Below are 894,431 nucleotides of genomic sequence, written 5' to 3' on the forward strand. Positions count from 1 at the left end.
CTCTGATTCCCGGCTGTTCCCGCGAGGTTCTAGCTGGATTCCTAGCCATGACCACATTCGCGTTCACCAAATCAAAAATCCTCAGCGCCGGTCCCGGCGAGCACACGGACTCCGAGCGGTCCTACCTTCGCCTGTATGTCACCGACAAGGGCAAGCGCACCCTCGGCGTTTACAAATGGAGCCCCGAGCTTCAACGGCCCGTCCGCATTTCGCTGGGCGAGTACATGGGGGAAGAGGCGTCAGTACTCCGGGACCGAGCGCTTGAGGTCTTTCGGGCTCACGAAGTGAAGGCCAAATGCCGCAAGGCAGGCTTACCGGACCCGGAGAAACCGCTCATCCTGCGCGAGTACCTGACGGCGTACACGACTGCGCTCAAAGCCGATCCGACGACTGGGGACCCCCGGTGGGCCGAAAAGATTTTCAATCGCTTCTACAAAGACTGGCTGGACAAGCCCTTGGCGTCCATCACACAGGCCATGCTAGACGACCGCCATTCGCGAGCAGTTGTCGCGAACGGGCCTTCGGCGGCTGGCAGGGCAGCGAAAGCTTTTAAGGCTGTTTTTTCCTATGCGCGGAAGAAGCGCGGCTATCAGGGCCGGGACATTACCCTCGGCCTCAAGATTCAGGAGTCCCCGCAGCGCACCCGAATACTGGACAGCGACGAACGCGCACGCGTCATTGCCGCCCTTGACGACCCTACCCTCCTTCCCTACGTGAAGCCATTCATCCGGCTGCTCATGCTGACCGGAGTCCGCTGGGGCAACCTCGCGTCAGCCCGCTGGGAAGACATGGACCTCGACACAGGCGAGTGGCTCATTCCCTGGCAGAAGAGCAAAAACCGGGAAGAAATCCGCGTGCGCTTGCGGCCCGATGCCGTCCAGGTGCTCAAGGACTGGGCTGCGTACCAAGAACTGGACGGTACTGCCGGGGAATGGGTCTTCCCCTCCCCCAAAAACTCCAGCAGCGGTCATATCGAGGAGCCTTCATTCGCATGGAACCGCGTGCAGGAACTTGCCGGACTGAAGAAGCACGCAACCCTGCACGATCTACGGCGCACGTTCGGCTCCACGCTGCTACAGGCGGACGTGCCAATGGCTGTAGTGCGGGATGCGCTCGGGCATAAGTCCATCGCCGTCACAGAGAAGCACTACGCGTTCTTGAACAAAAGAGCCATCGACTCGCACATCGACCGAGTGACGTTGTGAACGCGCTATCCTCGCTTCGGAGGACACAAAATGAAACACTTTTCGATCGCCTGCGTTATGGCGTTGGCTGGGGCGGCGGCGCATGGGTTTGAATATGAACTCGTCTTCGATCAATCGTGCAGCTACAAAACGGAATCGCGTAGCTTCCCTTGCGAGAAGACAGACCACCCCCTCACGGTGGTCACCAAACAACGCGGCAAGTGGTTTGGTCGGAATCCAGGCAGCAATCAGCGGATTGAACTTGGGCTAGTACGCGAAGACCAATACAGCGTCATTCTTCAAAATCCCGTGTACTTCAGCGGGGTCAGCCTACTTCATCTGATGAAGAAAACCGGACGCTTTTATTGGACCGAAACGGCCTACTCCGATGTGCTCGAAGCGGATGATGCAACGGTTAGAGTCGGACGGTTCAAGCTCCATACAAAGTGAGGGCCCATGGAGAGCCGAATCCCGCTACCTACCGACAATATCTACAAGTTCTACGCTTTGTTCGGACTTCTTGTATTCATCTTCTCGATAGGCGGCGTAATTGCAGTCCAGAGAAGCACCAACGACTTCATGTACAAGTCGCTCATCGATCTAGAGGCGGTCAAGTCGGTTGAGAAACCCACGGCAGCTGACACTATCAAGAAGCAATTGCTTGAGCGGCTGATTGACGTAGCCAAGAGTGACAAGGACTACTTCAACAATTCGCTTTCCGCGCTTGCCGCCGTGGGATTCTTTCTCATGGGGTTTGGATTCTTCAAATGGCATCGCGAGATACAACCGCTGCAAGACGAAATGCTCAACCTGCAGGTTGCGAAGCTGCGCAGCGAAGTGCAAGCTATTTCCCCGCCGCACTCACCCGCTCCGCCGCCAGCAAATCCGCCCTAATACGCGCAGGTCTGATCTCCCCCCGCAGGTACTTGACCTTGACCTGAAGCGCCACGTCCGGGTCGAGCCCCACGTACAAAAGATGGTGGATGAACGTGGGGCTCACGACATAGGCAAGGTCGTCGTCGGCAAGCCCTTGCGCCACGATGGCGAGCATCAGTTCTTGGCATGCCTCGATGGGCGTGTACGGCAGGCCGGGGCGCAGCGGCGGGAGGTCTGGACCGACCGGCCCCTTGTGTAAGGTCGCCTTCGGTAGATCGAGCCCCGTAAACGCGCCGACCGGGCCGGACGGTACCCGAGTACCCTCCCCGCCCGCCGTCGCTGCCAGCGCCGATCTGCCAGCTTGCACGGGGCATTGATCGGGGGGCTCTACGGGCGAAACTTCCGGACTACCCTCCGAAAGCGCCTCTACATTTGTGCAGAACGGCGTTGAATCCACCATTCGCTCCTTAGTGCTTGGTGGCTCCAGCGCTCTCTTCACGAATCCGCTGCGCCTCCGCAACGATGGCGAGGCACACCTGGTCCTGGTCGATGCCCGCCGCCGACGCAGGGTGGATCGTGACCAGATCGCCGATGTCGATGCCGACCGAGAGCATGTATTCCAGCATTTGAAGCAGCGCCCACGTGACGGCTGTGTCTAACCGCCCGAACCGCCCTCGCATGCTGGCGACCATCTGATTGCCTTGTGCGTCCACGGACCGCACGCTCATCGAGTACGCGTCGGGGCCAACCTCCGGATGATCGAACAGATGGCCGATGTAGACGTGGTCCTCGATGGCGAAGGTGCCGAGATACGCGACGTGCCGGGAAGGATTAGAAGCCACGGGGTTCCTTGTCTCGTTGAGCGAGGCGCGCGACCAACTCTGCGGCGATAGCGGAGGTGTCCGATTTGTCCGCCGAAGCCAACGTGGCGGAGGGGGTGCCGGTTTGCCCCATGATGGTGACGGGAGGGTTGGGACGAACGGTCGAACGCCGTGCCTCTATGAGGCGGCTGGCTTCGTCGGCCATCCACCGTTCGCGTTGCCGCAACTGCTCGGGGGTCAACTTGTAGTGCGGTTGTCCTGAGAACGGTATCGCGCTTGGGTTCACGAAGCTCATTGCGCCTCCTGAGTCGAGGGGTTCTGGGTCGCCATGGCTCGGGCCACCTGGGGCACCAGTTCCTTCAACCGGTCGCCCACGGCGGGAATTTGAGCCGCGAGTTGTTCGAGCGCCGTCCGTTGGCCGGCTGGCGGCAGCGACGCGATATGGCTGATGACTCTGTCTGGCACGACACCCCGAAGCCCATTCACCAAGAACGACATGCCGGGGCCCGAGTAGAGCGCCGCAGCGAGCGTTGCTCCCGCAGCAGGCCCACCCAGAGATACCCCTCCCGCCGCAGCCGCGCCCAGCAAGGCTCGACCTGCCGTGCCGCTGTCGGGCACAGTATTCGGCAGCACGCTCTGACCGGCACGATTGAGAGCGCCGGGCGTTTGGTTGTATTGGCTGCTGGCCCGGTTGAGCTGACGGGGCGTGAACTGGCCGGTGGCGCTCTTGTCAGCCGCGCTGACGACAGGCAGCAGGTTGCGATAAGCGCTGCGGGCCGCGCCGAGCACCTTGATCGCCTCCGGCGTCACGCCCTCAACCGTGTCCCGCAACGACGCTTGAAGCTGGTACAGAGCCTCGCCCAACGAATGGTCGGCGGGGTTCATCGAGGCGCTGTTCTTTCTTGCGAGAAAGCCAATCTCGGAATCGATGCCCTTCGCCACGTCACCGCTGATCGGGCCGCCGCGCTGCGCCGCTTCGCTGATCGCAGGCATGATCTTCTGGGCCGCGTATTTCATGATCGCGCCCTTCTGCTCGTCCGTGATGAGCGGGATTTTGTCGATGGACACGAGGGCACTCGACAGCGCCGTTTTCACCTTATTCGGCTGAATGAAGGTCTGCGGGAGCACGCGGTCATATGCATCCGAAACGACCCTGCTCGCCTGCTCGACCGCCTCCGCGCCGGAACCCTTGACGGTGACGCCGAGCGGCTTGAGCGCGGCATTGATTTCTGCGTTGCCGTATTCGCTGATGGAGCGGCCACGGGCGTACTTGATGACGCTGCCCACGAGTGGGATCGACGTGGCGCTGTCCTCTATGCCGCGAACGGCGCTGCCGATGGGACCATCCCCGAACAATTGCCCCGGTGTCGGCCGCACGCCAGCGTCAATAAGCGCTTGGGCCTCTTTGGAAACGAACGGCCGAGCCAAGCCCCCGAGCGTGCGCGTGAGCACCCTGCCGCCAGCCGCCCCGGCCCCGCCTGCGAGCGCCGCAGTGCCGCGTTCGTCGGGTTCAGCAGTTCCAGCGGCATAGCCTGCGTTTGCAAGGATGTCGGCGGTCGCCGGAGCCATGCGGCCGAGTGTTTTAGCGAGTACCTTGCCGCCGAGCGAGGTTGCGCGTCCAATCGGAACAGCGGTGGCGGCGACTTCGCCCGTGATTTCCCCCACCTTCCCCGCAGCGCCCAAGGCCTCTTTGTTGGCTTCGTAGGTGGCGAGGTCCGCCCTGCGCGCCCTGCCGTTGTCACCGGTCTGGCTGAAGGTCATCGCATCAATGGGCGATCCGGGCGGGAAAATCTTGTCCCGCAGCCGCGCCGCCGAGCCGCCAACGCCGGTCATGAACCGCTCGGTGGCTGACATCCCCTCGGCTGGATTGGATGCGGACTCCTTCGGCGGGAACTGCTTGCGAAGCACCGCTGTGATCGCGTCGTCATCCATGTCATCCGGGAACGAGCCGGTAGACCCGTCCGGGAGCGCGATGAGCTTCGCCATGGCTTACTCCAGCCGACCAGTTGCGGGGTTGTAGACCCGAATCTTGGGGGCGGGCGCGGACTGCTGATCGGTAGCGGCCTTGACTGCATCGCGGATCGATGGCCCGGCAGGCGGCTGCGCGGGTGCTGGGCCGTTCGCGGCGCGACTCATGATCCGACGCACCTGCTTGAGCGCAGCAAGGCGCGTCTCGGTTGGCAACTCCTTGTTCGCGAGTTCGCCACCCTGCTTCTTGAGAAACGCCAAGTCCGCGTCCGACACCTGACCGGCCATGCGGGGAATGTTCGCCACGATCCCGTTCGCCACGGTTTCCAGAGCGGCGGCGGCTTTCGCGCCTTCCGTCGAAATGCCTGCAGCACCGGCGATAGCATCGCGGAGCGAACCGACCTTGGAACCCGTGGCTGTCTTCAGCAGCGTTTCGGCCTCGTTCAGGTCTTCGAGCGCCTTGGCCGCGTTGCTCTTGTTCTCTCCCTGCTTCGTGCGGTCCGCCGTGAGCGATGCCGTCTCTCGACCGATGGCGCCAAGGGGACTCACTTCCCCCGTGAGCTTATTGACCCGATACGCGCTGCCTTGTGCGTCTTGAACGATCTGGTAATTGCTGGCCTTGTCGCTGCTCCCGCCGCTATTGGCCCGCACAGCCGCGGCAAGCGTGCGCCGAAGGTCGTTGGAGTCGCCTGCGAGGTCACGCCGCAACTGCTCGTTGGCAGCGTCATGCTCGCGCTTGTATTCCAGGTCTTCCTGCTGCCTACGCCGAGCCTCCGCAATGGTTTCGGCACGGGCCTCCTTGCGATCGGTGCGGACCGCGACCCGCTCCGGTTCGTTGACAAGCTGATCCTTGGCGTAGTCCATCATGAGGGACCGCAGCGCGGGAATTTGAGCGCCCTGTTGGGCCCAGGCGAGCTTGGTCGGTTGCGGGGCATCGTCCGAAGGTTTCGACGCCATGTGCCGGTTGACAGCCTGCATCTCATACTTGTCATACCCGGTCTGGTCGGCGTCCAAGCCCTTCTTCTCCAACGCTTGCGTGAGTTGCTCGACCAGTGGGGTCAGCATCTGCGCTTTGGATGGGGCCACGTAGTAGCCCGAGACCATTTGCCCCTGCGGTGCGGCTTTCTCCCGGGCGGCCTTGATCCGCTCCTTGAGGTCGGCTTCGCGGTCACGCAGGCGATGCTGCTGCAGGATGAGTGAGGCATTGCCAAAGCTGGCGGGCAGTTGGTCAACGTCGCCGTAGTAGTCCATTGAAGACATGGTGTGCTCCTGTTACTCGTTGCCCTGCGTACCCACGACATTCACCGCCGCCTCGATGTGATCGCGCAACGTCTCCGGGGGCAGCGGGCGATCCGCGTCCGTACCCATTCGTTGCTGGAGCGCATCGGTCAATTGCTCGTCCTCCAGCCGCTGGTTGGCCTCACGGAGATAGGCCATCACCTCAGGATTGGCGGCGCGGTCGGGGCGGTGCGTATCCCGGGGAGCGAACGGCATCGCGAGACCAGCGGCCCACGCCGGGTTCGCCTTGTGGTCTTCATCGGTCATCGATGAGTTGTTGATCGCGTCAGGCCGAGCACGCTCCCCGTTCTCGGCGCGGCGGAACTGTTGAAAGTCCCGAACGAAATGTTTGTATGCCTCGGGGTTCGATTTACGCAGCAATTTGAGGTGCGTGAGGATGCCGGGCCGCGATAGCACCGCCATCTCATCGTCGGCCAGATAGTTCGGGTGGATGTTTGGAGGCATTTCAACTCCTGTGGGTTGCGGGTTTCCACGGCTGCGGACCCGTGTGAGAAATGGATGCACCGGGCGAATACATCGGGGTGCGTTGCTCTTGCTTGCGGAACCGCGACTCAGCGGCACGAGCCGCGTCAGCGACTCCGAAATACTCGGCCAGCAGCGGGGGCAAGCCGATCAAGCCGGACTCGGGGCTGTCCTTCACGTACGGGCGCAATTCCTCGTCGGGGGTGAGAGGCACATGCTCTGGGTGATTCGGCGAGAACACCGGCATAGGCGTCGGCGTGCGCTGGGGGCTCTTCGGCAAAGCGACTTGAGAGAGCGCGGCTTCAACCGTGGTGAAGGCGGCGTTCAGGGACGCGTCGGGCTTCAGCCGAGGGAAGTGGGCTTTGCGCAGATGGGGATAGAGCCGATCCATAGCCGCTGGATCGGCGGCGAACGCTTCAAGCAACTCACGCTCGGCTTCAACGGCGTGGCGCTCATAAATTTGCAGCGATTGATGCAATCCATCTTCCCTAGCGAGCCGCTCCCTGCCACCATCTGGGTACGTCCCGTTACTTGCAGAATCAACGGCTGACAAAGAATTCCGATTCATTTCGCAATTGCCTGAGAATATTTAATTCTCGCCGAATTACGAAAATCGGTAAATTAAAATCGATAATTGAGGGAATTAGGTTTTACCCCTAATTGGTGAAAATGGTTTACAACCTTTATTCAAAAAGAAAACGGCAGCTCGAAAAAGAAACTTCCGATATATTTACCTACGATAATTTTCCTAGCGCGTTTCGAGTACAAGTCATATATTTATGGAATTACGGCTTCGGAGACTCTCACTTCCCCGAGATTTACGAATGCTACAATATAATTGTAAAAATACTTCGCGAGGAATCCGGAAAATTTGCTTTGATCGACTTGGGGTACAACGGAAAAACCTCGTCCGAAGAATTGCAAGGATATTTACTCAGCAGCATTGGTCCCAGCCAAATTCTAGATGCAATTGAGCTCTCATTCAGGGTAATGAATGAGATTGCCCGCAAGAAGTATTACGCTCGCCGTCCAAATGCAAGCGCATTTGTTGATAAGGCCATCAACGATCTCAACACAAGATTTCGCGAGCACAGCATCGGATACCAATTCTCAAACAATGAAATAATAAGAATTGACTCCGAATTAATTCATGCCGAAGTTGTTAAACCGACGTTAAAGTTACTGAGCCAACCTCACTTTAAAGGTGCCCAGGAAGAGTATTTAAAGGCGCACGAACATTACCGGCATGGAAACTCCAAGGAGGCTCTTAACGAATGCTTAAAAGCCTTCGAAAGCGCGATGATGAGTATCTGCAAAAAGCGCGGCTGGGCCTATGAGCCGAAGGACAATGCCAAGACGTTGATCGGAATCTGCTTCGCCAATCATCTGATACCCAGCTTCTGGGAATCTGAGATGACAGGGTTGCGAGCACTGCTGGAAGGCGGGGTTCCCACGGGCAGGAATAAGCTGGCGGGCCACGGGCAAGGAGCGGAGCCGGTAAGCGTGCCACCGCATATCGTGAGCTATATCATGCACATGACTGCTGCGAATTTAAAATTCCTCGCAGAAGCAGATGCTGCGCTAGGATAAGATGCAAACCAGCGATTGGATTTCTTTAGGTGCACTCGCAGTTTCCCTGGCGAGTGCGGGGTTCACCGCCTTCTATGCGCGCGCACAGCACCAACTCAACAAGATTCAGTTGGCCGAGAAACAGGCTGCGATGGAGGACGCAAAGAAGGCAAAGCTCACGGCTCTGCTTCACGGCAATCGCATCATTTCCTTTAGACTGGAAATTATTAACTCGGGACAGAGCGCCGCACGCAATGTTCAACTTATTCTTGAACAAGGTCTTGTTCCTACGTCGCCTCTAGGTGACGTTTTTCCTCTCACGCGACTACTGCCTGGAGGGCGGGTCTTTATAGACCTGAACGAACCAGAAAAGTGGGATGGCCATACTTGCGAATTGATGTGGGAGGACAGCGCTGGGAGTCACGTCCAACCGACCCCAATCAATCGCATCAAGATGCGATGATGCAACGTCGATAGCTGCATGCACTTCCAATGGCAGCTTGCGGACGCCTCACGTTGATGTGTGCACCGAACACTGTGTACTCGACCGAGGGGCTCAACACAGTACAGCCACCCACCCGGCCCCGCCGCTTCATGGGTATGGCTGTGAAGGCTTGGTCAGCCCACCCCCATGGCGAGCCTGCCGCGTGTCGCGCATGGTCGTGCTGGGTCATGGATCAGAGGCAGCAGAGCTCAACCTTCAGGTGCGCCTAACCACCCTGTCGCAGAAGGCCCCGGCGCACACGCTCTTCCCCTTCGGAACGCCGTCATCATTGCACCGCAATGACTTAGCTCTGCGTGGCTATTCGGTGGACTAGACCCGAGTCGCTCGACGCGAAAATCGGGCCGTAGGCGCGCTATCGCCCGGACCGATACCCGAGTACCTATTCGCCGGGAAAGCCGCTTCTGCCAGCCTCTGGCAAGGCCGGATCGTCATGAGCGGTTTCGACGCTCGGGGCGGTTTTAGGGGTCGCGTCGGTCACGGCCGCTAAGCCCGTCTCGATGAGCTTCACGGCATCTGCGCCGAGCCGGTACGCGTGACGCTGGGCAGTGATCCATGGCATTTCATCGAGTCGGATATTGACCGTTGGTGACGCTGTCTCAGGCACCACTGCCTTGGCCAGAATCTTGTCGAGCAACTCAGGATTGCGCTTGAGATAGGCCGCACCGCCCAGCTCGATATACGCCTGCCGCGCGTCATTGCGCAACAGATCGCGCAGCGCGAGCGGAGGCGCATCAGCGTCGATGGGTGCGGCAGGCGCGACAGCGACTTCCATGGTCCGAGGGCCGCCGATCTGCTCCCGAGTACAGAGGCCGGCTTCATAGTCGCTCACGAGCCAAGTGGTGGGGTCCAGGGGGTCCATCATCTTCATCCTTGATTTATTTGGGATTTAGGGGATTTCTAGGGGGGTTTAGGTAGGTTCTAGGGGGGTTCTAGGTAGGTATCGCTAGAGGGCGTAGGGGGGTTAGGTAGGATTTCTCAGGGGTCTGAACTCGGGACGGTACGTCCCGGAGAAGCGGCCCTAACCCCCCTAACTCCCCTATCTCCCCTAGACCTCTCGGAACCCTTACGGAATAAGGCTTAGGCGCTATATTTTTTATAGCCCTTACTCCCCTAAACCCCCCTAAGCTATGCGGTCGCATCAGTACTTCTCCCCAACGAGCTTGCGAAGCGCATCGATCTGCTCGAATGGATTGCCAGCAATCGCCCGCTCACGCAGTTCATACAGTTCCTCAGTGCGCTGCCTCCCATCCGGCTGCTTTGCGTTGAGCTTGCGGGTTCCGAACGCTGCGCGCATCCGCTGTCCGACCGACTTGAGCCCAACGGGGCTCGTGGGGTTCACGCCCCTGTAGAGCTTCAGCACATCCGTTGCCGAAAGGTGTGTGATGCCCTTGATCATTTCTTCGGGCAGATCACAGGCGGCCAGCGTCACTTCGACGTTGCGACGCAGCGAGGTCACGAAGCCGTCAATGTCCCGGGTCGAGTCGCCGATCAGCGCATCCGTAAGCCACCGGGTCGACATCGCATCCGCCGAAGCATCGAACCGGCTCAAATCTCGCGCACGCAACGCGGTGATGAGATCGCGCGGGCCAGTGGTGAACAGCCATGACCAACGTTCATTCCACCACGCTATGTCCTTCTTGCCCCAGGGCGCCAGGTCGGGATCGTGCTTCGCCATCTTCGGGTCAAGCCGCACGACAAACGAGCGTCGGCGCATCCCGTCATCGAACGTCCACGGCGGCGCGTGGTTCGCGAGCGCGACGGTCAGGCAGTTTCGATCCACGGTGCGGATATCGACGCCTTTCATCTCCAGCTGCCGCGTGCTGCTGTTTGGGTCCGCATCCTCCTTCAGCAGGCTGACCGCGCGCGACTGCTGCTGCTTGTCCATGCTGCTCGGCACTTCCTCGATCAGCGCAACGCGCGCGAGCTTCATGTGCGAGTTGAAGCCGTTGCTGTACTGCTCGATAGTGAGACTCACCGCGTGGACGCCGAGAAGACCACGGAAAGCATGCGCGATGAAGTTCTTCCCCACGCCGCCATCGCCGTACAGGTAGGCGGTCACGGCAAGAGCGCGTTCCGGGTGCTGTACCACGCTCGCCATGAGGTCAAGGAAGTAGTTGCCCTCCTTTTCGCCCATCGCCTCGCGCACCATGTCGAAGAAGTAGCGCTGCGCGCGCTCTGTACCGGCCTCGATGTCGGCATTGGCGGTCCAAGGCTCGGCGTCAAATCCGCGCCACAGATTGAAGTTGTAGCGCTGCTCGCCCGCGCTCGCAACCGGCACAAGGGCAGGCAAACCTGGCTTAAAACTGAGGCCGTGGGCTTGATTGCGATCTGGGCTGGTGAACCACGAGTCGAACGCCCTGACGGTGTCCCACCGGGCCGGCGTGCGCTTCGTCATCGGCACCAGCTCCTTATAGGTGACGTTGGCGTAGGCGTCGGCCATCGTTTGCTTGCTCATGAGACTGCCGTCGAACAAATCAACCGCGCGGCCCAGCGTCTGGATCCAGTAGTGCTTCCGATTCATCTCGGCAAGCACCATCTCGCGTCCCGGAAGCAGCGTCGCAGGCACGCGCTCCGCGATCATCTTCTTGACTGCGGCGGGACCGAACTCCTTGTTTGCGAGCATGTCGTCCACGCCCCAGTCGCCGCCTCCAGGCGCCTCAGGCATTTCGGCGAAAAAGATTGCATCGCGGGCCACGATACCCTCGCCTTCATCGCCCACGAGCCGAGACGCGAGCATCGTTTTAGCGCGCCTCACGTTCTCCCGGCTCTTGGCGTTGCGGGTGTTGTAGCTGTCGGTCAGGATCGTCACGGTGAACTTTCGATCCGCCCAAAGCGGTAGGCAAAAGCCGGCCGCCATTTCCCCTGCCGTTCCATCTCCGACGCACCAGCCGAACACGCCGTTCATGGCGACCGCCAGATAGCCAAGCTTGTTGATCGCAAAAGCCTTAATCCATGACTCGCAAACGATCACGTTGCTGCCGGTAGGCTGCTCATTCCAAGGCTTCCCGTTCGCGGTCGGCATGAACACGATGTCCTGCGGGTGCCGCTCGCGCGAAGGACTGGGGCGACTGCGCGTGTACTCCTTCGTTCCTGGCAGCTTCGTGAAAAAGATCGCATGCCCGTACGCGGGATTGATCGTGCCATCGGCGCGCCAGCCGGAAAGCCAAATCGCACTTTCAGCTAGTCGATGCTTGTTGCGGTCATCCAGGCCGAGCCGATCACACGCATCTTTGACTTCGATGAACTCGACGCCGTTCGGCTCCCAATCCATAGGCATGACCCCGCGCTCAAGCAGGTAATCCACCGCCGGCTTGAACTCCTGAGACGCCAAGGCAATCATGTCCTCAGACTCTTTGTCGAGAGCCGGACGAAACAGCGCGCTCACGGTGCACCTCCATTCCGGCCCACACGCTGCCCCGGCGCGCGGCGCACTGGCAGCTTCTTCGGCTGGTATCCGGGCCCGTAGGTCAGCATGCCCAGCCCGGGGGTGGCGTCTCGATCCGCCGCAGGCGGTTTGGCCAGAGCGCGCTTGAGGATCGGCTCAGTCATGTCAGCCTCCTGCGCTGCTTGGCCTTGATCTCGTTCAACAGCGCAACGGCTCGTCGGCGTACTTCGGCCCGAGGCATGATGGCGTCGGGGTAAGTCTCTGCCGCCCGCCGCGCCGCCGCCTCTTTCACCAGCCGCTGTACGCGCATCCGCATGCGGTGCTGAGTGAGCGTCTTGATCGACCCATCGGGCGCAACTAGGCTCCACCGATGGGTTGCAATATGGAACCGCACTTCGCCGAGGCTTCGCAGGATTTGATCGTTCATGATCGGCTCCTGCTTACAGAAGGCCCACGCGCCGATTTGTCTCTTCTTGCTCTTTGCGCAGGGCCTCATCACGAGCCGCGAATTCGTCCTGCATCTTCTTCAGGGCAGCGTCGGCCTCCTGCTGCTGTTTATGTCTCTTTTGACCTTCTTCCAGCTTCTGCAGGACGCGCTGCTCCTGCTCAAGCTTCCTGGCTGCGGCTCGAAGGGGAGCGGCATCACGCCATTCTTGAAGACGCTTAAGCCAGTCGTTCGCCTCGGACTCGTTGTAAAGGTGCGCTCCACCGATTCGATATGACGGCTCGATCCTGGGCGCATCGACTTGGCTCAAAATCACTCGCAAATGGCCGGCGGTGGTTCCTACGCGCGCGGCTAAATGGGCGAAGGTGACGAAGCCGGGCAAGGGCGAGTCAGGGTCAGTCTTCGTGCATGCAGGCACTTCGCTGAGATCGGGCAATTGCGATGCATTGGTCATTTAAAAATCTCCATGCGGCAGCCCAACCGGATAGGTTGAAGCTGCGAAATGTTGAGGGGGAGCCCGGTGGCCGCCACAGGCGCGGTCCGGGACGAAGGCTGTTAATCCGCGAGGACTAATACCTTTAGATCGTAGAGATCGAACGGGCCGAACGCGAGCGAAATACTCGGGTGCCGCCGTCTTTCTTTAGCTGGCCGCCCGACCTACGCGGGACGAATACAGGCTAGAACTTCTTCCAGCTTGTAAACGACTCTTCTACCAATCTTGTAGCGAGGCGGCGCCCAACTCGCGCCGCGACTGTGCGAGTTGTAGAGGGTCTTGGGTGCAATGTTGAGCAGGCTCGCTGCCGTCTTAGTCGGGATGTATTTTTGAGTAGGGAGCGACACGATTTGGGGTTTTTTGAGGCCCGCCATCGACCACAGCGACGTAGATGAGTCGCATACATCCCGAGATTTGAGGATGACCTTCGGGGAACCAATCAAGTCCAGCGCGCTTACGGCTATGGCATCCGATGAGCTGCTGGCAGGGCGAATATAGCCGTGAGAAAAGGAGGCAATCAAGGGCCTTAAAGTCGCCAGCGCCGGCATACGTAACAAAATGCTGAGTGGGTCCCGGCAAGTTACACCGTATTCACACCTAATTGCGTCTGTGAATGGCTTCCCCACAGCGGGTTGCCAACATCAGAATAGGTTGTTCCGATCAACTTTCTGAAGGAACAGACATGAGCAGCTTCAACCTGACCATCGGCCTCAACGAGCCCACGCGGCTGGCAAATGTGGAGGCCACCAAGTACACCGCAGCCCCTCGGACGAATCAATTTGAGGCCGAAGTGAACGGCATGCCGCGCGAAGCATGGACGACCTCGGGCCGTGGTAATTACTACGTGTATTTCATGAACGGGGCTGATCTGTACTACGTGAAGCTGGGCGGCGAGGGAGAACTGCTGGCGGCACGTCAGAAGCTGGTCGTCACGACCGACGAGTGGGAAGAGTCGCAACCCAAGAATGTCATTCGTGCGGCCAACAAAGCCCGTAGAGTCAAAAAGACCCGCGTGGCGACGGCCTAGTACGATTCCTAGCTGCGCAACCAATCCGACACCTGTTTTCCCTCGTAATGATCGCCCTCTACGGAATTCCGAATTGCGACACCGTCAAGCGCGCCCGCGCCTGGCTCGACGACCACGGCGTCGCCTACACCTTCCATGATTTCAAGAAACAGGGCGTGCCCGAGGCCGAGCTCGACCAGTGGCTCAGGAAGCCCGGCTGGGAGGCACTGGTGAACCGCCGCGGCACCACCTGGCGCCAGCTCGACGAAGCCACCCGCAACGCGGTGGTCGACGCCGCTTCGGCGCGGGCCGTGCTGCTGGCCAACCCCAGCCTGATCAAGCGGCCGGTGGTCAACTGGGGGCCGAAAACCGGCGTTACGGCAGGGTTCGATGCCGAAACCTGGGCCACCGTGAACGCCGTGTAAACGCCGGAACCCCGCCTCGCCGGCCGGCCTCCAACCCCGATCTGCAGGAGAGCACACCATGAACAAGCACGTTTTTCGCACCCTCGCGGGTCTTTCCGTGGCCGGCCTGCTGGCAACGGGCGCCGGTGTCGCGCAGGCCCAGCAGGTGGTCCAGGCCCGGGTGATTTCCGCGACCCCGGTCCGCGAAACGACCGGCAGCGACGTCAGCTACAACGTCACCTACGAATACAACGGCCGCCAGTACACCACCCGCACCAACAGCCGGCCGGGCGCGACCATCCCGGTCGAGGTCAGCGCCTATGGCGTGACGACCTCGCCGGTCGCGCCGCAGCCGCAGTTGCAGCCCTACCCGGTCGAGGCCTACAACGGCGGCCAGCAGCAGTACCAGCAGCAGCCGCAATACGCGCAACCAGGCGGCTCGGCCTGGGACAACGTCGTGCCCGAACCTGGCGTGGTGGTCTCCAATGCACCGGCGCCGGTCTATGTACAGCCGGCCCCGGTCTACGCGCCGCCGGTCTACGTGCAGCCTGCCTACACCTATCCCTATGCCTATCCCTACGCATACCCGCCGGTCGGCATTTCGCTGAATCTCGGCTACTCGCGGGGCTGGGGCGGCTATCGCGGATACGGCTACCGCCACTGGCGCTGAGCCGCCCGCAGCGGTACGGCCGGCCGGCCGTGCCGGCCAAGCCCTAAAATCGAGGACTTTTCCAACCCCCAAGGGGTGCGCCGCCGTGGTGGCGCGTCCTCGACCAGCCGACCGCGCATGCGCCGGCGCCCTCCAATGACGACGACTACCGACACTCTCAACAGCGCCGCAGTGGCGACCAAGGCCAATGTGTATTTCGACGGCAAGTGCGTGAGCCACAGCCTCACGCTGGCCGACGGGACCAGGAAATCGGTCGGCGTGATCCTTCCATCCACCCTGACCTTCAACACCGGCGCGCCCGAGATCATGGAAGGCACCGCCGGCAGCTGCGAATACCAGTTGGCGGGAACCACCGAATGGATCGCCTCGGGCGCCGGACAGAAGTTCAGCGTGCCGGGCAATTCGAGCTTCCAGATCCGGGTCACTGGCGAGCCCTACAGCTACATCTGCCATTTTGGATAAACCCCCAGGCTTCGCGCACTTCGTGTCGCTTCGCCAACCCCCTTGCAGGGGGCGATACCAGTGGCCCGGCAAAGCCGGTTCCACGGTATCCCCGGCACAGAGCGCGCCACCGACGCCATGAGTCATTGAACAGCGCCACCACAAACGGAACACCCACATGTCGACCATTCTCCAAAACGTTCCCGCCGGCCAGAAGGTCGGCATTGCCTTTTCGGGCGGCCTGGACACCAGCGCGGCACTGCACTGGATGAAGCTGAAGGGCGCGATCCCCTACGCCTACACCGCCAACCTCGGCCAGCCCGACGAGCCCGACTACGACGAGATCCCGCGCAAGGCGATGCTCTATGGCGCCGAGAACGCGCGCCTGATCGACTGCCGCGCGCAACTCGCCAACGAAGGCATCGCCGCGCTGCAGGCCGGTGCCTTCCACGTCACCACCGCCGGCGTCACCTACTTCAACACCACGCCGCTCGGCCGCGCAGTGACCGGCACCATGCTGGTGTCGGCCATGAAGGAAGACGACGTCCACATCTGGGGCGACGGCAGCACCTACAAGGGCAACGACATCGAGCGCTTCTACCGCTACGGCCTGCTCACCAACCCGAACCTCAAGATCTACAAGCCCTGGCTCGACCAGCTGTTCATCGACGAGCTCGGCGGCCGGGCCGAGATGTCGGCCTTCATGACGAAGGCCGGCTTCGGCTACAAGATGTCGGCCGAGAAGGCCTACAGCACCGACTCCAACATGCTCGGCGCCACGCACGAGGCCAAGGACCTGGAGAACCTCGACAGCGGCATCCAGATCGTGCAGCCGATCATGGGCGTGGCGTTCTGGAAGGACGAAGTCGAGGTCAAGCGCGAAACCGTCAGCGTGCGCTTCGAGGAAGGCCGCCCGGTCGCCCTCAACGGCGTCGAGCACGCGAACCTCGTCGAGCTGATCCTGGAAGCCAACCGCATCGGCGGCCGCCACGGCCTGGGCATGAGCGACCAGATCGAGAACCGCATCATCGAAGCCAAGAGCCGCGGCATCTACGAGGCGCCCGGCCTCGCGCTGCTGTTCATCGCCTACGAGCGCCTGGTCACCGGCATCCACAACGAAGACACGATCGAGCAGTACCGCGACCACGGCCGCAAGCTCGGCCGCCTGCTCTACCAGGGCCGCTGGTTCGACCCGCAGGCCATCATGCTGCGCGAGACCGCACAGCGCTGGGTGGCGCGCGCCATCACCGGCGAAGTGACGATCGAGCTGCGCCGCGGCAACGACTACTCGATTCTCAACACCGTCTCGTCCAACCTCACCTACAAGCCCGAGCGCCTGAGCATGGAAAAGGTCGAGGGCGCGTTCACGCCGCTGGACCGCATCGGCCAGCTCACGATGCGCAATCTCGACATCGTCGACACGCGCGAGAAGCTGGCCATCTACACCCGTACCGGGCTGCTGTCGCCGGGCCAGGGCACCGCCGTGCCGCGGCTCTCGAACGACGACGAGACCAAGTAAGCCAACGCGCTTCTTTCTCTTCCAATGCAAACGGGCCCTCGCGGGCCCGTTTGCATTGGTGCGCTGGAGTGCGCGCCCGCCGGTCAATCGCCGCCGCCGCCTCCGCAGCCGCCGCCACAACCGCCGCCGTCGCCGCCGGACGAATCCCCTCCCCCACCGCCATCGCCGCTGCCGCTGCTCGATTCGCTGCCGCCGAAGCCGCCGGCATCGCCCGAACTGCCGCCATCCGACGACGACTCGCCGAAGCTGCTGCCGCAGTGGGCGTCGGAGCCGGCATGCCGATCGACAGCCTTGCAGTCGGGCACGTAGTCGAAGCCGCCCGGAATGCCGAACTTCACGTCGAGCGCAAACAAGAGCGGCAGGCGCGCCGGCGTGCGCGGATCGATGCTTTCCTCCTTGCAGGCCCAATACCAGCTGCGGCGCAGGCCATCGTTGCGCTTCGGGTCCTTGCCCAGCACCTCGGCCGGGCTGTGGTGCAGCATGCCGCCGAAGGCCGCCTTGCACCAGTTCTGATAGCCCTGCGTGTGCAGGATGAACTCGTGCCAGGCCGTATCGACCACCTTGGACGGCATGGCCACGAACTTGCGGCCGCTGCGCAGATGCGCCATGAAGAACTGGCGCAGCCCGCGCAGCACGAGTTCGGCGTCGCGCTGGCTGAGCCCGGGGTGGGCCGCGCGCAGCTTGCCGGCCAGGAAGGGCGGCATGCGGGCCTCGCGGATGAACTGGCGGCGCAGGCTGGTTTCCATGAAACCGAGCGCGGCTGCCAGCGCCCAGGCGGCCAGGATCAACGGCACCAGCGCCAGCCGGCCGTGGCGCAAGGCGAAGAACACCGAAACGAAGGCTCCCGCCACCACGGCCCGGCGGGTCCAGATCAAAGCGGCAATGCGCCGCCGGTAGTTCAGGTGCAGGAAGTCGAGGTCCATCAGACGACCACCGGCTCCGGCTCCAGCCGGATGCCGAAGCGCTCGTACACGCTGGTCTGGATGGCCTTGGCCAGGGTCATGACCTCGCCGCCCGTGACCGGGTTCTCGAGGCCGCCGCGGTTCACCAGCACCAGCGCCTGCTTCTCGTAGACGCCGGCATTGCCGACCGACTTGCCCTTCCAGCCGCAGGCGTCGATGAGCCAGCCGGCCGCGAGCTTGATGCTGCCGTCGTCCATCGGGTAGTGCACGATCTTGGGGTCGCGCGCGATGATGTCGGCGCACTGCTCGGGCGTGACCGTGGGGTTCTTGAAGAAGCTGCCGGCATTGCCGAGCACGCGCCAGTCGGGCAGCTTGGCGCGGCGGATGGCGCAGACCCAGTCGAACACGTCAGTGGCGCTGGGCGTGAAGTTGCCGGTTTCGGCCATCTTGCGCTCAAGGTCGAGGTAGCCCACCACGGCTTTCCAGGGCTTGGGCAGGCGAAAGCGCACGCGGGTGATGAGCGCCCGGCCCGACAGGCCGAAGTCGTTGGGGCCGCTGCGCACGTGCTTGAACACCGAGTCGCGGTAGCCGAAGGCACACTGGGCGGCATCGAGCGTGAAACTGCGCCCGGTGTCCAGGTCGATCGCATCGAGCGAATCGAAGCGGTCCTGCAGTTCGACGCCGTAGGCGCCGATGTTCTGCACCGGCGCGCCGCCCACCGTGCCTGGAATGAGCGCCAGGTTCTCGAGCCCCGGATAGCCATGCTCGAGCATCCATTGCACCGCGTCGTGCCAGATTTCGCCCGCGCCGGCCTCCACGATCCAGGCGCGCGGGGACTCTTCGACCAGCCGCAGCCCCTTGATCTCGACCTTCAGCACCAGCGGCTTGACGTCGCCGGTGAGCACGATGTTGCTGCCGCCGCCCAGCACGAAGCGGGGCGCGTCGCGCCAGCGGGGGTCGGCCCGCAGCTCGGCCACGTCCGCCTCGCTGGCGATGCGCGCCAGGTTCTGCGCGCGCGCGACGATGCCGAAGCTGTTGTACGGCTGCAGCGGGACGTTGTTCTCCACGATCATGGGAGAATTGTCGCATCCAGCACCCGTGAATTCAGGAGAGCCCATGCCGTCGTTCGATACCGTCTGCGAACCGAATCTGCCCGAAGTGAAGAATGCGGTCGAAAACGCCGCCAAGGAAATCGCAACGCGCTTCGATTTCAAGGGCACGGCCGCCGCCGTCGAGCTCAAGGACAAGGAAATCACCATGATCGGCGACGCCGAGTTCCAGCTCGTGCAGGTCGAGGACATCCTGCGCGCCAAGCTCACCAAGCGCAGCGTCGACGTGCGCTTCCTCGACAAGGGCGACGTGCAGAAGATCGGCGGCGACAAGGTGAAGCAGGTCATCAAGGTCAAGAGCGGCATCGAGTCCGAGCAGGCCAAGAAGATCACCCGCATCATCAAGGACAGCAAGCTCAAGGTGCAGGCCGCGATCCAGGGCGACGCGGTGCGCATCACCGGCGCCAAGCGCGACGACCTGCAGGCTGCCATGGCACTTATCAAGAAGGACGTGCCCGACATGCCGCTGTCTTTCAACAACTTCCGCGACTGAGCCGCGGATGAAAGCCCTCGTCGTCGCAGCGCAGCTCCTGGCTGCCGGGGCGCATGCGGCCGGCTCCGTGATGCTGACCGGCACCATCGGCAGCCGCGCAATCCTGATCGTGAACGGCGCACCGCCCAAGACGGTGGCGGTCGGGGAGACCTTCCAGGGCGTGAAGCTGGTGTCGCTGCAGGCCGAGCAGGCGGTGGTCGAGCTCGAGGGCAAGCGCGTCAACCTGCGCATGGACACGCCGGTCAGCATCGGCGGCGGGGGCGGTTCGGGCGGCGGGGGCAGCCGCATCGTGCTGCCGGCCGACAGCCGCGGCCACTTCATGACGCAGGGCGCCATCAACGGCCGCCCCGTCACCTTCATGCTCGACACGGGTGCCACGTCGATCGCCCTGTCGGCCGACGACGCCCAGCGCATCGGCCTGGACTACAGCAAGGGGCAGCGCATCCAGATCAGCACCGCCAACGGCGTGTCCACCGGCTACAGGCTGCGGCTGCAATCGGTGCGCGTGGGCGACGTCGAGGTGTACGACATCGACGCCATCGTCTCGCCGCAGCCCATGCCCTTCGTGCTGCTGGGCAACAGCTTCATCAACCGCTTCTCGATGCGCCGCGACGCGGACCAGATGGTCCTAGAGAAGCGCTATTGACCGTCCGCGTCAGGCCTGGGCGGCCGTGACGACGATCTCGATCTTGTAGGCCGCATTGGCCATCTTGGCCTGCACCGTTGCACGCGGCGGGGTGTTGCCGGCGGGAATCCACGCGTCCCACACCTCGTTCATGGCCGTGATGTCGCTGATGTCGGCCAGGAAGATCTGCGTCATGAGGATGCGCGACTTGTCGCTGCCGGCCTCGGCCAGCAGGCGGTCGACCATCGCCAGCACCTGGGAGGTCTGGCCGCGGATGTCCTGCGTGGTGTCGTCGGGCACCTGGCCCGCGAGGTAGATGGTGCCGTTGTGCACGGCCGTCTCGGACAGGCGAGGGCCGACGTGGAAGCGGGTGATGGATGCCATGGTGTTTTCAAGCCTTTTTCTTCGAGCCGAGCTTCGACTCCGTGCCGGCCGCGAGCCGGCGGATGTTTTCGCGGTGCCGCCAGAACAGCAGCAGACTCATGATGATGACCGCAATCAGCACCGTGCGGTCGAGCGGCCACGCAATGTTTCCGCCCAGCAGGTAATACGCCGGCGCAAAGAAGGCCGCCACCAGCGACGACAGCGACGAATAGCGGAAGAACACCGCAATGATCAGCCAGGTGGCACCGGTGGCCAGCCCCAGCCAGGGCGCGATGCCCACCAGCACGCCGGCCGCCGTGGCCACGCCCTTGCCGCCCTGGAAGCCGAAGAACACCGGGTACAGGTGGCCCAGGAAGGCCGCCAGGCCCGCCAGCGCGGCCACGCCCTCGCCCAGCCCCCACTGCGCGCCGAAATGGCGGATCAGGAACACCGGCAGCCAGCCCTTGACCGCATCGAGCAGCAGCGTGGCCAGCGCCGCGCCCTTGTTGCCCGAGCGCAGCACATTGGTGGCGCCCGGGTTCTTGCTGCCGTAGCTGCGCGGATCGGCCATGCCGAGCGCCCTGCTCACGATGACCGCAAAGGACAGCGAGCCGATCAGGTACGAGGCCACGATGGCGATGAGGGACGGCAGGTGAAAGCTCAAGGCGGCGCTCCGCGGGGGAATGGTTGTTCTTGTTCAGCGGCGCCGGCCCGTGCCGGGCTGCGCCGCGCCGGCTATTCTGCCAGCGCGCACTGCACCGGCGTGGCGCCCAGCAAGGCGATGCACACCTGCGGGTCGATGCCCACCAGGTAGCCGCGCCGCCCGCCGTTGATCGCGATCCTCGGCAGTTCGAGGATGGTCGACTCGATGTAGACCGGCATCCGGCGCCGCGTGCCGAAGGGCGAGGTGCCGCCCACCATGTAGCCGCTGTGGCGCTGCGCGACCTCGGGCTTGCAGGGCTCGACCGACTTGGCGCCGATCTGCCGCGCGAGGTTCTTGGTCGACACCGTGCGGTTGCCGTGCATCAGCACGATCAGCGGTTTGGCGTCCTGGTCCTGCATCACGAGCGTCTTCACCACCGTGAAGGGATCGAAGCCCAGCACGGCAGCGCTGTGCTGCGCGCCGCCGTGCTCCAGGTACTCGTACGGATGCTCGGTGAAGGCGACCTTGTTCGCGCGCAGCAGCTGCGTCGCGGGGGTTTCGCTCACGTGAACTGCGCTCTTCTTTGCCATCTCACGCGTCCCGGAAACAGCCGACCCGGCGATCTCTCCCTCCCCTTCGCGGGATGCCGTGGAACCGGCTCTGCCGGGCCACTGGCGTCGCCCCCGGCGAGGGGGTGGGCGAAGCGACACGAAGTGCGCAAAGCCTGGGGGAGAGCCAATCCATCACGCCGCCGGGTCCCGGATCTCCCACCGGATCCTGTCGATCTCGGCCAGCACCTCGGGCGAGAGCGTGGTGCCGTAGGCATCGATGTCTTCGTCGAGCTGCGCCAGCGTCGTCACGCCGATGATGGTGCTCGCCACCTGCCACTTGGTGTAGCAGAACCCCAGCGCAAGCTGCACCGGCGTGAGGCCGTTGTCGCGCGCGAGCTGGTTGTACAGGCGCGCGGCCTTCAGCGCATCGGGGCGGCCCCAGCGCAGCTTGCGCACCGACTCGTAGCGCGTGATGCGCGCATCCTGGGGCGCATCGGGCCCGGTGATGCCGCTCTTGTCGTACTTGCCGGTGAGCAGGCCGTAGGCCAGCGGCGAATACGCCAGCAGCGACACGCCCAGCCGGTGCATCGTCTCGTCCAGCCCGTTCTCGACGCCGCGGCTCGCCAGGTTGTAGACGTTCTGCACCGTGGCCACGCGCGGCAGCCCGTGCTGCTCGGCCAGCCGCACGAACTCGTGCACGCCGTAGGGCGTCTCGTTCGACAGGCCGATTGCGCGCACCTTGCCGGCCTTCACCAGCCCGCCGAGGGCTTCGAGCTGTTCGCGGATCGGCGTCTGCGAGACCTCCTTGGCCGGGTCGTAGTAGATGTTGCCGAAGGCCGGCACGTGGCGCTCGGGCCAGTGGATCTGGTACAGGTCGATGACGTCGGTCTTCAGCCGCTTCAGGCTCGCGTTGCACGAGGCCACGATGTCGGCCGCCGTCATGCCCACGCCTTCGCGCACCCATGGCGTGTTGCGCAGCGGGCCGGCCACCTTGGTGGCGAGCGTGATCTTCTGCCGCGCACCGGGGTTGGCCGCGAACCAGTTGCCGATGATGGTTTCGGTGACGCTGTAGGTTTCCTGGCGCGTGGGCACCGAGTACATCTCGGCCGTGTCGATGAAATCGACGCCGCGCTCGAGCGAGCGGCTCAGGATGGCGTGGGACGTGGGCTCGTCCACCTGCTCGCCGAAGGTCATGGTGCCCAGGCAGATCGGGGTGACGTGCAGGTCGCTCTGGCCGAGTTGGATTTTTTTCATGCGCGGGATGCTACCGCCCTCCTCCCCGATGCGCTGGCCGCGGGCCTAAAACCCGAGCGGGCGCTGTCCTGTGCCGGACTGCGCCCCATCGCCGGGCTCCTTATCATCGGCGCCCATGTACCAAGCCCTCCGTCCCTCGCGCAGCGAATTCGTGCCCGTGCGCAACCTCCGCTATCACGTGCGCCTCTGGGGCGAGCCCTCGGCCGCACGGCCGCCGCTGGTGCTGCTGCACGGCTGGATGGACGTGGCGGCCTCCTGGCAGTTCGTGGTCGATGCGCTGGCCGAGGAGCGCTGCATCATCGCGCCCGACTGGCGCGGCTTCGGCCTCACCGACGGCGGCGGCGTCGACAACTACTGGCTGCCCGACTACCTTGCCGATCTCGAATGGCTGCTCGACCACTACGCGGGCGAAGGCGACGCGGCGCGGCCGGTCGACCTGGTCGGCCACAGCATGGGCGGCAATGTCGCCATGCACTACGCGGGCGCCCGGCCCGGGCGCATCCGGCGCCTCGTCAACCTCGAAGGCTTCGGCATGCCGGCGCGCAAGCCCGAGGAAGCGCCCGCGCGCTACGGCCAGTGGATCGACGAGCTCAAGCGCCTGCACCGCGGCGAGATGGCGCTGGCGGGCTACTCGGCGGTGGACGGCGTGGCGCGGCGGCTCATGAAGACCAACCCGCGCCTCACGCCCGACAAGGCCGGCTGGCTCGCGAGCCATTGGTCCGCGCTCCAGGTACAGGCCGACGGCAGCGAGCGCTGGCAGATCCTCGGCGACGCCGCGCACAAGATCATCAATGCCAACATCTTCAGGGTCGACGAAACGCTGGCGCTCTATGCGCGGATCTCGGCCCCCACGCTGATGGTCGAGGCTGCCGACGACAGCCTGCAGGGCTGGTGGAAGAACCGCTACACGCTCGAAGAATTCCACGAGCGGCTGAAGTCCGTGCCTTCGGTGCGCATCGAGCAGGTGGCCGAGGCGGGCCACATGCTGCACCACGACCAGCCGCAGCGCGTGGCCGGATTGATCGAGCAGTTCCTGGCCGGCTGAGCCGGCCGGCGCGTCAGGCCGCGGCGCGCCGCAGCGCCGCGCGCGCCAGCAGCCGTGTGGAGTCGAGCGTGGGCAGCGGCGAATTCACGTCGTTCATGATGAGTGGAATCTCGGTGCAGCCGAGCACCACGGCATCGCAGCCGTCTTCGTCCTTCATGCGCTGGATCACGCGCCGGAACGCGAGGACCGCGTCGGGCGTGAAGACGCCGCGGACCAGTTCGTCCATGATGATGCGGTTGATTTCCTCGCGCTCCAGGGCCGTGGGCCGGACGTACGCGAGCCCCCTGGCCGAGAGCTTTTCGGGATAGACCTCGCTGTCCACCAGCCAGCGCGTGCCGGTGATGGCGAGGCGCTGGAAACCGCGCTGCACCGCTTCGTCGGCCACGCACTCGGCAATGTGCAGCCAGGGCAGCGGCGAACGCGCCTCGATGAAGGGCAGCGCCTGGTGAATGGTGTTGTCAGGGCAGACCAGGAAGTCGGCGCCGATCTTGGCGAGCTTGCTCGCCGAGGCAAGCATCACCTCGCCCACGCCACGCCAGTCGCCGCGGTAGATGTGCGCCATGTAGTCGGAAAGCGAGGGCGTGTGCATGGCCACTTCGGGATGCGCATGCGGGCCGAGCAGCTCGGCCCCCTCCACGCAGATGGTCTGGTAGCAGAGCGCCGCGCCTTCGGCGGAACACCCGACGATTCCGATGTGCTGGGTCATCCGCACATGCTACAGGCGGTGGCGCCGGGACCGCAACGCGCATGAGGTCCGCCGCACGCTGGCCTGCTACTTGCAATGAAGCGGATATGCCAGATGCAAAGGGCACAACGATGAAGCACCCTTGGCCCCATGCGGGTTCACCGGTGAACGAGCGCTTCAAACATAAGTTCGCAAACATTGCTTCGGCCGCCATGCAGTGGTCGATGCTGGTGCAGGAGGTGCGGTCTTGAGCAAGGGAGTTTTTCGCATGCCCCGAGTCGTACGCGCACACACGCCGCTGGGCGAAGACCAGCTCATGTTCCGTTCGATGCACGGAACCGAGGGACTGTCGCAGCTGTTCGAGTTCGAGGTCGAACTGCTGAGCCCCAGCATGTCGATCGACATGAAGGCGGTGCTGGGCAAGCCGCTCGCCCTCGAGATACAGACCGCGGGTGCGCCACGCTTCCTGAATGGCCAGATCGTCCGCTTCACGATGATCGGCAAGGAAGGCGGTGCCTCGCGCTACGTGGTCTACCGCGCCACGGTGCGGCCATGGCTCTGGTATCTCACGCGCACCAGCGACTGCAAGATATTCCAGAACAAGTCGGTGGTCGACATCCTCGAAGAGGTGTTTGCGGACTACGGCTTTGCGTTCGAGAAGAAGCTCAGCGCCAGCTACAGGCAGTGGGAGTACTGCGTTCAATACCAGGAAACCGACTTCGCCTTCGTGAGCCGCCTCATGGAGCACGAAGGCATCTACTACTACTTCACGCACGACAAGGACCAGCACACGCTGGTGCTGGCCGACGACATCGGCGCCCACGAAACCCTGCCCGGCTATGCCAAGATCAGCTATCTGGCCGCCGACCGCGGCGCCGACCCGTGGCAGGAAGTGATCGACCAGTGGCAGGTCACCGAAGAGATCCGCCCCGGCACCTACGTGGTGGACGACTTCGATTTCAAGAAGCCCCGCGCCGAGCTGATGAACATGCGCAGCCAGCCGCGCGGCAACGATCACGGCCAGTACGAGATGTACGAATGGCTCGGCGGCTTCAGCGAGGCGGAACAGGGCGAGCACTATTCGCGCATCCGCCTGGAGGAAGCGCAGGCGCAGGCCGAGCGCGACATCGGCCATACCAACGTGCGCGGCATGGCGCCCGGCTACCGCTTCACGATGCAGAACTGCCCGCGGCAGGAAGACAACCGCGAATACCTCGTGGTGTCGGTCTCATATGCGCTGCGCGAAGGCGGCTACGCCAGCGGCAGCGCCGAAGGCCACTACAGCTTCGACTTTGCCGTGCAGCCCGCCGCCTGCGTCTTCCGCGCGCCGCGCGTCACACCGCTGCCGCGCACCAACGGACCGCAGACGGCCACGGTGGTCGGCAAGGCGGGCCAGGAATTCTGGGTCGACCGGTACGGCCGCGTGAAGGTGCAGTTCCGCTGGGACCGCTACGGCAAGAGCGACGAGAACAGCTCCTGCTGGGTGCGCGTCTCCAGCGCATGGGCCGGCTCCAACTACGGCGCCGTCAACCATCCGCGCAAGGGACAGGAGGTGGTGGTCGACTTCATCGGCGGCCACCCCGACCGCCCGATCATCATCGGCCGCGTCTACAACGCCGACCAGATGCCCCCGCTCGAACTGCCGGCGCAGGTGACGGTGAGCGGCTTCGTGAGCCGCAGCCAGGACGGCTCGCCGGCCAACGCGAACGAATTCATCCTGGACGACGCGCCGGGCTGCGAGCTGGTGCGCATCCATGCCGAGAAAGACTTCGAGATCGACGTCGAAAACGACCTCAGGATCCACGTCGAGAACGACGAGACAGAAACCGTCGACGGCCACCGCAACACCCACATCCTGAAGACCGACACGCTCACCGTCGACCAGACCCGCGATACCCTTGTCAAACAGAAGGACACCGCCGAATACCGCAACGGCTCCAAGCTCACCGTCTCGGGCGCGCTCACCGAGCACTTCTTCGACAACCGGATCGAGACCACCACCAAGCTCGGCTCGAAGGAGACGGTGCTCAGCGGCCTGTCGGAGGTCACGGTCAACGGCGGCCTGCGCCACGAGACCTTCGACAAGGGATTGCTGGTCGACGTGAAGCTCGGCATGGACGAGGAGATCCACACCGGCAACTCCATACTGAAGACGCTCGACGGCAACCGGCAGGAAACCTACCAGACCGGTTGGCAGCGAACCATCGTGAGCGGCGGCGGCAAGGACAACATCAAGGATGGCCTCGAGGAAACCATCGAGACAGGCGACCACAACTCGACCGTCTCGGCCGGCGACTACCACGGCAAGGCCCAGAAGGTGACCATCGAGGCCACGGCGGGCGACGTCGAGATCAAGGCCAGTGGCGACTTCACTTTCGAGGGCAATCACGTCAAGCGCGTGAACCGCGTGCTTCTGTGGGACTGGTCGCCAACCGCGGTGACGGCCACCGGCCTGTCGAGCGCGACCTACGGCGTGAACAACAGCAACGCCGGCTTCACGTTCACGACCAACATCAAGAAGATGGATGCCACCGCGCAGATCATGAACATGTACGCGCACCAGGCCAACTTCGGCGCGGTGAGCTTCTCGAACGTGGTGGCCTCGGAGCATACCGGCGGCTTCTGGGGGGCGCTCAAGGGCTTCGTGCTCTTCGGCTGAACGCCCTGGCCCGATGCCGGATGTCTCCTTCTCGATCTGGTGGGTGCTGGCACCGATCCTTGCGTGGCTGGGGTTCACTCTTTGCGTCACGCTCGTGCGCGAACACCGCAAGCACGCCGAGAGACTGTCGCGCACGCAGAGCGCCCTCGGCATCCTCTCGCGCGGCACGCCTGCCATGGCACAGGTGATCGCCCTTTCCGACACCGGCCAGCGCCGCTCGGGCGAAGGCACGACCTGGGCGATCGCGAAGCTGCGCCTTCGCGTACAGGTTGCCGAGACCGGCGAGATCTTCGAGGTAGACCAGACCACCGCCATTCCCCTCGCCGAACTGCCCGGCCACGCGGCCGGCCAGACCATCGCGGTGCGCTTCGATCCCGCGAGCCGCGAGGTCGCCGTCGAGCGCAGCGGTACGTCGGCAGCCCACTACGGCGCCGACAGCTCCCGGCTTCGTGCACCTTCGGAGGTTTCCGGCCGATGAAAACCGTCAAGCCGCTGCGCCTGGGCATCCTCACCCGGCCGTACCGCTGGCAGGGCGTCGACCAGCTCGGCGTGGCCGTCACGGCACTCGTCAGCCTCGAGGCGGAACCGAAGCTCATGGCTGACCAGGAGCTGTGGCAGACCGTCGGCGAAGAGATAGGCGGCCTGGGCGTGTTCGACGCGGGCGTGCCCAAGTGCATGCCGGAGGTGCTCGCGAGCGGCCATGGCTACACCCACCACCAACAAGACAAGACCGTCTGCGCCGTGCGCCTGCGCGTCGCCGATCTCGAGAAGTGCCTGCACGTGTCGGGCGACCGCTACTGGCTCGACGGCCGCCTGACCGCACCCCAGCCCTTCGAGGCCATGCCGCTGGACTGGGCGCACGCCTATGGCGGACCGGGCGTGCCGGAGAACCCGGCGGGGATCGGGGCGTTCGACGAGCTGATCAACGGCATCCACACGCGCCGCGCACCCAACGTGGAAGCCGTCCATGCCCGCGTACGGTCGCGCAGGCAGGCGGTGCCGCCCGCGAGCTTCGGCGCCGTGCCCATCGACAGCCCGCAACGCATGGCCCAGATGGGCAGCAAGTTCGGACGGCACTGGCTGGAGCACCACTTCCCCGGTTTCGCGCAAGACATGGACTGGCGCTTCTTCAACGCCGCACCCGAAGACCAGCGCTGGCCCGCGCGGCAGGAGCTCCCGCCCGGTGCGTTCTACGAAATTCTCAACATGCACCCGCAGAAGCCGGTGCTGAGCGGCCACCTGCCCGACTGGCGCGCGCGCTGCTTCGCGAGCTTCGACAAGGAAGGCCGCGGCCTGCACGAGATCAGCCTGCGCCTGACCACAGCCTGGTTCTTTCCGCACCGCGAGCGCGTGGCGCTGATCTGGCACGGCGTGCTGCCGGTGCGCGAGGACGATGCGGCAGACGTGCGGCACATCATGCCGGCACTCGAGCTGCCACAGGAGCCGCGTGAGCTCGCACACTACCAATCCGTGCTGCTGCAGCGCCTGGACACCGCGCGCGGAGGCCTGCTCGCCTTTCGCGACAGCGACCTTGCACCCAAGGCGGTCCTCGGGCGCTGGGGCATCCTCGACACACCCGACCCGATGGCGCGACCACTGCTGCGCAACCTGCGTGCCGGCCAGCAGCGCGACCACGAAAGCCGCCGCGCCGAACTCATCGCGCTGGGCGTCGATCCCGACAAGTACCTGCCGGCGCCCCAGCCCCCCGCCCCGCCGCTGGAATTCGACGACGTGCCCGAATACTTCGAGCGCATGCAAGGGGAAATGATGGAAGCCCGAAAAAACCTGCAAGCCCAGGGCGAACAGATGCGCCGCAGGCAGGAGGAAGAGATCGACCCCGCGCTGCTGCAGAAAAGCCGAGAGCAGCCGCAGCGCTTCGATCCCGACGCGCTGATCCGGCAGCTCGAACAGCTTGCCGCCACGCCACCCGCCGGGAATCACGCAAGCCCCGCGCCCGCGTCCGTCTCTCTCGGCACCAGGGACCGGATGACCGCGCAGATCAGGCTGGGCTACCTTCACGGCGCCCATCTGTCCGACGCCGCACCGCCCATGCCCTCGTTCCGAGCCGCGAAGATCCGGCGGCGGCTGGCCGAGGCCGCGCCCGGCGCGCGCAATTTCTCGGGCATGCGGCTCGTTGGGGCCGATCTCTCGGGCATGGACCTGCGCGGGGCCGACTTCTCCGGCGCCGCCCTCGAAGACGCCAACCTCGACAACGCGCAACTGTCGGACGCCAACTTCAACGGCGCGGTGCTGGCACGGGCCCGGCTCTCGCGCACGTCGCTGGCCAGTGCAACCTTCCGCAACGCCAACCTTGGCGCAGCGCACTGCGAATTCGCCGATTTCTCCGGCGCCGACCTGAGCGGCGCCAACTGCGAGAAGACGCGCTTCACGTCCTGCAACATGGCCAACACCGCGCTCGACCAGACGCGCTTCACCGAGAGCGAGATGAGCCATTGCGACTTTCGCGGCTCCGACTGGCATCAGGTCTTCCTGACCAAGCTGCGCATGAACGGCATGGCTTTCGACGGCGCCTCTTTCCAGCAGGTGGTATGGCTCGAGTGCACGCTGGAGGATGTGCGCTTCGTCAACGCGTCCCTGGTGCGCTGCAGCTTCGTCACGAGCGACTGCAGCCGGTCGGTCGATTTCTCCGACGCCCGGCTCGATGCCTGCAGCTTCGCGCACGGCAGCACGCTGGCCGGCGCGGTATTGCGCCGCGCCGCACTCAAGCAATGCGGCCTGCGAACAACGCCGCTGCCACAGGCAGACCTGCGCGAAGCGCGTCTGGACAACTGCGATTTTTCGGAATGCGCGCTGCAGAGCGCCAACCTCGAGCGGCTCGTCGCGGGCGAAAGCCTCTTCGTGCGCGCCGACCTCACCGGCGCCACCTTGCGCAGCGCCAACCTCATCGACGCCAACTTCTCGAAGGCCGTCTTCACGCAGGCCGACCTGAGCGGCGCCAACCTGTTTCGCGCCGACGTGTCGCAAAGCCTGATCGACGGCACCACCCATCTGCTCGGCGCCTACACACGGCACGCCAAGACCTGGCCCGCGCGACGCGCCGCAGCGCCCGAATGACCCGCGATGAACTGGTCGACAGGATCCGCCACGGCACCCAGGTTGGCAACGCCGATTGCAGGGGGTGGGACTTGAGCGGCCTCGACCTCTCCGGCGCGATGATGGACGACGTCGATTTCAGCGGCGCGAACTTCGCCCGGACCAATCTTGAAGGCAGTTCGCTGTCGCACTGCAAGCTCTCGGGGTGCGACTTCTCCTTCGCTAGACTGAACGAGGCGCAGTTCTTTCGCAGCCGCATGGAGACAGCGCGGTTCGATGCCGCCACGCTGGAGGGAGCCTCCTTCGTCGAGTGCCATGCGGCCCAGGCGAGCTTCGCGCAGGCCACGCTCGATCTCACCAAGTTCTTTCGCTGCGAGCTGACGGAAAGCCGCCTGCAGCCGCGGCAGTTCGAGCGGGCGAGCTTCATGGAATCGCAACTCGACAGGGCCGATTTCACCGGCGCGGCGCTGGGCTATGTGACGTTCTACCGCCTCGACCTGAAGACGGCGATCTTCCAAGGTGCATCCGGCATCAACGCGATGTTCCTGGAATGCGACCTGAGCGGCCAGCGCTTCGCGGGCCTCTCGCTGCGCATGTGCCAGTTCACGGACAGCCGCCTGGACGACGCCGACTTCAGCGGCGCCACGATCACGCAAGGCAACTTCAAGGGCACCACGCTGAAACGCGCGAACTTCTCGAAGGTGGATGCATGCCAGACGCTGTTCCCGGAAGCCGACCTGAGCGATGCGAACTGCAGCGGCGGGCGCTTCGACCAGTCGATCTGGGTCGAGGCCCTGCTGGAACGCGCCGACTTCTCGCAAGCCCGCATGCCGCTCGGCGTGTTTCACCGCGCGCGCTGTGCCGGCGCGAACTTCCGCCACGCCGACATGCAGGACGCCGATCTTTCCTATGCCGACCTGACCGGTGCCGACCTGGGTGGTGCGCACTTCCTGCGCACGCGCTTGCACCGCGCCCAGCAGCAGGGCGCCCGCTTTTCCAGCCGCGACGGGATCATCGACAACGAGCCCGAACTCTTCAAGGCACAGGCCTGGTCCGATTCGCACTGAGCCCCGCACCCGGCCACCCGCTTTCCAGACGCCCCCAGCAAATCAAGAAAAGGAATCCACCATGAATGTCATTCCACTGCGCCCCGCCCTTGCGGCAGCCGTCGCGCCGGTTCATTTCGTGGGCCGGCTGGCGGCCGCACTGCCCGATGCGCACTTCGATGTCGAAGACGAGAACGGCGCGACCTGGCGCTGCCGCCGGGCCGCCAGTTGCCTGCTGCGGCCCGAGGTGGGCGACACCGTGCTGCTGTCCGGACCGGATGGAGCCCGGGTGTACCTGATCGCCGTGCTCGAGCAGGCCGATGGCGCGGTCAGCCGCGTCGAAACATCAGGCGCCCTCTCGATCGAGAGCCCTGGCGATGTACGGCTGCGCAGCGGCGGCGAGCTCCAGATGCACGCCGCGCAATGGAAGCTCCAGGCCGGCAGCGGACAGTGCCGCGTCGACGACCTGCACTTCACCGGCCAGGCCCTCGACGCCACGGTGGGCCGGCTGCGGCTGGTCGGGCGCGTCTTCGAATCGGTGAGCGATCGCCTCGTTCAGATGGCGCGCAACGCGCTGCGCGTGGTGGACGAGACCGAGCAGGTCCGTGTGGGCCATCTCGACTGCGAAGCCAGCGGCACGGCGCGCCTGCATGCCCGGCACACGGTCGTCACGGCCAGCGAGCTCGTGAAGGTCGACGCCGCGCAAATCCACATGGGCTGACCCGGCCCGCAACAAAAGGAGCACCGCGATGTTTGCCAACTGCCAGCTGATGGGAATGGACCTCGCCTTCCCTGACGTCTGCAAGACCCCGCCTGCCGCGATGGCGCCCATTCCCTACCCCAACATGGCGTTCGGCCCCACGGCCGTGCCCAACGCGTGGAACATCCTCTTCATGTGCATGCCCGCGCACAACATGGCGACCACCACGCCGATCACGCTGGGCGATACCACCGGCGCCGGGGGCGGCATCGTCTCGCAGACCTTCATGAGCCAGTCGCGGCATGTGACGGGCGCGTTCACCGTGCTCATCAAGGGGACGCCCGCCACGCGCATGACCAGCCTGAGCACGCAGAACCGCAGCAACATGGTGGGCATGCGGCTCGTGCCCAGCCAGTGCAAGGTGATGATCCTCTCGCCCTGAGCGCGCGCGCCGAGCTCAAGGGGAGTTACTGCAGGAAGCTGGGCTTGGCATAGCCCTGGAACTTGCTGTCGACCACGGCCTTGAATTCCTTCGAGCGGTAGGCCTCGGCGATGTCCCTGGCCCAGGGCGCGTTCTTGTCCGCGCTCTTCACGGCCACCACGTTCAGGTAGTAGTCGGGCGTCTTCTCGAGCACCACGGCTTCATTGAGCTTCAGGCCCGACGAGATCGCGAAGTTGCCGTTGACGATGGCGTATTCGGTATCGCCCAGCGAGCGCGGCAGCTGCGCGGCCTCGAGCGGAATGAACTTGAGCTTCTTCGGGTTCTCGGCCACGTCCTTCTCGGACGCGCGCAGCGGATCGACGCCGGGCTTGATGGTGATGAGCTTGTTCTGCTCCAGCAGCACCAATGCGCGGGCCAGGTTGCTCGGGTCGTTGGGCAGCGTGAAGCGGTCGCCCTCCTTCACCTCGGCCAGCGTCTTGCGCTTGGTGGAGTACACGCCCAGCGGCGCGATCGGGCCCTGCACCAGTTCGGCAAGGTCGAGCTTCTGGTCGGCCGAGAACTTCTTCAAATAGACCTGGTGCTGGAAGAAGTTGGCATCGAGCGAACCCTGCGCGAGCGCGAGGTTGGGCTGCACGTAGTCGTTGAACTCGACCAGCTTCACCTTGTAGCCCTTCTTTTCGAGGATGGGCACGATGCCGGCCTTGAGCTGGTCGATGTTGGAGCCGGCGGTGCCGCCGATCACGAGGTTCTTCTTGGCTTCCTGGGCCTGCGCCAGCGAAAGGCCGCCGAACGACAGGGCAACCAGGGACAGGGCAAGGACGGAGCGGCGCAGCAGAGCGGTTTTCATGAAATCAAAAAAGAGAAGGAACGAGAGAAAAAAGATTCAACGCTTGTCCAGCCTGCGCGCCGTGGTGTTGCCCACGAACTGCAGGATCTGCACCAGCACCACGAGCAGCGCCACGGTGAGCACCATCACGTCGGTCTGGAAGCGGTAGTAGCCATAGCGGATCGCCAGGTCGCCGATGCCGCCGCCGCCCACCACGCCGGCAATCGCCGAGTAGGAGAGAAAGCTCACCGCCAGCACCGTGAGCGCGAGCACCAGGCCCGAGCGCGCCTCCACCACCAGCACGCGCCAGACGATCTGCAGCTCCGAGGCGCCCATGGCATGCGCCGCCTCGATCACGCCGCGCGGCACTTCGCGCAGGCACTGGTCGACCAGCCGCGCGAAGTACGGAATGGCCGCGAACGACAGCGGCACCGCGGCCGCCAGCGGCCCGATGGACGTGCCCGCGATCACCCGCGTGAACGGCACCAGCGCCACCAGCAGGATGATGAAGGGAAACGAGCGCACGGTGTTCACGATCCAGTTGAGCACCAGGAACGCCGGCTTGTTCTCGAGCGACTGGCCCGGCCCCAGCAGGAACAGCAGGATGCCCAGCGGCCCGCCGATGAGCACCGCGGCCGAGAGGCCGATGGCCAGCATCAGGAAGGTCTGGCCCGTGGCGGTCCACAGCTCGGGGAGGATGGGCGCGATGTTCTCAAACATAGGCCACCTCCTGCGGGCTGCGCTGCAGCGACGGCGGGTGAGGCTCGATGGGTTCGCGCGCCTCGCGTTCGCGGCGGCGCACCAGCGCGTCGATCTCGCGGCCCAGCGCCGTCTTGCGCTCTTCGCTCGGCGCATCGACCACCGCGAACTGCTCCACCAGCCGTCCCTTCTCCAGGATGGCCACATTGCGGCACAGCACCTCGACCACCGAGAGTTCGTGCGTGACGATCACGATGGTCACACCGATCTTCTGGTTGATGTCGCGCAGCGTCTCGAGCAGCGCGCGCGTAGTTTCGGTGTCCAGCGCCGAGGTAGGCTCATCGCACAGCAGCACCTGCGGCCGCGGCGCCAGCGCACGCGCAATGGCCACGCGCTGCTTTTGCCCGCCCGAGAGCTGCGCCGGGTAGGTGTCGATCTTCTCGGCCAGGCCCACCAGGGCCAGGCATTCGCGGACCCGCGCATCGATCTCGGCCCTGGAATGGCGGCCATGGATCTTCAGCGGGAAGGCCACGTTGTCGAACACCGTGGCGTTCTGCAGCAGGTTGAACTGCTGGAAGATCATGCCGATGTTCTGGCGCGTGTCGCGCAGCTCGCGGCGCGAGAGCGTCGTGAGGTCGCGCCCGCCCACGAAGACCCGGCCCGCATCGGGCCGCTCCAGCAGGTTGATGAGGCGCAGCAAGGTCGACTTGCCCGCGCCGCTCTTGCCGATCAGGCCGAACACGTCGCCGGGGTGGATGTCGAGCGAGAGCGACTGCACGGCGTCGAACACCTCGCCGCTGGGCAGTGCGAAGGACTTCTGCACGGATTGAAGACGGATCACGGGCTGCGCGTTGCCGCGGCCCGCATCGGAAGAAAGGTTGCTCATGAAAAAGGCAGCGGCGGGCGCGGAGCCGGCCACAAAGGTTCGCGAAAAGGGGCCGAGTATGAAAACAAAGGCGCCAAAAGGGAACGAACAAATCGGCTCATGCATATGCATGAAAACGCATAAGACGCCCGAATTGCCCGACGCAGACGCCATATCGATATGTCCATTGGTTCGTTCCCAAATGCGCCGGGCAATGCCACATTCGCGCCCTCCTTTTTTGATTTCGCGCAACAACATGCACACCACTTTCCGCCGCCGCACCCTCGCCCTTGCCACGCTGGCCGCCGCCCTTCTTGCCGGCAACGCCGCGCTTGCGCAAGACAAGAACACCGTCAAGGTCGGCGTTTCCGTCGGCAGCGCCGAGCAGGTCTTCGAAGTGGTGAAGAAGGTCGCCGCCAAGGACGGCCTGAACATCCAGGTCGTGGTGTTCAACGACTACCAGCTGCCCAACGCGGCCCTGGCCTCGGGCGACCTCGATGCCAATGCCTTCCAGCACCAGCCCTTCCTGGACAACCAGAACAAGGCACGCGGCTTCGACATCGTGCCCGTGGGCCTCACCATTACCGCGCCGCTGGGCTTCTACTCGCGCAAGATCAAGACGATCGACCAGTTGCCCGAGGGCGCCTCGGTCGGCATCCAGAACGACCCGTCGAACGGCAACCGCGCCCTGCTGCTGTTGCAGTCGGCCGGCCTCATCACGCTGAAACCCGAGGCGGTGAAGAACAACACGGCCACGCCGCTGGACGTGGTTTCGAACCCCAAGAAGCTCAAGCTGGTGCCGCTCGATGCCGCCCAGCTGCCGCGCTCGCTCGACGACCTGGCGATTGCCGCCATCAACAACGACTACGCCGAGAAGGCGGGCCTGTCGCTCAACAAGGATGCGGTCATCAAGGAATCGGCCAGGAGCCCGTACGCCAACCTGATTGCCGTGCGCCGCGCGGACAAGGACAAGCCCTGGGCCAGGCGGCTGGTGGCGGCCTACCAGTCGCCGGAGGTGAAGAGCTTCATCGAGACGCAGTTCAAGGGCTCGCTGGTCCCGGCGTTCTGACTTTCTTTTTCTTCTCCCTCCCCTCCCGGGGGAGGGTTGGGGTGGGAGCAAGCGGCACTCGCAATGGGCGCCCTGCCCGCCCCCATCCCAGCCTTCCCCCAAAGAGGGAAGGAGCAATACAGCGCCGTTCCTGGGTGGGTTATCGGTCCATGAGAAAATGCCCGGTTTCCCCCGAACACAGTCAGGACACCCCATGGACGCAGAACAAATCAACCAGATCGGCGCAACGCTTGCAGACCTGAGCGCCCGGACTGCGGATTTACGGAGGTATCTTTGACTACGATGCCAAAGCTGAACGACTGAGGACAGTCAACGCATCGCTCGAAGATCCCAACGTCTGGAACGACCCCAAGAAGGCCCAGGAACTGGGCCGCGAGAAGAAGTCGCTCGACGACGTGGTCGTCACGCTCGACCGCCTCACCAGCGGCCTGTCGGACAACACCGAGCTCTACGAGATGTCGAAGGAAGACGGCGACCTGGACGGCTTGCAGTCCATTGCCGATGACGCCGCCGCGCTCGAAGCCGACATCAAGCAGCTCGAATTCCGCCGGATGTTCAACAACCCGGCCGACCCGCTCAACGCCTTCGTCGACATCCAGGCCGGCGCCGGCGGCACCGAGGCCTGCGACTGGGCCAGCATGCTGCTGCGCCAGTACCTGAAGTACGCCGAGCGCAAGGGCTTCAAGACGCAGATCGAGGACGAAACCCCGGGCGACACCGCCGGCATCAAGGGCGCGACCATCAAGGTCGAGGGCGATTACGCCTTCGGCCTCTTGCGCACCGAGACCGGCGTGCACCGCCTGGTGCGCAAGTCGCCGTTCGACTCCTCGGGCGGGCGCCACACCAGCTTTGCCAGCATCTTCGTGTACCCGGAAATCGACGACTCCATCGAGATCGAGATCAACCCGGCCGACGTTCGCACCGACACCTTCCGCGCCAGCGGCGCGGGCGGCCAGCACATCAACAAGACCGACTCGGCCGTGCGCCTCACGCACATCCCCACCGGCATCGTGGTGCAGTGCCAGGACGGCCGCAGCCAGCACAGCAACCGCGACGTGGCGTGGAAGCGCCTGCGCTCGCGCCTGTACGACCACGAGATGCGCAAACGCCAGGAAGAGCAGCAAAAGCTCGAGGACAGCAAGACCGACGTGGGCTGGGGCCACCAGATCCGCAGCTACGTGCTGGACAACAGCCGCATCAAGGACCTGCGCACCAACGTCGAAGTCTCGGCCACGCAGAAGGTGCTCGACGGCGACCTCGACGTGTTCATCGAAGCCTCCCTCAAGCAAGGCGTGTAACCGATGAGCCTGACGCACGGGAAGGTCGAAGCCCTGATCTTCGACATGGACGGCACCATGATCGACTCCATGCCCTGGCATGCGCGCTCGTGGGTGGAGTTTGTCGAACGCCACGGCCTGAAGCTCGACGTGACCGACATTCTTGCGCGCACCACGGGCCGCACCGGCGCCGAGTGCATGCGCGAGCTGTTCGAGCGCGAGCTGGCCGACGACGAGTGCCAGGCACTGGTGCACGAGAAGGAAGAGATCTACCGCGCCCTCTTCCACGACAACTTCACCGAGGTGGCCGGCTTCACGGCCTTTGCCAGGGCCGCCGTCGCACGCGGCCTGAAGGTGGCGGTGGGCACGGCCGGCGACCGGCACAACATCGAGTTTGCGATGTCGCGCCTGAAGATGGACCCGCTGCCGCTGGCCATCGTCGGCGGCGACGAAGGCTTTGCCGGCAAGCCCACGCCCGAGATCTTTCTGGAAGCCGCGCGCCGCATCGGCGTGGCGCCCGAGCGCTGCATCGTCTTTGAAGACGCCCCCTTCGGCATCGAGGCCGCGCGCCGCGGCGGCATGCGTGCCGTGGCCGTGTGCAGCACCCATACCGCCGCCGAGCTTGCCGGCCCCCATGTGATTGCCGCCGTTCGCGACTACGACGAACTCGCCCATTCGAATTTTCTGGAGACACTCGATGCTGCTGCAGCGTGACGCCCAAGGGCAACCGATTGCCATTCGCCGCGAAGACTATGCCGCCCCGGCATTCTGGATCGACACCGTCGACCTCACCTTCGACCTCGACCCCGCCAAGACCCGCGTGCTCAACCGCATGCAACTGCGCCGCAACCCCGACGCGCCGGCCCAACCCCTGCGCCTGGACGGCGACGAGCTGAACCTGGCGCGCGTGCTGGTCAACGGCCAGGGCGCATCGTTCCGCATGGAAGGCGACCAGCTCGTGCTGGACGGCCTGCCGTCCGCCGAAGAAGGGACCTTCGAGCTCGAGATCTTCACCACCTGCTGCCCCATCAAGAACACCAAGCTGATGGGCCTGTTCGTGAGCGAAGACACCTTCTTCACGCAGTGCGAGGCCGAGGGCTTCCGCCGCATCACCTACTTTCTCGACCGTCCGGACGTGATGGCGATGTACACCGTGACGCTGCGCGCCGCCAAGGCCGCCTACCCGGTGCTGCTGTCGAACGGCAACCTCGTCGAGCAGGGCGAGCTGCCCGAAGGCCGCCACTTCGCCAAGTGGGTCGACCCCTTCAGGAAGCCCTGCTACCTGTTCGCGCTGGTGGCCGGCAAGCTGGTGGCGCGCGAGCAGCGCATCACCGCGCGCAACGGCAAGGAACACCTGCTGCAGGTGTACGTGCGCGCCGGCGACCTCGACAAGACCGAGCATGCGATGAACTCGCTGGTCAACTCCGTGCTGTGGGACGAAGCCCGCTTCGGCCTGCCGCTGGACCTGGACCGCTTCATGATCGTCGCCACCAGCGACTTCAACATGGGCGCCATGGAGAACAAGGGCCTGAACATCTTCAACACGAAGTACGTTCTGGCCAACCAGGCCACCGCCACCGACGCCGACTACAGCAACATCGAAAGCGTGGTCGGCCACGAGTACTTCCACAACTGGAGCGGCGACCGCGTCACCTGCCGCGACTGGTTCCAGCTGTCGCTGAAGGAAGGCCTCACCGTCTTCCGCGACCAGGAGTTCAGCCAGGACCTGTGCGCCGACGCGTCGGCCCGCGCCGTCAAGCGCATCGAGGACGTGCGCGTGCTGCGCACCGCCCAGTTCCCCGAAGACGCCGGCCCCATGGCCCACCCGGTGCGGCCCGACAGCTACATCGAGATCAGCAACTTCTACACCGTCACCATCTACGAAAAGGGTGCCGAGGTGGTGCGCATGATGCAGACGCTGGTCGGCCGCAAGGGCTTCGAGCGCGGCATCACGCTCTACTTCGAACGCCACGACGGCCAGGCCGTGACCTGCGACGACTTCGCGCAGGCCATTGCCGACGCCAACCCCGATTCCGAACTCGCCCGCCTGCTGCCCCAGTTCAAGCGCTGGTACAGCCAGGCCGGCACGCCGCGCCTGGCCGCCCACGGCGTGTACGACGCGCAGAACCGCAGCTACACCCTGAGCATCGTCCAAAGCTGCCCGCCCACGCCGGGCCAGGCGACCAAGGAACCCTTCGTCATTCCGGTGAACATCGGCCTGCTCGATGCGAGCGGGCGCGAACTGCCGCTGCAGCTCCAGGGCGAAAACGAAGTCACGCGCGGCACCCGCACGCTGGTGCTCTCGCGCGCCGGCGAGCAGATCACCTTCGTCGGCCTCGACGCCGAGCCAGTGCCTTCCATCCTGCGCGGCTTCAGCGCACCGGTGATCCTGGACTTCGAATACACCGACGCCCAGCTGCTCACCCTGCTGGCCAACGACCCCGATCCGTTCAACCGCTGGGAAGCCGGCCAGCGCCTGGGCCTGCGCGCCGCGCTGCAGGGCATTGCAGCGCTGGCGACCGACACCACCCCGGTGCTGAACGACGCCTACATCGACGCCATGCGCAGCGTGCTGCGCAACCCGCAACTCGACGCCGCCTTCAAGGAACTGGTGCTCACGCTGCCTTCGGAAACCTACATTTCCGAGCAGCTCGACGTGGTCGATCCGCAGCGCGTGCACCTGGTGCGCGAAGCCATGCGCGCCCAGCTGGCCACCGCCCTCTTCGAAGACTGGCAGCAGGCCTACGAAGAAAACCACGACACCGGCGCCTACACGCCCGACCCGACCTCGTCGGGCCGCCGCGCGCTGGCCGGCATGGCGCTCAACTTCCTGTGCTTGGCGGCGCGCTCCTCGGGCGACACCGTGTGGCCCGGCAAGACGCTGCAGCGCTTCAAGGATGCCGGCAACATGACCGACCGCTTCAACGCGCTCAATGCGCTGGTGTCGTCGGGCCACACCCTGGCCGCGCAGGCGCTGGCGCGCTTCCATGCCATCTTCAAGGACGAGGCGCTGGTCATCGACAAGTGGTTCTCGCTGCAGGCCGGCGCGCCCGACCGCGGCGGCGACGTCCTGCCGCTGGTCAGGCAGCTGATGAAGCACCCCGACTTCTCCATCAAGAACCCCAACCGCGCCCGCAGCGTGATCTTCAGCTATTGCAGCGCCAACCCCGGCGCGTTCCACCGCCCCGACGCGGCCGGCTACGTGTACTGGAGCGAGCGCGTCATCGAGCTGGACGCCATCAACCCCCAGGTGGCCGCCCGCCTCGCCCGCGCGCTCGACCGCTGGAGCAAGCTGGCCGAACCCTACCGCAGCGCCGCGCGCGAAGCGATTGCCCGCGTGGCGGCCAAGCCCGACCTGAGCAAGGACACCCACGAAGTGGTGACCCGCGCCCTGGCCGGGAATTAAGCTCACCCCCAGGCTTCGCGCACTTCGTGTCGCTTCGCCCACCCCCTCGCCGGGGGCAACACCAGCGGCCCGGCAAAGCCGGTTCCGCGGTGTTTCGCGAACAGACCCCCACATTGCATAGGACATATCCCATGGCACAACAGAAGATTTCCCTCACCCGCTACCTCGTCGAAAAGCAGCGCGCCGACGGCCTCATTCCCGGCCAGCTGCGCCTCTTGCTCGAAGTGGTCGCCCGCGCCTGCAAGAGCATCAGCCAGGCCGTCAACAAGGGCGCGCTGGGCGGCGTGCTAGGCACTGCCGAGAGCGAGAACGTGCAGGGCGAGATCCAGAAGAAGCTGGACATCATCGCCAACGAAGTGCTGATCGAGGCCAACGAATGGGGCGGCCACCTCGCGGCCATGGCCAGCGAGGAAATGGACAGCATCTACGTGGTGCCCAACCGCTACCCGCAGGGCGAATATTTGCTGATGTTCGACCCGCTCGACGGCAGCAGCAACATCGACGTGAACGTCAGCATCGGCACCATCTTCAGCGTGCTGAAGAAGCCCGACGACACCCCCGGCGTGCAGGAAGCCGACTTTCTGCAGCCCGGCACCCAGCAGGTGGCGGCCGGCTACTGCATCTACGGCCCGCAGACCACCCTGGTGCTCACCGTGGGCAACGGCGTGGCCATGTTCACGCTCGACCGCGAGCAAGGCAGCTTCGTGCTCACGCAGGAGGACATCCAGATTCCGGCCGACACCAAGGAATTTGCGATCAACATGAGCAACATGCGCCACTGGGACGAGCCCATGAAGCGCTACATCGACGAATGCCTGGCCGGCAAGGAAGGCCCGCGCGGCAAGGACTTCAACATGCGCTGGATTGCCAGCATGGTGGCCGACGTGCACCGCATCCTGATGCGCGGCGGCGTGTTCATGTACCCGTGGGACAAGCGCGAGCCCGAAAAGGCCGGCAAGCTGCGCCTGATGTACGAGGCCAACCCGATGAGCTGGCTGGTCGAGCAGGCCGGCGGCGCGGCCACCAACGGCAAGCAGCGCATCCTCGACCTGAAGCCCACCAAATTGCACGAGCGCGTGAGCGTGATGTTGGGTTCGCGTAACGAAGTCGAGCGTTTGACCAAGTACCACGCCGAAAAGGCCTGACGGTGTTGCTATAATCCGAGGCTTCGCCGGTGTAGCTCAGTCGGTAGAGCAGCTCATTCGTAATGAGAAGGTCGGGTGTTCGATTCATCTCTCCGGCACCAATTAAAAGCCCCGTTGCTATCAAGCCGATAGCAACGGGGCTTTTTCGTTTGCGTTGTTTTCGGGCACTAGGGGAAATATCTCGACTGGGGAAACCCGAGCCTCTTTGAGCTCACCCACGTGTTAGGTGGCTAACCATCAAACGTCGTGACTCGCGAACTGGCTGCGGACTCGGGCTGAAGATCTCAGCGCAAGCATCTAAAAAAAGCCCGCGGTGGTTCACGCTCTCCGACGGCACGGCAGCGCAGCTGGTCGAAACGTGTTGCCGACTTGACGTGTGCGGACAGCCTCCAATGAGTTGCTTGCAGCAAACTGCTCGAACCGCCTAACCCTCCGGAGCCCGCATGGCCCCCTCCTCCTCCGCGCCCCATCCCCACTACGACCGCCTGATCGCCGCAGCCCGCGCCCTCCCACCGCTCCGCGTCGCGGTCGTCCACCCGGCCAGCGCCGTGTCGCTCGAAGCCGCTTTGGCTTCAGCCGCACTCGGCCTCATCGCCCCAACGCTCATCGGCCCCCGCGCAAAGATCGAAGCTGCAGCACGCGAGGCCAACGCAGACCTCTCGGCCATCCCCATCGTCGACGCCCCTCACAGCCACGCCGCAGCCGATGCCGCCGTCGCCATGGCCTTGCGCGGCGAAGTCGATGCGTTGATGAAGGGCAGCCTGCACACCGACGAGCTGATGGCCGCGGTGGTGCGGCGCGAAGGCGGGCTGCGCACGTCGCGCCGCATCAGTCACTGCTTCGTGATGGACATTCCGGGCCACGCGCAGCCGCTGATCATTTCGGACGCCGCGATCAACATCGCGCCCACGCTCGAAGAGAAGGTCGACATCGTGCAGAACGCGATCGACCTGGCGCATGCGCTGCAGATGCCGGCGGTGCGGGTGGCGATTCTCTCGGCCACGGAAACGGTCAACCCCAAGGTGCCTTCCACGCTGGACGCCGCCGCGCTGTGCAAGATGGCCGACCGCGGCCAGATCACGGGCGCGCAGCTCGACGGGCCGCTGGCCATGGACAACGCCATCGACGCCGAGGCGGCGCGCATCAAGGGCATCGCCTCGCCGGTGGCAGGCCGCGCCAACGTGCTGATCGTGCCCAGCCTGGACGCGGGGAACATGCTGGCGAAGAGCCTCAGCTTCCTGGGCGGAGCCTATGCGGCGAGCATCGTGCTGGGCACCAAGGTGCCGGTGATCCTGACGAGCCGGGCCGACTCGGAGCCGGCCCGCCTGGCCTCGTGCGCGGTGGCGTCCATGCTGGCCAAGGCGGGGCGCGAACGGCTCATCAAGGCGGTGGGCAGAGAAAGGCCACGCCTTGTTGCCATTAAAACAATCCAACTACACCTTGTATGCCAAGGCAGCGCTGATTCGCCATAGGTAGTTCTCCGGCGCCGAAGAACGCCGCGCACACGCGCCAAGCGGCCGCGGAAAGCGCATCATCGCGATGCACGAACCCGTGGTTCAGACTGTGTGCGAGGCAGCATGACAAGGTTCAAGAAGGTCTTGTGGATCGGTGGCGGATTCGCCGTGCTGGGTGCGCTTGCCGCCTACGCGGTGGTCGACGAGCTGAAGACTTCCCGATGGCAATCGGCCTTCTGGCGCGACTTTGCCGGCGGTGCCGGCTTCAGCGTCGGCGCCGGTGCCAGCGATGCCATTCGCTTCCCCCACACGGGGCCCTACGACGAGCGGCTGGGCTACCACGATCTTCCCGACTTCATCCAGCGCCTGGAGCCCCACGGCTACGCCATCACCCGCCAGGCCCGCCTGTCGCCGCGGATGATCGAACTGCAGGAGCGCGGGCTGTTCATGCCCTACCGCGAGAAGAACCAGGCCGGCCTGACCGTGCGCGACTGCCGCAATGCGGCGCTGCTGCACACGCGCGTGCCCCAGCGTGCATACGAGCGCTTCGAGGACGTGCCACCACTGCTGGTGAGCGCCCTGCTGTTCGTCGAAGACCGCCACCTGCTGGACGCGGAGCCGGCGCAGCGCAACCCCGCGCTCGATCCGGAGCGCTTTGCCAAGGCCGCGGTCGAGCAGGGGCTGCGGGTGTTCAACCCGGGGGGGACGGCGACGGGCGGCAGCACGCTGGCCACCCAGATCGAAAAGTACCGCCATTCGCCGCAGGGCCGCACCGCGTCGGTGCGCGAAAAGCTGCGCCAGATGATGTCCGCCTCCGTGCGCGCCTACCAGGACGGCGAGGACACGCTGGCGCGGCGCCGCCAGATCGTCGTCGACTATCTCGACACCGTGCCCCTGGCCGCGCGCCCGGGCATGGGCGAGGTGCACGGCCTGGGCGATGGCCTGTGGGCCTGGTACGGGCGCGACTTCCGCGAGGTCAACCGCCTGCTCGCCGACAACGCGGAAGGGGCGGCGGCGCCCACGCCCGAGGCGCTGCGGCGCCAGGCCGAGGCCTTCAAGCAGGCGCTGTCGCTGATGATCGCGCAGCGCCGCCCGTCGCAGCACCTGCTCGGCGACGGCGCGGGCCTGGCCCGGCTGACCGACAGCTACCTGCGGCTGATGGCCGAGGCGGGCCTGATCGCGCCCTCGCTGCGCGATGCGGCACTGCCGCTGCCGCTGCACCTGCGGCCCGAACTGCCGGCCGCGCCGCGGACCGACTTCGTCCAGCGCAAGGCCACCATCGCGCTGCGCACCCACATCTCCACGCTGCTCGACGTGCCGCGCGCCTATGACCTGGAGCGGCTCGACCTCGAAGCTGAAACCAGCCTGGACGGCGAAGCGCAGGCGCTCGCGGCGCAGGTGCTGGCCGGCCTGCGCACCCCCGCTGCAGCCAAGGCCGCAGGCCTGTTCGGGCCCCATCTGCTCGACCCGGGTGCGGACCCGGCTCCGCTGATCTACAGCTTCACGCTGTTCGAGCGCGGCGCGCAGGCCAACCTGCTGCGCGTGCAGGCCGACAACATCAACCAGCCCTTCGACGTGAACCAGGGCGCGCGGCTGGACCTGGGCTCGACCGCCAAGCTGCGCACGCTGGTGAGCTACCTGGAGCTCGTGGCCGAGCTGCACGCCCGCTGGGCCGGGCTGGGCCCCGCCCAGCTGGCGGCGCTGCCGAACAACCCGCGCGACCCGCTGGGCGCGTGGGCGCGGCAGTACCTGCTGCGCGCCAAGGACCGCCGCCTCACGCCGATGCTCGAGGCGGCCATGGAGCGCAAGTATTCGGCGAACCCGGGCGAATCGTTCTTCACGGGCGGCGGCCTGCACCAGTTCGAAAACTTCGAGCGCTCACGCAACAGCGAATCGATGACGGTGCGCGAAGGCTTCAAGCATTCGGTCAACCTGGTCTTCATCCGCCTGATGCGCGACGTGGTGCGCCACCGCATGTTCGGCGGCACGTCGGACGCCGAGCGCCTGCTGAATGACCCGGCCGACCCGGGCCGGCGCGAGATGCTCGCGCGCTTTGCCGACCGCGAGGGCTCGGCCTTCCTGATCCGCTTCTATCGCAAGTACCAGCACCAGTCGGCCGCGGGCGCCGAAGCGCTGCTGATGCGCAGCCTGAAGCCATCGGCGCCGCGGCTGGCGAGCGCGCTGTTCACGATCGAGCCCGAGGCCAGCGACGCACGGCTCGACGAGCTGCTCGCCCAGCGGCTGGGCAAGGGCGCCGGCTCGCCGCGCGCACTGCGGGCGCTGCGCACCACCTATGCCGGCCTGTCGCTCGGCGATCGCGGCTATGTCGCGCGGGTGCATCCGCTGGAGCTCTGGCTGGTGGGGTTCCTGCGGCGCCACCCTGGCGCAACCCTGGCCGAGGTGCTGGAGGCGAGCGCGAACGAACGCCAGGAGGTCTACGCCTGGCTTTTCAAGACGCGCCACAAGAGCGCGCAGGACAAGCGCCTGCGCGAGCTGGTCGAGCTCGATGCCTTCGCGCAGATTCACCGCTCGTGGCAGCGCCTGGGCTATCCGTTCGAATCGCTCACGCCCTCCTATGCGAGCGCGATCGGCGCCTCGGGCGACCGGCCGGCCGCGCTGGCGGAACTGATGGGCATCATCGCCAACGACGGCGTGCGGCGGCCGGTGCAACGGGTCGGCGCGCTGCACTTCGCGCGCGACACGCCCTACGAGACGCGGCTCGAACCGCGCGACGCCGGCGCCGAACAGGTGCTGCCCCCCGAGGTGGCCGCCACGGTGCGCCGCGCACTGGTCCAGGTGGTGCAGGACGGCACGGCGCGGCGCCTGAAGGATGCGCTCGTGGACGCGAACGGCCGCGTGATCGAGATCGGCGGCAAGACCGGCACCGGCGACCATCGCTACGGGCACAACGGCCGCGGCGGACGGGCGGGCGCCGAGCGCAAGATCAGCCGCTCGGCCACCTTCGTGTTCACGATCGGCGACCGCTACTTCGGCACCATCATGGTCTATGCGAACGAACCGTACGCCGCGCGTTATCGGTTCACGAGCGCGCTGCCGACGCAGCTGCTGAAGTCGCTGGGGCCGCAGCTGCTGCCTGTACTGGAGCGCAGCGGGTGCGGGGGGGATTGAAAGGCATCACGCGCCGTAGATTGCCAGCATGACGACGAAGGTCGCCCACATCGCGACCCATCCCAAGAGGAGCATCCCCACGCGCATATCTCATGCGTAGACACCCGCCCGCGGCCTGACTACGATCCCTCGCCATGAACATCGAGAGACTCAAGGGCAAGCTCGCGTTCCTGCGCGAAGCGGAAAAACTCAAGGACGTGCTGCGCAGCGGCCACACCTCCTCCGGCCGCGCGGAGAGCACGGCCGAGCACAGCTGGCGGCTGTGCCTGATGGCGATGGCGTTCGAGGAAGAGCTGGCCGGGCTCGACCTGTCGAAGGTGCTCAAGCTGTGCGTGGTGCACGACCTGGGCGAGGCCATTCATGGCGACATTCCGGCGGTGAGCCAGCATGTGCATCCGGACAAGAGCGAGCGCGAACGCAACGACCTGCTCACACTCATGGCGCCGCTCGACGACAAGCTGCGCACCGAACTGCTGTCGCTCTGGGACGAGTACGAAAACGCTACCTCCCCCGAGGCGAAAGCCGTGAAGGCACTCGACAAGCTCGAGACGATCCTGCAGCACAACCAGGGCGCGAACCCCGCGGACTTCGACTACGCCTTCAATCTCGGCTACGGCAGGAAGCACACGGACACCACGCCGCTGTTCAGCGCGTTGCGCAAACTGGTCGACGACGACACGCGGCGCAGGATGGCCTGAGCACCCCGCAGGTATAAAAAAAACCGATGCCTGCAACAAGTTATCGATGGCTAAGCTGAGGAATCGACGCCTCGAAAAAAAGCGCAAGGGCCACTGCCCGCGCGACGAGGTCCCTTCATCGATCGATCCCCAGTTGCCACACGATGACATCCCTCCTTCCCGATGAACGGCAGGCCGATGACTTGCCTGACGACGCCAACAGCCCTCTTCTCCCTGCACCCGCCGGCCAGTTGACGCGCCGCGCCTTCCTTGCGGAAAGCGGAACGACCGGCATCGCCGGGATCCTGGCGTCCGCGCCCATGGCCGCGTCGGTGGCATCGGCTGCGCAGGCGAATGCCGACGCAGCGCCACCCTCTTCTTCCATGGCCCTTGCCCTGCGCGTCAACGGCAAGCCGCATGCGCAGCAGGTCGATCCGCGCACGACGCTGCTCGACCTGCTGCGCGAGCAGATGGCGCTGCCGGGTACGAAGAAAGGCTGCGACCACGGCCAATGCGGCGCGTGCACGGTGCTCGCCAATGGCCGCCGCATCAACTCGTGCCTGGCACTCGCGCTCTCGCACGACGGGGCGGAGATCACCACCATCGAAGGCCTGGCGCGCGGCAGCGAGCTGCATCCGATGCAGGCGGCCTTCATCAAGCACGACGGGTTCCAGTGCGGCTATTGCACCTCGGGGCAGATCTGCTCGGCCGTGGGCATGCTGCGCGAGGCCGAGCAAGGCGCGCCGAGCCATGTCACGGCCGATGTGCGGCGCACGGGGCCGATGGCGCCGCTGAGCGACGCCGAGATCCGCGAGCGCATGTCGGGCAACATCTGCCGCTGCGGCGCCTACCCCGGCATCGTGGCCGCGGTGCGCGAAGTGAGCCTGGCGATGCCGCGCGCGGCCAGCAGCCGAAGGAGCCGCGCATGAAGCCCTTCGCATTCACCCGCGCCACCGACGCGGACACGGCCGTTCAAGCAGCCACGCAGCCGGGGGCAAGATTCCTGGCCGGCGGCACCAACATCGTCGACCTGATGAAGGAAGGCGTGGAAGCGCCCGACCGGCTGGTGGACATCAACCGCCTGCCGCTGGCGGCCATCGAGGCGCAGCCCGGGGGCGGCCTTCGGCTGGGCGCGCTGGCGCGCAACAGCGACACGGCCAACCACCCCGTGCTGCGCACGCGCTACCCACTGGTGGCGCAGGCCATTCTTGCAGGCGCCTCGGGCCAGTTGCGCAACGCCGCCACCAACGGCGGCAACTTGCGCCAGCGCACGCGCTGCCCCTACTTCTACGACGTGACCCAGCCTTGCAACAAGCGCGCGCCGGGCACGGGCTGCAGCGCGCTGCAGGGCTTCAACCGCAACCACGCGGTGCTGGGCACCAGCGCGAAGTGCATCGCGAGCTACCCGGGCGACATGGCGCAGGCGCTGCACGCGCTCGATGCTGTGGTGCAGCTGCAGGGGCCCTCAGGCCGCAGGACGATTCCGATCGCGCAGTTCCACCGCCTGCCGGGCGAGACGCCCGAGCTCGATGCCAACCTGGCGCCGGGCGAACTGATCACCGCCATCGACCTGCCGGCCGAGAGCGCCCGCTTCGCGCAGCGCTCGCACTACCTGAAGGTGCGCGACCGTGCCAGCTATGCCTTTGCGCTGGTGTCGGTGGCGGCCGCACTCGACATGGAGGGCAGCCGCATCCGGCAGGCGCGCATCTGCCTGGGCGGCGTGGCCCACATGCCCTGGCGCGCGCGCGAGGCCGAGGCGCTGCTGCAGGGCGCCGAGCCCGGCCTGCCGCTGTTCCGACAGGCGGCGGATGCTGCGCTGGCGGGCGCCACGGGCTTCGAGCACAACCGCTTCAAGATCGAACTGGCCAAACGGAGCATCGTGCGCGCGCTGGAAACCACGACGAGGAGCACGGCATGAACAGGCAAGCTCTTCCCCTCATCGGCCAGCCGGTCGACCGCGTGGACGGCCGCCTCAAGGTGACCGGCCAGGCGCGCTATGCAGCCGAGTTTTGCTACCCGGGGCTGGTGTACGGCGTGTCGCTGGGCAGCACCGTGGCGGCCGGGCGCGTGCGCGACATCGACACCGCGGCGGCGGAGCAATCGCCCGGCGTGCTGCTGGTGCTCACGCACAAGAACGTGCCCAAAATGCCACCGCCCGCGCCCGAGACGCCGCAGAACCGCTTCACGCGCGCCACGCCACTGCTGCAGGACACGGCCATTCACCACCACGGCCAGCTCATCGGCTTCGTGGTGGCCGAGACGCTGGAGCAGGCGCGCCATGCGGCCACGCTGGTGAAGGTGAGCTACGACGCGGCAAAGCCGCGCATCGGCTTCGATGCCAACGTCAAGGATGCCTATGCGCCGGCCGCCATCAACGCCGGCTACAAGACCGACACGCGGCGCGGCGACCTCGACCAGGGCCTGCGCGCCGCGGCGGGCACGGTCGACGCGGTCTACAACACGCCCATCGAGCACCACCACCCGATGGAGATGCACGCCACGGTGGCCGCATGGGAGGGCGACAACAGGGTCACGGTGCACCACTCGCTGCAGATGGTGAGCGATGCCGCGCCCGCCATTGCCGCCACCTTCGGCATTCCGCGCGAGAACGTGCGCGTGGTGTGCCCGTTCGTGGGCGGTGGCTTCGGCAGCAAGATCCTCACGCGCGACAACGCAATGCTGGCGGTGCTGGCCGCGCGCCTCGTGAAGCGTCCGGTCAAGCATGTGCTCACGCGGCAGCAGATGTTCATGGTGGTCGGACTGCGCCAGCACAACCGCCAGCACATGCGGCTGGGTGCCGATGCCAGCGGCCGGCTCACGGGGCTGGGCCACGACACCGTCACCCACACCTCGGTGCACGAGGAGTTCGTCGAGCAGACCGGCGTCATCTCGCGGATGATGTACGAGGTGCCCAACTCGCAGGTCACCCACCGCGCCTTTCGCCTCAACGTGCAGACGCCGAAGTGGACCCGCGCACCGGGCGAGGCGCCCGGCAGCTTTGCGCTCGAATCGGCGATGGACGAGCTGGCCGAGCAATTGAAGATCGACCCGGTGGAACTGCGCGTGAGGAACGACGCCAGGACCGACCTGGACACGGGCAAGCCCTTCGGCAGCCGCTCGCTCATCGAATGCATGCGCATCGGCGCCGAGAAATTCGGCTGGAGCAACCGCAGCGCAATGCCGCGCAGCCGCAGGCAGGGCCACTGGCTGGTGGGCTACGGCATGAGCGCGGCATCGCGCGGCGCACCGCATCGCGGCGCCTCGGCCAACCTGCTGCTCACGCGCAGCGGCCGCGACGTGCGCGCGGTGGTGGAGATGTGCGCGACCGATCTCGGCACCGGCAGCTACACCATCATTGCGCAGACCGCTGCCGAAACGCTGGGCCTGCCGCTCGACAAGGTGCAGGTGCGGCTCGGCGATTCGGCCCTGCCGCCCACGCCCGGCTCGGGCGGCTCCTGGGGCGCCAACACCTTCTGCACCGCGGCGCTCGCGGTCTGCGAAGCGGCCAAGCAGCAGCTGCGCGAGAAGGTGAGCCTGCGCTTCGTGCGCGAACCCAGCGTGGCGGAGCTGCTGCAGGCGGCCCAGCTGAACGAATGGCGCGCCAGCAACACGGCCACGCCGGGCGCGGACATCGCCGCCTGGTCGCACTACGCCTTCGGTGCCAACTTTGCCGAAGTGTGGGTCGACGAAGACCTGGGGCTGGTGCGCGTGCCGCGCTACCTGGCGGTGATTGCGGCCGGGCGCATCCTCAACCCCAAGACCGCGGCATCGCAGATCGTCGGCGGCATCGTCTGGGGCATCGGCAACGCGCTGATGGAAGAGTCGGTGCTCGACGAGCGCAGCGGCCACTTCGTCACGCGCACGCTGGCCGACTACCACGTGCCCGTGAACGCGGACATCGGCGACGTGCAGGTGCTCTTCGCGCCCGAAACCGACACCCGGGTCAACCGCATGGGCGTGAAGGGCGTGGGCGAGATCGGCATCACCAGCGTGGCCGCCGCCGTTGCCAACGCGGTCTACAACGCCACCGGGCGCCGCGTGCGCGACCTGCCCATCACGCCCGACAAATTACTGATGCCGGTCCAGGCATGACGAAATAGCCAGGAAGAAGCAAACTCGGAGCCCCTGCAAAGAAGAAAAGGGGCTCCCGATGCACATCCGCGAACTCGCCACCGGCCTGCAGTTTCCCGAAGGGCCGGTTGCCATGGACGACGGCTCCGTGCTGCTGGTCGAAATTGCGCGCGGCACGCTCACGCGCGTGCGGCACGACGGGCTGGTGCAGGTGGTGGCCGACCTGGGCGGCGGGCCGAACGGCGCGGCCATGGGGCCGGACGGCGCGGTGTACGTCTGCAACAACGGCGGCTTTCGCTGGCACACCGAGGCCGACGGCTGCCACCGCCCGGTGGGCCAGGCCGACGATTATTCGGGCGGACGCATCGAGCGCGTGAACCTGGCCACGGGCCGGGCGGAACGGCTCTACGACAAGGCCGACGGCGGCGCGCTCTGCGGGCCGAACGACATCGTGTTCGACGCGCAGGGCGGCTTCTACTTCACCGACCTGGGCAAGACGCGCGAACGCGACATGGACCGCGGCGGCCTGTTCTACGGCCACAGCGACGGCAGCGGCGCGCATGCGATCGCGCGGCCGGTGATGACGCCCAACGGCATCGCGCTGTCGCCCGACGGCCGCACGCTCTACTACGCCGAAACCGAAGGCGCGCGGCTCTGGGCCTTCGACATCACGGCGCCGGGGCGCGTGCGCAAGGACGGCTGGCCTTCGCCGCACGGCGGGCGCATGCTGTGCGCATCGCCGGGCGGGCACTACCAGCGCTTCGACTCGATGGCAACCGATGCGCTGGGCAACCTGTGCGTGGCCACGCTGCTGCATGGCGGCATCACCATCGTCGCGCCCGACGGCAGCAGCTGCGAGCACATGCCGCTGCCCGACCGCTACACCACCAACATCTGCTTTGGCGGACGCGACCTGCGCACGGCCTACGTCACGCTGTCGGGCAGCGGGCGGCTGATTGCCATCGACGACTGGCCGACGCCGGGGCTGAAGCTGAACTTCCAGGTCTGAACGAAGCCCTTGGTCCGGTCCTCAGGACACCACCTGGTAGTACAGGTTCTGCGGGTGCTTCGCCTGCGCGAAGAAGAACCAGCGCTCCGCCAGCAGGCCGGGCGCCTGCACCAGCACCGCCAGCGGCCACGGCCACGCGGCCCCGCTGGCAACGCCCCACAGCAGCAACAGCGAAGGCAGCACGAAGGCCAGCAGCAGGAAGCCGAGCTTCATGTTCTTGAGCGCGGCCAGCGTGGCGCCATGAAAGAACTCGCGTGTGTTGAACGAGCCGGCCGACATGCCCATCGACTTTTGCGTGAGCTTCTCGGCGCGGATGCCGGTGGCCGATTGCAGCGTCGACTTGTGGCGGATCGCCGCGTTGCGCTTGAGCGCCCCACCGCGCGCGGCCCATGCAGCGAGCGTGGCGGCGAGTGCCCAGGGTCCGAACAACTGCACGAAGCGCGACTCGCCCGCCAATGCGGCCAGCGCACAGGCCAGCACCAGCCCCGACGACAGGCCGATGAGCGTGAAGTTGACGACGGTGAGCGGATGCGCCCATTCCTCGATGAAGCGCAGGCAGGCGTAGATCATGGCGGTGCAGTACCAGAGCGCGGCCGCGCCACACAGCACCAGCACCGGCAGCAGCCACGACCATGGCGCGCCGGCGCCGAAGCGCAGCGACAGCCACCACAGCGCCACCAGCGCGATGAAGGCCGGCAGCACGATGACTTCGCGCGACATCCACGAGGTGCGCCACATCAGCACCGCGCGCCATGCGCGGCTCTTGCGGCCCAGGTGCATGAACGAGGCCGCGAGGCCGGCCGCGAGCAGCACTTCGGCCACGCCCAGCGCCAGCGCGAGAAAGCCGGGCGCGGGCGCGAAGCCCAGCAGCACCGCGAGCGCGAGCGCGACGACCAGGCCCTGCGCGGCGCCGGCCAGCGTGGTGAAGAAAAGAATGGAGAACGCGGGATGCATCGGGCTACTCCTGCCCTGCGGTCTGCTGCGTCACGTGGCGCGGCAGGTACTGGTTGGCCGGGCTGGTCTCCCACTCGGGCATCAGCTGGTAGCCGCCGCGTTCGCGGATGGCCTTCGACACTTCGGAGTCCGGATCCTTCACGTCGCCGAACAGGCGCGCGCCGGTGGGGCAGGCCTTCACGCAGGCGGGCTTGCGGTCTTCCTTGGGCAGGTGCTCGTCGTAGATGCGGTCGACGCACAGCGTGCACTTGGTCATGACCTGGCGCTCCTCGTCGAGCTCGCGCGCGCCGTAGGGGCAGGCCCATGCGCAGTACTTGCAGCCGATGCACTTGTCGTAGTCGACCAGCACGATGCCGTCTTCCTTGCGCTTGTAGCTGGCCCCCGTGGGGCACACGGGCACGCAGGGCGGGTCTTCGCAGTGCAGGCAGCTCTTGGGGAAGTGGACCGTCTGCGTGGCCGGGAAGGTGCCGGCCTCGTAGGTCTGCACGCGGTTGAAGAAGGTGCCGGTGGGATTGGCGCCGTAGGGCTGCGCGTCCGCCAGCGGGCCGGCGCTGCCGGAGGTGTTCCACTGCTTGCACGAAGTGACGCAGGCATGGCAGCCGACGCAGACGTTGAGGTCGATGACGAGGGCGAGTTGTTTGGCGAGGGTTTCGCCCGGTTCGGCGCGTACGCTGGCATTTCTCCCTCCCCTTCCGGGGGAGGGCTGGGGTGGGGGCGCGGCGGCTTTCATTGAAGCATGGCGATCGGTTCCAGCGCCGCTGCCCCCACCCCTGCCCTCCCCCGGAAGGGGAGGGAGTAGATCCGGGGACATCAAATCCTTGAGCCACTGCATCATTTCTTCCCCCTCCCCGCAAAGTACGTCAACACGCTCGCCGCCTTCCCCAGCACTCCCGGCGCACTCGGCATGCTCGCCATCTGCGGAAAGCTTTCTTCCGGCTCGCCCGGTTCCGCGGGCCGTATGCGCACGCGCACGTCGTACCAGCCCGCCTGGCCCGTGACCGGATCCGAGTTGCTGATGCGGCCGCTCGCGGTGCCCGCGCAGGGCAGCTCCTCGCTGATCAGGTGGTTGAGCAAAAAGCCCTTGCGCGCCTCGTCCGCACCGGGTGCCAGTTGCCAGGCGCCATCGGCCTTGCCGATCGCGTTCCAGGTCCACACCGTGCCGGGCTCCACCGCCTCGCTGTAGCGCAGCATGCAGCGTACCTGGCCCCACTGGCTCTCGACCCAGCACCAGCCACCGTCGGCAATGCCCGCGGCCTGCGCGGTGAGCGGGTTCACGTGCAGGTAGTTGTGGCTGTGGATCTGCCTGAGCCACGCGTTCTGCGAATCCCACGAGTGGTACATCGCCATCGGCCGCTGGGTGATGGCGTTGAGCGGGTAGGTGTCCAAATCGGTCGAGGCCTCCTCGAGCGGCGGGTACCAGAAAGGCAGCGGATCGAAATACGTGTCGATGCGTTCGCGCAGCGCATCGGGCGGCTGCCGGCCCGCGCTCTTGCCCTGCGCGGCCAGGCGGAAGCTCTGCAGCGTGTCGGAGTACAGCGCCAGCTGCACCGGGTCGTTGCGCTGGCGCCAGCCCTTGTCCTTTGCGAAGTCGAGGTACTCGCGGTTCCAGTTGCGCATGTAGTGCATGGTCTCGGGCATGTGGTACTGGAACACGCAGTTGTTCTGCGCATAGGCCTCCCACTGCTTGGGGTTGGGCTCGCCGCGCAGGTGCTCGGTGCCGTCCTTGCCGCGCCAGCCCATCAGAAAGCCGATGCCCGGCTGCGGCTGGAAGTTGACGACAAAGTCCGGATAACCCGTGAACTTGCGGCCGCCCTCGGGCGTGGTGAAGGCCGGAAACTTCAGGCGCGAGGCCAGCTCGATCAGCACTTCCTGGAAAGGCTTGCACTGGCCGGTCGGCGGCACCACCGGAATGCGCACCGAATCGACCGGCCCGTCGAACTCCGAGATCGGCCGGTCGAGCATGCTCATCACGTCGTGCCGCTCGAGGTACGTGGTGTCGGGCAGCACCAGGTCGGCAAAGGCCACGGTCTCGCTCTGGAAGGCGTCGCACACCACCAGGAAGGGAATCATGTGCTCGCCCTTCTCGTCCTTGCGGTTGAGCATCTCGCGCACGGCCATGGTGTTCATGCTGGAGTTCCAGGCCATGTTGGCCATGAAGATCAGCAGCGTGTCGATGCGGTAGGGGTCGCCCTTGACCGCATTGGTGATCACGTTGTGCATGAGCCCATGGGCCGACAGCGGATGCTCCCACGAGAACGCATGGTCGATGCGGATCGGCGAGCCGTCGGGGTTGATGGCCAGCTCTTCCGGGTTGGCCGGAAAGCCCAGCGGCGCGGCATTGAGCGGCGTGTTGGGCTGGATCATGCCGGGGTCGTTGAAGGCGCGGTAGTTGGGCACGATGTGGCGCGGGTACGGCGCCTTGTGGCGGAAGCCGCCGGGCGCGTCGATGGTGCCGAGCACGCTCATCAGCACCGCCAGCGCGCGCACCGTCTGGAAGCCGTTCGAATGCGCCGCGAGCCCGCGCATGGCGTGGAAGGCCACGGGCCGCGCCTGTGTGGTCGCACGCTTCTTGCCCCAGGCATCGGTCCATGCAATGGGCAGTTCGAAGGCTTGCCTGAGCGCGGTCTCGCCCATCTCGCGCGCGAGCTTGCGGATGCGCTGCGCATCGATGCCGGTGATGGCCTCGGCCCACTCGGGCGTGCAGCTGGCCACGCGATCGCGCAGCAGCTGGAACGAGGGTGCGACGCGCGTGCCGTCGGCCAGCGTGTAGTGACCCTCGAGTGCCGGGTCGCAGCCGTCGGCAATGCCTTCGGGGTAGGCGTTCTTCACGCTGCCTTCGCTCAAGTCCCACACCAGCTTGTTGTGCGGATGGCGGCCGTCGCCGGGCGGCCCGCGCGCGGGGTCCGGGTCGAACGCGAACAGGCCCTGGCGCTCGCAGTCGTCCAGCACCACGAGCTGCGGCGCATTGGTGAAGCGCTTGAGAAAGGCGTGGTCGATCAGGTCGCTCGCGATCAGCTCGTGCAGCAGCGCCATGAACAAGGCGCCGTCGGTGCCGGGCTTGATCGGAATCCATTCGTCGGCAATGGCCGAGTAGCCCGTGCGCACCGGGTTGATCGAAATGAAGCGGCCGCCCGCGCGCTTGAACTTGCTGATGGCAATCTTCATCGGGTTGCTGTGATGGTCCTCGGCCGTGCCGATCATCACGAACAGCCTGGCGCGGTCGAGGTCGGGCCCGCCGAATTCCCAGAAACTGCCGCCGACGGTGTAGATCATTCCCGCGGCCATGTTGACCGAGCAGAAGCCGCCGTGCGCCGCATAGTTGGGCGTGCCGAACTGGCGCGCGAACAGGCCCGTGAGCGCCTGCATCTGGTCGCGGCCTGTGAAGAGCGCGAACTTCTTCGGGTCGGTCGCACGGATCTTGCCGAGCCGCTCGGTGAGCATGTCGAAGGCGCGCTCCCAGCTGATGGGCTCGAACTCCCCGGCCCCGCGCTCGCTGCCGGCCTTGCGCAGCAGCGGCTGCGTCAGGCGCGCGGGCGACACCTGCTTCATGATGCCCGACGAGCCCTTGGCGCAGATCACGCCCTGGTTCAGCGGATGCGCGGGATTGCCGTCGATGTAGCGCACCTCCGGGCCATGCTCGCCATCGCGCAGGTGCACGCGGATGCCGCAGCGGCAGGCGCACATGTAGCAGGTGGTGGTCTTGACCTGGGTGTGGGCCGTGGGCGTGGGGGCGTCGAGCGGATCGTGGACGGGCTCTCGGGACAGGAAGCTGAACACTGGCGGTCCTTCTTTTTTTGCGGGGCTGCGCCGATGTTAGAGAGCCTCGATCAAACGAAAAAGCGGAGAATATCGCTCACGATGACCGGAAAAACAGATCAGCAGCACACCGCCCAGCGGCTTCGCCTCAACCTGCGCCAGCTCGAGGTGTTCGTGGCCACGGCCCGGGGCGGCAGCACGCGCGCCGCGGCCGACCGCGTCGCGCGCTCGCAGTCGGCCGCGAGCAGCGCACTGGCCGACCTGGAGTCTTCCGTCGGCGCCCTGCTGTTCGACCGGCTCGGCCGCCGCCTGGTGCTCAACGAGAACGGCCGCGCGCTGCTGCCCAGGGCCCAGGCCCTGCTCGACCAGGCCGGCGAAGTGGAGGCGCTGTTCAGCGGCGAGCATGCGGCGCCGCTGCGCGTGGCAGCCAGCTTCACCATCGGCGAATACCTGCTGCCCGAGCGCGTATCGCAATGGACGGCGCTGCATCCGCAGAGCCAGGTGCACCTGCACATCGCCAACACGCGCGACGTGATCGAGGCGGTGGCGGGGTTCGATGTCGACGTCGGCTTCATCGAGGGGCCGCAGACCCACCCCGACCTCGTGGTGCGCGCATGGCGCGAGGACGAGCTGGTGATCGTGGCCGCGCCGGGGCATCCGCTCGCCAGGCGCATCGCCACGCACCACCAGCTCTCGCAGGCCACCTGGGTGCTGCGCGAGCACGGCTCGGGCACGCGCCAGGTCACCGATGCGTGGCTGATCCAGAATCTGGAACAGGTGCGCGTGGGCTTCGAGCTCGGCAGCACCGAGGCCATCAAGCGCGTGGTGGCCTCGGGCACCGGGCTGGCCTGCCTCTCGCGCTACACGGTGGCGCAGGCGCTGGAAGACGGCCACCTGATCGAGCTGCGCACGCGGCTGCCGGCGGGCATGCGGCGGCTGGCCACGGTGATGCATCGCGACAAGCTGCTCGGCCGCGCCACCGCCGATTTCCTGCGGCACTGCGGGGCGACGGTGCCGCGCATGCCGGCCGCGCGCTAGGCTGCGCAGCGCCGCTCAGGCCGGCCGCGACAGCAGGTGCACGTACTCGTACTGCGCCGTGTTGATGGTCGAGACGCGGTACTCCACCGGCTTGTCGCCGAAGCTGAGCGCGGTGCGCCGCACCTCCATCACCGGCGCGCCCGGCGCCACGCCAAGGATGCGCACCACGCTGCGGTCGGCCGCGATCGCGCGTGCACGCTCGCGCGCCAGCGTCACCGTGATGCCGAACTCGGTCTGGTAGAGGTGGTAGATGGTGCTCGGCCGTTCGCGAAAGCGCTTCTCGGTCAGGCCCTTGAACAGCAGCGCCGGCAGCGTGAGCCGGTCGTGGATCACCGCCCGGCCCTGCAGCAGCAGCCGGTTGTCGATCTGGATGGCGGGCTCGCCGGTTCGCAGGCCCAGCGCCTGCGCGGGCTCCTCGTCCATGCGCACGCGCTCGAAGGCGACGAACTCCACCTGCGGCGCCTGCCGGAGACCGTCGCTGCGCTCCACATGGAAGAACTGGAACATGAAGCGGTCGTCGTTGTGCACTGCAACGAAGGTGCCGCGCCCCTGCCGCCGCACGAGGATGTGCTCGGCCACCAGGTCGTCGGTGGCGTGGCGCAGCGTGCCGATCGACACGCCGAGCGCCGCCGCCAGCTCGCTCTCGCTCGGCAGCACGCTGCCGGCCGCGCAGCGTCCCGATTCGATGGCGCGCAGCAGCGAGCGCTTGACGAGCCGGTAGAGCGGCGCGCCCGCGGACTCGGCGGAAATCGGTTCGAACGCGGAGATGTCTGTCGAGCGGGGCATGGCGCATTGTGGCGGCCGGATCGCGATTCATCCAAGTCATCCATATGACCTGTTTGACACGCGGAGACGCGCACTCGGACACTGGCCCGGCTGCAAATTCTCAGCGAGTCACAACAGGAGACAACGATGATTCATTTCGTTCTGCATGACGCGAAGGACACGGTCGCGGTCGTGGTGGTGGAAGGCGTCAAGGCCGGCATGTCGCTCAGCGGCTGGATCATGGACGAGGACCGCATGACCAGCGTCGATGCGCGCCAGGACATCCCGATTGGCCACAAGGTCGCCCTCAAGGACATGGCGCCCGGCGACACGGTGTGGAAGTACGGCATCGACATGGGCAAGGTGGTGGCGCCGATCAAGGCCGGCGAGCACGCGCACGTCCAGAACATCAAGACCAAGCGCTGGTAGGCCCCTGCCCCGCTTCGCCAATTCCACATCACCACGAACCCGAAAGCACAGCATGTCCATCATTTCCAAAGACACCACCTTCCTCGGCTACCGCCGCGAAAACGGCCGCGTCGGCGTGCGCAACCACGTCATCATCCTGCCGCTGGACGATCTCTCCAACGCGGCCGCCGAGGCGGTGGCCCACAACATCAAGGGTGCGCTCGCCATTCCGCATCCCTACGGCCGCCTGCAGTTCGGCGCCGACCTGGAGCTGCACTTCCGCACGCTGATCGGCGCGGGCTGCAACCCGAATGTGGCGGCGGTCGTCGTCATCGGCATCGAGGACAGCTGGACGCAGAAGGTGGTCGACGGCATCGCCGCCACGGGCAAGCCGGTGGCCGGCTTCGGCATCGAGGGCCATGGCGACCACGACACCATCCTGCGCGCGAGCAAGGTGGCGCGCGAGTTCGTGCAGGCCGCGAGCGAGAAGCAGCGCGAGCCCTGCGGCATCCACGAACTCTGGGTCTCGACCAAGTGCGGCGAGAGCGACACCACCTCGGGCTGCGGCTCCAATCCCACCGTGGGCAACGCCTTCGACAAGCTCTACGAGACCGGCAACACGCTGGTGTTCGGCGAGACCTCCGAGATCACCGGCGGCGAGCGCATCGTGGCCGAGCGCTGCCGCACGCCCGACGTGAAGGAGCGCTTCATGTTCATGTTCAACCGCTACCAGGACATGATCAACCGCCACAAGACCAGCGACCTGTCGGACTCGCAGCCCACCAAGGGCAACATCGCGGGCGGCCTGACGACCATCGAGGAAAAAGCGCTCGGCAACATCCAGAAGATCGGCAAGAAGTGCATGGTGGACGGCGTGCTCGACAAGGCCGAGATGCCCACCGGCCCGGGCCTGTGGTTCATGGACTCGTCCAGCGCGGCGGCCGAGATGGTGACGCTGTGCGCCGCCTCGGGCTACGCGGTGCACTTCTTCCCCACGGGCCAGGGCAACGTGATCGGCAACCCGATCCTGCCGGTCATCAAGATCTGCGCCAATCCGCGCACCGTGCGGCTCATGAGCGAACACGTCGACGTCGACACCTCGGGCCTGCTGCAACGCGAGATGACGCTCGACCAGGCCGGCGACCAGCTGCTCGAATGCATGCTACGCACCGCCAACGGCCGGCTCACCGCGGCCGAAGCGCTGGGCCACCGCGAGTTCGTGCTGACGCGGCTGTACGAGTCGGCCTGACGGCGCCCGCGCAACGGAAAGCATCATGAAGCGAATAGTGATTGCGGAGTTCATGGACGCCGCCGCGGTTGCGCAACTGCGCGAGCGGCACGACGTGCTCCACGACGTCGCCCTGGTGGACGACGGCGCCCGGCTCTACCAGGAAGCGAAGTGGGCCCATGCGCTCATCGTGCGCAACCGCACGCAGGTGCGCGGCGAGCTGCTGGATGCGCTCACGCAGTGCACGGTGGTGGGCCGCCTGGGCGTGGGCCTCGACAACATCGACGTGGCGGGCTGCGAAGCACGCGGCATCCGGGTGATTCCGGCCACGGGTGCCAATGCACTGAGCGTGGCCGAGTACGTGATCGCGAGCGCGATGATGCTGCTGCGCGGCGCCTACGGCTCCACCGCCGCGGTGGCCGCGGGGCGCTGGCCGCGCAACGCGCTGTCGAACGGGCGCGAGCTGGCGGGCAAGACGCTCGGGCTGGTCGGCTTCGGCGCCATCGGGCAGCTGACGGCGCGGCTCGCGCGGGCGCTGGGCATGCGCACGGTGGCCTTCGACGCCATGATGGACGGCAGCCACCCGGCCTTCGCCGCAACGGGCACGCAGCCGCTGGGCCTCGACGCGCTGGTGGCGCAGGCCGACGTGGTGAGCCTGCACCTGCCGCTGGTGGACGGCACGCGCAACCTGTTCCACGCGGCGCGCATCGCGGCCATGAAGGGCGGCGCGGTGCTGGTCAACACCTCGCGCGGCGGCATCGTCGACGAAGCCGCCGTGGCGCTTGCGCTGCGCGAAGGCCGGCTCGGCGGCGCGGCGCTCGATGTGTTCGAGGCCGAACCGCTGGCGGCCAGCCCGCATTTCGTGGACTGCCCCAATCTGCTGCTGACACCGCACATCGCAGGCGTGACGGCCGAGTCGAACGAGCGCGTGAGCAGCCTGATTGCGCAGAAGGTGCTGGAGGCGCTGGAACCATGACGATGCTGAGTCTTCAGCAGGCGCGCGACGCCGTGGCCGCGGCACTGCGCGCGGCCGGCGCGAACGATGCGACGGCGGCGGCCGCCGCGCGTGCGCTGGTGCTGGCCGAGGCGCAAGGCATGGGCTCGCACGGGCTCTCCCGCGTGGCCCAGTACGCCACGCACCTGCGCAACGGCCGGGTGAATGGCAGCGCGGTGCCGGCGCTGCGCCGCCAGAAAGGCGCGGCGGCGCTGATCGATGCGCACGAGGGCCTGGCCTTCGCGGCCTGCGAGATGGCCGTTGCCGAGGCCATCGGCCGCGCGCGCGACTTCGGCATTGCGATTGCGGGCGTCACGGGCAGCCACCACTGCGGCGTGGTGGTCGACCATTTGCGGCCGGTGGCGGAGGCCGGCATGGTCGGGCTCGGCTTTGCCAACTCGCCGGCCGCGATGCCGGCGGCCGGCGGGCGCCATCCCATCTTCGGGACCAATCCGGTGGCGGCGATCTTTCCGCGCCGCGGTGCGCTCCCCCTCGCCATCGACCTGAGCCTGTCGGAAGCGGCGCGCGGCAAGGTCATGGTGGCCGCGAAGCAGGGCAAGGCCATACCGGCCGGCTGGGCCGTCGACCGCAACGGCCTGCCGACCACCGACGCGCAGGCGGCGCTCGAAGGCTCGATGCTGCCCATCGGTGCGGCCACCAGCCCCAAGGGCGCGATGCTGGCACTGGTGGTCGAGCTGCTCGTCACTGCGCTGATCGGTGCGCAGTTCGGCTTCGAGGCCTCGAGCTTCTTCGAGGATGCCGGCAACCGGCCGCGCATCGGCCAGGCCTTCATCGTCATCGACCCCGGCGCGCTCGCGGGCTCTGCGAGCTACCTCGACCGCGTCGAGGTGCTGGTGGCCGAGATGCTGCGCGACGACGGCGTGCGCCTGCCCGGCGCGCGGCGCGAGGAACTGCGGCTGCGCGCCGAGGCAGGGGGCATCGAGGTGCCCGAGGTGCTGCTCGCGCAGTGGCGAAGCTAGGCGCCACTACCCCACACAACAACAGGAGACAACACGATGAAACGACGCGAATGGATGCAGGGGACCGCCGCCCTGGCGGCGACGGGATCGCTGGGCTCGCTGATACCGGTGCTGGCCCGGGCGCAAGGCGGCGACTACCCCCGGCCGGACGCCACGCTGCGCTACGTGGTGCCCTTTCCCCCGGGCGGCCTGACGGACGTGATGGCGCGGCAGATCGGCCAGCAATTGGGCGAGCGCTGGAAGGTCAACGTGCTGGTGGACAACCGGCCCGGCGGCAACGGGCAGATCGGCGCCGACCTCGTGGCCAAGGCGCCGCCCGACGGCAACACGCTGCTCGCGGTCACGCTCACGCATGCGGCCAACGTGACGCTGTTCCCGAAGTCGCCGTTCAGCTTCCAGAAGGACCTGCGGCCGGTGGCGCTGCTGGCCGGCAGCCCGATGCTGGTCGTGGTGCCCGTGGCCAGCCCCATCCAGGACCTGAAGGGCCTGGCCGCGGCGGCGAAGGAGCGCAAGCTCAACGCCGGCTCCAGCGGCAACGGCACGCCGCCCCACCTGACGCTCGCGCTCTTCAACGACCTCAACAAGTCGAGCATCCAGCACGTGCCCTACAAGGGCGGTGCGCCCTGCATCACCGATCTCATCGGCAGCCAGCTCGACGTGGTGTTCTCGAACCTCCCGGAGTCGATCGCGCACGTGAAGGGCGGCAAGCTGCGCGCGCTCGCCATCGCGAGCAAGGCCCGCTATCCGCTGCTGCCCGAGGTGCCGACCACCGCCGAAGCCGGCATGCCCGCGCTGCAGGTGGAGAACTGGACCGGCATGATGGTGCCGGCCGGCATGCCCGATGCCGCGGTGCAGAAGCTGGGCGCGGAGGTGGTGAAGATCCTCGCGCAGCCCGGCCTCGACGAGCGCATGCGCCAGCAGGGCTTCGTGATCGATGCGCGCGGGCCGGACCGCTTCGCGCCGTTCCTGGCCGACGAGATCGCGCGCTGGGCGCACGTCATCAAGGCCGCGTCTATCCAGCCTGGCTGAGCAGCCGCGCCGTGTGGCGCGCGATCACGGCCTCTTCGTCGGTGCGCAGCACCCAGGCGCTCACGGGGCTTTCAGGCGTCGTGAGCCGTGCATGGCCCGCGCGGTTGGCCGCTGCGTCGACACGCAGGCCGAGCCAGCCGCATTCCTCGAGGATGCGCTCGCGCAGCGCGGCGGCGTTCTCGCCGATACCGCCGGTGAACACGATGGCGTCCACGCCGCGCAGCGCCGCGGCCAGGCTGCCCATGTGCTGCACCACCTGCTCGGTGAAATGCGCGATGGCTTCGGCCGCGGCGGGCGCGGCCGAAGCCTCCAGCTCGCGCATGTCGCTGGAAATTCCCGACAGCCCGAGCAGGCCCGACTCGCGGAACAGCAGCTTCTCGACACCGTCCACCGACATGCCCTGCGAGCGCATCAAATACAGCACCACGGCCGCATCGAGGTGCCCGCAGCGCGTGCCCATGGTGAGGCCGTCGAGCGGCGAGAAGCTCATCGTCGTTGCCACCGACCGCCCCTCGGCCATGGCGCACATCGACGCGCCATTGCCCAGGTGCGCGACGATCACGCGCTGGCGTGCGAGCTGCGGCGCCAGCTGCGCGAACTGCGTCACGATCGACTCGTAGGACAGGCCGTGGAAGCCGTAGCGCCGCACGCCCGCGTCGTGCAGCGCGCGCGGCAGCGCGAAACGGCGGTTCACATCGGGCTGGGTCGCATGGAAGGCGGTGTCGAAGCACGCCACCTGTGGCACGCCATCGAAAGCCTTCATGGCGGCGCGCACGCCCGCGAGGTTGTGCGGCTGGTGCAGCGGCGCGAGCGGCTCGAGCGCGGCCAGCTCGGCAAGCACCGCATCGTCGATGCGCACCGGCTCTATGAAGTTGGCGCCGCCATGCACGATGCGATGGCCGACCGCTGCGATGCGGCCGCCCTCGCCCTGCTGCGCATGCCATGCGAGCAGCGCGGCCAAGGCGCCCTGGTGCGAGCGGCTGCCGCCTTCCAGCGCCGCATCGTGCAGCGTGCGGCCCTCCGCATCGCGCACCCGCAGCCGCGCCTTCAGCCCCGCGCCCAGGCCGTCGGCCTGGCCCGACCAGCGCGCGGCGGGCAGCGCACCGCCCTCGCCGGGCGCATCGAACAGCGCGACCTTGATCGACGACGACCCGGCATTCAGCGTGAACAGCGATTCGCTCAAACGTAGTCCTTGTACTTGTCGAGGAAGCGCACCGGCTTGGACAGCGCATCGCGGCGGAACGGATCGCCGAGCTCGCGGGTGCACATGATCTCGATCACGCAGGTCTTGCCCTGGTTCATCTGCATGTCGATGGCCTTCTTGAGGGCCGGGCCCACGTCTTCGAGCCTGTCGACCACAATGCCCTCGGCGCCCATGGCCTTGGCGATGCCCGCGAAGCTCTCGCTCTCGAGCTCGCCCGCGACGAAGCGGCGGTTGTAGAAGTCGACCTGGTTCTTCTTCTCGGCGCCCCACTGGCGGTTGTGGAAGACCACGGCCGTCACCGGAATGTCGTGCCGCACGGCAGTCATGATCTCGACCATGCTCATGCCCCAGGCGCCGTCGCCGGCATAGGCTACCGCCGGGCGGTCGGGCGCCGCGCACTTGGCGCCGATCATGGTCGGCAGCGAGTAGCCGCAGTTGCCGAAGCTCATCGGCGCGAAGAAGCTCCTCGGCTCCTCGAAGCGCAGGTAGCTGTTGGCAATGGCGTTGATGTTGCCGATGTCGGTGGAAACCATCACGCGCGGCGGCATGGCCTTCTCGAGCTCGCGCAGCACCTGGCGCGGGTGCAGGTAAGTGCCGCCGGTGGGCGTCTTCTCGCCCTTGGCTTCCTCGATGGCGTCGAGGCTGAACTGGTCGCGCTCGTGGGTCCACTCGTCGAGCTCTTTTTCCCACGCGGCCTTCTCGGCCTGGATCTTGTCGGCGCGCTGGGCCTTGGTAGCGTCGCAGGCGAGCGTCTTGCCCTGCAGGCGCCTGAGCAGTTCCTTGGCCGTGGCCTTGGCGTCGCCGTGGATGCCGACGGTGATCTTCTTCACGAGGCCCAGGTTGGTGTGGTCGGCCTCCACCTGGATGATCTTCGCGTCCTTCGGCCAGTAGTCCATGCCGTGCTGCGGCAAGGTGCCGAAGGGCCCCATGCGCGAGCCGAGCGCAAGCACCACGTCGGCCTGCGCGATCAGCTTCATTGCGGCCTTGGACCCCTGGTAGCCGAGCGGGCCGGCCCACAGCGGATGGCTCGCGGGGAACGAGTCGTTGCGCAGATAGCCGTTGGCCACGGGTGCGCCCAGGCGCTCGGCCAGCGCCTTGCACTCCTCGACCGCATCGCCCATCACCACGCCGCCGCCCGAAAGGATCACCGGGAACTTCGCCGAGGCCAGCAGCTCGACGGCCGCGTTCAGGCTCATCTCGCCGCCCGCGCCGCGCTCCACGCGCATGGGCTTCGGGATCTCGGTGGTGATCTCGCCATAGAAATAGTCGCGCGGAATGTTGAGCTGCGTCGGGCCCATCTCGGAGATGGCGCGGTCGAAGCAGCGCGCCGTGTACTCGGCCATGCGCTTGGGGTTGTTCACGTGGCCCTGGTACTTGGTGAACTCCTGGAACATCGGCAGCTGGTTGGCTTCCTGGAAGCCGCCCAGGCCCATGCCCATGGTGCCGGTCTCGGGCGTGATCATCACCACCGGGCTGTGCGCCCAGTAGGCGGCCGCGATGGCCGTCACGCAGTTGCTGATGCCGGGGCCGTTCTGGCCGATCACCACGCCGTGGCGGCCCGACACGCGCGCATAGCCGTCGGCCATGTGGGCGCCGCCCTGCTCGTGCACCACCGGGACCAGGCGGATGCCGGCGGGCGCGAAGATGTCCATCGCGTCCATGAAGGCCGAGCCCATGATGCCGAAGATGTCGGTCACGCCGTTGGCGACCATGGTCTCGACGAAGGCCTCGGAGGGCGTCATCTTCTGCACGCCGGCGACGGCTTCGCGGGTGGGTGCGGCGGGTTGCTTCTGGCTCATGGAAGGCGTCTCCTGAAGGGGATGGGGCGGTCTGCGGGTTTCAAAAGCCGGAACGGGTTGTTCCGAATTTCTTTCCGGCGGAATATAGGTCGGCAAGGCCTTGGCGTCAAACAATTTACAAAAATCGGTACGCCTTGTCTTGTTTTTTGTAAAAAGACTATGATCCGCCCCATGAAGATCGTCAAAGGGCTTGTGCCCGAAATCCCTGAGCCGGCGCCGGGCGACACGCCCACCATGCGCCTGTTCGGGCTGCTCGAAGTCATGGCCGCCAAGGACCAGCGCTACTCGCTGCAGGGCCTGGTGGAAGAGACCGGCATGCCCAAGCCCACCCTGCACCGCATGCTCCAGCAGCTCGAAGGCGCGGGCCTGCTGCAGCGCGAGGGCGACGGCCGCCACTACGGCATCGGCACGCGGCTGCGGCGGCTGGCCGAGAACCTGCTGCTCAACGACAGCCTCCACGGTGCGCGCCATACGGTGCTGCGTCAACTGGTGGAGGAAATCGGCGAGAGCTGCAACCTCACCGCGCTCTCGGGCAGCGAGGTGGTGTACCTCGACCGCGTGGAAACCGCCGCGCCGCTGCGCTTCTACCTGCACTCGGGCTCGCGCGTGCCGGTGCACTGCTCGGCCAGCGGCAAGATCTTTCTCGCGCAGATGAGCGCGGCGCAGCGCCGCCGCCTGCTCTCCAACGCGCCGCTGGAGCCCTACACGCCCCGCACGCTGACCGACCCCGACGCGCTCGAAAAGGAAGTGCAGCGCGTGCGCAAGGACGGCTTTGCCATCGACAACGAGGAGTTCCTGCCCGGCCTGCTGTGCATTGCCGCGCTGGTGCCTTCGGGCGACGACGGCCCCTCGAACCTGTGCATCGCGGTGCAGGCGCCGGTCATGCGGCTCGATGCCGCGAAGGCCAAGACGCTGCTGCCCGCGCTGCAGCGCGCCGCCCAGGCGCTGAGCCGCATCGATGCCGACGCGGGCACCACCAGCCGCGCGCAGGCCTGACCACTCCATTTCCTTCGAAAGCCCACCGTGACCGACATCGCAGACCTTCGGCCCGACCGCATGCTGAGCGTGCGCGAGGTGTTCGGCATCGACACCGAGCTGCAGGTGCCCGCCTTCAGCGAGCGCGACGACCACGTGCCCGAGGTGGATGCGGTCTACCGCTTCAACCCCGACGTGACGCTCGCCATCCTCGCGGGCTTCATGCGCGACCGGCGCGTGATGGTGCAGGGGCTGCACGGCACCGGCAAGTCGAGCCACATCGAGCAGGTGGCGGCGCGGCTGAACTGGCCCTGCGTGCGCCTGAACCTCGACGGCCACATCAGCCGGCTCGACCTTGTCGGCAAGGACGCGGTGGTGCTGCGCGAAGGAAAACAGGTCACCGAGTTCCAGGAAGGCATCGTGCCGTGGTCGCTGCAGCGGCCGGTGGCGCTGGTGTTCGACGAGTACGACGCGGGCCGGCCCGACGTGATGTTCGTCATCCAGCGCATCCTGGAGCGGGACGGCAAGTTCACCCTGATGGACCAGAACAAGGTGCTGCGCCCGCACCCCTTCTTCCGGCTGTTCGCCACCGCCAACACGGTGGGCCTGGGCAACCTCAACGGCCTGTACCACGGCGCGCAGCGGCTCAACCATGCGCAGATCGACCGCTGGAACATCGTGGCCTCGCTCAACTACCTGCCGGCCGATGAAGAGATCGCGATCGTGCAGGCGCGCGTGCCGTCGCTGGCGGGCGATGCGGGCCGCACGCTGGTCGCATCGATGGTGGCCGTGGCCGATCTCACGCGCAAGGGCTTCGCGGCCGGCGACCTCTCGACGCTGATGTCGCCGCGCACCGTGATCACCTGGGCCGAGAACGTCGAGATCTTCAGGGACCCGGCGCTCGCGTTCCGCCTGTCCTTCGTCAACAAATGCGACGACGCCGAGCGGCCGCTCGTGGCCGAATATTTTCAGCGCTGCTTCGACCAGGAGCTGGAGGAGTCGCACCAGCTGTCGCCGGGACCGCGCGAATGACCGAGGCACCTGCCCCCGCTACCGCATCGGCCAGTGCCATGCAGCGCCGCGTGCGGCAGGAGGAGCAGGTCGCCGAACTCTGCGCGGGCGTGGTGCGCGCCTTCAGCGGCGAGCGCGAGCTGCACTTTCGCGGACGGCGACTGCATCGCGGCCGCGTGGCGCTGCCGTGGTTCGCGCCGCACCTGCATCCCTCGCCCGAGACCGACGACCTCGCCTCCTTCCGCGGCGTGGCCGACGGATTGGCGCTGCGGCTCACGCTGTCCGATGCCGCGCTGCACGAAAGCCTGCGGCCCGAAGAACCGGTCGAGCGCATGCTGTTCGAGATGCTCGAGCAGTTCCGCGCCGAAGCGCTCGTACCCGAGGTCATGGCGGGCATGCGGCGCAACCTGCGGCATCGCCATGAACAGTGGTCGCTGGCCTTCCACCATTCGGGGCTGACCGACACCGCGCGCGGCCTGCTGCTCTATGCCGTGGCGCAGATCTGCCGCGCCCGCGTGAGCGGCCAGCAGGTGGTGGAAGAAACCGAGGACATGCTCGAAGCCACGCGCTTCGCGCTCGCGCCGCTGATCGGCCACCAGCTGGCAGGTTTGCGCCGCGACCGTGCCGACCAGGCTGCCTATGCCGTGCACGCACTCGCCATCGCGCGCACCGTCGCCGCGATGCTGCACGAGGCCGGCGAGGACAGCAGCGACGCGCGCGGCCCGCATGTGGACGACAAGCGCAGCGTGTTCATGCTCGTCGCCGACATGGACCGCGAGATCATCGAGCGCTTCACCACCGCCGAATCGGGCCGCAGCGCCGTGCTCGACGACGCGGGCGGCGCCTACCGCGTCTTCACCGCCGCCTACGACCGCGAGCACGACGCCGCCGCGCTGGCGCGCAAGGAAGTGCTCGCCGGCCACCGCGAAAAGCTCGACCGCCGCATCGCCGCGCAGGGCGTGAACATCGCCCGCCTTGCGCGCGAGCTGCGTGCCCTGCTGTCCGACCCGACACGCGACGGCTGGGACGGCGGCCAGGAGGAAGGCCTGGTCGACGGCCGCCGGCTCGCGCAGCTGGTGGCCTCGCCCACCGAGCACCGCCTGTTCCGCACCGAGCGCATGGAGCCGGTCGCCGACTGCATCGTGACCTTCCTGATCGACTGCTCGGGTTCGATGAAGGAGCATGCCGAATCGGTCGCGATGATGGCCGACGTGTTCGCGCGCGCGCTCGAGCAGGCCGGCGCGGCCAGCGAGGTGCTGGGCTTCACCACCGGCGCCTGGAACGGCGGCCGTGCGCAGCGCGAGTGGGTGCGCGCCGGCAGGCCGCCTCACCCCGGCCGCCTCAACGAGCGCTGCCACATCGTCTTCAAGGCCGCCGCCACGCCCTGGCGCCGCGCGCGCCCCGCGATGGCCGCACTGCTGAAGGCCGACTTATTCCGCGAAGGCATCGACGGCGAGGCGGTCGACTGGGGCTGCGCGCGCCTGCGCCAGCGACCCGAGGCGCGCAAGCTGCTGCTGGTGATTTCCGACGGCTCGCCGATGGACAGCGCGACGCACCTGGCCAACGACGCGCACTACCTCGACCACCACCTGCGCGACGTGGTGGCGCGGCAGGAACAGCGCGGCGATATCGAGATCGCGGGCATCGGTGTCGGGCTGGACCTGAGCCCGTACTACAGCCGCAGCCATGTGCTCGACCTTGCGACGTCTACCGGCAACACGATCTTCCGCGAAGTGACCGGTCTCATGGCGGGGCGGTATCGGCGCTGAAGCCTGCCTGGGGCGCTGCTGTTCAGGGCGCGCTCCCGCCGACGGGGTACACGGCGAAGCGAATGTCCCCCGCCCTTCGGGCTCCTCCTTGATTTCGCTGCGCAAGGCACCCCATCGGCGTGATCGTTGTTCGGAGCGGTCGTTGATCAGCGGTACACGAGCAGCGTGCCCTGTGCACAGGGCATCGGGTGCTCCCCGCAGCGAAATCAAGGAGGAGGCCGCTGGCCGGGGGACATTCGCGGAGGGGAGTACCCGGTGGCCTGTGCACGCGCCCTGAAAGAAGCAAAACCTGAAACGTTTAGAACTACATCCAAGTCCCCGATTGACAAAGCGGACGATCAGTTCAAACATTGCGTCTCATATCCAGGAACAACGTTCCAATATTTGGAACATCCGGAGCCCCATGGATTCCACCCTCGCCAAAGGCCTTGCCGCCATCGAATGGATGACGCGGCAACAGCGCGACTGCCGCGTCACCGACCTGGCCCAGGCCTTCGGCATGGCGCGCAGCAATGCGCACCGCACGCTGCAGACCCTGGTCGATTGCGGCTGGGCCGTGCAGGACCCGGGCACCAGCGCCTACCGCCCGAGCCTGCGCCTGTTCGAACTGGGCGCGCTGGTGTCCGAGGCCACCGACATGGGTTCGCTGCTGCGGCCGCACCTCGCCGCGCTGGCGCAGCAGACCGGCGAGACCATCCACCTTGCAGTGCTCGACGGCGCCGAGATCGTCTACCTCGACAAGTTCGACAGCCCCCTGCCCGTGGCCGCCTACTCGCGCATCGGCGGCCGGGCGGCGGCGTATTGCGTGGCCTCGGGCAAGGCCCTGCTCGCCGCGGCCGCGCCGGACCTTTCCGCGCTGCACGAGCGCCTCGGCACGCTCGCGGCGCACACGAAGCACAGCATCACCAGCTTCGATGCCCTTCTCTCGGAACTCGAACGCACGCGCGTTCGCGGCTATGCGGAAAACCGCGAGGAATGGCGCCTGGGCGTCTGCGGTCTCGGCGTGCCGGTGTTCAACGCGCGCGGCGAGGCGGTCGCGGCCGTCGGCATGAGCGTGCCCTCGATCCGCTTCGCGCGGACGCAGGCGCGCGGACTGGCCGACCGCCTCATGGCCTGCGCGCGCGACGCGAGCGTCACGCTCGGCTACCGGGCAAGCCCGGTGCCGGCCTCGGCGCCGCTGCCGGCATCCACCACAAGGAGAAGGAGACTCGAATGAAGCTGTTGTTCCCCGCCCCCTGGCTGCGCGCCGCGCTGCTGGCGGCCGCCACGCTGGCTGTGCCTTTTGCCGCGCAGGCGCAAAACGGCACCGACTATCCGAACAAGCCGATCCGGCTCGTCGTGCCCTACCCGCCCGGCGGCGGCACCGACGTGATCGCGCGCATCGTGCAGGAGCGCTTCTCGTCGCTGCTCGGCCAGCAGGTGCTGATCGACAACCGCGGCGGCGCGGCCGGCTCCATCGGCACCGAGATCGTGGCCAAGGCCGCGCCCGACGGCTACACGGTGCTGTTCACGCTGTCTTCGCACACCATCAACCCGGCGATCTACACCAAGCTCTCCTTCGACACCGCGAAAGACTTCGCGCCCGTGGGCCTGGTCGCCTCGCTGCCGCAGATCCTGGTGGCCAACACGCAGTTCGCACCCAATACCGTGGCCGAACTGGTGGCGCTCGCCAAGGCCAAGCCGGGATCGCTGTCCTTCGCCTCGGTGGGCAACGGCTCGCCCGGACACCTGGCGGGCGAGCTGCTGAAGCTGCGCACCGGCACCCAGATGACGCACATCCCCTACCGCGGCGGCGGCCCGGCCGTGACCGACGTGATGGGCGGGCAGGTGCCGCTGCTGTGGGTGTCGATTCCCGCGGCCGCGCAGTTCGTGAAGGCCGGCAAGCTCAAGGCGCTGGCGGTGTCGACCACCAGGCGCAGCGCGGCCTTTCCCGACGTGCCCACGATGCAGGAAGCGGGCATTGCCGATTTCGACGTCGATTCCTGGTACGCGGTGTTCGTGCCTGCGAAGACGCCGCAGCCCACCATCGACAGGCTCAACCGCGTCATCAACACGGTGGTCAAGGAACCGGAGATCCGCGACAAGCTGCTGGCGCAAGGCAGCGAAGGCGTCGGCGGCACGCCGGAGCAATTGGGCAAGGTGGTGGCGACGGAGCTCGTGCGCTGGCAGAAGCTCGCCAAGGAAGCCAGCATCAAGGTGGATTGACCCGCAACAGGCAGACCCATGGAAAACTCATCCGCACCCTCTTCCCCCATCGCCGAGCTCGTGGCGCGCGCCCGCGCTGCGCAACGCATCTACGAAACCTGGTCGCAAGAACAGGTCGACACCGCGGTGGTGGCCGCGGGCTGGGCCATCATCGAGCCCGCGCGCAACCGCGAGCTGGCCGAGCTGGCCGTGGCCGATACCGGCGTGGGCAACGTCGAGGACAAGGTGCGCAAGAACCACCGCAAGACCTTCGGCCTGCTGCGCGACCTGCGCGGCGCGCGCTCGGTGGGCGTGATCTCCGAAGATCCGGCGCGCGGCATCGTCGAGATCGCGCGGCCCGTGGGCGTGGTGTGCGCGGTCACGCCGTCCACCAACCCCGGCGCCACGCCGGCCAACAAGATCATCAATGCGCTCAAGGGGCGCAACGCGGTCATCGTGGCGCCATCGCCCAAGGGCTGGTCGACCGCGGCGCGGCTGATCGAGTTCATCCATGCGCAGTTCGACCGCATCGGCGCGCCGCGCGACCTGGTGCAGCTGCTGCCTTCGCCGGTCAACAAGCAGTCGACCGCCGAGCTGATGCGCCTGTGCGACCTGGTGGTGGCCACCGGCTCGCAGGCCAACGTGCGTGCGGCCTACGCCAGCGGCACGCCGGCCTTCGGCGTGGGCGCGGGCAACGTGGCGGGCATCGTCGACGAAACGGCCGACGTGAACGCGGCAGCCGATCGCATCCTGCTTTCCAAGACCTTCGACAACGCGACCAGCTGCTCATCGGAGAACAGCCTGGTGATCGTGGACGCGGTGCGCGCGCAGATGCTCTCGGCGCTGAAGGACCGCGGCGCGTTCATGCTCGCGGCCGCGCAGAAGGCCACGCTGCAGTCGCTGATGTGGCCCGAAGGCAAGCTCTCCGCCGCCGTCATCGGCCAGTCCGCGCGCGTGATCGCCGAGCGCGCGGCCGCCCTCGACGGCGCCAACCGCGAAGGCTGGCTGGCCATTGCGGCACGCGATCCGCGCATCCTCATGGTGGCCGAGGACGGCGTGGGCCACGCGCATCCGTTCTCGGGCGAGAAGCTGAGCCCGGTGCTGGCGATCTATTCGGCGCGCGATTTCGATGAAGCCGCCGCCACGGTCGAGCGCATCTACGCCTACGAGGGCGCGGGCCATTCGGTCGGCCTGCACAGCACGGTGCCCGAACGCGCGTTGACGCTGGGCCTCACGCTGCCGGTGTCGCGCGTGATCGTCGACCAGGCGCACTGCATCGCCACCGGCGGCAGCTTCGACAACGGCCTGCCGTTCTCGCTTTCGATGGGCTGCGGCACCTGGGGCAGGAACAACTTCTCGGACAACATGAATTACCGGCACTACCTGAACATCACGCGCGTTTCGCGGCCGATTCCGGAGCGGGTGCCCAGCGAGGACGAGATCTTCGGCGCGTTCTTCGCCGAATACGGTGCGGCATGAGCCGCTGGGCCGCTCCCAAGGCGAATACCGCAGTGCGTAGCACGGAGGTTGCCTTATGACCGTGACAGCCTCCACCGTTCATGAGCTGATCGAGCTGCAGGCGGCGGCACAGCCGCAGGCGGCGTACGCGCTGTCCACCGAAAGCGGGCACGGCATCGGTTTCGGCGAACTCGCGCGCGGCTGCCGCACGGTGGCGGCGGTGCTGCGCGCGCAAGGCGCGCGGCCGGGCGACACGGTGTCGGTCGTCATGCCCAATGGGCTGCAGACGCTGCGCGTGCTGCTCGGCGCGATGCACGGCGGCCTGTGCGTGAATCCGGTCAACCTGTTGTCGCAGCCCGAGCAGATGCGCTACGTGCTCGCGCATTCGGATTGCCGCGTGGCGTGCGTGGCGCCCGAGTGGGAAGAACGGGTGCGCGCGATGATGGTGGACGTCGGCCGGCCGGTGGACCTGCTGGTGGTCGATCCCGACGCGCACGTGCTGCCGGGCGAATCCGATGCGAGCGGCGTGGACGGCGCGTTCCCGGCACCGCCCGCGCCCGATGACGTGGCCCTGCTGATGTACACCTCCGGCACCACCGGCATGCCCAAGGGCGTGATGCTCACGCAAGCCAACCTCGCGGCCAACGCGCATGCGATCAGCGCCGAGCACGCGCTGCAGCCCGCCGACCGGGTGCTGGCCGTGTTGCCGCTCTATCACATCAACGCCTTCTGCGTGACCATGCTCGCGCCACTCGCCCACGGCGGCAGCCTGGCGATGCCGCCACGGTTCTCGGCCGGCCGCTTCTGGCAGCAGGCATCGGGCATGCGATGCAGTTGGATCAACGTGGTGCCCACCATGATCTCGTACCTGCTCGAAGGCGAAGAGCCGCCGCGCGCGCAGACGGCTTCCATCCGCTTCTGCCGCTCGGCATCGGCCGCGCTGCCGCCGGAGCACCACCGCGCCTTCGAACAGAAGTTCGGCATCGGCATCATCGAGACCATGGGGCTCACCGAAACGGCAGCGCCCGCTTTTTCCAACCCGCTCGACCCCGCGCTGCGCAAACTGGGCTCGGTGGGCCGCGCCTCGGGCTGCGAGGCGCGCGTCATCGATGCCGCGCTGGCCGAGGTGCCCGACGGCAGCACCGGCGAGCTGGCCATCCGCGGCCCCAACGTGATGCGCGGCTACTACAAGAACGACGAAGCCACGCGCGCGAGTTTCACGCCCGACGGATGGCTGCGCACCGGCGACCTCGGCCACCGCGATGCCGATGGCTTCTTCTTCGTGACCGGCCGCATCAAGGAGCTGATCATCAAGGGCGGCGAGAACATCGCGCCGCGCGAGATCGACGAGGCGCTGCTGCGGCACCCCGCGGTGCTCGAGGCCGCGGCGGTGGGCGTGCCCGACCGCCACTACGGCCAGGAGATCGGCGTGTGCATCGTGCTGCGCGACGGCTGCGCCTGCACCGAAGACGAGCTGCGCGCCTTCTGCGCCGAGGTGCTCGGCCGCTACAAGGCGCCGGGCCACTACCGCTTCGTGGCGGACCTGCCGCGCGGGCCTTCCGGAAAGGTGCAGCGCCTGAAGCTGCTGCCGCTGTTCGAAGCATGAGCCGCCGCCCGGCCGTTCCGAAGACGGCTCGCGCCGCAGCGCGCAGCGCGGAGGTCATTCGGTGACGCCGGCGGAACTGCTGGTGCCGCCGCTGGCGCCGGCGCTGCTCGCCTACAGCCTGTGCGTGGTGTTCGCGGCCGGTGTGGTGCGCGGCTTCGCGGGCTTCGGCTTCTCGGCTGTCACCGTGGCGGGGCTCTCGCTGGTGGTGTCGCCCGCGCTCGTGGTGCCGGCCATCTTCATGCTCGAGATCCTTGCAAGCCTGAGCCAGCTGCGCGGCATCGCGCGCGACGTCGACCTGCCCTGGCTGGGCTGGCTGATGCTGGGCAACCTGCTGTTCATTCCGCTCGGCGTCGCGTTGCTGGCCTGGCTGCCCGAAACGCCGCTGCGCCTGCTGATCGGCGCGCTACTGATGGCCGCCGCGCTGCTGCTGCGTGCCGGCACGCGGGCCACGCTCGTGCCCACGCGCGCGGTGCGCTTCGCGGCCGGGCTGGTCTCGGGCTTCATCAACGGCGTGGCGGCCATCGGCGGCATTGCCATTGCGGTGCTGCTGAGCACCACCGCCATGGCGCCGGCCGCCCTGCGCGCGACCATGATTGCGCTGCTGCTCTTCAGCGACGTGGTGTCGCTCGCCAGCGCCGCGCTCATGCCCACGGCCGCGCATGCCTCGGGCCACCTGCTCGGGGCCGGCACGCTGAAGTGGGCGCTGTGGCTCGCGCCCGCGATGCTGGCCGGCATCTGGTGGGGCCAGCGCTCGTTCAAGGGCGTGTCGCCCGCGCAGTTCCGCCGGCATGTGCTGAACCTGCTGGTGGCACTGGCGGCGGTGAGCGTGGCGCGCTCGGTGGTCTCGCTGGCAATGGCCTGACCGGCAAGGGCGCCCCGCCCTGGCTATGCTGCGCGCGACATGCCCACTTCTTCTTCGCGGGCAGCCGTGGCCGCTGCTGCTGCAGTGGCGCTGACGCGTAGCGCTGGCGGCCAACGGCCCGGGCTCAGAGCAGCGCGCCCATGCGCTGCGCGGCGGCCTTCAGCGCATCGATGCGCTTCACCGCCTCTTCCATCGACATGCGCGCCGTCGGCGCATGCACCGCGAGCGCCGCGCGCACCTGCCCGGCCGCGTCGCGCACCGGCACCGCCACGGCCACCAGCCCCGCGATGAATTCCTCGCAGTCGCGCGAATAGCCGCGCTTCGCGATCGCATCGCACTCGGCGCGCAGCGCATCGGCCTTGACGAGCGTGTTGGCCGTCATGCGCGCGAGCGGCAGCCGGTCGATGAGCGCATCGCGCTCCTTCTTCGGCATCTGCGCCAGGAACAGCTTGCCGCTCGCGGTGCAGTGCAGCGGCACGTGCGAGCCCACGTCGAGCGTGAGCCGCAGCGGCCACTGCGCCTCCACGCGGTCGAGGTACAGCACCTGGGCGCCGTCGAGCGTGGTGAGGTTGCAGGTCTCGCCGACCTGCCGCACGAGTTCGGACAGCACCTCGTGCCGCAGGCCGCGCACCGTGCCGTGGTTCAGGGTGTCGAAGGCCAGCTTGCGCAGCGCAGGGCCGACGCTGAACGAACGCTCGTCCACGTCGCGCGCCAGGAAGCCGGTGGCCAGCAGCTGGGTGCAGATGCGGTGCGCCGTGCCCTTGGGCAGCCCCAGCTGCGCGGCCAGGTCGGCGAGCGTGAGGGGGCGGCCTTCGCTGGCCAACAGGGCCAGCAGGCGCAGGCTGCGCTCGGCCGACGAGCCGGAGGCGGACTCCTCCGCGGCGGGCACGGAAAGCGAGGGCGAAGACACGGCGGCTGCGGGGCGCGCGGGACGTGGCATGCGGGTAAACCTTAAAAATGGAACATTGCGTTCCGAAAATCAATGACCTAGGATGCAAGCAAGCGAAGCGATTGTTCCACTCCCCGGGTGCCCTGCATGCGTGATGAAGAGTTCGACTACATCGTCGTCGGCGCCGGTTCGGCCGGCTGCGTGCTGGCCGGCCGGCTGAGCGAAGACCCGGCCACGCGCGTGCTGCTGCTCGAGGCGGGCCCGGTGGACAGGTCGCTCTGGATCCACCTGCCCATCGGCTACGGCAAGACGATGTGGAGCCCCACCTACAACTGGCGCTTCGAGACCGACCCCGACCCGAACATGAACGGCCGGCGCATCTACTGGCCCCGGGGCAAGACGCTGGGCGGCTCGAGCTCGATCAACGGGCTGATCTACATCCGCGGCCAGCGCGAGGACTACGACCACTGGGCCGCGCTCGGCAATGCGGGCTGGGGCTACGACGACGTGCTGCCCTACTTCATCCGCTCCGAAGGCAACCAGCGCGGCGCGAACGCCTTCCATGGCGGCGACGGGCCGCTGAAGGTGTCGGACATCGCGGCGAAGCACGAACTCATCGAGGCCTTCATCGGCGGCGCGCAGCAGATCGGCGTGCCGCGCACCGACGACTTCAACGGCGCCGCGCAGGAAGGCGCGGGCTACTATCAGCTCACCACGCACAAGGGTTGGCGCTGCAGCACGGCCAAGGCCTACCTGGTGCCGGCGCGCCACCGGCCCAACCTGCGCATCGAGACGGACGCGCTGGCCAGTCGGCTGGTGTTCGACGGCCGGCGCGCCGTGGGCGTGAGCTACCGCCAGGGCGGCGAGATGAAGACCGCGCGCTGCCGCGCCGAGGTGCTGCTTTCGGCCGGCTCGATCCAGTCGCCGCAGCTGCTGCAGCTCTCGGGCATCGGCCCGCGCGCGCTGCTCGAACGCATGGGCATCCCGGCGGTTCACGAACTGCCCGGCGTGGGCGAGAACCTGCAGGACCACCTGCAGATCCGGCTCGGCTACGAGTGCAGCAAGCCCATCACCACCAACGACCAGCTCAACTCCTGGTTCGGCCAGGCGAGCATGGGCCTGGAATGGCTGATGCGCCGCACCGGCCCGCTCGCGGTGGGCATCAACCAGGGCGGCTGCTTCATGCGCGCGCTGAAGGACGACAGCGGCCGGCCGGTGGCCGCCACGCCCGACATCCAGTTCCACGTGGCCACGCTCTCGGCCGACATGGCGGGCGGCAAGGTGCATCCGTATTCGGGCTTCACGATGTCGGTGTGCCAGCTGCGGCCCGAGTCGCGCGGACATGTGCGCATCCGTTCGCTCGACGCGGCCGAGCCGCCCGAGATGCAGCCCAACTACCTGGCCACCGAGCTCGACCGCGCCACCACCGTGGCCGGCGTGAAGGCGGCGCGCGCCATTGCAGAGGCGCCCGCGATGCGGCCCTATGTGAAGCGCGAGGTCAAGCCCGGCCCCGAGGCCGCGAGCGACGCCGACCTGCTGGAGTTCTGCCGCAACAACGGCGCCACCATCTTCCACCCCACGGGCACCTGCCGCATGGGCAGGGACCCGCTCGCGGTGGTCGATGCGCGCCTGCGCGTGCATGGGGTGGCCGGGCTGCGCGTGATCGACTGCTCGGCCATGCCCACGCTGGTGTCGGGCAACACCAACGCACCGGCCGTGATGATGGCCGAGAAGGCCGTCGACATGATCAGGGAGGACGTGAGGGCGGCAGCCGCCGCGACAACCACATCGGAGACTACGACATGAGCAGCACAAGCGACGAGAAAGCGATTCGCAGGGTGGTGGCTTCGGCCCTGGTGGGCGCCACCATCGAGTGGTACGACTTCTTCCTGTACGGCGTGGTGGCCGGCATCGTGTTCAACAAGCTCTACTTCCCGGGCAGCGACCCGGTGGTGTCGACCTTGCTGGCCTACACCACCTTCGCGGTGGGCTTTGTCACGCGGCCGCTGGGCGGCGTGATCTTCGGCCACTTCGGCGACAAGATCGGCCGCAAGAGCATGCTCATCATCACGCTGATGATCATGGGCGTGGCCACCTTCCTGATCGGCCTGGTGCCCACCTATGCGCAGATCGGCATCGCGGCGCCCTTGCTGCTGCTTCTGCTTCGCGTGGCGCAGGGCATTGGCCTGGGTGGCGAATGGGGCGGCGCGGTGCTGATGGCCTACGAATACGCGCCCAAGGGCAAGCGCGGCTTCTATGCATCGCTGCCGCAGATCGGGCTGGCCATCGGCCTGTGCATGGCCTCGGGCGTGGTGGCGCTCCTGTCGTGGCTGCTGACCGACGAGCAGTTTCTCTCCTGGGGCTGGCGCATCGCGTTCCTGATTTCCGGCGTGATGGTGGGCGTGGGCATGTACATCCGGCTCCACGTGCAGGAAACGCCGGAGTTCGCGGCCGTGAAGGCGCGCAACGCCGAGCTGCGCATTCCGTTCATGGACATGCTGCGGCGCTACCCCGGCAACGTGCTCAAGGGCATGGGCGCGCGCTACATCGACGGGGTGTTCTTCAACATCTTCGGCGTGTTCTCCATCAACTACCTGACCGGTACCCTCAAGATCAGCCGCACCGATGCGCTGCTGGGCGTGATGGCTGCCGCCGTGGTGATGATCTTCTTCATTCCCTTCTTCGGCCGCCTGTCCGACCGGATGGGGCGCGGCAAGGTCTACATGTGGGGTTCGCTGGTCACGGCGGTGTCGGCGTTCCCGGGCTTCTGGCTCATGACGCACAGCGGCGGCAGCGTGCTGCTGGTGTGGCTCGCGATCATCATCCCGTTCGGCATCCTGTATGCCTCGGTGTACGGGCCGGAGGCGGCGCTGTTCTGCGACCTGTTCGACGCCAAGGTGCGCTACACCGGTATTTCCTTCGTCTACCAGTTCTCGGGCATCTTTGCCTCGGGCATCACGCCGATCATCGCGACCGCGCTGCTCAAGTCGGGCGGCGGCCAGCCGTGGCAGATCTGCATGTATGTGCTGTTCGCGGGCGTGGTGTCCGCCGCGTGCGCATGGATGATCGGGCGGTCCGCGTCGCCGGCCGATGCACCGGTGGCGGTGGCCTCGCGCTGAGCTTGTCTTGATCCTCAGGAGCTTCTGCCCATGGCGAGCGCGCGCACCACGGCCGCGGTGCGCGTCTCGACGCCCAGCTTCACGTAGACATGCTCCAGGTGCTTGTGGACGGTGCGCGGGCTGATCTCCAGCAGGGCGGCGATCTCGGCGTCGGTCTTGCCGCGCGAGAGCCAGTGCATGACATCGCCCTCGCGGGGCGTGAGGCCGGCCAGCGGCGGCTCGGGCAGCGGCGGCACGGCGCCGCAGGCCAGCCGGTACAGGAAGGCCACCGCCACCGCATGCTCCAGCCCCATGCGCCGGTAGTAGTCGGCCTGCAGCGCGGCGCGGCGGAGCTCGCGCCGGCCCGGCGCTTTCGTTGCGATGCGGCGGGTTGCGCGCAGGCCATGGCTGCCGGCGCCGTGGTACCGCATGGGCGAACGCCCGGACTCCAGTTGCTCCAGCAGGCGAAGCGCGCCTGCACGGTCGCTGTGTGTCAGATACGCCATGGCATGCCCCTTTCACGGTGCATACGCATTGCTGCGTATGGCGCCCGCACGCATCGAGACGCAGGATGCTTGCAGGCCCTTGGCCGCGACCCAGTATAGGCACGCAAGGGCGCGCAGATCGCCTGCCGGCGAAGGGGATACACATGGCCATCGATGAAACACCGCCTGACGCGTCCAGGGGTAGCCTCGAGCCAGCCCCCTTCCACCGGCCCGGTCTTCGAAACACGTCCGCGAGGACATTCCAGGAGCCACCATGTCACGCCAATACATCGACTGCCGCGAGTTTCCAAGCACGATGAACTGCAGTGTCGCGCTCTCTGCCGACACCGAGGGCGAGCTGCTCGAAGCCGCCGTCCAGCATGCCGTGGCCGTCCACGGCCATACCGACACGCCGGAGTTTCGCAAGCAACTGGCGGGCATGTTCAAGACCGGCACGCCGCCGCTGGAAGCTCCGGCCGCGCAGAAGGTGCCTGCCTGACGCCCCTGCGGGGTCTCGGCCGCCGTTTCGGCACGGCGATGAATACCTTCGGGTGCTTTCGATGAGCACCCGTCGATGAAGTCCGGGCCACCCGGTCGAGCGTTGCGCTGCCCGCCAAGCGCGCTTTCCGAAGTCGCGCTATGGTTCGCTGCCACCCACGGCGAACCAGAAGAAAGGCGGGGCCCATGATCGATCTCAACATCAACGGCCAGTCCGTTGCCCTCGACGCGCCGGAAGACATGCCCCTGCTCTGGGCATTGCGCGACATCGTCGGCCTCACCGGCACCAAGTTCGGTTGCGGCATTGCGCAGTGCGGCGCCTGCACCGTGCACCTCGACGGCCAGCCCGTGCGTTCATGCGTGCTGCCGGTCGGCTCGATCGGCAAGAAGGCCGTCACCACCATCGAAGCCGTCTCGCAGACCCCTGCGGGCAAGAGCATCCAGAAGGCCTGGCTCGACGTCGATGTCGTGCAATGCGGCTACTGCCAATCGGGACAGATCATGTCGGCGGCCGCGCTGATCCAGCGCACGCCCCACCCGAGCGACGCCGACATCGACCTGGCCATGGCGGGCAACGTCTGCCGGTGCTGTACCTACTCGCGGATCCGCGCGGCCATCAAGCAGGCCGCCACCGGCAAGGCCGAGGTGCTGCAGTCGGTGGTCGCGATGCCGGCAAGGAGCGCATCGTGAAGCCCGCCGCAGGCATCAGCCGGCGCAGCGCCCTGCAGGCCGGTGGCCTGGCGCTGGCCTTCACCTGGGTCGGCGGCAGCAAGGCCTTCGCGGCGATCAGCCCCCGGCAGCAAGCTGCCGATGCGGCCGCCGCGCTCGCGGACGGCAACCCCGCGTTCGCGCCGAATGCCTTCATCCGCATCGATGCCGACGGCGCCGTGCGCCTCGTGATGCCGATGGCCGAGATGGGCCAGGCGATCTACACCGGCTCGGCAATGCTGCTGGCCGAGGAACTCGGCGTCGAGCTCGACCAGGTGCGCGTGGAGCATTCGCCGCCGAACGAGGCGCTCTACGGCATGCCGCTGCTCGGCGGCCAGATCACCGGCGGCTCGACCAGCACGCGCGGCACCTACGGCGTGCTGCGCGAGGCGGGCGCCGTGGCGCGCACGCTGCTGGTGAGCGCCGCTGCGGAGCAGTGGAAGGTCGACCCTGCGAGCTGCACGGTCGCGCGCGGCGTGGTGAGCCATGCGGCATCCAACCGGCAGCTCGGCTTCGGCGCGCTGGCCGGCGCCGCCGCCAAATTGCCGATGCCGGCGAAGGTGACGCTGAAGGAGCCGAAGGATTTCAAGCTGATCGGCCAGCCGCTGCGGCGGGTCGATTCGGCCGGCAAGGTCGACGGCACGACACAGTTCGGCATCGACGTGCGCCTGCCGGGCATGAAGGTGGCGACGGTCAGGGCCTGCCCCACGCTCGGAGGCGTGCTGGCCTCGGTGGACGACAAGGCAGCGCGGGCGATTCCCGGCGTGATCGACGTGCTGCGCATCAAGGACGCGGTGGCCGTGGTGGGCGAGCATTTCTGGGCCGCGAAGCGCGGCCTCGATGCATTGAATATCCAGTGGACGCCGGGCCAGAACGCCGCACTCACCACGCAGCAGCTGCGCGCGGCGCTGGCCAACGCGCTGGCGAAGGACAAGGCGATCGTCGGCAAGGAAACCGGCAAGCGGCCCGAGGGCACGCTGGTGCAAGCCACCTACGACCTGCCGATGCTGGCCCACGCGACGATGGAGCCGCTCAACACCACGGTGCACGTGCGGCCCGACCAGTGCGAGATCTGGGTCGGCACGCAAGTGCCGACGCGCTGCGTGAGCGCCGCGGCCAAGATCGCCGGCATTGCCGAAGACAAGGTCGTGCTGCACAACCAGTACCTGGGCGGCGGCTTCGGCCGCCGGCTCGAGACCGATTCGGTCGAGCAGGCCGTGGCCTTCGCGAAACAGGTGCCCTACCCCCTCAAGGTGGTGTGGACGCGCGAGGAAGACATCCGCCACGACATCGTGCGCCCGATGTACCACGACGACATCTCGGCCGTGGTCGACGGCGACGGCCGGATCCTCTGGTTCGGCGACCGCATCGCGGGCGGCACGGTGCTGGGCCGCTGGGCCCCCGCCTTCATGGGCAAGGACGGCATGGACAGCGATTTGATCGAATGCGTCGCCGAACCCTGCTACGACCTGCCGAACCTCAAGGTCGAGTGGGTGCGGCACGACATGCCGACAGGCCTGAACGTCGGCTGGTGGCGCGGCGTGGGTCCGACGCACAACCTCTTCGTGATGGAGAGCTTCATCGACGAGCTGGCGCAACGCGCGAAGAAGGACCCCGTGGCCTACCGGCGCGCCATGCTGAAGAAGAACCCGCGCACGCTCGCGGTGCTCGACCTGGCGGCCAGCAAGATCGGCTGGGGCCAAGGCACGCTGGCGGCGCGCGTCGGGCGCGGCGTGGCCGTGGGCGATGCCTTCGGCAGCCGCGTGTGCGCGATTGTCGAGGCCGAGGTCACGCCGCAGGGCGAGGTTCGCATGCGGCGTGCGGTGGTCGCGGTCGATTGCGGTATTGCAGTGAATGCGGGTTCCATCGAGGCGCAGATCCAGGGCGGGCTGCTGTTCGGGCTGAGCGCGGCGCTCTTCAGCGAGATCACGCTGCGCGAGGGGGCCATCGAGCAGAGCAACTTCCACGACTACCGGATGCTGCGCATCAACGAAGCGCCGCCGGTCGAGGTCCACACCGTCAAGAGCGGCGAAGCGCCCGGCGGGATCGGCGAAGTCGGCACCGCCATCGCCGCGCCGGCGCTGGCCAACGCGATCTTCGCGGCGACGGGCGTGCGACTGCGCGCGCTGCCGGTGAACCGCGCACTGCTGGCGCAGGACAAGGAGGCGCTGAAGAAGAAAATTGCCGGTGCCAAGCCCGCCGGGCCCGGCGCAAGGAGCGCAGCATGAAGCGGCTACTCAACGTGCTGGTGGCGGTGTTCGTCGTGGGCGTGGCGCTGTATTTCTTCCTGAACCGCACCGACAAGTCCGAAGGCGAAGCGCCGGTGCTGGCCGGTGCGCCCGGCAATGCGGCGCTGCTCGTGCGCGGCGAATACCTCACCAAGGCGGCCGACTGCGTCGCGTGCCACACGGTGCCCGGCAAGGGACAGCCCTTCGCCGGCGGCCTGCCCTTCGTGCTGCCTTTCGGCACGATCTACTCGTCGAACATCACCGCGGACCCCGAAACGGGCATCGGCAAATGGAGCGACGACGACTTCGTGCGCGTGCTGCACGACGGCGTGCGCGCGGACGGAAAGCGCCTGTACCCGGCGTTCCCGTACACCTCGTACACCGCGCTGAGCCGCAATGACGTGCTCGCGATCAAGGCCTACCTGTTCAGCCTGCCCAAGGTGAGCCAGCCGAACCGGGAGGCCGACCTGGGCTTCCCGTTCAACCAGCGCTGGGCGATGGGCTTCTGGAACGCGGCCTTCTTCAAGAGCAGCCGCTTCGAGGCCGATGCGTCGAAGCCGCCCGCGTGGAACCAGGGCAAGTACCTCGCCACGGCGCTCGGCCACTGCGCGGAATGCCATACGCCGCGCAACTTCGCCTTCGCGATGGATGCGGGCAACAACCTTGCGGGCGAATCGATCCAGGGCTGGCGCGCCTACAACATCACCTCGGATGCGAAGCACGGCATCGGCGCCTGGAGCGATGCCGAGATTGCCTCGTACCTGACGACCGGCCACGCGGAGGGCCGCGGCTCGGCCTCGGGGCCGATGGGCGAGGCGGTGGAGCACAGCCTGCAGTACCTGAAGCCGGAAGACGCCTCGGCGCTCGTGAGCTATCTGCGCACGGTGCCCGCGAAGGCCGGAAAGAATCCGATCGAAGTCGATGCGAAGGCGCCGTGGGCCGTGGCCGCGAGCGCGGCAGCACCCGCCGCCAACACGGCCGAAGGCCACGAGCAGGGGCTCAGGCTCTTCGCGGCGGCGTGCGCGAGCTGCCACCAGTGGAACGGACAAGGCCAGCAGAGCGCCAACGCGTCGCTGCTGGGGGCGCGCGGCGTGAACGACCCGGACGGCTCCAACGTCACGCAGATGATCCTGCAGGGCGTGAAGATGCGCGTGCGCGGCGACGAGGTCTACATGCCGGCGTTCGGCAAGGCCTACACGGACACCGAGGTCGCGGCGCTCGCCAACTACGTCATTGCGCAGTTCGGGAACAAGCAGGGCACGGTGACCCCGGAGTTCGTGGCGAAACAGCGCGCACGCTGAAGAGGCGAAACGGGGGGATGCCCCTACGGCCTGCGGCCCCTCCCCCGATGCTGGAACAATGCGTCCACCATGGACGGCCTCGATCTCATCAAAACATTCCGTGAAGTCGCGTTCCGGCGCAGCTTCTCCCGCGCGGCGATTTCGCTGGGCATGTCGAAAGCCACAGTCAGCCGTTACGTGGCGGAGCTCGAAACCCGCAGCGGCGTGCGCCTGCTGAACCGCTCCACGCGTTCGCTGAGCCTGACGGATGCCGGGCAGGTGCTGCTCGACCGCAGCACCGAGCTGGTGGCCATGGCCGAGAACACGCTGAACGACCTGCAGGCCCATGGCTCGCACCCGCAGGGGCGGCTGCGCATGAGCGCACCGCACGGGCTGATCTGCGGCTGGCTCTCGGACGTGATCGCCGATTTCATCAAGCGCTACCCGGACGTGTACGTGAGCCTGGTGTTCACCAACGACGACCTCGACCTGATCGAGGAAGGCATCGACATCCACCTGACCGGCGGGCGCATCGACGACATGAATCTGATCGTGCGCCGGCTGGTGCAGTTCGACATGGTGGTCTGCGCCACGCCGGCCTACTGGGCCCAGCGCGGCATGCCGCAGACGCCCGAGGAGCTGGGCCGGCACGATGTGCTGAGCTACTCGGCGAAGCCGACCACCCACCTGCCCTTCGAGACCGACGGCAAGCCGTACGACGTGCCCGTGCACAGCCGCATGGAAGCCAACGACGCCGTGGCCCTGATCGAGCTGGCGCTGCGCGGCGTGGGCGTGGCCTACGTGCCCGAGCCGCTGGCGCAGTCGCACCTGGAGCGCGGCGCGCTGGTGCCGGTGCTGCGCGAGCACATGCCGCGCGAACACTGGCTGTACGCGGCATATTCGCAGCGCCGCCACAACAGCGCCGCAATGCGCGCGATGCTGGACTTCCTGGAGCAGTCGATGGGCGCCGCGGGCGAGCTGCCCGTCATGCCGGCGATGCCGCCGCTGCCGCGCGTGGTGCCGCCTACATTCGCCCTTTCCAGGGAACAAGACGCCGCTCGAGCCACCGCATCAGCAGGTCGAACAGATAGGCCACCACCCCGATGACGATGATGCCCATGATGACGATGTCGGTGCGCAGGAAGTTCGACGCGTTCAGCACCATCTGGCCCAGGCCCATGTTGGCCGCCACCATCTCGGCCGCCACCAGCGTGGTCCAGCCGAAGCCGATGGCGATGCGCATGCCCACCAGAATGTCGGGCAGGGCCGAGGGCAATATGACGTGCCGGATCACCTGCATATAGCTCGCGCCCATCGAATACGCGGCATTGATCTGCTCCTGCGACGCGCTGCGCATGCCCGAGCGCGCGGCCAGCGCCAGCGGCGCGAAGCAGCTCAGGAAGATCAGCAGCACCTTCGGCAGCTCGTCGATGCCGAACCAGATGATGATCAGCGGCAGGTAGGCCAGCGGCGGCAGCGGCCGGTAGAACTCCAGCGGCGGATCGAAGATGCCGCGCCAGAAGCGGCTCATGCCCATCGCAATGCCCACCGGAATGGCCGTGATGCAGGCCAGCAGGAAGGCCGAGAAGACCCGGAACATGCTCGCGAGGAAGTGCTGCCACAGCGGCTTGTCGTTGGCCTGGCCCGTGAGGTATTCGTAGAACTGCTGGAACACCGCCTGCGGCGTCGGCAGGAACAGCGGCTTGACCCAGCCCATGTTGGTCACGAGGAACCACAGCGCGACCAGCGCCACCACCGTGACCACGCTGATGGTCAGGCTCGAGCCCTCGCCCGGCACCTTGAAGGCGCTGGTCTTGAGCTTGGCGCCGGCCGCCACCGGCGGCGGCGCGGCGGGCTTGGAAGGAGGTGTCATGGCGACAGGCGTTGCAATGGTGGCCTCAGGCATGGGCAGCCTCGCGATGATGGATGATCGAAAGAACCTCTTCGCGCATGCGGATGAATTCCGGTTCCGACTTCACCTTGCGCGAATCGCCATGCGACAGGAACTGGCGCGAGAACGGAACCTCGTCGTACACGTGCGAAATGCGCCCCGGGCTCGGGCTCATCACGATCAGCCGCGTGGCCAGGAACAGCGCCTCCTCGACCGAGTGGGTGATGAAGAACACCATCTTGTTCGACTTGGACCAGGCCTTGAGCAGGATCTCCTGCACCTGTTCGCGCGTGAATGCGTCGAGCGCGCCCATGGGCTCGTCCATGAGCAGCACGGCCGGGTCGCTGGCCAGCGCGCGTGCAATGCCCACGCGCTGCTGCATGCCGCCCGAGAGTTCGTACACCGCACGGTCCGCGTACTGCTGCAGGCCGACGAGCCCCAGCTTCTCTTCCGCGATGCGGTCGCGCTCGGCCTTGCCTGTGCCGGCCAGGCGCAAACCCAGCGCCACGTTGTCGCGCACGTTGAGCCAGGGCATCAGCGCATGCTTCTGGAACACCACGCCGCGATCGGCGCCGGGGCCGATCACGGGCTTGCCGTCGAGCAGGATGTCGCCGGTGGAAGGCGGCAGGAAGCCGGCAATGCTGTTGAGCAGCGTGGTCTTGCCGCAGCCCGAGGCGCCGAGCGCCACCACGAAGTCGCCGTCGCGCATCGTGAGGTTGACCGGCGCCAGCGCCTGCAGCGTGCCGCCCTTGACGGCGTAGTTGACCGTGAGGTCGCGGATGTCGAGCGTGGGCATGCGGCTTACTTCCCCATGGCTTTCTCGACGTAGGCCGTGGTCACGAAGGCGCTGTAGTCGGGCTTGACCTCCTGCACCCGGCCCTGCTCCTTCAGGAACGCCGCCGTGCCCGCCATCGCCTTGGCCGCGCCGCCGCCCAGCCAGGTGGGCGAGACCTGCTCGGCCATGGTCGGGAAGGTGTAGAGCGCCATTGCGGCCGACACGTCCTTCGGATCGGCCTTGGTCCACTTGGCCATGGCCTTGGTCTGCGGCGAATCGGGCGTCCAGCTCTTGCCGGTGGCCTTGTATTCCTCGTTCGCGCGGTTGAGCGCCTTCACGAAGGCGATCATGAACGGTTCGTTGGCCGCGGCCCACTTGGCATTGACCACGATGCCCTCGAACGTGGGCGCGCCGCGCTTGCCGATGCTGCCCGAGGTGGCGATGGTCTTGCCCGTGCCCTTGATCCTGGAAAGCACCGGGTCCCAGATGAAGGTGGCGTCGATGTCGCCGCGCTCCCAGGCCGCCGCGATCTCGGGCGGGCGCATGTTCATCACGTTGACGCTCTTGGGGTCGACGCCGTCCATCTTCATGCCGGCCATGAGCTGGTAGTGCGCAGTCGAGACGAAGGGCGTGGCCACCTTCTTCCCGGCGAGGTCCTTCATGCTGTTGATGCCCGACGCGTTGCGCGCAACCAGTGCCTCGGCGTTGGCGATGTCGGCCGAGATCCAGAACAGCTTGATGTCCTGCCCCTGGCTGGCCGCGGCTGTGAGCGGGCTGGACCCGGTTTCGCCCATCTGCACGTCGCCCGACGCCATGGCCCGGATCACGTCGCCGCCGCCGGAGAACATGCGCCAGTTGATCTTGTAGCCCGTGGCTTTTTCGACCTCGCCGGATTCCATGACGAGGCGCAGGGGGACCAGCATGTCCTGGTGGGCGAAGGTGAGCTCCTTGGCTTGCTGTGCGAGCGCGGCGCCGCTGCTCATCATCAGCATCGCGGCGGCTGCGAGCGCTGCGCGTTTCAGGGAAAGACGTCGGGGCATGGTCATCTGTTTTCTCCTGGTGGTGAGTCTGGGCGGACTTTGCACCTGTTGGGTCTTTGCAGAAAGTACCAGCGCTGTGGGGGGTATGGAGCCAGCTTGTCGGTGAATACCCTTGTTCTGGTGCGAGTGCACGGGGGCGGTGCGTTTTTTGGGGGCGGGGGCCGGGTCTCGCCCCGGCGGGCGAGCTACTTTCTTTTGCTTCGCCAAAAGAAAGTAGCCAAAGAAAAGGCGACCCTACTGTCTGCGTCCCTCCGCTTCGCTACGGGCAACCTGCGGTGCTCGATTCCGGTGGGGGTCCGCAGAACTCGCTTCGCTCAAACAGCTGCGGCCCTGATCCCGCCTCCATCTGCGCTCCTCGGCGCATACAGAAGGGGTGGGAGCGGGTGGCCTTCGCTTCGCTCGGCCCCAATACCAACAGCCCAACTCAATACCAACAGCCCAACCACCGCAGGCGCTGCGCGCCTGCGGTGGCTTGGCGGCCGAGCGAAGCAAAGGCCCGTTCGGTTTGCCCTCCCCTCTGGCTGCGCCGAGGAGCGCAGGGTTTCGCGGATCAGGGCTCGCAGCTGTTTGAGCGAAGCGAGTTCTGCGAGACCCCGCGAAACCCGAGCACCGCAGGTTGCCCCGTAGCGCAGCGCAGGGGTCGCAGACAGTGGGGTCGCCTTTTCTTTGCTTACTTTCTTTTGGCGAAGCAAAAGAAAGTGAGTCGCCCGCCGGGGCGAGACCCGGCCCCGGAACACAAAAAAACTCAATGCGCCCTCACCTCCCCCCGAGCCAACGCCAACTCCCCAACAGCCATCCCCAAAGCCTGAATTCCCAAAGGAATCTGCGAAGCCGCAATCGACGACAACCTCAGCCGAAAGAACGGACACGGATAAGGCGGTTTCGCAAAGAACACATCCCCCGCTTCGATCAGCACCCCATGGCTGCGCGCCATCAGCGACAGCTCGCCCGCGTCGACCCACGCCGGCGCCCGCACCCAGATCGACGCCCCGCCCTGCGGCAGCGTGAACTCGAACTCGGGAAGATGCTCGCGCAGCGCCTGGGCCGCCAGCGCCAGCCGCTCCTGCATCGCATGGTTCACGCGCCGCGCATGCGACTCGTGGTGCCCGAGCGAAAGGAACAGCGCATAGGCATGCTGCAGGAAGGCGCTCGGATGCCGGACCATCGCATGCCGTATGCCGCGCAGCTCCCTGATCAGCGCGCGCGGCGCCACGATGAAGCCCAGCCGCAGCGCGGGCGACAGGCTCTTCGAGACCGAGCCCACGTAGATCACGCGCCCGGTCTTGTCCAGGCTCTTGAGCGCCGGCATCGGCGTGCCTTCGTACAGGTTCTCGGCCTCGTAGTCGTCCTCGATGATCACGAAGTCCTGCAGCTCGGCCTTGCGCAGCAGCCACTGCCTGCGCTCCAGGCTCAGCGTGGCGGTGGTCGGGCTCTGGTGCGAAGGGGTCACGAAGAGGTAGTCGGCCGCGGGCAGCGCATCGACCACCAGGCCCTCCTCGTCCACGGCCACCTCGACCCACTTGGGGTTGCGCATCGAGAAGCTGTTGCGCGCATGCGGATGGCCGGGCTCTTCCAGGCCGACGCGGGTGCGCTCGTCGAACAGCGCATCGGCCAGCAGGTAGTAGGCATGCTGCGCGCCGAGCGTCACCAGGATCTCTTCCTTCAGCGCGAACACGCCGCGCTTGGGCAGCAAGCGGGTGCGGATCTGCTCGATCAGGTCGGGCACGTCGTCGGTCTCGAAGTCGGGTGTCCAGTGCGGCAGCTGCGAGCGCGCCAGGCTGCGCGCGCAGCACTCGCGAAAATCCTCGGTCGGAAAAAGCTGCGGGTCGTAGTTGCCGTAGACAAACGGGAACGGATAGTCGCGCCAGCGGTCGGGCTTCGCAAGCGTGGGCTTGCCCTCCAGTGAACGCAGCACGCGCCCCGACCAGTCGGGCGGCTGGCTGGCCTGGCCGCTGCGGCCCACCAGCGGCTCGGCAAGCGCAGCCGACAGTGGCCGCGCGTTGCGCGCCACGAACACGCCGCTGCGCGGGCGCGCCTCCAGAAAGCCCTCGTCGATCAATTGCAGATAAGCCGAAGTCACCGTGTTGCGGCTCAGCCCCAGCAGCGCCGCAAGCTCGCGCGACGAGGGCATCGAGGCGCCGGCGCTCAGGTGGTCTTCGAGGATGGCCTGCACCACGGCGGCGCGCAGGCGGGCCTGCAGCGGCAGGGCGGGCTGGTCGGGCAGCGCGAAGAGCTGCGCCCATTGAGTGGCTCTGGGGTTGGCCATGGTGCGCCGCAGTTTAGGGCAAGCACGGCGTTCTGGCTCGGTCGAATTCCCGCATCTGGCCCTATCGCGCGGACGGCCGGCTGCCTACGCTTGCGGCATTCAATCCCGGAGCTCCGCGTGACCGCACAGCCTTCTTCCTCTTCTTCTTCCGTCACCACCGACACCCTGGCCGCGTTCAGCGATGCATGGAACCGCCACGACATCGACGCGCTGATGGGCTTCATGACCGAGGACTGCATCTTCCAGACCGCCGCCGGCCCCGACGCCTGCGGCACCCGCCACGTGGGCACCGAGGCGGTGCGCAAGGCGTTCGCGGCGGCATGGCAGGCCGTGCCCGATGCGCAGTGGATCAATGGCCGGCATTTCGTGCATGGCGATTTCGGCACCTCGCAGTGGACCTTCACCGGCACCGCGGCCGACGGCAGCCGCATCGAGACCGACGGCATCGACGTCTTCACCTTCAGGGGCGGAAAGATCCACCTGAAGAACGTGTTCCGCAAGGCCCGCCCCAACCTGCCGGCGGCCCGCTAGGCCCGCCGTTCCGGGAGCCCCGCATCATGACCCTGTCCGGCACCGCTTCTTTCTCCGCCTCGCAACCGCAGCAGCAGCCCGCGAGCCGTCCCTATGACCCGCGCTACGACCCGCTGGTCGCGCCTGATCCCGGCGCCGGCCGCGCCTACGCGCCCACCTGGTGGGTGGCCAGCGCCGGCACGCCGCCCGAGGACGACGGCCCGCTGCTGCGCGACGTCGATGTCGACGTGGCCATCATCGGCTCGGGCGCCACCGGCATGTCGACCGCGCTCTACCTGGCGCAGGAGCACGGCATCCAGGCCACGGTGCTCGAGGCCAACCAGGCGTCGTGGGGCTGCTCCAGCCGCAGCGGCGGCCAGGGGCAGAACGCCAGCGGCCGGCTCAAGCGCTCGCAGTGGATCCAGCGCTGGGGCCTCGACACCGCCAGGCGGCTCGACGCCGAGATCCGCGGCGGCTTCGAGAACTTCAGGCAGCTCACCACCCAGATCGACTGCGACGCCTTCGACGGCGGCCATCTCTATCTTGCGCACCGCCCCGAAAAGCTCGCGGTGCTCGACGCCGAGGCGCGCGTGATGCGCGAACAGTTCGGCTACGCCACCCGCATGCTGACGGCCGAGGAAGTGCGGCGCGACTACTGCGACGAACGCGAGGCGGCCGGCGCCATGTTCGAGCCCGAAGGCGTGGGTATCCATCCGTTGAAGTTCACCTTCGGCCTGATGCGCCGGGCCCGTGCGCTGGGCGTGAAGGTGCACACCTCGAGCCCCGTGCAGGGCTGGCAGACCATCGACGGCGTGCACCACCTTCAGACGCCCGGCGGCGTGGTGCGCGCGCGCCGCGTGGCCGTGTGCACCGGCGGCTACACCGGGCAGGCGCTGAGCCCGCTGCTGAAGAACCGCATCATGCCGATCCTCTCCAACTCGGTGGTCACGCGCCCGCTCACCGAGGCCGAGCTGCAGGCCACCAACTTCAGGTCGCTGACCTTCCTGACCGACACGCGCACGCTGCGCTTCTACTACCGGCTGCTCAAGGGCAACCGGCTGCAGATCGGCAGCCGCAGCTCGGTGAGCGGCGCCGACGCCGAGCACCCGGTGCACCTGAAGCTGCTCACCGATGCCATCGCGCGCAAGTTCCCGCCGCTCGCGGGCATCCGCATCGACTACTCGTGGTGGGGCTGGGTCGACATGAGCCACGACATGATGCCGCGCATCACGCAGCCCGAGGCGGACAGGAAGATCTGGTATGCCGTGGGCTATGGCGGCAACGGCGTGTCCTTCTCGACCTGGGCCGGCAAGCGGCTGGCCGAGCGCGTGGCCGGCAAGGACATGGGCAAGGAGGTGTTCGAGCTTCCCATCTACAAGTCTGCGCTGCCCTTTCCCAATGTGCTGGGACTGGTGGAATCGCCCGCCTTCGCGCCGTTCCGCCGCATCGGCCAGCGCATGCTCTACAAGTGGTATTGGCTGCGCGACGAGAAGTAGCCGCGCGTGCGGTGCGCATTCACCGAAGTGGCGCATCGCTCCGCCGCACAACGGGGCAAACCCGTGGCTTCTGGCCCTGCAGGTCGCGCACGGCTGGCTCTTCGCGTGCACGGGGCAAGCGCCTATCTTCGAGCGCAAGGCCCACGGGCCGAATCCGTCCGCCTGACTTGTGTCGAACTTCCAGAGGTCCCGCCATGCCCCTTCTCCGCCTTGCGCGCCGCGCCACCCTGCTCTGGGCCGCGCTGATGACCGCGAGCAGCCTGCTGCCGCTGCCCGCCTCCGCCGCCGAGGAGCAGCCCAGGCGCGGCGGCACGCTGGTCATCGGCAGCACGCAGACGCCACGGCACCTGAACGGCGCGGTGCAGTCGGGCATTGCCACCGCGCTGCCGTCGACGCAGATCTTCGCGAGCCCGCTGCGCTTCGACGACAAGTGGAACCCGCAGCCCTACCTGGCCGAGTCGTGGAAGCTGGCCGACGACGGCAAGTCGCTCACGCTCAAGCTGCGCAAGGACGCGGTGTTCCATGACGGCAAGCCGGTCACTTCGGCCGACGTGGCCTTCTCGATCATGGCCATCAAGGCCAACCATCCGTTCACCACCATGCTCGGCCCGGTCGAGAAGGTGGAGACACCCGATCCGTACACCGCCGTCATCCGCATGAGCGTGCCGCACCCGGCCATCGTGCTCGCGATGTCGCCCGCGCTGTGCCCCATTCTTCCCAAGCACATCTACGGCGACGGCCAGGAGCTGAAGAGCCATCCGCGCAACACCACCGACGTGGTCGGCTCGGGCCCGTTCCGCGTGACCGAGTTCAAGCCCGCGCAGCGCATCGTGCTCGAACGCTTCGACAAGTTCTTCCTTGCGGGCAAGCCCTATCTCGACAAGGTGATCGTCAACGTCACGCCCGACATGGCCAGCCTGGTGCTCGGGCTGGAGCGCGGCGACATCCAGATGCTGCCCTTCGCCACGCTGCCCACGGACCTGAAGCGCTTCGCCAACGACCCCAAGGTGTCGCTCACGCCCAAGGGCTACGACGGCATCGGCGCGCTCAACTGGCTGGCCTTCAATACGGCGAAGAAGCCGCTCTCCGACGTGCAGGTGCGCAAGGCCATCGCCACCGCCATCGACAAGAACTTCATCGCCAAGGCGCTGATGGGCGGCTTTGCCACGGTGTCCGACGGTCCGCTGGTGGCGAGCAGCCCCTTCGCGGTGCCCGACCTGGTGCGCTATCCGCTCGACCTGAAGAAGGCCGCCGAGATGCTCGATGCCGCGGGCTACAAGGCCAGCGCCAACGGCGAACGCTTCAAGCTCACCATCGACTACCTGCCGGGTGCCGACGACCAGCAGAAGAACGTGGCCGAATACATCCGCGGCCAGCTCAAGAAGGTGGGCATCGCGGTGGAGGTGCGCGCCTCGGCCGACTTCCCGGCCTGGGCCAAGCGGCTGGCCTCCCACGACTTCGACCTGTCGATGGACCTGGTGTTCAACTGGGGCGACCCGATCATCGGCGTGCATCGCACCTACCTGTCGACCAACATCAAGCCCATCGTCTGGACCAACACCCAGTCGTATGCCAACCCGAAGGTCGACGAGCTGCTCAACACCGCGGGCGGGCTGATCGACCCGACGCAGCGCAAGGCCTACTACGCCACCTTCCAGAAGATCGTGACCGACGAGCTGCCGATCGAGTTCATCAACCAGGTGCCCTACCACACCATCGCGAGCAAGAAGGTGGGCAACGTGCCCGCCACCATCTGGGGGCCGCTGTCGCCGCTGGACGAGGTCTACCTCAAGTAAGGCGGCACGACATGGGCACATTGCGCTATGCCGCCTCGCGACTGCTCCAGGCCCTGGGCCTGGTGCTTGCGGTGGTGGTGCTCAACTTCGTGCTGGTGCACGCGGCGCCGGGCGATCCGGTGGAAACCATTGCCGGCGCCAGCGGCGGCATGTCGCCCGAGCTGATGGCGCAGCTGCGTGCGCAGTACGGGCTCGACCGCTCGCTGCCGGTGCAGCTGGGCGTGTACCTGGGCAAGGTGGTGCAGGGAGACCTGGGCTATTCGTACTTCTTCAACCTGCCGGTCACAAGCATGATCGCCGAGCGCGTGCCGGCCACGCTGCTGCTGGTGCTCAGTTCGGTGCTGCTGGCCTTCTTCGCCGGCACCGCGCTGGGCGTGCTGTCGTCGCGCAAGCCCAATGGCTGGCTCTCGCAGTTCATCACGGTGCTGTCGCTGGTGGGCTTCGCGGCGCCGGTGTTCTGGCTCGGCATCATGCTGGTGATCCTGCTGGCCTCGGTGTTCCCCATTCTTCCGGTGGCGGGCATGCGCTCCATCGACTCGGCCGGCGGCGGGCTCAAGGACGTGCTCGACGTGGCACACCACCTGGTGCTGCCCACGCTCACGCTGAGCCTGGTGTACCTCGCGCAATACAGCCGGCTCGCGCGCTCCTCGATGCTCGACGTGCTGGGCTCCGACTTCATCCGCACCGCACGCGCCAAGGGCCTGGCCGACCGCGTCGTGCTCTACAAGCACGCGCTGCGCAATGCGCTGCTGCCGGTGGTCACGGTGCTGGGCCTGCAGTTCGGCAACGTGCTGGCCGGCGCGATCCTGGTGGAGACGGTGTTCAACTGGCCGGGCCTCGGCCGGCTGGCCTTCGAGTCGGTGCTGCGGCGCGACTACCCGACCATCCTCGGCGTGCTGCTCTTCTCTTCCATCGTGGTGGTGGTGATGAACCAGCTCACCGACCTGTGCTATCGCTTCATCGATCCGCGGATCAAGGCCTCATGAACAAGCTTGCAACGATGCCCTCCGTTTCCGCCGCACCTGATGCGCCCGCGAAGCCGGCCCTGCGCGTCGAGCACCCCGGCATGGAGGCGATGCGCATGTTCCTGCGCAATCCCGCGGCCATTGCGGGCATGGCGATGCTGCTCGCGATGCTGGCGGTGGCCATCGCCGGACCCTGGCTCCATCCGGCCGACCCCTTCGAGATCAGGGCCGCGCCGCTCACTCCGCCTTTCAGCGAGGAAGCCTGGCTCGGCACCGACTACCTCGGCCGCGACGTGCTCACGACATTGATCTATGGCGGGCGCGCCACGCTGCTGGTGGGCGCGGTGGCCGCGCTGCTGTCGGTGCTTATCGGCATCACGCTGGGCGCCTTCGCGGGCTACTACGGCGGCAAGGTCGATGCGGCGCTGATGAAGGTGACCGAGTTCTTCCAGGTGCTGCCCGCGCTGCTGTTCGCGATGGTGGTGGTCACGCTGTTCTCGCCCACGCTGGTGACGGTCACGCTGGCCATCGGCATCGTGAGCTGGACCGGCACCGCGCGGCTCACGCGCGCCGAGTTCATGAAGTACCGCGGCCTGGAATTCGTGCGCGCCGAGCGCGCCATCGGCGCGCGCGACGCCCGCATCATCTGGAAGGTGATCCTTCCCAACGCGCTGCCGCCGCTGGTGGTGTCGGCCACGCTGGCCATCGGCGCGGCGGTCTTGTTCGAAGCCGGGCTGTCGTTCCTCGGCCTGGGCGATCCCAACCAGATGAGCTGGGGGCTGATGATCGGCTCGAGCCGGCAGTACGTGCTGTCGTGCTGGTGGGCGGTGGCCTTTCCGGGGGCGGCCATCTTCATCACCGTGCTGGCCGTGAGCCTGATCGGCGACGGGCTCAACGACGCCCTCAACCCGAAGCTGAGGGAACGCTGATGGCAAGCGACGACGCACTGCTGCGGGTGCACGACCTGCACGTCGAGTTCAAGACCCGCCGCGGCCAGGCGCTGGTGCTCAACGGCGTCGACTTCGAGATCCGCAGCGGCGAGACGCTGTGCGTGGTCGGCGAATCGGGCTGTGGCAAGAGCATGACGGCGCTCGCGCTGCTGCGGCTCGTTCCCTCGCCGCCGGGCCGCATCAGCGGCGGGCGCGTGATGTTCCAGGGCGAAGACCTGGTGCAGGCCACCGATGCCCGCATGCGCGAGGTGCGCGGCAACCGCATCTCGATGATCTTCCAGGAGCCGATGACCTCGCTGAATCCGGTGTTCACCGTGGGCGACCAGATCGGCGAATCGCTGCGGCTGCATGCGGGCATGAATGCCCAGGCGGCCCGCGAGCGCGCCATCGAGATGCTGCGGCAGGTGGGCATTCCCGCGCCCGGGCGGCGCGTCGACGAGTACCCGCACCAGCTCTCGGGCGGCATGCGCCAGCGCGTGATGATCGCCATGGCGCTGGCCTGCCGGCCCGACATCCTGATTGCCGACGAGCCCACCACCGCGCTCGACGTGACGGTGCAGGCCCAGATCTTCGACCTGCTGCGCGAGCTGCAGCGCGAGAAGGGTACGGCCATCATGCTCATCACGCACGACATGGGCGCGGTCGCCGAGATGGCCAACCGCGTGATGGTGATGTATGCGGGCCGCGTGATCGAACAGGGCAGCACCGAACAGGTGCTTTCGCAGCCGGGCCATCCCTACACGCGCGGCCTGATCGATTGCCTGCCCGAACTCGGCAGCAGCGCGGCCTTCGGCGACGGCGCGCGGCCGGAACTCGCCGAGATCGCGGGCGTGGTGCCGTCGATCTGGGAGCTGGGCCGGGGCTGCGCATTCCGCGAGCGCTGCCCGCATGCGATGGCGCGCTGCGCCGCAGAGGTGCCGCCGATGTTCGCACTCGAAGGCCCCGCAGGAGGCGCGGGCACGCCGCACGGCGCCGCCTGCTGGCTGCATGCCGAGGCGCCGCAGGCGCGCATGAAGGAGGCCGCATGACATTCATCGGCAAGGCCGACACGCTGCTCTCGGTCGACGAACTCAAGGTGCACTTCGCGCGCGGCAAGGCAGGCTGGGGCAAGCCCGCGGAAGTGGTGAAGGCGGTGGACGGTGTCTCGTTCGAGATCCGGCGGGGCACCACGCTGGCGGTGGTGGGCGAATCGGGCTCGGGCAAGACCACGACCGCGCTCGCGGTGATGCGGCTCTCGCCCGTCACCTCGGGCCGCATGCGGCTGGGCGACACCGACCTGGGCGCGCTGCAGGGCGAGGCGCTGCGCCGGGCGCGCACGCGCATGCAGATCATCTTCCAGGACCCGTTCTCCTCGCTGAATCCGCGCGAGCGCGCCGGTGCCACGGTGCGCGCGCCCCTCGAGCTGATGCAGGTGGGCACGCCCGAAGAGCGCACGCGCCGCGTGGCCGAACTCTTCGAGGCCGTGGGCCTGCGGCCCGAGCAGCAGCACCTGTTCCCGCACCAGTTCTCGGGCGGGCAGCGCCAGCGCATCAACATTGCGCGCGCGCTGGCCACCAACCCCGAGCTGGTGGTGTGCGACGAGCCGGTGTCGGCGCTGGACATCGCGATCCGCGCGCAGATACTGAACCTGCTGGTGCGGCTGCAGCGCGAACTGGGGCTGACCTACCTCTTCATCTCGCACGACATGGCGGTGGTGGAGCACATCTGCGACGACATCGCCGTGATGTACCTCGGCCAGATCGTGGAGCGCGCGCCACGGCGCAGCTTCTTCGCGCGGCCGCTGCACCCCTACAGCGTGGCGCTGATGTCGGCCGTGCCGACCGTGGGCGGCGGGCGCCGCCGCGCCGCCAGCCGCATCAAGCTCTCGGGCGATCCGCCGAGTCCGATCAATCCGCCGCCCGGCTGCCGCTTTGCCGGGCGCTGTCCCGTGGCCGAGCCAGCCTGCGCGGCCGAGTTGCCGCCGCTGCGCGAAGTGGCGCCCGACCATTGGGTACGCTGCAGGCGAGTCGATATCGTCGACGGCACGGCCCTTCCTCCTCTTTCGATGCCTGAACTGCCATGAGCACCCCCATCACCACCGTCTACCCCGCGCGCAGGATCATCACCATGAACCCGATGCAGCCGCATGCCACGCACGTGGCGGTGCGCAGCGGCCGCGTGCTGGCCGTGGGCACCCTCGCGGACATGCAGGCCTGGGGCGCCTTCACGCTCGACGAGCGCTTTGCCGCCAAGGTGCTGATGCCGGGCCTGGTCGAGGGCCACTGCCACCTCAAGGAAGGCAGCATGTGGGACTGGACGTACCTCGGCTGGTTCGACCGGCGCGACCCCCAGGGCAAGGTATGGAGCGGCCTGCGCTCGATGGACGAGGTGGTGGCGCGCCTTCGCGAAGTGGCCGCGCAGATGGCGGCCGACGGCATTCCCGACACCGAGCCGCTGATCGCCTGGGGCTTCGACCCCATCTACTTCGGCGGCGAGCGCATGACGGTGGCGCACGTCGACCGCGCCAGCGCCACGCGGCCGGTCGTCATCGGCCACGCCAACGGCCACCTGATGAACGTCAACAGCGCCATGCTGCGCATCGCCGGCATCACGCGCGACAACGAGGTCGAGGGCGTGGTCAAGTTCGCGTCCGGCGAGATGGCGGGCGAGCCCACCGGCGAGCTGCAGGAGCCGGCCGCGATGTTCCTGGTGCTGCGCAGGATCGGCAATGCCGGCCTGCTCGCGCCGATGACCGAGGCCGGCGTGCGCTCCTTCGCGCGCCTGGCCTGCATGCAGGGCGTGACGACCGCGACCGACCTCGTCAACAAGCTCAGCGACGAAGACTGCGGCGTGCTCGAGAACGCGACGCGCGACGAGGGCTTCGGCGTGCGCATCCTGCCGGCGTTCCAGGCCTTCCACGGCACGCACGGCGCGGCCCAGGGCGCCGAACATGTCAGGGCGCTGGTGCCGCGCAGCACCGACCGGCTGCGCTACGGCCTCGTGAAGATGATGCTCGATGGTTCGATCCAGGGCTTCTCGGCGCGGCTGCGCTGGCCGGGGCATTTCAACGGCGCGCCCAACGGCATCTGGGTGACGGCGCCCGCGCAGTACGAGGCCGACTTCGAGACCTACCATCGCGCAGGGCTCACCATCCACACGCACACCAACGGCGACGAGGCCAGCGAGGTGGCCATCGACGCCATCGAGCGCGTGCTCGCGCGCGCGCCGCGCCCCGACCATCGCCACACGCTGCAGCACGGGCAGATGATCGACGCGCCGCTGTTCCGGCGCATGGCCTCGCTCGGCCTCAGTGCGAACCTGTTCGCCAACCACCTCTGGTACTGGGGCGACCAGCACTACGAAATGACCATGGGCCCCGACCGTGCGAACCGGCTCGACGCCTGCGGCAGCGCGCTGGCAGCCGGTGTGCCGCTGGCCATCCATTCCGATGCGCCGGTCACGCCGCTCGGGCCGCTGTTCACCGCGTGGTGCGCCGTGAACCGCATCACGCCCAAGGGCCGGCTGCTCGGCGAATCGGAGCGCATCTCGGTGCCGCAGGCGCTGCATGCGATCACGCTCGGCGCGGCCTGGACGCTGAAGCTCGACGGCGAGATCGGCAGCATCGAATGCGGCAAGCGCGCCGACTTCTGCGTGCTGGAAGACGATCCGCTCGAGATGGACCCGATGGCGCTGAAGGATGCGCGCGTGTGGGGCACGGTACTGTCGGGCCGCGTGTTCGAAGCACAAAGAAATTGAGCATCGCGTGACGCAAGGGAACAGGCGCTTGCCGCTCACCGTCATCGGCGGCTTCCTGGGCGCGGGCAAGACCACGCTGCTCAACCGCTGGCTGCGCGAGGCGCAGGGCCTGCGCATCGCGGCGCTGGTGAACGACTTCGGCGCGCTCAACATCGATGCCGAGCTGGTCGCCGCCACCCACGGCGAAACGCTGGCGCTGACCAACGGCTGCGTGTGCTGCCAGATCGGCGACGACCTGGGTCGCGCGCTGGTGCAGGTCATCGAGTCGGCCACGCCCTTCGATGCGGTGGTGATCGAGGCCAGCGGCGTTTCCGATCCATGGCGCATTGCGCAGATCGGCATGGCCGCGCCCGAGCTGAGCCTGGAGGGCGTGATCGTGCTGGTCGATGCGACCGCGGTGGCGCAGCAATCGCGCGACGTGCTGCTGGCGGACACGCTGGCGCGGCAGTTGAAGTCCGCCGATCTCGTGGTGCTCAACAAGGCCGATCTCGCGGACGCGGACGCGCTCGCGCAGGCGAACGCCTGGGCCGAGGCCACCGCGCCCGGCACGCCGCGCATCGAAGCCACCCAGTCCGCGGTGCCGCTCGCGCTGCTGTCCGGCCTGGCGCTGCCGGCCGTGGGTCGCGGGCCCTGCGCGGGCGAATGCGAACACGAGCACGACCACGGCCACCACCACGCCCCCGACCATGGCGCGATGTTCCAGACCTGGAGCGCGCAGCCCGCGGCCGCCATCCCTGCCGAGCTGCTGCGCGCATGGCTGCGCGACGTGCCGCTGGGCGTGCTGCGGCTCAAGGGCCTGCTGCGCACCGGCCAGGGCGCGTGCGGCGACGAATGGTCCGAGGTCCAGTTCGCCGGCCGCCATGGCTCGCTGCGCAAGGCCAGCCCGCCGCGGGACGCGCGCGCCGGCGTGGTCGCCATCGGCCTGCGGCACCGATTGCCCACGCAGGCACTGGAGCATTTCTTCGCGCGTTGACCCGGGCCGTGTTGCAATCGCATGTTTTCAACGTGCAGGCCACCGACGCATGACGACCGCTTCCCTCCTGATCCGCCCTCCGACACCCGACGACTACGCCGCATGGAAGCCGCTGTGGGACGGCTACAACGCCTTCTACCAGCGCGAGGGCCCCACGGCCCTGCCCGAGGAGATCACGCGCGTCACCTGGCAGCGCTTCTTCGACGCCTACGAGCCGGTGCACGCGCTGGTGGCCGAACGCGACGGCCGGCTGGTGGGCCTCACTCACTATCTCTTTCACCGCAGCACCACGCGCATCGAGCCGAACTGCTACCTGCAGGACCTGTTCACGCTGCCGTCGGAGCGCGGCCGGGGCGTGGGGCGGCAGTTGATCGAAGGCGTGTATGCGCACGTGAAGCGCGTGGGTGCGCACCGCGTCTACTGGCAGACGCAGGTGACCAACCTTGCCGGACGCGCGCTCTACGACAAGGTCGCCACGCACGACGGGTTCATCGTGTACGGCACCTTCGTCTGAACCTCGCCTGAGGAATCTCAGTACTTGATGGTCACACCGGCCTTCACGCCGTTGTTGCTCTTGCCATCCGTCAGCACGCCGCCCGTGAGCGACACATTGCCGCCCGTGCTCGCGCCCAGCGAGTAGGTGGGCCGCGGCGTGGAGGTGTCGGTGCCGATGTAGCTGCCGCTGCCGTCGGGCCGCTGCACGCCGACGGTCGCGCCCTTGGTGTAGGCCGAGGTTTCAGTGGAATTGACGTTGGGCGCCACGTAGATGGTGCCCTTGTCGTCGCTGTCCAGGGGCACTTTCACCGGCTCCGCCATCGCGGCGGTGGCGGCTGCGCAGCACGCGGCCGCACTTACCCACGCAAAGATCGAATTGCTCATGCCCTCGATCCTCGCGGCTGGGCCGCGCCTTTCCTGTAGGACAAGAGGCAGCCCGGCCGGCAGGCGCTTTGTCATGGCTGCGGCGCGCACGGGCGGGACGCTTGTCTCCCCGCAGAAGGGACGCACCGCTCATGTGCGCAGGCGCCGCAATTCCTACAGTGATTTCACGGGAAAACGCCTGGGTCCGCCATGGACAGCAGACGTCGCCAGTTGGCAGATCACTTAGGGAAACAAGCCGTGAAAAAGGTAAATCCATGAACAAGACCTTCCGAACCCTCTGGAATCCGGCGCTCCGCGCATGGGTGGCCGCGCCAGAAATCGCACGCGGCCATGTGCGCACGACCGGCCTGCATGCCGTTGCCATGGCGGTGCTGTGCCTGAGTGCCGGCTCGACCCTGGCCGGGGGCGGCGCGGGCGGCCAGCCCGTGGACAGCACGCTGCATGCGGGTACCGGCGGCAGCAACGGCAGCGGCGGCGCGGGCGGATTCAACGACAGCTCCGTGAACGCGCACGGCGGGGACGGCGGGTCGTCGACCGATGCCGCGGTCACGGCGGGGTCCGCCGCCGACGTCGGAAGTTTCGGCGGCGCCACCGCGGGCGCGGGCGGTGCGGCGGGCAGCTCCAGCACCATCGTCTCCCCCGGCGTGCTGCAGGGGGCCGATGGCGGCGCGGGCGAATCGCAGACCGGCGATTTCAGCAACGGCAATGGATACGGGGGCGGCGGCGGCGGCGGATACCACGGCTTTTTGATGGGCTCCACCACCATCGCGTCCTGGGGCAGCTACACCGGTGGCAGCGGAGGCGCGGGCGGCAACGGCTATTGGGCCGCCGGCGGCGGCGGCGCCGGCGGCTATGGATCCACGCTGATCGGCCTGGTCAACAACTACGATGCGGCCGGCACTTCCACCGGCGGCGCCGGCGGCAAGGGCGGCGACGCCTATTCGCAGGGCGGCGGCGGCGGCAGTGGCGGCGGCGGATTCTTCATCAGCGCCGCAACGCCGGGGCTCGGCTTCGGCAACAGCGGCACGCTCGCAGGCGGTGCCGGCGGCGCGGGCGGGTCCGAACTGCTGCCGGCCCGAAGCAATGCCGCGGGCGGCGGCGGCGGCGCGGGCGGCGCCGGTGCCACGCTGGCCGGCAGCACCCTCGCCGTGACCAACGCCGGCCAGATCACCGGCGGCGCCGGGGGCGCTGGCGGCGCGGGTGGTGGCGGCCTGGGCGGCACCGGTGCGCCCGGCAGCGGCGGCGACGGCGGCGTGGGCCTTCTCTCCATAGGCAGCGGCGCGGCGATTGCCAACAGCGGCACCATCGCCGGTGGCGCGGGCGGCACCGGCGGGGCCAACAGCAACGGCGGCGCAAGCGGCGCGCACGGCACCGGCGGCGCCGGCATCGCGGGCGCCAACCTGAACATCAGCAACAGCGGCACCATTTCTGGCGGGCTCGGCGGCGACGGCGCCACGCGCGCACCGGCCGTGGCATTCACCGGCGGCAGCAACAGCCTGACCGTAAACACGGGCTCATCGATGCTGGGCGCCATTGCCATCGGAAGCGGTGCCAGCGCCAGCGTGATCGCCGGAGCCGACGGCCTGAGCCTGGACAACGCACTGCTGCTGGGAGGCACGGGCACCATCGACACCAACGGCCACGGCATGGGCTGGTCGGGCCCGATCTCGGGCGCCGGCGACCTGGTGAAGGTCGGCGCGGGCACGCTCACCCTGAGCGGCGCCAACACGAACACCGGCGCCACCAACGTCGCGGCCGGCACCTTGCGCGCCGGCGCGGCCGGCACCTTCGGCAGCGCGAGCGCCTTCACGGTCAACGCGGGCGCCACGCTCGACCTGGCGGGCCACAGCCAGACCATCGCATCGATGGCCAACAGCGGCATCGTCTCGCTGTTAAGCGGCACGCCCGGCGCCACGCTCACCGTACAGGGCCCCTGGGTAGGCAACGACGGCACGCTGCGCCTGGGCACCGCGCTGGGCACCAGCGCCAGTCTGAGCGACCGGCTGATCCTCAGCGGCTGCACCGCGATTGCCAGCGGCACCACCAACATCCAGATCACCAACCTGGGCGGCCTGGGCGCACTGACCAGCGGCAACGGCATCGAGGTGGTGACCGCGATGAACGGCGCCACCACCACGGCGCAGACCACCCGCGACGCCTTCCGCCTGGCGGGCGGCCACGTCGACGCCGGCGCCTACGAGTACCGGCTGCACGCCGCCGACGCCAGCGGCGCCGGCGAGAACTGGTACCTGCGCTCCGGCGTCATCGTCGCGCCGCCGCCGCCTCCTCCTCCTCCGCCACCCCCACCGCCACCTGCGCCGCCTGCACCACCTGCGCCGCCTGCACCGCCTGCACCGCCTGCGCCACCTGCGCCACCTGCGCCACCTGCACCGCCTGCGCCTGCACCTGCACCTGCACCTGCACCGGACGATGGCGGCCCCCCGCGAAGCAGCGATGGCGGCTCCCCGCCTGCGGGCGTGACGGTGCCCACCTACCGTGCCGAAGTCCCGCTGTACGCGGCGCTGCCCGGGCAGTTCCGCCAGTCCAACCTGGCGATGGTGGGCAACCTCCACCAGCGCGTGGGCGACGACGGCGCGGCCGGCCTCGCCACGGCCACGCCCGAGCAGGGCTACCGCCAGGGCTGGGCCCGCATCATCAGCATGGACCGCACCATCGCCCAGGCCGGCACCGTGAGCCCCACCAGCAAGGGGCGCCTCACGGGCTTCCAGGCCGGCAACGACCTGTGGGCCGATCCCCACTGGCGCGTCGGCATCTATGTCGGCCAGCTCGAGGGCGACATGCGCGTGACCGGCTTTGCCCGCGGCGTGCAGGGCTATGGGGTCGGCTCCAGCGACCTGCGCAGCCAGTACCTGGGCGCCTACGCCACCTGGAAGAACGACAGCGGCCTGTACGTGGACGGCGTGCTGCAGGCAGGGCGCCACCGCTACACAGCGGCCACGACGCTGGGTTCGGCCGGCTCGGGCAAGGGCCACAGCCTGCTGGCTTCCGTCGAGGTGGGCCAGGGATTCCACATCTCGCCGGAGTGGATCGTCGAGCCGCAGCTGCAGCTGGTGCATCAGCGCGTGAGCCTGGACGACGCCGGCATCATCGGCGCCGTGGTGCAGCAGCACAGCCACAGCGGCTGGCTGGTGCGCGCCGGCGTGCGGGTCAAGGGCGAGATGACCACCAGCGCCGGCCCGCTGCAGCCCTATGCGCGGCTGAACCTCTACCGCAGCAGCAGCGGCACGGACGTCACGCGCTTCATCGGCCCCGCGGCCTATACCGACATTGCCACGCGCACCGGCGGCACCAGCACCGAACTGGCGGCCGGTGCCACGCTGCAGCTCACACAAAGCATGAGCCTGTATGGCGAGGTCGGCAAGTTCTGGGCCTCGGGCAGCGGCGCGCGCGTGAAGAGCGGCCTGAACGGCAGCGTGGGCCTGAAGATCCGCTGGTGAGTGCGGGGCGCCCGGCGGGCGCCTTCGCCGCTACTTTTTCTGCACGGCCACGGCGGCCGGCGCGTCGGGCATGGCCAGCGGATTGCGCCCCGGCCCCTCGACGCGCGTCAGCGTGTTGCGGTCGGTGTGATGGAAGGGCTCGGCCCGGCCCTGGATCTGCATCACCGTGTCCTGGTCGTAGGACCAGGTGCCGTCGGCGTTGATGGTCACCGTGATGTTCCACGCCAGCGTGGTGAACGCGTGCTCGATGAAGGGGTTCGACACGATGCCGTTCACCAGGCTGCCGCGCTCGGCGCTCAGCGTGAAGCGCGTGTCGTCCGCCTTGGCATGGCCGCTGGCCATGGCCACCTGACCGCGCGGAATGGCCAGCGTGTGCAGCACCGTGCCGGTGGCCGGCTCCCAGAGCCAGTAGCCCACCTGGTCGTGGTACATCTTGGTCAGGCCGGGCTTGTGGATGTAGGTGTGGTAGCGCAGGCCGTACAGCAGCTGGGGGCCGTTGGTCTGCGGATCGATCGGCTGCAGCTCGTAGCGCTCGACGTAGACCTGCGTCTTGGGGCCTTCGCGCTTGGGCTTGACGTCCACGCCGCGGCTGCCCTCCCAGATGCCCGCCATGGCGCGCAGCGGCCCGAGATTGGCGAGCGTGTCAGGATCGGCGTTGGGCTCGGTGTAGATGTCTTCGGTGGGGTTCATGGTGTGTGGACTTCTGATTTCTGATGAAGTGAACGGGCTCTAGCCGTTCGTCGACGCCGACTTGTCGGCCGTGGCCAGCACCCGGTCGATGCGGCGCCCCTCGAGCGCGGCAATCTCGAAATGCCAGCCCGCGCAGTCGATGACTTCGCCGGTCTTGGGCAGGTGGCCCGAGACTGCCATCAGCAGGCCGGCCACGGTGTTGTAGCGCCCGCGCTCCTCCTCCGGCAGCTCGCGGATGCCGAGCCGTGCGCGCAGCTCCGACACCGGCATCAGCCCGTCGAGCTCCCACACGCCGTCGGGCCGTTCGCGCGCCCAGGCATCGGTCAAGGTGCCCGGCTGCAGTTCGCCGGTGATGGCTTCGAGCATGTCGCGCGGTGTCATGAGGCCCTGCACCACGCCGTATTCGTCGACCACGAACACCAGCCGGCCGCCGCGTTCGCGGAACTGTTCGAGCAGCTCCATGCCGGTGAGCGTCTCGGGCACGAACACGGCTGGCGCGGCCTCCTGGCCGAGCACGCCGTCATGGCCGGTGCCGAGCCGCAGCAGGTGCGCCACGCTGATCACGCCGACCACGTCGTCGAGCGAATTGCGGCACACCGGATACCAGGAATGCACCAGGTTGAGCGCGCCCGCGTCGGCCACCTTCTGCAACGCCTCGGCCACGGTGTCGGAGGCGTCGAGCCATTCGATGTCGGCCCGCGGGATCATCAGCGACGACAGCCGGCGGTCGTCCAGGTGGAACACGTTGCGCACCATCTGGTGCTCGTGCTGCTCGATCACGCCGGCGTCCACGCCCTCTTCCAGGCTGGCCGAGATTTCTTCCTCGGTCATGGAGCGCGCGGCATTGGCGTCGATGCGCAGCAGCTTCAGCACGGCGGCGGTAGCGCTCGCGAGCAGCCACACGAACGGCTTGGCGCCCTTGGCCAGCCCGCGCATCGGGCGCGACACCCAGCGCGCCACGGGCTCCGGGTAGAGCTGGCCGATGCGCTTGGGCACCAGCTCGCCGAAGATGATGGTGAAGAAGGTGATGCAGGTCACCACCACCGCGGTGGACACCACGCTGGCGGTGCCGCGGCCCATGCCCAGGCTCTCCATCCAGACCGAGAGCGGCTCCGCAAAGGCGGCCTCGCCCACGATACCGCTGAGCATGCCGATCGAGGTGATGCCGATCTGAACGGTCGACAGGAAGTGGGTCGGCTCCTCCATCAGCCGGAGCGCGGCCTCCGCGCCGGCATCGCCCGTTTCGGCCAGTGCTGCCAGGCGCGCACGCCGGCTGGTTGAAAGGGCCATTTCGGACATCGCAAACAACGCATTCAGCGTGGTCAGCAAGGCCAGCAGGAGAACATCCATGAACGGGGGGTGAAAATGAGGACATGGCACTTTACTTGATCGGAGATATCCAGGGCTGCGACGCCGCCCTTCAGAAACTGCTCGACAAGATCGGTTTTTCACCCAGCCGCGACACCCTCGTGCTGCTGGGCGACCTGGTCAACAGGGGCCCCGACTCGGCCGCCGTGCTGCGGCGCGTGCAGGGCTACGGCGCCTCGGCGCTGAGCCTGCTCGGCAACCACGACCTGCACCTGCTGGGCGTGGCGCACGGCGCGCGCAAGTCCAGCCGCAAGGACACGCTGGCCGGCCTGCTCGAAGCGCCCGACAGCGAAGCCATGCTCGAATGGGTGCGCCAGCAGCACATGGCGCTGCACATGCAGATCGATGGCGGCGACCTGCTCATGGTGCATGCCGGCGTGCTGCCGCAGTGGACGGTCGGCGACACGCTCGCGCTGGCGGCGGAGGTCGAATCGGTGCTGCGCGGCCCGGCGCTGGGCGAATTTTTGCTCGGCATGTACGGCAACGAGCCGGCGCAGTGGAGCGACACGCTCACCGGCGGCACGAGGCTGCGCGCCATCGTGAACGCGCTCACGCGGCTGCGCTTCTGCACCGCCGAGGGCGTGATGGAGTTCGAGAGCAAGGACGGCATGCTGCCCGGCCCCGAGGGCTTCATGCCCTGGTTCGACGTGCCCGGCCGCAAGACCGCCAATGCCACCATCGCCTTCGGCCACTGGTCCACGCTGGGCTGGCTCTCGCGGCCCGACCTGCTCTCCACCGACACCGGCTGCGTCTGGGGCGGCTGCCTCAGCGCGGTGCGCATTGGCGCGACGCTCGATGAACGCGAGCTGATCCAGGTCAAGTGCGAGCAGGCGCAAAAGCCCGGGCAGCCGGCCTGACTGGCCTCAGGCGCGCGGCAGCCGGAAGCGGTCGAGCGCCATGCGCTGCCGGCCCTCGGCATCGAAGTTCTCGGGGGCAAGCCAGCGCTCGAAGGCCGTGCGCAGCATCGGCCATTCGGCATCGGTGATCGAGAACCATGCGGTGTCGCGGCTGCGGCCCTTGTAGACGATCGCCTGCCGGAAGACGCCTTCGAACTGGAACCCCAGGCGCGCGGCCGCGCGCTTCGAAGGCTCGTTGAAGTTGTCGCACTTCCATTCGTAGCGCCGATAGCCGAGTTCGTCGAAGGCCAGCTTCATCAGCAGGTACTGCGCTTCGGTCGACATCGGCGTCTGCTTCAGCAGCGGAGAAAAAGTGACGCTGCCGACCTCGATCGCGCCGTGGACCGGGTCGATGCGCATCAGTGCGAGCGTGCCGATGGCCCGGCCGCTGCGCCGGTCGATCACCGCGAAGTGCATCGGATCGACGCTCTGTGCGGCGCGTTCGATGTGGGCCCGGGTGCTCGCCGGATCGATGGGCCGCTCGACGAACAGGTAGGTCCAGTCGCGGCCGTCGGGCGCCTGCGCGTAGGCCGCGTGGAGGTCGTCGGCGTGCCTGGCGGCGTCGAGCGGTTCGAGCACGCAGCACCGGCCTGCGATGGGGCGGCGCGGCGGCAGGGAGCGCGGCGTCCATCCGGGCACCAGGGGACCGATGGGTTGGCCGTATTCGTTGTGGCGAGCTGACATGGGAGGCTTTCGGAAGCAATGAGGCGGCAGTGCCGGGGAACGATAAAGTACGCCCTGCGTGGCTCCACCGGAAGCACCACGCTCGTTCAATTTCATGGTGCCACGTTTTCGCTCATGAGCAACCCGCCCCATCTTGCCGCCGCGGCACTGTTCGAATCCCCTCTGGCCAAGGAGCGCGAGGCCGGCCCGATGCAGCGCCAGCTGCACGAGCGCCTGAAGCGCGCCATTCTCGGCGGCGGCCTGGCGCCGGGCAGCCGGCTGCCCGGTTCGCGCGCGCTGGCCGAGGCACTCTCGATCTCCCGCAACACCGTCACTGCGGCCTACGAGCACCTGGCGGCCGAAGGCTATGTTCAGCCCGATCGAAAGGGCACGCGCGTGACCGAGCTGGCCCCGCCAGCAAAGTCCCTGCGCCCCGCCAGATCCGGTGCCGCACCGGCCGCGGCGCAGCGGCTCGTCCGCATCCAGCCCGGCACGCCCCGCGCCGAGATGGACGCGGCCTTGAGGCCCGGCATGCCCGCGCTCTCGCACTTTCCGGCGGCCGCATGGCGGCGCGCGATCGACCGCGCGATCCGCAATGCCAGCCCCGCCACGCTCGGCTATGGCGATCCGCTGGGCGAACCACCGCTGCGCGCGGCCATCACGCGGCACCTGGCCATTGCGCGCGGCGTGCGCTGCAAGCCGCACCAGGTCGTGATGGCCGAGGGCGCGCAGGAAGCCATCGCGCTGTGCGTGCGGCTGCTGTCGAACCCCGGCGATACCGGGTGGGTCGAAGACCCGGGCTACCGCGGCGCAAAGGCGGCCATGCACGCCGGCGACATGCGCATCGTGCCGATGCGCGTCGACGCCGAAGGCCTGTGCGCGAGCGAGCGCGAGTGGCAGAAGCACCCGCCCCGGCTGGTCTACACCACGCCTTCGCACCAGTACCCGGCCGGTGCGGTGCTGAGCATCGCGCGCCGCCTGGCGCTGATCGCGCAGGCGCGCCGGCATGACGCGTGGATCATCGAGGACGACTACGACAGCGAGTTCCGCCACGCCGGCGAACCCATCGGCGCGATGCAGGGGCTGGTGGACGACGCGCCGGTGCTCTACGTGGGCACCTTCAGCAAGACGATGTTTCCGTCGCTGCGGCTGGGCTTCGTGGTGCTGCCCGCGCCGCTCATGGCCGCGGTGCAGAAACCGCTCGAGGAAATGCTGCGCGGCGGGCACCGCCACGCGCAGCTCGCGATGGCCGACTTCATCGAGAGCGGCCAGTTCAGCCGGCACCTGGGCCGCATGCGGCGCCTCTATCGCGACCGGCAACAGGCGCTGCGGGCGGCGCTCGACAGGCATTTCAAGGTGCCGCACGAGATCGACGGCGGCCATTGCGGGCTGCACCTCACGGTGCGGCTGCCGCCGCGCTTCGACGACCGCCGCATCGCGGCCGATGCGCTGCGCTACCGGCTCGCGCCCGCCGCGCTGTCGGGCTTTGCGATCCGGCCGCGGCCTTCGGACAACGGGCTGGTGCTGGGCTATGGCAACACTTCAGCGGAACTTTTCGAGCCGCTGGTCAAGCGGCTGTCGCAACTGGCGCGTGCAGTGGAGCGCGGCTAGGAGTTCTTTCGTTTAAATAAAAAGTGCGGCCGAAATCCATTGACTACATACGTCGTATGAGTGCAATTGCTGCGCAATTCAAATCGCTGGTGCAACTGCAACAAAATCCCCAAAAAGCGAAAGAAGACTCGCGCCTTGCCACGCATTGAAATCGCATAATTGCGGTCGCTTGAAACGTCTTGTCGCAGCGCACGACGACACATCGAGAGCGGCCATTTCGCTCTCTTAAGCAAAAAGTAATCAACAAAAAGTCTGCAGGGAGTCCGCGTGAAAAACGCCATTGCGACATCGTCCGTCGCGTCCCCGGCGATCTTGTCGATCCCGTGGAGATGCAATCCGTGAGCCGCCGCGTCACCCTCCAGACACCGCTGGGCGAAGCACTGCAATTCCACCGCCTGGCGGGGCGCGAGGCGCTCAGCCAGCTGTACGCCTTCGACCTCGAACTGCTCGGGCGCCACAACGCGATCGACGCGAAGGCCCTGCTGGGCCAGCCCGCCACCGTGGTGATGGAAACCGAGAGCGGCGGCGTGCGCCACCTGGGCGGCCTCGTCACCCGCTTCGGCCTTGCGCGACAGGACGACCGCCAGGCCTTCTACGGCATGCGCCTGCGACCGTGGCTGTGGCTGGCCACGCGCCGCAGCGACTTCCGCATCTTCCAGGACCAGACCGTGCCCGAGATCGTTGCGGCCGTGCTCGGACGCTACGGCCACCCGCTCGAGCAGAAGCTCCACCGCAGCTACCGCGCCTGGACCTACTGCGTGCAGTACCACGAGGACGATTTTTCCTTCGTGTCCCGCCTCTGCGAACACGAAGGCATCTACTACTGGTTCCGCCACGAGGCCGGGCAGCAGGTGCTGGTCTTCGCCGACGACATCGCGGGTTCGCACGCCCCCTTGCCCGGCGGCGAGGCCGTGCGCTACCACCCGCACGAGAAGGCCGGCATGACCGGCGGGCTGGAGGCCAGTGAGCGCATCACCGAATGGACGTCCTCGGACGAAGTGCGCCCCGGCCACTACTACACCGACGACCACGACTTCGAGAAGCCCCGGGCCGACCTCACGAGCCTGCGGCAGATGCCGCCCGGGCACGACCACGACGATTTCGAGCGCTACGAATGGCCCGGCGGTTTCACCCAGCACGAGGACGGCGAGGCCTATGCGCGCATCCGCACCGAAGAGCAGCTGAGCGAACGCAGCCGGGCCAGCGGCCGTTCCAACCGGCGCGACCTGGCCCCGGGCCACCTCTTCAGGCTCACGCACCACCCGCGCGAGGACCAGAACCGCCAGCACCTGCTGCTGGCCGTGGACTACGAGCTGCAGGAGAACCTGCAGGCCAGCGAAGGCGCCGCCCCTTCCGAGGGCTCGGTGCAGCGCTTTGCCTTCGAGGCCCAGCCCACGAGCTATGCCTGGCGGCCGCGGCGCACCACGCCCAAGCCGCGCACCCGCGGCCCGCAGACGGCGATGGTGGTCGGCCCGGCGGGCGAGGAGATCTGGACCGACCGCTACGGCCGCATCAAGGTGCAGTTCCACTGGGATCGGCTCGGCCAGCGCGACGAGCATTCGAGCTGCTGGGTGCGCGTGTCCACATCCTGGGCCGGCGCCACCTTCGGCGCGGCCGCGCTGCCGCGCATCGGGCAGGAGGTGATCGTCGATTTCCTGAGCGGCGACCCCGACCACCCGATCGTCACCGGCCGGGTGCACAACGCCGACCAGATGCCGGCCTGGCAGCTGCCCCAGCAAAAGCAGCTCACGGGCATCCGAAGCCGCGAGCTGGGCGGCGGGCGCAGCAACCACCTCGCCCTCGATGATTCCAGCGGCAAGGTGCAGGCCCAGCTCAAGAGCGACCACCAGAGCTCCAGCCTGAGCCTGGGGCACATCGGCCGCCTCGACGACGTCACGGGCCGCAAGGACGACCGCGGCCAAGGGGCCGAGCTGCGCACCGACGGCCATGGCGCCCTGCGGGCCGGCCAGGGCCTGCTGCTGAGCACCGAGGCGCGGCCCAACGCCCAGGGCCACATCACCGACATGGCCGAGACCACCGCCCGGCTCACGCAGGGGCGCGACCTGCACGAGAGCCTGGGCCAGGCCGCGCAGCAGGCCCGGGCGCACGAGGCCGGCGACCAGGACGAGGTGGCCAAGGCACTCAAGGCACAGAACGACGCCATCGCGGGCAGCGGCGGCGACAAGGCGCACGGCCTCTTCCCCGAGTTCCAGGAGCCGCACCTGACCTTGGCCAGCCCCGCGGGCATCCAGACGACGACGCAGGGCTCGACCCACCTCGTGAGCGGCGAGCACACGGCCCTCACCAGCGGCGCGCACACCAGCATTGCCGCCGGCAACAGCTTCCTGGTGAGCGCCAAGGAGGCGGTGCGCCTGTCCGCCGCCAAGACCGGCATCCGCGTGACCGCGGCGAAGGCCGACATCGACATCACGGCCATGAAGGCCAGCATCCATGCGCTGGCCAAGCTCAACATCAAGCTGGAGGCCAACCGCATCACGATCACGGCCCGGGACGAGGTGCTGATCAACGGCGGCTCCAGCTACACCCGGTGGAATGCGGATGGCATCGAGAGCGGCACCAATGGGCAGTGGCGTGCGCATGCGGGCAGCCACAACCTCGCGGGGCCGGCCAGCCTGCCGGTCAAGCCGCACAGCGAATCGGAGTGCAAGCTCAGGGAAGGCGGCGCGTCCGACGAGGGCGCGGGCTCGTTGGCACGCTGACCCGATGGCATCCCCCGACACCTCCCCGGCGGACCCGCGCTGCGCCGCACTGGTTCGACACCTGAGAGCGGCATTCAACCCGGCGGCTCACTTGCTCGCCGCCGCCGGCGGACGCCCTCTGCGCGCCTATCTGTTGCTCGAACACTGGCAAGCCAATGCATTGACGGCCGCCATCGAGGACCGCTACCCCGCCATGGCTGAAGAGCGCGTGGCCGTGCCCGATCGCCACTTCGAGCACCGCGAGGACGACGCGCCTTGCCTCGTGCCGCTGCTGCAGGGCTGGGCCGCCCCGTCCACCGACCCGGCGGTCGTGCGCCTGATCGCCGAAGACCTCCCCGCATGGCTGACGCAAGCCTGGCTGCACGCAGAACAACGCCAGAGGCGACAACCCCTGTGCGGCGTACTCTTCAGCGAATCCAATGCCGTGGCCATTGCCAGCCACCTGGCGGACCTGGGCGATCAGCTGTCGCCTGCGGATGGCAGCGCGCGCCTCTTCCGCTATCAGGACCCTCGCGTGATGCAGCGCGCATGGCCCGGGCTGTCCGACGCACAGCGCCAACAGTGGCTCGGCCCCGTGCGCCGCTGGTGGACGCTGGAGCAGCCATGGCGGCCATGGTCCCTGGCCGACCTGGTGCAGCAGGACGTCATCGCGACCTCCCGCGAACCCGAATGGTTCCAGGCCTTCGTCAGACCCGACGACGCCGAAGCGCTGCCGTCATCCGCAGTCGGACGCCTAGGCTTCGACCTGGTGCAATGGCACGCAGCGCATTCCGCGCCGGCAGGCCACCGCGCCTGGGCACGCCTTGCCGGCAACGACGTGCCCGTCGACCGGCAACCGGACGGCGCCGCAATGAGCCGCATGCTGGCGCTGGGCCAGAAGCTCGGCTTGAACGACGACAACCTGGAGGACTTCGTGGAGGTCAGCTGGCGGGCACACCTGCCCCAGGACGCGAACCGCGAGGTCTGGTGGCAGTCGGCAAGCGAGGCCGACCTGCTCGCGCAGATTCTGGATGCGCTGCGCCGGCAGCCGGACGCCCGTTTCGGCACCCTGTACGCCGAAGCCCTGGCTGCGCGACACGCAAGATAGGAAAGAAGAGAAACCCGATGCCCTGCGCCACACCCTGCAAGAACTGCGACCGTAAAGGCCTGCCCATTCTGTTTGTCCGCTATGCAGCGGCCTACAGCGCGCAGGCCAAGGGCATGGAGGCCCTCAAGCCGCTGCAACCCAAGGGCCAGCTGCAGGCCACCCCTGGCGACATCGCCATGCAAACGGCGCTGTACAACGTGCGCATGCTGCGCGCGGGCTATCTCTACCTGCGCATCGAGCGCAAAGGCGTCAGCCCCGAGTGGCAGGGCTACATCGTGCATCCGCATGGCTACCTGGGCGAATTCCCGGTGGCGCTGCCGCAGGCGGCAGCCTCTCATCCGGCCTGCGAGATGGAGTTCCGCGGCGCCAACAGCTCCATGGTGTGGGTGGGCGACGCAAAGAACGTCACCAAGCTCGACTACATGTTCCACCCCGACCCGATCGACTACGAGCACTTGAAGAAAGAGATCGAGCCGAACCTGGGCAAATACATGCAAGGCTTCGACGTTGCAGGATGGGCGGGCGGGAGCACGAGCCAGAAGGACACGCTGCAGCCTGGACAGTTGAATGGGCAGGTGGTGGAGTTCAGCGCATCGAGCAGCGAGGCGGTCCGCGATGCGTGCGAGCCCCTCATGTATGGCTTGATGGGCAGCAATGCGCAGGAGCGGGGTTGGGGAGACTATGAGGAACAGGTGGAAGTCCGGACGCCGGCGGTTACAGCCATGGGTGACTTCACCGGGACCGAGGACGTGTCCTACGACACCCGCAAACGCACCGGTCCAACTTACGACAAAGCCCATGGCAAGCGGCTGAGGAAGATGGTCGAGTTTCTGCAGACCCACAAGGGAGCGGTCGTGGCCTGCAGCGATGCCATTGGTATTTGCCAGGAGTTGGGACAATTGCAATCCGAGGTGCAGGTCACCTATACCCATTGGCAAGTGCACCAAGCGAAAGGGTTCGCTACGGACGTCACAAACGAATGGGTGCTCCAAACGGCGATCGGTGCGCAAAGCCTGCGCGACCTGATCAAGAAGGGGGCCGCGATATCCGTGAACAGGGGCTACGAAGAATCCAAGATGTTTTACGCCCCATTGCCGCACGATCCACGCGAACGCGCGGCGGCACTTGCTACGCGCAACGAAAACCGGGAGTACAACAGAAAAAGAGCACTGGATGAATCCATCAAGGAAATCGACGAGAAGTTCACGGAGCTCTTCGATGCCGCCACAGCCAAGACCTTCCTGGAGCACACCCACAAGCCCGCGTACGACCGCCTTTCCGCCTTGCGCGACAGACTCGGACTTGATCAAGGCAACTGGCTCGCCGGCGCGGAAACCAGGAAGGCAATGGACCGCTACAGCAGCAAGGACAACAAGATCGACAAGCCGGGCGGTGGTGCCAGTTTGAGCCTGCAGCTTGCCCAATGCATGGGCAACCTGGAGAGCCACGCCTGGGGACGAACATGGCTTCAAAAGATCGCTCTCTGGGACGATCACGCACTGTCCCGCATGCTGTCTTTCAACAGCAGCACGCTCAAGGCCACCTACAAGGAAATCGATGGTGCACCGAAGCCTCTGCCGGCGCCGGATCCCGAAACCGCGCTCGCCGACGGGCTGGCCAATACTCTCAAGCTCGTCGCAGGCCGTTTGGCGCTGGGAGACAAGGCACTGGGTTTCATCGAGCAAGCGAACCAACCCGACGCACCGGCCTTGCTGCGAAAATCGGCTTGGGTCGGTCATGTGTTCTCCCTGCTGAGCGCGCGAGCGATGACCGGCATCAACGACCTGCCCGCCTCGGCCATCGGCGCCCGGCTGACACAGCATTTGGCACTTGCCGGCATGAGCACCATGGGCAGCACCGTGCAAGATGAAGTCGCACAGCTCAGGAGCGACGTCGCCGACAACGCCAAGCGTATCGAGCTGCGCGCCAGAAAGCTGCAGGGTCTCGCCGCACCAACCACCCGTGCAGGCAAAGCAGAGGCGCTGCGGCGCGCTCGCAAAGCTGCACCCGGCACGCGCGCTGCCATGCTGGGTGGACTGTTCGATGTGGCGAGCGCCATCATCAAGGGCAATCAGTTCGGCACCAAGTTGGACGCGCGCAGCGGCGCCGACCTGATGGGACAGACCCTTCAAGGCATCGGCAGCCTGTACGACTGGCGAGCCAAGGCCTATGACGACACGATCTACAAGGGAGTGAAGAGTGCGGACATCTACAAGTACAAGGCCCTACAGCAAGGGCTGGACTCGATCAACGCCGCGCATCTGAGGAGCCTGCGACTGACGGCTTTCAAGTTTCTGGGGCCGGCAGCGGCGGTGTCGGCGGTGCTGGATGCTATGGATGCGTGGAAATCGAGAGAGCGGGGCAACAATGCTTTGTATGCGGCCCAAGTTGCAAGTGCCGCCGGAACAGTGTTCACCATTCTCGGCACCGGCGCTGCAGTCCTCGGCGTCAGCAGCGCAGCCTGGGCCGCTGCCGCCGTTGTATTGGGCCTAGTTGGTGCCGTCCTGGTCATCGGCGCAACCATCGCGATCTTGCTTCTAAGCGAAGACAAATGGATCACTTGGTTGCGCGACATTCCTTTAAGCGTGAATCGCAAAGGCCAGAAACCAATTCATCACGACCTGCAAGAGACGCTGCAGGAACTGAGTAACGTGCAGGCCGAACTGCACCCTACTTGAGAACCCTTCATGTTCGTTCGAGAAAACAGCTACTGGCTGGCCAGGCGCCGCTCCCCCGAAAAAGGCCGCGCCCACATCAACCTGCAAGGGCAAAAACACTGGCCGACCCAGCGCTCCGGTGCGCGCGGTGTCGAGATGCCAGGTCGGGCTGCCTACGCCCAGAACGATGCGTACCTGGAACTGTGCAACCCGGGTTGGGATTTGCAGTGGCGTGCCGGAATGGGGAATCTCTATGTCCTCCTGCCGGCTCTCGTGCTGATATGGATGTGGTATGGATTGGCCATTCACCCATTGCTGTTCAATCAGATCATCTTCTTCTTCGTGAGAAGCGATCGTGTTTCGTCAACGGATCTGTGGCTCGGCTGGCTCCTGCTATTTCCCCTCGCATCGGCCAGCGCCTTCATGATCTTCGCGTGGTTCCATTACATGGGCATGCGCACCTGCTTCTTCACCCATGCCCGGGGACGCATCCGCTTCAACCGGCTCACCCGCAAGGTGTATGTGCTGCGGCCTGCCTACTGCGGCGGCAACGTGGTGCTGGACTGGGAGCGCCTGGTGGCATTGCTCGAATCCGAAGGGGCCAGCGCAGGCGCCAAGCAGACCATCAAGGCGCTGGCGCTTTACCACCCGCCGTTCAATCCGACCGATCCGAGCGCTGAGGGCGAAGACTGCATCTTCGTCGGACCGGGGCTGTCGGGTCCGCAAGAGGCAGCGTCCCTGTGGGAGTACATCCGCCAATACATGGAGGCCGGCCCCACGGTCGATCACGTGCCTGCCGATGCTTCCTCTACCTACAAAGGCATCGCCCGCTACCTGCATCCGGACTACACCACCTATTGCAGCAAGCCGAGCCGGCGCCAGTACCAACTGGAGCAGAAACCGGGCTTCATGGAAACAAGCTTCCACATGATGAGCCAAGTGACTTGCTCATGGCCTACGTTCCCGAAGGAATGGCAAAGCGATTCAGGCATGGGCGAACCGGAAGACAAGCCGGTACAGGCAGGCGCTGTGATGACGGCACTTGTCTACCGGGCACAAGGCAAGCTGAGCAAGGCCGACGAAATCGAGTTCCTGCAGCACTGGGGAACGGCCGAGGCGCTGCAAGAAGCGATGTCGCGCAAGGCGTGAAGCGACCGCGCAAGCACCGCGCGCCGGACGTATCTGTGCGAATGCCAAACGCGGCCCTGCGCTTCTTGCTCAGCCCGCCACGCCAAACCCCGTGTCGAATGTGCTCTTCACATCGAGCGGCTGCTTGATGAGCCCCACCTGGCGGTAGAAATCCGCCGTGCCTTGCTGGTCGGCAATGACCTGCGCATCGATGGGCACCCACTTCTGCTGGCGGCGCTCGAACTGCAGCTTGGCCGCCTCGGGCGGAATGCCGATGATGCGGGCCAGCGCGGCCGAATAGGCATCGACGTTGCGGTACGACCAGAGCTGGGCCTTCACCACGCGCTGCAGAAAGTCCTGCAGCACCGGCCGCTTGGCGGCAATGGCTGCATCGGTGGCCGCGAGGTAGCTGAGCCCCGGCAGCAGCCCGCGCCCGCTCACGAGCACGCGCGCATGGCGGCTGACCTCGGCCAGCGCGGTGTAGGGCTCCCAGGTGGCCCAGGCGTCGACCGAGCCCTGCGTGAGCGCGAGCTTGGCGTCGGCCGGCGCGAGGAAGCGGATGTTGACGTCCTCGGGCTTCAGGCCGGCCGCAGTGATGGCCTTGAGCGTGACGTAGTGGCCGATGGAGCCGCGGTTGGTCGCGATGCTCCTGCCCCTGAGATCGGCGGCGGTCTTGAGCGGCGAATCGGGCCGCACCAGCACTGCCGTGCCGTACGAATCCGAACGGTTCGCGCCGATGGCCTTGACGCGCGTGCCGGCCGCAAGCGCAAAGATGAGCGGCGCATCGCCGATGGGACCGGAATCGACCGCCGCGGCATTCAGCGCCTCGGCCAGCGGCGCAGCCGCGGGGAACTCGGACCACTGGATGTCGTAGCCCAGGCCTTCGAGTCCACCTGCCGCTTCGAGCAGCGCGCGCAGCCCGCCCTTCTGGTCGCCGGCCTTGAGAAGGGGGCGGCCCTGTGCGCGGGCCTGCAATGAGAAGGCGGGCAAGGCCACGGCGGCGGTGAGGCCGCGTGCAAGGAACTGCCGGCGTGATCGGTCGAGATGTGGGTTCATGGGTTCTCCGTGTTCAGTCGAGACAAGAAAAAAGTCAGTGGATGAAGCCGCCCTTGACGAAGCGCACCGGCTGCGCGTCCATGCGGGCAATCAGCGCGCCCAGGCCGTCGGCAGGCAGTGCAGCAGCGCCCTGCTCCACCGCGTCGGGCGCACGCTCGCTGCGGCACAGCAGGTCGTCGTCCGACCAGCCCGCCTTGCCGGGCGCACCACGTGCGCGCAGCCAGCCGTCGCGATCGGCAATGAGCTGGGTGCCGGCCAGTTGCTCGGTGCCGGCGATGAGCGCCAGCGCCTCCCATCCGGCGGCGGAGTCGGCCACGCAATCGGCAGCCGTTGCAACCGCGCTCGCAGGCGGCCGCAGCAGCACGGTCACGAGGCGCGGGTCTTCGGCCGGCACCGCGCCGCCCGCCACGATGCGCACGCGCTGCCCGCGCCAGCTCGCGAGCAGCCGTGGCGGCTGTGAACCGCAGCGCACCGCCATGTCGGGCAGGCCGATGGGTTGCGGCCAGCTGCCAAGCGCACGCAGGCTCTGGCCCGCGCCCTGCGCCTTCATGTAGTCGACCAGCGCCCAGGCGTCGGCCTCACCGAGCTTTCCGGCGAAGCCGGGCATCGTGGGTTGGCCGCCCTGCTGCGCATCGCGCGTGCCGTGGAGGATGCGCCAGAGCAGGTCGCCATCGGCGCGCCGCCACAGCAACGGACCGCTGAGGTCCGGCGGCCACACCGCCAGCGAGGCTGCGAGCGGGCCTTCGCCCTTGCCGTCCGCACCGTGGCAGGCCACGCAGTTCTGTTGGTAGATCACACGGCCCCGGGCGATGGATTCGGCCGTGAAGCCGGTCGGCGATGCCTGAAAGCTGGTGGGCGTTGCAGGCACCAGCACGACGCGCGACTCGGGCCAGGGCGCTGCGATCAGCAGCATCGGCACCAGCGCGAGAAAGTAGAAGCGCAGGCGCGGCCAGAGCAGCGCGAGCAGCAAAGCGAGCACCGCCACTGCGACGAACACCAGCGTCCACGCCAAGCTGCGCGCCTGTCCCAGGTCGATCAGCAGGTTCTCGCCCGACAGCCGCCGCGCCCACGGCCACGCCGGCTGGCCGTGCACATGCTGCGCGAGCCCGAGTGCATCGAGCACGCGCAGCAGCTGCAGCTGGGCGCCTTGCAGCAGGCCGATCAGCAGGTTGAGCCAATCGGCCTCGGGCGTGCTGTTCATCTCACCAGGTGGCGTCGAGCCCCAGGTGCCGCAACGCCTCGTGCCGCAGTTCGGCGAGCCTCGCATGGCCGCGGTGCCGCGGATACGGCAGGTCGACCACGATCTCCGCCGCAATGCGCGCCGGCCGGTCGCTGAGCACGATCACGCGGTTGGCGAGGAACAGCGCCTCCTCCACGTCGTGCGTCACCAGCAGCGCCGAGAAGCCCGCGCGCTGCCACAGGTTGACCAGCTCGCTCTGCATCGCGATGCGCGTGAGCGAGTCGAGCTTGCCGAGCGGCTCGTCGAGCACCAGCAGCTGTGGATCGTTGACCAGCGCACGCGCCAGCGCCACGCGCTGCGCCATGCCGCCCGAGAGCTGGTGCGGAAAGGCCTTGGCAAAGTCGGCGAGGCCGACAAGCTTCAGCGCCTCGTCGACGCGGCCGCGCTGCGCCTTGAGCACGCCGCGCGCCTGCAGGCCCAGCGCCACGTTGTCCCACACGCTGCGCCAGGGGTAGAGCGTCGGGTCCTGGAACACGACGATGCGCGAGGGGTCGGGCCGCGTGATGGGCGCATCGTCCTGCGTGATGCGGCCGGCCGTGGCAGGCTCGAGCCCCGCCACCAGGCGCAGCAGCGTCGACTTGCCGCAGCCGCTCGGCCCCAGCAGCGCGACGAACTCGCCGGGCTTCACCGTGAGGTCGATGTCGTCGAGCACCTGCAGCGGCCCCGCAGGCACATCGAACCAATGGCTCACGCCGCGGATGTCGATGTGCGCGCCGGCCTGGCGCACGTTTGCATCGGCAATGGCTACCATTTCACGGTCCCCTTCTGCCACGACAGCACGCGGTCGCGCACCTTGAAGAGCAGCGTGATCAGGCCCGAGCACAGCACGGCCATCACGATCAGCGCGGCGTACATGTTCGAGTACGAGGCCCAGCCCTGCGCCCACGAAAGATAGAAGCCCAGCCCGGCCTTCACACCCATCATCTCGGCCGTGACGAGCACCGAGAACGCCGCGCCCAGCCCCATGAAAAGGCCCACGAACACTTGCGGCAAGGCAGCCGGAATCGCCACGCGCAGCACCAGGAAGCGCTCGCTCGCGCCCATGGTGCGCGCCACGTCGTAGTAGTTGCGGTTGACCGAAGCGACACCCGACCAGGTGAGCACCGCCACAGGAAAGCCCGTGGCGAGCGCGATCAGGAACACCGCGGCCGCATAGCTCGACGGAAAGAAGAAGAACGCCAGCGGCAGCAGCGCCGAAGCCGGCACCGGCCCCACGAAGCGCAGCACCGGATGCACCCAGTAGCCCGCGATGCGCGACCAGCCGATGGTCACGCCCGTGAGAAAGCCCGCGAGCGCGCCCAGCACGAAGCCGTGGGCCAGCAGCCGGGTCGAGTGCAGCAGGCTTTCTCCGAGGCGGCGCCAGTCGTCGATGTAGGTCTCGACCAGGCTTTGCGGCGGCGCGAAGAACGGCGTGGGGAGCAGCGCGAGCTTGGCGGTCGCGATCTCCCAGATGGCGAACAGCACGGGCAGCGCGACCAGCCATGGGCCCGCGGGCCGCAGCGTGCGCGCAACGCGGCCGGCGCGCGGCCCAAGCGATGCAACGGCCAGCAGCAATGCGCCCACCGCAATGGCGGCGATGCCGAACTCGTCGGTGTAGGCCCAGTCGCTGAAGCCGACGGGCTTGTTCGGCCAGCAGAGCGTGAGCAGGCCCAGGGCGAACCATGCCGCAGCGGCGGCGAAGCCGATGCCCCATGCGGGCGCAGCTGCTTGAATGCGGGTCGATGTCGAAGCAGGAGCCGGCGCGCGTTCGGGCGCCGCGGCTCCCACCCTCGCCCTCCCCCGGAAGGGGAGTGAATCGAAGCCCAATGCGGGGTCTGGGGTGCTCATGCGAGTGGATCGAAAGAGACGTGTTCGGCAAAGCGCACCGGATCGGTGGTCTTCTTGAGCACGCCGACACCGCGGAAATCGCGCGCGTAGAACTCCACCTCGTCGCGCAGGTTCTTGCCGAGCGGATGGTGGCTGTGCGTGAGCGTGCCGAGCAGCGCACGCAGGTCTTCCACCGGCACCTTGGGCGAATACTTCGCAAACAGCTTCGCCGATTCGTTCGGGTTCTCGGCCACGTAGTCGGAGGCTTGCGCGATGGCGCGCACGAGGGCCGCGACGGTCGGCTTGTCCTTGCGCACCAGTTCGCCGCGCGCGCCGACGATGCAGCAGACCTTGTCCTTGTATTCGCCCGAGAGGTTGCTCGCAATCTCCACGAAGGCGCCCTTGTTGCGCTTCTCGATCAGGTAGACGTTGGGGTCGCCATCGGCAATGGCGTGGATCTCGCCCTTCTGCACCGCGATGTCGAGCAGGTCGGCCGGGTACTGGCGCCAGGTCACGTCCTTGTCGGCGTCGATGCCGTTCTTCGCGAGCAGGATCGAGAAGAAGTTCTTGCCCGGGCTCGCGATGTCCGACACGCCGATGATCTTGCCCTTGAGGCTCGCAAGGCTGGTCGCGCCCGCGTTCTTCGCACCCACCAGCCGCACGCAGCCGCCGTGCGAGCTGCCGACGATCTTCACGTCGAAGCCCGACTCCAGCGGCTTGAGCCAGCGGTGGATCATGCCCACCGCCGCATCGGCCTTGGCCGTGGCCAGCGACTCCAGCAGCTGGTCGGTGGAGCCGGTGTAGTTGATCAGGTCCACCTGCAGGCCATTGCGCTCGAAGTAGCCGCGCTCCTGTGCAACGACGACGGGCGAGAGGCAGAACGCGGCGGCGTTCCATGCAAAAGTGAGCTTGCGTGCCTGCTGCGAGAAGGCCTGCGAGGCGATCAGGCCGCCCGAGGCGACCACGGCAGCGGCGCCGCCTGCGCGCAGGACACCCCGGCGCGATATAGGGCGTGAAAGAGATGCGGTCATCGGGAACTCCAGTAGTTTTTCTTCAGAGCAGCAGATCGGGCTCCGCTTCGACCAGGCCTTCGTAGAGGCTGTCGAAGGAATGGATGGCCCCCTCCGGCCCTCCGATCTGGCTGTGCGTGTGGCGCGCGGTTTCCTCGTCGATGGGCTGCGGCTTGCCGGCGGCCTCGGCAAGGAGTTGCGTGTGGCAGGCGTTGTCGAGCGCGATGTACCACCAGGCGGCGGCCTCGACCGTGGGGCCCGCGGTCAGGATGCCGTGGTTCTTGAGGATCGCGCCTTTCTTGTCGCCCAGCGCCCGCGCGATGCGCTCGCCCTCGCTGGTGTCGACCACCATGCCGGTGAAGTCGTCGAACAGTGCCACGTCGCCGTGGAACACGCAGCTGTCCTGCGTGATCGTGTCGAGCTTGCGGCCGAGCGTCGACCAGGCCTTGCCGTAGGTCGAATGCGTATGCGCGGCGGCAACGATCTTCGGGTTGTGCTCGTGGATCGCGGCATGGATCGCGAAGGCGGCCTTGTTGAGCGGCCGGTCGCCGATCACCGTCTCGCCCTTCGCATTGACCAGCAGCAGGTCGGAGACCTTGATGCGCGAGAAGTGGACGCCCAGCGGATTGACCCAGAAGTGATCGCCGAGCTCCGGGTCGCGCGCAGTGATGTGGCCGGCCAAGCCTTGGGCGAAACCGAAGCGCGCGAACAGGCGGAATGCACCTGCGAGACGCTCCTGCCGGTGGCGGCGCTCGGCCTGCACGCTGGTGCGCGGCGGGATCGGGTCGAACCAGTATTTCTGCTGCGGGTGAGGGTTGAGCTTGAGCGGCTGGGCCGCGTGGCGGTCGATGGAAAGAACGACATTCATCGGAGATCTCTTGGGGTATTGGGTGTTGCTCCTTCCCCTTCCGGGGGAAGGCTGGGATGGGGGCACGACGGCTTCCAATGCAGTGGCAGTGGTCGAGGCCGCGAGCCCCCACCCCTGCCCTCCCCCGAAAGGGGAGGGAGAAAGTCAGGTCACGCCGCTTTGCGAGCCAAAGCCGCGCGCTGCGCCACCAGCTCGCGCGTGCGCGGAATCAGCTCGCGGCCGTAGTCGATCGCGTCTTCCAGCGGATCGAAGCCGCGGATCAGGAAGGTGGTCACGCCCAGGTCGTAGTAGTCGAGCAGCGCATCGGCCACCTGCTCGGGCGTGCCGACCAGCGCCGTGCTGTTGGAGCGGCCGCCGATCTCCTGCGCCACCGCCGTCCACAGGCGCTTGTCGAGCCGCGTGCCCTTCTCCGCCGCGGCGAGCAGGCGCTTCGCGCCTTCGCTTTGCTGCGGTCCGCCGCGGTTGTAGCCCTGCACCACGCGCAGGCGCTTCGTCTCAGCCAAGATGTTCTCGGCGCGCGCCCACGCGGCCTCTTCGGTCTGCGCGAGGATCGGGCGGAACGAGACCGAGAAGCGCACGCTGCGCCCATGCTTGGCGGCCTCGGCACGCACGCGCGTCGTGAGTTCGCGCGCCTGGTCGAGCGACTCGCCCCACAGCGCATACACGTCGGCGTACTTGCCGGCCACCGGAATCGCCGCCTCCGAAGCACCGCCAAAATACACCGGCACATGCGGCCTGCCATTGCGCGTCTGCACCGGCTTCACTTCGGAGAAGGCGTTCTGGAAGCGGTAGTGCGCGCCTTCGTGGTCGAAGGGCTTGTCGGCGGTCCACACCTTGTGCAGCACGTCGAGGTATTCGTCGGTGCGTGCATAGCGCTGGTCGTGGCCGAGCCAGTCGCCGTCGCGGCGCTGTTCCTCGTCGGAGCCGCCCGAGATGTAGTGCACCGCGAGCCGGCCGCCGCTGAACTGGTCGAGCGAAGCGAACTGCCGCGCCGCCAGCGTGGGTGCGACGAAGCCCGGGCGGTGCGCAAGCATGAAGTGGATTCGCTCGGTGACCGAGGCGGCGTAGGCCACGGTGAGCGTGGCATCGGGGCCGGTCGAATGGTGCGGCACCAGCACGCGGTCGAAGCCGGCGTTCTCGTGCGCCTGGGCGAAGGCGCGCACGTAGTCGCGGTCGATGGCCGGGCCCTTGGCGGCGTGGATCTCCGAGACCTTCTGGCCCTGGATCATGCCGATGAATTCAACGTCGTTCTGGCTCATGGTGTCCTCGTGTTTTCAGAATGGATGCGTGGTGGGTCAAGCGGCAGGCGGGCGCAGCACGCTCTCGAAGCTGCGGTCCCACAGGGGCGTCACGTCGGCCGGGCCGTCGAGCACGCCGATCTTCAGGAAGGTGTCGGCCACCTGCTGGTGGCTGCGCACCACGGCGTCGGTGACGGGGCCGAGGCTGTAGTCGTCGCTGCGGCCGTTGAAGAGTTCGACCAGGTCGCCGACCGGCACGCGCGTCTCGGCCGATTGCGCACGCGCATAGGCCAGGAAGTTGCCGTTGATCCATGCGAAGGCGCGCTGCAGGCGCTGCAACAGGTCGCTCAATGCCGCGCGGCGCAGTTCGTCGTCGAGCGCACGCGGGTTGGCGTAGATCGGAAAATTGCCCGACAGGTAGCCCACGCCGGTCTTGATGGTGCGCGCGCCGTACTGGATGCGCGCGATCTGGCCGTTGTAGCCGTAGATGGCCCAGGCATCGAGATCGCCGCGCGCGAAGGCCGAGAGGCCGTCCGAAGGCGTGAGACTCACGGCCTGGATGTCGCTGAACGACAGGCCCGCCTCGGCCAGCTGCCGGGCCAGGTAATAGTGCGAGGTGGTGGCGCGCACATAGCCCACGCGCTTGCCCTTGAAGTCGGCAATGCGGCGGATCGGCGAATCCTTGCGTGCCAGCGTGGCCTGGTTGTTGAGGTCCTCATGCGTCACGGCCACCAGCTTCACACTGGATTTCTGCCGCGCCGCGAACACCGGTGGAATTTCGCTGCCCGAGCCCAGGTCGAGCGCATCGCCGTTGATGGCCTCGATGTGCAGCACGCCGTTGTTGAGCTCGCGCCAGTCGATCCTGTAGGGCGTGTTGGCCTGGCCGGAAGCCTGCAGCAGCGGCCGCCAGAGGCCCTTGTAGGTGCCGACGCGCAAGGTCACGCCGGAAAGGTCGCGCGCCGGTGCCGCAGCCCGCGCCGCGCCCAGGGCACTCCAGCCTGCGGCGGCCTGCAGCAGGCGGCGCCTGTCGATCGGGAAGTCAGATGTCATGCACCGGACCGTACCGAGGCAGCCGGAAAAAGCGAACGCAGAAAAACGAGTTTGCATATGCGGGATGCGTCGTTTCCGGTGTGGCGCGGTCCCGGTACTGTGCGCAGCCATGAGTGCACTCCCCTTGCGCCGCCCGCCGGCCACGAATGAAGACCCCGCGCCTGCCACCGTCGATGCCGCATTGCTCGCGCATCTGTCGGCGCAGTTCACCGCCACCGCGGCCGACCACGACCGCAGCGGCGCCTTTCCGCATCCGAACTTCGCGGCCTTGCAGTCGCATGGGCTCATCGGCCTGGTGGCGCCCGCGGCGCACGGCGGCGGCGGCGCCACGCTGGCCACGGCACGCCGCGTGATTGCGGCCGTGGCGCGCGGCGAGCCGGCGACCGCGCTGATCCTCACGATGACCTACCTGCAGCACCATGCACTCGCGCGCAGCGACAGCCGCTGGCCGCCGCACCTGCGCGAACGGGTGCTGCGCAGTGCGGTGGAACGCGGCGCGCTCATCAATGCGCTGCGCGTGGAGCCCGCGCTCGGCTCGCCCGCGCGCGGCGGGCTGCCCGCAACCGTCGCGCGCCGCGAACGCAGCGGCTGGAGGATCGACGGCCACAAGCTCTACACGACGGGCATCGAAGGCCTCTCCTGGCTCGCCGTGTGGGCCCGCACCGACGAAGCCGCGCCGCGCACCGGCGTGTTCCTGGTGCCGCGCGATGCGCCCGGCGTGCGCGTGATCGCGAGCTGGGACCATCTGGGCCTGCGCGCTTCGGGCAGCCACGAAGTGGTGTTCGAGAACGTGGCCATCGAGCTCGACCATGCGGTCGACCTGCGTGCACCGGCCGACTGGGCGCCCGACGCCGGCAGCCAGACCGACATCGATGCCCACGCCGCGCAGCAGGCCTGGATGACGGTGCTGCTCGGCAGCCTCTACGACGCCGTGGCGCAGGCTGCGCGTGGCTGGCTGGTGGACTTCCTGAACCGTCGTTCCCCCGGCAGCCTGGGCGCGCCGCTCGCGAGCCTTGCGCGCGTGCAGGAGCATGCGGGAGAAATCGAGGCGCTGCTTCGTACCAACCGCGTGCTGCTCGACGAGGCCGCGCATGCCGTGGACGAAGGCCGTGCACCGCCGGCCACCGACAGCGGCCTGCTCAAGTACACCGTGACGGGCAATGCGATCCGCGCGGTCGAACTCGCGCTGCAGCTCAGCGGCAACCACGGCCTCGCGCGGCAGAACCCGCTCGAGCGGCACTACCGCGACGTGCTGTGCAGCCGCATCCACACGCCGCAGAACGACGCGATCCTGGTCGTGGCGGGCAGGCGTGCGCTGCTGTCCGAGGGAGCTGCCGCATGACCAATCTGCCGTTCTCCAAGGCCTCGCGCCGCCGCTGGCTCAAGCAGGGCGCGGCCCTCTCGCTTGCCGCGGCCGGACCGCTGCGCGCATGGGCGCAACCGCAAACCACGCTGGTGCTCGGCGACCAGGCCGGCGGCCTGCGCGCTCTGTTCGAGGCCTCGAAGGCGCTCGAGGATGCGCCCTTTGCGTACCGCTGGGCCAACTTCCAGGGCGCGGCGCCACTGTTCGAGGCGCAACGCAGCGCGGCCGTCGACACCGCCGTGGCCGGCGACCTGCCGGTGCTTGCCGCGGCGGTCGGCCGGACGCCGCTGAAGATCGTCGCCACGCGCGTTGGCAAGGCCGATGCCCTGGGCATCGTGGTGCAGCCCGATTCGCCGTTGCGCAAGGTGGCCGATCTGCGCGGCAAGACCGTGATCGTGTCGTCCGCGCGCGGCAGCATCTCGCAATACCAGCTCTACGGCGCGCTCGAGGAAGCCGGTGTGCGGCGCGACGAGGTCACGGTGAAGTTCGTGCTGCCGACCGATGCGGCCGCGGCCTTCGCCTCGAAGCAGATCGATGCCTGGGCCGTCTTCGATCCCTACTACACGATCGCGCTGCAGCAGGGCGGGCGCATCCTGCGCGACGGACACGGCATCAACACGGCGCTGGGCTTCATCACCGCGAGCGAGCCGTCGCTGGCCGATCCCGCCAAGCGCGCCGCCATCGTGCAGTTTCTCGACCGGCTGGCGCGCGCAGGCGAATGGGCGCTGGCCAACCCCGAGGCCTATGCGCAGGCCTACAGCCAGCTCACGCGCCTGCCGATCGAATCGGCGCGCATCATCACGGCGCGCGCCTCGGTCACGGGCCGGCCTGTGACCGAGGCCGACATCGCCGCACTGCAGACGGTGGCCGACCGCTCGGCGCGCGACGGCATCCTGCCGCTGCGGGTGGACGTGCGCGCCATCACCGATGCGCAGCTGTGGAAGCGCCCCGCATGAGCGGCACCTCGGCCATCGCGCCGCTGCGCGAATTCGTCACCGCGTTCGGCCGCCTGCTCGACAGCGGCCCCGAGGAGCCGCGCATTCTTTCCGAAGGCGGCGCCCTGCTTCGAACGCTGGTGGCGCAGGACGACTGGCTGCCCGACGCCTTCGCCCAGCCCGCCCCGTCGCGCTACCAGCAGTTCCTGCTGCATGCCGACAGCACCGAGCGCTTCTCGGTTGTGAGTTTTGTCTGGGGACCGGGCCAGGCCACGCCGGTGCACGACCACACCGTATGGGGTCTGATCGGCATGCTGCGCGGCGCCGAATACAGCCAGGGCTATGCCGTCGGCAGCGACGGCCGGGCACGGCCGCAAGGCGAAGCGGTGCGGCTGGGCGCCGGCGACGTGGAGGCCGTGTCGCCCGCCATCGGCGACCTGCATCGCGTGCACAACGCGCATGCAGGCCGCGTATCGATCAGCATCCACGTGTACGGCGCCAACATCGGCGCCGTGCGGCGGCATACTTACCCGGCCGACGGCGGGCGCAAGCCATTCGTCTCGGGCTACTCCAACACGCTGCTGCCCAACCTGTGGGACCGCTCAGCCGAACTCAGATCGACCACGACATCCGCATGACGACCATTGCCTTCCCCCTGCTGCCCTTCGCCGCCGTGCGCGCACGCCTGCTCGCACGCGAGGAAACCGCGCTGCTCGACGTGCGCGAGGAAGGCCCCTTCGCGCAGGAGCATCCGCTGTGGGCCGCCAACCTGCCACTCTCGCGCATCGAGATCGAGGCCTGGCGGCGCATTCCGCGGCGGGACACCTTCATCGTGCTGTACGGCGCGCATGGCGGCATCGACCTGGCGCCGCTCGCCGCGCGCACGCTGGCCTCGCTGGGCTACACGAACCTGCACCTGCTCGAAGGCGGCCTCGAGGGCTGGCGCGCGGCCGGCGGCGAGCTGTTCCGCGACGTGAACGTGCCGAGCAAGTCCTTCGGCGAACTGGTCGAACACGAGCGGCACACGCCCTCGCTCTCCGCGCCCGAGGTGAAGGCGCTGGTCGACGGCAAGGCCGACGTGGTGGTGCTCGACGCGCGCCGCTTCGACGAATACCAGACCATGAGCATTCCCTCGGCCACCAGCGTGCCCGGGGCCGAACTGGTGCTGCGCGTGCGCGAGCTCGCACCCGATCCGTCGACCCAGGTGATCGTCAATTGCGCGGGCCGCACCCGCAGCATCATCGGCACGCAGTCGCTGGTGAATGCGGGCATTCCGAACCCGGTGGCGGCACTGCGCAACGGCACCATCGGCTGGAAGCTCGCAGGACAGGTGCTGGACCATGGAGCGCAACGCAAGGCGCCGGCCGAGATCTCCGATGCGCACCGCGCGCAGGCCCAGGCCGATGCGCGGCGCGTGGCCGACAGGGCCGGCGTGCGCCGCATCGCGCTCGATGCGCTGCATGCGCTGGAAGCCCCGGGGCGCACCGTGTACCGCTTCGACGTGCGTACGCCCGAGGAATACGAGGCCGGCCACCTGTCCGGCTTTGCGAGCGCGCCCGGCGGGCAGCTGGTGCAGGAAACCGATCACCAGGTGCCGGTGCGCGGCGCGCGCATCGTGCTGGCCGACGACGATGGCGTGCGGGCCTCGATGAGCGCATCCTGGCTCGCGCAGATGGGATGGGAGGCCTACGTGCTCGACACGGTGCCTGCCGCTTCGGCCTTCGCCGAGACGGCCGCGCCGTCGCCCGCCTTTCCGCCCGCCGCGGCCATCGTGGGAGAGATCTCGCCAAGCGAGCTGGCGGCCCTGCTGAAGCAGCAGAGCGGCACGGCGGTGATCGACGTGACCACCAGCGCCAACTATGTGAAGCGCCACATCCCCGGCGCCTGGTATGCGATCCGCGCGCAGCTCGCGGGTGCGATCGATGCGGCCATTCCTGCATCGCAACGCTATGTGCTGACCTGCGGCAGCAGCCTGCTCGCACGCTACGCCGCGGCCGACCTGCGCCTGCTGCTCGATGCGCGCGGCCAGCGCGACGTCGAAGTGCTGGTGCTGGCCGGTGGCAACGCGGCATGGTTTGCGGCAGGCCTCGAAGCCGAATCGGGCGAGACGCGGCTCGGGACGCCGCGCACCGACCGCTACCGCCGGCCCTATGAAGGCACGGATGCGCCGGCGGAGGCCATGCAGGCCTACCTGGACTGGGAATACGGCCTTGTGGCGCAGCTGGCGCGCGACGGAACGCACCATTTCCACGTGATCTGAGGCGCGGCGCGCCGCCCCGGCTTGCAACCGGCCGGTCACATTATTTCGCGAGGGTAAAGCAGGTCATCCGCCGGTGGCGCGGGGCGTTTTCTGGGAATAACGATCAACTCGTCCCAGGAGCATCGCCATGAGACTGCCTGTTCTCGCCCTTTCGGCCGCCGCGCTGGCGGCCATCCTGACCGGCTGCGTGGTCGCGCCGGCGCAACCTGTTTACACAGCGCCACCCGGCGTCGCCTACGTGGCCCCGACCTATGTGTCGCCGGGCGTGGGTTTCGTCTGGAACTACCACCCGCGCTACGGGTATGGCTGGTACCACCCCCGCTACGGCTGGCACCGCGGATGGAGGTAGCCCAGCGGGGGGAATCAGCTGGTTTCGGCGCTCTTGAAGAGGGCCGCGACCTTGCGCTTGGTCTTGATGTTGCTCGAGATGCCGCGTGAAGGCGCCGCCTTGGCGGCGGCTTCCCAGGCCGGCGTGGCGTCGGCCTGGCCTGGCTCGTAGGGCTTGTCGAAGAACGGATCGCGCGGCGCGGAGGGTGCGCGGTGCGGACGTCCGCCGCCGCGGCGGACTTCGGCCTCGCGGCGCTCGCGTGGCTGGTCGAGCACGTCGCGCGCATCGCCGGCTTCGCCTTCTTCGCGCCAGTGGCGGCGTCCGTCGTTGATGCGGCCGCGCGGACGGTCTTCCTCGAATTCGACGGGTTCGAGCTCGATCTTCTTCTTGATCAGCTTCTCGATGTCGGCCACCAGGCGCGCGTCGTTGCCACCGCTCGCAAAGCTCACGGCCAGGCCCGAGGCGCCGGCGCGGCCGGTGCGGCCGATGCGGTGCACGTAGTCTTCGGCATTGAACGGAATGTCGAAGTTGAAGACCGCGGGCACGTCCTTGATGTCGAGGCCGCGGGCCGCGACGTCGGTGCACACCAGCAGGTCGACCTCACCGGCCTTGAACGAGGCGAGCGCCTTCAGCCGCTCGTCCTGGCTCTTGTCGCCGTGCAGCGCGGTGGTGCGAAGGCCGTCGCGCTCGAGCGAACGCGCCAGGCGTGCGCAGCCGAGCTTGCTGTTGACGAACACGAAAGCCTGCGTGATGCCGCGCTGCTTCACGATCTGCTTGAGCGCGCGGCGCTTGTCGTCGTCAATCACGCTGTAGAAATGCTGCTCGACCGTGGAGGCCGTTTCGTTCGGCCGCGCCACCTCGATGGTGACGGGGTTCTGCAGGTAGCTGTTTGCAAGCCGCTTGATCTCGGGCGAGAAGGTGGCCGAGAACAGGAGCGTGGTGCGCTGCTTGGGCAGGTAGCTCAGGATGCGCTGCAGGTCGGGCAGGAAGCCGATGTCGAGCATGCGGTCGGCCTCGTCGAGCACCACGTACTCGACCTGGTTCAGCACGGCGTTCTTGGCCTCGATGTGATCGAGCAGCCGGCCCGGCGTGGCCACCAGCACTTCAACGCCCTTCTTGAGCTCGAGCGTCTGAGGCTTCATGTCGATGCCGCCGAACACCACCGTGCTGCGCAGGTTGGTGTACTTGGCATACAGCTTGACCTGCTGGGCCACCTGGTCGGCCAGTTCGCGCGTGGGCAGCAGCACCAGCGCACGCACCGGATGCCGCGCGGGCGAGGTGGAGGCGTTCTCGTGCTTGAGCATGCGCTGCAGCAGCGGCAGCGAGAACGCCGCGGTCTTGCCGGTGCCGGTCTGCGCGGCTCCCATCACGTCCTGCCCCGAAAGCACGACCGGAATGGCCTGCTCCTGGATGGGAGTCATGGTCTCGTAGCCCATTTCGGCTACGGCGCGCGCCAGCGGTTCCGCCAGCGATAGATTGGAGAAGGAGCTTGTCATTAAGCCTTCTATTGTCGCACTGCCGCAAAAAATGGCAGTGACAGCGGCGCGACAAACTCCGCGCCGGCCGCATTGCTACTTATTTTGTAGCAACTTGCCTAATATCCACGCGCCTTTGAAGACCTAGAGGCTCAAAGATTGCGTGCATTGAAGGTGTCGCAGGACTTGACGTCGCCGCTTTGGTAGCCCGCGCCGAACCAGCGCTGGCGCTGCGCGCTCGATCCGTGGGTGAAGCTGTCGGGCACCACCGCGCGGCCCGCGGAACGCTGCAGCGCGTCGTCGCCGATCTTCTGCGCGGCATTCATCGCGGCCTCGATGTCGCCCGGGTCGAGCCACTTCTTCGACTCCTGCGAATGGTGCGCCCAGATGCCGGCGAAGCAGTCGGCCTGCAGTTCGACGCGAACGCTCAGGGCGTTGTTCTGCGACTGGCTCAGCCGCCCGCGCATGCCGTCGACCTTGGCGGTCACGCCGAGCTCGTCCTGCACGTGGTGGCCGACCTCGTGCGCGATGACGTAGGCCTGCGCGAATTCGCCGGGCGCGCCGAGCTGGTTCTTGAGCGTGTCGTAGAAGCCGAGGTCGATGTAGACCTTCTTGTCGCCGGGGCAGTAGAACGGCCCCATGGCCGCCTGGCCGGTGCCGCATGCCGTGGGCGTGGCGCCGCGGAACAGCACGAGCCGCGGCGGCTGGTAGCTGCCGCCGTTCTGCCGGAAGATGTCCGTCCAGACCACCTCGGTGTTGCGCAGCACGGTCGAGACGAAGGCCGCCTCGCGGTCATTCGAAGGCGGCTTGGGCGCGGGGCCTTGATGCTGCTGCTGCACCTGGACCTGCTCGCCACCGCCGCCGCTCAGCAGGCTGAGCACGGTCAGCGGATTGATGCCGAAGATCCAGCCCGCGATCAGCGCGACGGCAATGGTGCCGATGCCGATGCTGCGCCCGCCGATGAAGCCGCCGCCACCGCCGCCGCCGTCTTCACCGCGGCGGTCCTCGACGTTCTCGGATTGTTCATTGCCTTCCCATCTCATCGCAGTCTCCTTGCCGGCCTTGCAGGGTTTTGCCGGATCGCCTCTGGATGGTACTTGGCCCGGCCGCCGGCTGCGTAACCGGCGGTCAGAATGCGCGGATCAGGTCTTGGGCAGCGTGACGCCGCGCTGTCCCTGGTACTTGCCGCCGCGGTCCTTGTAGCTGGTTTCGCAGACTTCGTCGCTCTCGAAGAACAGCACCTGCGCGCAGCCCTCGCCCGCATAGATCTTGGCGGGCAGCGGCGTGGTGTTGCTGAATTCGAGCGTCACGTAGCCCTCCCATTCGGGCTCGAAGGGCGTCACGTTGACGATGATGCCGCAGCGCGCATAGGTGCTCTTGCCCAGGCAGATGGTGAGCACGTTGCGCGGAATGCGGAAGTACTCGACCGTGCGCGCCAGCGCGAAGCTGTTGGGCGGAATGATGCAGTAGTCGCCGTGCATGTCGACGAAGCTCTTCTCGTCGAAGTTCTTCGGGTCGACCACGGTGCTGTGGATGTTGGTGAAAACCTTGAATTCAGGCGCGCACCGGATGTCGTAGCCGTAGCTCGAGGTGCCATAGCTGATGATCTTGTGGCCGGCGGCCTCGCGCACCTGTCCGGGCTCGAAGGGCTCGATCATGCCGTTCTGCTCGGCCATGCGCCGGATCCATTTGTCGCTCTTGATGCTCATATGCGGTCGCTGATGCTGCTGCGGGGAGGAATGGCGCGAATTGTGGCATGCGCCATGCCCCGGCCCTGCGGCGAGCTTGCGGCTATCCCGCCTGCGAGATCACCGTGCGCTCCACCAGACGGTCGTCGCCCAGCACGATCATCGCGAACAGCAGCTCCTCGAGGCTGTTCGCGCGCGCGGCCTTGCGCGCCAGCAGGGGCGTGGCCTGCGGGTTGAGCACCAGGAAGTCGGCCTCGCAGCCGGGCTGCAGGTTGCCGACCACGCCACCCAGCCCCAGCGCGCGCGCCGCGCCGCCGGTGTGGCGCCACCAGAGCTCGGAAGGTGCGATGCTCAGGCCGGCCTTGGTCTGCCCTTCGCGGCCCACGTAATAGGCCGCCATCATCGTGTGGAAGGGGCTGAAGCTGGTGCCGCCGCCCACGTCGCTGGCCAGGCCGTAGGGGTAGCCCACGCGGTCGGCCGCGCCGAAGTCGAAGAAGCCGCTGCCCAGGAACAGGTTGCTGGTCGGGCTCACGGCCGCGGCCGTCTTCGTGTCGCGCAGCAGCGCGCGGTCGGTGTCGTCCAGGTAGATGCAGTGCGCATACACGGCGCGCTCGCGCATCAGCCCGAAGCCGGCGTACACGTCGAGGTAGGAGCGCGCCTCGGGATAAAGCTCGCGCACCCACGCCACCTCGTCGCGGTTCTCGGCCACGTGCGACTGGATCCAGGTGCCGGGGTACTTTGCGGCCAGCTCGCCCGCGCCGCGCATCTGGGCGTCGGTGCTCGCGGGCGCGAAGCGCGGGGTGATGGCGTAGCCCAGGCGGCCGGTGTCGTGCCACTTGCGGATCAGCGCCTCGGAATCGACGAGGCTCTGCTCGGTTTCATCGCGCACGCCGTCGGGCGAATGCCGGTCCTGCAGCACCTTGCCGCTGATCATGCGCAAGCCGCGGCGCTGGGCGCCCTCGAAGAAGGCATCGACCGAGGCCACGTGCGAAGTCGCGAAGGCCAGCGCGGTGGTGACGCCGTTGCGCAGCAGCTCGCCGAAGAACACGTCGGCCACTTCGTTCGAATGCGTCGGGTCGGCAAACCTCGCTTCCGCCGGGAAGGTGTAGTTCTCGAGCCAGGGCAGGAGCCCCGGCGAGGGCGAGCCGATGATGTCGGTCTGCGGAAAGTGGATGTGCATGTCCACGAAGCCCGGCGCGAGGATGCGGCCTGGCAGATGGCTCAGCTCGGCATCGGGGTGGCGCGGCGACACGGCGGCATGGCTGCCGGCGTCGAGCACGCGCTGGCGGCCGGCGCTGTCGGGCGCGACGACCAGCAGGCCGTCTTCATCGAAAACGGGCCGTCCGGCGTCGTCGAATCGCAGGAGGGAGGCGCGGTAGGCTTTTTTCATCGTGACTTCCGAGGGTAATCCAGCGCCGCGGCGCCGCAATTTCCATGTGCGTATGAATGCTATATGGCAAAGCCACTCGGCAAACGCCGGCCGGTTAGCGCCCCACACGCCCCTGCACGCCCTCGACCAGCCAGTTCATCTTGAGGATCTGCTCGTCGTTCAGCTGCACACCCTTGGCGATGGCGATGCGGCCCTCGTTGTCGCGCACATCGGCCACCACCGCGCGGAACGGCTGCAGCCTGCCTTCCGCGATGTCCTTCTGCCGCGCCAAAACTTCCTGCTGCACGGCCTTGGGCACCTTGCTGCCGAAGTCGCCGACGCGGATCATTCCCTCCTTCACGCCGCCCCACACGTTGCCGCTTTTCCAGCTGCCGTCGAGCACGGCACGGGCGCGCTCGGTGTAGTAGCCGCCCCACTGGTGCGTGACGGCGACGATCTGCGCGTCGGGCGCGATCCTGCGCATGTCGGAGTGGTAGGCCACGGCCATCTTGCCGCGTTCCTGCGCCGCGGCCATGACGGCCGTGGAGCCGGTGTGGAAGGCGATGACGTCGGCGTTCTGGTTGAACAGCGCCATGGCCGCGTCGCGCTCCTTCGGCGGATCGAACCACTCGTTGAGCCACACCACGGCCACCTTGGCATCCGGGTTCACCGAGCGCATGCCGAGCGTGAAAGCGTTGATGCCCTGCAGCACCTCGGGAATCGGAAAGCCCGCCACATAGCCCGCAACGTTCGTCTTCGTCATGCGGCCGGCCGCGATGCCCGCGAGATAGCGGCCTTCGTAGTAGCGCGCATTGGCGGTGGCGACGTTGGGCGCGGCCTTGTAGCCGGTGATCGATTCGAACTTCACGTCGGGGAAATCGCGCGCCACCTTGAGCGTGGGCTCCATGTAGCCGAAGCTGGGCGTGAAGATCAGCCGGTGCCCCTGCTGTGCGAGGTCGCGGATCACGCGCTCGGCGTCGGCGCCCTCTGGCACGTTCTCGACGAAGGTGGTCCTGACCTTGCCGCCAAGTGCGGCCTCGACGGCCTTGCGGCCCTCTTCATGCTGGCGCACCCAGCCGGCATCGGTGACCGGCGTGACGTAGACGAAGCCGATCTTCAGCGGCTCTTTCGGAGCCTGCGGTTGCGACAGGGCGGGAGACAGAAAACAGGCGGCTGCCCACGCCAGAACGGCGCGGCCCGCGAGGTTTTTGTACATGGTGTTCCTCTACATGGCCCCGGAAAAGCAAAAACCCGCAGCCGGCCGGGACGCCCGGCTGCGGGGTGCGGATTTTAGTCGGCGGTTTTCAGGCCGACCGGCCCGCGCCGGCTACTCGCTGACGACCGCGCTGCGGTAGGCCGCATCGGCCTTGATCTCGGCTTCGGAGAACGGTACCTTGAGCCACTGCCCCGCGCTGTAGGCGCGCGTGTAGTCGGCGCTGTGGGCCGAGGCCGGGTCGTCCGACAGCGAGAACGTGAGGAAGGTATGCGCCTCCACGCCGCCCTCGGGGAAGCGCACGATCTGCATGTAGCTGTTGCCGTTGGGGTTGCCGTCCATCGTGTAGCCGCCCTTGTCGAGGCGGTTCTCCGAGCAGGCGATGGTGAAGTAGCCCGGCCCGCCGCAGCCGCCGTACAGCGGGATCTTCTGGCCGCCGCGCGTGGCGAACAGGTAGTCGCCGCGCTTCGCATCGAGCGCAAAGCCGCTGGCTTCCACGCGCGCGATGGCCGCGCCGAAAGCCTGCTGCAGCGCGGCTTGCGCACCGGGCTTCAGGTCGCGCGGCGTGTGGATCGGGTCGCTCGCGCTGAAGGGCACGCTGTAGAGCGTGGCCGCGGACTGCAACGATGCGCGGTTCCAGAACTCGTCCCAGATGTGCGCGCCGCGCGCCCCGCTCGTGCCGGTGTTGTCCCAGGCCTGGAGTGCCGCGCAGGCCGGACCGGTGTCCACGTCGCGTCCGATGGCTGCGCCGCCCTGCGGATCGGCCGCGACGTTGATCGTCGGCGTCGCGCACACCATGGCCAGCGCCTGGTCCTTGAACAGCTCGGCCGTCAGCACGCGGCTGTCGAGCACCATCCGCTTGACGGTGTCGGCCGTGGCCCCCTTGGCGCCGTACGCATCGGCGCCGTCGATGCGCCCCTGTGCCAGCAGGTTGCCCAGGCGTGTGCGGAAGGTGACCGGTTCGGTTCCCGCAGGCCCCATGATGGCCGGGTAGCCGGTCATCGGTGCCTTGGGGTTCGCGAGCCAGTAGCTGTCGTTCATGTTGGCCACGTAGTCGTCGCGCATCAGGCTGGGCATGCGGGCCGGGCCGATCGCGCCCCGCTGCGCGGAATCGGCATCGGTCTGCCAGTCGCATTCGCTCTTCGAGCCATCGAAGACCGGCACGCGCGGCAGCGAGGCGCCGATCGCCGCGCCCAGCGGCGTCGTGCAACTCGCCACCTGGGTGGGCGACACATTGGGGATCGCGCCGATGTCGGCATACCAGGCCTTGGGCGCGCCGCGGCCCACGGCCACGGTGTTGACCCACGGAATGGCCGACTCCTCGCGCTGGATCGCGATGAACTCGTCGAGCGACTTCGCCTGGTTCCAGCGCAGCCAGTTCCGGAAGGTGCGGTAGTTCTCGCCGTTGATGTCGCGGATCGCGAAGGCCGTGGTCTGGCTCCAGGCCAGCGCGGCGTTCAGCGGCGCCAGGTTGACCATCGGCCCGTACTCCGACTTGTAGAGCGTGCGCGTCACCGGCGCCACGCTGCCGTCGGCCTGCTTCACCTTGACCGTGATCTCCAGCGCCTGCATCTTCACGGCGCTGCCATCGCGCATGTAGCGGGTCGGGTCGCCCGCCGCGAGCTTGAGTTCGAAGAAGCCGAAGCGGCGCGCGGTCGACACCGTGTGGCTCCACGCGATGTTGTCGTTGAAGCCGATCAGGATCACCGGAATGCCCAGGAACGAGGTGCCGCTGATGTTGAGCTGGCCCGGGATCGTGAGCTGCGCCTGGTAGAAGCGGTCGGGCCCGCGCCAGTACCAGTGCGGGTTGCCGAAGAGCAGCGGGCTTGCGTCGCCGGTGGCCGCGGTGCCGAAGCCGATCATGTTGCTGCCGACGCCTTCGTGCCCGCCCACCTGCAGCCCGGGCATGCGCATGCCTGCTCTCGCGAGCTGCAGCGCGCTCTTGTCGAGCCTGCCGCGCGCGGCGGTCTTGGTGGACGCCGCCGGTGCCGGAGCGATCGCGTTGGCGATGTTCGGCAGGAAGTTGCTGTAGCCGCCTGCGAGATTGGCCGCGTACATGCGGCGGTAGATGTCTTCGGCCGTGACGGGCTTCACCCAGGGCTCGTTGCGGCAGGCCTCGTGCGCCGCGCCGCCGGCCTTCAGCTCGCGCACATAGCGGTTGTAGCCCGCGGCGAAGCCCTCGACCAGCTGCTTCAGGTTGTCGGGCTGTGCGGCAATCATCTTCTCGAGCACGTCGGCCGAGATCACGTGCCGGTGGAAGAAGTCGGAGTCGATGTTCTTCGGCCGGCCGATGGTGCTGCCGGCCACGAGCTGGGCCTCTCCGCCGAGGTACTGCGAACGCTCGCCGCGGTAGGTGAGGAACGAGTCGGCCATGGTGCAGAGGTTGTCCTCGGCCTGCGCGTAGCCATAGCCGTAGCCCGCGCCGGACCAGGTGTCGGCCTTGATGTGCGGCACGCCCATGGCGGTGCGGCGGATCTCGGCCTTGTAGGTGCTGTCGGCCGGCGGGTTGCCGGGCGGATTGCCGGTGACGGGCGGGAACGAGAACCCGTTGCCGCCTCCTCCGCCACCGCAGGCGGTGAGCGCGGCTGCCGTGGCCAACGCGAGCAGGAACGGCGGCATGGCGCCGCGCGAAGATGTCTGTCTCATGGATGTCTCCGGTTGATGCTCTCTTGATGGAGCAACCTGGAGCCTACGCATGGAGACAGGCGGCGGCTTGAACGCAGCCGCTGTCGTGCGGGCGGTTCAGTGGACGGTCGCGTGGCCCCACGCATGCGACGCCTGCGCGTCCGCCGTCACATGCACCCGGCTCGCGAGAAACGACGGCGGCAGCCCGAAGTAGCGCTGGAAGGTGCGGCTCATGTGCGCCGCATCGGTGAAGCCGCTGACCAGCGCCACATCCGTGAGCGGCCGGTGGCCGGTGAACTGCTGCACCGTGCGCCGCACCTTGGTCCACAACGCATAGCGCTTGACGGACACGCCCACCTGCTCGGCGAAGAGATGCGTCAGCCGGTCGGGCGAGAGGCAGGCCACGGCCGAGAGTTTCTTCAGCGGGATCTGGCCCGCGTGTTCGCGGATGGCCTGCAGCACGCGCTCGATGCGCCGGTCGATCGGCGGCACGAGCTCGGGGCATCCGGTGATTGCCTCGACCATCTTCGCGCTGAGCGACTGCAGGCTGGCGTCGCCGAGCAGCCCGCGCTGCGCCGGGTCGAAGTCGTCGCGCAGCTTGCCGAAGCGGCGCGCATCGATCGGCTCGATGCCGTGGCCGCCCATGCAGCGCGCGAGCATGCGGTAGGCGCTCGATGCCGGATCGAGGTTGAGCGACAGCAGCCCGCAGCCATCGACATCGAGCCGGCGCGACACATGCGGGGCCACCAGCGCGGCGGTGCAATGCACGCGCGTGCCATCGACCGCCTCGAGCATGAACGGATGGCCGCTGACCGACGCCAGCAGCGTCGCCGACGAGCGCGCCGTGAGCCCCGACTGGATCGCCGGCGTGATGTAGAGAAACCTGTCGTCCCAGAGATGCAGGAAGTTTTGCTGCGTGGTCATGCCGTGTCTCGTTTTTTTGTCTTGTCTCCGGCGACGGATTCTCATGCATCGGCACGGCGCAAGGGCTACGGGATTGTGCCCGGTGCGGTTCAGTGAAGCTGCGCGGGCTCCGCCTGCACATGCTCGCGCACCGCCTCCAGCAGCAGCGTGGCAAGGCGGGTCACCGGCGCCTCGGCCGCGGGCTGCGCGCGATAGAGCATGAGCGACATCTGCGGCAGCGCCGGCAGGCCGATGACCGTGCGCTCGATGGCACGCACATGCGCAGGCAGGCCGAAGGGCGTGCGCACCGACAGGCCCAGGCCGGCCGAGGTGGCGGCCCACAGCGCGGCCAGGCTGGCGCTGGTGAACGCATGGCGCCACGGCGTGCCGGCGCGGTCGAGCGCGGCAACGACGATCTCGCGCAGCGGGCATGGCGCATCGAGCAGCACCAGCGGCAGCGGCTCCCGGCTCTTGCGCACGCCCGGGCGGCGTTCGCGCTCCTTCCACCAGGCCGCGTCGAGCGCATCGGGCGCCCTGGGGCCGATCCATTGCAGGGGCAGCCGCGCCACGCGCTCGCCATGCGGCGTCATCTGCTCGCCGGTGTCCCACACCAGGGCCAGGTCGAGCTGCCGCAGCTCGAGCCGTTCGCGCAGTTCCGCGCTGCGCGCCACGCAGGCCTCGATGCGCACCTTGGGATGCGCGCGCGCAAAGCGGCCGAGCACCGCGGGCAGCAGCGTTTCGCCGAAGTCTTCCTGCAGGCCGAGCCGCACCCAGCCCTGCAGGTCCGCACCGCGCATGGCGGCGCCGGCTTCCGCGTTGAGTTCGAGCATGCGGTGGGCGTAGGCCAGCAGCGTTTCGCCCGCGTCGGTGAGCTCCAGCCCGCGGCCGGCCTTGCGGAACAGCGCGGTGCCGGCCTGCGCCTCGAGCTTCTTCAATTGCGCGCTCACGGCCGATGTGGAGCGGCCCAGCCTGTCGGCGGCGCGCGCATAGCTGCCAAGCGCGATGCCGGTGGAAAAACTGCGCAGCACGTCGAGATCGAACATCACCTGGGACATGGATTCACCCTTCGTTGATCGTCCTGATTTTTGGGACGATTCACTCATTATTTTCTGATTTTCAAAAGCTTTGCAACGGCGGACACTGCGCCGCAACATGATCCATTCGACCTCCTCCCTTTCGTATTCGCCGCACCACCGCTGGAAGGTGCTGGCCGCGGGCGTGGCCGCCAACGTGGCGTTCTCCGTGGCCATCAACGGCATCCCGATGACGGCTGTGCTGATGCGCACCGGCTACCAGCTCGACAACGCCGCGCTCGGCCTCGTGCTTGGCCTCATGGGCCTGGGCATCGCCATGAGCGAGCTGCCGTGGGGCCTGCTGACCGACCGCTGGGGCGACCGGCCGGTGCTGCTCATGGGCCTGGGCAGCATGGCCGTCGCGCTCGTGGCGATGGCGCTGTGGGCCGTGCCTGGCGCCGCACGCATTCCGGGCATGGGTTGGCTCGGCGGCGGACTGCTGCTGGTCGGCCTGCTGGGAGGCAGCGTCAACGGCGCGAGTGGCCGCGCGCTGATGACATGGTTCGACGCCGGAGAGCGCGGGCTCGCCATGAGCATCCGCCAGACCGCGGTGCCGCTGGGTGGCGGCATCGGCGCGTTGGTGCTGCCATTCGTGACGCTGCATTTCGGCTTTGCCGCGCTGTACGGCCTGCTCGCGCTGCTGTGCGCGCTGGGCGCGGCCGCATGCTGGGCCTGGGTGCACGAGCCGCCGGTGGCCCGGCGCGCCAGCACCGCGGAAATGCCCTCGGTGCCCGGAGCCAGCGGCCCGCTGCACGACGCCCGCGTGTGGCGCATTGCGGCCGGCATCGGCCTTCTGTGCGCGCCGCAGTTCGCGGTGCTGTCCTTCGGCACGGTGTTCCTGCACGATTTCGGCCATGCGGGCCTCGCGGCGATCACGGCCACGATGGTCTTCGTGCAGGTCGGCGCGATGGTGATGCGCGTATGGAGCGGCCGCTGGACCGACCGCCGCCGCAACCGTCCCGCCTACCTGCGCGCCTGCAGCGCCCTCAGCGTGCTGCTGTTCGCGGGGCTCGCGGCGCTGGTGCTGGCGGCGGGCACCCATGGGGCCGATTCGGTAGCGCTGCGCATGGCACTGGTGGCGCTGCTGGCGGCCAGCGGCGTCTGCGTGTCGGCATGGCACGGCGTGGCCTATACGGAACTGGCCACGCTGGCCGGTGCGGCCCGCGCGGGCACCGCCCTTGGCATGGCGAACACCAGCGTGTTCCTGGTGTGCTTCCTCACGCCCTTCTCGATCCCGCACCTGCTGGCGCTGCAGGGCTGGCCGCTGGTGTGGCTCGTGGCCAGCGCCTGCGCGCTGGTGGCGATGCCGCTGCTGGTGCCGCGGCCCGCCGCGGCCGATCAGAAGGCCGCGAAGACGGCGTTGAGCCGGTCCACGTAGGCGCGCTTGGCGGCCGCGTCGATGAAGCTGCCTTCGAAGCTGTTGGCCGCGAGCTGCCAGGCCTGCTGCACGCCGAGCCCGGTGGCCGCGAAGGTCTGCGTGAAGTTCTGGTTCATGTAGCCGCCGAAGTAGGCCGGGTCGTCCGAATTGACGGTGGCGACCAGCCCCGCGTCGAGCAGCGCGCCGAGGTTGTGCTGCGCCAGGTCGGGGAACACGCAGAGCTTGAGGTTCGACAGCGGGCACACGGTGAGGGGGATGCGGTCCTGCGCGAGCCGCTTCATCAGCGCCGGGTCCTTGGCGCTTTGCACGCCATGATCGACGCGCTCGACCTTCAGCACGTCGAGCGCGCTCCACACATAGGCCGGCGGGCCCTCCTCGCCCGCATGCGCGACGAGGCGGAAGCCCAGCTCGCGGCAGCGCGCGAACACGCGGGCGAACTTCTCGGGCGGATGGCCGACCTCGCTCGAATCGAGCCCCACGCCAATGAACTTGTCGCGGTACGGCAGCGCCTGCTCCAGCGTCTCGAAGGCTTCTTCCTCGCTCAGGTGGCGCAGGAAGCACAGGATGAGCGCCGCGCTCACGCCGAGCTTCGCCTCTGCATCCGTGCACGCGCGGTGCAGGCCGTTGACGACCGTCTCCATCGGCACGCCGCGCGCGGTGTGCGTCTGCGGGTCGAAGAACATCTCGGTGCGCACCACGTTGTCGGCCTCGGCGCGCTCCAGGTAGGCCCAGGCCATGTCGTAGAAGTCCTGCTCCTTCAGCAGCACGCTGGCGCCGGCGTAGTAGATGTCGAGAAAGCTCTGCAGGTTGGTGAAGGCATAGGCGCGGCGCAGCTCTTCGACGCTCGCGTACGGTATGGCCACGCCGTTGCGCTGCGCGAGCGCGAAGATCAGCTCGGGTTCGAGCGAGCCCTCGATATGCATGTGCAGCTCGGCCTTGGGCATGGCGCGCAGCAGCTCGGGCAGGCGCTCGGCGGCGATCTTGCCGAAGCTCTGGTCGAAGACGGGGCGGTAGTCGGTCATGGTGGGAAAATCGGCGTTGTGATTCCGCACAGCATAAGCGCAGCCGCCCCGCGGGAGATGCGCCAGAACGTATAGGGCCCATGCTTCTCATTTCAAAACGGCCATCAAGCAACGGGCGGAAACTTCCATTGCTCGCGCTGCTGGCTTCGTTGTCGATTTCCGCTCCGGCATTCGCCGCCACTGTCGACGGCGCACAGGCACTGGCCCGTGAACACGGCTGCCTCGCCTGCCACGGCATGCTCCGAAAGCAGGTCGGACCCGGCTTCGCGCAGATCGCCGAGCGCTACCGCAGCGACGCGGCGGCGCCCTCCCGGCTGGCCGGCAAGATCCGAGGCGGCAGCGTGGGCACCTGGGGGCGCGTCATCATGCCGCGCCAGCCGCAGCTGAGCGATGAAGAGGCGAAGGCCCTGGCCGGATGGGTTCTTTCGCAGCCGCCGCCATGAAGCGCGGCCGCGGTCTGATAGATCAGTCGTTGAAGGCCCGCAACATCGCCTTGCGCAGCCATGTCTCCGCCGCGTCCTTGTCGGTCACGGCGCGCCAGGCCAGCTTGATCTGGTAGCTAGGACTCTCGAACGGCAGCGCCTCGCAGCGAAGCCCGCCCTGCGCCGACAGTGCCTGCGCCACATGCTCCGGCACCGTGGCCAGCAGTTCGGTGCCCGCGAGCACGGCAGGCAGGCTGCCGAACTGCGGCACCGAGAAGGCCACCTCGCGCTGCCGGCCAAGGCTGTTCAATGTTTCATCGACGGTGCCGCACAGGTCGCCCGCGTAGGTCACGAGCACATGCCGCCGCCGGCAATAGTCGTCGAGCGTCAGTCTTGCGGCTGCGGTGTCGGCACGCAGCAGCGCAAAGCGCGCCGTGCGGACCTTGCGTATCTTGGCGCCCGCCGGCAGGTCCTTCAGGAAGCTCATGACCGCGCTGACCCTCCCCTCGTCGAGATGGCGCGCGGCGTTGCGGTAGCAGACCGTCAGGGTCACGAGCCTGGCCCGGGGTGCTTCCACGCTGAGCGCGCGAAGCAGCCGCGGCAGCATCGCGATCTGCAGGTCGTCGGTCAGCCCGATGCGAAACACCGGCGCGGCGCGCGCGGGCTCGAAGTCCGCCTGCGCGCGGAACGTGGCCTCGATCTGGTCGAGCGCCGGACCCAGTCCCTGCATCAGCGCCAGCGCCCGTTCGGTCGGCTCCATCACCCGCCCCTGGCGCACCAGCAGCGGATCGCCCGTGAGCTCGCGCAGCCGCGCCAGCGCGTGGCTCACGGCCGGCTGTCCCAGGTGCAGCCGCTGCGCAGCCCGGCTGACGTGACGCTCGCGCATGAGGGCCGCCAGCACGGTGAGCAGGTTGAGGTCAATCCGGCTGAGTTCGATCGGTTTCATCCAGGCGCCTTGAAGTCATCGATTCCATGCATAGTGAATATCGTATGAATCGATTTCCTTGATGGCCCTGCGGCTTCTAGATTGATGCCTTCGGCCGCTTCATTCCGGGGCCGCCGGCTTTTCCAAGGAGATTTTCGTATGGGCAGGATGGTTCGCTTTCACCGGTTCGGCGGCGCCGATGTCCTGAAGGTCGAGCAGGTCGCGACGCCGGAGCCTGGCGCCGGCGAAGTGCGCATCGCGGTGCAGGCGATCGGCCTGAACCGGGCCGACGCACTGTGGCGCCAGAACCTGTACATCGAGGACCCGGTCCTGCCGGCCGGCCTGGGCAACGAGGCCGCCGGGCTCATCGAAGCGGTAGGCGCGGGCGTCGAGGGCCTGAACATCGGCGACCGCGTCGCGCTGTTGCCCGGAGCCAACCAGGGCCTGTATCCCACCTATGGCGAGCGCATTCTTTTTCCCGCCTCGCATGTGGTGCGCCACCCCGGCAAGCTCTCGGCCGAGCAGGCCGCCGGTGCCTACATGGCCTACCTGACGGGCTACTTCCCGATGTTCGAGATGGCCCGCCTGCAGCGCGGCCAGACGGTGCTGGTGACGGGTGCGTGATCCAGCACGGGCATTGCGGCGCTGCAGATGGCGCGCGCGGCAGGCCTCCCCGCCATCGCCACGACGCGCACGGCAGCCAAGCGCCAGGCATTGCTGGATGCGGGCGCAGCCCATGTGGTGGTGACGCAGGACGAAGACGTGGTGGAGCGCGTGCTGGCGCTGACCGGCGGCCGCGGCGCCGACCTGGTGTACGACGGCGTGGGTGGTCCGCAGCTCGAGCGGCTCGGCAATGCCGTCGCACAGCGCGGCTGGTACGTGCTGTACGGGCTCTCCGGCGGCGCGGAGTTCAGCTACCCCGTGCTCGCGCAGTTCCGCAAGAGCTGGCGCTTCCACGTCTACACGGTGCTGGAATTCACCGGCTCGGCCACCATGGGCTTGCCGCGCGACGAAGCTGCGCTGGGCCGCGCGCTGGCCTTCGTCAATGAGGGCCTGGCCAGCGGCGCCCTGCAGATGCGCATCGACCGCCGCTTTGCGCTCGACGAGGTGGTGCAGGCCCACCACTACCTCGAGCGCGCCGGACACATCGGCAAGGTCGTGCTCACGGTCTGATCGACCGGGCCGCAGCGCAACGCATCACCAGGCCGCCTCGCTGCCCTCCAGCGCGCGCCGGGCCAGCAAAAAGGCCGCGGCATTCCAGCTCTGGCCCGCCATGCCCATCGGCGCCAGCGTGCGGCCATGGAACCACTCGGTGAAGCGCCAGCCGCCGAGCTGGTTCACATGCGCAAGGCGCGCGAGCTCGGGCCAGGCCATGTCGTGCAGTCCGAGGCGGGCCAGCGCCATCACCCAGAAGCCGCCCACGAAGGGCCAGATGCCGCCGTTGTGGTACTGGTGCACCACGTTCTGCTGGTGGCGCGCCATGTATGGCCGCCACAGCGCATGCTCGCGCGTCAGCGGATGCAGCACCACGCGCACCGGGTACGGCTCGCAGGCGCGCGCCGCGGCAATGGTGCGGACGATGCGGTTCGCCATCTCCGAATCGGCCAGCCCGCCCTGGATGGCCAGCACGTTGCCGAACACGTCGCCCTCGTCGCCGACGAAGGACAGGTTGACGAAGCTCAGGTACAGGCCCGGATCGGCTCGCCCGCGGCGCGCATAGTGCCGCAGCAGCCGGGCGCGGTGGTATTCGGGCAGGTCCTGCTGGAATGGATTGAACAGGTGGTTGAAATGGTGCTGCGTCGCCTCCGCATCGTCGAGCGCGAAGCGGCGCTTCACCTCGTACCAGAGCGCGTTGGTGTAGAGCACATAGCCCGAGCGCGGCATGATGTCGGCCCAGTCGCTGGCCTCGTTCTGCTGCAGCAGCCGGAAGTGCTGGTGCTCCTGCGCCAGCAGCCAGCCGATCGCGCGCGCCACTGCGCCGCTCCAGTGCGAGGCGCCGACCTGGCCATGGCGGCGCACGTGGTCCACCGCGATCAGCCACCACAGCGTGGCGTCGATGCAGCCCAGGTACCAGAAGTCGGCATCCTGGCCGTCGGGGTCGACGTACTTGGGAATCTGTCCGTTGGCCGCCTGCTGCGCGGCCAGCGCGTCGAGGCTGGCGACGGCGCCCTGCTCCAGCGCGGGCACGCCGCTGCCGCACATGGCCATCACGCAGATGGCCGCGTCGCGCCCGAAGATGCGCGTGTAGCGCCGCGCAACGGCCGCCTCGGTGCGGCTGGCGGCCAGGATGCCGTGCGGCGTGAGGTTGCGTTCGAGCAGTTGCAGCGAAGCGCGGGAGCAGTCGTCGATCAGTGCGAGGGAAGAAGGGTCAGGTGTCGTCATGGGTTCGATAGGCTTGCGGCGTGAGGCCGTGCTGCCGCGCGAAGGCGCGCTGCAGTGCGTCCACCGAGCGGAAGCCGCTGCGGCTCGCGATGCGGTCCTGTGGCCACCGCGTCTGGCGCAGCAGCTGCGCGGCCGCGGCCACGCGGACCTGTTCGACAAAGCGCGCCGGTGTACAGCCGGTCTCGGCCGCGAAGGCGCGCGCGAAGTTTCTCGGGCTCATCTGCACGCGCCCGGCCAGGGCCTCGACGGACAGGTCGTCCTGCGGATGCGTGCCGATCCACGCCACCAGTTCGCGCAGCCGGTGGCTGGCCGAGGCCTGCGCCTGGAGCGCCTGCGTCAGCTGCGGCTGCGCCCCGCCACGCAGCATCGGCAGCGCCAGCGTGCGGGCGATCTCCATCGACACCGCATGGCCTAGGTCGTCCTCGACCAGCGCAAGCGCAAGCTCGATGCCGGTGGTGACGCCGGCCGAGGTCCACACCGGCCCGTCGTGCACGTAGATGCGCTCGCGCTGCACCCGCACCTGCGGCCGCAGCGCCTGCAGCTGGTCGCAGACGCGCCAGTGCGTGGTGGCCTCGCGGCCGTCCAGCAGGCCGGCCGCGGCCAGCGCGAAGGCGCCGCTGCACACGCTCGCCATGCGGCGCGTGCGCGGCGCCACCTGCCGGAGCCAGGCGCCGATGTGCTGCTCGAGGATGGCCGCGCGCACGGCCGGCTCGTCGCCGCCCGCCACGATCAGCGTGTCGATCGACGCCGGCAGCTGCTGCAGGCTGCAGGTGCCCGAAAAGCTCAGGCCGCCGTTCGTCGCCACGGTGCCGCCGGCCGGCGATGCGATGTGCAGGCGGTAGCGGCCGGGGTGCATCTGCTCGGCCTTGCTGAACACGCTGGCAGGACCGGCGACGTCGATCACCTCGACGCCGTCGAACACCACCAGCACCACGTCGCTGGCAGAAACCGCGGTTACTTCGTCCTTGCGGGTCAGGGTGGGCATTCGTAGTCTCGGGGCATCGTCATCAAGTCGACAGGGGAACGGCCATGTGGAGATCGATAGCAGCGCTGATCGGTGCAAGTATTGCAGCCTTTGCGCTGGCAGCCTGCACGGGAGGGGCGCCGCCGCTGCCGCCCGCGCAGGCCGATGCGGCGCGCAGCGAGCGCGAGAAGCAGGCTTTTGTCGAGGCCCTGAAGCCGCATCGCGCCGGCCGGCCCGTGGTGGCCGTGCTTGCGCTGAACGAGGGCACCGAGATGACGGACCTGCTGCTGCCGCATGCGGTGCTCCAGCGTGCCGATGTGGCCGAGGTGCGGATCGTGGCGCCGCACGCGGGGCGCGTGAGCCTGTATCCCGCACTCGAGGTCGATGGCGCGCAGGACTTCGCCGCATTCGAGCGGCTTCATCCTTCGGGCGCCGACTACGTGATCGTGCCGGCGATGATCGCCGACGACAACCCCCAGGTGGCGGCATGGCTCAAGCAGCAGGCGGCACGCGGTGCGCGTGTGATCGGTGTCTGCTCGGGTGCACGCGTGGTCGGCCGCGCCGGCCTGCTCGACGGCCGCCGCTTCGCGGGCCACTGGTACGACCGCGGCACGCTGCTCGCGCGCCACGCCGGCGCCAGCTATGTGCCGCACCAGCGCTACGTGGTGGACCGCGGCGTCGCCACCACCACGGGCATCACCGCCTCGGTGCCGGCGATGCTGGCGCTGGTGGAGGCGGTCGGCGGGCAGGAGAAGGCCAGGTCCCTTGCAACGGAACTCGGCGTGGCCTCGTGGACGCCGGCGCACGACAGTTCGCCGTTCTACCTGGACACCGGCCGCAGGGTGGATTTCCTGCTCAACAAGGCCGCGTTGTGGCGCGCCGAGCGCTGGCGCGTGGACGTGCAGGACGGCGCCGACGACGTCGCCCTTGCGCTGGCGGTCGATGCGTGGACGCGCACCGGGCACATCGGCGTCGATGCGGCTTCGGCCTCGGGCCCGGTCCGGCTGCGCAGCGGGCTGGTGCTGTTGGCACAGCCGCCTCGCGAAGGGACGGGCCGCCTGCCCCTCGCCTCGTCGCTGAAGCCGTTGCCGCAGCTGGACCGCGCGCTGTGCGAGATCGGCCAACGCTATGGCGCGGCACGGCGTGACTGGGTCATGCAGGAGATGGAGTACCCCGGGCCGATCGCTGCCTGCGCAGGCTGAGCGGCCGGCCGCATGAAGGGGTCGGACTCAATCGACCCGGATGTTGCGCGCCTTCACCAGCGCACCCACGCGCCCCATCTCGTTCTGCACGAATTTCGCGAAAGCCTCCGGCGTGCTGCCGGCGGGCTCCAGGCCGAGCTGCAGCAGCTTCTGCTTGACCTGGGGTTCGTTGACCGCCGCCTGCACCGCTTTGCCGAGCCGCTGCACGATGTCGGGCGGCGTGCCCTTGGGAAGAAACACGCCGTTCCACTCGACCACGTTGTAGCCCGCCAGGCCCGACTCGGCGAGCGTCGGCGTGTCGGGCAGGCCGGGCACGCGCCTGGCGGAACTCACGGCCAGCGCGCGCAGCTTGCCCGACTGCACGTAGCCGAGCGTCGACGCCACGTTGCCGAAGTAGGCCGAGACCTGCTCGCCCATCACGTCGGTCAGCGCCGGTGCGCCGCCCTTGTAGGGCACGTGCATCAGGCTGACCTTGGCCTGCTCGTTCAGCGCCTCGCCGGCCAGGTGCGAGCCGGTGCCGCCGCCCGCCGAGGCAAAGCTCAGCTTGCCGGGGTTCTTGCGCGCGAAGTCCAGGAACTGCGCCACCGTGCTGTATGGCGCGGTGGCGGGCACGACCAGGATCTGCGGCGCGGTGGCCACCAGCGACACCGGAATGAAGTCTTTCCCCGCATCGAAAGGCAGCTTGCGCAGCGACGGGTTCACCGAGAACGCCGAGGCGTCGTAGAGCACGGTGTAGCCGTCGGCGGACGCCTTGGCCACGTTGTCCTCGCCGATCACGCCGCCCGCGCCCGGCCGGTTGTCGATGACGATCTGCTGGCCGAGCGCGATGCTCATCTGCTGCGCGACGACGCGCGCGGTGTTGTCGGCGCCGCCGCCCGCGGCATACGGCACCACCATGCGGATGGGCTTCTCGGGCCATGCGGCCCAGCCCAGCAGCGGCACGCAGGCGGCCAGCGCGGCGATCGATTTCAGGATGCGTTTCTTCGTCATTCGGTGGTCTCGGTCTTTGTCGTTTCAGGAAAAGTCATAAAGCAGCGCGGGGTTGTCGACGAGCACGCGGCGGCGCCGGGCCTCGTCGGGAACCCATTGGCCCAGCAGGTCGAACAGAAGCGCGTCGTCGGGCTTGGCGGCCGCGGGCTCGGTCGGGTGCGGCCAGTCGCTGCCCCACACCACGCGCTCCGGGGCCTGCCGGACCCAGGCCTGCGCGATGGCTGTCGTGTCGGCATAGCCGCCTGCGGCGCCCGCCTTCGAGTCGAGGTAGGCGCCCGAGAGCTTGATCCAGGTGCGGCCGCCGTCGCGCAGCCGGCTGACGATGCCGAAGGCGGGATGCGCCTTCGCATCGGGCAATGGCAGCCGTGCGAGGTGGTCGAACACAATCATGCAGGGCAGCCGTGCCAGCAGGGCTGCATGTTCGGCAATCTGGTCCGCATTCCAGTGCAGCTGCACATGCCAGCCCAGCGCATGCACGCGCTGCGCGAGCGGCTCGACCATTTCGAAGCCGGTCGCCGCGTTGGCGGCCGTATAGAGCGTGAAGCGGATGCCGCGAATGCCGCCCGCATGCAGGCGCTCGAGCTCGGCATCGCTCACGTCGGGCCGGACCACGGCCACGCCTCGGGTATGCGCCGCGCCGAGCGTGCGAATGGCATCGAGCGTCACGCTGTTGTCGGTGCCGTGCACGCGCGGCTGCACGACGACCGTGCGCCGCGTGCCGATGCGTTGCTGCACCACGCGGTAGTCGGCGGCCGTGGCCTGGTCGACCATGGCATCGGGCGATCCGTGGAGCGCGAAGCGGCGGTCGTAGACATGCATGTGCGCATCGCACGCGCCCTCCGGTGCAGTGCTGGCGGGCTTGCGGCTGCCGCTGCTGTGGGGATATTCGGCCTGCATGCGCGGTGCTCAGCCGGCCGCGTCGGCAGCCTTCTGCGCCGCCAGCACCGCCCCCGTGTGCTGCCCCAGCGTGGGCGCCGCAAAGGGCTCGGGCCCGGGCGTGCGGCCGAACTGCACCGGCCGCGTGAAGCCGCGGTAGGTGCCGAGCGTGGGATGCGAGAAGGTCGCCACCATGTCTTCGGCCAGCACCTGCTCGTTGTCGAACATGTCCTCGACCGTGCGGGCTGCGGCGCAGGGCACTTCCTCGCCGAACAGTTCTTCCCATTCGAGCGCGCTGTGCGCGGCCAGCGCCTCGCGCAGCCGCGGCACGATCTCGGCGAAATGCTGCGCGCGCTTGCGCACCGAGTCGTAGCGCTCGTCGGCCGCGAGTTCGGGCAGGCCCACCTTGTCGCACAGCGCGCGCCAGAAATGCGGCGTGTTGGCCGAGATGTAGAGGTGGCCCTCGCGCGTCGGATGGATGCCGGTGATGCCGCCCGAGCGCATGTCGCGCCCCACGTCCTTGGGTTCGCCCTCGGCCCACACCATGCGCGCCGACTGCATCGTGAGCGCGGAGCGCAGCAGCGACACGCCGACGAACTGGCCCTCGCCGCTCTTCTCGCGCTCGTACAGCGCCGAGGCCACGCCGGCGGCCACCAGCGCGGCCGCGTAGTAGTCGACCACCGAGCCATAGATGATCTCGGGCGGCTCGCCGCGCTTGCCCTGCAGCGCGCACATGCCGGTCATGGTCTGCAGCACCTGGTCGTAGCCCGCCTTCTCGCGCAGCGGCCCGGTCTCGCCATAGCCCGTGAGGCTGCAATAGATCAGGCGCGGATTGACGGCCTTCAGCTGCTCGTAGGCAATGCCCAGCCGCGGCGGCACGCTGGGCCGGAAGTTGTGCACCAGCACGTCGGCCGTGCGCACCAGCGCCATCAGCGCGGCAAGGTCGTCGGCCTTCTTCAGGTCGAGCACCACGCCGAGCTTGCTGCGGTTCACGCCGATGAAGGCGCGGCTCTCGGCTTCGAGCGTCGACGGGTACTTGCGCAGGTTGTCGCCTGTGGGCGGCTCGATCTTGATGACTTCGGCGCCCTGGTCCGCCAGCAGCGAGCAGCCGTACGGACCCGCGATGTAGGCACTGAGGTCGAGCACGCGCAGGCCGCTGAGCGGGCCGGCGGGGCCGCTGCGTGCCGGCAGGCGTGCGTCGTCTTGGGGGGCGTCGAAGCTCATGGATCGGTTCTTTCTTCCTCAGTCGGCGGTGATGTTCTGCTGCTTGGCCAATTTCTTCCAGCGCTCGACGTCCTCGGCGATGACGGCGCCGAACTGCTTGGGCGTGAGCGGCGTGGCGATGGCGCCTTCGCGCAGGAAGTTGGCCGCGATCTCCGGCTTGGCCAGGATGTTGTTGACGGCGGTGTTGAGCCTGGCGACCACGTCGGGTGGCGTGCCGGCCGGTGCCAGCAGGCCCCACCACAGTTCGAACTCGTAGCCCGGCACGGCGGTGGACATCGGAATGAGCTCGGGCGCGATCGGGCTCGGCTTCAGGCTCGTGATGCCCACGGCGCGCAGCTTGCCCGCGCGCACCATCGGCAGCAGCGAGGGGCCGCTGGAGATCAGCAGCTGCGTCTGGTTGCCGACCAGGTCGGTGACCGCCGGGCCCATGCCCTTGTACGGGATGTGCGTGATCTGCATGTCGCCGACCTTGGCCTTGAGCAGCTCGGTGCCGAACTGGTTGACGCTGCCCGAGCCCGACGACGCATAGTTGTACTGCCCCGGCCTGGCCTTGATGGCGGCGATCAGCTCGGTGGGCGTCTTCGCGGGAAACTCGTTGTTCACCGCGACGATGAAGGGGCCCTTGGCGAACATGGCCACCGGTGCCAGCCCGTTGATCGGATCGAACGGCAGCTTCGACTGCACGGCCGCATTGGTCGTCATGCTGGAGGACACGGCCACCAGCGTGTAGCCGTCGGGCGCGGCCTTGGCGACCTGGCCGGTGCCGGTGTTGCCGCTCGCGCCGGGCCGGTTGTCGATGATCACCGGCTGCTTGAGCTCGTCGCCCAGTTCCTTGGCCACCTGGCGCGCGAAGGTGTCGTTCGAGCCGCCCGCCGGATAGGGCACCACGATGGTGACGGGCTTGCTCGGGTAGGCCGCGGTCTGCGCGAACGCGCCGCCGCTCAACAGCAAGCCGCCGGCGAAGGCGGCCATGGCGAGCGCGCGCAGGCGAAGGGGCGAGTGGATGTGCATCTGTCTTGTCTCCTGGTTTTATTGAAAGCGAAAGGCTCAGCCCGGCAGCAGGCCGAGGCTGCGCGCGCTCGCGACGATGGCGCGCGCGCGGATCACGAAGGGAATGTCGATCATCTTTCCGTCCACCACATAGGCGCCCGTGCCGCTGTCGTCGGCCGCGCGGGCGGCCTCGACCACCTTGCATGCGTGCGCGATTTCCTCGTCGGTGGGACGGAACACCTCGTTGGCGATGGCGATCTGGCTCGGGTGGATGCAGGTCTTTCCGAGGAAGCCGAGGTTGCGCGCCAGCATCGCCTCGGCACGGAATCCGTCGGCGTCGCGGATGTCCGCGAACGCGCCGTCGTAGGCATAGACGCCCGCCTCGCCCGCGGCGATGCGCATCGCGAACATCGCCTGCTGGATCGCGGCCGGCTCGCGCCGTGCAATGCCCAGCGGCTCGAACAGGTCGCCCAGGCCCAGCTGCAGGCCCGCCACGCGCGGATGCGCGAGCGCAAGCTGCGCCGCGGTGCGCAAGGCCGCGGGCGCCTCGATGTTCAGCAGCAGGCCGATGAGCGCGGCCACGCCGTTGGCGCGCTCGGCGCGTTCGATCGCCTCGACCGCGCTGCGCACATGGGCCGGGCTTTCGGGCTTCGGGATGTTGATCAGGTGCACGCCGGGCCGTGCCACGGCCGCAACGTCCTCCGCGAAATGCGGCGTGTCCATCGCGTTGACGCGAACGATCACGGTCTTGCCCGATGCGGCCGTGCCGCCGTCCTGCAGCAGCTGCCGCACGGCGTCGCGCGCCTCGCCCTTGCGCGGCTCGGCGACCGCGTCTTCCAGGTCGAAACAGACGCTGTCGGCCGCGCTGCCCAGCGCCTTGGCGAACAGCTCGGGGCGCGTGCCGGGAACGAAGAGTTTGCTTCTCATGCGCCGCAGTGTGTGCGGTTCACGAGATCGGAAAAACACACGCTCCCTATGATCAGATGATAGAAAATCTATCTTTCATGGAAACAGCCTATCTGCAAAGCTTTCTTCTGGTGGTGGAATCGGGCTCCATGTCGGAGGCCGCGCGCCGCCTCGACCTGACGCCCGCGGCCGTGGCGCAGCAGATCCGCACGCTGGAACGCGAACTGGGCGCCCCGCTGCTGGCGCGCGCCGGCCGCACGGTGCAGCCCACCGAGGCCGGGCACCAGCTGGTGCAGCGGGCCCGCAACCTGCTGCGCGAGGTGAACGACATCAAGGCGCTGCTCGGCAGCGACGCGGCTGGCGGCGAGCTGCTGGTCGGCACCATCAACACGGCCATCCACAGCCTGCTGCCGGACATCCTCGCGCGCTTCGTGAAGACGCATCCCGGCGTCAAGGTGTTCCTGCAGTCGGGCACCACGGCCACGCTCTACAAGGCGGTGCAGCAGGGCGAGCTCGACGCGGCCGTGTGCCTCTACCCGCCCTATGTGCTTGCCAAGACCTTCGACTGGTCGCTGCTGCGCGAGGAGCCGCTGGTGCTGCTGGCGCCGAGCCGCCTCGCGCGGCGCGATCCGCACGAGCTGCTGCGGACCTCGCCGCTCATCCGCTACGACCGCAACCTGGGCGGCGGCAAGCAGGCCGACCGCTACCTGCGCGCCGCGGGCATCGTGCCGCAGGAGCGCTTCGAACTCAGCTCGCTGCTGGCCATTGCCATGATGGTCGACCGCGGCCTGGGCGTCTCGCTGGTGCCCGACATCGCCTCGCCGCTGCTTGACGGCCAGCGCGTCGCGAAGATCGCGCTGCCGCTGCCTTCGCAGCCGCGGCGCTTCGGCGTCCTGTGGCAGCGCGCATCGCCGCGCCTGCGGTTGATCCAGGGCTTTGTCGACAGCGCGCGGATGGTGACCGAAGGGAAGCCGCGCGGCACGACCCACAAATGAAAAGGGCCGCCCGCAGGCGACCCTTTCATGGAAAGCGCTGCGCGCTTTACTTCTTGTCCCCGCCCGGCACCTTGCCTTCGACGCCCTTGACGTAGAAGTTCACGCCCGAGAGGAACTTGTCGTCGGCCACGGCATCCTTGGCAACCACTTCCTTGCCGTCCTGGCCCAGGATCGGGCCCTTCCAGATCACGAAGCTGCCGTCCTTCAGGCCCTTCTTCACTTCCTCGACCTTGGCCTTGGTTTCGGCCGGCACGTCCTCGGCGATCGAGACGATGTCGATGGCGCCTTCCTTCACGCCCCACCAGCTCTGGCCCGTGGCCCACTTGCCGTCGAGCGCGTCCTGCGTGGCCTTGATGTAGTACGGCGCCCAGTTGATGGTGGCCGAGGCCAGGTGGGCCTTGGGGCCGTAGGCGGTCATGTCCGAATCCCAGCCGAAGGCGCGCTTGCCCTTTTCCTGCGCGGTCTTGAGCACGGCCGGCGAGTCGGTGTTCTGGAACAGCACGTCGGCGCCGCCGTTGATGAGGGCGGTGGCGGCTTCGGTTTCCTTGGGCGGGCTGAACCATTCGTTCACCCACACCACCTTGGTGGTGATCTTCGGGTTGACCGACTGCGCGCCCAGCGTGAAGCTGTTGATGTTGCGCAGCACCTCGGGAATCGGCACCGAGCCGACCACGCCGAGCGTGTTGCTCTTGGTCATGGCACCGGCAATGACGCCGGCCATGTAGGCGCCTTCATAGGTGCGGCTGTCGTAGGTGCGCATGTTCTCGGCGGTCTTGTAGCCGGTGGCATGCTCGAACTTCACGTCCTTGCTGTCGGTGGCCACCTTGAGCATCGGCTCCATGTAGCCGAAGGTGGTGCCGAAGATCAGCTTGTTGCCCTGCCCGACCATGTCGCGGAACACGCGCTCGGCGTCAGCGCCCTCGGGCACGCTCTCGACGAAGGTGGTCTTGATCTTGTCGCCGAATTCCTTCTCGAGCGCCTTGCGGCCGTTGTCGTGCGCGAAGGTCCAGCCGCCGTCGCCCACCGGGCCGATGTATGCGAATGCGATGTTGAGCGGCGCCGCCGGTGCCGGTGCGGCGGCAGCGGGTGCCGGCGCCGGTGCGGGGGCCGCAGCCGGTGCAGCCGCTTCTTCTTTCTTGCCGCAGCCGATCAGGGCCGCCGAAGCGACCGCCGTGAGGGCGGCCAGCTTGAGCAGGGAGCGCTTGTTCAGATCATTCATTGTCGGAAATCCTCAAAAAGGACAGGTTGGCGGAAATCGAGAAGCGAGATTATGAGCCGGGGTAGAACGGTTTTCCGATGGAAGCCGGCATGTTGATGCGGATGAAGGCCGGGTTGCGCGAGATCAGCGCCAGCACCACGATGGGCGCGATGTACTGCAGCATGCTGAGGAACTGCGGCGGCACGTCGACGCCGCTGCTCTGCAGGTGGAAACCCAGCATCGAGACGCCGCCGAACAGGTAGGCGCCCAGCAGCACGCGCATCGGCCGCCAGGTGGCAAAGGTGGTGAGCGCCAGCGCGATCCAGCCGCGGCCCGCGACCATGCCTTCGACCCACAGCGGCGTATAGACGGTCGACAGGTACGCTCCCGCCAGCCCGCACAGCGCGCCGCCCGCGATCACCGCCATGAAGCGGATGCGCCGCACCGGATAGCCCAGCGCATGCGCCGACTCGGGCGACTCGCCGACCGAGCGCAGCACCAGCCCGGCGCGGGTGCGGTAGAGAAACCAGATCAGGCCGAAGGTCAGCACCACGGCGAAGTACACCATGGGGTGGTGGCGGAACAGCGCGGGTCCGACGAGCGGAATGTCGCCAAGCACCGGCACCGCGTACGACACGCTCTCGGGCAGCTTGGCCTGCACGAAGTTGATGCCCACGAACGCGGAGAAGCCGACGCCGAACAGGCTGAGCGCGAGCCCCGTGGCGTACTGGTTGGTGTTGAGCCAGATCACCAGCACGCCGAAGAAGGCCGCAAGCAGTGCGCCGGCCGCCATGCCGGCCAGGAAGCCGAGCCAGGGGTTGTGCGTGATGACGACCGTCGCAAAGCCGGCGATGGCGGCGCAGAGCATCATGCCCTCGGCACCCAGGTTGACGATGCCGGCCTTTTCGTTGATGAGGAGGCCCAATGCCGCAATCGCGAGCACGGTGCCGGCGCTCAGGGTGGAGCCCAGCAGGAGTGCGTAGCTGTCCATTTTTCAGTTGCTCCGGCGCGGGTTGCTGTTGTTCGAGCGGATGCGTTCTTGGCGCTCTTGTCCAGGGCGCGTGCACAGGCCACCGGGTACTCCCCTCCGCGAATGTCCCCCGCCTTCGGCTCCTCCTTTATTTCGCTGCGGGGAGCACCCGATGCCCTGTGCACGATGGGCGCAGCGCTTGTGCTGGCCGATCAACGACCGCTCCGACCAACGATCACGTCGATGGGGTGCCTTGCGCAGCGAAATCAAGGAGGAGGCCGAAGGCCGGGGGACATTCGCGGAGCAAGGCACCCCGTCGGCGGGAGCGCGCCCCGAACAAGCACGCACAACGCGTTGAAGCAAGAAGCAGGCGTTCATCCTAGAGCGCTCCTTCGGTCGAATGGGCAGCCGGCGCCGTCAACGGCGTGCTGGCTTGCAGCGAACTCGTCGTCATGCTGGAGGCCACCGCCTTCGCAGCCGCCTTGCGGCGGATGCGATAGGCAATGAGCGTGTCGCAGGCCAGCAGCGTGAAGAGCAGCAAACCCTGGAACACGCCCGTCAGCGACTTGGGCAGGCCGAGACGCGACTGCGCCAGCTCGCCGCCGATGTAGAACATGCTCATGAGGATGGCCGAGAACACCATGCCCACCGGATGCAGACGGCCGACGAAGGCCACGATGATGGCCGCGAAGCCATAGCCCGCCGGCACGTAGGGCGTGAGCTGGCCGAGCGGGCCCGCCACCTCGAGCGCGCCCGCCAGGCCCGCCGCGCCGCCCGAGGTCAGCAGCGCGATCCAGATTGCGCGCCGTGCCGAGAAGCCTGCATAGCGCGCGGCCGCCGGCGCGAGCCCGCCGACCTGCTGAGCGAAACCGGCCCGCGTGCGGAACAGGAACACCCAGAGCGCGCCCACGCCCAGCAGCGCGATGATCAGTCCGATGCTCACGCGCGAACCCTTGAAGAGCCGCGGGATCTGCGTCACGGCCTCGAAGGTCTTCGATTGCGGAAAATTGTAGCCCTGCGGATCCTTCCAGGGACCGAACACCATGTAGCCGAGCAGCAGCGTCGCCACGTACACCAGCATCAGGCTCACGAGGATTTCGTTGGCGTTGAACCGGTCGCGCAGGAAGGCCACGATGCCGGCCCACAGCATGCCGCCGACCGTGCCCGCAACGAGGATGGCCACCACGATCCACGAGCCCGTGGTCTTGTCGGCCATCAGCGCGACGCCGCCCGCGGCAATGGCGCCGAACACGAACTGTCCCTCGGCGCCAATGTTCCAGACGTTGGAGCGGAAGCACACCGCCAACCCGAGCGCGATGATGAGCAGCGGCGTGGCCTTGATGGTGAGCTCGCCGATCGCGTAGCCGCTCTTGATCGGTTCGTAGAAGAACACCAGCAGGCCCTTGACCGGGTCCTTGCCGAGCGCGGCGAACAGCGCCACGCCGATCAGCACGGTGATCAGCAGCGCCAGGATCGGCGAGGCAAAGGTCCAGAAGCGCGACAGCTCCGGGCGGGGTTCGAGCTTAAGCATGGGTCGCCTCCTTGTTGTTGTTCTTCTTCTCCCAAAGGCCGCTCATCCATTCGCCGATCTGCGGCAGCGTGGCGGCCGCGCGGTCGATCGAGGGCGAGAGCCGGCCCTTGGCAATCACGTGCAGGCGGTCACTGATGTCGAACAGTTCGTCGAGCTCCTCGCTGACCACCAGCACCGCGCAGCCGGCATCGCGCAGCGCGAGGATCTCGCCACGGATGAGCGCGGCCGCGCCCACGTCCACGCCCCAGGTCGGCTGCGACACGATGAAGAGCTTGGGGTTGGCGTCGATCTCGCGGCCGACGATGTACTTCTGCAGGTTGCCGCCCGAGAGCGAGCGCGCCGCAGCATTCGGGCCGCCGGCCTTGACGTTGAAGCGCTCGATGATGGCCCGGGCATGCCTTTCGAGCGCCCCGGTGCGGATCCAGCCGCCCCGGCCCACCGCATTGCCGCGCGTGAGCAGCAGGTTGTGCGCAAGTCCGAGCGTGGGCACCGCACCGCGGCCCAGCCGCTCCTCGGGCACGAAGTGCAGGCCCATGGCGCGCCGCGCGCGCGGCCGCAGCCGGCCGGCCGGCTTGCCGAACACCTGAACCATGGCGGGCTCGGCACGCACGTCTTCGCCCGACAGCGTGTAGAGCAGTTCCTTCTGCCCGTTGCCGGACACGCCCGCAATGCCGACCACCTCGCCGGCGCGCACCTCGAACGAGATGCCGTCGAGATCGACGCCGAACTGGTCCTCGCGCGCCAGCGCGAGCCCGTTCACGCGCAGCGCCACCGCGCCGGCATGCACCGGCCGGTGCTTGAGCGGCGGCGGTTCGGCGCCGATCATCAGCCGCGAGAGCGACTCGTTGCTCTCGTTCTGCGGATTGCACACGCCCGTGACCTTGCCGCCGCGCAGCACCGTGCAGGCCGTGCACAGCTCGCGGATCTCGTGCAGCTTGTGGCTGATGTAGAGGATGCTGCAACCTTCCGACGCCAGCTTGTTGAGCACACCGAAGAGCTTGATGACCGCCTGCGGCGTGAGCACCGAGGTCGGCTCGTCGAGGATCAGCAGCTTGGGGTTGGTGAGCAGCGCGCGGATGATTTCCACACGCTGCATCTCGCCCACCGACAGCGTGTGCACCGGCCGCGAGGGATCGATGTCCAGGCCGTATTCGCTGGCCTTGGCCGTGATGCTGCGCGCCACCTCCGCCAGCTGCAGCGACTTGTCCAGGCCCAGCCACACGTTCTCGGCCACGGTGAGCGTGTCGAACAGGCTGAAGTGCTGGAACACCATGCTGATGCCCAGCGCCCTCGCCTGCTGCGGGTTGCGCAGGGTGACGGGCTGGCCGTCGAAGGTGACCGTGCCTTCGTCGGGCTTGACCGAGCCGTAGATGATCTTCATCAGCGTCGATTTGCCGGCGCCGTTCTCGCCAAGCACGGCATGGATCTCGCCGGGTGCCACGGCCAGCGAGATGTCGCTGTTCGCCACCACCGCGGGGTAGCGCTTGGTGATGTTCGCGAGCTGGAGTCTGGGGGTTGTCATGCCGGGTTTCGTGGGTTTGTCTCGTTCAACAGCAACAAGCGGGGGCAGCTATGAGTTTAATAGCGTCCCCCGTCCATCGGCGCCCGACGGCGCTCCCCCTCAGTGTCCGCCGATGTAGGCGAACTTGAACAGGAAAATCGCCGCGATCACCCAGACCATCGCATGCACTTCCCGTGCCCGGCCGGTGCAGAGCTTGAGCACCGCGTAGGTGATGAAGCCGAAGGCCAGGCCATTGGCGATCGAGTAGGTGAAGGGCATGGCCAGCGCGGTCACCGCCGCGGGGATCACCTCGGTCGTATCCTCCCAGTCGAGTTCGACCAGGTCTCGCAGCATCAGGCAGCCCACGAAGAGCAGCGCCGGCGCGGTGGCATAGGCCGGCACCGAGCCCGCGAGCGGCGAGATCATCAGGCAGGCCAGGAACAGCCCCGCCACCACCACGGCCGTGAGGCCGGTGCGCCCGCCGGCCTGCACGCCGGCCGCGCTTTCCACGTACGCCGTGGTGCTCGAGGTGCCGAGCAGCGAGCCCGCGAAGATCGCGCCGCTGTCGGCCAGCAGGGCCTTGTTCATGCGCTCCATCTTGCCGGGCACCAGCAGGCCCGCGCGCTTGGCCACGCCCATCAGCGTGCCGGTGGCGTCGAACATCTCGACCAGGAAGAACACCAGCACCACGTTCAGGATGCCGCCCTTGAGCGCGCCCAGGATGTCGAGCTGCATGAAGGTGGGCGCGATCGAGGGCGGCGCATCGAACACGCCATGGAACTTGTTGCCGCCGAAGAAGAACGACAGCACCGTCACCAGCATGATGCCGATCAGGATGGCGCCGCGCACCTTGAGACGGTCGAGCGTCACGATCACCAGGAAGCCCAGCGTCGCCAGCACCACCGGCGCCGAATGCAGGTCGCCCAGCGTGACGAAGGTGGCCGGCGAGGCCGCGACCACACCCGCGCTCTTCAGCGCGATGAGCGCCAGGAACATGCCGATGCCCACGGTGATCGCCGTTCGCAGCGACTGCGGTATGCCGGCGATGAACAGCTCCCGCAGCCCCGTGACCGTGACGATCAGGAACAGCGTGCCCGAGATGAACACCGCGCCCAGCGCCACCTGCCACGTGTAGCCCATGCCCAGCACCACCACGTAGGCGAAGTAGGCGTTCAGCCCCATGCCCGGCGCCATCGCGATCGGGTAGTTGGCATACAGGCCCATGATCAGCGTGCCCAGTGCCGCGATCAGGCAGGTGGCCACGAAGACCGCGCCCTTGGGCATGCCCGCGTCACCGAGGATCGCCGGGTTCACGAAGATGATGTAGGCCATCGTCAGGAAGGTGGTGAGCCCTGCGATGACCTCGGTGCGCACGGTGGTGTTGTGCTCGGTCAGCTTGAACATGCGTTCAAGCCAGTTCGCGCCCTGCGGCGCGCGGCGCGCGGCTGTCCCCGAGGCGTGGGGATCGGTGACCTTGGGCACCTCTTCAAACCTGTTCATGTCGCTTGTCTCCAGCTGTTGTATGTGGCGGTTCGTTCAAACATGCCTCGGCCGCGACGCCGGCGCGGCCGAAGGATTCGTCAAGGCGGGTCGGGGGCCTCGGCCGCAACGGCCCGCGAGGCCGGCGTGGTGAAGGCGGGCCGCAGCGAGGCCGCCACGTCCTTGATGCATTCGCGCAGCCAGCGCGCGGAACTCGACGAATGGGTGCGCTCGTGCCAGAGCTGGTAGTACATGAGGCGCGGCAGCGCCACCGGGCATTCGAGGATCTTCACCGGCAGGCGCGTGGCGAAGCGCTCGCAGTACTGGCGCCCGGTGGTGAGCACCAGCAGGCTCGAGGCGACCATGTCCGGGATCAGGCTGAAGTGCGCGCAGCGCGCCGTGATGTTGCGCTGCCGGCCCAGCTCGTCGAGCATCTGGTCGATGATGCCGCGCCCGCCCGGGTGCATGGGCGTGGGCGCGATGTGCTCGGCCGCGAGCCAGGTCTCCAGGTCCCAGCCGCGGCGCACCGCCGGGTGGTCCTGGTTGACCAGCGACACCACCTCGTCGCCGAAGAGCCGCGCCATGTGCAGGTCTTCCGGGGGCTTCTGCCAGTTGCCGATCACCAGGTCGACCTGCCCGAGCGCCAGATGGCCGTGATAGTCCGAGTCGGGCGTGAGCGCATGGATCTCGATCTGGCACAGCGGCGCCTCGCGCTTCACGTGCGCCACCAGCATCGGCAGGAACAGCGGGTCCATGTAGTCGCTCGCGGCGATGCGGAAGGTGGTGGCCGCCGACTGCGGCTCGAAGCCGCGCGCATCGGAGAACAGCATCTCGGCCGCGCGCAGGATGCTCGCGGCCGGCTCGATCATCCGCAGCCCCGCATCGGTCGGCACCATGCCCGAGCCCGAGCGCACCAGCAGCGGATCGCCCGAGAGTTCGCGCAGGCGCTTCAGCGCGGCCGAGACGGCCGGCTGGTACATGCCCAGGCGGATGGCGGCGCGCGAGACGCTGCGGTCGGTCAGCACGGTGTGAAGCACCCTGATGAGATGAAGGTCGATCTTGTCGAACAGCGCTTGATCACGCATGGCTTCCCCCCCCGGCACAGCCGGTTCCGCGGTGTTTCGCGAAGAGGACAAGGGCGTGGGGCATTGGGAGGACTTTGGACATGCGCCAAAGTCTACGAGTGGCTAGGCGGACTGGACGGCGGTGATGGCGCGAAGGATCGATTCGCTCGTGGCCGGCGCCTTCAGCGGTGGATCGACCCGGTGGCCGCCGGCCGCCGACACGGCGTCGCGGATCGCGAAGAACACCGAGAACGGCAGCAGCAGCGGCGGCTCGCCCACGGCCTTGCTGCGGTGGATCGAGTCCTCGAAGTTCTGGCCTTCGAACAGGCGCACGTTGAAGACGGGCGGGCAGTCGTTGGCCGTGGGAATCTTGTAGGTGCTCGGCGCGTGCGTGGTGAGCTTGCCGCTTTGCGGATGCCACACCAGCTCCTCGGTCGTGAGCCAGCCCATGCCCTGGATGAAGGCGCCTTCGACCTGGCCGATGTCCACGGCCGGGTTCAGCGACTTGCCGGCGTCGTGCAGGATGTCGGCGCGCAGGAGCTTCCATTCGCCGGTGAGCGTGTCAACGATCACCTCGCTCACCGCCGCACCGTAGGCGTAGTAGTAGAAGGGGCGGCCCTGCATCCTGTCCTTGTCCCAGCTGAGGCCCGGCGTGGCATAGAAGCCGTCGGACCAGAGCTGCTTGCGGTCGAGGTAGGCCTCGCCCACCACGGTGCTGAAGGCCAGCGAGCGGCCGTTGACCTCGACCTTGTCATTGGCGAAGCGCACCTCGCTCGCCTTGCCGCCGTGGCGCTCGGCCGCACTCTCGGCCAGGCGCTCGCGGATCTGGCGTGCGGCATCCTGCGCGGCCTTGCCGTTGAGGTCGGCGCCGGTCGATGCGGCGGTGGCCGAGGTGTTGGCCACCTTGGTGGTGTCGGTCGCGGTGACGCGCACGCGCTCGAAGCTCACGCCCAGCTCGTGAGCCACCACCTGCGCCACCTTGGTGTTGAGGCCCTGCCCCATCTCGGTTCCGCCGTGGTTCACCAGGATCGAGCCGTCGGTGTACACATGCACCAGCGCGCCGGCCTGGTTGAAATGCTTGACGTTGAACGAGATGCCGAACTTGAGCGGCGCGAGCGCCAGGCCGCGCTTGAGCACCACGCTCTTCCGGTTGAAGGCCGCGATCTCTTCGCGCCGCGCACGGTAGCCGCTGCTGGCTTCGAGGTCGGCCACCAGTTCGTGGACGATGTTGTCGGTCACGGTCTGGCGGTACGGCGTGACGTTGTTCTGGTCCTTGCCGTAGAAGTTGACGCGTCGCACGTCGAGCGGATCGCGGCCCAGCGCGCGCGCCACCGAGTCCATGATGTTCTCGACGGCAATGGCGCCCTGCGGCCCGCCGAAGCCGCGGAAGGCGGTGTTGCTCTGCGTGTTGGTCTTGCCGGAGAAGCCGTGCATGGCCACGTTGGGCAGCCAGTAGGCGTTGTCGAAGTGGCAGAGCGCGCGGGTCATGACGGGGCCCGAGAGGTCGGCCGAATGGCCGGCGCGCGAGACCATGGTGATCTCCGCGCCGAGGATGCGGCCCTCGCCGTCGTAGCCCACTTCATACTCGTACCAGAAGCAGTGGCGGCGGCCGGTGACCATGAAGTCGTCGTCGCGGTCGAGCCGGAGCTTGACCGGGCGCTGCAGCTGCCGTGCCGCGATGGCCGCCACGCAGGCGAACAGCGCCGATTGCGATTCCTTGCCGCCGAAGCCGCCGCCCATGCGTCGGCATTCCACGTGCACTTCGTTCGACTGCAAATGCAGCGCATGCGCCACCAGGTGCTGCATCTCGCTCGGATGCTGCGTCGAGCAGTGGATGTGCAGCGCGCCGCCTTCCTTCGGAATGGCGTAGCTGATCTGGCCTTCGAGGTAGAACTGCTCCTGCCCGCCCACGTCGAGCGTGGACTTGTGGCGGTGCGGCGCCTGCGCGATGGCGGCGCGCACGGCCGCCTCGTCGCCTTCGTTGGCGCTGCCGCCGCTGCGCACGATGTGCATCGGCGGCACCACGTACTGGCCGCGCGCATGCGCCTCCTGCGGCGTGAGCACGGGCGGCTGCGCCTCGATTGTCATCGCATCCTTGGCCTTGGAAGCGGCGCGGCGCGCGGCCTCGCGCGTCTCGGCGATCACCGCGAACACGGGCTGGCCGAGATAGCGGATCTGGCCGCCCTCGCTCACGGGCAGGAGGATCGGATCGTCGTGCACGATCGAGCCGCAGTCGTTGGTGCCCGGAATGTCGTCGGCCGTGAGCACCGCGACCACGCCGGGCATCGCACGGATGGCGTCGAGCGACAGCGCCGTGACGCGGCCGTTGGCGGCCGGCGACAAGCCCAGCGCGCAGTGCAGCGTGCCGGTGATCTCGGGAATGTCGTCGATGTAGGTCGCCTCGCCGGCCACGTGCAGGTGCGCCGACTCGTGCGGCCGGCTGATGCCGACACGCGCGCCAAGATCATGCGCGATCGCTTCGGCCACGGGGTCGATGCGCGCGGCGGTGTTCTTCAGGTAGTCGGCAAAGGCCTCGGCGGGCTGCAGCAGGCGGGCGTCGATGGGTTTGTTCATGGTCAGGCTCCTTCGGCCGCGGCTTTGACCGTGGCATGAGGCATCACGCTCCACACGCTGGTTTCTTCGAGGGACAGCGGGTCTTCGGCCCGGGTTTCGAGCCAGAGGCGCTGGATCAGGTTCTGCGCCACCTGCAGCCGGTAGTCGGCCGAGGCGCGCATGTCCGACAGCGGCTTGAAGTCCTGCGCCAGCGCGAGCTTTGCGGCGGCGACGCTGGCCTGCGTCCACGGCTTGCCGACGAGCGCGGCCTCGGCGTTCGCGGCGCGCTTGACGATGGCGGCCATGCCGCCGAAGGCCAGGCGCACGGCCTTCACGGTGTCGCTACCCTGCTCCAGCTCGATCGCGAAGCCTGCGCACAGGGCCGAGATGTCGCAGTCGAAGCGCTTGCTGATCTTGTAGGCGCGCACCTGGCGGCGCATGGCCGCGAGCGGAACCGCCAGCCCCTGCACGAACTCGCCGGGCTGCAGCTGGTTCTTCATGTAGTCGATGTAGAAATCGGGCAGCGGCATGCGGCGCAGCACGTCGCCGCGGCGCAGCTCGATCTCGGCATCGAGCGACATCAGCACCGGCGGCGAATCGCCGATGGGCGAGCCGTTGGCCACGTTGCCGCCCATGGTGCCGGCATGGCGGATCGGCGGCGAGGCAAAGCGCAGCCACACGTCCGCGAGGCTCGGCACGCGCTGCACCAGGGCTTCGAAGGCGGCTTCGAGCGAGGCGCCGGCGCCGATGTAGAGCTCGTCGGCACGGGTCTCGATGGTCTTCATCTCGGCCACGTCGCCCACGTAGATGATGTCGCCGAGATCGCGGAACTGCTTGTTGACCCAGAGGCCGACGTCGGTCGAGCCGGCCAGCAGCTGGGCACGCGGCTTCTGCTCGCGCAATGCGGCGAGCTGGGCGATGGTCTTGGGGGCGTGGAAGTGGTCGACGCGGGCGCCGAGCGGCGCCGCGTAGTCCAGGCCGTCGTTCTGCAAGGCGGTGAGCGCCGCCACCACGGGCTTCGTGTCGAGCCGCACGGCCGGCAGGTCGAACATGCGCTGCCCCGCATCGAGGATCGGCCGGTAGCCGGTGCAGCGGCACAGGTTGCCCGACAGTTCGTCGGCCAGCTGCTGGCGCGTGGGCTGCGTGCCCTCGGCCTGGTGGTGCTCGTAGGCGGACCACAGCGACATCACGAAGCCGGGCGTGCAGAAGCCGCACTGCGAGCCATGGCAGTCGACCATCGCCTGCTGCACGGGGTGCAGCGTGTGGACGGCGTGCTTCTTGTCCTGCGGTTGGGCGGCCGCGCACTGCGCCTTCAGGTCTTCGACCGTGAACAGCGCCTTGCCGTGCAGCGTCGGCAGGAACTGGATGCAGGCGTTGACCGTCTGCAGTTGCAGCCCGCCGACCGTGCCCGGCGCGTTGGCGTCGCTGGCCAGTTCGCCGATCACCACGGTGCAGGCGCCGCAGTCGCCTTCGTTGCAGCCTTCCTTGGTGCCCGTGCAATGTGCGTCCTCGCGCAGCCAGTCGAGCACCGAGCGGGTCGGATGGACGCCACTGACGTCGACGATCCTGCCGCGGTGGAAGAAGCGGACGGGTTGCGTGCTGTTGTTGTTGCTGCTGCTCTCTGTGCTCATGCTCTTTGGCCTCGTGGGCGGCCCGGTTTTCCCGGCCAAGCCTGGACGTTAGCCGCTTGTGCCCCCGCCCACATACCGCAGGAGCCATATTGCGTATGTGGACGCGGGTATGCGGCCTAGGGGGAAACCCTGGAGAGCGAGAGCAATTCCCGGGCCATGGGCGGGGCCGCGCGTGCGACTCGCGTCAGCGCACCAAGTCCCACCCCATCATCAGGGCGGCGAACCCCATCAGCGCCGTGCCGCCCCAGCCGAGCCATCGCGTGCGGCGCCCCGAGGTGAACACGCCCATCACCTTCTCGCGCGTCACCAGGACCATCATCGCGGCCATGATCGGCACCGCGACAACCCCGTTGATCACGGCACTCCAGTAGAGCGCCTTCATCGGGTCGATCGGCGTGAAGTCGAGCGCCGTTCCCACCAGCGTGGCCACGGCGATGATGCCGTAGAACTCCTTGGCCTCGCGCCAGTGCCGCTCCAGCCCTTCTTCCCAGCCGAAGGCCTCCGCCACCGCATAGGCGGCCGACGAGGCCAGCACCGGCACCGCCAGCAAACCGGTCGCGATGATGCCGCCCGCGAAGAGCCAGAACGCGAAATCGCCCGCCAGCGGCCGCAGCGCCTCGGCCGCCTGCGCCGCCGAAGATACGTCGTGCACCCCCGCCGCGAACAGCACCGCCGCCCCCACCACCATCACGAAGAACGCGATCAGGTTCGAGAAGGTCATGCCCAGCCAAGTGTCGAGCCGCACGCGCCGCAGGTCGCGCCACACCTCCTGGTCGGTGCCGCGCCGCCCGCCCTTGAGCCGGAGTTCCTCGACTTCCTGCGAGGCCTGCCAGAAGAACAGGTACGGCGAGATGGTGGTGCCCAGCAGCGCCACGATCATCATCCAGTAGCTGCCGCTCCACTGCAGCCGGGGCACGACGAGGTCGTGCAGCACACGGCCCCATTCCACCTGCACAGCGAACACCGCCGCCACGTAGGCAAACAGCGTGAGCGTCAGCCACTTGAGGATGTGGGCCAGCTTGCGGTACGGCACGAACACCTGCAGCAGCACCGTGACCACGCCGAAGATCAGCGAAAGAAAATGCGCCCCGCCGCCCACCACCAGCTGCAGCGCCTCGCCCATGGCCGCGATGTCGGCCGCGATGTTGATGGTGTTGGCCACCACCAGCAGCGCCACCAGCACGAACAGAAAGCCCCGCGGCATGTGCTCGCGCAGGTTGGCCGCCACACCTTTGCCCGTGACCCGGCCGATGCGCGCCGACACCAGCTGGATCGCCACCATGAACGGCAGCGACAGGAACACCGTCCAGAGCAGGCCGGTGCCGAACTGGGCGCCCGCTTGGGTGTAGGTGGCAATGCCGGAGGGGTCGTCGTCGGCCGCACCGGTGACGACGCCAGGCCCAACGTGGCGCAGGAACGACGGAATACGTTTCTTCATGTGTGCCTCGATGGTGGCATGCCGAGCCTGACTGCCAGATGATCTTTCGCAGTCGCCCGCTAAAAAAACGCGCCGCTCCTGCGTCTTTCCTTCTTCCCTTATCCGGCCCGCTCGGAAAACAGCGCCGTGATCACCTGGCGCAGCCAGCGGTTCGCCGGATCGGCCTCGAAGCGCCTGCTCCAGTGCAGCGACACCGTGAAGTCGCGCAGCGGGAACGGCGGCTCGACGATGGCGTAGCCGCCCTCCTCGGCAAAGCCGCGCGCGATGTTGCGCGGCATCACCACCGCCAGGTCGGTGGCGCGCACGATGGCCGGCAGCACCATGAAGTGCTCGGTCGTCAGGCGCAGCCGGTCTTCGAGGTTCAGCAGCTGCAGGATGCGCAGCGTCTCGGCGTGCGTGCGCACTGCCACGTAGTCGAGCTCCTGCAGGGCCTCAAGCAGCGCCTGCCCGCTGCGGCGCCGCTTCACGAAGGGATGGCCCTTTCGCAGCAGCACGATGTAGCGGTCTTTCAGGAGCTGGGCGCGCTGCGTGTCCTTCACCTTGGGCAAAAAGCCGAAGGCGAAGTCGACCCGGCCGCTGTCGAGCGCCGTGGCAATGTCCCCGGTGGCCAGCGGCATGGTCTCGACGCGCACGCCCGGTGACAGCTCGCGCAGCCGCACCATCAGCGCCGGCAGGAAACGCCCCTCGCCGATGTCGCTCATGTGGATGCGAAACAGCTTGCGCGAGGCGGCCGGGTCGAAGCGCTCGGGCTCGGCCAACGCCTGCTGCAGCATGGCCAGCGCCGCCTGCACCGGCACCGCCAGCCGCTCCGCCCGCGGCGTCGGCGCCACGCCGCCGGGGGTGCGCGTGAAGAGCGCATCGCCCAGCAGCAGGCGCAGCCGCGTGAGGCCATGGCTGGCCGCCGGCTGCGTCAGGCCCAGGGCCTCGGCGGCACGGCTCACGCTGCGGGCGCGGAAGACCGCATCGAAGAGCCGCAGCAGGTTGAGGTCGAGCTTTTCGATATGCATGGCGTTCATGTTGGATAGCTGGCTTATTTTATTGATGTATGGCGGCGCGCCGACCACACTGCGAGACCCCCAGAAAAAAAGAGACACGATGGAAGTTTCATTCAGCAAGGAAGTGGAGACGCTGCGCCTCGGCGCAGGCGACACCTTCCACGGCGAGGGCATCCTCGCGATCACCAAGGGCCTGCTGCAGTCGGGCGTGGCCTACGTAGGCGGCTACCAGGGCGCACCGGTGTCGCACCTGCTCGACGTGATGGTGCAGGGCAAGGCCTACATGGACGAGCTCGGCGTGCACGTGGAAGCCTGCTCCAACGAAGCCTCGGCCGCGGCCATGCTCGGCGCCTCCATCCACTACCCGCTGCGCGGCGCGGTCACCTGGAAGTCGATAGTCGGCACCAACGTGGCGGCCGATGCGCTCTCCAACCTGTCGTCGCCCGGCGTGACCGGCGGCGTGCTGGTGGTGGTGGGCGAGGACTACGGCGAAGGCGCCAGCGTGATCCAGGAGCGCACGCATGCCTATGCGCTCAAGTCGAGCATGTGCCTGCTCGATCCGCGGCCCGACCTCGGCGTGATGGTGCGCATGGTGGAAGAAGGCTTCCGCCTGTCCGAGACCTCGAACATGCCCTGCCTGATGGAGCTGCGCATCCGCACCTGCCACGTGCGCGGCAGCTTCGAGTGCAAGGACAACATCGCGCCCGCGGTGTCGACCCGCGCGCTGATGAGCGAGCCCGCGGGCTTCGACTACATGCGGCTCGCGCATCCGCCGGTCACCTTCCGCCATGAAAAGCTCAAGGGCGACGAGCGCATTCCGGCCGCACGGCGCTACATCGTCGAACATGCGCTCAACGAGCTGATTCCGGGCCGCGCCCATGCCGACCTCGGCATCGTGGTGCAGGGCGGGCTCTACAACGCGCTGATCCGCAGCCTGCAGCAGCAGGGGCTGGCCGACGCCTTCGGCGAGACCGACATCCCGATCCTGGTGCTCAACGTGACCTACCCGCTGGTGCCCGAGCAGGTGGCCGACTTCTGCGTGGGCAAGCGCGCGGTGCTGGTGGTGGAGGAAGGCCAGCCCGAATACATCGAGCAGGACATCGCCACCCTGCTGCGCCGGCGCGACATCCAGACGCCGCTGCACGGCAAGGACATGCTGCCCGCAGCGGGCGAATACGGCGTCGAGGTGCTTGCTGGCGGCCTCGGCGCGTTCGCCGCGAAATACATCGAGGCCAGCGAGGCTTCATCTTCCGCGCAGGCCTGGCTGGCCGGCAACCGCGCGCGCCGCGAGGCCGTGGCGCGCCAGCTCGAGACGCTGCTGCCCAACCGGCCGCCGAGCTTCTGCATCGGCTGCCCCGAGCGCCCCGTGTTCTCGGCGCTCAAGCTCGCGCAGCAGGAGACGGGGCCGGTGCACATCGCGGCCGACATCGGCTGCCATGCCTTCGGCACCTTCGAGCCCTTCTCGATGGGGCATTCGATCCTGGGCTACGGCATGAGCCTGGCGAGCCGCGCGGGCGTGGCGCCGATGATGAACCGCCGCACCTTGTCGATCATGGGCGACGGCGGCTTCTGGCACAACGGCCTGCTCACGGGCGTGCAGAGCGCGCTGTTCAACGGCGACGACGCGGTGCTGCTGATCTTCAAGAACGGCTACACCTCGGCCACCGGCACGCAGGACATCATCTCCACGCCCGACGACGAGATGAAGGAGCGCGCCGTCGACAAGCAGCAGAGCCTGGTCGACAAGAACCAGACCATCGAGGCCACGCTCAAGGGCCTGGGCGTGCAGTGGATGCGCACCGTCACCACCTACGACGTGGAGCGCATGCGCAAGACGCTGACCGAGGCGCTCACCAGCGACTTCAACGGCCTCAAGGTGGTGATTGCCGAGGGCGAATGCCAGCTCGAGCGCCAGCGCCGCATCAAGCCCTGGATTGCCGGCCTGCTTCAGCGCGGCGAGCGCGTGGTGCGCGTGAAGTACGGCGTCGACGAGGACGTGTGCAACGGCGACCACGCCTGTATCCGCCTGTCGGGCTGCCCCACGCTCACGCTCAGGGACAACCCCGATCCGCTCAAGGTCGACCCCGTGGCCACCGTGATCGACGGCTGCGTGGGCTGCGGCCTGTGCGGCGAGAACGCGCATGCGGCCACGCTGTGCCCGAGCTTCTACCGCGCCGAGGTGGTGCAGAACCCGAAGTGGCATGAACGCCTGCTGCACGCGCTGCGCGGCGCCATGGTGCGCGTGCTGCAACCCGCATGAGAGACGACATGGAACAGAACCGCCCCATCACCCTGCTCGTCTGCGCCCTCGGCGGCGAAGGCGGCGGCGTGCTCACCGAATGGCTGGTCGACATCGCCCGCCATGCCGGCTATGCCGCGCAGAGCACTTCGATTCCCGGCGTGGCGCAGCGCACCGGCGCCACCACCTACTACATCGAGGTGTTCCCGGTGCCGATCGCGCAACTCGGCGGCCAGCGCCCGGTGTTCAGCCTGAGCCCGGTGCCGGGCGCGCTCGACGCCATCGTGTCGTCGGAGCTGCTCGAGACCGCGCGCCAGATCGGCAACGGCATGAGCGCGCCGCTGCGCACGCTGGTCATCAGTTCGTCGGCGCGCATCTTCACCACCGCCGAGCGCATGCAGCCTGGCGACGGGCGCGCCGATGCGCAGCGACTGCTCGACGTGGTGAAAGCCTTCAGCCGCGAACACCATGTGTTCGACATGAATGCCGTGGCGCGCGAGACCGGTACGGTGGTCAGCGCGGTGATGCTCGGCGCCATCGCTGGCAGCGGCCTGTTCCCGTTCCCGCGCGAGGCCTTCGAGCATGTGGTGCGCGGCGGCGATGCCCGCGCGCCCGAGAAGCTCGGCAGGATGGCTGCAGCCAGCCTGCGCGGCTTCGCAGCGGGCTTCGAGGCCGTGGGCACGCCGCGCGCGCAGGCCGCCTTCGTGAGCAGCGTGCTGGCCGCCGACACGCGCGACGCGCCGCCACCGCCGCGCGCATTGCCGGACGAACTCGCGCGGCGCTTTCCGCCCGCCGTGCACGACATGCTTGCGCTCGGCCATGCGCGCGTGCTCGACTACCAGGACGCTGCCTACGCCGCGCTCTATGCCGAGCGGCTGGGCCGGCTGCTCGATGCCGAGCGCGCCGCCGACCCGGCCGGCGCACAGGGCTTTGCCATCACCCGCGCAGCCGCGCGCTGGCTCGCGCTGTGGATGGCCTTCGACGACATCGTGCGCGTGGCCGCGCTCAAGGGCCGCGCCAGCCGCGCACAGCGCGTGCGGCAGGAGGTGCGCGCGGCCGACGAAGACATCGTGAAGGTCTACGACCACTTCAAGCCCGGCGCGGCCGAGTTCGCCGCGCTGCTGCCGCCGGGCCTGGCGCGCCGCGTCACCGCATGGGACCGCGGCCGGCAGGCACGCGGCCTCGCGCCCTGGGCGCTGCCGTTGAAGGTGGGCAGCCACTCGGTGCTCGGCATGGCCTCCCTGCGCCTCTTGTCTTCGCTGAAGTGGCTGCGCCGCCGCGGCCATCGCTTTGCCGAGGAACAGGCGCTGATCGAGCGCTGGCTCGCGGCGGTGGAGGCCGGCACGCGCGAGGCCTGGGTGCTGGGCCATGAGCTGGCGCTGTGCGGACGGCTCATCAAGGGCTACGGCAGCACCAACGAGCGCGGCAAGGAAAACCTGCTGCACGTGATCGGCGAACTCGCAGGCCGCGCAACGCTCGCCGCGCCGGCACGCGCCGAGGCGATTGCCGCAGCGCGCGAAGCAGCCCTGGCCGACGAGGGCGGCACGGCGCTCGACGCCGCGCTGGTGCGCCACGGTGCCGCACCGCGGCCGGTGCAGGCGCAGCCTATCCGCTGGATGAGGCGGCCGCCGTCCACCGCCGGCCGACCCTGATTCCACAACAAACAACCCAGGAGACACCACCCATGCCCCACCACGCCCTTCCCTGGCGGCGACGCCTGCTGTTCACCGCCGCCTGCGCGCTGCTGGCCTGTGCGCAGGCACCGGCGCATGCCGACACCTGGCCCGCCAAGCCGATCAAGGTGGTCGTCAACTTTCCGCCCGGCGGCGCCGCCGACCAGATCGCGCGCGCGGTCTCGCAGCCGCTGCAGGAGGCGCTCAAGCAGCCGGTGGTGATCGAGAACCGCGCGGGCGCCAACGGCAACGTCGGCGGCGAAGCGGTGGCGCGCGCACCGGCCGACGGCTACACGCTGCTCATGAGTTCGGGCGGCATGGTGTCGGTGAACCCGCATCTGTATTCGCGCATGAGCTTCGATCCCGCGAAGGACCTGGTGCCGGTGGCGGCGGCCGCGCGCGTGCTGGTGTTCCTGGTAACCAGGCCCGCGCTGCCGCCCACCAACATCCGGGAGTTCATCGCGTACCTCAAGGCCAACCCGGGCAAGCTGTCGTACGGCTCGCCGGGCAACGGCAGCTCACCGCACCTGGCGGGCGAGATGTTCAAGAGCCAGGCCGGCGTCTTCGCGCTGCACGTGCCCTACCGCGGCGCGGCGCCCGCGCTGCAGGACCTGCTGGCGGGCCAGATCGACTATGCGTTCGACCCGGGCATCGGCCTGCAGCAGGTGCGCGCGGGCAAGCTCCGGCTGCTGGCGGTGGGCAGCCCGCACCGCTCGCCGCAGTTCCCCGACGTGCCCACGCTCGACGAGGCCGGACTGCGCGGCTTCGACGCCGACACCGTGTTCGGCTTCTATGCGCCCGCAGGCACGCCGCCGGAGGTGGTGGCACAACTCAACGCGCAGATCAACCGCGCGCTCGTACTGCCGGCCGTGAAGGAACGCATCGCCTCGCTTGGCGGCGAAGCATTGCCGGGCTCGCCGGCCGATTTCCAGCGGCGCGCGGCGGCCGATTCGCAGCGCTTCGGCGCGCTGATCCGCGACCGCAAGATCGTCGCGGATTGAGCGCGCGCATCGCCCCCCGTGGCCGCCGACGGCGAGAATGAACCGATGAGCAGCAACAGCAAAGAGATCACCTACACCGCACGCGTCGAGTTCGGCGACTGCGACCCGGCCGGCATCGTCTGGTTCCCCAACTTCTTCCGCTGGATCGATGCGGCCTCGCGCCACTTCTTCGCCGAATGCGGCGTGCCGCGCTGGGAAGAAACGGCGCAGACACTGGGCGTGATCGGCACGCCGCTGGTCGACACGCACACGCGCTTCGTCAAGGCCGCGAGCTACGGCGACACGCTGCAGATCGCGGTGCGCATCACCGAATGGCGCGACAAGAGCTTCGTGCAGACCTACCGCGTGCTGCGCGGCGACGAACTGATCCTCGAATGCGAGGAGGTGCGCATCTTCGCGGCGAAGCGCGAAGGCGGCGGCATCCGCGCGGTGCCCATTCCACCCGCGATCCGCGCGCTCTGCGACGAGGCCGCATCTTAGAATGGCCCGATGAACTGGCGCACTCTTCTTCCATTCGCTCTGCTCGCCACCGGCTGCTCGACGCTCCCCAACGAAGTGGTGCCCGTGCGCGAAGGCGTGCTGCGCGCTCCCACGTACACGCAGGCGGCCGACCATTGCAGCGCCAAGGGCCAGGCGCCGCGCTGGCTCGGCAAGGCGCCAGCGGAGGCCGGCGTGCTGTTCCAGTGCTACTGAGCCTGGCCGCCGCGCGGCAACGACCTGCCCGCGCCACAGGACATCGCCAAAAAGGTTGACGCTCTTTGTGATGCGGTGCAACAATCCCGCATCTTTACTTCGGAGCCCCGTGCGTGGACAGTGCCAGTTGGATCAGTGACAAGACGCGTGCCTCGGCAGGCGTGACACATCCGGCCCTCTAGCGCAGGCTCTTTTGCGCTGCGGCCGCCGTGCACGCAGCCTGACCCGTTCGCCATTCCAGGCCAGCGGTTCTCCCTTCCGAATCCCGCCGTTCTTCGTCACTGACTTTTTCAGTCAGCTTGCGTGTGTCCGTGCACGAGGCTCCTTCATGCGAAGGAGCCTTGCCATGCGTCAATTCCAGTCTCGTCAGCAGCACCTGCAGCAGCAACACCAGCCGGTGCAGGAATCCGCTCGCGCGTCTGCGCATGCGCCGACGCGTGCGGTCACGGCGCAGGACATCGACAACGAAATGCTGGACCGCGCCGCCGCGCTCTGGACCACGCGGCGCATCCGCAGCTTCTTCCTGCTGCTCGAGCGGCCGCCGCGCGCCGGCCAGCGCTGACGCGCCGCACCGCCCCCACCGCCGGACACGCAAGAAACAAGGAGGCCTGATGGATCCCGCTTCTCGTTGGCGCCCCTGTGCGCCACCCCTCGCCCGCCCGATCGACCACACCGAAATGCAGCGCGCCGCGCCGCCAGGGGATTCCCACGCCTGATTGACGCGGGAGGTTCTTCCCTTCGCGGCCGGCGCCGTGAAGGAATACAAAATGAAGAACGTCCTGAAGTCCCTTTTCGAGAGCTTCCTGCGCAGCCGCCGCATGCTGCACCACTTCGAGCGCTGGCAGACGCTGCTGGGCTCGAAGCCCGCAGGCACGGCTTCGGCGGCCATGCCGCCCGACATCGCCAGGGCACTGTCCGCCGCATCGCGTGCCGATGCCGGCGCCATGCTGGCCAGCCTGCACAGCTCGCCGCAAGGCCTGGCCGAAGACGAGGCGCAGGCGCTGCGCAAGCAGTTCGGCGGCAACGAGGTGCGCCACGAGCAGCCGCTGCCGTGGTGGACGCACCTGTGGCAGTGCTACCGCAATCCGTTCAACCTGCTGCTGACGGTGCTGGCTCTGGTCTCCTACGTGACCGAGGACATGAAGGCCGCGCTCGTGATCGGCAGCATGGTGGTGCTGTCGACGGTGCTGCGCTTCGTGCAGGAATCGCGCTCTGGCAAGGCTGCGGAGCGGCTCAAGGCGATGGTGAGCAACACCGCCACCGTGCTGCGGCCCGCGCCCGCCGAAGGCGCCGGCGCCCCGCATGCGGAGGCGGTGCGCGCCGAGGTGCCGATGCGCGAACTGGTGCCGGGCGACGTGATCGCGCTCTCGGCCGGCGACATGATCCCGGCCGACTGCCGGCTGCTCGCCGCCAAGGACCTGTTCATCAGCCAGTCCGCGCTGACCGGCGAAGCGATGCCCGTGGAGAAATTCAGCGCCGACCGCAGCAGCGATGAAGCCGGCGTGCTCGAGCGCGACAACCTGCTCTTCATGGGCACCAGCGTGGTCAGCGGCAGCGCCACCGCGCTCATCGTGCACACCGGCAGCCGCACCTTCTTCGGCGCACTGGCGCAGCGCGTGACCGCCGTCGACCAGGGCACCAGCGCGTTCCAGGCCGGCATCAACCGCGTGAGCTGGGTGCTGATCCGCTTCATGCTGGTGATGGCGCCGCTGGTGCTGGTGATCAATGGCGTGGCCAAGGGCGACTGGTGGGAGGCGGCGCTGTTCGCGCTGTCGATCGCGGTCGGCCTCACGCCCGAGATGCTGCCGATGATCGTGACCGCCACGCTGGCCAAGGGCGCGGTCGTGATGTCGCGGCAGAAGGTGATCGTGAAGCGGCTGGAAGCCATCCACAACTTCGGCGCCATGGACGTGCTGTGCACCGACAAGACCGGCACGCTGACGCAGGACCGCATCGTGCTGGAGCGCCACACCAACGCCTGGGGCGAAGCCTCGGACCACGTGCTGCAGATGGCCTACCTGAACAGCTTCCACCAGACGGGCCTGAAGAACCTGCTCGACAAGGCCGTGCTGAGCCACGCCGAGATGCAGCTGGAAACGCGTCTGCAGACGGCCTGGCGCAAGATCGACGAGGTGCCCTTCGACTTCGCGCGCCGCCGCATGTCGGTGGTGGTGGAGAACGGCGGCAGCGAGCACCTGCTGATCTGCAAGGGCGCGCTGGAAGAGATTCTCTCGGCCTGCGCCTCGGTCGAGCGCGGCGACGAGGTGCTGCCGCTCGATGCTGATGTTCTCGCGCGCATCCACGGCATCGCGTCGGAGCTCAACACCCAGGGCCTGCGCGTGGTGGCCGTGGCCAGCCGCGTGCTGGCCGCGGGGGCGCAACGGCCGGTCCAGGTCGCCTACGGCGTGGCCGACGAAACGGCGCTCACGCTGCTGGGCTACGTCGCGTTTCTCGATCCGCCGAAGGAATCGACCGCGCCCGCGCTGCGCGCGCTGGCCGCGCACGGCGTGGCGGTAAAGGTGCTGACGGGCGACAACGAGCTGGTCGCGCGCAAGGTCTGCGTCGACGTCGGCATCGAGGCCGGCCGCGTGGTGCTGGGGCGCGAGATCGAGGCGCTGGACGACGCCGGCCTGCGCGCGCTGGCCGAGCAGCACCAGGTGTTCGCCAAGCTCACGCCTGCGCACAAGGAACGCATCGTGCGTGCGCTGCATGCGAACGGGCATGTGGTGGGCTTCATGGGCGACGGCATCAACGACGCGCCCGCGCTGCGTGCGGCCGACATCGGCATCTCGGTGAACGGCGCAGTGGACGTGGCCAAGGAGTCGGCGGACATCATCCTGCTCGAGAAGAGCCTCATGGTGCTGGAGCAGGGCGTGGTGGAAGGCCGCCGCACCTTTGCCAACATGCTGAAGTACATCAAGCTGACCGCGAGCTCGAATTTCGGCAACGTGTTCTCGGTGCTGGTGGCCAGCGCGTTCCTGCCCTTCCTGCCGATGCTGCCGCTGCATCTGCTGGTGCAGAACCTGCTGTACGACGTGTCGCAGATCGTGATTCCGTTCGACAACGTCGACGCCGAATTCCTGCAAAAGCCGCAGCGCTGGAACCCGGCCGACCTGGGCCGCTTCATGCTGTTCTTCGGGCCGCTGAGCTCGGTGTTCGACATCCTGACCTACGCGGTGATGTGGTTCGCGTTCTCGGCCAACACGGTGGCGCACCAGGCGCTGTTCCAGTCGGGCTGGTTCGTCGAGGGCCTGCTGTCGCAGACGCTGGTCGTGCACCTGATCCGCACCCGCAAGATCCCGTTCCTGCAAAGCCGCGCGGCCTGGCCGCTGCTGGCAATGGGCGCAGCGATTGCCGCGGCGGGCATCTGGCTGCCGATGGGGCGGCTCGCGCACTACTTCAGGCTGCAGGCGCTTCCGCTGGCCTACTTTCCGTGGCTGACCGCGATGCTGGCGGGGTATGCGACGCTCACGCAGGCGGTCAAGGGGTGGTATGCGCGACGGTTTGGGTGGCAGTGATGTTCTGTTTTGGGCGCTTTTATTCAGGGCGCTTCATTCGGGGCGCGTGCACAGGCCACCGGGTACTCCCCTCCGCGAATGTCCCCCGGGGCTGCGCCCCTCCTCCTTTATTTCGCTGCGGGGAGCACCCGATGTCCTGTGCACGAGGGCACGCTGCTGGTGTATCGCTGATCAACGACCGCTGCGCATAACGCTCCCGTCGATGGGGTGCCTTGCGCAGCGAAATTAAGGAGGAGGCCGAAGGCCGGGGGACATTCGCGGAGCAAGGTACCCCGTCGGCGGGAGCGCGCCCTGAAATAAAGCATAAAAAAAACGGCACCGCCGCAAAGCGATGCCGTTTTTTACAAGAACCGAAGCGGACCGAACGGCCGTTCAGACGCTCATGATCGAAACAGCCTTGGTGTTCAGGTAGGCCTCGAGCGCCTCCGGGCCGCCTTCCGAGCCGTAGCCCGAATCCTTCACGCCGCCGAACGGCATCTCGGGCGAGGGCGCGGCGGGCTGGTTGATCCACAGCATGCCGAGTTCGAGCTTCTGGCTCAGCAGGTGCGCGTTCTTGATCGACTTGGTGAAGGCATAGCCGGCCAGGCCGAATGGCAGGCGGTTGGCTTCGGCGATGGCTTCCTCGAGCGTGTCGAAGCCGCGGATCGCCGCGATGGGGCCGAAGGGCTCGTTGTTGAACACGTCGGCGTCGAGCGGCACGTCGGTCAGCACGGTGGGTGCGAAGAAGTTGCCGGTGTCGCCGACACGCTCGCCGCCGGCTGCCACGGTGGCGCCCTTCTTGCGCGCATCTTCCAGCACGTGGGCCATGGCCGTGAGGCGGCGCGCGTTGGCGAGCGGGCCGAGGGTCGTGCCCTCGGCCAGGCCGTCGCCGAGCTTCAGGCCTTCGGTGTACTTGACCAGCGTGCGGGCGAATTCCTCGCGCAGGCTGTTGTGCACCAGGAAGCGGGTCGGCGAGATGCAGACCTGGCCCGCATTGCGGAACTTGGCAGCACCTGCGGCCTTCACCGCCAGCGCCACGTCGGCGTCCTCGGCCACGATGACCGGTGCGTGGCCGCCCAGCTCCATGGTGACGCGCTTCATGTGCGAGCCGGCCAGTGCGGCCAGCTGCTTGCCGACCGGGGTGGAGCCTGTGAAGGTGACCTTGCGGATGATCGGATGCGAGATCAGGTAGTTCGAGATTTCAGCCGGGTTGCCGAACACCAGGCCCACGGTGCCGGGCGGAATGCCGGCATCGACGAAAGCCTGCAGCAGCGCGGCGGGCGAAGCCGGGGTTTCTTCGGGCGCCTTGACCAGGAACGAGCAGCCGGTGGCCAGCGCGGCGCCGAGCTTGCGCACGATCTGGTTGATGGGGAAGTTCCAGGGCGTGAACGCGGCGACCGGGCCCAGCGGCTCCTTGATCACCAGCTGCTGCGCATTCAGGTTGCGCGAAGGCACGATGCGGCCGTAGACGCGGCGGCCTTCGTCGGCGAACCATTCGATGATGTCGGCGGCGGCCAGCGTCTCGCCCTTGGCCTCGGCCAGCGGCTTGCCCTGCTCCTGCGTCAGCAGCTTGGCGATCTCGGGGGCGCGCTCGCGGATCAGGCCGGCCGCGCGGCGCATGACGGCGGCGCGCTCGTTGGCGGGCGTGTTGCGCCAGGTTTCGAAGCCGCGCTGGGCGGCGGCCAGGGCGCGGTCGAGGTCGGTGATGCTGGCATGCGCCACCTTGCCGATGGCCTTGCCGGTGGCCGGGTTCACGACGTCCAGCGTCTTGCCGCCGGTGGCGTCGACCCATTCGTTGTCGATCAGCAGGCGGGTGTCGGTGTAGGTGGCGGTCATGGCGAACTTTTCCTTCGAGGACTGGATGATGAAAAGGGGAAATCTGGGTGCGCGGCGCGGCACCCGGAAGGTGCGCTTGCGACAGCGGCGGCAAATTGCCGCCGGGTGCATAGATTAACCCGAGTTCGCGAAGCCCGCCGGAGCCGGGAAACCGGCCCCTTTGGCCGTTACAGCCGCTACAGGATCAGCAGCGCGCGAAAGTCGTTCACGTTGGTGTTCGTGGGGCCGGTCACGAACAGGTCGCCGATGGCGTCGAAGTAGCCGTAGGCGTCATTGCGGTCCAGGTGGTCCGACAGCTTCTTTCCGGCGGCCGTGGCGCGCGCCAGCGTGTCGGGCGTGACGAAGGCGCCGGCGTTGTCTTCCACGCCGTCGATGCCGTCGGTGTCCGCGGCCAGCGCCCAGACCTGCGGCTGGCCCATCAGCGCGCAGGCCAGGCCCATGCACAGTTCGCCGGCGCGCCCGCCGCGGCCCTTGGCCTGGCCGGGCTGGCGCGGGCGGATCGTGACGGTGGTCTCGCCGCCCGAGAGAATGACGCAGGGCCGTGCGAACGGCTGGCCGCGGTGCGCCACGGCGCGCGCCAGCGCGGCATGCACCTTGCCGACCTCGCGCGATTCGCCTTCGATCTCGTCGCTGAGGATGTGGGCCTCGATGCCGGCCTCGCGTGCTGCCTTGGCGGCCGCTTCGAGCGACTGCTGCGGCGTGGCGATCAGGTGGACTTCATGGCCTTTGAAGACCGCGTCCTCCGGCTTTGGCGTTTCGAGTTCGCCACTCTCGAGCCGCGCGCGCACCGGCGCCGGCAGCTCGATGCCGTAGCGGTCGAGGATGGCGAGCGCGTCGGCGCAGGTGGTGGCGTCGGGCACCGTGGGGCCGCTCGCGATGACGGCCGGGTCGTCGCCCGGCACGTCGCTGATGGTGAGCGTCACCACGCGCGCCGGCGCACAGGCCGCGGCCAGACGGCCGCCCTTGATGCGCGACAGGTGCTTGCGCACGCAGTTCATCTCGCCGATGCCGGCGCCGCTGTCCAGCAGCTGCTTGTTGATACGCTGCTTGTCGGCCAGCGTCAGGCCTTCGGCCGGCAGCACCAGCAGCGAGGACCCGCCGCCGGAGATCAGGCACAGCACGAGGTCGTCGGCCGTGAGACCCTGCGTGAGCGCGAGGATGCGCTCGGCGGCCTGCTGGCCGGCCGCGTCGGGCACCGGATGCGCGGCTTCGACGAGCTCGATGCGCTGCGGCACGCCCTCGGGGCGCGGCGGGATGTGGTCGTAGCGCGTGACGACGAGGCCCGAGAGCGGCGCGTCGGCCGGCCACAGGGCTTCGAGCGCCTGCACCATCGAGCCGCCGGCCTTGCCGGCGCCCAGCACCAGCGTGCGGCCCTTGGGCGGCCTGGGCAGATGGGCGCCCAATGTGGACAGCGGCAGCGCGCGGTCCACCGCCACGCGGTAGAGATGTTCGAGGAAGGCGCGCGGGGCCTCGCGCGGATCGGGGGTGGGCAGTGAGGACGGGTTCGATGCGGTCATGGCTTGCTTTGTCTCCAACCGGCAATTGTGCGGGGAACGGCGCCCCCCGCTCCTGACTCCGGTCTAGTTCGTTTTCGCGCCGGCCTGGAACCAGCGGCCGACCAGCGCGCGTTCTTCGTCGGTGATGCCGGTCGCGTTGTTCATCGGCATGATCTTCGTCACCACCACCTGCTGGTAGATGGCCTGCGCATGTGCTGCCACCTGCTCGGGCGAATCGACGCGCACGTTCTTCATCTGCACGGCCTCGCCGTGGCACATGAAGCAGCGCTGCTCGAGCACCTTCTGCACGTCCTTGAACGCCACGGCGGGCGCCGCTGCCGAGGCGACGGGCGCGGCCGCCGGCTCGGGCTTCATCCAGACGATGGTGAGCCCCAGCACCACGATGCCGATCAGCGCATAGGGCAGCGGATTGCCCGCGTTGCCAAGCTTGAAGCGGTGCCGCACCACGAAGAACTGCCGGATCGCCGCGCCGCCCAGCATGATCAGCAGCAGCACGATCCAGTTGTACTTGTGGGTGTAGGTGAAGCTGTAGTGGTTGCTGAGCATCGCGAACAGCACCGGCAGCGTGAAGTACGTGTTGTGCACGCTGCGCTGCTTGCCGCGCTGCCCGTGCACCGGATCGACCGGCCGGCCTTCACGCAGGGCCTGCACGTTCTTGCGCTGGCCCGGAATGATCCAGAAGAACACGTTGCCGCTCATCGTGGTGGCCATCATCGCGCCCACCAGCAGGAAGGCCGCGCGGCCCGCGAACCACTGGCAGGCCAGCCAGGTCGCGAACACGATGAAGAGCGCGATCAGCACGCCGACGATGGTGTCGCCGTTCTTGCGGCGGCCGAAGATCTGGCAGATGCCGTCGTAGACCATCCAGAACACGACGAAGAAGGCCAGCGCCACGCCGATGGCGGCGCCGGGCTGCCAGTCCATCTTCGACTTGTCGATCAGGTAGGTGCTCGCGTTCCACAGGTACGACATGGTGAAGAGCGCAAAGCCCGTGAGCCAGGTGCTGTAGCTCTCCCAGTACGACCAGTGCAGGTGGTCCGGCAGCCTCTTGGGCGCCAGCGCGTACTTCTGCATGTTGTAGAAGCCGCCGCCGTGCACGGCCCACTGCTCCCCGCCCACGCCCTTGTCGAGCGACTCGGCGTCCTGCGGCTTCTCGAGGCTGTTGTCCAGCATCACGAAGTAGAAGGAAGCGCCGATCCAGGCGATGGCGGTGATGACGTGGACCCAGCGCAGCAGCAGGTTGGCCCAGTCGAGGTAATAGCTTTCCATGTGGTGCTCTCTCTCAACCCCTTCGGCGCGTGGGAACGCCGCGAAGGGGTTTCTTCAGCCTGCTCACCACTGCGGGCGCTGTAAGCAGAGAAAGTGCCGCGAACGCAGGCTCCATGAAAAAATGGGCCTCGCTCCGCTGCGGCTTGTTGTGGACCGAAAGTGTATACAGTTTTGGCAAGTGACGGGATGCTTTTTTGATGGCGTCGCCGCCGGGAAAACCCTGTTCAGCCCAGCGATTGCAACAACTGTGCCGCCACCGCCACCGCGATCACCTCGGGCTCCTTGCCCGTGATGCCGGGCACGCCGATCGGGCAGGTGATGCGGGCCAGCTCGTCGGGCGTGAAGCCCCGCGCCTCGAGCCGGTGGCTGAAGGTGGCCCACTTGGTCTTGCTGCCGATCAGGCCGATGTAGGGCAGGTCGCCGTGCGCGCGCAGGCGCTTCAGGCAGGCGATGACGATGTCCAGGTCTTCGGCGTGGCTGAAGCTCATGATCAGCACGCGGCTGCCCGGCGCGAGCCCGGCCACGGCGTCCTGCACGGGCTCCGAATGCTCGGTCTCGATCTGCGCCGGCAGCGCCTCGGGAAACACGCCGTCGCGGCTGTCGATCCAGCGCACCGAAAACGGCAGCCCCGCCAGCAGCCGCGCGAGCGCCGCGCCCACGTGGCCGCCGCCGAACAGCGCCACGGGCTGGAGCTGCGCGACCAGCTCACGCTGCAAGGCCGGCGCATCGGCGGCCGTGATGCGGCGGTACGAGAGAAACACCACGCCGCCGCAGCACTGGCCCAGGCTCGGGCCGAGCGGATAGCGTTCGACGCCGTCGATGGCGCGCCGCCCGGCGAGCAGTTCGCGCGCTTCCTGCGTGGCCTGGAACTCGAGCTGGCCGCCGCCGATGGTGCCCGTGAGCCCTTCGGCCCACACCGCCATCCAGGTGCCCGCCTCGCGCGGCGCCGAGCCCTGCGTGGATTCGACGCGCACCAGCACCGCGTCTTCGCGGGCCAGGCGTGCCATCAGCTGATCGACCAGGCCGTTCATTCTCGATACCTTCGGTTGCGGGGGTGCGGGTGACTCACGGTATAAACCAGACGATGAACCGTCAGCTTACGCCGCGCCGTCTCGCCCTCCTGGCCTCTTCCCTTTGTGCCCTCTGGATCGCCGGATGCGGCACCACCGGTTCGGTGCCCGGCCAGCTCAGCAGCGCCACGGCCGACCGCGGCGCCAGCGGCCCCGCGCCGCGCGCGTCCAACGCGGCTACCGCGCGCGACTACCGGCGCGATGCCGCGCGCCATATCTACGAGATCAACCGCTCGCGCATCTATGGCGGCCAGCTGCCGCCGCTGCTCTATGCCGTGGGCACGCTGCAGGTGAATCTCGATGCCGGCGGCCGCGTGGTGTCGATGCACTGGATGCGCGCGCCCAAGCATGCGCCCGAGGTCGTCGCCGAGATCGAACGCATGGTGCTGAAGGCCGCGCCCTTCCCCGCCGCCACCCGTCTCGGGCCGGTCACCTGGACCGACACCTGGCTCTGGGACAAGAGCGGGCGCTTCCAGCTCGATACGCTGACGGAAGGTCAGCAGCAGGGGGACTGAGCGCGAGCCGAGTCCCCGGTTTGGCTCCCTCCCCTTCCGGGGGAGGGTTGGGGTGGGGGCACGCGGCGCATCCATCGGGCACGGGGGCAGCCCCCATCCCGGCCTTCCCCCGGAAGGGGAAGGAGCAATACCTCCCCCTTTGACTCCGTGGACGATCACGACCCGCGGTAGGTCGAGTAGCTCCACGGGCTCACCAGCAGCGGCACGTGGTAGTGCTGGTCGGTGTGCGCCACGCCGAAGTCCAGCGACACCTTGTTCAGGAAGTTGGGCTCGGGCAGCTTCACGCCGCGCGCCTTGAAGTAGCCCGCCACGTCGAACACCAGCCGGTAGGTGCCGGCCTTGAGCGAGTGGCTGTCGTAGAGCGGCGCGTCGCTGCGGCCGTCCGAATTCAGCGTGAAGCGCTTCACCAGCGTGGCGTCGTCGCCCTGGGTGGTGTACAGCGCCACCTCCATGCCGGCCGCGGGGCCGCCGTGCATCGTGTCCAGTACGTGAGTGCTCAAGCCCATGGGGTGCTCCTTCGAAGGTCGAATCAGGTGCGGGAAATTCCGGTGGACAAAAGTGTATACAGTTACCGGCTTTGGGTCTATCATGAAAAACATGGAGTCCTCCACCACCCGTTCGATCGTCGACGCGCTCACCAAGGCGATCGTCGAGCACCGGCTGCAGCCCGGCACCAAGCTGGCCGAGCAGAAGCTGGCCGACCACTTCGGCGTGTCGCGCACGCTGGTGCGCCAGGCGCTGTTCCAGCTGTCGCAGAACAAGCTCATCCGCCTGGAGCCCGCACGCGGCGCCTTCGTGGCGGCCCCGGCGGTCGACGAGGCCAGGCAGGTGTTCGCGGTGCGCCGCATGCTCGAGGCCGAAATGACGCGCGAGTTCGTTCGCACCGTCACGCCGGCCAAGATCAAGGCGCTCAAGGAGCACGTGGCGCTGGAGAAGTCCGCCGTGTCGGGCGAGGACATCTCGGGCCGCACCGAGCTGCTCGGCGACTTCCACGTGCGCATGGCCGAGCTCATGGGCAACCAGGTGCTGGCGCAGATCCTCGGCGAGCTGATCTCGCGCTGCGCCCTCATCACGCTCATGTACCAGAGCACCAGCGCGGCCGAGCACTCCAACGACGAGCACGCCGACATCGTGAAGGCGCTGGCCGCGCGCGACGAAGAGCGCGCCGTGCGCCTCATGACCGAACACCTGGAGCACGTCGAGGCCAACCTGACCTTCGACCGCAAGGTGCCGACCAACGACATCTCGCTTGCACTGTCCTGAACATTCCATGACCGTCTACGACACCACCCTGCCCTACCCGCGCGACCTCGTCGGCTACGGCCGCAACCCACCCCATGCCCAGTGGCCTGGCGGCGCGCGCATCGCGGTGCAGTTCGTCCTCAACTACGAAGAGGGCGGCGAAAACGCCACGCTGCACGGCGACGCGGGCTCCGAGCAGTTCCTTTCGGAGATGTTCAATCCGGCGAGCTTCCCGGACCGCCACATCAGCATGGAAGGCATCTACGAATACGGCTCGCGCGCGGGCGTCTGGCGCATCCTGCGCGAGTTCGAGAAGCGCGGCCTGCCGCTCACCGTGTTCGGCGTGGGCATGGCGCTCGAGCGCTACCCCGAGCTGGCCGCGGCCTTCAAGGAACTCGGCCACGAGATCGCCTGCCACGGCTGGCGCTGGATCCACTACCAGAACCTCGACGAGGCCACCGAGCGCGAGCACATGCGCCTGGGCATGGAAGCCATCGAGAAGCTCACGGGCGAGCGCGCCCTGGGCTGGTACACCGGCCGCGACAGCCCGCGCACGCGCCGCCTCGTGGCCGACTACGGCGGCTTCGAATACGACAGCGACTACTACGGCGATGACCTGCCCTTCTGGATGAAGGTGCAGAAGACCGACGGCACCGTGGTACCGCAGCTCATCGTGCCCTACACGCTCGACTGCAACGACATGCGCTTTGCGCTGCCGCAGGGCTACTCGCACGCCGACCCGTTCTTCCAGTACATGAAGGACAGCTTCGACGCGCTCTATGCCGAAGGCGACCCGCAAGGCGACAACAGCCCCAAGATGATGAGCATCGGCATGCACTGCCGCCTGCTCGGGCGGCCCGGCCGCATCACCGCGCTGCAGCGCTTTCTCGATCACATCGGCCAGCACGAGGGCGTGTGGGTCTGCCGGCGCGTGGACATCGCGCGCCACTGGAAGCAGGCGCATCCCTTCGAAGCGGCCGCCACAGGAGACCCGTCATGAGCCTGACCCTCGACCAACTGAACGCCGCAACGCCGGGCGATGCCCTGGCGATGCTCGACGGCACCTACGAACATTCGCCGTGGATCGCCGAGCGCGCGCTCGCAGCGCGCCCGTTCCGCTCGCTCGCGCAGCTGAAGCATGCGCTCGTGCAGGCGGTGGCCGCGGCCTCGGCCGACGAAAAGCTGGGACTGATCCGCGCCCACCCCGAACTCGCGGGCAAGGCCATGGTCAGCAAGACGCTCACGGCCGAATCGACCCATGAGCAGGGCAAGGCCGGCCTGACCGACTGCACGCCCGAAGAGTTCGCGAAGATCCAGCAGCTCAATGCCGACTACAACGCGAAGTTCGGCTTTCCGTTCATCCTGGCGGTGCGCGGGCCGCGCGGCACGGGGCTTTCGAAGCGCGAGATCATCGACACCTTCGAGCGCCGGCTGCACCATCACCCGGACTTCGAGCTTGGCGAGGCGCTGCGCAACATCCACCGCATCGCCGAGATCCGGCTCGACGACAAGTTCGGCGCCGATGTCTCGCTCGGCAACGACGTGTGGGACTGGCACGAAGCGCTCTCGGCGCACACCGACCCGGGCTATGCCGAGAAGGGCCAGCTCACCGTCACCTACCTGACCGATGCGCACCGCGCCTGCGCCGCGCAAATTTCAAACCTGATGCGCGATTGCGGCTTCGACTCGGTGCACATCGATGCGGTCGGCAATGTGGTCGGGCGCTACGAAGGCGCGACGCCCGGTGCCAAGGCGCTGCTCACCGGCTCGCACTACGACACCGTGCGCAACGGCGGCAAATACGACGGCCGCCTGGGCATCTTCGTGGCCGTAGCCTGCGTGCGCGAGCTCAAGCGCCAGGGCCGGCGCCTGCCGTTCGCATTCGAGGTGGTGGGCTTTGCCGAGGAAGAAGGCCAGCGCTACAAGGCCACCTTCCTGGGATCGGGCGCGCTCATCGGCCACTTCGATCCGCGCTGGCTCGACCAGAAGGATGCCGACGGCATCACCATGCGCGAGGCCATGCGGCACGCGGGCCTGAAGGAAGAAGAAATTCCGAAGATCCAGCGCGACCCGGCGCGCTACCTCGGCTTCGTCGAGGTGCACATCGAACAGGGTCCGGTGCTCACCGAGCTCGACGTTCCCCTGGGCATCGTCACCTCCATCAACGGCGGCGTGCGCTACGTGGGCGAGATGATCGGCATGGCCAGCCATGCCGGCACCACGCCGATGGGCCGGCGCCGCGATGCAGCCGCTGCGGTGGCCGAGCTGATCCTTTTCGCCGAGCAGCGTGCGGCGAAGGACGGCGACTCCGTCGCCACCGTGGGCATGCTCGAAGTGCCGAGCGGCTCGATCAACGTGGTGCCCGGACGCTGCAAGTTCAGCCTGGACATCCGCGCACCCAACGATCCGCAGCGCGACGCCGTGGTGCGCGACGTGCTGGCCGCGCTGCAGGAGATTGCCGATCGCCGCGGCGTGCGCTTCGTCATCGAGGAGGCCATGCGCGCAGCCGCCGCACCCAGCGCCCCCGAATGGCAGCAGCGCTGGGAAAAGGCGGTCGAATCGCTCGGCGTGCCGCTCTTTCGCATGCCCAGCGGCGCCGGCCACGACGCCATGAAGCTGCACGAGGTGATGCCGCAGGCCATGCTCTTCGTGCGCGGCATCAACTCGGGCATCAGCCACAACCCGCTCGAATCGAGCACCAACGACGACATCCAGCTCGCGGTGCAGGCTTTCCAGCACCTGCTGGACAACCTCGCCGCCGAACAAGCCCACTGAAAAGAAAACCATGACCGACTACGCCAAGCTCGACGCCTGGATCGACGCCCACTTCGACGAGGAAGTGCAGTTCCTGCAGCAACTGGTGCAGGTGCCCACCGACACGCCGCCCGGCAACAATGCGCCGCATGCCGAGCGCACGGCCGAGCTGCTGAAGGACTTCGGCCTGGAGGCAGAGAAGCACGCCGTGCCTGCGCAGGAAGTGAAGGACTACGGCCTCGAGTCGATCACCAACCTGATCGTGCGCCGCAAGTACGGCAAGGACGGCGACGGTGGCCGCACCGTGGCCCTGAACGCCCACGGCGACGTGGTGCCCCCGGGCGAAGGCTGGACGCACGACCCCTACGGCGGCGAGATTGCCGACGGCAGCCTCTACGGCCGCGCGGCCGCCGTGAGCAAGAGCGACTTCGCGAGCTTCACCTTCGCGCTGCGCGCGCTCGAGGCCGTGGCCAGGCCCGCCAGGGGCAGCGTCGAACTGCACTTCACCTACGACGAGGAATTCGGCGGCATCCTCGGCCCGGGCTGGCTGCTCAAGCAGGGCCTGACCAAGCCCGACCTGATGATCGCGGCCGGCTTCAGCTACGAAGTGGTCACCGCCCACAACGGCTGCCTGCAGATGGAAGTGACGGTGCACGGCAAGATGGCCCACGCCGCCATCCCCACCACCGGCGTCGATGCGCTGCAGGGCGCGGTGAAGATCCTCAATGCGCTCTACGCGCAGAACACGCTCTACCAGCAGGTGACGTCGAAGGTCGAGGGCATCACGCACCCCTACCTCAACGTCGGCCGCATCGAAGGCGGCACCAACACCAACGTGGTGCCCGGCAAGGTGGTGTTCAAGCTCGACCGCCGAATGATCCCCGAAGAGAACCCGGCCGAGGTCGAAGCCACCATCCGCCAGGTGATCGCCGGTGCGGCCGCGGAAAGCACCGGCATCACGGTCGAGATCAAACGCCTGCTGCTGGCCAATTCGATGAAACCGCTGGCCGGCAACAAGCCGCTGGTCGATGCGATCCAGAAGCACGGCCAGCAAGTCTTCGGCGAGCCGATCAAGGCCATGGGCACGCCGCTGTACACCGACGTACGTCTCTATGGCGAAGCCGGCATTCCGGGCGTGATCTACGGCGCCGGCCCGCGCACCGTGCTCGAGTCGCACGCCAAGCGCAGCGACGAGCGCGTGGTGCTCGAGGACCTGCGCCGCGCCACCAAGGTGATTGCGCGCACGCTGAGCGACCTGCTGGCCTGATCGAACGCAGCGCCCGCGTTGCGGGCGTCCGACGCCGCGCATCAGTCGGCGCCTACAAGCGCCTTCGCGCCCCGGCGTGCAGCATGGGTTGCATGATCGAACGCAGTTCCACGCCCACCCTCACGGCCGATGCCCATGCGGTCGCGCATCGCTTCGTCGAAGTCGAGGGGATGCAGATCTTCTACCGCGAAGCCGGCCCGCGCGATGCGCCGGTGCTGCTGCTGCCGCACGGCTATCCATGCTCGTCGTTCCAGTACCGCCGGCTCATGCCCGCGCTGGCGGACCGGTGGCGCCTGGTGGCGCCGGACTACCCGGGCTTCGGCCTCAGCGACACGCCGCCCGCCGAGGCCTTCGGCTTCGACTTCGATGCCTATGCGGGCTTTCTGGAGGCCTTCTGCCGCAAGCTGGGCCTCGATCGCTACGCGCTCTACCTGCACGACTACGGTTCGCAGATCGGCCTGCGCCTGGCCATCCGGCATCCGGAGCGCGTGGCCGCTGTGATCATCCAGAACGGCGACATCTACGAAGACACGCTCGGACCCAAGTACAAGGCCATCCAGGCCTTCTGGCGCGACCCGTCCGCAAAGAACCGCGCGGTGCTCGAAGAAGCAGTGAGCGAAGAGGGCTTCCGCGCCGAGTTCGTCGGCGAGGTTTCCGAAGCCCAGGCCGCGCAGATTCCACTCGACCTGTGGAGGCTCCATTGGCCGCTGATGAACACGCCGCAGCGCCGGGAGCTCGCACGCCTGCTGATGGAAGGCCTGAAGGAAAACCTCGAATGGTTTCCGCGCTACCAGGCCTGGCTGCGCGAACACCAGCCGCCCGCGCTCATCGTCTGGGGGCCGAACGACGGCTACATGCCCGAGGCCTCCGCGCGCGCCTACCTGCGCGACCTTCCGAAGGCCGAGCTGGTGCTGACCGACGGCGGCCACTGGCTGCTGGAGACGCATCTCGCGCAGGTGGTGCCTGTCATCCGGCGCTTCCTGTCCGCGGTCCATTCGCGCTGAGCGCGATCTCCCGCGTCACGCGCAGGAACTTCTCCATGTCGGCCGCCGAATGGCAGTGCAGCGGCGAAACCCGCACGGTGCCTTCGAGGCCGAAGGAATCGAGCATGCGCTTCGAATAGATGCTGCTCGCCACGCGCTCGTAGACCGTCACGCCGCGCTTGCCGTACTCGACCACCGCCTGCGTGCAGTCGAGGTGCTCGAAGCCGATGCCGATGATCAGGTCGCGCTTCGTCAGGTCCGGATGGTCGAGGAAGACCTTCACGCCCTCGATGCTGCGCAGGCCGGCGGCGCCGCCGCTTCCGTCCAGCAGCGCCGACAGCAAGGCCCGCTCGTGCAGCTCGATGTGCGCAATGCCCGCTTCGAACAAGGCCCGGCGCTCGGTGGCATCGGAGAAATGGCCGCCGAGCCAGCACACGTAGTCCACGATCTCGGTGAGCACGGCAAACTGCCAGGGCGCGGAGCTGCCCAGGTCCCAGAAGTCGGGCTTCTTGCCCGCCAGCTTGTGGTGCGGCAGCCGCGCCGCGCGGTCCGACACCCACGACAGGCCCGAGCCCCGGCAGCCGAAGAACTTGTAGGGCGCCATGTTGATGCCGTCCACCGGCGTCTTCTGCAGGTCGATCAGGCCGTGCGGCGCATGCTGCACGGCGTCCACCACGATGTAGAGATCGGGCTTGATCTCGCGCGCGCGCCGCACGATCTGTTCCAGGTCGAGCTTGGCGCCGGAGATGTTCGAGGCATGGATCACGTTGAGCAGGCAGGTGTTCTCGTCCACCAGCCGCACGATCTCGTCGGCATCGACGCCGCCGGTCTCGCGGTTGCTTTTCGCCACCCGCAGTTCGCGGCCGGCCTTCTGGGCATAGAGGCTCATCGCATCGAACGACGAGGGATGCTCGAGCACGGTGGTGACCATGTTGGTGCCCGGCACGTTCTCGGCCACTGCGCGCACCATGTCGAACATCGCGCCCGATGCCGTCAGCGACGCATAGACGCTGCCGCCCCGTGCATTGAGGATGGTGCGCACGTCGTCGGTGCCCCTGGCCTGGATCTGCTGCAGCTCGACGGCGGTGGCGTGGATGCGCTCGGCGTTGTCGGGAATGGCATCGACCTGCGCGAAGCGCTCGGCCGCGGCCTTGAGCCGGAACGAGCCGCCTGCGTTGTCGAAATAGAGGCGCTCGCGCCCGTGGTGGTCGTGGTCGACGTTGAGAAAGCGCTGCTTCACTTCGCGCATCAGCGCATCGGAAAACGCCAGGCCATTGGCGTGCTGCGTGTTTGCCGGCATCTCTTCAAACGCCCTTGTTGTTCGGGTTCCTGTAGGCCTCGCGCACCGCGTCGGACATCGGGAAGTTGAGGTTCACGTTGCGCGGCGGAATGGGTGACATGAACCACTTCGCATAAAGCTTGTCGATGGCGCCGGACTTCATCATCTCGGTCACCGTCTGGTCGACGATCGCCTTGAACTCGGGGTCGTCCTTGCGCATCATGATGCCGTAGGGTTCCTGGCGCAGCACGTCCTTCAGCAGCTTGTAGTCGGAGGCGTTGGGCTGGTTGGCGATGAGGCCGGCCAGCTGCACGTCGTCCAGCACGTAGGCCGCGGCACGGTCGCTCGCGAGCAGCAGGAAGGCATCGGCCGTGTCCTTGCCCGCGATCTCCTGCACCTCGATGTTCTCGGTCTTTCGGAAGCCGCGCAGCAGCTGCATCGAGGTGCTGCCGGCCACCGTGGCCACGGTCTTGCCCTGCAGGTCGGCGATCGAGTTGATGCCCGAATTCTTCTTCACCGCGGCCGTGATGTTGGTGACGAAATGGCTCGGCGCGAAGTCGACCTGCTGCTGGCGCTGCACGGTGTTGGTGGTGGTCGCGCAGTCGAGGTCGACCGTACCGTTCTGCACCAGCGGAATGCGGTTGGTCGAGTTGAGCAGCGTGTAGCGCACCTCGATCTTCTGCAGGCCGAGCCTGGCCTTGATGGCGTCCACCACCTTCAGGCAGATCTCGTTGGTGAAGCCGATGGGCGCACTTTCGGCGCCGGTCTTGTAGGAGAACGGAATCTGCGTGTCGCGGCTGCCGATCTGCACCGTGCCCGTTTCCTTGATCTTGCGCAGCGTGGGGCTCTCCTGTGCGGCCGCGGCGCCGCAGAGCAGCGCAATGCTGGCGCCGAATGCGAGGGACAGTTTGAAGTTCATGGGATGTTCCTTTGAAGATGAGGCAGGAAGTACACGGGACAACACGGGCGCATCTTCGGCGTGGCTTCAAATTTCCAAAAGCGATTTTTTGTGATTGAATAAGATGAATAAAAGTATTCAATCCAAGGGCCTGCATCATGATGACCTTCAAGCAGCTCGAGGCCCTGTACTGGATCGCCAAGCTGGGCGGCTTTGCGCAGGCGGCCAACCAGCTCCATACCTCGCAGTCGGCCGTGTCCAAGCGGGTGCACGAACTCGAGCTGCTGTTCGACACCGAGCTGTTCGACCGCAGCCAGCGCACCGCGCGGCTCACCGAAAAGGGCGAGGAGATGTTCGTGCTCGCCTCCCGGCTGCTCGAGCAGCGCGACGCCGCGGTCGAGCAGTTCAGCAAGCCCGGCGTGGTGGAGCGGCGGCTGCGCATCGGCGTCACCGAGCTCACGGCGATGACATGGCTGCCTCGGCTGGTGGGCCTGATCCAGCAGCACTACCCGAAGGTCATCCTCGAGCCCGACGTGGACGACAGCCTGCAATTGCGCGACAAGCTGCTGGCCGACGAGCTCGACCTGGTGATCGTGCCCGACACCTTCGCCGATTCGCGCATGCAGAGCAAGGCCATCGGCGAAGTGAAGAGCGCCTGGATGTGCAAGCCCGGCGTAGTGCGTGCCACCGGCGCCGTGCGGCTGCACGAACTCGCGCGCCACCGCATGCTGGTGCAAGGCAGCAATTCGGGCACCGGGCGCGCCTACGACGCCTGGATGAAGGACCAGGGCGTGCAGCCCGCCGACACCATCGTGGTGAGCAACCTCGTGGCGCTGACCGGGCTCACGGTGTCGGGCCTGGGCGTGAGCTACCTTCCACGCCAGTGCCTGGACCCGCTCGTCTCGGCCGGCATGCTTGCGGTGATCGACGTGGCGCCCGCCCTGCCGGTGGTGCGCTACGTGGCCATGCACAAGGGCGAGCACCGCAGCGCGCTGACCTCCTCCATCGTGATGCTGGCGCAGGAATGCTGCGATTTCACGCGCATGTTCCAGGCGCAGGCCGACGAAGAGCCTGCAAAATGAGCGGCATGAAACCCCGCAAGCAGACCTCGTCCACGCCCCACATCCGCGTCGGCCCCAGCGGCGTGCACGGGCTCGGCGCCTTCGCGACACGCGACCTGCCCGCCCAGGCCTTCCTCGGCCTCTACGAAGGCCGGCGCTACACCCAGCAGGAGATCGCCGCCAGGACGTGGAACGACCAGCTCACCTACCTGTTCACGCTCTCCAACCAGGAAACGATCGATGGCGCCAAGGGCGGCAACGGCACGCGCCACCTGAACCACGCCTGCGACCCCAACTGCGAAGCGGTCGAGGAGTACGACGACGCGGGTGAACTGATGCTCAAGTTCCAGACCCTCGTGGCGGTGGACGCGGGCGACGAGTTGTTCATCGACTATTCCCTGACCGCGGACGATGGATCGACCGCCGAGAAATACCCCTGCCATTGCGGCTCGCCGAACTGCCGGGGGACGATGCTGGCTCCGGTGGACGCGGATTGACCACCCGCCGAAAAAGCACCTGCTAGAGCATGTCGCTGGCAGAGATCGAGGGCGTCTGGGCGATGCGCTCCGAGATCACGCGACAGGACTCCAACAAGGGCGCGACATAGCTCTGCAGCGGATCTTCCTTCTGGCGAAACACTAGCGTGCTGACACTGATCGCCGCCACCGGCGCACCGCCCGCGCCGCGGATGACGGCCCCGAAGCAGTAGATGCCGGGTTCGTTTTCCTCGTTGTCCACCGCCCAGCCACGCTCGCGGGCCTCGCGGATCAGCGCGTGCAACTGCGCCGGGTCGACCGGCGTGTTGGCGGTATAGCGCGGCATCGGCAAGTCCTTGAGCAGCTTCTTGACCGCGCTGTCATCGAGTGCTGCCAGGTAGGCCTTGCCGACGGCCGTCGAGTGCAGGGACACGCTGGTGCCGATGCGCGAGGCCATGCGCACCGCACTCGGGCTCTCGAGCTTCTCGATGTAGACCATGCTCGTGCCGTTGGGCACGGCCAGGTGCACCGTCTCGCCGGTGATGTCGCGCAGGCGCTTGAGTTCGTCCACCGCCGCCAGGCGCAGCTCGGAGCGGCCCCAGCTGCGACTCGCCAGCTGGATCAGGCGCGGTCCCAGAGCGAAGGTGGCGCCGAGCGCCTGCTCCACCAGCAGGCGCTCGGCCACCAGGGCGGCGACGATCCGATGCACTGTCGGCCGCGGAAAGCCGGTCGCGCGCATCAGGGCCGCAATGTTCATCGGCTCTTGCGCATCCGCCACGAGTTGCAGCACCTGCATGAACTTGGAGAACGCAGCCGTGCCCGCCACTTGCGGCTTGACGGGCGCCGGCGCGGCGCGGGAACTGGACGATGCGGGCATCAAACGACGATCGGAAGGAGGGACGGCTCGGGTGGAGGCCTTCGATTATCCCCACGAACTCCGTCATGCAACTTCCTTCAGCCAGGTCGTGTCGGCGAGGCGCTCTCAGCTCACCATATAGCCACCGTCGACCGGCAGGATCACCCCGGTCATGAAGGCCGCGGCCGGCGTGCACAGGAACATCGCAGCGCGCGCCACATCGTCCGGCGTGCCCCAGCGGCCCATGGGCGTGCGCGCCAGGATGGGACCGGCGCGCGCCGGGTCGTCCTGCAGCGCCTGCGTCAGCGGCGTCGCGATCCAGCCCGGTGCCACCGCGTTGACGCGGATGCCATCGGCCGCATAGGCGATCGCCAGCGACTTGGTGAGCTGCGCCACGCCACCCTTGCTGGCCGCATAGCCGGGCACCAGGCCGCCACCGAAGAAGCTCAGCATCGAGGCCGTGTTGACGATGCAGCCACCGCCGACCTTGAGCCGCTCGCGCGTCGCGCTGCACACCCGCATGGTGCCGGTGAGGTTCACCGCGAGCACCTTCTCGAAAACTTCGAGGTCATGCTCGGCACCGCGCTGGATGATGCCGGCGCAGTTGAAGACGATGTCGAGCCGGTCGATGCCTGCCAGCGCAGCGTCGAGGCTTTGCGCCGAGGTCACGTCGGCCTCCTTCACCTCGACGGTGGCGTCCAGCGTGCCGTCGCCCTTGCCCAGCCCGATGGCGGTGACCCGGGCACCCAGCGCGGCCAGATGGTTGGCGATGACGGCGCCGATGCCCTGGGTCGCACCGCTGACCAGCGCGCGCCTGCCGTTGAAAAGTCCTGCTTGATAGGTCATGGCGCCGGCACTCTCAGTTCTTGATATCCAGCTTGCCCATCAGCGCCTTGAAGTAGGCGTTGTCCTTGGCCATGTTGGCCTTGAAGGCCACGTCATCGGCATACGAGAAGCCCAGGTTCTGCTTGTCCAGCACCTCGCGGAAGGCCGGCTCGCCGGCGGCCTTCTGGCTCAGGTTCTTCAGGTAGGCCACGACTTCCGGCGGCGTGTTCTTCGGCGCCGCAATGCCCCGCCAGGTACCGATGACCAGATCGATGCCGCGCTCCTTCAGGGTCGGCACCTTGTCGAAGCCCTTGACGCGCTGCTCGGCCATCACCGCCAGCGTCTTGAGCTTGCCGGCCTGCACGTACGTCGTGACCTCGGCGGGGCTCACTGCGACGGCGTCGATGTGGCCACCCAGCAGCGCCAGCACAGCCGGGCCGGCGCCCTGGAACGGCGTGTGGTTGAACTTGGCGCCGGTCTTGTCTTCCAGCGCGGCGGCCGCGAGATGCCAGATGGAGCCGTTGCCGGCATTGCCCATGCTCAGCTTGCCGCTGTCCTTCCTGGCCGCGGCAAGAAATTCCTCGATGGTGTTCCACGGGGCATCCGCGCGCACGGTGATGGCGGACTGGTCGGCGTTCAGGCGGGCGATGGGCGTCAGGTCCTCATAGGTGAACTTCGCGAGGCCCATGTGCGGCAGCGTGGTGAGTTCCACCGTGACGACCGCCAGGCGATAGCCGTCGGGCTTGGCGTTGACCACGTCCTGCCAGCCGATCGCGCCGCTGGCGCCCGGCTTGTTGACGATGATCATGCTCTGCGGCATGTGCTTGCGGGTGGCATCGGCAAAGGCACGTGCCAGGGCATCGGTGCCCCCACCCGGCTGGAAGGGCACCACCAACTCGATGGGCTTGCTCGGAAAGCCGGCCGGCTGTGCCGACGCGGTGCCGGCAGCCAGCACGGCCGCGGCGGGAAGCATGCCGAGCACCGCCAGGCGGCGCAGGCGTTGGGCGAAGCGAATCATGGACAAAGTCTCCGTGGTTGTAAAAGGAAAGAAGGGAATCCGTCGGCGCTCGGTCAGTACGTGGCCCGTCCTCCGGACAGGTCGAACACGGCGCCGGTGTTGAAGCTGCAGGACCCCGAGCAAAGCCAGGCCACCATCTCGGCCACTTCGCTGCTTTCGCCCAGCCGCTGCATGGGGCTCTTGTCGATCATGGCCTGCACATGGGCGGGCGCCATCTGCTCCAGGATGGGCGTGCGCACGGCCGCCGGCGCAATCGCATTCACCAGGATGCCCGTGCCCGCCAGTTCCTTGCCGAGCGACTTGGTCAATGCGAGCACGCCCGCCTTGGCCGAGCTGTAGGCGGAGGCGTTGGGCGTGCCTTCCTTGCCGGCCAGCGAGGCGATGTTGACGATGCGCCCCGCCCCGGCCCGGCGCAGATGGGGCACCAGCGCGCGGCAGGCGTGAAACGTGCCGACCAGGTTGACATCGACGATGCGGCGCCACATCTTCGGGTCGTACTCGGCCAACGGCACGGTCGGGCCGGCAAAGCCCGCGCTGTTCACGACGAAATCGATGCGGCCGAAACGGGCCGCGGTTTCGCGGGCCGCGCCCTCGACGCTGGCCAGGTCGCTCACGTCGACGCGCCAGGCGTCGTCGTCGCTTGCACCAGGCTCGGCCAGGTCCCACACGGCGACATGCGCTCCGCTTTCTCGAAGGCGTTGGACCACTTCCGCGCCGATACCGCTGGCGCCGCCGGTCACGACACCGAACCGGCCCGCGAAGTCGTAGCGGGCCATTGCAAGGCGCCCGCCGGTCATCGAATGAACTGCTTGGCGTAGTCCGCGCCCAGACCGACGGACTCGAAGTGCTTGCGGCACATGTCGATCTTGGTGAACACATCCTCGTAGCCCATGCCCTTGCCCCAGGGATCGGTGTAGTACATGACCCCGTTGACCTGGAAGTACGTGATCATTTCCTCGACGTCTTCGGGAACGTAGAGCGTGTGCGTTTCGCCCGGCGGCTCGAAGACGTAGCTGCCTTCGGTGGCTTCCCAGTCATGCTCGAGGTAGCGCCAACGGCCCTTCAGCACGAAGCCATGCACCGCCTGCGGATGGCGATGGCGGCTCAGCACGCCCGACTTGCGCACGCGCAGCAGATTCATCCAGTAGCCCTGGCTCGCATTCAGGCACAGCGGGCGGAACCAAACGTTCTCGGCCTGTGGCACCCACAGGCGCTCGTCCGTCGGGATGGCGTGAGGAACCACGATCTCGGGCAGTGCATCCGGCGGGTTCGGGTATTGATAAGGGGTCTTCGGGTTCGCGTCGGAATCATCGAGAGGCATATGCGTTGTCCATATTGTGGATATATGTCCATATTATAGATTTCACTGTTTGAAGGTCCCTCAGGGAATCTACGGATATATGATCCGCCGGATGGACTTGATTGCACACTGTTTTTGTATACAAATAACGCACCCGATAGCCGGTGCGGAAATTTGCGCTGGAACGGTCCCTCCATCCACCCATTCGCACGAGGAAAGACCATGAGCACAGTCGTCAGCCAGGCCCCCGCGGGGGCAAGCGAAGCCGGCCATGCGCCGCATGCCGAATCCAATGCGCTGATCAAGCCCGGCTACCACCCGCGGCTGACCAACGAAGACCTGGCCCCGCTGCGCAAGCAGACCTGGGGCCAATACAACATCTTTGCGTTCTGGATGTCCGACGTGCACAGCGTGGGCGGCTACATCACGGCCGGCAGCCTGTTCGCGCTGGGCCTGTCGAGCTGGCAGGTGCTGGTGTCGCTGCTGGTGGGTATCGTCATCGTGCAGTTCTTCTGCAACCTGGTGGCCAAGCCGAGCCAGGTGACGGGCGTGCCCTACCCGGTGGTGTGCCGCGCGCCCTTCGGCGTGCTGGGCGCCAACATCCCGGCCATCATCCGCGGGCTGATCGCGGTGGCCTGGTACGGCGTGCAGACCTACCTGGCCTCGGCCGCCTTCATGGTGCTGGCGCTGCACATGTTCCCGAACCTCGCGCCGTATGCCGACGTGGCCCAGCACGGCTTCGTGGGCCTGTCGACGCTGGGCTGGGTGGCGTTCATGATCATGTGGGTGCTGCAGGCCTTCGTGTTCTGGCACGGCATGGAAGCGATCCGCAAGTTCATCGACTGGGCCGGACCGGCCGTGTACGTGGTGATGGCCGTGCTCTGCGGCTGGCTGGTGTGGAAGGCCGGCTGGAGCAACATCGACCTGAACCTGGGCGGGATCAAGTTCCAGGGCTGGGACGCGCTGCCCGTGATGCTCTCGGCCATTGCACTGGTGGTGAGCTACTTCAGCGGCCCGATGCTCAACTTCGGCGACTTCTCGCGCTACGGCAAGAGCTTCGACGCGGTGAAGAAGGGCAACTTCTGGGGCCTGCCGGTCAACTTCGTGTTCTTCTCGCTGCTCACGGTGATCACCACCGCCGCCACGCTGCCGGTGTTCGGCGAGCTGATCACCGATCCGGTGCACACCGTGGGCAAGATCGACAGCACCACCGCCGTGGTGCTGGGCGCGCTGACCTTCATGATCGCCACCATCGGCATCAACATCGTCGCCAACTTCGTCTCGCCGGCCTTCGACTTCTCGAACGTGGCGCCGCAGCACATCAGCTGGCGCACGGGCGGCATGATCGCAGCGGTGGGATCGGTGTTCCTCACGCCGTGGAACCTCTACAACAGCCCCGAGGTCATCCACTACACGCTGGACGTGCTGGGCTCGTTCATCGGCCCGCTGTTCGGCATCCTGATTGCCGACTACTACATCGTGCGCAAGCAGCAGATCGACGTGGACGCGCTCTACACCATGAGCCCCAAGGGCGAATACTGGTACAGCGGCGGCTACAACCCGAAGGCGATCCAGGCGCTGATCCCCTCCGCGCTGGTGCCGATCCTTTGCGTGATGGTGCCGGCGCTGCGCGGTGGCGCGAACTATGCATGGTTCATCGGCATGGCACTGGGCTTCGTCATCTATGCCCTGCTGAACCGCAACAACAAGACTTGAAACACTGAAAGAGAAAGAAAGGGCCGCGCCGTGCGCATCAAGATCATCAATCCCAACACCACCTGGAGCATGACCGAGAAGATCGGCGCCTGCGCCCGCGCGGTGGCGAGCGCCGGCACGGAGATCGTCGCGGTCAGCCCGGCCATGGGGCCGGTCTCCATCGAGAGCCACTACGACGAGGCGCTGGCCGTGCCCGGCCTGCTGCAGGAAATTGCGGCCGGCGAGCGCGAGGGCATCGACGGCTACGTGATCGCCTGCTTCGGCGATCCGGGCCTGAAGGCCGCGCGCGAGCTGGCGCGCGGCCCGGTGGTGGGCATTGCCGAGGCGGCGATGCACCTGGCCAGCATGGTGGGCAGCCGCTTCAGCGTAGTGACCACGCTGGGCCGCACGATGGGCCAGGCCTGGCACCTGGCCGAGATCTACGGCATGGAGCGCTTCTGCGCCAAGGTGCGCGCCTGCGAACTGCCGGTGCTCGAACTCGAGGAGCCCGGCTCCAACGCGCGCGAACGCATCGTCGACGAATGCCGGCGCGCGCTCGAGGAAGACGGCTCCGACTGCATCGTGCTGGGCTGCGCCGGCATGACCGACCTGTGCGAGCACATCGGCGGCCTGCTCGGCGTGCCGGTGATCGACGGTGTGGCCGCGGCCACCAGGCTCGTCGAGTCGCTGGTGGCGTTGAAGCTTTCGACCAGCAAGCGAGGCGAGCTGGCCCATCCGCTGCCCAAGGCCATGAAGGGCGCGCTCGAGGGCTTCACGCTGCGCGGCTGACGGTGCCCGGCGCGAGCGCGGCGGCCACCCGCTGAGCCACAATCTGCGCATGCCCCGCGCCAGCACCAAATCCACCGCACCCCCTGCCACCGCCGCTGCGGCCGAGAACGCAGCGCCCGCCAACGACAAGGCCAGTTCCATCGAAAGCATCGCGCAGGACATCGCTACCGCGATCGTCGAGAAGCGCCTGCCGCCCGGCACCTGGCTGCGCGAGGAGGCGCTGGGCCGCGTCTATTCGGTGAGCCGCACCAAGATTCGCGCGGCCTTGCTGATGCTCTCGAAGGACAAGCTCATCGAGATGATTCCCGACAAGGGCGCTTTCGTGTGCCAGCCCACGGTGCAGGAGGCGCGCGAGGTGTTCGCGGTGCGCCGCATCCTCGAAAGCGAAGTGGTGCGCCTGTTCATTGCCAATGCGCGGCCGCGCGACTACCAGGTGCTGGAGCAGCACATCCGCTTCGAGCGCACCGCGCTGCGCCAGACCACCACCACGGGCACCGTGCGGGAAAAGGTGCTGGGCGATTTCCACGTGGCGCTGGCCGAGGCCACGGGCAACAAGACGCTGGCCGAGCTGGTGCGTGAGCTGGTGGCGCGCAGCTCGCTGATTGCCATGCTCTACCACTCGTCGAACGACCCGCATTGCTCGTCGGACGAGCACTCCGATTTCCTGCGCATCTGCCGCAAGGGCGACACGGAAGGCGCGGTGGCCTGCATGATCGACCACCTGGAGCGCATCGAGGCCAGCCTGGAGCTCGGCACCGAGAAGCCCGACCGCCAGCTCGACCTGGTGAAGGCCCTGCTGGCCTGAAAAGGGCTTCCCGAGCCCCTGTTCCAGCTCAGCGCCTGGTTTTCGCAGCGCGCTTCTTCGGCTCGCGCGCAGCGGGGCCATCCGATGCGACGGCAACCGCTTCCAGGCCTTGCGCACCTGCAATCAGCCCGCGCAGGAAAACCATGATCAGGCGTCCCGAGGGATCGGGGCGCGTGCTCATCCGCTGCAATGCCAGCCCGTGCGACAGGGCCATGAAGGCTGCGGCCAATTCGTCCGGTGCGGCAGGAGGCGTGCGCCCGAGCTTGTCGAACAACTGACCGATCACGCCGCCGATTTCGGATCGGTGCCTGTCCCACACCTTCTGGTACTCCTGCGCGAAGCTTCGACTGCGGTTGGCATGCAGCTGAAGCTCGATGGAAAGCATGCACCAGTCGGCATCGCGATTGAGCGTGGAAGCCCAGGCTTCCAGCTCGGCAAGCATCTGCTCGGGCTCTTGCCGCTCGTCGCCCATGACCTTGAAAAGCTGCAACGCTTCGGCTTCCATGTGCCGCCGCAGCAACTCCAGCAGGACGTCCTCCTTGCTCGAAAAGTTCGAATAGAAGGCGCCTTGGGAGTAGCCCGCCTTGTCCGCGATGTCGCGGATCGACGCGCCCCCATAACCGTTCGACACAAACAGGTGCTGCGCGGTCTCGATCAAGCGCTCGCGCGTCTGCGCCCGGCTTTCCTCGCGGGTCAGGCGCGTTTTTGCTGTCGTCGGGGTCATGGTCGAAAAGATATCACATGAACTTTGAATAGCGCCTGCCTTCCAGGTCACAGTCCGGAATCTCACATTCGAATATCACTTGATATTTGAAAACGGCGAAGGTACATTCAAAACTCATTTGATTTTTGAAGTTCGATTGATATGGAAAATCCAAAGCCCCTGAGGACCGCGTTCGTCACTGGCGCGACCGGCCTTCTCGGCAACAACCTCGTGCGCGAGCTGGTCGCGCGCGGCGTCTTCGTCAAAGCCCTTGTTCGCTCGAAGGCCAAAGGCCAGCAGCAGTTTGCGGGGGTGAAAGGCGTCGAGCTGGTGCTGGGCGACATGGCCGACGTGCCCGCGTTCTCCAGTGCGCTGCAAGCGTGCGACGTGGTGTTCCACACCGCCGCGTTCTTCCGGGACAACTTCAAGGGCGGCAGCCACTGGGAAGAGCTCAAGCGCATCAATGTGGACGGCACCCGGCAGCTCATCGAGCAGGCCTACGGTGCCGGCATCCGGCGCTTCGTCCAGACCTCGTCCATCGCGGTGCTGAACGGCGAGCCGGGCGTGCCCATGGACGAGACCTGCCTGCGCGAGCTGGCGGATGCCACAGACGACTACTACCGCAGCAAGATCATGGCCGACCAGGTCGTGCGGGCCTTTCTGGGCACGCACCCGGACATGCATGCGAGTTTTGTCCTGCCCGGATGGATGTGGGGACCGGCCGACATCGGTCCCACCTCGTCAGGACAGTTCGTCAACGATGTGGTGCTCGGCAAACTGCCCGGGCTGGTGCCCGGCAGCTTTTCCGTTGTCGATGCCCGCGATGTGGCAAAGGCGCAGATCTCGGCCGCGGAAAACGGCCAGCGCGGCGAGCGCTATCTGGCAGCCGGGCGCCACATGACGATGCAGGAACTGGTGCCCCTGGTGGGAAAGATCGCGGGCATCCGCACGCCGACACGCCACCTGCCCTTTCCGCTCCTGTACCTGCTGGCGGCGGTGCAGGAACTCTATGCGCGGGCCACCGGAAAGCCCATCTTGCTCAGCCTGGCCACCGTGCGGCTGATGCGCAAGGAGGCAGGGCGCAGCCATTTCAACCACACCAAGAGCGAGCAGAAGCTTCACCTGAAGTTTCGCCCGATCGAGCAAACCGTGGCCGACACGCTCGCCTGGTATCGCGGCAATGGCTGGCTGCCTGGTGTGCCGACCCGAACCGAATCCTGAACAAGGGGAAAAACCGTGACGAACAGATTGATCCTGAAACTCTCGACAGCCTTCGCAGCTTTTCTTTGCATCGCAGCAGCGCCGCAAGCATCCGCGGCCCGGAGTCTCCCGGCCGCCAAGGCCGCGGACAGCATGGCCGAGTTCTGCAGCAAGGGGCAGGCGGAGTATCCGCAGGGCATCGCCCGCATGCACCCCTCGTTCAAATTCAACATCTGTTGGTGGCTCGAGGATGCCGGCATCGATGCAAGCACCTTCGACGACATCGCCGCAGCGCTGCCGGAACACGGCGGGCCATCGCAGGCGATCTGGCAGGCGACCTTCAGCCAGCCCGCCCAACTGCACCTGGAACGAGCCCGCGCATCCGAAGCGCGAGGAAACAATGCTGCCGCATCGGTCGAATACAGGAAGGCCGCTTTCTACCTGCGGATGAACCGGCTTCCCAAGCGTGTTCCCACCGCCGATCTGCAGGCGACCGAACGAGCCCATGCGCTCCTGGGAAAGCCGCTCCAACGCATCGCATTCAAGACCGGCGCGAAAGAATTCACCGGCTACTTCCGGGCGCCGCCTGCACGAACAGGCCGCAACGAGAAGCTGCCGGTACTGGTGATTCTCGGCGGCCTCGACAACCTGAAGACCGAGATGATCCGGCACAGTGATTACTTCATGGGTCGTGGCTTCGCAACCATCATTGTGGAAAACCCGGACACCGGAGAGAACCAGCTCGGGTTCCGGCCGGAGTCCCATGTGATGTTCGACGCCGTGGCGGACTACATCAAGACCCGCAGCGACCTGGACGCCAGCCGGGTGGCCTTGTACGGCTGGAGCATGGGCGGCTATCTGGGAACGCTTGGCGGGCTGAGCAACGACTTCTACAAGGCCGTGGTCAATGTGGGCGGCCCCAGCGATGCGAGCTTTGGACAAGCGCATTGCAAGGTGGCGCCTGCCTGGATCGTCGCGCCCTACACCGTGTTTGCGAACATGAATCCGCAGACCACACCGCGTGAAGCGATGTGCGAATACTACGAAGCATTCCAGCTCTCGCGCCAGTTGAAGATGCCGACCGCGGTGCAGCTGCGCAAACCCATTCTCATGGTGAACGGCGCGCACGAGGATCTCGTCTCCAGAGATGAGCCCGCCGCTCTGGCAGCGCTCGGCTTCAACGTGACGCAACTGGTGTTCGGGGATGACGGCCACACGGCGGAATCGAACATGAGTGAGCACTTCGAGTTCACGGCGAACTGGCTCATTCGGCGACTGAAGATCGAGATGGGAGACTGATTCGGGTTTACCTGAATCCGGATTGCCGCATAAATTGTATACAGTTTCGCGTACACAACTGGTGTGCGCGACGGCTCTGCGACGCGCATCACTGCTCGTTCCCCTCGCCGCGCCAGGAGACAACGATGACGGCAGATTCCCTTTCCAGCAATGTCCATCCCGTGGACCAGCGCCTGCCTTCGGGCAAGCTCGCGGCCCTCGGCCTGCAGCACGTGCTCGTGATGTACGCGGGGGCCGTCGCGGTGCCGCTGATCGTGGGCCGTGCGCTCAAGCTCTCGCCCGACGAGGTTGCGCTGCTGATCTCGGCCGACCTGTTCTGCTGCGGCATTGCCACGCTGATCCAGGCGCTCGGCGCCACGCAGTGGTTCGGCATCAGGCTGCCGGTGATGATGGGCGTGACCTTCGCATCGGTCGCGCCCATGGTGGCCATTGCCAATGCCAACCCGGGGCAGAACGGCGCGCAGCTGCTGTTCGGCGCCATCATCGGCGCGGGCGTGGTGTCGATCATCATCGCGCCGCTGGTGAGCCGCATGCTGCGCTTCTTTCCGCCGGTGGTCACGGGCACCATCATCGCGGTCATCGGCATCAGCCTGATGCGCGTGGGCATCAACTGGATTTTCGGTAACCCGGTGGGGCCGACGGCGCCCGCGCTGGTCGACCCGGTGTATGCGAAGTGGCTCGCGGAAGTGACCTCGCCGGGCAGCTCGATTCCCGCGGTGCCCAAGGGCTTCGCGATCATGCCCACGGTGCCCAACCCCAAGTACGCGGACCTCTCTGGCTTCGGCGTGGCGGCGCTGGTGCTGGTGTCGATCCTGCTGATCGTCAAGTACGCCAAGGGCTTCATCGCCAACATCTCGGTGCTGCTGGGCATCGTGATCGGCGCGGTGGTGGCCTCCATCACCGGGCTCATGACCTACGAGAAGGTGGGCAAGGCCGCCTGGGTCGACATCGTGCTGCCCTTCCACTTCGGCATGCCGCAGTTCGACCCGGTCCTGATCCTCACGATGACGCTGATCATGATCGTGGTGATGATCGAGTCGACCGGCATGTTCCTCGCGCTCGGCGAAATGACCGACCGCAAGATCACGCAGAAGGACCTGGCCAAGGGCCTGCGCACCGACGGCCTCGGCACGCTGATCGGCGGCATCTTCAACACCTTTCCGTACACCAGCTTCTCGCAGAACGTGGGCCTGGTGGCGGTCACGGGCATCAAGAGCCGCTACGTCTGCGTGGCCGGCGGCGTGATCCTGATCGTGCTGGGCCTGCTGCCCAAGATGGCGGCGTTGATCGAATCGCTGCCCACCGTGGTGCTGGGCGGCGCGGGGCTGGTGATGTTCGGCATGGTGGCAGCCACGGGCATCCGCATTCTCTCGGGCGTGGACTTCAAGACCAACCGCCACAACGCGATGATCGTGGCGGTGTCGATCGGCATCGGCATGATTCCGCTCATTGCACCCAACTTCAAGCAGTGGATGCCGCATGCGATCCACTCGCTGATCGAGTCGGGCATCCTGCTGGCGTCGATCAGCGCGGTGCTGCTGAACCTGTTCCTCAATGGCGCGAAGCACGACGAAGAGGCCGTGATCGCCGCGGCCAAGCAGGCCGAAGCCCACTAGAGACTGTCAGATCATCGCCAGCGGCGCCTTGCGGCGCGGCGGCGGATAGAGGCGCTCCAGTTCGGCGAGGGTGGCCGCATCGAGCTTCAGGTCGGCAGCGGCGAGGTTCTGCTGAAGGTGCGCGCTGCGCACCGCCTTCGGAATCGCGGCGACACCGGGCCGCGCGAGCACCGCGGCCAGCGCAAGCTGCGCGGCGCTCATGCCGAGCCGCCTGGCCAGCTCCTGCAGCGCCTCGTCCGAAGCCAGCGCGCCCTGGTCGATCGGGCTGTAGGCCATCAGCGGCATGCCGTGTTCGCGCAGCCAGGGCAGCAGGCTGAACTCGGGGCCGCGCTCGGCCAGCGACAGGTACACCTGGTTGGCCGCGCAGCCGGGGCCTGAATCGGCGAGCGATGCGAGCTCCTGCATGTCGTCGGTGTCGAAGTTGCTCACGCCCCAGCGCGCGATGCGCCCCTTGGCCACCAGTGCCTGCAGCGCATCGACCGTTTCGCGCAGCGGATGGCTGCCGCGCCAATGCAAGAGGTACAGGTCGATCCTGTCGAGGCCGAGCCGCTTCAGGCTGCGCTCGCAGGCCTCGGGCGTGCCGCGGCGGCTCGCGTTGTGCGGGTAGACCTTGCTGACGATGAAGAGCTCCTCGCGCCGCACGTCGCCCGCGCGCAGGGCCTCTGCAATGGCTTGGCCGAGCACGGTTTCGGCGCCGCCCTCGCCGTACATCTCGGCGGTGTCGATCAGCCGGTAGCCCATGGCGATGGCTTCGCGCACGGCGGCCACTTCGGCGGCATGCCGGCCCGCAATCTCGCCCATGCGCCAGGTGCCGAGGCCGAGCACCGGCATCTCGCCGCCGGTGGGGAGTGAAAGGGTTCGCATGAGGGCGATGGTACGGCGGCCCTGCCGGCCGATCCGGGGATCAAGGCAAAATCCCGGTCGCCGCTCCGGTCGGCCCCCGCCTCCCATGCCGCCCCTGTCTCCCCTTCCGCCCGAAACGCCCACGGCCCGCTCCCGCCCCGGCCGCTGGCGCACGCTGCTCGCCTGGGCGGCCGCCGTGGCCGTGGCGCTGCTGCTGATCGGCGCGGCAGGCCAGTGGGCCGCGGCCCGCGAGGCCAGCTTCCAGGCGGACTCGATCCGCCGCGCGATGGAAGTCCACGTGCTGGGCCTGCGCGATGCCGCCGGCAAGTACGGCTACCTGCCGCGCACCGCGGGCATGCACCCCGACGTCTTCGACGTGCTGGCCCATCCGCGCGACCCGGCGGCGCAGCAGCGCGCCAACCGCTACATCGAGGAAGTGAACCGCCACGCGGGCTCGGACGCGCTCTACCTGATCGACCTGCAGGGCCTCACGCTGGCGGCGAGCAACTGGGCCACGCCGCAGAGCTTCGTCGGAGAGTCCTATGCCAACCGGCCCTACTTCATCGACGCGCGCGCGGGCCGCAGCGGCCTCTTCTACGGCGTGGGCCAGACCACTGGCGAGCCCGGGCTCTTCATGTCGGCACCGGTGCGCTCCGAGGCCGGCGCCGTGCTGGGCGTGCTGACGGTCAAGATCAGCCTGCGCCAGCTCCAAGAGGCCTGGACCTTCGCGCGCGAACCGATCCTGCTGGCCGATGCGCGCGGCATCGTGTTCCTGAGCTCGGTGCCGGCGTGGATGTACCAGGCCAGGCGGCCCCTCGCCGCCGCCGACCTGGAGGGCATGAAGCGCGACCAGCAGTACGGCGCCCGCACCGGCTTCTTGCCGCTGCCATGGACGGTGGAGCGCGAGGAAGGACACCCGGGCTACCTCGTGCGCACCGAGATCGGCGGCAAGGCGCGCCGCTTCCTCGCACTCGACGAGCCGCTGGCCGACCTCGGCTGGACCTTGACCGTGATGGCCGACCACGCCGAGGTCACCCGCGCGCGCGAACGCGCCTGGATGCTCGGCCTGCTGTGCGCGGGCGTGCTGCTGCTGGGCGGGCTGTACTGGCAGCTGCGCGAGCGCCGCTTCGCCGAGCAGCGCGATGCGCGGCGCGACCTGGAGCGGCGGGTGCGCGAGCGCACGCACGCGCTGGACGAGGCCCACGCCTTCCGCAAGGCGATGGAAGATTCGCTGCTGGTGGGCATGCGCGCACGCGACCTCGAGGGACGCATCATCTACGTCAACCCCGCCTTCTGCGAGATGACCGGCTACGGCGCCGACGAACTGCTCGGCCGGCTGCCGCCCTACCCCTATTGGCATCCCGACGACGTGGCGCAGCACTGGCTGCACTACCAGGCCATGATGAGCGGGCAGCCCGCGCGCTCGGGCTTCGAATCGCGCCTGCGGCACCGCGACGGGCATGAGGTGATCACCATGGTCTACACCGCGCCGCTCATCGATGCCGACGGCCGCCACAGCGGCTGGATGAGCTCGGTGGTCGACATCACGGAGCAGAAGCGCGCCGAACTGCGACAGCGCCAGAACGACGAGCAGCTGCAGCATGCGCAGCGCCTCGCCAGCCTGGGCGAGATGGCCTCCACGCTGGCCCACGAGCTGAACCAGCCGCTGATGGCGCTGAGCAATTTCGCGAGCGCCGCCAAGGCCTTCGCGGAACAGGGCAACCAGGCGCTGCTGGCCAGCAGCCTCGACGAAACCATGGCGCAGGCCCGGCGCAGCGCCGAGATCGTGCGGCGCATCCGCGGCTTCGTGCGCCAGCGCACCATCGGCACCGAGGATTGCGCGGTGGCGTCGCTGGTCAGCAACGCGCTGGCGCTGCTGCAGGGCGAGATGCGGATGCGCCAGGCGCGCGCCGAGGTGCGCCTGCGGGCGGACCTGCCCGAGGTGCGCGGCGACCGCGTGCTGCTGGAGCAGGTGCTGCTGAACCTGCTGTCCAACAGCCTGCACGCCATGCAGGCCGCGCCGCCGGAGCAGCGGCTGGTGGAAATCGACGCCGAGGTGAGCGAAGGCCGCATGCACATCCACGTGGCCGACCGCGGAGCGGGCATCGACGCAGCGCTCGCCGAACAGGTGTTCGCGCCCTTCTTCACCACCAAGGCCGGCGGGCTGGGGCTTGGGCTGAACATCTGCCGCACCATCGTCGAAGCCCACCGCGGCCGGCTGTCCTTTGCCAACCGGGCCGGCGGTGGCACCGTTTTCACCCTCGAACTGGAAATCTCGGCGCCATGACCGCCCTTGCCAACCACCTGTGCATCGTCGACGACGACGAGGCCGTGCGCCGCTCGCTGGGCCTTTTGCTGCTGTCGCGCGGCCATGCGGTGCAGGCCTTTGCCTCGGGCGAGGCCTTCCTGGCCGGCGCCGACCTGCAGCGCCCGGGCTGCGTCGTGCTGGACCTGCGCATGGAGGGGATGAGCGGACTGCAGGTGTTCGATGCGCTGCGTGCGCAGGACAGCCCGCTGGTCGTGATCTTCCTGTCCGGCCACGGCGACATTCCGATGGCCGTGGAGGCGGTACAGAACGGCGCCTTCGGCTGGCTCGAGAAACCCTGCAGCGACGAGCGCCTGCTCGACAGCATCGCCAAGGCCCTGCAGAAGGCCGAAGAGATCGCCGTGCGCCGGCAGGCCCGCCAGGCCGCCGAGGCCCTGTGGTCCAAGCTCACGCCGCGCGAGATGCAGGTGGCCCGGCTGGTCGCCCAGGGCCTGGCCAACAAGCGCATTGCGCAGGAGCTCGCGCCGCTGGAGCAGCGCACGGTGGAAACGCACCGCGCCCATGTGTTCGCCAAGCTCGGCCTGTCGAACAGCCACGAACTCGACCGCTTCCTGCGCGAACACAGTTTGTAGCGCTTTCTAGGTATTTACCCTTGCGTACACGTACGTAGCGGCGCGGCGGGCGCCTACGGACGACAGCGCCGCCGCGGCGGCACAGACTCGCTGGCACGGCTTTCCGCGGCTCCGCGGGGCGCCCCAGCCAGAGACAAGGACCCCCGAATGACCGCCATTGCCAGCGCCACCGCCGGTGCCTCCAGCCCGGACGCGACCAGCGCCAACGTTCCCAACACCACGCACTACACCTTCGAGGAAAAGCGCAAGCGCATCTTCGCCATCTTTGCCGCCTCGTCCGGCAACCTGGTGGAGTGGTTCGACTTCTACGTCTACGCCTTCTGCGCGATCTACTTCGCGCCCTCGTTCTTTCCCAAGTCGGACCCCACGGTCCAGCTGCTGAACACAGCGGGCGTGTTCGCCGCCGGCTTCCTGATGCGCCCGATCGGCGGCTGGCTGTTCGGCCGGCTGGCCGACCGCAAGGGCCGCAAGACCTCGATGGTGACCTCGGTCGTCATGATGTGCGTGGGCTCGCTGGTCATCGCCTGCCTGCCCACCTATGCGCAGATCGGTGCCTGGGCGCCCGCGCTGCTGCTGGCCGCGCGGCTGCTGCAGGGCCTGTCGGTCGGCGGCGAGTACGGCACCACCGCCACCTACATGAGCGAAGTGGCTATGCGCGGCCAGCGCGGCTTCTTCTCGTCGTTCCAGTACGTCACGCTCATCGGCGGCCAATTGCTGGCCGTGGTCGTCGTGGTGGTGCTGCAGCAGCTGCTCGACGAGGCCGAGCTCAAGGCCTGGGGCTGGCGCATTCCCTTCGTGCTCGGCGCCGTGGCGGCCATCGTGGCGCTGATGCTGCGCCGCACGCTGACCGAGACCGCCAGCACCCAGACCCGCGCCGCCAAGGGCGCCGGCAGCATCGCCGAGCTGTTCAAACACCACAAGCGCGCCTTCTTCGTGGTGCTGGGCTACACGGCCGGCGGCTCGCTGATCTTCTACACCTTCACCACCTACATGCAGAAGTACCTGGTGAACTCGGCCGGCATGTCGATCAAGACCGCCAGCAACGTGATGACCGCCTGCCTGTTCATCTACATGTGCATGCAGCCGCTGTTCGGCGCGCTGTCGGACCGCATCGGCCGCCGCAGCAACATGCTGCTGTTCGGCGCGCTGGGCGCACTGATGACGGTGCCCGTGTTGAGCAACCTGCAGAGCGTGGGCAGCCCGCTGATGGCCGGCGTGCTGATCACGCTGGCGCTGGCGGTGGTGAGCTTCTACACCTCGATCAGCGGCATCGTGAAGGCCGAGATGTTCCCGCCCGAGGTGCGCGCGCTGGGCGTGGGCCTGTCGTATGCCGTGGGCAATGCCATCTTCGGCGGCAGCGCCGAGTACGTGGCGCTGGGCCTGAAGTCGATTGGCCACGAGTCGTACTTCTACTGGTACGTGACCGCGATGATGGGCGTGGCCTTCATGGTGAGCCTGCTGCTGCCGCGGCAAGCGACGTACCTGCACAACGACAAGTAGCACAGCGCGGTCGCCCATGACCGCGGGATCCGCACAGACGTACTCCCGGATCCGCCGAGCCACCCGCAAGCATGAGGGCAAGCCATGTCGAGACGGACGGTCCACAGCGCAACCATCACCTTGAAACTGCCCTTCGACATGGGCACCAGCGCGCGGGTCGCGGCACTGCGCGCCGCGGGCATCCCGGTCGACGCGGAAGGCAACGCACGGCAAGGCTTTCTCTTCGTGCGGCTCGTCGACGGACCCATAAGCCAGACTCACATCTTCCGATGGTTCGCCGGCGACGAAGTGGGACACGACCCGCGCGACGCCGGCACCGCCCCGCGCCGCCGCGAACGCAAGGCCGCGCCTCCAGGCCCCACACTCGATCTTTGGCTCACCCGCTTCCCGCCGGACGCCGCGCACCCGCACGGTCCCGCATTGCAGTGCGAGCCGGACGGAGCCTGATGCCCGCGCTGGCCGGGGCAAGTCCGGCCCACGGCGGTGAACCCCGCCAGGCAGGAGGCCCGAGGAAGCCCAGGCTCAGAAAAGGATCACCCACTCGCCGCGCAGGTACCGGTACTGGTAGCTGGGCCCCGAGAAGGTGGTGCTGCGGCTGTAGCCGGCGCCGAAGCGAAAGACCTGCGATCCCCTGACGGGGCTTTGCAGGTTCACATCCAGCAGTCGCGTCGGCTGCCGGAACTCGTGGTTGATCGTCTCGGTGCCGAGCCCGGCCGTGACCGCGAGGGTCCAGCCCGCAAAACGCTGCCGCCAGCCGACCGCCAGCATCGCCTCGCTGTAGTTCTTCGGATTGAAATAGGCCCTGTCCACGTCCTCGTGGCTGCTGCGGTAGGTTCGATAGCGCGCCTGCAGCGTCAGCCCCAGGTCGAGCGACGGCTGGTAGATCAGCCGCAGGCGGCCGTGGTCGCGCCGGTTGCCGTCGGAAAAATACTGCTGCGCCGCCAGCCCGACCAGGGTCACGTGGCTTCCAAGCCCCTGGTCCACGGCCACCCCGACAAACGAAAAATCGATGCCGCGGTCCAGCGACTTCGGGGTCTCCACCCAGTCGCGCGTCACGAGGAACTCCACCGCCGTGCTCTTGGTGGGCGACAGGCGATAGCTGCCGTCGAGCGTGAGCAAGGTGTGCCCGCCCTGCTCGAACGCGCCGACCTCGATCGCGCCTCCGTCGGTGGTCTTCGTTTCGACCGAGCGGGCCAGGAACGAGATCTTCTTGCCGGCCCTTTGCCAGTGGTCCTGCTTGTACTGGTAGTCGCCGAGCCGGAACCCGAGGTAGCGGTCGGCATTCTCAAAGGCGGGAAAGAATTCCACCGACACCCGGCGCGACTGGAAATTGTCGCTGTCGCTGGTGAGGAAGAATTCCGGGCCAAAGGCCATGCCGGCCGGTTTTTCGTTTGCTTTTTTTTCTTCCTCCGCCCTGCAGGGAGCGATCAGCACCAGGCAACCCAGCGAAGCTGCGGCAAGATACCTCGGCAGCCCCGTCATTTGGTTCCCCAGGCCTTGGGCTTCCTGAACAGTTCGTCGAGGTAGCCGAGCACGCTGGCGGGCTGCAGGATCAGGCTGTACAGCAGCACGTAGACAAAGAAGCCCTGGACGTTCTTTCGCACCACCAGGCCGGTCTTCCGGAACATCCGGCGCTCGATCCGGAACATGAGCAGGCTCAATGCGAACGTGGCCGGTATCAATGCAAGGGTCATGATTCCCACGATCCAGTAGTGGCCGAAGAACGCGAGAATGATTCCGGGGATGAAGCCGATGGTGCATGCCAGGTCCAGCCACGGAAACAGCAGGTTCCAATAAATGAAGAAGGTCGACAACCGCGGCTTGACCAGGATCCCCGGGTGCTTGATGAAGGCTTCCGCCATGCCGCGCGCCCATCGCTGGCGCTGCTTGACCAGTTGCTTGACGGTGGTGGGCACATTGGTGAACAGGCACGCGTCCTCGCAGTGGCCCACCCGGTAGCCGGCCTTGAGCAGGGCCCAGGTGAGCACGATGTCCTCGCCCACGCATTCGGGCCATCCGCCAACCTCGATCAGCGCGGCCCGGTCGTAGATGGAAAACGCACCCTGGGCCACCAGGGTGCCCTGGAACAGCGATTGCACGCGCTTGATGGCCGCAATGCCATGGAAGTAATCCCATTCCTGGCAGCGGGTGATCCAGTTCAGCCGCGAGTTGCGGACCAGGATTTTTCCCGCCACGGCCCGGGTATGGGGCGGGTCGGCGCGATAGCGCTCGACGATGCTGGCCAGCGCGCCGCGGTAAAGGAAGGAGTCCGCATCCACGGTGATGACCAGGTCGTGCGCCACCTCCTTGAACCCGATGTTCAGCGCGCGCGCCTTGCCGCCATTTTTTTCCAGGTCCAGGAAGGTCAGCCACGGGTAGCGCTCCCGGGCGCGCTGAACCACAAGAGACGTGCCATCCGCGGACCCGTCGTTGATCACGATCACCTGCAGCTCGCCCGGGTAATTCTGCCGATCGATGCTGACCAGCGTCTCCTCGATGGACGCCTCCTCGTTGTAGGCGGCAATCAGGATGGAGATCGGGGGATAGACGGCCAACGCGGGATGCGCCGGCCTCTTGTCCAGCAGCAGGCTGATGGCCAGGAATGCATTCATGAAGCCCGGAACGACGGCAATGCCATACACCAGGAAAATGGCCAGGGCCATTCCCACCCGATTCGTCAGATCGGCCAGCCAGGGGCCCGCGGCCCATATCGAGAACCACATCCAGGCGCTGGCGCCAATCAACGCAATAACAAACTTGCCGGACACCGGCAGGTAAATCATTGGCTGCAGCGCCTTCTGGCCTTCTTCGTTCATGTCGCTCTCGAGTGTTCCCGCCAATGTAACTCCCGACAAATAGTGTGAACAGTCTGGTTACATTCTTGGGGACTGTTAACAACACTTGGAAGGCGCTCCGCGCTGCCCTCTCCCCCGTGGAGCCCGGGAATACCCTCTGGCTGTCTCGAAGTCTTCTTGCCTACATTGCTTGTATGCAAGAGAAGCGATCCTTGCATGCAAACATCGCCAAGACATCCAAGGAGACTTCCATGCCTCGCTTCGCCAAATCGCTCTTCGGCCAGGTCGTCATCGCCCTGGTGCTCGGCGTGCTCGCCGGCCTCTTCATGCCGGAGTTCGCCGTCAAGCTCAAGCCGCTCGGCGACGGCTTCATCAAGCTGATCAAGATGATCATCCCGGTGCTGGTGTTCTGCGTGGTGGTGCACGGCATCGCGGGCGCCGGCGACCTGAAGCGCGTGGGCCGGGTCGGCGTGAAGGCGCTGATCTACTTCGAGGTGCTCACCACCGTCGCGCTGGCCATGGGCCTGGTGCTGGCCTTCGTGTTCCAGCCCGGCGTGGGCATGAACGTGGATCCGGGCAAGCTCGACGCCACGGCCATGAGCGCCTACGCCTCGAATGCCGACAAGCTCACGAGCGGCGGCACGGTCGAGTTCCTGATGAAGCTGATCCCCACCACGGTGGTCAACGCCTTTGCCACCGGCGACGTGCTGCAGGTGCTGCTGTTCGCGGTGCTGTTCGGCTGCGCGCTGTCGCTGCTGGGCGAGCGCGGCAAGCCGGTGGCCACGGTGGTGGACGCGCTTTCGCTGGTGCTGTTCAAGATCATGGGCATCCTCATCAAGCTGGCGCCGCTCGGCGTGCTGGGCGCCATCGCCTTCACGGTGGGCAAGTACGGCATCGGCTCGCTCAAGCAGCTGGGCATGCTGGTCGCCCTGTTCTACGGCGCGGTGCTGGTCTTCGTGTTCGTGGTGCTCGGGCTGGTCATGCGCATGTCGGGCTTCAGCCTGTGGAAGCTGCTGCGCTACCTGCGCGAGGAGCTCGCCATCGTGTTTGCCACCACCTCGTCGGACAGCGTGCTGCCGCAGATCATGGCCAAGCTGCGCCGCATGGGCATCCGCGACTCGACGGTGGGCCTGGTGATTCCCACGGGCTATTCGTTCAACCTGGACGCCTTCTCGATCTACATCACGCTCGCGGCGGTGTTCATCGCTCAGGCCACCAACACGCCGATCTCGATGGCGGACCTGCTGACCATCCTTGCGATCGCGCTGGTCACTTCCAAGGGCGCGCACGGCGTGCCGGGCTCGGCGATCGTGGTGCTGGCCGCCACGCTGCACGCGATTCCCGCCATTCCGGCCATCGGCCTGGTGCTGGTGCTCTCGGTCGACTGGTTCATGGGCATTGCGCGCGCGCTGGGCAACCTGATCGGCAACTGCGTGGCCACGGTGGCCATCGCGGCCTGGGAAGGCGACATCGACCGCGAGCGCGCCCATGCGGTGCTCGACGGCTCCTACTCTCCCGACGACGAGCCGCTGGCCGAGCCCGACGTGCCTGCAGTCCCCGTGGGCGCGGGCGCCGCCAGCCGCTGAAAACGACCGATGGCCGCCGACGTCAACCCAACCTCCATCGCCGAGCGCGTGGTCGAGGCCATCCTGGCGCAAAAGCTCGCGCCGGGCGAGCGGCTCGGCGAGCAGGCGCTGGCCGAAAATTTCGCGGTGAGCCGAACCATGGTGCGCGAGGCGCTCATGCAGCTGCAGGCGCGCGGCTTCGTCGAGGTGCAGTCGCGCCGCGGCTGGTACGTGGTGGAGCCCTCCGCCGAGGAAGCGCGCGACGCCTTTTCGGCGCGGCGCATCGTCGAGGCGGGCATCCTGGCCGAAAGCGAAGGCCGGCCGCTGCAGAAGGCCATCCGCAAGCTGCGCGACCACATCGCCGACGAGCAGCGCGCCATCGAGGGCGCCGACGCGGCCACGCGCGCCTTTCTGCTGGCCGATTTCCACGTCTGCCTGGCCGAGCAGATGGGCCACCAATTGCTGGTCGACGTGCTGCGCGACCTCACGGCCCGCACCACGCTGGCCGCCACGCTCTACCAGTCGAGGCACGAGGCCGGGCAGTCCTGCGCGGAGCACGGCGCCATCGTGGCCGCGCTGGAGGCCGGCGACACGGCCAAGGCGCGCCAGCTGATGATCGAGCACATCGGCAACGTGGAGCGCTCGCTCGAGGTCGAAACCTCGGCCGGGCCCGACGCGCCCGCCCGGCTGCGCGCCACGCTGGCGCCGGTGGCGCTGCCGCGCGCCAGGCGCTGAGCGCCGGCGCCCCGGGGCGCTTCCGCACGAAGGGGTGCCCACCGACACGGCGGTGCATTCAGGCTCGGCTACAGTCCGAATCACCTATGAATTCACCCCAACTCCAGCGCGGCGTGTTCCTCGCCCTGCTCGCCGCCGTCACGGTCGCCTTCCTCTGGGTGCTGATGCCGTTCTTCGGCGCGGTGCTGTGGGGCGTGTCCCTGGCCATCCTGTTCACGCCGCTCTACAAGCGGCTGCTGAAGAAAATGCCGGGCTGGCACAACGCCGCGGCGCTCTCGACGCTGGCCATCTGCCTCTTCATCGTGATTCTTCCGCTGGCCATGGTCGGGGTGTCGCTGGTGCAGGAAATCGTGCAGGTCACGCAGAGCATCCGTTCGGGGCAGATCAATTTCGCGGCCTACTTCCAGCAGATCCTCAACGCCGTGCCGCAATGGCTGCTGAACCTGTTCGACCGCTTCAACCTCGGCGACATGGAGGCCTGGCAGGCCCGCATCTCCGCGGGCGCGGCACAGGGCAGCCAGCTCATCGCCGGCCAGGCGCTGACCATCGGCCAGAACACCTTCGACTTCGTCATCAGCTTCTTCGTGATGCTGTACCTGCTCTATTTCCTGGTGCGCGACGGCGCGGCGCTTTCCAAATCGATGCGCGAGGCCGTGCCGCTTGCCAGGCCGCACACGCACTATCTGCTCAACAAGTTCACCACCGTGATCCGCGCCACCGTCAAGGGCAACGTGGCCGTGGCGATTGCGCAGGGCGCGATCGGCGGGCTGGCCTTCTGGCTGCTGGGCGTGCAGGGCGCGCTGCTGTGGGCCGTGCTGATGGCTTTTCTCTCGCTGCTGCCCGCGGTGGGCGCGGCGCTCATCTGGGGGCCGGTGGCCATCTATTTCCTTGCCACCGGCCATTTCTGGCAGGGCGGCATCCTGATCTTCGTGGGCGTGTTCGTGATCGGGCTGGTCGACAACATCCTGCGCCCCGTGCTGGTGGGCAAGGACACGCAGATGCCCGACTACATCGTGCTGATGTCGACCATCGGCGGCATGGCGATCTTCGGCATCAACGGCTTCGTGATCGGTCCGGTGATCGCGGCGCTGTTCATGGCGGCGTGGAGCCTGTTCGCGGAGTCGGGCCAGCTGGAGACCAGCCCCGGCGAGGACAAGAAGGGCCACTGAAGCCCGGCGGGCTCGCGGCCGCGGGCCCGCGAGGCCGCGGAAGCAGGCGCGCCCTGCGCCGGCCGGGCGCATTTCGCGCGGACGTTGGCGCGCTTCGTCGCATGGCGCTGGGCGGCGCGCGGCGCTTGAGGGATCGTCGGGGCCTCCAACTTCCGACGAGGCTCTCCATGAACTTTCCTTTGCCCCGAGCGGGCCTGTGCGCCCTGTGCAGCGTCGCGCTGCTCTCCCCGCTGGCCGCGCTCGCGGCCGACCTGAGCGTGACCGTGGCCGACGGCCCGGCTACCGGCGCCACGCTGTACGTCGCGCTGTACAACGACGCTGCGAGCTATGCCGACAGCAAGGCCGTGGCCTCGCAGACCGCGCCGATGCAAGGCGGCAAGGCCCGGCTCGTGTTCGCGGGACTGGCGCCGGGGCGGTATGCGCTGCGCGCCTTTGCCGACGAGAACGGCAACGGCAGGCTCGACGCCAACCTCTTGGGCATGCCGACCGAGCGCTATGGCTTCTCGAACGACGCGAAGGGCAACCGCGCCGCGCCGGCCTTCGAAGCCGCGGCGATCAGCGTGGATGCCGACCTGCAGACCGTCATTCACCTGCGCTGAGGAGCAAGACGCCATGGAACGACGCAAACTCCTGCGCCTGCTGGCCTCGGCCGGCGCCCTGCCCCTGTTGGCACCGCTGGCCCGCGCCGCCGGCACTGCCGACGACTGGCAAGCCCGGTTCGAAGCCGCCGGTGCGCCCTGGAAGACCGGCTTCGCCACGCCCCCGGACGACCTGCCGCTGACCCGCGCCATGGTGCGCGGGCGCTTTCCCGATGCCGTGGCCGGCACGCTGTTTCGCATCGGCCCGGCCGGCCACGACCTGGGCGGCGAGCGCTACCACCACTGGTTCGACGGCGACGGCATGGTGCACCGCTTCGTGATCGACGGGACCGACGTGCGGCACCAGGGCCGCTATGTCGCCACGCCCAAGCGCGTGGCCGAGGTGCGGGCCGGCCGCCGCCTGTTCGAGGCCTTCGGCACCATGCCGCCGGGCGTCGAGCCGCCGACCTCGGCCGACAGCATCAACGTCGCCAACACCAGCGTGCTGCCGATGCAGGGCGAGGTGCTGGCGCTGTGGGAAGGCGGCTCGGCCACGCGCGTCGACGCGCGCACGCTCGACACGCTGGGCGTGAAGACCTGGCGGTCCGACCTCGCGGGCATGCCGTTCTCGGCCCATCCCAAGGTCGATCCGGACGGTACGGTGTGGAACTTTGGCGTGAGCTCCGGCCAGGGCCTGCTGGCGCTGTACGAGATTGCGCCCGAAGGCGCGCTGCGGCGCGCAGCCGTGGTGCCGGTGGCCGACATGCCGATGGTCCATGACTTCGCAGTGACCGGGCGGCACCTGGTGTTCCTGATGCCGCCGCTGGTCTACGACGGCAAGCGCAAGGAGGCGGGTGCGAGCTTTCTCGACGCCCATGTCTGGCGGCCCGAACTCGGCATGCGCGCCCTGGTGGTCGACAAGCAGGACTGGGAGCGGCGCCAGCTGCTCACGCTGCCGGCCGGCTTCCTGTTCCACGTCGGCAATGCATGGGAGGAAGACACGCCGCGCGGCACCCTCGTCCACATCGACTACGTGCGTTCGGACAACGCCGATTCGGTGTTCACGACCAACCGCGAAGTGATGCGCGCGCGCCGCGTGAAGAGCACCGACCCGCGCCTGACCGTCGCCACGCTGAACCTCGGCACCGGGAAGGCCACGCAGCAGGCGCTGGCGCAGGAAGCCGAGTTTCCGCGCATCGACCCGCGGCGCGTCGGCCTGCGCCACCGCCATGTGGTTCATGCCACGCAGACGCGCCCCGACGTGCCGGGCTTCGGCGCGATTGCGCGCACCGATGTCGAAAGCGGCCGCAGCCAGCGCTTCAGCTACGGCGCCCAGGCCATGGTGGAAGAGCATGTCTTCGTGCCGGACGGTACCAAGCCGGGCTGGGTGCTGGGCACGGTGCTCGATTTCGGCCGGCAGAAGACCGTGCTGTCGTGCTTCGCGGCCGACCACCTGGCGGCGGGACCGGTGGCACAAGCCACCCTGCCCTACGCCCTGCCGCTGGGCCTGCACGGCGCCTTCGTGCCGGCCTGAAGCAGGCGTGAGCGCGCTCAGCCGCCCCACCAGCCTTCGGCAAAGCGCCCCTGCAGGAAGGCCACGAAGCCCGACACCTTGCCCGGCACCAGCTTGGGCGAGGGGAAGACGGCGTGGATCTCCTGCTCGGGCAGCTTATGGTCGCCGAGCACTTCGAGCACCTTGCCCGAGGCCAGCGATTCGCTCGCCACGTAGCGCGGCATGAGCGCAATGCCCAGTCCGTCGCGCGCCGCGGCCAGCACCGCGGAAAGGTTGTTGGAGCGAAAGCGCCCCGAGACCGGCACCGTCACCGGATCGCCCTTGGGCGTGTGCATGCGCCAGAACTCGTCGCCCACCACGCTGCTGTAGATGAGCGCCACGTGCGCGCTCAGGTCCTGCGCACGCCGGGGCGTGCCGTGCTTCTTCAGGTAGCCCGGCGCCGCGACCATGGCCCAGGGGTTGGTACCGAGGTAGCGCGCGCCCAGCGAGGAATCGGCCAGCTTGCCCATGCGGATGGCCACGTCGATGCCCTGCGCGATCAGGTCGACGTAGCGGTCCTCGAAGCTCAGGTCGAGCTGCACCTGCGGGTGCCGGCGCATGTATTCGAGCGCCAGCGGCACCACCACGCGGCGGCCGAAGGCCACCGAGGTGCCGATGCGCAGCAGCCCCTGCGCCTGGTTCTGGCGCAGCTGCACGATGCTCTCGGCCTCCTCGGCCTCGCGCACGATGTTCTTGCACTTCTCGTAGTAGAGCGCGCCCGGCTCCGTGAGGCTCACGCCGCGCGTGTTGCGGTTGAGCAGCCGCACCTTCAGCCGCGCCTCGGTGGCCGCGACCTGCTTGGTCACGGTGGGCTGCGTGGTGTGGAACTCGAGCGCCGCCTTCGAGAAGCTGCCGGTCTCGACCACGCGCACGAACATCTCCATTGCCAACAATCTGTCCATGGCCGGCATCGTAATCACTTATTCCAGCTTGGAATAGGTTTTATGGTCCGCAGCCGTCTTCTTCGAATGGTCTCCCCTTCCTACAGTGGACCTCACTCAAGGAGACAGTCCCATGGCAAAAATGAAAGCGGTCCAGGCCGCCGTGCTGGTGATGGAAAAAGAAGGCGTGACGCAGGCCTTCGGCGTGCCCGGCGCGGCCATCAATCCGATGTATTCCGCGCTGCGCCAGCGCGGCACCATCTCGCACATCCTCGCGCGCCACGTCGAGGGCGCCTCGCACATGGCCGAGGGCTACACCCGTGCCGTGGCCGGCAACATCGGCGTGTGCATCGGCACCTCGGGGCCCGCGGGCACCGACATGATCACGGGCCTCTATTCGGCCTGGGCCGATTCGATCCCGATCCTCTGCATCACCGGCCAGGCGCCGCGCGCACGGCTCTACAAGGAAGACTTCCAGGCGGTCGACATCGAGTCGATCTCCAAGCCGGTCACCAAATGGTCGGTCACGGTGCGCGAGCCCGGCCAGGTGCCGCAGGTGTTCCAGCAGGCCTTCCACCTGATGCGCTCGGGCCGCCCGGGCCCGGTGCTGGTCGACCTGCCTTTCGACGTGCAGATGGCCGAGATCGAATTCGACATCGACGCCTACCAGCCGCTCACTCCCTACAAGCCCGCCGCCACGCGGGCCCAGATCGAGAAGGCCATCGGCATGCTCCAGGCCGCCGAGCGCCCGCTGATCGTGGCCGGCGGCGGCGTCATCAATGCCGATGCGGCCGACCTGCTCGTGCGCTTTGCCGAGGCCACCGGCGTGCCGGTGATCCCCACGCTGATGGGCTGGGGCGCGATTCCCGACGACCATCCGCTGATGGCCGGCATGTGCGGCCTGCAGACCAGCCACCGCTACGGCAACGCGACGATGCTCGCGAGCGACTTCGTGCTGGGCATCGGCAACCGCTGGGCCAACCGCCACACGGGCTCGGTCGAGGTCTACACCAAGGGCCGCAAATTCGTGCACGTGGACATCGAGCCCACGCAGATCGGCCGCGTGTTCACGCCCGATTTCGGCATCGTGTCGGACGCCAAGGCCGCGCTGGAACAGTTCGTGGCCGTGGCCGAGGAAATGAAGGCCGCCGGCAAGCTGCGCGACCGCCGCGCGTGGGCCAAATCGTGCATCGAGCGCAAGAAGACCATGCTGCGCAAGACCAACTTCGACGATGTGCCGATGAAGCCGCAGCGCGTGTACCAGTGCATGAACAACAACTTCAGCAACGACACCTGCTACGTGAGCACCATCGGCCTCTCGCAGATCGCCGCCGCGCAGTTTTTGCACGTGTACAACCCGCGCCACTGGATCAACTGCGGCCAGGCCGGTCCGCTGGGCTGGACCATTCCGGCCGCGCTGGGCGTGCGCGCTGCGGACCCGGCGCGCAAGATCGTTGCGCTCTCGGGCGACTACGACTTCCAGTTCATGATCGAGGAGCTCGCGGTGGGTGCGCAGTTCAAGCTGCCGTACATCCACATCGTGGTCAACAACTCGTACCTCGGCCTGATCCGCCAGGCGCAGCGCGGCTTCGAGATGGACTACTGCGTGCAGCTCGCGTTCGACAACATCAACGCGGGGCCCGACGCGGGCATCGAGAGCAGCTACGGCGTGGACCACCTGAAAGTGGTCGAGGGCCTGGGCTGCAAGGCGATCCGCGTGAACAAGCAGGAAGAGATCGCACCGGCCATCCAGCGCGCCGAAGCGCTGATGGCCGAGTTCAGCGTGCCGGTCGTGATCGAGGTGATGCTGGAGCGCGTGACCAACATCGCGATGGGCACCGAGATCGACAACATCACCGAGTTCGAGCCGCTGGCCGAGCACCCGGCCGATGCACCCACGGCCGTCGCGGCCGAGATGCTGGACTGAGCAAGGAGAAGCACACATGCCCAAGTTCGCAGCCAACCTCACGATGCTCTTCACCGAGCTGCCGTTCATGCAGCGCTTCGAGGCCGCCGCCAAGGCCGGCTTCGAGGCGGTGGAATACCTGTTCCCCTACCCCTTCGAAAAGAAGGAGCTCGCGGCCGCGCTGCGCGCCAACGGCTTGCAGCAGGTGCTGCACAACCTGCCGGCCGGCGACTGGGACAAGGGCGAGCGCGGCATCGCCTGCCATCCGGATCGCACCGGCGAGTTCCGCGAAGGCATCGCCATGGCCATCGACTACGCCACGGCGCTCGGCTGCCCGCAGCTCAACTGCCTGGTCGGCAAGCTGCCGGCGGGCGTGGGCACCGAGGCCGCGCACAAGACGGTGGTCGAGAACCTGCGCCTTGCCGCCGGCGAGCTCGAGGCAGCCGGCCTGCGCCTGCTGATCGAGCCGATCAACACCTTCGACATCCCGGGCTTCTTCCTGACGCGCACCGACCAGGCCCTGGCGCTGATCGACGAGGTCGGTTCTTCCAACCTGCGGGTGCAGTACGACATCTACCACGCGCAGCGCATGGAAGGCGAACTGGGCAACACGCTCGCGAAGCACCTCGCGCGCATCGGCCACATCCAGCTGGCCGACAACCCCGGGCGCGGCGAACCGGGCACGGGCGAGATCAACTACCCGTGGCTCTTCAGGCACATCGATGCGATCGGCTACGACGGCTGGATCGGCTGCGAATACAAGCCGCGCACCGACACCGTGAACGGCCTCGGCTGGCGCAAAGCGCTCACGCAATAAAAGACAACTTCAAACCGGAAACAGAGACATGTCGCAATCGCAAAAAATCGGATTCATCGGCCTCGGCATCATGGGCGCGCCCATGGCGGGGCACCTGCTCGACGCCGGGCACCAGCTCTTCGTGAACACCCAGGGCAACACGCCCGAGCCCTTCATCTCGAAGGCCACCATCTGCGCCTCGGCGGCCGAGGTGGCGCGCCAGGCCGACGTGATCTTCATCATGGTGCCCGACACGCCCGACGTGGAGAAGGTGCTGTTCGGCGAGCCCGGCACGCAGGGCGTGGCCGAAGGGCTGAAGGATTCGCGCGGCAAGATCGTGGTGGACTGCAGCTCCATCGATCCGATAGCCACCAAGGGCTTCGCCAAGCGCATCATCGCGCTCGGCTGCGGCTACATCGACGCGCCGGTCTCGGGCGGCGAAGTGGGCGCCAAGGCCGCGAGCCTCACCATCATGTGCGGCGGCGACGAAAGCACCTTCGGCCAGGTGCGGCCGCTGCTCGAGAAGATGGGCAAGAACGTCACGCTGGTGGGCAACGTGGGCGACGGCCAGGTCTGCAAGGTGGCCAACCAGATCATCGTGGCGCTCAACATCGCGGCCGTGGGCGAGGCGCTGCTGTTCGCGTCCAAGGCCGGTGCCGATCCGGCCAAGGTGCGCCAGGCGCTGATGGGCGGCTTCGCGAGCTCGCGCATCCTCGAGGTGCATGGCGAACGCATGATCAAGCGCACCTTCGCGCCGGGCTTCCGCATCTCGCTGCACCAGAAGGACCTGAACCTCGCGCTGCAGAGCGCGCGTTCGCTGGGCATGGCGCTGCCGCAGACCGCGGGCGCGGCGCAGCTCATGAATGCCTGCGCCGCACTGGGCCATGGCCAGCAGGACCACTCGGCGCTGGTGCGCGCGCTCGAGGCGCTCGCGCAGCACACGGTCGCCCCTGACTGAAGCTCAGCTCTTTGCAGCCGCCTCGAGCGATTCCTTGAGGTTGCGCCGCCGCCATGCCCAGGTCTTCACGGCCTGCGGCAGGATCCCCAGGCAGGACGCGTAGTACGTCACCTTGAAGCCCCAGAAGCGCGGGCCGATGGGCGTGTTGCGGAACAGGTCGCCCGCCAATATGGACAGCAGCGCCTCCTGCATGCGCCAGATGTTGCGCGGCGCCATGAAGAGCCTGCGGATCGCGGGCGAGGTGATGCGGTAGATGAACCACGAGAACATCTTCGGCCCGTGCTTCATGATCTTCTCGTAGTGGCGGAAAGCCTTCTCGGCCTCCTTCATCTCGCCTCTGAGCCAGTGGTCGGCCGCGGTGGCGGCCTCGAATCCGCTGTTCATCGCCAGGTACACGCCCGACGAGAACATGGGATCGACGAAGGCATAGGCGTCGCCCACCATCATGAAGCGGTCGCCGCGGCAGAACCTGGAGTCGTAGGCGTAGTTGCCAGTGGAGGTGGCGCCCTCCATCAGCGTGGCGTTCGCAAGGCGCGCGGCCAGCTTGGGCGCGAGCGCAATGGTTTCCATCAGAAACTCTTCGAGCGAGCCCTTGCGGCGCTTGAAGTAGGCGGGCGAAGCCACGGCGCCCACGCTCACGGTGCCGTCCTTCAGCGGGATGTACCAGAACCAGCCATGGTCGAACCAGAAGAGCGAGATGTTGCCTTCGTAGCGGCCCGGCCGGCGCTGTGCATTCTCGAAGTGGCCGAACAGGGCCGCGCTCGCGTGCTTGCGGTTGCGCTGCTTGGCGTCGAACTGGTTCGACAGCAGCGTGTCGCGGCCGCTCGCATCGATCACGAAGCGCGGCCGCCAGCTGGTTTCGGTGCCGTCCTCGGCCTTGATCTTCACCAGCACGCGGTTGTCGGGCGTGCCCTTGCCGGCGTCCATGTCCACGCCTATGACGCGCTGGCCCTCGAAGGTGCGCGCGCCGCGCTTGCCGGCGTGGCGGAACAACAGTTCGTCGAATTCGGAGCGGCGCACGTGCACGGCATAGGGAAAGCTCTTGTCCATCGCCTGGCCGAAGTCGAAGTGGCTCGAATGGTCGTGCCATGGCGAGACGAACTCGGCGCCATGCTTCCTGAGGCCGATGGCCTCGACCTCGGTGCGCACGCCCAGGCGGTCGAACAGCGGCATGTTCATCGGCAGCAGCGACTCGCCGATGTGAAAGCGCGGATGGTGCGCCTTCTCGAACAGCACCACGTCGTGGCCCTTGTCCGCCAGCAGCGCGGCCACGGTGGAGCCCGCCGGGCCCCCGCCGATGACCACGACGTCGGGCTCTGTACTCGTGAAAGGTCCGGGCGTCATGCGCTCCCCTCCTGGGTCGTTCTTCGTTGTTGACGATGGCCGGCCGCAAGGCCGATGCATGCTGTGTCCGCCAAGCGTTAAAGCTTGGTAACAGCCGGGAGTTTAGCGAGTCGGCAGGCCGGGAATCCGCGCCCTTTGCACCAAAACCCGTGCCTGCCCGGAGAAGAAGCGGCGGCTTTTTGCGGTAGCCTCATTGCCCGTCAGAAACAAGGAGACTTTTCATGGCTGCTAACCTGTCACCCGCCGAAGAAGCACTTCGCGAAGCAGCGCGCGAATACCACCGCTCGCCCGTCAAGGGCAAGATTTCCATCAGCCCGACCAAGCCGCTCCTGAACCAGCGCGACCTGTCGCTGGCCTATTCGCCCGGCGTGGCCTACCCCTGCCTCGACATCGCGGCCGATCCGTCGATGGCGGCCGAGTTCACCGCGCGCGGCAACCTGGTGGGCGTGGTCACCAACGGCACCGCCGTGCTGGGCCTGGGCAACATCGGTCCGCTGGCCGCCAAGCCCGTGATGGAGGGCAAGGGCTGCCTGTTCAAGAAGTTTGCCGGCATCGACGTGTTCGACATCGAACTGGCCGAGAACGACCCCGACAAGCTGGTCGAGATCATCGCGGCGCTCGAGCCCACGCTGGGCGGCATCAACCTCGAGGACATCAAGGCGCCCGAGTGCTTCTACATCGAGCAGAAGCTGCGCGAGCGCATGAACATCCCGGTGTTCCACGACGACCAGCACGGCACGGCCATCATCTCGGCCGCGGCGCTCATCAACGGCCTCGAACTGGTCGGCAAGAAGATCGAGGAGGTCAAGATCGCCGTCTCCGGCGCTGGCGCGGCCGCCATTGCCTGCCTCGACGTGATGGTGGGCCTGGGCGCCAAGCCCGCCAACATCCATGCCTGCGACTCCAAGGGCCTGATCTACATGGGCCGCGCGGGCGGCTTCGACGACTCCAAGGCGCGCTACGCCCAGAAAGACACCGGCGCCCGCACCCTGGCCGACGTGGTGAAGGACGCCGATGTGTTCCTGGGCTGTTCGGCGCCCGGCGTGATGAGCGCCGAGATGGTGAAAACCATGGCCGGCCAGCCCATCATCCTGGCGCTGGCCAACCCCGAGCCCGAGATCCGCCCCGAACTCGCCAAGGCGGTGCGTCCCGACTGCATCATCGCCACCGGCCGCTCGGACTACCCGAACCAGGTCAACAACGTGCTGTGCTTCCCGTACATCTTCCGCGGCGCGCTCGACTGCGGCGCCAGCAAGATCACGGAAGAAATGAAGCTGGCCTGCGTGCGCGAGATCGCCGAGCTCACCAAGGCCGACATCAGCGAGGAAGTGGCCACCGCCTATGCCGGGCAGGAACTGTCCTTCGGGCCCGACTACATCATTCCCAAGCCCTTCGACTCGCGGCTCATCCTGCGCATTGCGCCGGCCGTGGCCAAGGCCGCGGCCGCCTCCGGCGTGGCCGCGCGCCCGATCGAGGACATGGATGCCTACCGCCAGCACCTTACGCGCTTCGTCTACCAAACCAGCATGTTCATGCGGCCGGTATTCAGCGCCGCCAAGATCGCGGCCGCCAAGCGCGTGGCCTATGCCGAGGGCGAGGACGAGCGCGTGCTGCGCGCCGCGCAGTGGGCCATCGACGAAGGCCTGGCCCAGCCCATCCTGGTGGGGCGCCCGGCCGTGATCGAGGCGCGCATCCAGAAGGCCGGCCTGCACATCCGCGCGGGCACCGACTTCGAGATCGTCAACCCCGAGGACGATCCGCGCTTTCGCACCTACTGGGAGACTTTCCACAAGGTCATGGGCCGCCGCGGCGTCACGCCCGAGGCCGCCAAGACCATGGTGCGCCGCTCCAACACCACCATCGCCGCGCTGATGATGCACCTGGGCGACGCCGACGCGATGATCTGCGGCCTAGTCGGGCGCTTCGACGTGCACCTGGAGCACATCCGCAACCTGATCGGCCTGAAGCGCGGCGCGCCGGGCTTCGCCACGCTCAACGCGCTCACGCTCGAGAAGCGCACGGTGTTCATCACCGACACCAACGTGAACGAGGACCCGAGCGCCGAGATGCTGGCCAGCATCGCCATGATGGCGGCCGAGGAAATCCGCCGCTTCGGCCTGCCGCCGAAGGTGGCCTTTCTCTCGCACTCGAACTACGGCACCTCGAGCCGCGGCTCGGCGCGCAAGATGCGGCTCGCGCGCGACCTGTTCGCGCAGATGGCGCCCGACATCGAGTGCGACGGCGAGATGCACGGCGACGCGGCGCTGTCGGAAGAAGTGCGCCGCACCGCGCTGCCCGAAAGCACGCTCACGGGCGAGGCCAACCTGCTGGTGTGCCCCAACCTCGACTCGGCCCACATCCTCTACAACGTGCTGAAGATGACGGGCGCCAACGGCATCACGGTCGGCCCGATCCTGCTCGGGGCCGCAGGCTCGGCGCACGTGCTCACGCCGTCGTCGACCGTGCGGCGCGTGGTCAACATGACGGCGCTCGCGGTGGCGAACGCGACGACCGCGCTCAAGTAGGCCACCCCCTCTCCCGTTGAAGCCGACGCCCCGCTGCAGCGCGCAGCGGGGCGTTTTTCATTGCGGCCCCGGCCGGTGCACGCACCGTTTTCGCCCGCTCATCATTTTTTTGGCTGGCATGCAATCTGCTAATACCCTGATCGGATATTTTAAATATCTTATTAATATATTTAAAGAAACCACGGTCCCCGTCCTTCGTCAACCTTCCCTTCCTCTCTTCTCACATGGCAGAACACGCCCTGGAACGCGGGAGCTTCTCCCGCCGGGTGCTCGATGCGTCCGACTTCGTGCTGCGCTGCGAGCGCCACCTGCTCTCGGCTCTGATGGGCCTGCTCATCGCGCTGGTGCTGCTGAACGTGGCCACGCGCTACGCCGGCGTGCCGATCTACTGGGTCGACGAAGCCTCGGTGTACTGCGTGGTGTGGCTCACCTTCATCGGCGCCTCGGCGATGACGCGGCTGCGGCTGGACTTTGCGGTGACGCTGCTCACCGACAAGCTCGGCGAGAAGGCCGTGCGCATCGCCAAGGCCACCGCCTCCGGCGGCGTGCTGCTGCTGGGCTTCGCGCTGCTGGCGATGTGCTGGCTCTACATGGATCCGCTGGGCATCGCGCGCTACGGTTTCGATGCCAAGGAGTACGCGGCCGAGTCCTTCAACTTTCTCTACACCGAGCGCACGCAGACGCTGAACTGGCCGACCTGGGCCATCCAGCTGATCCTGCCGGTGTTCTCGCTCACGCTCAGCCTGCATGCGCTGTCCAACCTCATCGAGGACCTCGGCCTGCAGCCCAGGCGCACGCACACCGAGTTCCACGTGACCAACGCTGACGCGGTGAACTGACATGCTGACCTCCCTCTTCTTCCTGGTGATCATGCTGGTCGGCGTGCCGATCGGCGCCTGCCTGTGCCTGGCGGGCATCGTCTACATCCTCAATTCCGGCGACACGGTGCTGTTCCAGTCGTTCCCGGTGCAGATGTTCGGCGGCGTCGACAGCTACAGCCTCATTGCGATTCCGCTGTTCATCCTGATCGGCGAGATCATGAACGGCGGCGGCATCACGAAGCGGCTGGTCGACCTCGCGCTGGCCTTCATCGGCTCGGTGAAGGGCGGGCTCGCCTACGTGAACATCCTGGCCAACATGCTGGTGTCGTCGATCATCGGCTCGGCCACCGCGCAGGTGGCCATCATGAGCCAGATCATGGTGCCCGAGATGGAGAAGCAGGGCTACGACAAGACCTTCGCGGCCGGCATCACGGTGTATGGCGGCATGCTGGGGCCGATCATTCCGCCCTCGGTGATGTTCGTGGTGTACAGCGTGCTCGCGCAGGTGGCGGTGGGCGACATGCTCATTGCCGGCATCATCCCCGGCGTGATCCTCACGGTGCTGTTCTTCATCGTGATCGCGTGCATGGGCTTCTTCTACAACTACCCGCGCACCGAGAAGCGCACCCTCCGGCAGCGCCTGCACACGATGCTCACGGCCTGCCCGACGCTGCTGATCCCGATCGTGATCGTCGGCTCCATTCTGGGCGGCTTCGCCAACCCGACCGAGGCGGCCGCTGTGGGCGCGGTGGCCGCGGTGCTGGTGGGCCGCTACGTCACGAAGGAATTCCGCTTCGCGATGATTCCGCAGATCCTGCTGAAGTCGGCGATCTATTCGGCGGTGGTGCTGTTCCTGGTGGCCGCGGCGGCCGTGTTCTCGTGGCTGCTGATCTACGGCAAGGTGCCGCAGGCCACGGCCGCATGGATCCAGACCGTGGCCAGGGACCCGATCGCGTTCCTGCTGCTCGTGAACCTGATCCTGCTGGTGATCGGCACCGTGATCGACGGCATTCCGGGGCTGATCATGACGGTGCCCATCCTCCTGCCCATCGCCACCGAGATCTACGGCATCGACCCGCGCCACTTCGGCGTGGTGGTGGTGATCAACCTCGTGCTCGGGCTGATGACGCCGCCCGTGGGCCTGAGCTTCTTCGTGGCCTCCGCCGTGACCGGCGCCAAGCCCGGAAAGATGTTCATCGTCACCCTGCCCTTCTTCCTGATCTGCTGCGCCGCGCTGGTGCTGCTGTCGCTGTTCCCGAGCCTGTCGCTCGCGCTCATCAAGTAAGCGCCGTCGCCCTCCCTTTCCCTTCTCAACCGGAGCCTCGCATGTCCCTCTCTCGCCGCAAATTCGTCGTCCAGGCCGCAGCCGGTACCGCTGCCGCGTCGTCCGCTCTCTTTTGCACCGTGTCGCGCGCGGCGGCCGCCAAGGAATTCCGCCTCGGCCTCATCACGCCGGCCGGCCACTCGTGGAATCGCGCCGCGGTGGGCTTTGGCGAAGCGCTCAAGAAGGCGACCGACGGCCGCCTGAGCGCCACGGTGTTCCATTCGGGCCAGCTGGGCAACGAGTCGGCGATGATGCAGCAGCTGCAGTCCGGCGCGCTGGACATGGGCTGGATCCAGGCCGCCGAACTCGGCTCGCGCGTGTCCAGCGTGGCGGCCATCAACGCGCCCTACCTCGTGCGCTCGACCACCAACGTGGCCTCGCTGGTGCGCACCCCCGCCGCGCTGAAGCTGCTCGACGTGCTGCCGCGCGAGACCGGCACCATCGGCCTGGGCTGGGGCATCACCGGCATGCGCGTGGTGTTCGCGACCAAGCCCATCGCCACGCCCACCGACCTCAAGGGCATGAAGCTGCGCATCAACCCGACGCCCGTATACCGCGACTTCTACCAGCTGCTGGGCGCCGCGCCCACGCCCATTCCGACGCCGGCCGTTTTCGACGCCATGTCGAACGGCCAGGTCGACGGGCTCGAAGCGGACATCGAGTTCTCGTGGAACCAGCGCTTCGACCGCGTCGCAAAAACAATGCTGCCGATGAATGCGCTCTTCATGCCCTTCGCGCCGCTGGTGTCGGGCCGCATCTGGAAAACGCTCGACGGCAAGGACAAGGCGCTCATCACCGACCTCGTCAAGCAGTCGCTCGATGCGCAGATCAAGGACATCGTGACCACCGAGCTCGGCCTGATCGACAAGTTCAAGGCCAGCGGCATCACGATCAAGAGCGATGCCGGCTACAACCCCGCGCCGGTCATCGCGGAGTTCGACAAGATCTGGCTGCCCAAGGCGCCGCAGATCGCGGAGCTGCGCAAGATCGGCGCGACGCTCTGAACCAGGCCGGTGCGCCGCCGCCCCATCGCGCACCACAACAGTTCCACGGAAAGGTTCGCACCAATCGCGTGCGGGCACCGTTTTTGCTTGAATGCAGAAGCATTCACCTCCAACGGATCCTGCATGAACAAGCGCCAACTGCTCCAGTCCTTCCTCGCCGCCTCGGCCCTGAGCTTCGGCCTCACCCCGGCCTTTGCCCAAGCCCCGACGCCGATCAAGTTCCAGCTCGACTGGCGCTTCGAAGGACCGGCCGCGCTGTTCCTGCATCCCGCCGCCAAGGGCTACTTCAAGGCCGCGGGCCTCGACGTGAGCATCGACGCGGGCAACGGCTCGGGCGGCACGGTCACGCGCGTGGCCTCGGGCGCCTACGACATGGGCTTTGCCGACCTGGCCGCGCTGATGGAATTCCACGCCAACAACCCCGACAGCCCGAACAAGCCGGTCGCGGTGATGATGGTCTACAACAACACGCCGGCCTCGGTCATGGCGCTCAAGAAGAGCGGCATCGCCAAGCCGGGCGACCTGGCCGGCAAGAAGCTCGGCGCGCCGGTGTTCGACGCGGGCCGCCGCGCGTTCCCGATCTTTGCCAAGGCCAACAACATCGGCGCGGTCAACTGGACCGCCATGGACCCGACGCTGCGCGAAACCATGCTGATGCGCGGCGACATCGACGCCATCACCGGCTTCACCTTCACCTCGCTGCTGAACCTGGAGGCGCGTGGCGCCAAGGCCGCCGACATCGTCGTGCTGCCCTACCCCGACTACGGCGTGAAGCTCTACGGCAACGTGATCATCGCCTCGCCCAAGCTCATCAAGGAGAACCCGGAAGCGGTGAAGAAATTCCTCTCGGCCTTTGCCAAGGGCGCGAAGGAAGTCATCGCCAATCCTGCCGTGGCCATCGAATCGGTCAAGGCGCGCGACGGCATCATCGACAGCAAGCTCGAGACCCGCCGCCTTCAGCTGGCCATCGACACCGTGATCAACAGCGCCGACGCGCGCAGCGAAGGCTTCGGCACGGTGAACGCCGGCCGCATGTCGCTGATGGCCTCGCAGGTGTCGGACGCGTTCAACACCAAGACCCGCGTGAGCCCCGACGCCGTGTGGACCGCCGCGCTGCTGCCGCCCGCGGCCGAACTCAACGGCGTCCTGCGCAAGTGATGCAGGCGGACGCATCGGGCGCGGCCGCTGCTCCCTTCGTCGACTTCCAGGACGTCTGGCTCGCCTACAACGAGGAGCTGCTGCGCGCCAACCACTTCGCGGTCGAGGCCATCGACCTGAAGGTCAAGCGCGGCGAATTCATCGCCATCGTCGGCCCCTCGGGCTGCGGCAAGTCGACCTTCATGAAGCTCACCACGGGCCTGAAGATGCCGTCGATGGGCAAGATCCGCATCGACGGCCAACCCGTGACCGGGCCGCTCAAGATCTCGGGCATGGCGTTCCAGGCGCCTTCGCTGCTGCCGTGGCGCACCACGGTCGACAACGTGCTGCTGCCGCTCGAGATCGTCGAGCCTTATCGCTCGAGCTTCAAGGCCAAACGCAAGGAATACGTCGAGCGGGCGCGCAAGCTGCTGCAGAAGGTCGGCCTTGCGGGCTATGAAGACAAGTTTCCATGGCAGCTCTCGGGCGGCATGCAGCAGCGCGCGAGCATCTGCCGCGCGCTCATCCACGAGCCCAAGATGCTGCTGCTCGACGAGCCCTTCGGCGCGCTCGATGCCTTCACGCGCGAGGAGCTCTGGTGCATCCTGCGCGACCTCTGGACCGAGCAGCAGTTCAACGTCATCCTGGTGACGCACGACCTGCGCGAATCGGTATTCCTGGCCGACACGGTGTACGTGATGAGCAAGAGCCCGGGCCGCTTCGTGGTCAAGCGCGAGATCGAGCTGCCGCGCCCGCGCGAGCTGGAGCTCACCTACACCAAGGAGTTCACCGACATCGTGCTGGAGCTGCGCGGCCACATCGGCGCCATCCGCAACACGGGCATCAGCGCGGCGCAGACGGCCGCCGCGGTGTCCCACTGAAGGCGCGCCATGAAGAACACCAAGCAAATCGAACGCTGGTCGCCCTGGCTGCTGCTGATTGCGGTGATCCTGCTGTGGCAGGTGATCTGCGCGGGCTTCGGCGTGTCGGACTTCATCTTTCCGAGCCCGCTGCGCATCTGGAACCAGTTCTGGGAGTTCAAGGAAATCATCGCGGGCCATGCGTGGCGCACCTTCTGGGTCACGATGGCGGGCTTCGGCCTGGCCATTGTGGTGGGCGTGCTGCTGGGCTTCGTGATCGGCAGTTCGCGCATCGCGTATGCGGCGATCTATCCGCTCATGACGGCGTTCAACGCGCTGCCCAAGGCGGCCTTCGTGCCGATCCTGGTGGTGTGGTTCGGCATCGGCGTGGGACCGGCGATCCTCACGGCCTTTCTGATCAGCTTCTTCCCGATCATGGTCAACATCGCGACCGGCCTGGCCACGCTGGAGCCCGAGCTCGAAGACGTGCTGCGCGTGCTCGGCGCCAAGCGCTGGGACGTGCTCATGAAGATCGGCCTGCCGCGCTCCATGCCCTACTTCTTCGGCTCGCTCAAGGTGGCGATCACGCTGGCCTTCGTCGGCACCACGGTGAGCGAGATGACCGCCGCCAACGAAGGCATCGGCTACCTGCTCATTTCAGCCGGCTCGGCCATGCAGATGGGCCTGGCCTTCGCGGGGCTGATGGTGGTGGGCGCGATGGCCATGCTGATGTACGAGCTCTTCAGCGTGATCGAGAAGCACACCACGGGCTGGGCGCACCGCGGCTCCCAGAACCAGTGATTCGCGCATGATCCACGGATGACCCACGAACAGATCATCCGCGCGCTTCGCCGCGCCAACGAGGTCGCCCGCCGCGCCATGGCGATGGGCCGCCATCCCTTCGGCGCGGTGCTCGTGGCGCCCGACGGCGAGACGATCCTGGCCGAGCAGGGCAACATCGACACGGTGAACCACGCCGAAGCCACGCTGGCGCGCCATGCGGCGCAGAACTGGCCGGCGGAGTACCTGTGGCAATGCACGCTGGTCACGACCTTCGAGCCCTGCGCGATGTGCGCGGGCACCAGCTACTGGGCGCACATCGGCCGCATCGTCTACGGCGCGGAAGAATCGGCCCTGCTCGCACTCACGGGCGACCACCCCGAGAACCCCACGCTGAGCCTGCCCTGCCGCGAAGTGTTCGCGCGCGGGCAGAAGAAGATCGAGGTGATCGGGCCGGTCGCCGAGGTGGCGGAAGAAATGATCGCCACGCACCGCGGCTTCTGGGAAGCGCGCGGGCATTGAAGCCGAGTCCGCCCGCAATGATCAGGGACGGTAGACGGCGGGATGCGACGCATCATGGTCGATCCCATAGAGACTCGTGCTCGCCTGTCCGTGAAGCAGCACCGGACGAACCCTTCGCCCCTGCAACAGCGTGCGCAGCGCATCGGCCATCGACTCGCCGCAAAGCCAGAACGCATCGTGGACCAGGCTGGCGCCGAACCACCGTCCCTTGCCGTCGATCAAGAGCAAGCTGTAGCCTTGGCCGACCTCCGCCACCGTGACGAGGTGCTCGCCGACGGTCGCTTCGTAGAGTTCGTGGCCCGAGTCTTCGAAGGGCTGCGACATGAAGTCGATGTCGGACGTTGGGCATTCCTCGCCTGCGCCCGGATTGAAAACCTTCAGACCCAGAAAGCTGGCCAGGATGCCTGCCGCAGGATGCCCTGCGGGAACGCCCTCGGGGACCGGCACCACCCTGCCGGGATACCAGCCAGCAGCAAGGAAGAAGGCTTGGAGGTCGGCTGGAACTTCGGGCATGGGGAGCAAGCAGATGGCCCTCGTGTATTGCGCGTAGCCAAAAAAAGCTCCGCGGCGCTAGGCCAGCAACAGCGTGGCCTCGTCGCGCCAGTAGGCCACGGCGGCCAGCCAGCCCTCCCACACGCAGCCGTTGCAGCCGCGCCCGCAGCAGGTGGTGGGCTCGGGCGGCGGCACGCGCAAGGCGAGCCGCTGCGCAGCGGCTTCCAACTGAACGGCCGCAATCAGCGCCTGTGCGCTGGCAAGGTCGACTGGAACGGGCAGGTCTTTGTCTGCAAACGACATGGGCTGGCAGCGGCGCCAAGGCGCCGCGCGGCATCGGGCTTGCGCCTTACCAGAAGATCCAGAGCGCGAGGCCGCCGAAGATCGACCATTTCACGAGGTAGTACACCCGCTTGTCCCAGGCCTTGAGGCGCTTGCCGATCACGCGGATCTGGTAGATGTACTTGAACGCACGGTTGATGCCGCCAGTCTTGTCGCCGGCATCATTGGGCGAGGCGGCGGCGGCCAGCAGGTTCTTCGCGAACCAGCGGTTCACGGCGCTGGCCCAGCGGTACTTCAGCGGGCGCTCGATGTCGCAGAACAGGATCACGCGGTCCTTGTCCGTCGTGTTCTCGGCGTAGTGGATGTAGGTTTCGTCGAACACCACGGCCTCGCCGTCGCGCCAGTGGTAGCGCTGGCCGTCCACGTCGATGTAGCAGCCCTCCACGCCCGGCGTCCACAGGCCCAGGTGGTAGCGCAGCGAACCGGCGAAGGGGTCGCGGTGGCGCACCAGGCGGCTGCCCGGTGGCAGCTCGGCGAACATGGCCGCCTTGATGGTGCCGATGCCCTTGAGCAGTTCGGTGGTGCGCGGGCACAGGATGGCGGCCGAGGGATGCGCCTCGTCATACCACTTCAGGTAGAAGCGCTTCCAGCCGCTTTTGAAGAAGGAGTTGAAGCCCACGTCGTTGAACTGGCTCGAGGCCTTGATGCTGCCGCCGTTGCGCATGGCGAGCGCCTCTTCGCGGATGACCTGCCAGTTCTCCTCGAGCACGCGCATTTCGGGAAACTGCGCGGGCGACAGGTACGGCGTGCTCGGCACCTTCGAGAAGATGTACATGAAGGCGTTCAGCGGCGCGAGGAAGGTCGAGTGGTCGGACAGCTGCCTGAAGAAGCGGTGCCGGACCTGGCCGCGGAAGTGAACGTAGAGCGCGCTGAGCGCGAAGATGGCGAGAATGACCCACTTCATTGGTGAAAGTGTCCTGTAGACGGCGCGGGGGTAGCCGGGTAGTGTAAATCGTTGCCCCAAACCTGGGCTGACCACGCCCTTTGCCCCCGTCCGGGACATGCCGGCCCCGCAGGCCGCGCCCTGCGCGGGTGGGCGCCGTCTCAGGCCCAGCCGGTCTCGATCTCGGTCTTCACCTCGGTCATGAGCCGGTGCACCGGGCACTTGCCGGCCACGCGCAGCAGCTCGTCGCGCTGCGCCTCGGTCAGCTCGCCGGTCACGCGCAGGCTCGACTTCAGCCGGTAGACGCCCTTGCGCTCCTCGCTGTCGTCGCGGTCGACGATCACCTCGATGTCTTCCACCGCCATGCCCTTGCGGCGCGCGTAGATCAGCACGGTGAGCGCCTTGCAGGCGGCCAGCGACGCGTCGTACAGGTCGTGCGGCTCCGGCCCCGCATCGCTGCCGCCGCCGGCCGGCGAGGCATCGATGGGAATCTCGTGGTTGCGGATCTTGAGAATGTGGCGCGTGCCCGTGATGCCGTCGCGCCGGACCGAGATGCTCATGCCGATGTCCTTGTGGGGTGTGGATGCCGGGCGCGATGTTAGCCCGCCACCCGCTTCAGCGGTCGACCGCGAGCATCAGCGTTTCCTTGATCTCCTCCATCACCACGTAGCTGTGCGATTCCGCCGCCACGGGCAGCTTCTTGAGGATGTCGCCCAGGAGGTGCCGGTACTCGCTCATGCCGCTCAGGCGTGCCTTCACAAGGTAGTCGAAGCTGCCCGAGACCAGATGGCACTCGAGCACCTCGGGCATGTGCAGCAGTTCCTTGCGCACCTTGTCGAACACCTCGCCCGACTTGGCCGAGAGCTTGATCTCCACGAACACCAGCAGCGTCTTGCCCAGCGCCTCGGGCGACACATGCGCGTGGTAGCCGCTGATGACGCCCTCGCGCTCCATGCGCTTCACGCGCTCCGCGCAGGGCGATGCCGACAGGCCGATGCGCTCGGCCAGTTCGGTCATGGAGATGCGGCCCTGGCGCTGCAGCAGGTCGAGGATCTTGCGGTCGATGCGGTCGAGTTCGGGCATTTCACTCCGGGGCTGGCAATTGGCTTGCTATCTGCAGTGAATTTCACTGTCAATCGTCAAAAAACAATGAAATCCACTGCATTGTGCACTTTAGATTCCACTCATCCACCTTCATTCGCGTAAATACCCATGAAAGTCATCGTTCTCGGCGGCGGCGTGATCGGCACCACCACGGCCTACTACCTCGCGCGCTCCGGCGCCGACGTGACGCTGCTCGACCGGCAGACCGGCCCTGCCGAGGAAACCAGCTTCGGCAACGCCGGGCAGGTGTCGCCGGGCTACTCGACGCCATGGGCGGCGCCCGGCATTCCGCTGAAGGCCATCAAGTGGATGTTCCAGAAGCACGCGCCGCTGTCGATCCGCCCCGACGGCACGCTGTTCCAGCTGCGCTGGATGGCCGCCATGCTGCGCAACTGCTCGCCCGAACGCTACGCGGTCAACAAGGAACGCATGATGCGCGTGGCCGAATACAGCCGCGGCTGCCTGCAGCAGCTGCGCGCCGAAACCGGCCTGCGGTACGAGCACCGCACCGGCGGCACACTGCAGCTGTTCCGCACCCAGGCGCAGCTCGACGCGGTGCAGCGCGACATCGCGGTGCTCGAGGAATGCGGCGTGCCCTACGAGCTGCTCGACCGCGATGCGCTCGCGCGCGTCGAACCCGCGCTCGCCGGCGCGCGCGACCGGCTCGCGGGCGGCCTGCGCCTGCCGAACGACGAGACCGGCGACTGCCATTTGTTCACCCGCGGCCTGGCTGACATCGCCCGCGGCCTGGGCGTGGATTTCCGCTTCGGCCAGTCGGTCGAAGGCCTCGAGATGGCGGGCGACCGCATCACGGGCGTTCGAACCAGTGCCGGCAAGATCCTCACGGCCGACCGCTACGTGATGGCCTTCGGCAGCTACTCGCGCGCCGCCATCGCATCGCTGGGGCTGGACATTCCGGTCTACCCCGTCAAGGGCTACTCGCTCACCGTGCCGCTGGTCGACGAATCGCTGGCACCGCAATCGACCGTGCTCGACGAAACCTACAAGGTGGCCGTCACGCGCTTCGACAACCGCATCCGCGTGGGCGGCATGGCCGAGCTCGGCGGCTTCGACCTGCGGCTGAACCCGCACCGCCGCGCCACGCTCGAGAAAGTGGTGAGCGACCTGTTCCCGGGCGGCGACCTGCCGCGCGCCACCTTCTGGACCGGCCTGCGCCCGATGACGCCGGACAGCACGCCCATCGTCGGCGCCACGCGCTATGCGAACCTGTTCCTCAACACCGGCCACGGCACGCTCGGCTGGACCATGGCCTGCGGCTCGGGCAAGCTCATCTCCGACCTCGTGACCGGACAGCGACCGGAGATCCGCACCGATGGCCTGGCGATGGACCGCTACGCGTCCGGCTCATCGCACGCGGCGCACCCGAACCCGGCCACGGCTCACGCCTGAGGCAGCGGCCGCTCAGGCAGCCTTCGCGATCGGAATCGTTTCGCTGGCCATGCCGCGGTAGACCTCGGCCTCGCCGTGCTTCGCCAGCAGCTGCATCAGGTGCTTGCGGATCAGCATGCCGGGCCGGTCCGACTCCATCGAATACTCCACGCCGCGCCGGCGCGTGTCGACCAAGGCATCGGGGTCGGTCGATTCGAGGATGTCCTTGTCCTCGCGCGTGACCGCCTCGTCGAAGTCGATCAGCATCTGTGCGGTGCAGTCGGCCTCGGTGTCGTTGCGGAACAGCCATTGGCACAGTTGCATGCGCCCGTCGTCGATGGGCGTGAAGCAGTTGATGATGATGTGTCGCACGCCGCTCGGGTATTCGATGTCGAGCCGGCGCGAGAACGGCAGGAAGTAGGCGTTGCGCATGTGGCGCGTGGTGATCGGCTCGGTCACGCCGCTGATGGCGTGGAACTTCACCGGGTTGGCCGCCTCGATCACCGTCTCGGCATAGAAGCCTGAATCGTTCTCGACCAGTTCGTACTTGCTCGGCTTCGGGCTCGCGGCCACGCCGAAGGTGGCGCGGTGCACGAAGCTGAAATGCGAGTTGTCGAACGAATTCTCGAGCGCGCGCATCGGGCTGGTCTGCCACTCTTCGTAGAACTGGAAGATGGTGCGGTAGCCCGGGTCGCCGAACTCCGGGATGGCGGGAATGTCGGCGATGGGCTCTTCCAGCGCCACCCATGCGTAGCCGTAGCGCGCGGTGCAGCGGTAGGCGGTGGTGCGGTACTCCGGCGAGATCTTGCGGTCGGCCTCGTACTGCGGAATGCGGATCACCTGGCCGCTGCGGTCGTAGGTCCAGCCGTGATAGCCGCACTGGATCGCGCCCTGCCCGCAGGCCTGGCCTTCGCCATCGACGCACCAGCCTTTCGACAGCTTCGCGGTGCGGTGGCAGCAGCGGTCGCGCAATGCGGCAGGCTGGCCGCCGGCATCGAGGAAGAGAACGATGTCTTCGCCCAGCAGTCTGAAGGGCCTCGGGCCGCTGGCCAGCTCGGTGAGCGGCATGACGGCATGCCAGAACTTGCGGAAGACGGGTTGTCGGGTGACGAGCATGCGTGGACTCCTTCTGTTGTTGCGCGTGGGTACGAACGAACCTGAAAGAGCAATTTCCTGCCGCGAGGGCTGAACGCTTCTACTCTGCGCCACCTGCCATGCAAATTGCGCGCCTGCATTGTGGCGCAGGTCGGCCGCGCCTCCAAGCACGCGGCCCGCCCTGGCATGGCTCGTGCATCGGCTCCCGCAAGAGTAGAAGCGTTCAGCAGCGCACGCACCACCGTTGTGCGCCCGCCCGGAAATTGCTCTTGAAGTGCCTTCCGCCGTGTGCGGAGGGATTCAAGACCCGAGGATTCCGAGGCCCCACATGCAACGTCGATTCTTTCTTGCGGCCAGTGCCGCCACCCTTGCCGCTCCCGCCGTCTTCGCCCAGGGCGGCGGCAAGCCGACCCCGCTCAAGTTCACGCTCGACTTCCGCATCAACGGCCAGACCGCGCCCTTCTTCCTGGCGCACAGCAAGGGCTACTACAGGGACGAAGGCCTCGACGTGAGCATCGACACCGGCGCCGGTTCGGTCGCTTCCATCACGCGCATCGCGAGCGGCGTCTACCAGATGGGCCTGGGCGACATCAGCTCGCTGGTCGAGTTCAATGCGCAGAACCCCGGCACGCCGATGGTGCAGGCCGTGTACCAGTACTACAACCGCGCGCCCTTCGTGATCATCGGCCGCAAGGACCGCGGCGTCACGGCCGAGTTCAAGAGCCTCGCGGGCAAGAAGGTGGCGGCCGCGGCCGTCGAATCGACCCGCCGCGCGTGGCCGATGGTGGCGCGCAAGCAGGGCATGCGCAGCGACGCCTTCCAGTGGCAGACCACCGACTTCAGCGCGCGCGACAACGTGATGGTGCGCGGCGACGTCGACGCCGCCACCTACTTTCATGATTCCGCCATTTCGCTCTTCGCGCGCATGAAGCAGGAAGAACTGTCGGTGCTCAAATATGCGGACGCGGGCGTCAACCTGTATGGCAACGCCATTCTCGCGAGCAGCAACATGATCGCGCAGAACCCCAGGGTGGTTGCGGCCTTCCTGCGCGCCACCAACCGCGCCATCGTCGAGACCTTTGCCAACCCCGCGCCCGGCATCGCGGCCATGCGCCAGCGCGAACCCATCCTGGACGAAAGGATGGAGCTTGAACGCTGGAGTGTCACGGCGCAATATGTGGGTGCCGCGGATACGCGCAGCCATGGCCTGGGCGACATCAGGAAGCTCACGCTCGAGCAGCAGGTCGACGAGGTCGCCGACGTATTCGGCCTCAAGGTCAAGCCCTCGTCCGACGCCATCTTCAACACCTCGATGCTGCCATCGCGCAGCGAACGCATGATTTCCACCAAGGCATGAACTCCAGCAACATCAACCTCCATTCAACCCTCCCCGAAGAAGCCACGCTCGACGAACGCGACGGACGCTACCTGCGCAAGGCCATCGTCTGGTCGCATGCGGCGCGCCGCCGCGGCAACCGGCCCTTCGGCTCGGTCATCGTCTCGGCCGCCGGCGAAGTGCTCGCCGAAGCCGGCAACAGCAACACCGAGACCGGCGACTGCACCGCGCATGCGGAAGTGAACGCGCTGCGCGCACTCGCGGGGCGCGGCCTCACGCGCGAAGAGCTCGCCGGCGCCACCATCTACGCGTCGGGCGAGCCCTGCGTGATGTGCGCGGGCGCCATCTTCTGGTCGAACATCGGCCGCGTGGTGTTCGGCATCGACGCCGAGCGGCTGCGCGTGTTCCGCGGCGAACGGCAGGACCAGCGTGATGCGGAGCTGTCGTGCCGCGACGTGTTCCGCGCCTCGCCGCATCCGATCGAATGCATCGGACCCGCGCTGCTCGACGAGGCCAGTGCTGCACACGACGGCGCCTGGGCCAGCTAGCCGCTCGGGGCGGGGCGAATAGACTCGTTGGATGTCCTGGCACGCCCATCTTCATCTCGACTACCGACAGGAAGCCGCCCGCAGCGTCGCGCGCTTTCGCCATGACGGGCCGCTGCGCATCCTGCAGAGCCTCTATCCCGAGGGCGATGCGATCTGCCACAACGTGCTGGTGCATCCGCCGGGCGGACTGGTGGGCGGCGACACGCTGGACATCGACATCGAGGCAGCCGGCGCAAGCCATGGGCTCATCACCACGCCCGGCGCCTCGCGCTTCTACCGCTCCGAAGGCGAACTCGCGCTGCAGCGCACGCGCATCCGGCTTGCCAAGGGCGCGCGGCTCGAGTGGCTGCCGCTGGAGGCCATCTGCTACAGCGGCTGCCGCGCAGAGAACCGGCTCACCATCGAGGCCGAGCCCGGCGCCGAGATGATCGGCTGGGACGTGACGGCCCTCGGCTTGCCGCATGCCAATCAGCCATTCGAACGCGGCACCTACCTGCAGCACATCGAAGTGCCCGGCGTCTGGCTGGAGCGCGGGCGCATCGACGCGGCGGACCAGCGGCTGCTGCAGAGCCCGCTGGGCTTCGGCGGGCATCGCTGCATCGCGTCGCTGTTCTTCGTGTCGGGCTCGCCGGCCGCGCGGGCGCGGCGCGAGGCGCTGCTTGCGCTCGCACGCACCGCCATCGATGCGCACGGGCTGCAGCAGAGCGCCGGCGCAACCAGCCCGCATGCGGAGATCGTCGTGCTGCGCGTACTGGCGCCCGTGGTGGAGCCCGCGATGCAGCTGCTGCGGCAGGTGTGGCAGGCATGGCGCGCGGAGCTGTGGCAGTTGCCGGCGAGCTCGCCGCGCATCTGGGCGACCTAGCGTTTCAGGCCGGCATGTCGGTGCGCGGCAGCCGCAGGTGCTTCTTCAAGGTTTCGAACACCTGCCGCGTGACCGGGTTCACCACGTGGCTGCGCACGTACAGGTAGTAGGCGAGGTCGGGCAGGCGCGGCATGCCGTCGCCGGCGCCCAGCACGCGCAGGCCGGCGTCGAGCTGCTCCACGCCGCGCGCCGTCACGCCGAGGCCGGCGCGCAGTGCGGCCTTGATGCCGATCAGGCTCGACGAGGTGTAGCGCGGCGTCCAGGCCACGCCCGCGGCATCGAGCGCCTCGTGGCCGATGCGGCGAAAGATGCTCGGGCCGTCGGCCATGATCAGCGGCACCGGCTTGGACGGGTCGTGCACGTAGCTCGCGGCGCACAGCCACACGGTGGGCGAGTTGCGCAGCACCACGCCCTCGAACTGCGATTGCGCATCGGCGCGGTTGGAGATGATCATGTCGACCTCGCCGCTCTTGAGCGAAGTCATGAGGTAGGGGCTGCGGCCGATGTGGATGTCCAGCTGCAGCAGCGGCGAGGTGCGCGCCACCTCGGTGAGCAGCAGCGGCAGCATGGTCTCGGCCACGTCGTGCGGCGCGCCGATGCGCAGGTTGCCTTCGAGCTCGCCCTGCCGCAGGCTGCGCAGTGCCTCGTCGTTGAGCGCGAGCAGGTGGTGCGCATAGCTCAGGAGCCGCTCGCCATGCTCGGTGAGTCGCTTCTGCCGGCCCTGCTTGGCGAACAGCGCGTGGCCCGCCTGCTCTTCGAGCCGCTGCATCTGCTGCGTGACGGCCGACTGCGTGCGACCCAGGTGCACGGCCGCCGCGGCAAAGCTGTGGTGGCTGACGACAGCCGCGAAGGAGCGCAGCAGTTCGAGATCGAGCGTGGACATACATTAATTTTATTGATGTATTTCTTGCGCGAGATGGATTGTCGTGTCACGCCCCGGTCACTACAGTGAATGCAACCACGACAAGCATCCCCACTGGAGAATCTGCATGAGCACCCTGTCCGACCAACGCCGCGAGGCGGTTGCCGCGTCCATCGCCCGGATGAAGAAAGCCATTGGCGGCGCTGAACCAACCCGAGAAAAGCTCGATGCGGTGCTCGAAGCGCTGCAAGGGCTGGCCGCGCGCACCGACTACTGGGGCGCCGCCGACTTTCCGGCGCCGGAGGCCGGCGAGCACCAGGCCCGCTACCTGATAGCCGAAGACCCGGACCAGAGCTACGCGCTCTACCTCAACGTGATGCGGCCGGGCAAGAAGATCGTGCCGCACAACCACACCACCTGGGCCTGCATTGCCGCGGTGGAAGGCACCGAGCACAACCGCGTGTACGAGCGGCGCGACGACGGCTCGGTGCCGGGCGTCGGCAAGCTCGAGGAAACCGCGCTGGTCGTGGTCGCGCCCGGCCAGGGCATTGCGCTGATGCCCGAGGACATCCACTCGGTCGAGATCCAGGGCGACCAGGTCATCCGGCACCTGCACATGTACGGCCGGGCGCTCGAGACGCTGAACCAGCGCACCGCGTACGACCTGGCGGCCGGCACGTACCAGACGATGGGCATCGGCGTGCAGACGCGCCGCTAGGCTCCTCTTTCAACCTCGTCTTCGTTCATGCGGACCGTGCGGCGCGCGGCCCCGCAGGACCGCGTTCGTTCCAACGGCTTGCTTCCCATGACCTCCTTCATCGATCCGAAGACCCTCAAATCCTGGCTGCACGACGGCGGCGAGATCGCGCTGCTCGACGTGCGCGAGCACGGCCAGTACGGCGAGGCGCACCTGTTCTACGGCATCCCGCTGCCCTTCAGCCGGCTCGAACTCGATGCGCCGCACCTCGTGCCGCGCCGCAGCGTGCGGGTGGTGGCATACGACGGCGGCGAAGGCGACGTGGCCGAACGCGCCGCCCGGCGGCTTGCCGTGCTGGGCTACACCGGCGTGCACGTTCTGCAGGGCGGCACCCGCGCCTGGAAGGCCGCGGGCCATGCGCTCTTCGCGGGCGTCAACCTGCCTTCGAAGACCTTCGGCGAGCTGGCCGAAGAGGCCTACCACACGCCCCGCGTGAGCGCCGACCAGCTGGCCGAGATGCTCGCGCGCAAGGAGAAGGTGGTGGTGCTCGACGGCCGGCCGGTGAGCGAGTTCCACAAGATGAACATCCCCACGGCCACCTGCTGCCCCAACGGCGAGCTCGCCTACCGCGTGCGCCGGCTGGTGCCCGACACCACCACGCCCATCGTCGTCAATTGCGCGGGCCGCACGCGCAGCATCATCGGCGCGCAGACGCTCATCAACCTGGGCCTGCCCAACCCCGTCTACGCGCTGGAGAACGGCACGCAGGGCTGGTACCTGAACGACCACGCGCTGGAGCACGGCAGCACGCGGCGCTATGCGGACGACAGCGGAAACACCGACCTGCGGCCGGCCGCCAAGGCGCTGGCCGAGCGCTTCGGTGTGCCCACGGTCACGGCGCAGACCGTGCAGCAGTGGGCCGGCGACGGCAGCCGCAGCCTGTTTCTCTGCGACGTGCGCACGCCCGAGGAATTCGCGGCCGGCACGCTGCCCGGTGCGCAGCACACGCCGGGCGGGCAGCTGATGCAGGCCGGCGACCAGTACTTCGGCGTGCGCGGCGCGCGGCTCGTGCTGTTCGACAACGACGGCGTGCGCGCACCCACCGTGGCGCACTGGCTGCGGCAGATGGGCCACGAGGCGAGCGTGCTCGAAGGCGGACTTGCGAGCGGGCTGTCGCTGGCGCCCGCCGCCGTGACGCCCGCGCCCGCGCTGGCGACGATCGACGCGCAGGCGCTGGCCGCCCGCCTTGCGCAAGGCAACGTGGCGCTGGTCGACCTGCGCCCGAGCATGCAGTTCCGCGCCGGTCACATTCCGCAGGCGCGCTGGTCGATACGCCCGCGCCTGGCCAACGACCTGAAGTCCGAAACGCGCCAGCTCGTGCTGGTGGCCGACGACGCTGCGCTCGCCGCCTGGGCCGCGGCGTCCGAACTGGCCGGCCGCTCGCCAGCCCCGTTGCTGCTCGAAGGCGGCATGGCCGCATGGCGCGCCGCGGGCCTGCCGGTGGAAGCCACGCCCACCCTGCCCGCCGACGCGGACTGCATCGACTACCTGTTCTTCGTGCACGACCGCCACGACGGCAACAAGGAAGCGGCGCGCCGCTACCTGGCGTGGGAGACCGGCCTGGTCGCGCAGCTCGACGCGCAGGAGCGCTCGGCCTTCAGGCTGCCGGCCGCTTCCGCCGCGCGGCACGTCTAGCTCCCCCGGTTTCGCCTTCTCCGTTCGTCGTTGTCAGTTCCTATTCCAGGAGTCCCGTCATGTCGTCTGTCCTTCGCATTCCGAGTCTTGCCCGTCTTTCGGTCGCTGCCGCATGGCTCGCGGCCATGGCCCTGCAGCCTGCCGCGGCCCAGCCGCTGCCCGCGCGCAACGGCTTTCCGTCGCAGCCCGTGAAGTTCGTCTCGCCCTTTCCTCCGGGCGGCGGCAACGACGCCACGGCCCGGCTGGTGACCACGCGGCTGCCGGAAATCATGGGCCAGGCCGCAGTGGTGGACAACCGCGGCGGCGCAGGCGGCAACATCGGCGCCAAGTCGGTGGCCGAGGCCAAGCCCGACGGCTACACCGTGCTGACCTCCCAGGTGTCGATCATGGCGGTGAACCCATCGCTCTACTCGGCGCCGGGCTTCGACCCGATCAAGAACTTCGTGCCGATCACGCAGATCAACGCGGCGCCGCTCGCGCTGGTGGTGGAGGCCCATTCGCCCTACAAGACCTTCGCCGACCTGGCCGCGCGCGCCAAGGCCAGCCCCGGCAAGGTGACCTATGCCACGCCGGGCAACGGCACGCTCTCGCACCTGGTCGGCGTGGTGCTGCAGAAGGACAGCGGCGTGGACATGACGCACGTGCCCTACAAGGGCGCCGGCCCCGCGCTCACCGACCTGCTCGGCGGGCAGGTCGACGTGCTCGTGACCTCGACCTCCTCGGTCGCGGGCATGGTGCAGAACGGCAAGCTGCGCGTGCTGGCCGTTACCAGCCCGCGCCGCATCGGCGTGTTCGCCAAGGTGCCCACTCTCGAGGAACTGGGCTATGCCAATGCCCGCTTCGAGGACTGGTACGGCTTCTTCGCGCCAGCCGGCACGCCGCCCGAGCGCGTGGCCTACCTGAACGAAGCCATCGTGCGCACGCTGCGCCTGCCCGAAGTGACCAAGCTCGTGAACGACGGCGGCAGCGAGGTGGTCGCCAACACGCCCGAAGCCTTCGCCGCGCAGCTGCGGCAGGACATCGACCGCTGGTCGCGCATCGTCAAGCTGTCGGGCGCAAAGGCGGATTGACGCACCATAGAGGCCCGTGCCCGCTGGAACACACCATGTCCGATTCGCCCAAAGACACCGCAGGCCAGTCCCTCGACACCCGGCTCGCCCACGCCGGCAAGGCTCCGGCCTACTTCGGCGGCTCGCCGGTCAACACACCGCTGGTGCGCGCGAGCACCGTGCTGTTCGACAGCGTGGCCGCGATGCGCGAGACGCGCGCGCGCCGCGGCGAAGAGCGCGCCTTCAGCTACGGCGCGCGCGGCACGCCCACCACCTTCGCGCTCGAAGATGCGGTGAGCGAGCTCGAAGGCGCCCACCGCACGCGCCTCTTTCCCACCGGCCTTGCCGCCATCGGCATGGTGCTGCTGTCGTATCTGAAGCCCGGCGACCACGTGCTGATGTCGGACAGCGTGTACGAGCCGGCGCGCAAGCTCGTGCATTCCTTCCTCGATCCCTACGGCATCCGCTGCAGCTTCTTTGCCGCGGACGGCCGCGGCATCGAGGAACTGTTCGAGCCGAACACGAAGCTCGTGTATGCCGAATGCCCCGGTTCGCTGGTCTACGAGATGTGCGACCTGCCGAAGCTGGCCGAACTGGCGCATGCGCGCGGCGCGCTGGTTGCCGCGGACAACACCTGGGGCTCGGGCGTTCAATACCGGCCGCTCGCACTGGGCGCCGACATCTCGCTGATGGCCGCCACCAAGTACCTCTCGGGCCACTCCGACGTGATGATGGGCACCGTCGCCACCACGCGCGAAGCCTGGCAGCCGCTCAACGAGCGCTGCGACGCCTTCGGCATGACGGTGAGTCCCGACGATGCCTGGCTGGTGCTGCGTGGCATGCGCACGCTGTCCGCGCGGCTGCAGATGCACGAGCGGCATGCGATGGAGGTGGCGCACTGGCTGCAGGCGCGGCCCGAGGTGGCGGCCGTGTTCTGCCCCGCGCTGCCGCAGCATCCGGGCCACGTGCTCTGGCAGCGCGACTGCCGCGGCACCAACGGGCTCGTCTCGTTCGAGCTGCAGCCGGGCATCGGCAACGCCGCGGTCGAGCGCTTCGTCGATGCGCTGTCGCTGTTCGGCCGGGGCTCGTCCTGGGGCGGCTATGAAAGCCTGGTGGCCTGGGCCGACATGCGCGCGGCCCGCAGCGTGACCGACTGGAGCGCGCGCGGCGCGGTCATCCGGCTGCACGTGGGGCTCGAGGCGCCTTCGGACCTGCTGCGCGATCTCGAAGGCGGCTTCGCGGTCCTGGGTGCCGGCTGAAGGCAGCTGCGCTGCGGCTCAGGCCGCGACCGGCTCGGGAAGAATGGCCGTCAGCGCGAAGTCGACCAGATGGAGCCAGGTCGCTTCGAGCCCCATGATGCTGTGGTGGTCGGAGCCGGGCACGGTCTGCACGCTGATGGGCGTGGGCCAGGCGGCGATGAGCTTCTGCGAGCGCTCGGGCAGCACCACGTCGTCGCGCTCGGCCAGCAGCACCTGGGTCTTCGCGGCCACTTCCTTGCAGTGCGTGAGCGAGTCGAAGCGGTGGCGCAGCAGGAGTGCCAGCGGAACCAGCGGAAAGCGCCTCTTGGCCACTTCGAGCATCGAGTCGTAGGGCGTGACCAGCTGCAGGCTCGAGAAGTCCTGCTGCGCCACCAGCTGGATGGCCACGCCCGTGCCGAGGCTGCGGCCGACCACGTGCAGGCGCGCCTGCGGAAAGGCCTTGCGCAGGTGGTTCGCAAACTGGATCGCATCGGCCACGGAGGCGATCTCCGAGGGATGCCCTTCGGAGTCGGCCACGCCGCGGTAGTTGACGGCCGCAAATCCGAAGCCCTCCGGCAGCCAGTGCAGCGCCTGCGCGGTGGCGCGAACGTCCTCGCCCCGGCCGGCAAAATAGATGAACAGGTCCTGCAGCGCGTCTTCGCCCTGCGGGTGATAGACATAGCCGCGCACCATGCCGCCCGGCACGGTGTGGGAGTAGGTGGAGAAATCGTCGGACAGGTGGACGACCGGCAGTTTCCGGACGTTGAAGAGGATGTGCCCCTGCCGCGCGGCCAGCAGGGTCCAGTACGCCGCAATGCCGCCAATGGCGGCGGCCGAGGCCGAGAGCGCGATGCGAAAGGCTTTGGAAGATGACAAGGTGTGCTCCCGCCTACTTCCTGCAGTCGCCGCCGACGGACACCGTGCCGTCCTTGCACTCCGTCAGTATCTCTTCGCCGGCCGGGCCCGCGCCCGGGCGCGCCGGGGCCGCGCCTGCTGCGGGTGCGCCTTCGCGCTGGTAGACGATCTTCTTGCTGCCGAGATCGCAGCTGCCCACCACCTGTCCGGCCGCTTCTGCATTGGCATCGACGGTGACGACGGTAAAGCGCGTCACGCCGGCCGCGGCAATCTTCGCTTCGATCTGGGTGCGCAGGGCTTCGCAGTTTTCGGCGCCGTGGGCGGCGCCCGCGAGGGCAAGCGCCATGGGAATCAACCAGGGTTTCATGATGAATCGGCCTCGCAGCGGAGGGTATGGCAAACGAAGAGTCTAGCCCTTCATTTTCCAGCGACGCATCCTCGCGCACCATGCGGTAACCAGGCGTCACCGCCCGCACAGCGCATTCGCAGGCTCAGCCGCAGGCGTTCCTGCCGGCCGGGGATTGGCGCAGCCTGTTGAGGAACGCGAGCTGGACCCTGGCCGTCTCACTGCCCTGCGAGGCGGCGCGCAGCATCCACTCGCGGGCCTCGCAGCGGTCGGCCCTGATGGCAGGGCCGTACAGTGTCGACCCCGCCAGCAGCACCATGCCCAGCATCTCCTGCGCCTCGGCGTGGTCCTCGGCCGCCGCTTGCCGAAGCTGTTCGAGCATCGAGCGGTAGTCGCGTGCCGCCTGCGCTTCCAGTGCCAGCTGGAAGCGCTGCTCGGCATGCAGCACGACGCCCGCATCGGGCGGCTGCGCCGCGGAAAGCGCCGCTGCGAGGCACAGGGCGCCCGACAGCCCGATGCGCCAGCGCAGCGACCAGCTTGCGATTTGATTCGATTCGGATGCCATCGGCGTTCTCCACCATTCAGTTGCGTGGAGGCCATCGTGGCAGCAGGCGCTTGCAAAAAGAAACTGGATTTCGCGCAGCCAGGCTCAGCCGGGGCCTGAGCCCTTGCGAGTCATCCTCTTCAGAACTTCGCGGTCAGCGCCACCTGCAGCTCACGTCCCGGCCCCGGCATGATCAGGTTGTCGACGCTGCCGTGCGCGGACACGTAGTATTTCCGGCCCGTGATGTTCTTCAGGTTGACCGAGAGCTCGTAGCGCTCGGTCCTGTAGCTCGCGGCCAGGTCGGCCGTGACGTACGAAGGCAGCGTCACCAGGTTGCTGAGCGAGGCATAGCGCGCGGCCACGTAGTTCACGCCGCCGCCCGCGCTCAGGCCATGGCCCAGGTCCTTCATGAGCCACACGAAGGCCGAGTGCCGCGGCGTGAGCGGCGCCACCTTGCCCTGCACCGGCATCGCGGCGCCGACGGGCAGCTGCAGCGAACTCACGGTGGCCAGCGACTTGACCATGCGGCCGTCCAGGTAGGCGTAGCCCGCGCTGACGTCCCAGCGCCCCGGCAGCTTGCCGGCCAGCGCCAGCTCCATGCCGTTGGTGCGCTGCGTGCCCACGTTGATCTGCCGTGCCGGATTGGACGGATCGGTGTTCTTGATGCCCGAGCGCTCCAGGTTGAAGACCGCGGCCGTGAAGTTGAGCGCGCCGTCCAGGAAGTCGAGCTTGGCGCCGATCTCCTTGTTGACGGTGATCTCGGGATCGTTGGCCGCGTTGTTGGCCGACAGCGCGAAGGTCTCGGCCGAAGGCTGGAACGAGCGGCTGTACGAGACGTAGTAGGACTGCGAGTCGCTCGGCTGCCAGACCAGGCCCGCGCGCGGGCTGAACTTGCGGTCGGTGCGCGAGAAGGGGGCCAGCGTGCGCTCGAAGGAAGTCTCCTGGCGGAAGTCGTCGTAGCGTCCGCCGACGAGCGCCTTCCACTGCGGCGCCAGCGTGATCTGGTCCTGCGCATAGAGCGCAGCCGTCTTGAAGGCGGTGTTGCTCGGAATCGCGCTGCTGGCCAGGTAGCTGGCGAGCGGAATGGGCGGCGGCGCGGAGACCGGGTTCAGGATGCTCACGCGCTCGAAGCCGGTGGCCGAGGACACCGTGTACGCGCGCTTGTCCTGCTTGCCCAGCTCGGCGCCGATCAGCCATTCCTGCTTGAAGCCGCCGAGCTCGTTGCGCCATGTCAGGTCGGTCTGGTTGAACCAGCCGCTCTCGTCGCGGTCGACGAAGCCGCGGGTGCGGCCCACGGTCATGCGCACCGGGTCGGTGGTGCCGCTGGGCAGGGTGTTGAAGCGGTCGAGCTTGTAGCTGTAGTAGCGCGTGGTGTTGCGCAGGCTCAGCGTGTCGCTGAAGCGGTGGTTGAGCGTGGCGGTGAAAGACTGCACGCGCGTGGTGGTGGTGTCGTCGCGCTTCGCGAAGGCCGAGCCGTAGTAGGTGCCGATCGGCACGTTCACCGGGCGGCCGTTGAGCGCCGGAATGCCGAAGTCGGTCAGCCGCTGGTCGTAGGCATTGGTGTACTGCAGCAGCAGGTCGGTCTGCGGGCTGAATTTCATAGCCAGCGAGGGCGCGATGCTGTAGCGGTCGATGAACTGCTGGTCGCGATAGCTGCCCGACTTTTCGCGCGCCACGTTGAGGCGGAAGGCCATGTTCTCGCCGATGGGGCGGTTGAGGTCGGCCGTGAGCCGCTTGAAGTCGTGGGTGCCCAGGCCCAGCGACACTTCGCCGAAGGGACGTTCGAAGATCGGCTTCTTCGTCACGCGGTTGATCAGCCCGCCCGACGAGCCGCGGCCGTACAGCACGGCGGCCGGGCCCTTGAGCACCTCGATGCGCTCCGTGTCCGACAGGTCGCGGAAGTAGAGCGCGTCGTCGCGCACACCGTCCACGAACCAGTCGGCGATGGCGGTGAACCCGCGGATGACCACCTGGTCGCGCTGGCCGTCGCCGGCGTTGAAGGAAACGCCGGGCGCATTGCGCAGCGCGTCCTGCATGGAGGTTGCGCCTTGGTCGCGCAGCAGTTGCGCGGGCAGCACGTTGACCGCCTGGGGAATGTCGCGCAGCGGCGCGCTGCCCTTGGTGGCCGTGCTGCCGACCGAGGGGGCATAACCGGGCTCCTGCTCGGAGGTGACGGTGATCTCCTTGAGCGTGGCCTCGGAGGTCTGGGCCTGGGCGGCGCAATGCAGTGCGGCGAGCGTGGCAAGAAAGAGCGGCGTGCGGCGCAGACGAAGACGCACGGCATGCGGGCGAACGGACATGGAGAAATTCCCTCAGGGCGATTTTTTCGAAATCGCGAAGCGCCATGCAGCCGCTCCATCGATCGGATGGAGAAACCGCATGCGCCCTGCCTGGAGAAATCTGGGTTGGGTGCCTTTGCCGGCCCGCCCCGGCACATGGCCGAGGCGTCTCGCAGCAAAAGAGTCGCTTCGCGCGACCGACGGGGATTCTAAATGCCGCCGCCGCCCTTCAGCAGCAGCGCCCCTTGCCCCCGCCGTAGCGCGCCTCGAGCCGCTCGCGGAAGAAGGCCTCGTAGCTCATCGGCGGCTGCTCGGGGTGCGTGGCCGCCATGTGGGTCAGGTAGGCGTCGTAGTCGGGCAGCCCGACCATGAGCCGCAACGACTGCTTGAGCGAACGGGCGAAGTAGCGCCCTGCTTCCGGCAATGCGAGACCCATGGTGTCGCTCAGCGTGCCGCCGACGTGGCGAGCGGCTCGAACGGCGTCTCCTGCGCGGTCGGGCGGTGGGCTGCGCGCGCCGCGAGGCAGGCCTTCACGCTGTACACCAGCACGCTCAGCACCACGAACATGAAGAGCGCGCAGAGTGCGGCGTCGAGCCGGTCGTTGAAGATGATGCGCGACATGGCTTCGGGCGTCTTGGCCGGCGCCACCAGCACGCCGTTGGCGAGCCCGTCGACGTACCTGGCCGCGTGCGAGAGGAAGCCGATCTTCGGATCGGGCGAGAAGATCTTCTGCCAGCCGGCCGTGAGCGTGCAGGCCAGCAGCCATGCGGCCGGCGCAATCGCCACCCAGGCATAGCGCTCGCGCTTCATGCGGAACAGCACCACCACGCCCAGCAGCAGCGCCACCGCGGCCAGCATCTGGTTGGAGATGCCAAAGAGCGGCCACAGCGTGTTGATGCCGCCGAGCGGATCGACCACGCCCTGGTAGAGGAAGTAGCCCCAGGCCGCCACGCACAGCGCCGTGGCAAACAGGTTGGCCGGCAGCGAATCGGTGCGCTTGAGCGCGGGCACGAAGCTGCCCAGCAGGTCCTGCAGCATGAAGCGGCCGGCGCGGGTGCCGGCGTCCACGGCCGTGAGGATGAAGAGCGCCTCGAACAGGATCGCGAAGTGGTACCAGAAGGCCATCATGGCCTGCCCGCCGATCACCTGGTGGAGGATGTGGGCCATGCCCACGGCGAGCGTCGGCGCACCGCCTGCGCGGCCGAGGATGGTGCTTTCGCCCACGTCCTTCGCGGTTTGCATCAGCATCTCGGGCGTGACCACGAAGCCCCAGCTCGAGATGGTCTGCGCCGCCTGCTGGGCGGTGCTGCCCACCAGCGCGGCCGGGCTGTTCATTGCAAAGTAGATGCCGGGCTCGATGCACGAGGCGGCCACCAGCGCCATCACCGCCACGAAGGATTCGGCCAGCATGCCGCCATAGCCGATGAAGCGCGCATGGCGCTCGTTGTCGAGCATCTTGGGCGTGGTGCCTGACGAGATCAGCGCATGGAAGCCCGACACCGCACCGCAGGCGATGGTGATGAACAGGAACGGGAACATGCTGCCCGACCACACCGGCCCGTTGCCGTTCGCGAACTGCGTGAGCGCAGGCATCTGCAGCGTGGGCATGACGAACACGATGCCCAGCGCCAGCGCGATGATGGTGCCGATCTTCAGGAAGGTCGACAGGTAGTCGCGCGGCGCCAGCAGCAGCCATACCGGCAGGCTGGCGGCGATGAAGCCGTAGCCCACCAGCATCCAGGTGAGCGCCTTGCCGTCGAAGGTGAAGAGCGGCGCCCATGCGGGGTCCTGGCTCACGGCCTGGCCGCCGAAGATGGCGAGCATCAGCAGCACGAAGCCGATCAGCGAGACCTCGCCGATACGCCCCGGCCGGATGAAGCGCAGGTACACGCCCATGAAGAGCGCCACCGGAATGGTCGCCGCCACCGTGAAGGTGCCCCACGGCGATTCGGCCAGCGCCTTCACCACGATCAGCGCCAGCACCGCGAGGATGATGATCATGATCATGAAGGTGCCGAACAGCGCGATCATGCCGGGCACCGTGCCCATCTCCTGCTTGACGAGGTCGCCGAGCGAGCGGCCGTCGCGCCGCGTGGAGATGAAGAGAATGATGAAGTCCTGCACCGCGCCCGCGAACACCACGCCCGCCAGCACCCACAGCAGCCCGGGCAGGTAGCCCATCTGCGCGGCGAGCACCGGGCCCACCAGCGGACCGGCGCCCGCAATGGCCGCGAAGTGGTGGCCGAACAGCACGTTCTTGTCGGTCGGCACGTAGTCGAGGCCGTCGTTGTGGCGGTGCGCCGGCGTCTTGCGGTTGCCGTCCAGCCCCAGCACCTTCTCGGCGATGAACAGGCTGTAGTAGCGGTAGGCGATCAGGTAGGTGCAGACCGCGGCGGTCACCACCCACAGGGCGTTGACGCTTTCACCGCGCGTGAGGGCCACGGTGCCCAGCGCGAATGCGCCGGCCACGGCCACGACGAGCCACACCAGATGGCGGCGGATGCTGTGCATGGGAATGTCTCCTGGGAATGAACCCGGGAGTTTTGCCGCAGGCGCGCGCGGGCGCATCCGTCGGACCGCGCGGCCCGCGTGCGTGGCTTTGCGTAATGGAAAACCCTCAGCGCCGGTTGACGCTGCGGCCCTATCGCACGGTCGACATCACCGTCGCGCGGCAGCGGGGCTGGTCGCGCGGCGCCAGCAGGTTGCAGTTGTCCAGCGCGCGCTGCTGCATGTCGCTGAGCCGGGGCTGCTCGCCGGGCGGCGGGCCGTCCCACTGGCGGTAGACCGGCGGCGGCGGCTGTTCGGCCCAGCGCTCGCGGCGTTCGTATTCGCGCCGCTGCTCGCGTTCGTAGGCGCGCTGCTCGCGGCGCTCATAGCGCTCCTCGCGGTCGCGCTGGATGCGCCACATGCAGGTGTTGAAGTCGACGCCGGAGCGGCCGCTGGCGCAATAGCGGCGGTCGTTCTCGTACGAATCGGGATCGCGCTGCGCAAGGGCCGGGAGCGTGGTGGCAAGGCCCAGAATGGCCAGGACGATGAGTTTTTTCATGGGGACCTCTCCGAGGTTCGGTGACACCGGCACAGCATGCCACACCGATCAGGCCGCCCCAAGGCAGGCATCCCTGTAGGCCCATGGCTCCGCTGATCCGTTGAGTTGGATTGAGTGGCGCTTTTCAAGCGCTAGAGCCGTCGCGCCTGCATCGGCTGGCGCGACCAGTAGATGCCGTCCAGCCGGTCGAGCCGCACCTCGCCGCCGGTCGAGGGCGCATGCACGAACTGCCCGGCCCCCACGTAGATGCCCGCGTGCGAAGGCGTGGCGGCGCCGAAGAGCACCAGGTCGCCCGAGCGCAGTTCGGACGTGGGCACGGGACGGCCGAAGCCGGCCATGCGCGCCACGGTGCGCGGCGTGGCCTGGCCCGCGCTGCTTCTGTACACGTAGCCGATGAGGCCGCTGCAATCGAAGCCGCCCTCCGGCGTGTTGCCGCCATAGCGGTACGGCGTGCCGACCAGGCCCAGCGCATGGATCGCGACGTTGCTCGACTGCTCGGCCGTCAGCACGGGAGGTCCGTAGGCGGCCGCGGACTCTGGCACCCGCGGGCCTGCGCAGCCCAGCACCAGCAGGCAGGCGCCGATCGGAAGCAGCCGAAGAAGCAGAAGCGGCATGCGGGGGCGCGGCGTGGGGGCGGATGCATCGGACATGCGGCTCCTTCAGGACTTGGCTGTCTTCTTCGCAGGCTTCGTCTTGCCGGCACCGTTGAGCGCGACCGCCTGCTGCACGAGCGCCTTGAAAGCGGCCGCGTCGACTTGCTCGCCTTCGAAGATGTCGATCGCACGGCGCATGTTGCCGTCCAGGCTCGAATTGAAAAGGCCGGCCGGGTCAGGCAGCGACGCGCCCTTGGCGAAGGTGAGCTTCACCTTGTCCTTGTAGGACTCGCCCGTGCAGATGATGCCGCCGTGCGACCACACCGGCGTGCCCATCCACTTCCACTCCTCGACGACCTCCGGGTCTGCCTGCTGGATGAGCTTGCGCATGCGGCCCAGCGTTTCGCCGCGCCAGCCGCCGAGCTCGGCGATTCTTTTCGAGATGAGCGCCGATGCCGGCTGGTCCGGGCTACTCGCGTCCGACTTTTTCATGTCTGAAGGTGCTTCATTTGCAATGACCGTGGAGGATAGCCATGCATCGAATCAATGCAAAGCGCAGAGGGCCGGCACCGGCCATCGTATGGCACGATCGCCGCATGCCCGAGCCCTCCCGCCGCATACCGTACCGCACCTGGCCAGGCGCGCTTGCGGTGCTGCTTGCCATTGCCGCCTACGTAGGCGGCCTGAGCTTCTGGGACCGCCGCACGCCCGGCAGCCGGCCGCTGCCCACGGGGGAAACGGTGGCCGTCGGCCATGCCAGGTTCGTTCCCGCCAGCGGATGGGAAATGGACGTGTCGCGCTCCAGGGCCGGCCAGTCGCTGATGCTGTTCAAGGGCGGCCACAAGTTCCTGGTGACCACGCGTGCGTGGGCCGGCGGACCCGACGGACCGCTGATGCGGCAGCAAAGGCTCATGGAGCGCGGCCAGCGCCTGAACATCGATGGCGACGTGTCCGACTTCGTCACCTCGTGGGGCCTGCAGGGCAAGACCTTTGCCTACTACGGATCGAAGCTGGCTGGCCGCTTCTGGCAGGTGGTCGACCTCCGGCGCCAGTCGCTCGTGCAGATCGATTGCTACGGCGCCAGCGAGGGCCTGAACGAGGCAATGGCCGAGGCCCGCAGCATGCTGGAATCCATGGACCTGGAGGCACCGCAGTGAGCCCGCCCGCCTTCGAAGGCCAGCAGGACCGCGGCGAATGGCCGATCGGCACCGATTCGTTCTTCCAGCCGCAGCGCGCGGCCTTCTGGCTGCTGGCGGCGCTGATCGTCAATGGCCTGTTCTACACCGTCAACATGTTCTCGATGGGTTTCCGTGTCGTCCCCGTCACGGCCCTGCTGGGCATCCTGGTGTGGGGCATCTACACGCTGCTTTTTCTCCTGGTCTTTCGCACGCTCGACCTGCTCGAGCAGCATCCGCCGGAAGCTTTCGTGCTGGCCTTTGCGTGGGGCGGGCTCGGCGCCGTCTACTTTGCCGCGCCGGCGAACATCGCCATCCAGAGCCTGTGCGCCAAGCTGGTGTCGCCGGATTTCGCGGCGCTCTGGGGGGCGGCCGTCGCGGGCCCGATCACCGAGGAGTTCCTGAAGATCGCCGGCGTCATCCTGCTGGTGCTGGTGGCGCGCAACCAGTTCCAGACCTACCTGTCGGTGCTGATCGTCGGCGCCATGGCAGGCCTGGGTTTCCAGGTGGTCGAGAACCTCAGCTACACCGTCAACGCCTCGATGCACTTTCCGCTCGAGAACCAGGTGTCCCCGGTACTCATCAACCTGCTGACGCGCGGGCTGCTGAGCGGGCTGTGGAGCCACGCGGCCTACACGACCATCGCGTCCTTCGGCGTCGCCTGGTTCCTGCTGCATCCGGAGCGCTCGATGGCCGCGAGGATCGCCTGCGCCGTGCTGTGCTTTGCGCTCGCGTGGGCGATGCATTTCATCTGGAACTCGCCGTGGCTCGAAGACCTTTTCGACGGCGGCTACGGCGACATGGCCGTGCTGCTCGCCGTCAAGGGCATTCCCGCGCTGGTTGCGGCGGGGCTCTTCTGGCGCGTTGCCGCGCGCGAGAACGGCGCCTACCTGCATGCGCTGGCCGCCTACTTCGTGCCGGAGCGCGAGCTGATCCGCGACGACGAATGGATCCGCCTGGGCGCACCCCTGCAGCGCTACCGGATCCGCAGGCAGATGGGCTGGACCTTCGGCCTGCGGGCCAGGCGGCTGAAGACGCAGCTGCAGCGCGAGCAGCTGCGCCTGATCCGCAAGGCCATGACCTATGGACGCGGTGCGCAGACGCTGCGGCATGAAGTGGCGATCCGGCGCGTGCGCGCCGAACTCGATCCGCTCATCGCCGCGCAGCCCTGAGGATCGGGACCATGGCCCTGGATCCTCCGGAGCGTCCGGCAGAGCCCGCGCCTTCGCGCCGCAGGCGCGGACTGCTTGTCACGGCCGCGGCGTGCGCCGTGCTGGCCGTGGGCGCATGGGCCGTCGCAACCGGCATCGTCGAGATTCCCGAGCGCTTCAATCCGTGGGCGCCGCTCGACGTGGCGGCGCCGCCCAACTGGCTGACCGGCTTCAAGCTCGAGCGGGCCCGCCGCGAGCCCGCGCGCTGCCTTGCGGCGCTGGCGCAGACCGGCATGCAGTACGACCTGCTGCCCGACCGCGTCACCGGCCCCGGCTGCGGCTTCAAGAACGCCGTGAGGCTGCGCTCCGCCGGCGTGCGCCTGGGCACGGCGCCTTCGCTGAGCTGCCCGATGGCGCTGTCCTTCTTCATGTGGGAGCACCACGCGCTGCAGCCGGCCGCCAGGCAGCGCTTCGGCCAGCCGGTGGCGGCCATCGAGCACCTTGGCAGCTATGCCTGCCGCAACGTGAACCGCGGCGAAGGCGCCGTGCCCGGTGCTTCGCGCAGCCGGCACGCCACGGCCGATGCGCTGGATGTGGCGGGCCTGACGCTGGCCGACGGCCGCCGCATCACGGTGCTGCAAGCCTGGCCCCGCAGCAGCGCCGCGAGTACGGACGATCCGGCGGCGCTGCTGCTGCGCGATGCGCACCGCGGCGCCTGCCGTTTCTTCAACGGGGTGCTGGGCCCCGACTACAACGCCGCGCACAGCGACCACTTCCATCTGGAGACCGGCGGGTACGACATGTGCCGCTAGCTGGCACACCAGGGAGGTGGCGCCAATGCGCCAGCATCTTGAAGCGTGGGCACTACGCAGTGGTTTTGCTCTTCTTGCGTGCGACCCACGCTGCGAGACCTGCACTGACGATGGTCCAGGCCCCAATTCCAACGGCCATCGCGTTCTCGGGCTTCATCGGTAATTGAATCGGAACGATGCCAAAGACAATGCTGGCGGCTGCAATGGCAGCCAGCATTCCAAGCGCCCGACGTGGACTCGCCGCGGCGACGCCGCCGACCCAACCACCCAACACGGCAGAGGCCGCACCGCCCATGAGGACATACACGCGCAGCATTCGAGCGGCTTCATCCTCGCCGTGACGCCCAATCCCCGTACCTGGAAACGCGAGTGAAAAGAGGATTGGCAGGCCCAGAAACAAGGCGACGCCGAGCAAAGCCCCGCACAGAGTGAAGATCGGACGCTTCATCAGCTGATCGGCCAGAAGACCACGCGACGCGACGCGTGCAGATCAGAGTAGAGGTATCCGTTGCTGCTCCACGGTGATCGAAAGGTATCAATGCCGAGGGAGAAGCGAAGGAACGTCGTCCACGACGGCGTCAGTCGATTCCGATCCCACAGGTCGATGTGATCTCCAGTGGGAAACTTTGCCTCAGCGGTACGCAACCAGTAGTCCTCGAAATATATGATGCCTGTGCGACCGGAAAGACTCTTGTCGAAGCTTTTTCCCTGGTGTGTTTCGGCATCTGGACAGCCAGCGAATGGGCGACGCATCAGCCAGTTGGCCAATTCGGTCGCGCGGAGCACCATTCCGTTTCCGGAAGGGCCAAATTCGCAACGTGGGCCGGGAAATGTCTTGAAACTGACACCCGACTTTTCCAACGCAATGCCGACCCGTATCGCGCATTGGTCGTCATACGCCTTCTTTCCCGTGCGAGGGTTCACGCAAGGGTCATCACTCGGGTAGTTTTTCCATATCGCCGCGAACGATATCGGCTTTGCCATTTCTGGGAGCGGCATCTTTTTTCCTTCCTGTGCTTATCTAGCCCGGTGCAGCGAACTGACTATCGACTACCGCGAGTCCGCTGCATCTTATCGGCTCAAGCTTATGCCGCCAGCCACCAAAAAGGCTACGTCCAAACAGGCTCTTTCCTCTGACCGTGAACTATTGCCGCGTTCTGCAGGCAAGCACGATGCTGGAACTCCTCGGCCGTCGGATCAAAGGGTGAGAACCTTGGAGCTACACGGCTTGTGCCTCGCTCGAAAAGAGCTAGGCGGCTGCAGGGTCTTCCCCCAGAATGCCGCCGGCGCTGCCGTCTGCACCCCGCAAACCGCGCACCCCAAGGACCGCCCATGAGCTGCTCGATCCGCCGTTTCCTCGCCACAACCGCCGCGGCCGTCGGCCTGGCAACCGCGTTGGCGTCCTGCGGTGGCGGCGGGGGTGGAGGTGGCGGAGGGATCGGCGTTCCATTGACGTCCGCGCCGCCCACCACCACGGCGCAGTTGCCGGAACGCGAGGCGCTCATTGCCCGTGCGCGGGCCCTCGAACTCAACACGCCCTACGTGCCGCCGCCCGGCAACGTGCTGGAGCACCACACCTCCGGCTATGCCAAGACGATGTGCTCCGCCGTGTTCATCACCGGCATCGACCCCGAGGTCGCCGCCGAAAGCCTGGGCTATTTCGTGGGGCCGTACGAGCAGCGCAAGAACGTCGGCAAGCCCGTGGTCGACCGCGTGAAGAAAGAGGTTCGCATCTCGATTCCCAACGGCCCGACGCTGGTGGCGCGCCACTTCGGTTCGCAGGGCTGCGTCACGCTGCCGGCCGGCCGGGACGACGTTCTCTTCACGCCCGTCGAAGTCAGGAGCGCGCTGCCCGATCCCGCGACCCAGCCATGGCCGATGGGCGACGTGCTGCCGGGCGACCCGCCGCCGGCCGAAGTCGACACGGCCAAGGTGAACCAGGCCGTCGATGCCGCGTTCGGCGTGCCGGAGGCCTACACATCGGCCTTCGTGGTCACGCACAAGGGCCGCATCGTCGCCGAGCGCTACATGAACGGCATCGGGCCGGCCACGCCGCTCGAATCGTGGTCGATGGGCAAGAGCGTCGTGGCGACGATGATGGGAGTGCTCATCAAGCAGGGCGTGTACAAGCTCGACCAGCCGGCGCCCATTCCCGAATGGCAAGGCGCCGGCGATGCGCGCCAGCAGATCAAGATCTCCGACATCCTGCAGATGTCGAGCGGCCTGCGCATCAAGGCGCCGGACGATCCGGACTTCGACCCCAACGGCACCTACCCCGATCACGTCTACTACTACACGGGCCGCATCAACGCCTTCAACTACGCCGCCACCCGGCCGCAGCAATGGCCGCCCGGCGCCGTGGGCCGCTACCGCAACACCGATCCCGTGCTGGCCAACTACCTGGTCCGCCTCGCGGTGGAAAAGCGCGGCGAGGAATATCTTTCGTTTCCGCAGCGCGCGCTCTTCGACAAGATCGGCATCCGCTCGATGGTGATCGAGACCGACCCCTACGGCAACTTTCTCACGCAGGGCTACGACTTCATGTCGGCACGCGACTGGGCGCGCCTCGGCAATCTCTATCTGCAGGACGGCGTGTGGAACGGCGAGCGCATTCTTCCCGAGGGCTTCGTCAACTTCGTGAGCAGCGTGGCACCCGCCTGGGCCGCGGACAAGCGCCCGATCTACGGCGGCTTCTTCTGGATCAACGGAATGAACTCGCTGGCGGTGCCGGCGTCGGCCTACTACATGCTCGGCGCCGGCGGCCAGTTCGTGCTGGTGATTCCATCGCACGATCTCGTCGTGGTGCGGATCGGGCATTCGAAGGGAGAGCGCTTCGCGGGCTCGACGCTGAACAAGGCGCTGGCACTGCTGACCACCGCGGTGCCCCGCGTGCGCTGAGCCTAGAAGCCGAAGACCAGCAGCAGGTTGTTCGCGGGCATCGCATGCCGCTCGCGCAGCGCAAGCCCTTGGCGGTTCGCCTCGGCCACCACCTGCTCCAGGCGCCGTATGCCCCATTCGGGATTGCGCGCGCGCAGGTCTTCGTCGAACGCCAGGTTGCTCGGCGCCGGTGTGCCTTCCTCTTCGAAGTAGGGGCCGTAGGTGATCAGCAATCCATCGGCAAGCAGATGCCGCGCAGCGCCTTGCATCAACGCGGCGCACGCGGCCCAGGGCGCGATGTGCAGCATGTTGGCGCAATAGATCGCATCGAACTTTTCTTCTTCTCCTCGAGCAAACGCGGCGCCTTTCGACGGCCATCGAGGCGCCATCACGTCGAGCAGCAGCGGCGCACGGAGATTGGGCAGCGCGGCCTGCGCGACGCGGCTTGCGAGCGCAGGGAGCATGCGCGCGTCTGCGTCGGTGGGCTGCCAGGTCCACCCGGGCATTGCGGCGGCGAACCAGGCGGCGTGCTGGCCGGTGCCGGATGCGATCTCGAGCGCGCTGCCGTGCTCGCCGAGGATGCCGGTCAGCACCTCGAGGATGGGCTGCTTGTTGCGGTCGGCGGCGGGGCTGTGGGGAAGGTCGGGCATGCGAATCGGGCCTGGACAGGTGTGGTTGATCGGGACAGGAATTTTGGCAAGGCAGCGCAACTCAGCCCTGCCCGAACTCCCGCGCATGCTCCACCGCATACTTGATGAGTTCGGCCTGCCCCTCGATGCCGAGCCGCCTTTTGATGCTCTGCCGGTGCGCCTCGACCGTGCGAACGCTCAGGCCGAGGTCGCGCGCGATCTGCTTGCTCGATTCGCCGCGGCCCAGCGCAGTGAGGATCTCGCCCTCGCGCGGCGTGAGCAGCGGCCTGGGCGCCTGGTTGCGAAACAGCTTCTTCGACACGGCCGGACTCAGGAAGGTGCCCCCGGCCGACACCGCCTCGATGGCGGCGACGATCTCGGCCGCGGGCGCGTCCTTCAGCACATAGCCGCGCGCGCCTACCTGCAGGGCCTTCTGCACATACTCGGGGTTGTCGTACATGCTGAGCATCACCACGTGCGGCGCGGGCTGATGGCGCTGCAGCACCAGCGCGGCCAGGTCGATGCCGTTCATGTCCTTCATGCCCACATCCATCAGCAGCAGGTCGGGCTGGAGCGTTTCGATGAGCGCCAGCGCCTCGGCCGCGCTGCCGGCCTCGCCGACGATCTCCAGGCCGGCCACGGCGCCGAGCCGCGCGCGCAGGCCGTCGCGCACCAGCGGATGGTCGTCGACCAGGAAAAGGCGGACCGGGGCGGCGTCGTTCTTCATGCCGGTTCAGGCCTCGCGCTGCGCGCCGGCACTTCGGCCACGATGGTGGTTCCGCCTTCGCCCGACTGCACGTCCAGGCGCCCGCCGATCGACTCCATGCGCTCGCGCATGTTGCGCAGGCCGATGCCGCGCCGCGCATCGAGCTGCATCGCCTCCACGTCGAAGCCGGTGCCGTCGTCGCCGATCGCAAGCCGCACGCCGTCCTCGTCGGAAAAGCCCAGCGCAATGTGCACGCGGTGCGCCTGGGCATGCTTGCGCACATTGGTGAGCGCCTCCTGCGTGACGCGAAAGAGCGCGGTCTTGGCTTCCTGCGAGAGCTCGAAGGCCTCGCCCTCGATCATGATCGACGCATCGATCGCGCCGTCTTCGGCGAATTCGTCGCCCAGGCGCTCGAGCGCGGCCGGCAGGCCGAGCGTGTCGAGCAGGGCCGGCCGCAGGCGGTGCGAGATGCGGCGCACCTCGATCAGCGAATCGTTGAGCCTTTGCAGCGCCTTGCTCAGTGCGGGCGGCGCGGGCTGGCGCTCGCGGTCGAGCGCGTCCACCGCGGATTCGATCAGCAGCTTGGCCGACACCAGCGTCTGGCTGGTGCCGTCGTGCAGCTCGCGCGCGAGGTGGCCGCGCTCTTCTTCCTGCGACTGCACCACGCGCCGCGCCAGCAGCCGCATCTTGGCCTCGGCCGTGCGGTGCTCGCTGAGATTGAGCAACAGCCCGGTGGCGCTCACCACGCCCAGGCACAGCGCCGCGATGCCGGCAATCCAGAGCAGCGTGGTGGTGACGTTGGCGCTCATCTGGCGGTCGAGCGCCTGCATGGTGGCCTCGATGTCGTCCAGGTACAGGCCGGTGCCGACCATCCAGTTCCAGCGCGGCAGCGCCGTCACGTAGCCGAGCTTGGGCGCCATCTGCTCGCTGGAGGGTTTGCGCCATTCGTATTCGACATAGCCGCCGCCCGCACGCGCGCCCGCGATCAGGTCCTGGATGGTGAAGCGCCCGCGGGAGTCGCGCATGTCCCAGAGGTTCTGGCCCACCAGATCGGGCTGGCGCGAATGCATGAGCGAGCGGCCCTGCATGTCGTAGACGAAGAAGTAGCCGTCGTCGCCGTAGTCGAGCGCGGCCAGGCGGCGCAGGGCCTCGCTGCGGGTTTCCTCGTCGTCCTGGCCCGCGTCGTACAGCGGCCGCACGGTGCTCACGGCAAGGTCGACGTAGCTGCGCAGTTCGCTGCGCCGCTGGGCCATGTAGCTTTTCTCGATCAGCGCGCGCTCGCGCTGCGCCAGGTCATGCTCCTGGTGGCGCACCGCCAGGGCCACCAGCACCAGTGCAACCAGCAGCGGTGCAACGGCCAGTGCGACGATCTTGGTGCGGAGGTTCATCGGGAGGCAAGACTACCACCGGGCGGGGCCGCGAACCTTAAGATCGCAAGGGCACGGGGGACGCAACACACGGGAGCAGATCGCATGCACAACCGCTGGGTGGCCGTGCTGGCCTTTCTTGCCTTGGCCGGCACCGGCACCACCATTGCCGGCGCACCGTTCACGGCGGTGTTCGGCGGAACGGGCCGCGCATGTTCGGGCGGGCTGTACGTTCGAACGCAAACCATCGAATGGAATTCGAGCTTCAGCATCTGCAAGCCCAGGCGCTACCGCGTGCTGGAGAAAGACCTTGCCGCGGACCATGGACGCATCGTCTTTCGCCTCTCGGCGCGCAGCCGGCAGTGCCGCTACGAGGTGATCGAGGCGGAGCAGATCAGCACCTACGGCTGGAGCGTGCAGGGCTACCCGTCGCTCGAGGCCTACCGGAAGCGCGCCCTGCCCGGCTGGCACCATTCGCCCCGCGATGACCGAATGGTCCTGTCCTGCCCGATGGTCCGGCTGGACTGAGCCCCCCGTTTCCTGGTCGTCGCTGAAGGCCTCAGTGCAGGCTCGTCGGCCGGCCCGAGGCCACCCAGGCATCGAGCCCGCCCGTCAGCGGCAGCGCGCGCCGCGCACCGCGCGCCAGCAGCACGCGTGCGGCCAGGGCGGCCGACACCTCATTGGGGCAGTTGCAGTAGAGGACCACGTCGCGCCCGCCGACCAGCGGCAGTTCCGGATGCCGCTGCTGCAGCGCCTTGAGCGTGTATGGCAGCGCCCCGGGAATGCGGCGCGGATCGACCTGCACGCCGGCCTCACCGCGCACGTCGATCACCAGCGGCGGCGCCTCGCTGGCCAGCAGCTCGTGCAGTTCGTCCACGCTGATGCGCGGCATGCCGGTGAGCCGCATGAACGCCCGCCGGCGCCAGTAGCGCACCGCCAGCATCACGGCCAGCACCACCACCAGCGCCAGGGTGGCGATGCCGCCGGCCTGGGCCAGCATGGCGAGCACTTCCTGGATCTGGTCGCGAAAAACCCAGCCCAGCCCGAGGAAGACGCCGGTCCAGACCAGCGCGGCGCCGATGTCAAAGCCGATGAAGCGCCACACCGACATACCCAGCGCACCGGCCATCGGCGGCGCCACCACCGACACGCCCGGCACGAACTTGGCGGCCACCAGCGAGAGGCCGCCCCACCGGCCGATCAGCGATTCGCCGCGCCGCACGCATGAATCGGGCGACAGCGAGATGCGGCACAGCAGCCGCATGAAGCGGTAGCCGAAGCGGCGCCCGGCATAGAACCAGGCGCCGTCGCCCAGCACATTGGCCAGCACCGCGGCCAGCACCACGCCAGCCACCGAGACATTGCCGGCCGCCAGCAGCGCACCCGACACCACCAGCACCGCGGCCGCGGGCACCGGCAAGCCGAGGCGCGCGGCAAAGCTCGCCGCGAAGACGATCGCGATCGCGTTCTGCACCAGCAGCGACATCAGCTGTGCCATGGCGGCAGCGCGAGTTGGGGGGGGGTCACTCCTTGGCTGCCTACCTGGGCGCGTCGCCCTTGCGGTATTCGGCCGTGAGCTCGTCGAGCTTCTGCTTCAGCGCCGGGTCCAGCTTGTAGTCGGCCGCGGCCAGCGTGGCGTCTAGCTGCTCGGGGCGGCTGGCGCCGAGCAGCGGCGCGGTGATGAGCGGATTGGCCATGACCCAGGCCACCGCCAGCGTGGCCAGCGGCACGCCGGCTTCGTCGGCGAGCTTGTGCAGCTGCGTCACGGTGTTGAAGCTGCGCTCGTTCCAGTAGCGGTCCTGGTACATGCCGCCGGCGGTGCCGAGCGTGAAACGGGTGTTCTGCTCGGGCGCGGCACCGGGCTTGTACTTGCCGGTGAGCAGGCCGCCGGCCAGCGGGTTGTAGGGAATCACGCCCAGGCCCTCTTCGCCCGCGAGCGGCAGCAGCTCGCGTTCGATCTCGCGGAACAGCAGGCTGTAGCGCGGCTGCACCGACACATAGCGCGTGAGCTTTTGCAGCTCGGCCTTGCCGAGCGCGCGGGCCAGCCGGTAGGCCAGGAAGTTGGACACGCCGATGTAGCGCGCGCGGCCTGACTTGACGATGACGTCGAGCGCCTCCAGGCTCTCTTCGAGCGGCGTCTCGCGGTCGTCGCTGTGCAGCTGGTACAGGTCGACATGGTCGGTCTGCAGCCGCTTGAGCGAGGCATCGATGGCGTCGAGCAGGTGCTTGCGCGAGGCACCCTGGTCCCAGCTGTTGGGGCCGACCTTGCCGACCGCCTTGGTGGCCACCACGAAGCGCCGGCGGCCCGCGGGGCCCTGCTTCTGCAGCCAGCGGCCGATGATCTCCTCGGTGCGGCCCGTGGTTTCGACGGTACCGCCGAGCGGGTACACGTCGGCGGTATCGAGAAAGTTGATGCCGCCCTCGGCGGCCTTGTCGAGAATCTGGTGCGACACGGCCTCGTCGGTCTGCAGGCCGAAGGTCATGGTGCCGAGCGCAAGGCGCGAGACGGTGAGGCCGGTGCGGCCGAGTCGGGTGGTCGGAATGCTCATGAGGGTGTCGCTCCAGGCGATTGAAGGGCGACGGCCATCATAGTCACGGCAGCGCAAGGCTGCAGCGCTCAGGTGCTTTCGAGATGCACGCCGGGCGCGCCGCGCTCCACCGCGAAGCGCGCCATCGGCGCGACCGCGGCGTCTGCGGCCTTTTCGTCGTCCACGGCGCGGAACTCGACCGTGCAGCCGCGCGCGTCGAGCTCCATCTGCGCGTAGCCGCGCTTGTCGCCCCGGCCGTAGCGCAGGTGGTCGTTCTTGGCGAGCATGTGGGCCACGTTGGCGGCGCTGGGCCCTTCGGATGTGATGGCGCCGCCGACGAATTCGGTGGCCACCGCCGGGCCCTGCGGCTCGCGGCGCAGGTCGGCGGCCCAGAAGGCATGCACGTCGCCGCTGATGACCAGCGCATCGCCGCCGCGCGCCTTGTTCGCGGCCAGGCCGTCGAGCAGGCGTGCACGCGACGCGGCATAGCCGTCCCAGCCGTCCATCCAGTAGCCGTGCTCGGGGCCGCGCTTGCGGTCGGCCTCGGCCAGCAGCGTGGGCTGCGCGATCACGGTCCAGCGGGCGGGCGGCGCGGCGAGCTCGTTCGCGAGCCAGGCCTCCTGCCTCGCGCCGAGGAAGCTGCGCTCCGGCGCCAGCCGGTCGGCGCAGTCGGCCAGCGGCGAGGCGCTGCGGCCCGCGAGGCAGGCGTGGTGCGAACGGTACTGCCGCCCGTCGAGCAGGAACACGTCGAGCATGCGGCCGAAGCGATGGCGGCCGTAGATGGTGGCCGCGGCGCCGGCCGGCCGCATGCTGGCGGGCACGGGCATGTGCTCGTACCACGCCTGGTAGGCCGCGGCGCGGATCGCAAGGAACTGCGCGGGATCGATGCTGCGCGGCGAGACGTCGTCGGTGTAGTCGTTCGCCACCTCGTGATCGTCCCAGGTCACGAGCCAGGGAAACGCGGCGTGCGCGGCCTGCAGGTGCGGGTCGCTCTTGTAGAGCGCATAGCGGTCGCGGAACTCGCCGAGCTGCGTGGGAATGCCGCCCTGGTGGTGGCGCACGTGGCGCGAGCCCCAGGAGCTTTCGTAGATATAGTCGCCCAGGTGCACGACGAAGTCGAAAGGCTGCATGGCCATGTCGCGGTAGGCCGCGTAGTAGCCCTGCTCGTACTGCTGGCATGACGCGAAGGCGAAGCGCAGCGGCTGCGGCGCGGCATCGGCCTCGGCCGGCGCGGTGCGGGTGCGGCCGGCGGGGCTTCGCGCGCCAAGGGCCGTGAAGCGATACCAGTAAGGGCGGCCGGGCGCGAGGCCCTGCACTTCGACGTGCACCGAATGCGCGAGCGCCGCAGTGGCCGTCGCCCTGCCCCTTGCGGCGAGGCGCGAGAAGCCCTCGTCGTGTGCCACTTCCCACTGCACGTCGACCGGGGCCTCGCCCATGCCGCCGCCCAGCAGCGGATCGGGCGCGAGCCGGGTCCATAGCACCATGCCATCGGGCCTGGGGCTGCCGGATGCCACGCCCAGCGTGAACGGAAACTCGCGCGAGGCCTGCTGCGCATTCAGACAGAGGAAAGGCTGGCCGAGCGAGGCGGCGGCCACTCCGCCGAGCAGCAGGCGGCGGCGCGAGACCCTCATGTTCTTGCGCGCGCGGCCAGCGCCAGGTCGGGTCGGTCGGTGGTGATCTGGCGCAGGGGCATGGTGAGCCATTGTGCAATTTCATCGGGCTCGTTGACGACCCAGGCACCCAGCCGCTCGCTGCCAAGCGCGGCCAGGCACTGCGGCCAGGTGGCAGCCAGCAGCTTCTTCTCGACCGCGACGATGCAGCCCGGCAGCGCCGCGTAGCGCGCCAGCGCCCGCGTGATGCCGCCCAGCATCTCGGCCGAACGATGGTCGAGCGAGGCCAGCACGCGCCCGCGCGGCCAGTGGGCGAGCACCTGCGCCAGCACCTCGGGCACGAAGCAGGTCAGGATGCTGCGTTCGGCCACGCCCGCATCGTGCAGCGCCTGCACGGTGCGCGCGATGGCGCCGGGCGGCAGCTCGCCGGCAGCGTCGGTCTTGATCTCGACGTGCAGTTCCATGCGGGTGGGCGCGAAGAGCTTGAGCACTTCGGCCAGCGAGGGCACGCATTCGCCGGCTTCGCCGCCTCGCTGTTCCCCCGGCGCGCCCTGTCCCTTGCGCAGGCGCGTCGCCAGCACCCGGGCGGCGTCGTGGCCGCGCACCGCGCCCGTGCCCTCGGTGGTGCGGTCGAGCAGCGGATCGTGAATGACCACGGCCTGGCCGTCGCGCGTTTCCTGCACGTCGAACTCGACCGCATCCGCACCCAGTGCAATGAGGCGGCGAAAACCGCTCATGCTGTTCTCGGGCCAGAGGTTCCGCGCGCCGCGGTGTCCCACGATGATCATGGCTGCAATATCCTTTGCTTATTTGCTGCTGTCCACCAGCCCCTTGACGAACGAGCGCTGCAGCGCCACCACCACGACGATGGGCGGCAGCATCGTGAGGAGCGCGGCGCTCATGGCCACGTTCCAGGCCGGCTGCGAATCGGCGCGCGGAATCAGGTGCTTGAGGCCGATCACCGCGGTGGCCATGTCCTTGTCGGTGGTGAAGAGCAGCGGCCAGAGATACTGGTTCCAGCCGTACAGAAAAAGAATGATCGCCAACGCCGCAATGTTGGAGCGCGACAGCGGCAGCAGGATGGTCCAGAAGAAGTGCATCGGCGAGGCGCCGTCGATCCGCGCCGCCTCGCACAGCTCGTCGGGCACCGTGAGAAAGAACTGGCGGAACAGGAAGGTGGCCGAGGCCGAGGCGATCAGCGGCAGGATCAGGCCCGGGTAGGTGTCCACCATGTTCCACTGCAGCTGGATATCGATGGTGTGGCCCGTGACGGCGTTCCATGCCGACGAAAGGTGCAGCGCCTCCACCACCCACTGCAGCGGCAGCGCCGCGTTCGCCACCGATTCGTAGGTGGGCGAAATGCGCACTTCGATCGGCAGCATCAGCGACACGAAGATGAGCCAGAACGCCGTCATGCGAAAACGGAAGCGGAAGTATGTGATGGCAAAGGCCGACAGCAGCGACACCGCGATCTTGCCCACGGTGATGCCCGCCGCCACGACGAACGAATTGAAGAACAGCCGGCCGAAGTTGGCCTGCGTCCACGCGGTGCGCAGGTTCTGCACGAACTGGTCGCCGGGCAGCCACGGCAGCGGCACCTGCTGCACCTCGGCAATGGTGAGCGAGCCTGCGACGAAGGCCAGGTAGAGCGGCACGCAGACAAAGGCCACGCCCACCAGAAGAATGGCGTGGCAGATGCCGTCGAGAACGGGGGCGCGTTCAACCATGCGATGGATCCTCGGGCCGGTGCGTCATACGTCGTAGCTCACGCGCCGCTCCACGTAGCGGAACTGCAGCAAGGTCATCAGCAGCGCGAAGACCATCAGGATGACCGACTGCGCCGCCGACGAGCCGAGGTCGAGGTTGATGAAGCCGTCGACGTACACCTTGAACACCAGCACGTTGGTCGCGCCCGCCGGCCCGCCCTGCGTGACCGCATCGACGATGGCAAAGATCTCGAAGAAGCCGTAGACGAAGTTCATCACGGCCAGGAAGAACATCGTGGGCATGAGCAGCGGCAGCCCGATGGTGAAGAAGCGCCGAAGCGGCCCGGCGCCGTCGACCGCCGCCGCCTCCAGCAGCGAGGAAGGCACCGCCAGCAGGCCGGCCAGCAGAAAGATGTAGTCGTAGCACACATGCTTCCACGAGGCGGCCAGGATGACCAGGATCATCGCGTCCGAGCCCACGCGGTTCGGATCCCAGGCCAGGCCGATCGCATGCAGCAGCTGCGCGAGCGGACCCACCGCGGGGTTGAAGAGAAAGGCCCAGAGAATGCCCGCGATGACCGGCGCAATGGCATAGGGCAGCAGGATGATCGCCTTGTAGATGCCGCGGCCGCGGATCACCCGGTCGCTCGCGAAGGCCAGCACCAGTGCCACCGCGAGGGTCAGCAGGTTCTGCAGGATGGTGAACACCACCGTGACCCGGCCCGACTCGTGGTAGGTGTCGCTTTGCAGCAGCTGCGCAAAGTTGTCGAAGCCGACGAAATGCACCGTGTTGCCGAACGGATCGGACAGGAAGAAGGCCTGCCCGAGCGCGCGGAACGACGGAATGAAAAAGAAGAACAGCAGGATCGCGAGCTGCGGCAACAGCAGCAGCACGGGCAGGCGCACGTCCTTGAAGTGCGCGCGCTTCAGGCCCGCTTCGATCATTGCCGCCATGGATATCGTCCGCTCAGTAGCGGCCCTTGTTGAGCTTCTCGTACTGCCGCAGGATCTCGTTGCCGCGCTTGACGGCATCGTCCATGGCCGCCTGCGGCGTTTTCTTGCCGGCCACCACGTTCTGGAACTCGTCGCGCTGCGCCATCATGGTCTGCGTGAAGTTGCCGAAGTGAAAGCCGGTGGAGTTGGCCGTGGGCGTGCCGCGCGTGAGCTGCAGGATCGCGATCTCGCGCGTCGGGTGCTCCTTGTAGTAGCCCTGCGACCTGGCCAGTTCGTAGGCCTTGTTGGTCAGCGGCACGTAGCCCGTGGCCTTGACCCACCAGAACTGCGTCTCGGGCTTGGCAATGTAGGCGAGGAAGGCCGCCACGGCCTCGTACTCGGCCGGCTTCTGGCCCTTCATGACCCACAGCGAGGCGCCGCCGATGGTGCTGTTCTTCGGCTGCTTGCCCTCTTCCCACGGCAGGTAGGTGGCGCTCCAGTCGATCTTGGATTCGCGCTCGATGCCGCTGTGCGCGGCGGTCGAGGCAAAGTAGGTGGAACACTTGCCCGAGGTGAAGAGCTGCTCGGGGCTCAGGCCCTGGCCGGCGATCTGCATCACGTCGTCGTCGATCCATTTCTTGATGCGCGCGACCTGCGAGACGACCGAGGTCTTGTTGTAGACGAACTCGGTGTCCAGCCCCTGGTAGCCGTTGGCCTTGGTGGCGTAGGGCAGGTCGTTGATGGCGCTGTAGTTCTCGAGCAGGCTCCAGTGGTAGTCGCCTGCGAGCACCGAGCCGCAGGCCGAGATGCCCTTCTGCTTGATGGCATAGAGCTGCTTCTCCAGCTCCTGCCAGGTCTCGGCCGGCTTGGCGAAACCGGCCTTCTCGAAGTGCGCCTTGTTGTACCAGAGGATGGGCGAGGACGAATTGAAGGGCATCGTCATCAGCTTGCCCTTGTAGCTGTAGAAGCCGGCCACCGGCTTCACGAAATCGGCCCAGTCGATCTTGTAGCCGCGCTGGTCGAGCAGGTCCTGCACCGGCATCGTGGCGTCCGACAGCAGCATGGTCATGAAGCCGCGCTCGTAGATCTGCACGAGCGCCGGTGCGCGCTTGGCGCGGTAGGCGGCGATGGTGCCGTTGATGACCTCGTCGTAGTTGCCCTTGTAGACGGCGGTGACCGCGTACTTGTTCTGCGAGCCGTTGAAGTTCTTCACCAGCTCTTCGACCCGCTCGCCGAGCGCCCCGCCCATGGCATGCCACCACTGAACCTGCACCGGCTGCGCGGCGGCCGGCATGGCGCCGGCCAGCCAGAGCGTGGAGGAAAGGGCCAGCATGGCCAGCGTGCTGCGTCGTTGGATCTTCATCGCGTTCTCCTGTAGGGTGTGTGTCGATGTCGCTATCTGCTTTGCGCTCATGCGGCCCAGAAGCCGCCGGGAGCGAACTGCTCGGCGATCGCGCGGTCGAGCCAGCCCAGGTCGTCGAGCAGGTCGAGCAGCGTGTAGCGGCGCCGGATGAGGCGTGCGCGGCGGTGGTCGGCGGCAAACCTGGCGGCGCCGATGCCGAGCTCGCGGAAATGGCTCGCGCCGCCGACGGTGGCCAGGCGCTGCTGCATGTCGCGCGCACCGATCAGCTGGCGCTTCAGCTGCGCGCGCAGCGCGGGCCAGGCGCACACCAGCTGTTCGAGGCGTGCGCGGCGGCTGCCGGACGCGGCCTTCGCATCCATTTCGCCGCGTGCGGCGGCCCTGAATTCCTCGTTGCCGAAGGCGGCCTCGATCTCGCGCGACAGCGCGGCCTCGTCCCGGCCGTCGCGCGCCTGCGATGCGGCGGCCGCAATGGCGGCCTCGGGCTGCGCAAGGAGCCATTCGTACATCGCCAGCATGGCCACGCACCCGACGCCCACGCAGGCGCCATGCGCCGCGGGCTCGCCATCGACCTGCAGGTTCTCCATTTCCCACAGGTGCGAGAACTGGTGGTCGCTGCCGCTCGCCGGACGCGAGTTGCCATGGGCCTGCATGGCAAAGCCGCTGACCAGCAGGCCGGCCAGCAAGCCGGCCAGCGCCTGCGGTTCATGCACGGCCAGGCGCTGCGGCGCGCCGAGCCAATCGCCGAGATGGTCCTGCACCAGGGCATAGGGACGCGGGTTGATGGGCTCCACGCCGAGCGCGTCGGCCAGCAGCCAGTCGGCGCCGGCCACCGCCTTGCCGGCCAGGTCGCCGTAGCCCCAGGCCGTCATGCGCGGCGGCGCGGCGCGCAGCACGTCGAGGTCGGCCAGCACCGCCACGGGCGGCGGGCATGCGAGCGTGCGCTTGAAGCCGTCTTCGCCGAGCAGCGCGGCGCCCGAGGCCGCGTAGCCATCCATGGAGGCGGCGGTTGCAAGGCACGCGTAGGGTTTGCCGGCGAGCGAGGCCGCATGCTTGACCAGGTCGCTGACCACGCCCGAGCCCACCGCGAGAGGCGTGGCCGCCTGCGTGGAAAGCTGCTGCGCGATGGCCGCCGAGCGCTGCACGCGCGGCTTCAGGCGAGGCTTCGCAGGAAAGACCAGCGGCGCCGCGCAGGGCACGCCCTGCGATTCGAGCAGGGCCTGCGCCGAAGCGCCCACCACATCCCAGGTGTTCTCGTCGGCCACCAGCATCCAGCGCCGGCCCGGCGCGCAGCGCTGCAGCACCCCGGGCAGCAAGCGCACTGCGGCGTGCTCGATGACGACTTCTTTGGTGACCGCCGCATCGCGCAGCGCGGCCTTCAGCGGGGATGACGAGTCGCTCATGTCTCCTGCAATCTGGACGCCGTTTTCCGGTCGATGAACAAGTGTATAGTTTGAAAGACATTTGTTTCAACCACGTGACTACCCGTAGTCCGGCGCGCTCGTGCCACCATCGCGGCCGCAGAATCAACGACGACAACCACGGAGAATTCGGATGGCTGAGGAAGATCAGGTGGCGGTGCGCGTGGCCTGGCTCTACTACATGGAAGGCCTGACGCAGGACGGCATCGCCACGAAGCTCGGCCTGACGCGGCTGCGCGTGAACCGCCTGCTGGGCGAGGCGCGCGAGAGCGGGCTGGTCAGCATCAAGATCAACTCGCGCCACGAGAGCTGCCTGCGGCTGGAAGAAGAACTGCGCAGCGTCTGCGGCCTGCGCGAGGCAACGATCATCCCGACGCCCGAGAGCCCCGAGCTCATCCCCGTGCTGCTGGGACGCACGGCCGGCGAATATCTATCGAAGCACATCGAGACGAACCGCGTGCGCGGCGTGGGCGTGGGCTGGGGCGCCACCTTGCGCGAGGCCATCCGCCACGTCGCATCCGGCCAATGGCCCGAGGTGCACGTCAACTCGATGATGGGCGGCCTGACGCGCGGCCTGGAGATCAACACCTTCGAAACGGCCAGCGCACTGGCCGCCCGGCTGGGCGCGCAATGCAGCTACCTGGCCGCGCCCCTGTACGCAGGCAGCGCCAAGTCGCGCGACACCATCGTTTCGCAGGATGTCTTCAAGGAAGCGTTCGGCCAGATCGCGGCCAACGACGTCGCGCTGCTGAGCGTGGGCGACCTGAGCACGCGCTCGCTGCTGGTGCGCTACGGCCTGCCAAAGGACGTGCCGGTGGCCGAGCTGCGGCAGGCCAAGGCGGTGGGCGACATCATCGGGCAGTTCCTCGACCGCCACGGCAAGCCGGTGAAGCATGCGCTGAACCTGCGCGTGGTGGCGCCTTCGCTCGAGGAGCTGGCGCGCATTCCGACGGTGATCGTTGCTTCGGGCGGCGAGAACAAGGCACCGATCATTGCCGCGGTGCTGCAGGCCAGGCTGCTGTCGGTGCTGATCTGCGACGAGCAGACGGCGCGCACGGCGCTGAAGCTCTACCAGGCGCTGGCCGCGCAGGCCTGAAGAAGAAGAAGGACCGGCTAGCCGGCGGAGCCCTCGCAGGCCACCTCGTCGTTCGGCCGCGCGTGGGCTCTTTCGCTCGCCCGTGCGCTCATCAGCGCCCAGGCGAACACCCCCATCCCCGCGAGCGCGAGCAGCGCACCGACCCACCCCGTCGAGGTCCAGCCCAGCCCGGCCGCAATGGCCGCGCCGCCGAGCCAGGCGCCCAGCGCATTGGCCATGTTGAAGGCCGAGTGGTTGAGCGCGGCGGCGAGCGTCTGCGCGTCGCCGGCCACGTCCATCAGGCGGATCTGCAGCGCGGGGCCGATGGCCACGGTGGTGCCGATGAGAAACACGTTGATGGCCGCGGTGACCACGTGGTGCGCCGCGAACGAGAACATCGCGAGCACCAGCGCCGCATAGACGAGCAGGCCGCCGATGGTGCGCATCAGCGACTTGTCCGCCAGGCGCGAGCCGACGAGGTTGCCGGTGACCATGCCCAACCCGAACAGCGCGAGCACGAAAGGCACGCCGCCCAGCGGCAGGCCGGCCACTTCGATGAGCGTGGGCTTGATGTAGCTGAACACCGAGAACATGCCGCCGAAGCCGATGGCGCCGATGCCGAGCGTGAACCACACCTGCTTGCGCCTGAGCGCGCCGAGCTCGCGCCAGGGGCTGGCACCCGCGGGCGGCGCCAGGTCGGGGATGTCGCGGCGCAGCAGCGCCACCGCCGCCAGCGCGATGAGGCCGACGAACACGAAGGCCGCGCGCCAGCCGAACAGCTGGCCGAGCCAGGCCGCGATCGGCACGCCCACCAGCGTGGCGCCGGTGAGCCCCAGCATCACGAGGCCCACGGCGCGTGCGCGGCGCCCGGGCGGTGCGAGCGTGGCGGCCACCAGTGCGGCCACGCCGAAGTAGGTGCCGTGCGGCAGCCCGGTCGCAAAGCGCAGCAGGTTGAGCGACATGTAGCCCGGCGCCATCGCGCTCGCGAAATTGCCGGCGGCGAACACGGCCATGAGCGCGATCAGCAGCGCGCGGCGGCGCCAGCCGGCCGCGAGCACCGCGAGCACCGGCGCACCGATGACGACGCCGAGCGCATAGGCGCTGATGACGTGGCCGGCCTGGGGGATGCTGACGTCGATGTCCTTCGCCACTTCGGGCAAGAGGCCCATGATCACGAACTCGCCGGTGCCGATGGCGAAGCCGCCGACGCCGAGCGCGAGCACGGCGCGCAGGAAATTCACGGGCCGTGCGGAGGGGGAAACAACGGAAATGTCGGTGTCCGCGCTGTCCAGCGCGGGTGGGGAGGCGTTCAAGGCCAGGCTCCTGGGAGGTGCCCGGCGGCAGCGGGCAGAGGCCTGATTTTAGGGTAAACCCTGAATTTCTGCCGATACGGATTTGCCGCAGGCCCGGTACTGCAGGGCCTCAGATGGCCACGAGCTGGCGCACGCCCTGCGCTTCCATGTCCTTGCCGAGGCCGCGCGCGATGACCTCCCCGCGCTCCATCACGAGGTAGTCGTCGGCCAGTTCCTGCGCGAAGTCGTAGTACTGCTCGCACAGCACGATGGCCATGTCGCCGCGGTCGGCCAGCATGCGGATGACGCGGCCGATGTCCTTGATGATGCTGGGCTGGATGCCTTCGGTGGGCTCGTCGAGGATCAGCAGCTTGGGCTTGGGCGCCAGCGCGCGCGCAATGGCAAGCTGTTGCTGTTGCCCGCCGGAAAGGTCGCCGCCTCTTCGGTTGATCATCTGCTTGAGCACGGGGAACAGGTCGAACAGTTCCGACGGGATGGGCGTGCTGCCGCTCTTGTAGGCCAGGCCCATGCGCAGGTTTTCTTCGACCGTGAGCCTGGCGAAGATTTCGCGGCCCTGCGGGACGAAGCCGATGCCGGCCCTTGCCCTTTCATAAGGGGTGGCTTTGTGGATCGGCTTGCCTTCGAGCTCGATGCTGCCGCTCTTGATGGGGACCAGGCCCATCAGCGACTTGAGCAGTGTGGTCTTGCCTACGCCGTTGCGGCCCAGCAATACCGTGACCTTGCCTAGCGTGGCCTCGAAGCTCACGTCTCTGAGGATATGGGAGCCGCCGTAGTACTGGTGGATGTTCTTGACTGTCAGCATTTTGTGGGCGCCTTCCTTTGTCCTTGTTGGAGGCGCCCGGCACGCGGCACGGTGCGGGCGGCCCCACTGTGCCGGCCCTTCGGGCTCCCCTGCGGTGCTCGCGTTTCGCGGGGTCTCGCAGAACTCGCTTCGCTCAAACAGCTGCGAGCCCTGATCCGCGAAACACTGCGCTCCTCGGCGGCACAGAGGGGCCGCCCGCACCGCGCCGCATGCCGGGCGCTGGCTGTGACGTTGATGCCGTCGGTCCTGGCCACGGCAATGGCCTCAACGCCCAAGATAAACCTCGATCACGCGCTCATCGGCCTGCACTTCGTCCAGCGTGCCCTGCGCCAGCACGGAGCCGTCGCACAGCACGGTGACGATCTCGGAAATGGTGCGGATGAAGCTCATGTCGTGCTCCACCACCATCAGCGAGTGCTTGCCCTTGAGCGTGAGAAACAGCTCGGCGGTGCGCGCCGTTTCCTCGTCGGTCATGCCGGCCACGGGCTCGTCGAGCAGCAGCAGCTTCGGGTCCTGCATCAGCAGCATGCCGATCTCCAGCCACTGCTTCTGGCCATGGCTCAGGTTGCCGGCCAGGCGCGACACGCTGTCGGCCAGGTGGATGGTCTGCAGCACTTCGGCCAGCCGGTCGCTCTGCGCCGAGTCGAGCCTGAACAGCATCGAGGCGCGCACACCCTTGTTGGTCTTGAGCGCGAGCTCGAGGTTCTCGAACACCGTGAGATGCTCGAACACCGTCGGCTTCTGGAACTTGCGCCCGATGCCCAGCTGGGCGATGTCGGCCTCGCGATGGCGCAGCAGGTCGATGGTGCTGCCGAAGAACACCGTGCCCTCGTCGGGCCGCGTCTTGCCGGTGATGATGTCCATCATCGTCGTCTTGCCTGCGCCGTTCGGGCCGATGATGCAGCGCAGCTCGCCCGGCGCAATGTCGAGCGACAGCTTGTTGATGGCCTTGAAGCCGTCGAAGCTCACGCTCACGTCCTCGAGGTAGAGGATGCGGCCGTGCGTCACGTCCACTTCACCCGGCGTTGCAATGCGGCCGAAGTCCGCGGAACGCCCGCCGGATTCGGTGCTGCCGCCCGCGTAGTGCACGCCCTTGGCGCGGGCGGCGCGCTCGGCGCCGGCTTCCATCAGGTCGGGCGTCATTCAGAAACCTCCGCGCTTCGCGCTGCGGTATTCATGCGCGCGCTCCCTTCACTTCGGCCACCAGCGGCGCGTGCAGCGCCTCCGGCTCCACGCCTTGGGCGGCGGCCATGGCGCGCTGCGCCTCTTCGCGGCCGGCGCTCACGCCGGCCGGCACCTTCTCCCTCGACAGCCACTTGCGCACCAGGCCCACGATGCCGTTCGGCAGGAACAGCGTGACAGCAATGAACAACGCGCCCAGGAAGTACAGCCAGTACTCGGGGTAGGCCACCGTGAGCCAGCTCTTCGCGCCGTTGACGATGAAGGCGCCGATGATCGGCCCGATCAGCGTGGCGCGTCCGCCCACCGCGGCCCAGATCGCAATCTCGATGGAGTTGGCCGCGCTCATCTCGCCGGGGTTGATGATGCCGACCTGCGGCACGTACAGCGCACCGGCCACGCCGCACATCACGGCCGAGATCACCCAGATCGTGAGCTTGTAGGGCAGCGGGTTGTAGCCCGAGAACATCACGCGCGTCTCGGCGTCTCGGATGGCCTGCAGCACGCGGCCGAACTTGCTGGCGATGAGCCACTTCGCGAACAGGAAGAAGCCCAGCAGCGTGAGGCCGGTGAGCGCGAAGAGCGTCATGCGCATTTCCTGCGTGGCGATCGGAATGCCCAGGATGCGCTTGAAGTCGGTGAAGCCGTTGTTGCCGCCGAAGCCGGTCTCGTTGCGGAAGAACAGCAGCATGGCTGCGAAGGTCATGGCCTGCGTGATGATCGAGAAGTACACGCCCTTGATGCGCGAGCGGAAGGCGAAGAAGCCGAACACGAAGGCGATCAGGCCCGGCACCGCGACGATCAGCACCAGCGTGGCGATGAAGCTGTCGCTGAAGGTCCAGTGCCAGGGCAGCGTCTTCCAGTCGAGGAACACCATGAAGTCCGGCAGGTCGCTCTTGTAGTTGCCGTCGCGGCCGATCTGGCGCATGAGGTACATGCCCATCATGTAGCCGCCAAGCGCGAAGAACAGGCCGTGGCCCAGCGAGAGGATGCCGGTGTAGCCCCAGATCAGGTCCATGGCCAGCGCGCAGATCGCATAGCACATGATCTTGCCGACCAGCGCCACCGCGTAGTCGCTCATGTGCAGCGGGCTGCCGGCGGGCACCCACATGTTGAGCACCGGCGCCACGGCGCAGACCACGATCAGCGCGACGAAGAAGGCCGTCCAGCCCTTGCCGCTCAGCAGCGGCCCTTTGGTTGGAAGTACGACCTTGCTCATGCCTCAGCGCTCCGGCCTTTCATTGCGAAGATGCCCTGGGGCCGCTTCTGGATGAAGATGATGATGAAGACAAGCACCGCGATCTTCGCGAGCACCGCGCCCGCCCAGCCTTCGATGAACTTGTTGAGAATGCCCAGTCCCATGGCCGCATACACCGTGCCCGCGAGCTGGCCCACGCCGCCCATCACGACCACCATGAAGCTGTCGACGATGTAGCTCTGGCCGAGGTCCGGGCCGACGTTGCCGATCTGGCTCAGCGCGCAGCCCGCGAGGCCCGCAATACCGGAGCCGAGCGCGAAGGCGTAGGTGTCGATGCGCGCGGTGTTCACGCCCATGCAGGAGGCGATCGGCCGGTTCTGCGTGACGCCGCGCACGAACAAGCCCAGGCGCGTGCGGCCGATCAGCCAGCCCATCGCAAGCAGCACCAGCACGGCAAAGACGATGATGCAGATGCGGTTCCACGGCAGCGTCACGTTGCTCAGCATGGTGAAGCCGCCGCTCATCCAGCCGGGGTTCTCGACGCCGACGTTCTGCGCGCCGAACAGCGAACGCACGAGCTGCTGCAGCATCAGGCTGATGCCCCAGGTGGCCAGCAGCGTCTCCAGCGGCCGGCCGTAAAGGAAGCGGATCACGCCGCGTTCGAGCACCGCGCCCACCAGCGCCGAACTCAGGAAGGCCACCGGAATGGCCGCCACCAGGTACCAGCCGAAGGCCGCCTCGGGCATATAGCGCTGGAAGATGCCCTGCATCACGTAGGTGGCGTAGGCGCCGATCATCATCAGCTCGCCGTGCGCCATGTTGATGACGCCCATCAGCCCGTAGGTGATGGCCAGGCCCAGCGCGGCCAGCAGCAGCACCGATCCCAGGCTGATGCCGCTGAACACCGCGTTGATGCGGTCGCCCCACACCAGCGCGCCATCGATGCTGGCAATGGAGGCGACGATGGCGGCCTTGACGTCGGCCTCGGTCTCGTCGGCCAGGCGCTGGTTGAGCAGGAGCTTGGTGTCGGGGCTCGTGTTGGCGCCGAGTTCCCTGGCTGCGGCAAGGCGCCGGGCCTTGTCGGCGCTGGTGAGCATGCTGGCGGCGCGCACCAGCTGCAGCTGCGCCTTGATGCCGGGATTGGTCTCGGCGGCCAGCGCCTTCTCGACCATCGGAATGCGCGATTCGTCGGGCTCCTTGAAGAGCGCCTGCGCGGCTTCGGCGCGCACCGCGTCGTCCTTGCTCGTGAGCTTGAGCGCGGCCTGCGCGGCATCGAGCGCGCCGCGCATGAGGTTGTTGTTGACCACGTCCTCGGCCGTATCGGGCACCTGCAGCTCGGCGCCGGTCACAGGGTCGTAGCCCTTGTCGTCCTTCATCACGAAGACCTTGTCTTCGGTGTACTTGACCGCGTCCTCGGACATGGCCTGGATGAAGGCGGCGGTCTTGTCGTCGGCCGTGAGCACCGCCTGGTTGAGCGCGGTGATGCGCGCTTCGGATTCGCCCGAGGCGATGGCGCGGGCTTCGTCGGCGGTCAGCGCGTGGACGGCCGATGCCATGAGCAGCATGGCGGCGAGTGCGCAGTGAAGGGATCGTCGAAGCATCATGAAACCGGAAGTTGAATTGGCTCCCTCCCCTTCCGGGGGAGGGTCGGGGTGGGGGCACGCGGCGCTTGTCCAGGCACAGTGCCCGTGGCGACCGCCGTCAGCCCCCACCCCTGCCCTCCCCCGAAAGGGGAGGGAGAAACACGCTTACAGCGACTTGCCAGCCGGCTGATCCGGCTTCTTGTCGTTGCCTTCGATGTACGGGCTCCACGGCTTGGCCTTGACCGGGCCCGGCGTCTTCCACACCACGCTGAACTGGCCGTCGGCCTTGATCTCGCCGATGAACACGCTCTTGTGCAGGTGATGGTTCTTCTCGTCCATCTTCGAGACGATGCCCGAGGGGGCCGTGAAGGTCTGGCCGGCCATGGCGGCGATCACCTTGTCGGTGTCGGTCGACTTGGCCTTCTCGACCGCCTGCTTCCACATGTGGATGCCGATCCAGGTGGCTTCCATCGGGTCGTTGGTGAGCGGCTTGTCCTTGTGGCCGGCGATGTTCTTGGCCTTGGCGTACTCGCTCCACTGCTTGATGAACGCCGTGTTGGTCGGGTTCTTGATCGACATGAAGTAGTTCCACGCGGCCAGGTGGCCCACCAGCGGCTTGGTGTCGACACCGCGCAGTTCTTCCTCGCCGACCGAGAAGGCGACCACCGGCACGTCCTTGGCCTTGAGGCCGGCGTTGCCGAGTTCCTTGTAGAAGGGCACGTTCGAGTCGCCGTTGATGGTCGAGACCACCGCCGTCTTGCCGCCCGAGGAGAACTTCTTGATGTCCGCCACGATGGTCTGGTAGTCGCTGTGGCCGAAGGGCGTGTACTTCTCGTCGATGTCGGTGTCCTTCACGCCCTTGCTCTTCAGGTAGGCGCGCAGGATCTTGTTGGTGGTGCGGGGGTAGACGTAGTCGGTGCCCAGCAGCACCCAGCGCTTGGCACCGCCGCCTTCCTTGCTCATCAGGTAGTCGACCGCCGGAATGGCCTGCTGGTTGGGCGCGGCGCCGGTGTAGAACACGTTCTTCGAGAGCTCTTCGCCTTCGTACTGCACGGGGTAGAACAGGAGGCCGTTCATTTCCTCGACCACCGGCAGCACCGACTTGCGCGACACCGAGGTCCAGCAGCCGAAGATCACCGAAACCTTGTCCTGGCCCAGCAGCTGCTTGGTCTTTTCAGCGAACAGCGGCCAGTTGGAAGCCGGGTCGACCACCACGGGCTCGAGCTGCTTGCCCAGCACGCCGCCCTTCTTGTTGATGTCGTCGATGGCCATCAGGACCGTGTCTTTCAACACGGTTTCCGAGATGGCCATCGTGCCCGACAGCGAGTGCAGCACGCCGACCTTGATGGTGTCGGCGGCAAAGGCCGGCGCAGCGGAAATGCTGGCCAGGGCGACGGCGGCGGTGAGCGCCTTGAGTGTGAAACGACGTTGCATGTGGACTCCTGCTCCGGGGTGGTTGAAACCTGGTCGCCGGTACGGGCCGGACGATGGAGAGGAGTCTGCGGATTCGCCCGCCCGCGAGAAATACGCCGGGTGGCGTACACGGAGGTACTCAAGGCGGCAATGGTGGCCGCCGCACTTTCACGCCTTCGGCTGCGGCCGGCTGCCCCGCCGCTGCAGCAGCGCCACCAGCAGGGCCGACGCCATCAGGTACACCAGCGCCACACCGAACGCGCTCGCAAAGCCCGCAGCATCCGGCGCACCGCCCAGCCGCCCGTAGAACAGGATGCCGATCAGCGCCACGCCCAGCGCATTGCTCGCCTGCTGCACCATCGACAGCACGCCCGACGCCACGCCGGCATGCTGCGGCGGCAGGCCGGCCAGCACGGTGGACACCAGTGGCGCCATCACCATGCCGAGCCCTGCGCCCTGCACCAGCAGCAGCGGCACCATCCATGCGACCACGTGCGCGTGTCCGGCCCACCCCGCCACATTGACGAACTGCAATGCATGGCCCACAGCCAGCACCAAAGCGCCGAGCGCGATCGGCGGCTGGCTGCCGAAGCGGCGTGCCAGGCGCGCGCCGGCCATCGAGGTTGCAAAGAAGCCGACCGCCAGCGACGTGAAGACGAGGCCCGAACTCAGCGGGTCGAGCGCCAGGCCTTGCTGCAGGTACAGCGCCAGCACGAAATAGAGCGAGGCATTGCCGACATAGAAGGCCAGCGTGGTGAAAAGGCCCATGACGAAGCGCCGGTTCGCCAGCAGCACGGGCGCCACCAGTGGCGCACCGCCGTTCGCGGCCAGCCGACGCTGCTGGAAAGCGAACGCAGCGAGCAGGGGCAGCGAGGCGGCCAGGCACAGCCAGCTCCACAGCGGCCAGCCCTGCTCGCGGCCTTCGACCAGCGGCAGCACCACGGCCACGGAGCCGGCCGCCACCAGCAGCATGCCGGCCAGGTCGAGCCGGCTGTTGCCGCCGTTGGCAAGCGGCGGAATGACGCGCGGTGCGAGCACCAGCGCCAGCAGGCCGATCGGAACGTTGATGAGGAAGCAGCTGCGCCAGCCGAGCCCGCCCGGATCGGCATGGATCAGCAACCCGCCCACCAGCTGCCCGAGCGTAGCCCCGAGGCCCAGCGTGAGCCCGTAGGCCGCAAAGGCGCGCGCGCGGCTTTCACCGGTGTAGGCCAGGCCGATCATCGCCAGCACCTGCGGCTGCAGCAGTGCACCGGCCAGGCCCTGCAGCACGCGGGCCGCCACCAGCAGCTCGGCGTTGGGCGCGAGGCCGCAGGCGGCCGACGCCAGCGTGAACAGCAGCAGGCCCAGCATGAACATGCGGCGCCGGCCGAACAGGTCGCCGAGCCGCCCGCCGGTGATCAGGCCCGCGGCCGTGGCCAGGCCGTAGCCGGCCACCACCATCTGCAGGGTGCCCGCGGAGGCGCGAAGCTCGCGCTGCATCGAAGGCAGTGCCACGTTGACGATGAAGAAGTCGAGCACCACCAGGAAGGTGCCGCTGAGCATGACCCAGAGGCCGAGGGTGCCGGCGCCGCGGCTTGCGGCGGAGGAAAACGATGCTGCCGGGGCAGCGATGTTGGATGACTGCGACATGATGGGTTCGAGTGTTGGGATGGAGCGGCGCCGCGGCAATGACCTCGGAGGTCATCGCCGGGCTTCAGGCCGCGGGCGTCGGCAGGATGAACTGGTAGTCCGCGGCGATGCGGCCGTCCTCGGCGAGCAGGAGAAACTCCAGGCCGAGCGCGGCAATGGGCCCGCCGGCGGCCGGAACCATGTGCCAATGGAACATCACCGCGCCATGCAGGAACTGCGCATCGCCCGCGGCCACGAAGCGGAAGCCGCCATCGCGCACGTTTTTTTCGTGCGAGCCGGTGACGCGCTGCTCCAGTGCCTCGTAGCCCTTCACCTGCAGCGTGCGCACGAAGTGTTCGCCTTCGGGCACCCACAGCCGGGCGATGGCGGCGCGGCGCGCTGCGGCATCGGTTTCGTTCCAGGCCGCGACGTAGCGATCGGCGAGTTCGGCAAAAGAGATGTCGGTGGTCATGATCGGAATCCTTGCTGGCTTGGCGAAGTGGAAGAGCGAGGCTGCAGTTTCCAGCCCCAGGAGTGGACAGTGAATGCCTGCGAAGCCGATAATCTTGTCCATTCGTCCACCGCCACAGGAGCTCCGTTGGATCCGCTCGATGACGTGTTCGCCGCCATGCGCGTACGCAGCGCGCTCTATGCGCGGCTCGAGGCGCGCGCGCCCTGGGGCGTGAGCCTGGCCGGCGGAGAGAGCGCCCGCTTCGGCCTGGTGGTGCGCGGAAGCTGCCTGCTCGAAGTGCCGGGCGTGGCGCAGCCCGTGGCCCTGGCCGCAGGCGACTGCTATGTGCTCGCGCACGGCACGCCCTATGTGCTGCGCGACCATCCGGACACGCCCACGGTCAGCTGCGCCTCGGTGGTGCGCGACCGCATCGGCGGCGTGGTCGATCTGGGCGGCACCGGCACCGCCGCATCGGTGATCTGCGGCTGGTTCCATTTCGACCAGCGTGCGGCCCGGCCGCTGCTCGATCTGCTGCCCGTGCTGCTGCACGTCAAGATGGAGCAGGCGCGCGCCATCGCGCTGCAAGGCACCCTGCAGCTGCTTGCGATGGAAACGGGCGAGCCGGGCCTGGGCTCGGGCCTGCTCGTGAGCCGGCTGGCCGACATCGTGTTCGTGCAGGCGGTGCGCGCGCACGCCGCGGCGCAAGGTCAGGCGCAGACGGGCTGGCTCGGCGCACTGGCCGACGCGCGCATCGGCCCTGCGCTGCGCGCCATGCACAAGGACATGGCGCGCGACTGGACGGTGGAGACGCTGGCCTCGGCGGCCAGCCTGTCGCGCTCGGCATTTGCGCAGCGCTTTCGCGAGAAGGTCGGCCAGGCACCGCTCGAATACCTGACGCACTGGCGCATGTTCAAGGCCGGCAACATGCTCGGCCAGGGCCATGCGGCCGTCGGCGCGATCGCGGGCGCGGTGGGCTATGAATCAGAAGCCGCGTTCAGCAAGGCCTTCAAGCGCCGGATGGGCATGGCCCCCGGCGCATGGCGTGCGGCGGCGCGCGAGGGCGTTGCCGCCTAGGCGCTCGCTGCAAGGCTCGCTGCCTTGATCTTGGCCGCGAGCTTGAACTGCGACGCCGCAAAGGCCCACACCATGCGCGTGGCATCGGGCCCGCCCGGGTCGCTGAAAAGCGTCGCGGCGGCGCCGCCGCTCCATGCATGCCCGAGTCCCGCGATCTCGCACAGCACGACCAGCGTGCGGCCCTTGCGCCGAAACTCGGTCACCCGCATGGCATGCCGCTTGCCGCGCTGCAGCGTGCGCGTCAGCCCCGGCTTGGCGCCCATGGCCGTGGCCCACACGGCCGCGCTGTTGACGGCATTGCTCGGCGCCACCACGGCATCGGCGTCGCCATGGATCACCAGCATCGGCGGCAGGGTCGCGAACACGGCGGCCGCGCCCATGGCCTTGCCGACCGCGGTGGTCGGCATCGGCGGCGTGTGCTGCCCGCGCATTGCGCCCAGGGCCGTGGCCGAGGATTTCGCCGCGCCCGGCGCCACGCCCGAATGCATGGCCACGGCGCGAAAGCGCTGCGGATAGCGCGTGGCAAGCAGCGCCGCCATGCTGGCCCCCGCCGACAGGCCGGCCAGCGCAATGCGCTCGCGGTCCACCGGATAGAGCATGCAGGCCTGGTCGATGGCCGCCATCAAGGTGGCGGCTTCGGCGTCGGCCTTGCCCGAACGCCGCTCGTACCAGTTCCAGCAGCCTTGGGGATGGGCCAGCCTGTCCTGCTCCAGGTAGAGCACCAGGAATCGCTGGCGCACCGCGAGCGCGTTCATGCGCGTGCTGGCCGCGAAGTCGCGCCCGGTCTGGCCGCAGCCGTGCAGCATGACCATGAGCGGCAGCTTCTCGCCGGGCTGCAGCTTCAGGTCGGCCGGACGGAACAGGTGGTAGCCGCGCGCACCGCCGGGGCCCAGTGCCATGCCGCCGAGCCAGTCGCCCTTGCCCGGCGGCGGCTTCAGGCGCTTGGCCGCTGCGCGCTGCACCTGGCCCGCCACGCGCTTGCTGTTGCCGAGCGTGATCTTCGTGAGTGCCTTCAGGTTGCGCTCATAGGCGCGGGCGAACAGGGAAGCGGTGGAACGACGGGCCATGGGCGCAGTGTGAGGGCAAAGCGCAGGCCGTCCAAACAGGCGGCCCTAGTAGATCTCCGGCACGATCATGCTGGCCGGCACCGGCTGGCGCAAGTAGTCCGCATGGCGCTCGCGCGCGGGCAGTTCCACCGGCGGATGCGGCACCTCCTGGTAGGGCAGCTGGCCCAGCAGGTGGCTGATGCAGTTCAGCCGCGCCTTCTTCTTGTCGACCGCCTGCACCACCCACCACGGCGCTTCCGCAATGTGGGTGCGCTCCAGCATGATCTCCTTCGCCTTGGTGTATTCCTCCCAGCGGCGGCGGCTCTCGAGGTCCATGGGGCTCAGCTTCCATTGCTTGAGCGGGTCGTGGATGCGGCCCAGGAAGCGCATGTGCTGCTCGTCGTCGGTGATGGAGAACCAGTACTTGATGAGCTTGATGCCCGAGCGCACCAGCATCTTCTCGAACTCCGGCACGGTGCGGAAGAACTCCTCGTATTCGTCGTCTGAGCAAAAGCCCATCACGCGCTCCACTCCGGCGCGGTTGTACCAGCTGCGGTCGAACAGCACCATCTCGCCGGCCGCCGGCAGGTGCGCGGCGTAGCGCTGGAAATACCACTGCGTGCGTTCGCGGTCGTTGGGCGCCGGCAGCGCGGCCACGCGGGCCACGCGCGGATTCAGGCGCTGCGTGATGCGCTTGATGACACCGCCCTTGCCCGCCGCGTCGCGGCCTTCGAAAAGAATGACCACCTTCTGCTTGCTGTGCTGCACCCAGTCCTGCAGCTTCACGAGCTCGCCCTGCAGCCGGAACAGTTCCTTGAAGTAGGCCTGGCGCGCGGCCTTGTCGCCCATGCGCGCGGCGGGGTCGAGGCCGTCGATGTTGCGGTCCTCGATCTCCAGTTCGAGCTCCTCGTCGTAGCTGTCGATCAAGTCGCGGGCGATGCGTTGCATCAGGTCTTCGTGGTCTGGAAGTGCGCTCGTCAGCATCATGGGAAAAAGGGCGGTGTGGAGTGGAACGGGGCATGCTGCCCGCCGCATATGACCATTGCGTGACGCTCCGCGGGCCACCGACACGAAGTTGTCACATGCGGCGGACACCATCCGGGGCACGCCCTCCGTCTTTCCTGACTCAACGCACCTTGCCGGCACTCCATGACCTGGCCGCCAATTCATATGGCGGCGACGAAGCCGGACTGATCTGCGGCTATCTCTTCGACGCCATGGCGCCGGAGCCCGTGCGGGCGATCGGCTCGGTGCAGGCTGCGGCATGGCTCGGTGAGCAGGGCAGCAACGGAATCGCGAGCAATGCCTACGCGTGGTTGCACTTCAACCTGAGCCACGCGCAGGCCGAGCGCTGGCTCGTGCGGCACGCGAAGCTCTCCGACACCTTCTACGAAACGCTGCACGAGGGCCTGCCCTCCACGCGCATCGAGCGCGCCGACGATTCGCTGATCGCGGTCATCAACGACGTGCACTTCGAGTTCAGCTTCGAGCCCTCGGACATCTCCACGCTCTGGATCAGCGTGGGGCCGCGCCTGGTGGTCACGGCGCGCACCAAGCCGCTGCGCTCGGTCGACGCGCTGCGCACGGCGGTCAAGGCCGGCGACGCGCCGCGCTCGAGCACCGAACTGCTCGAGCACCTGCTGCGCGCGCAGGCCGACGTGCTGGTGAAGATCGTGCGCGGCGTCACGTCGCGCATCGACCGCATCGAGGACGAGCTGCTGGCCGGCCGGCTCGACCACAAGCGCGCGCGGCTCGGCGTGCTGCGCCGGCTGCTGGTACGGCTGCAGCGCCTGCTGGCGCCCGAACCCGCCGCGCTCTTCCGCCTGCTGCAGGGGCCGCCGGCCTGGATGTCGGAGCCCGACGCGCAGGAGCTGCGCGGCTCGACGGAGGAGTTCTCGGTGGTGCTGCGCGACATGCAGGCGCTGCAGGAGCGCATCAAGCTGCTGCAGGAAGAAATAGCTGCCAACGTCAACGAGGACAACAACCGCAGCCTGTTCGTGCTGACGGTGGTGACCGTGCTCGCGCTGCCGATCAACATCCTGGCGGGCCTGTTCGGCATGAACGTGGGTGGCATTCCGCTGGCCGAGCACAGGCACGGGTTCTGGATCGTGGTGGCGATCGTCGCGAGCTTCACCGCGGTGGCCGCCTGGGCGGCTTTTCGCAAGAAGCGCTGAGCCGCGTCGTCCGCCGCAGTAATGCTATTTATTTAATAGCAACCACAATAGCATCCATGCGCCCGCATCGATGTTCCAGACCCAATAGAATGCCAATGTGTCCTCCATTCTCAATGCCGATCTGCACTGCCATTCCGTGGTTTCCGACGGCACCTTGACGCCCGAAGAACTGGCCGCGCGCGCCGCCGCCAACGGGGTCGAGCTCTGGGCGCTCACCGACCACGACGAGGTCGGCGGCCAGCACCGCGCGGCCGCCGCGGCACGCGCCCACGGCATCCGCTATCTCACCGGCACCGAGATCTCGGTGACCTTCGCCAACGAGACCGTGCACATCGTCGGCCTGGGCTTCGACCCCGACGACGCCGCGATGACGCAGGGCCTCTACGACACGCGCGGCGGCCGCGGCAAGCGCGCGCAGGAAATGTCCGAGGGGCTGGCCAAGGTCGGCATCCACGGCGCCTACGACGGCGCGCTCAGGTTCGTCGGCAATCCCGAGCTGATCTCGCGCACCCACTTCGCACGCTTCCTGGTCGAGCAGGGCCACTGCCGCGACACGCCCGAGGTGTTCCGCAAGTACCTGACCGAAGGCAAGCCCGGCTATGTGCCGCACCGATGGGCTTCGCTCAAGGATGCGGTGCACTGGATCACGGCCGCCAAGGGCATGGCCGTCATCGCGCATCCGGGACGCTACAAGTTCACCGCGAACGAGGAATACGCGCTGTTCCTCGAGTTCAAGGCGCACGGCGGGCAGGCGATCGAAGTCGTCACCGGCAGCCACACGACAGCCGAATACGTCGAGTACGCCGACAAGGCGCTCGAGTTCGATTTCGCCGCCTCGCGCGGCAGCGATTTCCACAGCCCCGACGAAAGCCATTGCGATCTCGGCAAGCTGCCACCGTTGCCCGGTGCGCTCACGCCGGTGTGGGAACTGCTCAGCCACCGCATCCAGCAGTGAGCGAGAGCCCCGGGTCCGGCAGCGGCAGCGCGGCAACGGCGGCACTGGCGAACGCCCGCGCCGCGGCGCGGCAGACGCGCGATCTCGAATCGGAGCGCATCCTCGCGGGCATCGGCATGGTGCTGGTGGCGGTGGCCTGCTTTGCCACGCTCGATACCGCCACCAAGACCTCCACCGCCGCCGTGCCCATTCTGATGGGCGTGTGGTTCCGCTATGCCTTCCAGGCCGTGGCCACCACCGCGGTGCTGCTGCCGCGGCACGGCACGGCCCTGCTGCGCACGCAGCACCCGCGCTACCAGTTGCTGCGCGGCGCGCTGCTGCTGGTGTCGAGCACGCTGGCCTTCCTGAGCCTGCGCTACATGCCGCTGGCCGAGTTCACCTCCATCGTGCTCATCGCCCCGCTCGTCATCACCCTGCTTGCGGCCACCACGCTCAAGGAGCAGGTCTCCGCGCTGCGCTGGGTGCTGGTGGCCGGCGGCTTCGCCGGCACGCTGGTCATCCTGCGCCCGGGCGGCGATGCATTCAGCTGGGCCGTGCTGCTGCCGATCGGGCTGGTGCTGACCAACGCATGGTTCCAGGTGCTCACGAGCAAGCTGGCGCAGACCGAGAATCCGCTCACGATGCATTTCTATACCGGCTGGGTGGGCGCGCTGATCGCCTCGCTGGCGCTGCCCTTCGTATGGACGGCCCTGCCCTCGTGGCACTGGTGGGCGCTGCTGTGCCTCATGGGGTTCATGGGCACGGTGGGACACTTCATCCTCATCCTGGCCTACCAGCGCGCACCCGCATCCACGCTTACGCCGTATCTCTATGCGCAGATCGCCTTTGCGATGCTCGGCGGCTGGCTGGTCTTTTCCCACGTGCCCGACCGCTTCTCGCTCATCGGCATGGCCATGATCGCGGTCTGCGGCGCGGCCGGCGCCTGGCTCACGGTGCGCGAGCGCCGCGTGCCGATCGAGCCGGCCGAATCCTGATCAGGAGTCTTTTTCATGGCCCAGTATTTCGAAGTCCACCCCGAGAACCCGCAGCAGCGGCTGCTCAAGCAGGCCGCCGCGCTTTTGCAGCGCGGAGAGATCGTGGCCGTGCCTACCGATTCGAGCTACGCGCTGGCCTGCCACCTCGACGACAAGGATGCGGTCGACCAGCTGCGCCGCATCCGCCAGGTCGACGAGAAGCACCATCTCACGCTCATCTGCCGCGACCTGAGCGAGCTGGCCAACTACGCGCGCGTCGACAACAAGCAGTACCGGCTGCTGAAGGCCGCCACGCCCGGGCCCTACACCTTCCTGCTCGAAGCCACCAAGGAGGTGCCGCGGCGCGTGAGCCATCCGCAGCGCAAGACCATCGGCCTGCGCGTGCCCGACCACAAGGTGCTGCTCGAATTGCTGATGCTGCACGGCGCGCCGCTGCTGGCCACGACCCTGATCGCGCCCGGCGAGACCGAGGCGCTGAACGACGCGCAGACCATCCGCGAGCGTTTCGAAAAGCAGATCGGCGCCGTCATCGACGCCGGCGCCTGCCCCTCGCAACCGACCACCGTGGTGGACCTCACGCCCATGGGCTCGGGCGACGATCCGGTGGTGGTGCGGCAGGGCCGCGGCGCGCTGGCGGTGCTTGGCCTCTGACAAGCGGCACCGCAGCCTTCACTCCGTCTGACACAATCGCGCAGTGGATATTTCCAACCTGATACAGACCGTACTTATTTACGCTTTGCCCGTGGTCTTCGCGATCACGGTGCACGAGGCGGCGCATGGCTATGTGGCGCGCCATTTCGGCGACAACACCGCCGAGGCGATGGGCCGCGTCACGCTCAACCCGATCAAGCACATCGATCCCATCGGGACCATCCTGATGCCGCTGATGCTGTACTTCGCAACCTCCGGGGCCTTCCTGTTCGGCTATGCCAAGCCGGTGCCGGTGAACTTCGGGCGGCTGCGCCATCCGAAGCGCGACATGATCTGGGTGGCTCTGGCAGGGCCTGCGTCCAATTTCGTGCAAGCCATCATCTGGGCGCTGGTGCTCGTGGCACTCGTTGCGGCCGGCATCGATGAAACCTTTTTCATCAAGATGGCGCAGGGCGGCGTGCTGGTCAACCTGGTGATGTGGGCCTTCAATCTCTTTCCGCTGCCTCCGCTCGACGGCGGCCGCGTTCTTGCAGGCCTGCTGCCCAACGGGCCGGCGCAGAATTTCCTGGCGCGCATCGAGCCCTTCGGTTTCTTCATCGTGATGGGCCTGGTGCTCGCGGGCATCGTCAGCACCTTCTGGCTGCGTCCGCTGATGGACGTCGGCTACGCGGCCATCAACCTGCTCATCTCACCGCTCACGGCTTTGCTGCGTTAAGTTCCTCCTCCCATGGCTACGTCTCCTTCCGCTCCCCTGCGCGTGCTGACCGGCATCACGCCGTCGGGCACGCCGCACCTCGGCAACTACGTCGGCTCGATCCGCCATTCGGTGCGCCAGAGCGTCGCGCCGGGCGTCGAGAGCTTCTTCTTCCTGGCCGACTACCACGCGCTCATCAAGGTGCAGGAGCCGGCGCTGATCCAGCGCTCCACGCTCGAGATCGCCGCGAGCTGGCTGGCCTGCGGGCTCGACCCGGAACGCGTCACCTTCTACCGCCAGTCGGACATCGTCGAGATTCCCGAGCTGACCTGGTTCCTCACCTGCGTGACCGGCAAGGGCGTGCTCAACCGCGCCCATGCCTACAAGGCGCAGCTCGACAAGAACATCGCCAAGGGCGAAGACCCCGACGCCGACGTCACGGCCGGCCTCTTCATGTACCCGGTGCTGATGGGCGCCGACATCCTGATGTTCAACGCCCACAAGGTGCCCGTGGGGCGCGACCAGGTGCAGCACATCGAAATGGCGCGCGACATGGCGCAGCGCTTCAACCACCAGTACGGCGAGCACTTCACGCTGCCCGAAGCCGAGATCGACGATGCCGTGGCCACCCTGCCCGGCCTCGACGGCCGCAAGATGAGCAAGAGCTACGGCAACACCATTGCGATGTTCGCACCGCGCGCGCAGCTGCAAAAGCAGATCGCCAGCATCGTGACCGACTCGCGCGCGCCCGGCGAACCCAAGGACACCGAAGGTTCGGCGCTGTTCCAGATCTACCAGGCCTTTGCCAGCGCCGAAGAAACCGAGGCGCTGCGCAAGGCGTACGCCGACGGCATCGGCTGGGGCGATGCCAAGCAGATGCTGTTCGAGCGCATCGACCTCGAAGTGGCGCCGCTGCGCGAACGCTACGAAGCGCTGATGAACGACCCGGCGGAGATCGAGCGGATCTTGCTCATCGGCGCCGAAAAGGCCCGCAAGCTCTCGCGCCCTTTCATGGCCGAGCTGCGCCACGCGGTGGGGCTGCGCAACCTTGCGGCAGGCCGCGACAAGGGCGGTGCACGCAAGGCGGCCAAGGTCGCCAGGCCGAGTTTCAAGCAGTACCGCGAGCGCGACGGCCTGTTCTATTTCAAGCTGCTCGACGCCCACGGCGCCACCCTGCTGCAGAGCCGCGGATTCGCCTCGCCGCAGGAAGCCGGCCGCGCCATCGCCGCCCTGCAGCAGCAGCGCGGCGCGGCACTGGCCGCGCTCACCGAGCAGCTCGAGCCGGCCGGCCCGGAAGAATTGCGCGCCGCGAACGAGGCGCTGGAAGCACTGGCGGAGACAACAACCTCTACCAACGGAAGTTGATCCGACGATATCCATCGGCCACCCGCCGAGGATTGACGAGAGTTAAGACCGTGCGATCACTAAGGAAGAAAACATGAGCATTTATGTCATCGACGACCACCCCCTGATGCGCGACGCGATCGTGATGGTGCTGCGGCGTCTGCGGCCCGCCGAAAACATCGTCGAGCTCGAGCGCCTCGACAAGCTCGCGAGTGCGGTCCAGCAGCGCGGCGAGCCCACGCTTTTCTGCCTTGACCTGAAGCTGCCCGACACCAATGGCGTCTCGGGCGTGGTCGCTGTCAAGCAGGTCTATCCCAACGTGCCGATCGCCGTCTATTCGGCGGCACCGGCCGGAGACATGGAAGACGCCTGCATCGAAGCCGGTGCCGACACGTACATCGAGAAGTCGGCCAGCTCGGCCGAACTGGCCGCCGCACTGCGCGGCCTGCTGATGGCGGGCTCGGAAGAGGCGGACGAGCCGGCGCTGGCCAGCAACAGCAAGCTGTCGAAGCGCCAGACGCAGCTGATCGCGATGCTCGACAAGGGCATGAGCAACCGCGACATCGCCACCGACCTCGAGATCAGCGAGCACACCGTGAAGGTGCACCTGTGGCGCCTGTTCCGCCGCCTGGGCGTGAAGAGCCGCACGCAGGCGCTGCACTACGCGCGGACCAATGGGCTGCTTTCCGGAAACTGAGCTCGCCCCCAGGCTTCGCGCACTTCGTGTCGCTTCTCCCTCCCCCTACCGGGGGCAACACCAGTGGCCCGGCCAAGCCGGTTCCACGGTGTTTCTGGAAGGGGCATGCGCGGGTTGTTGGCTGCTGAAAACCGCGCTCTGGCGCGGTTTTTTGTTGCTTGGGCGGCCTTGCCCTAGCCGCCGGAGGCGCTGACGCGGGCTTGGGCCACGGCTTCGTCGGCGTCGTGCAGGGCGACGCGGAACACGCTGCCGCTGCCCAGGCGGGAGCGCACGCTGACGGGGTGGCCCAGCACGTGCGAGAGCCGGGCGACGATGGCCAGGCCCAGGCCGAAGCCGTCGGAGGTGCCGGCATGGTCGGCCACCTTGTAGAACTCCAGGAACACGTCGCGCAGGTGCTCGGGCGCAATGCCGATACCGGTGTCCCACACCTCCACACGCAGGCCGTCGCGCGATTGCCGCGAGGCCAGCAGCACGCCGCCGTCGGTGGTGTACTTGATCGCGTTGGCCAGCAGGTTGCCGAGCATGCGGCGCACCCGGATCGGGTCGGTCAGGAAGCTGCCCTCGGTCACGTGCACGCGGAAATCGAGCCCCCGGCTCTCGGCCACCGGGCGGTATTGCAGTTCGAGGTCGTGCAGCAGCTCGGCCACGTCCACGCGCTCGATGTGCAGCCGCACCTGGCCCGAATCGATGCGCGCCAGGTCGAACATCGAATCGAACAGCGCATTCACGGCGTGCGTGGCACGAACGATCTTGGGCGCGAGTTCCAGCACCAGTTCGGGTTCGTTGCGCAGCCAGTCGGCATAGAGAGACAACGCCAGCACCGGCTGGCGCATGTCGTGCGCGGCGCTCGCGAGAAAGCGGTTCTTCATGGCCACGGCCGCCACCGCGGCCTGCCGCTGCTGCGTGAGCGACTTGATCAGGATGTGGTTGTGGAACAGCAGCTCCAGGCTGTTGCGCGCCGTCTCGTGAATGTGGCGCCCGGCACGCAGCAGCAAGAACCAGTGCAGGATCGGCAGGATCGGCATCAGGAAGCCGTACTGGAAATGCGGCTCCACGAGGTTGATGCTCACGAGCCGGATCAGAACCGCCCCCAGCATCGTGGTGAACAGCGTGTTGACGTAGCGCTTGAGCAGCGGCGGATGCAGCGCCAGCCCGTTGAGCGGAAAGGTGCCGACGCCGGCCACGATGAGCCAGCTCATGAACTGGTTGACCTGCGGCGTGCGCTCGAAGAACAGCAGGATCGACAGGCCCCAGACGACCGCGCTGGTGCTCCAGATGAAGCCATAGCGTTCGGTGAACTGCTGCTGCGCCGCCGCGCTCCTGCCGGCGTAGCGCACGGCATAGACCCTGGCGCCCCAGGCACGGCAGGCCGTGGCAATGAGGCCCGCGGCGAGCCAGGTCAGCAGTTCCCACCGCGGCACATAGCTCCAGTTCAGGCCGACCATCGCCGGCATGAGTGCCGCCGAGACAATGTACGACCCGCGCGCGGAGCGCATGAGGCTGCGGATCAGCTCGCCGCGCACCCAGGATTCAGCTTCGTCGGCCGAAGCCGGGACCGGTGTCACGCTCGCGATCGACGGATTGGCCATGTGGCGCGGAGCCTCTTGTTCATTCGACTACAAGGAAAAATCCCGGCATGCGGGAGCCTGGGGTGGTGGCGATCTTAACGGGCCGATACAGCTGCTTCGAAGCTTGACTGGGCGCCATGCGCAACGGCCGCGAAAAACGCGAAAGCCATGCGAACGAAAGGCTCCGGTTTCTCGCCAGCGCGGATGACCGGGCCGTGGAACGGGCAAAAAAATAGCCCCTTTGCGGGGCCATTCTTGGAGGAGAGGGAGGGATTCGAACCCTCGGTACTATCGCTAGTACGCCTGATTTCGAGTCAGGTACATTCGACCACTCTGCCACCTCTCCGGTGCTGTCGAGCCTGCGATTATAGCAGACCTAAACCGGGTTTTTGAAGCCCGCCCGTTCAGCCGCGCAACAGTTCCAGTCCGCCGAGATAAGGCCGCAGCGCCGCGGGCACGTTGATCGAGCCGTCCTCGTTCTGGTGGTTTTCCAGCACCGCGACCAATGTGCGGCCCACCGCCAGGCCCGAGCCGTTGAGCGTGTGGACGAGTTCGTTCTTGCCCTGCGCGTTCTTGAAACGGGCCTGCAGGCGGCGCGCCTGGAAGGCTTCGCAGTTGGAGACCGAGCTGATCTCGCGGTAGGTGTTCTGCGCGGGCAGCCACACCTCCAGATCGTAGGTCTTGGTGGCGCCAAAGCCCATGTCGCCGGTGCACAGCAGCACCACCCGGTACGGCAGTTCCAGCGCCTGCAGCACGGCCTCGGCGTGGCCGGTCATCTGTTCGAGCGCGTCGTAGCTCTTTTCAGGATGCACGATCTGCACCATCTCGACCTTGTCGAACTGGTGCTGGCGGATCATGCCGCGCGTGTCGCGCCCGGCGCTGCCGGCTTCGGAGCGGAAGCACGGCGTGTGGGCCGTGAGCTTGATCGGCAATTGCGCCTCGGCCACCACCTCGTCGCGCACGAAGTTGGTGAGCGGCACTTCGCTGGTGGGGATGAGGTAGAGCGCCGAATGGTCGGGCGCGGGCTCGCCCTCCTGGCCGCCCTTCTTGGCGGCGAACAGGTCGCCTTCGAACTTGGGCAGCTGGCCGGTGCCGCTGAGCGTGGCCGCGTTGACGATGTAGGGCACGTAGCACTCGGCATAGCCGTGCTTCTCTGTCTGGATGTCGAGCATGAACTGCGCGAGCGCGCGGTGCAGCCGGGCGATCGGCCCCTTCATGACGGTGAAGCGCGAGCCCGCGAGCTTGGCGCCCATCTCGAAGTCGAGCCCCAGCGGCGCGCCCAGGTCGACGTGGTCCCTGGCGGCAAAGGGCAGCGGCGTGGCGCCCGCCCCGGCGCCGCCCTGCGGGCTCCAGCGGCGCATCTCGACATTGCCGGTCTCGTCTTCGCCGACCGGCACGCTGGCGTGCGGCAGGTTGGGCACGGCCAGCAGCAGCGCCTGCAGTTCGGGCTGGATCTCCTCGAGGCGCTTGGACTGCGACTCCTGCTCGGCCTTGAGCGCATTGACTTCGGCCATCAGCGCATCGACCGATTCGCCCTTGGCCTTGAGCGGGCCGATCTGCTTGTTCAGCGTGTTGCGCCGGGCCTGGATTTCCTCGGTGCGGGTTTGCAGCGTCTTGCGCTCGGCCTCGAGCGCGGTGAACGCCGACACGTCGAGGTAGGGCTGGTTCTTCTTGCGTTTTTCGAGGCCGGCCACAGCGGAGGCCAGGTCTTTGCGGAGCAGAGTGATGTCAAGCATGGGGGGATTTTAGGTGGGCGTAGCATCGCCCTCCCGCAACTTCAACCGAAGGGAATGAGCGATGCAAGCCTATCTGACATTCAACGGCAACGCGGCCGAGGCGCTGGCCTTCTATGCCAAGGCGCTGGGCGGCAAGGTTGTCTTCAGCATGAGCTTTGGCGAAAGCCCGATGGGGGCCGAAACGCCGGCCGCCTACAAGGACAAGATCATGCACGCCACGCTGGAAGCCCGCGGCCACCAGCTGATGGCTTCCGACATGCCGCCCGGCATGCCCTTCGAGGGGCACAAGGGCTTTTCGCTATCGGTTCAGGGCAACAGCGTGGACGAGGGAAAGAAGCTCTTCGACGCACTGGCCGAAGGCGGCGAGGTCACGATGCCGTTCGGCCCGCAGTTCTGGGCCGCGGGCTTCGGCATGCTGAAGGACAAGTTCGGCGTGCCGTGGATGGTCAATTGCGAGAAATGAATAGAGCCCCTCGGCTTTTCACTTCGCTGCGCTGCGTGTAATTCGCCACCCCGCGAGGGGGAGGCGCGGCTCGCCTTGGGGCGGCCCGGCGGCGGCCGCCCCGCCCTCAGGCCACGGTGGCCGGATCGACGTTCGCGCCGCAGACGATCAGGCAGACCTTCTCGCCTTCGCGCGGCACATAGGCGCCGGTCTGCAGCGCCGCCAGCGGCAGCGCGGCGGCCGGCTCGACGGCGAGCTTCATTTCCTTCCACAGCCACTGCTGCGCGGCGCGGATGGATTCGTCGGACAGCAGCAGCGCGTCCTGCACGTATTGCCGGGTGATGTCCCAGGAAATGGCGCCGATGCGGCGCGCGCCGAGCGAATCGGCGGCAATGCCGCCCACCTCGACATCGACCGGCTCGCCGGCCTGGCGGGCGCGGTACAGCGTGGGCGCCTTTTCGGGCTCGAGCGCCACCACGCGGGCGCGCTTTTCGAACCAGCCGGCCAGGCCGCCGATGAGGCCGCCGCCGCCCACGCTCACGAGCACGGAATCGGGCAGGCCGCCCTGCGCCTCGATCTCCTGGCCGAGGGTGCCCGCGCCGGCCACGACTTCGGGCTGGTCGTAGGCGTGCGTGAGCAAGGCGCCGGATTCCTTCTGGCGCGCGAGGCAGGCTGCCAGCGCGTCGGGATAGAGCTCGCCGACCACGACCACCTCGGCGCCGAGCGCCCTCAGGCGGGCGCGCTTGGCTTCGGGCGAGACGCCGGGCAGGAACACCTGGCAGCGCACGCCCAGCGCCTTGGCCGCCGCCGCAGTGGCAATGCCCGCGTTGCCGCCCGAGGCCACGATCACGCCGCTTTCGGGAATGTCGTTGGCCAGCAGGCGGTTCATCATGCCGCGGGCCTTGAAGCTGCCGCTCACCTGCATGTGCTCGAGCTTGAGCCACACCTCCACGCCCGGCACCGCCAGGCCGAAGGCCGCGGACGGCAGCTTCCAGAGCGGGGTCTGGCGCAGGAAGCCGCCGGCGCGTTCGCGCAGCCTGCGGGAGGCGCTCTCCGTTTCAGAGCGCCAGTGGGTGTTTTCGTTGTTCAAGAGATGTGTCCAGGAGGGGGAATGTCGTCGAGCTTGAGGCCCTTGGGGAGCGGAAACTTGATGGTTTCCTCGATGCCGTCCATCTTGCGGACCGACACCGCGCCGAGCGCCCTCACGCGCTCGATCACCTCACGCACCAGCACTTCGGGGGCGGAGGCGCCGGCCGTGAGGCCGACCCGGCCCTTGCCCTCGAACCACTCGGGCTTGAGTTCGTCGGCCGAATCGACCATGTAGCTTTCGGTGCCCAGGCGCTGTGCCAGTTCGCGCAGCCGGTTGCTGTTGGAGCTGGTGGGGCTGCCGACCACGATCACCAGGTCGACCTGCGGGCTCAGGATCTTGACCGCGTCCTGGCGGTTCTGCGTGGCATAGCAGATGTCCTGCTGCTTGGGCTCGCGCACCTTCGGAAAGCGGGTGCGCACCGCCGCCGCGATCTCGGCCGCGTCGTCCACGCTGAGCGTGGTCTGCGTGACCACGGCGAGCTTCTCGGTCTGCGCGGGCGCCACCTTCGCCACGTCTTCCACGTCTTCCACCAGGTGGATGCCGCTCGCGAGCTGGCCCATGGTGCCTTCGACCTCGGGGTGCCCCTTGTGGCCGATCATGATGAACTCGTAGCCCTCCTTGGCGAGCTTGGCGACCTCGACGTGCACCTTGGTCACCAGCGGGCAGGTGGCGTCGAAGACGTCGAAGCCGCGGTCGCGCGCCTCCTGCTGCACCGCCTTGCTCACGCCGTGCGCGCTGAACACCAGCGTGGCGCCGGGCGGCACGTCGGCCAGGTCCTCGATGAAGATCGCGCCCTTGGCCTTGAGCTCGTTCACCACGTAGGTGTTGTGCACGATCTCGTGGCGCACGTAGATCGGTGCGCCGAACTTGGCAAGGGCGCGCTCGACGATCTCGATCGCGCGGTCCACGCCGGCGCAGAAGCCGCGCGGCTCGGCAAGGATGACTTCCTCGATGTTCGTGTTCATGCCAGGTATCCTGCGCTTGCCGCCGGACCGCTCATAGAACGCCGATCAGCCGGACCTCGAAGGTCACGGGCTGTCCGGCCAGCGGATGGTTGAAGTCGAAGCGCACCGCGGTCTCGTTCGATTCGACCACCGCGCCCGCGTAGCTGCCCGCGCCGTCGGGCGTGGGGAACTGCACCACGTCGCCGACCGCGTATTGCTCGTCGGGATCGCCCATCTGCGCGAGCAGCTTGCGGGCCACCCATTGCTGCATCTCGGGATTGCGCTCGCCGAAGGCCTCTCCGGCGGGCAGCTCGAAGGTGGCGTGTGTGCCCTCTTCCAGGCCCATGAGCCGCTGCTCCATGGCGGGCGAGAGCTCGCCGGTACCCAGCGACAGGGTCGCGGGCTTGTCGGCGAAAGTGTTGATGATGTCGCCCGCCGGACCGGCCAGCCGGTAATGCAGGGTCAGGAACGAGCCGGAAGTCACAACGTGGGACATGGGTGCAGCGGAGGTAGGCAAAGACAAGGTGGGTGTCCCGATAAACTGGACTGCATTTTAAGGAGCCGGGGCTTCCGCCCGCTCTTTCAAGGTTTCACCCAGGTTTTCGATGGCATTCAAGGATCTCCCCGCCCACGCCCGCCCGCGCGAAAAGCTCATCGCGCGGGGCGCCGCCGCGCTGGCCGACGCCGAGCTGCTGGCGCTGCTGCTGCGCACCGGCGTGGCGGGAAAGAACGTGCTCCAGCTCGCGCAGGAGCTGCTCGACCACTTCGGCGGCCTTTCGGGCCTGCTGCAGACCGGCGCCGAGGACCTGAAGGTGATCAAGGGCATGGGCGGCGACGCCAAGCGCGCCGAGCTCATCGCGGTGCTCGAACTGGCGCGCCGCGCCATGGCCGAGCGCCTGAAGGAGCGCACGGTGTTCGACTCGCCCGGCACGGTCAAGCAGTACCTGCAGCTGCACATCGGATCGCGACCCTACGAGGTGTTCGCAGTGCTGTTCCTCGATGCGCAGCACCGGCTGATCGTGCTCGAGGAGCTGTTCCGCGGAACGCTCACCCAGACCAGCGTCTACCCGCGCGAAGTGGTCACGCGTGCGCTGCACCACCAGGCCGCGGCCGTGGTGCTGTCGCACAACCATCCGAGCGGCAGCATCGAGCCCTCGCGCGCCGACGAGTCGCTCACCCAGACGCTCAGGGCCGCGCTCTCGCTGATCGACGTGCGCGTGCTCGACCATGTGATCGTCAGCGCCGGCCAGAGCTATTCGATGGCCGAGAAAGGGCTGCTCTGATGGCCTCCCGCACGCCGCCCATCAAGAACCTGGCCGACCTGAAAAAGGTGCAGCGTACGCTGGCCGAGACCCGCGAGCGTGAAGCGGCGGCCGCAGCCGCCAAGGCCGCGGCCGAGCGCAAGCGCGCCGCCGAAAAGGACCTGTTCGCGCGCGCCATCGGTGCGACCGAGCCGCTGCGCCGCAAGGCCGTGGTGCCGCTTGCGCCCGAGCCGCCGGCGCCCATTCCGGTGCAGCACCAGCTCGACGAGCAGCGCGTATTGCGCGAGTCGCTTTCCGACGAGTTCGACGTGACGACCCTGCTCGACGTCGACGACGCCATGAGCTTTCGCCGCCCCGGCATCGGCACCGATGTGACGGCGCGTCTGCGCAAGGGCGATTGGAGCATCCAGGCGCAGGTCGACCTGCACGGCCTGCGCAGCGACGAGGCGCGCGAGGCACTCGGCGGCTTCATCCGCAACGCCTACAAGCAGGGGCTGCGCTGCGTGCGCGTGGTGCACGGCAAGGGCCTGGGCTCGCCCGGCAAGCAGCCCGTGCTCAAGACCAAGACGCAGCGCTGGCTGATCCAGAAGAACGAGGTGATCGCCTTCGTGCAAGCCAAGCCGGCCGAAGGCGGGGCCGGCGCGCTGGTGGTTCTGCTGGCACCCGCGCGGCGCTGACGCTTTCTGCCTTGCTCCTTCCCCTCCCGGGGGAAGGCTGGGATGGGGGCTCGCGGCCTTTGCACGGGCCGCGCCTCATCCATCGCCGTCGTGCCCCCACCCCTACCCTCCCCCAGCGGGGGAGGGAGCAGGAAACGCAGCCGGCTTACGCCAAGTGATTCTTCAGCGGAACCGAGGCATCCGCCACCGCCGCCGCATCGGGGCTGCGCCCCGCTTCGAGCAGCTTGCGGCTCATCATGTGATCGACCGGCGCGTTGACCGATTCGACGCACGCCAGCTGCCCGTCGACATAGTGGAACAGCGAGAACGCATCGGGCTTGGGGCCGGCGCGGCGCACGCTGGCGAGGCCCGGCGTGCCCTCGGCCGGCATCAGGCCGACCATCTGCAGGCGCATGCTGCCCTGGTCGGACCAGAACCACGGCACCGCGTCGTGCGGGCGCGGCGCGCCGGTCAGCGTGGCCACGGCCGTGCGCGCCTGGTCGTTCGCGTTCTGCACCGATTCGAGCCGCAGCGCGCGGCCCGCGCGGCGATCGGGAAAGCGCGTGCAGTCGCCCACGGCAAGCACGTCGGCCGCGCTGGTCTGCATGTGGCCATCGACCACGATGCCGTCGGCGCATTCGATGCCCGAGGCCTGCGCCAGCGCCGTTTCCGGCACCGCGCCGATGCCCAGCAGCAGCAGGTCCACCGGCTGCTTCACGCCGTTGACCTGGAGCGACAGCAGCCGCTCGCCCTCGACCTCGAAGGCACCGGTGCGCGCGCCGAGCACGATCTCGATGCCCGCCGCGCGATGCGTGGCGAGCACGTGCGCCGACAGCTCGGGAGACACGGCGCGGCCCAGCAGCCGCGGAGCGCTTTCGAGCACCTGCACACTCTTGCCGAGCGCCTTGGCCGTGGCCGCCACCTCGAGCCCGATGAAGCCGCCGCCCAGCACCGTGACCTGCTGCGCAGCGGCCAGCCGCGAACGCAGGCGATGCGCTTCATCGGCGGCGCGCAGGCTCGCGACGTTCTCGAGCCCCGGCTTCAGGTCGGGCATCTGGCGCGCGCGCGTGCCGGTGGCCAGCACCAGCCGTTCCCACGGCAGGACCGCGCCCGAACGCAGTGTGACGGTGTGCGCCTCGCGGTCGATGGCCACGGCCGCATCGCCCAGGTGCAGCGTGATGCCCGCTTCGCGGTACCAGTCGGCGGCCTTGTGCGGCTGCGTGGTTTCCTCGGCGCTTTTGAGAAAGGCCTTGGACAGCGGCGGCCGGTGGTACGGCTCGCAGGCCTCCTCGCAGACCAGGTGCACGCGTGCGCCCTGCCCGGCTTCGGCCAGGCCCGCGCAAAGCTGGGCCGCGGCGTGGCCGCCGCCGATGATGACGATGGGATTCATTGAAAAGAGTCGCTTTCGGAATCGTTGTTTGTTCTATGGCTCGCCACGGTTTCGCATCCAGTCCGCGGTCTGGAAGAAGGAATCGCGCAGCCGCGCACGCAACCCCTCGGGCACGCCGGTCTCGCCCATGGCCTGGTCCATGCAGGCCAGCCACTGGTCGCGCTCCTTGATGCCGATGCTGTGGCCGCCGATGCTTTGCGGCAGATGCCGTGCGCGCAGCATCGGATGGCCGAAGCGGTCGGTGTAGTGCTGCGGTCCGCCGAGCCAGCCGCACAGGAACCAGAACAGGCGCTGGCGCGCGTTGTCGAGGCTGGTGCCGTGCACCGCGCGCAGCTGCGCATAGGCCGGTTCGAGTTCCATCAGGTCGTAGAAGCGATCGACCAGCGCCTGCACCCTGGGTTCGCCGCCGATCCATTCGAAGGGAGTGTCGAAGGGAGGCTTTTCGTGAATCTGCATGGCGGGAGTATCCCTCTGTGCGCCTGTCAGGCCTGCACGAGGTTCGGAATTCCCACGTCGGGGTTCACGTCGGCCTCGTAGTCCACGCCTTCGATGCCGAAGCCGAAAAGGCGCAGGAACTCCGCCTTGTAGCCGGCGAGATCGGTGAGCTCGTGGACGTTCTCGCTCGTGACCTGGGGCCAGAGCGCCATCACGCGCGCCTGCACTTGCGGGGCCAGTTCCTTGTAGTCCGCGCGCAGCCGGCCCTCCCCGTCGAGGTGCGGTGCGCTGCCGTAGAGGCTGTCGGCAAAAAGCCCGTGGACCTGTTCGATGCAGCCCTCGTGCGTGCCCTCGGCCTTCATGACCTTGAACAGCAGCGACAGGTACAGCGGCATCACCGGAATCGCCGAGCTCGCCTGCGTGACGACCGCCTTCAGCACCGAGACACGCGCATCGCCGCCCTTGGCGGCCAGCCCGGCGCGGATGCCGAGCACCTTCTGGTCGAGGTCCTTCTTGGCGGCGCCGATGGAGCCGTTCCAGTAGATGTCGTGCGTGATCCGCTCGCCCAGGTAGGTGAAGGCCGTGGTCTTCGCGCCATCGGCCAGCACGCCGGCGGACTGCAGTGCGTCGATCCACATCTGCCAGTCCTCGCCGCCCATCACGGCCACGGTGTCGTCGATCTCCTGCTGCGTGGCGGGCTCGAGTACCGTGTCCTTGACGGCTTCGTTGTCGGTGTCGAGGCCGCGCAGGCTCACGGCCTTGCCAATGGGCTTGAGCGTCGAATTGAAGACCTCGCCGGTCTTCGGATGCGTGCGCCGCGGCGCGGCCAGGCTGTAGACGACGAGGTCGACCTGGCCCAGGTCTTCGCGGATCGCATCGATGGCCTTCTGCTTCACGTCGTCCGAGAAGCCGTCGCCGTTGATGCTCCTGGCGTAGAGGCCCTCTTGCGCGGCTGCGCGGTGGAAGGCGGCCGAGTTGTACCAGCCGGGCGAGCCGGGCTTGCTCTCGCTGCCGGGCCGCTCGAAGAAGACGCCGAGCGTGCCGGCGCCGCAGCCGAAGGCCGCCGTGATGCGCGCGGCCAGGCCGTAGCCGGTCGATGCGCCGATGACCAGCACCCGCTTCGGCCCGCCCGCGATCCTTCCCTTGGCCTCGACGTAGCCGATCTGCTGCCTGACGTTGGCCTCGCAGCCCGCAGGATGGGTCGTGACGCAGATGAAGCCACGCACGCGCGGTTTGATGATCATGAAAAGCTCGCTGAAGATGGGTGCCGCGGGGGGCCGGGGGGGGGGGGCAGGATTTCGCGCCGCGAATTTAACCCAGGCCGTGCCAGGGCCGATCGTGCAAGGCCATATGCATATGTCGATTGAGAATTTAATAATCGCGGGTTTTGTTGATAGGGTCCAGCCTTTCGTCTTTTCATCCGGAGTGAGAACAACCATGCGCCACACCCTGCTTGCCGCGGCCCTCGCCGCCTCCACCCTGCTGACGGGCATCGCTGCCCATGCGGACCAGCTCGCAGACATCAAGAAGAAGGGCGAACTCGTGGTCGGCGTGCTCGGCACCGACGAGCCCGCGACCTTCATCGATCCGAAGACGCGGCAGATCGTCGGCTACGAAGTCGACCTGGTGAACGCCATCGCCAAGAAGATCGGCGTGAAGCCGGTGCTCAAGCAGATTGCCGTGGCCGCGCGCATTCCCGAGCTGCAGCAGGGCCACGTCGACCTGGTGGCGGCCGGCCTCACGCACAACAAGGAGCGCGAGGCGCAGATCGACTTCTCGCTGACCACCTTCGTCACCGGCCAGAAGGCCATCGTGAAGAAGGACAGCGGCATCACCGAGGTGCCGCAGCTTGCCGGCAAGAAGGTGCTGACCATCCGCGGCGGCACGCAGGAGCCCAACATCCGCAAGGCCGTGCCCACCGCCGAGGTCGTGACCTTCGACACCAGCCAGCAGGCCTTCCAGGCGCTGCAGCAGGGCAAGGGCGTGGGCTACGTGGACGACGAGGCCGCGCTGCTGCGCAGCTACGCCAAGCTCGGTCCGCAGAAGGCCCAATACGTGGTGCTCAAGCAGAACCTGAGCACCGAGGCGCTGGCCATCGGCATCAAGAAGGGCGAGAGCGCACTCAAGGCCGTGGTGGACGAGACGCTGCGCGAACTCGAGAAGTCGGGCGAAGCGCAGAAGATCTTCATCAAGTGGTACGGGCCGAGCACCGCCTCGGGCTTCCAGACGCGCGACTTCAAGCTCGACTCCGACAAGATCGACTGATTGCGTGTTTCTCCTTCCCCCGCTGGGGGAAGGCCGGGATGGGGGCTGACAGCCTTTGCACAAGCTGCGGCGTATCGATCGCCGCCGTGCCCCCACCCCAACCCTCCCCCGGAAGGGGAGGGAGCGAATCCTCGTCGCGGCGGTGATACTGTCGCCCCCCATGCCCCTGTTCGACTACTCGCTGCTCCTGACCGGCAAGTACCACGACATGCTGGTCGCGGGCTTGTGGCTGTCGCTGCAGCTGCTCGCGGCCTCGCTCGTGCTCGCGCTGCCGATCGCGCTGGTGGTGGCGCTCTTGCGCCTTTCGCCGCTCGCGCCGCTGCGCTGGCTGGGCTTTGCATACGTGGAGACCATCCGCAACATCCCGCTGCTCGCGCACATGCTCTTCTGGTACTTCGGCGCGCCCGAGTTGCTGCCCGAGGGCATCAAGCAGTGGCTCTATGCGGGACACATCGAGGCCTACAGCGCCATCATCGCGCTGTCGCTCTACACGGCCGCCTTCATGGCCGAGGACATCCGCAGCGGCATCCGCGCGATACCCGCGGTGCAGTTCGAGGCGGGACGCGCGCTGGGCTTCGGCTTCCTGGGCACCATGCGCCGCGTGGTGCTGCCACAGGCGCTGCGCGTGACGGTGCCGCCGCTGATCTCGCAGACGCTGAGCCTCTGGAAGAACACCTCGATTGCCACCGTGATCGGCGTGGCCGAGCTGATGTACCAGGCCGGGCAGGTCGAGAGCGCGACCTTCCGCAGCTTCGAGTCGTTCGCGTTCGCGAGCGCGGCGTACCTGACGGTGTCGCTGGCCATCACCGGCCTGGCGACCTGGTACCACCACCGCTTCCCGGTGCGGACCATCTGAAGGCGGCGCGCTGATGCTCGAAATCATCCACGACTACTGGGTCTACTTCCTCATCGGCCAGTACCCGAACGGCCCGCTCGGCGGCCTGGTGCTCACGCTGCTGCTGGCCTCGTGCGGGCTGGTGCTCGCGCTGCCATTGGGCATCGTGCTCGGCCTGGCACGCGTGAGCCCGTGGCGCTGGCTGCGCTGGCCGGTGACCGGCTTCGTCTTCGTGGTGCGCGGCCTCCCCTTGCTGATGGTGATCTTCTGGGCCTACTTCTTCCTGCCGAGCGTCACGGGCGTGAAGACCGACCAGTTCACCACCATGCTGATCGCGCTCGTGGTGTTCGATGCGGCCTACCTGGCCGAGATCGTGCGCGCCGGCATCCAGGGCCTGCCGCGCGGCCAGATGGAGACCGCCCGTGCGCTGGGCCTGGACTACGGCCGCGCGATGCGCCTGGTGGTGCTGCCGCAGGCTTTGCGCAGCATGCTGCCTTCGCTGGTGAACCAGTTCGTCTCGACCATCAAGGAGACCTCGCTGGGCTACATCATCGGGCTGGCCGAGGTCTCGTTCATCGCCACGCAGATCAACACGCAGGTGTTCACCAAGCCCGCGCAGATCTACCTGATCCTGGGCCTGACCTATTTCATCCTGTGCTTCGGCCTCTCGCGCTTCGCCTACTGGCTCGAAGGCCGGCTCGCGCGGCGCGGCATGGCCACCGCCAGCTCCGTCTCGGCTCCCAAGGTATCCGCATGATCGAACTGCAAGACGTCAACAAGTGGTACGGCAGCTACCACGCCCTGGTCGACATCGACGAGACCATCCGCAAGGGCGAAGTGGTCGTGGTGTGCGGGCCTTCGGGCTCGGGCAAGTCGACGCTGATTCGCACCTTCAACCGGCTGGAGCCGATCCAGTCGGGCCGCATCCTCATCGAAGGCAAGGACATCCATGCGCCGGGCACCGACGTGAATGCCTTCCGCTCGCGCATCGGTTTCGTGTTCCAGCAGTTCAACCTGTTTCCGCATCTCACGGTGCTGCAGAACTGCACGATGGCGCCGATGCAGCTGCGCGGACTGTCGCGCAAGGAGGCCGACGAGCGCGCCATGGCGCTGCTGCAGCGGGTGGGCCTGGCCAGCAAGGCGAGCGCATGGCCGAGCGAACTCTCGGGCGGCCAGCAGCAGCGCGTGGCGATCGCGCGCGCCCTGGCCATGCAGCCGCCGCTGATGCTGTTCGACGAACCCACCAGCGCGCTCGACCCCGAGATGGTGGGCGAGGTGCTGCTCGTGATGCGCGACCTCACGCGCGACGGCATGACCATGGTCTGCGTGACGCACGAGATGGGCTTTGCGCGCGAGGTGGCCGACCGCGTGCTCTTCATGGACGAGGGCAAGGTGCTCGAACGCGCGACGCCCGACGACTTCTTCAACCGGCCGCAGCACCCGCGCGCGCAGCAGTTTCTTTCGGACATCCGCTCGCCCTTCGCGCGCGGCGCATGAGATGCTTTCCACGCCCATGACCGACACACAGACGCTTCCCTGATCGACGTCGCCCCGCTCGTGGCCGGCGCTGCTGGCCGCGAAAGCGTGGCCGCGCAGATCGGCGCCGCCTGCCGCGCGCATGGCTTCTTCTATGCCACGGGCCACGGTGTCGATGCGGCGCTGGTGCGGCGGCTCGAAGAGCTGAGCCGCCGCTTCTTCGCGCTGCCCGAAGAAACCAAGATGCAGTGGCGCATGGCCCTGGGCGGGCGCGCATGGCGCGGCTACTTCCCGCTCGGCGGCGAGCTGACCTCGGGCCGGCCTGACTGGAAGGAAGGCCTCTACCTCGGCACCGAGCTGCCCGATTCGCATCCGCTGGTACAGGCGAAGACACCGGTGCACGGGCCCAACCTGTTCCCCGACGTGCCGGGTTTGCGCGAAACCATCCTCGCCTACATGGCGGCCGTCGCGCAACTGGGCCACCGGCTGATGGAGGGCATCGCGCTGAGCCTGGGCCTGCCGGCGGCGTACTTCGCAGAGCGCTACACGGCCGACCCGCTGATCCTGTTCCGCCTCTTCAACTACCCTTCGCAGCCCGTGCCCGAGGGCCTCGACGTGCAGTGGGGCGTGGGCGAGCACACCGACTACGGCCTGCTCACGATCCTGCACCAGGACGACGTGGGTGGCCTCGCCGTGCACACGCCCGGCGGCTGGATCGATGCGCCGCCGATTCCGGGCTCCTTCGTCTGCAACATCGGCGACATGCTCGACCGCATGACCGGCGGGCTCTACAGGTCGACGCCGCACCGCGTGAAGCGCAACACCTCGGGCCGCGACCGGCTCTCGTTTCCGCTGTTCTTCGATCCGAACTTCGAGGCGCGCGTGCAGCGCATCGAAGGCCTTGCAGGTGCCGAGGCGCGCGACGACAGCGCCGAGCGCTGGGACCGCGCCAACGTGCACGCCTTCAACGGCCGCTATGGCGACTACCTGCTCGCCAAGGTGTCGAAGGTGTTTCCACAGCTGCGCGACGAGGTGCTCTGACCCCGGCTACGCGAGCTTCTCCAGAGGCATGGGAAACCAGCGCGGCACGTGTGCGATGGCCTCGTGCAGCGAGTCGAGCACATGGAATGCCCGCTCGACGATCGCAGCGGGCGGGTGCTTGAGGTCCGGCACGATCACGACGCGAAGGCCCGCCGCCAGCGCGGCCTTGGCACCGTTCTCGCTGTCCTCGAAGGCCACGCAGTGCGCCGGGTCCACGCCCAGGCGCTCGGCCGCGAGCAGGTAGAGCGCCGGGTCGGGCTTGGCGCGCGCCACCTCGTCGCCGCCCGCGAAGGCCTCGAAGTGATGGAGCACGTCGAGGCTGCCGAGGCAGGCCGCGATCTGGCCGCGCGCGGACGACGAGGCGACCGCGCAGCGTGTGCCGCGTCCGCGCAAGGCAGCGAGCAACTCGGCCGCGCCGGGCTTGATGGGAAAGAGCGGCCGGGCGTCGCCCTCGGCGCGCTGCAGCTGCAGCGCGGCGGTCACTTGCGTCGCCGCATGCTGGTAGGCGGCCGCGCCGCCGAGCAGCGCCGCGAGGATCTGCTTCGACTCGGCCATGGCCAGCCCCACGCATTGCAGGTACTGGGCGTGCGAAAGCTCGATGTCGAGCGTGCGGGCCGCTTCGATCCAGGCGGCCATGATGGGCCGTTCCGAATCGATGAGCAGCCCGTCCATGTCGAAAATGGCGGCGGTGAACATGGAGTGATCCTAAGCCCGCGCGGCGGAAAGCAAAAAAAGGGCCGGCGGCCCCTTTCTGTAGAAAACGGCCGCGATCCGCCGCTCAGTCGCGCACCAGCGCCCTATTGAGCCCGAGCGCCGCCAGCGTGCCGACGGCACCGGACAGCAGATAGACGCTCACGTAGGCCAGCCCGAAATTCGCCGACAGCCCCAGCGCCACCAGCGGCGCGAAGGCGGCGCCGATGAGCCAGGCCAGGTCGGCCGTGAGCGCGGCGCCGGTGTAGCGGTACTTGGGCTCGAAGTTCGAGGTCACGGCGCCGGCCGCCTGGCCGTACGACAGGCCCAGCAGCACGAAGCCCAGCAGGATGAAGATGTCCTGCCCGAGGCGGCCGCCGTCGAGCAGCGTGGGCGCAAAGCCGCTGAACACCGCGATCATCGCGGCCAGCCCGCCCAGCGTGAAACGCCGTCCCACGCGGTCGGCGACCAGGCCCGAGGCCACGATGCCGCCGGCGCAGAACACCGCGCCGACCATCTGCACCACCAGGAACTCGGTGATCGACTGGTCGGAGTACAGCGTGATCCACGACAGCGGGAACACGGTGATCAGGTGGAACAGCGCGTAGCTGGCCAGCGCCGCGAACGCGCCGATCAGCAGGTTGGCGCCCTGCGAGCGGGTCAGCTCGACCACGCTGGTGGGCTGCAGTTCGCGCTCTTCGAGCAGGCGGGAATACTCTTCGGTGGCCACCAGCCGCAGGCGCGCGAACAGCGCCACCACGTTGATCGCGAAGGCCACGTAGAAGGTGTAGCGCCAGCCCCAGTCGAGGAAGTCCTTGAGCGGCAGGTTGGCGTAGAGGTAGGCGAACAGCGCGCTCGCCACGAAAAAGCCGAGCGGCGCGCCCAGCTGGCCCAGCATGGCGTACCAGCCGCGGCGGTTCTCCGGCGCATTGAGCGCCAGCAGCGAGGGCAGGCCGTCCCACGAGCCGCCGAGCGCAAGGCCCTGGGCGAAGCGGAACACCGACAGCAGCACGATCGACGTGAACCCGAGGCTCGCATAGCCCGGCAGGAAGGCGATGCCCGCGGTGGAGGTGCCCAGCACGAACAGCGCGATGGTCAGCTTGGCTTCCCGCCCGAAGCGCCGCTGGATGGCCATCGAAATGACGGTTCCGAACGGCCGCGCAAGGAATGCGAAGGAAAAAACCACGAAGGCGTAGAGGGTTCCCTCGAGGCGCGCCTCGAACGGGAAGAACACCGCCGGGAACACCAGCACCGAGGCAATGCCGTAGACGAAGAAGTCGAAATATTCCGACGCCCGGCCGATGATCACGCCCACGGCGATCTCGCCGGGTGCGATGTGGGAATGTTCGTCGCCCTGCCGGGCGTCGTTTCCGGACGTGTTCGGCACAGGCTGTGCGCCTTGCGGACTGATGCTGGACGTCGTCGTCATTGCGTTTTTTAATTCGGGTGTCACCGGCAGTGACCAAGGTAGACCATTGAACAGGGTCCAAGCGTCTCACCGAATGAGGATTCCCGCCATAGGACAAAACGTCCAATAGGCGGCGAAGGCCTTTGGTCGTAGATTGTGGAGTCTTTGCGCAGCCCACGCACTTCTTTCTTTCGGCATGCCCACCCTCAAATCTCTTCGCCGATGGCCCCTGTTGCTTCCGCTTGCCTTGCTGGCAGGCTGCAACACGGTGCTCATGAACCCTTCCGGCGACATCGCCAACCAGCAGGGACGCCTGATCGTCGTCTCCACCGTGCTGATGCTGATCATCATCATTCCGGTGATCGCGCTGACCCTCTTCTTTGCCTGGCGCTATCGCCAGTCGAACAAGGAGGCCGACTACAGCCCCGACTGGGACCACTCCACCCAGCTCGAGCTCGCGATCTGGGCCGCGCCGCTGCTGATCATCATCGCGCTGGGTGCCATCACCTGGATCAGCACCCACACGCTCGACCCGTACCGGCCGCTCAGCCGGCTCGACGCCGAGCGCCCGGTTCCCGCCGAGGCCAAGCCGCTGGTGGTCGAAGTGGTGGCGCTCGACTGGAAATGGCTCTTCATCTACCCCGAGCAGGGCTTTGCCACGGTGAATGAAATGGCCGCGCCGGTCGACCGGCCGATCACCTTCAAGATCACCGCCTCCTCGGTGATGAACTCCTTCTTCATTCCCGCGCTGGCCGGCCAGATCTATGCCATGCCGGGCATGGAGACCAAGCTGCATGCGGTCATCAACAAGCCCGGCGAGTTCGAGGGCTTCTCGGCCAACTACAGCGGCGCGGGCTTCTCGGGCATGCGCTTCAAGTTCCACGGCCTGAGCAACACCGACTTCGACCAGTGGGTGCAGAAGGTCAAGGCCGGCAAGGACGGCGAACTCACGCGCGAGCAGTACAAGAAGCTCGAAGCGCCGAGCGAGCGCGAGCCGGTGCGGCACTACGCCGCGGTGGCGCCCGACCTGTACGACGCCATCCTCAACCTCTGCGTCGACCGCAACAAGATGTGCATGAAGGAAATGATGGCCATCGATGCGGACGGCGGGCTGGGCAAGCCCGGCGCGTTCAACATTGCCACCAAGAAGGCCTGGCAGGCTGACACCCTCACCAATTCGCCCACGCGCAAGTACGTCACGGCGATGTGCACCACCGAAGAATGACGATGTTCGAGAACCTTGACCTGACGAAGCTCATCTTCGGCCGCCTCACCTGGGAGGCGATTCCCTTCCACGAGCCGATCCTGCTCGCCACCTTCATCGCGGTCGCCCTCGGCGGCCTCGCACTGCTGGGCGCCATCACCTACTACAAGGTCTGGGGCGTGCTGTGGCGCGACTGGATCACCAGCATCGACCACAAGAAGATCGGCATCATGTACATCATCCTCGGCCTGGTGATGCTGCTGCGCGGCTTCTCCGACGCCATCATGATGCGGGCCCAGCAGGCCATCGCCTTCGGCGACAACGCCGGCTTCCTGCCGCCGCACCACTACGACCAGATCTTCACCGCCCACGGCGTGATCATGATCTTCTTCGTGGCGATGCCGCTGGTCACGGGCCTCATGAACTTCGTGGTGCCGCTGCAGATCGGCGCACGCGACGTGGCCTTCCCGTTCCTGAACAACTTCAGCTTCTGGATGACCACCTTCGGCGCCGGCCTCGTGATGGCGTCGCTGTTCGTCGGCGAATTCGCCAAGACCGGCTGGCTCGCCTACCCGCCGCTGTCGAGCATTCTCTTCAGCCCCGACGTGGGGGTGGACTACTACATCTGGTCGTTGCAGATCGCGGGGGTCGGCACCCTGCTGTCCGGCGTCAACCTGCTGGCCACCATCGTGAAGATGCGCGCGCCCGGCATGACGATGATGAAGATGCCCGTCTTCACCTGGACGGCTCTCTGCACCAACGTGCTGATCGTGGCCGCCTTCCCGGTGCTCACGGCCGTGCTCGCGCTGCTGTCGCTCGACCGCTACGTCGGCACCAACTTCTTCACGAACGACCTCGGCGGCAACGCCATGATGTACGTGAACCTGATCTGGATCTGGGGCCACCCCGAGGTGTACATCCTGATCCTGCCGGCCTTCGGCATCTTCTCGGAAGTGGTCTCCACCTTCAGCGGCAAGCGCCTGTTCGGCTACGCCTCGATGGTCTACGCCACGGTGGTGATCACGATCCTGTCGTACCTCGTGTGGCTGCACCACTTCTTCACCATGGGCTCGGGCGCCAGCGTGAACTCGTTCTTCGGCATCACGACGATGATCATCTCGATCCCGACGGGCGCAAAGATCTTCAACTGGCTCTTCACCATGTACCGCGGCCGCATCCGCTTCGAGCTGCCCATGATGTGGACCATCGGCTTCATGATCACCTTCGTGATCGGCGGCATGACGGGCGTGCTGCTCGCGGTGCCCCCGGCCGACTTCGTGCTGCACAACAGCCTGTTCCTGATCGCCCACTTCCACAATGTGATCATCGGCGGCGTGCTGTTCGGCATGCTGGCGGGCATCACCTACTGGTTCCCGAAGGCCTTCGGCTACAAGCTCGATCCGTTCTGGGGCAAGTGCTCGTTCTGGTTCTGGATCGTGGGCTTCTGGTTCGCGTTCATGCCGCTGTATGTGCTGGGCCTGATGGGCGTCACGCGCCGCATGAGCCACTTCCAGGACATGTCGCTGCAGATCTGGTTCCAGGTGGCGGCCTTCGGCGCAGTGCTGATCGCGCTGGGCATCGCCTCGTTCCTGATCCAGCTGGTGGTGAGCTACATCCGCCGCGATTCGCTGCGCGACACCACGGGCGACCCGTGGAACGGCCGCACGCTCGAATGGTCGACCTCGTCGCCCCCGCCGGCCTACAACTTCGCGTTCACGCCGCGCATCCACGACAACGACGCCTGGACCGACATGAAGCGCCGCGGCTACACCCGCCCGGTCGACGGCTTCACGCCCATCCACATGCCCAAGAACACGGCCGCCGGCTTCATCATCGCGGCCCTGGCCGGAACCTGCGGCTTCGCGTTGATCTGGCAGATGTGGCTGGTGGCGGGCGTGGCTTTCTTCGCCATGCTGGCGGCCGTGATCATCCACACCTTCAACTACAAGCGCGACTACCACATCCCCGCGGAAGAGGTCGTTCGCACCGAGGACGAACGCACCCGCCTCCTGGCAGCAGCCCATGTCTGATACCACCGCCCTCCACTCCCCCGCGGCCGGCCACGCCCACAGCGACGCCACGGGCAAGCCGCCCGTGTTCGAGCTGTTCCACGTCGGCAACGACCACCATCCGGAAAACGGCACGCTGCTCGGCTTCTGGCTCTACCTGATGAGCGACTGCCTCGTCTTCGCCTGCCTGTTCGCGGTGTATGGCGTGCTGGGCCGAAGCTACGCGGCCGGCCCTTCGGGCGCCGACCTGTTCGACCTGCCGCTGGTGGCGGTCAACACCTCGCTGCTGCTGCTGTCGTCCATCACCTATGGCTTCGCCGTGCTCGAAATGCAGAGAAAGCGCATGGGCGGCACGCTGGCCTGGCTGGCCATCACGGGCCTGCTGGGCGCGGGCTTCATCGGCCTGGAGCTCTACGAATTCGCGCACCTGATCCACGAAGGCGCGGGCCCGCAGCGCAGCGCCTTCCTGTCGTCGTTCTTCGCGCTGGTGGGCACCCACGGGCTGCACGTGACCTTCGGCATCGTCTGGCTCATCGTGCTGATGATCCAGCTGCCCAAGCATGGCTTCAGCGCCGCGAATCGCCGCCGCCTGATGTGCCTGTCGATGTTCTGGCACTTCCTGGACGTGGTGTGGATCGGCGTCTTCACCTTTGTTTATCTGATGGGATCGATGGCATGAGCACCGCCCACACCGAAACCGTAGCGCACGGCCATGGCGCACACGATGCGCACGACGACCATCACGACGACGGCCCCGTCAGCCACAGCACCTTCAAGGGCTACATGACCGGCTTCGTGCTGGCCGTGATCCTGACCGCGATTCCGTTCTGGCTCGTCATGGGCAACGTGCTCGGCAAGCCGAGCACCACCTCGCTCGTGATCCTGGGCTTTGCCGCGGTGCAGATCGTGGTCCACATGATCTACTTCCTGCACATGGACGCCAAGTCCGAGAGCGGCTGGAACATGCTGGCGCTGATCTTCACGATCGTGCTCGTCGTCATCACGCTGGCCGGATCGCTCTGGGTCATGTACCACATGAACGCCAACATGATGCCGATGTCGGTGCACGACATGAAGAACATGCCTTGACGCCCCCGCCGCCAGAGCCCAGCACCCACGACGCCACACCCGCCGGCCGCCCGCGCGGCGCGGCGGCCCGGGTGGCACTGGCGGTCTGCGCGGCCCTGGCCTTTGCGGGCTTCTTCGCGCTCGGCACCTGGCAGGTCGAGCGCAGGGCCTGGAAGCTCGATCTCATTGCCCGCGTCGAGCAGCGCGTGCATGCCCCGGCCTCCGAAGCGCCCGGACGCGAGCGCTGGCCGCAGGTCAACGCGGCCGACGACGAATACCGCCGCGTGCGCATCGCCGGCCGCTTCCTCCACGGCAAGGAAACCCTGGTGCAGGCCAGCACCCGGCTCGGCGCCGGCTTCTGGGTGCTGACGCCGCTGCAGGCCGCCGACGGCAGCATCTTGCTGGTCAACCGCGGCTTCGTGCCGCCCGAGGCGCGCGAGCGCACCGCCCGCGCGGCCAACGAACCCCAGGGCGAAACCACCGTGACCGGCCTCCTGCGCATCAGCGAGCCCAAAGGCGGCTTCCTGCGCAGGAACGAGCCGGCCGCCGATCGCTGGTTCTCGCGCGACGTGCAGGCCATTGCCGCGGCACGCGGCCTCCACGACGCGGCACCGTACTTCGTCGATGCCGAGGCCGCGCCCTCCCCGCCCGGCGCGCCCCCCGCCTGGCCCGCCGCGGGCCTCACGGTCATCGCCTTTCCGAACAGCCACCTCGTCTACGCGATCACCTGGTACGGCCTTGCGCTGATGGTCCTGGGCGCAGCCTGGTTCGGCTGGCGCGAGGGGCGCAGGCGCGCTGGCAGGACCGGCGGCGGCACAGGCGAAAATACGGCCCATGTCGACGCCACCGCCCGCCCCGATGCCCGCCGCGACTGAAGCCGTCGCAGTCGCGGGGGAACTGCATCCGCCGCGCGCGGGCGTGGCAAGCCTGGACAACGCCACCGGCCACAAGAACATGCAGCAGCTGATCGAGCTGCGGTGGTTCGCGGTGGTGGGGCAGGTCGCCACCATCCTGGTCGTGCACTACGGCTTCGGCATCCGGCTGCCGCTGGAGCACATGCTGCAGGTGCTGACCTGCCTCGCACTCTTCAACGGCGTGAGCCTGCTGCGCTCGCGCAGCCCGCGCCGCGTGACCAACGGCGAGCTCTTCCTCGCGCTGCTGGTCGACGTGGCCACGCTCACCGCACAGCTCTACCTGAGCGGCGGCGCCACCAACCCCTTCGTCTTCCTGTACCTGCTGCAGGTCATCCTGGGGGCGGTGCTTCTGAAGGCCTGGTCGACCTGGACCATCGTGGTCGTCACCTGCCTCTGCTTTGCGGGGCTGGCGCTGTTCTCGCGCCCGCTCGCGCTGCCGCTGGACCACGACCGCGGGCTCTGGAGTCCCTACGTGCAGGGCATGCTGGTCTGCTTTGCGCTCAACGCGGCGCTGCTGGTGGTGTTCATCACGCGCATCAGCCGCAACCTGCGTGCACGCGACGCGCGGCTGGCCGACCTGCGCCAGCGCGCATCGGAAGAGGAGCACATCGTGCGCATGGGCCTGCTGGCCTCGGGCGCCGCGCACGAACTGGGCACGCCGCTTGCCACGCTGGCCGTGATCCTGGGCGACTGGCGCCGACTGCCGCATTTCAGTTCCGATCCCGAACTGCTGACCGAGGTGGCCGAGATGGAACTGCAGATCCAGCGCTGCAAGAGCATCGTGAGCGGCATCCTGCTGTCGGCCGGCGAGGCGCGCGGCGAATCGTCGGAAGAAACCACCGTCCGCACCTTTCTTGACGAACTGGTCGAGGAATGGCGCAGCACGCGTCCGGTCGAGGAATTCGACTACGAGAACCGCTTTGGCCAGGACCTGCCCATGGTCTCCGACTCGGCGCTCAAGCAGATGATCTGCAACGTGCTCGACAATGCGCTGGAAGCCTCGCCGCACTGGCTGCGCTTCGAGGTGGCGCACGACGCCGACGCGCTGACCCTCACGGTCACCGATGCCGGCCCGGGCTTCCTGCCGGCCATCCTGAAGGAGTTCGGCAAACCCTACCAGTCGAGCAAGGGCCGCCCGGGCGGCGGGCTCGGGCTGTTCCTGGTGGTGAACGTGGCGCGCACCCTGGGCGGCCGCGTCGCGGTGCACAACCGGCCCGAGGGCGGCGCCATCGTGGTCATCACGCTGCCGCTTGCGGCGGTCGTGCTCGAAGAGGAAGACGAGGAAGAAGAGACCCAGGCCATCGGCGCCGCCGACACCATCATCGATCGAAACGCAAGGCCATGACGGAAACCACCGAAGCCGAACGCCAGCTGCTGATCGTCGAGGACGACGCGGCCTTCGCGCGCACGCTCGGCAAGTCGTTCGAGCGCCGCGGCTATGCGGTCGCGCACGCCACCAATGCCGAGGAGGTCGAGGCGCTGCTGCAGGCCCGTTCGCCCGGCTATGCGGTGGTCGACCTGAAGCTCAACGGCGAGGCCTCGGGCCTGGCCTGCGTGCAGATGCTGCACCGGCACAACCCGAAGATGCTGATCGTAGTGCTCACGGGCTTTGCCAGCATTGCCACGGCCGTCGAGGCCATCAAGCTCGGCGCCTGCCACTACCTGGCCAAGCCGTCGAACACCGACGACATCGAGGCCGCCTTCGGCCGCGCCACCGGCACCACGGAGGTGGAGCTGACCAACCGCCCGACCTCGATCAAGACGCTCGAATGGGAGCGCATCCACGAGACGCTGGCCGAGACCGGCTTCAACATTTCCGAAACCGCGCGGCGGCTCGGCATGCACCGGCGCACGCTGGCGCGCAAGCTGGGCAAGCAGCAGGTGAAATAGCATGACTTCCAGAAAACCGATGTCTGCGGTCCGCGCCCAGACCGCGCTCGAAGAGATCTTCAATGCATTGAGCCACGGCCTTGGCCTGCTGCTGGCCATTGCCTCGCTGCCGATCCTGGTCTACAGCGCTGCCCAGAAGGGCCAGGCCGCGAGCGTGGTCGGCGCCTCGCTCTTTGCCGGCACGGCGATCGTGCTGTATTTGATCTCCACGCTGTACCACGCACTGCCGATGGGCCGGGCCAAGGCCTGGTTCAACCGGCTCGACCACGCGGCCATCTATCTGTTCATCGCGGGCAGCTACATGCCGTTTCTCTTCGGCGTGCTGCGCGGGCCCTGGGGCTGGATGCTGTTCGGCTGCATCTGCGCCGCGGCGGCGCTCGGCGTGGGCGCCAAGCTGTTCAACCGGCTGCAGCATCCGCTGTGGTCGACCGGGCTCTACGTGGCGATGGGCTGGATGGCGCTGATGGCGGCGGTGCCGCTGTACGAGCGCATGTCGCCGGCGGGCCTGGGATGGCTCGTGGCCGGCGGGCTGTTCTACACCGCGGGTGCGGTGGTCTTCCTGTTCGACAACAAGGTGCGCTTTGCCCATTCGGTGTGGCACCTGTTCGTGCTGGCGGGCAGCACCTGCCACTTCTTTGCGGTGCTCTGGCATTCGCACGGTTGATCTTGTTGGGGTGAGCTGAACGACGCTCTTGTTCCTGGCGCTGTTGTTCAGGGCGCGTGCACAGGCCACCGGGGACTCCCCTCCGCGAATGTCCCCCGGCCTGCGGCCTCCTCCTTGATTTCGCTGCGGGGAGCACCCGATGCCCTGTGCACGATGGGCGCGGCTGTGGTGCTGGCCGATCAACCACCGCTCTGAATAACGATCACGTCGATGGGGTGCCTTGCGCAGCGAAATCAAGGGGGAGGCCGAAGGCCGGGGGACATTCGCTTCGCCGCGTACCCCGTCGGCGGGAGTGCGCCCTGAACAATGCCCCCAAGCGACCAGACAGATCGCCGGACAACCGCTCAGTAATGCGGCGGCAGCTCGTCGCGCAAGTTGCGCGCCGCCCCGTCCTGCCCCGCATTCTGGCTCTGCTGCTTGAGCTGCGCGACCTGCAGGATCAGGCTGTCGATCTGCTGCTGTTGGCGGTAGATCGTCATGTTGAGCTGCTCCAAGAGGTCTTCGGCATAGCTCGACTTGATCTCGAGTTCGGTCAGGCGCTCTGCGAGTTCGTTCGGTGGATAGTCCATGCCGCTATTGGACAGGAAGATCCACCGTTTTTTTGTGACGCCGCGCTCCGCGCCTGACCCCGCCGTTCAACAGGCCGAGGACTCCAAAGCCACCGCCCCAGCCCCGGCGTGCGTCTCGCCCCGCAGGAACGCGAACACCACCATCGCCGTCAGCACCGTGACACCGGCCAGCACGCACAGCAGCGTGCCGAAGGCCGCGCCGTAGGCCTGCAACAGCGCCGCGCGGTCCACGCCCGGCAACAGCGCGAGGGCCTGCGACCAGTCGCCCGTCGTCATCCGCTGTGCCGCCTGCGATGTCGCGGCGGGATGCGCCGGCAGGCGGCCGAGCTGCCATGCGACCAGTGCCGTGAGCCCGGCGCCCACCAGCGCGAGTGCAATCCCCTCGCCCGCCACCCGCACGGTGTTGAAGATGCCCGACGCCATGCCCGCGCGCTCGCGCGGCACCACGCTCACCGCGAGCCCGTCCATCAGGCCCCAGGGCAATCCGATGCCCGCGCCGATCAGCAGCAGCGGCCACACGATGACGTGCAGCGGCGTGCCCGGCGCGCAGCGGCTGAGCCAGAACAGCCCCGCCGCGCACACCAGCAGGCCCACGGCCGAGATCGCGCCCGCCGGGAACCGGTGCGCGAGCGAGGCCGCGAGCGTCGGCACCACGAGGATCGGCCCCGAGAGCGCGAACATGAAGCTGCCCGCCTCGAGCGCGCTGCGCCCCTCCAGCCCGATGAAGCGGATCGGCAGCAGCACCAGCAGCACCACGAAGCCATAGGCCGGCGCTGCGGCCAGCAACTGCACGCCCACGAAGCGCGGAAAGCGCAACAGCGACAGGTCGAGCATCGGATGCGCCACGCGCCGCTCGATGGCAATGAAGGCCGCCCCCATCAGCATGGCGCCCGCCAGCGCGGCGATCACCCACGGGCTGCCCCAGCCGCTGTCGGGCGCCTGCAGCACGCCGAGCGTCAGCAGGCTCAGCGCGCCGGTGAACGTGACCGTGCCCGCCACGTCCAGCCCCATCGCATCCGGATTGCGCGACTCGCGCATGCCCGGCGCCGCGATGCCCAGCGCGATGAGGCTGATCGCGCCGGGGCTCAGCATCACCGAGCGCCAGCCGAAGGATTCGGCGAGCCAGCCCGAGAGGATGGCGCCACACGACAGCCCCACGCCGAACGACGTGCCGATCAGGCTGAACGCCCGCGTGCGCGCCGCGCCGTCGAACACCTGCGCCAGTGCCGCCGTGCCGGCCGCGAAGGCCGCGGCCGACCCCAGCCCCTGCAGCCCGCGTGCGAGATCGAAGACAGCGATGCGCGGCGCGAGCGTCAGCAGCGAACTGCTGAGCGCAACCACCGCCAGCCCCAGCAGAAAGACCCGCTTGCGCCCATAGGTGTCGGCCAGCGCGCCCGCCGCCATCAGCGTGGCGCCGAAGCTCAGCATGAAGGCGTTGGTCACCCAGTTGAGCTGCACCGGGCTGCCGCCCAGCGCATCGCGGATCGCGGGCAGCACCACCGCCGGGCCGGTGAAGCTCAGCGGCATGCCCAGCGCCGCGAGGCAGACGGCGGCCAGCAGCCAGTTCTTGTGGGAAGACGAAGACATCGAAGGCTTTCACTCAAAAGGAGAACGAAGGCACAGAAGATAGAAAGGAATCAATGGAATGAGAATGGCGCCTTCGATCCTCACACTCCCAACCCAGGGTTGCCAATCCATGGACAGTTTCAGCGGACTCGAATCCTTCGTGCGGGCAGCCGACCTGCTGAGCTTTGCCAAGGCCGGCCGGCTGCTGGGCATCTCGGCCTCGGCCGTGGGCAAGAACGTTGCACGGCTCGAACAGCAGCTGGGCCTGCGGCTTTTCAACCGCACCACGCGGCATGTGCGGCTGACCGAGGAAGGCGCGATGTTCCACGAGCGCTGCCGCCGCATCCTCGACGAGCTCGACGATGCGCGCGCGATGATGCAGGACGCCGCGGCGGCCCCGCGCGGCCGCCTGCGCGTGAGCCTGCCGACCATCGGTTACCGCTTCCTGCTGCCGGTGCTGCCGGCCTTCAAGGCGCGCTATCCCGAGATCGAACTCGACCTCGACTTCAACGACCGGCTGGTCGACGTGATCGCCGAAGGTGTGGACGTGGCGATCCGCAGCGGCGAGCTGGGCGATTCGCAACTCGTGGCGCGCCGGCTCGGTCCGTTCTGCTTCGTGCTCGTCGCATCTCCGGACTACCTTGCGCGCCACGGTGTGCCGCAGGTGCCGGCCGACCTCGCGCAGCACAGCTGCCTGCGCTACAAGTTCGTGACCGGCGGCAAGATCGAGGACTGGGACCTGCCGGGCCTGCCCGCGCAGCTGCCGCCCGGGCTGCTCTGCAACAACATGGAGGCCATGCTCGGCGCGGCGGTGGCCGGCCTCGGCGTGGCCTACATGCCCGACTTTCTCGCGCGCGATTCGCTCTGCCGCGGCGAACTGCAGCGCGTGCTCGAAACGCACCTGGTGCGCCAGGGGCAGTTCTCGGCGCTGTGGCCATCGAGCCGGCAGCTGTCGCCGAAGGTGCGGGCCTTCGTGGACTTCGCGAGCGAGCACATGTTCAGGGAAGACTTGCCACCGGTTCGCTGACCTCGCGCGATCGCACCTCGACACGCGCAGTGCTCTCCTTTGGCTGCGGCTTCGCGGCCTCGCCCCCCATCCGGCTCAGCGCGAGCGCGGCCTGCAGCGGGTAAAGCGTGCGCGCGTCGCCCTCGGCCTTGTTGCTCACGGTGGTGCCGGCGGCTTCGCTCGTGCTGGCCGTGCGCACCGCGTCGGGCCGGTGCACGGGCACCATGAAGGGCGAGTGCGTGGTGTAGATGATCTGGTTGGCGAAGTCCTGCTCGAAGTGCGCGAGCAGGTCGGCCTGCGAGAGCGCATGCAGGTGCAGGCCGGGCTCGTCCAGCAGCAGCATGGCATCGCCGGCACCCTTCGTATCCGCGAAGAAGGTGACGTAGAACGAGAAGAACCACTGGAAGCCCCGGCTGCGCTCGTCGAGGTTCACTTCCACGTCGTAGGCGCGGCTCGGGTCGGACACCAGCGTGTCCATGTACGGTCCGTCGAGGTTGAAGCGCACCTTGAGCTCGCGGTCCTTCCAGAGCCGGCGGATCTCGGCGGTGACGACGGAGCCGGCGCGGTTGGCGAGCTGGTTGCGCGTGGCCTGGTCGTTCTTCTCCAGCAGCTCCTGCAGCTGCTGCGGATCGAGCCCCGCGGCCTTGCAGAGCTTCTCGAAGCTGCGCTGCGCGGGCGCGGCCTGCCCCCAGCCCTTGCGTGCGAGGTGCTCGGCAATGTTCTGCCGGCCGGGCAGCGCCGGGTACTCGTCCACGTAGATGAACCGGGGCAGCTTGTCGAGCACCCACTGCTTCGCCTTCGCGAGCGCCGGCGTGTCGTTGGCGATGGCGCGGGCCATCTCCTCGAGCTCGGCCAGCATCTGCTCCTGCTTGTCGCTGAGTTCGGCGCCTGCGGCAGCCAGTGCCTTGCGCAGCGACTGCAGTGCCGCCACCGCACCTGCAGACCACCGGATGTAGTCGGGGCTCAGGATCATCGCGGCGTCGAAGGCGTCGGCCGCCTGCTCCAGCATCGCGCGCACCTCCTCGGCGAGCTTCTCGGCCGCGGCCTTCACCGCGGGCACGATCTTGCGCACCTTGCCCTTGATGTCGGACACGTCGAGCGAGAGGTCGCCGAGTCCTTCGAGGCCGCTCCAGCGCGCCGTGCCGTAGCCCCGGCCCGCGGTGACGTGGCGCACGTTGGCCGCGCGCGGAAGCATCTGCGCCAGTTCGGCCCGCTCGCTGTCTTCGAGGGCCCAGCGCGTCGCGACGACCGGCGTGTCGCCCTGGCATTCCTCCAGGCGGCGATGCCGCGGAAAGTCCTTGATCGGACTGAGTTCGGCCACGCCCTCGGCCGGGTTCAGGCTGTGCAGCGCGCGCAGCAGGTTCGACTTGCCGCTGTCGTTTCGGCCGAGGATCGCCGTGATCTGCGAAGTGTCGATGGAGCCGCTGTCGTTGATCGAGCGAAAGTTGGTGATCTGGAATGACGCCAAGCGCATGGAAGGGGGTTCTCTTCGTATGATGAATGCAGGGCCGGGGAATGTATTGCATTCCCCGGCCCTGCCCGCCCCTCGCGGAAAGAAAAATCTATTCCGCCGCGCGCCGCAGCGTGTCGACCACCGGCCTGCGCAGCACATCGCGCAGGCCCCACCAGCCCGCCGCCAGCGCCAGCACCGCGCCCGCGAGCGCACCGGCGATCGGCACGATGGGCGACGCCGTCCAGGTGAAGTCGAACACATAGCGCGCCAGGCCCCAGCCGATGGCCGAGGCCACGATGCTCGCGAGGAAGCCCGCCAACAGGCCCACGCCCGCCAGCTCGGCGCGCTGCACCTGGCGCAGCAGGCTGGCCCGCGCGCCCACCGCGCGCATCACGGCGAACTCGCGCGCGCGCTCCTCGCGCGTGGCCGTGACCGCGGCGAACAGCACCACCAGCCCCGCCGCGAGCGTGAAGCCGAACAGGAACTCGACCGCGCGGATCACCTGGTCGAGCACGCGCTGCACCTGGTTGATGGTGGCGCTCATGTCGACGTTGGTCACGTTGGGGTAGCTGCGCACCAGCGCGTTGTCGAAGCCGCGGGTCTCGGGCGCGCGGAAGGCGCCCATGTAGGTCACCGGCACGTCGGGCAGCGCGGCCACGGTGTACATCACGAAGAAGTTCGCATGCATCGAGCCCCAGTCGACCTTGCGCAGCGAGGTGATGCGCGCATCGTTCTGCATGCCGCCGATGTCGAAGCGCAGCACGTCGCCGAGCTTGAGGCCGAGCGTCTCGGCCAGGCCTTCCTCGACGCTCACTTCGCCGGGCGCATCGGGCTTCCATGCGCCGGCCACGATGCTGTTGTGCGGCGGCGCCTCCACGCTGTTGCTGAGGTTGAACTCGCGGTCGACCAGGCGCTTGGCGCGGTCTTCCAGGTAGTCGTCGGGCGACACCGGCTTGTCGTTGACGGCCACCAGGCGGCCGCGGATCATCGGATACCAGTCGAACTTCTTCACGCCGGCATCGCGCAGCGACTTCTGGAACGCCGTGCTCTGGTCGGGCATGACGTTGATCACGAAGCGGTTCGGCGCATCGGGCGGCGTGGCCTTGCGCCAGCTCGCGACCAGGTCGGTGCGCAGCAGCACCAGCAGCACCAGCGCGAGCAGGCCCACGGCCAGCGCGCTGACCTGGACCACCGCGTAGGCCGGCCGCGCGGATATCTGGCGCGTGGCCAGCACCAGCCAGCGCGGCGCGGTGGTCTCATTGACGCTGCGGCGCAGCACCTTCACCGCGAGCCAGCTCAGCAGTGCGAACACGGCCACCGCGCCCGCGAAGCCGCCGACGGCGATCAGGCCCAGCTTCAGGTCGCTGCTGGCCGCGATCAGCAGGGCCGCAAAGCCGGCCACGCCAATGCCCAGCACCGCGAGCGACGCGGGCTTGAGCCCGCCGACGTCGCGCCGGATCACGCGCAGCGGCGGCACCCTGGCCAGCTGCAGCACCGGCGGCAGGCCAAAGGCGAACAGCAGCGTGAGCCCCATGCCCAGGCCGAAGGCCACGGGCCACAAGGTGGCCGCGGGCAGCGCCGCTTCCACCAGCCCCGCGAGCAGCACCACGAACACGTAGTGCACGCCAAAGCCGATCGCCACGCCGAGGCTGCTGGCCACGATGCCGACGACGGCAAACTCGAACGAATAGGCCAGCGCGATGGTGCGCTGGCTCTGGCCGAGCACGCGCAGCATGGCGCAGTCGTCCAGGTGGCTGGCCGCGAAGCCGCGCGCGGCCAGCGCCACCGCCACGGCCGACAGCAGCGCCGCGAGCAGCGCGACCAGGCTCAGGAATTTCTCGGCGCGGTCCAGCGTCTGGCGCATCTCGGGGCGGCCGCCTTCGAAGGAGTCGAGCCGCACGCCGCGCAGCTCGCCCTTCTTGATGGTGGCCTCGGCCCAGTCGGAAAAGCGCTTGACGGCCGCGTTCTCGCCGGCCACGGCATAGCGGTAGCCGACACGGCTCGCGGGCTGCACGAGGCCGGTGCGCGGCACGTCGGCCTGGTTGATCATCACGCGCGGAGAGAAACTCATGAACCCCGCTCCCCGATCCGGCTCCAGGGTAATCACGCGGCCGATGCGTAAACTACTGTCGCCAAGAAGAAGCACGTCCCCCACCTTGAGCGCGAGCGAATCGAGCAGCGAGGCATCGACCCAGACCTCGCCCGCCGGTGGAATGTCGCGCGTGATGCTGCCGGGCGCATCGGGGGCGCTTGCGGTCTGCAGGTTGCCGCGCAGCGGATAGCCCGCGGTCACGGCCTTCAGGGCCACCAGCTTGCTCGCACCGCCCTGGGCGTCGTCGGCTCGCGCCATGGTCGGGAAGCCGTAGGTGCCGGAGCCCTCGAGCCCGAATGCGCGGGCCTGCGCGATGAAGGTCGCAGGCGTGGGGTTGTCGCTCACGACCACCGCGTCGCCGCCGAGCAGCTGCCGCGCATCGCGCTGCAGGCCCCCCTTCAGCCGGTCGGCAAAGAAGCCGACCGCCGTGAGCGCGGCCACGGCCAGCACGACGGCAACGATCAAGAGGCGCAGTTCGCCGGCGCGCAGGTCGCGCCACAAGGTGCGCCAGCCAAGGCGGAAGGAGGCATTCATGGGCGAGACGATAGCCGACGTGCGTGCGGCCGGGGCCTTTCAGGGGCTTACCGCGAGTAGGGTGAAGGCCTTAGGCCGGACTGCGGCGCGCGAGTTCCGGCTGCAGCACCAGCCGGTCGACGCCCGCGTAGCAGACGAAGTGCCGGTTGGTCGCGCGGCCGATGGCGCACAGGCCCACGCGCGTCGCCACCTCATGGCCCATCTGCGTGATGCCGCTGCGCGAGACCACGATGGGCACGCCCATCTGCGCCGACTTGATCACCATCTCGCTCGTGAGCCGGCCGGTGGTGTAGAAGACGCGGTCGCCGGCCAGCGCGCCCGGCGGCTGCATGGCGCACCAGCCCGCGATGGTGTCGATGGCGTTGTGGCGGCCCACGTCTTCCACGAAGCAGTGCATCGTGGCCTCGGTGCCGCCGGGCTCGAGCGTGAACAGCGCGCAGCCGTGCACCGACCCGGCCGACTTGTAGGTGCTCTCCTGGAGCCGGATCGCATTGACCAGCGCATAGAGCTGTGCCTGCGTCATGCGCGTGGGCGGCAGCTGGAGCTTGTCGATGTCGGCCATCAGGTCGCCGAACACGCTGCCCTGGCCGCAGCCGGTGGTCACCACCTTCTTGGCGGTGCGCTCCTCGATGCGGTCGATGCCCGCGTGCGTCCTGACGGCGGCGGCGCCGACCTCCCAGTCGACCGTGACCGACTCGACGTCACTGGCCGCTTCGATCAGGCGCTGGTTCAGCAGATAGCCCAGCACCAGCAGTTCGGGCTGGGCACCGAGCGTCATCAGCGTGACGAGTTCGCGCCGGTCCACGTACACCGTGAGGTCGCGCTCGGCGGGAATGGAGACGGTGCCGCGCGCGCCATGCTCGTCGACGACCTCGACCTCGCGCGTCAGCGCGGCGCGGGCCTGGGTGAGACGCGGGAGCGGCAACGGCAGCGACGTCGTCACTGCGCCTTCGGCGTGGGATTGGTGGTGGCGGCAGGCTGCACGGTGCTGGGCGGCGATGCAGCCGTGGTGGCCGGCGAATGCGCGCCCGAAGCCTCGATGGGCTTGGCTTCCGCCGGCGGCGTGAAGGCGAAGGGGCCGGGGTCGGCGCAGGGCGGCGTGGCAGGCGCCGCGGGCACCGGCTTGCCGGCCGCGGCGGCGCTGGCGCGGTACTTGGCCGCGACGCGGTCCTGCGCCTGGCAGAGCTTGAAGGCATCGACCTTGCCGCTCCAGGCGGTCTTGGCCGCGGCTTCGGCGGCCTTGGCCTTGGCTTCGGGGGTGGCGGGCGGCGGCGGCAGCTTGGCCCATGCAACGGGCGCGGCCAGCGCGAGCACCAGCAGCGATGCGCAAGAGAGATTCAACGGCAGCTTCATGAGGGTGTTCCTTCGGCGGGTCTCACGGGCCGCGCGGCCGGTGCCGTGGCCGAGCCGGCCGGCGGCGTGCGCTGCGCCGGGATCTTGCCCGCGGCGATGTCGTCGTACCAGAGTTCGTGGTGTTCCCTGGCCCAGGTCTCGTCGACATAGCCGGTGCGCATGGCCTTGTAGGCGCCTGTCATGCCGAGCGTGCCGATGTAGATGTGGCCCATGATCATCGCGATCATCAACAGGGTTGCGATGCCGTGGACCATGTGCGCCACCTGCATCTCGCCGCGCGTGTAGACGAAGCCCGGCAGCAACTTGTCCAGGAAAAGCCCCGAGCCGATGACGAAGAGGCCGAGGAACAGCACGCCGCCCCAGAAGACCAGCTTCTCGCCCGCGTTGAAGCGGTGCGACGGCACTTCCTTGCCGCCGAACAGGCCGCCGAAGCGCGCGAGCCATTGGAGGTCGCTGGCACGCGGCAGGTTGTCGCGGATGAAGGTGAAGACCATGAACACCGTCGTCACCACGAACAGCGGCCCGACGAAGTTATGGACGTTCTTGAGCGCGTAGGCAATCCAGCCGAAGAGCGTGGCCCCCATCCACGGCATCAGGAAGAACTTGCCGAAGGCCATCACGATGCCGGAGAGCGCGAGCGTGACGAACGCGATGGCGTTCGACCAGTGCGTGGCGCGTTCGAACGGGGTGAAGCGCTCGATCTTGCGGCCGGTCTCCTGGCCGTGCAGTCGAATGGGGCCGCGCGTGAAATAGAAGATGGCCAGTGCCAGCAGCACGACGAACAGCAGCGCCGCACCGTAGGGAATGATCCAGTCGTTGCGCACCTGGCGCCAGGCTTCGCCGGCATTGGTGAGGCGCGAACCCGGGTACTGCACGAAAGGCTGGATCAGGTTGCCGGCCTCGGGCGCCTGGCTTTTCGGCAGGCTGCTGTAGCCGGTCACGCCCTGCCCCACCTGGCGCCACATCGGCGCGTTGTTGCCGGGCTGCACCTTCATGCGCTCGCCATTGGTCTGGTTCGCGTAGTTGGGGTCGGCGCTGGCTTCGGGCTTGACCTCGAAGATGTTCTGGCCGCGGATGCCGCCCGCGGCGGGTTCCGGCGCGGCGGCGGCGGCAGGTGCCGCGGGTGCGGACGTCGTTCCAGGGGCGGCCGGCGGCTGCGCCTGCGCGAAGGCCGTACCCAGCGCGGCAAGAAGAACGAGAGCGGTCAGCGCTTGCTTCATGGGCTCTCCGTTCAGTTCTCTTTGTTGTATTCGTTCTGCCCGTTCTGCGCGCGGGTCTTGAGCTGCTGCTGCCAGGCGGTCTTGTCGCCGACCTTCCAGCCGGGTGCGGTGAACACCGTGCCGACGTTCTCCTGGGTACCCGTGCCGCTCCAGGGCACGGCGTCGTGCTTGACGCCCTGTGCGTTGGTCTGCGGCTTCTCGCCGCAGGCCGCGAGGCAGCTTGCGGCCAGCGCAGCGCCCGCGAAGACGAGGCCCGGCCGCCTCATTTGCGCACTCCGCCGGCCGGCGGGGTACCGGCCTGCTGCGAGCCGTAGGCGGTGCCCCAGCCCCAGACTTCGGCGCCCTTGCCGCGCTGGACCACGCGGGTGCGGAAGATGTCGGCCACCACGTCGCCATCGCCGGCCAGAAGCGCCTTGGTCGAGCACATCTCGGCGCAGGCCGGAAGCTTGCCTTCGGCGAGCCGGTTGCGGCCGTACTTCTCGAACTCGGCTTCGGAGCCGTTGGCCTCGGGGCCGCCGGCGCAGAAGGTGCACTTGTCCATCTTGCCGCGCACGCCGAAGGTGCCTTGCGACGGGAACTGCGGCGCGCCGAACGGGCAGGCGTACGAACAGTAGCCGCAGCCGATGCACACGTCCTTGTCGTGCAGCACCACGCCTTCTTCGGTGCGGTAGAAGCACTGCACCGGACACACGGCCATGCAGGGCGCGTCGGAGCAGTGCATGCAGGCCACCGAGATCGACTTCTCGCCCGGCACCCCGTCGTTGAGCGTGACCACGCGGCGGCGGTTCACGCCCCAGGGCACCTCGTTCTCGTTCTTGCAGGCCGTGACGCAGCCGTTGCACTCGATGCAACGCTCGGCGTCACAGACAAATTTCATTCGTGCCATTGCTTTACCTTATGCCTTTTCCACGTTGCAGACCGTGGTCTTGGTTTCCTGCATCATGGTCACACTGTCGTAACCGTAGGTCGTGCCGGTATTGATGGCCTCGCCGCGCACCACGGGGGCGGCACCTGCGGGGTAGTAGCCGAGCATGTCGGCGCCCTGCCAATGGCCCGAGAAGTGGAACGGCATGAAGACCGTGTCGGGCCCCACGCGCTCGGTCACCAGGGCCTGCACGTTGAGCTTGGCGCCGGTGGGCGTGTGCACCCAGGCGCGCTCGCCGTTGCGGATGCCCTTCTCGGCCGCGACCTTGGGATTGATCTCGATGAACATCTCCTGCTGCAGCTCGGCGAGCCAGGGGTTCGAGCGGGTTTCCTCGCCGCCGCCCTCGTATTCGACGAGGCGGCCCGAGGTCATCACGTACGGGAACTTCTCGGCCACCTTGTCGGCGATGTTCTTCTGCTGCACGCTCTTGTAGAGCGTGGGCAGGCGCCAGAAGGCCATCTTGTCGTCGTGCGTCGGGTACTTGGCCATCAGGTCGGGCCGGTTGCCGTAGAGCGGCTCGCGGTGTTGCGGAATCGCGTCGGGAAAGTTCCAGACCAGCGCGCGCGCCTTCGCATTGCCGAAGGGATGGCAGCCGTGGTTCTTCATGAACACGCGGATCATGCCGCCCGAGCTGTCGGTCTTCCAGTTCTTGCCTTCGGCCTTCGGCTTCTCGGCCTCGGTGAGCTCGTCCCACCAGCCCAGCTTCTTGAGCAGCACGTGGTCGAGTTCGGGGTAGCCGGTGGTGATGTCGGCGCCCAGCGAGTGCGAGCCGTCCTCGGCCAGCAGGTTCTTGCCGTCGCGCTCCACGCCGAAGTTCGCGCGGAAATTGCCGCCGCCTTCCATCACGTGCTTGGAGGTGTCGTAGAGGTTGGGCGAGCCCGGGTGCTTGAGCTCGGGCGTGCCGTAGCAGGGCCACGGCAGGCCGAAGTAGTCGCCCGTGAGGTCGTAGCCGTTGACCTTGTCCTTCACGCCGGCCTTCACCTTGAGCGTGCGCACGTCGAAGGCGCCCATGTTGCGCATGTGGGCCTGCAGCCGCTCCGGGCTCTGGCCGGTGTAGCCCACGGCCCAGCAGGTCTTGTTGATCTCGCGCAGGATGTCGTCGGGCACGGGCTCGTCCATGCCCTTGACCTTCTGCATCTTGAAGTTCTTGCTCAGTTCCTTGCCGAAGCCCAGGCGGTCGGCGAACTGCTGCATGATCATGTGGTCGCTGCGGCTTTCCCACAGCGGCTCGATCACCTTCTCGCGCCACTGGATCGAACGGTTCGATGCGGTGACCGAGCCGCTGGTCTCGAACTGCGTGCATGCGGGCAGCAGGTAGACGGCGCGGTTCTTGTTGAGGTCGTCGGGGTTGCCGGGCATCGCCGCCATGGCCGCGGTGGCCGAGGGATAGGGGTCGACCACCACCAGCAGGTCGAGCTTGTCCATGGCGCGCTTCATCTCGAGGCCGCGCGTCTGCGAGTTGGGCGCATGGCCCCAATAGAACACGCCGCGCAGGTTCGAGTCCTGGTCGATCAGCTCGTTCTTCTCGAGCACGCCGTCGATCCAGCGCGACACGGTGATGCCGGGCTTCGTCATCATCGCGGGCGATGCGAAGCGGCCCTTGATCCATTCGTAGTCGACGCCCCAGGTGGCGGCGAAGTGCTTCCAGGAGCCTTCGACGATGCCGTAGTAGCCGGGCAGCGAATCGGGGTTCGGGCCCACGTCGGTGGCGCCCTGTACGTTGTCGTGGCCGCGGAAGATATTGGTGCCGCCGCCCGACTTGCCCACGTTGCCGAGCGCAAGCTGCAGGATGCACGAGGCCCGCACGATCGCGTTGCCGATGGTGTGCTGCGTCTGGCCCATGCACCACACGACGGTGCCGGGACGGTTCTCGTTGAGCCAGGTCGCCACCTTGAGCACCTGGGCCTCCTTCACGCCGCAGGCCTCCTCGACCTTGTCGGGGGTCCACTTGGCCAGCACTTCCTCGCGCACCTTGTCCATGCCGAAGACGCGGTCGTTGATGTACTGCTTGTCTTCCCAGCCGTTCTTGAAGATGTGGTGCAGGATGCCGAACAGGAAGGCGATGTCGGAGCCCGAGCGGATGCGCACGTACTCGTCGGCCTTGGCCGCGGTGCGCGTGAAGCGCGGATCGACCACGATCATCTTGCAGCCATGCTCCTTGGCATGGAGCATGTGCAGCATGCTGACCGGATGCGCCTCGGCGGCGTTGGAGCCGATGTACATCGCCACCTTGGCGCCGCGCATGTCGTTGTACGAATTGGTCATGGCGCCGTAGCCCCATGTGTTCGCGACGCCCGCGACCGTGGTCGAGTGGCAGATGCGCGCCTGGTGGTCGCAGTTGTTGCTGCCCCAGAAGCTCACGAACTTGCGCAGCAGATAGGACTGCTCGTTGCTGTGCTTGGACGAACCGATCCAATAGACCGAATCGGGCCCGCTGGCCTGGCGCAGTTCCTTCAGCTTGGCGGTGATCTCGTCGAGCGCGGTGTCCCAGCTGATGCGTTCGTACTTGCCGTTGACCAGCTTCATCGGATAGCGCAGCCGGTATTCGCCGTGGCCGTGCTCGCGCAGTGCGGCGCCCTTGGCGCAATGCGCACCAAGGTTGATCGGCGAATCGAACACCGGCTCCTGGCGCACCCAGACGCCGTTCTCGACCACCGCATCGGAGGCGCAGCCGACCGAACAATGGGAGCACACGGTGCGCTTGATCTCGACCTTGCCGGCGCCGACCGCGGCGGGCCGCGCATCGCCGGCCGCCTCGGCCTTGCGCATCAGCGTGAGCTGGCCCGCGGCCAGGCCCACGCCCACGCCAAGCCCGGAGCGCCGCAGGAACGCGCGCCGGTCCATGGTGGGCAGCGCGCCGGAAAGGCCGCGCCGCAGGCTGTGGATGAACGGGGAGGACGACTCGCGCTCCCCTTGCCGCGAGACACCGTTCGCGGGGGCTGTTTTCTTGGTCAGCAACATCTTGGATCTTCCGCTTCAGGCCGAAGCGGTCTTGTAATAGCGCTTGACGTGTTCGCTCAGCGAATAGCCGCCGCCTTTTTCAGGCACGGGCTTCGCCGCGGGCGCAGCGGCTTCGACCGCCGCCGCGGGGGTGTCGGCCATCTTCGGAAGCACCGAAACCGCGGCAACCGCGGCACCGGCGCCGGCGGCACCTAGAAAGAAACCTCGACGCGAGGCCGGCTGGGTGCCGGCCGCTTGGCTGTCCTGCATGTGATCTCCAGGAGTGGCTGGGGGACAAACCAGATATGAACCGATTTGCATACATCTGGATACTAGTCGAGACCCTTATTCCCGACCATCAAGCTCTTCCTTTGAACGATCAACCGAGCATGTCGAAGCCTTGGACTTCGACCTCGGCGAAGGCCCGGGTGAAGCCGGCCAGCGACGCATAGAAATGCGCCTTCGGATGTTGGGCCACCGCATCGCACAGCGTCGGCAGCCACGACTGCAGGTGGGTGGCAAAAAAAGCCTGCTGCTGCGCGAGGTTGGCCACCGCCGCGTCGTCGCCGGCAATAAGGTAGCGCATCACCTCGAACAGGCAGGCAACATGGTCTTCGCTTTCGGACACGGCCTCGCCGCGCGCGAGCCCGAGCCGTGCCAGGTCGGTGCGAAGCTGCGCCAGCGGCTTGTCGTTGAGAAAGCCGCTCAGGTAGTGCGAGCCGAACAGGTAGATCTCGGGCTTGCCCATGCCGCCGAAGAGCGCGTCGTACTCGGCATGCACCGCGGCCGCGTCGGTGCCGCGCGCCGCGCCGACCAGCTGCCGCCAGGGCTCCTCGAGGAAGGCGCCGGCCGCGGGCGCCTCGGTGGGCGCCACGCCGAAGGCGCCGAGCAGCTCGGCGTCGGGCGCCGCATACCAGAGGCGCGCGAGCAGGCCGTAGACCTCGGCCCGCGCGATCTCCTCGTCGAGCGCCGAGGTCATGGGAGGAAATTCGCTCATAGCTGCGTGATCTTCATTTCGTTTTGCGCGCTGTACAGGTCGATCACCCGGCAGTCGCTGCACATCTTGAGCCGCTCGAGCGCCTCGCCCTGGAACATGGCGTGGCCCGCGAGCCTGCCGAGCATCGCCTCGATGGCCTTCTGCGTGCCGAAGGGCTTGCCGCAGCGGATGCAGGCCCAGGGCTTGGCCTCGTTGAGCACCACGGGCTGCTTGCGCTCAGGGGCGGCGAGCAGGCGCGGCACGAGCGCAATCGCGTTCTCGGGGCAGGTGGTTGCGCACAGCCCGCACTGCACGCAGTTCTTCTCGATGAAGCGCAGCTGCGGCGCATTCTGGTTGTCCTGCAGCGCGCTCGCGGGGCAGGCGCTCACGCAGGCCAGGCACAGCGTGCAGCTGTCCCTGTTGACCGTGACCGCGCCAAAGGGGGAGCCGGCGGGCAGTGCGATTTCAAGCGCTGCGGCGGCATCGGCAGGCGGCGCCGACAACGCGGGCGCCTGTGCCATCAGGTGGTCGAGCGTCATCTCGAGCGTGCCGCGCTTCTCGGCGCCCACGGCAAAGCGCGCGGCAGCGGCGGGCACGCGCTGGCGCGTGGCGCGCAGGCCGGCCAGGGCCGCATCGAGCGCAGCCGGCGTGCCGGCCTCGACCAGGTGGAAGTGGGTGCCGGAGTAGCCCAGGCCCGTCAGCAGCGCCTGCGCGACGGCCATCTGCTTCTTCAGCGCTTCGAGGTATTGCGGCGCCTCCTCGCCGATGGCGAGCACCGCCACCTGCGAGGCGCCGAAGGCGATGGCGCTGAGCCACAGGTCGATGCCGGTGCTCGCAACATGCATGAGCGCCACCGGCAGCACGTGCGCGGGCACGCCGGCGAGACCGTCCCGCTTGCCGCGCCCCAGCTGGGCCGCGCGGCCGAGCTGTTCGATGAGCGCCTGCCCGCCCTCTTCGCTGTGCAGCAGCACCGTGGCGTCGCGGCCGCCGGCCCCTAGATAGGTGGCGAGCAGCGTGCGCAGCTTGCGGCCCTGGTCGGGCGTGCGCGGGTAGGTGTAGCCCAGCGCACCGGTCGGGCACACGGTAGTGCAGGCGCCGCAGCCCACGCAGAGCTGCGGATTGACGACGATGCGCTGGCGCTCCTTGTCGCTCGAGATGGCATGCGCCGAGCAGACCTCGACGCAGGCGTTGCAGCCCACCACTTCGTTGCGGCTGTGGGCGCAGAGCTTCTGCTTGTAGTCGAAGAATTTCGGCTTCTCGAATTCACCCACCAGCTCGCGCAGGCGCAGCACGGTCGACAGACCTTCGGCATGCGCCAGCCCGCCGGCCAGGTGGAAATAGCCCTGCGGCGGCGCATGCCAGTCGATCAGCGCGCGCGCGCCCAGGTCGAGCACCAGGTCGAACTCGGCATCGAGCGCCTCGGACGCGCGGCCGAAGTGGATGGCGCCGGCCACGCTGCAGGCTTTTTCGCAATCGCGGTGGGAGGTGCACTTCGCCATGTCGATCTGGTAGTCGAGCCCGATCGCCTGCTCGGGGCAGGCGCTCAGGCACGCATTGCAGCGCGTGCACAGGTCGAGGTCGATGGGGTTGTCGCGCGTCCAGCGCAGCGAAAAGGCGCCGAGCCAGCCCGTGAGCGATGCGATGCGCCCCGCCATCACGGGCCAGCGGCGTTCCTGCGCGCCGCCGGCGGCGCCGGGGCCGGTGGAGAAGATGGAGACCTGCAGCGAATCGGCCACCAGCGCGGCGGCCTTCTCGGCCGCATCGAGCGCGCCGACGATCAGGAGCCGGCCCCGGCTCGCGTAGCTCACGGTCGCAACCGGATCGGGCTCGGGCAGGTGGGCCACGGCCAGCAGCGCGGCGATCTTGGGGCTCGCGCTCTTGGCGTCGCGGCTCCAGCCGCCGGTTTCGCGGATGTTCACGAAGCGGATCGGCGAGGTTGCGCCCTCGGTCTGTTCGGCCAGCTCGGTGAACAGCCGGCGCTCCTGCGTGCAGGCCACCACCACGTCGTCGCCCGAGCGGATGGCGCGCTGGAAAGCCGGCGCCTCGCGGCGGCACAGCGTGGAATGAAGGGGCAGCGGCTCAGCCAGCGCCGCGCCGAGCGTCTTCGGCTCGAGCGGCATCGTCTGGTTGCAGTCGCAGATCAGCGTTGTGGTCATCGGTCTTCTGGCTTGCGGGCTGCGCATCTGCAACCTGCTGGCTGGGGAGGAATTCCTCCGGAGGCTGGGACTGTGCCACGTCCGGCGGTGCGGCGCCTTGCGGGGTTTCCGCGGGGACAGCGGGTTCCTGCTGTTGCGCCTCGGCCTCTTCCTCGTGCTCGAACAGCCTGAGGAACTTGGCGCTGGCCATCTGGCGCAGCACGCTGTCGGGAATCGGCGTCGATTGGGAATAGTCGTCCACGTAGGTGTCCATGCCGTCCATCACGTTGAACTGCGGATCGGCAAAGAGCTTTCTGAAAGCCGTGTTTTTCACCTCGGGCGCGACGTTCCTGGCCACGAAGGGCCGGAAGTCGGACTCGGGCGTGAGCGCTTGCGCTTCGGCGAGCGTGGGCGGGGGTATTTCCGCTTGCCCTTCGGCGGGAAGGCCGGCCGCGGGGCTCGCAGCTGCGGTCACAGGCGTTGGGGTTTCGACGCGCGCACCGGCCGCCTCTTCCACCTCTTGCACGGCGGGAGGAGGCGAGAGCTCTTCGCGCGCTTCCTTCTTGCGGCGCGACCAGCGGTCGAAGAAATTCTCAGACATCGCCCGCTCCGCGCCCGCGCTTCTTCTCGGTCGACACGCTGGCCGCGTTGCCGAAGCGGTCGACCAGCGGACGGAAGCTCTCGGGACGCTTGCGGCGCTTGGGCTCGATCACGTAATGCGCCTGCACGAAGCCGCGCATCCACTCGATCACCTCCTCGGGCGCGGGCACCTGCTCCACCGTTTCCTGCGCGTCGAGCCAGCGGCCGGCCTCGTTGTAGCTGAGGCTCACCACCACCGGCCGCGCGATCGGCTCGTCGGCCACCGTGGGCTCTTCCTCCATGCGCCACAGCACGAACCAGCAGGGCGCGGGCGTGGTGGCGTTCAGGTGGTAGCCCTCCACGTCGTCGCGGAATAGCTCGGTCTTGAAGCCGGGGTGCAGCCAGCGCTGCGCGCTCTCGTTCGCCTCGAGCAGGCGCGGCTCGGTGCCGAAGCCGGGCTGGTCGGGGCCGACGCTTTCGAGAATCCAGCGCCAGGACTGCCAGCGGCTCTCGACGCGCTCGCGGCGCATCACGACGGCAACATCGATGGAAGGATTCATGCGGCGATCGTAGCGCCGCCGCATGCCGCTTTCAGCTTGAGGGGCATCCGGCATCCTGCAGCAGCAGGCCGCGCAGCTTTCGATGCAGCGGCGAAGCCTCGGCGGCCGGCACGCCGCCCGCCTCGCGCAACGCGAAATCGCGGCTCTGCGCGTTGTGCAGGTCGATCTCGCGCACCACCTGGCCGTCGCTGTAGACGAAGGCCACGTCGGCCAGCGCCAGCACGTCCTCGATGTCGTGCGTGATCATCAGCACGGGAATCCCCCATTGACGGCTGACTTGCGCGAGTTCGCGGCGCAGTTCGCTGCGCAGCATGGGGTTGAGCGCGGCAAAGGGCTCGTCGAGCAGCAGCACCTGCGGCTGGCAGGCCAGCGCGCGGGCCAGCGCCACGCGCTGCTGCTGGCCGCCCGAGAGCTTCTGCGGCCGGCTGTCGGCAAGCGCCGCCAGGCCAAAGCCTTCGAGCAATGCCTGCACCCGCTCGGCCTCGCGCGGCGGCAGCCTGCGCCGGTGCCAGGCGGTCAGGCCGAACGCCACGTTCTCGCGCACCGACAGGTGCGGGAACAGCGCGTAGTTCTGGAACAGATAGCCGATGCGCCGCGCCGGCGCGGGCACGTCGATGCCGCGGGCGGAGTCGTAGAGCGTGCGGCCGTCGAGCCGCACATGGCCCGCCGACGGATGCAGCAGCCCCGCGATGGCCTGCAGCGTGAGCGTCTTGCCCGCGCCCGAGGGGCCGTAGAGCGCGGCAAAAGGCACGTCGGTCGCAAAGCGCGCCGCCAGGTCGAAGCGGCGGGTGCCGTCGGTGACCGTGAGCTTCAGGTCGACGTCGATCATGGCTTGCCGAAGCCGTAGCGCGCCAGGACTTCACGCGCGGCGTCGCTGGAAAGAAAGGCCACGAAATCCGCGGCCAGCGTTTTCTGCCGGCTTTCGGCGACCACCGCGACCGGGTAGGTCACCGGCGAGGAACCCGTGGGCGCAAAGGCGACCCTGACCTTCTCGCTCATCACGGCCGCATCGGTGCGGTAGACGAAACCGGCCTCGACCTCGCCGCGGGCCACGTAGTCGAGCACCTGGCGCACGCTGTCGGCCTGCACGAACTTCGGTTCGAGCACGCTCCAGAGTCCCGCCCCTTCCAGCACCTGCCGCGTGTAGCGGCCGACCGGCACGGTGGCTGTCTTGCCGACGGCAATCCTCCGGACGCCCGCGCCGGAAAGGTCCTGCAGCGACTTGACGCCGGCCGCGCCCTTGGCCGGCTCGATCAGCACCAGGGCGTTGCTCGCGAAGTTGCGGCGCGTGGCCGCATCGATGAGCTTCTGTTCGACGGCGCGGCCCATGGTCTCCTGGTCCGCGCTCGCGAACACGTCGACCGGGGCACCCTGCCCGATCTGCTGCAGCAGCACGCCCGAGGCCGCGAAATTGAAGCGCACCGTGGCGCCCGGCTTCGTGGCCTCGAATTTCGGTCCCAGTTCCTTGAACGCGTCCGTCAGGCTGGCAGCCGCGGACACGGTGATCTGCTGGGCCGCCGCGCCCAGCGGCAACACCATGGCCAGCACAAGAGGCAGAAGAAGAAGACGCAACGCACGCATGGACGGGTTTCCTGGTTTTCCTGGTTGGGGGGTGGATCGCTCAGCGCAGCGAGAAGAAGCGGTTCGACAGCACCAGCACGGTGACCGACAGCAGCGAGGTCACCACCACCAGCAGCAGCGCCAGGTCGTCATGGCCGGCCTGCACGGCGTCGTAGATGGCCATCGACAGGGTCTGGGTCTGCTGCGGAATGGAGCCCGCCACCATCAGCGAGGCGCCGAATTCGCCCATGGCGCGCGCGAACGCGAGCAGGGTGCCGGCCAGGATGCCGGGCCAGGCCAGCGGCAGCGTCACGCGCAGAAAAACCGAGAGCGGCGACTGGCGCAGCGTGCTGGCGGCGGCTTCGAGCGAGCGGTCCACGCCCGCGAAAGCGGCGCTCGCCGACTTCAGCACCAGCGGCAGCGCCACCACGGCCGACGCCACCACGGCGCCATGCCAGCTGAAGATGATGCTGTAGTCGAAATGCTCGCGCAGCCAGCTGCCGAGCGGGCTGTGGCGCCCCGCCGCCACCAGGATGGCATAGCCGATGACCGTGGGCGGCAGCACCAGCGGCAGCATGAACACCGCCTCGAGCACCATGCGGCCCGGGAACCGCTGGCGCGCGAACACCCAGCCCAGCGCCACGCCGGCAATGAGCGCCAGCAGGGTCGCGACCGCGGCCACCTTGAGCGACAGCACCAGCGGGAACCAGTCGGCCGAGGCGATGAGGGAGTTCGTCGTATTCATGAAGATACAACGCAATTGTTGCACGAACGGACTTTCCCCCATGCAGGGGCGTCCGTGGCAGGTGCAGGAGGATGGCGCCGATATCCCTTCGGATACAGCGCGTGGGACAGTTCAGGGTGCCAGCAGGCGCGTCAGCGCGCGCACGTCCGCCGCCGTGGCCAGGCGCGCGGCGTTCTCGATGGCGCGGTAGTGCTTGACGATTTCCTCGCCCACCGGGGTGAGCGCCGTGCCGCCGCCGCGCGAGCCGCCGGCCGCGGTGTTCACGGCCGGGGAGCTCAGGGCGTTGTTCATTTCATCGATCAGCATCCAGGCACGCCGGTACGACATGCCCAGCTGGCGCGCTGCGGCAGAGATCGAGCCGGTTTCCGCCACCGCCTCCAGCACGGCGACCTTGCCGGGGCCGAAGGCGATGCTGTCGTCCCTGTAGATGCGCAGGCGGAACTGGACTCTGGTTTTCATGCCGGTGGTGATGCGAAGGAACGGTGCGGGAGGAGCTTGGCGCCAAGGTTAAACCATGGCCCCGCCGTCCTCGCCGCCCCGCCCTCAGTCCACCGCCGCGAGCACGCCGGAGCCGGTGCCGTAGCCGGCCGCCGCCATCGGCTGGCCGCCGCGCGCAATGCGCACCGCGCAGTACTTGAACTCCGGGATCTTGCCCATGGGATCGAGCGCGGCATTGGTCATCAGGTTGGCCGCCGCCTCGTAGTAGGCGAAGGGAACGAACACCGCGCCGCTGGGCGTGCCGTCGTCGCGCCGCACGTGGATGGCAACCTCGCCGCGGCGCGACTGCACGGTGATCACGTCGCCGGCCTCGAGCCCGAGCTTCAGCAGGTCGGCCTGGTTCATCGAGGCGGTGGCCATGGGCTCCAGCGCATCGAGCACGGAGGCGCGCCGCGTCATGCTGCCGGTGTGCCAATGCTCGAGCTGGCGGCCGGTGATGAGCACGAAGGGGTACTCGGCATCGGGCCGCTCGTCGGCCGGAATGATGTCGGCGGGCACCAGCTTCACGCGGCCGTCGGCCGTGGGGAAGTCGTCGATGAACACCGTGGGCTGGCCCGGGTCGTCCTCGCTCAGGCAGGGGTAGGTCACGCTCGAATCGCGCTGCAGCCGCTCCCAGCTGATGCCGCTGATGACCGCATGCATGGCCTGGCGCATTTCCTCGTAGACCGCGGCCACGCCCGACTCCTCGCCCTCGTAGTTCCACGCGAGGCCCATGCCCCTGGCGATCTGCTGGATGATCCAGAGATCGGGCCGCGCGTCTCCCGGCGGGTTGAGCGCGCGCTTGCCCAGCTGCACCATGCGGTCGGTGTTGCTGACCGTGCCGGTCTTCTCGGGCCAGGCGCTCGCGGGCAGCACCACGTCGGCGAGCCAGGCGGTCTCGGTCATGAAGATGTCCTGCACCACCAGGTGCTCCAGGCTCGCGAGCGCATGGCGCGCATGGTTCAGGTCGGGGTCGCTCATGGCCGGGTTCTCGCCCATGATGTACATGCCGCGCACCTTGTGCGGATCGCTGTCGGGCGCGAGCGCCTTGTGCATGATCTCGACCACGGTGTAGCCCGGCGTCGCGTCGAGCGGCGTGCCCCAGAAGTCCTCGAACCATGCATGCACCGCCGGGTTGTCGACGCGCTGGTAGTTGGGGAACATCATCGGGATCAGGCCCGCGTCGCTCGCGCCCTGCACGTTGTTCTGGCCGCGCAGCGGATGCAGGCCCGAGCCTGGCTTGCCGATCTGGCCGGTGACGGTGGCCAGCGCGATGAGGCAGCGCGCGTTGTCGGTGCCGTGCACGTGCTGGCTCACGCCCATGCCCCAGAGGATCATCGAGCCCTTGGCAGTGGCAAAAGCCCGCGCCACCTCGCGCAGTGTTTCGGCCGGCACGCCGCAGATGGGTGCCATCGCCTCGGGGCTGTAGCCCTTCACGTTCTCGCGCAGCGCCTCGTAGTTGCTGGCGCGCGTGCGCACGAACTCCTGGTCGACCAGGCCCTCGTCGATCACGGCATGGATCAGCGCATTGAGCATGGCCACGTCGGTGTCGGCCTTGAACTGCAGCGTGCGCCAGGCATGGCGGCTGATGTCGGTGCGGCGCGGGTCGGCCAGCACGATCTTCGCGCCGCGCTGGGCGGCGTTCTTCATCCAGGTGGCGGCCACCGGGTGGTTGGCCGTGGGGTTGGAGCCGATGACGAAGATCAGCCCCGCATGCTCCACGTCGTTGACCTGGTTGCTCACCGCGCCCGAGCCCACGCCCTCGAGCAGCGCGGCCACGCTGGAGGCGTGGCACAGCCGTGTGCAGTGGTCGATGTTGTTGCTGCCGAAGCCCGTGCGCACGAGCTTCTGGAACAGGTAGGCCTCTTCGTTGCTGCCCTTGGCCGAGCCGAAGCCCGCGAGCGACTTGGGCCCGTAGCTGTCGCGCAGGCCCGAGAGCTTGCCGGTGGTGAGCGCGAGCGCCTCTTCCCAGCTGGCTTCGCGGAAATATTCGCTCCAGTCGCCTGGCCGCGGCGCGTCGCCGAAATCCTTGGGCATGCCGGCCTTGCGGATCAACGGCTTGGTCAGGCGCTGCGGATGGTGCGCGTAGTCGAAGCCGAAGCGGCCCTTCACGCACAGGCGGTTGTGGTTGGCCGGGCCGTCGCGGCCGTCGACGCTGACGATCTTCTCGTCCTTCACGTTGTAGGTCACGAGGCAGCCCACGCCGCAGAACGGGCACACCGAATCGACCTTGCGGTCGACCTCTTGCGGGCCGATGTGGCTCTTGGGCATCAGCGCGCCGGTCGGGCAGGCCTGCACGCATTCGCCGCAGGCGACGCAGGTGCTGTCGCCCATCGGGTCGTCCAGGTCGAACACGATCTTGCTGTCGCCGCCGCGCAGCGCATAGCCGATGACGTCGTTGACCTGCTCCTCGCGGCAGGCGCGCACGCAGCGGTTGCACTGGATGCAGGCGTCGAGGTTGACGGCCATCGCGGGATGCGAGATGTCGGCCTTGGGCTGCTCGCGGCGCAGCGCCTTGAGTTCGGGCCGCACCGCGATGTCGAGCTTCTTGGCCCAGGCGCTGAGCTCTCCGTGCTGCTGGGTGGCGTCGTCGCCGATCCACTTGTAGCCCTGGTCGGGCATGTCGGACAGCAGCATCTCGACCACCATCTTCTGGCTCTTGAGCGCGCGTTCGCTGGTGGCCTTCACTTCCATGCCGGCCGTCACGTTGCGACAGCAGCTCGGTGCGAGCGTGCGCTCGCCCTTCACCTCGACCACGCAGGCGCGGCAGTTGCCGTCGGCGCGGTAGCCGTCCTTGAAGCACAGGTGGGGAATCTCGACGCCATGGCGCTCGGCCGCCTTGTAGATGGTTTCGCCGTCGAAGGCCTGGATGGCTTGGCCGTCGAGGGTGAATTCGATGGTTTGCGGCATCAGCTCCGCGAGCTTGGACGGGGCGTTCATGCCACCTCCTCCGGAAAATATTGCTGGATGCAGCGGATCGGATTGGGCGCCGCCTGGCCGAGCCCGCAGATGGAGGCGTCGCCCATGACCTGCGCCAGGTCTTCGAGCGTGGCGTTGTCCCATACGGGCGCATGCATCAGCGCCGCGGCCTTGGCGGTGCCGACGCGGCAGGGCGTGCACTGGCCGCAGCTCTCGTGCTCGAAGAAGCGCATCACGTTGAGCGCGGCGTCGCGGGCGCGGTCGTGCTGGCTCAGCACCATCACGGCCGCCGAGCCGATGAAGCAGCCGTAGGGCTGCAGCGTGTCGAAGTCGAGCGGAATGTCGTTCATGCGCGCCGGCAGGATGCCTCCCGATGCACCGCCCGGCAGGTAGGCGTACAGCGCGTGGCCGTCGAGCATGCCGCCGCAGTATTCGTCGATGAGCTCCTGCACCGTGATACCCGCGGGTGCGAGCTTGACGCCCGGGTGCTTGACGCGGCCGCTCACGCTGAAGCTGCGCAGGCCCTTGCGGCCGTGGCGGCCGAAGCCGCTGAACCAGGCCGCTCCTTTCTCGACGATGTCGCGCACCCAGTAGAGGGTTTCGAAGTTGTGCTCCAGCGTCGGGCGGCCGAACAGGCCCACCTGCGCGATGTAGGGCGGGCGCATGCGCGGTTCGCCGCGCTTGCCCTCGATGCTTTCGATCATGGCCGACTCTTCGCCGCAGATGTAGGCGCCCGCGCCGCGCCGCAGCTCGATGCGCGGCAGCGCACAGGGCGGATCGGCCTGCAGCCGCGCCAGCTCGGTTTCGAGCAGCGCGCGGCAGTCGTGGTATTCGTCGCGCAGGTAGATGTAGCACTGCTCGATGCCGACGATCTGCGCCGCCACCAGCAGGCCTTCGAGGAAGCGGTGCGGATCGCGTTCGAGATACGTGCGGTCCTTGAAGGTGCCGGGCTCGCCTTCGTCGATGTTCACCGCCATGAGCCGGGGCGCCGGCTGGTCGCGCACGATGCGCCACTTGCGCCCGGCCGGAAAGCCCGCGCCGCCCAGGCCGCGCAGGCCCGAGTCTTCCATGGTCTTGATGATGGCTTCGGCGTCTTCCTCGCCGTTGACGAGCGCGGATGCGAGCGCGTAGCCGCCGTGCGCGCGGTAGGTGGCGTAGTCGGTGAAGGCCGGCATGCGTTCGATGGCGCCGGGCAGCGGCGAGATGCTTTTTTCGGCGAACGCGGCCGCGTCGAAATACGCGACCGTGGCTTCGTCGGGGTCGGACTTCAGCGCCTGCAGCACCTTGGCCGTGGTCGCAAGCGGCACGGCCTGCCGGTCGACGGCCACTGCGGGCGCCTGCTCGCAGCGGCCGATGCAGGGCGCCGCAATCACGCGCACGTCGCCGCCCTCGACGCCGAGCAGTTCGGGCAGCCGCGCCAGCAGGTCCTTCGCACCGGCCAGCTCGCAGGCCAGGCCGTCGCACACGCGGACCGTGAGGCCCGGTGCCGCCTCGTCGCCGCGCACCACTTCGAAGTGGTGGTAGAAGGTCGCGACCTCGTAGACTTCGGCCATGGGAATGTTCATTTCCCGCGCCAGCGCCACCAGGTGGCGGTCGTGCAGGCAGCGGAAGGCGTCGTTGAGCTTGTGCAGGTGCTCGATGAGCAGGTCGCGCCGGTGGCCCTCGGCCGGAGGCGCGCCGATCAGCGTGCGCACTTCGAGCAGTGCCGCTTCCTCGGGCTGGCGGCCCTTGAGCTTGCTCTTGCGGCGGATGCGCTCGCGCATCTCGTCGGCGGTGGCGAGCGGCACGATGGTGTGCGTGCTGGCCGCTGCCTTTGTTGTTGTCTCGCGGGTCGTGGCTGGGTGGTTGTTCACTGCCTGGGCCTTTTTTCGATGTCTCGGAAATGCCCCAACAATGCTTGAGGCTGACCGAGTGTGTGGGGCGGCCCTGGGCGCGTCAAATTCGATCGGCACATCGATCGATTCAATAACTAAATGGCCGTCCGGGGCGGCCGCCGCACCGAGGCTATTCGCCGAGGGCGCCGCTGTGCAGCCGCACCTGCTCGCGCCATGCCGGCGTCTGCAGGAACACCAGGGCGGCATCGAGCGCGCGCGAGGGGCGCACGCCGGTCTGGGTCATGAAGCCCAGCGGGGTCTTGACCTCGGGGGCGACCAGCGGCAAGGCCTCCAGCTCGCGGTAGCTGCGCACGGCCGCCACCATCGACCCCGGCAGCACGCTGCTCACGGTGCCCGCGAGCACGGCCAATGCAAGGGTAAGTACCGAGTTGGTCTCGATGGCCGGCTCCAGCGCAATGCCGGCGTCGCGCAGCGCCTGGTCGATGATGGAACGGTTGTGCATGTCAGGCGTGAGCAGGCACAGCGGCCGCTGGCCGGCCTCGGCCCATGACATCGGCTGGCCGATGCGCAGCCGGTCGGCCGAGGGCCTGGCCGCGCGCCGCAGCAGGAAGTAGTGCTCCACGCTCTGCGGCCAGGCCGTGAGCTTGATGCCCGGCAAATGCATGCGCTCGGTATAGCCCAGCGCGAGGTCGACCGAGAGGCTTTCGAGCCCCGTTTCCAGGTCTTGCGAGCTCATCGACAGCACCGCCGGCACGATGCCCGGGTGCAGCTCGTGCAACATCGCGGCAAAGCGCGACAGCATCGGAATGGCGGTGGGCACCGCCGCCATGCGCAGCCGCCCGCGCGGATGGCCCTCTTCGCTGCGCAGCTCCTGCTGCAGCACCTCGTTGTCGCGCAGCATGCGCTGGGCCGTGGCCAGCACCCGCTCGCCTTCGTGCGTGAGCCCCACGTAGACGCGCGCACGCTTGACGATGACCACGCCGAACTCGCTTTCGAGCGAGCGCAGCGCGTTCGACAGCGCCGGCTGCGTGATGTGGCAGGCCTGCGCCGCGCGTCCGAAATGCTTGTGCTCGCTGAGCGCAACCAGATAGCGCATCGACGCGAGAAGATTCACGGGCGCGCTGCCGATCAGGTGTTCTTGCTGATGGAGATGGTCGGGAACTTCGCCGAGAAGTCCTTGGCCTTCTCGGCAATACCCACCGCCACCTGCCGTGCGACGGCCTTGTAGATGCCGGCCACTTCGCCGTCGGGGTCGGCCACCACGGTCGGCTTGCCGCTGTCGGCCTGCAGGCGGATGTTGATGTCCAGCGGCAACGCACCCAGGTATTCCATCTGGTACTGCTCGGCCATCTTCTTGCCACCCTCGGAGCCGAAGATGTGCTCGACGTGGCCGCAGTTGGAGCAGATGTGCACCGCCATGTTTTCCACGATGCCCAGGATCGGCACGCCGACCTTCTCGAACATCTTGATGCCCTTCTTGGCATCGAGCAGTGCGATGTCCTGCGGCGTGGTGACGATCACGGCGCCGGTCATCGGCACGCGCTGCGAAAGGGTCAGCTGGATGTCGCCGGTGCCGGGCGGCATGTCGACGATCAGGTAGTCGAGGTCTTTCCAGTTGGTCTGGCGCAGCAGCTGCTCCAGCGCCTGGGTGGCCATGGGGCCGCGCCAGATCATGGCCTCGTCCTGGTCGACCAGGAAGCCGATCGACATGACCTGCACGCCGTGGTTCTCGAGCGGCTCCATGGTCTTGCCGTCCTCGCTCTCGGGCCGGCCCTCGATGCCCAGCATCATCGGCTGGCTCGGGCCGTAGATGTCGGCGTCCAGCAGCCCGACGGCCGCGCCTTCGGCGGCCAGCGCCAGCGCCAGGTTGGCCGCCGTGGTGCTCTTGCCCACGCCGCCCTTGCCGGACGCCACCGCGATGATGTTCTTCACGTTGGGCATCAGCTGCACGCCGCGCTGCACCGCATGGCTGATGACCTTGGTCGTGATGTTGACCGAGACGTTGCTCACGCCCGGCACCGCCTTTGCGGCCGCCACCAGTGCCTTGCGCATGGCCGCGTGCTGGCTCTTGGCCGGGTAGCCGAGCTCGAGGTCGAACGACACGTCGCCCTCCGATATCTGCAGGTTCTTGAGCGACCGGGTCGCCACGAAATTCTTGCCGGTGTTGGGGTCTGCGACGGCCTTGAGCGCGTCCATGAGCCCCTCTGGGGTGAGTGCCATTGATCTAACTCCTGAATGGCGGGTAGTCTAGTGGGTCTCATGGCTCGCCCCCGGGTGCGCATGCATCGCCTTTCCCCCACCGGGGACAACAACACCAATCCAATGCCAGAGACACCCCCCGCCACCGGTCTCCTGCTCACCGGCGGCGGCGCCCGGGCCGCCTACCAGGTCGGCGTGCTCGAGGCCATTGCCGGGATCCGGCGCGCGGCGGGCCTGGCCGGCCGGCGCAATCCCTTCGACGTGATCACGGGCACCTCGGCCGGCGCGATCAATGCGGCCGCGCTGGCCTGCGGCGCCGACGACTTCGAAGGGGCCGTCGAGCGCATCGCGCAGGTCTGGCGCGACTTCCACGCCGGGCAGGTCTACCGCGCCGACTCGCTCTCGGTGCTCGGCAGCGGCACGCGCTGGCGCATGCTGCTCGGGTTCGGGCGCTTTGCCGCCAACTGGATGCGCATCAAGCCGCGCTCGCTGCTGGACAACGCGCCGCTGGCCGAGCTGCTGGCCCGCATGGTGCCGCTCGAGCGCCTGCCGCAGCTCATGCGGCAGGGCCACCTGCAGGCGCTGGCCGTGACCGCATCGAGCTACAGCTCGGGCGAGCATGTCACCTTCTTCGAAGCCGCGGTGCCGATGGAGCCCTGGGTGCGCTCGCAGCGGCTGTCGGTGCGCGACCGCATCAGCCACGCGCACCTGCTGGCCTCGTCGGCCATTCCCTTCGTGTTTCCAGCCACCGCGCTGCCGATGCAGGGGCATACCGAATATTTCGGCGACGGCTCGATGCGCCAGTCGGCCCCCATCGCGGCGGCCATCCACCTCGGCGCCAAGCGCATCCTGGTGATCGGTGCGGGCCGCATGCACGAGCCGCGCGACGCCGACGCGCCCAACACCTACAGCGGCTATCCCACCATGGCGCAGATCGCGGGCCACGCGCTGTCGAGCATCTTTCTCGACGCGCTGGCGGTGGACATCGAGCGGCTGCGGCGCATCAACCACACGCTCGGCCTGATTCCCGAGGAAGCGCGCGCATCGAGCACGCTGCGCCCGCTCGACCTGCTGGTGATCGCGCCATCGGAACGCCTGGACGTGATCGCGGCGCGCCATGTCGATGCGCTGCCCGGCGCGGTGCGCCATCTGCTGGGCGGCTCCAGGGTTGCGGCCGATGTGAAGGGCGGCGCGCTCGCGAGCTACCTGCTGTTCGAGGCGGGCTACACGCGCGAACTGATGGCGCTCGGGCGGGCCGACGCGATGCGCCAGCAGGGCGAGGTGCTGCGCTTCTTCGGGTGGGATGCGGCGGCCTGAAGCCGATCAGCGATCGCCGCCGCGGTCTGCGGACAGCCCCGCGAGCAGCAGATCCAGGCTCGCCTGGAACTCGCCGTCCGCCGTGCTGCCTGCGGCCGCATTGGCAATGTCGATCAGGTGCGCAAAGCGATCGGGCGGCAAGGCCCGGAACCGCGCGATGGTGAGTTCCGCCGACTCCGTGGCCTGCTGCGCCAGCAGACCGGCGAGCTCCGATTGAGCAAGCCCCGTGATCAGCCCGGACACGGCGCGGAAGGCCACGAGCAGGGCCTGTCCCGAGCGCCCGCTGCGGGCCAGCGCGCGCAGCAGGGCTTCGGTTACCTCGAACACGGCCGGCGAGCGGCTGCGGCGCGTGAGGATCAACGGGATGGCATGCGGATGCGCCCGTACCGCCTGCCACAACCCCGTGGCAATGGCCCGGACTTCGTCCTGCCATTGCGCATGGCCGGCAAGCGGCCAGCGCGCTTCGCCGATCACCGCCTCCACCACCAGCAGATCGATGTCCTCGCGCTGCGAGACATAGTTGTAGAGCGTCATGGCACCGGTGCCGAGCTCGCCGGCCAGTGCGCGCATGGAAAGGCCCGCCAGCCCTTCCCTGTCGACCAGCTCCAACGCCGCGGCCTGGAGTTGCGAATGCGTGAATTTGGCGGGTCGTCCCATGGAAGCGGATGTTGACGCAGTTTCGAAGGTGCGAGTATAGTTAATTACGTACATCGTACGTTAAAGGAATGGATTGCATGAAACTCGCACCTGGGAACACGGCTCCCGCCATTGCCGCAAGCACCATCCACGGCAAGCCCGTCCAGGTTCCGGACCCGCAGCCGCGCTACGTGCACCTTCAGTTCCGGCGCTTCGCGGGCTGCCCCGTGTGCAATTTCCACCTGCTCACCATGGGCAGGCGCCAGCCGGAAATTGCCGCGGCGGGCATTCGCCAGGTGGTCTTCTTTCATTCGTCGCGCGAGGAAATGCTCAAGTACCAGGCGCAGCTGCCCTTCGATTGCGTCGCCGACGCAGGCAAGAAGCACTTCAAGGCGTTCGGGGTCGAGACCTCCTTGCGGGCGCTCTTGCATCCCCGCGTCTTCTGGAGCGGGTTGCGGTGGATCCTGGCTGCCAGGCGCTTCTACACCAGGGCCGAGAACGGCGTCCTGGGACTGCCGGCGGACTTTCTCGTCGATGCGCACGGGCGCATCGCGGCCTGCAAGTATGGCGTGCATGCCGACGACCACTGGGAGGTGGACGAATTGCTGCAGTTGGCCCGCAAGGCGCAGCCTGCGCAGGCGAATCCGGGCGACGCGCCGGTCGTGCCGGCCTGACCGGGCGAGTTCAGCCGTTCAGCCGTTCAGCGCCCGCCAGATCGCCTCTTCCACCGGGCAGCGCACGGGCGACTCGAGACTGAAGGGCTCTGCGGGCAGCAGCGGCGGCTGCGCCATGAAGCGCGGATGCCTGCCGCGGTGCGGTTGCGCCGAATGCACGAGGAACGGGTGGCACAGGTACACGGTGCCCGCCGCGCCCGTCGCCAGCACCTCGGGCCACCCGGCGGATTCGGCAAAGCCATTGCGCGCCAGTTCCCCCAGCGACAAGCCTTCCTCGCCCGCCGGCGCCAGCATGCGGGCGATGTCGGCATGCGAGCCGGCGCGGATGCGCGTGGGTGCATCGTCCTCGCCCACATCCGAGAAAAGAAAGAGCATCAGCAAGGCACGCCCCTTCGAGCGGATGTTCGCCCGCCACGTCATGAAGTCGGGGTTCTCCAGCCCGAAGCTCGCGTCGATGTGCCAGCCGGCGTCGCCCGGATCCCCGGCCGAGGGTAAGCGCACGGGGAAAGTGCCCATGCTGCGGCACGGCTGCCACCGCCCCGGTCCGACGAGCAGGTCGAAGGCGCTGTGCAGGAGCGGCGTGTTCGCAGCCTGGACGAAGGGCTGCTGCGCGTACATGCCGAGCCGGACGACGGGCCTGATCCATGTCGACGGATCGTCCGGATCGCATCCGGTGTCGCGCCAAAGGATTGCACGGGCCTCGGCCGCGAGTTCGCGCGCAAAGGCGTTGTCGATGCGCAGGAAGCCGTCGCGGATGAAGGCCTGCGCGCGCGCATCGTTCACCGAAAGATCCGAATGCTCAGTCATGGGCGGCTAGTTGAGTCCGAAGAGCACGAAGATGCCCGCGACGAACCAGTTCGCCTTCGCCGCGCGGATCGCGCTCTCCTTCGAGATCGGCACCAGCTTCGCGCGCTTCCAGGCCCGCAGGTTGCAGGCAACGGCAAGCACCAACCCGCTGAAGAAAAGCAAAAAGGAATGCAGGCCGAGCGCTCCGATCAGCGACACCACGACGATCATCACGCCCGCCGCCCAGATGCCGCTCGAAGTGCTTGCCCGCACATGGCTGAGACCGCCGCAGGCTTCGCAGGTGGCAGGGGCGCCGCGGCTGGACCAGCGCTTGGCCATGCCGCCGACGCCAGGCTTGCGGCAGCTCGGACAGGTGTACTTCATGAAAAGTAGATCGCCATCTACCCGCTAACCCGCGTCGGAAATCCCGAGCTCCGAGCACACCCGCCCCACCAGCGCCTTAAGCGATGCGAGCTCGGCCTCGAGCCGCGCCACGTTGGCCTTGAGCGCGGCCACCTCGCCGAGCGATGCATCGTGCGATGCATGCGCCCCCTCGGCCGATGCGCCGCCCGGCCCCGCAAGCTCTTCCGCCGGCGCACCGCTCAAGAGATGCGCCCAGCGGCTCTCGCGCGCACCCGGCAAGCGCGCGAGCTTGACCACCAACGCGCCGGCCGGACGCTCGGCGAGCTCGTCGAGAAAACCCTCGACCGACGAGATGTCGGCGAAGTTGTGCATGCGGTCGCAGGCAATGCGCAGCTCGCCCGCCGTTTGCGGCCCGCGCAGCATCAGCACGGTGAGCAGGATCACCGACTGCGACGGAATGCGCAGCACCCGGTCGATGTTGTGCTCGTAGCGGAACGCCCGGCCACCGCTGGTTTCGGCCACCAGGCTGTAGCCCTTGAGGCTGTCGATGGCGGCCTGCACCTGGGCCTCGCTCAGTTCGAGCACCGGGTTGCGGCTGGTCTTCTGGTTGCAGCCGGACACCAGCGAATTGAGTGTCAGCGGATAACTGTCGGGCACAGTGCGCTGCTTCTCGGCCAGCACGCCGAGCACGCGGGTTTCGACAAGCGAAAGAATGGGAAGGGCCTGGGTCATTGCGGAAGGAATCCTGAATGAAAACGATGGCGGCAAGGGCCGCTTGTTCACGGCACCGCCACGCCGAGTATCGGTCCCAGCTCCCTGGTGAAGTCGCTGCGACCGAGCGCGGGCGAATGCAGTGCCGACACGGTGCCGTCGAGATAGAGCGCGTCGCGGCAACGCAGCACGTCACGAAAGTAGAGCGCAAACTCGTAAAAGTTCACCGGCTGCTCGCTGATCACGAAGATCGCCGTGTGGCCCGATACGCCCACGCCGTTGCGGATCTTGCGCGAATCGGAGTCCGGAATGAAGGCGGGATGCACCACGCCGCGGCGCAGCAGCAGCGGGCCCGACTGGGTCGCCAGCCGGACGCCCCTGGACAGCGCCGGGTACTCCGACGACTCGACCACGCGCGGCCGCCCTTCGTCCGACACCAGGAACACGCCGTTCGGCTTGAGGAAGAAGTTGCCCGTGCCGGCCGCCAGGTTGAGCGGCGCCACCTCCTGCCCTTCCTGCACCAGCAGGCCGACGGGGGAAAAATCGGCGTGGTACATGCCGGCGTTCATCGCGAACACGAGTTGCCGGTTGCGCGCGGCGAGCCAGGCTTCGAGGCGGTCGAGGCGCTTGAACGGGGCGCCCGTGTCGTCGCGCAGGAACAGCTCGAGCCGTTCCCGGCGCAGATCGATCTTCACGACGGTATAGCGCGGTTCGGCGGCTGCCGCGGAGGCCAGGCCGGCCGCACCAGCCACGCACAGGGCCAGCAGTAGCAGCAGTTTTCTCATCGAACCCCGCAGCCGCGGCGCACCTGCTTCAGCCGTTTTGAATGCGGCTGACCAGTGCCTTGGTGAATGCCGCCGTGCCGGCGCTGCCGCCGAGGTCGCCAGTGCGCACCTTGTCGATGTTGAGCGTGTCGTCGATGGCCTTGCGCAGGCGCGCGGCGAGGTCGGGCAGCCTGACGTGCTCGAGCATCAGCGCGGCGGCCAGCAGCAGTGCCGTGGGATTGGCGATGCCCTTGCCGGCGATGTCGGGCGCCGAGCCGTGCACGGCCTCGAAGATCGCCGCATCGGCGCCGATGTTGGCGCCGGGCGCCATGCCCAGGCCGCCCACCAGGCCCGCCACCAGGTCGGACAGGATGTCGCCGAACAGGTTGGTCGTCACCAGCATGTCGAACTGCCACGGATTGAGCACCAGCTTCATCGCGCAGGCGTCGACGATGATGGTGTCGAGCTCGAACTTGCCCTTGTACTTTTCTTCGTAGAGCCGCAGGCCCGTCTCCAGAAACAGGCCGGTCAGCACCTTCATGATGTTGGCCTTGTGCACCAGCGTGACCTTCTTGCGGCCGGTGGCCACGGCGGTCTCGAAGGCGTATTCGAGCAGGCGCAGGCAGCCCTGGCGCGTGTTGATGCCGGTGGCCATGCCCACGGCATGCGGGTCGCCGTCGATGCGCACATAGTGCTCGTGGCCGATGTACAGGCCTTCGAGGTTCTCGCGCACGACCATCAGGTCGATCTTGTCGAAGCGGCCGCCCGGAATGATGGTGCGCGCGGGGCGCAGGTTGGCATAGAGCTGGAATTCCTCGCGCAGCCGCACGTTCGACGAGCGGTAGCCGCCGCCCGAGGGCGTCTCCAGCGGGCCCTTGAGGGCCAGGCGGGTGCGGCGGATGCTGTCCAGCGTGGCCTGCGGCAGCGGATCGCCCGAGGCCTGGACGCCGCCGAGGCCGGCGATCTGGCGGTCCCACTCGAAGGGTGCCTTCAGCGCATCGAGCGCGGCCAGGGTGGCGTCGACGATTTCGGGGCCGATGCCATCGCCGGGAATCAGGGTTGCGGGAATGGGGGTGGTCATCGGAAACTCGCTTTCTGTATATCCATCTTGTATATCTCTTCGCCCTATCAGCAGAGAGGGCGTTCGCGAAATGCGCGGCATGGAGCATACGTCGCGCCGGAGACACCCCGGCACCTTGCGGGTCACTGGGTCCGCCCGGCGCGGCAAAACCGCCGATGCAGGCGCCCGGATCGACGGCATTCGGCATGCCGCGGTGCTGCCACCTAAAATGCCCGGTTCCCGCAAGTTCGTTCGCCACTCCCCGAAAGCGCCCTCCCCGATGTCCGCCCCGCGCAAGCTCTTCGTCACCACCGCCCTGCCGTATGCCAACGGCAAGTTCCATATCGGCCACATGATGGAATACATCCAGGCCGACATCTGGGTGCGGAACCAGCGAATGAATGGCGCCGAGGTCAACTTCGTCTGCGCCGACGACGCGCACGGTGCGGCCATCACCATCGCGGCCGACAAGGCCGGCGTGACGCCGCAGGCCTTCGTGGCCGAAATCGCGGCCGGCCGCAAGCCCTACCTCGACGGCTACTACATCTCGTTCGACAACTGGCACTCGACCGACGCGCCCGAGAACCACCAGCTCGCGCAGGACATCTACCGCGACCTGCGCGCCAACGGCCTGATCGAAACCAAGAGCGTCGAGCAGTTCTACGACCCCGAAAAGGGCATGTTCCTGGCCGACCGCTTCATCAAGGGCGAATGCCCCAACTGCCACTCGAAGGACCAGTACGGCGACAACTGCGAGGTGTGCGGCGCCGTGTACGCGCCCACCGAGCTGATCAATCCCTACTCGGCGCTGTCGGGCGCCAAGCCCGAGCTGCGCAGCTCCGACCACTTCTTCTTCAAGCTCTCGGACCCGCGCTGCGAGGCCTACCTGAAGGAATGGACCGCCGCCCCCGGCCACGTGCAGTCCGAGGTGCAGAACAAGATCCGCGAATGGCTCTACAAGGACGACGAAGGCAAGGGCGGCCTCGGCGACTGGGACATCAGCCGCGACGCGCCCTACTTCGGCATCGAGATTCCCGATGCGCCGGGCAAGTACTTCTACGTGTGGCTCGATGCGCCCGTGGGCTACCTGGCGTCGCTCAAGAACCTGCTCGACAAGCGCTGCATCGAGCTCGGCGGCGACGGCATCTCGTACACCGAGTACATGGCCGACCCCGACCTGGAGCAGGTGCACTTCATCGGCAAGGACATCATCACCTTCCACACCCTCTTCTGGCCCGCGATGCTGCACTTCAGCGGCCGCAAGGCGCCCGACGCGGTGTACGTGCACGGCCACCTCACGGTCAGCGGCGAGAAGATGAGCAAGAGCCGCGGCACCGGCATCGACCCGCTCAGGTACCTGTCGATCGGGCTCGACCCGGAGTGGCTGCGCTACTACATCGCGGCCAAGCTCAACGGCCGCAACGAAGACATCGACTTCAACCCCGAGGACTTCGTCGCGCGCGTCAACAGCGACCTCGTGGGCAAGTACATCAACATCGCGAGCCGCGCGGCGGGCTTCATCGGCAAGCGCTTCGGCGGCAAGCTGGGCGAGGTGTCGGCCGACGGCGACGCGCTGCTGTTCGCGCTGCGCGATGCGGCGCCGCAGCTGCATTCGCTCTACGACGGCCGCGACTACGCCCGCGCACTGCGCGAGGTGATGGCGCTGGCCGACAAGGTGAACGAGTACGTCGACCAGAACAAGCCCTGGGAGCTGGCCAAGAAGGAAGGCCAGGAGGCGCGGCTGCACGACGTGTGCACCGTGTGCATCGAGGCCTTCCGCCTGCTCACGCTGTACCTGAAGCCGGTGCTGCCGGCGCTGGCGGCGAATGTCGAGGCCTTCCTGAAGATCTCGCCGCTGGCCTGGGCGGATGCGGCGCAATCGCTGCCCGCGGGCCATGCCATCGGCGAGTACAAGCACCTGATGCAGCGCGCCGACGCCAAGGTGGTCGACAAGCTGTTCGACGCGCCCGAGCCGGCGCCGGCCGCCGCCGTGGCGCAGGAAGCACTGCCGGGCGGCGAGGCCATTGCGCCCGCCATCGCCATCGACGACTTCGCCAAGATCGACCTGCGCATCGCGAAGATCGTGGCCTGCGAGAAGGTCGAGGGCTCGACCAAGCTGCTGCGCCTGACGCTCGATGCGGGCGAAGGCAAGACCCGCAACGTGTTCAGCGGCATCGCCTCGGCCTACCAGCCCGAGCAGCTCGTGGGCAAGCTCACGGTGCTGGTCGCCAACCTGGCGCCGCGCAAGATGAAGTTCGGCCTCAGCGAAGGCATGGTGCTGGCCGCGAGCCATGGCGACGAAAAGGCCCACCCCGGCATCCACGTGCTCGAGCCCTGGCCGGGCGCGACGCCGGGCATGCGCGTGCGCTGACGCAGAAGCTTGGCGACCCGCCAGGACTGATTTCGATACACCCATGCTTCCCACGCTCCAGATCGACGGCCACGCCGCCTACCTCACCCTGCGCCGTCCGCAGGCCGCCAACAAGCTGACGCCGGAGGATCTGCCGGCCATCGTCAGCCACCTGGAGGCGGCGAATGGCTCGCCGGACGTGCTGGTGCTGGTCGTGCGCTCGGAGGGCAAGTATTTTTGCAGCGGCTACGACATTTCGGAGGTCGCCGCCAGCAGCCAGACCGAGGGCCGCAGTTTCGGCGAGATGGTCGATGCGCTGGAAAACTGCCGCCCCGTCACCATCGCGGCGGTGCACGGCGGCGTCTTCGGCGGCGCCACCGACCTGGTGCTGGCCTGCGACTTCCGCGTGGGCGTGCGGGCCGCCGAGATGTTCATGCCGGCCGTCCGGCTCGGCCTGCACTACTACCAGAGCGGCATGGAGCGCTATGTCTCCCGCCTCGGGCTGGACACGGCCAAGCGGCTCTTCCTGACCGCCGAGAAACTCGACGGCAGCGCGATGCGCGAATGCGGATTCCTCACGCACCTGGCCGAGGACGCGGCGGCGCTCGACGCGGAGGTTCTGCGCCTGCGCACCACGCTCGCCGGGATGGCGCCACTTGCGCTTTTGGGCATGAAGAAGCACCTGAACCAGATCGCGCGCGGCACGGCCGACGCCGCCTCGATCCAGCGCGAGGTGCAGCGCACTGTCGCATCCGAAGACCTGGCCGAGGGCGGCCGCGCCTGGCGCGAGAAGCGCACGCCGGTCTTCAAGGGCCGCTGAGCGCGGCCGTGGGCGCACGGTGCAAAATCCGCGCATGCAAAGCCCTCGCTCCCGCTTCCGACCTTTCGTGTTCGCCGCGCTCAGCCTCGTGGGCGCCCTGCTGCTGGGCGGCTGCGCCGTGGTCACCGTGGCCGGCACCGCCGTGAGCGTGGGCGCCGGCGCAGTCGGCCTCGCGGCGGATGCCGCCATCGGCACCGCGCGCATCACCGGCAAGGCCGTGGGCGCGGCCGCCGACGCGGTGATTCCAGACAGCGACTGAGCCGTCAGCGCCCCGGCGCGCTGTCCACAAGCCTTCCCGCGCACGCTGCGCGCGGGTCACAATGGGCGCCACATGCAGTCACCGCTGAACATCACCCGCTTCCGCCCGCGCCTGCTGGATGCCATGGCGGACTACAGCCGGGAACGCTTCTTCAAGGACCTGGGGGCCGGCGCCACGGTGGGCATCGTGGCGCTGCCGCTGGCCATGGCCTTTGCCATCGCCTCGGGGCTCAAGCCCGAGGCCGGCATCTGGACGGCGATCATCGCGGGCTTCCTGATCTCGCTGCTGGGCGGCTCGGCGGTACAGATCGGCGGGCCGGCCGGCGCGTTCATCGTGATCGTCTACGGCATCGTCGAACGCTACGGCGTGGCGAACCTGCTGATATCGACCGCCTGCGCCGGCGTGCTGCTGTTCGCGGCGGGGCTGTTCGGGCTCGGCCGGCTGGTGCGCTTCGTGCCGCTGTCGATCGTGGTCGGGTTCACCAACGGCATTGCGGTGCTCATTCTTCTGTCGCAGCTCAAGGACCTGCTCGGGCTGACGGTCGCCAAGATGCCGGCAGACGTGTTCTCGCAGCTGCATGCCATGGCGCTGCAGATCGGCACCTTCAATCCCCATGCCTTCGCGCTCGGGCTGGCCTGCGTGGTCGGCTTGGTGATCTGGCCGCTGCTGCTGCAGGACGAATCGAAGGTGGGCCATGCGGTGCAGCGCCTGGCGGGGCGCGTTGCGCGCACGCGCGCGGTGCAGGCGGGCGCGCGCATGCCGGGGCCGATCGTCGCGCTGGTCACGCTCACGCTGGTGTCGTGGGGCTTCAACCTGCCGGTGGAAACCATCGGCACGCGCTTCGGCGGCATTCCCGAAGGCCTGCCGGCCTTTGCGCTGCCCGACTTTTCGTGGGAGACGGTCAAGCAGCTGGTCACGCCGACGCTGACCATCGCGATCCTGGGCGCCATCGAGTCGCTGCTGTGCGCGCGCGTGTCGGACCAGGTCAGCGGCCAGCCGCGCCACGACCCGAACCAGGAGCTGATGGCTCAGGGCATCGCCAACGTGGTGGCGCCTTTCTTCGGCGGCATGCCGGCCACCGGCACCATCGCGCGCACGGTGACCAACATCCGCTCGGGCGCCAGTTCGCCGATCGCGGGCATCGTGCATGCACTCACGCTGATGGTGGTGGTGCTGCTGGCCGCGCCGCTCGCGCGCCACGTGCCGCTCGCGGTGCTGGCGGGCATCCTGATTTTCGTGGGCCTGAACATGGGCGAATGGCGCGAGTTCACGCCGGGGCAGCTGCGCCACTTCAGCCGCCACTACCGGCTGCTGATGCTCGGCACCTTCTTTCTCACGGTGGTGTTCGACCTGACGGTGGCGGTGCAGGTGGGCCTTGTGCTGGCCTGCGCGCTCTTCATCCGGCGCATGAGCGAGCTCTTCAGCGTCGAACTGGTCACGATGCAGCCGCCGGTGCTTACCTACCGGCTCTATGGGGCGCTGTTCTTCGGGGCGGCGGCCAAGCTGGACGAGGCCGTCAACGCCGCCGAAAGCGCGCCGCGCGGCATGACGGTGGTGCTCGACGCCACGCACCTCATCTACCTGGACGCCACGGGCGTCGATGCGCTGCGCCAGCTGCACCGCGCGGTGCTGGCGCGCGGCGGGCTGCTGCGGGTGGAGTCGCTGCAGCCGCAGCCGCTCGAGGTGATCGTGCGCTCGGGGTTTGCCGACGAGCTGACGAGCGGCCAGCCGCGCGCGGCGGAAGGCTAGTTGGCCTCGGTGCTCCGGTCGGGCGAAGAGCCGCTGCGCACCACGCGCTGGTCGTCGTTGAGCGTGGCAGTGAACACCATGGGCGAATTCGGCGGCTGGACCCAGCGCCACTCCCACTCAGTTTCGCGCTTGAGCGCATAGGGCGTGATCTTCGCGGGCTTGCCGAGCATCTTGCGCAGGTCTTCCATCATCATGCCCGGCTGCACCTTGGCGAAGTTCTCGGGCGTGAGCACCTGGCGCAGCGCACTCATCTTGCCGTCGGCGCCGATGGTGATCATGTAGTTCTTCTGGCCCTGCGGCTGGCGGTTGTACTCGAACACGCGGCCGTTCGGCGCGTCCCAGATGTTCTCGGGCTGGCCGAACCGGGCGCGCACGTCGGCTTCGGTGGAGACGCCTTCCTCCAGTTCTGCGATGCGCCGGTTGTCGCAGCCCGCAAGCCCCATCACACCCGCCAGCAGTGCCGCCGCCATGCCGATTCGCCACTGTTTTCGCTGCTTCATTCCATCCCCGGTAAAATTCGCACCACAAAGGTCCAGTCTATGTCCATCTTCCGCCGCCCCCACTACACCTCCGAGATCACCAACTTCATCGAGGAGATGAAAGCCAAGAAGCCGACGCTGGAAGCCGAACAGCGTGCCGGCCGCGCCCTGCTCTGGGACAAGCACCTCGACCGCAGCCTGCTCGAGGAGTACAGCGAAGCCCGCGTGCCGCAGCAGCCCTACGTCTACCAGACCCAAGCCAAGTAATGGTGCCCAGCCGGCATCCATCGTGCGCAGCTATTGAAATGATAGCAAGCACCCGATGAAGGACAACGAGGACAGCGACACGCTCGTGGCCAGCATGCCCGAAGTGGTCGACCAGGTCGCGCTCGCCAGGCTCTATGGCGAGCCGTTGTTCGCGATGCCGAAGGACCTGTACATCCCGCCGGAGGCGCTGCAGGTCTTTCTCGAGGCCTTCGAGGGCCCGCTCGATTTGCTGCTCTACCTGATCAGGAAGCAGAACTTCAACATCCTCGACATCCCGATGGCGGGGCTCACGCGGCAGTACCTGAGCTACGTCGACGAGATCCGCCAGACCAACCTCGAGCTCGCGGCCGAATACCTGCTGATGGCCGCGATGCTGATCGAGATCAAGTCGCGCATGCTGCTGCCGCCCAAGAAGGTGGCCGACGGCGAAGAGGCCGAGGACCCGCGCGCCGAGCTCGTGCGCCGCCTGCTCGAGTACGAGCAGACCAAGCTGCAGGCCGCCGCCATCAGCGCGCTGCCGACCTACGGGCGCGACTTCTGGAAGGGGCAGGTCTACATCGAGCAGTCGCTCAAGCCGCGCTTTCCCGATGTGAACGTGATCGAGCTGCGCGACGCCTGGGCCGACATCATGAAGCGCGCCAAGCTCGTGCAGCACCACAAGATCTCGCGCGAGGAGCTCAACGTGCGCGAGCACATGAGCATCGTGCTGCGCCACCTGCAGGGGCAGCGCTTCGTCGAGTTCGAGAAGCTGTTCGACGTGTCGCGCGGCGCGCCGGTGCTGATCGTCACCTTCATCGCGATGCTCGAGCTCGCGAAGGAAACGCTGATCGACATCACGCAGGCGGAAGCCTTCGCGCCGATCTACGTGCGGCTGGCCTACGCGCCAGCCTGAGTCCTCCCCTCAATCCAAGAGTTCCGCCGTGCACGACTTCGACGTCCTCATCGTCGGCAGCGGCCTTGCAGGCCTCTCCGCCGCGCTGCACCTCGCGCCCACGCACCGCGTGGCCGTGCTGACCAAGCGCGCGCTCAACGACGGCTCCAGCGCCTGGGCGCAGGGCGGCATTGCCGCGGTGCTGGCCGCGGGCGACAGCTTCGACGCCCATGTCGAAGACACGCTGATTGCCGGTGCCGGCCTCTGCGACCCCGAGGCCACGCGCCTGGTCGTCGAGGGCGCGCCGCAGGCCATCGCCTGGCTGCGCGAACTCGGCGTGCCGTTCTCGGAGGAAGGCGGCGGCCTGCACCTGACGCGCGAAGGCGGCCACAGCCAGCGCCGCATCGTGCACGTGACCGACGCCACCGGCGCGGCCGTGCAGCGCACGCTGATCGAGCAGGTGCGCCGCACGCCCAACATCTCGCTCTTCGAGCACCACACGCTGGTCGACCTGGTCACCGGCACCAAGCTGGGCCTGAAGGACCCCGCCTGCGTGGGCCTCTATGCGCTCGACAGCCAAACCGATGAAGTGCTGGCCTTCCGCGCGCCGCACACCATCCTGGCGACCGGCGGCGCGGGCAAGGTGTACCTCTACACCACCAACCCCGACACCGCCACCGGCGACGGCATTGCCGCGGCCTGGCGCGCGGGCTGCCGGGTGTCGAACATGGAGTTCATCCAGTTCCACCCGACCTGCCTCTACCACCCGCACGCCAAGTCCTTCCTGATCAGCGAGGCGGTGCGCGGCGAAGGCGGCTTGCTCAAGTTGCCCGACGGCACGCGCTTCATGCCAAAGCATGATGAACGCGCCGAACTCGCGCCGCGCGACGTGGTGGCCCGCGCCATCGACTTCGAGATGAAGAAGCACGGCCTGGACTGCGTGTACCTCGACATCTCTCACCAGCCGCCGGAGTTTCTCCAGGAACACTTCCCCAACATCCTGGCGCGCTGCCTGGAGCTGGGCATCGACATCACGCGCGATCCCATTCCCGTGGTGCCGGCCGCGCACTACACCTGCGGCGGCGTACGGAGCGACCTGGCCGGGCGCACCGACCTGCCCGGCCTCTACGCCATCGGCGAGACCGCCTGCACCGGCCTGCATGGCGCCAACCGCCTCGCGAGCAATTCGCTGGTCGAGTGCATGGTGTTCGCACGCGCCGCGGCCGACGCCATTGCCGGGGCCCCGTCGCGCGAACGCGCCGCGCTGCCCGCCTGGGACGAAAGCCGCGTCACCGACGCCGACGAAGCCGTGGTCATCTCGCACAACTGGGACGAGCTGCGCCGCTTCATGTGGGACTACGTCGGCATCGTGCGAACCAACAAGCGCCTGGAGCGTGCGAGCCACCGCATCGCGCTGCTGCAGGCCGAGATCCAGGAGTTCTATGCGAACTTCCACGTCACGCGCGACCTGCTCGAACTGCGCAACCTGGTGCAAGTGGCCGAGCTGATCGTGCGCTGCGCGCAGGCCCGCCACGAGAGCCGCGGCCTGCATTTCAGCCGCGACTATCCTTCGCTCGCCGAGCCCACCGCGCCCACGGTGCTGGTGCCGCCGGCCGACTGACCCACCCCGTTTCGTCTTTTCTTCACTCAAGGATGCCCGGCCACCGACGCCCGCAGGGAGAAACCCAACCATGTCGAACACCACCACCCCACAGCCAGAGACCACACCAGCCTCGCCCTACGGCACGCTGCCGCCCGCTTCGACGCCCGCCTCGCGCAAGCCCGTGAGCCTGCCGCGCCTGGCCGACATGCATGCGCGCGGCGAGAAGATCACCATGCTCACCGCCTACGACGCCACCTTCGCGGCCATGGCCGACGCGGCCGGCATCGACTGCCTTTTGGTCGGCGATTCGCTCGGCATGGTCTGCCAGGGCCTGGCGAGCACCGTGGGCGTGACGCTGGACACCATGCGCTACCACACCGACAGCGTCTCGCGCGGCCTGCGCCGCGTGCAGGGCACGGCCTGGCTGATTGCCGACCTGCCCTTCGGCAGCTACCAGGAATCGCGCGAGCAGGCCTTGCGCAGCGCCACGGTGCTGATGCAAGCCGGCGCCCACATGGTCAAGCTCGAAGGCGGCGGCTGGACCACCGAGACGGTGCGCTTCCTGGTCGAGCGCGGCATTCCGGTGTGCGCGCACCTGGGCCTGACGCCGCAGACCGTGCATGCGCTCGGCGGCTACCGCGTGCAGGGCAAGGGCGATGCCGGCGCGCTCCTCAAGCAGCAGGCCCATGCGCTGCAGGACGCGGGCGCGACGATGCTGGTGCTCGAGATGGTGCCGGCCGCGCTGGCCGCCGAGCTCACGAATGAACTGAAGCACTGCGCCACCATCGGCATCGGCGCCGGCAAGGGCACCGCCGGGCAAGTGCTGGTGTTGCACGACATGCTGGGCATCAACCTCGGAAAGATGCCGAAGTTCGTGCGCAACTTCATGGCCGACGCGCCGGGCGTGTTGCCCGCTCTCAAAACCTACGTGCAGGCCGTCAAGGACGGCAGCTTCCCCGACGACCAACTCCACGCCTGGTAAGGAAGGAAACGAGACCATGTACATCGCACACACCATCGCCGAACTGCGCAACCATCTGGCCGCCTTCAAGCGCCCTGCCTTCGTCCCCACCATGGGCAACCTGCACGACGGCCACCTGGCACTCGTGCAGCAGGCCAGGCCGCTGGGCGACGTCACCGTGGCGAGCATCTTCGTGAACCGCCTGCAGTTCCTGCCGCACGAGGATTTCGACACCTACCCTCGCACCTGGGACAGCGACTGCGAGAAGCTGCGCACGGCCGGCTGCGACGTGCTCTTTGCGCCCGACGAAAAGGCGCTCTACCCCGAGCCGCAAACCTGCAAGGTGCATCCGGACCCGGCGCTGGCCGACATCCTCGAAGGCCACTTCCGCCCGGGCTTCTTCGTCGGCGTGTGCACGGTGGTGCTCAAGCTCTTCCAGTGCGTGCAGCCGCGCGTGGCGGTGTTCGGCAAGAAGGACTACCAGCAGCTCATGATGATCCGCCACATGGTGCGGCAGTTCGCGCTGCCCATCGAGATCGTGGGCAGCGAGACCTTCCGCGCCGACGACGGACTCGCGCTGTCGTCGCGCAACGGCTACCTGAGCGAGACCGAGCGCGCGGAAGCCGTGCAGCTGTCGAAGGCGCTGAAGGCGATGGCCGAGGCGGTGCGCGCTGGCGAACGCGACTTGGCCGCGATCGAAGCGCGGGCAATGCAGGCGCTGGCGCAGCGCGGCTGGCAACCGGACTATCTTGTGCTGCGGCGCCGCTCCGATCTGCAGGCGCCCTCGGCCGGCGAGCCGCTGGTGGCGCTGGCCGCCGCGCGGCTGGGCGGTACGCGGCTGATCGACAACCTCGAAATCGAGGCCATGCCCTCATGACCTACAGCGTCAAGGAAATCTTCTACACCCTGCAGGGCGAAGGCGGCCAGGCCGGCATGCCGGCCGTGTTCTGCCGCTTCGCGGGCTGCAACCTCTGGACCGGCCGCGAGGAAGACCGCGCCACGGCCGTCTGCCGTTTCTGCGACACCGATTTCGTCGGCACCGACGGCACGCTGGGCGGCAAGTTCAGGGATGCCGAGCTGCTGGCCGACACCATCGCCGCGCAGTGGCCGGCCGACGATGCCGAGCATCGGTTGGTCGTGCTGACCGGCGGCGAGCCGCTGTTGCAGGTGGATGCTGCGCTGGTCGACGCGCTGCATGCGCGGCGCTTTCGCATTGCCGTGGAAAGCAACGGCACGGTCGCCGCACCCGAAGGCATCGACTGGCTCTGTATCAGCCCCAAGGCCGGTGCACCCTGGGTGCAGCAGCGCGGGCAGGAACTGAAGCTGGTGTGGCCGCAGACCGAGTTCGACCTCGGCACGATGGCGCACACCGGCGAGTTCACGCACCGCTTCCTGCAGCCGATGGACGGGCCCGACCGCGCGGCCAACACCGAGCTGTGCATTGCCGAATGCATGCGCCATCCGGCGTGGCGCCTGAGCGTGCAGACCCACAAGATCACCGGCATCCGCTGAGCGCGGAATTTCTTCAGATGCGATTCACCATCAGCCAACGCTTTTTCTTCGACGCCGCGCACACGCTCAAGCGCGAGATCGAAGCCGAAGGCAGCCGCCGTATCCACGGCCATACCTACCATGCCGAAGTCTGGCTTGCGGGCCAGCGCGACCCCGTCACGGGCATGGTCGTCGACCTCGGATTGCTGCGCCGCCGGCTCGACGACGTGCGCGAGCAGCTCGACCATCACCTGCTCGACGACGTGGCGGGACTGCATCCGCCGACGCTCGAAAACCTGTGCCTGTTCATTGCGGACGCGCTGCCCGAATTCCGTCCCTCGCTCGCGCGGGTGCGCGTGTGGCGCGAGGCGCTGGGGGACAGCTGTACGCTGGAGTTCTAGGTTTTACTCCCTCCCCTTCCGGGGGAGGGTCGGGGTGGGGGCAAGCGGCGCCTCCATCGAGCGCACTGCCCGCCCCCATCCCAGCCTTCCCCCAGCGGGGGAAGGAGCAATACGCAATCAGGTCGCGCCGATGCCCGCAACCAGGCTGCCCGGCGCCTGGCCGTTCTTGAGCCCGGCCGTGAACGCCAGCATCCGGTCGATCGGCACCCGCGCACGCACGCCCAGCGCCGGATCGACGTGGATCTCGCCCGCACCCGTCTCCAGCGCATTCGCCAGCTCCACCAACCCATTCATCGCCATCCACGGGCAATGCGCGCAGCTCTTGCAGGTGCCGCCGTTGCCGGCCGTGGGCGCCTCGATGAAGGTCTTGCCGGGGTTCAGCGTACGCAGCTTGTGCAGCATGCCGGTGTCGGTGGCAACGATGAATTCGCTCGCGTCCAGGCGCTGCGCCGCGTTCAGGATGGCCGAGGTGGAACCCACCGCATCGGCCAGCGCGATCACGTCGGCCGGCGACTCGGGATGCACCAGCACCTTGGCGGCCGGATGCGCCTTCTTGAGCAGCTCGAGCTCGAGCGCCTTGAATTCGTCGTGCACGATGCAGGCGCCGTTCCAGCTGACCATGTCGGCGCCGGTCTGGCGCTGGATGTAGTCGCCCAGGTGGCGGTCGGGGCCCCAGAGGATCTTGCGGCCCTGCGCATGCAGCGCGCTCACCACCTCGAGCGCGCAGCTCGAGGTGACGAGCCAGTCGGCGCGCGCCTTCACGGCCGCGCTGGTGTTGGCGTAGACCACCACGGTGCGGTCCGGGTGCCGGTCGCAGAAGGCGCTGAACTCATCGACCGGGCAGCCCAGGTCGAGCGAGCAGTTGGCGTCCAGATCGGGCATGAGCACGCGCTTCTCGGGCGAGAGGATCTTGGCGGTCTCGCCCATGAAGCGCACGCCCGACACCACCAGCGTCTGCGCGGCATGGTCGCGGCCGAAGCGCGCCATCTCGAGCGAATCGCTCACGATGCCGCCGGTTTCCTCGGCCAGGTCCTGCAGGTCGGGGTGCACGTAGAAGTGCGACACCATCACGGCATTGCGCTCGCGCAGCAGGCGGCGGATGCGTTCCTTGAGCGCGATGCGTTCGCCGGGCGCGGGCTCGGTCGGCACGCGTGCCCAGGCGTGGCGCGTGTCGCAGGCCGCGCCGGCCCCGGCCGCGGGTTGTTCGTAGTCGACGTCGATGACGAAAGATGGAGCAGCCATGGCGCGCTCAGCCTTCCTGGAAGCGCATCGAGAAGTCGATGGCCTTCACGTCCTTGGTGAGCGCACCGACGGAGATGCGGTCCACGCCGGTGTCGGCCAGCGTGCGCAGGCCCTCGAGCGTCACGCCGCCCGAAATTTCGAGCACGGCCTTGCGGTCCTCGCCAGCTTGCGCGTTGATGCGGACGGCCTCGCGCAAGGTCGGCAGGTCCATGTTGTCGAGCAGCACCATGCGCGCGCCCGCCTCGAGCGCCTCGCGCAGCTGCGCGAGCGTTTCGACTTCGACCTCGACGAAGGCCGCGCGCTGCGCCACCGGCGCCACGGCGCGCAGCGCCGCGGCCACGCCGCCGGCCGCGGCAATGTGGTTTTCCTTGATGAGCACCGCGTCGTAAAGGCCGATGCGGTGGTTCACGCCGCCGCCCGTGCGCACCGCGTACTTCTGCGCCAGGCGAAGGCCCGGCAGGGTCTTGCGGGTGTCGACGATGCGCGCGCGCGTGCCGCGCACCGCGTCGGCGTAGGCGGTCGTCTTGGTGGCGACCCCGCTCAGGAGCTGAAGAAAGTTGAGCGCGGTGCGCTCGGCCGTGAGCAGTGCGCGCGCGGTGCCCTCGATCTCCAGCACGGTCTGGTCGGCCGCGCAGCGCTCCCCCTCGCCACACAGCCAGCGGATGCGGGCCTGCGGATCGAGCTGCCGCACGGTGGCTTCGACCCAGGGCGCGCCGCAGAGCACGGCCGCCTCGCGCGCCAGCACGCGGGCATGGGCGCGGCGGCCGGGGGCGACCAGCGAGGCGGTCAGGTCGCCGTCGGCCACGTCTTCCTGCAGGGCCCGGGCGGCGTCGGCCTGGGCCAGCGCGGCCACGGCCGGCGCCGAAAAATCAAAGCGAGGGCTCATGGCTGTCTTGTCTCTTCAGTCTTGTGGTGATTCATGGCATGCGGCAGGGCCTTGGCATGCGATTCGAGGTGTGCGTCCCTTAGCCCCTGACGGATTCAGGGACCGGATCGCGGCCGGTCAGCGAAGCCACCGCCTGCTGCGGGCTCAGCCGACCGTCGAGCAGCGCGACCACGCCTTCGGCGATGGGCATTTCCACCCCCAGGCCACGCGCGCGCTGCACCACGGTGCGCGCGCAATAGACGCCTTCGGCCACATGGCCCAGCGAAGCCACGGCCTGCGCGAGCGTTTGGCCCTGCGCCAGCAGCAGGCCCACCTTGCGGTTGCGCGAGAGGTCGCCGGTGGCCGTCAGCACCAGGTCGCCAAGGCCCGAAAGGCCCATGAAGGTCTCGGCGCGCGCGCCAAGCGCCAGTCCGAAGCGCGTCATTTCGGCCAGGCCCCGCGTGATGAGCGCCGCGCGCGCATTGAGCCCCAGCGCCAGGCCGTCGCAGAGGCCGGTGGCAATCGCCAGCACGTTCTTGACGGCACCGCCGACCTCGACGCCCACGATGTCGTCGTTGGCGTAGACGCGCAGGGCCGGTCCGTGAAAGGCGTCGACCAGCGCGTCGCGCACCGCGGCATGGGGGCTTGCGGCCACCAGCGCCGTCGGGCGGCCCTCGGCGACTTCCTGCGCAAAGCTCGGACCGCTGAGCACGCCGGCCATCAGTTCAGGCGCGACCTGTCCCCAGATTTCGTGGGCCAGCAGGCCGTAAGAAGCGGGAGAAGAGGCATCGAGCGCCGGCTCGACGCCCTTGCACAGCCATGCCACCGGCGCGGTCGTGCCGCGCAAAGCGATGAGCTGCTGGCGCAGGGCAGCCATGGGCGTGGCCACGACGACGAGCTCGGCGCCCGCCTGGGCCTGGTGCAGGTCGCCGGCGCGCACCGTGAGTGCGGGCGGCAGCGCCAGGCCGGGCAGGTAGCGGACGTTTTCGCGCACCTTGGAGATGGCCGCCGCCTGGGCCGCATCGCGCGCCCAGAGCGTGACCTCGTGGCGGCCCGCCGCGTTGACAGCCAGCGCCGTGCCCCAGGCACCGGCGCCATGAACGCAGATCTTCATCGGCGTTGCGGCGCTGCGCCGGCTTTACTGCGTGACGATCGGCGAGGGCTGGCCGGCGGCCTGCGCCTGCTGCTGCTCGTACATCGCCTGGAAGTTGATTTCCGCCAGGTGCACGGGCGGGAAGCCGCCGCGCTGGATCACGTCGGCCACATTGCCGCGCAGGTACGGATAGACGATCTGCGGGCAGGCGATGCCGAGGATCGGGCCCATCTGGTCTTCGGGCAGGTTGCGGATCTCGAAGATGCCGGCCTGCTTGGCTTCGACCAGGAACACGGTCTTGTCCTGGATCTTGGTCTGCACCGTGGCCGAGACGGTGATCTCGAAGATGCCTTCGGCCACCGGCTGGGCGTCCACGCCGAGCTGGATGTCGACCGTGGGCTGCTCCTGCTCGAGCAGGATGGCGGGCGAATTGGGCTGTTCGAGCGACAGGTCCTTGAGGTAGACGCGCTGGATCTGGAAAACGGGATCTTGGGCTTGCTGGTCGGCCATGGCTGAACTTTCGAGGATCAAAACAATGCCCGCCGGGGAGAGCTTCCCGCAGCGGGCTGCAGATGAATGGGTAAACGATTATCGCCCGGCGCCCGGACCCATTCGTGAAACACCGCGGAACCGGCTTTGCCGGGCCGCAGGTGCTGCCCCCGGCGAGGGGGTGGGCGAAGCGACACGAAGTGCGCGAAGACTGGGGGAGAGCCTCATCAAGCGCCTTGCAGCAGGGGCATCAGGCCACCGCGGCCGTCCAGCGCCACCAGGTCGTCGCAGCCGCCCACGTGGGTGTCGCCGATGAAGATCTGCGGCACCGTGCGGCGCCGGGTGGTCTCCATCATGGCGCTGCGGGCCGCGGGATCGCTGTCGATGCGAATTTCCTCGATTTGCTCGACACCCTTGGACTTGAGGATCTGCTTGGCACGAATGCAGTAGGGGCAGACGGCGGTGGTGTACATCTTGACGGCTTGCATGCGCTGTATCTCGGGGGGTTTCAGGCCTTTTCAACCGGCAGGTTAGCGTCTTTCCAGGCCTTCAGGCCGCCGGAAACCGCTTGGGCCTGCTCGTAGCCGAGTTTCTTGGCCATGGCCACGGCGCGCTGGGCGCGGGCGCCCGTGGCGCACACCAGCAGCAGCGGCACGTTCTTGTTCTTGACCGCGCCGGTCAGTTTTTCCTCGAGCTGGTTCAGGGGCACGTTCTTGGCGCCGATCATGTGGCCGGTGGCGAACTCTTCGGGTTCGCGCACGTCGACCAGCACCGCGCGTTCGCGGTTGATGAGATGCACCGCCCCCTGGGCCGTGAGCGTGCCGCCGCCGGCGCCGCGCACGAGCGGCCAGGCCAGCATGCCACCCGAGCTGAGTGCGATCAGGATCAGCATCCAGTTCGCGGTGACGAATTCGATCAATTTCACGGGGGTTCCTTGGATGGCAAACCCGGGATTTTAGAATGCTGGTTTTCCCAAGCGCTGCCAAAGGCTTCCCACATGCACAAACTGGTACTGATCCGCCATGGCGAATCGACCTGGAATCTCGAAAACCGTTTCACCGGCTGGACCGACGTCGACCTGACCGAAACCGGCATCGAACAGGCCAAGCAGGCCGGCCGGCTGCTCAAGGCCGAGGGCTACGACTTCGACGTGGCCTACACCAGCGTGCTCAAGCGCGCCACCCGCACGCTCTGGCACACGCTGGACGAGCTCGACCGCACCTGGCTGCCCGTGGTGCATTCGTGGCGCCTGAACGAGCGCCACTACGGCGCCCTGCAGGGCCTCAACAAGGCTGAAACCGCCAAGAAATACGGCGACGAGCAGGTGCTGGTCTGGCGCCGCAGCTACGGCACCCCGCCGCCGCCCCTGGAAGCCGACGACCCGCGCAGCGAACGCTCCGACGTGCGCTACGCCAAGCTCGCGCCCGAGCAGATCCCGCTGACCGAGTGCCTGAAGGACACGGTGGCGCGCGTGCTGCCGTTCTGGAACGAATCGATGGCACCGGCCATCCGCGCCGGGCGCCGCCTGGTGGTGGCTGCGCACGGCAATTCGATCCGCGCGCTGGTCAAGTACCTCGACGGCATTTCGGACGACGCCATCGTCGGCCTGAACATCCCGAACGGCATCCCGCTGGTCTACGAACTCGACGACGAGCTCAAGCCGCTGCGGCACTACTACCTCGGCGACGCCGCAGCCGCCGAAAAGGCCGCCGCAGCGGTGGCCTCGCAGGGCAAGGGCTGAAAAAAGAAAGCCCCTCGGCGGCGCTCCCCCGTGGAACCCCGGCAGGCAATTTGCTTCCAAGCTGTGTATATTGGTTCGACAGCCGACAAGGACAATCACTCATGATGGGTCAGAAACTGAAGATTACCGGCTGGGTTGCCGCCGGCGCCGTTGCCGGCGTCTTGACCACCGTCTCGTTGCAGACGGTTGCACGCGGTTCGCTTGCGCCGCTCCCGCTCGAAGAATTGCAGCAGCTCGCCGCGGTGTTCGGCATGGTCAAGAGCGACTATGTCGAGCCGGTCGACGAGAAAAAGCTCATTTCCGACGCCATCTCGGGGATGGTGGCCGGACTCGATCCGCATTCCCAGTACTTCGACAAGAAGTCCTTCAAGGAATTCCGGGAAGGCACCACCGGCCGCTTCGTCGGCGTGGGCATCGAAATTTCCCAGGAAGACGGACTCATCAAGGTGGTGTCGCCGATCGAGGGCTCGCCGGCCTTCCGCGCGGGCCTGAAGCCCAACGACCTGATCACCAAGATCGACGACACGGCCGTGCGCGGCCTGTCGCTCAACGAAGCCGTCAAGCGCATGCGCGGCGAGGCCAACACCAAGGTGCTGCTGACCATCTTCCGCAAGGACGAGAGCCGCACCTTCCCGGTCACGATCACGCGCGAGGAAATCCGTACCCAGTCGGTGCGCGGCAAGGTCATGGAGCCCGGCTACGGCTGGATCCGGCTGTCGCAGTTCCAGGAACGCACGGTCGACGACTTCGTGAAGAAGGTCGAGGACATCTACAAGGAAGAGCCCAACCTCAAGGGCCTGGTGCTCGACCTGCGCAACGACCCGGGCGGCCTGCTCGACGCGGCCGTCGCCATCTCGGCCGCCTTCCTGCCCGAGAACGTCACCGTGGTGTCGACCGACGGCCAGCTGGCCGAGAGCAAGTCCGTCTACAAGGCGGCGCCCGAGTTCTACCAGCGCCGCTCCGGCAGCGACCCGCTGCGCAACCTGCCCGCGGCGCTCAAGACCGTGCCGCTGGTGGTGCTGGTGAACGAAGGCTCGGCCTCCGCGAGCGAGATCGTGGCCGGCGCGCTGCAGGACCACAAGCGCGCCACCATCATGGGGAGCCAGACCTTCGGCAAGGGCTCGGTGCAGACGGTGCGCCCGCTCGGTCCGGACACGGGCCTCAAGATCACCACGGCGCGCTACTACACGCCCAGCGGCACCTCGATCCAGGCCAAGGGCATCGTGCCCAACGTGCTGATCGACGAAAGCGCCGAGGGCAGCCCCTTCGCCGCCCTGCGCATGCGCGAGGCCGACCTCGAAAAGCACCTGGCCAGCGGCCAGGGCCCTGAAACCAAGGACCCGGAACGCGAAAAGGCCCGCGACGAAGCCCGCAAGCGCCTCGAGGAAGAAGCCAAGAAGCCGCCGCAGGACCGCAAGGTGCCCGAGTTCGGCACCGACAAGGACTTCCCGCTGGTGCAGGCGCTCAACCGCCTCAAGGGCCAGCCGGTGCTGGTCAGCAAGACCCAGGTCATTGTCGAAAACAAGGAAGAGAAGAAGGAAAACTGAAGCCGCGCAGCCCCCAGAGGCAGCGGCGGCCCGAGGCGCGCATGGACGACCACGACCTGCTGCGCTACTCGCGGCACATCCTCCTCGAGGAATTCGGCATCGACGGGCAGGCGCGCGTGAGCGCCGGCCGCGTTCTTGTCATCGGTGCCGGCGGGCTGGGCTCGCCGGTTGCGCTTTATCTCGCGGCCGCGGGCGTCGGCCAGATCACGCTGGTCGACGACGACGAGGTCGACCTCACCAACCTGCAGCGCCAGGTCGCCCATACGAATGCGCGCGTCGGCCGGCCCAAGGTCGAATCGGCGGCCCAGGCCATGCGCGACATCAACCCGGATATCGCGATCGAGACGCACGCGCTGCGTGCCGACGAGGCCCTGCTTTCGCGCCTCGTCGCGGCAGCGGACGTGGTGGTCGATTGCTGCGACAACTTTGCCACCCGCCATGCGGTCAACCGGGCCTGCGTGGCACACGGCAAGCCGCTGGTGGCGGGCGCCGCGATCCGCTTCGACGGCCAGTTGAGCGTGTATGACACGCGCGACGAGGCCTCGCCCTGCTACGCCTGCATCTTCCCGCCCGATGCGGCCTTCGAGGAAACGCGCTGCGCGGTGCTCGGGGTGTTCGGCCCGGTGGTCGGCACCATCGGCACGCTGCAGGCCAGCGAAGCGCTCAAGCTGCTCGCCGGCATCGGGCCGTCGCTCGCGGGCAAGCTCCTGATGTTCGACGGGCGGCGCACCGCCTTCGATACGCTGAAGATCGCGCGCGATCCGCACTGCAGCGTGTGCGCGCAGCGCGCGCGCGCCTGAGCGGGCGCCTGCGGCTCAGCGCGCCCTCGCGCCCTTGGCCTTGGCGGCACCAGCGGCCGCCGGACCGGCGCCGGGCTTGTTGGCCTGCCCCAGCACGCTCTTGCAATCGGAGTCCTCGCCCGGACCGCTTTCGACGGTCGCGGCCAGTGCCAGGAGCGGATTGACGGCACCCAGCGCCAGCGCGGCCAGGCCACGCTGGGCCAGCGGAACCACCTTCAGGCCGCCTCTCGGTGCGCCGAAGGTGCCGCTCACCACCAGCGGCGTGCGGACCGACAAAATGCTCTTGCTCTTGGGCTCCGGGTAGACCACGAAATCGAGGCCCTCGGTGGCCAGGTTGGCCTGCCCCGTGGCGGTGAACACGGCATTGGTCGTGTCCAGCATCAGCGTGCGCCCCGTCATCAGCCCCTTGTTCACGTCGAACGCCAGCGCCGCGCAGCGCAGTTCGACGTTGCGGTCGCCGCGCAGCAGGAACTTGATGATGTCGCCGCCCACCAGTGTCGCGAACACAGGCAGCAGGTTGCCGAACTGGCCGCGCCCCGCCATGACCGCCACGTCGCCCGAGGCGCCCCCGAGCCAGTTGGCCACGGTGCTGCCCGGGCCCGACAGGTTGATGCGCCCGTCCAGCCGCCCCACGCTGTTGCCCGTGGTTTCGAGCTTGGGGAAAACTCGCGCCAGCTGCATCGCGCGCACGTCGAGCGAGGCCCGGATGTCTGCCGGGTTCTTCGAGGCATCGATGCGGATCGCACCGCTCATCCTGCCGCCGGCTATGCCGAGGTCGAGGGGATCGAGCGTCAGCACGCCGTCGGCCAGCTTGACCTGCACGCTGCCGCGATCGAGCGGGATGTCGCGTACGTTCCGGATGCGGTCCGCCGTGTACTTCACGTCGGCGTTCATCGCATGCACGCGCTCGAAGTCGAGCGGGGCCGCGGGCAGCACCTTGCCGCCGGGGCGCCTGGCCTGGGTGATGGTCGGCGGCGGCGCCACGCCTTCCACCGCCCGGGCCGAGCGTTCGGTGGGCCGCAGGCCGATCAGCGGGCCCAGGTCGTCCATGTCCATCAGCCGGGAGCGCAACTCGCCTGCCAGATGCGGCACCCGGCCGGCCTTGTCGAAGCGCATGTCGCCGGCGATATCGGACAGGCCGAGCCGGCCCTTGAGTCCCGCCACCTCCCACAGCTTGCCGCGCTTGCGCAGGTCGCCGCTCAGTGCATAAGGAGAGGTTTCCGGCAGTGCGATGCCCAGCAGCGGGAACAGGGCGCCGAGGGTCTGGCCCTTGAGATCGAACCTGGCCTCGATGCCGTCGAGGTCGGCGAAGTCGGTCACGGTGCCCGATGCCTTCAGCCGGGTGTGGCCGGCCGCGGCATCGATCTCCATCGGGAACGGCGGCTGGCCGGCCGCCTTGAGCTGCAGCACGTTGCCGGTGCGGCCCTCCGCACTCAGCGGCTGGCCCTTGTAGCGGCCCTTGATGCGAAAGTTCAGGGGAAGCGCCCCGCGGCTGGTGTCGTAGCTCACGTCCGCATGCAGGTCGACGCCCAGGTGCGTGGCCAGGAAATCGACCGCGCCGCTGTCCACCTGCATCTGGCCGATGACCGGAACGGTGCCGGGATCGGAGGTGTCCTTGCCGAGCGCCCACGTGCGGCGCCCGTCCTGTTCCATTTGCAGGCCCAGGATGGGCGAAGAAAGCGCCAGCCGCGGGATCACCACCTTCTGCGTGAGGAGCAGCGGCCACAGCCGGATGTCGAACTCGGCGCGCTCGGCCTTGACCAGATAGGGGTCGCGGGCCCAGGGCGGATTGGCAAACTCGATGCCGTCGGCCTTGACGGTGGCGCCGCGCAGGCCGATGCCCACATCGAGCCGGCGCGTGATCTCGAACTTGCGCCCGGTCTTCTCGCTGACGTAGCGATTCACGGGCCCGCGCAAGGTGTCCCACGGGAAGAACACCAGCAGCACCGCCAGCGCGGCAAGCAGCAGCACCACAGCCGCAAGCAGCTTGAGCCAGAGCGGCCGGTGGCGAAGGACGTTCGTTGCCATGAAAGCTGGATATATCCGCCGCGCCGCATCGCGGGTCGGCAATGGACCGCAGAAACCGTGAGGCATTGCCTACGGAACGGCCTCGCCGGCCCTCTCGTCAGAACGCGCCTACAACACCCTTCCCCCGAAACTTGCATGATGCTCGTTGGCGGCGCCACAAATTTCCGGTGTGCAGGCATTCGCCAGCGGGGCGTCGAAGACACCTGCCAACGTCAGAGGAAGCGCGGTTCGGCATGGAGACAAGACTGCAGACCTACATCGTCGAAGACAACCTCACGATCCGTGAAAACCTCATTGGCACCCTGGAAGAACTTACCTGCACGACGGTGGTCGGCTTTGCCGAAACCGAAGCCCACGCGAGGCAGTGGCTGCACGATCACAGCGAGGAGTGGGACCTGGCGGTGGTCGACCTCTTTCTCAAGCAAGGCAGCGGCCTGGGCGTGCTCCAGGCCTGCACCTCGCGCCGGGCGAACCAGAAGGTGGTGGTGCTCAGCAACTATGCAACGCCCGACATCCGGCGGCGCTGCGCCGAGTTCGGCGTGGATGCGGTGTTCGACAAGTCGAACGAGATCGACGCGCTGGTCGACTTCTGCATCCTGGAGGCAGTGGCTCACCGCCCCACCAGTGGCACCGGCGGCACCGGCTGAAGAAAAAGCCGGAAGCCGGAAGCCGCCGTCAATCGATCAGCTTGTTCTTCAGCGCGTAGTAGGTGAGGTCGCTGTTGGAGGACAGGTTCATCTTCTCCATCAGGCGCGTGCGGTAGGTGCTGACGGTCTTCACCGACAGCGAGAGCGTCTTGGCGATGTCGCCCGCGGTCTCGCCCTTGGCAAGCTTCAGGAACACCTGGAACTCCCGCTCCGACAGCTGCTCGTGCGGCGCTGCGTCGTCCTTGCGGTCGAGCTGGCGTGCCAGCAGTTCCGCCACAGCCGGCGTGATGTAGCGGCGGCCCAGCGAGATGGTGCGAATGGCGTTGACGATCTCGATCGGATCGCACTCCTTGTTGAGGTAGCCGCTCGCACCCTGGCGGATGAGATTCATCGCGTAGTGCTCTTCAGGGTAGCCGCTCAGGATGAGGATGCCCACGTCCGGCGCCTTGGCGCGGATCATGGCGAGCGCGTCGATGCCGCTCTGCCCCGGCATGGAAAGGTCCATCACCAGCACGTCGAGCTCCGTGGTGCGCACGAGCTCGATGGCCTCTCGCCCGCTGGCGGCTTCGCCGGCCACGCGCAAATCGACGTGTTCGGAGAAGAACTGCCTCAGGCCAGATCTGACGATGGCGTGGTCGTCCACAATTCCAATTTTGATCATCTGTTACTTTCTTCGTTGTGCCGCGCCTGCGCAAGCCGCAGCATGCCGGTCCCCTGGTTGTTGTCGATTATTCACGAACTTGTGTTGAAAGCACCCTCGAAAGTTTCATGCATTGGCTAGCCCCTCCAAAAATGGCCGTGAGCCTGCTGCTCGCGGCGCTGGCCGCGCTGGCCCTCGTCGGCATCAACGAGGCCGGCTACCGCCAGTCGAGCCGCGCCCTGGCAGACATCGACGCGGCGCTGAAGGTGCGCGGTACGCTCAACCAGATCCTGCAGAACATGCTCGATGCCGAAACCGGTCAGCGAGGCTACCTCCTGACCGGCGAAGCCAGCTACCGGCAACCCTACGACACGGCGGTCAAACAGGTCGACGGCCACCTTGCGGCACTGCGCCAACTGTACGCCGAACGCCCGGCCGAGCGCACGCGGCTGGCGGAGCTTTCGAAGCACGTGCTGCGCAAGATCGCTGAAATGGACATGAGCGTGCGGCTGCGGCAGGACGGCAAGGACGAGGCCTGGAAATTCGTCATCACGACGGACGTGGGGCGCGAGGAAATGGATTCCATTCGCAAGGCCGCCGGCGAACTGGCGGAGATCAGCAACCAGACCCTGCACCAGAGCCAGATCCAGGTGATGAAGTCGCTGCGGCTCGCGCGCATCGGCACCGCCATCGTCGCGCTTGCCGCGTTCCTGGCCTTCTTCCTGTACCTGCGGCAGGCGCACGCGCTGCGCACCATCGGAGAGCGCCAGCAGGAAACACTGCAGCGCGAGCGCAATGCGCTCGAAGACGAAGTGCGCGAACGCACCGCATCGCTGGCCGAACTGGCCACGCACCTGCAGGACGTGCGCGAAACCGAGCGCGGCTATCTCGCGCGGGAGCTGCACGACGAACTCGGTTCGCTGCTGACCGCCGCCAAGCTGGACGTGGCCCGCCTGAAGTCGCGGCTGCTGGAGGCGCCCGACGCCACCCAGCGGCTGCAGCACCTGACCGAGCTGCTCAACAGCGGCATCGCGCTCAAGCGCCGCATCATCGAGGACCTGCGGCCATCGTCTCTGTCGAACCTCGGGCTGGTCGCCTCGCTCGAGATCCTCGGACGCGAGTTCGCCGAACGCTCGGGCATCCAGGTCCAGATGGTGCTCGAACCGGTGGCCATGGACGAATCGCGCCAGCTCACGATCTACCGCATGGTGCAGGAGAGCCTGACCAACATCGGCAAGTACGCCGAGGCCAGCGAAGCGACGATCGTCCTGAAGAATTACGAGAACCACGCAGTGGTGGAAGTGGCCGACAACGGCAAGGGCTTCGACCCCCAGCGCCTGCGCCCCTCGACGCATGGCCTGGCCGGCATGCGCCACCGGGTCGAGGCGGCCCGGGGCAAGCTCACGATCTCGTCGACGCCGGGCCGCGGAACCCGCGTGAGCGCCATGCTGCCCATTGCGAAGCCGCTCTGAGCGCTCGCCGGCATCCCCTTCGGCATTTCTGCACGGATCGGCGCGCAAGGAACTCGGCCATCTCCTACGCTCCCCGCGCCCAGCCGCTGACAGCCCCTCGCAGGGGGGGCCACTTAAGGTTGCCCACGTGCCGTTCATTTCCTCTTGGACGCGCAATTTCCAAACAACGAGCGAAGCCTCGAAGGAGTCCACATGTTGTATTACGCAGTGGTGTTTCTGGTCATCGCACTGATCGCCGCCGTGTTCGGCTTCGGCGGCATTGCAGCCAGCGCGGTAGGGATCGCCAAGATCCTTTTCGTGATCTTCGCCGTGCTTGCCATCGCCAGTTTCCTGGCCGGCTTGCTACGACGCAAGTAGCGTAGGTACGATCCACAGGCTCCCGCAATTCATCTCCCCGGAAAGGAAAAATTCATGAACACGACCAAGACTCCCTCGCAAATTGCCGACGAGGCCCGCCAGACCGCCAACGATGCGGTGGAAACGACCCGGGCCTATGCACAGAACGCGGTGAATGCGGCCGGCGAGAAGGTCCGCGAATTGCGCCGCGACGCGGAACCCGCGGTCGAACAACTGGCCGCACGCGTACAGCAGGCCGTGCAGCGTGGCCTCGACGCCGCCTCCACCACCAGCGCGCGCGCACAGCGCCGGCTGGAGCAGGCGGCTGACGTGACCGGACGCTATATCTCCGACCAGCCCGTGCGCTCGGTGCTGATTGCGGCCGCAGCCGGCGCCGCGATCACCGCCCTCATCGTGCTGGCCAGCCGCAACCGCCGGGACGACTACTGATTTGATCCGCTGAAGGCACGCACGCAGTTCCACCCGTTCCGCGCACCATGCTTCATCCGATTTTTTCCACGGTGCTCGGGCATCCGGAACTCATCGCCGACCACGCCGCCAACTACGCGGCACTGGTAAGACAGGAGGCCTCGGAAGCGGGGCGCGGGATCGTTGCCCGCATCGTGGCCGGCGTGCTGGCCGTCGGCAGCGCCCTGCTGGCCCTCGGGCTCATCGGCGTGGCCGTGCTGATGGGCGTGCTCCACGGCAGCTTCCACTGGGTGCTGGTGGCGGTGCCCGGCGTTGCGCTGGTGATCGCCGCCATTTGCGCCTGGATGGCGGCCCGGCCGTTCCCCGGCTATGGATTCGACGATCTGCGCGCCCAGGTCGATGCCGACCTGAGGGCGCTGCACGAAGCCGGAGTTCGCCATGGACGGCAATGAGCGCAGCTTCCTGACGCCGCAGGAGCGGCTGGCCATCTCGCGCCGTGCGCTCGTCAGGCAGTTGAATGGCGAGGATGAGCCTGAGGATGGTGGCGGTCGCGGCAGGCGCCGCGCGGCGCAGGAACGTCCGGAAGAAATGCACGCCGCCGACGAAACGGCGGACCACCGGCGAGCTTCGTCGGCGCGCGGGCGCAATCAATGGGTGTCGATGGCCCGCAGCATGACCGAGCGCTGGTGGCGCCGCCATCCGGCCCATGCTGTGGGCCAGCTCGCCCGCCCTCTGCTCGAACACTATGCCCGCAAGGAGCCTGCCAAGCTCATGGCGCTGGCGGCTGCCACGGGGGCGGTGCTCGTGCTGACCAAGCCGTGGCGCCTGCTCTCCTTCACGGCGGTGCTGGCGGCTGTGCTCAAGACATCGGACGTGGCTGACGTCGTCAACACGTTGATGCAGAAAAACACCAGCCCACGAAAGGATTCTCCATGAATGCCAATGCTTCCCCCGCCACGGGTGCGCCACAACATCAGCGCCTGGTGCTCGACGAGCAGGCCATCGGCGCCGCCGCCAGGAGCCTCGACGAAGGCGCGGTCACACCGAGCTACGGCCCCTGGCGCGACGATGTACTCAAGCTGCTGAACGACGCGCTGGCCACCGAACTGGTTTGCGTGCTGCGCTACAAGCGCCACTACTTCACGGCCAACGGCGTGTCGTCGCCCAAGATCGCCGAGGAATTCCTGGTACATGCCAATGCGGAGTCGGCCCATGCCGACCGCATTGCGGAACGCATCGTCCAGCTGGGCGGGGAGCCGGACTTCGCGCCGACGCACCTGCTCGAGCGCAGCCACGCGAGCTACGACGAATCCACCGACCTGCAGGCCATGGTGCGCGCCAATCTCGTGGCCGAGCGCATCACCGTCGAAACGTACCGGCAGATGATCGCGCTGATCGGCGACAAGGATCCGACCACCCGGCGCATGCTGGAAGACATTCTTTCCGACGAGGAAGAGCACGCGGACGAACTCAAGGACTGGCTCGGCCACTGAGCACGATCTCCGGGGGGCCGAATGCAGCCCTCTCTCTCTTGCCCAGCAAAAAAGCCCGGACGAACCGGGCTTTTTTGCTGGGCAAGGGAACGGTCAGCTTCTGACCTCGAGCTGGTTGTTCACCGAGGTCACGCCCTGCACCCCCTTGGCGATTTCCTCGGCCCTCGCCTTGGCGGCTGCCGTGGGTGCGGGCCCCTTCAGGTTCACGACGCCACCCTTGGTGTCGACGTCGATCTTGATCGCGCTCAGGTCCGGGTCCTTGGCGAGGCCTGCGGACACCGACGCGGTGATCGCGGCATCGTCCACCGTGGCACTCACGGCCGCGCCGGCGTTCTTTGCCGCGTCCTTCACCTCGGCGGCGGTGCCGGAGGCGTCGATCTTCGCCTTCGCGTCCTTCAGGGCTTCCGCGGTCTTGGCGGCGGCCGTGTCAGCCGCCTTCTCGGTCTTTTCGATGGCACTGTCCAGCTTCTCGCCCGCGGTGCGGTTGCCCGCGTTGTCGCATGCGGCAAGGGTCAGCGCGGTACCGGCCAGCAGCACGGCGAGCCATGCGCGCGAAGACGGCATGGCGATGGTTGTTCGACGAATATTGTTCATTTGGAATCCTCCAGTCGCTCGCAGGGAGCAGGAAAGGGCGTGGTCCGAAGGGACCGCCCACGGCCCACTCTAGCTTTCGGATCGAGCCGGCAAGGATGGCCGGCGGCGCGAAACCCTGTAGGACGGAAGGGTCAAGCCGTGACGATCCAGCCTTCGAGCGGATCGAACTGCTCCGGCAAGCCGTAGCCCGGGCCGGGCGTGGAAGCGCGCTGCGCGCCCCAGGCGGCCTGCACGAGGCAAAGCACCGCATCGATGTGGTCGCCGCGGGCGTCGCCGAGCAGCTCGGTGACTTGGGTGCCACTGAGCGCCAGCCGCAGGCCGAGCCGCGTGGCGCCGCCTTCGAGCGCCGCGAGCAGGTCGGTGCGTGCAGCCAGCCGCTCGGGCGTCTGCTTCGCGAGCTCATCGCTCTTGTAGCTGCGGCGGCCGATCAGCTCGCGCGCGAGCAGCCCCGGATAGGCCTCGAGCGCAACGCGGCTGCCGTTGCTGCCGACGTGCAGCCCCGGCAGGCTCGCGCCTGCATCCAGCAGCGGCGGCACGCCCGCATGGAGCATGAAAGCCACGGGCGGATTGACCCATTTCATCGACGTGCTCGAACCCGCGGGTCCGTCGGTCGCCCGGTGCGCAAACTTGCCGCCGGCCGGGCGGGCGGCGCAGAAGGCCGCGAAGGTGGCGCGGATCTCGGCGCGGCCCAGGCCCGCGTAGTGGCTCATGAGCGCTTTCCATTCGCGCGGCCAATGCAGATGCTCCACCAGCTCGCGCGGAAGCCCGAACGGAAAATCGAAGCCGCCGATCCATGCGGGTTCGCTGCGCAGCCATGCGGCCCAGGCATCGAGCGCCGCGAAACGCCGCAGGTCCGCCAGCACCAGCTCGCCCGCATCGCCGATGCTGCCGCTGGCCACGACGATCGGCTTGCGCGCCGTCGGTGCGCAGGAGAAATCGCAGCCGAACAGCAGCGCCGCGCTCATCGTCACCCCAGCGCGAGTGCCACCACGCCAGCCGCGATGAAGCCGGCGCCCAGCAGCCGCAGCAGGCGGTCGCCCTCGCGCAGCAGATGGCCGCCGATCAGCGCGGCGAACAGCATCGAGACCTCGCGCGCCGGCGCAACATGCGAAATGGGCGCCTGCTGCACCGCGTAGAGCACGAGCACGTAGGAGACCGGGCTGATCGCCGCCACCAGCAGTGCGTACTTCCACTGCGCGCGCCACATCCGCGCGGTAGCGGCGCGGTCGTGCAGCGCCGCGGGCAGCAGCAGCCCCACGCGCACGAAATTGCTGAAGTAGTCGAGCAGGATCGGCGACATCGCCAGGAACTTCACGGCATAGCTGTCGGCCACCGTGTAGGCCGCAATGAAGGCGCCGGTCAGCACGCCGTAGCGGAGGCCCTTGTGCACCCGCGCGCGCTGGGCAGGGTCATGCGTCTTGCGCCAGAGGCCCGGCCCGCCCGCCACCAGGAACACGCCGAGCACTACGCCCAAGATGCCCGCCACACCCACCAGGCTGATGCGCTCGCCAAGGAACAGGATGGCCACCAGCGACGACAGCAGCGGGCCCGAGCCGCGAGCCAGCGGATAGACCACCGTGAGGTCGGACTTGCGGTAGCCGCGCAGCAGGATGACGTAGTAGAAGACGTGCAGCACGCCGCTCACTGCGACGAAGCCCCACTCCCGCAAGCCCCAGCCCGGCACCACGCGCCAGCCCAGTGCAATGCCCACGGGCGCCCAGACGATGGCCATGAACACGCCGCTCTGGAAGGCGAAGCGCGCATCGCCGTTCGCCTTCTTGGCGGCGATGTTCCAGCTGGCATGGACGATCCCGGCAAGCAGGATCAGCGCAAAGGCGGAAAGCGGCACCCCGGAAAAACGGGGTTCAGTGGCGCCCGACGATGGCCGCGGTGGCCATCAGCTCCTCGAGCAATGCCAGCGAGACCTTGCCCGACACTGCGTAAGGATTGAGCTCGGGCTTTTCCGAATACTTGAGCAGCGTCGAGGCATTGAGCTTCGAGAGGTTGACCTGCCCCATGGTCCAGCCGCCGAAGCGGCGCTCGGAGATTTCCTCGTAGTGCAGCAGCACCACGTCCTTGTGGCGCGCATCGCGCTGGATATGGCCGTAAAGCTCGCTGATGGCCGTGCGCCCGCCCTCGATGGCCTGCAGGAAGGTGCCCGCGCCGTAGCAAAGAATGCCGGTGATGCCGCAGGCCGTGTTGTGCGAACGCGATTGCGCGAGGATGGCTTCGACGGCCTCGGGGCTCGTATCGACGGCGCGGCTGGCGTAAAGAAGGCGGACCAGCATGTTCAGCTCCTTCTCGGCAAGAGGGAAAGGAATTCGCGGCGCAGGCTCGGATCCTTCAGGAACACGCCGCGCATGACGGAGTTGATCATCTTGCTGTCCATTTCCTTCACGCCGCGCCAGGCCATGCAGAAATGCTCGGCTTCCATCACGAGCGCAAGACCGTCGGGCTGCGTCTTTTCCTGGATCAGGTCGGCCAGCTGCACCACGGCTTCTTCCTGGATCTGGGGCCGGCCCATGACCCATTCGGCCAGGCGCGCGTACTTCGACAGGCCGATGACGTTGGTGTGCTCGTTGGGCATGATGCCGATCCACAGCTTGCCGATGATCGGGCAGAAGTGGTGCGAGCAGGCGCTGCGCACGGTGATCGGGCCGACGATCATCAGCTCGTTCAGGTGCTCGGCGTTCGGGAATTCGGTGAGCGAGGGCGGCGCCACGTAGCGGCCCTTGAACACTTCGTTCAGGTACATCTTGGCCACGCGGCGCGCGGTGTTGCCGGTGTTGTGGTCGTTCTCGAGGTCGATCACCAGGCTTTCGAGCACGCCCTTCATCTTGACCTCGACCTCGTCGAGCAGCGACTCGAGCTCGCCGGGTTCGATGAACTCGGCAATGTTGTCGTTGGCATTGAAGCGCCTGCGCGCGGCCGTCAGGCGCTCGCGGATCTTCACCGAGACGGGCGTGCCCTCGTCGTCGTTGTTGCCGTCAGGGCGCGGTTCCACGTCGGTTTTCCTCAGCATCCGCGCATGGTATCAGCGAACGCATTCCGGCCGGGGCCGGCGGGGAACACCGCGCCGGCCCCGTTCATGCCAGCGCAAAATCGGCCACCAGCGGCAGGTGGTCGGACATCCGCGCCCAGATCGGGCCGCGCGGCACCGAGCAGGCCACCGGCTCGAGCTGGCGCCCGTAGACGAAATCGAGCTGCGCCACCGGCAGGCGCGAAGGGTAAGTGAGGGTTCGCGGCCCGCGCAGATCGCTGGTGTCGCGCAGGCCCATCGCGTTCATGGCATAGCGCATGCGCGCGCCCCAGTCGTTGAAGTCGCCCGCGACGACCACCGCCTCGCCGGGCGGCACTTCGCGGTCGATGAATTCGCGCAGCCGCGCCACCTGCCGCACGCGGCTGCCCTTGATGAGCCCCAGGTGCACCACGATGGCATGCACCGGCCGCCCCTCCACCTCGATGACGACGTGCAGCAGGCCGCGCTGCTCGAAGCGGTGGTCGGAAATGTCCTGGTGGCCGGTGCGGATCACCGGCCAGCGGGTGAGCAACGCATTGCCGTGCTCGCCGTGGCGCGTGATGGCGTTGGTCTCGTAGACGGCGGTGTAGCCCTCGGGCGCGAGGAAGTCGGCCTGCGGAAGCTCGGGCCAGCGCTCGAAGCGAAGCGCGGCCTGCCGGTTCATCTTGCGCACCTCCTGCAGGCAGACGATGTCGGCATCGAGCTGCTCGATGGCATGCCCCAGGTTGTGGATCTCCAGGCGCCGGGCCAGCCCGATGCCCTGCACACCCTTGTGGATGTTGTAGGTGGCCACCCGGAGGTTGTATGCCGGCAGGTTCATCGCACAAATTCTGGCAGCAACAGAATGGCTTCGGCGTTCGACGGGGAAAAACACGCATCGGCCGCCTCGCGGTAGGGCAGCCACTTCCAGTGGGTGTGCTCGCGCGGCGCCAGCGTGGGCACCACGCGCTCGGGCACGCACAGCCCGAACAGGTGCTCGGTGTTGTGCGTCACGCCGGGCGCATAGCGCGAGCGCCAGCGCGGATAGATCTCGTAGACGTTGCGCAGCCGCCAGTCGACCAGCTGCGATGCGAGCGGGCTGCCCTCCCCGCACTGGATGCCGGTTTCCTCGGCCACCTCGCGCGCGGCGGTGAGCGCCAGCGGCTCGTCGGCCAGGTCCTTGCTGCCGGTGACCGACTGCCAGAAGTCCTCGGCGTCGGCGCGGCGGATCAGCAGCACATCGAGCGCCCGCGTATGGATGACGACCAGCACCGACTCCGGAATCTTCCAGGGCCGGGCGCTGGCGGTCATGGGCGCATCAGGCGGGTTGCTGGACGTTGCGCAGCCGGATGTGCAGCTCGCGCAGCTGCTTCTCGTCGACCGGGCTCGGCGCCTGCGTGAGCAGGTCCTGCGCGCGCTGGGTCTTGGGGAAGGCGATCACGTCGCGGATCGACTCGGCACCGGTCATGAGCATGACCAGGCGGTCCAGGCCGATGGCGATGCCGCCGTGCGGCGGCGCGCCGTACTGCAGCGCGTCGAGCAGGAAGCCGAACTTGAGCTGCGCGTCCTCGGCACTGATCTTGAGCGCGCGGAACACCTTGCTCTGCACTTCCTCGCGGTGGATACGCACCGAGCCGCCGCCCATCTCGATGCCGTTGAGCACCATGTCGTAGGCCTTGGCGATGCACTTCTCGGGAGCCGTGTCCATGAGGTCTTCATGGCCGTCCTTCGGTGCGGTGAACGGATGGTGCACGGCGCTCCAGCGCTGGCCTTCCTCGTCGAACTCGAACATCGGGAAGTCCACCACCCACAGCGGTGCCCAGCGGTCGTCGAACAGGCCGGCCTTCTTGCCGAAGGCGCTGTGGCCGATCTTCACGCGCAGCGCGCCGATCGCGTCGTTGACGATCTTTTCCTTGTCGGCGCCGAAGAACAGGATGTCGCCGTTGCGCGCACCCGTGCGGGCGATGATCTCGGCCAGCGAGGCGTCGTCGAGGTTCTTGACGATCGGGCTCTGCAGGCCTTCGCGGCCGGCCGCGGCGTCGTTGACCTTGATGTAGGCCAGGCCCTTGGCGCCGTAGATCTTGACGAACTCCTGGTAGGCGTCGATCTCGCCGCGCGAAAGGCCGCCCTCGGCGCCGCCGCCCGGCACGCGCAGTGCGACCACGCGGCCGCCCTTCATGGTGGCCGCGTTCGAGAACACCTTGAACTCGACGCGCTTCATGAGCTCGGTGAGCTCGGTGAACTCGAGCTTCACGCGCAGGTCGGGCTTGTCCGAGCCGTACTTGAACATTGCGTCGCCGTAGGTCATGGTCGGGAACACCGGCAGGTCGATGCCCGCGGCGTTGCGGAACACGTTGCGGATCATGCCCTCGAACATCTCGCGGATCTCTTCCTCGGCGAGGAACGAGGTCTCGATGTCGATCTGCGTGAATTCGGGCTGGCGGTCGGCGCGCAGGTCTTCGTCGCGGAAGCACTTCACGATCTGGTAGTAGCGGTCGTAGCCGGCCACCATCAGCAATTGCTTGAAGAGCTGGGGCGACTGCGGCAGCGCGAAGAAGCTGCCGTCGTGCACGCGGCTGGGCACCAGGTAGTCGCGCGCGCCTTCGGGCGTGGACTTGCCGAGCATCGGGGTCTCGATGTCGATGAAGCCGTTGGCGTCGAGGAACTTGCGCGTTTCCATCGTCACCTTGTAGCGCAGCATCATGTTGCGCTGCATGGCCGGGCGCCGCAGGTCGAGCACGCGGTGCGTGAGGCGCGTGGTTTCGGACAGGTTGTCGTCGTCCAGCAGGAACGGCGGCGTGACCGAGGGGTTCAGCACCTTGAGCTCATGGCACAGCACTTCGATCTTGCCGCTCTTGAGGTGGTCGTTGGTGGTGCCTTCGGGGCGCGAACGCACCAGGCCGGTGACCTGCACGCAGAACTCGTTGCGCAGGTTCTCGGCCACGGCGAAGGTGGCGGCGCGGTCGGGGTCGCACACCACCTGCACGTAGCCTTCGCGGTCGCGCACGTCGATGAAGATCACGCCGCCATGGTCGCGGCGGCGGTTGACCCAGCCGCACAGGGTGACGGTTTGGCCCATCAGGGCTTCGGTCACGAGACCGCAATAGTGAGTACGCATGGCCATATCTTGGATTCCGGCGCCGCGGGGGCGCGTTTTTTACTTGTTCGCGAGGGAGGACGGGCCGCCGGGGACGACCACCCCCATCGAGACGATGTACTTGAGCGCTTCATCCACGCTCATCTTGAGTTCGATGCAGTCGCTGCGCCTGAGCATCACGAAATAGCCGCCCGTGGGATTGGGCGTGGTCGGCACGTAGACGCTGAGGTAGTCGCCACCGCCCAGGTGCTCGACCACGTCGCCGCCGGGCATGCCGGTCACGAAGGCGATGGTCCAGACTCCCTCGCGGGGCCACTGCACCAGCACCGCGGTGCGGAAGGCGTTGCCATTCTCGGAGAACAGCGTGTCGGACACCTGCTTGACGCTGGAGTAGATCGAGCGCACGACCGGGATGCGCCGCACCACGGCGTCGCCCCATCCGAGCAGGCGCTTGCCCACGAAATTGCTCGCAATGGCGCCCACGCCCAGCAGGATGGCCAGCGTGAGCAGCACGCCGAGCCCGCGCACGTTGTTGTCGTACAGCCACTTCTGCCAGACCGAAGGCAGCACCCAGAGCGTCTGGTCCAGCGTGTCGATGATCCACTTCAGCACCGCCAGGGTGATGAACAGCGGAACGATCACCAGCAAGCCGGAGAACAGCCATTTGCGCAGGGCGAGCATGGATGGCTTCTCAGTCGCTCTTGGCGGCGGCAACCGGCGCGGGGGCCGGGCTGGGGGCGGGGGCGGCGGCGGGCGCTGGGCTGGAAGCTTCCGCGGTGCTGGCGGCCGGAGCGGCGGCGGCGTCGCCGTTCTTGGCCGCGGTTGCAGGCTCGGCCTTCTTGCCGCCGCCATCGCGGAAATCGGTCACGTACCAGCCGGAACCCTTGAGCTGGAAACCGGCGGCGGTGACTTGCTTCTCGAATGCACTTGCGCCGCACGCCGGACACACCGTGAGGGGTGCATCGGACATTTTCTGCAGGGCGTCCTTGGCGAAGCCGCAGGCGCTGCACTTGTAGGCGTAGATGGGCATGGAATTGAGTGAAAAAGCGGCGCAAAAATGACGCAGGGACCGCTCGCAAAGCCCTCGATTATAAGGGCGCCCCCGCGCTTCGGGGGGGACGCCCTAGACAGCCAGCATCCGGTGCGGCGTGCGGGTGTTGGCGACCCATTGGGGCGCCAGCGATCCGGCCACCAGGCCGGCAAAGGAGGCCAGCACGCCGGCCAGCTGGGCCGGGAATTCGCGGCCCCAGGGCATGGCCAGGAACAGCAGCCAGGTGCCGATGCCCAGCACAATGGAGGCCAGCGCGCCCTGCGTGGTGGCGCGGCGCCAGTAGAGCCCGCACACCAGCGGCACGAAGGCGCCGACCAGCGGCACCTGGTAGGCGCCCGACACCAGTTCGTAGATGGGGGTGCCCTGCATGCGGATGGCATAGGCCAGCACGGCCGCACTGAAGACCAGCACCGTGACGCGCATGGTCATGAGGTTCTGGCGGTCGGTGCCCGCGGGCCGGAACTGGCGCCAGATGTTCTCGGTGAATGTGACGCTCGGCGCGAGCAGCGTGGCCGAGGCGGTCGACTTGATGGCCGACAGCAGCGCGCCGAAGAACAGCACCTGCATCACGAAGGGCATTTTCTCGAGCACCAGCGTGGGCAGCACCTTCTGCGGATCTTCCTTCAGCAGCGCGGCGGTCTGCTCCGGCATGATCAGCAGCGCGCTCGCCACCAGGAACATCGGCACGAAGGCGAACAGGATGTAGGCCACGCCGCCGATCACCGGACCGCGGGTGGCGGCCTTGACGCTGTTGGCCGACATCACGCGCTGGAACACGTCCTGCTGCGGAATGGAGCCCAGCATCATCGTGATGGCCGCGGCAAAGAAGAACACCATGTCGTGCCAGCTGGGCTCGGGCCAGAACTTGAAGAGCTCCTTGCTGACCGCGAAGGCCACCACCTTGTCGGCGCCGCCGGCCAGGTTGCCGGCAAACACCGCAATGCCGGCCAGCCCCGCGACGAGGATGATCATCTGGATGAAATCGGTCACCGCCACCGACCACATGCCGCCGAACAGCGTGTAGGCCAGGATCGAGACCACGCCGATCACCATGCCCGCGGGGATGGAGATGGCGCCGGCCGAAAGCACGTTGAACACCAGCCCCAGCGCCGTGACCTGCGCCGACACCCAGCCCAGGTAGCTCAGCATGATGATGAGCGAACAGGCCACCTCGACGCCGCGGCCGTAGCGCTCGCGGTAGTAGTCGCTGATGGTCAGGAGCGTCATGCGGTAGAGCTTGCCCGCGAAGAACAGGCCCACCAGGATCAGGCAGGTGCCGGCGCCGAACGGGTCTTCGATGACCCCGTTCAGGCCGCCTTCGATGAACTTGGCCGGAATGCCGAGCACCGTTTCGGAGCCGAACCAGGTCGCGAAGGTGGTCGTCACGATCATGTAGAGCGGCAGGTGCCGCCCGGCGATGGCGAAGTCGGTGGTGTTCTTCACCCGCTTGGCGGCGTACAGGCCGATCGCGATGGTGACCAGCAGATAAACGACAACCAGCGTCAGCAGCACGGGGACACTCCTCTAGAACAATTTCACGCGCACCAGCACTTGCATGGCGAGCAACCCCAATACAAATCCTATGCCACCGTAGATGATGGTCTGCAGCAGCCGGTTGGTGCGCTTCTGGGCGGCCAGCAGTTCCAGCAGCTCGCGGCGGTGGTCGGCGGGCCGATTTTCCAGGAAATCGTGCAGCAGGCGCGGCAATTGGGGCAGCAGTTTTGCATAGCGCGGCGCTTCGGCCTTGAGCTGCTGGAACAGCTTCTTCGGTCCGATCTGGTCGACCATCCACTTCTCGAGGAAGGGCTTGGCGGTGTGCCAGAGGTCGAGTTCGGGGTCGAGCTGGCGGCCCAGGCCCTCGATGTTGAGCAGGGTCTTCTGCAGCAGCACCAGCTGCGGCTGGATCTCGACGTGGAAGCGGCGCGAGGTCTGGAACAGGCGCATCAGCACCATGCCGAGCGAGATCTCCTTCAGCGGCCGGTCGAAGTACGGCTCGCAGACGGTGCGGATCGCGCCTTCGAGCTCGTCGATGCGCGTGCCTTCGGGCACCCAGCCGCTCTCCAGGTGCAGCTCGGCCACGCGCTTGTAGTCGCGCCGGAAGAAGGCCACGAAGTTCTGCGCCAGGTATTCCTTGTCCGACTCGGTCAGCGTGCCGATGATGCCGAAGTCGAGCGAGATGTAGCGCCCGAAGGTTTCCGGCGCCAGGCTCACCTGGATGTTGCCCGGGTGCATGTCGGCGTGGAAGAAGCCGTCGCGGAACACCTGGGTGAAGAAGATCGTGACGCCGTCGCGCGCCAGCTTGGGAATGTCGACGCCGGCCGCGCGCAGGCGGTCGAGCTGGGCGATGGGCACGCCGTCCATGCGCTCCATCACGATCACCTCGGGATGGCAGAAGTCCCAGAACATCTCGGGAATCAGCACCAAGTCGAGCTCGGCCATGTTGCGGCGCAGCTGGGCCGCGTTGGCCGCCTCACGCACCAGGTCGAGTTCGTCGTGCAGGTACTTGTCGAACTCACCGACCACCTCGCGCGGCTTCAGGCGCTTGCCGTCGGGCGAGAGCTTCTCGACCCAGCCGGCCATCATGGCCATGAGCGCCAGGTCTTTCTCGATCACGCCGCGCATGCTGGGGCGCAGCACCTTCACCGCGACCTCGCGCACCTCGCCCTCGTCGGTGCGGATGGTCGCAAAGTGGACCTGGGCGATCGAGGCGCTGGCAATCGGCGTCTCGTCGAACTGCACGAACACGTCCCCCACCGGGCGTCGGAATGCGCGCTCGATGGTCGCGATGGCCACCGACGAGGGGAACGGCGGCACGCGGTCCTGCAGGAAGGCGAGCTCGTCGGCGATGTCGGGCGGCAGCAGGTCGCGCCGCGTCGACAGCACCTGGCCGAACTTGACGAAGATCGGGCCCAGGCGCTCGAGCGCCTCGCGCAGGCGCTGGCCGCGCGGTGCGTCGAGGTTGCGGCCGATGGAGACGACGCGCGCCACCACGCGCAGCCAGGGTTTCTGGAAGCTCGTGAGCACGAGCTCGTCCAGGCCGTAGCGCAGCGCGACCCAGACGATGAAGATTCCGCGGTAGAAGCGCCTCATTCGGCCGTGCTCGCCGAGCCGGTCGACGGACCGCCGGACTGCCCGGGCCTGCGGCCGCCAACGAACTGGCGCAGCGCGTCCACGACCCGGCGCGCGCCGTTGGCAATGGTGTGCGCCGGCACGTCGCCCACGAGGCGGGCGAGGTCGTCCTCGACGTCCCAGCGCACGTGGTCCACCAGCCAGTTGACCTCGGCGGCAAGCTGCACGTCGCCGATGATCTGTACCGAAGGCTTGCCGCCGCGCAGCGTGGCGCGGGCCAGTTCGAAGGGGGATTCGTCCGTGACGGTGAGCGTGAGCTCGGGCACCGAGCCGGCGGGCGCGAGGTCGAGCAGGCCGGCCGGCGTGGCCACCATCTCCATCGTCACGAAGCGCCACTGGAAGCGCACCACCCGCCCCTGCTGCCTGAGCAGCCGCTGCTGGGCCTCGGGTTCCTGCTGCAGCACATGGTTCAGGAACAGCACCGCGCGGTGCTGGATCTCGTGCACCGCCCAGGCGGGCGGCTGCAGACGCTCGCCGATGCGATTGAACAGCTCGTCGAGAAAAGAAAATGGGGACGATGGTGTGGCCATGTCCCCATTATCGGTTCTGCAGGCGGCCCCGCGGCCGCCCGAATGTGCTTACTGCAGGGCCTGGACGCCCGCCACCAGCCAGCCGCTGGTGCCGCTGGTGGGCTTGGTCATGTTCCAGACTTCGCGGAACGGACCCGGGCCGGCCGAGGCATCTTCGCGGATCATGCCGGAGAACTCCACGCTCGCGAGGTAGGCATCGGCCAGTTCCTCGATGCCGAGCAGCTTGGCGTCGAGCATGACGACCTCGGTCTTGTTCGAGGCGCCGCCGGTGTGGCTTGCACGGTCGGCCAGCTGGCTGCGGATTTCCTCGACCATGTCGTCGGTCATCATGGAGCGCAGCATGCCGACGTCGGCGCGGTCCCATGCGTCCTGCAGCGTCACGAAGTTGCGCTTGGCGGCGCTCAGGAAGCCGTCCACGTCGAAGCCGGCCGGAATGCCCCACGACTGCGAGCCCGAGAGCGCCGAGCCGATCATGCTGCCGCCGGCCGCCGCGCCTGCCGCGGACAGGCTGCTGCCATGCGCGGAGCCGGCGTCGAAGGCGGCCGTGTTGCGCTCCCAGGGCCGCGCCGAAGCGTCGTTGCCGACGTTGGCGGGGCTGTACTGCGCGGGCGCGCTGGCGTTTGCCGGGTTGCCGGCGCCTTCGAACGCGAAGCCGCCCGGGCGACCGGCGCCCGACGATGCGGCCGAGCGGGCCTTGAACATGCGCCAGACGAACAGCCCGGCCATCACGAGCAGGCCGATCAAGAGGATGTTCGCAAAGCCGGCGCCAAGGCCCAGCGAATTCGCGAGCCACGCGAGGCCCAGGCCGGCGGCGAGGCCACCGAGCATGGCGCCCCAGGGGCGCTTGGGCGCTGCGGCGGCGGGCGCCGGCGTTGCGGGCTTCGGCGCCGCATTGGCCGCGCTTTGCTGCGCGGGTGCGGTGGGCGCTGCGGATTCGCGCTGCGTCACGTTGGACGACTGGCGGCCGAACGACTTGCCGCCGCCGATGCGAGCTGCGTCTGCCTGAACGCTGACCAGGGCCAGCACGCAAGCCAGGAACAAAGAACTCAAACTTTTCATGTCGTCTCCTCTTTCGAGCGAAGAATTCGCCTCATCAACATTTGATTCCAACATGAAGGGCCACCACGCCCCCCGTCATGTTGTGATAGTCCACATGCCCGAAACCGCCCTCTTTCATGAGGGTCTTGAGTTCATCCTGCGCGGGATGCATTCGGATCGATTCGGCCAGGTAGCGGTAGCTCGCGTCGTCGCCGGCCACCAGCTTGCCCAGGCGCGGCAGCACGTTGAACGAATACCAGTCGTAGGCCTTGGCCAGCGGCTTGGCGACCTTCGAGAACTCGAGCACCAGCAGCTTGCCGCGCGGCTTGAGCACGCGGTTCATTTCCTTCAGCGCCACGTCCTTGTGCGTCATGTTGCGCAGGCCGAAGGCCACGGTCACGACGTCGAAGTGGTTGTCGGGGAACGGCAGCTTCTCGGCGTCGCACACCAGCGTGGGGAGCGCCACGCCGGCATCGAGCAGGCGGTCGCGGCCGGTGCGCAGCATGGCTTCGTTGATGTCGGTGTGCACCACCTGGCCGCTGGCGCCCACCTTCTTCGAGAAGGCCAGCGCGAGGTCGCCGGTGCCGCCTGCGATGTCGAGCACGCGCGAGCCCTCGCCCACGTTGGCCACCATCACGGTGTAGGCCTTCCAGGCGCGGTGCAGCCCCATCGACATCAGGTCGTTCATGAGGTCGTAACGCGTCGCGACGGAATCGAAGACGCCGCGCACACGTTGCGCTTTCTCGCTTTCGTCGACTTTCTCGAAGCCGAAGTGGGTGGTGCTCATTGGTCTGATATTAGGCCGGAAGCACACAGCTCAAGAAGGCGACCCTGCGGCGACGGCGGACATTTGTTGCTTTTTCTTGAAATCGCGGGCCGCGGCAAGGCGCGCCGCGCCTGCGTGCGGGGCTATTTTTTCAGGAGCGGACGGGGTCTGGCGGGTCAGTGGCTGCCGCAGGCGGAGCCGCCCTTGTCGATCATCGGCGCATCGCGGTCGACGCCCGCGGCGGCGAGCCGGCGCTCGTATTCGGCCCAGAGCGCAACCTGGTTGGCGCCGAGTTCGTACAGCAGGTTCCACGAGAAGATGCCGGTGTCGTGGCCGTCGCTGAAGACCGGCTGCACGGCGTAGTTGCCGACTGGCTTCAGGTCGACCAGCTCGACCTCGCGCTTGCCGGTCTGCAGCACTTCCTGGCCCGGGCCGTGGCCCTGCACCTCGGCCGACGGCGAATAGATGCGCATCAACTCGAACGGAATGCGGAAGGTCGCACCGTCCGAGAAGCCGACCTCGAGCACGCGCGACTGGCCGTGCACGGTGATCGATTGCGGCGTCGGTGCGCCGGCTTGCAAACCTGCCATCAGAAGCTCCTTGTGCCCAAGCGGGCCATCATCGCACTCTCGAGCGCGGGCAGGCGCGCAGCCACGTCGGCCTGCCGGGCCGCGTCGGCTTCGCGCTGCACCGGCGCCCACACGGAGCCCGGAAAATGCGTGTCGTCCACAAAGCGCGCGATCACGTGCCAATGCAGGTGCGGCACCATGTTGCCGAGCGCGGCAAGGTTGATCTTGGCCGGCGACAGATGCTCGCGCAGGCACTGCTCGACCACCGTCACCGCCTCCATGCACAGCACGCGGTCGGCCGCGTCGAGGTCGGAAAACTCCGCCGCATGCGCGCGCCAGATCACGCGGTAGAAGGCCGGGAAGCCGGCCTCCTCGGCATGGATGACGCGAAGCTTCGCGCCCTCGAACACGATGCGGCCGCCCGGGCCTTCGCAGAAGGGACAGTTTTCTACCTTCATACCAATACCCGCTCGATCCCGCCCTGGTTGGCGGCGGCCACGTATTCGGGCATCCAGTCCTTGCCGAGGATCTTGTTGGCCATCTCGACCACGATGTAGTCGGCTTCGAGCAGCCCGTTGTTCAGGTCGTTGCCGTAGCGCGAGAGGCCCTGCAGGCAGCTCGGGCAGCTGGTCAGGATCTTGACGTTGTCCTTCTCGCCGACCTGGCCGTTCGCGCGCAAGGCGGCCTCGCCCTTCTTGAGTTCTTCTTCCTTGCGGAAGCGGATCTGCGTCGAGATGTCGGGCCGCGACACGCCCAGCGTGCCCGATTCGCCGCAGCAGCGGTCGTTCTTGAGCACGTTGTCGCCGACCAGCGCCTTCACGGTCTTCATCGGATCCTGCAGCTTCATCGGGCTGTGGCAGGGGTCGTGGTACAGGTAGCCACCGCCGCCTGCATCCGCCAGCGTGATGCCCTTTTCGAGCAGGTATTCGTGGATGTCGATGATGCGGCAGCCCGGGAAGATCTTGTCGAACTGGTAGCCCTGCAGCTGGTCGTAGCAGGTGCCGCAACTCACCACCACGGTCTTGATGTCGAGGTAGTTGAGCGTGTTGGCCACGCGGTGGAACAGCACGCGGTTGTCGGTGATCATCTTCTCGGCCTTGTCGAACTGGCCGCTGCCGCGCTGCGGATAGCCGCAGCACAGGTAGCCGGGCGGCAGCACCGTCTGCACGCCGGCATGCCAGAGCATGGCCTGCGTGGCGAGGCCCACCTGCGAGAAGAGGCGCTCCGAGCCGCAGCCCGGAAAGTAGAACACCGCTTCGGTCTCCGACGTGGTGGCCTTCGGGTCGCGGATGATCGGCACGTAGTCGGCATCCTCGATGTCGAGCAGCGCGCGCGCCGTCTGCTTCGGCAGGTTGCCCGGCATCTTCTTGTTGATGAAATGGATCACCTGCTCCTTGACCGGCGCCGGGCCGAGCGTGGCGGGCGGCGCGGCGGTCTGCTTCCTCGCGAGGCCGCGCAGCAGGTCGTTGGCCAGGCGCTGCGCCTTGAAGCCGATGCCCACCATGCCCGCGCGCACCGCCTTGATGGTCTGCGGGTTGGTGGCGTTGAGGAAGAACATCGCGGCCGCGTTGCCGGGACGGAAGCTCTTCTGCCCCATCTTGCGCAGCAGGTTGCGCATGTTCATCGACACGTCGCCGAAGTCGATCTTCACCGGGCAGGGCGTGAGGCACTTGTGGCACACGGTGCAGTGGTCGGCCACGTCCTCGAACTCTTCCCAGTGCTTGATGCTGATGCCGCGCCGGGTCTGCTCTTCATACAGGAAGGCCTCGACCAGCAGCGAGGTCGCGAGGATCTTGTTGCGCGGGCTGTACAGCAGGTTGGCGCGCGGCACGTGGGTGGCACACACCGGCTTGCACTTGCCGCATCGCAGGCAGTCCTTCACGCTGTCGGCAATGGCGCCGATGTCGCTCTGCTGCATGATGAGCGATTCGTGCCCCATGAGGCCGAAGCTCGGCGTATAGGCGTTGGTCAGGTCGGCATGCGGCAGCGCGGCTTCGCCGGCGGGCGCGCGCAGCAGCTTGCCCTTGTTGAAGCGGCCCTCGGGGTCGACGCGGCGCTTGTAGTCCATGAAGGGCGCAAGCTCTTCGTCGCTCAGGAATTCGAGCTTGGTGATGCCGATGCCGTGCTCGCCCGAGATCACGCCGTCGAGGCTGCGCGCCAGCGCCATGATGCGCACCACCGCGGCATGCGCGGTCTGCAGCATCTCGTAGTTGTCGCTGTTGACGGGGATGTTGGTGTGCACGTTGCCGTCGCCCGCGTGCATGTGCAGCGCCACCCAGACGCGGCCCTTGAGCACCTGCTGGTGGATGGCGGTGCATTCGGCCAGGATCGGCGTGAACTCGGCGCCACTGAAGATTTCCTGCAGCGGCTGGCGCAGCTGGGTCTTCCAGCTGGCGCGCAACGTATGGTCCTGCAGCTGCGGGAACAGCACATCGACGTCGCGCAGCCATTCGGCCCAGAGCGCGCGCACGCCCTGCACCAGCGCCACGGCCTGCGCCACGCGGTCTTCGAGCAGCTCGGCCGCCGGGATCTCGTGCGCGTCGTCGGTCTTGCCGAGCGGCAGGTTGCCGCGCAGCAGGAAGGCCTCGAGCGCGTCGGTGAGCGCGAGCTTGTTCTGCAGCGAGAGCTCGATGTTGATGCGCTCGATGCCGTCGCTGTACTCGGCCATGCGCGGCAGCGGAATGACCACGTCCTCGTTGATCTTGAAGGCGTTGGTGTGCTTGCTGATGGCCGCGGTGCGCTTGCGGTCGAGCCAGAATTTCTTGCGCGCCTCGGGGCTGATGGCGACGAAGCCTTCGCCGCTGCGCGAATTGGCGATGCGCACCACTTCGGAGGTGACGCGCGCCACCGCATCGGCGTCGTCGCCCGCGATGTCGCCGAACAGCACCATCTTGGGCAGGCCGCCGTGCTTCTTCGACTTGGTGGCGTAGCCCACGGCCTTCAGGTAGCGGTCGTCCAGGTGCTCGAGGCCGGCCAGCAGGACCGGCGAGTGAGCCGGTCCTTCCGAGTTCTCGCCGGAGCGCTTCTGCAGGGCGAACATGAAGTCCTTGATCTCGACGATGCTGGGCACCGCGTCCTTGGCGTTGCCGAAGAATTCGAGGCAGACAGTGCGGGTGTGCGCCGGCATGCGATGCACCACCCAGCGGCAGCTGGTGATGAGGCCGTCGCAGCCCTCTTTCTGGATGCCGGGCAGGCCCGAGAGGAACTTGTCGGTCACGTCCTTGCCGAGGCCTTCCTTGCGGAAGGTGCGGCCGGGGATCTCCAGTCGCTCGGTGCGCAGTTTCGTCCTGCCGTCGGCGGCGTAGTACTGCAGCTCGAACACGGCGCTCTCGGCGTCGTGGATCTTGCCGAGGTTGTGGCCGATGCGCGTGACCTCGAGCCATTCGGCCTGCGGCGTGACCATGCGCCACGAGGCCAGGTTGTCGAGCGCCGTGCCCCACAGCACGGCCTTCTTGCCGCCCGCGTTCATGGCCACGTTGCCGCCGACGCACGAGGCCTCGGCGGAGGTCGGGTCGACCGCGAACACGAAGCCCGCGCGCTCGGCGGCGTCGGCCACGCGCTGGGTGACGACGCCGGCCTCGGTCCAGATGGTGGGCACGGGGTTGCCGAGGCCGGGCAGCGAGACCAGCTCGACCTCGGTCATGGCCTCGAGCTTCTCGGTGTTGATGACCACGCTCTTCCAGGTGAGCGGAATGGCGCCGCCGGTGTAGCCGGTGCCGCCGCCGCGCGGGATGATGGTCAAGCCCAGCTCGATGCAGCCCTTGACCAAGAGCGCCATCTCGGCCTCGGTGTCGGGGCACAGCACCACGAAGGGGTATTCGACGCGCCAGTCGGTGGCGTCGGTGACGTGCGAGACGCGCGAGAGGCCGTCGAACTTGATGTTGTCCTTGGCCGTGAGGCGGCCCAGCACGCGCGTGGCCTTGCGGCGCAGGGCCGCCACGTCGCGGAAGGCGGTGTCGAAAGCCGCGACGGCCTGGCCGACGAGGCCCGTGAGTTCGCCCACGAGCTGGTCGCGCGGCAGGTCGCTGTCGGGCGTGCGGCGCTTCTGGACTTCGGCCAGGCGGTGCCGGAGCGCATCGACCAGCTGGCCGCGGCGGCGCGGATTGTCGAGCAGGTCGTCGACGAGGTAGGGGTTGCGCTGCACTACCCAGATGTCGCCGAGCACTTCGTACAGCATGCGCGCCGATCGGCCGGTGCGGCGCTCGGCGCGCAGGGTCTGGAGCAGTTCCCAGCCGCGCTCGCCCAACAGGCGGATCACGATCTCGCGATCGGAAAAGCTGGTGTAGTTATAGGGGATCTCGCGCAGTCGTACAGGCTCTGCGGCCTGCGACAACAGCGTGGTCAACGCGGTCGGAGCATTCATCGGGGGTGGCACCTCGGCCAGGCGCTGCGCGCCCATCTAGCCGGGGGTGGGATTTTAGGGCAGGGGGCGGGGTCTTGCCTCGGGCGGGTGGCGTTACCCTTTGGTTGGGCGCCCGGCAGGCGGTGCGGCGCAGCCGGCCGGACGCTTGCCGTGGCGTGGATGCCGCTGCCCTCACCCCGGCCCTCTCCCGGAGAGAGAGGGAGGAAGACCGACCGGGAGTGCCTTCCTAGAACAGCACGCGGCTGCGGATCGTGCCGTTTACCTTGGCCAGCTTTTCCAGCGCCAGGTCGGAATAGGCTGCATCGATGTCCATCACCACGTAGCCGATCTTCTCGTTGGTCTGCAGGAACTGCGAGGAGATGTTGATGTTGTTGTCCGAGAAGATCTTGTTGATCTCCGACAGCACACCGGGCACGTTGCGGTGGATGTGCAGCAGCCGGTGCTTGCCGGGGTGGGCCGGCAGCGCCACCTCGGGGAAGTTGACCGACGAGGTCGAGGTGCCGTTGTCGCTGTACTTCACCAGCTTCTCCGCGACCTCCAGGCCGATGTTGGCCTGCGCCTCCATCGTCGAGCCGCCGATGTGGGGCGTGAGGATGACGTTGTCGAGCCCGCGCAGCGGCGACTGGAACTCGTCCTTGTTGGTGCGCGGCTCGACCGGGAACACGTCGATCGCGGCGCCCAGCAGCTTCTTCTGCTTCAGCGCCTCGGCCAGCGGCTCGATCGCGACGACCGTGCCGCGCGAGGCGTTGATCAGGATCGCGCCGGGCTTCATGGCGGCGATTTCGGCCGCGCCGATCATCCATTGGGTGGCCTGCGTCTCGGGCACGTGCAGGGTCACGATGTCGCTCTGGGCCAGCAGCTGGTGCAGTTCGCGCACCTGGTGCGCATTGCCCAGGGGCAGCTTGGTCACCACGTCGTAGAAGGCCACCTTCATGCCCAGTGCCTCGGCCAGCACCGACAGCTGGGCGCCGATGGAGCCGTAGCCCACGATGCCGAGCGTCTTGCCGCGGATCTCGAATGCGTTCTCGGCCGACTTGAGCCAGCCGCCGCGGTGCGCCACCGCGCTCTTTTCAGGCACGCCGCGCAAGAGCAGGATGGCTTCGGCCAGCACCAGCTCGGCCACCGAGCGGGTGTTGGAGTACGGCGCGTTGAACACCGCCACGCCGTGTTCGCGCGCGGCCTCCAGGTCGACCTGGTTGGTGCCGATGCAGAAGCACCCCGCCGCCACCAGCTTGTGGGCAGCCGCGAAGACCTCGGCCGTGAGCTGCGTGCGCGAGCGGATGCCCAGGAAGTGGACGTCGGCGATCTTGGCCTTGAGCTCCGCATCGGGCAGCGCACCCGGCAGCGTCTCGATGTTGGTGTAGCCCGCGGCGCGCAGGACCTCCACCGCCGAAGGATGGATGCCCTCGAGCAGAAGGAACTTGATCCGGCTTTTGTCGAGGGAAGTTTTGCTGCTCATGGCGTACTCGCGGAAGCCCCGGCCGCGGCAACAGGCTAGGCCGAAAAAAGGGGGAAGTCGATGCTAGCATGCTGCGCCGCAGCATGAAGGCGCGCACCCTGTGGGAAGCCCTGCGCCAAAGGGGTTTTCCCGATTGGAAATTAGCAACAGTCCGTGCGCAAATGTGACGCGGCCGTGTCATCCACATGGCCTAGCATCCGCGCTTCCATTTTCCCATCAGGAGTCTTCATGCGATTCAAGACGCTCGCGCTGGCATCGGCGCTGGCCGCCACCACGCTGTTCAATGTGGCACATGCCCAGACTGAGATCCAGTGGTGGCATTCCATGACTGCCGTCAACAACGAGTGGGTCAACGATCTGGCCAAGCAGTTCAACGAGAGCCAGAAGGAATACAAGGTCGTGCCGACCTACAAGGGCACGTACGACGAATCGATGACGGCCTCCATTGCCGCCTTCCGCGCCGGCAACGCACCGCACATCCTGCAGGTGTTCGAAGTGGGCACCGCCACCATGATGGCCAGCAAGGGCGCCATCGTGCCGGTGGGCCAGGTGATGAAGGACGCGGGCGAGAAGTTCGATCCGGCCGCCTACATCCCCGCCGTGGCCGGCTACTACACCGCGCCCAACGGCCAGATGCTGAGCTTCCCGCTGAACAGTTCGACCACGGTGTTCTATATCAACAAGGACGCCTTCAAGGCCGCCGGCATCGACACCGCCAAGCTGCCCGCGACCTGGCCCGAGGTGACGGCCGCCGCGGCCAAGCTGAAGGCCAGCGGCCACAAGTGCCCGTTCACCACCGCCTGGCAGGGCTGGACGCAGCTGGAGAGCTTCTCGGCCTGGCACAACGTCGAGTTCGCGACCAAGAGCAACGGGCTGGCCGGGCTCGACGCCCGCATGAAGATCAATTCGCCGCTGCACGTGCGCCACATCGAGAACCTGGCCAACATGGCCAAGCAGGGCCTCTTCATCTACAAGGGCCGCGGCAACGTGCCGGAAGCCTCGTTCGTCTCGGGCGAGTGCGCAATGATCAACACCTCGTCCGGCTTCTACGGCAACGTCGCCAAGAACGCCAAGTTCGCCTATGCGGTCGCTCCCCTGCCCTACTACCCGGATGTGCCCGGCGCACCGCAGAACACGGTGATCGGCGGCGCCAGCCTCTGGGTGATGTCGGGCAAGAAGCCGGCCGAATACAAGGGCGTGGCCAAGTTCTTCAGCTTCATCTCGACGCCTGAAGTGCAGTCGGCCAGCCACAAGCGCACCGGCTACCTGCCGGTGACCACGGCGGCCTACAAGCTCACCGAGGAATCGGGTTTCTACAAGCAGAACCCCGGCACCGACGTGGCCGTCACGCAGATGATCCGCAAGGTCACCGACAAGAGCCGCGGCATCCGCCTGGGCAACTACGTGCAGGTGCGCGCCATCGAGGACGAAGAGCTCGAACAGGTCTGGAGCGGCAAGAAGACCGCCAAGGAAGCCCTCGATTCGATCGTCACGCGCGGCAACGAGCAGCTGGAACGCTTCCAGAAAGCCAACAAAAGCTAACGATTAACGGCCGGGCCCGCGGGTCCGGCTAATATCGCCCGCCCCCGTTCGCTCGTGCGCAAGAGCGGGCCAGGCGGGATTTTTTATGCAGAGGGTTCATGGAAAAACGCGTTTTCTTTCGCTCGGGCTGGCTGCCCTGGCTGCTGCTGACGCCGCAAATGGCGGTGATCCTCGTGTTTTTCTTCTGGCCGGCAGCGCAGGCGCTGCTGCAGTCGCTGCAGCAGCAGGACGCCTTCGGCACATCGGTGGAATTTGTCGGGCTCGACAACTTCCGCCAGATATTCAGCGATCCGAGCTATGTGGAGTCGTTCAAGACCACCGCCCTGTTCTCGGTGCTGGTGGCGGGCATCGGCATCACGCTGTCGCTCGGGCTCGCGGTGTTTGCCGACCGCATCACGCGCGGCGGCACCTTCTACAAGACCATGCTGATCCTGCCCTACGCCGTGGCGCCCGCGGTGGCGGCCGTGCTGTGGGTGTTCATGTTCTCGCCCTCGCTGGGCGTGGTGGCCTATGCGCTCGGCAAGATCGGCATCGACTGGAACCACCTGCTGGACTCCGGCCACGCCATGACGCTGATCGTGATGGCCTCGGTGTGGAAGCAGATTTCGTACAACTTCCTGTTCTTCCTGGCCGGGCTGCAGTCGATTCCCAAGTCGCTCATCGAGGCCGCCGCCATCGACGGCGCGCGCCCGTGGCGCCGCTTCTGGACCGTGCAGTTTCCGCTGCTCTCGCCCACCACCTTCTTCCTGCTGGTGATCAACGTGGTCTATGCCTTCTTCGATACCTTCGCGATCGTCGATGCGGCCACCCAGGGCGGCCCGGGCAAGGACACGGCGATCCTGGTCTACAAGGTGTATTACGACGGCTTCAAGGCCATGGACCTTGGCGGTTCGGCGGCGCAGTCGGTGGTGCTGATGGTGATCGTGGTGGCGCTCACCGTGATCCAGTTCCGCTACGTGGAGAAGAAGGTTCAATACTGATGAAGCAAGACAAGAATCTGGCGGAGGCGTTCCATGGTTGAGAAACGCGGCACCCACGGCATCCTGGCCCATGTGGTGATGATCCTGGGCGTGTTCATCGTCGCCTTCCCGCTCTACCTGGCCTTCGTGGCGTCCACGCACACGGCGCAAGAGATCGTGCAGGCGCCAATGCCGCTGCTGCCCGGCAGCAACATGCTGGACAGCTACAAGGGCGCGCTCTTCGGGCGCGAAACCAGCAGCGGCTCCAACGCGCCCGTGGCCCACATGATGTGGGTGAGCCTGGTGACGGCGCTGGTGATCTCCATCGGCAAGATTTCCATCTCGCTGCTGTCGGCCTTTGCCATCGTCTACTTCCGGTTCCCGTTCAAGAAGATCTGCTTCTGGGCCATCTTCGTGACGCTGATGCTGCCGGTGGAGGTGCGCATCCTGCCCACCTACAAGGTGCTGTCCGACCTGAACATGCTGAACACCTACGCGGGCCTCACGGTGCCGCTGATCGCGTCGGCCACGGCCACCTTCCTGTTCCGCCAGTTCTTCCTGACGGTGCCCGACGAGCTCACCGAGGCCTCGCGCATGGACGGCGCCAGCCCGATGCGCTTTTTCTTCGACGTGCTGCTGCCGCTGTCGAAAACGTCGATTGCGGCGCTGTTCGTGATCCAGTTCATCTACGGCTGGAACCAGTACCTCTGGCCGCTGCTCGCCACCACCGGCGAAGACATGTACCCCGTGGTGGTCGGCATCAAGCGGATGATTGCCGGCGGCGACAGCCAGAACGAATGGAACGTGGTGATGGCCACCGCCATCCTCGCCATGCTGCCGCCCGCGCTGGTGGTGGTGCTGATGCAGAAGTGGTTCGTCAAGGGTCTTGTGGATACCGAGAAATAACAAATGGCAGCTCTCTCCCTACGCAACGTCATCAAGCGCTACGGCCACGGGCCGAAAGCCAACCAGGTCATCCACGGCGTGAGCGCCGAGATCGCCGACCATGAATTCATCGTGATCGTCGGCCCTTCAGGCTGCGGCAAGTCCACCCTGCTGCGCATGGTGGCCGGCCTCGAGGAAATCTCGGCCGGCGAAATCTCCATTGGCGGGCGCGTGGTGAACAACCTCGAACCCTCCGAGCGCGACATCGCCATGGTGTTCCAGAACTACGCGCTCTATCCGCACATGAGCGTGTTCAAGAACATGGCCTACGGCCTGAAGATCGCCAAGGTGCCGGAGCCCGAGATCAAGACCCGCGTCGACAAGGCGGCGAAGATCCTCGAGCTGGGCCACCTGCTCGAGCGCAAGCCGCGCGAGCTCTCGGGCGGCCAGCGCCAGCGCGTGGCCATGGGCCGCGCCATCGTGCGCCAGCCGCAGGTGTTTCTGTTCGACGAGCCGCTGTCCAACCTCGACGCCAAGCTGCGCGCGCAGACCCGCATCGAGATCCAGAAGCTGCACCGCGAACTCGGCATCACCTCGCTGTTCGTCACGCACGACCAGGTCGAGGCCATGACGCTGGCGCAGCGCATCATCGTGATGAACGCCGGCGTGATGGACCAGTTCGCGACGCCCGAAGAGGTCTACAACCGGCCCGCCACCACCTTCGTTGCCAGCTTCATCGGCTCGCCGCCGATGAACCTGCTGCAGCACGCGCCGGGCGTGCGGCCCGGCCAGATCCTGGGCATCCGCCCCGAGCACCTGACGCTGGACGAAAGCGGCTGGTCGGTGCAGGTCGAATCGGTCGAGCTGCTGGGCGCCGAGCGGCTGGTGTACGGCCGCATCGGCGACGAGCAGATCATCATGCGCACCGATGAAAGCGACCATCCGCCGGTCGCGGGCGACACCGTGAAGATCGCGGCGCGCGAGGACAAGCTGCATTGGTTCGATGCCGGCTCCGGCAAGCGGGCCGACTGAACGATGCCGGCACTGATGAAACCCTGGCCCTATCCGCGCTGGATCGCGCACCGCGGCGCCGGCAGGCTGGCGCCCGAGAACACACTGGCCGCTTTCCGGCTTGGCGCGGCGCACGGCTACCGCATGTTCGAGTGCGATGCGAAGCTCAGCGCCGACGGCGTGGCCTTCCTCATGCACGACGCCACGCTCGAGCGCACCACCAACGGCCGCGGCACCGGTGGTGCGCAGCCCTGGAGCGCGCTGTCTCAGCTCGACGCCGGCGGCTGGCATTCGCGCGCCTTCGCGGGCGAACCGCTCGCCACGCTGGAGAACCTCGCGCGCTTCTGCCTGGCCAACGGCCACCTGCTCAACATCGAGATCAAGCCCACGCCGGGCACCGAGCGCGAAACCGGCGAAGCGGTGGCGCGGCTCGCAGCCCGGCTGTGGCAGGGCGCGGCCATACCGCCGCTGCTCACCTCGTTCCAGGCCGAATCGCTGGCGGGAGCGAAGGCGGTCCAGCCCGGGCTGCCGCGCGGGCTCCTGCTCGACACGCTGCGCGACGGCTGGCTGGCCGCGGCCACCGGCCTGGACTGCGCCGCGGTCGTCTGCAACCACGCGCTCTGGGACGCCGCCACCGTGGCGCAAGTACACGGCGCGGGCATGCGCGCGCTGAGCTACACCGTCAATGACGAATGGGCCGCGCGGCGGCTCATTGAACTGGGCACCGACGGCATCATCACCGATCGGGTCGACCTGTTCAGCCCGGCCGGTTGACCGCTTCCCGCCGGCGCGGCCCGGCAGACACACGCTGTCACGCCCCCCGCCGCGGGCCGCAAATGGCGCCTTCTATGATGGCAGCCATGCGTTCGATCCCCCGCCTGATGGCCTTCTGCCTGGCCGCCCTGCTGCTGATGTGCGGCGCCGCGACGGCCCAGCCGGGCACCGGCGGCGTCGGCGGCACCACCGCCGCTGCTGCCGCGGCCCCGGCGCCCGAACCCACGGTGGCCGAGCTGCGCGCGCAGTTCGCCAAGATCAGCACCGATGCCGATTCCACCGGGGACCTGCGCCAGCTGCTCGCACAGATCAACGACATCGGCACACAGGCCGACAAGTTCGTTGCCGCGCGCACCGGCGAGCTGGCCGACCTGAACGCCCGCCTCGGCGAGCTCGGCAATCCGCCGGCCGCGGGCGCCACCGAAGACCCCGACATCACGCGCCAGCGCGCCCGCCTCACGAAGGAGCGCAACGCGCTGGACGCCGACATCCGGCTCGCTCGGCTGCTGGCCATCGACGTGCGGCAGCGTGCCGCCGAACTGGTGACCCAGCGCCGCGCGCTTTTCGAGGCGCAGATCACCGAGCGCGCGCCCTCGCCGCTCACTGGCGAGTTCTGGCGCGACCTGCAGGAAGCCTGGCCGAGCGACCTGGCGCGCCTGCAGGCCATGGCCTCCGACCTGCGCGACGGGTTCTCGCAGGCCATGCAGCAAGGCCCGCGCATGGCGGTGCTCTGGGCGCTGCTCCTGGCGGTGCTGTTCGCGGTGCTCGGCAACTGGGTGGCCGAGCATCTGCTGACGCGGATCGCCGCGCGGCTGCTGCCGGCGGGCCGGCTGCGGCGTTCGCTGCTGGTGATTGCCATCGTCGCGAGCCACGTGCTGCTGGTGGCCGTGGCGGCGCACGGCTTCGTGTGGGTGCTCGAGGAATACGCCACCTGGGAGCCGCAGGCACGCAAGGCGATGCGTTCGACGGCGCAGGCGCTGGTGTTCATGGCCTTCGTCATCGGGCTGGGCCGCGGGCTGCTGGCCACGCGGCGCCCGTCGTGGCGGCTGCCGCCGATACCCGACGCCATGGCCACGCGCCTGGCGCCGCTGCCTTGGCTGGTTGCGGCGGTGGCGGCGCTGGCCTGGGCACCGGTGGAGATCAACGCGCTGGTGGAAGCAAGCTTTGCAGCCGTGGTGGCCACGCACGTGCTCACGGCGCTGGTGCTCACCGCCCTGGTCGGCGCGGTGCTCCACCGGCTGAGGCCGCTGCGCGCCGATGCGCCGGACGCCGATCCGCCCGAGCGGCCGATGTGGGTGGGCCTGCTGGTGGCCTGCATCGGCGCGCTGATGGTGGCCATCTGGGTGCTGGTGGCCGTGGGCTACGTGGCGCTCGCGAGCTTCCTGGCCTCGCAGCTCACCTGGAGCGGCATCGTCGCGGCCGCCTTCTACGTGCTGTTCAAGTTTGCCGACGACGTCTTCATGGCCGGCGTGTCCTCGCGCAGCACTTTCGGCCAGCGACTGCAGAAGAGCTTCGGCTTGGCGCCGCAGACGCTCGACCAGGCGGCCACCGTGCTCTCGGGCCTGAGCCGGGTGGCACTGTTCTTCTACATGCTGATTGCACTGGCGGCGCCGCTGGGCACCGGTCCCAGCGAAGTGTTCCAGCGCAGCGGCAAGTTCGGCACCGGCGTGAAGGTGGGCGAGTTCCAGCTGGTGCCGGGCGCCATCCTGAGCGCCGTGGCCGTGGCCGTGATCGGCTTCATCGTGCTCAGGGTGTTCAAGCGCTGGCTCGCGCGCAGCTACCTGCCCAGCACGCAGTTCGAGCCGGGCATGCAGAGCTCGATCACCACGCTGCTGGGCTACGTGGGCGGCATCCTGGTGGTCGCGTTCTCGCTGTCGGCGCTGGGCATCGGCATCGAGCGCATCGCGTGGGTGGCCAGCGCGCTGTCGGTGGGCATCGGCTTCGGCCTGCAGGCCATCGTGCAGAACTTCATCTCGGGCCTCATCCTGCTGGCCGAGCAGCCGGTGAAGGTGGGCGACTGGGTGGTGCTGGGCACCACCGAGGGCGACGTGCGGCGCATCAACGTGCGTGCCACGGAGATCCAGCTCGGAGACCGCTCGACGGTGATCGTGCCGAACTCCGAGTTCATCACGAAGACCGTGCGCAACATGACGCTGACCAACGCGGAGGGCCGGGTGCTCATCCGGTTGCCGATGCCGCTGACCACCAACGCGCAGCGCGTTCGCGAGCTCATCCTGGACGCCTGCCGCGCACACGAGAGCGTGCTGGAAACGCCGGCGCCTTCGCTCACGCTCGAAGGCATCGAGGGTGGCCTGCTCATCTTCCAGGCCATTGCCTATGTGCCGAGCCCGCGCCTGGCGGGCAGCGTGCGCAGCGACCTGCTGTTCACGATCCTGGAGCGGCTGGACGCGGAGCAGCTGCCGCTGATGCCGTATGCGGCGCCGCCTGCGCCAATGCCTGCGTCCGTGCCCGCGCCGGACGCCGCGGACGGCGCCGGCCCGGCCGCCGCCACCCCGGCCGCCTAGGCGCCGCACCGATCGTCCAAGCAGCGGGCGAATGCCCGCGCTGATCGATCAATTGTCCGGAGGCTCCCAAACCAACAATCAGCCATGAGCAGGCGTGCTGTCGCCAACGCTCGCCCGGAGCATCAATGGCTGAAGAAAGCGACCTCGAAAAAACCGAACCCGCCTCACCGCAGCGCCTCGAAAAGGCGCGCGAGCAAGGGGACGTGGCGCGGTCGCGCGAGCTCGCGACCTTCGTGCTGCTGGGCACCGCCGTCGCCGGCCTGTGGCTCACGGCCGATTCGCTGGGCGCCACCCTGCGCGGCGCACTGGCCCAGGGGATGCACTTCGACCGCGCCGCGGCATTCGACCCTTCCCACATGCTGGCGCGCGCCGGGCTCATGGGCCAGCAGGCGCTGCTCGCGCTTGCGCCGCTGTTCGGCATGATGCTGGTGGCAGCCCTGGCGGCGCCGCTGATGCTCGGCGGCTGGCTGCTCTCGGCCAAGGCCCTGGCGCCCAAGTTCAGCAAGCTCGATCCGGTGGCCGGCGTGGGCCGCATGTTTTCCGCGCAGGCCCTGTCGGAGCTGTTCAAGGCGCTGGCCAAGTCGCTGCTGATCGGCGGCGTGGCCTGGCTGGTGATCATGGGCAACGTGGACGAGGTCTCGGCACTGATGGCACAGTCGGAGCGCGCCGCGCTGCCGCAGATGATCGTGCTGGTGGCGCACAACTGCGCACTGATCGCCTCCGCGCTGTTCCTGGTGGCGCTGGTCGACGTTCCCTACCAGCTGTGGAGCTACCACCGCAAGCTGCGCATGTCGCGCGAAGACCTGCGCCAGGAGCACAAGGAAAGCGAGGGCGATCCGCACGTCAAGGCGCAGATCCGCCGCCAGCAGCAGCAGGTGGCGCGCCGGCGGATGATGTCCGAGGTGCCGAAGGCCGACATCGTGGTGACCAACCCCACGCACTTCGCGGTGGCGCTCAAGTATGTGGACCACGACATGCGCGCACCGCGCGTGGTGGCCAAGGGCAGCGACCTGATGGCCGCGCGCATCCGCGAGATCGCGCGCGAGAACAAGGTGGCGATCCTCGAGGCACCGCCGCTCACGCGCGCACTCTTCAAGCACACCCGGCTCGGCGACGAGATCCCGGCCGGCCTCTACACCGCGGTGGCCGAGGTGCTGGCCTGGGTCTACCAGCTCAAGCGCTGGCAAAGCGAAGGCGGTGAAGCGCCGCGCACGCCGGCCGACCTGCCGATCCCCGAATCGCTCGAATACTCGCCGAAGGCCGCCGCCGCATGAACGCCATGGCCACGCTCACGCGCCTGCAGGCGCAGCTGTTCTCCGGCAGCCAGTGGAAGGGCCTTGCCGGCCCCATCCTGATCGTGCTGATCCTGAGCATGATGGTGCTGCCGCTGCCGCCCTTCCTGCTGGACCTGCTGTTCACCTTCAACATCGCGATGTCGGTGATGGTGCTGCTGGTGAGCATGTACACCATGAAGGCGCTGGACTTCGCGGCCTTCCCGGCCGTGCTGCTGTTCTCGACGCTGCTGCGCCTGTCGCTCAACGTGGCCTCCACGCGCGTGGTGCTGATGCACGGCCACACCGGGCCGGACGCGGCGGGCAAGGTGATCGAGGCCTTCGGCCACTTCCTGGTGGGCGGCAACTTCGCGGTCGGCGTGATGGTGTTCATCATCCTGGTGCTGATCAACTTCATGGTCATCACCAAGGGCGCGGGACGCATCGCCGAGGTCGGCGCGCGCTTCATGCTCGACGCCATGCCGGGCAAGCAGATGGCGATCGACGCCGACCTGAACGCCGGCCTGATCGGCGAGGAGGTGGCGCGCAAGCGCCGCCAGGAAGTCGCGCAGGAAGCCGACTTCTACGGCTCGATGGACGGCGCCAGCAAGTTCGTGCGCGGCGACGCGATTGCCGGCCTGCTGATCATGGTGATCAACATCATCGGCGGGCTGGTGGTGGGCATGCTGCAGCACGGGCTGGACTTCGGCACCGCCGGCACGACCTACACGCTGCTGGCCATCGGCGACGGCCTGGTGGCGCAGATTCCGGCGCTGGTGATCTCGACCGCCGCGGGCGTGATCGTCTCGCGCGTCACCACCGACGAAGACGTGGGCCGCCAGCTGACCGGCCAGCTGTTCTCCAACCCGCAGGTGCTGTTCCTCACGGCCGGCCTGATCGGCCTGATGGGGATGATCCCCGGCATGCCGAACCTGGCCTTCCTGCTGATCGCGGGCGGCCTGGCGTGGCTCGGCCGGCGCATGCTCGGACGCGCGCCGCAGGCCGCTGCCGAACAGGCCGCCGCAGCCCAGGCCGCGGCCATGCCGTCGGCCGAGGCGCCCGAAGCCACCTGGGACGACGTGGCGCTGGTCGACCCGCTCGGCATGGAGGTCGGCTACCGGCTGATCCCGCTGGTGGACCAGACGCAGAACGGCGAACTGCTGGGCCGCATCAAGAGCATCCGCAAGAAGGTGGCGCAGGAGATCGGCTTCCTGGCGCCAGTGGTCCACATCCGCGACAACCTGGAAATCCCGCCCAACACCTACGTGATCAGCCTGAAGGGCGTCGAGATCGGCCGCGGCGAGGCTTTCCCCAACCAGTGGATGGCCATCAACCCCGGCCAGGTGAGCGGCACCCTGCTCGGCACGCCGACGCAGGACCCGGCCTTCCACCTGCCCGCGGTGTGGATCGACGGCAGCCTGCGCCAGGAGGCTCAGGTGCTCGGCTACACGGTGGTCGATGCCTGCACGGTCATGGCCACGCACCTGAACCACCTGATCCAGACCCACGCCGCCGAGCTGCTCGGCCGCCAGGAAGTGCAGCAGCTGCTCGACCAGATCGGCAAGACCGCGCCCAAGCTCACCGAGGACCTGGTGCCCAAGATCATCTCGCTGAGCACGCTGCACAAGGTGCTGCAGAACCTGCTCGACGAAGAGGTGCCGATCCGCGACATGCGCACCATCCTCGACGTGATGGCCGAGCACGCGCCCACCGTCAAGGACGCCGCCGAACTCACCTCGCTCACGCGCCTGGCGCTTGGCCGCGCGATCACGCAGCAGCTGTTCCCGGGCGATTCCGAACTGCAGGTGATCGGCCTGGACGGCGCGCTCGACGGCGTGCTGCAGCAGGCGCTCACCAACAACAACGGCATCGAGCCGGGGCTTGCCCACAGCCTCATGCAGCAGACCCGCGCGGCCATCGCGCGCCAGGAACAGCTGGGCCTGGCGCCGGTGCTGGTCGTCCAGCATTCGCTGCGCGTGCTGCTCTCGCGCTTCCTGCGCCGCAGCTTCCGCCAGCTCAAGGTTCTCTCGCATGCAGAGATTCCTGACACCCGCCACATCAAGATCACCGCCACCATCGGAGGAAGAGTTTGAACATCCCGACAGACGTCCGCACCAGCGCGCGCAAGTTCGTCGCGCCCACCAGCCGGGAAGCGCTGCGCCTCGCGCGCCAGGCGCTCGGCGACGAAGCCATCGTGCTGACCAACCGCGTGACCGCCGAAGGCGTGGAGATCGTGGCCATGGTGCAGGAGGACGTGGAGGAAGTGCGCGCGAGCGCGGCCGCCGCGCCGCCGGCACCCCAGCCATTGCCGGCCGCCATGGCGGCTCCCACGCCCGCCTTTGCCTCCATCGCAGCGCCTGCCGCAGCCCCCGCCCCCCTGGCCGCAGACAGCGTGCTCGGCGAACTCCATTCGATGCGCTGCATGATCGAGGAGCAGCTCGCCGGCGTGGCATGGAACGAGAAGCAGCGGCGCGATCCGATGCGCGGGCGCCTGCTGCGCACGCTGCTGGGCGCCGGCTTCAGCGCCCGCCTCTCCAAGGCCATGCTGGAGCACCTGCCCACGGGCCAGAGCTACGTCCAGGGCATGGCCTTCGTGCGCTCCGAACTGATCCGCACGCTGCCGGTGCACGAGGACGAGGACGCGCTGCTGGCGCAGGGCGGCGTCTATGCGCTGATGGGCCCCACCGGCGTCGGCAAGACCACCACCACGGCCAAGCTCGCGGCGCGCTGCGTGATGCGCTTCGGCGCGGACAAGCTCGCGCTCGTCACCACCGACAGCTACCGCATCGGCGCCTATGAGCAGTTGCGCATCTACGGCCAGATCCTCAACGTGCCGGTCTACGCCGTGAAGGACGCGGCCGACCTGCACCTGGTGCTGCAGGACCTGCAGGGCAAGCACATGGTGCTGATCGATACCGTCGGCATGAGCCAGCGCGACCGCGCCGTGTCCGACCAGATCGCGATGCTCTGCAGCAGCCAGCGGCCGGTGAAGCGGCTGCTGCTGCTCAACGCCACGAGCCATGGCGACACGCTCAACGAGGTGGTGCACGCCTACCGGCACGGCAGCGGCAGCGATCTCGCGGGCTGCATCTTCACCAAGGTCGACGAGGCCACGCATCCCGGCGCGCTGATCGACACGGTGATCCGCCACCGCCTGCCGGTGCACTACGTCTCCAGCGGCCAGAAGGTGCCCGAGAACCTGATGCGCGCCGACCGCGCGCAGCTGGTGGACAGTGCGTTCCAGGCCAACAGCCGCAGCGCGCTGTTCGTGCCCGGCGAAGGCGACCTGCAGGACGGATCGGCGAATGCCGAGGCTTCCGCGGCCCACGCGGAGGCCGAACGCCAGCGGCTGCAGTACCGGCAGCTGATCCGCGCCATGGCGCACGACGCGCAGGAAGTGGCCGCCGCGGCCTCGGCACTCGCGGCCGCGCCGCTCGGATTCGAGCAGGCGCGCACGCTCTGGCGGATGGCCGCCGACGAGAACGTGAGCCACAAGGCGGTGCTGCAGGCGCTCATGGCACATGCGGCGAGCGAGATCGGCGCCAGCTGCGACACCCACGTGCTGGCGCTCAGCGGCCAGGTCGGGCTCAAGTCCGACGAAGGCGGCGATGCCTACCAGTGCCAGGGCAGCCTGCTGCTGTCCGACCGCGGCGGGCAGCCGCTCGCGGCGCCCAACCAGTGGCTCTCGACCACCGCGACCCGCAACCCCGCCGACCCCACGCGCAAGCCCGGCGTGCGGCAGGTGCAGTGGCTGCGCCAGCAGGACTTCGGCAAGGCCGTGGTGCACATGCTGCCGCGGCTGCCCGCGGCCGAGCTCATGCTGCAGTGGCAGGTGCAGCGCCAGCAATGGATGGCGCGCGCGCCGGGCTCCACGGCGGTGACCGATCCGCGCACCGGCGAATACGCCACGCTGACCGGCCTGGACTTCGATTTCGGCGATGCGTGCGCCGTGGTCTTCAAGGGCCGCGCCGCGCTGCAATCGGTGGCCGAGGCGCGCGTCACGCTGCGCACCGACGGCGGCCTGCCCGGCCTGCGCTGCATTGCCACGCGCCTGACCGATGCGCGCAGCCACAAGGTGCTGGCTCAAAGCTACGCGCTCACCAACATCGGCCGCGACATCGCGCCGCAGCAGCTCGCGCAGTGGCAGGGCTGGGCCGCCGAGGCCGAGCCCTGCCTGCGCCTGCTGCGCCAGGGCCTCTCGGTGCTGGGCGGGCTTGGCGAGGCGGGCGATCCGCACATGATGAAGCGCCTGCTCATCGCAGGCCAGGTGACCACCACCGTCTGGCGCCTGCAGCAGGCCGGCGGCGACTGGGCCGGCCGCACCCGCGCGCTGCTGTCGCAGCTGACCGGCCGGCCCGCGCGGCCCGGCCGCCCCGTGTCGGGCAACGTGCTGTACGCCGGCGTGGGCAAGCTGTTCTTCCTGCTGGAGGCGCTGGACACGTGAGCAAGCTGGTGTCGGATCAAGCCGATGGGCTGCGGCGGCTGCTGGCGCAGTCGTCCGCACGCATCATCGCGATCGCAAGCATGGGCAACCGCCCGGGCGCCACCACGGCGGCCATGAACCTGGGCGCCGCGCTGGCCCACATGGGCAAGGACGTGCTGCTGCTCGACGAGCACGGGCCGGGGCCGGATACGGCGTGTGCCGCATGGGCCGCCGATCCGCTCGGAACGCTGGGCGACGTCGCCTCGCAGCGGCTGACCTCCGAAGGCGCCGCCGCGCGCACCGAGTGCGGCGTGCATGTGCTGCCGGCGCCGCTCGGCGGCCAGCCCGACCACACCGACCCGCGCCTGCTGTGGGACGGCAGCATGATCCTGGTCGACGCGGCGCTCGACGCCGTCGGCAACCTGTCGCCGCTCGCGCGGCTGGCGGACGAGCTGGTGGTGGTGCTGCAGCCCCACCCGGCTTCCATCACCGCCACCTATTCGGGCATCAAGCGGCTGCACTATGCGCACGCGCTGCGGCAGCTTCGCCTGCTGGTCAATGGGGTGGCCGACCCCGAAGCCGCGCGCCAGACCATGGCCAACCTGGTCGACACCGGCAGCCGCTACCTGGCGGTCTCCATACAGCCGGCCGGCTGGGTCCGCGCCGATCCGCACCTGGCCGATGCCAGGCGCCTCGCCCGCACCGTGGTGGAGGCCTTCCCGGCCAGCCCGGCGGCCGTGGATTTCCGCGTCATCGCCGCCGCCGTTGCGCAGTGGCCCTGGCGCCCGGCCGTGCGGCCGCAGGACACCCGCACCGCGCTCTGGCGGCCCGAGGCGCTGGCAGCGGAGCCGGAATCGGCTGTGGCACAAGAGGAAGAAAGGGGCGGCCGTGTACACCGCGCAGGGAACCTTTGAGAAGTCCCACCTGCTGAAGCAGCACCAGCCGATGGTGCGCCGCATGGCGCTCCAGATGCTGGCCAAGCTGCCCGCCAGCGTGGAGCTCGACGACCTGATCCAGGCCGGCATGATCGGCCTGCTCGACGCGTCCACGCGCTACCAGGACAACCGCGGCGCGCAGTTCGAGACCTTCGCCAGCCAGCGCATCCGCGGCGCCATGCTCGACGAACTGCGCGCGAACGACTGGGGCTCGCGCGGCCTGCGCCAGTCGGCGCGCAAGGTGGAACAGGCGATCCAGGCGCTGGAGCACCGGCTGGGCCGCTCCGCCAGCGAAGGAGAGATCGCCAAGGAACTGAAGATGGAGCTGGACGACTACCAGTCGCTGCTGCAGGACATCCAGGGCTGCCAGCTGCTCTACGTGGAAGACTTCGCGCAGGACGGCGAGGCCGAAAACCCCTGGCTCGAGCGGCAGGCGCACAACGACGGCCGGCTGGGCGGCGACGATCCGCTCGCGCAGCTGCTCGAGGCGGGTTTCCGGAATGAGCTCGTCGACGCGATTGCCGCGCTGCCCGAGCGCGACCAGCTGCTGCTGAACCTGTACTACGAGGAAGAGCTGAACCTGCGCGAGATCGGCGCGATCCTCGAGGTGACCCAGTCGCGCGTGTGCCAGCTGCACAGCCAGGCGATCAGCCGGCTGCGGGCGAAGTTGAAGGATTCGCTTTAGGGATCTTGCCGATGGCTCGATGCGCCGGGCGCGCCTCCCCCGAGCTGCTCGGCAAGCCCGACGATGATGCCCTCGGGCCCGCGGATGTAGGCGAGGCGGTAGCTTTCCTCGTACTGCATCTCGCCAATGATCTCGGCCCCGTGGGCGCGCATGCGCGCGACCATGGCGTCGATGTCATCGACGGCGAACATGATGCGGCGGATGCCCAGCGTGTTCACCGGCGGGTCCACCGGACCAAACCTGATCGCGCCGGGCGTGTGGAACTTGTCCAGCTCGATGCCCTGTCCATCGGGCGTCCGCAACATCGCCAGGGTGGCGCGGACATCCTTGAGCCCGATCAGTTGTCCGATCAAAGGCCCTTCCACCGTCGTTTCGCCCTCGAGCTTGAGGCCCAGTTCGATGAAGAACGCCTTGGTCGCCTCAAGGTCGTCGACAACGACAAGAACGTTGTCCATGCGTTTGAGCGTCATATCCTTCTTCCTCTCCTCAGTGTGGAGCGCGAGTTGGAGGCCATTCGACCGAAAGCCGCGGCCACCGCTCGCCGAACCGTTTCGCCTCAACCCGCTGCCGGTAGGTTGCAGCACTCGCCCGCAGGGGGTTGTGCCGGACGCGCAGCTCGAACAGGTCATCGAGTCCATGCGGCGCGACCACGCCCAGCGATTCATCCTCGTTCAGCCAGACGCCGACGCAGGTTGCAAATTCCGGCCAGGTCGCAACGCCTTCTTCCAAGGATGCAAGGGGGGGCACCACCTGGCCGAGGGCGGCGGCAAGCCAGCGGTGCACGCCCGCCTGGTTCGTCACCTCCCAGTGAAAGCCCGGCATGGTCGAACGAAGCCGGGCCTCGAGGTTGGCATCGTGCTCCGGACCAGCCTCCGCGTCGAAGTAGACGACATCCAGGTCTTCGGCGGCCGAGCGCCGTTCGAAGCCGTGAAGCGTGTCCCACACCAGGGACCGGATGGCGCCGGCGCCAATGCACCAGGACCGCAGTCCGAGCGAGCGCACGGCCCGCAGTGCGGCCATCAACTCGTCCGATGCGGCCACCATGGCGGCAAGCCTCTGCGCGTGGTCTGCCCTGGGGCTGGAAGTCATGCCCCGATGGTAAGCCGGCAGACCCGCGCAGCCTCAGAACCCGAGGCTCTCCAGCAGGTCGTCCACCTGCGCCTGGCCCGTCACGGCCTCCGGGTTGCCCGGCACCACCTGCGGGCCGTTCTGCAGGCTGCTGGCTTCGGCCTCGTGGCGTTTCTCGGCGTGCTTGTCGAGATGCGAGTTGTCGATCAGCACCTGCAGCAGCTGGGTCTCGACGTCGTTGACCACTTCCATCATCTTCTTGATGACCTGGCCCGTGAGGTCCTGGAAGTCCTGCGCCATCAGGATCTCGATCAGCTGCGTGTTGATGGCCCCGGCCTTCTGCGGCACGTCCTGCAGGTAGCCCCGCGTATCCATCACGAGCTGGCGCGCATGGTCCAGCTCGACCGGGTTGGCGAACCATTCGTCCCAGCGCCGGCTCAGCCCCTTGGCATTGCTGGCAAGGTCTTCCTGCAGCGGCTGCGCCAGGTCGATGGCGTTGAGCGCGCGGTGCGCCGCCCGCTCGGTCATGGAGGCGATGTAGCCCAGGCGGTCGCGCGCATCGGGAATGGCTTGCGCGGCCTTGGCAACCTGCTTGTCCAGGCCCAGCTCGCGCAGGCCCTCGCGCAACTGCCGGGTCAGCTGCCCGATGCGCCCGAGCAACTCTTCGGCCGTGTTCCCGTGCTCCGCGGGTTCGAGCGCTGCGTGTGTCATGTCAGGCCGCCTCTTTCTGGAGCTTCTCGAAGATCTTGGTGATCTTTTCCTCGAGCGTGGCCGCCGTGAAGGGCTTGACCACGTAGCCGTTGGCGCCGGCCTGCGCGGCCGCGATGATGTTTTCCTTCTTGGCCTCGGCCGTGACCATCAGCACCGGCAGTTTGGCCAGTTCGGGGTCGGCGCGGATGGTCTGCAGCATGGTGAGGCCGTCCATGTTGGGCATGTTCCAGTCCGACACCACGAAGCCGAAGTTGCCGCCGCGCAGCTTCTCGATGCCGGCCGCGCCGTCCTCGGCCTCGTCGACGTTGAGGAACTCGAGTTCCTTCAACAGGTTGCGCACGATGCGCCGCATGGTCGGGAAGTCGTCCACGACCAAAATTTTGATGCTCTTGTCAATCACGATTCTTCAACTCCAACAGTTCGTTTTTCAAACCCGGTTCGTGCGTTCGCCGAAGGTGCGCAGATGGGCCAGCACGCGGCGCCCCATCTCTGCCAGCGGCGCCACCTCGTCGGCGGCGCCCAATGCGATGGCCTCGCGCGGCATGCCGAAGACCACGCAGCTGGCCTCATCCTGCGCGAAGGTGTAGGCACCGGCCTGCTTCATGCGCAGCAGGCCTTCGGCGCCGTCCCGGCCCATGCCCGTGAGGATCATTCCGATCGCGTTCTTGCCGGCGTGCCTGGCGGCCGAATCGAACAGCACGTCGATCGAGGGCCGGTGGCGGTTCACCGGCGGCTCCTGGTCGAGCTGCGCCACGTAGTTGGCGCCGCTTCGCCCGAGCGACAGGTGAAAGCCGCCGGGCGCGATGTAGGCATAGCCCGGCAGCACGCGCTCGCCATGCTCGGCTTCCTTCACGGTGATACGGCACAGGCCGTTCAGGCGCTGCGCGAACGAGCGCGTGAAGCCGGCCGGCATGTGCTGTGCAATGAGCACCGCGGGCGCATCGGGCGGCAGCGGCAGCAGCACCTCGCGGATGGCCTCGGTGCCGCCGGTGGAGGCGCCGATGATGACGAGCTTCTCGGTGCTCAGGAGCGGGCTGCGCAGCAGCGGCTCCTGCGGGTTGCTGTCTGCCGCGCCCTTGGCCGAGGCGCCGTGCCGGCCCGGCAGCAGCCGCGCCGCGGCGGCCGTGCGGATCTTGCCGGCGATGAGCTCGGTGTATTGCAAGAGGCCATCGCGCACGCCGAGCCGCGGCTTGGTCACGAAATCGATCGCACCCAGCTCCAGCGCGCGCAGCGCGATCTCCGAGCCGCGCTCGGTCAGCGACGACACCATGACCACCGGCATTGGCCGCAGGCGCATGAGCTTCTCGAGGAATTCGAGGCCGTCCATGCGCGGCATCTCGACGTCGAGCGTGAGCACGTCGGGGTTCGTCAGCTTGATGAGGTCGCGCGCCTGCAGCGGATCGGCCGCGGTGCCGACCACCGTCATGTCGGCCTGGCTGTTGATGATCTCGGTCATCACGCTGCGGATCAGCGCCGAGTCGTCGACGCAAAGTACCTTGATTTTCTTCATGCGATCCAGCTTCCCTTGCCATATGTGGCGGACCATTTGCGCAGCAGTTCGCCTTCGTCGCGCTGGACCGCCTGGATGTCGACCGGCGCGCGCAGCTTGCGCACCACCGCCTTGCCGCTCTCAGGCAGCAGGCACACGCGGCGCGCATGCAGGCCGCGCAGGTCCTGCGCAGCGACGGCGATGCGCTGCTTCTCGAGGTAGCGCAGCACGAAATCGGCGTTGCGCCCGCCGATGTTGAGCATGGTCATGTTCGCCAGCACCGCGGCGCCGCCGAAGACCTTGGCCTTGAGCCGCTCGCGGCGCGCGCCCGCGCGCAGCAGCTCGGCGATCAGCACGTCCATGGCATGGGCGCCGTAGCGCATGGCGCCGGCCTGCTCGCGCGAGCCCGCCTCGGCGTCGTCGGGCAGCATGAAGTGGTTCATGCCCGCCACGCCCGCCTCCACGTCGGTGATGCAGGCGGCCACGCAGGAGCCCAGCACCGTGGTCAAGAGGACGCCGGCATCGGTCACGTAGTACTCCGCCGGCAGCAGCTTGACCGCGGCGCAATCGAAGTCGCGGTCGAAGTAGTGGTGCGTGGCCACCGAACCCGGCACGGCCGCGGGCAGGAAGCCCTTCTGCGCAGCGAGGTTCGTGTTCATTGGCGTACCTTCGTGCTTCGCACTGCGGTGCGAGCTTGCTTGGGGCGGCCCGGCGCTGCGCTCATGCACGCGCCTTGCCCAGCGCGTACACCGTCTGCCCGACCGTCTTGAAGCTCTGGTTGACCAGCGAGGCGTTCTCCGAATGCCCCGCGAACAGCAGGCCGTGCGGCTTGAGCAGCGGCATGAAGCGGTCGAGCAGCTTCTTCTGCGTGGGCTTGTCGAAATAGATCATCACGTTGCGGCAGAAGATCGCGTCCACCGGCTCCTTCACGGGCCATGAGGCATCGAGCAGGTTGAGCCGCGAGAACTTGACCATGGCAGCCACCTCGGGGCGCACCCGCACCTTGCCGGCGTTCGCACCCGTGCCCTTGTTGAAGAAGCGCCGCAGGCGGTCGGTCGACATGCGGTTGACCTGCTCCATCGTGAAGACGCCGGCCGACGCGCGGGCCAGCACCGCGGTGTCGATGTCGGTGGCAATCACGCGCGCTGCGCTCGCACGCTCGCCGAGCGCCTCCATCAGCGTGATCGCGATCGAATAGGGCTCTTCGCCGGTCGATGCGGCCGCGCACCACACGGTGGGCGGCTGGGCGCACTTGCGCGCCAGTTCCGCGAGCACCGGAAAGTGGTGCGCCTCGCGGAAGAACGAAGTCAGGTTGGTGGTCAGCGAGTTGATGAACAGCTGCCACTCCTGGCCGTCGCGACTGTCTTCCAGCATGGCCAGGTAGGCCGAAAACTCGGGCAGCCCGAGCTCGCGCAACCGGCGCGAGAGCCGGCTGTACACCATCTGCCGCTTGTGCTCGCCCAGCGCGATGCCGGCGCGCCGGTGGATGAGCGTGCGAATGCGCGAAAAATCGCTGTCGGTGAAAAGAAATTCGGAGGTCATGCGCGCGTCTCGCTAGGCGGCTTCGGCCGGGATCACGTCCTGCGACCAGGCCAGTGCCGACAGGTGTGCGGCATTCACCTGGCCGGCGCTCAGCAGCAGCGCTTCCGCCAGGCGCGCCGCCTCGCCGGTGTCCAGTTCGCAGGCCTCGGCCAGCGAGAGGAAGGGGCCGTACACGCCGCCGCGCGTGAGGATGGCCTGCTGGACCGAATCGGAAAGCTGCACCTTGTTCAGCACCTCCTGCATCGGAATGCCCAGCAGCTGGTCGATCAGCGAGAACATGCCCACCACGAACAGGTTGTCCGACTCGCCCCGCGGCAGCATGATCTCGCCCATCAGCTCGACGAAGCGGCCGCGCATGATGGCCCTCTTCATCATGAAGGGCGGGCTGCCCATGGGGTTGCTGGTGGCCAGCAGCAGCGAGAGCCAGCGGAACAGCGGCGAATAGCCGAGCATCGTCACCGCGTGGTGCAGCGAATGGATCTCGACGCCGGCCCCCACGGCCGGTGAATTCATGTGGCGCAGCAGCCGGTAGGTGAGCGCGGCATCGCGCTTGAGGGCGGCCTCGATCTCGCGCAGGTCCTCGTTGCGCTGGATCATCTGCAAGAGCCGCATGATCAGCACCGACTCGGGCTGCAGCGCATGGCTGCCGGTGCTCGCTGCAGGCGGCGGCAGGCCGCAGTTCGGATCGGCGAACACGTCGACGCGGCGGGCAGCGCAGGCTTCGAAGTCTTTCCACGAGGCCATGCGCGTGGCGATCGGCTGGATCGGCATGTGGTCGGGCTGCTCCTTGCCGCGCGCGGCCGCCACCAGCAGGGGATCGCCGGCACCCACGTCGAAATGGCTCACCAGGCCGAGCAGTTCGGGATCTTCCGGCAGCGCATTGGCGCGGCACAGCATGAAGCTGAACCCCTGCTCGTGCAGGAAGTGCAGGATCGGCCGCAGCTCCTCGTTGGCCAGGTCGCCGAGCTCCAGGCAGAGCACGGTGAACTCGGGCGGCAGCGATTGCAGCGCGCCCAGCGCCAGCGATTCGGCATTCACGTCGAAGAACAGTTCGCTGCGCCCCAGCCGCCACGGCGTGTCCGGCGGGTTGAGGTGCTCGGTCACGCAGGCCACGAGCGACTTGAACTGGCTGATCGCATCCGGCGCTTCTTCGGGCCTGGCAGCCGCGCGCCAGTCGAGCTTGTAGCCTGCGACGCGCTTGTGCGCATCGAGCAGCAAGGTGTAGGCCACAAAGCCCTCTGCATTGCGCGGAGCCGCCAGGCCCAGGGCCGCTTCGGCTGCCGGCGTTTCCTCGGCCGTGGCGCGCCGGAAAAAATCAAAACGCATTGCATCGTCTCCGTGGGGTTGTATCCGTCAGGCCGCGACCGGCTCCGCGCGCGCCGCACGGGCCAGCACGGTGGCACGCTCCACGTGCGCGCGCTGGATGCGCGGCATGGCATCCACGTCGATGATGAAAGCCACGCTGCCGTCGCCCAGGATCGTCGCGGCCGAGATGCCCGGCACCTTGCGGTAGTTGGTCTCCAGGTTCTTGACCACCACCTGGTGCTGGCCGAGCAGCTCGTCCACCAGGAGTGCGAAGCGCGTCTCGCCAGCCTGCACGATCACCAGGATGCCCTGGGTCGGGTCGGTCTGCGCGCCGGCCACGTCGAACACGCCGTGCAGCTCGATCAGCGGCAGGTACTCCCCGCGCACCTTGATCACGTGGCCGTCGCTGGTGATCGAATGCAGGTGCTCGGTGCGCGGCTGCAGCGACTCGATCACGTAGCTCAGCGGCAGGATGTAGGCCTCGCTGCCCACCTTGACCGACATGCCGTTGAGGATGGCCAGCGTGAGCGGCAGCACGATGCGGGTGGTGGTGCCCCAGCCCTCGCGCGAGCTGATCTCCACGTGCCCGCCCATCTCCTGGATGTTGCGCTTGACCACGTCCATGCCGACGCCGCGCCCCGAGATGTCGGTGACCTGCTCGGCCGTGGAGAAGCCGGGCGCGAAGATCAGCTGCCACACCTCGTCGTCGGGCATGGTGTCGGTCACGGGCAGGCCCTGCTGCATGGCCTTGGCGAGGATCTTCTGGCGGTTCAGGCCCGCGCCGTCGTCGCTGACCTCGATCACGATGTTGCCGCCATGGTGCTGTGCCGACAGCAGCAGCTGCCCTTCGGCTTCCTTGCCCTTGGCGATGCGCTGTGCCGGCGTCTCGATGCCGTGGTCCAGGCTGTTGCGCACCAGGTGGGTGAGCGGATCGATGATGCGTTCGATCAGGCCCTTGTCGAGCTCGGTCTCCTTGCCGAAGGTGTCCAGGCGCACCTCCTTGCCGAGCTTGGCGCTGACGTCGCGGATCACGCGCGGAAAGCGGCTGAAGACGTAGTCCATCGGCATCATGCGGATCGACATCACCGATTCCTGCAGGTCGCGCGCATTGCGCTCCAGGTGGCCGAGGCCGCTCAGGAAGCGCTCGCACTCCACCGGATCGAGCATGGTGGCGGCCTGCGTGAGCATGGACTGCGTGATCACCAGCTCGCCCACCAGGTTGATGAGCTGGTCGACCTTTTCCACGTCGACGCGGATCGAGCTCGAATCCTTGGCGCCCGCTGCGGCAGCCGGAGAAGACGCCGGCCTGGACGCCGGGCCGGCCGGCGCTGGAGCGGGCTGCGATGCCGCGGCCGCCGGTGCGGCTGGCGCGGCGGCAATGGGCGCGGCCGCAGGAGCCGCATCGCCAGCAGGCTCGGCCGTGATCTCGATCTGCGACTCGTCGATGACGAAGCAGCACACGGCCACGATGTCGTCGGGCGCGCAGCTGGTGTCGAGAAGCACCGTGAGCTGGTCGCCGCTGCGCGTACGCGACAGCAGCTTGCCGAGGTTGCCGAGCTCGTCGGCGAGCAGCTCGCATTCGCTGTCGGACAGGCGCGAGAACCGGATGCGCAGCGCCCCGCCCGACGCGGACACCGCGGCGGCGGAAGCAGCGGGCACGGCGGCGGGCGCGGGTGCGGGTGCCGGTGCAGGCGCGGCCTGCGCACCGTCGCTCTCCAGCGCCAGCTGGCGCAGCACCTCGCAGATGTGCGCCACGCGCTCGGGGTCGGGTTCGTTCTCGGCCTGGTAGGCCATCAGTTGTTCTTGCAAGGCGTCCTTCGTTTCCAGGAATGAATCGATCATCGAGCGGCTCAGCGTCAGCTGGCCGTGGCGCGCGCGGTCCAGCAGGGTTTCCAGAAGGTGGGTGGTGTCGGTCAGCGCGACGAAGCCGAAGGTGGCCGCGCCGCCCTTGATCGAATGCGCGGCACGGAAGATGGCGTTGAGCTGCTCGCTGTCGGGCGCCTCGGCGTCCAGCTCGAGAAGCAGCTGCTCCATCTGCGCCAGAAGCTCGACGGCTTCGACGAAAAATGCCTGTGTGAACTGACTGAGATCCATCGTTGCTCCGAACCGGCGTGCATGCGTGCCGGCGTCAATGTCTTTAAGGGTGCGTGGGTGCCGGCGATCCTTTGACGGTCACCTTCAGGTTGTCTGCGGGGGCGAAGAGCGGCGGCTGCGAAGCCTTCGACTTTGCGGGCCGGAGGGCGCCGGCAGTGCCGCCGCCGCCGCTGTTCTCGTGCTCGATCTGCTGCTGCGTGCGGTGGTTGAGCAGGATGATGCTGATGCGCCGGTTGATCGGGTTGCGCGGATTGCTGCGGTCCAGGTGCATGCTGTCGGCCAGGCCGACCACGCGCAGCACCTTGTTCTCGGCCATGCCGCCCATGACCAGCTCGCGCCGTGAGGCGTTGGCCCGGTCGGCCGACAGCTCCCAATTGCCGTAGGAGCGGTCGCCGTTGCTGTAGACGAAGGCATCGGTGTGGCCCGACAGCGTGATCTTGTTGGGCAGCTCGTTGAGCGTGGGCCCGAGCTCGCGCAGGATGGCGCGCATATGCGGCACCACCTGCGCGCTGGCCAGGTCGAACATCGGGCGGTTCTCGTTGTCGACGATCTGCAGGCGCAGGCCCTCGGTCGTGATGTCGATCAGGATCTGCGAGCGGAACTGGCGGAACACCGGGCTGTTCTCGATGAGCTTGTCCAGCCGCTCCTTCATGCTGGCCAGGCGGTCCGCGTCGGCGTCGTCCTCGGCGTCGGCGCGCTGCACCTCGCCGTCGATCCGCGCGCTCGGGTCCATGCCGCCGCCGGGCACCACGCTGATGCTGGTGCTGCTCTTCTCGCCGCCGCTGAGCGCCACCTTCAGCGGCATGCGGAAGTGCTCGGCGATGCCCTCGCGCTGCTTGGGCGAGGTATTGGACAAGAGCCACATCACGAGGAAGAACGCCATCATGGCGGTCATGAAGTCCGCATAGGCGATCTTCCACCCGCCGCCGTGCCCGCCGCCTCCATGGGCGGCGACGCGCCTGACCACGACCCTGTGCTTTTCCGTGCTCATGACGATGCGCCGCGCCGCTCAGCGCGCCTTGACTTCGCGCACGTGGCTGTCCAGCTCGGTGAAGCTGGGCCGCTCGGTCGAGAACAGCACCTTGCGGCCGAACTCCACCGCCAGCTGCGGCGCGTAGCCGTTGAGGCTGGCGAGCAGCGTGACCTTGGCGCACTGGTACAGCTTCATGCCCTCGGACACCTTCTGGTCGATCAGCGAAGCCAGCGGCGAGACGAAGCCGTAGGCCAGCAGCACGCCAAGGAAGGTGCCCACCATGGCGTGCGCGATGAGCGCGCCCATTTCCGCGGGCGGCAGGTCGGCCGAGCCCAGCGCATGCACCACGCCCATCACGGCCGCGACGATGCCCAGCGCAGGCAGCGCATCGCCCACGCGCGAGAGGCTGTGCACGGGCATCTCGGCCTCGTGCTTGATGGTCTCGATCTCGTGGTCCATCAGCGCCTCGATCTCGAATGCGTCGGTATTGCCGCTGATGACCAGCCGCAGGTAGTCGCACAGGAACTCCATCACGCCGGCATCGGCCAGGATCTCGGGGTAGCGGCTGAAGATCTGGCTCTGCGCCGGGTCCTCCACGTCGGACTCCAGCTTCATCATCCCTTCCTTGCGCGCCTTGGCCAGCAGCTCGTAGAGCAGCGCGAGCAGGTCCAGGTAGAGCTGCCGGTTGTGCTTGGACGAACGCAGCAGCAGCGGCAGCTCCTTGAGCGTGGCCTTGATCGTCTTGCCGTTGTTGCCCGCAAGGAAGGCGCCCAGTGCCGCGCCGCCGATCATCAGCAGTTCGACCGGCTGGAACAGCACGCCGAAGTGCCCGCCCATCAGCGCATAGCCGCCGAAGACGGCGCCAATCACCACCAGATACCCAACCAGAAGGAGCACGCGCTTCCCCTATTGCCCTTGAGGCGTCGATTCAAAAGCCCTGCCCGGCGGGCAGGGTCCGTGTCAGTGGAGCCCCGCGCCGCCCGGCGCCGCCTCCACGCCAAAACCCATGCCTTCGATGCCGAGCGTGGTGGCCTCGCCCGCCGCGCCGCGCTTGGCGCCGCGCGCCTTGCCCGCGCGCGACGGCGGCCGGCAGAGCACGCACACGTAGCCGCTCTTGTGGTCGTGCGCATGCGCGACGAACTGCCCCGAGCAGCGGCAGCAGGTACTCAGCTGCAGCATGTCGCTGTCGAAAAATCGCACCATCGTGTAGGCGCGCGTGAAATCCAGAATTGGCTCGCTGTCCTGCGCCGCAATTTGCTGCAAATAAAGTTTGTAGCTTTTAATCAATATCCAGACTTTTTCTTCGTCCGAATGAATCTTCATGAATTGATACATGTTGTAAAACATTGACGAATGGATATTCGCCAGCCACGTCATGTACCAATCGGTTGAAAAGGGAAGCAGTCCCTTGGGCGGGGAAACACCCTTGATTTCCTTGTAGAGGCGGATCAGCCGCTCGCGGCTCAGGCCCACCTCCGCCTCCAGGAACTGCAGGCGGGCGCCCAGCTGGATCAGCTGGATCGCAAGCTGGACTTCGCGCACCTCGCCCAGGACGCTCTTGCGCGTCATGCGGCCACCGCTGCTTTTCGGGTCTGCAGGCTTCGTGCCGACATCAGGATCGACATGTGCGCTTGTTGCAGCATCGTGTCCTTACCTTCGCCAACCACGGCCGACATCGAAGCATGCTCGTCCAGCCTGAAACTGCACAGCAGGAAGTTCGACGCCGCCAGCTTGACGATCTGCGCCAGCGACATGCCGGCCAGCATGTCGGCCAGTTCGCTGCTCACGCCGAGCCGAAACATCGCCGCCACGCGGTCCTGCTTGACCAGCTTCTGCGCCAGCAGCATGTAGGCGAGGTTGATGTCGCCGATTTCCCGGGAGATTTCGCCGTTGGCTACGCTCATCACGTTATCCGTTTCCAAAATGCACTCCGTTCAGTCATGTCCTGATTGGGATTATTCACAATATTTAACACTTGTAACCTTCTGCACTACTCAAACTGTAAACAGGGCTACAAGTACATGTAAGCTTTTGTTGCAATCGCACGACGAGCCTTCCGCCGATGCGAGCGGCTCTCACAAAGATGGCAATTCAATGAAAAAACATTAATCGGATCGGCCAGCTGCCTGGCCCCTGTCGTTCTCGATGCCGTGGATCCACGCCATGACTTCGGCCACCGCCAGGTAAAGCTGCGGCGGAATCTGCCGATCGAGGTCCACCTGCATCAGCAGCCGGACCAGGTCCGGCGAGGCGTGCACGTAGACACCGTTCTCGCGCGCCTGCCGAAGGATCGATTCCGCGGTCACGCCATAGCCCTTGGCCACCACCACCGGCGCCTTCGCGGTGTCGGCGTGGGACAGGGCCACTGCGCTCTGGCGCGGTTGCGCGGGGGTCGTCATGCGGTGCGCTCCATGGCCGTGATCTGCAGGTCCTGCAGCCGCAGGCCTGCGGCCTCGAGACGCGGTGCCAGTTCGCCGCCATCGCTGCGCAGCCGGACCAGCGTCGCGGCCTCGCTGGCGCACAGGTGCGCCTGGACCAGTTCGCCAGCCAGGCTCAGGCGAAGATCCACCGCGCCCAGCTTCGGCAGCGTGAGCGACACCGTGGTCGTCCAGCGGCGCGCAGGCGTGCCGCCCCCATCGCCGCGGCCTTCGGGCGCATCGCCGGGTTGTTCGGTTTCTTCGTGGATCGACCACGCCATCGGCACACCCGGCCACGCCTGGCCGCTCCAGCGGAACACGGCGGTGGCCAGCAGGTCGAGCTGCTGGTGCACCAGCGCGGCGGTCTGCGGATGGATCAGCTCGGCCGCGGCGGGCGCCGCCGCGCGCGCCGGAGCATTGGCTGCACCGGCTTCAGCGGCGCCGAGGCTGGCCGTGCGCTCCTCGCCGGCCATCGCGGCCACATGGCTTGTCGAGGCAAGCGCGGCCTGGTGGGTCTGGGCGGACGGCGCGCCGGCGCGCGAAGCGATTTCGGACGGCAGTGCCTGCGGCAATGCACCGGACGCCACGGGCGCAGTGGGCCCGCCGGCAGCGAAGAGTGGCGCCGCGGCAGCACGCTGGGCGACAGCAGGCTGGGGCATCGCAGTGGGTGGCGCCTCGGCGGTGCCAGGCACGGCCGGCTGCTGAAGCGGCTGCGTCAGCTGCGTCAGCCGAACCTGCGGCTCCTCGGCCAGCTGCGACAGCGTGCGCAGCCCCATGGCGAATTCGAGCAGATGCGATTCGTAGAAGAGTCCGCTGCCGCTCACCGATCGTCCCAGCGCGGCCGCGAGCACGGCGCCGGCCGGCGCCTCCTGTGGCGACGTCCACACCGGCGTCGCGCCGCGCACCGGCTCCGGTTCGGCATGCAGGTCCGCCAGCACGGCGCCGATGACGCGTGCCGCCGCGGACCACCGCGTGTCGATCGAGGGCGGCGCATCGGCGCGCGGCAGCGCGGGTGGCGTACCGGCCGCAAGGGGCGCCTCGAGCATGGCGTGCGACGGCAGCCGGACATCGTTCTTGACCTTCTGGATCTCGGCCATCGGCCCGACGGGCATGCTGGTGCCGACCTCGGTCTGCAGCACGGCCAGGTCCGGCCGCGTCGAAGAAAGCTTCGCGGCAAGCAGCGCATCGACGGCAGGTCCGATCGGTCTGTTCATGGCCATGGGCGCAGCGTCGGGCGATCAGTGCGGCAGGCCGTAGGCCTTGCCCAGATCGCTGCGGTTCTGCAGCTGGGCCATCTTGGCCACCAGGCGTTCGAGCTGCGGTTTGACCAGTCCGCACACCTCGGCCTGGTCGGCGTGGATGCGCGCGATCAGGCCGCGCACTTCTTCGAGCTGCGCCGCATCGAGCGACACCGCGCCAACGGCCTTGAGCCGGTCGACCAGCGCCGCGCAGCGGGCTTCGAGCTCGGGCAGCCGGTCCCATTCCCTCGCGCGGGCCAGCGAGGCCATGAGCGACATGGCCGCAGCGAGCTCGCCATAGCAACGGATGACTTCGTGGCGGACGGGCACGGCCTGCGCTTCCAATGTGAAGATGTCAATTGCCGGCACTGGCGCCGCCGATCTCGCGCCATGCGGACGCGACGTTCTCGAGCAATGCCTCCGCCTCGTCGAGCGCCTTCGGCTCGTTGTGCAGGTTGGCATAGAGCAACCGGCGGATCACGTAGTCGTACAGCGCCGAGAGATTGCCCACCAGTTCGGCGCCAGCCGCGCCCGCGGCCTTGGCATCGAGGGCGGCCTTCAGGCCGTTGTCGACGATGCTCACGGCCTTGGAGATCGCGTTGCCCTTGGCGGCCATCTCGCCGGTGGCCATGTGGTGGCGTGCCATGCCGATGCTGGTGACGACGCCGTCGAACAGCATGACGATGAGCTGGTGCGGCGACGCGCTCATGGTGCGCGTCTCCATGCCGACGCGCGCATACGCGCTGGCGCCGGTCCTGAAGGTGTGGGGGGTGTACATGGGCTGCTTGCTCCGCTGGAATGGCTACTACTTGCCGCTGTTTTGCATGCTCGCGAACTGCTGCGTGAGATAGCTGCTGGTCCGGTTCATCTGGCTCATGAGCAGGTCGAGCTGGGTGAATTGCGTGCGATAGCGCTCCACCTTGGCATCGACCCGCGTCTTCATGTCGGCGTACTGTTCGTCGAGCTGCTTGAGCGATGCGGTCATGCCATCGGAGGCGACCTTGAGCGCGCCGCCGGTCGAGGTGAGGTCGTCCACCAGCGCGCTCAGCTGCTTGCCGTAGCCGGCGGTGCTGCCGGTGGCGCTCGCAAACAGCCCGGAAACGCCGGCCAGGTTGCTGGCGAGCGCCGACTTGAGCTTGGTCGAATCGACCGCCAACGTGCCGTCCTTCTGGAAGGCGACGCCGATTTCCGACAGCACTTTCATGTCGTCGGGGCCGCCGGCCTGCGGCGTGGTGAGCGCCTGCCGGATGCGCGTCTGCAGGTTGCGCAGCGTCGAATCGCCGACCAGCGCGGCGCCGGTCTTGGAGTCCTTGTTGTAGGCGGTCAGCGTGTTGGCCGTGGCCTGCAGGCTGTTGTAGGCCTTGACGAAATCGTTGATGGCCGTCTCCACCGCGGCCGTGTCGGCCTGGGTCGAGAGGCTGCTGCTGCCGGTCTTGAGCAGCGTCAGCGTGGTGCCCTGGATGGCTTCCTTGACGGTGTTGTTCGCGCTGGTCACGGCGATGCCGTTGACGGTGAGCTTGGCGTTCTGCCCTGCCACTGTCTGGCGCAGGTTCTGCGTGCCCGCGGGGTCATTGTTCAGCAGGTTCTGCAGCGCCGCATCGCCGGCCACCGAGACGCGCATGCTCGAGGCCTCGCCGGTCTGCAAGGAGGTCAGCACCAGCCGGTTGGGCGTGCCGCTGCCGTCGTTCACGATGCTGGCCGAGACACCGGCCTTGGCGGCGTTGATGGCGTCGCGGATGCCTGCGAGCGTGTTGTTGCTGCCGTCGATGGTGATCGGCACGGCCGTGCGGGTGGCGTCCTTGGTGAAGCCCGAGCCGTTGTAGGTGCCGGTGGCCGCGTCGAGCGCGCCGCCGGTGACGGTGCCGAAATCGATGGTGATGGTTCCGCTGCCGATGGCCGTGGTGGTGTTCGCCTGGCCCGCCGCAACCAGCGACTGCGACTGCGCGAGCTGCGTCACCTCGATGGCGTAGGTGCCGGCCGCGGCCGTGCTTGCGGCCGCCGCGGTCAGCACGTCGGTGGCGCTGGAGGCAGCCTTCACGCCCTGGAACAACGCGGGGTCGGACAGCTTCTTGGCCGCGGCCTGCAGCGTGCCGAGCGAGCTTTGCAGCGTGCCGTAGGCCGAGAGCTTGCTCGTGTAGCTCACCTGGCGCTGCTGAAGCGCCACCAGCGGCTGGCTTTCCGCCGTCTGGAGCTGGGTGAGCAGGGTGCCCAGTTCGAGGTTGGCGCCAACGCCCAGGCTGCTGATCGATGCCATGTTGAGATTTCCTGATGTCTGTGAATGAAAAGGCGGCGCCTGTCAGGCTTCCCGGCTCACCAGCAGGCCGGGCGCCTTGCCCAGCACCTTGGCGATGCGCACCACTTCCTCGGAAGGGATCTGGCGGATGACCTCGCCGCTTTCCCGGTCGACCACCCTGACGATGAGCTTGTCGGTGTCCTCGTCCATCTCGAACTGCAGCCCGACCGAGCGGCTCTGCAGCGAAGCATTGGCCTCCTTCACCGCCTGCGCGACCTGCACGGGCGTGGCTTCGTCCACGGCGTCCGATGGCGCGGCCACGGCCTCCTCGGCAGCCTTGCCGGCGGTGCGCCCGGAGAGCGCCTGCATCCACCACGGGCCGTCTGCCGCGGGGCTTACGGGGATCGACATGATTTCCACCTTCTTGTCTTGATTGCTTTCGCTGTCGTCTGCGGCCTGGCCGGAGCCAGGCCGCAGGGAACAGCGCAGCCGGAGCCGGGCTTTCGCCCGATGGCTGCGCAATGCCTTCTCAGATCAACGCAGGAGCGACAGCACGCCTTGCGTGGTCTGGTTCGCCTGGGCCAGCACCGAGGTACCGGCTTGCTGCAGGATCTGCGCACGGGTCATGTTCGACACTTCGGTTGCGTAGTCGGCGTCTTCGATGCGCGAGCGCGAGGACGACAGGTTGGTGATGGCGGTGCCAAGGTTGGAGATCACCGAGTCGAAACGGTTTTGCACCGCACCCAGCGAGCTGCGCAGGTCGTCGACTTGCTTCAGTGCCGCGTCGATCGCTTCCAGCGGGCTGGCCGTCGAGCCGGTCTGCAGGCTGGCCACGGACACCTTCGAGGTATCGACGGTGAAAGCGGCCGTGCCGGCGGTCGTGGCCGTGTCGGCGGAAGCCGGGTCGAGCGCGATGTAGCGGAACATGGCGGTGCCGTCGACCGCGCCGGTGAAGCCCTGGTTGATCAACGACGAGGTTTCGCCTGCGCCGGTGGGCGTGATCGAGACTTCGGCGAACAGGTTGCCGTTCTTGTCGGCAACGGTGTTGCCGGTGAGCGTGGCGCCGCCGGCGGCCAGGCCGAGCTTGGTCGACAGGTCGTCGGTGGTCTTCTCGGCGACGGTCGTCGTGGTGACGGCCGTGGTGGAACCGTAGAGCGACTTCAGCTGGGCAGCCGTGGGCGCATCGCCTGCGGCCGAACCGGTCACGCCGTCGAAGGCGAAGGCGGCCGTGGCGGCGGGGCCGGCAACGTTGAAGCCTTGCATGCCGAGCGTCTTCGAGCTGATTTCCTTCAGGTCGATGTCGATGGTTTCGCCGTCGTTGGCACCCACTTGAACCGTCAGCGGCTTGGCCGACGACGAGAGGACCTTCACGCCGTTGAAGTCGGTCTGCTTCGACACGCGGTCGATTTCACCGAGGCGCAGCTTGATTTCGTCCTGGATGGATTGCAGGTCGCTGGCCGAATTGCTGCCGTTGGCGGCCTGCACCGACAGTTCGCGAACGCGCTGCAGGTTGTTGTTCACTTCCTTGAGCGCGCCTTCCGTCGTCTGCGCCAGCGAGATGCCGTCGTTGGCGTTGCGCGAGGCTTGCGTCAGGCCGCGGATGTTGGCCGTGAAGCGGTTGGCGATGGCCTGGCCGGCGGCGTCATCCTTGGCGCTGTTGATGCGCAGGCCGGAAGACAGGCGCTGGATCGCCGTGTTCAACGACGATTGCGACGCGTTGAGGTTGTTCTGCGTGAGCAGGGAAAGGCTGTTGGTGTTGATGACTTGCGCCATGTTCGACTCCTGATAGACAAAGGTTGTGGACTCCGGCCCTCAGGCCGCAACGCTGGACCCGCTCCCACTGTGAGACTCAAGCCATCGTTGGTTTAGTTATCGGCAGGGCTTTTCAAACATTTAGAGTCCGGCGCAAAAAAAGATGCGCACCCCACAACCTCCGGGTTCAGGCGGGCAGGTTCATCACTTCCTGGTAGGCCGCCACCAGCCGGTTGCGCACCTGCAGCCCGGTCTGGAAAGCCACGTTGGCCTTCTGCAGGTCGACCATCACGTCGTTCAGCGCCACGCCGGGCTTGCCCATTTCGAAGTCCTCGGCCTGGCCGTAGGCCTTGGTCTGTGCGGTGCTGATGCTGTCGAGCGAGCGCCGCAGCTCGGCCGCGAATCCCCCCGGCTGGGCCGCCTCGGCGGCGGGTTGCGCGATGCCGCTCTGGAGCGCGGTGGCGCGCATCTGCTGCAGGACGGATTCGATGGCGGTGATCGACATGGAGGGCTTTCTCTTGATAGGTTGGATCCGGGTGTGGACAAGGAGGCCCAGGGGCCTTCCCGCGTGTTTTCAGCGTAGCAGGCGAAGCCTCGGAGACATGCGCCCAACTGACGGCAAAACCCGCAGTTGTTCGACCAATCGAATATGGCCCGGCTGCTGAGAATCAACGCCGAACCCATAGCTCGCTGACGACACCACGGCCCCCTCGGCATGACCCCAGAACATCGAAGCCTCCAGCCCCTCGCCATGACCCCGCGCCGCCCCGTGCATTTGGCCGCGGCGGAGCTTGCGCAATGAGTTCGGCGGCCCCCGCGGGCGCCAGCCCGGCGCCCTCGCCCGCCTCCGGCCTTGCGGAGCGCCTGCGCGCCCAGCCGAAGCTGCCGCTGATCGTCGGCGCGGCCGCCATCACCGCGGCCGCCGCGGCGTTCCTGCTGTGGAGCCGCGCGCCCGACTACGGCGTGCTTTACACCAACGTGACGGAACGCGACGGCGGCGCCATCATCGCGTCGCTGCAGCAGATGAACGTGCCCTACAAGTTCGCCGAAGGCGGCGGCGCGATCATGGTGGCGCGCGACAAGGTGCCCGAGCTGCGCCTGAAGCTCGCCGCCCAGGGCCTGCCCAAGGGCGGCGGGGTCGGCTTCGAGCTGATGGACAACCAGAAGTTCGGCACCAGCAACTTCGCTGAACAGGTGAACTACCAGCGCGGGCTCGAAGGCGAGCTGGCGCGCTCGGTCGAATCGATCGGCTCGGTCGAGTCGGCGCGCATCCACCTGGCGCTGCCCAAGCCTTCGCTCTTCGTGCGCGACCAGAAGAAGCCCTCGGCCTCGGTGATCCTGACGCTGCACCGCGGCCGCAGCATCGACGAGGGCCAGGTCAGCGCGATCGTGCACATGGTCTCCAGCAGCGTGCCCGACCTGAACCCCAAGAGCGTGACCGTGGTCGACCAGCACGGCAACCTGCTGTCGGCCGCCAACGCCGGCGCGCGCGGACTGGACGTGAGCCAGCTGAAATACGCGCAGGAAATCGAGCAGGGCTACATCCGCCGCATCGAGGCGATCCTGCAGCCCATCGTGGGCGCGAGCAACGTGCGCGCGCAGGTGGCGGCCGACATCGACTTTTCCGTGGTCGAGCGCACCGAGGAAAGCTACAAGCCGAACCAGGACCCGCGCACCGCGGCTGTCCGCAGCCAGCAGTCGAGCGAGTCGATGCAGCAGGGCGCCACGCCGCCGGGCGGCGTGCCGGGCGCGCTGTCGAACCAGCCGCCGCAGGCGCCGAGCGCGCCCATCACCGCGCCGCCGAACGCCGCGGCACCGGCGCCGGGAACTGCCGCAACCACTACGGCGGCCGGCACGGCACCGGGCAGCTCGCGCAAGGACGTGACGACCAACTACGAGCTCGACCGTTCGATCCGCCATGTGCAGCAAGGCGCGGGCGGGGTGAAGCGGCTGTCGGTGGCCGTGGTGGTGAACCACCGCGAAGCCGCGGACAGCGCCGGCAAGCCGAGCCAGCGCGCGCTCACGCCGGCCGAGCTCGAGCAGATCCGGAACCTCGTCAAGGAAGCGATGGGCTTCAGCCAGGAGCGCGGCGACTCGCTCAACGTGGTCAACAGCGCCTTCGCCCGCGAAGGCGGCGACGAGCAGGCCGGCCCCGCGCTGCCGTTCTGGCGCGACCCCGCCAACCTCGGGCTCGCCATGACCATCGCGCAGTACCTGCTGGTGGCCGGCCTCGCGCTGTTCGCCTGGTTCGCGGTGCTGCGGCCGCTGCTGCGCAGGCACCTCGCGCCGCCCGCCGCCGCGGTGCCCGAAACGGCGCCGGCCGCCCCTGGCGCAGCCGACGACGAGGCGGCCTCGCAGAACAACGCGCGGCTGCGCGAGATCGAGCGCCAGAAGGCCGACCTCGACTACGCGCACCAGACCGCCGACCAGGATCCGCGCCTGGTCGCCACGCTGATCAAGCATTGGATGAATTCATGAGCGACGCAGGCACCCGGAAAAGCGCAATCTTGCTGATGTCGTTGGGCGAAGACCGCGCCGCCGCCACGCTGCACCACCTGCCCGCCACCGAGGTGCAGGCGCTGGGCGTCGCAATGGCCAAGCTGAGCCAGGTCTCCAAGGACGAACTCGCGGCCGTGCTGGCCGAGTTCCGCATGGAGACCGAGCAGCTGTCCGCGCTGCACCTGGGCTCGGGCAGCTACATCCGCGCCGTGCTGCGCAAGGCGCTGGGCGACGACCGCGCCAGCAACCTGCTCGAAGACATCCTGCAGCCCGACGAGCCGCACGGCGGCATCGAGCGGCTCAACGACCTGGAAGCCAGCGAAGTGGTGGAACTGGTGCGCGACGAGCATCCGCAGATCCTGGCCACGCTGCTGGTCCACCTGGACCGCAAGAAGGCCTCCGAGGTGCTCGAAAGGCTGCCAGAGCGCCTGCGCCACGACGTGATCCTGCGCGTGGCCACCTTCGGCGGCGTGCAGCCGGCCGCGCTGGCCGAGCTGACCGACGTGCTCACCGAGATGCTCTCGGGCGAAGGCCTCAAGCGCAGCCGCCTGGGCGGCGCGCGCACCGCGGCCGAGATCGTCAACCTGATGAACAGCGCGCAGGAAGAAGAGGCCATTGCCCACGTGCGCGCCCACGACGAGGCGCTGGCCCAGCGCATCGTCGAGGAGATGTTCGTGTTCGAGAACCTGCTCGACCTGGAGGACCGCTACATCCAGCGCCTGCTCAAGGACATCGAGTCCGATTCGCTCATCGTCGCGCTCAAGGGCTCGGCGCCCGAGCTGCGCGAGAAGTTCCTCAAGAACATGTCGCAGCGCGCGGCCGAGACGCTGCGCGAGGACATCGAGCTGCGCGGCCCGGTGCGCGTGTCGCAGGTCGAGACCGAGCAGAAGGCGATCCTGCAGGTCGTGCGCCGCCTGGCCGATGCCGGCGAGATCGTCGTTGCCGCGCCTGGAACCGATGATTTCGTCTAGACATGTTGCTCTCCCCCAAGCTTTGCGCACTTCGTGTCGCTGCGCCAACCCCCTCGCCGGGGGCAACACCTGCAGCCCGGCGAAGCCGGTTCTGCGGTGTTCCTGGAAGTCGATGAGATGACCTCCTTCCCTCATTCCTTCGGCGCTCGCGCGCGGCAGGACACGCCGCCGATGCTCTCCCAGCCGCGCCTGTCCGCCTGGCAGCGCTGGGAGATGGGCGCGATCGACGCGGACGCGGATGCGATCGCGGCGCGCAGCGCCGGCATCGAAGCGCCCGCAGCGCCGCGCGTGGACCCGGCCGCGCTGGCACGCGAGGCCGAGCTCGAACGCCTGCGCCTGGAAGCGCGCGCCACCGGCGAAGCCGAAGGCCGCCGCGAGGGCTGGGCCCAGGGCCATGCCGAAGGGCGCGCCGAAGGCTTGGCCGCCGGCCTGGCCGCGGCCAGCGCGCATGCCGAGCAATTGCGCGCGCTGGCCGCGGCGCTGCCGGCTGCATTGCGCAGCGCGGAGAGCGAGCTGGGCGATGCCGTCCTGGCGCTCGCGCTCGATGCCGCGCGCCAGGTGATCCACCGCACATTGCGCGTCGAGCCCGAATGGGTGCTGGCGCTGGTGCAGGACCTGCTGCACACCGAACCCGCGCTGCAGGGCGAGCCGCGCCTGCTGCTGCACCCCGAGGACCTGGCACTGGTGAAGAACAGCCTCGGCGGCGAATTGCAGGCCGCCGGCTGGCAGCTGCGCGCCGACGACACCCTGGCCCGCGGCGGCTGCCGCGTGCGCAGCGCGAGCGGCGAGATGGACGCCACGCTCGCGACCCGCTGGAAGCGCGTGGCCGGCGCCTTCTCGCACGATGCCGAACCCGATGGAGCCTGAGAAACCATGCAAGCCGCCACAATCACCGCCGCGCCCGGCGCGGTCAACCCGCACCTCAAGTCCTGGCTCGGCACGCTCGCGCAGGCCCGCAGCGAGGTCGGCCTGTGCGCGACCATCGCCACCTCGGGTCGCCTGACGCGCGCCGTCGGCCTGGTGCTGGAGGCCGTGGGCCTGCAGCTGCCGGTCGGCAGCGACTGCCTGATCGAGTTGCCGCCCGGCTATCCGCAGCGCCATGCCGAGGCCGAGGTGGTCGGCTTTGCCGGCGACCGCCTGTTCCTGATGCCGCAAAGCGAAGTGGCCGGCCTGCTGCCCGGTGCGCGCGTGTTTGCGCGGCCCGGCCCCGCGCAGTTCGCGGGCGGCGCTTCCGGCGATGCCCACACCAAGCGGCTGCCGGTGGGTGAAGGCATGCTCGGGCGCGTGGTCGACGCCGCCGGACGGCCGCTCGACGGGCTCGGTCCGCTCGACGCGAGCCGCAGGGTGCCGCTGGGCGCGCCGCCGATCAATCCGCTCGCGCGTGCGCCGATCGACTCGGTGCTCGACGTGGGCGTGCGCGCCATCAACGCCATGCTCACCGTGGGCCGAGGCCAGCGCATGGGCCTGTTCGCGGGCTCCGGCGTGGGCAAGAGCGTGCTGCTGGGCATGATGGCGCGCTACACCAGCGCCGAAGTGATCGTGGTCGGCCTCATCGGCGAACGCGGCCGTGAGGTCAAGGACTTCATCGAGAACACGCTGGGCGAGGAAGGCCTGGCCCGCTCGGTGGTGGTGGCCGCGCCGGCCGACAACTCGCCGCTGATGCGGCTGCAGGGCGCGGCCTATGCCACCTGCCTGGCCGAGTACTTCCGCGACCAGGGCCGCGACGTGCTGCTGATCATGGATTCGCTCACGCGCTATGCGATGGCGCAACGCGAGATCGCGCTCGCCGTGGGTGAGCCGCCGGCCACCAAGGGCTATCCGCCCTCGGTGTTTGCCAAGCTGCCCGCGCTGGTGGAGCGCGCCGGCAACGGCGCGCGCGATGCCAACGGCCGCGGCGGCTCGATCACGGCCTTCTACACCGTGCTGTCCGAAGGCGACGACCAGCAGGACCCGATCGCCGATTCGGCGCGCGCCATCCTCGACGGCCACGTGGTGCTGTCGCGCACGCTGGCCGAGGCCGGCCACTACCCGGCGATCGACATCGAGGCCTCGATCAGCCGCGCGATGACGGCGCTGATCGAGCCCTCGCAGTTCGACACCGTGCGGCGCTTCAAGCAGGCGCTCTCGCGCTACCAGCGCAACCGCGACCTCATCAGCGTCGGCGCCTATGCGGCCGGCCACGACCCACAGCTCGACCAGGCCATTGCGCTCTATCCGCGCATCGAGGCCTTCCTGCAGCAGTCGATGCACGAGCGCTGCGACTACGCCGCCTCCATCGAGCGCATGGGCCGCCTCTTCGAATCCGCCTGATCCCATCCCCTTCCACAGGAGTCGCCATGCCGCACAAGCTTCCGCTCGACACGCTCACCGACCTCGCCCGCACCCGGACCGACGATGCGGCGCGCCAGCTCGGCCTGCTGCAGAACGCGCAGGTCAGCGCCCACCAGAAGCTGGAGCTGCTGCTGCAATACCGCCAGGACTACAGCGACCAGCTGCAGGTGCTGATGGCGAACGGCCTGCCCTCGGCCCAGTGGCACAACTACCGCAACTTCCTCGGCACGCTCGACGGCGCCATCAAGCAGCAGCAGGCCATCGCCGCGCAGGCGGCCAGCCGGCTCGACCATGGCCGCAGCGAGTGGCAGCAGCACAAGCGGCGCCTCAACTCCTTCGACGCGCTGGCCGAACGCGCGCGGCGGCAGGAACTCGTGGTCGGCGCGCGGCGCGAGCAGCGCGACAGCGACGAACGCACGGCACGCAAGTTCTTCGACCGCGCCTCCCAACCGACACCCTGACGCACCCGCCCCGCCATGCCTTCTCCCATTGCCCCTTCCTTCAGCCCAAGTGCGGCTGCCTCCGCGGCTTCTTCCGCTGCCTCCGGTGCACGCGGCCGCAACGCCGAGGAGCCCGGCGGCCGCAGCTTCGATGCGGCGCTGGCCCGCTCGCGCAACGCGGGCGCAGCGCAGGCGCCCGAAGAGGCCGAATCGTCCGCACTCGAAGCCACGCACCGCCGAAAGGCCTCGCGCGCCGGCGATCGCAAGGACGAGCTTGCCGCCGAGCTGTTGCCGATGTCCTTCTTCGCGCCGCTGGTGGCGCCACCCTCCGCCGCCACCGCTGCGCTGGCGGCCGGTGCACCCGCGGCGGCCTCGATGCCCGACGGCATCCAGGCCGTGGTGCCGGGCGATGCGCCGGTCGACACGCTGGCTGGAGAGACCGCAGACGCTGCGGCAGGCAAGACAGCCATGGCGGCGGATGCCGAAGGCGAAACAACTGCGCAAACGAAGCCGACACACGGTGCGCAGCAGGCGCCAGCCCCAGACGCCGCGCAACCGGCGGATGCACGCGCCGCCGTGCAGGCCGCAGCCGCTGTGCCGCCGCCGGCTTCTGCTGGCACAGGCACAGACACGGCCGCGACCCCGGCCGCCGATGCTGCGGCGCCTGAAACCGGCACCCACATCGCCGCGGCTCCTGCAGCGGCCGCCACCGACCCACGCGGCGCATCCACCGCCTCCCTCTCCGCCGATGCCGACACCCACTCGGCACCGGCCACCGCCATGATCTCCGCCGACAAGACCGCCGACCTGGCCGCCGCATCCGACGCGGCGGCGCCCGCCTCCGACAGCGTGCCCACCCCGATGCCGTTCACGCCGGCCGCGGCCGCCGCCGCGCGCACGAACGTGCCGCCGGCCTCGCCGCACACGCCCATCCTCAGCGTGGAGCCGTCGGTCGGCTCGGCCGCCTGGGGCAAGGCCATCGGCCACCAGGTGCTGCGCATGACCGCCGCGGGCTATCAGGTGGCCGAGCTGAACCTCAACCCGGCCGGCCTCGGCCCGCTCAAGGTCACGCTCACCATGGGCGACAACCAGGCGCAGGCGATGTTCGCCTCGGCGCACGAGAGCGTGCGCAAGGCGCTCGAAGTCGCGCTGCCGCAATTGCGCGCGAGCCTCGCCGACCACGGCATCAGCCTGGGCCAGGCCTCGGTCGGCGCGGAATCGCATCCCTCGCCCGGACAAAGCGGCGCCTTCGGCCAGCAGCCCCAGCCGCAGGGATCGCCGCGGCAGGCCGACTACGCCGCGGCCAGCCGCGCACAAGCCATCGCCACCACCGAGCCGCTGCGCAGCATGCCGGCGCCTGCGGCGCTTCGCAGGCCCAGTGCCGGCGTCGACACCTTCGCATGAGATGGCGAACGCGGGATCTGAGAGCTTTTCCCGCGCTTGATCAGCCCTTCGCCTGCCAGCCACCTGGCAAAGAATAGTCCGAAACCGATTCGCTTCGCAGCACCCATATGGCTACCAGTCCTCCTGTCGCACTCGCTCCCGTTCCCCCTTCCCCCGCACGTTCGTCCAGGCTGTGGATCGTGCTCCTGATCGTCGTGCTGGCCGGCGCGCTGGCCGCCGCCGGCGGCTATTTCCTGCTGCGCCAGCGCGCCCCGGCCGAACCCGCCGCAGCCGCTGCACCCGTGCCTGAGAAGCCGATCTTCGTGACCCTCGAGCCGCTGACTGTCAACGTGCAGTCCGAAGGCCGCGGCCGCTTCCTGCACGTGGGCATCGCCCTCAAGGTGCGCGACGAACAGGCCAAGGCGCGCATCGTCGAATTCATGCCCGAGATCCGCAGCCGGGTGCTGTTGCTGCTGTCGAACCGCCCGCCCGAATCGCTGGTGACGACCGCCGACAAGGCCCGCCTGGCCGAGGAGATCCGCGCCGAGCTGAGCCGCCCGCTGGGCGCAGGCCTGCCGCCGCAGGAGATCGCCAGCGTGTCCTTCAACACCTTCGTGGTGCAGTAACCCTTTCCGGACCGCCGATCCATGGCCTATGAACAAGTGCTCTCCCAGGACGAGGTCGACGCGCTGCTGCAGGGCGTCACCGGCGGCGCGCCCGAGCAGAGCGACGGCGCCGCCGCCCGCACGGACGGCCTGCCGGTGTACGACCTGGGCGCGCCCGACCGCGTGGTGCGCAGCCGCATGCACACGCTGGAGGTCATCAACGAGCGCTTTGCCCGCCACCTGCGCAGCTCGCTGCTGAACTTCATGCGGCGCAGCCCCGACATCTCGGTCGGGCCGGTGCACATCCAGCAGTACGGCGAATTCGTGCGCCACCTGCCGGTGCCGGCCAACATCAACATGCTGCACATGAAGCCGCTGCGCGGCACGGCGCTGTTCGTGTTCGATCCGAAGCTGGTGTTCCTGGTGGTCGACAACCTGTTCGGCAGCGACGGGCGCTACCACGTGCGCGTCGAGGGGCGCGACTTCACGCGCACCGAGCAGCGCATCATCAAGCGGCTCCTGAACCTCACGCTGCAGTGCTATGCCGACGCCTGGCAGCCGGTGTTCCCGCTGAGCTTCGACTACGTGCGCGCCGAGATGCACGGCAAGCTCGCCAACATCGTCGCGCCCAACGAAGTGGTGATCAACACCACGCTGCAGATCGAGTTCGGCCCGGTGGGCGGCTTCCTGCACGTGTGCATTCCCTATTCGATGATCGAGCCGATCCGCGACCTGCTGTCCAACCCGGTGCAGGACGAGATCGAGGTCGACAAGCGCTGGGTGCGCCAGATGTCGCAGCAGATGCAGAGCGCCGACGTGGAGCTCAGCGCCGAATTCATCACGCTGCCCTCGACCATCGGCGAGGTGCTCAAGCTGCAGGTGGGCGACGTGCTGCCCATCGAGCTCCCTTCCTCGATCACCGCGCGCGTGGACGGCATTCCGGTCATGGAATGCGGCTACGGGGTGTCGAACGAACGCTATGCCCTGCGCGTGCTGCAGATGATCTCCCACCAAGACAGCGATCCGAAGAACGACCATGACTGACAACACCCCATCCACCAGCGATGCGGACGACTGGGCCAGCGCGCTGGCCGAACAGACCGCGGCCTCCGCGTCCCCTCCCGCCTTCGCTCCCGCCGCCCCGCCGGCGATCGCTCCCGCACCGGCCGCCGCGCCCGCCGGCAGCCGCGTGTTCCAGCCGCTGCAGGCCATGGCGACCGGCGCCGGCTCGCCCGTGGACGTGGAGCGCATCCTCGACGTGCCGGTGCAGCTCACGGCCGAGCTCGGCCGCACCCGCATCACCATCAAGAGCCTGCTGCAGCTCTCGCAGGGCTCGGTGGTCGAGCTCGACGGCCTGGCCGGCCAGCCGCTGGACGTGCTGATCAACGGCTACCTGATCGCGCAGGGCGAGGTGGTGGTGGTCAACGAGAAGTACGGCATCCGCCTGACCGACATCGTCACGCCCTCCGAGCGTATGCAGAAGCTCGGGCGGTCATGAATCTCCTTGCCAGGCGGCTGCCGCAGGCCGCCGCATCGATTGCGGCTGCCGCATGCCTCGCAGCCCACGCGGCGCTGCCGACCGTGCCCTCGCCCGCCGAGGCGGCGCCGGCCGTCGGCGCCTCCAGCCTGCTGCAGGCCGGCTTCGGCATGTTCGCGGTGCTGGCCCTGATCTTCCTGTGCGCCTGGGCCGCGCGCCGCTTCGGCCTGCAGCGCCTGGGCGGCGGCCAATCGGTGAAGGTGGTCTCCAGCACCATGGTCGGCCAGCGCGAGCGCGTGGTCGTGGTCGAGGTCGGCGGCACCTGGCTGGTGCTGGGCGTTGCGGCCGGCCGGGTCAATGCGCTGCATTCGCTGCCGGCGCAGGCGCTGCCCGCGGCGGCCCCTGCACGCGCAGTGCCCGACGCCCGCCTGGCCGGCGCGGCGGGCCTGTTCGCCCAGAAGCTGCGCGACTCGCTCGGCCTTGCGCAGCGGCCCCACCCATGATGCGCACCGCCCGCCAGCGAAGCCTTGCCGGCTTTGCGCTGATGCTGCTCGCCCTGGCGCTGCCGACGGCGGCTTGGACGCAGGGCCTGCCCGGCCTCACCAGCACGCCCGGCCCGGGCGGCAGCCAGACCTGGTCGCTCAGCGTGCAGACGCTGGTGATGCTGACCTCGCTCAGCTTCCTGCCGGCGCTGCTGCTGAGCATGACGAGCTTCACGCGCATCCTCATCGTGCTGGGCCTGCTGCGCACGGCCATCGGCACGCAGTCGTCGCCGCCCAACCAGATCCTGGTGGGCCTGTCGCTGTTCCTCACCTTCTTCGTGATGGCGCCGGTGTTCGACAAGGTCCACGACGAGGCCTACAAGCCCTTCTCCGAAAACAGGATCACGGCCGAGAAGGCGCTCGAGAAGGGCATTGCGCCCTTCAAGTCCTTCATGCTGAAGCAGACCCGCGAGAACGACCTGGCCCTGTTCGCCAGGCTCGCGAAGATCCCCGACATGCAAGGCCCCGAGGAAGTGCCGCTGCGCATCCTGCTGCCCTCCTTCGTGATCAGCGAGCTGAAGACCGCGTTCCAGATCGGCTTCACGATCTTCATTCCGTTCCTGATCATCGACCTGGTGGTGGCCAGCGTGCTGATGTCGATGGGCATGATGATGGTGCCGCCCGCCTCCATCGCGCTGCCCTTCAAGCTGATGCTGTTCGTCATGGCCGACGGCTGGCAGCTGCTGATCGGCGCACTGGCCGAGAGCTTTTATCTTTAGAGGCGCGCAATGACTCCCGAATCCGTCATGTCCCTGGGCAGCCAGGCCATCCACGTCTCGCTGCTGCTGGGTGCGCCGATGCTGCTGGTGGCGCTCGTGGTGGGCCTGGTCATCAGCATCTTCCAGGCTGCAACGCAGATCAACGAAGCCACGCTGTCCTTCATTCCCAAGCTGCTGGCGGTGTTCGCGGTGCTGGTGCTTGCCGGCCCCTGGATGCTGGCGCAGATGCTCGACTACATCCGCACGCTGTTCTCGAGCATCCCGCAGCTGGTCGCCTGAGCGCGCGCTGACATGCCCGCCATCTTCTCCGTCACTTCGGCGGAGCTGACCGCCTGGCTGACGGCCTTCCTGTGGCCCTTCGTTCGCATGCTGGCGCTGGTGAGCACCGCACCGGTGTTCGGCGAGCCCGGCGTCGCGCGCCAGACCAAGGTGGCTGTTGCCGCGCTGCTGGCGGTGGCCATTGCGCCCACGCTCGGTCCCATGCCCGCGGTGCCGGTGGTCTCCGCGGGCGGCGTGTGGATCATCGTGCAGCAGGTGCTCATCGGCGGTGCCATCGGCTTCGCGATGCGCATGGTGTTCGCGGCCGTGCTGGCCGCGGGCGAGTACATCGGCCTGCAGATGGGCCTGTCCTTCGCGTCCTTCTTCGATCCCATGGCCGGCGGCGCCACCATGGTGGTTGCGCGGCTCATGCACATGCTGGCCATTCTTCTCTTCCTGGCGGTGGACGGCCACCTGCTGATGCTCGCGGCGCTGGCCGAGAGCTTCCACACGCTGCCGATCGCCAATGCGCCGCTGGCCGCGCAGGGCTGGATGCTGCTGGTGTCCGGCGGCGGACGGATCTTTGCCAACGGGCTGATGCTGGCGCTGCCGCTGGTGACCGCGCTGCTCACGCTCAACCTTGCGATGGGCATCCTGAACCGGGCTTCGCCGCAGTTCAGCATCTTTGCGGTCGGCTTTCCGCTCACGCTGCTGGCGGGCATCGGCATGCTGCAGCTGCTGATGCCGCAGCTCGGCGCCTTCATGGAGCCGCGCTTTGCCGCCGCGCTGTCTTCGCTGCCCCAGCTGATGCAGGCGCTGCGGCCCTGAGCCGCACGCCCCTCGCATTCACAGGTAGTTGAACAGCGCAATGCTGTGCAGCCGCGCGAAGGTCTGCTGGGTGGCCTGGAGCGAGGTCTGGCGCTGCAGGAATTCCGAGATGGCGCTGGCCGGGTCCAGGTCCACCAGCTCCGAGAGGTAGCCCTTGTCGATCAGGTCGCGCGAGGCGCCGCTGGTGTTGAGCGCGTCGAGCTCGTTCATGCGCGAGCCGACCGACGACATGACCGTGAGCACGTTGTCGTGCGCATTGGTGATCTTGACGTTGAAGGTGCTCAGCGCGTTGAGCAGATCGGCCTTCGCCGCGTCGCCGTTGCCGGCCAGCGGCTGCCTGAGCGCAGTGACCAGCTCGCCGATGGCGGCGAACACGTCGGTGCCGGCATTGCGCGCCGTGGCCACCTGGAAGGTGTCGCCGTCGGCCGGCGCGCCGCTCATGGTGATCTGCAGGCCGCCGAACGAGATCGCGGCGCCCGGCACGTAGGCGCCCGATGCGGCCACCACGGGCGGCGTGTCCTGCGTGGCCACCGTGTAGTTGCCGCCGCTGAAGCTGATCACGAAGTCCTTGCCGTAGTTGGCCGCGCTCGCATCGGTCACGCCCACGGCGCCGAAGACGCCGGAGCCGGTGTTGCCGGCACCCGCCGAGCTCACGTAGCCCGCGCCGCCCTGCACCGACTGGAACACGCTGCGTCCGTCGTCCGTGGTCGACATCTGGCGCGACACGTCGATCTGCATCAGGCGCTGGCCCTGGTCGCCCATGTACTGGATGCCGCCGGCCCCCGCCACGAAGGGCTGGCTCGCGCTCTTGAAGCCGGCGAACAGGAACTGGCCGTTGCCGTCGTCGGCATTGGCCACGTTCACCAGCTGGTCCAGGTTGCCCTGCAGCGTGGTGGTCAGCGAGGCGCGGTCGGCGTCCGACAGCGTGCCGTTGCCGGCCTGCACCGCGAGCGTCTTCATGTTCTGCATGATCGAGGTGGCCGACTTCAGCGCGGTCTCTTCCTGCGAGAGCGAGAGCATCGCGCGGCTGCGGCTGGTGGCGTACTGCGCCGACTCCGCCATCGACTGGCTTACGCCCAGCGCACGCGCGGCGGCCACCGGATCGTCGGCAGCCGTCAGGAACTTGGTGCCCGCGGCGAGCTGCTGCTGGATGCGGAACAGCTGCTGCTGCTGCGAACCCAGCGAGCTCATGCTCTGGGCGTAGAAGGATTGGGTGCTGATGCGCATCGCGGCTCCGTAGGTTCTTTTCTAAAGGCGGCCGGCTCAGCCGCGGATGCCCAGGATCGCGTCGAACATGGTCGATGCGGTCTGGATCACCTTGGCATTGGCCTGGTACATCTGCTGGTACATCAGCAGGTTGGCGGTTTCCTCGTCCTGGTTCACGCCCGAGATCGAGTCGCGGCTGGCGCGGATCTGGCCCGTCACGCTCTCCTGCGTCTTCTCTGCCACGCGGATTTCCATGGCGCGGTTGCCCACCTCGCTCACCAGCTTGGCGAAGGCACCGTTGAAGGTGGAGGTGCCGCCGTCCATCGCGGTCTTGCGCTGCAGCGCGCCAAGCAGCAATGCATTGCTGCCGTCGGATACGCCGCCCGCGTTCTTGCCGATGGTGAAGGTGTCGCCATCGGCGGGCGCGCCGCTGAGCTTGACCTCGATGCCGTCGAAGCGGATGGAGGCGCCCGCGGTGTAGGGCACGGCCGTGCCGGCCGCATAGTTGGTCGATGTGCCATCGGCCAGCGTCACCGTCACGGCGGAGGTGGCCGGAAAGCCCGACAGCGTGTTGGCCGCGGCGTCGTAGGCGAGCGTGACCGTCGCGGCCAGCGGCGTGGCCAGGTAGCCCGCGTCGACCACGGCGGGACTCAGCGCGCCGGTGCCCTTGTTGCCCACCGCCTTGCCCGTGGCCAGCGGCGATGCGGCGGCCACCTTGGCCGTATCGCGCACCAGCACGTCCATGTCGCGCGCGCCGCTGCGCGTCGGCTGCACCAGGAAGGAATCGCCGGCCTGCGCGGTACCGCTGGCCACCGCAAGGCTGACGCCGTCGAAGCTGGCGGGAAAGGTGGTGAAGTCGCCCATCGGCTGCTTGTCCGACAGCCGCGTGACGCTGTAGGTGAGCGTGCCCGCCACGTCCTTCACCTGCACCGAATAGTCGCTGGTCGTGAGCTGCGAGGTGTCGGCCACGCTGGCGCCGAGCACCATGTCGCCCGCATTGCGCGCATTGGAGAACACGCCCGGCACGGCCTGCGAGAAGAAGTCGGTGCCCAGCACGCCGTTCAGGTCGACGCCCAGCTTGTGCTGCTCGTTGAACTCGCTGCTCAGCGCCATGGCGAGGCGGCCGACGGCGTTCTGCGTGGTGGTGAGCGTCTCGGCGCGGAAGGCCAGCAGGCCGCCCAGCGAACCGCCGCTGATCACGTCGTCGTTGAGCTCGGACACCGTGCCCGTGAGGCCGACCAGCGCCACTGCCTTGCGCGTCGGGTCGGCGGCGGACGAAACCGCCTGCAGCTGCGCGGCCCGGTCGCCCAGCACCAGCGTCTGGCCGTTGCCGATGAAGACGTTGTACTGGCCGCTGTCCTGCTCCAGAACCTTCACGCCCACGATCTTGCCGAGCTCGCTCACCAGCTGGTCGCGCTGGTCCATCAGGTCGTTGGGCGGCTGGCCGCCGGCCATCGCGCTGAGCTGGCTGATCTGCTGGTTCAGGCTCGCGATCTGCTTGGCATAGGTGTTGATCTGCGCGGTGCTGCCTTCGATCTGGTCGTTGACCGAACCGTTCAGGTCGGTGAGGTACTGGTCGGTGGCGCGGAACTTGTTGGCCAGCGTCTGCGCCGCGCTGATGAGCTGCTGGCGCGCTGCCGGGTCGGCCGGCGTGTTGGCCACGCCCTGCACGCTGGCGAAGAAGCTCTGCATCAGCGGCGTGAGGCCCGCGGTCTTGTCGGCCAGCAGCGAGTCGATGCGGTTGATCTGCGATCCGTAGCTCGCGAGCGCGGCGCCCGCGGCTTCGGCGCCGTTGAGCTGGGCCGTGAGATAGCCGTCGTAGCTGCGCTGCACCGTGGTGACGCGCGCGCCATTCCCGATGAAACCCGCACCGGTCGTCGTGCCGCCGTTGGACGAGACCAGCGCGGTCTGCCGGCTGTAGCCGGCCGTGTACACATTGGCCGTGTTGTGGGCCGTGGTCATGAGCGCGGATCGCGCGACGCTCAGGCCGGACAGGCCCGTTTGGAACATCGACATGAGGCTTTACCTGTAGAACGTTTTCTTGTTGGCACCGGGCATCGCTTGCGATACCTGCTTCCTGTCTATCGGCAGGCGGCGCGGAAAATGAAGTGCCCGCTGGAACATTTCGGCTGGTTGCGCTTTCACGCGGCGCGCCGGAACACGCTGACCGACTCGACCAGGCTCGCGGCCTGCTCCTGCATCGACTGCGCCGCGGCGGCCGCTTCTTCCACCAGTGCCGCGTTCTGCTGCGTCACCTGGTCCATCTGCGCAATCGCCTGGTTCACCTGTTCGATGCCCGTGCTCTGCTCCTGGCTCGCGGCCGTGATCTCGCCCATGATGTCGGTCACGCGTTTGACGCTGTCCACGATCTCGTCCATCGTGCGGCCCGCCTCGGCCACCTGGCGGCTGCCGGCCTCGACCTTGTCCACCGAGTCGTCGATCAGGCCCTTGATTTCCTTGGCGGCTGCGCCCGAGCGTTGCGCGAGGTTTCTCACCTCGGAAGCGACGACTGCGAAGCCGCGGCCTTGCTCGCCGGCTCTTGCAGCTTCCACCGCCGCATTCAAGGCCAGGATGTTGGTCTGGAACGCAATGCCGTCGATCACGCCGATGATGTCGACGATCTTCTTGGACGAGCTGTTGATGGAGCCCATGGTGTCCACCACCTGGCTCACCACGCCGCCGCCGCGCACCGCCACTTCGGAAGCGGAGACGGCCAGTTGGTTGGCCTGCCGTGCGTTGTCCGCGTTCTGCTTGACGGTGCTCGTGAGTTCTTCCATCGAGGCGGCCGTCTGCTCCAGCGAACTCGCCTGTTCCTCGGTGCGCGAAGACAGGTCCTGGTTGCCCGCCGCAATCTGGGTCGAGGCCGACACCACGCTCGACACGTTGCTGTCCACATCCACCACAACGGCCGAGAAGTTCGCGCTCATCTGGTTCAGCGCGCGAAGCAGGTGGCGCATCTCGTCCTCGGGGCGGACCTCGAACCTCGCAATGCCCCCGGCGGCGATGGCCTGCGCCACCCGCACCGCCTGGTCCATGGGGCGGAACACTGTGCGGTCGAGGAAGTAGCCGAAGCCCGCCCACGCCAGCGCGCACACCGCGGCACCGGCAGCCCAGTCCTCGGGGCCGGCCCAGCCGAAATGGCCGGCAGCGCCGAGCACCAGCATCGATACCGCCGCGGCCGAGGTCGAGCCCAGCACGCGCAGCCGGATGGGCAGGCGGCGCAGGCGGGCCAGCAGGCTCGTCCAGCCGCGCTTGACAACCTCGCCCTGCCGGATCGCCAGGCCCTGGGCATGGCCTTCCCTGAACCTGCGGTAAAGCTGCTCGGCCTGCGCCACGTCCGCGCGATCGGGCTTGCTGCGCACCGACATGTAGCCCTCCACCTCGCCCCTGCGGCGGATCGGCGTCACATTCGCGAGCACCCAGTAGAAGTCCCCGTTCTCGCGCCGGTTCTTGATCACGCCGGTCCAGGGCAGCTCCTGCTTCAGGGTCTCCCACATGTCGGCAAAGGCCTCCGGGGGCATGTCGGGGTGCCGAATCATGTTGTGCGGCTTGCCGATGAGTTGCGCCACGGCATAGCCGCTGGCGGCCACGAAGGCCGGATTGACGTAGGTGATGCGCCCTTTCAGGTCGGTGCGCGACACCAGTGCTGCGTCATCGTCGAGCAGATATTCGTTGGCGGTAACGGGTAGATTGACTCTCATCAGTTCCAGATCGAAGGGTTGTTTTTCTCGCTAGGCGAAGGCTGGCTCCGAGGTGCGCAGCGCCAGGCCCGTGCGGGCGTCGCCGGGCAGGCTTGCAGCAGGCGCCAGGTCTCTCCCGGCCTCGAGCCGGAACACGCTGACCGACGCCACCAGGCTCGCGGCCTGCTCCTGCATCGACTGCGCCGCGGCGGCAGCCTCTTCCACCAGTGCCGCGTTCTGCTGCGTCACCTGGTCCATCTGCGCGATGGCCTGATTCACTTGTTCAATGCCGGTGCTCTGCTCCTGGCTCGCGGCCGTGATCTCGCCCATGATGTCGGTCACGCGCTTCACGCTGTCCACGATCTCGTCCATCGTGCGCCCCGCCTCGGCCACCTGGCGGCTGCCGGCCTCGACCTTGTCCACCGAGTCGTCGATCAGGCCCTTGATTTCCTTGGCGGCTGCGCCCGAGCGCTGGGCGAGGTTTCTCACCTCGGAAGCGACGACTGCGAAGCCGCGGCCTTGTTCACCCGCTCTTGCAGCCTCCACCGCCGCATTCAAGGCCAGGATGTTGGTCTGGAACGCGATGCCGTCGATCACGCCGATGATGTCGACGATCTTCTTGGACGAGCTGTTGATGGAGGCCATGGTGTCCACCACCTGGCCCACGACATTCCCGCCCTTGACCGCCACTTCGGAGGCCGACAAGGCCAGTTGATTCGCTTGCCGCGCGTTGTCGGCGTTCTGCTTGACCGTGCTCGTGAGTTCCTCCATCGAGGCGGCCGTCTGCTCCAGAGAACTCGCCTGCTCCTCGGTGCGCGAAGACAGGTCCCGGTTGCCGGCTGCGATCTGCTCCGAGGCGGTCGCGATCGTGTCGGTGCCCTGGCGCACCTCGCCGACCACCTTGGCCAGGCTCTCGTTCATGTGCTTCAGCGCCTGCATGAGCTGGCCGGTCTCGTCGCGCGAGTGGGCCTCGATGACCGAGCCGAGGTCGCCATTCGCCACCGTTTCGGCCACCTTCACCGCGCGGCCCAGCGGCTGCGTGACGCTGCGCGCAATCAGGAAGGCGCAGCCCGCGCCGATCACCAGCGTGAGCACCGTGAGCACGATGCGCAGGTTGAAGCCTCGCTCGTTGGCCGCATCGATCGCATGGCTCATGTCGTCGATCGCCTTGCGCTCGAGCGCAAGCAGTTCGAGCACGCGGCTTTCATAGGCCTTGGCGGCCGGCTGGAAGGTGTTCTTGAACACCGCCTCCGCCTCGCCCGGGGTGCCACTGGCCTTGGCCTTTTGCACCGCGTCCTTGGCGGCCTGGTATTTGGCCCGCAGCTCGACGATGGACTTGAAGGTCGACTTCTCGACGTCGGTCACCAGCAGGGCCTCGACCTTGGCCATGGTTTCGCCGCCCTTCTTGACGCTGTCGGAGATGACGTCGGCAAAGGTGATGGGAAGCGTTTCGTCGGTGGTCCGGGCGATCATCGCGGTGCGCGCGATGGCCGAGTAGGTCAGCACGTACCAGTCGGAGATCAGCCGCTCCTTCGCGAGCGGGCTCTGCATCATCAGGCGCGTGGCCTCGGCATTGCTTCGGGCGGTCACCAGGGCGAACGCCGCCGAGACCAGGGTCAGCGCGAGAACCAGGCCGAAGCCGATGGCCAGGCGCGTGCCGATGCGCATGTTGGAAAGGAAGTTCATCTTGGAATACCGGAATACTGAATGGGGGTGAAGGGACGGCGAAGGCGCGGCCTCAGAGGGGTGCCACCTCGGGCGCGTGGTAATGGACAGGGCTGGTTTGCCGCAGGGCGGTGGCGGCCTGGCGCGGCGGGCCGTCCAGCTTGAACACGCTCACGGCCTGCACCAGGCTCGCGGCCTGCTCCTGCATCGACTGTGCCGCCGCGGCCGCTTCTTCCACCAGCGCCGCGTTCTGCTGCGTCACCTGGTCCATCTGCGCGATGGCCTGGTTCACTTGTTCAATGCCCGTGCTCTGCTCCTGGCTCGCCGCCGTGATCTCTCCGATGATGTCGGTCACGCGCTTCACGCTGCCCACGATCTCGGCCATGGTCTTGCCGGCTTCGCCCACCAGCGCACTGCCCATGTCCACCTTGCCCACCGAGTCGTCGATCAGGCCCTTGATTTCCTTGGCCGCTGCGCCCGAGCGCTGCGCGAGGTTGCGCACTTCGGAGGCCACCACCGCGAAGCCTCTGCCCTGTTCGCCGGCACGGGCAGCTTCCACCGCCGCATTGAGCGCCAGGATGTTGGTCTGGAACGCGATGCCGTCGATCACGCCGATGATGTCGACGATCTTCTTCGAGGAGGCATTGATCGAGGCCATGGTGTCGACCACCTGGCCCACGACATTCCCGCCCTTGACCGCCACCTCGGAAGCCGACAAGGCCAGTTGATTCGCTTGCCGCGCGTTGTCGGCGTTCTGCTTGACGGTGCTCGTGAGCTCTTCCATCGAGGCGGCCGTCTGCTCCAGCGAACTCGCCTGTTCCTCGGTGCGCGAGGACAGGTCCTGGTTGCCCGCGGCAATCTCGCCCGAGGCCGTCGCAATCGCATCGGTGCCCTGGCGCACGCCGCTCACCACGGTGGCCAGGCCGCCGCGCATCGACTCGACGGCCCGCGTGATGACGCCGATCTCGTCGCGGCGCTCGGACGACAGCGGCCGCGACAGGTCCCCTTGGCCGATGGCCTGCACATGCTCGCTCAATACGCGAAGCGGCCGCACCATGCGCCGGATGAAGACGACCAGCCCCGCGCCCAGCAGCAGCGCGGCCAGCGCCATGAAGCCGCCGAGCAGGCGCATCTCGCGGTAGAGATCAGCCATCACCTCCGAGGCGGGAATCTCCGCCACCACCAGCCAGCCGGCCGCGTCGCTCCTGCTCACGGATGCATAGCGCCGTCCCGCCTGCACCGGCAGGAGCACAGCGGGTGCATCGTCGATCCACGAGGCGTCCTCGCCCTTCAGGCGTGCAAGCCAACCTGCCGGATCTGCACCCTGCACAACCTCGGACAGCTTCTTGCCGGCCGCCGACGGATGGAACACGAGCGTGGCAGCGGCAGGATCTGCGCCCGGGTTGACGATGTAGAGCCCGCCCGTGTCGAAGATGCGGCTCTGGCCCACCGCTTCGCCGAAGGAGGCCTGCTGCTGCGAGATGTCCAGGCCGATGTAGAGCACCGCGACGACCTGGCCGGCCGCATCGCGCACGGGCTCGTAGACCGTCATGAAGGGGCGCCCGAACAGCATGGCGCGGCCGACGAATTTCCTGCCCGAGCGCAGCACCGGATACGCGGCGCTCTTGCGGTCGAGCAGCGTTCCGATGGCACGCTCGCCGTTCTCCTTCTTGACCGAGGTCGTGATGCGGCGGAAGTCTTCGCCCTGCACCACGAACACCGTGGCGTTGGCGCCGGGAAAATCCCGCGCGAAGGCATCCACCTCGCCCGTGCTCGCGCCATCGATCGGCGTGCCGTAGCTGCTCACGATGCCTTGGGCAGCATCTTCGACAGCGAAGGTGGCCGAGAACTGGCGCCGGAAGACGCCGTAAGCGTTCTCCGCGGTCAGCTGCATGGTGCGGTCAAAGATGTCGAGCGACCGCGCAATCGCTTCGGCCTTGGCATTGGCGTATTGCGCGGCGCTGCGCTGCTGCTGCGCGGAGCCGATCGCATAGAACGCCGCGAGCAGCAGCACCGTCACCAGCAGAATGGCAAGGGCGGCCCTGACGGTGAGCGTGCGCGCCAGCGAGACGAAGGGGCGCGTTGGCTGGGACGAGTCCGTGGCTGCGGCTTTCATCAGGGTTCTTTCCTGTGGGGTGGGGTCTAGAACTCGGTCCAATCGCCCGCAGCACCCGCGGCGCCGCCGGCCAGGGTCAGCGGCGGAGCGGAGGCCACGGCTTCCTTCTTGCGCGGCTTCGCGGTCGGCCGGGCCGGCGCTTCGGGCGTGCGCGGTGTTTGCGCATGGAGGGCTTGCGCCCCGCCTTCGAGCCTGAACACGCTCACGGCCTGCACCAGGCTCGCGGCCTGCTCCTGCATCGACTGCGCCGCAGCGGCCGCTTCTTCCACCAGCGCCGCGTTCTGCTGCGTCACCTGGTCCATCTGCGCGATGGCCTGGTTCACTTGTTCAATGCCCGTGCTCTGCTCCTGGCTCGCCGCCGTGATCTCCCCGATGATGTCGGTCACGCGCTTCACGCTGCCCACGATCTCGGCCATGGTCTTGCCGGCTTCGCCCACCAGCGCACTGCCCATGTCCACCTTGCCCACCGAGTCGTCGATCAGGCCCTTGATTTCCTTGGCCGCTGCGCCCGAGCGCTGCGCGAGGTTGCGCACTTCGGAGGCCACCACCGCGAAGCCTCTGCCCTGTTCGCCGGCACGGGCAGCTTCCACCGCCGCATTGAGCGCCAGGATGTTGGTCTGGAACGCAATGCCGTCGATCACGCCGATGATGTCGACGATCTTCTTCGAGGAGGCATTGATCGAGGCCATGGTGTCGACCACCTGGCCCACGACATTCCCGCCCTTGACCGCCACCTCGGAAGCCGACAAGGCCAGTTGATTCGCTTGCCGCGCGTTGTCGGCGTTCTGCTTGACGGTGCTCGTGAGTTCTTCCATCGAGGCGGCCGTCTGCTCCAGCGAGCTGGCCTGCTCCTCGGTGCGCGAGGACAGGTCCTGGTTGCCCGCGGCAATCTCGCCCGAGGCCGTCGCGATCGCATCGCTGGAATTCTTGATCCGCACCACGACCTCGGTCAGCTGGTCCTGCATGCGCTTGATCGAGAACAAGAGGCTGCCGGCGCGGGCCGAGCGGGCCTGCACACTTTCAGTCAGGTCGCCATTTGCGATGCGGCCGACCACATCGGCGGCATAGCCGGGCTCGCCGCCCAGCTGCCGTGCCAGCAGCCGCGCCACCACCACGCCGAGCCCCACACTGATGGCGATGCCGGCCAGCGCCATCAGCACCATCAGCAGGCGCGAGGTCTTGAAAGTGCGCGCGGCATCCTCCATGCTGTCCCTGGCCTGCTGGTCGCTGTAGGCCACCATGCGCTGAAGCACTTTCTCCAGCGCACGCGACTCCTTGAGCAGCTGCTCGCTCTCCTGCGGCACGCTGCCTTCGAACTGCGAGCTGTCCAGCGACTGCTTGGCGATCAGGTCGGCAAAATCGGCCATGTGCTTTCGCAGCGGCGGCATCAGGCGCTGGTACTGCTCGCTGAGTTCGCGGCCCTCGGGCGTCTCTTCGAGCAGCGGCTTGACCTCGGCCACGTTCGATTCGAGCGCCTTCACGGCGTTCTTCAATTCCGTGAAGCCGGCATTGCGCTCGCCCTTGGTACCGGCCGACAGCAGCCCCATCTGGGCGCGGCTCGCGTCGAGCAGGTGGATGTTGGCCGCCTGCACGGCCTTCATTGCGCGCAGGTCGTGGCTGTAGAGGTTTTCCGTCGAGGCGTTGATGCGCCCCATGTGGAAGATGCCGAGCCCGCCGACCGCGGCGCCTACCGCCGCGACCACGAGAAAACTGAGAACCAGCTTGGCGGCGACACGAAGCTTCAGGAACCATTTCATTTTGCTTTTCCTGCGGTGCGTGTCAGAACTCGGTCCAGTCGCCCGGCGCGGCGGCCTGGGCCGCGGCGAGCCTTGGAGCGGAACGGGTGCCGGCCGCGTGGCGGGCCGCTGCCGGCCGGGCGGGCGCCTTCAGCGCGGGCACCGCCTTGCGCGGCGGCAGCGCCGGCTGGACGCGGGCCTGCATCTGCACGAGCGGGCGCGGCGCGTTGTCGCTGTCGAGCTTGAACACGCTGACCGACTCGACCAGGCTCGCGGCCTGCTCCTGCATCGATTGCGCCGCGGCGGCCGCTTCTTCCACCAGCGCCGCGTTCTGCTGCGTCACCTGGTCCATCTGCGCGATCGCCTGGTTCACCTGTTCGATGCCGGTGCTCTGCTCCTGGCTCGCGGCCGTGATCTCGCCCATGATGTCGGTCACGCGCTTGACGCTGTCCACGATCTCGTCCATCGTGCGCCCCGCCTCGGCCACCTGGCGGCTGCCGGCCTCGACCTTGTCCACCGAGTCGTCGATCAGGCCCTTGATTTCCTTGGCGGCTGCGCCCGAGCGTTGCGCGAGGCTTCTCACTTCGGAGGCGACGACTGCGAAGCCGCGGCCTTGTTCACCCGCTCTTGCAGCTTCCACCGCCGCATTCAAGGCCAGGATGTTGGTCTGGAACGCAATGCCGTCGATCACGCCGATGATGTCGACGATCTTCTTGGACGAGCTGTTGATGGAGCCCATGGTGTCCACCACCTGGCTCACCACGCCGCCGCCGCGCACCGCCACTTCGGAAGCGGAGACGGCCAGCTGGTTGGCCTGGCGCGCGTTGTCGGCGTTCTGTTTGACGGTGCTCGTGAGTTCTTCCATCGAGGCGGCCGTCTGCTCCAGCGAACTCGCCTGTTCCTCGGTGCGCGACGACAGGTCCTGGTTGCCCGCGGCGATCTGCCCCGACGCCGTCGCGATCGCATCGGTGCCGTGGCGCACTTCGCCCACCACCTTGGCCAGGCTGCCGTTCATGCCCTTGAGCGCGTGCATCAACTGGCCGGTCTCGTCCTTCGTCGTCACTTCAATGCGGCTGGTCAGGTCGCCGGCGGCCACCGCTTCGGCCACCTCGACAGCGCGGCGCAGCGGATGGGTGATGCTGCGCACCAGCAGCCAGGCGAGCACCAGGCCCAGGCCCAGCGACAGCGCGCCGAAGACGACCAGCATCAGGCTGGTGCTGGCGCGCATCTCCTTGCTGCGTTCGGCCGCGGCATCGAGCAGCGCCCGCTCCGTGTCCACCATCTGCTGCACACCCGCGAGATAGCTGCGCGAGGTGGGCTCGAAGCGTTCGTTGAAGATCCGGTTGGCGCCTTCCATGTCGCCCGCCAGCTTGGCCTTGCTGACCTCCTCGCGGGCCGCGAGGTAGGCCTTGCGCAGCTCGCCGACCTTGTCGTACACCGCCTTCTTTTCAGGCGTGTCCATCTGTTCCTCGATGAACTTCTGCAGATCGTTGGTCTCCTTGATGGAGAGGGCCGTGGCCGGCGCGAAGTAGGCGATCAGGCTCGCATCGCTGCTCTTGGCAATGGCTGCGGCGCGCTGTATGCCCGAGTTGGTGTTGCGCAGCCAGTCGGCGCCCGCACGCTCGGTCTTGATGTTCTTCTCGACCATCGCATTGATTTCCTCGCCGAGCTGCCGCAGCTTCAGCACGGCAAGCACGCTGCTCGTGAGAGACAGGGCGAGGATGACGCCGATCACGACGGCCAGCCGCTTGCCGATGGAAATATTGCTCAGAAACATGCTCGTCACTCCAGAAGATCAGGAAAGGGCAAGCACGCAACGTGCGCACTTGCCGCAGGAAAAGGTTGTGCGCGCCGGCCGATTTCTCTCGGGCTGCGGCGGCCTCAGGCAGCGATCTTTTCGACCAGGCCCATCTCGTCGCTGGACATCAGCCGGTCGATGTCCACCAGGATCAGCATCCGCTCGTCCAGCGTGCCCAGCCCGATCAGGTAGTCGGTGTCCAGCACCGAGCCCATCTCCGGCGCCGGCTTGATCTGCTCCGCGCTCAGGGTGATCACGTCCGACACGCTGTCCACCACCATGCCCACCACGCGCCCTGCGATGTTCAGCACGATCACCACCGTGAACTGGTCGTAGCTCGGCGTGCCCAGCCTGAACTTGATGCGCATGTCGATGATCGGAACGATGATCCCGCGCAGGTTCACCACGCCCTTGATGTACTCCGGCGCGTTCGCAATGCGCGTCACCGCGTCGTAGCCGCGCAGCTCCTGCACCTTCTGGATGTCGATGCCGTATTCCTCCTGGCCCAGCGTGAAGGAAAGGAATTCCAGGGGGCGGCCGGCCCGCGACGGGGCGGTGTTTCGGCTGTCGGCGGTCTGTTGGGATGTTGTAGTGCTCATCGGATATCTGTCGCTGTTGGCTAGAACTCTGGCCACCCGCCACCGGCTGCGCCGGCCATGGCCAGCTGCGGTGACGCAGGTGCTTCGTGGGTCTTCTTGCCCGGCACGAGGCGCCGGGACTTCTCGGAAGCCTGGGGCGTGGCAGCGGCGCTGCCGGCCTCGAGCCGGAACACGCTGACCGACTCGACCAGGCTCGCGGCCTGCTCCTGCATCGATTGCGCCGCGGCGGCCGCTTCTTCCACCAGTGCCGCGTTCTGCTGCGTCACCTGGTCCATCTGCGCAATCGCCTGGTTCACCTGTTCGATGCCCGTGCTCTGCTCCTGGCTCGCGGCCGTGATCTCGCCCATGATGTCGGTCACGCGTTTGACGCTGTCCACGATCTCGTCCATCGTGCGGCCCGCCTCGGCCACCTGGCGGCTGCCGGCCTCGACCTTGTCCACCGAGTCGTCGATCAGGCCCTTGATTTCCTTGGCGGCTGCGCCCGAGCGTTGCGCGAGGTTTCTCACCTCGGAAGCGACGACTGCGAAGCCGCGGCCTTGCTCGCCGGCTCTTGCAGCTTCGACGGCCGCGTTCAGGGCCAGGATGTTGGTCTGGAACGCGATGCCGTCGATCACGCCGATGATGTCGACGATCTTCTTGGACGAGCTGTTGATGGAGCCCATGGTGTCCACCACCTGGCTCACCACGCCGCCGCCGCGCACCGCCACTTCGGAAGCGGAGACGGCCAGTTGGTTGGCCTGCCGTGCGTTGTCCGCGTTCTGCTTGACGGTGCTCGTGAGTTCTTCCATCGAGGCGGCCGTCTGCTCCAGCGAGCTGGCCTGCTCCTCGGTGCGCGACGACAGGTCCTGGTTGCCTGCGGCGATCTGCCCCGAGGCCGTCGCGATCGCATCGGTGCCGTGGCGCACTTCGCCCACCACCTTGGCCAGGCTGTCGCGCATGGCCTGGACCGCATGCAGCAGGCTCGCCTGGTCGCCGCGCTTCAGGTCGATGCGGACCGCCAGGTCGCCCTTTGCGATACGGTGCGCGATGCCGGCCGTGACCATCGGTTCGCCGCCGAGCTGCTTCAGCAGGCCGCGCGAAATCGCCCAGCCGAGCGCGAAGAGTGCTGCGGCCAGCACCAGCGCGCTGATCGACAGGCCGATGGCCCGGCTCATGATCGTGGCCTGCACCGTGTCCACGTAGACGCCGGAGCCGATGATCCAGCCCCAGGGCTCGAAGCCCTTCACGTAGGAGACCTTGGGCACCGGCTTGTCGCTGCCCGGCTTGGCCCAGAGGTAGTTAACGAAGCCCGCACCGTCGGCCTTGACGGTGTCGACGAACGCGACGAACAGCTGCTTGCCGGTGGCATCCTTGTTGGAGGACAGATCCTTGTTCTCGAGCGCCGGGCTGATCGGGTGCATCAGCATGCGCGGCTGCATGTCGTTGATCCAGAAATACTCGCTGCCGCTGTAGCGCAGGCCGCGGATTGCCTGCATCGCCTGCTCCTTCGCCTGCGGTTCGGTCAGCGTGCCCTTGGCGGCGAGCGCGTGGTAATGAACCAGCAGGCCATGCGCGCTTTCCACCACCTGGCGCACGCTGGCCTGCCGCTCTTCCAGGATGAGCTTGCGCTCCGACATCAGGAAAAGGGCCGTCAGCGCCGCCACGCCCACGATGGCGCTGGCCGTGAGCAGCCCGAGCTTCTGCCCGATGCTGAGGGCGCGCGGATTCAAGCGGTTGAACATGGTCTCTTCCTTGGGTGGATGTCTTTTGTGCGGTGCTCTGTCCACAGGTCTATCGGCATCCGCGCGCAAGACTTGAGGCCTTCAGCTCAAAATTCCGTCCAATCGCCATTCGCCGTGCCGGCCGTGGCCAGCTGCGGGACTGCGGCAGCCTCGCTCTTCCTGGCCGGCGCCGGGCGCAGGGCCTTCGGCGCGGCGAATGCGATCTCGGGACGAGCGGCCTGTGTTCCATCCAGCCTGAACACGCTGACGGCCCCGACCAGGCTCGCGGCCTGCTCCTGCATCGATTGCGCCGCAGCGGCCGCTTCTTCCACCAGCGCCGCGTTCTGCTGCGTCACCTGGTCCATCTGCGCGATGGCCTGGTTCACTTGTTCAATGCCCGTGCTCTGCTCCTGGCTCGCCGCCGTGATCTCCCCGATGATGTCGGTCACGCGCTTCACGCTGCCCACGATCTCGGCCATGGTCTTGCCGGCTTCGCCCACCAGCGCACTGCCCATGTCCACCTTGCCCACCGAGTCGTCGATCAGGCCCTTGATTTCCTTGGCCGCTGCGCCCGAGCGCTGCGCGAGGTTGCGCACTTCGGAGGCCACCACCGCGAAGCCTCTGCCCTGTTCGCCGGCACGGGCAGCTTCCACCGCCGCATTGAGCGCCAGGATGTTGGTCTGGAACGCAATGCCGTCGATCACGCCGATGATGTCGACGATCTTCTTCGAGGAGGCATTGATCGAGGCCATGGTGTCGACCACCTGGCCCACGACATTCCCGCCCTTGACCGCCACCTCGGAAGCCGACAAGGCCAGTTGATTCGCTTGCCGCGCGTTGTCGGCGTTCTGCTTGACGGTGCTCGTGAGTTCCTCCATCGAGGCGGCCGTCTGCTCCAGAGAACTCGCCTGTTCCTCGGTGCGCGAAGACAGGTCCTGGTTGCCCGCGGCAATCTCGCCCGAGGCCGTCGCAATCGCATCGGTGCCCTGGCGCACGCCGCTCACCACGGTGGCCAGGCTCGCGTTCATGTTCTTCAATGCCAGCATCAGCTGGCCCGTCTCGTCGCGGGACGACGATTCGATGCGGCTGGTGAGATCGCCGTCCGCCACGGTCTGCGCCACGCGCACGGCCTCGGTCAACGGACGCGTGATGCTGCGGGTCAGCAGCCATGCCAGCACGGCGCCGAGCAGCAGCGCGGCCACGGCCAGCACGATCACGTTCATGCGGCCCGCGCGGTTCAGGCTTTCCACGGCATCGGCGGCCCTGTCGATCCGCTCGGCCTGGTGCGTCAGCATGCCGCGGATGCTCGCGTCGTAGACCTCGAGCATCGGCACCAGCTTGTCGTTGGTGAGCCGGGCCGCCTCGTCCTGCCTGCCTTCGGCCTTGAGCTTGAGGATGGCGTTGCGCAGGCCCACGTACTGGCTGCGCTTTTCCTTGATGTCGGCACTGATCGCCTGCTCCTCGGGCGAATCCAGCATGGCCTCGAGCCTGGCCTGCGTCTCGGAGATGCCCGCGCTGGTCTTGCTCATCTGCTTCTGCAGATACTCCTGGACTTCCGCATCGTTGCTCTTGACCAATGCAAAGGTGCGCACGCTGTTGCTGCTGGTGTTCAGCAGCCAGTGGGCGGCCAGGCGCTCCTTCACGAGCGAGCGCTGCACCATCTCCTGCACCGCATCGCCCACGCCCTGCAGACGGAACACACCGATACCCGCGATGCATGCCATGAGCAGGAGCACCAGCGCAAAGCCGATGCCCAGGCGGGTGCCGATCCTGAGGTTCTTCATGTAGGTTGCTCCGTGCGCGCCGGGTCAGGCAGCGATCTTCTCGACCAGGCCCATTTCGTCGCTGGACATCAGCCGGTCGATGTCCACCAGGATCAGCATCCGCTCCTCCAGCGTGCCCAGCCCGATCAGGTAGTCGGTGTCCAGCACCGAGCCCATCTCCGGCGCCGGCTTGATCTGCTCCGCGCTCAGGGTGATCACGTCCGACACGCTGTCCACCACCATGCCCACCACGCGCCCTGCGATGTTCAGCACGATCACCACCGTGAACTGGTCGTAGCTCGGCGTGCCCAGCCTGAACTTGATGCGCATGTCGATGATCGGAACGATGATCCCGCGCAGGTTCACCACGCCCTTGATGTACTCCGGCGCGTTCGCAATGCGCGTCACCGCGTCGTAGCCGCGCAGCTCCTGCACCTTCTGGATGTCGATGCCGTACTCCTCCTGGCCCAGCGTGAAGGTCACCACCTCCAGCCGGCTCGAGGTGGCAGGCGCCGCGGCGCCGCGATGTGGTGGGGGGGTCAGGATCTCTGCCATATAAATTCCTTCAGCTGAACTTCTGCATGATGCGAACGAGCTTCTGCCCGTACTGCGGATCGGTGGCGTAGCCGGCCTTCTGCAGGCCGTGCGCAGCCTCGGCGGGCGTGTCGGCGGCCAGCACGTTGGCGTAGCGCGGATTGCGCGTGATGAATCGGGCGTAGTCGGTGAAGGCCTCGTCGTAGGACGCGTAGGCCCTGAACTTCGCGCGCACACGCTGCGGTTCGCCGTCCACGTATTCGGTCGTGGTGGTCTCCACCACCGGACCCTTCCAGCCGCGGTCGGCCTTGATGCCGAACAGGTTGAAGCTCTGGGTGCCGTCGTCGGCGCGGATCTCGCGCTTGCCCCAGCCCGATTCGAGCGCGGCCTGCGCCAGGATCAGCGGCGCCGGCACGCCGCTGGCCTCGCTCGCCACCTGCGCGGAGCCACCCATGCGCTGCACGAAGCTGTCGACGCTGCCCTGCAGCGAGGCCACGGCGCCCGCGGCCGAGCGGTCACTGTTGCGCTGGTAGATGCCCAGGTCCACCGATGCGGCCGCTGGCCGGGGCGGCGCGGACTGCAAGGGCGACGAGCCGAGCGGAATGCCCGACTGCGGCGTGAGAGGAATCCCGGCGCGAGGCGCGAGCGAGATGCCTTCGCTGCCGCTGCCGTCTCCTTCGCCCGAGGGCGCCGCGCGGCTGAGTTGCGCGAGCATGGCTTCGGCCAGGCCCACGCCGCGCCCCGAGAGGTTCTGCGCGAGCTGCTGGTCGAGCATCGACATGTAGATCTTCTGGTCGCGGTTCTCGAGCAGCCCGCTCGAAGGCGTGGCCTCGCGCATGCTCTTGAGCACCATGTTCATGAACAGCGCCTCGAACTGCCGCGACACCTGCTTCAGGCCCTCTTCGGGCGAGCTGCGCACGGTGTAGCGCAAGGCATCGACGCCCTGCACGTCGAGTGCAAGGCGCTGGTCCAGCGCGCCGCTTCTGCTTTCGGTGATGGCCATGGCGATGCTCAGATGATCTCGAGCTCGGCACGCAGCGCGCCGGCGGATTTCATGGCCTGCAGGATCGACACCAGGTCCTGCGGATTGGCGCCCAGGCTGTTCAGGCCCTTGATCACGTCGGCCAGCGAGGCGCCGCCGCGCACCATCTGCAGCGCGCCGCCACCCTGGTTGATCGAGATCTGCGAGGTCTGCCCGACCACCGTGGAGCCGCCGGAAAACGCATTGGGCTGGCTCACCACGGGCTCGGTGTTGATGACCACCGAGAGGTTGCCGTGCGCCACCGCGCAGTCGTTCACACGCACGGCCTGGTTCATGACCACGGAGCCGGTGCGCGCATTGACCACCACGCGCGCGACCGCCTGCGTCGGCGTGACCTCCAGGCTTTCGAGCCGCGCGAGAAAGCCCACGCGCTGCTGCGCCGCGGGCGCCTGCACCTGGATCACGCGGGCGTCGAGCGCCTGCGCCGTGCCCGCGCCGAACTGCCGGTTGATGGCGTCGACCGCCTGCTGCACCGTGCCGAAATCGGAGCGGTTGAGTTCGAGCGTGAACGTGCTGTCGCCGCCCACCGGTGCCTCGACGCTGCGCTCCACCAGCGCGCCGGCCGGAATGCGGCCCGAGCCAAGCTGGTTGACCTGTGCCTTGCTGCCGTTGGCCGACGCGCCCGCGCCGCCAACCACCATGTTGCCCTGCGCGATCGCGTACACCTGCCCATCGACCCCCTTGAGCGGCGTCATCAGCAGCGTGCCGCCGCGCAGGCTCTTGGCATTGCCCATCGAGGACACCGTCACGTCGATGTTCTGGCCCGGCCGCGCGAACGAGGGCAGCGTGGCCGTGACCATCACCGCCGCCACGTTCTTCAGCTGCATGTTCACGCCCTGCGGAATCGTGATGCCCAGCTGCTGCAGCATGTTGTTGAGGCTCTGCGTGGTGAACGGCGTCTGCATCGTCTGGTCGCCCGTGCCGTCGAGCCCGACCATCAGGCCATAGCCGATCAGCGGGTTGTCGCGCACGCCCTGGATGCTCGCGAGTTCCTTCAGCCGCTCGGCCTGCGCCGGCGAACACAGGGTGATGGCGCACAGCGCCGCGAAGCCGATCAACGAACGCACATTGCGGAAAAAATTCATGGTGGTATTCCCTTTCGTGGGATGCCGCGGAACCGGCTTTGCCGGGCCGCTGGCGTCGCCCCCGGCGAGGGGGTTGGCGTAGCGACACGAAGTGCGCGAAGACTGGGGGTGAGTCATCAGAACGGCATGACGTTGAGGAAGAAGCGCTGCATCCAGCCCATGTGCTGGGCCTCGTCGATGTAGCCCTTGGCCGTGTATTCGATGCGCGCATCGGCCACCAGCGTCGAAGGCACGGTGTTGGTTCCCGAGACCGTGCGCGGGTTGACCACGCCCGAGAACCGGATGTATTCGGTGCCCTGGTTGATGCCCATCTGCTTCTCGCCGCTGACCAGCAGGTTGCCGTTGCGCATCACGTCCACCACCGTGACCGTGATCACGCCGTTGAAGGTGTTGTTGGCGTTTGCACCGCCCTTGGCGTCGAGCTTGTTGCCGCCCGACAGCTTGGCGTCCTGCCCGTCGAGCAGCGAGCCCAGCAGCTTCGGAATGCCGGCGAAATCGGCAGCCATGCTGCCCGTGCGGCTTGCCGAGGCGCCCGAGTTCTTGCTCGCATTGACCCGCTCGCTGATCACGATGGTCAGGATGTCGCCCACGTTGCGCGGCCTGCGGTCCTCGAACAGCGCGCTGCCGCCGGGACCGTCCTGGAAGATCGCGCCGTTGGCGCGCCGCGGCATCGAAGCCATGCTCTCCGCCCGCGCCGTCATCGGCTGATGCACCAGCGGCTCGCGCGGAACCTGCGCGCAGCCCGCTGCCGCCAACGCCCCCAACACCATCCACAGCCCGCGGCCCATTCCAGGGACACCGCGGAACCGGCTCTGCCGGGCCGCCGGTGTCGCCCCCGGCGAGGGGGTTAGCGCAGCGACACGAAGTGCGCGAAGACTGGGGGAGGTCATAACTGCGCCAAACGCTGCAGCATCTGGTCCGAGGTCTGGACCGCCTTGCTGTTGATCTCGTAGGCGCGCTGCGTGGCGATCATGTTGACCAGCTCCTCGACCACGTTGACGTTCGAGGCCTCCACATAGCCCTGGCTCAGGATGCCCGCGCCGTCGATGCCGGGGTTGACCTGGTTCGGCGCGCCGGAGGCATCGGTTTCCGCATAGAGGTTCTCGCCCTTGCTCTGCAGGCCGGCCGGGTTCAGGAAGGTGGCCAGCTGCAGCTGCCCGACCTGCACCGTGTTGGTCTGCCCCGCCTGCGTGATCGACACGATGCCGTCGCGGCCGATGGTCAGGCTGGTGGCGTTGGCGGGCAGCGTGATCGCCGGCTGCACCGGGAAGCCGCTGGCCGTGACGAGCTGGCCGTCGCGGTCGGTCTGGAACGAGCCGTCGCGCGTGTACGAGGTGGTGCCATCGGGCATCAGCACCTGGAAGAAGCCGCCGCCGTTGATGGCCACGTCCGTCGGCTTGTCGGTCTTGGTGAGGTTGCCCTGCGAGTGGATGCGCTCGGTCGCGACCACGTGCACGCCGGTGCCCACCTGCAGGCCCGACGGCAGCCGGGTCTGGTCCGAGGTCTGGCCACCGACCTGGCGCAGGTTCTGGTACATCAGGTCCTCGAACACGGCGCGGCTTCGCTTGAAGCCCGTGGTGCCGACGTTGGCGAGGTTGTTCGACACCACGTCGAGTTGGGTCTGCTGGGCATCCAGGCCGGTCTTGGCGATGTAGAGCGAGCGCATCATGGCGAAAAAATCCTTGGAAAGTTTGGGAGTGGGACGCGGGCTCAGCCGTACGCCAGCAGCTTGTTGGCCGACTGCGCGTTCTCGTCCGCGCTGCGCATCGACTTCATCTGCATCTCGAAGCTGCGGGCGTTGGCGATCATGGCCACCATGGCCTCCACGCCATTGACGTTGCTGCCCTCGACCGCGCCGGTGGTCACGCTCACGGCCGCATCGGGCTCGGCCGGCGGCAGGCCCTCGCGCATGCGAAAGAGGCCGTCGGCGCCGCGCACCAGGTCGGCCACGGGCGGGTTGACCAGCTTCAGCCGGCCCACCTCGGCAATGCCGATGGCCGGGTCGCCGGCGCCGCGTGCGGTGACCAGGCCGTTGGCGGCGATCGCGACGGTGGAGCCGGGCGGCACCACCAGCGCGCCGGCATCGCCGGCCACGGGCAGCGAGCCCATGGTCGTGAGCTGGCCTTCGGCGTTCACCTGCAAATTGCCCACGCGGGTGTAGGCCTCGCCGCCGTCGGGCGTCTGCACCGCGAGCCAGCCGTCGCCGTGGATGGCGACATCGAGCGCGCGGCCGGTTTCCGTGAGCGGACCGTGGCTGAAGTCGGCGCCGGGCGTGGTGGCAACCACGTAAGCGCGCGTGGGTGCTTGCGTGCCACCGGTCACCGGCACGGCGCGAAAGCTGTTGATCTGCGCGCGGAACCCGGGCGTGGAGGCGTTCGCCATGTTGTTGGCGACCGAGGCCTGCTGCTCCATGGCCTGCTTGGCGCCGCTCATCGCGACATACAGCATGCGGTCCATGGGCGGCTCAGCGGATGTTGATCAGGGTCTGGACGACCTGATCCTGCGTCTTCACCGTCTGCGCATTGGCCTGGTAGCTGCGCTGCGCAACGATCAGGTTGACGAGTTCGGAGGTCAGGTCGACGTTCGATGCCTCCAGCGCGCCCGAGGCGAGCGAGCCCTGCTTGGTGCCCGCGCCCGGCGTGCCGGTGAGCGGCTGGCCCGAGGCCAGCGTTTCGCCCCAGACGTTCTCGCCCATCGGCTCCAGGCCGTTGGGATTGGCGAAGGAGGTCAGCACCACCTGGCCCATCAGCGTGGTCTGTTCGTTGGAGAACTTGCCGGTGATGGTGCCGTCGGGGTTGATCGAGAACGAGGTCAGCGTGCCGGAGGTGTAGCCGTCCTGCTTGAGCGTCTTGATCTCGTTGACGTTGCCGAACTGCGTGGTGCCCGAGAGGTCGACCGTGGCGTTGAGCGCCACCGAGCCGTTGCCGAAGTTCATGGCGGGCAGCGTCAGCTTGCCGCCGGCGGGCGTGAGCAGGTTGCCGTTGCCGTCGAAGCTCATCGTCGAGATCGGCGCGCCGCCATTGAGCGCGCTGCCGTCGGCCGCGCCATACACGTCCCAGGCATTGGCGCCGGTCTTCACGAAGAACACGCCGAGCTCATGCGGATTGCCGAGCGAATCGAACACCGGGCCGAGCGCATTCGAATAGTTGAAGGTGGCCGAATCGGTCGCGGAGAACGGCGTCTTGGTGGGCACCGTGCCGCGCGCGTCCAGGTTGAAGGTGGCGTTGATGGCGGTGGTCGCCTTCGGGCTCATGGCCGTGGTCTGGACCTGCAGCGGGCCCGGCGTGCCGCCGTCGAGGCCGCCGGTGGCGGATACGCCGTAGCCCGTCAGGCGCAGGCCGGCGGCGTTGACGATGAAGCCGTCCTTGTCGCGCGTGAACTGGCCATTGCGCGAATACATCACCTCGCCGCTCGGGCTGCTGAGGCGGAAGAAGCCGTCGCCGTTGAGGATCGCCACGTCCAGCGGCCGGCTGCTGGTCTGCACCGAGCCCTGCGTGAAGTTCTGCACGATGCCCGACACCGCCACGCCCAGGCCGACGCGCGAGCCTGCATACACGTCCTGGAAGGTCGCCGCGCCCGACTTGAAGCCGACCGTGCCGGAGTTGGCGATGTTGTTGCCGATGACGTCCAGGTTGGCGGCGGCTGCGGACAGGCCGCTGATGCCTTGGGAAAAGCCCATGATCGAATCCTTGTTTCAGTGCAATGAAGAAGAAGAAATGGCCTGCGGCGCACGGGCCGCTGCCGATGAGGAAGACAGCACGCGGCAGCTGCTCAGAGGAACATGCGCACGTCGGCCAGGCCGATGCTCTGGCCCGACATGAGTTCGAGCGTGACGCCGCTGGCGCCCTGCTTGACGGCGGCCACTTGCGAGAAGACCAGCGAAGTGGCCTCCACGCGCGTGCCGTTGTTGGCAGCCGAGACACTGAAGCTGTAGGCGCCCGCCGGGGCCGTGGAGCCGTCGTCGGCCTTGCCGTCCCAGCTGACGGCATTGACGCCTTCGGTCATCGGGCCGAGCGTCAAGGTGCGCACGGTGTTGCCCGCGGCATTGACGATCTTCACTTCGACGGTGCCGGCGGTGGCCGGCAGCTGCACGGCAAAGGGCACGGCCGCCGGCGCCTCGCCGGCCTTCGGCTCCGCGGCGGCGATGGTGTTGCCGGGCGACAGCACGTTGTAGCCAATGAGCGATGCCGCCTGCAGCACCTGGTTGGCGCCGGTCTGGTTCACCAGTCCGCTGAGCGCGGTGTTGAGGCGCTCGATGCCGCTCACGGTGCTCATCTGCGCGAGCTGCGAGGTGAGCTCGGCGTTCTCCATCGGGTTGAGCGGGTCCTGGTTGTTGAGCTGCGTCACCAGCAGCTTCAGGAAGCGCTGCTCGCTGTCCGCTCCCGAGACGTTGCCGGCGCTCGACGCCGCGGTGGCTGCGTTGAGCCCGGAGATGGAAGAGGTGTCGGAGATGGCCATGGTTCTTGTTGGGATGTGGGGGTTTACTGGCCGATGCTCAGCGTCTTGACCATCAGCGTCTTGGCGGTGTTGAGCACCTCGACGTTGGCCTGGTAGCTGCGCGAGGCGGAGATCATGTTGGTCATCTCCTCGACCACGTTGACGTTGGGCATGGCCACGTAGCCCTTGGCATCGGCATGCGGGTTCTTCAGGTCGAAGACCATCTTCAGCGGCGAGGGGTCCTCGATGACGCCGGCCACCTTCACGCCGCCGATGTCCTGCTGGCCCGAGGCAGCCACTTCGAAGACCACCTGCTTGGCGCGGTAGGGCTTGCCGTCGGGGCCGGCCACGCTCTCGGCGTTGGCGAGGTTGCTGGCCGTCACGTTCATGCGCTGCGACTGCGCGGCCATGGCGGAGCCCGCCACGCTGAAGATGTTCATGGATGCGCCGGGATGGGGCATGTGCGGCTCCTCTTCTTATTGCGCCGCGGAGAGCAGCGACTTGATCTTGGCGCCGACCACCGTGAGATTGGCTTCGTAGCGCAGCGCGTTGTCGGCGAAGTTGATGCGCTCGGCATCCATCTCGACCGTGTTGCCGTCGATGCTGGCCTGGCTCGGCACGCGGTACAGCAGGTCGCGCTCGGGCATCGAGGGCAGCGCATCGGCCTGGATGTGGCGCGCCGACGTGGCGGCCATCTGCACCGGCTGCTGCGCCGCGCGGCCGTGCTCGACCGCCTGCGTCAGGCGGCTCGCGAAATCGAAGTCACGCGCCTTGTAGTTGGGCGTGTCGGCGTGGGCGATGTTGGCGGCCAGCACTTCCTGGCGCTGCGTCCGAAGGTTCAGCGCTTCGCGGTTGAAGCGAAGCGCCGCATCCAGCTTGTCGATCATGTGTTTCCATCTTTCGAGGCGTCGCGTCCCTGGCGGGGCATGGCGACAGATGGAAAGCGAGTCTATGCATGCACTGCGTTCGCAATGGCCCGAACAAAGGGGCATTTGGCGTGCACTTCGAATCTTCGGATCGGGTGCGCCTTCCTAGAATTGCCGGGCACCCATCATGGAAAAAATCTCCTGTCGCCCGCACCGCCTGAAGCTCGTGCTGCCAGCCCTGGCGGCGGGGTTGAGTGCGGCGATGTGCGTGGCCGCGGCGCCGCTCGCGGGCGATGCGCGCGCCGCCGTCGACCGGCTGCTGCAGGCCCAGGCCACCGGACTGCCGGGCAAGGTCGCCATCCGCGTCGAGGCGCCGGCATCGGGTCCGCTGCCGGCCTGCGATGCGCTCGAGGCCTTCCTGCCGCGCGGTGCCGCGGCGTGGGGCCGGGTGTCGGTGGGCCTGCGCTGCCATTCGGAGCTGAAGCCCTGGACGCGCTATGTGCTGGCCCATGTCGCGGTCGAGGGGCGCTACCTGGTGGCCGCGCGCAACATCGATACCGGCCAGGCCCTGTCTGCGGGCGACTTCACCGTCCGCGACGGCGATCTCAGCGCGCTGCCGCGCTCGGTCGTGACCGACGCCGCCGAACTGCAGGGCGTGGTGGCCGCCAACCGCATCGCGGCCGGCGCGCCGCTCCGGCGCGAACTGATGCGCGGCGTGGCCGTGATCCAGCAGGGCCAGGCCATCAAGGTCGTTGCCGAAGGCCCGGGCTACGTCGTCAGCACCGAAGCGCGGGCGATGACCAGCGCCAGCGCGGGCGCGGCCGTGCGGGCCAGGACCGTGGACGGCCGCATGGTCAGCGGCGTGGCCGACGGGGAAGGCCAGATCCGCCTGCCGCAGTAGCCGCATTCATGCCCCGATGCGCACTGCCCTAAAGTTCTGGCCCGAACTGCCGATACATCAGGCAGCCCTTTGAGGAACCATCTTGAAAATCGATCCATTCGCCCCTTCGGCCACACCGCTCCCCCGAACGAACAAGGGCGCAGCGTCCTCGCCCGCCAGCGGCACCGATGCCGTCCAGGGCGGCAGGAACGCGGTGAAGCTCTCGTCGGCCCAGGTGCATTCGATGCCCGAGGCGCCCAATTCCGACTTCGATGCGGCGCGCGTTGCCTCGATCCGCGAGGACATCCGGGCCGGGCGCTACGAAATCCACCCCGACCGCATCGCGCGCGGCCTGCTCGCCAGCGTGCGCGACCTGCTCCACGAAAACGGAAAGCTCTGAACGCCATGCTGGTTCACCTGTTGGCCGAAAAAGCCTGTGTCGAGGAATTCCTGTCGGTGCTGGAGCAGGAGGCGCAGGCCATGAAGAACGGCCTCTTTGCCGAGCTGCCCGTGATTACCGGGCGCAAGGCCGGCCTGCTCGACCGCCTGGCGGCACTCGACCAGGCGCGCGAATCGGCCCAGGTGGCGCGGGGTTTCGAGCCCGGGCGCCCGGGTGCCGATGCCGCCGCCGCGGCAGACGGCGAGGCCTCGCTCGCCGCCTGGACAGCGCTGGTCGAACTGGCGCAGCAGGCCAAGGCCAGCAACCGCCGCAACGGTGCCATGGTGTACAGCCAGCTCGATTTCACGCAGAACGCGCTGCACTACCTGCAGGCCGGCGCGCAGCCCTTCTACGGGCCGGACGGCATCCGCAAGGCCGCCAGCGCCGCGGGAACGCGGCTCGCGGTGGGCTGAACCGCGAACCTACTTGCGGGTCTTGCCCGACTTGGGCGGCGCCTCGAACAGCTCCGAGAAGAACGACGGATCCACCCCGCCCGAGTCCTTGGCAGCGCGGCTCGGCTCGGCGGAAGGCAGCTCCTGGAAATCCGACGACGCGAAATGCGGCGGCACATAGACCCCGTGCTCGTCCCTCCTGACCAGGCCGCGGCGTTCCAGGTCCCGCATGGTCTTGTTGACCTGCATCCTGGAAAGCCCCGAATAGGAGGCGATGACCGACTGGGTGATGCGCTTGTCGTAGCCGCCGTCGGTGCCCGGGGCCAGCACGGTGAGTTCGTGCAGGATGCGGCTGATGAGCCGCTCCGACGAAGCCGATGAAATCTGCCGGATCTGCCTGCGCAGCACCGTGGTGCGCTTCATCACCACGTCGAGCAGGCCCATCGTCACGGCCGGATGGCGGTCGCACAGCGCCTTGAATTCCAGCGTGGGCACCAGGTACAGCGAGGTGGGCAATGCCGCCACCAGTGTCGCGCCGGCCTGGTAGCGCTCCTCGATCAGGGCCGAGTTCAGGAAGAAGTCGTCCTGGCGGATGAAGTCGGTCGTGACGTCGCCGCTGTCTTCGCTCCCCTGCACGACCACCCGCAGCAGGCCCGTGGCCACGCAGTAGATGCGGTCGGACCATTCGTCCGCCGCCAGCACGACTTCGTTGCGCCGGTAGGACCGAAGTTCGATGCGCTGGACAAAGGCTGTGCGCTCATCCGGGGGAACGCTGGCAATAAGAGGATGCAAATACATCTGTACCGTCCATGGGCTGCCTTGCCGCATATTGGCTCAAAGCGGCTGCCTGCAACTCTTCCCGCTCTTCAAAATGTGAATATTTACCAGATGAGAGTCATATACTAACAGTCAGTAACATCTGGACACGCGACATCATCGCATGACTTGACGAAAACTACTTGCGCCAGCCGTCCGAAACCAGCCATTGGCTTGTACCGCAGGCGACAACGAGTGCCGCGTAGGTCGCTATCGCGCCGTCGCGGCCCGAAAGGACCACCCCGGCCAGCAACACCAGCGCTCCCACGCCTGAATTGATCGCGCCCTGGGCCCACCATGCCCGGCCGCCCGCCTTGCGCCGGAAGGCCCGGCCCATGAGCGCGCACAGGAAGCCGACGGTCAGCGCGGGCGCCACGAAGTTCAGCAGGTGATTGAGGAGATCCAGCAGGGACATGGGTAGGAATGGGTATCGAGGGCCGCCGGATAAAGCCAAGGGCGCTCGCGGCGCCCTTGTTTTATGTGGAGTTGCATGCGGCCAAGCCCCTCCGCGGCCGCACGGCTGCTGCTGATTTTATAATCAGTGGATATGTCAGTCTGGACCCTCGGGTTGAACCACACGACCGCGCCGCTCGATCTGCGCGGTCGTTTCGCGTTCGCGCTCGATCAGCTGGCACCCACGCTGCAGAGCCTGCGCAGCTCCTTCGCCAGCGGCCGCCATCCGCAGGTCGAGGCCGCGATCATCTCCACCTGCAACCGCACCGAGATCTACTGCGCCGCCGAGCATGCCGCGCTCGACCACACGGTCGGCTGGCTGGCCGAAAGCGGCGGCGTCGCGCCCGCGCTGCTGCGCTCGCATGCCTATACGCTGCACGACGACGAGGCCGCGCGCCACGTCTTCCGCGTAGCCAGCGGGCTCGATTCCATGGTGCTCGGCGAGGCCCAGATCCTCGGCCAGATGAAGGACGCCGTGCGCGCGGCCGAAACCGCCGGCGCACTCGGCAGCACGCTCAACCAGCTGTTCCAGCGTTCCTTCGCGGTCGCGAAAGAGGTGCGCACCGCCACCGAGATCGGCGCGCATTCCATCAGCATGGCCGCGGCGGCCGTCCGGCTGGCCGGCCAGCTGTTCGAAGACCTGCACCAGACGCGCGTGCTGTTCGTCGGCGCGGGCGAAATGATCGACCTGGCCGCCACGCATTTCGCGGCCAAGGACCCGAAGGCCATCGCCATTGCCAACCGCACGCTCGAGCGCGGCGAAAAGCTGGCTTCGCGCTTCGGCGGCGAGGCGATGCGGCTGGCCGACCTGCCGAACCGGCTGGCCGAGTTCGACATCGTGGTGAGCTGCACCGCCAGCACGCTGCCGATCATCGGCCTGGGCGCCGTCGAACGCGCGCTCAAGGCCCGCAAGCACCGCCCGATGTTCATGGTCGACCTGGCCGTGCCGCGCGACATCGAGCCCGAGGTGAAGGCGCTCGAGGATATCTATCTCTATACGGTCGACGACCTCGCCCAGGTGGTGCAGCAGGGCCAGGCCAACCGCCAGGCCGCCGTGGCGCAGGCCGAGGTCATCATCGACGCCGGCGTGCAGAGCTTCATGCACTGGCTGGGCCAGCGCGGCACCGTGCCGCTGATCCAGCAGCTCAATGCCCAGGCCGACGAATGGCGCGCCGCCGAAATGGCCCGCGCGCGCAAGCTGCTGGCCCGGGGCGAGCCGGTCGATGCGGTGCTCGAGGCCCTGTCGCGGGGGCTCACGCAGAAGCTGCTGCACGGCGCCATGGCCGAACTGCACGCGGGCGATGCGGCATCGCGCGAGCACACCGCGCAGACCATCTCGCGCCTGTTCCTGCGCAAAGAGCGTTAGCGACGCTCGCCAGCGGCCCGGCCCCGCGGCCGCGGTCCCCCATGCGCCCTGCCGCGGCACCGCGGCGCCCTTCCCCCATTTTTTTCGAGCTCCTTTCCGCCGTGAAGACCTTTCTGCGCCACCAACTCGAACGCTACGCCGCCCGCCTCGGCGAACTCGATTTCCTGCTTTCGCGCGAAGACATCATGAGCGACATGGCGCAGTACCGCACCATCTCGCGCGAGCATGCCGAGGTCACGCAGATCGCGGGCCGCTACGAGCGCTACAAGCAGCGCGAAGCCGACATCGCCGGTGCGGCCGAAATGCTCGACGACCCCGACATGGCCGAGATGGCGCGCGAAGAAATCGCCGCCGCGCAGGCCGAGCTCGCGCAGCTCGAGGAAGAGCTGCAGCGCCTGCTGCTGCCCAAGGATCCGGACGACGCGCGCAACGCCTTCCTCGAAATCCGCGCCGGCACCGGCGGCGACGAATCGGCCCTGTTCGCGGGCGACCTGCTGCGCATGTACACGCGCTACTGCGAGCGCGCCGGCTGGCGCTGCGAAGTGGTGAGCGAGAGCGAAAGCGAGCTCGGCGGCTACAAGGAAGTGGTGATCCGCATCGCCGGCAACCATGTTTTTGGCCGCCTGCGCTTCGAATCGGGCGGCCACCGCGTGCAGCGCGTGCCGGCCACCGAGACCCAGGGCCGCATCCACACCAGCGCCTGCACCGTCGCCGTGCTGGCCGAGCCCGACGAAACCGTGGCGGTGCAGATCAACCCGGCCGACCTGCGCATCGACACCTACCGCGCGAGCGGCGCCGGCGGCCAGCACATCAACAAGACCGACTCGGCCGTGCGCATCACGCACATTCCAACGGGCATCGTGGCCGAGTGCCAGGACGACCGCAGCCAGCACCGCAACAAGGCCAAGGCGCTGCAGGTGCTCTCCGCGCGCATCCAGGAAAAGGACCGCAGCGAGCGCGCCGCCAAGGACGCCGCCATGCGCAAGGGGCTGATCGGCAGCGGCGACCGCTCCGACCGCATCCGCACCTACAACTTCCCGCAGGGCCGGCTCACCGACCACCGCATCAACCTCACGCTCTACAAGCTGCAGGCCATCATGGAGGGCGACCTCGGCGACGTGCTGGACGCGCTGCGCGCCGCGCGCGAGGCCGAGCAGCTGGCCGAGCTCGAATCGAGCCTGCCGGCATGACGGCCACGGCCACCACGCCGTCCACCGTGGCGCAGGCGCTGGCCGCGGCCGTGGCGCTGGGCATCGACCGGCTCGACGCGCAACTGCTGCTGCTGCATGCGCTCGGCCGCGCGCCGAACGACCGCGCCTGGCTGCTGGCGCACGACACCGACGCCGTTTCCGACGCGGCCTGGTCGGCGCTTTCGACGCAGCTGCCGCGCCGGCTGGCGGGCGAGCCGGTGGCCTACCTGCTCGGCGAAAAGGAATTCCACGGCCTCGGCCTGCAGGTGGACGCGCGGGTGCTGGTGCCGCGCCCCGACACCGAAACGCTGGTCGACTGGGCCCTGCAATGCCTCGAGGGACGCAGCGCCCCGCGCGTGCTCGACCTGGGCACCGGCAGCGGCGCGATCGCGCTGGCGCTGCAGCATGCGCGCCCCGATGCCGAGGTCGATGCGGTCGATGCCAGCGCCGATGCGCTGGCGGTCGCCGAGGCCAATGCGCAGCGCCTGGGCCTGCCGGTGCGCTTTCGCCGGGCCCATTGGCTCGACGGCGCGGCCGGCGGCTATGCGGTCATTGCCAGCAATCCGCCCTACATCGCAGCCGGCGACCCGCACCTGGCGGCGCTGCAGCACGAGCCGCTGGCGGCGCTGGTGGCCGGGCCCGACGGGCTGGCCGACATCCGGCAGATCGTGCAGCAGGCCCCCGCGCACCTTGCGGACGGCGGCTGGCTGCTGCTCGAGCACGGCCACGACCAGGCCGCGGCCGTGCGCCAGCTGCTCCAGGCGCGCGGCTTTGCCGAGGTGCAAAGCCGCGATGACCTTGCCGGCATCCAGCGCTGTTCCGGCGGGATCTGGCGCACGGTGAAATAATCCCCCCAGCCCATTTTTCAGGAGTCCCCATGTCCGACGCCCAGCAACGCATCGACGATCTCGTCAAGTCCAACGACCTCGTGCTCTTCATGAAGGGCAACGCCAGCTTTCCGATGTGCGGCTTCTCCGGCCGCGCGATCCAGATCCTCAAGGCGGTCGGCGTCGACACCAGGACGCTCAAGACCGTCAACGTGCTCGAAGACGACGGCATCCGCCAGGGCATCAAGGAATACAGCAACTGGCCGACGATTCCCCAGCTCTACGTGAAGGGCGAATTCGTCGGCGGCTCGGACATCATGATGGAGATGTACGAGTCGGGCGAGCTGCAGCAGGTGCTGGGCGGCAGCAGCAACGCGGCCTGATTTCCGCGCCCGCCATGAGCCACGACCACGGCCATGACCACGAGGGCAAGGCCGCGCCGGCCTGGAAGCACGACGGCGTGCGCGTGATCGCGGCCAACCAGCTTGACGCCAACACGGCCCAGACGCCCGGCATGAACCGCGCCGCGGCCATCAATTTCGCCCGCGTCGGCGCGCAGAAGCTCTGGGCCGGCACCGTCACCATCCACGCCGACGCCAAGACCGGCGCCCACCACCACGGGCACCTCGAATCGGTGATCTACGTGGTGCGCGGCCGGGCCCGCATGCGCTGGGGCGAGAAGCTCGAGTTCACGGCGGAAGCCGGTCCGGGCGACTTCATCTACGTGCCGCCCTACGTGCCGCACCAGGAAATCAACGCCAGCGCCACCGAGACGCTCGAATGCGTGCTGTGCCGCAGCGACGGCGAGGCGGTTGCGGTGAACCTCGACATCGAACCGGTGGAAAAACCAGAATCGGTGCTGTGGGTCGACCCGACCCATCCGCACGGCGGAATCTAGGCTCTCCCCCAGGCTGCGCGCACTTCGTGTCGCTTCTCCCTCCCCCTTCCGGGGGCAACACCGGCGGCCCGGCAAAGCCGGTTCCGCGGTGTTCGCTGGAATGTGCCCCGGGTCATGGCACCATGGTGCACTTCGCCGTGCCACCATGACTCTCACCCAAAGCCTGCTCATCATCGTCCTGCTGATCGCGATGAGCGCGTTCTTCTCCCTTGCCGAAATCACGCTGGCCGCCTCGCGGCGCCTGCGCCTGCGCCAGATGGCCGACGAGGGCGATGCGCGGGCCGAGCGCGTGCTGCGCGTGCAAGAGCAGCCGGGCCACTACTTCACCGTGGTGCAGATCGGCCTCAATGCGGTGGCGATCCTCGGCGGCGTGGTCGGCGAGGGCTCGCTGAGCCCCTACTTCGCGCGCTTCCTCGAGGGCTGGATGAGCGTGGAGGCCTCGGCAAACGTGGCCTTCCTGTGCTCGTTCGTGATCGTGATCGCGGTGTTCCTGGTGTTTGCCGACCTGTTCCCCAAGCGCCTGGGCATGAGCGACCCCGAACGCATCGCGGTTCGCATGGTGGGCCCGATGATGGTGCTGATCACGGCCTTCAAGCCGCTGGTGTGGTTCTTCACGCGCTCCACCGACATGCTCTTCAAGCTGCTGGGCATGCCGCTGGTGCGCGACGACAAGATCACCTCGGCCGACATCCTGGCCATGACCGAGGCCGGCGCGCGCGCGGGCGTGCTCGCGGTGCGCGAGCAGCAGGTGATCGCCAACGTGTTCGAGCTCGACACCCGGCTGGTCAGCAGCGTGATGACGGTGCGCGACAACATCGCCTGGTTCCTGCACGACGACCCGGAATCGGTGCTGCGGGCGCGCATCGTGGCCGAGCCTTTTTCGGCCTACCCGGTGTGCGACGGCGACATCGACCATGTGCTCGGCTATGTCGACGCCAAGGAGATGTTCCAGCGCGTGCTCAGCGGCCAGCCGCTGGCCTTCGACCAGGGCCTGACGCTGCACAAGGCGCTGGTCGTCCCCGACCGGCTCTCGCTCACCGAGGTGCTCGAGCAGTTCCAGCAGGCGCATGAAGACTTCGCGATCATCGTCAACGAATACAGCCTGGTGGTGGGCGTGATCACGCTCAACGACGTGATGAGCACGGTGATGGGCGACCTCGTGTCCACGCCCGACGAGGAGCAGATCGTGAAGCGCGACGAGAACTCGTGGCTGATCGACGGCGTCACGCCCATCCAGGACGTGCAGCGCGCGCTGCACATCGACGAGATGCCGCATCCGGACGACTACGAAACGCTGGCGGGCTTCCTGATGGTGATGCTGCGGCGCGTGCCCAAACGTACCGACAGCGTGAGCTGGGGCGGCTACACCTTCGAGGTGATGGACGTCGACAGCTACCGCATCGACCAGGTGATGGTGACAAGGACTTAGCTCGCCCCCAGTCTGCGCGCACTTCGTGTCGCTTCGCCAACCCCCTACCGGGGGCAATACCAGCGGCCCGGCAAAGCCGGTTCCGCGGTATTCCTGAAACAGATATTCAGGCTGCCGAGCGGTCCCGCTCGCGTTCTCGCGCCTTGTCGTCGTAGGTCCACAGGCGCTGGTTCGCGAACACGGCATTCGGGTACGGCGCCTTGCCGCGGCTGCCGTTGTAGCGCCCGAGGGTCATGTACAGGTCGCCGTTCTCGCGGTCGAGGTAGTGGCGCAGGATCACGCAGCCGAAGCGCAGGTTGGTCTGCATGTGGAACAGCTTGGCCGGGTCGCTGTCGCCGATCACGCGGGTCCAGAACGGCATGACCTGCATGTAGCCGCGCGCACCGGCGCTGGACACCGCGAACTTGCGGAAGTTGCTCTCGACCTGGATCAGCCCGAGCACCAGGCTCACGTCCAGGCCCGAGCGCTTGGCTTCATACCAGACGGTCTGCAGGAATTCCTTGCGCGTGGGCCAGTCGGCAATCTTCTTCTTGAGGCGCTCGCTCATCTCGCCCAGCCATCGCAGGTAGGTCAGGCGGGCCTCGGTGTTCGAGAACTCGGGCACCGGCGGCGCCTTGTTGTGCACGGCCGAACTCAGCGCGGTGCGCACCGAGTCGATCAGCGGCTCCTCGATCTGTGCGCCGGCGCGCGCAGCCTGCGGCAGCGACAGCGCCGCCAGGGCGCCCGCCGCCGCCGCGCCACCCAGGCACTGGCGCCGCGAGAGGCCGCCCTGCAGGCTCATTTCGCGAGCTTGCCGGTGATGAATTCGGCGATGCCGGCCGCGGGCACCTTGGTGGCTGCCGTGTCGCGGCGATGCTGGTATTCGAGCTGGCCTTCCTTCAGGCCGCGGTCGGAGATGACCACGCGGTGCGGCACGCCGATCAGCTCCCAGTCGGCAAACATCGCGCCCGGGCGCTCGCCGCGGTCGTCCAGCAGCACGTCGACGCCGGCCGCGAGCAGCTGCTCGTACAGCGCCTCGGCCGCCACCTTGACGTCGGGGCTGCGGTCCATGCCGATCGGGCAGACCACCACCGTGAACGGCGCCAGTGCGTCGGGCCAGATGATGCCGCGCTCGTCGTGGTTCTGCTCGATGGCGGCGGCCGGCAGGCGCGTGATGCCAATGCCGTAGCAGCCCATCTCGAGGAACTGCGGCTTGCCGGCTTCGTCGAGGTAGGTGGCGTTCATGTCCTTGCTGTACTTGGTGCCGAGCACGAACACGTGGCCCACCTCGATGCCGCGCTCGATCGCGAGCACGCCCTTGCCGTCGGGCGAGGCATCGCCCGCCACCACGTTGCGCAGGTCGGCCACCAGTTCGGGCTCGGGCAGGTCGCGGCCCCAGTTGACGCCGGTCATGTGGAAGTCGATCTCGTTGGCGCCGGCGATCCAGTCGGCCATGACCACGACTTCGCGGTCGACCACGAGCCTGACGGGCTTCTTGAGGTTCAGCGGGCCAAGGTAGCCGGGCTTGCAGCCGAAGTGGTCCTCGATCTCGGCCAGCGTCGCGAACCGGAAGCCCTTGTCCAGGCCCGGCACCTTGCCGACCTTGATCTCGTTCATGTCGTGGTCGCCGCGCAAGAGCAGCAGCCAGACCTGCGCACCCTTGGGGTTGCCGGCCTCGTCGAGGATGTCGGTGGCCAGCACCAGCGACTTGACGGTGGTCGAGAGCGGCACGCCGAGCAGTTCGGCCACGGCCGCGCAGGTGCTCTTGCCGGGCGTGGGCGTCTTCTCGAGCGCCTTGGCGGCCGCGGGGCGCGGCCCGGCCGGAGCAAGCGCCTCGGCCTTTTCCATGTTGGCCGCGTAGTCGCTGCCGGGGCAGTAGACGATGGCGTCTTCGCCGGTGGCGGCAATCACCTGGAACTCTTCGCTCAGGTCGCCGCCGATGGCGCCGCTGTCGGCCGCCACGGCGCGGTAGCGCAGGCCGAAGCGGTCGAAGATGCGGCGGTAGGCATCGGCCATGACCTGGTAGCTGGCCTTGGCGGCATCCAGGTCGCGGTCGAAGCTGTAGGCGTCCTTCATGATGAATTCGCGCCCGCGCATCAGGCCGAAGCGCGGACGGCGCTCGTCGCGGAACTTGGTCTGGATCTGGTAGAAATTCTTCGGCAGCTGCTTGTAGCTGCGGATTTCCTGGCGCGCGATATCGGTCACCACCTCTTCGCTCGTGGGCTGGACCACGAAGTCGCGGTCGTGCCGGTCCTTGATGCGCAGCAGTTCGGGGCCCATCTTGTCGAAGCGGCCGGTCTCCTGCCAGAACTCGGCCGGCTGCACCACGGGCATCGTGAGTTCGACCGCGCCGGCGCGGTTCATTTCCTCGCGCACGATCGCCTCGACCTTGCGGATCACGCGCAGCCCCATCGGCATGTAGGTGTAGATGCCCGTGCCGAGCTTCTTGATCATGCCCGCGCGCATCATGAGCCGATGGCTCGCGACCTCGGCGTCAGCGGGCGCTTCCTTGAGGGTGGAGACAAAAAATCGGGAAGCTTTCATCGGGATCGGCTGGTGGATTCGAAGATCGTGGGGAAGACGGATGCCGGCGGAGAGACCACCGGGAACCCGCGGGCCTCGAACTGGCCGCTTGCCGAGTGCAACCCGGCATGCATAATCGACTCAGTTCAAAAATTGGGGTTTGATTATGCTCGACCGGGACGGCTTCAGGCCCAACGTCGGCATCATCCTGCTCAACCAGAGAAACCAGGTTTTCTGGGGCAAACGCATACGCACGCATTCCTGGCAGTTTCCGCAAGGCGGCATCGACCGCGGCGAAAGTCCCGAGCAGGCCATGTTCCGGGAACTGCACGAGGAAGTCGGACTCCATCCGGAGCACGTGCGCATCGTGGCCCGTACCCGTGACTGGTTGCGCTACGAGGTGCCGGATCGGTTCATTCGCCGTGACGCACGGGGCCACTACAAGGGCCAGAAGCAAATCTGGTATTTGCTGCAATTGATCGGTCACGACTGGGATCTGAACCTGCGCGCGACCGACCACCCCGAATTCGACGCCTGGCGATGGCACGACTACTGGGTGCCGCTCGATGTGGTCGTCGAATTCAAACGCGGCGTCTACGAGATGGCACTGACCGAGCTTGCTCGCTACCTGCCGCGGCAGGATTTCCGCAACCGCTTCCTGCGCAGCAACGTGCGCGCCCGGGAGTTCGAGCGCCACATGCCCGATGGCGGCGCGCCCGCGGGGCTGGACCTGCCGCCCGGCGGCAGTTTCGACCCGCATCCCGACATTACTTCTGCGAGCGATGACCCTTCCCCTCCTCTCCCCCACAAAGCGCCCTTCCTTCCATCGCAGCGCTGAGGGCACCCTGCTCGCCGTGTGCCTGGCCCTGCTGGCCGGATGCGCATCGGGCCCGCACGACACCAGCAATCCCGACTGGGCGCAGGCCGGCATGCCGCCGCCGCCCAAGCGCTACGAAACCGATGCCGAATGGAAGGAAAGCGAAGCGCCGCCGCCGCCGGCCTTCGACGTCAAGCGCCTCGAGCCAATCGCGATGCCGCCCTACATGTCGCTGAAGTTCGGCGTCGATCCGGCCACCATCACAATCACCGGCGACGGTGTGGTGCGCTACGTGGTGGTCGCAACCGGCCGCAGCGGCGGGGACGCGGCGCTGAACGCCTTCTACGAAGGCGTGCGCTGCTCGACTGACGAGGTGAAGAGCTACGCGCGATACAACAACGGCGCCTGGAGCAAGGTCGAACGATCCGAGTGGAAGAGCTTCCGCGACCTGAACTCGAGCTACGCCAAGCAGTTGGCGCAGCAGGGCCTGTGCCGCGGCCATGCGCCCCGGGTCTCGGTCAAGGACATGGTCACGAACATGCGGGACCCGGCGCGCCAGCTGCAATAAGGCCGGCTGCAGGCGGTGTTCGAACGGGGCCTCGAAAGGGCCCCGTTTCCATTTGAGCCCGGCCTCAGCCGCGCATCAGCACCATGTTGTCGCGGTGGACCATTTCCGGCTCCGCCACATAGCCGAGCAGCCGCTCGAACTCCGACGAGGGCTTGCGGCACAGCAGCCGGGCCTCGACGCTCGAGTAATTGGCCAGGCCGCGGGCCAGCTCCACGCCATCGGTATCGCGCACGGCGATCACGTCGCCGCGTGAAAACTCGCCCGAAACACCGGTCATGCCGATCGGCAGCAGGCTCTTGCCCTCGGCGCGCACCTTGGCGGCCGCACCGGCATCGACGGTGACCGCGCCGCGCAGCTGCAGGTGGTCCGCCATCCAGCGCTTGCGCGCCTGGTGCTTGGCCGTCTGAGCCACCAGCAGCGTGCCGATGGATTCGCCGCCAACGAGGCGCAGCAGCGCATCGGGTTCTCGGCCCCAGGCGATCACGGTGGAGGCGCCCGAGCCGGCCGCGCGCTTGGCCGCAAGGATCTTGGTGATCATGCCGCCGCGGCCGAGGCTGGAGCCCGCCCCGCCCGCCATGGCTTCGAGCGCGGGGTCGCCGGCCGCCGCCTCGTGCACGAACTTCGCGTCCGGGTCCTTGCGCGGGTCGGCCGTGTAGAGGCCCTTCTGGTCCGTGAGGATCACCAGCGCATCGGCTTCGACCAGGTTGGCCACCAGCGCGCCCAGCGTGTCGTTGTCGCCGAACTTGATCTCGTCGTTGACGACCGTGTCGTTCTCGTTGATGACCGGCACCACGCCCAGCCCGAGCAGCGTGACGAGGGTCGAGCGCGCATTGAGATAGCGCTCGCGGTCGGCCAGGTCGGCATGGGTCAGCAGCACCTGGGCGCTACCGATCCGGTTCTCGCGCAGCTTGGTCTCGTACATCTGGGCCAAGCCCATCTGCCCGACGGCCGCGGCGGCCTGCAGTTCATGCACCTCGTGCGGCCGCGTGCGCCAGCCCAGGCGCTTCATGCCTTCGGCAATGGCGCCGCTGGACACCATCACGACCTCGCGGCCGCCCTGCACCAGCACCGCCAGCTGCCGGCACCATTCGCCGATCGCCGCCTCGTCGAGGCCGCGCCCCTCGTTGGTCACGAGGCTGGAGCCCACCTTGACGACGATACGGCGGGCATCCCGCAAGGCAGTGGATCCGGAGTTCGAGGTCATGGGAGGCGTGGCGGTCGTGAATGCGGCGTGCGGAGCGTCAGGAGGAGGAAGACGAGGGATCGGGCGGCAGCTCGACGAAGCGCGGATCGACCTCGACCGGCACGTGTTCCGCCGCCTGCTGCGCCTTGACCTGCTGGTACACGGCCTGCACCAGGTGCTCGCAGCCTTCGCGCGTGAGTGCGGAGATCTCGAACACCGGGCCCTTGAAGCGCAGGCGCTTGACGAAGTCCTTCACGCGCGCGGCGCGCTCGTCCGCGGGCACCATGTCGAGCTTGTTCAGCACCAGCCAGCGCGGCTTTTCATAGAGCGCGGCGTCGTACTTCTTGAGCTCGCCGACGATGGCCTTGGCCTGCGCAACCGGATCAACGCTGTCGTCGAACGGCGCCATGTCGATCACGTGCAGCAAGAGCCGCGTGCGCTGCAAGTGGCGCAGGAACAGGTGGCCGAGGCCCGCACCTTCGGATGCGCCCTCGATCAGGCCCGGCAGGTCGGCCACCACGAAGCTCTGCTCCGGGCCGACGCGCACGACACCGAGGTTCGGGTGCAGCGTGGTGAAGGGATAGTCGGCAATGCGCGGGCGCGCGTTCGAGATGGCGCTGATCAGGGTCGACTTGCCCGCATTCGGCATGCCCAGCAGGCCGACATCGGCGAGCACCTTGAGCTCGAGCTTGAGGCTCTTCTTCTCGCCCGGCCAGCCCGGGGTCTTCTGGCGCGGCGCGCGGTTGATGGCGCTCTTGAAGCGCATGTTGCCGAAGCCGCCGTCGCCGCCCTTGGCGATGGTGACGACCTCGCCTTCCTTCAGCAGTTCGTACAGCACCTCGCCGGTTTCGGCGTCGCTGATGATGGTGCCGACCGGCATCTTCAGCAGGATGTCGTCGCCCGCGGCGCCGAACATGTCGGAGCCCATGCCGTGCTCGCCGCGCTTGGCCTCGTGGCGGCGCGAATAGCGGAAGTCGACCAGAGTGTTGAGGTTGGAATCGGCCACCGCGTAGACATGGCCGCCGCGGCCGCCGTCGCCGCCGTTGGGGCCGCCGAATTCCTTGTATTTTTCATGACGGAACGACACGCAGCCGTTGCCGCCATCGCCCGCGGCGATGTCGATGAAGGCTTCGTCGACGAACTTCATGGGGTATCCAGTGTACAAATGAAGAAGCCCCGACAAAGCGGGGCTTCGAGCTGATCGAAGTGACTCGGGCTTATGCCGGGGTCACGTTGACCATGTGCTTGTTCAGTGCGCCCTTGACACCGAACGACACGTGGCCGTCAACCAGTGCAAACAGCGTGTGGTCCTTGCCCACGCCGACGTTCACGCCGGGGTGGAACTGGGTGCCGCGCTGGCGCACGATGATCGAGCCTGCGCTGATCAGTTCGCCGCCGAAGGCCTTCACACCGAGCATCTTGGGCTTGGAATCGCGCCCGTTTCGCGTTGAGCCGCCGCCTTTTTTCTGTGCCATGGAATCTGCTCCTTAGCCGGCGATCGCGCCGATTTGCAGTTCCGTGAACTGCTGGCGATGGCCTTGACGTTTCTGATAGTGCTTGCGACGGCGCATCTTGAAGATGCCGACCTTGTCGTGCTTGCCGTGCGACAGTACCGTGACTGTCACCGTTGCGCCGGACACCAGGGGCGTACCGATCTTGATTTCGCTGCCGTTGCCGACTGCAAGAACCTGATCGATCACGATTTCCTGGCCTACATCCGCAGCAATCTGTTCTACTTTAATTTTTTCGCCGGAAGCAACGCGATACTGCTTGCCGCCGGTTTTTATGACCGCGTACATGTGAACCTCTTAAGGAATGAGCTCTACGGCGAATTCCGCAGAGCCCTAGATTCTAGCACGGTTTGCACGCGCTAACATGGTTCGGGCCGGAGAGCCGCCGGGACGGCGCGCGCTCCTCCCTATAATCTGCGCCTTCCGGCCTTGTGCCGCTGCCACTTTCGCATTCAGACGCGCCGCGCGCAAACGCCTTGCCAGTTCACGCCGCCGATACCTCCCCCACCGCCACCGTGCTGGATTTGATCGCCGGCGACATGGTCGAAGTCGACCGTGTGATCGCGCAGCGCCTCGACACGGGCGTGCCTCTGGTCAGCCAGGTGTCGAAGTACATCATCTCGGCCGGCGGCAAACGCCTGCGCCCGGCGCTGCTGCTGCTCATGTCGGGCGCGCTCGGCTACACGGGCGAGCAGCGCTTCAACCTGGCGGCGGTGGTGGAGTTCATCCACACGGCCACGCTGCTGCATGACGACGTCGTCGACGAATCGACCCTGCGGCGCGGGCGCCCGACGGCCAACGAATCGTTCGGCAACCCGGCCAGCGTGCTGGTCGGCGACTTCCTCTATTCGCGCGCCTTCCAGATGATGTTGGATGCAAACAACATGCGCATCATGCAGATCCTGGCCGAGGCGACCAACGTGATCGCGGAAGGCGAAGTGCTCCAGCTGATGAACATGCACGACGCGACGCTGGACGAATCCGCCTACCTGCGCGTGATCCGCTCCAAGACCGCCAAGCTTTTCGAGGCCAGCACGCGGCTCGCCGCCGTGCTGGCGGGCGCCACGCCCGAGGTCGAGGAAGCCTGCGCCACCTACGGCCAGGCCCTGGGCACGGCCTTCCAGGTGATCGACGACGTGCTCGACTACGCCGGCGACGCGCACGAAACGGGAAAGAACGTGGGCGACGACCTGCGCGAAGGAAAAACCACGCTGCCGCTGATCTTCGCCATGCGGCGCGGCAGCCCCGCGCAGGCCGCGCTGGTGCGTGCGGCCATCGAGGCCGGCGACACCGCCCAGCTGGGCAAGATCGTCGAAATCGTCCACGCCACCGGCGCCCTGGAAGCCTCGCGCGCTGCCGCGGCCGACGAGGCAAAACGCGCAATTCACGCATTGCGCGACTTTCCGTCCAATTTGCATGCCGACGGTTTGCTACAATTGGCGGCTCAGTTGCTTGAGCGACGTGCCTGAACACCTCACAAGAGTTGGCAAGGACGAATTCTCTTTTTTTGCAACCAATCGGGGTGTAGCTTAGCCTGGTAGAGCGCTACGTTCGGGACGTAGAGGCCGGAGGTTCGAATCCTCTCACCCCGACCAGCCTTTGGCTGGCACAAATAATGCCCGTGCCTGTTGCTGCGTAGCGATTTACAGGGACGGGTGGTTCAGCGATGATCGTGAAGCACTTTTTCACATCTCTTGCAATTCGCTGAATGGCTGCTGCCGAACTTCCTGTTAAAGAAAACACGCAAATCGCCCTCCCGGGCCTTGCGCGTGCCTTGGTCTCTGCTGGCAAGCTTCCGGCGAAGACCGCGGAAGATATCTACCAGAAGTCGCTGAACGGCCGCACCAGCTTCATTGCCGAGCTGACCGGCAGCGGCGCCGTCTCGGCCGCCGACCTCGCCCACACGCTGTCCAGCGCCTTCGGTGCGCCGCTGCTGGACCTGGACGCCATCGATCACCAGCGCCTGCCCAAGGACCTGCTCGACCCGAAGCTGTGCCACGCCTACCGGATCGTGGTTCTCAGCAAGCGCAACAACCGCCTCATCGTTGCAACGGCCGACCCTTCGGACCAGCAGGCGGTGGAAAAGATCAAGTTCGCCTCCCAGATGGGTGTGGACTGGGTCATTGCCGAGTACGACAAGCTGTCGCGCATGATCGAGGCCGCAGCAGTCACCGCAGCGGAATCCATCAACAGCATCGTCGGTGCCGAGTTCGAGTTCGACGACGTCACCGCGGACACTTCGGGCGATGCCAACGAACAGGCCATCGCCGAGGTCGAGGACGCGCCAGTCGTGCGCTTCCTGCACAAGATGCTGCTCGACGGCGTCAGCATGCGGGCCTCGGACATCCACTTCGAGCCCTACGAGCACAACTACCGGGTGCGCTTTCGCATCGACGGCGAGCTGCGCGAGATCGCGAGCCCGCCCACGCTCATCAAGGACAAGCTGGCCTCGCGGATCAAGGTCATTTCACGGCTCGACATTTCCGAGAAGCGCGTGCCGCAGGACGGCCGCATGAAGCTCAAGATCGGGCCCGACCGCGTCATCGACTTCCGCGTCAGCACGCTGCCCACGCTGTTCGGCGAGAAGATCGTGATCCGTATCCTCGACCCGAGCAGCGCGCGCCTGGGCATCGACGCCCTGGGCTACGACGCCGACGAAAAGGAGCGCCTGCTGCATGCGATCAGCCGCCCCTACGGCATGGTGCTGGTCACGGGCCCCACCGGTTCGGGCAAGACGGTGTCGCTCTACACCTGCCTGAACCTGCTGAACCAGCCGGGCGTCAACATCGCGACGGCGGAAGACCCCTCTGAAATCAACCTGCCGGGCGTCAACCAGGTGAACGTCAACGAGCGCGCCGGACTCACCTTCGCGGCGGCGCTGCGCGCCTTCCTGCGGCAGGATCCCGACATCATCATGGTCGGCGAAATCCGCGACCTCGAAACCGCCGACATCTCGATCAAGGCCGCGCAAACGGGCCACCTGGTGCTCTCGACGCTGCACACCAACGACGCGCCGACCACGCTCACGCGCATGCGCAACATGGGCATTGCGCCGTTCAACATCGCCTCCAGCGTGATCCTGATCACGGCGCAGCGGCTCGCGCGGCGCCTGTGCCACATGTGCCGCGCGCCGGCCGACGTGCCGCGCCAGGCGCTGCTCGACGCGGGCTTCAAGGAAGAACAGCTTGACGGTACCTGGAAGCCCTACCGGCCGGTCGGCTGCGCGGCGTGCAGCAATGGCTACAAGGGCCGGGTCGGCATCTACCAGGTGATGCCGATCTCGGAGGCGATCCAGGCCATCATCCTGCGCGACGGCAGCGCACAGGACATCGCGCGACAGTCCGAGGCCGAGGGCGTGCGCTCGCTGCGGCAGTCTGGCCTGAGAAAAGTCATGCAAGGGCTCACCTCACTCGAAGAAGTGGTGGCGGTCACGAACGAATAACGAACACACTGCAAGAAATCGGAGATCGAATGGCAACAGTGGCATCCACCCGCACCTCGAACACGCTCAAGGAATTTGTCTACGAGTGGGAGGGCAAGGACCGCAACGGCAAGCTGGTGCGCGGCGAGCTCCGGGCCGCCGGCGAGAACCAGGTGCAGGCCGCCCTGCGGCGCCAGGGGGTCCTCGCGTCCAAGATCAAGAAGCGCCGCATGCGCTCGGGCAAGACCATCAAGCCCAAGGACATCGCGATCTTCACGCGCCAGCTCGCAACCATGATGAAGGCCGGCGTGCCGTTGCTGCAGTCGTTCGACATCGTGGGCCGCGGCAACGCGAACCCGAGCGTGGCCAAGCTGCTCAACGACATCCGCAGCGACGTGGAGACCGGCACCTCGCTGTCATCCGCCTTCCGGAAGTTTCCGAAGTACTTCGACAACCTCTACTGCAACCTGGTGGAAGCCGGCGAAGCGGCCGGTATCCTGGAAGACCTGCTGGACCGGCTGGCCACCTACATGGAGAAGACCGAGGCGATCAAGTCGAAGATCAAGTCGGCCCTGATGTATCCCACCTCCGTGGTGGTGGTCGCGTTCGTGGTGGTGGCCATCATCATGATCTTCGTGATCCCGGCCTTCAAGCAGGTGTTCACCTCGTTCGGCGCCGACCTGCCCGCGCCCACGCTGTTCGTGATGGCGATGAGCGAATTCTTCGTCTCCTACTGGTGGCTGATCTTCGGCGTGATCGGCGGCGGCACCTACTTCTTCCTGCAGGCCTGGAAGCGCAACGAACGCGTGCAGCGGGTCATGGACCGTGCGCTGCTGCGCGTGCCGATCTTCGGCACGCTGATCGAGAAGTCGTGCGTGGCCCGCTGGACCCGCACCCTTGCCACCATGTTCGCCGCCGGCGTTCCGCTGGTCGAGGCGCTCGACTCGGTGGGCGGCGCCTCGGGCAACACCGTCTACGGCGACGCCACGGCCAAGATCCAGCAGGAGGTCTCGACCGGCACGAGCCTCACGACGGCCATGACCAACGTCAACCTGTTCCCTTCGATGGTGATCCAGATGACCGCGATCGGCGAGGAGTCCGGCTCGATCGACCACATGCTCGGCAAGGCCGCCGACTTCTACGAGTCCGAGGTGGACGACATGGTGGCCGGCCTGTCGAGCCTGATGGAGCCCATCATCATCGTGTTCCTGGGCGTGATCATCGGCGGCATCGTGGTGTCGATGTACCTGCCGATCTTCAAGTTGGGCCAGGTCGTTTGATGCTGGTGTCGCAGGAGTTCGACGCCGCGTTTGCCGGCGTCCTCGGGTTGCTGGTCGGCAGTTTTCTCAACGTGGTGATCTACCGCACCCCCGTCATGATGTACCGGAGCTGGCTGGCCGACGCGGTGGCCAACCTGATGTCGTCCAAGGACGTTCCGTCGCTCTGGTCGCTGGTGTTCGGGCCGAAGGCGCAGCCCCCGGCCGGGCTCGAGGCCGCGGCGGACAAGGCGGCCGTGGCCATCGAGGCGCTGCCGCCGTTCGATCTGACCCGGCCTGCCTCGCGCTGCGGCGCCTGCGGCCACGGGATCCGCTGGTACCAGAACATTCCGGTGCTGAGCTACCTGGTGCTGCGGGGCCGCTGCGCCGCCTGCGGCACGCCGATCAGCCCGCGCTATCCGCTGGTCGAACTGGTGACCGGCGCGCTGTTCGCGCTGTGCGCCTACCGCTTCGGCCTCACGCCCACCGGCGCGCTCTGGGCGGCGTTCGCGGCGTTCCTGGTCTGCCAGTTCCTGATCGACTTCGACACCCAGTTCCTGCCCGACGCGCTCAACTATCCGCTGCTCTGGCTCGGGCTCGTCGGCGCGGCCATGGGCTGGACCGGCACCGCGCTGAGCTCGGCGGTCTGGGGCGTCGTGTTCGGCTACCTGAGCCTGTGGCTTGTGTACCATGGCTATCGCCTGGCCACGGGCAAGGAAGGCATGGGATATGGCGACTTCAAACTGCTGGCGGCGCTCGGCGCCTGGCTCGGGGCCGACTACCTCATTGCCATCATCCTCGTCTCATCGCTGGTGGGCGCCGTGATCGGCCTCACGCTGCGTTTTGTCGGGAAGCTGGCGCACAAGGACATTCCCATGGCCTTCGGCCCCTTTTTGGCCGGTGCCGGCCTGGTCTGCCTGGTGGCGGGCCCGGAGCTCGTGAGGCAATGGATTCCCTTCGCCTTCCCGCTCGGCGCATTCGCCCGCTGAGGAGCGCGTGGTGCGGCGCATCGGCCTGACGGGCGGCATCGGAAGCGGCAAGAGCACGGTCGCGGCCCTGCTGGTTGCCGAAGGTGCCGTGCTGGTCGACACCGACGCCATCGCGCGCCGCATTGCGCTGCCCGGAGGCATCGCGATGCCGGCCGTCGAGGCCGCCTTCGGGCCCACCGTCATCGCGGCGGACGGCGGACTCGACCGCGCAGCGATGCGGCAGCTCGTGTTCGCCGACAACAGCGCCAAAAAGCGCCTCGAATCGATCCTGCATCCGCTGATCGGCGCCGAGACGGAACGCATGGCCTCCAACGCCGGCCCGGACGCGGTGGTGGTCTTCGATGTGCCGCTGCTGGTCGAATCCGGCCGCTGGCGGGCCCTGGTCGACCGGGTGCTGGTGGTCGATGCCACCGAGCAAACACAGCTGCGGCGCGTCGTGGCGCGCTCCGGCTGGACGCCCGAGGCGGTGCGCGCGGTGATCGCCCAGCAGGCGCCGCGCGGGCTGCGCAGGGCGGCCGCGGACGCGGTCATTTTCAACGAGTCGCTCTCGCTGGAGGAACTCGCTGCAGAGGTCCGGAGTCTCTGGAAGCGGTGGGTTCCGCCCGGCACGCGATAATCCGGGACTGGCCGCCAGAGCGGCCGCATAACGACCAAGACAAAAAGGCGCTCGCCGGAGTGCCCTCACCTCCTGCGATGCTTTTCAATTCGTATCCCTTCATTTTTGTCTTCTTCCCGCTGGTACTGATCGGGTTCTTCCTGATCGGCAAGCGCAACGCCCGGTCCGCCGCAGGCTTCCTTGCCCTGGCCTCGCTGTTCTTCTACGGCTGGTGGAGCGTCAAGGCGCTTCCGCTGCTGGTGGCGTCGATCTGCATCAACTACTGGTTCGGGCTGCGCCTGTCGCCCGCGCCGGGCCGGGACGACCGCAAGCGCAAGTCGCTGCTGGTGGCGGCGCTGGTGGTCAACCTGGGCGTGCTCGCGGTCTTCAAGTACGCCAACTTCTTCGTTTCGAACGTGAACGACGGGCTGGCCGCAGCGGGCCTGTCGCAGATCCCGCTGCTGCACATCGTGCTGCCGATCGGCATCTCGTTCTACACCTTCACGCAGATCGCCTTCCTGGTCGACTGCTGGCAGGGCAAGGTGCATGAGCGCAGCTTCATCCACTACGTGCTGTTCGTCACCTACTTTCCGCACCTGATCGCGGGCCCGGTGCTGCACCACGCGCAGATGATGCCGCAGTTCGCCAACGCGGCCACTTACCGGTTCGACCCCAACAAGGTGGCGCTCGGCATTGCGATCTTCACCTTCGGCCTCGCCAAGAAGCTGCTGATCGCCGATCCGGTGGGGCAGTACGCCGACATGATGTTCAACGGCGTGCACAAGGGCATCGAGCCCACGCTCTACACCGCGTGGTTCGGCGCGCTCGCCTACACGCTGCAGATCTATTTCGACTTCTCGGGCTATTCGGACATGGCGGTCGGCCTGTCGCTGTGCCTGGGGGTGCAGCTTCCGCTCAACTTCCGCTCGCCCTACAAGTCGACCAACATCATCGAGTTCTGGCGGCGCTGGCACATCTCGCTGTCGAACTTCCTGCGCGACTATCTCTACGTGCCGCTGGGCGGCAACCGCAAGGGCCCGGCCCGGCGCTACCTGAACCTGTTCCTCACGATGCTGCTGGGCGGGCTCTGGCACGGCGCCGCCTGGACCTTCGTGATCTGGGGCGCGCTGCACGGCGTGTTCCTGATGATCAACCACCTCTGGAACGCCAAGGTGCGGCGCAACATTCCGGCAGGGCCGGTCGCGCACGTGCTGGGCTGGTTCCTGACCTTCCTGTGCGTGGTACTGGCCTGGATCGTGTTCCGCGCCGATGGCGTCCACACGGCCATGGCCATCTACAAGGGCATGCTCGGCCTGCACGGCGCACCGCCTTCCGCGTTCAGCGAGTTCGGGCCGGTTCCGTTCCGCAAGCCCGAGTTCTTCCAGACCATGCTCGTGGGCATCGTGATCTGCCTCGCATTGCCGCCGACGATCACGCTCGAGCGCTGGATTCCCCACCCGAAGGCGGTGGCCGGCCAGCGCGTCATGGCGTGGTGCTCCTCGGCCGTGCTGGCGATCGGTACCTTCGCGCTCTTCGCCTGGTGCGTCTCGAAGCTGGGCAACTACAGCCCGTTCCTCTACTTCCAATTCTGATTCGACATGACGACGCCCGCGAAAGTCTGGCTGCGGTTCTTCCTGATCGGCTACATCGTCCTGATGGCGCTGTGGATCGTTTCGCTTACCAGCCCCGTGCCTTACGGCGACCTCACGCGGATCGGCCGCCTGTCCGAGCGCGAATTCGGCTGGACCGCCCCGCCACCCAAGGTCGACCCCGCCTATCTCAAGGGCACGCCGGTGGACCAGGCCGACATCATGGTGATCGGCGACAGCTTCTCCATGACCTTCCGCTGGCAGTCGGTGCTTGCCAAGGCCGGCTACCGCGTCACGACCACCTATTGGGGCCAGTACGAGAACGCGCTGTGCAGCGACTTCGACCAATGGATCGAGCGCACGGGCTTCAAGGGCAAGCTGATCATCATCGAGAGCGTGGAACGCCTGCTCGGCGACCGCACCAAGGACAGCATGAAGTGCCAGAAGATGATCCGGCCCTACGACGCCATGGACCATCCGCTGATCACGCCCGACGAGACCGTGCCGAGCCCTGCGCCCAACTGGAACGTGCAGTTCCTGACCGGCATCACGACCTACTACAACACCTGGAAAGCGAAAAAGTCTGCAACAGACATCCACTTCGACTGGAACACCTGGGTGCGCCCGGTGCCCGACGGTTGCAAGCTCTTCTCCCACCGCCTGTGCGACAAGATGCCCTTTTTCGCTGAAGATGACGACAATGGGCCACTGACCCTTGCGCACCTGGAATGGATGAAGAATTTCACAAAGGCGCACAGCAAGCTTCCTATCATGTGGATGGTGATTCCCAACAAGACCACCGTGTACCTGAAGCCCGACTACTCGAAGGATTTCGAAGCCGGGTTCCGCACCTCCGGGCTGGCGGGACCGGATCTCTACGCGTTCACGCGCGAAAAGCACACGCAGATCCACGATTTCTATTTTTCGAACGACACCCACATGTCCATGCATGGCCAGCTCGCGCTGGGAGAACGCATGCTGGCGGCCGTGCGCGAGGTGGTGCCGACGCCTCCCTCGAAATCGCCCTGAAGCTATGATGGCTCGACAGGAAAGCTATAGAACCGCGTGATCCTCTACGAGTACCCCTTCAACGAGCGCATCCGCACCTACCTGCGGCTGGAGCACCTGTTCCGCCGCCTCGGGGAGCTGGTGCCCTCGGAGTCCGCGCTCTCGCACCACTACGCCCTGGTCACGATCTTCGAGATCATGGATGTCGCCGCGCGCGCCGACCTCAAGGCCGACGTGATGCGCGACCTGGACAAGCACAAGAACGTCTTCAACAGCTACCGCGGCAATCCGGCCATTGCCGAGGCCGTGCTCGACCAGGTGGTCGGCCAGCTCGAACGCAACTTCGCCACCCTCAATGCCGTTGCCGGCAAGGCCGGCCAGTCGCTGACCGAGAACGAGTGGCTCATGAGCATTCGCAGCCGCGCGGGCATTCCGGGCGGCACCTGCGAATTCGACCTGCCCGCCTACTACGCCTGGCAGCACCGCAGCGCGGCCAGCCGCCGCGCCGACCTCGAACGCTGGTCGGCCACGCTCTCGCCGCTGGCCGAATCCATCTACCTGCTGCTCAAGCTGCTGCGCGATGCCGACGTGCCCTACAAGGTCATCGCCACCGGCGGACAATTCCAGCAGAACCTGCCGCAGGGGCGCAGCTTCCAGTTGCTGCGCCTGCGCATCGATCCGCAGCTGGGGCTGATTCCCGAAATCAGCGGCAACCGGCTCATGGTGTCGGTGCGGATGATGCGGCACGAAGCCGACGACCGCCTGCACCCGAGCAGCGACGACGTCGCATTCGAACTCACGCTCTGCGCCTGAGCCGCCGGCTCGTCTCCAGGGCGCGCACCGCAGGGCAAGCACGAAGGTTATCCATCCCATGAGCGACGTGAACAAGATCGGCGAGCGGATCGTCCGCTGCCCCTCGTGTGGCGGCGACAGTGTCTACGCCGAACGCAACCCCTTTCGCCCCTTCTGCAGCGCACGCTGCAAGGGCATCGACTTCGGCGCCTGGGCCAGCGAGGAGTTCCGGATGCCGGCCGAAGCGCCGGCCGACGACGAGCCTTTCGGCGATCCGAAGAAAGTCCAGTAGGCGCGCTACGGCTGCGGCGCGAGCAGGACGCCGTCCAGATAGTCTGCGTATTGGCGCACGTAGGCCGGGCGCAGATGCTCCCGGTCCTTGTAGACCGGCGCGTCGTCCGGCGTTGCACGCAGGCACTGCCCGCCACCGCAAAGCCTGGCCATCACGTCGATGGGATCCGCGCCGCTCGCCCGCGCCAGCGCCTTCAGCTGCTCGTTGAGCCGCGCCTGCTCCGGCGGCAGCGACGCCGTGGGCGTGCTGCGCAATGCCACCATCCGGCCCATGCGGCTGCCTTCGATGAGGCGCCGCGGCTCGAACTCGGGGCCGCTGGCGTTGTCCAGCAGCAGGTAGACCTTCTTCTTTTGCCGCACCAGTTCGGCCAGCAGCTGCTCGAGCGAGGCCAGCGAACGGCCGAGGCCCTCGCCGCCGTTGTTCACGAGGTAGGCTGCATCGCCTTCGCGGAAGTAGAAGGGCAGCGCGAAGTTGCCCGTGAAATAGCAGTTCCAGCAGGCCCCGACCACCACCGTGTCGATCCGCGGATCGAGCGCCAGCGCCAGCATCTCGTCGCGCGCCTTTTCGCAGCCCGGGTTGCCTTCGGCGACCATGCCGGGCACCGGCGGGCAGGCGCCATAGGTCGAGAAGTACGTCGTCGCCATGCGCGCGGGCGCGCTATCCGCGAGCGCCAGGGCGCGGGGTGCGTATTGCAGGATGTGGCTGTCGCCGATCAGCAGGACCGTGCGCGGCCCGCTGCCCACGCGCTTGACCGGATGGGCGCCGATCTTCTGCTGCTCGAAGCCGGCGTAGTAGTTGTCGTCCACGGTGGCGTCGGTCACCTTGCGCAGCAGGTCGCTGCCGTTGCGCGGCGGCATGCCGCCCAGCGCCAGCAGGCCGGCCACTGCAATCGCCATGCTGCCGGCCACCAGCGAACGCAGCATGCCCACCTGGGTCCGCGCGCGGGTGAAGCGCTCGACGAAGCGATAGGTGAGCCAGGCCAGCGCCACGCTCGCCAGCACGAGGCAGGCGCGGATCCACGCCGCCGGCTCGCCCTCTTCCACGATGCGCGCATACACCAGCAGGGGCCAGTGCCACAGGTAGAGCGGATAGCTGATGAGCCCGATCCACACCATCGGCCGGCTCGCAAGCACATGCCTGTTGAGCAGGCCGGCAGGCCCGGCCGCGATGCAGCTCGCGGCGCCCAGCGTGGGCAGCAGCGCCCACCAGCCTGGAAAGGCCTTGTCGCTGCGGGTCATCACGAGCCCGAGCACGATCAGCCCCACGCCCAGGCAGGACTGCAGGTGGCTGCGCCAGGCCGGCGCCGGCGCCTTGCCCGCGGCCTTGAGGCGCATGCAGGCCAGGATGCCACCCACCATCAGTTCCCAGAAGCGCGAAGCGGGCGAATAGAAGGCCGCCGTGCGATAGGGATGGATGGTCAGCACATTGACGAGAAAAGATGCCACCGCAAGCACCCAGAGCAGCCGAAGGACGGGCCAGCGCCGGCGCCAGGCCAGCGCAAGCAGCAGGGGCCAGAAGATGTAGAACTGCTCCTCGATGCCCAGCGACCACAGGTGCAGCAGCGGCTTGGTTTCGGCCGCCGTGTCGAAGTACCCGGCCTCGCTCCAGAAGACGAAGTTGGCGATGAAGGCGGCGCCGCCCGCTGCCTGCTTGCCGAGTTCCGTGAACTCCCTGGGCAGCAGCGCATACCAGCCGAAGCCGAGCGTGGCCAGCAGCACCAGCGTGAGCGCCGGAAAGATCCGCCGGATGCGGCGTGCGTAGAAGTCGCGGTAGCTGAAGTCGCCCGCCGCGTGGCTCTGCATGATGATGGTCGTGATCAGGAAGCCCGAGATCACGAAGAAGATGTCGACCCCGATGAAGCCCCCCGGCAGCGCATCGGGAAACGCATGGAAGGCCAGCACCGAGGCCACCGCCACGGCGCGCAGGCCGTCGATGTCGGGGCGGTACTTGGGGTGCATCATGTGGTGCTTCAGGCCCGCGGCGCCGGCTGCACGCGCCCGTCCGCCTGCGCGGCCCCGTCCATCAGGCCAGCGTCGAGACCGCCAGCGCCGCCGAGGCCGGCAGGCCGCGCTCCTGGGTCAGCCATTCGAGCACCGGCAGGGCGCCCGGCAGCACCGGCGCCACGTCCAGCGGCAGCTGCTGCCAGCGCATGGCCTGGCCTTCGCGCATTTCGAACTCGCCGCTCCAGGCCGTGACCTTGCACCAGTGCAGCCGCACCAGTGCATGCGGATAGTCGTGCTCGGTGACCTTCCAGACTTCGGCGCCCGCGATGGTGATGCCGAGTTCTTCGTGCAGCTCTCGGCGCAGTGCCTGCTCCACCGTTTCGCCGGCTTCGATCTTGCCGCCCGGAAATTCCCAGAAGCCCGCATAGGCCTTGCCCTCGGGGCGGGTGGACAGCAGCAGCGCGTCGTCGGCCGGACGGATCAGCACGCCGACGGCCACCTCGGTGTGCTTGCGGCCTTGCGGCTGGCTGCTCATGCCGTGGCCCGCCCGGCGTAGTCGCGCGCGAACTGGTAGGCCACGCGGCCGCTGCGCGAACCGCGCTCGAGCGCCCACACCAGCGCCTCGGGCCGCGCCGCCTCGATGGCGGCGGTGTCGACGCCGAACGACGACAGCCACTGCGCGACGATCGCCAGGTATTCGTTCTGGCTGAACGGATAGAAGCTGACCCAGAGGCCGAAGCGCTCCGACAGCGAGATCTTTTCCTCGATCACCTCGCCGGGATGGACTTCGCCGTCCTCGGTGTGGGTGTAGCTGAGGTTGTCCTTCATGTATTCCGGCAGCAGGTGGCGCCGGTTGCTGGTCGCGTAGATCAGCACGTTGGGCGTGGCCGCGGCGATCGAGCCGTCGAGAATGGACTTGAGCGCCTTGTAGCCCGGCTCGCCCTCGTCGAAGCTCAGGTCGTCGCTGAACACGATGAACTTCTCGGGCCGCTGCGACACCACCTCGACGATGTCGGGCAGGTCGGTGAGTTCGGCCTTGTCGACCTCGATCAGCCGCAGCCCCTGCGGCGCATAGGCCTGCAGGCAGGCGCGGATGAGCGACGACTTGCCCGTGCCGCGCGCGCCGGTCAGCAGCACGTTGTTGGCCGGCTTGCCTTCGACGAACTGGCGCGTGTTGCGCTCGATCTTTTCCTTCTGGACGTCGATTTCCTTCAGGCTGTCGAGCGCCATGGCGGCCACGTGCTTGACGGGCTCGAGCACGCCGTGGCCCGAGCTGCGGCGGCGGTAGCGCCAGGCGATCGAGGCGTTCCAGTCGGCAGGAGCCGCCAACGGCTGGGGCAGGATCGATTCGATGCGGCCGATCAGCTGCTCGGCGCGCTCGATCAGCTTTTCGAACTTTTCGTTCATCGACGACCGCCCGGCCGCCCGAAGGGCGTTGAGCGCCCCCTCGGGGAGCAGCGAAGACACGAAGTGCGTAGCGTGGGGGCCATCATGACCTGTAGTCGGCGTTGATCGTGACGTACTCGTGGCTGAAGTCGCAGGTCCACACGGTTTCGCTGGCATTGCCGCGGCCCAGGCCGATGCGCACCGTGATCTCGCTCTGCTTCATCACGCGCTGGCCGTCTTCCTCGCGGTAGGACGGGTTGCGCCCGCCCTTGACGGCCACGTGCACGTCGTCGAGGAACAGGTCGATGCCGGTCTGGTCGAGATCCTCGATGCCCGCGTAACCCACGGCCGCGAGGATGCGGCCGAGGTTCGGGTCGCTCGCATAGAAGGCCGTCTTGACCAGCGGCGAATGGGCCACGGCATAGGCCACCTGCCTGCACTCGGCGGCATTGCGGCCGCCCTCGACCTGGATGGTGATGAACTTGGTCGCGCCCTCGCCGTCGCGCACGATGGCCTGCGCGAGCAGGCGCGCGACGTTCTGCATGGCCTCGACCAGGGCCTTGCCCTCGGGCGAATCGAGCGAGCTGATGGCGGCGTGCGCGGCCTTCTGGGTGGCGATGACCACGAAGGAATCGTTGGTCGAGGTGTCGCCGTCGATGGTCACGCGGTTGAACGAGGCATCGGCCAGCCGCCTGGCCAGCGGCTGGATCAGCGCGGGATCGATCTTGGCGTCGGTCGCCATGAAGCCCAGCATGGTCGCCATGTTCGGGCGGATCATGCCGGCGCCCTTGCTGATGCCGGTGATGGTGACGGTGGCGCCGCCGACCTGGACCCGCTGGCTGAACGCCTTGGGGATGGTGTCGGTGGTCATGATGCCTTCGGCCGCGCGCGCCCAGTGGTTCTCCGAAGCGTCGGCCAGCGCGGCGGGCAGGCCGGCTTCGATGCGGTCCACCGGCAGCGGTTCCATGATCACGCCGGTGGAGAACGGCAGGATCTGCTCGGGCGCGATCTCCAGCTGGCGCGCGAGCGCAATGCAGGTGGAGCGCGTGCGCATCAGGCCGTCTTCGCCGGTGCCGGCGTTGGCATTGCCGGTGTTGATGACCATGGCGCGGATGCCGTAGTTGGCTGCCAGGTGGTCGCGGCAGACCTGCACCGGCGCTGCGCAGAAGCGGTTCTGGGTGAACACGCCGCCGACCGCGGAGCCTTCGTCGATCAGCACGACGGTCAGATCCTTGCGGTTGGCCTTGCGCACACCCGCTTCGGCCACGCCGATGCGGACGCCGGGCACCGCGAACAAGGCGGCAGGATCAGGGGCGGACAGGTTCACGGGCATGGCGGTTTTCTCTTCTCGGAAGGGAGTTTCTGGGTCAGCTGAGCTTGCCGTGGCAGTGCTTGTACTTCTTGCCGCTGCCGCAGGGGCAAGGGTCGTTCCGGCCGACACGGGCGAAGGCCGCGGCCTCGGCACCGAGCGTGCCCAGCCCCAGCCCGGCGGCCGCGATGCGGCGCTGGTTTTCCTCATCCAGCCGCACCTCGACCTCGCCGGTTTCGGTGGGCGCGCTGTAGGTGATGTTCGACACGTTCTCGCCGCGGCTCTCGAGCGCTTCCGCGGCTTCCTCGAGCTGCTCGCCCGACTGCACGCGCACCGTCATGAGCTGGCGCGTGACTTCGTTCTTGACCGAATCGAGCAGCTGGCCGAAGAGTTCGAAGGCCTCGCGCTTGTACTCCTGCTTGGGCTGCTTCTGCGCATAGCCGCGCAGGTGGATGCCCTGGCGCAGGTAGTCGAGCGAGGCCAGGTGCTCGCGCCAGTGCGTGTCGATGCTCTGCAGCAGCACCATGCGTTCGAACTGGGTGAAATTTTCCTGGCCGATCAGCGCCACCTTGGCATCGAAGCTGTCGTTGGCGGCCTTCACCACCATGTCGACGATGTCCTCGTCGCTCACCGCCTCGGCCGCCTCGACCTGCTGCTTCAGGGGCATGTCGATGCCCCATTCGTTGGAAAGCGTCTTCTCCAGGCCCTGCAGGTCCCACTGCTCCTCGACCGATTCGGCCGGCACGTACTGCCGCACGAGGTCGGTGAAGCAGCCTTCGCGCAGCGCCGCGATCTGCGCCGAGAGGTCGGCCGCGTCGAGGATGTCGTTGCGCTGCTGGTAGATCACCTTGCGCTGGTCGTTCGAGACGTCGTCGTACTCGAGCAGCTGCTTGCGGATGTCGAAGTTGCGCGCCTCGACCTTGCGCTGCGCGCTCTCGATGCTGCGCGTGACGATGCCCGCTTCGATGGCCTCGCCATCGGGCATCTTGAGGCGGTCCATGATCGCCTTCACGCGGTCGCCCGCGAAGATGCGCATCAGCGGATCGTCCAGGCTCAGGTAGAAGCGCGAGGAGCCCGGGTCGCCCTGGCGGCCCGAACGTCCGCGCAGCTGGTTGTCGATGCGGCGCGACTCATGGCGCTCGGTCGCGATGATGCGCAGGCCGCCCAGCGACTTGACGAACTCGTGGTCCTTGGTCCATTCGGCGCGCACGTGCGCGATGTCGGCTGCCTTGGTGGCTTCGTCGCGGCCTTCGTCGTTCTCGATGGCCTCGATCATCTTCTCGATGTTGCCGCCCAGCACGATGTCGGTGCCGCGGCCGGCCATGTTGGTCGCGATGGTGATCATCTTCGTGCGGCCGGCCTGCGCCACGATGTCGGCTTCGCGTGCATGCTGCTTGGCGTTGAGCACCTGGTGCGGCAGGCCCGCCTGCGCGAGCAGGCCGTCGATGATCTCGGAGTTCTCGATCGACGAGGTGCCAACCAGCACGGGCTGGCCGCGCTCGTAGCATTCGCGGATGTCCTGGATGGCCGCTTCGTATTTCTCGCGCGTGGTCTTGTAGACGCGGTCGAGCTGGTCGTCGCGCTTGCTGATGCGGTTCGGCGGGATGATGACCGTCTCGAGGCCGTAGATTTCCTGGAACTCGTAGGCCTCGGTGTCGGCCGTGCCGGTCATGCCGGCCAGCTTGCTGTAGAGGCGGAAGTAGTTCTGGAAGGTGATGGACGCCAGCGTCTGGTTCTCGGCCTGGATCTGCACGCCTTCCTTGGCTTCCACGGCCTGGTGCAGGCCGTCGCTCCAGCGGCGGCCGGTCATGAGGCGGCCGGTGAATTCGTCGACGATGACCACTTCGCCCTGCTGCACCACGTAATGCTGGTCGCGGTGGTACAGGTGCCGCGCACGCAGCGCGGCGTTCAGGTGGTGCATCAGCGTGATGTTGGCCGGGTCGTAGAGCGACGCGCCCTCGGGCAGCAGCTTGAATTCGCCGAGCAGTTGCTCGGCCTTCTCGTGGCCGTCCTCGGTGAGGAACACCTGGTGGGTCTTCTCGTCGACCGTGAAGTCGCCCGGCACCGTGACGCCCTCGCCCGTGCGCGGATCGGCCTCGCCTTCCTGCTTGGTCAGCAAGGGCACCACCTTGTTGATGGCCAGGTAGAGGTCGGTGTGGTCTTCGGCCTGGCCGCTGATGATCAGCGGCGTGCGGGCCTCGTCGATCAGGATGGAGTCCACCTCGTCGACGATGGCGTAGTTCAGCACGCGCTGCACCCGGTCGCCGGGCTCGTACACCATGTTGTCGCGCAGGTAGTCGAAGCCGTACTCGTTGTTGGTGCCGTAGGTGATGTCGCTGGCGTAGGCCTGCTGCTTTTCCTCGCGCGGCATCTGCGGCAGGTTGATGCCCACCGTGAGGCCCAGGAAGTTGTACAGGCGGCCCATCCACTGGGCGTCGCGGTTGGCGAGGTAGTCGTTCACCGTGACCACGTGCACGCCCTTGCCGGACAGCGCGTTCAGGTACACCGGCAGCGTGGCCGTGAGGGTCTTGCCCTCGCCGGTGCGCATTTCGGCGATCTTGCCGTTGTGAAGGGCCATGCCGCCGAGCAGCTGCACGTCGAAGTGGCGCATCTTCATGACGCGCTTGGAGCCTTCGCGCACGGTGGCGAAGGCTTCGGGCAGCAGGTCGTCGAGGCTTTCGCCCTTGGCGATGCGGTCCTTGAACTCCTGGGTCTTGGCGCGCAGCCCATCGTCGCTGAGCTTCTCGAATTCGGGTTCGAGTGCATTGATGCGCTCCACCGTCTTGCGATACTGCTTGAGGAGCCGGTCGTTGCGACTGCCGAAAATCTGGGTCAGGAAGTTGGTTGCCATTGGCGTGGAGATGGGCGTGCACCTGACCAGGCAGGCACTGCGACCGGATTCCCTAAGATATGGTGAAAGCAGTTGGGCGCATCTTCTTCGAATGCAAGCTCCGAAGAAGGCAAGCGGCTCCAGACCGGATCTGCCGGCGCAAGCGTCGGCAAACCGGGCATTTTAGCTGCCCTTGTTCCACCCTCCGGATTACCCATGAATCGCCGTTCCGTCCCCCCCTTCACGCTGCAGCAGGCCGCCGAAGGTTCGCCCACCCTGGCGAGCCTGATCGCCCGTGCGCGCGACGCGAGCGAGCGGCTGCGGGCGGTCGAGGGGCTGATTCCGCCGGCCATGCGACCGGCCGTGCAGGCCGGCCCGGCCGAAGGCGACGTGTGGTGCCTGCTGGTCAACGGCAGCGCGGCCGCCGCCAAGCTGCGCCAGCTGTCGCCGGTGCTGGTCAGCCGGCTGCGCAGCAAGGGCTGGGACGTGAACACGATCCGGATCAAGGTGCAATCCGGGCGTTGACCGGAACGAACGGGCCCAGGCCTGCCGCCAGCTACTTCCACCCGAACTCGTGGTTCAGCCCGACGACGAAGCCGCGCACGCCGCCGGGCCCCGTCCTGGAGGCGCTCACATCCACGCTGACCTGCGGCGTGAGGCTGAAGCGCCCGCCGACGCGCGAAGTCCACACACCCGAAGCGCGGCTGCGCTCGGCGATCAGCGAGACCTTGTCATCGAGCGCCCACTCCGCCGCCAGCCCGCCGCGCGGCGTGCGCGCGCCCGTGCCGGTGGCCCAGTCGGCGCCGAGGTTGGCATGGACCTGCAGGCTGTCCGCGGGACGCCAGGTGACCGGCAGCACCAGTTGCCCGCCGGCACGGCCGCCGCGCCTGAGGTCGAACACGGCGCCGAGCGACAGCGCCGCGCTCAGCGGCGCATCGGCCGCGGGTCCGTAGAAATTCCATTTGAGCTGCGGCCCCGCAATGACCGAGTGCACGCCCTGCGCCGACAGCCGGTCGGCATTGAGCCCGAGCTCGACCGGCCCGACGCGGCAGGACGGACCGATGTGCAGCCCGTTCACCGGTTCGGTGCCGGTGCGGCCCCACCAGGCTTCGTACTGGCACTGGCCCGGATCGAGCATGCCGGCGTCGTCGACGTCGAAATGGCCTGCCGCATGCGCACCCGCGCTTGCCACCAGGCAGGCCGCCACCCACGGCCAGGCAGGTTGCGGCCGTCGAATCGTTGTTGTTCTGCGTCTGTTCTTTTTCATCGCCCGTCATCCCGAAGTCCCCGGCATTCTAGGGAGGGCAAAAGTCGCCGCGGCGGCGCGGCGCCCGCGGGGCCGATTCTCAGATCTCGAACTGCGGCTGCAGCTCGCGGATGCGCTTGATGGCCACGCCCGCGGCGGCGGTGCGGGTCTCGACGCCGAGCTTCACGTACACCCGCTCCAGGTGCTTCTTGGCCGTGGCGGGGCTGCTGCCCAGGATCTCGCCGATGTCCTTGTTGGTCTTGCCCTTGACCACCCAGTAGAGCACTTCGGCCTCGCGCGCCGTAAGCTTCAGGCTCAGGCTCATGGCCTCGATCACGGCGGTGTCGGAGACCTCGCGCATGACGATCATCCATTCGTCGCCGTCGTCGTCCTGCCCGGTCTGCCGATGCAGGCGCAGGCTCAGGCTGCTTGCGCTCGCGCCCTGGGACGGGCCGGCGGAACCCTGCACGATGGAAAGCGCCGGCGGCTCGATGCCCTGCTGCCTGGCCTCGGGCGCATGGCGCCGCAGCCATTCGAGCACCACGGGCGGCGTCTCGGGTGCGCGGGTGTCGCAGTAGCGCTGCAGCAGCTCGCGCGCGAGCGCCGTCTGCCAGATCAGCTTGCCCTCGGGCAGGCGCACCGTGATGCTCGCGTAGCCGAAGGCGTCGAGCGCATTGCGCGCCTGGCCGGCCTGGCGCGCGTCCTGCCGGGCGCGGCGGGCGCCCTGCAGGTGCACGTTCATTCGGGCCAGCACTTCCTTGGGTTTGATCGGCTTGGTGACGTAGTCGACGCCGCCGGCCTCGAGCGCGGCCACCAGGTGCTCGGTTTCGGTGAGGCCGGTCATGAAGACGATGGGGATGTGCGCCGTCGCGGCATCGGCCTTGAGCCGGCGCGCCACCTCGAAGCCGTCGATGCCCGGCATCATCGCGTCGAGCAGCACGATGTCGGGGCGCGCCTGCGCGGCGCGCTGCAGCGCCTGTTCGCCGTTGGTGGCAATGAGCACGGTGTAGCCCGACTCGTCGAGCGCATCGTGCAGCACCGCGAGGTTGTCGGGCACGTCGTCGACGATCAGCACCAGGTCGCTGTTGGCGCCCTGTTCGCGCAGCGTTCTTGCAAGTGGTGTGGTTTCCATGGGACTTGTTCTTCAGGCCGCGCTGACCGCGGCGGCCAGCGCCCGGCTCATGGCCTCGAACTGGAACTGGCGCGCGAGGATGCGCTGCGCCTCGGTCCAGGCCAGGCATTCGGGCTCTTCGGTATCGATCTCGTCGAGCTGGTTCATGATGCCGCGAAAGTAGCCCAGGTTCACCGCTTCGTCGAGTGCGCGCAGCCGCGCCAGCGAAGGCGCCCGCATGGCGCGCGCCGCGGCGGCGGGCGCGGGCTTGGCCGCCGTGTCGGTCCACCGCAGGCCGAGGCGGCGCTCGAGCCAGTCGAGCAGTTCCGTGTGGCGCACCGGCTTGACGAAGAAGTCTTCCGGCGCAATGCCCACGTCGTTTTCCAGGCCCTTGTCAAAGGCATTGGCCGAGACGATGGCCACGCAGGCATCGGCCAGCCCGAGCCTGCGCGCGCGGCGGATGGTCTCCCAGCCGTCGATGCCCGGCATCGCGAGGTCGACGAACATCGCATCGGGCCGGTAGCCGGCCGCGACGAGGTCGAGCGCGTCGTGGCCGCTGGCGGCGCTGCGCAGCTCGAAGCCGAGCGGCGCCAGCACGTGGCCGAGCAGTTCGCGGTCGGCCTCCTCGTTGTCGACCACCAGCAGCCGCCGGCGCGGGCCTTCGTAGCCGCGCCGCGCAGGCTGCAGCGGCACCGGCCGGCCCGAGGCGCCGGCCGCATCGTGCACGCGCGGCAGGAAGAGCCGCACGCAGAAGAGCGAACCTTCGCCCGGGGTGCTGCGCACCTTCATCTCGCCGCCCATCAGGTCGGTCAGCATCTTGGCGATGGTGAGGCCCAGCCCCGCGCCGGGCGTGGAGGCCGCGGCCGCATCGCCGCGCGTGAAGGGCTCGAAGATGCGCTCGATGTCCTCGGCCGTCATGCCGGGGCCGGTGTCCTCGATCTCGACCGAGGCGAATTCGCGCGCGTACGACAGCCGCAGCCTCACCTCGCCCGCGGCCGTGAACTTGATGGCATTGCCCAGCAGGTTGATGAGGATCTGGCACACGCGCTTCTCGTCGGCGCGCACCACCTCGGGCAAGCTGCCCGTGGTCTCGAAGCGGAAGCGCAGGCCCTTCTCGGCCGCCTGCAGCTCGAACATGTCGGCCAGCTCGCGCAGGGTGTCGGCAAAGCGCATGGGCCTGGCATGCAGCGTGAGCTTGCCGGCCTCGATGTGGGCAATGGCCAGCGTGCCCTCGATGAGCGACAGCAGATGCTCGCCGCCGCGCTTGATCACCGCCACCGCCTGCTGGCGGTGCGGCGGCACGGACTGGTCCTCGCCCATCAGCTGCGCGTAGCCCAGGATGCTGTTGAGCGGCGTGCGCAGCTCATGGCTGATGGCACTGATGTAGCGGCTCTTGGCCTGGTTGGCCTGGTCGGCGGCGCGCCGCGCCTGCTCGGCCGCAAGCTTGGCCTGCTCGGCGACTTCGCGCGCCTCCTCCGCGGTCTGCTTGGCCGACTGCAATGCGCGGTCGGTCGCGCGGTGCAGTTCGATCTCTCGCATCAGCAGATGGGTCTGGCGGTTCGATTCTTCCTGCGCGACTCTCCGGCTCTGGTGCGCCAGCACCAGCCACCAGGCCACCACGCCCGCAATCACCAGCAGCGCCATGTACGCCTTCAGAAAGCCCGAGCGCAGCGCCGACTGCTGCACGCCGGCCAGCGCCTCGGCCAGTTCCGACTGCGAAGCCAGCTGCTGCGCGCTCTCGGCCAATGCGCGCAGCTCCTGCTGGTAGAGCACGCCGAACACCACCGCCAGCACCGGCACGATGATCAGCATCAGCAGCAGGAAGTGCCCCAGCCCGGTGTCGAGGTAGCGCCAGCTGAAGCGCGGCAGCAGCCAGCGCAGCACCGACGACCATTGCGCCGACAGGCTCGCATGCGGCTTGCACAGGTCGCCGCAGCGCGCGTCGAGCGTGCAGCACAGCGAGCAGATCACGCCCTGGTAGGCCGGGCAGTGGGCCATGTCGGGGCCTTCGTACTCGCGCTCGCAGATCACGCAGTGCTGCACTTTGAGGCGCTGGTAGCTGCCTTCCGCGCCGCCCTCGTCCACGGCATGCTCGACCCGCGCCCAGCGCACCGCGCGCGGGCCCGCGGCGGGTGCGAAGGCGACCGCACCATGGCCGGCCGAGCCCCGCGCCAGGTAGTACTTGCCGCCCGTGGCCCAGGCCAGCAGCGGCGAAACCACCAGCGCCGTGCCCAGCGCGATGAGCGCCGAGAAAGCCTGCGCGAGCGGCCCGAACACGCCCAGGTGCGCGGTGATCGACAGCACCGAGGCCAGCGCCATCGCGCCGACGCCCACCGGGTTGATGTCCCACAGGTGGGCCCGCTTGAACTCGATGCCCGGCGGCGACAGGCCCAGCGGCTTGTTGATGACCAGGTCGGCCACCACCGCCATCATCCAGGCGATGGCGATGTTGGCGAACAGGCCGAGCACGTCGCCCAGCGCCTCGAACACGTTCATCTCCATCAGCATGAAGGCAATGAGCGCGTTGAACACCACCCACACCACGCGCCCCGGATGACTGTGCGCCACGCGCGAGAAGAAATTGCTCCAGGCCAGCGAGCCCGCATAGGCGTTGGTCACGTTGATCTTGAGCTGCGAGATCACCACGAACAGCGCGGTCGCGGCCACGGCCCAACCGTAGTTCGGAAACACGTACTCGTAGGCCGCGAGGTACATCTGGTTGGGATCGACCGCCCGCTCGACCGGCACCATGTGCGTGATCGCCAGATAGGCCAGCAGCGCGCCGCCCAGCATCTTGACCACGCCCAGCACCACCCATCCCGGCCCGCCGGCCAGCACGCCAGCCCACCAGCGCCGCGCGCCCGCGGCGGTGCGCGCGGGCATGAAGCGCAGGTAGTCGGCCTGTTCCCCCATCTGGGTGATCAGCGCGATGCCGACCGTCAGCGCCGCGCCAAACAGGTGCAGGTCAAAGCCCTTGGCACCGGCCTTCACACCGTTGTAGTGCACGATGCCCGCGAACGCACCAGGATCGCGCACCAGCACGAAGACAAAGGGCACCACCAGCATCACCAGCCAGAGCGGCTGCGTCCACAGCTGCAGCCGGCTGATGGCCGAGACACCGTGCGTCACGAGCGGAATCACCACCAGCGCGCACACCAGGTAGCCCCAGACCGGCGGCACGCCGAGCGCGAGCTCGAGCGCATAGGCCATCACCGCCGCCTCGAGCGCGAAGAAGATGAAGGTGAACGAGGCGTAGATCAGCGAGGTGAGCGTGGAGCCGATGTAGCCGAAGCCCGCGCCGCGCGTGAGCAGGTCCATGTCGACGCCGTAGCGCGCGGCATACACGCTGATCGGCAGGCCCGCCAGGAAGATGATGAGCCCCGTGGCCACGATGGCCCAGAACGCGTTGGCGAAGCCGTACTGAACCAGCAACGTCGCGCCCACCGCCTCCAGCACCAGGAACGATGCCGCGCCGAAGGCCGTGTTGGCCACGCGCCATTCGGACCACTTGCGAAAGCGCTGCGGCGTGTAGCGCAGCGCGTAGTCCTCGAGCGTCTCGCTCGCCACCCAGCTGTTGTAGTCGCGCCGCACCTTGACGATGCGCTGGGGCGCGTCATCGGGGCTGGGGGTGGCGGCGTCCGGGTTCACACCGTTTCGGTGCATCTTTCGTGCCATCCATACGTCTTTTGGCGAACACCGGCACGACTGTTGCAAAGACGAAGCCTGCCCAATAATGGCCGACCTCCCCGCCACCCGAAGCCGCCTCCCATGGAACTGACCCCGCGCGAAAAAGACAAGCTGCTGATCTTCACCGCAGCACTGCTGGCCGAACGCCGCAAGGCGCGGGGACTGAAGCTCAACTATCCCGAAGCCGTCGCGCTGATCTCCGCCGCCGTGATGGAAGGCGCGCGCGACGGCAAGAGCGTCGCGGCGCTGATGAGCGAAGGCCGCACCGTGCTCACCCGCGCCGACGTGATGGACGGCATCGCCGAGATGATCCCGGACATCCAGGTGGAAGCCACCTTTCCCGACGGCACCAAGCTGGTCACCGTCCACCAACCCATCGTCTGATCGCCCTCCAGAACAAGAAAGCCTGCCATGCGCCACAACGCTTCCAAGACCCTTGCCCTCATTGCCATGCTGCTGCCGCTCGCGGCCGGCGCCCACACCGGCGCCGACGGCGGCGTGCACCACGGCTTTGCCACCGGCTTCCTGCACCCGCTGACCGGCGCCGACCATCTCGCGGCCATGGTCGCGGTCGGCCTCTGGAGCGCGCTGGCCGCGCGCCGCGCCTGGCCCGACCTGCTGTGGGCGCCGCTGGCCTTCGCGGGCATGCTGCTCGTGGGCGCGCTGATGGGGCTGGCGGGCGTGCAGCTGCCGGCGGTCGAACCGATGATCGCGGCTTCGCTGCTGGTGCTGGGCCTGCTGGTGGCCACGCGCATCCACCTGCCGGCCGCAGCGGCCGCGGCGCTGGTGGGCGTGTTCGCCGTCTTCCACGGCGTGGCGCACGGCCACGAACTGGCCAGAGAAGACGGCGCCGCCCTCACGCTGGCCGGCATGGTCGGCGCCACCATGCTGCTGCACGCAGCGGGCATCGCCGCAGGCTGGGCGCTGCGCCACGCCAACGCATGGCTGCCGCGCATGGCCGGCGCCGCGGTGCTCGGCCTGGGCGCAACGCTGCTGGCACAGGCCATCTGAGGCGGGCCATGATCCCCGGCGAACTCTTCACCGACGACGGCGAGCACACGCTCAACCCGGGCCGCCGCACCCTCACGCTGGTGGTGCAGAACACCGCCGACCGGCCGATCCAGGTCGGCTCGCACTACCACTTCGCCGAGACCAACGGCGCGCTCGGCTTCGACCGCGAGGCCGCGCGCGGCATGCGGCTGAACATCGCCTCGGGCGCCGCGGTGCGCTTCGAGCCGGGCCAGCAGCGCACGGTCGAACTCGTCGACTTTTCGGGCGACCGCGTCGTCTACGGCTTTCGCGGCCTCGTTCAAGGAAAGCTCTAAGCCATGGCAACGATTGGACGGCGTGCGTACGCCGAGATCTTCGGACCCACCGTGGGCGACCGGGTGCGGCTCGCCGACACCGAGCTCGTCATCGAGGTCGAGGCCGACTACACGCTGCGCGCCGGCGGCTACGGCGAGGAAGTGAAGTTCGGCGGCGGCAAGACGATCCGCGACGGCATGGCGCAGTCGCAGCGCACCAGGGCCCAGGGTGCGGTCGACACGGTGCTGACCAACGCGCTGATCCTCGACCACTGGGGCATCGTGAAGGCCGACATCGGCCTGAAGGACGGGCGCATCGCCGCCATCGGCAAGGCCGGCAACCCCGACGTGCAGCCGGGCGTGGACATCGTCATCGGCCCCGGCACCGAGATCATCAGCTGCGAGGGCAACATCGTCACGGCCGGCGGCATCGACAGCCACATCCACTTCATCTGCCCGCAGCAGATCGAGGAAGCACTCGCCTCCGGCATCACCACCATGCTGGGCGGCGGCACCGGCCCCGCCACCGGCACCTTCGCGACCACCGCCACGCCCGGCCCGTGGCACATCGAGCGCATGCTGCAGGCCGCCGATGCGTTCCCGATGAACCTGGGCTTCCTCGGCAAGGGCAACGCGAGCCTGCCCGATGCGCTGCACGAGCAGATCGAGGCCGGCGTGATCGGACTCAAGCTGCATGAAGACTGGGGCACCACGCCTTCGGCCATCAGCAATTGCCTGGACGTGGCCGACGCCACCGACACGCAGGTGGCGATCCACAGCGACACGCTCAACGAATCGGGCTTCGTCGAGAACACCATCGCGGCCGTGGGCGGCCGCGCCATCTGCGCCTTCCACACCGAAGGCGCGGGCGGCGGCCATGCGCCCGACATCCTGCGCGTGGTGGGCGAGGAGAACTTCCTGCCCTCCTCCACCAACCCCACCATGCCCTACACGGTGAACACGCTCGACGAGCACGTCGACATGCTCATGGTGTGCCACCACCTGGACGCCGGCATTGCCGAGGACCTGGCCTTTGCCGAGTCGCGCATCCGCAAGGAGACCATCGCCGCCGAGGACGTGCTGCACGACCTGGGCACGATCAGCATGTTCAGCTCCGACAGCCAGGCCATGGGCCGCGTCGGCGAAGTGGTGCTGCGCTGCTGGCAGACGGCGCACAAGATGAAGCTGCAGCGCGGCAAGCTCGCCGAAGACAACGAGCGCAACGACAACTTCCGCGCGAAGCGCTACGTGGCCAAGTACACGATCAACCCCGCCATCTCGCACGGCATCGCGCACGAGGTGGGCTCGATCGAGGTCGGCAAGTGGGCCGACATCGTGATCTGGAAACCCGCTTTCTTCGGCGTGAAGCCCTTCACCCTCATCAAGGGCGGCACCATCGCCATGGCCGCCATGGGCGACCCCAATGCGTCGATCCCCACGCCGCAGCCGGTGCACTACCGGCCGATGTTCGGCAGCTACGGCGGCTCGCTGGCCAGGAGCTCGCTGACCTTCGTCTCGCAGGCCGGACTGGCCGCGGGCATCAAGGAGCGCTACGGCCTTTCGAAGCACCTGAGCGCGGTGAAGAACATCCGCAACGTGCGCAAGAAGGACCTGGTCCACAACGGCTACACGCCGAAGATGGAGATCGATGCGCAGACCTATGCGGTGCGCGCCGACGGACATCTGCTGACCTGCGATCCGGCGGTGCAGCTACCCCTGACGCAGCGGTATTTTCTGTTCTAGATGCCGCAGGCCTCAGGCCGAACGGGGTGCCATGTGGCCACGGATCCAGCTGGCAAAGCTGCTTTCGTCCACGGCGCTGGCGGCCACGTCGAGCATCACCAGCGTGGCCTCGGCCTGCGTGGCCACCAGCCGCTGGCTGTTCAGGGCAAGGAGCAGACCGACGGACAGGAAGGCCGCGCGCGTATTGCCGTCGACGAACGGATGGTTCTTGGCCAGTCCCACGCCGTAGGCCGCCGCGAGGTCGGCCACGTCGGGCGATCCGTAGCTCACGAGGTGGAGCGGGCGTGCCAGTGCGGACTGCAACATCGTTTCGTCGCGCAGGCCCGAGGCCCCGCCGTGCTCGGCGAGGCTTTCGTCATGCAACAGGATCAGGGTGCGCCTGTCGATCCAGCGCCAGGCGCTCATTTGGCGAGCTGGTGGAAGGTGTCGCGGAATTCGCGCATGAATTCGCGGCCCAGCTTCAGCTGTTCTTCGACATCGGGGTCGTACGGCGTCAGGGTGACGCCATTGGCAGCCTCGGTCAGGAACAGCGTATCGCCCTTTTCCACCTTGAGCCGCGCCAGCACTTCCTTGGGAAGAATCACCCCGACGGAGTTGCCGATCTGGGTCAATTTGAGTGCCGACATGAAGGGCTCCAAAGTTATAACAGACGTTATATTATCGGCGTCTTCCTGCTGAAAGCAAGTCCCCATGCTCACCGCCAACAAACTCATGCCCCAAGGCCGCGGCCTTGCGCCCGTGCTGCTCAAGCGCGCCGCCACCGTCGAACTCGACTGGGACGTGCGCCAGAAAAGCCGCTTCGACGCCACCGATTCGCAGGGCCGGCAGATCGGCGTGTTCCTGCCGCGCGGCACCGCCGTGCGCGGCGGCGACGTGCTGGTGGCCGAGGACGGCTCGCTGGTCCGCGTCATCGCGGCGCCGCAGCCGGTGCTGCGCATCACGCATTGCACGGCCCACGGCACGCCGTTCGACCTGACGCGCGCGGCCTATCACCTGGGCAACCGGCACGTGCCGATCGAGCTCAAGCCCGACCACCTGAAGATCGAGCCCGACCATGTGCTGGCCGACATGCTGCGTTCGATGCACCTGATCGTCGTGGCAGTCGAGGAAGCCTTCGAGCCCGAGGGCGGCGCCTATGGCTCGCACGAGCATTCGCACGGCGCCGGCCACGATCACGCGCACGACCATGGCCACGCGCACGGCGGCAGCAAAGGCCCGAAGCCGCTCGTGCTCGCACCGGAACTGCTCGATGACCATGACCATTCGCACGATCACGGCCACGGCCATCACGGGCACTCTCACTGAAATGAGATCCTGCTTGTTGTTTCGCCGCGAGCACCCCACAACACAGCGCGCGGCGAAAAGCTGACATGCCCGACGCCCGCAGCCTCCTGCAGCTCATCTGGCTCGCCTCCCCGGCCCTGCCCGTCGGCGGCTTTTCCTATTCGGAAGGCGTCGAGGCGGCCGTCGAATGGGCCGGCATCGATTCGGAAGCCAAGGCCATCGAGTGGCTCTCCGACCAGTTGCACCTGAGCTTCGCGCGCGGCGACCTCGCGCTCGTGGCACAAGCCATCCCGGCCTGGCGCGCGGGCGATGCGGCGCGCATCCGCGAACTCAACACATGGGTGATGACCACCCGCGAGTCGGCCGAATTCTTCCTGCAGACCGAGCAGATGGGCCGCTCCTTTGTCGAATGGCTCAAGCTGCACCACGGCGACACAGCTGCCATTTTTGCCGACCTGCCCGCGAGCTATCCCATCGCCTTTGCCTTTGCCGCGAGCCGCACCGGTGCCTCGGCACACGACGGCTGCCTGGCCTTCGCCTTCGGCTGGGCCGAGAACATGGTGGCCGCGGCCGTCAAGGCCGTGCCGCTGGGCCAGAGCGCGGGCCAGCGCATCCTGGCGCGGCTCGCCAACGAGATTCCCGCCGCCGTCGAGCGCGCGACAAGCCTCTGCGACGATGAGCGCCAGGCCTTTGCGCCCCTGCTGGCCGTGTTGTCGGCCCGCCATGAAACACAATATTCCCGCCTTTTCCGAAGCTGATCGAACCGGACAACCCTCATGACCTCCGCCCTGCACCACATTCCCCACCGCACCAAGAAACTGCCGCCGCTGCGCGTGGGTATCGGCGGCCCGGTCGGCTCGGGCAAGACCACGCTGCTCGAGATGCTCTGCAAGGCCATGCGCGACAAGTACGACCTCGTCGCCATCACCAACGACATCTACACCAAGGAAGACCAGCGCCTGCTGACCGTGGCCGGTGCCCTGCCCGCCGAACGCATCATGGGCGTGGAGACCGGCGGCTGCCCGCACACCGCCATCCGCGAAGATGCCTCCATCAACCTCGAGGCCATCGACCGCATGCTCGAGGACTTTCCCGATGCCGACGTGGTGTTCGTCGAATCGGGCGGCGACAACCTCGCGGCCACCTTCAGCCCCGAGCTGTCGGACCTGACGATCTACGTGATCGACGTGGCGGCCGGCGAGAAGATTCCGCGCAAGGGCGGCCCCGGCATCACCAAGAGCGACCTGTTCGTCATCAACAAGACCGACCTCGCCCCCTACGTCGGCGCGAACCTCGACGTGATGGAACAGGACACGCAGCGCATGCGCCGCCAGCGCCCCTACGTGATGACCAACCTCAAGACCCACACCGGCGTGGCCGAGGTGGTGGCGTTCATCGAGAAGCGCGGCATGCTCAACGCGGCCTGAGCCGCTTCCCTTCAGAGCTCGCTGCCGTCGCGGACCTGCCGCGCCTTGTAGACGAGCCGCACGCTCGCACGGTGCGCGTCGCGCACGTGCTGCAGGTAGACGTCGGCGTCTGCGCTCGTCCACGCCGCGTAGGCGGTGCCCGGATCGTTCGACACCAGCTCGCCGCCGAAAGCCCCGCGTCCCCATCGAAGCAGTTCGGCAAATGCGGCCGCACCGCCGTCAGGCAGGGCCTGCGCGGATGCGAGGAACTCGACGCGCCGCAGCTGCGAATCGGCAAAGAAGAAGGTCGGCTCGAACACCAGCCCCGCCATCGAGACCGGTGCCGCCTGCCAGCTGCCGATCAGGCCGCCTGCGAGCCGCTGCGGCCGCTGCACGCGCTCGACCGCAGGCATCGCGGCCTGCAGTTCACTGGCCGTCATGCCGAGCCGCACACCGGGCGGCAAGGCTTGCGCATGCAGCGCCCCGGCAGCGAAAACCATTGCCCCGACGGCGAGCGTGCGAACAACAAGGCCGGGAGAAGACAAGAGAACAACGAATCGCAGCTTCGACATCGGAACAGGAAGAAACACTGGCGGCCAGGACAGTCGCAAGTATCGCGCGAGCGAAGCCCCCCGTTCCGGGCGGGATCGAATGGCCCTCGCGCAAGCGGCTTGCGCAGAGCCCGGCGCTCAGCCCGCCACCGATGCCGCCCGTCCGGGCAGCGGCAGGCGCAGCGTCAGGCCCAGCGTGCCGCCCGCGTGCGGCGCCGCATAGATGCGCCCGCCGTGGCGGCTGGCAATGCGCTCGCACACGCGCGCACTGGCATGGCCGACGGCCTGGGTCGCCTCGAGGAAGCGCGCCAGCGGCGGGCTCGCGTCGGAGGCGTCGAGATCCCTCCAATGGACGACGGCCTGGCCGCTTTCCATCCGCGCCGAGACCTGCAGCGTGGCCCCGGGGGACATCACCCTTGCCGCATACCCTGCGACCTTGGAAATCAGTTCCTCCAGTTCGGCTTCGATGCCGAACACAGGCACCACCTCGTGCGGAACCCGGATGTCGAAGCGGATGGGCCAGCCGGACGCGCCTTCGGAGCCTTCGAGACTCCGCAGCGACGCAAGAAGCGGCCGGAGGTCCTGCATGCTGCTCTCGCGCATCTTCTGCTGCGCTTCGCGCCGGGCCTGCGCGGCCATTTCGCGCGCTTGCGCGCCGGCCTTGAGGTTGGAAACGAGCAGGGAGGCGATGAAGGCCAGTACCGCGGCCAGGCCGAGTGCAACGACGATGGCAATGGCCAGGCCCAGATGGCTTGAATACATGGCTCGTGCGCCTTCAACGCCCCTGCGACGGCCGGAACTCCAGCGCACCGCCGGGACCGCGTTCGCAAGTCCCCGACAAGCTGTCGGCGCGAGGACCCGGAAGCACCGGGCGCGCGCCTTCGGCCTGGCCGGCGCACACATCCCATGCGGCCATTGGCGGCCTTGGCGGCGCTTCGCCGCGAAAACCCGGATGCCCGCTCCAGCCAGGCGGCGGGCCATGGGGCGGCGGTGGCGCAAGCATGATGCAGCTGGACAGGCCGACAGCGGCGAGCAAGCCCGCCAGGTGATGGATTCTGGTCATTTGAAACTCATGAACAAGGTCACGGGCGCATGCAGCGGGGCTGCGCACTGCGCTGCCCCGCCGCACACGGCCTGTCGTCAGAACGCGTGCCGGATGCCGAAGTCGTAGCCCGTGGACGAGCGCGGCAGGCCCGTGTAGCTGACGCCGGCACTGCCGTAGCCCGTGGTGCTCGCGGCGCTCAGGCTGCCGGTGTAGGCCGCATCGTTGCGGTTGTTCACGCGCGCCACCGTCGCGTACAGGGCTGTGCGCTTCGACAGGTTGTGCACATAGCCGATGGCCAGCTTCTGCGCGCGCGGATCTTCGCCCGAGATGCCGACGGCGCCTTCGTTGTAGCGCACGGTGGAGTACGACGCGCGGATCAGGCCCGCCCCCACCGGCATGCTCGCGCCGATCAGGTAGCCGTTGTAGCTGTCGTGGCTGTTGCCGGCGGCGAGATCGAACTTGTTCTTCACGTTCGAGAGTTCGCCGAACAGCTTGACGGGACCGAAGTCGTACGACGCGCCGAGGTTGATGGTCTGCACCTTGCGGGTCAGCGAAGTGGTGTCCACGGCGACGTTCTCGCCCATCGACAGCGCCACGTCGAGCGGCCCGTTCGCATAGCCGAAGCGGCCGCCGACATAGCGGCCCGCGCTGCTGCTGGTTGCGGCCGTGGTGTCGGTGGCGCTGGTCTTGGTGTTCTCGTTCAGGCTGTACTGCAGCTGGCCGTAGAAGCCGCCGAGGTTCGGCGGCAGGAAATAGCCGACCATGTTGCTGGCACGCGCGTAATTGGCGTTGTTCAGGCCGGTGCTGCCGCTCACGGTGTTGATCACGCTGGAGCCCGATCCGTTGGTGCCGAACGGATCGAAGACCGTGTCGTTCCAGAAGGTGGCGGTGTAGTCGCGGCCCAGCCGCAACTCGCCGAAGCCGCCCGAAAGGCTCACGGTGGAACGGCGGTTGAAGGTGGAGATGCCGGTGGCGCCGTCGTCGTTGGTGATCGGCGCTTCGAGCCAGAAGCTGGCGGCCAGCCCCCCGCCCAGGTCTTCCGTGCCACGGAAGCCGATGCGGCTGGAGTTGTAGCCGGAGTTGGCGAGGCTCCACTTGCTTTGCTTCGAGCTCAGGCCCGTGGCCGCATCGCGCGAGGTGGCCGACTGGTAGGTCACGCCGGCATCGATGACGCCGAACAACGTGACGGACGATTGGGCAGAGGCCAGGCCGGCAACGGCCAGCGCGGCGAGTGCCGTGAGGGGTTTCTTCATTCAGGTTTCTCCGGTTTTCAGCAGCTCTTCATCGAGCAGCTGGACGGATGGTCCCGTTCAAATTTGGAGGAATCTGGTCGATGCGGCCTGCTTTGCATCGACTGTTGTTTGTGCGCACGCCCAAGCCCCTCGGCCGTGCACGGCCTCGTACCAGAAATCTCCCAAATGGCACGCAATGCTCGGCACCCGAAGGAGCCCGACATGACCATTGCATTGCAGAACACCATCGCAGCCTCGCTGGGTGTGCAGCAGCTCGCCAGCGCATTCAGCCCGGCCTTTTCCCACTTGCGCATTCTTCGCAACCTGATCATCCCGATGCCCGAGGGCAGTGCGGTGCGCACCGCCATGATCGATGCGGTGCTGGTGTGCGAAACCGGCGTCTACCTGTTCGAGATCAAGGCCTGGCGAAATGCCTTCGTCTACCGCAAGAAATCGGAGGCAGCGCCGCCGCGCTGGTTCCTGCGGCTGCAGGGCTGCAGCCGGGCGCGCGAGGTGAAGGATCCCGCATGGCAGGGCGGCCGCAAGACCACGCAGCTGCGAAGCCTGCTGAGCGACGACCTGCGGCTGCAGTATTTCGTGCTGCTGCCCTGCGAGGGCATCGAGCTCGAAGGCGTGATGCCCGCCGCCGTGATCACGCAGCAGGACCTGCCCTACATTGCGCGCCTGGTACGCAACAACGGCCGCACTGCGCGCACCTATCCGCTGCTGGATGCCGACGCCATCGACCGCACCGCACAGCGGCTGCTCGACATCCAGGGCCGCCTCTCGCTCGACGACCACATGCAGAACTGCCGCGAGAGAAGCGCGCAGATCTCCACGCGCTGGAACGGCACGGGGGCCGCCGCGGCCGCCGGCATCGGACTGCAGTAGCTGCGCCTCGGGCACGCCCCCGCGGGGCGCAGGGCGTCCCAGATTTCTCCGACTTTGGCAGGGACCATGCGGCGATGAATCCTTTCAAGACCGCATCCGCCCTTGCCGCACTGTCCATCTCGTTTGCATGCGCTCCCGCCTGGGCCGCCGATCCGTTCACCGTCAGGGACATCCGGCTCGAGGGTCTGCAGCGCGTGGAGCCCGGGACGGTCTTTGCCACGCTCGGCATCAAGGCGGGCGACACCTACAGCGACGACCGCGGCAGCGCGGCCATCCGATCGCTGTTCGAGCTCGGCCTCTTCAAGGACGTGCGCATCGACGTCAACGCCAGCGTGCTGGTGGTGATCGTCGAGGAGCGCCCCTCGATTGCCGACGTGGACTTCGTCGGCACCAAGGAGTTCGACAAGGCCGCGCTCCAGAAGGCGCTGCGCGGCGTGGGCCTGGCCGAGGGCCAGCCCTACGACAAGGCACTGGCCGACCGCGCGGAGCAGGAGCTCAAGCGGCAGTACATCGGCCGCAGCCTCTACAGCGCCCAGGTCGTCACCACCGTGACGCCGCTGGAGCGCAACCGCGTCAACCTGACCTTCACCGTGACCGAGGGCGAGTCCGCGCGCATCAAGGAAGTGCGCGTGGTCGGCAACCAGGCCTTCGGCGAAAGCACCCTGCTCGACCTGTTCGACCAGGACAGCGGCGGCTGGCTGAGCTGGTACACCAAGTCGAACCAGTATTCGCGCAGCAAGCTCGACGGCGACCTGGAGACGCTGCGCTCCTTCTACATCACGCGCGGCTATCTCGAGTTCCGCATCGATTCCACGCAGGTCGCCATTTCGCCGGACCGGGAGGCGCTCACGCTCACGGTCAACATCACCGAAGGGCAGAAGTTCGTGGTGGCCGGCGTCAAGCTCTCGGGCAATTACCTGGGCCGCGAAGACGAGTTCAAGTCGCTCGTGGCGATCCGCCCGGGCCAGCCCTACAACGGCGAAGACGTGAGCGCCACCACCCGGGCCTTCACCGACTATTTCGGCACCTTCGGCTATGCCTTCGCACGCGTCAAGGCAGAGCCCGAGATCGACCGCGACAACAACCGCGTCACGCTGGTGCTGCGGGCGGAGCCATCGCGGCGCGCCTACGTGCGGCGCCTGAACATCGGAGGCAACGCAAGAACGCGCGACGAAGTCATCCGCCGCGAATTCCGGCAGTACGAGGGCGCCTGGTACGACGGCAACAAGATCAAGCTCTCGCGCGACCGCGTGGACCGCCTCGGCTTCTTCACCGACGTGAATGTCGAAACCACCGAGGTGCCGGGGTCCCCCGACCTGGTCGACCTGGCGGTCAACGTGACCGAGAAGCCCACTGGTTCGCTGCAGCTCGGTGCAGGCTACTCGTCGACCGACAAGGTCTCGCTGAGCTTCGGCATCACGCAGGAGAACGTATTCGGCACGGGCAACTACCTGGGCCTGCAGGTCAACACGAGCTCGTACAACCGCACCATCTCCCTCACCGCCACCGACCCGTACTTCACGCCGAGCGGCATCTCGCGCACCTTCAACGTGTTCCACAACACCACCCGTCCCTACTACGAGGCGGACGGCAACTACAAGCTCGCGAGCGACGGCGCCTCGGTGCGCTTCGGGCTGCCGCTCGGGGAGCTGGACACGGTCTACCTCGGCATCGGCGTGGAACGCTACAGCTTCACGCCGGGCACCAACGGCGCCTACACGCTGGTCGACGGCTCCTACGTCTACACCGGCACGCCGCAGGCCTACCTCGACTACTTCCAGTGCACGGGCACTGCGCCGAGCGTGGTGTGCGCATCGAAGAACATGGTGGGCATTCCCGCGACCATCGGCTGGGCGCGCGACGACCGCGACAGCGCACTGGTGCCGACGAAGGGCCGGCTGCAAAGCGCCAATCTCGAGGTGGGCGTGGGCAGCGAGCTGCGCTACCTGAAGAGCAGCTACCAGTACCAGCAGTACTTCGCCCTCTCCAAGCAGTACACGCTGGCGATCAACGGCCAGCTCGGGTATGCCAAGGCGCTGGGCGGCACCGCGTATCCCATCTTCAAGAACTTCTATGCAGGCGGGCTCGGCTCCATCCGCGGCTTCGAGCAGAACTCGCTCGGACCGACCGATGCGGTCACGGGCGGCGCGCTCGGCGGCACGCGCAAGGCCATCTTCAACATGGAGTTCAGCACGCCGTTCCCGGGCGCGGGCAATGACCGGTCGCTGCGGCTCTACACCTTCCTGGATGCCGGCAACGTGTTCGCCGAGCGCACCGCGAGCATGACCGATGCGCAGTGGAAGGCGCAGAACCGCCTGCGCGCGTCGGCAGGGGTGGGCATCAGCTGGATTTCGCCGCTCGGCCCGCTGCGCCTGGCCTATGCGGTGCCACTCGTGTACCAGAAGCTCGACGAAGCCAACGGCATTGCCGCCGACCGGACGCAGCGCTTCCAGTTCCAGATCGGCACGTCGTTCTGAAGCGGAGCAGCCACCCATGAGCCGCATCCTGCTGGCCGAAAAAGGCCGCGAGATGGCCGCCGCGCTGCTCGAAGGCCTGCAGCGCGCCGGCCACCATGTGGAGCACATCGCCGATGGTGCGGCCGCGCTCGACCGCATCCTCACTTCACCGCCCGCCCTCACGCTGCTCGACACCGCGCTGCCGCGCCTCGGCGGCCTGCGGGTGCTGGAGAAGGTGCGCTTGCACAGCGACCATCCGATCATCGTGCTGACGGCCCGCACGCGCGAGGCCGACTGCCTGCGCGGCCTCGACCTGGGCGCCGACGACTACGTGTGCAAGCCCTTCTCGCCGCGCGAAGTGGTGGCGCGCGTGAACACGGTGCTGCGCCGGCATGCGCAGCGCCAGCGCAGCGCCATGCCCTCGCCCTCCGTGGCGTTCGGCGGCAGCGCCCACAGCGTGAGGATCGAGGGGCGGCCGCTCGCGCTCACGGGCCGCGAGCTGCACCTGCTGCAGGCGCTCTCGCGCGAGCCGGGCCGGGTGTTTTCACGCTCCGCGCTGCTCGAGGCCGCGTTCGCCGACGCGCTCGACGTCAACGAGCGCGCGGTCGACGGGCACATCAAGAACCTGCGCAGGAAGCTCGCCGCCGCATCCCCGTCGCACGGCTGGATCCGCTCGATCTACGGTGTCGGTTTCGCCTTCGAGGAACGGCCGGTCTGAGACGGCACACAGGCGGTGCGCGGCGGCCGGGCGGCCCGGCTGTCGGTCGCCATGATCGGCGCCAGCGTGGAAAGAGTCGAACTGCCTGCGCGGACCCGGGCGGCCGCGACGCATCCGCCGCTCGCCGCCACCACGACGCCGATCACCAGGCCGCAGCAAGCCAGCAAACCCAGGAGGCGCTGCGACAGCATGAGCCCGCCGTCTTCCGCAGCTTCGGCGCGGGCGTGCCGGACGGCGCTCAGTTGCGCCGGGGCCCGAGGGCCCTTGTGCGTGCCTCGCTCCTGAGCGAGAGACCTTAGCATCCGGTGGCCTCGGCTTTGCTGCCCTGTGCCGTCATGGTTTCTCTTTTCCCGCCGCGACGCCGGTCGCGGCCGACCGCGTGGCGCGTGCCTCTGCCCACACGACCAGCAGCGCCCAGACATGCGCCACCGCCCAGAAAAGCGCGGCCAGCAGCAGCAACAGCGTGTCGATGCCGGGGTCGGACCAGAGCTCGGCCCAGGACCACGGCGAGGGGGGCACCGGCGCGCAGTACCCCGGACCCGCCCATGCGAGTGCGGGGACAACAAGGGCCTGCCAGGCCTTCTTCCTCAGGGAGCGTCGATGCGTGAGCGGATTCATGGCACGCATCGTGCGGGTCGATTCGGGAGAAATGTGGGAGAGGCGGCTCTCCCAATTTCCTCCTCGATTCACGGCCATGATCGGCCGCTTCCCATGACGCCTCCCCGCCCCGAACGCATGCCGCAGAATGCGGCCATGCATTTCCCGAGCCCATGCCGCGCCTGACACTGTCCAGGAAGATCTTCCTGGCGCTGGCCGCCTTGCTGATCGTGCTCCTGCTCAGCTTCGCCGGGCTTTCCATCGTGGCGCTGCAGCGCGGCCTCGGCTCCTACGTGGCCGAGATCGAGATCCGGCGCATGGACTGGCTCTCGCAGCTGCTGCTCAAGCACTATGCGGCCAACGGCGACTGGAAGAAGCTGCAGGGCAACGACGATGCCTGGCAGCGCCTGCAGATGAGCCGGCTCGCCGCGGTGCTCGACGGCGCCAGCAATGCCGACGAAAGAAGGCTCCCGCCCTGGTACGAGAACCGCGGGCCGGGCGGAGCCGGCAACGGCCCCGAAAGCGGCGCCGAGAATGGATCTCGGCCGCCTCCTCCGCCTTCTCCCCAGCTCGAGCTGCTGCCCAGGCGCTTTCCACCGCCGCCGCCGCTGGGCTTCTTTCCCGATCCGCGCGAAGCCGCCGATTCGATCTTCCAGCGCCTGGGCGTGGTCGATGCGCACGGCGCGCACGTGGTCGGCGCCAAGGTCGACCCGGAGAATGCCGCGCGCCTGCCGATCCGCCACGGCCGCTCGGTCGTCGGCTACCTCGTGCTCGCGCCGATGCAGGGCCTGGAGAGCGAGGCCGACCGCGCCTTTCTCGCACGCCAGTCCGGCGTGATCGCCCTCACCGGCCTGTGCGGGCTGGCCTTTGCGCTGATGCTGTCGTGGCTGCTGGCGCGCCGCTGGTTCCGGCCGATCGACGAACTCACGCAGGCAGCGCAGGACGTGGCGCGCGGGCGGCTGTCCACGCGCGTGGCCGTGCATGGCTCAGACGAACTCGCCCTGCTCGGCAAGACCTTCAACGACATGGCGCAGCGCCTGGACACGGTGGAGGCCTCGCGCCGCGCCTGGCTGGCCGATGCGGCGCACGAACTGCGCACGCCGCTGGCCGCCATGCGCGCGGAGATCGAGGCCCTGCAGGACGGCGTGCGCAGCTTCGACGAGCGCACCGCGCTGCGGCTGCACCGGCAAGTGATCCGGCTCGGCCGGCTGGTGGACGATCTGCGCAGCAGCATGCGCGAGCCGCAGAGCGACCTGCTCGCGACCACCGTGTTCCCGCTCTCGCTGCTGAAGGAAGCGCTCGACCATACGCGCGACCGCTTCGCCGCGCGCGGCATCACGGTGGACCGCAGCGCCATCGACCGTGTCTCGGCGCGCGCCCAGCCGATGATCGACGGCGACGCGCACCGGCTGCACCAGGTCTTCATGAACCTGCTGGAGAACACGCTCACCTACACCGATGCCGGCGGCCGGCTGTGCATCGGCGTCACGGTCGACGGGGCCTGGACGGGCAACAGCCTGACCCTGCAATTCGACGACAGCGCGCCGGGCGTTCCCGATGCGGAATTGCCGCGCCTGTTCGACCGGCTGTTCCGCGGCGAATCCTCGCGCAGCCGCGAACTCGGCGGCTCGGGGCTCGGCCTGTCGATCTGCCGCGCGGCCATCGAGGTCCATGGCGGCACCATCGATGCCCAGTCCTCCGAGCTCGGCGGGCTGCGCGTGACCATCACCCTTCCGCTCTCCCGGAGCGCAGCGCCATGACCCGCATCGTCATCGTCGAAGACGAGCTCGACATCGCATCGGTGGTGCAGGACTACCTGCGCCACGCCGGCTACGAGACCACGCATTTCGCCGATGGCCAGAGCGCGCTCGACCATCTCATCGCCTCGCCGCCCGAGCTCACGCTGCTCGACATCATGCTGCCGCGCCTCGACGGCATCGAGGTGCTGCGCCGCGCGCGGGAGCACACCAGCCATCCGATCATCATGCTCACCGCGCGCATCGAGGAGGTCGACCGCCTGCTCGGGCTGGAGCTGGGTGCCGACGACTACGTCTGCAAGCCTTTTTCCCCGCGCGAACTGGTGGCGCGCGTGCGCGCCGTGCTGCGGCGCACCGAGCCGCCCGCGGCGCGCGGCCAGGCCTGCCAGGACATGTCCGGCCTGGTGCTGGACGACGTGCACTGGCGCGCATCGCTCGAAGGCACGCCGCTCAATCTCACGCGCCGCGAGTTCGGGCTGCTGCAGGTGCTGTCGCGGCATCCGGGCCGCATCTTCTCGCGCGCCCGCCTGCTCGAACTGGCCTACGACGACACCATGGACGTGACGGAGCGCGCCATCGACAGCCACGTCAAGAACCTGCGGCGCAAACTCGGCGCCGTCACACCCTCGCACGACTGGATCCGCTCGGTCTACGGCGTGGGGTTTGCGTGGGAAGCGCCGGGGCAGGGCTGAGCCTGCATCGGCACGCTCTCATCGTTTGCGATTAGGGGCGGGAGCCCAGCTTCTTTGCTTGTAGCGCCCATGCCCGGGAACTAGACTGAGATGCGAAGGCACCCGCAGTGCCGGGGGCCAAGGAGCCGGCCATGTACAAGCGTATCCTCGTCCCCACCGATGGCTCTTCGCTCTCCGAGCAGGCGGTCGCCACTGCCATCGATCTGGCGCTGCTGGCGGGTGCCGAACTGGTGAGCGTCACCGTCGCGCACCTCCAGCCTTATGGCTATTTCGAAGGCTCGATGGTGCTGAACCAGCGCGAAATCGAAGCCTCGCAGGAACAGGTGGAGCAGTCCGCACAGCGCCTGGTCGATGCGGTCAGGAACGCCGCCATCGCCAGAGGCGTGCGCAGTGCGCAGGCCATCGTCATGAAGTCCAACCAGGTGGCGGAAGCCATCATCGCCACGGCCAAGAACCAGGAGTGCGACCTGATCGTGATGGCCTCGCACGGCCGGCGCAGCCTGGCGCGGCTGCTGATGGGCAGCGAGACACTGCATGTGCTGACCCACTCGCACATTCCGGTGCTGGTGCTGCGGTAGAAGCCCGATCGAAGCGCGCTCGAAGTGAAATTTTTCACGATCGGGCGCAGGCATCGGCCGCCCTCGTGAACGCGCCGTTCCGGGGCGACTCATCCCCTGACTGCCATTCGCAGCCCGCGCAGGGCTGCGGAAGGTACAGTGCCCTGCAATGGCTGCATTGCGCAAGGGCCGTTTCAAGGGAGTGAAAATGAAATCATCGATGTTTTCCCGCGCCGTGGGCTGGGGCCTGCTTCTGCTGTCGGCCCTGGCGGCGCTGTGCATCGCGGCCCTCCTGAGCTTCGACTGGAACCGCGCCAGGCCATGGATCAACCAGCGCGTGAGCGAAGCGACGGGCCGCCCGTTCGCGATCCGCGGCGACCTGGTCCTGCAATGGTCGAGCCCCGAAGCCGAAACAGGCTGGCGCCGCTGGGTGCCCTGGCCGAGGCTGAGCGCACAGGACATCACACTGGGCAATGCCGATTGGGGCAAGACCGGCCCGCACCTGGCCGAAATCAGGCAGCTGAGCTTCTCGCTGAACCCGCTGCCCCTGTTGAACCACACGATCCGCATTCCCACGCTCGAGCTCGCCGGCCCCGTTCTTTCGCTCGAACGCACCGCGGACGGCAAGAACAACTGGACGCTGGCAGCCGGCGGCGCGGAGCCCTCGCCATGGAAGCTCGACCTGCAGCGGCTGGTGCTGAGCCAGGGCACGGTGAAGCTTGCCGATGCAACCGCAAGGCTCGATCTCAAGGTCGACATCGACAGCCTGCCCGCGGAAAGCGCCGAGGGCTATGGCATCGGCTGGAAGCTCGGCGGGACCTTCCGCCAGGCGCCTGTGAAGGGAAGCGGCAAGGCCGGCGCGGTGCTCTCGCTGCAGCAGGACACGAAGCCCTATCCGTTGCAGGCCGGCGTGCAGGTGGGTGCCACGCGCATCGACATCGCCGGCACGCTGACCAAGCCCGACGCGCTGGCGGCACTGGACCTTCGGCTCAAGCTTTCGGGCGCGAGCATGGCGCATCTGTATCCCATCACCGGCATCACGCTGCCCAACACGCCGCCGTTCAGCACCGAAGGCCATCTGGTCGGCAAGCTCGACAAGGCCGGCGGACGCTGGCTGTACGAGAACTTCAAGGGCCGCGTGGGTGCCAGCGACATTGCGGGCACGCTGGAATACGTCGCGCAGCAGCCGCGGCCGCTGCTACGCGGCCAGGTGCAGTCCAACCAGCTGCGGCTGGAAGACCTGGCGCCGCTGATCGGCGCCGATTCGAACGCGAGCAAGGCCAAGCGGGGCGCCCCGGCCGTCCAGCCGGCGGGCAAGGTGCTGCCGGTGGAGAAGTTCGACACCGCAAGCTGGGGCAGCATCGATGCGGACGTCAAGTTTGCCGGCCGCAAGATCCTCCATGCGAAGGACCTGCCCATCGACAGCCTGGTGGCGGATCTTCATCTGAAGGACAGCGTGCTCTCGCTCACGCCATTGAGCTTTGGCGTGGCGGGCGGCACCCTGGCCGCCACGGTCAGGCTCGACGGCAGCCAGGACCCGATCCGCGCCAACCTGCAGCTGTCGGCGCGCCGGCTCAGGATCAAGGAACTCTTTCCAACGCTCGACACCTTGCAGGCCAGCCTGGGCGAAGTCGGCGGCGACGCAGCGCTTTCCGCCTCCGGCAACTCCGTCGCGGCCTTGCTGGGCACGTCCAACGGCGAGGTGAAGGCGCTGGTGAGCAAGGGCACGGTGAGCAAGTTCCTGCTCGAGGCCATGGGGCTGAACATCGGCAGCGTGGTGGCAACCCAGCTGTTCGGCGACAGGCAGGTCCAGCTGAACTGCCTTGCGAGCGACTTCAGGGTGACGCAGGGCGTCATGCAGGCGCGCTCCTTCGTGCTGGACACGGACGAATCGGTGGTCAACGTGACCGGGCTCATCGATCTTTCCAGGGAACAGCTCGCGCTGGAGATCCAGCCGCGGAACAAGGCGCTGCGCGTGCTGTCGCTGCGCTCGCCGCTGTACGTCAAGGGCACGTTCAAGAACCCCGACGTCGGCGTCGACAAGGGCGCCGTGGCGCTCAAGCTGGGCTCGGCGATTGCGCTGGGCGCGGTGGCGCCCGCTGCCGCGCTGCTGCCGCTGTTGAACATGGGCTCGCAGGAGTTCGCGCAATGCGCGCCGCTGGAGGCTGCCGCGCGCCAGAAGCCGAAGGCCGGCAGGCAGCCCAAGGCACGCTAGCGGCGCCGCGGACCTGCGGACCTCAAGGCACTTTCTATTTTGCGAGATTGGCCTGGACCGCACGCTGCGCCAGGCAGGCCTGCGTGGCGCGATGCGTTGCGAGTCCGAAGCAGTGCGCCTCGGCCCGGCGGGCAAGCGCCTCGAGCGAGCGGCGCTCCTGCGCCGCCGAAACCTGGAATTCGACCAGCCACTTCATGACCACGGCCATCACGATCAGGAGGCCGACCAGGGCGGCAATCAAGGTTCCGCGCCAGTCCTGGATGCGGAAGATCGACGGTTCGGGCTTCTTCATCGTTGTCATTGCGAAGCGGCAGGAGAACGCTAGCGCGGAAGCTCCGGGAAGAGCCACAGGCTCAGGCCGAGCATGAGGCCCGCCCCGAGCGACACGATGGCCGCGGTCACGAACAGGGCCGCGGCAACGATGTTCGGCACACGCATGGCCAGGGCCAGGAAGGAAATGGCCGCCAGGACGTACAGGAGCACGGGCAGCAAGGCCAGCCAGACCGGCCGCTCGGGCGGTGGAGGCGGCTCGTCCGGACTCAGGTCTCCGAGGAACGGACTACGCATGGAATCCCTTGCCATGAAAGACGGCGCGCAATTCGGCATCGCTCGCAGGGGAAAGAATCACCTGCGAACGCCATCCGCTGACAGCCGAGCGCGAAAGCGCCTCCCGCGCGTGGGGCAGTTCGGTCGGATGCGCCATGAAGAACACGTGAACACGCTGGCCGAGCGCGCTCCACACGTCGGCAATGAGCGCCACGACCGGCGCTGCATCCGCGTGCAGTCCAAGAAGAATCGCATCGAAGCGCCGCCCTTCACGGGCGGCGTCGATCAGGCCATGAAGATGCTCGAAGGAGGCGTGGTCGATGCCGATGGCTTTCAGCGAACTGCCGGTGCACAGGCGCTGCAGGGCGTCGGAGTCCACGAGCGCGATCCGGTTCTGGCGGAGCGTGTATGCAGAAGTCATGAGGTGGCGGCTTCGTGTTCCCGGCCCGGATCGGGCTTTCGATTCAGGCAGGCCTGGCGCGCGGCACTGCCGCCCGCGCAGGCTGCACAAGAACACCGGGTCAGCAGTTGCCCTTCTTGGCTTGCCCAGGAGGGCAGAAACCGCCCTTGCCCGGCCCTGGCCCCGGATCCACCACGGGGTAGACGCAAGCGCTCAGGAGCAAGGTCATCACAAACGAGAAGATCACGGTGGCGGCTGTTTTTTTCATGCGGACTCCTTGGTTGAAATTGTCTGGCGCTGCTTGGGATGGGCGCCCTGGCCGTCAGCGAGGCCAGAAGATATGTGAATTACTAACATTTAGACAGGAAATGCTTCACGATCAGCTTTGGTTTACGTGAGAAACAGTAACCAGCCTTCCGTTCTGCCCAGTACTTCACGAATGCGCGAAGCGGACATCCGTCACAGGTCCGCAGATTTAGAAGCACATCTGCAGGCCGAGGCGGGAATCCGGCCGCCGCATTCGGTCAAACTCGGGTACGACCCTCCGTGGTTTTCACAAATGTTCTATCGAAAGGAATTCCTGTTTTGAACAAGACCGAACTCATCGCCGCCATCGCAGAAGACACCAACCTCAGCAAGGCCGACGCCGGCCGCGCCTTCGACTCGGCGCTCGAACAACTCTCGCGCGCCCTGGTGCGCGGCGAAACCGTGCAGCTGATCGGCTTTGGCACCTTCAGCGTGGCCAACCGTGCAGAGCGCACCGGCCGCAATCCGTCGACCGGCGAGCAGATCACGATCAAGGCGAGCAAGAGCGCGAAATTCGCGGCCGGCAAGGCGCTGAAGGACGCCATCAACCAGGTGGGCTGATCATCCCTGGAGGGCGGCTCAGGCCTGTGCACCCTGCCACCCTCCGCCCAGCGCCTTGTAGAGGTTGACCATGTTCACGGCCTCCTTGAGCTGCAGCTCGATCAGCTGCTGCTGCTCGGCATAGAGCTCGCGCTGGGCATCCTGGCTCGCGAAGTAGTCTTCCAGGCCGCTGCGAAAGCGCGTGCGCGCAATGTTCGCCACCTTCTCCAGCGCCTGCACGCGAGCCTGCTGCGCCTCCAGCTGCGGGCGCAGGTGGTCATCGGCAATCAGGGCGTTGGCGGTTTCGCGGAATGCCATCTGCGCTGCGTGCTCATAGGACGCCATGGCCGCTGCCAGCCGCTCCTCGTTGGCCGTGATGTTGGCCGAACGGCGGCCCCAGTCGAACAGCGGCAACGACACCCCCAGCACCCCGGCCCAGCTGCTGTTGCCGCTCGCCAGCAGCGTCGACAGCTCCCGGCTCACGCCGCCCGCGAGCGCCGTGAGCGAGATGGTCGGCAGCATTGCGGCCTTGGCCGCGCCCACGCCCGAATTGGCGGCTTCGACACGCGAATAGGCCGCCAGCAGATCGGGCCGGCGCTGCAGCAGGCTGGACGGCAGGCCCGCCGCCACCTGCGCGGTGGAGCGCTGCGGCCAGGGCCGGGCGCTGCCCGTGTCGGGCGAGACCGGCTGGCCGACCAGCACGTTCAGCCACTGAAGATCCTGCGCGACACGCATGCGGAATTCCTCCTGCTTCACGCGGGCGTTCTGCAGCAGCGACTGCGCGCGGTAGACGTCCAGCTGCGCCGCGCCGCCCACCGCCTTGGCGCGCCCGATCATGTCGGCATTGGCGGCCAGGCCCGATTCGTTGGCATTGGCCAGGGCGAGCAGGGCGCGGTCGGCGCGCAGCGTGAGGTAGGCATTCGACACCTCTCCCACCAGGTTCATGTGCGCAGCCGCAAAGTCCTTGTTGCCCGCCTCGGCCAGCGCACCGGTCTGCTGGGTCGCGCTCTGCTGGCGGCCGAAGAAGTCGAGCTCGTACGAGGTGACGCCAGCCTGGATGTCGAAGCTGCTGGAGGCCCGGCCGTCGGTCGGCACGTTGCCCAGCGGGCTGAGCGAACCCTGCGTGGTGGTCTGCGCCCGCTGCGCATGGCCCGACAGGCCGATCTGCGGAAACAGCGAGGCGCGGCTGCCGGCATACACGGCCCGGGCTTCGCGGGCACGGGCGGCATAGGCGCGCAGGTCGCGGTTCTGCGCGAGGGCGGTGGTGATGAGCCCGCGCAATTCGTCGTCCTGCACAAAGCTGCGCCAGTCGACGGGTTCCGCATTCGGCGCCGTCGTGCCGGCCGGCCATTGCGAGGGCACCGTCAGGTCGGGCTGCTTGAGCGGCGGCGTCAGATTGCATCCGCTCACCACCAGCACCACGCAGGTCGCCAGCACCAGCAGCAGCAGCCGCAGGGCCAGCCGCACGAAGCCCGCGCCGGGAGATCCGAAGCCCGCGCTCGCCAGCAAGGCCGACGCGGCCTTCCATGGCCGCACCTGGACCGCGACGTGGCTCGGCGGCACGTTGAAGACGTGGCTCACCAATTGCTCGCGCTGGGCCTCGGTGCCGGCGAAGCGCAGTTCGGCGCCCGCGGAGCTTCTGGCGGCCAGGCGGGCCGGCAGCCATCCCACCGGTTCGACGTAGACCTCCAGCGGCTGTCCCACGCGCAGGCGCTTCAGCGGGGCCTTGGCTTCCAGCAGCGCGCCGTCGGCCGCGATGTTGACGAAGCGTGATTCGCCCTCGCCCGCCGCGGTGCGCACCCGGGTGCGCGCACGCCAGGGAAAGCGCTCTTCCTGCTCCGGCCGCGGCAGGTCGACGCAGGCCATGAGCGCAGCCAGGCAGAGCAGCAGTGCGATGCCGGTCCACACCAGGTTGAGCTCGTCGCCCGGCGTGAGCGCCTCGCCGCTCAAGGCGACCGACGCGCCGCCGAGCTGCAGCGCCACCAGGAGCCCGCCGAACATGGCGACCAGCTTCCAATGCACGACCGTCTTCGAGCGGTCGAGCCCCTTGTTCGTCACCTTGAAAGGCCGGCCGAAAGGCCGCAGCACGGCGCTCGCGAGCGTGCTGGTGACGGCCATGGCCGCCACCAGCTGGCTCACCTCGCTGAACACGGGCAGGCAGCGCCGCCCGCTGATCCAGTAGCTGTAGGCCCAGAACATGACGAGCGGCGGCAGTCCGAAGGAAGCAAAGGCCTGCGGCGTGGCATGGAACACCGAGACCCCGGCATACCAGTAGAGCGCGGGCGCCAGCATGACCATCGCCATGAACGGCTTGCCGAGCCAGTGCAGCAGCCCGTGCAGGAAGTGCATCCGCGCCGGGAAGCTGAAGCCCCGGCCGCGCAGCGGGCCGTCGGGCAGCAGCGCGAGCTGCACCGTGCCCAGGCACCAGCGGCTGCGCTGGTTGATGTAGTCGACGATGCTCTCGGCCGACAGGCCGTTCGACAGCCGCTCGCCGAGCCAGCGCGTGATGTGGCCGTGCCGCAGCAGCAGGTAGGTGGTGTGGATGTCTTCGCACACGCTGCCGACCGGAAAGCCGCCCGCGGCGGTGATCAGGTCGCGCCGCACGATGAAGGAGGTGCCCACGCAGAAGGCCGAATCGACGGCATCCTTGGCGGGCTGCAGCACGTCGAAGAACACGCGCTGCTCGTCCACCCAGCTGTCGGTGGCGCGCAGGTTGTGCTGGATGGGGTCGGCGTTGTAATAGAACTGCGGCGTCTGCACCAGTCCGACCTTGCGGTCCGCGAACAGGCCCAGCATGCGGTAGACGATCTGGCGCTGCGGCGCGAAGTCGGCGTCGAGCACCAGGATGTAGGGCGCATTGGTCACGCCCGCCGACAGCCGCAGGCCGTTGTTGAGGTTGCCGGCCTTGGCATGGCTGTTGTCGGGCCGGCGCGCGTAGTGCACGCCCTTGCGTTCGCAATACTCGCGCAGCCAGTCGCGCCGGGTGTCGTCGAGCACCCACACGTTCAGGTTCGGATAGTCGATGGCCTGCGCCGCGATGATGGTCTTCTCCAGCACCGCCAGCTCTTCGTTGTACGTGCAGATGAAGACGTCCACCGCCGGCACCTGCGCGCCGCGGCCGCGCAGCAGCGCCTCGCCGCGGTCGGCCAGCTGGTGGTTGTCGCGCCGCCGGACCAGCATGTGGATGGACATCAGCGTGTAGACGATGGCCGTCAGCTCGAAGCACAGGAACACCCAGGCGAACAGGGTCTCGAAGCCCAGGTCCGAAGGCGGCATGGTCGCAACCACGCGCCAGACGGCATAGCGCATCAGCAGCAGCGCGGTCAGCGCGCCGAACAGCGCGCGGTGGGAGGTGCGGTCGATCCGCCCCCACGTCATCAGGAGGAGGGCCAAGCCCGCAACGAGTGCGTTGAGCTGGAACTCCGGTGTGGCGATCAGGTGGGACATGGTGACGTAGCTCCTGTTGCGGCGGTCTTGCCGGTGAAGGGGTTGAACCCCGTGGCGGCCAGCGCGATCCAGGCAGTCGCGCCCAAGTGTGGCCAGCGGTAGTAGAAGAAGTCGGCCCCGGCCGAGTCCGGGCCGATGGCCAGCCCGGTCGATATGCGGGCACTGGGAGTGGCGTAGTAAAGGCCGTTGCCGGCGCGCTGCGACGCCAGCAGCTGCCACAGGGCCTCGGGCGCCGCGCCCTTGCGCGCCACCAGCGTGGCGGCCGCCTGGGCACTGCCCTCGGTCCAGATGCCGTCGGGGCTGCGCGAGAAGCCGTAGCCTTCGCCGAAGCGATGGTGCTTCTCCACCCAGTCGAGCCCCCTCATCCAGGGGCAGGAACCTTCGGGCGCCGCCAGCAGCGGCCACAGCTGGGCATCGAGGCCGGAGCCATCCGTTGCGATGGTGGCGCCGTCTTCCTTGGTGCCGATGTTGAAGCGCTGCTCCGATGCGTTCCACATGCGGTTGACGAAGTCGAGCGCGGTGCGCGCCTGCTGGCGTTCGGCTTCGGCCTGCCCACCGGCGCTCTTCGCCGCCCAGGCGGCCGCCACCGCGATGTCGATGTTGTGCTCGGTGGATTTCCAGGTCTGGGCGCGCTGCGCGTTGTCCCAGCCGTACCAGCCGCCGTTGTAGCCGTCGGGTGCATTCCTGCCGCGGGTGCGCTGTTCGATCCAGCCGAGCAGCCGGCGCGCGCCCGCGAGGTAGGCGGGCGACGGCTCGGCCTCGTTCAGGTTCAGCAGCAGCAAGGCGGCCCAGGCCACGTTGCCGGTGGCCGTGCTCACCTGGTAGGCGTCGGCGATCCACTGGTTCCTGGCCGCATCCCAGCGCCCCGGCAGCGCGGCCTTTTCCTCGGTCATCAGGCCGGCGCGGTAGGCGTTGCGCACGCGCCCGTCGGCCGTGTTCGGGTCGCGCTCCATGGCGCGCACCACGGCATCGCCGATGCGCCGGGCCGAGGCCGCGTCGCCGCAGGCCAGCAACGCGATGCCCGCGAGCGCGTTGTCATAGGTGAAGGCGGCGCCCGCCAATGCAGGCTCCAGCGGCGCGCCCTGCTTCGGGTCGGCGACGCGGTAGCTGGCCAGGAACAGCGGGCCGGAAGCTGCGCCCTTCTGGTCCTCGGCAACCGCGCGCCGCAGCCCCTCGCAGCTTTGCCGCGCCAGCGCTTGCTGCGTGGCGCTGGCGGCCTGCCGGCCCGGAGATGGCTGGGCAAGGGCAGCGGACATCGGCAAGGCCAGTGCCATCGATGCGGCAAGGCAGGACGCCAGGGGCCGGGAAAACGGGAAGACCGACATGGTTCTGTTCCGATGCGAACGGGGTGCCTATGCGCCTGCGCTCAGGACCTGAGGCTGGCCGACACCACCTTGCCGGGCGCGCACATGTTGCTGCCGCCGTCCGGCGGAGCCTCCTGCGGCTCCTTGCCTTCGATGCGGGCCACGGCGTAGATGGAACCCTGCTCGGCAAACGGGAACGGCACGCTGTAGGTGCTCTGCAGCGCGTCCGAGGCCACGGGCAGCAATTGCTCCACGCGCGCCGGCACGGGCCTAGCGGATTCAGCGAGCTTCACGTCGAGCACGGAGCCGATACCCAGCCGCTTGGCCACCCGCGCCGGAAACACCGCCACCACGCCGAGCCGGCTGCAGTCGGTCACCCGCACCAGCGAGGCACCCGCCGTGACATACGCGCCTTCGGGTGCGAGCACGGAATGGACCTGCCCCGCCTGCGACGCCTTGATTTCGTAGAAGGAGAGCTTTTCGACCCGGCGGCGCTCCTCTTCCTCGAGGTCCCTGACCTCCTTGAGCTGCTTGAAGATGGCGGAGGCGTCCTGCTGGGCGCGGCCGACGCTGTTGCGCAGCGCCTCGCGGCGGCTGGCGAGCGTCTGGAACAAGTTGCTGCCGCCTGTGCCCACGAAGGCGCCCTGCCCGGCGCTCGCCACCGTCTGGGCCTGGCCGGCAAAGGACTGTTCCGCCACCGCGGCATTGGCGCGCGCCGTGTTCAGCTGCGCCATGGAGGCGTTCATCACCTGCTCGCTGATCGCGCCCTGCTCCAGCAGTGCCTGGTTGGTGCGGACCTTGTTCTCCTGCTCTTCCACCACGCTGTGCGCCACGTCGCGCTGGCGCCGCGCGATCTGCCAGGCCTCCCAGGCCTGGGCCAGCGAGGCTTCGCGGTGAACGCCGGCTTCCTGGCCGACGGACCGCATCTCCTGGTTGTCGGACTTGTACTGGTTGCCGAGCTGGGCCAGCTGGCTTTGCAGCGAAAGACGCTGCGACCTCAGGGTGGTGAGGATTTCCTGGCTCACCGTCGGGTTGCGCACCGTGGCCACGATGGTGCCGGGCTCCACCTTGTCGCGCGCATGCACCACCATCTGCGACACCACGCCGTTGATCGGCGAAGTGATCAGCCCCACCGGCGCCTGCAGGACGGCGCGGGTGGCCTGCGAAGACAACAGCGGCTGGACCAGCGTGGCAACCATCAGCCACAGCACGAAGGCCAGCAGCGCATAGGCCGCGAGCTTGGGAACGAAGGCGCCCGATTGCCGGCGCCGGCAACCAGCGCCGGAAACGCGGCCGCCCATGGCACCAGCGATGCGCCGCTGGCACTGAGGAAAGAGAACCGAACCCGGTTTTGACACACGCATAGCCACCTCTCGTGAAAACCAAATCGCGCCGCATGAAGCGGCGCGATATCAAATTGAAGGACCTGCCCGCAGCACACGGACGCCGAGCCACGAACTCGCGTCCGCATGTTGCGGTGCAATATCAAGGTACGTCCAAACCCTGGTCAGGACTGCTTCGGTGCGAAACAAGATGTGCTCAATTCACATTCCGGCAACACCGAGGGTCGAGAAAAAGTCCTACATTGGTGTCGGATTGCGCGCAATTGACCACAAAAGGCCGCATTGGGCATGCACGGCGGCGCAAGGGCCGGGTTTTCCCTCGGAGAGGCCGGGGCAAAAGGTGCCGCAAGCCGGCACGGCAGGGCACCTCGTCATTTGACCGCGAAGCCGCGGAAATGTGGCTGCGGGGAAGATTCAGTAACGATACCGATCGTGTCCGGGGCTGTTCAGGCCGCCTGGCGCAGCCATCCCAACAGGGATGCAGCCGGAAACGGCCCAGCCGGATGCGAGGTCATCCTGGTGTTCGCTGTTCCGGCACGGCCGCCGCAACCGATGCGGGCTCGCCGCGACGCCGAGCCACGCACATCAGCGACAGCGCGCTCGTAGGCGACGAGGGCCGCCGGCCGGACAGCATGTTGCCCAGGCGGTATTTCCATTGCGCCGGCCCCACCACGCCGCGCAGCGCATCGGCGCCGATCTGGTGGTTGTGCGGGTAGACGCGCACCTCGAAACCCAGCGGCTCCAGCGTCGAATGGAAGAATTCCTTCGTGACCCCGTCGCCCGGCTGGTGATGGACCTCGGTCCGCAGCCCCCACGACTGCTGGCTGCCGGTCTTGTGGAAGCCATGCCCGATCGCCCGGTAGACCCACAGCCGCGCATCCCACATCAGCCTGGCGAGGCCCCTGTAATCCCAGGCGGTGAGCTGCGGATCATGGTCGGTGACCAAAAGTCCATGCGGCTTCACCAGCCGCGCCCCCTCCCGCAGCACCGCGGCCATGTCGTCGCAGTGGTGCAGCGACGCATTGATGGCGACGATGTCCGCCACCTGCGAGCGAAAAGGCGTGTAGGCCGCATCGGCCAGCACCGCCGTATAGCCCAGCTTGGCCGCCAGTTCCAGCGAGCCGGGCGCGACGTCCACGCCGATCAGGAGCCGCGGCTTTCCACCGAGGGTGGCAAAGATATTGCCCGGCCCGCAGCCCAGGTCGATGACCACCTTGTCGGTCCAGTCGCCGGCGGCCGCGAGCCACCGGCTCTTGAAATGCGCATCGCGGTGGCAGAAATCCAGGTATTCCTGGGCCCACTGCGCGTTTCCAAAATAGGTGGCATTGGCGGTAATGGCGTCGGTTTTGCGTTCGAGCCCCGATTCGAAGTAAGCCCCCGAGCGTTTCAAGCTCGCGTGCGGCAATAAGATGTCTCCAATCATCTTGAATCCTTCAAAAAACCGGGGCCGGCATTGAGACAAGTTATGCTTAAGAATTACATGACTTTGGATTCCGCTGTCAGTATTTTTAATACGTTTACAAGCTGCGCGATTTAAAAACTGACCTGTTGGTTACCTCATTTGGGTCATCTCAGGCATCGATATTCGCCTGTCATCGTCCAATGAAAGCGGCCACCCCGTCGCGGAATGCCTGGCTGCCATACACCTCGTCGATCAGGTCATCGTCGTCCAGCCGCTGCTCGGCGACGATGCGGCGGATGCTCTCCTTCACGGCCTTGTGCGTGACCGGCGACAGCGCCATGAGCCGCCCTGCCAGCGCATGGGCTGCGGCATCCAGCTCGCCCGCCGCACAGGCCGCATGCACATAGCCGCAGGCCAGCGCTTCCTGTGCCGTCAGGTGGTCGGCGAGCAGCAGCATCCGCTTGACCCGCGGCACGCCCAGGGCGGCCTGCAGCCGCGCGATGTTGCGCGACGACAAGGTGTTGGACAGCGTCCTGGCAATTGGCGCACCAAAGCGCGATGCGTCGCTGCAGACCCGGAAATCGCAGGCCGTGGCCAGCGCCAGGCCACCGCCCACGGCCCAGCCGTCGACCACGGCCACGGTGGGCAAGGGCATGCGCTCGACCGCATCGATGACGCGCTCCACGAAAGCCTCGTAGGCAATGCCGTCGCGGCCGCTTTGGAAGTCCTTGAAATGGGCGATGTCCGTACCCGAGATGAAAGACTTGCCGCCCGCCCCCTTGAACAGCACGCTGCGCACCGCCGGGTTGCGCGCGCACGTGCCGATGTGCTCCAGCAGCGCCTCGTACATCTCCCGCGTCATCGCGTTGTGGCGTTCGGGGCGATGGATCACGATCTCGGCCACGCCCGACGCATGGACGCCGAGCTGCACGCATTCAGCAGCACTCATGAGGCCACCGCCGCGCCGGCCGGCGCGTTGATCTCGGCCAGGATTTCCTCGTTGTGCTCGCCCAGCAATGGCGGGTGCCGGCGCACCTGCTGCGGCGTACCCAGCAGCTTGACGGGAAAGCCGATGTTCCTGACCTTGCCCTCGATCGGGTGGTCGATCTCCATGCACATGCGGCGGTGCGTGCCGTGCTCGCCCTCGAAGGCCTCCGGATACGACAGGATGGGCCCGGCCGGGATGCCGGCGGCCAGCATGGCGTCGATCCAGTCGGCGCTGTCGCGCCGGCCGAACTCCCGTTCCAGCACCTCGATCAGCGCCTCGCGGTTCTTCAGGCGCAGCGAGACGCTGGCGTAGTCCGGGTGCAGGGCGAGGTCCGGCCGCTGCAGCAGTTCGCACAGCCGGGTCCAGAGCTTCTGGTTGGTCGCGCCCATCACGAAATACCCGTCGCGCGCCTTGACCGCCTGGTAGGGCGCGCTCATCTTGTTGCTGGTGCCCAGCGGTGTCGGCCGCACGCCCGTGCCCCAGTACTCGGACATGTCCCAGACCGAGAAGGCCATGGCCGCGTCGAACAGCGAGGCGTCGATGTGCTGGCCCACGCCCGACTTCTGCGCACCGATGTAGGCCGCCAGCAGCGCGTAGGTGGCAAACAGCGCGCAGCCGATGTCGGCCACGGGCACGCCGGCCTTGACCGGCTTCTCGCCGGGGTAGCCGGTCACGCTCATCACGCCGGACATGGCCTGCGCCATCAGGTCGAAGCCCGGCCGCTCGGCCCACGGGCCGCTCTGGCCGAAGCCGGAGATGCTGACGTACACGATCTTCGGATGGATCTTTTTGATCGACTCGTAGTCGATGCCCAGGCGCTGCACCGCGCCGGGACGGTAGTTCTCGACGATCACGTCGGCGGTCCGGGCCAGCCTGTAGAAGGCCGCGCGGTCCTCCTCGCTCTTGAGGTCCAGCGTCAGCGAGCGCTTGTTGCGGTTCATGTTCAGGAAGCCCATGCTGTCCGGCCCCTTCATCTTGAAGCCCATGGCACCGCGGGTCTGGTCGCCGCCCGGCGGCTCGACCTTGATCACATCGGCCCCGAGGTCGGCCAGCAGCATGCAGGCGAACGGCCCGGCCATGACCTGGCTCACGTCCAGCACCCGGATGCCCTGCAGCGGCAGTTGTCTTGCCTGGTTCATTTTTTCAGCCCTCCTCGGTGACCTTGGCGGTGCGCACCACCTCGCCCCATTTCCTGAACTCGGCGGCCATGAAGGCCGCGAACTTGTCGACCGATCCGCCGCCGTCCTCCACGCCATAGCCGTCGAAGCGCGCAACCACATCCGGCAGTGCCAGCACCTTGTTGATGTCGGCGTTGATCTGCAGAGCCAGGTCCCTGGACATGTCCTTGGGACCGACCACGCCATACCAGCTGGAAACGTCGAAGCCCTTGAAGCCCTGTTCGTCCATGGTCGGAATGTCGGGAAAGCCCTTGGCCCGCTGCAGGCGCGTCTGCACGATGCCCGCCATGCGCCCGGCCTTGACCTGCGCCGTGGCCGCCGTCATGGTGTCGAAGCTGTAGTCGATCTGCCCGCCGATCAGGTCCGTCTGCATCGGACCCGAGCCCTTGTAGGGCACGTGGATGCTCTTGACCTCGGCCGCCATGTTGAACATCGCGGCCGCCAGGTGCTGCACCGATCCCGTGCCGGAGGAGCCGAAGCTGATCTTCCCCGGGCTTTGCCTGCATTGCTCGACCACCTCCTTGACCGAGCCCGCGGAGTTCTTCGCGCGGGTCACGAGGATGTGCGGCGTGGCGCCGACCATGGCAACGGGCGCGAAGTCCTTCAGCGGGTCGTAGCTGATGCTCTTGAAGATGTGCGGCGAGATGGCGTGCGTGTTGACGTGGGCCATCAGCAGGTTCACGCCCTCGGTGAAGCGGGTGCGCGCAAAGAAGTCCGCGGCCAGCGCGCCGGTGGCGCCGGGCTTGTTCTCGACCACCACCGAGCGGCCCCACAGCTGCGAGAGCTGCTGGCCCACGATGCGGGCGAACACGTCGGTGCCGCCGCCGGGCGCCCAGCCCACGTAGATCTTGACGATGCCCTTGGGCAGCTCGGTGGCTCCCAGGGCCCAGGGTGCGGCCAGCGCGCCGGCGCTGGCCGCGATGAAGTCTCGGCGTTTCATCATGTCGTGCGTCCTTTGTCTCTGCTGTAGTCGTGCCGCTACTCTCCCGTAGCGCAGAGAACGTCGCAAGAACGTGGAAGGCATGCCTGGCTTCGTGATCCGCGAAGCCGCAGCCGCAGGAGCGCTGCTTTCTTCTAGGTGCTGGCGCCGATCAACTGGGCCACCACGTTGCGCAGCGTCTGCGCCTGCGCGTGGCCTTCGACACAAGACAGCACATAGGCGCGCTGGTGCCAGTCGCCCTCGATCTCGGCCGAGCCCAGGTCGTCTTCGGGGTGGAAGCTGCGCAGCACCTCGGGCGGCATCAGGCCCACGCCCAGGCCATGGCGCACCAGCGCGAGCATGGTGTCGAAACCGCTGGTCGAGAAGTTGTTCGGGAACGATCGGCCGCGGCTGCGGTAGGCCCCCTGCAGGGCGGACAGGATCGCCGAGCCCTTGCCGAGGCTCACGACCGGCAAGTCCAGGAAGTCGTCGATGCCCACCGGCCCCTCCGCCGCAAACCGGAAATGCCGGCGGCTGTACACGAGCACCAGCCGGTCCTGCCGGTAGTCGAACTTCGGCAGGTCCAGGAATCCGCTCTTCTTCTCGTAGATGCCGACGTCGATCACCTTGTCGCGCAGCAGCTGCTGCACGATCTTGCTGTTCTCCTCCAGGATCTTCAGCGTGATCTGCGGATAGGCGTCACGCAGCCGGGCGATGTCCTTCGCAAGGAACTGGATGATGGCCGCCTTCGGCGCGCCGATGAGGATGCGCCCGTCCTGGCCGCGGCCCAGCACCTGGGCATCGCCTTCGAGCCGGCCGATGAGGTTGTCGATCTGCCGGATGTGCGCCATCAGCCGGCTGCCGGCTTCGGTGACCAAGACGCCATGCGGCACGCGCTTGAACAGCCTGGCGCCCAGCTGCGCCTCCAGGTCCGTCACGCGCTTGGAGGCAGCGGCCACGGCCAAGCTCAGCTTGTCGGCGGCCCGCGAGATGCTGCCTTCCTCGGCGATGCACAGGACCAGCTGGACGGTGGTGGAGTCGAGCTTCATGGCGCCGCTCGCCGCACCCGTCAGCTGAACACGCTCTCGAGATCGGCTTCTTCCGCGCTGCTGTCCAGCTTCAGGCTCTGCTCGATGTGGTCGAGGTGATGGAGCATCAGCTTCTCGGCGCGCTGGGCGTCGCCGCGATTCACCGCGGCGACGATTTCCTCATGCTCGTCCGCGCGGCAGCTGGTGGCGGTAGGCGCGTCGTACAGCGAGATGATCAGGCAGGTCAGCGCCGACAGCTCACGCATCGAGCGGGCCAGCGCAGAGTTGCCGGCGAGCTCGGCCAGCAGCACGTGGAATTCGCCCGAGAGGCGCACGATGGCGCGCTTGTCGTCGCGGCTGCGCGCATCGGCCTCCAGGTCGATGTGGCGGCGCAGGCGCTGCCGCTTCACATCGTCGAGCGTGCGGATGAGCCGGCGCAGGACGCCCGGTTCGATCAACCGGCGCGCCTCGAACACGTCCTGCGCCTGCTCGATGGTCGGCTTGGCAACGAAAGCACCCTTCTGCGGGACCAGCTCGACGATCTGCTCGTGCGCCAGCCGGGCCAGCACTTCGCGCACCTTCGCGCGGCTGGTGGCGAAGATCGCGGCCAGCCGGTCCTCGCCGAGCTTGGTGCCCGGCGCGAGCCGGTGCTCGAGGATCGCCGCCGAGATCTTCTCGGCAATCTCGTCGACGCTGTGCTCGCGGGAGCTGGCGGCACTGGCCTTGCGTACTGAAGCTTTGGTGGACATCGCAGCCGATTCTATCGACGAGCCCTCCCCGCGGCCGGGTGGCGCGCGGCGTCCGCTGCGGCCTCAGGCGCGGGCGGCATCGCGGGCCAGCAGGCGCGCCAGCGCATCGGGCAGCCCCTGGTTCGGCTTGAGCGGCGGCGGCGCGAAACTGCCCAGGCGCGCCGGCGCGGGCGCCAGCGATGCGAGCGTCTGCGCATGGCAGACCGCGCTGGACACGCCGTCCACCACGGGCACCGGGATCCGGTCCTTGATCGAGCGCGCAAGGCCCGCCAGCGGCGCGCCGGCGATGATGATCACGTCCGCGCCGTCGTCCTCGACGGCCGACATGGCGAGCGCCTGCAGCCGCTCGCCATGGTCGTCCTGCACGCGCCCGATGTCCTTGAGCGGTCCCTCCAGGCTGCGGATGCTCGCGAGCCGCTCCAAAAGGCCATTGGCCTGCACGCACTCGCGGTACCAGGCCGTGATGCGGCGCGAGATCGCGATGATGGAGAAGCGCTTGCCGAGCAGGCAGGCGCTCATGAGCGCCGCCTCGGTGAGGCCGACCACCGGAATGTCGAGCGCCTCGCGCAGGCCGTCGATGCCGGGGTCGCCGAAGGCCGCAACCACGATCGCATCGTGCCGCGCGTGATGCTCCGCGGCCAGCGTGGCGGCCGCATAGGCGCCGATCAGCGACTCGAACCGGGTCTCGATGTAGGCCACGCCGAAGGGCGCCGTCAGCACCTCGATGCGTGTGTCGCTCGCGGCGGCGCGCCGGGCCTCGGCCGCGATCAGGTCCGAGACGCTTTGCGAGGTGTTGGGGTTGATCAGCAGCAGGTTCATGGCGGGGGCCTCCAGGGCGTTCGGGTTTCAGTGGGTCCGGCGTGCCGGCAGCAGCGTCGGTTGCGCACGGCGCAGGAACTCGCCGCGCCCGGCGCGCGGATGGAAGCGCTCGCCGTCCCACACGACTTCGCCGCGCGCCAATGTCAGCGCGGGCCATGCCTTGACCTCGATGCCTTCGTAGGGCGTGTAGTCGACCGCATGATGCAGGTCGGCATTGCGGACCGGCCGCGGCGTGGTGCCCCAGACCACGAGGTCGGCGTCGGCGCCGACGGCGATCGTGCCCTTGCGCGGATGCAGCCCGTAGGCCTTGGCGGGATTGGTGGAGGTGAGCTCGACGAAGCGGTTGATCGTGATGCGCCCGTCGAGCACGCCGTGCGAGAACAGCAGCGGCAGCCGCGTCTCGATGCCCGGAATGCCGTTGGGAATGTGGCGGAAGGCCACCTCTTCGCCGCCGGGCTTCTTGCCCTCGGGCGCGTCGTAGCGAAACGGCGCGTGATCGGACGAGAAGATGGTGAACAGGCCATCGGACAGGCCGTTCCAGATCACCTGCTGGTTCTCGCGGTTGCGCGGCGGCGGGCTGCAGACGCAGCGCGCACCCAGGTAGCTGTCGTCTAGCCCCAAGTCCTCGGCCGTCAGGAACAGGTACTGCGGGCAGGTCTCGGCAAACACGCTCAGGCCGTGCGCACGTGCCCAGCGGATCTGCTCGACGGCTTCGCGGCCCGACACGTGCACGATCATGATCGGCACGTCGACCAGCTCCGACAGCGCGATCGCGCGGTGGGTCGCCTCGCGTTCCACCAGCATCGGCCGCGCATGCGCATGGAAGCGCGGCGCGGTGCGGCCGCTGGCTTCGAGCCGCCTGGTCAGCCATTCGATGCAGTCGGCGTTCTCGGCATGGATCATGGCCATTGCGCCGTGCTCCCTGGCCACCGCCAGCACGTCGAGGATCTGGCCGTCGTCGAGTTTCAGGTCGTCGTAGGTCATGTAGATCTTGAAGGAGGTGTAGCCCTCGGCGATCAGCTGCGGCAACTCGTGCTTCAGCACCTCCTCGGTCGGGTCGCTGACGATCAGGTGGAAGGCGTGGTCGACGTGGGCACGGCCTTCGGCGCGCTGGTGGTAATCCTGCACGGCGGCGCGCAGCGACTGGCCCTTGTGCTGCGCCGCGAACGGAATCACCGTGGTGGTGCCGCCGCAGGCCGCGGCGCGGGTGCCGGTGTCGAAGTCGTCGGCCATGCGCACCGGCGGCTCCATCGGCTGGTCGAGGTGGCAATGGGCGTCGACGCCGCCCGGCGTCACGTAGCGGCCGGCGGCATCGATCTCGCGCCGCCCGGCTGGCAGTGCCAGGCCCAGCTGCACGATGCGGCCGTCGCGGATGCCGATGTCCGAATCGAAGGTGTCGCTGGCGGTGGCAACGCGGGCGTTGCGCACCACGAGGTCGAGGTCGCGGAAGGTCATGTTCTTTCTCTGTGGGTCTGTCGATGTCTTGTCTGCGCGGCTGCGCGAAGGCGCTCAGGCCGGCGGCCCGAACAGCCGGCCCCAGCCCCGCACGGCGCCGGGATCGATGCCGACGGTTTTCAGCGCCCGCCACACCACGGTGGCGACGGAGTCGTAGATCGGAATGCCGAGCTCGCGCTCCATCTCTTCCACCAGCTGCGCGCCGTGCAGGTTGGTGCACATGATGGTGATCGCGTCGGGCCGCTGCTGCGCCACCTCGCGCAGCATGCGGCGCAGCGTGTCGGGCTCGACCTCGCTGAATGCGAAGTTCACCGTCAGGTCGAGGTGTCGCTCGGCCACGCAGTCGATGCCGATGCCCGCGTAGTTGGCGACGATGCGCTGCTGCACGTCCTCGACATAGGGCGACACCAGGCCGAGCGTGCGCGCGCCCTGCGCGGCCAGCAGCTCGTTGAGCGCCAGCACCGAGGTGCTGGCCGCAATGCCGGTGGCCTCGGTGATGCGCGCGCACAGCGCCTCGTCCTTCTCGAAGCCGAGCCAACTGGCCGAGGTGCCGCTCCAGCAGATGGTGTCGACGCGCGCGTCGGCCAGCAGCCGCGCGGCCTCGAGGATCTTGCTGTCGTCGAACTGGCTGAGCGAGGCGCCGCGCATCGAGATCTCGGTGACGGTGAAGCGCGAGAAGTGCGCCGAGACGCCGGGCACGCCGCTGACCATCGCGCTGGTCAGCGGCTCGAGCGCGGTGTTCGAGGAGGGCGTGAGCACGCCGATGAGTTTGCGTGGGGTCATGGTCGTCTTCAAAGGCGAGGGGTGTCGGTCGGGTCGGCCGGTGCGCCGGGCTTTCCCTGGTGGCGCGAGGCCAGGTCGAGCTCGTGCGCCAGGGCCTTGCGGCGGGCGGGCGTCGGCGCGGCATGCGAGGGATTGTCGAGCGCGGGCAGCACGAAGTCCTTGACCATCTTGCGGATCGCCAGCACGTTCTTCGACTCGCGCAGGCCGCCTTCGATGGGCAGCATGCTGGTCATCACGACCACCGCGTTGCGCTCCGGCAGCGCCACGATGAACTGGCCCTTGAAGCCCATGGCATGCACCTCGGGCTCGGTGGCGACGATGTCGTTGATCCACCAGAACTGCCCGTACCACGGCGCCGACGACGGCGCGGTCATGGTCCGCATCCAGGCCTGCGACACGATCTGCCGGCCGTTCCAGCGGCCACCCGAGAGCACCAGCATGCCGAGCTTGGCCATGTCGACGGCACGCAGCCGCAGGCCCCAGCCGGCCGACACCAGCCCCTTGCCGTCGGCGCGCTCCCAGGCGTAGTGCGTCATGCCCATCGGCTTGAAGATCTTCTGCTCGGCAAGGGCCTGCAGCGGCATGCCGGCATCGGCGCCCAGCGTCGCGCTCGCAAGAATCGGGTTGACGTCGGTGTAGTCGAAGGCTTCGCCGGGCGGGCGCCTGGGCGTGGTCTCGGCGGCGAGCTTCAGGCGATCGGGCGCGCCGTAGTAGATCGGATCGTCGGTTGGCTTGAAGTCGTAGAACAGGCCGGTCGACATCGACATCACATGCCGCAGTTCGATGGCCTGCTTGTCCGCGAGCGCCGCCTGCAGGTCCGGGCGCGCCTTGGCCAGCACGGGCGCCACCTTCTCGTCGAGGCGGCTTCGGCCTTCGTCGATCAGCACGCCGGCGGCCAGCGCGGTGACGTTCTTGGTGATCGAGTACAGCTCGTAGTTGTGGTCGCGGCCGAGCCCCCGGCTGTAGCGCTCGAAGACCAGCTTGCCGTCCTTGACCACGAGGAAGCTGCGCACGTCGAGATCTTCCTTGCGGATCCACTCGGACAGCCGCACGAGCGGGCGCGAATCGACGCCGGCGGCCTCGGGCATTGCGGCGGCGATCGCGGGCCGGGCGTCGTCGGCCGGGGCCACGGACTGGGCCAGCGCGCTGCCGGCCAGGGCCAGATGCAAGGCCAGCGCGATGGCCGCAGGGCGGACATGGAACATGGACATGGTTGTCTTCTCCTGGAGGGTTGCGTGCCTCAGACCGGCAGCTTCTTGCTGTAGTCGATCAGCATCGTCGAGCAGACGAACAGGCCCGCGCCCGCGGCCGTGAACAGCATCAGCGCCATGAAGTACGAGCCGGTCGCCTGCACGATCAGGCCCACCACGATCGGCACGCCGATGCCCGCCACGTTGCCGCCCAGGTTCATCGTGCCGCCCAGGAAGCCGACCCGGGCGCGCGTGCCGAGGATCGAGGGCACGCACCAGAACAGGCCGCACCAGCGCAGGAAGAACAGCGTCACCGACAGCAGCACGACCACCGCAACCGGATCCTTGATCTGCGTCACCATGAAGATGGCGATGGTGGCGATGATCGACGAGATGCCGAACAGCGTACGCAGCACCTTGCTCTGCGAGGCGCCGGCCGCCTGCCATTTGTCGGCCAGCCAGCCGCCGAACATCTCGCCCACGAAGCCCGAGAAGAACATGATGAACACCGCACCGCCCATCTGCTTGATGTCGAAGCCGTGCACCTTCGACAGATAGTTCGGCATCCAGGTGAGCAGGCCGTAGAACAGCGCGTTGAAGCACATCCAGCCGAAGAACATGCCCCACACCGAGCGGAAGCGGAAGAAGTCGAGCACCCGTCCGCTCGCGTCCGCCGATTCCTTTGCGGCGTCGGCTGCATGGCTGGCCTCGATGTAGCGCGCCTCGGCCTCGTTCACGCCGGGATGCTGGCGCGGATGATTGCGGATGTAGCGCCAGGCGAAGTAGCCGGCCAGCACGGTCCCGCCTCCGGCAATGGCGAACGCCATGCGCCAGGAGCCGAGCACGGCGATCAGCCCCGAGATCAGGATCGCGCCGAGCGCGGCGCCCAGCGGCGCGCCGCCATCGAGCAAGGTGGCGCCGCGGCCCCGTTCGGTCTGGGTCATCCAGATGCCGTTGAGCTTGCCGCCCGCCGGGTAGATCGGCGCCTCGGCCGCTCCCAGGCCCAGGCGGGTCAGCAGCAGCGGAACCCAGCCGGTGCAGGCGGCGGCAATCGCCTGGAAGAAGCCCCAGCCCAGCGTCGCGCCGGCAATCACCACGCGCGGGCCGTAGCGGTCGGCCAGCATGCCGCCGGGAATCTGCATCAGCGCATAGGTCCAGAAGAAGGAACTGAGCAGCAGGCCCTGCACCGCGGGCCCGATGTCGAACTCCTTGGCAATCAGCGGCATGGCCACCGACAGCGAGGCGCGATCGATGTAGTTGATCGAGATCAGGAACAACATCATCAGGAAGATCTTCCAGCGTACCTTGGTGGGCTGGTGGGCTGGGTTGGCGGACGCCGCGGGCGCCGATACCGTCGTTGTCGATTGCATTGGTTGTCTCCTTGAAGGCGCACTGCCGCAGGGCCCGGAGCCCGGCGCGAAGGCGCACCCCCATCGCATGGTTGAAGCACGGCAGGCCGCTGTGCAAGGAACGCCCGTGCGCTCTTCGGCGCATCCGGCTTCCGCGGCCCATCGGCGGGAATGCAGCCTGCGTCGCTGCCGTTCTTCAGCAATCGACCGCAGGCTGTGGAGCGAATCTAAGTTTCGTCGACATCATTGTCAACAATGATGTTGATATTTTAATCGACACTATCGTAAACACTTAATGGCGAGCAGCCAGGTGCCTCAAGACCAATGCGCGGTCTGCGGGACAGAAAAACGGCCTGAGCTGCAGCCTCCAGACACACCGCAGTTAGTTATGGTCGATATGTACTACCAAATGTGTACAACCTCGCCGGGGGCCGCCCTCGATGGGGCCGCTCACCGAGGGAAAGTTCTCCACCATTGCGGTGGATAAGACGGTGGAGAACCACGCTCGAATCGCCGCCGAGCGTTGCCACGCCTGCGTAGCGACGCTACGCCTGTAAAAGCGGCACCCACCGAGATCCCTGACACTTCTGATGGTGCTTCCCCCCGAGCCGAGCAGCGGGAATACGGATGCGTCCCCAATGAAAAAAGTCCCGTCGCATGGACCGCGCGGGACTTCTTGAAACTTGCTCAGACTGATTCTGGCGGAGAGTGTGAGATTCGAACTCACGGACGGTTGCCCGTCGGCAGTTTTCAAGACTGCTGGTTTAAACCACTCACCCAACTCTCCGGAACCGTCGATTTTATGCTGGCCCCGGCCGCTCACTCCTCGGGCAGGAAGAGCGACTGCAGGTCGCTCAGAAAATCGAGTCCGCGCTCGGTGGGCCACACGCGATAGAGGTCGCGCGCGACGAGGCCCTTGCGCTCGGCTTCCTCCAGCCCCTTTTGAATGCTGGTCATGGCAAGCCCGGTGCGCTCGCTGAACTGGGGCAGCGTGAAGCCTTCCTTCAGGCGCAGCGCATTGAGCATGAACTCGAACGGCAGGTCGGCCAGCGCCACTTCGTCGCTCTGCGCCACGGCAGCGCCGGCGCGGGCGTTGCTCATGTACAGGCGCGGCTCTCGAAAGCGCACCTGGCGCACGATGCGGTGCGCGAAGCTCAGCTTGCTGTGCGCGCCCGCGCCAATGCCCAGGTAGTCGCCGAACTGCCAATAGTTGAGGTTGTGCGCACAGGTGTGGCCGCTGCGCGCATAGGCCGACACCTCGTAGCGCGACATGCCGCTGGCGGCGGTTCGCTCGGTGATGCGGTCGAGCATGGCGTAGGCCAGGTCGTCTTCGGGCAGGGCCGGCGGAAACTTGGCGAACCAGGTGTTGGGCTCGATGGTCAGGTGGTACACCGAGATATGCGGCGGCGCGAGCGCCAGCGCCTGGGTCAGGTCGGCGTCCAGCCCCTCGAGCGTCTGGCCCGGCAGCGCATACATCAGGTCGAGGTTGAAGGTGTCGAACGCGCTCGCGGCTTCTTCCAGGGCGGCAATGGCCTGGGCACGGTCGTGCACGCGGCCCAGCGCCTTCAGGTGCCCGTCGTTGAAGCTCTGCACGCCCACTGAAAGGCGCGTGACGCCCGCGCTGCGGTAGGCGCGGAAGCGGTTGCGCTCGAAGGTGCCGGGATTGGCTTCGAGCGTGATCTCGCACTCGGGCGCCAGCTTGAGGCGGGCGCGCACGTCGCTGAGCAGGCGGTCGATGGCCTGCGGCGAAAAAAGGCTCGGCGTTCCGCCGCCGATGAAGATGGTGTGGACGGTGCGGCCCCAGATGAGCGGCAGCGCGGCGTCCAGGTCGGCAACGAGCGCGTCGACGTACGCCGCCTCGGGAATGCCCTCAGCCTCGGCCTCGCTGGTGGCGCGCCACTCGTGCGAGTTGAAGTCGCAGTACGGGCACTTGCGCAGGCACCAGGGCAGATGGATGTAGAGCGACAGCGGCGGCAGCGCCGCCAGCTGCAGCGGGCCGGGCCGCATCCAGTGCAGCACGTCGTTGGCCTGCGGTGCGCCGGCGGGCTGCGCAGGCTGGATCGGAACGACAGAGGCCATCACTCAGAACCAGCGTTCGCGCATCAGGGCCAGCATGGCCTTGGCCGCCTGGCCCCGATGGCTGTTGGCGTTTTTCACCTCGGGCGGCAGCTGGGCAAAGGTCTTGCCGAAGTTGGGCAGGTACATGACGGGATCGAAGCCGAAGCCGTTGTCGCCGATGGGCGCGTGCGTGATTTCACCGACCACGCGACCGACTGCGATGAGCGGCTCGGGGTCATCGTGCCCGCGCAGCGCAACCAGCGTGCTGACGAGCGCGGCGCGCCGGTTGGCGACGCCGTCGAGCTGCTCGAGCAGCGCCTTGACGTTGTTGGCATCGCCTTTGGCATAGCCGAACTGCGTGGCATAGAACGCGGTGTCCACGCCCGGCAGCCCGCCGAAGGCGTCGACGCAAAGCCCCGCATCGTCCGCAATGGCCGGCAGGCCCGTTGCGGCGCTGGCATGGCGCGCCTTGGCCAGGGCGTTTTCGACGAAGGTGCGAAACGGCTCCTCGGCCTCGCCCACGCCCAATGCCGACTGGGGCACGAGCGTCACTGCCAGCTCCGCAAACAGCTGCTGGAGTTCGGCAAGCTTGCCGGCGTTGTTGGAGGCCAGGACCAGTTTCATCGCCATCGACCGATCACTTCGAAAGGAGGGACTGCTGCTGCAGCACGATCAGTTCGCCAATGCCTTTCTCGGCCAGGCCGAGCAGGAGGTTCATCTCTTCGCGCGAGAAGGCCGCGCCCTCGGCGGTGCCCTGCACTTCGACGAAGTGGCCGGCGCCGGTCATCACGACGTTCATGTCGGTATCGCAGGCGGAGTCTTCGGTGTATTCGAGGTCGAGCAGCGGCGTGCCGGCAACGATGCCGACGGAAATGGCGGCCACGTGGCCCCTGATGGGCGACGCGGGGATCGTGCCGGCGGCCAGCAGCTTGTTGACGGCGTCCTGCGCGGCAACGAAGGCGCCGGTGATCGCGGCGGTGCGGGTGCCGCCATCGGCCTGCAGCACGTCGCAGTCGAGGTGGATGGTGCGCTCGCCCAGCGCGGCCAGGTCGAACACGGCGCGCATCGAGCGTCCGATGAGGCGCTGGATTTCCTGCGTGCGGCCGCTTTGCTTGCCGCGGGCGGCCTCGCGGTCGCTGCGCGTGTGGGTGGCGCGCGGCAGCATGCCGTACTCGGCCGTGACCCAGCCTTCACCGCTGCCGCGCTTGTGCGGCGGCACGCGCTCTTCGACCGAGGCGGTGCACAGCACGCGCGTCTGGCCGAATTCGATGAGCACCGAGCCCTCGGCGTGGATGGTGAAACCGCGGGTGATGCGCACCGGGCGCAACTGGTCGGCGGCACGGCCGCCGCTTCGTGTGAAAGCAGTCATTTTCTATGAGAGGTATGTGGAACAAAAAGCGCAGACGGCTACGCAAACCGAAGCAGCCAGGGGATCAGGTTTTCTTGGCGGCAGAGCGGCGAATGGCTTCGTTGATTTCGGCAATCGAGCGCTCGATGGCGTCTTCGTCGAGGTCGTCGAGCGCATCAAGCTCGCCGTCCGCGGGCATGCCGGCCTGGATGGTGGAGGCAAAGACGCCGTCGTCGATGGTCTCGGTGGAAACGCCGCGGTCTTCACCCGTGGAATCGGGCATCTCCCATTCGAGGGCGATGAGCGTGACGTTGTCGCTGTGCGCGCCACCCTTGCGCAATGCCATTTCGGCCAGGTCGGGCGCGGCATCGGACACCGGCTTGTCGGAGGACAGCGTGTGCACGATGACGGCGTCGTCGAGCACGCCCCAGACGCCGTCGGAGCACAGCATGATGCGGTCGCCGCGCTGCAGCTGCAGCGGGGCCGAAATATCGAACAGCGGCGTGGTCGGCGAGCCCAGGCAGGTGAGCAGCAGGTTGCGGTTGACCGGCATGTCCGCGCCATGCGGACGCGGGCGCTCGGCATGCGAATGGTCGCGCGTGCGGGTCAGCAGGCGGCCGTCGCGCACCACGTAGAGGCGCGAGTCGCCGCAGTGCATCCAGGTGGCCGTGGTGCCCTGGAGCAGCGCCGCGACGACGGTGGTGCGCGGCGTGTCGAGCATGGCCTTGTGGCTGGCATAGCGCATGATCTGCTGGTGCGCCGCCATGGCCGATTCGGCCAGGAAGGCCTTGACGTCCTTGACGGTGGGGCGCGCTTCGCGCTGGTAGAGGGCCGCAATGGTCTGCAGCGCCAACTGGGCCGCAACCTCGCCCTCGGGGTGGCCGCCCATGCCGTCGGCCAGCACGAAAAGGCCCGATTCCCGCGTGTAGCAGTAGCCCATGCGGTCTTCGTTCTTGAGACGGCCGCCCTTGCGGCTGACCTGGAATACCGAGAATTTCATGCCGGGCGCGTGGTAGGTGCCGCCGCCCTGGGCAGGGCCTTCTTGTCGAAGGAGCGGATGTTGTCGAATGAAAGCCGCACCTTTTCGCCGACGGTGAGCTTGGTGTAGCGGCGCTCGCCTTCGCGGCTGAGTTCCTTTTGCAGCGCAAAGACCGACTGCGGGCGCGAGAGCGGGTCGAGCGACATGCACCATTCGACCACCTCGATGAGGTTGTCGGAGTACACGCCGCGCAGGCGCGACAGCGACAGGCTGAGCCGGTCTTTCTCGATGCGGCGCGGGGCGTCGTTGGGCGGGTAGCCCTGCATGCAGGCGTAGATGCAGGCGCCAATGGCGTAGATGTCGGTCCAGGGGCCCATCGACGAGTCGCGCCGGTACATCTCGGGTGCGGCAAAGCCGGGGGTGTACATGGGGCGGATGAAGATGCCCTCCTTGCTGAGCACCTCGCGCGCGGCGCCGAAGTCGATCAGCACCGCCCGGTCGTCGTCGGTGACGAAGATGTTGGCGGGCTTGATGTCCAGGTGCAGCATCTTGTACTGGTGCACGATGCGAAGGCCGCGCAGGATCTCGTCGAACAGCGAGCGGATCGTCGATTCGCGGAAGACCTTGGGCCTTTTCAGGTCGCGCGCGGTCACCACGAAGTCCTGCAGGGTGGCGCCCTCCAGGTAGTTCATGACCATGTAGACGGTTTCGTTCTCGCGAAAGAAGTTGAGAACGCTGACCACCGAGGCATGCGAAATCTGCGCGAGCGAGCGCCCTTCCTCGAAAAAGCTCTTGAGGCCGAGCCGGTAGAGCGAGAGCTTTTCGGGTGCGACTTCAGGCGTGAGCTCGCCCGGCCCGCGCGTAGCCAGCGAAGATGGCAGGTATTCCTTGATAGCAACCTGCTGTCCGCTGGGGTCGATGGCGAGGTAGACAACGCCAAAACCGCCTGCGGAAAGCCGGCGAACGATGCGGTAACCGCCAATGACCGTATCGGGCAGCAGGGGCGAAGGCTTGACCTTTGACATAATCCGGGAGTTTCGCCCGAAGGCGATGGTGCGGCAAGCGAACGCCATGCCGACGCCTCGGTGCTTGCAAGCAAAACCATAGTGAGGCGCAATGCCAGTTTACAGCATGACCGGCTATGCCAGTGGCCAGAACGGCCCCGCCGGCAGCCACTCCGAAGCCGAAGCACGGCCTGCCGCCGCGGGCCGCCTCGGGGTCGAAATCCGCTCGGTCAACAGCCGCTTCCTCGACCTCACCTTCAAGTTGCCGGAGGAACTGCGCCAGCATGAAACCGCGCTGCGCGAGCTGCTCACGGGCAAGCTCAAGCGCGGCAAGGTCGAGGTGCGCGCCGCCATCGAGAACACCGCCCAGGCGGGCGTCGTCGAGCCCTCCGTCAAGCTGCTGCAGCGGCTCAACGGCGTGCAGGACGGCATCAAGGCCTGGCTGCCCGGCGCCCGCGAACTGAGCGTGGCCGACGTGCTGCGCCTGGCCGGCGGCGACAGCGCCATGCGCGGCGACTGGGGCAGCGACCTGCTCGAGGTGGCCGGCAAGGCGCTGGATGCGCTGATGTCGGCCCGCCAGCGCGAAGGCGCGCGGCTCGCCAAGATGCTGGAGGCCCACCTGGCCCAGTTGCGCACCCTGGTCGAACAGGCCGGTCCGCTGATCCCGCAGCTGGTCGAGCAGCAGCGCGCTCGTTTCCTGGAGCGCTGGCAGGAAGCCATGGGCCTGACCGGCGGCACCCTGCCCGAGGCCGCCCAGGACCGCGCGCTGACCGAGGCAACCGCCTTCGCCATCCGCATCGACGTGGCGGAAGAGCTCACGCGCCTGAATTCGCACCTCGACGAGATCGAGCGGCTGCTCAAGAAGGGCGGCGAAATCGGCAAGCGGCTGGACTTCCTGATCCAGGAACTGCATCGCGAGGCCAATACACTGGGCTCCAAGTCGGCGGCGCTGGAGCTCACCCGCATCGGCGTGGACATGAAGGTGCTGATCGAGCAGATGCGCGAACAGGTACAGAACATCGAATGAGCGAGCGAATGGACTATCCAGGCAACATCTTTGTCGTGGCGGCACCGAGCGGTGCCGGCAAATCGAGCCTGGTCAAGGCGCTCATGGAGCTGGACACGGCCGTCCAGCCCTCGGTTTCCCACACCACCCGGCCGCCGCGCGGGCAGGAAAAGCACGGCCGGGAGTACTTCTTTACCTCGCCCTCCGAATTCGACGCCATGATCGCGGCGGACGGCTTCGTGGAATGGGCCCACGTGCACGGGCACCGGTATGGCACCTCCAAGAAGGCCATCGAGGAGCGCATTGCCCAGGGGGCCGACGTCATCCTGGAAATCGACTTCCAGGGCGCCATCCAGATCCGCAAGACCTTCGCCAATGCGGTCATGATCTTCATCCTGCCGCCCAGCTGGGAAGAACTGCGCTCCCGGCTGGAGCGGCGCGGCGAAGACAGCGCGGCCGTCATCGAGCTGCGCCTCAAGAACGCCGCCGAAGAAATGGCCCGGGCGGGGGAATTCGACTTCGTTATAATCAACGAGTTATTTGAGCGCGCGCTTTTCGATCTCAAGGCGATCGTCCACGCTCAGCGGCTTCGGTATTCTGCACAGCGCCGCGCACGTGCCGACACATTCGCCGCCCTGAACATCCCCTGATTTCCTGCTCACCGACCGAAAGATTCCATCATGGCCCGCATCACCGTCGAAGATTGCCTGCTTCAGATCCCCAACCGCTTCCAGCTGGTCCTGGCCGCCACCTACCGTGCGCGCATGCTGAGCCAGGGCCATGCACCCAAGATCGAGAGCAAGAACAAGCCCGCCGTCACGGCCCTGCGCGAAATCGCCGAAGGCAAGATCGGCCTCGAAATGCTCAAGAAGGTGCCGGGCTGATCGTTGTTCTGACGCAGCCCTGCAACGAAAAGGCACCGCCGAGCGGTGCTTTTTTTACGTCTGGACGCGTCCATAGAGCGGTCACGCTAAAGTGGTAGCCATGAGCGCGGTTGCCAAACATCAGTCCCATGCCCCCGCGGGGGGCACGCCCAAGCCGAGTCCGGCGGCGCTGAATGCGGCTGCCGCGAGCTTTGCCGCGCTGACCGCCAGGCTCGACTACCTGAGCCCCGAAGACACCGAGCTGGTCCGCCGCGCCTACCGCTTTGCCGACGAAGCCCACCTGGGCCAGCTGCGCAACAGCGGCGAGCCCTACATCACCCACCCCATCGCCGTGGCGGCGCAGTGCGCCGAATGGAAGCTCGACGCCCAGGCGCTGATGGCCGCCCTGCTGCACGATGCCATCGAGGACTGCGGGGTCACCAAGCCCGAACTGATCGAGCGCTTCGGCGCGCCGGTGGCCGAACTGGTCGACGGGCTCACCAAGCTGGACAAGCTGCAGTTCAATACCCGCGAGGAAAACCAGGCCGAATCGTTCCGCAAGATGCTGCTGGCCATGGCGCGCGACGTGCGGGTCATCCTGGTCAAGCTGGCCGACCGCACGCACAACATGCGCACGCTCGACGATGCGCCGCGCGAGAAATGGGCCCGGATCTCGCGCGAAACGCTCGAGATCTACGCGCCCATCGCGCACCGGCTGGGCCTGAACCAGACCTACCGCGAACTGCAGGAGCTGTCGTTCCGCCACCTGAAACCCTGGCGCTATGCCACCCTGTCCAAGGCCGTGGCCAAGGCGCGCGGGCGCCGCCGCGACCTGATCCAGAAGGTGCAGCGCGAGGTCGAGACCGCCTTTGCCAACGCCAACATGACGCTGCGCATTGCCGGACGCGAAAAAACGCTCTATTCGATCTACCGCAAGATGGAGGAGAAGCACCTGAGCTTCGCCCAGGTGACCGACATCTACGGCTTTCGCCTGATCGTGCCGAACGTGATCGCCTGCTACACGGGCCTGGGCATCCTGCACCAGATGTACAAGCCGCTGCCGGGCAAGTTCAAGGACCACATCGCGATCGCCAAGCTCAACGGCTACCAGTCGCTGCACACCACGCTGGTGGGCCCGGCCGGCGTGAACGTGGAATTCCAGCTGCGCACCGAGGCCATGCACGTGGTGGCCGAATCGGGCGTGGCGGCGCACTGGCTCTACAAGGCGGCCGAGCCGAATGCGGCCAGCAACGACCGGCTCGGCACCAAGTGGCTGCAGTCGCTGCTCGACATCCAGGACGAAACCCGCGACGCCGCCGAGTTCTGGGACCACGTCAAGGTCGACCTGTTTCCGGACGCCGTTTATGTCTTCACGCCGAAGAGCCAGATCCTGGCACTGCCGCGCGGCGCCACGGTGGTCGACTTTGCCTACGCCATCCACAGCAACATCGGCGACCACACCTCCGCGGCACGCATCAACGGCGACCAGGTGCCGCTGCGCACGGAGCTCAAGAACGGGGACGTGGTCGAGGTCATTACCGCGCCCGTGTCCACGCCCAATCCCGCGTGGCTCGGCTTCGTGCGAACCGGCCGGGCGCGCTCCAAGATCCGCCACTACCTGAAGACCCTGGCCCATGCCGAATCCGAAGGCCTGGGCGAGAAGCTGCTGGCGCAGGCGCTGCGCGCCGAAGGCCTCAGCAAGCTGCCGGCCGAGGATGCCGAGCACCAGGCGCTGTGGGAAAAGCTGCTGCGCTTCACGGGCAACCGCACGCGCGCCGAGCTGCTGACCGACATCGGCCTGGGCAAGCGGATTGCCAGCATCGTGGCAAAGCGGCTGGTGGCCATGCTGTCCGAACTCGGCGAGCGGCCCGATGCGCTGCTGCTGAGCCGCGAGCGCTTCATCTCGCACGAAACCATTTCCCAGGGCGCCGTCACGCTGGACGGCAGCGAGAACTCGTCGGTGCGCTTTGCGCTGTGCTGCCGGCCGATTCCGGGCGACGAGATCATCGGCTACCTCGGCCATGGCGAAGGGCTGGTCGTGCACACCGAGTCCTGCGGCGTGGGCCAGCGCCTGCGCCACAAGGACAGCGAGCGTTTTTTCGCGGTCGAATGGGCGGACGAACCGACCCGCACCTTCGAAACCGGCGTGGTCATCACGGTGCGCAACGACAAGGGCGTGCTCGCGCGCGTGGCCGCGACCCTGGCGGACGCCGAAGCCGACATCACGCACGTCGAAATGGCCGACGAGACGCCGCAGGATTCGACCGACCTGCGCTTCGTGATTGCCGTGCGCGACCGCACCCACCTCGACAGCGTGCTGCGCGCCGCGCGGCGCACGGCCTCGGTGCTGACCGCCGCAAGAACGGTTCCCGCGCCCTGACCGGCGGGCAGGAAGGCTAGCGCGCCGTGCCCGCGCCCGGTGGCGCCGGATAGCTGACCGACAACAGCTCGACCTCATGGGCACCGCCCGGCGTCACGAGCTTCACCACGTCGCCTTCACGCGACTTGAGCAGCGCGCGGGCGATCGGGGAAATCCAGCTGACCTGCGACTGCGCGCTGTCCGCCTCGTCGATGCCCAGGATCGTCACGCTGCGCTCGTCGCCGGTCTCGTCGACATAGCGCACCGTCGCGCCAAAGAACACCTGGTCGCTGCCATGATGGACCGAGGGATCGGTCACTTCGGCGATTTCGAGCCGCTTGGTGAGAAAACGGATGCGCCGATCGATCTCCCGCAGCCGCTTCTTGCCGTAGAGATAGTCGCCATTCTCGGAGCGGTCGCCGTTCTTGGCGGCCCAGTGCACCGCCTCGACAACCTTCGGCCGCTCTTCGTCCATCAGCTGAAGCAGTTCGTCGCGCAGCCGGGCATAGCCGGCCGGCGTCATGTAGTTCTTGCTGCCGCTCGGCAGCGCGGGCGCGGTGCTTTCGCCGCCGTCGTCGTCACCGTCGCTCTCGGTTTCCTTGGTGAATGCTTTGCTCAAGGCAGAACCCCTGAATTTAGAAAGGCTCGCAACGCCAGACTCCCATTTTCTTCAACCCATGTCCGAACGCTTGCAGTCGAAGACCACACCTTGCTCGACGGCTCGCACGGCAGGCACCTTGTTCACGAAGGCTACATCGGCACTCATCAGACGCCACTCGGCTGCCTTGAACAATTTGAAAAGACTCGTGACTTCAACGCCTGCTGCCGGGATGGAATTGAAGACATAGACGGGCTCTCCGGACTGACTGTCCTCCATGCTCACCAGATCCGCTCGCAGCTTGCCCATGGTTTCCGTGTCCTTTGTCCTGAAGCGCACGACGTCCATGTTGACGGTGCGAGAGTGCTCGTCGATCGCAATCCTGCGGACCCGGTTGAAAGGCGCTGCGGCCCCACTGCCTGCGGCCGGGACACAGGTAATGGTCCCTGCCGATGCAGAGCCAGCTGCCAGGGACAGCAAGAGGAGCTGGAATACAAGCCGCTTTACCCGAATACCCATGGTCGCTGCGCCGTTTGATGATGGCCGAGCCCGGACTCTAGCGCCAAGCGGCTGGGCCCGCATTCCACAGGCCACAGCCGTCATTGAGGAACACGAAGAACAAGAAGCGCGCTGCAGGCAGGTCTGACCCGACTCTCCAAAAGAAAATGGCCTAGAAGGGATAAACCTTCTAGGCCATTCAAGAGAGTGGTGCGGCTGGCAGGAATTGAACCCACGACCCCTTGGTTCGTAGCCAAGTACTCTATCCAACTGAGCTACAGCCGCACAGCTATCGATTATAGCATCCATTTTTGGCCCTTGGCGGACCAAGCTCAGAAATGAATGCAGGTGGTAGGCCGTGATGGGCTTGAACCATCGACCAACGGATTATGAGTCCGCTGCTCTAACCAGCTGAGCTAACGGCCCACGAGAGGCCACGATTCTATTCGCGGCGCCGCTCACTTGCGGTGGCTCAGCGCATTGCTGACCAGCCGCGAGGTGATGTCGACGATCTGGATCATGCGCTCATAAGGCATGCGGGTCGGGCCGATCACGCCCAGCGTGCCCACCACCTGCCCGTCGACCTCGTAGTTGGCGCTGACGATGGAAAGCTCCTCGATCGGTACCACCTGGCTCTCGCCGCCGATGAAGATGCGCACACCCTCGGCCTTGCTCGACACATCGAGCAGACGCATGAGCTGCGCCTTCTGCTCGAAGAGCTCGAAGGCACGGCGCAGCTGCCCCATGTCGCTCGAAAAATCGGTGACGGAAAGCAGGTTGCGCTCGCCGGATATCACCACGTCGTCTTCCTGCGCCTCGGTGAGCACTTCGGAACTGACCTTGACCGCCGCCTGCATCAGCGCGGCAATCTCGCCACGCAGTTTTTCGACTTCGGACTGCAGGCGGTCGCGCACCTGCTCGATGGTCAGGCCCGCGTAGTGAGCATTGATGTAGTTGGATGCTTCCACCAGCTGCGACTGCGTGTAATCGGCCTCCGGAAAGATCACGCGGTTCTGCACGTCGCCGTCGGGCGAAACGATGATCACCAGCAGCCGCCGGTCCGAAAGCCGCAGGAACTCGATCTGCTTGAAGACCGAAGCCCGCCGCGGCGCCATGACGACGCCGACGAACTGCGACAGGTTGGACAGCAGGTTGGCCGCGTTGGCAATCACCTTCTGCGGCTGGTCTGGCGCAAGGCTTGGTGTGTTCATCTGCTCGCGCTGCGCCGTGAGCATGGTGTCGACGAACAGCCGGTAGCCGCGCGCGGTGGGAATGCGTCCGGCCGAGGTGTGCGGGCTCGCGATCAGCCCCAGCGACTCCAGGTCGGACATGACGTTGCGGATGGTCGCGGGAGACAGGTCAAGGCCCGGGGCGCGCGACAAAGTCCGCGACCCGACCGGTTGGCCTTCGGCGATATAACGCTCGACCAGCGTCTTGAGGAGCAACTTGGCACGGTCGTCCAGCATTGCAAGATTTTAGTGTTGTAATTTGTAGATGACTTCCCGCTTTCGTCACGTCGCGCTGATCGGCAAATACCAGGCTTCAGGCGCCCGGGCGCAGGCCGATGCCCGCGACGGCGTGATGGAAGATATCGGCGCCTTCCTGGAATCGCAAGGGTGCGAGGTGTTCGTCGAAAAATCGGCGGCCGAGGAGGCCGATGCACACGCCAGCGTCGGCGGCCGCTACCAGCCGCTGAGCGTCGAGGAAATCGGCCAGCGCTGCGATCTGGGCCTGGTGGTGGGAGGCGACGGAACCATGCTGGGCATCGGCCGGCAGCTTGCCTGCTACGGGATCCCGCTGATCGGCATCAACCGCGGCCGGCTCGGGTTCATCACCGACATTCCGCTGGACAACTACCAGGCCACGCTGATTCCGATGCTGGCCGGCGAATACGAGGAAGACCACCGCAGCCTCATGCATGCGCAGGTGATGCGCGACGGTGCCTCGGTGTTCGATGCGCTGGCCATGAACGACGTGGTGGTCAACCGCGGCGCCACCTCGGGCATGGTCGAGCTGCGCGTTTCGGTGGGCCGGCATTTCGTGGCCAACCAGCGCGCCGACGGCCTGATCATCGCGTCGCCCACGGGTTCGACGGCCTATGCGCTCTCGGCCGGCGGGCCGCTGCTGCATCCGGCGGTGCCGGGCTGGGTGCTGGTGCCCATTGCGCCGCACACGCTGTCGAACCGCCCGGTGCTGCTGCCCGACGCCGACGAGATCGTGATCGAACTGGTGGCGGGGCGCGACGCCAGCGCCAATTTCGACATGCAGTCCTTGGCATCGCTCGCGATCGGCGATCGCGTGGTGGTGCGCCGATCCGACTTCCGCGTGCGCTTCCTGCACCCACGCGGGTGGAGCTATTTCGACACGCTGCGCAAGAAACTTCACTGGAACGAAGGGGGCTCCTGACATGGCGCTGCGACGCATCGCATTGCGCGACTTCGTGATCGTGCGATCACTCGAACTCGACCTGTCGGCAGGTTTCACGGTATTGACCGGCGAGACCGGCGCGGGCAAGTCGATATTGATCGATGCGCTCCAGCTGGCGCTCGGCAACCGGGCCGACGCGAGCGCGGTGCGCGAAGGCGCCGAACGGCTCGACGTCAGCGCCGAATTCGACGCCGACCCGGCGCTTGCGGCCTGGCTCGATGAGGGCGGATTCGAAACCGGCGACGCCCTGCTGCTGCGCCGCACCGTCGACCTGCAGGGCCGCAGCCGCGGCTGGATCAACGGCAGCCCGGCCACCGCCACCCAGTTGCGCGAGCTCGGCGACCGTTTGCTCGACATCCACGGCCAGCATGCATGGCAAAGCCTGACGCGCCCCGAGGCCGTGCGCGGCCTGCTCGACGCCTATGCCGGCGTGCGCACCGATGCGCTGGACGCGGCCTGGCAGAGCTGGCGCCAGGCGCTTTCCGCGCTCGACCATGCGCGCTCGGCACAGGACTCCCTGCTGCGCGAACGCGAGCGGCTGCAATGGCAGATCGCCGAAGTCATGAAGCTGGCACCGGCCGAGGGCGAGTGGGAAGAGCTTTCGACCCAGCACGCGCGCGTCTCCAATGCGCAGGCGCTGATCGACGCGGCGCAGGGCGCGAGCCAGGCGCTCGAAGACGATGACAACGGCGCCCTCGCCGCGCTGTCGCGCGCCGTCACGCTGCTGCAGAACTGCGAGCACATCGAGCCCGAATTCCGCGCCCTCGGCGAGGTGCTGGCCTCCAGCGTCGCCCAGGCTTCCGATGCCGCCCACACGCTGCACAGCTACCTGCGCGACGCTGAGGCCGATCCCAAGCAGCTGGCCGAGCTCGACGAGCGCATGGGGCTGTGGATGTCGCTCGCGCGCCGCTATAAACGCACGCCGGACGACCTGCCGGCGCTGCTGGCCGGCTGGCAGGCCGAGTTGCAGGCGCTCGACGCGCAGAGCGATCTCGCAGGCCTGGAGCGCGCCGAGCAAGCTGCGCAGCAGGCCTACATGAAGGAAGCCAAGGCGCTCGCCAAGGCGCGCAAGCTGGCCGCCCCGCGGCTGTCCGACGCGGTCACGCAGGCGATGCAGGGGCTTGGCATGCAGGGCGGGCGCTTCGAGGTCGAGCTGCAGCCGCTGGCGCAGCCGGGCCGCGCGGGTCTCGAAGACGTTGCCTTTCTCGTGAGCGGCCATCCCGGGAGCACGCCGCGCCCCATCGGCAAGGTGGCTTCGGGCGGCGAACTCTCGCGCATCGCCCTGGCCATCGCGGTCACGACCAGCCAGCTCGGCGCCGCGCAGACGCTGATCTTCGACGAGGTCGATGCCGGCGTCGGCGGGGCCGTGGCCGAGACCGTGGGCCGCCTCATGAAGCAGCTCGGGCGCGATCGCCAGGTGCTGGCGGTCACCCATCTGCCGCAGGTCGCCGCCTGCGCCGACCACCACCTGGTGGTGGCCAAGCGCCAGACCACGGCCATCGGCCAGGACGGCCCGCGCACCGAAAGCGGCGTCTCGCGGCTCGACGACGACACCCGCGCCCGTGAAATCGCCCGCATGCTCGGCGGCGAGAAGCTTTCCCAGACCTCGCTGGCGCATGCCCGTGAAATGCTGGGCCACAAGACTTCGGCGGCGCTGTGATGGACCTCGACCTCGTGCTCATCACCGGCATGTCGGGCTCGGGCAAGTCGGTGGCGCTGCATGCGCTGGAAGACGCCGGCTACTACTGCGTCGACAACCTGCCGCCCGAACTGCTGACGGCCTTCATCGCGCTGCAGCACGAACAGCAGGCCACGCGCGTGGCCATTGCGATGGACGTGCGCAGCGGCGTGTCGCTGCCGATCGTCCCGCAGCAGCTCGAGGCCTTGCGGCAGGACGGCGTGTCGCTGCGCTCGCTTTTTCTCGACGCGACCACCGACGCACTGCTGCGGCGCTATTCGGAAACCCGCCGGCGCCATCCGCTGTCGCGCCAGGAGGGCCGCAACGACGTGCCCGAACAGGAGCGCGTGCTGGTGCAGGCCATCGAACTCGAGCGCGAGCTGCTGGCCGACCTGCGCGACGGCGCCGACGTGATCGACACCAGCCTCATCCGGCCGGCCCAGCTGCAGAGCTACATCAAGGCACTGATCTCGGCGCCGCAGAGCAGCGCATTGACGCTGGTGTTCGAATCCTTCGCCTTCAAGCGCGGCGTGCCGCTGGATGCCGACTACGTGTTCGACGTGCGCATGCTGCCCAATCCGCACTACGTGCCCGCGCTGCGGCCGCTCACGGGGCGCGATGCGCCGGTGGTCGAATGGCTGCGCGAGCACGACGACGTCGCGCGCATGTACGACGACATCGAGCAGTTCCTCTCGCGCTGGCTCGATGCGCTGGCGCGGGACCATCGCAGCTACGTGACCGTGGCCATCGGCTGCACGGGCGGCCAGCACCGCTCGGTGTTCCTGGTCGAGCAGCTCGCGCGGGCCTTCGGAGCCCGCTGGGTCGCCCTCAAGCGGCACCGCGAACTCGACGCGGGCTGAGCCCGTGTCCGCCGGCTAGTCCGCGCTGCTCTCGAGCAGCTTGCGCATCGGCGCCGGCAGCCCCAGCCGGCCCCACTCCTGGGCATCCACCCAGCGTGCGGCATCGCCTTGCGGCTGGCTGTCCTGAAGCAGGACCGGGTGCAGGTGCAGGTCCTTGTGGGTCAGCACATGCACGAAAGGGGGCAGGTCCCGGGCGCCCGCCAGCGCCGCCGGCGGCAGCGCGGCCAACAGCGCTTCGCGGCTCTCGAACACGGGCGGGCAGTAGAGCCCGGCCCAGATGCCCTTGGCCGGCCGCTTCTCCAGCCAGACCCGGCCTTGCGCATCGCGCGCGAGCAGCGCCCAGAGCGACTGGGCGCTGCGCTTGAGCTTGCGCGTCTTGACCGGGTAGCGCTCCGGCTGGCCTTCGCGCAGCCCCACGCATGTCTTGTTCAGCGGACAGATCATGCAGCTTGGCTTGCGCGGCAGGCAGACCGTGGCGCCCAGGTCCATCACGCCCTGCGTGTAACTCGCGATCGCTTCCTTCTGTTCGGCCGGCGGCAGCAGCCGGGTGGCCCGGTCCCACAGTGCGCGTTCCTGCGCCGACGAAGACATGTCGCCGCCGAAGCCGAGCACGCGCGTCAGCACGCGCTTGACGTTGCCGTCGAGAATCGCGACCCGCTCGCCGAAGCAGAAGGCCGCGATCGCCGCGGAAGTGGAGCGGCCGATGCCGGGCAGGGTCTCGAGCTCGGCGGCCGTGCGCGGAAATTCGCCGCCGAAGCGCGCCACCACCTCCTGCGCACAGCGGTGCATGTTGCGGGCACGGCTGTAGTAGCCCAGGCCGCTCCAGAGCCCGAAGACCTCGTCCTCGGTGCCGTCGGCCAGCGCCCGCACGGTCGGAAAGCGTTCGAGAAAGCGCGCGAAGTACCCGAGCACGGTCGAGACCTGGGTCTGCTGGAGCATGATCTCCGACAGCCACACGCGGTAGGGATCCCGCGTGTTCTGCCAAGGCAGCGCGCTGCGCCCGTGGCTGCGCTGCCAGGCCACGACGCGCTCGGCAAAATCGGCCGGCGCCTGGGGCTGCACGGCCGCAGCCGGCACCGGACGATCAGGCCGCCGCACGCAGCTCGCCGACGGCGGCAGCGGCTGCCGGCCTTCCCTGTTGCGCAATGGCCGAGGTGAATTCATGGAGCCGAAGCTGCAGCTCGGCCAGGCTGCTTTCTTGCTGGGCCAGCTCGAGCAGTCGTTCATCGAGGTTGCCAGCCGCATTCTGGATGCGCTCGATCGCCTCGATGCGCTTGCTGAAATTGCGGCGGCGCTCCTTCAGCTGCGCATCGATCTGGGCGCTGGCGCCCTTGCTCCAGCGCTCGACCTCGGTCATGGCCGCTTCGTTGACCAGCCGCAGCCGGCTTGCGAGCGCCCGCACCAGCTTGTCGCAGAAGTCCGCCTGCGCGAGCTTCAGCAGATTACCCACGCCCAGGTAGTGGATGTGGCTGCGCTCGATCTGGCTGAGCTCCTGCTCGAAGCTCGTCAGGTCGGGCTCGGCGGGCGCCTGCAGGGTAAAGCCCTGCTCCGCGTTGAGCTGGCGGAACGTGGCGTGCAGCATCGACTGGATCTCGGCCGTCGTCGCCTGCACTTCGCGCAGGTTGTTGCGCAGCGAGTCGAAGGTCTCGCCGTACACCTTGCGCACGTTGAACTTGACGCCCGGGCGCTTGAGCGCAGCCGAAAGCCGCACCATGTCTTCCTTCAGCGCAGTGCGGCCGAGCACGGCGTACACCTCGCGCAGCAGCTTGCCCTGCACGGAACGCAGCGCAAGGATGCGCGTGTTGCTGCCCTCGAACTCGGTCTGTTCCTGGTCGATGCGCGCGCGCATGTGCCGGATGACCGACACGTTCTTGCCGCGCAATCCCTGCAGCTCGAGCGCCTGCTCCGACAGGTCGCGCTGGCGCACTTTCAGGATGCGCTCGGCCTCGGTCCGCAATGCCACCATGCCGGCATCCACCGCGAGCCGCAGCATGGTTTCGCGCTTGCCGAGCACGCCTTCCGCGAGCAGCGTCTCGAAGGCCGGCAACCGGCTCGCGTCGAGCAGCCGCGCATCGCGCTGGATCTTTGCCTGCAGGCCCTTCTGCGCCGACACCGGCAGCACCTGCACCAGCGGCACCTCGAGGAACTTGGCCGCGACCTCGCGCTGGCGTTCGATCTGCAGTTCGATCTGCGCGGGCGTGCTCAGCGAGTCCCACATCGTGTCGATCTTGTTGAGCACCACGAAGCGCGTGTCGCTGCCTTCGCTTTCGGTGACCAGGTGCTCGCGCCAGATCGACAGGTCGGAGCGCGTGACGCCGGTTTCGGCGCCCAGGATGAAGACCACGGCATGCGCCTGCGGGATCAGGCTCACCGTGAGTTCGGGCTCGGCGCCGATGGCGTTCAGGCCCGGGGTGTCGAGAATCACCAGCCCCTGCTCCAGCAGCGGATGCGGCATGTTCAGGATGGCATGGCGCCAGCGCGGAATCTCGACCCGGCCCTCGGCGTCCTGCACGGGGTTGTCGTCCGGCGTCTCCTCGTTCCAGAAGCCCAGCGCGTGCGCCTCGTCCTTGCTGACCCAGCGCACCTCGGCCACCTTGCTCATGGCCTGGGCCAGCTGGTCGGCATTGGCCACGTCGATCGCGATTTCGGTCCAGCGCGCGGCCTTTTCGCGCCAGTGCGTAAGCGAATGGGGCTCCAGGCGGGTCTCGATCGGCAGCAGCCGCAGCTTGGGCGACAGCGCGGCGTCGTAGCCCAGCTCGGTCGGGCACATCGTGGTGCGCCCGGCGCTGGCCGGCATGATGCGGCGACCGTAGGCCGCGAAGAAGATCGCGTTGATGAGTTCCGACTTGCCGCGCGAGAACTCCGCCACGAAGGCCACCATGACCTTGCTGGTGCGGATCTGCAGCTCGAGGCCGCGCAGGCGCTCGGCCACCGCCTGGTCGAGCAGCTCGTTCTCGGTCAGCCAGCGGGACAGCCACTGCAGGCGGTGCGCGAAATTGCTTCGCCAGGCACCGTGCTGATCGAGTTGTTGATTGAAAGAGCGGCTCAAGGGAAATATGTAAGAAAGAACTTACAAATATAGCATTGCAAACTGGGAAGCAGGCGATTGCAGGATATGCCAACCTGGCGGCTAAGACACTATTTTTGACAATTCGGACAATAGTAAGTGGAACGCTGCCCCTGGCGCAGCAGCCGGATCGGCGTTGCGCAGACCCGACAGGGCTCGCCGGCCCGCCCGTAGACGGTGGCCTCGAGCTGGAAATAGCCGTTCTGCCCGTCCACATTGGAAAAGTCGCGCAGCGTGCTGCCGCCCTTCTCGACCGCCCTGGCCAGGATTTCGCGCACGGCCGCATGGAGCCGGGCCGCCCTCGGCCGGCTGATGCGCGCAGCCGAAAGCGTGGGCCGGATGCCGGCCTGGAACAAGGCCTCTGACGCGTAGATGTTTCCAACGCCCACCACCACGTCGCCCGCGAGCAGCACCTGTTTCACCGCGGCCTTGCGCTTGCGAAGGCCTGCGTGGAACGCGTCCAGGTCGAAAGCGTCGCCCAGCGGCTCCATGCCGAGGCCGCCGAGCAGCTTGATGGCCCATGGCGCGGCCTCGTCTTCCACGTAGACCACGGCGCCGAAGCGGCGCGGATCGTTCAGCCGCAGCGTGCCGAGCTCGGTCACCAGATCGAAGTGATCGTGAACGCCCGGCGGAGGCAGCGCCGCATCGAAGCGCAGGCTGCCCGACATGCCCAGGTGCAGCAGCAGCAGGCCGCGGTCCAGGTCGATCAGCAGGTACTTTCCGCGCCGGCGCACCTGCAGCACGCGGCGCCCGACCAGCGCCTCGGGCACCACCATCAGCGCCCAGCGCAAGGGCTTGCCGATGCGGACCGCAGCTATGCGTGCACCGGCGATGCGTTCGGCAAAACCGCGCCGCGTCACTTCGACTTCAGGAAGCTCAGGCATGAAATAAAAACTCCGGGCTGCGACGAAGCCCCACGCGGTGCTCGCTCAAAAGCTTGGATTATTATGGTTCGATGATTCCATCGCTCCGCCGACACCGCCTTGCGGCGGCCGCGTCTTTCGTCGTGTTGCTGGCTTGTGCCGCCCAGGCACAAAGCTCCGATCCCGCCGCGCCCAAGGGCCCGGCCCCCGCCATCGAACGGCCGGCACCATCCCGCCCCGGGACCAGGCCGGCGCCGGCCGCAGCCGCAGCCGCCGCGAAGCCGGCCGGCGACCCCGAGGCCCAGCCCTCCGCACTGACGGCCGAGCTGTTCTACGAAATCCTGATGGGCGAGATGACTGCGCGCTCCGGCGATCCCGGATCGGGCTATGCGCTGGTGCTCGACGCGGCCCGGCGGCTGCGCGACGGCAAGCTGTTCCAGCGCGCGGTCGAGATCGCGCTGCAGTCGCGCTCCGGCGACGCGGCGCTCGCGGCCGCTCGTGCCTGGCAGGAGACGCTGCCCAACTCGCGCGATGCACGGCGCATCGAGCTGCAGATACTGATCGCGCTCAACCGCATCGGCGAAACGGTGGAGCCGCTGCGGGCCGAGATCGCCGCCACGCCGCAGATCGAGAAGCCGATGCTGATGGCGGTGATCGCGCGCAACTACTCGCGCGCCTCCGACAAGAAGCAGGCCGCCTCGGTGGTCGAGCAGGCGCTGTCCGACGAACTCAAGAGCCCGGCCACCGGCGCGCTGGCTTGGGCCACCATCGGCCGCATGCGTCTGAATGCCGGCGACACCTCCGGCGCCCTGGACGCCGCGTTCAAGGGCCAGCAGATGGACCCCGCCTCCGATGCACCGGCCGCGCTCGCGCTCGAGATGATCGACCCCGGCCAGCCGCTCGCGGAGCCGATCGTCACGCGCTACCTGGCCAACAACCCCAAGGCGCCACCCGACCTGCGCATCGCCTACGCGCGCGTGCTGGTCGAGAACCGGCGCTATGCGGATTCCACCGCGCAGCTGCAGGCGCTCACCGCGGCGCGGCCCGAACTGGCCGAGCCCTGGCTGCTGCTCGGCAGCCTGCAGGCGCAGGCCCGGCAGGACGCGGCGGCCGAAACGTCGCTCAAGCGCTACATCGAGCTGGCGGCCAACCAGAAAGACCCGGACGACCGCCAGCGCGGCACCACGCAGGCCTACCTCGTCCTCTCGCAGCTGGCGGAGCGCCGCAAGGACTTCACGGCCGCGGAGCGCTGGCTCGCACGCGTCGACAGCACCGACGACCTCGTGGTCGCGCAGACGCGCCGCGCGGGCCTGCTGGCGCGCCAGGGCAAGCTGCCGCAGGCGCGCGAACTCGTGCGCGGCCTGCCCGAGCGCACGCCCGAAGACAAGAAGCAGAAATTCCTCGCCGAAGTACAGCTGCTGCGCGATGCCAAGCAGTACCAGGCGGCCTACGACATGCTGGCGCAGGCTTCCGCCGCTGCCCCGAACGACAGCGACCTCGTCTACGACCAGGCCATGGTGGCCGAAAAGCTCAACCGCCTCGACGAGATGGAGCGGCTGCTGCGCAAGCTGATCGAGCTCAAGCCCGAGAACCAGAACGCCTACAACGCGCTCGGCTACTCCTTTGCCGATCGCAAGATCCGCCTCGACGAGGCCCGCACGCTGATCCAGAAGGCCGTGCAGCTGGCGCCTGAAGACCCGTTCATCGCGGACAGCCTGGGCTGGGTGGAATTCCGGCTGGGCAACACGACCGAGGCCATTCGCATCCTCGAGACAGCCTACAAGACCCGGCCCGACCCGGAAATCGGCGCGCATTTCGGCGAGGTGCTCTGGGCCACCGGCCAGAAGGACCGTGCGGTCACGATCTGGAAGGAAGCCCTGCTGAGCGATGCCGAGAACGAGACCCTGCAGGAAACGCTCAAGCGCCTGCGGGTCAAGCCGTGAGCGTGCCCGCCCCCCGCCTTGCCGACGGGGGCCGCCGCGCCCTCCTGCTCGCGGGCGGGGCCGCGCTGCTCTCGATCGCCGGCTGCGCCCAGCTGGCGGGCGGCTCCTCCGCACCCCGAAGCGCGGACAGCTGGAGCGGCCGCATGTCGCTGCGCATCGACAGCCAGCCGGTACAGACCTTCTCGGCATTGTTCGAATTGCGCGGCTCCCCCGAGGCGGGCGAGCTCTCGCTCACGAGCCCGATCGGCAGCACCCTGGCCCAGCTGCACTGGTCGCCCGGCGAAGCCCTGCTCAAGAATGGCAGCGAGATCCGGCGCTTCGACTCGGTCGATGCACTGATCGAGGCCGCCACCGGCGCGGCCATACCGGTCGGTGCGCTGTTCGGCTGGCTCGCGGGCCGCGACGAGCGCGTGCCCGGCTGGCGCCCCGACCTCGCGCAGGTTGCGAACGGCCGCCTGCAGGCCACCCGCGAGTCCCCCGGCCCCACGGCGGACCTGCGCATCGTCTTCGAGCGGTCATGAAGGCGATCTACGACCTTCCCGCACCGGCCAAGCTCAACCTCTTCCTGCACATCACCGGCCGGCGCGAAGACGGCTACCACCTGCTGCAGTCGGTCTTCATGCTGATCGACTGGTGCGACACGCTCCACGTCGAACTCCGCAGCGACGGCCAGCTCAGCCGTGAAGACCTCACGACCGAACTGCCGCCCGACGACCTCGTGCTGCGCGCGGCGCGGGCGCTGCAGGCGCATGCGGCGCCCGGCCAGGGCGCCCACATCGGCGTTGCCAAGCAGGTGCCGGCGCAGGCCGGCATGGGTGGCGGCTCCTCGGACGCCGCCACCTGCCTCTTGGCGCTGAACCGCCTGTGGGGGCTGAACCTGCCGCTCTCGCGCCTGGCCGAGATCGGCGTGAAACTCGGTGCCGACGTGCCCTTCTTCCTGGGCGGGCGCAATGCCTGGGTCGAGGGAATCGGCGAGAAAATCAGGCCCGTGGACATCCCTTCCGCACGGTTCGTGGTGGCCAAGCCACCCCAGGGACTCGACACAAAGCTAATTTTTTCTGCGCCCGACCTTCAACGTGCCACTCCTGTTGCTATAATCTCGGGCTTTGCTGCAGATAGCGAACAGCTTGAAGCCCCAAACCCCGAAAGCAGCGCTTTCAAGGTTTTCGACTTCGGCCACAACGACCTGCAGCCGGTTGCCCAGCGGCTTTGCCCCGCGGTCACCGACGCCATCGAATGGCTCGGCGCCCAAGGATTGAAAGCCCGGATGACCGGCTCGGGAAGTTCGGTTTTCGCGAAAATGCCGCAAGCGCCGCAGGAAGCGGAACTGGCAAAAGCCCCACCGGGCTGGCAGGTTCGCCAATGCAGCAACCTGGCCGTTCATCCACTTTGGGGATGGGCGACCTGAAGATAGTCGGACTCTCATGGGTCCGATGCGACATATCGGTTTGTGGCGAAAGCCATCGACCCGTGTAGGGGAGTCGCCAAGCTGGTTAAGGCACTGGATTTTGATTCCAGCATGCAAAGGTTCGAATCCTTTCTCCCCTGCCAAACTCTTCAAACTGCGGCCCACCGGCCGCAGTGCTTCTTTTGCAGCATGCCCGCTGCAATAATCGGTGGCCCTCGGGCTGCCACGACTCGAACTCTTTGGCGGCTTCCTAAAAGCCAATTCGCACTGCCGGGACGCGCTCATGCAGGCTAATCACCCTGATTTCATGGTTTTCACCGGCAACGCCAATCCTGGCCTCGCCGCAGAAATCGCGCAGAACCTCGGTACCTCGCTGGGTGCCGCGCGCGTTGGACGCTTCTCCGACGGCGAAGTCACCGTCGAGATCAACCAGAACGTCCGGGCGCGCGACGTGTTCGTGGTGCAGTCGACCTGCGCTCCGACCAACGAGAACCTGATGGAACTGCTGATCATGGTCGACGCGCTCAAGCGCGCCTCGGCCGAGCGGATCAGCGCGGTGATTCCCTACTACGGCTATGCCCGCCAGGACCGCCGCCCGCGTTCGAGCCGCGTGCCGATCTCGGCCAAGGTGGTGGCCAACCTGCTCGAAACCGTGGGCGTCGAGCGCGTGCTCACGATGGACCTGCACGCCGACCAGATCCAGGGCTTCTTCGACATTCCGGTCGACAACATCTATGCCTCGCCGGTGCTGCTGGGCGACCTGCGCCAGAAGAACTACGAAGACCTGATCGTGGTCTCGCCCGACGTCGGCGGCGTGGTGCGCGCCCGCGCGCTGGCCAAGCAACTGAACTGCGACCTCGCCATCATCGACAAGCGCCGTCCCAAGGCCAACGTGAGCGAGGTCATGAATGTGATCGGCGAAATCGACGGCCGCAACTGCGTGATCATGGACGACATGATCGACACCGCCGGCACGCTCGTGAAGGCGGCCGAAGTGCTCAAGGAGCGCGGTGCGAAAAGCGTCTACGCCTATTGCACGCACCCGATCTTCTCGGGCCCGGCCATCGAGCGCATCACCCACTCCGCGCTCGACGAAGTGGTCGTGACCAACACCATTCCCCTCTCCGACAGCGCCCTGGCGTGCGGAAAGGTCCGCCAGCTCTCAGTGGCACCGCTGATCGCCGAGACGATCCAGCGCATTGCCAAGGGCGAGTCGGTCATGAGTTTGTTCTCGGACCAGGACAACCTGTTCTGATCCAGGCAAAAAGCGGGCGCCACCTTCCTTTTTTCGGAATGGCGCCCTTGTTGAACCGGAGTCGCACTGGTCGCGGTGGACTCCTACAGGAGTAGTTATGAAATTCGTCGCTTTTGAGCGCGCCAAGCAGGGCACGGGTGCGAGCCGCCGTCTCCGCATCTCGGGCAAGACGCCCGGTATCGTCTACGGTGGTGAAGGCAAGCCCCAGCTGATCGAGCTCGATCACAACGCGCTGTGGCACGCCCTCAAGAAGGAAGCCTTCCACTCGTCGATCCTCGAAATGGAACTCGGCGGCGCCACCAGCAAGGTGCTGCTGCGCGACGTGCAGTACCACCCGTTCCGCCAGCTGGTGCAGCACATCGACTTCCAGCGCGTCGACGCCAAGACCCGCATGCACATGAAGGTGCCGCTTCACTACAAGGGTGAAGAAGAGTCCGACGCCGTCAAGCTCGACCACAACCTCGTGACCCACGTCATGAACGAACTCGAAGTCAGCTGCCTGCCGGCCGACCTCCCCGAGTTCATCGAGGTGGACCTCTCGAGCCTCAAGAAGAACGCCACGCTGCACGTGAGCGACATCAAGCTGCCCAAGGGCGTGAAGTTCGTGAGCCACGGCAAGCTGAACCCCGTCATCGTGTCGGCCGTGCCGCCGCTGGTCTCCGAAGAGCCGGCCCCCGCCGCCGAAGGTGCAGCACCTGCCGAAGGCGCAGCAGCAGCCGGTGGCAAGCCTGCCGCCAAGACGGCAAAGCCCGCCGCGAAGAAGTAATTTCCCTCGCGTCCCTGCAGAAGGCCCGCCTCGTGCGGGCCTTCTGCTTTTTGGGCGGCGAGATAATTCCCCTCATGATCAAGCTGTTTGTCGGCCTCGGGAATCCGGGGCCTGAATACGAAGCCACCCGGCACAACGCGGGCTTCTGGTGGATCGACGCCCTGGCGCGCGACTGGAAGCTCAACCTCGTGCCCGAGCGCAGCTACCACGGCCTTGCGGCGCGCGCGAACATCGACGGGCAAAGCGTCTGGCTGCTGGAGCCGCAGACCTTCATGAACCTGTCGGGCAAATCGGTGGGCGCGCTTGCGCGCTTCTTCAAGATCGCGCCCGAGGAAATCCTCGTGGTGCACGACGAGCTCGACGTGGTGCCCGGCCAGGCCAAGCTCAAGTTCGGCGGCAGCCATGCGGGCCACAACGGCCTGCGCGACATCCATGCGCAGCTGGGCACCGGCGACTACTGGCGCCTGCGCCTGGGCATCGGACACCCCGGCGTGAAGTCGGAGGTCATCAACTGGGTGCTCAAGAAGCCGCTCAAGGAACAGCGCGAAGCCATCGAGGACGCGATCGTGCGCACGCTGCACGCGGCGCCCGCGCTGGTGGCGGGCGAAATGGAAAAAGCCACCTTGATCATCCACACGAGCAAACCGCCCCGGCCCAAACCGCCGCGGCGGGAGCCCGGCGACGGAGGCACACCCGCTACAGCCTAGTCAGCCGGCCACGAGAGCGCGGGAGAGAAAAGAAAAGGGAGAGAAAAAGAAATGAAAAATAAGACCAGGGCCAGGAAAGCAATGGGTGCCGCCTTGCTTCTGGCGGCCTGCGGCACTTTCTGGATGCCCGTCGCGGCGCAGGGAAGGTCCGAGACCTACCGCTGCGGCAACACCTACACGGACCGTCCCTGCGAAGGCGGAAAGCAGCTGGCGCTGGACGACGCGCGCACCGAGGCGGACCGCCGCGCGGCCGATGCCGCCACGCGCCGCGCCGAGCAGCGCGCCGACCAGCTCGAGCGCATCCGCCTGTCGCAGGAAAAAGAGGCCTACGAGCGCAGCCGCCGCTCGGCGCACGATGCCCGGCAGGCCGCCATGGCCGAACGCCGGCTCGCGTCTTCCGAACAGCTGGCGCGGGCGCGCGCCCAGAGACTCGGCGCGGAACCCCGCAAATCGAGCCCGCGCTTCAGCGGTGCGGCCAACGACAGGCCTGCCGCCGCGCAAGGCAACAGCCGCAGGAAAAAGCGGAATGATTCAGGCGCCGGCTGAGGGCGCCTGAGGCGGCTCGGCGGCCGCGGCCTTTGCCTTGGCCGCGGCGAGCCGCTCGAACTTCTGCCAGAGCGTTTCGCGGCTTTCCACGTGCGCCGGGTTGATCGGGATGCACGCCACCGGGCAGACCTGCACGCACTGCGGCTCGTCGAAGTGGCCGACGCATTCGGTGCACTTGTGCGGGTCGATCTCGTAGAACTCCGCGCCCATGTAGATCGCATCGTTCGGGCACTCGGGCTCGCAGACATCGCAGTTGATGCATTCGTCGGTGATCATGAGAGCCATGCCCCGATTATCGCGAACAAGGCACGGTTGTTGCACGAGTCGGGTTATGCTGCGCCCCGCCCCATGAGCCTGTTCATTTTCAAGCGCCTCGCCACGCTGATCGGTACGCTGATCGGCGCCTCGGTCATCGTCTTCCTCGTCCTCGAGATCCTGCCCGGCAATGCCGCGCAGATGCTCATGGGGCCCGACGCCGCGCCCGAGGCGGTCGCCGCCCTGGCCACCAAGCTCGGGCTCGACCAGCCGGCCTGGACGCGCTACTGGCACTGGATCGCGGGCCTCCTGACCGGCAACCTGGGCGACAGCTACGCCTACAGCTCGCCGGTGCTCGACCTCATCCTCGAACGCCTCGCGCTGACCGTGCCGCTCGCGCTGCTCGCGATGGCCTTCACCACGGTGCTCGCGCTGCTGGTGGGCGTGACCGCCGCCGCGCGCCACAACAAGCTCGGCGACGTGGGCCTGATGGGGCTCACGCAGGTGGGCATCGCCATTCCCAATTTCTGGTTCGCGATCCTGCTGATCCTGGTGTTCTCGGTGCAGCTGCAGTGGTTCTCGGCCGGCGGCTTCGAGGGCTGGGGCGAAGGCATCTTCGCGGGCCTCAAGTCCCTGCTGCTGCCGGCGCTGTCGCTGGCGGTGGTGCAGGCCGCGATCCTCGCGCGCATCACGCGCTCGGCGGTGCTCGAGGTGATGCGCGAAGACTTCGTGCGCACGGCGCGGGCCAAGGGCGTTTCGCAACGCGCGGTGCTCTGGACCCATGTGCTGCGCAACGCGATGATCCCGGTGGTCACGGTCATGGGCATGCAGTTTTCCGAGCTGCTGGCCGGCACCATCGTGGTGGAGAACGTGTTCTACCTGCCGGGCCTGGGCCGGCTGATCTTCCAGGCCATCAGCAACCGCGACCTGATCGTGGTGCGCAATTGCGTGATGCTGCTCGCGGCCCTGGTGGTCATCGTGAATTTCGTGGTCGACGTGCTCTATGCCGTGATCGATCCGCGCATCAAGGCGAGCGACATATGACCGCGATAACCGCTCCGAGCGCAGCGGCGCTCAAGGTGCCGGGCTTCTGGCGCCGCGCGCTCAGGCACCGCAGCTTCGTGCTCGGCGGCGTGCTGACGCTGCTCCTGCTGCTGGCCGCCGCCGTCTCGCTGGTGTGGACGCCCTGGTCGCCCTACGAGATGGACATGGCCAGCAAGCTCAAGCCGCCCTCGGGCGCGCACTGGCTGGGCACCGACACCTTTGGACGCGACGTGGCCTCGCTGCTGCTCGTGGGCGCGCGGGCGTCCATCCTGGTGGGCGTCATCGCGGTGGGCATCGGCCTTGTCGTCGGCACGGCGCTGGGCCTGCTCGCAGCGGCGCGGCGCGGCTGGGTCGAGGAAGCGATCATGCGGCTCACCGATTTCTCGCTCGCGTTTCCGGCCATCCTGTCGGCCATCATGATGACGGCGGTGTTCGGCGCCGGCATCGTCAACGCGATCATCGCGATCGGCATCTACAACATCCCGACCTTTGCCCGCATCACGCGCGCCTCGGCCAATGCCATCTGGTCGCGCGAGTACGTGGCGGCCGCGCGCGCCTGCGGCAAGGGTTCGTTCGCCATCACGATGCAGCATGTGCTGCCCAACATCTCGGCGGTGCTGATCGTGCAGATCACGATCCGCTTCGCGATCGCCATCCTGGCCGAGGCCGCCCTTTCCTACCTCGGGCTGGGCACGCAGCCGCCGCAGCCCTCGTGGGGCCGCATGCTCAGCGAGGCGCAGACGATGATGTTCCAGTCACCGCTGCTCGCGGTGTTCCCCGGCATGGCCATTGCCATGGCGGTGCTCGGTCTCAACCTGCTCGGCGACGGGCTGCGCGACCTGCTCGATCCGCGCCTTGCGCGCGCCCGCTAAGCGATATGCCTCTTCTCGAAGTCCAGGACCTGCATGTCAAACTGCAAACGCAGCGCGGCCCCGCCGAGGCCGTGCGCGGCATCGGCTTCACGCTCGAGCGCGGCGAAACGCTGGGCATCGTGGGCGAGTCGGGCTGCGGCAAGTCGATCACGGTGATGTCGCTGATGGGCCTGTTGCCGTCGACCGCCGAGGTCAGCGGCAGCATCCGCTTCGACGGCGCCGAGCTCGTCGGCCGCGACGAAAAAGCCATGTGCCAGATCCGCGGCAACCGCATCGGCATGATCTTCCAGGAGCCGATGACGGCGCTGAACCCGGTGCACACCATTGCGCGGCAGGTCGGCGAGCCGCTGCGGCTGCACCGCGGGCTCACGGGCGCCGCAGCGCGCAAGGAAGTGCTGGCGCTGCTCGAGCGCGTGGGCATTCCCGATGCGGCTTCGCGGCTCGATGCCTATCCGCACCAGTTCTCGGGCGGGCAGCGCCAGCGCATCGGCATCGCCATGGCGCTGGCCTGCGGCCCCGACCTGCTGATTGCCGACGAGCCCACCACGGCGCTGGACGTCACCATCCAGAAGCAGATCCTCGAACTGATCCAGGGCCTGGTCGCGGAGCGCGGCATGGCACTGATCCTGATCTCGCACGACCTGGGCGTGATTGCGCAGAGCGTCTCGAAGATGCTGGTGATGTACGGCGGCAGCGTGGTCGAGAGCGGCCCGACCGAAACCGTGTTCGCCGAGCGCGCGCATCCCTATACGCAGGGCCTGTTCGCGGCGCGGCCGGCGCTCGGCGCGCCGCGCGGCATTCGCCTGGCCACCATCCGGGGCAGCGTGCCCGAACTGGTCGACCTGCCGCCGGGCTGCCCTTTTGCGGGCCGCTGCAAGTACACGGTCGATGCCTGCCACACGATGCGGCCGCCACCCACCGTGCTGCGGCACGCGCACGCGGTGCGCTGCATCCGGCTCGAGGAAATTGCCGCAGAAGGCGCCCTGGCACCATGAATCAGCCCACCAGCACGCAGCCCCTGCTCGAGGTGACGGACCTTGTTCGCCACTACGCCCTGCCGCGCGAAAAGCTCTTCGGGCCGCCGCCGCTGGTGAAGGCGCTCAACGGCGTCAGCTTCAGCGTCGCAGCGGGCCGCAGCCTGGGCATCGTGGGCGAATCGGGCTCGGGCAAGTCGACCATCGCACGCCTGGTGATGGCGCTCGACACGCCCACCTCGGGCAGCGTGCGCATGCTGGGCCGCGACCTGCATCGGTTGCCCAAGGGCGAGCTGCGCACGGCGCGGCGCGACTTCCAGATGGTGTTCCAGGACCCCTACGGCTCGCTCGATCCGCGCCAGACCGTGGCGCGCATCGTCGCCGAGCCACTCGAAGCGCTGGCCGAATCCAGCCGCGCCGAGCAGCGCGAGCGCGCCTCCGAGGCGCTGGCCGCCGTGGGCCTGCGCACCACCGACATGGACAAGTACCCGCACGAATTCTCGGGCGGGCAGCGCCAGCGCATCGCGATTGCGCGCGCGCTCATCACGCGGCCCAAGCTCATCGTGGCCGACGAGCCCGTGAGCGCGCTCGACGTGTCGGTGCAGGCCCAGGTGCTCAACCTCATGCAGGACCTGCAGCAGCAGTTCGGCGTGAGCTACCTGCTCATCAGCCACGACCTTGCGGTGGTGAACCATCTGTGCGACGAGGTCTGCGTGGTGTGGAAAGGCAAGATCGTCGAGCAGGGCCCGCCCGGCGAGCTGTTCCGCCATGCGCAGCATCCGTACACGCGCACGCTGCTCGAGGCGGTGCCGCGCACGCCCGCCGGCGGCACGCTGCTGGCGGCCTGAACACTCCGCCGGGCGGTGGCCTGACATCGAAGCTTCGCGCGCCGACTCTAGGATGAGTGGGTCATAAGCATCTGGTTGCGCGGCCGCCCTCTCTCGCGCAAGATGCCTGCCGCTTGTTCCGAGGACGCCGCTTCATGCTCAAACGACGCACCCTGCTCGCCACCGGGGCCGCAGCCCTGGCGCTGCCTGCAACCGCCTTCGCGCAAAGAAAAAAGGACGCGCTGGTGCTGGCGCTCACGCTGGAGCCCACCGGGCTCGACCCCACGGCCAAGGCCGGTGCCGAGATTGCAGAGGTGGTTCTCTACAACGTCTTCGAGACGCTCACGAAGATCAATTCCGACGGCAGCGTTTCGCCCCTGCTGGCCGAGCGCTGGGAAGTCTCGCCCGACCTCAAGACCTGCACCTTCCAGCTGCGGCGCGGCGTGAAGTTCCACAACGGCGAGCCCTTCGACGCGAACACCGTCAAGTTCTCGTTCGACCGCGCCGCTGCGGCCAACAGCACCAACAAGGACAAGCGCACCTTCACCAACATCGCCACGCAGGTGGTCGACCAGCACACGGTGGTGCTGATCAGCAAGGAGATCGAGCCCGAGCTGCTCTTCCTGCTGGGCCAGGCCTCGGCCATCATGGTCGAGCCCAAGACGGTGGAGACGAACGCCGTCAAGCCCGTGGGCACCGGCCCCTACCGGCTCGACGGCTGGGCCAAGGGCTCGGCCATCGTGCTCGCCAAGTGGGAGGGGTACCGCAACGCCGACGCGGTGCAGATCCGCAAGGCGAGCTTCCGCTTCATTTCCGAGCCGGCCGCACAGGCGACGGCATTGCTCTCGGGCGACGTCGACCTGTTCCCGCACGCCTCGGTCTCGCGCAGCCTGCCGCAGTTCCAGAACGACAAGCGCTTCCAGGTGCTGTTCAATGCCTCGCGCGGCAAGACCATCCTGGCCATCAACAACAGGCGCAAGCCGCTCGACGACGTGCGCGTGCGCCGCGCGATTGCCGCGGCCATCGACCGCAAGGCGGTGATCGAGGCCGCCGCGGACGGCCGCGGCGTGCCCATCGGCAGCCACTACGTGCCGGGCGCGCCGGGCTACGTCGACACCACGGGCATCAACCCCTACAACGTCGAGAAGGCGAAGCAGCTCCTGGCCGAGGCAGGCGTGAAGACGCCGCTCGAACTCGAGCTGGTGCTGCCGCCCCCGCCCTATGCGCGGCAGGGCGGCGAGCTCATTGCCGCGCAACTGGCCAAGGTGGGCATCGTCGCCAGGATCCAGAACGTCGAGTGGGCGCAGTGGATCAGCGGCACCTACGGCAACAAGAACTACGACCTCTCGCTGATCCTGCACGTGGAACCCTTCGACCTCGTGAACTACACCAAGCCCGAGTACTACTGGGGCTACCAGTCGGCCAGGTTCAACGAGGTGTTCGACAAGGCGCGCAACAGCGCGCGCACCGCCGACCGGCTGCGCTACCTGGGCGATGCGCAGCGCCTGCTGGCCGAGGACGCGGCCAATGTCTTCCTCTACCAGCCGCAGTTCATCACGGTGGCGGCGCGCGGCCTGCGCGGGCTCTGGAAGGACACGCCGATCTTCGTCAACGACATCGCCGCGCTCTCCTGGAGCTGAGGTCCGGCATCCGGGAACGTCCCGAGGAAAAAGCCCCTGCGCGGCCCAGCGCCAAAGCCTGCGCTGCGAGAGAATGGCTCGCTGCCCGCGCGTGGCATCTTTCGTGCTGCGTGTCCTTCCTTCGTGCCGCCGCGCCTCCAATCGGGGCGCGCCGCGCATGGGAAGCAGCCATTCGCACCCATCGTTTTTCCGGAGATCACAACGTATGTTGAACCGTCGCACCCTCCTTGCCACCGCTGGCGCCACCGTGGCGCTGGCCTCTCCCATCGCCGGCATGGCGCAGGGGCGGAAGGACGCCATCGTGATCGGCATGGCGCTCGAGCCGCCGGGGCTCGATCCGACCGCCGGCGCCGCAGCCGCCATCGCGGAGGTGGTGCACTACAACATCCTGGAGACGCTCACCAAGATCAACGCCGACGGCAGCGTCGCGCCGCTGCTGGCCGAGAGCTGGGAAGTCTCGCCCGACCTGAAGACCTACACCTTCAAGCTCCGCCGCGGCGTCAAGTACCAGAACGGCGAGCCCTTCAATGCCGCCACCGTGAAGTTCTCCTTCGACCGCGCCGGCGGCGAGAAGAGCACCAACAAGGACAAGCGCACCTTCGCGAACCTGAGCACGCAGGTGGTGGACGACTACACGGTGGTGGTCATCAACAAGGAAATCGACCCCGACCTGCCCTTCGTGCTGGGCCAGGCCACGGCCGTGATCGTCGAGCCCAAGAGCGCCGACGGCAACGCCACCAAGCCGGTCGGCACCGGCCCCTACAAGCTCGACAGCTGGGCCAAGGGCTCGTCGATCACGCTGAGCAAGTGGGAGGGCTTCCGCAGCCCGGCCACGGCCAAGATCAACAAGGTCACCTTCCGCTTCATATCCGACACGGCCGCGCAGGCCGCCGCGCTGATGGCCGGCGACGTCGACGTGTTCACGCGCATCGGCACCCGCGCGGTGCCGCAGTTCAAGATGAATCCGCAGTTCCAGGTGATCCTGGCCGGCTCGCGCGCGAAGACCATCCTGTCGATCAACAACAAGAAGAAGCCGCTCGACGACGTGCGCGTGCGCCGCGCCATCCTCGCGGCCATCGACCGCAAGGCCGTGATCGAGGGCGCGGCCGACGGCTTCGGCGTGCCGATCGGCAGCCACTACGTGCCGGGTGCCGCAGGCTATGTCGACACCACGGGCCTCAACCCCTTCGACGTCGAGAAGGCCAAGAAGCTGATGTCCGAGGCCGGCGTGAAGACGCCGCTCGAACTCACCATGACGCTGCCGCCGCCGCCCTACGCGCGCCAGGGCGGCGAGGTGATCGTGGCGCAGCTCGCCAAGATCGGCATCACGGTCAAGGTGCAGAACGTGGAGTGGGCGCAGTGGCTCAGCGGCACCTACGGCAACAAGGACTACGACCTGTCGATCGTTTCGCACGTCGAGCCCTTCGACCTCGGCAACTACGCCAAGCCCGACTACTACTGGGGCTACCAGTCGAAGGCCTTCAACGCGCTGTTCGACAAGATCAAGACCACGGCCAATGCCGCCGAGCGCAACAAGCTGCTCGGCGAAGCGCAGAAGATGCTGGCGGTCGACGCGGCCAACGGCTTCCTCTACCAGCCGCAGTTCCCCACCATCGCGAAGAAGAACGTGAAGGGCCTGTGGAAGGAGAACCCGATCTTCGTGAACGACCTCTCGGCGCTGTCATGGGGATGAGTGCCGACGTGTCATCTTCTTCACTGAACGAGCTTTCCGCACAGGAACTCTCCGCCGCCTATCGCGACAGGCGCCTGTCCCCTGTCGAGGTCACGCAGGCCGTCATCGCGCAGATCGAGCGCTGCGAGCCCAAGCTGCAGGCCACCTGGCTCTTCAGGCCCGAAGCCGCGCTCGAGCAGGCGCGCGCCTCGGAAGCACGCTGGCAGCGCGGCGACGCGCTCGGCCCGCTCGACGGCGTGCCGGCCACCATCAAGGAGAACATCGCGACCCGCGGCGATCCGATGCCGGCCGGCACGGCCGCCGTCGACCTGAAGCCGGCGGCCGCCGATGCACCGCCCGCCGCGCGCCTGAAGGAAGCCGGCGCGGTGATCGTGAGCAAGACCACCATGCCGGACTACGGCATGCTGTCTTCGGGGCTTTCGAGCTTCCACACGCTGGCGCGCAACCCCTGGGACCTGAGCCGGACCCCCGGCGGCTCGAGCGCCGGCGCCGGTGCCGCGGCCGCCGCGGGCTATGGCCCGCTGCACATCGGCACCGACATCGGCGGGTCGCTCCGGCTGCCCGCGAGCTGGTGCGGCATCTTCACGCTCAAGCCGAGCCTGGGCCGCATCCCGATCGATCCGCCCTACATGGGCCGCGCGGCCGGTCCGATGACGCGCAGCGTCGGCGATGCCGCGCTGATGATGCAGGTGCTTTCGAAGCCCGATGCACGCGACAGCATGAGCCTGCCGCCGCAGGACATAGCCTGGGAGAGCTTCGACGTATCGCCCGACCACCTGCGCGGACTGCGCATCGGGCTGCTGCTGGACGCGGGCTGCGGCCTCGCGGTCGAGCCCGAGATCCAGGCGGCGGTCGAGCATGCGGCGCGCCTGTTCGAAAAGGCGGGCGCCATCGTCGAACCGATGCAGCCGTTCATGTCGCAAGCCATGCTCGACGGCATGGACCACCTGTGGCGCATGCGCTCGCTGGTGGACATGAAGGCGCTGCGCCCCGACCAGCGCGCCAAGGTGCTGCCCTACATCCGCGAGTGGGCCGAGAGCGCGGCCGAATTCAGCGGCGAGCACGTGTTCCGCGGCTTCAGCCAGTTCCATGCGACGCGCGTGGCCACGGTGCAGGCCTGCGCACGCTTCGACTACGTGATCTCGCCGGTGTCGCCGAACATGCCCGCGGCCGCGGAGGCGCCTTCGCCCACCAACGATCCGTTGCGGCCCCTGGAGCACATCGGCTTCACGGTGCCGTTCAACATGTCGGAGCAGCCGGCTTCGTCGGTGAACTGCGGCTACTCGGCGGGCGGATTGCCGATCGGGCTGCAGATCGCAGGGCAGCGCTTCGACGACCTTGGCGTGCTGCGCGTGTCGCGTGCGTTCGAGCAGATACGGGAGCCGCAGCGGCCCTGGCCTGTGTCGCCTTGAACAACAGCGCCTGAACAAAACAGCAGCGCCAGAAAATCAAGTCGCGGCGTAGCGCCCCGGCTTGTGGTTTATCCATAGAAAAAGCCCCATCACCACCGCAGCCAGCACCGACCAGCCCACGCGCTGCGGCGGAATCACGAACAGCGCGAGCAGCACCACCGTGCAGTCGATGCCGATCTGTACCTTGCCGGCGGGCCAGCCGCGCTTTTCCTGCAGGTACAGCGTCAGCACCGTCGCGCCGCCCAGGCTCGCGCGATGGCGCGCGAGGAACAGGCAGCCGGTGCCCAACAGCAGGCCGCCGAGCACCGCTGCGAAAGCCGGGTGCAGCGAATCGATCGAGATGTAGCGCGGCGCCCAGTCGGTCATCACCGACAGCAGCGCAATCGCCGAGAAGGTCTTGACCGTGAAGGCCCTTCCCATGTGGCGCCATGCGAACCAGTAGAACGGCAGGTTCACCAGGAAGAACACCTTGCCGAAGCTCACGCCCGTGGCGTAGTGCAAGAGGAATGCGACACCGGCCGTGCCGCCCGTGAGCAGCCCCGCCTGGCCGAACAGCATCATGGCAATGGCAACGAACAGCGTGCCCGAAAAGATGGCCTGCGCGTCGTCGAAGCGGGAGTGACGCAGCAGTTCGGGCCGCGTGGTGGGTTGTGGCGCATCCATGGCGGACCTGACGCAAATCCCGCGCCACCCGGCGGCCTCAGACCAGGTGGGTTGCCAGCATCTCCCGCGCGCGCGTCACGAATTCGGTCTCTCCGCGGCGCGCGGGCAGGAACTGGAACGCGACCCGGGGCAGGGCCGGCAGGCCGTGCGGCGGCGCGAGCCGGGCGACCCCGTCGCACACCGCCGATTCGTTAAGGCAGGCCACCCCCAGCCCCGCGGCCAGCGCCGACTGCAATCCCGCCACGCCCGAGGCCACGTGTGCCAGCACATACGGCACGCGCCGCCGCCGCAGCAGCGCCACGGTGTACTGATGCAATGAGCAGGTATCCGGCAAGGCGAGCAGCCGGACCGGCTCGCCGCGCGCGAGCCGCATGCCGGCCGCGCCGAGCCACGCGAGCGATTCGCGCCGGATCACCGGTGCCTTCGCACCCTGCTCGGGCGATGGCGATGACCCGGCAATGTTCATCGCCAGCCCCACGTCGAAATCGCCGTGCGCATAGGCGGCGCGCAGCGCGTCGCTCTTCATGATGCTCACGTGCAGCCGCACCTGCGGATAGCTCTCGCCAAGGCGCCCCAGCAGCCGCGTGAGATCGCCGGGACGAAAGTAGTCGGTCACGGCGAGCCGCAGTTCGCCCTGCAGCGTCTCGCCATGCAGGTCGCGGAATGCCTCGTCGCTGAGCGCGAGGATGCGGCGCGCATAGGCCAGGAGCCGCGTGCCGGCCTCGGTCGGCGCCACGCCGGCCTTGCTGCGCGTGAGCAGCGACTGCCCCGCCCGCTGCTCGAGCTTGCGGATCTGCTCGCTGACCGACGATTGCGACAGGAAGACGCGCGGCGCCGCGGCCGTGAGGCTGCCGGCATCGATCACCGCGGCCAGGGTGCGAAGCTGTTCCAGGTCGAAGGTCTGCATGGTTCATCCATCCGCATATCCGATGGATTCCATCATATCTTCCCGCTTTTCCGATGTCATGGGAATTCCCACAATAGCCCCATCGTTCACTCATCCCTTCATGGAGTTCCCTATGCCGCACATCGTTGTCCACCTCTCGGGCGAACCCGACGCCCAGCTCACGCGCAAGACCGTTGACGCGGTCGCCGAACTGACCCAGAGCGTGCTCGGCAAGCAATTGCCGGTGATCGCCATCACGGTGCAGTACATCGCCGCCGACACATGGTTCATCGGCGGGCAGTCGCTGGCCTCGCTCGGCAAGTCGGCCTTTCACCTCGACATCAGCGTCACCGACGAAACCAACACCAAGGCCGAGAAGGCACGCTACCTGCGCGAGGTGCATGCGGCCATGGCGCGGCTGCGGCCCGATCTGCACGAGGTGTCGTACATCCATGTGATCGACGCCCGCGGCGCGGCCTACGGCTACGGCGGAAAGACGCAGGAGTACCGCCACCAGCAAGCGGGCGTTTGAAGCCTGTGGCGGGGCATGGCACCATCCGGCCATGCCCTCCGCCACCCTGCACGCCGACAGCTTCGGCAACCCGCTCACGCTCGACGATGCGGCCAGCCTGCCGCTGGTCGAGGACTTCGTCATGGGCTTCGTGTCGACCGAGGCGCGCGCGGTCAACCTGCTGGCCCTCGCCGACCGCGACGCGAGCCCCATGGTGCAGGCCTACTGCGCAACGCTGCACCTCTTTGCGGAATCGCGCGACGCCGCAGCCAATGCACGCCCCTTCCTCGCAAGGGCCCGCGCCGCGTCCGGGCGCGCCACGCCGCGCGAGCGGCGCTACATCGCAGCCATCGAGGCCTGGGCCGAGGGCGACATCGCCAAGGCCATCGCCCTGCACGCCGAGCAGGCACGGGAATACCCACGCGACCTGGTGTCGGTGAAGCTGGGGCAATACCACTGCTTCAACACCGGCGACTGTCCGGGCATGCTCCGGCTCGCGCTCGCCGCGCTGCCGGCCGCGCCCGAGGTGCCCTATGTGCACGGCATGGCCGCCTTCGGCTACGAGCAATGCCACCTGATGCGCGAGGCCGAGGCCAGCGCGCGCCACGCCATCGGCATGTGCCGCAAGGAGCCTTGGGCGCACCATGCGCTGGCGCATGTGATGCTCACCGAAGGCCGGCTCCGCGAAGGGCTGGCCTTCATGCAGGGCGTGAGCGACACCTGGAGCGGTCTCAATTCGTTCATGGTCACGCACAACTGGTGGCACGTGGCGCTGTTCCTGATCGAGCTCGGCCGCGACGACGAAGCGCTCGCGCTCTACGACCGCGAGGTGTGGGGCGTGGTGAAGGACTATTCGCAGGACCAGATCGGCGCCGTCTCGCTGCTGGCGCGCTTCGAACTCGCGGGCATCGAGGTGGGCGCGCGGTGGGACGACGTGGCGGGCCACCTGCTGCAGCGCACCACCGACCATGTGCTGCCTTTCCTCGACCTGCAGTACCTGTATGGCCTGGCGCGCGCCGGGCGCCCTGAAGCCGATGCGTTGCTGCGCAACATCGAGGCCCATGCGCCGCGCGCGCCGCTCTCGACGCGCGCCGCCTGGCAGAGCGTGTGCGTGCCGGCCGCGCGCGGGCTCGTTGCCCATGCGCGCGGCGATTTCGCCTCCACCATCGAAGGACTCGGCAGCGCCCTGCCGCGCCTGGTCGAGATCGGCGGCAGCCATGCGCAGCGCGACCTGTTCGAGCAGGTGTACCTCGATGCGCTCATACGCATCGGCAGCCAGGCCGCGCTCGCGGGCGCCCAGGGCATCCTGCAGCAGCAGCTCAACGGCCAGCCCGAATCGCTGCGCCTGCGGCGCCAGGCCGGCGAGGTCTATGCGCGGCTCGGCCTCGGGCAGCTCGCTCCCCGTCCCTGAGGCGCGGGCGAAGGCCATGCATTCCGGTCATGGGAGGTGGCGCAAAAGGAATTAACGGACGCGCGGGGGCGACTTCTAAACTGCCCGCTCCACATCGCTCCGGGCTCCCTCCCATGCAGAAATCAGTCGTCGTGCTCGCCATCTCCGCGGCTTTGGCAAGCCTCTCATCCGCAGCCCCCGGCGCAACCGATGCCCTCGTCGAGCTCGACCTGCTGCTGCGCGGAGGCACCGTCTACACCGGCGATTCGGACGAGCCCGTGGTGGGCGACGTCGGCATCGCGGGCGACCGCATCGTCTTCGCTGGCCGGAAGGCGCCGCCACAGTTCAGCGCGCGGCGAACCATCGACGCGGCCGGCCTGGTCGTGGCGCCGGGCTTCATCGATGCGCACACCCACGCCGATGCCGACCTGCATTCCACCGATCCGCACAAGCGCCTGAACATTCCCTTTCTCACCCAGGGCGTGACCACCGCGGTCATCGGCAACGACGGCTTCGGCGGTTTCGACATCGCCGCGCAGACGCAGCGCCTGCGATCGGCGCCCGTTGGAACCAACGTCGCCATGTACGTGGGCTTCGGCCCCGTGCGCATCGACCAGCTCGGCGAAGCCAACCGTACGCCCACGCCCGAGCAGCTCGACGCCATGCGCCGGCACGTGAGCCGCGCCATGTGCGACGGCGCGCTGGGGCTTTCGACCGGGCTTTTCTATCCGCCGCAGAATTTCTCGAAGACCGAGGAAGTGATCGAGCTCGCGAAAGTCGCGGCCCATCACGGCGGGCTCTACGACAGCCACATCCGCGACGAGTCGATGTACAACATCGGGCTCAAGGGCGCCATCGAGGAAGTGATCCGCATCGGCCGCGAAGCCCGCCTGCCGGTGCATGTGGCGCACATCAAGGCACTGGGCGTGGACGTGCAGGGCCAGAGCGGCGACATCATCCGCCGCATCGAGAAGGAGCGCGCCGCCGGCCTCGACATCACGGCCGACCACTATCCGTGGACGGCATCGAGCACGCGTTTCTCGGCCGCGCTCGTGCCGCCCTGGGCGGTCGATGGCGGCCGCGCGGCAATGCTCAAGCGCTTCGACGACCCGGCCGTCCAGGAGCGCCTGCGCACCGGCATGCGCGAGAACCTGCGCCTGCGCGGCGGTCCGGAGACCATCCTGTTCTCGGCCGGCAGCACCAGGTACATGGGCAAGACGCTGGCCGACGTGGCCAAGGCCTCGAATGCCGATCCGGTGGATGCCGCCATCGCCGTGCTGCGCGACGGCGACCTGATGATCGCCTCGTTCAACCAGAGCGACGACGACGTGCGCGCGTTCATGAAGCGGCCGTGGGTCATGACCTCGTCCGACTCCTCGCTGGGCCATCCGCGCGCCTACGGCACCTTCGCGCGCAAGTACGACCAGTACGTGGTGAAGGAACACACGATCTCGATGGGCCAGTTCATCCGCAGCAGCTCGTCGCTGACCGCGGACACGCTGGGGCTCCGACAGCGCGGGCACCTGCGGCCGGGCTACTACGCCGACGTGGTCGTGTTCGACCCCGCACGCTATGCCGCCAGGGCCACCTACACGCAGCCGGCACTGCTGTCGGAAGGCGTGGTCGCGGTGCTGGTGAACGGCCGCCTGGCGGTGGATGCCGGCAAGCCCACGGGCGTGGGCGCGGGCCAGCCGCTGCTGCGCACGCCGAAGGCCGGCAGCTGCACCTGAGGCGGCTCAGCTCTTCTTCAGATGCCGCCGCTGGTCGTAGGTCGGCTGCGGCGGCAGGTCGGCCAGGTGCCGCGTGTCGGCCCAGTCGAGAATTTCGATGGCATCGGGCATGGCGGGATCGGCAATGCGGATGCGGTTGAAGCCCGCGTTGGGAATGTCGCTCTGGCGCGGCCCGCTCAGGCTGAGCCCGCGCGCGGTGCGCCACACCATGTCGAGCACGCCGCCGTGCGTGACGACCACCAGCCGCTGCCCCCGGTGCGCAGCAGCCAGTGCGCCGATGGCCGCGACGATGCGGGTGTGGAATTCGCGCGCCGTCTCGCCTTCGGGCATGGCGTGGTCCTCGCGGAACTCCAGCCATTGCTCCCAGGCACGCGGATGCAGCGCCTGGATCTCGTCGGCCCGCATGCCTTCGACGATGCCGAAGTACTGCTCGCGCAAGCCCGCCGACGTGACCACCGGCAGCGACAGCTGCAGCGCGGCCGGCGCGGCGGTCTGCTGCGCGCGCATGAGGTCGCTGCTGATGATGTGCTGCGCGGTCTCGCCCGCCAGGCGCAGTCCGAGGCGGCGCGCCTGCTCGTGGCCGATGTCGTTGAGCGGCACGTCGGCATGCCCCTGGAAGCGCAGCTCGCGGTTCCAGGCGGTCTCGCCGTGGCGGATCAGGATGAGTTCGGTCGCGGAGTCGGGTGGAGGCATGGGCATGGAGTGCCCATTCTCCACTGCGTGCGTGACGCTCGGGGACCTGGGTGGCTGCATCTGTTGCAGGGCCGCCACCTGCAACTCGAACAGCGCCGCGCTCGCCGCGCCGGCGATGGCGCAAAATCCGGCCATGCCCCACCTTGTCCTGCTGCCCGGCCTTGCCTGCGACGAGCGCATCTGGGAGGCCCAGATTCCCGCGCTCGCGCCCCTGTTCGAAACGCGCGTGAGCGACGCCCACATGCGGCACGACACCATCGAAGCCATGGCCGCGGCCGTGCTGCGCGAGAACCCCGGCCCGCTGCTGCTCTGCGGCGCGTCGATGGGCGGCATGGTCGCGATGGAAGCTGCGCGGCAGGCGCCGGATCGCATCGCGGGGCTCGCACTGCTGGGCACCAACGCACGGCCCGAGGCGCCCGAGATGTACGAACTGCGCGAAAGCGCGATCGAACTGTTCGAGCGCGGCGAGCTGCGCGACGTGATCGAGCCCAACGTCGTGTTTGCGTTCCACCCGGCACAGGCCGCCGATGAGGCGCTGGTGCAGCGCTACGTCGACATCGTGCTGGACGCCGGCACGCAGCAGCTCATCACCCAGAACCGCGCGGTGATGCGGCGCCCCGACGCACGCACCCACCTGCCCTCTCTGCGAGCGCCGGTGCTGCTGGTCTGCGGCGACACGGACCGGCTGACCCCGCCCGACTGCACGCGCGAGATCGCGGCGCTGGTGCCGCATGCCGAGGTGGTGTGGGTGGCGCAATGCGGCCACATGCTGACGATGGAGAAGCCCGCTTTCGTCAATGCGGCGCTGCTCGCCTGGCTCGCTCAGTGGAGCTGACCGCCGGTTTCGGCCACGTCCTTTTCAACGGCCAGCGCTGTGGCGACCGCGATGCGCAGCCCCTCGACCATGGTGGCGAGCGACATGCTCGGCGCGCCGGGAAAACGCGCGGCCTGCTCGGGCAGGTAGGGAATGTGGATGAAGCCGCCGCGCAGCCCGGCCGCCGGATGCGTGGCGATGCGGTGCATCAGGCCGTAGAAGAGATGGTTGCAGACGAAGGTGCCGGCCGTGTTCGAGACCGACGCCGGAATGCCGGCCGCGCGCAGGTCGCGCACCATGGCCTTGATCGGCAGCGTCGAGAAATACGCCGCAGGCGCACCAGGCACCACGGGCACGTCGATGGGCTGCCGGCCCGCGTTGTCGGCAATGCGGCCGTCGTCGATGTTGATGGCCACCCGCTCGGGCGTGATCTCGGCGCGGCCGCCGGCCTGTCCGATGCACAGCACCAGCCGGGGCTGCAGCTCGTCCATCGCACTGGCCAGCGCCTCGATGGCCTGGCCGAACACGCAGGGCATCTGGCGCGCATGCACGGCAGCACGGCCGCACTTCCAGCCGTCGAGTGCGCGCGCGGCTTCCCATGAGGGATTGAGGGCTTCGCGGTCGAAAGGATCGAACCCGGTCAGCAGGACATTGGTTCGCTGTGCCACGGCTTGAACAGAGAGGGCGCTCAGGCGGTCGCGCGAACTGCGATGCCCTCTTGCTGCAGGCGGTCGCGGATGCGGCGCGCAAAAGCCAGCGCGTGGGCGCCGTCGCCATGCAGGCACACGGTCTGGGCATTGACCGGCACGATGCTGCCGTCGATGGCCGTCACCTTGCGGTCGCGCACCAGCGAAAGCGTCTGGGCCAGCGACTGTTCTTCGTCCTCGATCAGCGCGCCGGGCTGGCTGCGCGGCACCAGGCTGCCGTCGGGCATGTAGCCGCGATCGGCAAACACCTCTTCGACGGGCGTGAGGCCGGCGCGGCGCGCGGCGTCGATCATGCCGCTGCCCGCGAGGCCGAAGAACCGCAGCGAAGGGTCGAAACGCCGCACCGCTTCGCAGAGCGCGTCGGCGAGTTCGGGCTCCTTCACCGCCTGGTTGTAGAGCTGCCCGTGCGCCTTCACGTGCGAGAGCTGGCCGCCTTCGGCCTTGGCGATCGCGGCCAGCGCGCCGACCTGGTAGAGCACGTTGGCCACGATCTCGTCGGGGGGCAGGTGCATGGTGCTGCGGCCGAAGTTCTCGCGGTCGGGAAAGCTCGGATGGGCGCCGATGGCCACGCCGTGCTCGATGGCCCAGCGCACGCATTGCCGCATGGTCTTGGGGTCGCCGGCATGCCAGCCGCATGCGATGTTGGCCGAGCTCACGAGGCCGAGCAGTGCTTCGTCGCTGCCGGCGCCTTCGCCGAGGTCGGCATTCAGGTCGATTTGCATAGAGCTTTGTTCCTTCGTCAAGGCGGACTGGCGCGCCAGGACAAGCCCGCGCGCCAGCTGCTCGCACAGTCTATGCCGGTCTCGGCCAGCCCGCTGCCGCGAGCCCTTGCGCCACCTGCGCGAGATAGCGCTGCTGCTCGGCCCACGCCTCGAGCGCTGCGGCCATGTCGACCTGCACCAGCCGCAGCCGGCCATCCAGCGGCGCCTGCGCGAGCTTCCACAGGTCGGCGCGGATCACCACGCCGATGCGCGGATAGCCGCCGGTGGTCTGCGCGTCGCCCATCAGGATGATCGGCTGGCCCGAGGGCGGCACCTGGATCGTGCCGGGAATGACGCCCGACGAGAGCATGTCGGCGCTGCGCCTGCGCTTGAGCTCGGCGCCCGCGAGCCGGCTTCCCATGCGGTTGCTCTGCGCGGTGATGCGCCAGCGCTCGCTCCAGAGCAGCGCGTGCGAAGCCACGGTGAACTGGTCGAACTCGGGGCCGGGCAGGACGCGCAGGGCGATGGCCGAATCGCTTTCCTCGAGGCCCCAGTCCGGACCGCGCAGGCCGAACGGACGCCGGGCGAGCTGGGCGGCATCGAGCGGCGTGGCGCCCAGCGGGAGCCGGTCGCCCTTGCGCAGCGCGCGCCCCTGGTGGCCGCCGAAGCCGGCCTTCAGGTCGGTGCTGCGCGAGCCGAGCACCGGCGGCACGTCGATGCCGCCCGCCACCGCGAGCCAGCTGCGCAAGCCGGCCTTCTTGGCGCCGGCTGCGTTGGCGCCCGCGAGCTTGAGCGTTTGCCCGGCAGCGACAGGCATGCTCCAGCAGGGCCAGAGCGGCGCGCCGTCGAGCCGCGCGCCGAAGCCGTCGCCCACCAGCGCGATCCGGGTGGCGGTTTCGAAGCGGATCTCGCAACCGCCCATGGTGAGCTCGAGGCCGGCCGCGCCGTCGGCATTGCCGACCAGCCGGTTCGCCAGCGTGAGCGCCAGCACGTCGAGCGCACCGCCGGGGCAGATGCCGAGCTGGCGGTGCCCATGCCGCCCCAGGTCCTGCACCGAGGCCAGCATGCCGGGCTTCTGCACCAGCATCATGCCTGCACGCTTTCGACGACGAAGCGGACGTGGTCGCCCGGCCGCAGCAGGGTGGGCGGCTCGGCCGACGGATCGAAGAGTTCGAGCGAGGTGCGGCCGATCAGCTGCCAGCCGCCGGGCGACACCAGCGGATAGATGCCGGTCTGCTCACCGCCGATGCCGACTGACCGCGCAGGCACCGCCGTGCGCGGTTCGGCGCGGCGCGGCGTGGCAAGCTCGGGCGGCAGCCCGCCCATGAAGGCGAAGCCGGGCAGGAAGCCGAGCAGGTAGACCACGTAGTCGGCCCCGCTGTGGCGCCGCACCACCTCGGCCGGCGTGAGCCCGGTGTGGGCCGCGACATCGGCCAGGTCAGGCCCGTGCTCGCCGCCATAGGCCACCGGAATCTCCACCCTGCGGCCCTCGACGGCCGTGGCCGCGAGCCGCGGCCAGGCCTCGTTCACGTGCGCCATCAGCGCCTCGATATCGATCGCGGTCGGATCGAAGGTCAGCGTGAGGTTGTTCATGCCCGGCAGCACCTCGCCCACGCCGGCCCATTGCCGCACCTCGGCGCCCAGCGCCCAGATCTGCTGCTGCTGCGCCAGCGTGGCGGGCGGCGGCAGCTCGCAAAGCAGCGCCGCATCGCCCAGCGGATGCAGGCGCGGCAAGGGAAACCGGCTACTCACGGCCGAGGCTGCGCACCTTGGCTGCGAGCTGCTTCTCCACGTCGGGCGAAACAAACTTGTGGACCTCGCCGCCGAGCATGGCGATCTCGCGCACGAAGGTGCTCGAGATGAACTGGTACTTGTCGCTGGGCGTGAGGAACACGGTTTCGACGTCGGGCATCAGCGAGCGGTTCATGCCCGCGAGCTGGAACTCGTAGTCGAAGTCGGTCACGGCGCGCAGGCCGCGCACCATCGCCTTGCCGCCGCGCGCCACCACGAAGTCGCGCAGCAGGCCCGAGAAGCTCTCGACCGTGACCTGGTCGCTGTAGGGCTTCACGGCCTCGCGCGCCATCTCGATGCGCTCCTGCAGGCTGAACAGCGCCTTCTTGTGATGGCCCGCCGCCACCGCGACGATGACCTTGGAGAAAAGCTGGGTTGCACGCCGCACCACGTCCTCGTGGCCGAGGGTGATGGGATCGAAAGTGCCGGGATAAACCGCGATCACGTTGCTGGCCATGGTTGCTTCTTCCTCATGCAGCCGGTGCGGCTTGTTCGGCGGATTATGCAGTCCCGTTTGCGGCCTGCCTCAGCAAGTGCGCATGCACGGCCCCGGCCTTGAGGTAACGAAAACCTACAAGGCCGAGCGTGGCCAGCTCCTCGTCGCTCCAGCGACGCGGTGCCTCCAGGTAGATCGCGCCCCCGGCTTTCACGGCACGCGCGGCGGCGCGCAACGCGGGTTCGTAGAGGGCGGTGCTGTCGAAAGGCGGGTCGAGAAAGACCGCATCCAGGCTGCCCGCGGGCGCGCGCTCGAGCGCGGTGAGCCCGCTGCCGCGCTCGATGCGCACGGCCTCGGCCGAAAGCTTGGCCTTGGCGGCCTGCAGCTGGGCCGCCAGCGCGGCGTCCTGCTCGCAGAGCAGCACGCTCGCGGCACCGCGCGACGCGGCCTCCAGGCCGAGCGCGCCGGTGCCCGCGAATGCATCGACGCAATGCCAGCCCGGCAGCTCGCCGCCGCCGGCGCCCGCGATGCTCGCGAGCCAGTTGAACAGCGTCTCGCGTACGCGGTCGGGCGTGGGGCGCAGGCCCGGCTTGTCAGCCACGGAAAGGCGGCTGCGCTTCCACAGGCCGCCGATGATGCGCACCTCGCGCGGCAGCGATTTCGATCTTGGTGATGGCGACGGCGACGGCGTCGAGGGGGAACGCCTGGCGGCTGCGGCTTTCTTCTGGGGCATGCGGCAAGCTTAACGCCGCCGCATGCGAGCTCAGGTGCCAAGCAAGGCCCGACGCGCCAGCAGCGCGGCAAGCAGCAGCATCGTGCCGCCGATCAGCGCGTCGAGCATCTGCCAGGCGCGCGGCCGCGCAAACACCGGTGCCAGCCAGCGCGCACCGAAGCCCAGCGCCGAGAACCACAGCGCGCTCGCCATCGCCGAACCGGCGACGAACCAGGCCTTGAGCGCGCCGCCGTACTGGGCGCCGGTGCTGCCCACGAGCAGCACGGTGTCGAGATAGACATGCGGATTCAGCAGGGTGAAGCCCGCCGCCTGCGCCAGCACCGCGGTGCGCGAGAGCGATGCGCCCTGCGCCTTTGCGTGCAGCGCGCCGGGCTGCCGGGCGCGCCACAGCGCGCGCAGCCCGTAGGCACCCAGGAACAGCGCACCGAGGCCGGCGAGTGCAGTGGCGAATGCGGGCCGCCCCTTCAGTGCCTGCGCCATTCCAGCCACGCCTGCCGTGATCAGGACCGCATCGCTCGCCGCACAGAACAGCACCACGGCGCTCACATGCTCGCGCCGCAGGCCCTGCCGCAGCACATAGGCGTTCTGCGCCCCGATGGCGACGATGAGCACCAGGCTCATCAAGAGCCCGTTGACGAATGCGGCAGAGATTTGTTCGATGACCATAGCGCCAGCTTGCCGCCTCGCTCGTATTAACTCAAACTAAACCTTCTAAGCCATATTCAATTTTTCTAATTCACACGATCATGCTCGACTACGCCGCCCTGAATGCCTTGGCCGCCGTGGTGCGCGAAGGCAGCTTCGAGCGCGCGGCCCGCGCACTGAACGTCACGCCCTCGGCCGTCTCGCAGCGCGTGAAGCTGCTCGAGGAGCGCACGGGCGGCGCGCTGCTGGTGCGCGGCCAGCCCTGCGTCGCAACGGAAGCCGGACGGCAGCTGTGCCGGCACATCGAACGCGTGGGCATGCTGGAGCACGAACTGCGCGAGGCGCTGCCCGCGCTCGGCATGGGCGGCCGAAGCGGCGAGGGGGCCGAGCGCGTCACGGTGCGGGTGGCGGTGAACGCCGACAGCCTGGCCAGCTGGTTCATGGCCGCCGCCGCGGCCTTTGCAAGGCAGGAAGAATCCGCCCTGCTCGACCTGACCGTGGACGACCAGGACCATACCGCCGAGCGCCTGCGAAGCGGCGCGGTGCTGGCGGCCGTCACCGCCCTGGCGCAACCGGTGGCCGGCTGCAACAGCGAGGCGCTGGGCAGCATGCACTACGTGGCCGCCGCGAGCCCGGAGTTCGTCGAGCGTTACTTCGCCAGGGGCGTGGGCGCGCGCACATTGGCCCATGCGCCGAGCCTGGTGTTCGACCGCAAGGACCGGCTGCAGGCACGCTGGGTGCGACGCATCTGCCATCGCAGCATCGAGACGCCGCGGCACTGGCTGCCCTCGGCCCAGGGCTTCGTCGACGCGGCGCGCGCCGGCATGGGCTGGGGGATGCTGCCGGCCAGCATGGCGGCCGAGGCGATGCGCACGGGCGCGCTGGTGGAACTGGTGCCGGGATCGGCGCTGCAGGTGCCGCTCTACTGGCAGCAGGCACGCGCCGCGCCGCAACTGCTCGAGCGCCTCAAGGCCGCGGTGCGCGCGGCCGCTGCAAGCGGCGCGCACGCCCTGCGCTGAAACGCGGCCTTATTTGCCGCCCACCACCACCGTCACCATGCGTTCGGGCTGCAGCTTGCGCGCGAAGGCGGCCCGGACCTCGGCCGCCGTGACCGCGTCCATGCGCGCGGTCCAGGTGTCGAGATAGTCGAGCGGCAGGTCGTGCCAGGCGATGTTGGCCACGTTGCCGATGAGCTTGCGGTTGCTGTCCAGCAAGAGCGGAAAGCCGCCGATCAGGTTGTCCTTCGCGGCCTTGAGCTCGGCGGCGGTCGGGCCTTCGGCCACGAACCTGGCGAGCACGTCGCGCGAGACCTTCACCGCTTCTTCGGCCTGGTCGGGACGCGTCTGGAAGCCCACGCGGAACGCCCCGGCGTCCAGGCCCGGCGCAAAGCCGCTGTAGACGCTGTAGGCCAGGCCGCGCTTCTCGCGCACTTCGTTGGTCAGCCGCGAGACGAAGCCGCCGCCGCCCAGCACGTAGTTGCCGAGCGTGAGCGCGAAATGGTCGGGATCCTTGCGCGGGTAACCGGGCTGGCCGATCAGCACGTGGGCCTGGGCCGAGGCGAACGGAATGCGCTCGTCCTTGGGCGCGGTGAGCGCGGCCACCGGTGCGATCGCCGGGAGCGGCGTGCACGCCTCGGGCCCGGGCAGCCGGGAGAGCAGCGCGGTGGCCATGGCTTCGGCCTCGGCGCGGGTCACGGCGCCCACGATGCTGAGCTTGGCCCGGCACGGCACGATCAGCTCCTGGTAGCGCTGCCGCATCGCGGCGGTGTCGATCTGCGCCAGCGTGGCTTCGGTGACTTCCTGCCCGTAGGGATGGCTGCCGTAGACGGCCTTCGCGAAGGCACGGCCCGCGATGGTCGCCGGCTTGGTGTTGGCCTCTTTCAGCGAGGCATTGATGCGCTCCCGCTCGCGCAGCCAGACGTCGTCGGGAAAGGCCGGCTCGCCGATCTCGCGCGAGGCCAGCGCCACCACCTTGGCCAGCAGCGCCGGATCAGACAGGGTGCGCAGCGAGTAGCTGGCGCGGTCGGTGCCGGCGCTGGTGCCGAACTCGGCGCCCAGGTCGGCCCAGGCTTCGCCGAGCGCGTTTTCGTCGAGCGCGGGCTCGCCGTTCCTGCCGGCGCGCACGCCCTTCTCGACCATGGTCGCGGTCGCGCTGGCCAGGCCGGCCTGGCCTGCCGGATCGCGCCGGCTGCCGGCGTCGAAATCGATCTGCACGTCGACGATGGGCAGCGCCTGGGTCGACACCAGGTAGATCTTGGCGCCGCTCGCGAGCGTCCAGTGCTCGATCGGCAGCGCAGCCTGTGCGGCGTTCAGGCCTGCGAAGGCCGTGGCGGCCGCGAACAGCGCGGAGCGCAGGATTTTTGTCATGGGGGTCATTGAAGAATCCGGGCCTTTCAGCGCAGCTCGTCCTGCGGGGCGGCAAAACCGCGGCCGCGCGGCCTGGCTTCGAGCGGCAGGGGGCGCAGGGTGGCCACGGTGAGCTGGTCGTCGCCGAAGTACTTGCCGGCCACGGCCTGCACCTGGGCCGGGGTCACGGCCTGCAGCTTCGCGACGATGCGCGCGCTGGTGTCCAGCGGCAGCCCCTGCACCCAGTTGCTACCGAGCTCGCGGGCCTGCGCCATCACGGAGTCGCGCTTGTAGGTCTGGCTGGCCACCCACTGCGTCTTGACGCGCGCAAGTTCGGCTTCGCTCACGCCTTCCTTCGCCACGCGCGCCACCTGGGCGCGAAGCGCCGCCTCCACCGCTTCGGCGCTCTTGCCGTGGGCCGGCACGCCCACCAGCGTGAACAGCTGAGGCCCGCGGCCGGCCAGGCCGGAGTAGGCGCCGGCCGAATCGGCCACGCGGTCGGGGCCCTGGGTCAGGGCACGGTCGAGCCGTGCGCCCGTGTAGCCGTCGAGCACGGCCGACAGCACCTCGAGCGCCCACACGTCGCTGTCCGCGGCATCGATGTTCTCCAGCTGCGGAATGCGGAAGGCGAGCGACACGTAGGCCTGCTCGGCCGGCGCCTTGAACTCGATGCGGCGGATGCCGCGCTGCGCCGGCTCGGTGCGCGGCTTGCGCGCGGGCACGGCGCGCGCGGGAATGCGGCCGTAGTACTTCTCGGCCAGCGCGCGCACCTGGGCCACGTCGACGTCGCCCACCACCACCACGGCGGCATTGGCGGGCACGTACCAGCGGCGGAAGAAGGCGCGCGCGTCGTCGGGTGTCATGGCGTCGAGGTCGCTCATCCACCCGACCACCGGGCGGTGGTAGGGCGAGGCCATGAACACGACCGCGTTCTGCTGCTCGCCGAGCAGCGCGCGCGGCTGGTCTTCGGTGCGCAGGCGGCGCTCTTCCTTGACCACCTCGATCTCGCGCTTGAACTCGTCGTCGGACCACTGGTTGTTGGCGAAGCGGTCCGATTCGAGCTTCATGACCTGCTCCAGGCTGCCCACGGGAATCTGCTGGTAGTAGCCGGTGTAGTCGCGCGTGGTGAAGGCGTTCTCCTGGCCGCCCAGCGCCGCCACGCGGCGCGAGAACTCGCCGGGCTTGATGTCCTTGGTGCCCTTGAACATCATGTGCTCGAGCACGTGGGCCACGCCCGAGGTGCCGTCGACCTCGTCGACCGAGCCCACGCGAACCCAGAGCATCTGCACTGCGGTGGGCGCGCGCCGGTCGGGCTGCACCAGCAGCGTCATGCCGTTGGCGAGGGTGAATTGCTGGGGTGCGGATGCGGCCGCGGCAGTGTCGGATGGAGCGGCGGAAACCGGTGTGGACTGGGCCTGCGCAGGCATGGCCCACGGCGCGCAAAGCGCCATTGCCAGCACCGCACCGGACGCAGCACGGCGTGGCGAGGGGTGTTTCATAGAATGGGTCGGATTGTAAAAAGCTCCCGATGTTCAGTTTCTTCAAGAAAAAACCGCCTGCCGAATCCCCGGCCGCGCCGGCGCCCTCACGGGCCGTCGAGCCGGTACCTGCACCCGAGCCCGCGCCTGCGCCCGCTGCCGCACCGGCGCGCTCGGTGTTCTCTCCGTCGAGCTGGTTCGGCTCCAAGCCTGCCGCAGAGGAAGCGGTGCCGCCGCCTGCAGCGCCAGACATGGCGCCCCCGGTCGCGCCCCCTCCGGCGCCAGCCGCGGCGCCGCACCTCGCCCCCGTGCCTGCTGCACCGGTACCCACGCCGGCCGTTCCGACCGTCCCCCCGCCCCCGCCTGCCCTCGCCACCGAGGTCGCCATGCCGGCCGAGCGCAAGGGCTGGTTCGACAAGCTCAAGACCGGCCTACGCAAGACCGGAACCGGCATCCAGGCGGTGTTCGTCAACGCCCAGATCGACGAAGCGCTGTACGAGGAACTCGAATCGGCCCTGCTGATGGCCGATGCCGGCGTCAAGGCCACCGAGTACCTGCTCGAGGACCTGCGCGGCCGCGTCAAGCGCCAGATGGCCACCGACGCGGCGCAAGTGAAGCGGCTGCTGGCCGATGCCATCACCGACCTGCTCCAGCCGCTCGAAAAGCCGCTGGTGATCGGCCAGTTCACGCCGACGGTGATCATGGTGGCGGGCGTCAACGGCGCCGGCAAGACCACCTCGATCGGCAAGCTCACCAAGCACCTGGCCAGCGAGGGTGCCTCGGTGCTGCTGGCGGCGGCCGACACCTTCCGGGCGGCGGCGCGCGAGCAGCTGCTGGTCTGGGCCGACCGCAACACGGTCGAGATCGTGAGCCAGGAAGGCGGCGACCCGTCGGCCGTGAGCTTCGACGCGGTCACGGCGGGCAAGGCGCGCGGCAAGGACGTGGTACTGGTCGACACCGCAGGCCGGCTGCCGACGCAGCTGCACCTGATGGACGAGCTCAAGAAGATCAAGCGCGTCGTCACCAAGGCCGACGCCAGCGCGCCGCACGAGGTGCTGCTGGTGATCGACGGCAACACCGGGCAGAACGCCCTGGCGCAGGTCAGGGCCTTCGACGAGACCCTGGGCCTCACCGGCCTGGTGGTGACCAAGCTCGACGGCACCGCCAAGGGCGGCGTGCTCTGCGCGATTGCGCGCGAGCGGCCGATTCCGGTCTACTTCATCGGCGTGGGCGAGAAGCTCGAAGACCTCGAGACCTTCAACGCACGCGAGTTCGCCATGGCGCTGCTGGGCTGACGCGCCAGCAGCAGAACGCGCCGCTCAAAAGCCGAAGAGCGAGCGGGTATCGCAGAGAAAGCCGCTGCAGTTGGCGGGCCGGACGTAGAGGGTCCTGATCTGGCCACCCGGCAGCATGTAGTCGCCCACCAGGGCGTTGCCCTTGGCACCTTCGGCATTCGCCTGCGCGATGTAGCCCGCGCTGTTGGCCGCGGGCTGCAGGTTCTGGTAGCTGAACGTGGCCGATTGCGACAGATCTTTCTCGTAGAGCAGCTTCGTGCCGTCCGAAAAGACATAACCGGTCTTGAACCGGAAGCCCTGGGCGCCCTTCGCCTCGAGCTGCGCCAGGAAATCGGCGTCGCTGCCGGGCTGGTCCAGCGCTTCATAGCCGTAGGTGGCGCTGCCTTGCGCGTCCTTTTGAAAGACCAGCACCGTGGCTCCGCCAACCATGTAAGCACCGCCGACGCTGTAGTAGCCGTTGCCGCCCTGCGCATTGATCTGGGCCAGATAGGCGGCGCTGTCGGTGGGTGCCGCCAGCACGGCATAGGTGTAGGTCGATGCCGAGCTGTTGTCCTTGCGGTAGAGCGTGCGGATCTGGCCGCCGACCACATATGGCCCGCCCCACTTAAAACCTCGGGCGCCCTGGGCGTTGAGCTGGGCCTGCAGGTCCGCCACGGAGCCGGTGTCTGGCAGCAGCTCGAAGGCATAGGTGGTTCCGGCGTCCTTCACGTAGGCCTCGACGACTTCCGCACCGGTCGGGCTGGTTGGGAAGGCCAGGCCGCTGAAGAAGCGGAAGGCCCTGGCGCCCTGTGCATTGAGCTGATCGAGAAACGCCGCAGCGTCGGCGGCAGGCGGCAAGGCCTCGTACATGAAGGTGCGGGTGGCCGGGGCGGGCGCCGGTGCTGGTGCGGGCGCTGGGGCTGGTGCGGGCGCTGGGGCCGGTGCGGGCGCCGGAGCCGGCGCGGGTGCGGGAGGCGGCGGAACGCCGTTGCCCCAGCCGATCGGCAATGCGGCACCCCCTCCGCCTCCGCCTCCCCCGCCACCGCAGGCCGCGAGGGCCAGTGTGGCGGCCACTGCGGCCGCAACCGCTGCAAGCTTGAAACGCATTTGGAATCCTCCCTGATCGATGTGTGCGACCCATGGAAGGTATGTCGGGGGGCCTGAGGGCCACCAGTGCCAAAAGTCATGACATTGCCGGCAATTCCTGCCAATTGCCGGCAACGAGCTCGAAAGTACTAAATCCTGCGGCGTTCCGAGCTTGCCGCTGTGACCATCATCCGGAACAGCGAATCGGTGGCCACGGGCTTGAACAGCACGGGAACGCCCGATTCCCGGACACGCTGCAGCCTGTCGGGCGAGGTCTCGCCTGTGATCAGCAGCAACGGGGTCGCGAGCCCGCCTTGTCCTCGGCCGCTCAGGCGCAGGCCGACATCCAGCCCATCGACACCATCGGCCAGGCGGTAGTCGCACATCAACAGGTCGAAGGACCGCCCTTCTCTGCTCGCCTGCTGCAAGGCCGCGGCGGCGGCGGCTTCATCCGCGACGGCGAGCGCGTCGATCGAATGCGAGCGCAGCAGGCCCGTCATGGCTTCCCGGATTTCCGATTCATCGTCCAGCAGCAGCACCCGCGCGGGCAGTGCCGGCGCCGCTCGCCCGGGCCGCTTTTCCTGCCGTGGCGCCGCAGCGTCGGGCGGGAAGTGTCCGGCCAGCGCGCCGGCGCGCGGAGCAACGGCCGGCAGCACGACGCGGAAATGGGTGCCGCGACCCAGCCGCGAATGCATTTGCACCGGATGCCCCAGCAGTTGCGAGAGCCGCTGCACGATCGACAGGCCGATGCCCAGCCCCCGCGAGCGGTCGCGCCCCGGATTGTCGATCTGATAGAACTCCTCGAAGATCCGGCTCGACTGCTCGGGCGCAATGCCGATGCCGGTGTCCCGCACCTCGATCCACACGAACTCCCCTCGTTCGCGGGCCGTCACCGTCACTCCGCCGCGCGCGGTGTACTTGAGGGCGTTGTCCAGCAGGTTGGACAGCATCCGATGCAGCAGCTGGGGGTCGCTGCGCACCCACAAGCCGCTGGCGCGCACGCGCAACTGCAACTGCTTTTGCTCGGCCTGGGCCGAGAAGGTGTGGTTGAGCGGCAGGAACAGGGCATCGAGCTGAACGGCCTGAAGCACGGGCGTGACCACGCCGGCATCCAGCCGGGAGATGTCGAGCATGATGTCGAGCGAGGCGCCCAGCGCATTGACGGCGCGCATCAGGCGCTGCGCATTCACTTCCTCCGGCCGGCCGCGCAGCTCGTTCTCGAGCGCGGCGCCGAACAGCGCGATGGCGTGCAGCGGCTGGCGCAGGTCATGGCTGGCGCTGGCCAGGAAGCGGGTCTTTTCCTGGCTGGCGCGCTCGGTGGCGGCAATCTGCTCCTCCAGCCGCACGGCCAGGGCTTCCTTTTCGAAGCGCAGGACCAGCGAGTCCGCCAGCAGCCTGTGCTCCTGCACGCCGACGCGCAGCATGAGAAAAAGGTAGATCGAGGCAAAGGCCGCGAGAAAGAGATGGATGGAATCGCGCTGCCACGCCAGGGCAACGATCAGCCCGCCCATCATGGGCAGCGTATGGCCGAACAGCGCCGCCTTCAGCGGCCGCAGGGACTGCACGGCCCGGGCACAGTTGCCCATCATCACCACCATCAGCGCGGCGGTGACCGGCAGGTTGCCCGCGGGCACGAAGATCCACGGCGCCAGCGCATCGGCAAACCCGAGCAGGGTCACGATGCGGGTGATCCTGCGCGCCCACCAGGCACTGTCCGCCGCCGGGACCGACGGATTCCAGCGCGGCGTGAAGTACATGCACAGATACAGCGTCAGGTGCAGCACGACGAAGGGCAGCACCATCGGGTCGCCCAGCTGCAGGTACATGAACGCACCGAGCACCAGCACGAAGACGACGCGGGCCAGGAAAGTGGCGTTGTAGTTGAAATAGACCGACGCCACGTGCTCGCGCAGCACGCGCTGGTTCAGCGGCGTGTCGGCCATGCGCGGCGGCTCAACGCAGGCTGCTGATCAGCTGCGCACGCGAACGCACGCCGAACAGCAGCAGGATGGTCGATACATGGTTCTTCACCGTGCCTTCGCTCAGGTTCGCGAGCTGGGCGATCTCCTTGTTCGCCTTGCCGTCGAGCACCCATTGCAGCACCTGCATCTGGCGCGGCGTGAGCTCCTGCCAGGCGCTGGCCTGGGCCGATTCGGCATAGCTGCCGGGCGCCTTCGGCACGGTGGCGGGAGGGGGAGCTTCAGACGCGCCGGGCTCGAGCAGGCCGCAGGCGCGGATGAATCCCACCACCTCCTTCAGGTCCGCCGACTTCGGAAGAAAGGCGCTCGCGCCCAGTGCCACCGCTCCCTGTGCCAGGGAGGTGTTGCCGGTGCCCGACAGCACCACGATGCGGGCCGACGGGTGGCGCAGGCGAAATTCCGCGAGGCCGCTCAGGCCATGGGTATCGGGCAGCGCCAGATCCAGCAGCACCAGGCGGATCGACTCGCGGTGCTTCTCGTACAGCGCCAGCGCCTCGGCCGCGCTGGCGGCCTCGAAGACCTCGATGCCCGCCCCCGACGCAGCGGTCTGCGCCTCGATCAGCGCGCGCACGCCGAGCCGCAGCAGGTCGTGGTCGTCCACCACCAGGATCGCGCCGGGCGGATGCGCGGGGATGCCGCCCTCCAGGGTCGGCGGCAGCGGGTTGGAGGGAGATTCGAGCGAAGCCACGCGGTCGATCTTAGCGACGCGCCCGGCGCGCAACAGTGCACTAAGTCATGGGGTAGCCGCCGTTTCGGGGCAGCGCTTGCTCTTCTTTTCATAGCACTTGCCATCCACTGCGCGCGGGAGCACCATGCGCTACCCGCCGCATCGAACGGCGTTTTGGAGACAAGCATGATGCACACCGCCGATGTCCCGCTGGCAGCGGGCGAGCGCAAGGTCGACCGGCTGCTGGCCCACTATGGCGAAAGCCACCGCCATCCGACCAACGAGCTGATTCACTTCGCCGCGATCCCGGCCATCATGCTGAGTCTCGTCGGCCTGCTGTATGCGCTGCATCCCTGGGCCGCCTACGTCTTCGTGGCCGCGAGCCTGGTCTACTACGCCACCCTGCGCTCCCCTGCCTTCCTGGCCGCCATGCTGGCCGGCACGGCCCTCGTGCTGGCGCTGGTTCATGCCATGGGAAGCCTTGTACTGCCGATTTCCGCCGCCATCTTCGTGGTGGCCTGGATCTTCCAGTTCATCGGCCACAGGATCGAAGGCAGGAAACCTTCTTTCTTCGAAGACATCCAATATCTTTGGGTGGGGCCTCTGTTCGTACTTTCGAAGCTGTTTTTGCGCCTCGGTATCCGCTGGTGATCCCCAGGTCGGACGCCGCCGCAGGCCGGATCGCCGTCCGGCTGACAGCTTTGGCTATCGGTGCGATAGAAACTTAGGGGGAACCCTTGGTTTAGCACTCCCTCTAATCGAGTGCTAATATGCCCAATACAAAGGAGTTTCCCCTGATGACCACGCTGTCTGGAGCCTCTGCCAACCAGCTCGCCGTCGCCAATCCATGGTCGATGGTGCCGCCGCTGGGCAACCTGGATGCTTATATTTCGGCCGCCAACCGCCTGCCGATGCTCACGCTCGAAGAAGAGCAGGGCTTCGCACGCCGTCTGCGCGACCACAACGACCTCGAAGCGGCCGGTGCGCTGATCCTCTCGCACCTGCGCCTCGTGGTGTCCATTTCGCGCCAGTATCTGGGCTACGGATTGCCGCACGGCGACCTGATCCAGGAAGGCAACGTCGGCCTCATGAAGGCCGTGAAGCGCTTCGACCCCGACCAGGGCGTGCGGCTCGTGAGCTACGCCATGCACTGGATCAAGGCCGAGATCCACGAATACATCCTGAAGAACTGGCGCATGGTCAAGGTCGCGACGACCAAGGCCCAGCGCAAGCTGTTCTTCAACCTGCGCTCGATGAAGCAGGGCTTCAAGGCCGACTCGGCTGCGGCCGACAACGGCACGCACCGCGACACGCTGAGCCCCGACGAGGTGTCGCAGATGGCGACCCGGCTCAACGTCAAGCCCGAAGAAGTGCTGGAAATGGAAACCCGCCTGTCGGGCGGCGACGTGCTGCTCGATCCGGGTCCGTCGGACGACGGCGACGAGGCCTTCGGTCCGATCGCCTACCTGGCCGATGCCACGCAGGAGCCGACCGCCCTGCTCGAGTCGCAGCAGCGCGACCGGCTCTCGAGCGACGGCATCGCCACCGCGCTCGAAGCGCTGGACGACCGCAGCCGCCGCATCGTCGAAGAGCGCTGGCTCAAGGTCAACGACGACGGCTCGGGCGGCATGACGCTGCACGACTTGGCGGCGGTGTACGGCGTGAGTGCCGAGCGCATTCGCCAGATCGAAGTCGCGGCCATGAAGAAGATGAAGAAGGCGCTGGCAGATTTCGCCTGAGCCCCGTCCCTGCGCTTCACCCGAACAAGCCCGGCCGCGCGCCGGGCTTTTTTCATGCCTGCTTGGCCAGCGTCCGCAGGGCCCGCCGGGCGATGTAGCGGGTGGCGGGTGTGTCCGACTCGGCCACCCAGCGTGCGCAGAGCCGGTCGACCCACTCCGGCTGCGTCTTGCTCGCGTCGTTGAGCCAGTTGGCCACCGAGTTCTGCACGTAGCGGCTGGCGTCGGCCCGCAAGGGCTCGATGAGCGGCAGCGCGCGCCAGGGTTCAGCCTTGAGCGCATCGATCTGCGCGCACCAGACGCCGCGCGGGCGCGTGAGCTCGCTGGCGAAGCGGCGGATGTTCGGATCGGCGTCGGCCGTCCACGGCTGCAGCAGCGCAAGCGACTCGTCGAGCGAGCCGATGACCGCATCGCGCACCGCCATCCAGGCGATTTCGCGCACGCCGAAGTGCGGGTCGGCGGCAAAGCGCCGCACTGCCCCCAGCTGCGCCGCCAGCGGCAGGCCCGAGAGCGTGACCCACTGCGCGGCCCAGCAGCGCGCGACGTCGCTTGCGTGCGTGGCCAGCCGGTGGGCAACGGCGTCGCGCTCGGCATGCAGCGCCGCCAGGTCGTAGAGCGCCCGCGCAATATGGCCGTGCCGCTGCATCGGCTTGAACGCGCCGAGCATGGCGATGGTGTCGGCCAGCCGTTCGCTCGCCGGATCCAGCCCGATATGGGCCGCCACGCTGCGCGCGAGCTGCGGCAATTCGAGCGCCATGAATTCGTTGAGGTTGACGGTCTCGAGCAGCCCGTCGTTGAGCGCGCGCAGCACCTCGGGCGGGATGAGAGCGATGCGGAAGGCGCCCCGGCGCGCCTTCAGGTGCTCGACGGAGGCCACGGCGACCGCGGCGTCCATGGGAGGCAGATAGGTCACGGCCCGGTCAGGACTTGAGCAGCGCCTTGACGTCCGACACCATGGGCGCCACGCCGGCGCCATAGCGCGCATAAAGCCGCAGCCGGCCATCGGTGTCGTAGACGAAGCTGGCGGCCGAATGGTCCATCGAGTAGCTGGTGGGGGTCTTGCCCTCGACCTTCTTGTAGTAGACCTTGAAGTCCTTGGCGAGCTGGGCGAGCTGGTCGGCCGTGGGAATCAGCGCGACGAAGGCCGGGTCGAATGCGCCCATGTAGGCCTTGAGCACCTCGGGCGTGTCGCGCGCCGGGTCGACCGTGACGAACAGCACCTGCAACTTGTCGCCATCGCTGCCGAGCTGCTGCTTGACCTGCGCCATCTCGGTCATGGTGGTGGGGCAGACATCGGGGCACTGCGCATAGCCGAAGAACAGCACAACCACCTTGCCCTTGAAGTCGGCCAGCGTGCGCAGCTTGCCGTCGGCATCCTTCAGCGAGAAGTCGCGGGCGTAGTCGGCGCCGGTGATGTCGACCGCATTGAAGCTGGGCTTGGCTTCGCTGCAGGCCGAAAGCCCGAGGCCCAGGGTGGCGGCCATGCCGGCCCATCCCGCACCGCCGGCAATCAGTTTCAGGGCATTTCGCTTGTTCATGGGCACGGGCGTCCGATCAGTCAATCAATCAACGGAGGTAATGGTCGACGAGCAGTGCCGCGAACAGCACGCTCAGGTGGATCAGCGAGAACCGGAAGGTCTTGCGCGCCAGCGCATCGGAGTAGTTGCGCCAGAGCGCGAAGGCGTAGCCCGTGAAGCCGATGCTCACGCCCACCGCCACCGCCAGGTAGAGCCAGCCGCTCATGCCGTAGATGAAAGGCATCAGGCAGGCCGCGAACAAGATGAAGGTGTAGAGCAGCACCTGCAGCCGCGTGAACTCGTTGCCGTGCGTGACGGGCAGCATCGGGAGGCCGGCCTTGCGGTAGTCCTCGACGCGGTAGAGCGCCAGCGCCCAGAAATGCGGCGGTGTCCACAGGAAGATGATCAGGAACAGGATCAGCGCCTCGGGGCCCACGTCGCCGGTCATCGCGGCCCAGCCCAGCACCGGCGGCATTGCGCCCGAGGCGCCGCCGATCACGATGTTCTGCGGCGTCAGCGGCTTGAGGATCACGGTGTAGATCACTGCGTAGCCGACGAAGGTGGCAAAGGTCAGCCACATGGTGAGCGGATTGACCTGGAACCACAGCAGCGCCGAACCGGCCGCGCACAGCAGCGCCGAGAACACCAGCGCCTGCAGGTCGCTGAGCTGTCCGCGCGCCGTGGGACGCCAGGCAGTGCGCTTCATCTTGGCGTCGATGCCCTTCTCGACCAGGCAATTGAACGCCGCCGCCGCGCCCGCCACCAGCCAGATGCCGATGCAGGCCAGCGCGGCGCGCTGCACGTCGGCCCACGAGGGCAGCCCGGGCACGGCCAGCACCATGCCGATGAGGGCACAGAAAACGATCAGCTGCACCACGCGCGGCTTGGTCAGCGCATAGAACTGGCGCAGCACATTGGCAGTGCTTGTCTGCTGCACGGAAATCGGCGTGCTCACGCGGCGGCCTCCCTCTGGTTGTTGTGTGGGGCGCCGGGCGCCTTGTCTCTGTCGTGTGCGAAAGCAGCCGCAGCCCCGCGGCGGCTCTCGCACAGCGCCCATGTCAGCACCACGGCCAGCGCCGCAGCGCCCCCGGTGTGCAGGACCGCGGCGAGCAGCGGCCAGCCGAGCAGCACGTTGCCCAGGCCCGTGGCCAGCTGGAGCAGCGCGAGCCCCGCGAGCCAGCGCGCCTGCGGCCGCAGCGGCGGCGTGCGGCGCAGCTGCCACGCGAGCACGCCCAGCGCGGCGAACACGGCGTACGCCATCAGCCGATGCACGTAGTGGATGGCAGTGAGCGCGGAAAAATCGAGCGGCACGCCACTGCCGGTCACGCCCAGGTGACGCCAGATCTCGAAGCCCTGCGCAAAATTCATTGGCGGCCACCAACTGCCCTGGCAGGTCGGGAACTGGGTGCAGGCCAGCACCGCATAGTTGGTGCTGACCCAGCCGCCGAGCGCGATCTGCAGCAGCAGCAGGGCCGAGGTGGCGATCAGCCCGTTGCGCAGCGCGGGCGACACGGCCGTGGGCAGGCGGTCCGCGGCGGCCTGCCGGTAGCGCACCGCCTGGATGCACAGCAGCACCAGCAGCACCACGGCGCCCAGCAGGTGCAGCGTGACGATGGCGGGAAAGAGCTTCCAGGTGACCGTGAGCGCGCCGAACGCGCCCTGCAGGCAGACCCAGGCCAGCGTGAGCGCGGGCCACCAGGCGCTGAGCGTGGCGTGCTCGCCGTCCCCCGGCGCGGGCGGCGCGCGGCGTTGGCGCCGCCGCACGACCCAGGTGGCGCCCGCAAGCACGAGGATCAGCACGCCGACGCCGGTGGCCAGGTAGCGGTGCACCATCTCGACCCAGGCCTTGCTGTGCGTGACCGGACCGGTCGGCTGGGCCGACTGCGCCATGGCGATCTCGTGGCGCGCGCCCACCGGGCTCGCGTTGCCGTAGCAGCCCGGCCAATCGGGGCAGCCCAGGCCCGAATCGGTGAGCCGGGTGAAGGCGCCGAACAGCGTGAGGTCGAAGGTGAGGAACAGCGTCAGCACAGTGAGCGCATGCAGCCGGCGCGCCGGTCCGGCGCCCGCGTTGCGGCGCCACACCCACAGCAGCGGGCCGAGCGCGATCAGCACGCCGGCCGCCATCAGCCAGGCGACGGGGGTGAGGTCGTAGAGCGAGCCGGTGTCCATCATGCGGTGCTAGCGGCCGGGCTCGTCCCAGGAGGCAGAAGCGCGCAGCAGGCGGTCGAGGTCGCGCTTGGCGCGGCTGGCGCCCGCGGCGTCCATGCGGGCCGGAAAACGCATCATCCAGTTGCCCATCGGATCGACCACATACAGGTGCTCGGCCAGCCCATGGCCCGGAACCGGCGCGAGCCACCTGGCGAGCTGCTCGGGCGGCACGCGCAGCACCGTGGCGCCGCGCAGGCCGTTGTCCAGCCGCGCCGGAACGGGCGCCGCATCGCTCACGAGCCAGACGCGGTCGAGCCGGTCTTTCTCGCGGCCCAGGCTTTCGCGCAGCTGGCGCTGCAGGTAGAGCTGCTGTTCGCAGAGCGCGTCGCAGGCCGCATCGGCCACCGCCACCAGCAGCCACTGGCCCTTGAGCGTGGCCAGGTCGACCGGCGCACCGCTGCGGTCCGTTGCCGTGAATGCCGGCAGCGTGCGCTGCGGATCGATGAGTTCGCCGTAGACGCTGCGCCCCTCGGGCCGGATCACGTAGTAGGTGAAGTAGGACGCGATGACGGGCGCGGCGCACATCAGCATCACGGCAATCATCTTCCAGCGCCCGGCCACCGTGCGGCGGCCCTCGGCGCCGTCGAGCGCCTGGTTGGGCGACGGCATCGAGTGCACCGTCAGGCCCAGCGGTTCGTCAGAGGCTGCGTTCATCGCGTGCGCGGCGCCGCGAGCGGCGGTAGGGGGAAATGATTTGGAACCAGACATAGAGGATGACCACGAGGGCCGAAAGCCCGAACCACTGGAATGCATAGCCGTAGTGCTTCTCCAGACCCAGAGCGGGGGCCGGCCAGTCGCGCTGCAACCCCTCGGAAGCGGGGCCGACCTGCTGCAGCGACACATCGGTCCGCAGCGGCAGCTTGGTTTCGGCGCGGAACGCTTCCAGGTCGAGATTCTGCCGGATGGGCGAAGACCCCGCGGATTCCGGTGCCGAGGCCGCCGCAGCCGGCTTGCCGAGTTCGAACAAATGGCCCGGCGGCGGCTCGATCAGGCCCGTGACCTCGACGATGCCCGGCGGCGTCTCGACCGCGCCCAGCTGCGTGCGGTCGTTGAAGTTGCGCTGCACCCAGCCGCGCTGGATCATCACGGCCTGGTCGCTGCCTTCCAGGGCGAACGGCGTCAGCACGTAGAAGCCCGGCACGCCATGCATCTGACGGTTGTCCAGGTAGACCGTCTGGGGCGTCAGCCAGAGGCCGCGCAGCCGCACGGGCCGGTGCAGTTCGCCGGCCGGCGCCTCGAGCGCCAGGAACTCGGCCTGGGCCAGCGGCGGTTTCTGCTTCTGGGCCTCGATCTCGGCCTGCAGCGCCTCTTTCTGCGCGGCGCGCGACAGCTGCCAGCGGCCCAGCGACACTGTGGCGGAAAGGGCCAGCACCGCGGCCAGCGTGACCACCAGGAAGCGGCCCCGCCTGGGCCTCGGGCGGGCGGAATGAAGGGGTTCCGGCGTCACTGGAGTGGATGAGGCGTGCGGCCGATAATCGGGGTCATGAAATATTTCGTCGCCCTGGTTTTCGTGGGCATCTTCGCGAGCCTTGCCTTCGCGCTCTTCTACATGCTGAAAGACGGGCGCAACGGGCGCGCCAAGAGCGGCGGCATGGCGCGCGCGCTCACCTTTCGGATCGGCCTGTCGGTGTTTTTGTTCCTCTGCATGCTGCTGGCCTGGAAATTCGGCTACATCCAGCCCACCGGGCTCCCGCTCGGCAAGTAGATGGTGCTCGTTCCACGAGAACCATGAAAAAGGCGCCTTCCGGCGCCTTTTTTTCTGCATGCCGCGGGGGTCGCTCAAAGCCAGTACACCAGCATGTAGAGGCCGAGCCACACCACGTCGACGAAGTGCCAGTACCAGGCCGCGCCCTCGAAGCCGAAATGGCGCTCCGGCGTGAAGTGGCCGTTCTGCAGGCGCAGCGTGATGAACAGCAGCATCAGCATGCCGATGAACACATGCAGGCCGTGGAAGCCGGTCAGCATGAAGAAGGTCGAGCCGTAGGCACCGGAGCTGAGCTTGAGGTTCAGGTCCGTGTACAGGTGGTGGTACTCGTAGCCCTGCACGCCCAGGAAGAGCACGCCGAGCAGCACGGTGAGCCACATGAAGCGGATGGTCTGGGCACGATGGCCGGCGCGCAGCGCGTGGTGGGCAATGGTAAGCGTCACGCCCGAGCTCAGCAGCAGCGCGGTGTTGATCGTGGGCAGCCAGAACGGGCCGACGGTCTGGAAGGGCTCGACGATGTCGGCCGGCGAACCGGTGGCGCCGGCGGCAACGCTGGGCCAGACGGCCTTGAAGTCGGGCCAGAGCAGTGCGTTGTCGAGGCTGCCGAGTGCCGGCAGCGAATGGGTGCGGGTCCACCACAGCGCGGTGAAGAAGGCGCCGAAGAACATCACTTCGGAGAAGATGAACCAGCTCATGCTCCAGCGGAACGAGAGGTCGATCTTGTGGCCGTACTGGCCGCTTTCGCTTTCGCCGATGGCGGTGCGGAACCAGACGAACAGCGTGGCGAGCCACGCGACCATGCCCGCCAGCAGGGACCAGGCGCCCCATTGGTGGCCGTTGATCCACTGGCCCGCGCCGAGAATCACGAAGAACAGGCCGGTCGCGGCCATGACCGGGTAGGCGGACGGCCCGGGCACAAAGTAGTAGGGCGTGGTGCCGTGGGTGGTTGAACTCATATCAGCTCCTGGCTTTCTTTCTTCTCTCGATTCGATGGGTTCTGGATGTCGTGGGCCATGCGGACCGGGTTCAGGGCGCAACCACGTAGCGCACCAGCAGCACCAGGCCGACGATGAAAACGATGACCGCGGCAAAGGCCACCGCGATGATGTGCAGCGGGTTCAGCTTGGCCAGGTCGTCCTGGTAGGCGCTCTTCTTGCGCACCCCGAAGAACGACCAGCACACGGCCTTCACCGTGTCCCACAGCGTGGCCTTGGGCGGCGTGTTCGGCGCGGTCACGAACGGGGCTCATGGGCAGCATTCGAAACAGCGGCCACCGGCGCCGCGGGCGTCTTGCCGCCGACTTCGAAGAAGGTGTAGGACAGCGTGATGGTCTTCACGTCCCTGGAGATCTTCGGGTCGATCACGAAGGCGACGGGCCACTGCTTCTTCTCGCCCGGGTCGAGCGTGTACTGGTTGAAGCAGAAGCACTCCAGCTTGTTGAAGTACGGCGCGGCCTGCTGCGGCGCATAGCTCGGAATGGCCTGCGCCGCCATGCGGCGGTTCTGCACGTTCTGGAATTCGTAGAGCACGGTGTTGAGCTGGCCGGGGTGCACCTGCATCGTCCGCTCGGCGGGCTTGAAGTCCCAGAGGCCGCCGCGCACGTTGGAGTCGAACTCGACCGTGATCGTGCGCGTGGTGTCGACCTGCGTGTTGTCGGGCACGCGCACGTTCTTGCCGCCGCTCGCGCCGCCCGGCACCTCGAGCTCGTTGAGCGCGAGGATGTTGATGCCGGTCATTTCGCAGATGGCGCGATAGAGCGGCACCAGGGCATAGCCGAACGCGAACATGCCGCAGGTCACCACGGCCAGCTTGCCGACCATGCGGACATTGGCGCGCTTGATGCGTTCACCGAGGCTCATGATGCAGGCGGCTCCGTGGGCTTGTGCTTCAGCGTCCGCCGAACCAGATCATGCGAACCAGGAATCCGAGAAAGAACAGCACGGCAATGGAGGCCAGCGTGAGCCCCATGCGGCGGTTGTTCCTTTTTTGTTCGGGCGTGGTCATCGTGGTCATGCAAGCCGGCGGCCTGGTGCCGTTCAGCCGATCACCTTGGTGGCGGTCGCATCGAGCTTGGGCGGGTTCTCGAAGGTGTGGAAGGGCGCCGGCGACGGCACTTCCCACTCGAGGCCTTCAGCCGCTTCCCAGGGCTTCTGCGCTGCCTTCTCGCCCTTGCCGAGCATGGTCGGCAGCACGATGAAGAAGAAGAAGTACACCTGCGCGAGACCGAAGGCGAACGCACCCACCGAAGCCACCGCGTTGAAGTCGGCGAACTGCATCGGGTAGTCGGCATAGCGGCGCGGCATGCCCGCCAGGCCGAGGAAGTGCATCGGGAAGAAGGTGACGTTGAACGAGATCAGCGACCACCAGAAGTGGATCTTGCCGCGCGTTTCGTTGTACATCACGCCGGTCCACTTGGGTGCCCAGTAGTAGTAGCCCGCGAACATGGCATAGAGCGAACCGGCCACGAGCACGTAGTGGAAGTGGGCCACCACGTAGTAGGTGTCCTGCAGCTGGATGTCGATCGGGGCGATGGCCAGGATGAGGCCGGTGAAACCGCCCATCGTGAACACGAAGATGAAGCCCACCGCGAACAGCATCGGGGTTTCGAAGGTCATCGAGCCCTGCCACATGGTGGCGATCCAGTTGAAGATCTTCACAGCCGTGGGCACTGCGATCAGCATGGTCGCGTACATGAAGAACAACTGGCCCGTGACCGGCATGCCGGTCGTGAACATGTGGTGCGCCCAGACGATGAACGACAGGATCGCGATCGACGAGGTGGCGTACACCATCGAGGCGTAGCCGAACAGCCGCTTGCGCGAGAACGCCGGCACGATCTGGCTGATGATGCCGAAGGCCGGCAAGATCATGATGTAGACCTCGGGGTGACCGAAGAACCAGAAGATGTGCTGGTACATCACCGGGTCGCCGCCGCCGGCGGGGTTGAAGAAGCTGGTGCCGAAGTGGCGGTCGGTCAGCGTCATGGTGATGGCGCCGGCGAGCACGGGCATCACGGCGATCAGCAGGTAGGCGGTGATGAGCCAGGTCCAGCAGAACATCGGCATCTTCATGAGCGTCATGCCGGGGGCGCGCATGTTCAGGATGGTGACGATGATGTTGATCGAGCCCATGATCGACGAGGCGCCCATGATGTGCATCGCGAAGATGCCGGCGTCCATCGAAGGGCCCATCTGCAGCGTGAGCGGTGCGTAGAGCGTCCAGCCCGCGGCGGGCGCGCCGCCGGGCATGAAGAACGAGCCCACGAGCATCAGCGCGGCGGGGATCAGCAGCCAGAAGCTGAAGTTGTTCATGCGCGCGAACGCCATGTCGGATGCGCCGATCTGCAGCGGGATCATCCAGTTCGCGAAGCCGACGAAGGCCGGCATGATGGCGCCGAACACCATGATCAGGCCGTGCATGGTGGTGAACTGGTTGAACAGTTCGGGGTTCACCAGTTGCAGGCCGGGCTGGAACAGCTCGGCGCGGATCAGCAGCGCAAGCACGCCGCCAACCATCAGCATGGTGAAGCTGAACAGCAGGTAGAGCGTGCCGATGTCCTTGTGGTTGGTGGCAAACACCCAGCGGCGCCAGCCGGTGGGCGCTGCGTGGTGCTCGTCGTGTGCGTGGCCGTCGTGGGCGTGACCGTGGGGGTCGAGGACTGCACTCATTTCGTTGTTCCTTGCAATTTCTTCGTCGCGGGGCGCTTGGGCACGGTCACTTGCCGCGCAGGGCCAGAACTTCGGCCGGCTGCACCAGCTGGCCCGTCTTGTTCGACCAGCTGTTCTTGGTGTAGGTGGCGACGGCCGCGAGGTCGGTGTCGCTCAGCTGCTTCCAGGAGGGCATCGCACCGTTGTTCTGGCCGTTGAGCAGCACCATCAGCTGCACCTTGTGGTCCGCATCGAGCACCTTGGGGCTGGCGTCCAGAGGCTTGATCGGGCCGGCGCCCTTGCCGTTGGCCTGATGGCAGGCCGCGCAGTTGGCAGCATAGACCTTCTCGCCGCGCGTCAGCATCTCGGGCAGGGCCCAGACCTTGCCTGGATCGTCGAGCTTGGCCGCGGCTTCCTTGCGCTTGCCATCGACCCAGGCCGTGTAGTCGGCAGCCGAGACCACCTTCACGTGGATCGGCATGTAGGCGTGTTCCTTGCCGCAGAGTTCCTGGCACTGGCCGTAGTAGTCGCCCACGGTCTCGGCGCGGAACCAGGTGTCGCGCACGAAGCCGGGAATCGCGTCCTGCTTGATGCCCAGCTGGGGCACGGCAAACGCGTGGATCACGTCGTTGGCAGTGGTGATGATGCGGACCTTCTTCTGGACCGGCACCACCAGCGGGTTGTCGACCTTGAAGAGGTAGTCGTCGGGCATGGCACCCTTGGCGCCGGCGTCGGACATGGCGCGCTGCGAGCTGTCGAGCGTGGAGATGAAGGCCAGGCCCTCGCCTTCGCCGTTCAGGTAGTCGTAGCCCCACTTCCACTGGTAGCCGGTGGTCTTGATGGTGAGGTCGGCGTTGGTGGTGTCCTTCTGGGCCACCAGTACCTTGGTGGCGGGCAGCGCCATCACGATCACGATGATGAAGGGCACGATGGTCCAGATGACCTCGACCACCACCGATTCATGGAAGTTGGCCGCCTTGTGGCCGACCGACTTGCGGTGCTTCCATATCGAATAGAACATGACCGCGAACACGGCAACGAAGATGACCGTGCACAGGATCATCATCACCGTATGCAGGAAATGCTGTTCCTGCGCAATCTTGGTGACGCCCAGCGGAAGATTCAGCTGGCGCACCGACGGACCGCCGGGCAGATCGTTGACTGCGTGCGCCGCGCCGCTGAAAGCCGCGCCGGCCGCCAGCAACAGATTCGCCGGCCTGTACTTATTGCGCCAAATGCTCTTCATCGTGTTCACGTTTCTTCAATTTTTTTCAACAAACCCAACCGTGCAGCGCCGCGCGAGCCCTCAGGCGCCACGCAACGCCATGCGAATCTCGCGCGCCAATGCGGCTCGCAACTCCGGGCGTACATAGCGCCCCACCCTGACCGATCGACCCTGACCCGAGACCTCGATCAGCGAACGATCGCTGGCCTGCGGTTCGATCCGCACCTGGTGCGGCAGAAATTCCGTGCGCTCGTAGTCTCCACCGTTCTCGAGCTCCACCACCAGCCGGCCGCCCTGCAGCGCAATCCGTTCTCCATCGGTTGCGTGCCGTGCGTACAGCATGAACGCGAAACCCACCGCGGCCAGTTCGAGCCAGGCAAAAGGCAGAACCAGCGGCGCACCGAGCATCCAGAAGACCGCGCCGATACCGAGCGATACCACGCACAGCGAGGCGTAGAGCCAGCCCAGCTGGCTCGGCGTCACCGAGCAGTTGCGCTTCAGGAACCAGTGGATGTTCTGGCCTGAAACGGTGGCAAAACGAAACACGGAATTCGACACGGGCGAGTTCAGCAAATCGGTGCGTCGACGGCTGCCCAACCCCTTGTCTCCACAGGATCGGACAGACCTCGTTCGCGGAACACTACCCGCGAGTTTCACGCAACGGCGGATTGTAGCGGGTAGACACAGGCGCCCAGTCGCGGATGCGCAGCTGGCCGGGCGCGCCGGTCAGGCGCCGGGCCGTCCGCGCTGCAGCATCGAACGCATCTCGCGCAGCGACACCGCGCTCTCGGCGGAAAGCGCCACGCGCGGCGCGGGCTTGAAGGCATGGCCGTAGATGACCTCGAAGGTCAGCGCGATGCGCCCGCCGCCCTCCTGCGCCGGCGCCAGCTCGGGCAGCGCATGCTTGAGCGCCCGGTGCCATGCCTTGCCGCGCAGCGCCGGGAAGCGCGCCGGATGCAGGTTGCGCCCGAGCGTGCGCAGTTCGGACAGCGCCGCCTCGGGCGTGGCCCAGGTGAGCACGATGCGCTCCATGTCCATCACCGGCTCGGCGAAGCCGGCATGCACCAGCATGTCGCCCCAGTCGTGCATGTCGGTGTATTCGTGGCCCGCGGCCGGCCAGCCCAGGCGCGTGTGCAGTGCCCGCAGCTCGCGGACCGTGTCGGGGCCCAGGCACGAGAACATCAGGAAGCCGTCGGTCGCCACCAGCCGGTGCCAGCGCGCGATGAGCGCCTCGGGGTCGGCCGCCATGTGCAGCGACATGTTGGCCCAGAGCAGGTCCACGCCGTCTTCGGGCGGTGCGTCGAAGCGCAGCTTGCTGCCCTGCCAGCGGCGCGCACTCCACCAGGGCGCGGCCAGCGCCTCGCCGGCCGCGGCGGCCAGGTTCGCCTCGGGTTCGATCACGAAGCAGGCGGCTTCGCGGTAGCGCCGGGCCACCAGCTCGTGCGCCTCGAGGCCGCCGCGCAGCGGCGCCCAGTCGGCCCAGGTGCGCGGCTGCGCCTTGATCCATTGCAGCCGGTCTTCCATGCGGCGGCCGATTTCCTCGTGCAGCCAGGGCGAGCCGTCGGCAGGCGCGAGCTGGCTCCAGCGCGCGGCCGCCGTGGGATCGATGGTCGGCGGTCTTCTTGCGGGGTCGGTGGCCATGGGGCCGTGAGTATATTGAGCCCATGTTCAGCCGTTGGGCCGACCGGCCTTTGACCTCTCTGCTCGCACGGCTGCCCAGCCAGTGCGAGGTGTGCCGCGCATGGCCTTCGCGGCGCGTCTGCGATGCCTGCGTGGCGCGCTTCGCGCCGCCGGCCGCGCGCTGCGGCAGCTGCGCCCTGCCGGTGCCGGAGGGCGTGGCCCGGTGCAGCGAATGCCTGCGCGATCCGCCGCCGCTCGACGCCTGCTTCGCAGCCTGCGCCTATGTGTGGCCCTGGCCCGATTGCATTGCTCAATTCAAGTTCCATGGCGAGGCCGGCTGGGCCGGACCGCTCGCCACGCTGATGCGCAGCGTGCCGTGGGTGGAGCCGGCGCTGGAACAGTGCGACCGGGTGCTGCCCATGCCGATGGCGCCGGCCCGGCTGCGCGAGCGCGGCTTCAACCAGGCGCTCGAACTGGCGCGCCGGCTCGCGCCCGGCAAGACCGACGCGGCGCTGCTCCTGCGCACCCGCGAGACGCCGGCGCAGAGCGGTCTCGCGCGCGCCGAGCGCCTGCGCAACCTGCGCGGCGCCTTCGCGGTGGAGCCCTTGCGCGCCCACGAGCTGCAAGGCCGGCGCGTGGTGCTGGTCGACGACGTGATGACCAGCGGCGCCTCGCTGTTCGCGGCCGCCGCGGCGCTGCGGCTGGCGGGCGCGGCGCATGTCGCGGCCATCGTGTTCGCGCGCACCGATCCGCCGCATTGAGCACCGCGACAATCGGCGCATGTTCCATATCGTCCTGGTCCAGCCCGAAATCCCGCCGAACACGGGCAATGTGATCCGCCTTGCCGCCAACACCGGCTGCACGCTCCACCTGGTCGAGCCGCTGGGTTTCTCGATGGACGACCGCCTGCTGCGCCGCGCCGGGCTCGACTATCACGAATATGCCGAAGTGAAGCGCCACGCCGGCTGGCAGGCGCTGCTCGAGGCCGAGCGGCCGGCCGCCGAGCGCATGTTCGCGCTCACCACGCGCGGCACGCGGGCCGTGCACGATGTGCGCTTCCAGCCGGGCGACTGGCTGGTGTTCGGCTCGGAAACCAGCGGCCTGCCGCCCGCGGTGCGCGAGGGCTTTGCCGAACCGCAGCGCCTGCGGCTGCCGATGCGCGAGGGGCAGCGCAGCCTGAATCTCTCGAACGCCGTGGCGGTGACCGTCTTCGAGGCCTGGCGCCAGAACGGCTTCGGCTGAGCCGAGCCTCAGCGGTAGCGGCGCACCACCGATTCGGCCACGCAGGCCGGCTTGGCCACGCCTTCGAGTTCGATCGTGGCTTCCCAGGTCATCTGGATGCCGTCGTCGGCGATCGGCTCCGCCGTGAGCAGCTTCATGCGCGCGCGCAGCCGCTTGCCCACCGGCACCGGCGACATGAAGCGCACCCGGTTCAGGCCGTAGTTCACGCCCATGCGCGATTCGACCACCTCGAGCGCCGTCTCGAAGAAGCGCGGCAGCAGCGACAGCGTCAGGAAGCCATGGGCGATCGGCCCGCCGAAGGGCCCGGCCTTGGCGCGCTCGATGTCGACATGGATCCACTGGTGGTCGCCCGTGGCCTCGGCGAACTGGTTCACCTGCTCTTGCGTGATGGCGATCCAGTCGCTCACGGCAACTTCCTGGCCGACGCAGGCCGCAAGATCCTGAAGCGTCTGGAATGTCTTTTTGGTCATGCGGGGCATTCTGGCGCCAAGGCCGGCGGCCTGGCTGTCGGCCTTGCGACAGCCACGGTCCTCAGCCTTCCAGCCAGTCGCAGATCGGCTGCCACTGCGCCAGGTCGCGCTGCACCCGGCCCGGCGCGATGTCGAACAGCGTGAGCCCGCGCGCCGCGAGCTGCACGTAGTTCTGCGTGTCGCGCAGTTCGCCCAGCACCGGCACGCCGAGGCTGGCGATGAACTCGTGCAGCCGGTCGGCCGCCAGGGTGCGGGCGTTCACGCGCATGCCCACGAGGCTGACCCTCGTCTTTTCGGCGCGGCGCTGCTCCTTGAGCCGGTCGAGGAAGTCGCGCGTGGCGTAGATGTCGAAGATGCTCGGCTGCAGCGGCACGATCACCCGGTCGGCCAGCGCCAGCACCTCCTTGAAGCGCCAGCCGTGCAGGCCGGCGGGAGTGTCGAGCACGGCATGCGTGGTGCCGCGCGGCGGCCGCACCACGACGCTGTCGCCGGTGGCTTCCCAGGTGGCGATGGGGCGCGCCTGCGGCGGGCGCAGGCCGAGCCAGAGGCGCGAGGACTGCTGGCGGTCCACGTCGCCCAGCATCACCGCATGGCCGCGGCTCGCAAAGTAGCCCGCAATGTTCGTTGCGAGCGTCGATTTGCCTACGCCGCCCTTGGGATTGGCGACCAGAACCACCGGCATAGCATCTCCTCCAGAGCTGGAAACCCCCGCATCGTAGCGACACGGGATGCGCCCGGCCCCGGCAAGCGCCAAACCTGCGCTATGTTCGCGGCATGACGACAACAACATCGGCCGCCGGCGACACCGGCGGCATCTACGTGCTCGCGGCCCATCCGCACTGGCGCGACTCGCGCGTGAACCGGCGCATGCTGGCCGCCGCGCGCGGCGTGCCGGGGGTCGAGGTGAACGACCTCTACGGCAGCTACCCCGACTTCGCGATCGACGTCGAGGCCGAACACGCCCGGCTCGCCAGGGCCAGCCTGGTGGTGCTGCTGCATCCTATCCAGTGGTATTCGATGCCGGCGCTGCAGAAACTCTGGCTCGACGACGTGCTCAGCTACGGATGGGCCTACGGTCCTGGGGGCACGGCCCTGCAGGGCAAGGACTGCTGGCTGGTCGCCACCACGGGCAGCCCCGAGCCGAGCTACCACCCCCAGAGCTACCACCGCTATTTCTTCGACGCCTTTCTGCCGCCCTACGAGCAGACCGCGGCGCTGTGCGGCATGCGCTTCCTGCCGCCGCTGGTCTTGCACGGCGCACGCAGCGCCGCCGAGGACGAGGTGGCGGCGCACGTCGACGTGTTCGCCCAGCGGCTCGGCAGCTATCCCCAATGGCCCGAACTCGAGGAGCTCGAAGCCTGCGTGGCCTGCCCGGTGCCCGAAACCGACCGCCCGGCCGAAGCCGAAGAACAGAACGACGAAAAAGGCATGGCCTGAGCATGGAACACGCACCCGCCTGGCTGACCAACAGCCTGATCTACCTGGGCGCCGCCGTGCTGGTGGTGCCGCTGTCCAAGGCGCTGGGCCTGGGCTCGATCATCGGCTACCTCGTGGCCGGCATCGCGATCGGCCCCTGGGGGCTCGGGCTCGTCTCCAGCGTGGAAGACGTGCTGCATTTCGCCGAGTTCGGCGTGGTGCTGATGCTGTTTCTGGTGGGCCTGGAGCTCGAACCCAAGCGCCTGTGGAACCTGCGCCGGCCGATCTTCGGCTGGGGCACCGCGCAGGTGCTGAGCTGCGCGCTGGCGCTGTTCGCCGTCGGCTTTGCCGCGGGCGTGGCATGGCGCGTGGCGCTGGTGGCGGCGCTCGGCCTGGCGCTGTCTTCCACGGCGATTGCGCTGCAGGTGCTGGGCGAGCGCAACCTGCTGAAGACGCCGAGCGGCCAGGCGGGCTTCTCGATCCTGCTGTTCCAGGACGTGGCGGCCATCCCGATCCTCGCGCTGCTGCCGCTGCTGGCGGGCGCCACGGCGGCCGAACAGTCGCTCAGCGGGCTGGACCGCACGCTCGAGGGCCTGAAGATCGTCGGCGTGATCGCCGGCATCATCCTCGGCGGCCGGCTGGCCCTGCGGCCGCTGCTGCGCTGGATCGCGCGCAGCGACACACCCGAGATCTTCACCGCCGCGGCGCTGCTGCTGGTGGTGGCCATCGCCGCGCTGATGCAGTTCGTGGGCCTGTCGATGGCGCTGGGCGCCTTCCTTGCCGGCGTGCTGCTGGCCGAGAGCGAATACCGGCGCGAGCTCGAGACCGACATCGAACCCTTCAAGGGCCTGCTGCTGGGCCTGTTCTTCATTGCCGTGGGCATGTCGATCGACTTCGGCGTGCTGATCGCGAGTCCCGGGCTGATGGCACTGCTGGTGGTCGGCTTCATGGCCATCAAGCTGGCCGTGATCTACGCGCTGGCCAAGGCCATGGGCCTGGCCTACCAGGAGCGGCCGGTGTTCACGCTGCTGCTGGCGCAGGGCGGCGAGTTCGCGTTCGTGGTGTTCCAGGCGGCGGGGCCCGACGTGCTGCCGCCCGAGACCACCTCGCTTTTGATCGGCGCGGTGGCGCTGTCGATGCTGCTGTCGCCGCTCCTGCTGGTGCTGCTCGACAAGTTCGTGCTGCCGCGCTACAGCCGCAGCAACGGCACGCAGCTGGAAGAAATCTCGGAGCAGCAGGACGCCAAGGTGCTGATCTGCGGCTTCGGGCGCTATGGCCAGATCGTGGGCCGCATGCTGATGTCGCAGGGCCTGCGCGTGACGGTGCTCGACCACGACGCCGACACCGTCGAAGGCCTGCGCCAGTTCGGCTTCCGCGTGTTCTATGGCGACGCGACGCGGCTCGACCTGCTGCGCACCGCGGGTGCCGGCACGGCCAAGGCCATCGTGGTGGCGGTGGACGACATCGAGCAGTCGCTGGAGATCGTCGACCTCGTGAAGGAGCACTTTCCGAAGGCCCGCATCATCGCGCGGGCCCGCAACGTGAACCACCTCTTCCAGCTGCGCGACCGCGGCGTGATGGATGTGGAGCGCGAGGTGTTCGAATCGTCGCTGCGCAGCGCGCGCACCGCGCTCGAGGCGCTGGGCTGGCCGGCGCACGAGGCACGCGAATCGGCCATGCGCTTTCGCCGCCGGAATCTCAGGCTCAGCGACGAGATGTACCCGCACTACAAGGACCGCGCCAAGCTGATTGCGGCCAGCAAGGCCGGCCGCCAGCAGTTCCAGGAACAGATGGCGCGCGAACGCGAGGAACGGCAGCGCCGCTCGGGCATGGACTGGAACCTGCTCGACGAGAAGGAAGAGGCGGACGCGTAGTGCGCCCTTGGCCTGCCCTCCCGGCGCTCAGCCCTCCAGCTTCAGCAGCCTGACCGCATTGCCCTTCAGGATGCCCGGCATCACCTCGGGCTTGAAGCCGGCCGCCTCGAAGTCCTTCATCCAGCGGTCGGGCGTGATCAGCGGATAGTCGCTGCCGAACAGGATGCGGTCCTTCAGCAGCGTGTTGGCGTATTGCACCAGCTGCTTCGGAAAGTACTTGGGGCTCCAGCCCGACAGGTCGATCCAGACGTTCGGCTTGTGCGTGGCCACGCTCAGCGCCTCGTCCTGCCAGGGGAAGCTGGGGTGCGCCATCACGATCTGCATGTCCGGGAAGTCGATGGCCACGTCGTCCAGGTGCATCGGATTGCTGTACTCCAGCCTGAGGCCGCCGCCGCAGCGCATGCCCGAGCCGATGCCGCTGTGGCCGGTGTGGAAGATGGCCGGCAGCTGGTGCTCGGCAATCACCTCGTAGAGCGGCCAGGCCATCTTGTCGTAGGGATGGAAGGCCTGCACCGTCGGGTGGAACTTGAAGCCCTTCACGCCGTGCTCCTCGATGAGCCGGCGCGCCTCGCGCGCACCCATCTTTCCCTTGTGCGGATCGATGCTCGCGAAGGCGATCATCATGTCGCTGTTCTTCTGCGCGGCTTCGGCGATTTCCTCGTTCGGGATGCGGCGGCGGCCCATGTTCGATTCGGCGTCGACCATGAACATCACCAGGCCGATCCTGCGTTCGCGGTAGTAGGCCACGCTCTCGGCAATGGTGGGCCGGCCGCTGGAGCCGAAGTACTTGTCGGCGGCGCGGTCGTATTCCTCGCCGTAGTTGTCGAACGGGTTCCAGCAGCTCACTTCGGCGTGGGTGTGGATGTCGATGGCGATCAGGTTCTGGTGGTCCATGTCGTTGTCTCCAGTACGGGTAAGTCCCTAGGGATCGGGGGGCTCAAGTGCCTTGAATTGATTATTTATCATAACCATAATCCAACTCACACACGAATGCAATCATGACCAATCCCGACCTCCAACTCGACATCCGCGACGACGTGGCCATCGTCCGCCTGACGCGCGGCGCCAAGCGCAACGCGCTTTCGGACGGCCTGATCCTCGCGCTGCGCAACACCTTCGAGACGCTGCCTTCCACGGTGCGCGCCGCGGTGCTCGACGGCGAGGGCCCGCATTTCTGCGCCGGCCTCGACCTGAGCGAGCTGAAGGAGCGCGACGCCGGCCAGGGCATGCAGCATTCGCGGCTGTGGCACGGCGCACTCGACCTGATCCAGCACGGCCCGGTGCCGGTGATCGCGGCGCTGCACGGCGCGGTGGTGGGCGGCGGCCTCGAACTGGCGAGCGCCTGCCACATCCGCGTGGCCGACCGCAGCACCTTCTACGCACTGCCCGAAGGCTCGCGCGGCATCTTCGTGGGCGGCGGCGGCTCGGTGCGCATTCCCAAGCTGATCGGCGTGGCCCGCATGACCGACATGATGATGACTGGCCGCGTCTACAACGCCGAGGACGGCGAGCGTGCCAATTTCGCGCAGTACCTGGTCGACGAGGGCGCGGCCTTCGACAAGGCCTTCGAACTCGCGAAGCGCGTGGCCACCAACGCCCCGCTGACCAACTACGCGCTGATGCATGCGCTGCCGCGCATCGCCGAGCAGTCGGCCGACCACGGCTTCTTCACCGAAGCGCTGATGTCCGGCATCGTGCAGAACGCGCCCGAAGCCAAGGCCCGCGTGCGCGACTTTCTCGAAGGCCGCGGCGCGAAAGTGAGCAAGGAATGACCACCATCCGATACCGTCCGCTGGCTTTCGGCGTCACGCGCGCCGTGCTGCGCCAAGGTGCGCCGGGCACGCAGTACCTGCGGGCCGAGACAGCGCTCGGACCCTACCGCGACCGCATGACCGACCGCCTCGCGCACTGGGCCGAACAGGCGCCCGAGCGCACCTTCATCGCCCGCCGCGAACGGCTGGCCGACGGCAGCACCGGCGACTGGCAGCGCGTGAGCTACGCCGAGGCGCTGCAGAAGGCGCGCAGCATCGGCCAGGCCCTGCTCGACCGCGGGCTGGATGCGGAGCGCCCGGTCGCGATCCTCAGCGAGAACGGTATCGAACACGCCCTGATGGCCCTCGGCTGCCTTTATGCGGGCGTGCCGTACTGCCCGGTGTCGCCGCCCTACTCGGTGGTGAGCCAGGACTTCGAGAAGCTGCGCCACGTGCTGGACACCCTCACGCCGGGCCTGGTGTTCGCCGCCGACGCCGCGCGCTTCGGCCGCGCCATTGCAGCCGCCGTGCCTGCCGACACCGAAGTCGTGATCGCCGAAGGCACGCCCGAAGGCCGCGCGGTCACAGCGTTCGATGCGCTGGCCGCCACGCCCGCCACGCCCGCCATCGACGCCGCGATGCGCGCCACCGGTCCCGACACCATCACCAAGTTCCTCTTCACCTCGGGCTCCACCAAGATGCCCAAGGCGGTGATCAACACGCACCGCATGTGGTGCGCCAACCAGCAGCAGCTGCGCCAGTCGATCCCCGCGCTGGGCGAGGAGCCGCCGGTGCTGGTCGACTGGCTGCCCTGGAACCACACCTTCGGCGGCAACCACAACGTGGGCATCGTGCTGGACAACGGCGGCACGCTCTACATCGACGACGGCAAGCCCACGCCAGGCGGCATGGCCGAGACGCTGCGCAACCTGCGCGAGATCGCGCCCACCATCTACTTCAACGTGCCGACCGGCTTCGAGGCCATTGCGCACGCCATGGAAACCGATGCGGTGCTGCGGCGCAACCTGCTGTCGCGCGTGAAGATGTTCTTCTACTCGGGCGCCGCGTTGTCGCAGCCCGTGTGGGACAGCCTGCACCGCACGCAGGAGTCCGAGGTCGGCGAACGCATCGTGATGGGCACGGGCCTGGGCATGACCGAATCGGGCCCGTTCGCGCTCTACGTCACGGGGCCCGAGGTGAAGTCGGGCGACGTGGGCCTGCCCGCGGCCGGCATCGAGCTCAAGCTGATCGAGGTCGACGGCAAGACCGAGGTGCGCTACCGCGGCCCCAACATCACGCCCGGCTACTGGCGCGCGCCCGAGGCCACGGCCGAAGCCTTCGACGAAGAGGGCTTCTTCTCGACCGGCGACGCGGTGAAATGGATCGACGAGTCGAACATCCACCGCGGGCTGCGCTTCGACGGCCGCATCGCCGAAGACTTCAAGCTGGCCACCGGCACCTTCGTGAGCGTGGGCCCGCTGCGCGCCAAGATCATCGCGGCCGGCGCGCCCTATGTGCAGGACGCGGTGCTGACCGGCATCAACCTGAAGGAAGTCGGCGCGCTGGTCTTCCCGACGCAGAAGGTGCGGGAGCTTGCCGGCCTGCCCGGCAGCGCCACCATGCAGCAGGTGCTCGAAAGCGCACCGGTGCAGGCGCACTTCCAGCAGGTGGCCAACGCGCTGGCGGCCATGGGCACCGGCAGCGCCAACCGCATCGCACGGCTGCACCTGATGGCCGAGCCGCCTTCCATCGACAAGGGCGAAGTGACCGACAAGGGCTCCATCAACCAGCGCGCCGTGCTCAAGCACCGCGCCGAAATCGTCGAGGCGCTGCATGCCGACACCCTGCCCTTCACCCTGAAGCCCCGCTGAACCACCACCCGAGGAGACACACACCATGAAGATCGAAGGACAAGCCGCACTCGTGACCGGCGGCGCATCGGGCCTGGGCGAAGCCACGGCGCGCGAACTCGCCCGACTGGGCGCCAGGGTCGCTGTGCTCGACCGCAACGCCGCGCTCGCCGAGAAGGTGGCGGCCGAGATCGGCGGCGTTGCCTGCGTCTGCGACATCACCGACACCGACAGCGTGAACGCCGCGCTCGACAAGGCCGAGGCCGCGCACGGCACCGCGCGCATCCTGATGAACGTGGCGGGCATCGGCAGCGCCAAGCGCATCGTCGGCAAGGACGGCAACCCGGCGCCGCTCGAAGACTTCGTGCGCGTGGTCAACATCAACCTGGTCGGCGGCTACAACATGGCGCGCCTCTTTGCGGCCCGCTGCGCCAAGCTCGAAGCACTCGACAACGGCGAGAAGGGCGTGATGCTCTTCACCGCCTCGGTCGCGGCCTTCGACGGCCAGGTGGGCCAGCAGGCCTACAGCGCCTCCAAGGGCGGCCTCGTGGGCATGACGCTGCCGATGGCACGCGACCTCGCGCAGCATGCGATCCGCGTCTGCACGGTGGCGCCGGGCCTCTTCGCCACGCCGCTTTTGATGGAACTGCCCGAGGCCGTGCAGCAATCGCTGGCCGCATCGATCCCGTTTCCGCCGCGCCTGGGCAAGCCTTCGGAATTTGCCGAGCTGGCCTGCCACATCGTGACCAATGGCCACCTCAACGGCGAAGTCATTCGCCTCGACGGCGCCCTGCGCATGGCGCCGCGCTGATTTTCAGCCCCAGCAAACAGAGCCCGGAAGACAAGGAGACAACACCATGACCAACAGACGCCAATTCGTGCAGGCACTCGGCGGCGCAGCCGCTCTCGGCGCCCTGCATCCGCTTGCCGCACTCGCCCAGGCCGTGCAGCAGGCCAAGATCTACTACGGCTTTCCGGCCGGCAGCGCGGGCGACAGCGTGGCGCGCCGGGTGGCCGAGAAGCTGGGCGACACGCCCTATTCGAAGATCAACGCGGTGGTCGAGAACAAGCCCGGCGCGGGCGGGCGCATTGCGCTCGACACGCTCAAGACCTCGCCGGCCGACGGTTCGGTGCTGTGCCTCGCACAAGCCTCGGCGCTCTCGACCTACCCGCACATCTATACCAAGCTGAGCTACGGCCTTGCCGATTTCGCGCCGGTTTCCATCGGCGCCGTGATGACGCACGGCCTGGCTGTCGGGCCGATGGTGCCGGCCAGCGTGAAGACGCTGAAGGACTACATCGCCTGGGCCAAGGCCAATCCCGGCCAGGCCAGCTACGGCTCGCCGGGCGCGGGCTCCACGCCGCACTTCCTGGGTGCGCTGCTGGGCCTGAACACCGGCACCGACCTGCGCCACGTTCCCTACCGCGGTTCGCTGCCGGCCATCAACGACGTGGTGGGCGGGCAGATCGCCTCGAGCATGACGCCCGTGGGCGACTACCTGCCCTTCGCCAAGGCCGGCAAGCTGCGCGTGCTCGCCACCTCGGGCGCCCAGCGCGCGGCCTACCTGCCCGACGTGCCCACCTTCACCGAACAGGGCTTCCCGGAAATCGTGGCCGACGAATGGTTCGGCTTCTTCGCGCCGGCGAAGACGCCCGCCCCCGTCATCGCCGCCGCGAGCACGGCGATCCAGGCCGCGCTCAAGGACAAGGCCGTGGCCGACGGCCTGCTGTCGGTCGGCCTGGTCGCGCACGGCTCCTCGCCCGAGGACATGAAGAAATCGCTCCAGTCCGAATACGAGCGCTGGGGCCCGCTGGTCAAGAAGATCGGCTTCACCGCCGAGTCCTGAGACACCGATGGATTACCGCCCCCGCCCCGAAGACAGCCGCTTCATTCTGAACGCGGTGCTCAATGCACCTTCGAGGCTGCGCGCGCTCGCGCCCTTCGCCGAGGTCGACGAAGCGCTGCAGGCACAAGTGCTCGAGGAAGCCGCGCGCTTCGTGGCCGAGGCGGTGGCGCCCATCAACCGCGGCGGCGACGAAATCGGCTGCCGCTTCGCCAACGGCGAGGTCGCCACGCCGCCCGGATTCCGCGCGGCCTACCAGGCCCTGGTCGACGGCGGCTGGCCCGGCCTGTCGGCCGCGGTCGAAGACGGCGGCCAGGGGCTGCCGGCCGTGCTCGAAGCCATCCTCTACGAATGGCTGAGCGCAGCGAACCACGGCCTCACGATGGCGCCGGGGCTGCTGCACGGCGCCTACGCCTGCCTCAAGCACCACGGCAGCGACGAACTGAAGGCACGCTACCTCTCGAAGATCGCCACCGGCGAATGGCTCGCCACCATGTGCCTGACCGAAGCCCACGCGGGCAGCGACCTGGGCCAGGTGCGCACGCGCGCCGTGCCGCAGGCCGACGGCAGCCTGCGCGTGAGTGGCGGCAAGATCTTCATCTCGGGCGGCGAACACGACCTCACGCCCAACATCGTGCACCTGGTGCTGTGCCGCATGCCCGATGCACCCGCCGGTCCCAAGGGCCTGTCGCTGGTGCTCGTGCCCAAGGTGCTGCCCGACGGCACGCGCAATGCGGTGCACTGCGAGCGCATCGAAGAGAAGATGGGCCTGCACGGCAGCCCCACCTGCACGATGCGCTTCGACGACGCCACCGGCCGGCTGGTCGGCGAGCCGGGCCGCGGCCTGGCCGCGATGTTCGTGATGATGAATGCGGCGCGCCTGCATGTGGCGCTGCAGGGTATCGGCCTGCTCGACGCCGCCTGGCAGAAGGCCGAGGCCTATGCGGCCGAGCGCCGCCAGATGCGTGCGCCCGGCGCCGTGCCCGCCAGCCGCGGCGCCGAAGCCGCGGACCTGATCGCCGAGCACCCCGCGATCCGCCGCATTCTCGACACCCAGCGCGCCTGGATCGACGGCGCGCGCACGCTCGCCTACCGCAGCGCACTGATGCTCGACGTGGCCGCGCACGACGCCGACCCCAAGGCGCGCGAACGCGCGCAGCACTGGTGTTCGCTGGTCACGCCCGTGCTCAAGGCCGCCTGCACGCAGCAGGCCTTCCATGGCGCGAGCGAATGCCTGCAGGTGTTCGGCGGCCACGGCTACGTGCGCGAATGGGGCATCGAGCAGATCGTGCGCGATGCGCGCGTGACCATGATCTACGAGGGCACCAACGAGATCCAGGCCATCGACCTGCTGGTGCGCAAGGTGCTGCCTGACGGCGGCGCCGCGATGTCGGCCGTGCTGCTCGAACTGCGCGACGCGCTCGACGCCTCGCGCGAGGCCGATGCCGACGTGCAGCGCCGGCTCGCGCAGCTGCGCTACCTGGGCACCACCATCGCGATGGCCGCGCATGCCAACCCCGTGCTGCCCTACGAAGTGGCCGACGACTACCTGCGCGCGGTGATGCTCGCGATGCTGGCCTGGGCCTGGGCGCGCATCGATGCGGCCGAGGCAACGCCGGCCGAGCGCGCCGCCAGGGCCGGCCCGGCGGCCGCGCTGCGGCGCTGGGTGCTGCCCGAATTCGACATGCGGCTGGCCATCGTCAAGCGCGCCTGCGAAGGTGTCGCGATGACGCACGACGCCGCAAAAACTCCCGCCGCCGCGCGCTGACGGAAGCCCGGCCGGGCCGGCCACGAGTTACGCTCGGGCCATGCCCCGTCCATCCAAGAACAGTCCCGCCAAAGCAGAGCCGGCCGCAGCGCCAAGCGGCAAATCTGAGCGGCTCGATGCCCGCATGCTGGAAGCCCTGGTCGGCTACAACGCGCGCCGCGCCTGGCTCATCGTGAGCAGCGTGTTCGCCGAGCGCATGGCGCCGTACGGCCTCAAGCAGATCGACTTCTCGGTGCTGTCGCTGCTCGCGCACAACCCGGGCGCCACCTCGCGCCAGCTGTGCAACACGCTCGACATCCTGCCGCCCAACCTGGTGAGCCTGGTCGCCACGCTCGACAGCCGCGGACTCATCGAGCGCCGCCCGCATCCGCACGACGGCCGCGCGGTGGGCCTGCACCTCACCGAGGCCGGCGAAAAGCTGATCCGCGAGGCCGAGCAGACCGTGACGCAGCTCGAGGCCGACGCCAGCGCACGGCTCACGGCACGCGAGCGCGAAACGCTGATCCGGCTGCTGCAGAAGATCTATCTGTAGCCGAGGCCGCCCAGGCTAGAGCCCCCGCTCCACCATGTCGATCAGCCGCTGCCCCAGCGCATGGCTGGCTTGCGCATCCATGCCCTTGAGCGGTCCTTCGATGATCAGCAGCGCCAGGCCGTGCACGGCCGACCAGGCCAGGTATTCGGCGTCCGGGCGGTGCGAAGGGTCGAGCGCACCCGCTTCCACGAGCCGGTCGATCGCGGCACCCAACAGCTGGAACGGGTCCTTGCCGCTGGCGCCGGCCCTCGCCGGCCCCACCTCGCCTTCGGCGTCTTCCGACGACACCACGAAGGCGGTGCGGAACAGGCCCGGCTCGGCCTGGGCAAAGCGCAGATAGGCGGTACCGATGGCCCGCACCTGCGCCCGCGCGAAGTCGACGGGCGGCTGGTCGCAGGGCAGCACCGCCAGTTCCTTCTCCATGGCCCCGGCTGCCGCCGACAGCGCGGCCGCGCGCACCGCCAGCAGCAGCTCGCGCCGGCTCGCGAAATGGCGGTAGGCCGCATTGGGCACCACGCCCGCGCGCCGCGTCACTTCGCGCAGCGCCACCGCCTCGGGGCCGCCGTCGCGCGCCAGTTCGATGCCTGCGTCGAGCAGCGCGCGGCGCAGGTCGCCGTGGCGGTAGGTGCTGCGGGCCGCGGGCGGACTGGGGGCTGGCGGGACGATGCGGGGGCTCATCAAAGAAATCTCCATGTGGACAGTGTCCATTATGTCTGCTATTCTTTGTGGACGGTGTACACAAACTTAGTTATTCCGTATGCGCGCAGGTCCCTGCGCATCCTTTCATCCTCAGTCCAAAGGAAATGCCATGAAAGTCCAGTCCTATCTGTCCTTCGAAGGCCGCTGCGACGAAGCGCTCGGGTTCTACAAGAAGGCGCTCGGCGCCGAGGTCGTGCAGCTCATGCGCTACAGCGAGGCGCCCGAAATGCCGCCCTCGTCCGATGCCGACGCCAGCTGCGGCGGGGGCGCGCCGGCGGCCGACAAGGTGATGCACGCGGTGGTGCGCATCGGAGAAACCGAACTGATGGCCTCCGACGGCCGGTGCTCGGGCCAGCCGGAGTTCAAGGGCATCATGCTGGCCCTCACCGCCTCCACCGACGCCCAGGCGCGCCAGTGGTTCGATGCGCTGGCCGATGGCGGCCAGGTGATGCAGCCGCTCACGCCGACCTTCTTCAGCTCCAGCTTCGGCATGCTCGCGGACCGCTTCGGCGTGGGCTGGCTGCTGGTGGTGGCGCCCGCCGCCTGAAGGCAGGGCTCGGCAAGAAAACAACCAAGGAAAACCTCATGTCTCCCATCCACGCTTATCTCTCGTTCGACGGCAATGCGGCCGAGGCCATGCGCTTCTATGAAAAGACGCTTGGTGGCACCATGCAGATGATGATGACCATGGGCGAAGCCCCGGGCGCCGAACAGTTTCCGGCCGGCGCCGAAAAACGCATCATGCATGCAGCCCTGGCCTACGGCGACGGCATGCTGATGGCCTCCGACACCATGCCCGGCCAGCCCTATGAAGGCATGAAGGGCTTCGGCGTGGCACTGACGATCGAGACCGTCGCGGAAGCCAGGCGCGTGTTCGACGCCTTTGCCGAGGGCGGCAAGGTCACGATGCCTTTCGAGAAGACCTTCTGGGTCGAGGGATTCGGCATGGTGACCGACCGCTTCGGCACGCCCTGGCTCATCAACGGCGGCAAGCCGCTGGTCTGACCCCGCCCCTCCCATCCGCAACCCGCAGGAACCGCTCTTCATGACCGACACACTCGACAACAACCGAAAGCGCTGGCTCGCACTGATGGTGCTGTGCCTGGGCGTGCTGATGATCGTGCTCGACACCACGATCGTGAATGTGGCACTGCCCTCGATCCGCACCGACCTCGGCTTCACCGAGACCTCGCTGGTCTGGGTGGTGAACGCCTACATGCTGACCTTCGGCGGCTTCCTGCTGCTGGGCGGACGGCTGGGCGACCTGTATGGCCACCGCAGGCTCTTCCTGATCGGCCTCGTGCTGTTCACGCTGGCCTCGCTGGCCTGCGGCCTCGCCAATTCGCAGGTGCTGCTGGTCGCGGCGCGCGCGGTGCAGGGACTGGGCGGCGCGGTGGTTTCGGCCGTTTCGCTCTCGCTCATCATGAATCTGTTCACCGAGCCGGCCGACCGTGCCAAGGCGATGGGCGTCTACGGCTTCGTCTGCGCGGGCGGCGGCAGCATCGGCGTGCTGCTGGGGGGGCTGCTCACGAGTTCGCTGAGCTGGCACTGGATCTTCCTGGTGAACCTGCCGATCGGCGTGGCCGTGTATGCACTGTGCATGGCGCTCTTGCCCAACGCGCGCGGCCACGCGCATGGCGAGAAGCTCGACGTGGCCGGCGCCGTCACTGTCACGCTGTCGCTCATGCTCGCGGTCTACGGTGTGGTCAACGGCAACGAAGCCGGCTGGGGCTCCGCGCAAACGCTGGGCCTGCTCGGCGCTGCCGTGGTGCTGCTCGCGATCTTCATCGCCATCGAGGCGCGCGTGCAGCATCCGCTGATGCCGCTGGGCCTCTTCCGCCTGCGCAGTGTGTCGGTCGCCAACGTGGTGGGCGTGCTGTGGGCGGCGGCGATGTTCGCGTGGTTCTTCATCTCCGCGCTCTACATGCAGTTGGTACTGAACTACACGCCGATGCAGATCGGCCTCGCCTTCCTGCCAGCCAACATCATCATGGCGGTGTTCTCGCTCGGCCTCTCGGCCAGGCTGGTGATGCGCTTCGGCATCCGCAAGCCGCTCGCGGCCGGACTCTGGCTCGCGGCCATCGGCCTTGCACTCTTCGCGCGCGCGCCCGTCAACGGCAGTTTCGTCATCGACGTGCTGCCCGGGATGATGCTGCTCGGCCTGGGTGCCGGCATGGCGTTCAACCCGGTGCTGCTCGCGGCCATGAGCGAGGTCGACCCGGCCGATTCGGGCCTCGCCTCGGGCGTGGTCAACACCGCCTTCATGATGGGCGGCGCACTCGGGCTCGCCGTGCTGGCCAGTGCCGCCGCGGCGCGCACCAGTTCGATGGAAGCGGCCGGGGCGCAGATGCCCCTTGCGCTCACCGGCGGCTACAACCTCGCGTTTCTTGTCGGCGCCGTGTTCGCGGCGCTGGCAGGTTTGCTTGGGGCGCTGCTGCTTCGCACCGCATCTCCGGGGTCCACTCGGAACGACAAGAACAACAAGGGAGCCGCGGCATCCGCAAGCACGGCAAACCGTGCAGCGGCGTCTTGAGGGCCCGCCCATCCGGCGACCCGCTTTTCTTTTCTATTTTCCGTTTCTTTCAAGGAGACTTTCAATGGCTCGCTATGTCGACGGCTTTCTCGTCCCCGTTCCCTCGAACAATGTCGAGGCCTACCGCAAGCTGGCCCGCAAGGCCGGCAAGATCTGGATGGAATACGGCGCGCTCGAATATGTGGAATGCATTGCAGACGACGTGAAGCCGGGAAAATTCACCTCGTTTCCGCAGAGCGTGAAGCAGAAGGCCGACGAAACCGTGGCCTTCTCGTGGATCGTCTACAAGTCGCGCAAGCACCGCGACGCGGTCAACGCCAAGGTCATGGCCGACCCGCGCATTGCCGCGATGGACCCCAAGACCCTGCCTTTCGACGGAAAGCGGATGATCTTCGGCGGCTTCAAGTCGATCGTCGAGTTCTGAGCGAAAGCTCCGGCCTCAGGCGAAGAATCCGTCGTAGACGAGCTTGAGGCCTGTGAGCAGCATGCCCAGGTACACGAAGCGATAGAACCAGGTCGCATCGATGCGCCGGGCAATGCGGATGCCCACCCACACGCCGAGCGGCGCCAGCGGCATCAGCGCCGCCGATGTGGCCAGCGTGCGCAGGTCGATCAGGCCGAGCCATGCGTAGGGAATCCACTTGCTCAGGTTCACCACGAAGAAGAAATACGCCATGGTGGCGGTGAACACCACCGGCTTGAGCCGCAGCGGAATCACGTAGGCATTGATCGGCGGCCCGCCGGCATGCGCGATGAAGCTGGTGAACCCCGAGACCGCGGTGAGCGCCGCGCCCACCGCGCGCGAGGGCAGCGGATCGTCCGGCCTGGGCGGAAACGCGAGCCGCTGCGCAAGGAACAACAGCGTGAACACGCCGACGATGCCGGCCACGGTGTGGGCCGAGAGCGTGCGGAACAGCAGCGTGCCGATCACCGTGCCGAGCAGTCCGAAAGGAATCAGGAACTTGAGCAGCGCGCGGTCGAAGTCGTTGCGGAAGGCGGCCAGGCCGAGCAGGTCCATCAAGAGCAGCAGCGGCATCAGGATGGCCGCGGCCTGCGGCACGGTGACCGCCAGGGCCATCAGCGGCACCGCCAGTGAACCGAAGCCGGCGCCGAAGCCGCTCTTGCTGATGCCCAGCAGCAGCACGGCGGGAACGGCCACCGCATAGAAATGCGGATCAGTGATGAGGGGAAAGACCATGGGAAAGGAAGCGGCGCAGAAAAAAGCCCGCCGTGTCGGCGCTGGCGGGCCACCCGAGCGTAGCAGGATGGCGCGGGCCCTGCAGGCGCTTCGGCACGGCACTTTGCGGCCGTGGACCGTCTTCGGAAACTGTGCGTAAACGCACATACCGCCAGGCAGCGGCTGCGCACACTGGAACCGCAACCGCCGCACTCCGCGGCCGCCCTCTCATTTTTCAAGGATCCGCCATGTACACCCAGACCGTAGCCGCCAACGCCGCGCGTGCGCCGATCGCACCTTCGCAGGCTTCCTCCGCCTTCTCCCCCGCCACGCCGGACGACGCCGGCAAGCTGCTGCTGCGCCTGGCGATCGGCGTGCTCGTGCTGCTGCACGGCATCTTCAAGATCTCGGCCGGCGTGGGCTTCGTGAGCGCGATGCTGGCGAAGGCCGGCCTGCCGGGCGGGCTGGCCTACCTGGTGTACGTGGGCGAGATCGTGGCGCCGCTCCTCATGATCGCCGGCTTCTGGACCCGCGCCGCGGCCGGCGTGGTCGTCATCAACATGCTCGCGGCCTTCGGCCTGGTGCACATGGCCGACCTGTTCGCTCTGACCAAGCAGGGCGGCTGGGCGCTCGAGCTGCAGGGCCTGTACCTGTTCGGCGCGCTCACCGTGGTGCTGCTGGGCGCGGGCCGATTCAGCCTTGGCGGGCTGCGCGGCCGCTGGAACTGATCCGGCTCAGCCGGCGTCGCCCCGCACCTGCGAGACCATCGCCTCGAGCCGGGCGACGTCGGCCACCCGCAGGGCCTTGCCGTCCTTCTGCAGCACGCCGCTGCGTGCCAGCACGTTGAGTTCGCGGGTCACCTGCTCGCGGTTGGTGCTGATCTGGCCCGCCAGGGCTGCGTGCCTGGGCGCCGGCTCCAGCCGCGCCTGGTTGTGCGCCACGCCCGCAGCCCGCGCGAGGCGCAGCAGCTCGGCATGCAGCCGGTTCTGGACCCCCAGCGTGCTCAGGTCGATCACGCGCTCCGACAGCTGCCGCACCAGCGAGGCCAGCCGCTGCATCACCCGCTCGGCCACCAGCGGCTCCTCGCGCAGCAGGGCCAGGAAGGCGGCGCGGTCGAGGCTCGCAAGCACGCTCGGCAGCAGCGTGACCACGTCGGCCGAACGCGGCCCGCCGTCGATGGCGGCAATGTCGCCGAAGTGCTCGCCGGCTTCCGAATCCCTGAAGGTCACCTGCCGCCCGTTGGCCGCGTAGGTGGTCACGCGGACCCGGCCCGAGACCAGCAGGAACACCTCGCCCTGCTGCTCGGCACGCAGCAGCAAGGGCTTGCCGGCCTCGACGCTGTGCCACAGGCATTGCTGCGCGAGCAGGTCGAGCCGCTGGTCTGAAAGGCCTTCGAACAGCGCGATGCGGCGCAGCGCGAGGCTGGAACGGGGAGTGATTGGAGTGGAGGCCATGCCGGTGGAGAGGGGCGCGCGCATTATGCTCGGGTGCCCTTTCGAAGCCATTCATGGACAGACGCTCCCCACCCATCGCCCGGCTGCCGAAACCGCCGACCCGGCGCAACCTCCGATGGACGAGCGGACTGGTGCTGATGGCCTATGTCACGGCGCACCTGCTGAACCATTCGCTGGGCATTGCCTCCTTCGCTGCGGCCGAGGCGGTGCTGCGCAACGTGCAGCTCTTCTGGCACAGCCTGCCGGGCACGCTGCTGCTGTATGGCGCGGCCGCCGTGCACCTGGCGCTGGCCGTGGCCGCGCTGTGGGAGCGCCGCACGCTGCGCATGCCGCCGCTCGAGGGCCTGCGCGTGCTGCTGGGTTTTGCGCTGCCGCTGCTGCTGGCCACCCACCTGACCGCCATGCGCGGCGCCTTCCTGGCCTATGGCATCGAGGGCTCCTATGTCCGCGTGGTCTCGGGCCTGTGGAGCCTGCCGGGCGCCGGCGCGCAGTTCACGATGCTGCTCGCGGCCTGGACCCATGGCTGCCTCGGCATCCACTTCGCGCTGCGGGCGCGGCCGGCCTACCGCCGCCTTTCCTATCTGCTGCTGGCCATTGCCGTGGTGCTGCCGCTCGCGGCGATGATGGGTTTCGTCTCGATGGGGCGGGAATTCCAGTGGACCGGCGTGCCGCCCGCGGTGCTGCCGACCCCGGCCCAGGGCCGGGCGCTCGGCATGGCGGAGGGCCGCATCAAGCTCTTCTACGCGCTCGGCCTGGCCGCCCTGCTGGCAGCCTATGCGGCGCGCAACTGGTTCGCGCGCCGCGCGCGCGGCGCGTCGATTGCGCTGCGCTACCCCGGCCGCACGGTGCACGTGCCGCACGGTTGGAGCGTGCTGGAAGCGAGTCGGTCGCACGGCATCGCCCATCTCTCGGTGTGCGGCGGCCGGGCGCGCTGCTCGACCTGCCGCGTGCGCGTGCTCGGCCCCGCACAGCACTGGGACCCGCCCGACCGCGACGAGCAGCGAACGCTCGACCGCGTGCGTGCACCGGAAGGCGTGCGGCTGGCCTGCCAACTGCGCCCGCGAGGCGACATCGAGGTCATCCCGCTGTTCGCGCCCGCAAGCCGCGGAAGACAGCCGGCGCCGGCCAGCAGCTTCGGCCGCGAGCGCGACGTGGCCATCCTGTTCGTGGACCTGCGACGCTGGTCGGGGTTGGCGGAAGGGCAATGGCCCTTCGACCTAGCCTATGTGCTCGACCGCTACTTTGCCACCGTGGGCGCCGCGGTGCGCGAATGCGGCGGCGTGCCGAACCAGTTCATCGGCGACAGCGTGATGGCGATCTTCGGCCTCGGCACCGACCTGCCCACCGCCTGCCGGCAGGCGCTGCGCGCGACCGAACTGATCGGCCAGCGCATGGATGCGTGGAGCGAAGGCTTCGAAGCCCAGTTCGGCCAGCGCCTGGACTTCGGCATGGGCCTGCACGCCGGACGCGCGGCCGTGGGCGAAGTGGGCTACCTCGACACCACCACCTTCACCGCGATCGGCGAAGTGGTCAACACCGCGAGCCGGCTGCAGGACCACGCCAAGACGGCCGCGTCGCGCCTGGTGGTCTCGGTGTATGCCGCGCAGCAGGCCGGCTTCGCGCATGCCGGAGGACAGGTCGAGATGCTGGCCGTGCGCGGCCGCTCCGAGCCCATTGCGGTGATCTGCTCCGATTAGCAGCAGCCGGCCGACGCGCTGCGCTTCAGGCCGGCGCCACTGCCACCGTGGCCGCATCGGGCGCTTGCGCGATGGCGTAGCGCACCGGCAGGAAGCGCTCGATCACCGCGCAGTTGGTGCGCGTGTGCTCGGTCACTTCGCTGCAGGTGAAGCTGCCGCCGCGGCCGCTTCGCCATGCCGCCAGGCCCAGCAGCAGCGCCAGCTGATCCGCAAGATGCGGCCCCACGGCCGCCTGGCTTTTCTGGAACCCGCGCAGCTCCTTCACCAGCCCGTGCGCCACCTGCTCGGCGCTCAGCGACTTTTCGCCGAAAGCCGTGAAGACCTCGGTGACGTGTTCGTACGCCAGCGTGGCAAGCAGCGCGTTGCCGGGCCCTTCGTTCTGGCGCGCGGTGCCGGTGCGCAGCTGCTCGCCGGACCATCCCATGGCCTTGCCCAGCGTCTCCAGCTCGCGCGCGGCGACGTGGCGCGCAAGCCCCGGCGCCAGGCACTCCGCATGGGCCGACAGGAGCGCGCCGCGGCTCATCAGATCGAAAGACCGCAGTCCATCAACGTCCGGCACGATGGCCGCTTCGACCTCGCCGCCGCCGGCAGGGTAGAAACCGCAGCGGCGCAGCACCAGCTGCAGGTCCGCGCCCAGGCGGCGCACCAGCGGTGCGAAGGCGCGCTCCAGAAAGTGGAAAGGCGGCGCCATCGGGTTGTGCGTGCCGCCGCTCAGATGCAGACGGCTCGGCGCACCGGCCAGCAGCAGCGGCGGCAGCACCGTCTGCAGAACCAGCATGCAGCTGCCCGCGCTGGCAATCGCGAAGCGGTAGTCGCCCGCGCGCACCGGCCCGGGCACGAAGCGCAGCGACTGCGAGCCGAGCTCGGCCCCTTCGACCTGCGCGCCGCTGATCTGCGCCGCGGCATTCACGCAGGCCAGGTGCTGGCGCATCAGGCCCGGCTTGGCGCGGCCTGCGCGGATCTTCTCGATGGCCACGGGCTGGCCCGTGGCGACCGACAGGGCCAGGCTGGTGCGCAGGATCTGCCCGCCGCCCTCGCCCTGCGAACCGTCGAGTTCGATCATGCGCGGCCTCCTTCGATGCGCAGCACCGTCTCGTACAGGAATGCATCGAGTCCCGCGTTCTCGGCCTGCGGCAGCGGCGTGATCGGCTCGGCCGCATGGGCTGCCAGTTCGGCCTCGATGAATGCATGGATGCCGGGCCAGCGCGGGCTGGTCGCAGCCTCGCCGGCGCGCATCTTCACTGCGAGCAGCGCGTTGATTTCATCGATCAGCGCGGCGTCGTGCACGGCGTCGAGCGTGCGCTGCGCCAGCTCGGCGAAGCGCATCGGCGGCACGCCGGCCTGCGTGCGGATCCAGCGCGCGGCCAAGAGCGGACGCAGCACGTAAAGATATTTCTTGTAGCGCACTTCGTCGGCCTGCAGGTGCTCGCGGAAGTTCTTCTTCGCCATCGAGGTGTAGTGATGCCAGCCGCGCGCGTTGGAGAACACCGCCTCCGAGAGCGCGCGGAAACGCGGCATCGCGGCCGCATCGTCGCGGTACACCACGGGCGAGCGCAGCCATTCGAGCAGCGTGGGGTTCGACTCGCGCATCAGGCCCAGCGCCTTGCGCAGGTCCCAGCCGTTCACGTCGAGCTCGCCGCTGATCGGCAGCTCGATCACGTCGCGCCGCGGCGTCACCGTGAGGTACCAGGGCAGTCGGTTCACGTAAATGAAGCGCACGTCGTAGTCGCTGTCGGGCGAGGCAAAGCCCCAGCCGCGGCTGCCGGATTCGCAGGCGAACAGCACCGTGACGTCATGGCGCGTTTCGATATCGCGCAGGGCGTGCATGATCTGCGCGCGCATGGCGGGGTCGATGGGATGGGCGGAGTGGAGAAATTCCCTTTGCTCTTTGAGTTCCATGGTTCGAAATCTCGTTCTTGTTTGTCGATATCGCTTGTTCTTGTCGCTACTTTTCCGCGTTGTAGGGGCTGCCCCGTCAAGCCAAAAACGCTCACGGAGTCAACGACGGGAAGTGCCGCGCCCACGCGCGCACTTCGGCGCATACGTGTGTGCGCACCACAGCCATCTGTGACGACGACGGTGACTGCCCGATCCAATAGAGCAGCGCAAGAAGTTTCAGCAGACGTTGTGGATCGTCTTCCTGGCAAGCGAACTCAGCCTTGGCACAGGCCATCATCCGCTCAGTCGGTATTCCGCTCAAAAACGTTCGCCAACTCCAAGGAGTCGCATGGCCTTGCAGACAGGCCTCGAGCGCCCAGCCGTCGTCACCCGGATGCCGCAGGCACCCACCCAGTGCCTCCACCGCCGCACGCCCCCTCACCTGCTCCCAAGTTCCCCACTGCGGCTGGTGCAGGTCGAGCAAGGTGCGCAACCGCGCGATATCGGCTTTCTCACCCCAGCAGCCCAACGCGGCGATGGCTAGCACGCGCAAGCCCCACCACTTGCTCTCCAGAGCCAGGTCAACTTCCGCCCGCGCTTGCGGTGTAGGCGTAGACCGGGCCAGAACGCGCAGCCGCTCGGACATTTCGCCCACTCGGTTCGCTCCTTCCCCCCGCGCGATGCCGCGTGCGCCGCGCGACGTGCACGCCGGCATGCCAGACAGTGCACCGCGCAGCTCTCGATGCTGCCGTGCACAACCTCATGCCACCACTTCTGTTGCTTGGCAGTCCAGACCTCCTCCGAACCACACTCGCGACAGATGAAAGCGCGATCGACGTAGTAGGTCGGCAGCGGCCCGACCGTGTTGTTATGACGCTCCAACACGCCAACGTCGGCGGGCTCGAAGCCGGGCGATCGCAAGGACGCGCGTAGCTGATTTGACTTGCGCATTTGCGCCTCGATGTGCGCAGCGCGCTCCAGACGGCGGGCGCGAATCTCGGCGCGACGTTGTTTGTTGCTTTTCATTGCTCGTGACTCCACTGTCTCTTGTTCTGCTCTATGACGCTCAACATCCGTTGGGCGCGTCCACGTATCCATCCGTCTGTGCGATCCGAAAGCTCTTGAACACGGGCCGAAAATCCGTCGTCGGCCCATCGTGCCGCAAGCTGGCAATCATGGCGAAAGCGCCCCACCGAAGGTCTGCGAACCAAGGTCTCCAGCAGGATTCTGCGTACATCGGCACGCTCCGAGTGAGACAGTTCGCACTGCTTTAACAGGTGGCACAGACGATCGCGCAGATAGCCGGAGCGAAAGAATCGAGGACTCAATTCGATGTAGAGCATGGCGCTCTCGCGCCAAAAGCCTTCCCCTCGCAAGATGCCATTTCGGGCCTCATCGCTCCACAGCTCAAAAACGGGACTCTCGTAGAGGCGAAACCGCTCGGCGGCGGCTTTCCACGCGGCCTTTCCCGAGGCGGAAGAACCGCGCCGCTTGAAAGCCTCGTTCGAGGCTTGCTGCAGGCGCGCCAGTTCCGCTTCCGTTTGCCGGATGCATCTCTCATCGATTCTTGTCGTAGCCATCTTGCACAGGCCCCGATGGGCCCCTCATCCCTTCACACACACCACCTGCTTGAGCGTGTGGACCACCTCCACCAGGTCGCTCTGCGCCTCCATCACCGCGTCGATGTCCTTGTAGGCCATCGGAATCTCGTCGATCACGTCGGCGTCCTTGCGGCATTCCACGCCTTCGGTCGCGGCGATCTGGTCGGCGATGGTGAAGAGCTTCTTCGCCTTGGTGCGGCTCATCTTGCGGCCCGCGCCGTGGCTGCAGCTCATGAACGACTCGGGGTTGCCCTTGCCGCGCACGATGTAGCTCTTGGCCCCCATGCTGCCCGGGATGATCCCGAGCTCGCCAGCCTTGGCGCTCACCGCGCCCTTGCGCGTGACGAGCACGTCTTCGCCGAAGTGCGTCTCGCGGTTCACGTAGTTGTGGTGGCAGTTCACCGCTTCCACGTGCGCCTCGAAGGGCTTGCTGATGACCTTGCGCGCGGCCGCGACCACGCGCTGCATCATCACTTCGCGGTTGGCACGTGCGAACTTCTGGGCCCAGCCCACCGCGCGCACGTAGTCGCCGAAGTACCTGGCGCCTTCCTCGAAGTACGCCAGGTCCTGGTCAGGCAGGTTGCGCTGGTGCAGTTCGGCATCCTTCTTCGCGAGTTCGATGAAGTGCGTGCCGATCGCGTTGCCCACGCCGCGCGAACCCGAGTGCAGCATGAACCACACGGCACCCGCTTCGTCGAGGCACACCTCGATGAAGTGGTTGCCGGTACCCAGCGTTCCCAGGTGCTTGTGGTTGTTGGTGTTCCTGATGCGCGGGTAGTCCTCGCAGATCAGGTCGAACTCATCCACCAGCTTGGCCCAGGCGGCGTCGGTTTCGTCGGGTGGCGTTTCCCACGCGCCCTTGTCGCGGCCCATGCGCCTGGGATTGCTTCCGTGCGGCACGGCCCTCTCGATCGCCGAACGCAGCGGGCCCAGGTTGTCGGGCAGGTCGCGCGCATCGAGCGTGGTCTTGCAGGCCATCATTCCGCAGCCGATGTCCACGCCCACCGCGGCCGGGATGATGGCCTTGAAGGTCGGGATCACCGAACCCACGGTGGCGCCGATGCCGTAGTGCACGTCGGGCATGGCCGCGATGTGCTTGAACACGATGGGCAGGCGCGCGGCGTTCTCGAGCTGCTTCTGCGCCTCGTCTTCCACAGGCACGCCGTTCGTCCACATCTTCACGGGGACGCCGTTGGCCACTTCATGCAGTTTGTAGTTCTGTTCCATTTCTTTTCTCTCTTCCATCGTTCGTTCTTCAATGCGCCTCAGGAACCGTTCGGCCGCAGCGTCACCAATCCGTTGAGCACCTGGTCCAGGCCACCGACCACCGAGATCTTGTCGATCCGTTCGGCCACGCGTTCCAGCGTCTCGAGCTCCTTCATCCGCAACGCGACAGGGTTGCCCTCCATCACCTTGGCGGTGTTCAGCAGCGAGCGCGTGGCCGCGGTTTCCTCGCGGCGGCGGATCACGTTGGCCTGGGCCGACTTCTCGGCCTCCACCACCTGGGCCAGGATGGTCTTCATCTCGCCCGGCAGGATGATGTCCTTCACGCCCACGCTCTCCAGCACCACGCCCGAATCCTTCAGCCGCTCGCGCATCTGCGCCAGCACCGTCTGGTCGATGGCCGCCTTGTTCTCCAGCAGCGCGTCCAGCGTCTGCTCGCCCACCGCGGCACGCAGGCCGAACTGGAGTTCGCGATAGACATGTTCGGCCGGCTTGGGCATTTGCGCCAGCGCCTGGCGCACGTCGGTGAAGCGCCATACCGCAGACAGGTTCAGCCGCAGCCCCACCTTGTCGCGGGTCAGGATCTCCTGGCCGCTCACCTCGGCGATCTGCGAACGCAGGTCCACGCAAGTCACGGCCACCTGCCGGTTGAAGCGCCAGAAACCGTGGTTTCCCGGCGGCAGCATCGCCTGCATCTGCCCTTCGAGCGTCAGCACGCCGGCATGGAATTCGGGCACCTGCACCAGCAGCACGCCGTCGAGCCCCTGCACCGCGCGTGGACGCAGGGCCACGCTCTGCAGCTTTGCCAGCAGCCCCGCCGGCAGGCGCGCATCGGCCGCCACGTCGACGACGTCCACGCGCTGCTCGCGCAGGCCGCGCCAGTACAGCTTGCGCGTGGCGGGCGGCAGGATCTGCACCAGCACGCCGTCTTCATGGCGCAGGCCGACCTGCGTTTCGCCGAGCGACACCTGCACGAACTCGCGCTCGACCAGTTCGGGCTCGCGCGCCAGGAAGTAGTCGGCCAGTTCGTGCTCGAACGCCGGCTCGGCCAGCGAGAAGCGCTCCAGCTTCAGGCTATCGAAGCGCGAGAACACCCGGTGCTTTCCCGGGCCGAGCAGTTGCTCGAAGTCGCCATTGCGCAGCAGCAGCGCGCGTTCGTTCTTCTTGACGGTGTATTGATTGAAACCCAGCATTTTTTTCTCCCACTCGTTGTTCGGTTCAGTTGTTCGTGTCGTGTCGTTCGTTCATTCGATCCAGGCCCTCGAAAGGGCAGGCGGCGGGCACTGCGGTGGGGCCAGGCTTTCGTGCAGCGGTCGTCGGGTCCGGTCGGTGCCCGGCGCCGCATGGGCAACGCCGTCACTTCCCTCGCCGTCCGATGGCGGCACGCAGCTCCTTGCCGCACGCACGGTGCGCAAGCCGCCTGCGCTTGGCACGGTGTCGCGCGCCCGCAAGGCCTCTTCGCCTTGCGCCGCACGCTCCGGTGTGCCGGGGCGGGGGGCTTTCGCCCCATCAGATGGCAGTGCAAGCACTGCCAGGGTTTTTCGCGGGAATCGAACCCGCAACGCCATGTGGTTAGCACGGTGCTCAACCATGAGCAGAACTGAATCAAGTTCAGTCGCCAGCCAGTTCAACAGCGGCATACCGCGGACCCAAGACAGGATCTGGCCTGCGGCACCGGGCCGCTTTCATGCGGCACCTGCGAGCGGATGAACTGCATCCGGACGGTTCATCCATTGCAGCCGCCGTGCCAGGTGATGAGGATCCGCACCGGAATCCTCCCGCGAGCAGTGCAAGTCATTGATATTCAACAGGAATTTTTCTTCCGGCGCGCGTACCGCTTCGCCTTCGGCCCTGATAGGATCCTAATAAATATAGAAATTCAGCTAGTCTTTTATCCATGAAACCAGTCGTCGTCATCGGCTTCCTCGGCACCCAGCTCGACGCCGGCCAGGGCGCGGGCCGCTGGAACAAGTGGCGCCCCACGGTCTCGCTCGCGCAGCACGACGACATGGTGGTCTCGCGGATGGAGCTGCTCTACACGCTCAAGCACAAGGCGCTGGCCGAGGTGGTGAAGGCCGACATCGAGGCCGTGTCGCCCGAGACCACGGTCAACCTCGTGCCTTTCGACCTCGCGGACCCCTGGGATTTCGGCGAGGTCTACACGCGCCTGTACGACTGGGCGCGCGCCTACACCTTCGACACCGAGCGCGAGCAGTACTGGACGCACATCACCACCGGCACGCACGTGGCGCAGATCTGCATGTTCCTGCTGTCGGAATCGCGCGTGGTGCCGGGCGTGCTCGCGCAGACCTCGCCGCCCCGGAAGCAGCGCGAAGGCGAGGCCGGCAAGTGCACCTTGATCGACCTCGACCTGTCGCGCTACGACGTGATCGCGCGGCGCTTCGATGCGGAGCAGCGCGACGCGGTCGCCTTCCTGAAGAGCGGCATCGCCACGCGCAACGCGCGCTTCAACGCACTGATCGACGAGATCGAGCGCGTGGCCGTGCGATCGCGCGCGCCGATCCTGCTGGTGGGGCCGACGGGCGCGGGCAAGTCCTTTCTCGCGCGGCGCATGTTCGAGCTGAAGCAGGCGCGCCACCAGATGAGCGGGCCCTTCGTCGAAGTGAACTGCGCCACGCTGCGCGGCGACGGCGCGGCCTCCACCTTGTTCGGCCACAGGAAGGGTTCCTTCACCGGTGCGGCAAGCGACCGGGCCGGGCTGCTGCGCACGGCGAACCAGGGCGCGCTGTTCCTCGACGAGATCGGCGAGCTCGGGCTCGACGAGCAGGCCATGCTGCTCAAGGCCATCGAGGAGAAACGCTTCTTCCCGGTCGGCGCCGACAAGGAAGTGGAGAGCGACTTCCAGCTGATCGCCGGCACCAACCGCGACCTGCGCAGCGACGTGGCCGAGGGGCGGTTCCGCGAAGACCTGTTCGCGCGCATCAATCTCTGGACCTACAACCTGCCCGGCCTCGCACAGCGGCCCGAGGACATCGAGCCCAACATCGACCACCTGCTGGCCCTCCATGCGGCCGAGAACCACCGCGTGGTGCGCTTCAACGCCGAGGCGCGCGCGGCCTACCTGCGCTTTGCGCAGAGCGGCGAGGCGCTGTGGTGCGGCAACTTCCGCGACCTCTCGGCCAGCGTGACGCGGCTGGCCACGCTGGCGGATGGCGGACGCATTCCGGTGGCGCTGGTCGAGGCGGAGATCGAGCGGCTGCGCTGGCTCTGGAACCGCGAGGGCCCGGCAAGGCCAAGCGCAGGCGCTGCCGACGTCGGCCTCGGCAGCCTGCTCGGCGATGACCGCGCGGCCGCGCTCGACCTGTTCGACCGGCTGCAGCTCGAAGCGGTGGTGCGCGTGTGCCGCGACTCGCGCAGCCTGTCGGATGCGGGGCGGCAGCTCTTCCAGGCCTCGCGCGCGCAGCGCAGCGTGGTGAACGATGCCGACCGGCTGCGCAAGTACCTGGCCAAGCACGGGCTCGAATGGAGCCGCATTACCGCGGGCTGAGCGCGGGCTGAGCTATCCTGCGCCGGAACTGCCGCATTCCACGGAGAAACCCATGCCGCTGACACTGCTCCTGCGCTGCCACGATCTGGCCCAGACCCGGCGCTTCTACGCCGATGTTCTCGGCTTCGCGGCTGAGGATTCGGCAGAAGGCACGTTGACGGTCGAGAAGCAGGGCGGCAAGCTCATCTTCACGCAGCAGGATCTCTGGAAGAGCCCGCCCAGCTGCTCCGGCACCTTCTATTTCGCCGTGGCGGATGCGGCGGCCTGTTACGCCGCCGTCAAGGACAAGGCCTCCATTGCGTGGCCGCTGCAGCACATGCCTTACGGCTCCACGGAGTTCGGCGTGGTGGACTGCAACGGCTACCACCTTGCATTCCGGCAGCAGGCCTGAGCGGCCGATCCGGAAGACGCCCACGCGGGCCGGGCGCCACGGAAAGCACTCCCCCATGAACTGGAAGCTGGCCTTGTTCGCAGCCCTGTCCGCCTTTCTCACCGGCTGCGTCCAGTCGATGTTCTATTACCCCGACCGCGTGCGCTACGAAACGCCCGACGCGCTCGGGCTGCGCTACGAGGCGGTGCAGTTCGCCAGCGCCGACGGCACGCGCCTGACCGGCTGGTTTCTTCCTGCCGCGGGCCGCAGCAATCCGAAGGAGGCCAAGGGCACGGTGGTCCACTTTCATGGCAACGCCCAGAACATGAGCACGCACTGGCGCTTCGTGGCCTGGCTGCCGAAGCAGGACTTCAACGTGTTCGTGTTCGACTACCGCGGCTACGGCGAATCGGCCGGCAAGCCGGAGCCCAAGGGCGTGTTCGAGGATTCCAGCGCCGCGCTCGGCCACGTGCGATCGCGCGGCGACGTCGACCCCGAGCGCCTCCTCGTCTTCGGCCAGAGCCTGGGCGGCGCCAACGCGATTGCGGTGCTGGGCTCGGGCAACCGGGCCGGCGTGAAGGCAGCGGCCATCGAATCGACCTTCTATTCGTATTCCTCGATTGCGAACGAGAAGCTCCCCGGTGCCGGGCTGCTGGTGGGCGACGACTACGCCGCATCGAAATACGTCGCCGCCGTCGCGCCCATCCCCCTGCTGCTGATCCACGGCACGGCCGACCGGATCATTCCGGATTCCCATTCGCGGCGCCTGCTGGAGGCCGCGCGCGAGCCCCGGCGCCTGCTCGAGGTGCCCGGCGCCGGCCACCTCGAGCCGATGACCGAGCGCTTCGGCGCCACCTGCCAGCAGGCGCTGGTGCAATTCTTCGACGCCTCGCTGCGTCCACGCCAGCCATGAAGCATTTCGACGAAACCGCCACCCGCGAGCCGCTGGCCTTCGAGCGGCTCGTGCCCGCGCTGCGCGCAGCCTTCGCGGCCGAAGCTCACGTGCCGCCGCGCCATGTGCACAGCATCGAAACCGCCGGCGCCGACAAGGGCACCGTGCTCATCATGCCGGCGTGGAGCGACGCGGGCTTCCTGGGCATCAAGACCATCAATGTCTTTCCGGGCAACAGCGCACGCGGCCTGCCCGGCCTTCATGCGACCTATGTGCTGTACGACGCGCGCACCGGCGTGCCGCTGGCCATGATGGACGGCAACGAACTCACCGCGCGCCGCACGGCCGCGGCATCGGCGCTGGGCGCCTCGTTCCTGGCACGGGCCGATGCGCACCGCATGCTGGTGCTGGGCACCGGCCGCATCGCGCGGCTGCTGCCCGCCGCGCATGCGGGCGTGCGGCCCATCGACGAGGTGCTCGTGTGGAACCACCGGGCCGAAGGCGCCCAGGCCCTGGCCGCGCAATGGCGGGCCGAAGGGGTCAACGCCCGGGCCGCCACGGACCTCGAAGCGGCCGTGCGCCAGGCCGACATCGTGAGCTGCGCCACGCTGGCCACCGCGCCGCTGGTGCGCGGCGAATGGCTGGCGCCGGGCTCGCACCTGGACCTGATCGGCAGCTTCACGCCCGCCATGCGCGAGGCCGACGTGCGCTGCTTCGACGGGGCGCGCACCTTCGTCGACACCACCGAGGCATTGCAGAAGGCCGGCGAACTGCTCGACGCCATTGCGGCCGGCACGCTGCGCGCCGATGCGGTGCAAGGCACGCTGGCCGCACTCTGCCGGGGCGAACGCGCGGGCCGCACGGGCAGCGAAGAGCGCACCGTCTTCAAGGCCGTGGGCAGCGCGCTCGAAGACCTGGCGGCCGCCACGCTGGTCTGGCAGCACGCCGAATCGACGCCGGCCTAAGGCTTAAGGCCTAGAAAACCGCGGCCGCGGCGCAGCGGGAGCGTCACTTACCGACAGTCACATACGTCATGCAGCGGATGGCACGCCTCTTGCGCCAACGCTAACCTGATGCCCATACCCAAAGGCCAGGAGGCCCGCCCCATGCTTACCATTTTTCAGAAAGCCACCATCCTCAGCAAAGCCGGCTTCGAGGTGCCCGCCTGTCCGGCCGAGGATGCCTCGGCCACCTCGACCAGCGCGGTGTCCCAGAAGATGCACGACTGGGCCAAGGCCATCGAGACGCTGTACGTCAGCTACGTGGCCGCCCGCGCCGCCAAGAGCCTGCGGGATGCCGAGGAATCGCGCCAGACCGACATGCTGCGGCGGCTTTCGCTGAGCGCCTGGGCCGCCTGACAGCCACCCTCAGGCACCCTCGCCCGCCCGAGCCGCGTCAGCGCTCAACCGAAAGTGAACGCGTAGGCCTGCGCGCCGGCGTCGAGAAACTCGATCTCGAACAGCCGGTCCCGGCTGCCCTCCGCCTGCCGCACCAGCTGATAGAGCTTCTGTGCATCGATCACGCCGTGGCCCTGTGCATCGGTGTCGGCACCATGGTCCGCGAGCGGCGGCTTTCCATCCACCAGCACCCTGAAGCGCACCGGCCTGCCATTGGCCGCCGGGCCCAGCACCAGGTGCAGGTCGCGTGCCTGGAAGCGATAGGCGATGCGGCCATTGGTGCTGTTCAGCACCGCGCGCTCGGCCTCCACCGTCCAGTCGCCCGCCAGCGACCACTGGTTGGTGCGCAGCGCCGAGGCGGCCGGCCGGTAGACCGTCGCGCGGTCCCGCGCGATGCCGCCGGGCGAGACAAAGCCGTGCGCGCGCTCGTGGCCCAGGTAGGTTTCGCCGGACAGCGGCGGCTCGGCGCCGGGCGCGGCCTGGGTGCCCTGCCCGAGCGGCGCCACCAGCCCGGCGGCGATGCGGGTCTGCCCGGCCTCCGCCAGCAGCTGCTGGATGACCTGCTCGGCCTTGTCGTAGCGGTTCTCGCCGAACTGGTGGTGGCGGATGCGGCCCTCGGCATCGATGAAATAGAACGCGGGCCAGGCCTGGTTGTCGAAGCCGCGCCAGACTGCGAAGTCATTGTCCAGCGCCACCGGAAAGCCGATGTCCAGGTCCTTGACGGCCTTGCGCACATTGGCCGGCTTCTTCTCGAACGCGAACTCCGGCGAATGCACGCCGATGACCACCAGCCCCGCGTCCTTGTACTTCTCGGCCCATGCCCGAAGGTAGGGCAGCGTGCGCAGGCAGTTGATGCACGAATAGGTCCAGAAGTCGACCAGCACCACCTTGCCGCGCAGGGCCTCGGGCGCGAGCGGCGCGGAGTTGATCCATTCGGTGGCGCCCGCCAAGGAGGGAAAGCGGCCTTCGACCTTGAGTTCGCGCGCGGGCAGCGGGGCCGTTCGGTTGTCCGACACGCGCACGAAGCCCGCGTCTTCCCGCAGCGCGACCGGTTCCGGCTGCGACTTGCCTGGCTTGATCCTGTCCACCAGCGCCTGCTCCAGCGCCGAGGTGGTGCCCACCGACAGGCGGGCGAGCAAGCCGGTGTCCAGCCCCAGCGCAATGGCGCCCACGCCCGCCAGCACGGCCGCGCCGGCCGCGCGCCGCACCCATTCACCGGTATGCAGCGAACGCTTCATGATGGAGAACAGCCGCCCGCCGAACAGCAGCGCGGCCGCGAGCGAGGTGCACGCGCCGGCCGCATAGGCCAGCAGCAGCAGCGAGGTGCCGACGCTCGCGCCATTGAGCGCCGCGCCCGTCAGGATCAGGCCGAGGATCGGCCCCGCGCACGGCGCCCAGAGCAGCCCCGTGCCCACGCCCAGCAACAACGGCGAGAACACCGAGGCCGCTACCGCACCGCCATCGCCGCGCGGCTCGGACATGCGGATGCCCAGCGCGACCAGCGGCCGGCTCATGCGGTCGGCGACGCTCGGGAACAGCAGGCTCACGCCGAACAGCGCGAGCACGGCAATGGCGGCCTGGCGCCCGTACTCGTTGAGCGTGACGATCCAGCCGCCGCCCACCGCCGCCAGCGTGGCCACGGCGGCAAAGGCCAGCGCCATGCCCAGCAGCATCGGCAGGCCGTGCGAGCGGAACGGACGGTCGGCGCGCGCGAACACGAAAGGCAGCACCGGCAGGATGCAGGGGCTCAGGATGGTGAGCACCCCGCCCAGGTAGGCAATGAGGAGGACGAGCATGATGTTTGGGGGTCGTCGGTGGCGAATCAGCCCTGGAGGGCGGTGCGGGCGGGCGCGGCGTCCAGCGCGAGCCGGGCCTCGAGCCCGCCTTCGGCGCGGTTCTTCAGCGTGAGCTCGGCGCCCATGGCCATGGCCAGCTGGTGCGCAATCGCCAGGCCCAGGCCGGTGCCGCCGGTGCTGCGGTTGCGCGAACTCTCGACGCGGTAGAAGGGCTTGAGCACGGCATCGAGCTCGTCCGGCGGAATGCCCGGTCCGTTGTCGAGCACGCTCAGCACCAGCCGGCCGTCTTCTTCGGCCTGCACGCGCAGGCACACCTCGCTGCCGAACTTGAGCGCGTTGTCGATCAGGTTCATCAGGATGCGGCGCAGCGCATGGGGGCGGCTCACGATCGGCGCGCCGGCCTTGCCTTCGAGCCGCACCTGCTGGCCCACGTCTTCGTAGTCGGCCACCATGCTCTCGAGCAGCGCGTCGGCATCGATGCGCAGCGGCGGCTCCGCGGCGCCGTGGAGCGTGCGCGCATAGGTCACGCCTTCGCGCACCAGCGAGTGCATGGCGTCGAGGTCCTGGCGGAATTTCTCGCGGTCGCGCTCGTCGTCCATCAGGTCGGTGCGCAGCCGCATCCGCGTGATGGGTGTCTGCAGGTCGTGCGAGATGGCCGCGAGGATCTCGACGCGCTCGGACATGTAGCCGGCAATGCGCTGCTGCATGGCATTGAAGGCGCGCGCCGCATGCGCCACCTCGGTGGGGCCCTCTTCCGCGAGCGTGCGGCCCTTGAGGTCGGGCCCGAGCCCGTCGGCCGCCTCGGAAAGCTGCGCGAGCGGCCGCGTCACGAGGCGCACCGCATACCAGGCGCACACGGCCAGCACCAGCAGCTGGGCCGCAAGCAGCCACATCACCCAGCCCGACACCGGCATGCCCACGCGCATCGCATGAACGACCACGGAAGACCCGTCGCCCAGGCGCACCTGGATCTGCAGGCCCTCGGGCGGCCAGGCCACCTCGCCGACCTTGACGATCGGGAACGGGCGCATCGCATCGACGATGGCCGCGGCAAACTGCCGCGACTGCTCCGAGGCCGGTTCGGTGCCCTCTGCGCTGCCGCCCAGCACGAAGCGGTAGTTGCGCCGCTCCAGCCGGTCGAGCCAACCGGCGCGCTCGGCCGCGGGCAGGCGGTCGAGGATGGCGACCGAACTCGCGATGTCGCGCTCGATGCCGATCATCATCAGCTCGCGCAGCGCCATGTTCCGCTCGTAGCGGATCGCCGCGAAGGTGAGCAGCTGCGCGATCGCCAGGCCCACCACGATGATCAGCGTCACGCGGGAGAACAGCGAGCCGGGCAGCAGCCGGTGCCAGCCGCGCACAGCGCCGGCCGGGTTCGCAGGAGGATTCGCGGAAGTCGAGGACATGGACACCTTCTTGTTCATGCGGCGTGGCTCTGCACGCCGCCGCTGGCTCACACCAGGTGGATGGAAACGTCGATATTGCCCCGGGTGGCCTTCGAATAGGGGCAGGTCTGGTGCGCCGCATCCGTCAGGGCCTGCGCCACTTCGCGGTCCAGGCCCGGCAGGCTCACGTTGAGGCGCGCCTGCAGGAAGTACTCGCTGCCCGCCGTGCCCAGGTCGACTTCGGCATCGACGGCCAGGTCAGGCGGCAAGGCGACCTTCATCCTGCCCGCCGCCTTGCCCATGGCGCCGATGAAGCAGGCCGACCAGCCGGCCGCGAACAGCTGTTCCGGGTTGGTGCCGCTGCCGGCGCTGCCGGGCGACGAGAGCTTGATGTCCAGGCGGCCGTCGGAGCTGCGCGCCTCGCCGTCGCGGCCGCCCGAAGAGGTGCGGGTCTTGCCGGTGTAAAGAACTTTTTCGATGCGGGTCATGGTGGTTTCCTTGGAAAGGGTTGGTTCGGGAACGCACGGATTGTTGAGCCGCCCTCCCCCTGCCCGCGCAGATCGCGTATGCCTGTGTACCGCGCCCGCCGCCCCAGATACTTGCGAATACAAAACCGCCGGCCCGCAGCGGGCGGGAGGCTACATTGCGGCTGCGGGGCGCTTCCCGCGCCCACCTTTTTTTGCTCATTGCCATGACGCCAAAGACCTCCGACCACATCCTCATCGTCGACGACGACCGGGAAATCCGCGAACTGCTCACCACCTACCTGGTGAAGAACGGCTTGCGCGTGGTCGCGGTGCCCACCGGCCGCCACATGCGCGCCGCGCTCGAAGAGTCGGGCCCGTTCGACCTGATCATCCTCGACCTGATGCTGCCCGGCGAAGACGGGCTCACGCTCTGCCGCGACCTGCGCACCGGCAAGTACAAGGCCACGCCCATCCTGATGCTGACCGCGCGCAGCGAGGAGGCCGACCGCATCCTGGGCCTGGAGATGGGCGCCGACGACTACCTGGCCAAGCCTTTTTCCGCCCGCGAGCTGCTCGCGCGCCTGCGCGCCGTGATGCGCCGCACGCGCATGCTGCCGCCGAACATGGGCGCGGTCGAGCCCTCCCAGAAACTGGCCTTCGGCGAATGGCAGGTCGACACGGTGGCGCGCCACCTGATCGACGACAGCGGCACGATGGTGGCGCTGAGCGGCGCCGAATACCGGCTGCTGCGCGTGTTCCTCGACCATCCGCAGAAAGTGCTGAGCCGCGACCAGCTGCTCGGCCTCACCCAGGGCCGCGAGGCCGAGCTCTTCGAGCGCTCCATCGACCTGCTCGTGAGCCGGCTGCGCCAGCGCCTGCGCGACGATGCGCGCGAGCCCCGCTACATCAAGACCGTGCGCAGCGAAGGCTATGTGCTCGCTTCGGCCGTCGCAGCCATGGACTGACCGCGAACCAGGGCTTTTCATCCCGCTTGACCTCAAGTTAGGTTGAGGCTGCACATTGCGCAGCATGAACCATGACCCGCAACCCTCCGCCCGCGTCGCGCAGGCGCTCCAGATCCATCGAAGCATTTCGGCCTGCCATGCACACCTTGCGCAGAACGACGGCGTCCATGCGCTGACGGCCACGCTGATGCTGCCCTGCTACCGCGCCGAATTCGAGCGGCTGATGCTCGCAATGTCTGCGGCGGAAAGAAACGAATTGATGCCGCTGCTCCCCCTCGGCGAAGTGCGGCAGTCCCTCAATCTTCCGCGCGCCTGATCACCAGGCGGCGGGCGCCGGGCCCTTCCGACGACAGCTTGTCGGCCGGATTGCGCAGGCGGCAGCGGTCGATCGACAGGCAGCCGCAGCCGATGCAGTCGTCGAGCGTGTCGCGCAGCTTCTTGAGCTGGGCCATGCGCTCGTCCAGCTCTGCGCGCCAGCCGGCGGAAAGCCGCGCCCAGTCGGCGCGGCTGGGCGCGGCCGAGGTGGGCAGCGTGGCCAGCGCATCGGCAATGTCGGCCAGCGCAATGCCCACCCGCTGCGCGACGCGGATGAACGCCACGCGCCGGAGCACGTCGCGCGCATAGCGGCGGTGGTTGCTTGGCGCCCGGTGGCTCGCAATGAGGCCCTTGGCTTCGTAGAAGTGAAGGGTGGACACCGGCACCCCGCTGCGCTGCGCGACCTCGCCCACGGACAGCGTGGCGGGAAAATCGTGCGGTGGTTCTGCTGGCTTGGATTTCATGGAGGCCTCTGGCCCTCGACTTTAGTTGAGGGCTGGAGACCGCGTGCTCACTCGACGGTGGCGCCGGAAGCCTTGACGATATCCGCCCACAGCGCGCTTTCCTTCGCGATGAGGGCAGCGTACTCGGCCGGGCCGCCGAGCAGCGGCACGGCGCCTTCCACGCCCAGGCGCGACTGGAATTCAGCGCTGCCCGCCACCTGGAGCATCTGCGCCGAAAGCTCCTTCACGAAGGCGTCCGGCGTGCCGCGCGGCGCGAGGATGCCGTAGGTCAGCGTGCTCTCGAAACCCGCGAGTTCGCGCAGCCCCGACTCGGCCACGGTGGGCACGTCGGGCAGCGAAGGCAGGCGCTTTGCGCCCGTGACCGCAATGGCGCGCAGCCGGCCGCCCTTGACCAGCGCGAGCGCGGGCGGAACCACGCTGAACATCATCTGCACCTGCCCGCCCGCCAGGTCGGTGAGGCCGGGGTTGGTGCCCTTGTAGGGGATGTGATTGATCCGCGTGCCGGTGCGCTCTGCAAAGAGCTCGCCGGTCAGGTGGCCGCCGGTGCCGCTGCCGCTGGAGGCGTAGTCGAGCAGGCCCGGCCGCGCCTTGGCTTCGGCGACGAGCTCGGCCACGCTGCGGATCTTCGATGCGGCGGGCACCACGAGCACCAGCGCGGACGAAGCGAACATGGCCACGGGCAGCAGGTCCTTGCGCGCATCGAACTTCAGGCCCTTGTAGAGCGCCGGGTTGATCGACACGGTGCCCGTGTGGCCCAGCAGCAGCGTGCTGCCGTCGGGCGCGCTGCGCACCACCTGCTCGGTGCCGAGGTTGCCGCCCGCGCCGGGCTTGTTGTCGACGATGACGCCCTGCCTGCGCAGCTCGCCCAGGCCCTTGGCCATCTGGCGCGCGAACACGTCGTTGCCGCCGCCGGCCGCAAAGGGCACGACGATGCGGATCGGCCGGGCGTCGGCCTGCGCATGCGCGGGCAGCGCTGCCGCGGCCGCCAGCCCCAGCAGCAGGCCGCGTCGGGCGCGGTCCATCAGACGCGTTCCAGGATCACGGCAATGCCCTGGCCCACGCCGATGCACATGGTGCACAGCGCATAGCGGCCGCCGCCCTTGTGCAGCTGGTTGACCGCGGTGGTGGCCAGGCGGGCGCCGCTGGCGCCCAGCGGGTGGCCGAGCGCAATGGCGCCGCCGTTGATGTTGACGCGCGGGTCGTTGTCCTGCAGGCCCAGCAGGCGCAGCACGGCCAGGCCTTGCGCCGCGAAGGCTTCGTTGAGTTCGATCACGTCGATCTGGTCGATGGTGAGGCCGGTGAGCGCCAGCACCTTCTGCGTGGCGGGCGCCGGGCCGATGCCCATCACGCGCGGCGCCACGCCGGCCGTGGCCATGCCGACCACGCGGGCGCGGGGCGTGAGGCCATGCCTGGCGGCGCTGGCTTCGTCGGCCAGGAGCAGCGCACAGGCGCCGTCGTTCACGCCGCTGGCATTGCCGGCCGTCACGGTGCCGTCGGGGCGCACCACGCCCTTGAGCCTGGCGAGCGATTCAAGGCTGGTTTCGCGCGGATGCTCGTCCTTGTTGACGATGATGGCGTCGCCCTTCTTCTGCGGCACGGTCACGGGCACGATCTCGGCGTCGAAGAAGCCGGACTTCTGCGAGGCCACGGCGCGCAGCTGCGAGTTGAGCGCCATCAGGTCCTGCGCCTCGCGCTCGATCTTGTAGTCGGTGGCCACGTTCTCGGCCGTCTCGGGCATGGAGTCGACGCCGTACTGCGCCTTCATGAGCTTGTTGACGAAGCGCCAGCCGATGGTGGTGTCGTACACCGCGTTGTTGCGGCTGAAGGCGCTCTCGGCCTTGGGCATGACGAAAGGGGCGCGGCTCATGCTTTCGACGCCGCCGGCGATCATCAGCCCGGCTTCGCCGGCGCGGATGGCGCGCGCGGCGGTGCCCACGGCATCGAGGCCCGAACCGCACAGGCGGTTGATGGTGCCGCCGCCAACCTCGAGCGGCAGGCCCGCGAGCAGCGCCGACATGCGCGCCACGTTGCGGTTGTCTTCGCCGGCCTGGTTGGCGCAGCCGTAGAGCACGTCGCCCACGGCCTGCCAGTCGACGTTCTTGTTGCGTTCCATCAGCGCCTTGAGCGGCACGGCGCCGAGGTCGTCGGTGCGCACGCTGCTGAGCGAACCGCCGTAGCGGCCGAAGGGGGTGCGGACGGCGTCGCAGATGAAGGCTTGGGTGGTCATGTGAGTTGTCTCTCTCTGATGGATTGAATGGGATCAGGCAGCGATCGGCAGGCCGACCAGCTTCTCGAGTTCCTCGCGGCTCAGGCCCTCGACGAGGTCGACGAGCTTCAGGCCCTCGGGCGTGCATTCGAGCGTGGCCAGGTCGGAGTACACGCGCTTGACGCAGGCGATGCCGGTCAGCGGATAGCTGCATTCCTTCACCAGCTTGCTTGCGCCCTGCTTGGTCAGCAGGTCCATCATGACCCAGGTCTGCTTGGCGCCGATGGCCAGGTCCATGGCGCCGCCGACCGCGGGAATGGCATCCTTCTCGCCGGTGTGCCAGTTGGCCAGGTCGCCGGTGGCCGAGACCTGGAACGCGCCGAGCACGCAGATGTCGAGGTGGCCGCCGCGCATCATCGCGAAGCTGTCGGCATGGTGGAAGAACGAGCCGCCCGGCAGCAGCGTCACGGGCTGCTTGCCGGCGTTGATGAGGTCGTAGTCTTCCTCGCCGGCCTCGGGCGCGGGGCCCATGCCGAGAATGCCGTTCTCGCTCTGCAGGATGACCTCGCGGCCCTTGGGCAAGTGGTTGGCCACCAGCGTGGGCTGGCCGATGCCCAGGTTGACGACGGCGCCGTCGAAGATGTCCTGCGCCACGCGGGCTGCGAGCTGGTCCTTGGTGCGACGTTGGTAAGTTGTCATGGTCATGCTGCCTTCTTGAAACCGCCGGCCTGGGTGGCCACGCGTTCGATGCGCACCACCTGGTGCACGAAGATGCCCGGGGTCACGATGGCCTCGGGATCGAGGGTGCCGAGCTCGGCAATCTCGTGCACGGTGGCAATGGTTTTCTTCGCGGCCATGGCCATCACGGGGCCGAAGTTGCGCGCGGCCTTGCGGTAGACCAGGTTGCCCCAGCGGTCGCCGCGCTCGGCCTTGATGAGCGCCACGTCGCCTTGGATGGGGTATTCGAGCACGTACTGCACGCCGTCGATCTCGCGGGTCTCGCGGTTGCCCGCGAGCTGCGTGCCATAGCCCGTGGGGCAGAAGAAGGCGCCGATGCCGGCGCCCGCGGCACGGATGCGCTCGGCGAGGTTGCCCTGGGGCACCAGTTCGAGCTCGATCTTGCCGCTGCGGTAGAGCCCGTCGAACACCTGGCTGTCGGCCTGGCGCGGAAAGCTGCAGATGATCTTGCGCACGCGGCCGGCCTTGAGCAGCGCGGCGAGGCCGGTGTCGCCGTTGCCGGCGTTGTTGTTGACGACGGTGAGGTCCTTGGCGCCCTGCTCGACGAGGCCGTCGATGAGTTCGCCGGGAATGCCGGCGGTGCCGAAACCGCCGATGAGAACCGTGGCGCCGTCTTGGATGCCTGCAAGGGCATCGGCGACCGAGCGCGCGATCTTGTTGATCATGAAGCTTGTCTCCGGGAGTGAGGAAAGAAAGAGAAACCGAACCGTGCGAACGACCTGCCCAAACCATCCGACCCAACCGGCCGATTCTGCGAACCGCCAAATTGTTCGTCTAAAGAACATTTGTTCGTATAATGAATTCTAAAGAGGATCGCTCCACATGGCAACCCATACCCCGCAAACAGAGACCCCCGCCCCCGGCGACAGCTACGTGCAGTCGTTCGCGCGCGGGCTCCAGGTGATCCGCTCGTTCAGCGAAAGCGCGCCGCGCCAGACGCTCAGCGAGGTGGCGGCCGCCAGCGGGCTGACGCGGGCCGGCGCGCGGCGCATCCTGCTCACGCTGCAGACGCTGGGCTACGTGGTGACCGACGGCAAGCTCTTCACGCTCACGCCGCGCATCCTCGACCTGGGCTTTGCGTATCTTTCCTCGATGCCGATCTGGAACCGCGCCGAACCGGTGATGGAAGCGCTGGTGCAGCAGGTGCAGGAGTCCTGCTCGGCCGCGGTGCTGGATGCCACCGACATCGTCTACGTGATGCGCGTGCCCACCAAGAAGATCATGCACATCAGCCTGGGCGTGGGCTCGCGCCTGCCGGCGTATTGCACCTCGCTCGGCCGGCTGCTGCTGGCCGACCTGGGCGACGACGAGGTGCGCGCGCGGCTCGAGGCCTCCGACCGCCAGGCGCTCACCAAGCACACGGTGACCGACGTGGATGCCCTCATGGCCAAGGTGGCGCAGGCGCGCAGGCAGCAGTGGTGCCTGGTCAATCAGGAGCTGGAAGAAGGCCTGATCTCCGTGGCGGCGCCCATCGTCAACCGCCAGGGCCGCATGGTGGCCGCGCTGAACATCAGCGGCCAGGCCAACCGCACCAGCGCCAAGGTGATGCAGGAGACCATGCTGCCCGCACTGCGCGAAGCGGCGGACCGGATCTCGCGGCTGCTCTGAGCGCCCCCCCCCGATTCGCCCTGAGCGAAAGGACATTCACGGCCAGGTCACACCGGCTCTCTAGATTGCACCCCCACAACAAAACCGGAGGGTCAATCATGTCCAGTCGCTTCATCTCGTCCGCCTTGCCGCGCCATCTGGCGATTGCGGCCGTTGCATCCGCAGTCCTCGCCGCGTGCGGCGGCGGTGGCAACAACGGCATCGTCTTTCCGCCCATGGCGGGCACGCCCGCTCCTTCGCCGGCCCCTGCACCCGCGCCTTCGCCTGCGCCTGCGCCTCCACCGCAGGACCCCAGCGCCGGCCTGCCGCACAAGCTCACCGGCTGGGCCTCGCTGCCCGACAGCTTCCGCTGGCCCGGCCCGACCACCGGTCAGTTCATCACCAGCGCACTCGGCGTGACGCCGCCCTTCGTCGACGGCCAGCCGCTGCCCGGCTTCTCGGCGCTGCTGAAGAACGACGACGGCACCTGGACCGCCATGCCCGACAACGGCTACGGCAGCAAGAGCAACTCCGGCGACTTCGTGGTCGGCTTCTACAACGTCAGCATTGACTTCCGCACGGTGGCCAACGGCACGACCGTTCCCGGCACCGTGAAGGCCAACAGCCACATCGCCTTCAACGACGCCAAGGGCTTCCTGAAGGACGGCAAGGGCGTGGACCTGAAGATCACCGCCGACTTCGCCAACTACCAGACGGTCTCGGGCAACAACCTCGTCGACAGCGGCAAGCCGGTGGATTCGCGCATCGTCAGCGGGCGCCTGCTGACGGGCTTCGATCTCGACGTCGAGTCGATCGCCCGCGCGAACGACGGCACCTACTTCGTGGGCGAGGAGTTCGGCCCCTACATCCTGCACTTCGACAAGGACGGCACGCTGATGGCCGACCCGGTGCCGCATCCCTTCCTGCGCAGTCCGTCCAACCCGCTGGTGATGAACGAAGGCGCCACCGCGACTTCGCTTTCGAGCCGCGGCTTCGAGAGCCTGGCCTTCAACGGCGACAAGACCCGCCTCTATGCGGTGCCCGAGGCAGCGCCATCGCTGGCCTCGCTGCGCCCGGTGGCCGACGACGAGCGCTACCTGAACTTCTTCGAGTTCGATCCCGCCTCGATGCTCTACACCGGCAAGAACCCGGTCTACAGGAAGGACGGGCCTGCCAAGGACAACCAGATCGTCATCGGCGACATGACCAACATCGGCGGCAACAGGTTCGTGCTGATCGAGCGCGACAGCCTCTACGGCTCGAAAGCCGTGGTCAAGCGGCTCTACATGGTGGACCTGGACGTGAAGGACGCCGACGGCGCGCTCAAGAAGACGCTGCTGGTCGACCTGCTGAACATCTCCGACCCCGCCGACATCGGCGGTCCGCTGGCCAACGTCGCGAACGGCAAGTTCAGCATGCCCTTCGACTCCGTCGAGAGCGTCGAGGTGGTGGACGACTACACGCTCGCCGTCGCCATCGACACCAACTTCCCGAGCGAGGACGGCCGCGTGCCCGGAAAGCCGGACGACACCGAGATCATCACGATCCGCTTCGAGCAGCCGCTGTTCAAGCGCGGCACGCCGAAGACCTGACGACGCCCCCGGTGCGGGCCCCGGAGGGCATCAGCCCTCCGACTGGATGCCCTTCATGATGATCACGCCGCCCAGGCGCGTGGTGTCGGCGCGCATGCGCTTGGCCAGCGCGTCGGGCGAGCCGGGCTGGGCCTGCCAGCCGGTCTTCAGCAGCGCCTGGCTCACGTCGGCCGAGCTGATGACTTCGACCAGCGCGGCGTTGAGCCTGGCGATGGCCGCGGGCTTCATGCCCGCGGGCGCGGCCAGCGCGGTCCAGATTTCCAGGTCGGCGCCGCGCACGTCGGCGTCGCGGATGGTGGGCAGCTCGCCCGCCAGCGGGCTGCGCTCGGGCGAGGTCACGCCAATGGCCTTGATCTTTCCCGACTTGACGTGCGGCAGGGCCAGCCCGGGCGGCAGCAGGGCCAACTGGATCTCGCCCGCCAGCAGGCCCGCAATGACCTGCGGGTTGCCCGTATAGGGCTTGTGCTGCGCCGTGATGGCGGCGCGGCTCTTGATGAGTTCCATGCCCAGGTGGCCCACCGTGCCCACGCCCGGCGTGCCGTACTTGCCGCCGCTGCCGAGGTTGCGCACCCACAGCAGCTGTTCGGCCGAGGTCTTGCCCGGGGCGTTGCCCGACACCGCCAGCACCAGCGGTGCGGTGCCGATCATGCCGACCGGCGCAAAGTCCTTCTCGGGGTCGAAGCTCAGCTTGGGATTGAGCAGCCTGGCAATGGTGAGATTGCCGTTGATCAGCGCGCCGATGGTGTGGTCGTCGGTCGCCTTGGCCACCTGGTCGGCCACCAGGTTGCCGCTGGCGCCGGGCTTGTTCTCGACCGTGACCGGCTGACGCAGAATCTTCGACAGCGGCTCGGCAATGGCGCGCGCCGCCAGGTCGGGCGATGCGCCGGCGGGAAATCCCACGAGGATGCGAACAGGCTTGGTCGGCCAGGCGGCGTCGCCGCCGGCAGCGGCGGTGCCGGCGCGCTGGGCCCACGAACCGGGTGCAAAAAGCGATGCGGCAACTGCTGCTGCGCCGCTTTCGAGCAAGCGGCGTTTGGTGATCTTCAAGATGGCTCCAGAAAGAGTGGGAGAGAGTCCGGCAACGTTGCTGACGTCGCACTTACAGAACGTTACAGGATCGTGCTGCATTGCGCAACCGTTGACCCTGTTGCAGGCACGCCCGCGCGCCAGCCTCCGCGCCTCGATCCGCGCCGTGTCAGTTGAAGAGGCCCTGCTGCGTGGCTTGGTGCACCGCCTGGGTCCGCGACTTGACGGACAGCTTGCGGTAGATGTTCTTCGCGTGAAACTCGATGGTGTTGACCGAAAGCGACACCGCCTCGGCGATCTGCTGGTTGCTCCAGCCCTGGGCAATGAGGCGCAGCACTTTCAGCTCGCGCGGCGACAGCAGCGGTTTGCCCTCTGCCGGGCCCGCGGGCATGGGCTGGATGGCGATCGGCTTCGGCTGGGCGGAGGCCGCGAACAGGCCGAGGATGCGGCGCGCAATGCGCGAATCCACCGGCGCGCCGCCGCGTTCGATGGAGCGCAGCAGGAACGCGAGTTCGGCATCGTCGGCCTCGGTCAGCACGTAGCCCACGGCACCCGCGGCAATGGCGGCGCCCACCAGGCCGTCATCGTCGGTTTCCGACATGGCGATGGCGTCGATGTGCGGATGGGCCGTGCGAACGTGGCGGATCAATGCCGCGCCATCGGTCTCCGGCCCGTCCATGCCCACGAGAACGACGCTGAAGGCCTGCGCGGCCAGCATGAAGCGGGCCTCGGCCTGCGTCGAAGCGGCCGCCAGCTGCAGGCCGGGCGCTGCCATGGCAAGAATGCGCCGCATGCGCTCGGACACGCTCGGGCTGCCCTCGACGACGAGGGTGCCACCGCGCATGCCGGCACCAGGGCTGCCGGCGGATATCTGATTGGCCACGCGCACTTTCCTTTCGGCCGCACAAGGCGTGCCGAGATTGATCTTTGGCCTGAACATTGCATGAACGATGCCCGGCCGGGGAGGCAGTGTGGCGCCCGGCATTTCGATGCATGCAGGCACTTCGATCTTCATTGGCGAACCGGCTCTGGACCTGCTTTTCAGAGGCTTGGAAGGTGCGGCTGGAACGGCCGTTTTTGAGGCCTCGCGTTACGCATTTGCCACAGCGCCTGTTACGTAACACACCCCTCGGCCACACAGGTTTGAAGCGGTCAATTCGGGTGCCCGCACTGTGTCCGAAGGTTACTCCCCCACTTACAATCCCTGCCGCATCATTCCTTCCCCCTACCAGGTCTCGTCCGCAATGCCAAAGAGCCCCCTGCCGCGCACGCGCTTCAGCTTTTCACCCACCGTGCGTGCCCTGCTCCTGGCCGCCGCCTGTGGCATGGCGTTGCCGGTGCTCGCCGCCATTGAGCATGATGAAGTCGACCGGCTCATGCAGGCCGGCAAGCTCGACGAGGCCATGACCCGCGCCGATGCCTTCCTGAAGGACAAGCCCAAGGACCCGCAGATGCGCTTCCTCAAGGGCGTGATCCAGCTCGACACCGGCAAGCGCGCCGAGGCCATTGCCGCCTTCACCCAGCTCACGCAGGACGCCCCCGAACTGCCCGAGCCCTACAACAACCTCGCCGTCATCTACGCGAGCCAGAACCAGTTCGACAAGGCGCGCAGCGCGCTCGAGAGCGCCATCCGCACCAACCCGAGCTATGCCACCGCGCAAGAGAACCTCGGCGACGTGTATGCGCGGCTGGCCAGCCAGGCCTACAGCAAGGCGCTGCAGCTCGACCAGAACAACACCGCGGTGCAGCCCAAGCTCGCGGTGATCCGCACCCTGTTCACGCCGGCGCCGGCCGGCGGCAAGCCCTCCGCTGTTGTCGCGGCGGCAGCGCCCGATGCCACGTCCCGCGCGGCGCCGGCTGCGAAGGCTGCGGCACCTGCTCCGGCGCCCGCTCCCGTCGCGAAGGCGCCTGCCGCTCCGGCGCCCGCGCCCGCACCCACGCCTGCACCGGCACCCGTCAAGGCAGCAGCGGCTCCCGCAGCCACACCAGCGCCTGCAGCACCGCCACCGCCCCCCACGGTGGTGGCCAAGGCACCCGAGGCTGCTCCGGTGCCTGCGGCGCCCGCGCCAGCACCGGCCGCCGCGCCCTCTTCCACCGCCACCGCCGAAGTCGAATCGGCCGTGCGCGGATGGGCTGCCGCATGGGCCGGCCAGGACATGGACCGCTACCTTGCCTCCTACGGCGCCGACTTCAACCCCGGCGGCGGACAAAGCCGCAAGAGCTGGGAAGAAGAACGCCGCGCGCGCATCGTCGGCAAGTCGAGCATCAGCGTGAACATCGAGAACCTCGTGATCAGCGTCAACGGACAAGCCGCGACCGCCAAGTTCCGCCAGATCTACCGCGCCGACAACCTCAACATCTCGAGCCGCAAGACGCTCGAACTGCAGCGCGCCGGCAACCAGTGGCACATTCGCAAGGAAAGCGTCGGCGGCTAGTGGCAGACATCGTCCGGCGCAGCCGGCTTCGGAACCCCGCGCTGCGGCGCGGCGCGAACATGCTTGCCGCGCTCATGGCGGCATCGGCCCTGCTGTTGGCAACACACGGCGCGGCCGCATCGACCAAGTCCGCGAACGCCAAGTCCGCGAACGCCAAGACCAGCGGCGCCAAGGCCAAGGCTTCGGCCGGCCGTCCAGCCGCCCGGGAAGCCAAGGCCAGGACGGCAAAAAAGGCTTCCGCCGCAGACGCAAGAACCGCTGCGGCAGCCAAGGGCGCCCCGCGCAGCAAGATGGCAGCCGCATCTTCTTCCGCAGCCTTGCAACAGGCCAGCAGCGCCGAAGCCCGCCTGATCGCGGTCTACGAACTGTTCGGACGCGGCCAGCCGCGCCCCGCGCTGGCGAAGGCCCGCGACCTGGTGCGCGACTATCCCAACTTTCAGCTCGCGCAGCTCGTCTATGCCGACCTGCTCGCAACCCAGGTGCCGCCCGCGCACGCCTTTTCCGACGCCACCGGCATCGCGCGGCTGCGCAGCGACCCCGCCATGGCCGACCTGCGCGAGGAATCCCGCCGCCGCCTGCAGGCTCTGCGCGACAGGCCGCCGGCCGGCACCGTGCCTTCGCAGTTCCTGGCGCTGTCCACGCGCAGCCGCTATGCCATTGCGGTCGACGCCTCGCGCTCGCGGCTCTACCTGCTCGAGAACTCCGACAAGGGGCTGCAGCTGGTGGCCGACTATTACGTTTCGGTCGGCAAGTCGGGCATCGGCAAGGCCAGCGAGGGCGATGCGCGCACGCCGCTGGGCGTGTACTACGTCACCAGCAGCCTCGACCCGAAGTCGCTGCGCGACTTCTACGGCGCCGGCGCGCTGCCCATCAACTACCCCAACCCCTACGACGTGCGGCGCGGCAAGACCGGCAGCGGCATCTGGCTGCACGGCACCCCGCCCCAGCAGTTCTCGCGCGCGCCGCTGGCCAGCGACGGCTGCGTCGTCATGGCCAACCCCGACCTGAAGCAACTGCTGCGCAAGGTGCAGATCGGCGCCACCCCCGTGGTCACCGCGCCCAGCCTGCAGTGGATTTCGCGCCCCCAGGCCGAAAAGGAAGCCCAGACCTTCACCAGTGCAATTTCGGCCTGGAAAGATGCCAGGGCCAATGGCAATGAAGCGCAATTGAAGAAATTCTATTTGCCCGATTTCCAGCGCAACAGCAGCAGCAAGAAAAACACCGACGGCTTTTCGGTGCTCCACGACGAAGTGGAATATGCCCAGGGCAAACGCGTGCAGTTCAAGGACATGTCCTTCCTGCATTGGCGCGACGGCGACGACACCATGGTCGCCACCTTCGGCGAAGTCTTCGAAGGCGAGAAAAGCGGGCGCACCAGGCGCCAGTACTGGCTGCGCCAAGGCAGCGAGTGGAAGCTTTTCCACGAAGAAATCCTCGGCTGAGACCCCTCTCGGCGGAGGGGTAGGTACCCCATAGGTGTGACTTTTTGCACAAGCAACGCACCTATCTTGGGCGTTACATCTACCGTTACAACCGCGTGCTACGTAACACGTAACGACTTTGTTCCCGTAACAAACACCGGCTGAATGTTCCCAAGAAACGTAACGTTGTTCACTCATTCATGGGATGCGCATACACCGTGTCAGAGGGAAAAATGTGTTCCAGGACTGTTACTCATGCTTCCGGGCGAGGGCTTCCTGGGGACGGCGAGGGGCTGGCCGCCTTCCTGCTTAGACCATACGGCCTAGCACAGGAAGGCCTTGAACCCACGGGTTACTGTTGTTGATACACGGAGTTACGCTGTATAACATCCACCTGGCCAGCCTCACTTGTTAACACTTTTTTAAGGGGAAATCATGCTTCGCTCTATTACTCGTTTTCTGCGCGATGAAGAAGGTGCTACTGCAATTGAATATGGGTTGATTGCGGGCTTGATTGCAGCGGTTCTCGTTCTTGTTCTTACCAATTTGGGCACGCAGGTCAAGAGCAAATTCAATGCAGTCCTCGTTGCCCTTGGTGGAACGGCGGTGTAATTTCCCCTCGAGATGATGGCATTCGCGTCAACATACTTGTTATGGCTCATCGCCGTTGCCGTCTATGATTTTCGAGAACGCCGCGTCCCAAACTGGTTGGTGCTCGCCGGAGCCATTTTGGCTCTGGCGACATTGGCGTTTGGCAGCCCTCTTTTTGACAATGGCTGGCGCTCGAGCCTTTTCGGGGCTGCTATTGGTTTTGGGTGCCTCCTCGTGTTCTATGCCAGGGGACTCATGGGGGCAGGGGACGTGAAGTTCACCGGCGCCCTTGGACTGTGGGTCGGCCTATCAGGCTTGGTGCCTATCTGGATCATCGCCAGTCTGATGGCTGGCGCCCATAGCTTTCTTTGGCTGGCTCTTAAACGCTGGCCTTTTTTTCCGCGACTAACCTTGATGCTTGCCGGTCCGTCGCGCACGTCCCAACCCGGCGTCTCCGACGGCCGGCTTCGCATCATTCCTTACGCAGCCTACTTAGCGCTGGCTGCGGCGGCGTGGATGGTTTGGGAGCGACAGAGTTAGCTACAGCCAACTCTGCTCCGTCTCGCAGGCCCTTCATCTCACTTTCAGTGATCGCTTGCTTCCCTCCTTCAGTCCGCCGCCCATGATCAATCTCACCAAAATCGTCGCCGCCATCCTGGTCCTTCTGGCCATCGCGCTAGGCGGCTATGCCTGGATGCTTGGTCGACAGGCGCCTGCGAATACGGCAGTTACGACGCCCCCCGCATCCGATCAGCCCCAGACCCAGACCCAACAGACGCTCACCTATCCGGTCGTGGTCGCATCAAAGCCCTTGCCCGCAGGTCAAGCCATCCCGGCCGATGCCCTGCGCGTCGAACGCCTCACCGTCAATCCCGCTGGCGCCTTCCAGGAAGTGGCAACGGCGGCCGGTCGTGTCCCGGTTCTCGACCTCTCTGAGGGCTCGCCGGTGATGGAGAACCAGTTGGTGTCAGGCCTGGCCCTTCGCGTGGGAGAAGGCGAGCGCGCCGTCGCCATCAAGGCCGACGAAATCATGGGCGTCGGCAACAAGATCCAGCCTGGGGATTTCGTCGACGTGTTCATCACATTGAAGTCGGACGGCAAAGATGTGGACCGCAGCCAGGCACGCCTGCTTCTGTCTCGCAAACGCGTGCTCGCCTTCGGCTCTGCATCCGTTGATGGTGTTCCCTCCAAAACAGCGGACAAGCAGCAACAGCAAGCCCAGCGGGCCGAAGCAGCCCGCACGGCGGTGCTGGCCGTACCCGTGGATGACGTGAACCGCCTCACGATCGGCGACGCGACAGGTCGATTGATGCTGGCGCTGCGCAATCCGAACGATATGGCGGAACCCGACCCCAAGCTTTTCGCCGACCTCCCCACGGCATTGCAGCCCGCTTCGGTTCGGCCTGGCGAGCCTCGGCGTCCACCTTTGGAAGGGCTCGACCGTGCACAGGCAGGTCTGACGACAGTGGATCTCGTGACTGGCGGCAAGACCATCGCCGGCCGCCCCGCCTTGAACGAAGCACGCGCCGCTTCCGGCGGCACCCGGAGCTCCCAGCCAGGCACCACCCGCGGCGGCCTTCAGGTCGAAGTCATTCGCGGCGACCGCAGCGAAACCATGAGCTATTGAGTGCAGCGCCCCCCTCCACTGCCGTCACGCCCGTCATCGAGAAAAGAAGCCACATGCCCTACACGCCACGCGAACCGTCGAACAGCCTTCCGGGCGCACCGTCGCTGATGCGTTCGTCGCTGATCGCCCTGTGCGCGCTGGCCCATGTGGGCTGGCCTCTTGCCACCAACGCGGCGGATGCCCAGGCCGTGCGCGCACAGCCTCAGCGACCGCTGATCCTCAACGCCGGGACGCAGCAGGAGCTGCTGATCGACAAGGGCATCGAACGGATGGCCATCGCCGATGAAGCCGTGGCGGCAGTCACCGTCACACGCAAGACGCCGAGTTCTCCCGCGGCGCGGCTGATCATCACCGGCAAAGCGGCGGGACGCACCACGCTGATGGTCTGGGAAAAGGGCGGCGCTGCGGCAACCACCTACGCCATCGAGGTTCGGCGCCGGAGCGCGACCCTCTCCGGAACCATGGACAGCGTCGCCGCGCACCAGCAGGCGCGCGACACGGCAATGGCCGGCGCAGCCGACAAGGCAGAACTCATCGACCGGTCTGTCGTCAATGTGCGCAGCAACACCGTCCAGGTCGAAGTGAAGGTGGTGGAATTCAACAGAAGCGTGCTCAAGCAGGCCGGCCTGAACATCTTCAGTACGCGCGCAAATTCGAACGGGTTCAGCTTCGGGGTCTTCGGGCCGTCTTCGCTCGGCAGCACCACCTTCGCGTCCAACGGCTCCATCAGTGGCGAGTATCACAATCCGCTGGCGCAAGCCTTCAGCCTGTTGTTCAATTTCGGCAAGGCCGGTGTTGGCCTGAATGTCGGATTCCTCGAAGGCAACGGCATGGCCCGGGTGCTCGCCGAGCCCACCCTGGTCGCGATGTCGGGCCAGAGCGCCAGCTTCCTCGCCGGCGGAGAACTGCCCGTGCCCGCGCCGCAGGGGCTGGGCACCACGAGCATCGAATACAAGCCTTTCGGCATCGGCCTGACCTTGACGCCCACCGTGCTGTCCAACGACCGCATCGTGCTCAAGGTGGCGCCGGAAGCCAGCGATCTCGACTACACCAACTCGCTCAGCATCGGCGGCGTTGCCGTGCCCGCGATCACCACCCGCCGCGCCGATACCACGGTGGAACTGGGTGACGGAGAGAGCTTCATCATCGGCGGGCTCGTCAGCCGAACCACGACGTCGAACGTCGACAAGGTACCGCTGCTCGGCGACCTCCCGATCCTGGGCACCTTCTTCCGTCAGAACAAGTACCAGATGAGCGAGAAGGAACTGGTCATTCTCGTCACACCCCATCTGGTCAAGCCCATTGCACGCAACACCGATCTGACGCCGTATCTCCCCGGCGGGGCCGAACAGCGCGATGGCGCCGTATGGCGCTCGCATTTCCTCGGCGGTGCGGCCAACACGGCAGTACCGGGCTTCTCTCGCTGATGGATGAAAGTCATGCGATCACCGCATCGCTGAACGGCACCATGAACGCCCCTCGCGACAACCTCCCCGAAATAGGCAGCGAAACCTATCTTTTCGCGTCGGCCAATGGCAGTCACATCACCTGGCTCACCGATGCTCTGAGCCACGAAGGCTCAGTGGTCGTTCTAAGCCAGGACACGAAGTCGATCGACGAGCGCATCTCGCTGCTCGGCCCGGTGGCAGTGTTCATCGACTTTTCTCCCGAACAGAGCGCAGCGGCCGGCGAGCTTCATCAACGGCTCAAGCGCGACTGGCCCACCTTGCCCGTCCTCGCTGCCGGCGTTTCCTCGCAGCCCGCCGCAATGCTCGCGGCCCTTCGCGCCGGCGTGGACGATTTCATCGACATTTCGGCCGCTCCTGCCGAGGCTGTGAGCACCCTGCGCGCCCTCCTCGAAAAGCGGCGCTCGCTCCCGGGCGGCCTGCGCGGCAGCACCCTCGCTCTCCTGGGGGCGCGCGCTGGCCTGGGCGTCACCACGCTGGCCACGAGCCTGGCCCTTGCACTGCACGATCAATTGGCGCAAGCGCCCGCACGGCCGCCTGGCCGCAGCGGACGACATGGCGTCGCACTGCTCGACCTGGGCCTTCCTGCACGCGACGGCCTGCTGTATCTGAACACGCAAAGCAGCTTCAGCTTCGTGGATGGCGTGCGCAACCTGCGGCGGCTGGACCAAACCCTGCTGCACACGGCGCTGGCGCACCACGCCAGCGGCGTGGCCGTGCTGCCATTGCCGGCGAACCTGGCGCAGGTGCGCGAGATCTCCCATGCCGACTCCGTCACCCTGATCCGGCGCCTGGCCGACTTCTTCGACTTCCAGATCGCCGATCTCGGCGGGTTCTCGACCATCGACTTCATGGCCCAGACCGTGCGCGAAGCGCAGAACACCTGGGTGGTGTGCGACCAGAGCATCGGGGCGATCGTGTCGACGGCCAACATGCTCAAGGAACTGCGCGCACGCAATGTAGAGATCGAGCGGCTGATGCTGGTCGTGAACAAGTTCGACCGCCATGTCGGCCTGTCGGCCAAGGACATCGCCGAACGTCTCGAACTGCCGCTGCAGCATGTGCTGCCTGACCGAGGCACCCAATTGCTGGCCGCTGGTTGCCGAGGCGAAATGCTCGTGCGCACCGCCCGCAACGATCCCTACGCGCAGGCCGTTGGCGGCCTGGCCCGCACGCTGCATCAGGAATACATGTCCGTCACAGGCCAACCCCCGCCCAAGGATCCACGCTGGACTGCGCTGATGTCGCAGATCACCGGCTTCTGGAAGAGTTCAAACGAAGGTTGAGCCCATATGTCCAACGATATCGAATTTGCCGACGACGACCAGGCCTTCATCAACTCGCAGCAGTTCCAGGACATCAAGAGCTGGACGCACGACCATCTGCTGAGCCGCATCGAGGAGCTCGGCGCGGAATTCGGACGCTGGTCGCGTGCTTCCATCCAACAGTTCGTCGAACTGGAGGTCGACAGCTTCGTCCGCCTGCGCCGCGTGCCCATCAACGACCGCGAGATGCAGCTCATCTCCGACGCGTTGACCAAGGAGCTTGCAGGCTTTGGTCCGTTGGAAGACCTGCTCAACGATCCCGCGGTCGAAGACATCCTGATCAACGGCTACCAGAACGTCTACGTATCGCGCCACGGCATGCTGGAGCGCGAGACCGTACGCTTCGCAGATGCAGAGCATGTGATGCGAATTGTGCGCCGCATCCTCGCACCGTTGGGCCGCCGGCTGGACGAGTCGAACCCGATGGTCGATGCACGCCTGCCCGATGGCGGCCGCATCAATGTCATCATCGAGCCGCTGGCCATTGACGGCCTCTCGGTATCGATCCGCAAGTTCCGCAAGGAGCCGCTCACGCCAGCCGACATGGTGAAACTCGGCACCTTTGACGCCGGCATGGCGCAGTTGCTCGAGATCGCGGTACGGGCACGCTGCAATGTGCTGGTGAGCGGCGGCACCAGCTCCGGCAAGACTTCGCTGCTGAACGCGCTTGCGAGCTTCATCCCAGCGCGCGAGCGCGTGATCACCATCGAAGACACGGCCGAACTCTCGCTCGGCACCAGTCACGTGGTGCGGCTCGAGAGCCGGCCCGGCGGCTTCGACGGCACCGGTGTGGTGTCGATCCGCGACCTGCTGCGCAACAGCCTGCGCATGCGGCCCGACCGGATCATCGTCGGTGAAGTGCGAGGTGCCGAGGTCATCGAAATGCTGCAGGCCATGAACACCGGGCACGAGGGCTCGATGGGCACCATCCATGCCAGTTCGCCGCGCGAATGCCTGTACCGGCTGGAAATGCTTGCAGGATTCGCAGGCTACCAAGGCAGCGAAGTCAGCTTGCGCCGCCAGATTGCCAATGCCATCGACTTCATAGTTCAGATCGGCCGGCTCTCCAATGGCCAGCGGCGCATCATTTCGCTCAGCGAAGTCACGGGCGTCAACGACAACGTAGTGGCCATGCAGGAGCTCTACCGCTACGAACCGATCGTTTCACCGGATGGCGAGGAACGCGACCGCTGGATCTCGCTGGGCATAGCGCCCCATTCGCCGAAGATCACCCGGTTCCGCCAGTCCATGGCACGCGCGCAGAACGGGGATAGCCGTGCGTGAAGCATTGCTCATCGTGACCTGCATCGCGCTGCTGTTGGCAGCCGGCGGCCTGTTGCTCTGGCAATGGGCCAAGAACCGGCAGACCCAACAAGCGACCGGGCGGCACCTTGAGCAACAGATCCTGGCGAGCAATGCGGACGTGACGGCGGCCCCCCCGAACGTGCAAACACCTTTGCGTGATACGCCTTCGGACAGCTTCATTCCCGGCATCACCTCGGATCCATGGCTCCAAACAGAGGCCACTGCCACTGCGGCTCCTCGGAAGAGTTTGATGGAAACGATCTTGCCCGAGTGGCTGCTCGGCATCATTCCGCCCAAGGTCGCCACGTTTGCTGCGATCGGCATTCTTGTCTTGAGTCTGCTGGCAGGACTCTCCGGTGGACTGATCGCTGCTGTGGGAGTGCTGTTCCTGCTCGTTCTAGCTTCGGTCTTCGCGGTATGGCTTCGGCTTCAGAAAGTTCGCCGCCAATTGATCAGCCAGTTGCCCGCGTACATCGACGCGATGGTGCGTCTGATCACCATCGGCAACTCCACACAGGCCGCATTCCAGCTCGCGATTGCCACAACACAAGCCCCTCTGCGCGGCCACATGGAGCGGTCTGCGGCCTTGGTGCGCGCCGGCGTGGATCTCGATCGCGCACTGCATCAGACAGCGAGCAATGTGCGCGTGGAAGAAATGTTCCTGCTGGCATCGATCCTGGGACTCGGCGTGCGCTACGGTGGCCGCGCCGACCTGTTGCTTGAACGGGTCGCCAACTTCATGCGCGACCGCGAGCAGTCTGAACTCGAGCTGGTCGCGATGTCCGCGGAGACTCGCCTCTCAGCCTGGATTCTGGGCCTCCTTCCGCTGGGTGTAGGTTCATTCCTGATCCTGACAAACCCCGCCTTTTTCATGGGCATGTGGAATGACGAGACCGGGCGTGTTTTGATTTTTTCGTCGCTCGGACTGCAGCTGTTGGGTGCCGGCCTCCTTTATCGACTGGCGAAGCTGGCATGAACTTCACCCCCGATCAATTAGCCACCATCAGCCTTGCGCTTCTCGCGCTGGGCCTGATGATCGCGGCTGGTGCGCTGATTGCAGTGGAATTGCGTCGCGCGCGCAGCGGCAAAGTGATCGGCCGGGCTCTCCGGCGGGACACGACAGCGCCGTTCGATCTCACCCTACCCGTCGAGACCGAATCGGAGTCTGCGGCCTCCGACATCGAACTCCCCTTCCATTGGCTCGATTCACGAATCGGACGGGCCCTTGTCGCCGATGAAGACCGGCGACTGATCGACCGATGCGGATTCGCCTCCAAGCGAGCGCAGTTGATCCTTCTGGTCACCCGCCTTCTGCTCGCGTTTCTCTTGCCGGTGCTCACCTATTTCGTTTGCCGGAGCCTGTGGACTGAAAGCACGATCACCGTGGTGCTGATCGCAGCATTCGTGGTGGGGTTCATGGCGCCCAAATGGGTGCTCGGCCGCATCGCGGCCGGTCGACGTGAGCGGATTGCACGCGAGTTGCCCCTCTTTATCGATCTGTTGAAACTTTTGCAAGGCGTGGGCCTGAGCCTCGATCAAAGCCTGCAGATCATGGCCGAAGATTTCTCGCACGTGCTGCGCGTGCTCGGCTACGAATTGACCATTGCCAACCGGCAATACAGCCAGGGGCGAACGCGCGAACATTCACTCCATCGCCTGGCCACACTCCATGGCAACGAAGACCTGCGCGGCCTGGTCTCCTTGTTGGTACAGGTCGACCGCCATGGCGGCGCGGTGCAGGAACCCCTGCGCGTTTTCGGCGATCGGTTGCGCGAACGGCGCCGCTCGGAAATGAAAGAGCGCATCGGGAAGATCACCGTGAAGATGACCGTCGTCATGGTCGTCACGCTATTGCCCGCGCTTGTCATCGTGACTGGCGGACCCGGTTTCATAGCCATCTTCCGCTCACTGGGAGTAGTCGCCAAATGAACATCCACTCCTTGAAACTCCGGCTGCATCGCGCGCGAGGCCCGCTCGGGGCCCGCGCAGCCTCTTGCCTTTTGGCATTCGCCATCGTTGGCTGTGCCACCTCGAAGGATCAGTACGCAGCCAGCGCCGACGCCCAGCAGCGCCTGGCCGCGGAAGTCGCCGCAGACACCAAGGCGGGAACCTCCGTCGATACGAAAGAGACCTATCTGAAGCTCGTCGAACAGATGCAGCGGGAGAACCTCTGGTTCGCGTCGCTGGCGCACATTGACGCGCTCGAGCAGCGATGGGGGATTTCACCCGAATCCACGCGTTTGCGTGCCGACGCCTTGCGGCAGACGGGTCAAGCGTCGCAGAGCGAAACGGCCTACAAGCGGCTGCTGGGCACGCCGCTCGAAGCTGCAGGCTACCGGGGACTGGGCCTGCTGGCCGGCGCGCGCGGCAACTACCCCGAGGCCGTGCAGCTCCTGAAGCAAGCCCAACGCCACACGCCCACGGACGCCCTGCTGCTGAGTGATCTGGGCTATGCCCAGCTGCGCGCAGGCTCGATCGATGAAGCCCGGCTTCCATTGATGCAGGCGCTGCAGCTTCGCCCTGACAGTACGCAAGCCCAGGCCAATCTTGCGCTGTACCTGGAACTCACCAATCAGCAGGAGCAGGCTGCGGCAATGATGGATGCGAATCGAATGCCGCCCGCCGCGCGTTCGGCTGTCAAGGAAGCCGCGCTGCAGCTTCGCGGCGGAAGAACCGCGACTCCCACGGTGCCCCTCGCAGCAGGGATGCCAGTCCGTGACGAAACCGCCCCCCCTCTGGTGCTCAAGGCCTCGCGCTGGTCGAACCTGACCAGCATACGAACCGCCATCCAGTCGAATCCGGCGGCAACCGCCTCCTCGACACCTTCATCACCGATTTCGCCCGCAAGAGGTACCCCATGAAGAAAGAATGCGAAACCGTCTTCCGGACCTTGTCCGCTTGCGGTTGGGCCATTGCCCTCCTCGCCACGTCCCCAGTGGTCATTGCGCAAGGCTCGGCACCTTCCGGACCGGCCATCGCGTCCCAGGCCGAAGGCACGCTGACCACAGCCCAAACGTCGGTCGACCCGTCTCAGAACGACGCCATGGACCCCGAGGAGCCTGCCTATGCGCCGCTGCAAGTCGGCGACGCCACACAAGATTTGCTTGCCTGGCAACGCAGCGGCGATATCGCCTCCAAGACGCCGCGTCCTATTGCAGGAAACATCGCGCAGCGGAGCTATGAGCGTTATCTGAAGAGCTTCGATTTTCCGATCCCGGAGCGGATGAGTTCGACGGTGAAGACGTCCACCGGAAGTGGGGACGCCAAATAGGTCGCAGCACACCCGACATACGACTAGCCCGCCACTACATCATGAAGGCGACCGGTTCACCCTTCTCATCTCTCCGCCACCAACGCGGGGTGTATGCGATCGAGTATGCCTTCGTATTTCTCGTCTTTTTCACGGTCGTATACGCCATTATTTGCCTCGGTGTCATATTCACGTTTCGCTTCGCCATGCAGAACGCCGCTGAAGATGGAGCGCGGGCAGCATTGCGCTACCAAACCGATATCCCCGGACGCGAGCAGAAGGCGAAAGCCATCGCAGAACTCCAGATGGATGGACTATTTCCAACCAATCCCACGGTGGTTGCGACAGTGTGCCAAGTCGAAGGCAACAACTGCGATCCGGCCAAACGTGCCTGCGGTGCTGCATGGGAGCAACGCTGCCAGGTGACAGTAAAGATCACCGCAATCGGCCTCTCACAGCTGCTTCCACCTCTGCCGAATTTTGCGATTCCCGATGTGCTGGCGGTGCAGGCAAGCATGCTGTTGGATGGGAGAGCCTTATGAAAGCAGAGTACTTTCGAAAGGGTACGTCCGCCCGTCGCCAACGAGGCGTTGCCGCCATTGAATTCGCATTTGTCTTCCTAGTGATGATCCTGATCACATATGGGATCACCACATTTGGTGCCGTCCTGTACATACAGCAAGTGGTATCGCGAGCGGCGGAGGACGGTGCGCGGGCTGTGACGATGTTGCCCTCAAAGCTAGTCACCAACGATCCCAAGATCCAGGGAGCAGTATATGACTCACTCGCCGCTGCACTCGTGGTGCCGATCGAAAGCAATGGAAGCCTTGCCGAGCGCCTCGCCTGGGTCAAGTTGAACACGAAAGTCAATGTCAGCGTGGGTAGCATCGATCGCCGCGCCACGGTGTCCGTTGCTTATGACTACAGCGCCAATCGCATCCTGCCATCGTTGCCCTTGCTGGACACCAGTCTGTGGATGCCCAACGACGTGGTCGGCCAAGCCACCGCTGTACAAGCATTCGAGGAGCCGTCCACATGAATCCGAAGCTCAATGCGCTTCGAAACCGATCCAATTCGTCAAGTCCACTGAAGGTTCAGCACGGCTCATTGCTCGTCAATCTCGCCATTGCACTTAGTCTGATAGTCATCGTTCTCATCGGGACCGAACTAGGCTATCTTTTTTTTATGAAGCGTGAGCTACAAAAATCTGCGGACCTGGCCGCGCTCGCCGGTGCTCAGCAGATATCAGTTGCAGGCGGTTGTGCGAACGCCATAACTGCTGCAAAGCTTAGTGCCAATGGCGCCAGCAACACAGATCCGAGCCGGAATCTCCCTCCAACCTTTATGCTGGTCGACGGAGATATCGAATGCGGCCAATGGGATCCTGCCAAGACAACTATCGATCATTTTGAGCCTGCAGCCAGTAACCTGAATGCCGTTCGCGTCACGATCAGCAAGGCCCCTATTGCCATTCTTCCTTTTTTTGATGCGGATCGAACAATTCGGGCCAAGGCAGTAGCGGCAAATGATCCGATCGCTTCGTTTTCTCTGGGCACAGGCGTTGCTGGCCTCAACGAGGGTGCTGTCAATCAACTCCTGAGTGCATTGCTCGGGACCGGCAACAAGATCAGTCTCAGGTTGGTGGACTATCAAGGCCTAGCGAGCGCACAGATTCGGTTGCTTGATCTGATCACCGTCATTCCTAATGTCGGAACGGTGGATGAGCTTCTCAACACGCGAATTCAGTTGAATGACCTCATGCTAGCCATGGTTCAGGCTCTCGGTACTTCCAATACGTTGGCGGTACAAGCACTTAACTCCATCATTTCTACCAATGTGAAGTCTGCAGAAGTAAGGCTTGGCGATCTGATCAAGGTCACCACACCTTCTTCAGAGGGAGCCGCCAGTGCAGCGATCAACGTATTGGATTTATTGACCACCTCGGCCCAGATCGCCAATGGAAAGAATCTGGTCAAGCTCGGCACGGCTATCGATCTGGGTGCACTGGCCAAAGCCGATGTGCAGCTTGTGGTTGTCGAACCGCCATCCATCGCCATCGGTCCTGCGGGAAAGGACGGCCAGGGCAACTGGCGCACACAGGCACATTCGGCCGCAGTGAGAATGCGCCTCGATGTCACGCTGGTGGATACCAACGAAATCCCGGGGCTCTCTTGGTTAGTCAAGGTGACGCTGCTGCGCCTACCGATCTACATCGAAGTTGCCCAAGGGAATGCTCGACTGAGCAATATCCAGTGCGCAAATGACCGGGCCGACTGCAGAGTCGCCATAGAGGCCAAGCCTGGGCTTGCGAGCATCTGCATCGCGAGCGTTTCCGATACCTTGATGTTGAACACGACTGTCCCTGTCGACTGCAAGGCGATGCCGAGCGTCAAGATCAGCGAGATCGCCCTGATCGGGGGTCTACTTCCCATCCTGCAGGTCAATGCCAAGATACCTGTGCAAGCAGAAATCCCCGATACCAACTACCAGACCCTCACGTTCAACGGCGTTATCGGCGACGGTGACGATATCCAGACCGTGAACTCCAACGCCGTCGGCTCTGTTCTTTCCAATACGCTCGGCAATTTCACCGCCGCCACAAAGTGGGACTTGACCCTCGTGGCTCTCGGGATTCTTCCGCTCGGATTGGGCGACGTCCTGTCTCCATTGCTGGCTTTCGTGCTGAGTATCCTGGCTCCATTGTTCAGCTTGCTCGATGCGATCATCGTTCCGCTGCTAAATCTGCTCGGTGTGCAGCTCGGCTATGCCGATGTCCGCCTTCTGTCTCTTCTGTGCGGCGAGGCCAAGCTTGTCTATTAGCGTGCCCCCTTTGTTCCTCGATTCATGACCGCCCCCAACTTCGACGAACTCGACCTCTTTGTCTGGGAAGGCAAGGCCGACATCCTCGACCGTATCGCGCGGTGCATGGCGAGCTTCGATGTGGAGGTGATCCGGGCCGATGGCTTGCCGCCTCCGCAGCAGGACCGCGGCACTGCGCTGCGGCCTTCGGTGGCCATCCTCAGCGTCACGGTGATCGACAGCGGCGGCCTGGCGCATGCCACCGAGCTGCTGCAGGGCATGCCGGTGATCTGGGTGGCGGCGGCCTCGCGGGAGCGGGACTCGCGCACCTATCCGCCCGAGTACCTGCACGTTCTGCCCTACGACTTCACCTGCGCCGAGCTGCGCACGATGGTGGCCAAGCTGGTGCGGCAGCTGCGTGCGCGCGACGTGGCGCCGCAGGCGCCCGATGTGCTGGTGGCGCATTCGGATGCGATGAAGTCGCTGCTGGCCGAAGTGGCGGCCTTTGCCGACTGCAACCACAGCGTGCTGGTGCGCGGCGAAACGGGCGTGGGCAAGGAGCGCATCGCGCAGCAGCTGCACCTGGGGCACCAGCACTACAGCAAGGGCGCGTTCGTGGCGGTGAACTGCGGCGCGATTCCTGATGGTCTCTTCGAGTCGCTGTTCTTCGGCCACACCAAGGGCTCGTTCACGGGCGCCGTGCATGCGCATCGCGGCTATTTCGAGCAGGCCACGGGCGGCACGCTGTTCCTCGACGAGATCGGCGACCTGCCGCGCTACCAGCAGGTAAAGCTGCTGCGCGTGCTGGAGGACAACGCGGTCACGCGGCTGGGTGCCACGGCGCCGATCCGGGTCGACTTCCGGCTGGTGGCCGCCACCAACCGCAACCTGCGCGAGATGGTGGCCAGCGGCGAGTTCCGAGCCGACCTGTTCTACCGGCTCGCGGTGATCGAGCTGCACGTGCCCAGCCTGGAGGAGCGCGGGGAGATCGACAAGATCGCGATCTTCAAGGCGCTGCTGGCCAACGTGCTGGGCGACGAGCTCGAGGCGCTCGGCGAAACGCCGCACTGGCTCAGCGATGCGGTGGCCGAAACCTACTTTCCCGGCAACGTGCGGCAGCTGCGCAACCTGGCCGAGCGGGTGGGTGTGATCGCACGCCAGCTGCACAGCTGGGACCAGAACCTGATCCAGCGCGCCATCGCGCTCACGCGCGGCACGCCGACGCTGGCCTCGGGCGCGGCGGAGCGCAACGGCCATGGCGGCGGCGCGATGAACGGCGTGGCGCTGGACGGCAATGGCGAGCGCAAGGGATGGAACAGCAGCGAGCGCAACCGCATCATCGCGGCGCTGGAGATCAACGACTGGAAGCGCCAGGACACGGCACAGCACCTGGGCATCAGCCGCAAGGTGCTGTGGGAGAAGATGCGCAAGTACCAGATCCTCGACGGCGAGCCGGGCATCCCCGAGGATGTCTGAACTCGCTTCGATCCAGCCAACCAACGATCAGCGATTTGCCAGCCGCGCGGCCCGGCGCAGCGGCGGGTTCGCCGCGGTTGCGGTGGCACCGCGGTCGGCCACGGGCTCGCTCGCGCAGCCTGCGTTGCTCGAGATGCACAGCGCGGTGAGCAGGCCGTCTTCGCTCAGCGCGGGGCGGTTCGGCGGGCCGAAGATGCGGTCGATCCAGGCGTTGCTCGCGTCCGGGTCGATGCGCAGTTCGCCGGTGGTGCGCGCCAGGCGCAGCTCGGTGATGCGCAGGTCGAACACGGCGTCGACGTAGTCGAACAGCAGGTTGTAGTAGTCGAGCTGCGCGTCGAGCACCGCGGGCAGTGTTTCGCGGCCGAATTCCATCAGCCGGCGGCGCCCGCGGAAGGCCTGGCCCGATGTGCTGACGGCCTCCGCCAGCTGCCGCTCGCGCTCGCGTCCGGACACGGTGCGCGCCCATGAGGCCGAGGTGAGCTCCAGCAGGTTGAGCTTCACGCCTTCGAGCTTGGCTTCCTGGTTGGCGACTTCGGCCAGGGCCGACTTCAGGCGCAGTTGGCGGTCGAAGCCGTTGCCGAAGTTCCAGTTGAGCTCGAAGGCCGCGCGCGTCGGGTCTTGCGGCGACACGCCGCGCGGGTCCTTGCTCTTGACGACCACCGCGTCCACGGTCGGCCAGATGCTGGCCTCCTGCTGGTCGACCAGGGCCTGGGCGCGCGCCACGCGGCCCTTGGCTTCGGCGATCTCGGTGCTGCGCTCCTCGGCGCGGCGCAGGGCCTCTTCCTGCGAGGCGATGCGCCAGTACGCGGGCGCGGCCAGCACGGGCAGCGAATCGGTGTTGGGCGTGAACCTGAAGTAGGTGTTGAACTTGGCCAGCGCCTCGTCGCGCTGCGCCTGGAAGTCGGACTCGCGCGCAGCCACGCTGGCGCGGCGCGCGGCCGCCATGTTGAGGTCGTTCTCGCCGGCGGCGCCCAGCGCCACGCGGCGAGCCTCGGCCTTCGAGAGCTCGGCCACCACCTCGGTGGACTTGCGCGCAATCTGCTTCTTGAGGTCGAAGCGCTGCACCTGCAGGTAGGCGGTCAGTGCATCGAGCACCACCTTCTGCGAGGTGGTGGCGACGGCCTCGTCGTCGGCCTGGTTGCCGGCCTCGGCGGCGCGCACCGCGGCGTTCATGGCACCGCCGTCGATCAGGCTCAGGCGCGCCTCGGCGGTGAGCACGGTGTAGCTCTCGCTCCTGGCGTTGTCCGCGCCGCTGTTGTAGGTGCCGGAGGCGGTGCCCATCTTGAAGCGCGGGTAGCGGGCCTTCTTGGCGGCGTCCACGCCAAAGCTGCTGGTGTTGGCGGCGGCTTGCGCGGTCTGCACTTCGGGGTAGTCCTGCGACAGCGCAATGAGCGCCTGCTTGACGCGCTGCGCATAGCTGGCGGCGCCGATCGACGGCGCGGAAAGCCGGCGCGCCGCCGCCAGCTGCGCGGGCGCCTCCTGCGCCAGGGCGCCAGGAGGAAGCGCGAAGCTCGCGCACAGCACTGCGCAAAGAACACCGGGGCCCGTTCGGCGCCGGCCAGCCAGGTTGCGGCCCATCATGGTTCGCGGAAGGCTTCGCGCCGCAGCTTGAGCACGGGACGAAGGATGTACCAGATGAACGGATCGGTCCCCACCTTCAGGTCGACCTCCGACTCCATGCCGGCGGTGACGCGGTTTTCTTCGCGCCCCACGTAGGCCTGGTCGGTGCTGACGAGGATGCGGTAGTACGGCGCCGAATTGGCAATGGCCGGATCGCGGTCGGCATCGGCGGCCACCAGGGTGACCTTGCCTTCGACCGCGCCGTAGCGCAGGTAGTCGTAGGCCGTGATCTTCACGCGCGCCGCCTGGCCGACTTCGACGAAGCCGCGGTCGTTCGGATTCAGGCGGGCCTCGATCATGACCTCGTCCTTGTCGGGCACCACTTCCATGATGGCTTCGCCGGGCTTGATGACCCAGCCCGGGCTGGCGCTGCGCAGCCCCTTGACGATGCCGTCGGCGGGCGCCTTCACCATGGTGCGGGAACGCTGGGTGCGTGCACGCGCGAGGTCTTCGCTCAGGCTCGCGAACTGGCGCTCCACGGCGGCCAGCTCGTCGGACGCGCGGCGCCGGAAGCGGCCTTCGGCCTCGGCCATCTTGGCCTGCGCCTCGGTGATGGCGGCGCTCGCGGAAATGGCGCCCTGGCGCGCCACGGCCAGCTCGCTTCGCACGCCTTCGACCTGCCGGCGCTTCTCGAGCACCTCGACCTGCCCGACCAGCTTTTCATTGAGCAGCTGTTCCGAGATCTCGAGTTCCTTCTGCATCAGCGCGAGGCGGTCGTTCAGGCCCTTGACCTTGGCCTGCTGCTCGAGCTGCTTGCTGCGCGCGCCCTCCAGGCCCGACACCGCACCGGCCATTACGCCGCGCTGCTCGAGCGCGCGCGCCTCGTAGGCGCCGGTCTCGCCGTCGAGCACGCTCTCGTCGATGTCGGCGGCAAAGCTCTCGCGCCTGAGCGGCTGCCCGCGGCTCTCGGCCATGAGCCGGATGCGGGTGGCCTGGGTGGCGGCATAGCGCGCGGTGAGTTCCTCGAAATTGAGGCCGCTGCCGCCCAGGTCGATCTCCACCAGCGACTGGCCCTGCGTGACCCTGTCGCCTTCCTTGACCAGCACGTTGCTGACGATGCCGCCTTCCAGATGCTGGATCGACTTGACGCGGTCCGACGGGATCACGCGGCCCGGCGCCACCACCACGGTTTCCATCGGAAAGCCCAGGCCCACAACGGCCAGCAGCGCAACCGCACCGCCAATGACCCACTTTCGGCGCCGGCCCTCGGGCGATGTCTGCGTGGCGCGCTTGTGATCCTCGTCCTGAAGTATCTGCGGCAAATCTGATTTCAAGTCGCGGTCCCCAATTACTCTTCGATCGATCGGCTGCTCAGGCCATGGAACGGTTGGCGGCGGCGCCTTGCTGCGGATGCGCCTCGGCATCGTCCTCGCCCGCGGTGGAATCGGGGAGCGCCACCAGCGCCTTCTTCACGCCGAAGAGCTTCGGCACCATGACGGCGGCCGTGCCCTGTTCGACGTTGCCCTGCCCGGTCACGTGGTAGACCACGCTGGCCGCCGACACGATGCGAAGCGAATGCGTGACCACCACCACGGTGCGCACCTTGGCCACCGCGAGCAGCGTGGCAAGCAGGGTGCGCTCGCTCTGGAAGTCGAGGTCGTTGCTGGGCTCGTCGAGCACCAGCACCGAGGGCTTGCGCAGGAAGCTCATGGCCAGCGCGAGCTTGCGCCGCTCGCCCACCGAGAGGCCGGTGCCGCCCTCGCCCACCACGGTGCGGTAGCCGTCGGGCATGCGCGAGATGAAGTCGTGCGCGCCCGAGAGCTTGCAGGCCGCCACCACCTGCTCGTCGCTCTGGCCCGGGGCCGTGCGGCGCATGGTGTCGATCAGCGGGCCGCCGAACCAGTACACCTCCTGCGACAGGTAGCTGATCCAGCGCGAGAGCTCTTCCCGGCCGAATTGCGAAAGGTCGTACTCGCCGATGCTGATGACGCCGCGCGTGGGCGTGTACAGGCCCGAGAGCAGCTTGACCAGCGTCGACTTGCCGGCGCCGTTGCGCCCGACGATCACGTGCAGCCCGCCCGGCCCGATGTCGAGGTCGACGTTCTCGAGCACCGGCCGGTGCGCGTCTTCCGTGAAGCTGAAGCTCACGTCCTTCAGCGTGACGCGGCCCAGCGGCTGCGGCAGCGTCATGCCGGTGGGTGCCTTTTCGACCGGCTCGCCGAGCACCGTCTCGAGCCGCTTGGCCGCTTCCTTGGCCGCGGCCAGCGAGCGCCAGCTCGACACCAGGCCGGCCACCGGCTGCAGCGCCTTGAGGGCCAGCATGTTGGAGGCGACCAGGCCGCCCACCGTCATCCATTGCTCCATCACCGAAATGGCGCCCACCGTGACCACGATGACCGAGAAGACCATCATCAGCACGGTGGTGCCGTCGCGCGCGGTTTCGATCTGCCCGTTCTTGCTGAAGCTTTCGCTCAGCCAGGAGTTATAGGACTGGCGCCACATCTCGATGGTGGGACCGTCGTTGGCCTGCGTCTTGAGCGTTTCGCGCGCGTTGCAGATTTCCGAGGTCATGCGGTCGAGGCCGCGGCCGCGCTGCACTTCCTCGACCCGCCCGCTGCGCACCTCGTCGGCCCACCACCAAGCCAGGAAGACCATGATGGCAAGGAACAGCACCACCACCGGCAAGACCGGCAAGGCCACGATGCCGATCACGGCCAGTGCGAAGACCGCCATCGGCAAGTCGAAGATCGACTGCGCCAGGCCGCCGGTGACGGTGCCGCGCACCGAGGCCACGTCGCGGAAGAACTGGTGCCAGATCGAGGCCGGGCGCGCTTCGAGCGCACGCAGCGGACGATTGAGCATCGAATGCAGCAGCGCGCCCGACACGCCGTGGTCGATGATGGCGCCCGCATTGCGCAACAGGCGCGAACGCCCCGACCGCAGCCAGAACTCGATGCAAAGAAAGAACAGGATGCCGCACACCAGCGCGGCCAGCGTCGAGACGCCGCTGCGCGACAGCACGCGGTCATACACCTGGAGCAGGAAGATCGATGGCAGCAGGCCGAAGAGGCTGATGGGCAGCGAGCGCCAGGCCGCGCTCTTGACCAGCGGGTAGGCAGCCCGGAACGCGGTGTGCAGGGCACCCGCATACGGACTCGCACCTGGTTTTTCGGGCACCTCGGCCACCAGTTGGCTGGGCAAGAGAAACTTGATCATGGGAAAGGGCCGATCCGTCCGGCAATGACGCCTGCGCCATTATCGACTGTTACCCAGTTGTTACAAGACAAAATCTATGCTTACGAAGTGCTGCAGCGTGACATACGTCTCAGCGTGTGCGACACCGATTCGGCATGGGCCGCCGCAGCATCCTTGGCGGTCTCGACCCACAGGCTGCAGTCCGCCGCTTTTCTTGCCGCGACCGGCGCCGCCTCGTCTTTCGGCAGGCCCTGCGCCAGCACCAGCGCGACGTTGGCGCACAGCAACATGCAAAGCAGCCAGGCGCAAAGCAGCTGCAGCCAGCCCAGCCACCACCGGCGCTGCGGCGCCGCCTCGCGGCGGTAGGGCAAGGAGGCTTGGGCATTCAGTTTGATCATGGCAATGCTTTCAGAACCCGGGCCAGCCGGGACAGGCCGACGCCGGCAGAACTCTTGGCCAGCACCCAGTCGCCGGGCTGCAGCAGACCGCCCAGCGCGGTCGACAGATCGGACACATCGACGAACCAGTGCGAGCGCACCTTGGTGCGGATGCGCGCATGCAGCGCCCGCATCAGCGGGCCGCACAGCAGCACGCGGTCGGGCTGGGATGCGAGCAGCTCGGGCTCCAGGTCCAGGTGGTGGCGCTGCGCGGCGGGGCCGAGCTCCTGCATGTCGCCGAGGATCGCCACGCGCCGTGCCGGCTCGCAGGGTGCCTGCGACAGCAGCTCGAGCGCGGCGCGCATCGAACTCGGGTTGGCGTCGTAGGTTTCGTCGATCAGCTTGAAGCTGCCGCCGCCGATGTGGATGGTGTGCAGCGCGCCCCGTCCGCCCGGCGGCTCGAACTGCGCAAAGGGCTCGACCGCGGCGGCCAGCTTCAGGCGCATCGCTTGCAGGGCCGCCAGCGCCGCCACGGCGCTCGCGCCCATGTGGCGCCCCGGCGCATTGAGCCGAAGCTGGAACGGCTCGCCGAGCACCTGGGCCTGCACCTCGCCATGGTCGAACGAGAGCAGCCGCACGTCGGCGTCCCTGTGCTCGCCATAGGTCACGATCTGCAGCTGGTGCGCCATGGCGGCTTCGGCAAAGGTCGCGAACTCGGGGAGGTCGCGGTTCAGCACCGCGCTGTCGCCGGGCGCCATGCCCTCGAAGATGCGGCTGTCCATGCGCGCGGCGGCTTCCGAAGGCCCGCGGTGCTTTTGCGACGCGGCCGACAGCCCCGTCACCACGGCCAGCATCGGCCGCACCAGCTGGGTCGAGGCCAGCATGTGCGGCGAGCCCATCTCCAGCACCCAGTAGGCCGCATGCCGCGGCATGCAGGTCAGGTTCCAGGCCATGCCCGAGGGCAGGCTGACGTTGCCTTCGGGCCGGCCAACCTCGCCCCACACGGCCAGGGCGTCGGCCAGCATCGCGGCCACGGTGCTGCCGGTCGTGCCGCTGCCCAGCACGCCGCAGACGCGCCCCGTGAATTCGGTGCGCGCATGCGCGCCCAGCGCGAGCACGGCCTGCGGCACGTCGTCCACCTGGAGCACCGGTACCCGCTTGTCGAGGTGCGGTGCGGGATCGGTGCACAGCACGGCGGCCGCCGGCTGCAGCACGCCCTTGAGCGCCACCGCGGCCAGCGGCGTCTTCGAGGGCCGCGGCTGGTGCTCGAACACCACGCGGCCCTTGCGCAGGAAGGAGCGCTGCGTCACGCCGCTGGCGCGCCAGCCGTCTTCCGGGCGCACCACCCATTCGCCGCCGGTCACGCGCGCCATTTCGCTCGCGGTCCAGGCGGCGCCGCCGTCGTCCCTCGCGCTCCCCGCGCCGGGCACGGCCGGGCGCTCCAGCAGGTAGCGGCGATAGGCCACGAAGCCCGACACGTACTGCGCCACGTCGTCGATGCGCACCCGGAACGCGTGGTGCCGGATGAAGAAGGAGCCGACGATGGTGGAAGGCCGGCGGAAGTACATCGCCATCTCGGGCCAGAAGAAGCCGTTCTGCAGGTAGTGGGCGCGGTACTCCAGCGCGCGGTAGAACTTCTCGGTGTCGAGCTCGTCCAGCAGGTGCCGCATGGCGGGCGTGGCCTCGAGCCGCTGCAGCATCTGCTGGGCCGCGAGCATGAGCTCGAGCAGCGTCGGAAAGGTGGTCTTGCGGTCGAGCACGAAGTCCAGGTACCCGGCCACGTTCTGCAGGCCGAAGCGAAAGTACTTTTCCTGCGGGTTCCAGCGCGTGAGTTCGTTGACGCAGCAGCTCAGCCAGTGGTCGTGCGCCTGCCAGTGCTGGCTCGCGATGAAGTGGTCGAAGGCCTTCTCGACCACGGCGAGCCACCTTGCATCGCGCGTGAGGCCGTAAAGGCGCATGAGGCCGTAGGCCGCCTCGCCGTCGTAGTAGATGACGCGCGAGGCCTGCTTCACGCGCAGGTCGCCGGCATGCAGCACGTGGCTGAAGCTGCCGGTGGCGCCGTCCTGCAGCGACGCGATGCCCAGCGCCAGCTTTTCCAGCAGCGGCAGCCAGTCGCGCGTGTCCATGGCCTCGCAGTACTTGACCAGGGCCAGCACGCAGGCGGCATTGCCGCCCAGCCTGATCTCTTCGCCGGTGTCGACGAGGAAAGCGACCTCGGTGCCGTCGGCGAGCGTGTAGCTGCGGATGAGCGTGTTCGCGAGATGATCGAGCGCGCGGTCGATGGCCAGGCGCAGCTTGTCGTCGCGCACGAGCTCCCACGCCTCGATCATGGCGCTCAGCACGCTCGCGTGGCGCATCGCGTCATAGGTCGGAATGCGCCGGTCGAAGCACGGAAAGTAGCCGTACACGAAGAGCCCGTCGTCCTGCACCTGGCGCGCGAGGTACGACGCGCCGCTGCGCACCAGGTCGAGCGCCGACTGCGGAGTGAGGGCCGGCGCCTGGCGGCGTCCGGCATCGAGCCCCGTGCCCACGAGCTTGTGCACGACGCCGTCGGCCTGGCAGAAGACGCCCACCGTCGCCAGCAGGTAGACCCGCCGGTCGGCCGGCAGCTCGAGCGGGAGCGCACGTGCGAAGCGCGCCTGGCCATAGGCCTCGAAGTTGCGCACATTCACCACCGCATGCGCAATGGTCGAATCGCCGCTCAGCATGGCGTTGGCGTTGAGCTCCTGCTCGGTGAACGCGGTCTCGAAGTCCTGGTCGAAGGCCAGGCCGAGGCGGAAGTAGTTGCGCTTGACGCCGGCGAGCTGGGCCTTGAACTGCGCCCAGTCCATCGGGCTTGCGCCCTCGACCCAGTCGATGCGCAGCCATGGCGAGACGATGCCGCAGTCGCGCACCCAGCGCTCCACGGCCTCGGCACCTTCGTGCCACGCGGTTTCGAAGTCGGCCGCGCGCGCGTGCACCACGTGCGCGCGCTGCGACCCGTCGCTCACCGAGAAGAAAAGCGTAAAGGCCGGATAAGGCGCCGGCAACGCCGCACACACCGAGACCAGGCGCTCGTGGCAGGCATGGAGCTGGTCGGAGAAGGACATCATTCGGCCCCAGTCGAATGCGGGAGGCCGGTCGCACCCGGACCGGGAACTCCCATCGAAGGCATCGCGTTTCTCCGTGTTTCAGCGGTAGCTGAATTCGGCTCGGCGATTGAGCTGATGGCCCTCCTCGGTGGTTTCGAGCGATGCAGGTTTTTCGATGCCCCAGCTGACGGCCTCGATGCGTTCGCCCGGCACGCCAAGCTGCGTGAGCGCGCGCTGCACGGATTCGGCCCTGCGCTGGCCCAGCGCGAGGTTGTATTCGCGGCCGCCGCGCAAGTCGGTGTGGCCCTCGATCACCACCTTGCTGGCGGGACGGTTCCTGAGATAGCTCGCATGCGCTTCCACCACGTTGCGGTACTGCGGCTTGATGTCGTATTTGTCGAAGTCGAAGTACACGATCTTCAGCGCGACGGGACCGTTCTGCACCGGTGCGGGCGGGGGCGGTTCCACCTTCGCCACCGGCGCCTTGTTCGAGTAGTAGTAGGTCGCGTCTTCGCGTCCGCTCTTGGAGGCCGTTCCACAAGCGGCAAGGCTTGCTGCAAGGGCGACGATGGTCAGTATCCGGTAGCTGCTGCTGTTCTTCATATCAAATCCTTTCTCGGGCCAGGCCGGTGGCGGCCTGGCCCTGGTGCGTTGTTTTTCTTCCTTCTCCTCTACTGCTCTTGTTCCTTAGCCCAGCAGGCCGTGCAGGATGTTCGTCACCGGGGTGAGCACGCTGCCGGTGCCGGCGGCCTGGTCCACCAGGCTGGTGATCGGGGTCACCACGTCGGTCACGATCGGCGCGGCGTCCTCCACGGTGTGCACCAGGCTGTTGTGGACGGTCTCGATCACCGGGTCAAGCGTCGGGGTTGCGCCGGCCAGGATGTCGGTCACGGGCTCTGCCACCTCGGACACGGCGGCCACCACGGGCTCCAGTGCCTCGCCGAGCGTGCTTGCGGTGTCGAGCACCGGCTCCAGGATGTTGGCCGCCGGGCCGCTGCCGCCCAGCACGCCGCCGAGCAGGCCATCGCTGCCGAGCAGGCTGCCGACCAGGCCATCGTCGCCAAGCAGATCGCCACCGAGCAGGCCGCCGACGATGCCGTCTTCGCCCAGCACGCCGCCGAGCAGGTCACCGCCGAGCAAGTCACCGCCCAGCAGATCGCCACCGAGCAGGTTGCCGACCAGGCCGTCTTCGCCCAGCACGCCGCCCAGCAGATCGCCACCGAGCAAGTCACCGCCCAAGAGGTCGCCACCGAGCAGGTTGCCGACCAGGCCGTCTTCGCCCAGCACGCCGCCGAGCAGGTCACCACCGAGCAGATCACCACCCAAGAGGTCGCCACCGAGCAGGTTGCCGACCAGGCCGTCTTCGCCCAGCACGCCGCCCAGCAGATCGCCACCGAGCAAGTCACCGCCCAAGAGGTCGCCGCCAAGCAGGTTGTCGACCAGGCCGTCTTCACCCAGCACGCCGCCCAGCAGATCGCCACCGAGCAAGTCACCGCCCAAGAGGTCGCCACCGAGCAGGTTGCCGACCAGGCCGTCTTCACCCAGCACGCCGCCCAGCAGATCACCACCGAGCAAGTCACCGCCCAAGAGGTCGCCGCCAAGCAGGTTGCCGACCAGGCCGTCTTCACCCAGCACGCCGCCCAGCAGATCACCACCGAGCAAGTCACCGCCCAAGAGGTCGCCGCCAAGCAGGTTGCCGACCAGGCCGTCTTCACCCAGCACGCCTCCCAGGAGATCGCCACCGAGCAAGTCACCGCCCAAGAGGTCGCCACCGAGCAGGCCGCCCAGCAGGCCGTCTTCGCCGAGCACACCGCCCAGCAGGCCCTCGTCGCCCAGCAGGTTGTCGACCAGGCCATCCTCACCGAGCACGCCGCCGAGCAGGCCGTCCTCGGCAAGCAGGCTGCCGATGGCGCCGCCGCTGCCGAGCAAGCCGTCTTCGCCGAGCAGCCCGCCGACCACGCCGTCATCGCCAAGCACACCGCCCAGCAGACCGTCTTCACCCAGCACGCCATCGGTCACGCCGCCGAGCAGGCCGTCTTCGCCGCCGAGCAAGCCGCCCAGCGGGCTGTCTTCGAGCAGGCCGCCCACTGCGCCGTCGGCGCCCAGGAGGTTGTCGACCACGCCGTCCTGGCCCAGCAGGCCGCCGGAGAGGCCGTCGCTGCCCAGCAGACTGGACAGCGCGCCGTCGCCGCCAAGCAGGCCGCCCACCACGCCATCGCCGCCGAGCAGGCTGCCCACGGGGCTTCCTCCGCCGATCAGGCCACCCAGCAGGCCCTCTTCGCCCAGTACGCCGCCGAGCACGCCGCCAAGGGCGCCGTCGTCGCCGAGCAGGCCGCCGACGATGCCTTCGTCGCCGACCACGTTGTCCAGCAGGCTGCCGATGGCACTGCCTTCACCGATGAGGCCGTCCAGCGCGCTGCCTTCGGCGAGCAGGCCGCCCACCAGGCCTTCTTCGCCGACGAGTCCGGCGAGGAGGCTGTCCTGGCCGAGCAGCCCTTCGACCACGTTGCCGACCACGCCGTCGTCGCCCACGAGCTCCTCGAGCGCGCCGTCCAGGCCAAGGCTGCCGGTGAGGCCGCTCAGGATGCCTTCCTCGCCCACCAGGTTGTCCAGACCGTTCTGGAGGGCGTCGGTGACGTAGTCGACCTGCTTGACCAGCTGGTCGACCAGCGCACCCGTCGCGCCTTCGCCCAGGAGGCCATCGACGATCGGGCTGGCCACGCCGCCCACGCCTTCAGCCACGGTCTCGACGAAATCGTCCGCCGGATCGAGCTGGTTGGGATCGTTCTCGGAGAACTCGGAACCGAGCACCGGGGCCAGCACGTCGTCGACCACGTCGGTCACGCCGTCGACCACGCCCAGCACCGGGTCGAGCGAGTCGCCAAGACCCGCGGTGTCGCCGATCGAACCGACCAGGCCGCCGGCCGCGCCATCGCCCGGATCGAGCAGGCTGTCGCCGCCATCGGAGTCTGCGTCCGCGTCTGCGTCGGCGTCTGCGTCTGCGTCTGCGTCTGCGTCGGCGTCGGCGTCTGCGTCTGCGTCTGCGTCGGCATCGGCATCTGCATCTGCGTCTGCGTCGGCATCTGCATCTGCATCTGCATCTGCGTCGGCATCAGCATCAGCATCAGCATCAGCGTCAGCGTCAGCATCAGCATCAGCATCAGCATCAGCATCAGCATCAGCGTCAGCATCAGCGTCGGCATCGGCGTCTGCATCACCGTCGGCATCCGCATCGGCATCCGCGTCGGCGTCTGCATCCGCATCGCCCTCACCGCCACCGCCGGCGAAGAACGGGATCACTCCGCCGCCGTCGCCACCGCCACCGCCGCCCAGCGCGGCGCCAAGCGCAGCCGCGCCCAGTGCGCCGAGCGCGAATTCGCCGAGGCCAAGGCCGCTACCGGCCGCGACCTTCTTGGTGACGGCCAGTGCGGCCGCGTCGGCGTCGCTGTCGGGTGGGGTCACCTGCAGGTCGCCCGAGGCGACGTCCACATTCACTTGTTCGAGGCCGCCGGGCAGCTTGGTCGAGCCGATGGTGGCGTCGGTGCCGCCGGTGAAGACGCCGGCCAGCGGCGCCTTGTTGGTGGCCGAGCCGGGGAACAGGACGTTGGCCTGTCCGCCTTCGGGAACGATCACGCGGTCACCCGCGATCAGGGTCTGGTTGCCGTCCACCGGAATGCGGACACCCTCGCGCATCACCGCGACGCCCGGCGTAGCATTGGACAATGTGCCCACGCTGGCGGGTGCCGCCGCAGCGGCGGCAGGTGCCGACGAGCTCATCGCGGCGGGTGCGCCGAGCGGTGTGCTGGTGGCTTGGGCGATGACCACAGGAGCAACGCCACTGGCGGCAAGTCCTTCGGTCGAATTGGTCGGTGCTTGTGGTGCGTTCATGACAGCCTCTGTGACAAAAGATGCATCTACAGGGGCAACTAGCGTGCCGTGCTGCCAACTCTTTTGAGCCACCGGGTCGTCAAGAACGCAAGCTATTGATTTTTATGGATATTTTTCTGAAAACCGGTGTCCGCGCGATCGACCGAAACAGCGCTTTGGATGCTGTTTTGACCATTCGTTACGTTACGGCGTAACGTCCCGCTACCGGAACATCGGGCACCTTTCGAGCTGCAGGCGCGCGGTTTTCTCTCCCCTCTTTTTCCTTTCCAGCTTCTCCATACAGATATGTTCAATCCCTCCCAGGAAGACGTGCGCCGCTTCTTTTGCGACGTGTACGCCAAGCACCTCCAAGGCCTGCCGATGGAAGCGCTCGAGACGATTGCCGCGGGATGGATCGACGCGCACCCCGAATACCACGAGGACCTGGCCGACGCCGATGCCGCCGTGGCCCGCGTGTACGACGGTTCGAACGGCCGCGAGAACCCGTTCCTGCACTTGTCGATGCATCTTTCGATCAGCGAGCAGTGCTCCATCGACCAGCCGCGAGGCATCCGCCAGGCCGTCGAGCTGCTGGCTGCCCGCCGTGGCTCGCTGCTCGACGCGCATCACGAGGCCATGGAGTGCCTCGGCCAGATGATGTGGGAGAGCCAGCGCGCCGGCCGCCCGCCCGATGGCGACGGCTACGTCGCGTGCGTGCAGCGGCGTGCAACCAAGGACTAACCGGCCTTCCGGGAAGGCGGCGCGCCCTGCTGCCTGGCGCCTTCGCGCAGCAGCGCGGCCATGGCGCTGCGCAGCGCCGAGGGCTCGGCGTCGCTGCGCAGCAGCAGGCCCACCGGCTCGTCGGTGCCGGCGGTTTCGATGCGCAGCCGGACCAGCCGCTGGTCGGCCAGCTCGCCGCGCGCGGCGCCCAGCGGCGTGATCCAGACCGCATCGGACACCGCCACCAGGCCGCGCGCCACCGCAACGTCGAGCGTCTGCAGCGCGTGCGGCGGAAGCGCGAGGCCGCGGGCCGACAGAAAGCTTTCGGTGTTGTGGCGCGGGATGGTGCCCTCGCCATACACCACCAGCGGGAAATCGAGCACCGCCTGCACCGACACCGCCCGGGTCGACCGGTTCGCCAGCGGATGGCCGGGGCGTACCGCAAACACCAGCGGCTCGGTGTAGAGCAGCTCGAAGCTGAGCCCGCCCATCAGCCGCGGATCGCTCATGCGGCCCGCCACCAGGTCGAGTTCGCCGGCGCGCAGCTCATCGAGCAGCACCGGGTTGGCCGCGCTCTTCACCACCACCTGCACCGAAGGCCAGCGCTCGCGAAAGCGCGCGAGCGCCGCCGGCAGCAGCGCCGGCGCCACGCTCGGCAGCGCGCCGATGCGCAGCCGCTCGACGCGCTCGCCGGAAGCCGGCGCCACCGCCTGCGCGCTGGCGTCGATGGCCTCGAGCACGCGCAGCGCGTGGACCAGCAGCTGTTCGCCCGCCGGCGCGAGCCCCTGCACGCCGCGCCGCCCGGCATTGCCGCGCTCGACCAGGCGCGCCCCGACGATGGCCTCCAGCTCGGACAGCGTCTTGGACACCGCCGGCTGGCTCAGCGACAGCCGCTCGGCGGCGCGCGCGAGATGGCGCTCCTGCGCCACCGCGACAAGGCAGCGCAGGTGGCGCAGCTGCACATTGCGCACAAAGTCCTGGCGAAGGTCGGCGGGAGTTTTCAATTACTGATGGTTATGCAAAACAGACCAATCTTCAATTTACATCATCGAACGGGACTTCTAAAGTTCAGCTTCCGAATTCGATTCGTCCCACGACAGGAGACAACGGCATGTTGACGAAAACCCAGGCCTCCCCCGCCATCCTTACCCCCCGCGACTGGAAGGCCCACCCTTCCTACATCTACCCCGGCTACAAGTCGACCGCGAAGCGCGGCCCCCAAAAGCCCCTGGTCCCGCTGAAGGCCTCGCTCGGCGAACTGCAGCAGCCGGTGTACGGCCACGACAGCATCGGCGAGCTCGACCACGACCTGACGCGCAATGCGCGCAGGAACGGCGAGCCGCTCGGCGAACGCATGATCCTCACCGGCCAGGTGCTCGACGAACGCCGCCGCCCGGTGGCCAACACGCTGGTCGAAATCTGGCAGGCCAACGCCGCCGGCCGCTACGTGCACAAGGTCGACCAGCACGATGCGCCGCTGGACCCCAACTTCCTGGGCGCGGGCCGCTGCCTCACCGACAGCGAGGGCCGCTACCGCTTCCTCACCATCAAGCCCGGCGCCTACCCCTGGGGCAACCACCCCAACGCCTGGCGCCCGCAGCACATCCACATGTCGCTGTTCGGCCAGAGCTTTGCGAGCCGCCTGGTCACGCAGATGTATTTCCCCGGCGATCCGCTGCTGCAGTACGACCCCATGGTCACCGGCACCCCCGAGCGCTACCGCAACCGGCTGATTGCCGACTTCAGCCTCGACATCACCGAGGAAGGCTACGCACTGGGCTACCAGTTCGACGTCGTGCTGCGCGGCGCCGACGAGACGCCGTTCGAAAACCGCTGAGCAAGAAGGAGACACACACCATGTTGATGACCGCACAGGAAGCCGACTTCGGCCAGACCCCCTCCCAGACCGTGGGCCCCTACTTCGCCTACGGCCTCACCGCCGCGCAGTACGGCTACGACTTCGACCAGCCTTTCGACACCGTGGTCGCCCTGGACAACGCCTCCGGCGAGCGCATCCGCCTCGAAGGCCGCGTGATCGACGGCGACGGCAACCCCATCAACGATGCGCTGGTCGAGATCAGCCAGCCCGACGGCGAGGGCCGCTATCCGCAGACGCCCGCCGAAGCGCGCGAAATGGGCTTTCGCGCCTTCGGCCGCGCCGGCACGGGCACCGATGCCCAGAACCGCTTCGTGTTCCACACCGTGAAGCCGGGCGCCGAATCGCCGGGCGAAGCCCCGCACATCAATGCGATCGTGCTGATGCGCGGCCTGCTGCTGCATGCCTTCACGCGCGTGTATTTCAGCGACGAGGCCGAAGCCAACGCCAAGGACGCCGTGCTGGCCAGCGTGCCGGCCGAGCGGCGCCACACGCTGATTGCCGAGCGCGTGGAGCAAGGCGGCGCGGTGAGCTACCGCTTCGACATCCGCATGCAGGGGCCCCAGGAGACGGTGTTCTTCGACGTCTGAACACAGCCGGCCCCGCAAACAAGAAAGCCCGCTCGATGCGGGCTTTCTTCATGGGACGGGCCGACGCTTACTGCGCGGCGCGGTGGATGCGCGATTCCGGCACCGTCTTGAGGTCGCCGGGCAGCGAGCTGATGTAGCTGGCGAGCGTCTTGAGTTCGGCGTTGGTGAACTTCTTGGGTTCGACCTGCTGCGCCATCACCGCGTTCGAGCGGCCCAGGTGCAGGTTGTTCTTGACGCGGTACGACTTGAGCGCCACGAAGAGGTAGTCGGCATGCTGGCCGGCCAGCTTGGGCACGGTGCCGTCATTGGGCGTGTTGAAGTTGGCGCCGTGGCACTTGGTGCAGCTGTTGTCCTTGTCGCGCGACACCAGGGCCTGCACGTTGTCAGGCATGGGCTTGGCGAGCGCGGCCGGGGGCGCGTCGCCTTCCTTCAGGCCCAGCTGGCTGTAGTAGGCGGCCAGGTCGGCGATATCCTGCTCCTTCAGGGTGTCGGCAATCGCGCGCATGGTGGGGTGCTTGCGGTCGCCGCCCTTGTAGGCGGTGAGGGCCGAGGTGATGTAGCTGGCGCTCTGGCCGGCGATCATCGGAACCTTGTGGATCTCCGGAAAGCTGGCCTGGTAGCCGATGATGCCGTGGCAGCCCACGCACATGGCAACCTTCTTGGCGCCCTCCTGGGCATTGCCCGTGACTTGCTGGGCTTGGGCCGAGACCGTCACGCAAGCGACAGCGAAGGCAAACATCGTGGTCAACAACTTGTTCATTTTGCGCGCACAATCTCGTGGAGATACAGTTTTTCGAATCAACATTCGATTATATGCAAGGGTCCCCCGGGAACCCCTTCAAGCCGTCCAAGTGGCTGCGCGAAGCGAATCGAGTGTGTTCTTTTCTCCACCCCGCCTTCTCCACCTTGCTCGCGTTCACTCATGAAATTCAAGGGCTCAGACAACTACGTCGCCACTCAGGACCTGATGCTGGCCGTCAATGCCGCCATCACGCTCACGCGCCCGCTGCTCGTCAAGGGCGAACCCGGCACGGGCAAGACCATGCTGGCCGAGGAAGTGGCGCAATCGCTCGGGCTGCCGCTTTTGCAATGGCACATCAAGTCGACCACCAAGGCGCAGCAGGGCCTCTATGAATACGACGCCGTGAGCCGCCTGCGCGACTCGCAGCTCAAGGACCTCGACGGCGGCGAGCGCGTGAGCGACATCAACAACTACATCGTCAAGGGCGTGCTCTGGCAGGCCTTCACGGCCGACCAGCCGGTGGCGCTGCTGATCGACGAGATCGACAAGGCCGACATCGAATTCCCGAACGACCTGCTGCGCGAAATCGACCGCATGGAGTTCTACTGCTACGAGACGCGCGAGCTCATCCGCGCCAAGCACCGGCCGGTGGTGTTCATCACCTCCAACAACGAGAAGGAGCTGCCCGACGCCTTCCTGCGCCGCTGCTTCTTCCACTACATCAAGTTCCCCGACGCGGAAACGATGAAGAGCATCGTCGCGGTGCACTTCCCCGGCCTCAAGCAGGAACTGCTCACGTCCGCGATGAAGACCTTCTACGACGTGCGCAACCTGCCCGGCCTCAAGAAGAAGCCCTCCACCTCCGAGCTGCTCGACTGGCTCAAGCTGCTGGTGGCCGAGGACATTCCGCTGGAGGCCCTGCAGAGCAAGGACGACAAGGTGGCCGTGCCGCCGCTGGTGGGCGCGCTGCTCAAGAACGAACAGGACGTGACGCTCTTCGAGAAGCTCGTCTTCATGCAGCGCAACAACCGATGAGCCAGCCACAAGCGCCGCATCCCGTGGGCCAGCTGCTCAGGCTGGGCGTGGCGCAGGCGGTGCTGTTCGTGGCGGGTGCGCTGCTCGGCCGCTGGATCGGGCTCCAGCTGGGGCTCGATGCCTTCGGCCCCAATGGCTATGGCAACCACGAGATCTTCGGCATCCTGCTGATCGGCATTGGCGGTGGTGGCGGCGTGCAGCTGGCGCGGGCCTGGTACGACCGCAAGTACGGCAAGCCGAGAGGCTGAAAACAACCGTTGGGGATATTGAGATGGCGTTCGTCGAACCTGTCACGCTGAAGGCCCGCGACCTGGCGCTGGTGCCGCTGTCGCTCGCCCATGAAGAAGGCCTGCGCGCCGCCGCGGCCGACGGCGAGCTCTGGAAGCTGCGCGTCACCTCGGTGCCCGAGCCGCACGACACCCGCGCCTACATCGAAGCCGCGCTGCAGGGGCGCGAAGCCGGCCACCGCTTTGCGTTTGCCGTGACCGAGGCCGAAACCGGCACCGTGCTCGGCACCACGAGCTTTCACGACATCCTGCCGGCCGTGAAGCGCGTGGAGATCGGCTACACCTGGTACGCCAGGCGCTGCCAGCGCACCCACGTCAACACCACCTGCAAGCTGCTCATGCTCACGCACGCCTTCGATACCCTCGGCTGCAACGTGGTGGGCTGGCGCACCGACAATTTCAACTTCGCTTCGCAGCGCGCCATCGAGCGGCTCGGCGCCAAGAAGGACGGCGTGATCCGCGGCCACGCGATGCGCCGCGACGGCACCATCCGCGACACCGTCATGTACAGCCTCGCCGCGGGCGAGTGGCCCGAGGTGAAGGCCCAGTTGCTGTACCTGCTCGACAAGCCGCGAAGCTGAAGAGAAGTCCAAGGAAAGCCCGACCATGCTGATCGATTTCTTCTACACGCTGCGCTCGGCCAAGCTGCCGGTCTCGGTCAAGGAATACCTCACGCTGCTCGAGGCGCTGCAGGCCGACGTGGTGGGCCCCAACTCCGACGGCGCCTTCGGCCTGGACGACTTCTACTATCTCTCGCGCACAGCGCTGGTCAAGGACGAGAAGCACTACGACAAGTTCGACCGCGCATTCGCCGCCTACTTCAAGGGCGTGGAGATGCTGGCCGACTTCACCAAGGAAGTGCCGCTCGACTGGCTGCGCAAGACGCTGGAGCGCGAGTTCACGGCCGAGGAAAAGGCCAAGATCGAGAAGATGGGCTGGGACGAGCTCATGGAAACGCTCAAGAAGCGCTTCGAGGAACAGAAGGAGCGCCACGAAGGCGGCAACAAGTGGATCGGCACCGGCGGCACCTCGCCCTTCGGCCACGGCGGCTACAACCCGCAGGGCGTGCGCATCGGCGGCGCGGGCAAGAACAAGAGCGCCGTGAAGGTGTGGGACCAGCGCGCCTACAAGGACTACGACGACAGCCAGGAACTCGGCACGCGCAACATCAAGGTGGCGCTGCGGCGGCTGCGCAAGTTCGCGCGCGAAGGCCACGAGGAAGAGCTGGACCTGGACGACACCATCCACTCCACCGCAGCCAATGCCGGCTACCTCGACATCAAGATGCGGCCCGAGCGCCACAACAACGTCAAGGTGCTGCTGCTGATGGACGTGGGCGGCACCATGGACGAGCACATCCAGCGCGTGGAGGAACTGTTCTCGGCCGTGAAGACCGAGTTCAAGCACCTGGAGTTCTTCTACTTCCACAACTGCGTCTACGACTTCATGTGGAAGAACAACAAGCGCCGCTTCTCCGAGAAGTTCGCGACCTGGGACATCCTGCGCAAGTACAACAAGGACTACAAGCTCATCTTCGTCGGCGACGCGACCATGAGCCCCTACGAGATCCTGCAGCCCGGCGGCAGCGTCGAATACAACAACGAGGAAGCCGGCGCCGAATGGATCCAGCGCCTCACGCACACCTTCCCCAAGTTCGCCTGGATCAACCCCGAGCCGCAGGGCGTGTGGCAGTACCGCCAGAGCATCGCGGTGATGCAGCAGCTCATGTCCAACCGCATGTACCCGCTCACGCTGCGCGGCCTCGAAGAAGCAATGCGAATGCTTTCTAAGTAAGGCGCGGCGCGAAGCCCGGAACTGTTTCCGGATGCTTACGGAACCGTCGCGCCTTGCTGTCAAAATCCGCCCATGCTCAGGGTGGTTCCAGTCATTGCGCCGGCGTGCTTGCCGGCCTTGCTTTTTTGCGGCGTCCTGCTTTTGCAGGGATGCAGCCTGCTGCCGAAGAAGGACAGCGCGCAGGACACGGCCACCCCCACGCTGGTGCGCGGCGATGGCGCGGCCGCCGGCGAAGCACGCAAGGACGCGCCGCGGCGCGACGCCTTCACCATCGACGTGCGCGGGCCCGACACGGTGCGCGAATACCTCACGCTGCACCTGGACATCCAGCGCTACCGCACGCTCGACGACCTGGGCGCCACCGAGATCTCGCGGCTCATGGTGGCGGCCGAAGGCAATGCACGCGAACTGCTCGGCACGCTGGGCTATTTCACGCCCACGCTGACGCTGGAGCTCAACGAGACGCCGGCCAGCTCCAAGGCGCCGCGCGAGATCGTCATCACGGTGCAACCGGGCGAGCTCACGCGCGTGAGCAATGTGCAGATCAGCTACGGCGGCGCGATTGCCGACGACCCCACGGCCGAGGCGCAGCGCGATTCGATCCGCACCGGCTGGACGCTGCGCCCAGGCCAGCCCTTCACGCAGCAGGGCTGGGACAACGCCAAGACCATTGCCCTGCGCAGCCTCACGGCCAGGCGCTTTCCGACCGGCAGCGTCGAAGTGAGCCGCGCCGAGATCGATGCCGACCGGCAGGAGGCGCGGCTCAGCGTCACCTACCAGTCGGGCCCGGCCTACCGCTTCGGCCCGCTCGTGCTGCGCGGCACCGAGCGCTACGACGCCGATGGTGCGCGCCGCATCGCGCAGCTTCCCACCGGCGCCGACTACGACCAGCAGAAGCTGCTCGACGCGCAGCAGCGCCTGGCCAGCAGCGGCTACTACGACTCGGTGTTCCTCACGCTCGACACCGAAAGCGGCACGCCGCTGGCAGCCCCCGTGATCGCGCAGCTGCGCGAAGCCCCGATGCAGAAGGTGGTGCTGGGCGCCGGCTTCACCACCGACAACGGCCCGCGGCTGTCGGTGGACCACATCCACAACCGGCTGCCGCTGCTCGGCTGGCGCGCCGTGTCGCGCCTGTCGGTCGACAGCGACATCAAGTCGCTGGGCACCGAGTGGAACGCCATTCCCGATGACCGCGGCTGGCGATGGTTCGCGGGCGCCGGGCTCAAGAGCGAAACCTCGGGCAGCTACGTGGTCGACAGCGGCCGCCTGCGCAGCGGGCGCAGCAAGTCCAGCGGCCACATCGACCGCAGCTACTTCCTGCAGTACGACTACGCGCAGAACCGCGGCACCAACGCCCCGCCCTCGGCCTCTGCCGTGACCGCCAACTGGGGCTGGACCGGCCGCTATTTCGACGACAACGCCGTGCCCACGCGCGGCTTCGGCCTGGCGCTCGAACTGGGCGCCGGCTACACGCTGACAGGCGAGCGCCTGCCCTTCACGCGCACCTATGCGCGCTGGCTCGGCGTGCTGCCGCTGGGCTTCGCCGAAGACCGCGACGCCGCCACGCTGGCGCGCCGCAGCCGGCTGCAGCTGCGCGCCGAGGCCGGCGCCGTGGCCGCCAAGGACAGCGCGCAGATTCCCTCCACGCTGATGTTCCTCACGGGCGGCGACACCACGGTGCGCGGCTACAGCTATCGCCAGATCGGCACCGTGCGCAGCGACGGCCAGATCGTGGCGGGCCGCTACCTCGGCGTCGTGAGCGCCGAGTGGCAGCGGCCCTTCGTCTACAACGACAAGCTCACCGAATGGGAGAGCGTGGTGTTCGTGGACGCCGGCGCCGTGGCCGACAAGCCCGGCGAGCTCAAGCCGAAGGTCGGCGTGGGCGTGGGCGCGCGCTGGCGCAGCCCGGTCGGGCCGGTGCAGGCCGACCTTGCCTACGGCGTGGACACGCGCAAGTTCCGCCTGCACTTTCGCCTGGGCTTCACTTTCTGAGCGCGCACGCATCGATGCAGACCGACGCCGAACCCCAGTCCACGCCCCGCACACAGCGCTCCCGCACGCGGCGCGCGCTGCGTGCGCTGGGCTGGACGTTCGCGGGCCTGCTCGCGCTGGTGCTCGTGATCGGCGCGGCCGCATGGTGGTGGATCGGCTCCAACCAGTCGCTGGCCTTCGCGCTGGCCAAGGCCGCGCGCTATTTGCCCGCCGGCCAGACGCTCGAAAGCCGCGAGGTCACGGGCTCGCTGCGCACCGGTGGGCGCATCGGCTGGCTGCGCTGGCAAAGCGAGAAACTGTCGGTCGAGGTGCAGGAGGCCAGCGTCGGCTGGCAGCTGGCGCCGCTGTTCCAGCGCAAGCTGCAGCTCGGCGAAGTGCATGCGGCACGGCTGCTCATCGAACGCCGCGGCCCGCCGAGCGACACGCCCACCGAGCCGCTCGAACAGCTCGCGCTGCCCATCGAGGTCGAGCTGCCGTACCGCATCGACGAGCTGCGCTGGACCGGCCCGCCCGCGCTGCAGGCCAACCAGCTTGCGGGCAGCTACCGCTACACCGGCGCGGAGCACCAGCTGGAGGTCAAGGGCGTCGACATTGCCGACGGCCACTACAGCGCGCGCGTCAAGCTGCAGGGGCCCGCGCCGATGGTGCTCGACGCCGCGCTCGATGGCCGCGTGAAGGCGCCGCTGGCCGAGGGCCGCAGCATCGAGGTGCTGGCCCAGGCCGCCATCAAGGGCACTCTCGCGGGCACCGGCGCGCGCCTGCAGGTGGCGGCCGAGCTGAAGCCGGCCGAGCCCGATGCCGAAGCGCCCATGGAAGCGAAGCTGCAGGCGAACGTCGCGCCCTGGCTGCCGCAGCCCGTCATCGATGCCAAGGCCGATCTGCGCAACGTCGACGCGGCCAGCCTCTGGCCCGGCGCACCGCGCACCCGCCTGACCGGCACGGTCGAGCTGCAGCCCGACGCAGCCACCGGGCCCGCCGCCTGGCAGGCCTCGGCCAGCATCCGCAACGCGCTGCCCGGGCCCTGGGACAAGGGCGCGCTGCCGCTCGAGCAGGTCGAGGCGCGCGTGGGCTTCGACGGCACCAGCTGGACGATCCCCGAAGCCACGCTGCGCGCGGGCGGCGGCCGCATCGATGCCGAAGGCCGCTGGAGCCCCGCGCCCGCACCCTGGCAGGCGCGCGCCACCGTGCGCGGCGTGCGGCCCGGCCTGCTGCACAGCGAGCTGTCGGGCGCGCCGATCAACGGCACGGCCACGGCGCAGCAGCGCGAGGACACCATCGGCTTCGATCTCGCGCTGCGTGCCGCGGGCGGTGCCGGCAGTGCGGCCATGCCGGGCTTCGGCCTCGACCGCGTGCTCGCCCAGGGCCAGTGGAAGAACCAGGTGCTGGACCTGCGCACGCTGCGCCTCGAGGCCGAGCGCGCCAGCATCGCGGGCCGGCTCCAGGTGCGCGTGGCCGAGCAGGCCGCCAGCGGCAAGCTCGACCTGACGCTGCCGGGCGGCGGTGCGCAGCTCGAAGGCCGCATCGCGCCGGCGCAGGGGGCCGGCGAGATCAAGGCGCGCATCGACGACGCCGAAGCCGTGCAGCGCTGGATCGAAGCCCTGCCCCAGATGTCGAAGCTGTTCGCGGGCAAGGCTGCCAAGGGCTCTGCGCGGCTCGACGCCAGCTGGCAGGGTGGCTGGCAGACCATCCAGCGCCGGCTCGAGAACCCCCATGCGCCGGCCCAGCGCGGCGTTGCGGAACCCAGCCTCAAGGCCGCGCTGGGCGTGCCGCACCTGGAACTGCGCATGCCGGCTGCCGATGGCAACGGCAATGCAGCGGCCACCACGGTCCAGCTGAAAGACCTGCGCGCGGACCTTGCCGGCAGCCTGGCGCAGGCCACGCTCTCGCTGCAGGGCGAAGCCAGCACCGGCACGCAGAAGCTCGCGCTCGACGCGCGCGCGAGCGGCGGCCTTGCAGGACCCAACCAGTGGCGCGCGGCGCTCGCCAGCCTGCGCCTGCAGGCCCAGGACAGCACGCGGCCCGCCACCGCCAGCGCGCCCTGGACGCTGGAGCTCGGCCGCGAGCTCACCGCCACCCTCAAGACCAGCGGAAGCGGCAGCAGCAGCCGCCTCGACCTCGAAGCCTCGGCCGCTGCCGCCACCTTGCGCGGGCCGGCGCCCGGCACCGTGCGCATCGAATGGCAGCCGCTGCGCTTCACGCAAAGCGGCGCGGCGCCCAACCAGGCCTTCCGCCTGCAGTCCAAGGGCAAGCTGCAGGGGCTGCCGATGGCCTGGGCCGAGGCCTTCGGCGCCAGCGCCACCTTCAACGAGATCGGCGTGAGCGGCGACCTCCTGTTCGACGGCGACTGGGACATCGATGCCGGCGACACCCTGCGCGCCCATGCGCGGATCGCGCGCCAGAGCGGCGACATCCGCGTGCAGGCGGGCGAGGCCGCACTGGTCACGCGCATCACGAGCCGCGGCACCGGCACGGCCAGCGAGCGCACGATGAATTCCGCCACCGCGCAAGGCACCACGCCCAGCACGCCGGCCGGCCTGCGCCAGGCCGAACTGCGGCTCGATGCGCAAGGCGAGGCCGTGCGCGCCACGCTGGCCTGGGACAGCGAACGCGCGGGCAGGATCAACGCCGAACTCGACACGCGCATGCAGCAGCGCGCAGGCGGCTGGCAATGGGCGCCCGATGCGCCGCTGGCCGGCAAGGTCAAGGCCACGCTGCCCAACCTTGGCGTGTGGTCGATGCTCGCACCACCGGGCTGGCGCGTGGCGGGCACGCTGGATGCCGATGCCGCGCTCTCGGGCAACCGCGCGGCGCCGCGCTGGAACGGCACGCTGGGCGCCGACAAGCTCGCGCTGCGCGCGCCGGTCGAAGGGCTGGACCTGCGCGACGGCCGGCTGCGCGCCACGCTCACCGGAGAGCGCGTCGAAATCACCGAATTCACGCTCAAGGGCGGCGCCGGCAGCACGGTGCGCATCGGCGGCCAGAGCGGCAACCGCAGCACCGCGGCCAGCCAGGCCGCGAGCGACGGCGGCTCGCTCTCGGCACGCGGCGACATGGCCTGGGGTGCGGCCGGCGCCGCGGGTACGGGCATCCGCATGGCGCTGCAGGCCGACCTGCGCGCGCTGCGCGTGCTGGTGCGCACCGACCGGCAGCTCACGCTCTCGGGCAACCTGCAGGCGCGGCTCGACAACGGCCAGTTCAGCGTGCGCGGCAAGCTCAGGACCGACCGCGCGGTGATCATCCTGCCCGACGAGACCGCGCCGAGCCTTGGCACCGACGTGGTGGTGCGCTCCGCCGCCAAGGACCGCGAGATGGCCGAGCAGGCGCGGCGCGATGCCGCGCGCAACGAGGCGCAGGCCGCCAGGCCGCAGACCGCGAAGCCGCCCGACATCGTGGTGAACTTCGACCTCGGCGACGACTTCGCGGTGCAGGGGCGCGGCATCACCACGCGGCTCGAGGGCGACCTCGAGATCCGCAGCACCCGCCTCGATGCGCCGCCGCGCATCACCGGCGAAGTGAAGACCGTGCGGGGCCAATACCGCGCCTACGGCCAGCAGCTCGACGTGGAAACCGGCGTGGCCCGCTTCAACGGGCCCTTCGACAATCCCGCGCTCGACATCCTGGCCATCCGGCCCAACATCTCGCAGCGCGCCGGCGTGCAGATCACGGGCACCGCACAGTCGCCGCGCGTCAAGCTCTATTCCGAGCCCGCGCTGTCCGACGCCGAGACGCTGTCTTGGGTGGTGCTCGGCCGCGCCTCGGCCACCAGCGGCGGCGAATCGGCGCTGCTGCAGCAGGCGGCGCTCGCATTGATCGGCCATGTCAGCAAGGGCACGAGCGGCGGCAGCCTGGCCAGCCGCTTCGGCCTCGACGAACTCGGCTTCAAGGGCCCCGGCAACGGCGGCGACCTGCGCGAGTCGGCCGTCACGCTCGGCAAGCGGCTGTCGAAGGATTTCTACCTCACCTACGAACGCAGCCTGGGCGGCACCTTCGGCACCATCTTCATCTTCTACGACCTGACGCAGCGCCTCACGCTGCGCGGGCAGGCCGGTCAGACCAGCGGGCTCGACCTGATCTACACGCTCAAGTACGACTGAGCTGCGGGTCTGCCGCCTTGACCGCGGTAATTCGCAGGGTTAAAAATCGTTAACGCCCTTCTAACAAGGAACGACGATGCACGGTGAAGGAGACAAGGGCGAGTGTTCCATGCTGGACCGTCAGAAGTACGACCCGCCGGGCTACTCGCGAACCACGTTCTTGCGCCACGCGCTCCAGTGCGTGATGGCAGTCATTGCAGCAGGCGCCGCGGTGGCGTCCATTCCCTATTGGGGAGGCGACGACTTTCCGCTGATGGGGCTGATCGTCTACGTCGCGGGCATGGTGTTCGTTGCCATGCCGCTGTGCCTCTATTACGAGTCGCTGCTGCAGTCGCATGAAGAGCGCGTGGAGCGTGCAAGGCACATGCTGGCCGCCTAGGCCTCCGGCTTCGCCTTGACCACCTGCCTGAGGCCCGCAAGCGCGGGATCGACGATGGCGGCGTCCGCTCCCACCGCATACACCGCATACGCCGGATAGAGAAATTCCGGCGTGTCCGGCACGCGGCGCAGCCGGCCCGATTCGAGGTGGCTGCGCACCACGTCGTGCCGGAAGTAGCCGGTGCCGCCCGCAGCCAGCAGGAACTCGCGCCCGAGCGGCCCGAGCCCGGCGCTCACCGCGGCATTGGAGAGCTCGGGAAACGCCAGGCCGTGCTGCGCCGCGAACTCCGGGCCCCAGTCCACGTACACATAGTCCGCGGGCCGCGGCACGCGCGGCTGCTGCGCGGTCGTGACCATGACCAGCTTCTCCTCGATGAGCAGTTCCACGCGCAGGCCGGGCCGCTGCTGCGGCGCGTAGGCAATGGCGATGTCGAGCACGCCCGCGGCCACCTTGTCGAGCAGGTCGTGCGGAAAGCCCACCTCGGTGCGGATGGCCAGCTCGGGCGCGGCCGTGCGCATCCACAGCAGCCATTGCAGCAGCAGCGGGTCCCACAGGCTGATCTCGCAGCCGATGGCGAGCACCGCGCGGCTGCCGCTGGGCACCGCGACCTGGTGGCGCGCGCGCTCCCACACCTGCACCAGCGTGGTCGCGTGCGGCAGGAACTGCTCGCCGGCCGCGGTGAGCACCGCGCCCGCCTTGTTGCGCACGAAGAGCGGCCGGCCCAGCAGTTCTTCGAGCGTTCGCACGCGCGCGCTCACCGAAGTCTGCGTGACGTGCAGCCGCTCGGCGGCGCGCTGGAAGCTGCGCGTCTCCACGATCTCGAGGAAAGTCCGGGCCAGGTTGATGTCCATGCCACATCCCGTTTGAGTGCATTAATTTTGCACTCAACTGGCAATTAATATCGTTTTACTTGATGCGAAGGCGGGCCCAAGATAAAGGCATCCAACGCAACCAGGAGTTGATCGATGCCCACTCTTCGCGAACCGTTTCGTGCCGGCGCAACCGAAGGTTTTCTTGAAGCATTCAAGGCGCTCGTCGACGAAGCCCTGATGCTGGGAGAGGCCCTGCTGAGCCCCAACAAGATCATCGGCGATGTGGAGCAGATGCGGGCGCTGCAGGTCGCGGCGGACGACATCGAGCCCACCGATCCCGCGCGGGCCGAGGTGCTGCGCTCGCGCGCCTCGCGCATCGGCCTGCGCTGAAGGCGGCGAGCGGTGCTTGCGGACTACGACGAATGCCGGCTCTGCTCGATGTGCTTGCGCCGCATCGGGCGCAGCACGAACCAGGCCAAGAGCGCCGCGGCCGCATTGACCGCGCTCGCAGCAATGAAGACGGCCTGCCAGCTGCCCGTGGCGGCTGCGAGCACGCTGGACAGCGGCACCAGCAGCGAGGCCGTGCCCTTGGCGGTGTAGAGCATGCCGGCGTTGGACGCCGCGTACCTGGAGCCGAAGGTGTCGGCGCAGGTCGAAGGAAAGAGGCTGTAGATCTCGCCCCAGGCAAAGAACACGATGCCGGTAAGCACCACGAAGAGAATCGGGTTGTGGCCGTAGTGGTAGAGCATCAGGATGCCCACCGACTCGAGCGCGAACGCAATGAACATCGTCTGCTCGCGTCCGATCTTGTCGGACACCCAGCCGAAGAAGGGCCGCGTGAGCCCGTTGAGCACGCGGTCGATGGCGAGCGCGAAAGTCAGCGCGGGCAGCACCAGGCCCATGATGTTGACGGGCACGTCCATGATCTTGAAGTCCTGCGCGATCGGCGCGAGCTGGGCCGTGGCCATGAGACCGCCCGCGGCCACCATCACGAACATGGCGTACATCACCCAGAAGACGGGCGAGCGCAGCACCTCGGAGGGCGCGTAGTCGCGGCCCGCCTGCTGCACGTTGCGGCTGTTCGAGGCCTTCGCGTGATGGGGTGCGCGCGTCAGCATCCATGCGAGCAGGAACACGATGAGCCCCTGCCCGATCCCAAAATACAGGAACGCCGCTTCGTAGCCGCTGGTGCGGATCATCGCGGAGATCGGAATGATCGTGAGCGCCGAGCCCGCGCCGAAGCCCGCGGCCGTCATGCCGGCCGCAAGGCCGCGCCGGTCTGGAAACCACTTGAGCGCATTGCCCACGCAGGTGCCGTACACGGCGCCGGCGCCGATGCCGCCAATGGCCGCCGCAATGTAGAGCAGCGGCAGCGTGGAAGCCACCGAATTGATCACCCAGCCGAGGCCGCACAGGATGCCGCCCACCAGCACCACCGGCCGCGGGCCAAAGCGGTCGACCAGGTAGCCTTCGATCGGCACGAGCCATGTTTCCGTGAGCACGAAGATGGTGAAGGCCACCTGGATGGCGGCGCGGCTCCAGCCGTGCTTCTCCGCAATCGGATTGACGAACAGCGTCCAGCCGTACTGGAGGTTGGCGATCATCGCCATGCACACGATGCCGATCAGCAGTTGGCCCCATCGGTAGGCCTCGGAGCGGGTCGCGCTGGCGCCATAGGTTTCGGATGGGGGATATATCGCGGGGTTGGAACCTGCGATCGTGGAGGTGGGCCGAGTCATGGAGTTGTCCTAGGTGTTTTCGTTGAATTCCGACAGGCTGCGAATACGGAGCAATCGGTCGAGCGATCGATGCGCATCGACAGGCGACGAGGCTTCTTTGACATCGCTACGCGGCAGGGGAATCGCCAGTTTTCTGCGCGTGAATGACTGTCGGACCGAGCGACTCAAAAACTCTTGACCGCAGTCAAGTTCACACGAATCGCGCGCTCTCGCGTCCCCCGTGATATCCCTAGCACGAGGCCTCGGCGCGTGCGCGGCTCGCGTGCATACGCCGCGGCGCATGCGATGGCCTTCGCGTTGCGTGTGGCGCATCGCGCATTGCGCGCCCGCCCGCATCCGCTCGCGAAGCACTCCAGCAGCGCGCGGATGCAGAGACCTGTTTTGTGGCCAGAAAAATTGACCTCGGTCAAGAAACCCAAAAATGGCGTTTGCGCCCGTCTAGGGTAAACCCTAAAATCCAGGGTAATCCCTGCGGTCTTTTCGATTCAATCTTCCTGGAGCCCTCATGAGCCACACCACCCTGAATTCCAGCGCCTTCCGCACGCCGGCCTCGTCGACGACCGCCAGCAATGCCATGCGCGAACTGTTCTCCGCCATGCCCATCGTGATCTTCTACAAGGCCGCACGCGCCGCGCTGATGCAACGCCGTTCGGCGGCCGTGCAGCGTTGAGCCGCCGCAGCAGATTCACTCTCCATCAAGAGCGCGCGCGAGTCATTCGCCGCGCTCTTTTTCGTTGGGACTCTCGAACGGCACGATCTGCGAGATGAGCGCCGGCCCGTCGGCCAGCAGGAAGTCCTTGAAGGCCTGAGCCACCGGCGGCAGCCGCTTGCTGCGGCGGTGCACCACGTACCAGTTGAGCATCAGCGGAAAGCCCTGCACATCGAGCACGCGCAGGCTGCCGGCGCGCATCTCCTGGCTGATAGTGTGGGCCGACACGAAGCTCACGCCCATGCCCGCGATCACCGCCTGCTTGATGGTCTCGGTGCTGCGGATCTCCATCGCGATGTTGATGCCGCTGAGGTCGCCGCCGAAGCCCTCCTCCATCGAATGCCAGGTGTCCGAGGCCTTCTCGCGCACCACGAAGGGCTCGCGCATGAGCCGCGCGAGCGGGATGCGCGGCACGCCCACCAGCGGATGGTTGGGCGCCGCGACGATCACGTAGGGATGCGGCGCGAACGGCTGGTTGACGGTGTCCAGATCCGTCGGTGGCCGCACCATGATCGCCAGGTCGGTGAGGTTCTCCGCGATGTGGGTCATGAGCCCTTCGCGGTTGTGCACCGTGAAGTTCAGCGTGACGCCGCGGTGCCGGCTCGCAAACTCCACCAGCAGGCGCGGAAAGAAGTAGTCGCCCGCGCTGATCACGCCCACGTTGAGCTTGCCGCCGGAGACGCCGTTGAACTGCAGCATCGCGTTCTCGGCCGCCTCGAACTGCTGGATGATCGCGCGGCTGATCTGCAGCAGCTCGGTGCCGGCGGGGGTCAGGTAGATCTTCTTGCCGAACTGCTCGAACAGCGCATTGCCCGCGTGCTCCTCGAGCTTGCGCACCTGCGTGGAGACGGCCGGCTGCGTGAGGTGAAGCTCCTCCGCCGCACGCGAGAAGCTCAGCAGCCGCGCCACCGCCTCGAAGACTTTCAACTGGCGCAGGGTCGCGTGCTTCATTCGGAAAAGAGTGGCTGCAATCGAGCGGGCATCGTACTGCGCCCCGGGGCCGCTCTCGGGGAGGGCCTAGGGTATGCGCGCGACGTGCAGCAGGTTCGTCGTTCCCGACAGCCCGAACGGCAGGCCCGCGACAACCACCACGTCGCTGCCGGTGCTCGCAAAGCCTTCGGTGCACGCGTTGCGGCAGGCGCATTCGATCATCTCGGCCACGTCGCGCACGTCGTCGACCAGCACCGCATGCACGCCCCACACCATCGCCATGCGGCGCGCCGTGGCCACGTCGGGCGTGAGGCTGATGATGGGCACGGCCGGCCGCTCGCGCGCGGCGCGCAGGCTGGTGAAGCCCGACGAGGTGTAGGTGACGGTGGCGGCAGGCGCAAGCAGCGCGGCCACCTGCCGCATCGATGCGCACACCGCGTCGGCCGTGGTCGACAGCGACGCCTCGTGCGTGGCGTCGATGCCGATGCGGTAGGACGCGTCGGCCTCCACGCGCGAGATGATGCGGTCCATCATGGCCACGGCCTCCAGCGGGTACTTGCCCGAAGCCGATTCGGCCGACAGCATCACCGCGTCCACGCCGTCGTACACGGCAGTGGCCACGTCGGACACCTCGGCGCGCGTGGGCACCGGCGCGGCAATCATCGATTCGAGCATCTGCGTGGCCACCACCACCGGCTTGCCGCGCTTGCGGCAGGCACGCACGATCAGGCGCTGCAGCTCGGGCACGCGCTCGGGCGGCAGCTCCACGCCAAGGTCGCCGCGCGCCACCATGACGCCATCGCACAGGTCGACGATCGCGTCCAGGTGGTCGATGGCCGCGGGCTTCTCGAGCTTGGCCATGATCCAGGCGCGCTTGCCGATGATGGCGCGCGCCTCCTCGATGTCTTCGGGGCGCTGCACGAAGGACAGCGCCACCCAGTCCACGCCCATGGCCAGTCCGCAGGCCAGGTCGTCCAGGTCCTTGGGCGTCAGCGGCGAGATCGGCAGCACCACGCTCGGCACGTTGACGCCCTTGCGGTCGGAGATCGGGCCGCCGACCAGCACCGTGGTCTCGGCGAAGTCGGGGCCGAAGCTGTCCACGCGCAGCCGCAGCTTGCCGTCGTCGAGCAGCAGATCGGTGCCCACCTGCAGCGCCGCGAAAATTTCCGGATGCAGCAGCGGCGCGCGGCGCGCATTGCCGCTTGCGGCATCCATGTCGAGCCGAAAGCGCGACCCCGCATCGAGCTGCGCGCGGCCGCCTTCGAAGGTGCCCAGCCGCAGCTTGGGCCCCTGCAGGTCGAGCAGCACGCCGATGGGCCGGCCGAACTCCTTCTCGAGCCGCCGGATGGTGTCGAGGCGGCGCGCATGGTCATGCTGCGTGCCATGGCTGAAGTTGAGCCGGAACACGTCCACGCCGCGCTCGAACAGGGCACGGATGGCCGGCTCGTCGGTGGTGGCGGGGCCCAGTGTGGCCACGATCTTCGCGCTGCGTGTACGTCGCATCATCCGTTCCATTTCATCGATCGATCACAGCGCACGACCGGCGCCCCCTCGGCGCCGGATTGCGCAGCCTGAGTGGAGCTAGCCCGCCATCTCGTGAAGGCAGACGCGGCCGCGCTGTTCTTCCATCGTACGCGCCAGCAGCTTGACGAGGGAATACACAGTGTCGATGTGCGGCGTGGGCGTGTCGGTGAGCCGGGCCAGCTCGACCACCGCGCCCACCAGCGCATCGATCTCCGGCGCGCGCCCGGCCTCCACGTCCTGCAGCATCGAGGTCTTGTGCTTGCCCACCTTCTCGGCACCGGCAATGCGCTTGTCGAGCGTCACGCGGAACTCGATGCCAAGCTTGTGCGCCACCGCCTGCGCCTCGCGCATCATCGCGGCGGCCAGCTCGCGCGACGGCGGGTACTGGCAGATGTCGACCAGCGTGGAGTGCGACAGGCTGCTGATCGGGTTGAAGGTCAGGTTGCCCCAGAGCTTGAGCCAGATCTCGGCGCGGATGTTGTCGAGCACCGGCGCCTTGAAGCCGGCCGCGCCCAGGCAGGCCGAGACGCGGTTCACGCGCTCGCTCGAAGAACCATCGAGCTCGCCGACCGGAAAGCGGTCGCCCTCGATGTGCTTCACCACGCCCGGCGCCGTCAGTTCGGAGGCGGGATACACCACGCAGCCGATGACGCGCCCGGCCGGGATCTTCGCGGCCACCAGGCCGGTGGGATCGACGCTGCGCACGGGCGTGCCTGCCAGCGCGCCGCCGTGGTTGTGGAAGTACCAGAACGGGATGCCGTTCTGCATCGTCACCACCACCGTCTCGGGCCCGAAGAGCTTGGGCACATCGTTCGCGACCGCCTCGACCTGGTGCGCCTTCATCGCGAGGATCACGATGTCCTGCGGGCCCGCCTGCTCGTAGCGGTCGGTGGCCCGGGCGTTGCGCGCCACCTGCTCCGTGCCATCGGCCCCGATGAGCTTGAAGCCGTTGGTGGCAATGGCGTCGAGATTCTTCCCCCGCACGATGAACGTCACGTCCTCGCCGGCCAGGGCGAGCTTCGCGCCCACCAGGCCGCCGATGGCGCCCGCTCCGATGACTGCTATCTTCATGTCGATCCCCAAGGTTGTTGATTCTTCCGGCGCGGGTTTCAACCGAAGCGGTTGCCGAGCCTGCCGATGCCGCCGATCTCCACTTCGACCAGGCTGCCGGGCTTCATCGAGCCGACGCCGATGGAGGTGCCGCACAGGATCACGTCACCGGGCTGCAGGGTCATGTCCTGGGAGATCAGGCTCACGAGTTGCTGGACCGAAAAGCGCATGTCGCTGATCGGATAGTTCTGCCGCAGCTCGCCGTCGAGCCGCGTGGTGACGGTGAGCGTGGCGGGATCGAGGCCGGTGGCCACCACCGGGCCCATCGGACAGAAGGTGTCGAAGCCCTTGGCCCGCACCCACTGGGCGAACGAGGCGTCGCGGTTCAGGATGTCGGCCACGGTCACGTCGTTGGCGCAGGTGTAGCCGAACACATGGCCGAGCGCGTCGGCCTCGGACACGGCCGTGCAGGCCTTGCCGATGACGATGCCGAGCTCGCCCTCGAACACCACCTTGCCCTCGCACAGCGGCTTGCGGATGGGCGCGCCGGGCGCAAGGTAGGAATTGGGCGCCTTCAGCAGGTAGAGCGGCTCGGCCGGCACCGCCAGCTTGAGCTTCTCGCCGAGCGCGTGGAAGTTGTTCCACAGCGCGATCACCTTGGTCGGCTCGGTGGGCGTGAGCAGCCGCACGCCGGAGAGCAGGAACACGCGGCCGGTCGGCTCCGGGCGGTCGAACATGTTGCCGCGGTGCTCGTGCACGGCCTCGCCTTCGAGCGTGCCGAAGCCGGTTTCACCGCCGTGTTCGAAACGGACCCACCGTTGTTGTTGCCGCTGTTGCTGCTGCATGTCGCGCCTTCCTTTGCTTTCTGTTGGAGTGGTTCTGTATTCAGTCGAAGGGCAGGTAGTCGGGGATCACCAGCGAGGCGAGCAGCTTTCCCATCTCGGCCGGGTTGTCGGTCACGTGGATGCCGCACTCCTTCATCACTGCCAGTTTTTCCCGCGCCGTTCCCTTGCCGCCCGAGACGATGGCGCCCGCGTGGCCCATGCGCTTGCCCGGCGGCGCGCTGGCACCGGCAATGAAGCCGACCACGGGCTTACGCATGTGCTCGCTGATCCAGCGCGCGCAGATTTCCTCGTCGCTGCCGCCGATCTCGCCGACCATGATCACGGCGTCGGTGCGCGGGTCGTCGTTGAACATCTTCAGCACGTCGATGTGCCGCAGCCCGCCCACCGGATCGCCGCCGATGCCCACCACCGTCGACTGCCCGATGCCGAAGCTCGCGAGCTGGCTCGCGGCCTCGTAGGTCAGCGTGCCGGAGCGCGACACCACGCCGATGCGGCCCTTCTGGTGGATGTGGCCGGGCATGATGCCGATCTTGATTTCCTCCGGCGTGATGAGGCCCGGGCAGTTGGGGCCGAGCAGCAGGGTCTTGCTGCCCTCCATGCGATGGCGGGTGCGGATCATGTCGCGCACCGGAATGCCTTCGGTGATGCACACGACGAGTTCGAGCCCCGCATCCACCGCCTCGTCGATGGCCGCGGCGGCGAACGGCGGCGGCACGTAGATCACGGACACGGTGGCGCCGGTCTCGGCCTTGGCTTCCGACACGGTGCCGAACACCGGAATGCCGTCGAAGGACTTGCCCGCCTTCTTCGGGTTCACGCCGGCGACGAAGCATTTCTGGCCGTTGGCGTAGTCGCGGCACATGGCGGTGTGGAACTGGCCGGTCTTGCCCGTGATGCCCTGGGTGATGACGCGGGTGTGCTTGTTGATGAGGATCGACATGTCAGCCTCGCTGTTGTTCTTGTTCAGGGCGCGTGCACAGGCCACCGGGTACTCCCCTCCGCGAATGTCCCCCGGCCTTCGGCCTCCTCCTTGATTTCGCTGCGGGGAGCACCCGAGGCCCTGTGCACGAGGGCACGATGCTCGTGTATCGCTGATCAACGACCGCTCTGTCCAACGATCCCGCCGATGGGGTGCCTTGCGCAGCGAAATAAAGGAGGAGCCGAAGGCGGGGGACATTCGCTTCGCCGCGTACCCCGTCGGCGGGAGCGCGCCCTGAACAGGGCAAGCCAAACACAACGCGATGCACAAAAGACTTCATGGTCCTATGCCCCCCGCCGCGCCGCAGCCACGACCAGCCCGGCCGCCTCCGCCATGTCGTCCGCACTGATGATCCGCAGGCCCGACTGCCCGAGGATGGTCTTGCCCAGGCTCTCGTTGGTGCCCTTCATGCGCACCACCAGCGGCACGGCCAGCTGGACCTCGCGCGCCGCGGCCACCACGCCGCGCGCGATCACGTCGCACTTCATGATGCCGCCGAAGATGTTGACCAGGATCGCGCGCAGGTTCGGATTGCGCAGCATCAGCTTGAAGGCTTCGGTCACCTTCTCGGCCGTGGCGCCGCCGCCCACGTCCAGGAAATTGGCCGGCGATCCGCCGTAGAGCTTGATCGCGTCCATCGTGGCCATCGCGAGGCCCGCGCCGTTCACGAGGCAGCCGATGTCGCCGTCGAGCGCAATGTAGGAAAGATCGAACTTCGAGGCCTCGACCTCGGCCGGGTCCTCCTCGTCGAGATCGCGCATCGCGGCGATCTCGGGCTGGCGGAACAGCGCGTTCGGATCGAAGTTGAACTTGGCATCCAGCGCCAGCACGCGGCCGTCGCGCGTGAGCGCCAGCGGGTTGATCTCGGCCAGCGAAGCATCACAGGCGTCGAAGGCCTGGTAAAGGTTCTGCACCAGCGTGCGCACCTGCGGCAGCAGCTTTCCGGAGAAGCCGATGTCGCGCGCCAGGCCGTCGGCCTCGGCCGCCTTTACGCCGGTGGAGGGATCGACGAAGAGCTTGCGGATCTTTTCCGGCGTGCGTGCCGCCACGTCCTCGATGTCCATGCCGCCTTCGCTCGAGGCCATCAGGGCCACGCGGCGCGATTCGCGGTCGACCGCCATGCCGAGGTAGAACTCCTTCTCGATCTCGACGCTCTCCTCCACCAGCAGCCGCTTCACCAGCCGGCCTTGCGGGCCCGTCTGGTGCGTCCGCAAGGTCATGCCGAGCAGCTCGTCGGCATGGCGGCGCACTTCGGCCGCCGACCAGGCCAGCCGCACGCCGCCGCCCTTGCCGCGGCCGCCCGCATGGATCTGCGCCTTGACCACCCAGGCCCGGCCGCCAAGCCGCGCGGCGGCATCGGCCGCCTCGTCGGGCGAAAAGCATGCATATCCACGCGGCGTGGGAACGCCGTACTTGCGCAATACGTCCTTGCCCTGGTATTCGTGGATATTCATGATGGCTTTCAGGCGCCGAGTTCGGCGCCGCGGGTTTCGGCCCAGTTGAAATAGCGCTTTTTCATGGCGCCGGCTTCGAGCTCGCGCTTTTGATGCTCTTCCTTTTTCTGCTCGATCACCTCGGCCAGGAATTTGGCGTCGTAGGCGCGCAAAAGATGAGGCTGGTGGGTGCGCAGGTAATGGCAGATCCGCTCGACGCCGTCCTGGCTTTCGCGCAGCAGCTGGCAATAGACTTCACGGTCCCAGTGCCAGCGGAATCCCAATTCGTAGAACGCCGCGTTGTAGGCGTTGCGCTCGGTTTCGCTGCTCCAGTATTGAATTGGCAAATCATCGATCATGAAATTTCTCCTAGAAATTGAATGCCGGGCGTCAAATGGTTTGCGGATCGGCATGATCAAAATGTAGATTCGATGATCGATAAATAATAGTTAAACTATTTTATTGAATGCATTCTTGATAAGTTATACATAACCGGCAAAGAATTCCCATCGCAGGCGTATTACCGCCTGCGGTTTTACGGTGCCTTTAAAAAACCGCGCCTCAGTTCAGATGACGCCCTCGGCGCGCAGCGCCTCGACGTCGCCGGCCGTATAGCCCAGCTGCATCAGCACCTCGTCGGTGTGCTCGCCGAGCAGCGGCGAGCGCGTGACCTCGGTCGGGCTGTCGGACATCTTGATCGGGTTGCCCACCGTCAGGTACTTGCCGCGCGTCGGATGGTCGACCTCGACGATGGTGCCGGTCTCGCGCAGCGACGGATCGGCGGCGATTTCCTTCATCGAGAGAATCGGCCCGCACGGAATGTCGTACCGGTTGAGGATGTCCATGGCCTCGAACTTGGTCTTGGTCATGGTCCATTGCTCGATGCGCGCGAAGATCGGCTTCAGGTGCAGCAGGCGCGCGGCCGGCGTGGCGTAGGCCTCGTCGTCGATCCAGCCTTCCTCGCCGATGACCTTGCACACCGCGGGCCACACCGCGCCTTGCGTGATGAAGTAGATGTAGGCGTTGGGGTCGGTCTCCCAACCCTTGCACTTGAGGATCGAGCCCGGCTGCCCGCCGCCCGAGGCGTTGCCCGCGCGCGGCACCGCGTCGCCGAACTTGCCGTCGGGGTACTGCGGGTATTCGTGCATGGTGCCGGTGCGCTCCAGCCGCTGCTGGTCGCGCATCTTCACGCGGCACAGATTGAGCACCGCGTCCTGCATGGGCGCGAGCACCTGTTGGCCGCGGCCCGTGCTGTTGCGCTGGTAGAGCGCCGCCACGATGCCCAGCGCCAGGTGCAGGCCGGTGCCGCTGTCGCCGATCTGCGCGCCCGTGACGACCGGCGGGCCGTCCTCGAAGCCGGTGGTCGAGGCCGCGCCACCGGCGCACTGGGCCACGTTCTCGTACACCTTGCAGTGCTCGTACTTGCCGGGGCCGAAGCCCTTGACCGACGCCACGATCATGCGCGGGTTGAGCTCCTGGATGTGGGCCCAGGTGATGCCCATGCGCTCGAGCGCGCCGGGCGCGAAGTTCTCCACCAGCACGTCGCAGGTCTTGATCAGCGAATCGAGCACCTTCTTGCCCTTGGGCTTCTTGGTGTCGAGCGTGATCGAGCGCTTGTTGTGGTTGAGCATCGTGAAGTAGAGGCTGTCCACGCCGGGAATGTCGCGCAGCTGGCCGCGCGTGGCGTCGCCTTCGCCGGCGCGCTCCACCTTGATCACGTCGGCGCCGAACCACGCCAGCAGCTGGGTGCACGTGGGACCGGACTGCACGTGGGTGAAATCGAGGATGCGAACGCCCTCAAGTGCCTTGCTGCTCATCAGCTGTCTCCTTTGATCGTGGCCTCTGCTTCTTGCAGACGAGCGCGCAATTTACGCTCTTCGGCGAAGCGGGTGGTTTCGTCGCGCACGATGGCGACGATGCCCGTGACTTCACGGCTCTGCGAGAACAGCATCGACACCGTGAAGGCGATCGACAGCGTGTGCCCGTCCTTGTGCAGCGCCGGCACGCGCAGCAGGTCGGCACCGTACTTGGTGATGCCGGTTTCCATGGTCTTCTGGTAGCCGTCCCAGTGGCGCTGGCGCTGCCGCTGGGGAATGATCATGTCGAGCGACTGGCCCAGCGCCTCGGCTTCGGTGAAGCCGAAGATGCGCTCGGCCGCGCGGTTCCAGAGCGTGATCGCCCCTTGCGCGTCGCACACCATGATCGCGTCGCCGGCGCCTTCGACGAGCTGCTTCAAATCAACGTTCGCTTGCATGTTTTCCTCTGGCGCTTCATGTCGATTTCCCGGCGCCGCCCGTACCTTCGAACGGGCGGCGCCGGGGAAGCCGCTACACGGCTTTTGCTTCTTTCAGGTTGTCGATCTGTTGCTTGGTGTAGCCCAGTTCCGCCAGCACCTCTTCGGTGTGCTCGCCCAGGAGCGGCGAGGCGGTGACCTCGGGCTTGAGGTCCGAGAACTTGATGGGGCTGCCGATGGTCCAGTAGCTGCCGCGCTCCTTGTGCGGCACTTCGACGATGGAGCCGCTCTTGCGCAGCGACTCGTCGTGCAGCAGTTCCTTCATCGACAGCACAGGGGCGCAGGGAATGTCGTGCTTGCGGAAGATGTCCACCGCCTCGAACTTGGTCTTGTCCTTGATGAAGTCCTCGATGGTCGCGAAGATCTGGTCGATGTGCGGCTGGCGGGCCTTGGGGGTCATGTAGTCGGGATCGGTCTTCCACTCGGGCTTGCCGAGCGCGTCGCAGATCGGGTCCCAGGCGTGGCCCTGCACCGTGAAGTAGATGTAGGCGTTGGGGTCGGTCTGCCAGCCCTTGCACTTCAGGATCCAGCCCGGCTGGCCGCCGCCGCCGGCATTGCCGCCGCGCGGCACCACCTTGTCCTTGAAGGCGTCCATCTCGTGCGGGTACTGCGGGTATTCCTCCAGGTAGCCCACGCTGTCCAGGCGCTGCTGGTCGCGCATCTTCACGCGGCACAGGTTGAGCACGGCGTCCTGCATCGAGCAGGCCACCTTCTGGCCCTTACCGGTCTGCTGGCGGCCGATGATGGCCGTCAGGATGCCGATGGCCAGGTGCATGCCGGTGTTGGAGTCGCCCAGCGCCGCAGCCGAGATCGTCGGCACCGAGTTCTCGCCCTTCCACCAGCCGGTGGTGGAGGCGGCGCCGCCGGCGCACTGCGCCACGTTCTCGTAGACCTTCAGGTCCTCGTAGTGGTGGCCGTCGCTGAAGCCCTTGACCGAGGCGACGATCATCTTGGGGTTCAGTTCCTGGATGCGCGCCCAGGTGAAGCCCATGCGGTCGAGTGCGCCGGGGCCGAAGTTTTCCACCAGCACGTCGGATTCGCGGATCAGCTTCTCCAGCACGGCCTTGCCCTCGGGCTTCTTCGTGTCCAGCGTGATCGAGCGCTTGTTGCTGTTGAGCATGGTGAAGTACAGCGCGTCGACGTTCGGAATGTCGCGCAGCTGGCTGCGGGTGACGTCGCCGGCGCCGGGGCGCTCGACCTTGATCACGTCGGCGCCGAACCAGGCCAGCATCTGGGTACAGGCCGGACCGGCTTGCACGTGCGTGAAGTCGATGATCTTGATGCCGTTGAGGGGTTTGTTGTTGCTGCTCATGCTGCGTATCTCCTGATTGAATGGAAAGGCTTACTTCTTCTTGGCCGTGGCCGGATTGAGGCTGGTGATGCGGCCGCTTTCGGTGCCGGCGGTCTCGTCGATCACGGCGTTGATGAGCGTGGGGCGGCGGGAAGCCACGGCTTCGGCCAGCGCCTTCTGCAGTTCATCCGCGGTGGTGGCGTTGACGCCCACGCCGCCGAAGGCTTCCATCAGCTTGTCGTAGCGCGCGTTCTTCACGAACACGGTGGGCGCCACGTCGGGTGTGCCGCTCGCGTTCACGTCGGTGCCGCGGTAGACGCCGTTGTTGTTGAAGACGACGATGCAGATCGGCAGGTTGTAGCGGCAGATGGTCTCCACCTCCATGCCGCTGAAGCCGAAGGCGCTGTCGCCCTCGATGGCGATCACCGGCTTGTCGGTGACCACTGCGGCGGCCACCGCAAAGCCCATGCCGATGCCCATGATTCCCCAGGTGCCCACGTCCAGGCGCTTGCGCGGCTCGTACATGTCGACGATGCTGCGCGCGAAGTCCAGCGTGTTGGCGCCTTCGTTCACCACGATGGCGTCGGGCCGCGCCTTCACCTGGTCGCGGATCACGCTGAGCGCGCTGTGGAAGTTCATCGGCGAGGGCCGCGCGGCCAGCGTCACGGCCATCTTCGAGAGATTCTTGTCCTTGCGCTCGGCAATGGCGCCGGTCCATTCGGCCGGCGGCTTGACCCACTTGGCATCCACGCCCGCGAGCAGCGCCGCCACGCAGGAGCCGATATCGCCGATCACCGGCGCAGCAATGGCCACGTTGCTGTCGATCTCGGTCGGCGCGATATCGATCTGGATGAACTGCTTGGCGCCCTTGTCCTGGCCCCAGGTCTTGCCCTTGCCGTGCGACAGCAGCCAGTTCAGGCGCGCGCCCACCAGCATCACCACGTCGGCTTCCTGCAGCACGTAGGAGCGCGCGGCCGCGGCCGACTGGGCGTGCGTGTCGGGCAGCAGGCCCTTGGCCATCGACATCGGCAGGTAGGGAATGCCGGTCTTCTCGACCAGCGCGCGGATGTCGGCATCGGCCTGCGCGTAGGCCGCGCCCTTGCCGAGCAGGATCAGCGGCTTCTTGGCGCCCTTGAGCAGGTCGAGCGCGCGCTTGACCGCGTCGGGTGCGGGGATCTGGCGCGGCGCGGGATCGATGACCTTGATGAGCGAAGCCCTGCCCTTGGCCGCGTCCATGGTCTGCGCGAACAGCTTGGCCGGCAGGTCCAGGTACACGCCGCCGGGGCGGCCCGACACGGCCGAGCGGATCGCCCGCGCAATGCCCACGCCGATGTCCTCCGCGTGCAGCACGCGGAAGGCGGCCTTGCACAGCGGCTTGGCGATTGCGAGCTGGTCCATCTCTTCATAGTCGCCCTGCTGCAGGTCGACGATCTCGCGCTCGCTCGAGCCGCTGATGAGAATCATCGGGAAGCAGTTGGTGGTGGCATTGGCCAGCGCCGTGAGGCCGTTCAGGAAGCCGGGCGCCGACACCGTCAGGCAGATGCCGGGCTTCTGCGTGAGGAAGCCGGCCGCGGCGGCGGCGTTGCCCGCATGCTGCTCGTGGCGGAACGAGATGACCCGCAGGCCCTCTGCCTGCGCCATGCGCGTGAGGTCGGTGATGGGAATGCCCGGCAGGCCGAAGATGGTGTCGATGTCGTTCAGCTTGAGCGCATCGATGACCAGGTGGAAGCCATCGATCGTCGTGTCGTGCGCCTCCTCCGTGGGCTGCTTGAGGGCCAGCACGACCGCGTCGCCGTCGTTGGCCCTGTTCTTGGGCTTGAGGGCGTCGTCCAGGGTGGTGGATGCCTCTTTGTCCGTTCTTACTGAAGACATGTCTCTCCTTCTTGCTTGGGTGAATGGCCGAGGCCCGAGCCGGGACTATGATTCGGGGGCATGCTTTCGGGCGTTGACCTCGGTCAACTTTCCGGAAAACGGCACCGGCCAGATGAACCAGAAGTTGTTGTTGCGCATTCGAGCAAGACGGGACCCATGACGCTGTTGGAAAACCACCCGGAGAAAAACATCATTCGCGCGCAGCTCCGGCAGAACATCCTTCTCAAGGACCTGAGCGAGAGCGATCGCGCCGAGCTGGAAACCCATCTCGTCATCGTGGACGGCAACAAGGGCGACTTCCTGCTGCACCAGGGCGTGCGCGAGATGGAGCAGTACTTCATCCTCGACGGCATCCTCAAGCGGGTGGTGAGCAACCCCGAGGGCAAGGAAATGATCCTGCGCTTCGCCGATGCGCACGACATGGAAACCAGCTACGCGGCGCTGCGCCTGGGCACGCCCACGCCCTACGGCATCGTCTGCGTCACCAAGGCCCGGGTGGCCAGCCTGCCGCTGAAGGAGTGGATCGCTTTCCTCGACCGCCACCCCGAGACCAAGGAACTGTTCGAGTACTGCGTGATGCGCGGCATGAGCGAAATCATGGCGCACACCATCACGCTTCACCTGCTCGACGCACCGGGCCGCGTGCACCGCTTCATGCGCAAGCATCCCGAGCTGGAAGACCGCATTCCCAGCAAGGAGCTCGCGTCGTATCTCAATCTCTCCGCGGAAACCCTGAGCCGGCTCCGAAAGCGCGGAAAAATCTAGCTCGCCTGTTCTTTTTCAGGTCTGCTTGGCGGACGCGAAGCGGCGCGGAACGGTCATCAGGCGCAGCGCGTTGTCGACACTGCTTACGCCGTCGACCCTGGAAGCCACATCCTGCGTGAGCGCGCGCTCCTGCGCATCGAGCACGATGCCGCTCAGCTTGACCTTGCCCTGGTCGGCCTCGACGGTCACGCGGATGTCGCCGGTCGCCTCGTTGTCCTTCAGTGCCGACTTCACCCGCGCCGCAAGCGCCATGTTGGCCAGCAGCGCGCGCGAGGCCGGTGTCTCGGCGAACTCCGGGCGCTCCACCAGCGCGCGGATCTGCGCCACGCAGCTGTCCACCGAGAGGCGGTCCGTGTTGAGCACCAGGTCGTAGAGCACCGGGTCGCCCCAGGTCACGCCGAACTGCGCATGCATGCGCGCCGCGTGCGCGTCGTCGCTGCGACGGATCTCGGCTTCGGCGAATTCGGCATCGTCGGTTTCGAGGTGCGCCATCAGCCATTCGACCCGCTTCTTCATCGAGCGCGTGATGCGCACGCACACCACGTGCGGCACCGGCCGCAGCAGGCAGGTCGCGCCCCAGCCGCGCAGCACCACGTTGCCGCGGTCGGCCAGCGCAAAAAGCTCCTCGGCCGTGTAGAGCGCAAGGCTGCGCCGGTCGGCGGTGAGCCTTTCGACGAAGCCGGCCTTGCCGTCGCGCAGGCGGCCGATGAAGCTGGTCGGCACCTGCATGCGGTCGGCCACGCGCTCGATCGTCTCGTGGCGCATGACCTCCAGCCCGAGCGTTTCGGCAAGCCGAAGCGACACGTCCTTGGCAAGGGAACCCATCTCCTGGGTGAGTGCAATGACTGGCATGTGGTTGTTCTCCGTTCAGTCCACCGGGCGCTCGACGGCGAACTCGTCAGGCTTCTTGGGCTTGACGAACGCCAGCGCCTTGGAGATCAGCGGCCAGAACAGCAGCAGCAGCGCGAGGGTGGTGATGCCGCCGACCAGCGGGTTCGAGAACATGATCGTCACGTCGCCCTGCGAGACCAGCATGGCCTGGCGGAACGAGTCTTCCGCCTTGTCGCCGAGCACCAGCGCCAGCACCAGCGGCGCCAGCGGAAAGTCGAGCTTCTTGAACAGGTAGCCCACCACGCCGAAGCCGAGCATGAACCAGATGTCGAGCATCGCGTTGTGCACCGTGTAGGCGCCGATGGCGCAGATCACGATGATCACCGGCGCAATGATCGAGAACGGAATGCGCAGGATCGAAGCGAACAGCGGCACCGTGCTCAGCACCACGATCAGGCCCACGATGTTGCCCAGGTACATGCTGGCGATCAGGCCCCAGACGAAGTCCTTCTGCTCGACGAACAGCAGCGGCCCGGGCTGCAGGCCCCAGATCAGCAGGCCGCCCAGCAGCACCGCGGCGGTGGGCGAGCCCGGAATGCCGAGTGCCAGCATCGGCAGCAGCGCGCTGGTGCCGGCGGCGTGCGCCGCGGTCTCGGGGGCCACCACGCCCTCCATCTGGCCGGTGCCGAACTTGGAGCCGCGCTTGGACATCTTCTTGGCCAGGCCGTAGGCCATGAACGAAGCCGGTGTGGCGCCGCCAGGCGTGATGCCCATCCAGATGCCGATCAGCGAGCTGCGCAGCGAGGTCACCCAGTACTGCGGCAGCTGCTTCCAGGTCTGCAGCACCACCTTGGGATCGATCTTCGCGCTCTTGCCCGAGAACTTCAGGCCCTCTTCCATCGACAGCAGGATCTCGCCGATGCCGAACAGGCCGATCACCGCAATCAGGAAGTCGAAGCCGCGCATCAGCTCCGACTGGCCGAAGGTGAGCCGCAGCTGGCCCGTGACCGTGTCCATGCCCACGCTGGCCAGCGCGAAGCCGAGCGCCATCGACGCCAGGATCTTGAACGGCGAGCCCTTGCCCATGCCCACGAAGCTGCAGAAGGTCAGCAGGTATACCGCAAAGAATTCGGGCGAGCCGAACTTGAGCGCGAACTTGGCCACCAGCGGCGCCAGGAAGGTGATCATGATCACCGCCAGCAGCGCGCCGACGAACGACGAGGTGAAGGCCGTGGTCAGCGCGGCGCCCGCATTGCCCTGCTGCGCCATCGGGTAGCCGTCGAAGGTGGTGGCCACCGACCACGGCTCGCCCGGGATGTTGAACAGGATGGAGGTGATGGCCCCGCCGAACAGCGCCCCCCAGTAGATGCACGACAGCATGATGATCGCCGAGGTCGGCGACATCGTGAACGTGAGGGGCAGCAGGATCGCCACGCCGTTGGCGCCGCCCAATCCCGGGAGCACGCCGATCAGCACCCCCAGGATGATGCCGACGAACATCAGGCCGATGTTCATCGGCGTGAGGATTACCGAGAAGCCCTGCATCAGGGCACTGATTTCATCCATTTCGCGTTTGCTCCGTGAGATTCAGTAGCCGAGAAACCGGAGAGGATCGAGCGCGCCCTTGAACAGCGGCACCTTGAACCACACCTCGAACATGCAGAAGAACACCACATTGACGACCAGCGCCGCAATGGCGCTCTTCACCCACGAGTACTTGCCCAGCAACACCATGAACAGCGCGATGTAGATCGCCGATGCCACATACAGGCCGAGCAACGAGATCGCCCCCACGTACACCGTGGCCGGCAGCAGCACCGACAGCACGCGCTTGAGCTGCACCGAGTCGACGAAGACCTCGGTCTTCCTGTGCTTGCCCAGCAATGCCTGGTACAGGATGCCGGCGCCCGAGATCGTGATGATCACGCCGATGTAGAAGGGGAAGTACCCCGCGCCGGGCCCGTCGCTGGTCCAGCCCGAGCCCAGCCGCTGGCTCTCGTAGATCACCACCAGGCCGATGGCCACCAGGACCAGTGCGACCACTGCTTCGACCACGTGGGTCGCTACGCCGGTGCGCACCGGACCGTCTGCAGAATTCTCTTCGTGCTCCATGGAGTCCCCATCGTTCGTGTGTATGCCGTGAAACCCAAAGTGCAGCGCTCCGCCCCGCCGCCCCTGCGGGCGGCCGTCTCGTCAGGCAAGGAGCGCCGCGCGACGCTCGATGATTGCTACTTGCTGCTGGCCAGGAAGCCGGCTTCCGTCATCAGCGTGCGGTGCGTGGCTTCCGCTTCCGTGAGCCATTTGGTGAACGCGTCGCCGGTCATGAAGGTCGGGTTGAAGGCGCCCTTCTCCATGTATTCCTTCCAGTCCGGCGTGGCAGCGATCTTGGTCAGCAGGTCCACGTAGAAGGCGAGCTGGTCGGGCGTCACGCCGGCGGGCATGAAGATGCCGCGCAGCATCGTGTACTTGGTGGGCACGCCGGCTTCCTTGCAGGTGGGGACATCGTTCCACGACTGCGTCTCCGTCACCTTGGCCTTGAACGGCATGCGCTGGTCGTCGAACACGCACAGCGCGCGCAGCTTGCCCGCACGCCACTGGGCCACCGCCTCGATCGGGTTGTTGACGGTCGACTGCACGTGGCCACCCACCAGCTGCACCGCCACCTCGCCGCCGCCCTTGAACGGCACGTAGATGAACTTGGTGCCGGTGGCCTTCTCGAGCGCCACCGTGATGATCTGGTCTTCCTGCTTGGAGCCGGTGCCGGCCATCTTGAACTTGTTCGGGCCCGCCGCCTTGGCCGCCGCGATGAACTCCGAGGCGTTCTTGTACGGCTGCTCGGCGTTGGTCCACAGCACGAACTGGTCGAGCGCCATCATCGCGACCGGCGTCATGTCCTTCCAGTTGAAGGGCACGCCGGTGGCCATGGGCGTGGTGAACAGGTTGGACAGCGAGATGATGATCTTGTGCGGATCGCCCTTGGCTTCCTTCACGGCAAGAAAGCCCTCGGCCCCCGCGCCGCCCGACTTGTTGACGACGATCAGCGGCTCCTTCATCAGCTTGTACTTGATGACGATGCCCTGCAACAGCCGGCCCATCTGGTCGGCGCCGCCGCCTGTGCCCGCCGGGATCACGAACTCCACCGGCTTGGTGGGCTCCCATGCGGAGGCTGGCGCAGCGACCGCGAGCGCCAACATGGCTGCGGTGAAGACCTTGGCCCGACAAGCGCGGGTGCGCGAAAAGAAGTTCTTCATCATGTTGTCTCCTGTGTAAGGTGCGCTCTTTTTTTTGTGGATCTGAGCCGAGATGCGAACAGGGGCGATGGTGCGCGCAGGAAGAACTCAGCCTGCTTGACCATGGTCAACTTTTCCAAGATTTTGTCTTGGGGTTAGCCCGCGCCGATTGCCGGGCAGACACGGGCTTGGCGGCGGAGCCATCAAGGGAAACGGCACGCGGACGAGCGCATGCCACGGCACCGATCGCGTGCACTTTTTGCCTTGCATCCAGGTGAAATCCGGGTAAACCCTAAAATAGCCTCTATTCCCGACCACCCCATTCCAGGAGTTCCCGTATGTCCACCCTTGACCGATCGACCAGCGCGAGCGCATCCGGTGGCTTGGCTGGCGCGCTCAAGGCGTTCGCCGAAGAGGCCAGCGTGCTCGTTCAGGCCTTGCTGAGCCCCGGCAAGGTGATCGAGGAAGTCGAGCAGATGCGCGCGCTGCAGGTGCGCGCCAACCGCATCGAGGCCACCGACCCGCTGCGCGCCGACGTGCTGCGCTGGCACGCCTCGCGCATCGGCCTGCGCTGAGCCGGCCGCTGCGCGGCGGCGCGCCGAACTGGTAAAGTCCGGGCCGCCCTCCGTCTTCGTAGTTCAATGGATAGAACGGGGTCCTCCTAAGACTCAGATACAGGTTCGATTCCTGTCGAAGGCACCATGGCACCGCATCACGGCGCCTCACCCAGCATCAGAAACCCGCACGCTCCAAGGCGTAGCGGGTTTTTCTTTGCCTCGCGACGACGCGCGGCGTAGCGATCCCATCGCACGGAAATACCGTTACTTTTGCCGGTATCCCGGAAATCCCCGTGACGAGATACCGTTGAGGAGTGGAGATGGCACTGACAGACACGTTTGTTCGGCAGGTGAAGCCCACCGGGAAAGCCATCGGCGACAAATATGCCGACGGCGCCGGCATGTACCTGCTGGTGAAGACTGCCGGGAAATACTGGCGAATGGATTACACCTTCGCCGGCAAGCGGAAAACGCTGGCGCTGGGAACCTACCCAGAGGTCTCGCTGGCCAAAGCCGGGGATCGCCGCGCCGCCGCCCGCGAGCTGCTGGCAGACGGGACTGACCCGAGCGCGGCCAAGCGCGAAGAAAAGAGAGCCAGAGCCGACGCAGCGGCGAATACGTTCGAGGCGGTTGCGCACGAGTGGCTGGGAAAGACTGCGGCCAAACGAGCGAGCGGAACGCAGCTCAAGGTCAAGACATGGCTCGAGAAGGACGTGTTCCCCTTCATCGGCAAGATGCCCATGTCCACCATCGGTCCGCGCGACATTCTGGAGCGAGTTGTCCGCAAGCTGGAAGCACGCGGCGCGATCGATACCGCCCATCGCGTCAAGCAGCTTTGCGGGCAGGTGTTTCGCTTCGCAGTGGTGTCAGGCCTGGCAGAGAGGGACGTGACCACCGATCTGAGCGAAGCTCTGGCCTCGAAAGCGACCAAGCACTTCGCCGCCGTTACCGAGCCCAAGCGGGTCGCAGACCTGATGCGCTCGATCCATGCCTATAGCGGCCACCCCACCACCGTTGCCGCGCTGAAGCTTTCCCCTCTGCTATTTGTCCGGCCTGGCGAGTTGCGCACCGCGGAATGGGCTGAGATCGACTTGGACGCGGCCGAGTGGCGCATCGCCGGCCCGAAGATGAAAATGAAGGTCGATCACGTCGTGCCGCTGGCAACCCAAGCGGTGGAGATCCTGCGGAACCTCCACCCGATCACAGGCCATGGACGGTTTGTGTTTCCCAGCATACGGACGGGTGAACGCCCCATGAGCGAGAACACGATCAACGCCGCTCTGCGCGGGATGGGCTACAGCGCCGAAGTCCACACGGCCCATGGCTTCAGGGCAACCGCGCGGACCATCATGGACGAGGTGCTCGGCGAGCGCGTGGACTTCATCGAGCACCAGCTCTCCCACATGGTCAGGGATACCAACGGTCGTGCGTACAACCGCACCGCACATCTCCCCGCGCGTCGGGAAATGATGCAGCGCTGGGCGGACTACCTGGACAAGCTGCGCATCGGTGCCGACGTGCTTCCCTTGAAGCCGCGCCAGATGACATAGCGCCAAGTCCGCGCGCTCCTGCGCGGCATCGCTATGCCCATGCCGACCTACCTCAGCGGAGGGAGCGTGGGAGACTTTCGCCCGCGGTGCGGGCCCCTGGTGATCTCATCTGAATGGAGGCGCAATGAATAAACAAATTGGATTGCGTTCCGGAACGCCGACCTATGACCGGGCGGTGTTCGAGTGTGGCGCGACGATCTGGCTGAGAGGCGCGCGACAATCTGGATGAGAACAGTGTCGCAGCAAGGGGATGATGCCGGCATTGATTTCGTTTTTTCTACTCTTTTTTCGCCCGTCCACATTCCAAGGACGTTCGTAGCGGGCTACGCCCTCGCAGTCGCACGGCATGCGGGAACGGGAACACGGCCTACGCATCGACTGCGGCCTTGAGAAGGGCAAAGAGCCTCAGACAGGCGTTCTCACATCGATGCCGCCAGGCTGTCCGTGTAGCACGGTTCGTGCAGGTAGAGAATTCTTTGCTGGATAACCCAGCTGCCGGATCGTGGGTCTGACGCGTTTGCCAAGCTTGCTGAAGAGCTCAACGGCTCGCATTCGATCTTCGTAGGAATACATGAACTACCTTTTGGTGGTCCAAGTTTTCGTCCGCACCCCCTGGGGTCAGAGATCGGCGGAATCCAACAGGTCAGTAGTCCAGCCGGACTGTCAGTCCCAGCGTGCGCGGCGTCCCGACCGATGCCACGTAGGCACCGTTCGCGGTCGCGGCCACGGTCGGGAAATACTTCTTGTCGAGCGCGTTGCGCAACCAAAGCGAAATGCTCCAGATTTCATTGCCCCGTGCGACCTTCCAACCGGTGGCGAGGTTCAGCAGGCCATAGGCCGGGATGCGCGAGTGGACCGACCCGTCGAGCGTGCCGTCCTGTGCGGACCGCCACGCGTAGGCCGCTGAAACGAAGTGCTGGGTGGTGGGGCTCACGGACCTGCGGTATTCGGCGCCCACGTTGAATGTCCAGCGCGGCGTCCCGGCAACCTGCCGTCCGGTCAGGCTGCAGCGCCCCTGCGGCATGAACGCGCGTTCTGACGGACAAGGCGCGTCCTCATAGCGTCGATAGCGTGCATCGTTGAAGGCAGCGTTGGCCCACACGGTCAGCCCGCGCGTCGGTCGCGCAGTGGCATCCAGCTCCAGTCCCCGGCTACGGAGATCGCCCGCATTCGTGAGGATCTCGACGTAGTTGCCCGCGCCTGCGCCGGCGGGCACGAACATCGACGTCTGGTAGCCGCGCACGCCTGCCGAGAAGGCGTTCAGGTTGAGTGTCAGGCGATCATTCCACAGGCTGCTCTTGACGCCGACGTCCAGGCTGTCGACACGTTCGGGCCCGATGATCAGCGACGAGGCGCCGAGCGGGCCGGGAGCGGCACCCGGCCCCGCCAGATTGATCCCGCCCGATCGCTCGCCGTGCGAAAAGCTCGCGTAGCCGATCGCATCGTCATCCAGCCGGTAGCTCGAACCCAGGAGCGCCGATGGGCTGGTCTTCCGGATGGCCAGGGGGCCTGTGTCGTAGGCACCAAGCACGATCGGACGATTGCGCAGGAACGCGGTGGCAGCGGCACCACCGGTCGAATCGCCGCGATGGGTGCGCCCGTCCTTGCGCTCCTGCGTGATGCGCAGGCCGGCCGTGAGGTCGAGCCTGGACGTGGCGTGCCAGGTGGCTTGGGAGAAGAGCGCGAAGCTCTCCGTGTCGAGCGCGCCGAAGCTCACGGTGCTCGCGTTGGCGAGCACCGGCAAGGACGTTCCCTGCAGAACGATGTCCGCCCGCGGGCCGAACACGGTGAATATCTCGTTGCGCATGCGCTGGCGCATGTAGAACGCGCCCACCACATAGTCGACCGCACCGCCGGTGGGCCCCGCGTAGCGCAGCTCCTGCGAGAACTGCTGCTGGCGCACGCGGGAGCCGCCGTCGATCAGCACGGGGATATTGAGGTTGTCATTGGTCGTCGGCACGAACTTCCATGAGCGGCCGGCGGTGATGGACGTGACGGTGGCGCCGGACCCGAGCTTCCAGCTCGCTTCGGCCGACACGCCACCCTGGTCGAGATCGACCCGCTCTACGCCGTCGGTGTTGACCGCATAGCGCCGCGGGTCGGTGACGATGCCGGTGGCGCCGCCGGCCCGTGCGCGGGCTGCCGCCGGTCCGCTTCCCAGCGAGTAGATGACGCGGGTGCCGTACGTGGAGCGCTCGCGGTGCGCATCTGCGATCAGGCGCAGGCTGAAGGCGTCGCCACGGCGCAGCAGCCACTGGCCGCGAATGCCGGATCGATTGCCTCCGTTGACGCTGCCGCCATCGTAGATGTTCTCGATGTTGCCGCGTTCATGGGTGCCGTACACCAGCAGCCGGCCCGCCGTCTCTTCCGACAAGGCGCCCGAGAAGATGGCTTGCCCCTGCGCAAGGCCGCGCTGTCCGATCGAGAGTTGCAGGCTGCGCTCGGTCTCGCGGCTCGGCGGCCGCGTGTGCAACGCCAGCACGCCAGCGGTCGTGTTCTTGCCGAATAGCGTCCCTTGTGGGCCGCGCAGCAGGTCCACGCGCTCGATGTCGAGCAGGTCGAATGTCGCCATGCCCGCGCGGCCCAGGTAGACGTTGTCGAGGTAGATGCCGGTGCTGCCCTCGAGGCCGTCGTTCGATGGATTCCTGCCGACGCCGCGCACCGCGATGGCCGATTGCCGCGGATCGCCGAAGGTGATGCTGGTACTCGGCAACCATTGCTGCAGGTCTTCGAGCCGCCAGCTTTGCTGCGTCTCGAGGGCCTCCCCATCGATCGAAGTCAGCGGGATCGGAACTTGCTGGGCGGCTTCCGAACGGCCCCTGGCATCCACGGTGATGGCGGGGAGCGTTTCGCCATCGTCCAAAGGCGTCGGCTGTGCATGGGCCTCCAGGGCGAACCCGAGGGCGAGCGCGCTGACGGCCAGGGAACGGGCGAGGAGATCGCATGGGCAGAAGGACATGCGCGTACTCTAGTGAACGCGCGCTGATCACCGCCAGCCGCCAGCGCCTGGCCGGCGCGGTCAATGCCGAGCTCACCTGGCTGTACTGGACCGTCGGGCAGCGCCGCCCGGTGGCGGCGTCGACCCGGAGCAGGCCGAGCGGTTGGCGGCCGAGGAGGCGGCGCGGTCGTCTTCCGGAGCAGCGGCAACAGCGGTGGGGCAAGCCGGCGGTGGCTGCTGCGGCATCAGCCGAGGCGCCTGCGTTAGCTGCGAGGAATCAGGCTTTCAGCAGATCGGCAGTTCGAAATGAACGCCGAAGATCAGTACAGCTTGATCTCGGAAGGCCCGTCGACCGCAGCGTCGACAAATCGGCTCGAAGGGGTCCTCCTACGATGCATCCAAGCCATGGATTGAAGTTCGACGGTACTTTTGTTGGTATCTTTTTTGTGCCAGCCCAAAAAATTCAATATATGCGGATTTTTGACATACCTGCGATTCCTGTCGAACTCACGGCACCGCATCCGGCGCCAAGGCCCGCGCCCCGTTCTGCCGCCAAACCCCCGGCGACACGCCGTACTCGCGCTTGAATGCGCGGTTGAAAGCCGCTTCCGATTCGTAGCCGACACCTTCGGCAATGCGCGCCAGGTTGCCCTGGTCCTTGCGCAGCATGCCGGCGGCCAGGATCATGCGCCAGCGCGCCAGGTAGTGCATGGGCGGCGCGCCCACCAGCTCGGTGAAGCGGTCCGCCAGCACGCTGCGCGAGACGTGAACCTCCTGCGCCAGCTCATCGACCGTCCAGTTGCGTGCGGGTTCGCCGTGCATCAGCGCCAGGCAGCGGCTCACGTGGGGGTCGCGCAGGCCCGCCAGCCAGCCGGGATTGTTGGCGGGCATGGATTCGATGTAGCCGCGCAGCACTTCGGCGAACAGCACCTCCGCCACCTTGGCGGCGACCATCTCGGAACCGGGCGTGCGCGATGCCGCATCGCCCAGCACGTAGTTGACGGACTGCTCGATCCACGGGCCCGCCGGCCTGCTGCGCAGCGACGTGGTGAACAGGCGCGGAATGTTCGCCATGAGGGGGTTGGGCGCATCGCCTTCGTATGCGAACCAGCTGCACACCAGCACCGTGCGCTCACCATTGCCGCCGTAGCGGATGCGCTCCAGTTCGGGCGCGCGCGGGTTCACCACATGCGCCACATCCACCGCCGCCTGGAGCAGGCCGCTGCCCAGCACGTGCGAGTCGCCATGCGGCACGGCGATCACGTCGCCGGCATGCGCGCGGATCGGTTCTTTGCCGTCGACCTGGGCCCAGCATTCGCCTTGCAGCACGAGGTGGCAGATGGCCAGCCGCTGCGCGCCGGGCCTGAGCAGTTGCGCCATGTGCGCGCCCTTGGGCACCTTGAAGCACCAGGGCGCATGCATGTCCCCGTTGAGGAACAGCGCGCCCTCCAGGCGGATGGTCCGCAGCACGTCCGACAAGACATCCATGGTCACCTCCCGGGGCAAGCGAGGGCGGGGTTTCGGTCAACAAGTCCGGCGCAGCGGGCAATACAACGGTGCTTCGCGTCGGCACCATAGGTCTTGGTCGCTCCGACCGATTTTATCCAGACAGGAGTATCGCCATGCCCAAATTCCTCATCGAACGGCACATCCCCGGCGCCGGCAAGTTCACGCCGGCAGACCTGAAAGCCATTTCGCAGAAGTCCTGCGGCGTGCTGGGCAGCATGGGCCCCGAGATCCAGTGGGTCCACAGCTACGTGACCGACGACCGGATCTACTGCATCTACCAGGCGGCCAACGAGGCGCTGGTGCGCAGGCATGCGGAACTCGGCGGCTTTCCGGCCGACCGGGTGGACCGGGTGTACAGCGTGATCGACCCGGCCACGGCCGAGTGAGACTACTGAGCAGGGCGGCCGAACAAGGCCGCCGGATCAGCGCGAAGGCGCCGCCCTCATTCGGCCTGCTGCCGGCCTTCCGGCGCAGCCACGATCTGCAAGCCCCGCGACGACGCCTGCTGCTGGCTCTGCACCGGCCCAACCAGCAAGCCCGGTCCGGATTCGCCCAGCCCTCTTCGCCCGGTGCCTCTCACGAGGTGGCGTGGCAGGTGGTGCGTTCTTCGTATCAGCTCGAGGGCCTCGCTGCGCGCTGGTTCGGACGCCGGTAGAAACATCTGCAGTACGCTCATGATGTCATCCCGTGAAAGCCAGAAAAAATATGGCTGGCTCGTCCCGAATGGAGCGGAGCCGGGGGTATCCGATGCGGCCTCTGGCGCGGTCGCAGGCGGATTATGGGCGCCGAATGCCGGTGCGGTTGCACGGCCCCTCGGGCAGTAGTGTTGCTGTGCGCTTATCTACAAACCATAGTATTCATGCGGCCGGCGCGGCGAGTGCGCCCCCGCTTTTCAGGGGCCGGCAGGCCGCCTTCACAGGTGCCGGGCGACGAGCACCACTGCTCCCGCAAGGGAGATGGCACCGCCCACGATTTTCCTCAGCATTCTCATCGGGTTCTCCAGCGTAGAGCCTCGATGGTGCAACGCTTCGGCACCGGGCGGGTTTGGCAATTCTCATGACCGGGATAGCCGCCACCCTCCAGCGAGCAGCCCTGTAGGCACTTGCCCACGCGCATGGATTGATTTCTCCCGCACGCGGTGGCCGCAGGCGCGGCCAATGTCGAGCGCACGAATCGCGGTTCCTCCTCACGACGCTCCGTGCGTCGTTAAGCGCTCCCTCGGGAGCGCTTTTTTTTTTTGCCTGCCGCCGGCGCCGTGCGGCTAGTGGGTCTCGCGGCGCAGCTGCTGCACGTCTTCGTGCAGCGCCTGGGCCCAGGCGCGGCGGTCGCGCCCGTGCGAGGGCTGCGGCTCGCCGAAGCGCACGATCGCCAGGAGCGGCGGCGCGCGCAGCGTGTTCCAGAGCGAGGTCAGCAGGTTGTCGTCGTCGATGTAGCGCGGCGCCTGGCTGGTTTCCCCGGTGGCCGCATCGGCAAAGCGCAATGCGGCCGGCAGCACGGGCGCGCCCGACGAAATGGCGGCCTGCAGCAGGTTGGCATGGAAGGGCAGCAGCCCGCGCCCGTCGCTCGTCGTGCCTTCCGGGAACACCCCGATCAGGTCGCCGTTGCGCAGCGCCTCGGTCATGTGGTGCACCACGCGCAGCGCATCGCGGCGGCGTTCGCGCTCGATGTAGAGCGAACCCGCGCCGGTGGACAGCGTGCCGATCAGCGGCCAGTGCTTCACGCCCGCCTTCGAGACAAAGCGCACGTGGCAGGCGGCGTGGATGGCCGTGATGTCGAGCCACGAGAGGTGATTGCTGATGAGCAGCACCGGCCCCTGGGCGGGCGGCGTGCCCTGCACCTGGAGCGCGATGCCCATGATCTCGAGCAGGCGCTGCGACCACTGCTGCACGCGCAGGTTGCGCTCCACCTGCGAAAGGCCCGGAAAGGTGAAGCGGATCGTCCACCAGCCACCCAGCGCGTGCCCGACCGCATGCAGCAGGCGCCAGCAGGCCTTCAGTGAATGAACCATCGAGAAGCGGGTCCTTTCAGCCGTGAACCACGCGGCCGGCGACGAGGGTGTGGCGCGCGCGCCCCAGCAACGGATAGCCCGAGAACGGCGTGTGCTTGCCCTGGCTCTTGAGCGCTTCGGGCTGCACCTGCCATTCGAGGCCCGGATCGAAGACGCACAGGTCGGCCACGCCGCCCTCGGCCAGCCGGCCGATGCCGGTGCCCGCATCGGCGGCCGCCAGCAGCCGCGCGGGCGCGGAGGTGACGACTTCCAGCGCGCGCACGATGCCCGCGCCGCTGCGCTCGCCCCACTGCAGCGCGAGCGGCAGCAGCAGTTCGAGCCCGGTTGCGCCGGGCTCGGCCTCGGCAAAGGGCAGCGTCTTGGCATCGGCCTCGACCGGCGTGTGGTCGGACACCAGCGCATCGATGGTGCCGTCGGCCAGCGCGGCCGACAGCGCATCGCGGTCGCCCTGCTGGCGCAGCGGAGGATTGAGGCGCGCACGGCTGTCGAAGAAGCCGATGTCGGTGTCGGCCAGGTGCAGCGAGTTGATGCTGACGTCGCAGGTGAGCGGCAGGCCCTGCGCCTTGGCCGCGCGCACCAGCGCCACGCCCGCGGCGCTGGAGATGCGGCACAGGTGCACGCGCGCGCCGGTGCTCTTCATGAGCTCGACGATGGTGAAGATCGCGATGGTTTCGGCCGACACCGGCACGCCCGAGAGGCCCAGGCGCGTGGCCAGCGGGCCGCTGGCCGCCACGCCCTTGCCAAGGTCGCGGTCCTGCGGCCGCAGCCACACGGTGTAGCCGAAGGTGCTCGCGTAGAGCAGCGCGCGCTGCAGCACCTGGGTGTCGGCCAGCGGCACGTCGGCCTGGCTGAAGCCGATGCAGCCGGCCTCGGTGAGCTCGGCCATTTCGGTGAGCACGCCGCCCGCGAGGCTGCGCGTGAGCGCGCCGAGCGGAAAGAGCCGTGCGCCCTGCAGCTTCTCGGCGCGGAACTTGAGCATCTCGACCAGGCCCGGCTCGTCGAGCACGGGGTCGGTGTCGGGCGGGCACACGAGGCTGGTGACGCCGCCCGCGATGGCCGCGGCCATTTCGCTTTCGAGCATGCCTTCGTGCTCGTAGCCGGGCTCGCGCAGTCGCGCGGCCAGGTCGACGAGGCCGGGCGCGACGATGCAGCCCGCGGCGTCGATGGTGCGCTCGGCCTTGAAGCCGGCCGGGCTGCGGCCGATGCCGGCGATCCTGCCGTCGGCGATGGCGATGTCGGTTTTCTTGTCGATGCCCGATGCGGGGTCGACGACGCGGCCGTTGGAGATAAGGATGTTCATGCTTCGTTACCCGCCACGATGCTCATGACGGCCATGCGAACGGCAATGCCGAAGGTGACCTGCGGGAGGATCACGCTCTGCTTTCCGTCGACCACGGCCGAATCGATTTCCACCCCGCGGTTGATCGGCCCCGGGTGCATGACGATGGCATCCGGTTTCGCCAGCTGCAGCTTCTCGGGCGTGAGGCCGTAGGTCTTGAAGAACTCCTGCGACGAGGGCAGCAGCGCGCCGCTCATGCGCTCGTTCTGCAGGCGCAGCATGATGATGACGTCGCAGTCCCTGATGCCCTCTTCGAGCGTGTGGCATACGCGCACGCCCATGCCGGCCATGTCGCCGGGCACCAGCGTCTTGGGGCCGACCACCCGCACCTCGGCACAGCCGAGCGTGGTGAGCGCATGGATGTCGGAGCGCGCCACGCGCGAGTGCAGCACGTCGCCGACGATCGCCACCGTGAGGTTCGCAAAATCCTTCTTGTAGTGGCGGATCGTGTACATGTCGAGCAGCCCCTGCGTCGGGTGCGCATGGCGGCCATCGCCGGCGTTCACCACGTGCACGTGCGGCGCCACGTGCTGCGCGATCAGGTAGGGCGCGCCCGACTCGCTGTGGCGCACCACGAACAGGTCGGCCGCCATCGCGCTCAGGTTGGCGATGGTGTCGAGCAGCGACTCGCCCTTGGTGGCCGAGGAGCGCGCGATGTCCAGGTTGATGACGTCGGCACTCAAGCGCTTGGCCGCGATCTCGAAGGTGGTGCGGGTGCGCGTCGAGTTCTCGAAGAACAGGTTGAACACGCTCTTGCCGCGCAGGAGCGGCACCTTCTTCACCTCGCGGTCGCTCACGCTCGTGAAGTTGGCGGCGGTGTCGAGGATGTGCGTGACGATGTCCTTGGGCAGGCCCTCGATCGACAGCAGGTGGATCAGTTCGCCGTTCTTGTTGAGCTGGGGATTTCGCTTGTAGAGCATTACTTGCTTTCTTCCACCTTGAGGCTGAACGCGCCGTCGTCGGCGCGGGCCAATGCGAGCAGCTGCGTATCGGGCAGCGTGAGCTTCGCGGCCGCGAAATCGGCCGCCACCGGCAGTTCGCGTCCGCCGCGGTCCACCAGCACCGCGAGCCGCACGCAGGCCGGGCGGCCGAAGTCGAACAGCTCGTTGAGCACCGCGCGGATCGTGCGGCCGGTGTAGAGCACGTCGTCCAGCAGCAGCACGTCGGCGCCGTTCACATCGAAGGGCAGCGCGGTCTGCGCGCTGGCCGAGAGGCCGCGGCGCGCGAAGTCGTCGCGGTGCATGGCCGACGAAATGACGCCGGGTGCCCCAGGCAGGCCCAGGTCCTTCTGCAGCCGCTCGACCAGCCAGGCGCCGCCGGAGGTGATGCCCACTAGCTTGGTGTCGGGGCGCATCAGCGTTTTCACGCCCGCCAGGAGCCCTGTGTAGAGCGCTTCGGCATCGGGTATTGAACTCACGAAAGACTCCTTAGGAATTGCTCCAGGATGATGCAGGCCGAGGCGGCATCGGCATCGCGGGCGCCGGAGGCCAGCGCCTCGGTCGTGCTGTAGCGCTCGTCGACCTCGAACACCTGCAGGTTGAAACGGCCACGCAACTGCCGCGCGAACTTCTGCGCGCGGCGGGTGTTCTCGTGCGGGGCGCCGTCGGGGTGGTAAGGCACGCCGACCACCAGCGCGTCGGGCTGCCATTCCTTGATGCGGGCCTCGACCTGCGCAAAGCGGGCGTCGCCCTCGGCCTTGATGGTGGCCTGCGGCGTCGCGGCGCCGAGCAGCCGGTTTCCACTGGCGACGCCGGTGCGCTTCAGGCCGAAGTCGAAGGCCAGGAAGCTCTGGAAGTGGGGAGGAACGGCAACGGCAGCAGGGGCGGCGGGGGGAGCGGGAACGTCCGGCATGGCAGCGGCCATCAGGCGTGTCCCGCTTCCGGCGACAGTTTCCAGGCTTCCAGGCCCAGCAGCAGCAGCGCCCTGTCGTAGCGCTGCTCGACCGGGGTGTCGAAGATCACGGCCGGATCGGCGCCCACGGTGAGCCAGCTGTTCTCGGCCAGTTCGGACTCGAGCTGCCCCTCGCCCCAGGCCGAATAACCCAGCGAAACCAGCACCTTGCGCGGGCCCGCGCCGGTGGCCAGGGCCTCGAGCACGTCCTTGGAGGTGGTCATCTCGAGTCCGCCGGGAATGGTCATGGTCGAGGCGTAGACCGATTCCTCGGGCTTTTCGGCATGGGTGAACACCGGCTCGTGCAGCACGAAGCCGCGTTCGGTCTGCACCGGCCCGCCCTGGAAGACGGGTGCGTCGCCGAGTTCGGGACGTGACAGGTGCAGTTCGATCTTCTCGAACAGCACCTTCAGGTTGATGTCGCTGGGTTTGTTGATCACCAGCCCGAGCGCGCCGCGCTCGCTGTGCTCGCACAGGTAGACGACGCTGCGGTTGAAAGTTTTATCTTCCATCCCCGGCATCGCGATCAGGAAGTGATGCGTGAGGTTCATCGGGGCAGAATCGGCAGCCATATGCCGCCGATTTTACTGGCCGTCGACAAGACCTATCCCAAAGGGCTCATGTGGTTTCGCCGCGACCTGCGCGTGGACGACAACGCGGCCCTGTACCACGCGCTGCGGGCCTGCCGGCAGGTGGTGTGCGTTTTCGTGTTCGACCGGGCGATCCTGGACCCCCTGCCCCGCATCGACCGGCGCGTGGAATTCATCCGGGAATCGCTGGTGGAGCTCGAGGAAGAACTGCGGGCGCTGAGCGGCGGGCTGATCGTGCGGCACGCCAACGCCATCGAGGAAATCCCGGCGCTCGCGCACAGCCTGGACGTGCAGGCCGTCTTCGCCAACCGCGACAACGAGCCCGACGCGCTGGCGCGCGATGCCCAGGTGCTGGGCGCCCTGGCCAACGCGGGCGTGAGCTTCTATACCTACAAGGACTCCACCGTCTTCGAGCGCGACGAGGTGCTCAACAAGACAGGCCAGCCGTACACGGTGTTCACGCCCTACAAGCGGGCCTGGCTCGCCAAGGTCGACTCCTTCTTCCTGAAGCCGTACCCGGTGCGCAGCCATGCCGACGCGCTGGCGCCGCCGCCTGCGGCCGATCGCACGCCGGTGCCTTCGCTCGAGGATCTCGGCTTTGGGCGGAGCAATCTTTCCGAACTCGGCATTCCCACCGGCAGCCAGGGCGCGGCAACGCTGTTCGAGGACTTCTTCCAGCGCATCGACCGCTATGACGCCGCGCGCAATTTTCCGGCGGTGCGGGGGCCGAGCTACCTGGGCGTGCACCTGCGCTTCGGCACGGTGTCGATCCGGCAGCTCGCCGGGATTGCGCACCAGCTCTTCCTGCAGGGCGACGCGGGCGCGGCCACCTGGCTCAGCGAGCTGATCTGGCGCGAGTTCTATTTCCAGATCCTGGTGCACTTTCCGCACGTGCATTCGGACGGCGAGTCGAAGAGCTTCCGGCCCGAGTACGACAAGATCCAGTGGCACCACGGCAAGCATGCCGACCAGCTGTTCGAGGCCTGGTGCCAGGGCCGCACGGGCTACCCGCTGGTGGACGCGGCCATGCTGCAGATCAACCAGAGCGGCTACATGCACAACCGCCTGCGCATGGTGGTGGCCAGCTTCCTCTGCAAGGACCTGGGGTTGGACTGGCGTCGCGGCGAGCGCTACTTTGCGCTGCACCTGAACGACTTCGAGCTGGCTTCGAACAACGGCAACTGGCAATGGGCCAGCTCCAGCGGCTGCGACGCCCAGCCCTGGTTCCGCATCTTCAACCCGGTGACGCAGAGCGAGCGCTTCGACCCCGAGGGCAAGTTCATCCGGCGCTACCTGCCGCAGCTCGCGGGGCTGTCGAATGCGGCCATCCACGCCCCCTGGACGGCGTCGCCGGTGGAACTGGAGGCCGCCGGCATCAAGCTCGGCGAAACCTACCCGAGGCCGGTGGTGGACCATGCCGAGGCGCGCGAGCAGACGCTGCGGCGCTACGGTGCCGTGCGCGGCGCCGACCAGCCGCCGCTCAGCGGCGCGTCAGCACGATCTCCGCGCCGGCGTCGGAGCGTCCCCTGAGCGTGCCCGCGTCGAGCTGCTGGAAGGTGACGAGGTTGTCGCGGCAGCCGGTGAGCGCCTTGCTGCTCTGGAAGTGCAGCTCGTAGACGCCGCTGTCCACGCGCCGCCAAAGCATCGGGATCGGGATGCCGACGCAAGGATCGGCGGGGCTCTGCAAGAGCGTGCGCCAGGTGCCGCCTGCCGACTGGAGCTGCATCTGCGCGTTGATCTGGCGGCCGTCCTTGAGCGTGATGCGCGCGGTCCAGTCGCCTTCCAGTCCGTCGGCCGCCTGCGCCGCGGCCAGCCCGGCGGCCATGGCCAGCATGCCGGCGCAGGCTGCGGCACGCCACGAGATGCGCTTCATACCGCGCTCCCGATGCCCAGCTGGGGCTTCATCGCCTCCCAGGCCACGCCGTTCAGGCGGCGCGCGGCGTTGAGGTTGTATCGCGTATCGGACTTGGTCGCGCGCACCACATAGACCTTGCCGCTGTATTCGCCGAAGGTGCGCAGCGATCCCACATCGGTCGGCGGATGGCCGCCGTTGAAGGCCAGCACGCGCGCGCCGCCCTCGGTGCGGACCTCCACCGTGCCGGTTTCGGCGGCCGCGCAGGTGTCGTACGCGTTGGTGGCGGAATCGAAGTTGCAGGCGTAGTACTGCACCGTGCCGGGGCCGGTGAAGGCCGCGCGAAGCAGGCGCGTCTGCTGCTCGTTCAGCACGCCCAGGCTGAGGGTGCCGGTGCCGGCCGGCAGGGTGGCGCCCGAGGCCGGGAAGGCGGCGATCAACGCTTCCAGCGTGGCGAAGCCGGTCGTCTCGCTGGGGTTGGCCAGATTGATCGAATAGGGCTGCGCCAGGTCCACGCCGCGGCGGTAGCGCAGCTGCGAGCCGGCCGGGAAGGTGGCGTCCGGGTTGGCGAAAGCGGCCGGCGGCACGACGCCGAAGATGCTGTTGCCATCGCCCGCCTGCATCTCGGCCACCACTTCGGCCATCTTGCGGCCGGAGATGTCGGTGACCGCGGTGTGGCCGAGGCTGCGCGTGGTGCCCGCGCAATAGTCGCTGCGGCTCGGCGTGCCAAGGGTGCTGGTGAAGGCCGCGTTCTCGTCGCAGCGCACCCAGCCGTTGGCGCCCAGCTGCACGGTGCCGTAGAGCGTGTCGTGGGGGGTCGGCGTACCGTTGGTCAGGCCTTCGCGCCGGTCGGTGAGCTTCAGCTTGCCAGTGGCCGGATCGGGAACACCATCGGTCGGATAGGTCCGCGCACGGTAGTCGTCGGCGCGCGTGAAATCCAGCCGGGCCAGCTGGTCCGAGGCCACCGGCGTGACAGTCGCCGGATCGGCCAGCCGCAAGGCCACGCCGCTGTGCAGTGCATCGGCCGTGACCAGCGCGGCGGTGAAGGCGTTGTCCTCGAAGCGGCCGGGGTCGGTCACGGCCACGCCCTGGTAGTCGTACAGCTGGGCGGCCTCGGGCAAGCCCAGCTGCAGCAGCACCAGCGCCTCGGCCCGCTCGGGCGCCAGGCCGCCCGCCACGCCCGCCTGCAGCAGCGTGGTCAGCGGATTGACCTGCCCGCGGTGTCCGGCCGGCGCACTCATGGTGAAGGGCTGGGAGAACGATGGCAGCGAGGGATTGCCGCCGTCCACCTGCGCCAACAGCGGCGCGGCGGCGAGTTCGGCCGCTGCGGCCGCGTCGGCTGGCGTGTAGGCGAAGCTGTAGGCGCCGTCCTCTCCGGTCTTGTTGGCGGCGGCGGGCTCGCCCTCGTCGCAGGCCCCGTTGCGGTTGCGGTCCACGCAGACCAGCGCCCCGCTCACCGGACCGAGCACCAGCACCTTGCCCGACACCGTGACCGGCGATGGGGACGATGGCGGGTTGGCGCCGCCCGGGGGGCCGAACGGCGCAAAGCCGCCGCCTCCACCCCCACCGCCTCCTCCGCCGCCACAGGCGCACAACGCCAGCAGGAGGCCTGCGCAGGCCGACGGGACGGCGGCTCTGGTGAATCGAATGGACATGGTCTTTTCCTCCAGGTTGTGTCGAGTACGAAGGCCGCCCGAAAAGCGAACCTTCGTTCTCAACAGTCTGGGAGGGCGATCCGCGCGGCGCATCACGCAAATGCACGATGCGCGGCGATCGGCGAAGCGGTAGCAGGTACCCCTTGCGCGTTGACACCCGGCGGCGCGGACGCGCATCATGACCGCGGGAAACACCGGCCGCCCAGGGAGGGAATCACATGAACCGGAATCTCGCACTGCACCGCGCGCTCGATGCCATTTCGCACCTGGGCGATCCCGAGCCGCCCTGGGCCGCACTGCTGCAGGGCATGCAGCAGCTGGTCGGCGGCGACAGCGCCACGCTGATCCAGATCGACGGCGGCGGCGAACTGCTGAACTTCCAGCAGCACGACGTTTCGCCGGCCGCCGAACGCGCGTACGTCGAGCATTTTTTCGCGCATGACATCCTGATCCCCCCGACCTTCGGCGCGCCACCGGGAAGCTGGTTCGACACACAGGAGCTGTTCTCCTCGTCCTTGCTGTCGAAGGAAGGCTTCTATGTCGACTTCATGTGCCCCCACGGGATGCGCCAGTGTCTGATCTTCATCGTCGAAGACAGCCCGCAGCGCCGCGGCGCCCTGACCGTCCAGCGCAACATGCCCGCCGGCCGCGCGCGCCGTCACCTGGAGAGCGCGGCGGTGCGCCGCGTCGACGGCGCGCTGCGCCGGGGGCTGGCGCAGCGCGATGCAATGACGCGGCAGTGGTTCGACACCGCCGAGTCGGCGTTCGATGGCTTCGGCGAGGCGATCTGCCTGGCCACGCGCCACGGCACCGTGCTGCGCGCCTCCGCCCGGGCCCGCGAACTGCTGGGCCAGGGGCATTCGCTGCGCCTGCGCGGCGGCCGGCTCTGGCATCCGGGCGCCGAGGTGCAGCGCGCGCTGCAGGCGGCGCTCGCGCAAGCGCCGCAGGCCCACCAGCCGATCCGCCTTTCCATCCCGGACGGATGGGGCGGCCAGAGCCGCCTGGAACTCGTGCCCGCCGCGCCCCAGCTCAGCCTGGGCAGGGAAGCGCTTGTCTTCATCCGGATGCGCCATGACGGCGCGCGCACGCCGCCCCCGGTCGACAGCCTCTGCAGCGCCTTCGGCATCACCCCTGCCGAGGCGCGCGTGCTGGCGGCGCTCATCGCGGGCCAGTCGCCCAAGCAGCATGCCGGCGCGCAAGGCGTGTCGGTGCACACGGTGCGCAGCCAGGTCGGCTCGCTCATGGCCAAGATGGGCTGCACGCGGCAGGCCGAGCTGGTGCGCAAGGGCCTGCTCGCGCAACCGCCGCTGCTGGAAACCGGGAGACCCGCGTGAACCAGAACTTCGCACTGCACCGCACGCTCGATGCCATCGCGCACCTGGACGATCCGCAGCCGCCATGGAGCGACCTGCTGCAGGGCATGCAGCAGGTGATCGGCGGCGACAGCGCCACCTTCATCCTGCTGGAGCGCGGCAGCGAGCTGTTGAGCTTCCAGCAGGTCAACGTTTCACCGGCCGTCGAGCGCGAATATGTGCAGCATTTCTGCGCCCACGACATCCTGATTCCGCCGACGCTCGGCGCCGCGCCGGGAAGCTGGTTCGACACGCACGAGCTGTTCTCGCCGGCCTTTCTCTCGAAGAACCTCTACTACGCCGACTTCATGTGCCGCCACGGCGCGCGCCAGATGCTGGCCTGCATCGTCGACCAGGGGGCGCAGCGCCGCGGCGGCCTGACGGTGCAGCGCAGCACGGCCGCGTATGCGCGCCGGCTGCTCGACAGCACGCGGATCCGCCGCGTCACCCAGGCGCTGCGCCAGGGGCTGGCGCGCCGCGACGAGCGCGCCCGGCTGTGGCTCGACGGCGCCGAGTCCGCGCTCGCGGCCTTCGGCGAGGCGGTCGTGCTGGTGACGCCCGCGGGCACGGTGCTGCGCGCATCGGCCGGCGCGCAGGAGTTCTTCGGCGCGAGCCGCGCGCTGCGCCTGCGCGGCCAGCGGCTCTGGCATCCGGATGCGCAGACGCAGCAGGCGCTCGCGGCCGGCCTGCGCCTGGCGGCGCAATCGCATCGGCGGGTCCGCCTGCCCATCTCCGGCGGACCGGCAGGCCTGCAAGAACTGGAAATGGCACGCGCCGCGCCGCAATTGAGCCTCGGCGAGGAGGTGCTGGTGCTGGCACGCATCCGCATCGGCCGTTCGCAGGTGGCGCCTTCGATCGACAGCCTCTGCAGCGCTTTCGGCATCACCCCTGCCGAGGCACGCGTATTGGCGGCGCTCGTCGCGGGCCAGTCGCCCAAGCAGCATGCCGGCGCGCAAGGCGTGTCGGTGCACACGGTGCGCAGCCAGCTCGGCTCGCTGATGGCCAAGATGGGCTGCACGCGGCAGGTCGACCTGGTGCGCAAGGCGCTGCTCGCGCCGTAGGCTTCAGGCCGCAGCCAGCGCGGCGGGCTCGCTGGTATAGCTGCGCACCAGGCGCAGCAGCTCTTCTTCCGAGTAGGGCTTGCCGAGGTAGTGGTTGACGCCCAGCGTGCGCGCGTAGTCGCGGTGCTTCTCGGCGATGCGCGAGGTGATCATGATGATCGGCAGGCCGGCCATCGAATCGTCCGCGCGGATGTTGCGCGCCAGGTCGAAGCCGTCCATGCGCGGCATCTCGATGTCCGACAGCACCACCGCCGGGCGCTCCTGCTGCAGGCGTTCGAGCGCCTGCAGGCCGTCGGCCGCGAGCGACACGCGATAGCCTTCGCGCTGCAGCAGGCGCTGCGTCACGCGGCGCACGGTGATGGAGTCGTCGACCACCAGCACCAGCGGCACCTGCGGCGCCGCGGGGGCCAGCACCGGCAGCGGTTCCTGCGGTGCGCCGTGGCCGGCGGCATGCGCCGGCGCGGCCAGCGCGGCGGCCTGGCGCTCGCGCGCCTGTTCGCCATGCACTGCGGCCACCGCCACCGGGTTGTAGATGAGCGCCACCGCACCCGAAGCCAGCACCGAGATGCCCGCCAGGCCCGGCAGCCGGGCCAGCTGCGGCCCGAGGTTCTTGACCACGACTTCCTGGTTGCCCAGCACTTCGTCCACATGCAGGCCGACCCGCTGCGCCGCGCTTCGCACGATCACGACGGTGTTGTTTCGGCTCGCGGCATGCTCGCTGCGCGCCGAAGCCTGCAGCAATGCACCGGCCCAGTAGAAAGGCACCTGCTCGCTGCCGAACGGATGGCTGTTGTGCAGGTAGGCGGCCTCGAGCTCGGTGCTGCTCACGCGCTGCACCAGCTCGACCAGGTTGGACGGCACGCCGATCGACACCTCGCCCGCGCGCAGCATCACCACGTGCGTCACCGCGGTGGTGAGCGGCAGCACCAGCTTGAAGGTGGTGCCCTGGCCTGGCGTGCTGTGCGTTTCGATGCGGCCGCCGAGCGCGGCGATCTGCGCGCGCACCACGTCCATGCCGATGCCGCGGCCGGCCAGCTCGGACACCTGTCCGGCGGTCGAGAAGCCGGGCTTGAAGATCAGCTCGGTGGCTTCCTCGGGCGAGAGTTCCTGGCCGGGCGCGAGCAGGCCGAGCGTGCGGGCGCGCTCGGCGATGCGGCCGTGGTCGAGGCCGGCGCCGTCGTCGCGGAAGCTCACCGAGACGTCGTTGCCCTCCTGGTGCAGGTCGATCACGATCAGGCCGTTGGCGTCCTTGCCGGCCTTCTCGCGCACGGCCGGTTCCTCGATGCCGTGCGCCACGCAATTGCGCAGCAGGTGCTCGAAGGCGGGCGTCATGCGGTCGAGCACGCCGCGGTCCATTTCGATGGAGCCGCCGACGATGTCCAGGCGCACCTGCTTGCCGGTGTCCTTGGAGGCCTGGCGCACCACGCGGTAGAGGCGGTCGGAGATGCCCTCGAACTCCACCATGCGGGTGCGCAGCAGGCCGCGCTGCAGTTCGCGCGTCTGGCGCGCCTGCACGCTGAGGTCGTCTTCCGTGGCCTGCACCGTCTTTTGCAGCGTGCGCTGCACGGTGGCCACGTCGTTCACCGACTCGGCCATCATGCGCGTGAGTTCCTGCACGCGGGTGAAGCGGTCGAACTCCAGCGGGTCGAAGCTCTGCTGCGAATCCTTGGCCTGGGCCAGGCGCGACTGCATCTGGCTTTCGGCCTGCACTTCGATGTCGCGCAGCTGCTGGCGCAGGCGGTCGAGGTTGCCCGTGAGGTCGGTGAGCGAACCGCGCAGCTGGCCGAGCTCGGCCTCCAGGCGCGAGCGCGTGATGATGACCTCGCCGGTCTGCGCCACCAGGCGGTCGAGCAGCTGGGTGCGGATGCGCACGGCCTGGCTCGACACCGCACGCAGCGGCGCCAGCAGCGCGTGGGCCGGACGCGGCAGCAGCGATGGCGCGGCGGTGGCTTCCGCGGCTGCGTCGGCGTTCTCGTTGCCGGCCATCAGCGTCTCGTCGTTGGCGGACACGCCGGTATCGGCAGGAACCTGCACCAGCTGCACGCCCGGCGAAGTCACCGAGGCCGTGGCCACCAGCTGGGCCACTTCGGCCTGGGTGGCATCGTCCGCGGCGCGCAGGGCGTCGAAGGTGGCCTGCAGCGCATCGAGGCGCGTGAGCAGCTTCTCGATCTCGGCCCGGTCGGCGCCGCCCTGGGTGCCGAGCACTTCGATCTCGGATTCCATGCGGTGCGCGCGCTCGCCAAGGCGCATGGCGCCGGCCAGCCGCGCGCTGCCCTTGAGCGTGTGCAGCGTGCGCAGCACCGAGGCGCGCGGCGCGCTGTCGTCGGGGTGGTGCGCCCATTGGCGCAGCGCCTGGCCCAGCTGGGGCAGCAGCTCCGCCGCTTCTTCCTCGAAGATGGGGAATAGGTCGACGTCGACCGCATCGACCATGTCGATCGCGTCTTCGGAGTCGTCCAGCGCCACGTCGGCCACATTGCCCTGCGCCACCAGGTGCTGGAGCGTGCGGGTTTCGACGCGCGCGGCAGCCTCGGCCGGCATCGGTGCGGCGGCAATGTCGCGCAGCGCCTGCAGCGTTCCTTCGGACGGTTCGCGCAGGAAGCCGACGGCGAACTGGTGCAGAAGGCGGCGCAGCTCGTCGGCCGCGGCCACCAGCACCACGCCCTGTTCGCGCGAGCCGCTGCCCTGCATCTGCAGATGCTGCAGCGCGGCTTCGAGCAGGCGCGCCATGCCCGAGAGGCTGTGGAAGCCGACCGTGGCCGAGCTGCCGGCCAGCGAATGCGCGAGCGCAATGGTCGAGTCGGGCAGCCGCTCGTGCGATTCGAGCGCCCACTCGCCCACTTCGGTGGCGAGCTGCCTGGACCACTCGTCGGCCTCGTTGAGGTAGACGTTGTAGAGCGCAATGCCGATGCGCAGCGGCCCGATGACCTTGACCTGGTCTTCGGCACCGGAGGCCGCGGCGGCGTCGGCGGTTTCCTCGGCCTCCACCGGCCGGGCGACTTCTTCGGCGGCGACGGCGGGCGCCGGTTCTGCAGCCGCGGGCGGTGCTTCGTCGGCGGCGGCGGCAACGGCGGATTCTTCAGGCTCCAGCAGCAGGGCCGGCGCGGCCACGGGTTCTTCGGTGGGCACCGCTGCTGCTGCGGGCGCTTCCGGCGGCGCCGGTGCGGGCTCCTCGGCAAGCGCCACGGGCTCTTCCGCCTTTGCCGGCACGATCTCGGTCGCCCAGTCGAGGTCGGGCAGCCCCTCCAGGGCCGGCGATTCGGGCGCATCGGCGGCCGCCGCCGGCTCGACGGCGGGTTCCGCCGTGAAGCGCGCGATCGACTCGACCGGCGCCTGCGCTTTCGCGGGCGCGAGAAAATCGAAGTCGGCGCTGTGGCCGAAGGCCTCGGTTGCTTCGGCTTCCGGCGCCGGGCGGGATTCGAAGTCGAGGAAATCGGTGGAGGCGAAGTCGTCGTCGGCTTCGGGCTTTGCAGCGGCCGGCGCCGTTTGCGGCGGCAGTTCGGATGGCGCGGCGGGTGCCGTTTCCACCGGCGCCGCGGGGGAAAGCGACAGGTCGGGCAGTTCCGGAAGCTCCAGCAGCTGCGCGGGTTCCGGTGCGGGAGCGGCCGGCGGCGGCTCCGCGGCAATGTGGCGCGCGGCCACGGCCAGCGCGTCGGCATCGGCGACCCACGTGGGGGCGGTGGGCACGGGTTCGCCCGCCAGCAGGGCATTGGCCACGCGGCTGAAATGCGCCGACTGCCAGCCGTGCTGGGCGCCGGACGCAATGGCCTCGACCCACTGGCTGAATTCCTCGAGCGCCTTGCGGGTGCCGGCGAGCAGGTCGGGCGTGGCAGCGCGCTGGTCGGCCAGCCAGGTGTTGAGCACCTGTTCGAAGGACCAGGCGGCATCGCCGAAATCGGTCAGGCCGACCATGCGCGAACTGCCCTTGAGGGTGTGGAACGCGCGCCGCAGGATGGTGAGTTCCTCGGTGTCGTCGGGGTGGCTGCCCAGCTCGTCGATGGCGGCCAGGCCGTTTTGCACCACCTCGCGGGCTTCGTCCAGGAAGATGTTCTGCAGGTCGTCTTCTTCGAGCTCGGTCACCTCGGTATCGGGCAGGGCCGCAGGACCGGCGATCTTGTGGGTCCAGCTGTCGGCCTTGCTGCTGAATTCCTCGATGGGCGAGACCTTCGCCTTGCGGTTGGGCGTGGCGAGCGCGGCAAGCTTGGAGGCGATCTGGGCATCGACCTCCTCGATGCTGAGCACCGCTTCGGCGGCCGCGGGCGCAGCGCCGGGGGTTGCAGCCTCCGCGGCCCCATCGGCGGCCTGGCGGCCCATCAGCGGCTTGAGTTCGCCGGCCTCGGCGTCGAACACGAACAGGCGCTTGGCGAGCGTCGGCTGGTAGCCCAGCATGTCGATCAGGAAGCCCAGCGCGCCCAGGTTGTTGCCGAGCGCATCGAAGCTCTGCATCTCCTCGACCGGCGAAGCGTTGCCCACCAGCATCTGCTCGACGTCGTCGCGCATGCGCTGGACGGTGCTGGCGGCCTGGTCGAGCCCCAGCACCGAGAACACGCCGCGCATCTGCAGCAGCTGGCTCGGCACGGTGCGCAGCAGGGCTTTCTCGGCGGGGCGGCGGAAATACTGGTCGAGCGATTTCTCGAGCTCGCTCAGGTGGCTGCGCAGTTCGTCGACCACGGTGCCCATGGTCTGGCGGTCGCTCACGCGCCGGTACAGGTCCTCCATCCAGGGCTCGAGCGGCTCCGAATGCCCGCCTTCGCGCACGCGCTCGATGCGGCCGGCCAATTGCAGGGTGCGGGAGGTGAGCTGCGGATCGCTCGGGTCCAGGTCTTCGAGCGCGGCTTCCAGGTAGAGCACCGAGGTGGCGACTTCCATCGCCAGCTCGGTATCGGGCGGCTGGCTGGAGCGCACCGAGGCCTCGACCGCATGCGTGAGCGCCTCCACCATCGGCGAGATCGGCGGATGGAGCTTCTGCAGCGATTCGCCCAGCTGCGCAAAGGTGTCGGCCACCTGGCGCGTGCGGGTGATGTCGCCGCCCGAGAGCGCCGACCACATTTCCTTGGCGGTTTCGATGCGCTTGCGCGCCTGCGCCAGCACCAGCGGATCGTAGCGGCCGAACTGCTCGACCGTGTAGTCGACCTGCCGCTCGCCGGCCACGCCCCAGGCGGTGCGGACGGTGCGCAGGGTGGCGGCTTCGTCCTGCGCGCCGGGCACGGCCTGGGCGCAGAAGAACAGCAGGTCCTGGCCCAGGCGGTCGGACACCGTGCTGTCGCCGCGCGCCAGGGTGGCGTACTGCAGCAGCACGCGGGAAGCAGCGCGCTTCACATACGCATCGGCGGGAATCAGCCCGAGCGCCAGGGCCTCGAAGAAGCCTGCGGCCAGGGTCCAGAAGCTGGCGACGCGGGGCAGCAGCACACCGCGCCCGAGCCCCAGGCACAGCGCATGCAGCCGCCGCGCAGCCTGCGGGTCGCCGGTCTTGACCAGCTGCAGCACCTCGCGGTCGAGCCGCGAACGCACGGCCGGGTCATAGCTGACGGCGGCCTGGGTCAGTGCGGGGCGCACTTCGACCCAGCGCCAGGCCATGCTCCACAGATCCGCCGGATGCACGCGCTCGTTGCCGACCAGTTCGAGCACGTCGCGGTATTGCGGGAACAGCGCCACCGACGACACGGCCTTGCCGGCCAGCAGCGCGTTGAGGAAATCGATGACGGCAAAGCCGGCGCGCTCGATCTTCTGGACCGCGCTGTCGGTGCAGCGCTGCGGCTCGGCAATGAAGCCCTGCACCGCGAACTCGATGGCGCCGAGCACCAGCGCCGGTGCGGTGTTGCCCACCATCTGCAGCGCGCCGACCGACTGGTGCAGCTGCTGGCGGGCCATCTGCAGCGGGCCGCTTTCGAGCTCCGAGGCATTGCCCACGTCGCGCACGAAGCGCCGCAGCGACTTGCCGACGCTGTCGAGGGATTTCTGGATTTCTCCCAGAACCCAGGCCAGCGGCCCAAGGTCTTCGGTGGCCGGCACGTTGCCAGCGAGGGGGGCCGTGGCAGGGGTTTGAGTCGACACGTTGGATGCTCGCCGTTCTTTATCTGTCAGTTTTCCGAAGCGACACGAAGTGCGCGAAGACTGGGGGAGAGCTTCATCAGGCGATCTTGAAACGGGCGACGGAGCGGCGCAGTTCTTCGGCCATCTGCGACAGCTCGCGCACCTGCTGGGCGGTGTTGCGGGTACCTTCTCCGGTCTGTTCGGTCACGGCAAAGATGTGCTGGATGTTGGCGGCCACCACGTTGGCCGAATCGGCCTCGCGGGAGGCGGACTGCGAAATCTGCTCGATGAGGTCTGCAAGCCGGCGCGACACGCGGTCGATCTCGGACAGCGCGGTACCGGCATTGTCGGACAGCTTGGCCCCTTCGACCACACCCTGCGTGGAACGCTCCATGGCGCCCACCGCGTCCTGCGTGTCGGTCTGAATGGCCTTCACCAGCGCCGAGATCTGGCGCGTGGCGTCGGCGGAGCGTTCGGCCAGGCGCTGCACTTCTTCGGCCACCACCGAGAAGCCGCGGCCGGCTTCACCGGCCGATGCGGCCTGGATGGCGGCGTTCAGCGCCAGCACGTTCGTCTGCTCGGTAATGTCCGAGATCAGCTCGGTGATTTCGCCGATCTCCTGCGACGACTCGCCCAGGCGCTTGATGCGCTTGGAGGTTTCCTGGATCTGGTCGCGGATGGAGTTCATGCCGCCGATGGCGTTCTGCACGGCCTGCAGGCCCGAGGACGCGGCCTGCAGCGACTGGCGCGCCACCGTGGCGGATTCCTGCGCCTGCGAGGACACGCCGTTGATCCGCTCGGCCATGGTCACCACCGACTGGCCGGTTTCGCGAATCTCGCGCAGCTGCTCGGTCGAGGCGGCGAGCAGTTCGGTCGAGGTGCTTTCCACCTGCGAGGTGGTCTGCGCCACGCGGGTGGCCGTGTTCTGCACGTTGCCCACCAGCAGGCGCAGTTCTTCCACCGTGTAGTTCACCGAGTCGGCGATGGCGCCGGTGATGTCCTCGGTCACGGTGGCTTCCTGCGTCAGGTCGCCTTCGGCCACTGTCTGCAGTTCGTTCATCAGCCGAAGAATGGCGGCCTGGTTGGCGTTGTTGATGCGGCCCGCCTCTTCGCTGGCCTGCTCGGCCGCGAGACGCTCGCGCTCGGCCACGGCGGCACGTTCGCGGCCTTCGCGCACCTGCACGAAACCGATGGCGCCGGCCAGCGCCAGGGCGGCCAGCGAGAGCACGAACAGCATCACGATCGTTCCGGCGCCCAGGCCGGTGCGCGCGGACAGCTTGTCCTGCAGCTCGCCGAGCGATTTGCGCAGCGGTTCGCTGTCGGTCAGGATGGACGCCTGCGCTTCGCGCGCGGCCACCAGGCCCTGCAGGTTGCCCAGAATGGCCGAGGCCTGCGTGCGCATCTGCTCGTAGGTCTTGAGAATGGCTTCGAGCTGCTGGCGGGTCTGCGGGTCTTTCGAACCGGGGAAGCGCTGCTGCGCATTGCCGTCGAGCAGGCCGCGCGTGGTTTCCTGGAAGGTGTTCAGGTCCTTGCCGAGCAGGAACACGGCGTCGGGGTTCACGCCCTCGACCGTGAAGAATTCGTTGGTCGACTTGCCGATGCGCTGGGTCAGCATCACGAGCTGGCCGGCCGCCGAAATTTCGGGCAGCGTGGCGTTCTGCTGCATCTTCAGCGAAGCGACGGTTTCCGTCATTTCGAGCAGCGCGGACGACTGCTGGTTGATGTCGCGCAGAGCGGCACCCACCTGGGTCAGGATCTGGCGCTGGGCCAGCACGACCTTGGCGCTGGCATCGGCACGAACGACCAGGGGGTTGATCTTGGCCATGTCCTCGTCGTACTGGTTGCCCACGCGCTCCAGGCGCAGGGCATCGTCGCCGTTGGTCAGGCCCTGCACGCGGCGCGTGAGGTCGTCGGCGCTGTCCTTCACTTCGACGAATGCGGGCGCGCTGCCCACGAGGGCCTGGGAGATCGATTTCGCGAGCCGCTGCGACTGCATCAGCGACTGGCCGGTGGCGGCCACCTGCTGCGCCAGGCGCTCGGCGCGAAGAATGGCGGAACCGGCCACCAGCAGCAGCAGCAGCACCACCACCGCCAGCATGATGGCCAGGATGCGCTGCTGGCGCGCCGGGTTCGAACCCGCGCGGCCGGCCGCCTGCGCCGGGGCCCCTTCGGGCGACGCCGCTTCGTTGGCAGCCTCGCCGCCGCCCAGCAGCTCGTCGGCAAAGCCGGCGGGCAGCGGCGCGGCCGGGGCGCCGTCCTTGCGGGCCAGCCGAATGGTCTTTTCCTCCAGCGCCTGAACCGTGTCGACGTCGTCGAGCGATATGGAACCGGAGCCGTCGACGCGGGCCTTGTCGTTGCCGCTGTTCGCGGGCAGTAATTTCTTGAACTTGTCGGCGATCGAGCTCACGGTCGGTCCTTCAGGTGGTTGTCTTTGGGCTGTGCGGAAGCACTAGGCGCCAATACTCAAAAACTCGGGTTGCTGCGAAAGCGCCTGCAGGTTGACTTCCTGCCAGCGCTCGCCCGCCGCATCGGTGTACAGATGCCCCAGCCAGGCGGGTGCCTGTGCGCCTGGCGGCTCCGAAGCCGTGAAGGCCTCGGCGCCGCGCAGTCCCGCCAGCCGGTCGACCAGCAGCGCGCAGTTCACTTCGAGCAGCTCGTTGAGGGCAACGAGCCGCGATTGCATGCGGGCCGCCTCGGTGGCGGCCGTGTTGTCCGGCGCACCCGAGGCGAATGCCGACAGGTGCACCACGCCATAAAGGCCGCCGCGCAGGTTGGCAACGCCCAGGAACCAGGGCTGCGTGTAGGGCACGGGCTGAGGCGGCGTCCACGGGAAGATCTCTCCCGCGTGGCCGAGTGGGAACAGGTACTTGCCCTCACCCGCCTCGACCGCGAGCCACGAGGCGGCGACGCCGGTCGTGCGCGCAGCCTGCAGGCGGCTCGCAAGCCGGGACTGGAAGGCTCGGAGAGCGTCGCGATTGGCCATGGACTCGGCAGGCGCCTGTTCAGGCCAGCGCGCTGATCTTGGACATCAGCTCGGCCGCGTTGACCGGCTTCACGATGTAGTCGCGGGCGCCCTGGCGCATGCCCCAGACGCGATCGGTTTCCTGGTTCTTGCTGGTGCACAGGATGATCGGGATGGCGGCGTACTGCGGATCGCGGGCAATCGCGCGCGTCAGCTGGAAGCCGTTCTGGCCGGGCATCACGACGTCCATGAGGATCAGGTCGGGCTGGTCCTCTTCGAGGCGGCGCATGGCGTCTTCGGCGTTTTCGGCGGTCTTGACCGCAAAGCCGTTCTTCTGGAGCAGGTCCGAGAGGAACACCAGTTCCGTCTTGGAGTCGTCGACGACGAGGATTTTTCGAATGGGCATTTACTGCACTTCCTGTTGAAGGGTGCCAAACTGCTGCACGGCCTGCAGCAGCTGGTCTTTGGTGAAAGGTTTGGTCAGGTAGTCCTGCGACCCGACCATGCGGCCGCGAGCCTTGTCGAAGACGCCGTCTTTCGAGGAGAGCATCACGACCGGAACATTGGAGAAATGAGCGTTGCGCTTGATGATGGCGCAGGTCTGGTAGCCGTCCAGCCGCGGCATCAGGATGTCGCAGAAAATCAGATGCGGCTTGTGGTCGTTAACCTTGGAGAGCGCGTCGAAGCCGTCTTCCGCGAGAAGAACCTCGTGTCCGCCCTGCTTCAGAAATATTTCGGCACTGCGCCGGATCGTATTGCTGTCGTCAATGACGAGCACCTTGTAACCTGATCCATTCGGCCCCATTGCACATGCTCCTGCTGAGATGAGACTTGGATGCCCGCCGCGCCGTACATCGGCGCAAATCGCGTAGCCCTATGCCATGCTTCAGATTTCAACCATTTCGAAGTCTTCCTTGCGCGCACCGCACTCAGGACAGGTCCAGTTCATCGGGACATCGGCCCAGGCCGTGCCTGCCGCGATGCCGTCTTCCGGTACACCAACCGCTTCGTCATAGATCCACCCACAAATCAGGCACATCCAAGTTTTCGTATTCATCGGAGCTTAAAGTCCTTGTTCATTAAATGCAACGAGTGTATCTATGCGTATCTCACTGGCGGACGGTAAACGTCGCGCCTATGCCACCATCCAGGGGATTTCGCCCGGCGTATGACCATCTACTTACATCCAGCAGACCACGCCCGCAAACCGGGCAATCTTAACGACCCCCCGCCGGACGCCGAAGAGGTGGCCGAGCGCGACCTGAATCCGCCCTGCGTGCTGGTCTTCAACGCCAGCGATCCGAGTGGCGCCGGCGGCCTGGGCGCCGATGCGCTGGCCATGGCTTCGGTCGGCGCGCACATGCTGCCGGTGGTGACGGGCGCCTATGCGCGCGACACGGCCGAGATCTTCGACCATTTCGCCTTCGAGGAGGAGGCCATCGCCGAGCAGGCGCGCGCCATTCTCGAGGACGTGGAGGTCCAGCTCATCAAGGTGGGCTTCGTCGGAACGCCCGACGCGCTGAGCACCATCGCCGAGACCGCCTCCGACTACCCCGAGGTGCCGCTGGTGGCCTACATGCCCAACCTTTCCTGGTGGGACGAGAACCTGATCGAGGGCTATCTCGACGCTTTTCGCGAACTGCTCCTGCCCCAGGCCACAGTGTTGGTTGGAAACCACAGTACGCTGTGGCGCTGGCTGCTTCCCGACTGGAGCGGCGAGCGCCCGCCCGGCGCGCGCGACATTGCCAAGGCCGCCGGCGAATTCGGCGTGCCCTACACGCTGGTGACCGGCATGGTGTTGCCCGACCAGTTCATCGACAACGTGCTGGCCTCGCCGCAGTCGGTGCTCGCCAGCGAGAAATACGAGCGGCTCGAAGCCGTCTTCGCCGGTGCCGGCGACACGCTGTCGGCCGCGCTGGCCGCCCTGCTCGCGAGCGGCACCGACCTGGTGGCCGCCACCACCGAGGCCCTGGCCTACATGGACCGCTGCCTCGACGCGGGCTTCCGGCCCGGCATGGGCCATGTGCTTCCGGACCGCCTGTTCTGGGCCGAGCCGGAAGACGACGAAGACGACGATGAAGACCCCGACGCCCCGCAAGACTTCGCCCTGCCCCCTCACGACACCAGACACTGATGCCAAACGCTGATCAAAACGACATTCTTTTCGAGCGCGCCCGCGCGGTCATTCCCGGCGGCGTCAATTCGCCGGTGCGTGCCTTCAAGGCCGTGGGCGGCACGCCGCGCTTCATCCGCCGGGCCGAGGGCGCCTATTTCTGGGACGCCAACGACAAGCGCTACATCGACTACATCGGCTCCTGGGGGCCGATGATCCTGGGCCACGGCCATCCCGCGGTGGTCGAGGCGGTGCAGAAGGCCGTGCGCGAGGGCTTCTCCTACGGCGCGCCCACCGAGCGCGAGATCGAGCTGGCCGAAGCCATCCTCGCGCTGGTGCCGTCGATGGAGATGGTGCGGCTCGTGAGCTCGGGCACCGAAGCCGCCATGAGCGCACTGCGCCTGGCGCGCGGCGCGACCGGCCGCAAGCACATCATCAAGTTCGAGGGCTGCTACCACGGCCATGCCGACGCGCTGCTGGTGAAGGCCGGCTCCGGCCTCGCCACCTTCGGCCATCCCACCTCGGCCGGCGTGCCGCCCGAGGTCACGCAGCACACGCTGGTGCTCGAGTACAACAACATCGCGCAGCTCGAGGAAGCCTTCGCGCTGCACGGCAACGACATCGCCTGCCTGATGATCGAGGCGATTGCCGGCAACATGAACTTCGTGCGCGCCACGCCCGCGTTCGCCGCCCGCTGCCGCGAGCTGTGCACGCAGCACGGCGCGCTGCTGGTGTTCGACGAAGTGATGACCGGCTTTCGCGTCGGCCTGCACGGCGCGCAGGGCGTGCTGGGCATCACGCCCGACCTCACCGTGCTCGGCAAGGTCATCGGCGGCGGCATGCCGCTGGCGGCCTTCGGCGGCCCGCGCGCCATCATGGAGCAGCTGGCGCCGCTCGGCCCGGTCTACCAGGCCGGCACGCTGTCGGGCAACCCGGTGGCCACGGCCTGCGGCCTTGCGACGCTGAAGGAAATTGCGCGCCCCGGCTTCTACGAGGCGCTGGGCAAGAAGACGCGCTCGCTGGTCGAGGGCCTCAAGGCCGCCGCCGCGGCCGAAGGGCTGCCCTTCAACGCCGACAGCGAAGGCGGCATGTTCGGCTTCTTCCTGATGAACGAGCTGCCGCAGAACTACGCCACCGTGATGACCACCGACAACGCGAAGTTCAACGCGCTGTTCCACGGCCTGCTCGACCGCGGCGTGTACATCGCGCCGGCACTCTACGAGGCCGGCTTCGTGAGCGCCGCGCACGGCGAGGAAGACATTGCCGCCACCATCGAAGCTGCGCGGCAGGTTTTCAGGACGATCCCATCTCCCTGACCTCCTGCGGGGCGCCGAAGGGCGCCCCTGCCCGAGGGGCAGAGACTCAGTGCCGGAAGTGGCGCACGCCCGAGAGCACCATGACCACGCCGCGCTCGTCGGCAGCGTCGATCACTTCCTGGTCGCGCATCGAACCGCCCGGCTGGATGACGCTGCTCGCGCCGGCATCGACCACCACGTCGAGCCCGTCGCGGAACGGGAAAAAGGCGTCGCTTGCCACCGCCGTGCCCTTGAGCGACAGGCCCGCGTGCTCGGCCTTGATGCTCGCGATGCGCGCGGAGTCGAGGCGGCTCATCTGGCCGGCGCCCACGCCCATGGTCATGCCGTCGGCGCAGAACACGATCGCGTTGCTCTTGACGTACTTCGCGACCTTCCAGGCGAACAGCAGGTCTTGCAGCTGCTGCGGCGTGGGCTGCTTCTTGCTGACCACCTTGAGGTCGGCCAGCGCCAGTTCGTGGTTGTCGGCGGTCTGGATCAAGAGGCCCGAGCCGACGCGCTTGACGTCCATCGCGTTGCGGCCGTTGTCCCAGTCGGTGCTGCCGCCCTTGGGCAGTGCGATCTCGAGCACGCGCACGTTGAGCTTGGCCTTGGTCGCCTGGAACACTTCGAGCGCCTCGGGCGTGTAGCCCGGCGCCATCAGCACTTCGACGAACTGCTTGGCAATGGCCTGCGCAGTCTCGCCATCGACCGGGCGGTTGAAGGCGATGATGCCGCCGAAGGCCGAGGTCGGGTCGGTCTTGAAGGCCTTGCCGTAAGCCTCGGCCGCGTCCTTGCCCACGGCCACGCCGCAGGGGTTGGCGTGCTTGACGATCACGCAGGCGGGCACGTCGAAGCTCTTCACGCATTCCCATGCGGCATCCGCATCGGCGATGTTGTTGTAGCTGAGCTCCTTGCCCTGCAATTGCTTCGCCGACACGAGCGAACCGGGCGCCGGATGCAGGTCGCGGTAGAACGCGGCCTGCTGGTGCGGGTTCTCGCCGTAGCGCAGGTCCTGCACCTTCACGAAGCGGCCGTTGCTCTGCGCCGGGAACAGCGAGCGCGTGGGCGAGGGCTGGCCGATGCTGGCGTCGAAGTCGATGGCCGAGAGGTAGTCACTGATGGCGCCGTCGTAGTCGGCGATGCGGTTGAACGCGGCCACCGAGAACGCGAACCTGGTCTTGTCGCTGAGCTTGCCGCCGGCCTGCAGTTCAGCCAGCGCCACGGGGTACTGCGAGGCGTCGGTCAGCACGCCGACGTCCTTCCAGTTCTTGGCCGCGCTGCGCACCATGGCCGGGCCGCCGATGTCGATGTTCTCGATCGCGTCTTCCAGCGTGCAGCCGGCCTTGGCCACCGTGGCTTCGAAGGGATAGAGATTGACCACCAGCAGGTCGATGGTGTCGATGCCGTGTTCCTTGATGGCCGCGACGTGCGCGGGCAGGTCGCGCCGCGCGAGCAGGCCGCCGTGGATCTTGGGATGTAGCGTCTTCACGCGGCCGTCGAGCATTTCGGGAAAGCCGGTGTGGTCGGCCACTTCGGTCACGGGCAGGCCGGCATCGGCCAGCAGCTTGGCGGTGCCGCCGGTGGACAGCAGCTTGATGCCCAGCGCATGCAGCGCCTGCGCGAATTCGAGGATGCCGGTTTTGTCGGAGACGGAGATGAGTGCGGTCTGGGCCATGGAATATGCCGTGGAGTTATTTATTTCAGGAGTTTGTGTTCAACCAGCTTCTTGCGAAGCGTGTTGCGATTCAGGCCCAACCATTGCGCGGCCTTCGACTGGTTGCCCTCGGCGCGCGTCATCACGACGTCGAGCAGGGGCTTCTCGACCACACGCACGAGCATCTCGTACATGCCGTCGGGTTCGGTGCCGCGCAGATCACGAAAGTAGCTGTCCAGACTGGTGCGCACGCAGTCCTCGATGTGTTTCTTGCTCATGTTTTTTCTTCTCTTCCTCTCAATCGGCGGCGCAGGCCGCCTCCTCTTCACCGGACAGCTCTTCGGCCGCCTGGTGCACGGGCATGCGGTCCATGCGGTCCGCCAACCCGTCGAAATAATCGCCGACCGCGCGCAGCTGCGCAGCGGAGTCTTCGATGGTGTTCATCCGCGCGCGGAAGGCTTCGCCGTCCGGCAGCGTGCGCACATACCAGCCGATGTGCTTGCGCGCGGTTCGCACGCCGCTGAATTCGCCGTAGAGCGCGTAGTGCTCCACCAGGTGGTCGAGCAGCAGGCGGCGCACTTCGGCGACCAGCGGCGGTGCAAGGTGCGTGCCCGTGGCCAGGAAATGGGAGATCTCGCGGAAGATCCAGGGCCGCCCCTGCGCGGCGCGGCCGATCATCACCGCATCGGCGCCGGTGGCCGCGAGCACCTCGCGCGCCTTCTCGGGCGAGCGGATGTCGCCGTTGGCCACCACCGGCACGCGCACTGCGGCCTTCACGGCGGCAATGGTGTCGTACTCGGCGCTGCCCTTGTAGCCTTGCTCGCGGGTACGCCCGTGCACGGTGAGCATCTGCACGCCGGCCGATTCGAAATCGCGCGCGAGCTTCACCGCGTTGCGGTGCTCTTCGCTCCAGCCGGTGCGCATCTTGAGCGTGACCGGCACGTTGTGGGGCGCTGCCGCATCGACCACGGCCTGCACGATTTCAAGCGCCAGCGGCTCGTCGCGCATCAGCGCCGAACCGGCCCACTTGTTGCAGACCTTCTTGGCCGGGCAGCCCATGTTGATGTCGATGATCTGCGCGCCGCGCTCGATGTTGTAGACCGCAGCCTCGGCCATCATGGCCGCATCGGTGCCGGCAATCTGCACCGCGATGGGACCGGGTTCGCCGTCGTGGTTGGCGCGGCGCGAGGTCTTGAGCGTGTTCCAGAGTTCCTTGCGCGAGGTGACCATCTCGCTGACCGCGTAGCCCGCGCCGAGTTCGCGGCACAGCATGCGGAACGGCCGGTCCGTCACGCCGGCCATGGGCGCAACGAACAGGCGGTTTTCCAGCGTGTGGGTGCCGATCTGCAAGGTCATGAAGTGGAAAGCGTCGCGAGAGCGGCTGCTGAAAAATGAGGCACGATTGTAGCCACGCGCGATTCCATGCGCTGAAACGATTTGCGCGCGCGGTACACCGCAAGCACCGGTTGCATCCGGCGTTTTCTCCGACCTGCCGCAGAAGGTTCGCTGCCTATACTGCGTCGACTCATTTCACCTTATGCAAGCCTGGCTCGACGCACTCCTGGCGCTCCTTGCGCTTCCGCAATACGGACTCTCCACGCTGTTCATCGCGGCCTTCGTCTCGGCCACGCTGCTGCCGGTGGGCTCGGAGCCCATTCTTTTCGGCTTGCTCAAGCTCAACCCCGACATGTTCTGGCCGGCGATCCTGGTCGCGACGGTGGGCAACACACTGGGCGGCGCGGTCGACTGGTGGATGGGCTACGGCGCGCACAAGGTGGCCGACAAATATTCGCACTCGAAACACCATGTGCGGGTCTTGGGCTGGCTGGAGCGGCTCGGGCCCAAGGCCTGCCTGCTGAGCTGGCTGCCGCTGGTGGGCGATCCGCTGTGCGCGGTGGCGGGCTGGCTCAAGCTGCCGTTCTGGCCATGCCTGGGCTACATGGCCATCGGGAAGTTCCTGCGCTATGTCTGCATGACGGTCGCGCTGCTCTACGTGTTCCCGTCGTGAAGCAAACGCTTCAGCTCAGGAGGCCGTAGGGGCCGCCGCGTTCGAGCGCGCGCTGGTAGGCGGGCCGCGCGTGGATGCGCTCCAGGTACGCCATCAGCCTGGGCCGCTTCGCATCGAGGCCGCCGCGCGCCTGCGCGGCTTCGACCGGGAAACTCATCTGGATGTCGGCACCCGTGAATTCGCTGCCGGCAAACCACTCGCTCTTGCCGAGCTCGGCTTCCATGAAATCCAGGTGGCTTTCAATATTGGGCGTGACGATGGCCGCCTTGGCCTTGCCGGAGATCATCTTCGCGATCGGCTTCGCGAAGAAGGGCATCCTGCCGTTCTCGATCCTGTCGAACACCAGCTTGAGCAGCAGCGGCGACATCGCCGAGCCTTCCGCGAAATGCAGCCAGTAGCGATAGCGCACCGCCTCCGGCGTGCCCGCCGCGGGCGCCAAGCGGCCGCTGCCATGGCGCTCGATCAGCGTTTCGATGACCGCACCCGACTCCGCCAGCACCAGCCCGTCGTCCGTGGTCACCACCGGCGACTTGCCCAGCGGATGCACGGCCCGCAGCGAAGCGGGCGCCAACATGGTCTGCGGGTCGCGCTGGTAGTGGACGATCTCGTAGGGCAGGCCAAGTTCTTCGAGCAGCCAGAGCACGCGCTGCGAGCGTGAGTTGTTGAGGTGATGGACGGTGAGCATATGCCGTGGGCTTTACGAGCTGAACAGGAAGTTCATCACGTCGCCGTCCTTGACCACGTATTCCTTGCCTTCCGAACGCATCTTGCCCGCGTCCTTCGCGCCCTGCTCGCCCTTGTAGGCGATGTAGTCCTCGAACGAAATGGTCTGGGCGCGGATGTAGCCCTTTTCGAAGTCGCCGTGGATCACGCCGGCGGCCTGGGGGCCGGTGTCGCCGATGTGGATGGTCCAGGCGCGCACTTCCTTCACGCCGGCGGTGAAGTAGGTCTGCAGGCCCAGCAGCTTGTAGGCCGCGCGGATCAGGCGATTGAGGCCCGGCTCCTCCTGGCCGATTTCGGCGAGGAACATCTTCTTGTCCTCCTCGTCCATCTCGGCGAGTTCGGCTTCGATCTTGGCGCAGATGGCCACCACGGGCGCGCCCTGCTTCGCCGCATATTCGCGCAGGCGGTCGAGGTAGGGGTTGTTCTCGAAGCCGTCTTCCGCCACGTTGCCGACGAACATCGCGGGCTTGGCGGTGATCAGCGTGAACGACTTGACCAGCGGCTGCTCCTCCTTCGTGAACTCGAGCGCGCGCACCGGCGTGTTCTCGTTCAGCGCGGCCTGGCAGCGTTCGAGCAGGCCGACCAGCTTCTGCGCATCCTTGTCGCCGGAGCGCGCCACCTTGGTGTGGCGATGCAGCGCCTTCTCGACGGTGGCGAGGTCGGCCAGGCAGAGTTCGGTCTGGATCACCTCGATGTCGGAGATCGGATCGACCTTGCCGGCCACGTGGATCACGTTCTCGTCGTCGAAGCAGCGCACCACGTTCACGGTGGCGTCGGTTTCGCGGATGTGCGCGAGGAACTTGTTGCCCAGGCCCTCGCCCGTGCTGGCGCCGGCCACCAGGCCGGCAATGTCGACGAACTCGACGATCGCGGGCACCACGCGCTCGGGCTTGACGATTTCGCTCAGTTGCGCGAGCCGCGGATCGGGCACTTCCACCACGCCCACGTTGGGCTCGATGGTGCAGAACGGATAGTTTTCCGCCGCGATGCCGGCCTTGGTCAACGCATTGAAAAGGGTGGATTTACCGACGTTGGGCAGGCCGACGATGCCGCATTGCAAACTCATGGGGGTCCTCTTGGGTAACCGGGGATTTTAGGCTGTCCAGGTTTTCCCTCGGCCGTGCGTACTTCAGGCCGCTTCGCTCGCCCTGGAAGGTGCTCAGAAAAATCAGGGTTAAACCGGATTAGCAAACGTTTGCGCAAACGTTTTCGTTGGTTAACATCGGTGCCCCGGCCACAGACCGGCGAACCGCTCAACCACCTCAGGAGACATCACCCATGAAGTTCACCCGCCGCACGCTGCAAAGCGCAGCCGCCCTGGCGCTGCTGGGCGCCTTCGCCGCCTCGCCCGCCCTGGCCCAGGACAAGCCCAAGGTCGCGCTGGTCATGAAGTCGCTGGCCAATGAATTCTTCCGCACCATGGAAGACGGCGCCAAGGCGCACCAGAAGGCACATGCCTCGGAATACACGCTGGTGGCCAACGGCATCAAGGACGAGACCGACACGGCCGCCCAGATCAAGATGGTCGAGCAGATGATGGCGCAGAAGATCAATGCGCTGGTCATCGCGCCGGCCGATTCGAAGGCGCTGGTGCCGGTGGTCAAGGCGGCCATCGACCGCGGCATCCTGGTGGTCAACATCGACAACCAGTTCGACGCCGCCGCGCTCAAGGAAAAGGGCATCCAGGTGCCCTTCGTGGGCCCCGACAACCGCGCCGGCGCCAAGCTGGTGGGCGACGAGCTTGCCAAGAGCCTGAAGGCCGGCGAGAAGGTCGGCATCATCGAAGGCGTGTCGACCACCTTCAATGCGCAGCAGCGCACCCTCGGCTACCAGGACGCCATGAAGGCCGCCGGCGCCACGGTGGTGGGCGTGCAGTCGGGCCAGTGGGAGATCGACAAGGGCAACACGGTGGCCGCCGGCATGATGCGCGAGCACCCCGACCTGAAGGCGCTGCTCGCGGGCAACGACAGCATGGCGCTGGGCGCGGTCGCTGCCGTCAAGGCCGCGGGCAAGACCGGCAAGGTGCTGGTGGTGGGCTACGACAACATCGGCGCCATCAAGCCGATGCTGAAGGACGGCCGCGTGCTTGCCACCGCCGACCAGTTCGCGGCCAAGCAGGCGGTGTTCGGCATCGAGACCGCGCTCAAGGCGCTGGCCGAGAAGAAGCCGCAATCGGCCATGCCGGCCGAAGTGAAGACCGACGTGGTGCTGGTCACCAAGTCCTCCGCGAAGTAAGCCCAGAAGAAAAAGAGCCGACGTTGAACGCAACCGCCGCCGCCATGAACATCGGCCTTGCCGTGCCCGTGCTCTCGCTGAGCGCGCTCGGCAAGGACTATGCGGCGCCGGTGCTCGACGACGTCTCGCTGGTGCTGAACGCCGGCGAGGTGCTCGCGCTCACGGGCGAGAACGGCGCCGGCAAGAGCACGCTCTCGAAGATCGTCTGCGGCCTGGTGCAGCCCACGCGCGGGCAGATGCTGCTGGGCGGCGCGGCGTTCCAGCCCGCCTCGCGCCGCGACGCCGAGCGCCTGGGCGTGCGCATGGTCATGCAGGAGCTGGGGCTGGTCACCACGCTGTCGGTGGCCGAGAACCTGCTGCTCGACCGGCTGCCCAACCAGACCGGCTGGATCCGCCGCGGCAAGCTGCACGAGATGGCCGCGCGCCAGCTCGCGAAGATCGGCATGGAACATATCGACCCGGCCACGCCCGTGGCGCGGCTGGGCATCGGCCAGCAGCAGATGGTCGAGATTGCGCGCAACCTGCAGGACGACACGCGCGTGCTGGTGCTCGACGAGCCCACCGCCATGCTCACGCCGCGCGAGACCTCGCACCTGTTCGAGCAGATCGAATTGCTGAAGGCGCGCGGCGTGGCCATCGTCTACGTGTCGCACCGGCTCGAAGAGCTGCAGCGCATTGCCGACCGCGTGGCGGTGCTGCGCGACGGCCGGCTGGTGGACGTGCGCGCGATGGCCGGCGTGCGCGAAGCCGAGCTGGTGCAGCGCATGGTGGGCCGCGCGGTGCACGAGCACGAAGGCCGCGACCGCCGCGTGGCCGGGCCGGTGCTGTTGAGCGCGCGCGGCATCGGCCGGGCCGAGGCCGTGAAGGACGTCGACATCGACCTGCACGCGGGCGAAGTCATGGGCCTGGCGGGCCTGGTCGGCTCGGGCCGGACCGAACTCGTGCGCCTGCTGTTCGGCGCCGACCGCGCCGACCGCGGCGAAATTCTTCTCTACGACGGCATCGCCGCCACGCAGCCGGTGCTGCGCGTGCGCAAGGGCTGGCGCTCGCCGATGCAGGCCATCCGCGCCGGCATCGGCCTGGTGACCGAGGACCGCAAGTCGCAGGGACTGCTGCTTCCGCAGCCGATCCGCGTCAACGCCACGCTGAGCGACCTGGGCGCCATCTCGCACGCCGGCTGGCTGCAGCGCGCCAAGGAGCGCGGCATTGCCAGGAGGCTGGTGGAGCTGCTGCGCATCCGCTCGCGCAGCATCGAGCAGCCGGTGGCCACCCTGAGCGGCGGCAACCAGCAGAAGGTGGTGTTCGCGCGCTGGCTGCACCGCGAATGCAAGGTGCTGCTGCTCGACGAGCCCACGCGCGGCGTGGACGTCGGCGCGCGTGCCGACCTGTACGCCGAGCTCGACCGCATGACCGACGCCGGCAAGGCGCTCCTGATGGTGTCGAGCGACCTGCGCGAACTCATGGCCATGTGCGACCGCATCGGCGTAATGAGCGCCGGCCGGCTGGTCGCGGTGTTCGAGCGCGGCCAGTGGAGCGAGCAATCGCTGCTGGCCGCCGCCTTCAGCGATGCGGCAGGCCGCGCCGCCACCGCAGCAACCCCCACGGCGGGCTCCGCCATTTCCGATTCGAATCCGGGCCAACCGGCCACCGCCGACACACCATGACCGCAGCCGCCGCCACCTCCGCTCCGCCCTCCGCCCTGAAGGGCCAGCTGGGCACCTACGTGGGCCTGACCGTCGTGCTCGTGGGCATGGTCGCGCTCTTTGGCACGCTGAGCGAATATTTCCTCACACGCGAAACCTTCATCTCCATTGCCAACGAGATTCCCGCGCTCGCGGTGATGGCGGTCGGCATGACCTTCGTGCTGATCATCGCGGGCATCGACCTGTCGGTGGGCTCGGTGCTCGCGCTGAGCGCGGCGGTCACGGCCGCCGCCATCCTCCAGTGGAAACTCTCGGTGCCGGTGGCCGCGGCGCTGGGCCTGGCCACCGGCCTGGTGTGCGGCAGCGTGACGGGCGCGGTGTCGGTCGCATGGCGGCTGCCGAGCTTCATCGTCTCGCTCGGCATGCTGGAGGCGGTGCGCGGCGGCGCCTACCTGGTGACCGATTCGCGCACCCAGTACGTGGGCGATGCCATCTCGGGCCTGGCCGCGCCGTGGCTCGGCGGCATCTCCGCGGCCTTCGTGCTCGCGGTGGTGCTGGTGGCCGCCGGCCAGCTGGTGCTCACGCGCACGGTGTTCGGCCGGCACGTGGTGGGCATCGGCACCAACGAAGAAGCGATGCGGCTCGCGGGCATCGATCCGCGGCCGATCCGCATCATCGTGTTCGCGGCCACCGGCCTGCTGGCCGGGCTCGCGGGCCTGATGCAGTCGGCCCGCCTCGAAGCGGCCGACCCCAACGCCGGCGTCGGCATCGAGCTGCAGGTGATTGCGGCCGTGGTGATCGGCGGCACCAGTCTCATGGGCGGGCGCGGCTCGGTGGTCAACACCTTCTTCGGCGTGCTGATCATCGCGGTGCTCGAGGCCGGACTCGCGCAGGTGGGCGCCAGCGAGCCGAGCAAACGCATCATCACCGGCGCGGTCATCGTGGTTGCGGTGATCATCGACACCCTGCGCCAGCGCCGGGCCGATCGCCGCCTGGCCTGACGCTGCAACAAAAGGGGAAGCCACCATGGCCACCATCAAGGACGTCGCGCTGCGCGCGGGAGTTTCGGTCACCACCGTCTCGCACGTGGTCAACGACACGCGCCATGTGAGCGCCAAGGGCCGCGAGCGCGTGGAACAGGCCATCCGCGAGCTGGGCTACGTGCCCAATGCGATGGCGCGCAGCCTCAAGAGCAACACCACCTCGACGCTCGGCATGCTGATTCCGAACAGCTCGAACCCCTACTTTGCCGAGATCGTGCGCATCGTCGAAGACCGCTGCTTCGGCGCCGGCTACACGCTGGTGCTGTGCAACACCGACGACGAGCCGCGCCGCCAGAGCGTCTACCTGCAGGTGCTGGCCGAGCGCCGCATCGACGGGCTGATCGTGGTGTCGACCGGCGCCGGCGACGACGACTCGCTCGTCACGCAGCTGCACGGCCTGCGCATTCCCACGGTGCTGGTCGACCGCGAGATTGCCGACCCGGCCTGCGACCTGGTGGAAACAGCCCACATGCAGGGCGGCCTGCTTGCGGTGCGGCACCTGCTGTCGCTCGGCCACAAGCGCATTGCCTGCATCGGCGGGCCGGTGGGCGTGATGCCGAGCGAGCAGCGCATCGAGGGCTGGCGCATGGCGCTGGCCGAGAACGGCACCGCGCCGAATGCCGACGCCCTGCTGTGGCGCGGCGGCTTCACAAGCCAGGGCGGCTACGAGGCGATGCACGCCATCTTGCGCACCGAAGAGGCGCCCTCGGCCGTCTTCGTCTGCAACGACCTGATGGCCATCGGCGCCCTGCGCGCCGCGCATGAAAGCGGCGTGCACGTGCCCGACGAGCTCTCGATCGTGGGCTTCGACGACATCGAACTCTCGGCCTACACCAGCCCGCCGCTCACCACCGTGGCGCAGCCCAAGGAGCGCATCGGCGCGCTGGCTGTCGACATGCTGCTGGAGCGCGTGGGCGGCAAGCGGCGCGATGCGCGCAAGGTGGTGCTGCAGCCCGAGCTGCGCGTGCGCGCCTCGACCGCGCGGCATGCGAGCTTCCGCGAGGCCGCTGCACCGTCTTCTTCTTCCTCGTCCTCTTCCGCCCCCGCGTCCGAAGCGGCAGCCGCGCCAAGCCGAAAGTCCCGCACCCCGTGAGTTCGAAGCCTTCTTCCTCTTCCAGCGCCGCCCAGCCGCCGCGCATCGTGGTGCTCGGCAGCCTGAACATGGACATCGTGCTGCGCGTGCCGCATGCACCGGCCGCGGGCGAAACCCTGCTGGGCCATTCGATCGCCCACATCCCGGGCGGCAAGGGCGCCAACCAGGCCGTGAGCTGCGCGCGCGAAGGCGCCCGGGTGGCCATGATCGGCTGCGTGGGCGCCGACGCGCACGGCCAGGCGCTGCGCGGCGCGCTCATGTGCGACGGCATCGACACCGCCGCGCTGCGCACGAGCAGCAGCGAGCCCACGGGCACCGCGCTGATCCTGGTGGAAGACGGCGGCCAGAACCGCATCGTGATGATCCCCGGCGCCAACGCGCAGGCCGAGATCGACGCGGCGGCGCTGCGGCAGCAGCTGCAGGGCGCGGCCTTCCTGGTGACGCAGTTCGAGATACCGATGGACCAGGTCGCGCGCGCCATTTCGGTGGCGCACGAGGCCGGCTGCAGGGTGCTGCTCAACCCGTCGCCGGTGCAGCCGATCGCCGAGCCGCTGTGGCCGCGCATCGACACGCTGGTCGTCAACGAGATCGAGGCCGAGGCGCTGTGCGGCCAGGCCGCCGACAGCCCGCAGGAAGCCGCATTGGCCGGCCAGGCCTTGCGCGCCAAGGGCGTCGCGCGCGTGGTCGTCACGCTGGGCGCGCGCGGCGCCGTGGCCATCGATGCCGATGGCGCGCGCCACCATCCCGCGCCCAGGGTGCAGGCGGTCGACACCACGGCCGCCGGCGACACCTTCCTGGGCGCATTGGCCGTGGCACTGGGCGAGGGCCAGTCCTTCGACGAAGCCGTGCGCCTGGGCATCCGCGCCGCCGCGCTGTGCATCCAGCGGCCCGGCGCCCAGCCTTCCATTCCGCAGCGCGACGCCGTGCTGCAAAGCCCCATGCCTCCCGACTGGACCGCGCTGTGAAACGTACCGCCCTGCTGCATGCCGAACTCTCGCAAGTGATTGCCGCGCTCGGCCATGGCGACATGCTGGTGATCGGCGATGCCGGCCTGCCGATTCCCGACGGCCCCCGGCGCATCGACCTGGCGCTCACGCCGGGGATTCCGCGGGTCGCGGACGTGCTCAAGGTCGTGCTTTCGGAGATGCAGGTGGAGCGCGCGCTGATCGCGCGCGAAGCCATCGGGCAGCTGCCGGCGGGACAGCTGCCGGCATGGTGCGAAGGCCAGCTGGCCGCCCTGCCGGAGACGGTGTCGCACGAGGAACTCAAGCGCCTGAGCGCACGCGCCAGGGCGGTGATCCGCACGGGCGAATGCACGCCCTACGCCAACATCGTCCTGTACGCCGGCGTGACCTTCTAGAGCCGGCCAGGGCCTAGTCGAAGCGGTAGTTCGCGCCTACCGGCTGCCCCACCTTGAGCATGTGCTCCACGCCCTGCAGCACGATGCAGTTCATGCCGAAGGTGATGCGTCCGTCGACACGTGGATCGGCGCGGTAGGTGCGCAGCATGTCGCCGACCTCGGGGCTGCTCGTGGCGGTGGCCGGATCGATGTCGGGAATCGGGCAGCGGGTGCAGGGCTTGACGGGCTTGAGCTCGGCCTCGCCCTCGCCGGTGGTGATGTGCAGCGCGTCGACCCGGTCCTCGTCATGCGACTCGATGCCGGCCAGCACGATGTTCGGCCGGAAGCGCTCGATGCCGACCGCGTCGTGGCCCGCAGCGGCCAGGCGCTCGTTGAGTTCGGCCAGCGACCCCTCGCTGGCCACCAGCAGCGGAAAGCCGTCGGCGAACTGGTTCGTCGCCTCGACCCCGCCGGTCCACTGCAGGCTCGACAGGCGCTTGTGCTCGGGGTCGAAGCGCACCAGGCGCAGCGCCTGCGGCCGGCCCGGTTCGGAGAGAAAGTCGCTGAACCACTGGGCGGCGATGTCACCCATGTCGTAGGCGGCCACCTCGTCTTTCCAGACGCGCACGCGCACCGGCTTCTCGACCCGGTCGAATGCGAGATGCAGGGCCAGCATGCCCGGCGCGCGCAGCACCACTTCCATGTGCTTCATCTGCGGACGGATCAGCGCCATGCGCGGCAATTGCCGCTGGGTCACGAATTCGCCCTGGGCGTCGACCACCATCCAGGCGCGGTCGAATTCCAGGCCGGTTTCGGTCAGCAACGCCTCGGGAAGTTCGACCCCCGCGCACGATTTCACGGGGTAGACGAACAGGCGCGCAATGGTGGCTTCAATGTCGAAGGCGGGCTGTGGCACGTGGGGTTCCTTGGATTCCTTGGAATTGGGCCGCGATTGTCCCGCATCGGCCCGCCAGGGCGCAGCCCGGGATTGGGCTTGTTCTTACAATGGCCGGATGGCCCTCCCTCCTGAAGTTTGCATTCGCGGCGCCGGCATCGTGGGCCGCACGCTGGCCCTGCTGCTCGCACGCGAGCGCGTGCGCGTCGCGCTGGTGGTTCCGCCCGCCGCGGCCGGCAAGCAGGACATCCGGGCCTATGCGCTCAACACCGCCTCCCGCACCCTGCTCGAATCGCTGCGCGCCTGGCCGGACGCCGCGCATGCCACGCCGGTGCGCGAAATGCTCGTGCACGGCGACGAAGGCGGGCGCGTGCAGTTCAGCGCCGTGCGGCAGAAGGTCGATGCGCTGGCCTGGATCGTCGACGTGCCGGCGCTCGAACAGCAGCTGGCCGATGCGGTGCGCTTCCAGCCCCAGGTGGAGGTCGTGGCCGCACCCGTGCCCGCGCCGCTTACCGTGGTGTGCGAAGGCAAGGCCAGCGCCACGCGCGACGCGCTTGGCGTGAGCTATGCCGTCACGCGCTATCCGCAGCATGCGATTGCGGCGCGGCTCGAAGCGGCGCAGCCGCACGACGGCGTGGCGCGCCAGTGGTTCAACGACACGGGCGAGGTGCTGGCGCTGCTGCCGATGGGCGGCGTGCAGGGCCGTTCGCTGGCGCTGGTGTGGTCGGTCGACCAGCTCCGCGCGCCCGCGCTGCTGGCGCAAGGCGACGAGGAATTCAACGCCGCGGTGAGCGAAGCCAGCCATGGCGCGCTCGGCCCGCTTCGGCTCACGAGCGAGCGCGCCGCCTGGCCGCTCGCGCGCGCCATTGCCGATCGCTGGACCGGCACCATGCCGCAGGCGCAGGGTACGGCTGCGCAGTCGTGGGCATTGGCCGGCGATGCGGCCCATACGGTGCATCCGCTCGCAGGCCAGGGCCTCAACCTGGGCCTGGCCGATGCGGCCATGCTGGCCGACGTGATCCGCCAGCGCGAGTACTGGCGCAGCGTGGGCGATCCGCGCCTGCTGCGCCGCTACGAGCGCGCGCGCCGCGCCGACGTGCTGCAGATGAGCCTGGCCACCGACGGCCTGCAGCAGCTGTTCTCGCACAGCGTGGGGCCCCTGCCCGCGCTGCGCAACTGGGGCATGCGCGGCTTCGACCGCACGCGCCTCCTCAAGCACTGGATCGCCAACCAGGCGATGGGCTTGAAGGCATGAATCCATCGACCGGACTTCCAATGAAACTCGCACGCAACCTTCTTCTCGCCGCCTGCACGCTGGCTGCGGCCGCCACGGCCCTGGCCGGTGAGGCCGAGATCCGCAAGAACCTTCCGGCACGCATTCCGCAGTTCCCCGCCATCGACGAAGTCACCAAGTCGCCGCTGCCGGGCCTCTACGAAGTGCGCGTGAACGGCTTCCAGATCTACTACACCGACGAGCAGGGCAACTACCTGCTGCAGGGCAACCTGATCGACGTGAATGCGCGCAAGAACCTGACCGAGGAGCGCATCGAGAAGCTCAGCCAGGTGTCGTTCGACAAGCTGCCCGTGAAAGACGCCATCAAGATCGTGCGCGGCAGCGGCAAGCGCAAGCTCGCGGTGTTCGAAGACCCGAACTGCGGCTACTGCAAGCGCTTCGAGAAAGACATGAAGACCGTCGACAACGTCACCGTCTACCTGTTCCTTTACCCGGTGCTCGGCCCCGATTCGGCCGTCAAGTCGCGCGACATCTGGTGCAGCAAGGACAAGGGCAAGGCCTGGGGCGACTGGATGGAAACCAGCGTCAAGCCCGCCACCGCGGCAACCAGCTGCGACGTCACGGCGCTGCAGCGCAACGTCGAGTTCGGCCGCAAGTACAACATCACCGGCACGCCCACGCTGATCTTCAGCGACGGCACCCGCGCGCCGGGCGCCATTCCCGCGGACCAGGTCGAGAAGCAACTCGCCGCCTCCATCAACTGATGGCCGCGCCAACCGTTTCCCGGCGCGCGCGAGCGGCTGCGCCGGCCGCCGCAGTGCACTACCGCATCGAGTGCGCCGACCTCCATGCGCACCTGTTCGCCGTCACCCTGACCATCGAGGCCCCCGCCGCGCAGCAGCGCGTGGCGCTGCCGGTGTGGATTCCAGGCAGCTACCTGGTGCGCGAGTTCGCCAAGAACCTGCAGGGCCTGCGCGCCACGCAAGGACGCCGCAAGCCCGCGCTGACGCAGCTCGACAAGTGCAGCTGGCAGGTCGACTGCGTGCCGGGCCAGCCGCTGGTGCTGCACTACCAGGTCTGCGCCTACGACAACTCGGTGCGCACCGCCTGGCTCGATGCCGGCCGCGGCTTCTTCAACGGCACCAGCCTGTGCCTGCGCGTCGAGGGCCAGGCCGATGCGCCGCATGTGCTGGAAATCAGCGCGCCCGCTTTGCCGCCCGGGGACGATGCGCGCTGGTCGTGCGCCACCGCGCTCGTGCCCGCGAAGATCGACAAGCACGGCTTCGGCCGCTATCTGGCCGCCGGCTACGACGAGCTGGCCGACAGCCCGGTCGAGATGGGCCCCTTCTGGAGCGCCGAGTTCGAGGCCTGCGGCGTGCCGCACCGCTTCGTCATCGCCGGTGCCGCCGCCTCGTTCGACGGCGAACGCCTGATCGCCGACACGCAGGCCATCTGCGAAGCCGAGATCCGCTTCTGGCACGGCGACAAGGCCGGCAAGCGCGGCGGCCCCAAGCCGCCGATCGACCGCTACGTGTTCATGCTCAATGCCGTGGACGACGGCTACGGCGGGCTCGAGCACCGGCACTCCACCGCCCTGATCTGCAACCGGCGCGACCTGCCGCAGCGCGGCGCGAAGAAGCAGCCCGAGGGCTACACCACGCTGATGGGCCTCATCAGCCACGAGTACTTCCACACCTGGAACGTCAAGCGCATGCGGCCGGCCGAATTCGCGCACTACGACTACGGCCGCGAGAACTACACGCAGATGCTGTGGTTCTTCGAGGGCTTCACCAGCTACTACGACGACCTGCTGCTGCGCCGCGCCGGCCGCATCGACGACGCCGGCTACCTGCGACTGCTCAACAAGACCGTGAACCAGGTGCTGCAGACGCCGGGCCGGCTCGTGCAGTCGGTGGCCGAGGCGAGCTTCGACGCCTGGGTCAAGTACTACCGGCAGGACGAGCAGACGCCCAACGGTACCGTCAGCTACTACACCAAGGGCGCGCTGGTGGCGCTGTGCTTCGACCTCACGCTGCGCCGCGAAGGCAAGGGCACGCTCGACGACGTGATGCGCCACCTGTGGACGCAAGGCGATGGCGGCCCGATCAGCGAAGTCGACGTGGCCGCGGCGCTCGAGGCCGTGGGCGGCCGCTCCTATGCGGCAGAAATCGCGCAGTGGATCCACTCGACCGACGAACTGCCGCTGGCCGAACTGCTGCGCTCGCACGGCGTGGCCGCGCTCGAAGACCCCTCGCAGCAGGCGCAGGCGCTGGGCCTGCGCGTGGCCGAGGCCAACGGCAGCGTCCAGGTCAAGGTGGTGCTGCGCGGCGGCGCCGCCGAAAAGGCCGGCTTCTCGGCCAACGACGAGTGGATCGGCATCGAACTGCCCGCCATCGGCCGCAAGGGCCAGCAGCGCCCCGCGCAGGCCTGGCGCATCGCCAAGCTCGACGACCTGGCGCTGTACCTCGGCGACGCCACGCGCTGCACCGCGCTGGTGGCGCGCGACCGCAAGCTGCTGAGGCTGCCGCTGGTGCCGCCGGAAGGCGCAACCACCTGGCGGCTGTTCTCGCACGACGCGGCAAAGATCGCGGCCTGGCTCGCGCCGGGCGCGCGGCGCTGAGAACCCGCTAGCGTTCGCTTTCCGCGGCAGCGGCGGCCGGCGGCTGCCGCACGAACTGGATCGGCTGCGGCTCGCCCACCAGCACGCAGGGCTTGCCGGTCCGCCGGCAATGGTCCTGCACGCGCCAGTAGGCGCCGTGGCTCACGCAGCCGGTCTGGCAGATGACAAGGTCGGCGGCGCGCAGCCCGGCTTCGAGTGCCAGCTCGTCGGCATCGTCGCCGCCGTCGTGGTGCAGGTAGCGGCCGCCGGCAATCTCCACCAGCTGCCGCGCGAGCGATGGCGCATCGTCCTCGCGGCCGACGCACAGCACCGCCTTTTCGCGCAGGTCGGCCGGGGCCGCGTCATGGGGCCGCGGCATGGCGCGGCGGCGGCTTGCCGCCGGTGCCAGCAGCGCATCGAGGCGCTTCGGCAGCGCACGGCCCGCGGCGGCGCGCGCCGCGAGTTCTTCGCGCACGATCGCAACGGCGGAATCGCGCGCCACCAGCGCGCCGCGCAGCCGCACGACCTGCGCCTCGAGTTGCGCGATGCGCGCGACCTGCTCGGCCATCACTTGCGAGCAGCGTTCCTGGACCCGGGCATAGGCCCGCAGCAGCACGGCATGTTCTTGCATCGGGAACTCCATGGCGGGCATTCTAGATGAGATCAATTCTCAACTGGGCCCCGAAGACGAAGTGGACTCGGCGGTGGCAAGCGGCTGTGCGCACCAACCGCCGCCAGCGCGCCTGCGCCGGATGCTGGGTATAGTGAAGCGCGTTTTTTCCTTCTCCCGGAGACACCATGAGCTACGAAAACATCGAAGTGCGGACCGAAGCAGGCAAGGTCGGCATCATCACCCTCAACCGGCCCAAGGCGCTCAACGCGCTCAACGACGCGCTCATGACCGAGCTGGGCACCGCGCTCAAGGCCTTCGACGCCGACGACGCCATCGGCTGCATCATCCTGACGGGCAGTGAACGCGCCTTTGCGGCCGGCGCCGACATCGCCGCCATGGCCAAGTACAGCTTCATCGACACCTACAAGGGCGACTACATCACGCGCAACTGGGAAACCATCCGCTCGATCCGCAAGCCCGTGATCGCGGCCGTGAGCGGCTTCGCGCTGGGCGGCGGCTGCGAGCTTGCGATGATGTGCGACTTCATCATTGCGGCCGACAACGCCAAGTTCGGCCAGCCCGAAATCAAGATCGGCGTGATCCCCGGCGCCGGCGGCACGCAGCGCCTGCCGCGCGCGGTGGGCAAGAGCAAGGCCATGGACATGGCGCTCACCGCCCGCATGATGGACGCCGCCGAAGCCGAACGCGCGGGTCTCGTGAGCCGCGTGGTGCCTTATGAAAAGCTGGCCGACGAGGCGCTCGGTGCCGCGCTGGTCATTGCGGGCTATTCGCAGATCGCGGTGATGGCGGCCAAGGAGTCGGTCAACCGCGCCTTCGAGAGCGGCCTCTCCGACGGCGTGATGTTCGAGCGCCGGCTGTTCCATGCGCTGTTTGCCACGGCCGACCAGAAGGAAGGCATGGACGCCTTCCTCGCCAAGCGCCAGCCGGACTTCAAGAACGCCTGAGCGACAGCGCGCGGGGCCGCGCCCCTCGCCGCCCCCCGCACTACTGGCGCGCGAGCAGCGCCCTCAATTCGGCCAGCGCCGGCGCCGGCGGCGTGCCGACCGAGGCGCCAGCTCCCGCCCCCTGCGGCGTCCAGCGCACCTGGTCGCCCGCGATCTCGAGTACCGCGAGCAAGGTGCCGCCGCGGTAGAGCTCCAGCCGCGCCTCGACCGGCGTGGCCAGCTCGGCGCCCGGCGCGGTGGTGGCCGAACGGGCCAGCGTGTTGACCAGCGCGGCCAGCCCCTCGGTGTCGCCGCGCGCGTGGCGCACGCCCTGCCCGGCGCGTGTCGCGTTCAGCGAGGTCCATTGGTCGAGCGCCGAGAACGCAGCGGCGCCCTCCGCCGGGCTCGCCGCGGCCTTGCCAGCCACCACAGCCGCGCGCGGCGCGGGGGCCGAGCGCAACATGCTGGAGGCCTCGGCACTGGGGCTGCGCTGCGGCGCCGACAGGGCTGGAGAGGAAGCAGCAACGTCGCCGCTGACCGCCTCGCGGGTGACGGGCGGCGCTGCGGGAGCCATGGCGGCAGGAGGCGGCGGCGGTGCCATCGCTGCTGCCGGCGAAGCCGGTGCGGGAGGCGGCGCTGGCAGGGGCGGCGGCTCTGGCGCGGCCGGGCGGGTCTGGGGCTCGGGCGCCGGTGCAGCAGCCTCCTTCTTGCCGGAGGGCGGCGCCGATCGGCGCACTGCGATATCCCTGCTTCGCATTGACTCTTCGCCCACCGCGTCTCGCGCCGCTTCGGGCTGCGCCGGAGCCGGCGCTGGTACCGCAGCTGGTGCCGGTGCCGGTGCTTGAGCTGGCGCTGGCGCCTGAGCCGCGGTTGGGCCCGGAACTGCAGCCGCAGACGGCGCCGCCTCCGGAGCGGTCGCAGGCGCCGAGGCAACGCCCGCCTCTCCATCCAGCCGCGCATCGGGCACCGGTTCGCGGTGCCAGAGCACGGTCACGAAGGTGGCCAGCAGCACGGTCGCAAAGGCCGCGTTCCACGGCATGCGGGCATGCGACCCTCCGCCACCGCCGAACAGCCGGCGCCACCAAGGCGCGGCACCCTTGTCTTCGGCCGCCGGCGCCGCCGCGGGAATGGGCGCGAGGTTGTGCGCCATCTTCCGGATCGCGTCGCGGGTGCGCGGATCGGGCAATGCATCGCTGTCGGGCGCGTGGTCGAGCGCGCGGCGCAGTGCGGGATCGCGCAGCGCCGCGTCCTCGGCGCCATCTTCAAAGCCGGGGGTGCCGTTGCCGCCGCCGGTGTTCATGCGCGCTGCTCCAGCACCGACAGGTAGCGTTCCATGCAGGCGCGCAGTTTCTGCAGCCCATAGCGCAAGCGGCTTCGCACGGTTTCGAAGCCGATCTGCAGGCTGGCCGCGAGCGCTTCGACGGTCAATCCGTCTTCATGGTGCAACAGGAACGCGGCGCGCTGCTCGGGCGGCAATTCGTCCAGACAGGCCAGCAGGCGCCGGCCGGCGGCGCGCCAGAACGCGAGTTCTTCGGCAGACGGATGCGCCGCGGCATCCATCGCGCCGCGCACGCCGCGGTCGAGCGCGGGAAGGGCAGCGTCGTCGCCATCGTCCGGATGCGCATCGAGCGCCACTTCGCGCCCGCTCACGCGCAGCCGGTCCATCGCCAGGTTGTGCGCGATCGTGAAGGCCCAGGTGCGCCAGGCGGCGCCCTGCGGCGAGAAGCTGTCGCGCGCCGAGATGATGCGCACCCAGGTGTCCTGGAACACCTCGTCTGCCTGCGCGGCCAGCCGGGTGCCCAGCAGCCGCTTGACGAAGCGGAACAGCCCGCCCTCGTGGCGCGCATAGAGCACGTCGAACGCCGCGCCATCGCCGCGCGCGTAGGCCAGCATCAACTGGTCGTCGGGCATGGCGTCGCGCTCGGAGGCGGCTTTGGCGGAAGGGGCGCGGGGCAGCGCAGACATCGGCGGATTTTCACCCGGGGTTGTACGGGCGGCGGCCGGCTTCGGGGTCGGCCATCGCAAAAAAGACACCGAGTGCTTCGCGCCGGGCTTGATTCGGGACCCGCAGCCTGCGCTATAATCTTGGGCTCGGCACAAAACTGTGCCGAACGGCTCTTTAGCTCAGTCGGTTAGAGCGATGGAATCATAATCCACAGGTCCGCGGTTCGAGTCCGTGAAGAGCCACCAACACTGCTTCCGCGATCGCTCGCTGAAGCTTAAAAGCCCCAAGTAAATCAACTACTTGGGGCTTTTTTCATTGCGCTTGCTCCCGCATCAGTCCGGGTGCTTCCGAGGCATTGCGCAGTCACTGCACCATCTCCTTTGACGGTGGATGGACCTCTGGCAGCACAATGTGAGCGGGCGGTCGTGCCCGCCACCCCGTCAACTCGCAACCATCTTTTCAGGACTGAGGTCGATGATCTACGAACTGCGCGTCTATACCGCAATGCCTGGCCGCCTACCCGACGTTCTTGCCAGATTTCGCGACCACACCGTGGGCATCTGGAATCGGCTGGGAATTCGTCAGCTCGGATATTGGACGACTGCCGTCGGACCTGACAGCAACGCGCTGACCTACATGCTTGTCTGGGAGAGCCTGGCCGATCGTGAGGCCAAGTGGGGCAAGTTCGTCGTCGATCCCGAATGGGTCGAGGTCAGAAAGGCGAGCGAGGCAGCCGGACCGATCGTTGCAAAGATGGACAACTCGTTCTTGGCGCCAACCTCTTTCTCGCCTGCGAAGTAGTCTCTTCCGCGGTGGACGGAAGCGGCGCGCAGTGCTTTCCGACAGGTCCTTGAGGGGCTCCCATGAAATCGCGTCCTCTCGCCCAAGCGTGATGTATGTCACGAATTCGGCTCGATTTTTCGAGACATCCGTTCCAGGCGCCCCGCGTTTTTCCACCGCTCCACCCCCTGCCCATTCCGCAGGCAACCTAGTGCCAACCCCCGTCAATGCTGGCTCCGCCGACCCTGGTCCTCAGACAACCCACAGAGTTGTGCACAGAAAAAAGGAACAAGTCATCAATTTGACTTGAGCGGCCGCTTCATCCCGCTTTGCGAAAAGTCAGGTTGATGCGCCGGCTGCCCAGCAGCGCGTGCGGCCGGTCTTCCAGCGGCAGCACGCCGTGGTAGCGCAGCCGGTCGGGCCCGCCCCACACCGCCACGTCGCCGTGCACCAGCGGAATGCGCGCGGCCTTGTCGCTGCGGGCGAGTCCGCCGAAGAGGAAGGTGGCCGGCATGCCGAGCGATACCGAGACGATGGGCGCGCCGTAGTCGCGCTCGTCCTTGTCCTGGTGCAGCGACAGGCGCGTGCCGGGCTCATAGCGGTTCACCAGGCAGGCGTCGGGCTCGAAGCCCCCAAACCCGGCCTCGGCGGCCGAGGCCTGGGCCAGGCGCGCAAAGGCGGCCGGCATCGCGGGCCAGGGCAGGCCTGTTTCGGGATCGTGTTCGCCATAGCGGTAGCCGCGCCGGTCCGAGATCCAGCCGAGCCGGCCGCAGTTGGTCATGGCGACCGACATCGTGAAGCCGCCGGGGGTTACCAGGTGGCGGAAGGCGGCGCGATGCTCGACCTCGTGCAGGCCCGACAGCAGTTCGTCGACACAAGGCAGCGCGAATCCGCGCAGGACGAACGCACCGGGCCCGATCGACTGCTTGCCGGGCGGCGATGCGGCATCTTCGAGGGCATCGGAGAAAAGATCGAAGGTCACGGCAGCACGATTTTCTCGCGCGGCGGGCGGCCTGCCGCGGCCGCGGCCACCAATCGCCCCAGGGTCTGCATCGCCTTTTCGCTCTGCGCGTCCCAGGCATGCCCGTAGTTCAGCCGCAGGCAGTGCGCGAAGCCGCGCGTGGCCGAAAAAATGGGCCCGGGCGCCACGCTGATGCCGCGCTCCAGCGCCTGCGCGTGGATGGCAAGCGCATCGACCTGCGCCGGCAGCTCGACCCACATGAAGTAGCCACCCAGCGGCCGCGTGGCACGCGTGCCCTCGGGAAAGTAGTGGCCCACTGCCTGCGCGAAGCTCGCCTGCTGCAGGGCCAGGACCTGGCGCAGCTTGCGCAGGTGCTTGTCGAGCCCGCCTTTTTCCAGGTAGCTTGCGAGTGCGAGCTGCGCGGGCACCGAGGTGCTGAGCGTGGTCGTCAGCTTCAGCCGCGCCACATTGCGCGCAAAGCGCCCGGCCGATGCCCACCCGATGCGGTAGCCCGGTGCCAGGCATTTCGAGAAAGACGAGCAATGCAGCACGAGCCCCTGCGTGTCGAAGGCCTTGGCCGGCGGCGGGCGCCGGTCGCCGAAGTAGAGCTCGGCGTACACGTCGTCCTCGATCAGCGGCAGCGCATGCCGTGCGAGCAGTTCGACCAGCGCCTTCTTCTTGGCGTCGGGCATCAGGCTGCCGAGCGGGTTCTGGAAGGTGGTCATGAGCCAGCAGGCCTTGGGCCGGTGCGCCGCAATGGCAAGCTCCAGCGCAGCCAGGTCGATGCCTTCGCCCGGATGCGTCGGCACCTCGATCGCGCGCAGGCCCATGCGCTCCAGCGCCTGCAGGGCCGCATAGAAGGTGGGCGATTCGACGATCACCGAATCGCCCGGGCGCGTGACCGCCGCAAGACACAGGTTGAGCGCCTCCAGCGCGCCGTTGGTGACGACGATCTCGTCGGCCGCCACCTGCATGCCGTCGCCCAGGTAGCGCAGCGCGATCTGCCGGCGCAGGGCCGCGCTGCCGGGCGTGAGGTCGTCCACGGTGCTCCAGGGATCGAGCGACTTGGCGCCCGCGGCCATGAACTGGCCCAGCCGCGCCAGCGGAAACAAGAGCGGGCTCGGAAACGCCGAGCCGAAGGGAACCACCTTGCGCGACATGCTGGCCTCGAGGATGTCGAACACGTGGTCGCTCACGTCGAGCGACCTGGGGCCCTCGGCCGGGCGCGACGTGAGGTTGGCCTCGGGCGGCGCATCGCGCAGCCCGCCGCCGGTGACGTAGTAGCCCGAGCGGTCCCGCGCGCGCACCAGGCCGCGCGCCTCCAGCAGGTAGTACGCCTGGAACACGGTGGAGGCGCTCACGCCGCGGCTCTCGCCGGTATGCCGCACCGAGGGCAGCCGGTCGCCGGTCTTGAGCGTGCCGCGGCGGATCGACGCCTCGATGTCGGCGGCAAGGGCTTCGTAGCGCTTCATGGCGGGGCGGTCTTCATTCGGTGGTGGGACTTTATCTGCTCCGGTGATTTGGTTCGGAACTGCATCTGTTTTTTTGGCTGCGCTTGCGGCACAGTCGGTGCATGTCCAATCTCATGCGCGCGGTACGCGCGGTTCTCTGGAGTTTCATCGGGCTGGGCGGCCGCCGCGCGGATGCCGACCGGCGCACCGCACAGGTGGGGCTCTTGCCGCTGATCGGCGTTGCGCTGGTCACGGTGCTGCTGCTCATTGCGGGAGTGCTGGCGCTGGCGCGCTTCGCGGCCGGCACATGAAGAAGAACAGCGCAGCCCGCCGCATCGCCGCCATTGCATCGCTGCTGCTCGGCCACGGCATCTTCGCCATGGCGGCCACGCCTGCCGCACCGGCCGCCTCTTCCACGAGCGGCATCGAACAGCGCGTGGCGGCCTGCATCGCCTGCCACGGGCGCGAAGGCGCGACCACCAACGCCGGCTACTTTCCGCGCCTCTCGGGCAAGCCTGCGGGCTACCTGTTCAACCAGCTGCGGAGCTTTCGCGACGGCCGGCGCTTCAACGCCGACATGAGCTACATGGTGCAGCACCTCTCCGATGCCTACCTGATGGAAATGGCCGAATACTTCGCGGGCCTGGACCTGCCCTATCCGCCCGTCTCGCCCGTGAGCGACGCGCCACCCGCGCAGTTGGCGCGCGGCCGCCAGCTGGCGCTCGAAGGCGATGCGGCGCGGCAAATTCCGGCCTGCGTGCAATGCCACGGCGCCGCGCTCACCGGCGTGCAGCCGGCCATTCCGGGGCTGCTGGGGCTGCCCCGCCTCTACGTGTCCTCGCAGCTCGGCGCCTGGCTTACCAGCGAGCGGCATGCGCTGGCGCCCGACTGCATGGCCGAGATCGGCCGCCGCATGACCACCACGGACATCAATGCGGTGGCCAGCTGGCTCGCGGTGCAGCCGATGCCGGCCGATCCGAAGCCCGCTGCCTCGCTGCCCGCTGCACTGCCGATGCGCTGCGGCGGCATGCCGAAGTGAGGCGCCGATGAAGATGCGACATCTCGGCTGGACGCTGTTGATTCTCGTGCTGCTGCTGGGTGCGGCGGCCGGCGGCATCGTCGCGCTGAACCTGCGCGGCGAAGACCCGCTGCCCGAACAGGCCGAAGCCTTCAACGCCACGCCGCAGCTGGTCGAACGCGGGCGCTACCTTGCGCTGGCCGGCAATTGCGCCGGCTGCCACACCACGCGCGGCGGCCAGCCCTATGCCGGCGGGCTGCCGATCGAGACGCCCTTCGGCACCGTGTATTCGAGCAATCTCACGCCCGACGCGCAGAACGGCATCGGCAGCTGGAGCAGCGCGCACTTCTGGCGCGCGATGCACAACGGCCGCAGCAAGGACGGCCGCCTGCTGTACCCCGCCTTCCCCTATCCGAACTTCACGCAGGTCACGCGCGAAGACTCGGATGCCATCTACGCCTACCTGCGCAACGTGCCGCCCGCGCCCGTGCCCAACCTGGCGCATCGGCTGCGCTTTCCCTACGACACGCAGGCCGCACTTGCGGTCTGGCGGGCGCTCTCCTTCAAGCCCGAGGCTTTCGTGGCCAACGCGGGCAAGCCGGCCGAATGGAACCGCGGCGCCTACCTGGTCGGCGGGCTGGGCCATTGCATCGCCTGCCACGGCAGCCGCGATTCGCTCGGCGCAACGCAGGCGAAGCTGGGCCTCTCAGGCGGGCTGATCGCGGTGGAGAACTGGTATGCGCCATCGCTTGCCGACCCGCACCAGGCCGGCGTGGCCGATTGGCCGACGGGCGACGTGGTCGCGCTGCTCAAGAACGGCGTTGCGCCGCGCGGCTCGGTCATGGGGCCGATGGCCGACGTGGTCTTTCGCAGCACGCAGTACCTGAGCGAGGCCGACCTGGCCGCGATGGCCAGCTACCTGAAAGACCTGCCCGGCGTGCCGGCGCAACCTGCGGCGCCCGTGCGCACGGCAGCCGCGTCCACGCGCCGCGATGCCGGCACCATGGCCCGCGGCGCCAAAATCTACGACCAGCAATGCGCCTACTGCCACGGCGACCAGGGCCAGGGCGCGCCGGGCGCCTTTCCGCCGCTGGCGGGCAACCGCGCCGTGAACATGGCACAGACGACCAACCTGATCCAGGTGATCGCCCACGGCGGCTACCTGCCCTCCACCGCTGGCAATCCGCGGCCCTATGGCATGCCGCCGTTCGGGCAAGTGCTCGATGCGGCCGACGTGGCCGCGGTGCTCACCTTCATCCGCGGATCGTGGGGCAATGACAGCCCGCCCGTGACGCAGCTCGACACGATGCGGCGCTGAAGGACTGGCAGGCCCGCTCAGGCCGCCACAGGCTGGCTCTGCGCGCCCGCTTTGGCCGGCACCGGCATGTGCTGCGCCCAGTCGATGATCTCCAGCGTGCCGTCGGCATGCTCGGCCAGCGCCGTGAGGCTCTCGACCCAGTCGCCGTCGTTGCAGTAGAGGATGCCGTCGATGTCGCGCATCTCGGCATGGTGGATGTGGCCGCAGACCACGCCCTGCACGCCGCGCTTGCGGGCCTCGCGCGCCACGGCGTTCTCGAAGTCGCCCACGTAGCTCACGGCGCGCTTGACCTTGCCCTTGAGGTACTTGGAAAGCGACCAGTACGGCAGTCCCATGCGTGCGCGCAGCGAGTTCAGGTGGCGGTTGAGCTTGAGCGTGAATTCATAGAGCGAATCGCCCACGTGCGCGAGCCACTTGGCGCACTGGATCACGCCGTCGAAGAGGTCGCCGTGGATGATCCAGAGCTTGCGGCCGTCGGCGGTCTCGTGGATCCATTCCTCGGCCACGTCGATGCCGCCGAAGTTGTGGTTCAGGTACTTGCGCGCGAACTCGTCGTGGTTGCCCGGAATGAAGATCACGCGCGTGCCCTTGCGCGCCTTGCGCAGCAGCTTCTGGATCACGTCGTTGTGCGCCTGCGGCCAGTACCAGTTCCGCTTGAGCTGCCAGCCGTCGATGATGTCGCCGACCAGGAACAGGGTCTCGCACTCGGTGTGCTTCAGGAAATCGAGCAGCGCGCGGGCCTGGCAGCCGGGGGTGCCCAGGTGCAGGTCGGAGATCCAGAGGGTGCGGCAGCGCAGCGGCGGGCGCGCAAGATCCTCGTCCTCCGGCTCGGGGGCCCGGGTCGCGGTGTCGCGCCATGCGCGCAGGAAAGCATCGTCGCGTTGCATGGACGGGTAGGCTCCCACCAACGCGTGACCGCATGATGGCGTTGCCGTGACGTTCCGGTGACGTGTGGCCGGGCGTTTGACTTCGCGTTTCTCCCTCCCCTGCCGGGGGAGGGCCGGGGTGGGGGGCCAGCGGCGCCGCCACTGGGCACCCTCTGCCTGCCCCCATCCCAACCTTCCCCCGGCGGGGGAAGGAGCAAGACCGGCTCAGTCCGCGCAGCGCTGGACCTCCACGGTCGAGTGGCGGATTTCCTCGTGCATCGAGAAGCAGGCCCGCACCTCGTCGGCCGTGAGCGTGGGCGAGTGCGTCACCACCGTGAGCGCGCAGGCATAGGCCTCGCGGCCCACGCGCCACACGTGCAGGTCGGACACGCGGGTTTCCGAATCGGCCAGCATCGTTTCGACGCCTTCGCGGATCTCGGCCGTCACGGGATGGTCCATCTCGCGGTCGAGCAGCACCTTGCCGGTTTCCTTGAGCAGGCTCTTGGCCCACACGGCCACCAGCACCGCGCCGACGATGCCCATCACCGGGTCGAGCCAGGACCAGCCGAAGAACCAGCCGCCGAGCAGCGCGCCGATGGCCAGCACCGAGGTGGCGGCATCGGCCACCACGTGCAGGTAGGCCGAGCGCAGGTTCAGGTCATGTCCGTGCGCGTGGCCATGGTCGTCGTGATGATGGTGCGCATGGCCATGGCCATGGTCGTGCCCATGCCCGTGATGGTGCGCCGACCCCAGCAGCCGCGCGCAGACCAGGTTGACCACCAGCCCGAGCACGGCCACCGCCACGGCTTCGCGGTAGTGGATGGCCGAGGGCGAGAGCAGCCGCTCGATCGAGCCCACCACCATCAGTACCGCCACGCCGAGCAGCATCAGCGCGCTCGCAAAACCGCCCAGCACCTCGATCTTCCAGGTGCCGAAGGCAAAGCGCGGATCGCGCGCGTAGCGCCGCGCGGCCGCATAGGCGAAGGCGCTCAGGCCGATGGCCAGCGCGTGCGAGCTCATGTGCCAGCCGTCGGCCAGCAGCGCCATGGAGTTGAACCACCAGCCGGCACCGATCTCGACCACCATCATTGCGGCGGTGATCCACATCACGAGGCGGGTGCTGCGCTCGGCCGATTCGTTGCCGGCGCCGAAGTGATGGTCGTGCTGCCAGGCACTCAGGTCATGGGTATGCATGGGTTGTCAGACTCCAAAGAGGTCCTGTCCGTCGGACCGGCTCGAAGGCGGCGTCACACCCAGGTGGCGGTAGGCCGCCAGCGTGGCGATGCGCCCACGCGGCGTGCGCTGCAGGTAGCCCTGCTGGATCAGGTAGGGCTCGATCACGTCCTCGATCGTGTCGCGCTCCTCGCCGATGCTGGCCGCCACGTTGTCCAGGCCCACCGGGCCGCCGTCGAAGCGATGGATGACGGCTTCGAGCAGCTTGCGGTCCATCAGGTCGAAGCCCTGCGGGTCGACGTCGAGCATGGCGAGCGCCTTGTGCGCGATGTCCTCGGTGATGCGGCCGTTGCCCTTGACCTCGGCGTAGTCGCGCACGCGCCGCAGCAGGCGGTTGGCGATGCGCGGCGTGCCGCGCGAGCGGCGCGCGATCTCGAAGCCGCCGGCCGCGTCGGTGTCCACCTTGAGCAGGCCGGCGCTGCGCCGCACGATGCGCGCCAGTTCCTCGGGCGTGTAGAACTCCAGCCGCGCCACGATGCCGAAGCGGTCGCGCAGCGGGTTGGTGAGCATGCCGGCGCGGGTGGTGGCGCCCACCAGCGTGAAGGGCTGCAGGTCGAGCTTGATGCTGCGCGCCGCGGGGCCTTCGCCGATCATGATGTCGATCTGGTAGTCCTCCAGCGCGGGGTAGAGGATTTCCTCGACCACGGGGCTCAGGCGATGGATCTCGTCGATGAAGAGCACATCGTTGGGCTCCAGGTTGGTCAGCAGCGCCGCCAGGTCCTTGGGCTTTTCGAGCACCGGCCCGGAGGTCTGGCGCAGGTTCACGCCCAGCTCGGCCGCGATGATGTGCGACAGCGTGGTCTTGCCCAGGCCGGGCGGGCCGAACAGCAGCACGTGGTCGAGCGCTTCCTTGCGCTTGCGCGCCGCGCCGATGAAGATCTCGAGCTGCTCGCGCACCTTGGCCTGGCCCACGTATTCGTCCAGCAGCTTGGGGCGCAGCGCCCGCTCGATGGCCTCTTCCTGGGGTGAAGCGGGGGCGGCGGACACCACGCGTGGGGGAGCGGGCGCGAAGTCGTCGGTCTGGATGGTCATTTTGGGGGTCTTCGGCTTGAGTTTAGTGCCTGCCACACTGGCAGAATGCTTCGGCCATATAACAAACGAGGGGAAGCCAAGGGTGTCGATCTACGAACTGAAACCCCGGTTCCAGGGGCTGCTGCGGCCGCTCGTCGGGCGCCTGCATGCCCTGGGCGTCACCGCCAACCAGGTCACGCTGGCCGCGTGCGCGGTTTCGGTCGTCCTCGGGCTCTGGCTTTTCTTTGCGGCGCCGTCGATGGCCGCCTTCGGGCTCATCCCGGCCTGGATGTTCGTGCGCATGACGTTCAACGCCATCGACGGCATGCTGGCACGCGAGCACGGCCAGCAGAGCAGGCTCGGGGCCTTCCTCAACGAACTGACCGACGTGGTCTCCGACGCCGCGCTGTACCTGCCGTTTGCGCTGGTGCAGCCGTTCAGCCCGTTCTGGGTCGGCACGGTGATCGTGCTGGCGGGCCTCTGCGAATTCGCGGGCGCGCTGGGCCCCACGGTGGGGGCCTCGCGCCGCTACGACGGGCCGCTCGGCAAGAGCGACCGCGCCTTCGTGTTCGGCGCGCTCGGCCTCTATGTGGCGCTGGGCTGGCCGCTGCCGGGCTGGGCGGCGTGGCTGATGCCGCTTGCCGCGGTGCTCGTGGCCTGGACGGTGGTCAACCGCGTCCGCCGCGCGCTGGCCGAGGCGCCGTAAACCCGCGCACGACGAACACAGAGAAATAGCCACAGGGATCCGATGACCGACAACAACACCCAGCAACGCATTCCGCAGGAGCGCCAGTTCCGCACGCACGACGGCGAATCGCTCTTCTACCGGCACTGGCCGGCCACCGGCGCCACGCGCCGCGGCGCGATCGTGCTGTTCCACCGCGGCCACGAGCACGGCGCGCGCATGGCGCACCTGGTCGACGAACTCGACCTGCCCGACTTCGACTTCTTCGCGTGGGACGCGCGCGGCCACGGCCGCTCGCCGGGCCAGCGCGGCTACAGCCCGAGCTTTGCCACCTCGGTGCGCGACGTGCAGACCTTCGTCCAGCACATCGGCAGCACGCACGGCGTGGCGGAGCACGACATCCACGTGATTGCGCAGAGCGTGGGGGCCGTGCTGGTCTCCACCTGGGCGCACGACTACGCGCCCAAGGTGCGCGGGCTCACGCTGGCCTCGCCGGCCTTCAAGGTGAAGCTCTACGTGCCCTTTGCGCGCGCCGGCCTCGCGCTGATGCACAGGCTGCGCGGCCTGTTCTTCGTCAACAGCTACGTGAAGGCGAAGTTCCTCACGCACGACCCCGAGCGCATCGCAAGCTACGAGAGCGATCCGCTGATCTCGCGGCCGATCGCGGTCAACATCCTGCTCGGCCTGTACGAAGCCGCCGACCGCGTGGTGGCCGACGCCAACGCCATCACGCTGCCGGTGCAGCTGCTGGTTTCGGGATCGGACTGGGTGGTGCACCACAAGCCGCAGCACCAGTTCTTCGAGCGCCTGGGCAGCGCCGTGAAGACCAAGCTCGAGCTGCCGGGCTTCTTCCACGACACGCTGGGCGAGAAGGACCGCGCGCCGGCGGTGCAGGCCATCCGCGAGTTCATCCTGCAGCTGTTCGACCAGCCGCCGGCACCGGTCGACCTGCGCGCCGCGCACCTGGGTGGCAACACCGCCGACGAGTCGCGTGCGCTGGCCGAGCCGCTGGCGCCGCTCTCGCCACGCGGCGCCTACTGGGGGCTGACGCGCGCCGGCCTGCGCCTGGGCGGCATGCTTTCGCGCGGCGTGAAGCTCGGGCACGACACCGGCTTCGACTCGGGCAGCACGCTCGACTACGTCTACCGCAACGAACCGCAGGGCAAGGGTGCGCTGGGCCGCACCATCGACCGGACCTACCTGGATTCGATCGGCTGGCGCGGCATCCGGCAGCGCAAGATCCACGTCGAGGAGCTGATCCGCATCGCCATGGAGCGCCTGGCCGAGATGCACCGCGAGGTGCGCGTGATGGACATCGCGGCCGGCCATGGCCGCTACGTGCTCGACGCGGTGCTCGCGAGCCCCGTCAAGGCCGGCTCGATCCTGCTGCGCGACTACAGCGACATCAACGTGCGCGACGGCCGCGCGCTGATCGCCGAGAAGGGCCTGGAAGACGTGGCGCAGTTCGTGCAGGCCGACGCCTTCGACCGCCTCAGCCTGGCCACCGTGACGCCGCGCCCTACGCTCGCGGTGGTGTCGGGCCTCTACGAGCTGTTCCCCGACAACGAGATGGTGCGGCGCTCGCTCGCGGGCGTGGGCGATGCGGTGGAAGACCGCGGCTACCTCGTATACACCGGCCAGCCCTGGCATCCGCAGCTCGAGATGATTGCGCGCGCACTCACCAGCCATCGCCAGGGCGAAGCCTGGGTGATGCGCCGCCGCACGCAGGCCGAGATGGACCAGCTGGTGGAGGAAGCGGGCTTCCGCAAGATCGACCAGCGCATCGACGAGTGGGGCATCTTCACCGTCTCGCTCGCGGTGAGGGTCGGGTGAGCCCGAGGCTGCGCGCCAGATGAAACCCCGGCTCGCACAACGGCCCTGGAAGCGCGCCACCGCCTGGCTCGTGTTCCTGGGGCCGTTGTTCTATGCGACCTACGGCCTGGCCAACTGGTGGGCCACCACGCGCGCGCAGGTGCCCTCGATGGCCTTCGAATGGGAGCGGCAGCTGCCCTTCTGGGCCTGGACGATCTTTCCGTACTGGACGATCAACGTCTTCTACGCGCTCTCGCTGTTCCTTGCGCGCAGCAGGCACACGCTCGACCGGCATGCCCTGCGGCTCGTGAGCGCAACACTCATCGCCTGCACCTGCTTCGTGATCTGGCCGCTGCATTTCAGCTTCGGGCAGCCGGCGGTCGAGGGCGCGCCGGCCTTCCTGTTCAACGCGCTGCGCGGCTTCGACCAGCCCTACAACCAGGCGCCGTCGCTGCACATCGCGCTGGCGGTGATCCTTTGGGATTGGTACCGGCAGTTCCTGCGCGCCGCGTGGGCCAGGCTGGTGCTGCATGTGTGGGCGTTCGCGATCTGTGCCTCGGTGCTCACGACTTGGCAGCACCATTTCATCGACATTCCGACCGGCGCGCTGCTCGGACTGTTCTGCGTCTGGCTATGGCCGCTGGAGCGCACGGTTTCGATGCCGCGCGCCTGGCGCTGCACACGCGATGCGCAGCGCTGGAAGCTCGCGGGCTTCTACGCCGTGGGCACCGCGCTGTTCCTCGCGGTGGCCACGCAGTTGGGCGGCGCTGCGCTGTGGCTCGCGTGGCCTTCGGCCTCGCTGGCGCTGGTGGCACTCAACTACATCGGCTTTGGCGCGCGCGGCTTCCAGATGAACGGCCGGGGCCGCATGGGCTGGGCGGCGCGCTGGCTGCTCGCGCCCTATCGCCTGGGCGCGGCCGTCAACGCATGGCTCTGGACGCGCAGGCTGCCGGCTTTCGTCGAAGTGGTGCCGGGCCTCTTGCTCGGCCGGCGGCCCACGCGCGCCGAATGGATTGCCGCCGGCCGGCCCCGTCTCGTGAGCCTGTGCGCCGAGCTGCAGGTGCCGGCCGGCGTGCCGCACGCGCGCTGCGTGCCGATGCTCGACCTGACCGTGCCGCCGACCGTGCGGCTGCAGCGCGCGGCCGCGGTCATCGAGGGTCAGCGCCGCAACGCCGACGGCGCGCCTGTATGGGTCTGCTGCGCGCTGGGCTTTTCGCGCAGCGCCGCCGCCGTGATCGCCTGGCTGGGCCGCTACGGTGCGGTGGGCGGACTGGCGCAGGCCGAGGCTGCCGTGCGCCTTGCGCGTCCGCAGATCGTGCTGCGGCATGCGTGGCGGATGTCGCTCGAGCCATTGGGCACCGCCGCTTCGGGAGCACCACCCCATGACTGACAACGAACGCGCCACCTGCGCCTCGCTGGCCGCGTTGCTGCGCGCCGCGGCGGTGCTGGCGGTGTGGGGCTTCGCGCTCACGTGCATTGCGGCGCTGGTGCTCGCGCTCACACTGCGCTCGCTGTCGAGCACGGCCGCGATGGGGTTTGGCGCGGTGCTGGTGCTGGGTGCGCTCGAGCGCTATTTCGCATTCAGGCTGCGCTTCGACCAGGCGCTGTTCGCCGACCTGGCGCGCAGCGCCATCGCATCGCTGGACGCGCTCGACACCGCGCTCGACCGGCTCGGTCTGCGCAATGCGGAGGCGTCGAAGGCCCTGCGCCCGCTCGAGGATCGCGTGCAGGGCACCCGCCAGCTCCTGCAGCGGCATGCCATCGTGGTCGCCTGCCAGAGCGCGATGTTCCTTCTTGCCTTGATGACACAGGACCTCTCTTGACCGAAGAAGACGACAACAAAAAAGACCACCGCCCCGAAAGCACGGTGCTGCGCCGCGCGCTGGCCGTGGTCGCGGGCAAGCTGATCATCGGTGCGGCCGGCCTGTTGACCGGCGTGCGCGCCATCTGGAGCGGCACCACGCCCAAGGCCGAGCAGACGCTCTACTTCGCCAACCACACGAGCCACGGCGACTTCGTGCTGTTGTGGGCCACGCTGCCGCCGGACCTGCGCGCGCTCACGCGGCCGGTGGCCGGGCAGGACTACTGGAACGCCTCGAAGCTGCGCCAGTTCATCGGTGCCGACGTGTTCAACGCACTGATGATCCGGCGCGACGGCTCGGGCCAGGGCGAGAACCCGGTCGAGCAGATGAAGGAGGCGCTGGACGGCGGCGACTCGCTCATCATGTTCCCCGAGGGCACGCGCAACACCGGCGACGAGATCCTGCTGCCGCTCAAGAGCGGCCTCTTCCACCTGGCGCGCGCCTGCCCCAATGTGCGGCTGGTGCCGGTGTGGATCGAGAATCTCAAGCGCGTGCTGCCCAAGGGCACGCTGGTGCCGATTCCGCTGGCCTGCACGGTGCGCTACGGCACGCCGATCCGGCTCGAAGAAGGCGAAGACAAGAATGCCTTCATCGCCCGCGCGCGCGCCGCCATGCTCGACCTGCGCCCCGAATACGACCGCGAAACATGAACCACCCCCAGTCTTCGCGCACTTCGTGTCGCTTCGCCAACCCCCTCGCCGGGGGCAACACCAGCGGCCCGGCAAAGCCGGTTTCGCGGTGTTCCGCGAACAGTTCAGACGAAACGTCCATATGAACATCTCCCCTTCCACCCAGACCACGCTGCAACTGTTCGGCGGCGTGGCCGGCGTGCTGATCCTCGCCTCGGCCATCGGCGCGCTGCTCAAGTGGCGCGTGGCGGCGGGGCAGCCGAACTCGGTGATCGACAACCTCAATGCGCGCGTCAACGCATGGTGGGTGATGGTGGCGGTGATCGGCCTGGCCTTTGCGTTCGGCAAGGGCGGCGTGATCGTGCTGTTCTACCTGATCTCGTTCTATGCGCTGCGCGAGTTCATCAGCCTGGCCTACACGCGGCGCGGCGACCATCATGCGATTGTGGCCGCCTTCTACATCGGGCTGCCGGTGCAGTATTTCCTGGTGTGGATCGACTGGTACGGGCTCTATTCGATCTTCATTCCGGTCTACGCCTTTCTGGTGCTGCCGATCCTCGCGGCCGTGGGCGGCGACACGCAGCGCTTCCTGGAGCGCACCTCGAAGATCCAATGGGGACTGATGGTGTGCGTGTTCTGCATCAGCCACGTGCCCGCGCTGCTCACACTGCAGATCCCCGGTTTCGAGGGCCGCAACCTGCTGCTGATCGCGTTTCTCGTGATCGTGGTGCAGGGCAGCGACGTGCTGCAGTACGTGTGGGGCAAGCTCTTCGGCAAGCGCAAGGTGGCGCCCGAGCTCTCGCCCTCCAAGACCTGGGAAGGCCTGGTCGGCGGCGTGGCCAGCGCCACGGCGCTGGGCGCCGCGCTCTACTGGGCCACGCCGTTCAACCCGTGGCAGGCCGCGCTGATGGCGCTCACCATCTGCCTCATGGGATTCTTCGGCGGACTCGTGATGTCGGCCATCAAGCGCGACCGCGGCGTGAAGGACTGGGGCTCGATGATCGAGGGCCACGGCGGCATGCTCGACCGGCTCGACTCGGTGATCTTCGCGGCGCCGATCTACTTCCACGCATTGCGCTACTGGTGGGTGCCATGAGCACAGGCAGCAGCACGCGCACGAGAAAGCCCGCAGCCGCCGAGCAGCGCGTTCCGCACGACACGCCCATCGAATGCAGCAGCGCCGCCGCATGGGAGCGCTGGCTCAAGCGCCACCATGCCACTGCCGCCGGCGTGTGGCTGCGCATCGCGAAGAAGGGCAGCGGCATCGCCTCCATCGACCACCCCGCGGCGCTTGAAGAGGCGCTGTGCTGGGGCTGGATCGATGGCCAGCGCAAGGGCGAGGATGCGCAGTATTTCCTGCAGCGCTTCACCCCGCGCACGCCGCGCAGCACCTGGTCGAAGATCAACCGCGACAAGGCCCTGGAGCTGATCGACCAAGGCCGCATGCAGCCCGCCGGCCTGGCCGAAGTGGAGCGCGCCCGAGCCGACGGCCGCTGGCATGCGGCCTACGATGCCCAGAGCGTCGCCACCGTGCCGCCTGACCTGCAGGCCGCGCTCGACGCCAACCCCAAGGCCGCCGCCTTCTTCGCCACGCTCGATTCGCGCAACCGCTATGCGGTGCTGTTCCGCACGCAGGGCGCGAAAAAGCCCGAGACGCGGGCGAAGCGCATTGCGCAGTTCGTGGAAATGCTCGCGAAGGGCGAGAAGATCCACCCCTGAGCGGGTCCGGCGCCTTATTTCGCCAACGCCTTCAGCGCCAGCTTGATCCCCTCGCTCACCGTCGCGTCCTTGGGCAGCGCCTTGAGCGCCAGCGCGGCCTCCTTGTCGCTGTAGCCCAGCGCGACCAGCGCCTGCAGGATGTCGGCCTGCGCGTCGGTGGCCGCATGCGCGGGCAGGCCGATGTCGGCGCCCAGCTTGCCCTTGAGTTCGAGCAGCAGCCGCTCGGCGGTCTTCTTGCCGATGCCCGGGATCTTCACCAGCCGGCCGAGCTCCTGCGTCGTGATCGCCTGCGACAGCTCGCCCACGCTCATGCCCGACAGCAGGCCGAGCGCGGTGCGCGGGCCCACGCCGGTGATCTTGATGAGTTGCCGAAAGGCCGCACGCTCCTCGGCGGTGCCGAAACCGTAGAGAATCTGCGCGTCCTCGCGCACCACGAAGTGCGTGAGCAGCGAAACGCGCTCTCCGGTGCCGGGCAGGTTGTAGAACGTGCTCATCGGCACATCGACCTCGTAACCGACGCCGTTGCAGTCCACCACCACCTGCGGTGGGTTGCGTTCGGCCAGGATGCCGGTGAGTTTGCCTATCATTGGCCCACCCCCGTTGCTTGCTCACTTCGTGTAGCCGCCTCCCCCCTCAAGGGGGCAACACCGGCGGCCCGGCAAAGCCGGTTCCGCGGTGTTCCCCGCTTTGGATTGCGTTTTTTCGAGCATGGCTGGTCTTGCATAGGGCTGCCAAAAAGATGGAAATGGATACCGCGTGATTCTGCGACACACCTTTACCCCGCCCAACAACTCGCGCCTGGGCCACCTGTGCGGCCCGCTGGACGCGCACCTGCGCCGCATCGAGGAGGCGCTGGGCGTGAAGATCGCGCACCGCCACGAGCAGTTCAAGGTCGATGGGCCCAAGGCCTCCGCGCAGCGCGCAATGGACGTGCTGCAGGCGCTGTACGAGATCGCTCAGCGCCCGATCGATCCGGCCGTGGTGCAGCTCACGCTCGCGGGCGACGGCTCGATGAGCGACGAGGACGCGGCCCTGCTCGTCACCCGCCGCGCCGACCTGCGCGCGCGCACGCCCACGCAGGCGCTGTACCTCGACAACATCGCCAAGCACGACATCACCTTCGGCATCGGCCCGGCCGGCACCGGCAAGACCTATCTGGCCGTGGCCTGCGCGGTCGATGCGCTCGAGCGTGCCGCGGTGCAGCGCATCGTGCTCACGCGCCCGGCTGTGGAAGCGGGCGAGCGGCTCGGCTTCCTCCCGGGCGACCTGACGCAGAAGGTCGACCCCTACCTGCGCCCGCTGTACGACGCGCTCTACGACCTCATGGGCTTCGAGAAGGTGCAGAAGGCCTTCGAACGCAATGCGCTCGAGATCGCACCGCTGGCCTTCATGCGCGGACGCACGCTGAACAACGCCTTCGTCATCCTCGACGAAGCGCAGAACACCACGGTCGAGCAGATGAAGATGTTCCTCACGCGCATCGGCTTCGGCGCCAAGGCGGTGGTAACCGGCGACGTGAGCCAGATCGACCTGCCCAAGCAGCAGCTGAGCGGGCTGATCGATGCCGAGCGCGTGCTCAGGCGCGTGAACGGCATTTCGATCACGCACTTCACCAGCGCCGACGTGGTGCGGCATCCGCTGGTGGCCAAGATCGTCGATGCCTACGACGGGCAACGCAAGCGCGCCGGAGCGCATTGAAATGGCGCTGCCCGCACTTTCCCTTTCGCTGCAGTTTGCGCGCTTCAAGGGCGTCGAACGGCACCGCGCCGCGCTGCCGCGCCACGGCGTCACACGCTGGATCCGCCATGCGCTCGAGATCGACGGCGAGATCACGGTGCGCATCGTCGATGCCGAGGAAGGCCAGCGCCTGAACCGCGAGTTCCGCGGCAAGGACTACGCCACCAACGTGCTGACCTTCGACTACACCCAGAGTCCGATGGTGATGGCCGACCTGGTGCTGTGCGCGCCGGTGGTCGCGAGCGAGGCGAAGGAACAGCGCAAGACCCTGGCCGCCCACTACGCGCACCTGCTGGTCCACGGCACGCTGCACGCGCAGGGCTGGGACCACGAGACCGGCGAGGCCGACGCCGAGGCCATGGAAGCGCGCGAGATCGAGATCCTCGCGGGCCTCGGCATCCGCAATCCGTACGGCCGCTGAGGCCCGCGCGCGGCGCTACGCCATCTGCAGCGGGATGGTGACCGGCCCGTCGTTGACCAGGTGAACCTGCATGTCGGCGCCGAACTCCCCGGTGGCCACCACCGGATGCGCGGCGCGGGCCCGGTCCACGAAATAGTCGTAGAGCCGCCGCCCCTCGTCGGGCGCCGCCGCCTGCGTGAAGCTGGGCCGGTTGCCGCCGCTCACGTCGGCGGCCAGCGTGAACTGGCTCACCACGAGCAGGCCGCCGCCGATGTCCTGCACGCTGCGGTTCATCTTGCCCGCCTCGTCCGAAAAGATGCGCAGCTTCAAGAGCTTGGCCAGCATGCGGTCGGCCATCGCATCGGCATCGCCGCGCTCGGCGCACAGCAGCACGAGCAGGCCGGCGCCAATGGCGCCGACAGTCTGCCCGGCGATGTCGACACGCGCGCTGGCCACGCGCTGCACGACGGCTTTCATACCGCTTCTTCCTCGATCCGCGGGCCGCGGGCTTCCATGCCCAGGGGCAGCAGCTGGATGGTCACGCGCAGGCCCGGCACGGCGTCCATCAGCGCCTGTTCCAGTTCGTCGCGCATCGCGGCGGCATGCTGCAGCGTCCACTCGCCGGGCACATGCATGTGCAGGTCGGCGAAGCGGCGCTGACCTGCGCGCCGCGTCACCATGTCGTCGAAGCGCATGCGCGTGCCTTCCGGCATGCGTGCGGCAAACTGGTCGAGCGTGGTGCGCAGCGTGGCAATGGTTTCGGCGTCGAGGGCCTCGTCCATCAGCCCCTGCGACGAGCGCCATACCAGCCTGACGCCTTCGCGCACGATGTTGAGCGCCACGCCAATGGCCAGCACCGGATCGAGCCAGAGCCAGCCGCTGAAGTGCACGGCCACGATGCCGACCACCACCCCGGCCGAGGTCCACACGTCGGTCATCAGGTGCCGCGCATCGGCTTCGAGCGCAATCGAGCGGTGCGTTCGCGCGGCGCGGAACAGCGCAAAAGCCAGGGCCGCGTTGAAGCCCGAACTGACCACCGAGAGCCCGAGCCCCCAGCCCAGCTGCTCCAGCGGCTGCGGCGCAAGCAGCCGCTGCACCGAGACCCAGAGGATGGCGGCGGCGGCGCCGACGATCAGGATGCCCTCGAAGCCCGACGAAAAGTACTCGGCCTTGTGGTGGCCGTAGGGATGGTCCTCGTCGGCCGGCCGCGAGGCGATGGTCACCATGCCCAGTGCAAACATCGCGCTCGCAAGGTTGACGAAGGACTCCATCGCATCGGAGATCAAGCCCATCGAGTTGGTCACATAGCCCGCCAGGCCCTTGAGCAGGATGGTGACGAGCGCAACCGCCACGGAAACACGAAGCAGCGTCTTGGGCGTGAAAGTCATGCAGGGAAGGCGTAGGCGATAAAAGTCGGCAAGAATGCGGCAAAGGTCCGCATCCGCGATCGAATTATCGAGCGCGGCCTCCATCTGCCGACTCCATGTATTTAATATTTGTGGCACCGCGAGACATTCGCAGAAGAGTGATGATGAAAAAATTCCTGATCGCCGTGGGAGGCTTCGCCTTCTGGGGCGCAGCGGCGTTGGCTCAAGCGCAGGCGCCTTCGCGTCCTGCGGGCGCCATCCCCGCTGCGGAACCCCAGGCGGGGTTCGTGAAATCGGTGCGGGGCAACGTGCAGCTGCTCAGCACCGCCGGCACGCTCCGCGCAGCCAACGCAGGCGATGCGCTGGCTGCCGTGGACCGCATCGTGACCGGTCCCGACTCATCCGCCTCGGTGGTCCTGCGCGACGACACGACGCTGGTGGTCGGGCCTTCGTCGCGGCTGGACCTGAAGGAATTCCACTTCAATGCCACCACGCACGAAGGCGGCGTGCTCGTCTCGCTGCTGCGCGGCTCCATGCGCATGATCACCGGCCTGATCGGCAAGACCAATCCCGACGCGATACGGGTGGAGACGCAAACCGCCACCATCGGCATCCGCGGAACCGACTTCATCGTGCAGACCGACGGGCAGCCATGAGGAAGGCGACGACGAATCGGAGCCTTCTTTCCATTGCCGCACTGGCCGCGGCACTGCTGGCCGCATGTTCGGCGCCAGGCACCCGCGTGGTGCTGCTGCCGCAGGCGGACGACAAGCCTTCCGCCGTGATCGTGCGCGCGAAGGACGGCGAGGAAGTCCTTTCCAGGCCCTACCAGCGTGCAACCGCCGCCATCGGCGCCTCCGGTGCGCCGGTGGTCGACCAGGCCGACCCGGCCAAGGTGCAAGCGGACCACAAGGTCCTGTTCGACATGCGGCCGCCGGCGCCGCAGCGCTACACCGTGTATTTCGAGGTTGGCGGCACCACGCTCACGCCCGCGTCGCAGCAGGTCATGAACGAGGCGCTGATTGCCGCGCAAACCCGCAGCGGCAGCGATATCGTGGTGACCGGGCACACCGACACCAAGGGCGCGCTCGAGCAGAACGACATGCTCTCGCAGCGGCGCGCGCAGGAAGTGGTGCAGCTCTTCATCGAACGGCAGTTCCCGGCCAGGCGCATCGAGGCCGTGGGGCGCGGCGAGCGCGAGCTCGCGGTACCCACCGCGGATGAAGTGGACGAGCCGCGCAACCGGCGCGTCACCATCGAAGTCCGCTGACGGCCAGGCGCGCGGCGCTCGCCGCGCTGCCGCCCCCCTCAGCCGAGGGTCACGCGCGCGAACTTGCGCTTGCCGACCTGCACCACGTAGCGGCCCGCGGGCAGCTTGAGCGCCTTGTCGCTGACCACCACGGAGTCGACGCGCACGCCGCCGCCATCGATCAGCCGATTGCCTTCGGAGGCCGAGGGCGCAAGGCCGGCCTGCTTGAGCAGCTGCGCAATGCCCAGTGGCGCTCCGGCCAGCGACAGCTCGGGAATGTCGTCGGGCACGCCGCCCTTGCTGCGGTTGATGAAATCCTGTTCCGCCGCCTCGGCCGCCGCCGCGCTGTGGAAGCGCGCGGTGATTTCCTTGGCCAGCGCCACCTTCGCATCCTTGGGGTTGCGGCCGGCCGCGATCTCGGCCTTGAGCGCCTCGATCTGCGCGAGCGACTGGAAGCTCAGCAGCGTGTACCAGCGCCACATCAGCTCGTCGGAGATCGACAGCACCTTGGCGAACATGGTGTTGGCGTCCTCGCTGATGCCGATGTAGTTGTTCTTGCTCTTGGACATCTTCTCGACGCCATCGAGCCCTTCCAGCAGCGGCATAGTGAGTATGCACTGCGGTTCCTGGCCGTATTCCTGCTGGAGATGCCGGCCGACGAGCAGGTTGAACTTCTGGTCGGTGCCGCCCAGCTCGAGGTCGCTCTTCAAGGCCACCGAGTCGTAGCCCTGCATCAGCGGGTAGAGGAATTCGTGCACCGAGATCGACTGGCCGGCCTTGAAGCGCTTGTTGAAGTCGTCGCGCTCCATCATCCGCGCCACGGTGTACTTGGCGGCCAGCTGGATCATGCCGCGGGCGCCCAGCGGGTCGCTCCACTCGGAGTTGTAGCGGATTTCGGTTTTTTCGGGGTCCAGCACCAGGCTGGCCTGCCGGTAGTAGGTCTGGGCGTTGGCTTCGATCTGCTCCCGGGTGAGCGGCGGTCGGGTGCTGTTGCGGCCCGAGGGGTCGCCGATGGTGGTCGTGAAGTCGCCGATCAGGAAGATGACCCGGTGCCCCAGATCCTGCAGCTGCCGCATCTTGTTGAGCACCACGGTGTGGCCGATGTGGATGTCGGGAGCGGTCGGATCGAGCCCCAGTTTGATGCGCAGCGGCGTCCCAGTGGCTTCCGAGCGCTGCAGCTTGCGCACCCATTCATCCTGCGGCAGCAGCTCGTCGGTGCCCCGGAGCGATATTTCGAGCGCTCGTCTTACACCATCCGAGAGGCTTGTGGATGTAACAGATTCGGCATTCATAGGCTTTTTTAGCTGATTTTCAGGTTGCCGAAGCTATACTCAGCCCGACTTTTCTAGCGCCGAATTCTAAGCGGCGCTTTTTCCGCACCGCCCTGCCGCCCTGTCCGTCCTGGGCTTTGCAGCGCGGATTTGCAGAACCTGAGCTGGAATTCATAGTTTGATCAACGGCATTCTCGCCGCCGAGGAGCTTTTGGCTTCTCGCGTGGCCTATACGTTCCGGACCTATCCCAAGCAGATCACCGCAGCCATCGCGGCTGCCTTGCTGAGCGCCGGAACCCTGGCAGTGGCCTCCCTGGGCCCCGACGCCTCCGACCTCCCGGTGCAGCAGATCCTCGAAGCGACCGCTCCGCTGTCTTTCGCCGAACAGAGCGAATCGCTGGAAAACTTCAGCTTCACGCTGTTTCGCACCGACATCACGCGCTCCAGCGACACGGCCGAGGCCCTGCTGAAGCGCCTGGGCATTTCCGACCCTGCCGCCACCGCCTTCGTGCGCGGCAGCAGCGAGGCCCGCAACGCCCTGTTCGCCCGCGCCGGGCGCACCGTCACGGCCGAAGCCACGCAGGAAAACCAGCTCAAGAAGCTGAGCGCCCGCTGGATTCCCGATGGCGACGGCGGCTTCAAGCGTTTCGTCATCGAGCGCACGCCGGTCGGCTTCGTGGCGCTCACCGAGCGCGACACGCTGACGCCGGGCACGCGCCTGGCCAGCGGCGTCATCCGCACCTCGCTGTTCGCCGCCACCGACGACTCCCGCGTGCCCGACGCGGTGGCCAGCCAGCTGGCCGACATCTTTGCGGGCGACGTCGACGTGCGCGCGCTGCGCAAGGGCGACCGCTTCGCCGTGGTCTACGAAACCTTCGAGGCCGACGGCCAGGCGCTGCGCAGCGGCCGCGTGCTCTCGGCCGAGTTCGAGAGCGGCGGCAAGGTGCACCAGGCCGTCTGGTTCCAGCCCCCGGGCCAAAAGGGCAGCTATTACCGCCCGAATGGCGATAGCCTGCGCAAGGCCTACCTGAGCTCGCCGGTCGAGTTCTCGCGCGTGTCGAGCGGCTTCGCGATGCGCATGCATCCGATCCTCAACAGCTGGCGCCAGCACAACGGCATCGACTTCGCGGCCCCCACGGGCACCGCGGTGCGCAGCGTCGGCGACGGCACGGTCGATTTCGCCGGCACCCAGAACGGCTACGGCAACATCGTCATCATCAAGCACCGCAACAACCAGCAGACGGCCTACGCCCACCTGAGCCGCATCAACGTCAAGGCCGGCGAAAGCATCACCCAGGGCCAGACGATCGGCGCCGTGGGTTCCACCGGTTGGGCCACGGGCCCTCACCTGCACTTCGAGTTCCGCGTGAACGGCGAGTACCAGGACCCGACCTCCATCGCCCAGGAGGGCGGCGCCCCCATCACTGCGTCCCTGCGCCCGGCCTTCGAGCGCATTGCAGTCGGCGCACGCACCGAGCTGGCGGCCGCGTTCTCGGTCATCCAGGCCAGCGCGGACTGAGCCCCGGCGCGGCTCGCCTTCCCATCGAGATGGCCGCCGAACTGTTCATCGGCCTGATGTCGGGCACCTCGCTCGACGGGGTCGATGGCGTGCTGGCCGATTTCGCGAATGGCCGCATCGCCGTGCGGGCCTATGCCACGGCGCCTTTTCCCGCCGCCTTGCGCGCCGAGCTGATGGCGCTCAACAGCCCCGGCGACAACGAACTCCATCGTGCCGCGCTGGCCGGCAATGGCCTGGCCCGCATCTATGCTGGCGTCGCCAGCCAGCTGCTGGCGGACAGCGGCACTCCTGCCAGCCAGGTGACGGCCCTCGGCGCGCACGGGCAGACGGTGCGCCATCGGCCCACCGAGTTCGACGGCGTCGGCTACACCCTGCAGATCAACAACCCCTCGCTGCTGGCCGAGCTGACCGGCATCGACGTGGTCGCGGATTTCCGAAGCCGCGACCTGGCCGCGGGTGGACAGGGCGCGCCGCTGGTGCCCGCCTTCCACCGTGCGCTGTTCGCACGCGCTGGCGAACCCGTGGCGGTGCTGAATATCGGCGGCATTTCCAACCTGAGCCTGCTGCCCGCGGCCGACGCGCCGGGAGAGCCGGCGGTGCTGGGCTTCGACTGCGGCCCCGGCAATGCCCTGATGGATCACTGGAGCCAGCTCCATACCGGCCAGCCCTTCGACCGCGGCGGGCAATGGGCCGCCAGTGGACGGGTGCTGCCCGACCTGCTCGCGCGGCTGCAGGCCGATCCGTATTTTGCGAAGGCGCCTCCCAAGAGCACCGGGCGCGACCTGTTCAATCCCGCGTGGCTTTCGGCCCGCCTGGGCCCGGCTGCCGGCGCGGCGCCCGCCGACGTGCAGGCCACCCTGACCGAGTTTACCGCCAGCGTATGCGCAGCGGACGTTTTTCGCTACGGAAACGATAGCAAACTGCTGATCGTCTGCGGTGGCGGGGCGCTGAACGATCATCTGCTCGAGCGCCTGCGCGCGCATTTGCCCGGCGTGGAAGTGGCCGCCTCCACGGCACATGGCCTGCCCCCGCTGCAGGTCGAGGCCGCGGCCTTTGCCTGGCTGGCCCGCAGCACGGTACGCCGCGAAGCCGGCAACCTGGCCAGCGTGACCGGCGCAAGAGGCGGCCGCGTGCTCGGGGCGATCTACCCCGCCTGACCGGTCGGCCCGCCGAGGCTCATTGGCGTTCATGGCCGTTGCAGCGGGCAGCAAAAAGCCGCCCGAAGGCGGCTTTCTTCTAAAGATCGAATGCTGGGCCGGGCATCAAGCCGAGAAGCTCGATCCGCAGCCGCAGGTGCTGGTGGCGTTCGGGTTCTTGATCACGAACTGGGCGCCCTGCAGGTCTTCCTTGTAGTCGATCTCGGCGCCGACCAGGTACTGGTAGCTCATGGCGTCGATCAGCAGCGACACGCCGTTCTTGGTCATGGTGGTGTCGTCTTCATTGGTGATTTCATCGAAGGTGAAACCATACTGGAAGCCCGAGCACCCACCGCCCTGCACGAACACGCGCAGCTTGAGATCGGGATTGCCCTCTTCGGCGATCAGGTCGGCCACCTTGGCAGCCGCGCTGTCGGTGAAGACGATCGGTTCGGGCATCTGGGTCTGGATGTTTTCGGCAACAGCGCTCATGTGGGATAACTCCTGGAGGGCCGGACATGCGGCCAATGGACCAATGCTACTGCAATGCCGCATTCTTGGTTGGCAGTTGGCGGCGAGCACCCAATGCAAGTGGGGTCGAACACACGTCCGCCAGCCGCGGCAATGAAAAAGCCGCCCGAAGGCGGCTCTTGTCCGTAGCGAACAGTATCAGCGCTTGCTGAACTGCTTGCGGCGGCGTGCAGAGTGCAGACCGACCTTCTTACGCTCGACTTCACGTGCATCGCGCGTGACGTAGCCGGCCTGGCTCAGCACCGGCTTGAGGCTTGCGTCGTAGTCGATCAGCGCACGGGTGATGCCGTGGCGCGTTGCGCCGGCCTGGCCCGATTCACCGCCGCCGTTGACGTTGACCATGACATCGAATGCTTCGAGGTTGTTGGTCAGCACCAGGGGCTGCTTGGCAATCATGATCGAGGTTTCGCGGCCGAAGAACTCTTGGATGTCCTTGCCGTTGACCGTGATCTTGCCGGTGCCCTTTTTCAGAAACACACGGGCGACGCTCGATTTGCGACGGCCGGTGCCATTGTTCCATTCACCAATCATTCTCAAGGCTCCTTACAGTTCCAGCACTTTGGGCTGTTGGGCGGTATGCGGGTGCTCAGCACCACCGTACACCTTGAGTTTCTTGATCATCGCGTAGCCGAGCGGGCCCTTGGGCAGCATGCCCTTGACGGCCTTTTCCAGGGCGCGGCCCGGATGCTTGGCTTGCATGTCGCGGAAGTTCGTGGCCGTGATACCGCCCGGGTAGCCCGAGTGACGGTAGTAGACCTTGTCGATCGGCTTGGCGCCGGTGACACGGAGTTGCGATGCGTTGATGATGACGATGAAGTCACCGGTATCGACGTGAGGCGTGTAAATGGCCTTGTGTTTGCCGCGCAAACGGAGAGCAACTTCGCTGGCTACTCGTCCGAGGACCTTGTCGGTCGCGTCAATCACAAACCACTCGTGCGTCACGTCAGCGGGCTTGGCGCTGAACGTTTTGGTCATGAGTTTTCTCTATAAAGAGGGTTTGGCGAGCCCTTTTCCACGGTCGGCGTTCCTCTGACGGGAATCTCTTAGGTGGGGATAATTCTCCGCCGCGGGGCTACAAAAACGCTGCGAAGCCCGCGATTATACGAAGAATCGGCCAATCGGGGCAAATTCGGGCCAGCAGGCCGCCCAAGCCGTTACCATCGACCCCATGTTCAGCTACCGCCACGCCTTCCACGCCGGCAACCACGCCGACGTGCTCAAGCACACGGTGCTGATTGCCACGCTCGACCACCTGCTCGAAAAAGAAGCCGCACTGACCGTGGTCGACACCCACGCCGGCGCTGGCCTGTACCGGCTCGACGGCGACTACGCCGGCACCAGCGGCGAGGCCGCCGAGGGCGTGCTGCGCCTGCTGTCCGACAAGAAAGCAGCGGCCTCGCCGGCCCCTGCTGCAAAGTCAGCTACAAAAAAAGTAGCGCCCGAAGCCGAGGCGCCCCTGGCCGACGCGATTGCGCGCTACCTGAGCGTGATCCACGACTTCAACCCCAAGGGCGGCGCCCGCATCTATCCCGGCTCGCCGTTCATCGTGCAGCACCTGCTGCGCGACCACGACAAGCTCAAGCTGTTCGAACTGCACCCGACCGATGCCCGCACGCTGGACGCCAACATCGCGCAGCTCGAGGCGGGCCGGCAGATCGCGGTGCTGCGCGAAGACGGTTTCGGCAGCGCCACCAAGTTCCTGCCGCCGCCCTCGCGCCGCGCGCTGGTGCTGATGGACCCGAGCTACGAGATCAAGAGCGACTACGGCCGCGTGCTCGACTTCGCGGCCGAGGCGCTCAAGCGCTTTGCAACCGGCACCTATGCCATCTGGTACCCAATCATTCCGCGCCCCGAGGCGCACGACCTGCCACGCCGGCTCAAGACCCTGGCCACCAAGGCCGGCAAGCCTTGGCTGCACGCCACGCTCACGGTCAAGTCGAGCAAGCTGACCACCACGCCAACGGGCGAAACCCAGCGCCCCGGCTTGCCGGCCAGCGGCATGTTCCTGATCAACCCGCCCTACACCCTGAAGCCGCTGCTGGCTGCCGCCCTGCCCCAGCTGGTGGAACGGCTGGCCCAGGACCGGCACGCCGCCTTCTCGCTCGATACGGGCGGCTAGGCTCCATCGCTTTCCCTGCGCGGGTTATCGGCGGCGGCGCGGCCGCACATTGGCCTTGCGCGATGCGGGTGCCGCTGCGGGGGCAGACGCCGGCGCTTGGGTGTCGGCCGCCTCTATCTCGGAGCCACCGCAACGCATGCCCTCGTGGTCGATGATCGTCAGCGCGACCTGCTTGATGCCGAGCCCGATCAGCCCGATGCGCTCGGCCGCGGCACGGCTCAGGTCGATGATGCGGCCCTGCGCATAAGGCCCCCGGTCCGTGATGCGCACCAGCACCTCGCTGCCGTTGACCAGGCTGCGCACGCAGACACGGGTATTGAACGGCAGGGTCTTGTGGGCCGCCGTCATGGCCGTCATGTCGAAGCGCTCGCCGCTCGCCGTCTTGCGCTGGTGGAACTGAATGCCGTACCAGGAGGCCCCGCCGCGCTCGAAGATCTCGCGGGAGCTGCCATCGCCGGGCACGCCGTCGTCGGGCCCCAGCTCGCCGGCGCCGGACACGGCAAGGTCGTAGCGAACCGAAGGCACGTTCGATCGAGCCGGCGCCCCCGGAGGTACTGCCAATTTGCGCGGCAAGGGCAGGAGCTTGGCGTCCTTGTCGGTCTGCCCGCCCTCGGTGGCGGGAGGCATCGCACAGCCTGCCAGCGCACAGGCTGCTGCGACAAGCGCAACCCGAAACGCCGCGCGCAGCGGGCGCCCCCCTCCTGGACGCGCCCCCTTCAACCGAGGCGCTCCAATACAGCCAGCGTCGCCGTCGACTGGTTCATCGTGTAGAAGTGCAGCGCCGGTGCGCCGCCGTCGCGCAGGCGCGCGCAGAGGTCGGTCACCACGTCCAGGCCAAAGGCCCTGATGGATGCCGTGTCGTCGCCAAAGCCCTGCAGCCGCAGGCGGATCCAGCGCGGAATCTCGGCACCGCAGGCATCCGAGAAGCGCATGAGTTGCGCCGAGCTGGTGATCGGCATGATGCCCGGCACGATCGGCGTGTCGAGCCCGAGCTTGCGGACATCGTCGACAAAACGGAAATACGCCTCGGGGCTGAAGAAATACTGCGTGATCGCGGAGTCGGCGCCGGCCTTCACTTTGGTGGCGAAGGCCTGCAGGTCGGCCTCGGGCGAGCGAGCCTGCGGATGCACCTCGGGGTAGCAGGCCACCTCGATGCGGAAGTCGCGGCCGGTCTCTTCGCGGATGAAGGCCACGAGGTCGCTCGCATACAGGAACTCGCCGCCGATGCCGTAGCCGCTCGGCAGGTCGCCGCGCAGGGCGACCAGGCGCTTCACGCCCATGGCCTTGAGCTCGGCCAGCTGTTCGCGCACCGTGGCGCGCGTGGCGCCGATGCACGAGAAATGGCTCGCGGCATCGACGCCTTCGGACAGGATCTCCTGCACCGCGCCGAACGTGCCGTGGTGCGTGGAGCCGCCTGCGCCGTAGGTGACCGAGCAGAACTCGGGCTTGCGCGCATACAGCTGCTGGCGCACCGCGCGCAGCTTGACCGCCCCTTCGGGCGTCTTGGTCGGAAAGAATTCGAAGCTCAATGGAAGGCGCACCTGCGTCTCCTAAGAACCGTTCGCCTGGTCCGCGCGAACGGCGTGAATGAAAAACTCGCGGTTGCCGTCGCCGCCGGCAATGGGGCTGTCGAACCACTGCAGCACGCGCAGCTCGAGCGCCTCGCAGGCATCGCGCAGGCGCTTCTCGACCACCGCATACATCGACGCGTCGCGCACGATGCCACCCTTGCCGACCTGCCCCGGCTGCAGCTCGAACTGCGGCTTGACGAGCATCAGCAGGTGGCCGTCGTCGGCCAGGAACGGCACCACGGCCGGCAGCACCAGCGTGAGCGAGATGAACGACAGGTCGCCGACGATCAGGTCGAAGCGCAGTTCGGAAGGCTCTTCGCCCTCTTCTTCCTGCAGGTCGTCCGGCGACAGCGCACGCGCATTGACGCCCTCGATGGCCACCACGCGCTCGTCCTCGCGCAGCTTCGGATGCAGCTGCCCATGGCCGACGTCGACGCCCACCACCTTCGCCGCGCCGGCCTGCAGCAGGCAGTCGGTGAAGCCGCCGGTCGACTGGCCCACGTCGAGGCACAGCTTGCCGTCGGCGCTGACGCCGCTCGCCGCCAGCGCGCCTTCGAGCTTGAGCCCGCCGCGCGACACATAGCGCGCCTCGGCTGCATCGTCGAGCTCGACCTCGGCGGACTCGGGTACCTCGTCGCGGTTCTTCACCACCGGGCGCCACGCGTCCGCGCTGCCCGCATCGCGCCAGCGCATGCCGCCGGCAATCAGCCGCACGGCCTGCGAACGCGACGCGGCAAGGCCGCGCTCCACCAGCAATTGGTCAGCGCGCATCAGTACCGGTACGTGTCCGGCTTGTAGGGGCCGTTCTTGCTCACGCCGATGTAGGCGGCCTGCTCGTCCGTCAGCTCGGTCAGCATCGCGCCGACCTTCTTCAGGTGCAGGCGCGCGACCTTCTCGTCGAGGTGCTTGGGCAACACGTAGACCTTGCCGGCCTGGTAGGCATCGGGCTTGGTGAAGAGCTCGATCTGGGCGATGGTCTGGTTGGCGAACGACGACGACATCACGAAGCTCGGGTGGCCCGTGCCGCAGCCCAGGTTCACGAGGCGGCCCTTGGCCAGCAGGATGATCTTCTTGCCGTCGGGGAAGGTGATGTGGTCGACCTGCGGCTTGATCTCTTCCCACTCGTACTTCTCGATCGACGCGACGTCGATCTCGTTGTCGAAGTGGCCGATGTTGCAGACGATGGCCTGGTCCTTCATGGCGGCCATGTGCTCGTGGCGGATCACGTCGCGGTTGCCGGTGGTGGTCACGAAGATGTCGGCCTTGTCGGCGGCGTATTCCATGGTGACGACCTTGTAGCCTTCCATCGCGGCCTGCAGGGCGTTGATGGGGTCGATCTCGGTCACCCACACCTGCGCGCTCAAGGCGCGCAGCGCCTGGGCCGAGCCCTTGCCCACGTCGCCGTAGCCGGCCACGCAGGCCACCTTGCCGGCGATCATCACGTCGGTCGCGCGCTTGATGCCGTCCACCAGCGATTCGCGGCAGCCGTAGAGATTGTCGAACTTGCTCTTGGTGACCGAGTCGTTCACGTTGATGGCGCGGAACAGCAGCGTGCCCTTGGCGCTCATTTCGTTGAGGCGGTGCACGCCGGTGGTCGTTTCCTCGGTCACGCCGATGATCTCGGCCGACTTGCGGGTGTACCAGGTCGGATCGACCGCCAGCTTGGCCTTGATGGCGGCGTAGAGGATGCGCTCTTCCTCGCTGGTGGGCTTGGCGAGCACGCCCAGGTCCTTCTCGGCGCGCTGGCCCAGGTGCATGAGCAGCGTGGCATCGCCGCCGTCGTCCAGGATCATGTTGGGGCCTTCGCCCTGGGAACCCTTGGGCCCGAAGTCGAAGATGGCGTGCGTGTAGTCCCAGTAGTCCTTCAGCGACTCGCCCTTGATCGCGAACACCGGCGTGCCGGCGGCGGCAATCGCGGCGGCGGCGTGGTCCTGCGTCGAGAAGATGTTGCACGAGGCCCAGCGCACGGTGGCGCCGAGCGCCTGCAGCGTCTCGATCAGCACGGCCGTCTGGATCGTCATGTGCAGCGAGCCCGTGATGCGCGCGCCCTTGAGCGGCTGCGCCTTCGAGAATTCCTCGCGGATCGCCATCAGGCCGGGCATTTCGGTTTCCGCGATGCGGATTTCCTTGCGGCCCCAGGCGGCAAGGGACAGGTCGGCAATCGCCTGGTCGGCGGAGGAAACGGGGGTGGGCTTGAGAACAGCGCTCATGAGAACTCCAACAAAGCTAGTTTGAAAGGTGCCACTGCGTTCGGGGAAAAGACTCACCGCGAGAACAGCGGGTGAGCGTGGTTGCGATGTGGTCCGAGCCTCACGCCTGGCGGCGCTGCAACGCTCCTCGGAACCGCGGATTGTAGACGGGCCGCCAAGGCGAGCCAACCGCCGGGGGCATCCCACATGCCGGAAAGCGCATTTCGCATCCGGGGCGTACATTGACCTGACCCCAACGCCGGAAGTTCCACTCATGCGCTTGTCCAGACTCTCCCCCGTCCTGCTGGCCTCGGCCGCCTTTCTTCTTGTGGCCGGCGCGCCGGTCCTGGCCTCAGCGCAGGCCGCCCCCGATCCGGTGCGCATCCGCGGCACCATCGTGCGCATCGACGCCAAGGCCCTCGTGGTCCAGGACCGCGGCGGCGAGGTCGTCAGCCTGGCGCGGCCGGCCGACATGGCCGTGTCGGAGGTCTACCCGATCAAGCTGTCCGACATCAGGCAAGGCAGCTTCATCGGCACCGCCGCCATGCCGCAGGCCGACGGCACGCAAAAGGCGCTCGAGGTGGTGGTGTTCCCCGAGGCCGCGCGCGGCACGGGCGAAGGCCACCGTCCCTGGGACCTGCTGCCGCAGAGCACCATGACCAACGCCACCGTGGCCGACCTGGCCGCGGCGCCGACATCAGTGCGCGGCGGGCAGCAGCTGCGGCTGACCTACAAGGGCGGCGAGAAGACCGTCATCGTGCCGCCCGACGTGCCGGTCGTGACCTTCCGCCCCGGCACCGAAGCCCTGCTGATGCCCGGCGCCAAGGTGCTGGTCAATGCGCAGGAAAGGAACGGCGTGCCCACGGCGCTGCGCGTCACCGCCGGGCGCAACGGCTTCGCGCCGCCGATGTAGCCCAAGGGAAATCCCGCAGGCAATTCTTGCCGCTGCGGCGCCGCGGGCGGGCTGCCGCGGCGTATCGTGGCGAGGGACCGTCGGCCGTCCGGCCGGTCCTTGCCGCTCACCCGTTCTTCACCCGACACAGGAGATACCGCACCATGGCCACTGCCAAGAAAGCCGCCGCGAAGAAGACCACCGCCAGCAGCAGCACCAAGGCGGCTCCCGACGCCGCCGACATGCTCGACCCCTTGAAGAATCTCAAGGCCATGACCGACCGCCTGCAGGACCTCAACCTGACCGGCGGCGCGAGCAAGCTGCTCGAGAGCGGGCAAAAGGACCTCCAGGCGCTGATGCAGGCGAACCAGAAGTCCTACCAGGGCCTGCAGACCGTGGTGCAGCGGCAGACCGAGATGATCAAGAGCGCCATCGCCGAATGGCAGACGGCCGCCAAGGAAATGCCCGGCAAGGATGCCAAGGCCAACCTCGCCAAGCTCGACGAACTCGGCCGCCAGTCGTTCCAGCGCGCCATCGACGACATCAAGGAACTGGCCAACCTCGCGGCCAAGTCGCAGGCCGACGCGTTCGAACTGGTTCGCCAGCGGATCCAGGCCAATGTGGATGAAGTGACGAAGTTGCTGCAGCGCAAGTAATCTCGAAAGAGGAAATTAGAACCTTTGGCTGTAGCCATTTGGTATTGAGTTTCTGGGCAGCCCAATCTGCTGGCTCGCACAAGCGCAAATCTGTTGCATAAAGTCACCGACCCCGTGATGTTTCGCACGGTAAATCCCGGTGCAAATTTGGAAAAACCTTGCCTTGCTGGACAATCACGTGTCAAGACGTAACGTTCAGGGAGCAGGTATGCGCGCAGGTCTCGGGATAGGTTTGAGCACGATCATGTTGTCAGCTCTGCTGGCTGCATGTGGAGGATCAAGCGGTGGTGGTGGCAGTGGTGGATTCGCCCCAGTCGCCGCAGTGGCGGGCACCGAAACGGCAGCCCAGAGCACGCCACCGGCTCCTGCCGCCAACGCCGCCCCCGTGCTCATCGAGTCCAGGGTGCAGACGCCAGAACTCGCGGCAATCGATGTCAGCCCGTTCAAGGACCGCCCCGCGGGGGCCCGGCCGGCGCCACGGCACGTCATCCTGCCGTCGCTACCGGCAGAGAGCGCCCTTCCATTGAAGTCGGCTCCTGCAATCTTCGGCACGCCCACCAAGATCGGCGTTGCACGCCGCATTGCCGAAACAGCGAATGTCCAATCGGTGTCGAGCATGATGAGTTGGACACCGTCGGAACGAGGCGGAAAACTGGCCGCGTTGCGATTCGCTTCACCGGATGCGAAGGGTGTTCGCATCGGGCTGCGTGTCGAGAGTCTTCCCTTGGGCACCATGGTGCGCTTCTATGGAGACACGAGCAAAAAGCTGTACGAGGTGTCTGCACAGGAAATCCTCGCGACCATCCAACGCAATCTCGATGCAGGCGATTCAAGCGACAACGCGCGAATCTATTGGTCGCCCAACATGGGAGGAGAAGCGCTCACTGTCGACATCGAGGTACCGCCCAACGCCGTGCTGGATGCAGTCAAGGTGGCCGTTCCCATGCTGTCGCACGTGGCGGTCGACATCACCAAACAGGATTCGTTGCAGAAAATCGGGGAAGCAGGGTCGTGCAATCTTGACGTTACGTGTGCGTCCCAATACGACACCCTCAGCAAGTCCGTAGCGTTGATGGACTTCATCAGCGACGGAAGCAACTATGTGTGCACCGGCACGCTGCTCAACGACCGCATGTCGACGGGTACGCCCTACTTCCTGAGCGCCAACCATTGCATCTCCAACCAGACAGTTGCGTCGACTCTCTACACTTATTGGTCCTACAAGTCCGCCAGTTGCAACAGCACGCAGGTCAGTCCGGAGCTGGCCGCAATCGGTTCCGGTGCGACGCTGCTTTATGCCGGTCCGACGACCGACACCTCCTTCATGCGGCTGAATTCGCAACCGCCGGCCGGCGCGCTGTTTGCCGGATCCAGTCCCTTCGGGCCGAGCTTCTTTGAGGGGATGCGGGGTGTCTACGGAGTACATCACCCCCAAGGTGACTTCCAGAAATACAGCGAAGGCGACTATCTCGGAACCGCAGCTTGCGGGAGCTCGAACTGCAGTTCCTCAACGCAGAGCGAAGCCGAATTTCTGGCCGTGAGATGGAATCGGGGCGTCACCGAAGGCGGCAGCAGCGGCTCGGGGCTGTTCAGGAGGCTGAATGGCAAGGACTATCTCGTCGGGCAGTTGCTGGGGGGAGCGTCGTCGTGCAGCCAGCCCACGGGGTATGACTTCTACGGGCGCTTCGATCTCCCTTTCCGCGCCGCACTACACCAGTGGCTTGATGCTCCCTCAACCACGGTGCCTACGACCGTCTACCGCTTCTACAACACTCAAACGGGTGCGCACTTCTACACTTCGAGCGTGGCGGAGCGCGATCTCGTCATTACCAAGCTGCGCGGGTACAACTACGAAGGGGGTGCCTTCTTCGCGTTTGGTGCCGCAGCGTCGGGTACGAGTCCGGTTTATCGGTTCTTCAATACGCGCACCGGCGCACACCTCTATACCATTAACGAGCAGGAGCGTGCTCAGGTGCAGGCTACCTTGCCTCGGTATCAGTACGAGGGCGTGGCTTGGTATGCCAACACCTCGCAGACCGGTGGTTCTACCCCGATGTTTCGGTTCTACCAAACGAAAAACGATACTCATTTCTACACAATCAGTACTAGCGAGCGGGACAGCGTTCAACAAAATCTTCCGCTGTACAAGTACGAGGGAATTGCGTATTACGGTTGGACGGGCCTTTGATTCACGTGCCACCGCGTAACGGCAGCGTCCTGTGGATCGATGACTGCTCAATCCACAGAACTCATCGCTTCAAACGGCGTTGAGGGGGGCATCCCCGACACGAGCCCGGCGCCGACAGACGCACATCTGCGAAAATCACGGGTTCCCTGGAGTTCCCGTGTCATCCCCCTTTCTCTCCGAAACCCGCCGCCGTCGCACCTTCGCGATCATTTCCCACCCTGACGCCGGCAAGACCACGCTGACCGAGAAGCTGCTGCTTTTCTCGGGCGCGATCCAGATCGCCGGCTCGGTGAAGGCGCGCAAGGCCTCGCGCCACGCCACGTCCGACTGGATGGAAATCGAAAAGCAGCGCGGCATCTCGGTGGCGTCGTCGGTCATGCAGATGCTGTACCGCGACCACGTGATCAACCTGCTCGACACGCCCGGCCACAAGGACTTCTCGGAGGACACCTACCGCGTGCTCACGGCGGTGGACTCGGCGCTGATGGTGATCGACGCGGCCAACGGCGTGGAGGCGCAGACGCGCCGGCTGATCGAGGTCTGCCGCCAGCGCGACACGCCCATCATCACCTTCGTCAACAAGATGGACCGCGAGGTGCGCGAGCCGCTCGACATCCTCGACGAGGTGGAGCGCGAGCTCGGCATGCCCTGCGTGCCGATGACCTGGCCCGTGGGCCAGGGCAAGAGCTTCCGCGGGATCATGAACCTGCGCACGCAGGCGATGACGGTGTTCGAGTCGGGCAGCGAGCGGCTGCCGCAGGATTTCGAGACCATTCCGCTGAGCGAACGCGAGACGCTCACCAAGCGCTTCGGCGCCGACTTCGAGCACGCCATGGAAAGCATGGAACTGGCCACCGGCGCCTCACCGACCTGGGACCGCGAAGCCTTCCTGGCCGGCAAGCAGACGCCGGTGTTCTTCGGCTCCGGCGTGAACAACTTCGGCGTGATGGAAGTGCTCGACGCGCTGGTCGACCTCGCGCCGTCGCCGCAGTCGCGCACCAGCACCACGATGGTCAACCGCCAGCCCGTGGTGAAGGAGATCCAGCCCGAGGACAAGGACTTCGCGGGCGTGGTGTTCAAGGTGCAGGCCAACATGGACGCCAATCACCGCGACCGCATCGCCTTCGTGCGCATGGCCTCGGGCAAGTACACGCCGGGCATGAAGCTCAAGGTGCAGCGCACCGCCAAGGAACTGCGGCCGACCAGCGTGGTCACCTTCATGAGCCAGCGCCGAGAGGCGGTCGAAGAGGCCTATGCAGGCGACATCGTGGGCTTCACCACGCATGGCGGCGTGCAGCTGGGCGACACCATCACCGACGGCGCGAGCCTGCAGTTCACCGGCCTGCCCTTCTTCGCGCCCGAGCTGTTCATGACGGTGATCCTGAAGAACCCGCTGCGCACCAAGCAGCTGCAGCAGGGCCTGGCCCAGCTCGGCGAGGAAGGTGCCATTCAAGTGTTCCGCCCCGAGATCGGCGGGCCGATGCTGCTGGGTGCCGTCGGCCAGCTGCAGTTCGAGGTGGTGCAGCACCGCCTGAAGGCCGAGTACGACGCCGACGTGCGGCTCGAAGGCTGCCAGTACACGGGCGCGCGCTGGATCACGGCCGATTCGCCGGCCGAGCTGCGCGAATTCGTCAACGCCTATCCACAGCGCATGGCCAAGGACGCGGCCGACACGCTCGCCTTCCTGTGCACTTCGCCCTACGACGTGCGGCTCGCGCAGGAGCGCTTTCCGAAGATCCACTTCCATCCGCTGCGGGAGCACGCGGGGCTGGCGCTGCAGAACGCGGGCTGACGCAGGCTCAGCTGCCCGTCGAAGCGTAGTGGCGCAGCCCGATGCGCCATGCGCCGAATGCCGCCGCGAGGAACACGAAGCCCGCGAGCGGCGACACCATGCCCACCCAGCCCGGCGCGCCCAGCGGGTCCGGCTTGCCGAGGATCGCGAGCGCCGGGTAGTACGCCACGCAGGCCAGCGGCACGATGAAGGTCAGCACGCGGCGGAACCACTGCGCATAGAGCGCCAGCGGGTACTGCGCCGCCTGCACGCCGCCGTAGGTGAGCACGTTGGCGATCTCCAGGCTTTCGACGGTCCAGAACGACAGCGTGCCCTGCAGCACCAGGATGCCGAGGAAGAGCGCGATGCCGCCGGCCAGTGCGAACAGGAAGATGGCCACGGCGCCCGGGGTCCACGCGATGTGGGCCTGAACAGTCGCGAACGCCAGCACGCCCAGGCCCTGCAGCAGCCGGCCCAGGCGGCTGATCCGTACGTCGTGTCCCATGAGCTGCAGCGCGAGCGGCCGCGGGCGCAGCAGCAGCCGGTCGAAGGTGCCGGTGCGCAGGAACTCGGTGCCCAGCACGTCGAAGCCGCGGCCCAGCGCATCGGCAATCGCGAACATGCAGTTCACGAGGCCATAGAACAGCGCGACCTCGCCGATACCCCAGCCCTGCACCTCGCCGAAGCGATGGAACAGCGCCCAGACGGCGACGACCTCGATGCCTGTTCCGAGGAACTGGCCCAGGGTCAACAGCAAGGCGGACACAGGGTACCTGGCCTGGCCGCTGATGGAGGCGGCCATGAGGCGGAAGAAAAGGGGAAGTGCGCCCATCTTCAGTGGCCCTCGCGGCTTGTGGCGCCGTGGTTCAGGGCGCGTGCACAGGCCACCGGGTACTTCCCTCCGCGAATGTCCCCCGGGCTTCGCCCTCCTCCTTGATTTCGCTGCGGGAAGCACCCAGTGTCCTGCGCACACCGAGCGCGGTCGTGGTGCCGGTCGATCCACCGCTGTGCAGATTGCGTCGTGCCGCTCATTGCTCGTAGCAGATGTCCAGCCGGACCAGTGCGCCGCGGGCATCGATGCGGTCGGCTCGGAAGTAAAAACGGCCGCGGTAGCTGTCGAGGTGAATGGGCACGACAACCGGATCGCCCCAGCTCGTCACCGAAAAGCCGCGCTCGCAAAGCCATCGCAGCAGGGCATCCAGGCGCTGCGGGTCGGCGTCCACGCGGATGTCGGCGTCTGCAGGCGGCGTGCCTTGCGGGTCCTGCTGCCAGCGCGCGAAGCTGCCGAACAGCGTGAAGTCGTGTCCCTCTGCGCGCATGGCATCGAGCAGCGCAGCGGTGGCTTGCAGGTCGATGCGCTCGCGCTGCTTGCGAAAGACCAGCGCGTACTCGTGGCGCCGGTCGGTGCGGGCATCGGCGTCGCTGTCTTGCGCGTCGTGCGGATAGACCAGCACGCGTTCTTCTTCCATCGCAAAAAGCGAACCCAGGATGCGCGCGAGGTCGAAGGCCAGCGGCAGCACGCGATCGCCGATCCGGAGGTTCTGCACCATCGCGATGCAGGCGCCCCCCTCGCGCAATCCGGCGCGGACGCGGTGGAAGACGTTGCGCACGCCGTCGAGGTGCTGCGCATAGCTCTGGCTGGCGTAGAGCTGGGAGCTTGTCTGCGTACCGGCCCAGCGGCAACCGAAGTAGGGCACGTTCGTCAGGCAGAGGTCGAAGGGCGGGAGCGCAGCGTCTTCGAGCGCATCGCACGAGGCGTGCAGGAGCGTCGTGCCGTGTGCGAGGCCGTGGCGTTCCAGCCGCTCGCGGATGAGGTCGATGCGGCCGGCATCGACTTCGCAGCCCAAGGCCTGTCGGCCATCGAGGCGCGCCGCGAGCAGTGTCGTGCCGAAGCCGGCGAATGGATCGAACACCGTGTCGCCCGGTTGCGAGAACCGGCACACGAAGGGCCGCATCTGCTCGACCCATCCGCAATCGCGCCCGCCCATCGGGTCCCGCGCGCGCAGGTCGTCCGGCAGCCGGTAGCGCGGCGATTCATGGTCGAGCCTCAGCCAGCTGTGACCGGTCATGTGCAGGCCTGCGCGGTGCGCGTGTCGAGCAACACGTCGTGCCCGGGTTCCCAGCCGGCGCAGAGCTGGCCGTCGGCAAAGTAGACGAGCTTGTAGACATCGCCGGTGGCATGGCGCGCGTGCATGGCGCCGTAGTCGGCGCTTTCGAAGACGACCCTCAGGCCGTTCCCGGTGCGCAGGCGCAGGTTCCAGAAGTAGTAGCCCTCGGTGAGGCTTTCGAGGGCCCACCCGCGCGAGACGCCGGGGTCGTCGAGGCAGGCCGTCAGCAGCGCGTCCATCGAGACCCGCTCCGCGCGCAGGTGGCGCGCGGTGGCGTTGTCGCGATAGCCGTCGCCGAGCCGCGAGAACTCCCGGAAGACGACGGTGCCGGCGCCGCATTGCCGTGCCCACGCGAGGTACGCGGCCACGTCCGGCGGCTGCGCGACGCCGCCGCGCTGGAGGATGCACACGAGCCGCAGCGCCACCGTATCGGCGAGCCGGCGCGCGGTGCGTTCGAACACGGCGGGGTCGCCGATGGCCACCTCGGGACGGAACCGCATGATGGCCTGGTTGGCCGCGCCGTCGTGGTGATGGCGGGACAGCTCCAGCCAGCTCATCCCGAAGCCTGGCAGCGCGCGCCGCAGCACCTCGCCTTGCGGCCCGGCAAAGCCCGCGCCGTTGGTGTAGAGCACGCGGTCCTCGACCACCGGCCCCTCGCTTTCGCCCGCGGCCAGGGTGTGGAGCAGCCGAAGCATCCAGTCGGCGTCGTCGCTCGTTTCCAGGCCCGAGAGCGACCACGACAGCGGCACGCCGCGCAAGGCCCGCAGCGCGCAGGACAGGCCGTCGAAGTAGCCGGACGCCGGGCGCAGCCGGGACGCCGAGGTGCCGCCCCCGGCCTTGCGCAGGTTTTCCGAGCAGAAGCCGCAGCGTGCCGAACAAGGCTTCACGGAGGCATACGGCGTGAACGTGAGGGGCTGCGCAAGGCGCCGCTCGATGCCGCCGATCGTGTGCGTGTGCCAGCGCGCGGCTTCGTTCAGGGGCGGCGTGCGAAGGGTCACGCCGTGCACAGCGCGGCGAAGGCGCTCGAAGAGGGGGGAGCTTGCGCTGCGCGGCAGGTCGGCCACCGCGACCTGCTCCATCGCGCAGGTCGCGATCTGCGCAGCGCGGGGCACCGGCGTATCGGCTTCAGCGGGAATGGCAGGGCGCATGGCAGCGGCGGGATTGTCGCACCCGCCACCATACGGCAGCACGGCCTCCGATGGTTGGAGCGGCCCCCTGCGCACGCCAGTCACCCTAGCCACCCTGCACCTGCAGGCTGCGCATGGTGCGCCCCATCGCCACCCGCCCGAGCGCGACCAGCACGGCAATCCAGAAGCACTGCAGCCCCAGTCCACCGAGCGCATGCCAGCCGCCCAGCTGCCCGAAATACAGCCGCGCAGGAATGTCGAACAGCCCCGCCAGCGGCTGCACCAGCAGCGCGGCCTGCCAGGCGTCGGGCAGCAGCGCCAGCGGCAGCAGGTTGCCCGAGAACACGATGACCACGGGGGTGGCCACCGCACTGATGCCGCGCTCGTTGAGCGCCGCCGTGGCCGCCACGTTGAGCAGCATCACCATTGCGGTCGACAGCAGCAGGGCGAGCCCCACTGAGAGCAGGAACGCCATGCCGGCCACCGCGCTCGCGGGCAATTGCCAGGCCCACTCGCCCAGTCCCGCCAGCGGCAGCACGACCGCCGAGAAGGCTGCCATCAACGCCACGCGCGGCAACAGCCGCGCCGCGATCCAGCCGGCGCTGCGCGCGAACCACAGCGCGTAGGCATCCACCGGCCGCAACCGGTCGTAGGCCACCGCGCCGGTGCGCACGGCCTGCGCCACCTCCGGATCGCCGAGCCAGGGCAGCAGCACCAGCAGGCCTTGCGCGAGCCAGGTGTAGCTGATGGCCTGGGCGAGCGACATCGGCGACGCCGCGCCCGCGACGGCGCTGCCGCCATAGAACGCCGCGAACACCATCACCTTGATGCCGCCCCACCAGCACTGCGTTGCAAAGCCGGCGAGCGCCGCAGTGCGGTACTGCAGCATCTGCATGAAGCGCGACACGAAGGCCGCGGCATAGGGGCGAAGCAGATCGCGCGGGCTCACGCCTCGGCCGCTCCGTGCATGGCATAGAAGCGCGCGATCACGGCCTCGATGGCCAGGCCTTCGAGGCGGATGTCTTCCACCGCGTGCTCGGCCGCGATGCGCGCGATCAGCGCGGGCGCAGAGGTGACCGCGGGATCAAAGTCGAGCACCAGCGTCTGGCCGTCCCGCGCGTGCACCGTGGCGCCGGGCACCTGCCGGGGCAGCGCCGCATCCTGCGCGAAGTCGACCACCAGCCGGCGCTCGGCCATCACCTGCGCGCGCAGCGCCTCGACCGGGCTGTCGGCCAGCACGCGTCCGTGGCCGATGACGATCACGCGCTGGGCCAGGGCCTCGATGTCGTGCATGTCGTGCGTGGTCAGCAGCACGGTGGTGCCGCGCTCGCGGTTGGCGCGGCGCACGAAGTCGCGCACCGCGAGCTTCGAGGGCGCATCGAGGCCGATGGTCGGCTCGTCGAGAAACAGGATGTCGGGCTCGTGCAGCAGTGCCGCCGCGATCTCGGCGCGCATGCGCTGGCCCAGCGAGAGCTGGCGCACCGGCTGGCCGAGCACGCGCTCCAGATGCAGCAGCGCGACCAGTTCGTCGCGCGTGCGCCGATAGCGCTGCGGATCGACACGGTAGATGTCGCGCAGCAGGTCGAAGCCGTCGCCCACCGGCAGGTCCCACCACAGCTGCGTGCGCTGGCCGAAGACCACGCCGATGCGCGCCACGTGCCGCTCGCGGTCCGCGAAGGGATCGCGCCCGTCGATCTCCACGCGCCCGCCGTCGGGCCGCAGGATGCCCGAGAGAATCTTGATGGTGGTCGACTTGCCCGCGCCGTTCGGCCCGATGAAGCCCAGCAGTTCGCCGCGCTCGAGCGAGAACGACACGCCCGACAGCGCCTGCACCGTGCGCTGGCGGCGCTGCACGAGGCCGCGCAGCGCACCCATGACGCCCGGTTCGCGCTCGGAGATGCGGTAGCTCTTGAGGAGTTGGTCGACGAGGATGTGGGGCATGGAAAGCGCCGCGCCGGCGTTGGAACGCGCGGCGGGGGCGGGATGCTACACGAAACCGCCGGTACGATCACGGGCTCTGCAGAGATTGCCCGCTCCCCATGCCTTCGCCGACCTCCCTTCCGCCCTCGCCCACCCACCTGCTGCCGCTGGACCGCTGGGCCGCGCCCGTGCGCCGCGCGCTCGCGGGTGTGTTCACCGATATCGACGACACGCTCACCACCGAGGGCGCGATCACGCCCGATGCGCTGCAGGCGCTCGGCGATCTCAAGGCCGCGGGCCTTTCCATCGTGGCCATCACGGGCCGGCCCGTGGGCTGGAGCCTGCCCTTCGTCAACACCTGGCCGGTCGATGCCATCGTGGCCGAGAACGGCGCGGTGGCGCTGCTGCCCGCGGCCGAGGGCAAGATCGAAAAGCGCTATATGCAGGATGCGCCCACGCGCAGCGCCAACTTCGAGCGCATGCAGGCCGTGCTGGCGCGCATCGAGCGCGAGATCCCGGGCGCGCGGCGCGCCACCGATTCACCGGGCCGCGAGACCGACATCGCCATCGACCACAGCGAGTTCGTGCAGCTGGGCGAAGAGACCATCGCGCAGGTCGTCGCGCTGATGCGCGGCGAAGGCATGCACGCCACCGTGAGCAGCATCCACATCAACGGCTGGTACGGCGACAACGACAAGCTCGAAGGCGCGCGCTGGATCGTGCGCGAGCTCTGGGGCCGAACGCTCGACGACGAACTCGACCGCTGGGCCTACGTGGGCGACTCCACCAACGACCAGCTGATGTTCCGCACCTTCGCGAGCAGCATCGGCGTGGCGAACGTCGCGCGCTTCGTGCCGCAGCTGGAGCACCTGCCGCGCCATGTGACCGAGGGGGAACGCGGCGCGGGCTTTGCCGAGGCGGTGCGCGCGATTCTCTCGGCCCGCGCTACCCGTTGACCGGCCCGCTGCGGGCGCAGCGGCGCAGCACCGACCATTGGCGCCAGGTGCCGAAGGCCGCAATCAGCAGCAGCACGGCCGCATAGCCCTTCACCGTGTCCAGCAATCCGAGCGGCGCCACCAGGAAGCCGGCCAGCATTGCGGGCAGGCTGAACGCAAGATAGCTCACCACGAAGATGGCGGCGAACAGCTCGCCGCGCTCGTGCGAATCGGCCTGGGGTGCGAGCGTCTGCACCAGCGCCGAGAAAGAGCCGCCGAAGCCCAGTCCCGCGATCGCGGTGCCGGCAAAGAACAGCGCGAGCGATCGGGTGGCCAGCGATGCGAGCAGCAACGCCAGACCGGCCGCGATGCTGGCCGTGCCGAAGATGACCGATCGCGGCGCGCCAAGGCGGCCGAGCAGGGCGGGCGCGATCGCGCCGAAGCCCGAGAGGACCGCCACCGTGAGGCCGTTGACCACGCCGTTGTCGATGCCGAACACATGGTGCATCAGCGAGGGTGCGAGCGACAGATACAGGCCGCCCAGCGCCCACACCACGATGAACACCGGCAGGCCGCGCGCAAAGTCGGCCCGCGCCCGAACGGGAATGGACACACGCGGCACCAGCGAAGCCAGCGCACCGGCACGCGGCGTGACGGTCTCGGGCATCCACAGCACCGCGGCCGCGCCCAGTGCGAACACCGCGGCGAGCACGCCGAACACCAGCGCCACCGGCGCGGCGCTGAACTTCACCGCCATGCCCGTCAGCAGCGCTCCCGCCGCGAGCCCCGCGAGCGGCGACACGCTCGTGATCAATGCGCCCAGCCGCTTGCGCGCAGCCGGCGCGGCCTCGACCACTGCCGCGCTCAGCGCGCCGCTTGCGACGCCCGTGGCCACGCCCTGCACCACGCGCGCGGCGATCAGCCCGCCGATGCCATGCGCCAGCAGGAAGAGCCCCATCGCCAGCGCCTGCAGCACCAGCGCTGCCAGCACCACGGGCCGGCGCCCGATATGGTCCGACAGCGATCCCGCGACCAGCAGCGAGATCAGCAACGCGATCGCGTAGACGGCGAAAGCCACGGTGAGCATCGACGACGAGAAACCCCAGGCGTGCTGGAACACCACGAACAGCGGCGACGGCGCGGCAGCCGCGAAGAAGAACGCGAACAGCACCGTCGCCAGCAGCGCAAATCCGGCGGCCGCGGGCAGGCGCCACGGCTTGGCACGGGACGCGGCGGCAGTGGCAGCGGCAAGCTCAGGACAGGAGGACGGCATGGGCGAATCCTTAACGCAATTTTTTTAGCTTTTACGATTCTAGACCCGCATCCCTCCTAAAGCAAATATCTTTGCGTTAAAGTCCTTGCATGAACGATGTCGTCCTTCCGAACAAGCGTCCCGGCGGCCGCAGCGCCCAGGTGCAGGCGCTGGTGCGCACTGCGCTCGAAGAACTGGTGGCCGAACAGGGGCGCGAACGCGTGACCGTCCCGGCGGTGGCCGAGCGCGCCGGCGTCAGCGCCTCGAGCATCTACCGCCGATGGGGCGACTTGTCGGGCCTGCTGGCCGAGACGGCGGCGCACCGGCTGGACCCGAACCGGCCCCTGCCCGACACGGGCTCGCTGCGGCAGGACCTGACGGCATGGGCGCAGGAACTCATCACGCACCTTGCGCGCCCCTGCAACACCTCGCTGTTGAAAGCCGCGGCCGCACTGGCCGACGGCGGCGCCGACACCGACTGCCTGCGCAACCGCCGCAAGGAAGCGCTGAAGCTGGTCGAGCAGGCGCACGCCCGTGGCGAGCGGGCACCCGAGGCGCAGCAGGTGATCGATCACCTGATCGCGCCGATCGTGTTTCGCCTCGTGTTCGGCGGCGACCCCGTGAAGCCGGCGCTGGCGAAGCGGCTGGTGGACGAGCTGTTCGTGCTCAGTTCGTCTTGACTTCCTTCGCGAGCCCCAGCTTCTCGATCACCGCCTTCTCGCGCACCACCGTGTCCTGCGCGAACCTGGTGTAGGCCGCCGAGCTCATGTAGTTGGGCAGCATGTCGTAGCGGCCGAGCGAGGCCACATAGCTCGGCTCTTCCATTGCCTGCTTGAAGGCGTCGTGCAGTTTCTTCACCACCTCGGGCGGCGTGCCCTTGGGGGCGCCGATGCCGAAGGGCGAGTTCTGCACGATGTCGTAGCCCAGTTCCTTCAGCGTCGGCGCATCGGGGAACTTGGCCAGGCGCTTCTCGCCCCAGGTGTTGAGCACGCGCAGCTTGCCGGCCTCGACCTGCGGCGCGAAGCCGGTGCTGTCGGCGGCCGCCATCAGCTGGCCGCTGACCACCGCGAGCATCAGGTCGGCGCTGCCCTTGTAGGGCACGTGCTGCAGCTGGATGCCGGCCTTCTGTGCGATCAGTTCGGTCGTGAGATGCGGGCTCGTGAGGTTGCCGGTGGAGCCGTAGGTGAGCTTGCCGGGGTTGGCCTTGGCATAGGCGACGAAGTCGGCCCAGGTCTTGAACGGGCTGTCGGCCGGCACCACGATGCCGAAGGCATAGCCCGTGACGTTGAGCACGTAGCTGATGTCCTTGAGCGGGTCCCAGTTGATCTTGGTGGTGTAGCCGAGGCGGAACACGCCGAGCGGAATCTGCGCGACCGTGTAGCCGTCGGGCTGCGCGGTCTGCAGCGCCTGCGCGGGCAAGGTGCCGCCGGCGCCGGGCTTGTTGTCGATGATGACGGGCTGGCCGAGGATCTTGCTCGCGTTGTCGGCCAGCTGGCGCATCGTGATGTCGGTGGGCCCGCCCGCGGGGAAGGCGATGACCAGCTTGACCGGCTTGGAGGGAAAGGCCTGCGCGAGCGCCGCCAGCGGAGACAGAAGAAGCCCGCGGGCTGCGGCGAGCGTGGCGGCACGGAGAAGGGATCGGCGGGACATGGTGGCGGGTTCCTGGAACGGGAAAAAAGCAAAAGGGCGCATTGGGCCCTGCCCTTGGCGCGGCGGCAATCGGTGCTCACCCGACTGCTGTCGCCTGCGGCTCAGCCCGCGGCCTGCTGCTCGAAACCCTGCAGCACGTTGACGGCGTTGACGCCCACCTCCGCCACCGCGTAGCCGCCCTCGAACACGAACACCGTGGGCAGGCCGGCGCGCGCCAGGTCTTCGCCCATGCGCAGGTAGTCGTCGCTTTGGAGCCGGAAGCCCGCGACCGGGTCGCCTTCGAAGGTGTCGACGCCGAGCGACACCACCAGCGCGCCCGCGCGCACTTCGGCAATGCCGCCGAGCGCGGCCTTCAGCGCCGCGCGCCAGGTGGCGAAGTCCGCACCGCGCGTGAGCGGCAGGTTGTGGTTGAAGCCGAGCCCGGCGCCCGCGCCACGCTCGTCGGCATGGCCCAGGTAGTAGGGATAGTCGGTCAGCGGATCGCCATGCAGGCTCGCAAAATGCACGTCGCTGCGCTCGTAGAAGATGGCCTGCGTGCCGTTGCCGTGGTGGTAGTCCACGTCGAGCACCGCCACGCGCGCCACGCCCGCATCGCGCAGCGCCTGCGCGGCCACGGCGGCGTTGTTGACGAAGCAGTAGCCGCCGAAGAAATCGGCGCCCGCATGGTGGCCGGGCGGCCGCGTGAGCGCGAAGGCGGCGCGCTCGCCGCCAGCAACGCGCTGCGCCGCGGTCCAGGCGCAGGCGGCGCCGTGGCGCGCGGCGGCCCAGCTGCCGGCCATGAGCGGCGTGCCCGCATCGAAAGAGAACAGCCCCATGCGTGCGGGAAAGCTCTTCGGCAATACATCGGTGCGCATGCCGCGCGTGGGCCAGTACGAAGGCAGGGCATCGCGCGATGCGTTGGACGGATCGAGCGCCAACCACTCGTCCCAGGCATGGGCGATGAAGTCGAGGTAGCGCGGCGCATGCACCCTGGCCAGCAGTGCCTCGTCGAAGGCATCGGGCACCTGCAGCGGGCCGAGGCCGCGGCGCTCCAGTTCGAGTTTCACATGGTCGACGCGGGCGGGCACCTCGAAGCACGGCACCAGTTCGCCGCGGAACATCTCGACTTTGCCCTGGTGCAATGCGTGCTGGTCGTTGTAGATGGTGAGCATGCCGCGCATCATGCCGCACGCCGCAGCACCGCCCGGCGCCGGCCGGACGCGGTCAGCCCGAACAGGTCCTTCGGGTCGTCGAGTTCGGGCACCAGCGCGATCTGCTGGCCGATGCCGCGCTCCAGCGACAGCTGGTGGATGTAGCGCAGTGCCGTGTAGTCCTCCAGCGCAAAGCCGACCGAGTCGAACACCGTGACCTGCCCGGCGCTCTCGCGCCCGGGCACGCTGCCGAGCAGCACCTTCCAGAGCTCGTGCACCGGGAAGTCGGCCGGCAGCTGCTGGATCTCGCCCTCGATGCGGGTCTGGGGCTCGTATTCGACGAACACGCGCGCCAGGCGCAGCACGTCAGGGTGCAGTTCGGTCTTGCCGGGCGAATCGCCGCCCACCGCATTGATGTGCATGCCCGGCTCGATCATGCCGGGCGCGAGTACCACCGCGTGGCCCTGGTGCGCCGTGACCGTGGTCACGATGTCGGCGCCGCGCACCGCATCAGCGACCGACGGCGCGCGCACCACCTCGAGCGGCGTGCAGGCCGACAAATGGCGCACCAGCTTGTCTGTGGCGCGCGGATCGATGTCGAAGACGCGCACCTCCTCGATGCCCAGCAGCGCATGGAAGGCCAGCGCCTGGAACTCGCTCTGCGAGCCGTTGCCGATCAGCGCCATGCTGCGCACGCCGGGCCGCGCCAGCGCCTGCGCCGCCATCGCCGAGGTGGCGGCGGTGCGCAGCGCGGTGGTGAGCGTGAGCTCCGACAGCAGCACGGGGTAGCCCGTGTCGACCTCGGCCAGCACGCCAAAGGCCATGACCGTCGGCAGCCCCACGGCCGTGTTGTGCGGATGGCCGTTGACGTACTTGAAGGCGTAGGCGCCGTCGTCGGCCACCGGCATCAGCTCGATCACGCCCAGGTGCGAGTGGCTGGCCACGCGCGCCTTCTTGTCGAACTCGCGCCAGCGCATGAAGTCGTCGCGCAGCGCGTCGGCCAGGGCCTTGAGGAATTCCGGAACGCCGGTTTCGTCCACCAGGCGAACCAGGCTGTGAACATCGATGAAGCGGGTCATGGCGCGGCTCCTTGCGTAGCCCGGACGCGGCGCTTCATTCCTTTACGTGTCCACTCCACCATGGCTGATCCAGGATGCGCCTGCGCCAGGGGTTGGAGCCATTGTGCGCCTGCTTGCAGGCCGTGGCGAGCCCCCGCCGGAGCCCCGCTGGAAGCAGCTTCAGTCGTGCCTGCGCTCTTCGATGCTGCGCTCCAGGAAGCGCCAGAGCCGCTCGTCTTCGCTGAAGGCCACGTTGAAGCGCAGCCAGCCGGTGGGATGCGGGTTGACCAGGAACAGCTGGCCCGGGCCGAGCATGATGCCCTCCGCCGCGGCGCGCCGCGAGAGCTCGGCGCTATCGGCAATGTCGGGGTGCCGGGCCCACAGGTACATGCCGGCCGCGGCTTCGTGGAACAGTTCGAAGCCGAGCCCGTCCAGCCGCCGCGCGACGCTGCCCTGCGCCTGCGCGAGGCGCTCGCGCAGCGACTTGAGGTGCTTGCGCCAGCGGCCGTCGGTCACGGTGCCGAAGGCCAGCCGCTCGGTGATGTCGGACGAGGTCAGGCCCGAGACCATCTTGAGCTGCGCCAGTTCTTCGAGCAGCTCCGGCTGGGCGACCACGTAGCCGACGCGGATGTTGGGCGAGATGGTCTTCGAGTAGCTGCCCACGTAGACCACGCGGCGCAGCTGCCCCAGGCTGGCGAGCGAGGGGCGCATCGAGGCGTCCATCTCGGCATAGATGTCGTTCTCGACCAGCGTGAAGTCGTGCGCCTGCGCGAGCTGCAGCAGTTGCACGAGCTGCGGCAGCGAGGCCATCGAGCAGGTCGGGCTCTGCAGCCGGGGCTGGGTGAAGAAGGCCTTGGGCCGATGCGCCGCGAGCAGCGCCTCGAGCGCCGGCATGTCGTAGCCCGTGGGAATGCGCGGCACGCCGACGATCTCCACGCCCAGGAAGCGGAGCATGAACATCAGGTTCGGATAGCCCGGGTCGTCCACCAGCACCGAATCGCCCGGCTTGAGCAGGCGGCGCGCGACCAGGTCCAGCGCCTGGCTGGAACCCTGGGTCAGCAACACCTGGGCGGCATCGACCACGATCTGCTGCTCCGAGAGCGCCTCGGCCGTCGCCATGCGCAACGCCATGTGGCCGAAGGGCAGGCCGTAGCCGCCGATGTCGGCCCCCTCGGAGGCCAGGTGGCGCAGGCTGCGGCGCATGCCGTCCTCGAACAGCCAGTCGTGCGGCAGCCAGCCGCAGCCGGGCTTGAGCGGCAGGTTGCGGTTCTCGAAGATCTGCTGCAGGTACCAGCGGGCGTCGAAGCGCGGGTCCGGGCGGGGCGCGCTGGCCGCGCCGGCGGCGCTGTCCTCGATGCGCCGCTTGACGAAGAAGCCGGCATTGGCGCGCGAGACCAGCAGGCCCTGCGCCACCAGCCGGTCGTAGGCCTCGACCACCGTGAACACACTGACGCCATGCGCCGCGGCAAAGGCGCGGATCGACGGCAGCTTGCTGTCGGCCTTGAGCTTCTGGGCGCCGATCAGTCCGCGCAACCCTTCCACGATCTGGCTGACCAGCGGCGTCGGCTGTTCGGGGCGAAGAATGAGCATCGGGGGCGTCTGCGGCAGTCCGGCCTGCACCATATTGAGGAAAGTATGTACAGGATACAAGACCAGTACAGTCTTCCCGGCGATCACTTCCGGTGTACATGGCTGGATCGATTCGTGCGACCTAGAGTGCCGGCACTCCCTCTTCAAAGCACAGGCCGTACCCATGCAACGCGAACCCCACCTCAGCAATGCCGCCCTCATGGCCCGCCGCAATGCGGCGGTCGCCCGCGGCGTTGGCCAGGCCCATGAGATCTTCGTCAGCCGCGCCGCCAACGCGGAAGTCTGGGACGTCGAGGGGCGGCGCTACATCGACTTCGCCGGCGGCATCGCGGTGCTCAACACCGGCCACTGCCATCCGGAGATCAGCGCCGCCGTGAAGGCGCAGGTCGATCTTTATTCGCACACCTGCTTCCAGGTGCTGGCCTACGAACCCTATGTGGAACTGGCCGAGCGCCTGAACGCGCTGGCGCCGGGCGAATTCGCGAAGAAGTCGATCTTCCTGAGCACCGGCGCCGAGGCGGTCGAGAACGCGGTCAAGATCGCCCGCGCCCACACCCGGCGGCCCGGCGTCATCGCCTTCAACGGCGGCTACCACGGCCGCACGATGATGACGCTCGGCCTGACCGGCAAGGTGGCGCCCTACAAGCTCGGCTTCGGCCCGTTCCCGGGCGAGGTGTTCCATGCGCTGTACCCGAACGCGCTGCACGGCGTGAGCGTGGACGACGCCCTGCATTCGGTCGAGCTGCTGTTCAAGAACGACATCGAGCCCGAGCGCGTGGCGGCCTTCATCCTGGAGCCGGTTCAGGGCGAGGGCGGCTTCTATGTGGCGCCCAACGACTTCGTCGAGGGCCTGCGCGCGCTGGCGGATCGCCACGGCATCCTGATCATTGCCGACGAGGTGCAGACCGGCGCGGGCCGCACCGGCACCTGGTTTGCCAGCGAGCAGTGGCCGGTGGCGCCGGACCTGATCACCACCGCCAAGTCGATGGCGGGCGGCTTTCCGATCTCCGGCGTGGTGGGCCGGGCCGAGGTGATGGATGCCCCCGCGCCTGGCGGGCTGGGCGGCACCTATGCCGGCAGCCCCATCGGCTGCGCCGCGGCGCTCGCGGTGCTGAAAGTGTTCGACGACGAGCAGTTGCTGGCCCGCAGCCGGGCGCTGGGCGAGCGGCTCACCGCCGGGCTGCGCCGCATCGCGGCCGAGGTGCCGGCCATCGGCGATGTGCGGGGGCTCGGGGCCATGGTGGCCGTCGAGCTGTTCGAAGCAGGCGACACCGCGCGGCCCGATGCCGCGCTGACCCGCCAGGTGGTGGCCGAGGCGGCGCGGCGCGGGTTAATCCTGCTGTCATGCGGCACCTATGGCAATGTAATTCGCGTGCTGGTGCCGCTCACGGCATCCGACTTGCTTGTGGACGAAGGCCTGGCGCTTCTCGCGGACAGCTTCGCCGCGCTGCGCTGATCGAACGATCCTTTCCTGAAATCCTCCATGACAGCAGAACCCTTGGTGCGCTTCCAGCGCGTCCAGAAGACTTACGACGGCGAGCACCTGGTGGTGCGCCAGCTCGATCTGGACATTCACCGCGGCGAGTTCCTCAGCCTGCTCGGGCCTTCGGGGTCGGGCAAGACCACCACGCTGATGATGCTGGCGGGCTTCGAGTCGCCGACCTCGGGCGAGATCCTGCTCGACGGCAAGCCGATCACCCGCACGCCGCCGCACAAGCGCAACTTCGGCATGGTCTTCCAGAACTACGCGCTGTTTCCGCACCTGAGCGTGGGCCAGAACGTGGCCTACCCGCTCACCGTGCGCAAGGTTTCGAAAGACGAGCAGCAGCGCCGCGTGCAGCGCGCGCTCGACATGGTGCAGCTGCGCGGCATGACCGACCGCCTGCCCGGCCAGCTCTCGGGCGGCCAGCAGCAGCGCGTGGCGCTGGCGCGCGCGCTGGTGTTCGAGCCGCAGCTGGTGCTGATGGACGAGCCGCTCGGCGCGCTCGACAAGCAGCTGCGCGAGCACATGCAGCTCGAGCTCAAGGACCTGCACCGCCAGCTCGGCGTGACCTTCGTCTACGTGACGCACGACCAGGGCGAAGCGCTCACCATGAGCGACCGCGTGGCGGTGTTCAACGAAGGCGTGATCCAGCAGCTGGACACGGTCGACCGGCTCTACGAGACGCCATCCAACCGCTTCGTGGCCGGCTTCGTCGGCGACAGCACCGTGCTCAAGGGCCAGCTGGACCGCGGCGGCGAGCACGCCGAGATGAAGCTGCCCGACGGCCGCGTGCTGCGCGGGCTCAACGTCGGCGGCGCGGCCGCGGGTGCGGCCGTGGAGGCCTGCATCCGCCCCGAACGCGTGGTGCTGCACCGCCGGCCGGAGACGCAGGGCACCAACATGCTCGCCGCCGAGGTGGCGCGCGTCATCTACTACGGCGACCACCTGCGGCTCTTGTGCAGCGTCGGCGGCGGCCAGACCGAAGCCACCGTGAAGCTGCCGCTGGACGGCCTCGACGGCGCCGCTGCGCCGCGGGCCGGCGAAGCGGTGGTGCTCGAATTCCCCACCGCGCACGCGCGCATCTATGCCCCCTGATCCCGGTCCGTTGTTGTTCCCTCGTTTCCTTTCATCACCCAGGAAGATTTCCATCATGAAAAAGACATTCCTCGCCTGCATCGTCGCCGCCAGCTTCGCGCTGCCGGCCCTGGCCCAGCAGCAGCTCACCGTGGTCAACTTCGGCGGCGCCAACGCCAATGCCCAGAAGAAGGCCTATTACGAGCCCTACGAGAAGACCGGCACCAAGATCATCCCGGTCGAATACAACGGCGAACAGGCCAAGATCAAGGCCATGGTCGAAACGAAGAAGGTCACCTGGGATGTGGTCGAAGTCGAATCGCCCGACGCGGTGCGCGGCTGCGACGAGGGCCTGTTCGAGAAGCTCGACTATTCGAAGATCGGCAGCAAGGCCGACTTCCTGCCGGCCGCGGTCACCGACTGCGGCGTGGGCCTGTTCGTGTGGTCGACCGTGATGGCCTACAACGGCGAGAAGCTCAAGACCGCGCCCACCAGCTGGGCCGACTTCTGGGACGTGAAGAAGATCCCCGGCAAGCGCGGCATGCGCAAGGGCGCGCGCTACAACCTCGAGTTCGCGCTCATGGCCGACGGCGTGAAGCCGGCCGACGTGTACAAGGTGCTCGCCACCAAGGAAGGCGCCGACCGCGCGTTCAAGAAGCTCACCGAGCTGAAGCCCAACATCCAGTGGTGGGAAGCCGGTGCGCAGCCGCCACAGTTCCTGGTGGCCGGTGACGTGGTGCTGACCACGGTGTACAACGGCCGCATCGACGCGGCCAACCGCGAAGGCCGCGACCTCAAGATCTACTGGCCGGGCGGCATCTACGACCTCGACTACCTGGTGATCCCGAAGGGCGCCCCGAACAAGGAAGCCTCGCTGAAGTACATCCAGTTCACGATGCAGCCGGCCAACCAGGCGGTCTATGCACAGAGCATCGCCTACGGCCCCACCAACACCAAGGCGCTGGCCTCGCTCAGCCCCAAGGTGCTCGCCGACCTGCCGACCTCGGCGGCCAACGCCAAGGATGCGCTGCAGTTCAGCGTCGGCTTCTGGGCCGACCAGGGCGAGGCGCTCGAGAAGCGCTTCGCGTCCTGGGCCACGCAGTAAACGAGCGGCGCGAAGAAGGCCATGCACGCGGCAACGTCTGTCCCCCAGGTTTCGATGCAGGCTCCGCCCGGCGAGCTTCGGCGTGCGCTGGGGCGCGCCGAAGCCCGCCGCAAATGGCGCGCCTTTGCGCTCACGGTGCCGCTGCTGGTGTTCCTGCTGCTGACCTTGCTGGTGCCCATCGTGGCGCTGCTGCAGCGCGCGGTCGAGAACCCCGAGGTGGCCAACGCGCTGCCGCGCACCGTGCGTGCGCTCGACGGCTGGAACCGCAAGGAGGCGCCCGCGCCAGCGGCCTTTGCGGCCATAGCAGCCGATCTCGCCCAGCTGCCCGACAGCTCCGACGCGGGCGCCCTGGCGCGCCGCCTCAACACCGAGATCGCGGGCGCCCGCTCGCTGGTGATGGGCACCTTCCGGGCGCTGCCGATCGCCGGCACGCCGGAAGAAGTCAAGGCGCGCATGCTGGAGCTCGACCCGCGCTGGGGCGAGGCGCCGTACTGGCAGGCGATCGCCAAGAACGGCTCGCGCTGGACGCCCGACTACCTGCTCGCCTCGGTCGACCTGCGGCGCGACGTGGCCGGCGAGATCGAGCGCATGCCCGCCGACCAGCGCGCCTTTGCCGGCATCCTGCTGCGCACCTTCCAGATCAGCGCCGTCGTCACCTTCTTCTGCCTGCTGCTGGCCTATCCGCTGGCGTGGTGGCTGTCGACGCTGCCGGCGCGCAAGGCCAACGTGCTGATGATCCTGGTGCTGGTACCGTTCTGGACTTCCATCCTGGTGCGCGTGGCTGCCTGGATCGTGCTGCTGCAGTCCGAGGGGCTGGTCAACCGGGGCCTCATGGGCATCGGCCTGACCGACCATCCGCTGGCGCTGCTGTTCAACCGCACCGGCGTGATCATCGCGATGGTGCACATCCTGCTGCCCTTCATGATCCTGCCGCTCTACAGCGTCATGAAGAGCGTGCCGCCCACCTACCTTCGCGCAGCCGTCTCGCTGGGCAGCTCGCCGCTGGCGGCCTTCTTCCGCGTGTACGTGCCGCAGACCTATCCGGGCATCGGCGCCGGCGCGCTGCTGGTCTTCATCCTGGCGATCGGCTACTACGTGACGCCGGCGCTGCTCGGCGGCGCGGACGACCAGATGCTGAGCTACTACATCGCGCGCTACACCAACGTGGAGATCAACTGGGGCATGGCCTGCGCGCTGGGCGCCGTGCTGCTGGTCGCCACGCTGCTGCTGTATGCCGTCTACCGCCGCATCGGCAAGGCCGAGTTGAGCCTCGGCTGAGCGGCACGAAGGACCGACAAGCATGTTCAAGCTTCCCCAATTCCCGGCCTACGCCACCTTCGCCGACAAGCTCGGCTGGTGGCTGGTGCGCGCCGGCTGCGTCGCGGTGCTGGCCTTCCTGCTGGCGCCGATCCTGGTGGTGATTCCGCTGTCGTTCTCCGACAGTTCGTTCCTGGCCTATCCGATTCCCGGCTGGTCGCTGCGGTGGTATCGCAACCTCTTCGAATCGCCCGAGTGGGCGCGTGCGGCGCGCAACAGCTTCATCGTCGCGCCGGCCGCCACGGTGCTGGCCACCGTGCTGGGCACGCTGGCGGCGGTGGGGTTGTCGCGCACGAGCTTCGCCTTCAAGGGCCTGCTCATGAGCGTGCTGATCTCGCCGATGGTGGTGCCGATCGTGGTGGTGGGCGTCGCCACGTACCTCTACTTCGCACCGCTCGGGCTGGCCGACACTTACTTCGGGCTGATCGTGGTGCACGCGGCGCTGGGTGCACCTTTCGTGCTGACCACGGTGCTCGCCACGCTGGCCGGCTTCAACCAGAACCTGGTGCGCGCATCGCTGAGCCTGGGCGAGACACCGTTCAGGACTTTCATGCGCGTCACGCTGCCGGTGATTGCGCCAGGCGTGATCTCGGGCGCGTTGTTCGCCTTCGCCACCTCGTTCGACGAAGTGGTGGTCACGCTGTTCCTCGCGGGGCCCGACCAGGTCACGCTGCCGCGCCAGATGTTCACCGGCATCCGCGAGAACATCTCGCCCACCATCGCCGCCGTGGCGACGCTGCTGATCATCTTCACCACCACGCTGCTGCTCGCGCTCGAATGGCTGCGCGGCCGGCGGCGCTGAACCCGCTCCACACGATGCCGATCACCACGACACCGAACCAGCCGCTCGGCGGCAACACCATGCCGCGCTTCGCCGGCCCCGGCACGATGATGCGGCTGCCGGCCGCAACTTCGCCGGAGGGGCTGGACGCGGCGTTCATCGGCGTGCCGCTGGACATCGGCACTTCCAACCGTCCGGGTGCACGCTTCGGGCCGCGCCAGATCCGCGCCGAATCGGCGCTGCTGCGCCCCTACAACATGGCCACCGGCGCGGCGCCTTTCGACCGGCTGAACGTGGCCGACCTGGGCGACGTGCCGATCAACACCTATTCGCTCGAAAAGTCGATCGACATCGTTTCGACCTTCTACGACTCGGTGCTGGCCGCCGGCTGCGCGCCGCTGACGCTGGGCGGCGACCACACCATCGCGCTGCCGATCCTGCGCGCGGTGGCGCGCAAGCACGGCCCGGTCGCGCTGGTGCACGTCGATGCGCATGCGGACGTGAACGACGACATGTTCGGCGAGCGCATCGCGCACGGCACGCCGTTCCGCCGCGCCGTCGAGGAAGGCCTCCTGGCCTGCGACAAGGTCTGGCAGATCGGCCTGCGCGGCACCGGCTATGCGGCGGACGATTTCGACTGGCCGCGCGAGCAAGGCTTCACGGTGGTGCAGGCGCACGAGGTCTGGTACCAGTCGCTCGCGCCGCTGATGGCGCAGGTGCGCGAGCGCATCGGGCCGACTCAGCCGGTCTATATCAGCTTCGACATCGACGGCATCGATCCTTCGTTTGCTGGCGGCACTGGCACCCCGGAGATCGGCGGGCTCACCGTGCCGCAAGCATTGGAGATCGTGCGCGGCTGCCGCGGGTTGAACGTGGTGGGCGCCGATCTGGTGGAGGTCAGTCCGCCCTACGACACGAGTGGAAACACTGCGCTGCTCGGGGCCAACCTGCTTTACGAAATGCTCTGCGTACTCCCCGGTGTACCTTTCCGCTGACACCGGCTACTCATTTCTCCCAGGACAACACGACACCATGGATACGAAGACTTCCCCTCTCTCGCTGCTGAACGACCCGACCCTGCTCAAGACCGATGCGCTGATCGCCGGCGAATGGACAAAGGGCGCCAGCCGCTTCGACGTGAACGACCCGGCCACCGGCCTGAAGCTGGTCGACGTGGCCAACCTCACGCGCGCGGACGCCGAGCTCGCCATTGCCGCTGCCGACAAGGCGCTCGCCGCCTGGCGCGGCAAGACCGGCAAGGAGCGCAGCATCGTGCTGCGCAAATGGTTCGACCTGCTGACCGCCAACACCGAAGACCTCGGCCGCCTCATGACCGCCGAGCAGGGCAAGCCCTTCGCCGAGGCCAAGGGCGAGGTCGCCTACGCCGCCAGCTTCGTCGAGTGGTTCGCCGAAGAGGCCAAGCGCGTGAACGGCGAGGTGCTGCCGCAGTTCGACAACAACCGCCGCCTGCTGGTGATGAAGCAGGCCATCGGCGTGTGCGCGGCCATCACGCCGTGGAATTTTCCGCTGGCCATGATCACCCGCAAGGTGGCGCCGGCACTGGCCGCTGGCTGCACGGTGGTCATCAAGCCGGCCGAACTCACGCCGCTGACTGCGCTGGCCGCAGCGGAGCTGGCCGTGCGGGCCGGCATTCCGGCGGGCGTGCTCAACGTGCTCACGGCCGACAGCGCGAACAGCATCGCGATCGGCAAGGCGCTGTGCGAGAGCGACGTCGTGCGCCACCTGAGCTTCACGGGCTCCACCGAAGTGGGCCGCATCCTGATGAGCCAGTGCGCGCCGACGGTCAAGAAGCTGTCGCTCGAACTCGGCGGCAACGCGCCCTTCCTGGTGTTCGACGATGCGGACGTGGACTCGGCGGTCGAGGGCGCGATGGCCAGCAAGTACCGCAATGCCGGCCAGACCTGCGTTTGCGCGAACCGGCTGTATGTGCAGGACGGCATCTACGACGCCTTCGTCGAGAAGTTCGCGGCCAAGGTCAAGGCGCTCAAGGTCGGCAACGGCTTCGAGGATGGCGTGGTGCAGGGTCCGCTGATCGAGGATGCGGCTCTCGACAAGGTGCAGCGCCACGTCGACGACGCCGTCGCCAAGGGCGGCAAGGTGCTCGCGGGCGGCCACCGGATGCAGGGCCAGTTCTTCGAGCCGACCGTGGTTGCCGACGCCACCTCCGACATGCTGTGCGCGCGCGAAGAAACCTTCGGTCCCTTCGCACCCGTGTTCCGATTCAAGACCGAGCAGGACGGCATCGATGCGGCGAACAACACAGAGTTCGGCCTCGCGAGCTACTTCTACACCCGCGACGTGGGCCGGATCTTCCGCGTGGCGGAAGCGCTGGAATACGGCATGGTCGGCATCAACGCCGGCGTGATCGCCACCGAGCATGTGCCGTTCGGCGGCGTGAAGCAGTCGGGCCTGGGGCGCGAGGGCTCGCACCACGGCATGGACGACTACGTGGAGATCAAGTACCTCTGCCTGGGCGATATCCAGAAGTAGGAAGAAAAGAAGGGCGGGGGCGAGCCCCGCCCTGCCCTATCGCGCCAGCACCGGCGCCAAGGCCACGCCGGTGTGCGTGCCCAGCCGCACCACCTCTTCGGGCGGCGCCGCCGCGACGATGCGCCCGCCGGCGTTGCCGCCTTCGGGCCCGAGGTCGAGGATCCAGTCGGCCTCGGCGATCAGGTCGAGGTCGTGCTCGATCACCACCACGCTGTGGCCGCCATTCACCAGCCGGTGCAGCACGTGGATCAGCTTCTCGACGTCGGCCATGTGCAGGCCCACGGTCGGCTCGTCGAGCACGTACAGCGTGTGCGGCGCCTTCTGGCCGCGGCGGGTGACGTCGTCGCGCACCTTGCTGAGCTCGGTCACCAGCTTGATGCGCTGCGCCTCGCCGCCCGAGAGCGTGGGCGAAGGCTGCCCCAGCGTGAGGTAGCCGAGCCCCACGTCCTTCAGAAGCTGCAGCGGGTGGCTGATGTTGGGCATGGCCGCGAAGAACTCGACCGCCTCGTCCACCTCCATCTGCAGCACCTCGCCGATGCTCTTGCCGCGCCAGCTCACGGCCAGTGTCTCGGGGTTGAAGCGCGCGCCGTGGCACACCTCGCAGGGCACCTTCACGTCGGGCAGGAAGCTCATCTCGATGGTGCGCACGCCCGCGCCCTCGCAGCCGGGGCAGCGGCCTTCGCCGGTGTTGAAGCTGAAGCGTGCCGGGCCGTAGCCGCGCGCCTTGGCTTCGAGCGTGTCGGCGAACAGCTTGCGGATGGTGTCCCAGAAGCCGATGTAGGTGGCCGGGCAGCTGCGCGGCGTCTTGCCGATGGGGGTCTGGTCGACCTCGAGCACGCGGTCGATGGACTCGTAGCCCTCGACGCGGTCGCAGCCGGACCAGGCCGGGCGCTTGCCCGCGGCATCGGCGTCGCGGCCGGCCTTGGTCATGCGCTGGACCACGATGGCATGCACGCTGGCCAGCAGCACGTCGCGCGCCAGCGTCGACTTGCCCGAGCCGCTCACGCCGGTGACCACCACGAGGCGGTGCAGTGGCAGCGTGGCCGTCACGTCCTGCAGGTTGTGCAGGTCGGCGCCGTGCACGGTGAGCCATTGGCCGCTCTCTTCGGCCTTCGGGTCGGGCAATGGAACCAGGCGCCGCGCATGCAGTGGATGCCGGATCGCATCACGCAGGTAGCGTCCGGTCTGCGAATCGCTCGCCTGCTGGATGTCGGCCACCGAGCCCTCGGCCACGAGCCGGCCGCCGCGCTTGCCCGCGCTCGGGCCGATGTCGATGATGTGGTCGGCGCGGCGGATGGTGTCTTCGTCGTGCTCCACCACCACCAGCGTGTTGCCCTTGTCGCCGAGTTTGTGCAGCGCGTCGAGCAGGATCTGGTTGTCGCGCGCATGCAGGCCGATGGTCGGCTCGTCGAGCACGTAGCACACGCCCTGCAGGTTGCTGCCCAGCTGCGCCGCCAGGCGGATACGCTGCGCCTCGCCGCCCGAGAGCGTAGGCGCGCCGCGGTCGAGCGTGAGATAGCCCAGGCCCACCTCTTCCAGAAACTCCAGACGGCTCCTGATCTCGGGCACCAGGTCGCGCGCGATCTCGGCTTCACGGCCCGCGAGCGCCAGCCCTTCGAACCACTGCCGCACCTCGGTCACGCTCATGCGCGCGAGTTCGGTGATGCCGATGCCGCTCAGGCCATCCGCCGGCGAGGCGCCGAAGCTCACGGCGCGCGCCGTGGCGTTCAGGCGCGTGCCCTCACATGTCGGACAGGCGGTGTCGGCCAGGTCTTCCACCTCGGGCTCGGCGAAGGTCTGCTCGCGGCCCTTGTTGTCGTCATCGCGGATGGAATCGTCGAAGACCTTGCGCTGGTCCTTGCTGAGCTTCACGCCCGTGCCCACGCAGTCGGGGCACCAGCCATGCTTGCTGTTGTAGCTGAACAGGCGCGGGTCGAGCTCGGCGTAGCTGGTGCTGCACACGGGGCAGGCGCGCAGCGTGGAGAACACGTTCACACGGCCGATGCCCGAGGCCGACACGCCGGCCATCATCGCGGCCTTGAGCCCGTCGAGCTCGCTCAGCACATGCACCACGCCCTTGCCGTGTTCGAGCGCCTTGGCAAGCGCCTCGCGCAGCTCGGTTTCCTTCGCGGGCAGCACGTCGAGGCTGGCCACCGGCAGCTCGATGCTGTGCTCCTTGAAGCGGTCGATGCGCGGGAAGCCGGTGGTCGGCAGGAAGTCGCCGTCCACGCGCAGGTGCGTGAAGCCGCGCGGGCGCGCCCAGTCGGCCAGCTCGGTGTACACGCCCTTGCGGTTGCTCACCAGCGGCGCGAGCAGGCCGATGTGCTGGCCCTTGAAATTGCGCATCAGCTGCGCGGCGATGCTGTCGGGCGTCTGTGGCTGCACGGCGGCGCCGTCGTGGATGCAGTGCTGGATGCCCAGCTTCACGTACAGCAGGCGCAGGAAGTGCCAAACCTCGGTGGTGGTGCCCACCGTGCTCTTGCGGCCGCCGCGCGACAGGCGCTGCTCGATGGCCACGGTCGGCGGAATGCCGTACACCGCGTCCACCTCGGGCCGGCCGGCCGGCTGCACGATGCTGCGCGCATAGGCGTTGAGTGATTCGAGATACCGTCGCTGCCCTTCGTTGAACAGGATGTCGAAGGCGAGCGTCGACTTGCCCGAGCCGCTCACGCCCGTCACCACGCTGAACTTGCCGCGCGGAATGTTCACGCTGAGGTTCTTGAGGTTGTGCTCGCGCGCATTGACGATCTCGATCGCATGGCCGCCGGGCGCCGTCTTCGCATTGGCGATGTAGCGCCGCGCGGCGCGCTCGGCCACCTTGTAGGCCTCGGGGCCGATCGCCAGGTCGTAGTCGGCCAGCGCCGCGCCGGTGAGCGAGGCGCGGTTCTCGCGCAACTGCTCGGGCGTGCCCTCGGCCACCACCATGCCGCCGCCCTCGCCGCCTTCGGGGCCGAGGTCGATGCACCAGTCGCTGGCGCGGATCACGTCGAGGTTGTGCTCGATCACGATCAGCGAATGGCCGGCGTCGAGCAGCTTGCGCAGCGCGCGCATCAGCCGCGCGATGTCGTCGAAATGCAGGCCGGTGGTCGGCTCGTCGAACAGGAACAGCGTGCCCCGGCGCGCCACCGACTGCTTGCTGGCGGTCGCGCTCTTGGCCGCCTCGGCCAGGAAGCCCGCGAGCTTGAGGCGCTGGGCCTCGCCGCCGCTCAATGTGGGCACGGGCTGGCCGAGCTTGACGTAGTCGAGCCCCACGTCGGAGATCGGCTGCAGCACGCGCAGCACGTCGCGGTCGGCCTCGAACACCGCTGCGGCTTCGGCCACGGTGAGGTCGAGCACGTCGGCCACGTTGTAGCCCCGGCCCTTGCGTTCGACCTTCACTTCGAGGATCTCGGGGCGGTAGCGCTTGCCGTCGCAATCGGGGCAGCGCAGGTACACGTCGGACAGGAACTGCATCTCGACGTGCTCGAAGCCCGAGCCGCCGCAGGTCGGGCAGCGGCCGTCGCCGGAATTGAAGCTGAACTTGCTCGCGGTGTAGCCGCGCTGGCGCGAGAGCGCCGCGGTGGCGAAGATCTCGCGGATCGCGTCCCACGCGCCCACGTAGCTCGCGGGGTTGGAGCGCGCGGTCTTGCCGATCGGCGACTGGTCGACGAAGACCACGTCGCCCAGGTGATCGGCGCCCAGCAGGCGGTCGTGCGCGCCCGGCGTTTCGGTGGCCTTGCCGAAATGGCGCATGAGCGCGGGTGCCAGCACGTCCTGGATCAGCGTCGACTTGCCCGAGCCGCTGACGCCGGTCACGCACACCAGCCGCGCGAGCGGAAACTCGACCGTGATGTTCCGGAGGTTGTGCTCGCGCACGCCTTCGAGGATGAGCCGGTGCGTGTTCTCGCTCACGAGCCGCTTGAAGCCCATGCCGATCTTCTTGCGCCCGCCCAGGTACTGGCCGGTCAGCGTGTCGGCGTCGCGCAGCTGGTCGGTGCTGCCGTCGAACACGATCTGCCCGCCGCGGATGCCGGGGCCCGGGCCCATGTCGATCACGCGGTCGGCCGCGAGCATCACGGCCGGGTCGTGCTCGACCACCACCAGCGTGTTGCCAGCATCGCGCAGGCGCAGCATGGCCTCGGTGATGCGGTTCATGTCGCGCGGATGCAGGCCGATGCTGGGCTCGTCGAGCACGAACAGCGTATTGACCAGCGAAGTGCCGAGCGCCGTCGTGAGATTGATGCGCTGCACCTCGCCGCCGCTCAGCGTGCGGCTCTGGCGGTCGAGCGTGAGGTAGCCGATGCCGACGTCGTGCAGGTAGCGCAGGCGGGTGGTGATTTCTTCGTGGAGAAGCTTGAGCGCCTGGGCTTCGCCCTGCCTTGCTCCTTCCCCCGCCGGGGGAAGGCCGGGATGGGGGCTCGCGGCCTCGTTCAAGGCAGCAGCACTTGCAAGCGCCGCCGGCCCCCACCCCTGCCCTCCCCCGACGGGGGAGGGAGCAACACCCATGCGGTCGAAGAACTTCCTCAGCCGCTCGATCGGCAGCAACATCAGGTCATGCAGGCACAGGCCCGGCAGGGCTTCCAGCTGCGCGCGCGTCCACTTCACGCCGGCCGGCATGAAGCGCTTGGCAGGCTCCAGCACCGCATCCGCATCTTCCTTGCTGCCGATGCGCCAGATCAGGCTGTCGAGCTTCAGGCGCGCGCCGCTGCAGGTGGGACACGGCGTGTAGCTGCGGTACTTGGACAGGAGCACACGGATGTGCATCTTGTAGGCCTTGCTCTCCAGGTAGCCGAAGAAGCGGCGCACGCCGTACCACTGCTTGTTCCAGTTGCCCTCCTTGTAGTTGGGCGTGCCCTCGATCACCCAGTGCTTCTGCTCGTCGGTGAGCTTGTTCCAGGGCGTGTCGCGCGGAATGCCGGCCGCCTCGGCGTGGCGCATGAGGTCGTCCTGCGCTTCCTTCCAGGCCGGTGTCTGGATGGTCTTGATGGCACCGGCGCGCAGCGTGAGCTTGTCGTTGGGGATCACGAGGCCCAGGTCGACGCCGATCACGCGGCCGAAGCCGCGGCAGGTGTCGCAGGCGCCGACGGCCGAATTGAACGAGAACATCGACGGGATTGGGTCGGCGTAGCGGATGTCGCTTTCGGGGCAATGCAGGCCGGTCGAGAACTTCCACACGTCCGTCGGCGCGTTTTCTTCGGCACCCGTCGCGTGCACCGTGACCCGCCCGCTGCCGCGCTTGAGCGCCACCTCGATGGCCTCGACCACGCGCGAGCGCTCGGCGCTCGAAATGCGGAAGCGGTCGGCCACCACGTCGAGCATCTTGCGCGGGCCGGTGGGCGTGGCCACCTCGCGCTCGGCCTGCACGCGTGTGAAGCCGCTGGCCGAGAGCCATTGCGTCACCTCGTCGGCCGACGTGCCCGCCGGCAGTTCGACCGGGAAAGTCACGACCAGCCGCGGATCGCCGGCCGCAGCCGCCCGCTCGGCGATCTGCGCATAGATGCTGTCGGGCGAATCGTGGCGCACCGGCAGCGCGGTTTCGCGGTCGAACAGCTGGGCCGCCCGCGCGTAGAGCAGCTTCAGGTGGTCGTTGAGCTCGGTCATGGTGCCGACCGTGGAGCGCGAGGAGCGCACCGGGTTGGTCTGGTCGATGGCGATGGCGGGCGGTACGCCCTCCACCTTGTCGACGGCCGGCTTGTCCATGCGGTCCAGGAACTGGCGCGCATAGGCGGAAAAGGTCTCCACGTAGCGCCGCTGGCCCTCGGCATAGAGGGTGTCGAACACGAGGCTCGATTTGCCCGAGCCGCTGGGCCCGGTGACCACGGTCATCTCGCCGGTGCGGATGTCGAGGTCGAGGTTCTGGAGGTTGTGCTGGCGCGCGCCGCGAATCCGGATGGAGCCCTGTGTCATGAATGCCTTGGGGGGTGGGGCAAACATTCTAGGGAGTGGTCGGTGACGTATTCGTGCACTCCGTCACATGGTCTGCGGCCGCGCAGGGGTTTGTACGGATTCAGCAAATAACACTTTATGTAACAAATAGCACCTTTGTTTACGTTCCAAACTTCACTTTGAAGCACTCCATGAACAAGCTGCACGTTCTTTGCGCCGCCCTGCTGGCAGTGGCCGCGACGTCCGCGCCGGCCCAGATCCTGATCGGCCAGACGGCGGGCATGACCGGCTCGGTGGCCGCCAGCGTGAATGAAACCATCGGCGGCGCCCAGCTGCTGATCGACGCGGCCAACGCCCAGGGCGGCATCCACGGCGAGAAGATCGAGGTGCTGCGCATGGACGACGGCTTCGACGTCAAGCGCGCCAGCGAGAACGCCCGCGTGCTGATCGAGGAGAAAAAGGTGGCGGCGCTCTTCATGAGCCGCGGCACGCCGCATTCGCAGGCCATCATCCCGTGGCTCGACAAGCACGACGTGGCCCTGATCGGCCCTTCGACCGGCGCCATGGTGCTGCACAAGCCGGTGCAGAAGCACGTGTTCAACGTGCGCGCCACCTACCAGCGCGAAGCCGAGAAGGCGATCCAGCACCTGCTCACCACCGGCATCGCGCGCATCGCCGTGGTCCACGTGACCGATTCCTTCGGGCAGGACGCGCTCGAGGGCGCCATGACCGGCTTCGCCAAGGCGCAGGCCAAGCCCGTCGTGACGGTGCCGGCCGACCGCGAAAAGCCCGACTACAAGGCCATCGTGCCGGCCATCAGGGAGGCCAATGCGCAGGCGGTGCTGTGGATCGGCTCGGGCGTTGCCGTGGTCGAGGGCATCAAGGCGCTGCGCGCCTCCGGCTCGGCCGCGCAGGTGGTCACCCTGTCGAACAACGCCTCCTCGGGCTTCATCAAGCAGCTGGGCGATGCGAGCAAGGGGGTGATCGTGACCCAGGTGTTCCCGAACGAGCGCTCCATCAGCTACCCCATGGTCAAGGAAGCGCTGGCACTGGCACGCGCCAAGGGCCAGGCCGAGCTCTCGCCGGCCGCGCTCGAGGGCTTTGCCTCGGCCAAGGTGCTGCTCGAGGCGCTGCGCCGCGCCGGCCCCAAGCCGACGCGGGCCAAGGTGCTGGCGGCGCTCGACAGCCTGCGCGGCTACGACCTCGGCGGGCTCGAGATCAGCTACTCGCCGCAGGACCATTCGGGCATCGATTTCGCCGACCTCGCGATCATCAGCGACGGCCGCTTCAAGCGCTGAGCACGGCGCCGGCGGCAGCGCCAGGGCACTGTCAACTATGGTTTGACAGGGTTTCCACGAGCGAGTGAATGTCACTTGCGGCAACACATTACACATCTTCTGACAGAAGCATCCGCTTCGCCCAAAGGCCTGTTCGATGATGAAGATGTTGTCCACGTCCCGCGCTGTTGCGCTGCTCTTCGCCCTGTCCGTGCTCGGCGCATCGGCGCAGATCGTGATCGGCCAGTCGGCCGACCTGTCGGGCCCGGTGGCCGCCAGCGTGAAGGAGACCATCATGGGCTCGCAGCTGGTCATCGACCAGGTCAATGCCCAGGGCGGCATCAACGGCGAGCAGATCGAGGTGATCCGGCTGGACGACGGCCTGGACGCGAAGCGCTCGCTCGAGAACACCCGCATCCTGATCGAGGACAAGAAGGTCCTGGCGCTGCTGCTCAACCGCGGCACGCCCAACACCCTGGCCGTCATCCCGCTGCTCGACAAGTACGGCGTGGCGCTGGTGGGGCCCTCCACCGGTGCGATGGCGCTGCACAAGCCGGTGCAGAAGAACATCTTCAACGTGCGCTCGACCTACCAGCGCGAGGCCGAAAAGGCGGTGCAGCACCTGCACACCACGGGCATCCAGCGCATTGCCGTGGTCCAGGCCGACGACTCGTTCGGCAAGGACGCGATGGAAGGCGCGAGAAAGGGCTTCGAGAAGGCCGGGATCACGCCGGCCGTGCTGGCGCTGGCCGACCGCAGCAAGCCCGACTATTCGGCGATCGTGCCGCAGCTGGTCAAGGCCAATGCGCAGGCCGTGCTGTGGATCGGCTCGGGCACCGCGGTGACCGAAGGCGTGAAGGCGCTGCGCGCCGCGGGCTCGGCGGCACAGATCATCACGCTGTCGAACAATGCGGCCTCGGGCTTCATCAAGGAGCTGGGCTCGGCCAGCGCCGGCGTGATCGTCACGCAGGTGCTGCCCTATGAGCGCTCGTTCGGCCATCCGCTGATCAAGGAAGCGTTGGCACTCGCCAAGGCCAAGGGACAGACCGACCTGTCGCCCGCGCTGCTCGAAGGCTTCGTCGCCACCAAGGTGATGGTGGAGGCGCTGCGCCGCACCGGCCCCAAGCCCACGCGCGCCCGGCTGATCGCCACGCTCAACAGCTTCCAGTACGACCTGGGCGGCAACATCGACGTGAGCTACTCGCCGACCGATCACACGGGCATCGACTACGTCGACCTGTCGATCGTCAGCGAAGGCCGCTTCAAGCGCTGATCGCCGCCGGTCGGTGCCCTACTTGGGTGCGGCAGCGGGCGCAGGCTCGTGCGTCGTGTCGCCGCCGTGCTTCTCGCCCGACATGTCGATCTTGTCGCCGGCTTTCGAGATCACGTAAAGGGCAATGGCGGCAAAGACGACGAAGCCGACAACGAGTTTCCACATGGGTTCTGTCTCCTGATTGGTTCAAGAAAAGGGCCTCATGCCGACGGCATGAAGCCCCTTTGTTGAACGGAGGGCCGGCTCCCGCCGCCCTCCTGTGCCGAACGTGCGTCAGTCGTTCGCGTAGATGTCGACGTTCTTGGTTTCGCGGATGAACAGCGTGCCCACCACCAGCGTGACGCCCGCGATGATGATCGGGTACCACAGGCCGTTGTACATGTTGCCGGTGGACGCCACGATGGCGAAGGCGGTGGTCGGCAGCAGGCCGCCGAACCAGCCGTTGCCGATGTGGTAAGGCAGGCTCATCGAGGTGTAGCGGATGCGGGTGGGGAACAGTTCCACCAGCATGGCGGCGATCGGGCCGTAGACCATGGTCACCAGCAGCACCAGCCAGAACAGCAGCGCAACCGTCAGCGGCTTGTTGATCTTGGCGGGGTCGGCCTTGGCCGGATAGCCCGCGACCTTCAGGTCTTCGGCCACGCCCTTCTTGAAGGCGGCGATTTCCTTGGCGGAGGTCTCGTCGAACTTGAGGTTCACGACGTTGCCCACGGGCGCCTCGACCGTCTTGTCGCCGATCTTCACGATGGCCTTCGAACCCGGCGCGCCGGCCACGTTCTCATAGCTCACCGAGTTCTGCACGAGGTAGCGCTTGGCGATGTCGCAGGAGCTGCGGAAGTCGATCTCGCGCGCCACAGGATTGCCCTGGAACGAGCAGGTCGCGGGGTCGGCCGTGACGGTGACGCCGGCGGTGGCCTGCGCCCTGGCAAGGTCGGGGTTGGCGGCCTCGGTCAGCATCTTGAAGACCGGGAAGTAGGTGACCACGGCCAACAGGCAGCCGGCCATGATGATCGGCTTGCGGCCGATCTTGTCCGACAGCGTGCCAAACACCACGAAGAACGGCGTGCCGATCAAAAGCGCGGCCGCGATCATCAGGTTGGCCGTGGTCGCATCGACCTTGAGCTGCGCCGTCAGGAAGAAGAGCGCGTAGAACTGGCCCGAATACCAGACCACCGCCTGGCCTGCCGTAAGGCCGACCAGCGCCAGGATCACGATCTTGAGGTTCTTCCACTGGCCGAAGGATTCGGACAGCGGCGCCTTCGAGGTCTTGCCCTCGGCCTTCATCTTCTGGAAGGCCGGCGACTCGGACAGCGACAGCCGGATCCACACCGAGATGCCGAGCAGCAGGATCGACACCAGGAACGGAATGCGCCAGCCCCAGTCGTTGAACACCGCTTCGCCGAGCCATTCGCGCACGCCCAGGATCACCAGCAGGCTCAGGAACAGCCCGAGCGTGGCGGTGGTCTGGATCCACGAGGTGTAGGCGCCGCGCTTGCCGTGCGGCGAGTGCTCGGCCACGTAGGTGGCGGCACCGCCGTACTCGCCGCCGAGCGCGAGGCCCTGCAGCATGCGCAGCGCGATCAGGATCACCGGTGCCGCGACGCCGATGGTGGCATAGCTGGGCAAGAGGCCGACGATGAAGGTCGACAGGCCCATGATCAGGATCGTGACCAGGAAGGTGTACTTGCGCCCGATCATGTCGCCGAGCCGGCCGAACACGATGGCGCCGAACGGCCGCACCAGGAAGCCCGCGGCAAACGCCAGCAGCGCGAAGATGAAGGCCGCGCCCGCATCGAGGCCGCTGAAGAACTGCTTCGCGATGATCGCGGCGAGCGAGCCGTAGAGGTAGAAGTCGTACCACTCGAACACCGTGCCAAGGGAGGAAGCGAAGATGACCTTCTTTTCCTCCGAGGACATGGGCCGGGGGGCCGGATGCGGCACCCCCCTTGAATCCAGTGTTGCTGCCATTTGCGTCGTCTCCTGTGTATGCGTTCGGTCGGCCCCGGCATTCGGGACCGTGAAGCATTCTTGGAGGCGCGACTGACCCGAGCCTTTCGCGAAACTGAACCGACGCTTACGGATTAAGGTGAAACCCGCGGGGTCCGTTTCAGCTTGTAAGAAATCGGCCTTCTGCTCAGCTTTTGCTGCTTCGCAGCAAGGAGGGCCGCTGGTCGGCCGCGGCCCATTGCGGGCCATCGAACCAGGCGTCGCCGGCCAGGTAGGCGCGCAGCATCGCGAGGCCGTCGAAGCCCCAGAACAGGCGGCCGTCGACCACGCAGCTCGGCGTGCCGAACACGCCGGCCTGCAGGGCTTCGTCGGTGTTGCGCTTGAGCAGCGCCTTGTTCTCGTCGCCGTTCACGTCGCGCTTCGGTTCCAGTTGTGCTGCCAGCGCGGCCAGCCGCGTGGCGTCGCCGGCTTCCTCGCCGCCGCGCCACACGTTGCGCAAGATGGTTTCGGCCACGAGGCGGCTGATGCTGCCGTCGTCCGAGGTCGACAGCGCGAGCCGCAGGTGCGGCAGCGGGTTGTACGGATGCGAGGCCGGCATCTCGATCGGGATGCCGTTCGCATGGCCGAGCCAGAGCACGTGACGGTAGGTCCAGCTGCGCTTGGCAGGAATCTCGGCCGGGCCGAGCTGGCCGTGGTGCTTGAGGATCGCGCCCAGCAGCACCGGCTTGTAGGCCACGCTGCAGCTCAGGCCCTCGAGCGCCTGGGGCAGGTGCTCGAACGCAAGGTGCGCGTAGGGCGAGATGAAGTCGAGGTAGAAGTCGATGTGCTTCATGCGTGCTTGTCTCCTGAGGGTTCCGGGATGCGCCAGAGGCCGGCCCGCGCCCGCAACTCTATCGCGCGCCACACGCCGCGCCGCGCCTCGTCTTCCATCCGGCTCCAGCCCGCGATCTCGGGGAGGGTGCGCAGGCATCCTTCGCAGAAGCCGCTCTGGCTGCTCATGCGGCAGACCGAGGTGCAGGGCGATGGCACATCGGACGCATCGTCGCCGACCGGGCGCTGCACGGCCGCGGCGCGTTCGGCCAGCGCTTGTGCGTCGTCCGGATTCACGTCGTCACACCACGTCCGCCACCGGCGCGCCGGTGAGCTTCTCGAGGTCTTGCGGGCGCAGCTGGAACACCGCATGCGGATGGCCCGCGGCGGCCCAGATCTCCTCGAAGCGGAACAGCTCGCGGTCGATCAGCACCACCGGCGGCGTGGCATGCGCGACCGGCGACACGCCGCCGATCGTGAAGCCGGTGCGCGCCTTCACGAACTCCGCATCGGCGCGGCCGGTCTTGCCGACCAGCACATCGACCTTCTTCTCGTCGACGCGCTTGTCGCCCGAGGTGATGACCAGCACTGCCGCGTCGTCGCTCTTGCGCCGGAAGACGATGCTCTTGGCGATCTGCCCGACCCCGATGCCGAGCGCGTCGGCCGCCTGCTGCGCGGTGCGGCAGGCGTCGTCGAGCATGCGCGGCGAATGGGGGTGGCCCGCGTCCTGCAGCACACGGGAAACGCGCTGCACGCCTTCGGGCAGTGAATGAAGTTCAGCGCCGCACATCAGACGCCTCCCGCTTTGTGTCGACGCTCATCATCCCGCCCTCTTGGTACGGATCGCCTTGGAGGCGCGCGAATTCGGTTCGCGCCCCAGCGCCTCGCTGATGTACACGCCCGCGTCGATCAGCCTGTCGAGGTCGATGCCGGTCTCGATGCCCATGCCGTGCAGCATGTAGACCACGTCTTCGGTGGCGACGTTGCCGGTCGCGCCCTTGGCGTAGGGACAGCCGCCCAGCCCGGCGGAGGACGACTGGAAATTCCAGACCCCCAGCTCCAGCGAGGCCAGCGTGTTGACCAGCGCCTGGCCGTAGGTGTCGTGGAAGTGGCCCGAGACGTGGTCCACGTCGAAGTGCGCCAGCGTGGCCTCGATGGCGGCCTTCACCTTGCGCGGCGTGCCCACGCCGATGGTGTCGGCCACGTCCACGCGCTGCACGCCGATGTCCTTCATCAGCTTCGCCAGCATGCCCACGCGCTCGGGCGCGATCTCGCCTTCGTAGGGGCAGCCGACGGTGCACGACATCGCGCCGCGCACCGCGATGCCCTGCGCGCGCGCCGCGGCCACCACGGGCGCGAAGCGCTCGATGCTCTCGGCAATGGAGCAGTTGATGTTCTTCTGGCTGAAGGCCTCGCTCGCAGCGCCGAAGACCACGATCTCGTCGGGCCATTCCTCGCGCGGCGCGGCAATGGCGGCCTCGAAGCCCTTCATGTTGGGCGTGAGCACCGAATAGCGCACGCCGGGCTTGCGCTTTATGCCGTGCATCACGGAGGCAGCGTCGGCCATCTGCGGCACCCACTTGGGGCTCACGAAGCTGGTGACCTCGATCTCCTTGAGGCCGGCGTCCTGCAGGCGGTGCACGAGGCCGATCTTGATTTCGGCGGAGACCGGTTGCTTCTCGTTCTGCAGTCCGTCGCGCGGACCGACGTCGACGATCTGGACCTTGGCGGGGAGTTTCATGGGATGTCTCTGGGTTCGCTGGGGAAAGGAAAAAGCGTCCGTCAATTGTCGGCCGTCTGGCTCCGGTGTGCTCGGCGGCGCCTGCCGCAGGGGTTGCAATGCCTGCCAGCGGCGTTGCAGATCGTGCCAGCGCCGCGGTTCACACCGTTTCGCGCTGCACGAAATCCGATGGCGGCTCGGCGGGCGCGGGCGCCTCCACCGCTTCCAGCGCATCCACCCGCGCGCCGTCCGGCCCGCTGCGGGCCCACGCGACCAGCGCATCGACCGCAGCGGCCGGGCCGCAGGCCAGCGCCTCCACGCTGCCGTCGCGGCGGTTGCGCACCCAGCCGCACACGCCCAGGCGCCGCGCGGCCTGCACCATCGACCAGCGGTAGCCCACGCCCTGCACCAGACCGCGGACGACGAGATGGCGGGTGACGGCGGATGGATTCATGGCATGGGCAGCATCAGTACGACTTGGGCAGGCCGAGCGCCTTTTCCGCGATGAAGTTCAGGATCATCTGCGGACTGACCGGCGCAATGCGCGGAATGTAGCTCTCGCGCAGCAGCCGCTCGACATGGTATTCCTTCGCATAGCCCATGCCGCCCAGCGTGAGAACCGCGTTCTGGCAGGCGTCGTGCGCCGCCTCGGCCGCCAGGTACTTGGCGGCGTTGGCCTCGATGCCGCAGGGCTCGCCCGCGTCGTACAGCGTGGCGGCCTTGAACACCATCAGGTCGGCCCCCTCGAGGTTGGCCCAGGCGCGTGCGAGCGGGTGCGCCACGCCCTGGTTCTGGCCGATCGGCCGGCCGAACACGACGCGCTCCTGCGCGTACTGCGAGGCGATGCGCAGCGCGGCGCGGCCGATGCCGATGGCCTCGGCCGCAATCAATATGCGCTCGGGGTTGAGCCCGTGCAGGATGTATTCGAAGCCGCGCCCTTCCTCGCCGATGCGGTCTTCCTCCGGCACTTCGAGGCCGTCGATGAAGAGCATGTTCGAGTCGACCGCCGCGCGGCCCAGCTTGTGGATCTCGCGCACCTCGACCTTGCTGCGGTCCAGCGGCGTGTAGAACAGCGTGAGGCCCTGCGTGGGCTTCTTCACCTGGCCGAGCGCCGTGGTGCGCGTGAGGATCAGCATGCGGTCGGCCACCTGCGCGGTCGAGATCCAGATCTTGCGGCCGTGCAGCAGGTAGCTGCCATTCGGCTGGCGCACCGCCTGCGTCTTGAGGCTCGTGGTGTCGAGCCCCGCGTCGGGCTCGGTCACGGCGAAGCAGGCCTTCTCGGTGCCGGCGATCAGCGGCGGCAGGAAGCGCTGGCGCTGTGCCTCGCTGCCGAACACCACCACCGGGTTGAGCCCGAAGATGTTCATGTGCACCGACGACGCGCCCGACATGCCCGCGCCCGAGGCGCTGATGGCGCGCATCATCAGCGCCGCCTCGGTGATGCCCAGGCCCGCGCCGCCCTGCGCCTCGGGCATCGCGATGCCGAGCCAGCCGCTGTCGGCCACGGCGCGGTGGAACTCGTGCGGGAACGCGGCGCGGTCGTCGTGGTCGCGCCAGTAGTCGGCGGGGAAGTCTTCGCACAGCCGCTCGATGGCGGCCACCAGCGAGCGCTGGTCTTCGTTGAGGGAGAAGTTCATTCGTCGTTGTCCTTGGGTGGGGCCGGCTGCAGCGTGATGCCGCGGGCGAGCAGGCGGTCGATGGCTTCATCGCCGTAACCCGCTTCGCGCAGCAGCTCGACGCTGTGCTCGCCGATGCGCGGCGCCATGCGGCGGATGGCCGCGGGCGTGGCGCTGTAGCGGCCGACCGGCGCGAGCGTGCGGATGCGGCCTTCGCTCGGATGGTCGAATTCGGGAAAGAAATCGACCGCGCGCAGGTGCGAGTCGCCGAGCAGGCTCTCGGTGCTGTGCAGCCGCGCGACCGGGATGTCGGCCGCTTCCAATGCGGCCATCCAGTCATCGCTGCTGCGCGTGGCCATCACTTCGGCCACGAACGCATAGACCGCGCCGATGTTCGCGGCGCGCGCCGTGTGCGTGCCGAACATCGGCGAAGCGCGCAGTTCGGGCCGGCCGATCAGGTCGAAGAAGGCCTGCCAGTGCTTGTCGTTGTAGATCAGCACGCTCAGGTAGCCGTCGGCCGTGGCGTAGGGCTTGCGGTGCGGCGCGAGCAGGCGCGCATAGCCGGTGGGGCCGAGCGGCGGCTCGAAGCTGTGGCCGCCGAGGTGGTCGCCCATCACGAACTGCGAGAGCGCCTCGAACATCGGCACCTCGACCGCCTGGCCGAAGCCGGTGCGCTGCGCGTGCAGCACGGCGGCGAGCAGCGCGATGGCGGCCTGCAGCCCCACGGCGCGGTCGGCCAGCGTGACGGGCGCGTAGCGCGGTGCGCCGCCGCTTTGCTGCGCGAACAACGAGGCCACGCCGGCCGCCCCCTGGATCAGGTCGTCGTAGGCGGGCTTGCCGGCATAGGGGCCTTCCTCGCCATAGCCGAAGGCGCCGAGATAGACGATCTTCGGATTGGCCGCGGCCACGGCTTCGTAGCCGAGCCCGAGCCGCGCCATCGCCTGCGGGCGCGTGTTGTAGATCAGTGCATCGCAGCCCGCCGCGAGCCGCAGGCAGGCCTCGCGGCCTTCGGGCTGCTTGAGGTCGAGCACGATCGAGCGCTTGTTGCGGTTCAGGTGCATCGCCATCGCGCCCATGCCGGCATGGCGCATCGGGCCGACGGCGCGCAGGTTGTCGCCGGCGGGCGGCTCGACCTTGACGATGTCGGCGCCGAGGTCGCCCAGCGTCTGCGTGGCGTAGGGGCCCATCACCACGGCCGTGAGGTCGAGGATGCGGATGCCCTGGAGGGGTCCGGATGTGTTCATTTCTTCGCTCCTTCCCCCTCTGGGGGAAGGCTGGGATGGGGGCAGGCAGAGCGCCCCATGGGTACGCTGCTTGCCCCCACCCCTGCCCTCCCCCGGGAGGGGAGGGAGAAATACGAAAGCGGGTTCATTCGGGCTGAATCCCCGCGGCTTGGATCAGCTTCTTCCACTTCGCCAGCTCCGCCACCGTGAACGCCCCCAGCTCTTCCGACGTGCTGCCGAACGCATCGAAGCCCAGCTTCGCCACCCGCTCGCGGAAGGCCGCGCCGTTCGCCATTTCCGACAGCACCTTGTTGAGCTTCAGCACCACGTCGCGCGGCGTGCCGGCCGGCGCGAACACGCCGTTCCACGAGGTGATGTCGAAGCCCTTGAGCTCGGGCGTGTCGGCCAGCGGCGGCAGTTCGGGGAAGAGCTTGGTGCGCTCCTGCGTGGTGACGGCAATCGCGCGCATCTTGCCGGCCTTCACCGTGGCAAGCCCCGCGGCCAGGTCGACCACCATCATCGACACCTGCCCGCCGATCAGGTCGGCGATCGCCGGCGGCGTGCTCTTGTAGGGCACATGCAGCATCGGCACACCGCTCATGCGCGAGAGCGTGGCGCCGCTCACGATGCCGGTGCTGTTGCCGCTCGCATAGGTCAGCTTGCCCGGATGCGCGCGGCCCCAGGCCAGCAGCTCGGCCACGCTCTTCACGGGCAGCTCGTTGTTGACCACCAGCATGAACGGCAGGTTGCCCATGCGACTCACGGGCGCGAAGTCCTTCACCGGGTCGTAGGGCAGCGACTTCATCAGGCTCGGGTTGGCCGAATGCGTGGTGTTGGTGGTCATGAAGAGCGTGTAGCCGTCGGGCGGCGCCTTGGCCACGAACTCGGCGGCGATCACGCCGTTGGCGCCCGCGCGGTTGTCCACGATGACCGAGGCCTTCAGCGCCTCGCCCAGCATCTGCGCCGTGATGCGCGCCACCGCGTCGGTGCCGCTGCCGGCCGCGAAAGGCACGATCAGCTTGATCGGCTGCTTCGGGTAGCCCTCCTGCGCAAAGGCCCAGGGCGCCGCGCCGGCCAGGCCTGCGGCGGCGCCGACGGAAATGAAACGGCGGCGGCTTGCCACCGCGACCGTGGTTGTCGCGTTCTTCGTCTGCATGGTTCTTGTCTCCGGGTGGTTGTCGTTCAGGGCCGGATCACGCGCTCCGGCGATTCCTCGTACGGCGGGCTGTAGATGACCAGCACGCGCACCGGCTCGTCGCTCACCACCGTGAAGGTGTGCATCGCGTCGGCCGGGAAAAAGCAGCTGTCACCCGGGTGCAGCTCCTGCCGCTGGCCGCCCACCTCGGCGACCGCGCGGCCTTCGAGCATGTAGCAGACCTGCTCGATGCCCGGGTGCGCATGCGGCAGCGCGCCCTTGCCCTTCTGGATGTGGCCGACCAGCACCTCCAGCTGCTTCGCGCCCACGGTCTCGGGGCCAATCAGCCGCTTGTTCAGGGTGCCGGTGTGGTTGGCCGGGTGATAGCCGGCAATGTCGCTTTCGCGGACGAAGTAGCGTGGTGCAGTCATTGTTTTCATTCAGCCTTTGTGTTCGATGGCCAGGCAGGCGGAGCGCAGCATGGCGGCCACCTCGTCGATGCGCGGCTCCAGCCGGTAGCGCGGGCCCGCCACCGAGATCGCGTAGGCCTCGCCCCCGATGCGCAGCGGCCATGCGAGGCCGACGAGATCGGGGATGCTCTCGCCCAGGTTGCCGTACCAGCCGCGCGCGGGCGAGCGTTCGAGCTCCTGCTCGATGGCATCGGGTGTGGTCAGCGTGGCGTCGGTCAGCGGTGCCAACGGAGTGGCTGCCAGCAGCTTGCGGCGCGCCTCGGGCGCAAGCGTGGAGAGCAGCGCGCGGCCCATCGAATTGGCATAGGCCGGGCGCGTCTCGCCCGCTTCGGCGGAATAGCGGATGCTTTGCGGCGCACTCAGCACTTCCAGGTAGACGACCGTGCTCGGGTCGCGGAACTTGCCGAACAGCACGGTTTCGCGCGCGCCGTCGCGCAGCTCTTCGAGCGCGGGCCGCACGCGGTCGAGCACCGGGTCGTGCGCCGCGATGATCTGAGCCATCGCGAGCAGCCGGCCGGTCGGGTAGTAGCCCTGGCGGCGGCCGGTCTCATACATGTAGCCCTGCTCTTCCAGCGTGCGGATCAGCCCGAGGCAGCTGGACACCGGCATCTCGAGCAGGCGCGCCATCTCGGACAGCGCCAGCGGCTGCTTCTCCCGGGCGAAGAGCTCGACGATCTCGATCACGCGAAAAGCAGTTTTCACAACCATGAAGAAATTTTCGCGTATGTGAAAAACAAAAGCCTCAGGGTTTGCCCCTGGCTGCGCCTCCTTTCAGCGTCATCGCCGGTAACGCATGCCGTCGTCAGTAGCCCCGGACCGGATCGACCACGCCGCTGACCGGCAGGCCCTGTTCCATCGCGCGGATCTTTCCGGCGATCTGGGCGATGGATTCCTCGCGCAGCGTGCGCGCCGAGCCGTGCGGCGTGACGGTGATCTTCGGGTGGCGCCAGAAGGCGTGGCCGGCGGGCAGCGGCTCGACCTGGAACACGTCGAGCGTGGCACCGGCCAGCTGGCCCGCATCGAGCATCGGGATCAGGTCGTCTTCCACCAGGTGGGCGCCGCGCGCGATGCTGATGAGATAGCCGCCCGGTCGCAGCCTGCCGAGGGTGTGGCGGTTGAGGATGCCGCGCGTGGCCTCGGTCAGCGGCAGCAGGTTGACCAGCACGCGCGTGGACGACAGGAACTCGTCGAACTGCGCTTCGCCGCTGAACACCTTCACGCCGTCGATCGCCTTGGGCGAACGGCTCCAGCCCAGCACCGGAAACTCGAACTGCGCCACGGCTTTCGCGACCCGCTCGCCAAGCACGCCCAGCCCCATGATGCCGACCGGAAAGTCGCGCCGCAGCTTCGGCTTGCGGTAGCTCCAGCGGCCTTCGCGCGCATCGGCTTCGTACACGTCGAACTCGCGGAAGTGCCGGATCAGCGTGTGGCACACGTATTCGGCCATCTGCACCGACATGCCGGCATCGTCGAGCCGCACGATGCGCGTGTGCGCCGGCACGCGCAGCTTGAGCAGCGCATCGACGCCCGCGCCGATGTTGAACAGGCCGCGCAGCCCGGGCTGCTCGTCGAGCAGTTGCTGGGGCGGCGCCCACACCACCGCATGGTCGGCCTGGGCCGCGCCCGGCTTCCAGGCCTCGATCTGCGCATCGGGCAGTTCGGCGCGGAGGCCTTCGATCCAGGGTTCGGGGCGGTTGTCGGTCAGGGAAACGATGATTTTCATGAGCCGGATCTTAGGGGCCCGGGCCATGAACCGACCCGGCGGCTTGTGGCGCCCGGGGCCTTCTTCTATGCTCGTGCGCGACCATCCAGAACATCGACACACCCGGAGACCCCAGCATGATCAAAGTCAGCGTGATGTACCCCTACACCGAAGGCGCACGGTTCGACCACGCCTACTACCGCGACAAGCACATGCCGCTGCTGAAGGCACGCATGGGCGATGCCTGCAGGTCGTACACCATCGACAAGGGGCTGGCGGGCGGCGCGCCCGGCACACCGCCGACCTATGTCGGCATGTGCCACGTGTTCTGCGATTCGGCCGAAGCCTTCCAGGCGGCGTTCGGCCCGCATGCCAAGGAGATCCTGGGCGACATCAGGAACTACACCGACATCGCGCCGGTGATGCAGATCAGCGAAGTGGTGGTGGGCTAAGCCGCAAGCGCAGCCATCCGCAACAGTTCGTCGCCCTCGGCCACCTGCTCGCCGGGCGAGAACATCAGTTCTTCCACCGTGCCGTCGGCCGGCGCCGCGATGGTGTGCTCCATCTTCATGGCCTCCATCACTGCGAGCGGCTGGCCGCGGCTGACCTTGTCGCCGGCCTTGACCGCGAAGGACACGACCTTGCCGGGCATCGGCGCGGTGAGCCGGCCGGCTTCGGCATGGGTGTCGCCGGCATGGGCCAGGCGGTCGATCGCCGTGATCTTCGTCGCGCCCTTCGACGCGAACACATGGGCCGTGGCGCCATCCAGATGCACGTCCACGGTCTGCCGCGTGCCGGCGAACTCGACCTCGAACTCGCCCGACGGGAACTGGCCCACGACCAGCGGGCCCTGCACGCCGCCGGCTTCGAGCCAGAGGCTGCCGTCGCGTTTGTAGGCGAGCACAGCCGCGTGCTCCGTGCCGCGGAACTCGAAGTCGAAGTGGCGCCGGTATTCGCCGTGCGAGCGCCAGCCGTCGCGCCGCTCGAACGGGTCGGGTGCCCCGGCCGGCCGCTCGGTGATGAGCGTGCGCGTGATGGCGGCGGCCGCGGCCAGCGGCAGGCCCAGCGCTTCGCGATCGAACAGCACGGCGCGCTCGCGCTCGATCAGCGCGGTGTCGAGGTTCGCTTTCGAGAACGATTCGGTCGCGAGGATGCCGCGCAGGAACTGCACGTTGGTCGACACGCCCACGATCTGCACCTGCGCCAGCGCCGCATCGAGCCGCGCCAGCGCCTCGGCGCGCGTGCTGCCGTGCACGATCAGCTTGGCGATCATCGAATCGTAGAACGGAGAGATCTCGCCGCCCTCGCGCACGCCGTCGTCGATGCGCACGCGGCTGCGCTGGAACGCCGTTGCCTGCGGCTTGCGGTAGACGCGCAAGCTGCCCGTCGCAGGCAGGAAGTTGTTGTCGGGATTCTCGGCACAGATGCGCGCCTCGATCGCGTGGCCGTGGATCTGCAGCTCCTGCTGCTTCGCAGGCAGCGTCTCGCCCGAGGCCACGCGCAACTGCCATTCGACGAGATCGAGGCCCGTGATGGCTTCGGTCACGGGATGCTCCACCTGGAGACGCGTGTTCATCTCCATGAAGAAAAAATTCATCTCTCCGCCTTCGCGCTGCTCGACGATGAACTCGACCGTGCCGGCACCGACGTAGTTCACCGCGCGCGCCGCAGCCACCGCCGCCTCGCCCATCTGCTTGCGCATCGCGTCGGTCATGCCGGGCGCGGGCGCTTCCTCGAGCACCTTCTGGTGGCGCCGCTGCACCGAGCAGTCGCGCTCGAACAGGTAGACGTAGTTGCCGTGCGTGTCGCCGAACACCTGGATCTCGATGTGGCGCGGGCGCTGCACGTATTTCTCGATCAGCACTGCGTCGTCGCCGAAGCTGTTGATCGCCTCGCGCTGGCACGAGGCGAGCGCCGCGGCAAAGTCTTCGGCCCGGTCGACCGCGCGCATGCCCTTGCCGCCGCCGCCCGCGCTGGCCTTGATGAGCACCGGGTAGCCGATGCGGTCGGCCTCGCGCTGCAGCAGCTGCGGGTTCTGGTCGTGGCCGTGGTAGCCCGGTACCAGCGGCACGCCGGCCTTCTCCATCAGCTGCTTCGATTCGGCCTTCAGGCCCATCGCCTTGATGGCCGATGGCGGCGGGCCGATGAAGACCAGGCCGGCGTCGGCGCAGGCCTGCGCGAACTCCTCGTTCTCGCTCAGGAAGCCGTAGCCCGGGTGCACTGCTTCGGCGCCCGTGGCCTTGGCGGCTTCGAGGATCTTCTCCCAGCGCAGGTAGCTGTCCTTGGGCGCGCTGCCGCCGAGGTGCACCGACTCGTCGCAGGCACGCACGTGGTTGGCATGCGCGTCGGCATCGGAGTACACGGCGACGGTGCGGATCGCCATGCGACGAGCGGTGGCCGCGACACGGCAGGCGATCTCGCCTCGGTTGGCAATGAGGATCTTCTTAAACATTCGGAGTGTCTCCCGGAGGATTTTTTTTCAGTTGGAATGCAGGCGCGACGCCCGGATCGGGCCGGCCGCTGAAGATGCGGGCCACGCGGACGAACAGCGCCTTGAGAAAGCGCCAGCTCTTGCGGATGAGCCACACGCTGAGCACCAGCACGAAGACGAACAGCAGCAGGAAGACCAGCGGGTGCGCAACGGCAAGCCACAAGCCCGCGGGCACCATGCTGTCCTCGACCAGCGAGGCGCCCACGTTCGAGAACGGCTCGGGCGATGTGTTGATGGCCGCGCGCGTCGTGGCCTTGGCCGCATGCGCGGTGGCCGCGAAACCGCCGCCCACGAGCGCGGCCACGATGGCCATCGCACCATGGTCGGCACCGAACACGCTGGCCGCGAGCGCCGCGCCGGCTGGAATGCGGATGGCCGTGTGCACCACGTCCCACAGCGAGTCGAGGCCCGGGATCTTGTCGGCGAAGAACTCGATGAACACCATGAAGCCGCTGGCCGCGATGACCACCGGATGCGCGAGCAGCTGCAAGCCACTGGGCAGCGGCACCCAGCCGAAGTAGCCGGCCAGCCCGGTCAGCAGCACGACCAGGTACAGCCGCACGCCGCTGGCCCAGCCGATGGCCGCGGCCAGTGCGAGCAGCTGGGGCATGTCGAGCGAGTTCATCGCGTGGTGCTCAGTGGCCCAGCCAGGAGGGCTTGCGCTTCTGCAGGAAGGCCTGCACGCCCTCGCGGCCTTCATCGCTGGCGCGGATGTCGGCGATGCCCTCGACGGTCTTGGCGATCAGCGCGTCGTCGATCTCGCGGCCGTCCACGTCGGCGATCAACTGCTTGCAGGCGCGCACCGCGGCCGGGCTGGCGCTGGTGAGCGCCTTCAGGAGTTCGTCGACCTTGGCGTCGAGCGCATCGGCCGCCACCACTTCATGCACGAAGCCGATGCGGTGCGCCTCGGCGGCCGTGAAGCGCTCGGCCGTGAGGAAGTAGCGCTGCGAGGCGCGCGTACCCATGGCACGCAGCACGTACGGGCTGATGGTCGCGGGCACGAGGCCGATCTTGACTTCGCTCAGGCAATACCACGCCGTATCGACGCTCACCGCCATGTCGCAGGCCGCGACCAGCCCCATGCCGCCCGCATACACATCGCCCTGCACGCGTGCGATGGTGGGCTTGGGGCATTCGGCAATGGTGCGCAGCATGGCGGCCAGCTTGCCCGCGTCGGCGATGTTCTCGCTGCGCGTGTAGTCGGCCATGCGGCGCATCCAGTTGAGATTCGCGCCCGCACAGAAGGCCGGGCCGCTGGCGCCGAGCACGATGGCCTTCACCTGCGGCGCGGCGCCGGCTTCGGCGAAGGCCTGCGTGAGCTCGGCGATGACCACGTCGTCGAAGGCATTGCGCGCGTCGGGCTGGTCGAGCCAGATGCGTGCGATGGGGCCTTCGCTGGTTTCGAGTTTCAGTTTGATGAAGTTGCTCATGCCGCGTCCCTCGTCACATGCGGAAGATGCCGAACTTCGGCTCTGGAATGGGCGCGTTGCGCGCAGCAGCAAGGCCGAGCGCCAGCACCCGCCGCGTGTCCGCCGGGTCGATGATCCCGTCGTCCCACAACCGCGCGGTCGCGTAGTACGGGTGGCCCTGGTCTTCGTACTGCTGGCGGATCGGCGCCTTGAAGGCCTCTTCCTCTTCCTTGCTCCAGCTGCCGCCCTTCAATTCGATGCCGTCGCGCTTCACCGTGGCCAGCACGCTCGCAGCCTGCTCGCCGCCCATCACGCTGATGCGCGCGTTGGGCCACATCCAGAGAAAGCGCGGGCTGTACGCGCGGCCGCACATGCCGTAGTTGCCGGCGCCGAAGCTGCCGCCGATGATGATGGTGAACTTGGGCACGTTGGCGGTGGCCACGGCCGTCACCATCTTGGCGCCGTGGCGCGCGATGCCTTCGTTCTCGTACTTGCGGCCCACCATGAAGCCCGTGATGTTCTGCAGGAACACCAGCGGGATCTTGCGATGGCAGCACAGCTCGATGAAGTGCGCACCCTTCTGTGCCGATTCGGAAAACAGGATGCCGTTGTTGGCGATGATGCCGACCGGCATGCCCTCGATCTCGGCAAAGCCGCAGACCAAGGTGGCGCCGAAGCGGGCCTTGAACTCGTGGAACTCGCTGCCGTCGACGATGCGCGCGATGATCTCGCGCACGTCGAAGGGCTTGCGCGTGTCGGTCGGAATCACGCCGTAGAGCTCTTCGCGCGGGAATGCGGGCTCGCGCACCTCGGCCTTCGCCGGGGCATCGGCCGCCCTGGCGTTGAGGTTGGCCACCGCCGACCGTGCGAGCGCGAGCGCATGCAGGTCGTTCTGCGCCAGGTGGTCGACCACGCCCGAGAGCCGCGTGTGCACGTCGCCGCCGCCCAGGTCCTCGGCCGTGACGACCTCGCCCGTCGCGGCCTTCACGAGCGGCGGGCCGCCCAGGAAGATGGTGCCCTGGTTCTTCACGATGATCGACTCGTCGCTCATCGCCGGCACGTAGGCGCCGCCCGCCGTGCACGAGCCCATGACCACCGCGATCTGCGCAATACCCTGGGCGCTCATGTTGGCCTGGTTGTAGAAGATGCGCCCGAAGTGCTCACGGTCCGGGAACACCTCGTCCTGGTTCGGCAGGTTGGCGCCGCCCGAGTCGACCAGGTAGATGCAGGGCAGGCGGTTCTGCTCGGCGATCTCCTGCGCGCGCAGGTGCTTCTTGACCGTCATCGGGTAGTAGGTGCCGCCCTTCACGGTTGCGTCGTTGCACACGATCATGCAGTCGACGCCGTTCACGCGGCCGATGCCCGCGATGAGGCCGGCGCCGGGCGCGGACTCCGCGCCCTTGGCATCGAGGTACATCGCATGCGCAGCCAGCGGCGCGATCTCGAGGAAGGGCGTGCCGGGGTCGAGCAGCTCGGCCACGCGGTCGCGCGGCAGCAGCTTGCCGCGCGCCGTGTGCTTGGCGCGCGCGGCCTCTCCGCCGCCCTGCTCCACTTTCGCGAACTGCTTGTGCAGGTCGTCGACCAGCGCGCGCATCGCTGCGGCATTGGCCTGGAAGTCTGCGGAACGCGCGTTGAGTTTGGTTTCGATCTTGCTCATGCTGTCTTTTCTTGCTGGAGGCCGAGTTGCTCGGTCATGGCATCGCGGATCTTGAATTTCTGGATCTTGCCGGTCACCGTCATCGGGAACTCGGCGACGAAGCGGATGTACTTCGGCACCTTGTAGTGCGCAATCTGGCCCTTGCAGAAATCGCGGATCTCGTCCTCGGTCGCGGCCTGGCCGGGCTTGACGATGATCCAGGCGCAGAGCTCCTCGCCGTACTTCCTGTCGGGCAGGCCGACCACCTGCACGTCCTGCACCTTGGGATGGCGGTACAAAAATTCCTCGATCTCGCGCGGGTAGATGTTCTCGCCGCCGCGGATCACGAGGTCCTTGATGCGGCCGACGATGTTGACGTAGCCCTCGGCGTCCATGGTGGCCAGGTCGCCGGTGTGCATCCAGTGCTCGGCATCGATCGCCTCGCGGGTCTTCGGCTCGTCTTCCCAGTAGCCGTGCATCACCGAGTAGCCGCGCGTGCAGAACTCGCCGGAGCTGCCGCGCGGCACGATGGCGCCGGTCTCGGGGTCGATGATCTTGATCTCCAGGTGCGGCTGCACCGTGCCCACGGTGGACACGCGCTTGTCGAGCGGCGTGTCGGTGCTGCTCTGGCAGCTCACCGGGCTGGTCTCGGTCATGCCGTAGGCGATGGTGATTTCGCTGAGATGCATTTCATTCACCACGCGCTTCATCACCTCGGTCGGGCACGGCGAACCGGCCATGATGCCGGTGCGCAGCGTGGACAGGTCGAACTCCTTGAAGCGCGGATGGTCGAGTTCGGCGATGAACATCGTGGGCACGCCGTGCAGGCCCGTGCACTTCTCGGCCTGCACGGTCTCGAGCACCGTGAGCGGATCGAAGCCGTCGTTCGGATACACGATGGCCGAGCCGTGCGTGAGGCAGGCCAGGTTGCCGAGCACCATGCCGAAGCAGTGGTAGAGCGGCACCGGGATGCACAGCCTGTCGGCCGGCGTGAGCTTCATGCATTCGCCGATGAAGAAGCCGTTGTTGAGGATGTTGCGGTGCGTGAGCGTCGCGCCCTTCGGGAAGCCCGTGGTGCCGCTCGTGAACTGGATGTTGATCGGGTCGGTGGCCTTGAGCGTCTTCTGCACCTGTGCCACGCGCGGGTCGGCCGCGTCGCCGCTCGCGAGCAGCTCGCTGAAGCGCTGCATGCCGGGCTCCTGCACATCAGCCGCGGCCTTGCCGTCGATCCAGAAGGTGTGGCGCAGCTGCGGCAGGCGCTTGGGGCCGAGTTCGCGCAGCATGCCCAGGTAGTCGCTGGTCTTGAACTTCGCCATCGTCACCAGCGCCTTGCAGCCGACCTTGTTGAGCGCGTATTCGAGTTCGGAGGTGCGGTAGGCCGGGTTGATGTTGACGAGGATCAGCCCGGCCTTGGCGGTCGCGATCTGCATCAGCACCCAGGGCGCGTTGTTGTGCGACCAGATGCCCACGCGGTCGCCGGGTGCGAGCCCCAGCTTGAGCAATGCGCTGGCCAGCTTGTTGGACTCGGCCTGGAGCTCGCGGTAGGTGAAGCGCTTGCCTTCGTGGCGGCTGACGAGCGCCTCGCGGTCGGGCTGCTTCGCGGCCATGCCGTCGAAGAAATCGCCGATGGTTTGCTCGATGAGGGGGACGTTGGTGGCGCCCTTGCTGTAGCTTTCAGTCAACGAAGCAGTCATGTTCATGTTCCTTGTCTCCTTGTCTGGCTCCTTCCCCTTCCGGGGGAAGGTTGGGATGGGGGCGGACGGCGCTTGCTCGGCGACCTGCTTCATCGAACGCCGCTTGCCCCCACCCCTGCCCTCCCCGGAAGGGGAGGGAGAAAAACAATCTAGGCCGTTTCCGAAAACAGCTCGCGCCCGATCAGCATGCGTCGGATCTCGCTGGTGCCGGCCCCGATCTCGTACAGCTTGGCATCGCGCCACAGCCGCTCGACCGGAAAGTCCTTCGTGTAGCCCACGCCGCCCAGCGCCTGGATCGCCTCGCCGGCCATCCACGTGGCCTTCTCGGCCGAATAGAGAATGGCGCCGGCCGCGTCCTTGCGGAAGGTGCGCGCATGGTCGTTGCGGTCGCAGGCCTTGCCCACGGCGTACACGTAAGCGCGCGTGGCCTGCCAGGTCGAGTACATGTCCGCGAGCTTGCCCTGCATCAGCTGGAATTCGCCGATGCTCTGGCCGAACTGCTTGCGCTCGTGGATGAAGGGCAGCACCGCGTCCATGCAGGCGGCCATGATGCCCAGCGGCCCGCCCGAGAGCACCGCGCGCTCATAGTCGAGGCCGCTCATCAGCACCTTGGCGCCCATGCCTTCACCGCCGAGCACGTTCTCTTCGGGCACTTCGCAGTTGTCGAAGAACAGCGGATAGGTGTTGGAGCCGCGCATGCCGAGCTTGTCGAGCTTGGTGCCGGCCGAGAAGCCCTTGAAGCCCTTTTCGACGATGAAGGCCGTCATGCCGCGCGCACCCATCTCGGGTTCGGTCTTGGCGTAGATCACCAGGGTATCGGCGTCGCCGCCGTTGGTGATCCACATCTTGCCGCCGTTGAGCACGTAGTAGCCGTTCTTCTTCTCGGCCTTGAGCTTCATGCTCACGACGTCGGAGCCGGCGTTGGGCTCGCTCATGGCCAGCGCGCCCACGTGCTCGCCGCTCACGAGCCTGGGCAGGTATTTCTTCTTCTGCGCGTCGCTGCCGTTGCGGTGGATCTGGTTCACGCACAGGTTGGAGTGCGCGCCGTACGAGAGGCCGACCGAGGCCGAGGCGCGCGACACCTCTTCCATGGCCACGATGTGCGCCAGGTAGCCCAGCTCGGTGCCGCCGAATTCTTCCTTCACCGTCATGCCGTGCAGGCCGAGCTCGCCGAGCTTGCGCCACAGGTCGTGCGGGAACAGGTTGTCGCGGTCGATGTCGGCGGCGCGCGGGGCGATCTCGTTCGCGGCAAAGTCCTGGATCGCGCTGCGCAGCGAGTCGATGGTGTCGCCCAGGTCGAAGTTCAGGCCGGGATCGTGCATGTGTGTTGTCTCCTCTGAAGGGTCGGCGCGCAGGCAGGCTGTCCCACGCGGATGGGCGCTTGGAAGAATGCAGCTTACGCCTCGCCGCGCCGCAATTGGCGCCACAATGGTTGCAAATTGCGCCACGCTGGAACCACCTGACCATGTCGTCCCCGTCCTTCCTCCGACCTGCCCGCGCCGTCACGCCGATGGCCTTCGTGAGAGCCATCGTGCAGGGCTACGAGCGCTATGGCATCGATCCGTCCGCGGCGCTGCAAGCGGCACAGATCACGCCGCGCGAGCTGGCCCGGCCGGGCGCGCGGGTGACGGCTGCGCAGTTCGAGGCGCTGTCGGGCCATGCGATGCAGGAGCTCGACGACGAGGCGCTCGGCTGGTTCTCGCGGCGGCTGCCTTGGGGCAGCTACGGCATGCTGTGCCGCGCCTCGCTGACCTCGCCCGACCTGGGCGTGGCCATCAAGCGCTGGTGCCGCCATCACCGCCTGCTGACCGAGGACATCACGCTGGCGCTGGAGGTGTCGGGCGGCGTGGCCACGCTGCGCATCGCCGAGCACCGCCCGCTGGACGAGGCGTTCCGCGAGTTCTGCCTGGTGACGAGCCTGCGCTTCTTGCACGGGTACGTCTGCTGGGCCATCGATTCGCGTATCTCGCTGCGGGACGCGACCTTTCCCTTTGCAGCGCCGCCGCACCGCGACGCCTATCCGCTGATGTTCACGCCCGAGGTGCGCTTCGATGCGCCCGAGGCGAGCATCAGCTTCGACGAGCGCTATCTCGCGCTGCCGCTGCAGCGCGACGAGCGTGCGCTGCGCACCATGCTCAAGCGGGCGCTGCCGCTCACGGTGCTGCAGTACCGGCGCGACCGCCTGCTGGGCCAGCGCGTGCGCGAGCTGCTGCGTTCGCGCGCCGCCGAGGCCACCACGGCGGAGGCGCTGGCCACGCTGCTCAATGTGTCGGGCCGCACGCTGCACCGGCAGCTGCACGAGGAAGGCACCTCGCTGCAGGCGCTGAAGAACGAAGTGCGCCACGAGATGGCGGTGGAGCAGCTGCGCCGCACCAACCGGCCGATCAAGCAGGTGGCACTGGCGGTGGGCTTTCGCAACGAGAAGAGCTTTTCGCGTGCGTTCCTGCAGTGGACCGGGCATGCGCCGCGGGACTTTCGGCTGCGGGGGTTGTAGCGGTTGCTTCTGCGCGCTTGTTCAGGGCGCGTGCACAGGCCACCGGGTACTCCCCTCCGCGAATGTCCCCCGGCCTGCGGCCTCCTCCTTGATTTCGCTGCGGGGAGCACCCGATGTCCTGTGCACGAGGGCACGCTCGTGGTGCACCGCTGATCAACGACCGCTCTGCATAACGCTCCCGTCGATGGGGTGCCTTGCGCAGCGAAATAAAGGGGGAGGCCGCAGGCCGGAGGACATTCGCTTCGCCGCGTACCCCGTCGGCGGGAGCGCGCCCTGAATCAGCAGCGCCCAAACAAAGGCACTTACGCGAAGTGGCGAAGCTCAGCCCGGCTGCGCAATCAACGCCAGCGCATCGGCGATCGACTGGCTGTCTTCCGGCCGCACCAGCTTCGCAACCTGCTGGCCGTCGCGCATGAACACCAGCGTGGGCCACAACCGCACGTTGAACGAGCGGCCCAGCGGCCTCCCGCTGCCGTCCTCGACCTTGATGCGCGGGATGTCCGGGTACTTGGCAAAGGCTTCGGCGATGCTCGGTTGCGCGGCCTTGCAGATGCCGCACCAGTTGGTGCCGAACTCGACCACGGCCGGGCCCTTCAGGGCATCGATCTCGGCGCGGTCGGGCTGCTCGGTCTTGTATTCGGAAGTCATGGGATCCGGCTCCTTGTGGACTGGCTTGCTTGATGCCATTGCAGCAGAAACCCTGCGGGCTTGCTCGCGGCAGGGGCTTGGTCTTCAGGCCGGCTGCAGGCCGTGCGAAGCAAGCAGCGCAGGCAGTTCCTGCATGTCGCTGAACACCTGCAGCGCGCCGACGCTGCGCAGCGCCTCGGGGCCGCTGTGGCCCGATTCGCCGGTGCTGTAGCCGAACACGGTGGCACCCGCGGCCACGCCGGCCATTGCGCCCGTGACGGTGTCCTCGACCACCGCGCAGCGCTTCGGATCGACACCCAGCGCCTCGGCGGCGGCAAGGTATACGTCGGGATAGGGCTTGGAGCGCGGCATCTCGTGGCCGCTGAAGATGCGGCCCTCGAAGCACTCGAGCAGCCCGACCTTCGCCAGTTGCAGTTCGACCTTGTGGCGGTCGGCGCCCGAGGCGCAGGCGATGCGGCCCCGGAGCCGCGCATGGATCTCGCGGATGGCCGCCGGGGCGTGGGCGATGGCCACGAGGTCGCGCTCGAGGGCTTCGTTGCGGCGGGCCCTGAAGGCCTTGAGCCAGTCTTCGGTGATCCTGACGCCGGTCTTCGATTCGATGAGCGCGGCTTCGTCCTTCACGGCCTTGCCGGTGAAGGTGTTCATCGACTCTTCGGTGGTGAGATGCCAGCCGAGCTCGCCGAGCATCTCGGCGAGCACGCGGTTGGTGATGGGTTCGGAATCGACGAGGACGCCGTCGCAGTCGAAGAGTACGGCGTCGAAGGGGAATGGGGTCATTGCGCTGCAGGGGTTCGGGGAATTCCCCCATGGTAGCAATGACCCCGGCCGGGCTCAGGACGCGGGCTGGATCGGGATGTAGATCTCGCCGCCGCCCGCCATGAACTCCCTGGATTTCTGCGCCATTCCTTCGGCCATGGCTTCCGCCTCGGCCACGCCCTTCTTCGCCGCGTACTCGCGCACTTCCTGCGTGATCTTCATCGAGCAGAACTTCGGTCCGCACATCGAGCAGAAGTGCGCCACCTTGCTCGAATCCTTGGGCAGCGTTTCGTCATGGAACTCGCGCGCCGTGTCGGGGTCCAGGCCCAGGTTGAACTGGTCCTGCCAGCGGAATTCGAAGCGCGCCTTGCTGAGCGCATCGTCGCGCGAGCGCGCTCCAGGGTGCCCCTTGGCCACGTCGGCCGCATGCGCGGCGATCTTGTAGGCAATGATTCCCTGCTTCACGTCGTCGCGGTCGGGCAGGCCCAGGTGCTCCTTGGGCGTCACGTAGCAGAGCATCGCGGTGCCGGCCCAGCCGATCATCGCGGCGCCGATGGCGCTGGAGATGTGGTCGTAGCCCGGCGCGATGTCGATGGTCAGCGGGCCGAGCGTGTAGAACGGCGCCTCGTGGCAGTGCTTGAGCTGCTCGTCCATGTTGGCCTGGATCATGTGCATCGGCACGTGGCCCGGCCCTTCGATCATGGTCTGCACGTCGTGCTTCCACGCGATCTGCGTGAGCTCGCCCAGGGTGCGCAACTCGGCGAACTGGGCTTCGTCATTCGCGTCGGCGCCCGAGCCCGGGCGCAGGCCGTCGCCGAGCGAGAAGCTCACGTCGTAGGCCTTCATGATGTCGCAGATGTCCTCGAAGCGCTCGTACAGGAAGCTCTCCTTGTGGTGCGCGATGCACCACTTGGCCATGATCGAGCCGCCGCGCGAGACGATGCCCGTCATGCGGTCGGCCGTCAGGTGGATGAACGGCAGGCGCACGCCGGCGTGGATGGTGAAGTAGTCGATGCCCTGCTCGGCCTGCTCGATCAGCGTGTCGCGGAAGATCTCCCACGTGAGGTCCTCGGCCACGCCGCCCACCTTCTCGAGCGCCTGGTAGATCGGCACCGTGCCGATGGGCACCGGCGAGTTGCGCACGATCCAGTCGCGCGTGGTGTGGATGTTCTTGCCGGTGGAAAGATCCATCACGTTGTCGGCGCCCCAGCGGATCGCCCACACGAGCTTTTCCACTTCTTCCTCGATGCTCGAGGTGACGGCCGAGTTGCCGATGTTGGCGTTGATCTTGACCTTGAAGTTGCGGCCGATGGCCATCGGCTCGACTTCGGGGTGGTTGATGTTGGCCGGAATGATGGCGCGGCCGCGCGCCACCTCGTCGCGCACGAACTCGGGCGTGATGATGCGCGGAATGCTGGCGCCCATGGGATTGCCGGCCACGCGCTTCGCACGCTCCTCGTTGGCGAGGTATTCGGCCATCCACTCGCGCTTGCCGTTCTCGCGCAGCGCCACGTATTCCATCTCGGGCGTGACGATGCCGCGGCGCGCGTAATGCATCTGCGTGACGTTGGCGCCGGCCTTGGCGCGGCGCGGTGTGCGCTGCAGGGCCGAGGCGCCGGCGCGCAGTTCGGCCAGGCGCTGGGCATCGTGGTCGTGCGCGTGCTTGAGGCCCTCGTCGAGCGCCTGGTGCGAACGGCCTTCGTAGCTTTCGGTGTCGTTGCGCTCGGCGATCCAGGCGCCGCGCACGCCCGGCAGGCCGCGGCGCACGTCGATCTCGACCTTGGCATCGGTGTAGGGGCCCGAGGTGTCGTAGAGCGACACGGTCTCGCCGTTGGTCAGCAGCACGTCGCGCACCGGCACGTTGAGGTCGGGCCGGCTGCCCGGGATCAGGCACTTGTGCGAGGCGGGAAAGGGCTCGCGCGTGAGCGAGAGCAGGGAGGTGAACTTGTCGGGGGCATTCATGCGGGGCACTCCTTGTTGAGGGAAAGGGTGCTCCGCAATCGCTCTGAGGACTTTGGGCCGCCACCTTGGATGGATGGATGGCGGGACCGGAGTCGGGGAGTGCAGCTCTTCTTACGCCGGTATGACCCGGATCAAGTTCGCGGGTCGGCACTTTGCCATCTCAGCACGCCACATGCGTGCACCCCGGAGCGGGGACTATTGTGCGGGCCGCAGCCCGGTGCGTCAACCGGGGGTCTGCAGATCGCCTTCGAGGTAGAACCAGCGCTCCCCCTCGCGCACGAAGCGGCTGCGCTCGTGCAGGCGCGTGGCGGCGCCGGTGCTGCTGCGCTGGCGGGCGACGAATTCGACCTCGGCATGGTCGGCGTCGAGCACCGAGCGCGAGCGGATGTCCAGGCCCAGCCACTTCACGCCGGGTTCGAACTCGATCGACGCCGGCCGCGTCGACGCGTGCCAGGTGGCCAGCAGGTAGGGGCCGCGTTCCAGCACGAAGGCGGTATAGCGCGAGCGCATCAGCGATTCGGCGTCGGGCGCGGGCGTGCCCTCGAAATCCTCGAGGTAGCGGCCGCAGCACAGGGCATAGCCGATGGGCTTGTCTCGGCGGTCCGTGCGGCCGCAGGGGCAAGGTCCGGTGGTGGGATCGGTGGCACTCATGAAGAACGCTATTGGAACATCCTCCGGGGCCCTTCGCCGATGGGGCAAGCCCGGGGCCCGGCCGGCGGCCGTGCGAAACGCCCGGTTCAGGCCAGCGCGCGCTGGATCAGCAGCTTCTGGATGTCCGAGGTGCCTTCGTAGATCTGGCACACGCGCACGTCGCGGTAAATGCGTTCGAGCGGAAAGTCGCTCACATAGCCGTAGCCGCCCAGCGTCTGGATCGCAGCGCTGCAGACGCGCTCGGCCATTTCGCTCGCGAACAGCTTGGCCATGGCGGCTTCCTTGAGGCAGGGCCGGCCGGCATCGCGCAGGCTGGCGGCATGCCAGATCAGCTGGCGCGCGGCCTCGAGCTGCGTGGCGCATTCGGCCAGCCTGAAACCGACGGCCTGCTGCTCGAAGATCGCCCCGCCGAAGGCCTGGCGCTCCTTGGCATAGGCCAGCGCCACGTCGAAGGCGCTGCGCGCCATGCCCACGCTCTGCGCCGCAATGCCGATGCGGCCGCCCTCGAGCGCGCCCAGCGCGATCTTGTAGCCCTCGCCCTCGGCGCCGATGAGGTTTTCCGCCGGAATGCGGCAGCCGTCGAAGTTGATCTGCGCGGTGTCGCTGCTGTGCTGGCCCAGCTTGTCTTCCAGGCGCGCGACGTTGTAGCCCGGTGCGTCGGTCGGCACGATGAAAGCGCTCATGCCGCGCTTGCCCGCGCCCTTGTCGGTCACCGCGATGACGATGGCCACCTGGCCGTTCTTGCCGCTGGTGATGAACTGCTTCACGCCGTCGATCACCCAGCCGTCGCCGTCCTTGCGCGCCGTGGTGCGCAGGCTCGAGGCGTCGCTGCCGGCCTGCGGCTCGGTAAGGCAGAAGGCGCCGAGCATCCGGCCCTGCGCCAGCGGCTCGAGCCACTGCTTCTTCTGCTGCGCGTTGCCGTAGCGCATGAGGATGGCGTTGACCGGGCAGTTGGTCACGCTGATGGCGGTGCTGGTGCCGCCGTCGCCGGCCGCGATCTCCTCGAGCACCAGCGCGAGCGTGAGGTAGTCGAGGCCCGCGCCGCCGTGTTCCTCGGGCACGCAGATGCCGTAGGCGCCGAGCGCCGCGAGGCCCTGGTGCGCTTCCTTCGGGAAGCTGTGCTCGCGGTCCCACCGCGGGGCATGGGGCCAGAGTTCGGCCTGCGAGAAATCGCGCACCGCGTCGCGGATGGCTTCCTGGTCGGCACTGAGCAGCATGGCGTTGTCTCCTGTCTTTTTTCTTGCGGGCCTGCTTACTTGCCGGCGCCCAGGTCCATGATGAGCCGCGCCGCCATGTACAGGCGCCGTGGAATGGCGCTGATGTCGACGTACTCGGCCTTGTCGCTGTGGTAGCCGAAGCCCGGCAGGCCCAGGCTCTCGATCACGGGCTTGCCCGATAGCGCTGCGTAGGCCGCGTCGGTGCCGCCGCCGGTGCGCTCTTCCACGCCCAGCGTGCCGCCGGCCTCCTTGTAGTAGGCCACGGCCTTGTCGACCAGCTTCCTGCCGCCTTCGCCCGCATTGAAGGCCGGACGGCCGCGCGTGACCACCACCTTGACATCGGATTCGGGCAGCTTCTTCTGCTGCGCCCTTTCTTCGAGCGTCTTCATGGCGGCTTCGAAGTCCTCGTTCTGCGCGTAGCGCACGTCGGCGTTCAGCGTGGCGCTGGCCGGAATGATGTTCGACACGTTGCCGGCCTTGGCCATGGTCCAGTTGAAGCGCAGGTGCCTGGCCTTGTCGTCGATGCTCATGGTGCGCAGCACGAGGTCGGACGCCTCGACCAGCGCGTTCACGCCCAGGTCGGGCGCGGCGCCCGCATGCGAGGCCTTGCCGGTGATGTTCACCTGCACGTAGGCAATGCCCGAAGTGCCGAGCGAAAGCTTCTCGTCGCCCGCGCTCGTGGGTTCGAACGAGAGCACGTAGTCGGCCTGCCTGGCTTCTTCCTGGATCAGGTCGCGCGAGCCGAAGGAGCCTTTTTCCTCGTCGGTGTTGAACAGCACGGTGATGGTGCCGTAGTCGCGCACGCCGTAGTCCTTGAGCAGCTTCAGCGTGTGCAGGATGACGGCGTTGCCGCCCTTGTCGTCGGCGATGCCGGGGCCGTAGGCCTTGTTGCCTTCGATGCGGAACGGCGCCTTGGCGAGCGTGCCCTTGAGGTACACGGTGTCCATGTGCGACATCAGCAGCAGGTTCTTGCCGCCCCGGCCCTTGAGCTTGCCGACGATGTTGTCGCCCACCACGAGGCCGGCGGACTTGCTGCGCGTGACGGTGAAACCGAGATTCTTGAGTTCGCCCTCGAGGTAGTTCCCCGCGGCCGCAATGCCCTCGGCATCGCCCGTGCCGGTTTCGATGTTGACCAGCTGCTCCAGCGTCTTGAGCACTGCGGGCTGCGCATCGGTGGCGGCCTGGAACAGCACGTTGTCGCGCTTCTGCGCCCAGCCGGCGGCAGGCGCCAGGAAGGCGGCGGCCAGCAGGGCTGCGAGCATGGTGCGTTGATTGAATGGGCGCATGAAGAATCTCCTGGCGTCTGCAGTATTCGTAGAGAGAAAAACCACGAAGCGCCCCGGCAAGGGGCGCTTGTGGTGGTTGTTTTTTGTTAAAGCAACTCGAGTGCCACGGCGGTGCCTTCGCCCCCGCCGATGCACAGCGTGGCGACGCCGCGCTTCTTGCCGCGCGCCTTCAGCGCATGGATCAGCGTGACCATGATGCGCGCACCGCTGGCGCCGATGGGGTGGCCCAGCGCGCAGGCGCCGCCGTTCACGTTGACGATCTCGTGCGACACGTCGAGCTCGTGCATCAGCGCCATCGGCACCACCGCGAAGGCCTCGTTCACTTCCCACAGGTCCACGTCCTTGACGGTCCAGCCGGTCTTCTTGAACAGCTTGGCCACGGCGCCCACGGGCGCGGTGGAGAACCACTCGGGCTGCTGGGCGTGCGTGGCATGGCCGACCAGGCGCGCAATGGGCTTCGCGCCGATCTTCTTCGCGTGCGACTCGGTCATCATCACCAGCGCCGCGGCGCCGTCGTTGATCGAGGAGCTCGACGCCGCGGTGATGGTGCCGTTCTCCTTCTTGAACGCGGGCTTGAGCGTGGCGATCTTGTCGAGCTTGACCTTGCCCGGGCCCTCGTCGATGGAAATGACGGTGTCGCCGCCGCGGCCCTTGACGGTGACGGGCGCGATCTCATCCTTGAACGCGCCGGATTCGGTGGCGGCCTTGGCGCGCTGCACGCTCGCAATGGCAAACGCGTCCTGCTGCTCGCGCGTGAACTTGTACTTGGCGGCGCAGTCTTCGCCGAAGGTGCCCATGGAGCGGCCCGGCTGGTAGGCGTCTTCCAGGCCGTCGAGCATCATGTGGTCGAAGATGCGGTCGTGGCCCATGCGGTAGCCGCCGCGGCCCTTGAGCATGAGGTAGGGCGCATTGGTCATGCTTTCCATGCCGCCCGCCACCATCACCTCGTGCGTGCCGGCCAGGAGCAGGTCGTGCGAGAGCATTGCGGCCTTCATGGCCGAGCCGCACATCTTGCTGAGCGTGACCGCGCCCGCGCTGTCGGGCAGGCCGCCCTTGTAGGCCGCCTGGCGCGCCGGCGCCTGGCCCTGGCCGGCCATCAGGCAGTTGCCGAACAGCACCTCGCCCACGCTGTCGGGCGCGATGCCGGCGCGCTCCACGGCGGCCTTGATGGCGGCGCCGCCGAGGTCGTGCGCCGAGAGGGAAGAGAAGTCGCCCTGGAAGCTCCCCATGGGGGTGCGGGCGGCGCCGACGATGACGATGGATTCAGGCATGGTGGTCTCCTTCGGAAAGTTGGAAGAAAAAGCGGTCGCCGCGGACCGCGGGCTCAATCAGAAATGGGTCGCATGGCCTTCGTGCGGAAAGCGCTGCGACTCTTCGTACGGGAACACATCCAGCATCTGGCCGGCCCGGATGCGTTCCTTGTGGTGCTGCCAGAAGGCAGCGTCGAGCAGGTCGGCATGGTGCGCCATGAAGGCCTCGCGCACCGCGTCGTTGCCGAGCAGGAAAGGGCCGAAGGTTTCGGGGAACACGTCCTTCGGGCCCACCGAGTACCAGACCTCGCCGCTCATTTCGTCTTCCTCGTTGCGCGGCGCGGGCACCTTGCGGAACTTGCAGTCGGTGATGTATTCGATCTCGTCGTAGTCGTAGAAGACCACCTTGCCGCCGCGCGTGACGCCGAAGTTCTTCCACAGCATGTCGCCCGGAAAGATGTTGGCCGCCACCATGTCCTTGATGGCGTTGCCGTACTCGACCACCGCGTGCTCGAGCTGCTCCTTCGCGCGCTTGGCATGCGCCGGGCTTTCCGGGTTGGCCAGCGTATCGAAGGCCTCCTGCAGGAAGATGTTGAGCGGGATCATGCGGCGCTCGATGTAGACGTGCTTGAGCACGAGCTCCATCTCCCCGTTGCCGTCGCGGTCGCCGATCTCGAGCTGGCTGGGGGCGAACTTGCGGATCTCCTCGATCAGCTCGGGCTCGAAGCGGTCGAGCGGAAAACCCACGTCGCTGTATTCCAGCGTGTCGGCCATGCGGCCCACGCGGTCGTGCTGCTTCACGAGCATGTACTTGCCCTTGATCTGCTCGCGCGTGGTGTCCTTCTGCGGCGGATAGAAGTCCTTGATGACCTTGAACACGAACGGGAACGACGGCAGGTCGAACACCAGCATGACCATGCCCTTGATACCGGGCGCAATGCGGAAGCGGTCGCTCGAATAGTTCAGGTGCGAGAGGAAGTCGCGGTAGAACAGCGTCTTGCCCTGCTTGGCGAGGCCCAGCGCGTTGTAGATTTCGGCGCGCGGCTTGCGCGGCATGAGCGAGCGCAGGAACTGCACGCAGGCCGAGGGCACCTCCATGTCGACCATGAAGTAGGCGCGCGCAAAGCTGAAGAGCATCTGCAGGTCGTCCTCGCCGAAGAGCGCCGCGTCCACGTAGAACTTGCCCTGGCTGTCGTGCAGGATCGGCAGCGAGAACGGGAGCTCGACGAAGCCGTTCATGATCTTGCCCACCACATAGGCGCCCTTGTTGCGGTAGAACAGCCCCGAGAGCACCTGCAACTGGAAGTTGGCGCGCAGCTTCACCTGGTGGAAGCGCCCCATGATGGCGTGCGCCACGCGCTCGGCGTCGCGCCGCTTGTTGGCAAAGCTGCCCTGCAGGCCGTAGTCGTCCAGCATCTGCTCGATGGTGTCGGCCAGCGTGTCGTGCGAAGGGTAGTAGGGCCGGTACGTGGGTGCGCCGCGCGGCTCGATGTATTCGGTGCTGATGGCCGGGCGAACGAAGATGAAGTCGTTCTGGAAGTAGGCCCGGTGCAGGATCTTCGTGGTCACCGAATTGAAGAAGCTCTCGGCCAGCTCCGGCTGATGATGGTCCACCAGCAGGCCGATGAAGTGCAGCTTGACCTGGTGCCACACCTCCATCGGCTGGTCGCCGGCCTTGAATTCCTTCTCGAGCCGGGCCACGGCCTCGTTCACGCGCAAGTCGTAGAACTCGATGCGCTCGCGCTGCGCGCGCTGCTGGCCGTGCCAGTCGGCCGTTTCGAAGCGGTGCTTGGCGCGCGCCGACTCGGCACGGAACAGGGTGTAGTGGCGATTGAACCCGTCGATCATCGCCTTGGCGATGTCGTAGGCCAGCGGTGAATCGAGACGCTGCGGGAACATGGCAGTGCGAGTGCGGATGCTGAACGGCCGGTCAGGCCGCGGCAGGGTCGGCCGCGCCGTCGGCCTCGGGCTGCGGGGACATGGCCTGCGCCTCCTGCACCGACTGGTTCACCTGCGCGCCCTGCAGCGTCAGCGACTGGATCACCTCGCCCGGCTTGCTCCACTTGTACCGGATGCGCTGCACCGCGGCCTTGTAGACCGCATCGAGCGGCTTCGCGCCGTCGACGTTCAGGCCCAGGTCCTGCAGCAGGCCGTCGTGCACGCCGAAGGTCCAGCCGTGGATCTGCACCTTCTGGCCGCGGCCCCAGGCATCGACCATCACGGTGCTGACGGCCACGTTGACCACCTGCTCGGCCACGTTGAGCTCGCACAGCGCATCGACGCGCACTTCTTCGGGCAGGCTCTCGAGCATCACGCTGTGGCGGTCGCGCACGTCCTGGATGTGGCGGATCCAGTTGTCGGCCAGGCCGATGCGCGCGCCGCTGAGCGCCGCCTTCACGCCGGCGCAGCCGTAGTGGCCCACCACCATGATGTGCTCGACCTTCAGGTGCTCGACCGCGAACTGGATCGCCGAGAGCGCGTTGAGGTCGGAGTGCACCACGATGTTGGCGACGTTGCGGTGCACGAACACCTCGCCCGGCTCCAGGCCGGTGATCTGGTTGGCGGGCACGCGGCTGTCGGAGCAGCCGATCCACATGTAGCGCGGCGTCTGCTGCTTCACCAGGCTGGTGAAGAAGCCGGGCCGGTCGCGTTCCATTTGTGCGGACCAGGCACGGTTGTGGGCAAACAGGTCATCAAGATTGTCGGACATGGGCGTGATTGTCGATGAGTCGTGGTTCGGTCGGGATCTCAGGCCGTTCTGGCCGCTTTCTGCGCCCTGGCCAGGGCCGCGCGGCCCTTTTTCTCGTGCTCGCGCACTTCCGCCAGGTTGGCCTGCAGCTCGGCCAGCTGCGATTCGAGCTGCGCGCGGTGCGCGCCCAGCACGCCAAGGAACTTCTGCAGCTGCGGCACGGTGTCGCGCGGGCTGTCGTACATGTCGAGAATATCCTTGGCCTCGGTCAGGCTCAGGCCCAGGCGCTTGGCACGCAGCGTGAGCGTGAGCCGGGCCCGGTCGCGCGCGCTGTAGACGCGCTGCAGGCCGGCGCGCTCGGGCGTCAGCAGCCCCATGTCTTCATAGAAGCGGATGGCGCGCGTCGTGAGGTCGAATTCCTTCGCGAGCTGGCTGATGGTGAAGGTTTGCGCGGACATTGGACGGGGATCTGTCGAAAAGCCGTCTGGAGGGGCGTTGCGGTGGCGACAGCAGGATGGCCCCGCTCTGCCTACAATGATGCCCTCAACCCATGACGTTTACGTAAACGTCAATCTTACATGAACCTCCTCGAACGCGAACTCCACTACCCCCTGGGCGACACCCTGCCCGCCCCCGGCGAAGCACTGGAAGTCGCGCCGGGCGTGCGATGGATCCGCATGCGGCTGCCGTTCGCGCTCGACCACATCAACCTCTGGCTGCTGCGCGACAGCCTCGACGGCGTCGAGGGCTGGACGGTGGTCGACTGCTGCATCGCGCACGATGAAGCCCGCGCCCAGTGGGAGCAGGTGTTCGAAACCCAGCTGCAGGGCCTGCCGATCCTGCGCGTGATCGTCACCCACATGCACCCCGACCACATCGGCCTGGCCGAGTGGCTGTGCACGCGCTGGAACGCGCCGCTGTGGATCAGCTCGACCGACTACCACGTGGCGCGCGTGCTGAGCACCGCCGGCGACACGCTGGCGGGCGGCGACGCGGCGGCGCGCTTCTTTGCCTCGCACGGCCTGACCGACCCCGGGGCGATCGCCAAGATCCGCGCGCGCACCAGCTACTACGCCAACATGGTGCCCTCGGTGCCCGACCGCTTCACGCGCATGATGGATGGCGACACCGTGGCCATCAACGGCCATGCCTGGCGCTGCATCAGCGGCTACGGCCATGCGCCCGAGCACATCGCGCTGTACTGCGACGAACTGAAGCTGCTGCTGGGCGGCGACATGATGCTGCCGCGCATCTCGACCAACGTGAGCGTGCATGCGGGCGAGCCCGAAGCCAATTCGCTGCGGCTCTTCCTGGACAGCATCGACAAGTTCAAGGCGCTGCCGGCCGACACGCTGGGCCTGCCCTCGCACGGCAAGCCGTTCACGGGCATTCACCGCCGCGTCGACCAGCTGCAGGCGCACCACCGCGACCGCCTGGCCGAACTGCTCGAAGCCTGCACCGCGCGCCCGCTGACCGCGGCCGAGGGCCTGCCGATCCTGTTCAAGCGCGAACTCGACCTGCACCAGATGACCTTCGCGATGGGCGAAACCGTGGCCCACCTGCACCTGCTGTGGTTCGAGGGCCAGGTCCGGCGCGAGCTGGGCGAGGACGGCGTCTACCGCTTCGGACCCCGCAGCGCCACGGCCCGGGCACTTTAGACTCGGCGGATGGACACGCTGGCTGAGCTGCGCGCGGGCCGGCTGGCAGGCGCAAGACGAATCGACCTCTCGTGCGGACTCACCGAGTTTCCGCGCGAGATCTTCGGCCTGGCCGATTCGCTCGAGACCCTGAACCTCTCCGGGAATGCGCTCGACGCGCTGCCCGCAGACCTGGGCCGGCTGCATCGCCTGCGCGTGCTGTTCTGCTCCGACAACCGCTTCACGCAGCTGCCCGAATCCATCGGCCAGTGCCGGGCGCTGGAGATGGTCGGGTTCAAGGCCAACCGCATCCGCACCGTGCCCGCTGCCGCGGTGCAGCTGCCGGCGCTGCGCTGGCTGATCCTGACCGACAACCAGATCGAGACAATGCCCGAGGCGCTGGGCCAGTGCACCGCCATGCAGAAGCTCATGCTCGCCGGCAATCAAATGCGTGCGCTGCCGGAATCGCTGGCGGCCTGCGGCCGGCTCGAACTGCTGCGCATTTCGGCCAACCGTTTCGAGGCGCTGCCCCCATGGCTGCTTGCGCTGCCGCGCCTGTCGTGGCTCGCGGGCGCAGGCAACCCCTTCGATAGGCAGGCCGAAGAAACGGCCATCGCCGCGCCGTCGGTGCCGCACGTCGACTGGCGCGGCCTGGCGCTGGGACAGAAGCTCGGCGAAGGCGCATCGGGGGTCATCCACGAGGCGGTGCTGGGCCCCGCGTCGCAGCCGGTGGCCGTCAAGCTGTTCAAGGGCGCAGTCACCAGCGACGGCTGGCCGCACAGCGAGATGGCCGCCAGCATCGCGGCCGGCGCGCATCCGACGCTGATCGCCGCGCAAGGCCGGATCGACGGCCACCCCGAAGGCACCCAGGGCCTGGTCATGGCGCTGGTGGATCCGTCTTTCCGCACGCTCGCCGGCCCGCCCAGCCTCGCGTCCTGCACGCGCGACGTCTATGCGGACGATGCGCAGTGGACCTCCGGCGTGGCATTGCGCATCGCCCGCGACATCGCGTCCGCCATGCAGCACCTGCATGCACGCGGCATCCTGCACGGCGACCTCTATGCGCACAACATCCTCTGGAATGCGCAGGGCGGCGGACTGCTCGGCGACTTCGGCGCGGCCTGGATGACCGGCGCGCTCGACGCGGCGCAGGCCCGGGCACTGCAGCGGCTGGAAATGCGCGCCTTCGGCTGCCTGCTGGAAGAACTGCTCGAGCGCTGCGGCGATGCACCGCCGCAGGCGATGGTCGTGCTGAAGGACCGCTGCATGCAGGCCGACGTGTCCGCACGGCCCTCGTTCGCCGAGGCCTTGGCACTGCTGCAGGGCGAGCTCCCGCCATGACAGGCCAGCGCCTGCCCCTGCCCACGCGCGACGGCGTCGGCCCGAGCTGCGTCGGCCTTCCGCAAGGCGCATGGCCCACCATCGCCGAGTTCCTGATCGAACGCTTCCCCGCGATCACGCGCGAAGCCTGGATGGCCCGCATGGAGGCCCGCGACGTGGTCGACGAGCACGGCGTGCCCGTGACCGCGCAGCGCCGCTACCAGGCGCCCCTGCGCGTGTACTACTACCGCACGCTCGATGCCGAGGTGCGCATTCCCTTCGACGAGCAGGTGCTGTTCCAGGACGACCAGCTCGTGGTGGCGGACAAGCCCCCGTTCCTGCCCGTCACCCCCACCGGCAAGTACCTGCAGGAAAGCCTGCTGGTGCGGCTCAAGCGCAAGCTGAAGCTCGACGACCTGGTGCCGCTGCACCGCATCGACCGCAGCACGGCGGGGCTGGTGCTGTTCTCGGTGCGGCCCGACACGCGCGGCGCCTACCAGGCCATGTTCCCCGAGCGCCGCATCGACAAGCACTACGAGGCCGTGGTGCCGTGGCAGCCGGGCGTGTCGTCGGTGCCCGGCACCTACCGCAGCCGGCTGGTGGACGACGACCACTTCATGCGCGTGAAGGAAGAGGCCGGCGAACCCAATTCCGAAACGCGCATCGCCGTGGTACAGACGGCGGGCGGCCACGCCTTGCTCAGGCTCTCGCCGGTGACCGGCCGCAAGCACCAGCTGCGGGTGCACTGCATGGCACTGGGCATGCCGATCGTCAACGATCCGTTCTACCCCACGCTGCTGCCGCCCGACAGCGACGATTTCGACAAGCCTTTGCAGCTGCTGGCCAAGTCGGTGGCGTTCCAGGATCCGGTGAGCGGCGCGCTGCGCAGCTTCACGAGCCCGCGCAGCCTGGCACTGCCGCCAAGGTGACGCCCCGCGGGCACGCCGCGCACTAAGCTCGTTTCCTGAGAACTTTCATTCAGGAGACACCTGCACCATGGACACCACCCAACTCTTCTCGCTGAAGGGCCGCAGCGCCTTGATCACCGGCGGCTCGCGCGGCATCGGCCGCATGATTGCCGAGGGCTTCCTGGCCCAGGGCGCGCGCGTGTACATCTCGGCGCGCAAGGCCGCGGCCTGCGACCAGACCGCCAGGGAGCTTTCGGCCTTCGGCCATTGCGTGTCGCTGCCGGCCGACGTGTCCACGCTGGAAGGCGCGCAGGCGCTGGTCGATGCCTATGCGAAGCATGAAGACGCGCTCGACATCCTGGTCAACAACGCCGGCGCGGCCTGGGGCGCGCCGTACGACGAGTTTCCCGAGAGCGGCTGGGACAAGGTGGTGGACCTGAACCTGAAGACGCCGTTCTTCCTGACGAAGGCACTGACGCCGATGCTCAAGAAGGCGGCGACCGATCACCTCGCGAAGGTGATCAACATTGCATCGATCGACGGCATCTCGGTGAATCCGCAGGAGACTTATTCATATGCGGCGAGCAAGGCCGGCCTGATCCAGCTCACGCGGCGCATGGCGCTGCGGCTCGCGCAGGAGCGGATCGTGGTGAGCGCGATTGCGCCCGGGGCTTTTGCCTCGGACATGAACAAGCTGGCGCGCGACCATGGCGACGAGGTGAAGGAGCGGATTCCCGCGGGGCGCATCGGGGTGCCGGAGGACATGGCGGGGGCGGCCATTTATCTCGCCTCCCGGGCGGGGGACTATGTGATGGGGTCTACGTTGGTGGTGGATGGGGGGGTTACGCACGCTCGGTGAGCTTTTGGGTTCCGGGGCCGGGTCTCGCCCCGGCCCCAAAACACAAAAGAAAGCAAGCAATCAAGACCACCGAGGCACAGCCTCATCCTTGAGCTGCTGCCTGAGCAAGTCATAGTCCGGCACCACGCTCTCCACCGTATCCCAGAACCGCTGCGAATGATCCATCACCCGCAGGTGCGCCAGTTCGTGCGCCACCACATAGTCGATCACCGGCAGGCGAAAGTGGATCAAGCGCCAGTTCAGCCGGATCGACCCATCCGCGCTCGCGCTCCCCCAGCGCGTTGCGGCATTCGAGAGCGACAGCTTCTGCCACCGCACCCCGAGCCGGGGCGCGAAGTGGTCGAGCCGTTCGATGAAGAGCCGCCGCGCCTGCCGCACGAGCCAGGCCTGGGCGGCATCGCGGATCTGCGAGGCCTCGGCGTTCTGCGCCACGGCCAGGCGCAAAGTGCGCGGCCCGGCGCCGTCATCGCTCGCATCGAGCGTGCCGCCCACGCTTGCAAAGCCGTGCTTCGGATCGAGGCGGATCACGACCGTCTCGCCCATGAACGGAAACTCCGCGCCATCCTTCCAGTCGATGCGCGTGGCCTCGACGCGTGCGTGGCGCTGCTGCGTCTCCAGCAGCTTGCGCAGGATCCAGCCGGACTTCTCCTGGATGGCGGCGTCGACGTCGCGCAGCGTGACCCAGCGCGGCGCGCGCACCGACAGGCCTTCGGCGCCCACCACGAAGCCGATGGTCTTGCGCTTGCCGCGCTTGAACTCGTAGGCCACGCGCGCCGATCCCAGCACCGCTTCGCGCGTGGCCTGCGGGTGCACGAAGCTCGCGAGCGCAAGCGTGTCGCGCAGCGGAACGGCGGGCTGCGCGGGACCGGCATCCCCGGCCCAGCCTTGCCGCGCATCGGCCACCGGGGGTTGGGGCACGGCCGGCGGCGCCGCTTTTTTCCTGACCTTCTTGCCGCGCGGCTCGCTCGGCTTGGCCGGCGCAAACTCGTTGCCCAGCCCTTCGAACAGGTCCATCGTGAACTGAAGCAGTCCCCGCATCTCGGGCTCTTTCTTTTTTTCTACTTCAACGCCTCTTGCGGCGCCTGCGGCAGCGGCAGGCTGTCGCGGTAGGCCTCGGGGTCGAGCCGGCGCATCTCGGATTCGATCCAGGCCTCGACCTCGCGCATCAGCTCGTCGGGCTTGCGGCCCACGCTGGAAATGGCCGGGCCGATCGACACGTCGACCACACCGGGGCGCTTGATGAACGCCTTGCGCGGCCAGACCTTGGCCGAGGTGACGGCAATGGGAATCACCGGCACGCCGGTCTCGCATGCGAGCCGCGTGCCGCCGCTCTTGTAGGTGCCCTTCTGGCCGCGCGGAATGCGGGTGCCTTCGGGAAACATGATGATCCAGATGCCCTGCGCGAGCAGCTTGCGGCCCTGGTTCACGACCTTGTTGAAGGCCTGCGCGCGCTGGCTGCGGTCGATGTGGATCATGTCGAGCCGGGCCATGGCCCAGCCGAAGAAGGGCACGTAGATCAGTTCCTTCTTGAACACGAAGGCCAGCGGATGCGGCATCAGCGTGGGCATCAGGAAGGTCTCGAAGGTCGACTGGTGCTTCACCAGCAGGACCGCGCCGGCCAGCTTGTCGGCGGGCAGGTTTTCCATGCCGGTCACGCGCGTCTGGATGCCCAGCAGCACGCGCGCGCCGCCGATGGCCCAGCTGAGCCACTGCACCGCCATCCAGTAGAGCGGGATGCCGCGCTTCCAGAGCGAACTGACGCACATGATGATGCCCCAGGGCACCACGGTGACGAGCATCCACAGGGCATGGACAACGGAACGGATAAACGCCATCAGACAGCCACCTGCAGTGCAGCCTGCGCTTCGCGCGCAAGCAGGAAGTCGACAAAGGCGGCGAGGTTCTCGTGAACCAGGGTGTTCGCCGGGTATTCGGGGGGCAGCGGATCGACGCCGCGGCAGGCCGCGCCCATGCCGGTGAGCAGCAGGTGCGGCTCGCAGCCGGCGGCCGCGCCGGCCTGCAGGTCGCGCAGGCTGTCGCCCGCGGTGGGCACGTCCTTCAGGTCGATGCCGTAGCGGTCGCCGATCTGGCGGAACAGTCCCGGCGCGGGCTTGCGGCAATCGCAGCCCTCGTCGGGGCTGTGCGGGCAATAGAAGACCGCATCGACCCGCCCGCCCACGGCCGCGAGCATCTTGTGCATCTTGGCGTGCATGGCGTTGAGCGAGGCCATGTCGAACAGGCCCCGGCCCAGGCCCGACTGGTTGGACGCGATCACCACATGCCAGCCCGCATGGTTGAGCCGGGCCACGGCCTCGAGCGCACCGGGCAGCGGCGTCCACTCGATGTCGCTCTTGACGAAGTCTTCGCGGTGCACGTTGATCGTGCCGTTGCGGTCGAGGATGACGAGTTTCATGGAAGTGCCGCCCATGGTGAGGTCGCCGGGGGGATCAGGCAGCCAGCCGCTCGAGCTGCGCCACGCGGTTCATCGCGGCGTGCAGCGACATCAGCAGTCCGAGCCGGTTGAGGCGCAGGTCGGCCTGCTCGGCATTGACCATCACGCCGTCGAAGAAGGCATCGACCGGTTCGCGCAGCGCGGCCAGGGTCTGCAGCGAAGCGGTGTAGTCGCCGGCGTCGAACTGGGCATTGGCGGCGGGCACGACCTCGGCCATGGCGGCATGCAGCGCCTTCTCGGCAGGCTCCTTCAGCAGCAGTTCGCTGACGTGCGCGTCGGCTTCGGGCGCCTTCTTGAGGATGTTGCCGATGCGCTTGTTGGCGGCGGCCAGCGCGGCGGCGGCGGGCAGCGCGGCAAAGGCGCGCACCGCCGCCAGCAGCTTGGGCACTTCGCCCAGGCGCTGTGGCCGCGGCGCCAGCACGGCGTCGACTTCCTGGGCGCTGGCGCCCTGCTCGCGCAGGCTGCCAGCCAGGCGGTCGAGGATGAAGTCCTGCAGCTCGGCCGTGGCCTTGCCGATGTCGAAGCCCTCGATGTCCTTGAACTGCGCGGCGGCGTCCTGCAGCAGCGCGTCGAGCTTCAGCGGCAGGTCTTTCTCGATCAGCATGCGGATCACGCCAAGCGCATGGCGGCGCAGCGCGAAGGGGTCGCGGTCGCCGGTGGGCAGGTTGCCGATGCCGAACATGCCGACCAGCGTCTCGAGCTTGTCGGCCAGCGCGACCACCTGCCCCACGCTGTTGCGCGGCAGCTCGTCGCCGGCAAAGCGCGGCTTGTAGTGGTCTTCGATCGCGTCGGCCACTTCGGCAGAGAGGCCGTCGTGCAGCGCGTAGTAGCGGCCCATGGTGCCCTGCAGCTCCGGGAACTCGCCGACCATCTCGGTCACGAGGTCGGCCTTGGCCAGTTGCGCGGCCTGCACGGCATGCGCGACGAGCGCGGCGCCGCCGAGCTTTTCAGCAATGCCGCGCGCAATGCGCATCACGCGTTCGACGCGCTCGCCCTGGGTGCCGAGCTTGTTGTGGTAGACCACCTTGCCCAGCGATTCGACGCGCGAGGCCAGCGACTTCTTGCGGTCCTGGTCGAAGAAGAACTTGGCGTCGGCCAGGCGCGGGCGCACCACGCGCTCGTTGCCGCCGACCACCGCGCTCGCGTCTTCCGGGCTGATGTTGCTGACCACCAGGAACTTGTTGGTGAGCCGGTTCGAGGCGTCGAGCAGCGGAAAATACTTCTGGTTGGCCTTCATCGTAAGGATGAGGCACTCCTGCGGCACTTCGAGGAATTCGCGCTCGAAGCTGCAGACCAGCACGTTGGGCCGCTCGACCAGCGCGGTCACTTCGTCGAGCAGCGCGTCGTCGTGGATCGGCACCACGGCGCCGCCGACTTGCACGGCCGCGGCCGCGAGCTGGCGCGCGATCTCGGTGCGGCGCGCTTCGAAGCTCGCGATGACCGCGCCCTCGTCCTGCATCTGCAGCGCATAGCTGTTGGCGTCGCGCAGCACGACCGGATCGACGGCCGCCTCGAAGCGGTGGCCGTGGGTTTCGCGGCCGGCCTTCAGGCCGAGCGCCTCGACCGGCACCACGGCGTCGCCATGCAGCGCCACCAGGCCATGCGCGGGGCGCACGAAGCTCACGCTGCTCCAGCCGGGCAGCTCGCAGCCGCTTTCGAGCTGGTAGCTCATCACCTTGGGAATCGGCAGCTTGGCAATGGCTTCGGCCAACGCCTTCTGCAGGCCTTCGGCCAGCGTTGCGCCCTTGGCGGTGCTTTCGTAGAACAGCGCTTCGGCCTTGCCGTCCATCGCGCGCTTGAGGCCGGGCACGGCCGAGGCGTCTGCGCCCAGCGCGGCCAGGCGCTTGAGCAGCGCGGGCGTGGGCTGGCCCGAGGCGTCGAGCCCCACGGCCACGGGCATGAGCTTTTGCGACACGGCCTTGTCGGCGGCGCGCTCGGCCACGTGCGTGAGGTGCGCAGCCAGGCGGCGCGGCGACGCATAGGCTGTGAGCACCGAGGCGGGCTCGGCAAGCCCCTGGGCCACGATCTGGTCGCGCAGCACGCCGGCGAAGGCGTCGCCGAGTTTCTTCAGCGCCTTGGGCGGCAGCTCTTCGACGAAGAGTTCGACCAACAGGTTCTTTTGCACGCTCGTCATCGCTCAGGCCGCCTTCTTCGTGATTTGTGCAACCCACTCGCGAGGCGCCATCGGAAAACCGAGCCGCTCGCGGCTCTCGTAATAACTCTGCGCCACGCTGCGCGCGAGGTTGCGGATGCGGCCGATGTAGGCCGCGCGCTCGGTCACGCTGATGGCGCCGCGCGCGTCGAGCAGGTTGAAGCTGTGCGCGGCCTTGAGCACCTGCTCGTAGGCCGGCAGCGCAAGCTGCTCGGTCATGAGGTGCCTGGCCTGCTTCTCGTGCGCCGCGAAGGCGGTGAACAGGAACTCGGCGTCGCTGTGCTCGAAGTTGTAGGTCGACTGCTCGACCTCGTTCTGCTTGTAGACGTCGCCGTAGCTCAGGCCCTCGGTCCAGGTCAGGTTGTAGACGTTGTCCACGCCCTGCAGGTACATGGCCAGCCGCTCCAGGCCATAGGTGATCTCGCCGGTGATGGGCTTGCAGTCGATGCCGCCGACCTGCTGGAAGTAAGTGAACTGCGTCACCTCCATGCCGTTGAGCCAGACTTCCCAGCCCAGTCCCCAGGCGCCGAGCGTCGGGTTCTCCCAGTCGTCTTCCACGAAGCGGATGTCGTTCTTCTTGAGGTCGAAGCCCAGCGCCTCGAGGCTGCCGAGGTAGAGCTCCAGGATGTTGCTGGGCGCCGGCTTGAGCACCACCTGGTACTGGTAGTAGTGCTGCAGGCGGTTGGGGTTCTCGCCGTAGCGGCCGTCCTTGGGGCGGCGGCTGGGCTGCACGTAGGCGGCCTTCCAGGGCTCGGGACCGAGCGCGCGCAGGAAGGTGGCGGTGTGCGAAGTGCCCGCCCCCACTTCCATGTCGTAGGGTTGCAGCAGCGCACAGCCCTTGTCGGCCCAGTACGACTGCAGTTTGAGAATGATTTGCTGGAAGGTCAACATGAAGCAGGCCGGCGTGACCGGGCGTTGGACGGTAGCGCGATGAAGCACCGCGAAAGCAGGCGATTTTACGGGCGGAGGGCCGCTCTCCCACAGCAAGCCGGGATGCCGGCCGCCTGCGCGGGCCGGCCGGCCGTGCGACAACCGCAGGGCGGGGGCGCGCACCGCGCTTTACCCAGCCGTTCCCACCCCTGGCGCCCGAACTTTCGCAGCCCGCCGGGCTCTTCCCTTCCTTTTTTCCGGTTTCCATCGACATGCAGCCGTCTCCCCTCGGTCCGAGCTCCCCCTTGTTCGTCGTTCTCAACGCCGGCTCCGGCAACGCGGACGCCGCCGAAACCCGCGAAATCATCGAGCAGGGCTGCGCCGCGGCGGGCCGCAGGCTGCGCATCTTCCTGGTCGACGAACGCACGACGGTGCAGGCGCTGGCGCGCGAGGCGGTGGAGCGCGCCCGCGCCGTGGACGGCGTGGTGGTGGCCGCGGGCGGCGACGGCACCATCAACACGGTGGCGCGGGCCACGCTCGGCAGCGGGCTGGCCTTCGGCGTGCTGCCGCAGGGCACCTTCAACTATTTCAGCCGCGCCCACGGCATTCCGCGCGATACGGCGCAGGCGCTGCAGGTGCTTTTGGCCGAGCAGCCGCGGCCGGTGCAGGTGGGGCTGGTCAATGACCGCATCTTCCTGGTGAATGCCAGCATGGGCCTGTATGCCGAACTGCTGGAAGAACGCGAGAGCTACAAGGTGCGCTATGGCCGCAGCCGTTGGGTCGCGTTCTTCGCCGGCCTGCTCACCGTGATGCGCGGCCACCGGCACTGGAACCTGCGCATCGCCTCGCACGGGGTGGAGCGCGACATCCGCACGACGACGCTTTTCGTGGGCAACAACCCGCTGCAGCTGCTGCAGGTGGGCATCGAACATGCCGATGCGCCCGAGAACGGCCAGCTGGCCGCCGTGGCGCTGAAACCGGTGGGCGTGCTGGCCATGCCCGGCCTGCTGGTGCGCGGCGCGCTCGGCCGGCTGGGCAGCGCCGACGAGGTGCTGAGCTTCCCCTTCGAGTCGATGACGGTGAAGGCCGGCCGCCTGCATCCGCCGCGCCGCGTGAAGGTGGCCATCGACGGCGAGATCGCCTGGGCCGAGATGCCGCTGCTGTTCCGGGTTTCGCCCGAGCCGCTGTGGCTGGTGCGGCCCGACGTCGCACCCGAGCTGGAGGCCGCGAAGCAATGAGCTGCCTGCTGCAGATCTCCGACACGCATTTCGGCACCGAGCAGCCCGAGGTGATGGCCGCGCTCGAGCGGCTCGCGCGGGCCCTGGCGCCGCAGGTGGTGGTGCTCTCGGGCGACATCACGCAGCGCGCCACGCGCAAGCAGTTCGCGGCGGCGCGCGCCTTCGTCGACCGGCTGGCCGCGCCGGCCGTGCTGGCCATTCCGGGCAACCACGACATTCCGCTGTTCCAGCTGGGGGCGCGCCTGTTCTCGCCTTATGCGCGCTACGCCCGAGCCTTCGGCAGCGACCTGGAGCCGGTGTTCGAATCCGCCGACTGGCTGGTGGTGGCGGTCAACACCACGCGCTGGTGGCGGCATGCGGACGGCGAAGTCTCGCCGGCCCAGATCGAGCGGGTGGCAGCGCGGCTGGCGGGCGCCTCGCCTTCGCAATTGCGCGTGGTGGTCACGCACCAGCCGGTGATGGTGACGCGGCAGGAAGACATGCCGAACCGGCTGCACGGGCGCGAAGCCGCCGTCGCGCGCTGGTGCGCGGCCGGCGCCGACCTGATCCTGGGCGGCCACATCCATCTGCCGTTCGTGCGTTCGCTGCACGGCGCGTACGCCGGCTGCCCGCGCACCGCATGGGCGGTGCAGGCCGGCACGGCCGTGTCGTCGCGCGTGCGCGCGGGCCACCCCAACTCGGTGAACGTGCTGCGCCTGGGCGCGCCGGAAGATGGCCGCGCGTGCCAGGCCGAGCGCTGGGACCATTCGGCCGCCGACAAGTCCTTCGTGTGCGCCAAGGTTTTGCAGCTTCCCCTTGCCAGCGCCGGGGCGCCCGCTTAGGGTGCGCCGCATGCCGATGGAAGCCCCCGACCTCGTTCTTCTCGCCCGCCAGCTGGGCGAGCATTCACTGGCCTGGTTCGCAGGCGCCTTCGCTGTCTCGGTGCTCGGCGCCGGCACGGCCTGCCGGGCGCTGCAGCGGCGGCGCATCAGAAGGTCGTCGAGCGAAGAGCCCGACGAACCGCAGCTGGCCGCCGGGCTGGCCATCGGCTTCCTGTCGATCCTCGGGGCGGCCAGCCTGGTGGCGTATCTCGCATCGAAGCTCGGCGACGGGCGCCTGCTGGGCCTGGCCGACCAGGCGCTGGCCGATGCCATCGGCGAGCACCTGCCGTGGGCGGCGCTGGTGGCTTTCAGCTGGCTCACGCACCTGGGCGATGCCGAACTGCTGGCGCCGGTGTGCCTGGTGGTGGCCCTGCTGCTGTGGCGCAAGGCCCACCATGGCCTGGCACTGGGCTGGGTCATGGCGCTCGGCGGCATCGTGCTGCTGAACCCGGCGCTCAAGCGCATCTTCGCGCGCGCACGGCCGCTGCACGACCACGGCCTGGCGCTGGAGACGAGCTACAGCTTCCCGAGCGGCCACAGCGCGGGCGCGATCGTGAGCTACGGCATGCTGTTGTATTTGGCCCTGCGCCTGCTGCCGGCGCGCTGGCACGTGCCGGCGGCGATGGCGGCCGCGGCGGCCATCGTCACCATCGCGTGCAGCCGCATCTTCCTGCAGGTGCATTTCGCCAGCGACGTGGCGGCCGGCCTGCTGACCGGCCTCGCCTGGCTGCTCGTGTGCGTGAGCAGCCTCGAATACGCGCGGCACCGCAGCCGCCGGCGCATCCGCCCCTGAGCAGCATCGATAGCGGGGTCTTCGCCAGGAACACCGCGGAACCGGCTTTGCCGGGCCGCCGGTGTTGCCCCCTCGAGGGGGGAGGCGGCTACACGAAGTGAGCCGCATCGGGGGTGGGTCAATACTCCCAGAAGATGCGCTGGAGTTCCTTGGTGTCGCTGGTTTTAGTCAGTGCCACCATCGCCAGGATGCGCGCCTTCTGCGGACGCAGGTCGTGCGCCACCACCCAGTCGTACTTGTCGTCGGGCTGCTCGGCATTGCGGATCACGAAGCCGTCGGGCACGCGCGAGCTGCGGATGATGATTGCGCCGTCGGTGCGCGCCTTCTGCAGGTTGGGCACGATCCGGTTGGCCACCGAGCCGTTGCCCGTGCCGCCATGGATGATCGCCTTCACTCCGCTCTTGGCCAGTGCGTCGATGGCGATGGACGAAACGCCCTCGTAGCCCATCGCAATCTCCACCGGCGGCAGCGCATTGATGCTGTCGATGTCGAACTCCGAGTTCATGGTGTGGCGCTTGACCGGCGCGCGGAACCAGTAGTTCTTGCCCTCGACCACCATGCCGAGCGGGCCCCACTGGCTCGAGAAGGCACTGGTCTTGATGTTGACGTTCTTGCTCACGTCGCGGCCGCTGTCGATGTTGTCGTTCATCGTCACGAGCACGCCCTTGCCCGCCGCGTCCTTGCTGCCGGCCACGCTCACGGCGTCGTACAGGTTGAGCGCGCCGTCGGCCGACAGGGCCGTGCCCGGGCGCATCGAGCCGACCACGACGATCGGCTTGCTGGTGTGCACGGTGAGCGTCAGGAAGTAGGCGGTTTCTTCCAGCGTGTCGGTGCCGTGGGTGATGACGATGCCGTCGACGTCCGCCTGCTTCGACAGCGCCGAGACGCGCTTGGCGAGCGTCAGCAGGTTGTCGTTGGTGAGGCTTTCGGAAGCGACCTGGAACACCTGCTCGCCGCGCACGTTGGCGATCTTGGAGAGCTCGGGCAGGCCGGCGATCAGCTTTTCGACGCCGACCTTGGCCGCCGCGTAGGTGGCGCTGTTGACGGCCGAGGCACCGGCACCCGCAATGGTGCCGCCGGTGGCCAGGATCACCACATTGGGCAGCGCCTGCTGGGCTTGCGCCAGGGCGCTGGCTGCGAGCAGCGCGGCGCCGGCCGCGAAGGCGCGGAAACGGGGGGAAAGGTACATGAAGGAACTCCTTTGTTGGAACGCGAATTTCTGGAAGCGGCGAGAAGATACATGAACCGTGCCCGCATGCCCTGCGCTTCCATGCCGGCATGGCATGCGGCCATGCGCCAAGGATTACCATCGCCGGGCGCACCGCCGCAAACCCGCCATCCCATGAACGCCGATCCCACCGCCCTGTCCCCAAGCACCGCCCAGGAAATGCCCGCCCCCGACGGCCCGCTGTCGCGCGCGCGGCCGGGGCGCGAGCGCATCATGGCGGCGATCCGCACCGCGGCCGTGGCCGAGTTCAGCCTGCATGGCCTGAAGGGCACCTCCACCCAGGCCATCGCCGCGCGCGCCGGCCTCACCAAGCCCCAGCTGCACTACTACATCGCCGGCAAGGAAGAGCTCTACGAGGAGCTGCTGATGCAGGTGCTGCATGCCTGGAAGGTGGTGTTCTCGTTCGAGGACGCCAGCGACCCGGCCACCGTGCTGGGCGACTACATCCGCAAGAAGCTCGACCACGCCTTCGACAATCCCGAGATCTCGCGCATCTTCACGCGCGAAGTGCTCGACGGCGGCCGCAACCTCGACCGCTACTGGCCCAACGCGCAGGCCTGGACGCAGAAAAAGGTCGACATCATCAACGGCTGGATCGCGCGCGGGCAGATGCGCCCGCTCGATGCGCGCCTGCTGCTGATGCACATCTGGGCCATGACCCAGAGCTACGCCGACTACGCGATCCAGACGCGCGTGATGCTCGGCCTGCCGCCCGATGCGCCGATCGACCGCGAGCCGATTGCGCGCGAGCTCGTGGCCTTCGTGCTGGCCGGCTGCGGCATCGGCAGCCCGGCCTCGCCGCAGGCCTTCATCAGATCATGCTGACCCGGCCGGTCGCCAGGTCGTAGATTCCGCCGACGACCTTGACCGCGCCGCTGGAGGCCATGCCCCCGAGGATGGGCGCCGACGTGGCCAGGCGCGCCACGCTCTGGCGCACGTTCTGCTCGGTGGCCGCCTGCAGCAGCGAGGCGGGCTCGCGGCGCGACGCGGCCTCCACGGCCGGCCGGATCGAGGCCACCAGCCCGGGCAGGTGCCCCGGCAGCACGGCGTTTTCCTGCAGCACCTTGATGGTGGCCGAGATGGCGCCGCAGTTGCTGTGGCCGAGCACCATGATGAGCGGCACGTCGAGGAACTTGGCCGCGTATTCCATGCTGGCGATGGCATCGTCGTTGACGAAGTTGCCGGCCAGCCGCACCACGAAGAGATCGCCCGGGCCCTGGTCGAAGGCCAGTTCCGGCGCCACGCGCGAATCCGCGCAGGCGAGGATCGCGGCGAACGGCTTCTGGCCCGAGGTGCGCGCCACGCGGCCGACACTGAAATCGCGCTGCGTCTGCCGGCCCTGCGCATAGCGCAGATTGCCCTGCACCAGCCGCTGGAGCGCGGCATCGCCGCCGATGCGGTTGTCGGGCAGCGGCGTGTCGGCCGCGAATGCATCGGCGCCGGACGCCAGGGTGGCGAAAGCGGCCGCGCCGCCCAGCAGCCGGCGGCGCGAGGTTGCCGGCACTGCGGCGGAAGGTAGGCAATCACACATGTGGAACTCCGTTCTTGGTGGTTGTCGAGTTCGCCGGGTCATCCGGCAGGAATGCCGGGCTTTCGCACTGGCGCACGAATTGTTACGCTCTGTATCGAGAACAACAAAGTCCAAACATTGCATGGATTTCCTGCCGCCGCCCGAGCTGGCGATTCCGATCTCCTACGAGGCCCGCGCCAACGCCGTGGCGCTCTATTGCGATGCGATCGTGCGCATGCACTGGGGCGAACGGCTCATCAACAAGATCTTCGGCCGCGCCATGCAGTCGCACGCCGCGGGCCGCCTCGTGGTGCAGCACTACCGCTGGAAGGAAGAAGGCGCCGAGCGCCCCACGCTGGCGCTGCTGCAGCGACACGCGAGCCGCGGCACGCGCACGCTGGCCAGCTTTGTCGCCGTGCTGCGGCTCACGGGCATGGTGACGGCCGAGACCGATCCCGCCGACCGCCGCGTGCGCTACCTGGTGCCGCAGGAGCGGCTGGTTGCCGGCCTGCGCGCCTGGATCGCGCACCACCTGCGCTGCTGCGAGGCGCTCGGCCTGCTGGGCGCCGGCCATGCCGACAGGCTCATGGACGACGACGCCTTTTTCTCGGCCTTCGTGAGCCGCGCCGGCACCATCCTGGACCAGGTGGCGCTGCACCGCGGCCGCTTCGGCGGCTGGAGCTGGTTCGACGAGCGCGACGGGGGCGGCCGGGTCGCGATGCTGCTGCTGCGCGACCATTTCAAGGCCAACCCGGTGGCAGGCTCGCCCCCGGCGGCCTTCCCGCTGCGCGCCCGCGAACTCGCCGAGGGACTGGGCTTGTCGCACTCGCACGTGCGCGGCCTGCTGAAGGAGGCGACGGAGGCGGGCCACCTGGCGCATGACGCGGGGCGTGCGCAGGTGCGGCTCACGCCGCGTTTCCTGGACGAAGCGACGAGCTGGCTGCTGCACTTCCTATCGTGGTTCGCCGATGCCGCGCATGCGGCGCGGCGGGCCGGCTGAGGCCGCACCCGGCCCTTTTTCAGGCCGCGCCCGCTTCCCAGGCGCGGCCCGCCGGGTCGGCCAGCGCGAGCCGCATGCTCTCGATGAAGCGGCGCAGCCGCGCAGGCTGGAAGCGCGACGGCGGATAGATCAGGTACACCGGCAGCGGCGCCACATGCCATTGCGGCACGAGCTGCACCAGCCGGCCGGCGGCAATGTCCTCGTTCAGGAGCCAGGCCGAGCCCGCGCAGGCGCCCAGGCCCATGCGCGCCGCGCTTTGCAGCGCATAGAGGCTGTCTGTGCTCATGCGCGGGCGGATCGGCACCCGCACGATCTCGCCGCTCGGCCGGTGCGTGAGCAGCACCTCGTTGCGATAGAAGGTGCGCAGCGCGAGCCACGGCAGTTCGACCAGCTCCGACGCATGCGCGGGCGGCGCCCGTCCGGCCAGCACCGAGGGCGCGGCGACCACCACGCGCGGCACTTCGGACAGCTTGATGGCCACCGCCATGGTGTCGGTCACTTCGCCGACCTGGATGGCGCAGTCGACGCCTTCGGCAATGAAGTCGGGCCGGCGGTCGTTCAGCAGCCATTCGACGGCCACCCGCGGATAGGCGCGAAGGTAGTCGGCCAGCGGTCCGACCAGCATCAGCTGGCCCATCGCATGCGGCACCACCACGCGCAGCGTGCCCTCGGGCTCGTCGCCTACGCCGCGCAGGTCGGCCTCGAAGGCGTGCCAGTCGGCGAGCAGCTCCCGGGCGCGCTCGTAGCAGCGCTCGCCGTCCTCGGTGAGCTTCATGGCGTGCGTGGACCGGCGCAGCAGCCGCACGCCCAGCGAGCGCTCCAGTGCCTGAAGGCGGCGGCTCACGGTGGGCTGCGTCGCACCCATCTGGAGCGCGGCGGCCGAAAGGCTGCCGGCCTCGACGATGTGGACGAAGGTCTGCATCAGCTCGATGCGGTCGGCGGCGGGGGAGGAAGTCGGCATGGCCTTCTTTATGCGTATAGCGTATGTGCATTGTGCGATCCGCGGAGCTACCAAGCCAAGCTCCTTAGGCGCACATTTCAACCCTCGCTCGATATTCAAGGGTTAATACCATGTCTTCCATTCAAATCACGCATGCAGCGACGGGCGCTGCGCCCGAGGGGCGGGGCCTGCCGGCCTCGCTGGTCCTGCTGCTGGCCATGGGCGCGGGCCTGTCGGCGGCTTCGCTCTACTACGCCCAGCCGATGCTCGGCGTGCTGGGCGCCGACATCGGCGCCTCCCCCCGCTCGGTGGGACTCGTTCCCACGCTCACGCAGCTGGGCTACGCGCTCGGCATCCTGCTGCTGGCGCCGCTGGGCGACCGCTTCGACCGGCGCCGCATCGTGCTGGCCAAGGCGGCCGCGCTGTGCGCCGCGCTGCTGGTGGCCGGCGCCGCGCCGTCGATCGGCGTGCTGCTTGCGGCCAGCCTGGCCATCGGCCTGGCGGCCACGATGGCGCAGGACATCGTGCCCGCGGCCGCCACGCTGGCGCCCGAGGCCACGCGCGGCAAGACGGTCGGCACGGTGATGACGGGGCTGCTGCTGGGCATTCTGCTGTCGCGCGTGGTGAGCGGCTTCGTGGCCGAGCACTTCGGCTGGCGCGCGATGTTCATCGCGGCCGCGGCCAGCATCGCGCTCATCGGCGCGGCCGCCTGGCGCGGGCTGCCGCGCTTCCGGCCGACCACGCACCTGGCCTATGCCGCGCTGCTGGGCTCGCTGGGCACGCTGTGGTCGCGCCACGGCGCACTGCGCCGCGCCGCGCTGGCCCAGGCGCTGCTGGCGGTGGGATTCAGCGCCTTCTGGTCGACGCTGGCCGTGATGCTGCACGGCGCGCCTTTCCATCTGGGCAGCGCGGCCGCGGGCGCCTTCGGCCTGGCCGGCGCGGCCGGCGCGCTGGCGGCGCCGCTGGCCGGCCGGCTGGCCGACCGCCGCGGGCCGGAGCTGGTGACGCGCCTGGGTGCCGGGCTGGTGGTGGTGTCGTTCGCGGCCATGGGCCTGGCGCCGCTGATGGCGCCGCATGCGCAGCTCTGGCTGCTGGCGCTGGCCGCGGTCGGCTTCGACCTGGGCATGCAGGCGGCGCTGATCGCGCACCAGACCATCGTCTACGGCATCGAGCCCGGTGCGCGCAGCCGCCTCAATGCGGTGCTGTTCACCAGCATGTTCACCGGCATGGCGGCCGGCTCGGCGCTGGGTGCGCTGGCGCTCGCGCAGTGGGGCTGGGCCGGAGTGACAGGGCTCGCGACTGGCACGGCTGCCGCCGCGCTCGCGGTGCGGCTCTGGCCGCGCAAGGCCGCGTAGCCGCAACAGCCGCGGGCAGCGCCCGCTCCCCAGTCCGGTGCATCCGGACTGGCACGTCGCTTGCATAACCTGACCACTTGCTCTGATTAAGCGGTCAAATTCATGCGCGTGCTCGTCGTCTACTGCCATCCGGTCGAAACCAGCTTTCACGCCGCCCTGCACCAGGAGGTGCTGAAGAACCTGCGCGCGGCCGGGCACGAGGTGGACGACTGCGATCTGTATGCCGAAGGCTTCGATCCGGTGCTTTCGCGCGAGGAGCGGCTCGGCTATCACGAGGTGCCGGCCAACCAGCTGCCGCTCAAGCCCTACGTGGAGCGGCTGCAGTGGGCCGAGGGCCTCGTGTTCTGCTTTCCGACCTGGTGTTTCGGCCTGCCCGCGATGCTCAAGGGCTACTTCGACCGGCTCTTCATGCCGGGGGTGGCCTTCGACATCAGCGACCCGGCCCACGTGAAGCCGATGCTCACGCACATCCGGCGCATCAGCGCCGTGGTCACCTACGGGCGGCCGCGCTGGATGGCCTGGTACATGGGCGATCCGCCGCGCAAGATCGTCACGCGCTACATGCTGCGGCTCACGGGCCGGCGCGCCAAGGTGGACTACGACGCCCACTACCACATGAACGTGGCGACCGAGCCCCAGCTCAAGCGCTTCATGGCACGGGTCGGCGCTGCAATGGCGCGTTTCGCATGAAGACGCCCGCCCTGCTCGACAACGCGCGCCTGCCGCGCTGGCTGCTGCCGGCCGGCTGGCCCGAGCGCGACGGCGTGCCGGTGCTGGCGCGCATTGCGCTCGAGGCCGGGCGCGTGCAGTCGCTGCAGCCTGCTTCCGGCCAGGACGGGTCCCGCCCCGAAGCGTGGGACCTGGCCGGCACGCTCGTGCTGCCGGGCTTCGTCGACGCCCACACGCACCTGGACAAGGCCTTCACGCTGCCGCGCATGAAAAAGGTGCAGCCCGGCCTGCTCGGCGCCATCGACGCGATGCTGGCCGACCGCGTGCACTGGACGTCCGCCGATGTGCACGAGCGCGCCGCACGCGGCCTGCAGTGGGCCTGGGAATGCGGCACCACGCAGCTGCGCACGCATGTCGACTGGTGGGAGCCCGATACGGTGCCGCTGGCCTGGCCCGTGATGGCCGAGCTCGCGCAGGAATGGGCCGGCAGGTTGCGGCTGGAGCAGGTCAGCCTGATCAAGCTGCCGTTGTTCGAGGACGCGGCGCAGGCTCTGCGGCTCGCCAGGCAGGTGAAGGCCACGGGGCCGCATGCGCTGCTCGGCGGTTTCGTGCACTCCACCAACTGGAGCGAGAACGCGCTGCGCAACCTGCTGGTGGCGGCGCAGGCCTGCGATCTGGACGTCGACCTGCACGTCGATGAAGAACTGAATTGCGCGGCGGTCGGCCTGCAAACCACCGCCCGCATCCTGCGCGAGATCGGCTTCGAAGGCCGCGTGGTCTGCGGCCACGCCTGCGCGCTGGCCGCCCAGCCCGAGGCCGAGGCCCTTGCCACGCTCGATGCCGTCGCAAGCGCGCCGATCACCATCGTCTCGCTGCCCGCCACCAATCTGCTGCTGCAGGACGCGGTGACGGGCCGCACGCCGCGCCTGCGCGGCCTCACGCTGGTGAAGGAAACGCGCGAACGCGGCATCCCGCTGCTGTTCGCAAGCGACAACGTGCAAGACCCGTTCTGCCGCCTTGGCAGCTTCGACCCCGTCGAGGCGCTGGGCACCGCCGCGCTCGCCGCGCAGTTGGCCGATCCCTTCGACGACTGGTCGCAGGCGCTGTGCCGCGGCGACTGGCTGCAGCGCGCCTCCGCCACGGGGGCGCCGACGCTGGCAGGCGCCAAGGCCGACCTCGTGCTGTTCACCCAGGCCGACCGCCATGGCTGGCCGTCGCGCAGCGCCACCCGCGTGGTGCTGCGCGACGGCCGCGTCACACATGGCGATGCGGCACCCTTCCTTCCCCGCTGACAAACAAGGACCCCCATGCTCCACGGCTACATCCCGCCCCACCGCTTCCTGCCCTACCTGAGCTGGACCGAAATCGCCGCGCTGCCCGACCGCGAGAACACCGTCATCGTGCTGCCCTGCGGCGCCATCGAGCAGCACGGCCCGCACCTGCCCTGCTCGGTCGACAGCGTGATCGCCTCGGGCGTGATGGGCAAGGCGCTCGAGAAGCTGCCCGCCGAGGTGCGTGCCTTCGCGCTGCCCACCATCACCTATGGCAAGTCGGAAGAGCACCTGCACTTTCCGGGCACCATGACGCTGACCGGCACCACGCTCCTGTCGACCGTGACCGAGATCGGCGAGTCGGTCTACCGCGCGGGCTTTCGCAAGCTGCTGTTCGCCAACGGCCATGGCGGCCAGCCGCAGGTGCTGGAGATGGCGGCGCGCGAACTGCGGCTGCGGCATGGCGACTTCGTGGTGGTGCCGCATGGCGTGTCGCGCCTGCCGAGCGCGGCCAGCAAGCAGGTGAGCGAGCAGGAGAAGAAGCTCGCGATGCATGCCGGCCATTCCGAGACCGCGCTGATGCTCGCGCTCGCGCCCGAGACGGTGCACATGGAGCGCGCGGTCGCCAACTTTCCGCCGCCCTTCCCGATCAAGCTGCTGTCGGCCGACGGTCGCCCGGCCTGCGCCTGGACCGCGCGCGACTTCGGTCCGAGCGGCGTGATCGGCGACCCGACCACGGCCACGCGCGAGCAGGGCCAGGAGATCCTGGACACGCTGTCCGACAGCTGGGTGCAGGCGCTGACCGAGCTGCATGCGCTGCGCTGGGTGGTGCGCGAGGAAGCCACCTGGGAGCGCGGCCACCAGCAGGGCTTCATCCAGCAGTCCCTCGAGGCCGCCTGAGGCGCGCTACTTGCATTCGCTTCATTGCTTTTTTCAACCGTTCCTTCACCAGCCTTCGAGAGGTCCCACCATGCGTTCCTTCGCTCTTTCCATGGCCGGCGCTGCCGCGCTCGCACTGCTCGCCGCTGCCGCACCGGCCCAGGCGCAAGACAAGTTCACCTACATGACCAACTGGTACGCGCAGGCCGAGCACGGCGGCTTCTACCAGGCGGTGGCGCAGGGCATCTACAAGAAGCACGGCCTCGACGTGACCATCAAGATGGGCGGCCCGCAGGTCAACATCACGCAGATGATGGCCGCGGGCCAGGCCGACTGCATCATGGGTTCGAGCGACATCCAGATGATGCAGGTGCGCGAAGGCGGCGTGCCGGTGGTCAACGTGGCGGCCTTCTTCCAGAAGGACCCGCAGGTGCTGATCGCGCACGACGACGTCAAGAAGTTCGAGGACCTCAAGGGCAAGACGCTGCTGATCGGCGCGCAGGCCAACCGCGGCTACTGGCCCTGGCTCAAGGCCCGGTTCGGCCTGAAGGACGAACAGACGCGCCCCTACACCTTCAACATCCAGCCCTTCGTGGCCGATCCGAACGCCGCGCAGCAGGGCTACCTGACCTCGGAGCCCTACGCGATCCAGAAGGCCGGCGTGAAGAGCACGGTGCTGATGTTCAGCGACCACGGCTTCCCGGCCTATGCGACCACGGTGTCGTGCATGGAGAAGACCGTGAAGGACCGCAGCAAGCAGGTGGAAGCCTTCGTGAAGGCCTCGGCCGAGGGCTGGAAGAGCTACCTCGCCGACCCGGCGCCCGCCAATGCGCTGATCAAGAAGGACAACCCCAACATGACCGACGACCAGCTGGCCTACAGCGTCGCCAAGCTCAAGGAAATGGGCATGGTCACCGGCGGCGATGCGGCCAAGCTCGGCATCGGCGTGATCACCGATGCACGCTCCAAGGCGAGCTACGACTTCCTCGTCGCCGCCAAGCTGCTCGATCCGGCGAAGGTGGAGCTGGCCAAGACCTACACCACCGAGTTCGTGAAGGACGCCAAGGTCTTGCCCTGAGCCATCCATCCATGAACCGCATCGAACCCCACACCCTCGCGCCGCCCGCGGTGCCTGCCGTGCCCGCGGTGGAAGTGCTCTCGGCCGAGAAGACCTATCCCAACGGCACGCAGGCGCTGCTGCCGGTGGACCTGTCGATCGCCGAAGGCGAGTTCGTCACGCTGCTCGGGCCTTCGGGCTGCGGCAAGAGCACGCTGCTCAAGATGGTGGCGGGCATGCTCGAGCCGAGCGACGGGCGGCTGCTCGTGTGGCGCAAGCCTGTGGCGGAGATCCACAGCTGCCCGCACAAGCTGTCTTTCGTCTTTCAGTCGGCCACGCTGATGCCCTGGGCCAGCGTGCGTACCAACGTGCGGCTGCCGCTCGACCTGGCCGGCGTGCCGCGCAAGGAGGCCGATGCGCGGGTGATGGAATCGCTCGCGCTGGTGGGGCTCGAGAAGTTTGCCGATGCCTTGCCGCGCGCGCTCTCGGGCGGCATGCAGATGCGCGTGTCGATCGCGCGCGGCCTCGTCACGCAGCCCGACCTGCTGCTGATGGACGAGCCCTTCGGCGCGCTCGACGAGATCACGCGCCACAAGCTCGACGCCGACCTGCTCGACCTCTGGCGCAAGAAGAAGCTCACGGTGATCTTCGTGACGCACTCGATCCACGAGGCGGTGTTCCTGTCGACCCGCGTGGTGATGATGGCCGCGCGGCCGGGCCGCGTGGTGGAGCAGTTCCACATCGACGAGCCCTACCCGCGCACGCCCGACTTCATGGTGACGCCGGAATTCGCGCGCCACGCCCGGCGCCTGCAGGACAGCCTGCTGCGCGCCAGCCAGGCCGACGAGGAGCATGCGCGATGAAAAGCCCGCCCCTCCTGAGCCAGCCGCGCGTGCAGCGCGTGCTCTATCCCGTGCTCATCGGCGTGGTGCTGGTCGCGCTGTGGCAGTGGATGGTGGTGGCCTTGGAGCTGCCGCCCTACCTGGTGCCCTCGCCCTTCCTCATGGTGCAGACGCTCGTCAGCGACTGGGCGCCACTCGGCAACGCATTGCTGGTCACGCTCAAGATCACGCTGCTGTCCTTCCTGCTGGCCACCGTGGCCGGGGTGCTGATCTCGTTCCTGTTCGTGCAGAGCAAGCGCATCGAGACCGCGCTCTTTCCGTATGCGGTGCTGCTGCAGGTGACGCCCATCGTGGCGGTGGCGCCGCTCATCATCATCTGGGTGAAGAACCCGGTGGCGGCGATGACAGTGTGCGCCGCGCTGGTGGCGCTGTTCCCGATCATCAGCAACACCACGCTCGGCCTGCGCAGCATCGACCCCGACCTGCAGAGCTACTTCAAGCTCAACCGCGCGACGCGCTGGCAGCAGCTGGTGCGGCTGCGCATCCCGAGCGCGCTGCCGTATTTCTTCGGCGGACTGCGAATCTCGAGCGGCCTGGCGCTGATCGGCGCGGTGGTGGCCGAGTTCGTGGCCGGCACCGGCGGCTCCGGCGCGGGGCTGGCCTACCAGATCCTCCAGGCCGGCTTCCAGCTGAACATTCCGCGCATGTTCGCGGCCCTGCTGCTGATCTCGCTGACCGGTGTCGCGCTCTTCGTGCTGATGGCCTGGCTCACCAGGCTGGCGCTGGGCTCGTGGCATGCGAGCGAACTTTCCCAGGATTGAAAACCTTGACCATGAATGCTTCCATTTCCGCCATCGAACAGCTGCTGCTCGAACTG

General features: G+C 67.9%; 856 protein-coding genes, 9 tRNA genes, 1 pseudogene and 2 riboswitches (1 of these 868 cut by a window edge). Of the genes and pseudogenes, 404 read left to right on the top strand and 462 right to left on the bottom strand.

Going from position 1 to position 894,431, the window contains the following annotated elements; all coding sequences use genetic code 11:
* The first annotated feature begins 47 nt into the window (after positions 1–47).
* From ACAM54_RS18435 to ACAM54_RS18445, 3 genes are read left to right on the top strand one after another with little or no spacing between them, the layout of a single operon-like run.
* A complete protein-coding gene (locus ACAM54_RS18435; protein ID WP_369648504.1) occupies positions 48–1,205 on the top strand; it encodes a tyrosine-type recombinase/integrase in 1,158 nt (385 codons plus the stop codon).
* 30 nt (positions 1,206–1,235) lie between these two features.
* Positions 1,236–1,634, top strand: a complete 399-nt coding sequence (locus tag ACAM54_RS18440; RefSeq protein WP_307697613.1) for a hypothetical protein — start codon at positions 1,236–1,238, stop codon at positions 1,632–1,634.
* Positions 1,635–1,640: 6 nt separating this feature from the next.
* Entirely contained in the window at positions 1,641–2,078 is a 438-nt protein-coding gene (locus tag ACAM54_RS18445; RefSeq protein ID WP_307697612.1) for a hypothetical protein, read from the top strand.
* Here ACAM54_RS18445 and ACAM54_RS18450 read toward each other — a convergent pair.
* The 7 genes from ACAM54_RS18450 to ACAM54_RS18480 form a co-directional block, all read right to left on the bottom strand.
* Positions 2,029–2,427, bottom strand: coding sequence for a hypothetical protein (locus tag ACAM54_RS18450; RefSeq protein ID WP_369648505.1), 399 nt, complete (start codon positions 2,425–2,427; stop codon positions 2,029–2,031). The genes ACAM54_RS18445 and ACAM54_RS18450 overlap by 50 nt on opposite strands.
* Positions 2,428–2,527: 100 nt before the next feature.
* Positions 2,528–2,902: a hypothetical protein gene (locus ACAM54_RS18455; protein WP_369648506.1), complete on the bottom strand. Its 375-nt coding sequence runs from the start codon at positions 2,900–2,902 to the stop codon at positions 2,528–2,530.
* Positions 2,892–3,176, bottom strand: a complete 285-nt coding sequence (locus tag ACAM54_RS18460; protein WP_369648507.1) for a hypothetical protein — start codon at positions 3,174–3,176, stop codon at positions 2,892–2,894. Before ACAM54_RS18460 ends, ACAM54_RS18455 begins: the two co-directional genes overlap by 11 nt.
* Entirely contained in the window at positions 3,173–4,867 is a 1,695-nt protein-coding gene (locus ACAM54_RS18465; RefSeq protein ID WP_369648508.1) for a hypothetical protein, read from the bottom strand. The genes ACAM54_RS18460 and ACAM54_RS18465 overlap by 4 nt, the downstream gene beginning before the upstream one ends.
* Positions 4,868–4,870: 3 nt before the next feature.
* A complete protein-coding gene (locus ACAM54_RS18470) occupies positions 4,871–6,109 on the bottom strand; it encodes a hypothetical protein (RefSeq protein WP_369648509.1) in 1,239 nt (412 codons plus the stop codon).
* 12 nt (positions 6,110–6,121) lie between these two features.
* Positions 6,122–6,592 carry a hypothetical protein gene (locus ACAM54_RS18475; RefSeq protein WP_369648510.1) on the bottom strand — a complete coding sequence of 157 codons (471 nt, stop codon included), beginning with the start codon at positions 6,590–6,592 and terminating at the stop codon, positions 6,122–6,124.
* Between the two features lies 1 nt (position 6,593).
* On the bottom strand, positions 6,594–7,088 hold the full coding sequence (locus ACAM54_RS18480; RefSeq protein ID WP_369648511.1) for a hypothetical protein: 495 nt from the start codon (positions 7,086–7,088) through the stop codon (positions 6,594–6,596).
* A gap of 191 nt (positions 7,089–7,279) precedes the next feature.
* On the opposite strand from ACAM54_RS18480, the gene ACAM54_RS18485 reads away from it, so the two are divergent.
* Positions 7,280–8,200: an STM4504/CBY_0614 family protein gene (locus ACAM54_RS18485; protein WP_369648512.1), complete on the top strand. Its 921-nt coding sequence runs from the start codon at positions 7,280–7,282 to the stop codon at positions 8,198–8,200.
* Position 8,201: 1 nt separating this feature from the next.
* Entirely contained in the window at positions 8,202–8,642 is a 441-nt protein-coding gene (locus tag ACAM54_RS18490; RefSeq protein ID WP_369648513.1) for a hypothetical protein, read from the top strand.
* A 421-nt stretch (positions 8,643–9,063) separates the two neighbouring features.
* Here the strand turns inward: ACAM54_RS18490 and ACAM54_RS18495 are convergent, their stop codons facing one another.
* From ACAM54_RS18495 to ACAM54_RS18515, 5 genes are all read right to left on the bottom strand, one after another.
* Positions 9,064–9,552 (bottom strand): hypothetical protein, encoded by a 489-nt coding sequence (locus tag ACAM54_RS18495; RefSeq protein WP_369648514.1) that lies wholly within the window; start codon positions 9,550–9,552, stop codon positions 9,064–9,066.
* Between the two features lie 270 nt (positions 9,553–9,822).
* Positions 9,823–12,069 carry a primase-helicase family protein gene (locus ACAM54_RS18500; protein ID WP_369648515.1) on the bottom strand — a complete coding sequence of 749 codons (2,247 nt, stop codon included), beginning with the start codon at positions 12,067–12,069 and terminating at the stop codon, positions 9,823–9,825.
* Entirely contained in the window at positions 12,066–12,233 is a 168-nt protein-coding gene (locus tag ACAM54_RS18505; RefSeq protein WP_369648516.1) for a hypothetical protein, read from the bottom strand. Before ACAM54_RS18505 ends, ACAM54_RS18500 begins: the two co-directional genes overlap by 4 nt.
* Positions 12,230–12,496, bottom strand: a complete 267-nt coding sequence (locus ACAM54_RS18510) for a hypothetical protein (protein WP_369648517.1) — start codon at positions 12,494–12,496, stop codon at positions 12,230–12,232. Before ACAM54_RS18510 ends, ACAM54_RS18505 begins: the two co-directional genes overlap by 4 nt.
* Before the next feature lie 13 nt (positions 12,497–12,509).
* Entirely contained in the window at positions 12,510–12,968 is a 459-nt protein-coding gene (locus ACAM54_RS18515; protein ID WP_369648518.1) for a hypothetical protein, read from the bottom strand.
* A 721-nt stretch (positions 12,969–13,689) separates the two neighbouring features.
* Here ACAM54_RS18515 and ACAM54_RS18520 point away from each other — a divergent pair.
* The 5 genes from ACAM54_RS18520 to argG all read left to right on the top strand — a co-directional run bounded on the left by ACAM54_RS18520 (position 13,690) and on the right by argG (position 17,047).
* Positions 13,690–14,034: a hypothetical protein gene (locus tag ACAM54_RS18520; protein ID WP_369648519.1), complete on the top strand. Its 345-nt coding sequence runs from the start codon at positions 13,690–13,692 to the stop codon at positions 14,032–14,034.
* A gap of 47 nt (positions 14,035–14,081) precedes the next feature.
* Entirely contained in the window at positions 14,082–14,438 is a 357-nt protein-coding gene (locus ACAM54_RS18525; RefSeq protein WP_369648520.1) for an ArsC family reductase, read from the top strand.
* Between the two features lie 58 nt (positions 14,439–14,496).
* Positions 14,497–15,087 carry a hypothetical protein gene (locus ACAM54_RS18530; RefSeq protein WP_192323646.1) on the top strand — a complete coding sequence of 197 codons (591 nt, stop codon included), beginning with the start codon at positions 14,497–14,499 and terminating at the stop codon, positions 15,085–15,087.
* 135 nt (positions 15,088–15,222) lie between these two features.
* Positions 15,223–15,549, top strand: a complete 327-nt coding sequence (locus ACAM54_RS18535; protein ID WP_015866543.1) for a pyrimidine/purine nucleoside phosphorylase — start codon at positions 15,223–15,225, stop codon at positions 15,547–15,549.
* 157 nt (positions 15,550–15,706) lie between these two features.
* On the top strand, positions 15,707–17,047 hold the full coding sequence (argG, locus tag ACAM54_RS18540) for an argininosuccinate synthase (protein WP_369648521.1): 1,341 nt from the start codon (positions 15,707–15,709) through the stop codon (positions 17,045–17,047).
* A gap of 83 nt (positions 17,048–17,130) precedes the next feature.
* Here the strand turns inward: argG and ACAM54_RS18545 are convergent, their stop codons facing one another.
* Positions 17,131–17,970 (bottom strand): hypothetical protein, encoded by an 840-nt coding sequence (locus ACAM54_RS18545; protein ID WP_369648522.1) that lies wholly within the window; start codon positions 17,968–17,970, stop codon positions 17,131–17,133.
* Positions 17,970–19,022: a UDP-N-acetylmuramate dehydrogenase gene (murB, locus tag ACAM54_RS18550; protein ID WP_369648523.1), complete on the bottom strand. Its 1,053-nt coding sequence runs from the start codon at positions 19,020–19,022 to the stop codon at positions 17,970–17,972. Before murB ends, ACAM54_RS18545 begins: the two co-directional genes overlap by 1 nt.
* 43 nt (positions 19,023–19,065) lie before the next feature.
* Between murB and ACAM54_RS18555 the strand changes: the two genes are divergently transcribed.
* Entirely contained in the window at positions 19,066–19,551 is a 486-nt protein-coding gene (locus ACAM54_RS18555; protein ID WP_369648524.1) for a YajQ family cyclic di-GMP-binding protein, read from the top strand.
* A gap of 7 nt (positions 19,552–19,558) precedes the next feature.
* Positions 19,559–20,197 carry a TIGR02281 family clan AA aspartic protease gene (locus ACAM54_RS18560; RefSeq protein WP_369648525.1) on the top strand — a complete coding sequence of 213 codons (639 nt, stop codon included), beginning with the start codon at positions 19,559–19,561 and terminating at the stop codon, positions 20,195–20,197.
* Positions 20,198–20,206: 9 nt separating this feature from the next.
* Here the strand turns inward: ACAM54_RS18560 and ACAM54_RS18565 are convergent, their stop codons facing one another.
* The 4 genes from ACAM54_RS18565 to ACAM54_RS18580 all read right to left on the bottom strand — a co-directional run bounded on the left by ACAM54_RS18565 (position 20,207) and on the right by ACAM54_RS18580 (position 22,987).
* Positions 20,207–20,560 (bottom strand): RidA family protein, encoded by a 354-nt coding sequence (locus tag ACAM54_RS18565; RefSeq protein ID WP_145746035.1) that lies wholly within the window; start codon positions 20,558–20,560, stop codon positions 20,207–20,209.
* Positions 20,561–20,567: 7 nt separating this feature from the next.
* Positions 20,568–21,203: a glycerol-3-phosphate 1-O-acyltransferase PlsY gene (plsY, locus tag ACAM54_RS18570; protein WP_369648526.1), complete on the bottom strand. Its 636-nt coding sequence runs from the start codon at positions 21,201–21,203 to the stop codon at positions 20,568–20,570.
* Positions 21,204–21,274: 71 nt separating this feature from the next.
* Positions 21,275–21,772: an aminoacyl-tRNA deacylase gene (locus ACAM54_RS18575; protein WP_192323648.1), complete on the bottom strand. Its 498-nt coding sequence runs from the start codon at positions 21,770–21,772 to the stop codon at positions 21,275–21,277.
* A 153-nt stretch (positions 21,773–21,925) separates the two neighbouring features.
* Entirely contained in the window at positions 21,926–22,987 is a 1,062-nt protein-coding gene (locus tag ACAM54_RS18580; protein WP_369648527.1) for an aldo/keto reductase, read from the bottom strand.
* A gap of 115 nt (positions 22,988–23,102) precedes the next feature.
* Here ACAM54_RS18580 and ACAM54_RS18585 point away from each other — a divergent pair, with 115 nt between their 5' ends.
* Positions 23,103–24,032 carry an alpha/beta fold hydrolase gene (locus tag ACAM54_RS18585; RefSeq protein WP_369648528.1) on the top strand — a complete coding sequence of 310 codons (930 nt, stop codon included), beginning with the start codon at positions 23,103–23,105 and terminating at the stop codon, positions 24,030–24,032.
* A gap of 13 nt (positions 24,033–24,045) precedes the next feature.
* On the opposite strand, the gene ACAM54_RS18590 is transcribed toward ACAM54_RS18585, so the two are convergent.
* Positions 24,046–24,738 (bottom strand): aspartate/glutamate racemase family protein, encoded by a 693-nt coding sequence (locus tag ACAM54_RS18590; RefSeq protein WP_369648529.1) that lies wholly within the window; start codon positions 24,736–24,738, stop codon positions 24,046–24,048.
* 247 nt (positions 24,739–24,985) lie between these two features.
* Between ACAM54_RS18590 and ACAM54_RS18595 the strand changes: the two genes are divergently transcribed.
* From ACAM54_RS18595 to ACAM54_RS18620, 6 genes are all read left to right on the top strand, one after another.
* Complete coding sequence (locus ACAM54_RS18595) at positions 24,986–27,376, top strand: type VI secretion system Vgr family protein (RefSeq protein ID WP_369648530.1); 2,391 nt, start codon at positions 24,986–24,988, stop codon at positions 27,374–27,376.
* 13 nt (positions 27,377–27,389) lie between these two features.
* Positions 27,390–27,854, top strand: coding sequence for a hypothetical protein (locus ACAM54_RS18600; RefSeq protein WP_369648531.1), 465 nt, complete (start codon positions 27,390–27,392; stop codon positions 27,852–27,854).
* Positions 27,851–30,451 (top strand): DUF2169 domain-containing protein, encoded by a 2,601-nt coding sequence (locus tag ACAM54_RS18605; RefSeq protein ID WP_369648532.1) that lies wholly within the window; start codon positions 27,851–27,853, stop codon positions 30,449–30,451. The genes ACAM54_RS18600 and ACAM54_RS18605 overlap by 4 nt, the downstream gene beginning before the upstream one ends.
* Complete coding sequence (locus ACAM54_RS18610) at positions 30,448–31,497, top strand: pentapeptide repeat-containing protein (RefSeq protein ID WP_369648533.1); 1,050 nt, start codon at positions 30,448–30,450, stop codon at positions 31,495–31,497. Before ACAM54_RS18605 ends, ACAM54_RS18610 begins: the two co-directional genes overlap by 4 nt.
* Before the next feature lie 61 nt (positions 31,498–31,558).
* The gene (locus ACAM54_RS18615; protein WP_369648534.1) at positions 31,559–32,197 is read left to right on the top strand and encodes a DUF3540 domain-containing protein; all 639 of its coding nucleotides are present in this window, start codon (positions 31,559–31,561) and stop codon (positions 32,195–32,197) included.
* A 28-nt stretch (positions 32,198–32,225) separates the two neighbouring features.
* Positions 32,226–32,618: a DUF4150 domain-containing protein gene (locus tag ACAM54_RS18620; RefSeq protein WP_015866561.1), complete on the top strand. Its 393-nt coding sequence runs from the start codon at positions 32,226–32,228 to the stop codon at positions 32,616–32,618.
* A gap of 25 nt (positions 32,619–32,643) precedes the next feature.
* Here ACAM54_RS18620 and ACAM54_RS18625 read toward each other — a convergent pair whose 3' ends face one another.
* Genes ACAM54_RS18625 through ACAM54_RS18635 form a run of 3 tightly spaced genes read right to left on the bottom strand, consistent with a single transcriptional unit; the run spans position 32,644 to position 35,029 of the window.
* Complete coding sequence (locus ACAM54_RS18625; protein ID WP_369648535.1) at positions 32,644–33,465, bottom strand: MetQ/NlpA family ABC transporter substrate-binding protein; 822 nt, start codon at positions 33,463–33,465, stop codon at positions 32,644–32,646.
* Between the two features lie 36 nt (positions 33,466–33,501).
* The gene (locus ACAM54_RS18630; protein ID WP_055803217.1) at positions 33,502–34,164 is read right to left on the bottom strand and encodes a methionine ABC transporter permease; all 663 of its coding nucleotides are present in this window, start codon (positions 34,162–34,164) and stop codon (positions 33,502–33,504) included.
* Positions 34,157–35,029: a methionine ABC transporter ATP-binding protein gene (locus ACAM54_RS18635; protein ID WP_145746028.1), complete on the bottom strand. Its 873-nt coding sequence runs from the start codon at positions 35,027–35,029 to the stop codon at positions 34,157–34,159. Before ACAM54_RS18635 ends, ACAM54_RS18630 begins: the two co-directional genes overlap by 8 nt.
* Before the next feature lie 235 nt (positions 35,030–35,264).
* Here ACAM54_RS18635 and ACAM54_RS18640 point away from each other — a divergent pair, with 235 nt between their 5' ends.
* The 13 genes from ACAM54_RS18640 (at position 35,265) to ACAM54_RS18700 (ending at position 52,245) form a co-directional block, all read left to right on the top strand.
* Positions 35,265–36,077: a MetQ/NlpA family ABC transporter substrate-binding protein gene (locus tag ACAM54_RS18640; RefSeq protein WP_369648536.1), complete on the top strand. Its 813-nt coding sequence runs from the start codon at positions 35,265–35,267 to the stop codon at positions 36,075–36,077.
* A gap of 193 nt (positions 36,078–36,270) precedes the next feature.
* A protein-coding gene (prfB, locus tag ACAM54_RS18645; RefSeq protein ID WP_369648537.1) for a peptide chain release factor 2 occupies positions 36,271–37,375 on the top strand; the annotation gives its coding sequence in 2 pieces (ribosomal slippage) (positions 36,271–36,351 and positions 36,353–37,375; 1,104 coding nt in all).
* A gap of 3 nt (positions 37,376–37,378) precedes the next feature.
* Entirely contained in the window at positions 37,379–38,068 is a 690-nt protein-coding gene (locus ACAM54_RS18650; protein WP_369648538.1) for an HAD family hydrolase, read from the top strand.
* A complete protein-coding gene (pepN, locus tag ACAM54_RS18655; protein ID WP_369648539.1) occupies positions 38,052–40,760 on the top strand; it encodes an aminopeptidase N in 2,709 nt (902 codons plus the stop codon). The genes ACAM54_RS18650 and pepN overlap by 17 nt, the downstream gene beginning before the upstream one ends.
* A gap of 131 nt (positions 40,761–40,891) precedes the next feature.
* Entirely contained in the window at positions 40,892–41,905 is a 1,014-nt protein-coding gene (locus tag ACAM54_RS18660; RefSeq protein ID WP_369648540.1) for a class 1 fructose-bisphosphatase, read from the top strand.
* 25 nt (positions 41,906–41,930) lie between these two features.
* Positions 41,931–42,006 (top strand) — tRNA-Thr (locus ACAM54_RS18665).
* Positions 42,007–42,348: 342 nt separating this feature from the next.
* Positions 42,349–43,377 carry a phosphate acetyltransferase gene (locus ACAM54_RS18670; protein WP_369648541.1) on the top strand — a complete coding sequence of 343 codons (1,029 nt, stop codon included), beginning with the start codon at positions 42,349–42,351 and terminating at the stop codon, positions 43,375–43,377.
* Between the two features lie 105 nt (positions 43,378–43,482).
* Entirely contained in the window at positions 43,483–46,488 is a 3,006-nt protein-coding gene (locus ACAM54_RS18675; protein ID WP_369648542.1) for a transglycosylase domain-containing protein, read from the top strand.
* A 134-nt stretch (positions 46,489–46,622) separates the two neighbouring features.
* Positions 46,623–47,186: an HD domain-containing protein gene (locus ACAM54_RS18680; RefSeq protein WP_369648543.1), complete on the top strand. Its 564-nt coding sequence runs from the start codon at positions 46,623–46,625 to the stop codon at positions 47,184–47,186.
* 143 nt (positions 47,187–47,329) lie between these two features.
* A complete protein-coding gene (locus ACAM54_RS18685; protein WP_369648544.1) occupies positions 47,330–48,094 on the top strand; it encodes a 2Fe-2S iron-sulfur cluster-binding protein in 765 nt (254 codons plus the stop codon).
* On the top strand, positions 48,091–49,083 hold the full coding sequence (locus ACAM54_RS18690; RefSeq protein WP_369648545.1) for a xanthine dehydrogenase family protein subunit M: 993 nt from the start codon (positions 48,091–48,093) through the stop codon (positions 49,081–49,083). The genes ACAM54_RS18685 and ACAM54_RS18690 overlap by 4 nt, the downstream gene beginning before the upstream one ends.
* The gene (locus tag ACAM54_RS18695) at positions 49,080–51,257 is read left to right on the top strand and encodes a xanthine dehydrogenase family protein molybdopterin-binding subunit (protein ID WP_369648546.1); all 2,178 of its coding nucleotides are present in this window, start codon (positions 49,080–49,082) and stop codon (positions 51,255–51,257) included. Before ACAM54_RS18690 ends, ACAM54_RS18695 begins: the two co-directional genes overlap by 4 nt.
* 58 nt (positions 51,258–51,315) lie before the next feature.
* Entirely contained in the window at positions 51,316–52,245 is a 930-nt protein-coding gene (locus ACAM54_RS18700; RefSeq protein ID WP_369648547.1) for an SMP-30/gluconolactonase/LRE family protein, read from the top strand.
* Between the two features lie 21 nt (positions 52,246–52,266).
* On the opposite strand, the gene ACAM54_RS18705 is transcribed toward ACAM54_RS18700, so the two are convergent.
* The 3 genes from ACAM54_RS18705 to ACAM54_RS18715 form a co-directional block, all read right to left on the bottom strand.
* Positions 52,267–53,199: a dimethyl sulfoxide reductase anchor subunit family protein gene (locus tag ACAM54_RS18705; protein ID WP_369648548.1), complete on the bottom strand. Its 933-nt coding sequence runs from the start codon at positions 53,197–53,199 to the stop codon at positions 52,267–52,269.
* A gap of 4 nt (positions 53,200–53,203) precedes the next feature.
* A complete protein-coding gene (locus ACAM54_RS18710) occupies positions 53,204–53,929 on the bottom strand; it encodes a 4Fe-4S dicluster domain-containing protein (protein ID WP_369648549.1) in 726 nt (241 codons plus the stop codon).
* A 101-nt stretch (positions 53,930–54,030) separates the two neighbouring features.
* A complete protein-coding gene (locus ACAM54_RS18715; RefSeq protein ID WP_369648550.1) occupies positions 54,031–56,976 on the bottom strand; it encodes a molybdopterin-dependent oxidoreductase in 2,946 nt (981 codons plus the stop codon).
* Positions 56,977–57,057: 81 nt separating this feature from the next.
* On the opposite strand from ACAM54_RS18715, the gene ACAM54_RS18720 reads away from it, so the two are divergent.
* The gene (locus ACAM54_RS18720; RefSeq protein WP_209536099.1) at positions 57,058–57,993 is read left to right on the top strand and encodes a LysR family transcriptional regulator; all 936 of its coding nucleotides are present in this window, start codon (positions 57,058–57,060) and stop codon (positions 57,991–57,993) included.
* A gap of 15 nt (positions 57,994–58,008) precedes the next feature.
* Here the strand turns inward: ACAM54_RS18720 and ACAM54_RS18725 are convergent, their stop codons facing one another.
* Positions 58,009–58,779, bottom strand: a complete 771-nt coding sequence (locus ACAM54_RS18725) for a GntR family transcriptional regulator (protein ID WP_145747492.1) — start codon at positions 58,777–58,779, stop codon at positions 58,009–58,011.
* A gap of 126 nt (positions 58,780–58,905) precedes the next feature.
* Here ACAM54_RS18725 and ACAM54_RS18730 point away from each other — a divergent pair, with 126 nt between their 5' ends.
* From ACAM54_RS18730 to ACAM54_RS18750, 5 genes are read left to right on the top strand one after another with little or no spacing between them, the layout of a single operon-like run.
* Positions 58,906–59,187 (top strand): UxaA family hydrolase, encoded by a 282-nt coding sequence (locus ACAM54_RS18730; protein ID WP_015866594.1) that lies wholly within the window; start codon positions 58,906–58,908, stop codon positions 59,185–59,187.
* 52 nt (positions 59,188–59,239) lie between these two features.
* Positions 59,240–60,415 (top strand): UxaA family hydrolase, encoded by a 1,176-nt coding sequence (locus ACAM54_RS18735; protein WP_369648551.1) that lies wholly within the window; start codon positions 59,240–59,242, stop codon positions 60,413–60,415.
* Positions 60,416–60,440: 25 nt separating this feature from the next.
* Positions 60,441–61,370 carry a hydroxyacid dehydrogenase gene (locus tag ACAM54_RS18740; protein WP_369648552.1) on the top strand — a complete coding sequence of 310 codons (930 nt, stop codon included), beginning with the start codon at positions 60,441–60,443 and terminating at the stop codon, positions 61,368–61,370.
* Positions 61,367–62,368, top strand: coding sequence for an Ldh family oxidoreductase (locus ACAM54_RS18745; protein ID WP_369648553.1), 1,002 nt, complete (start codon positions 61,367–61,369; stop codon positions 62,366–62,368). Before ACAM54_RS18740 ends, ACAM54_RS18745 begins: the two co-directional genes overlap by 4 nt.
* A gap of 36 nt (positions 62,369–62,404) precedes the next feature.
* Positions 62,405–63,397, top strand: coding sequence for a Bug family tripartite tricarboxylate transporter substrate binding protein (locus ACAM54_RS18750; RefSeq protein ID WP_369648554.1), 993 nt, complete (start codon positions 62,405–62,407; stop codon positions 63,395–63,397).
* Here ACAM54_RS18750 and ACAM54_RS18755 read toward each other — a convergent pair.
* Positions 63,381–64,580, bottom strand: a complete 1,200-nt coding sequence (locus ACAM54_RS18755; RefSeq protein ID WP_369648555.1) for an acetate/propionate family kinase — start codon at positions 64,578–64,580, stop codon at positions 63,381–63,383. The two genes, ACAM54_RS18750 and ACAM54_RS18755, sit on opposite strands and share 17 nt — an antisense overlap.
* Entirely contained in the window at positions 64,577–66,400 is a 1,824-nt protein-coding gene (gene xsc / locus ACAM54_RS18760; RefSeq protein WP_369648556.1) for a sulfoacetaldehyde acetyltransferase, read from the bottom strand. Before xsc ends, ACAM54_RS18755 begins: the two co-directional genes overlap by 4 nt.
* Positions 66,401–66,559: 159 nt before the next feature.
* On the opposite strand from xsc, the gene ACAM54_RS18765 reads away from it, so the two are divergent.
* The 8 genes from ACAM54_RS18765 (at position 66,560) to ACAM54_RS18800 (ending at position 76,265) form a co-directional block, all read left to right on the top strand.
* Entirely contained in the window at positions 66,560–67,396 is an 837-nt protein-coding gene (locus ACAM54_RS18765; RefSeq protein ID WP_369648557.1) for an IclR family transcriptional regulator, read from the top strand.
* Positions 67,397–67,423: 27 nt separating this feature from the next.
* Positions 67,424–68,407: an AAA family ATPase gene (locus ACAM54_RS18770; protein ID WP_369648558.1), complete on the top strand. Its 984-nt coding sequence runs from the start codon at positions 67,424–67,426 to the stop codon at positions 68,405–68,407.
* On the top strand, positions 68,404–70,155 hold the full coding sequence (locus ACAM54_RS18775) for a cobalt chelatase (RefSeq protein WP_369648559.1): 1,752 nt from the start codon (positions 68,404–68,406) through the stop codon (positions 70,153–70,155). Before ACAM54_RS18770 ends, ACAM54_RS18775 begins: the two co-directional genes overlap by 4 nt.
* Positions 70,156–70,558: 403 nt before the next feature.
* Positions 70,559–71,371: an IclR family transcriptional regulator gene (locus tag ACAM54_RS18780; protein WP_145747501.1), complete on the top strand. Its 813-nt coding sequence runs from the start codon at positions 70,559–70,561 to the stop codon at positions 71,369–71,371.
* On the top strand, positions 71,368–72,360 hold the full coding sequence (locus ACAM54_RS18785; RefSeq protein ID WP_369648560.1) for a tripartite tricarboxylate transporter substrate binding protein: 993 nt from the start codon (positions 71,368–71,370) through the stop codon (positions 72,358–72,360). Before ACAM54_RS18780 ends, ACAM54_RS18785 begins: the two co-directional genes overlap by 4 nt.
* Before the next feature lie 18 nt (positions 72,361–72,378).
* Positions 72,379–73,818, top strand: coding sequence for an aldehyde dehydrogenase family protein (locus ACAM54_RS18790; protein ID WP_369648561.1), 1,440 nt, complete (start codon positions 72,379–72,381; stop codon positions 73,816–73,818).
* Between the two features lie 55 nt (positions 73,819–73,873).
* Entirely contained in the window at positions 73,874–75,403 is a 1,530-nt protein-coding gene (locus ACAM54_RS18795) for an AMP-binding protein (protein ID WP_369648562.1), read from the top strand.
* Between the two features lie 61 nt (positions 75,404–75,464).
* Positions 75,465–76,265 carry a sulfite exporter TauE/SafE family protein gene (locus ACAM54_RS18800; protein WP_369648563.1) on the top strand — a complete coding sequence of 267 codons (801 nt, stop codon included), beginning with the start codon at positions 75,465–75,467 and terminating at the stop codon, positions 76,263–76,265.
* 124 nt (positions 76,266–76,389) lie between these two features.
* On the opposite strand, the gene ACAM54_RS18805 is transcribed toward ACAM54_RS18800, so the two are convergent.
* Positions 76,390–77,205, bottom strand: coding sequence for an IclR family transcriptional regulator (locus ACAM54_RS18805; protein ID WP_369648564.1), 816 nt, complete (start codon positions 77,203–77,205; stop codon positions 76,390–76,392).
* A 96-nt stretch (positions 77,206–77,301) separates the two neighbouring features.
* Here ACAM54_RS18805 and ACAM54_RS18810 point away from each other — a divergent pair, with 96 nt between their 5' ends.
* Both ACAM54_RS18810 and ACAM54_RS18815 read left to right on the top strand, forming a co-directional pair.
* Positions 77,302–78,960, top strand: a complete 1,659-nt coding sequence (locus tag ACAM54_RS18810; protein ID WP_369648565.1) for a GMC family oxidoreductase — start codon at positions 77,302–77,304, stop codon at positions 78,958–78,960.
* Complete coding sequence (locus ACAM54_RS18815) at positions 78,957–80,273, top strand: MFS transporter (RefSeq protein WP_307697578.1); 1,317 nt, start codon at positions 78,957–78,959, stop codon at positions 80,271–80,273. The genes ACAM54_RS18810 and ACAM54_RS18815 overlap by 4 nt, the downstream gene beginning before the upstream one ends.
* A gap of 14 nt (positions 80,274–80,287) precedes the next feature.
* Here the strand turns inward: ACAM54_RS18815 and ACAM54_RS18820 are convergent, their stop codons facing one another.
* Positions 80,288–80,758 (bottom strand): response regulator transcription factor, encoded by a 471-nt coding sequence (locus tag ACAM54_RS18820; protein ID WP_369648566.1) that lies wholly within the window; start codon positions 80,756–80,758, stop codon positions 80,288–80,290.
* Positions 80,759–81,011: 253 nt separating this feature from the next.
* On the opposite strand from ACAM54_RS18820, the gene ACAM54_RS18825 reads away from it, so the two are divergent.
* From ACAM54_RS18825 to ACAM54_RS18845, 5 genes are all read left to right on the top strand, one after another.
* Positions 81,012–81,236: a DUF1059 domain-containing protein gene (locus tag ACAM54_RS18825; protein ID WP_145747509.1), complete on the top strand. Its 225-nt coding sequence runs from the start codon at positions 81,012–81,014 to the stop codon at positions 81,234–81,236.
* A gap of 185 nt (positions 81,237–81,421) precedes the next feature.
* Positions 81,422–81,925 (top strand): (2Fe-2S)-binding protein, encoded by a 504-nt coding sequence (locus ACAM54_RS18830; protein WP_145747510.1) that lies wholly within the window; start codon positions 81,422–81,424, stop codon positions 81,923–81,925.
* Positions 81,922–84,171 (top strand): molybdopterin cofactor-binding domain-containing protein, encoded by a 2,250-nt coding sequence (locus ACAM54_RS18835; protein ID WP_369648567.1) that lies wholly within the window; start codon positions 81,922–81,924, stop codon positions 84,169–84,171. Before ACAM54_RS18830 ends, ACAM54_RS18835 begins: the two co-directional genes overlap by 4 nt.
* Positions 84,168–85,472, top strand: coding sequence for a cytochrome c (locus ACAM54_RS18840; RefSeq protein ID WP_369648568.1), 1,305 nt, complete (start codon positions 84,168–84,170; stop codon positions 85,470–85,472). The genes ACAM54_RS18835 and ACAM54_RS18840 overlap by 4 nt, the downstream gene beginning before the upstream one ends.
* A gap of 69 nt (positions 85,473–85,541) precedes the next feature.
* Positions 85,542–86,558, top strand: a complete 1,017-nt coding sequence (locus ACAM54_RS18845; protein ID WP_145747513.1) for a LysR family transcriptional regulator — start codon at positions 85,542–85,544, stop codon at positions 86,556–86,558.
* Here ACAM54_RS18845 and ACAM54_RS18850 read toward each other — a convergent pair.
* The 4 genes from ACAM54_RS18850 to ACAM54_RS18865 form a co-directional block, all read right to left on the bottom strand.
* Positions 86,476–87,324 (bottom strand): ABC transporter permease subunit, encoded by an 849-nt coding sequence (locus ACAM54_RS18850; RefSeq protein ID WP_225612875.1) that lies wholly within the window; start codon positions 87,322–87,324, stop codon positions 86,476–86,478. The two genes, ACAM54_RS18845 and ACAM54_RS18850, sit on opposite strands and share 83 nt — an antisense overlap.
* Positions 87,325–87,349: 25 nt before the next feature.
* On the bottom strand, positions 87,350–88,138 hold the full coding sequence (locus tag ACAM54_RS18855) for a taurine ABC transporter ATP-binding protein (protein ID WP_369648569.1): 789 nt from the start codon (positions 88,136–88,138) through the stop codon (positions 87,350–87,352).
* 5 nt (positions 88,139–88,143) lie between these two features.
* Complete coding sequence (gene tauA / locus ACAM54_RS18860; protein ID WP_145747516.1) at positions 88,144–89,163, bottom strand: taurine ABC transporter substrate-binding protein; 1,020 nt, start codon at positions 89,161–89,163, stop codon at positions 88,144–88,146.
* Between the two features lie 739 nt (positions 89,164–89,902).
* A complete protein-coding gene (locus ACAM54_RS18865; protein WP_369648570.1) occupies positions 89,903–91,423 on the bottom strand; it encodes a PLP-dependent aminotransferase family protein in 1,521 nt (506 codons plus the stop codon).
* Between the two features lie 117 nt (positions 91,424–91,540).
* Here ACAM54_RS18865 and ACAM54_RS18870 point away from each other — a divergent pair, with 117 nt between their 5' ends.
* The 10 genes from ACAM54_RS18870 (at position 91,541) to ACAM54_RS18915 (ending at position 102,362) form a co-directional block, all read left to right on the top strand.
* On the top strand, positions 91,541–91,954 hold the full coding sequence (locus tag ACAM54_RS18870; RefSeq protein ID WP_369648571.1) for a nuclear transport factor 2 family protein: 414 nt from the start codon (positions 91,541–91,543) through the stop codon (positions 91,952–91,954).
* 26 nt (positions 91,955–91,980) lie between these two features.
* Positions 91,981–93,429, top strand: a complete 1,449-nt coding sequence (locus ACAM54_RS18875; RefSeq protein ID WP_369648572.1) for an NAD(P)/FAD-dependent oxidoreductase — start codon at positions 91,981–91,983, stop codon at positions 93,427–93,429.
* Between the two features lie 194 nt (positions 93,430–93,623).
* Positions 93,624–95,225 (top strand): ABC transporter substrate-binding protein, encoded by a 1,602-nt coding sequence (locus tag ACAM54_RS18880; RefSeq protein WP_369648573.1) that lies wholly within the window; start codon positions 93,624–93,626, stop codon positions 95,223–95,225.
* Positions 95,226–95,236: 11 nt separating this feature from the next.
* Entirely contained in the window at positions 95,237–96,211 is a 975-nt protein-coding gene (locus ACAM54_RS18885) for an ABC transporter permease (protein WP_369648574.1), read from the top strand.
* Positions 96,208–97,119 (top strand): ABC transporter permease, encoded by a 912-nt coding sequence (locus ACAM54_RS18890; RefSeq protein ID WP_369648575.1) that lies wholly within the window; start codon positions 96,208–96,210, stop codon positions 97,117–97,119. Before ACAM54_RS18885 ends, ACAM54_RS18890 begins: the two co-directional genes overlap by 4 nt.
* Entirely contained in the window at positions 97,119–98,168 is a 1,050-nt protein-coding gene (locus tag ACAM54_RS18895) for an ABC transporter ATP-binding protein (protein ID WP_369648576.1), read from the top strand. The genes ACAM54_RS18890 and ACAM54_RS18895 overlap by 1 nt, the downstream gene beginning before the upstream one ends.
* Positions 98,165–99,202, top strand: coding sequence for an ABC transporter ATP-binding protein (locus tag ACAM54_RS18900; RefSeq protein WP_145747524.1), 1,038 nt, complete (start codon positions 98,165–98,167; stop codon positions 99,200–99,202). The genes ACAM54_RS18895 and ACAM54_RS18900 overlap by 4 nt, the downstream gene beginning before the upstream one ends.
* Positions 99,199–100,875, top strand: a complete 1,677-nt coding sequence (locus ACAM54_RS18905) for an amidohydrolase (RefSeq protein WP_369648577.1) — start codon at positions 99,199–99,201, stop codon at positions 100,873–100,875. The genes ACAM54_RS18900 and ACAM54_RS18905 overlap by 4 nt, the downstream gene beginning before the upstream one ends.
* 28 nt (positions 100,876–100,903) lie before the next feature.
* Positions 100,904–101,848: a GTP-binding protein gene (locus tag ACAM54_RS18910; protein WP_369648578.1), complete on the top strand. Its 945-nt coding sequence runs from the start codon at positions 100,904–100,906 to the stop codon at positions 101,846–101,848.
* 49 nt (positions 101,849–101,897) lie between these two features.
* On the top strand, positions 101,898–102,362 hold the full coding sequence (locus ACAM54_RS18915) for an N-acetyltransferase family protein (protein ID WP_369648579.1): 465 nt from the start codon (positions 101,898–101,900) through the stop codon (positions 102,360–102,362).
* A 17-nt stretch (positions 102,363–102,379) separates the two neighbouring features.
* On the opposite strand, the gene ACAM54_RS18920 is transcribed toward ACAM54_RS18915, so the two are convergent.
* Positions 102,380–102,727 carry a hypothetical protein gene (locus ACAM54_RS18920; RefSeq protein ID WP_145747528.1) on the bottom strand — a complete coding sequence of 116 codons (348 nt, stop codon included), beginning with the start codon at positions 102,725–102,727 and terminating at the stop codon, positions 102,380–102,382.
* 254 nt (positions 102,728–102,981) lie between these two features.
* Here ACAM54_RS18920 and ACAM54_RS18925 point away from each other — a divergent pair, with 254 nt between their 5' ends.
* The gene (locus ACAM54_RS18925) at positions 102,982–106,185 is read left to right on the top strand and encodes an autotransporter outer membrane beta-barrel domain-containing protein (protein WP_369648580.1); all 3,204 of its coding nucleotides are present in this window, start codon (positions 102,982–102,984) and stop codon (positions 106,183–106,185) included.
* Positions 106,186–106,215: 30 nt separating this feature from the next.
* On the opposite strand, the gene ACAM54_RS18930 is transcribed toward ACAM54_RS18925, so the two are convergent.
* Both ACAM54_RS18930 and ACAM54_RS18935 read right to left on the bottom strand, forming a co-directional pair.
* Positions 106,216–106,875 (bottom strand): FABP family protein, encoded by a 660-nt coding sequence (locus ACAM54_RS18930; protein ID WP_145747530.1) that lies wholly within the window; start codon positions 106,873–106,875, stop codon positions 106,216–106,218.
* Positions 106,876–106,914: 39 nt separating this feature from the next.
* Positions 106,915–108,225, bottom strand: coding sequence for a hemolysin family protein (locus ACAM54_RS18935; protein ID WP_145747531.1), 1,311 nt, complete (start codon positions 108,223–108,225; stop codon positions 106,915–106,917).
* Positions 108,226–108,248: 23 nt separating this feature from the next.
* On the opposite strand from ACAM54_RS18935, the gene ACAM54_RS18940 reads away from it, so the two are divergent.
* Positions 108,249–109,100: a symmetrical bis(5'-nucleosyl)-tetraphosphatase gene (locus ACAM54_RS18940; RefSeq protein ID WP_369648581.1), complete on the top strand. Its 852-nt coding sequence runs from the start codon at positions 108,249–108,251 to the stop codon at positions 109,098–109,100.
* Between the two features lie 6 nt (positions 109,101–109,106).
* Here ACAM54_RS18940 and ACAM54_RS18945 read toward each other — a convergent pair whose 3' ends face one another.
* Positions 109,107–109,823 carry a GNAT family N-acetyltransferase gene (locus ACAM54_RS18945; protein ID WP_369648582.1) on the bottom strand — a complete coding sequence of 239 codons (717 nt, stop codon included), beginning with the start codon at positions 109,821–109,823 and terminating at the stop codon, positions 109,107–109,109.
* Between the two features lie 114 nt (positions 109,824–109,937).
* On the opposite strand from ACAM54_RS18945, the gene ACAM54_RS18950 reads away from it, so the two are divergent.
* The 5 genes from ACAM54_RS18950 to ACAM54_RS18970 all read left to right on the top strand — a co-directional run bounded on the left by ACAM54_RS18950 (position 109,938) and on the right by ACAM54_RS18970 (position 119,026).
* Positions 109,938–111,413 (top strand): PLP-dependent aminotransferase family protein, encoded by a 1,476-nt coding sequence (locus ACAM54_RS18950; protein WP_369648583.1) that lies wholly within the window; start codon positions 109,938–109,940, stop codon positions 111,411–111,413.
* Positions 111,414–111,751: 338 nt separating this feature from the next.
* Positions 111,752–114,133, top strand: coding sequence for a type VI secretion system Vgr family protein (locus ACAM54_RS18955; RefSeq protein ID WP_369648584.1), 2,382 nt, complete (start codon positions 111,752–111,754; stop codon positions 114,131–114,133).
* Between the two features lie 4 nt (positions 114,134–114,137).
* The gene (locus ACAM54_RS18960; protein ID WP_369648585.1) at positions 114,138–115,220 is read left to right on the top strand and encodes a DUF4123 domain-containing protein; all 1,083 of its coding nucleotides are present in this window, start codon (positions 114,138–114,140) and stop codon (positions 115,218–115,220) included.
* A 17-nt stretch (positions 115,221–115,237) separates the two neighbouring features.
* Positions 115,238–117,898 (top strand): T6SS effector BTH_I2691 family protein, encoded by a 2,661-nt coding sequence (locus tag ACAM54_RS18965; protein WP_369648586.1) that lies wholly within the window; start codon positions 115,238–115,240, stop codon positions 117,896–117,898.
* A 9-nt stretch (positions 117,899–117,907) separates the two neighbouring features.
* Positions 117,908–119,026: a DUF6708 domain-containing protein gene (locus tag ACAM54_RS18970; RefSeq protein WP_369648587.1), complete on the top strand. Its 1,119-nt coding sequence runs from the start codon at positions 117,908–117,910 to the stop codon at positions 119,024–119,026.
* A gap of 69 nt (positions 119,027–119,095) precedes the next feature.
* Here the strand turns inward: ACAM54_RS18970 and ACAM54_RS18975 are convergent, their stop codons facing one another.
* From ACAM54_RS18975 to ACAM54_RS19010, 8 genes are all read right to left on the bottom strand, one after another.
* The gene (locus tag ACAM54_RS18975) at positions 119,096–120,061 is read right to left on the bottom strand and encodes an ABC transporter substrate-binding protein (protein WP_369648588.1); all 966 of its coding nucleotides are present in this window, start codon (positions 120,059–120,061) and stop codon (positions 119,096–119,098) included.
* A 34-nt stretch (positions 120,062–120,095) separates the two neighbouring features.
* On the bottom strand, positions 120,096–121,262 hold the full coding sequence (locus ACAM54_RS18980; RefSeq protein WP_369648589.1) for a cytochrome c: 1,167 nt from the start codon (positions 121,260–121,262) through the stop codon (positions 120,096–120,098).
* 1 nt (position 121,263) lies between these two features.
* Positions 121,264–122,052: an ABC transporter ATP-binding protein gene (locus ACAM54_RS18985; protein WP_369648590.1), complete on the bottom strand. Its 789-nt coding sequence runs from the start codon at positions 122,050–122,052 to the stop codon at positions 121,264–121,266.
* Positions 122,046–123,128, bottom strand: a complete 1,083-nt coding sequence (locus ACAM54_RS18990; protein ID WP_369648591.1) for an ABC transporter permease — start codon at positions 123,126–123,128, stop codon at positions 122,046–122,048. Before ACAM54_RS18990 ends, ACAM54_RS18985 begins: the two co-directional genes overlap by 7 nt.
* Positions 123,125–124,138 carry an ABC transporter substrate-binding protein gene (locus ACAM54_RS18995; protein WP_369648592.1) on the bottom strand — a complete coding sequence of 338 codons (1,014 nt, stop codon included), beginning with the start codon at positions 124,136–124,138 and terminating at the stop codon, positions 123,125–123,127. Before ACAM54_RS18995 ends, ACAM54_RS18990 begins: the two co-directional genes overlap by 4 nt.
* Positions 124,139–124,160: 22 nt before the next feature.
* Positions 124,161–124,985 carry a class II aldolase/adducin family protein gene (locus ACAM54_RS19000; RefSeq protein WP_369648593.1) on the bottom strand — a complete coding sequence of 275 codons (825 nt, stop codon included), beginning with the start codon at positions 124,983–124,985 and terminating at the stop codon, positions 124,161–124,163.
* Positions 124,986–125,134: 149 nt separating this feature from the next.
* Positions 125,135–126,244, bottom strand: coding sequence for an LLM class flavin-dependent oxidoreductase (locus ACAM54_RS19005; protein WP_369648594.1), 1,110 nt, complete (start codon positions 126,242–126,244; stop codon positions 125,135–125,137).
* Positions 126,245–126,280: 36 nt separating this feature from the next.
* Positions 126,281–127,273 carry an ABC transporter substrate-binding protein gene (locus tag ACAM54_RS19010; protein WP_369648595.1) on the bottom strand — a complete coding sequence of 331 codons (993 nt, stop codon included), beginning with the start codon at positions 127,271–127,273 and terminating at the stop codon, positions 126,281–126,283.
* Positions 127,274–127,382: 109 nt separating this feature from the next.
* Between ACAM54_RS19010 and ACAM54_RS19015 the strand changes: the two genes are divergently transcribed.
* The 5 genes from ACAM54_RS19015 (at position 127,383) to ACAM54_RS19035 (ending at position 132,180) form a co-directional block, all read left to right on the top strand.
* The gene (locus ACAM54_RS19015; protein ID WP_369648596.1) at positions 127,383–128,615 is read left to right on the top strand and encodes an acyl-CoA dehydrogenase family protein; all 1,233 of its coding nucleotides are present in this window, start codon (positions 127,383–127,385) and stop codon (positions 128,613–128,615) included.
* Positions 128,612–129,592, top strand: coding sequence for an ABC transporter substrate-binding protein (locus ACAM54_RS19020; protein WP_369648597.1), 981 nt, complete (start codon positions 128,612–128,614; stop codon positions 129,590–129,592). The genes ACAM54_RS19015 and ACAM54_RS19020 overlap by 4 nt, the downstream gene beginning before the upstream one ends.
* Positions 129,589–130,209, top strand: a complete 621-nt coding sequence (locus ACAM54_RS19025) for a cysteine dioxygenase (RefSeq protein WP_369648598.1) — start codon at positions 129,589–129,591, stop codon at positions 130,207–130,209. The genes ACAM54_RS19020 and ACAM54_RS19025 overlap by 4 nt, the downstream gene beginning before the upstream one ends.
* Positions 130,206–131,831 (top strand): rhodanese-related sulfurtransferase, encoded by a 1,626-nt coding sequence (locus ACAM54_RS19030; RefSeq protein ID WP_369648599.1) that lies wholly within the window; start codon positions 130,206–130,208, stop codon positions 131,829–131,831. The genes ACAM54_RS19025 and ACAM54_RS19030 overlap by 4 nt, the downstream gene beginning before the upstream one ends.
* Before the next feature lie 127 nt (positions 131,832–131,958).
* A complete protein-coding gene (locus ACAM54_RS19035) occupies positions 131,959–132,180 on the top strand; it encodes a hypothetical protein (RefSeq protein ID WP_145745275.1) in 222 nt (73 codons plus the stop codon).
* Between the two features lie 14 nt (positions 132,181–132,194).
* On the opposite strand, the gene ACAM54_RS19040 is transcribed toward ACAM54_RS19035, so the two are convergent.
* From ACAM54_RS19040 to ACAM54_RS19075, 8 genes are all read right to left on the bottom strand, one after another.
* A complete protein-coding gene (locus ACAM54_RS19040; protein WP_145745277.1) occupies positions 132,195–133,655 on the bottom strand; it encodes a DEAD/DEAH box helicase in 1,461 nt (486 codons plus the stop codon).
* A 131-nt stretch (positions 133,656–133,786) separates the two neighbouring features.
* Positions 133,787–134,677 carry a neutral zinc metallopeptidase gene (locus ACAM54_RS19045; protein WP_369648600.1) on the bottom strand — a complete coding sequence of 297 codons (891 nt, stop codon included), beginning with the start codon at positions 134,675–134,677 and terminating at the stop codon, positions 133,787–133,789.
* A gap of 99 nt (positions 134,678–134,776) precedes the next feature.
* Positions 134,777–135,343, bottom strand: a complete 567-nt coding sequence (gene dcd / locus ACAM54_RS19050) for a dCTP deaminase (protein WP_015866656.1) — start codon at positions 135,341–135,343, stop codon at positions 134,777–134,779.
* 82 nt (positions 135,344–135,425) lie between these two features.
* Positions 135,426–136,712: a guanine deaminase gene (gene guaD / locus ACAM54_RS19055; protein ID WP_369648601.1), complete on the bottom strand. Its 1,287-nt coding sequence runs from the start codon at positions 136,710–136,712 to the stop codon at positions 135,426–135,428.
* A 94-nt stretch (positions 136,713–136,806) separates the two neighbouring features.
* Positions 136,807–137,907: a BMP family ABC transporter substrate-binding protein gene (locus ACAM54_RS19060; protein WP_369648602.1), complete on the bottom strand. Its 1,101-nt coding sequence runs from the start codon at positions 137,905–137,907 to the stop codon at positions 136,807–136,809.
* 111 nt (positions 137,908–138,018) lie between these two features.
* On the bottom strand, positions 138,019–140,550 hold the full coding sequence (locus tag ACAM54_RS19065) for a penicillin acylase family protein (protein WP_369648603.1): 2,532 nt from the start codon (positions 140,548–140,550) through the stop codon (positions 138,019–138,021).
* A 96-nt stretch (positions 140,551–140,646) separates the two neighbouring features.
* On the bottom strand, positions 140,647–141,453 hold the full coding sequence (locus ACAM54_RS19070; RefSeq protein WP_145745292.1) for a helix-turn-helix domain-containing protein: 807 nt from the start codon (positions 141,451–141,453) through the stop codon (positions 140,647–140,649).
* A gap of 89 nt (positions 141,454–141,542) precedes the next feature.
* Positions 141,543–142,487, bottom strand: coding sequence for a LysR substrate-binding domain-containing protein (locus ACAM54_RS19075; RefSeq protein WP_369648604.1), 945 nt, complete (start codon positions 142,485–142,487; stop codon positions 141,543–141,545).
* A 97-nt stretch (positions 142,488–142,584) separates the two neighbouring features.
* On the opposite strand from ACAM54_RS19075, the gene ACAM54_RS19080 reads away from it, so the two are divergent.
* The gene (locus tag ACAM54_RS19080) at positions 142,585–143,883 is read left to right on the top strand and encodes an MFS transporter (protein ID WP_369648605.1); all 1,299 of its coding nucleotides are present in this window, start codon (positions 142,585–142,587) and stop codon (positions 143,881–143,883) included.
* Here ACAM54_RS19080 and ACAM54_RS19085 read toward each other — a convergent pair.
* On the bottom strand, positions 143,844–144,905 hold the full coding sequence (locus tag ACAM54_RS19085; RefSeq protein WP_369648606.1) for an adenosine deaminase: 1,062 nt from the start codon (positions 144,903–144,905) through the stop codon (positions 143,844–143,846). The genes ACAM54_RS19080 and ACAM54_RS19085 overlap by 40 nt on opposite strands.
* A 155-nt stretch (positions 144,906–145,060) precedes the next feature.
* Here ACAM54_RS19085 and ACAM54_RS19090 point away from each other — a divergent pair, with 155 nt between their 5' ends.
* Complete coding sequence (locus tag ACAM54_RS19090; RefSeq protein WP_309927399.1) at positions 145,061–145,348, top strand: c-type cytochrome; 288 nt, start codon at positions 145,061–145,063, stop codon at positions 145,346–145,348.
* A 22-nt stretch (positions 145,349–145,370) separates the two neighbouring features.
* Here ACAM54_RS19090 and ACAM54_RS19095 read toward each other — a convergent pair whose 3' ends face one another.
* Entirely contained in the window at positions 145,371–146,273 is a 903-nt protein-coding gene (locus ACAM54_RS19095) for a LysR family transcriptional regulator (RefSeq protein WP_369648607.1), read from the bottom strand.
* 138 nt (positions 146,274–146,411) lie between these two features.
* Between ACAM54_RS19095 and ACAM54_RS19100 the strand changes: the two genes are divergently transcribed.
* Positions 146,412–146,876 (top strand): alcohol dehydrogenase catalytic domain-containing protein, encoded by a 465-nt coding sequence (locus tag ACAM54_RS19100; RefSeq protein WP_369648608.1) that lies wholly within the window; start codon positions 146,412–146,414, stop codon positions 146,874–146,876.
* Between the two features lie 21 nt (positions 146,877–146,897).
* Positions 146,898–147,425 carry a zinc-binding dehydrogenase gene (locus ACAM54_RS19105; protein WP_369651896.1) on the top strand — a complete coding sequence of 176 codons (528 nt, stop codon included), beginning with the start codon at positions 146,898–146,900 and terminating at the stop codon, positions 147,423–147,425.
* Positions 147,426–147,449: 24 nt separating this feature from the next.
* On the opposite strand, the gene ACAM54_RS19110 is transcribed toward ACAM54_RS19105, so the two are convergent.
* Both ACAM54_RS19110 and ACAM54_RS19115 read right to left on the bottom strand, forming a co-directional pair.
* Entirely contained in the window at positions 147,450–148,634 is a 1,185-nt protein-coding gene (locus tag ACAM54_RS19110; RefSeq protein ID WP_369648610.1) for a glycoside hydrolase 100 family protein, read from the bottom strand.
* Positions 148,621–149,619, bottom strand: coding sequence for a GlxA family transcriptional regulator (locus tag ACAM54_RS19115; RefSeq protein WP_369648611.1), 999 nt, complete (start codon positions 149,617–149,619; stop codon positions 148,621–148,623). The genes ACAM54_RS19110 and ACAM54_RS19115 overlap by 14 nt, the downstream gene beginning before the upstream one ends.
* A 44-nt stretch (positions 149,620–149,663) precedes the next feature.
* On the opposite strand from ACAM54_RS19115, the gene ACAM54_RS19120 reads away from it, so the two are divergent.
* The gene (locus tag ACAM54_RS19120) at positions 149,664–150,800 is read left to right on the top strand and encodes a DJ-1/PfpI family protein (RefSeq protein WP_369648612.1); all 1,137 of its coding nucleotides are present in this window, start codon (positions 149,664–149,666) and stop codon (positions 150,798–150,800) included.
* Between the two features lie 27 nt (positions 150,801–150,827).
* On the opposite strand, the gene ACAM54_RS19125 is transcribed toward ACAM54_RS19120, so the two are convergent.
* Genes ACAM54_RS19125 through ACAM54_RS19145 form a run of 5 tightly spaced genes read right to left on the bottom strand, consistent with a single transcriptional unit; the run spans position 150,828 to position 155,807 of the window.
* Complete coding sequence (locus ACAM54_RS19125; RefSeq protein WP_369648613.1) at positions 150,828–151,790, bottom strand: Bug family tripartite tricarboxylate transporter substrate binding protein; 963 nt, start codon at positions 151,788–151,790, stop codon at positions 150,828–150,830.
* Positions 151,791–151,814: 24 nt separating this feature from the next.
* The gene (locus tag ACAM54_RS19130; protein WP_369648614.1) at positions 151,815–152,687 is read right to left on the bottom strand and encodes an amidohydrolase; all 873 of its coding nucleotides are present in this window, start codon (positions 152,685–152,687) and stop codon (positions 151,815–151,817) included.
* A 9-nt stretch (positions 152,688–152,696) separates the two neighbouring features.
* The gene (locus ACAM54_RS19135) at positions 152,697–153,890 is read right to left on the bottom strand and encodes a CaiB/BaiF CoA transferase family protein (RefSeq protein ID WP_369648615.1); all 1,194 of its coding nucleotides are present in this window, start codon (positions 153,888–153,890) and stop codon (positions 152,697–152,699) included.
* An 18-nt stretch (positions 153,891–153,908) separates the two neighbouring features.
* Positions 153,909–154,901: a tripartite tricarboxylate transporter substrate binding protein gene (locus ACAM54_RS19140; RefSeq protein ID WP_369648616.1), complete on the bottom strand. Its 993-nt coding sequence runs from the start codon at positions 154,899–154,901 to the stop codon at positions 153,909–153,911.
* 36 nt (positions 154,902–154,937) lie between these two features.
* Entirely contained in the window at positions 154,938–155,807 is an 870-nt protein-coding gene (locus ACAM54_RS19145; RefSeq protein ID WP_369648617.1) for a CoA ester lyase, read from the bottom strand.
* 77 nt (positions 155,808–155,884) lie between these two features.
* Here ACAM54_RS19145 and ACAM54_RS19150 point away from each other — a divergent pair, with 77 nt between their 5' ends.
* The gene (locus tag ACAM54_RS19150) at positions 155,885–156,781 is read left to right on the top strand and encodes a LysR substrate-binding domain-containing protein (RefSeq protein WP_369648618.1); all 897 of its coding nucleotides are present in this window, start codon (positions 155,885–155,887) and stop codon (positions 156,779–156,781) included.
* Positions 156,782–156,827: 46 nt separating this feature from the next.
* Here the strand turns inward: ACAM54_RS19150 and ACAM54_RS19155 are convergent, their stop codons facing one another.
* The 10 genes from ACAM54_RS19155 to ACAM54_RS19200 form a co-directional block, all read right to left on the bottom strand.
* Positions 156,828–158,000 (bottom strand): BMP family ABC transporter substrate-binding protein, encoded by a 1,173-nt coding sequence (locus ACAM54_RS19155; RefSeq protein WP_369648619.1) that lies wholly within the window; start codon positions 157,998–158,000, stop codon positions 156,828–156,830.
* A gap of 49 nt (positions 158,001–158,049) precedes the next feature.
* Entirely contained in the window at positions 158,050–158,970 is a 921-nt protein-coding gene (locus ACAM54_RS19160; RefSeq protein ID WP_192322605.1) for an ABC transporter permease, read from the bottom strand.
* A gap of 358 nt (positions 158,971–159,328) precedes the next feature.
* A complete protein-coding gene (locus tag ACAM54_RS19165; RefSeq protein WP_369648620.1) occupies positions 159,329–160,480 on the bottom strand; it encodes an ABC transporter permease in 1,152 nt (383 codons plus the stop codon).
* Positions 160,473–162,002 (bottom strand): ABC transporter ATP-binding protein, encoded by a 1,530-nt coding sequence (locus ACAM54_RS19170; RefSeq protein WP_369648621.1) that lies wholly within the window; start codon positions 162,000–162,002, stop codon positions 160,473–160,475. Before ACAM54_RS19170 ends, ACAM54_RS19165 begins: the two co-directional genes overlap by 8 nt.
* A gap of 99 nt (positions 162,003–162,101) precedes the next feature.
* A complete protein-coding gene (locus tag ACAM54_RS19175) occupies positions 162,102–163,481 on the bottom strand; it encodes an NCS2 family permease (protein WP_369648622.1) in 1,380 nt (459 codons plus the stop codon).
* An 80-nt stretch (positions 163,482–163,561) separates the two neighbouring features.
* A complete protein-coding gene (locus tag ACAM54_RS19180) occupies positions 163,562–164,545 on the bottom strand; it encodes a LysR family transcriptional regulator (protein WP_369648623.1) in 984 nt (327 codons plus the stop codon).
* 102 nt (positions 164,546–164,647) lie between these two features.
* A complete protein-coding gene (gene xdhB, locus ACAM54_RS19185; RefSeq protein WP_192322602.1) occupies positions 164,648–167,098 on the bottom strand; it encodes a xanthine dehydrogenase molybdopterin binding subunit in 2,451 nt (816 codons plus the stop codon).
* A gap of 2 nt (positions 167,099–167,100) precedes the next feature.
* On the bottom strand, positions 167,101–168,708 hold the full coding sequence (xdhA, locus tag ACAM54_RS19190) for a xanthine dehydrogenase small subunit (RefSeq protein WP_369648624.1): 1,608 nt from the start codon (positions 168,706–168,708) through the stop codon (positions 167,101–167,103).
* Positions 168,709–168,892: 184 nt separating this feature from the next.
* Positions 168,893–170,146 carry an Nramp family divalent metal transporter gene (locus ACAM54_RS19195; protein ID WP_369648625.1) on the bottom strand — a complete coding sequence of 418 codons (1,254 nt, stop codon included), beginning with the start codon at positions 170,144–170,146 and terminating at the stop codon, positions 168,893–168,895.
* A gap of 98 nt (positions 170,147–170,244) precedes the next feature.
* Complete coding sequence (locus ACAM54_RS19200) at positions 170,245–171,162, bottom strand: LysR family transcriptional regulator (RefSeq protein ID WP_369648626.1); 918 nt, start codon at positions 171,160–171,162, stop codon at positions 170,245–170,247.
* A gap of 79 nt (positions 171,163–171,241) precedes the next feature.
* Here ACAM54_RS19200 and ACAM54_RS19205 point away from each other — a divergent pair, with 79 nt between their 5' ends.
* The 7 genes from ACAM54_RS19205 to mgtA all read left to right on the top strand — a co-directional run bounded on the left by ACAM54_RS19205 (position 171,242) and on the right by mgtA (position 180,265).
* On the top strand, positions 171,242–173,401 hold the full coding sequence (locus ACAM54_RS19205; RefSeq protein WP_369648627.1) for a thiamine pyrophosphate-dependent enzyme: 2,160 nt from the start codon (positions 171,242–171,244) through the stop codon (positions 173,399–173,401).
* An 8-nt stretch (positions 173,402–173,409) separates the two neighbouring features.
* Entirely contained in the window at positions 173,410–175,032 is a 1,623-nt protein-coding gene (locus tag ACAM54_RS19210) for an indolepyruvate oxidoreductase subunit beta family protein (RefSeq protein ID WP_369648628.1), read from the top strand.
* A gap of 32 nt (positions 175,033–175,064) precedes the next feature.
* Positions 175,065–176,054 carry a Bug family tripartite tricarboxylate transporter substrate binding protein gene (locus ACAM54_RS19215; protein ID WP_369648629.1) on the top strand — a complete coding sequence of 330 codons (990 nt, stop codon included), beginning with the start codon at positions 175,065–175,067 and terminating at the stop codon, positions 176,052–176,054.
* Positions 176,055–176,099: 45 nt separating this feature from the next.
* Positions 176,100–176,534 (top strand): thioesterase family protein, encoded by a 435-nt coding sequence (locus tag ACAM54_RS19220; protein ID WP_192322597.1) that lies wholly within the window; start codon positions 176,100–176,102, stop codon positions 176,532–176,534.
* A 9-nt stretch (positions 176,535–176,543) separates the two neighbouring features.
* Positions 176,544–176,747: a hypothetical protein gene (locus tag ACAM54_RS19225; protein ID WP_145745344.1), complete on the top strand. Its 204-nt coding sequence runs from the start codon at positions 176,544–176,546 to the stop codon at positions 176,745–176,747.
* 346 nt (positions 176,748–177,093) lie between these two features.
* Positions 177,094–177,309 carry a hypothetical protein gene (locus ACAM54_RS19230; protein ID WP_145745346.1) on the top strand — a complete coding sequence of 72 codons (216 nt, stop codon included), beginning with the start codon at positions 177,094–177,096 and terminating at the stop codon, positions 177,307–177,309.
* Between the two features lie 205 nt (positions 177,310–177,514).
* Positions 177,515–180,265 (top strand): magnesium-translocating P-type ATPase, encoded by a 2,751-nt coding sequence (mgtA, locus tag ACAM54_RS19235; RefSeq protein ID WP_369648630.1) that lies wholly within the window; start codon positions 177,515–177,517, stop codon positions 180,263–180,265.
* Between the two features lie 372 nt (positions 180,266–180,637).
* On the opposite strand, the gene ACAM54_RS19240 is transcribed toward mgtA, so the two are convergent.
* The 4 genes from ACAM54_RS19240 to xdhC all read right to left on the bottom strand — a co-directional run bounded on the left by ACAM54_RS19240 (position 180,638) and on the right by xdhC (position 185,897).
* Complete coding sequence (locus ACAM54_RS19240) at positions 180,638–182,080, bottom strand: NAD-dependent succinate-semialdehyde dehydrogenase (RefSeq protein WP_369648631.1); 1,443 nt, start codon at positions 182,078–182,080, stop codon at positions 180,638–180,640.
* A gap of 176 nt (positions 182,081–182,256) precedes the next feature.
* Positions 182,257–183,597, bottom strand: coding sequence for a glycerate kinase (locus tag ACAM54_RS19245; RefSeq protein WP_369648632.1), 1,341 nt, complete (start codon positions 183,595–183,597; stop codon positions 182,257–182,259).
* A 63-nt stretch (positions 183,598–183,660) separates the two neighbouring features.
* Positions 183,661–184,866: a urate hydroxylase PuuD gene (locus tag ACAM54_RS19250; protein WP_145745354.1), complete on the bottom strand. Its 1,206-nt coding sequence runs from the start codon at positions 184,864–184,866 to the stop codon at positions 183,661–183,663.
* Positions 184,867–185,090: 224 nt separating this feature from the next.
* Entirely contained in the window at positions 185,091–185,897 is an 807-nt protein-coding gene (xdhC, locus tag ACAM54_RS19255) for a xanthine dehydrogenase accessory protein XdhC (protein WP_369648633.1), read from the bottom strand.
* A gap of 53 nt (positions 185,898–185,950) precedes the next feature.
* Between xdhC and ACAM54_RS19260 the strand changes: the two genes are divergently transcribed.
* Positions 185,951–186,451, top strand: coding sequence for a hypothetical protein (locus ACAM54_RS19260; protein WP_369648634.1), 501 nt, complete (start codon positions 185,951–185,953; stop codon positions 186,449–186,451).
* A 155-nt stretch (positions 186,452–186,606) separates the two neighbouring features.
* Here the strand turns inward: ACAM54_RS19260 and uraH are convergent, their stop codons facing one another.
* The gene (uraH, locus tag ACAM54_RS19265; protein ID WP_145745360.1) at positions 186,607–186,957 is read right to left on the bottom strand and encodes a hydroxyisourate hydrolase; all 351 of its coding nucleotides are present in this window, start codon (positions 186,955–186,957) and stop codon (positions 186,607–186,609) included.
* A 91-nt stretch (positions 186,958–187,048) separates the two neighbouring features.
* Here uraH and ACAM54_RS19270 point away from each other — a divergent pair, with 91 nt between their 5' ends.
* The 5 genes from ACAM54_RS19270 to ACAM54_RS19290 all read left to right on the top strand — a co-directional run bounded on the left by ACAM54_RS19270 (position 187,049) and on the right by ACAM54_RS19290 (position 192,718).
* Complete coding sequence (locus tag ACAM54_RS19270) at positions 187,049–187,714, top strand: GntR family transcriptional regulator (protein WP_225612662.1); 666 nt, start codon at positions 187,049–187,051, stop codon at positions 187,712–187,714.
* Positions 187,715–187,721: 7 nt separating this feature from the next.
* Positions 187,722–188,693 (top strand): allantoinase PuuE, encoded by a 972-nt coding sequence (gene puuE, locus ACAM54_RS19275; RefSeq protein ID WP_309926950.1) that lies wholly within the window; start codon positions 187,722–187,724, stop codon positions 188,691–188,693.
* A complete protein-coding gene (gene uraD, locus ACAM54_RS19280) occupies positions 188,690–190,468 on the top strand; it encodes a 2-oxo-4-hydroxy-4-carboxy-5-ureidoimidazoline decarboxylase (protein ID WP_369648635.1) in 1,779 nt (592 codons plus the stop codon). Before puuE ends, uraD begins: the two co-directional genes overlap by 4 nt.
* Positions 190,469–190,478: 10 nt before the next feature.
* Positions 190,479–191,714 carry an ArgE/DapE family deacylase gene (locus ACAM54_RS19285; protein ID WP_145745365.1) on the top strand — a complete coding sequence of 412 codons (1,236 nt, stop codon included), beginning with the start codon at positions 190,479–190,481 and terminating at the stop codon, positions 191,712–191,714.
* Between the two features lie 92 nt (positions 191,715–191,806).
* Entirely contained in the window at positions 191,807–192,718 is a 912-nt protein-coding gene (locus ACAM54_RS19290; RefSeq protein WP_369648636.1) for an alpha/beta fold hydrolase, read from the top strand.
* Here ACAM54_RS19290 and ACAM54_RS19295 read toward each other — a convergent pair.
* A complete protein-coding gene (locus tag ACAM54_RS19295) occupies positions 192,681–193,997 on the bottom strand; it encodes an aminotransferase class V-fold PLP-dependent enzyme (RefSeq protein ID WP_369648637.1) in 1,317 nt (438 codons plus the stop codon). The two genes, ACAM54_RS19290 and ACAM54_RS19295, sit on opposite strands and share 38 nt — an antisense overlap.
* A gap of 4 nt (positions 193,998–194,001) precedes the next feature.
* Positions 194,002–194,895: an amino acid ABC transporter substrate-binding protein gene (locus ACAM54_RS19300; protein ID WP_369648638.1), complete on the bottom strand. Its 894-nt coding sequence runs from the start codon at positions 194,893–194,895 to the stop codon at positions 194,002–194,004.
* 140 nt (positions 194,896–195,035) lie between these two features.
* Here ACAM54_RS19300 and ACAM54_RS19305 point away from each other — a divergent pair, with 140 nt between their 5' ends.
* On the top strand, positions 195,036–195,956 hold the full coding sequence (locus ACAM54_RS19305; protein WP_369650999.1) for a LysR family transcriptional regulator: 921 nt from the start codon (positions 195,036–195,038) through the stop codon (positions 195,954–195,956).
* Positions 195,957–195,961: 5 nt separating this feature from the next.
* Complete coding sequence (locus ACAM54_RS19310; RefSeq protein WP_369648639.1) at positions 195,962–196,432, top strand: SET domain-containing protein; 471 nt, start codon at positions 195,962–195,964, stop codon at positions 196,430–196,432.
* Between the two features lie 22 nt (positions 196,433–196,454).
* Here the strand turns inward: ACAM54_RS19310 and ACAM54_RS19315 are convergent, their stop codons facing one another.
* The 5 genes from ACAM54_RS19315 to ACAM54_RS19335 all read right to left on the bottom strand — a co-directional run bounded on the left by ACAM54_RS19315 (position 196,455) and on the right by ACAM54_RS19335 (position 200,431).
* Complete coding sequence (locus ACAM54_RS19315; protein ID WP_369648640.1) at positions 196,455–197,288, bottom strand: IclR family transcriptional regulator; 834 nt, start codon at positions 197,286–197,288, stop codon at positions 196,455–196,457.
* A gap of 105 nt (positions 197,289–197,393) precedes the next feature.
* Positions 197,394–198,113 carry an SDR family NAD(P)-dependent oxidoreductase gene (locus ACAM54_RS19320; RefSeq protein WP_369648641.1) on the bottom strand — a complete coding sequence of 240 codons (720 nt, stop codon included), beginning with the start codon at positions 198,111–198,113 and terminating at the stop codon, positions 197,394–197,396.
* Between the two features lie 13 nt (positions 198,114–198,126).
* Positions 198,127–199,065, bottom strand: a complete 939-nt coding sequence (locus ACAM54_RS19325; RefSeq protein WP_369651000.1) for a tripartite tricarboxylate transporter substrate binding protein — start codon at positions 199,063–199,065, stop codon at positions 198,127–198,129.
* A 98-nt stretch (positions 199,066–199,163) separates the two neighbouring features.
* Complete coding sequence (locus tag ACAM54_RS19330) at positions 199,164–199,907, bottom strand: SDR family NAD(P)-dependent oxidoreductase (RefSeq protein ID WP_369648642.1); 744 nt, start codon at positions 199,905–199,907, stop codon at positions 199,164–199,166.
* Complete coding sequence (locus ACAM54_RS19335) at positions 199,904–200,431, bottom strand: 2,4'-dihydroxyacetophenone dioxygenase family protein (protein ID WP_369648643.1); 528 nt, start codon at positions 200,429–200,431, stop codon at positions 199,904–199,906. The genes ACAM54_RS19330 and ACAM54_RS19335 overlap by 4 nt, the downstream gene beginning before the upstream one ends.
* 201 nt (positions 200,432–200,632) lie before the next feature.
* Here ACAM54_RS19335 and ACAM54_RS19340 point away from each other — a divergent pair, with 201 nt between their 5' ends.
* The 3 genes from ACAM54_RS19340 to ACAM54_RS19350 are packed head-to-tail and all read left to right on the top strand — an operon-like array spanning position 200,633 to position 203,699.
* A complete protein-coding gene (locus ACAM54_RS19340) occupies positions 200,633–202,126 on the top strand; it encodes an NCS1 family nucleobase:cation symporter-1 (protein WP_369648644.1) in 1,494 nt (497 codons plus the stop codon).
* Between the two features lie 30 nt (positions 202,127–202,156).
* Complete coding sequence (locus ACAM54_RS19345) at positions 202,157–202,894, top strand: aspartate/glutamate racemase family protein (protein ID WP_369648645.1); 738 nt, start codon at positions 202,157–202,159, stop codon at positions 202,892–202,894.
* A gap of 49 nt (positions 202,895–202,943) precedes the next feature.
* Positions 202,944–203,699, top strand: coding sequence for a GntR family transcriptional regulator (locus ACAM54_RS19350; RefSeq protein WP_145745379.1), 756 nt, complete (start codon positions 202,944–202,946; stop codon positions 203,697–203,699).
* Between the two features lie 28 nt (positions 203,700–203,727).
* Here the strand turns inward: ACAM54_RS19350 and ACAM54_RS19355 are convergent, their stop codons facing one another.
* Positions 203,728–204,423: a TetR/AcrR family transcriptional regulator gene (locus ACAM54_RS19355; RefSeq protein ID WP_145745381.1), complete on the bottom strand. Its 696-nt coding sequence runs from the start codon at positions 204,421–204,423 to the stop codon at positions 203,728–203,730.
* A 141-nt stretch (positions 204,424–204,564) separates the two neighbouring features.
* Here ACAM54_RS19355 and ACAM54_RS19360 point away from each other — a divergent pair, with 141 nt between their 5' ends.
* From ACAM54_RS19360 to ACAM54_RS19370, 3 genes are all read left to right on the top strand, one after another.
* Positions 204,565–205,623, top strand: a complete 1,059-nt coding sequence (locus ACAM54_RS19360) for an SDR family oxidoreductase (protein ID WP_369648646.1) — start codon at positions 204,565–204,567, stop codon at positions 205,621–205,623.
* Positions 205,624–205,638: 15 nt separating this feature from the next.
* Positions 205,639–206,901 (top strand): alpha/beta hydrolase, encoded by a 1,263-nt coding sequence (locus ACAM54_RS19365; protein WP_369648647.1) that lies wholly within the window; start codon positions 205,639–205,641, stop codon positions 206,899–206,901.
* A gap of 125 nt (positions 206,902–207,026) precedes the next feature.
* Positions 207,027–208,517: a nucleobase:cation symporter-2 family protein gene (locus ACAM54_RS19370; protein WP_369648648.1), complete on the top strand. Its 1,491-nt coding sequence runs from the start codon at positions 207,027–207,029 to the stop codon at positions 208,515–208,517.
* A gap of 6 nt (positions 208,518–208,523) precedes the next feature.
* Here the strand turns inward: ACAM54_RS19370 and ACAM54_RS19375 are convergent, their stop codons facing one another.
* On the bottom strand, positions 208,524–209,381 hold the full coding sequence (locus ACAM54_RS19375) for an aldo/keto reductase (RefSeq protein ID WP_369648649.1): 858 nt from the start codon (positions 209,379–209,381) through the stop codon (positions 208,524–208,526).
* An 85-nt stretch (positions 209,382–209,466) separates the two neighbouring features.
* Between ACAM54_RS19375 and ACAM54_RS19380 the strand changes: the two genes are divergently transcribed.
* The 4 genes from ACAM54_RS19380 (at position 209,467) to ACAM54_RS19395 (ending at position 214,205) form a co-directional block, all read left to right on the top strand.
* Complete coding sequence (locus tag ACAM54_RS19380; RefSeq protein WP_369648650.1) at positions 209,467–211,647, top strand: PAS domain S-box protein; 2,181 nt, start codon at positions 209,467–209,469, stop codon at positions 211,645–211,647.
* Positions 211,644–212,258: a response regulator transcription factor gene (locus ACAM54_RS19385; RefSeq protein ID WP_369648651.1), complete on the top strand. Its 615-nt coding sequence runs from the start codon at positions 211,644–211,646 to the stop codon at positions 212,256–212,258. The genes ACAM54_RS19380 and ACAM54_RS19385 overlap by 4 nt, the downstream gene beginning before the upstream one ends.
* Positions 212,259–212,405: 147 nt before the next feature.
* Positions 212,406–213,758, top strand: a complete 1,353-nt coding sequence (locus ACAM54_RS19390; RefSeq protein WP_369648652.1) for an MFS family transporter — start codon at positions 212,406–212,408, stop codon at positions 213,756–213,758.
* Positions 213,759–213,842: 84 nt separating this feature from the next.
* On the top strand, positions 213,843–214,205 hold the full coding sequence (locus ACAM54_RS19395) for a hypothetical protein (protein ID WP_369651882.1): 363 nt from the start codon (positions 213,843–213,845) through the stop codon (positions 214,203–214,205).
* 75 nt (positions 214,206–214,280) lie between these two features.
* Here ACAM54_RS19395 and ACAM54_RS19400 read toward each other — a convergent pair whose 3' ends face one another.
* Together ACAM54_RS19400 and ACAM54_RS19405 are read right to left on the bottom strand one after the other, a co-directional pair.
* Positions 214,281–215,132 (bottom strand): hypothetical protein, encoded by an 852-nt coding sequence (locus ACAM54_RS19400; protein WP_309926983.1) that lies wholly within the window; start codon positions 215,130–215,132, stop codon positions 214,281–214,283.
* 104 nt (positions 215,133–215,236) lie between these two features.
* The gene (locus ACAM54_RS19405; RefSeq protein ID WP_145745398.1) at positions 215,237–216,574 is read right to left on the bottom strand and encodes a glycosyltransferase family 2 protein; all 1,338 of its coding nucleotides are present in this window, start codon (positions 216,572–216,574) and stop codon (positions 215,237–215,239) included.
* Positions 216,575–216,804: 230 nt separating this feature from the next.
* On the opposite strand from ACAM54_RS19405, the gene ACAM54_RS19410 reads away from it, so the two are divergent.
* The 5 genes from ACAM54_RS19410 (at position 216,805) to ACAM54_RS19430 (ending at position 222,134) form a co-directional block, all read left to right on the top strand.
* Entirely contained in the window at positions 216,805–218,139 is a 1,335-nt protein-coding gene (locus tag ACAM54_RS19410) for a C4-dicarboxylate transporter DctA (protein ID WP_369648654.1), read from the top strand.
* 9 nt (positions 218,140–218,148) lie between these two features.
* Entirely contained in the window at positions 218,149–218,853 is a 705-nt protein-coding gene (locus ACAM54_RS19415; RefSeq protein WP_369648655.1) for a GntR family transcriptional regulator, read from the top strand.
* Positions 218,854–218,939: 86 nt separating this feature from the next.
* On the top strand, positions 218,940–220,022 hold the full coding sequence (locus tag ACAM54_RS19420; RefSeq protein ID WP_369648656.1) for an AI-2E family transporter: 1,083 nt from the start codon (positions 218,940–218,942) through the stop codon (positions 220,020–220,022).
* Positions 220,023–220,189: 167 nt separating this feature from the next.
* Complete coding sequence (locus ACAM54_RS19425) at positions 220,190–220,621, top strand: DUF2141 domain-containing protein (RefSeq protein ID WP_209536154.1); 432 nt, start codon at positions 220,190–220,192, stop codon at positions 220,619–220,621.
* A 13-nt stretch (positions 220,622–220,634) separates the two neighbouring features.
* Positions 220,635–222,134, top strand: coding sequence for a carotenoid oxygenase family protein (locus ACAM54_RS19430; RefSeq protein WP_369648657.1), 1,500 nt, complete (start codon positions 220,635–220,637; stop codon positions 222,132–222,134).
* 17 nt (positions 222,135–222,151) lie between these two features.
* Here the strand turns inward: ACAM54_RS19430 and ACAM54_RS19435 are convergent, their stop codons facing one another.
* On the bottom strand, positions 222,152–223,054 hold the full coding sequence (locus ACAM54_RS19435) for a LysR family transcriptional regulator (RefSeq protein WP_309926993.1): 903 nt from the start codon (positions 223,052–223,054) through the stop codon (positions 222,152–222,154).
* 112 nt (positions 223,055–223,166) lie between these two features.
* Here ACAM54_RS19435 and gcl point away from each other — a divergent pair, with 112 nt between their 5' ends.
* Genes gcl through ACAM54_RS19450 form a run of 3 tightly spaced genes read left to right on the top strand, consistent with a single transcriptional unit; the run spans position 223,167 to position 226,693 of the window.
* Entirely contained in the window at positions 223,167–224,960 is a 1,794-nt protein-coding gene (gene gcl / locus ACAM54_RS19440; RefSeq protein ID WP_369648658.1) for a glyoxylate carboligase, read from the top strand.
* Positions 224,961–224,976: 16 nt separating this feature from the next.
* On the top strand, positions 224,977–225,756 hold the full coding sequence (hyi, locus tag ACAM54_RS19445) for a hydroxypyruvate isomerase (RefSeq protein ID WP_369648659.1): 780 nt from the start codon (positions 224,977–224,979) through the stop codon (positions 225,754–225,756).
* Between the two features lie 28 nt (positions 225,757–225,784).
* Complete coding sequence (locus ACAM54_RS19450; RefSeq protein WP_369648660.1) at positions 225,785–226,693, top strand: 2-hydroxy-3-oxopropionate reductase; 909 nt, start codon at positions 225,785–225,787, stop codon at positions 226,691–226,693.
* A 3-nt stretch (positions 226,694–226,696) separates the two neighbouring features.
* Here ACAM54_RS19450 and ACAM54_RS19455 read toward each other — a convergent pair whose 3' ends face one another.
* On the bottom strand, positions 226,697–228,037 hold the full coding sequence (locus tag ACAM54_RS19455) for an NAD(P)/FAD-dependent oxidoreductase (RefSeq protein WP_369648661.1): 1,341 nt from the start codon (positions 228,035–228,037) through the stop codon (positions 226,697–226,699).
* 221 nt (positions 228,038–228,258) lie between these two features.
* On the opposite strand from ACAM54_RS19455, the gene ACAM54_RS19460 reads away from it, so the two are divergent.
* The 8 genes from ACAM54_RS19460 (at position 228,259) to ACAM54_RS19495 (ending at position 237,010) form a co-directional block, all read left to right on the top strand.
* Positions 228,259–230,562, top strand: a complete 2,304-nt coding sequence (locus ACAM54_RS19460; RefSeq protein ID WP_369648662.1) for an NADP-dependent malic enzyme — start codon at positions 228,259–228,261, stop codon at positions 230,560–230,562.
* Between the two features lie 224 nt (positions 230,563–230,786).
* Positions 230,787–231,401 carry a TRAP transporter small permease gene (locus ACAM54_RS19465; protein ID WP_186454213.1) on the top strand — a complete coding sequence of 205 codons (615 nt, stop codon included), beginning with the start codon at positions 230,787–230,789 and terminating at the stop codon, positions 231,399–231,401.
* 1 nt (position 231,402) lies between these two features.
* A complete protein-coding gene (locus ACAM54_RS19470) occupies positions 231,403–232,668 on the top strand; it encodes a TRAP transporter large permease (RefSeq protein WP_192322581.1) in 1,266 nt (421 codons plus the stop codon).
* Positions 232,669–232,709: 41 nt separating this feature from the next.
* On the top strand, positions 232,710–233,711 hold the full coding sequence (locus tag ACAM54_RS19475) for a TRAP transporter substrate-binding protein (RefSeq protein WP_369648663.1): 1,002 nt from the start codon (positions 232,710–232,712) through the stop codon (positions 233,709–233,711).
* 123 nt (positions 233,712–233,834) lie between these two features.
* Positions 233,835–234,869, top strand: coding sequence for an ABC transporter substrate-binding protein (locus ACAM54_RS19480; protein WP_145745426.1), 1,035 nt, complete (start codon positions 233,835–233,837; stop codon positions 234,867–234,869).
* Entirely contained in the window at positions 234,869–235,729 is an 861-nt protein-coding gene (locus tag ACAM54_RS19485; protein WP_145745428.1) for an ABC transporter ATP-binding protein, read from the top strand. The genes ACAM54_RS19480 and ACAM54_RS19485 overlap by 1 nt, the downstream gene beginning before the upstream one ends.
* Positions 235,730–235,738: 9 nt before the next feature.
* Entirely contained in the window at positions 235,739–236,509 is a 771-nt protein-coding gene (locus tag ACAM54_RS19490) for an ABC transporter permease (RefSeq protein ID WP_145745430.1), read from the top strand.
* A gap of 18 nt (positions 236,510–236,527) precedes the next feature.
* Positions 236,528–237,010 (top strand): nucleoside deaminase, encoded by a 483-nt coding sequence (locus ACAM54_RS19495; RefSeq protein WP_369648664.1) that lies wholly within the window; start codon positions 236,528–236,530, stop codon positions 237,008–237,010.
* A gap of 21 nt (positions 237,011–237,031) precedes the next feature.
* Here the strand turns inward: ACAM54_RS19495 and ACAM54_RS19500 are convergent, their stop codons facing one another.
* The 5 genes from ACAM54_RS19500 to ACAM54_RS19520 form a co-directional block, all read right to left on the bottom strand.
* The gene (locus ACAM54_RS19500; protein ID WP_369648665.1) at positions 237,032–237,523 is read right to left on the bottom strand and encodes an SUKH-3 domain-containing protein; all 492 of its coding nucleotides are present in this window, start codon (positions 237,521–237,523) and stop codon (positions 237,032–237,034) included.
* 57 nt (positions 237,524–237,580) lie between these two features.
* Positions 237,581–237,805, bottom strand: coding sequence for an oxidoreductase-like domain-containing protein (locus ACAM54_RS19505; RefSeq protein ID WP_145745435.1), 225 nt, complete (start codon positions 237,803–237,805; stop codon positions 237,581–237,583).
* Between the two features lie 46 nt (positions 237,806–237,851).
* Positions 237,852–238,748 (bottom strand): lipid A hydroxylase LpxO, encoded by an 897-nt coding sequence (gene lpxO, locus ACAM54_RS19510; RefSeq protein ID WP_145745439.1) that lies wholly within the window; start codon positions 238,746–238,748, stop codon positions 237,852–237,854.
* 140 nt (positions 238,749–238,888) lie between these two features.
* Complete coding sequence (locus tag ACAM54_RS19515; protein ID WP_369648666.1) at positions 238,889–239,287, bottom strand: OsmC family protein; 399 nt, start codon at positions 239,285–239,287, stop codon at positions 238,889–238,891.
* A 55-nt stretch (positions 239,288–239,342) separates the two neighbouring features.
* On the bottom strand, positions 239,343–239,810 hold the full coding sequence (locus ACAM54_RS19520) for a winged helix-turn-helix transcriptional regulator (RefSeq protein ID WP_015866742.1): 468 nt from the start codon (positions 239,808–239,810) through the stop codon (positions 239,343–239,345).
* A 129-nt stretch (positions 239,811–239,939) separates the two neighbouring features.
* On the opposite strand from ACAM54_RS19520, the gene ACAM54_RS19525 reads away from it, so the two are divergent.
* Positions 239,940–241,241: a D-amino acid dehydrogenase gene (locus ACAM54_RS19525; RefSeq protein WP_369648667.1), complete on the top strand. Its 1,302-nt coding sequence runs from the start codon at positions 239,940–239,942 to the stop codon at positions 241,239–241,241.
* Positions 241,242–241,253: 12 nt separating this feature from the next.
* On the opposite strand, the gene ACAM54_RS19530 is transcribed toward ACAM54_RS19525, so the two are convergent.
* Positions 241,254–242,336, bottom strand: a complete 1,083-nt coding sequence (locus tag ACAM54_RS19530; RefSeq protein WP_369648668.1) for a Rieske 2Fe-2S domain-containing protein — start codon at positions 242,334–242,336, stop codon at positions 241,254–241,256.
* A gap of 307 nt (positions 242,337–242,643) precedes the next feature.
* Between ACAM54_RS19530 and ACAM54_RS19535 the strand changes: the two genes are divergently transcribed.
* Genes ACAM54_RS19535 through ACAM54_RS19545 form a run of 3 tightly spaced genes read left to right on the top strand, consistent with a single transcriptional unit; the run spans position 242,644 to position 245,061 of the window.
* Positions 242,644–243,672, top strand: coding sequence for an ABC transporter substrate-binding protein (locus ACAM54_RS19535; protein ID WP_369648669.1), 1,029 nt, complete (start codon positions 242,644–242,646; stop codon positions 243,670–243,672).
* Complete coding sequence (locus ACAM54_RS19540) at positions 243,669–244,199, top strand: nucleoside deaminase (RefSeq protein ID WP_369648670.1); 531 nt, start codon at positions 243,669–243,671, stop codon at positions 244,197–244,199. Before ACAM54_RS19535 ends, ACAM54_RS19540 begins: the two co-directional genes overlap by 4 nt.
* A 31-nt stretch (positions 244,200–244,230) precedes the next feature.
* Entirely contained in the window at positions 244,231–245,061 is an 831-nt protein-coding gene (locus tag ACAM54_RS19545; RefSeq protein WP_369648671.1) for an urease accessory protein UreD, read from the top strand.
* Between the two features lie 4 nt (positions 245,062–245,065).
* On the opposite strand, the gene ACAM54_RS19550 is transcribed toward ACAM54_RS19545, so the two are convergent.
* Positions 245,066–245,944, bottom strand: a complete 879-nt coding sequence (locus tag ACAM54_RS19550) for a LysR substrate-binding domain-containing protein (protein ID WP_369648672.1) — start codon at positions 245,942–245,944, stop codon at positions 245,066–245,068.
* A gap of 106 nt (positions 245,945–246,050) precedes the next feature.
* Between ACAM54_RS19550 and ACAM54_RS19555 the strand changes: the two genes are divergently transcribed.
* From ACAM54_RS19555 to metC, 4 genes are all read left to right on the top strand, one after another.
* Positions 246,051–246,641 (top strand): mercaptosuccinate dioxygenase, encoded by a 591-nt coding sequence (locus tag ACAM54_RS19555; RefSeq protein ID WP_369648673.1) that lies wholly within the window; start codon positions 246,051–246,053, stop codon positions 246,639–246,641.
* Positions 246,642–246,728: 87 nt separating this feature from the next.
* A complete protein-coding gene (locus ACAM54_RS19560; RefSeq protein ID WP_369648674.1) occupies positions 246,729–248,315 on the top strand; it encodes a rhodanese-like domain-containing protein in 1,587 nt (528 codons plus the stop codon).
* 59 nt (positions 248,316–248,374) lie between these two features.
* Positions 248,375–249,385 (top strand): Bug family tripartite tricarboxylate transporter substrate binding protein, encoded by a 1,011-nt coding sequence (locus tag ACAM54_RS19565; protein WP_369648675.1) that lies wholly within the window; start codon positions 248,375–248,377, stop codon positions 249,383–249,385.
* 35 nt (positions 249,386–249,420) lie between these two features.
* Positions 249,421–250,623, top strand: coding sequence for a cystathionine beta-lyase (gene metC / locus ACAM54_RS19570; RefSeq protein WP_369648676.1), 1,203 nt, complete (start codon positions 249,421–249,423; stop codon positions 250,621–250,623).
* An 18-nt stretch (positions 250,624–250,641) separates the two neighbouring features.
* Here metC and ACAM54_RS19575 read toward each other — a convergent pair whose 3' ends face one another.
* The 9 genes from ACAM54_RS19575 to ACAM54_RS19615 all read right to left on the bottom strand — a co-directional run bounded on the left by ACAM54_RS19575 (position 250,642) and on the right by ACAM54_RS19615 (position 258,757).
* Positions 250,642–251,478: an alpha/beta hydrolase gene (locus tag ACAM54_RS19575; RefSeq protein WP_145745461.1), complete on the bottom strand. Its 837-nt coding sequence runs from the start codon at positions 251,476–251,478 to the stop codon at positions 250,642–250,644.
* Between the two features lie 13 nt (positions 251,479–251,491).
* Positions 251,492–251,824, bottom strand: coding sequence for a DUF1161 domain-containing protein (locus ACAM54_RS19580; protein WP_369648677.1), 333 nt, complete (start codon positions 251,822–251,824; stop codon positions 251,492–251,494).
* A 124-nt stretch (positions 251,825–251,948) separates the two neighbouring features.
* The gene (locus ACAM54_RS19585; protein ID WP_192322570.1) at positions 251,949–252,368 is read right to left on the bottom strand and encodes a sel1 repeat family protein; all 420 of its coding nucleotides are present in this window, start codon (positions 252,366–252,368) and stop codon (positions 251,949–251,951) included.
* A gap of 119 nt (positions 252,369–252,487) precedes the next feature.
* A complete protein-coding gene (locus tag ACAM54_RS19590; RefSeq protein WP_369648678.1) occupies positions 252,488–254,647 on the bottom strand; it encodes a TonB-dependent receptor in 2,160 nt (719 codons plus the stop codon).
* Between the two features lie 208 nt (positions 254,648–254,855).
* The gene (locus tag ACAM54_RS19595; protein ID WP_369648679.1) at positions 254,856–255,062 is read right to left on the bottom strand and encodes a YbdD/YjiX family protein; all 207 of its coding nucleotides are present in this window, start codon (positions 255,060–255,062) and stop codon (positions 254,856–254,858) included.
* An 8-nt stretch (positions 255,063–255,070) separates the two neighbouring features.
* Positions 255,071–257,137, bottom strand: a complete 2,067-nt coding sequence (locus ACAM54_RS19600; protein WP_369648680.1) for a carbon starvation CstA family protein — start codon at positions 257,135–257,137, stop codon at positions 255,071–255,073.
* A 130-nt stretch (positions 257,138–257,267) separates the two neighbouring features.
* Positions 257,268–257,672: a hypothetical protein gene (locus ACAM54_RS19605; RefSeq protein ID WP_369648681.1), complete on the bottom strand. Its 405-nt coding sequence runs from the start codon at positions 257,670–257,672 to the stop codon at positions 257,268–257,270.
* Between the two features lie 131 nt (positions 257,673–257,803).
* The gene (locus ACAM54_RS19610) at positions 257,804–258,322 is read right to left on the bottom strand and encodes a C40 family peptidase (protein WP_369648682.1); all 519 of its coding nucleotides are present in this window, start codon (positions 258,320–258,322) and stop codon (positions 257,804–257,806) included.
* Between the two features lie 9 nt (positions 258,323–258,331).
* On the bottom strand, positions 258,332–258,757 hold the full coding sequence (locus ACAM54_RS19615; protein WP_145745472.1) for a DUF1801 domain-containing protein: 426 nt from the start codon (positions 258,755–258,757) through the stop codon (positions 258,332–258,334).
* Positions 258,758–258,861: 104 nt separating this feature from the next.
* Between ACAM54_RS19615 and ACAM54_RS19620 the strand changes: the two genes are divergently transcribed.
* Genes ACAM54_RS19620 through ACAM54_RS19630 form a run of 3 tightly spaced genes read left to right on the top strand, consistent with a single transcriptional unit; the run spans position 258,862 to position 261,403 of the window.
* A complete protein-coding gene (locus tag ACAM54_RS19620; RefSeq protein WP_209536163.1) occupies positions 258,862–259,422 on the top strand; it encodes a hypothetical protein in 561 nt (186 codons plus the stop codon).
* Positions 259,419–260,612: a PrsW family intramembrane metalloprotease gene (locus ACAM54_RS19625; protein ID WP_369648683.1), complete on the top strand. Its 1,194-nt coding sequence runs from the start codon at positions 259,419–259,421 to the stop codon at positions 260,610–260,612. The genes ACAM54_RS19620 and ACAM54_RS19625 overlap by 4 nt, the downstream gene beginning before the upstream one ends.
* An 11-nt stretch (positions 260,613–260,623) precedes the next feature.
* The gene (locus tag ACAM54_RS19630; protein WP_192322564.1) at positions 260,624–261,403 is read left to right on the top strand and encodes an extensin family protein; all 780 of its coding nucleotides are present in this window, start codon (positions 260,624–260,626) and stop codon (positions 261,401–261,403) included.
* Between the two features lie 52 nt (positions 261,404–261,455).
* Here ACAM54_RS19630 and ACAM54_RS19635 read toward each other — a convergent pair whose 3' ends face one another.
* The gene (locus ACAM54_RS19635) at positions 261,456–261,851 is read right to left on the bottom strand and encodes a hypothetical protein (RefSeq protein WP_145745479.1); all 396 of its coding nucleotides are present in this window, start codon (positions 261,849–261,851) and stop codon (positions 261,456–261,458) included.
* On the bottom strand, positions 261,851–262,402 hold the full coding sequence (locus ACAM54_RS19640) for a type VI secretion system amidase effector protein Tae4 (protein ID WP_145745481.1): 552 nt from the start codon (positions 262,400–262,402) through the stop codon (positions 261,851–261,853). Before ACAM54_RS19640 ends, ACAM54_RS19635 begins: the two co-directional genes overlap by 1 nt.
* A gap of 333 nt (positions 262,403–262,735) precedes the next feature.
* Here ACAM54_RS19640 and ACAM54_RS19645 point away from each other — a divergent pair, with 333 nt between their 5' ends.
* Positions 262,736–264,301 (top strand): serine hydrolase, encoded by a 1,566-nt coding sequence (locus ACAM54_RS19645; RefSeq protein ID WP_192322563.1) that lies wholly within the window; start codon positions 262,736–262,738, stop codon positions 264,299–264,301.
* A 2-nt stretch (positions 264,302–264,303) separates the two neighbouring features.
* Here the strand turns inward: ACAM54_RS19645 and ACAM54_RS19650 are convergent, their stop codons facing one another.
* From ACAM54_RS19650 to ACAM54_RS19660, 3 genes are all read right to left on the bottom strand, one after another.
* Entirely contained in the window at positions 264,304–264,930 is a 627-nt protein-coding gene (locus tag ACAM54_RS19650) for a DUF938 domain-containing protein (RefSeq protein ID WP_369648684.1), read from the bottom strand.
* 61 nt (positions 264,931–264,991) lie between these two features.
* Positions 264,992–265,636, bottom strand: a complete 645-nt coding sequence (locus tag ACAM54_RS19655; RefSeq protein ID WP_369648685.1) for a response regulator — start codon at positions 265,634–265,636, stop codon at positions 264,992–264,994.
* On the bottom strand, positions 265,633–267,003 hold the full coding sequence (locus ACAM54_RS19660; protein WP_369648686.1) for a cache domain-containing protein: 1,371 nt from the start codon (positions 267,001–267,003) through the stop codon (positions 265,633–265,635). The genes ACAM54_RS19655 and ACAM54_RS19660 overlap by 4 nt, the downstream gene beginning before the upstream one ends.
* An 84-nt stretch (positions 267,004–267,087) precedes the next feature.
* Between ACAM54_RS19660 and ACAM54_RS19665 the strand changes: the two genes are divergently transcribed.
* Positions 267,088–267,510: a hypothetical protein gene (locus tag ACAM54_RS19665; RefSeq protein ID WP_369648687.1), complete on the top strand. Its 423-nt coding sequence runs from the start codon at positions 267,088–267,090 to the stop codon at positions 267,508–267,510.
* A 31-nt stretch (positions 267,511–267,541) separates the two neighbouring features.
* Here ACAM54_RS19665 and ACAM54_RS19670 read toward each other — a convergent pair whose 3' ends face one another.
* The 8 genes from ACAM54_RS19670 to ACAM54_RS19705 form a co-directional block, all read right to left on the bottom strand.
* On the bottom strand, positions 267,542–268,480 hold the full coding sequence (locus ACAM54_RS19670; protein ID WP_145745491.1) for a VTT domain-containing protein: 939 nt from the start codon (positions 268,478–268,480) through the stop codon (positions 267,542–267,544).
* 40 nt (positions 268,481–268,520) lie between these two features.
* Positions 268,521–269,531, bottom strand: a complete 1,011-nt coding sequence (locus tag ACAM54_RS19675) for an aldo/keto reductase (protein WP_369648688.1) — start codon at positions 269,529–269,531, stop codon at positions 268,521–268,523.
* Between the two features lie 68 nt (positions 269,532–269,599).
* Positions 269,600–271,141: an alkaline phosphatase gene (locus ACAM54_RS19680; protein WP_369648689.1), complete on the bottom strand. Its 1,542-nt coding sequence runs from the start codon at positions 271,139–271,141 to the stop codon at positions 269,600–269,602.
* A complete protein-coding gene (locus tag ACAM54_RS19685) occupies positions 271,138–271,908 on the bottom strand; it encodes a glycerophosphodiester phosphodiesterase family protein (RefSeq protein WP_369648690.1) in 771 nt (256 codons plus the stop codon). Before ACAM54_RS19685 ends, ACAM54_RS19680 begins: the two co-directional genes overlap by 4 nt.
* An 18-nt stretch (positions 271,909–271,926) precedes the next feature.
* Positions 271,927–272,847 carry an ABC transporter permease subunit gene (locus ACAM54_RS19690; protein WP_369648691.1) on the bottom strand — a complete coding sequence of 307 codons (921 nt, stop codon included), beginning with the start codon at positions 272,845–272,847 and terminating at the stop codon, positions 271,927–271,929.
* Between the two features lie 24 nt (positions 272,848–272,871).
* On the bottom strand, positions 272,872–273,780 hold the full coding sequence (locus ACAM54_RS19695) for an ABC transporter permease subunit (RefSeq protein ID WP_369648692.1): 909 nt from the start codon (positions 273,778–273,780) through the stop codon (positions 272,872–272,874).
* A gap of 13 nt (positions 273,781–273,793) precedes the next feature.
* Positions 273,794–275,122: an extracellular solute-binding protein gene (locus ACAM54_RS19700; RefSeq protein WP_369648693.1), complete on the bottom strand. Its 1,329-nt coding sequence runs from the start codon at positions 275,120–275,122 to the stop codon at positions 273,794–273,796.
* Positions 275,123–275,169: 47 nt separating this feature from the next.
* Positions 275,170–276,522 carry an iron-containing alcohol dehydrogenase gene (locus ACAM54_RS19705; protein WP_369648694.1) on the bottom strand — a complete coding sequence of 451 codons (1,353 nt, stop codon included), beginning with the start codon at positions 276,520–276,522 and terminating at the stop codon, positions 275,170–275,172.
* A 151-nt stretch (positions 276,523–276,673) separates the two neighbouring features.
* On the opposite strand from ACAM54_RS19705, the gene ACAM54_RS19710 reads away from it, so the two are divergent.
* Positions 276,674–277,636: a sugar-binding transcriptional regulator gene (locus tag ACAM54_RS19710; protein ID WP_369648695.1), complete on the top strand. Its 963-nt coding sequence runs from the start codon at positions 276,674–276,676 to the stop codon at positions 277,634–277,636.
* Positions 277,637–277,653: 17 nt separating this feature from the next.
* Here ACAM54_RS19710 and ACAM54_RS19715 read toward each other — a convergent pair whose 3' ends face one another.
* From ACAM54_RS19715 to ACAM54_RS19750, 8 genes are all read right to left on the bottom strand, one after another.
* Positions 277,654–278,928: an MFS transporter gene (locus ACAM54_RS19715; protein WP_369648696.1), complete on the bottom strand. Its 1,275-nt coding sequence runs from the start codon at positions 278,926–278,928 to the stop codon at positions 277,654–277,656.
* A 109-nt stretch (positions 278,929–279,037) separates the two neighbouring features.
* Positions 279,038–279,730, bottom strand: coding sequence for an urea ABC transporter ATP-binding subunit UrtE (gene urtE, locus ACAM54_RS19720; RefSeq protein WP_021008684.1), 693 nt, complete (start codon positions 279,728–279,730; stop codon positions 279,038–279,040).
* Positions 279,731–279,994: 264 nt separating this feature from the next.
* Positions 279,995–280,873 (bottom strand): urea ABC transporter ATP-binding protein UrtD, encoded by an 879-nt coding sequence (gene urtD / locus ACAM54_RS19725; protein WP_145745513.1) that lies wholly within the window; start codon positions 280,871–280,873, stop codon positions 279,995–279,997.
* A gap of 31 nt (positions 280,874–280,904) precedes the next feature.
* Positions 280,905–282,128: an urea ABC transporter permease subunit UrtC gene (gene urtC / locus ACAM54_RS19730; RefSeq protein ID WP_369648697.1), complete on the bottom strand. Its 1,224-nt coding sequence runs from the start codon at positions 282,126–282,128 to the stop codon at positions 280,905–280,907.
* Complete coding sequence (gene urtB, locus ACAM54_RS19735) at positions 282,125–283,672, bottom strand: urea ABC transporter permease subunit UrtB (protein ID WP_369648698.1); 1,548 nt, start codon at positions 283,670–283,672, stop codon at positions 282,125–282,127. The genes urtC and urtB overlap by 4 nt, the downstream gene beginning before the upstream one ends.
* Before the next feature lie 183 nt (positions 283,673–283,855).
* Positions 283,856–285,124, bottom strand: coding sequence for an urea ABC transporter substrate-binding protein (gene urtA / locus ACAM54_RS19740; protein WP_145745520.1), 1,269 nt, complete (start codon positions 285,122–285,124; stop codon positions 283,856–283,858).
* Positions 285,125–285,271: 147 nt separating this feature from the next.
* A complete protein-coding gene (locus tag ACAM54_RS19745; RefSeq protein ID WP_369648699.1) occupies positions 285,272–286,732 on the bottom strand; it encodes an MFS transporter in 1,461 nt (486 codons plus the stop codon).
* A gap of 64 nt (positions 286,733–286,796) precedes the next feature.
* Positions 286,797–287,183: a hypothetical protein gene (locus ACAM54_RS19750; protein WP_369648700.1), complete on the bottom strand. Its 387-nt coding sequence runs from the start codon at positions 287,181–287,183 to the stop codon at positions 286,797–286,799.
* A gap of 126 nt (positions 287,184–287,309) precedes the next feature.
* Here ACAM54_RS19750 and ACAM54_RS19755 point away from each other — a divergent pair, with 126 nt between their 5' ends.
* Positions 287,310–288,236, top strand: coding sequence for an AraC family transcriptional regulator (locus ACAM54_RS19755; protein WP_369648701.1), 927 nt, complete (start codon positions 287,310–287,312; stop codon positions 288,234–288,236).
* Here the strand turns inward: ACAM54_RS19755 and ACAM54_RS19760 are convergent.
* Together ACAM54_RS19760 and ppk2 are read right to left on the bottom strand one after the other, a co-directional pair.
* Complete coding sequence (locus tag ACAM54_RS19760; RefSeq protein WP_369648702.1) at positions 288,233–289,303, bottom strand: PHB depolymerase family esterase; 1,071 nt, start codon at positions 289,301–289,303, stop codon at positions 288,233–288,235. The two genes, ACAM54_RS19755 and ACAM54_RS19760, sit on opposite strands and share 4 nt — an antisense overlap.
* 45 nt (positions 289,304–289,348) lie before the next feature.
* Positions 289,349–290,269 (bottom strand): polyphosphate kinase 2, encoded by a 921-nt coding sequence (ppk2, locus tag ACAM54_RS19765; protein WP_369648703.1) that lies wholly within the window; start codon positions 290,267–290,269, stop codon positions 289,349–289,351.
* Positions 290,270–290,418: 149 nt separating this feature from the next.
* On the opposite strand from ppk2, the gene ACAM54_RS19770 reads away from it, so the two are divergent.
* The 7 genes from ACAM54_RS19770 to ACAM54_RS19800 all read left to right on the top strand — a co-directional run bounded on the left by ACAM54_RS19770 (position 290,419) and on the right by ACAM54_RS19800 (position 296,771).
* On the top strand, positions 290,419–291,456 hold the full coding sequence (locus ACAM54_RS19770; RefSeq protein ID WP_369648704.1) for a transporter: 1,038 nt from the start codon (positions 290,419–290,421) through the stop codon (positions 291,454–291,456).
* Between the two features lie 97 nt (positions 291,457–291,553).
* Entirely contained in the window at positions 291,554–292,411 is an 858-nt protein-coding gene (locus ACAM54_RS19775) for a 3',5'-nucleoside bisphosphate phosphatase (RefSeq protein WP_369648705.1), read from the top strand.
* Entirely contained in the window at positions 292,408–293,385 is a 978-nt protein-coding gene (locus tag ACAM54_RS19780) for a DMT family transporter (protein ID WP_192322552.1), read from the top strand. Before ACAM54_RS19775 ends, ACAM54_RS19780 begins: the two co-directional genes overlap by 4 nt.
* Before the next feature lie 15 nt (positions 293,386–293,400).
* Entirely contained in the window at positions 293,401–294,036 is a 636-nt protein-coding gene (locus ACAM54_RS19785; RefSeq protein WP_145745539.1) for an L-threonylcarbamoyladenylate synthase, read from the top strand.
* A gap of 43 nt (positions 294,037–294,079) precedes the next feature.
* Positions 294,080–294,751: a site-2 protease family protein gene (locus ACAM54_RS19790; RefSeq protein WP_145745542.1), complete on the top strand. Its 672-nt coding sequence runs from the start codon at positions 294,080–294,082 to the stop codon at positions 294,749–294,751.
* A 12-nt stretch (positions 294,752–294,763) separates the two neighbouring features.
* The gene (locus ACAM54_RS19795) at positions 294,764–296,095 is read left to right on the top strand and encodes a tryptophan--tRNA ligase (RefSeq protein ID WP_369648706.1); all 1,332 of its coding nucleotides are present in this window, start codon (positions 294,764–294,766) and stop codon (positions 296,093–296,095) included.
* A 73-nt stretch (positions 296,096–296,168) separates the two neighbouring features.
* The gene (locus ACAM54_RS19800; RefSeq protein ID WP_145745545.1) at positions 296,169–296,771 is read left to right on the top strand and encodes a LuxR C-terminal-related transcriptional regulator; all 603 of its coding nucleotides are present in this window, start codon (positions 296,169–296,171) and stop codon (positions 296,769–296,771) included.
* 173 nt (positions 296,772–296,944) lie between these two features.
* On the opposite strand, the gene ACAM54_RS19805 is transcribed toward ACAM54_RS19800, so the two are convergent.
* The 3 genes from ACAM54_RS19805 to serS all read right to left on the bottom strand — a co-directional run bounded on the left by ACAM54_RS19805 (position 296,945) and on the right by serS (position 300,075).
* On the bottom strand, positions 296,945–298,360 hold the full coding sequence (locus tag ACAM54_RS19805; protein WP_145745547.1) for a HAMP domain-containing sensor histidine kinase: 1,416 nt from the start codon (positions 298,358–298,360) through the stop codon (positions 296,945–296,947).
* 235 nt (positions 298,361–298,595) lie between these two features.
* Positions 298,596–298,685, bottom strand: a tRNA-Ser gene (locus ACAM54_RS19810).
* 58 nt (positions 298,686–298,743) lie between these two features.
* The gene (serS, locus tag ACAM54_RS19815; protein ID WP_369648707.1) at positions 298,744–300,075 is read right to left on the bottom strand and encodes a serine--tRNA ligase; all 1,332 of its coding nucleotides are present in this window, start codon (positions 300,073–300,075) and stop codon (positions 298,744–298,746) included.
* A 61-nt stretch (positions 300,076–300,136) separates the two neighbouring features.
* Here serS and ACAM54_RS19820 point away from each other — a divergent pair, with 61 nt between their 5' ends.
* Positions 300,137–300,538 (top strand): VOC family protein, encoded by a 402-nt coding sequence (locus ACAM54_RS19820; RefSeq protein ID WP_145745552.1) that lies wholly within the window; start codon positions 300,137–300,139, stop codon positions 300,536–300,538.
* Between the two features lie 106 nt (positions 300,539–300,644).
* Here ACAM54_RS19820 and ACAM54_RS19825 read toward each other — a convergent pair whose 3' ends face one another.
* The 3 genes from ACAM54_RS19825 to ACAM54_RS19835 are packed head-to-tail and all read right to left on the bottom strand — an operon-like array spanning position 300,645 to position 303,047.
* Positions 300,645–301,607 carry a threonine/serine dehydratase gene (locus ACAM54_RS19825; protein WP_369648708.1) on the bottom strand — a complete coding sequence of 321 codons (963 nt, stop codon included), beginning with the start codon at positions 301,605–301,607 and terminating at the stop codon, positions 300,645–300,647.
* Entirely contained in the window at positions 301,604–302,572 is a 969-nt protein-coding gene (gene ispH / locus ACAM54_RS19830) for a 4-hydroxy-3-methylbut-2-enyl diphosphate reductase (RefSeq protein ID WP_145745555.1), read from the bottom strand. Before ispH ends, ACAM54_RS19825 begins: the two co-directional genes overlap by 4 nt.
* Before the next feature lie 31 nt (positions 302,573–302,603).
* Positions 302,604–303,047 (bottom strand): peptidylprolyl isomerase, encoded by a 444-nt coding sequence (locus ACAM54_RS19835; protein ID WP_015866808.1) that lies wholly within the window; start codon positions 303,045–303,047, stop codon positions 302,604–302,606.
* 109 nt (positions 303,048–303,156) lie between these two features.
* On the opposite strand from ACAM54_RS19835, the gene radC reads away from it, so the two are divergent.
* Entirely contained in the window at positions 303,157–303,834 is a 678-nt protein-coding gene (gene radC / locus ACAM54_RS19840) for a DNA repair protein RadC (RefSeq protein WP_145745559.1), read from the top strand.
* On the top strand, positions 303,834–304,490 hold the full coding sequence (locus tag ACAM54_RS19845; RefSeq protein ID WP_145745561.1) for a Smr/MutS family protein: 657 nt from the start codon (positions 303,834–303,836) through the stop codon (positions 304,488–304,490). The genes radC and ACAM54_RS19845 overlap by 1 nt, the downstream gene beginning before the upstream one ends.
* 145 nt (positions 304,491–304,635) lie before the next feature.
* On the opposite strand, the gene ACAM54_RS19850 is transcribed toward ACAM54_RS19845, so the two are convergent.
* From ACAM54_RS19850 to fabV, 3 genes are read right to left on the bottom strand one after another with little or no spacing between them, the layout of a single operon-like run.
* The gene (locus ACAM54_RS19850) at positions 304,636–305,859 is read right to left on the bottom strand and encodes an NAD(P)/FAD-dependent oxidoreductase (protein ID WP_369648709.1); all 1,224 of its coding nucleotides are present in this window, start codon (positions 305,857–305,859) and stop codon (positions 304,636–304,638) included.
* A 33-nt stretch (positions 305,860–305,892) separates the two neighbouring features.
* Positions 305,893–306,315, bottom strand: a complete 423-nt coding sequence (locus ACAM54_RS19855) for a group II truncated hemoglobin (protein ID WP_192322547.1) — start codon at positions 306,313–306,315, stop codon at positions 305,893–305,895.
* A gap of 26 nt (positions 306,316–306,341) precedes the next feature.
* Positions 306,342–307,538, bottom strand: coding sequence for an enoyl-ACP reductase FabV (gene fabV / locus ACAM54_RS19860; protein WP_369648710.1), 1,197 nt, complete (start codon positions 307,536–307,538; stop codon positions 306,342–306,344).
* Positions 307,539–307,731: 193 nt separating this feature from the next.
* On the opposite strand from fabV, the gene ACAM54_RS19865 reads away from it, so the two are divergent.
* The 5 genes from ACAM54_RS19865 to ACAM54_RS19885 all read left to right on the top strand — a co-directional run bounded on the left by ACAM54_RS19865 (position 307,732) and on the right by ACAM54_RS19885 (position 311,911).
* Positions 307,732–308,559: an ABC transporter substrate-binding protein gene (locus tag ACAM54_RS19865; protein ID WP_369648711.1), complete on the top strand. Its 828-nt coding sequence runs from the start codon at positions 307,732–307,734 to the stop codon at positions 308,557–308,559.
* A 160-nt stretch (positions 308,560–308,719) separates the two neighbouring features.
* Positions 308,720–309,415, top strand: a complete 696-nt coding sequence (locus ACAM54_RS19870; RefSeq protein ID WP_369648712.1) for an amino acid ABC transporter permease — start codon at positions 308,720–308,722, stop codon at positions 309,413–309,415.
* Between the two features lie 13 nt (positions 309,416–309,428).
* On the top strand, positions 309,429–310,151 hold the full coding sequence (locus ACAM54_RS19875) for an amino acid ABC transporter permease (protein ID WP_369648713.1): 723 nt from the start codon (positions 309,429–309,431) through the stop codon (positions 310,149–310,151).
* Positions 310,148–310,891, top strand: coding sequence for an amino acid ABC transporter ATP-binding protein (locus tag ACAM54_RS19880; protein ID WP_369648714.1), 744 nt, complete (start codon positions 310,148–310,150; stop codon positions 310,889–310,891). The genes ACAM54_RS19875 and ACAM54_RS19880 overlap by 4 nt, the downstream gene beginning before the upstream one ends.
* A 60-nt stretch (positions 310,892–310,951) precedes the next feature.
* The gene (locus tag ACAM54_RS19885; protein WP_369648715.1) at positions 310,952–311,911 is read left to right on the top strand and encodes an isopenicillin N synthase family dioxygenase; all 960 of its coding nucleotides are present in this window, start codon (positions 310,952–310,954) and stop codon (positions 311,909–311,911) included.
* A 6-nt stretch (positions 311,912–311,917) separates the two neighbouring features.
* Here the strand turns inward: ACAM54_RS19885 and ACAM54_RS19890 are convergent, their stop codons facing one another.
* Both ACAM54_RS19890 and ACAM54_RS19895 read right to left on the bottom strand, forming a co-directional pair.
* The gene (locus tag ACAM54_RS19890) at positions 311,918–312,607 is read right to left on the bottom strand and encodes an HAD family phosphatase (protein ID WP_145745580.1); all 690 of its coding nucleotides are present in this window, start codon (positions 312,605–312,607) and stop codon (positions 311,918–311,920) included.
* 82 nt (positions 312,608–312,689) lie between these two features.
* Positions 312,690–314,030 (bottom strand): MFS transporter, encoded by a 1,341-nt coding sequence (locus ACAM54_RS19895; protein ID WP_145745582.1) that lies wholly within the window; start codon positions 314,028–314,030, stop codon positions 312,690–312,692.
* A 175-nt stretch (positions 314,031–314,205) separates the two neighbouring features.
* On the opposite strand from ACAM54_RS19895, the gene cyoA reads away from it, so the two are divergent.
* From cyoA to ACAM54_RS19935, 8 genes are read left to right on the top strand one after another with little or no spacing between them, the layout of a single operon-like run.
* The gene (cyoA, locus tag ACAM54_RS19900; protein ID WP_369648716.1) at positions 314,206–315,234 is read left to right on the top strand and encodes a ubiquinol oxidase subunit II; all 1,029 of its coding nucleotides are present in this window, start codon (positions 314,206–314,208) and stop codon (positions 315,232–315,234) included.
* 2 nt (positions 315,235–315,236) lie between these two features.
* The gene (cyoB, locus tag ACAM54_RS19905; protein ID WP_369648717.1) at positions 315,237–317,243 is read left to right on the top strand and encodes a cytochrome o ubiquinol oxidase subunit I; all 2,007 of its coding nucleotides are present in this window, start codon (positions 315,237–315,239) and stop codon (positions 317,241–317,243) included.
* The gene (gene cyoC, locus ACAM54_RS19910; protein ID WP_369648718.1) at positions 317,236–317,901 is read left to right on the top strand and encodes a cytochrome o ubiquinol oxidase subunit III; all 666 of its coding nucleotides are present in this window, start codon (positions 317,236–317,238) and stop codon (positions 317,899–317,901) included. Before cyoB ends, cyoC begins: the two co-directional genes overlap by 8 nt.
* Complete coding sequence (cyoD, locus tag ACAM54_RS19915) at positions 317,898–318,311, top strand: cytochrome o ubiquinol oxidase subunit IV (RefSeq protein ID WP_369648719.1); 414 nt, start codon at positions 317,898–317,900, stop codon at positions 318,309–318,311. Before cyoC ends, cyoD begins: the two co-directional genes overlap by 4 nt.
* Positions 318,308–319,165: an SURF1 family protein gene (locus ACAM54_RS19920; RefSeq protein ID WP_369648720.1), complete on the top strand. Its 858-nt coding sequence runs from the start codon at positions 318,308–318,310 to the stop codon at positions 319,163–319,165. The genes cyoD and ACAM54_RS19920 overlap by 4 nt, the downstream gene beginning before the upstream one ends.
* The gene (locus ACAM54_RS19925; RefSeq protein WP_145745593.1) at positions 319,149–320,549 is read left to right on the top strand and encodes an ATP-binding protein; all 1,401 of its coding nucleotides are present in this window, start codon (positions 319,149–319,151) and stop codon (positions 320,547–320,549) included. Before ACAM54_RS19920 ends, ACAM54_RS19925 begins: the two co-directional genes overlap by 17 nt.
* Positions 320,546–321,094, top strand: coding sequence for a response regulator transcription factor (locus ACAM54_RS19930; protein WP_369648721.1), 549 nt, complete (start codon positions 320,546–320,548; stop codon positions 321,092–321,094). The genes ACAM54_RS19925 and ACAM54_RS19930 overlap by 4 nt, the downstream gene beginning before the upstream one ends.
* 1 nt (position 321,095) lies before the next feature.
* Positions 321,096–321,758 (top strand): hemolysin III family protein, encoded by a 663-nt coding sequence (locus tag ACAM54_RS19935; RefSeq protein WP_369648722.1) that lies wholly within the window; start codon positions 321,096–321,098, stop codon positions 321,756–321,758.
* A 344-nt stretch (positions 321,759–322,102) separates the two neighbouring features.
* Here the strand turns inward: ACAM54_RS19935 and ACAM54_RS19940 are convergent, their stop codons facing one another.
* Both ACAM54_RS19940 and ACAM54_RS19945 read right to left on the bottom strand, forming a co-directional pair.
* The gene (locus ACAM54_RS19940; RefSeq protein WP_145745598.1) at positions 322,103–322,327 is read right to left on the bottom strand and encodes a SlyX family protein; all 225 of its coding nucleotides are present in this window, start codon (positions 322,325–322,327) and stop codon (positions 322,103–322,105) included.
* A gap of 66 nt (positions 322,328–322,393) precedes the next feature.
* Positions 322,394–323,914, bottom strand: coding sequence for an MFS transporter (locus ACAM54_RS19945; RefSeq protein ID WP_369648723.1), 1,521 nt, complete (start codon positions 323,912–323,914; stop codon positions 322,394–322,396).
* Positions 323,915–324,023: 109 nt separating this feature from the next.
* On the opposite strand from ACAM54_RS19945, the gene ACAM54_RS19950 reads away from it, so the two are divergent.
* Entirely contained in the window at positions 324,024–324,920 is an 897-nt protein-coding gene (locus ACAM54_RS19950) for a LysR family transcriptional regulator (protein WP_369648724.1), read from the top strand.
* Here the strand turns inward: ACAM54_RS19950 and ACAM54_RS19955 are convergent.
* The 21 genes from ACAM54_RS19955 to apbC form a co-directional block, all read right to left on the bottom strand.
* Positions 324,892–326,373, bottom strand: a complete 1,482-nt coding sequence (locus ACAM54_RS19955; protein ID WP_369648725.1) for an AAA family ATPase — start codon at positions 326,371–326,373, stop codon at positions 324,892–324,894. The genes ACAM54_RS19950 and ACAM54_RS19955 overlap by 29 nt on opposite strands.
* Positions 326,374–326,461: 88 nt before the next feature.
* The gene (locus tag ACAM54_RS19960; RefSeq protein ID WP_369648726.1) at positions 326,462–328,978 is read right to left on the bottom strand and encodes an ABC transporter permease; all 2,517 of its coding nucleotides are present in this window, start codon (positions 328,976–328,978) and stop codon (positions 326,462–326,464) included.
* Between the two features lie 70 nt (positions 328,979–329,048).
* On the bottom strand, positions 329,049–329,921 hold the full coding sequence (locus tag ACAM54_RS19965; protein WP_369648727.1) for a formate dehydrogenase accessory sulfurtransferase FdhD: 873 nt from the start codon (positions 329,919–329,921) through the stop codon (positions 329,049–329,051).
* Positions 329,918–330,331, bottom strand: a complete 414-nt coding sequence (locus tag ACAM54_RS19970; protein WP_369648728.1) for a hypothetical protein — start codon at positions 330,329–330,331, stop codon at positions 329,918–329,920. The genes ACAM54_RS19965 and ACAM54_RS19970 overlap by 4 nt, the downstream gene beginning before the upstream one ends.
* Positions 330,328–331,551 (bottom strand): formate dehydrogenase subunit gamma, encoded by a 1,224-nt coding sequence (locus tag ACAM54_RS19975; protein ID WP_369648729.1) that lies wholly within the window; start codon positions 331,549–331,551, stop codon positions 330,328–330,330. The genes ACAM54_RS19970 and ACAM54_RS19975 overlap by 4 nt, the downstream gene beginning before the upstream one ends.
* Positions 331,552–331,562: 11 nt before the next feature.
* Positions 331,563–331,817 (bottom strand): hypothetical protein, encoded by a 255-nt coding sequence (locus ACAM54_RS19980; protein WP_369648730.1) that lies wholly within the window; start codon positions 331,815–331,817, stop codon positions 331,563–331,565.
* Positions 331,814–332,437, bottom strand: coding sequence for a formate dehydrogenase FDH3 subunit beta (gene fdh3B, locus ACAM54_RS19985; RefSeq protein ID WP_015866837.1), 624 nt, complete (start codon positions 332,435–332,437; stop codon positions 331,814–331,816). Before fdh3B ends, ACAM54_RS19980 begins: the two co-directional genes overlap by 4 nt.
* Before the next feature lie 9 nt (positions 332,438–332,446).
* Positions 332,447–335,437 (bottom strand): formate dehydrogenase subunit alpha, encoded by a 2,991-nt coding sequence (locus ACAM54_RS19990; protein WP_369648731.1) that lies wholly within the window; start codon positions 335,435–335,437, stop codon positions 332,447–332,449.
* Between the two features lie 15 nt (positions 335,438–335,452).
* Positions 335,453–335,686 (bottom strand): formate dehydrogenase, encoded by a 234-nt coding sequence (locus tag ACAM54_RS19995; RefSeq protein ID WP_369648732.1) that lies wholly within the window; start codon positions 335,684–335,686, stop codon positions 335,453–335,455.
* A 109-nt stretch (positions 335,687–335,795) separates the two neighbouring features.
* Positions 335,796–336,413, bottom strand: a complete 618-nt coding sequence (locus tag ACAM54_RS20000) for a molecular chaperone (protein WP_145745620.1) — start codon at positions 336,411–336,413, stop codon at positions 335,796–335,798.
* Positions 336,410–338,548: a 4Fe-4S dicluster domain-containing protein gene (locus ACAM54_RS20005; RefSeq protein ID WP_369648733.1), complete on the bottom strand. Its 2,139-nt coding sequence runs from the start codon at positions 338,546–338,548 to the stop codon at positions 336,410–336,412. Before ACAM54_RS20005 ends, ACAM54_RS20000 begins: the two co-directional genes overlap by 4 nt.
* Positions 338,472–339,128, bottom strand: coding sequence for a DUF3306 domain-containing protein (locus ACAM54_RS20010; protein WP_369648734.1), 657 nt, complete (start codon positions 339,126–339,128; stop codon positions 338,472–338,474). The genes ACAM54_RS20005 and ACAM54_RS20010 overlap by 77 nt, the downstream gene beginning before the upstream one ends.
* Positions 339,121–339,690, bottom strand: coding sequence for a DUF3305 domain-containing protein (locus ACAM54_RS20015; RefSeq protein ID WP_062365734.1), 570 nt, complete (start codon positions 339,688–339,690; stop codon positions 339,121–339,123). The genes ACAM54_RS20010 and ACAM54_RS20015 overlap by 8 nt, the downstream gene beginning before the upstream one ends.
* A 7-nt stretch (positions 339,691–339,697) precedes the next feature.
* A complete protein-coding gene (locus tag ACAM54_RS20020) occupies positions 339,698–340,495 on the bottom strand; it encodes an ABC transporter ATP-binding protein (protein ID WP_145745624.1) in 798 nt (265 codons plus the stop codon).
* Entirely contained in the window at positions 340,492–341,247 is a 756-nt protein-coding gene (gene modA / locus ACAM54_RS20025) for a molybdate ABC transporter substrate-binding protein (protein ID WP_369648735.1), read from the bottom strand. Before modA ends, ACAM54_RS20020 begins: the two co-directional genes overlap by 4 nt.
* Before the next feature lie 40 nt (positions 341,248–341,287).
* Complete coding sequence (modB, locus tag ACAM54_RS20030) at positions 341,288–341,971, bottom strand: molybdate ABC transporter permease subunit (protein WP_369648736.1); 684 nt, start codon at positions 341,969–341,971, stop codon at positions 341,288–341,290.
* 111 nt (positions 341,972–342,082) lie between these two features.
* A complete protein-coding gene (locus tag ACAM54_RS20035; protein ID WP_018906443.1) occupies positions 342,083–342,430 on the bottom strand; it encodes a winged helix-turn-helix domain-containing protein in 348 nt (115 codons plus the stop codon).
* An 84-nt stretch (positions 342,431–342,514) separates the two neighbouring features.
* Complete coding sequence (gene fdhF, locus ACAM54_RS20040) at positions 342,515–345,388, bottom strand: formate dehydrogenase subunit alpha (RefSeq protein WP_369648737.1); 2,874 nt, start codon at positions 345,386–345,388, stop codon at positions 342,515–342,517.
* Entirely contained in the window at positions 345,385–347,130 is a 1,746-nt protein-coding gene (locus ACAM54_RS20045; RefSeq protein WP_369651001.1) for an NAD(P)H-dependent oxidoreductase subunit E, read from the bottom strand. The genes fdhF and ACAM54_RS20045 overlap by 4 nt, the downstream gene beginning before the upstream one ends.
* Positions 347,131–347,371: 241 nt before the next feature.
* Positions 347,372–348,316, bottom strand: a complete 945-nt coding sequence (locus tag ACAM54_RS20050) for a LysR substrate-binding domain-containing protein (RefSeq protein ID WP_145745633.1) — start codon at positions 348,314–348,316, stop codon at positions 347,372–347,374.
* A gap of 14 nt (positions 348,317–348,330) precedes the next feature.
* Positions 348,331–349,422: an iron-sulfur cluster carrier protein ApbC gene (apbC, locus tag ACAM54_RS20055; RefSeq protein WP_369648738.1), complete on the bottom strand. Its 1,092-nt coding sequence runs from the start codon at positions 349,420–349,422 to the stop codon at positions 348,331–348,333.
* A 102-nt stretch (positions 349,423–349,524) separates the two neighbouring features.
* Between apbC and ACAM54_RS20060 the strand changes: the two genes are divergently transcribed.
* A complete protein-coding gene (locus ACAM54_RS20060; RefSeq protein WP_369648739.1) occupies positions 349,525–350,718 on the top strand; it encodes a patatin-like phospholipase family protein in 1,194 nt (397 codons plus the stop codon).
* Between the two features lie 6 nt (positions 350,719–350,724).
* On the opposite strand, the gene ACAM54_RS20065 is transcribed toward ACAM54_RS20060, so the two are convergent.
* On the bottom strand, positions 350,725–351,375 hold the full coding sequence (locus tag ACAM54_RS20065) for a TetR/AcrR family transcriptional regulator (RefSeq protein WP_369648740.1): 651 nt from the start codon (positions 351,373–351,375) through the stop codon (positions 350,725–350,727).
* 77 nt (positions 351,376–351,452) lie between these two features.
* Here ACAM54_RS20065 and ACAM54_RS20070 point away from each other — a divergent pair, with 77 nt between their 5' ends.
* Complete coding sequence (locus ACAM54_RS20070; RefSeq protein ID WP_369648741.1) at positions 351,453–352,028, top strand: redoxin domain-containing protein; 576 nt, start codon at positions 351,453–351,455, stop codon at positions 352,026–352,028.
* An 18-nt stretch (positions 352,029–352,046) separates the two neighbouring features.
* On the opposite strand, the gene ACAM54_RS20075 is transcribed toward ACAM54_RS20070, so the two are convergent.
* From ACAM54_RS20075 to ACAM54_RS20095, 5 genes are all read right to left on the bottom strand, one after another.
* Positions 352,047–352,835, bottom strand: coding sequence for a phytanoyl-CoA dioxygenase family protein (locus ACAM54_RS20075; protein WP_369648742.1), 789 nt, complete (start codon positions 352,833–352,835; stop codon positions 352,047–352,049).
* Between the two features lie 6 nt (positions 352,836–352,841).
* The gene (locus ACAM54_RS20080) at positions 352,842–353,153 is read right to left on the bottom strand and encodes a hypothetical protein (protein WP_369648743.1); all 312 of its coding nucleotides are present in this window, start codon (positions 353,151–353,153) and stop codon (positions 352,842–352,844) included.
* A gap of 69 nt (positions 353,154–353,222) precedes the next feature.
* On the bottom strand, positions 353,223–353,909 hold the full coding sequence (locus ACAM54_RS20085; protein WP_369648744.1) for a YceH family protein: 687 nt from the start codon (positions 353,907–353,909) through the stop codon (positions 353,223–353,225).
* Between the two features lie 47 nt (positions 353,910–353,956).
* Positions 353,957–354,673: a phosphodiester glycosidase family protein gene (locus ACAM54_RS20090; RefSeq protein ID WP_369648745.1), complete on the bottom strand. Its 717-nt coding sequence runs from the start codon at positions 354,671–354,673 to the stop codon at positions 353,957–353,959.
* A gap of 28 nt (positions 354,674–354,701) precedes the next feature.
* Positions 354,702–355,733, bottom strand: coding sequence for an isocitrate/isopropylmalate dehydrogenase family protein (locus ACAM54_RS20095; RefSeq protein WP_369648746.1), 1,032 nt, complete (start codon positions 355,731–355,733; stop codon positions 354,702–354,704).
* Between the two features lie 259 nt (positions 355,734–355,992).
* Between ACAM54_RS20095 and metG the strand changes: the two genes are divergently transcribed.
* From metG to ACAM54_RS20115, 4 genes are all read left to right on the top strand, one after another.
* Positions 355,993–358,083 (top strand): methionine--tRNA ligase, encoded by a 2,091-nt coding sequence (gene metG, locus ACAM54_RS20100; protein ID WP_369648747.1) that lies wholly within the window; start codon positions 355,993–355,995, stop codon positions 358,081–358,083.
* Positions 358,084–358,126: 43 nt separating this feature from the next.
* The gene (locus ACAM54_RS20105; protein ID WP_369648748.1) at positions 358,127–358,882 is read left to right on the top strand and encodes an enoyl-CoA hydratase/isomerase family protein; all 756 of its coding nucleotides are present in this window, start codon (positions 358,127–358,129) and stop codon (positions 358,880–358,882) included.
* 34 nt (positions 358,883–358,916) lie between these two features.
* Positions 358,917–359,141 (top strand): hypothetical protein, encoded by a 225-nt coding sequence (locus ACAM54_RS20110; RefSeq protein ID WP_145745648.1) that lies wholly within the window; start codon positions 358,917–358,919, stop codon positions 359,139–359,141.
* Between the two features lie 72 nt (positions 359,142–359,213).
* On the top strand, positions 359,214–360,890 hold the full coding sequence (locus tag ACAM54_RS20115; protein ID WP_369648749.1) for a SulP family inorganic anion transporter: 1,677 nt from the start codon (positions 359,214–359,216) through the stop codon (positions 360,888–360,890).
* Here ACAM54_RS20115 and ACAM54_RS20120 read toward each other — a convergent pair.
* Positions 360,887–361,360 (bottom strand): outer membrane protein assembly factor BamE, encoded by a 474-nt coding sequence (locus ACAM54_RS20120; RefSeq protein ID WP_369651002.1) that lies wholly within the window; start codon positions 361,358–361,360, stop codon positions 360,887–360,889. The genes ACAM54_RS20115 and ACAM54_RS20120 overlap by 4 nt on opposite strands.
* Before the next feature lie 69 nt (positions 361,361–361,429).
* On the opposite strand from ACAM54_RS20120, the gene ACAM54_RS20125 reads away from it, so the two are divergent.
* The 7 genes from ACAM54_RS20125 to ACAM54_RS20155 all read left to right on the top strand — a co-directional run bounded on the left by ACAM54_RS20125 (position 361,430) and on the right by ACAM54_RS20155 (position 366,963).
* On the top strand, positions 361,430–361,636 hold the full coding sequence (locus tag ACAM54_RS20125) for a DUF3460 family protein (protein WP_015866864.1): 207 nt from the start codon (positions 361,430–361,432) through the stop codon (positions 361,634–361,636).
* 55 nt (positions 361,637–361,691) lie between these two features.
* Complete coding sequence (locus ACAM54_RS20130; RefSeq protein WP_369648750.1) at positions 361,692–362,528, top strand: ScpA family protein; 837 nt, start codon at positions 361,692–361,694, stop codon at positions 362,526–362,528.
* A gap of 28 nt (positions 362,529–362,556) precedes the next feature.
* Complete coding sequence (gene nadB, locus ACAM54_RS20135; protein WP_369648751.1) at positions 362,557–364,128, top strand: L-aspartate oxidase; 1,572 nt, start codon at positions 362,557–362,559, stop codon at positions 364,126–364,128.
* Between the two features lie 70 nt (positions 364,129–364,198).
* Positions 364,199–365,092, top strand: a complete 894-nt coding sequence (panB, locus tag ACAM54_RS20140; RefSeq protein ID WP_369648752.1) for a 3-methyl-2-oxobutanoate hydroxymethyltransferase — start codon at positions 364,199–364,201, stop codon at positions 365,090–365,092.
* Positions 365,093–365,108: 16 nt separating this feature from the next.
* Positions 365,109–365,948: a pantoate--beta-alanine ligase gene (panC, locus tag ACAM54_RS20145; RefSeq protein ID WP_369648753.1), complete on the top strand. Its 840-nt coding sequence runs from the start codon at positions 365,109–365,111 to the stop codon at positions 365,946–365,948.
* Positions 365,945–366,583, top strand: coding sequence for a 7-carboxy-7-deazaguanine synthase (queE, locus tag ACAM54_RS20150; protein WP_369648754.1), 639 nt, complete (start codon positions 365,945–365,947; stop codon positions 366,581–366,583). The genes panC and queE overlap by 4 nt, the downstream gene beginning before the upstream one ends.
* A gap of 17 nt (positions 366,584–366,600) precedes the next feature.
* A complete protein-coding gene (locus ACAM54_RS20155) occupies positions 366,601–366,963 on the top strand; it encodes a 6-carboxytetrahydropterin synthase (RefSeq protein ID WP_145745654.1) in 363 nt (120 codons plus the stop codon).
* 117 nt (positions 366,964–367,080) lie between these two features.
* Here ACAM54_RS20155 and nadA read toward each other — a convergent pair whose 3' ends face one another.
* From nadA to ACAM54_RS20185, 6 genes are all read right to left on the bottom strand, one after another.
* Positions 367,081–368,205 carry a quinolinate synthase NadA gene (gene nadA, locus ACAM54_RS20160; RefSeq protein WP_369648755.1) on the bottom strand — a complete coding sequence of 375 codons (1,125 nt, stop codon included), beginning with the start codon at positions 368,203–368,205 and terminating at the stop codon, positions 367,081–367,083.
* A gap of 7 nt (positions 368,206–368,212) precedes the next feature.
* On the bottom strand, positions 368,213–369,091 hold the full coding sequence (gene nadC, locus ACAM54_RS20165; RefSeq protein ID WP_369648756.1) for a carboxylating nicotinate-nucleotide diphosphorylase: 879 nt from the start codon (positions 369,089–369,091) through the stop codon (positions 368,213–368,215).
* A gap of 79 nt (positions 369,092–369,170) precedes the next feature.
* A complete protein-coding gene (locus tag ACAM54_RS20170; protein ID WP_369648757.1) occupies positions 369,171–370,184 on the bottom strand; it encodes an NAD(P)H-dependent glycerol-3-phosphate dehydrogenase in 1,014 nt (337 codons plus the stop codon).
* Positions 370,185–370,208: 24 nt separating this feature from the next.
* Positions 370,209–370,673, bottom strand: a complete 465-nt coding sequence (gene secB / locus ACAM54_RS20175; protein WP_015866874.1) for a protein-export chaperone SecB — start codon at positions 370,671–370,673, stop codon at positions 370,209–370,211.
* A 206-nt stretch (positions 370,674–370,879) separates the two neighbouring features.
* Positions 370,880–371,140, bottom strand: coding sequence for a glutaredoxin 3 (grxC, locus tag ACAM54_RS20180; RefSeq protein WP_369648758.1), 261 nt, complete (start codon positions 371,138–371,140; stop codon positions 370,880–370,882).
* Between the two features lie 20 nt (positions 371,141–371,160).
* A complete protein-coding gene (locus ACAM54_RS20185; RefSeq protein WP_369651003.1) occupies positions 371,161–371,568 on the bottom strand; it encodes a rhodanese-like domain-containing protein in 408 nt (135 codons plus the stop codon).
* 81 nt (positions 371,569–371,649) lie between these two features.
* Here ACAM54_RS20185 and gpmA point away from each other — a divergent pair, with 81 nt between their 5' ends.
* From gpmA to ACAM54_RS20200, 3 genes are all read left to right on the top strand, one after another.
* A complete protein-coding gene (gene gpmA / locus ACAM54_RS20190; RefSeq protein WP_145745660.1) occupies positions 371,650–372,393 on the top strand; it encodes a 2,3-diphosphoglycerate-dependent phosphoglycerate mutase in 744 nt (247 codons plus the stop codon).
* Between the two features lie 104 nt (positions 372,394–372,497).
* Positions 372,498–373,940, top strand: a complete 1,443-nt coding sequence (locus ACAM54_RS20195; RefSeq protein ID WP_145745729.1) for a S41 family peptidase — start codon at positions 372,498–372,500, stop codon at positions 373,938–373,940.
* A 41-nt stretch (positions 373,941–373,981) separates the two neighbouring features.
* Positions 373,982–374,740: a ThiF family adenylyltransferase gene (locus tag ACAM54_RS20200; RefSeq protein WP_369648759.1), complete on the top strand. Its 759-nt coding sequence runs from the start codon at positions 373,982–373,984 to the stop codon at positions 374,738–374,740.
* A gap of 15 nt (positions 374,741–374,755) precedes the next feature.
* On the opposite strand, the gene ACAM54_RS20205 is transcribed toward ACAM54_RS20200, so the two are convergent.
* Complete coding sequence (locus ACAM54_RS20205; RefSeq protein WP_369648760.1) at positions 374,756–376,768, bottom strand: AsmA family protein; 2,013 nt, start codon at positions 376,766–376,768, stop codon at positions 374,756–374,758.
* A 233-nt stretch (positions 376,769–377,001) separates the two neighbouring features.
* Here ACAM54_RS20205 and ACAM54_RS20210 point away from each other — a divergent pair, with 233 nt between their 5' ends.
* On the top strand, positions 377,002–377,415 hold the full coding sequence (locus ACAM54_RS20210; RefSeq protein WP_015866881.1) for a response regulator: 414 nt from the start codon (positions 377,002–377,004) through the stop codon (positions 377,413–377,415).
* A 28-nt stretch (positions 377,416–377,443) separates the two neighbouring features.
* On the opposite strand, the gene ACAM54_RS20215 is transcribed toward ACAM54_RS20210, so the two are convergent.
* Positions 377,444–378,076: a response regulator transcription factor gene (locus tag ACAM54_RS20215; protein ID WP_007837167.1), complete on the bottom strand. Its 633-nt coding sequence runs from the start codon at positions 378,074–378,076 to the stop codon at positions 377,444–377,446.
* A 131-nt stretch (positions 378,077–378,207) separates the two neighbouring features.
* Between ACAM54_RS20215 and ACAM54_RS20220 the strand changes: the two genes are divergently transcribed.
* The 6 genes from ACAM54_RS20220 to ACAM54_RS20245 all read left to right on the top strand — a co-directional run bounded on the left by ACAM54_RS20220 (position 378,208) and on the right by ACAM54_RS20245 (position 381,785).
* Positions 378,208–379,527 (top strand): CHASE3 domain-containing protein, encoded by a 1,320-nt coding sequence (locus ACAM54_RS20220; RefSeq protein WP_145745730.1) that lies wholly within the window; start codon positions 378,208–378,210, stop codon positions 379,525–379,527.
* 192 nt (positions 379,528–379,719) lie between these two features.
* Positions 379,720–379,884: a DUF1328 domain-containing protein gene (locus ACAM54_RS20225; RefSeq protein ID WP_015866884.1), complete on the top strand. Its 165-nt coding sequence runs from the start codon at positions 379,720–379,722 to the stop codon at positions 379,882–379,884.
* Between the two features lie 54 nt (positions 379,885–379,938).
* Positions 379,939–380,313, top strand: coding sequence for a hypothetical protein (locus ACAM54_RS20230; protein WP_124956642.1), 375 nt, complete (start codon positions 379,939–379,941; stop codon positions 380,311–380,313).
* A 47-nt stretch (positions 380,314–380,360) separates the two neighbouring features.
* The gene (locus tag ACAM54_RS20235) at positions 380,361–380,744 is read left to right on the top strand and encodes a phage holin family protein (protein WP_145745664.1); all 384 of its coding nucleotides are present in this window, start codon (positions 380,361–380,363) and stop codon (positions 380,742–380,744) included.
* Complete coding sequence (locus ACAM54_RS20240; RefSeq protein ID WP_369648761.1) at positions 380,731–381,228, top strand: hypothetical protein; 498 nt, start codon at positions 380,731–380,733, stop codon at positions 381,226–381,228. The genes ACAM54_RS20235 and ACAM54_RS20240 overlap by 14 nt, the downstream gene beginning before the upstream one ends.
* Positions 381,225–381,785: a bacterioferritin gene (locus ACAM54_RS20245; protein ID WP_369648762.1), complete on the top strand. Its 561-nt coding sequence runs from the start codon at positions 381,225–381,227 to the stop codon at positions 381,783–381,785. The genes ACAM54_RS20240 and ACAM54_RS20245 overlap by 4 nt, the downstream gene beginning before the upstream one ends.
* A 93-nt stretch (positions 381,786–381,878) precedes the next feature.
* Here ACAM54_RS20245 and ACAM54_RS20250 read toward each other — a convergent pair whose 3' ends face one another.
* The 19 genes from ACAM54_RS20250 to serA form a co-directional block, all read right to left on the bottom strand.
* On the bottom strand, positions 381,879–382,379 hold the full coding sequence (locus tag ACAM54_RS20250; protein ID WP_145745667.1) for a BON domain-containing protein: 501 nt from the start codon (positions 382,377–382,379) through the stop codon (positions 381,879–381,881).
* Positions 382,380–382,510: 131 nt separating this feature from the next.
* The gene (locus tag ACAM54_RS20255; RefSeq protein ID WP_369648763.1) at positions 382,511–383,344 is read right to left on the bottom strand and encodes a DUF429 domain-containing protein; all 834 of its coding nucleotides are present in this window, start codon (positions 383,342–383,344) and stop codon (positions 382,511–382,513) included.
* 2 nt (positions 383,345–383,346) lie between these two features.
* Positions 383,347–384,228 (bottom strand): EamA family transporter, encoded by an 882-nt coding sequence (locus ACAM54_RS20260; RefSeq protein WP_369648764.1) that lies wholly within the window; start codon positions 384,226–384,228, stop codon positions 383,347–383,349.
* A 16-nt stretch (positions 384,229–384,244) separates the two neighbouring features.
* The gene (locus tag ACAM54_RS20265; protein WP_369648765.1) at positions 384,245–384,667 is read right to left on the bottom strand and encodes a BLUF domain-containing protein; all 423 of its coding nucleotides are present in this window, start codon (positions 384,665–384,667) and stop codon (positions 384,245–384,247) included.
* Between the two features lie 2 nt (positions 384,668–384,669).
* Positions 384,670–385,401, bottom strand: coding sequence for a GTP cyclohydrolase I (folE, locus tag ACAM54_RS20270; RefSeq protein ID WP_015866893.1), 732 nt, complete (start codon positions 385,399–385,401; stop codon positions 384,670–384,672).
* A gap of 64 nt (positions 385,402–385,465) precedes the next feature.
* Complete coding sequence (locus ACAM54_RS20275; RefSeq protein ID WP_369648766.1) at positions 385,466–386,218, bottom strand: endonuclease/exonuclease/phosphatase family protein; 753 nt, start codon at positions 386,216–386,218, stop codon at positions 385,466–385,468.
* A complete protein-coding gene (gene nudB, locus ACAM54_RS20280) occupies positions 386,215–386,688 on the bottom strand; it encodes a dihydroneopterin triphosphate diphosphatase (RefSeq protein WP_145745673.1) in 474 nt (157 codons plus the stop codon). The genes ACAM54_RS20275 and nudB overlap by 4 nt, the downstream gene beginning before the upstream one ends.
* 7 nt (positions 386,689–386,695) lie before the next feature.
* A complete protein-coding gene (aspS, locus tag ACAM54_RS20285) occupies positions 386,696–388,501 on the bottom strand; it encodes an aspartate--tRNA ligase (RefSeq protein WP_369648767.1) in 1,806 nt (601 codons plus the stop codon).
* Between the two features lie 33 nt (positions 388,502–388,534).
* Positions 388,535–389,155 carry a DUF502 domain-containing protein gene (locus ACAM54_RS20290; protein WP_145745675.1) on the bottom strand — a complete coding sequence of 207 codons (621 nt, stop codon included), beginning with the start codon at positions 389,153–389,155 and terminating at the stop codon, positions 388,535–388,537.
* Between the two features lie 10 nt (positions 389,156–389,165).
* On the bottom strand, positions 389,166–389,504 hold the full coding sequence (locus tag ACAM54_RS20295; protein WP_369648768.1) for an FmdB family zinc ribbon protein: 339 nt from the start codon (positions 389,502–389,504) through the stop codon (positions 389,166–389,168).
* Between the two features lie 93 nt (positions 389,505–389,597).
* A complete protein-coding gene (locus tag ACAM54_RS20300; protein ID WP_369648769.1) occupies positions 389,598–391,037 on the bottom strand; it encodes a sodium:solute symporter family protein in 1,440 nt (479 codons plus the stop codon).
* 12 nt (positions 391,038–391,049) lie between these two features.
* Positions 391,050–392,615, bottom strand: a complete 1,566-nt coding sequence (ubiB, locus tag ACAM54_RS20305; protein ID WP_145745678.1) for a ubiquinone biosynthesis regulatory protein kinase UbiB — start codon at positions 392,613–392,615, stop codon at positions 391,050–391,052.
* Positions 392,612–393,184, bottom strand: a complete 573-nt coding sequence (locus ACAM54_RS20310) for an SCP2 domain-containing protein (RefSeq protein WP_192322519.1) — start codon at positions 393,182–393,184, stop codon at positions 392,612–392,614. Before ACAM54_RS20310 ends, ubiB begins: the two co-directional genes overlap by 4 nt.
* 48 nt (positions 393,185–393,232) lie before the next feature.
* Positions 393,233–394,243 carry a Tim44 domain-containing protein gene (locus ACAM54_RS20315; RefSeq protein WP_369648770.1) on the bottom strand — a complete coding sequence of 337 codons (1,011 nt, stop codon included), beginning with the start codon at positions 394,241–394,243 and terminating at the stop codon, positions 393,233–393,235.
* 34 nt (positions 394,244–394,277) lie between these two features.
* The gene (gene ubiE / locus ACAM54_RS20320; protein WP_124956674.1) at positions 394,278–395,009 is read right to left on the bottom strand and encodes a bifunctional demethylmenaquinone methyltransferase/2-methoxy-6-polyprenyl-1,4-benzoquinol methylase UbiE; all 732 of its coding nucleotides are present in this window, start codon (positions 395,007–395,009) and stop codon (positions 394,278–394,280) included.
* 155 nt (positions 395,010–395,164) lie between these two features.
* Entirely contained in the window at positions 395,165–395,578 is a 414-nt protein-coding gene (locus tag ACAM54_RS20325) for a gamma-butyrobetaine hydroxylase-like domain-containing protein (protein ID WP_209537204.1), read from the bottom strand.
* Positions 395,578–396,015: an HIT family protein gene (locus ACAM54_RS20330; protein WP_309927293.1), complete on the bottom strand. Its 438-nt coding sequence runs from the start codon at positions 396,013–396,015 to the stop codon at positions 395,578–395,580. The genes ACAM54_RS20325 and ACAM54_RS20330 overlap by 1 nt, the downstream gene beginning before the upstream one ends.
* The gene (locus ACAM54_RS20335) at positions 396,012–399,920 is read right to left on the bottom strand and encodes a DUF3683 domain-containing protein (RefSeq protein ID WP_369648771.1); all 3,909 of its coding nucleotides are present in this window, start codon (positions 399,918–399,920) and stop codon (positions 396,012–396,014) included. The genes ACAM54_RS20330 and ACAM54_RS20335 overlap by 4 nt, the downstream gene beginning before the upstream one ends.
* A gap of 226 nt (positions 399,921–400,146) precedes the next feature.
* Positions 400,147–401,379 carry a phosphoglycerate dehydrogenase gene (serA, locus tag ACAM54_RS20340; protein ID WP_145745684.1) on the bottom strand — a complete coding sequence of 411 codons (1,233 nt, stop codon included), beginning with the start codon at positions 401,377–401,379 and terminating at the stop codon, positions 400,147–400,149.
* 228 nt (positions 401,380–401,607) lie between these two features.
* Here serA and ugpB point away from each other — a divergent pair, with 228 nt between their 5' ends.
* The 11 genes from ugpB to ACAM54_RS20395 all read left to right on the top strand — a co-directional run bounded on the left by ugpB (position 401,608) and on the right by ACAM54_RS20395 (position 416,389).
* Positions 401,608–402,921, top strand: coding sequence for a sn-glycerol-3-phosphate ABC transporter substrate-binding protein UgpB (gene ugpB, locus ACAM54_RS20345; RefSeq protein WP_145745685.1), 1,314 nt, complete (start codon positions 401,608–401,610; stop codon positions 402,919–402,921).
* 98 nt (positions 402,922–403,019) lie between these two features.
* Positions 403,020–403,901, top strand: a complete 882-nt coding sequence (ugpA, locus tag ACAM54_RS20350; RefSeq protein ID WP_015866909.1) for a sn-glycerol-3-phosphate ABC transporter permease UgpA — start codon at positions 403,020–403,022, stop codon at positions 403,899–403,901.
* A 33-nt stretch (positions 403,902–403,934) separates the two neighbouring features.
* Positions 403,935–404,786, top strand: coding sequence for a sn-glycerol-3-phosphate ABC transporter permease UgpE (gene ugpE / locus ACAM54_RS20355; protein WP_145745686.1), 852 nt, complete (start codon positions 403,935–403,937; stop codon positions 404,784–404,786).
* A 3-nt stretch (positions 404,787–404,789) separates the two neighbouring features.
* Positions 404,790–405,797 carry a sn-glycerol-3-phosphate import ATP-binding protein UgpC gene (locus ACAM54_RS20360; RefSeq protein WP_209537207.1) on the top strand — a complete coding sequence of 336 codons (1,008 nt, stop codon included), beginning with the start codon at positions 404,790–404,792 and terminating at the stop codon, positions 405,795–405,797.
* A 3-nt stretch (positions 405,798–405,800) separates the two neighbouring features.
* On the top strand, positions 405,801–406,550 hold the full coding sequence (gene ugpQ / locus ACAM54_RS20365) for a glycerophosphodiester phosphodiesterase (RefSeq protein ID WP_369648772.1): 750 nt from the start codon (positions 405,801–405,803) through the stop codon (positions 406,548–406,550).
* A gap of 86 nt (positions 406,551–406,636) precedes the next feature.
* Positions 406,637–409,075, top strand: a complete 2,439-nt coding sequence (locus ACAM54_RS20370; RefSeq protein WP_369648773.1) for a DUF3772 domain-containing protein — start codon at positions 406,637–406,639, stop codon at positions 409,073–409,075.
* A gap of 125 nt (positions 409,076–409,200) precedes the next feature.
* Complete coding sequence (gene flhB / locus ACAM54_RS20375) at positions 409,201–410,349, top strand: flagellar biosynthesis protein FlhB (RefSeq protein ID WP_369648774.1); 1,149 nt, start codon at positions 409,201–409,203, stop codon at positions 410,347–410,349.
* Positions 410,346–412,439, top strand: coding sequence for a flagellar biosynthesis protein FlhA (gene flhA / locus ACAM54_RS20380; protein WP_369648775.1), 2,094 nt, complete (start codon positions 410,346–410,348; stop codon positions 412,437–412,439). The genes flhB and flhA overlap by 4 nt, the downstream gene beginning before the upstream one ends.
* Positions 412,436–414,790 carry a flagellar biosynthesis protein FlhF gene (gene flhF / locus ACAM54_RS20385; protein WP_369648776.1) on the top strand — a complete coding sequence of 785 codons (2,355 nt, stop codon included), beginning with the start codon at positions 412,436–412,438 and terminating at the stop codon, positions 414,788–414,790. The genes flhA and flhF overlap by 4 nt, the downstream gene beginning before the upstream one ends.
* The gene (locus tag ACAM54_RS20390; RefSeq protein WP_192322511.1) at positions 414,787–415,683 is read left to right on the top strand and encodes a flagellar biosynthesis protein FlhG; all 897 of its coding nucleotides are present in this window, start codon (positions 414,787–414,789) and stop codon (positions 415,681–415,683) included. The genes flhF and ACAM54_RS20390 overlap by 4 nt, the downstream gene beginning before the upstream one ends.
* Positions 415,658–416,389 (top strand): RNA polymerase sigma factor FliA, encoded by a 732-nt coding sequence (locus ACAM54_RS20395; protein ID WP_369648777.1) that lies wholly within the window; start codon positions 415,658–415,660, stop codon positions 416,387–416,389. Before ACAM54_RS20390 ends, ACAM54_RS20395 begins: the two co-directional genes overlap by 26 nt.
* On the opposite strand, the gene ACAM54_RS20400 is transcribed toward ACAM54_RS20395, so the two are convergent.
* The 21 genes from ACAM54_RS20400 to fliE form a co-directional block, all read right to left on the bottom strand.
* A complete protein-coding gene (locus ACAM54_RS20400) occupies positions 416,386–416,859 on the bottom strand; it encodes a VOC family protein (RefSeq protein WP_192322510.1) in 474 nt (157 codons plus the stop codon). The genes ACAM54_RS20395 and ACAM54_RS20400 overlap by 4 nt on opposite strands.
* A 16-nt stretch (positions 416,860–416,875) precedes the next feature.
* Complete coding sequence (locus tag ACAM54_RS20405) at positions 416,876–417,433, bottom strand: nucleotidyltransferase family protein (protein WP_369651004.1); 558 nt, start codon at positions 417,431–417,433, stop codon at positions 416,876–416,878.
* A 78-nt stretch (positions 417,434–417,511) separates the two neighbouring features.
* Positions 417,512–418,168, bottom strand: a complete 657-nt coding sequence (cheZ, locus tag ACAM54_RS20410) for a protein phosphatase CheZ (protein WP_124956710.1) — start codon at positions 418,166–418,168, stop codon at positions 417,512–417,514.
* 1 nt (position 418,169) lies between these two features.
* Positions 418,170–418,565: a chemotaxis response regulator CheY gene (cheY, locus tag ACAM54_RS20415; protein ID WP_026284205.1), complete on the bottom strand. Its 396-nt coding sequence runs from the start codon at positions 418,563–418,565 to the stop codon at positions 418,170–418,172.
* A gap of 30 nt (positions 418,566–418,595) precedes the next feature.
* Positions 418,596–419,678: a chemotaxis response regulator protein-glutamate methylesterase gene (locus ACAM54_RS20420; RefSeq protein WP_145745696.1), complete on the bottom strand. Its 1,083-nt coding sequence runs from the start codon at positions 419,676–419,678 to the stop codon at positions 418,596–418,598.
* Positions 419,675–420,316, bottom strand: a complete 642-nt coding sequence (gene cheD, locus ACAM54_RS20425) for a chemoreceptor glutamine deamidase CheD (protein WP_369648778.1) — start codon at positions 420,314–420,316, stop codon at positions 419,675–419,677. The genes ACAM54_RS20420 and cheD overlap by 4 nt, the downstream gene beginning before the upstream one ends.
* A 61-nt stretch (positions 420,317–420,377) precedes the next feature.
* Positions 420,378–421,199, bottom strand: coding sequence for a CheR family methyltransferase (locus ACAM54_RS20430; protein ID WP_145745698.1), 822 nt, complete (start codon positions 421,197–421,199; stop codon positions 420,378–420,380).
* Positions 421,200–421,211: 12 nt separating this feature from the next.
* Positions 421,212–422,525 (bottom strand): EAL and HDOD domain-containing protein, encoded by a 1,314-nt coding sequence (locus tag ACAM54_RS20435; protein WP_192322509.1) that lies wholly within the window; start codon positions 422,523–422,525, stop codon positions 421,212–421,214.
* A 27-nt stretch (positions 422,526–422,552) separates the two neighbouring features.
* Positions 422,553–424,598, bottom strand: a complete 2,046-nt coding sequence (cheA, locus tag ACAM54_RS20440; protein WP_369648779.1) for a chemotaxis protein CheA — start codon at positions 424,596–424,598, stop codon at positions 422,553–422,555.
* A gap of 43 nt (positions 424,599–424,641) precedes the next feature.
* Positions 424,642–425,589 carry a flagellar motor protein MotB gene (motB, locus tag ACAM54_RS20445; RefSeq protein ID WP_192322507.1) on the bottom strand — a complete coding sequence of 316 codons (948 nt, stop codon included), beginning with the start codon at positions 425,587–425,589 and terminating at the stop codon, positions 424,642–424,644.
* An 18-nt stretch (positions 425,590–425,607) separates the two neighbouring features.
* Positions 425,608–426,468, bottom strand: a complete 861-nt coding sequence (motA, locus tag ACAM54_RS20450; RefSeq protein WP_145745702.1) for a flagellar motor stator protein MotA — start codon at positions 426,466–426,468, stop codon at positions 425,608–425,610.
* A gap of 63 nt (positions 426,469–426,531) precedes the next feature.
* Entirely contained in the window at positions 426,532–427,140 is a 609-nt protein-coding gene (gene flhC / locus ACAM54_RS20455; RefSeq protein ID WP_145745703.1) for a flagellar transcriptional regulator FlhC, read from the bottom strand.
* A complete protein-coding gene (gene flhD / locus ACAM54_RS20460) occupies positions 427,137–427,475 on the bottom strand; it encodes a flagellar transcriptional regulator FlhD (RefSeq protein ID WP_186454215.1) in 339 nt (112 codons plus the stop codon). Before flhD ends, flhC begins: the two co-directional genes overlap by 4 nt.
* Before the next feature lie 201 nt (positions 427,476–427,676).
* The gene (locus tag ACAM54_RS20465; RefSeq protein WP_145745705.1) at positions 427,677–427,970 is read right to left on the bottom strand and encodes an EscU/YscU/HrcU family type III secretion system export apparatus switch protein; all 294 of its coding nucleotides are present in this window, start codon (positions 427,968–427,970) and stop codon (positions 427,677–427,679) included.
* On the bottom strand, positions 427,967–429,202 hold the full coding sequence (locus ACAM54_RS20470; protein WP_369648780.1) for a flagellar hook-length control protein FliK: 1,236 nt from the start codon (positions 429,200–429,202) through the stop codon (positions 427,967–427,969). The genes ACAM54_RS20465 and ACAM54_RS20470 overlap by 4 nt, the downstream gene beginning before the upstream one ends.
* A 24-nt stretch (positions 429,203–429,226) precedes the next feature.
* Complete coding sequence (locus ACAM54_RS20475) at positions 429,227–429,556, bottom strand: flagellar protein FliT (protein ID WP_261380349.1); 330 nt, start codon at positions 429,554–429,556, stop codon at positions 429,227–429,229.
* 25 nt (positions 429,557–429,581) lie between these two features.
* Positions 429,582–430,004 carry a flagellar export chaperone FliS gene (fliS, locus tag ACAM54_RS20480; RefSeq protein ID WP_145745707.1) on the bottom strand — a complete coding sequence of 141 codons (423 nt, stop codon included), beginning with the start codon at positions 430,002–430,004 and terminating at the stop codon, positions 429,582–429,584.
* Positions 430,005–430,031: 27 nt separating this feature from the next.
* Positions 430,032–431,480, bottom strand: a complete 1,449-nt coding sequence (fliD, locus tag ACAM54_RS20485) for a flagellar filament capping protein FliD (protein WP_145745708.1) — start codon at positions 431,478–431,480, stop codon at positions 430,032–430,034.
* Positions 431,481–431,522: 42 nt separating this feature from the next.
* Positions 431,523–431,870, bottom strand: a complete 348-nt coding sequence (locus ACAM54_RS20490; RefSeq protein ID WP_145745709.1) for a flagellar protein FlaG — start codon at positions 431,868–431,870, stop codon at positions 431,523–431,525.
* Positions 431,871–431,993: 123 nt separating this feature from the next.
* On the bottom strand, positions 431,994–433,232 hold the full coding sequence (locus ACAM54_RS20495) for a FliC/FljB family flagellin (RefSeq protein ID WP_145745710.1): 1,239 nt from the start codon (positions 433,230–433,232) through the stop codon (positions 431,994–431,996).
* 166 nt (positions 433,233–433,398) lie between these two features.
* Positions 433,399–433,716 (bottom strand): flagellar hook-basal body complex protein FliE, encoded by a 318-nt coding sequence (gene fliE, locus ACAM54_RS20500; protein WP_015866941.1) that lies wholly within the window; start codon positions 433,714–433,716, stop codon positions 433,399–433,401.
* 293 nt (positions 433,717–434,009) lie between these two features.
* Here fliE and fliF point away from each other — a divergent pair, with 293 nt between their 5' ends.
* The 13 genes from fliF to fliR all read left to right on the top strand — a co-directional run bounded on the left by fliF (position 434,010) and on the right by fliR (position 445,264).
* Positions 434,010–435,689, top strand: a complete 1,680-nt coding sequence (fliF, locus tag ACAM54_RS20505) for a flagellar basal-body MS-ring/collar protein FliF (protein ID WP_369648781.1) — start codon at positions 434,010–434,012, stop codon at positions 435,687–435,689.
* On the top strand, positions 435,686–436,681 hold the full coding sequence (gene fliG, locus ACAM54_RS20510; protein ID WP_145745712.1) for a flagellar motor switch protein FliG: 996 nt from the start codon (positions 435,686–435,688) through the stop codon (positions 436,679–436,681). The genes fliF and fliG overlap by 4 nt, the downstream gene beginning before the upstream one ends.
* A 117-nt stretch (positions 436,682–436,798) precedes the next feature.
* Positions 436,799–437,548 carry a flagellar assembly protein FliH gene (gene fliH / locus ACAM54_RS20515; protein ID WP_369648782.1) on the top strand — a complete coding sequence of 250 codons (750 nt, stop codon included), beginning with the start codon at positions 436,799–436,801 and terminating at the stop codon, positions 437,546–437,548.
* 6 nt (positions 437,549–437,554) lie between these two features.
* Positions 437,555–438,991, top strand: a complete 1,437-nt coding sequence (fliI, locus tag ACAM54_RS20520; protein ID WP_369648783.1) for a flagellar protein export ATPase FliI — start codon at positions 437,555–437,557, stop codon at positions 438,989–438,991.
* A 26-nt stretch (positions 438,992–439,017) separates the two neighbouring features.
* Positions 439,018–439,473, top strand: a complete 456-nt coding sequence (gene fliJ, locus ACAM54_RS20525) for a flagellar export protein FliJ (protein WP_145745714.1) — start codon at positions 439,018–439,020, stop codon at positions 439,471–439,473.
* Between the two features lie 15 nt (positions 439,474–439,488).
* Positions 439,489–440,856, top strand: coding sequence for a flagellar hook-length control protein FliK (locus ACAM54_RS20530; protein WP_369648784.1), 1,368 nt, complete (start codon positions 439,489–439,491; stop codon positions 440,854–440,856).
* Positions 440,857–440,963: 107 nt separating this feature from the next.
* On the top strand, positions 440,964–441,461 hold the full coding sequence (fliL, locus tag ACAM54_RS20535) for a flagellar basal body-associated protein FliL (protein ID WP_209537215.1): 498 nt from the start codon (positions 440,964–440,966) through the stop codon (positions 441,459–441,461).
* Between the two features lie 21 nt (positions 441,462–441,482).
* Entirely contained in the window at positions 441,483–442,484 is a 1,002-nt protein-coding gene (gene fliM / locus ACAM54_RS20540; RefSeq protein ID WP_124956755.1) for a flagellar motor switch protein FliM, read from the top strand.
* A complete protein-coding gene (gene fliN, locus ACAM54_RS20545; RefSeq protein ID WP_369648785.1) occupies positions 442,477–442,938 on the top strand; it encodes a flagellar motor switch protein FliN in 462 nt (153 codons plus the stop codon). The genes fliM and fliN overlap by 8 nt, the downstream gene beginning before the upstream one ends.
* Positions 442,935–443,420 carry a flagellar biosynthetic protein FliO gene (gene fliO / locus ACAM54_RS20550; protein WP_369648786.1) on the top strand — a complete coding sequence of 162 codons (486 nt, stop codon included), beginning with the start codon at positions 442,935–442,937 and terminating at the stop codon, positions 443,418–443,420. The genes fliN and fliO overlap by 4 nt, the downstream gene beginning before the upstream one ends.
* Positions 443,421–443,461: 41 nt before the next feature.
* On the top strand, positions 443,462–444,178 hold the full coding sequence (gene fliP, locus ACAM54_RS20555; RefSeq protein WP_225612686.1) for a flagellar type III secretion system pore protein FliP: 717 nt from the start codon (positions 443,462–443,464) through the stop codon (positions 444,176–444,178).
* Between the two features lie 9 nt (positions 444,179–444,187).
* Positions 444,188–444,457 carry a flagellar biosynthesis protein FliQ gene (fliQ, locus tag ACAM54_RS20560; RefSeq protein WP_015866953.1) on the top strand — a complete coding sequence of 90 codons (270 nt, stop codon included), beginning with the start codon at positions 444,188–444,190 and terminating at the stop codon, positions 444,455–444,457.
* 12 nt (positions 444,458–444,469) lie between these two features.
* On the top strand, positions 444,470–445,264 hold the full coding sequence (gene fliR, locus ACAM54_RS20565) for a flagellar biosynthetic protein FliR (protein ID WP_369648787.1): 795 nt from the start codon (positions 444,470–444,472) through the stop codon (positions 445,262–445,264).
* Between the two features lie 18 nt (positions 445,265–445,282).
* On the opposite strand, the gene flgL is transcribed toward fliR, so the two are convergent.
* From flgL to flgB, 20 genes are all read right to left on the bottom strand, one after another.
* A complete protein-coding gene (gene flgL / locus ACAM54_RS20570) occupies positions 445,283–446,491 on the bottom strand; it encodes a flagellar hook-associated protein FlgL (protein ID WP_369648788.1) in 1,209 nt (402 codons plus the stop codon).
* Positions 446,492–446,527: 36 nt separating this feature from the next.
* A complete protein-coding gene (gene flgK / locus ACAM54_RS20575) occupies positions 446,528–448,486 on the bottom strand; it encodes a flagellar hook-associated protein FlgK (RefSeq protein ID WP_209500649.1) in 1,959 nt (652 codons plus the stop codon).
* A 125-nt stretch (positions 448,487–448,611) separates the two neighbouring features.
* Positions 448,612–450,171, bottom strand: coding sequence for a methyl-accepting chemotaxis protein (locus ACAM54_RS20580; RefSeq protein WP_309927375.1), 1,560 nt, complete (start codon positions 450,169–450,171; stop codon positions 448,612–448,614).
* A gap of 30 nt (positions 450,172–450,201) precedes the next feature.
* Positions 450,202–451,836 (bottom strand): methyl-accepting chemotaxis protein, encoded by a 1,635-nt coding sequence (locus tag ACAM54_RS20585; protein ID WP_369648789.1) that lies wholly within the window; start codon positions 451,834–451,836, stop codon positions 450,202–450,204.
* A 52-nt stretch (positions 451,837–451,888) separates the two neighbouring features.
* Positions 451,889–453,931 (bottom strand): methyl-accepting chemotaxis protein, encoded by a 2,043-nt coding sequence (locus ACAM54_RS20590; RefSeq protein WP_369648790.1) that lies wholly within the window; start codon positions 453,929–453,931, stop codon positions 451,889–451,891.
* A gap of 26 nt (positions 453,932–453,957) precedes the next feature.
* Positions 453,958–455,688, bottom strand: coding sequence for a methyl-accepting chemotaxis protein (locus ACAM54_RS20595; protein ID WP_145747818.1), 1,731 nt, complete (start codon positions 455,686–455,688; stop codon positions 453,958–453,960).
* Between the two features lie 22 nt (positions 455,689–455,710).
* On the bottom strand, positions 455,711–457,444 hold the full coding sequence (locus ACAM54_RS20600; protein ID WP_369648791.1) for a methyl-accepting chemotaxis protein: 1,734 nt from the start codon (positions 457,442–457,444) through the stop codon (positions 455,711–455,713).
* Positions 457,445–457,548: 104 nt separating this feature from the next.
* Complete coding sequence (locus ACAM54_RS20605; RefSeq protein ID WP_145747820.1) at positions 457,549–458,064, bottom strand: chemotaxis protein CheW; 516 nt, start codon at positions 458,062–458,064, stop codon at positions 457,549–457,551.
* A 20-nt stretch (positions 458,065–458,084) separates the two neighbouring features.
* Entirely contained in the window at positions 458,085–459,785 is a 1,701-nt protein-coding gene (locus tag ACAM54_RS20610; protein ID WP_369648792.1) for a methyl-accepting chemotaxis protein, read from the bottom strand.
* A gap of 86 nt (positions 459,786–459,871) precedes the next feature.
* A complete protein-coding gene (locus ACAM54_RS20615; RefSeq protein WP_369648793.1) occupies positions 459,872–461,548 on the bottom strand; it encodes a methyl-accepting chemotaxis protein in 1,677 nt (558 codons plus the stop codon).
* A 24-nt stretch (positions 461,549–461,572) separates the two neighbouring features.
* Positions 461,573–462,082, bottom strand: a complete 510-nt coding sequence (locus ACAM54_RS20620) for a chemotaxis protein CheW (protein ID WP_369648794.1) — start codon at positions 462,080–462,082, stop codon at positions 461,573–461,575.
* Positions 462,083–462,092: 10 nt separating this feature from the next.
* Positions 462,093–463,064 carry a flagellar assembly peptidoglycan hydrolase FlgJ gene (flgJ, locus tag ACAM54_RS20625; RefSeq protein ID WP_369648795.1) on the bottom strand — a complete coding sequence of 324 codons (972 nt, stop codon included), beginning with the start codon at positions 463,062–463,064 and terminating at the stop codon, positions 462,093–462,095.
* Positions 463,065–463,072: 8 nt separating this feature from the next.
* On the bottom strand, positions 463,073–464,188 hold the full coding sequence (locus ACAM54_RS20630) for a flagellar basal body P-ring protein FlgI (protein ID WP_145740489.1): 1,116 nt from the start codon (positions 464,186–464,188) through the stop codon (positions 463,073–463,075).
* Between the two features lie 116 nt (positions 464,189–464,304).
* Positions 464,305–464,976: a flagellar basal body L-ring protein FlgH gene (locus ACAM54_RS20635; protein WP_369648796.1), complete on the bottom strand. Its 672-nt coding sequence runs from the start codon at positions 464,974–464,976 to the stop codon at positions 464,305–464,307.
* Between the two features lie 98 nt (positions 464,977–465,074).
* On the bottom strand, positions 465,075–465,857 hold the full coding sequence (gene flgG / locus ACAM54_RS20640; protein WP_124960772.1) for a flagellar basal-body rod protein FlgG: 783 nt from the start codon (positions 465,855–465,857) through the stop codon (positions 465,075–465,077).
* Between the two features lie 41 nt (positions 465,858–465,898).
* Positions 465,899–466,645 carry a flagellar basal body rod protein FlgF gene (locus ACAM54_RS20645; RefSeq protein ID WP_145740485.1) on the bottom strand — a complete coding sequence of 249 codons (747 nt, stop codon included), beginning with the start codon at positions 466,643–466,645 and terminating at the stop codon, positions 465,899–465,901.
* A gap of 7 nt (positions 466,646–466,652) precedes the next feature.
* Complete coding sequence (gene flgE / locus ACAM54_RS20650) at positions 466,653–467,867, bottom strand: flagellar hook protein FlgE (RefSeq protein WP_027730591.1); 1,215 nt, start codon at positions 467,865–467,867, stop codon at positions 466,653–466,655.
* A 92-nt stretch (positions 467,868–467,959) separates the two neighbouring features.
* Positions 467,960–468,646, bottom strand: a complete 687-nt coding sequence (locus ACAM54_RS20655) for a flagellar hook assembly protein FlgD (protein ID WP_145740484.1) — start codon at positions 468,644–468,646, stop codon at positions 467,960–467,962.
* A 23-nt stretch (positions 468,647–468,669) separates the two neighbouring features.
* Positions 468,670–469,086, bottom strand: coding sequence for a flagellar basal body rod protein FlgC (flgC, locus tag ACAM54_RS20660; RefSeq protein ID WP_369648797.1), 417 nt, complete (start codon positions 469,084–469,086; stop codon positions 468,670–468,672).
* Between the two features lie 15 nt (positions 469,087–469,101).
* Complete coding sequence (flgB, locus tag ACAM54_RS20665) at positions 469,102–469,512, bottom strand: flagellar basal body rod protein FlgB (RefSeq protein WP_145740482.1); 411 nt, start codon at positions 469,510–469,512, stop codon at positions 469,102–469,104.
* A 166-nt stretch (positions 469,513–469,678) separates the two neighbouring features.
* On the opposite strand from flgB, the gene flgA reads away from it, so the two are divergent.
* The 3 genes from flgA to ACAM54_RS20680 all read left to right on the top strand — a co-directional run bounded on the left by flgA (position 469,679) and on the right by ACAM54_RS20680 (position 471,223).
* On the top strand, positions 469,679–470,392 hold the full coding sequence (gene flgA / locus ACAM54_RS20670) for a flagellar basal body P-ring formation chaperone FlgA (RefSeq protein ID WP_369648798.1): 714 nt from the start codon (positions 469,679–469,681) through the stop codon (positions 470,390–470,392).
* Between the two features lie 82 nt (positions 470,393–470,474).
* Positions 470,475–470,771: a flagellar biosynthesis anti-sigma factor FlgM gene (gene flgM / locus ACAM54_RS20675; protein WP_145740478.1), complete on the top strand. Its 297-nt coding sequence runs from the start codon at positions 470,475–470,477 to the stop codon at positions 470,769–470,771.
* A 5-nt stretch (positions 470,772–470,776) separates the two neighbouring features.
* The gene (locus ACAM54_RS20680) at positions 470,777–471,223 is read left to right on the top strand and encodes a flagella synthesis protein FlgN (RefSeq protein ID WP_369648799.1); all 447 of its coding nucleotides are present in this window, start codon (positions 470,777–470,779) and stop codon (positions 471,221–471,223) included.
* 9 nt (positions 471,224–471,232) lie between these two features.
* Here the strand turns inward: ACAM54_RS20680 and ACAM54_RS20685 are convergent, their stop codons facing one another.
* Both ACAM54_RS20685 and ACAM54_RS20690 read right to left on the bottom strand, forming a co-directional pair.
* Positions 471,233–472,000, bottom strand: coding sequence for a Crp/Fnr family transcriptional regulator (locus tag ACAM54_RS20685; protein WP_369648800.1), 768 nt, complete (start codon positions 471,998–472,000; stop codon positions 471,233–471,235).
* Between the two features lie 157 nt (positions 472,001–472,157).
* Positions 472,158–472,433 (bottom strand): hypothetical protein, encoded by a 276-nt coding sequence (locus ACAM54_RS20690; protein WP_369648801.1) that lies wholly within the window; start codon positions 472,431–472,433, stop codon positions 472,158–472,160.
* Between the two features lie 132 nt (positions 472,434–472,565).
* Here ACAM54_RS20690 and hemA point away from each other — a divergent pair, with 132 nt between their 5' ends.
* The 6 genes from hemA to ACAM54_RS20720 all read left to right on the top strand — a co-directional run bounded on the left by hemA (position 472,566) and on the right by ACAM54_RS20720 (position 478,181).
* On the top strand, positions 472,566–473,837 hold the full coding sequence (gene hemA, locus ACAM54_RS20695; protein WP_145740471.1) for a glutamyl-tRNA reductase: 1,272 nt from the start codon (positions 472,566–472,568) through the stop codon (positions 473,835–473,837).
* Positions 473,838–473,938: 101 nt separating this feature from the next.
* Positions 473,939–475,027, top strand: a complete 1,089-nt coding sequence (gene prfA / locus ACAM54_RS20700) for a peptide chain release factor 1 (RefSeq protein WP_369648802.1) — start codon at positions 473,939–473,941, stop codon at positions 475,025–475,027.
* Positions 475,024–475,875 (top strand): peptide chain release factor N(5)-glutamine methyltransferase, encoded by an 852-nt coding sequence (prmC, locus tag ACAM54_RS20705; protein ID WP_369648803.1) that lies wholly within the window; start codon positions 475,024–475,026, stop codon positions 475,873–475,875. The genes prfA and prmC overlap by 4 nt, the downstream gene beginning before the upstream one ends.
* 29 nt (positions 475,876–475,904) lie before the next feature.
* Positions 475,905–476,237, top strand: a complete 333-nt coding sequence (grxD, locus tag ACAM54_RS20710; RefSeq protein WP_145740465.1) for a Grx4 family monothiol glutaredoxin — start codon at positions 475,905–475,907, stop codon at positions 476,235–476,237.
* 14 nt (positions 476,238–476,251) lie between these two features.
* Positions 476,252–476,752, top strand: a complete 501-nt coding sequence (locus tag ACAM54_RS20715; protein WP_145740463.1) for a cupin domain-containing protein — start codon at positions 476,252–476,254, stop codon at positions 476,750–476,752.
* Positions 476,753–476,897: 145 nt separating this feature from the next.
* Complete coding sequence (locus ACAM54_RS20720) at positions 476,898–478,181, top strand: hemolysin family protein (RefSeq protein ID WP_369648804.1); 1,284 nt, start codon at positions 476,898–476,900, stop codon at positions 478,179–478,181.
* Positions 478,182–478,287: 106 nt separating this feature from the next.
* Here ACAM54_RS20720 and ACAM54_RS20725 read toward each other — a convergent pair whose 3' ends face one another.
* Both ACAM54_RS20725 and ACAM54_RS20730 read right to left on the bottom strand, forming a co-directional pair.
* The gene (locus ACAM54_RS20725; RefSeq protein ID WP_145740459.1) at positions 478,288–478,962 is read right to left on the bottom strand and encodes a lytic transglycosylase domain-containing protein; all 675 of its coding nucleotides are present in this window, start codon (positions 478,960–478,962) and stop codon (positions 478,288–478,290) included.
* Complete coding sequence (locus ACAM54_RS20730) at positions 478,959–480,704, bottom strand: proline--tRNA ligase (RefSeq protein WP_369648805.1); 1,746 nt, start codon at positions 480,702–480,704, stop codon at positions 478,959–478,961. Before ACAM54_RS20730 ends, ACAM54_RS20725 begins: the two co-directional genes overlap by 4 nt.
* 145 nt (positions 480,705–480,849) lie before the next feature.
* Here ACAM54_RS20730 and ACAM54_RS20735 point away from each other — a divergent pair, with 145 nt between their 5' ends.
* On the top strand, positions 480,850–481,521 hold the full coding sequence (locus tag ACAM54_RS20735; RefSeq protein ID WP_145740456.1) for an RNA pyrophosphohydrolase: 672 nt from the start codon (positions 480,850–480,852) through the stop codon (positions 481,519–481,521).
* Between the two features lie 16 nt (positions 481,522–481,537).
* Positions 481,538–482,068, top strand: coding sequence for a CNP1-like family protein (locus ACAM54_RS20740; RefSeq protein ID WP_369648806.1), 531 nt, complete (start codon positions 481,538–481,540; stop codon positions 482,066–482,068).
* Between the two features lie 64 nt (positions 482,069–482,132).
* Here the strand turns inward: ACAM54_RS20740 and proB are convergent, their stop codons facing one another.
* From proB to rplU, 4 genes are all read right to left on the bottom strand, one after another.
* Positions 482,133–483,272 (bottom strand): glutamate 5-kinase, encoded by a 1,140-nt coding sequence (gene proB / locus ACAM54_RS20745; protein ID WP_369648807.1) that lies wholly within the window; start codon positions 483,270–483,272, stop codon positions 482,133–482,135.
* 37 nt (positions 483,273–483,309) lie between these two features.
* On the bottom strand, positions 483,310–484,398 hold the full coding sequence (gene cgtA, locus ACAM54_RS20750) for an Obg family GTPase CgtA (RefSeq protein ID WP_369648808.1): 1,089 nt from the start codon (positions 484,396–484,398) through the stop codon (positions 483,310–483,312).
* 70 nt (positions 484,399–484,468) lie between these two features.
* A complete protein-coding gene (rpmA, locus tag ACAM54_RS20755) occupies positions 484,469–484,726 on the bottom strand; it encodes a 50S ribosomal protein L27 (RefSeq protein ID WP_015866991.1) in 258 nt (85 codons plus the stop codon).
* A 12-nt stretch (positions 484,727–484,738) separates the two neighbouring features.
* Complete coding sequence (gene rplU, locus ACAM54_RS20760; RefSeq protein ID WP_015866992.1) at positions 484,739–485,050, bottom strand: 50S ribosomal protein L21; 312 nt, start codon at positions 485,048–485,050, stop codon at positions 484,739–484,741.
* Between the two features lie 188 nt (positions 485,051–485,238).
* On the opposite strand from rplU, the gene ACAM54_RS20765 reads away from it, so the two are divergent.
* The 10 genes from ACAM54_RS20765 (at position 485,239) to ACAM54_RS20810 (ending at position 494,704) form a co-directional block, all read left to right on the top strand.
* On the top strand, positions 485,239–486,231 hold the full coding sequence (locus ACAM54_RS20765) for a polyprenyl synthetase family protein (RefSeq protein WP_145740450.1): 993 nt from the start codon (positions 485,239–485,241) through the stop codon (positions 486,229–486,231).
* Between the two features lie 49 nt (positions 486,232–486,280).
* Positions 486,281–486,357: transfer RNA gene (locus ACAM54_RS20770), tRNA-Pro, on the top strand.
* A gap of 113 nt (positions 486,358–486,470) precedes the next feature.
* Positions 486,471–488,204: a type IV-A pilus assembly ATPase PilB gene (pilB, locus tag ACAM54_RS20775; RefSeq protein ID WP_145740448.1), complete on the top strand. Its 1,734-nt coding sequence runs from the start codon at positions 486,471–486,473 to the stop codon at positions 488,202–488,204.
* A 29-nt stretch (positions 488,205–488,233) separates the two neighbouring features.
* Entirely contained in the window at positions 488,234–489,463 is a 1,230-nt protein-coding gene (locus ACAM54_RS20780) for a type II secretion system F family protein (RefSeq protein WP_369648809.1), read from the top strand.
* Entirely contained in the window at positions 489,463–490,428 is a 966-nt protein-coding gene (locus ACAM54_RS20785; RefSeq protein WP_369648810.1) for an A24 family peptidase, read from the top strand. Before ACAM54_RS20780 ends, ACAM54_RS20785 begins: the two co-directional genes overlap by 1 nt.
* Before the next feature lie 10 nt (positions 490,429–490,438).
* Positions 490,439–491,044 carry a dephospho-CoA kinase gene (coaE, locus tag ACAM54_RS20790; protein ID WP_192322490.1) on the top strand — a complete coding sequence of 202 codons (606 nt, stop codon included), beginning with the start codon at positions 490,439–490,441 and terminating at the stop codon, positions 491,042–491,044.
* Positions 491,045–491,121: 77 nt separating this feature from the next.
* Positions 491,122–492,615 carry an MBOAT family protein gene (locus ACAM54_RS20795; RefSeq protein WP_369648811.1) on the top strand — a complete coding sequence of 498 codons (1,494 nt, stop codon included), beginning with the start codon at positions 491,122–491,124 and terminating at the stop codon, positions 492,613–492,615.
* A 6-nt stretch (positions 492,616–492,621) separates the two neighbouring features.
* Complete coding sequence (locus tag ACAM54_RS20800) at positions 492,622–493,641, top strand: hypothetical protein (RefSeq protein WP_369648812.1); 1,020 nt, start codon at positions 492,622–492,624, stop codon at positions 493,639–493,641.
* Positions 493,642–493,677: 36 nt separating this feature from the next.
* Positions 493,678–494,433, top strand: a complete 756-nt coding sequence (gene zapD, locus ACAM54_RS20805; protein WP_018906807.1) for a cell division protein ZapD — start codon at positions 493,678–493,680, stop codon at positions 494,431–494,433.
* Positions 494,434–494,491: 58 nt separating this feature from the next.
* The gene (locus ACAM54_RS20810; protein WP_145740436.1) at positions 494,492–494,704 is read left to right on the top strand and encodes a DNA gyrase inhibitor YacG; all 213 of its coding nucleotides are present in this window, start codon (positions 494,492–494,494) and stop codon (positions 494,702–494,704) included.
* A gap of 5 nt (positions 494,705–494,709) precedes the next feature.
* On the opposite strand, the gene ACAM54_RS20815 is transcribed toward ACAM54_RS20810, so the two are convergent.
* The 5 genes from ACAM54_RS20815 to secA form a co-directional block, all read right to left on the bottom strand.
* The gene (locus tag ACAM54_RS20815; RefSeq protein ID WP_369648813.1) at positions 494,710–496,665 is read right to left on the bottom strand and encodes an acyltransferase family protein; all 1,956 of its coding nucleotides are present in this window, start codon (positions 496,663–496,665) and stop codon (positions 494,710–494,712) included.
* A gap of 61 nt (positions 496,666–496,726) precedes the next feature.
* Positions 496,727–497,182, bottom strand: a complete 456-nt coding sequence (locus ACAM54_RS20820; protein ID WP_369648814.1) for a (deoxy)nucleoside triphosphate pyrophosphohydrolase — start codon at positions 497,180–497,182, stop codon at positions 496,727–496,729.
* The gene (locus tag ACAM54_RS20825; protein WP_192322488.1) at positions 497,179–498,054 is read right to left on the bottom strand and encodes an ATP-binding protein; all 876 of its coding nucleotides are present in this window, start codon (positions 498,052–498,054) and stop codon (positions 497,179–497,181) included. The genes ACAM54_RS20820 and ACAM54_RS20825 overlap by 4 nt, the downstream gene beginning before the upstream one ends.
* Before the next feature lie 82 nt (positions 498,055–498,136).
* Positions 498,137–499,366, bottom strand: coding sequence for a bifunctional glutamate N-acetyltransferase/amino-acid acetyltransferase ArgJ (gene argJ, locus ACAM54_RS20830; protein WP_209536772.1), 1,230 nt, complete (start codon positions 499,364–499,366; stop codon positions 498,137–498,139).
* A gap of 34 nt (positions 499,367–499,400) precedes the next feature.
* Positions 499,401–502,193 (bottom strand): preprotein translocase subunit SecA, encoded by a 2,793-nt coding sequence (secA, locus tag ACAM54_RS20835; protein WP_369648815.1) that lies wholly within the window; start codon positions 502,191–502,193, stop codon positions 499,401–499,403.
* Between the two features lie 195 nt (positions 502,194–502,388).
* Between secA and ACAM54_RS20840 the strand changes: the two genes are divergently transcribed.
* A complete protein-coding gene (locus ACAM54_RS20840; RefSeq protein WP_309928227.1) occupies positions 502,389–502,697 on the top strand; it encodes a hypothetical protein in 309 nt (102 codons plus the stop codon).
* Between the two features lie 31 nt (positions 502,698–502,728).
* Here ACAM54_RS20840 and ACAM54_RS20845 read toward each other — a convergent pair whose 3' ends face one another.
* The 3 genes from ACAM54_RS20845 to ACAM54_RS20855 form a co-directional block, all read right to left on the bottom strand.
* Entirely contained in the window at positions 502,729–503,439 is a 711-nt protein-coding gene (locus tag ACAM54_RS20845) for a hypothetical protein (RefSeq protein ID WP_225612653.1), read from the bottom strand.
* Positions 503,440–503,518: 79 nt separating this feature from the next.
* On the bottom strand, positions 503,519–504,550 hold the full coding sequence (locus tag ACAM54_RS20850) for a response regulator transcription factor (RefSeq protein WP_145740422.1): 1,032 nt from the start codon (positions 504,548–504,550) through the stop codon (positions 503,519–503,521).
* A gap of 12 nt (positions 504,551–504,562) precedes the next feature.
* Positions 504,563–508,192 (bottom strand): ATP-binding protein, encoded by a 3,630-nt coding sequence (locus ACAM54_RS20855; RefSeq protein ID WP_369648816.1) that lies wholly within the window; start codon positions 508,190–508,192, stop codon positions 504,563–504,565.
* Positions 508,193–508,297: 105 nt separating this feature from the next.
* Between ACAM54_RS20855 and ACAM54_RS20860 the strand changes: the two genes are divergently transcribed.
* From ACAM54_RS20860 to ureC, 4 genes are read left to right on the top strand one after another with little or no spacing between them, the layout of a single operon-like run.
* Complete coding sequence (locus ACAM54_RS20860) at positions 508,298–508,600, top strand: urease subunit gamma (RefSeq protein ID WP_015867014.1); 303 nt, start codon at positions 508,298–508,300, stop codon at positions 508,598–508,600.
* 27 nt (positions 508,601–508,627) lie between these two features.
* Positions 508,628–509,227 carry a HupE/UreJ family protein gene (locus ACAM54_RS20865; protein ID WP_369648817.1) on the top strand — a complete coding sequence of 200 codons (600 nt, stop codon included), beginning with the start codon at positions 508,628–508,630 and terminating at the stop codon, positions 509,225–509,227.
* An 8-nt stretch (positions 509,228–509,235) separates the two neighbouring features.
* Positions 509,236–509,541, top strand: coding sequence for an urease subunit beta (locus tag ACAM54_RS20870; protein ID WP_126746995.1), 306 nt, complete (start codon positions 509,236–509,238; stop codon positions 509,539–509,541).
* Positions 509,542–509,544: 3 nt separating this feature from the next.
* Positions 509,545–511,263 carry an urease subunit alpha gene (gene ureC, locus ACAM54_RS20875; protein ID WP_369648818.1) on the top strand — a complete coding sequence of 573 codons (1,719 nt, stop codon included), beginning with the start codon at positions 509,545–509,547 and terminating at the stop codon, positions 511,261–511,263.
* Between the two features lie 12 nt (positions 511,264–511,275).
* Here the strand turns inward: ureC and ACAM54_RS20880 are convergent, their stop codons facing one another.
* Positions 511,276–511,668, bottom strand: coding sequence for a type II toxin-antitoxin system death-on-curing family toxin (locus tag ACAM54_RS20880; protein WP_369648819.1), 393 nt, complete (start codon positions 511,666–511,668; stop codon positions 511,276–511,278).
* Positions 511,665–511,889: an AbrB/MazE/SpoVT family DNA-binding domain-containing protein gene (locus ACAM54_RS20885; RefSeq protein ID WP_093023691.1), complete on the bottom strand. Its 225-nt coding sequence runs from the start codon at positions 511,887–511,889 to the stop codon at positions 511,665–511,667. The genes ACAM54_RS20880 and ACAM54_RS20885 overlap by 4 nt, the downstream gene beginning before the upstream one ends.
* A gap of 64 nt (positions 511,890–511,953) precedes the next feature.
* Here ACAM54_RS20885 and ureE point away from each other — a divergent pair, with 64 nt between their 5' ends.
* The 3 genes from ureE (at position 511,954) to ureG (ending at position 513,974) form a co-directional block, all read left to right on the top strand.
* On the top strand, positions 511,954–512,568 hold the full coding sequence (ureE, locus tag ACAM54_RS20890; protein ID WP_369648820.1) for an urease accessory protein UreE: 615 nt from the start codon (positions 511,954–511,956) through the stop codon (positions 512,566–512,568).
* A gap of 65 nt (positions 512,569–512,633) precedes the next feature.
* A complete protein-coding gene (locus ACAM54_RS20895; RefSeq protein WP_209500747.1) occupies positions 512,634–513,305 on the top strand; it encodes an urease accessory UreF family protein in 672 nt (223 codons plus the stop codon).
* Positions 513,306–513,323: 18 nt separating this feature from the next.
* The gene (gene ureG / locus ACAM54_RS20900; protein ID WP_369648821.1) at positions 513,324–513,974 is read left to right on the top strand and encodes an urease accessory protein UreG; all 651 of its coding nucleotides are present in this window, start codon (positions 513,324–513,326) and stop codon (positions 513,972–513,974) included.
* Between the two features lie 11 nt (positions 513,975–513,985).
* Here the strand turns inward: ureG and ACAM54_RS20905 are convergent, their stop codons facing one another.
* The 3 genes from ACAM54_RS20905 to ACAM54_RS20915 all read right to left on the bottom strand — a co-directional run bounded on the left by ACAM54_RS20905 (position 513,986) and on the right by ACAM54_RS20915 (position 516,802).
* Positions 513,986–514,453 carry a hypothetical protein gene (locus tag ACAM54_RS20905; protein ID WP_369648822.1) on the bottom strand — a complete coding sequence of 156 codons (468 nt, stop codon included), beginning with the start codon at positions 514,451–514,453 and terminating at the stop codon, positions 513,986–513,988.
* A 189-nt stretch (positions 514,454–514,642) separates the two neighbouring features.
* A complete protein-coding gene (locus ACAM54_RS20910) occupies positions 514,643–515,266 on the bottom strand; it encodes an ATP-binding protein (protein ID WP_369648823.1) in 624 nt (207 codons plus the stop codon).
* A gap of 378 nt (positions 515,267–515,644) precedes the next feature.
* Positions 515,645–516,802 (bottom strand): porin, encoded by a 1,158-nt coding sequence (locus ACAM54_RS20915; protein ID WP_145744526.1) that lies wholly within the window; start codon positions 516,800–516,802, stop codon positions 515,645–515,647.
* Between the two features lie 201 nt (positions 516,803–517,003).
* Here ACAM54_RS20915 and ACAM54_RS20920 point away from each other — a divergent pair, with 201 nt between their 5' ends.
* The 3 genes from ACAM54_RS20920 (at position 517,004) to ACAM54_RS20930 (ending at position 520,846) form a co-directional block, all read left to right on the top strand.
* On the top strand, positions 517,004–517,672 hold the full coding sequence (locus tag ACAM54_RS20920; RefSeq protein WP_369648824.1) for a nuclease-related domain-containing protein: 669 nt from the start codon (positions 517,004–517,006) through the stop codon (positions 517,670–517,672).
* Between the two features lie 74 nt (positions 517,673–517,746).
* Entirely contained in the window at positions 517,747–520,149 is a 2,403-nt protein-coding gene (bamA, locus tag ACAM54_RS20925) for an outer membrane protein assembly factor BamA (RefSeq protein WP_369648825.1), read from the top strand.
* 16 nt (positions 520,150–520,165) lie between these two features.
* Positions 520,166–520,846 (top strand): response regulator, encoded by a 681-nt coding sequence (locus ACAM54_RS20930; RefSeq protein ID WP_369648826.1) that lies wholly within the window; start codon positions 520,166–520,168, stop codon positions 520,844–520,846.
* A 333-nt stretch (positions 520,847–521,179) separates the two neighbouring features.
* On the opposite strand, the gene ACAM54_RS20935 is transcribed toward ACAM54_RS20930, so the two are convergent.
* The gene (locus ACAM54_RS20935; RefSeq protein ID WP_261380329.1) at positions 521,180–521,464 is read right to left on the bottom strand and encodes a hypothetical protein; all 285 of its coding nucleotides are present in this window, start codon (positions 521,462–521,464) and stop codon (positions 521,180–521,182) included.
* 152 nt (positions 521,465–521,616) lie between these two features.
* Between ACAM54_RS20935 and ACAM54_RS20940 the strand changes: the two genes are divergently transcribed.
* From ACAM54_RS20940 to ACAM54_RS20955, 4 genes are all read left to right on the top strand, one after another.
* On the top strand, positions 521,617–523,203 hold the full coding sequence (locus ACAM54_RS20940; protein ID WP_369648827.1) for an ATP-binding protein: 1,587 nt from the start codon (positions 521,617–521,619) through the stop codon (positions 523,201–523,203).
* On the top strand, positions 523,200–523,892 hold the full coding sequence (locus ACAM54_RS20945) for a response regulator (protein WP_209536295.1): 693 nt from the start codon (positions 523,200–523,202) through the stop codon (positions 523,890–523,892). The genes ACAM54_RS20940 and ACAM54_RS20945 overlap by 4 nt, the downstream gene beginning before the upstream one ends.
* A gap of 131 nt (positions 523,893–524,023) precedes the next feature.
* Positions 524,024–524,470, top strand: a complete 447-nt coding sequence (locus ACAM54_RS20950) for a universal stress protein (RefSeq protein WP_209536769.1) — start codon at positions 524,024–524,026, stop codon at positions 524,468–524,470.
* A 187-nt stretch (positions 524,471–524,657) separates the two neighbouring features.
* Positions 524,658–526,664: an AsmA family protein gene (locus ACAM54_RS20955; RefSeq protein WP_369648828.1), complete on the top strand. Its 2,007-nt coding sequence runs from the start codon at positions 524,658–524,660 to the stop codon at positions 526,662–526,664.
* A 34-nt stretch (positions 526,665–526,698) separates the two neighbouring features.
* Here the strand turns inward: ACAM54_RS20955 and ACAM54_RS20960 are convergent, their stop codons facing one another.
* The 4 genes from ACAM54_RS20960 to ACAM54_RS20975 form a co-directional block, all read right to left on the bottom strand.
* Positions 526,699–526,956, bottom strand: coding sequence for a general secretion pathway protein GspL (locus ACAM54_RS20960; protein ID WP_192322641.1), 258 nt, complete (start codon positions 526,954–526,956; stop codon positions 526,699–526,701).
* 29 nt (positions 526,957–526,985) lie between these two features.
* Positions 526,986–527,231, bottom strand: a complete 246-nt coding sequence (locus tag ACAM54_RS20965; RefSeq protein WP_192322478.1) for a hypothetical protein — start codon at positions 527,229–527,231, stop codon at positions 526,986–526,988.
* Positions 527,224–527,631, bottom strand: a complete 408-nt coding sequence (locus tag ACAM54_RS20970) for a hypothetical protein (RefSeq protein ID WP_369648829.1) — start codon at positions 527,629–527,631, stop codon at positions 527,224–527,226. The genes ACAM54_RS20965 and ACAM54_RS20970 overlap by 8 nt, the downstream gene beginning before the upstream one ends.
* 100 nt (positions 527,632–527,731) lie before the next feature.
* On the bottom strand, positions 527,732–527,878 hold the full coding sequence (locus ACAM54_RS20975) for a hypothetical protein (RefSeq protein ID WP_369648830.1): 147 nt from the start codon (positions 527,876–527,878) through the stop codon (positions 527,732–527,734).
* 317 nt (positions 527,879–528,195) lie between these two features.
* Here ACAM54_RS20975 and ACAM54_RS20980 point away from each other — a divergent pair, with 317 nt between their 5' ends.
* On the top strand, positions 528,196–528,477 hold the full coding sequence (locus ACAM54_RS20980; protein WP_369648831.1) for an HU family DNA-binding protein: 282 nt from the start codon (positions 528,196–528,198) through the stop codon (positions 528,475–528,477).
* A gap of 18 nt (positions 528,478–528,495) precedes the next feature.
* Here ACAM54_RS20980 and ACAM54_RS20985 read toward each other — a convergent pair whose 3' ends face one another.
* The 20 genes from ACAM54_RS20985 to ACAM54_RS21080 form a co-directional block, all read right to left on the bottom strand.
* Positions 528,496–531,903, bottom strand: coding sequence for an efflux transporter outer membrane subunit (locus tag ACAM54_RS20985; RefSeq protein WP_369648832.1), 3,408 nt, complete (start codon positions 531,901–531,903; stop codon positions 528,496–528,498).
* Positions 531,891–533,228, bottom strand: a complete 1,338-nt coding sequence (locus ACAM54_RS20990) for a hypothetical protein (protein WP_369648833.1) — start codon at positions 533,226–533,228, stop codon at positions 531,891–531,893. The genes ACAM54_RS20985 and ACAM54_RS20990 overlap by 13 nt, the downstream gene beginning before the upstream one ends.
* A gap of 41 nt (positions 533,229–533,269) precedes the next feature.
* Positions 533,270–534,508, bottom strand: coding sequence for an HlyD family secretion protein (locus tag ACAM54_RS20995; RefSeq protein ID WP_369648834.1), 1,239 nt, complete (start codon positions 534,506–534,508; stop codon positions 533,270–533,272).
* A gap of 553 nt (positions 534,509–535,061) precedes the next feature.
* Positions 535,062–535,973, bottom strand: a complete 912-nt coding sequence (locus ACAM54_RS21000) for a class I SAM-dependent methyltransferase (protein ID WP_145740589.1) — start codon at positions 535,971–535,973, stop codon at positions 535,062–535,064.
* 169 nt (positions 535,974–536,142) lie between these two features.
* Positions 536,143–536,901, bottom strand: a complete 759-nt coding sequence (locus ACAM54_RS21005) for an enoyl-CoA hydratase (RefSeq protein WP_369648835.1) — start codon at positions 536,899–536,901, stop codon at positions 536,143–536,145.
* Positions 536,898–538,079, bottom strand: coding sequence for a CaiB/BaiF CoA transferase family protein (locus ACAM54_RS21010; RefSeq protein ID WP_369648836.1), 1,182 nt, complete (start codon positions 538,077–538,079; stop codon positions 536,898–536,900). Before ACAM54_RS21010 ends, ACAM54_RS21005 begins: the two co-directional genes overlap by 4 nt.
* Positions 538,080–538,083: 4 nt before the next feature.
* The gene (locus ACAM54_RS21015) at positions 538,084–539,058 is read right to left on the bottom strand and encodes a Bug family tripartite tricarboxylate transporter substrate binding protein (RefSeq protein ID WP_369651005.1); all 975 of its coding nucleotides are present in this window, start codon (positions 539,056–539,058) and stop codon (positions 538,084–538,086) included.
* A 134-nt stretch (positions 539,059–539,192) separates the two neighbouring features.
* Positions 539,193–540,086 (bottom strand): LysR family transcriptional regulator, encoded by an 894-nt coding sequence (locus ACAM54_RS21020; protein WP_369648837.1) that lies wholly within the window; start codon positions 540,084–540,086, stop codon positions 539,193–539,195.
* A 20-nt stretch (positions 540,087–540,106) separates the two neighbouring features.
* Positions 540,107–540,814: a GntR family transcriptional regulator gene (locus tag ACAM54_RS21025; protein ID WP_369648838.1), complete on the bottom strand. Its 708-nt coding sequence runs from the start codon at positions 540,812–540,814 to the stop codon at positions 540,107–540,109.
* Between the two features lie 63 nt (positions 540,815–540,877).
* Positions 540,878–541,633 (bottom strand): aspartate/glutamate racemase family protein, encoded by a 756-nt coding sequence (locus ACAM54_RS21030; RefSeq protein ID WP_145740376.1) that lies wholly within the window; start codon positions 541,631–541,633, stop codon positions 540,878–540,880.
* Positions 541,634–541,660: 27 nt separating this feature from the next.
* The gene (hydA, locus tag ACAM54_RS21035) at positions 541,661–543,088 is read right to left on the bottom strand and encodes a dihydropyrimidinase (protein WP_369648839.1); all 1,428 of its coding nucleotides are present in this window, start codon (positions 543,086–543,088) and stop codon (positions 541,661–541,663) included.
* A 54-nt stretch (positions 543,089–543,142) separates the two neighbouring features.
* Positions 543,143–543,871, bottom strand: coding sequence for an aspartate/glutamate racemase family protein (locus tag ACAM54_RS21040; RefSeq protein WP_369648840.1), 729 nt, complete (start codon positions 543,869–543,871; stop codon positions 543,143–543,145).
* 8 nt (positions 543,872–543,879) lie between these two features.
* Entirely contained in the window at positions 543,880–545,082 is a 1,203-nt protein-coding gene (locus tag ACAM54_RS21045) for a serine hydrolase (protein WP_145740371.1), read from the bottom strand.
* Between the two features lie 29 nt (positions 545,083–545,111).
* Positions 545,112–546,431 (bottom strand): MFS transporter, encoded by a 1,320-nt coding sequence (locus ACAM54_RS21050; RefSeq protein WP_192322472.1) that lies wholly within the window; start codon positions 546,429–546,431, stop codon positions 545,112–545,114.
* 678 nt (positions 546,432–547,109) lie between these two features.
* Positions 547,110–547,197: transfer RNA gene (locus ACAM54_RS21055), tRNA-Ser, on the bottom strand.
* Between the two features lie 32 nt (positions 547,198–547,229).
* Positions 547,230–548,489: a radical SAM family heme chaperone HemW gene (gene hemW, locus ACAM54_RS21060; RefSeq protein WP_192322471.1), complete on the bottom strand. Its 1,260-nt coding sequence runs from the start codon at positions 548,487–548,489 to the stop codon at positions 547,230–547,232.
* A 3-nt stretch (positions 548,490–548,492) separates the two neighbouring features.
* Entirely contained in the window at positions 548,493–549,092 is a 600-nt protein-coding gene (gene rdgB, locus ACAM54_RS21065; protein ID WP_025569631.1) for an RdgB/HAM1 family non-canonical purine NTP pyrophosphatase, read from the bottom strand.
* 13 nt (positions 549,093–549,105) lie between these two features.
* Complete coding sequence (rph, locus tag ACAM54_RS21070; protein ID WP_025569633.1) at positions 549,106–549,837, bottom strand: ribonuclease PH; 732 nt, start codon at positions 549,835–549,837, stop codon at positions 549,106–549,108.
* A 64-nt stretch (positions 549,838–549,901) separates the two neighbouring features.
* Positions 549,902–550,816 carry a PP2C family serine/threonine-protein phosphatase gene (locus ACAM54_RS21075; RefSeq protein WP_015867096.1) on the bottom strand — a complete coding sequence of 305 codons (915 nt, stop codon included), beginning with the start codon at positions 550,814–550,816 and terminating at the stop codon, positions 549,902–549,904.
* The gene (locus tag ACAM54_RS21080) at positions 550,813–551,820 is read right to left on the bottom strand and encodes a serine/threonine-protein kinase (protein ID WP_015867097.1); all 1,008 of its coding nucleotides are present in this window, start codon (positions 551,818–551,820) and stop codon (positions 550,813–550,815) included. Before ACAM54_RS21080 ends, ACAM54_RS21075 begins: the two co-directional genes overlap by 4 nt.
* A 91-nt stretch (positions 551,821–551,911) precedes the next feature.
* Between ACAM54_RS21080 and ACAM54_RS21085 the strand changes: the two genes are divergently transcribed.
* From ACAM54_RS21085 to ACAM54_RS21100, 4 genes are all read left to right on the top strand, one after another.
* On the top strand, positions 551,912–552,826 hold the full coding sequence (locus ACAM54_RS21085) for a YicC/YloC family endoribonuclease (RefSeq protein ID WP_025569636.1): 915 nt from the start codon (positions 551,912–551,914) through the stop codon (positions 552,824–552,826).
* An 8-nt stretch (positions 552,827–552,834) separates the two neighbouring features.
* A complete protein-coding gene (gene gmk / locus ACAM54_RS21090) occupies positions 552,835–553,455 on the top strand; it encodes a guanylate kinase (protein ID WP_015867099.1) in 621 nt (206 codons plus the stop codon).
* Between the two features lie 30 nt (positions 553,456–553,485).
* Positions 553,486–553,689, top strand: coding sequence for a DNA-directed RNA polymerase subunit omega (gene rpoZ, locus ACAM54_RS21095; RefSeq protein WP_015867100.1), 204 nt, complete (start codon positions 553,486–553,488; stop codon positions 553,687–553,689).
* A gap of 100 nt (positions 553,690–553,789) precedes the next feature.
* Positions 553,790–556,048, top strand: a complete 2,259-nt coding sequence (locus tag ACAM54_RS21100) for a bifunctional (p)ppGpp synthetase/guanosine-3',5'-bis(diphosphate) 3'-pyrophosphohydrolase (protein ID WP_145740364.1) — start codon at positions 553,790–553,792, stop codon at positions 556,046–556,048.
* 16 nt (positions 556,049–556,064) lie between these two features.
* Here ACAM54_RS21100 and greB read toward each other — a convergent pair whose 3' ends face one another.
* The 5 genes from greB to hrcA form a co-directional block, all read right to left on the bottom strand.
* A complete protein-coding gene (greB, locus tag ACAM54_RS21105; protein WP_145740363.1) occupies positions 556,065–556,646 on the bottom strand; it encodes a transcription elongation factor GreB in 582 nt (193 codons plus the stop codon).
* 51 nt (positions 556,647–556,697) lie between these two features.
* Positions 556,698–557,144: a hypothetical protein gene (locus ACAM54_RS21110; RefSeq protein WP_145740361.1), complete on the bottom strand. Its 447-nt coding sequence runs from the start codon at positions 557,142–557,144 to the stop codon at positions 556,698–556,700.
* 187 nt (positions 557,145–557,331) lie between these two features.
* Positions 557,332–557,408, bottom strand: a tRNA-Arg gene (locus ACAM54_RS21115).
* A gap of 64 nt (positions 557,409–557,472) precedes the next feature.
* Positions 557,473–557,549 (bottom strand) — tRNA-Ile (locus tag ACAM54_RS21120).
* 32 nt (positions 557,550–557,581) lie between these two features.
* Positions 557,582–558,589, bottom strand: coding sequence for a heat-inducible transcriptional repressor HrcA (hrcA, locus tag ACAM54_RS21125; protein WP_145740359.1), 1,008 nt, complete (start codon positions 558,587–558,589; stop codon positions 557,582–557,584).
* Between the two features lie 28 nt (positions 558,590–558,617).
* Between hrcA and ACAM54_RS21130 the strand changes: the two genes are divergently transcribed.
* Genes ACAM54_RS21130 through rapZ form a run of 3 tightly spaced genes read left to right on the top strand, consistent with a single transcriptional unit; the run spans position 558,618 to position 562,088 of the window.
* Positions 558,618–559,529: an NAD kinase gene (locus ACAM54_RS21130; protein WP_145740358.1), complete on the top strand. Its 912-nt coding sequence runs from the start codon at positions 558,618–558,620 to the stop codon at positions 559,527–559,529.
* Position 559,530: 1 nt separating this feature from the next.
* Positions 559,531–561,210: a DNA repair protein RecN gene (gene recN / locus ACAM54_RS21135; RefSeq protein WP_369648841.1), complete on the top strand. Its 1,680-nt coding sequence runs from the start codon at positions 559,531–559,533 to the stop codon at positions 561,208–561,210.
* Positions 561,210–562,088 (top strand): RNase adapter RapZ, encoded by an 879-nt coding sequence (gene rapZ, locus ACAM54_RS21140; protein WP_145740354.1) that lies wholly within the window; start codon positions 561,210–561,212, stop codon positions 562,086–562,088. The genes recN and rapZ overlap by 1 nt, the downstream gene beginning before the upstream one ends.
* A 15-nt stretch (positions 562,089–562,103) precedes the next feature.
* Here the strand turns inward: rapZ and mutY are convergent, their stop codons facing one another.
* The 3 genes from mutY to mutM form a co-directional block, all read right to left on the bottom strand.
* Positions 562,104–563,165 (bottom strand): A/G-specific adenine glycosylase, encoded by a 1,062-nt coding sequence (gene mutY, locus ACAM54_RS21145; RefSeq protein WP_192322467.1) that lies wholly within the window; start codon positions 563,163–563,165, stop codon positions 562,104–562,106.
* Positions 563,166–563,172: 7 nt separating this feature from the next.
* A complete protein-coding gene (locus ACAM54_RS21150) occupies positions 563,173–565,137 on the bottom strand; it encodes a dynamin family protein (protein ID WP_192322466.1) in 1,965 nt (654 codons plus the stop codon).
* Positions 565,138–565,226: 89 nt separating this feature from the next.
* Positions 565,227–566,039, bottom strand: a complete 813-nt coding sequence (gene mutM, locus ACAM54_RS21155; RefSeq protein WP_145740350.1) for a bifunctional DNA-formamidopyrimidine glycosylase/DNA-(apurinic or apyrimidinic site) lyase — start codon at positions 566,037–566,039, stop codon at positions 565,227–565,229.
* Between the two features lie 71 nt (positions 566,040–566,110).
* Between mutM and ACAM54_RS21160 the strand changes: the two genes are divergently transcribed.
* The 8 genes from ACAM54_RS21160 (at position 566,111) to ACAM54_RS21195 (ending at position 572,643) form a co-directional block, all read left to right on the top strand.
* Entirely contained in the window at positions 566,111–567,961 is a 1,851-nt protein-coding gene (locus ACAM54_RS21160; protein ID WP_369648842.1) for a tetratricopeptide repeat protein, read from the top strand.
* The gene (locus ACAM54_RS21165) at positions 567,958–568,482 is read left to right on the top strand and encodes a lipoprotein insertase outer membrane protein LolB (protein WP_369648843.1); all 525 of its coding nucleotides are present in this window, start codon (positions 567,958–567,960) and stop codon (positions 568,480–568,482) included. The genes ACAM54_RS21160 and ACAM54_RS21165 overlap by 4 nt, the downstream gene beginning before the upstream one ends.
* A complete protein-coding gene (ispE, locus tag ACAM54_RS21170; protein WP_145740344.1) occupies positions 568,479–569,369 on the top strand; it encodes a 4-(cytidine 5'-diphospho)-2-C-methyl-D-erythritol kinase in 891 nt (296 codons plus the stop codon). The genes ACAM54_RS21165 and ispE overlap by 4 nt, the downstream gene beginning before the upstream one ends.
* Positions 569,370–569,435: 66 nt before the next feature.
* A tRNA-Gln gene (locus ACAM54_RS21175) sits at positions 569,436–569,512 on the top strand.
* A 140-nt stretch (positions 569,513–569,652) separates the two neighbouring features.
* Positions 569,653–570,624, top strand: a complete 972-nt coding sequence (locus ACAM54_RS21180) for a ribose-phosphate pyrophosphokinase (RefSeq protein ID WP_145740342.1) — start codon at positions 569,653–569,655, stop codon at positions 570,622–570,624.
* A 97-nt stretch (positions 570,625–570,721) separates the two neighbouring features.
* Positions 570,722–571,390 (top strand): 50S ribosomal protein L25/general stress protein Ctc, encoded by a 669-nt coding sequence (locus ACAM54_RS21185; RefSeq protein WP_145740340.1) that lies wholly within the window; start codon positions 570,722–570,724, stop codon positions 571,388–571,390.
* Positions 571,391–571,464: 74 nt separating this feature from the next.
* The gene (pth, locus tag ACAM54_RS21190; protein ID WP_145740337.1) at positions 571,465–572,097 is read left to right on the top strand and encodes an aminoacyl-tRNA hydrolase; all 633 of its coding nucleotides are present in this window, start codon (positions 571,465–571,467) and stop codon (positions 572,095–572,097) included.
* Positions 572,098–572,148: 51 nt separating this feature from the next.
* Positions 572,149–572,643 carry a hypothetical protein gene (locus ACAM54_RS21195; protein ID WP_369648844.1) on the top strand — a complete coding sequence of 165 codons (495 nt, stop codon included), beginning with the start codon at positions 572,149–572,151 and terminating at the stop codon, positions 572,641–572,643.
* Here ACAM54_RS21195 and ACAM54_RS21200 read toward each other — a convergent pair.
* Complete coding sequence (locus ACAM54_RS21200) at positions 572,629–572,928, bottom strand: YfhL family 4Fe-4S dicluster ferredoxin (protein WP_192322461.1); 300 nt, start codon at positions 572,926–572,928, stop codon at positions 572,629–572,631. The genes ACAM54_RS21195 and ACAM54_RS21200 overlap by 15 nt on opposite strands.
* 63 nt (positions 572,929–572,991) lie before the next feature.
* Between ACAM54_RS21200 and ACAM54_RS21205 the strand changes: the two genes are divergently transcribed.
* The 7 genes from ACAM54_RS21205 to ACAM54_RS21235 all read left to right on the top strand — a co-directional run bounded on the left by ACAM54_RS21205 (position 572,992) and on the right by ACAM54_RS21235 (position 581,360).
* Entirely contained in the window at positions 572,992–573,942 is a 951-nt protein-coding gene (locus tag ACAM54_RS21205) for an ABC transporter permease (protein WP_145740334.1), read from the top strand.
* Positions 573,939–574,814, top strand: coding sequence for an ABC transporter permease (locus tag ACAM54_RS21210; RefSeq protein ID WP_145740333.1), 876 nt, complete (start codon positions 573,939–573,941; stop codon positions 574,812–574,814). The genes ACAM54_RS21205 and ACAM54_RS21210 overlap by 4 nt, the downstream gene beginning before the upstream one ends.
* A 5-nt stretch (positions 574,815–574,819) precedes the next feature.
* Positions 574,820–575,809 carry an ABC transporter ATP-binding protein gene (locus tag ACAM54_RS21215; protein WP_369648845.1) on the top strand — a complete coding sequence of 330 codons (990 nt, stop codon included), beginning with the start codon at positions 574,820–574,822 and terminating at the stop codon, positions 575,807–575,809.
* Positions 575,806–576,636 carry an ATP-binding cassette domain-containing protein gene (locus ACAM54_RS21220; RefSeq protein WP_192322459.1) on the top strand — a complete coding sequence of 277 codons (831 nt, stop codon included), beginning with the start codon at positions 575,806–575,808 and terminating at the stop codon, positions 576,634–576,636. The genes ACAM54_RS21215 and ACAM54_RS21220 overlap by 4 nt, the downstream gene beginning before the upstream one ends.
* 134 nt (positions 576,637–576,770) lie before the next feature.
* On the top strand, positions 576,771–578,255 hold the full coding sequence (locus ACAM54_RS21225) for an ABC transporter substrate-binding protein (RefSeq protein ID WP_369648846.1): 1,485 nt from the start codon (positions 576,771–576,773) through the stop codon (positions 578,253–578,255).
* 205 nt (positions 578,256–578,460) lie between these two features.
* Positions 578,461–579,948, top strand: coding sequence for an ABC transporter substrate-binding protein (locus ACAM54_RS21230; protein WP_369648847.1), 1,488 nt, complete (start codon positions 578,461–578,463; stop codon positions 579,946–579,948).
* Positions 579,945–581,360, top strand: coding sequence for an amidase (locus ACAM54_RS21235; RefSeq protein ID WP_369648848.1), 1,416 nt, complete (start codon positions 579,945–579,947; stop codon positions 581,358–581,360). Before ACAM54_RS21230 ends, ACAM54_RS21235 begins: the two co-directional genes overlap by 4 nt.
* A 36-nt stretch (positions 581,361–581,396) precedes the next feature.
* Here ACAM54_RS21235 and ACAM54_RS21240 read toward each other — a convergent pair whose 3' ends face one another.
* A complete protein-coding gene (locus ACAM54_RS21240) occupies positions 581,397–582,023 on the bottom strand; it encodes a YitT family protein (RefSeq protein ID WP_145740323.1) in 627 nt (208 codons plus the stop codon).
* Positions 582,024–582,060: 37 nt separating this feature from the next.
* Positions 582,061–582,930, bottom strand: coding sequence for a LysR family transcriptional regulator (locus tag ACAM54_RS21245; RefSeq protein WP_369648849.1), 870 nt, complete (start codon positions 582,928–582,930; stop codon positions 582,061–582,063).
* Between the two features lie 112 nt (positions 582,931–583,042).
* On the opposite strand from ACAM54_RS21245, the gene ACAM54_RS21250 reads away from it, so the two are divergent.
* The 3 genes from ACAM54_RS21250 to ACAM54_RS21260 all read left to right on the top strand — a co-directional run bounded on the left by ACAM54_RS21250 (position 583,043) and on the right by ACAM54_RS21260 (position 586,540).
* Positions 583,043–583,441, top strand: coding sequence for a tautomerase family protein (locus ACAM54_RS21250; protein ID WP_192322454.1), 399 nt, complete (start codon positions 583,043–583,045; stop codon positions 583,439–583,441).
* A gap of 31 nt (positions 583,442–583,472) precedes the next feature.
* Entirely contained in the window at positions 583,473–584,831 is a 1,359-nt protein-coding gene (locus ACAM54_RS21255) for a tetratricopeptide repeat protein (protein ID WP_369648850.1), read from the top strand.
* Between the two features lie 113 nt (positions 584,832–584,944).
* Positions 584,945–586,540 (top strand): amidohydrolase family protein, encoded by a 1,596-nt coding sequence (locus ACAM54_RS21260; protein ID WP_369648851.1) that lies wholly within the window; start codon positions 584,945–584,947, stop codon positions 586,538–586,540.
* 6 nt (positions 586,541–586,546) lie between these two features.
* Here the strand turns inward: ACAM54_RS21260 and ACAM54_RS21265 are convergent, their stop codons facing one another.
* The gene (locus ACAM54_RS21265; protein ID WP_145740314.1) at positions 586,547–587,239 is read right to left on the bottom strand and encodes a histidine phosphatase family protein; all 693 of its coding nucleotides are present in this window, start codon (positions 587,237–587,239) and stop codon (positions 586,547–586,549) included.
* A 127-nt stretch (positions 587,240–587,366) separates the two neighbouring features.
* Between ACAM54_RS21265 and ACAM54_RS21270 the strand changes: the two genes are divergently transcribed.
* Entirely contained in the window at positions 587,367–588,068 is a 702-nt protein-coding gene (locus ACAM54_RS21270) for an alpha/beta fold hydrolase (RefSeq protein ID WP_369648852.1), read from the top strand.
* Here the strand turns inward: ACAM54_RS21270 and pcp are convergent.
* The 7 genes from pcp to ACAM54_RS21305 all read right to left on the bottom strand — a co-directional run bounded on the left by pcp (position 588,056) and on the right by ACAM54_RS21305 (position 593,081).
* Positions 588,056–588,715 carry a pyroglutamyl-peptidase I gene (gene pcp, locus ACAM54_RS21275; protein ID WP_369648853.1) on the bottom strand — a complete coding sequence of 220 codons (660 nt, stop codon included), beginning with the start codon at positions 588,713–588,715 and terminating at the stop codon, positions 588,056–588,058. The genes ACAM54_RS21270 and pcp overlap by 13 nt on opposite strands.
* Before the next feature lie 20 nt (positions 588,716–588,735).
* Entirely contained in the window at positions 588,736–589,476 is a 741-nt protein-coding gene (pxpA, locus tag ACAM54_RS21280; protein WP_369648854.1) for a 5-oxoprolinase subunit PxpA, read from the bottom strand.
* Positions 589,477–589,546: 70 nt separating this feature from the next.
* Positions 589,547–590,545 (bottom strand): biotin-dependent carboxyltransferase family protein, encoded by a 999-nt coding sequence (locus ACAM54_RS21285; RefSeq protein ID WP_369648855.1) that lies wholly within the window; start codon positions 590,543–590,545, stop codon positions 589,547–589,549.
* Entirely contained in the window at positions 590,542–591,189 is a 648-nt protein-coding gene (gene pxpB, locus ACAM54_RS21290; RefSeq protein WP_369651006.1) for a 5-oxoprolinase subunit PxpB, read from the bottom strand. The genes ACAM54_RS21285 and pxpB overlap by 4 nt, the downstream gene beginning before the upstream one ends.
* 10 nt (positions 591,190–591,199) lie before the next feature.
* On the bottom strand, positions 591,200–591,703 hold the full coding sequence (gene coaD, locus ACAM54_RS21295; RefSeq protein WP_015867138.1) for a pantetheine-phosphate adenylyltransferase: 504 nt from the start codon (positions 591,701–591,703) through the stop codon (positions 591,200–591,202).
* Positions 591,704–591,746: 43 nt separating this feature from the next.
* Entirely contained in the window at positions 591,747–592,415 is a 669-nt protein-coding gene (locus ACAM54_RS21300; RefSeq protein ID WP_369648856.1) for an RsmD family RNA methyltransferase, read from the bottom strand.
* 30 nt (positions 592,416–592,445) lie between these two features.
* Positions 592,446–593,081, bottom strand: coding sequence for a LysE/ArgO family amino acid transporter (locus tag ACAM54_RS21305; RefSeq protein WP_369648857.1), 636 nt, complete (start codon positions 593,079–593,081; stop codon positions 592,446–592,448).
* Positions 593,082–593,161: 80 nt separating this feature from the next.
* Between ACAM54_RS21305 and ACAM54_RS21310 the strand changes: the two genes are divergently transcribed.
* The gene (locus ACAM54_RS21310; protein ID WP_369648858.1) at positions 593,162–594,079 is read left to right on the top strand and encodes a LysR family transcriptional regulator ArgP; all 918 of its coding nucleotides are present in this window, start codon (positions 593,162–593,164) and stop codon (positions 594,077–594,079) included.
* A gap of 9 nt (positions 594,080–594,088) precedes the next feature.
* On the opposite strand, the gene ACAM54_RS21315 is transcribed toward ACAM54_RS21310, so the two are convergent.
* Positions 594,089–595,435 (bottom strand): M16 family metallopeptidase, encoded by a 1,347-nt coding sequence (locus ACAM54_RS21315; protein WP_369648859.1) that lies wholly within the window; start codon positions 595,433–595,435, stop codon positions 594,089–594,091.
* Between the two features lie 17 nt (positions 595,436–595,452).
* On the bottom strand, positions 595,453–596,904 hold the full coding sequence (locus ACAM54_RS21320) for a M16 family metallopeptidase (protein WP_369648860.1): 1,452 nt from the start codon (positions 596,902–596,904) through the stop codon (positions 595,453–595,455).
* A 29-nt stretch (positions 596,905–596,933) separates the two neighbouring features.
* On the opposite strand from ACAM54_RS21320, the gene ftsY reads away from it, so the two are divergent.
* The gene (gene ftsY, locus ACAM54_RS21325; protein ID WP_369648861.1) at positions 596,934–598,178 is read left to right on the top strand and encodes a signal recognition particle-docking protein FtsY; all 1,245 of its coding nucleotides are present in this window, start codon (positions 596,934–596,936) and stop codon (positions 598,176–598,178) included.
* A gap of 24 nt (positions 598,179–598,202) precedes the next feature.
* Here the strand turns inward: ftsY and ACAM54_RS21330 are convergent, their stop codons facing one another.
* From ACAM54_RS21330 to ACAM54_RS21340, 3 genes are all read right to left on the bottom strand, one after another.
* Positions 598,203–599,264 carry a hypothetical protein gene (locus tag ACAM54_RS21330; protein ID WP_369648862.1) on the bottom strand — a complete coding sequence of 354 codons (1,062 nt, stop codon included), beginning with the start codon at positions 599,262–599,264 and terminating at the stop codon, positions 598,203–598,205.
* Positions 599,265–599,392: 128 nt separating this feature from the next.
* Entirely contained in the window at positions 599,393–601,186 is a 1,794-nt protein-coding gene (locus ACAM54_RS21335) for an ATP-binding protein (protein ID WP_369648863.1), read from the bottom strand.
* A gap of 10 nt (positions 601,187–601,196) precedes the next feature.
* Positions 601,197–601,910 (bottom strand): response regulator, encoded by a 714-nt coding sequence (locus ACAM54_RS21340; protein WP_369648864.1) that lies wholly within the window; start codon positions 601,908–601,910, stop codon positions 601,197–601,199.
* Between the two features lie 165 nt (positions 601,911–602,075).
* On the opposite strand from ACAM54_RS21340, the gene ACAM54_RS21345 reads away from it, so the two are divergent.
* Entirely contained in the window at positions 602,076–602,540 is a 465-nt protein-coding gene (locus tag ACAM54_RS21345) for a DUF962 domain-containing protein (RefSeq protein WP_145740292.1), read from the top strand.
* Between the two features lie 146 nt (positions 602,541–602,686).
* Positions 602,687–603,628: an RNA polymerase sigma factor RpoH gene (gene rpoH / locus ACAM54_RS21350; protein WP_145740290.1), complete on the top strand. Its 942-nt coding sequence runs from the start codon at positions 602,687–602,689 to the stop codon at positions 603,626–603,628.
* Between the two features lie 52 nt (positions 603,629–603,680).
* Here the strand turns inward: rpoH and ACAM54_RS21355 are convergent, their stop codons facing one another.
* Genes ACAM54_RS21355 through ACAM54_RS21380 form a run of 6 tightly spaced genes read right to left on the bottom strand, consistent with a single transcriptional unit; the run spans position 603,681 to position 608,797 of the window.
* Positions 603,681–604,538 (bottom strand): DNA alkylation repair protein, encoded by an 858-nt coding sequence (locus ACAM54_RS21355; protein WP_369648865.1) that lies wholly within the window; start codon positions 604,536–604,538, stop codon positions 603,681–603,683.
* Between the two features lie 7 nt (positions 604,539–604,545).
* Positions 604,546–605,163 carry an SCO family protein gene (locus tag ACAM54_RS21360; RefSeq protein WP_369648866.1) on the bottom strand — a complete coding sequence of 206 codons (618 nt, stop codon included), beginning with the start codon at positions 605,161–605,163 and terminating at the stop codon, positions 604,546–604,548.
* A 28-nt stretch (positions 605,164–605,191) separates the two neighbouring features.
* Positions 605,192–606,097 (bottom strand): heme o synthase, encoded by a 906-nt coding sequence (gene cyoE, locus ACAM54_RS21365; RefSeq protein ID WP_145740285.1) that lies wholly within the window; start codon positions 606,095–606,097, stop codon positions 605,192–605,194.
* Complete coding sequence (locus ACAM54_RS21370) at positions 606,094–607,314, bottom strand: heme A synthase (protein ID WP_369648867.1); 1,221 nt, start codon at positions 607,312–607,314, stop codon at positions 606,094–606,096. Before ACAM54_RS21370 ends, cyoE begins: the two co-directional genes overlap by 4 nt.
* A gap of 6 nt (positions 607,315–607,320) precedes the next feature.
* Positions 607,321–608,004, bottom strand: coding sequence for a hypothetical protein (locus ACAM54_RS21375; RefSeq protein ID WP_145740281.1), 684 nt, complete (start codon positions 608,002–608,004; stop codon positions 607,321–607,323).
* The gene (locus ACAM54_RS21380) at positions 607,988–608,797 is read right to left on the bottom strand and encodes an SURF1 family protein (protein ID WP_145740279.1); all 810 of its coding nucleotides are present in this window, start codon (positions 608,795–608,797) and stop codon (positions 607,988–607,990) included. The genes ACAM54_RS21375 and ACAM54_RS21380 overlap by 17 nt, the downstream gene beginning before the upstream one ends.
* 36 nt (positions 608,798–608,833) lie before the next feature.
* On the opposite strand from ACAM54_RS21380, the gene ACAM54_RS21385 reads away from it, so the two are divergent.
* Positions 608,834–609,055: a twin transmembrane helix small protein gene (locus tag ACAM54_RS21385; RefSeq protein WP_015867156.1), complete on the top strand. Its 222-nt coding sequence runs from the start codon at positions 608,834–608,836 to the stop codon at positions 609,053–609,055.
* Positions 609,056–609,129: 74 nt separating this feature from the next.
* On the opposite strand, the gene ACAM54_RS21390 is transcribed toward ACAM54_RS21385, so the two are convergent.
* The 8 genes from ACAM54_RS21390 to ACAM54_RS21425 all read right to left on the bottom strand — a co-directional run bounded on the left by ACAM54_RS21390 (position 609,130) and on the right by ACAM54_RS21425 (position 615,568).
* Positions 609,130–610,011, bottom strand: a complete 882-nt coding sequence (locus tag ACAM54_RS21390; protein WP_369648868.1) for a cytochrome c oxidase subunit 3 — start codon at positions 610,009–610,011, stop codon at positions 609,130–609,132.
* 70 nt (positions 610,012–610,081) lie between these two features.
* A complete protein-coding gene (locus ACAM54_RS21395) occupies positions 610,082–610,291 on the bottom strand; it encodes a DUF2970 domain-containing protein (protein WP_015867158.1) in 210 nt (69 codons plus the stop codon).
* Positions 610,288–610,914, bottom strand: a complete 627-nt coding sequence (locus tag ACAM54_RS21400) for a cytochrome c oxidase assembly protein (RefSeq protein ID WP_369648869.1) — start codon at positions 610,912–610,914, stop codon at positions 610,288–610,290. The genes ACAM54_RS21395 and ACAM54_RS21400 overlap by 4 nt, the downstream gene beginning before the upstream one ends.
* A gap of 28 nt (positions 610,915–610,942) precedes the next feature.
* Complete coding sequence (locus tag ACAM54_RS21405) at positions 610,943–611,059, bottom strand: cytochrome oxidase small assembly protein (protein WP_021009071.1); 117 nt, start codon at positions 611,057–611,059, stop codon at positions 610,943–610,945.
* A gap of 32 nt (positions 611,060–611,091) precedes the next feature.
* Positions 611,092–612,723, bottom strand: a complete 1,632-nt coding sequence (gene ctaD, locus ACAM54_RS21410; RefSeq protein WP_015867161.1) for a cytochrome c oxidase subunit I — start codon at positions 612,721–612,723, stop codon at positions 611,092–611,094.
* Between the two features lie 46 nt (positions 612,724–612,769).
* Positions 612,770–613,948: a cytochrome c oxidase subunit II gene (gene coxB / locus ACAM54_RS21415; RefSeq protein WP_145740272.1), complete on the bottom strand. Its 1,179-nt coding sequence runs from the start codon at positions 613,946–613,948 to the stop codon at positions 612,770–612,772.
* Positions 613,949–614,008: 60 nt separating this feature from the next.
* The gene (locus ACAM54_RS21420) at positions 614,009–614,485 is read right to left on the bottom strand and encodes a DUF2244 domain-containing protein (RefSeq protein WP_015867163.1); all 477 of its coding nucleotides are present in this window, start codon (positions 614,483–614,485) and stop codon (positions 614,009–614,011) included.
* 168 nt (positions 614,486–614,653) lie between these two features.
* Positions 614,654–615,568 (bottom strand): class I SAM-dependent methyltransferase, encoded by a 915-nt coding sequence (locus tag ACAM54_RS21425; protein ID WP_369648870.1) that lies wholly within the window; start codon positions 615,566–615,568, stop codon positions 614,654–614,656.
* Positions 615,569–615,591: 23 nt separating this feature from the next.
* Here ACAM54_RS21425 and ACAM54_RS21430 point away from each other — a divergent pair, with 23 nt between their 5' ends.
* Entirely contained in the window at positions 615,592–616,308 is a 717-nt protein-coding gene (locus ACAM54_RS21430; protein WP_145740268.1) for a ComF family protein, read from the top strand.
* A 19-nt stretch (positions 616,309–616,327) separates the two neighbouring features.
* Entirely contained in the window at positions 616,328–616,789 is a 462-nt protein-coding gene (gene trmL / locus ACAM54_RS21435) for a tRNA (uridine(34)/cytosine(34)/5-carboxymethylaminomethyluridine(34)-2'-O)-methyltransferase TrmL (RefSeq protein ID WP_015867166.1), read from the top strand.
* A gap of 8 nt (positions 616,790–616,797) precedes the next feature.
* Here the strand turns inward: trmL and ACAM54_RS21440 are convergent, their stop codons facing one another.
* Positions 616,798–617,268: a MaoC family dehydratase gene (locus tag ACAM54_RS21440; RefSeq protein ID WP_145740266.1), complete on the bottom strand. Its 471-nt coding sequence runs from the start codon at positions 617,266–617,268 to the stop codon at positions 616,798–616,800.
* Positions 617,269–617,320: 52 nt separating this feature from the next.
* Entirely contained in the window at positions 617,321–617,941 is a 621-nt protein-coding gene (locus ACAM54_RS21445) for an AAA family ATPase (RefSeq protein ID WP_369648871.1), read from the bottom strand.
* A gap of 92 nt (positions 617,942–618,033) precedes the next feature.
* Here ACAM54_RS21445 and ACAM54_RS21450 point away from each other — a divergent pair, with 92 nt between their 5' ends.
* Complete coding sequence (locus ACAM54_RS21450) at positions 618,034–618,696, top strand: NAD(P)H-dependent oxidoreductase (protein ID WP_369648872.1); 663 nt, start codon at positions 618,034–618,036, stop codon at positions 618,694–618,696.
* 2 nt (positions 618,697–618,698) lie between these two features.
* A complete protein-coding gene (gene kefC / locus ACAM54_RS21455) occupies positions 618,699–620,549 on the top strand; it encodes a glutathione-regulated potassium-efflux system protein KefC (protein WP_369648873.1) in 1,851 nt (616 codons plus the stop codon).
* Positions 620,550–620,576: 27 nt separating this feature from the next.
* On the opposite strand, the gene ACAM54_RS21460 is transcribed toward kefC, so the two are convergent.
* Positions 620,577–621,443 carry an amidohydrolase family protein gene (locus tag ACAM54_RS21460; protein WP_369648874.1) on the bottom strand — a complete coding sequence of 289 codons (867 nt, stop codon included), beginning with the start codon at positions 621,441–621,443 and terminating at the stop codon, positions 620,577–620,579.
* A gap of 104 nt (positions 621,444–621,547) precedes the next feature.
* On the opposite strand from ACAM54_RS21460, the gene ACAM54_RS21465 reads away from it, so the two are divergent.
* From ACAM54_RS21465 to ACAM54_RS21490, 6 genes are read left to right on the top strand one after another with little or no spacing between them, the layout of a single operon-like run.
* A complete protein-coding gene (locus ACAM54_RS21465; RefSeq protein WP_145740257.1) occupies positions 621,548–622,321 on the top strand; it encodes a crotonase/enoyl-CoA hydratase family protein in 774 nt (257 codons plus the stop codon).
* Positions 622,318–624,171: a feruloyl-CoA synthase gene (locus ACAM54_RS21470; protein ID WP_145740254.1), complete on the top strand. Its 1,854-nt coding sequence runs from the start codon at positions 622,318–622,320 to the stop codon at positions 624,169–624,171. Before ACAM54_RS21465 ends, ACAM54_RS21470 begins: the two co-directional genes overlap by 4 nt.
* 25 nt (positions 624,172–624,196) lie before the next feature.
* Positions 624,197–624,961 (top strand): SDR family NAD(P)-dependent oxidoreductase, encoded by a 765-nt coding sequence (locus tag ACAM54_RS21475; protein WP_369648875.1) that lies wholly within the window; start codon positions 624,197–624,199, stop codon positions 624,959–624,961.
* Positions 624,962–625,007: 46 nt separating this feature from the next.
* The gene (locus tag ACAM54_RS21480; RefSeq protein WP_192322442.1) at positions 625,008–625,997 is read left to right on the top strand and encodes a Bug family tripartite tricarboxylate transporter substrate binding protein; all 990 of its coding nucleotides are present in this window, start codon (positions 625,008–625,010) and stop codon (positions 625,995–625,997) included.
* A 7-nt stretch (positions 625,998–626,004) separates the two neighbouring features.
* A complete protein-coding gene (locus ACAM54_RS21485) occupies positions 626,005–627,762 on the top strand; it encodes an acyl-CoA dehydrogenase family protein (RefSeq protein WP_369648876.1) in 1,758 nt (585 codons plus the stop codon).
* A gap of 40 nt (positions 627,763–627,802) precedes the next feature.
* Positions 627,803–628,294, top strand: a complete 492-nt coding sequence (locus ACAM54_RS21490; protein ID WP_145740247.1) for a MarR family winged helix-turn-helix transcriptional regulator — start codon at positions 627,803–627,805, stop codon at positions 628,292–628,294.
* A 15-nt stretch (positions 628,295–628,309) separates the two neighbouring features.
* On the opposite strand, the gene ACAM54_RS21495 is transcribed toward ACAM54_RS21490, so the two are convergent.
* Positions 628,310–628,972 (bottom strand): TetR/AcrR family transcriptional regulator, encoded by a 663-nt coding sequence (locus tag ACAM54_RS21495; RefSeq protein WP_369648877.1) that lies wholly within the window; start codon positions 628,970–628,972, stop codon positions 628,310–628,312.
* Positions 628,973–629,102: 130 nt separating this feature from the next.
* Between ACAM54_RS21495 and ACAM54_RS21500 the strand changes: the two genes are divergently transcribed.
* The 4 genes from ACAM54_RS21500 (at position 629,103) to ACAM54_RS21515 (ending at position 631,950) form a co-directional block, all read left to right on the top strand.
* Positions 629,103–629,540 (top strand): VOC family protein, encoded by a 438-nt coding sequence (locus tag ACAM54_RS21500; protein ID WP_309928132.1) that lies wholly within the window; start codon positions 629,103–629,105, stop codon positions 629,538–629,540.
* Between the two features lie 38 nt (positions 629,541–629,578).
* Entirely contained in the window at positions 629,579–629,998 is a 420-nt protein-coding gene (locus tag ACAM54_RS21505) for a VOC family protein (RefSeq protein ID WP_309928130.1), read from the top strand.
* A gap of 40 nt (positions 629,999–630,038) precedes the next feature.
* Positions 630,039–631,526, top strand: coding sequence for a DHA2 family efflux MFS transporter permease subunit (locus tag ACAM54_RS21510; RefSeq protein ID WP_307698700.1), 1,488 nt, complete (start codon positions 630,039–630,041; stop codon positions 631,524–631,526).
* Positions 631,527–631,590: 64 nt separating this feature from the next.
* The gene (locus ACAM54_RS21515; protein WP_145740238.1) at positions 631,591–631,950 is read left to right on the top strand and encodes a DUF1428 domain-containing protein; all 360 of its coding nucleotides are present in this window, start codon (positions 631,591–631,593) and stop codon (positions 631,948–631,950) included.
* 15 nt (positions 631,951–631,965) lie between these two features.
* Here ACAM54_RS21515 and ACAM54_RS21520 read toward each other — a convergent pair whose 3' ends face one another.
* Complete coding sequence (locus ACAM54_RS21520; RefSeq protein WP_145740236.1) at positions 631,966–632,724, bottom strand: sulfite exporter TauE/SafE family protein; 759 nt, start codon at positions 632,722–632,724, stop codon at positions 631,966–631,968.
* Between the two features lie 227 nt (positions 632,725–632,951).
* Here ACAM54_RS21520 and ACAM54_RS21525 point away from each other — a divergent pair, with 227 nt between their 5' ends.
* The gene (locus ACAM54_RS21525; protein WP_369648878.1) at positions 632,952–633,431 is read left to right on the top strand and encodes a DoxX family protein; all 480 of its coding nucleotides are present in this window, start codon (positions 632,952–632,954) and stop codon (positions 633,429–633,431) included.
* Between the two features lie 6 nt (positions 633,432–633,437).
* Here the strand turns inward: ACAM54_RS21525 and ACAM54_RS21530 are convergent, their stop codons facing one another.
* Positions 633,438–634,157, bottom strand: coding sequence for a Crp/Fnr family transcriptional regulator (locus ACAM54_RS21530; RefSeq protein WP_225612644.1), 720 nt, complete (start codon positions 634,155–634,157; stop codon positions 633,438–633,440).
* 53 nt (positions 634,158–634,210) lie between these two features.
* Here ACAM54_RS21530 and ACAM54_RS21535 point away from each other — a divergent pair, with 53 nt between their 5' ends.
* The gene (locus ACAM54_RS21535) at positions 634,211–635,854 is read left to right on the top strand and encodes an adenylate/guanylate cyclase domain-containing protein (protein ID WP_192322437.1); all 1,644 of its coding nucleotides are present in this window, start codon (positions 634,211–634,213) and stop codon (positions 635,852–635,854) included.
* A gap of 25 nt (positions 635,855–635,879) precedes the next feature.
* Here the strand turns inward: ACAM54_RS21535 and rtcA are convergent, their stop codons facing one another.
* The 7 genes from rtcA to ACAM54_RS21570 all read right to left on the bottom strand — a co-directional run bounded on the left by rtcA (position 635,880) and on the right by ACAM54_RS21570 (position 641,750).
* Positions 635,880–636,917 carry an RNA 3'-terminal phosphate cyclase gene (rtcA, locus tag ACAM54_RS21540; RefSeq protein WP_369648879.1) on the bottom strand — a complete coding sequence of 346 codons (1,038 nt, stop codon included), beginning with the start codon at positions 636,915–636,917 and terminating at the stop codon, positions 635,880–635,882.
* Positions 636,914–637,753 (bottom strand): nucleotidyltransferase domain-containing protein, encoded by an 840-nt coding sequence (locus ACAM54_RS21545; protein WP_369648880.1) that lies wholly within the window; start codon positions 637,751–637,753, stop codon positions 636,914–636,916. The genes rtcA and ACAM54_RS21545 overlap by 4 nt, the downstream gene beginning before the upstream one ends.
* Positions 637,754–637,844: 91 nt before the next feature.
* Complete coding sequence (locus ACAM54_RS21550; protein WP_369651019.1) at positions 637,845–638,378, bottom strand: hypothetical protein; 534 nt, start codon at positions 638,376–638,378, stop codon at positions 637,845–637,847.
* Positions 638,273–638,830 carry a zinc-ribbon domain containing protein gene (locus ACAM54_RS21555; protein WP_369648881.1) on the bottom strand — a complete coding sequence of 186 codons (558 nt, stop codon included), beginning with the start codon at positions 638,828–638,830 and terminating at the stop codon, positions 638,273–638,275. Before ACAM54_RS21555 ends, ACAM54_RS21550 begins: the two co-directional genes overlap by 106 nt.
* Positions 638,755–639,312 (bottom strand): hypothetical protein, encoded by a 558-nt coding sequence (locus ACAM54_RS21560; protein ID WP_209500787.1) that lies wholly within the window; start codon positions 639,310–639,312, stop codon positions 638,755–638,757. The genes ACAM54_RS21555 and ACAM54_RS21560 overlap by 76 nt, the downstream gene beginning before the upstream one ends.
* 24 nt (positions 639,313–639,336) lie before the next feature.
* On the bottom strand, positions 639,337–640,560 hold the full coding sequence (locus ACAM54_RS21565; RefSeq protein ID WP_192322433.1) for an RtcB family protein: 1,224 nt from the start codon (positions 640,558–640,560) through the stop codon (positions 639,337–639,339).
* Positions 640,561–640,598: 38 nt separating this feature from the next.
* Positions 640,599–641,750 carry a slipin family protein gene (locus tag ACAM54_RS21570; protein WP_192322432.1) on the bottom strand — a complete coding sequence of 384 codons (1,152 nt, stop codon included), beginning with the start codon at positions 641,748–641,750 and terminating at the stop codon, positions 640,599–640,601.
* 704 nt (positions 641,751–642,454) lie between these two features.
* On the opposite strand from ACAM54_RS21570, the gene rtcR reads away from it, so the two are divergent.
* The 5 genes from rtcR to ACAM54_RS21595 all read left to right on the top strand — a co-directional run bounded on the left by rtcR (position 642,455) and on the right by ACAM54_RS21595 (position 646,685).
* Positions 642,455–644,065 (top strand): RNA repair transcriptional activator RtcR, encoded by a 1,611-nt coding sequence (rtcR, locus tag ACAM54_RS21575; RefSeq protein WP_369648882.1) that lies wholly within the window; start codon positions 642,455–642,457, stop codon positions 644,063–644,065.
* Between the two features lie 52 nt (positions 644,066–644,117).
* Positions 644,118–644,456: a VOC family protein gene (locus ACAM54_RS21580; RefSeq protein ID WP_145740218.1), complete on the top strand. Its 339-nt coding sequence runs from the start codon at positions 644,118–644,120 to the stop codon at positions 644,454–644,456.
* A 55-nt stretch (positions 644,457–644,511) separates the two neighbouring features.
* Entirely contained in the window at positions 644,512–645,348 is an 837-nt protein-coding gene (locus ACAM54_RS21585; protein WP_369648883.1) for an alpha/beta hydrolase, read from the top strand.
* Entirely contained in the window at positions 645,345–646,292 is a 948-nt protein-coding gene (locus tag ACAM54_RS21590; protein ID WP_369648884.1) for an ornithine cyclodeaminase family protein, read from the top strand. Before ACAM54_RS21585 ends, ACAM54_RS21590 begins: the two co-directional genes overlap by 4 nt.
* Positions 646,293–646,433: 141 nt before the next feature.
* Positions 646,434–646,685 carry a hypothetical protein gene (locus ACAM54_RS21595; protein WP_145740213.1) on the top strand — a complete coding sequence of 84 codons (252 nt, stop codon included), beginning with the start codon at positions 646,434–646,436 and terminating at the stop codon, positions 646,683–646,685.
* A gap of 44 nt (positions 646,686–646,729) precedes the next feature.
* On the opposite strand, the gene ACAM54_RS21600 is transcribed toward ACAM54_RS21595, so the two are convergent.
* Genes ACAM54_RS21600 through ACAM54_RS21610 form a run of 3 tightly spaced genes read right to left on the bottom strand, consistent with a single transcriptional unit; the run spans position 646,730 to position 650,393 of the window.
* Positions 646,730–648,520, bottom strand: coding sequence for a cytochrome c biogenesis protein DipZ (locus ACAM54_RS21600; protein ID WP_369648885.1), 1,791 nt, complete (start codon positions 648,518–648,520; stop codon positions 646,730–646,732).
* Positions 648,521–648,546: 26 nt separating this feature from the next.
* Positions 648,547–649,926, bottom strand: a complete 1,380-nt coding sequence (locus tag ACAM54_RS21605) for an ATP-binding protein (protein ID WP_369648886.1) — start codon at positions 649,924–649,926, stop codon at positions 648,547–648,549.
* A 47-nt stretch (positions 649,927–649,973) separates the two neighbouring features.
* A complete protein-coding gene (locus ACAM54_RS21610; protein WP_015867198.1) occupies positions 649,974–650,393 on the bottom strand; it encodes an organic hydroperoxide resistance protein in 420 nt (139 codons plus the stop codon).
* A 203-nt stretch (positions 650,394–650,596) separates the two neighbouring features.
* Here ACAM54_RS21610 and ACAM54_RS21615 point away from each other — a divergent pair, with 203 nt between their 5' ends.
* Entirely contained in the window at positions 650,597–651,337 is a 741-nt protein-coding gene (locus tag ACAM54_RS21615; protein ID WP_192322425.1) for a response regulator, read from the top strand.
* 64 nt (positions 651,338–651,401) lie between these two features.
* A complete protein-coding gene (locus ACAM54_RS21620; protein WP_369651007.1) occupies positions 651,402–651,653 on the top strand; it encodes a hypothetical protein in 252 nt (83 codons plus the stop codon).
* On the opposite strand, the gene soxR is transcribed toward ACAM54_RS21620, so the two are convergent.
* From soxR to ACAM54_RS21645, 5 genes are read right to left on the bottom strand one after another with little or no spacing between them, the layout of a single operon-like run.
* Entirely contained in the window at positions 651,634–652,116 is a 483-nt protein-coding gene (gene soxR, locus ACAM54_RS21625; protein ID WP_021009115.1) for a redox-sensitive transcriptional activator SoxR, read from the bottom strand. The genes ACAM54_RS21620 and soxR overlap by 20 nt on opposite strands.
* 47 nt (positions 652,117–652,163) lie before the next feature.
* Positions 652,164–653,138, bottom strand: a complete 975-nt coding sequence (locus ACAM54_RS21630) for a tripartite tricarboxylate transporter substrate binding protein (protein WP_192322423.1) — start codon at positions 653,136–653,138, stop codon at positions 652,164–652,166.
* Complete coding sequence (gene pcaF / locus ACAM54_RS21635; RefSeq protein WP_145740205.1) at positions 653,138–654,343, bottom strand: 3-oxoadipyl-CoA thiolase; 1,206 nt, start codon at positions 654,341–654,343, stop codon at positions 653,138–653,140. The genes ACAM54_RS21630 and pcaF overlap by 1 nt, the downstream gene beginning before the upstream one ends.
* A gap of 33 nt (positions 654,344–654,376) precedes the next feature.
* The gene (locus ACAM54_RS21640; RefSeq protein ID WP_192322421.1) at positions 654,377–655,027 is read right to left on the bottom strand and encodes a 3-oxoacid CoA-transferase subunit B; all 651 of its coding nucleotides are present in this window, start codon (positions 655,025–655,027) and stop codon (positions 654,377–654,379) included.
* Positions 655,024–655,725: a 3-oxoacid CoA-transferase subunit A gene (locus ACAM54_RS21645; RefSeq protein WP_369648887.1), complete on the bottom strand. Its 702-nt coding sequence runs from the start codon at positions 655,723–655,725 to the stop codon at positions 655,024–655,026. The genes ACAM54_RS21640 and ACAM54_RS21645 overlap by 4 nt, the downstream gene beginning before the upstream one ends.
* A gap of 157 nt (positions 655,726–655,882) precedes the next feature.
* On the opposite strand from ACAM54_RS21645, the gene ACAM54_RS21650 reads away from it, so the two are divergent.
* Positions 655,883–656,668, top strand: a complete 786-nt coding sequence (locus ACAM54_RS21650) for an IclR family transcriptional regulator C-terminal domain-containing protein (protein ID WP_369648888.1) — start codon at positions 655,883–655,885, stop codon at positions 656,666–656,668.
* Positions 656,669–656,766: 98 nt separating this feature from the next.
* Complete coding sequence (locus tag ACAM54_RS21655; RefSeq protein ID WP_369648889.1) at positions 656,767–658,239, top strand: esterase-like activity of phytase family protein; 1,473 nt, start codon at positions 656,767–656,769, stop codon at positions 658,237–658,239.
* Positions 658,240–658,269: 30 nt separating this feature from the next.
* Here the strand turns inward: ACAM54_RS21655 and ACAM54_RS21660 are convergent, their stop codons facing one another.
* A complete protein-coding gene (locus tag ACAM54_RS21660) occupies positions 658,270–659,286 on the bottom strand; it encodes a tripartite tricarboxylate transporter substrate binding protein (RefSeq protein WP_145740198.1) in 1,017 nt (338 codons plus the stop codon).
* Between the two features lie 148 nt (positions 659,287–659,434).
* Positions 659,435–660,148 (bottom strand): response regulator transcription factor, encoded by a 714-nt coding sequence (locus ACAM54_RS21665; protein ID WP_318646665.1) that lies wholly within the window; start codon positions 660,146–660,148, stop codon positions 659,435–659,437.
* Between the two features lie 361 nt (positions 660,149–660,509).
* Here ACAM54_RS21665 and ACAM54_RS21670 point away from each other — a divergent pair, with 361 nt between their 5' ends.
* The 16 genes from ACAM54_RS21670 (at position 660,510) to ACAM54_RS21745 (ending at position 676,960) form a co-directional block, all read left to right on the top strand.
* Positions 660,510–661,700, top strand: coding sequence for a tetratricopeptide repeat protein (locus ACAM54_RS21670; RefSeq protein ID WP_369648890.1), 1,191 nt, complete (start codon positions 660,510–660,512; stop codon positions 661,698–661,700).
* A complete protein-coding gene (locus tag ACAM54_RS21675; protein WP_369648891.1) occupies positions 661,700–663,142 on the top strand; it encodes a murein L,D-transpeptidase family protein in 1,443 nt (480 codons plus the stop codon). The genes ACAM54_RS21670 and ACAM54_RS21675 overlap by 1 nt, the downstream gene beginning before the upstream one ends.
* Positions 663,143–663,556: 414 nt before the next feature.
* Positions 663,557–663,733, top strand: coding sequence for a Flp family type IVb pilin (locus ACAM54_RS21680; RefSeq protein ID WP_369648892.1), 177 nt, complete (start codon positions 663,557–663,559; stop codon positions 663,731–663,733).
* 36 nt (positions 663,734–663,769) lie between these two features.
* Positions 663,770–664,252, top strand: a complete 483-nt coding sequence (locus ACAM54_RS21685; protein WP_369651883.1) for a prepilin peptidase — start codon at positions 663,770–663,772, stop codon at positions 664,250–664,252.
* A gap of 82 nt (positions 664,253–664,334) precedes the next feature.
* Entirely contained in the window at positions 664,335–665,339 is a 1,005-nt protein-coding gene (gene cpaB / locus ACAM54_RS21690) for a Flp pilus assembly protein CpaB (protein WP_369648894.1), read from the top strand.
* Positions 665,340–665,392: 53 nt separating this feature from the next.
* A complete protein-coding gene (locus tag ACAM54_RS21695; RefSeq protein WP_369648895.1) occupies positions 665,393–666,766 on the top strand; it encodes a type II and III secretion system protein family protein in 1,374 nt (457 codons plus the stop codon).
* Positions 666,706–668,091, top strand: coding sequence for a CpaE family protein (locus ACAM54_RS21700; RefSeq protein WP_369648896.1), 1,386 nt, complete (start codon positions 666,706–666,708; stop codon positions 668,089–668,091). Before ACAM54_RS21695 ends, ACAM54_RS21700 begins: the two co-directional genes overlap by 61 nt.
* 6 nt (positions 668,092–668,097) lie before the next feature.
* Entirely contained in the window at positions 668,098–669,414 is a 1,317-nt protein-coding gene (locus tag ACAM54_RS21705; RefSeq protein WP_369648897.1) for a CpaF family protein, read from the top strand.
* Positions 669,407–670,411, top strand: coding sequence for a type II secretion system F family protein (locus ACAM54_RS21710; protein WP_369648898.1), 1,005 nt, complete (start codon positions 669,407–669,409; stop codon positions 670,409–670,411). Before ACAM54_RS21705 ends, ACAM54_RS21710 begins: the two co-directional genes overlap by 8 nt.
* Complete coding sequence (locus tag ACAM54_RS21715) at positions 670,408–671,364, top strand: type II secretion system F family protein (RefSeq protein WP_369648899.1); 957 nt, start codon at positions 670,408–670,410, stop codon at positions 671,362–671,364. Before ACAM54_RS21710 ends, ACAM54_RS21715 begins: the two co-directional genes overlap by 4 nt.
* Positions 671,361–672,296: a hypothetical protein gene (locus ACAM54_RS21720; RefSeq protein ID WP_369648900.1), complete on the top strand. Its 936-nt coding sequence runs from the start codon at positions 671,361–671,363 to the stop codon at positions 672,294–672,296. The genes ACAM54_RS21715 and ACAM54_RS21720 overlap by 4 nt, the downstream gene beginning before the upstream one ends.
* Positions 672,293–672,706 carry a DUF3613 domain-containing protein gene (locus tag ACAM54_RS21725; protein ID WP_369648901.1) on the top strand — a complete coding sequence of 138 codons (414 nt, stop codon included), beginning with the start codon at positions 672,293–672,295 and terminating at the stop codon, positions 672,704–672,706. Before ACAM54_RS21720 ends, ACAM54_RS21725 begins: the two co-directional genes overlap by 4 nt.
* A gap of 41 nt (positions 672,707–672,747) precedes the next feature.
* Positions 672,748–673,227, top strand: coding sequence for a TadE/TadG family type IV pilus assembly protein (locus ACAM54_RS21730; protein WP_369648902.1), 480 nt, complete (start codon positions 672,748–672,750; stop codon positions 673,225–673,227).
* Positions 673,224–673,724 (top strand): TadE/TadG family type IV pilus assembly protein, encoded by a 501-nt coding sequence (locus tag ACAM54_RS21735; protein WP_369648903.1) that lies wholly within the window; start codon positions 673,224–673,226, stop codon positions 673,722–673,724. The genes ACAM54_RS21730 and ACAM54_RS21735 overlap by 4 nt, the downstream gene beginning before the upstream one ends.
* Positions 673,721–675,505: a TadG family pilus assembly protein gene (locus ACAM54_RS21740; RefSeq protein WP_369648904.1), complete on the top strand. Its 1,785-nt coding sequence runs from the start codon at positions 673,721–673,723 to the stop codon at positions 675,503–675,505. The genes ACAM54_RS21735 and ACAM54_RS21740 overlap by 4 nt, the downstream gene beginning before the upstream one ends.
* 24 nt (positions 675,506–675,529) lie before the next feature.
* A complete protein-coding gene (locus ACAM54_RS21745; RefSeq protein ID WP_369648905.1) occupies positions 675,530–676,960 on the top strand; it encodes a sigma 54-interacting transcriptional regulator in 1,431 nt (476 codons plus the stop codon).
* 27 nt (positions 676,961–676,987) lie between these two features.
* On the opposite strand, the gene ACAM54_RS21750 is transcribed toward ACAM54_RS21745, so the two are convergent.
* The 7 genes from ACAM54_RS21750 to ACAM54_RS21780 all read right to left on the bottom strand — a co-directional run bounded on the left by ACAM54_RS21750 (position 676,988) and on the right by ACAM54_RS21780 (position 689,051).
* Positions 676,988–678,541 carry a TolC family protein gene (locus ACAM54_RS21750; RefSeq protein ID WP_369648906.1) on the bottom strand — a complete coding sequence of 518 codons (1,554 nt, stop codon included), beginning with the start codon at positions 678,539–678,541 and terminating at the stop codon, positions 676,988–676,990.
* Positions 678,538–679,854: an HlyD family type I secretion periplasmic adaptor subunit gene (locus ACAM54_RS21755; protein ID WP_145740168.1), complete on the bottom strand. Its 1,317-nt coding sequence runs from the start codon at positions 679,852–679,854 to the stop codon at positions 678,538–678,540. The genes ACAM54_RS21750 and ACAM54_RS21755 overlap by 4 nt, the downstream gene beginning before the upstream one ends.
* 37 nt (positions 679,855–679,891) lie before the next feature.
* Complete coding sequence (locus ACAM54_RS21760; protein WP_145740166.1) at positions 679,892–681,736, bottom strand: peptidase domain-containing ABC transporter; 1,845 nt, start codon at positions 681,734–681,736, stop codon at positions 679,892–679,894.
* Between the two features lie 80 nt (positions 681,737–681,816).
* Positions 681,817–682,113: a hypothetical protein gene (locus ACAM54_RS21765; RefSeq protein ID WP_145740164.1), complete on the bottom strand. Its 297-nt coding sequence runs from the start codon at positions 682,111–682,113 to the stop codon at positions 681,817–681,819.
* Positions 682,110–685,181, bottom strand: a complete 3,072-nt coding sequence (locus ACAM54_RS21770; RefSeq protein ID WP_369648907.1) for a Mur ligase family protein — start codon at positions 685,179–685,181, stop codon at positions 682,110–682,112. Before ACAM54_RS21770 ends, ACAM54_RS21765 begins: the two co-directional genes overlap by 4 nt.
* Positions 685,182–685,262: 81 nt before the next feature.
* Positions 685,263–685,766, bottom strand: coding sequence for a peptidoglycan-associated lipoprotein Pal (gene pal, locus ACAM54_RS21775; protein ID WP_192322404.1), 504 nt, complete (start codon positions 685,764–685,766; stop codon positions 685,263–685,265).
* A gap of 84 nt (positions 685,767–685,850) precedes the next feature.
* Entirely contained in the window at positions 685,851–689,051 is a 3,201-nt protein-coding gene (locus tag ACAM54_RS21780) for a hypothetical protein (RefSeq protein ID WP_369648908.1), read from the bottom strand.
* A gap of 285 nt (positions 689,052–689,336) precedes the next feature.
* Here ACAM54_RS21780 and ACAM54_RS21785 point away from each other — a divergent pair, with 285 nt between their 5' ends.
* A complete protein-coding gene (locus ACAM54_RS21785; protein ID WP_192322402.1) occupies positions 689,337–689,771 on the top strand; it encodes a DUF1841 family protein in 435 nt (144 codons plus the stop codon).
* On the opposite strand, the gene ACAM54_RS21790 is transcribed toward ACAM54_RS21785, so the two are convergent.
* Positions 689,768–690,754 carry a LysR substrate-binding domain-containing protein gene (locus tag ACAM54_RS21790; protein ID WP_192322401.1) on the bottom strand — a complete coding sequence of 329 codons (987 nt, stop codon included), beginning with the start codon at positions 690,752–690,754 and terminating at the stop codon, positions 689,768–689,770. The genes ACAM54_RS21785 and ACAM54_RS21790 overlap by 4 nt on opposite strands.
* Positions 690,755–690,861: 107 nt before the next feature.
* Here ACAM54_RS21790 and pcaH point away from each other — a divergent pair, with 107 nt between their 5' ends.
* A complete protein-coding gene (gene pcaH, locus ACAM54_RS21795; RefSeq protein ID WP_209500843.1) occupies positions 690,862–691,587 on the top strand; it encodes a protocatechuate 3,4-dioxygenase subunit beta in 726 nt (241 codons plus the stop codon).
* A 20-nt stretch (positions 691,588–691,607) separates the two neighbouring features.
* Positions 691,608–692,216 carry a protocatechuate 3,4-dioxygenase subunit alpha gene (gene pcaG / locus ACAM54_RS21800; protein WP_145740154.1) on the top strand — a complete coding sequence of 203 codons (609 nt, stop codon included), beginning with the start codon at positions 691,608–691,610 and terminating at the stop codon, positions 692,214–692,216.
* A gap of 67 nt (positions 692,217–692,283) precedes the next feature.
* Here the strand turns inward: pcaG and ACAM54_RS21805 are convergent, their stop codons facing one another.
* Positions 692,284–692,976, bottom strand: a complete 693-nt coding sequence (locus ACAM54_RS21805; protein WP_145740152.1) for a cytochrome c — start codon at positions 692,974–692,976, stop codon at positions 692,284–692,286.
* A 162-nt stretch (positions 692,977–693,138) separates the two neighbouring features.
* On the opposite strand from ACAM54_RS21805, the gene ACAM54_RS21810 reads away from it, so the two are divergent.
* The 7 genes from ACAM54_RS21810 to ACAM54_RS21840 all read left to right on the top strand — a co-directional run bounded on the left by ACAM54_RS21810 (position 693,139) and on the right by ACAM54_RS21840 (position 702,539).
* Complete coding sequence (locus ACAM54_RS21810) at positions 693,139–693,993, top strand: MoxR family ATPase (protein WP_145740151.1); 855 nt, start codon at positions 693,139–693,141, stop codon at positions 693,991–693,993.
* On the top strand, positions 693,990–694,241 hold the full coding sequence (locus ACAM54_RS21815; protein WP_369648909.1) for a hypothetical protein: 252 nt from the start codon (positions 693,990–693,992) through the stop codon (positions 694,239–694,241). The genes ACAM54_RS21810 and ACAM54_RS21815 overlap by 4 nt, the downstream gene beginning before the upstream one ends.
* Positions 694,242–694,264: 23 nt before the next feature.
* Positions 694,265–694,861, top strand: a complete 597-nt coding sequence (locus tag ACAM54_RS21820) for a GNAT family N-acetyltransferase (RefSeq protein WP_369648910.1) — start codon at positions 694,265–694,267, stop codon at positions 694,859–694,861.
* A gap of 25 nt (positions 694,862–694,886) precedes the next feature.
* On the top strand, positions 694,887–696,074 hold the full coding sequence (locus tag ACAM54_RS21825; RefSeq protein ID WP_015867239.1) for a VWA domain-containing protein: 1,188 nt from the start codon (positions 694,887–694,889) through the stop codon (positions 696,072–696,074).
* Between the two features lie 72 nt (positions 696,075–696,146).
* Positions 696,147–698,066, top strand: a complete 1,920-nt coding sequence (locus tag ACAM54_RS21830; RefSeq protein WP_369648911.1) for an autotransporter assembly complex family protein — start codon at positions 696,147–696,149, stop codon at positions 698,064–698,066.
* Between the two features lie 14 nt (positions 698,067–698,080).
* The gene (locus ACAM54_RS21835; protein ID WP_369648912.1) at positions 698,081–702,160 is read left to right on the top strand and encodes a translocation/assembly module TamB domain-containing protein; all 4,080 of its coding nucleotides are present in this window, start codon (positions 698,081–698,083) and stop codon (positions 702,158–702,160) included.
* Between the two features lie 109 nt (positions 702,161–702,269).
* Positions 702,270–702,539, top strand: coding sequence for a hypothetical protein (locus ACAM54_RS21840; protein WP_225612638.1), 270 nt, complete (start codon positions 702,270–702,272; stop codon positions 702,537–702,539).
* Here the strand turns inward: ACAM54_RS21840 and ACAM54_RS21845 are convergent.
* Positions 702,536–703,390, bottom strand: a complete 855-nt coding sequence (locus tag ACAM54_RS21845; RefSeq protein ID WP_369648913.1) for a LysR family transcriptional regulator — start codon at positions 703,388–703,390, stop codon at positions 702,536–702,538. The two genes, ACAM54_RS21840 and ACAM54_RS21845, sit on opposite strands and share 4 nt — an antisense overlap.
* A 114-nt stretch (positions 703,391–703,504) precedes the next feature.
* Between ACAM54_RS21845 and ACAM54_RS21850 the strand changes: the two genes are divergently transcribed.
* Complete coding sequence (locus ACAM54_RS21850; protein WP_025569788.1) at positions 703,505–703,741, top strand: hypothetical protein; 237 nt, start codon at positions 703,505–703,507, stop codon at positions 703,739–703,741.
* Between the two features lie 23 nt (positions 703,742–703,764).
* Here the strand turns inward: ACAM54_RS21850 and oxlT are convergent, their stop codons facing one another.
* Positions 703,765–705,090 carry an oxalate/formate MFS antiporter gene (gene oxlT, locus ACAM54_RS21855; RefSeq protein WP_025569787.1) on the bottom strand — a complete coding sequence of 442 codons (1,326 nt, stop codon included), beginning with the start codon at positions 705,088–705,090 and terminating at the stop codon, positions 703,765–703,767.
* A 505-nt stretch (positions 705,091–705,595) separates the two neighbouring features.
* Between oxlT and ACAM54_RS21860 the strand changes: the two genes are divergently transcribed.
* Complete coding sequence (locus ACAM54_RS21860; protein ID WP_186454109.1) at positions 705,596–705,760, top strand: hypothetical protein; 165 nt, start codon at positions 705,596–705,598, stop codon at positions 705,758–705,760.
* Between the two features lie 42 nt (positions 705,761–705,802).
* Here the strand turns inward: ACAM54_RS21860 and ACAM54_RS21865 are convergent, their stop codons facing one another.
* From ACAM54_RS21865 to oxc, 11 genes are all read right to left on the bottom strand, one after another.
* A complete protein-coding gene (locus ACAM54_RS21865) occupies positions 705,803–706,750 on the bottom strand; it encodes a LysR family transcriptional regulator (RefSeq protein ID WP_145740136.1) in 948 nt (315 codons plus the stop codon).
* A gap of 66 nt (positions 706,751–706,816) precedes the next feature.
* Entirely contained in the window at positions 706,817–708,232 is a 1,416-nt protein-coding gene (gene pyk, locus ACAM54_RS21870) for a pyruvate kinase (RefSeq protein WP_369648914.1), read from the bottom strand.
* A gap of 78 nt (positions 708,233–708,310) precedes the next feature.
* Positions 708,311–709,324, bottom strand: coding sequence for a 2-dehydropantoate 2-reductase (locus ACAM54_RS21875; RefSeq protein ID WP_145740132.1), 1,014 nt, complete (start codon positions 709,322–709,324; stop codon positions 708,311–708,313).
* 38 nt (positions 709,325–709,362) lie between these two features.
* Positions 709,363–710,148 carry a fumarylacetoacetate hydrolase family protein gene (locus tag ACAM54_RS21880; protein ID WP_025569421.1) on the bottom strand — a complete coding sequence of 262 codons (786 nt, stop codon included), beginning with the start codon at positions 710,146–710,148 and terminating at the stop codon, positions 709,363–709,365.
* A gap of 40 nt (positions 710,149–710,188) precedes the next feature.
* On the bottom strand, positions 710,189–711,088 hold the full coding sequence (sucD, locus tag ACAM54_RS21885) for a succinate--CoA ligase subunit alpha (RefSeq protein WP_369648915.1): 900 nt from the start codon (positions 711,086–711,088) through the stop codon (positions 710,189–710,191).
* Between the two features lie 323 nt (positions 711,089–711,411).
* Positions 711,412–712,581, bottom strand: coding sequence for an ADP-forming succinate--CoA ligase subunit beta (sucC, locus tag ACAM54_RS21890; protein ID WP_025569423.1), 1,170 nt, complete (start codon positions 712,579–712,581; stop codon positions 711,412–711,414).
* 8 nt (positions 712,582–712,589) lie between these two features.
* Positions 712,590–712,919, bottom strand: coding sequence for a hypothetical protein (locus ACAM54_RS21895; protein ID WP_025569424.1), 330 nt, complete (start codon positions 712,917–712,919; stop codon positions 712,590–712,592).
* Between the two features lie 207 nt (positions 712,920–713,126).
* Positions 713,127–714,377: a formyl-CoA transferase gene (gene frc / locus ACAM54_RS21900; RefSeq protein WP_369648916.1), complete on the bottom strand. Its 1,251-nt coding sequence runs from the start codon at positions 714,375–714,377 to the stop codon at positions 713,127–713,129.
* On the bottom strand, positions 714,377–714,814 hold the full coding sequence (locus ACAM54_RS21905; RefSeq protein ID WP_025569426.1) for a PAS domain S-box protein: 438 nt from the start codon (positions 714,812–714,814) through the stop codon (positions 714,377–714,379). The genes frc (ACAM54_RS21900) and ACAM54_RS21905 overlap by 1 nt, the downstream gene beginning before the upstream one ends.
* 73 nt (positions 714,815–714,887) lie before the next feature.
* Positions 714,888–716,165, bottom strand: coding sequence for a formyl-CoA transferase (gene frc, locus ACAM54_RS21910; protein ID WP_025569427.1), 1,278 nt, complete (start codon positions 716,163–716,165; stop codon positions 714,888–714,890).
* A 30-nt stretch (positions 716,166–716,195) separates the two neighbouring features.
* Positions 716,196–718,016 (bottom strand): oxalyl-CoA decarboxylase, encoded by a 1,821-nt coding sequence (gene oxc / locus ACAM54_RS21915; protein ID WP_369648917.1) that lies wholly within the window; start codon positions 718,014–718,016, stop codon positions 716,196–716,198.
* A gap of 156 nt (positions 718,017–718,172) precedes the next feature.
* Between oxc and ACAM54_RS21920 the strand changes: the two genes are divergently transcribed.
* Positions 718,173–718,781 carry a Crp/Fnr family transcriptional regulator gene (locus ACAM54_RS21920; RefSeq protein WP_025569429.1) on the top strand — a complete coding sequence of 203 codons (609 nt, stop codon included), beginning with the start codon at positions 718,173–718,175 and terminating at the stop codon, positions 718,779–718,781.
* A 15-nt stretch (positions 718,782–718,796) separates the two neighbouring features.
* Here the strand turns inward: ACAM54_RS21920 and ACAM54_RS21925 are convergent, their stop codons facing one another.
* From ACAM54_RS21925 to ACAM54_RS21940, 4 genes are all read right to left on the bottom strand, one after another.
* Complete coding sequence (locus ACAM54_RS21925; RefSeq protein ID WP_025569430.1) at positions 718,797–719,633, bottom strand: cytidylate kinase family protein; 837 nt, start codon at positions 719,631–719,633, stop codon at positions 718,797–718,799.
* A 15-nt stretch (positions 719,634–719,648) separates the two neighbouring features.
* Positions 719,649–721,178 (bottom strand): tripartite tricarboxylate transporter permease, encoded by a 1,530-nt coding sequence (locus ACAM54_RS21930; RefSeq protein ID WP_025569431.1) that lies wholly within the window; start codon positions 721,176–721,178, stop codon positions 719,649–719,651.
* Positions 721,179–721,199: 21 nt separating this feature from the next.
* Entirely contained in the window at positions 721,200–721,724 is a 525-nt protein-coding gene (locus ACAM54_RS21935) for a tripartite tricarboxylate transporter TctB family protein (RefSeq protein ID WP_025569432.1), read from the bottom strand.
* Positions 721,725–721,840: 116 nt separating this feature from the next.
* Positions 721,841–722,866, bottom strand: a complete 1,026-nt coding sequence (locus tag ACAM54_RS21940; RefSeq protein WP_025569433.1) for a tripartite tricarboxylate transporter substrate-binding protein — start codon at positions 722,864–722,866, stop codon at positions 721,841–721,843.
* Positions 722,867–723,180: 314 nt separating this feature from the next.
* Here ACAM54_RS21940 and ACAM54_RS21945 point away from each other — a divergent pair, with 314 nt between their 5' ends.
* From ACAM54_RS21945 to ACAM54_RS21955, 3 genes are all read left to right on the top strand, one after another.
* Entirely contained in the window at positions 723,181–723,417 is a 237-nt protein-coding gene (locus ACAM54_RS21945) for a hypothetical protein (RefSeq protein WP_025569434.1), read from the top strand.
* Positions 723,418–723,469: 52 nt separating this feature from the next.
* Positions 723,470–723,544, top strand: a tRNA-Arg gene (locus tag ACAM54_RS21950).
* Positions 723,545–723,719: 175 nt separating this feature from the next.
* Complete coding sequence (locus tag ACAM54_RS21955; RefSeq protein WP_369648918.1) at positions 723,720–724,949, top strand: tyrosine-type recombinase/integrase; 1,230 nt, start codon at positions 723,720–723,722, stop codon at positions 724,947–724,949.
* A gap of 643 nt (positions 724,950–725,592) precedes the next feature.
* Here ACAM54_RS21955 and ACAM54_RS21960 read toward each other — a convergent pair.
* Positions 725,593–727,908, bottom strand: a complete 2,316-nt coding sequence (locus ACAM54_RS21960) for a TonB-dependent receptor (RefSeq protein ID WP_369648919.1) — start codon at positions 727,906–727,908, stop codon at positions 725,593–725,595.
* Here ACAM54_RS21960 and ACAM54_RS21965 point away from each other — a divergent pair.
* Positions 727,893–728,012 (top strand): annotated as a pseudogene (locus tag ACAM54_RS21965) (DUF1016 domain-containing protein); the annotation flags it as partial. The gene ACAM54_RS21960 and the pseudogene ACAM54_RS21965 sit on opposite strands and share 16 nt — an antisense overlap.
* A 382-nt stretch (positions 728,013–728,394) precedes the next feature.
* Here the strand turns inward: ACAM54_RS21965 and ACAM54_RS21970 are convergent.
* Positions 728,395–729,375, bottom strand: a complete 981-nt coding sequence (locus ACAM54_RS21970; protein WP_369648920.1) for an AraC family transcriptional regulator — start codon at positions 729,373–729,375, stop codon at positions 728,395–728,397.
* Between the two features lie 134 nt (positions 729,376–729,509).
* On the opposite strand from ACAM54_RS21970, the gene ACAM54_RS21975 reads away from it, so the two are divergent.
* Complete coding sequence (locus ACAM54_RS21975; RefSeq protein ID WP_025569438.1) at positions 729,510–729,782, top strand: DUF4242 domain-containing protein; 273 nt, start codon at positions 729,510–729,512, stop codon at positions 729,780–729,782.
* Positions 729,783–729,838: 56 nt separating this feature from the next.
* Here the strand turns inward: ACAM54_RS21975 and ACAM54_RS21980 are convergent, their stop codons facing one another.
* The 7 genes from ACAM54_RS21980 to ACAM54_RS22010 all read right to left on the bottom strand — a co-directional run bounded on the left by ACAM54_RS21980 (position 729,839) and on the right by ACAM54_RS22010 (position 735,205).
* Positions 729,839–730,072 carry a hypothetical protein gene (locus ACAM54_RS21980; protein WP_192322381.1) on the bottom strand — a complete coding sequence of 78 codons (234 nt, stop codon included), beginning with the start codon at positions 730,070–730,072 and terminating at the stop codon, positions 729,839–729,841.
* A 585-nt stretch (positions 730,073–730,657) separates the two neighbouring features.
* Positions 730,658–731,404: a lysophospholipid acyltransferase family protein gene (locus tag ACAM54_RS21985; protein ID WP_369648921.1), complete on the bottom strand. Its 747-nt coding sequence runs from the start codon at positions 731,402–731,404 to the stop codon at positions 730,658–730,660.
* Positions 731,405–731,420: 16 nt separating this feature from the next.
* Complete coding sequence (locus tag ACAM54_RS21990) at positions 731,421–732,704, bottom strand: dihydroorotase (RefSeq protein ID WP_369648922.1); 1,284 nt, start codon at positions 732,702–732,704, stop codon at positions 731,421–731,423.
* Complete coding sequence (locus tag ACAM54_RS21995) at positions 732,701–733,663, bottom strand: aspartate carbamoyltransferase catalytic subunit (RefSeq protein ID WP_025569812.1); 963 nt, start codon at positions 733,661–733,663, stop codon at positions 732,701–732,703. Before ACAM54_RS21995 ends, ACAM54_RS21990 begins: the two co-directional genes overlap by 4 nt.
* A complete protein-coding gene (gene pyrR / locus ACAM54_RS22000; RefSeq protein ID WP_369648923.1) occupies positions 733,663–734,160 on the bottom strand; it encodes a bifunctional pyr operon transcriptional regulator/uracil phosphoribosyltransferase PyrR in 498 nt (165 codons plus the stop codon). The genes ACAM54_RS21995 and pyrR overlap by 1 nt, the downstream gene beginning before the upstream one ends.
* Positions 734,157–734,606, bottom strand: a complete 450-nt coding sequence (gene ruvX, locus ACAM54_RS22005) for a Holliday junction resolvase RuvX (protein WP_025569394.1) — start codon at positions 734,604–734,606, stop codon at positions 734,157–734,159. The genes pyrR and ruvX overlap by 4 nt, the downstream gene beginning before the upstream one ends.
* Positions 734,606–735,205 carry a YqgE/AlgH family protein gene (locus tag ACAM54_RS22010; protein ID WP_015867381.1) on the bottom strand — a complete coding sequence of 200 codons (600 nt, stop codon included), beginning with the start codon at positions 735,203–735,205 and terminating at the stop codon, positions 734,606–734,608. Before ACAM54_RS22010 ends, ruvX begins: the two co-directional genes overlap by 1 nt.
* On the opposite strand from ACAM54_RS22010, the gene ACAM54_RS22015 reads away from it, so the two are divergent.
* Positions 735,206–736,753, top strand: coding sequence for an FAD-binding domain-containing protein (locus ACAM54_RS22015; RefSeq protein ID WP_025569395.1), 1,548 nt, complete (start codon positions 735,206–735,208; stop codon positions 736,751–736,753). It begins immediately after the preceding gene.
* On the opposite strand, the gene ACAM54_RS22020 is transcribed toward ACAM54_RS22015, so the two are convergent.
* Complete coding sequence (locus ACAM54_RS22020; protein WP_025569396.1) at positions 736,704–737,096, bottom strand: hypothetical protein; 393 nt, start codon at positions 737,094–737,096, stop codon at positions 736,704–736,706. The genes ACAM54_RS22015 and ACAM54_RS22020 overlap by 50 nt on opposite strands.
* Complete coding sequence (locus ACAM54_RS22025) at positions 737,093–738,730, bottom strand: hypothetical protein (RefSeq protein WP_369648924.1); 1,638 nt, start codon at positions 738,728–738,730, stop codon at positions 737,093–737,095. The genes ACAM54_RS22020 and ACAM54_RS22025 overlap by 4 nt, the downstream gene beginning before the upstream one ends.
* A gap of 218 nt (positions 738,731–738,948) precedes the next feature.
* On the opposite strand from ACAM54_RS22025, the gene ACAM54_RS22030 reads away from it, so the two are divergent.
* Both ACAM54_RS22030 and ACAM54_RS22035 read left to right on the top strand, forming a co-directional pair.
* The gene (locus tag ACAM54_RS22030) at positions 738,949–740,064 is read left to right on the top strand and encodes a helix-turn-helix transcriptional regulator (RefSeq protein ID WP_049809348.1); all 1,116 of its coding nucleotides are present in this window, start codon (positions 738,949–738,951) and stop codon (positions 740,062–740,064) included.
* Positions 740,061–741,143, top strand: a complete 1,083-nt coding sequence (locus ACAM54_RS22035; RefSeq protein WP_025569399.1) for a LuxR C-terminal-related transcriptional regulator — start codon at positions 740,061–740,063, stop codon at positions 741,141–741,143. Before ACAM54_RS22030 ends, ACAM54_RS22035 begins: the two co-directional genes overlap by 4 nt.
* Before the next feature lie 3 nt (positions 741,144–741,146).
* On the opposite strand, the gene ACAM54_RS22040 is transcribed toward ACAM54_RS22035, so the two are convergent.
* The 6 genes from ACAM54_RS22040 to ACAM54_RS22065 all read right to left on the bottom strand — a co-directional run bounded on the left by ACAM54_RS22040 (position 741,147) and on the right by ACAM54_RS22065 (position 751,192).
* Complete coding sequence (locus ACAM54_RS22040; RefSeq protein ID WP_369648925.1) at positions 741,147–747,194, bottom strand: Hpt domain-containing protein; 6,048 nt, start codon at positions 747,192–747,194, stop codon at positions 741,147–741,149.
* A gap of 76 nt (positions 747,195–747,270) precedes the next feature.
* A complete protein-coding gene (locus ACAM54_RS22045; protein ID WP_145740088.1) occupies positions 747,271–749,580 on the bottom strand; it encodes a methyl-accepting chemotaxis protein in 2,310 nt (769 codons plus the stop codon).
* A 42-nt stretch (positions 749,581–749,622) separates the two neighbouring features.
* Positions 749,623–750,156, bottom strand: coding sequence for a chemotaxis protein CheW (locus ACAM54_RS22050; protein WP_025569402.1), 534 nt, complete (start codon positions 750,154–750,156; stop codon positions 749,623–749,625).
* 19 nt (positions 750,157–750,175) lie between these two features.
* Complete coding sequence (locus ACAM54_RS22055; RefSeq protein ID WP_015867389.1) at positions 750,176–750,541, bottom strand: PleD family two-component system response regulator; 366 nt, start codon at positions 750,539–750,541, stop codon at positions 750,176–750,178.
* Entirely contained in the window at positions 750,542–750,940 is a 399-nt protein-coding gene (locus ACAM54_RS22060) for a PleD family two-component system response regulator (protein WP_015867390.1), read from the bottom strand.
* Between the two features lie 81 nt (positions 750,941–751,021).
* Positions 751,022–751,192 (bottom strand): rubredoxin, encoded by a 171-nt coding sequence (locus ACAM54_RS22065; protein WP_007838397.1) that lies wholly within the window; start codon positions 751,190–751,192, stop codon positions 751,022–751,024.
* A gap of 111 nt (positions 751,193–751,303) precedes the next feature.
* Between ACAM54_RS22065 and ACAM54_RS22070 the strand changes: the two genes are divergently transcribed.
* Both ACAM54_RS22070 and hemL read left to right on the top strand, forming a co-directional pair.
* Positions 751,304–752,269, top strand: a complete 966-nt coding sequence (locus tag ACAM54_RS22070; RefSeq protein ID WP_145740084.1) for a bifunctional hydroxymethylpyrimidine kinase/phosphomethylpyrimidine kinase — start codon at positions 751,304–751,306, stop codon at positions 752,267–752,269.
* Positions 752,269–753,564: a glutamate-1-semialdehyde 2,1-aminomutase gene (hemL, locus tag ACAM54_RS22075; protein ID WP_369648926.1), complete on the top strand. Its 1,296-nt coding sequence runs from the start codon at positions 752,269–752,271 to the stop codon at positions 753,562–753,564. The genes ACAM54_RS22070 and hemL overlap by 1 nt, the downstream gene beginning before the upstream one ends.
* 46 nt (positions 753,565–753,610) lie before the next feature.
* Here the strand turns inward: hemL and purH are convergent, their stop codons facing one another.
* The 3 genes from purH to dusB are packed head-to-tail and all read right to left on the bottom strand — an operon-like array spanning position 753,611 to position 756,553.
* Entirely contained in the window at positions 753,611–755,218 is a 1,608-nt protein-coding gene (gene purH, locus ACAM54_RS22080) for a bifunctional phosphoribosylaminoimidazolecarboxamide formyltransferase/IMP cyclohydrolase (protein WP_025569406.1), read from the bottom strand.
* 20 nt (positions 755,219–755,238) lie between these two features.
* Positions 755,239–755,475: a Fis family transcriptional regulator gene (locus ACAM54_RS22085; protein ID WP_007838304.1), complete on the bottom strand. Its 237-nt coding sequence runs from the start codon at positions 755,473–755,475 to the stop codon at positions 755,239–755,241.
* A 19-nt stretch (positions 755,476–755,494) separates the two neighbouring features.
* Positions 755,495–756,553, bottom strand: coding sequence for a tRNA dihydrouridine synthase DusB (gene dusB, locus ACAM54_RS22090; protein ID WP_025569407.1), 1,059 nt, complete (start codon positions 756,551–756,553; stop codon positions 755,495–755,497).
* Between the two features lie 181 nt (positions 756,554–756,734).
* On the opposite strand from dusB, the gene ACAM54_RS22095 reads away from it, so the two are divergent.
* The gene (locus tag ACAM54_RS22095) at positions 756,735–757,205 is read left to right on the top strand and encodes a YqaA family protein (RefSeq protein WP_015867395.1); all 471 of its coding nucleotides are present in this window, start codon (positions 756,735–756,737) and stop codon (positions 757,203–757,205) included.
* 10 nt (positions 757,206–757,215) lie between these two features.
* On the opposite strand, the gene ACAM54_RS22100 is transcribed toward ACAM54_RS22095, so the two are convergent.
* Positions 757,216–757,890 (bottom strand): glutathione S-transferase, encoded by a 675-nt coding sequence (locus ACAM54_RS22100; RefSeq protein WP_209536592.1) that lies wholly within the window; start codon positions 757,888–757,890, stop codon positions 757,216–757,218.
* Between the two features lie 12 nt (positions 757,891–757,902).
* Positions 757,903–758,994 (bottom strand): redox-regulated ATPase YchF, encoded by a 1,092-nt coding sequence (ychF, locus tag ACAM54_RS22105; protein ID WP_209536591.1) that lies wholly within the window; start codon positions 758,992–758,994, stop codon positions 757,903–757,905.
* Between the two features lie 212 nt (positions 758,995–759,206).
* On the opposite strand from ychF, the gene ACAM54_RS22110 reads away from it, so the two are divergent.
* The 6 genes from ACAM54_RS22110 to rbsD are packed head-to-tail and all read left to right on the top strand — an operon-like array spanning position 759,207 to position 765,302.
* Complete coding sequence (locus tag ACAM54_RS22110) at positions 759,207–760,163, top strand: sugar ABC transporter substrate-binding protein (RefSeq protein WP_369648927.1); 957 nt, start codon at positions 759,207–759,209, stop codon at positions 760,161–760,163.
* Between the two features lie 44 nt (positions 760,164–760,207).
* A complete protein-coding gene (locus ACAM54_RS22115) occupies positions 760,208–761,827 on the top strand; it encodes a sugar ABC transporter ATP-binding protein (RefSeq protein WP_369651008.1) in 1,620 nt (539 codons plus the stop codon).
* Entirely contained in the window at positions 761,824–762,807 is a 984-nt protein-coding gene (locus ACAM54_RS22120; protein ID WP_145740073.1) for an ABC transporter permease, read from the top strand. The genes ACAM54_RS22115 and ACAM54_RS22120 overlap by 4 nt, the downstream gene beginning before the upstream one ends.
* Positions 762,808–762,832: 25 nt before the next feature.
* The gene (locus ACAM54_RS22125; protein ID WP_369648928.1) at positions 762,833–763,942 is read left to right on the top strand and encodes a LacI family DNA-binding transcriptional regulator; all 1,110 of its coding nucleotides are present in this window, start codon (positions 762,833–762,835) and stop codon (positions 763,940–763,942) included.
* Positions 763,939–764,907, top strand: a complete 969-nt coding sequence (gene rbsK, locus ACAM54_RS22130) for a ribokinase (RefSeq protein WP_369648929.1) — start codon at positions 763,939–763,941, stop codon at positions 764,905–764,907. The genes ACAM54_RS22125 and rbsK overlap by 4 nt, the downstream gene beginning before the upstream one ends.
* Positions 764,904–765,302, top strand: coding sequence for a D-ribose pyranase (gene rbsD / locus ACAM54_RS22135; RefSeq protein WP_145740067.1), 399 nt, complete (start codon positions 764,904–764,906; stop codon positions 765,300–765,302). The genes rbsK and rbsD overlap by 4 nt, the downstream gene beginning before the upstream one ends.
* Positions 765,303–765,315: 13 nt before the next feature.
* Here rbsD and ACAM54_RS22140 read toward each other — a convergent pair whose 3' ends face one another.
* Positions 765,316–766,197: an MOSC domain-containing protein gene (locus ACAM54_RS22140; RefSeq protein WP_369648930.1), complete on the bottom strand. Its 882-nt coding sequence runs from the start codon at positions 766,195–766,197 to the stop codon at positions 765,316–765,318.
* A 97-nt stretch (positions 766,198–766,294) separates the two neighbouring features.
* Between ACAM54_RS22140 and ACAM54_RS22145 the strand changes: the two genes are divergently transcribed.
* Genes ACAM54_RS22145 through ACAM54_RS22155 form a run of 3 tightly spaced genes read left to right on the top strand, consistent with a single transcriptional unit; the run spans position 766,295 to position 770,030 of the window.
* Positions 766,295–767,431: an FAD-dependent monooxygenase gene (locus tag ACAM54_RS22145; protein WP_145740063.1), complete on the top strand. Its 1,137-nt coding sequence runs from the start codon at positions 766,295–766,297 to the stop codon at positions 767,429–767,431.
* 20 nt (positions 767,432–767,451) lie between these two features.
* Positions 767,452–768,174 carry a DsbC family protein gene (locus ACAM54_RS22150; RefSeq protein WP_145740061.1) on the top strand — a complete coding sequence of 241 codons (723 nt, stop codon included), beginning with the start codon at positions 767,452–767,454 and terminating at the stop codon, positions 768,172–768,174.
* The gene (locus ACAM54_RS22155; protein ID WP_369648931.1) at positions 768,174–770,030 is read left to right on the top strand and encodes a M61 family metallopeptidase; all 1,857 of its coding nucleotides are present in this window, start codon (positions 768,174–768,176) and stop codon (positions 770,028–770,030) included. Before ACAM54_RS22150 ends, ACAM54_RS22155 begins: the two co-directional genes overlap by 1 nt.
* Positions 770,031–770,037: 7 nt before the next feature.
* On the opposite strand, the gene ACAM54_RS22160 is transcribed toward ACAM54_RS22155, so the two are convergent.
* The gene (locus ACAM54_RS22160) at positions 770,038–770,640 is read right to left on the bottom strand and encodes a DUF2325 domain-containing protein (protein ID WP_369648932.1); all 603 of its coding nucleotides are present in this window, start codon (positions 770,638–770,640) and stop codon (positions 770,038–770,040) included.
* A 167-nt stretch (positions 770,641–770,807) separates the two neighbouring features.
* On the opposite strand from ACAM54_RS22160, the gene ACAM54_RS22165 reads away from it, so the two are divergent.
* Positions 770,808–771,587, top strand: coding sequence for an enoyl-CoA hydratase (locus ACAM54_RS22165; RefSeq protein ID WP_145740055.1), 780 nt, complete (start codon positions 770,808–770,810; stop codon positions 771,585–771,587).
* 40 nt (positions 771,588–771,627) lie between these two features.
* Here the strand turns inward: ACAM54_RS22165 and ACAM54_RS22170 are convergent, their stop codons facing one another.
* Positions 771,628–772,866: a hypothetical protein gene (locus tag ACAM54_RS22170; protein ID WP_369648933.1), complete on the bottom strand. Its 1,239-nt coding sequence runs from the start codon at positions 772,864–772,866 to the stop codon at positions 771,628–771,630.
* Entirely contained in the window at positions 772,863–773,531 is a 669-nt protein-coding gene (locus ACAM54_RS22175) for a sigma-70 family RNA polymerase sigma factor (protein WP_369648934.1), read from the bottom strand. The genes ACAM54_RS22170 and ACAM54_RS22175 overlap by 4 nt, the downstream gene beginning before the upstream one ends.
* A gap of 148 nt (positions 773,532–773,679) precedes the next feature.
* Here ACAM54_RS22175 and ACAM54_RS22180 point away from each other — a divergent pair.
* Together ACAM54_RS22180 and ACAM54_RS22185 are read left to right on the top strand one after the other, a co-directional pair.
* Positions 773,680–773,756 (top strand) — tRNA-Met (locus ACAM54_RS22180).
* Between the two features lie 229 nt (positions 773,757–773,985).
* Entirely contained in the window at positions 773,986–774,312 is a 327-nt protein-coding gene (locus ACAM54_RS22185) for an NIPSNAP family protein (RefSeq protein WP_209500887.1), read from the top strand.
* A gap of 298 nt (positions 774,313–774,610) precedes the next feature.
* On the opposite strand, the gene alkB is transcribed toward ACAM54_RS22185, so the two are convergent.
* Together alkB and ACAM54_RS22195 are read right to left on the bottom strand one after the other, a co-directional pair.
* Positions 774,611–775,273 carry a DNA oxidative demethylase AlkB gene (gene alkB / locus ACAM54_RS22190; protein ID WP_369648935.1) on the bottom strand — a complete coding sequence of 221 codons (663 nt, stop codon included), beginning with the start codon at positions 775,271–775,273 and terminating at the stop codon, positions 774,611–774,613.
* Complete coding sequence (locus ACAM54_RS22195) at positions 775,270–776,724, bottom strand: PLP-dependent aminotransferase family protein (protein WP_369648936.1); 1,455 nt, start codon at positions 776,722–776,724, stop codon at positions 775,270–775,272. The genes alkB and ACAM54_RS22195 overlap by 4 nt, the downstream gene beginning before the upstream one ends.
* A 101-nt stretch (positions 776,725–776,825) precedes the next feature.
* Between ACAM54_RS22195 and ACAM54_RS22200 the strand changes: the two genes are divergently transcribed.
* The 3 genes from ACAM54_RS22200 to ACAM54_RS22210 are packed head-to-tail and all read left to right on the top strand — an operon-like array spanning position 776,826 to position 779,039.
* On the top strand, positions 776,826–777,014 hold the full coding sequence (locus ACAM54_RS22200; protein WP_369648937.1) for a DUF2970 domain-containing protein: 189 nt from the start codon (positions 776,826–776,828) through the stop codon (positions 777,012–777,014).
* Positions 777,011–777,742 carry a cytochrome c gene (locus ACAM54_RS22205; RefSeq protein WP_369648938.1) on the top strand — a complete coding sequence of 244 codons (732 nt, stop codon included), beginning with the start codon at positions 777,011–777,013 and terminating at the stop codon, positions 777,740–777,742. The genes ACAM54_RS22200 and ACAM54_RS22205 overlap by 4 nt, the downstream gene beginning before the upstream one ends.
* A gap of 7 nt (positions 777,743–777,749) precedes the next feature.
* The gene (locus tag ACAM54_RS22210) at positions 777,750–779,039 is read left to right on the top strand and encodes a c-type cytochrome (RefSeq protein WP_192322369.1); all 1,290 of its coding nucleotides are present in this window, start codon (positions 777,750–777,752) and stop codon (positions 779,037–779,039) included.
* A 17-nt stretch (positions 779,040–779,056) separates the two neighbouring features.
* On the opposite strand, the gene ACAM54_RS22215 is transcribed toward ACAM54_RS22210, so the two are convergent.
* The 3 genes from ACAM54_RS22215 to ruvB all read right to left on the bottom strand — a co-directional run bounded on the left by ACAM54_RS22215 (position 779,057) and on the right by ruvB (position 782,170).
* Positions 779,057–779,926, bottom strand: coding sequence for a UDP-2,3-diacylglucosamine diphosphatase (locus ACAM54_RS22215; RefSeq protein ID WP_369648939.1), 870 nt, complete (start codon positions 779,924–779,926; stop codon positions 779,057–779,059).
* Between the two features lie 204 nt (positions 779,927–780,130).
* Positions 780,131–781,099, bottom strand: a complete 969-nt coding sequence (gene dmeF, locus ACAM54_RS22220) for a CDF family Co(II)/Ni(II) efflux transporter DmeF (protein ID WP_369648940.1) — start codon at positions 781,097–781,099, stop codon at positions 780,131–780,133.
* Positions 781,100–781,105: 6 nt separating this feature from the next.
* A complete protein-coding gene (gene ruvB / locus ACAM54_RS22225; RefSeq protein WP_145740036.1) occupies positions 781,106–782,170 on the bottom strand; it encodes a Holliday junction branch migration DNA helicase RuvB in 1,065 nt (354 codons plus the stop codon).
* An 82-nt stretch (positions 782,171–782,252) separates the two neighbouring features.
* Between ruvB and ACAM54_RS22230 the strand changes: the two genes are divergently transcribed.
* From ACAM54_RS22230 to ACAM54_RS22260, 7 genes are all read left to right on the top strand, one after another.
* Positions 782,253–782,855 (top strand): CDP-alcohol phosphatidyltransferase family protein, encoded by a 603-nt coding sequence (locus ACAM54_RS22230; RefSeq protein WP_369648941.1) that lies wholly within the window; start codon positions 782,253–782,255, stop codon positions 782,853–782,855.
* A gap of 42 nt (positions 782,856–782,897) precedes the next feature.
* Positions 782,898–784,667, top strand: coding sequence for a bifunctional alpha/beta hydrolase/class I SAM-dependent methyltransferase (locus ACAM54_RS22235; RefSeq protein ID WP_369648942.1), 1,770 nt, complete (start codon positions 782,898–782,900; stop codon positions 784,665–784,667).
* A 19-nt stretch (positions 784,668–784,686) separates the two neighbouring features.
* On the top strand, positions 784,687–786,036 hold the full coding sequence (locus ACAM54_RS22240) for a phosphatase PAP2/dual specificity phosphatase family protein (protein WP_369648943.1): 1,350 nt from the start codon (positions 784,687–784,689) through the stop codon (positions 786,034–786,036).
* The gene (locus ACAM54_RS22245; protein WP_369648944.1) at positions 786,029–786,469 is read left to right on the top strand and encodes a hypothetical protein; all 441 of its coding nucleotides are present in this window, start codon (positions 786,029–786,031) and stop codon (positions 786,467–786,469) included. The genes ACAM54_RS22240 and ACAM54_RS22245 overlap by 8 nt, the downstream gene beginning before the upstream one ends.
* The gene (locus ACAM54_RS22250) at positions 786,466–787,158 is read left to right on the top strand and encodes a lysophospholipid acyltransferase family protein (protein ID WP_369648945.1); all 693 of its coding nucleotides are present in this window, start codon (positions 786,466–786,468) and stop codon (positions 787,156–787,158) included. Before ACAM54_RS22245 ends, ACAM54_RS22250 begins: the two co-directional genes overlap by 4 nt.
* A 121-nt stretch (positions 787,159–787,279) precedes the next feature.
* Positions 787,280–788,233 (top strand): phosphatidate cytidylyltransferase, encoded by a 954-nt coding sequence (locus ACAM54_RS22255; RefSeq protein WP_369648946.1) that lies wholly within the window; start codon positions 787,280–787,282, stop codon positions 788,231–788,233.
* Positions 788,230–788,856, top strand: coding sequence for a YdeI family protein (locus ACAM54_RS22260; RefSeq protein WP_369648947.1), 627 nt, complete (start codon positions 788,230–788,232; stop codon positions 788,854–788,856). Before ACAM54_RS22255 ends, ACAM54_RS22260 begins: the two co-directional genes overlap by 4 nt.
* Before the next feature lie 14 nt (positions 788,857–788,870).
* On the opposite strand, the gene ruvA is transcribed toward ACAM54_RS22260, so the two are convergent.
* Positions 788,871–789,443 (bottom strand): Holliday junction branch migration protein RuvA, encoded by a 573-nt coding sequence (gene ruvA, locus ACAM54_RS22265; RefSeq protein ID WP_124958725.1) that lies wholly within the window; start codon positions 789,441–789,443, stop codon positions 788,871–788,873.
* 169 nt (positions 789,444–789,612) lie between these two features.
* Here ruvA and ACAM54_RS22270 point away from each other — a divergent pair, with 169 nt between their 5' ends.
* Together ACAM54_RS22270 and ybeY are read left to right on the top strand one after the other, a co-directional pair.
* Positions 789,613–790,554, top strand: a complete 942-nt coding sequence (locus ACAM54_RS22270; protein ID WP_145740024.1) for a PhoH family protein — start codon at positions 789,613–789,615, stop codon at positions 790,552–790,554.
* A gap of 1 nt (position 790,555) precedes the next feature.
* Entirely contained in the window at positions 790,556–791,014 is a 459-nt protein-coding gene (gene ybeY, locus ACAM54_RS22275) for an rRNA maturation RNase YbeY (protein ID WP_369648948.1), read from the top strand.
* A 15-nt stretch (positions 791,015–791,029) separates the two neighbouring features.
* Here the strand turns inward: ybeY and dtd are convergent, their stop codons facing one another.
* Both dtd and ACAM54_RS22285 read right to left on the bottom strand, forming a co-directional pair.
* Entirely contained in the window at positions 791,030–791,470 is a 441-nt protein-coding gene (dtd, locus tag ACAM54_RS22280) for a D-aminoacyl-tRNA deacylase (protein WP_145740021.1), read from the bottom strand.
* Entirely contained in the window at positions 791,467–792,381 is a 915-nt protein-coding gene (locus tag ACAM54_RS22285; protein WP_186454108.1) for a cation diffusion facilitator family transporter, read from the bottom strand. The genes dtd and ACAM54_RS22285 overlap by 4 nt, the downstream gene beginning before the upstream one ends.
* 140 nt (positions 792,382–792,521) lie before the next feature.
* On the opposite strand from ACAM54_RS22285, the gene ACAM54_RS22290 reads away from it, so the two are divergent.
* Both ACAM54_RS22290 and ACAM54_RS22295 read left to right on the top strand, forming a co-directional pair.
* Entirely contained in the window at positions 792,522–793,016 is a 495-nt protein-coding gene (locus tag ACAM54_RS22290) for a FecR domain-containing protein (RefSeq protein ID WP_145740018.1), read from the top strand.
* Entirely contained in the window at positions 793,013–793,630 is a 618-nt protein-coding gene (locus ACAM54_RS22295) for an OmpA family protein (RefSeq protein ID WP_369648949.1), read from the top strand. Before ACAM54_RS22290 ends, ACAM54_RS22295 begins: the two co-directional genes overlap by 4 nt.
* A 38-nt stretch (positions 793,631–793,668) precedes the next feature.
* Here the strand turns inward: ACAM54_RS22295 and tyrS are convergent, their stop codons facing one another.
* Positions 793,669–794,901, bottom strand: a complete 1,233-nt coding sequence (gene tyrS, locus ACAM54_RS22300; protein ID WP_192322365.1) for a tyrosine--tRNA ligase — start codon at positions 794,899–794,901, stop codon at positions 793,669–793,671.
* A 157-nt stretch (positions 794,902–795,058) separates the two neighbouring features.
* On the opposite strand from tyrS, the gene ACAM54_RS22305 reads away from it, so the two are divergent.
* Entirely contained in the window at positions 795,059–796,399 is a 1,341-nt protein-coding gene (locus tag ACAM54_RS22305) for a M23 family metallopeptidase (RefSeq protein ID WP_145740013.1), read from the top strand.
* A 29-nt stretch (positions 796,400–796,428) separates the two neighbouring features.
* Positions 796,429–797,556 (top strand): anhydro-N-acetylmuramic acid kinase, encoded by a 1,128-nt coding sequence (locus ACAM54_RS22310; protein WP_369648950.1) that lies wholly within the window; start codon positions 796,429–796,431, stop codon positions 797,554–797,556.
* Positions 797,557–797,661: 105 nt separating this feature from the next.
* Here the strand turns inward: ACAM54_RS22310 and erpA are convergent, their stop codons facing one another.
* The 3 genes from erpA to rplM all read right to left on the bottom strand — a co-directional run bounded on the left by erpA (position 797,662) and on the right by rplM (position 799,041).
* Positions 797,662–798,027, bottom strand: a complete 366-nt coding sequence (gene erpA / locus ACAM54_RS22315) for an iron-sulfur cluster insertion protein ErpA (protein WP_007827949.1) — start codon at positions 798,025–798,027, stop codon at positions 797,662–797,664.
* 177 nt (positions 798,028–798,204) lie between these two features.
* Positions 798,205–798,597 carry a 30S ribosomal protein S9 gene (gene rpsI, locus ACAM54_RS22320; RefSeq protein ID WP_015867438.1) on the bottom strand — a complete coding sequence of 131 codons (393 nt, stop codon included), beginning with the start codon at positions 798,595–798,597 and terminating at the stop codon, positions 798,205–798,207.
* Positions 798,598–798,609: 12 nt separating this feature from the next.
* Positions 798,610–799,041, bottom strand: coding sequence for a 50S ribosomal protein L13 (rplM, locus tag ACAM54_RS22325; RefSeq protein ID WP_286370103.1), 432 nt, complete (start codon positions 799,039–799,041; stop codon positions 798,610–798,612).
* A gap of 193 nt (positions 799,042–799,234) precedes the next feature.
* Between rplM and ACAM54_RS22330 the strand changes: the two genes are divergently transcribed.
* Entirely contained in the window at positions 799,235–800,185 is a 951-nt protein-coding gene (locus ACAM54_RS22330) for a 23S rRNA (adenine(2030)-N(6))-methyltransferase RlmJ (RefSeq protein ID WP_369648951.1), read from the top strand.
* Positions 800,186–800,209: 24 nt separating this feature from the next.
* Here the strand turns inward: ACAM54_RS22330 and ACAM54_RS22335 are convergent, their stop codons facing one another.
* The 4 genes from ACAM54_RS22335 to ahcY form a co-directional block, all read right to left on the bottom strand.
* Entirely contained in the window at positions 800,210–800,812 is a 603-nt protein-coding gene (locus ACAM54_RS22335; protein ID WP_369648952.1) for a septal ring lytic transglycosylase RlpA family protein, read from the bottom strand.
* A gap of 89 nt (positions 800,813–800,901) precedes the next feature.
* Positions 800,902–801,726, bottom strand: coding sequence for a methylenetetrahydrofolate reductase [NAD(P)H] (gene metF / locus ACAM54_RS22340; RefSeq protein ID WP_369648953.1), 825 nt, complete (start codon positions 801,724–801,726; stop codon positions 800,902–800,904).
* 9 nt (positions 801,727–801,735) lie between these two features.
* Complete coding sequence (locus tag ACAM54_RS22345; protein WP_369648954.1) at positions 801,736–802,527, bottom strand: TlyA family RNA methyltransferase; 792 nt, start codon at positions 802,525–802,527, stop codon at positions 801,736–801,738.
* Complete coding sequence (gene ahcY, locus ACAM54_RS22350) at positions 802,527–803,966, bottom strand: adenosylhomocysteinase (protein ID WP_309927885.1); 1,440 nt, start codon at positions 803,964–803,966, stop codon at positions 802,527–802,529. Before ahcY ends, ACAM54_RS22345 begins: the two co-directional genes overlap by 1 nt.
* A 66-nt stretch (positions 803,967–804,032) precedes the next feature.
* Positions 804,033–804,101, bottom strand: a riboswitch (S-adenosyl-L-homocysteine riboswitch).
* Positions 804,102–804,219: 118 nt separating this feature from the next.
* On the opposite strand from ahcY, the gene ACAM54_RS22355 reads away from it, so the two are divergent.
* The 4 genes from ACAM54_RS22355 (at position 804,220) to ACAM54_RS22370 (ending at position 809,473) form a co-directional block, all read left to right on the top strand.
* Complete coding sequence (locus ACAM54_RS22355) at positions 804,220–804,858, top strand: hypothetical protein (protein ID WP_369648955.1); 639 nt, start codon at positions 804,220–804,222, stop codon at positions 804,856–804,858.
* Positions 804,859–805,001: 143 nt separating this feature from the next.
* Entirely contained in the window at positions 805,002–805,493 is a 492-nt protein-coding gene (phaP, locus tag ACAM54_RS22360) for a TIGR01841 family phasin (RefSeq protein WP_145739999.1), read from the top strand.
* Positions 805,494–805,632: 139 nt separating this feature from the next.
* The gene (locus ACAM54_RS22365) at positions 805,633–807,681 is read left to right on the top strand and encodes a serine protease (RefSeq protein WP_369648956.1); all 2,049 of its coding nucleotides are present in this window, start codon (positions 805,633–805,635) and stop codon (positions 807,679–807,681) included.
* 157 nt (positions 807,682–807,838) lie between these two features.
* Positions 807,839–809,473 carry a peptide chain release factor 3 gene (locus tag ACAM54_RS22370; RefSeq protein ID WP_192322357.1) on the top strand — a complete coding sequence of 545 codons (1,635 nt, stop codon included), beginning with the start codon at positions 807,839–807,841 and terminating at the stop codon, positions 809,471–809,473.
* Between the two features lie 7 nt (positions 809,474–809,480).
* Here the strand turns inward: ACAM54_RS22370 and ACAM54_RS22375 are convergent, their stop codons facing one another.
* The 5 genes from ACAM54_RS22375 to ACAM54_RS22395 form a co-directional block, all read right to left on the bottom strand.
* Positions 809,481–810,284 (bottom strand): ABC transporter permease, encoded by an 804-nt coding sequence (locus ACAM54_RS22375; RefSeq protein WP_369648957.1) that lies wholly within the window; start codon positions 810,282–810,284, stop codon positions 809,481–809,483.
* 196 nt (positions 810,285–810,480) lie between these two features.
* Entirely contained in the window at positions 810,481–811,521 is a 1,041-nt protein-coding gene (locus ACAM54_RS22380; RefSeq protein WP_369648958.1) for a DNA methyltransferase, read from the bottom strand.
* On the bottom strand, positions 811,518–812,708 hold the full coding sequence (locus ACAM54_RS22385) for a hypothetical protein (RefSeq protein WP_369648959.1): 1,191 nt from the start codon (positions 812,706–812,708) through the stop codon (positions 811,518–811,520). The genes ACAM54_RS22380 and ACAM54_RS22385 overlap by 4 nt, the downstream gene beginning before the upstream one ends.
* A gap of 85 nt (positions 812,709–812,793) precedes the next feature.
* On the bottom strand, positions 812,794–813,636 hold the full coding sequence (locus tag ACAM54_RS22390; protein WP_369648960.1) for an ABC transporter permease: 843 nt from the start codon (positions 813,634–813,636) through the stop codon (positions 812,794–812,796).
* Positions 813,633–814,628, bottom strand: a complete 996-nt coding sequence (locus ACAM54_RS22395; RefSeq protein WP_369648961.1) for an ATP-binding cassette domain-containing protein — start codon at positions 814,626–814,628, stop codon at positions 813,633–813,635. The genes ACAM54_RS22390 and ACAM54_RS22395 overlap by 4 nt, the downstream gene beginning before the upstream one ends.
* A gap of 98 nt (positions 814,629–814,726) precedes the next feature.
* Between ACAM54_RS22395 and ACAM54_RS22400 the strand changes: the two genes are divergently transcribed.
* A complete protein-coding gene (locus ACAM54_RS22400; RefSeq protein ID WP_369648962.1) occupies positions 814,727–815,563 on the top strand; it encodes an HAD-IIB family hydrolase in 837 nt (278 codons plus the stop codon).
* Here ACAM54_RS22400 and ACAM54_RS22405 read toward each other — a convergent pair.
* On the bottom strand, positions 815,553–816,815 hold the full coding sequence (locus ACAM54_RS22405) for an MFS transporter (RefSeq protein WP_369648963.1): 1,263 nt from the start codon (positions 816,813–816,815) through the stop codon (positions 815,553–815,555). The two genes, ACAM54_RS22400 and ACAM54_RS22405, sit on opposite strands and share 11 nt — an antisense overlap.
* 89 nt (positions 816,816–816,904) lie before the next feature.
* On the opposite strand from ACAM54_RS22405, the gene ACAM54_RS22410 reads away from it, so the two are divergent.
* Entirely contained in the window at positions 816,905–817,474 is a 570-nt protein-coding gene (locus ACAM54_RS22410) for a TetR/AcrR family transcriptional regulator (RefSeq protein WP_145739985.1), read from the top strand.
* Here ACAM54_RS22410 and ACAM54_RS22415 read toward each other — a convergent pair.
* The 4 genes from ACAM54_RS22415 to ACAM54_RS22430 all read right to left on the bottom strand — a co-directional run bounded on the left by ACAM54_RS22415 (position 817,461) and on the right by ACAM54_RS22430 (position 822,222).
* Positions 817,461–818,444, bottom strand: coding sequence for a tripartite tricarboxylate transporter substrate binding protein (locus ACAM54_RS22415; RefSeq protein ID WP_369648964.1), 984 nt, complete (start codon positions 818,442–818,444; stop codon positions 817,461–817,463). The two genes, ACAM54_RS22410 and ACAM54_RS22415, sit on opposite strands and share 14 nt — an antisense overlap.
* A gap of 101 nt (positions 818,445–818,545) precedes the next feature.
* Positions 818,546–819,595: a histone deacetylase family protein gene (locus tag ACAM54_RS22420; RefSeq protein WP_369648965.1), complete on the bottom strand. Its 1,050-nt coding sequence runs from the start codon at positions 819,593–819,595 to the stop codon at positions 818,546–818,548.
* An 8-nt stretch (positions 819,596–819,603) separates the two neighbouring features.
* Entirely contained in the window at positions 819,604–820,653 is a 1,050-nt protein-coding gene (locus tag ACAM54_RS22425) for an ornithine cyclodeaminase (RefSeq protein WP_369648966.1), read from the bottom strand.
* Positions 820,654–820,812: 159 nt separating this feature from the next.
* A complete protein-coding gene (locus ACAM54_RS22430; RefSeq protein WP_369648967.1) occupies positions 820,813–822,222 on the bottom strand; it encodes a PLP-dependent aminotransferase family protein in 1,410 nt (469 codons plus the stop codon).
* A 163-nt stretch (positions 822,223–822,385) separates the two neighbouring features.
* Here ACAM54_RS22430 and gabT point away from each other — a divergent pair, with 163 nt between their 5' ends.
* Genes gabT through ACAM54_RS22465 form a run of 7 tightly spaced genes read left to right on the top strand, consistent with a single transcriptional unit; the run spans position 822,386 to position 830,493 of the window.
* Complete coding sequence (gabT, locus tag ACAM54_RS22435; RefSeq protein WP_369648968.1) at positions 822,386–823,678, top strand: 4-aminobutyrate--2-oxoglutarate transaminase; 1,293 nt, start codon at positions 822,386–822,388, stop codon at positions 823,676–823,678.
* Between the two features lie 27 nt (positions 823,679–823,705).
* The gene (locus ACAM54_RS22440; RefSeq protein WP_369648969.1) at positions 823,706–824,800 is read left to right on the top strand and encodes an ABC transporter ATP-binding protein; all 1,095 of its coding nucleotides are present in this window, start codon (positions 823,706–823,708) and stop codon (positions 824,798–824,800) included.
* Positions 824,801–824,855: 55 nt separating this feature from the next.
* On the top strand, positions 824,856–825,884 hold the full coding sequence (locus tag ACAM54_RS22445; protein WP_007827892.1) for an ABC transporter substrate-binding protein: 1,029 nt from the start codon (positions 824,856–824,858) through the stop codon (positions 825,882–825,884).
* Between the two features lie 21 nt (positions 825,885–825,905).
* Positions 825,906–827,162, top strand: coding sequence for an ABC transporter permease (locus tag ACAM54_RS22450; RefSeq protein WP_369648970.1), 1,257 nt, complete (start codon positions 825,906–825,908; stop codon positions 827,160–827,162).
* A gap of 22 nt (positions 827,163–827,184) precedes the next feature.
* A complete protein-coding gene (locus tag ACAM54_RS22455; RefSeq protein WP_369648971.1) occupies positions 827,185–828,003 on the top strand; it encodes an ABC transporter permease in 819 nt (272 codons plus the stop codon).
* Between the two features lie 14 nt (positions 828,004–828,017).
* Positions 828,018–828,977, top strand: a complete 960-nt coding sequence (gene speB, locus ACAM54_RS22460) for an agmatinase (protein ID WP_042672569.1) — start codon at positions 828,018–828,020, stop codon at positions 828,975–828,977.
* 37 nt (positions 828,978–829,014) lie between these two features.
* Positions 829,015–830,493 (top strand): NAD-dependent succinate-semialdehyde dehydrogenase, encoded by a 1,479-nt coding sequence (locus tag ACAM54_RS22465; RefSeq protein ID WP_369648972.1) that lies wholly within the window; start codon positions 829,015–829,017, stop codon positions 830,491–830,493.
* A 36-nt stretch (positions 830,494–830,529) separates the two neighbouring features.
* Here ACAM54_RS22465 and uvrA read toward each other — a convergent pair whose 3' ends face one another.
* The gene (gene uvrA / locus ACAM54_RS22470; RefSeq protein WP_369648973.1) at positions 830,530–836,379 is read right to left on the bottom strand and encodes an excinuclease ABC subunit UvrA; all 5,850 of its coding nucleotides are present in this window, start codon (positions 836,377–836,379) and stop codon (positions 830,530–830,532) included.
* A gap of 170 nt (positions 836,380–836,549) precedes the next feature.
* Between uvrA and ACAM54_RS22475 the strand changes: the two genes are divergently transcribed.
* A complete protein-coding gene (locus tag ACAM54_RS22475) occupies positions 836,550–837,656 on the top strand; it encodes an ABC transporter substrate-binding protein (protein ID WP_369648974.1) in 1,107 nt (368 codons plus the stop codon).
* 136 nt (positions 837,657–837,792) lie between these two features.
* The gene (locus tag ACAM54_RS22480) at positions 837,793–838,908 is read left to right on the top strand and encodes an ABC transporter substrate-binding protein (RefSeq protein WP_369648975.1); all 1,116 of its coding nucleotides are present in this window, start codon (positions 837,793–837,795) and stop codon (positions 838,906–838,908) included.
* An 18-nt stretch (positions 838,909–838,926) separates the two neighbouring features.
* Here the strand turns inward: ACAM54_RS22480 and ACAM54_RS22485 are convergent, their stop codons facing one another.
* The 13 genes from ACAM54_RS22485 to ACAM54_RS22545 all read right to left on the bottom strand — a co-directional run bounded on the left by ACAM54_RS22485 (position 838,927) and on the right by ACAM54_RS22545 (position 849,552).
* The gene (locus tag ACAM54_RS22485) at positions 838,927–839,073 is read right to left on the bottom strand and encodes a hypothetical protein (protein WP_186454106.1); all 147 of its coding nucleotides are present in this window, start codon (positions 839,071–839,073) and stop codon (positions 838,927–838,929) included.
* 108 nt (positions 839,074–839,181) lie between these two features.
* Positions 839,182–840,876, bottom strand: coding sequence for an MFS transporter (locus ACAM54_RS22490; protein ID WP_145739972.1), 1,695 nt, complete (start codon positions 840,874–840,876; stop codon positions 839,182–839,184).
* A gap of 166 nt (positions 840,877–841,042) precedes the next feature.
* Complete coding sequence (locus ACAM54_RS22495) at positions 841,043–841,687, bottom strand: 2-hydroxychromene-2-carboxylate isomerase (RefSeq protein ID WP_145739970.1); 645 nt, start codon at positions 841,685–841,687, stop codon at positions 841,043–841,045.
* Positions 841,684–841,962 carry a DUF1289 domain-containing protein gene (locus tag ACAM54_RS22500; RefSeq protein ID WP_369648976.1) on the bottom strand — a complete coding sequence of 93 codons (279 nt, stop codon included), beginning with the start codon at positions 841,960–841,962 and terminating at the stop codon, positions 841,684–841,686. Before ACAM54_RS22500 ends, ACAM54_RS22495 begins: the two co-directional genes overlap by 4 nt.
* 4 nt (positions 841,963–841,966) lie before the next feature.
* On the bottom strand, positions 841,967–842,455 hold the full coding sequence (locus tag ACAM54_RS22505) for a YbaK/EbsC family protein (RefSeq protein WP_145739966.1): 489 nt from the start codon (positions 842,453–842,455) through the stop codon (positions 841,967–841,969).
* 30 nt (positions 842,456–842,485) lie between these two features.
* The gene (locus ACAM54_RS22510) at positions 842,486–843,406 is read right to left on the bottom strand and encodes a hydroxymethylglutaryl-CoA lyase (protein WP_369648977.1); all 921 of its coding nucleotides are present in this window, start codon (positions 843,404–843,406) and stop codon (positions 842,486–842,488) included.
* Positions 843,407–843,545: 139 nt separating this feature from the next.
* Positions 843,546–843,839: an acylphosphatase gene (locus ACAM54_RS22515; protein WP_369648978.1), complete on the bottom strand. Its 294-nt coding sequence runs from the start codon at positions 843,837–843,839 to the stop codon at positions 843,546–843,548.
* A 13-nt stretch (positions 843,840–843,852) separates the two neighbouring features.
* On the bottom strand, positions 843,853–845,022 hold the full coding sequence (locus ACAM54_RS22520; protein WP_369648979.1) for an acyl-CoA dehydrogenase family protein: 1,170 nt from the start codon (positions 845,020–845,022) through the stop codon (positions 843,853–843,855).
* Positions 845,019–846,245, bottom strand: a complete 1,227-nt coding sequence (locus ACAM54_RS22525; RefSeq protein ID WP_369648980.1) for a CaiB/BaiF CoA transferase family protein — start codon at positions 846,243–846,245, stop codon at positions 845,019–845,021. Before ACAM54_RS22525 ends, ACAM54_RS22520 begins: the two co-directional genes overlap by 4 nt.
* A 124-nt stretch (positions 846,246–846,369) precedes the next feature.
* On the bottom strand, positions 846,370–847,380 hold the full coding sequence (locus ACAM54_RS22530) for a Bug family tripartite tricarboxylate transporter substrate binding protein (RefSeq protein ID WP_369648981.1): 1,011 nt from the start codon (positions 847,378–847,380) through the stop codon (positions 846,370–846,372).
* Between the two features lie 26 nt (positions 847,381–847,406).
* Positions 847,407–847,790 carry a cupin domain-containing protein gene (locus ACAM54_RS22535; protein WP_369648982.1) on the bottom strand — a complete coding sequence of 128 codons (384 nt, stop codon included), beginning with the start codon at positions 847,788–847,790 and terminating at the stop codon, positions 847,407–847,409.
* Between the two features lie 9 nt (positions 847,791–847,799).
* Positions 847,800–848,537 carry an IclR family transcriptional regulator gene (locus ACAM54_RS22540; RefSeq protein ID WP_369648983.1) on the bottom strand — a complete coding sequence of 246 codons (738 nt, stop codon included), beginning with the start codon at positions 848,535–848,537 and terminating at the stop codon, positions 847,800–847,802.
* A gap of 94 nt (positions 848,538–848,631) precedes the next feature.
* Positions 848,632–849,552, bottom strand: coding sequence for a glyoxylate/hydroxypyruvate reductase A (locus ACAM54_RS22545; RefSeq protein WP_209536574.1), 921 nt, complete (start codon positions 849,550–849,552; stop codon positions 848,632–848,634).
* A gap of 116 nt (positions 849,553–849,668) precedes the next feature.
* Here ACAM54_RS22545 and ACAM54_RS22550 point away from each other — a divergent pair, with 116 nt between their 5' ends.
* Complete coding sequence (locus tag ACAM54_RS22550; RefSeq protein WP_369648984.1) at positions 849,669–849,983, top strand: EthD family reductase; 315 nt, start codon at positions 849,669–849,671, stop codon at positions 849,981–849,983.
* Here ACAM54_RS22550 and ACAM54_RS22555 read toward each other — a convergent pair.
* From ACAM54_RS22555 to ACAM54_RS22580, 6 genes are all read right to left on the bottom strand, one after another.
* The gene (locus ACAM54_RS22555) at positions 849,980–851,983 is read right to left on the bottom strand and encodes an acetyl-CoA carboxylase biotin carboxylase subunit (RefSeq protein ID WP_369648985.1); all 2,004 of its coding nucleotides are present in this window, start codon (positions 851,981–851,983) and stop codon (positions 849,980–849,982) included. The genes ACAM54_RS22550 and ACAM54_RS22555 overlap by 4 nt on opposite strands.
* Positions 851,976–852,647 carry a DUF4126 domain-containing protein gene (locus ACAM54_RS22560; protein WP_369648986.1) on the bottom strand — a complete coding sequence of 224 codons (672 nt, stop codon included), beginning with the start codon at positions 852,645–852,647 and terminating at the stop codon, positions 851,976–851,978. The genes ACAM54_RS22555 and ACAM54_RS22560 overlap by 8 nt, the downstream gene beginning before the upstream one ends.
* A gap of 10 nt (positions 852,648–852,657) precedes the next feature.
* A complete protein-coding gene (locus tag ACAM54_RS22565) occupies positions 852,658–853,452 on the bottom strand; it encodes an enoyl-CoA hydratase/isomerase family protein (RefSeq protein ID WP_369648987.1) in 795 nt (264 codons plus the stop codon).
* A 13-nt stretch (positions 853,453–853,465) separates the two neighbouring features.
* Positions 853,466–855,088, bottom strand: coding sequence for a carboxyl transferase domain-containing protein (locus ACAM54_RS22570; protein ID WP_369648988.1), 1,623 nt, complete (start codon positions 855,086–855,088; stop codon positions 853,466–853,468).
* Positions 855,085–856,767 carry an AMP-binding protein gene (locus ACAM54_RS22575; RefSeq protein ID WP_309932294.1) on the bottom strand — a complete coding sequence of 561 codons (1,683 nt, stop codon included), beginning with the start codon at positions 856,765–856,767 and terminating at the stop codon, positions 855,085–855,087. The genes ACAM54_RS22570 and ACAM54_RS22575 overlap by 4 nt, the downstream gene beginning before the upstream one ends.
* Positions 856,768–856,910: 143 nt before the next feature.
* The gene (locus tag ACAM54_RS22580) at positions 856,911–858,083 is read right to left on the bottom strand and encodes an isovaleryl-CoA dehydrogenase (protein ID WP_145739941.1); all 1,173 of its coding nucleotides are present in this window, start codon (positions 858,081–858,083) and stop codon (positions 856,911–856,913) included.
* 143 nt (positions 858,084–858,226) lie between these two features.
* Between ACAM54_RS22580 and ACAM54_RS22585 the strand changes: the two genes are divergently transcribed.
* Positions 858,227–859,255, top strand: a complete 1,029-nt coding sequence (locus ACAM54_RS22585) for an AraC family transcriptional regulator (RefSeq protein ID WP_145739939.1) — start codon at positions 858,227–858,229, stop codon at positions 859,253–859,255.
* A 321-nt stretch (positions 859,256–859,576) separates the two neighbouring features.
* On the opposite strand, the gene ACAM54_RS22590 is transcribed toward ACAM54_RS22585, so the two are convergent.
* The 10 genes from ACAM54_RS22590 to ACAM54_RS22635 form a co-directional block, all read right to left on the bottom strand.
* Positions 859,577–859,903 (bottom strand): thioredoxin family protein, encoded by a 327-nt coding sequence (locus tag ACAM54_RS22590; RefSeq protein ID WP_369648989.1) that lies wholly within the window; start codon positions 859,901–859,903, stop codon positions 859,577–859,579.
* 84 nt (positions 859,904–859,987) lie between these two features.
* Positions 859,988–860,680, bottom strand: coding sequence for an HAD family phosphatase (locus tag ACAM54_RS22595; protein WP_145739937.1), 693 nt, complete (start codon positions 860,678–860,680; stop codon positions 859,988–859,990).
* Positions 860,681–860,734: 54 nt separating this feature from the next.
* The gene (thiC, locus tag ACAM54_RS22600) at positions 860,735–862,621 is read right to left on the bottom strand and encodes a phosphomethylpyrimidine synthase ThiC (protein ID WP_145739935.1); all 1,887 of its coding nucleotides are present in this window, start codon (positions 862,619–862,621) and stop codon (positions 860,735–860,737) included.
* Positions 862,622–862,712: 91 nt separating this feature from the next.
* Positions 862,713–862,817: riboswitch (TPP riboswitch) on the bottom strand.
* 26 nt (positions 862,818–862,843) lie between these two features.
* On the bottom strand, positions 862,844–863,272 hold the full coding sequence (locus ACAM54_RS22605; protein WP_145739932.1) for a YchJ family protein: 429 nt from the start codon (positions 863,270–863,272) through the stop codon (positions 862,844–862,846).
* An 86-nt stretch (positions 863,273–863,358) separates the two neighbouring features.
* Positions 863,359–864,489: an acyl-CoA dehydrogenase family protein gene (locus ACAM54_RS22610; protein ID WP_369648990.1), complete on the bottom strand. Its 1,131-nt coding sequence runs from the start codon at positions 864,487–864,489 to the stop codon at positions 863,359–863,361.
* 35 nt (positions 864,490–864,524) lie between these two features.
* Positions 864,525–865,775: a glutamate carboxypeptidase gene (locus ACAM54_RS22615; protein WP_369648991.1), complete on the bottom strand. Its 1,251-nt coding sequence runs from the start codon at positions 865,773–865,775 to the stop codon at positions 864,525–864,527.
* Positions 865,776–865,861: 86 nt separating this feature from the next.
* Positions 865,862–867,046 (bottom strand): acetyl-CoA C-acyltransferase, encoded by a 1,185-nt coding sequence (locus ACAM54_RS22620; RefSeq protein ID WP_369648992.1) that lies wholly within the window; start codon positions 867,044–867,046, stop codon positions 865,862–865,864.
* 57 nt (positions 867,047–867,103) lie between these two features.
* The gene (gene aceK / locus ACAM54_RS22625) at positions 867,104–868,924 is read right to left on the bottom strand and encodes a bifunctional isocitrate dehydrogenase kinase/phosphatase (protein ID WP_369648993.1); all 1,821 of its coding nucleotides are present in this window, start codon (positions 868,922–868,924) and stop codon (positions 867,104–867,106) included.
* Positions 868,925–868,955: 31 nt separating this feature from the next.
* The gene (can, locus tag ACAM54_RS22630; RefSeq protein ID WP_145739922.1) at positions 868,956–869,735 is read right to left on the bottom strand and encodes a carbonate dehydratase; all 780 of its coding nucleotides are present in this window, start codon (positions 869,733–869,735) and stop codon (positions 868,956–868,958) included.
* Between the two features lie 38 nt (positions 869,736–869,773).
* Complete coding sequence (locus tag ACAM54_RS22635) at positions 869,774–870,172, bottom strand: MerR family DNA-binding transcriptional regulator (protein WP_145739920.1); 399 nt, start codon at positions 870,170–870,172, stop codon at positions 869,774–869,776.
* A gap of 120 nt (positions 870,173–870,292) precedes the next feature.
* On the opposite strand from ACAM54_RS22635, the gene ACAM54_RS22640 reads away from it, so the two are divergent.
* The 4 genes from ACAM54_RS22640 to ACAM54_RS22655 all read left to right on the top strand — a co-directional run bounded on the left by ACAM54_RS22640 (position 870,293) and on the right by ACAM54_RS22655 (position 874,438).
* Complete coding sequence (locus tag ACAM54_RS22640) at positions 870,293–871,372, top strand: MBL fold metallo-hydrolase (protein WP_145739918.1); 1,080 nt, start codon at positions 870,293–870,295, stop codon at positions 871,370–871,372.
* Between the two features lie 9 nt (positions 871,373–871,381).
* Entirely contained in the window at positions 871,382–872,692 is a 1,311-nt protein-coding gene (locus tag ACAM54_RS22645; RefSeq protein ID WP_369648994.1) for a leucine-rich repeat-containing protein kinase family protein, read from the top strand.
* Positions 872,689–873,600, top strand: coding sequence for a pseudouridine synthase (locus ACAM54_RS22650; RefSeq protein ID WP_369648995.1), 912 nt, complete (start codon positions 872,689–872,691; stop codon positions 873,598–873,600). The genes ACAM54_RS22645 and ACAM54_RS22650 overlap by 4 nt, the downstream gene beginning before the upstream one ends.
* 67 nt (positions 873,601–873,667) lie before the next feature.
* Entirely contained in the window at positions 873,668–874,438 is a 771-nt protein-coding gene (locus tag ACAM54_RS22655) for an SDR family oxidoreductase (protein ID WP_369648996.1), read from the top strand.
* Between the two features lie 60 nt (positions 874,439–874,498).
* Here the strand turns inward: ACAM54_RS22655 and ACAM54_RS22660 are convergent, their stop codons facing one another.
* The 5 genes from ACAM54_RS22660 to glyQ are packed head-to-tail and all read right to left on the bottom strand — an operon-like array spanning position 874,499 to position 879,933.
* Positions 874,499–875,452 carry a M48 family metallopeptidase gene (locus ACAM54_RS22660; RefSeq protein WP_369651009.1) on the bottom strand — a complete coding sequence of 318 codons (954 nt, stop codon included), beginning with the start codon at positions 875,450–875,452 and terminating at the stop codon, positions 874,499–874,501.
* Between the two features lie 44 nt (positions 875,453–875,496).
* Positions 875,497–876,273, bottom strand: coding sequence for a lysophospholipid acyltransferase family protein (locus ACAM54_RS22665; protein WP_209500933.1), 777 nt, complete (start codon positions 876,271–876,273; stop codon positions 875,497–875,499).
* Complete coding sequence (gene gmhB / locus ACAM54_RS22670) at positions 876,273–876,866, bottom strand: D-glycero-beta-D-manno-heptose 1,7-bisphosphate 7-phosphatase (protein ID WP_369648997.1); 594 nt, start codon at positions 876,864–876,866, stop codon at positions 876,273–876,275. Before gmhB ends, ACAM54_RS22665 begins: the two co-directional genes overlap by 1 nt.
* A gap of 19 nt (positions 876,867–876,885) precedes the next feature.
* Positions 876,886–879,024: a glycine--tRNA ligase subunit beta gene (gene glyS, locus ACAM54_RS22675; RefSeq protein WP_369648998.1), complete on the bottom strand. Its 2,139-nt coding sequence runs from the start codon at positions 879,022–879,024 to the stop codon at positions 876,886–876,888.
* Positions 879,025–879,027: 3 nt separating this feature from the next.
* Complete coding sequence (gene glyQ / locus ACAM54_RS22680; RefSeq protein ID WP_021012613.1) at positions 879,028–879,933, bottom strand: glycine--tRNA ligase subunit alpha; 906 nt, start codon at positions 879,931–879,933, stop codon at positions 879,028–879,030.
* A 251-nt stretch (positions 879,934–880,184) separates the two neighbouring features.
* On the opposite strand from glyQ, the gene ACAM54_RS22685 reads away from it, so the two are divergent.
* Genes ACAM54_RS22685 through ACAM54_RS22695 form a run of 3 tightly spaced genes read left to right on the top strand, consistent with a single transcriptional unit; the run spans position 880,185 to position 882,803 of the window.
* The gene (locus ACAM54_RS22685) at positions 880,185–881,150 is read left to right on the top strand and encodes a diacylglycerol kinase family protein (protein ID WP_369648999.1); all 966 of its coding nucleotides are present in this window, start codon (positions 880,185–880,187) and stop codon (positions 881,148–881,150) included.
* Complete coding sequence (locus ACAM54_RS22690; RefSeq protein WP_369649000.1) at positions 881,147–881,971, top strand: metallophosphoesterase; 825 nt, start codon at positions 881,147–881,149, stop codon at positions 881,969–881,971. The genes ACAM54_RS22685 and ACAM54_RS22690 overlap by 4 nt, the downstream gene beginning before the upstream one ends.
* A gap of 10 nt (positions 881,972–881,981) precedes the next feature.
* The gene (locus ACAM54_RS22695; protein ID WP_369649001.1) at positions 881,982–882,803 is read left to right on the top strand and encodes a phosphatase PAP2 family protein; all 822 of its coding nucleotides are present in this window, start codon (positions 881,982–881,984) and stop codon (positions 882,801–882,803) included.
* Between the two features lie 118 nt (positions 882,804–882,921).
* Here the strand turns inward: ACAM54_RS22695 and ACAM54_RS22700 are convergent, their stop codons facing one another.
* Positions 882,922–883,992 carry an asparaginase gene (locus tag ACAM54_RS22700; protein ID WP_145739900.1) on the bottom strand — a complete coding sequence of 357 codons (1,071 nt, stop codon included), beginning with the start codon at positions 883,990–883,992 and terminating at the stop codon, positions 882,922–882,924.
* A gap of 153 nt (positions 883,993–884,145) precedes the next feature.
* On the opposite strand from ACAM54_RS22700, the gene ACAM54_RS22705 reads away from it, so the two are divergent.
* On the top strand, positions 884,146–884,856 hold the full coding sequence (locus ACAM54_RS22705; protein WP_369649002.1) for a TetR family transcriptional regulator C-terminal domain-containing protein: 711 nt from the start codon (positions 884,146–884,148) through the stop codon (positions 884,854–884,856).
* Here ACAM54_RS22705 and ACAM54_RS22710 read toward each other — a convergent pair.
* Complete coding sequence (locus ACAM54_RS22710) at positions 884,843–885,562, bottom strand: carbonic anhydrase (RefSeq protein WP_369649003.1); 720 nt, start codon at positions 885,560–885,562, stop codon at positions 884,843–884,845. The two genes, ACAM54_RS22705 and ACAM54_RS22710, sit on opposite strands and share 14 nt — an antisense overlap.
* 121 nt (positions 885,563–885,683) lie before the next feature.
* On the opposite strand from ACAM54_RS22710, the gene ACAM54_RS22715 reads away from it, so the two are divergent.
* Positions 885,684–886,541 (top strand): hypothetical protein, encoded by an 858-nt coding sequence (locus ACAM54_RS22715; protein WP_369649004.1) that lies wholly within the window; start codon positions 885,684–885,686, stop codon positions 886,539–886,541.
* Between the two features lie 19 nt (positions 886,542–886,560).
* Here ACAM54_RS22715 and ACAM54_RS22720 read toward each other — a convergent pair whose 3' ends face one another.
* On the bottom strand, positions 886,561–887,502 hold the full coding sequence (locus ACAM54_RS22720) for a LysR family transcriptional regulator (protein ID WP_369649005.1): 942 nt from the start codon (positions 887,500–887,502) through the stop codon (positions 886,561–886,563).
* 110 nt (positions 887,503–887,612) lie between these two features.
* Here ACAM54_RS22720 and ACAM54_RS22725 point away from each other — a divergent pair, with 110 nt between their 5' ends.
* The 8 genes from ACAM54_RS22725 to ACAM54_RS22760 all read left to right on the top strand — a co-directional run.
* A complete protein-coding gene (locus ACAM54_RS22725; protein WP_369649006.1) occupies positions 887,613–888,836 on the top strand; it encodes an MFS transporter in 1,224 nt (407 codons plus the stop codon).
* 102 nt (positions 888,837–888,938) lie between these two features.
* Complete coding sequence (locus ACAM54_RS22730) at positions 888,939–889,526, top strand: NAD(P)H-dependent oxidoreductase (protein ID WP_369649007.1); 588 nt, start codon at positions 888,939–888,941, stop codon at positions 889,524–889,526.
* Positions 889,523–890,797, top strand: a complete 1,275-nt coding sequence (locus ACAM54_RS22735) for an amidohydrolase family protein (RefSeq protein WP_369649008.1) — start codon at positions 889,523–889,525, stop codon at positions 890,795–890,797. The genes ACAM54_RS22730 and ACAM54_RS22735 overlap by 4 nt, the downstream gene beginning before the upstream one ends.
* A gap of 15 nt (positions 890,798–890,812) precedes the next feature.
* Positions 890,813–891,676 (top strand): creatininase family protein, encoded by an 864-nt coding sequence (locus tag ACAM54_RS22740; RefSeq protein WP_025569561.1) that lies wholly within the window; start codon positions 890,813–890,815, stop codon positions 891,674–891,676.
* Positions 891,677–891,746: 70 nt separating this feature from the next.
* Positions 891,747–892,733, top strand: coding sequence for an ABC transporter substrate-binding protein (locus ACAM54_RS22745; protein ID WP_025569560.1), 987 nt, complete (start codon positions 891,747–891,749; stop codon positions 892,731–892,733).
* A gap of 11 nt (positions 892,734–892,744) precedes the next feature.
* Complete coding sequence (locus ACAM54_RS22750; protein ID WP_145739880.1) at positions 892,745–893,575, top strand: ABC transporter ATP-binding protein; 831 nt, start codon at positions 892,745–892,747, stop codon at positions 893,573–893,575.
* A complete protein-coding gene (locus ACAM54_RS22755; RefSeq protein ID WP_145739878.1) occupies positions 893,572–894,375 on the top strand; it encodes an ABC transporter permease in 804 nt (267 codons plus the stop codon). Before ACAM54_RS22750 ends, ACAM54_RS22755 begins: the two co-directional genes overlap by 4 nt.
* An 11-nt stretch (positions 894,376–894,386) precedes the next feature.
* Positions 894,387–894,431 carry the 5' portion of an FAD-binding oxidoreductase gene (locus ACAM54_RS22760; protein ID WP_369649009.1) on the top strand. It continues 1,329 nt past the right edge of the window, so 45 of the gene's 1,374 nt are visible here — the first part of the coding sequence; the start codon lies at positions 894,387–894,389; its stop codon lies beyond the right edge, outside the window.

Origin of the sequence: Variovorax sp. V93 (assembly GCF_041154485.1) — a bacterium.
Lineage (GTDB): Bacteria > Pseudomonadota > Gammaproteobacteria > Burkholderiales > Burkholderiaceae_C > Variovorax > Variovorax beijingensis_A.

Excerpts from the sequence above, each read along its gene's own strand:
- ACAM54_RS18435 (WP_369648504.1), top strand. The coding sequence starts at position 48 with ATGACCACATTCGCGTTCACCAAATCAAAAATCCTCAGCGCCGGTCCC.
- ACAM54_RS18440 (WP_307697613.1), top strand. The coding sequence starts at position 1,236 with ATGAAACACTTTTCGATCGCCTGCGTTATGGCGTTGGCTGGGGCGGCG.
- ACAM54_RS18445 (WP_307697612.1), top strand. The coding sequence starts at position 1,641 with ATGGAGAGCCGAATCCCGCTACCTACCGACAATATCTACAAGTTCTAC.
- ACAM54_RS18460 (WP_369648507.1), bottom strand. The coding sequence starts at position 3,176 with ATGAGCTTCGTGAACCCAAGCGCGATACCGTTCTCAGGACAACCGCAC.
- ACAM54_RS18465 (WP_369648508.1), bottom strand. The coding sequence starts at position 4,867 with ATGGCGAAGCTCATCGCGCTCCCGGACGGGTCTACCGGCTCGTTCCCG.
- ACAM54_RS18470 (WP_369648509.1), bottom strand. The coding sequence starts at position 6,109 with ATGTCTTCAATGGACTACTACGGCGACGTTGACCAACTGCCCGCCAGC.
- ACAM54_RS18475 (WP_369648510.1), bottom strand. The coding sequence starts at position 6,592 with ATGCCTCCAAACATCCACCCGAACTATCTGGCCGACGATGAGATGGCG.
- ACAM54_RS18485 (WP_369648512.1), top strand. The coding sequence starts at position 7,280 with ATGGTTTACAACCTTTATTCAAAAAGAAAACGGCAGCTCGAAAAAGAA.
- ACAM54_RS18490 (WP_369648513.1), top strand. The coding sequence starts at position 8,202 with ATGCAAACCAGCGATTGGATTTCTTTAGGTGCACTCGCAGTTTCCCTG.
- ACAM54_RS18495 (WP_369648514.1), bottom strand. The coding sequence starts at position 9,552 with ATGAAGATGATGGACCCCCTGGACCCCACCACTTGGCTCGTGAGCGAC.
- ACAM54_RS18505 (WP_369648516.1), bottom strand. The coding sequence starts at position 12,233 with ATGACTGAGCCGATCCTCAAGCGCGCTCTGGCCAAACCGCCTGCGGCG.
- ACAM54_RS18510 (WP_369648517.1), bottom strand. The coding sequence starts at position 12,496 with ATGAACGATCAAATCCTGCGAAGCCTCGGCGAAGTGCGGTTCCATATT.
- ACAM54_RS18515 (WP_369648518.1), bottom strand. The coding sequence starts at position 12,968 with ATGACCAATGCATCGCAATTGCCCGATCTCAGCGAAGTGCCTGCATGC.
- ACAM54_RS18520 (WP_369648519.1), top strand. The coding sequence starts at position 13,690 with ATGAGCAGCTTCAACCTGACCATCGGCCTCAACGAGCCCACGCGGCTG.
- ACAM54_RS18525 (WP_369648520.1), top strand. The coding sequence starts at position 14,082 with ATGATCGCCCTCTACGGAATTCCGAATTGCGACACCGTCAAGCGCGCC.
- ACAM54_RS18530 (WP_192323646.1), top strand. The coding sequence starts at position 14,497 with ATGAACAAGCACGTTTTTCGCACCCTCGCGGGTCTTTCCGTGGCCGGC.
- ACAM54_RS18535 (WP_015866543.1), top strand. The coding sequence starts at position 15,223 with ATGACGACGACTACCGACACTCTCAACAGCGCCGCAGTGGCGACCAAG.
- argG (WP_369648521.1), top strand. The coding sequence starts at position 15,707 with ATGTCGACCATTCTCCAAAACGTTCCCGCCGGCCAGAAGGTCGGCATT.
- ACAM54_RS18545 (WP_369648522.1), bottom strand. The coding sequence starts at position 17,970 with ATGGACCTCGACTTCCTGCACCTGAACTACCGGCGGCGCATTGCCGCT.
- murB (WP_369648523.1), bottom strand. The coding sequence starts at position 19,022 with ATGATCGTGGAGAACAACGTCCCGCTGCAGCCGTACAACAGCTTCGGC.
- ACAM54_RS18555 (WP_369648524.1), top strand. The coding sequence starts at position 19,066 with ATGCCGTCGTTCGATACCGTCTGCGAACCGAATCTGCCCGAAGTGAAG.
- ACAM54_RS18560 (WP_369648525.1), top strand. The coding sequence starts at position 19,559 with ATGAAAGCCCTCGTCGTCGCAGCGCAGCTCCTGGCTGCCGGGGCGCAT.
- ACAM54_RS18565 (WP_145746035.1), bottom strand. The coding sequence starts at position 20,560 with ATGGCATCCATCACCCGCTTCCACGTCGGCCCTCGCCTGTCCGAGACG.
- ACAM54_RS18575 (WP_192323648.1), bottom strand. The coding sequence starts at position 21,772 with ATGGCAAAGAAGAGCGCAGTTCACGTGAGCGAAACCCCCGCGACGCAG.
- ACAM54_RS18580 (WP_369648527.1), bottom strand. The coding sequence starts at position 22,987 with ATGAAAAAAATCCAACTCGGCCAGAGCGACCTGCACGTCACCCCGATC.
- ACAM54_RS18585 (WP_369648528.1), top strand. The coding sequence starts at position 23,103 with ATGTACCAAGCCCTCCGTCCCTCGCGCAGCGAATTCGTGCCCGTGCGC.
- ACAM54_RS18590 (WP_369648529.1), bottom strand. The coding sequence starts at position 24,738 with ATGACCCAGCACATCGGAATCGTCGGGTGTTCCGCCGAAGGCGCGGCG.
- ACAM54_RS18595 (WP_369648530.1), top strand. The coding sequence starts at position 24,986 with ATGCCCCGAGTCGTACGCGCACACACGCCGCTGGGCGAAGACCAGCTC.
- ACAM54_RS18600 (WP_369648531.1), top strand. The coding sequence starts at position 27,390 with ATGCCGGATGTCTCCTTCTCGATCTGGTGGGTGCTGGCACCGATCCTT.
- ACAM54_RS18605 (WP_369648532.1), top strand. The coding sequence starts at position 27,851 with ATGAAAACCGTCAAGCCGCTGCGCCTGGGCATCCTCACCCGGCCGTAC.
- ACAM54_RS18610 (WP_369648533.1), top strand. The coding sequence starts at position 30,448 with ATGACCCGCGATGAACTGGTCGACAGGATCCGCCACGGCACCCAGGTT.
- ACAM54_RS18615 (WP_369648534.1), top strand. The coding sequence starts at position 31,559 with ATGAATGTCATTCCACTGCGCCCCGCCCTTGCGGCAGCCGTCGCGCCG.
- ACAM54_RS18620 (WP_015866561.1), top strand. The coding sequence starts at position 32,226 with ATGTTTGCCAACTGCCAGCTGATGGGAATGGACCTCGCCTTCCCTGAC.
- ACAM54_RS18625 (WP_369648535.1), bottom strand. The coding sequence starts at position 33,465 with ATGAAAACCGCTCTGCTGCGCCGCTCCGTCCTTGCCCTGTCCCTGGTT.
- ACAM54_RS18630 (WP_055803217.1), bottom strand. The coding sequence starts at position 34,164 with ATGTTTGAGAACATCGCGCCCATCCTCCCCGAGCTGTGGACCGCCACG.
- ACAM54_RS18635 (WP_145746028.1), bottom strand. The coding sequence starts at position 35,029 with ATGAGCAACCTTTCTTCCGATGCGGGCCGCGGCAACGCGCAGCCCGTG.
- ACAM54_RS18640 (WP_369648536.1), top strand. The coding sequence starts at position 35,265 with ATGCACACCACTTTCCGCCGCCGCACCCTCGCCCTTGCCACGCTGGCC.
- ACAM54_RS18650 (WP_369648538.1), top strand. The coding sequence starts at position 37,379 with ATGAGCCTGACGCACGGGAAGGTCGAAGCCCTGATCTTCGACATGGAC.
- pepN (WP_369648539.1), top strand. The coding sequence starts at position 38,052 with ATGCTGCTGCAGCGTGACGCCCAAGGGCAACCGATTGCCATTCGCCGC.
- ACAM54_RS18660 (WP_369648540.1), top strand. The coding sequence starts at position 40,892 with ATGGCACAACAGAAGATTTCCCTCACCCGCTACCTCGTCGAAAAGCAG.
- ACAM54_RS18670 (WP_369648541.1), top strand. The coding sequence starts at position 42,349 with ATGGCCCCCTCCTCCTCCGCGCCCCATCCCCACTACGACCGCCTGATC.
- ACAM54_RS18675 (WP_369648542.1), top strand. The coding sequence starts at position 43,483 with ATGACAAGGTTCAAGAAGGTCTTGTGGATCGGTGGCGGATTCGCCGTG.
- ACAM54_RS18680 (WP_369648543.1), top strand. The coding sequence starts at position 46,623 with ATGAACATCGAGAGACTCAAGGGCAAGCTCGCGTTCCTGCGCGAAGCG.
- ACAM54_RS18685 (WP_369648544.1), top strand. The coding sequence starts at position 47,330 with ATGACATCCCTCCTTCCCGATGAACGGCAGGCCGATGACTTGCCTGAC.
- ACAM54_RS18690 (WP_369648545.1), top strand. The coding sequence starts at position 48,091 with ATGAAGCCCTTCGCATTCACCCGCGCCACCGACGCGGACACGGCCGTT.
- ACAM54_RS18695 (WP_369648546.1), top strand. The coding sequence starts at position 49,080 with ATGAACAGGCAAGCTCTTCCCCTCATCGGCCAGCCGGTCGACCGCGTG.
- ACAM54_RS18700 (WP_369648547.1), top strand. The coding sequence starts at position 51,316 with ATGCACATCCGCGAACTCGCCACCGGCCTGCAGTTTCCCGAAGGGCCG.
- ACAM54_RS18705 (WP_369648548.1), bottom strand. The coding sequence starts at position 53,199 with ATGCATCCCGCGTTCTCCATTCTTTTCTTCACCACGCTGGCCGGCGCC.
- ACAM54_RS18710 (WP_369648549.1), bottom strand. The coding sequence starts at position 53,929 with ATGAAAGCCGCCGCGCCCCCACCCCAGCCCTCCCCCGGAAGGGGAGGG.
- ACAM54_RS18720 (WP_209536099.1), top strand. The coding sequence starts at position 57,058 with ATGACCGGAAAAACAGATCAGCAGCACACCGCCCAGCGGCTTCGCCTC.
- ACAM54_RS18725 (WP_145747492.1), bottom strand. The coding sequence starts at position 58,779 with ATGCCCCGCTCGACAGACATCTCCGCGTTCGAACCGATTTCCGCCGAG.
- ACAM54_RS18730 (WP_015866594.1), top strand. The coding sequence starts at position 58,906 with ATGATTCATTTCGTTCTGCATGACGCGAAGGACACGGTCGCGGTCGTG.
- ACAM54_RS18735 (WP_369648551.1), top strand. The coding sequence starts at position 59,240 with ATGTCCATCATTTCCAAAGACACCACCTTCCTCGGCTACCGCCGCGAA.
- ACAM54_RS18740 (WP_369648552.1), top strand. The coding sequence starts at position 60,441 with ATGAAGCGAATAGTGATTGCGGAGTTCATGGACGCCGCCGCGGTTGCG.
- ACAM54_RS18745 (WP_369648553.1), top strand. The coding sequence starts at position 61,367 with ATGACGATGCTGAGTCTTCAGCAGGCGCGCGACGCCGTGGCCGCGGCA.
- ACAM54_RS18750 (WP_369648554.1), top strand. The coding sequence starts at position 62,405 with ATGAAACGACGCGAATGGATGCAGGGGACCGCCGCCCTGGCGGCGACG.
- xsc (WP_369648556.1), bottom strand. The coding sequence starts at position 66,400 with ATGAGCCAGAAGCAACCCGCCGCACCCACCCGCGAAGCCGTCGCCGGC.
- ACAM54_RS18765 (WP_369648557.1), top strand. The coding sequence starts at position 66,560 with ATGATCCGCCCCATGAAGATCGTCAAAGGGCTTGTGCCCGAAATCCCT.
- ACAM54_RS18775 (WP_369648559.1), top strand. The coding sequence starts at position 68,404 with ATGACCGAGGCACCTGCCCCCGCTACCGCATCGGCCAGTGCCATGCAG.
- ACAM54_RS18780 (WP_145747501.1), top strand. The coding sequence starts at position 70,559 with ATGGATTCCACCCTCGCCAAAGGCCTTGCCGCCATCGAATGGATGACG.
- ACAM54_RS18785 (WP_369648560.1), top strand. The coding sequence starts at position 71,368 with ATGAAGCTGTTGTTCCCCGCCCCCTGGCTGCGCGCCGCGCTGCTGGCG.
- ACAM54_RS18790 (WP_369648561.1), top strand. The coding sequence starts at position 72,379 with ATGGAAAACTCATCCGCACCCTCTTCCCCCATCGCCGAGCTCGTGGCG.
- ACAM54_RS18795 (WP_369648562.1), top strand. The coding sequence starts at position 73,874 with ATGACCGTGACAGCCTCCACCGTTCATGAGCTGATCGAGCTGCAGGCG.
- ACAM54_RS18805 (WP_369648564.1), bottom strand. The coding sequence starts at position 77,205 with ATGCCACGTCCCGCGCGCCCCGCAGCCGCCGTGTCTTCGCCCTCGCTT.
- ACAM54_RS18810 (WP_369648565.1), top strand. The coding sequence starts at position 77,302 with ATGCGTGATGAAGAGTTCGACTACATCGTCGTCGGCGCCGGTTCGGCC.
- ACAM54_RS18815 (WP_307697578.1), top strand. The coding sequence starts at position 78,957 with ATGAGCAGCACAAGCGACGAGAAAGCGATTCGCAGGGTGGTGGCTTCG.
- ACAM54_RS18820 (WP_369648566.1), bottom strand. The coding sequence starts at position 80,758 with ATGGCGTATCTGACACACAGCGACCGTGCAGGCGCGCTTCGCCTGCTG.
- ACAM54_RS18825 (WP_145747509.1), top strand. The coding sequence starts at position 81,012 with ATGTCACGCCAATACATCGACTGCCGCGAGTTTCCAAGCACGATGAAC.
- ACAM54_RS18830 (WP_145747510.1), top strand. The coding sequence starts at position 81,422 with ATGATCGATCTCAACATCAACGGCCAGTCCGTTGCCCTCGACGCGCCG.
- ACAM54_RS18840 (WP_369648568.1), top strand. The coding sequence starts at position 84,168 with ATGAAGCGGCTACTCAACGTGCTGGTGGCGGTGTTCGTCGTGGGCGTG.
- ACAM54_RS18845 (WP_145747513.1), top strand. The coding sequence starts at position 85,542 with ATGGACGGCCTCGATCTCATCAAAACATTCCGTGAAGTCGCGTTCCGG.
- ACAM54_RS18850 (WP_225612875.1), bottom strand. The coding sequence starts at position 87,324 with ATGACACCTCCTTCCAAGCCCGCCGCGCCGCCGCCGGTGGCGGCCGGC.
- ACAM54_RS18855 (WP_369648569.1), bottom strand. The coding sequence starts at position 88,138 with ATGCCCACGCTCGACATCCGCGACCTCACGGTCAACTACGCCGTCAAG.
- tauA (WP_145747516.1), bottom strand. The coding sequence starts at position 89,163 with ATGACCATGCCCCGACGTCTTTCCCTGAAACGCGCAGCGCTCGCAGCC.
- ACAM54_RS18865 (WP_369648570.1), bottom strand. The coding sequence starts at position 91,423 with ATGGCCAACCCCAGAGCCACTCAATGGGCGCAGCTCTTCGCGCTGCCC.
- ACAM54_RS18875 (WP_369648572.1), top strand. The coding sequence starts at position 91,981 with ATGACCCTGTCCGGCACCGCTTCTTTCTCCGCCTCGCAACCGCAGCAG.
- ACAM54_RS18880 (WP_369648573.1), top strand. The coding sequence starts at position 93,624 with ATGCCCCTTCTCCGCCTTGCGCGCCGCGCCACCCTGCTCTGGGCCGCG.
- ACAM54_RS18885 (WP_369648574.1), top strand. The coding sequence starts at position 95,237 with ATGGGCACATTGCGCTATGCCGCCTCGCGACTGCTCCAGGCCCTGGGC.
- ACAM54_RS18890 (WP_369648575.1), top strand. The coding sequence starts at position 96,208 with ATGAACAAGCTTGCAACGATGCCCTCCGTTTCCGCCGCACCTGATGCG.
- ACAM54_RS18895 (WP_369648576.1), top strand. The coding sequence starts at position 97,119 with ATGGCAAGCGACGACGCACTGCTGCGGGTGCACGACCTGCACGTCGAG.
- ACAM54_RS18900 (WP_145747524.1), top strand. The coding sequence starts at position 98,165 with ATGACATTCATCGGCAAGGCCGACACGCTGCTCTCGGTCGACGAACTC.
- ACAM54_RS18905 (WP_369648577.1), top strand. The coding sequence starts at position 99,199 with ATGAGCACCCCCATCACCACCGTCTACCCCGCGCGCAGGATCATCACC.
- ACAM54_RS18915 (WP_369648579.1), top strand. The coding sequence starts at position 101,898 with ATGACGACCGCTTCCCTCCTGATCCGCCCTCCGACACCCGACGACTAC.
- ACAM54_RS18920 (WP_145747528.1), bottom strand. The coding sequence starts at position 102,727 with ATGAGCAATTCGATCTTTGCGTGGGTAAGTGCGGCCGCGTGCTGCGCA.
- ACAM54_RS18925 (WP_369648580.1), top strand. The coding sequence starts at position 102,982 with ATGAACAAGACCTTCCGAACCCTCTGGAATCCGGCGCTCCGCGCATGG.
- ACAM54_RS18930 (WP_145747530.1), bottom strand. The coding sequence starts at position 106,875 with ATGAACCCCACCGAAGACATCTACACCGAGCCCAACGCCGATCCTGAC.
- ACAM54_RS18935 (WP_145747531.1), bottom strand. The coding sequence starts at position 108,225 with ATGGATGTTCTCCTGCTGGCCTTGCTGACCACGCTGAATGCGTTGTTT.
- ACAM54_RS18940 (WP_369648581.1), top strand. The coding sequence starts at position 108,249 with ATGGCACTTTACTTGATCGGAGATATCCAGGGCTGCGACGCCGCCCTT.
- ACAM54_RS18945 (WP_369648582.1), bottom strand. The coding sequence starts at position 109,823 with ATGTCAGCTCGCCACAACGAATACGGCCAACCCATCGGTCCCCTGGTG.
- ACAM54_RS18950 (WP_369648583.1), top strand. The coding sequence starts at position 109,938 with ATGAGCAACCCGCCCCATCTTGCCGCCGCGGCACTGTTCGAATCCCCT.
- ACAM54_RS18960 (WP_369648585.1), top strand. The coding sequence starts at position 114,138 with ATGGCATCCCCCGACACCTCCCCGGCGGACCCGCGCTGCGCCGCACTG.
- ACAM54_RS18965 (WP_369648586.1), top strand. The coding sequence starts at position 115,238 with ATGCCCTGCGCCACACCCTGCAAGAACTGCGACCGTAAAGGCCTGCCC.
- ACAM54_RS18970 (WP_369648587.1), top strand. The coding sequence starts at position 117,908 with ATGTTCGTTCGAGAAAACAGCTACTGGCTGGCCAGGCGCCGCTCCCCC.
- ACAM54_RS18975 (WP_369648588.1), bottom strand. The coding sequence starts at position 120,061 with ATGAACCCACATCTCGACCGATCACGCCGGCAGTTCCTTGCACGCGGC.
- ACAM54_RS18980 (WP_369648589.1), bottom strand. The coding sequence starts at position 121,262 with ATGAACAGCACGCCCGAGGCCGATTGGCTCAACCTGCTGATCGGCCTG.
- ACAM54_RS18985 (WP_369648590.1), bottom strand. The coding sequence starts at position 122,052 with ATGGTAGCCATTGCCGATGCAAACGTGCGCCAGGCCGGCGCGCACATC.
- ACAM54_RS18990 (WP_369648591.1), bottom strand. The coding sequence starts at position 123,128 with ATGAGCACCCCAGACCCCGCATTGGGCTTCGATTCACTCCCCTTCCGG.
- ACAM54_RS18995 (WP_369648592.1), bottom strand. The coding sequence starts at position 124,138 with ATGACCGCATCTCTTTCACGCCCTATATCGCGCCGGGGTGTCCTGCGC.
- ACAM54_RS19000 (WP_369648593.1), bottom strand. The coding sequence starts at position 124,985 with ATGAATGTCGTTCTTTCCATCGACCGCCACGCGGCCCAGCCGCTCAAG.
- ACAM54_RS19005 (WP_369648594.1), bottom strand. The coding sequence starts at position 126,244 with ATGAGCCAGAACGACGTTGAATTCATCGGCATGATCCAGGGCCAGAAG.
- ACAM54_RS19010 (WP_369648595.1), bottom strand. The coding sequence starts at position 127,273 with ATGACATCTGACTTCCCGATCGACAGGCGCCGCCTGCTGCAGGCCGCC.
- ACAM54_RS19015 (WP_369648596.1), top strand. The coding sequence starts at position 127,383 with ATGAGTGCACTCCCCTTGCGCCGCCCGCCGGCCACGAATGAAGACCCC.
- ACAM54_RS19020 (WP_369648597.1), top strand. The coding sequence starts at position 128,612 with ATGACCAATCTGCCGTTCTCCAAGGCCTCGCGCCGCCGCTGGCTCAAG.
- ACAM54_RS19025 (WP_369648598.1), top strand. The coding sequence starts at position 129,589 with ATGAGCGGCACCTCGGCCATCGCGCCGCTGCGCGAATTCGTCACCGCG.
- ACAM54_RS19030 (WP_369648599.1), top strand. The coding sequence starts at position 130,206 with ATGACGACCATTGCCTTCCCCCTGCTGCCCTTCGCCGCCGTGCGCGCA.
- ACAM54_RS19035 (WP_145745275.1), top strand. The coding sequence starts at position 131,959 with ATGAGACTGCCTGTTCTCGCCCTTTCGGCCGCCGCGCTGGCGGCCATC.
- ACAM54_RS19040 (WP_145745277.1), bottom strand. The coding sequence starts at position 133,655 with ATGACAAGCTCCTTCTCCAATCTATCGCTGGCGGAACCGCTGGCGCGC.
- ACAM54_RS19045 (WP_369648600.1), bottom strand. The coding sequence starts at position 134,677 with ATGAGATGGGAAGGCAATGAACAATCCGAGAACGTCGAGGACCGCCGC.
- dcd (WP_015866656.1), bottom strand. The coding sequence starts at position 135,343 with ATGAGCATCAAGAGCGACAAATGGATCCGGCGCATGGCCGAGCAGAAC.
- guaD (WP_369648601.1), bottom strand. The coding sequence starts at position 136,712 with ATGAAAAAAGCCTACCGCGCCTCCCTCCTGCGATTCGACGACGCCGGA.
- ACAM54_RS19060 (WP_369648602.1), bottom strand. The coding sequence starts at position 137,907 with ATGTACAAAAACCTCGCGGGCCGCGCCGTTCTGGCGTGGGCAGCCGCC.
- ACAM54_RS19065 (WP_369648603.1), bottom strand. The coding sequence starts at position 140,550 with ATGAGACAGACATCTTCGCGCGGCGCCATGCCGCCGTTCCTGCTCGCG.
- ACAM54_RS19070 (WP_145745292.1), bottom strand. The coding sequence starts at position 141,453 with ATGACCACGCAGCAAAACTTCCTGCATCTCTGGGACGACAGGTTTCTC.
- ACAM54_RS19075 (WP_369648604.1), bottom strand. The coding sequence starts at position 142,487 with ATGTCCCAGGTGATGTTCGATCTCGACGTGCTGCGCAGTTTTTCCACC.
- ACAM54_RS19080 (WP_369648605.1), top strand. The coding sequence starts at position 142,585 with ATGATCCATTCGACCTCCTCCCTTTCGTATTCGCCGCACCACCGCTGG.
- ACAM54_RS19085 (WP_369648606.1), bottom strand. The coding sequence starts at position 144,905 with ATGACCGACTACCGCCCCGTCTTCGACCAGAGCTTCGGCAAGATCGCC.
- ACAM54_RS19095 (WP_369648607.1), bottom strand. The coding sequence starts at position 146,273 with ATGAAACCGATCGAACTCAGCCGGATTGACCTCAACCTGCTCACCGTG.
- ACAM54_RS19100 (WP_369648608.1), top strand. The coding sequence starts at position 146,412 with ATGGGCAGGATGGTTCGCTTTCACCGGTTCGGCGGCGCCGATGTCCTG.
- ACAM54_RS19110 (WP_369648610.1), bottom strand. The coding sequence starts at position 148,634 with ATGACGACACCTGACCCTTCTTCCCTCGCACTGATCGACGACTGCTCC.
- ACAM54_RS19115 (WP_369648611.1), bottom strand. The coding sequence starts at position 149,619 with ATGCCCACCCTGACCCGCAAGGACGAAGTAACCGCGGTTTCTGCCAGC.
- ACAM54_RS19120 (WP_369648612.1), top strand. The coding sequence starts at position 149,664 with ATGTGGAGATCGATAGCAGCGCTGATCGGTGCAAGTATTGCAGCCTTT.
- ACAM54_RS19125 (WP_369648613.1), bottom strand. The coding sequence starts at position 151,790 with ATGACGAAGAAACGCATCCTGAAATCGATCGCCGCGCTGGCCGCCTGC.
- ACAM54_RS19130 (WP_369648614.1), bottom strand. The coding sequence starts at position 152,687 with ATGCAGGCCGAATATCCCCACAGCAGCGGCAGCCGCAAGCCCGCCAGC.
- ACAM54_RS19135 (WP_369648615.1), bottom strand. The coding sequence starts at position 153,890 with ATGAGCTTCGACGCCCCCCAAGACGACGCACGCCTGCCGGCACGCAGC.
- ACAM54_RS19140 (WP_369648616.1), bottom strand. The coding sequence starts at position 154,901 with ATGCACATCCACTCGCCCCTTCGCCTGCGCGCGCTCGCCATGGCCGCC.
- ACAM54_RS19145 (WP_369648617.1), bottom strand. The coding sequence starts at position 155,807 with ATGAGAAGCAAACTCTTCGTTCCCGGCACGCGCCCCGAGCTGTTCGCC.
- ACAM54_RS19150 (WP_369648618.1), top strand. The coding sequence starts at position 155,885 with ATGGAAACAGCCTATCTGCAAAGCTTTCTTCTGGTGGTGGAATCGGGC.
- ACAM54_RS19155 (WP_369648619.1), bottom strand. The coding sequence starts at position 158,000 with ATGAATGATCTGAACAAGCGCTCCCTGCTCAAGCTGGCCGCCCTCACG.
- ACAM54_RS19160 (WP_192322605.1), bottom strand. The coding sequence starts at position 158,970 with ATGGACAGCTACGCACTCCTGCTGGGCTCCACCCTGAGCGCCGGCACC.
- ACAM54_RS19165 (WP_369648620.1), bottom strand. The coding sequence starts at position 160,480 with ATGCTTAAGCTCGAACCCCGCCCGGAGCTGTCGCGCTTCTGGACCTTT.
- ACAM54_RS19170 (WP_369648621.1), bottom strand. The coding sequence starts at position 162,002 with ATGACAACCCCCAGACTCCAGCTCGCGAACATCACCAAGCGCTACCCC.
- ACAM54_RS19175 (WP_369648622.1), bottom strand. The coding sequence starts at position 163,481 with ATGAACAGGTTTGAAGAGGTGCCCAAGGTCACCGATCCCCACGCCTCG.
- ACAM54_RS19180 (WP_369648623.1), bottom strand. The coding sequence starts at position 164,545 with ATGCGTGATCAAGCGCTGTTCGACAAGATCGACCTTCATCTCATCAGG.
- xdhB (WP_192322602.1), bottom strand. The coding sequence starts at position 167,098 with ATGAACAAACCCATCGACGCCCGCCTGCTGCAGCCCGCCGAGGCCTTT.
- xdhA (WP_369648624.1), bottom strand. The coding sequence starts at position 168,708 with ATGAGCACAGAGAGCAGCAGCAACAACAACAGCACGCAACCCGTCCGC.
- ACAM54_RS19195 (WP_369648625.1), bottom strand. The coding sequence starts at position 170,146 with ATGAAGAAACGTATTCCGTCGTTCCTGCGCCACGTTGGGCCTGGCGTC.
- ACAM54_RS19200 (WP_369648626.1), bottom strand. The coding sequence starts at position 171,162 with ATGAACGCCATGCATATCGAAAAGCTCGACCTCAACCTGCTGCGGCTC.
- ACAM54_RS19205 (WP_369648627.1), top strand. The coding sequence starts at position 171,242 with ATGGAAGTTTCATTCAGCAAGGAAGTGGAGACGCTGCGCCTCGGCGCA.
- ACAM54_RS19210 (WP_369648628.1), top strand. The coding sequence starts at position 173,410 with ATGGAACAGAACCGCCCCATCACCCTGCTCGTCTGCGCCCTCGGCGGC.
- ACAM54_RS19215 (WP_369648629.1), top strand. The coding sequence starts at position 175,065 with ATGCCCCACCACGCCCTTCCCTGGCGGCGACGCCTGCTGTTCACCGCC.
- ACAM54_RS19220 (WP_192322597.1), top strand. The coding sequence starts at position 176,100 with ATGAGCAGCAACAGCAAAGAGATCACCTACACCGCACGCGTCGAGTTC.
- ACAM54_RS19225 (WP_145745344.1), top strand. The coding sequence starts at position 176,544 with ATGAACTGGCGCACTCTTCTTCCATTCGCTCTGCTCGCCACCGGCTGC.
- ACAM54_RS19230 (WP_145745346.1), top strand. The coding sequence starts at position 177,094 with ATGCGTCAATTCCAGTCTCGTCAGCAGCACCTGCAGCAGCAACACCAG.
- mgtA (WP_369648630.1), top strand. The coding sequence starts at position 177,515 with ATGAAGAACGTCCTGAAGTCCCTTTTCGAGAGCTTCCTGCGCAGCCGC.
- ACAM54_RS19240 (WP_369648631.1), bottom strand. The coding sequence starts at position 182,080 with ATGACCGCCACCTACACCGACACCCGCCTGCTGATCGACAACGAATGG.
- ACAM54_RS19245 (WP_369648632.1), bottom strand. The coding sequence starts at position 183,597 with ATGACCGCATCGAACCCGTCCTCACTGCCCACCCCCGATCCGCGCGAG.
- ACAM54_RS19250 (WP_145745354.1), bottom strand. The coding sequence starts at position 184,866 with ATGGAAAGCTATTACCTCGACTGGGCCAACCTGCTGCTGCGCTGGGTC.
- xdhC (WP_369648633.1), bottom strand. The coding sequence starts at position 185,897 with ATGAACGGCCTGGTCGATCAGCTGATGGCACGCCTGGCCCGCGAAGAC.
- ACAM54_RS19260 (WP_369648634.1), top strand. The coding sequence starts at position 185,951 with ATGAACCGTCAGCTTACGCCGCGCCGTCTCGCCCTCCTGGCCTCTTCC.
- uraH (WP_145745360.1), bottom strand. The coding sequence starts at position 186,957 with ATGGGCTTGAGCACTCACGTACTGGACACGATGCACGGCGGCCCCGCG.
- ACAM54_RS19270 (WP_225612662.1), top strand. The coding sequence starts at position 187,049 with ATGGAGTCCTCCACCACCCGTTCGATCGTCGACGCGCTCACCAAGGCG.
- puuE (WP_309926950.1), top strand. The coding sequence starts at position 187,722 with ATGACCGTCTACGACACCACCCTGCCCTACCCGCGCGACCTCGTCGGC.
- uraD (WP_369648635.1), top strand. The coding sequence starts at position 188,690 with ATGAGCCTGACCCTCGACCAACTGAACGCCGCAACGCCGGGCGATGCC.
- ACAM54_RS19285 (WP_145745365.1), top strand. The coding sequence starts at position 190,479 with ATGACCGACTACGCCAAGCTCGACGCCTGGATCGACGCCCACTTCGAC.
- ACAM54_RS19290 (WP_369648636.1), top strand. The coding sequence starts at position 191,807 with ATGATCGAACGCAGTTCCACGCCCACCCTCACGGCCGATGCCCATGCG.
- ACAM54_RS19295 (WP_369648637.1), bottom strand. The coding sequence starts at position 193,997 with ATGCCGGCAAACACGCAGCACGCCAATGGCCTGGCGTTTTCCGATGCG.
- ACAM54_RS19300 (WP_369648638.1), bottom strand. The coding sequence starts at position 194,895 with ATGAACTTCAAACTGTCCCTCGCATTCGGCGCCAGCATTGCGCTGCTC.
- ACAM54_RS19305 (WP_369650999.1), top strand. The coding sequence starts at position 195,036 with ATGACCTTCAAGCAGCTCGAGGCCCTGTACTGGATCGCCAAGCTGGGC.
- ACAM54_RS19310 (WP_369648639.1), top strand. The coding sequence starts at position 195,962 with ATGAAACCCCGCAAGCAGACCTCGTCCACGCCCCACATCCGCGTCGGC.
- ACAM54_RS19315 (WP_369648640.1), bottom strand. The coding sequence starts at position 197,288 with ATGCCCGCATCGTCCAGTTCCCGCGCCGCGCCGGCGCCCGTCAAGCCG.
- ACAM54_RS19320 (WP_369648641.1), bottom strand. The coding sequence starts at position 198,113 with ATGACCTATCAAGCAGGACTTTTCAACGGCAGGCGCGCGCTGGTCAGC.
- ACAM54_RS19325 (WP_369651000.1), bottom strand. The coding sequence starts at position 199,065 with ATGCTTCCCGCCGCGGCCGTGCTGGCTGCCGGCACCGCGTCGGCACAG.
- ACAM54_RS19330 (WP_369648642.1), bottom strand. The coding sequence starts at position 199,907 with ATGACCGGCGGGCGCCTTGCAATGGCCCGCTACGACTTCGCGGGCCGG.
- ACAM54_RS19335 (WP_369648643.1), bottom strand. The coding sequence starts at position 200,431 with ATGCCTCTCGATGATTCCGACGCGAACCCGAAGACCCCTTATCAATAC.
- ACAM54_RS19340 (WP_369648644.1), top strand. The coding sequence starts at position 200,633 with ATGAGCACAGTCGTCAGCCAGGCCCCCGCGGGGGCAAGCGAAGCCGGC.
- ACAM54_RS19350 (WP_145745379.1), top strand. The coding sequence starts at position 202,944 with ATGCCCCGCGCCAGCACCAAATCCACCGCACCCCCTGCCACCGCCGCT.
- ACAM54_RS19355 (WP_145745381.1), bottom strand. The coding sequence starts at position 204,423 with ATGACCCCGACGACAGCAAAAACGCGCCTGACCCGCGAGGAAAGCCGG.
- ACAM54_RS19360 (WP_369648646.1), top strand. The coding sequence starts at position 204,565 with ATGGAAAATCCAAAGCCCCTGAGGACCGCGTTCGTCACTGGCGCGACC.
- ACAM54_RS19370 (WP_369648648.1), top strand. The coding sequence starts at position 207,027 with ATGACGGCAGATTCCCTTTCCAGCAATGTCCATCCCGTGGACCAGCGC.
- ACAM54_RS19375 (WP_369648649.1), bottom strand. The coding sequence starts at position 209,381 with ATGCGAACCCTTTCACTCCCCACCGGCGGCGAGATGCCGGTGCTCGGC.
- ACAM54_RS19380 (WP_369648650.1), top strand. The coding sequence starts at position 209,467 with ATGCCGCCCCTGTCTCCCCTTCCGCCCGAAACGCCCACGGCCCGCTCC.
- ACAM54_RS19385 (WP_369648651.1), top strand. The coding sequence starts at position 211,644 with ATGACCGCCCTTGCCAACCACCTGTGCATCGTCGACGACGACGAGGCC.
- ACAM54_RS19390 (WP_369648652.1), top strand. The coding sequence starts at position 212,406 with ATGACCGCCATTGCCAGCGCCACCGCCGGTGCCTCCAGCCCGGACGCG.
- ACAM54_RS19395 (WP_369651882.1), top strand. The coding sequence starts at position 213,843 with ATGTCGAGACGGACGGTCCACAGCGCAACCATCACCTTGAAACTGCCC.
- ACAM54_RS19400 (WP_309926983.1), bottom strand. The coding sequence starts at position 215,132 with ATGGCCTTTGGCCCGGAATTCTTCCTCACCAGCGACAGCGACAATTTC.
- ACAM54_RS19405 (WP_145745398.1), bottom strand. The coding sequence starts at position 216,574 with ATGAACGAAGAAGGCCAGAAGGCGCTGCAGCCAATGATTTACCTGCCG.
- ACAM54_RS19410 (WP_369648654.1), top strand. The coding sequence starts at position 216,805 with ATGCCTCGCTTCGCCAAATCGCTCTTCGGCCAGGTCGTCATCGCCCTG.
- ACAM54_RS19415 (WP_369648655.1), top strand. The coding sequence starts at position 218,149 with ATGGCCGCCGACGTCAACCCAACCTCCATCGCCGAGCGCGTGGTCGAG.
- ACAM54_RS19420 (WP_369648656.1), top strand. The coding sequence starts at position 218,940 with ATGAATTCACCCCAACTCCAGCGCGGCGTGTTCCTCGCCCTGCTCGCC.
- ACAM54_RS19425 (WP_209536154.1), top strand. The coding sequence starts at position 220,190 with ATGAACTTTCCTTTGCCCCGAGCGGGCCTGTGCGCCCTGTGCAGCGTC.
- ACAM54_RS19430 (WP_369648657.1), top strand. The coding sequence starts at position 220,635 with ATGGAACGACGCAAACTCCTGCGCCTGCTGGCCTCGGCCGGCGCCCTG.
- ACAM54_RS19435 (WP_309926993.1), bottom strand. The coding sequence starts at position 223,054 with ATGGACAGATTGTTGGCAATGGAGATGTTCGTGCGCGTGGTCGAGACC.
- gcl (WP_369648658.1), top strand. The coding sequence starts at position 223,167 with ATGGCAAAAATGAAAGCGGTCCAGGCCGCCGTGCTGGTGATGGAAAAA.
- hyi (WP_369648659.1), top strand. The coding sequence starts at position 224,977 with ATGCCCAAGTTCGCAGCCAACCTCACGATGCTCTTCACCGAGCTGCCG.
- ACAM54_RS19450 (WP_369648660.1), top strand. The coding sequence starts at position 225,785 with ATGTCGCAATCGCAAAAAATCGGATTCATCGGCCTCGGCATCATGGGC.
- ACAM54_RS19455 (WP_369648661.1), bottom strand. The coding sequence starts at position 228,037 with ATGACGCCCGGACCTTTCACGAGTACAGAGCCCGACGTCGTGGTCATC.
- ACAM54_RS19460 (WP_369648662.1), top strand. The coding sequence starts at position 228,259 with ATGGCTGCTAACCTGTCACCCGCCGAAGAAGCACTTCGCGAAGCAGCG.
- ACAM54_RS19465 (WP_186454213.1), top strand. The coding sequence starts at position 230,787 with ATGGCAGAACACGCCCTGGAACGCGGGAGCTTCTCCCGCCGGGTGCTC.
- ACAM54_RS19470 (WP_192322581.1), top strand. The coding sequence starts at position 231,403 with ATGCTGACCTCCCTCTTCTTCCTGGTGATCATGCTGGTCGGCGTGCCG.
- ACAM54_RS19475 (WP_369648663.1), top strand. The coding sequence starts at position 232,710 with ATGTCCCTCTCTCGCCGCAAATTCGTCGTCCAGGCCGCAGCCGGTACC.
- ACAM54_RS19480 (WP_145745426.1), top strand. The coding sequence starts at position 233,835 with ATGAACAAGCGCCAACTGCTCCAGTCCTTCCTCGCCGCCTCGGCCCTG.
- ACAM54_RS19485 (WP_145745428.1), top strand. The coding sequence starts at position 234,869 with ATGCAGGCGGACGCATCGGGCGCGGCCGCTGCTCCCTTCGTCGACTTC.
- ACAM54_RS19490 (WP_145745430.1), top strand. The coding sequence starts at position 235,739 with ATGAAGAACACCAAGCAAATCGAACGCTGGTCGCCCTGGCTGCTGCTG.
- ACAM54_RS19495 (WP_369648664.1), top strand. The coding sequence starts at position 236,528 with ATGACCCACGAACAGATCATCCGCGCGCTTCGCCGCGCCAACGAGGTC.
- ACAM54_RS19500 (WP_369648665.1), bottom strand. The coding sequence starts at position 237,523 with ATGCCCGAAGTTCCAGCCGACCTCCAAGCCTTCTTCCTTGCTGCTGGC.
- ACAM54_RS19505 (WP_145745435.1), bottom strand. The coding sequence starts at position 237,805 with ATGTCGTTTGCAGACAAAGACCTGCCCGTTCCAGTCGACCTTGCCAGC.
- lpxO (WP_145745439.1), bottom strand. The coding sequence starts at position 238,748 with ATGAAGTGGGTCATTCTCGCCATCTTCGCGCTCAGCGCGCTCTACGTT.
- ACAM54_RS19515 (WP_369648666.1), bottom strand. The coding sequence starts at position 239,287 with ATGAGCATCTCGGTCCGGCGCGACGGCATCACGGGCACGCGCCACATT.
- ACAM54_RS19520 (WP_015866742.1), bottom strand. The coding sequence starts at position 239,810 with ATGCCCGAACTCGACCGCATCGACCGCAAGATCCTCGACCTGCTGCAG.
- ACAM54_RS19525 (WP_369648667.1), top strand. The coding sequence starts at position 239,940 with ATGAAAGTCATCGTTCTCGGCGGCGGCGTGATCGGCACCACCACGGCC.
- ACAM54_RS19530 (WP_369648668.1), bottom strand. The coding sequence starts at position 242,336 with ATGCTCGTCACCCGACAACCCGTCTTCCGCAAGTTCTGGCATGCCGTC.
- ACAM54_RS19535 (WP_369648669.1), top strand. The coding sequence starts at position 242,644 with ATGCAACGTCGATTCTTTCTTGCGGCCAGTGCCGCCACCCTTGCCGCT.
- ACAM54_RS19540 (WP_369648670.1), top strand. The coding sequence starts at position 243,669 with ATGAACTCCAGCAACATCAACCTCCATTCAACCCTCCCCGAAGAAGCC.
- ACAM54_RS19545 (WP_369648671.1), top strand. The coding sequence starts at position 244,231 with ATGTCCTGGCACGCCCATCTTCATCTCGACTACCGACAGGAAGCCGCC.
- ACAM54_RS19550 (WP_369648672.1), bottom strand. The coding sequence starts at position 245,944 with ATGTCCACGCTCGATCTCGAACTGCTGCGCTCCTTCGCGGCTGTCGTC.
- ACAM54_RS19555 (WP_369648673.1), top strand. The coding sequence starts at position 246,051 with ATGAGCACCCTGTCCGACCAACGCCGCGAGGCGGTTGCCGCGTCCATC.
- ACAM54_RS19560 (WP_369648674.1), top strand. The coding sequence starts at position 246,729 with ATGACCTCCTTCATCGATCCGAAGACCCTCAAATCCTGGCTGCACGAC.
- ACAM54_RS19565 (WP_369648675.1), top strand. The coding sequence starts at position 248,375 with ATGTCGTCTGTCCTTCGCATTCCGAGTCTTGCCCGTCTTTCGGTCGCT.
- metC (WP_369648676.1), top strand. The coding sequence starts at position 249,421 with ATGTCCGATTCGCCCAAAGACACCGCAGGCCAGTCCCTCGACACCCGG.
- ACAM54_RS19580 (WP_369648677.1), bottom strand. The coding sequence starts at position 251,824 with ATGAAACCCTGGTTGATTCCCATGGCGCTTGCCCTCGCGGGCGCCGCC.
- ACAM54_RS19585 (WP_192322570.1), bottom strand. The coding sequence starts at position 252,368 with ATGGCATCCGAATCGAATCAAATCGCAAGCTGGTCGCTGCGCTGGCGC.
- ACAM54_RS19590 (WP_369648678.1), bottom strand. The coding sequence starts at position 254,647 with ATGTCCGTTCGCCCGCATGCCGTGCGTCTTCGTCTGCGCCGCACGCCG.
- ACAM54_RS19595 (WP_369648679.1), bottom strand. The coding sequence starts at position 255,062 with ATGGGTCTCGCATTGCCGGAAGCAGGGCGCTACTTCGCCCGTTCGCTC.
- ACAM54_RS19600 (WP_369648680.1), bottom strand. The coding sequence starts at position 257,137 with ATGCACAGCATCCGCCGCCATCTGGTGTGGCTCGTCGTGGCCGTGGCC.
- ACAM54_RS19605 (WP_369648681.1), bottom strand. The coding sequence starts at position 257,672 with ATGAAAAAACTCATCGTCCTGGCCATTCTGGGCCTTGCCACCACGCTC.
- ACAM54_RS19610 (WP_369648682.1), bottom strand. The coding sequence starts at position 258,322 with ATGTCCGATGCATCCGCCCCCACGCCGCGCCCCCGCATGCCGCTTCTG.
- ACAM54_RS19615 (WP_145745472.1), bottom strand. The coding sequence starts at position 258,757 with ATGAAAAAGTCGGACGCGAGTAGCCCGGACCAGCCGGCATCGGCGCTC.
- ACAM54_RS19620 (WP_209536163.1), top strand. The coding sequence starts at position 258,862 with ATGCCCGAGCCCTCCCGCCGCATACCGTACCGCACCTGGCCAGGCGCG.
- ACAM54_RS19630 (WP_192322564.1), top strand. The coding sequence starts at position 260,624 with ATGGCCCTGGATCCTCCGGAGCGTCCGGCAGAGCCCGCGCCTTCGCGC.
- ACAM54_RS19635 (WP_145745479.1), bottom strand. The coding sequence starts at position 261,851 with ATGAAGCGTCCGATCTTCACTCTGTGCGGGGCTTTGCTCGGCGTCGCC.
- ACAM54_RS19640 (WP_145745481.1), bottom strand. The coding sequence starts at position 262,402 with ATGCCGCTCCCAGAAATGGCAAAGCCGATATCGTTCGCGGCGATATGG.
- ACAM54_RS19645 (WP_192322563.1), top strand. The coding sequence starts at position 262,736 with ATGAGCTGCTCGATCCGCCGTTTCCTCGCCACAACCGCCGCGGCCGTC.
- ACAM54_RS19650 (WP_369648684.1), bottom strand. The coding sequence starts at position 264,930 with ATGCCCGACCTTCCCCACAGCCCCGCCGCCGACCGCAACAAGCAGCCC.
- ACAM54_RS19655 (WP_369648685.1), bottom strand. The coding sequence starts at position 265,636 with ATGAAGAACGACGCCGCCCCGGTCCGCCTTTTCCTGGTCGACGACCAT.
- ACAM54_RS19660 (WP_369648686.1), bottom strand. The coding sequence starts at position 267,003 with ATGAACCTCCGCACCAAGATCGTCGCACTGGCCGTTGCACCGCTGCTG.
- ACAM54_RS19665 (WP_369648687.1), top strand. The coding sequence starts at position 267,088 with ATGCACAACCGCTGGGTGGCCGTGCTGGCCTTTCTTGCCTTGGCCGGC.
- ACAM54_RS19670 (WP_145745491.1), bottom strand. The coding sequence starts at position 268,480 with ATGGCACAGCTGATGTCGCTGCTGGTGCAGAACGCGATCGCGATCGTC.
- ACAM54_RS19675 (WP_369648688.1), bottom strand. The coding sequence starts at position 269,531 with ATGAGCATTCCGACCACCCGACTCGGCCGCACCGGCCTCACCGTCTCG.
- ACAM54_RS19680 (WP_369648689.1), bottom strand. The coding sequence starts at position 271,141 with ATGAGGGTCTCGCGCCGCCGCCTGCTGCTCGGCGGAGTGGCCGCCGCC.
- ACAM54_RS19685 (WP_369648690.1), bottom strand. The coding sequence starts at position 271,908 with ATGATCATCGTGGGACACCGCGGCGCGCGGAACCTCTGGCCCGAGAAC.
- ACAM54_RS19690 (WP_369648691.1), bottom strand. The coding sequence starts at position 272,847 with ATGGTTGAACGCGCCCCCGTTCTCGACGGCATCTGCCACGCCATTCTT.
- ACAM54_RS19695 (WP_369648692.1), bottom strand. The coding sequence starts at position 273,780 with ATGGCGGCAATGATCGAAGCGGGCCTGAAGCGCGCGCACTTCAAGGAC.
- ACAM54_RS19700 (WP_369648693.1), bottom strand. The coding sequence starts at position 275,122 with ATGAAGATCCAACGACGCAGCACGCTGGCCATGCTGGCCCTTTCCTCC.
- ACAM54_RS19705 (WP_369648694.1), bottom strand. The coding sequence starts at position 276,522 with ATGAGCGACTCGTCATCCCCGCTGAAGGCCGCGCTGCGCGATGCGGCG.
- ACAM54_RS19710 (WP_369648695.1), top strand. The coding sequence starts at position 276,674 with ATGGCTGAGGAAGATCAGGTGGCGGTGCGCGTGGCCTGGCTCTACTAC.
- urtE (WP_021008684.1), bottom strand. The coding sequence starts at position 279,730 with ATGCTGACAGTCAAGAACATCCACCAGTACTACGGCGGCTCCCATATC.
- urtD (WP_145745513.1), bottom strand. The coding sequence starts at position 280,873 with ATGACGCCCGACCTGATGGAAGCCGGCGCCGAGCGCGCCGCCCGCGCC.
- urtC (WP_369648697.1), bottom strand. The coding sequence starts at position 282,128 with ATGAGCAAGGTCGTACTTCCAACCAAAGGGCCGCTGCTGAGCGGCAAG.
- urtB (WP_369648698.1), bottom strand. The coding sequence starts at position 283,672 with ATGCTGCTCATGGCATCGGCCGTCCACGCGCTGACCGCCGACGAAGCC.
- urtA (WP_145745520.1), bottom strand. The coding sequence starts at position 285,124 with ATGCAACGTCGTTTCACACTCAAGGCGCTCACCGCCGCCGTCGCCCTG.
- ACAM54_RS19745 (WP_369648699.1), bottom strand. The coding sequence starts at position 286,732 with ATGTCGCAGTCATCCAACATCGCTGCCCCGGCAGCATCGTTTTCCTCC.
- ACAM54_RS19750 (WP_369648700.1), bottom strand. The coding sequence starts at position 287,183 with ATGACCACCGACATCTCTTTTGCCGAACTCGCCGATCGCTACGTCGCG.
- ACAM54_RS19760 (WP_369648702.1), bottom strand. The coding sequence starts at position 289,303 with ATGGCCCGTCGTTCCACCGCTTCCCTGTTCGCCCGCGCCTATGAGCGC.
- ppk2 (WP_369648703.1), bottom strand. The coding sequence starts at position 290,269 with ATGATGCTGACGAGCGCACTTCCAGACCACGAAGACCTGATGCAACGC.
- ACAM54_RS19785 (WP_145745539.1), top strand. The coding sequence starts at position 293,401 with ATGGCCCAGTATTTCGAAGTCCACCCCGAGAACCCGCAGCAGCGGCTG.
- ACAM54_RS19795 (WP_369648706.1), top strand. The coding sequence starts at position 294,764 with ATGGCTACGTCTCCTTCCGCTCCCCTGCGCGTGCTGACCGGCATCACG.
- ACAM54_RS19800 (WP_145745545.1), top strand. The coding sequence starts at position 296,169 with ATGAGCATTTATGTCATCGACGACCACCCCCTGATGCGCGACGCGATC.
- ACAM54_RS19805 (WP_145745547.1), bottom strand. The coding sequence starts at position 298,360 with ATGGCCAATCCGTCGATCGCGAGCGTGACACCGGTCCCGGCTTCGGCC.
- serS (WP_369648707.1), bottom strand. The coding sequence starts at position 300,075 with ATGCTTGACATCACTCTGCTCCGCAAAGACCTGGCCTCCGCTGTGGCC.
- ACAM54_RS19820 (WP_145745552.1), top strand. The coding sequence starts at position 300,137 with ATGCAAGCCTATCTGACATTCAACGGCAACGCGGCCGAGGCGCTGGCC.
- ispH (WP_145745555.1), bottom strand. The coding sequence starts at position 302,572 with ATGAACACGAACATCGAGGAAGTCATCCTTGCCGAGCCGCGCGGCTTC.
- ACAM54_RS19835 (WP_015866808.1), bottom strand. The coding sequence starts at position 303,047 with ATGTCCCACGTTGTGACTTCCGGCTCGTTCCTGACCCTGCATTACCGG.
- radC (WP_145745559.1), top strand. The coding sequence starts at position 303,157 with ATGGCATTCAAGGATCTCCCCGCCCACGCCCGCCCGCGCGAAAAGCTC.
- ACAM54_RS19845 (WP_145745561.1), top strand. The coding sequence starts at position 303,834 with ATGGCCTCCCGCACGCCGCCCATCAAGAACCTGGCCGACCTGAAAAAG.
- ACAM54_RS19850 (WP_369648709.1), bottom strand. The coding sequence starts at position 305,859 with ATGAATCCCATCGTCATCATCGGCGGCGGCCACGCCGCGGCCCAGCTT.
- ACAM54_RS19855 (WP_192322547.1), bottom strand. The coding sequence starts at position 306,315 with ATGCAGATTCACGAAAAGCCTCCCTTCGACACTCCCTTCGAATGGATC.
- fabV (WP_369648710.1), bottom strand. The coding sequence starts at position 307,538 with ATGATCATCAAACCGCGCGTGCGTGGCTTCATCTGCGTCACGACCCAT.
- ACAM54_RS19865 (WP_369648711.1), top strand. The coding sequence starts at position 307,732 with ATGCGCCACACCCTGCTTGCCGCGGCCCTCGCCGCCTCCACCCTGCTG.
- ACAM54_RS19870 (WP_369648712.1), top strand. The coding sequence starts at position 308,720 with ATGCCCCTGTTCGACTACTCGCTGCTCCTGACCGGCAAGTACCACGAC.
- ACAM54_RS19875 (WP_369648713.1), top strand. The coding sequence starts at position 309,429 with ATGCTCGAAATCATCCACGACTACTGGGTCTACTTCCTCATCGGCCAG.
- ACAM54_RS19880 (WP_369648714.1), top strand. The coding sequence starts at position 310,148 with ATGATCGAACTGCAAGACGTCAACAAGTGGTACGGCAGCTACCACGCC.
- ACAM54_RS19890 (WP_145745580.1), bottom strand. The coding sequence starts at position 312,607 with ATGTTCACCGCCGCCATTTTCGACATGGACGGGCTGCTCATCGATTCG.
- ACAM54_RS19895 (WP_145745582.1), bottom strand. The coding sequence starts at position 314,030 with ATGACGACGACGTCCAGCATCAGTCCGCAAGGCGCACAGCCTGTGCCG.
- cyoA (WP_369648716.1), top strand. The coding sequence starts at position 314,206 with ATGCCCACCCTCAAATCTCTTCGCCGATGGCCCCTGTTGCTTCCGCTT.
- cyoB (WP_369648717.1), top strand. The coding sequence starts at position 315,237 with ATGTTCGAGAACCTTGACCTGACGAAGCTCATCTTCGGCCGCCTCACC.
- cyoC (WP_369648718.1), top strand. The coding sequence starts at position 317,236 with ATGTCTGATACCACCGCCCTCCACTCCCCCGCGGCCGGCCACGCCCAC.
- cyoD (WP_369648719.1), top strand. The coding sequence starts at position 317,898 with ATGAGCACCGCCCACACCGAAACCGTAGCGCACGGCCATGGCGCACAC.
- ACAM54_RS19925 (WP_145745593.1), top strand. The coding sequence starts at position 319,149 with ATGCCCGCCGCGACTGAAGCCGTCGCAGTCGCGGGGGAACTGCATCCG.
- ACAM54_RS19930 (WP_369648721.1), top strand. The coding sequence starts at position 320,546 with ATGACGGAAACCACCGAAGCCGAACGCCAGCTGCTGATCGTCGAGGAC.
- ACAM54_RS19935 (WP_369648722.1), top strand. The coding sequence starts at position 321,096 with ATGACTTCCAGAAAACCGATGTCTGCGGTCCGCGCCCAGACCGCGCTC.
- ACAM54_RS19940 (WP_145745598.1), bottom strand. The coding sequence starts at position 322,327 with ATGGACTATCCACCGAACGAACTCGCAGAGCGCCTGACCGAACTCGAG.
- ACAM54_RS19945 (WP_369648723.1), bottom strand. The coding sequence starts at position 323,914 with ATGTCTTCGTCTTCCCACAAGAACTGGCTGCTGGCCGCCGTCTGCCTC.
- ACAM54_RS19950 (WP_369648724.1), top strand. The coding sequence starts at position 324,024 with ATGGACAGTTTCAGCGGACTCGAATCCTTCGTGCGGGCAGCCGACCTG.
- ACAM54_RS19955 (WP_369648725.1), bottom strand. The coding sequence starts at position 326,373 with ATGCGCTTGGCGTCATTCCAGATCACCAACTTTCGCTCGATCAACGAC.
- ACAM54_RS19960 (WP_369648726.1), bottom strand. The coding sequence starts at position 328,978 with ATGAATGCCTCCTTCCGCCTTGGCTGGCGCACCTTGTGGCGCGACCTG.
- ACAM54_RS19970 (WP_369648728.1), bottom strand. The coding sequence starts at position 330,331 with ATGAAGCTGCCGTTGAATCTCTCTTGCGCATCGCTGCTGGTGCTCGCG.
- ACAM54_RS19975 (WP_369648729.1), bottom strand. The coding sequence starts at position 331,551 with ATGAAGCAAGCGCTGACCGCTCTCGTTCTTCTTGCCGCGCTGGGTACG.
- ACAM54_RS19980 (WP_369648730.1), bottom strand. The coding sequence starts at position 331,817 with ATGAGGCGGCCGGGCCTCGTCTTCGCGGGCGCTGCGCTGGCCGCAAGC.
- fdh3B (WP_015866837.1), bottom strand. The coding sequence starts at position 332,437 with ATGGCACGAATGAAATTTGTCTGTGACGCCGAGCGTTGCATCGAGTGC.
- ACAM54_RS19990 (WP_369648731.1), bottom strand. The coding sequence starts at position 335,437 with ATGTTGCTGACCAAGAAAACAGCCCCCGCGAACGGTGTCTCGCGGCAA.
- ACAM54_RS19995 (WP_369648732.1), bottom strand. The coding sequence starts at position 335,686 with ATGCAGGACAGCCAAGCGGCCGGCACCCAGCCGGCCTCGCGTCGAGGT.
- ACAM54_RS20000 (WP_145745620.1), bottom strand. The coding sequence starts at position 336,413 with ATGAGCGAATTTCCTCCCATGACCTCGGCGCTCGACGAGGAGATCGCG.
- ACAM54_RS20005 (WP_369648733.1), bottom strand. The coding sequence starts at position 338,548 with ATGACCACAACGCTGATCTGCGACTGCAACCAGACGATGCCGCTCGAG.
- ACAM54_RS20010 (WP_369648734.1), bottom strand. The coding sequence starts at position 339,128 with ATGTCTGAGAATTTCTTCGACCGCTGGTCGCGCCGCAAGAAGGAAGCG.
- ACAM54_RS20015 (WP_062365734.1), bottom strand. The coding sequence starts at position 339,690 with ATGCGGCGGCGCTACGATCGCCGCATGAATCCTTCCATCGATGTTGCC.
- ACAM54_RS20020 (WP_145745624.1), bottom strand. The coding sequence starts at position 340,495 with ATGATCGACGTCGACCTGAAGCTCACGGTCACCGACGGCACCCGCCGC.
- modA (WP_369648735.1), bottom strand. The coding sequence starts at position 341,247 with ATGCGTGCGTTGCGTCTTCTTCTTCTGCCTCTTGTGCTGGCCATGGTG.
- modB (WP_369648736.1), bottom strand. The coding sequence starts at position 341,971 with ATGAATACGACGAACTCCCTCATCGCCTCGGCCGACTGGTTCCCGCTG.
- ACAM54_RS20035 (WP_018906443.1), bottom strand. The coding sequence starts at position 342,430 with ATGAAAACCAGAGTCCAGTTCCGCCTGCGCATCTACAGGGACGACAGC.
- fdhF (WP_369648737.1), bottom strand. The coding sequence starts at position 345,388 with ATGAACGCCCCGTCCAAGCTCGCGGAGCTGATGCCGCAAACCATCGAA.
- ACAM54_RS20045 (WP_369651001.1), bottom strand. The coding sequence starts at position 347,130 with ATGCGCGAGCGCATCCGCCGCAAGAGCAAGCTCAAGGGCCGCCAGCCC.
- apbC (WP_369648738.1), bottom strand. The coding sequence starts at position 349,422 with ATGGCACTCACCCCAGAGGGGCTCATGGACGCGCTCAAGGCCGTCGCA.
- ACAM54_RS20060 (WP_369648739.1), top strand. The coding sequence starts at position 349,525 with ATGCCAGAGACACCCCCCGCCACCGGTCTCCTGCTCACCGGCGGCGGC.
- ACAM54_RS20065 (WP_369648740.1), bottom strand. The coding sequence starts at position 351,375 with ATGGGACGACCCGCCAAATTCACGCATTCGCAACTCCAGGCCGCGGCG.
- ACAM54_RS20070 (WP_369648741.1), top strand. The coding sequence starts at position 351,453 with ATGAAACTCGCACCTGGGAACACGGCTCCCGCCATTGCCGCAAGCACC.
- ACAM54_RS20075 (WP_369648742.1), bottom strand. The coding sequence starts at position 352,835 with ATGACTGAGCATTCGGATCTTTCGGTGAACGATGCGCGCGCGCAGGCC.
- ACAM54_RS20080 (WP_369648743.1), bottom strand. The coding sequence starts at position 353,153 with ATGGCCAAGCGCTGGTCCAGCCGCGGCGCCCCTGCCACCTGCGAAGCC.
- ACAM54_RS20085 (WP_369648744.1), bottom strand. The coding sequence starts at position 353,909 with ATGACCCAGGCCCTTCCCATTCTTTCGCTTGTCGAAACCCGCGTGCTC.
- ACAM54_RS20090 (WP_369648745.1), bottom strand. The coding sequence starts at position 354,673 with ATGAGAAAACTGCTGCTACTGCTGGCCCTGTGCGTGGCTGGTGCGGCC.
- ACAM54_RS20095 (WP_369648746.1), bottom strand. The coding sequence starts at position 355,733 with ATGACCACCCCCATTCCCGCAACCCTGATTCCCGGCGATGGCATCGGC.
- metG (WP_369648747.1), top strand. The coding sequence starts at position 355,993 with ATGTCCGCCCCGCGCAAGCTCTTCGTCACCACCGCCCTGCCGTATGCC.
- ACAM54_RS20105 (WP_369648748.1), top strand. The coding sequence starts at position 358,127 with ATGCTTCCCACGCTCCAGATCGACGGCCACGCCGCCTACCTCACCCTG.
- ACAM54_RS20110 (WP_145745648.1), top strand. The coding sequence starts at position 358,917 with ATGCAAAGCCCTCGCTCCCGCTTCCGACCTTTCGTGTTCGCCGCGCTC.
- ACAM54_RS20115 (WP_369648749.1), top strand. The coding sequence starts at position 359,214 with ATGCAGTCACCGCTGAACATCACCCGCTTCCGCCCGCGCCTGCTGGAT.
- ACAM54_RS20120 (WP_369651002.1), bottom strand. The coding sequence starts at position 361,360 with ATGGCGGCGGCACTGCTGGCGGGTGTGATGGGGCTTGCGGGCTGCGAC.
- ACAM54_RS20125 (WP_015866864.1), top strand. The coding sequence starts at position 361,430 with ATGTCCATCTTCCGCCGCCCCCACTACACCTCCGAGATCACCAACTTC.
- ACAM54_RS20130 (WP_369648750.1), top strand. The coding sequence starts at position 361,692 with ATGAAGGACAACGAGGACAGCGACACGCTCGTGGCCAGCATGCCCGAA.
- panB (WP_369648752.1), top strand. The coding sequence starts at position 364,199 with ATGTCGAACACCACCACCCCACAGCCAGAGACCACACCAGCCTCGCCC.
- panC (WP_369648753.1), top strand. The coding sequence starts at position 365,109 with ATGTACATCGCACACACCATCGCCGAACTGCGCAACCATCTGGCCGCC.
- queE (WP_369648754.1), top strand. The coding sequence starts at position 365,945 with ATGACCTACAGCGTCAAGGAAATCTTCTACACCCTGCAGGGCGAAGGC.
- ACAM54_RS20155 (WP_145745654.1), top strand. The coding sequence starts at position 366,601 with ATGCGATTCACCATCAGCCAACGCTTTTTCTTCGACGCCGCGCACACG.
- nadA (WP_369648755.1), bottom strand. The coding sequence starts at position 368,205 with ATGGCTGCTCCATCTTTCGTCATCGACGTCGACTACGAACAACCCGCG.
- nadC (WP_369648756.1), bottom strand. The coding sequence starts at position 369,091 with ATGAGCCCTCGCTTTGATTTTTCGGCGCCGGCCGTGGCCGCGCTGGCC.
- ACAM54_RS20170 (WP_369648757.1), bottom strand. The coding sequence starts at position 370,184 with ATGAAGATCTGCGTTCATGGCGCCGGTGCCTGGGGCACGGCGCTGGCT.
- secB (WP_015866874.1), bottom strand. The coding sequence starts at position 370,673 with ATGGCCGACCAGCAAGCCCAAGATCCCGTTTTCCAGATCCAGCGCGTC.
- grxC (WP_369648758.1), bottom strand. The coding sequence starts at position 371,140 with ATGCAAGCCGTCAAGATGTACACCACCGCCGTCTGCCCCTACTGCATT.
- gpmA (WP_145745660.1), top strand. The coding sequence starts at position 371,650 with ATGCACAAACTGGTACTGATCCGCCATGGCGAATCGACCTGGAATCTC.
- ACAM54_RS20195 (WP_145745729.1), top strand. The coding sequence starts at position 372,498 with ATGGGTCAGAAACTGAAGATTACCGGCTGGGTTGCCGCCGGCGCCGTT.
- ACAM54_RS20200 (WP_369648759.1), top strand. The coding sequence starts at position 373,982 with ATGGACGACCACGACCTGCTGCGCTACTCGCGGCACATCCTCCTCGAG.
- ACAM54_RS20205 (WP_369648760.1), bottom strand. The coding sequence starts at position 376,768 with ATGGCAACGAACGTCCTTCGCCACCGGCCGCTCTGGCTCAAGCTGCTT.
- ACAM54_RS20210 (WP_015866881.1), top strand. The coding sequence starts at position 377,002 with ATGGAGACAAGACTGCAGACCTACATCGTCGAAGACAACCTCACGATC.
- ACAM54_RS20215 (WP_007837167.1), bottom strand. The coding sequence starts at position 378,076 with ATGATCAAAATTGGAATTGTGGACGACCACGCCATCGTCAGATCTGGC.
- ACAM54_RS20220 (WP_145745730.1), top strand. The coding sequence starts at position 378,208 with ATGGCCGTGAGCCTGCTGCTCGCGGCGCTGGCCGCGCTGGCCCTCGTC.
- ACAM54_RS20225 (WP_015866884.1), top strand. The coding sequence starts at position 379,720 with ATGTTGTATTACGCAGTGGTGTTTCTGGTCATCGCACTGATCGCCGCC.
- ACAM54_RS20230 (WP_124956642.1), top strand. The coding sequence starts at position 379,939 with ATGAACACGACCAAGACTCCCTCGCAAATTGCCGACGAGGCCCGCCAG.
- ACAM54_RS20235 (WP_145745664.1), top strand. The coding sequence starts at position 380,361 with ATGCTTCATCCGATTTTTTCCACGGTGCTCGGGCATCCGGAACTCATC.
- ACAM54_RS20240 (WP_369648761.1), top strand. The coding sequence starts at position 380,731 with ATGGACGGCAATGAGCGCAGCTTCCTGACGCCGCAGGAGCGGCTGGCC.
- ACAM54_RS20245 (WP_369648762.1), top strand. The coding sequence starts at position 381,225 with ATGAATGCCAATGCTTCCCCCGCCACGGGTGCGCCACAACATCAGCGC.
- ACAM54_RS20250 (WP_145745667.1), bottom strand. The coding sequence starts at position 382,379 with ATGAACAATATTCGTCGAACAACCATCGCCATGCCGTCTTCGCGCGCA.
- ACAM54_RS20255 (WP_369648763.1), bottom strand. The coding sequence starts at position 383,344 with ATGAGCGCGGCGCTGCTGTTCGGCTGCGATTTCTCCTGCGCACCGACG.
- ACAM54_RS20265 (WP_369648765.1), bottom strand. The coding sequence starts at position 384,667 with ATGCTGGTCCGCCTTCTTTACGCCAGCCGCGCCGTCGATACGAGCCCC.
- folE (WP_015866893.1), bottom strand. The coding sequence starts at position 385,401 with ATGCTGAGGAAAACCGACGTGGAACCGCGCCCTGACGGCAACAACGAC.
- ACAM54_RS20275 (WP_369648766.1), bottom strand. The coding sequence starts at position 386,218 with ATGAACCTGCCGGCATACAACCTCCGGGTGGCCACCTACAACATCCAC.
- nudB (WP_145745673.1), bottom strand. The coding sequence starts at position 386,688 with ATGACCGCCAGCGCCCGGCCCTGGAAGATTCCGGAGTCGGTGCTGGTC.
- aspS (WP_369648767.1), bottom strand. The coding sequence starts at position 388,501 with ATGGCCATGCGTACTCACTATTGCGGTCTCGTGACCGAAGCCCTGATG.
- ACAM54_RS20290 (WP_145745675.1), bottom strand. The coding sequence starts at position 389,155 with ATGCTCGCCCTGCGCAAATGGCTGTTCTCCGGCTTGCTGGTGATCGTT.
- ACAM54_RS20295 (WP_369648768.1), bottom strand. The coding sequence starts at position 389,504 with ATGCCCATCTACGCCTACAAGTGCAGCGCCTGCGGCTTCGCCAAGGAC.
- ubiB (WP_145745678.1), bottom strand. The coding sequence starts at position 392,615 with ATGAGGCGCTTCTACCGCGGAATCTTCATCGTCTGGGTCGCGCTGCGC.
- ACAM54_RS20310 (WP_192322519.1), bottom strand. The coding sequence starts at position 393,184 with ATGGCCACACCATCGTCCCCATTTTCTTTTCTCGACGAGCTGTTCAAT.
- ACAM54_RS20315 (WP_369648770.1), bottom strand. The coding sequence starts at position 394,243 with ATGAAAAGTTTGAGTTCTTTGTTCCTGGCTTGCGTGCTGGCCCTGGTC.
- ubiE (WP_124956674.1), bottom strand. The coding sequence starts at position 395,009 with ATGAGCACCACCCACTTCGGCTTCGAGAAAGTCGACGAAAGCGAGAAA.
- ACAM54_RS20325 (WP_209537204.1), bottom strand. The coding sequence starts at position 395,578 with ATGGCAGGTTTGCAAGCCGGCGCACCGACGCCGCAATCGATCACCGTG.
- ACAM54_RS20330 (WP_309927293.1), bottom strand. The coding sequence starts at position 396,015 with ATGAAGGTAGAAAACTGTCCCTTCTGCGAAGGCCCGGGCGGCCGCATC.
- ACAM54_RS20335 (WP_369648771.1), bottom strand. The coding sequence starts at position 399,920 with ATGAATGCTCCGACCGCGTTGACCACGCTGTTGTCGCAGGCCGCAGAG.
- serA (WP_145745684.1), bottom strand. The coding sequence starts at position 401,379 with ATGAGCAGCAAAACTTCCCTCGACAAAAGCCGGATCAAGTTCCTTCTG.
- ugpB (WP_145745685.1), top strand. The coding sequence starts at position 401,608 with ATGCGATTCAAGACGCTCGCGCTGGCATCGGCGCTGGCCGCCACCACG.
- ugpA (WP_015866909.1), top strand. The coding sequence starts at position 403,020 with ATGGAAAAACGCGTTTTCTTTCGCTCGGGCTGGCTGCCCTGGCTGCTG.
- ugpE (WP_145745686.1), top strand. The coding sequence starts at position 403,935 with ATGGTTGAGAAACGCGGCACCCACGGCATCCTGGCCCATGTGGTGATG.
- ACAM54_RS20360 (WP_209537207.1), top strand. The coding sequence starts at position 404,790 with ATGGCAGCTCTCTCCCTACGCAACGTCATCAAGCGCTACGGCCACGGG.
- ugpQ (WP_369648772.1), top strand. The coding sequence starts at position 405,801 with ATGCCGGCACTGATGAAACCCTGGCCCTATCCGCGCTGGATCGCGCAC.
- ACAM54_RS20370 (WP_369648773.1), top strand. The coding sequence starts at position 406,637 with ATGCGTTCGATCCCCCGCCTGATGGCCTTCTGCCTGGCCGCCCTGCTG.
- flhB (WP_369648774.1), top strand. The coding sequence starts at position 409,201 with ATGGCTGAAGAAAGCGACCTCGAAAAAACCGAACCCGCCTCACCGCAG.
- flhA (WP_369648775.1), top strand. The coding sequence starts at position 410,346 with ATGAACGCCATGGCCACGCTCACGCGCCTGCAGGCGCAGCTGTTCTCC.
- ACAM54_RS20400 (WP_192322510.1), bottom strand. The coding sequence starts at position 416,859 with ATGACGCTCAAACGCATGGACAACGTTCTTGTCGTTGTCGACGACCTT.
- ACAM54_RS20405 (WP_369651004.1), bottom strand. The coding sequence starts at position 417,433 with ATGGTGGCCGCATCGGACGAGTTGATGGCCGCACTGCGGGCCGTGCGC.
- cheZ (WP_124956710.1), bottom strand. The coding sequence starts at position 418,168 with ATGACACACGCAGCGCTCGAACCCGCGGAGCACGGGAACACGGCCGAA.
- ACAM54_RS20420 (WP_145745696.1), bottom strand. The coding sequence starts at position 419,678 with ATGAAGAAAATCAAGGTACTTTGCGTCGACGACTCGGCGCTGATCCGC.
- cheD (WP_369648778.1), bottom strand. The coding sequence starts at position 420,316 with ATGAACACGAACCTCGCTGCGCAGAAGGGCTTCCTGCCCGCGGCCGTG.
- ACAM54_RS20430 (WP_145745698.1), bottom strand. The coding sequence starts at position 421,199 with ATGACCTCCGAATTTCTTTTCACCGACAGCGATTTTTCGCGCATTCGC.
- ACAM54_RS20435 (WP_192322509.1), bottom strand. The coding sequence starts at position 422,525 with ATGCGTTTTGATTTTTTCCGGCGCGCCACGGCCGAGGAAACGCCGGCA.
- cheA (WP_369648779.1), bottom strand. The coding sequence starts at position 424,598 with ATGGATCTCAGTCAGTTCACACAGGCATTTTTCGTCGAAGCCGTCGAG.
- motB (WP_192322507.1), bottom strand. The coding sequence starts at position 425,589 with ATGAGCACGGAAAAGCACAGGGTCGTGGTCAGGCGCGTCGCCGCCCAT.
- flhC (WP_145745703.1), bottom strand. The coding sequence starts at position 427,140 with ATGACGCGCAAGAGCGTCCTGGGCGAGGTGCGCGAAGTCCAGCTTGCG.
- flhD (WP_186454215.1), bottom strand. The coding sequence starts at position 427,475 with ATGAGCGTAGCCAACGGCGAAATCTCCCGGGAAATCGGCGACATCAAC.
- ACAM54_RS20465 (WP_145745705.1), bottom strand. The coding sequence starts at position 427,970 with ATGACGACCCCCGCGCAACCGCGCCAGAGCGCAGTGGCCCTGTCCCAC.
- ACAM54_RS20470 (WP_369648780.1), bottom strand. The coding sequence starts at position 429,202 with ATGAACAGACCGATCGGACCTGCCGTCGATGCGCTGCTTGCCGCGAAG.
- fliS (WP_145745707.1), bottom strand. The coding sequence starts at position 430,004 with ATGTACACCCCCCACACCTTCAGGACCGGCGCCAGCGCGTATGCGCGC.
- fliD (WP_145745708.1), bottom strand. The coding sequence starts at position 431,480 with ATGGCATCGATCAGCAGCCTGGGCGTTGGCGCCAACCTCGAACTGGGC.
- ACAM54_RS20490 (WP_145745709.1), bottom strand. The coding sequence starts at position 431,870 with ATGTCGATCCCCGTAAGCCCCGCGGCAGACGGCCCGTGGTGGATGCAG.
- ACAM54_RS20495 (WP_145745710.1), bottom strand. The coding sequence starts at position 433,232 with ATGGCGCAAGTCATCAACACCAACAGCCTTTCCCTGCTCACGCAGAAC.
- fliE (WP_015866941.1), bottom strand. The coding sequence starts at position 433,716 with ATGTCGATCACCGCCATCGAATCCGTCCTGCAGCAGATGCGCGCCACC.
- fliF (WP_369648781.1), top strand. The coding sequence starts at position 434,010 with ATGAGTTCGGCGGCCCCCGCGGGCGCCAGCCCGGCGCCCTCGCCCGCC.
- fliG (WP_145745712.1), top strand. The coding sequence starts at position 435,686 with ATGAGCGACGCAGGCACCCGGAAAAGCGCAATCTTGCTGATGTCGTTG.
- fliH (WP_369648782.1), top strand. The coding sequence starts at position 436,799 with ATGACCTCCTTCCCTCATTCCTTCGGCGCTCGCGCGCGGCAGGACACG.
- fliI (WP_369648783.1), top strand. The coding sequence starts at position 437,555 with ATGCAAGCCGCCACAATCACCGCCGCGCCCGGCGCGGTCAACCCGCAC.
- fliJ (WP_145745714.1), top strand. The coding sequence starts at position 439,018 with ATGCCGCACAAGCTTCCGCTCGACACGCTCACCGACCTCGCCCGCACC.
- ACAM54_RS20530 (WP_369648784.1), top strand. The coding sequence starts at position 439,489 with ATGCCTTCTCCCATTGCCCCTTCCTTCAGCCCAAGTGCGGCTGCCTCC.
- fliL (WP_209537215.1), top strand. The coding sequence starts at position 440,964 with ATGGCTACCAGTCCTCCTGTCGCACTCGCTCCCGTTCCCCCTTCCCCC.
- fliM (WP_124956755.1), top strand. The coding sequence starts at position 441,483 with ATGGCCTATGAACAAGTGCTCTCCCAGGACGAGGTCGACGCGCTGCTG.
- fliN (WP_369648785.1), top strand. The coding sequence starts at position 442,477 with ATGACTGACAACACCCCATCCACCAGCGATGCGGACGACTGGGCCAGC.
- fliO (WP_369648786.1), top strand. The coding sequence starts at position 442,935 with ATGAATCTCCTTGCCAGGCGGCTGCCGCAGGCCGCCGCATCGATTGCG.
- fliP (WP_225612686.1), top strand. The coding sequence starts at position 443,462 with ATGCTGCTCGCCCTGGCGCTGCCGACGGCGGCTTGGACGCAGGGCCTG.
- fliQ (WP_015866953.1), top strand. The coding sequence starts at position 444,188 with ATGACTCCCGAATCCGTCATGTCCCTGGGCAGCCAGGCCATCCACGTC.
- fliR (WP_369648787.1), top strand. The coding sequence starts at position 444,470 with ATGCCCGCCATCTTCTCCGTCACTTCGGCGGAGCTGACCGCCTGGCTG.
- flgL (WP_369648788.1), bottom strand. The coding sequence starts at position 446,491 with ATGCGCATCAGCACCCAATCCTTCTACGCCCAGAGCATGAGCTCGCTG.
- flgK (WP_209500649.1), bottom strand. The coding sequence starts at position 448,486 with ATGTCGATGTTCCAAACGGGCCTGTCCGGCCTGAGCGTCGCGCGATCC.
- ACAM54_RS20580 (WP_309927375.1), bottom strand. The coding sequence starts at position 450,171 with ATGAGAGTCAATCTACCCGTTACCGCCAACGAATATCTGCTCGACGAT.
- ACAM54_RS20585 (WP_369648789.1), bottom strand. The coding sequence starts at position 451,836 with ATGAACTTCCTTTCCAACATGCGCATCGGCACGCGCCTGGCCATCGGC.
- ACAM54_RS20590 (WP_369648790.1), bottom strand. The coding sequence starts at position 453,931 with ATGAAAGCCGCAGCCACGGACTCGTCCCAGCCAACGCGCCCCTTCGTC.
- ACAM54_RS20595 (WP_145747818.1), bottom strand. The coding sequence starts at position 455,688 with ATGAAATGGTTCCTGAAGCTTCGTGTCGCCGCCAAGCTGGTTCTCAGT.
- ACAM54_RS20600 (WP_369648791.1), bottom strand. The coding sequence starts at position 457,444 with ATGTTTCTGAGCAATATTTCCATCGGCAAGCGGCTGGCCGTCGTGATC.
- ACAM54_RS20605 (WP_145747820.1), bottom strand. The coding sequence starts at position 458,064 with ATGAGCACTACAACATCCCAACAGACCGCCGACAGCCGAAACACCGCC.
- ACAM54_RS20610 (WP_369648792.1), bottom strand. The coding sequence starts at position 459,785 with ATGTTCAACCGCTTGAATCCGCGCGCCCTCAGCATCGGGCAGAAGCTC.
- ACAM54_RS20615 (WP_369648793.1), bottom strand. The coding sequence starts at position 461,548 with ATGAAGAACCTCAGGATCGGCACCCGCCTGGGCATCGGCTTTGCGCTG.
- ACAM54_RS20620 (WP_369648794.1), bottom strand. The coding sequence starts at position 462,082 with ATGGCAGAGATCCTGACCCCCCCACCACATCGCGGCGCCGCGGCGCCT.
- flgJ (WP_369648795.1), bottom strand. The coding sequence starts at position 463,064 with ATGGCCATCACCGAAAGCAGAAGCGGCGCGCTGGACCAGCGCCTTGCA.
- ACAM54_RS20630 (WP_145740489.1), bottom strand. The coding sequence starts at position 464,188 with ATGAATTTTTTCCGCAATGTGCGTTCGTTGATCGGCTTCGCGGCGCTG.
- ACAM54_RS20635 (WP_369648796.1), bottom strand. The coding sequence starts at position 464,976 with ATGGGCCGCGGGCTGTGGATGGTGTTGGGGGCGTTGGCGGCAGCGGGC.
- flgG (WP_124960772.1), bottom strand. The coding sequence starts at position 465,857 with ATGATGCGCTCGCTCTACATCGCCAAGACCGGCCTGGATGCCCAGCAG.
- ACAM54_RS20645 (WP_145740485.1), bottom strand. The coding sequence starts at position 466,645 with ATGGACCGCATGCTGTATGTCGCGATGAGCGGCGCCAAGCAGGCCATG.
- flgE (WP_027730591.1), bottom strand. The coding sequence starts at position 467,867 with ATGGGCTTTTCCCAAGGCATCAGCGGCCTGTCCGCAGCCGCCGCCAAC.
- ACAM54_RS20655 (WP_145740484.1), bottom strand. The coding sequence starts at position 468,646 with ATGGCCATCTCCGACACCTCTTCCATCTCCGGGCTCAACGCAGCCACC.
- flgC (WP_369648797.1), bottom strand. The coding sequence starts at position 469,086 with ATGCCCCATCCCGGCGCATCCATGAACATCTTCAGCGTGGCGGGCTCC.
- flgB (WP_145740482.1), bottom strand. The coding sequence starts at position 469,512 with ATGATCGACAAGCTGGATGCGGCGCTTCGCTTCAACCGCGAAGCGCTG.
- flgA (WP_369648798.1), top strand. The coding sequence starts at position 469,679 with ATGGAAAAAATCTCCTGTCGCCCGCACCGCCTGAAGCTCGTGCTGCCA.
- ACAM54_RS20680 (WP_369648799.1), top strand. The coding sequence starts at position 470,777 with ATGCTGGTTCACCTGTTGGCCGAAAAAGCCTGTGTCGAGGAATTCCTG.
- ACAM54_RS20685 (WP_369648800.1), bottom strand. The coding sequence starts at position 472,000 with ATGTATTTGCATCCTCTTATTGCCAGCGTTCCCCCGGATGAGCGCACA.
- ACAM54_RS20690 (WP_369648801.1), bottom strand. The coding sequence starts at position 472,433 with ATGTCCCTGCTGGATCTCCTCAATCACCTGCTGAACTTCGTGGCGCCC.
- hemA (WP_145740471.1), top strand. The coding sequence starts at position 472,566 with ATGTCAGTCTGGACCCTCGGGTTGAACCACACGACCGCGCCGCTCGAT.
- prmC (WP_369648803.1), top strand. The coding sequence starts at position 475,024 with ATGACGGCCACGGCCACCACGCCGTCCACCGTGGCGCAGGCGCTGGCC.
- grxD (WP_145740465.1), top strand. The coding sequence starts at position 475,905 with ATGTCCGACGCCCAGCAACGCATCGACGATCTCGTCAAGTCCAACGAC.
- ACAM54_RS20715 (WP_145740463.1), top strand. The coding sequence starts at position 476,252 with ATGAGCCACGACCACGGCCATGACCACGAGGGCAAGGCCGCGCCGGCC.
- ACAM54_RS20720 (WP_369648804.1), top strand. The coding sequence starts at position 476,898 with ATGACTCTCACCCAAAGCCTGCTCATCATCGTCCTGCTGATCGCGATG.
- ACAM54_RS20725 (WP_145740459.1), bottom strand. The coding sequence starts at position 478,962 with ATGAGCCTGCAGGGCGGCCTCTCGCGGCGCCAGTGCCTGGGTGGCGCG.
- ACAM54_RS20730 (WP_369648805.1), bottom strand. The coding sequence starts at position 480,704 with ATGAAAGCTTCCCGATTTTTTGTCTCCACCCTCAAGGAAGCGCCCGCT.
- ACAM54_RS20735 (WP_145740456.1), top strand. The coding sequence starts at position 480,850 with ATGCTCGACCGGGACGGCTTCAGGCCCAACGTCGGCATCATCCTGCTC.
- proB (WP_369648807.1), bottom strand. The coding sequence starts at position 483,272 with ATGACCTCGAACTCCGGATCCACTGCCTTGCGGGATGCCCGCCGTATC.
- cgtA (WP_369648808.1), bottom strand. The coding sequence starts at position 484,398 with ATGAAGTTCGTCGACGAAGCCTTCATCGACATCGCCGCGGGCGATGGC.
- rpmA (WP_015866991.1), bottom strand. The coding sequence starts at position 484,726 with ATGGCACAGAAAAAAGGCGGCGGCTCAACGCGAAACGGGCGCGATTCC.
- rplU (WP_015866992.1), bottom strand. The coding sequence starts at position 485,050 with ATGTACGCGGTCATAAAAACCGGCGGCAAGCAGTATCGCGTTGCTTCC.
- pilB (WP_145740448.1), top strand. The coding sequence starts at position 486,471 with ATGGCTGCTGCCGAACTTCCTGTTAAAGAAAACACGCAAATCGCCCTC.
- ACAM54_RS20780 (WP_369648809.1), top strand. The coding sequence starts at position 488,234 with ATGGCAACAGTGGCATCCACCCGCACCTCGAACACGCTCAAGGAATTT.
- ACAM54_RS20785 (WP_369648810.1), top strand. The coding sequence starts at position 489,463 with ATGCTGGTGTCGCAGGAGTTCGACGCCGCGTTTGCCGGCGTCCTCGGG.
- ACAM54_RS20795 (WP_369648811.1), top strand. The coding sequence starts at position 491,122 with ATGCTTTTCAATTCGTATCCCTTCATTTTTGTCTTCTTCCCGCTGGTA.
- ACAM54_RS20800 (WP_369648812.1), top strand. The coding sequence starts at position 492,622 with ATGACGACGCCCGCGAAAGTCTGGCTGCGGTTCTTCCTGATCGGCTAC.
- ACAM54_RS20810 (WP_145740436.1), top strand. The coding sequence starts at position 494,492 with ATGAGCGACGTGAACAAGATCGGCGAGCGGATCGTCCGCTGCCCCTCG.
- ACAM54_RS20815 (WP_369648813.1), bottom strand. The coding sequence starts at position 496,665 with ATGATGCACCCCAAGTACCGCCCCGACATCGACGGCCTGCGCGCCGTG.
- ACAM54_RS20820 (WP_369648814.1), bottom strand. The coding sequence starts at position 497,182 with ATGAGCAGCCAGCCGCAAGGCCGCAAGCACACCGAGGTGGCCGTCGGC.
- ACAM54_RS20825 (WP_192322488.1), bottom strand. The coding sequence starts at position 498,054 with ATGAACGAAAAGTTCGAAAAGCTGATCGAGCGCGCCGAGCAGCTGATC.
- argJ (WP_209536772.1), bottom strand. The coding sequence starts at position 499,366 with ATGCCCGTGAACCTGTCCGCCCCTGATCCTGCCGCCTTGTTCGCGGTG.
- secA (WP_369648815.1), bottom strand. The coding sequence starts at position 502,193 with ATGGCAACCAACTTCCTGACCCAGATTTTCGGCAGTCGCAACGACCGG.
- ACAM54_RS20840 (WP_309928227.1), top strand. The coding sequence starts at position 502,389 with ATGAATCGCCGTTCCGTCCCCCCCTTCACGCTGCAGCAGGCCGCCGAA.
- ACAM54_RS20845 (WP_225612653.1), bottom strand. The coding sequence starts at position 503,439 with ATGAAAAAGAACAGACGCAGAACAACAACGATTCGACGGCCGCAACCT.
- ACAM54_RS20850 (WP_145740422.1), bottom strand. The coding sequence starts at position 504,550 with ATGGAAACCACACCACTTGCAAGAACGCTGCGCGAACAGGGCGCCAAC.
- ACAM54_RS20855 (WP_369648816.1), bottom strand. The coding sequence starts at position 508,192 with ATGCACCGAAACGGTGTGAACCCGGACGCCGCCACCCCCAGCCCCGAT.
- ACAM54_RS20860 (WP_015867014.1), top strand. The coding sequence starts at position 508,298 with ATGGAACTGACCCCGCGCGAAAAAGACAAGCTGCTGATCTTCACCGCA.
- ACAM54_RS20865 (WP_369648817.1), top strand. The coding sequence starts at position 508,628 with ATGCGCCACAACGCTTCCAAGACCCTTGCCCTCATTGCCATGCTGCTG.
- ACAM54_RS20870 (WP_126746995.1), top strand. The coding sequence starts at position 509,236 with ATGATCCCCGGCGAACTCTTCACCGACGACGGCGAGCACACGCTCAAC.
- ureC (WP_369648818.1), top strand. The coding sequence starts at position 509,545 with ATGGCAACGATTGGACGGCGTGCGTACGCCGAGATCTTCGGACCCACC.
- ACAM54_RS20880 (WP_369648819.1), bottom strand. The coding sequence starts at position 511,668 with ATGAGCGCCTGGCGCTGGATCGACAGGCGCACCCTGATCCTGTTGCAT.
- ACAM54_RS20885 (WP_093023691.1), bottom strand. The coding sequence starts at position 511,889 with ATGTCGGCACTCAAATTGACCCAGATCGGCAACTCCGTCGGGGTGATT.
- ureE (WP_369648820.1), top strand. The coding sequence starts at position 511,954 with ATGCTCACCGCCAACAAACTCATGCCCCAAGGCCGCGGCCTTGCGCCC.
- ACAM54_RS20895 (WP_209500747.1), top strand. The coding sequence starts at position 512,634 with ATGCCCGACGCCCGCAGCCTCCTGCAGCTCATCTGGCTCGCCTCCCCG.
- ureG (WP_369648821.1), top strand. The coding sequence starts at position 513,324 with ATGACCTCCGCCCTGCACCACATTCCCCACCGCACCAAGAAACTGCCG.
- ACAM54_RS20905 (WP_369648822.1), bottom strand. The coding sequence starts at position 514,453 with ATGGTTTTCGCTGCCGGGGCGCTGCATGCGCAAGCCTTGCCGCCCGGT.
- ACAM54_RS20910 (WP_369648823.1), bottom strand. The coding sequence starts at position 515,266 with ATGTATTCAAGCCATCTGGGCCTGGCCATTGCCATCGTCGTTGCACTC.
- ACAM54_RS20915 (WP_145744526.1), bottom strand. The coding sequence starts at position 516,802 with ATGAAGAAACCCCTCACGGCACTCGCCGCGCTGGCCGTTGCCGGCCTG.
- ACAM54_RS20920 (WP_369648824.1), top strand. The coding sequence starts at position 517,004 with ATGACCATTGCATTGCAGAACACCATCGCAGCCTCGCTGGGTGTGCAG.
- bamA (WP_369648825.1), top strand. The coding sequence starts at position 517,747 with ATGAATCCTTTCAAGACCGCATCCGCCCTTGCCGCACTGTCCATCTCG.
- ACAM54_RS20930 (WP_369648826.1), top strand. The coding sequence starts at position 520,166 with ATGAGCCGCATCCTGCTGGCCGAAAAAGGCCGCGAGATGGCCGCCGCG.
- ACAM54_RS20935 (WP_261380329.1), bottom strand. The coding sequence starts at position 521,464 with ATGAATCCGCTCACGCATCGACGCTCCCTGAGGAAGAAGGCCTGGCAG.
- ACAM54_RS20940 (WP_369648827.1), top strand. The coding sequence starts at position 521,617 with ATGCCGCGCCTGACACTGTCCAGGAAGATCTTCCTGGCGCTGGCCGCC.
- ACAM54_RS20945 (WP_209536295.1), top strand. The coding sequence starts at position 523,200 with ATGACCCGCATCGTCATCGTCGAAGACGAGCTCGACATCGCATCGGTG.
- ACAM54_RS20950 (WP_209536769.1), top strand. The coding sequence starts at position 524,024 with ATGTACAAGCGTATCCTCGTCCCCACCGATGGCTCTTCGCTCTCCGAG.
- ACAM54_RS20955 (WP_369648828.1), top strand. The coding sequence starts at position 524,658 with ATGAAATCATCGATGTTTTCCCGCGCCGTGGGCTGGGGCCTGCTTCTG.
- ACAM54_RS20960 (WP_192322641.1), bottom strand. The coding sequence starts at position 526,956 with ATGAAGAAGCCCGAACCGTCGATCTTCCGCATCCAGGACTGGCGCGGA.
- ACAM54_RS20965 (WP_192322478.1), bottom strand. The coding sequence starts at position 527,231 with ATGCGTAGTCCGTTCCTCGGAGACCTGAGTCCGGACGAGCCGCCTCCA.
- ACAM54_RS20970 (WP_369648829.1), bottom strand. The coding sequence starts at position 527,631 with ATGACTTCTGCATACACGCTCCGCCAGAACCGGATCGCGCTCGTGGAC.
- ACAM54_RS20975 (WP_369648830.1), bottom strand. The coding sequence starts at position 527,878 with ATGAAAAAAACAGCCGCCACCGTGATCTTCTCGTTTGTGATGACCTTG.
- ACAM54_RS20985 (WP_369648832.1), bottom strand. The coding sequence starts at position 531,903 with ATGTCCCACCTGATCGCCACACCGGAGTTCCAGCTCAACGCACTCGTT.
- ACAM54_RS20990 (WP_369648833.1), bottom strand. The coding sequence starts at position 533,228 with ATGTCGGTCTTCCCGTTTTCCCGGCCCCTGGCGTCCTGCCTTGCCGCA.
- ACAM54_RS20995 (WP_369648834.1), bottom strand. The coding sequence starts at position 534,508 with ATGGGCGGCCGCGTTTCCGGCGCTGGTTGCCGGCGCCGGCAATCGGGC.
- ACAM54_RS21000 (WP_145740589.1), bottom strand. The coding sequence starts at position 535,973 with ATGATTGGAGACATCTTATTGCCGCACGCGAGCTTGAAACGCTCGGGG.
- ACAM54_RS21005 (WP_369648835.1), bottom strand. The coding sequence starts at position 536,901 with ATGAGTGCTGCTGAATGCGTGCAGCTCGGCGTCCATGCGTCGGGCGTG.
- ACAM54_RS21010 (WP_369648836.1), bottom strand. The coding sequence starts at position 538,079 with ATGAACCAGGCAAGACAACTGCCGCTGCAGGGCATCCGGGTGCTGGAC.
- ACAM54_RS21015 (WP_369651005.1), bottom strand. The coding sequence starts at position 539,058 with ATGAAACGCCGAGACTTCATCGCGGCCAGCGCCGGCGCGCTGGCCGCA.
- ACAM54_RS21020 (WP_369648837.1), bottom strand. The coding sequence starts at position 540,086 with ATGAAGCTCGACTCCACCACCGTCCAGCTGGTCCTGTGCATCGCCGAG.
- ACAM54_RS21025 (WP_369648838.1), bottom strand. The coding sequence starts at position 540,814 with ATGTCCACCAAAGCTTCAGTACGCAAGGCCAGTGCCGCCAGCTCCCGC.
- ACAM54_RS21030 (WP_145740376.1), bottom strand. The coding sequence starts at position 541,633 with ATGAACCTGCTGCTGATCAACCCCAACACCTCGCAAAGCGTCTCGGAC.
- hydA (WP_369648839.1), bottom strand. The coding sequence starts at position 543,088 with ATGACCTTCCGCGACCTCGACCTCGTGGTGCGCAACGCCCGCGTTGCC.
- ACAM54_RS21040 (WP_369648840.1), bottom strand. The coding sequence starts at position 543,871 with ATGACCCCACGCAAACTCATCGGCGTGCTCACGCCCTCCTCGAACACC.
- ACAM54_RS21045 (WP_145740371.1), bottom strand. The coding sequence starts at position 545,082 with ATGTCCATGTTCCATGTCCGCCCTGCGGCCATCGCGCTGGCCTTGCAT.
- ACAM54_RS21050 (WP_192322472.1), bottom strand. The coding sequence starts at position 546,431 with ATGCAATCGACAACGACGGTATCGGCGCCCGCGGCGTCCGCCAACCCA.
- hemW (WP_192322471.1), bottom strand. The coding sequence starts at position 548,489 with ATGGCCTCTGTCGTTCCGATCCAGCCTGCGCAGCCCGCCGGCGCACCG.
- rdgB (WP_025569631.1), bottom strand. The coding sequence starts at position 549,092 with ATGAAACTGGTCCTGGCCTCCAACAACGCCGGCAAGCTTGCCGAACTC.
- rph (WP_025569633.1), bottom strand. The coding sequence starts at position 549,837 with ATGACTGCTTTCACACGAAGCGGCGGCCGTGCCGCCGACCAGTTGCGC.
- ACAM54_RS21075 (WP_015867096.1), bottom strand. The coding sequence starts at position 550,816 with ATGAAATTCTCGGTATTCCAGGTCAGCCGCAAGGGCGGCCGTCTCAAG.
- ACAM54_RS21080 (WP_015867097.1), bottom strand. The coding sequence starts at position 551,820 with ATGTCAAAGGTCAAGCCTTCGCCCCTGCTGCCCGATACGGTCATTGGC.
- ACAM54_RS21085 (WP_025569636.1), top strand. The coding sequence starts at position 551,912 with ATGCCAGTTTACAGCATGACCGGCTATGCCAGTGGCCAGAACGGCCCC.
- gmk (WP_015867099.1), top strand. The coding sequence starts at position 552,835 with ATGGACTATCCAGGCAACATCTTTGTCGTGGCGGCACCGAGCGGTGCC.
- rpoZ (WP_015867100.1), top strand. The coding sequence starts at position 553,486 with ATGGCCCGCATCACCGTCGAAGATTGCCTGCTTCAGATCCCCAACCGC.
- ACAM54_RS21100 (WP_145740364.1), top strand. The coding sequence starts at position 553,790 with ATGAGCGCGGTTGCCAAACATCAGTCCCATGCCCCCGCGGGGGGCACG.
- ACAM54_RS21110 (WP_145740361.1), bottom strand. The coding sequence starts at position 557,144 with ATGGGTATTCGGGTAAAGCGGCTTGTATTCCAGCTCCTCTTGCTGTCC.
- hrcA (WP_145740359.1), bottom strand. The coding sequence starts at position 558,589 with ATGCTGGACGACCGTGCCAAGTTGCTCCTCAAGACGCTGGTCGAGCGT.
- ACAM54_RS21130 (WP_145740358.1), top strand. The coding sequence starts at position 558,618 with ATGACTTCCCGCTTTCGTCACGTCGCGCTGATCGGCAAATACCAGGCT.
- recN (WP_369648841.1), top strand. The coding sequence starts at position 559,531 with ATGGCGCTGCGACGCATCGCATTGCGCGACTTCGTGATCGTGCGATCA.
- rapZ (WP_145740354.1), top strand. The coding sequence starts at position 561,210 with ATGGACCTCGACCTCGTGCTCATCACCGGCATGTCGGGCTCGGGCAAG.
- mutM (WP_145740350.1), bottom strand. The coding sequence starts at position 566,039 with ATGCCTGAGCTTCCTGAAGTCGAAGTGACGCGGCGCGGTTTTGCCGAA.
- ACAM54_RS21160 (WP_369648842.1), top strand. The coding sequence starts at position 566,111 with ATGATTCCATCGCTCCGCCGACACCGCCTTGCGGCGGCCGCGTCTTTC.
- ispE (WP_145740344.1), top strand. The coding sequence starts at position 568,479 with ATGAAGGCGATCTACGACCTTCCCGCACCGGCCAAGCTCAACCTCTTC.
- ACAM54_RS21180 (WP_145740342.1), top strand. The coding sequence starts at position 569,653 with ATGCAGGCTAATCACCCTGATTTCATGGTTTTCACCGGCAACGCCAAT.
- ACAM54_RS21185 (WP_145740340.1), top strand. The coding sequence starts at position 570,722 with ATGAAATTCGTCGCTTTTGAGCGCGCCAAGCAGGGCACGGGTGCGAGC.
- pth (WP_145740337.1), top strand. The coding sequence starts at position 571,465 with ATGATCAAGCTGTTTGTCGGCCTCGGGAATCCGGGGCCTGAATACGAA.
- ACAM54_RS21195 (WP_369648844.1), top strand. The coding sequence starts at position 572,149 with ATGAAAAATAAGACCAGGGCCAGGAAAGCAATGGGTGCCGCCTTGCTT.
- ACAM54_RS21200 (WP_192322461.1), bottom strand. The coding sequence starts at position 572,928 with ATGGCTCTCATGATCACCGACGAATGCATCAACTGCGATGTCTGCGAG.
- ACAM54_RS21205 (WP_145740334.1), top strand. The coding sequence starts at position 572,992 with ATGAGCCTGTTCATTTTCAAGCGCCTCGCCACGCTGATCGGTACGCTG.
- ACAM54_RS21210 (WP_145740333.1), top strand. The coding sequence starts at position 573,939 with ATGACCGCGATAACCGCTCCGAGCGCAGCGGCGCTCAAGGTGCCGGGC.
- ACAM54_RS21215 (WP_369648845.1), top strand. The coding sequence starts at position 574,820 with ATGCCTCTTCTCGAAGTCCAGGACCTGCATGTCAAACTGCAAACGCAG.
- ACAM54_RS21220 (WP_192322459.1), top strand. The coding sequence starts at position 575,806 with ATGAATCAGCCCACCAGCACGCAGCCCCTGCTCGAGGTGACGGACCTT.
- ACAM54_RS21225 (WP_369648846.1), top strand. The coding sequence starts at position 576,771 with ATGCTCAAACGACGCACCCTGCTCGCCACCGGGGCCGCAGCCCTGGCG.
- ACAM54_RS21230 (WP_369648847.1), top strand. The coding sequence starts at position 578,461 with ATGTTGAACCGTCGCACCCTCCTTGCCACCGCTGGCGCCACCGTGGCG.
- ACAM54_RS21235 (WP_369648848.1), top strand. The coding sequence starts at position 579,945 with ATGAGTGCCGACGTGTCATCTTCTTCACTGAACGAGCTTTCCGCACAG.
- ACAM54_RS21240 (WP_145740323.1), bottom strand. The coding sequence starts at position 582,023 with ATGGATGCGCCACAACCCACCACGCGGCCCGAACTGCTGCGTCACTCC.
- ACAM54_RS21245 (WP_369648849.1), bottom strand. The coding sequence starts at position 582,930 with ATGCAGACCTTCGACCTGGAACAGCTTCGCACCCTGGCCGCGGTGATC.
- ACAM54_RS21250 (WP_192322454.1), top strand. The coding sequence starts at position 583,043 with ATGCCGCACATCGTTGTCCACCTCTCGGGCGAACCCGACGCCCAGCTC.
- ACAM54_RS21255 (WP_369648850.1), top strand. The coding sequence starts at position 583,473 with ATGCCCTCCGCCACCCTGCACGCCGACAGCTTCGGCAACCCGCTCACG.
- ACAM54_RS21260 (WP_369648851.1), top strand. The coding sequence starts at position 584,945 with ATGCAGAAATCAGTCGTCGTGCTCGCCATCTCCGCGGCTTTGGCAAGC.
- ACAM54_RS21265 (WP_145740314.1), bottom strand. The coding sequence starts at position 587,239 with ATGCCCATGCCTCCACCCGACTCCGCGACCGAACTCATCCTGATCCGC.
- ACAM54_RS21270 (WP_369648852.1), top strand. The coding sequence starts at position 587,367 with ATGCCCCACCTTGTCCTGCTGCCCGGCCTTGCCTGCGACGAGCGCATC.
- pxpA (WP_369648854.1), bottom strand. The coding sequence starts at position 589,476 with ATGCAAATCGACCTGAATGCCGACCTCGGCGAAGGCGCCGGCAGCGAC.
- ACAM54_RS21285 (WP_369648855.1), bottom strand. The coding sequence starts at position 590,545 with ATGATGCTGGTGCAGAAGCCCGGCATGCTGGCCTCGGTGCAGGACCTG.
- coaD (WP_015867138.1), bottom strand. The coding sequence starts at position 591,703 with ATGGCCAGCAACGTGATCGCGGTTTATCCCGGCACTTTCGATCCCATC.
- ACAM54_RS21300 (WP_369648856.1), bottom strand. The coding sequence starts at position 592,415 with ATGCCCCAGAAGAAAGCCGCAGCCGCCAGGCGTTCCCCCTCGACGCCG.
- ACAM54_RS21305 (WP_369648857.1), bottom strand. The coding sequence starts at position 593,081 with ATGGTCATCGAACAAATCTCTGCCGCATTCGTCAACGGGCTCTTGATG.
- ACAM54_RS21310 (WP_369648858.1), top strand. The coding sequence starts at position 593,162 with ATGCTCGACTACGCCGCCCTGAATGCCTTGGCCGCCGTGGTGCGCGAA.
- ACAM54_RS21315 (WP_369648859.1), bottom strand. The coding sequence starts at position 595,435 with ATGACCCCCATGACAAAAATCCTGCGCTCCGCGCTGTTCGCGGCCGCC.
- ACAM54_RS21320 (WP_369648860.1), bottom strand. The coding sequence starts at position 596,904 with ATGAAACACCCCTCGCCACGCCGTGCTGCGTCCGGTGCGGTGCTGGCA.
- ftsY (WP_369648861.1), top strand. The coding sequence starts at position 596,934 with ATGTTCAGTTTCTTCAAGAAAAAACCGCCTGCCGAATCCCCGGCCGCG.
- ACAM54_RS21330 (WP_369648862.1), bottom strand. The coding sequence starts at position 599,264 with ATGCGTTTCAAGCTTGCAGCGGTTGCGGCCGCAGTGGCCGCCACACTG.
- ACAM54_RS21335 (WP_369648863.1), bottom strand. The coding sequence starts at position 601,186 with ATGGCCGACACGCCGCTGAACCAGCGCGTGCTGCGCGAGCACGTGGCG.
- ACAM54_RS21345 (WP_145740292.1), top strand. The coding sequence starts at position 602,076 with ATGATGCACACCGCCGATGTCCCGCTGGCAGCGGGCGAGCGCAAGGTC.
- rpoH (WP_145740290.1), top strand. The coding sequence starts at position 602,687 with ATGACCACGCTGTCTGGAGCCTCTGCCAACCAGCTCGCCGTCGCCAAT.
- ACAM54_RS21360 (WP_369648866.1), bottom strand. The coding sequence starts at position 605,163 with ATGAACAAGCGAAATGCCCTGAAACTGATTGCCGGCGGTGCGGGATGG.
- ACAM54_RS21370 (WP_369648867.1), bottom strand. The coding sequence starts at position 607,314 with ATGATGGACACCGGCTCGCTCTACGACCTCACCCCCGTCGCCTGGCTG.
- ACAM54_RS21375 (WP_145740281.1), bottom strand. The coding sequence starts at position 608,004 with ATGAACGCAGCCTCTGACGAACCGCTGGGCCTGACGGTGCACTCGATG.
- ACAM54_RS21385 (WP_015867156.1), top strand. The coding sequence starts at position 608,834 with ATGAAATATTTCGTCGCCCTGGTTTTCGTGGGCATCTTCGCGAGCCTT.
- ACAM54_RS21390 (WP_369648868.1), bottom strand. The coding sequence starts at position 610,011 with ATGAGTTCAACCACCCACGGCACCACGCCCTACTACTTTGTGCCCGGG.
- ACAM54_RS21400 (WP_369648869.1), bottom strand. The coding sequence starts at position 610,914 with ATGAGCCTCGGTGAACGCATCAAGCGCGCCAATGTCCGCATGGTCGGC.
- ACAM54_RS21405 (WP_021009071.1), bottom strand. The coding sequence starts at position 611,059 with ATGACCACGCCCGAACAAAAAAGGAACAACCGCCGCATGGGGCTCACG.
- ctaD (WP_015867161.1), bottom strand. The coding sequence starts at position 612,723 with ATGAGTGCAGTCCTCGACCCCCACGGTCACGCCCACGACGGCCACGCA.
- coxB (WP_145740272.1), bottom strand. The coding sequence starts at position 613,948 with ATGAAGAGCATTTGGCGCAATAAGTACAGGCCGGCGAATCTGTTGCTG.
- ACAM54_RS21425 (WP_369648870.1), bottom strand. The coding sequence starts at position 615,568 with ATGGCCACCGACCCCGCAAGAAGACCGCCGACCATCGATCCCACGGCG.
- ACAM54_RS21430 (WP_145740268.1), top strand. The coding sequence starts at position 615,592 with ATGTTCAGCCGTTGGGCCGACCGGCCTTTGACCTCTCTGCTCGCACGG.
- trmL (WP_015867166.1), top strand. The coding sequence starts at position 616,328 with ATGTTCCATATCGTCCTGGTCCAGCCCGAAATCCCGCCGAACACGGGC.
- ACAM54_RS21440 (WP_145740266.1), bottom strand. The coding sequence starts at position 617,268 with ATGCCCCGCATGACCAAAAAGACATTCCAGACGCTTCAGGATCTTGCG.
- ACAM54_RS21445 (WP_369648871.1), bottom strand. The coding sequence starts at position 617,941 with ATGCCGGTGGTTCTGGTCGCCAATCCCAAGGGCGGCGTAGGCAAATCG.
- ACAM54_RS21450 (WP_369648872.1), top strand. The coding sequence starts at position 618,034 with ATGACGACAACAACATCGGCCGCCGGCGACACCGGCGGCATCTACGTG.
- kefC (WP_369648873.1), top strand. The coding sequence starts at position 618,699 with ATGGAACACGCACCCGCCTGGCTGACCAACAGCCTGATCTACCTGGGC.
- ACAM54_RS21460 (WP_369648874.1), bottom strand. The coding sequence starts at position 621,443 with ATGGACCACCAGAACCTGATCGCCATCGACATCCACACCCACGCCGAA.
- ACAM54_RS21465 (WP_145740257.1), top strand. The coding sequence starts at position 621,548 with ATGACCAATCCCGACCTCCAACTCGACATCCGCGACGACGTGGCCATC.
- ACAM54_RS21470 (WP_145740254.1), top strand. The coding sequence starts at position 622,318 with ATGACCACCATCCGATACCGTCCGCTGGCTTTCGGCGTCACGCGCGCC.
- ACAM54_RS21475 (WP_369648875.1), top strand. The coding sequence starts at position 624,197 with ATGAAGATCGAAGGACAAGCCGCACTCGTGACCGGCGGCGCATCGGGC.
- ACAM54_RS21480 (WP_192322442.1), top strand. The coding sequence starts at position 625,008 with ATGACCAACAGACGCCAATTCGTGCAGGCACTCGGCGGCGCAGCCGCT.
- ACAM54_RS21485 (WP_369648876.1), top strand. The coding sequence starts at position 626,005 with ATGGATTACCGCCCCCGCCCCGAAGACAGCCGCTTCATTCTGAACGCG.
- ACAM54_RS21490 (WP_145740247.1), top strand. The coding sequence starts at position 627,803 with ATGCCCCGTCCATCCAAGAACAGTCCCGCCAAAGCAGAGCCGGCCGCA.
- ACAM54_RS21495 (WP_369648877.1), bottom strand. The coding sequence starts at position 628,972 with ATGAGCCCCCGCATCGTCCCGCCAGCCCCCAGTCCGCCCGCGGCCCGC.
- ACAM54_RS21500 (WP_309928132.1), top strand. The coding sequence starts at position 629,103 with ATGAAAGTCCAGTCCTATCTGTCCTTCGAAGGCCGCTGCGACGAAGCG.
- ACAM54_RS21505 (WP_309928130.1), top strand. The coding sequence starts at position 629,579 with ATGTCTCCCATCCACGCTTATCTCTCGTTCGACGGCAATGCGGCCGAG.
- ACAM54_RS21510 (WP_307698700.1), top strand. The coding sequence starts at position 630,039 with ATGACCGACACACTCGACAACAACCGAAAGCGCTGGCTCGCACTGATG.
- ACAM54_RS21515 (WP_145740238.1), top strand. The coding sequence starts at position 631,591 with ATGGCTCGCTATGTCGACGGCTTTCTCGTCCCCGTTCCCTCGAACAAT.
- ACAM54_RS21520 (WP_145740236.1), bottom strand. The coding sequence starts at position 632,724 with ATGGTCTTTCCCCTCATCACTGATCCGCATTTCTATGCGGTGGCCGTT.
- ACAM54_RS21525 (WP_369648878.1), top strand. The coding sequence starts at position 632,952 with ATGTACACCCAGACCGTAGCCGCCAACGCCGCGCGTGCGCCGATCGCA.
- ACAM54_RS21530 (WP_225612644.1), bottom strand. The coding sequence starts at position 634,157 with ATGGCCTCCACTCCAATCACTCCCCGTTCCAGCCTCGCGCTGCGCCGC.
- ACAM54_RS21535 (WP_192322437.1), top strand. The coding sequence starts at position 634,211 with ATGGACAGACGCTCCCCACCCATCGCCCGGCTGCCGAAACCGCCGACC.
- rtcA (WP_369648879.1), bottom strand. The coding sequence starts at position 636,917 with ATGATCGAACTCGACGGTTCGCAGGGCGAGGGCGGCGGGCAGATCCTG.
- ACAM54_RS21545 (WP_369648880.1), bottom strand. The coding sequence starts at position 637,753 with ATGGAACTCAAAGAGCAAAGGGAATTTCTCCACTCCGCCCATCCCATC.
- ACAM54_RS21550 (WP_369651019.1), bottom strand. The coding sequence starts at position 638,378 with ATGTCCGAGCGGCTGCGCGTTCTGGCCCGGTCTACGCCTACACCGCAA.
- ACAM54_RS21555 (WP_369648881.1), bottom strand. The coding sequence starts at position 638,830 with ATGGATACGTGGACGCGCCCAACGGATGTTGAGCGTCATAGAGCAGAA.
- ACAM54_RS21560 (WP_209500787.1), bottom strand. The coding sequence starts at position 639,312 with ATGGCTACGACAAGAATCGATGAGAGATGCATCCGGCAAACGGAAGCG.
- ACAM54_RS21565 (WP_192322433.1), bottom strand. The coding sequence starts at position 640,560 with ATGGAACAGAACTACAAACTGCATGAAGTGGCCAACGGCGTCCCCGTG.
- ACAM54_RS21570 (WP_192322432.1), bottom strand. The coding sequence starts at position 641,750 with ATGCTGGGTTTCAATCAATACACCGTCAAGAAGAACGAACGCGCGCTG.
- rtcR (WP_369648882.1), top strand. The coding sequence starts at position 642,455 with ATGAAACCAGTCGTCGTCATCGGCTTCCTCGGCACCCAGCTCGACGCC.
- ACAM54_RS21580 (WP_145740218.1), top strand. The coding sequence starts at position 644,118 with ATGCCGCTGACACTGCTCCTGCGCTGCCACGATCTGGCCCAGACCCGG.
- ACAM54_RS21585 (WP_369648883.1), top strand. The coding sequence starts at position 644,512 with ATGAACTGGAAGCTGGCCTTGTTCGCAGCCCTGTCCGCCTTTCTCACC.
- ACAM54_RS21590 (WP_369648884.1), top strand. The coding sequence starts at position 645,345 with ATGAAGCATTTCGACGAAACCGCCACCCGCGAGCCGCTGGCCTTCGAG.
- ACAM54_RS21595 (WP_145740213.1), top strand. The coding sequence starts at position 646,434 with ATGCTTACCATTTTTCAGAAAGCCACCATCCTCAGCAAAGCCGGCTTC.
- ACAM54_RS21600 (WP_369648885.1), bottom strand. The coding sequence starts at position 648,520 with ATGCTCGTCCTCCTCATTGCCTACCTGGGCGGGGTGCTCACCATCCTG.
- ACAM54_RS21605 (WP_369648886.1), bottom strand. The coding sequence starts at position 649,926 with ATGTCCTCGACTTCCGCGAATCCTCCTGCGAACCCGGCCGGCGCTGTG.
- ACAM54_RS21610 (WP_015867198.1), bottom strand. The coding sequence starts at position 650,393 with ATGACCCGCATCGAAAAAGTTCTTTACACCGGCAAGACCCGCACCTCT.
- ACAM54_RS21615 (WP_192322425.1), top strand. The coding sequence starts at position 650,597 with ATGACGCCAAAGACCTCCGACCACATCCTCATCGTCGACGACGACCGG.
- ACAM54_RS21620 (WP_369651007.1), top strand. The coding sequence starts at position 651,402 with ATGAACCATGACCCGCAACCCTCCGCCCGCGTCGCGCAGGCGCTCCAG.
- soxR (WP_021009115.1), bottom strand. The coding sequence starts at position 652,116 with ATGAAATCCAAGCCAGCAGAACCACCGCACGATTTTCCCGCCACGCTG.
- ACAM54_RS21630 (WP_192322423.1), bottom strand. The coding sequence starts at position 653,138 with ATGGACCGCGCCCGACGCGGCCTGCTGCTGGGGCTGGCGGCCGCGGCA.
- pcaF (WP_145740205.1), bottom strand. The coding sequence starts at position 654,343 with ATGACCACCCAAGCCTTCATCTGCGACGCCGTCCGCACCCCCTTCGGC.
- ACAM54_RS21640 (WP_192322421.1), bottom strand. The coding sequence starts at position 655,027 with ATGACCATGACAACTTACCAACGTCGCACCAAGGACCAGCTCGCAGCC.
- ACAM54_RS21645 (WP_369648887.1), bottom strand. The coding sequence starts at position 655,725 with ATGATCAACAAGATCGCGCGCTCGGTCGCCGATGCCCTTGCAGGCATC.
- ACAM54_RS21650 (WP_369648888.1), top strand. The coding sequence starts at position 655,883 with ATGGCAACCCATACCCCGCAAACAGAGACCCCCGCCCCCGGCGACAGC.
- ACAM54_RS21655 (WP_369648889.1), top strand. The coding sequence starts at position 656,767 with ATGTCCAGTCGCTTCATCTCGTCCGCCTTGCCGCGCCATCTGGCGATT.
- ACAM54_RS21670 (WP_369648890.1), top strand. The coding sequence starts at position 660,510 with ATGCCAAAGAGCCCCCTGCCGCGCACGCGCTTCAGCTTTTCACCCACC.
- ACAM54_RS21680 (WP_369648892.1), top strand. The coding sequence starts at position 663,557 with ATGCTTCGCTCTATTACTCGTTTTCTGCGCGATGAAGAAGGTGCTACT.
- cpaB (WP_369648894.1), top strand. The coding sequence starts at position 664,335 with ATGATCAATCTCACCAAAATCGTCGCCGCCATCCTGGTCCTTCTGGCC.
- ACAM54_RS21695 (WP_369648895.1), top strand. The coding sequence starts at position 665,393 with ATGCCCTACACGCCACGCGAACCGTCGAACAGCCTTCCGGGCGCACCG.
- ACAM54_RS21700 (WP_369648896.1), top strand. The coding sequence starts at position 666,706 with ATGGCGCTCGCATTTCCTCGGCGGTGCGGCCAACACGGCAGTACCGGG.
- ACAM54_RS21705 (WP_369648897.1), top strand. The coding sequence starts at position 668,098 with ATGTCCAACGATATCGAATTTGCCGACGACGACCAGGCCTTCATCAAC.
- ACAM54_RS21715 (WP_369648899.1), top strand. The coding sequence starts at position 670,408 with ATGAACTTCACCCCCGATCAATTAGCCACCATCAGCCTTGCGCTTCTC.
- ACAM54_RS21720 (WP_369648900.1), top strand. The coding sequence starts at position 671,361 with ATGAACATCCACTCCTTGAAACTCCGGCTGCATCGCGCGCGAGGCCCG.
- ACAM54_RS21725 (WP_369648901.1), top strand. The coding sequence starts at position 672,293 with ATGAAGAAAGAATGCGAAACCGTCTTCCGGACCTTGTCCGCTTGCGGT.
- ACAM54_RS21730 (WP_369648902.1), top strand. The coding sequence starts at position 672,748 with ATGAAGGCGACCGGTTCACCCTTCTCATCTCTCCGCCACCAACGCGGG.
- ACAM54_RS21735 (WP_369648903.1), top strand. The coding sequence starts at position 673,224 with ATGAAAGCAGAGTACTTTCGAAAGGGTACGTCCGCCCGTCGCCAACGA.
- ACAM54_RS21740 (WP_369648904.1), top strand. The coding sequence starts at position 673,721 with ATGAATCCGAAGCTCAATGCGCTTCGAAACCGATCCAATTCGTCAAGT.
- ACAM54_RS21745 (WP_369648905.1), top strand. The coding sequence starts at position 675,530 with ATGACCGCCCCCAACTTCGACGAACTCGACCTCTTTGTCTGGGAAGGC.
- ACAM54_RS21750 (WP_369648906.1), bottom strand. The coding sequence starts at position 678,541 with ATGATGGGCCGCAACCTGGCTGGCCGGCGCCGAACGGGCCCCGGTGTT.
- ACAM54_RS21760 (WP_145740166.1), bottom strand. The coding sequence starts at position 681,736 with ATGATCAAGTTTCTCTTGCCCAGCCAACTGGTGGCCGAGGTGCCCGAA.
- ACAM54_RS21765 (WP_145740164.1), bottom strand. The coding sequence starts at position 682,113 with ATGATCAAACTGAATGCCCAAGCCTCCTTGCCCTACCGCCGCGAGGCG.
- ACAM54_RS21770 (WP_369648907.1), bottom strand. The coding sequence starts at position 685,181 with ATGTCCTTCTCCGACCAGCTCCATGCCTGCCACGAGCGCCTGGTCTCG.
- pal (WP_192322404.1), bottom strand. The coding sequence starts at position 685,766 with ATGAAGAACAGCAGCAGCTACCGGATACTGACCATCGTCGCCCTTGCA.
- ACAM54_RS21780 (WP_369648908.1), bottom strand. The coding sequence starts at position 689,051 with ATGAACGCACCACAAGCACCGACCAATTCGACCGAAGGACTTGCCGCC.
- ACAM54_RS21785 (WP_192322402.1), top strand. The coding sequence starts at position 689,337 with ATGTTCAATCCCTCCCAGGAAGACGTGCGCCGCTTCTTTTGCGACGTG.
- pcaH (WP_209500843.1), top strand. The coding sequence starts at position 690,862 with ATGTTGACGAAAACCCAGGCCTCCCCCGCCATCCTTACCCCCCGCGAC.
- pcaG (WP_145740154.1), top strand. The coding sequence starts at position 691,608 with ATGTTGATGACCGCACAGGAAGCCGACTTCGGCCAGACCCCCTCCCAG.
- ACAM54_RS21805 (WP_145740152.1), bottom strand. The coding sequence starts at position 692,976 with ATGAACAAGTTGTTGACCACGATGTTTGCCTTCGCTGTCGCTTGCGTG.
- ACAM54_RS21810 (WP_145740151.1), top strand. The coding sequence starts at position 693,139 with ATGAAATTCAAGGGCTCAGACAACTACGTCGCCACTCAGGACCTGATG.
- ACAM54_RS21815 (WP_369648909.1), top strand. The coding sequence starts at position 693,990 with ATGAGCCAGCCACAAGCGCCGCATCCCGTGGGCCAGCTGCTCAGGCTG.
- ACAM54_RS21820 (WP_369648910.1), top strand. The coding sequence starts at position 694,265 with ATGGCGTTCGTCGAACCTGTCACGCTGAAGGCCCGCGACCTGGCGCTG.
- ACAM54_RS21825 (WP_015867239.1), top strand. The coding sequence starts at position 694,887 with ATGCTGATCGATTTCTTCTACACGCTGCGCTCGGCCAAGCTGCCGGTC.
- ACAM54_RS21830 (WP_369648911.1), top strand. The coding sequence starts at position 696,147 with ATGCTCAGGGTGGTTCCAGTCATTGCGCCGGCGTGCTTGCCGGCCTTG.
- ACAM54_RS21835 (WP_369648912.1), top strand. The coding sequence starts at position 698,081 with ATGCAGACCGACGCCGAACCCCAGTCCACGCCCCGCACACAGCGCTCC.
- ACAM54_RS21840 (WP_225612638.1), top strand. The coding sequence starts at position 702,270 with ATGCTGGACCGTCAGAAGTACGACCCGCCGGGCTACTCGCGAACCACG.
- ACAM54_RS21845 (WP_369648913.1), bottom strand. The coding sequence starts at position 703,390 with ATGGACATCAACCTGGCCCGGACTTTCCTCGAGATCGTGGAGACGCGC.
- ACAM54_RS21850 (WP_025569788.1), top strand. The coding sequence starts at position 703,505 with ATGCCCACTCTTCGCGAACCGTTTCGTGCCGGCGCAACCGAAGGTTTT.
- oxlT (WP_025569787.1), bottom strand. The coding sequence starts at position 705,090 with ATGACTCGGCCCACCTCCACGATCGCAGGTTCCAACCCCGCGATATAT.
- ACAM54_RS21860 (WP_186454109.1), top strand. The coding sequence starts at position 705,596 with ATGAGCCACACCACCCTGAATTCCAGCGCCTTCCGCACGCCGGCCTCG.
- ACAM54_RS21865 (WP_145740136.1), bottom strand. The coding sequence starts at position 706,750 with ATGAAGCACGCGACCCTGCGCCAGTTGAAAGTCTTCGAGGCGGTGGCG.
- pyk (WP_369648914.1), bottom strand. The coding sequence starts at position 708,232 with ATGCGACGTACACGCAGCGCGAAGATCGTGGCCACACTGGGCCCCGCC.
- ACAM54_RS21875 (WP_145740132.1), bottom strand. The coding sequence starts at position 709,324 with ATGAAGATAGCAGTCATCGGAGCGGGCGCCATCGGCGGCCTGGTGGGC.
- ACAM54_RS21880 (WP_025569421.1), bottom strand. The coding sequence starts at position 710,148 with ATGCAGCAGCAACAGCGGCAACAACAACGGTGGGTCCGTTTCGAACAC.
- sucD (WP_369648915.1), bottom strand. The coding sequence starts at position 711,088 with ATGTCGATCCTCATCAACAAGCACACCCGCGTCATCACCCAGGGCATC.
- sucC (WP_025569423.1), bottom strand. The coding sequence starts at position 712,581 with ATGAATATCCACGAATACCAGGGCAAGGACGTATTGCGCAAGTACGGC.
- ACAM54_RS21895 (WP_025569424.1), bottom strand. The coding sequence starts at position 712,919 with ATGATCGATGATTTGCCAATTCAATACTGGAGCAGCGAAACCGAGCGC.
- frc (WP_369648916.1), bottom strand. The coding sequence starts at position 714,377 with ATGAGCAGCAAGGCACTTGAGGGCGTTCGCATCCTCGATTTCACCCAC.
- ACAM54_RS21905 (WP_025569426.1), bottom strand. The coding sequence starts at position 714,814 with ATGCAAGCGAACGTTGATTTGAAGCAGCTCGTCGAAGGCGCCGGCGAC.
- frc (WP_025569427.1), bottom strand. The coding sequence starts at position 716,165 with ATGAGCAGCAACAACAAACCCCTCAACGGCATCAAGATCATCGACTTC.
- oxc (WP_369648917.1), bottom strand. The coding sequence starts at position 718,016 with ATGTCTTCAGTAAGAACGGACAAAGAGGCATCCACCACCCTGGACGAC.
- ACAM54_RS21920 (WP_025569429.1), top strand. The coding sequence starts at position 718,173 with ATGACGCTGTTGGAAAACCACCCGGAGAAAAACATCATTCGCGCGCAG.
- ACAM54_RS21925 (WP_025569430.1), bottom strand. The coding sequence starts at position 719,633 with ATGCCAGTCATTGCACTCACCCAGGAGATGGGTTCCCTTGCCAAGGAC.
- ACAM54_RS21930 (WP_025569431.1), bottom strand. The coding sequence starts at position 721,178 with ATGGATGAAATCAGTGCCCTGATGCAGGGCTTCTCGGTAATCCTCACG.
- ACAM54_RS21935 (WP_025569432.1), bottom strand. The coding sequence starts at position 721,724 with ATGGAGCACGAAGAGAATTCTGCAGACGGTCCGGTGCGCACCGGCGTA.
- ACAM54_RS21940 (WP_025569433.1), bottom strand. The coding sequence starts at position 722,866 with ATGATGAAGAACTTCTTTTCGCGCACCCGCGCTTGTCGGGCCAAGGTC.
- ACAM54_RS21945 (WP_025569434.1), top strand. The coding sequence starts at position 723,181 with ATGTCCACCCTTGACCGATCGACCAGCGCGAGCGCATCCGGTGGCTTG.
- ACAM54_RS21955 (WP_369648918.1), top strand. The coding sequence starts at position 723,720 with ATGGCACTGACAGACACGTTTGTTCGGCAGGTGAAGCCCACCGGGAAA.
- ACAM54_RS21960 (WP_369648919.1), bottom strand. The coding sequence starts at position 727,908 with ATGTCCTTCTGCCCATGCGATCTCCTCGCCCGTTCCCTGGCCGTCAGC.
- ACAM54_RS21970 (WP_369648920.1), bottom strand. The coding sequence starts at position 729,375 with ATGGATGTCTTGTCGGACGTGCTGCGGACCATCCGCCTGGAGGGCGCG.
- ACAM54_RS21975 (WP_025569438.1), top strand. The coding sequence starts at position 729,510 with ATGCCCAAATTCCTCATCGAACGGCACATCCCCGGCGCCGGCAAGTTC.
- ACAM54_RS21980 (WP_192322381.1), bottom strand. The coding sequence starts at position 730,072 with ATGAGCGTACTGCAGATGTTTCTACCGGCGTCCGAACCAGCGCGCAGC.
- ACAM54_RS21985 (WP_369648921.1), bottom strand. The coding sequence starts at position 731,404 with ATGGTTCATTCACTGAAGGCCTGCTGGCGCCTGCTGCATGCGGTCGGG.
- ACAM54_RS21990 (WP_369648922.1), bottom strand. The coding sequence starts at position 732,704 with ATGAACATCCTTATCTCCAACGGCCGCGTCGTCGACCCCGCATCGGGC.
- ACAM54_RS21995 (WP_025569812.1), bottom strand. The coding sequence starts at position 733,663 with ATGCTCTACAAGCGAAATCCCCAGCTCAACAAGAACGGCGAACTGATC.
- ruvX (WP_025569394.1), bottom strand. The coding sequence starts at position 734,606 with ATGGCCGCTGCCATGCCGGACGTTCCCGCTCCCCCCGCCGCCCCTGCT.
- ACAM54_RS22010 (WP_015867381.1), bottom strand. The coding sequence starts at position 735,205 with ATGGCTGCCGATTCTGCCCCGATGAACCTCACGCATCACTTCCTGATC.
- ACAM54_RS22015 (WP_025569395.1), top strand. The coding sequence starts at position 735,206 with ATGCCGCCGATTTTACTGGCCGTCGACAAGACCTATCCCAAAGGGCTC.
- ACAM54_RS22020 (WP_025569396.1), bottom strand. The coding sequence starts at position 737,096 with ATGAAGCGCATCTCGTGGCGTGCCGCAGCCTGCGCCGGCATGCTGGCC.
- ACAM54_RS22025 (WP_369648924.1), bottom strand. The coding sequence starts at position 738,730 with ATGTCCATTCGATTCACCAGAGCCGCCGTCCCGTCGGCCTGCGCAGGC.
- ACAM54_RS22030 (WP_049809348.1), top strand. The coding sequence starts at position 738,949 with ATGAACCGGAATCTCGCACTGCACCGCGCGCTCGATGCCATTTCGCAC.
- ACAM54_RS22050 (WP_025569402.1), bottom strand. The coding sequence starts at position 750,156 with ATGGCCAATCGCGACGCTCTCCGAGCCTTCCAGTCCCGGCTTGCGAGC.
- ACAM54_RS22055 (WP_015867389.1), bottom strand. The coding sequence starts at position 750,541 with ATGCCCATTCGAAAAATCCTCGTCGTCGACGACTCCAAGACGGAACTG.
- ACAM54_RS22060 (WP_015867390.1), bottom strand. The coding sequence starts at position 750,940 with ATGGGGCCGAATGGATCAGGTTACAAGGTGCTCGTCATTGACGACAGC.
- ACAM54_RS22065 (WP_007838397.1), bottom strand. The coding sequence starts at position 751,192 with ATGAATACGAAAACTTGGATGTGCCTGATTTGTGGGTGGATCTATGAC.
- ACAM54_RS22070 (WP_145740084.1), top strand. The coding sequence starts at position 751,304 with ATGACCATCTACTTACATCCAGCAGACCACGCCCGCAAACCGGGCAAT.
- hemL (WP_369648926.1), top strand. The coding sequence starts at position 752,269 with ATGCCAAACGCTGATCAAAACGACATTCTTTTCGAGCGCGCCCGCGCG.
- purH (WP_025569406.1), bottom strand. The coding sequence starts at position 755,218 with ATGGCCCAGACCGCACTCATCTCCGTCTCCGACAAAACCGGCATCCTC.
- ACAM54_RS22085 (WP_007838304.1), bottom strand. The coding sequence starts at position 755,475 with ATGAGCAAGAAACACATCGAGGACTGCGTGCGCACCAGTCTGGACAGC.
- dusB (WP_025569407.1), bottom strand. The coding sequence starts at position 756,553 with ATGACCTTGCAGATCGGCACCCACACGCTGGAAAACCGCCTGTTCGTT.
- ACAM54_RS22095 (WP_015867395.1), top strand. The coding sequence starts at position 756,735 with ATGCAAGCCTGGCTCGACGCACTCCTGGCGCTCCTTGCGCTTCCGCAA.
- ACAM54_RS22100 (WP_209536592.1), bottom strand. The coding sequence starts at position 757,890 with ATGCTCACCGTCCATCACCTCAACAACTCACGCTCGCAGCGCGTGCTC.
- ychF (WP_209536591.1), bottom strand. The coding sequence starts at position 758,994 with ATGAGTTTGCAATGCGGCATCGTCGGCCTGCCCAACGTCGGTAAATCC.
- ACAM54_RS22110 (WP_369648927.1), top strand. The coding sequence starts at position 759,207 with ATGAAGTTCACCCGCCGCACGCTGCAAAGCGCAGCCGCCCTGGCGCTG.
- ACAM54_RS22115 (WP_369651008.1), top strand. The coding sequence starts at position 760,208 with ATGAACATCGGCCTTGCCGTGCCCGTGCTCTCGCTGAGCGCGCTCGGC.
- ACAM54_RS22120 (WP_145740073.1), top strand. The coding sequence starts at position 761,824 with ATGACCGCAGCCGCCGCCACCTCCGCTCCGCCCTCCGCCCTGAAGGGC.
- ACAM54_RS22125 (WP_369648928.1), top strand. The coding sequence starts at position 762,833 with ATGGCCACCATCAAGGACGTCGCGCTGCGCGCGGGAGTTTCGGTCACC.
- ACAM54_RS22145 (WP_145740063.1), top strand. The coding sequence starts at position 766,295 with ATGGCCCTCCCTCCTGAAGTTTGCATTCGCGGCGCCGGCATCGTGGGC.
- ACAM54_RS22150 (WP_145740061.1), top strand. The coding sequence starts at position 767,452 with ATGAAACTCGCACGCAACCTTCTTCTCGCCGCCTGCACGCTGGCTGCG.
- ACAM54_RS22155 (WP_369648931.1), top strand. The coding sequence starts at position 768,174 with ATGGCCGCGCCAACCGTTTCCCGGCGCGCGCGAGCGGCTGCGCCGGCC.
- ACAM54_RS22160 (WP_369648932.1), bottom strand. The coding sequence starts at position 770,640 with ATGCAAGAACATGCCGTGCTGCTGCGGGCCTATGCCCGGGTCCAGGAA.
- ACAM54_RS22165 (WP_145740055.1), top strand. The coding sequence starts at position 770,808 with ATGAGCTACGAAAACATCGAAGTGCGGACCGAAGCAGGCAAGGTCGGC.
- ACAM54_RS22170 (WP_369648933.1), bottom strand. The coding sequence starts at position 772,866 with ATGAACACCGGCGGCGGCAACGGCACCCCCGGCTTTGAAGATGGCGCC.
- ACAM54_RS22175 (WP_369648934.1), bottom strand. The coding sequence starts at position 773,531 with ATGTCTGCGCTGCCCCGCGCCCCTTCCGCCAAAGCCGCCTCCGAGCGC.
- ACAM54_RS22185 (WP_209500887.1), top strand. The coding sequence starts at position 773,986 with ATGATCTACGAACTGCGCGTCTATACCGCAATGCCTGGCCGCCTACCC.
- ACAM54_RS22195 (WP_369648936.1), bottom strand. The coding sequence starts at position 776,724 with ATGAAGCGCTACGAAGCCCTTGCCGCCGACATCGAGGCGTCGATCCGC.
- ACAM54_RS22200 (WP_369648937.1), top strand. The coding sequence starts at position 776,826 with ATGTCCAATCTCATGCGCGCGGTACGCGCGGTTCTCTGGAGTTTCATC.
- ACAM54_RS22205 (WP_369648938.1), top strand. The coding sequence starts at position 777,011 with ATGAAGAAGAACAGCGCAGCCCGCCGCATCGCCGCCATTGCATCGCTG.
- ACAM54_RS22210 (WP_192322369.1), top strand. The coding sequence starts at position 777,750 with ATGAAGATGCGACATCTCGGCTGGACGCTGTTGATTCTCGTGCTGCTG.
- ACAM54_RS22215 (WP_369648939.1), bottom strand. The coding sequence starts at position 779,926 with ATGCAACGCGACGATGCTTTCCTGCGCGCATGGCGCGACACCGCGACC.
- dmeF (WP_369648940.1), bottom strand. The coding sequence starts at position 781,099 with ATGCATACCCATGACCTGAGTGCCTGGCAGCACGACCATCACTTCGGC.
- ruvB (WP_145740036.1), bottom strand. The coding sequence starts at position 782,170 with ATGACCATCCAGACCGACGACTTCGCGCCCGCTCCCCCACGCGTGGTG.
- ACAM54_RS22235 (WP_369648942.1), top strand. The coding sequence starts at position 782,898 with ATGACCGACAACAACACCCAGCAACGCATTCCGCAGGAGCGCCAGTTC.
- ACAM54_RS22240 (WP_369648943.1), top strand. The coding sequence starts at position 784,687 with ATGAAACCCCGGCTCGCACAACGGCCCTGGAAGCGCGCCACCGCCTGG.
- ACAM54_RS22245 (WP_369648944.1), top strand. The coding sequence starts at position 786,029 with ATGACTGACAACGAACGCGCCACCTGCGCCTCGCTGGCCGCGTTGCTG.
- ACAM54_RS22255 (WP_369648946.1), top strand. The coding sequence starts at position 787,280 with ATGAACATCTCCCCTTCCACCCAGACCACGCTGCAACTGTTCGGCGGC.
- ACAM54_RS22260 (WP_369648947.1), top strand. The coding sequence starts at position 788,230 with ATGAGCACAGGCAGCAGCACGCGCACGAGAAAGCCCGCAGCCGCCGAG.
- ruvA (WP_124958725.1), bottom strand. The coding sequence starts at position 789,443 with ATGATAGGCAAACTCACCGGCATCCTGGCCGAACGCAACCCACCGCAG.
- ybeY (WP_369648948.1), top strand. The coding sequence starts at position 790,556 with ATGGCGCTGCCCGCACTTTCCCTTTCGCTGCAGTTTGCGCGCTTCAAG.
- dtd (WP_145740021.1), bottom strand. The coding sequence starts at position 791,470 with ATGAAAGCCGTCGTGCAGCGCGTGGCCAGCGCGCGTGTCGACATCGCC.
- ACAM54_RS22285 (WP_186454108.1), bottom strand. The coding sequence starts at position 792,381 with ATGACTTTCACGCCCAAGACGCTGCTTCGTGTTTCCGTGGCGGTTGCG.
- ACAM54_RS22290 (WP_145740018.1), top strand. The coding sequence starts at position 792,522 with ATGATGAAAAAATTCCTGATCGCCGTGGGAGGCTTCGCCTTCTGGGGC.
- ACAM54_RS22295 (WP_369648949.1), top strand. The coding sequence starts at position 793,013 with ATGAGGAAGGCGACGACGAATCGGAGCCTTCTTTCCATTGCCGCACTG.
- tyrS (WP_192322365.1), bottom strand. The coding sequence starts at position 794,901 with ATGAATGCCGAATCTGTTACATCCACAAGCCTCTCGGATGGTGTAAGA.
- ACAM54_RS22310 (WP_369648950.1), top strand. The coding sequence starts at position 796,429 with ATGGCCGCCGAACTGTTCATCGGCCTGATGTCGGGCACCTCGCTCGAC.
- erpA (WP_007827949.1), bottom strand. The coding sequence starts at position 798,027 with ATGAGCGCTGTTGCCGAAAACATCCAGACCCAGATGCCCGAACCGATC.
- rpsI (WP_015867438.1), bottom strand. The coding sequence starts at position 798,597 with ATGATTGGTGAATGGAACAATGGCACCGGCCGTCGCAAATCGAGCGTC.
- rplM (WP_286370103.1), bottom strand. The coding sequence starts at position 799,041 with ATGACCAAAACGTTCAGCGCCAAGCCCGCTGACGTGACGCACGAGTGG.
- ACAM54_RS22330 (WP_369648951.1), top strand. The coding sequence starts at position 799,235 with ATGTTCAGCTACCGCCACGCCTTCCACGCCGGCAACCACGCCGACGTG.
- ACAM54_RS22335 (WP_369648952.1), bottom strand. The coding sequence starts at position 800,812 with ATGCCTCCCGCCACCGAGGGCGGGCAGACCGACAAGGACGCCAAGCTC.
- ACAM54_RS22345 (WP_369648954.1), bottom strand. The coding sequence starts at position 802,527 with ATGCGCGCTGACCAATTGCTGGTGGAGCGCGGCCTTGCCGCGTCGCGT.
- ahcY (WP_309927885.1), bottom strand. The coding sequence starts at position 803,966 with ATGAGCGCTGTTCTCAAGCCCACCCCCGTTTCCTCCGCCGACCAGGCG.
- ACAM54_RS22355 (WP_369648955.1), top strand. The coding sequence starts at position 804,220 with ATGCGCTTGTCCAGACTCTCCCCCGTCCTGCTGGCCTCGGCCGCCTTT.
- phaP (WP_145739999.1), top strand. The coding sequence starts at position 805,002 with ATGGCCACTGCCAAGAAAGCCGCCGCGAAGAAGACCACCGCCAGCAGC.
- ACAM54_RS22375 (WP_369648957.1), bottom strand. The coding sequence starts at position 810,284 with ATGGGCGCACTTCCCCTTTTCTTCCGCCTCATGGCCGCCTCCATCAGC.
- ACAM54_RS22380 (WP_369648958.1), bottom strand. The coding sequence starts at position 811,521 with ATGACCGGTCACAGCTGGCTGAGGCTCGACCATGAATCGCCGCGCTAC.
- ACAM54_RS22385 (WP_369648959.1), bottom strand. The coding sequence starts at position 812,708 with ATGCGCCCTGCCATTCCCGCTGAAGCCGATACGCCGGTGCCCCGCGCT.
- ACAM54_RS22395 (WP_369648961.1), bottom strand. The coding sequence starts at position 814,628 with ATGCCCCACATCCTCGTCGACCAACTCCTCAAGAGCTACCGCATCTCC.
- ACAM54_RS22400 (WP_369648962.1), top strand. The coding sequence starts at position 814,727 with ATGCCTTCGCCGACCTCCCTTCCGCCCTCGCCCACCCACCTGCTGCCG.
- ACAM54_RS22405 (WP_369648963.1), bottom strand. The coding sequence starts at position 816,815 with ATGCCGTCCTCCTGTCCTGAGCTTGCCGCTGCCACTGCCGCCGCGTCC.
- ACAM54_RS22410 (WP_145739985.1), top strand. The coding sequence starts at position 816,905 with ATGAACGATGTCGTCCTTCCGAACAAGCGTCCCGGCGGCCGCAGCGCC.
- ACAM54_RS22415 (WP_369648964.1), bottom strand. The coding sequence starts at position 818,444 with ATGTCCCGCCGATCCCTTCTCCGTGCCGCCACGCTCGCCGCAGCCCGC.
- ACAM54_RS22420 (WP_369648965.1), bottom strand. The coding sequence starts at position 819,595 with ATGCTCACCATCTACAACGACCAGCACGCATTGCACCAGGGCAAAGTC.
- ACAM54_RS22425 (WP_369648966.1), bottom strand. The coding sequence starts at position 820,653 with ATGACCCGCTTCATCGATGTTCACAGCCTGGTTCGCCTGGTGGACGAA.
- ACAM54_RS22430 (WP_369648967.1), bottom strand. The coding sequence starts at position 822,222 with ATGCTCATTCTTCGCCCCGAACAGCCGACGCCGCTGGTCAGCCAGATC.
- gabT (WP_369648968.1), top strand. The coding sequence starts at position 822,386 with ATGCAACGCGAACCCCACCTCAGCAATGCCGCCCTCATGGCCCGCCGC.
- ACAM54_RS22440 (WP_369648969.1), top strand. The coding sequence starts at position 823,706 with ATGACAGCAGAACCCTTGGTGCGCTTCCAGCGCGTCCAGAAGACTTAC.
- ACAM54_RS22445 (WP_007827892.1), top strand. The coding sequence starts at position 824,856 with ATGAAAAAGACATTCCTCGCCTGCATCGTCGCCGCCAGCTTCGCGCTG.
- ACAM54_RS22450 (WP_369648970.1), top strand. The coding sequence starts at position 825,906 with ATGCACGCGGCAACGTCTGTCCCCCAGGTTTCGATGCAGGCTCCGCCC.
- ACAM54_RS22455 (WP_369648971.1), top strand. The coding sequence starts at position 827,185 with ATGTTCAAGCTTCCCCAATTCCCGGCCTACGCCACCTTCGCCGACAAG.
- speB (WP_042672569.1), top strand. The coding sequence starts at position 828,018 with ATGCCGATCACCACGACACCGAACCAGCCGCTCGGCGGCAACACCATG.
- ACAM54_RS22465 (WP_369648972.1), top strand. The coding sequence starts at position 829,015 with ATGGATACGAAGACTTCCCCTCTCTCGCTGCTGAACGACCCGACCCTG.
- uvrA (WP_369648973.1), bottom strand. The coding sequence starts at position 836,379 with ATGACACAGGGCTCCATCCGGATTCGCGGCGCGCGCCAGCACAACCTC.
- ACAM54_RS22475 (WP_369648974.1), top strand. The coding sequence starts at position 836,550 with ATGAACAAGCTGCACGTTCTTTGCGCCGCCCTGCTGGCAGTGGCCGCG.
- ACAM54_RS22480 (WP_369648975.1), top strand. The coding sequence starts at position 837,793 with ATGATGAAGATGTTGTCCACGTCCCGCGCTGTTGCGCTGCTCTTCGCC.
- ACAM54_RS22485 (WP_186454106.1), bottom strand. The coding sequence starts at position 839,073 with ATGTGGAAACTCGTTGTCGGCTTCGTCGTCTTTGCCGCCATTGCCCTT.
- ACAM54_RS22490 (WP_145739972.1), bottom strand. The coding sequence starts at position 840,876 with ATGGCAGCAACACTGGATTCAAGGGGGGTGCCGCATCCGGCCCCCCGG.
- ACAM54_RS22495 (WP_145739970.1), bottom strand. The coding sequence starts at position 841,687 with ATGAAGCACATCGACTTCTACCTCGACTTCATCTCGCCCTACGCGCAC.
- ACAM54_RS22505 (WP_145739966.1), bottom strand. The coding sequence starts at position 842,455 with ATGTGCGGCGCTGAACTTCATTCACTGCCCGAAGGCGTGCAGCGCGTT.
- ACAM54_RS22510 (WP_369648977.1), bottom strand. The coding sequence starts at position 843,406 with ATGAAACTCCCCGCCAAGGTCCAGATCGTCGACGTCGGTCCGCGCGAC.
- ACAM54_RS22515 (WP_369648978.1), bottom strand. The coding sequence starts at position 843,839 with ATGAATCCATCCGCCGTCACCCGCCATCTCGTCGTCCGCGGTCTGGTG.
- ACAM54_RS22520 (WP_369648979.1), bottom strand. The coding sequence starts at position 845,022 with ATGAACTTCTCCCTCAACGAAGACCAGCGCTCGCTGGTGGCCGCCATC.
- ACAM54_RS22525 (WP_369648980.1), bottom strand. The coding sequence starts at position 846,245 with ATGAACACATCCGGACCCCTCCAGGGCATCCGCATCCTCGACCTCACG.
- ACAM54_RS22530 (WP_369648981.1), bottom strand. The coding sequence starts at position 847,380 with ATGCAGACGAAGAACGCGACAACCACGGTCGCGGTGGCAAGCCGCCGC.
- ACAM54_RS22535 (WP_369648982.1), bottom strand. The coding sequence starts at position 847,790 with ATGACTGCACCACGCTACTTCGTCCGCGAAAGCGACATTGCCGGCTAT.
- ACAM54_RS22540 (WP_369648983.1), bottom strand. The coding sequence starts at position 848,537 with ATGGTTGTGAAAACTGCTTTTCGCGTGATCGAGATCGTCGAGCTCTTC.
- ACAM54_RS22545 (WP_209536574.1), bottom strand. The coding sequence starts at position 849,552 with ATGAAAATCATCGTTTCCCTGACCGACAACCGCCCCGAACCCTGGATC.
- ACAM54_RS22550 (WP_369648984.1), top strand. The coding sequence starts at position 849,669 with ATGATCAAAGTCAGCGTGATGTACCCCTACACCGAAGGCGCACGGTTC.
- ACAM54_RS22555 (WP_369648985.1), bottom strand. The coding sequence starts at position 851,983 with ATGTTTAAGAAGATCCTCATTGCCAACCGAGGCGAGATCGCCTGCCGT.
- ACAM54_RS22560 (WP_369648986.1), bottom strand. The coding sequence starts at position 852,647 with ATGAACTCGCTCGACATGCCCCAGCTGCTCGCACTGGCCGCGGCCATC.
- ACAM54_RS22565 (WP_369648987.1), bottom strand. The coding sequence starts at position 853,452 with ATGAGCAACTTCATCAAACTGAAACTCGAAACCAGCGAAGGCCCCATC.
- ACAM54_RS22570 (WP_369648988.1), bottom strand. The coding sequence starts at position 855,088 with ATGAGCAAGATCGAAACCAAACTCAACGCGCGTTCCGCAGACTTCCAG.
- ACAM54_RS22575 (WP_309932294.1), bottom strand. The coding sequence starts at position 856,767 with ATGAACATGACTGCTTCGTTGACTGAAAGCTACAGCAAGGGCGCCACC.
- ACAM54_RS22580 (WP_145739941.1), bottom strand. The coding sequence starts at position 858,083 with ATGCACGATCCCGGCCTGAACTTCGACCTGGGCGACACCATCGACTCG.
- ACAM54_RS22585 (WP_145739939.1), top strand. The coding sequence starts at position 858,227 with ATGTCGTCCCCGTCCTTCCTCCGACCTGCCCGCGCCGTCACGCCGATG.
- ACAM54_RS22590 (WP_369648989.1), bottom strand. The coding sequence starts at position 859,903 with ATGACTTCCGAATACAAGACCGAGCAGCCCGACCGCGCCGAGATCGAT.
- ACAM54_RS22595 (WP_145739937.1), bottom strand. The coding sequence starts at position 860,680 with ATGACCCCATTCCCCTTCGACGCCGTACTCTTCGACTGCGACGGCGTC.
- thiC (WP_145739935.1), bottom strand. The coding sequence starts at position 862,621 with ATGAATGCCCCCGACAAGTTCACCTCCCTGCTCTCGCTCACGCGCGAG.
- ACAM54_RS22605 (WP_145739932.1), bottom strand. The coding sequence starts at position 863,272 with ATGAGTGCCACCGATCCCACCACCGGACCTTGCCCCTGCGGCCGCACG.
- ACAM54_RS22610 (WP_369648990.1), bottom strand. The coding sequence starts at position 864,489 with ATGCTGCTCAGTGCCGACCAGGAAGCCATCCGCGACGCGGTGCGCGAT.
- ACAM54_RS22615 (WP_369648991.1), bottom strand. The coding sequence starts at position 865,775 with ATGCGCCCATTCAATCAACGCACCATGCTCGCAGCCCTGCTGGCCGCC.
- ACAM54_RS22620 (WP_369648992.1), bottom strand. The coding sequence starts at position 867,046 with ATGCCTGAATCCATCGTCATCGTCGGCGCCGCCCGCACCCCCATGGGG.
- aceK (WP_369648993.1), bottom strand. The coding sequence starts at position 868,924 with ATGTTCCCGCAGCGTCTCGATTCACCGCTGGCCTACGACATCGCCAAG.
- can (WP_145739922.1), bottom strand. The coding sequence starts at position 869,735 with ATGTCCGACAATCTTGATGACCTGTTTGCCCACAACCGTGCCTGGTCC.
- ACAM54_RS22635 (WP_145739920.1), bottom strand. The coding sequence starts at position 870,172 with ATGTCCGCGCAAACCTTCACCATCAGCCAGCTCGCGAAGGAATTCGAC.
- ACAM54_RS22640 (WP_145739918.1), top strand. The coding sequence starts at position 870,293 with ATGAACCTCCTCGAACGCGAACTCCACTACCCCCTGGGCGACACCCTG.
- ACAM54_RS22645 (WP_369648994.1), top strand. The coding sequence starts at position 871,382 with ATGGACACGCTGGCTGAGCTGCGCGCGGGCCGGCTGGCAGGCGCAAGA.
- ACAM54_RS22650 (WP_369648995.1), top strand. The coding sequence starts at position 872,689 with ATGACAGGCCAGCGCCTGCCCCTGCCCACGCGCGACGGCGTCGGCCCG.
- ACAM54_RS22655 (WP_369648996.1), top strand. The coding sequence starts at position 873,668 with ATGGACACCACCCAACTCTTCTCGCTGAAGGGCCGCAGCGCCTTGATC.
- ACAM54_RS22660 (WP_369651009.1), bottom strand. The coding sequence starts at position 875,452 with ATGGACCTGTTCGAAGGGCTGGGCAACGAGTTTGCGCCGGCCAAGCCG.
- ACAM54_RS22665 (WP_209500933.1), bottom strand. The coding sequence starts at position 876,273 with ATGGCGTTTATCCGTTCCGTTGTCCATGCCCTGTGGATGCTCGTCACC.
- gmhB (WP_369648997.1), bottom strand. The coding sequence starts at position 876,866 with ATGGGCGGCACTTCCATGAAACTCGTCATCCTCGACCGCAACGGCACG.
- glyS (WP_369648998.1), bottom strand. The coding sequence starts at position 879,024 with ATGACGAGCGTGCAAAAGAACCTGTTGGTCGAACTCTTCGTCGAAGAG.
- glyQ (WP_021012613.1), bottom strand. The coding sequence starts at position 879,933 with ATGTTGACCTTCCAGCAAATCATTCTCAAACTGCAGTCGTACTGGGCC.
- ACAM54_RS22685 (WP_369648999.1), top strand. The coding sequence starts at position 880,185 with ATGCAGCCGTCTCCCCTCGGTCCGAGCTCCCCCTTGTTCGTCGTTCTC.
- ACAM54_RS22690 (WP_369649000.1), top strand. The coding sequence starts at position 881,147 with ATGAGCTGCCTGCTGCAGATCTCCGACACGCATTTCGGCACCGAGCAG.
- ACAM54_RS22695 (WP_369649001.1), top strand. The coding sequence starts at position 881,982 with ATGCCGATGGAAGCCCCCGACCTCGTTCTTCTCGCCCGCCAGCTGGGC.
- ACAM54_RS22700 (WP_145739900.1), bottom strand. The coding sequence starts at position 883,992 with ATGTACCTTTCCCCCCGTTTCCGCGCCTTCGCGGCCGGCGCCGCGCTG.
- ACAM54_RS22705 (WP_369649002.1), top strand. The coding sequence starts at position 884,146 with ATGAACGCCGATCCCACCGCCCTGTCCCCAAGCACCGCCCAGGAAATG.
- ACAM54_RS22710 (WP_369649003.1), bottom strand. The coding sequence starts at position 885,562 with ATGTGTGATTGCCTACCTTCCGCCGCAGTGCCGGCAACCTCGCGCCGC.
- ACAM54_RS22715 (WP_369649004.1), top strand. The coding sequence starts at position 885,684 with ATGGATTTCCTGCCGCCGCCCGAGCTGGCGATTCCGATCTCCTACGAG.
- ACAM54_RS22720 (WP_369649005.1), bottom strand. The coding sequence starts at position 887,502 with ATGCCGACTTCCTCCCCCGCCGCCGACCGCATCGAGCTGATGCAGACC.
- ACAM54_RS22725 (WP_369649006.1), top strand. The coding sequence starts at position 887,613 with ATGTCTTCCATTCAAATCACGCATGCAGCGACGGGCGCTGCGCCCGAG.
- ACAM54_RS22730 (WP_369649007.1), top strand. The coding sequence starts at position 888,939 with ATGCGCGTGCTCGTCGTCTACTGCCATCCGGTCGAAACCAGCTTTCAC.
- ACAM54_RS22735 (WP_369649008.1), top strand. The coding sequence starts at position 889,523 with ATGAAGACGCCCGCCCTGCTCGACAACGCGCGCCTGCCGCGCTGGCTG.
- ACAM54_RS22740 (WP_025569561.1), top strand. The coding sequence starts at position 890,813 with ATGCTCCACGGCTACATCCCGCCCCACCGCTTCCTGCCCTACCTGAGC.
- ACAM54_RS22745 (WP_025569560.1), top strand. The coding sequence starts at position 891,747 with ATGCGTTCCTTCGCTCTTTCCATGGCCGGCGCTGCCGCGCTCGCACTG.
- ACAM54_RS22750 (WP_145739880.1), top strand. The coding sequence starts at position 892,745 with ATGAACCGCATCGAACCCCACACCCTCGCGCCGCCCGCGGTGCCTGCC.
- ACAM54_RS22755 (WP_145739878.1), top strand. The coding sequence starts at position 893,572 with ATGAAAAGCCCGCCCCTCCTGAGCCAGCCGCGCGTGCAGCGCGTGCTC.